The following is a 922746-nucleotide window of genomic DNA, read 5'->3' as shown; positions in this document are numbered from 1 at the left end:
AAAGGATTGGATGAATATAAAGATGCCAATGGTCATATCATTTACGGATAATCGTTAATGTATCGGTTTATTTTTATATTACTGAGTATAATCGTCTTTTCTGCTTGTCATTCCGATGAGCGGAGAGACGATTTTTCGTTTACAGGAATAAAAATAGCCCGATATGACCGTCTTCAGTATGAGGCTGCCGTGCAGAACAGCTTCTTTTCCTTGCAACGGATGAATACGGAATTTGCCCAGGAAACTCGTTTGCTGGTAGAGGATGTGCTGGATTTGGGAGCCGTGAACACGCCCGATATTAACGAACGCCTCTGTGCTTACTTTTCAGACTCTATTTTGGTGCGCCTGATGGAAGATGTGGAGGTGAAATTCAAGAATATGGACTCGTTTGAAAAGAAATTGGCGCGCGGGTTCAGATATTTGAAGCGGGAGATTCCGGAGTTGCCTGTGCCGAAGATTTACGCACAGATTTCTGCGTTGAACCAGTCGGTTGTGGTGGGTGACAGTGTGCTGGGAATCAGCCTTGATAAATATATGGGAGCGGAGTATCCGCTTTATAAAAGATATTATTATGCCAATCAGCGCCGTTCGATGTCGCCGGAATATATCGTGCCCGATTGTTTTACCTTTTATTTACTGGGACAGTATCCTTTTCCTTGGATGGAAGGACACCGTTCTTTGATGGACATATTGCTGTATCGAGGAAAGATCGCTTGGGTTGTGGAAACCATTTTAGAAGGAGATGGAGACGGCAAAATAGCTTTAGGATATTCTTCTGAAGAGGTCGATTGGTGCGAAGAGCATGAGACAGAACTGTGGAAAGAGATTGAGCAGAATCATTATGCTGCGGCCACTGATCCTATGGTTATTCGGTCGTATATTTCGTCGGATGCCCGTCTGCTGTTCAAGGGAGAGAAGACTCCTCCTTTTTTAGGAGTATGGCTGGGTATGAAGAAGGTGGAAAAATATATGAAGCGTCATCCTGAAATAAGTATAAAGAATTTGCTGGAATATTCGGATTGTTCCAGTATCATGAAAGAATTAAACTAATTGATTTGAAGTTTCCTTATGGAAGTTGCATTGTATTTGTTGCCTGTCACTTTGGGGGATACGGATATAGAAAAAGTGCTGCCCTCTTATAACCGGGAGATTATTGTAGGAATCAAGCATTTTATTGTAGAGGATGTCCGTTCGGCTCGTCGCTTCTTGAAGAAAGTGGACGCTGCCATTAATATTGATGAACTTACTTTTTATCCATTGAACAAACATACTTCTCCGGAAGATATTGCCGGTTATCTGTCTCCGTTGATGGATGGGAATTCGATGGGGGTAATATCTGAAGCCGGATGTCCGGCAGTGGCCGATCCGGGAGCGGATGTGGTGGCCATTGCTCAGCGCCGGAACCTGAAGGTGGTACCTTTGGTAGGACCTTCTTCCATCATTCTCTCTGTCATGGGGTCTGGATTTAACGGGCAGAGTTTTGCTTTCCATGGTTATTTGCCCATTGAGCCGGCCGACCGTACCCGTAGGTTAAAGGAACTGGAGTCCCGAGTGTATTCCGAGAACCAGACCCAGCTGTTTATTGAGACGCCTTACCGCAACCATAAAATGTTGGAAGAGATTCTGAAGACCTGTCGTCCGCAGACGAAATTGTGCATTGCAGCTAATATCACATGCGAAGGAGAATTTATCAAGACTAAAACGGTAAAGGAATGGAAAGGGCATTTGCCGGATTTAAGCAAAATACCTTGTATCTTTTTGATTTATAAGTAGGTTTATTTGAATTCTTTCCATACCTGAGTTACTAATTGCAGACGTTCACATTCAATCATCAGTTCGTGACTGAATTTTTCCGGATTCTTCTTGATGTCTTCGCATGCAAAGAACTGTCCTCCGGAAAGTGACAGCTCATTTTCTTGTCCTACAGGCAGTATGTATAGTTGTACAAATGCAGGAAGAAGTCCTTGTAAACGGTAACTGAGAATCAGTCGGGGATGAATTCTTTTCAGGGGAACTGCAGGCTTGCATACGGACGACTGATGCTTTAGTACGATATACTTTGCATGTTGCTGGCTTTTTCGTAAAGGCCCTTCAAACAAAGATTTGATGGGAGCATCCCAAGTAGCCGTATCTTTCGCATGTGGGGTGAGGTAGATTTTCCCGTTGCAGATGGGAATAATACGAATAATATGCTGTTCCTGTGGAGATTGCTTGGCTGCTATCTGTATGCCTACGATGTTGATGATTAAGCAAAGCAGATAAATGAGTGTCGGAATCAGGTAAATAGCCCCAAAATTATTTTCCGGTGAAAAAGGAGTCAGTTTGTTGTGCAGTACAAACAGAATAATCAGATGGATGCTGGAGAGTATCACGATTAATTTGGCTTCCAGTAAGTAGGAGGAAGTAAAATTAAGATGAAACTTTCTTAGGAAGTTCCGGTATAATTCTGGAGCAGTGATATGGACAAAGGCACATACCAGCAGCATGAATTCAAGTGTCGGGGTCAGACTATTGCGAGGAATATATTCGTATCCTGTAAACAGTCTTAGAAGGAAACAGATGCCGATACCGATTGTACCTTGCAAAAGGAAAAAATTGAGTCCTTTCAGGCGTAATACGTCATATAATACTCCTGCAATGCTGATGCCCAATCCGATTCCCAACATGGTTGTAGTAGGGAAAATATGAATACCTATCAACGTAACGATGATAGGAAGCAGTCCGAACGATACGATTTTGTCCTTGTATTTAAGCAATGGATTCATAATTGAAGAGCACCTGTTGTAAAATTTGAACAATCGAAAAAAGTAAATTGTTCATTCTTTCCGCAGATGTTTTTCAGCATGATAGGAAGACCGTACTAATGGTCCGCTTTCCACTATCTCAAATCCTTTTGCTTCACCTATTTCCTTATACTTCTGAAATTGATCAGGATGAATGTATTCAGCTACGGGATAATGTTTGGTCGAAGGTTGCAGGTATTGTCCGATGGTCAGGATACGGCAGCCGTTTTGCAGTAAATCGTCCATGGTTTCTTCTACCTCTTCCGGGGTTTCTCCGAGTCCGACCATGATACCAGATTTTGCCTTGAGTCTGTTTTCGGCAATCTGGTGAATCACCTTCAGGCTAGTGTTGTAGTTGGCTACGCTGCGTACCAACGGACTGATGCGTCTCACTGTTTCCAGGTTGTGCGACAATATATCCGGGCGGGTTTCTATAACTTGTTGCAACAGGTCGCTGTGGCCTTGGAAATCGGGAATCAGGGCTTCGATAGTAGTTGTGGGGCATAGCTCTCGAATCGCTTTGAGGGTGGCAGCCCAGTGTGCGGCACCTAAATCTTTCAGGTCATCACGGTCTACGGAAGTGATGACTGCATGATTGAGCTTCATGAGTTGGATGGACTGCGCCACCCGTTTCGGTTCGTCTGGGTCTAATGGGAGAGGTTTTCCGGTAAGAGTATTGCAGAATTTGCAGGCGCGGGTGCAGATAGCTCCTCCAATCATGAAGGTGGCAGTGCCTTTTCCCCAACATTCTCCTAAGTTCGGACAGCGCCCGCTGCTGCAAATCGTATGGAGTTTATGGGTATCGACGATACGTTTGGTCTCTGTGTAACGGGCATTGGTGCCTATTTGTATTTTCAGCCATTCGGGTTTTTTGATGTGTGTCATAGTGGTTAAGATAGATTACAAAGAGAAAACGGATGACGCTGGAGGCTTTTCTCCAGTGTCATCCGTGTGATGAGTTCATTATAAGTTTTGCAGGAAGAAATTCGCCACTCTGTTCATCAGGTGATTGCGGGTATTTCCTCCGAAAATGCTGTGGTTACGGTTGGTGTATATCTGTGTCTCAAACTGAATGTTTGCTTGTACAAGTGCTTCATTGTATTCCATGAAATTCTGGAAATGTACATTGTCGTCCGCACTGCCATGAACGAGCAGCAGCTTGCCTTTCAGCTGGTGCACACGGTTGATGGCGGAAGAGCTGCGGTAGCCATCTCCGTTTTCTTTTGGAGTACGCATGAAGCGTTCCGTGTAAACCGTATCATAGAATCGCCAATCGGTCGGGGCAGCGATGGCTACTCCAGCTTTGAAGGCTCCGGAACCTTCACTCATGGACATCAGGGTGTTGTATCCTCCATAACTCCATCCCCAGATACCGATGCGGCTTCCGTCAATATATGGTAGCGTAGAAAGATATTTGGCTGCCTGAGCCTGGTCGATGGCTTCTTTTACACCGATAGAAAGGTAAGTACACTTTTCGAAGGCTGCTCCTCTTCCTCCGGTACCTCGTCCGTCCACGCATACCATAATATAGCCCTTGTCGCACATCACCGCTTCAAACATGCCTCCGTCGCTGAAGCTTCCGATGCCCCACTTGTCGAGTACTTGCTGTGAGCCCGGGCCGCTGTATTGATGCATGATTACCGGATATTTCTTGGAAGGATTAAAATTAGCTGGTTTCATCATCCATCCGTTCAATTCTACTCCTTCACTGGTCTTGAAAGTGAAGAATTCTTTTACGGGCATGTTCAGCTGGGCAATTTTTGCCTTCAGTTCCTTGTTGTCGAGTAGGGTGGCCATTTCCTGTCCCTTGTTATTGTTCAGGGTGATAAGTGTAGGAGTCTGTGCGCTGGAGTATGTATTGATATAATAGTTCAGGTTCTTGCTGAACAGGGCACTGTTGGTTCCGGTACGTGTAGACAGTTTGGTTTTCTTTCCTTTTCCGTCAATCTTGTAAACGGCTGTACGCAATGGGCTGCCTTCGTTGCTGGTATAATAGAATACATTGGCCTTCTGGTCCCAGCCTAAGAATTCCTTCACTTCAAAATTCCCTTTGGTGATTTGTTTCACCAGGTTTCCGCCAATGGTGTAAAGGTAAAGATGATTGTATCCGTCTCGTTCACTCATCAGGATAATGTGTTCCGGATAGAAAGTGATGTCAGAGTATGCCTGTTCCTTGATGTATTGTTCGGCTTCATCGCGGATGGCTACTTTGCAGATGGCACTGCGTGGGTTGGCCATGTAGAGATCAAAGCGGTTTTGGTGGCGGTTCAGCGTCATGATGGCCAGTTTCTCAGGGTCGTCCGTAAATTTGATACGGGGTACATAGCCGTCGGAGTCTACCGGCAGTTCCATTTTGCGGATGACATGACTCTTGATGTCAAACGTATGGACGCTGACTTTGGAGTTGGATACTCCTGCTTTAGGATATTTGTAGTTATAGCTTCCGGGATAAGTGGCATATTCTGTCTTTTCGGGTGCCATACCTTTGTACCAAGGAAAAGAAAACATGGGTACTTGGCTTTCGTCGAAGCGAATATAGGCAATCATACGGCTGTCGGCACTGAAGTCGAACGCACGGTTGAATCCGAATTCTTCTTCATACACCCAGTCGGGGATACCATTCAGCACCTTGTTGTATTCTCCGTCTTTCGTGACCTGAGATTCACTGTTGCCAAAAAGCAGTTTGACCAGATAGATGTTGTTGTTACGCACAAACGCAATCTGATGGCTGTCGGGTGAGAAGAGAGGTACCTGTTGCGGACCGTTGTTTGAAAGCGGTTCGAGGGTACGGTTTCTCACGTTATAAATGTAATATACGGCAGTAAAAGAATGTCTGTAAATCGGTTTTGTTTCTGTTTGTATCAATATCAGACTTTCGTCGGGCGACATGATGTAATCATCGAAACTTTTGAGCGTATGGTTTCTGGCAGTAGTTACATCGAAGATGGTAGCCACTTCCTTGCCTGTTTTGAAAGAATATTTGACGATTCGCTTGTGGTCCTTGCTGATTTGTGTATAATGTTCACCATCCAGCGTCGGTTTTAATCCTTGTATATTTTGTGCGCGATAGGTACCGTTGGCTACATCTTGCAAGGTTACCTTTTGTGCCTGTACACTTACCAGGCACAGCAGCGCATAAAAAAGTACGAAAAGTTTTTTCATGACTGTCTTATTTTTGTTTTACATTTATTTTTCTTCTGTAATCGGAGGAGCGGGTTCCGGCTCCAAGGTCTCCTGCGCTTCCTTTGGTTCCTTTTCCTCCTTTTCCGTAGTTTCTTTATCCTTTATTCCGAAGAGCCAGCGGAAAAACCGTACCAGGAAGTTGCGCTTCTTCGGCTTCATTTCTACAGCTTCCGAAGGAGTTTCCGAGGAAATAGCCTGCTTGAGCAGGAGGCTGTCTGTCGGAACTACCAGAGTAGTATCCTTTTTCAATGAGTCTGTCAATAAGGAATCCACTGGAGTCTTCGGCATTACTTGAAGCGTTGTATCCTGCTTGAGTGAATCTGTCGGAACCGGCTGAACCAGCATGCTGTCTTTTACGGATGTGGATTGCTGAGGTGCTTTGGGGGCAACCGGAGCAGGCTTCACAGGTTGAGGACGCTTGAAGGGTATCGGTACGGAATACTTACAGCGTACCGAAATGCCATGGTCTTGTGCCGGAATCCAATCAGGCATTACCATGATTGCATCCAATGCTGCCGTATCCAGCCGGGCGTCCAGGCCTCTCACGATGCTGGGAGAAGTAATGCTTCCATCCTTTTCCACGACAAACTGTATCATGACTGCTCCTTCCTTTTGGGTCTTTTCCGCCAGTTCAGAAGTACGGGCCTTTCGTTTGATATAGTTGAAAAAGGCTTTCATTCCTCCGGGATACTCCGGCATCTTTTCCACCACATGATAGACACGGTCGGCTCCTTTTTTTACCATACGTATTTCCAGCGGGTGGTCAGGCTGCTGCAGGAAAGCTTCGCTGTCCAGGTATTTGTTTTCCATACTTTCCGCTCTGACCATGATCAGATGACTGTAGTCTGCTTCAATGGTAAACTCCCCATTTTTATCGGAAAAAGAATGTCTGCCTGTGCCTTGTACGCTGATTTCAGCATGTGGAACAGGTCTTCCTCCTTCTTTCAGTATCCCTTTTACCTGAAACGTCTTTCCACTTTGTTTGAATTTCACCAAATCCTCCGGGCGGTCTATGCGGATAATCGTGTCTTGTGCCGCTTCATCCAGCCGTAAGGATTTAAGCGACTTGTTTTTGTCTGTTGGAAGATAAAAATTGGCCGTACGGGCGTAATTCTTGTCGACAGATTGCTCAAACTCAATCAATCCTTGCTCATCGCTGACGTATTCGTTGCTATATCCTACGACTCTTAGAATGATGCCCTGCTGCGGCTCCCCTCCTGTATTGAGTACGGTGATACGGAAAATTTGTTTCTTTTCTTCGAGGGAAGAAGCTTTCAGGGAAAGAGCACTGGCTTGCAAAAAAGTAAACCAGATAAATATATAAATGAGGTGTTTCATAACTTCGTTCGTAAATATCCGCAAAGCTACAAGTATTCTAGGGTATTCACCTGTGTTCAGACGTTAATAAAGATAAATTATCCGGCTTTGTATGAAATACAGAACCGGATAATCGTCTTTGGATTATTTATTTAAAGTTCGTGTGAGGTCTTTTTTGCCAGCTTGCGGAGTTTAAACATTCGTAGGCGTTCCATGGCATGCCGGCGGCTTAGGATGATTTGCCGGCGGTAGACCATGCAGGTAGTAAAGAAGTAGACGAGGGTCTGTATCCAGAGTGCCTTGTATTCAAAGAGGACTTCAGGGAGAGTTGCTCCCATGTTGTTGATGCGTACAAACCCGTTGATACCGAATGTGGAAGGGAACAAATAAGAGAAAATCTTCCAGAATGTCGGCACAGCGGCTCCCGGCCAGGAAATACCTGATATGAACAGTAAAGGCACGGAGGTAAACACATAAATCATCATGCACGATTCTCTGTGATGGATGAAAATGGAACAGGTCATCGCGAAGAAGATACAGGCCAGAATGTAGGGGACGGCAAATGCCAATAGGGTGGCTGGCTGGGCAATTTGAACCAAAGAGAACATCTTGGGAACCAAGCAAAGCACGTAGGCGGAAATCAGGGCATATAGAAGAAAATATGCCAGTGACTTTCCCCCGACAATACGCAGTGTTCCCTGATATTGACGGCTGATTGGAACCAAATCCCGAAAACGATTGTTTTCACGGGCGGTTCCGGCAGAAAGTCCGATGCCTAGCAAAAGGGTCTGTTGTATGATAAGTATCAGTACGGCTGGAATCAGGAAGCTGGCAAATCCATCTTGCGGGTTGAATAAGGAGATGTCTTCGTATTCGATAGGAGCCGTGCTGATTTCATCCTGCCGTTCGGTGGTGTTTCCCAGACGTTTTATCTGAATCTGTTTGTTGAGTGCCAGTGAGGCATTGGTACTGGCCAATACCAAGGCTTTGTAATATAACATTCCACTCATATCACAATACACGCTCACGGTGGTCTGCTTTCCGGAGGAGATGTCTTTGCTGAAGCTTTCCGGAATGTAGATGATACCATATACTTTTGTTTCTTTCAAGAGTGCCTTTCCTTCTTCCATATCCGTACAATGGGACTGGATGTGTACATCGGCACTGGCGTCAATCGAACGGATGAACTCCCGGCTGAGGGCTGTATTGCTGTTGTCAATCACAGCAGCCGGTACTTCACGTACCACCTCATTGGTATAAATAAAGGCATATACCAGCGGATAGGCCAAGGGAACGAGCAGGAAGAAAATCAGTACTCCCTCGTCCTTGAATACCGCTTTCAGCTCTTGGGCACAAATATGGAAAAGGCCTGAGAATCCTTGCCGTATCGTTTGTTTGAATGATTCTTTTTTCATGAATGCAATGTGTTAAGGTATATAGACGTAATGGAGCATGGCTGTACGTAATTTCTTTAGGATAAAGAAAGGCAACAGCATGAACAGCAGTAAGGCTGTCACTGCATGCCATGCATAAATGACCGGATACCCATTCAGGGCCAGATTTACGTAGATTAAAAAATAGTGGCGTAAGGGGAACAGCACGGATAACGCTTGCAGGATGGGGTGCATGGCCATGACCGGAAACGTAAATCCGGAAATGGAGAATGAGATGACCCCCCAAAGAGAGGCTGCACTCAGTGCCAGGCGCAATGACCCGAACAATCCGAACAGGAAGACCCCGAAGGCTTGCGAAGCAAGCACCAGTAGCAGTCCGGCCAGCAGCATCGGAACAATTCCGCTGTGGCAGGGATAATGCAGGAATCCGTACAGGTATACATTGTAGAACGTGGCCATGATGAAGAAGGTGAGGGTCTGCGGAAACAGTTTCCCCGTCAGTGCCGTCACAATGGAGTTATCAGCCAGCTGCATCAGCTCCTTGGAGGTGTTCTCTTTGATTTCCGTGCCGATGGTATAGACCGTTGTCAGGAAAATCAGCAGCATCAGGATGCCCGGAAACAGTGTGTTGCAGAGATACACCGAGTAGTTCAACCAAGGGTTGTTCAGGGCATGCGTGGAAATTACTACCGGTTGCAGGAAAGCCAATGCCTGGTCTTCTGTGGCACCTTTGGCCAGTAACGTGGCTTGTCCGATGGCGGCCGAAGCCAGTTCCGACATGGTGCGTTGGTCTTTGTAAAGCAAGGAACCCGCTATCAGATAGGAATAGTTGATATAGAAAGATACTTTGGGTTGTCTTTGGGCGAGTGCCTTTTCGGTCGTTCCTTTCGGAATATAGTAAAATGAATAAATTTCTCCTCGTTGTATTGCTTGCCGTGCTTCCGTCACACTTGGATAGTGCGCCACAATTTGAGTCTGCTGAAAAGCATCCAAGTTGCGGATGATGTTGCGTGTCGTGGCGGTGTTGTCGAGGTCCACCACACCTGCAGGCAGATTGGTCGGCAGTCCGTTTCCCATCAGTGTCGTGAAAAACAGGAAACAGAATAACGGGGCAATGACCATGCAGAACAGGTACATGGGCTTGGTTGCTATGCGGAGAATTTCCCGCCGTACAACCTTGAGAAAACATTGACAGGTGGTTTTCGACATGGTTATTTTTACTTTTCAATGATGGCAGACATTCCCGGGCGCAGATTTTCTACGGCTTGCACGGGTTTTGCCTTTACTTCAAACGTTTTCAGGTCGAACTGACCGGTAGTTTTGGTGGCCTTCCAAGCGGCATAGGTTCCCAGGTCTTTCATGACGGTCACCTGGAACTCCACGTCCTTTTCCAGGGCAGGAATGTAGGCTTTTATCTTGTTGCCTACGCTGAAGTCTTTCAGAAAATCTTCGCGCACGTTGAAGGTTACCCACATGTCGTCCAGTTGGGCCACATTCATGATGGGAGCACCCGTACCTACCAGTTCTCCTACTTTCGGGAAAATCTCTGATATTTCTCCGTCGGCAGAAGCCGTCAGAAAGGTTTCGGATACGTAAGAAGAAACCTCGGCCACGGCGCCTTTCGCACGTTCCACTTGTGCGGCTGCCATGGCTTTGTCTTCCCGCTGAGCTCCGTTTTTGGCCATGGTATATTGAGCGTTGGCCGCACGTTCGGTAGCTTTCATTGCTTCATATTGCGCTTTGGCTTCATCTCTTTTCTGTGCCGTCATCACCCCCTCTTCATACAGGCGGTTGACACGGTTGTAGGATTTTTCGGCAATTTCGAGTCCGGCTTTGGCTTTCTGCCACATTTCGTATGCAGCCTGCAGCTGTTCGCTGCGGGTACCGCGTAATGCTTTCTCGTTCAGTGCCTGAGCCGCTTGTTCGGCTGCCTGAGCCTGCGACAGTTTGGCCATGACATCGGGAGCTTCCAGAATGGCAAGCGTATCTCCCGCCTTCACTTTGTCGCCTTCGCTGACAAAGAATTTCAAAACACGTCCCGGCACCTTGCTGGATACTCTGTATTCCGTCGCTTCCGCCTGTCCCTGAATGATTTCAGGGCCTTTCCCTAGCGTAAAGAATCCGATGATACTCACGATGACAATCACGGCTAACAGTGTGAAGAAAGCCAGCATGATATTGTTGCGTTGCGTCTTTTCCATATTGTTGTGTTATTTTAAAATTCCCATTGATTTGTTCAAATAAAGTTCACTCATTTTGACGTCTATCTGTGCGTCGATTTTTCCGGCTTGTGCAGAGAACCAGGCCGTCTGTGCCTCCAGTACGTTGCTGGTAGGGATTACCCCTTCCTTAAATCCCAGGTTGGCATAACGCAGGTTCTCTTCCGCTTTCTCCATATTCTTTTCGGCCATGGCCAGTTTCTTGGTCGATTCGTTGACTTTATAGGAGTTTTGTGTGACTTGCAGCTCTACTTTTTCTTTGGTGTCTTCCAGTTTGTAGCGGGCAATGTTGGCTTCTGCTTTGGCGGCTTTTACCTTATACATTCCCTCTCCCCAGTGGAATACGGGGATTTTCACGATGACTCCCGCTGCCCACATTCCACGGAATTTGTTTTCGAATCCGTTGACCAGCGACGGCTTGGTCACCAGGTAATTGGCGGTCAGGGCCACCGATGGAAGGAATTCGGAACGGGCGATGTTTACTTTCTGGCGGTAGATTTCCGAGGCCAGTTCCAGACTTTTCAGCTCTTCCCGGTTGCTCAAAGCCGTGCTGACGTTTGCTTCGGTGTAGGTGTTGGGAAGCGGCAGGTCTTTCATACTTTCATCGGCCAGTTGGAATTCCGTATTCAGTGGAAGACCGCAAAGCTGGCATAACAGCATCTTCGACAGGCTCAATCCGTTGTCCACTTGTGTCAGCATCATCTCGGCTTCGTTGACCTTCACTTTCACGCTGAGTCCGTCGGCTTTGGTTGCCACTCCCTCCGCAATCATCTTGTCTACGTCCGAATCCAGTTTCTGTACCAGTTCAAGGAAGTTCTCCGCCAGTTTTTTCTTGTTGACAAGCGAAATGATTTGCCAGTAGGCCTGGTCTGTTTGCAGTATCAAATCCTGCATACCCGTGGCATGCTGTGACTCAGCCAGGCGTTCGGCATATTTGGTGATTTTGTTGTAGGCGATGATTTTGCCTCCCATGAAAATCGGCTGGGTAAGCGTAGCGGCTCCTACGGTCAGGTTACGGGTATCCGTGTGGAAAGCGTCTACCAGGCTTTGACCGATGCTGTTCAGTCCTTCCGTCAATCCGGATACAGCTCCCGGAAGAAGTCCCTGCAGTCCGGCCGCTAGACCGGGATTGGCTGCGGCCAACTGTTGCATGGCTGCCTGGAATTCGGCCGATTGCATGCCTTGTTGGAGCTGTCCTCCCACGTTGGTACCCAAATTCCCGATGGTTTGTTTCTGTGCGTCACTTAACAGGGAGATTTCTTTTTGGGTACGCATGTATCCTCCCGTAAGGTCAATCTTGGGCAGGTAGTTCGTAAATGCAGCTTTCTTCTCATAGTGGGCGGCATTTACCTTTTCTTGCGAAATCCGTAACTCTTTGTTATTGGCCAGGGCAAGTGCCCGGCAGCTGTCCAGAGTGAGTATCTGCTGGGCGTGACTGCTGAGGATTGTGCTGAGCAGTAAGAGTAAACTTGTAATTCTTTTCATTACTGATGCTGACTTTTTATTTGGTTGCTTATGCAACAGTGCAAATGTATGACATTACAACAAATCGTCAAAGCATTTTGTTGAAAAGAAATGGTAAATAAGCTTTATTTTTTACGAATGTGTCACAGAGGTTACTTGGAGGGTTTTATCCGGTTGTAGTGTGGCTTTTGAGCAATGGGATCAACCAATACCTGTATCTTCCTGTCTGTGCGGCTCTGACTTAAAGTCGTGGCGGTTTCATCATTTCCTTCCGTAGTGGTCGGGAAGCTTCCATTTGCCATTTTATAGAGTATGGGTTGTAAAAGCTGGTCTTGTGTGGACCCCAGTTCTCCGAGTTCCTCTTCGTAGTTCTCCTCAATTTCGAAGTCCGGCGAGAGTCCGTTCTGAAAGTAGTCATAATATCCTTGGGAATTGCTTAGATAGCTGGTGGTAAGCCATAGTTCAATTCCCGGAGAGTCTGCACTGGTAAACAGCTGTTGGGCTACATTTTTCCCATAGGTCGATGTTCCCACTTGGAACAGGCGTCCTTCCATGTAAGGTTTCAGACAGTTGATGACGATTTCAGAAGCTGAGGCCGTATTTCCGGAAGTGACGACATAGAGGTTCTGATAAGACAGGCTGCTTCCTCCCGGCAACAAGCTCGCATCAAAGTTCAAAGTTTCGGTCTTGTTGAGTTTGTCGTTGTAAATCATGTGCAGGAAAGGTTGCCCCATGGCCGTGGAAGGAGCCAGTGCCGTACTGACTATTTGTGAGGTACTTACATAGCCTCCCGGATTGTATCGTAAATCCAGGATTATGTCGTCGAACTGTTGTCCGCTCATTTGTGTGAGCACTTCTTGGAGCATGTCCGTGTTCTCATCGAATTCATTATATAATATGTAGAAGGCTTTACGGCTTCCGGCAGATATAATACCTGTTTTAAGCACGTCTTTTTCCTCTACATAGCGCGGTGATGGCATTTGCACGACACCAAGGGTATCGAACTCGATGTAGTTAAACTCCGGATCATCCACATCTTCGGGATAAGGATTGTATTTTCCTAATGTGAAGCTGTAGGCTTTGGTAGGATGGGTGATATAAGTGGTGTAGTTGCTGGTAGATACCTTTTGATTATCTATGGCAATAATCCAGTCACCCCGTTTCAATCCCACTTCTTCCGCTGGAGAGTCCGGCTGGGTGTATAGCACTCTCAGAGCATTTGTCCCGTTTTCCGTACGTACCAAGGCTGCTTCGAACCCGAAACAGGGATAGGTGCTGGTGGCACGTGAAAATACGGAGTCGACATGAGAAAACACATAGCCGTTTTTCTGGTCTTTGGAGGAAACGGCAGATGTCAGAAATTCGCCTGGCTTTTTGAAAAAGTCCAGTTTGTCTTCTGCCGGAATGTCTTCATAAAAAAGATAGTTTTCCTGCATCACTTCGTAAATCCAGGTTTTGGTGGAAATCAAGGCATAATATTCCCCCGAACGGTCTTCGCCGCAGGAGGACAGCAAGCCCATCAATGCAAGGCAACCATAAATCAGATAACTGATATGCTTTCTCATGTTTTTCAGAATTATTTCATTCGGAATGAACCTTGTCCAATCATGTTGCCGTCTGCGAAGATATATACCTGATAGGTACCGGCTGCCAGGAATTCTTCCACATCCCAATATACTGTGACAGTTTGTTCTTCGCCCGTGTATTCAATGTATTTTTTGATGGAATAGGCGATGTTTCTGTCTTCAAATTTGAATTGGTTGCTGGCACTCTTGGTCAAAATCTCGTTGTCCGGTTTGGCGATACGCACGTAGAGGGTCTTGTTTCCTGTCTGGGCAGTGATATTCTTGACGATAGTGAAAGAAATGGCAATTTTCTTGATGTTCTTCACCCGGTCGGTTTCGCGTCCCCGTTTGTTCAGGGTCTGCACCCGAATGTTGGTGGCATCCAGCTGGGCAGCCAATGTCACTTTCTCGTTCAGACTCTTTTTCTCTTGTGACAAGTTCGTGATTTGTGCAGTCGCTGCAGAATATTTGGTTTTCACCTCCTGATTCTCCTGCATCAGTGCCGCATTGATTTTGTTCAAGGAGTCGATTTGCATGACGTAACTCCGCAGTACGGCACGTACGGTTTTCAGCTCTTTCTTCAGTCGCATGATTTCGGCCGCGTCACTGGTCTTCACCTGACGGAGCTCTTCGAGCAGACGTTGGGTTTTCAATTTCTCACTTTCCAGCTTTTCGCGGAGAGAATCATTGTTTATCTGGACTTGCAGCTCATCGTATTGCGTGGCAAACGTACTGTATTCGTTTTCCATTTCCTGTTTTTCTACCGCGAAAAGTTGACTCATTTCTTTGTTCTTGCGTGCTTCGTTGACGGCAAAAAACGATACAATGGCTGCTATCACAGCCAATATGATAATCGCGATAATTAGTTTTTTATTGTTCATGATTCCGAATTTTGCGTTCGCCGCAAAAATACAATATTTATGGATACCATTTTTTATTTTTTAGAAAAATTATGGGGATACCAGTATGGCCGGCAGAGTTTCTCCTTGCTCCCACGTGTTGAATGACAGGTTGGGGAAAAGTCGTTTCCCGCTGTCGGATATCCACTGGTTGAGCACTTTGGGCAAGTTTTCTTCTGTAATAGCCTGTTGGCTGCCGTATTTCAGAAGTGAATCGGAGGGGGCGCTTTTATAATCGTTTCCGATGGGGGCTTTTGTATAACTTTGGGGATAGAAACAGCACCTGATTATATTGTTTTCCTGCACTTGCTGGCAGATGGCATAGCATTGGCTGATATTGCCCGATACGTAGCAGTTTTGTATTTCTCCGTTTTTGATGATGTTACAGATGAGACCGCCTCCAATGGAAGTCTTCTTAAATTGGCAATTGTTTACAGCGCAGTTGATGATTTTTCCGTAATGGTAGCGGGTGATTCCGCTACCGACTTTGACTTCGTTCTTGAATTTGATGTTATGGAGCTGGCAGTTGGCAATGATTCCCTCGTTTCGGGAAGATATATTGCCAAATTCCCCGTCATCTCTTAAATTTTCAACGGTACAGTCGCGCAGGATGCAGTGATTGATTTCTCCCAGATTGATTCCTGCCAGAAAAGCCGCTTTCTTGGTGTCTTTTTCCTTGTCGTACACGGCTTGGCTGAGAATCAGGTTTCTCACTACGCCGGTAGCGGATATGCCGCTGAATAGACCGGCATAATAAGAACCGTCTACCGGTTGCTCGAAGCGCAGGTTGTTCAGGCTATGTCCTTGTCCGTCGAAAATATCGTTGAAAGCCTTTTTTGGCGTGGTGCTGCCGAAGCCATATTTTCCAATCATTTGGACCCGTGCGGCTTCTTCCGGAGTGAAGGTCAGGTCTTCATTCAGGTAGTAAGTCATTTTTTCTCCGGTCTTTTTCCCGAATTCTTCCAGGCTACGCTTTCCGTAGCTTTCTCCGTTTATCAGGTAAGTGAAGGCAATGAAGTCTTCTACGGTTGAAATTCCCTGGGCTTCCCCAGACAGTTTCAGTGGACAGGTATAGGTGTAGCCGGCCTGGAACGGGTAGGTTTCCAAGGTGCTTTCATGGATGCTTCCGGTCGTAGTGTGGATGCGTATGTGAATGGACTGGCTGGCGGGAGGAATCAGAAAGCTATATATCCCTTCCTGTTCTTTGTCCATACAGAGGGAAGAAACAGTATGCTGGTAGGTGATTTCTCCCGTTTCCGGGGAAATGCCCGACACCGATACGGAAGGAGTGAACTCGATTTGGCTGATTTGCTGGTTCAGGCTGTGGGATACCTTGAAGAGGATTTGTGCGAACAGATGTCTGAAAGACAGGATGATGCTTTCCTTGTAGGCATATTCACCTTGTGCCATGAGCTGGTCTCTTAACCGTCCGTCTTGATAGAATTCGTTTTGGCTCCGGTAAAGGGGAGGGCAGAAAGCGGTCACTGTCGCTTTTTGAGGTGTGTCTTCCCATTCTGTTTGAACGTCGCTTTCCCAGCTTGTTCCGTTATAGGAAAATTCCTTCTCTTCGGCCTGAATGCCTCCTTGGCTGTAAAAGGTGAGGTTACTTCCGATGGGGAGGGACTCCTCCGTCGTACCGTTGCGTGAAGAGGAAGCAAAACTGGCGACTTTGGCTCCTTGGATGAAAGAAGGAATTGGCTGTTCTTCGGTGGATTCCTTTGTGCAGCCGCACATGAAGGTAATCAGGAGGAGGGGTAGGGCTATTGTTCTTTTCATATCATACTGTGTTTGATGTTTTTTCATATAAACGCAGACGACTGCTTTCGTTTCCCGATTCTTTCGGGTAATTGAGGGTAAAGTTGTGTGTTCCATCGAAAAACTTTACCTTTGCGGGCATTAAGGAAACGTTTCACGAAAAATATGGGAAAAGGAAAATTAGCGAAATTCGCAGATATGGCGGAATATCCGCATGTGTTTGAATATCCGTATTCGGTGGTGGATGAGGTCCCTTTCGAGATGAAGGGACGCTGGAAGCAGGATTTCTTCAAGAACGAGAATCCGATTGTCCTGGAACTGGGATGCGGACGTGGGGAATACACCGTAGGACTGGCACGCCGTTATCCGGGCAAGAACTTTATCGGAGTAGATATCAAGGGAGCCCGTATGTGGACGGGAGCCACCGAAGCACTGAATGAAGGTTTGAAGAATGTGGCCTTTCTACGTACCAACATCGAAATCATTGAGCGCTTCTTTGCGCCGGGTGAGGTGAGCGAAATCTGGCTGACTTTCTCGGACCCTCAGATGAAGAAGGCTACCAAGCGCCTGACTTCTACCTATTTTATGAACCGTTACCGCCGTTTTCTGATTCCGGACGGACTGGTACACCTGAAGACGGACAGTAATTTCATGTTTACCTATACTAAATATATGGTGGAGGCCAATCATTTCCCGGTGGAGTTTATTACCGACGATTTGTATCACTCCGGCATGGACGATGACATTTTGAGCATCCGCACCTATTACGAACAGCAGTGGCTCGACCGCGGACTGAACATCAAGTACATCCAGTTCCGTCTGCCGCAGGAAGGAGAACTTCAGGAACCCGACGTGGAAATCGAGCTGGACGATTACCGAAGCTACAACCGGAGCAAGCGGAGCGGACTGAAAACAAGCAAATGATTTAAAACTGAAAAGATATGACACTTTATCCGAAATTGATTATGGACGCACTGGCTACGGTGCGTTATCCGGGCAACGGAAAAAATATTGTGGAAGCGGAGATGGTGGCCGACAATCTTCGCATTGACGGAATGAAGGTAAGTTTCTCGCTGATATTCGAGAAGCCGACCGACCCTTTCATGAAATCAGTAGTCAAATCGGCTGAAACCGCCATTCATACCTATGTGTCGAAGGACGTGGAGGTGACGATTGCCACCGAAAGCAAGCAGGCAGCCCGTCCCGAACCGGGCAAGATGCTGCCGCAGGTGAAGAACGTGATTGCCGTATCATCCGGTAAAGGAGGAGTCGGTAAGTCTACGGTGGCCGCCAATCTGGCAGTGGCTTTGGCCAAGCTGGGCTACAAGGTAGGTTTGCTGGATGCAGATATCTTCGGTCCTTCGGTACCTAAGATGTTCCAGATGGAAGACGCCCGTCCGTATGCAGAAGAAGTGAACGGCCGCGACCTGATTGTACCGGTTGAAAAATACGGTATCAAACTGCTTTCCATCGGTTTCTTTGTAGACCCTGACCAGGCTACGCTGTGGCGTGGCGGTATGGCCAGCAATGCCCTGAAGCAGCTGGTAGCCGATGCCAACTGGGGCGAACTGGATTATTTCGTGCTGGATACTCCTCCGGGCACCAGCGACATCCATCTGACCTTGCTCCAGACCTTGGCCATTACGGGAGCCGTGATTGTCAGCACTCCGCAGCAAGTGGCACTGGCCGATGCACGTAAGGGTATCAACATGTACACCAACGAAAAGGTGAACGTACCTATCCTCGGGCTGGTGGAAAACATGGCGTGGTTTACTCCGGCCGAACTTCCGGGCAACAAGTACTACCTGTTTGGCAAGGAAGGTACCAAACGCTTGGCAGAAGAGCTGCATGTGCCGCTGCTCGGACAGATTCCTATCGTACAGAGCATTTGCGAAAGCGGTGATGCAGGTACGCCGGCTGCCCTCGATGAAAATTCAGTCACCGGTATGGCCTTTATGGATTTGGCACGCAACGTGGTGATACAGACCGAAAAGCGCAATGCTGAGCAAGCGCCTACGGAGATTGTGCATACGCATTGATGAGAAAATAAATTGAACAGAAAGAAGCGGAGGCTGGAATGAGTCTTCGCTTCTTTTTTGTATCTCTCTGATTCATAATTCTTTTACTGCTGGAGTATTCTTTAAAACCACTAAGTGTATTCTCTGTCCCACAGTGTGGGATACAAAAACCACAGTGTGGGATACATATTTCACAGTGTGAAATACAAATCCCGCAGTGTGAAACAGACATGGTTTAAGTACGTTTGTCACTATGGATAGGTGAGGTTTAGAGTATGGTAACTTGGTCATTCCTCTTTAAACTCCAGCTCCAGCTGGATGGGGCCGGAAGCGGCGACTGTGTCTCCTTCCTTTTCTTCCGGAGGATTGGATACGGACAGCCCTAGCAGGTGGATGGCATGCTGACTGTGGTCTACTCCCTTCAGCAGACGTTTGGCCAAAGGAAGAATCTCTTCCAGACGTTGCAGAGGTTGTCTGACGCTGACACTGCGGGTGATTTGGGAAAAGTCGTCGAATTTCACCTTCAGGGTGAGGGTATTTCCCTTGAAGTCCTTGGCTTTCAGCCGTTCAATGAGTTCACGCGCCACATGATACAGTTCGATGATGAGGGCCATTTCAGCTGAAATATCTTTCTCCAGTGTGTGTTCGCAGCCGATGGACTTGCGGATGCGGACGGCTTCCACGGGGCGGTCGTCGATGCCGCGGGCGAAATTGAAATAAATGAGGCCGTTCTTTCCGAACTGCCGTTGCAGCATTTCCAAGGAGCATTGTCGGAGGGTATCCCCGTTGTAGATGCCCAGCGTGTGCATCTTTTTGGCTGTGATGGGGCCTACTCCCCAAAAAGCCTCGATGGGTAACCGACGGATAAATTCTTCGGCCTGGTCGGGATGAATGGTGCAGAGTCCGTCGGGCTTCCGGTAGTCGGAGGCTATCTTTGCCAGAAATTTGTTGTAGGACACCCCGGCTGAGGCTATCAGATGAAGGTCCTGGCGGATGCGCTGTTTGATTTCCCGGGCAATGTCTACGGCCAAGGGAATCCCTTTCTTGTTGTGGGTGACGTCCAGAAAGGCTTCATCCAGCGAAATAGGTTCGATGAGGTCAGTATATTCGTGGAAAATCTCGTGTATCTGTGCCGACACGCTTTTGTACACCTCCATCCGGCCCTCCACGAAAATCAGTTGCGGGCACAGTTTCATGGCCTTCTGAGACGACATGGCCGAACGTACCCCGAATTTGCGGGCCTCGTAGCTGGCGGCAGCCACCACACCCCGTTTTTCCGCATGTCCCACCGCGATGGGCTTTCCTTTCAATTCAGGATGGTCACGCTGTTCGACCGACGCATAGAAAGCGTCCATGTCTATGTGGATGATTTTCCGTTTGGTATTCATGGAAGGGCTGATAGCTTTTCTGCAAAAAAACAAAACATTCTTGGGATATCCTAAAAATCATTTGTATTTTTGCTGTTTGTAAAATCGCTTTTAATGACTTTTTGACCACAAAAAAACTAGAGATATTATGATGAAAGATGAAATTAAGAAAGCCTGCGAGGTGATGCAGAAGGGAGGAGTGATTCTCTATCCTACGGATACCGTGTGGGGGATAGGATGCGATGCCACGAATGAAGAGGCGGTGAAACGTGTGTTTGAAATCAAGCAGCGTGCCGACAGCAAAGCTATGCTGGTGTTGGTGGACAGTCCGGTGAAAGTGGATTTTTACGTACAGGACGTACCTTCGGTGGCATGGGACTTGATTGAAATGACGACCAAGCCGCTGACCATCATTTACGACGGGGCACGCAACCTGGCTTCGAATCTGATTGCTGCCGATGGCAGTGTAGGCATCCGTGTCACTTCGGAAGAGTTCTCCAAACAGCTGTGTTTCCGTTTCCGCAAGGCCATCGTGTCTACTTCGGCCAATATCAGCGGACAGACGGCTCCGGCTGTATTCAGTGAAATCAGCGAGGAAATCAAGCAGGCTGTGGATTATGTGGTCGATTATCGCCGGGAAGAAACCGGACATCCGAAACCTTCCAGCATCATCAAGCTGGGCAAAGGGGGCGTAGTAAAGATTATTAGAGAATAAAATATTCCTTTCATGAAAGTCGTAGACGAGAAAAACGGACTGCTGCAGGGATTTCTTCATTGGAGGGAGAAACATATAAAGGACAAGCAGTTCGTCTTGATTTTAAGTTTCCTGGTGGGAATCTTCACGGCCTTGGCCGCTTTTTTGTTGAAATTTCTTGTGGAATACATCAAGGAGTTCCTGACAGAGAACTTCGATTCCACGGGTGTAAACTGGCTGTATTTGGTTTATCCGGTAGTGGGTATCTTCCTGACCGGACTGTTCATCCGCAAAGTGGTACGCGATGACATCAGCCACGGTGTGACCAAAATCCTGTATGCCATATCGCGTAAGCAGAGCCGTATCAAGCGGCATAATGTGTGGTCTTCTATTTTTGCCTCTGCCATCACCATCGGTTGCGGTGGGTCTGTAGGAGCCGAAGCCCCGATTGTGTTGACAGGTTCTGCCATCGGGTCGAATCTGGGCAGTATTTTCCGCATGGACCACAAGACGCTGATGTTGCTGGTGGGCTGTGGAGCCGCCGGAGCCGTTTCGGGTATCTTTAAGGCTCCGATTGCGGGAGTGGTGTTTACGCTGGAAGTACTGATGATTGACCTGACCATGGCCTCGTTGCTGCCTTTGCTGATTACCAGTGTGACGGCGGCTTCTGTGTCGTATCTGCTGACGGGTACGGAAGCCATGTTCCAGTTTCACTTGGATTATCCGTTCTCGCTGGAACGTATTCCTTATGCCATTGCATTGGGTATCTTCTGTGGCTTGGTGGCATGGTATTTTACCCGCTCCATGAACTGGATTGAGAATATTTTCCGCCGTTACAGCAACCCATACGTGAAGTTTGTCATCGGCGGTGCCATGTTGAGTATCCTGATTTTCTTGTTCCCGCCGCTCTACGGTGAAGGATACGACACCATCTCGTTGTTGCTCAACGGGACCTCTTCGGCCGACTGGGATACGGTGATGAACAATTCTTTGTTTTATGGCAACTCCCACCTGTTGGTGCTTTATCTGATTCTGATTATCCTGTTCAAGGTATTTGCTTCCAGTGCGACGAATGGAGGAGGCGGTTGCGGTGGTATCTTCGCACCGAGTCTGTTCTTGGGATGCATTGCCGGTTTTGTGTTTTCCTACGTCTGCAATGAGTTTCATTTGGGAGGAACTTATATTCCGGAGAAGAACTTCGCCTTGATGGGAATGGCCGGACTGATGTCGGGGGTCATGCATGCACCGCTCACCGGTATCTTCCTGATTGCGGAACTGACCGGAGGATACGGTCTGTTTCTGCCGCTGATGATTGTGTCAGTATGTGCTTACCTGACCATTATCGTATTTGAGCCTCACAGCATTTACTCCATGCGTCTGGCCAAGAGCGGTGAACTGATTACCCATCACAAGGACAAGGCTGCCCTGACCATGATGAGCATGGAAAGCGTGATTGAAACCGACTTTCAGGTGGTACGTCCCGACATGGACCTGGCCGAGATGGTGAAGGCGATATCCAAATCGGGCCGTAACCTGTTTCCTGTGGTCGATGTGCATAATGAGTTGCTTGGAGTCGTGATTCTGAACGACATCCGCAATATTATATTCCGTCAGGAGCTGTATCACAAGTACCATGTGGAGAATTTTATGGTGGCTCCCAAGGCGCGCATCATTACCACAGACTCCATGGAAGAGGTGATGGACAAGTTTGACAAGACAGGTTCCTGGAATCTTCCGGTGGTGGATGAAGAGGACAAATACATCGGCTTCGTGTCCAAATCGCGTATTTTGTCAACCTACCGTCAGGTGATGGTGGATTTTTCAGCAGAATAAACAACAAACAAGAAATATGGAAAAGAAAGACTTACGAATCGTATATATGGGTACCCCTGAATTTGCCGTGGAAAGTTTGAAGCGCCTGGTGGAAGGGGGATATCAGGTGGTAGGGGTCATTACGATGCCCGACAAGCCCATGGGGCGGCATGGAAGTGTGCTTCAGCCGAGTCCGGTGAAACAGTATGCCGTATCGCAAGGGCTGAAAGTGCTCCAGCCGGAAAAACTGAAAAACGAAGAATTTCTGGAAGAACTGAAGGCTTTGAAGGCGGATTTGCAGATTGTGGTAGCTTTCCGTATGTTGCCGGAAGTGGTGTGGAACATGCCCCGTCTGGGTACGTTCAATCTGCATGCCTCTTTGTTGCCGCAATATCGTGGGGCAGCTCCTATCAACTGGGCTGTCATTAACGGGGAGACTGAAACCGGAATTACGACTTTTTTCCTGAAACATGAAATCGATACGGGGGAGATTATCGATCAGGTACGGGTGCCCATTGCCGATACGGACAATGTGGAAGTGGTGTACGACAAGCTGATGAAACTGGGGGGAGACCTTGTGGTGAAGACGGTGGACGCCATTCTGGAGGGAAATGTCAAGACCACTCCGCAAGAGCAGCTGGCTACCGCCACGGATTTGCGTCCGGCTCCTAAGATTTTCAAGGAGACCTGCCGCATCGACTGGAATGTCGGAGTGAAGAAGGTGTATGATTTTGTGCGCGGACTTTCTCCTTATCCAGCCGCATGGACAGAGTTGCATCAGGGAGAAGCAGCCCCCATGTCGTTGAAGATTTTTGAAACGGAAAAGATTTTCACTCCTCATTCCTTGAAACCGGGTACAGTCGTTACAGACAGAAAAACTTATTTCCACATCGCTTCGACCGATGGTTTCCTGCGCGTGTTGTCATTGCAGCTGGCCGGAAAGAAACGGATGGACGTGGCCGATTTCCTTCGTGGGTATCGTCATGTGGATGAGTCTTTTGTAGAGTAATCATACCATTCATTCATTTGAAGGTGGCAATTGAGGAAATCTTTGCCACCTTTTTTGTTTTATAATTCCTTTTAGTTAAAAACTTTTTAACAAGGAATTTATTCGGAAAAGGTGCAGTATTTTTGTGTATTCATCATTTATTAACCAAAGCACGATAAGCTGGATATGACGGAAGAAGAATTGGCATCGAAATGCAAGCTGGCAGACAATCAGGCTCGCAAGGAGTTGTACGAGCTGTATGGAGGCTCGTTGATGGCTATTTGTCTCCGTTATATTGGTGACCGGGAAGCGGCAGAGGACGTGTTGCATGATGGGTTTATACGGATTTTTCAATCAATCGGTCAGTTTACTTATCAGGGAAACGGGTCTTTGAAAGCATGGCTTTCACGTGTGATGGTGAATGAGGCGTTGGGCTATTTGCGGAAGCAGAACCAGCTGGCCCAACAAGAGGTATTGGTGGAACAGTTGCCCGACACGGAAGAAACGGACGACGGTATGGACGAGATTCCACAGTCGGTGTTGATGAAAATGATTGCCGAGCTTCCGGACGGATATCGCACGGTGTTCAACTTATATGTGTTTGAAGAAAAAAGTCACAAGGAAATTGCACAGATGCTAGGGATTACCGAGCATACTTCTTCTTCTCAGTTTTATCGGGCAAAGACCTTGCTGGCAAAGAAAATAAATGAATATAGAAAGAAATTATAGGCAATGAAGGACGAAAAAGAGTGGATTGATCATTTACGGAACCGGATGGAGGGATATTCGGAGCCTCTTCCTAAAGGACTATGGGATACCCTGTCCAAGGAACTGGAGGTACAGAAGGCTCCTAAGGTGATTCCTATATGGAGACGCTGGCAGGTGGCGGCTTCGGTGCTGGTTTTGTTGGCCTCTGCATTGACATATTGGTTCTGGTCTTCGCCTACAGCCGATTTTCAGAATCAGGAACTGGCTGTAGAAGTGGAAGACACTCCTTTGCCGGAAAATGCTCCGAAAGAGTTGCGGGAGCAGATGGCGGATGCAAAGGAAACGGAGGTCTATCAGTCACGGCCTTCTGTTCTGCCTTCTTCTGCACGCTTGATGGAGGTGGTGGTATCGGATACGCTGCATGAAGAGGGGGCCGATTTGCCGTTGGAGGCAGTTCCCTCCGAGGTAAATCAGCCGAAAGATGAGCCGGAGGAAAAACCGGGACAGGCGGAAGAGAAGGTTCAGGCAGAGCAGGTACATACTCGGCAATTGCAGGCACAACGGGCGGCAGACCGGAAACAGATGGAGCGGAATGCCATGTCGGTAAAGAATAAGACGGGCAAATCGTCGGGCCTTTCCATCGGTGTGGGAGCAGGAAACACCCCATACAGTTCTTTGAACACATTTGACGGAATGGGGAGTTTTGTTTCACGCTCCACTTATTATACCGTCTCAGATGCCCCCATGTCTCCTGTAGATAACGGAGGATTAGCTTATAGTCAGGTCTTATTGGAAAATGCCGTCCAGACTCCTCAGACTCGCGTGAAACATCGCATGCCGGTGACTGTCGGATTTTCGGTGGCTTGGCATTTTCATAAGGACTGGGCTTTGGAAACGGGACTGAACTATACGTTGCTTTCTTCCGATATTCATTCAGGTTCCAAGTCGTATGTAGAAGAAAACCAGAAATTACACTATGTTGGCATTCCGGTCAAATTGCACCGTTCTATATGGAAGAACAGCTGGCTTTCCATTTACGCGTCGGCAGGAGGTGAGGTGGAAAAATGCGTGTCGGGCAGACTGGAAACAGTGACGGTAACCAATGGGGGAGTCCGTTCTTCTGAACAGACTTCACTGGATATAAATCCGTTACAATGGTCGATAGCTGCGGCAGCCGGGGCACAAGTCAACTTTACTCCCCGGTTGGGAGTGTATGTAGAACCGGGTATCGCTTATTATTTTGACGACCATAGCAAGGTAGAGACCATACGTAAGGAACATCCGTTGAATTTTAACTTGCAGCTGGGCTTGCGTGTGAATGTGAGCAAATAATATGGATTTATTAAAAAAATATACTTACCTTTGTTCAAAGATAAATGAGGTTCGTAAAATAAATCGATAAAAATATGAAAATAGCTCCTTCTTTGCTCTCTGCAAATTTTTCGGATTTGAAGAGTGACTTGGAGAAAATCAATCAAAGTGAGGCTGACTGGTTGCATCTGGATATTATGGATGGTGTGTTTGTGCCTAATATTTCGTTTGGTTTTCCAGTACTGAAACATGTAGCTGAGCTTAGTCAGAAACCTTTGGATGTGCATTTGATGATTGTGCAACCCGAAAAATTCATTCCTGAAGTGAAAGCGCTGGGGGCCATGATGATGAATGTGCACTACGAGGCCTGTCCTCATTTGCATCGTGTGGTGCAGCAGATAAAGGAGGCAGGGATGAAGGCTGGAGTGACGTTGAATCCGTCTACCCCCGTCGCCATGCTGGAGGATATCATCACGGAGGTGGATATGGTGTTGCTGATGAGTGTCAATCCAGGCTTTGGAGGGCAGAAATTTATTCCGAATACATTCAAGAAAATCAAGCAGCTGCGTGAGATGATTACCCGTTATGGCGCTTCGGCTTTGATTGAAGTGGATGGAGGGGTCAATGTGTCGAATGCTTCTTTGTTGAAGCAGGCCGGTGCCGATGTGCTGGTGGCTGGCAATTCCGTTTTTAGGGCGCCGGATATGCTGGAAGCCATCCATCAGTTGAAAAATGCGAAGTAAGGATTGGAAACTTCACTTTCTTGGATAACTTACCCTTTGTTCCGGTTGACGATATGTCTGGCAACCGGAATTTTTTTATTCGACAGATTCTTGCCGGAAGGTGTTTCGTGGCCATTGTGGGGAGGAATATGCTGCGTCTTACTTTGTGTGGGATTGCTTCGTTTGGCTGTTTGGCGATGGCGTTGGTTTTTTGGCGGGGTGACCGGACTGGCGTTTTTCTTATGGGGAGGATTCTCAGTCGTACATCAAAGAGAAAAGGTGGGGTATGCCTGGGATGAGGCTCCACAAGTTTACAAGGGAATTGTGGAGACTGTACCGGAAATCAGGGGAAAGACATGGCGTGCGGAGGTGCATGTGGAAGGCAGGCATATCACCAAAGGGACATGGCAGAAGGTGGACCGGAGTGTGCTTTTATCGTGGATTCCGGATACTGTGGCTGAGCCGCTGTCGTGCGGGGATACTCTTTGTTTTTATGCGAAAATTTCGCGCCCTTTTTCGGAAAAGGAACTGACCGGGTTCGATTATGGCGATTATTTATTACGGAAGGGTATCAGTGGCACAGGGCTGGTATATGCGGGCAATTGGTATCGCGCGGGAAAGCCCCGGTGGTTGACTTTCTCACAACGGGCACGGGTTTGTCAGCAAAAAGTGGTGGAGGTATATCGGAGTTGGGGACTGGATGAGGAAGTGCAGGCCGTGATTGCAGCACTGACCATCGGGGATAAAAGTGATTTAAGTACAGACTTAAAAAATGTCTATAGTGCGGCAGGAGCCAGCCATGTGCTGGCATTATCCGGCTTGCATGTGGGAATCCTTTCAGGGTTTCTTTTCCTCGTTTTTTATCCGCTGACTTATTGGAAACGATATGGACGCATGGTGAGGATGTTATTGGTGGTGACTTTATTGTGGGGATTTGCGTTCATTTCGGGACTGAGTTCATCGGTGATGCGAGCTGTGGTGATGTTCAGCCTGTATACCTTTGCTTCCTGTTGTTCCGAGGAACGTTTTTCGGGAATCCATTCGCTGGTGCTTGCCGCGTTTCTGATGTTGTTGTACAATCCTTTCTTTTTGTTCGACCTTAGTTTCCAGTTATCGTTTGCTGCTGTAGCTTCCATTTTGGCTTTTTATCCGTTGTGTACGCGAGGGGTTGTGATACAAAACCGGTTACTTCGCTATTTATTTAATTTGCTTTGTTTGTCCGTGTCGGCTCAGGTGGGTACTTTGCCTTTCGTTCTGTTGTATTTTGGTACCTTTCCGACGTATTTTCTACTGGCTAACTTGATAGTCTCTCCGTTGGCTGCTTGCATTCTGGTCTTGACGCTGATGGCTTTGGCACTTTCTTCCGTGCCATGGCTAGGCAGTGGAGTCGTAGTTTTATTAGACTGGTCGACTTCTTTTCTCAACGGAGCCATGAGAATGGTACAGCATTTTTCGGGTTCTCAGATTACTTCGGTGTATCTGTCGGCTGGGCAGGCTTGTCTGTTGGCTGGGATTTTCATTTGTTTGTATCTTTGTTGGTCGGCCGGCATGCAGCGTAAAGCCCGACAGTGGATTTGCTTGTTGGTGGTCTGTAATTTATTTGTGGCCTTGAGTGTGGGAATGTATCTTCAGGAAAAGCCGGAGCGATTGTATTTTTCGCGGGCAGAAATATATACCCGTAAAGGGCATTGCATTTCCACTCATACGTCCGATTCGGGCTTGATACGTATTGGTACATTGTGCGTTGGGGTATTGGATGACGGACGCTGGAAGAATTGCCAGGCATCCTGGCGTTTGCCATTGGATTACGTATATATTTGCAGAGGTTTTAAAGGAAACCTGTCACGCCTGAACGATTTGTTTGAGATGAAGCAAGTCATTCTGGATTCTTCTTTGAGCGAAGGGTATCGGGAAATGTTGATAAAAGAATGTCAATTACTTAAAATATCTTATACCGACCTTTCTGTGCAAGGTTCTTATTCCATAGAGCTGTAGTTTCTGAAAATAAATTTGTACTTTTGCTCCTTCAAAAAAGAATAAGTTTAAGAAAAAGAATATGTTGTCAAAAGTGATTCTTCAGGCCAATATCGATAAGGTGGAAACCTATTTCGACCGGGCTGATAAAATAGTGATTGTCACGCATGTATCTCCCGACGGTGATGCATTGGGCTCTTCGTTGGGTTTGTATCATTTTCTGTCGGTACATGAAAAGACAGTCAATGTGATTGTGCCGAACGCATTTCCTGATTTTTTGCGTTGGATGCCGGGAGCAAAAGACATTATCCGTTATGACAAATATGCAGAGTTTGCCAATAAGCTGATTGCAGAGGCAGATGTAATCTGCTGCTTGGATTTTAATGCTTTGTCCCGAATTGACCAGATGGCAGATGCGGTACGGGAAGCGCCGGGCCGGAAAGTGATGATTGACCATCATTTGAATCCGGAGCCTTTCTGCCGGGTGACCATTTCCCATCCGGAAATTTCATCGACTTCCGAATTGATTTTCCGCTTGATTTGCCGGTTGGGATGCTTTGACGACATTACTTTGGAAGGAGCGGAATGTATTTATACCGGAATGATGACCGATACGGGAGGTTTTACTTATAATTCCAATAACCGGGAGATTTATTTCATTATTGGTGAGTTGCTTTCCAAAGGAATAGACAAGGACGAGATTTATCGGAAAGTGTTCAATACCTATTCCGAAGGCCGTCTCCGCCTGATGGGATATGTGCTGTATGAGAAAATGCAGGTTTATCCGCAATTCCGTTCGGCACTGATTTGCCTTTCGAAAAACGAGCAGAGCAAGTTTCAGTATGTGAAGGGAGACACGGAAGGCTTTGTGAATATGCCGCTTCAGATGAAAGGTATTTGTTTTTCCGTATTCTTGCGGGAAGATACGGATAAAAATATGATTAAGGTTTCGCTTCGCTCGGTAGGGGCATTTCCCTGTAACAAGGTCGCCGCAGAATTCTTTAATGGAGGTGGGCATCTGAACGCTTCGGGTGGTGAGTTCTATGGCAGCATGGATGAAGCCATTGATTTGTTTAAGCAGGCGCTGGTGAAATATGAAAGCCTGTTGTTGAAAAATTAGTGTGAAAATTTTATTCTTGAACAATATTATACATAATTGGGTAAATTAGAGAGAATGTTTTGGGGACATTTTACTACATTTGCTCTTGGAAAAAGATATACAGGTAATATGAAAAAGAACAATTTGCTCTTGGCTGTAGTGGGCCTGATGATGTTTGCTTTGCAAAGCTGTAACAATGGAAAGACATACGCAGAAATGAAGGAAGAAGAAGCCGATGCCATCAATAAGTATATTTTGGAGAATGACATCAAGGTAATTTCGGAAGCGGATTTTGCAGCGCAGGACTCTACTACCAAAGAGAATGAATATGTGTTGCTGGATGAAAGCGGGGTTTACATGCACGTGGATAACCGAGGTCCGGGTAAGGAAGTGCTGGGCAATGGAACCTATGACATGGTGGCCCGTTTTGTGGAAGTGGCTCTACAGACAAGAAGTGATTTGGGTATGACAGCCGGAGATACCCTGCTGGCCAACATGCACGTGGCCAATCCTTCTTATACGATTAATGGAGAGGATTTTAAATTGACCATTAGTGGCGAATCTTATTCCGCTTCATTTACCCGCAGTGATGACTATAGTATGTATGGGACGTATGGCACGGTAGCTGTACCTTCAGGATGGTTGATTCCTCTGCGTTATTTAAAGCCGGGACGGACAAATGACTCGGAGAAGATTGCACGTGTGAAACTGATTGTGCCGCACAGTGAGGGAACGTCTTCTGCTACCCAGTCGGTATATCCTTGCTTTTATGAACTAACCTATAACATGACAAGATAACCTAAATAACTAAAACCTTTATTTATGACACTTATTAAATCTATTTCCGGTATTCGTGGTACGATAGGCGGCCATGCCGGTGAAGGATTGAATCCTTTGGATATCGTGAAATTCACTTCTGCCTATGCCACATTGATCCGGAAGACGACTACCATCAAAACCAATAAGATTGTAGTAGGACGTGATGCACGTATTTCCGGTGAGATGGTGAAGAATGTGGTTTGTGGAACGTTGATGGGAATGGGATTCGATGTGGTGAACATCGGACTGGCTTCTACTCCTACCACAGAACTGGCGGTGACAATGGAAGAAGCTTGCGGTGGAATTATTCTGACTGCAAGTCATAATCCGAGACAATGGAATGCTCTGAAGTTGTTGAATGAGCATGGTGAATTCCTGAATGCGGCTGAAGGGAACGAAGTGTTGCGTATTGCAGCTGCTGAAGAGTTTGAATTTGCGGATGTGGATCATATCGGTAAATACCGTGAAGACAATACATACAATCAGAAACATATCGACAGTGTCCTGGCTCTGAAGCTGGTGGACGTAGAGGCTATTCGTAAGGCTAATTTCCGTGTCGCCATCGATTGTGTGAACTCAGTAGGGGGAATCGTACTTCCTCAGTTGCTGGAACAGTTGGGCGTGCAGCATGTGGAAAAACTGTATTGCGAACCGACGGGTGATTTCCAGCACAATCCCGAACCGTTGGAAAAAAACTTGGGCGATATCATGGGATTGATGAAGAAAGGTACTTGTGACGTGGCTTTCGTAGTAGACCCGGATGTAGACCGCTTGGCTATTATTTGTGAGAATGGAGCGATGTACGGAGAAGAATATACGCTGGTCACTGTAGCGGACTATGTGTTGAAACACACCCCGGGTAATACGGTTTCCAACTTGAGCTCTACTCGCGCGTTGCGTGATGTGACTCGCAAATATGGTATGGAATACAATGCTTCTGCCGTAGGCGAAGTGAATGTGGTTGCCAAGATGAAAGCAACTCATGCCGTGATTGGTGGAGAAGGAAACGGCGGGGTAATTTATCCGGAATCTCATTATGGACGGGATGCCTTGGTGGGTATCGCTCTCTTCCTGAGCCATCTGGCGCATGAAGGAAAGAAGGTGAGTGAGCTGCGTGCCACTTATCCGAACTATTTCATTGCCAAGAACCGTATTGACCTGACTCCTGAAACGGATGTAGACGCAATTCTGGCGAAGGTGAAGGAATTGTACAAGAACGAAGAAATCAATGATATCGACGGAGTGAAGATTGATTTCCCGGACAAGTGGGTACATCTCCGCAAGAGTAATACGGAACCGATTATCCGTGTGTATTCGGAAGCTTCTACCATGGAAGCGGCAGAGGAGTTGGGCAAGCAGATTATGGATATCGTGTACAGCCTGGCCAAATAAGAGGGCTTTATATTATTAAGCGATAAGAGGAATCCCGGAATGAGATGGAAGTGGTACTTCTGTCTTATTCCGGGATTTTTTGGATAGGTTTGAATGAATAAAAAAATGTCTTGAGTGATTCATTTCTTTTCCAGCGTATTCTGGGCAGTAGAACAGGTTGGTTGGGAGTGTGATTTTTCATTGTTTTCCGTCGGACAGGAATCGGGCTTGTTCTCTGGAGTGAAGTCCGGAAGGAACAACGCGTAAAAGAAAGGAAGAATTACTTTTTGAGTTTCCATGACATTTGTTTTTAGGGGTTTTGCTAAGAAAACGCAGATAAACTGTAAATCCCCTATCGGGAAACTGTTAAATAATCTAACCTTCCACCCAAAGCAGGTCGCTCATGATTCCGTCGGAAATAAATATACCTTTCTCGGTCAGCTTCAGAATATGATTGTCGCATGTCAATAGTGCTTGTTGCAGGTGGGGGGAAGCCATGCGCATGCAGTAATTATATAGCATATCTCCAAATGTTTCTTTTAGAACAGCAGTGGGGATACCGCTGGAGGTACGCAGTCGTGTGATGACGAAGTCGTTGTAGCGGGTATAAAGATCAAGTTCTTCCTTTTCCAGATAGGGTGTTCCCTGTTGGATACCTTGTATATATCGGGAAAGAGAGGCGATATTCCATTGGCGGGAGATACCGTCGTATGAATGGGCGGAAGGCCCGCAACCTAAGTATTTTTTGCCCGTCCAGTAACTTGAATTGTGGCGTGAATAATACCCAGGCTGGCAGAAATTGGAAATCTCATAATGTTCGTATCCATAAGCTTTCAAGGTATGAATCAGTTCCTTGAATAAGGAAACACTCAGGTCTTCATCGGTTTCTTCTACTTTGTGGGCTTCTTTCAGTTTCCACAAGGGGGTACCTTCTTCATAAATCAGATGATAGGCAGAAATATGCTCCGGGTGCATGCTGATGGCCGTTTGCAAGTCCTTCTGCCAGTCTTCCAGTGTTTCGCCGGGTAGTCCGTACATCAAGTCGATGCTGATGTTATGAAATCCGGCTTCCCGACAGCGCTGGTACGCTTGTCGGGCTTGAGTAGCTGTATGTCGGCGATGCAACAGGCGGAGAGTGTCTTCCTTGAAAGTCTGTATGCCCATGCTCAGCCGGTTGAACGGAAGGCCGCGAAGCATGTTTACGTAGGCCGGTGTCAAATCGTCCGGATTGGCTTCGAGTGTGATTTCGGCTGCAGGGTTTACGGGATATACCTTATATATATGGTCGAACAGTTGGGCAAAGTCTTTTTCTTCCAGCTGGGAAGGGGTGCCTCCTCCCAGATAAATGGTATCTATGGTTTCTTCACTCAGGTAGTCTTTCCGGAGTTCCAGCTCTTTGACGAGGGCTTGAATGTAAGCTTCTTTCTTTTCATTTTCGGTGGTAGAAAAGAAGTCACAATAGATGCATCGCCGTTTGCAGAAGGGGATGTGCAGATAAATTCCAGCCATAATCAATCAACTATAAAATGGGTTTTACGGGCGTAAATATACGGATAATTTGGGGAGGATTGAAGGAATTCCAGATTACTATGTCTGAAAACATAGTTTAGTAACACGAAACTTTTTATTGTTTTTCTGAATTATAATCTCTAATTTGCGCTTCGTTAAAAAATAAGAGATATGAAAAGCATATCCTTTCGTTACTAAACTAAATCTTGAAATACCATGAAAGTATATCAGACAAACGAAATCAAGAACATTGCCCTTCTCGGTAATGACGGCTCAGGTAAAACCACTCTCACAGAAGCCTTGCTCTATGAGAGTGGTATTATAAAACGTCGCGGAAGAATTACTGCCAAGAATACAGTGAGTGATTATTTCCCGGTGGAGCAGGAATACGGATATTCAGTGTTTTCTACTGTATATCATGTGGAATGGAACGGGAAGAAACTCAATATCATAGACTGCCCGGGAAGTGATGACTTCGTAGGGGCTGCCATTACCGCGTTGAATGTGACTGATACTGCCATCTTGTTGCTGAACGGGCAATATGGTCCGGAAGTGGGTACGCAGAATCACTTCCGTTATACAGAAAAGCTGGGTAAACCGGTGATTTTCCTGGTAAACCAGCTGGATAGTGAAAAATGTGATTTCGACCATGTGCTTGAACAGTTGAAAGAGAACTATGGCTCTAAGGTTGTCCCGGTTCAGTATCCGTTGGCTACAGGACCCGACTTCAATTCGTTGATTGATGTACTTTTAATGAAGAAATATTCTTGGGGTCCGGACGGTGGAGCACCTACCATCGAAGATATTCCGGCGGAAGAGATGGAAAAGGCACAGGAATGGCATAAGACTTTGGTGGAAGCCGCTGCGGAACATGATGAAAGCCTGATGGAGAAGTTCTTTGAGGCTGAATCGCTGACGGAAGACGAGATGCGTGAAGGTATCCGCAAGGGCTTGGCAGCCAGAGGGATGTTCCCTGTATTCTGCGTTTGTGCGGGAAAAGATATGGGGGTCCGCCGTTTGATGGAATTCCTTGGAAATGTGGTTCCATTTGTAGATGAAATGCCTGTGGTGCATAACACACGCGGTGTGCCTGTTCCTCCAGATCCGAATGGTCCGACTTCGCTTTATTTCTTTAAGACGGCTGTAGAACCTCATATCGGTGATGTACAGTATTTCAAGGTTATGAGTGGAGTCGTGCATGAAGGGGATGACTTGAGCAATGCGGATAGAGGCTCCAAAGAACGTATGGCCCAATTGTACGTGTGTGCAGGAGCAAACCGTGAAAAGGTGGATGAGCTTCGTGCGGGAGATATCGGTTGTACGGTGAAACTGAAAGACGTAAAGACTGGAAATACCTTGAATGGCAAGGATTGTGAAAACCGTTTCAATTTTATCAAGTATCCGAATCCGAAATATACAAGAGCCATCAAACCGGTTAATGAAGCGGATACGGAAAAGATGATGGCGGTATTGAACCGTATGCGTGAGGAAGATCCGACATGGGTCGTAGAGCAATCTAAAGAGCTGCGTCAGATTCTGGTGCACGGACAAGGTGAGTTCCATTTGCGCACGTTGAAATGGCGTCTGGAAAACAATGAGAAATTGCCTATCCAGTTCTATGAGCCGAAGATTCCTTATCGTGAAACCATCACGAAGGCTGCGCGTGCCGACTATCGTCATAAAAAGCAGTCGGGTGGTGCCGGTCAGTTTGGTGAGGTACACTTGATTGTAGAGCCATATTATGAAGGTATGCCAGCTCCGGAAACCTACAAGTTCAACGGACAGGAATATAAGATGAATGTGAAAGGTACGGAAGTAATCGACCTGGAATGGGGTGGGAAATTGGTATTTGTGAACAGTGTGGTAGGTGGAGCCATCGATGCACGTTTCATGCCGGCCATTCTGAAAGGTATCATGAGCCGTATGGAGCAAGGTCCGTTGACCGGTTCTTATGCACGTGACGTACGTGTCATTGTGTATGATGGAAAGATGCATCCGGTAGACTCCAATGAAATTTCCTTTATGTTGGCGGGACGTCATGCTTTCAGTGAGGCTTTCAAGAATGCCGGTCCGAAGATTCTGGAACCGATTTATGATGTGGAAGTGTTTGTGCCAAGTGATAAATTGGGTGATGTGATGAGCGATATGCAGGGACGTCGCGGTATGATTATGGGTATGACCAGTGAAAAAGGTTATGAAAAGCTGAGTGCCAAAGTTCCTTTGAAAGAAATGTCGAACTATTCTACAGCCTTGAGCTCGTTGACCGGAGGCCGTGCCTCATTTATCATGAAGTTTGCCAGTTACGAGCTGGTTCCGACGGATGTACAGACCAAGTTGATGAAAGAATTTGAAGAGCAAGAAAAAGACGAAGCATAACTGCTAGTTGTGATTTTTATAGATAAAAAGGCGGTGTTTCTTAAAAAACGCCGCCTTTTTTGTTTAACTTTGCTTAAACAAAGTGACTTGTTTATTTGTTATTAATCTAATATTTTATTATTTTTGCGATGTGTGTGGGTGAAAAAGTGACGATGATGAATATTTTATGAGGTAAAATCTGGATTTTGGTTAATATACAACAAACACCGGTTTAAAGCTTGTTAAGCAACTAGTGATGTATTTGTGAGGTTGTTAAATTTGCCCGTATGAAAAAATCTACTATTTGGATATTAGGAGTTGTAATGGGACTGTCTTTTTTAAGCTTGCTTTATTTGCAGGTGAGTTATATTGAAGAGATGGTCAAAATGCGGCGCAGCCAGTTTGAAGAGAATGTGAACCGCAGTCTGGGTAAGGCTGTGCATAATCTGGAACTGGTAGAAACAAAAAGATATCTTGAAAAAGATGTGGCGGCGCAAGAACGGGCTGCACTTTTATCGAAGAGATATCAGGAGAGAAATGACGCAGGAGAGAATGTAGTGGAGCATCATCAATATACGATTACGGCTCCCGACGGTTCTACTTATTCTACGTTTGAATTGAAGACAATCATGAACCGGCCTTCCAATGTGCCGAAAGTCGTGATTTCTACGGGAAGGACCATTCCACAAACCTCACGTGCTTTGCAGGAGGTATTGAAGGAACGTTACGTGTATCAGCGTGCGTTGCTTGATGAAGTGGTCTATAATATTCTTTATACTGCAAGTGACAAACCGTTAAAGGAAAGGATAAACTTTAAGCAGCTTGACCATTTTCTGAAAACGGAACTGTTCAATAACGGGATTGACATACCTTATCATTTTTCGGTAACAGACCGGGATGGGAAAGAAGTGTATCGCTGCTCGGATTATGTGCATGATGATGAGAAGGTTTATTCAAGGCTGATTTTTGAAAAAGACCCTCCAGCTAAAATGGGCTTTGTGAATATCTTCTTCCCGACGCTGGACAACTATATTTTTAGTTCGGTGAAATTCATGATACCTTCCATTATTTTTACGGTGGTATTGTTGATTACCTTTATTTTCACCATTTATATTATTTTCCGGCAGAAACGTCTGACAGAGATTAAGAATGACTTCATTAATAATATGACGCATGAGTTTAAGACTCCGATTTCTACCATATCTTTGGCTGCACAGATGTTGAATGATCCGGCAGTGGGCAAATCGCCTGTCATGTTCAAGCATATCTCAGGGGTTATTAATGATGAGACGAAGCGTCTGAGATTCCAGGTGGAAAAGGTGCTGCAGATGTCTATGTTTGAAAGACAGAGCGTGACACTGAAAAAGAAGGAAATTGATGCCCATGAGTTGATTAACGGAGTGGTGAATACCTTCCGTTTGAAGGTCGAAAAGAATAACGGTACATTGGATGCGGAATTGAATGCACAGGATCCGGTGATTTTTGTGGACGAGATGCACTTTACGAATGTGATATTCAATTTGCTGGATAATGCGGTCAAATATAAGAGCCCGGATCGGGATATAGCATTGAAAATTCAGACTTGGAATGAGACGGGTAAGCTATGCATATCTATCGAAGATAACGGGATTGGTATCAAGAAGGAAAATCTGAAGAAGATATTCGATAAGTTCTACCGTGTTCATACGGGGAACCTGCACGATGTGAAAGGCTTTGGGCTTGGACTGGCTTACGTGAAAAAGATAATTACCGATCATAAAGGTTCTATTCGGGCTGAAAGTGAATTGAATGTAGGAACAAAGTTTATAATTACGATACCACTATTTAAAGAAGAATAAGATATGGACGACAAATTGCGTATTTTGTTATGCGAAGATGATGAGAATCTTGGCATGCTTTTGAGAGAATATTTACAGGCGAAAGGTTATAATGCTGATCTTTTTCCGGATGGAGAAGTGGGCTTTAAGGCTTTTCTGAAAAGTAAATATGATTTGGTTGTGACCGATGTGATGATGCCAAGAAAAGATGGCTTTACCTTGGCGCAGGAAATCCGTCAGGCAAATGCGGAAGTGCCTATTATTTTCTTGACGGCAAAGACTTTGAAGGAAGATATCCTGGAAGGCTTTAAGATTGGTGCGGATGATTATATCACAAAACCCTTCAGTATGGAGGAATTGACTTTCCGTATTGAAGCAATCTTGCGCCGTGTGCGTGGCAAACGCAACCGTGAAAGTACGGTGTATAAAATTGGCCGCTTTACGTTCGATACTCAGAAGCAGATTCTGTCTATCGGAGACAAGCAGACGAAGTTGACTACCAAAGAGTCTGAATTGCTGGGCTTGCTTTGTGCACATGCTAATGAAATTCTGCAGCGTGATTTTGCATTGAAGACAATTTGGATTGATGACAATTATTTCAATGCAAGAAGTATGGATGTGTACATCACTAAGTTGCGTAAACATTTGAAGGAAGATGATTCGATTGAAATCATCAATATTCACGGTAAGGGATATAAATTGATAACTCCGGAAGGTGAATGAGAATAAGTTTGCGAATGAGCAATAAAAAAGCCTGAATTTTTCGATTCAGGCTTTTTTATTGCTGTTTGTCGGCTGAGGAAATTCAGTCTGTAATTCTTTTGTTCAGGATGATGTAAGCAATTAGTCCTATCACCACAAGTGCCAAGGAACCTCCTAATACGGCGTTGTTGTTCACATTACCTACTGCATAGCTTGCAATGAGAATCACAGCACCAATGATGACTAATATCACTCCTAAATTCTGTAATAAGCTTTTCATGTGTGTCTTCTTTTTATGGTTTATTTATTCATGGTTACAAATTAAAGCATAATTCTTCTATTCAAAAAATTATTTCGTGAAAAAAAACGGAAATTCAAGCATATATATACTGCCTTTTATAAAAGCTTGACAAATGTAATGATTTTTAGCTTTCTTGCAGGCAGCAGCTATAGTGAAATCCGCATCTAGTCCTTGGTGTTGGTGAATATTTTACGAAGTACTTCCTGACTTACTCTCAGTTCTTCCAGAGTAAGTCCGTGCAAGGCTTCCTTTAATGTCTTGTTGGCAATGAACCGTGCTTTCTCTTCCAGCTTCTTTCCGTTTTCGGTCAGATGGATTTTATTGGTGCGGCGGTCTTTCTTGTCTGGTACACGTATTACTAAGTGCTGTTTTTCCATGTTGTCAATCAAGCGGGTCATACTGGGTTTATCTTTGAAAGTGGCATTGCACAATTCTTGTTGGGTTACTCCGTCTTTTTCCCATAAGTAGAGTAGCACGGTCCATTGTTCAGGAGTAATTTCCATGTCGTTCAAGCGGAAGTTGCGGATTAACTTACGGTTGATGGCGGCAGATACTTTCCCATTTAGGATAGCAAATATTAGTTGAATGTCAAAATTGAACTGTTCTATCATGTAATTATTGTTTAAACAACTTTGCAAATATACGATATTTCATGTATATTGAAATAGGAAAAGCGTTGTTTGCGGGGTATTATTCTTCTTTTTAAGAATCTTTATTGTATAAATTGCTGGGAAACTTTGGTTCCTTGATTGAAAAGTTGTACCTTTGCCGCGCAAATAAAAATCATTATTAATAATTTAATTAACGAATAGTATGAATCAATACGAAACCGTTTTCATTTTAACTCCCGTTTTGTCTGATGTTCAGATGAAGGAAGCGGTAGAGAAGTTCAAAGCTATCCTGACTCAGGAAGGTGCGGAGATCATCAATGAAGAAAACTGGGGATTGAAGAAATTGGCTTACCCAATTCAGAAAAAATCTACAGGGTTCTATCAGCTGATTGAATTCAAAGCAGAACCGTCTGTAATCGAGAAGCTGGAAGTAAACTACCGTCGTGACGAACGTGTAATCCGTTTCTTGACTTTCAAGATGGATAAGTATGCTGCAGAATACGCTGCTAAGAGAAGAAATGTAAAATCAACTAAAAAGGAGGAAAACTAATCATGGCACAGCAACAATCAGAAATCAGATATTTAACTCCGCCTTCAGTAGACGTGAAGAAGAAAAAATACTGTCGTTTCAAAAAGAGCGGTATTAAGTATATCGACTACAAAGATCCTGAATTCTTGAAGAAATTCTTGAACGAACAGGGAAAGATCCTTCCGCGCCGTATTACAGGTACTTCATTGAAGTTCCAGCGTCGTATTGCGCAGGCTGTTAAGAGAGCTCGTCACTTGGCTTTGCTGCCTTTCGTAACTGATATGATGAAATAATAAAGGAGGAATAAGAATATGGAACTGATTTTGAAAGAAGACGTAGTTAACTTGGGCTACAAGAATGATATTGTAACCGTTAAGTCTGGTTATGGTCGTAACTATCTTATTCCGACTGGTAAAGCAGTGATTGCTTCTCCGGCTGCAAAGAAAATGTTGGCTGAAGAATTGAAGCAGCGTGCTCATAAATTGGAGAAGATTAAGAAAGATGCTGAAGCTGTAGCAGAAACACTGAAGGGCGTTTCATTGACTATTGCTACTAAGGTTAGTGCAACTGGTTCAATCTACGGTTCAGTAGGCAGCATTCAGATTGCTGATGAATTGGCTAAGTTGGGTCACAACATTGATCGTAAGATTATTGTGGTAAAAGACAATGTAAAAGAAGTTGGACACTACAAGGCTATTGTTAAACTTCACAAGGAAGTTTCTGTAGAAATTCCTTTCGAAGTTGTTGCAGAAGAAGCTTAATTTGTATCTGTAAATACTTGATAAATCCCCCGAATGGATGTATGTCTGTTCGGGGTTTTTTATTTTTTCGAACGTTATGTAAAAGTGACTGGAAGTTTATTTTTGGGGTAAATTAGATGGAATGATTTCAGTCGGATATAGAGGGAGGGATTTGTTGAAACGTAATCCTTTTAAGGAGAACCTTTCAGAAGAGTGATGAAGCGATGTGTAATATTCGGGTTTAAAGATATAATAAAGGGGTGGGATGAGTTGTCTGAAGTTGCAAAAAGGCATAAAAAAAGTCTGTAGGCTGAGCTTACAGACTTTCAATTCTCTCTGATGTTCGAGATTATTCAGCTACTACTGCTGAGTCACCAGCTACTGCTGCTGAATCACAAACTACTGCTGCTGAATCAACAACCGGAGCTGCTTCTTCAACTACTGCTACTGAATCTGAATCAGCTGCTGCTTCACTGTTAGCTGCTTTGTTTCCGCAAGAAGCGAAAGAAACTGCAGCAAATGCTACGAACAAAAATACTAATTTTTTCATTTTCTTTGCTTTTTAATCTGTAATACTTATGTTGTTTTCTTAAAACGTTGCAAAGATATAGACTTTTCTGATACGTTGTTCACTTTTAGGCGATTTTTTTTCAAAAAAATATGTTTTAAAACTTATCTCCCTGAATGATAATGTGTTGCAAAACATGTTATTTTATTTCTTAATTTGATAATTTTTCCAGTAAAGCCCGAAAAGTCTCCAAAAACTTCTAATTAGGGAGTCAATCCATACAAACTCGTTTCAAGAGTCGTGAATTATATGTAACTTTGCAGACTTCTAAAATGATAAAAGAGATATGATTGATACAACTATTTTTCAGGATAAAGTAGCTGTTTATTATACGCTGGGTTGTAAATTGAATTTTGCCGAAACGTCTTCCATCGGTAAGACTTTGAAAGAAGCAGGAGTTCGCACAGCCCGGAAAGGTGAGAAAGCAGATATTTGTGTGATCAATACCTGTTCGGTAACGGAGATGGCTGACAAAAAATGCCGTCAAGCCATTCATCGTCTTTCCCGTCAGCATCCCGAAGCATTTATTGTGGTGACCGGATGTTATGCACAATTAAAGCCGGGACAGGTGGCTGAGATAGAAGGGGTTGATTTGGTGTTAGGTGCTGAACAGAAAGGTGAACTTATGAAATATTTGGGTAATCTGGAAAAGCATGCCCACGGTGAGTCGGTTGTTACTGCCACGAAAGATATCCGTACTTTTTCACCTTCTTGTTCACGCGGTGACCGTACCCGCTATTTTTTAAAGGTACAGGATGGTTGTGATTATTTCTGTTCTTACTGTACAATTCCTTTTGCCCGTGGGCGGAGCCGGAACGGGAAGATTGAAGACTTGGTGGCACAGGCTCGTCAGGCGGCAGCAGAAGGTGGAAAAGAAATTGTGTTGACAGGAGTGAACATTGGCGACTTTGGAAAAACTACTGGAGAAACCTTTTTCGATTTGGTGAAGGCGCTGGATGAGGTGGAAGGAATTGAGCGTTATCGTATCTCTTCTATCGAACCTAATCTGTTGACGGATGACATCATTGAGTATGTAGCTTGTTCCCATCGTTTCATGCCTCATTTCCATATTCCTTTGCAGTCTGGTTGCGATGAAGTGCTGAAGTTGATGCGTCGCCGTTATGATACCGCTTTGTTTGCAGAGAAGGTAGCTAAAATCAAGTCCTTGATGCCTGATGCTTTTATTGGTGTGGATGTGATTGTGGGAACGCGGGGAGAAACTCCTGAATATTTTGAACGTGCGTATGAGTTTATCAAAAGCTTGGATGTGACACAGTTGCACGTGTTCAGCTATTCCGAGCGCCTCGGTACACAGGCTTTAAAAATAGACTATGTAGTTCCTGCGTCTGAGAAGCATGCCAGAAGTCAGCGTCTGCTTGAGTTATCGGATGAGAAAACCAAGGCTTTTTATGCCCGTCATATAGGACAGGAGGCTGAAGTGTTGATGGAAAAATCCAAGGCAGGTACACCTATGCACGGTTTCACGAAAAACTATATCCGGGTTGAATTGGCCCACGATGAGAAGCTGGACAATCATCTGGTGAAAGTACGTTTAGGGGATTTCAATGAAGACGAAACCTCGCTTAAAGGAACAATTTTATGATAAAGACAGCAGTGGTCATCTTGAACTGGAACGGCGAAGCGATGCTTCGTCAGTTCCTTCCGTCGGTAGTTGCCGGTTCCTGTGAGGAAGAAACAGTGGTGTATGTAGCAGACAATGCGTCTACCGATGATTCGTGTGCGGTGGTGGAAAAAGAATTTCCTTCTGTACATTTGATACGTTTGGACAAAAACTACGGTTTTGCTGAGGGATATAACCGGGCTTTACAGCGAGTTGAGGCCGAATATGTGGTTTTGTTGAATAGTGATGTAGAGGTGACTGAAGGTTGGCTTCAGGATATGGTGGCTTATATGGATACTCATCCGGATACTGCTGCTTGTCAGCCTAAAATTCTGTCTTATCGTCATCGAAACATGTTTGAATACGCCGGTGCCGGGGGCGGGTTTATAGACCGTTACGGATATCCTTTCTGTCGTGGACGGGTATTCGATGCAGTAGAAGAGGATAGAGGGCAGTATGATGAAATTGTCCCAGTGTTTTGGGCTACCGGAGCAGCGTTGATGATTCGCTTGGAGGTCTATCGTAAGGTGGGAGGCCTGGATGCTCGCTTCTTTGCCCACATGGAAGAAATTGACTTGTGCTGGCGCTTGCGTAGCCGGGGATATCAGTTGGTCTGTGTCCCTTCGAGTACGGTATATCATGTGGGAGGAGCCACTCTGAAGAAAGACAATCCTCGGAAAACCTTTCTGAATTTCCGGAATAATCTGCTGATGCTGTATAAAAATTTGCCGGAAGAAGAGCTGGCTCCAGTGATGCGCATACGGACTTTCTTGGATTATTGTGCGGCTCTTGTCTGGCTGCTGAAAGGTGACTGGGCCAATGTAAAAGCCGTGCGTGAGGCCAGACGAGAATTTCACAGTCTCCGTCCTCAGTTTGTAGCAGACCGTCAGCAGAACTTGGCACAGACTGTATTGAAAATGATTCCTGAACGATATGCTTTTAGTCTTGTCTGGCAGGCAAAAGTAAAGGGCCGAAAAACCTTTTCAGCCCTTTTATGCCAGTTTCATTAAAGCTTTTTGAGTTCCTGATACAGGCGCTGTACCGGAAGTCCCATGACATTGAAATACGATCCATCCAGTTTCGATACACCTACAAAGCCAATCCATTCTTGTACTCCGTAGGCGCCTGCTTTGTCTAGTGGATGGTATTTCTCTACATAAAAGTCAATTTCATCTTCAGTCAGCACATCGAAGGTGACTTGTGTCACAGCCGAGAACGTGCGCTGTGTTTCTCGAGTGGTCAGACACACGCCAGTGATTACCTGATGGGTGTCGCCGGAAAGTTCCCGTAGCATTTCTTTGGCTTCTTCCAGTGATTTAGGCTTGCCTAATACTTTCCCGTGGATATATACTACTGTATCTGCTGTGATAATCAGTTCATCCTCTCCTATGGAATTGCGATAGGCATCCGCTTTTTTGCGTGAGATGTACATGGGGATTTCCTCTCCTTCCAAATTGTCTGGATAACTTTCGTCGATTCCCGGCAGCACCTTTACTGTGTAGTTTACGTTCAGTCCGCTCAACAGTTCCCGTCGGCGTGGAGAATTGGAAGCCAATACAATTTTATAGTGCTGAATATTTTCCAATGGTCTCATATTTCTGTCAGTTTTTTAATAATTACCATCCGAAAGCGGCCTGTCCTGCCATCCATTTTCCCTGTGCTTTCAGTACCTGTTCGATGACATCCCGTCCGCAACCATATCCGCCTTTGCAGTGAGAAATATATTTACTGATGGCTTTGATTTCCGGAGCAGCGTCGGCCGGGCAGCAAGGCAGTCCTACCAGTTGCATCACTTCGTAGTCGGGAATATCGTCACCCATGTAAAGTACTTCTTCCGGTTTCAGGTTATATTTAGTCAGCAGTTCCTTGTATTCGCGGGTCTTTATGGCAGCTCCTAGGTAGACATCCTTGATGCCCAGTCCCTCGTAACGTTTGCGGACAGCTTCCGTTTTTCCACCTGTGATGATGGCTACATGCAGGCCACATTTCACGGCCAGCTGAAGGGCGTATCCGTCTTTGATGTCGACAGAGCGCATCGGCTCTCCATCCGGGTGCAGGAAGATGGTTTCTGCACTCAATACTCCGTCCACGTCGAAGAACAGAGCTTTTATTTTCGTTAAATCGTAGTTAATCATATAGAGAATCTTATTTCTGTTTTTCATTTTCATATTGGTGGATATGCTGGCTCAGCAGTTGGTAGATTTTTGCCAGTTGTGGTTCTTCTTCCTTCAGCATGTCCAGATGGCGGTGGATGACATTCTCGTCATACCGTCGGGCTGGGCCTGTCTGCGCTTCGACGGGTGGCAGCTTGTGTACTTTCCGGGCTGTCTCGTCAATCAGGGGGAGCATAGTTTCAAAAGGCAATTGATGAGTCGTGAGCAGGTGTTCGCAAATGGCATACATGTGGTTGCTGAAGTTGCAGGCAAATACGGCTGCGATGTGCAGGTATTTCCGTTGTGCAGAAGTGGCTTCATACACCTTGGGACTCAAACTTTCGGCAATCTCCCGGAGCTGCGAAAGGTTTTCAGTCGAGTTGGCTTCGATGAAGAAGGGTACTTCTTCGATGCGCACTTCTCGTTGTTTGCTGAAAGTTTGCATGGGATACGCCACACCATAGTTTTTCTGTTTCCCTTCCCACACCTCCATAGGCATGCTTCCGGCCGTGTGCAGGTAGAGTGCGTCGGGATTGCAATGGGCCAGTTGGTCAATGACTGTTTCCAATACAGCATCCTTGACTGAGACAATGTAGACATCCGCTTGTTCATAAACTTGTGCCAGTTGGTTTGTCCATTTGCATCCTAGTATGTCGGCCAACGTACGGGCTGAGTTTTCGGTTCGGCTGTATACCTGCTGTAATCGGAAGCCTTTTTGTTGCAAGGCTTTTGAAATATGGGTCGCTACGTTACCGGCCCCGATACATACAATCGATTTCTTTTTTGTGTTCATCATCCGCGTGAAGATAAGAAATATAACAGGATTCCGATGATTAGCAGTACGGCAGGCAGCAGGAAGGTTGACATTTGTCCCAGCAGAGAAATTACCAGGCCGATGTTTTGTATCAGCCAGATACCTAACAGAATAAGACCTACCGACTTGTCACTTTTGAACCATAGGAAAATCACGGCAGCATAGAGCAGCATGGTATCCTTCTGCATCATCCACGGCAATCCGATGTGACCAAACCCTACCCATTTGTCAATCAGATAGAGTAGTCCCGTCAGTACGAGGAAAACGGCGGTAGCCCGGTACGTATCCTTGTGTTTACCTGTTGCTGTAGCCATTATTTCCCTCCGTATTTATTGATGTGTACCTTTTCCCATTGCAGGTGTGACTCGTCGAAAGGCTTGCGCTCCATGCCTTTGTGGCCTATGGCGATGAGGGAAAGTACTTGTAACTGCAGGGGGAGGTCCAGTAGTTCATGGATATATTCATTGGCAGGCACACCGTTGGCTGTGAAGCGTTCTCTGACTTGTATCCAGCAGCTTCCCAGTCCTAAATCTTCGGCTTGCAGCTGTATCATGACAGAAGCAATGGAGGCATCTTCGATCCAGACGTCACTTGCAAGCGGGTCGGCTGTAACTACAATGGCTATAGCGGCATCTTTTACAAAGGCAGCTCCCGATTCCTTGCAGAGAGACAGCTTTTCCAACATGTCTTTGTCGTCGATGACAATAAACTGCCAGCAGTTGGAGCGCTTGGAAGAGGGAGACATCAGCGCAGCTTTCAATAGCGTGAGCACCTGGTCCTGGGTAAGTTCCTCACCCGTGAATTTACGCATGCTTCGTCTGTTTCTGATTAAATCACTGAAGTTTTTCATAAAAAATAAATTTGTGTGGACAAATATAAGGCTTCCCAGTTAAATCCTCAATAAAAAAATGTAAATTTGCATGGCATGAGCATCCGTTTAGCTACATATTATCACGCTAAGGATGTGCCCGACTTGCCGGGTTCCAACATCTTTCATTCTACCGAGCTGTTTCATGTACTGGAACAGACGAATGGATACTGCCCACGTTTGCTGGTGGCCTACGAAGGGGAAACTCCTATTGGGAAATTATTGTGTATCTTACGTAGAAGTACACGTCTATGTCGTTTTGTAAAGAAAGGCTATGCGTATGGAGTGGGTGAATATTTCCCGTCTTCTTACCGGAAAGAAGAGATTTTTCGGGAGTTGCTGTCGTATTTCACCATTCAATTTTCTGAACGGGCTTTTATACTGGAGTTTCGCAATTTGGAAGAGCCTTTGTTTGGATATCGTTATTTCCGTCGGAACGGTTATTTTCCAGTCCGCTGGCTTCGGGTACGCAATTCTCTCCACCATGATTCCTTGGATAAATGGATGAGTGCTTCCCGTAAAAAGCAAATCAGCCATGGATTGAAGAATGGGGCAGTCATCGACGTCGCACGTACGGAAGAAGAGCTCAATGCTTTTTTCAGTATGCTCAAGCGTTATTATTCCCCCAAGATTCACCGTTATTTACCGGATATAGGATTTTTCAGTACCTTATTGGAGTATTCTTCCCATTGTGGAAAGATTTTTATCGTGCGTTATAAAGACAAGATTATCGGGGGCTCCGTATGTCTGTTTTCGGGGAGTGATGCTTATCTTTTGTTTTCCGGAGGGATGCGGAAAAGTTATCCTTTGCAGTATCCAGGTGTGCTGGCTGTATGGGGAGCTATTTTGTATGCCCGTACACAAGGGTGCGATCATTTTGAGTTCATTGATGCCGGTCTGCCTTTTAAAAAATATGGGTATCGCGACTTCATTCTGCGTTTCGGAGGAAAGCAGATGAGCAGCCGTCGTTGGTTTCATGTGCGTTGGGGATGGCTCAACCGGTTACTCACCAAAATCTATGTATAGCTGTTGGGAGGGAAGACATAAATGGATTAAGCTCTCTTTAAACAACGGGTATTCTTTGAAAAAATCGTCAAAAAGTTTCTTTTTTCACCGCAATTTTCTTTTCTTTGTCTGTGTGTATCTGAGACACAACTTTAAATTAATACCCATAAAAACAATTCTATTATGAAAATCTCTCACATTGAACATTTGGGCATAGCGGTCAAAAGTATTGAAGAAGCCCTTCCTTATTATGAAAACGTCCTCGGATTGAAATGCTATAACATAGAAACCGTAGAAGACCAGAAGGTAAAGACTGCTTTTTTGAAATGTGGTGACACAAAAATCGAATTATTGGAACCGACGGGCCCGGACAGTACCATAGCCAAGTTTATTGAAAACCGCGGGATGGGCGTGCATCATGTGGCTTTTGCCATAGAAGACGGTGTGGCAAATGCTTTGACGCAGGCTGAAGAAGCAGGAGTCCGTTTGATTGACAAGGTTCCCCGTAAAGGAGCAGAAGGATTGCATATTGCTTTCCTGCACCCGAAATCAACCATGGGGGTATTGACAGAACTTTGTGAAAAATAACCCGGAAGAAACCTCTTTTTTATTTTATCCATATAAAGACTAATACCATGAGTAACCAACTTGAAAAAGTAAAAGAACTGATAGAGCTTCGTGCGCAGGCTCGTCTGGGTGGAGGCACGAAAGCCATCGACAAACAACATGATAAAGGAAAGTACACTGCACGTGAACGTATAGCCATGCTCCTTGATGAAGGAAGTTTTGAAGAAATGGATATGTTTGTGCAGCATCGCTGTACTAATTTTGGAATGGACAAGAAGCATTATTTGGGAGACGGCGTCGTAACCGGTTACGGGACTATCGAAGGCCGTCTGGTTTATGTTTTTGCCCAGGATTTCACGGTTTCTGCCGGTTCCTTGTCTGAAACCATGTCGTTGAAAATCTGTAAGGTGATGGATATGGCCATGAAGATGGGGGCGCCATGTATCGGATTGAACGATTCTGGTGGTGCCCGTATCCAGGAAGGTATTAATGCTTTGGCAGGTTATGCGGAAATTTTCCAGCGCAATATCCTGGCTTCGGGAGTGATTCCGCAGATTTCCGGTATCTTCGGTCCTTGTGCAGGAGGTGCGGTGTATTCTCCGGCCTTGACAGACTTCACCTTGATGATGGAAGGTACTTCTTACATGTTTCTTACCGGACCGAAGGTAGTCAAGACGGTGACAGGTGAGGATGTGTCACAGGAAGATTTGGGAGGTGCCAGCGTGCATTCCACTCGCTCGGGCGTGACGCATTTCACGGCTGCTACCGAAGAAGAGGGCTTGGCTTTGATTCGCAAATTGTTGAGTTATATCCCGCAGAACAACTTGGAAGAGCCTCCTTATGTAGACTGTATGGATCCGATTGATCGCCTGGAAGATTCGCTCAACGAAATTATCCCGGACAGTCCGAACAAGGCATACGATATGTACGAAGTAATCGGTGCTATTGTCGATAATGGAGAGTTTCTCGAAGTGCAACGTGATTTTGCCAAGAACATCATTATTGGTTTTGCCCGCTTCAACGGACAGTCGGTCGGTATCGTAGCCAACCAGCCGAAGTTCCTGGCCGGAGTACTCGATTGCAATGCATCCCGTAAAGCCGCTCGTTTCGTCCGTTTCTGTGATGCTTTCAACATTCCTATCGTATCGTTGGTGGATGTGCCGGGCTTCCTGCCGGGCACGGGACAAGAATACAATGCCGTTATTCTGCACGGAGCCAAACTGTTGTATGCCTATGGAGAGGCTACCGTACCGAAAGTAACGGTTACTCTTCGCAAGTCGTATGGAGGTTCTCACATTGTGATGAGCTGTAAGCAGCTGCGTGGCGATATGAATTATGCATGGCCTACTGCCGAAATTGCTGTAATGGGTGGAGCCGGTGCTGTAGAGGTGCTGTATGCCAAGGAAGCCAAGGAAGCTCCCGACCCGAAAGCCTTTATGGCAGAAAAGGAAGCCGAATACACGAAGTTGTTTGCCAACCCGTATAATGCAGCTAAGTATGGCTATATTGATGATGTCATTGAGCCGCGTAACACGCGTTTCCGCATTATCCGCGCCTTGCAGCAGTTGCAGACCAAGAAACTGACCAATCCGGCCAAGAAACACGGTAATATTCCTTTGTAATAGTAACTAAAAAACGACGATAATGATGAAAATACATAAAAGCGGAATATTTCTGGCCTTGTTGCTGCTGGTCGGTTTGTCGTCCTGTAAGGAACAGAACACCACTTCCAAATTGCTTATCAATGAGGTGCTGGTGAATAATGAAACCAACTTTCAGGACGATTATGGCGTACATAGCAGTTGGGTGGAAATATTCAACCGAGCATACAGTAGTGCTGATTTGGCCGGATGCTATCTGAAAGTAAGCAGTCAGCCGGGTGATACCGTTTCTTATTTTATTCCGAAAGGGGATGTGTTGACTTTACTGAAACCTCGTCAGCATGCCTTGTTTTGGGCTGATGGTGCGCCGAGAAGAGGAACGTTTCATACAAATTTTGTTTTGAGCAAGACACAAGACAACTGGATTGGCTTGTATGATTCAGGTAAGAAGCTGTTGGATGAAGTGGTCGTTCCAGCAGGGATACTCCAGGCTGACCAGTCGTATGCGCGGGTGGGCGATGGTTCTGCTGAATGGGAAGTAAAAGGTGGAAGCGAGGATAAATACGTAACTCCGAGTACCAACAATCAGACCATTGAAAGCAACCCGAAGATGGAAAAATTCGAACGACATGATCCGGTAGGTATCGGTATGGCTATTTCAGCCATGAGTGTAGTGTTCTGCGGACTGATTTTGCTGTACTTGTGCTTCAAGTTTGTGGGTAAGTTGGCTGTCAAGTTGCGTAAACGCAATGCGATGAAGGCCCAGAATGTGACCGACAAGCAGGAGGCAAAGGAACGTAAACTGGGTGAAGCTCCGGGTGAAGTGATTGCCGCCATTTCCATGGCTTTGCATGAAGCGCAGGGAGCCGATCACGATGTGGAAGAAACCATTCTGACCATCAGTCGGGTGAAACGAAGCTATTCACCGTGGAGTTCCAAAATTTATACCTTGCGTGAGACTCCTCATAAGAAATAACCTCTAAAGAAAAAGATAACCATGAAAGAATACAGATATAAAATCAACGGAAATCTTTATAAGGTGACCGTGGGAGACATAGAAGACAACAATGTACATGTAGAAGTGAATGGAACGGCCTATACCGTAGAACTGGAGAAAAAGGCCGGTCCGAAAATCAAGCCGGTAGTCCGTACGGCGGCTACTACTCCGGCTGCTCCTCCTCCTGCCGTAAGCCGTCCGGTAGTAGCAGGAAGCAAATCGGGTATCAAGTCTCCGCTTCCGGGTGTCATTCTGGAAATCAAAGTGAAAGAAGGAGATGCCGTGAAACGTGGGCAGACGCTGCTCGTACTTGAAGCCATGAAGATGGAAAACGACATCAAAGCCGACCGTGACGGTAAGGTGACTGCCATCAAGGTGAGCAAAGGAGAATCAATACTCGAAGGTACAGACCTGATAATCATTGAATAATTATGGGAGAATTTGCTAGTTTTTTACAGAATAACCTGGCCGATTTCTGGACCTATACCGGCTTTCATAACGCCACCATCCAACATGTGGTGATGATTCTGGTCGGTATCTTTTTCATTTATCTGGCTGTGGCAAAAGAGTTTGAGCCGATGTTGCTGATTCCCATCGGCTTCGGTATCCTGATTGGTAACATTCCCTTCAATATGGAAGCCGGACTGAAAGTCGGGCTTTACGAGGAAGGGTCCGTCTTGAATATTTTGTACCAGGGAGTGACTTCCGGCTGGTATCCGCCCCTCATCTTCCTGGGTATCGGGGCCATGACCGATTTTTCGGCCCTGATATCCAATCCGAAGCTGATGCTGATTGGGGCGGCAGCACAGTTTGGTATCTTTGGAGCTTACATGATTGCTCTTGCGTGGGGATTCGACCCGATGCAGGCAGGAGCCATCGGTATCATTGGTGGTGCCGACGGTCCGACAGCTATCTTCCTTTCGTCCAAGCTGGCGCCTAACCTGATGGGAGCCATCGCTGTGTCGGCCTATTCCTACATGGCCCTTGTACCGGTGATACAGCCGCCTATCATGCGTTTGCTTACTACTAAGAAGGAAAGGCTGATTCGTATGAAAGCGCCGCGTGCTGTATCCCATACAGAGAAAGTGATGTTCCCGATTGTAGGCTTGTTACTGACCTGCTTCCTGGTACCGTCCGGTTTGCCTTTGCTGGGTATGCTGTTCTTCGGTAACTTGTTGAAGGAAAGTGGCGTGACCCGCCGTCTGGCTGAAACCGCCCGTGGTCCGCTGATTGATACCATCACTATTCTGTTGGGACTTACTGTGGGAGCTTCCACTCAGGCTTCTGAATTCCTGACTGTAGATTCCTTGAAGATTTTCGGTTTGGGTGCTTTGTCATTCGTGATTGCTACCGCTTCCGGTGTGATTTTCGTGAAGATATTCAACTTGATTCTTCCCAAGAACGATAAAATCAATCCGCTTATCGGTAATGCCGGTGTGTCTGCAGTGCCCGACTCTGCCCGCATCTCGCAGGTAGTAGGGTTGGAATACGATCCGAGCAACTATCTGCTGATGCATGCTATGGGTCCGAACGTGGCCGGTGTCATCGGTTCGGCGGTAGCTGCCGGTATTTTGCTGGGATTTTTGATTTAAAAAATCGTCATAGCACAAGAAAGAGGGATGCATTCAACCATGCGTCCCTTTTCTGTTTTTGTATGGGGCAAGTAGGGATGATTCTCTTTTCTCCCATTCATTTTGGCAAAGCGTCTTTATGAATATACCTCGATACATTCGTGCGGAGACCTCGTCGCGTTGCTGATGAGACCTCGTTACGTTCGTGTCAAGATGTCGTCACGTTCGTGACGAGGTAAGCTTGAATGTTCCCTTGAGAAAATTGAGAACAGTTGTTGTAAAACAAGCATATTATTGGGATAACTTTGTACCAGCTTTCGCATTTCCATATTTTCTTTTAAAAAGTTTCTACTTTTGTGTAGTTTTTCTGATGGTCTAAGCGTCTGATGGTCAAAAACAAATTCATACGATATGAAAACATTGGATACTGCATTTGCACAAATGGTCAAAGAGCATAAGAACACCATTTATACGGTGTGTTTTATGTTCTCGAAGGATACTGATGAAGTAAGCGATCTTTTTCAGGAAGTGCTTATTAATCTTTGGAAAGGATATGGTTCTTTCAAGAATCTCAGTAACGTCAATACATGGATATGGAAAGTGAGTTTCAATACCTGCATTTCATGCGAAAGGAGAAAGAAAAGGCGTGCTGTTGTTCCTTTGACCATGGATATCAATCTATTTGAAGATAAAGATGAAAGTTCAAAGCAGATTCGTCTGCTATATGACCGTATTCATCGGCTGAATCCTTTTGATCGTGCCATTGTTTTGTTGTGGCTGGAAAATATGAGTTATGAAGAAATCGGTGCTATTGTCGGAATTTCGACCAAAAATGTATCTGTACGTTTGTATCGTATCAAGGAGGAGTTGAAAAAAATGTCGAACCATTAAAAATGTGCTATTATGGAAAATTATGCAGATAAATTTGAATTAGACGAGATGAAGCAACAGATTCAGTTGCTGAAGGACAAGCTGGCTAAAGAAATCATCGTTAGTGAAAAGTTGCTTAAAAACTCTACGCAGGACAAAGTTGCCTATATTAATCGTAAGAAAAGGTTTATCTATTTTTTGATAGGTTTTGCATTGGTGTATTGCAATACATTTTTCTTACTGATGGGATATTCGTGGATTTTCTGTGTCTTTACTTCTGTGTTTTTGATTATAGCCGGAATTTATCAGCGATATAGTCATAAGGGTATCAGTATTGATTGCATTTCAACGGACAACTTGTTGGATATCAGCAGGGCATTGGTACGAATGAACCAACTGAACTTGAGATGGCTTTATTTCGGCATTCCGTTTGCTTTGTGTTGGATTGTATGGTTTATGTTGGAAAGCTATCCGAAAGTAGGAGGTGAAATGATATGTTACGGCGGTAGTGTCGGCTTTGTATTGGGTGCTGTCGGAGGAATTTTACACTGTGTTCATGTGCGTCGTAAAGCCCAAGAGGCTGTTCGTGACATTGAAGAATATACCATAGATAATTGAGTAATTACTGGTTGGTTCTTGTTGTATCTGTTTTTGAAAAATAGAGGCCATTCCAATTTTGTTTTGTGCTGCCTCCAAAAAGTTTTGTGTTTAACTTTTGGGGGCAGTTTAAATTGAGATAATGTTCATTTTGTACGGGTAGGTCGAAGGTGATTTCATTTTGTTTCATTCATTTCTTCAAAGCGTTTTCATGAAAATATCTTGTCATATTTATGCCGGGGTAAGTTGGTCTCTATGTTCTAGTGAATGTCTCAATTTAATAAATGAATTGGGGCTGGACTGGTATATTGGGATTAGTCTCTTTTAGGTATATAATGGAGGATTATAGGGAGAAGTTTAAAAGGATAATTATCCACCGATTTATTCTATGTTTCTATAAACCAGCAATATAAAGATGTCCTGATTTATGTAAAAATTAAGTTGGATATATACTGAGAAATGAGTAGGTTTTGCTTGTTGTTTTCGTAATTTTTAGGTATTGATAAGCTTTTTTGGGTAGTTTACCTTTGCGATGTTCAAAATCGCAGAGAAATGAAAAAAAAAGTTAGTTTATTTTTTACTGCTCTTTGTTGTATTGCGGGAGCTGCTTCAGCTAGTGAAGTTGATTCGGTGCAGGTAGCTGGAGAATATGTGAAAACAGCGATACAGAAGCAACGTGTGGACAAAGACGGATATACCCGCTTTCGTGTAGGAGGGTATGGAGAGGCTGTGGCCAGTTTCAAGGATTATGGTATTAATCGCTATTATGGAAATCCGGACGGGAATACCCGTGACCATCGGAATACGATTTCCATTCCACGTTTTGTTTTGGCTTTTGATTATAAGTTTACTCCTAAATGGATTTTGGGAGCGGAGATAGAATTTGAATCCGGAGGAGTAGGTACGGCTATGGAACTTGAAAACTCAGAGAACGGCGAGTATGAGACCGAAATGGAAAAAGGAGGAGAAGTGGCCTTGGAACAGTTTCATATTACCCGTCTGATTCATCCGGCTTTCAACGTGCGGGCCGGGCATATCATAGTGCCTGTGGGGCTGACCAATGCGCATCATGAGCCGATTAATTTTTTTGGAACAGTGCGTCCGGAAGGAGAAACGACGATTCTCCCTTCCACTTGGCATGAGACCGGGATTGAGTTTTTCGGTACGTTGGGGAAAGGATATACTACGTTTGATTATCAGGTATTGGTCGTAGCTGGTTTGAATGCGAATGGTTTCGACCGGAATACATGGATAGGCAGTGGCAAGCAAGGTCTTTTTGAGGAAGACAACTTCAACTCTCCCGGTTATGTGGTTCGATTGGACTACCGAGGAGTGCAGGGACTGCGTGTGGGAGGTTCTTTCTATTATTGTGCCAATACTGCCGGCAATTCTGATAAACCGGACTTTTATGAAGGCCGGAAAGCTCCGCTGCGAATTTATTCGGGCGACTTGCAGTATAAGAATGATTACGTGACGTTGCGTGCCAATGTGGTGTATGGAAATTTGACGAATTCCAAGTTTATCAGTAGTAAAAATGTCCGTCTGTCGAACAATGCTTCTTATAGTCGGGTGGTACCAGTGGCAAAAAATGCAGCCAGTTATGCCGGAGAAGTAGGTGTCAATCTGCGTTCCATATTTAATCATAATTTCAAGGTTCCTGTAATCTATCCGTTTGTCCGCTATGAGTACTATAATCCACAGGAGAAGGGAGAAGTGGGACAAACTATGGACTTGCGTAATAAAGTCAGCATGTGGGTGGCTGGACTGAACTGGTTTGCGTTGCCGAATCTGGTGGTAAAGGCGGACTATACCACTCGCCAGATTGGTACAGGAAAGATGTTTGGTACAGGCCCTTATACCAGCGAAAATGAATTTTCCATCGGACTGGCATACGTAGGCTGGTTCTTCAAAAAATGAATCTGTTAAATCCTAAAAATGGTTATGAATATGAAAAAGAATTTCTTTTATGCCGCAGCCTTTGCGTTAGGCTTGGTTTTTGTTTCAACCGCGTGCAGTAACAATGATGCTCCTCAGCCAGAACCGATTGATGTAGCCGATATAGATTATACATTGGAAAATGCTGCCAGTTGGAATAATTACATGAAAGCCGTAGTAACTCTGCTCCGTAAGGATGCTTCCGATTTGTATGATTATTGGGCGGTGTCTTACAAAGGAGGGGAAAGCTATGCCACGACTTTTAAAAACCACGGTGCTCCGTATAATAGTGCAGGTTCGTGCGTGCAACAGGTGATAGATGGTTGTGTGGATATCGCCAATGAAGTAGGGGAGACAAAAATCGGTGATCCTTATTCCAAATATCAGGCAGGAAACGTGACCGAAGCACTATATGCTGTAGAGTCGTGGTACAGCTGGCATTCACGTGAGGACTATTCCAATAACATTGTATCCATTTGTAATGCGTTTTGTGGAGTACGTAGCGAGTCGTTGATTAGTGGGGCTACAATCGATAAGAGTCAGGTGGCTGAAAAGTCGTTGTACACAGCGTTGGTAAACGACGGGCAACAGGAACTGGCCGACAATACCTTGACAGCTATCAAGAATGCTTATGATAAAATTCTGGCCATACCTCAGCCTTTCCGTAATCATATCAATAGTGAACAGAGTCTGGTTGCACAGGAAGCTTGCAGTGAGTTGAGTGTATTGCTGAAAAATCGGTTGAAGCCAGCTTGTGATGCATTATCTGAAAGTGTATTGAGTCCGGTGGTAGAGAATTATGTAGATGTAGTGGTGTTGCCTACTTATGCTGATTTGAGGACAAAGGCTGGTACGTTGTATGAGAAAGTGAATGCGTTGGCTGCCAATCCGACTAATCAGGCTTTTAAGGATGCATGTGATGCCTGGATTACGGCTCGTGAGCCTTGGGAAATGAGTGAGGCGTTTTTGTTTGGTCCTGTAGCCGACCAGGGACTGGATCCGAATATGGACAGCTGGCCGCTTGACCAGGCAGCCATTGTAAATATTTTGAATTCGGGAGATTACAGTCAGATGGAATGGAGCGGTGACTATTCGGAAGATAGTGAAAGCATTTCTGCTGCACAGAATGTACGTGGCTTCCATACACTGGAATTTCTGTTGTTCAAAGACGGACAAGCTCGTACGGTGGATTGAAACTGGTTATAATTAGATGAAAGAAGAATGAGGAGGATTTTGAAGTTTTTATTCTATGGTTTTTTGCCTGTCGCTTTGTGGGGGTGTCACAAGGAAGGCATTGACCAGCAATATGTGGAAGTACCGGATGGATATGCGTTGTCCGCCGGTACGGCTACCAATTTTCTAGCCTCGTCGAAAGCATACGATTTTGAAGCTCCATGGGTTTCAGGAATCTATAGTACCCGTTTTAATGACGGTGATGGATTGTATGACGATGTACGTACCAGTAGCAATCAGGACGGTGGACTGGGACCGGTTTATGCCGGATATTCTTGTGGTAGTTGTCACCGGAACGCGGGGCGTACCAAACCGACATTATGGAGTGACGGTGGTTCGGGAAATTACGGTTTTTCTTCCATGCTGGTGTATATTACTCGAAAGAATGGAGCTTTTTTTCAGAACTATGGGCGTGTGTTGCACGATCAGGCTATCTACGGAGTCAAACCGGAAGGAAAACTTTCGGTGAAATATAATTATCAGACCTTTGAATTTCCTGATGGAGAAACGTATGAGCTTTGCAAGCCGACTTATACCATTACGGAATGGTATGCCGACAGCATTCGTCCGGAAGATTTGTTCTGTTCTGTCCGTATTCCGTTGCGTCATGTAGGGATGGGGCAGATGATGGCACTCGACCAGACGGAGATTGAAGCTTTGGCAGCCAAAAGCAATTATCCGGAATATGGTATTAGTGGGAGGTGTAATTACATCAGTGAGCGTGGCGTGACTCGTTTGGGACTTTCAGGCAACAAGGCACAGCATGCCGACCTGACGGTAGAACTGGGATTTTCAAGTGACATGGGAGTGACCAACAGCCGTTATCCAGAAGAAATCTGCGAAGGACAGATACAGATGGATCAGGGAAGTATGATGGGACTCTCGTACGACCAGTTGGATGTGTCGACGGAGGATATGGAAGATGTGGACCTGTACATGCATTGTCTGGGGGTACCGGCCCGTCGGAATGTGAACGATGTGCAGGTACAGAAAGGTGAGCAGAAATTCTATGAGGCAAAGTGCCACCTTTGCCATGTCACTACTTTGCACACAAAGACAAGAGGAGCTACTTTACTGAATGGTACTGAATTGCCGTGGTTAGGTAACCAAACCATTCATCCTTATTCTGATTTTTTGTTGCACGACATGGGGTCAGAAATTATGGGTGTAGGGTTGAACGACAATTATGTGAGTGGACTAGCTCGCGGAAATGAATGGCGTACGACTCCTTTGTGGGGCATTGGCTTGCAGGAAGTGGTGAACGGTCATACGTATTTCCTGCACGATGGTCGTGCCCGTAATCTGGTGGAAGCCATCATGTGGCATGGAGGAGAGGCAGAAGCCTCGAAAAATCTGTTCAAAAGTATGAGTAAGGAAGACCGTGATGCGCTGATTGCGTTTTTGAATTCACTTTAATTTTTAGAACTGAAACGAACGATTTATGAAAAGAATAATGATTGCGATGTGTCTGGCTGCCATGATGCCACTGGCAGTTTTGGCACAGCATGAAGAGGATACGGAAAACGGTGTTGTGTCGCTGGCCGGGAGAGAGGGATTTACCATCGCTTCGAAAAAGGGCGACTTTGTGTTCAAACCTTATCTGCTGGTACAGACCAGTGCAAACTTCAACTGGTATGACGATGAAGGGCTTGATAAGGCATATAATCAGGATAATGTGGCCAATTCTGGATTTGCTATTCCTTATGCGGTATTGGGATTTACAGGGAAGGCTTTTGGAAGGGTATCTTTCAATCTTTCACTTAATGCGGCAGCTACAGGGGCAGCATTGTTGCAGCAGGCATGGTTTGATGTGGAATTGAAGAAACAGTTTTCCATTCGTGTCGGAAAGTTCAAGACACCTTTTTCACACGGCTATCTGACTACTTTAGGAGAAACATTGATGCCTTCTCTGCCGCTTTCGTTGACCTCCTCTGTAATCTTGCCTTATTCGTTGAATGCCGTAACTCCCAATATTGGTACGGGATTCGATTTGGGGGTAGAAGTCCACGGCTTGTTAGCTGACAGATTTGGATATGAAGTGGGACTTTTCAATGGAACGGGTATATCGGTCAATACGGCAGGGAAGACATTCAGCGATGATTGGCACATTCCTTCCTTACTGTATGCCGGACGGTTTACTTATATGCCGAAAGGCGTGATGCCTTCCACGCAAGGTAATCCCAATCGCTTGAAAGAAGATAAGCTGATGCTGGGTGTATCTACTTCGTTGAATGTAGAAAGTGAGAATGAAAGTACGAACGATTATCGTGCCGGATTAGAGTTTGCCATGTTGAAAAGAAGACTGTATCTGGGTGCGGAGTTGTATTATATGCGTGTTGGTTTTACCGGGCGTCAGAAAATTGATGAGGTTTATCATTACCTGGGAGGATATGTGCAGGGAGGTTATTTTGTGACATCCCGTTTGCAGGCTACGGCTCGCTATGATTTTTTCAATCGTAACGGGATGGATACAAATGGATTTATGAATATGCCAGCAGTAGGAGTGAACTATTTCTTCAGGGGATGTAACCTGAAATTGCAGGCTATGTACCAGTTTGTGGGACGCTGGGGACACGATACACAGTTGGACCGCGATAATGATGATTTGGGAATTGCTACCCATAGCGCTACGGTACTGCTTCAGTACACATTCTAAGAAAAAATAAGTATGAGAAAAAATACGTTTCTATGGATACTTTGGGTGGCTGTTTCCGGATGGCTGACTGCTTGTGATGAGGGGCGAATTTATGATACTGTCTCTGTTACAGCAGAAGGGGGGCGTACGGTAAAGTTTATCGGAAAGGTATCCGGCATTGAGAGTTGGCCTTCAGGCTATACGGTGGCAGTGGCTGGTTTTGATGCAAATAGTGAATATGCCCTGACTTCTGCCAATGTGATGCCTTCTCAGGCTGGAGAAGATGGAACGATTCAGGTCGTGATGTCGGGAGTGACGGCTGAGGTGACACAGGTAGAATTGTGTGTCATTAACCGTATCCGCGAGCGGGTTGTTACTTTTGTTAAGGTAGACTGTTCGGAAGTGACGGAAGATACCATCCGTCTGGAGGTAGGTGAGCAGTCGGTAGGCATGTTTCAAGCTATTCAGGAGCATGTGTTCGATTCTCGGTGTGTAAACTGTCACGGAGGAAGTACATCTGCGGCTGCCGGTCTGTTTCTGACTGAAGGAAAAAGTTACGGACAATTGGTCGACGTGTCCTCTTCTGTACAACCAGACTGGAAGAGGGTAGTACCGGAAGATGCTGAGCATAGTTTTCTGCACCTGGTGTTGAACGAGAATGGGCATGTGCACCACGACCACCAGGATATTCTTTCAGCAGAACCTGTATTATTAAATTTGATAGACGACTGGATAACTGGAGGCGCAAAGCCTTGATAGATAAATTAGATTGATTATGAGCCACAAACAACAACGAATTCACAAGTTACAAGAAAAGACTTTAGTCGAAATTTCATGTTTTAAACAAGAGGAAGGGGTGAATGAATATCAAGTCATGATTCATGTCATCCGGCCTTCCTTGACATATAAAGAACAATTGGATGCGGTACTCGATACATATTATGCTTTGTTGGAAAACGAATTGAAGGGAGCGGTTGCCGTGTTCAAACGCTATTTTTTGAGTGATGCGGCCAATCAGGCCGACTGGTTAGCAGCGCAAGTGCCTGAGAGTACGACCTGCGCCTGCTCCATAGTAGAACAGCCGCCTTTGGATGGTAGTAAGATTGCCATGTGGGTATATTTACAGTCGGAAATGCAGAGTGGTTCTCTAGAAAACGGTTTGTTTGAAGTTTCGCATGGTAGTTATCGGCATTTATGGGGCGGAACGGCTTGCAATCGTGCGGCCAATTCGGAGTACCAGACCCGTTTGTTGCTGAATGATTATATTCTGCAGCTGATTGCACGGGGAGGACATTTGGCTGAAAATTGTATTCGGACCTGGTTTTTCGTGCAAAATATCGATGTGAATTATGCTGGGGTAGTTAAGGCCCGTAATGAGGTATTTGTCACTCAGGGGCTTACTCCACAGACGCATTATATTGCAAGTACAGGGATTGGCGGACGTCATGCTGAAGCTGGAATTTTGGTGCAGATGGATACGTATGCCGTATTGGGGCTTTGCAAGGAACAAATACACTATTTATATGCACGCGATTACTTGAATCCGACTTATGAGTACGGAGTGAGTTTTGAACGCGGAACGTATGTGGATTATGGAGACCGTCGTCAAGTTTTCATTTCTGGTACGGCCAGTATTGACCGGAATGGGGATATTGTCTTTCCGGGTGATATTCGTCGGCAAACTGAACGGATGTGGCACAACGTGGAAGCCTTGCTTGAAGAGGCAGAGATGTCGTTTGAGGATGTCGCACAAATGTTGGTGTATTTACGTGATGGGGCAGATTATGTGACGGTACGTGAGATGTTCGACCAACGTTTTCCAGAAATTCCGAAAGTGATTTTGCTGGCCCCGGTTTGCCGTCCAGGTTGGCTCATCGAAATGGAATGTATGGGTACAAAAGCACTGAAAAACACGCTTTATCCTGATTTCTGAGGTTTATGAAGGTACGTGGATGGAAAATAGCTGGAGTTTTTCTTTATGTAACTCTGATTATATTACTGGTTGCAGCCACTTTACTGGAACAAGTATATGGAACTCCTTTTGTGGAAACTCATATTTATCGTTCTTTTTGGTTTTGTAGCTTGTGGGGAACGTTGGCTTGTGTCCTGTTGCGGGTGCTGAGAAAGTACCAGATGGGAAGACGTTTCTCCGTTGTGTGGTGGCATGGCTCCCTCCTGGTCATACTGGGAGGGGCCTTGCTTACCTTTTTGACGGGAGAGAAAGGGTATGTACATCTTGAACAAGGGAAGGAGACCAATTTGTTTGTGGCAACTTCTGATCAGGTTTCACGGGAAATGCCTTTTCATATCCGGTTGGACAGTTTCAGGGTGGCATATTATCCAGGTACGGAAGCTCCGATGGATTATTTAAGTTATGTGACTTGCCGAGTGAAGGGAGAAGAACGTAAGGAAGTCATTTCAATGAATCATATTCTTTCGGTAGACGGTTATCGTTTCTATCAGTCGTCTTTCGATACCGATTGGTCTGGTAGTTGGTTGAGTGTTAATCATGATCCTTGGGGTATTGCTGTGACCTATGCAGGATATGTGTGTCTGCTTTTTTCTGCGGTCTGTTTGCTGGTGAGTCGTAGGGAAACTTTTAGGAACTTGCTGCATCATCCGGCTTGGAGAAAGGTTGGTTTGATTTGTGTGCTATGGGGGATATCATTACCAATCTTGCAGGCTCAGCCAGTGCGTGTGTTAGTACGGCAGGATGCGGAAAAGCTGAAAACACGTCAGGTTATTTATCAGGATCGGGTGGTGCCGTTTAATACTTTGGCTCGTGATTTTACGTTGAAGTTATGTGGAAGTGGCACCTACCAAGGCTTAACTCCTGAACAGGTAGTGGCAAGCTGGCTATTATATCCCGAAGAGTGGCAGCATGAACCGATGTTTTATGTGAAGAGTGAAAATCTTCGTCAGATGTTACATCTGAAATCTGACCATGTGGCTTTGGTGGATTTATTCGACGGAAAGAGCTATCGTTTGGAGAAAGTGTGGAACGAATGGCAGAGAAAAAGGCAGAGTGGACTTTTCAAAGGATGGCTGGAACAGCATCAGGCCGAGAAATTGGAGAAAGAGATACGGGAACTGGATGAAAAAGTGGGTCTGGTTTTGATGTTGAAAAAGGGTACGCTTATCCGACCTTTGCCGACTGATGGAGGTGTAGAGCCGTTGTCATCTCTTCGGGTTCAAGCAGAATTGTGCTACAATGCGGTTCCTTTCTCCAAAATTTTGTTTATGTGCAACCTTCTTCTGGGAATTGTAGGCTTTTTCTGGTGGGTACGTTTTTATGTGGTAGTTCCTCAAGGCAACTATAGACGAAATTGGGTTTATGTTGTGTTGAAGGTTGGGCTTTGGACATCGTGTCTGGTACATTGGGGGGCTTATCTGCTTCGATGGTATATTGGGGGACGTATTCCGCTTGGAAATGGGCCGGAGACGATGCTTTTTCTAGCTGGTTGTCTGCTGTTAGGTGCTTGTATCTGGCAACGTCGTTTGGTGTTGCTTCTGCCGTCAGGGTTGTTGCTGTCCGGATGGGTGTTGTTGGTTGCCTGGTTGGGAGAAAAGAATCCGCAGATTACCCCATTGATGCCAGTGTTGCTTTCTCCTTGGTTGAGTATCCATGTATCCATTATCATGATTTCGTATGCATTGTTTGCCTTTATTTGTTTGTGCAGTATCTTGGCACTTGCGGTACGGAAACAGGTGGCTCAGATGCAACGTCTCACGTTATGTTGCCGATTGTTACTCTACCCTGCAGTATTGTTGCTAGGTATAGGTATTTTTATTGGAGCGGTCTGGGCTAATGTTTCCTGGGGGAGTTATTGGACATGGGACCCGAAAGAGGTGTGGGCTTTAATCACTTTTCTGATTTACGGAGCAGCTTTTCATTGGAGAAGTTTTTCTTTGTTTCAGCGTCCCGGTGTTTTTCATTTATATTTGATTTTGGCCTTTTCCACGGTATTGATGACGTATTTTGGAGTAAATTATCTATTAGGAGGCATGCATAGTTATGCGGGATAATCTGTTCATTATCCTTTTGAAAGATTTGTTTGTAGATTGATACTTTTTCATTACCTTTGAGTAATGAATTTTAAACAGATGAAAGTATGAAATCTTTGAATTATGCATTGGTTGGTTCACTTTGTGCATTGATTCTCGGAATCCTGCTCGTGACATGGCCCGATGTAGCGGTGAATTACCTGGTAATTACCATTGGAGTGTTGTTTCTGATTCCTGGTTTGGTAGGCCTGTTCACTTATCTGGCCCTGTGGAATCGGAGAAAGGAAGAGGCTCCACGTCCGGCATTCCCGATTGTGGCCTTGGGGAGCACCCTCTTTGGATTATGGCTTATAATCATGCCCTCTTTTTTTGTGGGTGTGCTTATGTATGTGCTGGGCGTATTGCTGGTGCTGGGAGGACTTAGTCAGCTGGCCAATCTGATTGCAGCCCGTTCATTCATGCCGGTACCGTTTGGCGTATATGTGGTGCCGGTATTGGTTTTGGCTGCAGGCATTACGGTATTGTTCAATCCGTTTGAAACAGCGGAAATTCCATTTATTGTGCTGGGTATATCGTCCATTGTATATGCTTTGATGGACCTTTTCCGGTTGCTGCGTTTCCGACGAAAAAAGAGTAAGATAGAAGATGTGGTGCCCATTGAAGAGATAAAGGATTAGTAAAAGGCCGGAGCATATCCGGCTTTTCTTTTTTCTTTTTAACTCATTGTGTGTCCCTTTATGTTGGAATCTATTGGGAGAACCTCTATATTTGCCTTGAATAAAAGAGTGATAGAATGAAAAAATTGGAAAAGCTTGATTTGTTGCCTGAAGATCAGAATATGATTGCAGGTATAGACATGACGGGCGGCTTCAGACAGTTGTTTCAGGTTTCTGCTCCTTTTCCGGGATGCCTTTTCCTTTTGTGTCTGAGGGGGAATTGTCGTGTGAAAATTCACTTGACACATTATGAAATGAAGGAAGGATCGCTGGCCATATTGTTTCCGGGAGTGTTTTTCCAAATTGAAGAACAAAGCACGGATTGCCGGTTTATATTTGTGGCTTTTTCCAGAAAACTGATAGAGGGAGCTAAATTGTTTTCCTATACGGTGGAATATACTCCTTATATATTCGAACGTCCGGTAATAGAAATGCAGAAAGAGAAATATGAATTGTTCCGTGACAGTATTCGTCTGTTGATTCGCCGTCAGAGGATACAGGAGGAGATGACGGAAATGCAAGTCAGCCTGATTTATACCCAGTTATTGCTGGCATTGGGCGGGGTATATAAGAAGAGGGGAGAGGATGATTCTCCGAGATATAATCGCAACCAGGAAATAGTGAAGGAGCTGGTACGGATTATCGTACAATACTATAAAACGGAACGTAATGTGTCGTTTTATGCAGAGAAATTGCATTTGTCTCCTCAACATTTGAGTACGACAGTAAAGAAGGTGACAGGAAAGACATTGACCGATATTCTTTCTTCCTTTATCATACGGGATGCGCAGGCTAAGCTTCGTTCTACCGATATGACGGTGCAGGAGATTGCTTATTCGCTGAATTTCTCGGATATTTCTTTCTTCGGAAAGTATTTCAAGCGTTATACGGGTATGTCGCCCAAACAGTATCGCAATAAATAAGGTATAATTGCATAAAATGAATGGAGGCAACCCGAAAGGCTGCCTCCATTCATTTTTATATTTGTATGAGCAGGTTTTCTTATGCGAACATCGGAGTGATGTATTGTGTGAGCAGGTATCCGCCCACCAGCAACCAGATGTAGAGCAATCCTGCCAGCAGGAACGGTTTGGCTCCGGCTTGCTTGAATTTTTCCAGGCTGGTATCTGTGCCCAGTGCCGTCATGGCCATGGTCAGCATGAAGGTATCAATGTATTCAATGGCACCGTTCAACGGAATGTCCTTTACAGTTTCTGCACCTGTCAGGTATTGCAGCAGGGAGTTCACACAGATGATACCGATGAATCCGAAGGCAAACCAAGGAATGGTGATCTTGCTCTTTTCAGCTTTTCCTTCGGCATTGGTTTTCTTTCTGCCTGCCAGGGCGAAGCTCATGATGACCAATACCGGGGCCAGCATCATCACGCGAATCATTTTGGTAATAGTGGCTGTTCCGGCGATTCCCAAAGTGTCAGTCGGGTCCATGGCGTTTCCGGCCCCTGCCACGTGGGCTACTTCATGCAAGGTACTTCCGGTGTAGATGGCTACTCCGGTGTTGCCCAGTGCGTCCAGCAATCCGGCACGGTACATGATGGGATAGAGGAACATGGAAATGGTTCCGAAGATGACTACAGTCGATACGGCAATGGCCGTTTTATGTCCTTCACATTTTACGACCGGTTCAGCGCCCAGTACGGCAGCAGCTCCACAGATGGCGCTACCGGTAGCTGTCATGAGGGAAGTGTCTTTGTCCATTTTCATCATTTTTCCCAGCCATACACCCAGGAAGATGGTTCCCGCTACGATGACGGTATCTACAATGACCGCCGGAAGTCCTACGGCTGCAACCTGTGTCAGTGTCAGACGGAATCCGTAGAGTACGATACCGGCACGTAGAATCTGCTTCGTACAGAATTTAATGCCGGGTACCCATGTTTCAGGAAGCTTGTTGCGCAGGCTGTTGGCATACAGCATACCTAGAATGATACCGACAATCAGCGGACTGAACGAGAGGCTTTTGACGAAGGGGATTTCGGCGATATAAAAGGCCGCGAATGAGAATAGTGCAATCAAAAGAATACCGTGTAAGGTATTGGCTCTGTTTCCTTTTTCAAACATATAGACTTGTTTTTATGTGTATAGAATTATTGTTTTCTTGAATCCGGCGCAAAGATAGGTGTTTTTGGTGGAATGTCCTATTCACCTTTTTTTATGTGTGATAACTAAAAGTAATAATGTAGGTTTATAGGTTTTTTGTGTTATCTTTGCCGGGAATTAAAACGTTGAGAAAGAAATGAAGTTATTACTCAAGTCGTGTCTGGCAGTAGCCTTGCTGACGGGAATATGTCTGGCCGGATGCAAGGAAAAGGATATGTCGATGAAGATGAATAATCCGCGTAATATCAGAGGAGTGATTAGTTATAAGCGGTCGTTTGGTGATTTGAACGACGTGCAGCTGGCTACGGCGAAGAAAATCGGAATTCGTCCCATCAGTACCCGTGAGGAGGCAGAAGAAATGAAAGGCCGTCTGGTGGAGATTGTGGCGTGTGAGCGTTATGGGTTGGATTCATTGACGCATTCCATTCCTTATCTGGTGCCGCAGGCCAGTGCTTTGCTGGATACAATCGGGGTTAATTTTTTGGATTCGTTGGAAAACAAGGGGTTGAATCCCAATAAGATTATAGTGACTTCCGTAACACGTACGAAAGACGACGTGAAGCGCTTGCGTCGTACGAATGGCAATGCTTCATTAAATTCCTGCCATTTTTACGGAACTACGTTCGATGTGAGCTGGAAGCGTTTTGAAAAGGTGGAAGACCCTGACGGTCGTCCTATGCAAGACGTAAGTGCGGATACCTTGAAACTGGTGTTGTCGGAAGTGCTGCGCGACCTTCGCAAGGCAGACCGCTGCTACGTGAAATATGAGTTGAAACAAGGGTGTTTTCATATAACAGCCCGATAAATTATAGCGTGATGTTCAGGTATTTCATTTATTTGGCCTACGACGGAACCAATTATCATGGCTGGCAGATACAGCCGAATGGAAGCAGTGTGCAGGAAACCTTGATGAAAGCTTTGCATACGTTTTTACGGGATGACGCCATTGAAGTGGTCGGTGCCGGACGTACGGATGCGGGAGTACATGCCCGTCTGATGGTGGCCCATTTTGATGTGGAATGGATGTTGGAGGAAGACACGGTGACAGACAAGCTCAACCGCTTGTTGCCGCCGGATATTTCGGTGTATCGTGTCAGAAGGGTAAATCAAGATGCCCATGCCCGTTTCGATGCTACCTATCGCACGTACAAGTATTATGTGACCACGCAGAAGAATCCGTTCAACCGGGCCTATTGCTGGAGATTGTTCCAGCCGCTGGATTTTGAGAAAATGAACGAAGCGGCCCAGACGCTGTTCGACTATACGGATTTTACGAGTTTCAGTAAATTGCACACGGATGTCAAGACCAACAACTGCAAGATTATGCAGGCCCATTGGGATCAGCTAAGTGATACGGAATGGGTGTTCACCATTCAGGCCGACCGTTTTTTGCGGAACATGGTGCGGGCCATTGTCGGAACACTGGTTGAAGTGGGACGAGGGAAACTCTCGGTCGAGGGATTCCGGAAAGTGATAGAAGAGAAGAACCGCTGCAGCGCGGGGACCTCCGTACCGGGGCATGCCCTTTTTCTGGTGGATATCGGATATCCGGATGATTTATTTCCGTTTGCCTAATCTTTTTCTGTAAGGTATTTCCAAAAACGGACCGGCATATCCTTTTTGTGCTTTATGGGGTTGAGTCGGGACTGAATACAGACACTGTGAAAATAGCTTTTCCATCCCTCTTGGAAAAGCTTTTCGTTTTTATCCAGGAGTTCATCCTGCAGTTTTCCGTGGCGCAGGAAATCGGCTTGTGAGTTTTCAAATGTAATTTCATTTACTTCTTTCAGGTCGTAATAGTATCCGTATCGGCGGCGGGCGTCGTAAATAATCCATGCTTGGTCGGCAAAACGGTCTTGAAAATGCTGGATGGTCAGTGGATACACATTGTATATTGGTTCCATGATACCGAAATAAGTTTGGTCGGCTGTCTTTTGAAAACGCATGAATTGGAGTACCCGCATCCGTTCGCCTGCCACTTTCTTGCTTAGCTGATATACTCCGAGTACATCCGGGTCAGCAAAATTTTGTTCGATGGAACGGGAAGCATCCGTCACTTTTCTCATATAGCGGAAAAGGAGTATCGGGGCCTCCGGTGTTTCGGAAAGCCAGCAGTAAGTGAGGCAGGACAGGGCACTCCGGGAAAGTTTCCGGGAAAGCAGTTTCCATACCCGTTCCGCTTTGACCATGTCGGTCACTACCCGATGGCTTTCGTTATAGAAAAGAGGTAGCGGCTCCTTTTCTGTAAGCAGGAGGTCGGGAAAAGTCCGGCGGAAGTAGGCGTCGAACAAGGCGGTGAGCAGACCTTCGAAAGTGGCATCATATTGAAAAATAATCATGGTTTTTAATGGAAAATTTTCTATCTTTGAAAAAAGCTTTCGGAGAACAAAAGTAGTAAAAAACGATAAACCGAAACAAAATCAGACGTTTTTTGTTGTATACTAAAAATCGAGTGAATGATGAATTACAAATCTATGCTTTTGGGACTGATGGCCACAGTGGCCGTCTTCCAGTCGCAGCCTTCGCAGGCTTGTACCGGTATTACCTTGACGGCAAAAGACAGTACGCGCATTCTGGCCCGTACCATTGAATGGGGCGGAAGTGATTTGAACAGCTGCTATGTAGTGGTTCCGCGTGGCTATACGGCACAGTCGTATGTACCCGGCGGGCAGGATGGCATGAAATTTACGGCAAAATATGGTTACGTAGGCCTTTCGGTGGAACAGAAAGAATTTGTGGCCGAAGGACTGAACGAGAAAGGACTTTCTGCCGGTTTGTTCTATTTTCCGAACTATGGAAAATATGAGACTTATAAGGCTGAATGGAAATCCTCTTCCATTGCCGATTTGCAGCTGGTAGCTTGGGTCTTGGGGAATTGCCAGACTGTGGACGAGGTGATGGAAAGCCTGAAAGAGGTGCATGTGGTAGCCATTGACCCACGAGCGTCCACTGTACACTGGCGGTTTGCCGATGTATCGGGACGACAGGTAGTGCTGGAGATTGTGGACGGACAGTTACATTTTTATGAAAACGAATTGGGTGTATTGACCAATTCTCCGGGCTTTGAATGGCAGTTGACCAACTTGAATAATTATGTGAATCTCTATGCGGGTAGTGCACAACCTCAGGAGTTTGGGAAGATTACCTTACGTTCTTTTGGTGCAGGAAGCGGTTTCCTGGGAATACCGGGCGATGTGACTCCTCCTTCCCGTTTTGTGCGGGCTGCCTTTTATCAGACTACGGCTCCTCAGCAGGAAAATGCCCATCAGACGGTGCTTCAGGGATTTCAGATTCTGAACAATTTCGATATTCCGGTAGGTATTGAGTTTCAGGGAGGAAAGATTCCGGCCAATATCCCAAGTGCGACCCAGTGGACTTCGGCTACAGACATGCGGCATCGGATGATTTATTTCCGCACAATGTATAATGCATCTATCCGCAGCATTGACTTGAACAAGATTGATTTCCAGCGCGTCAAATACAGAGCGGTTCCCTTGGATATGGTGAAGGAACAACCTGTGATGGAAGTGTCCGTCCGTTGAAGATGCAGGATAGGAATAATAAGAAAGAAGCTGCTTTCACTTGTGTGTGGGGGCAGCTTCCTCTGTTTCTGTGAAGTCGAAACTTAATTGACGCTCGTCTGTCTTTTTGCGGGGAATAGGAAGCAAGAGCCTTCGTACACCGGCTGCACCCAGTTCGTGGATAGTCTTGTCGGGCAGTTCATTGCAGGTGATGAAGTATTTAGCTTTTTTCATCACGGCTCCCATCTTTTTCAGTTCATAGAAGCCGATGCGCGAGAAACGGCGGGAAGTCACAATCAGGCGGGCAGATTTTACCCCAATGCCCGGCACGCGCAGGATAGCTTCGTAATCGGCGGTCTGGATGTTCACGGGGAAAAACTCCGGATGGCGGAGGGCCCAGGCCAGTTTTGGGTCGATGTCCAGATCCAGGTTGGGAGTCTGGTCGTCCACGATTTCGTCCACCTTGAACTGGTAGAAACGCAGCAGCCAGTCGGCTTGGTAGAGTCGGTTTTCCCGGACCAAAGGCGGTTGCTTCAAGGTCGGCAGTCGCTTGTCGTAGGTGTTGACTGAAATGTAGCCTGAGTAATACACGCGTTTCATGGTGGGTTGTTCATAGAGCGAGGAAGAAACTCGTAAGATATCCTTGTCGGTTTCAGGAGTGGCGCCGACAATCATCTGTGTGCTTTGTCCACCGGGGGCGAAACGAGGTGCGTGACGGTAGTGTTTCCGGTCTTCCTGATGCATCAGAATCCCTTGCTGAATGTATTTCATCGGGAGATATACACTCTGGTGGTCTTTTTCGGGAGCCAGTAGTTTTAAATTTTTTTCGGTTGGAATTTCCAGATTGACACTGAGACGGTCGGCATACAATCCGGCTTCCTGTACCAGTTCCTCACTGGCGCCAGGGATACTTTTCAGGTGGATATAGCCGTTGAAACGGTGTACCATTCGCAAGTCTTTGGCCACTCGGACCAGGCGCTCCATGGTGTAGTCGGGATTGCGTACCACTCCTGAGCTGAGGAACAGTCCCTCGATGTAGTTTCTTCGGTAGAATTCCATGGTCAGTTCCACCAGTTCCGTCACAGAAAGCGTGGCTCTCGGAATGTCGTTGCTTACCCGGTTGATGCAGTAGGCGCAATCGTAAATGCAGTAGTTGGTCAGCATGATTTTGAGCAGGGAGATACAGCGTCCGTCTTCCGAAAAACTGTGGCAGATGCCCCATCCGCCCACAGTATTTCCTACCCCTCCTTTGGTATTTTTTCGGGAAGTACCGCTGGAAGCGCATGATACATCGTATTTGGCGGATTCCGTCAGTATCTTTAGTTTTTGTATTACCTGCTCGTTCATATTCCTATTCCTTTCCAAATTTAAAGGTAGAGAGAGTTCCTGAAATGTGCAACGGTTCGGTAATATTTCTCGCGAAAAACGGATGGTATGTGTTTAAAACCGGACATAGTGTTCGATAGTGGACACCTTTTGAAAATGGCTTGTTGTTGGATATCAGCTGTTTATGTTCTTGGCATGGATGTTGTTCTGGGAAAGTGTGATGATAGATAAAAATATGGATAGAGAAATATCAAAAGAAGAACAAAGAAGGGTACGCAATAAGAGGCTTATACATTATGGAGGCATTGGTGCCGGATGCGTGATATTGTTGGTTGGGCTTTTTTCATGGATGCGCAGTAGTGTGAAAGAAAGTGCCCTTGTTTTTTCGGAAGTGACTCGGGGAACGCTTGAGGTGAGTGTGAGTGCGTCGGGTAAGGTTGTACCTGCCTTTGAAGAAATCATCAATACACCGATTCATTCGCGTATCGTGGAGGTATATGGAAAAGGAGGAGACAGTGTGGAAATAGGTACCCCGTTATTGAAGTTGGATTTGCAAAGCACTGAGACTGGCTATCAGAAATTGCAGGATGAAGACCAGATGAAGCGGTATCAGCTGGAGCAGTTGAAAATCAATAACCAGACGTATCTCAGCGATTTGGAAATGAAGGTAAAGGTGTCTGCCATGAAATTGAACCAGATGAAGGCGGAGTTGCGGAACGAACAATATCTTGACAGTTTGGGTTCGGGTACGACCGACCGGGTGCGTCAGGCGGAATTGAATTTTCAGACGGGAAAACTGGAACTGGAACAGCTTCGTCAGCAGCTGGCCAACGAACGGAAGGTGAAAGCCGCCGACTTGAAAGTCAAGGAGTTGGAATATGAAATTTTCCGTAAGGAGATGGCAGAGATGAAACGTACGCTGGAGGACGCGCAGATACGGTCGCCCAGAAAAGCCATTCTTACCTATATCAATGATCAGGTGGGGGCGCAGGTGACAGAAGGAACCCGGCTGGCGGTCATTTCAGATTTGAGTCACTTTAAGGTGGAAGCGGAAATTGCAGATACTTATGCAGATAAGGTCGTGGCAGGTGGACGGGCTATTGTGAAGATAGGCAATGAAAAGCTGGAGGGACAAATCAGCAGTGTGACGCCTTTATCTAAAAATGGCATGATTTCTTTTATTGTGCAGCTGGCCAATGACCATCACCGCCGGTTGCGTTCGGGACTGAAAGTGGATGTGTATGTAATGAATGCTGTGAAAGAAGGCGTATTGCGAATAGACAATGCCAGTTATTATGTAGGGAAAGGAAAATATGAGTTGTTTGTGCGGGATGGAAAAGATGAACTGGTCAAGCGGAAGGTACGGTTGGGAGATTGCAATTTTGAATATGTGGAAGTACTTTCCGGTCTTCAGCCGGGCGACCGGGTGGTGGTCAGCGATATGAAGGACTTTCGGAACAAACGGAAGGTTAGGTTGGTACACTGAGTGTGAGGTAGAAAATACTTTTCAGAAGCAATAGATTATACATATAAAGAAGATTTAATAAGAGTGAAATTCTTATGAGAATGCGAAGAACTTATTTAACACAGGCTTTTACGCTACTGAAGCAGAACCGTCTGTTCAGTATGCTCTACATTGTCGGTACAGGATTGGCCATTGCCATGACCGTGATAGTGGCGGTGGTTTATTATGTGAAACTGGCCCCTATCTATCCGGAAGAGAATCGGAAAAACACGTTGTATCTGACTCATGTCAGTTTCAAATCGGAACAGGAATCAAGAACCTATCAGTCCGCTTTGTCGTATCGGGCCTTACAGGAATGGATTTATCCGCTAAAGAATGTGGTAGTAGTTTCCGCATGTTTCAGCTATGCAACGGATTATTATGTACAGCCTGCCGATCGGAGCGGGGATTTCCGTCCGGCATTGAAACTGGTGGATCCGGCTTTCTTCCGTATCTATAAGTTGCAATTTTTGGAGGGACATCCGTTCGCGGAGGCCGATTTGGTAAGTGGCATTCATACGGCTGTGATTTCCGATGACCTTGCCCGTCGTTTGTTCGGTACGACAGAAGGCGTGGTGGGACGTTCGTTTTCCATGGATTATGTGAATTATCACGTATGTGGGGTGGTACGTGGAGCGAGTTTCTTGACACGCCAGTCGTATGCACAGGTTTATGTGCCTTATTCCATTGAATCAAATTACAAGGACCCCGTTGACTCCAGCTTCCCCTATTGTGGTCAGTTTGACGTGACTTTTTTAGTGAAAGACAATGCGCAAGCAAAGGCTTTACGGGCTGAAATCAAGGACTTGACCAGAAGAGTGAACACACAATATAAAGGACAGTGGCAGATGGAATTGTGGGAACAACCTACTTCGCATGTACTCAGTGTGTTTAAAGATTATCCGGCAGACACGAGTTTCAGCTCTTGGAAGGTGGTGGGTCGGCTGATATTGTGGGTACTGGTACTTCTGGTTGTGCCTTCACTTAATCTGAACGGACTGATAGCCAGTCGTATGGAGAGTCGTTTACCGGAGATGGGCGTTCGTAAATCTTTTGGAGCCAGTCGGAGTGCCTTGTTGTCGCAGGTGATGTGGGAGAATTTTTTTCTTACGTTAGTGGGAGGTGTGCTAGGCTTGCTGGTGGCATGGATTATGCTTTATGTAGGGCGTGAATGGATTTTTATGTTGTTTGATTATTGGCCGATGGATATTCCGGAAGGAGCCAATCTGTATGTGTCAAGTGAAATGCTGTTTGCACCGGTCGTGTTTCTCATCGCCTTTTTATTGTGTCTGGTGCTGAATTTGCTCTCCGCTTTGTGGCCGGCATGGATGTCGTTGCGCAAGCCGATTGTGTATTCATTGTATGAAAAAAGATAATCCGAAAAATACTGAGTGGATATGTGGAAATTGATTTTGAAAAATCTTTGGAGCCGTCGCCGTCGCAACGGATGGTTGCTGGCTGAACTGATATTGGTGGCCATTCTTTCCTGGGCCATTTTCGACCCCGTGCTGGTAGTGACTTATGAGCGACATCTTCCGTTGGGATACGATGCAGACCGTCTGTGTATGGTGTCTGTGGCCATGCTTCCTCCGGAAGCTCCTGGGTATGAGCCGCAAGCGGCCGATTCGGCTTCGTTGATGCAGGCGTATTTGAATCTGGTAGACCGTGTCCGGCAGTATCCTGGGGTGGAACAGGCTGCTCCGGTACTTTCTTTTGTATATCCGGGTGCGATGGGAAGTGGAACTTACGATTTTGTAGCAGAAGGTGATTCGGTCGTTCATTCGGCTCTCTATATCGAATTTTTACCTCATACCCATTTCTTTGAAACCTACGGTTTCCAGTCTGGTGAGGGGAGTATGAGTGCGGTCCGGCTGTCGGATTTGGACAATGGGGACTATTATATCATGACGGAAGATTTGCTGGAAGGAATGTTCCATACATATATGTACCGGAACCAGCGTTGCTGGGAGGTGAATGGTACAGATACGTCTTATACGGCGGTGAAAGGAACGGTGAAAGCATGCAAGTATCTGAGTGACTGGCGTCCCGTACCGGTTGTGTTCATGCCGCAGCAGAATCCGGACATTCGTTCCAGCCTGTACAATCTGAGGATGGTCATTCGTTTGAAAGAGGGAGTCAGCATGGAACGCTTCTTGCACGATTTCCACCCTTGGATGCTTCGCCAGCTACGTGCCGGGAATCTTTATGCCCGTGAATTGCAGTCGTACGATGAAATCAATGCGGCCCGTGAATTCAGTGATTCTACGGCGCTTTATCGTCGTAATTTGAGTATTGCACTGTTTTTCCTGATCAATCTCTGTCTGGGAGTGATTGGTACTTTCTGGATGCAGACTCGCACCCGTCGGGAAGAGGTGGGCGTGATGCTTTCTTATGGAGCGACACCTCGTCGCATTCGTCTGATGCTCTTGGGAGAAGGTACGGTACTGACCACGCTGGCTACTTTCATCGGCTGCTTCATTTACCTGCAATATGCGTTTAGTGAGGGACTGAATAAGGGAAATTCCTGGATGCCGGCGGTGATTCCCAGTTGGGTGGACAATTTTGGACTGCACTTTTTCCTTGTCTCACTGGCGGTGTATGTGGTGCTGCTGTTGGTAGTATGGGCAGGTATTTATATCCCGGCTCGCCGGATAAGCGCCATCTCGCCCACGGAAGCCTTGCGGGATGAATAAAAAGCACGTGAAACAATTCGTCTGAATACAGATGCAATGATAAACTTTTAAACAAGATGCGTATGAATATGATAGAATTAACCGGAATCAATAAGATTTACCGGACCAATGAGATAGAGACACAGGCATTGGAAAATGTGAACCTGACGGTAGAAAAAGGAGAATTCCTCAGCATTATGGGACCTTCAGGATGTGGAAAATCTACTTTGCTGAACATCATGGGATTGCTGGATGCGCCTACCAGCGGCACTATCCAGATTGCAGGAGTGAAAGTGGAGGGGATGAAAGACAAGGAACTAGCCGCTTTCCGTAACCGGAACTTGGGATTCGTGTTCCAGTCGTTCCATCTGATTAATTCCTTGAATGTGCTGGATAATGTGGAGGTACCTTTACTTTATCGCAATGTTTCTGCGAAGGAACGCAGGCAGCTGGCTGAAGAAGTATTGCAGAAGGTAGGATTGAGTCATCGTATGCATCACATGCCGTCGCAGCTTTCCGGAGGGCAATGCCAGCGTGTGGCCATTGCCCGGGCAATTGTGGGAAATCCGGAAATCGTGCTGGCCGACGAACCGACCGGTAACTTGGATTCCAAGATGGGAGCGGAGATTATGGAGCTGCTGCACAAGCTGAACCAGGAAGACAGGCGTACGGTGGTGATGGTGACCCACAATGAGGAGCAGGCCAAACAGACCTCACGTATTGTACGTTTCTTTGATGGCCGCCAGGTAGGATAAGGTGGAATGGCTGGTTGGAAGAATTGAGGTGAGGAACGGATGTGGTACGATAAATGAGTGGAAGAGTATGAAACGGAGTATATGGATTTTATTTTCTTTTTTCCTTTTCTGTAAAGGAGAGGCTGTGGAGCCGATGGAAAGAACGCATGTGTTGACGTTGGACGAGGCCATTATGCTGGCACGGGTACAGAGTGTGGATGCGGCCGTAGCTTTGAACGAACTGAAAACGGCGTATTGGGAGTATCGTACCTATCGTGCGGAACTGTTGCCGGAGGTGAACTTTACGGCCACCCTTCCTTCTTACCACAAGGGGTATAATTCGTATCAGCAGAATGACGGTTCCTATACCTATGTGCGGAACAACTACATGCAGATGAACGGACAGCTTTCCATCGACCAGAATATCTGGTTCACGGGAGGTACGTTGTCGTTGAATACCTCTCTTGATTTTCTGCGGCAGATGGATGGCAGTTCCGGCAATCGTTTTATGTCGGTCCCGTTGGCTTTGACCTTGAACCAGCCTGTCTTTGGGGTGAATCAGACCAAATGGGACCGTCGGATTGAACCGGTGCGTTATGCGGAGGCCAAAGCGGCTTTTCTGAGTGCGACGGAAGAGGTGACGATGACCACTATAAATTATTTTTTCAATCTGCTACTGGCTCGTGAAAATGTGGCTATTGCCAGGCAGAACCTGGAAAATGCAGAAAAATTGTATGAGGTAGCCAAAGCCAAGCGTCGGATGGGGCAGATTAGTGAAAACGATGTGTTGCAGTTGCAATTGAATGTGCTGGATGCCCGCTCTTCGCTGACTTCCAACGAGAGTGCCTTGAAGAGTCACATGTTTACCTTGCGTTCGTTTCTGGCTTTGGGGGAGAACGAAGAATTAGTACCGGAGGTGCCGGATTCCGTGCCCGAGGTCCGGTTGGAGTATGCAGATGTGTTGTCCAAGGCTTTGGCTAATAACTCCTTTGCCCAGAATATCCGTCGTAGGCAGCTCGAAGCCGATTATGAAGTAGCCAAGGCCAAAGGAAATATGCGCGAAATCACGCTCTTTGCCCAGGTCGGATTTACAGGAACCGACCGACGTTTTGATACGGCTTATCGTCGGTTGAAAGACAATCAGGTGGTGGAGATTGGTTTCAAGATTCCGATTTTGGATTGGGGGAAGCGCCGCGGGCAGGTGAAAGTGGCACAGAGCAACCGGGAAGTGACGGAAAGCAAGTTGCGGCAGGAATCCATGAATTTCAATCAGAATCTGTTTGTGCTGGTGGAGCAGTTCAACAACCAGCAGACACAGCTTCATTTGGCGGATGAGGCCGATAAGATTGCCCGTAAACGCTATCATACGAACGTGGAGACTTTTCTGGTCGGAAAGATTTCTACACTCGACTTGAACGATTCGCAGAGCCAGAAGGATGAGGCACGCCGCAAGCACATCAATGAGTTGTTTTATTACTGGTACTATTATTACCAGTTGCGCAGTCTCACACTGTGGGATTTTGCGGCAGGCACAGGGATTGAGGCCGATTTTGAGAAGATAGTCAGGCATTGACCCGTTTCTTTTGTGAAATTATATTTACTTTTGTCGTGTTATGATACTAATAATAGATGATGATAGTGCCATTCGTTCGTCGCTCACTTTTATGCTCAAACGGGCGAAATATGAGGTACAGGCGGTGCCAGGACCCAAAGAAGCGATGGAAGCAGTGCGTTCCATTACTCCGCAGTTGATATTGATGGACATGAATTTCAGTCTCTCTACTGACGGAGCGGAGGGTTTGCTTTTATTGAAGCAGGTCAAACTGTTTTGTCCGGATGTACCTGTCATTCTGATGACGGCCTGGGGAAGTATCCCTCTGGCAGTACAAGGAATGCGGGCTGGAGCCTTTGATTTCATTACCAAACCGTGGAACAATGCGGCGTTGATGCAGCGTATTGAAACGGCGTTGGAACTGACGGAAAAGGAGGAAGCTGCCGGTGTCTCGGTCACATCAGAAGAGGATTTCGACCGCAGTCATATCATTGGGAAGAGCAAGGCCTTGGAAGCGGTGTTGGCGACGGTGAAGAGGGTATCCCGGACAAGTGCTTCGGTACTGGTGACGGGAGAAAGTGGTACTGGGAAAGAACTGATTGCCGAGGCGATACACTTGAACAGTCCGCGCAGGAACCAGCCTTTTGTCAAAGTCAATTTGGGAGGAATTTCGCAGACTTTGTTTGAGAGTGAGATGTTCGGACACAAGAAAGGGGCGTTTACCGATGCGGTGACCGACCGGAAAGGACGCTTCGAACTGGCGGATAAAGGGACGATTTTCTTGGACGAAATTGGTGAACTGGACTTGTCGTGTCAGGTTAAGCTGCTTCGGGTGTTGCAGGAGCAGACGTTTGAACCGTTGGGGGAGAGCCGTCCGCGGAAGGTGGATGTACGGGTGGTCTGTGCCACCAATGCCAATCTGGAGCAGATGGTGCGTGAGCATACGTTCCGGGAGGATTTGTTTTATCGCATCAACCTGATTACGGTGCATCTTCCGGCTTTGCGCGAGCGGCGGGAGGACATTCCTCTGCTGGCCCGTCATTTTGTGGAAAGCCGCTGCCGGGCCGACGGATTGCCGCAAGTGGAACTTTCGGGGGATGCGTTGGCATTTTTGAGTCGTTTGCCTTACCCCGGAAATATTCGTGAACTGAAGAATCTGGTGGAGCGTACGTTGCTGGTGTGTGGAAAAGACTGTCTGACGGCAGCCGACTTTCAGTCACAGTACCGTCCGGCTGCTGTTTCCACAGATTCTATGGCAGAGGTAAAAGGACTTACACTTGAGGAATTGGAAAAGCGTACCATTCTTCAGGCATTGGAGGCTCATGACAATAATCTGACGCAGGTCGCTCTTTCGTTGGGTATCAGTCGGGCGGCTTTGTATCGTCGGTTGGAAAAATACGGTATTTCGTTTAACGATTAATCGGAAAGGTGATGAGGTTGAGCACGTTGTTTTTTCTCTTGGGTTTGCTGTTGGCTTTGGCTTGGGGAATCTTATTGTCTTTCACCTTAAGTACGAAGAGTCCGCTTTTGTATGTAGGAGAAGGAGTGATTTCTTTCAGTCTGGTTATCTTGTTTTATTTTTACTGGAAGGTGATTAAACCACTCAACAGCATTGCGAGTGGGATGGACTTGCTGCGTGAACAGGATTTCAGTAGCCGGCTTGCACCGGTGGGACAGGCCGAGGCCGACCGTATCGTGGAGATGTTCAACCGGATGATGGACCAGTTGAAGAATGAACGCCTGCGCTTGCGGGAACAGAACCACTTTTTGGACTTGCTCATTAATGTATCGCCCATGGGGGTGATTATTCTGACTTTCGACGAACAGATATCCATGCTGAATACTGCGGCTTTGCGGTTTTTAGGGTATACTTCAGTCGAGGAACTGATGGGAAAGCGGTTGGAGGAACTGGATACGCCTCTGGCGGAGGAAGTGTCACGTTTGCCTAAGGATACGACCGATACGATTCGTTTGAGTGATGCCAAAATCTACCGTTGTTCCAGGCTTTCGTTTGTAGACCGTGGATTCTCCCATCCTTTTGTGCTGATAGAGAGTTTGACGGCCGAGGTGGTCAAGGCGGAGAAAAAGGCTTACGAAAAAGTGATTCGAATGATTGCTCATGAGGTGAACAATACTACGGCAGGCATTACCTCAACTTTGGAGACGGCAAGAGATGCACTGGAAACACTGGAAGAAGAAACGGGCGATTTACGGGAGGTCATGCAGGTTTGTGTGGAACGTTGTCTGGGGATGAGCCGTTTCATCACCAATTTTGCCAATGTGGTGAAAATTCCAGAACCGAGTTTGGAACAAGTGCGATTGAACGACCGGGTGACCGCGTGCCGGATGTTTATGGAAACCATCTGTCGGGAGCGGCAGATTACGTTGCACAATGAGCTGTGTGCAGAAAACCCGAAGGTATGGATGGATACGGCTTTATTTGAGCAAGTGTTGGTGAACATCATCAAGAATGCGGCAGAAAGTATCGGACAGGGGGGTGACATTTTCATTCGTACGTCGGTGTCTCCGGTCATGCTTGAAATAGCCGATACGGGGAAAGGCATCTCCAAAGAGGTGGAAACGAAACTGTTCAGCCCGTTCTTTTCTACCAAGCCTCACGGACAAGGAATCGGACTGATTTTTATCCGCGAAGTGCTGACCCGTCATGGGTGTGCGTTCTCTTTGCGGACGTATCCGGACGGACTGACGCGGTTCCGTATTTCATTTCCTGCACGGCGTGCAGATTTGTCTGGGAAGAACGGTTGAGCCGGTTACAGGAAAGGCTTTTTGAAAAAGAAGGGAAGGTTCTGCTGCTGAAACTTGCGGGTCACGGCTTTATTGTCTAATTTTGCAGGCTGTAATTCGAATTAATGTAAAGAACATGTGGTTATTACTGGCTTTTTGCTCAGCGGCGTTGCTGGGCTTTTATGATGTCTTCAAGAAAAAATCGTTGGCAAACAATGCAGTGCTCCCGGTGCTGGGACTGAATACGCTTTTTTCAAGTCTGATTTTTCTGCCGTTTATTTTGATTTCACACTTTCATCCGGAAACTTTGAAGGATACGCTTTTTTATGTGCCTTCAGCAGGCTGGGAAGTGCATAAGTTCATTCTGCTGAAATCGTTTATCGTGCTTTCTTCGTGGACGTTCGGTTATTTTGGCATGAAGCATTTGCCGTTGACCATCGTGGGGCCGATTAATGCGACCCGTCCAGTCATGACGCTGGTGGGTGCCTTGCTGATATTCGGCGAGCGCCTGAATGTGTACCAGTGGATTGGGGTGCTGATGGCCATTATCTCGTTCTTCATGTTGAGCCGTTCGGGAAAGAAGGAAGGCATTGACTTCAAGCACGACAAGTGGATTTGGTTTGTAGTACTGGCCGCTGTGCTGGGAGCGGTGAGCGGATTGTACGACAAATACCTGATGGGACGCTTCAATAACATGGTGGTGCAGGCATGGTACAATGTCTATCAGCTTTTCCTGATGGGAGGAGTATTGATGTTCCTGTGGTGGCCCAAGCGGAAGCACAGTACACCGTTTCACTGGGACTGGTGCATCATTCTGATTTCGGTCTTCTTGTCGGCCGCTGATTTCGTGTATTTCTACGCCTTGGGGATGGATGGAGCTATGATTTCCATCGTATCCATGGTACGACGGGGGAGCGTGATTGTTTCCTTCCTGTTCGGGGCTATGATTTTCCGGGAGAAAAACCTGAAGAGTAAGGTGGTCGACCTGATTCTGGTACTGATTGGGATGTTCTTCCTTTATCTGGGTAATGTACTGGGATAAGAAAGTAGGGCTTGAGATTCATCTTTTTATCCACAAAAATGCCGGAACGTGCGATAGGTTGCGTTCCGGCATTTTTGTCGATTACTTTCAAGTTTTTAATTCCGCATGTATTTCTTCATGCCTTCTGTAGAATAAGTCTGTAATTTGCCGTTCTTGTCCGTATAAATGAAATAGGCATCCAGCTCGGGATGGGAGTCGCAGACAGCTTTGGCAGAATCCAGTCCCAGTACCATGAAGGCGGTGGCGTAGGCATCAGCCGTAGCGCAGTTCTTGGCAATGACGGTGGAAGAAAGGATGTTGTGCTGCACGGGATAGCCTGTCCGCGGGTCGATGGTATGTGCATATTTCTTTCCGTCCTTGTAGTAGAAATTGCGGTAGTTGCCCGATGTGGCCATACCGGCATCGGTGATTTCGAGTATGGTCTGTAACTCCTGATTGACAGATAAAGAATCGTCAATCGGTTTGTTGACTCCAATCCGCCAGGTCTCCATCTTGGCATTCTGTCCTTTCATGACCAGTTCTCCACCGATGTCAATCATGTAGTTCTTGATACCTTTCCGGTCGAACAGACGGGCTACGCAGTCCACTCCGAATCCTTTGGCAATGGAGCTGAAGTCGAGCATCATGCGTGGGTCGGACTTGACGACTTCTCCGTCTGCATTCAGCTGGATTTTGTCGATACCCACAAACTGGCGCAGACTGTCGATGGTCAGCGAGTCGGGAAACTGGGAATGCTTGAATCCGAAGCCCCAGGCATTGACCAACGGAGCGACTGTTACGTCGTATGCTTTTCCTGTATCATGAGATACCTCTTTGGCCAGATTGAACACGTAGACAAACAGGCTGTCGGTATGCAGGTCGGTGTTTTGGTTGATACGCGTAATGACCGACTGCTTGTTGAACGGAGACAAGGAATTGTCCACCTTCTGCAGTTCTTTTTCAATCTCGTCTTTCAGGTTTTCCGACGACTGGTAAGTGATTTTATAAACGGTGCCGAACACCAGGCCTTGGTCGGTCTGATAAGGCGATTGCTTTCTCAGAATCAGTACGGTTCCCACAATGAGCAGGATGAGGAACGGTACTTGCCATTTCAGTTTGCTTTTGTTCATGGGTTATTGTAAGAATAAATGTTCCACTAATATTTTAACGCCGATGCCAATCAGCACCAGGCCACCGAAAATTTCCACGCGTAAGTGGAAACGTTTGCCGAAGAAGACTCCGATGAGGCTTCCGGCCAGCGAGAGGATGAAAGAAGCCAGGCCGATGCTGGTCAGGGGCATTCCCAAGTCTTCTATTTTTGTGAGTCCGGCGAAGGCAAACGAGATACCGATGGCCAGTGCGTCGATGCTGGTAGCTACTGCCAATGCCAGTGTCACTTTCAGGCTGGTAGGGTTGAATGAGGCAGTTTCTTCCTCCTTGAACTGAGCCCGTATCATCCGGATACCTAAAAAGGCCAGCAGGGCAAAAGCAATCCAATGGTCGTATGCCTCAATCAGATGCTGGAAACGGCTGGCGCCCAGCCACCCCAGAAAAGGCATCATTGCCTGGAAAAGTCCGAAGAAAAAAGCCATTCTTAAAAATGTGCCCCAGCGGATACGGTGCAGAATGATTCCACTGGTAACCGATACGGTAAAACAGTCGATGGCCAGACTGACAGACAATAGAATAGTTTCAATTAAATTCATGCAAATCAGAAGGGTAAATTATAAATGAGATTATACATCAGGTTGAAACTGCTGCTGGCATTTTTCCCGAATCCGGGCACATACCATGGAACGGAGTTTTCATGGTTTTTTATGCTCATTCTCATTTTGTATCTCACACTCCAGCCCATGCAGAAGCCTTTGTAGATTTTTACTTTGAGCCCGAGCACTCCTTCCAGCCAGCTGGCATTGCTTTTCAATCCTGAATATGAAAACGGATAGGAAATTTCACTTCCGTAATTCGGGTCGGTCATGTCAGGACCATTCACATCGTAGCTGAACGAGGTCATGCCGTAACGGAGTCCCACGTACAAATAGCCCGGCAGATGCGTTTTCTTGTAAAACACGTTGTAATCCATTCCCACCCGGAAATAAGGAGCAGAAGTCTTGTAGTGCAGGTTGTTGGCATCGTTGAGTGCATCCGCTTTTCCGTATCCCACTTCCACTACGGGAAGGAAACGGTTTTTCAAGTTGGCTTGTACTGAAACTTCACTGTTCAGAATATCGCTTCCCAGCAGGTAACTTCCGATTCCAGCTATTTCCACACCGATGCTCATTCCCTGATAAAGAGGAATATCTTCTTTCTGCTCTACTTTTTTCGCTTCTTCTTTTATCTGTATCGGTTGTGCCTTGTGGGCTCCTGGCCGTTGTGCCCATAAAGACCCGCAGAAAAGGAAGCTACTCATTAGTAGTAGTAACCGTGAAATATATCTTGAAATTCTCTTTTTCATAATTGTCTATGTTCGGATTGGTGATGACGAGTGAATCTAGCATACGGGTGGTAGCTTCCGCACTGGTAATCTCGTAGAACATCATGGTACCACAGTCCAGGTTGATGAAATAGGGGATGTTGCGGTGGTTGACCGTAATGATGTCCCGTTGCCGGTTGTTGTACTGAAAAATGAAACGGGTCTGCTCCCCATAACTGAGAGGCAGGCTCAACGTGCTGGTATTGGTTGATTTATTGATCAGCGTATCATATATGAGGGTGTCAGCTGTTTGTAATTGTCCAATAACAGTCAGCGTGTCTGTATATTCCACCGATCTTCCGTATTGGTCCACGAAATTAAACTGTGCATACGCCAAGGCGTTGGGCGGACAGTTTTCCACTTCGCAGGCCGGGAAGAAGGAAATAACCGCCAACAGGAACAGGCTGAATACAATCGGTAGTTTCTTCATGGTTAAAGCTCTTTCTCAATTTGATATTTGTTTCTTTCCGGTGAATTGCGTGCTATCAGTTCACCGATGAATCCGGCCAGAAAAAGCTGGGTGCCCAGAATCATGGTAGTCAGTGCCAGATAGAAATAAGGACTTTCTGTTACCAGCCGATAAGGATTTCCGCAATACATGTCATACAGTTTGTTGGCTCCTACTACGATGACCGCGATGAATCCCAGCATGAACATGATGGAGCCCAAAAAGCCGAATATGTGCATGGGTTTTACCCCAAAAGTGGAAAGGAACCAGAGCGACAGCAGGTCCAGATAGCCGTTCACAAAGCGATTCAAGCCAAATTTGGTTTTTCCGTATTTGCGGGCCTGATGGTGTACCACTTTTTCTCCGATACGGGTAAAACCTGCATTTTTGGCCAGATAAGGGATATACCGGTGCATTTCGCCGTACACCTCGATGTTTTTCACCACATCCCGGCGGTAGGCCTTCAGTCCGCAGTTGAAGTCGTGCAGGTTGTGTATGCCCGAAACGGCACGTGCCGTTGCATTGAACAGCTTGGTCGGAATAGTCTTCGACAACGGGTCGTAGCGTTTCTGTTTCCAGCCTGAAACCAAGTCGTATCCTTCTTCTGTAATCATGCGGTAAAGCTCCGGAATCTCGTCCGGACTGTCCTGTAAGTCTGCATCCATGGTAATCACTACATCCCCTTCAGCTTTCTCGAATCCGCAGAACAGGGCCGGTGATTTTCCGTAATTGCGGCGGAACTTGATGCCTTTTACTTCCTTTGACTTCCGGCTGAGTTCTTCGATGACTTGCCAGGAGTGGTCCGTGCTGCCGTCGTTCACGAAAATGACTTCGTAGGTAAAGTGGTGGGCGTACATGACACGTTCAATCCAGGCATACAATTCGGGTAAGGATTCCTCTTCGTTATAGAGAGGTACGACTACAGATATATCCATATTTTTATTTCTAAGCGATTAGTTCTTTTTTTTCATGGCCAGCAGGGCTGTCGGAATAGACAACAGGATTCCATAGAAGAAATTCTGTGAGAGCAGCTGGAAAGTCAGTTGCAAAGGAGTGAGCGATGAAATGACTTCAAAGCTGCTGATGAGTTGTTCTACAGAAACCTTCATGTCGCCACTGACGGAATCCTTTATATTGTCCAGTTGGCTGAGATATGTATTTAATAAATAACCTTGGTCGATAAAACGGAAGTACACATAATGGGCCAGTGCAGCCAGAATGGAGGCAAAGAGATACATCAGAAAGCAGAAACTGAAAGCTTGGGTAAAGGAAAGGCTGCCTTCACGGTACTGGTTGCGGTAGCGGCGGGCATAAATGTAGCCCAGCACAGGCACAAAAAGCGTCATCAGGATAAACAGTAGCTGAAGCAGCGGTATGGAAAATCCGATGGGAAGAAAAATGAATTTGAAAATCCAGAACAGTCCCATGTAAGTTCCGAACCGCATGGCATATTCCTGTAGGGTGATTGGTCTTTCTGCTGTCATATATAAAAGTTTGTTAGTGGTTACAAAAGTAGTCTTTTTCGGTGAGCTGTGGTATATAAAAGATTGAAAAATCATGTATCTTTCCATTTTTGAGCATTTTTTTTCGTGTAGGTATTGTGTATTCGGAAAAAATACCTACCTTTGCACCCGCAATCGAGAAACACATTGACGGTGTCGCTCGAAGACAGATTGAAAACGGGTAAGTCCCATACGGCCAGCTCCCTTCGAATCCTCCAGGGCTTGATCGCAGCAAAGGTAGTTGGTTGTAGCGGCGCGATATGGTAAGCTTACCCACCCGCCTCTTTAGCTCAGTTGGCCAGAGCACGTGATTTGTAATCTCGGGGTCGTTGGTTCGAATCCGACAAGAGGCTCGAAAAAAAAGACATATTGATTGCCTCTTTAGCTCAGTTGGCCAGAGCACGTGATTTGTAATCTCGGGGTCGTTGGTTCGAATCCGACAAGAGGCTCGGAAAAGTTGGACAAGTTTGTCCGACTTTTTTTATGTCCGTATGCGAGGAAAAAAAGAAAAGCCACCGGTGTTGCGCGGTGGCTTTTTTGTACATAATGTTAGTTTAGTAAGCCTTTTATTGGTGATATATGGCTTCTTTCCCTTTGGAAGCAGGGAGATTCAGTAAAGGAGTTATGTTCTATGAAAACAAACAGAAGGGGGAAAATGTTCACAGCTAGTGTAAAAAAATATGTTTAAGGATTTTGCTGTATCCTGACTTCCGTTTTTTTTCCGTACTTTTGCATCCGAAAATCATAACAACTAAATAACAAATAAAGAATGGGTGGCTTTTTCGGAACAGTCTCTAAGGCTGAATGCGTGACCGATTTATTTTACGGTACGGATTACAATTCACATTTGGGAACGAAACGCGCCGGTATGGCAACGTACGCGGAGGGCGAAGGTTTCATACGTTCAATCCATAATCTGGAAAGTTCTTATTTTCGTACGAAGTTCGAGGACGAACTTCCTAAGTTCAAGGGGAAATCGGGGATTGGTGTCATCAGTGATACAGACCCTCAGCCTATCATGATCAATTCACATCTGGGACGTTTTGCGATTGTGACGGTGGCTAAAATCAACAACATGGACGAACTGGTGCAGGAACTGCTGGACAGCAATATGCATTTCTCCGAAATGAGTATGGGAAAGACCAATCCAACGGAACTGGTGGCATTGCTCATCGTGCAGGGAAAAGATTTTGTGGAAGGCATTGAGAATGTGTTCCAAAAAATCAAGGGATCTTGTTCCATGTTGATTCTGACGGAAGACGGCATCATTGTGGCCCGTGACAAATGGGGACGTACGCCGATTGTCATCGGGAAGAAGGAAGGAGCATACGCGGCAACCAGTGAGTCGAGCAGTCTGCCGAACCTGGATTTTGAAATCGACCGTTATGTAGGTCCGGGCGAAATTTTACGTATGCGGGCCGAAGGACTTGAACAGCTGCGCAAACCGAACGAAAAAATGCAGATTTGTTCGTTCCTGTGGGTGTATTACGGGTTTCCCGTATCTTGCTATGAAGGGAAAAATGTAGAAGAGGTGCGTTTCATGAGTGGTTACAAGATGGGACAGCACGATGATTCCGAAGTGGATTGCGTGTGTGGTATCCCTGATTCGGGCGTCGGAATGGCGCTGGGTTATGCCGAAGGAAAAGGGGTTCCCTATCACCGGGCTATTGCCAAATATACTCCTACCTGGCCCAGAAGCTTTACGCCGAGCAACCAAAGCATGCGTTCGCTGGTGGCCAAGATGAAATTGATTCCGAACCGTGCCATGTTGCAGGGAAAACGTCTGTTGTTCTGTGATGACTCCATTGTACGCGGTACGCAGCTCCGTGACAACGTGAACATTCTTTATGATTACGGGGCAAAGGAAGTACACATGCGTATTGCATGTCCGCCACTGATTTACGGATGTCCTTTCATCGGCTTCACTTCCTCCAAGAGTGACATGGAATTGATTACCCGCCGCATCATCAAGGAGATTGAAGGTGACGAAAACGCCAAATTGGACAAATATGCGACAACGGATTCTCCGGAATATAAGGAACTTGTGGAGCGTATTCGCTCCCGTTTTGGATTGACTTCACTGAAATTCAATACATTGGAGACGCTGATTGAGGCTATCGGACTGCCGAAGTGCAAGGTTTGTACACACTGTTTCGACGGTTCCAGCTGTTTCTGATAATATGTTTCGGATGTGGTGGGGAAGATAAACAACCATCTTCCCTGCACATTCCGGAAAAGGCATAAGCATATTTTCTGTACCACACTGTGAAATATGTGTCCCACACTGCGGGATATGTATTTCACAGTGTGGTTTTTGTATCCCACAGTGTGGGACAGAGAAAATGCTGTGACACAAGGGGGAATTTGCAGAGGCGTTTTTTAGAAAGCCTCGGTCATGTTGAAATAAAACAGATTCTGCTGGTTGGTGAAGTCACGTCCCAAATCCAGGCGCACGTTCATGCGGGGTTGCACCTCGATACGGAGTCCGAGTCCGGCATTGGGAAGCACTCCTTCAATCTTTCCGGGAGTAGGTCCCATGAAGCCGCATCCACCCCACGCCACGAAGCCCAGCCGGTTGATGATTTTCTTGATCCAGTTGCTTTGGTCGGTATTGAACATCTGTCGGTATTCGGCCAGCGCCACATGTGAGGATTTGTCACGGTATTGTCCCATGTAATAACCTCGCAGGTCGAAGGGTGTACCGCTCAGTACGTACTTGTTCAGGGGCAGGTTGTGCCCGAAGGAATGTTTGCTTTGCACCGTCCAGGCCAGCACTTTTCGTTTTCCCACAAGTTTGTATTGCCGGTAGTCCAGCTCCACACGGTAGAAGCTGGAATTGCTTCCCAGGAATTTTTCGTACATCAGTCCTCTCAGGTCGAAATACAGTCCTTTGTAAGGGTTGGCCGGTACGTCGCGTGTGTCGTAAGTCAGCAGGAAACCGATACCCGAACTGAAGTTCTTGTATCCGTCGGCAGTACCTCCTGCCCGTTTGTAGTCGGGTTGTTCCACCAGGTATTTGGCAGGGTCCATGATATGGTCGTAGGTGATGTCAATCTGCGGACCGGCGAAGAAATCACTTTCTCCCAGTCGGAAAAGAAACCACGGGTTTATCTGGATACCGCTGTAACGGTATTGGCTGGTGGTATCGCTCCGCACATAGTTCTTGTTTGTTTCATATCCCACTCCATAGAAATTTTCCTGGGTGTTTTTGAACATGAACTGTCCAAAGATGCGGAAACGGTCGTTCTTGAAGAAAAGCTGCGGCTTCACCACCAGGTTGAGTCCTCCGTTGAACATGAAAGCCAAAGAAGCCGGAATGACCGAGCGGCGCATGGTGGTGTCTTTCGAATCCATCCGGAAGGTCATCAGGGCGCTTCCTCCTATCAGCACTCCGAAGTCTGGTGTATAGCTGGGTCCTCCCAATATATTGTAGTGGAAGTTGCGTTCGGCTTTCTTCTTTTTCTTGAGTTCTTTAGCGGTTTGCCGTTGGAGTGACAAACTGTCCTGTGCAGAATCCTGTGCGTTGCCTGTCAGGGCAAACAGGAAATAGAGGCAGATGAGTAGGTATTTTTTCATGCGGCAAAATTACAAAAAACGCTTGAATCTGTCTGGTCTTGTTTTAAGAGTTTTTGGATTGCCTTTTCTTTTTAACTTAAAACTCTGTTGGAGTGACAAGTTTTCTGTACGGTCAAGGTAAATCATTCTTGTGTTCTAATAAAAAATGGTAAGTATTTTGGTCATTCTCCGGGTATTTCCTACTTTTACAGAAATAAGAGTAAGATATTTGTAAACCGTTAAAGTGATATGACAGTAATTGAACGCTTTTTAAAGTATGTGACTTTTGATACACAGTCGGATGAATCGACCGGAGTGACGCCTAGTACGCCGAAACAGATGGTGTTTGCCCGTTATCTGAGAGAGGAACTGGAGAAGCTGGGACTGAAAGACATTTCGCTCGATGAAAATGGCTATTTGTTTGCTACATTGCCTTCGAACGTAGATCATGAGGTGCCGGTTATCGGTTTTATTTCCCACATGGATACCAGTCCTGACATGAGCGGGGAGAATGTGAAACCACGCATTGTGGAGAAATACGATGGGAAAGATATTCCGTTATGTGCGGAAGAACACATCATCCTGTCGCCGAAAAATTTCCCGGAACTGCTGGATCATGTGGGCGAAGATTTGATTGTGACCGACGGACATACCTTGCTGGGAGCCGACGACAAGGCCGGGATAGCGGAAATCGTAGGAGCCGTGGCTTATTTGAAAGCACATCCGGAAATCAAGCACGGAGATATCCGCATCGGCTTCAATCCGGATGAGGAAATCGGTCTGGGAGCCCATAAGTTTGATGTGGAGAAGTTCGGTGCGAAGTGGGCCTATACGATGGACGGCGGCGAAGTGGGCGAACTGGAGTTCGAGAATTTCAATGCGGCGGCTGCCAAGGTGGTGGTGAAGGGACGCAACGTGCATCCGGGATACGCCAAGAACAAGATGATCAATTCATTGCTGGTGGCCACTGAATATGCTTCTCTGCTTCCCGCCAATGAGACTCCGGGCACGACGGAGGGATACGAAGGATTCTTCCATCTGGTGGGAATGGAAGGGGAAGTGGAAAAGACCGTGTTGTCTTACATTGTACGCGATCATGACCGTCAGAAGTTTGAGGCGCGCAAGCAGGCCTTGTTGGACTATGCCGCCCAGTTGAACCAGAAGTACGGAGAAGGTACGGTGTCTGTGGAGCTGAAAGACCAGTATTATAACATGCGCCAGCAGGTGGAACCGTTGATGCACATCATCGACATTGCTTTTGCAGCCATGCAGGAAGCAGGGGTCACTCCGAAGGTAAAAGCCATTCGTGGGGGAACAGACGGGGCACAGCTTTCGTTCAAAGGCCTTCCTTGCCCGAATATTTTTGCCGGAGGGCTGAATTTCCACGGACGTTATGAGTTCGTGCCTGTCCAGTCTATCGAGAAGGCCATGATGGTGGTTGTGAAGATTGCCGAGCTGACCGCCAAAAGATATCGATAAATCATTCTGAAAGTTGCGGACTTGTCTCAGCAGGTCTGCAACTTTATACAATCAACCTTAAAATATACCTTATGAAAACAACTCCATTTACCGAGAAACACATTGCACTCGGTGCCAAGATGCATGAATTTGCGGGTTATAACATGCCGATTGAATATTCCGGAATCATTGATGAACATTTGACGGTCTGCCATGCGGTGGGCGTCTTCGACGTGTCGCACATGGGAGAATTCTGGGTGAAAGGTCCTCATGCGCTGGATTTCATTCAGGAGGTGACTTCCAACAACGCGGCGGTACTTACGCCGGGTAAGGTGCAGTACACGTGCTTCCCGAACGAGACAGGAGGGATTGTGGACGATTTGCTGGTGTATGCATACGAGCCCGAAAAATACATGCTGGTGGTCAATGCGGCCAATATCGAGAAAGACTGGAACTGGTGTGTGGCTCATAACAGGGTAGGGGCAGAGCTGGAAAACGCATCCGACCGCATGGGGCAGCTGGCTGTGCAAGGTCCGAAGGCCTGCGATACGCTTCAGAAACTGACTCCGGTGGATTTGAAATCGATTCCTTATTACACATTCAAGGTGGGAGAATTTGCCGGTGTTCCGAATGTCATTATTTCCAATACGGGATATACGGGAGCCGGAGGCTTTGAGTTGTATTTCTATCCGGAGGTGGCACTGAAAATCTGGGATGCCATTTTTGAGGCCGGGAAGGAGTTCGGCATCAAGCCTGTCGGACTGGGTGCCCGCGATACGTTGCGTCTGGAGATGGGCTTCTGTCTGTATGGCAATGACATTACCGACGAGACTTCTCCGCTGGAAGCCGGGTTGGGATGGATTACCAAGTTCGTGGAAGGAAAGAACTTTACCAATCGTGCGGCGCTGGAAAAGCAGAAAGCCGAAGGGGTAAGCCGGAAGCTGGTGGGCTTTGAAATGATTGACCGTGGAATCCCGCGTCACGGATATGCCTTGCTGAACGAGGCGGGAGAAACCATCGGGCAGGTAACTTCGGGTACCATGTCGCCTACGCGGAAAATCGGCATCGGTATGGGGTATGTCAAAATAGACTATGCGAAGCCGGGTACGGAAATCTATTTGGACAACCGTGGTAGGAAGTTGAAAGCACAGGTGGTGAAACCGCCTTTCCGGAAGATTTCCTGATGTTTTTGAAATAATTTTGGTTATTTTCAGATGCAAAGTCGTCTCAGAAAATTCTCCGACGGCTTTGCATTTATTGTTTCTATACAAATATGAAAGAAAAATTCTTGTATGCGGGCTCTTTTCTGCCCTTGCTGGTTCCGGCCTATCTGCTGGCGGCAGACAGCGATGGGCTTTCTCGTCCCAATGTGATTATTATCTGTGCGGATGACCTCGGTTATGGAGACTTGGAGTGTTATCATGCCAAGAACATACATACGCCGGCAGTAAATAGCCTGGCTCAGCATGGTATTCGGTTTACGAATGCTTATGCGGTGGCATCCACAAGTACGCCGTCGCGGTATTCTCTGCTGACCGGAGAATATGCCTGGCGGAAGCCGGGAACCGATGTGGCGGCAGGTAATGCCGGAATGATTATTGACCCCGGACAGTATACCTTGGCAGACGTGTTTAAAAATGCGGGATATGCGACCTCTGTAATCGGTAAGTGGCATTTGGGGCTGGGACGTGAAACCGGAAAGCAGGATTGGAATGCCCCTCTCCCTTCTCATCCAGGAGACTTGGGATTTGATTATTCGTATATCATGGCGGCTACAGCCGACCGTGTGCCTTGTGTCTTTATTGAGAATGGCAAAGTGGCGAATTATGATCCAGAGCATCCGATTGAGGTGAGTTATAGAATGAATTTTCCGGGTGAACCTTTAGGTAAAGAACATCCGGAGCTGATGTATAATTTGCAGCCTACCCATGAACACAATCAGGCTATCGTCAATGGAATAGGTCGTATCGGGTATATGAAAGGTGGAGGAAAAGCCTTGTGGAAGGACGAGAACATAGCCGATTCCATTACGGCGCATGCTATCGGTTTTATCCGTGAACATAGTAAAGAGCCTTTTTTCATGTATTTTGCCACGAACGACGTACATGTACCTCGTTTCCCGCATGAACGGTTCAGAGGAAAGAATGTGATGGGCTTGAGAGGAGATGCGATTGCACAGTTCGACTGGAGCGTGGGCCAGCTGCTTGCCTGTCTGGAGGAATTGAAGTTACGGGAAAATACCCTGATTATCCTGACGAGCGACAACGGTCCGGTTTGTGACGACGGCTATGACGACAAGGCTGCCGAGCTTTTAAACGGACATTCACCTACAGGGGGCTTGAGAGGCAATAAGTACAGTGCGTTTGAGGGGGGAACCAGAATACCTTTCATCGTATCATGGCCTGCCGGAATGCAGAAAGCAGGAACTTCTGCCGCGCTGGTTTCACAGATTGACCTGATGAGATCCATGGGAGAACTGCTGGGTGCAGTACTTCCGAAAGGGAGTGCGCCAGACAGCGAGAATCAGTTGAATGTGTTGTTGGGAAAAGATGCAGACGGTAGAGAGTGGGTCGTGGAGCAGTCGTATAACCATACTTTGTCTGTGCGGACGAAGGACTGGAAATACATCGAACCGAATGACGGACCTGTGGGAATACCTTGGGTGCCGGAAATAGAGTCGGGTAACAGTACATCTCCGCAGCTTTATAAGATATCGGATGATTCTTGTGAACAGCAGAATGTAGCCATTGAACATCCGGAGGTGGTGTTCAAGATGCAGGATGTCTTGCGAAAGCTCAGAAAGGGAGGTCGATAACCGTTTCCGTTTGCATCACAGGGAATAAAGGATGGCTGGAGAGTGGCGTGAGCTGCTTTTCGGCCATTTGTGTTATACAGGTGGAAGGGAAGAGGGAAGATATAAAAAAAAGAGACTGCCTTTAAAAGGCAATCTCTCGGAGAGCGGAAGACGGGACTCAAACCCGCGACCCTCAGCTTGGAAGGCTAATGCTCTATCAACTGAGCTACTTCCGCAAATTTGCGGTGGGCAAGGATGGATTCGAACCACCGAAGGCGTAAGCCAGCAGATTTACAGTCTGCCCCATTTGGCCACTCTGGTACTTGCCCAACAGAATTTCAAAAAAGAGCGGAAGACGGGACTCAAACCCGCGACCCTCAGCTTGGAAGGCTAATGCTCTATCAACTGAGCTACTTCCGCAAATTTGGTGGGCAAAGATGGATTCGAACCACCGAAGGCGTAAGCCAGCAGATTTACAGTCTGCCCCATTTGGCCACTCTGGTATTTGCCCGTCCGCAACCGAGAAATTAGTGCTTTTCTCAATTGCGTTGCAAAGGTACGATTATTTTTTTAACTTGCAAACAAAATCAATCATTTTTATCGCTGTGACTGCACATTCGTCACCTTTATTCCCTAATTTGCCGCCAGCGCGATCTTCGGCTTGTTGCATGTTGTTGGTGGTAATCAGGCCGTAAATCACTGGCGTGTCGGTGGTTGCATTCAGTTCGGTGATACCTTGTGTGGCCCCTGCACAAACATAGTCAAAATGGGGGGTATCACCACGCACTACGCAGCCTAATGCGATGACGGCGTCCACTTTTCCGCTTTTGATGAGCTGTGCGGAACCGAAAGTCAATTCAAAACTTCCCGGAACCGGATAAACCAATATGTTTTCATCTTTGGCCCCGTGTTTTTTCAGGGTGCGGACAGCCCCTTCGAGAAGGGCACCGGTGATATTGTGATTCCATTCGGATACGACGATGCCGAAACGCATCTGTGAGGCATCGGGTACGGAGTTGAAATCGTAATCAGAAAGATTGTGATAAGCTGTTGCCATATTTGTTGTTTTTAAAGGTTATTAGAGGGTAAAAGAAACCGGACCGAAAAACTGGAGTACATCCGCAGATGCTTATGAGTTTTTCGGTCCGGCCTGAATGATGTTACTCTTCCAATAGAAGTATATTAGGGGGAAATTATTTCAAAGAAGCACGCTCGATGTATTTGTCGATATCCATGGCCTGGTAAGAGTTGCCGTATTTGTTCTTTACCTGTTTGTAAGCGTCTACGGCTTCTGCGTTCTTTCCTTGTTTTTCCAGGATTTGTCCGGCCTGAATCAAATAAATCGGACTCAGTGACATGCTGTTGGCACGTTCGGCTGCTTTCAGTAAAGTAGCTACCGCCTTGTCAAGCTGACCTACCTGTGCGTAGCAGTTTCCCAGTGCTCCCATTACGGAAGGGGCTACCAGCAAGTCGTTGCCGCTGAATTTGTCCAGGTATTTGATGGCGTCTTCGTATTTGCCGAGCTGTGCATAGCAAAGACCTGCGTATGCGTTGGCCAGGTTGCCGGCATCTGTACCGCTGAACTGGTCTGCCAGTTTGACGAAACCTGCATAGCCCAGGCTGTCGCCTTTCAGGGCCACTTCAAAATTGTCGGCTCCGAAATATTGTTCGCCTTTAAAAATAGCTTCAGAGGCTTTCAATTCGTTGGGTTCGGCAATGAAATGCTTGTATCCGAGGTAACCTCCTACGATGACAACCAAGGCGATTACTACGCCTAACAGTAGATTCTTGTTTTTGAGAAGGAATGCTTCCGAAGTGCTGAGCGCTTCGTCCACATTCAATGGGTCATGAGTGTGTTTTTGTTCAGTCATTTGATATTTGTTTTTTTATTATTTTCAAAATCCACTTATTCGGACAGCAAAAGTAGTTTATTTATACTTATAAATGAAATTTGCGGGCAGTTTTTTTAATGAATCTTGCTTTTATTGTTAATTTTGTATCCTAAATAACAAGAGTTTTATGTGGCTTAAACGCATTTCAATCGTAAACTATAAGAATCTGGAGCAGGCGGAACTGACTTTTTCCCGTAAGATGAACTGCATCATCGGCAAGAACGGGATGGGAAAGACCAACCTGATGGATGCCGTATATTATCTTTCTTTCTGTAAGAGTGCAACCAATCCCATTGATTCTCAGAATATCCGGCATGAGCAGGATTTTTTCGTGCTGCAGGGGTTTTATGAAACGGACGGCGGTGATCCGGAGGAAGTGTATTGCGGATTGAAACGCCGTCAGAAAAAACAGTTCAAGCGGAACAAGAAGGAATACACCCGTTTGTCGGACCATATCGGACTGATACCGCTGGTCATGGTTTCTCCGGCGGATACGCTGCTGATAGCGGGAGGAAGTGAAGAACGCCGGCGGTTCATGGACGTGGTGATTTCGCAGTTTGACCGTGAATACCTGGATGCGTTGATTCGTTACAACAAGGCGCTGGCACAGCGGAATACATTGCTGAAAGCGGACTTCGAGCCGGATGAGGAACTGATGAATGTGTGGGAGGAAATGATGGCTTCCACGGGAGAGATTGTGTTTCGCAAGCGTCGGCAGTTTATTGAAGAGTTTATTCCGATTTTCCAGTCGTATTATGCCTATATTTCCCAGAACCGGGAGCAGGTGAAACTGTCGTATCAGTCGCATGCGGCAGAGGGAGACTTGCTGACCTTGCTGCGTGAGAACCGGCAGCGGGACCGGGTGATGGGATATTCCCTGAAAGGTATTCACAAGGACGACCTGATTATGCAGCTGGGGGAATTTCCCATGAAGCGGGAAGGCTCGCAGGGGCAGAACAAAACGTATCTGATTGCACTCAAGCTGGCACAGTTTGAATTCTTGAAGCGGACAGGAAGCGGTACCACTCCCTTGGTTTTATTGGATGATATCTTCGACAAGTTGGATGCCTTGCGGGTGGAGCAGATTGTGAAGCTCGTGGCAGGCGATAGTTTCGGTCAGATTTTCATTACGGATACCAATCGTGACCATCTGGACCGTATCCTGAAAAAGATTGAGGGCGACTATAAGTTGTTCGAGGTGGAAAACGGAGAGGTCTCAGAACGAAAGGAAGGGTATGAAGCGGAATAATACGGAACAGATAGGGGATGTGCTCCGGCAGTTCCTCCGCCAACAGGGGTTGGAGACTCCCTTGAACGAGTATCGGTTGGTGGATGCCTGGAAGGATGTGGTGGGACCGGTCATCACCCGTTACACTACGAATCTGTTTATTAAGAACCAGGTGCTTTATGTCAGCCTCTCTTCCTCGGTCATCCGCCAGGAACTGATGATGGGGCGGGAGATGCTGATTCGTAACCTGAATGCGCAGGTGGGCTCACAAGTCATCGTGAACATTGTGTTCCGTTGAGTATACACATCCTTGTTCGGTCCAAACCTCGTGCATGGGGCGGTCTGTAGGCTCTGTCGGGATGTGCGGGCAGAGTTGGAAGTGAAAGCAGACACCTATATTATAGGAATGCAGGCGGGAGAGAGCACGGTCATAGTATCCCTTTCCACGTCCCAGTCGGTTTCCAGTCCGGTCGAAGGCTACACCGGGAACGATGCTCAGTTCGATTTCATCCAAGTTTTCCATTTGTCTTCCGTTCGGTTCCTGAATGCCGAATGAACCGGTCTGTAATGATTCTTTTCCTTCATAATACCGGAATTCCAGTTCATCTCCTTTTACCAGCGGCAGTATGATGCGTTTGTGCGGATACCAGCGTTCGATAAATGCGTGAGTATCTACTTCATCGGGTAGAGAGTGATAGAGCAGGATGGTTTTTGCCTGTAAAAATAAAGGATGGTCTTCCAGCTTCTGGAATAGGCTGGAAGACCATCCTGCTTTTTGAGAAGCGGAATATTTCCGCTTCTCTTGTGCCATTTGTTTGCGTAATTCTCTTTTGTCCATGAGATTTTATTTCTTTTTCTCGTTGGAAGGCTCCATTTCAGGAGCCTGTGGGAAAGACTCACCTTTTTCCAGAATTTCCACTGCCTTCAAAACCGTTTTATCGGTTTCATTGAGGAATTCCACATACGCCTCCATGCCCAGCATGTTGTAGATAATGTTTCCGTAAAGGCTCATTTCAAACAACTGGCGTGATTTGGCCATCAGGTTGTTGCGGCGTTTCAATCCTTTCTTTTCAGCCCATGCGGCAAAATTGTTCAGCAGGTTCTGTTTTTTCAGGTATTCCTCCATCTTTTCCGGGGTGTCGTATTTCTGAAGTGTGCTCCGGTTTTGGTCGGTATACTCGAAAGTGTAGCGGATAATCAGTCCTCGGTTGGCGGCCATTCGGAAATAGGAAGTCATACCCGTGGTGTCCTGCGGCACGAAGATATCGGGCATAATGCCTCCTCCTCCATATACCGGACGCCCCAGTCGGGTGTGGTAGACTTCTGTTTCATTCTGCTTGATACTGTCGGCCGAGAAGAATTCTCCGTGTTCGTAGCGGGTGAGCAAATCCAATTCATATTCCGATTCTTTCCCTTTTTCGTATGGCTTCTGGATGCAACGGCCCGACGGAGTGTAATAACGGGCGATGGTCAGGCGGATGGCAGAGCCGTCGCTGAATTCGATGGGCTGCTGTACCAGTCCTTTCCCGAACGAACGGCGTCCGACGATGGTTCCGCGGTCATTGTCCTGGATGGCCCCGGCAAAGATTTCGCTGGCAGAAGCTGAACCTTCATCCACCAAAACCACGAGCGGCATTTTCTGGTTGCTTCCCGTACCGTTGGAATTATAGTCCTGGCGTGGGGATTTCCGTCCTTGCGTATACACAATCAGGCGGTTGTTGGGAAGAAATTCGTTGACCATCTGGATGGCGGCAGCCATGTAACCTCCTGTATTTCCACGAAGGTCTATTATCAGTCCCTCACAGTTTTTCTGGCCCAGTTTGGCCAAGGCTATCAGTAATTCCGGATAAGTGGTCTCCCCGAACTTGTTGACTTTGACATAACCCACTTTTTCGTTAATCATGTAGGCTGCGTCAATGCTCTTGACCGGAATGTTGCCCCGTACGACGGTGAAATGCAGCAGCTCTTTTTCTCCCGGACGGTACACACCGAGTTTGACTTTGCTGCCTTTTTCACCTTTCAGGCGTTTCATGGCTTCTTCATTGGTGACGATTTTTCCCACAAAGGCAGAATCGTCTACTTCCACAATGCGGTCGCCTGCCATCAGTCCCACCTTTTCGGATGGGCCTCCCTGAATGACGTTGTTCACATGGATGGTGTCATTCTGGATGGTAAACTGGATACCGATGCCGCTGAAACTGCCTTTTAAGTCGGCCGTAACGGCTTCCAGGTCTTTGGCCGGGATATAAGAAGAATGTGGGTCGAGTTCCGAAAGAATCTGTGGCATGGCTTCTTCCACCAGGTCGCTGATATTGACGGTATCCACATACTGGTCGTCAATGATACGCAGCAAGGCATTCAATTTGTTGGAAGACGTGTTGATGATGCCCAGTTTGTTGCCGGAAAAATGGTTGGCATAAAATGTACCGATGGCGATACCTGCAATCAGGCAGATGGCCAGCAGAAACGGAATAAAGCGTGTACTATTGTTCTTCATAATTTTATTCATTGGGGTTAAGATATACAACTTCAATATGCGCTCGTTTCAATAAGTCCAGTCCGTCTTCCAGGCGGTATTTCTCGGCATAGACCACTCGCTTGATGCCAGCCTGAATAATCAGTTTCGCACATTCGATGCAAGGGGAGGCGGTGACATACATGGTAGCCCCTTCACTGCTGTTGCTGGAGCGGGCTATCTTGGTGATGGCATTGGCTTCCGCATGAAGGACGTAAGGGCGGGTCACTCCGTTTTCGTCTTCACACACATTTTCGAATCCGGCCGGGGTACCGTTGTATCCGTCCGAGATAATCATCTTGTCCTTGACAATCAATGCCCCCACCTGACGCCGCTTACAATAAGAGTTTTCGGCCCAGATGAGTGCCATGCGCATATAGCGCTTGTCCAGGATTTCTTGTTTATGTTCTGATGGTTCCATAATGATGCTGCCTAGTTGTTAAATCCTTTGGGGTAAAACTGAATGTAATGATTCTTGTCGAGGTTGAACAGCTTGATGAGGCGTGAGCTGCCCCGGTAGAATTTCGCATTGCTTATTTCGTCATAAAAAGTCTTGTCCAGTCCGCTGCGGTTTCCGTTAGGCTTCAGCTGGATGGAAAAACTCTGGTCATTCCCGTTGGCACTCCATGTGCCGGTAAAGGTGAAACTGCTTCCGTTTCCTTCCACCGTACCGTCTTCTTTGAAAATGATGTTGTATTTGTCTTGGTCATCATTGATTCTGGCCAGTTCATCCCGTGTCAGAGTAGAATTGAAGTTGTTGTCATCTTTCCAGTCGCTGGTACTGTAAGAGCCGCTCCAGTGCCATGTCTGCCCGCTGGAGAAAATTTCATGCACATCGTCTTCCTGGTTACACCCGGCGAGCAGCAGGAGTAACGTGAAGAACCAGTAGATTTTGAATGCTTTCATTTGTATGTTCATTTTATTCCATTTCTTTTTAACAATGCGTCGATGGTCGGTTCCTGTCCCCGGAAGCGTTTGTAAAGTGTCATCGGATGTTCGGTGCCCCCTTTTGATAAAATATTTTCCCGGAAGGAACGTGCCGTTTCCGGATTGAAGATTCCTTTCGCCTTGAAAACCGAAAAGGCATCAGCATCCAGTACTTCCGCCCATTTGTAGCTGTAGTATCCGGCTGAATAGCCGCCCGACATGATATGCCCGAACTGTACGCTCATGCAGGTGTCTTCCAGTTGTGGAAGCAGTTGGGTGTGTTGCCAGGAAGCTTTCTCGTATGCCTTTACATCTCCCTCAAACGGAGTCTGGCGGGTGTACCAGGCCATGTCGAGCAATCCGAAACTGACTTGACGCAGGCAAGCATAAGCTACGTTGAAGTTGGAAGCGTCTACAATGCGCTGAATCAGTTCCTCGGGAATCGGTTCACCCGTTTGGTAATGACATGCGAATGTATTTAAAAATTCCTTTTCTATGGCAAAGTTTTCCATGATTTGTGAAGGAAGTTCCACAAAATCCCAATATACGTTCGTGCCGCTCATGCTTTGAAAACGGGTATTGGCAAACATACCGTGCAGGGCATGACCGAATTCATGCAGGAAAGTGTTGACCTCCGAGAAAGTCAGCAAGGCCGGTTTGTCTTTTGTAGGCTTGGTGAAATTCATGGTTACGGAGACGTGCGGGCGGCTGTTGGTGCCGTCGTCTTCTATCCATTGTTCCTTGTAACTGGTCATCCAGGCGCCCGAACGCTTGCCTTCACGGGGATGAAAATCGGTATAAAGCACGGCCAGAAAACTGCCGTCGCGGTCGAACACCTCGTAGGCCTGCACATCCGGATGGTACACCGGGATTTCTTGGTTTTCCTTGAAGGTGATTCCATACAGGCGGGTAGCCAGTCCGAATACCCCCGCTTTTACGCGGCTCAGTTCGAAGTAAGGCCGGAGTGCTTCTTCGTCGAGACTGAATTTCCGGTTCTTCAGCTTTTCAGCATAATAAGAAAAGTCCCACGGCATCAGTTCGAAGTCGTTGCCTTCCAGTTCGCGGGCCAAGGTGCGGATTTCCTCTACCTCCTCCCGAGCTACGGGGGTATAGGCCTCCAATAAATCGTTCAGCAGCTTGTACACATGGTCGCTGTTTTCGGCCATACGCTTTTTCAGTACGTATTCCGCATAGTTGGAGAACCCCAACAGCTGGGCAAGCTCCATGCGCAGGTTGACCAACCGTTTTACGATGTCCAGGTTATTAAACTCGTTATCGTGGCAACATTGGGTGTTGTAGGCCATGTAAAGCTCTTTACGCAAGTCTCTTTTGTCGCTGTACTTCATAAAGGGTACGTAGCTGGGAGCCTGCAGGGTGATAATCCAGCATCCGTCCTTCCCTTTCTCATGAGCGGCATGGGCAGCTGCTTCCACGGCACTTTCCGGCAGTCCGGCTAACTCGTCTTCGTGTCGTAGTACCAGTTCGAAGCTGTTCGTCTCTTTCAGATGGTTCTGTGAGAACTTCAGGGTCAGGCTGCTCAGTTCCATGCTCAGCTTGCGGAAAGTCTCTTTATCCTTTTCCGGCAGGTTGGCACCGTTACGGACAAATCCGTCGTATGACTTTTCCAACAGACGTCGTTCTTCCGGTGTCAGTGGAAGTGCCTCCTTTTGTTCATATACCGCCTTGACCCGTGCAAACAATCCCTCGTTGAGGCTGATGTTGTTGGCATGTTCCGAAAGTTCCGGCGTCATTTTCTCCGCAATGGCTTCCAGTTCATCGTTTGTCTCCGCACTCAGCAGGTTGAACAAGACGGTAGTGACTCTGTCCAGGGTCTTTCCTGCATGTTCCAGTGCCAGAATCGTGTTCTGGAAGGTAGGCATCTCCGGATTTCCGGTGATTTGCCGGATTTCTTCCTCTTCCAGTCGCATTCCTTCCCGGATAGCCGGTTCGTAGTCTTCTATCCGTATCTGCTGGAAAGGAGTGGTGTCGTGGAGGGTATGATAGGGTTGTAAAAATGGATTGTTCATAAAGCTAGTCTGTAAAAATTTAGGTTTATTCTTTTTTGTCCGAAAGGAGAACTACCTCCCTTAAATCGGGAATGCTGAACGTGCGGCGTCCCAGTTGGATTAAGCCTCGGTTCTGGAGGTCGTTCAGCACGTTTGATACATTGATGCGCGTGTCGTCAATCAGCCGGGCGAGGTCTTCCATCCGGATGGACAGTTTTTTCGGCCCGTAGGGAGTCATGCAGCGCAACAGAAGGAAATTGATGATTTTATCGCGTGTTTTCCCGATATGGGAATTCCACAGTTTGTTGTAAATCACCTGGCTCCGGTTGCTTAGCATGTTCATGTAGTTCAGGTTGAACACCTCATAGCGGCACAACTCGTTGAGGATGTAGGATTTTTCGATGTGTAAGGTGTTTACCTCGGTCAGTGCGGTGTACGATGCCGTAAAATAAGGACGCATTCCGAACAAGGAATAAGGTTCGATGACATTCGGACTTTTAAAGTTTTCCCACAAAGTGTATTTGTGTGGAGCGTCATTGGATTCTATCTGTACTTCTCCATCCAGCACAAAAATAAGCTGGTCGCATGGAGTGTCCTGTTTTACCAGACAGCTTCCAGGTTCATATTTATTGAAGTGAATCTTTACTTTTTCCAGGATGTCGGTAAAGTCGAATTTCGACATCCCTTGAAACAGAGGGAGCTGTAAAAGCTTGTCGTACATTGTCAATTCCATACTCTCGTTAACTTTATTAAGTTATCTTTTAACATACAAAGTTAAGTATATTTCCCCAGTGAGGTTATCCTCTGATTATAGGTTTTATCTTTTTTATTCTTTCTTACGGTCTGATAATGATTGTCGAATCTTGCAAGTGTATAAAAAAATGATAACTTTGCAAAAGTAATTTTGAATATAACAATGATCGGATTTAATTTTCAACAGTTTTTGAGCGCTTTTATCGTTCTTTTTGCAGTGATTGATATCATTGGGTCTATCCCTATTATATTGGATTTGAAGCAGAAGGGAAGACCGGTAAATGCTCCAAAAGCTACACTTATCGCTTTTGTCCTTCTTCTTGGATTTTTTTATGCCGGCGATATGATGCTGCGCTTGTTTCAGGTGGACATCGCTTCGTTTGCCGTGGCCGGTGCCTTTGTCATTTTCCTGATGTCGCTGGAAATGATTCTGGATATTGAGATTTTCAAAAATACAGGTCCCATCAAGGAGGCTACGTTGGTGCCTCTGGTGTTCCCTTTGCTGGCAGGAGCCGGTGCGTTTACCACTTTGTTGTCGTTGCGGGCGGAATATGCGTCGATAAACATTGTGCTGGCACTGATATTGAACATGGTATGGGTCTATATTGTGCTGAAGTTGACCGACCGCATTGAACGCATGCTGGGGAAAGGAGGAATCTATGTCATCCGTAAATTTTTCGGCATCATCCTGTTGGCCATTTCGGCTCGTTTGTTTACGGCAAATCTTACATCGCTCATCGAACAGTTCCAGGCTTTGAAGTGAGAGATATACCTTGAAAAGGGTATTGGGCATTTGGAAAGCGGGCGGTATATTTGCCGTTAAAAAAAGAATATATATGAAAATAGCAGCATTGATTTCGGGAGGAGTGGACAGCGCGGTAGCTGTACATCTGTTGTGTGAGCAAGGATACAAACCAGACTTGTTTTACATAAAGATTGGTATGGATACGGATGAAGAACTGACGTGTACGGCGGAAGAGGATATAGAACTGGCTTCTGCTACTGCCCGCAAGTACGGGCTGCCGTTTCATATCGTGGATTTGCAGAAGGAATATTGGGATAATGTGGTGGCTTACACCATCGATAAGGTACGTCGTGGGCTGACTCCCAATCCGGATGTGATGTGCAATAAATTGATCAAGTTCGGTTGCTTCGACCAGAAAGCCGGACATGACTATGATAAGATAGCTACAGGACATTATGCTTCTACACTCGTAATTGACGGGCATACGTGGCTGGCTACGGCCAAAGATCCCGTGAAGGACCAGACGGATTTTCTGGCGCAGATTGATTACCTTCAGGTGTCCCGGCTGATGTTCCCGTTGGGCGGATTGATGAAAGAGGAAGTGCGGGCATTGGCTCTGGAGGCTTCCTTGCCAAGTGCCAGACGGAAGGACAGTCAGGGTATCTGCTTTTTGGGAAAGATAAACTACAATGATTTTATCCGCCGTTTCCTGGGCGAGCAGCCGGGACCGGTGGTGGAGCTGGAGACGGGAAAGGTTATCGGCCGACACCGTGGATACTGGTTTCACACTATCGGCCAGCGCAAGGGACTGGGGCTGGGCGGAGGCCCGTGGTTCGTCGTAGACAAGAATGTGGAAGAAAACATTATCTATGTGTCGCATGGTTATGATACAGAAAAGCAGTTTGGCTATTCCTTTTACTTGAAGGACTTTCATTTCATTACATTGAATCCTTGGAAAGAACCGGAAACTGAAATTTGTTTCAAGATACGCCACACGGATACCTTTCAGACTGGAACCGTCCGTTTTTCGGAAGACGGATTGCTGGTGTCCAGCAGGGAGCCGATACAGGGGATAGCCCCTGGACAGTTCGGGGTGATTTATGACAAGGATGCTCGCCTATGCATAGGCAGTGGCGAGATAAGGACCAGAGAATTTTTTAAGTAGAAAGGCTTACTATGCGAATTTCTTTTCAACTGAATGCGGTTGCCCCTTTGCGCATGAAGGAGCTTATACGCAGGCTGGAGGTACCGGTAAAGGTAACACTTCAGGGCACGTATCAGGGAAAAAATCTGTATTATTTTCATCGTCCGGAATATTCCACTACTTCGTTTGCCATTTCAGATGACGGGAAGGGGAAGGTGGTAGTAGCTATGGACGGTTTGTCTTCTTATGAGGATTACAAGTTCTTTCCTTATCTGATTGATACATTGGGACTGTGTCTGAACGGGCATAGTCCGAAACTGGTGTCGGGAGAGGATGGAAAGACTTATTCCATTTATGAACGGCTGGGGGCCCAGTGGATTGAAGATTGCATCGGGGAAGAGATTGCTTCGTTGAAGGTGGTGCTCTCCGTCATCCCCCGTTGTTATCTGGAGTTGCCGAAAGAGGGTATCCGCTATGTTTCGCTGGAACAGTTGAAGCAATATGGGGTGAATCTCCACTCTTCCACTTCCCGTATTTATGGCTATATTCAGTATTTGTTGCGTAAAGGCTGGCTCTCGGAAGCGACACGGGAGGAATTCATGGCCGACAGCCTGGCTTATGCCATGGATGTGGAGGTGGATGTGCCGCAGCATGTGTCCATCGGCCGTGTCAAGTCATGGCAGTCCGACGGAACGGAAACCTGGGAAAGTTTTTCGCAGGAAGATGTGGATATGCTCTTGGAGCTGGGAAAGGAATACCGGGAAGGAATTCGTGTAGATGGAGTGGTATTGAATGATATCGGCACGTTGTATCAGGAGGGGGTAGGAGTCGACTCCGACGGCTATGAAGCAGAGTTCTGGTTCAAGGAGGCTGTCCGTCAGGGCGATTTGACTTATGCCTCGGCCAATCTGGGGGATTTGTACCGCAAGGGATGCGGTCGTCTGCCTGTTTCCTTGCCGCGGGCTTTCGAGGCTTACCGCCATTCTTCCGACCCTTATGCCTTTTACCGGATTGGGCAAGGATACGAAGAGGGATGGGTAGGAGCTCCCGACCTTCACCTGGCTATGTTCTGGTATAAGAAAGCGGCCCAGGCCGGGCATCATCTGGCCCTCAAACGCTTGTCGCGTCCGTGAATTTTCTGTTTTCAAAAGCGCCTTTGCGTTTTGCCTGAAATTGTACTTGCGTTTTGATTGAAACGTAAGATTGTTTGGCATAAAACGGAAAGGCGTTTTTTTATGTGTAGTACTGGGGGGAGCGGGCCGGATGTTAGACATTGGATAATTGTAGGAAACGGCTGATATCTTCCGGCTTTTCCGCCAGCAAATCCGGATGGAATGCCTGTAATTCACTTTTTGGCCGGAACCCCCAGCATGCTCCGATGGTAGTGACTCCCGCGTTGAGTCCGGTCTGCATGTCTACTCCGGAGTCGCCGATATAGACCACTTCGTCTTTGCTTACTCCGGCCATTTGTATGATTTCATTCACCACCTGAGGGTCGGGTTTGGTCGGCACGTTGTCGCGTTGCCCGAAAACGGCAGTGAAATGGATGGCCGGGAAATATTGTCCGATGAGTTTGGCGGTGGCTTCCTGGTATTTGTTGGAGGCTACGGCAAGCTGTAAGTGATGCTGTTGCAGTAGGTTGAGCAGTGCTTCGATGCCCGGGTAGGGACGGCTTAAATCCGCATTGTGGATGTTGTAGTAAGGGACAAATTCCGAGCGGATTCGCAAGACGTTTTCCGGAGTCCTTTCCTGTTCGGGAAGTGCCCGTTCAAAAAGTTTGTTGATGCCGTTGCCTACAAAGAAGCGATAGGCATCGGTCGGATGGGTAGGATAGCCGAATTGAGTCAGGGCGTAATTGGTAGCCGCGGCCAGGTCGGCAATGGTGTTCAGTAAAGTTCCGTCTAGGTCAAAAATTACAAGTCTTTTCATATCGCGTTAGTCTTTGGTGTAAGTTGATTCCACTCCGGTTTCCCTACAGTCCGCCCCCATGGGAGGATTCTGTTTGAACAAGGCGATTTTGACTTCCGTAAGGGTGGAAAAGTCGCGGAACAGCCGTTCGGCAATCCGCTGGACGACGTGTTCCAGAAGTTGGGAAGGAATTTTCATTTCTTCTTTCACGGCTTGAAACACCTCGGCATAGTTGAGCGTATAATTCAGGTCGTCTGTTTGCGACGCGCGGCTGAAATCTGTCTTTAGCCGCAGGTTGAGGGTGAATTCGGCACCCACCTTGTTTTCCTGAGGGAGTACGCCGTGGAAGGCATATATTTTCAGCCCGTTCAGGTGAATGTACATTTCAGATTGTTTCATGGGAAGGGAATATAAGAGAGGCATGAATCTGACGTTCGTTCCAGGTCGCTCGTCAGATTCATGCCTGAGATAGGTTTATTGGGATGTCATGATTTTTATCCGCAGCGTGAAGAACCGCAAGTCTTGCAAATCAGGCAGCCTTCCTGATATACCAGGGTTTCATGACCACAGTTCGGGCATTTCACGCCTTTGGCTTCAGTGCCGTCCTGTACGTATTTTTTCAAGGCTCTTTCCACACCGTTCTTCCAAGTGTTGATGCTTTCACTGTCGAGTTGCAGTGAACCTACCAGCTTGATAACCTGCTCGATTGGCATTCTCCAGCGGAGCACTCCTGAAATCAGTTTGGCATAGTTCCAGTATTCCTTGTTGAACTTTTCAGAAAGTCCCTCAATGGTCATCTTGTAACCACGCTTGTTTTCAAACTGGAAGTCATAGTGCTTGGTGCCGTCTTCGTCGTAGCTCTTGATGATACGTCCGGAAGTGACAGACTTCGGCAGAACGATGCCTTCTTCGTCATCCTGCAGACCGGTGAAGATTTCGTAAGGTCTTCCATCCAGCAGACCGACAAAGGCCACCCATTTTTCCTTGTTGTTCTGGAAACGCACCACGTCGGCTTCCAGCACTTTCGGGCGGACTTCCACCACCTGAGGCGGTTTGCAGCGGCATTCCTCTTCCTCTTTCTTGTCTTTCTTCTTTGTAGAAAGCAGTACGCCGGCACGTGAACCGTCACGATATACGGTACAGCCTTTGCAGCCGGAGCGCCATGCTTCCACGTAAAGCTGGTTCACGAGGTCTTCGCTGACGTTGTTCGGCAGGTTGATGGTCACACTGATGGAATGGTCCACCCATTTCTGGATACGTCCTTGCATCTTCACCTTCATCAGCCAGTCCACATCGTTCGAAGTGGCTTTATAATAAGGTGATTTGGCCACCAGTTCGTCAATTTCCTCCTGCGTATAGCGTTTGTCGGGATCGTAGCCGTTCACCTTCATCCAAGTCAGGAACTTGTGATGGAACACAATATATTCTTCGAATGCGTCTCCCGTTTCATCCACGAAATCCACATGTACATTGGTGTCGTTCGGATTCACTTTCCGGCGGCGTTTGTACACAGGCATGAACACCGGTTCGATACCAGAGGTAGTCTGGGTCATCAGGCTGGTGGTTCCAGTCGGTGCAATCGTCAGGCAGGCGATGTTTCTTCGTCCGTATTTCTTCATGTCTTCGTACAGCTGCGGGTCAGCTTCCTTCAGGCGGTTGATGAACGGATTGTTCTTTTCACGTTCCGCATCGTAGATTTCAAACGCGCCACGTTCCTTGGCCATGTTCACAGACGAACGGTAAGCTTCGAGAGCGATGGTCTTGTGCACTTTTTCAGAAAATTCGGTAGCCTCTTCTGTGCCGTAACGCAGTCCCATGGCAGCCAGCATGTCACCTTCAGCCGTGATACCTACGCCCGTACGGCGTCCCAAGCCAGATTTGCGATAAATCTTTTCCCACAAGTGGCGTTCTGTTCCCTTCACTTCCATGCTTTCAGGGTCAGAGTCTATCTTTTCAAAAATCCGTTCAATCTTTTCCAGTTCCAGATCGATGATGTCGTCCATGATGCGCTGTGCCAGTGCCACATGCTTCTTGAACAGTTCGAAATCAAAGTAAGCCTCCGGAGTGAATGGATTTACTACGTATGAATACAGGTTGATGGCCAGCAGGCGGCAAGAGTCGTATGGACACAACGGAATCTCGCCACATGGGTTGGTAGAAACCGTACGGAAGCCTAAGTCGGCATAACAGTCGGGCACAGACTCGCGGATAATCGTATCCCAGAACAATACACCCGGTTCTGCCGATTTCCATGCATTGTGTACAATCTTTTTCCACAGCGCCGAGGCGTCAATGTCTTTGGCAACCATCGGATTGGCCGAATCGATAGGGTATTGCTGCGTGTAAGGCTTTCCATCAATGGCAGCCTGCATGAAAGCGTCGTCCAGTTTTACGGAAACATTGGCTCCGGTTACTTTTCCTTCCGTCATCTTGGCATCGATGAAAGCTTCTGAATCCGGATGCTTGATTGATACCGTCAGCATCAGTGCCCCGCGGCGTCCGTCTTGGGCTACCTCACGTGTGGAGTTGGAATACCGTTCCATAAAAGGAACAAGTCCGGTAGAGGTCAAGGCCGAGTTTTTTACAGGCGAGCCTTTCGGTCGGATGTGCGACAAGTCGTGTCCTACACCGCCACGTCGTTTCATCAGCTGCACCTGTTCTTCATCGATGCGGATGATGGCTCCGTATGAGTCTGCATTTCCGTCAAGTCCGATTACGAAACAGTTGGACAGGGATGCAATCTGATAGTCGTTCCCAATTCCAGTCATCGGGCTTCCTTGAGGCACGATATACTTGAAATGGTCAAGCAAGTTGAAGAGTTCTTGAGAACTGAGGCCATTAGGATATTTTGCCTCTATACGGGCCACCTCATTGGCGATTCGCCAATGCATATCCTCTGGAGATTTTTCATAGATGTTTCCAAATGAGTCTTTCACTGCGTATTTGTTTACCCAAACACGAGCTGCCAGTTCGTCTCCTTTGAAATACTCCAATGAAGCGTTGTAGGCTTCATCGTAGCTGTACGTTTTCTTTTCCACGGTTATTTGTATATGAATAAGTTTGTTCGCAATAAAATGATAAGTCGCAAAATGTAGAAGGTCGTTTTATTTCCAACAAACGTCTGCAAATCTAAAGATGTTTTTTTAATTCACAAAATAAAAAAGAAAGAAGTTATCAACAATGTGGATGGTTTTCTGTTTTAAAAAGATATATATTTGATAATTAGTGTGTTGTGAAAATTGATGTATTGAAAAGTTTTCCATTTTGGAAAACTTTGTGATTTTCAGGCTGTTTTCTTATACCTTATAAAAATAGGGATTCTCGCCAATTCTTGTTACCTTTGTGCATTATCATATAAAGCCGATATATTATGGAATCAATAAAGAACAGACGGACCATTCGCAAGTATAAACAGGAAGACATTCCTGCTGAGTTGCTGAATGAATTGTTGGAAGAAGCGTTCCGCGCTTCCACTATGGGAAATATGCAGTTGTATAGTGTGGTGGTAACCAGAGACGCGAAAATGAAGGAGCGTCTGGCGCCTGCCCATTTCAACCAGCCGATGGTGACTTCGGCTCCGGTCGTGCTCACGTTCTGTGCCGATTTTAACCGCTTCAGCAAGTGGTGTGAACAGCGGAAGGCCGTGCCGGGCTATAATAATCTGATTTCTTTCCTGAATGCAGCGAGCGACACCCTGCTGGTGACGCAGAATTTCTGCACTTTGGCCGAAGAGAAAGGGTTGGGCATCTGCTATCTGGGGACCACTATCTATAATCCCGACCAGATTGTTGATTTGCTGCACCTGCCGAAGCTCGTGGTGCCCGTGGCTACCATTACGGTGGGTTACCCCGATGAATGTCCGGAACAGCCCGACCGTCTGCCCATCCGGGGAATTATCCACGAGGAGCAGTATCATGACTATACCCCTTCCGAAATTGACGATATCTATGCCTATAAGGAAAGCCTGCCGGAAAACAAACATTTTGTAGAAATCAACCATACGGAAACGCTGGCTCAGATTTTCACGGATATCCGTTACAAAAAGTCCGACAACGAATACATGTCGGAAGGTCTGAAGAAAGTGCTGAAGCGTCAGGGCTTCGATGATTGACCAGACAGCCGGCATAAAAAAAACAGGTGGCCTGATTTGAAGCCACCTGTTTTTTTATCTCATTCGAAGACTCATTTCTATTTCTTCGATTTCTGCCTTAAATGCTTTGTCCACGTCCACCTGGTCTTTTACAATCTTGCATGCGTGCAACACCGTGGCATGGTCCTTGTTTCCGATGAGCTGGCCGATTTTGGAAGAAGATGTATCCGTATGTTTCTTTGCCAGATACATCGCCACCTGTCTCACTTGTACCACTTCCCGTTTGCGCGTCTTGGTGTGGATAGCCGTCTCGTCTATCTTGTAATGTTCGCATACCTTCGTGATGATATCGCTCACCGTCATCGGCTTGCTTTCTGCGCATTTCACCGCCTTTCTCACAATGTGCTGTGCCAGGTCGAGGTCAATTTCACGCTTGAACAAGATAGATTGCGCCAGCAGCGAATTGACGATACCTTCCAGTTCACGCACGCTTTCGTTCACGCTTTCCGCGATGTAGCTGATAACCGATTCCGGAATCACCAGTCCGTCGCGTTTGATTTTGTTGCGCAGGATGTTTTTCCGGAGTTCGATGTCCGGTTTCTCCAGTTCGGCCACCAAGCCCCATTTGAAACGGGTGAGCAAGCGGTCTTCCATACCTTGCAGCATCACGGGCGCGCGGTCGGAAGTCAGAATCAGCTGCTTTCCGTTCTGGTGAAGGTGGTTGAAAATGTGGAAGAATGTGTTCTGCGTTTTGGTTACCCCTGCAAATTCCTGTATGTCATCAATGATCAGCACGTCGATTGTCTGGTAGAAGCTAATGAAGTCATTGAAGTGATTGGTTCGCACGGAGTCTGTATACTGCACCTGGAAAAGATGGGCAGATACATACAGCACACGTTTTTCCGGATACAATTCCTTGATTCTTGTACCAATGGCATTGATAAGATGAGTTTTACCTACCCCCGACGGGCCGTAGATAAACAAAGGGTTGAAAGTGCGCGCCGGATTCTGCGCCACGGTTTCCGCCACCGTTCTGGAGAACTCGTTGCTGTTTCCTTTGATGAAATTCTCAAAGTTGTAGTTCGGGTTCAGGTGCGGGTCCAGATCCTGCGGGGCCGGAGCCTGCAACGGATTGGGCGCCTTGTTTGCATTGTACACAGGAGCCTGTTCCGGCAATGCAGAAGAGCGTTTGGTCCCTTCTATATTGACAGTGATATGGTTGGTCTTATCGGTCAGGATAGAGTACATCAACTCCGTGCCTTCACCTATTTCCTTATAGATGGCGGCGCGCAGCAGTCCCACGTACTTTTCTTCCAGGTATTCATAGAAGAAAGGACTTGGGACGCCGATTGTCAATGCCTTCTCTGTATCCTCATATTTTAAAGGTACGATAGGCTCAAACCATGTTTTAAAAGCCGTAGCATTCACGTTGTCCTTGATGAATGCCAGACAACGGTTCCACAATGCAACGGCTTGGTTATGTTCAATCATACGTGCGTTGTTATTAATAAAGCGAAACTTCTACGCTTGCAAATTTCGTAATGAAATTTCAGAAAAACAAATGCCTTTTTCCTTGCTTTTTATCTTGATAAATTAAGGCATTGATAAATAGGTAGTTATGGATTTGTTAAATATTTGATAAGGAGAAATTCTATTGTAAAATTATAAATTTCTATTTATCAGATGTTTATGGTCTAACCCATTCGGTGGAATGTCTCCTTGTACGAATCTGCTTGTCTTTGAGAATTAGGGTGTTGCGGCTTTCCCGGAACATGCGGAGTCTTGTTCTTATTATTTAGATTATTTCTATATAGTGTAATTCCCGGGAAATCTCAGACTGGCAAAGTAAATGCTTCGTTTTCAAACAGACACAGGAAGGCAGTTGCTTTGTGCGTGCCTTCCTGTGCCTGTAAAGAGGAGATATCTTATTTGTCTTTTTTCCCGAACAGGGAGAAGTGTACATACCGCTTCGGATGCTCCTGCAAGTCTTTCAGCAGAGAAGCCGCGTTGGCCGAGGTCGCATTCAGGTTGTGGTACAACGCATCGTCGTTCAGGAGAAGCCCGATGGAGTTGTCCTTGCTGCTCAGCTTCTCGGTCAGCATGTGCACATTCTGGAGAGTGGAATCCACCTTCTGGAAAGTCGCTGCATAGTCAATGCCTTTCAGGTTCTCACTGATGCCTTTCAAGTTTTCCGTGATGGTGGTGACATTGCTTGTCAGTTGCGGGATATCCTTGCTCATCAGGCTGTGCAGCTGCGTGCTGGTCGCATTGAGCGAGGCCGTCAGCTTTTCCGCATTGTGCAGCGTGTTTTTTAAGGCGGGGTCGGCCAGCAGCTGGTTCAATGAGCCCAGAATGGAGTCCAGTTTAGGCATCATCTGTTCCACCTTCGGCAGCAGGTCCTGTTCGGCCTTGCCCAGGATACCCATATTGGCTGTGCCTTCAATCGTATCTCCAGGGGTCAGAAAAGTGGTCGATTCATGTTTGAGCAGCATGTTCATCTTGACGGTGCCCAGCATTTCGGTCACCAGTTCCGCCTTGCTGCCGGCCGGGATACGCATGTCCTGGTCCACTTCAATGCCTACCACCACATGGCCCGGCTTCTGGTAATTGTATTGAAGGTCGCGTACGATACCTATCTTGTAGCCGTTGGCAAATACCGGACTCGACTGTGCCAGCCCGTTCACATCGGTAAAATCCACATAATAATAGCTTTCCGGCTTGAACATGCTGATTCCTTTCAGGTAGTTGATGCCAAAAAAGAGAATCAACAATGCGCCGATTCCTGCTAATCCGATTTTTACTTCTTTCTTCATATAGTTTACTTTACTTCTTTTTTTATTATCTGTTTCGTTTGAATTCCCGTATGGCCTGGTTGATGTTGACTTTCTGTCCGTCTTTAAACGCTATGATAAACGCATCCTTGAATTTGCTGTCCACTTTGTTGCGTTTCAGGCGGAGAATCTTGTTGTAGTTCGTGTCGGCCCCGTAAGTATATTTTATGATGCCGTTCTCTCTGTAGCTGTCTACAGGGCTGAGTCCCTTGAACAGTTTGCTTCTGGAAGGCAGTTTGCGGTCGGAAGTCAATATCTGTATTTTGAAGACCGGCTTTCCCGCTACGCTGGCTGCTGCCATGTCCTGCTTGGGGGGAGCCTGTGTGCGTACAGCCTGTGCCTGCGGTTGCGGTGCTGCGGCTGTTTCCTCTTCTGCCGGTGTTGGCATGCTTTCCGGTTCGGCAGCCAGCTGTGCGGACGAAACCTTTCCTCCCTTGTAATTCAGAAATGCCCGGTAGATACTTTTGGCCAAGGTTGAACTGCCCTGTTCCGACATCAGGTAAGCTTCTTCCGTAGGATTGGTGATGTATCCCAGCTCAATCAGCACACTCGGCATGGACGTGGCGCGCAACACCAGGAATCCGGCCTGATGCACCCCTTTGTCCGTGCGGTTGGCATTCCGGAAACACTTCTGGACAGAGGTGGCGAAGCTGACACTCTGTGCCATGTTCTTGTCTTGCAGAAACTCGAAGATGATGTAGCTTTCCGAGGAGTTCGGGTTGAATCCGGCATACCGCTGCTTGTAGTCGTCTTCGATGAGGATTACCGCATTCTCTTTCTTGGCCACTTCCAGGTTCTCCTGCGTGCGGTGCAGTCCGAGGGTATAAGTCTCCGTACCGCTGACGCTCCTGTTTCTGGAAGCCACCGAATTGGTATGGATGGAGATAAAGAGGTCGGCCTTCGCGTCATTGGCTATTTCAGCTCTTCTGTGCAAGGGGACGAACACATCTCTTTCGCGGGTATAGACCACACGCGTGTCCGGACAGTTCTGCCTGATCAGCCTTCCCAGTTTGAGTGCTACGCTCAGGTTGATGTTTTTTTCCTTTCCTCTCCGTCCTATGGCTCCGGGGTCATTTCCCCCGTGTCCGGCGTCAATCACGACGGTGAAGCGAGTTTCGGCGGCATGCGTTTGGGGGAATGAACTGAAAGCCAGCAGCAGGCTTACGGCAATGAACAGTATGTCGAATTTTCTCCTTTGCATAATTATAATAACGTGGCAAAGTTAATATTTTTTATCGACTAGCTTTCCTGTTGGCCGTAAGAATTATTCCACTGCTGTAATAATTGCTATAAAAACCGAAAAATAAGCAGGTCTTTGCCTTAAATTTCCTACATTTGTATAAATCATAAAATAGAAAGGAGTATTTATGACATTAATTGACGGAAAAGCCGTTTCAGAGCAAGTGAAACAGGAAATCGCTGCCGAAGTGGCCGATATTGTGGCAAAAGGAGGCAAGCGTCCTCATCTGGCTGCCATTCTGGTGGGCCATGATGGAGGCAGTGAAACGTATGTGGCTGCAAAAGTCAAGGCATGCGAAGTGTGTGGGTTCAAGTCCACCCTGATTCGTTACGAGTCGGATGTGACGGAAGAAGAACTTTTGTCGAAGGTGCGTGAACTGAATGCCGATGCCGATGTGGACGGTTTTATCGTGCAACTTCCGTTGCCGCCCCATATTTCAGAGCAGAAAGTGATAGAGACCATCGACTACCGGAAAGACGTCGACGGTTTCCACCCCATCAATGTAGGCCGTTTGTCCATCGGGTTGCCATGCTATATTTCGGCCACTCCCAATGGCATCATGGAACTTCTGCGCCGTTACCAGATTGAGACGCGGGGAAAGAAATGCGTCATTCTGGGCCGGAGCAATATCGTAGGAAAGCCGATGGCCATGCTGATGATGCAGAAGTCCGTGCCGGGCGACGCCACCGTGACCGTATGCCATAGCCGGAGCAAGGACCTGGTGAAGGAATGTCGGGAAGCCGATATCCTGATTGCCGCGATGGGCCAGCCCAATTTTGTAAAGGCCGACATGGTGAAAGAAGGAGCCGTGGTGATAGACGTAGGTACCACCCGTGTGCCCGATGCCTCCAAGAAATCAGGCTTTAAGCTGACGGGCGACGTGAAGTTCGACGAAGTGGCACCCAAGTGCTCTTACATTACGCCGGTGCCCGGTGGAGTAGGGCCGATGACCATTGTTTCTTTGATGAAGAATACGCTGTTGGCAGGTAAAAAAGCGATATATTGAGATTTTAGGTGATTTTTTCGAAGAAATGTTTGCAGTTTCGAAAAAATCATCTACCTTTGCAATCGCTTTTGAAAAGGAAGCCAACATGGTGACTATAGTTCAGTTGGTTAGAGCGTCAGATTGTGGTTCTGAATGTCGTGGGTTCGAGTCCCACTAGTCACCCTCCTTCATTTTTAACGTTTTTCATACCAACATGGTGACTATAGTTCAGTTGGTTAGAGCGTCAGATTGTGGTTCTGAATGTCGTGGGTTCGAGTCCCACTAGTCACCCCTTAAAGAGGTCTTGCATGAGCAAGGCCTTTTTTTGTATCCTTTCTCTTCTTGCAAAAACAAAAAAATGCGCTATCAGACCTTCACAGGCTGGATAGCGCAAGCTACAATACAAAATACAAATACAACTAAACGAGATTTTGTGCTAAAAATTAAAGCCTTCAAATATACGGTAAAATTTTAGACTTTACTTTTTCTGCTAGGGTTATTTAAAGATTCTTAATGCTTATACGATTCCTTGAGCTATCATTGCATGAGCCACCTTCATGAATCCGGCAATGTTGGCACCCTTCACGTAATTGATATAACCGTCGCTTTCCGTACCATACTTCACGCACTGTTCGTGAATGTTGTGCATAATCTGGTGCAACTTCTCGTCCACTTCCTGTGCGGTCCAGCTCAGGTGCATGGCGTTCTGGCTCATTTCCAGTCCGGAGGTAGCCACACCGCCCGCATTGACAGCCTTGCCCGGCGCATACATCATCTTGTGTTCGATGAACGCGTCGATGGCTTCCGGCGTACATCCCATGTTGGAGATTTCGCCCACGCAGAGCACCTGGTTCTTGATGAGATGCTGCGCATCTTCGCCGTCCAGTTCGTTCTGGGTAGCACACGGCAGGGCGATGTCCACTTTCACCTCCCATGGGCGGCGTTCCGGCACGAAGGTAGCTCCCGGGAATTTCTCCGCATACGGTTCCACGATGTCGTTGCCCGAAGCACGCAGTTCCAGCATGTAGTCAATCTTTTCACCCTGGATGCCGTCCGGGTCATAAATGTAACCGTCCGGTCCGGAGATGGTCACTACTTTTGCCCCCAGCTGGGTAGCCTTGGTAGCAGCTCCCCATGCCACGTTGCCGAAACCGGAGATGGCCACCGTCTTTCCCTTTATATCAATTCCTTTTGCATCCAGCATGTGTTTCACGAAATACAAGCCTCCGAAGCCCGTAGCTTCCGGACGGATCAGCGAACCGCCGAATTCCAGTCCCTTGCCCGTGAACGTTCCGGTAAACTCGCGCGTCAGTTTCTTGTACATGCCGAACATGTAGCCCACTTCGCGTCCGCCCACGCCGATGTCGCCTGCCGGCACGTCCATGTCCGGACCCAGATGGCGCCACAATTCCAGCATGAAAGCCTGGCAGAAACGCATGATTTCCGCATTGCTCTTTCCGCGCGGAGAGAAGTCGGAACCTCCCTTTCCGCCACCCATCGGCAGCGTGGTCAGCGCATTCTTGAAAGTCTGTTCAAATCCCAGGAATTTCAGGATGGACAGGTTGACCGATGCATGGAAACGGATACCCCCCTTGTACGGGCCGATGGCGTTGTTGAACTGCACGCGGTAGCCCAGGTTGGTCTGCACTTCCCCCTTGTCGTCCACCCATGTGACGCGGAAGGTGAAAATACGGTCGGGTTCTACCAGCCGTTCGATGATTTTAGCCTTTTCAAATTCGGGATGCTGGTTGTAAATATCTTCGATGGAAAGCAATACTTCTCTCACTGCCTGAAGGTACTCGGATTCACCTGGATGCTTGGCTTCCAGAGATGACATGATCTTATTAATATCCATAATCAAATAATTTAAGGTCTGACAAAATGAAATATTTTGTACATGCAAAGATAGGAATTTAACTGTACTGACAAAGCTTTTTCCCGGATTTTTCGTGTGTCGGCTTGAATTTTGATAGTTTTTCACCAACGCTCAAGAAAGATTTGCAAAAATCGCGTGAATTTCCGATTTTTGTTTTTATAAACAAGAACAAGCCTAAAACAAGATACCATGCTAAACAACTTGAGAATTAAACTCCGGCAGCTTTATTTCAAGGATACGCAGTTTGCCAACCTGATGACAAAGCGTATTTTCAACGTCCTGCTGGTGGCCAATCCGTACGACGCGTTCATGCTCGAAGACGACGGCCGCATCGATGAGAAGATTTTTAATGAATACATGAACCTGAGCCTTCGCTATCCGCCCCGTTTCACCCAGGTGTCTACGGGAGAGGAAGCCTGGGAGCAGTTGCGCAACACCATGTTCGACCTGGTCATCTGCATGCCGGGTTCCGACAACAGCGACACCTTCGACATCGCCCGCGACATCAAGCGGGAGTATCCCCATCTGCCGCTGGTGGTGCTGACTCCTTTTTCGCATGGCATCAAGGAACGGATGGAACACGAGGACCTGAGCATCTTCGAATACGTGTTCTGCTGGCTGGGAAATACCGACCTGCTGGTGTCCATCATCAAGCTGATTGAGGACAAGATGAACCTGGAGCACGACATCAAGGAAATCGGCGTGCAGATGATTCTGCTCGTGGAAGACTCCATCCGCTTCTATTCGTCCGTGCTGCCCAATCTCTACAAGTTCGTGCTCCGCCAGAGCCAGGAGTTTGCCACTGAAGCCCTGAACGAGCACCAGCGTACGCTGCGCATGCGCGGTCGTCCTAAAATCGTGCTGGCCCGTTCGTACGAGGAAGCCATGGACCTGTATAACAAGTACCAGAACAACATGCTGGGCGTCATTTCCGATGCCCGTTTCCCCCGTGGAGGCGTGAACGACCCGGAGGCAGGGGTGAGTTTCCTGCGTGAGATACGCAGGCACGACCCGTTCATCCCGCTGATTCTGCAGTCGGCCGAAGAAAGCAACCGCCAGTATGCCCCCGAACTGGATGCCGTGTTCATCGACAAGAACTCCAAGAAGATGAACATCGACCTGCGCGAAGCCGTGTCCGACAACTTCGGTTTCGGCGACTTCATCTTCCGCGACCCCCATACCCTGAAGGAAGTGGCCCGCATCCATAACCTGAAAGAACTGCAGAACGTGATTTTCGCCATTCCGGCCGAATCCTTCCTCTACCACATCAGCCGCAACCACATCTCGCGCTGGCTGTATTCGCGTGCCATCTTCCCGGTGGCCGAGTTCCTGAAACAGATTACGTGGGAATCCCTTCAGGACATCGACGCACACCGGCAGATTATTTTCGAAGCCATCGTGAAATACCGCAAGATGAAAAACCAGGGTGTGGTGGCCGTGTTCCAGCGCGACCGTTTCGACCGCTATTCCAATTTTGCCCGCATCGGCGACGGCTCTTTGGGAGGCAAGGGGCGCGGACTGGCCTTTATCGACAACATGGTGAAGCGCCATGCCGAGTTCGACGAGTTTGAAAACGCCTCGGTCATGATTCCGAAAACCGTGGTGCTCTGTACCGACGTGTTCGATGAGTTCATGGACTCCAACCAGCTGTATCAGATAGCCTTGAGCGATGCCGCCGACGACGTGATTCTGCAGGCTTTCCTCCGGGCCAAGCTCCCCGACAGTCTGGTGGAAGACTTTTTCGCCTTCTTCGATGCCGTCAAGGCCCCCATTGCCATCCGTTCGTCCAGCCTGCTGGAAGACTCCCACTACCAGCCGTTTGCCGGCATCTATTCCACCTACATGATTCCCTATCTGGACGACAAGTACGAAATGCTCCGCATGCTGAGCGATGCCATCAAGGGCGTGTATGCTTCCGTCTATTATAAGGACAGCAAGGCCTACATGCAAGCCACCAGCAACGTCATCGACCAGGAAAAGATGGCCGTCATCCTTCAGGAAGTGGTCGGCACCCAGTATGGCGACCGCTACTATCCGGCCATATCCGGTGTGGCCCGCTCCATCAACTATTATCCCATCAACGACGAACTGGCCGAAGAAGGCACGGTGAGCCTGGCACTGGGACTCGGGAAATACATTGTCGACGGCGGCCTCACCTTGCGCGTCTGTCCGTACCACCCCACGCAGGTGCTCCAGACCAGCGAGATGGAAATCGCCTTGCGCGAGACACAGACCCGCTTCTATGCCCTCGACCTGAAGAACCTGGGGCAGAACTTCTCGCTCGACGACGGGTTCAACCTGCTGAAGCTCCATGTGAAAGATGCCGAAGCCGACGGCGCTCTGAACTTCATCGCCTCCACCTACGACCCGTATGACATGGTGATACGCGACGGCATCTATCCCGGCGGGCGCAAGCTCATCACCTTTGCCAACATCCTCCAGCACGACGTCTTCCCCTTGGCCCGCATCCTCCAGCTCGTGCAGAAATACGGTCAGGGCGAAATGCGCCGTCCGGTGGAAATCGAGTTTGCCGTCAATCTGGACGCGCGTACCAAGAGCGGCGTGTTCTATCTGCTGCAAATCCGTCCGATGGTCGATGTGAAAGCCGGGCTCGACGAAGACTTGACTCTGGTGCCGGAAGAAAAGCTCCTGCTCAAGAGCGAAAACTCGTTGGGACACGGTGTGATGGACGACCTGCAGGACGTCATCTATGTGAAGACCGAAGGCTATTCCGCCTCCAACAACCAGCTGATAGCCTACGACATCGAGAAGCTCAACCGCCGCTTCCTCGACGAAGGCAAGCATTACATCCTGGTAGGTCCCGGACGGTGGGGCAGCAGCGACACCTGGCTCGGCATACCGGTGAAATGGCCGAACATCTCGGCGGCCCGCATCATCGTGGAAGCCGGGCTGACCAACTACCGGGTAGACCCCAGTCAGGGCACCCATTTCTTCCAGAACCTGACATCCTTCGGGGTGGGCTATTTCACCATCAATGCCTATATGAACGACGGTATCTACAATCAGGCATTGCTCGACAGCATGCCCGCCGTGGAAGAAACGAAATTCCTCCGCTGGGTACGGTTTGAGAAGCCGCTTTCCGTCAAGATGGACGGCAAGAAAAAGCTGGGTGTGGTCGAATTGCCGGAAAGTTGAGTAAATTGGCAAGTTGAACAAACAGAATCGTTTTTTTGTTTGTTCATCAGTGGAATACAAATTATACATTCAGGTGCAGGGGCAAGTCTAGACTTAGAGAAGTCAAGGCTTGCCCAATTATTTTATTGCTATTACTAATGGTTATTTTTTGAGAAATTGTAATTAACAAAAAAAAGTACTAAGGAAAGTATGAAAAGAACATCCATCAAGCTAAAATTTAGGGCATCAGTGGATCCACGAAAGGCCGGTTCACTGATATTTCAGTTGATTCGTGGACGTAAGGTCCGCAGAATCAAGAGTGAATATAAGATTTACAAGGAGGAATGGGACGATACTGCCGGACGGATTGCATTGGCGACCTCCGACCCATCCCGATGTGGCCAGTTGCATGTCATACGTTATAATGTGGAATGGGAGCTCAGGCGTCTCGGAAAGATAATCGATACGTTTGAGCGTTCCGGAAAAGAATGGAACCTCGACCTGGTGATACGGAAATACAATCCCTATATAAATAAGGAATACAGTGTGTTCCATTTCATCCGGGGCCAGATTCTGCGTAAAAAGCAATTGGGGAAGATACGTTCCAGCGAGACCTACCAGGCCACTCTCAACAGCTTCATGAATTTCAGGCAAGGGGTCGATTTGACCTTCGACATGTTCGATTCGGAGTTGATGGAACTTTATGAGGCGGAATTGCGGAGGCGGGGAGTCGTGCGGAACACCAGTTCCTTCTATCTGCGCATATTGCGTACGAACTACAAGCTGGCGGTAGAAAAAGGGCTTACGCAAGATTGCCATCCCTTCAAGCACGTGTATTGCGGCATGGACAAAACGGTGAAGCGATGCCTGTCGTTCGACGAGATAAAAAAGATGAAAGAGCTGGACTTGTCCCTCAAGCCGGCTTTGGATTTTGCCCGCGACATGTTTATTTTCAGTTTTTGCACGCGCGGCATGTCGTTTGTGGACATGGCCTATCTCAAAAAGACTGATTTGAAAAACGGCTACCTCATTTATCGCCGGAAAAAGACCGGCCAGCTGCTCACCATAGAGTGGACCCGGCAGATGCAGTCGCTCATAGACAAGTACAAGGTCAATTCCACCCGGTATCTTCTTCCCCTGATTGTCCGTGAAGACGGCAGCGAACGCCGTCAGTATCAGAATCAGATGATGAAGATAAACCGCAGCCTGAAGGAGGTTGCCTCTCTCATGCGTTTGTCTGTCCCTTTATCCTTGTATTATAGCCGTCACAGTTGGGCCACAATAGCCAGAGGGAAATCCATACCTCTGTCTGTCATCAGTGAAGGGTTGGGGCACGATTCGGAAGCCACTACGCAAATTTACCTGGATTCCATCAAGTCGGAAGAGGTGGACAGGGCCAACCGGAAAATCCTGAGAGACCTTTAAATGCTTGTGTATAAATGGGATATCTCCTAAGATGAGACAGTCTTCATCGCGGCAAAGATAGGAAATTAAATTTATATTCAAGTATTTTTAAATCTTTATTTCATTCATAATTTATACATTTTTCGAACGCCTCACGTTCGTTAATGGAGGCTGTACCGTCACATCTGATTTCTGACAAGATTCCCGCCATTGATTCGGTCTGACCAATGGCGGGAACCTGTTTCTGCCTTTTCAGAAAATCCTTTTTCTTCCTATCTATTTCCTTGAATCTATAAGAAAATTCTCTGTCCCACACTGTGAAATATATATCCCACAGTGTGAGATTTGTATTTCACACTGTGGGATATAAAAACCACACTATGGGACAGAGATTATCCCATGAAGTTTTAAAAAATTCGTTTATTGAGTTTGGATAATTGAATGGCTGTAAATTAAGTTCTAGTTAGTTGTATATTTTGTAGATAAACATTAGTTCTATGTGTCAGTTTTATATTTGTATTCAAAAGAATCCTGATTTGTTGACCAAAATAGTTGGTCTGAAATGCTTAATTATTTGATATTTAATGCTTAATTGATAGTCCATTATCTCATCTTAGGAGATAATCTTTATGATTGCAAAAGAGAGAATCTCATTCTTGCTCATGAAATGGAGAAGATTGGGAGAAAATGTGAGGGGAGGAATATTATTTTTCTGATAAGGTGTGTTGTAACTGCTTGTTGTTTAGCGATTTATTACAGCTTGCAGGATTAGAGAGTATACCCCATATTGAACTATGAAAGACTTCTGTCAGCCTGGTCAGGGCAATCCACAAACCAATGATTTGCAGTCGTCTACAGACACAATGACATTGCCTCAATGGTTCGTCATGCGCGACTTGAAGAGGAGCAATGCCAAGTGTCCGGCATATAAACTGCTGGATGAGTTGAATATCAGGTTTTTTACGCCTATGGTGTGGAAAACTGTTGTTCGTCGTGGCAAGCGGATTCCCCAGCTGGTTCCTTTCATGCAAGATTTGTTGTTCGTTTACGATTCACGCAAGACTCTCGACCCTATCGTGGAGCAGATACCCACTCTTCAATATCGCTTTGTCAGAGGTGGGATGCGCATGCCCATGACGGTGAGAACGGAGGAGATGGAACGTTTCATAAAGGCGGTAAGCACCATGAGTGCTCCTTGCTTTTATACTCCGGAGGAAATAAAGCCTTCCATGATTGGCAAGAAGGTGAGAATCGTGGGCGGCCCTTTGGATGGCTACGAAGGATATTTGCAGAAGATACAGGGAGCGCATGTAAAACATCTTTTCGTGGAACTGCCTAATCTCCTGACGGCAGCCGTGGAGGTGTCTCCTGAATATATTCAAGTGTTGAAATAAAAATTTCTGTTCCAGATGTCTGTTTCTGGTAAAAAAAAAGCTGCATGTTGCGGATGCAATGCCTGTGCGGAAATTTGTCCGAAGCATTGTATCCGAATGGTGGAAGATGCACAAGGATTTGTCTATCCACAAGTAGATTCGTCTGTTTGTGTGGAATGTGGCATGTGTGAAAAGGTATGTCCGTTTGAGGTTGCTAATTTATCTTTACGCCCACCTTTGAAGGCGTATGCAGCTTGGAATAAAAATAGAAAGGAACATTTATCGAGTTCTTCAGGTGGAGCAGCCTACGTATTTTCGTCATATATTTTAAATCAAGGTGGTGTTGTGTATGGCTGTACTTCTGATGGAATAGATGTTCGCCATATTCGAGTGGAAAGCCATTCTGAATTGTCAAAACTTCAAGGTTCCAAATATGTACAGAGTAATGTCTGTGGTTTGTTCAAGGAGGTAAAGAATGACTTAAAAAATGGGAAAACGGTTTTGTTTATTGGGACTCCATGTCAAGTAGCCGGATTGAAAAATTATATAAAGCATATCCCGGAGCACCTGCATCTTGTAGACTTAATCTGTCATGGCGTTCCTTCACAAAAGATGCTGCATGATCATATCAAACATGTGGCAAAAGGGCAAAAGATTCAACGCATCTCTTTTCGTAAGGGAAATAGTTTCATTATTTCTTTTAAAGCGCTAAATTTTAGTCACAATGCAGATGTGTGGGAAGAACCTTATAAGGATTTGTATATGAAAGGATTTATGGATGGAATGACTTATCGGTCAAGTTGTTACCAATGTCCTTTCGCATGTCCTTCAAGAGTTTCTGATATGACCATTGGTGATTTTTGGGGATTAAAAAATGCAGAACTTCTTCCAAAAGAATCCAAAGATGGTATAAGTCTGCTTTTACCGATGACGGATAAAGGACTCAATCTGATTCATGCTGTAGAAAACAATATGTATATTTGTGAACGAAGTGTGGATGAAGCTGTAAATGGGAATACCCAATTAAGACATCCTTCTCTTCAGGGGCGTAGATCGCGCTTGTTTAATATTATATATCCAATATTATCATTCGATACGGCTATGAATATCGTCTTAGCTGACCATAAGGCTATTTGGAAACTCAAAAATCGTAATTTGTAAAAATGTCTGTAGAAACAAATAAAAGAATAGTCAAGAATACGATCTTTCTGTACATCAGGACCTTCGTATCGATGATTATTTCGCTATACACATCCCGTAAAATTCTCGAAGCCTTAGGCGTATCAGATTTTGGTATTTACAATGTTGTGGGTGGTGTAATCACCATGCTTACATTCCTGAATAGTTCGATGTCGGTAGCTACACAACGTTTTCTGACAGTTGAACTAGGTAAAAAAGATAGGGGAAACTACAATCGGATTTTCAACATGACGGTGTTGATACACATAGGGCTCGCAGCTCTGGTGTTAATAGCAGCAGAAACGGTAGGCCTATGGTTCGTCAATACTTATTTGAATATACCTGCCGGGCGTATGTCCGCAGCAAATTGGGTATATCAGGCTTCTGTACTGTCTACCATACTCAGTATTTTGCAGACTCCTTATCATGCGTCGATTGTGTCACATGAGCACATGCATATTTATGCTTATGTAGGTCTTGGAGAATCGTTTGGAAAACTCTTTCTCGTATTTCTGCTGATTGTATATCCTTATGACCGCCTTATCTTTTGGGGATTCATCATGTTTTTCTTCCAATTCCTAATGGCAATTATCTACCGTGTATATTGTATCCGACAATTTCCAGAATGTAAATTGCGTTTGAAATGGGACAGTTCTGTCTTCAATTCCATGCTGAGATTTACAGGTTGGAATATGTTTGGAACTGTTGCATATCTATTGAAAGATCAAGGAGTAAACGTTTTAATGAATATGTTTGGTGGCCCGGTTGCCAATGCTGCAAGAGGTGTTTCATATCAGATTTCCGGTGCAGTACAAGGGCTTACAGGAGGATTCCAAAGTGCAGTGAATCCACAAATTACAAAGAGGTATGCTGCCAATGATTCAGAAGGTACATGCAGACTATTATGTGAAAGTTCCAAAATATCCTATTTTTTGCTGTTCATTATCGCTTTACCGGTGATGATGGAAGCTGACTTCATTCTGAATTTATGGTTGGTGGAAGTGCCGCCTATGGCACCTTTATTTACGCGAATTATTCTCATTGAATCTTTATTGACTACTCTTGGAAATCCGATGATTACATCACTAATGGCTACAGGTGATATCAAATGGTATCAAATTGTTGTGGGCTCATCGTTGCTGTTCATCGTTCCCATAGCCTATATATTCTTAAAAGTCGGATTTCCCATAGAAACAGCATTGATTGTTTCAGCCTTGTTCCTTTTTTTAGGAGATGTACTAAGAATCATATTTTGTAAAAAACAAATTGGTCTTTCGTTACGATTATATGGATTGAAAGTTGTATTGCCAATTACTATTGTGACAATTTTATCTGTCATACTACCCGGGGTAATCCATTATAACCTGTCTGAGGGATGGACACGGCTTATTCTTTCAACCGTCGTTTCTTGTCTAATTGTAGCAATTTTGATTTATACAATAGGCTTGACGGCAATCGAACGTAACTTTATAATTACGGGTATAGTATCAAGAATAAAGAGAACTTTTTATCAAGCAGATTAATTATATGAAAAAGGTAGGAATCATTACATTCCATGCAGCTCATAATTACGGTTCCATGCTTCAGGCATACGCCTTACAACAAGTTGTTTTGGGGATGGGTTATGATTGTGAAATCATTAATTTTAGAAGCGTTGCGCAAAAAGAGATGTATAAGCCGATATTTATGTGTGGTACACTTTATGGTAAGTGTGTTCGTTTTATAATTCAGGCACCTTATGCATTGGATATATTAAAGAAGCATCGACTGTTTGAACGGTTTTTAAGAGAAGATTTGATTTTATCTTCTAAGGAATATAATACATTAAAAGATTTGGAAAAAGAAAATTTTAATTATGATTATTACATATCTGGAAGTGATCAAATTTGGAATACATATACTATTGATTTTAATTATGCTTATTTTTTACCTTTTGTTAAATCTGGAAAACGTATAGCTTATGCTCCTAGTATGGGATCTCATTTTGGCCTTGATAAGTTTGGGAATCTTGATAGAATCTCGGATTTCTTAAAAAAATATGATGCTCTTAGTGTTCGAGAAGCAGCTGGGTCTAAATATATAGAAAGTCTCATAAATAAACCTGTCACGACTGTATTGGATCCAACATTGTTGCTTGATGCTCAAATATATAATAAATTGATTCGCAATAAGCCCTTAATTAAAGGAGAATATATTTTCATCTATTCTCCGAATTATAATGAACGTGTATATGAAATGGCTTATAAATTAGGGAAGAAGTATAACAAAAAGGTTGTTATCTCACAAGGCCTCAGAACAAAAGAAGAAATGTTGAAATGGGGTAGAAAACTCAAAACATATACGGCAGTTGGACCTAAAGAATTCCTTAATTTGTGTAAGAATGCTTTTATCATTTGCTGTGATTCTTTTCATGCGGTTATATTTTCTATTCTTTTCAAAAAATGTTTTTTTGTTTTTGATGGTATGAATGATAATCGCATTTCAAATCTGTTACAGATAACGGATTTACAAGATCGAAGCTTCTTATTATCGGATGATTATTTATCAGCTCCATTGTGTATAGATTACAAGAATGCTATGTCTAACTTAGACCTTGAACGTAGAAAAAGCAGAGATTGGCTAATGGAAAAAATGGATATATGTAAATGATGGTTTGATTAAAATAATGATTGAAATATTCGTTTGCTAGTTAAAGACCATCTTTATAGTGATAACAATTTTTTCTACCATATATACGAAATATATCAATAAAAAATATAAATGAGAAACTTACAAGTTTCATATTTCAGAGTAGGAGCAATGATGATTGTTATTATTTATCATTGCTTATGTTATTATGGGGTATGGGCAGATTCTCCAATAACAAATCCTATTTATGTAGGATTATGTAAATTTATGAATTCTATAGATATGCCTGTGTTTTTTATTATTTCAGGCTTCCTTTATGCAGATAAATTATTAAATACAGGAAAATATAATAACTCGAAAGATTTTCTAAAGAAAAAGGTTAAAAGATTACTTATACCATATTTATTCTGGGGAATAGCCATAAATATTTTATTTATAAATAGATATCATTTTATATCCATGTTGGATGGACTTTCTCATCTTTGGTTCTTATTAACATTACTGGTGATTTTTATTATTGTACATTTAATGAGAAAAAAATGGATTGTAATGAAAATTTCTTCATTGTGTATTCTTATTTTTATACTTTTATTGATAACTCCACTTCGTATACTTATTCCATTTGATTTTCTAAGCATAAAACAAATATTGCAATATTTACCATACTTTTTTATTGGAATAATTTTTTCACGTTCTAAAGCATCAATGCAAACCTTATTAGTTAAAAAAAATAAACTGTTAATGCTTCCTTTATTGTGTGGCGTGAGCCTCTCTATATTCTTATGTTTTTATACAAGTAACATTCATTTTATAAATACTATCAGCAAATATATTATTATTCCTTTTCTTTCAATTATTATCATTTCATCTTCTTGGATATTATGTCAACGCATAAATTTTAAAGAAGTTGGTATAATTAGAAGTTTAGATAAAAATTCTATGGGTATTTATATTATTCATCATATTCTTATCATTGCTGCAATTAGTAATACGCAATTGTCTGTAATAATTGGAACACATTATATTGTCTCGCCTATTTTATTGTTTCTTATAGGTACTCTAGCATCATGGAAGATAAGTTCATTGATGAAAAAATATAAATTTAGTTCATACTATATATGATATAAGGTATGTAATAAAATATTTGCCATAACCATTATAAACAATATTTTAGCTGTAGTAATTAAAAATAGAATAGTATATAGTTATTTTATTGTTGCCCGTATTGATATATTGTCTAAAATATTTTAATGAAACATGCTTTTCTTATAATCGCTCACAACGAGTTAAGAATATTGAATATACTCTTGACTATGTTAGATGATTCAAGAAACGATATCTACCTTCATTTGGATAAAAAATGGAAACTGAATATTCAGAACTTGCATTATCCCCAAAAGGCGCAACTTTTTCTTATAGAAAAAAGGATGGATATTCGATGGGGGGACATATCATTAATAAAACTTGAATTCAGACTATTTCGGATGGCGTTTGCTAATGGCCCTTACTTATATTATCATTTGCTCTCAGGTGTAGACTTGCCTATCAAGTCCCAAGATTATATTCATGAATTCTTTCAAAAGAACTATGGAAAAGAATTTGTCGGTTTTGCTCAAGGTGAAGATAATAAAATTGACTGCTATAATAAAGTAATGAAGTTCCATCTATTCTCAAGACATTTTCAGAGCTCTAACAAATTACTAGTACATAGCCGAATTTGGCTAGAACGTATATTAAATAAGATTCTTACAAGGAATTCATCGATAACCTTTAAAAAAGGAGCACAATGGGTCAGCTTCACCAATGGATGTTGCCAATATATACTGAGTAAAGAAAAAAGCATCTTAAAAAGATTCAAATATACAAAATGTGGTGATGAGATTTTTCTTCAAACTTTGGTCTATAATTCTCCCTTTTATGAAAGATGCTACAATGTATGCGATGAGTATATAGGCAACCAAAGGGAAATAGACTGGAAAAGAGGAAATCCCTATAATTGGACGATAGAAGACAAAGATTTCCTATCACACAGCAATAAACTTTTTGCAAGAAAGATTATTGGAAAAAATATAGATCTGGCTTTATACATACAAAAATTATTCTGCAATAACTGATAAAGATGAATCCTCTAATTTCTATTATTGTTCCTGTTTATAATTCAGAAAAGACTCTTGACCGATGTATTAATAGCATTCTAGAACAGACTTTCCAGAATTGGGAATTGTTGCTGATAAATGACGGTAGTACAGACCGGTCCAGAGAAATTTGTGATGAATATACTTTAAAAGATAAAAGAATTAAGACTATCCATAAAGAAAATGGAGGTGTGTCGTCTGCCCGCAACAAGGGTATAAAATGTTCCAAGGGTGATTATATTTTAATGTTGGATAGTGATGATTCTTTAGAACTCAATACTTGTGAGAGCCTTATGATAATGTCCGAAGAAAAAAAAGCAGATTGTATTGTATTTGGATTTAAACAAAGTAGTGGAAGTATATGGACTGCAAGCGAAAATAAAGATTATAATTCTGTTTCGGACTTTAAAAAAGATTTTAGCTATTGGTTGTCTACAGAACTTTTAAGTTCTTCTGTTAATAAGTTGTATAAGAAAAGTTTGATACGGCATTTATATCCTGAGAATATATCATTTGGGGAAGATTTGATTTTTTGCTTGTCTTATTTAAAGCAATGTCATAGTATTTCTTTTATAACAGATACTTTCTATCTTCATAATAATTTGAATACAAATTCTATTTGTCATACATTTTCGGAACATAGAATTCTTGAAATAGAGCTTTGGCAGACAGCTGTTCTTGATTATATAGGTAATGATTTAGATGAAAAGTTGTACCGAAAATATCTAAAGGACATTCTATTTTATGTTAAAGGACTTTATGGTTGTGAATTTATATCCTATTCTGAGAAAAAAAATATTTTGAATAAATGGAGTGAAGGGTCATATTTTTTTAAGAAGAATATACCATCTCCTAATAATAGGATCGATGACTTTATATTTTTTTGCTTAAAAAATAAGATTTGGTATCTTCCCTATCTTATGTTAAAACTCAAACATGTATTTGAAAGACGGTTTTGAGTTTCTATAATTATAGTAATAAAAAAATGTTGATTCATTTTTTATAATTATTGTTAAATAAACAAGAATGTACTCGGCTGTAATAAGAACACTAGGAAGGGGAGGAGAATATTATCAGAAAACATTGAATTCACTTATAGGACAAACTTTGCCCCCTTTATCTATAATTGTGTATATAGCAGAAGGTTATCCATTGCCATCAGAAACGGTAGGAGTGGAACGTTATATTTATGTAAAAAAGGGAATGGTTGCTCAACGGGCATTACCTTATAATGAGGTTAATACTGAGTTCATTTTGTTTCTAGATGATGATGTTTATTTACCTCCCACAAGCGTCGAGACCTTATACCGTGAGCTTCAACAATATAAAGGAGATGTTATATCTCCGTATGTCTTCTATAATCATAAGAAGTCGATAAAAGAGAAAATCCGACTGTCTGTTTTTGGACGTGAGGTATGCCGTTTGTTTGGTAACAGATGGGGATTTAAGGTGTTGCCAACGGCTGGCTTTTCATATATAAATAACCCGAAAAAAGCGGTATATGAATCTCAAACTAATGCAGGTCCATGTTTTTTATGCAGAAAAGAAGATTTTCTGAATATTAAATATGAAGACGAATTATGGTTAGACGAGACACCGTATGCTTTTCCTGATGATCAGGTGATGTTTTACAAAATGTATCTAAATGGTCTTAAGATTCTTACATCTTATGATTCAGAAATAGTTCATCTTGATGCTGGTTCTTCAACTGGAGGAAGTGTGGATAGAACATGTAAAGTTATTTATTCTGAGTACAGAAACAAAATCATCTTTTGGCATCGTTTTATATTTATGCCGGAAAAGAATATAATTAAGAAGATGTGGTCTGTGTTTGCAATATTTTATACTTATGGAATACAGACATTAAAATTTTCTATAAATGCTATAATGGGAAATAAAGAATCTTTTAAGGCTTTCACTAATGGAACAAAAGCAGCTTTGTTATATTTAAAAGATATGGAATATAAGAAACTAAAAATAATTGTAAAGAGGAAATAAAATGGCAGAAAGAAATATACAATCGAGATGTCTTGATTTTATGAGATTTCCACTTGCTGTGTTTGTTGTGACAGTTCATGTATTTAATAATAATAAAGTTATTATCGGAGGTCATACATTTAATCCTGCTAATATAAGTATCTTTGGAGATGTAATGTTATTTATTGAATCTTTTATCAGAGGAATCAGTGTCCCGGTGTTCTTTTTTATTTCTGGTTATGTATTCTTTTATGGAATAGATGATTTCACAAAACAAAGATATATTAAAAAACTTCGTAATAGAATAAAAACATTATTGATTCCATATTTGATTTGGAATTTTATGGAAATCGTTGTAGGACTTATAAAATGCTTTTATGGTGGCAATGGCTTTGCAACATATAAAACAACATTAAATTTGACACTGGAAAATCTATTGTCAAGTTTTTGGGCTTATAATGGACATTTATTCATTTCTGTTCCAAATAATACTACAGAAGCAGCAACATTTTTAAGTGGTGATCCTATAAATACTCCACTATGGTTTGTTCGTGATTTGATGATAGTTGCTTTATTTTCACCAGTATTGTATTATTTAATTCGTCGTGCAAAGTTTTATTTTGTTTTGGTATTAGCTGCCATTTGGCTTTTCCCAACTTTGCGTTTCGGGTCATACGGCTTTTCAGAGGCTTTTTTGTTTTTCACATTGGGAGCCTATCTCTGTATTAATAAAAGAGACATCATATTTCAACAAAAAACGCTTAAATTATTGTCTATATTGGTTTATCCAATATCATCCATCTTATACTTTTATGTAGTAAAGAACGGATATCATGAATGGACTTTCGGACTAAAAACTATTAGTATCTTAGGCTTTTTGTTTTTTGCATATAATTTATCCAAGTGGTTGTTAGAGCATGGAGTAAAACATAGTGCTTTTTTATCTTCTGCATGTTTCTTTATCTACATTAGTCATGTATTGATAACTCAAAGGGTGACAAAATTGATGTATATGATTTTACGTCCCAGTAGTGATTATAGTTATGTTCTTGTATATATATTAAGTGTGGGTGTGACAGTCGGCTCGTTGTTAATACTTTATGAGCTGATGAAAAAATATATCCCGTCGGTTCTTACCTTTGTTACGGGAAGAAGACTGTAGGAATTTATTAATCGAGTTGTTAAAATAATGAGACGTATTCTTTTTCTTATGCCTGCCATGCTAAATGGAGGAGCGGAGAAAGTTCTTATAGACATTCTGAAGCATTTTGATTACACTAAATATAATGTGTCTCTCTTGCTTGAATGTAAGGAAGGACCATATATCAATGATATACCGGATGAAGTGGAACTGATATATTTGCATAAGAAGAATCTGTGGATAGAGCGACTTTATAGGTATATGATTATGCTGCATTGTAAATGGCTTGTATATCAGATTCTGTGTCGCTTACCTTTATTATGGAGTTTGAGAGGACGCCATTTTGACACCATTGTTTCTTTTATGGAAGGAATGGCTGTAAGGATGCATTCTTACATATCTGATAAGGCAGATAGAAATATATCCTGGGTGCATATTGACTTTAAAAAGAAACATTGGTCTCTTGATTTTTTTAGCAATGAGCAAGATGAGTATGAATGTTACCAGAAGATGGATAAAATCATATTCGTATCGCGGGATGCAAAAGACCGATTTAAGGAGATATATAAATTTGAAGATCATAAATTAGAGGTAGTCTATAATCTGATTGATTGTGATGAGATTAAAAAGCTTGCAGATTCAAAAATTGTAGAGAAGAAAAAGTTCACCATTTGTATGGTTGGGCGATTAAATCAGCAGAAACGGTATGACCGAGCTATTGAGGCTATAAGCCTGCTTAAGGCTGAACATTATGATTTTGAATTGTGGATTTTAGGTAGTGGTGAGTTAGAGACCGATTTACGTAAAAAGGTACAAGATAGGAATCTCACAAATGTGGTTTCTTTTAAAGGATTTATCAAACCTGTTTATCCCTATTTAAAAGTAGCAGACTTATTGCTAAACACTTCTGAATCTGAAGGTTATCCCTTAACAATATGCGAAGCCTTGTGTTTGGGGCGTCCTGTTGTTGCAACGAATATTACAGGTGCCAATGAAATTATTTCAGCCTCTGGCGCCGGTATTTTGGTTGATGAAACCCCGGTCAGCATTTATAAAGGTCTTAAACGAATCATGGATGATACGGCTTTAAGAAAAGAATATTCAGAAAAAGCCATAAAATATTCACGGTCGTTTAGTGTGCAAGAGTCTATGCAACGTATATATAATTTAATCTGATTTATGTGTTGTATTTCGGTAATAGTTCCAGTTTATAATTCCGAGAAAACATTGGCTCGTTGCGTGGACAGTATTTTATCACAGACATTCTCTGATTTTGAATTGCTGCTTGTTGATGACGGAAGTACAGATTCTTCAGGAAAAATGTGTGATGATTATGCATTAAAGGATCATCGAGTACATGTTTTTCATAAAAAAAACGGTGGAGTAAGTTCTGCCAGAAATTTGGGCTTGGATCATGCAAATGGCAAATGGATTGCCTTTTGTGATTCAGATGATTATGTGGATAGCTGTTGGTTGAGTACTTTTATAGAATCTTGTAAAGATGAAGTGAAAATAGTTGTACAATCAACAGGTATTTCAAATAGTAAAAAGAATCGTCCGTTTGAAGGAACTGTTTCAGATTTCCTCGAATTATTCTATGATGTTTATGTTATAGGATACGTTTGGAATAAGTTGTTTCGAAAGGATATAATTGTTGCAGACCATCTTCATTTTGATGAGTCGTTTGTATTTCTCGAAGATGAAATGTTTGTATGTAAATATTTGCAATACATTAATCATGTAACTTTTATTCCAGAAATTACTTATCATTATGAAATACCAGACTTCCGTAACAAATATAAAGGTGATAATTTTGAGCCCTATTATATTATTTATGGCATTATCGAGCTTATCAATTCCAAAGCTCCTATGCCTAATACAATTGAGCACTATATAAAATTATTACGTAGATCCCTATTTGATTCCTTTTTAAAAGGAGATTCAGACAGGATGAGTAAACTATTGAGATATCAACAAATATTATCTGATAATTCAAGCGTCTTGAAATCATTTCCTTTTGTTTGGCGTATGATTTTGGGATGCCCCCATCACCTCGCATATATAATGCTAAATTTAATGGCCAGTTTGCGACGGATTATATAAGGATTGAATGAAATGAAACACGCATATTTGATCATAGCACATAATGAACTGGAATTATTGAAAAATCTAATTTTCATATTGGATGATGAACGCAATGATATTTATATTCATTTTGATGCTAAATTGAATAAATTACCAGAGCTGTCAGTATCTAAGTCGAAGTTATATATTCTTGAGAAGAGAATCAATGTTTGTTGGGCGGATTTTAGTGTAGTAGAAGCTGAACTTGCTCTATTACGAGCTGCGTATTCAAATCATCATTACGCTTATTATCATTTATTGTCAGGTGTAGACCTTCCGTTGAAAAGCCAGGATTACATCCATGATTTTTTTGATAAGAATGCAGGACAAGAATTCATAGACATTTGTTTGTATGATGTGTCGACTGAGATGGGGCGAAAGATGATGCGATGGCATTTGTTCCCAAAAGATTTTAAGAATGTAGGAAGATTTGCCTTTATAACAAGATTGATGCGTGCCACATTCATTCGCATTCAAGAAGGTATAGGAATAAAAAGAAATAAACATATTGATTTCCGCAAAGGCTCTCAATGGGCAAGCATTACGTCTGATTTTACAGAGTATCTGTTATCAAGGGAAAATATAATTAGAAAAATCTATTCTCATACCTTTTGTCCCGATGAAGTCTTTATCCAGACAGAATGTTGGAATTCTGAATTTCGTCACAAACTCCATGACTATTCTCCCAATTATAGAGGACACATGAGGTTAATAGATTGGCGAAGAGGCAATCCTTATGTATGGCGTGATGAGGATTATGATGAGCTGATACATTCAGACAGAATATTTGCAAGAAAGTTCTCATCAAAATATATGGGGATTGTAAGAAAAATAACGGATGCGGTTTGTTGTAAAAACTAAATGTAATGTATAATCCTAAGATTTCAATTATAGTACCGGTCTATAACGTAAGCCAATATATCACAAAATGTCTCGATTCAATTTGTGGACAGACATATAAACATATTGAACTTATACTTGTGGATGATTGTGGCTCAGACGATAGCATGACTATTGTTCAGGACTATTTGACCAGTCATACTTTTATAGATGCCCATATCATCTTTCATCAGAAAAACAGAGGCTTGTCTGCTGCCAGAAACTCAGGCATGGAAAAAGCATCAGGGGAATATGTCTATTTCTTGGATAGTGATGATTATATCATCCCTGATTGTATAGAAGCTTTGGTAAAGCCTTTACAGAATAAAAAATATGATGTGGTAGTGGGTGACTATCAATATTCTAATGGCGAAAAGTCTGATTTGAAGTTGCATAATGTAGAATGGTCCGGTCAACAGATTTTAGACTCTTACGCCAATGGATTATGGTATGTGATGGCATGGAATAAACTTTGCCGGAAAGATTTCTTGTTGGATAACTGCTTGACTTTTGAAGAAGGTTATTTGCATGAAGATGTAATCTGGAGCTTTAAATTAGCATGTAAGGCTCAGTCAATGTACATCATAGATAAGGTTACTTATCATTATCTTGTCAGAAGTTCGTCTATTATGACAAGTATGTCTATAGAACATGACGTAACCGTTTATCTGAAGGCTTTTGACAAAATCATCGATTTTATTAAAGCTGAAGGAAGAATATTGGGCGTTTCTGAGTATAAGATAATTGAAGGAAAAAAGTGTGGCATACTGTATTCATTGCTTCAGAAGAAAGAAATTGGTCTGTATAATAAATATTATAAAGATTTTTATTTGCAGAGATATGTGTCTCCGTTGATAGCCTATAGAAAACACATTATAAATTTCTCCTATCTATTGAGAGATTTGCATTATTGTATGCCAGCTTGGCTGGGGCGACTTTATAAAAGGTTATTTTTCAATATGCTCTATGCCTGGCGTGGAAAGAAGATAGAAGGAGCTGTATGGTAAATCGTATTTTATGAAAGAATATATCGAAGGACTGATATCCATAATAATTCCGGTATATAATGCATCGGCAGTAATACAAAAATGTCTGGAATCTATAAACAGACAGACATACAGAAAACTGGAAATATTGTTTGTGGATGATTGCTGTACGGATGATTCGATGGATAAACTGAATGATTTTCTGAGACGGAATATTACAGACCTGAAAATAAAATGTATTCATCATGAACGAAATCGTGGTGTAGCCGCTGCAAGAAACACTGGACTGGATAATGCCACAGGCGAATATATATATTATCTTGATGCTGATGATTTTATGGAAAACAATGCCATAGAACTGATGTATAGAGAGGCAGAAAGATGTCAAGCAGATATAACAGGTTGTGAATGGTATTTGTCTTTTCAGAAGAATGAACGGCACATGATACAGGCAGACGCAAACAACGGCGACGAACTTTTTGTGAAAATGGCAAGAGGGGTGATACGTTGGAATTTGTGGCTGTTCTTGGTCAGAAGGTCATTGTATGAACAGAACTCTATCCGCTTCATGGAAGGAATGAATATGGGAGAAGATATGATGGTGATGATGAAGCTGGCATTATGTTCCGGGAAAACCGTGATTATGCATATACCTTTATATCATTATGTTCAAACAAAGTCTGATTCACTGACAAAGACTTGGTCGAACGGGTATCAGCAACAAATTGACGCTAATGTCAAGGAGGTGGAAAACTATATCAGAGTCAACAGAAATGACATTTCACTGAAAAAAGAACTCGATTATCTAAAATTGAACATAAAATTACCTTTTCTGATTTCTTTGTCAAGCCAAGATTATGAGAAATGGCAAAACTGGTTTCCTGAGGCAAATAAGAATATTATGGGGAATAAGGACATTTCCTTACGTACCCGATTGCTCCAATTTGCAGCTTCAAAACACTTATATGGACTTATAAAGTTATATAACATTTTGGTAATTAAAGTTGTTTACGGCATATTGTATAAATAACAATGATACAGATTCTTTCTACTATATTTGTAACGATAATTACAAGTCTTTACTTTTTCCCTATAGATGTAGTGACAGGTGTCAACACTAAGATGATTATTGCTGCTTGTGGTTTGCTTGTTTTTATGATAAAGTTGGCACAAAAAAAGATTTTTCTAGAGAAAAATTATATCATCTTATCGTTAACTGCTTTAGTGGTTTCACTATGTGGAGTGTTGTCTATGTGGTATAATGATACGGCTGATACAACATATGCAACTTATATCGTTTCGATGTGGGTATGGCTTGGAGGTGCCTATTTTGTCGTAGAATTGATAAAGTTTATCCATGGTAGGAATTCGGTTTGGCTATTATGTAATTACTTGATTGTAGTTTGTTTGTTTCAGTGTGTGATAGCTTTAGCTACGGATATGAATCCTACTGTAAAAGCATTTGTAGATAGTATCTATCCCGCAGGAACTTATTATGCAGAACATGAACGTCTGTATGGTATAGGGGCTGCTCTTGACGTGGCAGGTAGTAGATTCTCCGCGGTCTTAATAATGATTATAGGTATAGGAGTTACCTATGGTAAAAAATTAGGGAAAAAATGGTTGGCATTTTATATGCTATCTTTTTTTGTCATTGCTGTAATAGGTAATATGATTTCAAGAACAGCAACTGTCGGAGTACTATTATCACTTGGATATCTTGTATTTGAAAATTTAAAATCTAATGAGAATCATGATACTAAGTCGAAAATAAGAATATGGAAATGGATGCTTCCTGTGCTCATCATGGGGATTGTGGTTACTACGTATTTTTATCGGCACAATCCAATGATAAATCAGAACATACGTTTTGCTTTTGAGGGTTTTTTTAGTTTGGTAGAAGAAGGTAAATGGGAAGTACATTCAAATGATATGCTACAAAATATGTATGTTTTTCCAGATAATGTGAAAACATGGATCATAGGAGATGGATATTTTGATAATCCCAAACTGACAGATCCTTATTATACGGGTGATATGAGAACTGCTTTTTACATGGGAACGGATGTGGGGTATTTACGTTTTATTTTCTATTTTGGCGTTTTAGGTTTGGTGGCTTTTATGTCTTTCTTTTGTAAAACAGCACGATTGTGTATGAAGCGTTTAATGGAATTTAAACACATGTTTATATTGTTGCTTCTTCTCAATTTTATAATATGGTTTAAAGTAGCTACAGACATATTTGTTGTTTTTGCTCTGTTCTTATGTTTAACGGCATCAAAGAACGAAGAAGAACAACTAATAGAATTGTCACCACAGAAATTTTGATATAACGATGTTTTTATTTGTTATATGCATTTTAGCATTGTATCTGATCAGTTTTCTTCCGGCTGATGTGATCAGTATCTCGAAAGATAGAACTGCTACTTTAAAAGCAATAATGGCAGTCCTTATAGTGGTGCATCATCTGTCGTTGCAAGGAATTTTATTCTTACATACATTTCATTCATGGGGAGCTCCTATTGTTTCTCTATTCCTGTTTTTATCGGGATATGGATTAATGAAAAGCTTGTGTATGAAAGGAAATGTGTATTTGTCCGACTTTTTCAAACATAGGATTGTAAAAGGGATTGTAATTCCTTTTCTCATCGCATGGACGATATATAGAATTTTAAATATTGTAAGTCTTCCTAATATATTTAAGGAACTGGAGGAACTTATATATGATGGGAGAACTATTCTTCCCCATTCATGGTTTGTATTTGCCATCTTATATTTTTATGTTTCTTTTTATATAAGCTATAAGTATTTTAACAGCAAGGTCTCTTTTCTGGTACTGATAGCTTTGATTATATTATTTGAATTATGGTGTCAATATTGGAATTACGACAGATGCTGGTATATCAGTGCTTTAGGTTTTCCTACAGGCATATTAGTAGGCAAATATGAAGGTAAGACAATAAAACGCTTAAAGGGTTCTATAGGATACTATTGTGTAGTCCCTATAAGTTTAGTGGTTATTGCTTTATGTGTATATGCGAAAATGGAGATTCCTTATATGTTAGTTTATATTTTGATACCGATCATTTTCGCTACGCTTTTGTTTAAGGTAAAGTTTGAGAACCTGATAAGATTGAAGATAATCAGATATTTAAGTGGTATATCCTTTGAGATTTATTTGTCCCAGGGAATTAGTATGTGTATTCTGAGAGGTTCTTTTCTTAATTTGAAATCAGATTATCTATATGTTATACTGACTTTACTCTTTACACTCGTAATTGCTACGTTTATAAAACTAATAAGACAATCTGTACTCCGCTATTGCTTTAACTCATGAAAATCCTCTATTGCACCCACTCCACATATAACCCCGGAGGAATGGAACGTGTACTGCTGAACAAAGTGACGTACCTTTCCCAGCTTCCGGGATGGGAGGTCTCCATCGTTACTACCGACCAGCATCACCGTCCTCCGTTCTATCCCTTTCCGGAGAAAGTGCGCATGACGGATTTGGACATCAACTATTCGGACGACAACGACAAAGGGGCATGGAAAAAGATTTTCGGTTATCTCCGCAAGCGGAAAGAGCATCAGCAGAAACTGACGGCGTTGCTTCAAAAGGAAAGGCCGGACATCGTGGTGTCGCTTTATCCTTCGGAATCGTCCTTCATTCCAGACATCAAGGATGGGAGCAAGAAGGTGCTCGAGCTGCATTTCTGCAAGTTTTTCCGTTTGCAATATGGCCGGAAGGGCTTGCTGGGATGGATTGACAGGTTGCGCACCCGTCAGGACGAACGGATTGTCCGGAGGTTTGACAAGTTCGTGGTGCTGACCAACGAAGACAAGGGCTACTGGGGCAACTTGCCGAACATCGAGGTGATTCCCAATGCGGCCATGCAGGTGAGCGAAAGCTGCTCGGACGTGACGGACAAACGGGTCATTGCCGTAGGACGGCTGGATTACCAGAAGGGGTTCGACCGCCTGATTGAGGCTTGGGAATTAATACAACGTACAGGAAAGTTTGCAGACTGGCGGCTGGATATCTTCGGACAAGGGGAATGGAAGGAGATGCTTCAGCGGATGATTGAGGAAAAGGGATTGCAGCATTCGGTACAGATTCACCGGCCCACCAGGCAGATAGGGGAGGAATATGTGAAGAGCTCCCTGCTGGTGATGAGTTCCCATTACGAGGGGTTCCCGATGGTGATGATTGAGGCGATGGCCTGCGGACTGCCGGTGGTGTCGTTTGATTATAAATGTGGCCCGAAAGATATTATCCAGCACGGAATAAACGGTTTGCTGGTATCCGAGGGGGATATTAAGGCGTTGGCCAATGCCATGATGGAGGTGATGACGGATGAGGCTTACCGCAGAATGTTGTCACGGAATGCACGGAAGGTGGTCGACACATACTCGGAAGAAGCGGTCATGGCACGATGGATCCGCTTGTTTACTTCTATTACAGCACGATGAAAAAATTGCTTCAGATAAATCCTGTGTTGAGGGTCTCTACTTCAACGGGACGTATCATGCAGGAAATTGGGGAACTGGCCATGCGGAACGGTTGGGAAAGCTATATTGCCTACAGCCGCGGACGGGATGGCATCAAGCCGTGCACCTCGAAACTGGTGCCGGTGGGAAACAGGTGGAGCGTGGCGTGGCACGGCGTGAAAACGCGGTTGCTGGACGCGCACGGACTGGCTTCTTCGGGGGCTACCCGACAGTTTATCCGACGGATGGAACAGATAAAGCCGGACGTGATTCATATCCACAACATTCATGGGTATTTCCTGAATTTCCGGATTCTGTTCGATTATCTGTCAAAGTGTGACATTCCGGTGGTATGGACGGTGCACGACTGCTGGCTGTACACGGGGCATTGTTATTATTATTCGTATGTACGGTGCAACCGTTGGCAGGACGGATGTCATGATTGCCCGCAGCGCGGACTGTTCCCGACGAGTCTGTGGCATGACCGGAGCGAACAAAATTATGAGGACAAGCGGAAGGCGTTTACTTCCATGCCGAAAGACCGGCTGGTAATGGTGCCGGTGTCGCAATGGATTTGCGACGAGATGCAGCAATCGTTTTTCCGCGGATATGATTTCCGGGTGATTCACAATGGCATCAATACGGAGGCGTTTCAGGTGTATGACTCCACGGAAGTGCGGAAGAAGTATGGACTGGAAAACAAGCATGTGCTGCTGGGGGTAGCCAGTATCTGGAGTAAGGAGAAAGGGCTGGACGATTTCATCCGGATGGCGGAACGGTTGCGGGAGGATGAACTTATTGTGCTGGTAGGAGTCAAGCCGGAAGAAAGAAAAAGACTGCCCGGCAAGGTGGTCGGGATAGCCCGGACAGAAAATATACGGCAGCTGGCGGAACTGTATGCGGCTGCGGATGCGTTTATCAATCCCACCTGGCAGGATAATTATCCTACGGTGAATATGGAGGCGATTGCCTGTGGTACTCCCGTAGTGACGTACCGGACGGGGGGAAGTGTGGAAGCGGTGACGGAAGAGACGGGCTTTGTGGTGGAACAAGGTGACTGGCAAGGCTTGTTGGAAGCGGCACGGCAGGTGGAACAGCGGGGAAAAGCTTATTACCAAGGCCGGTGCCGGGAATATGCGTTGGCGCATTTCAAGAAAGAAGACTGTTATCAGGATTATATCCGTTTGTACGACGAACTGACAATGCGGGGGTAACCGCACGAAAACCAATCACTATGAATCCCCTTGAGGGCTTTGACTCAAAAGCCGTTTCTTTGACGAACAGAGAGAAGGAGATGCTGTTGCGTCGGCATGCGCTTCATTGCAAATATGAAAAGGCGGTGGAGCTGTATGCGGATACCGACCAGACGCTGGCGGCCATTGCGGAGACTTGCCGTGTGTCGGTGGGTGCGCTGGGAAAGTATCTGCGGCGTTACTGGCGGGAGCTGGTGCTGAGACGGAATCATATTTCTGCTGAGGGCAAGCAGCTGGAGACCCTGAAGATTATGGCGGTCGGCCAGCAGAATGTCAATGCGCATGCCAAATACAAGGAGGCGGTAGAGGCCTGTGATTCTTTGGAATATATCGATTTGAACCTGTCTCAGGTGGCACGCAAGTTTGGAGTGGACGGGGCTTCGCTGGCCAATTTCATGCACATTCATTATGAGGATACGCTGGTGTGGCGCGAGAAGGTACGTGTCCGGCTGGGGATTAATGACAACCTCCGGCGTGGGGCACGCATGGAGAGTGTGGAACAGTATGCGGAAGCCGTGAAATTATATCAGACCACGAATGCGACCATCCCGGAGATTGCGGACGAGTGCCGGCTTTCGGTGGGGGGCCTGATGCAGCATCTGCGTTTTTATCATAAAGAATTGCTGCAGCAGAAAAGGGAATCCCGGAAGGCGGCAAAGGGATGCCAATTGCGGGGGAACCTGACGGGGAACGGACGTATCTACCGGCCTCTGCCGCAGACGGAACGGAAATATGCGGAGGCGTTGGCGCTTTACAGAGATACGGCCTTGACGCTGAAGGAGATTGTGAAGCGCACGGGGGTACCGGCGGAGGGTTTTCGCATGTACTTGTATAAATGGCATAGGGAATTGGTGGCTGAGCGCGCTGGAATTACAGGACCGGCGGATGCACATATAAACTTGTGCCGGGAGCGCCGGCGGATGAAGACGGTGGCGGCCAAATATGCGGAGGCGATTGAAAGTCTGAAAGTGAATCCGCGGGCGGTGGCGCAGGTGGCTGCCGACTTTCACCTGCATCCGGAAACGTTCAGAAACTACCTTCACAAATATGAGCCGGAACTGGCGCGCCGGCAGGGGATGACGGTGACGGAGGAAGGGCGGAAAGTGTTGCACCGCAGTGAAGAAAAGTATGCGGAGGCGATACGCCTGTATGCCGCTACGACGGAAAGCCTGAAAGAAATTGCCCGACGGCTGGGCTTGAACGAGAAGAGTCTGGGAGGGTATGTCCGGAGAAACTATCCGGAGCTGGTGAAACAGCGGAAATGCCCGTCCGAGAAATAGATAAAGACACAGAATTGAAAAACAAATTGTGGGTGTATGAATCCAGATAAGATGAAAGTGTTGCAACTGGGGAAATTCTATCCGATACGGGGAGGGGTGGAAAAGGTGGCGTTTGATTTGATGAGTGGATTGTCGGAGAGACACATACCTTGTGACATGCTTTGTGCGGCGGAAGAGGGGGGCGACCGGACCATCCGGTTGAACGAATATGCCCGGCTCATCTGCTGCCGGACGTGGGTAAAGGCGTGTGCGACCATGATTTCGCCTTCCATGATTTTCACGTTGCGGAAGATTTGCGGGGAATACGATATTATCCATGTGCATCATCCCGACCCGATGGCCTGTCTGGCACTTTTTCTTTCGGGGTATAAAGGGAAGGTGGTGCTACACTGGCACAGTGACATTCAGAAGCAGAAAATCCTGTTGAAATTGTATCGCCCGCTACAGCAATGGCTGTTGCGCCGGGCCGATAAGATTGTGGGGACTTCTCCCGTCTATCTGGCCGAATCGCCTTGCCTGCAGGAGGTGCAGGAAAAGACGGTTTGCCTGCCCATAGGGGTGGTGCCGATGGTGCCTGTCTCCGAGGCGGTGGAGGCCATCCGGAAGCGATATCCGGGGAAGAAAATCGTGTTCTCCCTAGGGCGGCTGGTGGCTTACAAAGGATTTTGTTTCCTGGTCGAGGCAGCCCGGTATCTGAGCGAGGACTATGTGGTGCTGATTGGCGGCACGGGAGCCTTGAAAGACGAACTGCAACAGGAGATAGAGGATTTGAACCTGCAAGGGAAAGTAAAGCTGTTGGGAAGGGTCAGCGACGAGGATTTGCCGGCCTATTATGGAGCCTGCGATGTGTTCTGCATGAGCAGCGTACAGAAGACGGAGGCGTTCGGCATCGTACAGATAGAGGCGATGTCGTGCGGCAAGCCGGTGGTGGCCACGCGAATCCCTCAGTCGGGGGTTTCCTGGGTGAACCAGGAGGGCGTGTCGGGTTTGAATGTGGAACCGGAAAAGGCGCAGGAGCTGGCGGAGGCCATTGAGAAGGTGACAGGAGACGCGGAAACCTATCGGCGGTTTTCCGAAGGGGCGAGAAAGCGTTATCGGGACCTGTTCACCAAAGAACGTATGATAGAGAGATGTTTAATAATATATTTGGAGTTATGAAAAAGGTTAATGAAGAAGATGTCATGTCGAAAGCCATGATGGCATATATGGCAAGCGGCACTTATTATTTTGGGGAGGGAATGTCGGTCACTTCCTGCAGGATAAAGCGTGTGGCGGATATAGCGGGAAGTCTGGTGGCATTGCTTGTCTTTTCACCGGTATTTTTGCTGATATCCTGGCTTATCAAACGGGAAGACGGTGGTCCGGTAATCTTCAGCCAAGAACGGATTGGATATAAAGGCAAACCGTTCACTTTGTATAAGTTCCGCTCCATGAGGGTGGATTCGGAAGCGGACGGAAAGCCGGCCTTATGCCAGAAAGACGATGCGCGGCTGACCAGAATCGGACGTTTCCTGCGGGAACACCACCTGGATGAGCTTCCTCAGCTGTGGAATGTGCTGAAAGGGGAGATGAGCTTCGTGGGACCGCGCCCGGAACGGAAGTTTTTTGTAGACAAAATCAGGGCCATCAATCCGGATTATGAGCTGTTGTACAAGCTGCGTCCGGGACTGTTCTCCAAGGCTACGCTCTACAATGGGTACACTGATACCATGGAGAAGATGTTGGAACGTCTGCGGATGGATCTGGAGTACATGCGTACCCGTTCGTTATGGGTGGATATCAAGATTATCTGGCTGACGGCAACGGCCATTTTGGGAGGAAAGAAGTTTTAATTGGAAGATGAATTATGGAGCAGAATAAGTTGGGAATACGAAAAGGGTTGCAGTTGCGGAAGATTGGCAACCGTTACATGATTGTGGATGCGTGTGAGAATAATGTGAACCTGAGCCACGTGTACAGCCTGAATGGTACGGCGGCATGGATGTGGGAACGGCTGGCGGAAGGTGTATCTTCGCCGGATGAGCTCACCGACCGGCTGTGTGAGGACTATCAGGTGGAACGGGAAAGGGCTTTTCACGACGTGGAAAACCAGCTGGCGGAATGGCGGCAGTTCGGACTGGTGGTGACTGAATCCGAATAGAATCATATACTGAAATAGAATCGGACGGTGGAGAAGATACATGCGGCATTGCTGGTGCTGTTGAGAGCCGGTTTGTGGGAGCGTGGAGTGGAAGATGCTTCCTGTTTCCCGCTCACAGAAGCGGAGTGGCAAAAGGTTTATCTGTTGTCACGGCAGCAGACGGTGACCGGAATCGTGTTTCAGGGGGTGTTGTCTTTGAGCGAGGACCTGCTGCCTTCGGAGCCGTTGCTCGTGCGCTGGATGGCGGAGACGGATGCCATCGAGCGGAAGAACCGCCGGATGAATGAGGTGCTGGTGTCGCTGGTGAAGATGTTTACATCCATTGGTGTGCGCCCTGTGTTGCAGAAAGGACAAGGCGTGGCTTCGTTGTATGAAAAACCGTTGTGGCGGGAATGCGGCGACATTGATTTTTATTTTGAAAGCCGGCAGGACTTTGAGCGGGCTTCTTATTTCGTGCGCCGCTGCAAGTTGCAGGAAGAAAAAATGCCCGACCAGAGCATTGCCTATACCTGGAAAGGCGTGGCGATAGAGCATCACACCCGGTTGCTGGATTTACACAATCCTTTTCTGCGGCATTATGCTGGTCAGCTGGTACCTCGGTACGGCTACAGCCACGTTTCTTTGGGAAATGAGGACGGGACTGAAATCACGGTGCCTTCTCCGGTACTGAATCTGTTGTTGCAGAGCCTGCATATCTTGAAACATGCTCTTGGATGGGGCATCGGGTTGCGGCAGTTGTGCGACCTGGCCCGTACCTGCTACACCTTGCATCAGGAAGTCGATGCCGTGGAAGTGAAAAGAATCAGTCTTCACCTGGGACTGGGACGCTGGCACAGCCTGTTGCATGCCTGCCTGGTGAATCATCTCGGACTGCCGGTGGAATGTCTGCCTTATCCGGACAGGGCTTCCGAGGCTTCTCCCTTGCTCGATATAATCTGGCGGGGAGGCAATTTCGGCCAGTACAATGCCGGCAATCTGCGCCCGGTGGTTCCATCGTGGAAACGGAAGTGGCAGACGGCATGCGCTTTTCGGAGAAATATGGGGTTTGCGTTCCGCTATGCCCCGAAAGAAAGTTTCTGGATTGTATCCAGTCTGTTGAAAGGACAATTCAAATGAGGATAAAATATAATTTTTCGGTAGCAGGTTTCACATTGCAAATCAGCCTGCCTCAGGGATGGAATGTAGATGCCTTGCTGCCCTCTTTCCGCGCTTTCCGTTGCCCGGATGAGGCGGAAGAGACAGAAAAACTGCTGACGTGTACGGTGTATGCGGCGGCGGAAAGACCCTCCGGTGTGCTTCCCGGCACTTTGCTGGAAAGTACGGTCAGCGATATGGGCTATGTGAGTTTGTATAAATATGATAAGGAAGCTGAGGGGTATTGTGTCACCCTTTCCGCGGAACAAAAAGGAAGATTGCATGTCATGCAGGCCGACGTTTTCTTTTCTACTGTCCAGGTATATTTGTATGAAAACGAGAGGCTGGCAGGGCATGCATTGTCTTCCTTACTTCGGATTGCCTATTCGCAGGCGGTGCTTTACCGTGGGGGAATTTCCCTCCATGCTTCGGCGGTCTTTTGTGGAAACCGGGCTTTCCTTTTCATGGGCAGAAGCGGGACCGGCAAAAGCACACATGCGGCACTGTGGATGAAGTATGTGCCTGGAGTGGAACTGCTGAACGACGACAACCCCACCCTGCGTATGATTCAGGGAAAGGCATATACTTACGGCACTCCGTGGAGTGGCAAGACTCCCTGCTACAAGCCGCTTTGTTTTCCCTTGGGGGGAATGGTGCGTCTGAAGCAGGCTCCGGCCAACCGGTTTTACCGGCAGACGGAGGTGGATGCTTTTGCGGCCATCCTTCCCGGCTGTTCGGTCATCCGTCAGGATGTGGCTTTGCGTTCGTGCCTGTACGACACACTGGTCCAGCTGGCCGAACAGGTTCCGGTCGGGATACTGGAATGCAGACCCGATGAAGAGGCGGCTCTGATGTGCCACCGTGCCTTGTCACCGTCCGACCAATGAGAATGAAACGGATAATACTTTAATTATTATATACCTGGATTATGAGAAAACAATCGTTTTTATGGGCAAGCTTGTTTGCCCTGCTACTGTTGACTTCCTGCGCTTCACGCAAGAATTTTGTGTATTTGCAGGATATGGAGATGGGACTGAAATATCCCATCGAAAACAAATATGAGGCTGTGATTCACCGGGACGACCGGTTGAGTATCACGGTCAGTTGCAAGAACCCGGAACTGGCCATCCCGTTCAACATCTACGACGGAACGTTCCGTGTAGGGGCAGACGGAAATGTGACATCGGATGCCACGAGCAAGGTCAATGAAAAAGGCTACCGGGTGGATGTGGACGGAAACATCGATTTCCCGATTCTGGGCAAGTTGCACATCGAAGGCATGAAGGTGAGCGAGGTGCGCGATTTGATTAAGGAAAAGATAGAAGAGGGAGAATACATGAAAGACCCGTTGGTTTCCATCGAATTCCTGAACTTCAAGTACACCGTGCTGGGAGCTGTGGGAGGTAACGGTACTTACACGGTAGACGGCGACCGGGTGACACTGCTGGAAGCCATTGCCAAGGCGGGCGACCTGACGGCCAAGGCGAGAATAGACCGGGTGGCCGTGATTCGCGAGGTAGACGGCAATCGGCAGATGTTCATGCACGACCTGCGCAGCAAGGACATCTTCGACTCCCCCTGCTTCTACCTCCAGCAGAACGACATCGTGTATGTAGAGCCCAAGTACAAGAAGAAAGACAACGAAGACCGCGGCTGGCAGATTGGTACCACCCTGCTGTCTGTGGTTACGGCAGTATGTTCTCTGCTGTGGGTACTCAAATAAAAGTAACGCTAATTATTTTTTCAGAACAATATGCAGACAACCAACTCTTCTAATAAAAACGACCAGGGACTCAACCTGGTGGATTTATTTGTCTATCTGGCTTCCCAGTGGAAATGGTTCTTGCTTTCCGTCCTGATTTGCGGAGGCATCGCCTGGTACAATTACGCCCGTTCGCCGCTGGTGTATTTCCGTTCGGCCACGGTCATCATCAAAGACCCGTCGAACAAGACTTCCACTTCCGGGCTGGACCGTTTTGACAATATCATCAACAAGGTGAATGTGGCCAATGAAATCTTGCAGTTCCGCTCCAAGAAACTGATGCGTGAGGTGGTGCAGCGCATACATGCCGAGGTGAGCTATCAGGTGGAGGACGGCTTGCGCATGAACGAGCTTTACACGCAGTCGCCCGTGCTGGTCAGTTTCCCGGATGTGCTGCCGGAGCAGAGCTTCTCGTTCACGATGACCCTGAAAAACGAGAAGACGGTTTCCTTGTCCGACTTTTCGGGCATCGCCGCCGCTCCCCGTGACGTGAAATTGAACGACACGGTGGCCATCAGTAAAGGAATAAACGTGGTGGTGACGGCGACGAACTATTTGCAGAAGGAGTGGCTGGACACACCGATACGCGTGCGGAAACTTCCGGTAGAGGCAATGGTGAACTACTATAAAAACGGGTTGGGCATCCAGCAGGAAGAGGAAGAATCTTCCATCCTGACACTGGCCCTGAAAGACAGTTCGCCGGCCCGTGCGGAGGATGTGCTGAACACCCTGATTACGGTGTACAACGAAGAAGCCATCAAGGAAAAGAACCAGGTGGCAGTGAATACCGCCAATTTCATCAGTGAGCGTCTGATTATCATCGAACGCGAGCTGGGCAATGTGGAATCCGACCTGGAATCGTTCAAGCAGCAGAACCAGATTGTGGACATCTCTTCTTCGGCAGGCATGTACATGAGCGAGTCGCAGAAATACAGCTCGGATGCCTTGGAACTGGAGACGCAGATTCGGTTGGCGGGCTTTATCAAGAACTACCTGACCGACCCCAGCAAGGAAACCGACCTGATTCCGTCGAATACGGGTATCAGCGACATGAACATCGAGAACCAGATTAGTCTGTACAATGCGGCCAAGCTGAAGCGTGACCGTCTGATAGACGACAGCAGCGTGAACAACCCCGTGGTGAAGGAGCTGAACAACTCCTTGCATGCCATGAAGCAGAGCATCATCCGGGCGGTAGACAACATGATTGTGAGTCTGGACGTGAAGCGCAACGATGCGCAGAACCGCGAGATGCGGGCACAGAGCCGTGTGACGGCCATCCCGACCAAGGAAAGAAAGATGCTGTCTATCGAACGCCAGCAGAAAATCAAGGAGGCACTTTATCTGTTCCTGCTGAACAAGCGGGAAGAGAATGCGCTTTCGCAGGCCATGGCCGACAACAATGCCCGCGTGATAGACGGGGCAGAGGGCAGCAACGCACCTATCTCTCCCAAGCGGGACCGTATCCTGCTGCTGGGCGTGCTGGTTGGCATCGCCTTGCCGGGAGTGGTTTTCCTGGGCATCCTCTTCATGGATACGCGGGTACACGGACGGAAAGACATCGAAGGTGCCACTTCCGTGCCTTATCTGGGCGAAATCCCGCTGGACAAGGAGGCTTTGAAAGATCATGGAAAGAATGCCTTTACCGTGAAAGAGCAGGGGGATGACATCGTGACCGAGGCTTTCCGTATTCTGCGTACCAACATGGCGTTTCTGGCCAAGAAAGACAAGCCGATGCAGGTCATCACCTTTACCTCGTTCAACATTGGTGCCGGAAAGACCTTCATTGCCCGCAACCTGGCCATGAGTCTGGCTTACATGAAGAAGCGGGTCATTATCGTCGACCTAGATATCCGTAAGGGGACATTGAGCCGGAGATTTGGGCATCACCACCATAAAGGGATGACCAACTACTTGTCGGACAATACCATTCAGGTGGACGAAATCATCCAGCAAAAGGAGCAGTTCGACTTTATCGGTTCGGGTCCGGTAGCGCCCAACCCTGCCGAACTGCTGATGGACGTACGGCTGGACGAGCTGATGAACGAGCTGCGCCGCCGCTACGACTACATCATTGTGGACAATGTGCCGGTAGGGCTGATTGCCGATGCCACGATTGCCAACCGTGTGACCGACCTGACCATTTTCGTGGTACGTGCCGGCAAGCTGGACCGCCGCCAGCTGCCCGACATCGAACAGCTGTATCAGGAAAAGAAGCTGAAGAATATGGCTTTGGTGCTGAACGGGGCTAATCCGGAACGTCACGGGTATGGCTACGGGTACGGATATGGTTACGGGTATGGTTATGGATACGGGCATGAAAAAAAGAAAAAGTGAAATTTGTTTTTAAATAAATGCGTATGGAAAAACTAAATGAGAGTGAAGCGAATTATTTGAGAATTTGGAAGTTAATTAATTAAATCTAAAAAGAAAGTGAGGAATTTTTATGAAGAATCAAAAGCAAAAAGAGTATGAAACTCCGCAGACCACCTTTGTGGAAGTGGAGTTGGAACAAGGGTTTATGAATGCCTCCATTTTTGATGAGAAGAATCAGCAAGATGATGGAGTGAACATTACAGGTCATGAAGTAGGAAATACCGGGGACTATACCACTATTGGTTGGGATGTAACTGGTAATACAGAGAGTACATGGAATAATTAATTAAATGGTTGATTATGAAAAAATATGGATATTATTTATGTGCAGCCGTGGCTATTACTTTGCTGGGCTGTAAGGAGGATGTCGTCGAAAAACCTGTGATTCCAGCTCAGACAGGTGACGAGATTGCATTTGGTTCGTCTCTGACAGATGTAGGGACTCGTACCTCATATGATAATGAGCCTACTACTGAGGATGGGAAATCTTATTATAAAGTATCTTGGGAAACTGGCGATCAGATTACCATTTATTGCCCGGAAGCAGCTCAGACCAAACTGGTTGATTATAGTGTTACGCCTGATGAAAATGATGCTACACACTCTTCGACCGTGACAAAGATGGGCGAGAATGGATTGCAGTGGGGGGCGTCTGAAACTCATCACTTTTACGCTTTTTATCCTGCAAGTGCCGTTGAGGGAGAGAGAGACGGAAAGATTGAGGGAGAAATCCCTACCGAACAGGATCCTGTAAGTTGGGATGATTCAGAAAAGAATGAAAAAGGTGGAACAATTTATAGGGGTATAGCCAATACCGACTATGCCTTTATGTGGGCATACGGTACTCATAATAAGACAGAAGGTGGAGACGTCACATTAACCTTCCATCCATGGGTTACAATTCTTGATATCGTGATCAATGGACCGACAGAAGGAGAAGTTAAGATGTCCTCTGTACAGGTGCGTTCACTCAATAATGATATATTGAACGGTAAGTTTGTCTGCAATATGTCTGGAGTCCAAGACGGCACTGCTACAGCTCCAACATATGAAGGTGTAGTAAACACTGCTTCTACCCGCAACCAGGTTTCTATCGAATTGTATGATAAAACAAAGAAAGATTTTATCACCTTGAAACCTAATGACCAGATTATTGTTCGGGCTTATCTGCTTCCGAAAGCTTATGATACCAGTGATCCTAGCGCAGACAAGCAGCAAATTCAGATTCGTGTAGCTCCTTTCAACTCTAGTGTGCTTACCCGTACACTGGATGCTCAAGGCGGTACAGTTGATGATGGTATCGAGGCTCACAAAGTGAATACAGTTATTCTGCCACCTGTATCAAGTCATGGCACGAACTACTGGATGTCATCTCTTGATCCGAATATCTTTGTCACCGAGCTTTCACTCCCTGGCAGTAAGATGTCATATCAGACTACTGCCAATGATGCAAGTGTAGCTTATCAGAATCTGTCAATTACAGATCAGTTTAAAAACGGTGTGCGTGCGTTCCAAATTCAAACAGCAAGTAAAAGTAATGGCAACAGCGCTTCCGACCAAACTCTTTACATGACGGTTGCGGAGCAAAGAATAGATACGCCTTTCAAAGATATTGTTGAAGAGATTGCTAATGAATTGAAGACTGCTGAAACAGAGTTGGCAAAGACTAATAACACAAGTAATGAATACGCCTTTATTCTGCTGACTTGTGCTGAGAACGCTTGCGATAGACACAGCGGCGGCGGATTATTTGGAACTTCTGGTACTCAAGCATGGATGGAAGCTATTGAAACTGACTTGAAAGCTATGGCTAATGACTCTGACCCAGACAAATATAGAATATACACTGATGAAATTAAGCCGAATACAACCATTAATGATGTAAAAGGTAAAATTATCATTAAGGTAAACTACAACAATACTACAATGGGTAATCATTTGGCTTCACCTAACAATATTCCTGCTATGTTTGCCCAATGGGGTGCAGTTGTTGATAACAGTAACGATGTAGACCTTACCGAAACAGACGCTTATGCTATCAACGATTTGCGATGGGGTACTTCTAATAGTAGCACTGCCTCAACAATGAAATGGTTCTATCACGAGTCAACTCGAATTTCTGATCATGAGTTCAGCATGTGGGGAAATCCATATACTAATGAAACCTATACACAGAAAGAAGATAATATGAAAGACATGTGGAATAGAAGTGTCACGTATTATCAAGACAATGATAATCACGACATGTGGTTCTTGAATGATATCGGCGGATCCTATAAATCCGAAAGATGGAATGATACTAATGAAACACAGGAAACTGTGAATGCTTTGACAGCAAAGATTAATCCGAAAGCGGTCGACTTCCTCCAAACTAGGACTGACGATGCCACTCTGGGAATTGTGCTTATAAACCAGATAGATCCAAACGACACATATACCGGTAATTTGGTTCAGACCATCATCAACAACAACTTTAACTTCCAGTTGCGGACGGGTAGTTCGTCCCCTACGACGACCAACTACAACGCTGCTTATTCAAAAGGCGGCAACGCCATCGGCTGGGATAACTAAAACTCAAAGCGTCATGCTCTGTGCCTGTCAAGGAGTGGTAGGGCATGACCTTTGATTATTTAAAATCTTAATGTCGATGAAGCACAGACTGAAGTTTTATAGTATTGCTGTTTGTTGTGTGGGAGCTTTGACAGCCTGTCAGGAAGAGGCTTTTGAACAGGTCACTTCCCAAGGCAATGTCACCATTCTGGCCCGGATGAGCGGAGGAATGTCGACACGTACTTGTGTCGACCCGAATTCGCCTGCGGACGAGGTCGGTATTCTGTGGTTGCCGAAAGATGCTATCGGTGTGTTCGGTTCGAACGGTACAAAGAATGCCTTGTTTCAGTCTACAAACACCACGAATGTGGCGGAAGCACAGTTCACCGGCACAATGGCCGGGGGAGAGATACCTACTGTGGCTTATTATCCTTATAGCGTAGATAATAATTCGGGCGATGTGACAGCTTTGAAAGGAAACTTGAAACTGACGCAGACGTTCGACATGACGACTGGTAAGCTGGAAGGTGATTACAAAGTGGGTACGCCTACCTTTCAAGGTTCCGATGGCACGTACGAATTTGAGTTCGAACATCTGTTCTCACTCTTGAAGTTCGACATCGATGCCACCGGCACGGCTTTGGAAGGTGACCAATTGGAACAGATTGTGCTGACCTTGCCCGAGGAACGTCGGTTGGGTGGTGAGTTCACTTTCGATGCCACCACTAAAGGCGTGACCTGGACCGGCAACGCGACAGGAGCCAATGAACTGACGATGGTGTGGAGTGACAAACCCGCTCTTACTGACGGAAAGTCTTATACCGGTTATATCACTTGTGCGCCGAACATCCATAAGGGTGATGCAATCAAGATTACCATTCTGACTCAGAAGTTCAAGGCCGAGTTTACCCGTGAGGCGTTGGTTGACTTTGCGGTCAATACCTGCTATACGTTCCCGCTTTCTTTGGAGAACTTTAAGAATGACATGGAGGTGACCAACCGTCCGGTCATAGCTTCCTTCTCTTTTGAAGTAGGGAATAATAAGGGTAAGATTCTGGATAAGAAACTGGTCTTCAGTAACGGTTCGACCCGTCCGGAAGAAAGTTCCGGTGAAACGCTGAATGTGGACGGTGATGTGATTTCCGGTTGCATCCCTTATCTGTACGATTTTAAGTTGAAGCCTACCTTTGAGGTGGCCGAAGGCGTTATCGTGACCGTCGATGGGGAGGTGCAAACAAGTGGAGTGACTGAGCAGGATTTCAGCAAGCTGGTAACTTATACCGTATCCGACGGGACAGATAGCCAGGATTATACAGTGACAGTGACCAATACGGGTTTGCCTGTGGTGGTACTGACCCAAAGCGGGGATGGTAGCGTAAGCTGGCCTGAAGCCGGATTGAATGTTCGTTCCAAGGAATCAGACTGGGTAGATACCGATGTATTTTCCGTGTACAATGCCGACGGTACGGAGAATGTAGCTCCTCGGGCATGTGGTTTCCGCTTGCGTGGAAATACCAGTCAGGAGTTCCCGAAACTGCCGTTTGCGGTGAAGCTGGACAAAAAATGTGAAGTCTTGGGTATGCCGGAACACAAACGTTGGGTTTTGTTGGCCAACTGGATGGACCGTACCATGCTGCGTAATGCGGTGACTTTCGATATTGCCCATCGTACAGCCGATGCGGCTGCCGACGGCTTAGGCTGGAATCCTCGTGGAACCAGTGTGGAACTGGTCATCAACGGTCGTCATGTGGGCAATTATTATTTGTGTGAGCAGATTAAGATTGATGGTGACCGTGTGGATATTCAGGATTGTTATGAGGATGTGGTAGATGGAGGTAACGCAAATCCTTCGGTGGGAGAATGCGGGTACCTGCTCGAATTTGACGACGCAATGGACGAGGCAAACAATTTCCGTACCGACAGAGGATTGCCGTGTATGTTTAAGGATGAGGTTCCTCCAAGTTCTATCTATTACAATTATGTGAAAGAGAAGGTGGAAGGCATTGAGGCCAATCTGGAAAGCGGCAATTACACCGAAGCTTACAAAGACTTGGATATTAGTTCTGTCATTGATTATTTCTTTGTGCAGGAGTTGGTGCTCAATGACGAGTACAGACATCCGAAGAGTGTGTATATGTATATTGACGGCGAAGGCAAGTTGACAGCCGGTCCGGTATGGGATTTCGACTGGCAGACCTTTGTGGATTACGATCGTGTGGAAGCATTGAGAAAGCAATATGGCAATACACGTTCTTGCAGAAAACTCGATGAATGGCTGTATGGCGCATCAAAGCTAAGCTCTTGGGGTAATTATGAAAATGATCAGCCCTATATGTGGTATCCGTTGTTGTTCAAGGATGCTTCGTTCCGTCAGCAGGTGCAGCAACGTTGGCAGGTCATTTATCCGGCTTTGCTGGAAGTGACATCCACCATTGACAAGTTGGCTGTTCAAAACCGGACTTCAGATAAGTACAACACGACTATATGGTCTATGATGGAAGTAAAGGCTAATGCCAATTGGATGACGACATGGGTGGCATTCAACGGAGATGATGACTTGTCTTTTGAAGATGCGATGGAACTGATGAAACAGACCTATCTTACTCGTTTGAATTGGATGAATACCAGCATCACCAGCGGAAGTTTCGTGACGGATGCGGAATAAACTAAAAAATACATTAACTAATACATAATGTTATGATGAAGAAAACACTTTTTGCAGCCCTCGCGTTGGCGGCTGCAAGTCCTGCTTTGGCTCAGTCGGAGCAGACAGCACAAAACGGTGGTATCACGGAAAAAGTGGAATACACCGACGACAAATATAAAGTGGAAACCAACCACTTCTGGGACAACTGGTTCCTCACTGTAGGTGCGGGACCGCAGGTGATGTTCGGTGACCATGACAAGCAGATTGGGTTCGGCAAACGTATTTCGCCTGCGCTGGACATCGCTGTAGGTAAATGGTTCACTCCGGGCATCGGTGTCCGCTTGATGTACAACGGTCTTTCCTTGAAGGGGGCTACCCGTTGGGGAGCAGCCCACTCTACCGGCGAGCAGGTGCCCGGCTGGGGAAGCGGTATGGATTATTCCAAGTTCAAATATTACAACCTCCGTGCCGATGTGTTGTTCAACCTTTCCAACCTGTTCTGCGGTTATCGTGAAAACCGTATCTGGAACAGCAGTTTTTATGCAGGTGTAGGCTACATGCGTACGTGGGAGGCTCCTACAGCCGGTGATATTACGATGAGTGCCGGTTGGTTGAATTCCTTCCGCTTGTGTGATGCCTTGGATGCCAACATCGACTTGCGGGCTTCCATGGTGGATGATGCCATCGACGGCGAAATCGGCGAATCCAAGTTCGACGGTCTGTTCTCGGCTACCGTCGGCCTGACCTATAAGTTCAAACGTCGCGGATGGGACCGCAGCAAGACGGTGACCCGCTATGACCAGACCGAGGCCAATGCGATGCGCGACCGCCTGAACGAGATGAACCAGGAAGTGGCCCGTCTGAAAGAGGCTTTGTCTACGGCAGAAGGCCAGCAGAAACAGGAAGTCATCAACAAGGTGATTGCGGCCAACCTGATAGTGTTCCCGATTGGCAAGACCACTCTGTCGAAAGAAGCACGTGCCAACCTGCAGCTGTTGGCTGAGGCCATCAAGGCTGGTGGTTCCAACACGGTGTACACCATCACGGGGTATGCGGATAAAGGTACAGGCAGCCAGAAGACGAACGAGCGTCTGAGCAAGGAACGTGCGGAAGCCGTTTGTGACTGTCTGGTCAATGAATTCGGCGTTTCCAAATCACAGCTTAAAGTGGAATATAAGGGTGGGGTAGACAATATGTTCTATGACAATCCTAGCTTGAGCCGTGTGGTAATTACACGTAGTAAGTAATTTTTTGTCTCCCCTTTCTGGCTTTGGAATATGGCCGGGAAGGGGATTTTTTGTGTCAGGAAGAGATGCAGACGGAGAAGTTGTGGCTGAATAATGCGCAGTTTTTTGAAGAGATAGGCCGGATGTTGCAGAACGGGCATTCCGTGACGATGCGGGCGAAGGGAAACAGCATGTTCCCGTTCATCTGGGACGAGCGTGACAGTGTGGTGTTGCAGGGAAGGAAGGATATTGCCGTGGGCAGTATCGTACTGGTACGGTTGCAGAACGGAAGCTATGTGTTGCACCGGGTCTACCGGCTGGAAAAGGAGGCGATGGTGCTGATGGGCGACGGAAATCTGTATGCCACGGAGCGTTGCCGCCGGAATGAGGTGGTGGGCGTGGCCGTCAAAATCATACGCGACGGGCGGTTTGTGGACTGTACTTCGCGAAAAGAACTTTTCAGGGCACGGGTGTGGCGGAAGCTGCTTCCGTTGCGCCGGGTGTTGCTGTATCTGTGCAGAAGGTGGAGGATATGAGGATAAGTTATTGTGTGAGATGGTTGTGGAAAACCTCCTGTGGTTTCCGGATTCCCATTGTCGTGTATGCAGGGATGGGGGTGCTGTATGTCGGTATTTCTCTGTTTTTTGTGTATGTCTGCAAGCACCTGATTGACATTGCCACGGGCGTGTCGGCCGATGCGCTAGGCATTTATATCGCGTGGATGATAGGGTGTCTGCTGGCGCAGTTGGCTTTTTCGGCGTTCAGAAGCTGCCTGGTCAGCCGTACGGAAACGGCGTTGCAGAACGAGCTGCACCGGCGGCTGTTTGTGCATCTGATGGAAAGCTGCTGGTCGGGGCGGGAGAAACTGCACTCCGGCGACATGCTGAACCGCTTGGAAGAGGATGTACAGACCGTGACAGGGGCGTTGTGCTCTACGATTCCTTCGGTCTTTATCACGTTTTTCCAGCTGTGCGGGGCCTTGTTCTTTCTTTCCCGTCTGGATATCCGCCTGACGGGGGTGTTGGTCTGCATCATGCCGGTGGCTCTGCTGTTCAGCAAGAGTTATGTGCGGAAGATGCGCCGGTTGTCGCGTGAGATTCGCAGTACAGACAGCCGGATACAGAGTCATTTGCAGGAGAACTTGCAGCATCGGGTTCTGATTCGTACGCTGGAATATACGGCTCAGGCAGTCCGCAAACTGGGAATGGTGCAGGAGGAACTGTGGGGAAAGGTGAAGGAGCGCACGGATTTTTCGGTGTTTTCCCGCTCTATGGTACAGGTAGGTTTCATGACGGGGTATGCCGTGGCCTTCCTGTGGGGGGTGTTCGGCCTGCAGCAAGGGACGGTGACTTTTGGCATGATGGCGGCGTTCTTGCAGCTGGTGGCGCAGATTCAGCGCCCGATGGTGGACCTGAGCCGACAGATTCCGGCTTTTATCCGGATTTTCACTTCGACGGAACGGCTGGTGGAGCTGGAGGAACTGCCGCAGGAACGGCAGGGAACGCCGGTACGCCTGGAAGGAGAGGTCGGTGTCCGCATGGAGCAGGTGTGTTATACCTATCCGGGGGGCAGCCGGCAGGTACTGACGGATTTCTCGCACGATTTCCCGCCGGGAAGCCTGACGGCCATCGTGGGAGAGACCGGAGTGGGAAAGAGCACGCTGCTTCGTCTGGTGTTGGCCTTGCTGGAGCCAGACAAGGGAAGGGTGGTCTTCTATCACGGCAACCGGGAGGTAGTGGCTTCGCCGCAGACACGCTGCAACCTGTCGTATGTGCCGCAGGGCAACACGCTGGTGAGCGGTACCATCCGGGAGAACCTGCGGATGGGAAATCCCGATACGACGGAGGAAGAGATGAGGCAGGCACTTCATCTGGCGGTGGCCGATTTTGTGTTTGCCTTGTCCGACGGACTGGATACGGTGTGTGGGGAGCGGGGCACGGGACTGAGTGAAGGTCAGGCCCAGCGGATTGCCATTGCCCGGGGGCTGCTGCGTCCGGGAAGCATCCTCCTGTTGGATGAGCCGACTTCTTCGCTGGACAGCGAGACGGAGCAGCTGCTGTTGCAGCGTCTGTCGGGCCAGCTGCATGGAAAGACATTGATTCTGATCAGTCACCGCGAAGCCATCGCGCAGTTGTGTACGTCGGTGGTCTGGATGAAGAAACCATAAGATTTGACTATGATTTGACAGCAAAGGAGCTGCGTCGCCCTGGGGGATGCAGCTCCTTTCTTTATTTTACAGCCTGACGGCTATCTTTTTCCCGAATAGATGTATTGCTTATTGCGGATTCTGAACCAGGTTGCTGTTGGTCAGCATAGCTTTGTTCGGAATCGGGAAGAGGTTTCTGTTCGGATTGCTCTTGTCGTGTGAGAACCAGGATTTCGTGGTGAATACTCCGAAACGGATCATGTCCTGACGGCGTCTGCCTTCCTGACAGAATTCCCATCCCAGTTCATCCAGAAAACGACCGTATTTGATGTCTGCCCCGCCTTCGTGGGTTTCCATGTTGGTATCCCGGCGTCCGTAGTCATAGCAGCTTCCACCTTCCAGCTGGGCATCGGTAACGATGGCTTTGCTGGGGTCTTCGAAGGCCCGTTTACGCACTTCTGTCACTAGTGCACCGGCTCCGGGCTGTCCGGAACGCATCAGGGCTTCTGCTTTCATCATCAGCACATCGGCATAACGGAACAGCGGCCAGTCGTTGCTCAGGCGGTTGGTAATGCCTTTGGCATATTCAAATTTACCCCAGCGGTAACCGTGTCCGGAATCGGAACTTTCAATGGAAGGCACCTCGTTAATGTAGATGAGCTGTCCTTTGCCGTCACTGCGCTGCAACGGTTCGCCGGAAGCTGTGAGCTGAGGCCCCTGGATATAATTCTCTTTTAAGCGCAGGTCGTCCGGGTCGAAAGAGTCGATGAACTGAGGGATGGCGCATACGCCTCCCCACGGTCTTTCGGTGAACTGATAGGTATCTTGGTTTTCGGCGGCCAGTGTGTACATGTGGAAGTCGAAATCATTCCATCCCGTCACGTAGATTTCATCGAAAGGAAGGGCGAAGATGATTTCCTTGGAATTTTCGTTCTGGGTGATGAATACGTTTTTCTGTTTTTCTTCCAGCCCGTATTCATTGGTGGAGGTGGCAAAATCGATGACGGCCTGACACTCGTCAATGCAGTCTTGCCAGTGGGCTTCACCTGCCCAGATTTCCGCATTCAGGTACATCTTGGCCAGCAGGGTGTGGGCTGCCCATTTGTTGAAACGTCCGTAGTAATATCCTCTTGGAGTTTCGGAAAGCAGGTCGATGTTGTCTTTGATTTCTTTCACGATGAAATCGAACACTTCTCTGCGGGTAGACTGTTTAGGGAGTGATTCATCCTTGAAGTCGGTTACCAGAGGTACATTTCCATAGAGGTCGATAAGGATGTAATAGTAGGAGGCACGCAGCACTTTCAGTTCGGCTACCAGCGCGGCTTTGGTGTCGCCTTCCACATTGATGGTACCTTCTTCTATCTGCGAAAGGATACGGTTGCACGTGTTCACTCCGTTGTAGGTACGTTCCCATCCTTGCAGTACGCCGTCGTCTTCCGTAGTCCAGGTATGCTGGTGCCAGCGTTTGTAGATGTATCCGTCCACCCATCCTGTACCGTCGCGGGCCGGAATCACGTCCTGGTCGGCACAAAGTTCCTGTGAGCGCACCACACCGTTCCATTGCAGCAGGGTTTCTCTCCAGGGGATATAGGCTGCGTTTACCAGATAGCTGACTTCTTCTTCTGTCTTTGGAGAGTATTTGTTGGACATCACCTGTCCGTAGCTTTCATCCAATAAGCTGGTGCATGCCGTACTGCCAACCAAGGCTGAAGTGAGCAGGCATGCGGAAAATAATCTGATGATATTTTTCATGGTTCTTTGCTTTTAAATTAGAATTTTACGTTTACACCTAACGTGAATGAGCGTATGCTCGGGTAGCGGTCGCGAGTGTCGTATCCAGGAGTCAGTCCGTCGGTAGAAACTTCCGGGTCGATGCCTTTGTATCCTGTGAGGGTCAGGGCATTCAGTACGGAACCGTAGATGCGCAATGACTTGATGTACTTGCCGAGCTGGCCGAAGTTGTAACCCAGCGTGATGTTGTCAATCTTCCAGTAGTCACCGTCTTCCACATAGTAGCTGTTGAATTCCGGTTCCACTTCGGGGCTGAGGGTATGCTTGCCGAATACCAGGTCGTTGACAGATTTCAGACGGTTTTCCATTCGGGCGTTCTTCACGTTCTCGTAGTTCATGCGGGCGCCGTTGATAATCTGGAAGCCGAAGGCACCGCGCATGGTGATAGACAAATCAAAATTCTTGTAGCGGAAGTTGTTGTTCCATCCTGCATAGTATTTGGGAAGTCCGTTACCGATGATGTGCTTGTCTTCCGGTGCATGCGTGAAATCTTTGTAATTGATCAGGTCGCCGTTGCGGTCTTCGTAAATCCAGCGTCCTTCTTCGTCCACGTCTACTACTTTGAATCCGTAGAAGTTACCGATGCTTTCTCCCACCTGTACGCGGTGTGAGTCTGCTACTTGGCCGGAATATTCCACGGTTCCGGTATTGAAGTAGTCATATTCTGATTTGAAGATACTTCCCGACAGGCTCTCCAGTTTGTTGGAGTTGAAAGAGAAGGTACCGGTGGTGCTCCATTCAAAGTCTTTGTTTTGTACCGGAATCACGTTGACCAGGATTTCCACACCTTTGTTTCTCATCTTACCGCCGTTGGCCGTAGTCGTGTTATACAAGTTGGGAGGAGTCGGTACGGCATAGTCATAAATCAGTCCGTCTACCAGTCGGTTGTAGTAATCGATGCTACCGGAGAGGCGTCCTTCCCAGGATACCCAGTCGATACCGACGTTGGTTTCTTTCTTCTCTTCCCAGCGCAAGTCCGGATTCGGGTTGGAGGCCGGTACGATGGTTTGTATCCAACTGCTGTTTACGTAGGCGTAGGAGCCGTATTTCAGCATGGCTACTCCCAGGAACGGATTCTTGGGCTGTGAACCGGTCACACCGTAACCAACTCTCAGTTTCAAGTCATTGAATATGTGCTGGTTTTTCATGAACGGTTCTTCCGTGATTCTCCATCCGAAGGATACAGACGGGAACAATCCCCATGCGTTGTCTGTTCCCCACAGCTGGCTGGCACCTTCGTAGCGCAGAGCAGCCATGAACAGGTAGCGTTCTTTCCATGAATAGGTGGCACGGCCGAAGAAACCAATCAGGTTGGTTGATGTCTTGCTGGAGCCGGCAGAGGCTTTTCCTTCTTTCAAGGCAGAACCGATGCCGATATTGTGCCATCCGCCGAAATAGTCGTCCTGGAAACCGTAGTTGTCGAACCACATTTCTTCATAGTCTGTTTCGTCGTAGCTGTAACCTCCCAGAATGGAGAATTTATGGTCGTTAATGGTCTTGGTGTATTGTGCGGTCAGTTCCATCAGCTTTTCCATTTCGGTGTATGCGCCGACAGACGACCAGCCGTTCTTGTGGTCACGCAGGGCGGAGATATGGTTTTGTGTTTCGCTGTATCCGCGGTTCATGTTTTCGCGTGTGTAAGAGAACAAGGCTTGCAAGGTCAGGTCCTTGATGGGATTGTAGGTGATGTTTCCGTTGTAGCGCAATTCTGTTTTCTTTACGTTTCCGTCTGATTCATAGAGTAAAGCCAGCGGGTTTTCGTATTCAAATTTGTTGACGTTTTCATACCATGTGCCGTCCGGATTGCGCACGGGCTCGGTCGGGTTGCGCCGGGTGGCCTGTGAGTAGACACTGCCACGGAAACTTCCTCCGTTTTGGGTAGATTCCATCTGGCTTTTCTTTCCGAAGATACCAAATTTCAGTTTCACCTTGTCGTCGAACATCCGGTGGGTTACCTCAATTCTTCCTTGGAAGTTGTCGAAGTCCGATTTTTTCATGGTTCCCTGACGGTCTGCGTAGTTGAGGTTGGCTATGTAGCTGGTCTTGGAATTGCCGCCCATCAGTGAAAGGTTGTGTACGTGGGTAATAGGAGTACGGCTGATTTCATCTACCCAGTCGGTGTTGTATCCATAGTCATAGTCTGGATATAGAGCGGCAAACTCGCGTCCGTTGAGCATTTCCAGTCGTTTGGCCATCATTGCAGTACTGACGTAGCCACTGTATTCCACAGAGCAGATGTCGCCTCCTTTTGACTGCTTGGTGGTGATGAGAATGACGCCGTTTGTACCGCGGGTACCGTAGATGGCTGCGGCGGAACCATCTTTCAGCACATCCACGCTTTCCACGTCTTCAGGAGCCACTGTGCTCAGGGTTCCGGGGATTCCGTCAATCAATACCAGAGGGGCTGTATTGGCTCCACCGATGGTGTTGGTTCCGCGAAGGCGGATCTGAGTCTCTCCGGCAGGGTCACCGTTGGGGTTGGTGATGGCCAGTCCGGCTACTTTTCCTTGAATCAGCTGGCCTACGTCTTTCACTGCTCCTTTGACGAAGTTATCTGATTTTACACTGGCGATGGCACTGGTCACATCTCCTTTTCGCTGGGTTCCGTAACCGATGACTACGACTTCGTCCAACATCTCATTGTCTTCTTTCAATATGACTTTGATTGTCGATTTGGCGGGTATTTCCTGGGTCACATATCCGATATAGGAAATGACGAGGGTGGAGCTGGCAGGTACCTTGAGCATGAACTGGCCGTCCATGTCGGTAATCGTACCGAGTGTGGTGTTTCCTTTCACCACTACGCTGGCTCCGATGATGGGCTCTCCCTTGGTGTCGGTCACATTTCCCTTGACGGACAGGTCTTGTCCCCATCCTACGGTTGCCCAACACAGAAAAAGGACTGTGGCAATAACAGTCTGAAGCCATGAATGACATGGCTTTCCTTTACATGCATGTTTCATAAATATAGGTTTTAAAAGGTTATAAAATAGAATTATAAAAGGTGCAATTGGATAATTCTATGAGATGTGTTGTGTATGTAGTATTAGTTGTCTGTAATTGGCAAGAAGGTGGACTCTGGCGAGTGCGCACCTTCTTGTCATAAATTATTTACAGCCTGATTGTCATTTTCTTACCCGAATAAGACACTTTCTTGTCGGGTTTCACCGTGACGGTTTCGGCAGATTGTTTGCCCGGCTGCATCAGGGTGATGTGGAAATTGCGCTTTTTCAGCATGTGCGGGAATTCTCCGCTGCGGTCGTCGATGGTCAGCGTACGGGTGGCATCGTTCCAGTGGAAGCGGATGGTGGAGAACATTCCCTTTTCGTAGTTGTAGTTGTCGAATTCGTCTTCGTAGAGGGTGAACTCGCCGTCGGCACCCGGATAAACGCAGATGTCCAGGTTGTCCCATTTCTTTTCGGTAGAATACTGTACCTTCGGGCCCAGCGGCAGGATGCTTCCGGCCTTGATGTAGAGCGGCAGGATGTCTACCGGACATGCGCGTTGGAGTTCCTGTCCGCCTTCCACGGTCTCGTTGGTCCAGAAATCAATCCATTTCGTGCCTTTCGGCAAGTACACTTTCACCGGAGCGGAAGCCTTGGCCACGTCGGGCACGGTGGTCACGCCCTTGTTGCCTTCCACCTTCTTGGTGTACAGCGGCTCGGTGACCGGACGTACCAGAATCTGCTTGCCGAAGAGGTATTCGTTGTCCAGCAGGATGGCCTTGCGGTCGGTGGCGAAATCCATCACCAGCGGGCGCATCATGCAGCCGTCTTCCTGTACCACGGCTCCGTTCAGACTATATATATAAGGTAAAAGGCGGTAACGGAGTTCGATGATGCGTTTCTGTGCGTCGTAGGCCCAGTCGCCTTCCTTGCCGAAGAGGTCGATTTCGTTCAGCATCGGCGAAGAACAGTGGTTGCGCATCAGCGGCATGAAGCAACCCCACTGGAACCAGCGTACATGCAGTTCCTGATAGGCCACGTTCGTGCAGTCGTTGTTGTATTCCCAGCCGAAGAAGCCTCCTAAGTCTGTATTCCAGAACGGGATGCCGCAAAGCGTGAAGTTCAGTCCGGCGGGAATCTGCTGGCGGAGTACGTCCCAGCTCGATACTACGTCGCCGCTCCAGCTCAGGGCACCGTAGTGCTGCTGGCCCAGGTAGCCCGAGCGGGTCATCTGGAACACTCGTTTGGCATCCGATACAGCACGCTGGTGTTCATAGATACCCCGGTTGTGGGTCAGCGGGAAGGCATTGTGTACGGAACGGAAAGAACCGTCGGCTGTCAGCAGGTCGAAATCACTTTCCTTAGGGTTCAGGTGGTCGGGTTCCGTAGAGTCGGTCCACCAGGCATCGATGCCCATCTGGTGCAAGTGGCTGAGGTAACGCCAGTAGAGGTCGCGTGCGTCCTTGTTGAACGGGTCGTAGGGATGGGCTCCCGACTTGGGCGGCCAGGTTTCGAATTTCAGCAGGGCACCCATCTTGTCGAGTTCCTTGAACTGGTCGGTCCAGGGGCCGAAGCTGGCCCATACGGAAATCATGAGGTGGGCATTGTTCTTGTGTACGTATTCCACCATCTCTTCCGGGCTTTTGAAGCGGGGTTTCGGATAGCGGGCGTTCTTGTCTTCGCCGTTCGGCAGGTAGCGCAGGGCTTCCGCATCGTCCATCTTGTTGATGTAGCGCGGGTTCATGAACTTCATGGCGTTCCAGTTGGAGTCGCATCCCCAGTACTGCCAGTCCTGTACGATACCGTCGAGGGGAATCTCGAGTTTGCGGTACTTGTCGAGCACGCCGCAGAGTTCGTCGGGGCTCTTGTAGCGCTCGCGGCACTGCCAGTAGCCCATGGTCCAGAGCGGGAACATGGTGGCTTTTCCCGTCAGGTCGCGGATGCAGGCAATCACGCCGTCCTGCGTGCCGTCTTCATAGAGGAAGTAATAGTCGGAGCAAAGGCCCACCTGTGAAGAGAACGAGGTCTCGTAGGGCGTGTCGCTGAAGTCGGAGATGCCCGGATTGTCCCAGTACACACCGTAGCCTTTTTCGGAAGTGAAATAGGGGATGCAGATGTTGGTGTTGCCGTTGGACAGGTGAATCTGCTGGTTGCGGTGGTTCATGGCTCCGCTCTGCCGTTGTCCCAGTCCGTAGATGGCTTCATCGGGGGCAAGGCTGAACGCCTGGCTCACGGTATACGCATCGCGGTCTACATCTTTCCGGGGGATGAAGTTGGTGCCTTCTACTTTTTCCTTCAACAAGGTTTTTCCTTTTTCATCGGTGTAGGTCACTTTTCCGGTGGCCACATCCAGTGTGACTTTCATCTTTCCGGCGGTCATGCACACCGTGTTCCCGTTCTGAGTGTAGGCAATCTCCACTTTTTCCGGAGTCTTGATGACGGGATAACTTTTTTTCTCGGGCATTTCAGCCGAAGGATATTTCACGATGCGCACGATGGAAGGGGAGTAAAAAATCACTTCCCCGTTCAAAACAGGTTGTGCGGTCTGGAATTTTCCCCCTTGGGCAGTCTTTTCAAAATGCTGCGCGAAGGAGGAAATGCAAGAAGCCAGTGCGGCTAGGAATAGAATTTCTTTTCTCATTTTGTTCGTTCGTTTTTCGAAGTTTGACCACTAAGGTTGACGCTGCCAAATGTAAAAAGATTCTTTGGCGAGGCGGAGAAAAGAATGTGCCAAAGAGCGGCATGAAATGCTTCAAAGGGCGTTTTGACGCATTTTTACCCCTCTTTTGATTCAGATGTGCCCTCTTGTTCCTGCTTTTTCTGGTATTCACTGGGCGTGAGGCCGTACTCTTCCTTGAAGCAGGCGGTGAAATATTTCCGGTTGTAGTAGCCGAGAGCCAGGGCCACTTCGTTCACGGTGGTATGGTTGTTTTTCAGCATCCGGCAGGCATGCTGCATCTTGACGCGGCGGATGTATTCCAGCGGAGTCAGTCCCGTGATGGCCTTCAGTTTGCGGGTCAGGGTGGAGCGCGACATGTTGACTTTTTCGGCCAGGTGCTGCACGTCGAAGTCGGGTTCGCTCAGGTTGTCTTCCACCGCTTTCAGAATATTTTCCAGCAGCATCTCGTCCAGCCGGGCAAATTCCAGATCGGAAACCCGTACTTCCGGATGGGAGGGCTGCTCCCCGTCCAGGTAGGAACGCATTTTCATCAGTTCCGTGCTGTCGGCATACAGTTCCTCGCTTTTCCGTTTCATCCGGCGGAGGTAAAAATGAATGCCGGCATAGACTCCGCCCAGCGTGAGAAGCAGGTAGAGGGCGATGGCCCATCCGGTTTGGTAGAAGGCGGGAAGACGGGTGATATGCATCCGGGTGATTTTGTCGCTCCAGACTCCGTAGCCGTCGGTGGCCTTCACTTCGAACACGTAGTTGCCTTTGGGAAGATGCTTGTAGCTGGCCACGGGCTGTCCCTCGGCGGTGTAGTTCCATTCCTTGTCGAGTCCGGTCAGGCGGTAGGCATAGCGTATCTTGCCCGCGTTCAGGTAATCGAGTGAAGAAAAATGAATCTCCAGGTTGTATTCGTCCGGCTGGAGGGTCAGGTTGTTGGTCTGCTTTTTGAGTTTTTCCATCACATAAATCCCAGTGATGAAGGTCGGTATGTTCTGGCTGGGCTGGTCGAGCCGGGCAGAAGGCGTCACGGCACAGATGCCCGGAATGCCTCCGAGATAAATCCGTCCGTCGCGCCCCTTACAGAGGGCTGTAGGGATGAAACGGTGGAGCAGCAGGGAATTGTCGGTGGTGAGATAGGTGGAGAACGAGCGGTTTTTCGGATTGTATTCTATCAGTTTTTGGTTCGTGTCAATCCACAGGTGGCCGTACACGTCGTATTCCAGCTGGTTTACGATGTTGCCGGTCAGTCCGCAGAGCTGAGTATGGTCGGTCAGCTTTCCGGTCTGCACGTGCAGGGCATATACCCCTCCTTCCTGGGTGCCCATCCAGACGCAGCTGTCTTCTTGCAGGCTCAGGCAGGTGACGGAGAGGGAGGGCACGATTCTTTGGCAGTTGCCGGTCTTTGTCCGCCGGTAAAGGCCTTTGTCGGTGGTACCTATCCACAGGTTGCCGCGCTTGTCTTCCCGGATGGCACTGACCTGTCCCAGGGTGTCGCAGGAGGTGTACCATTGTGCCTGGAGCAGGTTGAAGACATAGAGTCCGTGGTTGGTGCCGGCCCATAGCCTGCCGCGCTCGTCTTCGTAGGTCTGCGTGAAATATTCGTCGGGTTGGGGAGAAGGCAGTGACAGGCTGCGCACGTGGACAATCTGCATGCCTTCCCGTCTGAATTCGTAGATAAGGTTGTTTCCTTCGGGTATCACCCATACGTTTCCTTCTCTGCCGGCCTCCGACAGCTGTTTGATGGTTCCCAGCGAAAGACCGGCCAGTGACGGAAAATCAGGATAAAGTGACACGCGGTCGTGCCGCAGGTCATACAGTCCCAGTCCGGTGCGTTCCTGTGATATCCACAGCTTGCCTTCGCCGGCATCGCTCAAGGCCATGATGGCCGGCTGGGACTTGACGCGCTGTGACAGGGCCGGAAGCGGAAATTCCTCCGGAGCGTCTTCCGTGAAATGCACGATGAAACTCTTTCCGTCGAAAGAAGCCACCCACAGTGCCCCGTGGCGGTCTTGGTAGATTTCGTTCAACATGGTGCCGTATGGAGCCGGCAGCCGGAAACCGGTCTGCACCAGTTGGCGTTTTTTTTCATCGTAGCGCATGGCTATCAAGGAGCGGCGGGTGGTCATCCAAAGCGTGCCGTCGTGATATGTTTGTGTCAGATAAAGGATATCGCCCTCCTTTTCTCCCATGGGATTGACGGGAATGGGAGAAAAGGTGTAGAGGGAATCCTTGGGTGCCGAGGGGTTGAACAGCAGCACGCCGTTGCCATTGGTCCCCACCCAGAAATAGTTGTGCGTGCGGTCCTGTAGGAGATAGGCCAGGTTCCGTCCGGCAGGAGGGGCGGCATAACATACAAAGGTATCCCGTTTCCGGTCGTAGCGGTAGATGCCTTCCCGTCCCAGGGTGATGAGGATTTCTTTCTGCCGGCTTTCGCAGAATCCGGCCATCCACGAAGGCCTTCCTTCATGGTCGTACAGCTGGTATGTTTTCTGGTGTCTGCCCGATGCGTCATACCGCATCAGCTTGTTGTCGCTGGCCAGCCACATGCATCCGTCCGAGGTTTTCCGGATGCTGTAGACCACACTTCCCTGCAGCCTTTCCGGGTCCAGAGGGACGACCTGCCTGTCGGTTTTGTCCAAGATATAGGCGCCGGCATCCGTCCCGAACCAAATCCGGCCTTTCGTATCTTCCGAAATGGACTGGACCAGGTTGTTGCGCAGCAGCCCCGGCGTATGGATGTCGGAGCGGATGACGTCTACCTGATAGCCGTCGTCGCGGCACAGCCCGTTGACTGTGCCATACCACATCATTCCCTCGCTGTCCTGGAAAATGCGGTGTATGGCGCTGACCGGCAGTTGCGGAAGAGAGGGGATGGGGGTGAGCCGTACGCCGGAACCGGCTTGCAGGATGAGTCCGAGCAGGCAAAAAAGGAGTGAAATGTACGTTCTTTTCATGGCTTTTCAGGGGGGGACGAAAACGCAAGTGCGTTTGGTTTAAAATGCAAGGACGTTTTACTTGAAACGCAAGTACGTTTTGAGCAAAACGCAAGTGCGTTTTCTTTCAAGCGCAAGTGCGTTTTTTTGAGGCTCTCAAAACGTTTCAAATGTCGTCGGAAGTCTTCTTGTCTCTTCTTTTTTCTACCCGTTGTTCCGGTACTCCAGCGGACTCATCCCCACGTATCGCTTGAAGTATTTCCCGAAGAACGACACGTTGGCAAAGTTCAGGGAGTCGGAGATGTTCTGGATGGAAAGCTGTGAAGATTTCAGCTGCGACTTGGCATCCATGATGACCATGGACGAAATGATGTCCACGCAGGTCTTCCCCGTAATCTGTTTCACCGTGGTGCAGAGGTGGGCGTGGGTAATCTGGAGCTTTTCGGCATACCAGGCCACGTTGCGCGTCTGGTTGTAGTGCTGCATGACCAGCTGGGCAAAGTTGCGGCAAATCAGCTCGCTCTTCGACAGGGTGTGCACCTCGTCGGTCTTGTTCCGGTAGAGCATGGAGATGCCTTTGTGTATGTCGGCATACAGGTTGGTGGCGATTTCCGGTCTGATTTTCTCGGGCAGGAACTCATACATCTTGATGAGCAGCTGCATGTATTCCTCCATCATTCTGGCTCCTTCCGGGCGCAGGCGGATGACGGGTCGTCCGAGCGTGAGGTACATGGTGTCGAGGAAGGAGTGCGACTGGATGTTGTGTTCCATGTATTCGGACGAGAACCCGCCGAAGTAGATGTTCAGGTCGCCCTTGATGTCGTTTATCTGAAAGATGCTTCCGGGGGTAAGCGTAATGAAGTCGTTGGCTTCCACCTTGATTTTATTCAGGTTGACCGACGCTTCCACCTCTCCGGATGTGCAGAGTACGAAGATTTCACATTTCAGGCGTACCGGGTAATTGGTGTAGAGTCCCAGCAGTTCTTTGCTGATGCCGGTGCCGATGAGCCATTCTTCCGGCAAATCTATTTTGGGCAGTTCCTTTTCCATAGTGCATAGTTTTTGCAAAGATAGCTAATTTGCAGGAATTACTGCATGGTTCCGCTTCCCTTGTTGTCGCCGCCTGCCTTCAAATCGTCGTTTGTGATGCTTCGCTGTGTCTTTTTCACCTGTGTCTTCAGTTCACCGAACCGCCAGCTGATGCTGATGCCGTATCTGCGGGAAGGATAACTGCTGTTCGACCATGAGCGGAAGGTATCGGTCACGGTTTCGCTGCGGTAGGAATTGTATTTCTGGAAAATGCTGCTGGCAAAGAGCGAGATGTTCAGCCGCTTTTCTTTCAGGAAGGAGCGGCTGAGGTTGATGCCGTAATAGTAGTAGGAAGAGCCTTTTCCTTGCAGCGACACGTACGGGGTGCTGCCGCCGCCATAGAGGCTGAGGCGTAACTCCCAGGGGATGGTCTGCTGCACGTTGGCAAACAGGTTTCCGGAGAATCCGCTGTTGTATGAGTTCAGTTCCTTGCTCCGGTAGTCGGCATAGTCGCCGCCGGCGTTCAGCGAGAGGCGGGTGGTGCTGCCCGGGTTCCAGTTCATCCATAAGGCCAGGCGTGTGCGCTGGCTTTTGCCTACATTGCCGTAAGTGTTTTCCTGCACTCCGTTGTTCATGAAGGAATAGCGTTCGATACCGTTGTTGATGAACGTATAGGTAAGGTTGGCGTTCAGGCTGAACTTGGCGCTGAAGGTGTTGAACGTCATTCCGAGGATATGTGCTTTTTCGGTGTCTAGGTCTGGGTTTCCATAGCTGACGGACGTGGGGTTGCTGGTGTCGCGGAAAGGATTCAGGTACCATATTCCCGGACGGTTGATGCGCATGTTGTAGTTGGCCCGGAGGGTGGCGCTCATCCCCAGCATGTAGGAGAGGTTCAGGGTGGGAACCACGTCGTCGAATCCGGTCTTGAAATTACGTTCGGGCATGTAGTCGTATTCCACGTCCATGAACGTATGCTCATAGCGCACACCGGCTTTCGCCCCGAATCTTTTCCACTTCAGCTGGTAGTCCGCGTAGGCGGCAAGAATGTGCTGCCCCTGCTGGTATTTGCTTGAAAGGTCCTGACTGGCCTCCATCTCGCCCTGGGCGTTTTCCAGAAAGTACTGGCTGTCACTGTAATTCTCACGGTAGATATACTTCATTCCGGCATCCATGTAGTGAACGCCGTTGAACGGATTGACGTAGTCAACCTGTGCGGTATGCTCTGCCGTGTGGGCATCGTTGTCGAAATATTGGTGCGGCAGACTGAAAGGCACGTCTTTCACCTCGTCGTAATAAGTGTCTGCCTCGTTGTTGTTGGGGGAATTGTTGAACTTATAGGACAAGGTGAGGTATTCTCCTTTCTTCTTGAAGGAATGCTGGTAGTCGGCATTCACGCCGATGTTTCCGAACTGGTTGGTCGACTGGTTGCGGGTGAGATAGCTGTAGCGTTCGTTCCACTCGTTGTCGCTCATGGACGTATGCGAATCGCCTTGCGTGTCGAACTTCCCTCCGAAGATGTTGGCCGAGAAGGTAATCAGGTTCAGCGTGTCTATCTCATAGCTTCCTTCAATGTTTCCGAACTGGAAGTTTCCCTTGTTCTTGGAAGAGCCTCCGGTGGACAGGTGGCGGTAGTCGGTAGAAGTGAAATCCTCGCGTCCGCTTTCCGAGAGGCTGCGCGGCTGGTTCTGGTAGTTGTAGGAATAGTTTCCGGTGAGGGTGAATTTTCCCACCTGCACCGTGCCATACGCATATCCCGAAATGCCCATGTTGTTGGCATTGGCTCCGAGGGTCACGTTGTAGCCTTGCATCTTGGCATCGGTGGTGATGATGTTCAGAATGCCTCCGATACCTTCCGCATCGTATTTGGCACCCGGTTCCGTAATCACTTCAATGGATTTGACGGAATTGGCCGGCAGGCTTCGCAGCACTTCCTTCGGGTTGTTGCTCATCAGCGTGTTGGGTTTCCCGTTGACATGCACCTTGAAATTGCTGGAACCGTTGACCTGGATGTTGTCTTCCCCGTCGACTGTGACAAGGGGTACCTTGCGCAGCATTTCGAGGGTGGTGTTGGTCTTGGAGTCGGGGTCATCTTCTATGCTGTAGGAAATTTTGTCGATTTCCGCTTTTACGAGCGGTTTTTGTGCCACCACTTCCACGCCTTTCAGCATCTGGGCATCGTCGCAGGTGTAGAGCGTGCCCAAATCGGCCACCCGCTTGCTTTCCGTGATGGTGAAACGGCGGATGACGGTACGTTTGCCTACGGATGTGATTTGCAGTGTGTAGTTGCCGGTGTGAGGCAGTTTTTCCTGAAACTTCCCTTGGGTATCCGTCACGTTCAGCCGGACCGGTTTGTCGGGCGATTTGTCAAGCGTGATACGCAGCGTGGCGTAGGGCTCGCTTTCGTGTGTGAGTGAATCCACGAGGGTACCTTTCACGGCATATTGTGCCTGCAGGTTGAATACATTTAGAATCAAGATTGTAAAGATGCCTGCCCAATGTGTGAGAATTTTGTGTTTCATAAAAAATAAGGTGTTTGTTATCTTTTTTGGTTTCCGATGTGTCAAAGATAGCAGAAATATAAAACGGTTGTGTGAATCGTACCTTAAAAATATAAAACAGGAAATAAGATAAAATAGTATATTTTAAAAATCGACCACTCGAAATGAGAAAAAATGCATTTAGAAGTTAATTATTGAGGCGTGGATTTTTTACGATTTAAAAAATCGGCTAAAAATAAAATAAATCGACCTTGCAGAAATGGAGTGTATTGATTTCCTTTGCTGCCGTAATTTAAAACAAAATCAAGAGATGAAAAAGAGCTTATTTTTTTACTTGTTTGCCCTTTTGTGCGTGGTGAATTTGTGTACTTCCTGCAGTGAAGACAAATCAATTGTGATTCCCGTTGACAGTGATCTGGCGGGTAAATATAAGGGAAAATTGGATGTGTCCATTTCACAAGGTGGCGTAGATATTCCGGGTGGAACGGTGAACTCACAAATTATCACTGTGAGCAAAGCCGGCGACAATGCGGTCAGTCTGTCTATCACGGACTTCTCGTTTATGGGAATAAAAATTGGAGATATCAATCTGAACAACTGTGCGTTGACAGCCAATGGCGATAAATATGAGTTTACCGGAACGACTACGGTTGAGGCCGAACTGCTTACGGCAAACGTAAATGCGGCCGGAGTGTTTAGCAACGGAACTCTGAATATGGACCTGGATATAGATGCCACGCTGACGGGTGGAATCAAACAGGCCGTGAAAGTGACTTATTCAGGTACTCGCCTGACGGGAAACGAGAGCAGTGAGGCCAAAATCACTTCTTTTACCTTCGATAAGGCCGTGGCCGCAGTGGACTCCCTGGTGGTAGGCGAAACGACAATCAATGAAGAGGCAAAGACCATCACTTTTATGGTTGCCGATACGGCAAAGGCTGCCTATTTGACGGCTCTGGTGCCTACCATTGAAGTTTCGTCCGGAGCGACCGTGGTGCCTGCCAGCGGAGAGGCACAGGATTTTTCAAATGGCAAGGTCGTGACTTACACTGTAACCGCTGAGGACGGTACGGTGGCTGCCTATAAGGTCTCAATCAGTTCGAAAGTGTTGGCCTTGAATTTTGAAAACTGGACTTACGACGAGACCTATCATTATTATACCCCGGCAGGCCCTTATGCTTCGACAAACGGAGGAAGCGCTATTGTGTATAGTTCTTTGGAAGGGGTTGCTGCCAGTCATCCGGAAGTGGTGGTACCTCCTTATTGCGTGACTCAAGAAACGAAAGACGTGAAGGAAGGCACTACAGCAGCCTGCCTGCAGACCGTCAGTCTGCTGCAAGCCAAGCAGGACCTGAAAAATTATGGCGGATTTGTAGGGGCATTGATGGCCACCATGGCACCGAACATCACGGCAGGAAGTTTGTTTATGGGGACATTCGAACTGAATGCGGCAAAGCCTTTGAAATCGACCAAATTCGGCGTGACGCGCGAAGGAAAGCCGCTGAAATTCTCAGGATGGTATAAGTACACTCCGGGTGAGACCTATTATGACAAAGACGCGAATGCCGTAGCCGACAAAGTGGATGAATGTGACATCTATGCGGTGTTGTATGAGGCAGAAAATGAAAGCTTCGTGTTGGATGGGGAAACCATCAAGCAGGCCGATGCGCCTATCGTGATGCGTGCGGGCATTGAGAATGGCGGCGCGACCGACTGGAAGAAATTTGACTTGAACTTCGAGGAAGTGAACGGCAAATCTTACGATGCCAATAAGAAATATAAAATAGCGTTTATCTGCACCTCCAGTAAGAACGGCGATGTGTATGAGGGCGCTCCCAACAGTAAATTGCTGCTGGACGATTTGCAGATTACCTTCGAATAATAAGGTAGAGGTTACTATAAAGAAAAGGGCTGAGGTTTGCGTCTCAGCCCTTTTCTTTATATATAAGGTATAATCAGAACTCATATCCGAATCCCAGGTTCAGGTAAATGGGATACATGGCAAACGAGACCGTGGTGAAGTCTTTCTGGAAAATGTCGTTCAGTCCCCAGGTCAGGTCGGCATGGATGTTCAGGTGCTTGTAGGCTTTCCATTCACCGCCTACCTGCAGGCCCCACTGAAAACGGCGGAGGTTGTCCGAGAAATCGTATGCAGCCTTGTTCTCTCCTTCAAAATTAACGCGGCTTCCGCTGGCGTCGGGGGTGCGCAGATGTCCTTCATATACATTTCCGGAAAATTCCCCGTTCATCATGTAAGAGAAATACGGTCCTGCCATCACTTTCCAGCGGTTGCTGATGCGGTAGTTTGCCAGAACCGGGATGGTGAGGTAAGACATTTTTACGGTAGTCTTTACTCCTCCCGTCCAGAGGCCTTTTATTTTCCCTCCGGTTTCGCTGAAGATTTCCATGCCATAGTTCTTTACGGTAGCTTTGGTATCCATGTCTTTTTTGTCGAGCCGCAGCCCCAGGCTGACGCCCCACTTCTGTTTTGCGTCCAGCCATTTGGTGGCATTTCCTTCCAGGGTGATGGCCAGTCCGGGCGAATAACTGTCCAGGCTTCTGATTTCCTTGGGCAGAGGTAGGGGAGAAGTTCCTCCTATATTAATTCCGGCCTTTATCTCATAGTCCAGTCCGTGTGAAGAAAGCCATGCCAGACCTTTGTGGGAGGAAGACTGTGCGTGACTCGTCAGAGTGAAGCCGCATAAGGACAGGGCCAATAGGGGTAGTATATATTTTTTCATATCTTTTTTCTATCGATTAGTTTTCACAAATAATTTCCACTTCATCTATCCACAATTCGCTGCCGACTGCTCCTTGGAAGTAGGCTCCCATGACGCTGGAAGAGAACACCACGGCAAGTTTGTATTTTCCGTTCTTCAGGTCTTCGGCATTGAGGGTTTTCCCGTTTTGGGGAGTAAATTCCAGGTCAAACTTTTTCCAGTCGTTTGTTTCCGTCATTTCCTGTTCCGGGATGCGGGCCAAAAGTACGATGTGTTCATCGATTCCCGTCCCGTCCGGGAAAAGATTTCCGTCGAGTGAGAAGTCGCTGCTGGGGGCTTCGTAAAGTGCGGCATAGATGTCGCCTCGGTCCTTTTTCCCTGCCACTGCGTTGCCAGTCTTGTCGGTAAAGGTTTCTCCTGCCTTGTATTTGAACCAGCCGGTCATCCGGGAGGGGCGTTTGGTGAAAGGAAATCCCATGTGAGTGGCTTGCAAGGGAGCCAGTACGGCATTCTGGGTGTCAAAGGAGCCGATAAATAAATTTCCGGCGGCGATGGGCATCCCCAGCGGTTTACCGAAACTTCCGGTACTGAGTGTCGTAAGTTTGGCGCATTTTCCGGAATAGCCCTCGGGAGACTGTACGGTGGGGTATTGCGTTTCGTTCAAGGCCATGCCGCTCAGGTCGTATCCGGGGTTTCCGCTTGCCCATTGCATGATGTCCGATGCGTTTGTCAGATAAAAGACATTGTAGGGAGTGACGGTTTTCAGTTCCTCGAAAGAATAGCTTGTGGGTAAGGCCAGCTTGTTTATCCGAATAAGGTATTCGGTCTGTGTGTTTCCGTCTTCGGAAGTTACCACAAAATATCTGGAGGCGTGCTGGCTGAAATCATACAAAGGAGGCCGGTCGTTTGTTTCCGTTTCCTCCGCCTGGATGGAAGCGCCTTCAGGCAAGGTGAAAACCAGTTCCTGTTGGGAAATGTCGGTTCCGTCCAACACGTAGACTTCCACCTCTTTCTTTAAATGGTCGATGGTGGCAGACTGAATCTGTGCTCCGGTGCAGCCGTCTATGGCTGCTTCTACGTTGAGCGCTTCGTCCTGAATGCAGGAACTGAAGACCAGGCTGAGTAGGCATCCGGATAAAATGTACTTTGAATTCATTTGGTTGATAGTTTTCAGTTTAGTATTGTATTTGCAAAGGTATAAATTTTTTCATAGGATGCTCCAGTGGGGTTCGATGGAATTTTAAAAATAGACCATTGAATTACTTTATAAAATGGTTTTTTATACTAATTATCAGATAAAAGGGATGATTATTTCTAATGTATTATTAAAAATCAGCCAAAAATAAAAAAAAAAGACCTTGTGAGGATTTTGGAATTGGTGTTACTTTGCACACTGAAAAAAAGACAAAATTTTATTATCAAATGAAGATGAGAAACTATTTAAAGGCGTTTTTTTCATTGACGATACTTCTTTTCTTGGGAAGTTGCAGCAGTGAAAAAGAACAGGAGAGTATTTCTGGACAAGGCAGTGTGATGATTGATTTGTCAACAAACCTGTCTTACAAGAGCCGCTCAATAGATGAGAGCGCTTATCAGAATGTACAAAATTACAAGGTGTCTCTGTATAAAGGTGAAGAAGCTGTTTATACAGACAAACTTTATGGGGAGTTGGAAGTAGACCAGAAAGTTGACTTTGGGGTTCCTTACACATTGACTGCTTATTATGGGGAAGACGTGCCGGCTGGTTACGATAAACTCTATGTGAAAGGCAGCCAGACATTTACTGTGGCTCAGGGGGATAGAAAAACAGTGAATGTGACTTGTAAGCCTGCAAATGCAAAAATGAAGCTGGTTTACAAAGGTAACGATGACAGCGATACCTTTGAAGATTATTTTGGCGATTGCACCGTTTCTGTCAAGACTGACTACATGGACGAGGCATGGACGATGAACAAGTCAAACGAGGGACAGGAACTGTATCTGAAGACCGGCGACGAAGGTGTGAAAGCTACTTTGTCGTTTGCCTTGACAGATAAAAGTGGTTCTCCTGTAACAGTGGAAGGCTTTGAGGATATGAAAGAGATAAATTTGCAGCCGTGTTATTCTTATACTTTGACTATTAAACCGAATAGTACGGATATTGCAGGAGGTAAGTTTGGACTGACTGTAACGGTAGATGACGGTGTGACAGAACAAGAAGTGACAGTGGTTATCCCGGGCGAATATATTCCAAGTTCAAAATAAAAGACGAAAGATATGAAAAGATATAAAGGTTTAATTTGGCTTTTGGGCCTTATGTTAGGATTTTCATCTTGTGAGATGCGTGATGAAATCTTAGGCAAGAATGAATTAGGCGAGAATGCCGGTACGCTGGAGCTTAGTTTGTCTTCAGTTTATAATGGGGTCGAAATGAGTCGTGCCACTGAAATTGTAGATGGCGGTACAACTACTGGCAATTTCAACGAGGAAGATGTAAATGTAGATGGTTATACGCTGGTCGTTACCAATACAGAAACACAGGAAGAAGTGGAAAAAGCGCTTGTCAGCGAATTGAAGAATGAAGAAGGCAAGGTGGTAATTCCATTGGCTGAAGGTAATTATTCAGTGAAGGCTTATAATTACGAGGGTGAAAATGTGACGGTTTCAGAACGCCCGTATTTCAAGGGAGAACAAACTTTCTCTGTGAAAAAAGGAGTTTCTACCAATGTGAATCTGTCTTGTAAACTTTCATGTGTGGAAATTCAATTGGGTGTGACAAGTGCATTTACAGAATCTTTCCAGGATGATTATGCGATTACGGTAGATAATGGAGATGGAGCTACTCAAGTATTTGATAAAGAAAACTTGGGTAAAAAGTATTATTTTCAGACTCCTGAACAGCAAAATCATTTGACGGTTTCAGTTAAAGCTACTTCTATGGAAGGTAACTTTATTGAACTGAATGCCACCGTACAGAAACCTGAAGACGCAGAAGGAGGTATTGCAGACCTGGCAGACGGTGACTCTTTCTTGATTAATCTGACAGACGAAGGTTCTACAGATTCTTATCTTTCTATTGGCTTGACTGTGGATCTGACCTTCACAGAAGTGGGAGAAACCATCGAAATTCCGGTAGGGAATATCATTTATGAGCCGGGAGATCCTACTCCTACGCCAACACCAGAAGAGTCCATTACTTTTGAAGGATTACCTGCCACTTATACTTGTACATACGGAGACTCTGATATTGCAGGCTTGCAGGATGTGCGTATCTTGGCTCCCAATGGAATCAAAAATTTGAATGTGACTATTTCCGGAGAAATCGCTGCACTTTTAGGAATGGTACAATTACCAGAAACATTTGATATCTGTAATATGGATGATGACCTTAAAACTACGATTGTAGGGTTAGGTCTTGTTACAGACGAGGAATATACCCAGTTGCATGCAGGTACATGTACTGACTTTACATTTAAGCTGGGAGGCTTATTAGTCTTGATTCCACAGGTCGTAAGTTCTGGAAATAGTACGTTTAACTTATCAGTTTATGATGGAGTAAATACAAAAGACGGCGATATTACAGTTGTTGTAAATCCAAAATAAGGGGAGTAAAAAGTTATGAGATTAACAAATATAATGATTGGATTGTTTCTGGGGATGGGTTTGGTTTCTTCCTGTCAGTCAGAAATAGAAGAAGCCCAAGGATATGGCTATCTTCAGTTATCTTCCGTTGATGTGAATAAGAGTGTGACAACTCGTGCCGATGTGACAAGTTCGGAAGCAATTGCCGTGGACGTCTTAGATGAATCGGCATCGGTCGTAAAACATGCGGATGATTGGAAAGAATTAAATGATGTGCTGTTGCCTGTGGCAACTTATACTATTAAAGCTTATTCGGCTGATAAAGATAAAGAGGCACAAGGTTTTGATGCAGCTCCTTATTACGAAGGACAGACTGAAGTGGCCATTGAAGCAAATAAGGCAAAAGCTGTGGAAGTGACCTGCAAATTGGCTCAGTCTATGGTGTCTGTCAGTTATTCAGAAAGCTTTAAGAATGTATTTACAGATTATGCTTGCTCCATTGAAGGGGCTGATGCATTGAGCATTTCTTTTGCAAAAGACGAGACTCGTGCGGCATACGTGAAATCCGGACAGGCTTTGACTTTGAAGGTTGATTTTGGAAGTGGAAAAGTTTTCTCTCAGGAAATAACCGATAACGCAGAAGCTGCTTATTATTATAAGGTGAACCTGGACATTACAGAAGAAGGTAATGCTTCATTTGATATTACAGTCGATCAGACCATTCATCAATATGATGTCACAGTAAAAGTGCCCACGAAGCAGGATAATCCGGATTTGAAAACGGATGATATAAAATCGGATGTATCTAAAGTATGGGGCCAGTTCGCTTATTTGTCAGGTGCTTGTAATTTGGAAGAAATCACTTCACCGGTACAGTTCCGTTATAAAAAGAAAGCTGATTCGGAATGGATTACGGTAGAGGCTGTTCAGGAAGAAGGTACAAAGAATTATTCAGCCAAAGTATCTCCATTGGATTTCAATACAGAATATGAATATTATATTTTGTGTGGAGATAAGACGGGTGAGACTCGTAGCTTTACTACAGAAGCTTTTGAAGCAATACCTAATTTAGGCTTTGAAGATTGGTCGCAGGAGGGTAAAAATTGGTTCCCAAATACAGATGCTTTGAACAGTTATTGGGCCACAGGTAATAAAGGAGTTACCATTGGTGGTAATTCAAATAGTACGGGAGTTTCAGATTCTCACACAGGATTGGCCGCTCGATTGGAAACGGTTGAAGTTAAAGTGTTAATTTTTAATGTAAAAGCTGCGGGAAATATTTTCATTGGAAGTTATGAAACCAATACTTCAGATCCTGCATCAAGTGTAACATTTGGTAGACCTTATGCTGGTGCTCGTCCTACGAAATTGTCTGGATACTTTAAGTATCAGCCAGGAGCTACGATGTCTAGTGGAAGTGTGCCTGCTGACCGTACTTTGACTTCGGATGAATGTGATATATATATTCAATTATGGTCAGGAGATGAAACGATTGGTGAAGGACATTTTATTACTAATCAGACAGTTTCTGAATATACTCGTTTTGAAATACCGGTTGAATACACAGTAACTAATAAGCGTCCGGATAAGATAACTATCGTGGCAACTTCCAGTCGTTACGGTGGATACTTTAGCGGAATCAATGTAATTGGACAGCTGGCGATTGGCAGTACCCTTTGGGTAGATGATTTTGAATTGTCATACTATTAATATTTTTCATGAAGAAATATTTGATTCTATTTTTAACTTTTTTGTGCGTCACTTCGGTGTACGCACGAAAAAGTTATGATCGTAATATAAAGCCTTCTCTTTTTGTACCCAAAGGTTCCTGGATGGGAGGTGTGACTTTCTCCTATATGGAATTGACGGGAGATAACTATAAGTTTCTTATATTGGACGATATAAACGGAGAGGGATATACCTTTAAAGTGAGTCCGTATGCGGGCTATTTTTTTCGGGATAATATGGCGGCTGGCCTTCGTCTGAATTATAATCGTACTTATGCCGATTTGGGAAGTATAAATCTGGATTTGGGGGATGACTTGTCGTTTGACATCAGTGACTATAAGTATCTGGAACATGAATATACGGCTTCCGGTTTCTTGCGGACGTATATGGGACTGGGAAACAGCAAGGTGTTCGGATTCTTTAATGAACTGCGGCTGACTTATGGCTATGGGGAAGGAAAGACTTTGTCGGGTTCAGACGAGAAAGCGACCGGTACTTACCAGACAACGCACAGCCTGCAGATTGGTGCGGCTCCAGGTTTGACGGCTTTTGTGACCAACAACATGGCGGTGGAAGTTTCCATCAATGTGGTGGGACTGAAATTCAAATGGGCGGAACAGACTACAAATCAGGTGGAGCATGGTTCCTATCGCCAGAGTTCGGCGGACTTTAAAATTAATATATTTTCGATTAACATCGGAATTTGTACCTATTTTTAAATTGACAGATTATGCTTGTAAAAGCTTTGAAGTATAGCTTTATATCTTTCTTGTTACTGAACTTGTCTTCTTGTATTGAGAATGACATCCCTTATCCGTATATTGAAGGAGTGATTCAGGAAATCCAGGTGGAGGGGATGCAGGGAGAAGCCGTGTTCAATAATCAGGCACATACGATTGAACTGACTATAGGTGAAGATGCTTTTATAGACAGTTTGCCAATTACAAAATTGGTGGCTAATGCGGAGGCATTGATTTATCCGGATTCGACGGCTTGTATCAGACCTTCCGGTTTTCCGGATTTCAGCTTTTCTTCTTTGGATGAGTTGCCGGCCAATGCCAATACGGCAGTGAATTTTACCAATCCGGTAAGTATCTTGCTGAAAACTTATCAGGATTATTGGTGGAAAATCACGGTAAAGCAGGAGATTGAGCGTACCATTGAAGTGGAAAACCAATCGGGGACGGCTCCTTTGCTGGATTTGGAGACGCATGTGGCGATTATTTATGTGACGGAGGATGCGGATTATAGAAACATAAAAATCAACAAATTGAATCTGGAAGGTTCTAAGACGGTATTGGAACCTGCTGCGGAAACGGTGACCGATTTTACACGGCCTCGTGTGTTTAAGGCCTATCGGAACGGGCGTTACATTTGCGACTGGACGGTGGATGTGCAGAAGTCTTCTGTGCCTGCTTCGGTAGAAAGCGTGAATGCATGGGCCACGAAGGCGTATATCAGCGGCAGCTTCCGGGCCGGAACCGAATTGGCGGTAGAATATCGTGTGCAGGGAGAAGACGAATGGACTGCTTTGGATGCGGCTTCCATAACGACAACTGGTACTCGTTCTTATTCGGCTACTTTGACCGGACTGAAAAGCGGAACAAATTATGAAGTGCGTGCGCTGGCGGATGGAGGTGCGGGAGAAGCACTTTCTTTCCAGACCGAAACTATCGTGACAATTCCGAATATGAATTTTGATACATGGACGCAGGATGGAAAAACCTGGTATCCGAATCCGGTAGCCAACAATTTGGATGATGCGCAAGCATACTGGGCGACTGGAAACGAAGGGGTGACCATTTATAAGGAATCGAGTACGGTGCCCGTGACAGGCAGTGATGCGTATCGTGGAACTTCTGCCAAGTTATATACGTATGGTGATATCCTTTTGGTAGGAGCTGCTGCCGGTAATCTTTTTATCGGTACCTATAAAACGAATATGGGGACTCCCGAGTCTAGTCCTTCTTTTGGGCGTCCGTATTCGGGTGCACGTCCTACGAAGTTAAGCGGATATTATAAGTATAAGTCTATGCCTATCACTTACAATGGGACGGTTCCGGGAAACTTGAAGAATGATGAATGTCAAATTTACTTACGATTGTGGAATGCAGCTGGTCAGGAAATCGCTTATGGAGAGTTTACGGGTACTGAGACAGTGACGGAATACAAGAAGTTTGAGTTTGATATCAATTATACGGATACAATATCTAAGCCTGCGAAGATTACAATTGTGGCTACTTCCAGCAAATATGGAGGTGAGTTTGATGAAAATGGAAAGAAGGTCATCGGTCAAGTAGGTGACGGTAGTACATTATGGGTAGATGAATTTGAATTAAGTTATGAGTAAAGGAACAGATAGAGATATGAAGTGGTTTAGTAGTCTTTTATTAGTGTTGTTGGCCTTATGGCTGGGAGGATGTCAGGAGGAAGACGATTTGCGTTCTTCTGCTCAGACGGGTTTCCAGCTTACTTTGACGGATGAAGCAGACCAGGCTTATTCACGTACGGCACCTTCTGCACTGGAAAAGCCGTTGGCCTCCATGTTTCAGTTGCGTGTGACAGATGCTACGACTGGTAAGGTTGCCTATTCTGGAGAATGTGCCGAATCGGTCTTGGTGAAAGAAGGTACATACAATCTGACGGCTACTTACGGAGACAATCCTGTCATCGCATTGGATGAGCCTTATTATATGGGTACACTGGACAATCAGCAAGTAATAACCGGGCAGATGACTTCGGCTACGATTCCATGTGCCGTGGCAAATGCGTTGCTTTCGGTGAATTATAATACGGAAAGTCTGCAGAAAGTCTATGAGGATTATGCGGTGACTGTTTCTGTCGGCGACCAGTCGGTAGAACTGGAGGCTGCCACGGATAAGAGTGCGTATTTTCAGGCGGGTTCTTCTGTAAAACTGGTATTCCACGGACATTTGCTGGGTACAGGTCAGGAAGTGTCGTATGATATTGCAGAGCCTGTCGTTCCAGAGAATCCTGAATTGAAACCCTTTACCAATATTCCTGCAAAAACACATGTGAAAATCATGCTGGGAACGGATGGAACAACCTCATCGGGTGCCGGTATTTCGGTGGAAAAAATGGAGGTATCCACTGTTTCTGTGACTGAAACTTTGCCGATGGAGTTCATGCCGAAGCCTAAACTGGAGTCGGAAGGTTTCGAAAATAATGTACTTTCTTTTGTGGAAACAGAAAAGAAATCTGCGATTATTAATTTGAAGTTGTCTTCTCCTTTGCAGGATATGAAGCTGAAGTTCAATTCTACAGATGCAAAATTTGCAGGATTGACTGAAAAGGAATATCTGTTGTCAAATGCAGACGATAAGGCGGCTGTGGAGGATGCTTTGGGCATTACTTTGCCGGAAATCGGTGCGACAGAGGGAAGTCTTGATTTTACATCTTTGATTCCTCAGTTGATGACAGACGCTGGAAATACGGTTTCTTCTACCATTACGGTGGATGTGGAAGCCAATAATCGCTGGGCTAGTGAGGATGAGGCCGTTAACAGGGTGTACACCTTGAAATGCAACAAGCCGGAGTTCAGTATTGCTGTGGATGAAAGGAATTGCTGGTCGAGAGAGTTTACCATAGACGAAGTAAATGTAACTGCCGGTGATCCGGAAGCGATAAAAGAGAATCTGGTTTATCAGTATTATGACGGGTCGGGTTGGGTTGATTGTACCACCCGTGAAGCTGTCAAAGGGCGCATTCAGCAGTTTACACAGCGCGCAGAAGACATCTCGAACAAAGTATATAAAGTGCGTGCGCTGTATCGTGGGGTGATTGCTTCTGCTGAGGCGGAAGCTACGCTGGAAACACCGGTGCAATTGCCGAATTCGGGAATGGAAGAATGGACGGATGATAATTATAAGAATGATTACTATTCTTTTAATCCTTGGAAAGAAAAAACAGATTGTCATTGGGATACAAGTAACCTGTTTACGACAAGACATAGACACAATTCATCATTTTTGGGTATATCAACAATGGCCCATTATAATGGTTTCCATTCTGTTTCGTATATTCCAAATGCGCATTCTGGAAATTTAGCTGCTGAAATTAGAAGTACTGCTAATGGACGTGGAAATACGACTGGGGTTGATGCTAAAGATTATAATAAGGTGGCTGGTGAATTGTTTACAGGTACCACAAATGTAACGATGGGAACCAGTGGAGCATTTGGAGATGCTGATGGTAGTAAAGATACGTATGAGCGTATAAAAGATGCTTCGTTCTATAATCGTCCTACTGCTTTGAAGTTCTGGTACAAGTATGCTCCATATACTTCAGATACGTGGAAAGCGCATATTGAATTATTAGACGAAGGTAAGAATGTAATTATTCAGAAAGATTATACCTCTTCGGAAGCGAAAGGAGATTGGACGGAAGCTGTAGTGGATTTGGATTATGTGGGAGAAACATTATATTCAAAATGTAAGTATATTTATGTGATATTTAGCTCTACAACAAATGCAGGAGCTAATATGCCATATCAGATGATAACTCAGACATTTTATATTCAGAATGGAAGTGCCTTGTCTGAAATGTCTTTTGATGATGCGTATGTAGGCAGTGTGTTAACTATTGACGATATTTCCTTAGTTTACGACAAATAAAGAAGAACGATGAAAAAGAATATAGTATATATTTTATTGGGAATTTTTCTGCTGGCAAGCTGTCAGCAGGAAAATGAAATTCCTTCAGGAAAAGGTTATTTGTCTGTAGAAGGGATTGAATTGCAGTCGCAAGTGGTGACGGAAGTCGCTTCGCGTGCGGTGGATGAAAGTTTGACTGTAGATTTGTATAAAGGAGAGCAATTTGTTCGTACTTTGACTCCGGAAGAGATGCAAAACAAAATTGAATTGGAGCCGGCTACCGATTATATGCTGAAAGCGTATAGTGCAAACTATGGAGAGGAGTCTGCTTGGGACAATGAAACCAAAGGAGAACCTGTCTATTATAAGGAGGTGTCTTTTGTAGTGACAGAAGGCGCCACAACTGCTGTGAAGGTGCAGGTACCCATGGTCACTTTTGCGGTTTGTTTGAATTTGACGGAGGTGACGGGCGACTGGCTGCAAGGTTATACTTTTACCGTGACTTCCGGGAATCGGTCGGTTGCACTTCAAGATGGCGAAACGGCTTATTTCCCTTATTCGGATTCCTTTAATTATCAGTTGTCAGTGACTAATTCGGATGGAGAATCAAAGGAACAGTCGGGTAGTTGGGGAACGGAGAATGGAAAAACGGTGGAACAGAATACGGTGTATACCGTGACTTATAACTGGGCTACACAGAAGTTGGCAGTAGAATAACCGACAATCATAATCATTCATCAAAACATAAAAAACCGGGTGAAACCTGAATCTTCAAGTTCCACCCGGTTTTTGTGTAATATTAAAATCAAGCGTTATACAATACCTTGGGCCATCATGGCATTGGCCACTTTCATGAATCCGGCTACGTTGGCACCCTTCACATAGTTGATGTAACCGTCGGGTTCCGTACCGTATTTCACGCAGGCTTCGTGGATGTTCTTCATGATGCTCTTCAGCTTTTCGTCCACTTCTTCCTGTGTCCAGCTCAGCTTGATGGAGTTCTGTGTCATTTCCAGACCGGATACAGATACACCACCTGCATTGGCTGCCTTACCCGGAGCGTAGAGAATCTTGGCTTCCTGGAACACTCGGATAGCTTCCGGAGTAGAAGGCATGTTGGCTCCTTCGGATACGGCAAACACGCCGTTCGCAATCAAAGCTTTCGCATCGTCGCCGTTGATTTCGTTCTGAGTGGCAGAAGGAAGGGCAATGTCGGCTTTTTCATTCCATGGACGGGCACCTGCTACGTACTTGCAGCCGTATTTTTCTGCATATTCACGGATACGTCCGCGGTAGAGGTTCTTCAGCTCCATGATGTAGTCCAGTTTCTCGCGGTCGATGCCGTCCGGGTCGTAGATGTAACCGTCGGAGTCGGACATGGTGACTACTTTGGCTCCCAGCTGAATCAGTTTTTCTACGGTGTATTGTGCTACGTTACCGGAACCGGATACCAGACAGGTCTTGCCCTTGATGTCGATGTTACGGGTTTTCAGCATTTCGAGCAGGAAGTAGATGTTACCATAACCGGTAGCTTCCGGACGGATGAGTGAACCACCGAATTCACGGCCTTTACCCGTCAGTACGCCACTGAACTCGCGGGTCAGTTTCTTGTACATACCGAACATGTAGCCTACTTCGCGACCGCCTACACCGATATCACCGGCAGGAACGTCGGTTTCAGGACCGATGTGGCGCCACAATTCTAACATGAAGGCTTGGCAGAAACGCATGACTTCGGCGTTGGACTTGCCACGCGGAGAGAAATCGGAGCCGCCTTTACCACCACCCATCGGAAGAGTGGTCAGTGAGTTCTTGAAGGTCTGTTCAAAAGCCAGGAACTTCAGGATTCCCAGATTTACGGAACTATGGAAACGGATACCGCCTTTGTACGGGCCAATGGCGTTGTTGTGTTGTACGCGGTAACCCATGTTGGTGCGGATGTTGCCTTTGTCGTCCATCCAAGTGACGCGGAACTGATATACGCGGTCGGGAATACAAAGACGTTCAATCAAGTTGACTTTATCGAATTCGGGATGTTTGTTGTATTCCTCTTCGATGGTTCCTAACACTTCTTCTACTGCCTGATGATACTCAGGTTCATTGGGGAATCTTCTTTTCAGATCTTCCAGAACTTTCGCTGCATTCATAATTTAAAAGATTATCTGTCTTATTTATTGGTTTGATTAATCAGGTTAATCGTTATTCGATTGTTTGATGTGCCAAAAATATAGATAAAATTTCTTTCATGCAACAATAAATCAAGAAAAGTGAGTAAGAGGTGTCAAAAATATTCTTTTAGTAACTTATTTGTGTTTATTTGTTTCTGTTTTTAAGTGACTTGATGACGGGGATAAATACCAAGGCCCCCGAAATCAGTATCATGACAATGAGCGGGCCGTCTATTTTTGGGGTGGAAGTGAGGACCAGAAAGCACAGGGCAGCCCAGCAGAGGGTCAGGATGACACATTGGGTGTGGTTAAGCGGTTTTCTCATAGTTGTAAGTTGGAAATAAATGATACACGGAGGAACAGACGGGCAAGGGGAACATGTCAGGTTTTCTTGCGTCCGTACCTCCGTGTGGATTTAATGGATTATGAAACGCTTATTGCGCTTTTTTCTTTTTGTCGACGATGGCATCGATGCAGGCAATGGCGGTGATATTGACGATGTCGCGCACGGAGCTCTCGATGTCTGTAAAGTGAATCGGTTTGTTCAATCCCATCTGAATCGGGCCGATGACCTCCGTTTCGCTCATGCTTTGGATAAGCTGGTAGGTGGCGTTGGCAGAGCTCAGGTTCGGGAATACCAGTGTGTTCACTTCCTTTCCTTTCAAGCGGGTGAAAGGATATTTCTCGTCACGGAGTGCATTGTTCAGGGCAAATTTCACTTGCATTTCGCCATCGATAGCCAAGTCGGGGTATTCCTGATGGAGCTGGCTCACAGCTTCGTGTACCTTGGCCGGGCTACCTTCAGTGTCGGAACCGAAATTGGAGTAGGACAGCATGGCCATCACGGGTTCCTGATTGAAGAAACGTACGGCTTTGGCCGACAGCTTGGCAATGTCAATCAGGGTATCGGTATCCGGATGACGATTAATCAGGGTATCGGCAATGAAATAGGTGCCTTTCTTGGAGTTCAGGATGTGCATGGTACCGAAATGTTTGTATCCCGGCTGGATGCCGATGACTTCCTTGGCCACCTTGATGGTGTTGGAATACTTGGTGTACAGTCCGGTAACAAATGCATCGGCTTCACCGGTTTCTACCATCATCATACCGAAGTAGTTGCGTTCGAACATCTTGTCGTTGGCTTCCTGGAAGTTGGCGCCTTCGCGGGCTCGTTTCTCGCAGAGGATGCGGGCATAGCGTTCGCGGCGTTCGGCTTCGCGGTCGTGACGCAGGTTGACAATTTCAATGCCTTCCAGGCTCAGGTCGAGTTCTTTGGCCAGTTTCTCGATACGTTCTTCGTTGCCCAACAGAATCGGGTGACAGATGCCTTCGGCCTTGGCTTCTACGGCAGCCTTCAGCATATTGGGGTGGATGCCTTCGGCAAAGACCACACGCTGTGGGTTATGGCGGGCCGTTTCATACAGCTGGCGGGTTAGTTTGTTCTCTTGTCCCATCAGTTCCTTCAGGTGGTTTTTGTATTCGTCCCAGTCGGTTATCTGTTTGCGGGCTACGCCGGATTCCATGGCAGCTTTGGCTACGGCCATGGAGACTTCGGTAATCAGGCGCGGGTCTACTGGTTTCGGGATGAAATATTCCGGTCCGAAAGTCAGGTTGTTCACATGGTAAGCTTCGTTGACCACGTCGGGCACCGGTTTCTTGGCCAGTCCGGCGATGGCACGTACGGCAGCCAGTTTCATTTCTTCATTGATGGCTGTGGCACGGGTATCGAGGGCACCACGGAAAATGTAGGGGAATCCGATGACGTTGTTGATTTGGTTCGGATAGTCGGAACGGCCCGTAGACATCAATACGTCCGGGCGGGAAGCCATGGCATCTTCGTAAGAGATTTCCGGAGTAGGGTTGGCCAAGGCGAAGACAATCGGATGAGAGGCCATGCTGCGCACCATATCCTGTGTCAGGACGTTTCCTCTGGACAGTCCGAGGAATACATCGGCACCTTTGATGGCTTCTGCCAAGGTGTGGATGTCGGTACGGTCGGTTGCAAAGAATTTTTTCTGTTCGTTCAAATCGGTACGTTGCTTGGAGATGACTCCCTTGCTGTCAATCATGACAATGTTTTCCAGACGGGCACCCAATGAGACGTAGAGTTTCGTGCAGGATACGGCAGAAGCACCGGCTCCGTTGACCACGATTTTCACGTCTTCAATCTTCTTGCCTGCCACTTCCAACGCATTCAACAGACCGGCGCTGGAGATGATGGCTGTACCATGCTGGTCGTCGTGCATCACCGGTATGTCCAGTTCTTCTTTCAAACGCTGTTCTATCTTGAAGCACTCGGGCGCCTTGATGTCTTCCAGGTTGATACCTCCAAAGGTCGGGGCAATGGCCTTCACAGCTTCGATGAACTTGTCGGGGTCTTTTTCGTTTACTTCGATATCGAACACGTCGATACCGGCATAGATTTTAAACAGCAGGCCTTTTCCTTCCATGACGGGTTTTCCGCTCATGGCGCCGATGTCGCCCAATCCCAGTACGGCGGTTCCATTGGAAATAACAGCCACCAGATTACCTTTGTCGGTATAGTCGTAGGCTGTATCCGGATTTTTCTGGATTTCCAGACAGGGTTCTGCTACTCCGGGAGAGTAGGCCAATGATAAATCCCTCTGCGTCTGATAAGGTTTCGTGGGGACTACTTCGATTTTCCCCGGTTTGCCTTGCGAATGGTAAAGCAAAGCGGCTTCTTTGGTTATTTTTGTCATATTTTCTTCCTTTTTAAGTGGTTTCAAAGAATAAAGTGTCGCGCAAATGTAGGAATAAAATAACAAATGGACTGTTTTTTTCTGAAAAAAACTATAAAACGGATTTTGTTGATGTTTTTTGTCGATGTTTATCGTCAATTGGTCGGATTAATTCGGCGATATGTAATTATATCTTCGTTTTATGGTTATTCTTAGTTAAAGCTCGTTTTTCAGGCTGTATTTTTTTGCTATATTTGCACCATTATTAAAAACTAAAAAAGGGCTTAGAGTTTTCATTGAAGAACTTTTATTTTGAGAGAGTGAAGAATAAAATCAATTTTTAGTAATGAATATAAGTATGAGCACAAAAAGAAACAGAAGTCTTTCTTCTAGCCGAGTGGCATTCTATGCATTGACTCTTTCGGTTCTGACTGCCTGTGGGGGTCAGGGGGGTATGAAAATGGGTGATGACGAATTTGCGGTAGAGGCAGTAGCATTTACTTCCAGCAATCAGTCTACTCAGTACCCGGCAACAATCAAGGGTTTACAGGATATCGAAATCCGTCCTCAAGTTTCAGGTTTTATTGTAAAATTGTGTGTGGATGAAGGTGCGACCGTTCACAAAGGACAGGCGTTGTTCCAGATTGACCCGACACAGTACAAGGCTGCATACGACCAGGCGAAGGCAAGTGTGGCTTCAGCCAAGGCAAACCTGGAAACAGTGACTTCTACGGAGGCCAACAAGAAGATGCTGCACGAACAGAAGATTATCAGTGACTTTGAATATCAGACAGCGGTAAATAACCTGCTTTCTGCAAAGGCGAATCTGGCCCAGGCGGAAGCTGCTTATTCGGCTGCCAAACAAAACTTGGGATTCTGTACGGTGACCAGCCCTTCGGACGGTGTAATCGGCACATTCCCGTATCGTGTGGGTGCGCTGGTTAGTCCGTCGGTAGCTGAACCGCTGACCACAGTATCTCAGATTGGCGATATGTATGTGTATTTTTCCATGACTGAAAAGCAGTTGCTGGCCTTGACTCGTGCAGGAGGCACATTGAAGGAACAGCTGGAAAAGATGCCGGCAGTGAAATTGCAGCTGGCAGATGGAACCATGTATTCAGAAGAGGGTAAGATTGACGCTGTAAGTGGAGTTATTGACCAGAGTACTGGTTCTGTAAGCATGCGTGCCATTTTCCCGAACAAGCAGAACGTACTGCGTAGTGGGGGTATGGCAAACGTGGTATTCCCTTACACGATGAGTGATGTCATTCTGATTCCTCAAACAGCCACTCAGGAAATTCAGGACAAGAAGTTTGTGTATGTGTTGCAGTCAGACAATACTATCAAACATACGGAAGTGCAGATTTCCAACTTGAACGATGGAAAGAATTACATCGTGACAGGTGGTTTGAAACCGGGCGACAAGATTGTAATCGAAGGCGTTCAGACATTGAGCGACGGACAGAAAATCACTCCGATTACTCCGGCTGAAAAGGAAGCTAAATATCAGAAGGCTTTGCAGGATCAGAAGGATGGTAACATTCAGACTGCTTTCAATTAATAAATAAAGGTTTGTAAGTTTGAGGCGAATCTCTGGAATGTCATGAGTGCATGACCGGAAAACGGGATTCCTGAAACTGAAATTAAATAGTATTTAAAGAGAATGAAACTAGATAAATTTATTAACCGTCCGGTGCTGTCAACGGTAATCTCTATCTTGATAGTCATTTTGGGTGTGATTGGTCTGGCTACTTTGCCGGTTACACAATATCCGGACATCGCGCCTCCTACCGTATCGGTAAGAGCTACTTATACAGGTGCGAACGCACAGACTGTATTGAACTCAGTGATTGCTCCGCTGGAAGACCAGATTAACGGTGTGGAAAACATGATGTACATTCAGTCCAGTGCATCCAACAATGGTTCTGCTGATATCAGCGTATATTTTAACCAGGGTACCGACCCGGATATGGCGGCGGTCAACGTTCAGAACCGTGTCTCTATGGCACAGGGTCTGTTGCCGGCCGAAGTAACCAAAGTCGGTGTGACAACGCAGAAACGTCAGAACTCTATGTTGTTGATTTTCTCTTTGTATGATGCGGAAGATAAATACAACATTGAGTTTATTGAAAACTACGCTAAGATTAACTTGATTCCGGAAATTCAGCGTGTGAAAGGTGTGGGTGATGCCAACGTGATGGGGCAGGACTATTCTATGCGTATCTGGTTGAAGCCGGATATCATGGCACAATATAATCTGGTGCCGGCAGATATCTCCAATGCTTTGGCCGAACAGAACATTGAAGCGGCTCCGGGACAGTTTGGTGAACGTGGTAACCAGACTTTCCAGTACACTATCCGTTACAAAGGACGTCTGCAGCAGACGGAAGAATTTGAAGACATCGTTATCAAGGCTCTGCCCGACGGTGAAGTGCTTCGCTTGGGAGATGTGGCACGTATTGAGCTGGGTCGTCTGGCCTATACCTTTAATAATACGGTAAACGGTCATAAGGCTGTAACTTGTATCGTGTTCCAGATGGCAGGAACCAACGCTACGGAAACCATCAACAACCTGTTGGATGTAATCAGTAAGGCAGAAGAAAGCTTGCCTGCCGGTTTGAAGATTAATGTGGCACAGAATGCCAACGACTTCTTGTATGCGTCTATTCACGAAGTTATCAAGACTTTGATCGAGGCATTTATCCTGGTGTTCATTGTAGTGTATGTCTTCTTGCAGGATATGCGTTCTACCTTGATTCCGGCCATTGCCATTCCGGTAGCTTTGATTGCGACGTTCTTCGTCTTGAAACTGATTGGCTTTAGTGTAAACTTGCTGACCCTGTCGGCGATGGTGCTGGCCATTGCGATTGTGGTCGATGATGCGATTGTGGTGGTGGAAGGTGTCCATGCGAAACTGGACCAGGGATATAAATCTTCCCGTGAGGCTTCCATTGACGCCATGAGCGAACTGGGTGGTGCATTGGTTTCCATTACATTGGTCATGATGTCCGTGTTTATCCCGGTAAGTTTCATGGGTGGTACAGCCGGTACATTCTACCGTCAGTTCGGTATCACCATGGCGATTTCTATTGCCTTCTCTGCATTGAACGCGTTGACTTTGTCACCGGCCTTGTGTGCCCTCTTCCTGAAACCGCATGATTCCGAACATAAGCCGAAGAAGATGAGCATGATCGATCGTTTCCATGCTTCCTTCAATGCAGCCTATGATTCATTGCTGAAGAGTTATAAGAAACGTGTGGTATTCTTTATCCATAAGAAATGGCTGTCAATGGGACTGGTAGTTGCTTCTATTGTGCTGTTGATTTTCTTTATGAAGATTACCCCGACAGGTATGGTGCCGAACGAAGATACAGGTACTATCATGGGTGCCGTGACATTGCCTCCTGGAACTTCACAGGAACGAGCCATGGAAGTATTGGCCAAGGTAGACAGCCTGGTAGCTGCAGAACCTGCCGTTCAGTCACGTACTATCATCTCCGGTTATAGTTTCATCGGTGGTCAGGGACCTTCTTACGGTTCTGTCATCATCAAGCTGAAAGACTGGGAAGAGCGTTCATTGATGCAGAATTCAGATATTATTTATGCGACTCTGTTCATGCGTGCGCAGAAAGTCATCAAGGATGCACAGGTATTGTTCTTTGCTCCTCCGATGATTCCGGGTTACTCTGTATCAAGTGATATCGAGTTGAACATGCAGGATAAGACCGGTGGTAGCTTGGATCACTTCTTTGAAGTGGTGAACAGTTATACCGCAGCCTTGGAAGCACGTCCGGAAATCAACTCTGCGAAGACCACCTTCAACCCGAGCTTCCCGCAGTATCAGCTGGATATCGATGCGGCAGCTTGTAAGAAGGCGGGTATCAGTCCGAGTGACATCCTTTCTACCATGCAGGGATACTTCGGTGGTCTGTACGCATCTAACTTCAACCGTTTCGGTAAGATGTACCGTGTAATGATTCAGGCTGAACCGGATGCCACCAAGAACATGGAATCGCTGAATGGCGTGAAAGTGCGTGGAAGCAACGGAGAAATGGCGCCTATCACGCAGTTCGTCAGCTTGAAGAAAGTATATGGCCCGGATATCATCAGCCGTTTCAACCTGTACACTTCTATGAAGGTGATGGTGGCTCCGGCTTCCGGATATACGTCAGGTCAGGCTTTGCAGGCCATTGCAGAAGTGGCTAAGGAAAACCTGCCGACCGGATTTGGTTACGAGCTGGGAGGTATGGCGCGTGAGGAGGCTTCTTCAAGCGGCAGTACGACAGGTATCATCTTTGTGCTCTGTTTTGTATTCGTGTACCTGTTGCTGAGTGCCCAGTATGAAAGTTACATCCTTCCGCTGGCCGTATTGCTTTCCGTACCGTTCGGTTTGATGGGTAGCTTTATCTTTGTCAACGGATTCGGTGCATTGGGTAGCATCCCGGCCTTGAAGATGATTGTCGGTTCCATGTCAAACGATATCTACATGCAGATTGCCTTGATTATGTTGATGGGTCTGTTGGCAAAGAACGCCATCTTGATTGTAGAGTTCGCTCTCGACCGTCGTAAGCAGGGTATGAGTATCTCATGGGCTGCCGTACTGGGTGCCGCCGCTCGTCTGCGACCTATCTTGATGACTTCTTTGGCCATGATTGTCGGTTTGCTTCCGTTGATGTTTGCCTTCGGTGTAGGTGCTCACGGTAACCGTACATTGGGTTCTTCCGCTATCGGTGGTATGTTAATCGGTATGATTTTGCAGATTTTCATCGTTCCTGTATTGTTTGTCATCTTCCAGTGGCTGCAAGAAAAGGTTAAACCGATGGAATGGGATAGCCTCGATGAAAGCGAAGTAGAGTCTGAAATTGAACAGTATTCTCCTAATACGCATAAATAAGATTGATAATGAAAAAACAGATAATAGGAATGATGTGTCTGACTGCCATGATGAGCAGCTGCCACATTTATAAAGCTTACGACCGTCCGGAAACGATAGATGCCTCAGGCATCTATCGTGACCCGGCTTCGGCAACCGATACCTTGGCTTCGGACACAGCCAATATGGGAAATCTGCCTTGGAAGGAAGTGTTCCGTGATGCAAAACTGCAAGCCTTGATTGAAGAAGGGTTGGCCAACAACGTGGATATGCAGGCTGCTGCGCTTCGTGTAGAAGAAGCGAAAGTGATGCTGACTGCCGCAAAACTGTCTTACCTTCCCACTATAAACTTTACCCCTCAGGGGACGCTGAGCAGCTTTGACAAGTCGAAACCGACACAGACTTATCAGTTGCCGGTTTCTGCCAGCTGGGAAATCGATTTGTTTGGAAAAATCCTGAATGCGAAACGTGGTCAGAAAGTAGCTTACGAGCAGAGTAAGTATTCTGAACAGGCTGTACGCTCACAGATTATTTGCGGTATTGCCAATACCTATTACTCTTTGCTGATGCTCGACCGTCAGGTGGAAATCACGACTGAAACGGCCGCCATCTACAAGGAAAACGTACGGGTGATGGAAGCCATGAAGATTGCCGGTATGACTACCGAGGCTGCTGTAGCACAGATGCGTGCAGCCAGCCATCAGGTAGAGGCTTCTTTGCTCGACTTGAAACGTCAGGTGCGTGAAACGGAAAACTCACTGGCTGTCTTGCTGGCAAAGGCTCCGCAGCCTATCGACCGCAGTACATTGGATGAACAGGTGATGCCGGAAGAACTGACAGCCGGGGTTCCGATGCAGTTGTTGGAAAATCGTCCGGACGTGAAGATGGCCGAAATGACCTTGGCTTCTGCTTATTATACGACTAATTCGGCACGTGCAGCTTTCTATCCGGGACTGAATATCACGGGTACCGCCGGATGGACGAACAGTGCGGGAATGGCAGTGCTGAATCCGGGAAAACTAATTCTGAATGCGGTGGCTTCACTGGCTCAACCTATCTTCAACAACGGTAAGCTGATTGCCAACTTGAAAGTATCGAAGGCAGAAGAAAAGATTGCGCAGATGAATTACCAGCAGACGATTCTGGAAGCAGGTAAGGAAGTGAGCGACGCGTTGTTCCTGTACGACACGCAGAACAAGAAACTGGTGGAAGACCGTGGACAGGTGGAACAGCTGGATAAGGCAGTAATTTATACCAAGGCTTTGTTCCAGAGCGGGGATGCCACTTATCTGGAAATCCTGACCGCACAGCAGAACTTGTTGAGTGCCCAGCTGAGTGAAGTTTCCGACAATTTCCAGCGTATGCAGGCTGTCATCAACCTGTACAGCGCACTGGGTGGAGGAAGAGAATAAGTAACCTTAAATATGAAGAAACATGATTAGTCCTTTAGCTTATGTGGATCCGTCGGCCAAACTTGGCAAGAATGTGACGGTACATCCATTTGCCTATATCGACAAGAACGTAGAGATAGGCGATGATAATGTGATTATGCCCTATGCCAGCCTGATGAGTGGCACGCGCATGGGAAACGGAAATACAGTTCATCAGGGAGCAGTCGTTGCGGCTGTTCCCCAAGATTTTGCTTATACAGGGGAAGATACACTGGCTATCATCGGAAATCACAATGTGATTCGTGAGAATGCCGTGATTATCCGTGGTACTCATGCTTCGCATGCCACAAAAGTAGGTGATAACAATTTCATCATGACAGGCGCCCGCTTGTCACACGATGTGGAAGTGGGAAACGGCTGTATCATCGGTAATGGTTCTCAGGTGTCCGGTAACTGCATCATTTACGATTGTGCTATCCTGACCTCGAATGTACTGATGCAGGGCAACACGCGTTTGGGTAGTTATTCGCTGGTACAAGGCGGATGCCGTTTCATCAAGGATATCCCTCCTTATATTGTGGCTGCCCACGAACCGATTGCGTTCTACAGTATCAATACGAAGGTGCTGGAATATACCGGTATTTCCGAAACGGTGATCAAGCACATTGCACAGGCTTACCGCATTCTGTATAAGGCCAATACCTCTCAACATGATGCATTGGCCCGTATCCGGGAACAGATTCCCCACGGACCGGAAATTGAGAATATCCTCCAGTTCGTGGAGTCTTCTCAATTAGGTATCATCCATTGATCGAAAAATACCGATGGCAGGAAGACGAAGAGAAAGCAAGCGTGAGGAGCTGAAAATGCGCATTGTGGATACGGCGGCACAGGCTTTTAAGCGTTTAGGCATTAAAGCTGTCCACATGGACGATATTGCAGGTGCGCTGTCCATTTCCAAGCGAACGCTCTATGAACTGTTCGGCGACAAGGAACAGTTGTTGCTGGAGGTCTTCAGCTTTTATCGTCAGCGGGTCAATCAGGATATGCAAGAACTTACTTCCAGGGCGGATAACGTGCTGGAAGTAGTTCTTACATTTTATGAACGCAAAGTCAACGAATTGTGTCAGGTGAATCCTTTGTTCTTCCGCGATTTACGCAAGTATCCCAAGGTGTTGGATTTCATACATGAAGAGCAGCGGCGAAACGATGCGGACGCCGTGAAATATTTTCAAAAAGGAGTGAAGCAAGGCATTTTTCGGGACGACATCAATTTTATGATTATTAATCAGACCATGGCCATGCAGATGGACCTGCTGATTTACTCCGACATTACACTGCATTATCCACTGGCTGAGATTTACAGTGAGATTACCATTCTGCACATGAGGGGCATTACCACGGAAAAAGGGAACCGCATGGTAGATGAATTCTTGAAGAATATCCGGAAAAAACGCCAAGGATAACCTTTCGTATCCTAAATACCTCTATTTTTTAAGAAGCTAGGCTACGCCTCGGCATAGTCAAAATCAGAAAACTGCGTTTTCTATTTGCCTCTGCACTCGGCTTTCACTATCTTTGCACTCGATTTTAGAGGAAAATTCATGAAGAATAGATTATTATATACTTTCCTGTTTACGCTTTTGGTAGTGGCAGGTCTGTTTGCCTTGCATTTTCTGCCGTCTCTCTCTTTCCGTAACAAGCCTTTGAGGAGGGTGGATTTGCTTTCCGATATACGCATCAAAAAAGAGGTGATGGAACCGATGGATTCCGATACCCTTGTCTTGCCACCTCCTGTGAAGCCGGCCTTTGTGGATACCTGCAAGAGCGGTATGGTCTGCATTGAGGAATACGTGGACTCTACAGGGCGTGGCATGAATCTTTTTTATGAGGCACTGGGACAGGTCAATGCGATGGACCGTCCGGTGCGTATCGCTTATTTCGGAGATTCTTTTATTGAGGCTGATATCTTGACTGGCGATTTACGCGAAATGCTGCAGAAGCGTTTTGGCGGATGTGGAGTGGGCTACGTGCCGATAACGAACAAGATTGCCGGTTTCCGTCCTACCGTCCACCAGTCGTTTGGCGGATGGAGCAGCCATGCCATTACGGACTCCGTCTATTTCGACCGTTCCCGTCAGGATATTTCCAATCATTACTTCATCCCTTCTCCGGGGGCGTATGTCACGCTGAAAGGAGAGAAGCGTTTTCTTTCCCGTATCGATACCTGCGACTTGTCTACGTGTTATTTCCTGGCTTCAGACTCTGTGACGCTGAGTGTCTCAGTCAATGGAGGGCAAGGTAGATTGTTTCCTGTAAAAGGGAACGGGGAGTTGCAGGCCGTGTCAGTGGGCGGTCGGATTGGTTCCGTACGCTGGAATGTGGAAAAGCTGGACTCGGCTGCTTTGTTTTATGCGGTGACCATGGACCCGAAGCAAGGAGTAGTGGTGGATAATTTCAGTACCCGTGGCAGTAGCGGGCAGCAGCTGGGGCATATCCCGATGTCTATTCTCCGCCAGTACAACCGGTTGCGGCCTTACGATTTGATAGTGTTGCAATATGGGTTGAATGTGGCTTCGGAAAAAGTGTTGAACTATACGTATTATAAGGATGCCATGCAACCCATTGTGGAACGTCTGAAAGAGGCTTTCCCTGAAACCTCGATTCTGATTGTCAGTGTGGGTGATCGGGAATACAAAGATGAGAACGGTGAACTGTGTACCATGCCGGGAGTGAAACGGCTGATTCGTTATCAGCAGGCGCTGGCCGCAGAGACGCATGTGGCATTCTGGAACATGTTTGAGGCCATGGGAGGGGAAGGCAGCATGGTGAAGATGGTGGAAAGCAAACCGCAGATGGCCAATTACGATTATACGCACATCAATTTCAGGGGAGGTAAGCACATTGCCGGACTTCTGTTTGAGACGTTGATGTACGGAAAGGAACAGTATGAAAAACGGAAAGCTTATGAGATGGAATAAACTGTGTGTCTGGATAGCGTGGTGCGTCCTGTGTCTTTGGACCATGGAGGTGTCGGCACAGGATGTGTTGCCGGTGAAATCACGCCCTGACCGTCATTCCGGTCATGTGTCCGACAGCAAGGCCATGCAGCAGTTGCTGAAATTTGTCCAGGTGAGCCATGCGATGCCTGCCAGTTTCAGGGAAACAACGGAAAACCGGATTGAAGACCCGACGGGAGAACTGCTTCCTTTCTGGCAGAAGCTTTCCGTGCTCGACCGCCCGCTGCGCATTGTGCACATCGGTGACTCGCACGTGCGGGGACATGTGTTTCCGTATGTGGTCCGCCGGCAGCTGGAAGATGATTTCGGACGGGAAGCGGTACTGGATATGCAGGTGAATTACCGTACGTCCGGACTGGCGCACGAAACGGGGGCTGCGGGAATCGTCTACCACATACTGGGGGTGAACGGAGCGACTTACGGTTCTTTCTCTACGCCGGAGAACATACAGCAGATTATCGACTTGAATCCCGACTTGGTGATTCTTTCTTTTGGCACAAATGAGGCTCACGCCCGTCGTTATTCTTCTACCGAACATATAGCGCATATAGATTATCTGTTGGGAGAGCTGAAAAAAGGGTGTCCGCAGGCGGTTTATCTGCTGACCACCCCACCGGGGGCTTACGTGCGCAACGGCAGGAGGGGGGCCCGGGTAATCAATCCCCGAACAAAACTGGTGGTGAAGACGGAACAGGATTATGCGGCTTCCCGGAAACTGGCCTTGTGGGACATGTACCACATTGTGGGCGGCGAACGGCGGGCATGCCTGAACTGGAGCGCCGGAAACTATTACCAACGGGACAAGATTCATTTCACGCAGGACGGATATATCCTGCAAGGATTATTATTACACGAAGCGATTATCAAATCATACAACAATTATGTGGAAACTCAACTGGACGGAACTCGGAATTGACTGGGATAGATTGAAGGATGTGCTGACGTATGATTCCGCGCAGCCGATGATTTTCAGCAGTGGACTGTTTCTTTTTCTTTTCTTAGGATTCAGTCTGGTCTATCTTCTCTTGCAGAAGAAGACCACGGCACGCCTGCTGTTTGTCACTTTGTTCTCGTATTACTTCTATTATAAAAGCAGCGGGTTCTACTTTTTCCTGCTGGGTATTGTCACGGTGTCCGATTTCCTGCTGGCCCGCAGGATGGAGGTCACGGTGCCGGCATGGAAACGGAAAATGCTGGTGATGTGCAGTTTGTGTATCAACCTCGGATTGCTCTGCTATTTCAAGTACACGAATTTCTTCTATGAGATGCTGGCCCCCTTGTGGAACGGACAGTTCCAGCCGCTCGACATCTTCTTGCCGGTAGGTATTTCGTTTTTCACTTTCCAGTCGCTGAGCTACACCATCGATGTGTATCGCCGGGATTTGAAGCCATTGTCGAACCTGCTGGATTATGCGTTTTATGTGTCCTTCTTTCCGCAGCTGGTAGCCGGACCGATTGTGCGTGCCCGCGATTTCATTCCGCAAATCCGGCAGCCGCTTTTCGTTTCGTCGGAGATGTTCGGACAGGGGATTTTCTTTATCGTGAGTGGCCTGTTCAAGAAGGCGGTCATTTCGGACTACATCAGTGTGAACTTCGTAGAACGTATATTTGATAATCCGGGATTGTATTCGGGACTGGAGAACTTGTTTGGAGTGTACGGGTATGCCTTGCAGATTTACTGTGACTTCTCGGGGTATAGTGACATGGCTATCGGTATTGCCTTGCTGTTGGGATTCCGTTTTCCGCTCAACTTCAACTCGCCTTACAAGGCGGACAGTGTGACTGATTTCTGGCATCGTTGGCATATCTCTTTGTCTACCTGGTTGCGCGACTACCTTTATATCTCTCTGGGAGGCAACCGGAAAGGAAAGATTCGTACCTATATCAACCTGATATTGACCATGCTGCTGGGAGGACTCTGGCATGGAGCTTCCTGGAACTTTGTGGTGTGGGGCGGACTGCACGGAGTGGCACTTGCCTTGCATAAGTTCTTCCGCAGTTTGCTGGGGCGTTCCAAGCAGTACCGTAGTCAGGGCATACGGAAATTTTTTGCCGTGGTACTGACCTTCCATTTTGTGTGCTTCTGCTGGATTTTCTTCCGCAATGCCACGTTTGAAGCCTCTGTCACCATGATTCGTCAGATATTCACGGCCTTCCATCCGGAATTGCTGGAACAGCTTCTGACGGGTTACTGGAAAGTTTTTGTGCTGATGGGAGTCGGTTTTCTGCTCCATTTCTGTCCTGATAGCTGGCAGAACGCCTGCAGCCGCGGTATGGTGCGCTTGCCGCTGGTGGCACAGGCCGTGGTGATGATTGCCTTGATTTACCTGGTGATACAGGTGAAAAGCAGCGATATTCAGCCCTTTATCTACTTCCAGTTCTAAGGAGGTGGCTTTCTGAGCGTGAGTGAGATACAACTATTTTGAGGGAGAAAAATTATTTTTTCCTGAAAAAATTAGGAGAAAAGGGGGAATAATTGTATTTTTGTCACGCTTTCGAAATATCCTTTTCGACAAAGGAAGCTGGAAAGTGTGTTTATTGGTATTTGCGCCCGTAGTTCAATGGATAGAATAAAGGATTCCGGTTCCTTCGATTGGGGTTCGACTCCCCACGGGCGTACATGATAGCTTATTAGACTGAGAATGAACGGTTTAATAAGCTTTTTTGTTTATAAACCGATACCTTTCGGAATCCGTGCGGACGAAGAAAGAAAAACGCTTCGACGTTTGGTTGAAAACGCACTTGCGTTTCAGGTAAAACGTACTTGCGTTTCATATAAAACGCACTTACGTTTTGAGTAAAACGTCAAGGCGTTTTCCGGTAAACGCAAAGGTGTTTCCGGAAGGTGAAAAAATCATTCTTTAAAGTGTACTGAAAGATGAAAAACTACATGTTTGAAATTTGCGCGAACTCCGCGGAGAGTTGTGTGGCTGCCCAGCAGGGAGGAGCCCATCGGGTTGAATTGTGTGCCGGCATGCCGGAAGGGGGAACCACTCCCTCCATTGGCGAAATCAAGGTGGCCCGGAAATTGATTGATATCCGTCTGCATGTCATTATCCGTCCGCGCGGAGGAGATTTTCTGTACACTCCTTCGGAACTTGACATCATGGAAGAAGACATTCTGGCCGCCCGTCAGGCTGGAGCCGACGGAGTGGTGTTCGGCTGTCTGACTCCGGAAGGAGATCTCGACAAGCCGGCCATGCAGCGATTGATGAAGGCTGCCAAGGGACTCTCGGTCACTTTTCATCGTGCGTTTGATTATGTGAAGTCTCCTGCTAAGGTGTTGGAGGAACTGATTGATATGGGAGTGAACCGTGTGCTGACTTCCGGCCAGATGCCCACTGCGATAGAAGGGGCTACGTTGCTGGCGGAACTGGTGAAGCAGGCAGGCGACCGTATCATTATCATGCCGGGTTGCGGGGTGAATGAACACAACATCGCGGAACTGGCCAGGGTGACAGGTGCCGGTGAATTCCATTTCTCGGCGCGTGAGCAAAAAGAAAGCCGGATGCTTCTTCGCAATCCAGCTTTGTCGATGGGAGGTACGGATATGGATGAATATTGTCATCCGGTCACGACCCCCGAAAAGGTCCGTCGTACCATCGCGGCGCTTACAGCCCGTGGATGACGTGGAGCAGTTGCTCGCCCATGCCGATGGTGTATCCGTGTGACTCGAAGACCACGCGGTTGAACGTATCGCCCAGGATAATCACCGGCAGGGTGGGCTTGTTGCCCAGTTTCATGTTTTCGGCCATCATCTTGAGGATGCTTCCGTCCTTGTCGATTCCAAATACCACGTTCGATGGCAGGTTGGGGAACTCTTTGCGGTCGAATTTCCGGTAGGCCGCTTCGTCGGTAAAGAGCAGTACAATCGTACGTCCCCATTTTTCAAATTCCGCTTTCTTGATTTCGATGTCTTTCAAGGCATGGTTGGTAGGTTCCTGTCCTACGCCCAGTACACCGACAATGTAATAACCGCGGCCTGTGGTGCTGAGGATAGATACCTGTTCCCCGTTGTCCGGTCGGGTGTACAACGCTTCTGAATTGAAGTTGCCGATGACACGTACTTCCTCCGTATTGTTGCGCATGCAAAGCGGAGTGACCGTGGTCTTGCCTTCTTCTACTGTAAAGAAAGAAACCTGGCTCAATACGCCTCCGTTGGCCATACGGCTGCCGGTCACCAGCATGTAATATCCCGTCGACATCTGGCTTCCGTTTTTCAGCAGAGAGGTCCAGCTGGCATCTTCCGGATGGTTCTGTAGCTGGAAAGTACCGTTGTCGTACTTCGACAAGGTGAAGTGGGTGTAATATTTCGGGTTGTCCAGTCGGGGAATCGGTTCGTAGGTGGCCTTCAGTATGCCTTCCGACAAGTTGCCTCCTTCCGATTTTTCAAAGTCCACCAGCACCGGATTGCCGTTCAGACGGTAGCAGATATTGCCGTTCACTTCATCTTTCCAGGCAGGAATGCCCAGACTGCGGGCGGCTGCTACAAAGAAGATGTCTCTGGACTGGGAGTCTGTCACCCGGCTGCGCCATACTCCTTCCGGTGAGGTGGTTGTAAACAAGGTGCTCAGGTCATTGCGGATGGTCAGGCTGTCCTTACACCATTTCACAAGCGCTTGTGGGTCGGTTTTGAATTGGGCAGCCAGTTCGGCAGGAAATGCCTTCTGCAAGTAACTCCTGTAAGGTGTCAGCATTTCGCTGGCAATACGCGGGGCCAGCACTTCTTTTACGTCCGCAGTAGCGTCCGTGCCATAAAGGTGGTCTTCCAGAATGGAGCAAGGTGTATCGCGCAAGTCCTTCTCGGCCAGTGTGCCCAGCAGCTCCAGTGCCCGTGTGCCCTGTCCTTTTTCCACGGCATGTGAGAGGAACTGCATGATGTCGGCGTAGTTGCCTCTGGATTTTATGATGAAGTCGCTGGTACGTGTTTCGTCCAGTTTCTGTTCTTGGGCAAATGCTTGGGCCTTTTCTTCTGTCGGGAAGCTGGCCACGTAGGCATTGCGGATAGAATCTTCCTGGGCCATACGCAGGGTATTTTCCTTGCGCTGGGCTTCGGTCACCTCCGGCAGGTTAGCCTTTTCGGCAGGCGGTACGATGTGCAGGGTATCTGCAAACACGTCACCCGGACGGTGGGAGAGGGTAAGGGTTACTTCCTTGTCCTTGCCGAAAGATACTTTTTTCAGTCCGAAGCGCTGGTTGGCAGAAGCATATACCAGCATGTCGCCCAGTCCGGCAGAAAGTGAGGCTTTGCCTTGCGCGTCAGTCGTTTTGTTGGCTACGGTGAAGAACTCAGCGTAATTATAAATCTTGAACTCTACATGGGCACCTTCCACAGCCTTTCCCAATGAATCGACCACGGTGACGGTGACCGGTGCACTCTGCGCATAATTGTCGATGATGTTGATTTCGGTGTAGTTGGCCGTGGTTTTCATCACTTCTTCCGGTCCGTCGTATGCACCGAATACTTTGGTATGCATCAGCATGCCGCGGCTGGCCGGAGCGTTGAACCATCCCAGATTCAGCACAGGTTCCGGTTCGCAGGCGCCGAGGAAGTACCATTTTCCGTCCACCCAGGCTTCTACCCAGGCATGGTTGTCGTCGGTGTGTGCCCAGCGCGGTGTGTAGACCTGGCGGGCCGGAATACCTACGGCACGCAGGGCAGCTACCAGGAAGGTGGATTCTTCTCCGCAACGTCCGTAAGCCGTTTTTACGGTAGCCAGCGGAGCGCTGGTACGGCTGTCGGTCGGGGTGTAGACCACTTTTTCATGACACCAGTGGTTTACTTCCAGTACGGCGTCGTACATGGATAACTTTTCTACACGCGGCATCAGTTCCTGGCGGAACACTTCGCGGGCATTGTCCAGGTTTTCATTATTGACTCTGACAGGAAGTACAAAGTGGCGGAATATCATGTCTGGAATTCCAGCTCCCCATGAGGTTTCTTTCCGGTTCTGGAGTGCTAAACGTACATTTTTCAGATAGAATTCTCCGGAATAATCGGAAATGTCGCCCGGAGTCATATAGGCATACAGGAACATCATGGCTTCCCGTTCTTCCTGTGACATCTCTTCATTGAAGATGTCAAAAAGATTTCCCCGGTTGAGTATTTCTTTTTTTTGTCCGAAGTCAGCTTCTACTTTGTTACGGTAGTCGGCCTCTTTCAGAAAATGGTTGGTAGAAGTTGAAGTACACGAGGGGAAAAGGCAACTGAGCCAAAATGCAAATGCGGGTATGAGTAGTTTTTTCATGTATGTAAAAAATTGGTAAATACAGAAATAAAAAAGACACGGAAACGAGAAGTCCTTCCCTGAGGGTGAACTTCTGCGTTTCTGTGTCTTTTGGCTTAAAATAAGATATGCACTTAGATAGGTTTATATTCTACAAAAGCTTCCATGGCTTCATAGCAAGCCAGTCCTAAATGGTCGTAAAGTGAAGCAGTTCCACGGTTACGGTCTTCACTTCTTTGCCAGAACAGGCGTTCGTCGTTGCCCAGGAACGGTGCGCTTTCCATCTGTGACTGATGTTTCAGGATGGAGTTACGTTTTGCACGAAGTTCTTCCGGACTCAGCGGCACGGCCATTTCGATGTTTTCGATTTCCCATTCGGCCCATGCACCACGGTACATCCAGATGCGACAGTCTTTCAACCATTCGGCACCGGCATTCTTTTCTTCGTCGATGGCGGCGAATACGGCGTCCGTACATACGCGGTGGGTACCATGTGGGTCGGCCAGGTCACCGGCTACGTAAATCTGGTGAGGTTTTACTTCACGGAGCAGGTTCAGTACGATTTCCACATCGGCTTCGCTGATAGGATTCTTTTCAATCTTTCCGGTTTCATAGAAGGGAAGATCCAGGAAGTGGCAATGGTCAAGTGGAATGTGGTTGAACGTACAAGCTGTACGTGCTTCTCCGCGGCGGATGAGACCTTTGATGGTCAGGATGTCGCGGGTATCCATATCACCTTCCTTCTTGGTAGAGAGGAATTTCTTTATTTCAGCGTATTTGTCGCAGATAACCTTGTCTTCACTGTTTTCAAACAGCTGGTTGAAGCCGTTGATGAAGTGCATGAAGCGTACCACTTCTTCATCACCTACGGCGATATTGCCGGAAGTCTCATAGGCTACGTGTACGTCATGCCCTTGCTGTACGAGTCGGCGCAAGGTTCCTCCCATGGAAATCACGTCATCATCCGGATGCGGAGAGAATACCACTACCCGTTTCGGGAACGGTTTGGCACGTTCCGGACGATACGTATCGTCTGCGTTCGGTTTTCCGCCCGGCCATCCGGTAATGGTATGCTGCAAGTCGTTGAACACTTTGATATTGGCATTGTAGGCAGAGCCGTAGAGTGCCAGCAGTTCGCTCAAGCCGTTTTCGTTGTAATCTTTGTTGGTCAGTTTCAGAATCGGTTTGTTGAGTGTGGTGCACAACCATACAATCGCGCTTCTCACCAGCTTGTCGTTCCATTCACAGCTCGTTACCAGCCACGGACGTTGGATACGTGTCAGATGGGCAGCGGCTGCCAGGTCGATGCAGACCGACGTGTTGGCATGAATTTGCAGGTAAGAAGCCGGCAATGTATCACTTACCTTGTCCTCTACCGCACTTCGGATGATGTCGGCTTTGTCTTCGCCCCATGCCAGCAAATATACTTTGCGGGCGCTCAGGATGGTATTGATACCCATGGTGATGGAGCATGGAGGCAGATTGTCTACTCCGATGTTGTGTGCGGCTTCCGAACGGGATGTCGCATCAATCAGAATCAGACGGGTAGTCGAACTGGCATGTGAACCCGGTTCATTCATACCGATATTGCCTTCCCGACCTACTCCCATGATGACAATGTCAATGCCTCCGAAAGTCTGGATACGCTGTTCGTACAAGCGGCAGTGTTCTGTAATGCCTTCCTGAGGAATCGTTCCGTCCATGGTGAAGATGTTCTGGCGGTCAATATCTATCTGGGAAAGGAAAAGTTTGTTCAAATGATTGAAGCTGCTGCCGCCTCCTTCGCTCAGCGGATAATATTCATACAGGTTGAAGAATACCACGTTGCGGAAGCTGACGCCTTCATCTTTGTGTTTCCGAATCAGTTCGGCAAAAAGAGGACGCAGGGAAGCTCCCGTGCCTACGGCAATAGTACAGAATTTTCCTTCCCGTTGTCTGTCCTGTATTTTAGCTACGATTTCGTTGGCAATCTGTACCACACCTTCCTCGATGGTCTCGAAAATATTAGTGGGTATTTTTTCCAATCGTGTCAGCACAGAGCGTTCTACCGCATTTTCCGGGCGGTAGTATCTGGGAGATACACGGTTCAGTGAGATTTGAGAGCTTAGGTTTGTTCTCATGATTCAGTAAATTAAAGATTGTTCTTTTCGATATCCTTGAAATATTTGTAAGTACCGACTTTCAGTTCATCCGTGGCAGCTTCGTCACATACGATGATGCCGTGCTGGTGCATCTGGAGTGCGCTGATGGTCCACATCTGTGTGATGCCTCCTTCTACGGCATGCTGCAAAGCGCGAGCCTTGTTGTGTCCGTTGCAGATAATCAGCACTTCCTTGGCAGAAAGCACGGTACCTACTCCTACGGTCAGTGCGGTTTTAGGCACTTTGTTCACATCGTTTTCAAAGAAACGGGAGTTGGCAATGATGGTGTCGGTAGTCAGTGTTTTCACACGGGTGCGTGAACTCAATGAAGAACCCGGTTCGTTGAATGCGATGTGACCGTCGGGACCGATACCTCCCAGAAACAGGTCGATACCGCCGAATTTCTCAATTTCTTTTTCATAGTTGGCACATTCTGCTTCCAAATCGGCTGCATTACCGTTCAGGATATGGATGTTTTCCTTGCAGATGTCAATGTGGTTGAAGAAATTGTTGAACATGAATGAGTGGTAACTTTCCGGATGAGATTCTGGAAGCCCAACGTATTCGTCCATATTGAAAGTCACTACATTTTTAAAAGATACAACTCCTTTTTTATTCAATTCAATCAGGGCTTTATACATTCCCAGTGGAGATGAACCGGTAGGGAGACCCAATACAAACGGTTTTTCTTTAGTAGGGTTAGCTGCGTTGATTTTCTTTGCTACATAATTTGCTGCCCAGTTGGACAGAGCACTGTAATCAGGTTCAATGATTAGTCTCATGATGGTTAGAATTTTGAATATTGAAATTAATTTAATTGTAATCTTCGAAAGTTAGCTTGCTTCTGCAAATATATCAAAGCTTACTCAGAATGTCAAATAAAAAAATAGATTTTTTATGCTTGACTTTTTAAAGAAAAATTCTACATTTGTAAATGTTTCTATAAAAAATAACGAATATGGGTCAGACTCTATTGACAAACATACAGAAAGGCGTTAAAAGTGCGTTAGTAAAACAGCGTATCATTACGCATTTGATTTATGCAGGCAGCACCACAATTACAGATTTGTCTAAATCAATGGGGCTAAGTGTTCCTACCGTGACAAAATTTGTGGATGAAATGTGCAAAGAGGGATATGTGAACGATTGTGGAAAACTGGAGACCAGTGGAGGACGTCATCCTAGTTTATACGGATTGAATTCGGATTCCGCCTATTTTATAGGAGTGGCATTGGCTGTACAGTCTTTAAGCCTGGGAGCCATCAACTTTAAAGGGGATGTGCTGCAAACAAAGATGGAAATTCCGTTTACGTTGGAAAACACACCGGAGTGTCTGGAGCGCATCTGTCGGGAAATCGAAATCTTTATCGATGAACTTCCTTGTGACAAGTCGAAAATATTGAATATTTGCATTGGCATGACCGGACGTGTCAATCCGGAAACAGGATGCAGTTATACACACCTGACATTTGGTGACAAGCCGTTGGCTCAAATGTTTACCGACAGGCTGGGCATCAATGTCTGCATTGACAATGACAGCCGGGCTATGGCGTATGGAGAATTCATCACACGCCCGGAGAAGTGTCCGAAGAATCTTATCTTTATTAATGTGAACTGGGGACTGGGAATGGCCATCATCATTGATGGAAAGTTGTATTCCGGGATGTCTGGGTTTGCAGGTGAATTTGGACATAACTATGGATACGACAACCAGCAGATTTGTTATTGCGGAAAGAAAGGATGTATCGAGACGGAAGTTTCCTGTTCGGCATTATATCGTAAGTTTATCGCCCGTCTTCGTCAGGGAGAAAATTCCATCCTGCTGAAAGAGAAAGCCATCGATGATATTACGCTGGCCGATATTATTTCGGCGGTACGTCGGGAAGATGTGCTGGCCATTGAGCTGGTGGAAGAAATCGGAGCCAAGCTGGGACGTCATATCGGTGACTTGATTAATGTGTTCAATCCCGAGCAGGTGATTATTGGAGGTGAATTTTCAAAAGTAGGAGAATACCTGCTTCCTCCGGTTATCTCGGCTGTCCGTAAATATACACTGAATCTGATGTATAAGGATTCAGACATCGTATTGTCTGAGTTAAAAGAAAAGGCGAATGTGATAGGTTCTTCCCTGTTGTCAAGAAGCAAGCTGTTCGCGTTGGAATAACGAATCCAGTTTTTGAGCAATAAAAAAGAATCCACCGAAAGAGTTGCACAAATACTGTATCTCTTTGGGTGGATTTTTTGTTATAGGGAAGTGGTTTGCAGACACTGGTAGAACGATTCCCAGTTTTCACTGAAAGCTTGCATGGAAGGGAAAAGCAGGTTAGCTCCTTCTTGCAAGAGTACTTCATCGGGAAGCGGTCCGGTATTCAGGGCGACTGTAAAGATTCCGGCAGCTACTCCGGCCCGTACGCCGAGTGGGGCATTTTCGATGACAATCGCTTCATCAGCTTTGATTCCCGCTTTCTGTAAGGCCATCAGGTAGGGCTCCGGATTGGGTTTCCCATATTTTACGTCGAAAGCCGTGACCATCAGTTCGCGGTGAAAGATGTCTGGGAAGTAGTGATTCAGTTTGTCCAACAAGGAATGTTGTCCGGAACCGGTGACTACCATAGGGATAAGGCCGGCAGCCTTTATCTTCTTCAATACTTCGAGGGCTCCGTGCATGGGGGCCGCTTTAGGGAGGCTGTTGAACAAGTCGCTCTTGGTTTGATAGATTTTGTTGATTTCTTCTTCAGAAGCCTCGTAGCCTCTTTCCCTTTGGCTGACAATGTTGATGGTGGAGGCACCGGTGCGTCCTTCATGGAGGTAAGCCTCTTCTCTGCTCAGGTTCATGCCATATTGTTTCATCGCCTCATGCCAGGCCGCAGCGTGGTTTTTCATGGAATCGAACAGCACTCCGTCCATATCGAACAATACGGCTTTCAGATTGATTTGGGTAAAATGATGGGTTGTGAGATATTGATGGATATTTTGTTGAAACATGATGATACTTTTTTATAATATTCAGGCACGCATTACATGAATTCCTTTCCGCTGTCTGTCATATCGGAAGGGTGCTTTTCATGTAATTCGTGCCTGTAAACTAAAAAAACGGAGCGTTGTCTCGTTTTTTATTTCTTCAGACGGGCCTGGATAGCTTCAGATTCTTTTTCGTATCCCGGTTTGTTCAGAAGTGCGAACATGTTCTTCTTGTATGCCTCCACACCCGGCTGGTTGAACGGATTGACTTCCAGCAGATAGCCGCTGATTCCACAAGCTTTTTCGAAGAAATAGATAAGCTGTCCGAGGTAATATTCGTTCAAAGAAGGAACACTGACACGCAAGTTAGGAACGCCTCCGTCTACGTGAGCAAGCTGTGTACCCAGTTCGGCCATTTTGTTGACTTCATCGATACGTTTTCCGGCCAGGAAGTTCAAGCCATCCAAGTTTTCTTCATCGCTTGGGAAGTGGAGCTCGTGGCTTGGAGTCTCGATAGAAACTACCGTTTCGAAGATAGTACGTTCCCCCTGCTGAATCCACTGTCCCATGGAGTGCAGGTCGGTAGAGAAGTCTACAGAGCTAGGATAGATACCCTTATTGTCTTTTCCTTCTGATTCGCCGTACAGCTGTTTCCACCATTCCATGAAGTAGTGCAGTTTGGGCTGGAAGTTGACCAGAATTTCAATTTTCTTTCCACTCTGGTACAGTTCGTTACGAGTGGCGGCATACAAAGCAGCCGGGTTTTCGTACATATTTTCGTTGGCGCATACTTTTTCCATTTCGCAAGCACCGGCTACCAGCTGGTCGATGTCAATGCCTGCTACGGCAATCGGAAGCAGACCTACCGGAGTCAGTACTGAAAAACGTCCACCTACATTGTCAGGAATGATGAATGATTTGTAACCTTCCTTGTCGGCTGTGACGCGTGCAGCCCCTTTCTTTGCATCGGTTACAGCTACGATGACTTTGCGGGCCATTTCTTTGCCTCTCTGGTCTTCGCACTGTTTTTTCAGCAGGCGGAAAGCCAGTGCAGTTTCCGTGGTGGTTCCAGACTTAGATATGTTGATGACACCGAATTTCTTGTCTTTCAGGAATTCAGTCAATTCAAACAGATAATCCTCGCTGATGTTATGTCCGGCAAAAATAATGGTCGGTTGTCCGGCTTTCTTTTCTTGCAGCCAGGCAAAGCTGTTTGACATGGCTTCAATGACAGCACGTGCACCCAGGTAGCTACCTCCGATACCTGCTACGACTACTACCTCACAATTTTCACGAAGAATCTGTGCGGTAGCCTTCAGATCGTTCAGATGTGCTGTGGTAATGGAAGATGGCAAATGCAGCCAGCCTAAGAAGTCATTTCCTAAGCCCGTGCCTTTTTCCAATGTTTCCATACAAGCTTTTACTTTCGGTTCATAAGAAGCCAATTTTTCTTTGGAGATAAAGTCCAAAGTCTTTTCCACATTTAGTTTAATGTTTTCCATAACTGTTTCTAATTTTTTATCTAAATGAGTCAGTTAATAATTTAATTTCAATCATTGGAGATATCCGCTCATAAAGGATATTGTAGACGGCATCCACAATCGGCATATTTACGTGCAGGTGTTTGTTCAGTTCCTTGATACATTTGGTACCATAATAACCTTCTGCAATCATTTCCATTTCAATCTGTGCGCTTTTTACGGAGTATCCTTTGCCAATCATCGTACCGAATACACGGTTACGGCTGAAATTGGAATAGGAGGTTACGAGCAGGTCGCCCAAATAGGCAGAGTCGTTCGTGCAGCGGTTGACCGGATGTACGGTATCCAGAAAGCGGTTCATTTCCTGCAAAGCATTCGAAACCAGTACAGCCTGGAAATTGTCTCCATATTTCAGGCCGCTACAGATACCGGCTGCAATAGCATACACGTTTTTCAATACGGAAGCGTATTCAATGCCGGCCACGTCTGTATTGACAGAAGTCTTGATGTAGTGCCCTGCCAGTTGTTTAGCAAACATTTTGGCTTTCTCGATATCCTTGCAGCCTACCGTGAGGTAAGAAAGTCTTTCCAAGGCTACTTCTTCCGCATGACACGGACCCGCCAATACAGCGATGTTGTTTTCGGGTACGTCGTATATTTTATGGAAATAATCAGATACAATCAGGTTTTCGTCCGGAACAATACCTTTGATGGCGGTTACGATGAATTTATCCTTCAGTTTGACTTTTAGCTTTTTGAGGTGAGTTTTCAGATAGGGTGAAGGAGTCACGAAAATCAGGGTATCTGATTCTCTTACTACCTTGTTGATATCTGATGAAAAGTTGATGCATTTTATGTCGAAACGCACGCTTGTCAAATAAGCCGGATTATGCCCCAAACGCTTGAATTCTTCAATCCGGTCGTCACGGCGCATGTACCAGTTTATCGATTCCGCCTGGGTCAATATAATCTTGGCAATAGCTGTGGCCCAGCTTCCTCCCCCCATGATTGCTATTTTTCCGGGTAATTTCATACTTTTATATTTAATGAAAAACAGATATGAAGGGCAAGGAAATTTCTTTGCCCTTCATATCCTTTTATTCATTTATTTTATCTTTTCAATCCAGCCCGCCACTTCGTCTACAGTCGGGTTCTTCAGCTCCAACTTGTATTTTTTATTGATGCCGCAGATATCCTGATGGAGTTTCTGGGGATTGACATCTTTCATGTCACTTACCAGGTTATATCCGGCTTTCTGGAGAACAGGTACCCAGTCTTCTGCTACACCCAGTTCCATGAACTTGGCCGGCGCATCTTTCGGGATTACTTTTTCCGGACGCATCTGCGGGAAGAACAATACTTCCTGGATGGTGTTCTGTCCGGTCATCAGCATGACCAGACGGTCCATACCGATACCCATACCTGAAGTAGGAGGCATACCGTATTCCAAGGCGCGTACGAAGTCCTTGTCAATAATCATAGCTTCGTCGTCTCCCTTTTCGTTCAAACGCATCTGTTCTTCGAAACGTTCCAACTGGTCAATCGGGTCATTCAGCTCTGAATAGGCGTTGCAAAGTTCCTTTCCGTTCACCATCAGCTCGAAGCGTTCGGTCAGGTCCGGATTGTTGCGGTGCTTTTTGGTCAGCGGAGACATTTCAATCGGATAGTCGGTGATGAAGGTCGGCTGGATGTAGTTGCCTTCGCAGAATTCTCCGAAGATTTCGTCAATCAGCTTGCCTTTACCCATGGTGTCATCGATTTCCATGTTCAGTTTCTGGCACACTTCCCGAATCTGTTCCTCGCTCATACCTGTCAGGTCGTATCCGGTGAATTCTTTGATAGAATCCAGCATGGTGACACGCTTGAACGGAGCCTTGAAACTGATCACATTATCCCCAATCTTCACTTCTGTGGTACCGTTTACGTCCATGCAGATTTTTTCGAGCATGTTTTCCGTAAACTTCATCATCCAGTTGTAGTCTTTATAAGCGACATAGATTTCCATACAAGTGAATTCCGGGTTGTGTGTACGGTCCATACCTTCGTTACGGAAGTTCTTGCCAATTTCGTACACGCCTTCAAAACCACCCACAATGAGTCGTTTCAGGTACAGCTCACTGGCAATACGCATGTACAAAGGAATGTCGAGCGCGTTGTGGTGAGTGATGAACGGGCGTGCCGTAGCACCTCCCGGGATAGACTGAAGAATCGGAGTTTCCACTTCCACATAACCTTTGGAATTGAAATACTCTCTCATGGAATTGTAGATTTTGCTACGTTTCAAGAAAATATCTTTTACTCCATCGTTGACTACCAGGTCTACATAACGCTGGCGGTAGCGGAGTTCAGGGTCTTCGAATTTGTCGTATGCCACTCCGTCTTTGTATTTTACAATCGGAAGCGGACGGATTGATTTGGACAACACTGTCAGTTTCTGTGCATGGATGGAAACTTCGCCTGTTTGTGTGCGGAATACGAAGCCTTCAATTCCGATAAAGTCACCCAAGTCCAGCAAACGTTTGAAAACGACATTGTATAAATCTTTGTTTTCATCCGGACAGATGTCGTCGCGGGTTATATATACTTGAATACGACCTTTAGAGTCTTGCAATTCAATGAAGGATGCCTTACCCATTACGCGGCGAGACATGATACGACCGGCTACAGATACTTTGCGGGGTTCCGCATCGTCTTTAAATTCGGCTTTAATGTCAGTCGAAAAAGCGTTGGTTACATACTCGGCAGCAGGGTATGGATCAATCCCCATTGCTCTTAACTCATTCAGACTGTTACGTCTGATAATTTCCTGTTCGCTTAATTCTAATACGTTCATTTGTTAGTATATTAACTCATTTTGGCCACAAAAATAAAAAACATTTTGCAAATTACCTCTATTTATAAGGTTCTTTTAGAATAAAAAGCCTGAGAATGGCAGTGTTATTCAGATTTTTGTAACAAACGCATGGAAAGGAATTGGAGTTTCAAAAATGTACATTTCTTCTTTGTATGGAAGTATTTTGAAGTCAAAATTTGCTTTCTGTGATTAAATTGTTACCTTTGGGCGTTTCTAATGAATGAAAAGCATGAAAATAATCTTATTGCAGACAGATATTTGTTGGGCCGATCCTGTAGGCAATGTAGCTCGTTTGGGAAAGGCCATTGATCATTACGATAAAGTCGATTTGTTTGTGCTTCCGGAAATGTTTTCTACGGGTTTTTGCACTTTGCCGGAAGGTATTGCGGAACCGGCAGACAGCCCTACCTTGCAATGGATGAAACAGACGGCCTGTGCGCATGATTGTGCCCTTGCCGGCAGTATCTCCATAGCGGAAAATGGAAAATTCTATAACCGTTTTTTCTTTGTGCATCCCGACGGGAAAGTGCAATGGTACGACAAAAAGCATTTGTTCACGTATGGTGGAGAAGACAAACATTATACGGCAGGTACGGAACGTGTCGTGGTGAATTTCCGTGGTGTACGGTTTCTGCTCGAAGTGTGCTATGACTTGCGCTTCCCTGTATGGTCCCGGAACCGTGGCGATTACGATGTGGCGTTGTATGTAGCCAGCTGGCCTTCTCCCAGAGTGGAGGCTTGGAAGGCTTTGTTGCGGGCACGAGCCATTGAAAACCAGTGTTATGTGCTGGGTGTGAACCGGGTAGGAAAAGACCCGTACTGCGATTATTGTGGGGGTACGGCGGTTATTGACCCGTATGGAAAGACACTTTCTGCTTGTGAAGATGGCAAGGAGGGGCAGGTGGAAGCCTTCATCGATATGAATGAGCTGGAAGCCTTCCGAAAAAAGTTTCCGGTGCTGGATGATGCAGACGCTTTTACATTGAATTAACTTCTTATTTTATGAAAGACAATCATAAACTTTTGTTATTGGGCGACCAGGCGATAGCACTGGGCGCCATTCATGCAGGAATTTCCGGGGTTTATGCCTATCCGGGAACTCCTTCGACCGAAATCACAGAATATATACAGGAATCTCCGATAGCGAAAGCGCGCGGGTTGCACAGCAGCTGGTGTACCAATGAGAAAACAGCCATGGAAGCAGCCTTGGGAGTATCGTATGTGGGCAAGCGGGCACTGGTTTGCATGAAGCATGTAGGAATGAACGTATGTGCCGATGCCTTTGTCAATTCAGCCATTACGGGTGTCAATGGAGGGGTAGTGGTGTTGGCTGCCGACGATCCTACCATGCATTCTTCTCAGAATGAGCAGGATTCTCGCTTTTATGGCAAGTTTGCTTTAATTCCGATACTGGAACCTTCTTCCCAGCAGGAGGCCTACGATATGATGGCGTATGCATACGACCTCTCGGAGCAGATGCGTACGCCGGTATTGATGCGTATTACCACCCGAATGGCCCATTCCCGTGCGGCAGTAGAAGTTGCTGCGTCCGGAAAGGAAGTCACTTGTACGGGACGTCAGTCTGTTCCTTCCGACTGGGTGCTGTTGCCGGGAAATGCCCGTCGCCGTTATATGGAAGTCATCGAGAACCAGCCGAAACTGGAGGCTGAGTCTGAACGTTCTGCCTATAACCAGCTAAGCATGCAGGAAGGGATGGCTGAGAAAGGCATTGTGGCTTGTGGCATCGGTTACAACTATGTGATGGAAAACTTTCCGGAAGGATGCCCTTATCCCATACTGAAGATTTCACAATATCCTTTGCCGGTGGAAGCCTTGACTCGTCTGGCAGACTCTTGCAAGGAGATTCTGGTGGTAGAAGACGGACAGCCTTTTGTAGAAGAACAGCTAAAAGGCATTCTTCCTTCTAAATATGTAGTGAAAGGCCGTTTGAGCGGTGATTTGTCCCGTACGGGGGAACTGACTCCCGACAATGTGCGTCTGGCCTTGGAATTGTCGAGTGGACAGGTTTATGCGGCCGCACAGAATGTGGTACCCCGTCCACCGGCCTTGTGCAAGGGATGCGGCCACCGCGATGTGTATGATGCCTTGAATAAGGTGGCTGCAGAATATCCGGATGCAAAGATTTTCGGAGATATCGGTTGCTATACGCTGGGGGCACTTCCGCCTTTCCGCACATTGAGCAGCTGCGTCGATATGGGAGCTTCCATCACGATGGCCAAAGGAGCGGCCGATGCAGGACTGTTTCCTTCCATTGCCGTGATAGGGGATTCCACTTTCACCCATTCCGGAATGACGGGACTGCTGGATGCGGTGAATGATCAATCGAACATCACGGTCGTTATTTCCGACAACCTGACTACAGCCATGACTGGAGGACAGGATTCAGCCGGTACCAATAAGTTCGAGGCCATCTGTCTGGGATTGGGAGTGAAGCCGGAGCATGTCCGTGTGGTGGTACCGCTTCCCAAGAACATGGAAGAAATCACCCGGGTCATTCGGGAAGAGATAGAATACAAGGGTGTGTCTGTCATTATTCCGCGCAGGGAATGTATGCAGACGTTGAACCGGAAACTGAAACAGCAAAAAGCAAAGAAACAATGAAAACAGATATCATACTTTCTGGAGTGGGCGGACAGGGAATTCTGTCCATTGCCACGATTATCGGTGAGGCGGCCCTGCATCTGGGGCTGAACCTGAAACAGGCCGAAGTACACGGAATGAGTCAGCGGGGAGGCGATGTGCAGTCGAACCTGCGTTTGTCGGAGGCGCCGATTGCTTCCGATTTGATACCCTTGGGCACAGCGGATATGATTATTTCACTGGAACCGATGGAGGCACTGCGTTATCTTCCGTATTTGTCGAAAGACGGATGGATTATCACTTCGGCCACTCCGTTCAAGAATATTTCCAATTATCCGGAAGACGAAAAACTGCGGGCGGAACTTCATGCGCAGCCTCATGTGGTGGTGTTGGATGTGGAAAATCTGGCAAAGGAGAATCAGATACCCAGGTCGGCCAATGTCATCTTGTTGGGTGCGGCTGCTCCTTTCTTGAAAATCCTGGATGCAGACGTGCTGCGTGAAAGTGTAGGACGTATCTTTGCGCCGAAAGGAGAAGAGGTGGTGCAGATGAATTACCGGGCGTTCGATATCGGTCATGAATATGTGAAACAATTGAAATTCTAAAGGCTTATGAGCTGCGTGTTTAGTGAAGACCTGGTCAACTCTGTGGCCAAGGAAATGAAGGTGGCCGATTTGTCCAATGCGACCATCGGAGATGTGTTGCTGGTGGCTTCCCGTCTGGAAGAACTTACGGGTATTCCCTTTATCCGGATGGATCAGGGGTCTCCCGGTCTCCCGGCAAATAAAGTGGGGATTGAGGCCGAGAAAAAGGCGCTTGACAGGGGAGTCGGTTCCCAGTATCCGGCAGCTGCCGGAGTGGCCGAGCTGAAGCAGGCTGCTTCCCGTTTTGTAAAGGCATTTATTGATGTGGATATTTCTCCACGTGCCTGTTTGCCTACCACGGGTTCCGTTGCGGCTTCTTTTGGGGCTTTTATCGCCTGTACCCAGCGGATTCCCGGAAAAGACAAGGTGCTGTTTATCGACCCGGGTTTCCCGATACAGAAGTCCCAGTTGCGTATCTTGGGCATTGCGTGGGAGTCGTTCGATATCCATGATTTCCGGGGAGAACCGTTGCGTGCCAAACTGGAAAGTTTCCTTTCCAAAGGAGATATTGCGGCCATTGTCTATTCCAATCCCAACAATCCGGCTTGGATTTGCCTGGAAGAAAGTGAACTGAAAATCATCGGGGAACTGGCTACGCGGTATGATGCAGTGGTCATGGAAGACCAGGCGTATTTCTGTATGGATTTCCGCCATGCGTTCGGCTGTCCTTATCAGCCTCCTTTCGTGCCTACTGTGGCCCGTTATACCGACAATTATATTCTCATGTTGTCTGCTTCCAAGATTTTCAGCTATGCCGGACAGCGCATTGCCTTGGCTTGTGTGTCTGATAAGCTGTTTGATATACAGTATCCGGCCTTGGCTTCCCGTTATGAGGATTCAGGCGTGTTCGGGCCGACCTTCATCGCTTCCATCATGTATATGATTACTTCCGGCTGCACGGCCACTACCCAGTATGCCATGGCGGAGATGCTGGAAAAATCCATTACCGGTGAAATCAATTTTGTGGAAGACGTCCGTGAGTATGAACGGCGCGCCCGCCGGATGAAGCAGATTTTCACCGCTCATGGCTTTTCGGTGGTATATGACAAGGATGTGACCCAGCAGGTGGGCGATGGCTTTTTCTTTACCTTGGGCTATCCCGGACTGACGGGTGGTGAGTTGCTCCGTGAACTGATGATGTACGGGGTGAGCAGTATCTCCCTGTCGACGACGGGTAGTGAACAGCAGGGGGTGAGAGCCTGTACTTCCCGGATGCGGGAGGAACTCTATCCGGTGTTGGAAGAACGGATGAAGGCTTTTCAGGAAGAACATCCTGTGCCGAGCAAATAACCAAACTACTACAAAATAAAGAAAAACACACTATGATTTGGAATCCGAACAAAGAATGTATGCCGCGTGAACAGATGCGTGAGCTGCAGGGGAAACGTTTGTGCAAACTGGTGCAGTATGTGTACCATAATGTGCCTTTCTATCGGCACAAGATGCAGGAGATGGACCTCACTCCCGATGACATCCGGGAAATTGAGGACATCACGAAACTGCCTTTTACCACCAAACAGGATTTGCGGGACAATTATCCGTACGGGCTGATGGCGGCTCCTCTTTCGGAAGTGGTGCGTGTGCATGCTTCTTCCGGAACAACAGGTAACCCGACCATCGTGGGATATACCCGCCGCGACTTGTCTATCTGGTCGGAGGTGATGTCGCGTTGTCTTTCGGCATACGGAGTGACTCGGGAAGACACCTTTTCCGTGAGTTACGGATATGGTCTGTTTACCGGCGGACTGGGAGCGCACTATGGTGTGGAAAATCTGGGGGCGACCGTGATTCCGGCTTCTACCGGAAATACGGAAAAACATGTACGCCTGATTCGGGATTTGCATATCACGGGCATTGCCTGTACGCCTTCGTATGCCTTGTATCTGGCAGAGGTGGTGGAACGGATGGGTATCCGCAAGGAAGAACTGGGATTGCGTATCGGCGCTTTTGGGGCGGAACCTTGGACGGAAAACATGCGTCAGGAAATCCAGAGCCGTTTGGGGCTGAAGGGCTACAACATTTATGGATTGAGTGAGATTATGGGGCCGGGCGTGTCTTACGAATGCCAGGAGCAGTATGGTTCCCATATTAATGAGGACCATTTCTATCCGGAAATCATCGACCCAGTGACGTGTCAGAATCTGCCGTATGGCACGCAGGGAGAACTGGTGTTTACCACGTTGACCAAGGAGGGCATGCCGCTGCTCCGCTATCGCACCAAAGACCTGACTTCCCTGATTGCTGACCCGTGTCCTTGCGGACGTACCAGTGTGCGTATGACGCCGATTATGGGTCGAAGCGACGATATGCTGATAATCAGGGGTATCAATGTCTTCCCGTCACAGGTGGAAAGTGTGATTCTGGGCATGAAGGAATTTGAACCGCAGTATCTGCTGGTGGTCGACCGCAAGAACAACCTCGATACGCTGGAAGTGCAGGTGGAAGTGCGCCGCGACTTTTTCAGCGACGACATCGGTTCCATGCTGAGGCTGAAGAAGACCCTGTCCGACCGCTTGAAGAGTGTGCTCTCCATCAGTGCGGAAGTCAAACTGGTGGAACCGAACAGCATAGCCCGTAGCCAGGGAAAGTCCAAACGTGTGATTGATAACCGAGTATTGGTGTAATTAAAGGAAGTGAATCTATGATAATCAAACAATTATCCGTTTTTCTGGAAAATAAGACCGGAAGAATCAATGACGTGGTGCATGCGTTGGGAGCAAATGGTATCAATATGCATGCCTTCAGTATGGCCGAGACTGCCGATTTCGGTATTTTACGCCTGATTGTTTCCGATGTGGAGAAAGCAGTCGAGGTGCTCCGGGCAAAAGATTTTGCCGTGATGTCGACCGATGTGGTCTGTCTGTCGTGTGACAATGTGCCCGGCTCGCTGGCGGTGGTGTTGGAATATTTGGCCGAAGAGCAGATTTTCATTGAATACATGTATGCGTTTGCCCAGGCCGACCAGGCCCATGTGGTCATCAAACCCAATGATATGGCACACTGTCTGAAGGTGCTCGAAGCGCATCATTGCCGTGTGCTGGGGAAAGATGAACTTTAGGAAAAAGAACTGCCTGTAAAGAAATACTAAAGTAAAAAATCTCCTGCTTTCAGCCGGAAAGTTCGCATGAACTGAGGCTGAGCAGGAGATTTTTTGTATGGTTATTATTCTGTTTCCATTCCTCGCTTGGAGGTAGTATTTCTATATTGCTGCTGGGGGTCTGCTTAGAACAAGCTCCAGGAGACGGTCAGTCCGGCCATGACGATGGCCACCATGCTCATCAGTTTGATGAGGATGTTCAGGCTCGGACCGGAAGTGTCCTTGAACGGGTCGCCTACCGTATCGCCTACCACGGTGGCCCGGTGTACTTCGCTGCCTTTCCCGCCAAAGTTACCTTCTTCCACGTATTTCTTCGCATTGTCCCAGGCACCGCCGGAGTTAGCCATGAAGATGGCCAGGATAAAGCCCGATGACAATCCTCCTATCAGCAGTCCGATGACGCCCGGTACCCCGAACAGCAGTCCCGTCACAATGGGAGCGATGATGGCCAATAGGGAAGGGAACACCATTTCTTTCTGGGCACCCAGTGTGGAGATTTGTACGCAACGGGCATAATCCGGTTCCGCTTTGCCTTCCAGAATCCCTTTGATTTCACGGAACTGCCGGCGCACTTCTTCTACCATGTGGGCTGCTGCTCTGCCCACCGCATTCATGGTCAGTCCGCAGAACAGAAAGGCCATCATGCTGCCGATAAACATTCCGGACAGCACTTTCGGATTCATCAGTGTGACATCGTAGTACATCATGAAATCCGTGAATCCGGCTTCGTGAATGACTACTTCCAGTCCGTTGGAAAGTTCCAGTACTGTAGTACCGATACGTTCCAATCCGATACGAATTTCTTCGATGTAAGAAGCCAGCAGTGCCAGTCCGGTCAGGGCAGCCGAGCCGATGGCAAATCCTTTTCCAGTGGCTGCCGTGGTATTTCCCAAGGAATCCAGCGCATCGGTCCGTTTACGTACTTCTTCTCCCAGGCCACTCATCTCGGCATTGCCTCCGGCGTTGTCGGCTATCGGACCATACGCGTCTGTAGCCAACGTAATGCCTAAGGTGGACAACATGCCCACCGCTGCAATGCCGATGCCGTAGAGTCCCATACTGATGTTCGTGAAGTCAAATCCCGAGGCCAGCCAGTAGGACAGGATGATGCCGGCTACGACGGCAATGACCGGAATCGTGGTAGATACCATGCCCAGTCCGATACCCGAGATGATGACCGTAGCCGGTCCGGTTTTTCCGCTTTCCGCCAGTTTCCGGGTCGGCTTGTAGGATTGAGAGGTATAGAATTCCGTCGATTGCCCGATGATGACCCCTACCACCAGTCCGATGACAACGGCACAGGAGATGTAGAGCCAGTTTTCCAGCTGCAACAGCCAAAGAATCGCGAACGTAGCGATGACAATCAGTCCCGCGCTGAGGTTGGTGCCCGTTGACAAGGCCCGGAGCAGTTCCCTCATACCCGCGTCTTCTTTGGTACGTACGGCAAAAATACCGATGATGGACAAGAGGATACCGACTGCTGCAATCAACATCGGGGCAATGACTGCCTTGAACTGCATGACCGTATCGCCGGTCCCGATGTAGGCCGCCGCTCCCAAGGCCGCTGTGGCCAGAATGGAACCGCAATAAGATTCATAGAGGTCGGCTCCCATTCCGGCCACATCGCCCACATTGTCGCCCACGTTGTCGGCAATGGTCGCCGGGTTACGCGGGTCGTCTTCTGGGATACCCGCTTCCACTTTCCCCACCAGGTCGGCTCCCACGTCGGCTGCCTTCGTGTAAATGCCTCCTCCTACACGGGCAAAGAGGGCCTGTGTGGAGGCTCCCATACCGAAGGTTAGCATGGTGGTGGTAATGATGCACAGTTTGGCGGTCGGATTCAGGGCATCTTCCGGGATGCATTGCTCCAGCAACAGATACCAGAAAGAAATGTCGAACAATCCCAGTCCGACCACTACCAGGCCCATGACGGCTCCGCTGCGGAACGCCACTTTCAGGCCTTTGTTCAGGGAGTTCCGGGCCGCATTTGCTGTGCGTGCAGAAGCGTAGGTAGCCGTTTTCATACCCAGGTAGCCCGACAGGCCGGAAAAGAATCCTCCCGTCAGGAAGGCCACAGGCACCCAGTGGTTTTGCAGGTTGAACCCGTAGGCCATGACGGCAAACAGCACCGCCAGAGCGATAAACACGATAGTGACGATTTTATATTGCTGTTTCAGGTACGACATGGCTCCTTGCCGCACGTACGAGGCGATGCGTGTCATGGCAGGAGTTCCTTCGCTTTCCTGTTTCATCTGCCGGTAGAAATATCCGGCAAGTGCCAATGCCAGCATCGATGCGGCCGGTATCAGCCAGAAGAGGGATGTTTCCATAATATCGTTGAATAAAAGTTTTCTCAAACTTACAAAAAATCTTTGGAATAACCACATAAAATTCAATGGATTCCGAGAGTAAGGACTATAGGTTTGCTTTCGAGGGAAAATACGATAGATTTGATGTATTTTAGGAAGTAAAACATCTTAGAAATTGTATTGATTTTTGACGAATTATTGTATTTTTGCATTCATTGAATTATGTATTATATATTACTATGAGGAAAGGGTCATTGTATTTTTGTTTTTCACTGTTGTTATTGAGTTGTTTATTCTTTTCTTGTACGCAAAAGAAAAGGGAAAATGAAAAGGGGGAAAAAGAAATACAAGTTCGTTTTGATAGTATTTATCATTTCATTGTTAATAGTAGGCTAATGTCGCATGAGAAGATGGATACTTGTTTGGCTTTGTGCGATGAGTTGACTTCTGTCTCTCCTTTTTTGCTTGCACCCCGGCAGTTAAGATTGTGGAATAACAGTTTTTCTCTTTCAGCCTCCTATTATTTGGATAATAATGAGCCTAAGAAAGCACTTGAATTGCTTCAGCGTGGTATAGCTGTTGCAGATTCATTGGGTGATAAAGCTTGTTTGAATCGTGCGACTAATCTGCTGGCGCTGATTTATTCCAATTGGAATTTAGACAAGGAAGCCAATTCTTTGTTTGATAAAATGCTTGTTGTTTCAGATAAAAGTGATGCGTTGACAATGGGAAATATCTATTTGGCCAAAGCATTGCATCTGGCGTATACTATGAAATACGATTCTGCTGCCTATTATGTTTCTTTAATAGACCGTTTACATATTAAGAAGGAAGATATGTTGCCGGGTTCATACAAATCGGTTGACTACTCTATCCGTTTTCTGAAAGGATGGTATCTGACAGAAACTCCAGATTCTTTGCGTCGTGCGATAGAATTACTCCAAGGCTTGTATGATGAATATTCTTCTTATAAAGAACAGGCTGTATCTTTTGAAAGTGTCTGTTTCCGGTTGGGTAGAGCCTATGATTTAGCTGGAGATAGGGAAAGAGCCATACGTTATTACAATGAGGCTAAACATATAATAATGGAATCCAAGCCTGCCCCACATTTATATGAGGTAGCATCACCGCTTATGGACATTTTCCTGAAATATGATGACATGAAGAGTGCTGTGGAGTTCTTGCCGGCATGGAAAACCATATCAGAACGATATTCTGATAATCAGTTGAGGGGAATGTTGGCGTATTATTCTATAAAACTGGATGTAGTGGCAAAGGAAAAGGAACTTATCAAAACAGAGGATATGCTTTTTAGAAAACGCATACAGGTGATAGGGCTTAGCTTACTGGTTATATTGCTGATGGTACTTGTGGTGTGGGGTATCATTTATTGGAGAGATAAAAAACGTCAGTTGCATGTATTGTTCGAAACCTTGATGCGGCGTTATATCGAATGGCGTGAAATCAACTTGTATTTAGCGAATCATTATTCTATGGTACAGACTCGTCTTCTGGTTACTTCTGAAACTGATGAAAAAGAGTCTCTCTTTCCGGAAAATGGAGAAAAAGGATTGGATAACAATGACTTTTATTATAAATTATATCATCGTGTGTTGCTGGTGATGAAAAATGAGCAACCGTTTTTAAACCCAGACCTGACACTCTCATCATTAGCTCAAATGCTCATGACGAACCGTACGTATTTATCTGTCGCCATTAATCGGGTGACAGGAGTGAATTTTAGTGTATGGTTGGCAGAATATCGAGTAAATTATGCTATTGATTTAATGAACAAGTCAGAGGCGGATAATATGGATTTGCTTGTTTATGAAAAGGCAGGTTTTAGTTCACGTTCTACTTTCTATCGGCAATTTAAGCAAATAACAGGTCTTTCGCCTAAGCAGTATCTAAAGCGTAGGACACGCTGATTTTTGAAGTTTTTCTTTTTATGGTCTGCTCTATGGCAGACTTTTTTATGTCCTGTCTTTTATATGTGTGTAGGTCTGATTCTGCCACAGCGGTGTGTGGAATCTGCCACAGATAGAGTAGATGAGTATACTTTTTAGTGGGGTTTTGCTGTACCGATTGATTAATTGGAATTGATATAATGCCATATTGTACAGAAAAAGTCCCGATAAGTACATACTTTCTTCCTGCTATGGTATGTATGAAAACAGAGTGTTAGTTTTGTGCAAGACTAAGAATGTAAAAACTTCTCGATATGTATAGAAAATTGTTATATCGTGTATTGCTTTTATGCTTGCTGACTATGTCATCTCTTTCTTTGGTGGGACAAAATGTAGCATTTAAAACCAATATTTTTTATTGGGGGATTATTACGCCTAATGCAGGTATGGAGTTTTCTCTAAGTAAGAAAGTAACTTTTGAACTTTTTGCAGCATACAATCCGTGGACTTTTAAGGACAATAAGAAAATGCGTTTCTGGCTGGTGCAGCCCGAAGTGAAATACTGGCTCTGCGAGAAGTTTGAAGGACATTTTCTCGGCCTGCATTTGCATGGTGCCCAGTTCTTCGGCGGCTTTAAAGATACCCGTTACGATGGTTATTTGTCCGGCGGTGGAATTTCTTATGGCTATGACTGGATACTTTCACCTTATTGGAATTTGGAAGTCTCTTTTGGAGTGGGATATGCGCGCCTCTGGTATGATAAAAGCCCTCGTATTTATTGTGAGAAATGTAGAATACCTGAACGGAAGAACTATTTTGGACCGACAAAAGCGGCAGTTTCACTGATTTATACCTTTTAAAAAGACATGAAAATGAAGATAACTGTTATTCTGTGTTATGCAATGTTTTTAGGTGCTTGCTTGTCATTCCTGGGAGGTTGTGCATCAGGTAAGTCTTCTGCCTCTCGTGTTGAAGTGACTCCTTTTTCTTGTGTGCTGGCGCCTGATACAAACGGCAGTGTATGTGTGGATGTGGTATTTCGGGTTCCTTCGCAGTATTTATCTCGGCGCAGCCGTTTGATTATCGTGCCACAACTGCTGCTCGATGGAAAGTTGAGCGAAGAACTCACTCCACTTGTGGTGGATGCACCTATATATGCAAAAAAGATGTACCGTAGAAAGGTTGTACAAAACTATCAGGACCCGTATGATGCTTATACAGGCAAGGCGGAAGGAGTTTCCGGCGGGTTGGAACTGCCTTATCGGGAGACCTTGACTATACCTTTGGGTGTGCATACAGGATGTGTGCAGGCCATTGTGACCGAGGATGGTTGCGGAGGCTGTACAGGATTGGATACGGTTGAAGTGGCTTCCGTCCGAAACTTAGCTTCTCTTATCCAGGATACGTTTGAACTGGTTCGGATGGAACCCACGTTTCATGAAGGAAAGGTAGAGGTACTGTTGCAGTTTCTTATCAATCGTCATGAAATCCGTTCAGACTTGGGAAACAACCGCAGTCAGTTGAAGAAACTTGCTGGTAGCCTACGTCCGATACTTGCGGATACGCTGACTCGTGTGGGGGATTTTCGTATTTATGGAATGGCTTCTGCCGATGGTTCCCGTGCATTTAATACTACACTGGCTCGCAAACGTGCTGAGTCACTTCGAGAATGGTTGCTAAAGGAACTGGATATTCATCCGGAATTATATACCCGTATGGTTGTAGATTCACGTCCGGAGGGTTGGTTGCCAGTCTATCAGGCTATGGTGGACGATGGTCATCCAGACTCTTTATCCGTGGGGCAGATTCTGAGGCGTTATCCTGGGAGTGATGACGACGTGCAGGAGCAGTATATTCGTCGTTTATCTTGCTGGAAAGATATATGCAGCAGATACCTTCAGAAAGACCGCAAGATAGAATGCGCTTATACCTATACTTCGTATGAGTCGGTGCTGGCTACGGATGGAATGCGGATTCCTTTTCCGATAAAGCAGATGGAAGCTAATAATCAAGCCATTCTTTGTTTGCGTAGAGGACAGTTTGAAAAAGCAGTGGATTTATTGAAAGATTTTGTCCATTATACTCCGGCTACGATGAACACTTTGGCTGTAGGCCATTTCCGTAAGGGAGATGTAAAGTCCGCCGAGAAGCTTCTGCGGAAGGTGAAGTTGCCGGAAGCATTCCGTAACTTGGGGGTATTGATGGCTCTGCAAGGGAAGTGGTACGAGGCTTATCGCTTCCTTAAAGGAAGCGGTAGTCTTAATGAAGCCGTGGTGGCATTGATTCTGTCATATAATGAGGAGGCTGAGGCTATTATGGCTGAGCTTTCGGATCAGAGTCCTTTGGCTGAATATGTGCGTGCGCTGGTGACTTCCAGGTTAGGAGATGATGTGGCTTTTGAAGTACATTTGAAGAATGCTTGTCAATTGGATGAACTTCGTTTGAGGGCAGCGGGAGAACCGGATTTTGAAAAATATCGGGAAGATAAAATTTTTCGGGAAATCGTCAAATAAAAATGAGTCAGAAGAGTGATGAGAAAAATAAAATGCTATATGGTTGGTTGGATTGTAATCGTGATGTGCATGGGGTTGACCTCGTGTATCCGCGACGAGATTCTTCCCTGTCCTCCCTTGAAGGTTATGATTGCGATTGAGGACAAGAATTATGAGAACATAGATTTTGTGGAACGTGAAACCGGATTGGATCATCGCATTGATGAGGATATGCCTTTTCGAAACTATATCCAGAAATTGTTTTATGTGCTGTATAATCTTGATACAGGAGAAATCGTTACCATTCGTCATTTGCATGATGTAGAGGGGGATGCTGAAATGGCTACGGCCTATTTGCCGGAAGATTTGCCATTCGGGCGTTACGGACTAGTCGTGTGGGGAAACATTTTGCGAGAAGAGGGCATTCTGTCTGGTGGTACCGATTATGACCTTCATCAGGGACACATGGAGGGATATGACGTATATATGACTGCCGATGAATTGTTGTACGATGAATACCATTATGATTATGTGGTCAGCTTGAAGCGGATTAAAGGGAAGTTGTTGATTCAGGCGGTGGATTTTCCCTCGGAAATAGGATGGTCCAAGAAAACGGTCACTGGAGTGGCGGGGAATGTGGATTACCATCTGAACTACACTGAACTTGAGACGGTGGTCACTTACACCGAATGGACTAGCCGTACATCGGAGTTTGTGAGTAGCACATTCTTGTCGCCTTCCGCCACTTCTACAGGAACTACGGTAGATGTCGATTTGTACGACAGTCCGGAAATGGAGATACCTACCATACAGCTTCAAACGGTTCAGACCGAGATGAACCGGAATGAAATCACCGTGTTGCGTTACGTCTATAATCGTGATACGGGTAGTGTGGGCGTTTATATTCTGATGGATGACGGATGGGATGCGGTGCATAATTTGGAAAAATAAAGATAGCGTTTTAGAAATACATGTTTAATTTAATTCTGATGTGATATGAAAAAGAAGTTGTTTTTATGGGTGGTTTTAGGCGGCATGATGGCCTTTACTGCCTGCACTCAGGAAAAAGTGCTGTATGTGGAAGAGGAAAATGGATTGAATCTTCAACCGGGAGAAGGAATTATTGAAATTTCACTGGCAGGTGCTATGTCTCGTGCAGCACGGCCTATTGACCATTTTAATCCAAGCAGCCCAAATGGGAATAACGTGAATCGAATAGGTTTCAGGGTATATCACTTGGCTGACGGAAATGGTGCATATCAGATTGATGATGCTGTGAAAATTGTTGGAGTAGATGGAGCTAAGGTTGATGAACAGTCTTTAAATAGTTATGTAATAGAGAAATCAAATCTTACTAATTCATCTACGATTAAGATTAAAATAAAAATTGATGAAAATTCAGTGCATAGTCCTTATAGCATTGTAGCTTATGGTTATAATTGTACTTCAGGAGAAGATTTTCCATATACGTTAACCAATCAGACTAAAACAGTAAAAGTAGATGAAGAAGAAACCGAAGTAGATATTGTGGGATTACAATGTGATATGACGAATGAGTCATTTCCAGAAGAAATCTTCGCGGGTAAAATAGAAGCTAAAGTAAATGAGTACGGGCTGTTCGTTACTGAAAACACCCTTACTTTGAAACGTCAAGTAGCTGGTATGCTAGTCTATCTGGAAGGGGTTCCCTCACATGTGGATAACCAAAAAGTAGCAAAAGTGACAATTTCTACAATTATGGATGTCACTGTATTGAAATTTCCGTCGGATGAAACTGACAATGGTATTGCACCAAATGGCTTTGGGAAAACGGATTTGTTGACATTCCAATTTAAAGACAATACCGATGTTTCCAATTATTCCAATGTTTCCAATGGTGGTGATTATATTTTTTCGAGAAAAGTCACTATTGATGGGCAGGAAGAAAATAAGCGCTATCTGCTTCCGACCGAAATGGATGAGGATGTGAAACAATATTTGGATGAAAATATAGAGTGTAAATCTAATACATTATTCGGTAGTTGCTTCCTGCTTCCTTCACCAGGCAATAATACTTCTTATGACTTTGGCGGTAGCAATGGTGATTGGAATGCGTTGAATATTGTATATTGGAATGAAGGTGGAAATATTATAAAAGCTGTACCCTTGCAAGACAGTAATTCGGGTAATACCGGATATTCAATAAAACGTAATCATTTTTATTCTATAGGCACTAAAAAGACCGCAGATATACCTGGGGATGATGACACAGAGAACCCGCAAGATGATTCTTTGGATATTGGTGAAAAAACAGGCTATGATTATTATTACGTGAAGATTAATGATGCATGGGATGGTAATTTTAGTTTGACAAATTAATGTTTTTCTTTATAAATGAAACTGTTGTCATTGTACAGAAGACTGTTGATTTGGCTTAATCATACATGATTTTTGGGAAAATAAAAGATTCCCCGGGCTTGTTTCGATACAGGCTCGGGGTTTTTTATAGGTAGATGTTGCTTTGGAATCTAAGGATTAAGTGAGTCTTGGACTGATCGAATGGCTTTTGGGAAAATTTTCGAAACCTGATGATATTCTGTATGGGAAAAGCGAACAAGGTGTTGTGCTTCTGTCTGAGAAACACTTTCTTCGCCGCACTACAGATAAGCAATCTTCATTATAGAGTGAATGAAATCCGCTATAGGAGTTGTTTCCAGTCTGGCAGTAATAGACCTTTTCCTATAAGAATTTGCGGGGCAACGTGAAGGAATAGTTTACACAGTATGGAGATGAGGTAGCAGCCCCTAAAATGCATTTGTTTTGAAGAGCAGATTCGTTTGGCGTTCCGTCGTTTGAATTATTAACATTGATTATAAATGCTTTTTCGAAGGTTAATTAGTTAGATAATTATTACCTGACTTTTACGTGGAGATAAGAACTCCTTTGTCATTTGTAATATTTGGCAAGGGAGTTTTTTACGTTTCCGCAGGCGGAGACATACGTTTCCCTTGGCGGAACCGTATGTTTCTGGTTGGGAAAACGTATGTTTCCCGCACGGGAAACATAAATCAGAGAAGTCGATATTTTGATTAAGATGCTTGCATTTGTCAGATTCTCATCGTATATTGCTGGAAATTCCAGTTCTGTGAGAGAGAATAGTAAAAATATGTAAGTATTTTTCGGTTTGCGGATGGGGCTGCCAAAAAACGGCTGGAATTTCTTCTTTAAAGATGTAGATTGTCAAGAAGATGCAACAATAAATAGCAGTTTGTTGTTTTTTTATCACTTTTAAAGACAAATTTGTGGTTTATTTTCGATATATTTGCGCACTAAGTTATAAAAAGGATTGCTCAGATGATTTATGACATGGAAATGCAGAAGACGTTCTATGCGTCGTATGCGGAAAAAGTAGGAAAAGCCCGGAAAAAACTGGGACGTGCCATGACCTTGGCCGAGAAAATATTGTATGCCCATTTGTACGACGAGCACATGATGGCTCCGTTTCGTCGGGGAGAAGAGTATGTCAATTTCCGTCCCGACCGGGTAGCCATGCAGGATGCTACGGCACAGATGGCATTGCTGCAGTTTATGAATGCCGGGAAATCTGTATCGGCAGTGCCTGCCACTGTACATTGCGACCATTTGATTCAAGCATATAAAGGAGTGGAAGAAGATTTGCCTTCCGCTTGTACCACGAATAAAGAAGTCTATGACTTTTTGAAAAGTGTGGCTTCGAAATACGGCATCGGCTTCTGGAAGCCGGGAGCAGGAATCATCCATCAGGTGGTGCTTGAAAACTATGCATTCCCGGGCGGAATGATGGTGGGTACCGATTCTCATACGCCGAATGCAGGTGGCTTGGGAATGATTGCCATCGGCGTAGGCGGTGCCGACGCGGTAGACGTGATGACCGGCATGGAATGGGAACTGAAGATGCCGAAACTGATTGGCGTGAAGCTGACCGGTAAACTGAACGGTTGGGCTTCGCCGAAGGATGTGATTCTGAAGCTGGCAGGCATTCTGACCGTAAAAGGTGGCACCAATGCCATCATCGAATATTTTGGAGAAGGTACGCATTCGTTGTCGGCTACTGGGAAGGCTACCATCTGTAACATGGGAGCGGAAGTGGGAGCCACGACTTCGGTTTTCCCGTACGATGAGGAAATGAAACGCTACTTGTGTGCGACCGGTCGTGAGGAGATTGCTTTACTGGCTGAGGCCAATGCAGCCGACTTGCAGGCGGATGCGGAAGTGGCACAGTGTCCGGAGAAATATTACGACCGGTTGATTGAAATCGACCTTTCGGCTTTGGAACCCTATGTGAACGGTCCGTTCACCCCCGATGCGGCTTGTCCGATTTCGGAATTTGCGGCCCGTGTGAAGAAGGAAGGTTTCCCGCAGAAGATGGAAGTAGGACTGATTGGCTCCTGCACCAACTCCTCTTATCAGGATTTGAGCCGTGCGGCTTCGGTAGCCCGTCAGGTAAAGGCCAAGGGACTGAAGATGCAGGCTTCGCTGATTATCAATCCGGGTTCGGAGCAGGTGTATTGCACGGCACAGCGCGACGGCATGATTGAAGACCTGAAGAGTATCGGTGGCGTGGTGATGACCAATGCCTGTGGTCCTTGTATCGGCCAGTGGAAGCGTGTGACCGACGACCCGTTGCGGGCCAATTCCATCGTGACTTCATTCAACCGTAACTTTGCCAAACGTGCCGACGGGAATCCGAATACGCATGCGTTCATCGCTTCACCGGAAATTGCAGTCGCTTTTGCCATTGCCGGTGACTTGTGCTTCAATCCGCTGACAGATACCCTGAAGAATGAAAAGGGCGAGGCGGTGAAACTGGATCCTCCCACAGGAGATACTTTACCTTTGAAAGGCTTTACGGTGGATGACAACGGGTATGTGGCTCCTTCGGCTGACGGAGGAAAAGTGGAAGTCACCATTCAGCCGGATTCACAGCGCTTGCAGAAACTGGAACCGTTTGCTTCATGGAACGGTGAAGACTTCCTGGAATTGCCGCTGCTGATTAAAACGCAGGGAAAATGTACGACCGACCATATTTCGATGGCCGGACCGTGGTTGCGTTTCCGTGGGCATTTGGAAAATATTTCCGATAACATGCTGATGGGCGCAGTTAATGCGTTCAACGGCAAGACGAACTGCGTATGGAACCAGCTGACGGGCGAGTATGAGGCGGTTTCTGCCGTGGCCAAGCAGTACAAGGCCAAGGGCATGGGCTCTATCGTTGTGGCGGAAGAAAACTATGGAGAAGGCTCCAGCCGGGAACATGCTGCCATGGAACCGCGTTTCCTGAACGTGCGGGTGATTCTGGCCAAGAGTTTTGCCCGTATTCATGAAACCAACCTGAAGAAACAGGGTATGCTGGCACTGACTTTTGCCGACAAGAACGATTACGACAAGGTGCGTGAACACGACCGGATTTCCATCCTGGGATTGCAGCATTTTGCACCGGGACATCCGCTATATGCTGTATTGACGCACGATGACGGCACGACGGAGACTTTCGAGGTGCTTCACACCTATAATGAAATGCAAATTAACTGGTTCAAAGCAGGTTCTGCCTTGAACACCTTTAAAAAATAAGAGAGATATGAGTAACAGCAAGATGTATATGGAAGACGGGAAACTGATGGTTCCCGACAATGTAGTGGTTCCTTTTATCGAAGGAGATGGAGTAGGCGCTGAAATTACGCCGGTATGTCAGAAAATTGTCAATGCGGCGGTAGAACTGGCCTACGTGGGCAAGCGAAGCATTGAATGGAAAGAAGTGCTGGCAGGGGGTAAGGCGTTTGAAAAGACAGGTGAATGGTTGCCGCAAGCTACGTTGGATGCATTCAAGGAATACCTGGTGGGTATCAAGGGGCCGCTCACTACTCCGGTAGGCGGAGGTATCCGTTCGTTGAATGTGGCACTGCGCCAGACGCTCGACTTGTATGTCTGTCTGCGTCCGGTACGCTGGTTCAAAGGAGTGGTTTCTCCGGTGAAAGAGCCTCATAAGGTGAACATGTATATTTTCCGTGAAAATACAGAGGATATTTATGCCGGTATCGAGTGGGAACAGGGCACTCCGGAAGCGCAGAAGTTCTATAAATTCCTGCACGACGAGATGGGCGTCACCAAGGTACGTTTCCCGGAAACTTCTTCATTCGGTGTGAAACCGGTATCGAAGGAAGGAACACAGCGGTTGGTACGTGCGGCTATCCAGTTTGCACTGGACAACGGACTGCCTTCAGTGACACTGGTACATAAAGGAAACATCATGAAGTTTACCGAGGGAGGCTTCAAACGCTGGGGATACGAAGTGGCTGAAACGGAATTCAAGGACCGTACTTTCACCATGAACGAGTATGACCGTCTGAAGAAAGACCTGGGCGAGGAATCTGCCAAGGCTGCCGTAGCCAAGGCCATCAATGAAGGCAAACTGGTGGTGAAGGATTGCATTGCCGATGCGTTCCTGCAGAATACGCTGTTGCTGCCGGAAGAATATTCCGTGATTGCGACATTGAACCTGAACGGAGACTATATATCCGACCAGCTGGCTGCCATGGTGGGTGGTATCGGTATCGCACCGGGTGCCAATATCAATTACCAGACCGGACATGCTATTTTTGAGGCTACTCACGGCACGGCGCCGAACATTGCCGGACAGGATGTGGTCAATCCTTGCTCCCTGTTGTTGTCGTCGGTGATGATGCTGGAATACATGGGCTGGAAAGAAGCTGCCCAGCTGATTGTGAATGCATTGGAAAAAGCATTCTCCAACGGAGAAGCCACGGCCGACCTGGCCCGTTTCATGCCGAAAGGAAACGCACTGGGAACAAAGGATTTTGGACAGCGAATCGTCGAACTGCTGTAAGAGCAGACGGTTCTTTTGTCGGAGTGATTAATGGATAAAAGAGTAGTTTATGAAAAAGGAATATATCGTTTACAAGCTTTCCGAATGTGCCAAGCAGGCATGCCGTATAGACAATGAACTGTTTACCAAATACAATGTGAAGCGTGGCCTTCGTAATGAAGACGGTACGGGAGTACTGGTGGGACTGACGAAGATTGGTAATGTGGTAGGGTATGAACGTACCGACCAGGGACTGAAACCGATTCCGGGCAAGTTGTTTTATCGTGGATACGACTTGGACGACATCGCCCATGCGCTGTTGCGTGAGAAACGTTTCGGCTTTGAGGAAGTGGCTTATCTGTTGCTTTCGGGAGAACTCCCGGACAGTGAGCAGCTGGCTTCGTTCAAGGAGCTGATTAACGACAACATGCCGCTCGACAAGAAGACCACGATGAACATCATCGACCTGGAGGGACAGAACATCATGAACATCCTGGCCCGCAGTGTGCTGGAGATGTATACGTTCGACCCGAATCCGGATGACATCTCACGCGACAACCTGATGCGTCAGTCCATTGAGCTGATTTCCAAGTTCCCGACCATCATTGCGTATGCTTATAACATTTATCGTCACAGCATACACGGACGTTCCTTGCATATCCGTCACCCGCACGAGAACCTGTCGCTGGCCGAGAACTTCCTTTATATGATTAAAAAGGACTATACGCCGCTGGAAGCCCGTATGCTCGACTTGCTGTTGGTGTTGCAGGCTGAACACGGAGGTGGTAACAACTCTACGTTTACAGTACGCGTCACCAGCTCTACCCGTACGGATACCTATTCCAGCATCGCCGCCGGTATCGGTTCTTTGAAAGGTCCGTTACATGGAGGAGCCAATATTCAGGTGATCAAGATGTTCCATCACTTGAAGGAGGTGATTTCCGATTGGACGAACGTGGATGAGATTGATACGTATCTGACCCGTATGTTGAATAAGGAGGCATACGACGGCAGCGGACTGATTTACGGTATCGGTCATGCGGTGTACACCATTTCCGACCCGCGTGCGGTCTTGCTGAAGGAACTGGCCGGCGAGCTGGTGGCAGAAAAGGGATGCGAAAAGGAATTTGCTTTCCTGGAACTGTTGGAACAGCGTGCCATAGAATGTTTCAAGAAGGTGAAAGGCACCAAGAAGCAGGTATGTTCGAACGTGGACTTCTATTCGGGATTTATCTACGAAATGATGGGATTGCCGCATGAAATCTATACCCCGCTGTTTGCCATGGCCCGTATCGTAGGATGGACGGCACACCGCATTGAGGAGCTGAACTTCGAAGGTCGCCGCATCATCCGTCCGGCCTACAAGAACGTGCTGGAGGAAGTGGACTACAAGCCGATAAAAGACCGCTGATTATTGCGATGAAAATAGCCGAAAGAGGCTGCAGAAACCCGAAGAAGGTTTCTGTGGCCTCTTTTGTGTTAGGTATATTGGCCTGAATTGTGTACCTTTGCGGAGTTTATTCTTACATTTCGCAGTATGAACAGTTTGAAAGGATTTTTCTATGGACTTGCCACTTCGGTGACATTCGGTTTGATACCCTTGTTTACCCTTCCGCTGATGCGGAAAGGGATGATGTTTGATTCCATTCTTTTCTATCGGTTCCTTTTTGCCACCTTTGCTTTGGGGGTGATGATGAAGGTGAAAAAGGAATCGTTTCATATAGAGCTGCGGGATATTCCGCTGTTTCTTTTGCTGGGATTGTTTTACACCGGTTCGGCCATGTTCTTGTTCTGGGGATATGGTTTTATGGGGGCGGGAGTGGCCACTACCCTGCATTTCACCTATCCGGTGTTCGTCACCCTGCTGATGTGGGTGCTGTTTCGTGAGAAGGCGTCTTGGGTGACATGGGTTGCCATTCTGCTGGCCGTGTACGGCGTGTCTGAACTTTCATTGAAAGGGGATGAATTGTCGTTTGATGTGTCGGGGGTGATTATCGTTCTCCTTTCGGCTGTATGCTACGCCAGTTATATTGTGGCAGTCAACAAATCCCGCCTGCGCGATATGAACGGGCGGAAACTGGCTTTTTATGTGTTTATTGTCAGCACGGTGATGTTTGCCCTGAAGGCGCTGACCAATCAAGGAATACAACCGGTGCCAGACGCCGTGTCGGTAGGGAATCTGGTGCTGTTGGCTGTAGTGCCGACCGTCATCTCCAATATCACGCTGGTGTTGGCCGTACAGCATATCGGGGGTACGCTTACCTCTGTGCTGGGAGCCATGGAGCCGGTGACGGCTGTCTGTATCGGTGCTTTGATTTTCGGTGAATCGTTTACGGCACAGGAGGCTTGGGGAATTTTTCTGATTCTGGTGGCCGTCACGTTGATTGTGCTGACCAAGACCATTCAGAAAACGTTGTCGACGGTGGTCCGTAAGATTCGTCCGCGTCATGCCTGACACGGACGAACCCTACGTGGATTCCTTATTTTCCGTATAGCTTGTTAATCAGGTCGTTCCGGCCGATTTTCCGCAGTTCATTGATGATGGCCTTACGCTCTTCAGGCTTGTACCAGAAGAAGAACATGCGCTGGGCCAGTTTTTCGCGCGGCGTCTTGGCCGAGAAGACGGGTTCCAGGGTGTAAGGATGCAGTCCGGTGTACCATGCTTCCGTGGAGACCGTCATGGGGGTCGGGGTGAAATCCTGCACCTGCTCCAGATGGAAATCCAACCGCTTGGTAATGACGGCCAGTTCGGCCATATCCTCTTCCGTACATCCGGGATGGCTACTGATGAAGTAGGGAATAATCTGCTGCCGCAGTCCGGCTTCCTTATTGATTTTGTCGAAGATACGCTTGAACTCATAGAACTGCTCAAAAGGCGGTTTGCGCATCAGGTAGAGCACCTTGTCACTGGTATGTTCCGGTGCCACCTTCAGTCGTCCGCTCACGTGGCGTGTAATCAGTTCGTGCGTATACTCCCTGGTACTTTGGTTGGTTTTCGCGTCCTTGCTTTGGTGCAGAAGCAGGTCGTAACGTACCCCGCTTCCAATAAAGCTTTTCTTGATGCCCGGCAAGCTGTCTACCGCATGATAGATTTCCAGCAGCGGATGATGGTCGGTATTCAAGTTCGGGCAGATTTTGGGGTGGATGCACGACGGGCGTTTACAACGCTGACAGAGGGACGTATCTTTTCCTCCCATCTGGTACATGTTGGCAGAAGGACCTCCCAAATCACTCAGATAGCCTTTGAAGTCGGGCATTTCGGTGATGGTCTTTACTTCTTTAAGGATACTTTCCTTGCTTCGGCTGACAATGAACTTTCCCTGATGGGCCGAAATGGTACAGAAAGCGCATCCGCCAAAACAGCCCCGGTGGATGTTGACAGAGAATTTAATCATCTCGTATGCCGGAATCCGTTTGTTCTTGTATTTGGGATGCGGCAGACGGGTATAAGGCAGGTCGAACGACATGTCCAGCTCTCCTTGTGTCATCGGAGGATAGGGAGGGTTGGTGACCACCGTCTGCTTGCCTACCTGTTGCAGTATGCGGGCTGCGGCATAACGGTTGGATTCTTCCTCGATGTGGCGGAAATTCTGTGCCTGTTTTTTCTTGTCTTTCAGACATTCCTCATGGGAATACAGGGTAAGGTCACCCTGTCCGTTGGGATTCTCCGGCAGATGGGCAGCTTCTTTCTGCGAAATCAGGTAAGCCGTTTGCGGAATGTCGTGTGGCAGGTCGCCGGCATGCGTTTCTCCTTCCACTTTCAGCAGTCGTTCACTCAGTTCCGTAATAGGTTTTTCGCCCATGCCGTAAATCAGCAAGTCCGCTCCCGATTCCACCAGGATGGAAGGACGTAGCTTTTCTTCCCAGTAGTCGTAGTGGGTCAGCCGTCGGAGGGAAGCTTCAATGCCTCCCAAAACCACCGGCACATCGGGATACAGCTTCTTCAGAATCTGTGTATAGACAATACTCGGATACTCCGGACGCATGTCGTGGCGTCCGTCCGGAGTATACGCATCTTCACTTCTCAGTCGTTTGTTGGCCGTGTATTTGTTGACCATGCTGTCCATGCATCCGGCAGAAACGCCGAAGAACAGGCGGGGTCTTCCCAGTTTCTTAAAGTCGCGCAAGTCGTCGCGCCAGTTGGGTTGGGGAATGATGGCCACTTTCAGGCCTTTGGCTTCGAGCATTCGTCCGATGACGGCAGCTCCGAAAGAAGGATGGTCCACGTAGGCATCCCCGCTGAAAATAATGACATCCAGTTCATTCCATCCCCTCAGTTCGGCTTCTTTTTTGGTTGTGGGCAGCCAATCGGTCAGCTTGTATTCTTTCAAGGCAGTTTATGAATTGTGGGTTTCTTCTGTAGATTCGTCTTCGTTGTCTTCTTTCTCTTCTTTTTCTCTTTCCCATTTGATATAGAGCAGGATGAGCTGGTGCAGTCCGAAGGCTTTCATGTTGTTGTGGTAAATGACGTCGATGCACAAGTCGAGCAAATCCTTGCTGTTTTCTTCCATGGAAGCAATCAGTGAACGGGTGTTCAGTTTCAGCTTGTCGAGCACGGTTTCGTCTACGATGCCGTTGCTGTCAATGAGTTGTTGGAAGAGTGAATATTTTTCGATGGTTTCCAGATGTTTTTCAGAAACGTCGATGCTTCGTGTACCGGAAGCGTTGGCCTGTATGGTATACATAATGCGATAATTTTAAAGTTTATGTAACAAAGGTAATTTTTTTCTACGTATTGGCGGCGGTTTTTTCGGCTTTTATTTAGAGATTTTTGTGTATTTCCCCATCGGAAAATGGAGGATTGCGGTGTATCTTTGTCTGAAAGGTCAAAAAGTGCAGGAATATACCTAAAAATAGTGATTGTGGTTTTTGACTGGATTTCTTTATTTTGCCACGTAAAATGATGAATACGATATTTATGTGTAACAATACGACCCGGATGTATAAACCCACGGACAAAATGAGTGACCTGATATGCGAGAACTATGCGCTCTTGCAAGTGTTGAGCCGCTTTGGCGTTTCGCTGGGATTTGGTGACAAGTCGGTGCAGGAAGTCTGCGCGATGAACAATGTGGACTGCAATACGTTTTTAATTGTAGTGAACTTTCTCGGTGAGGAGAGCAACCATATTCATGACCATTTGAACGGGCTTTCCATTCCGGCCTTGATGGAGTATCTGAAGCGGGCACATTCCTATTTTCTGGATTTTCAGCTGCCTACCATCCGCCGGAAACTGATTGAAGCCATCGATTGTTCTTCGGAAAATGAAGTGGCTTTTCTCATTGTCAAATTTTTTGATGCGTATGTGCATGAAGTACGGAAGCACATGGAATATGAAAATGAAAAGGTCTTTACGTATGTGGAGCATTTGCTGAAGGGAGAGCGCTTGCCGGACTATAGTATCGGGGTGTTTGCCCGCCGTCACGACCAGATAAACTCCAAACTGACAGAACTGAAGAACATCATTATCAAATATTATCCGTCGGGCGGTGACAATCAGCTGTTGAATGCCACGCTGTTCGATATTTTTAGTTGTGAGGAAGATTTGGCTTCACACAACCGGGTGGAAGATTATATTTTTGTGCCCGCCATTATGGAGCTTGAAAAGGAGATAAAATGAAACCGCAAGAAACAATATACATTGCTGTGGCTGAAAAGTCGATGATTGTCCGTAGCGGACTGGTGTCTGTGTTGAGACGTCTGCCTGATTTGTCGGTGCAGGTCATTGAAATTTCTTCGGAAGAGGGGTTGCGGCATTGCATGGAGGCGCACAGGCCTCAAGTATTGGTGATAAATCCTCAGTTTGGGGGATGGTTTGATGTGGCTGCTTTCAAGCAGGAATATGCCGAGCAGTCGATGAAGTTTGTATCATTGATTTATACGATGGTGGATGTCAGCCAGTTGAAAGGTTATGATGATTCTGTAGGGTTGTTTGATGATGTGGATTCATTGTCGCACAAGATTTCTCAGCTGATGAACATGGCGGAAGAAGAGGACAGTGATCAGGATTCATTGAGTCAGCGGGAAAAGGAAATTGTGGGCTGTGTGGTTCGAGGAATGACCAACAAGGAGATTGCTGAGAAATTGTATATCTCTGTACATACGGTTATTACGCATCGCAGGAACATCACGAGGAAGCTGCAAATCCACTCGGCAGCCGGATTGACCATTTATGCCATTGTAAACAAACTGGTGGAACTTGGTGAAGTGAAAATGAACTTATAAGTGAATTTTGCTATTTGGACAGATTCTAAAATACCCAATTTTAGGTATTGTCCGGAAAAGCGGATTCCCGTATCTTTGCAGTGTTAGTCATATAGAAATTACATTAGTGTCCACTAAAAAAACATAGAAGTTCTTTGAAATTATTGAAATTCAATTTGTTATAGGCAATTTTAGATTCCCGAGACTTGAATTTAACTTTGTGGTCAAAATCAGACCGTTATGTTTAAAGACGAGTACGTTTTCTCTCAATTAGTTAAATTTCTTGATTACGAGAAATTCAAATACATTGTGAAGAAATACAATGGCAACAAGTATATCAAAAGCTATACCTGTTGGAATCAGTTGCTTACGATGATGTTCGGTCAGCTATCCAATCGAGAGAGCCTCCGAGATCTGGTTGTGGCTATGGAAGCACACGCTGGGAAACTCTACCATCTCGGAATCGGGAAATCTGTAACACGAAGCAATCTCAGTAAGGCTAATGAGCAACGTGATTACCGTATTTTCGAGGAGTATGCAACATTCATGATTGCCGAGGCCCGCAAGCGTAGAATCAATAAAATATTCGAACTTGACGGTCATGTTTACGCATTTGACTCTACAACGGTTGATTTGTGCCTGTCGGTGTTTGAATGGGCTAAATTTCGCAAACATAAAGGTGGAATAAAGTTGCATACGCTCTATGATGTTGAAGCGGAAGTACCTGCATTTGTGCATATTACACCTGCCAACATTCACGATTCAAAGGTTATGTCTGAGATACCATACGAATCTGGAGCGCACTACATATTCGACCGCGGATATAACGATTTCAGCAATCTTAATACGATAAATCGTATAGGTGCTTTCTTCGTTGTACGAGCCAAAACAAACGTACGGATCAAGCCTAAAACCTGGAAACGAAGATTGCCGGAAGGTGTAGTTTCGGATGTAATCGGATGCTTTACGGTTTATAAAAGTTCTAAGGATTACCCCGAGGAACTTAGAAAACTCATCGTTGAGAATCCTGAAGACGGTACACGATACATCTTCCTGACGAACAATCTTGACGCATCTGCGGAGTTAATATCATCGCTTTATCGAAACAGATGGAGTGTTGAGCTGTTCTTCAAATGGATAAAACAACACCTCAGGATTAAGAAGTTTTGGGGAACATCGGAAAACGCAGTACGCATACAAATCTATTGTGCGATAATTACTTACTGTTTGGTAGCAATAGTCCAACACGATATGAAATTAGAACGCAGCGTCTATGAAGTTCTCCAAATTCTCGGAATCTCTCTGACCGACAAAACACATCTCAGTGACTTGTTCGACAAATCGAATTTCAAAAATGTCAAAGACCGATATGATTCAAGTGAACCGAATTTATTTAATTTTTAACCTTGTCCATTTTTAGTGGACAGTAGTGTAGAAATTACGTAAACCACAAAAGTAAAAGAAGTTAGTTATTAGTTGGGTGCGCCCTGCGAAGTGATTCGCGGGGCGCACGCATTTGTAACAGTTTGTTGTTCGTTTTTAAAACCTGTTCAAAATGCAAAGGAAAATTTTTATATCCGAAGAAAACCTTTTACTTTTGCTCGAAAGAAGACTAATAACTGATTTAGATATATGAAAGTAGGATTGTTTATTCCCTGTTATATCAATGCCGTTTATCCACAGGTGGGAGTAGCTTCTTTTAAGTTACTGAAAAGTCTGGGGGTAGATGTCGATTATCCGTTGGATCAGACTTGCTGCGGACAACCGATGGCGAATGCGGGGTTTGAGGAAGAGTCTGTGGAGTTGGCCCGTCGTTTTGACCGTCTTTTTGAACAATATGATTACATTGTAGGCCCTTCGGCCAGTTGCGTGGTGTTTGTGCGTGACCATTATGGTAACCTGTTGGCGAAAGAGTCGCACCGTTGTGCCAGTGAAGAAAAAATTTATGATATTTGTGAGTTCATTCATGATGTGGTGAAGCCTACCTCCTTGCAGGCTTCCTTTCCTCATAAGGTGAGTATTCAGAACAGTTGTCATGGGGTCCGCCTGATGCATCTTTCTTCTCCCAGTGAGTTGAATATACCTTATTATAATAAGCTTCGCGATTTGTTGTCGTTGGTGAAAGATATTGAGGTCGTGGAACCGGAACGTCCGGATGAATGTTGCGGTTTTGGCGGTATGTTTGCTGTGGAGGAACATGCCGTCTCCGGTCAGATGGGGCGTGACAAGGTGCAGCGTCACATCGATACGGGAGCCGAATACATTGTAGGGGCAGACAGTTCTTGCCTGATGCATCAGAACGGGATTATTTCCCGGGAAAAATTACCCATCAAGACCATTCATATTGTAGAAGTTTTAGCAGCAGGATTATGAGTACGAAACATTCAAAAGCTGCCGAGAAGTTTCAGGAAAACAAGGAACTGGCAGCCTGGCACGACCAGACATTGTGGATGATGCGTGCCAAACGTGATAAAATCAGCCGGGAAGTACCGGAATGGGAGCATTTGCGTGATATGGCTTCTGCCATTAAAATGTATAGCAACAGTCATCTTGACTTGCTTTTGCAGGAGTTCGAGAAGAATGCCCAGGCAAATGGAGCACATGTATATTGGGCAAAGGATGCGGATGAGTATTGTGCCATTATCTATAATATCTTGCACGGACATAATGTGCATCGCTTCATCAAGAGCAAGTCCATGCTGGCTGAGGAGTGTGGATTGAATGAATTCTTGATTCAAAAAGGAATTGACGTGGTGGAAAGTGACTTGGGTGAACGGATTCTCCAGCTCATGCACAAGAAGCCGAGTCACATTGTGGTGCCGGCCATCCACATCAAGAAGGAAGAAATCGGTGAACTGTTTGTAAAGGAGATGGGCACGGAACCCGGAAACAATGATCAGACTTATCTGACACATGCAGCTCGTAAGAATTTGCGTCATAAGTTCCTGGAGGCAGAGGCAGCCATGACCGGTGCCAACTTTGCCGTAGCTTCTACGGGTGAGTTTGTGGTATGTACCAATGAGGGAAACGCCGACATGGGAACTTCACAGCCCAAGTTGCAGATTGCCGCTTTCGGACTGGAGAAAATTGTTCCCGACCGAGAAGCATTGGGGGTATTTACCCGACTGCTGGCACGTTCCGGTACGGGACAGCCGATTACTACTTATACTTCTCATTACCGCAAGCCGCGTAAGGGAGGAGAATTGCATATCATTATTGTGGACAACGGACGCAGTAACATTCTGGCCGATCAGGAGCATGTGAAGACATTGAACTGTCTGCGTTGTGGGGCGTGCATGAACACGTGTCCGGTATATCGTCGTTCGGGAGGATATTCGTATACGTATTTTATTCCGGGGCCTATCGGCATCAATCTGGGTATGCTGAAAGCTCCTTTGCATTATTATGACAACGTATCGGCGTGCTCTTTGTGCTATTCTTGTCAGAATGTGTGTCCGGCAAAAGTGGACTTGGCCGACCAGATTTACCGTTGGCGGCAGAAGTTGGACGATTTGGGAGTGGCCAGTTCGTCTAAACGGACCATGTCGGGAGGTATGAAAGTACTGATGGAACATCCGGCCTTGTTCAATTTTGCATTGGCACGGGCGTCGTGGGTGAACTCATTCCCGCATGCACTTATATATAACGGTTTGAATGATTGGGGTAAAGAACATGATATGCCTCAGTTTGCCAAAGAAAGCTTTAATGAGATGTGGAAAAAGGGTAAAGTAAAATAAGGAGTCATGAGTAGTAGAGAAGATATATTGCAGAACATCCGTCGGAATACGCGGGTGCGTTATGAGAAACCCGATTTGTCTGCCTTGGAACAGGAAGCGATAACGTATGCCAATCCGGTGGCACAGTTCACTAAAGTGGTAGCGGAAGTCGGTGGACGTGTCGTGGAGGTAAAGGACGGTGAAGATATAAATGATTTGATTCGCAAATTGTATCCGGACGCCAAACGTATTGCCTCCAATTTGGAAGAGATTACGTGTGCTACTTTCCATCCGGACGAGGTGGCTGCATCGGCAGACTTGGATGGAACCGATCTGGCCGTGGTACGTGGACGCATCGGTGTTTGTGAAAATGGAGCCGTCTGGGTGGAGCAGGATGTGGAACAGCGTGCGGTGTATTTCATTTCTGAGGCGTTGATTCTTTTGCTCGACCGGAAGAATCTGGTCAATAATATGCATGAGGCTTATCAGAATACAGATACAGGCGAATATGGTTATGGCGTATTTATTTCGGGACCTTCAAAGACTGCCGATATTGAGCAGGCGTTGGTTTTAGGAGCCCATGGAGCCCGTGAACTGACTGTGCTGCTAGTGTGAGGCGGTTAAGTTGATAAAAGAAAAAGTTCCAATGTCTTCGCAAAGACGCTGGAACTTTTTTTTACCTTCGATTCAAAGAAGGGTTACTTTTGCTGCATAGTTTGAATGGCTGGTTTTGCAGCTTTTGTCATATTGTGGTTGTGGCTCCACTCCAAGAATTGTGTACCTGTCCACCACAATATATTCATGACGATTACCGCCAATAAGATGGTAAAAGCTGTAATCTTGGCTTCCAGTTGCTTACTGGAGATTCTTTTTGCTTTCTCTTTTTCCATCTCGGTACTATTCACTAACCATATTCTTTTCATATTAGCGTCTAAATTTCTTTTTCTGACTAATAAATGGAATGTGGCTGGGAATACTGCACGAAATGACAAAATATTTTTGAAAAAAAGAGATTAATTTACATACACGGTCTTGAAGTACTTGTCAAACAGTTGTTTGGCTTCGTCTAATTGTGTTTGGGTATTCAGTTTTACGTCTTTCAGTTTATAGTCCATCTTCATGGCTTCGTACTTGTGTACGCCCAAGGTATGGTAGGGGAGTATCTCTACCCGTTCTATCATGCGATAGTCCTTAAAATGTTCTCCCAATGCTTCGATGTCTTCTTTGAAGTAACTGTAACCTTGAACCAGCACATAGCGTAGCCAGAAAGGCTTTTGGTTTTCTTCGAGCCAGGCGGCTGTTTTCAAGGTCTGTGCATTACTTCTGGAGGTGAGGACCTTGTGGCGTGTATCATTGAATTCTTTGACATCCAGCAGCACAAGGTCGGCCAGTGAAAGAAGCTCTTTTACATCTTCATTCCAGATTCCTCCATTGGTATCTATGCAGATATGGATACCCTCTTCTTTCAGCATGCGGAACAAAGGTATCAGGGCTTTAGCTTGGAAGGTGGGTTCTCCACCGCTGAAAGTGATACCTCCTTTTTTCCCGAAGAAAGGTTTCTGGCTTACGGCCATTTTGAGAATTTCTTCTGGAGCTGTTTCCTTACTTTCTCCTTTGGCATCAATGGTGTCCGGATTGGCACAATACAGGCACCGGAAGTTACAGCCTTGCAGGAATACGACCAGGCGTATCCCTGGTCCGTCGTATGTACCTAGTGATTCGTATGAATGTACTCTAATCATGGGGTGAATAAAAATAATAGACACAAGCTACCCCTTGATCATGCCGGGGTAACCTGTGTCTAAAGTAAATATACTTTTTAGTTTCAATTACATGCGTTCGTGGAAGCTGCGTGAAATCACTTCCAACTGGTGCTCACGACTCAGTTTGATGAAGTTCACGGCATAACCTGATACGCGGATGGTCAACTGCGGATATTTTTCCGGATGTTCCATTGCGTCTTCCAGCATTTCCCGGTTCAAAACGTTCACGTTCAAGTGGTGTGCACCTTTCACAAAGTAACCGTCCATCATTGTAACGAGATTTTCGATACGGTTTTCCATATCTACTCCCAATGACTTCGGAACAATAGAGAACGTGTTACTGATGCCGTCCTGTGAATCACGATAGCGCAATTTGGCTACAGAGCTCAAAGAAGCAATGGCACCGTTCTTGTCACGTCCATGCATCGGATTGGCCCCCGGTGCAAATGCCACGCCTTTGGCACGTCCGTCGGGAGTAGCACCTGTTTTCTTTCCGTACATCACATTGGAAGTAATGGTCAGGATAGACAGGGTAGGTTTGGCATTCTTGTAGACCGGCAATTTCTTCAATTCTTCGTCGAAGTAGTAAATCAGGTCGACAGCCAAGTGGTCTACACGATCATCGTCGTTACCGAAGCAGGGGAATTCTCCTTCAATGTCGAAACCTTCTGTCAAGCCGATGTCGTTGCGGCGGGCGGTTACTTTGGCATATTTGATGGCAGAAAGTGAATCCACAGCGATAGACATACCTGCTACACCGTAGGCCAGGTTGATGGCCGGATCAGTGTCTACGAATGCCATCTGTGCCTTTTCGTAGTAGTACTTGTCGTGCATGTAGTGAATGATGTTCATGGCTTCATTATATACACGGGCCATTTCTTTCAATACTTTCTTATAGTTGGCCAATACTTCTTCAAAATTCAGTACGTCGCTGGTCAATGCCGGAATGTCTTTTACCATCAGGGTTCCTGTGTTTTCGCAACGTCCACCGTTGATGGCCAGCAGCAAAGCTTTGGCGAGGTTGCAACGTGCACCGAAGAATTGGATGTGTCGGCCGATATCCTGGTAAGAAACACAGCAAGCGATGCCATAGTCGTCTGAATTGCGGACTTCACGCATCAAATCGTCATTCTCATATTGTATAGAAGACGTGTCGATAGAAACCTGTGCGCAGAAGTTCTTAAATCCTTCCGGCAGTTCCGGACTCCACAGTACAGTCAAGTTCGGTTCTGGTGAAGGACCAAGGTTGTAGAGTGTCTGCAAAAAGCGGAAAGAAGTCTTGGTGACTTTGGTGCGTCCGTCATTGAAACGTCCGCCGATAGACTCTGTCACCCAAGTCGGGTCGCCTGCAAAGATATCAGTATAGGCTTGCATACGTAAATGACGTACCATGCGCAACTTGATAACGAACTGGTCAATCAGTTCCTGTGCATGAGCTTCGTCCAAAAGGCCGTGAGCCATATCATACTCAATATAGATATCCAGGAAGGAAGAAACATTACCCAATGACATGGCTGCACCATCTTGTTCCTTTACAGCTGCCAGGTAGGCCATGTATACCCATTGTACGGCTTCTTGTGCATTCAGTGCCGGACGTCCTAATTCGAGGCCGTATTGTTCGCCCATTATCTTGATTTCCTTCAGGGCTTTGATTTGTTCTGCCACTTCTTCGCGTAGGCGGATACGGGCATCTGTCATCGGGCCTGTCAAGTGACGCAGGTCGTTTTGTTTGGCTTCAATCAGACGGTCCAGTCCATAAAGCGCCAGACGACGATAATCACCGATGATGCGTCCGCGTGCATAGTTGTCGGGGAGTCCTGTCAAGAATCCCAGTGAGCGGAAAGAACGGATTTCTTCTGTGTATGCATCGAATACTCCGTCGTTATGTGTTTTACGGTAATGTGTAAAAATGTCTTTTACTTTAGGGTCAACTTCTACACCGTTTTCGCGGCAAGCTTTTTCTACCACTTTGATACCTCCGAAAGGTTTGATGGCACGACGTAAAACTTCGTCTGTTTGCAAGCCTACAATAACTTCATTTTCCTTGTCGATGTATCCAGGTGCGAAAGAAGTGATGGTTGATACGGTAGATGGGTCAAGAGAGCGTACGCCGTTGTTTGCACGTTCTTCGGCTAGCGCTTCCAGGCATTTGTTCCAAACAGCTTTTGTGCGTTCGGTCGGACCCACCAGGAATGAAGCGTCGCCTTCGTAAGGCGTGATGTTTGTCTTTACGAAATCGGTGACGTTGATTTCATGGTTCCAACGACCTTCTTTAAAATTCATTGCCATAAATTGAAATATTAAAAAGTTATGTGAATCTGGTTTCTTTAAACCGTGTGCAAAGGTAGCGAAAAAGCTTGTGCCGCACAATACCTATTTTGTGGTATAGTATTAATTTGTATTAATTACAAAAACGTATGGTGTTTAGTTTAAAAAAGTGGGCGTGGATACTTTATGAAAAAAAGTCTATAAAAGTTTGCACAACTCAAAAAGTCACTCTATCTTTGCACCGCATTTGAGAGAAAATGTGTTTCCCCAAAAAAGTCTGGAAGTTTGGGTGAGTGGCTGAAACCAGCAGTTTGCTAAACTGCCGTACGGGTAACCGTACCGGGGGTTCGAATCCCCCAGCTTCCGCTTCTTTTCGGAAAAGAATATGGCGCTTTCGTCTAGTGGCCTAGGACGCGGCCCTCTCACGGCTGAAACACGGGTTCGATTCCCGTATGCGCTACATCAGCTACTGGAAGTTTGGGTGAGTGGCTGAAACCAGCAGTTTGCTAAACTGCCGTACGGGTAACCGTACCGGGGGTTCGAATCCCCCAGCTTCCGCAACGAGACTAAAGGAAGGTATTCAATTAAACCTTCACTCAAGGAGTCAAAGCACCGTATATCAATTGATTACGGTGCTTTTTTCGTATATTTTTGTTTCAAGGTGAAGGCCATCCAGCATCGGTTGGCAGTCATATCTTAGTCAATTTCTGCTACAATTTCTGCTACAGAAATTTTGCTGTCACAAAAATGTAGCAGAAAATTTGAGATGAATACCATCTTGAATTCTCTGCTACAGAAAATGACCTCGCATTTTTGGCAAAAAAATGTAGCAGTGACGGTCAAAAGATAGCCAAATTGACGCCTTATAAATCACTTATTCATAATAAATTATGTCGAACTTTGTGGCAAAATTGCTACACTAAAAAATGATTAGTTATTATGAGAATGATTTTTAAAGTGTCGTTCTATGTACGCTCCAATTACGAGAACAAAAGTGGTAAATCTCCTTTGATGATCAGAATCTATTTAAACAAAGAAATGCTTAATGTAGGTTCATCCGGTATCTATGTGGATAAAAAATTGTGGTGTAATTCAACAAGCCGAATGAAAGGGCGTACTCAGGAGGCATTGGTTGTCAATGCTCAATTGGATGAAATATCTACATCTTTCCAGGAAATCTTTAAGCGCCATGAGAGTGATGCAGACCTTACTCTTGAAAAAATAAAGAATTTTTTTCTTGGGAAGGATAAGGCAAAAATTACCTTTCTTGAATTCTATGATGATTATTTAAAAGAACTGCAGGCGCAGGTAGGAACAATCAAAGCAAAAGCCACCTATCACAAATATTCAGGAACCAAACGTCATTTTGAGAATTTCTTGCGATATAAGTATAGACGTAAAGACTTGATGCCAAAAGAACTGACACATCAGGTTATCAATGATTTTGAAACTTATCTACGTTCTGTTGCTAATCTTAAAATCAATACTGCAACCAAATTGTTGAAGTTCTTTAAGACAGTTGTTAGGGATGCTCAAAAGAAAGACTTGATTACTCATGATCCGTTTATGAATCATCATTTCCAATTGGAATATGTTGACCGAGGTTTCCTTACAGATGAAGAAATAAAATGTATCATGGAAAAGGAATTTCCGACAGCACGACTTGAAGCTGTAAGGGACATTTTTATTTTTTCGTGCTTCTGTGGTTTGGCATACATCGATGTCGCAAATCTAACACAAGACAATATAGTCACACTTAATGGTAAACGATGGATAATGACTACACGTCAGAAGACAAAAGTCCCAAGTAATATTTTGCTGCTCGATATTCCGGCTATGATTATTGAAAAGTATAGAGGAAGAACGAAAGATGGTAAACTTCTTCCTATATTATCCAATCAGAAGATGAATAGTTACTTAAAAGAAATCGGTGATGTCTGTGGTATTAAAAAGAATTTGACTTATCATGCAGCAAGACATAATAAAAATTATATCTGTCTAAATATTAGATAATTAACACAGGAACTAAACATGGGTGTTAACGGTTTAGAAACCAGCGAACTTCTATATTCTACCTCATTTTGCGTCAAGCGAAAGAACTTTCTTACTCTTTGCAAAGGTACAAAACTTTACTCATTTTCACGAATTTCCAAACACATTTTTCAATTACTTTTTCTCCTTCTGAAAACAGCTACCGTCAGATGTACGGAAGCCGATTTCAGAAAAGGCACAAGCAAAGAAATGCCCACGATGATCACAATGTCACAAATGACACTGCCATCATCGTGGGCATCTCTTTTTATATACTTGTGCCGGACGCTCAAAACCGTTATTGTCAGTTTTTATTTTACCATTATCATATAGCCGAAAATACCACCGGATGAAGGACACGGCAAGCGTGCCTCTGCGTTTGCGACAATTTTCGGCTTTCCCTGTTTCTCCTGCCTTCAAACCGGCTTGCCTGCCATTGTCACACAGGGCAATGTCTGACAAGCCCGTATTCCGGCAATATACTGCCGGAGGAACATCTGCAACCGCAAGCCATGCACGCATGACAATGACGGTTACAGAACTTCCGTCACGGCGACAGGAAAGCACAGCTTTCACCCTTTATTGTTGCGCCGCGCTTTGTCTCTTCCCGTGGCGCGTTGCGCCATTCCATCCGCTCCATTTTCCTTTTCGCCTCTCCATGTATGCCTACGTTTCCATGCCGCCTTCAAGACGGCATCAGCGTGTCATTTTCGTTGCTGGGGCAAAGGTAAAGACGGGATTAGGAACACAAATTTTTTGTCGAAAAATCTCCACGCCCTTTCAGGGGTAGTATTTTGTCGAAAAAATTTGCTAATCCTACTCCCTAACCTTTGAGAAGCCCCCGAAACGAAAACGACCGATGCGGTCGAAGACGGCACAAGGAAACTTCGGACATACGGAGAGACGAAAAGAAAAAGGACTCGCCCCGACCCTCCCAATCCGAATGAAACGAGTAACAATCTAAAAAAATGGAAGATATGGTAATGACATTAAACGACATCGGAAAGGCATTGTGGAAAGCATTGTCCGTAATGGTAACGGCAGCATCGGGCATTGCCATTTGTGTCGGAGGTTTGGTGGTAGGCATTGCAGTGGAAACTCTGCTTGGTGTGTTAAACTTCCTGTTCGGCATACTCATCACCATCGCATCACTTGTAGGCTTAATCGCCTTAACGGTTTGGTTACTGACAATCTAAAAATCAAAGGATATGAAAAGAAAAAGACACAGCAAGAGCGCATTTCAGCAATGCAGGTATTACGAAGTGGACAACATCTTCGAGTATATGGTGGAGACCTACATCAACGGCAATTTCAGCACATTCCGAGAACTATACAGAGAGTTGTGCAAGGACGCACGGAGGGACTTTATGGACTTCCTGCTGAGCGAGGTAGAGCCAATCTATTGGCGAGAGATACTGAAACAAACAATCTAAAAGACAACGATATGAGAACGATAACAAAAACATACAACATCTTTCTATTAGCTGAACTTTCAACAGCAGCGAGGGAAACCGCCTATTCGGAATGGTTGTCCACATTTGAGTATCCATGGAGCAGCGACAACCGTAACACGCTGGATGCCTTTGAGCGCATCTTCAATATCAAAGTGACCGATTGGAGTTACGACACTTGCAAGTACTCCTATCGCTTTACCTCACAATACAGCGCAGAGGAAGAAGAACTGAGTGGTATTCGGCTTCTGAAATACTTGGTCAATAATTATTGGCATACCCTATTCAAGCCGAGAACCTATTACCTCAAAGGCAACTTTAAGAAACAGCGTAAAAGTCGGGTACTGACGGACAGCAGTTGCGTACTGACAGGCTATTGTGCAGATGAGGACATTCTGAAACCCATATATCACTTTCTAAACTCCCCAGACACTGATACAACCTTGTATGACCTTATGGACAAGTGCCTTGACAGCTTTTTCAAGTCGTGCCGTGACGATATGGAATATCAATGCAGCGAGGAATGTTTTGAGGAAAGTTGCGAAGCCAACAAGTACGAGTTTCTTGAAAACGGAAAAATGTATAACTGATTAAAACGACTGACGATATGAAGACAACAGACCATTTCAAACGAACCATACAGATGTTTTTGGAACAGAGAGCAGCGGAAGATGAACTATTCGCCAAAAGATACCGCAACCCAGCCAAGAACATAGACGATTGTGTCACATACATTCTGAACTATGTGCAGAAAAGCGGTTGCAACGGCTTTTCAGACGGAGAGATTTACGGACAAGCCATTCACTATTACGATGAAAACGAGATTGAAGTAGGCAAGCCTATACAATGTCAAGTAGTTGTAAACCATGTGGTGGAACTGACAGAAGAGGAAAAGCAGGAAGCAAGGAGAAAGGCTGTTGCTCAATATCAGCAGATGGAACTCCAAAAGCTACAGAACCGCAACAAGCCGACAGCGAAAAAAGAAACCCAAGTCCAACCCTCATTATTTGATTTTTGATATGAAACCGAGAACACGCATACAGAAAGAGGTAGTCCGTTTGTCAAGCGGACTGCCCGAACTGACAGACAAGCAGAAAGCATACGCTTTTGAACATTGCTTCAAGCATCATGCCTACCGCACAAAAGGCGGAACTATCACTTGTTCGGAATGTGGACATCGTTGGAAAGGCGGACACACTCTTGCGGAAACTATATGTGGCTGTAGCTGTCCCCATTGCGGAAAGGAACTTGAAATGCTTGATACCCGAAAGAGAGTTTTCAGGGACAGCGCATATTATGAAATCATTACGACCCGAAAAGGCTATCAAGTGTTGCGCTACTTTATGGTAAGTGTAATATGCAAGGTGGGACAAAAGGCAGAGTATTCCATTCGGGAGGTGGTGCAGTGGTGGATTGCCCCAAACGGAAAGACCGAGGTTATTGCCCGACTGAGAGCCATGCACACGATGTACTATGACCTTTGGACTGAATGGAGCGATATGGAATTGCGCAGCAACAAGATGCTGAAAGCATACAACATAGACGCATACAAGACTTATCCGGCAATGCGCATCATTCCCGAATTAAGGCGGAACGGCTTCAAGGGAGCATTCCACAAACTGACCCCATACGAATTTTTTACCGCCATTCTGACGGACAGCAAAAAGGAAACATTGCTTAAAGCGGGACAGACAGAAATGTTCAGATATGCCGTCATTTCAAATGTCAATTTGCATGAATATTGGAACTCCATAAAAATCTGTATCCGAAACGGCTATCATATTGCAGATGCCTCCATGTGGTGTGACCTTGTAAGACTGCTCCGACATTTCGGGAAAGACACCCACTGCCCAAAATATGTTTGTCCGACAGACTTGAAAAAGGCACATGACCGACTTGTCAGAAAACGTGAAGAACAGATTGAAAGGGAAAGAGCGGAGCAACGCAGGGAGCAGTTGGTCAAGGACGAAAAGAATTATCTGAAGTCCAAAGGCAAGTTTTTCGGACTTGTGTTTACCGACAACCTTATTCTTGTAAAGGTCATTGAGAGTGTAGCGGAAATGCAACTTGAAGGAAAACTGATGCACCATTGTGTGGGAAGCTATCACAAGAGGACAGACTCCCTTATCCTATCCGCAACCATTGACGGCAAACGCATTGAAACGGTAGAGGTTTCACTGACAACATTCAAGGTGGTACAGAGCAGAGGTGTATGTAATTCCAATACCGAATACCACGACCGCATCATCAGCCTTGTAGAGAGCAATGCCGAACTTATCCGCAAGCGGATGAGTGCTTGATTTATAGACTTCAAAATATACATGATATGGAAATAAAGATAGAAAACATACTGATATTATGGGACGAGAAAGTAACCGACATCTTTGTCAGTCTGATAAACACCTTGTCCTTGAGTTTTAGCGAAACGGAAATCCGCAATTCAATGGCGAAACTTTCAGAAAACGAGAACTTCGGAAGGCTGTTCGCCTACGGCTTCGGAGCACATCACCTTTGGGTAGCCCAAAGGATGATAACCGACCCTGAAAAGGTAATGGAGAACCGACTGCTGATTGTTGAATTTTAACCGATACAGATATGGCAAAATATGTAGTAAATACAAGATTTGTATTTTCGGGAGTGTTCGAGGTAGAAGCCGATAGCAGAACGAAAGCAAGAGAACTCGTAATGAAAGAGTGCGGTTTGGTAATGGGCGGAAACATTCACACCACATTGGATGATGAAGAAGTGGACTGGGATTTCGATACCCACCCCGAAAAAGAAATAGGAAAGATAACCATTAAAAGGAAATGACCATGACAACAAGAATGACCATCAACGGAGTGAGTACCTGCCAAACGGCAGGTACTGAGAAGTACGAAAAGTACCAAACGACTATCAGACGGAAAAGAACAACCCTTTTCCAATATGATTACCGACACACGGACGGAGAACTTTTCTCCTGCGTGAGACCGACATTGGAGGAGTGCAGACAACTGCGTGACGAATGGATAAAAGGAAAGGAGGACAGATTATGACAGCATACTATGATACTTTGATTGTGACATTCAGCGACCCTATCGGAATTTTGGATATGATGTGTACCGATACTTGTGATGTGGCAACACTAAAGGAGTGGATAGAGAGCTACGAAAGTACAAGAATGACCCCGATAAACGAACATACGGCAGTCATCACTTCCGAATACAACATGGTGCATGTGGTGGAATGGCTCAGAAAATATACCCCCATTGCCGAAGTGAAAGAATACTAAAGGTGTGGCGGTACACAATACCGCCCGCACCCGAAACAGATAACCCATAAAACAGAAAGAGCATGAAATACTATTTTATATTGACAGACAGCAGGGACGCATGGATGCAGTTCGTTTACCTCCCTACGGGAGATTATGTGTCCGGCTATATCCGTGACTTGCAGAGTGTGGGAATATCCGTACATGACTATGACCTTTGGACGGAGGAAACACGACCCATTGCCGAGCGCACATTGGAACATATAAGGCAGAGCATGAATGTATAAAAAATCGGGTGGCAAAAGCCACCCATTGGCAATAACTTAAATTCATATACAGATGATAGCGAATACAATCTTACAGCAGTTGGGCGGTCATGGATTTACCGTCATGACGGGAAGCCGTAACTATATCAATTTGGGCAACGGACTACAAATGAGCCTTGCAAGGAACAAGACGTCAGCCAACAGACTGAAAATCATATTGGACGAGGATACGGATACATACACCATGTATTTCTATCGTCAGTCACTGACGAAGTATGCGGACATCAAGGTCAAGGAGATAGCCAAATACGAGGGAGTGTACTTTGATATGCTCCAGCAGATTTTCACGGATGTAACGGGACTTTACACCCGACTTTAGGCAGAGGCGGCGAGAGCCGCCCTACTTTCTTTCGGTGAGCAGAAGGCGGACAAAGAAAGTAGCAAAGAAACCGCTGTTCCAAAGACTTCCACTGACGGAAGTCTTTTTTTGTCCCTTTGTCTTTGATTTATAATGTGTTTTTACTTATTTTGGAAAATAAAAATGTATATGGCAAAGTATTGGGTATTACTTACATTGGGATCAGTCAGTCTGACAGAAAATCAGTTTAGAAGTCTGTATGAAACTCTTGTTGTTTCTTTTGGCTGGAAAAAACTGGATTTTTCCGAAACAACCTTGCAGATGGAATTTGAAAGTAGCGGAAAGGCAGAGGTTTGTATCAAAGTGAATGAAGATTTATGTCAGGCTAAAGAAATGTCAGGAATTGAAACGGATATAAAATTCGCTTTTCAGATTACGCGTAACAGACCGTATATTGTGACATTATCGTAGCATAACCTGACAAATATTTTAATCCAAAAAGACTTCCACTGATGGAAGTCTTTTTGAGTTCCATCTTACAGATTTCTATTCAGAATAAGTGCAAGCGGATAGATATATTTGTTGTATGCTTTCAGTTTCTTCATATCCACACGGTTGTCCGAATACGGGTTGCTCTTCTCGTCATAGAAGAAGATGTCCGTTATGTTTTCCTTTCGGACAATACGTTCCCCACACAGCGGAATATCCTCCACGTCAAAATCCTCCAGCGGAAGCGTTTCCAGTCTGCCGGGAAGATGGTTGCCAAGCTCGTTCATGTTGTAGTTGAAAAGAGCGAAGCCCTTATGTTTGAAGTCAAGACGTATGCCATACGGACGCCCTGTCAGAAAGGCATCCGCTGCTTTTGCCATATAATTTTCCATGATTGTTTTTCAGTTTCAAAAAAAGTGATACAAAATTAGGTCTTTTCCCGGAGCAAAGCAAAACCTTTCCGGAAAATGACAAAGGGAGACCCCACCATTTGTGTGAAGCTCTCCCTTTGCGTTACTTCTCATACAGCAGCAGAAATTCCATTTTCCGTCGCCGCTCTATCGAGCGGATTTTCCGACCCTTGTAGTGGCAGTAGGATATGTATTCCATATAAATGTTCCGGTCGCCCGCTTCCAACTTTTTCACCAGACGGCTTTTCGGACGTTTACCGTAGCCGAGCAGAGTCCCGTGCCCCACATTGTAGCTAAGAACGGTCAGGAGCAGGGCATCTTTTTTATATTTGCGGAACAACTTATAACGCTCTGCCAAGTCCTTGCGGAGCAGTTCTTCCGCTTCCGCCTCCGTCATATCGTAGGACAGTTCCTCTCCCGGAAGTTTACAATGTCCGTAACCGTAGTACGGATAATCAGAACGGTCATGGAGTCCCTCGTATTTCTTAATCAGCTCGACGGCTAATTCAGCCTTCGGCTCATCGTGGAACGATGCAGCCGTTTCATCCGTACCTTGCGCGGGCAGGCTGGCGGAGAAAGCAACCGCCAGCACTGCCACTGCAAACAGCCGTTTCATTCCTGACTTACTGATAGACACCTCCTTTCACCGTATTCAGCGTATCGTTTCCGGACGGAACCTCATCCATGTCCGTGTCGTTGTTGAACTCCACTTCCCATTCAAAAGAGTTCCCGAAATTGTCCTCCACCGTAATGGTCAGGCTCTGTGACTCGTCACACTCCGATGTGTAGTACAGGCGGAACTTCTCGTTCTCCAGCAGGTAACGGTCGTTGGGCTGGAACACCAGCCCGTTGTCGAGCTTCAGCGTACCTTCGCCGTCAAACTGGAAATATCGGATGGTATAGACCGCCCCGTCAAACTCGCCCTCACGCACCAGCTCGCAGCGGATTTCCGCCGTTTCACCCTTTGCCAGCTCCTTCGGCACGGGCATTGTTTCCACCGTGAACGGGTAGGCTTGCATGACATCCAGCTCATCATCGCACGAGGCGAAGCCGAAGGCGAGCAGCCCCACACAGAAGGCTGCCAGAGATTTCACCATGTTTCTTTTCGTTTTTGCTCTATTGTTCAATCTGTTCATGTTCATAATCGTTACATTTTAATGGATTTGCTTTTCTTTTCGTTCTCACGCTGTGCCTGCCTTTCGGCAAGCGTCTTTTGCAGGTGTTCGTTCAAGTCCTTGCATCCGCCATAGATGCCGGAGCAGTCCGATACTCTTTCCCCGTAGCGGGTGCCGAGGGCTTCCAATGTCCGCCGCCCGGCTTCATCGTTGTCAAGATAGCACTTTATCTGCCCGTAGCCGTCCAGATGCCTGTATGCCCTCGCCACATTGGACACAGAGTTGAGCACGAGGTGGTCTTCCCCGTTCCCGATGCCCAGCGCACGGGCGGACAGGTAGTCCATGAAGCCCTCATGCACGTTGCAGGCGGTTGAGCCGGACGGCAGCAGGGTCACGTCTTTCGGTGGCACGCACCCCTTGAAGAACGGATTGCGTATCTCATATCCGCCGCTCCCGTTACCGAAAGCCACGGCAAAATACCGCTTGCCGTGCGTGGTGTAGCGCATCTCCTTACAGTTCGCTATGGCGATGGCGGACGGTATGCCACGCTCGTGCAGGTAATGGAGCAAAGCCCGGTTCTGCAAGGGAAGTATCTCCACATTCTCAAAGCTCTGCCCGCCAGCTTGTCGCACTTCGGAACTCCGGTGTGGCTCATGTTCCGGCAGCGGCATACCCGACACCTCCGCCACATACCTCGCCTGCGTGATGAAGTCCCCACTTCCGATGAACTCCCCGGCGAGGGCGAAGATGTTTCCGCCCATACCGGCACCGAAATCGTACCAGAGATTTTTCTCCGGGTTTACCTTGAAAGACGGTGTCTTTTCCTCCCGGTAAGGCGAACGGTACCAGACGGCATTGGCACGCCTTTGCACGGGATGATGCCCAAGCCGTGCGAGGAAATCCTCTATCGGAAACCGCTTCATTCCTTCTATGTCCATAGGCATACATCAGTTGATGATGAACTTTATACCTATCCCGTACTCCGTGCGGCACACGCCCGTACTGCTGCCCCATAGGAAACGCTCCCTTACCGAAGCCGTCAGTGCGATGAAGTCCGCAAGATACAGCTCCATGTCCAGTGTGGCGGCGCAGCCATAGACGAAGCCGTCCCTGTTGTTCAGCCTTGCCCCGTCATACAGCGTTCTTTCTCCCCAGTTTACCGTCTCGTATCCGGCAAGGGCTGACGCCCCCGCATAGAAGAACACCGTCTTTTTCACATCCGACAGGAAGTTGTAGTAGAAACCGCCCTCCGCCGTGAACTGTGCCACGGGAACATTCACGCTCCTGTACGGATGGTTGGTCTGCAGGTATTCCACCCCGTACACCCATTTGTTGCCGCCCCTTGCATAGCTCGACAGTGCGGCTCCCAGCCAGTAGCCGTCCGCCCCGGTCATCCCGGCTTTCATCTCAATGCCACGCATCTTCGGCAGGCATCGCTGGGCTTCCGCCCGTCCCATAAAAAGGACGGACAGAAGCATTGCCATAAACAGTACCTTGCATTTCATCGTACGCGCAGTTCGTTGATGGTTTCAGCCTGTACCAAATCCTCGTTCTCCACGACAAACGTCTGGTGACGACCGCCGTCCTTCTCGTTCATCTCCACCACGAGCTGCTTGCCGTCGGGGATGGTGAACTTCTGCAGGCAGAACACCGTGCGCTCGGACTTTTTCCCGGCCACACGTACCGCATAGTTGTACGCACGGAGCGGAAACAGCACCTGTTCCTGAATGGCGGTGCGTTTCGCCACCTTCTTGTCCACAATCTTGAACGTGATGTAGTCCACGTCAAACGGCACGTTGCTCTGGTTCTTTATCTCCGTGTGCAGGTACAGCAGGTCGTTGTGGACATATATCCCTTTCAGCAGATACTGGATGCCGAAACGCTTGCAGCCGATGTGCTTCACCTTGCGCTTGTTCTCCTTGTGCAGCGACTTCATGATAAGATGCACCAGCATGGGGCTTTCGCTTCCCAGTTCCTTCAGATAGATTTCCTGCGCGTTGTTCGGGCGGTTCACCGTGCTGCCGTCATGGATGAAGTCCTTCATCTCCACATTGAGCAGCAGCGGCTCGTCGGCATATTTCACGTTGAACGAATAGTAGGAGCCGTCCTCCGTGATGACGCTCATATTCGTCTCCGTGCGGAAGTTCCTTACCGTCGCCTTTACGCGGATGACGTTCTCCGCACCGTCAGCCTTGCCCGCTATAAGGTTGGGAGAACCCAAGTCCACATAGCGCACTGCCGAGGGAAACAGGATATGCACCGTCTTGTCATACGTGACCTCCAGACCGTGCGGCGGTATCATGCGGTCAAACATCAGTTTCCTGGTCAGTCCGTGATACAGGTCGCCGTCCTCCTCCGTCTGCGGATAGACCTCCTTCGTCAGTTTCAGCCCCTCTGCCTTTGCGGTGGCGGTACTGTCATTGCTTACACCCTGTGCATAGGTTGCACAGGCTATGCCTATGAAAAAGGCAAACATTGTCATTACTTTCTTGATACTCATTTTACTTTGGATTTAGTGGATTAAAATTGTTTGGTTGTTTTTTCTTTTCGTCTTTATGTTTTTCGGTTGTCATTCCTTTTCCTGATACAGCAGCACCCTGTATCCCGATTTCAGATGCACCCTTACCGTGCGCATCCTCTTCGATATATACTGCGACACTCCCTGTATCACGCCCTTTCCCAGATCGGAGGCGAGCTGTGCCCCCGCATCGGTCGAGATGTTGATGCTGCTTCCGAGCGAACTGCCCATGTTCGCACCGATTTCCTTTGCTGCGTCCGTTTCCATCGAGCCGGGCACAAAGATGCCCGCCTGTCCGTCATTGTCGTACACCTCCAGTTCCACCGGGACGATGTTCCCCTGATGTTCCAACGAGGTGATGCCTATCTCCAGACGCTCACCCTGCAGGCGTGCCGTCCCCACAAGGGTGGTGTTTCGTGAAACAGTCCTGCCCGACACACGCATCGGCTCCAGCAGCCGCAGCCTTACCGTCTGTCCGTCCGTTACCGTCTGGTCGCCCTGCACGCAGGCTGCTATGGTGTTCTTTCCCGGTGCCTCCGTACTGCCGATGGCAGTATGGAACCTGTAGTTCCTTTCGCCCCCGTAGTCCGCTATAAAGGCGGAATCTGTCAGGGGCTGCGGCAGGGCGGACACCGTTGACGGGTGCACGCCGCTCACTGGTTCAGCCTTCATTTTCTTTTCGCCGGCATTGCTTTCCGTCATTTCCGTCCCATCGGTCCGTGCGGTCTGCGCGGCATTGTTTCCTCCGTTCTGGTACTTTGCCGCCAGCTCGTACGACTTCTCCAGCAGGGCGACCTGCTCCTCCATCCTTGCGGGCTGTTTCTCCTGTTCCATGACCATGCGTTCCAGCTCGTCGATGCGCTGCCTGAGCTCTTTCTTTTCGGCATCCTCCTTCGGCGGCTCATAGAACGTACCCAGCGAGGTGTTCAGCCGCTCGTTGGCGGCAGCCGAGGAGCGGATGCCTGTCTGTATTCCGCTTCCGTCCGTCTTCGGCGATGTTTCCGGTTGTGCCAGGCGGCAGTCGTCCGTTCCGTCTGCCGTGTCCGTTCCTTCCGTCTTGTCGTTCCAGAACGCGGACAGGTCGCCCACCATGCCCCGGCGCTGCTTCTGCCTGTTCTCCAGTTGCTGTTGCTCATAGGCTTTAGCCTTGTCACCGATGATTTTGGAGTCTTCCGGCTGTGGCATGTCGGTGTTGAATCCCTGTCCCTGCCGTTCCTTATTCCTGTCCTCCTGAGAAGGGGAGAAGATGAGCCACATGCAGCCCAGAAAGGTCAGCCCCATCAGCGGATAGACCAGCATCTTCCTTCTAAGCTGACGCTGTTCCTCTGTCAGCGGCTTTTTCTCTTTCGTTTCATTCTTCTGTTCTTTTTTCGTTTCCATATACATTATTATATAAGTTATCACTCTCCTGCACGGGCAGGTTCAAATTTTCGATATGCCGTATCTCCAACTCCTTTTCACTTTTTCCGAAGCCGGCAATGGCGGTGGCTGTCGTATAGAGGCATCCGGCGGCAAAGGGGACAAACATCCCGGCAATGACCGCCAGCCTTGCCTTCGGCGACAGTGCGTCCAGTCTCCTGTGCAGTTTTTCCCTGAGAACGACAGCGCATTTTCCCGTCAGAATATTCATCTTTCCCATACGCCTATCTCTCCATGCTTCTGATGTCCCTGTTCTCCAGTATCGTGAATCCCTCTATGGTGAACCCGTTCGGATTGTCGTCCGAGCGGCTCGCGTTGAGCAGCCGGCAGGTCGTTACCAGCGTGCGCTCCGTCACGTTGCTTTCCCTGATGATCATCTGCCTTGCGTAGGTGCGTGCCTCATAGGGATAGCGGTCGAAGTTGCAGACCACGCTGTCCACCTGGAGCACCTGGTTGATGTTCCCCGCGATGATGCGGTTGTAGAATCCCTTTTCCGCAAAGTCGGCGTAGTAGTTGTACGCGCTTCTGTCCGCCAGCAGCAGCGCACGCTTCACGTTGTGCTCGATTGCGCTCTTCTCCGGCGAGAGTGTGAAGAAAAGTTCGTGAAAGCGGCGCACATGCTCCCTTGCTTCCGCCGGGCGGTTCTGCGACAGGTCCTGCGAGAGGGCGAGCATCAGGCTCTTGCCCCCGTCAAGTACGTATATCTTCTGTCTCTGCGCTTCGGCGAAGCGGAAGGCGCATACCACCGAGCAGATGACGATGGCGGCACATACCGCCGTGTAGATGATTCCGAACAGACGTATCTGCCGGAAACTCGTTTCTATGTTATTCAGGCTCTTGAACTCCATTCTTTCTGTTTTTTATGGTTTGTAAAATCATTTTGGTATGCTTTCCCGGGGTGGCACAGCAGCTATGCCAGGGTACCGCCCCGGTTATCAGGCTATTTTCTTTTCAGCAGCCGTCCGGCCTGTTTTCTGATAAACTTGCCCGTGCGTCCCGCCACGTTTCCGGCTGCCGCACCCGCCAGACTGCCGCCAAGGGCGCCCGCAGTACCGATGTTCTTGTTGTAGCTGCCCACTCCGCCACCGGCCTGGATTATCCATCCGGCTACCGTCGGGATGGTGAAGTATCCCACGATGCCGATAACGAGGAACACGATGTACACCCCGTTGCTCGCCTCTACCGAGAAGTTCGGGTCTGCCTGCATCGCCTCGATGTCATTCTGGAGCATCAGTATCTGTATCTTCGCCAGTATCGTGCTGAACAGGTCGGAGACGGGCAGCCACAGGTAAATCTGTATGTAGCGGCTGAACCATGCCGAAAGCGTGGAGTGGAAGCCGTCCCATACCGAGAAGGCGAAAGCGACGGGTCCCAGTATCGACAGCACCACCAGGAAGAACGTCCTGAGCGTGTCGATGACAAGGGCGGCAGCTGCGAACATCAGCTCCAGCAGCTCGCGGAACCAGTCACGCACGCTCTTCTTGATGTTGTACGCCGCACGGTCCATGTACATGCCCGTCATGGTGATCATGTCCGACGGTGACCAGCCCAGCTCGTCTATCTGGCGGTCGAACTCCTCGTCCGAGGCGAGATAGGCGGTTTCCGGGTTGCGCATCATCGCCTCGTATTCCAGTCTGTCCTTCTGTTCCCTGTACTTCTCCATGTCAAAGGTCTGTTCCTCCAGTATCGAGTGCGTCCCCTGTACGATTACTCCCAGAACGGAGTTCATCGTCCCCAGCACGATGGTCGGGAAGAAGAGGATGCACAGTCCGATGGCAAACGGCCGCAGCAGCGGGTACACGTCTATCGCTTCGGCACGGGCGAGCGACTGCCACACGCGCACCGCCACATAGAACAGGGCGCCCAGTCCGGCAAGCCCCTTTGCCACTCCTGCCATGTCCGAGCAGAGCGGCATCATCTCCTCATACAGCGAGAGGAGTATCTGGTGCAGGTTGTCAAACTCTCCCATAGGCTACCAGTATTTTTCGTTGGAGTTCCCGTAGAGTGCCATCACCCGGTCCATGTCGTTCTTCTTTCTCGCCCGCAGGTACGACACCGATATGGTCTTGTTCGTGTAGTAGCGCACGAGGTTGCGGTAGTTCATCAGGCTGCGGTAGGCATTGTCTATGACGGCGAGCCTTTCCGCATCCGTCAGTGACATGCCCGTCACGTTCACCACATTCTTCAGGTCCTGCAGCACGTCCGAACTTTCGTCTATCAGCATCGCATAGCCCGACGAGATGGCGGCAAGCTCCTCCGGCGTGTAGTTCTCGTCCGAGAGCATCTTCTGGTAGTTGTCCACATAGATTTCCGATATTTCCATTACCAGAGAGATGCTTTTCGCCACCTTCGCGCCGCCCTTTACCACGTCGTGCACTGATTTCAGTGCGTCGTAATACGCCTTTCCCTGCTCGAACACCTTCTTCGTTTCCAGAAAGCCGTTCAGGGTGTTGGCTTTCGTCCCGGCTGTCTCCACCATCTCCTTGGCGGAATTGATTATGCTCTGCGCAAGGTTTCCGGGGTCGGACACCACCCATTGGGCATTTGCCCCGCCTGTCCCCGCAAGGCACAGGCAGACCGCAATCAGCGGTATTTTCAGTTTCTGTCTCATTCTCATTTTTTTTTTGGATTTAGTGGTTCGTTAAGTTGCTATTGCATATTCTCTTTCTCCTTTGTCCTTTCGCCGTCACCTGCATCCGTGTTCACCCGGACATAGTCACCGCCCGGCGAGAAGGTCAGCACATCCGTCTCCTCGTTGTATGCCACGTCAATGCGGAACCCCGTGTTCATATACAGGTTGCCGTTCTCCTCCCTCTGCAGCAGATAGGTTTCCGGTCTCAGTACGCGGCGTACGCCCTTGCGTCTGAACAGTGTCACCTTATATGATTCTCCCTCCCTGTACACCAGTATGTCGGGACCGGCTTCCGCGTTTTCCCAGTTTCCGCAGATTCTGTCACGGGTGTCGCCGTCTTCTTTTGCCATTATATCACAGGCTTGCAGCATCAGCGATGCCATGCCTATCAGACCGCCGCACAGCAGCAGCCTTTCGGTCTTTGTCAGTTTGATGTTCATTTTCTTGTCTTCTTTAAGTTTTGTTCTTTCATTTTTTTCAATCCTTTTTTCTTTTCGCCTTTTCCGTAGCCGGAGTCCGCCCGGTTTCCTTTTCCGTCAGAATCCCGGTCTTCTGCCTTTACGCCTGCACATGCGGTTTTCCCTTGCGCCATTCTCCGGCGCCTCCTTCTGTGCAGGTACCGACTGCCGTACTGCGGGTTTGCCGAACAGCTCGTCCGCATCCGGCTTCTTGCCCGTCATCCGGCAGAATCGGGCATCCAGTTCCCGGTATGCCTTTTCCACCTGCTTGAGCACCGTTTCGCGCGGTCCCTTGTGGTCAATGCCGTATTTGTTCAGGATTTCCGGCTTGTACCACATCGGGTCGTCATAGTCTTTCCGGTACACCATACCTCTCAGATAGAGCAGTTCCTGATATTTTTCTTCCAGATAGTCCCTTGCCGGAGCGGGGCAGATGCTTTCGTAAGCCTTTTCCACTGCAAGAGTGATTTTTCCCTTGGCTCTTCCTGCCTCGCACAGTTCTTTCATGCGCTGCTCCTTCCCATATCCCCTGCAGTCCGGTTCAGCAGGCATCCGGTGAACCTGTATTTCCAGTTTCTTGTACCGCTGGTAGTCTTCTTCCAGTCCGTATCGCCTTCTGATATGTTCCGGTAGTGAGGTCCCGAATGTCAGGAACTCACGGAACCATGAGATATGCTCCCGGATTTCCTCCCGTTTCCGCAGCGCTTCATCGCTGTATCGGTCATCAATGTACATGTTGTCAGTCTGTTGGTTCATAAATCATTTTCTATTTTTCATTTACTGTATATTTCCTGCCGGTTCACTGTCCCGTCCGTTCCTCTTTCCGTCGCTCCGCCACCTGACGGATGGCAGCTTCCATGTCGCCTCCCGGTTTCTCCGCCAGTTCGCGTACTTCCATCTTCTCCGTCTCCTCCGTCGTATAGGCGAGATACTCTTGCATCGACACCTCCGTGGCATATACCGCCGAATGCGTGCCCCCAAGTCCAATCCAGACTTCCTTGTACCGCCTTGCCGGGTCGTTGGACTGGTTGATCGAGAGTATCTGCGACTTTTCCTTTTCCGTCAGCCCCAAGAGCGACTGTATCTGGTCAAAGCGGTTCATATATTTTCTCTGGTCAAGCAATATTTTGCAGTCCGAGTTGTTGATGATGCTCTCCTTCACAATCGGCGAGCTGATGATGTCGTCCACTTCCTGTGTCACCACAATCGCCTCCCCGAAATACTTTCTCACTGTCTTGTAGAGGTATTGGAGATAAGATGCCATGTTCGCCGATGACAGGGCTTTCCATGCCTCCTCGCATATCAGCTGCTTACGCACGCCTTTCAACCTCCGCATCTTGTTTATGAACGCTTCCATGATGATAATCGTCACTACCGGGAAAAGCTCGGCATTATCCTTCACCGCATCAATCTCGAAGACCACGAACCGCTTGTGCAGCAGGTCGATGTTCTCCGTCGAGTTGAGCAGGAAGTCGTAGCGTCCGCCCCGGTAGTACTGCCTCAGGGTGGTCAGGAAATTGTCGATGTTGAAGTCCGACTTTTCCACCTTGATGTAGCGTTCCTCCATCTCCTTGCGGTACACGTCCCGCATATACTCATAGAATGTGTTGAACGAAGGCACGATGCTCCTGTCCTGTTGGAGTTTCAGCAGGTAGGCGTTCACCGCGCTTCCCAGCTCCGCCGATTCCGTTTTCGTGGCGGGTTCGTTCTCGCTTTTCCACAATGTCAGCAGCAGCGTCTTGATGCTGTCCTTTTTCTCCACGTCGAACACCCCGTCATCCGTATAGAACGGGTTGAAACTGATGGGCTTCTCCTCCGTATAGGTGAAGTAGATACCGTCCTGTCCGTGCGTGCGGCGGTGTATCATCTCGCACAGTCCCTGATAGGAGTTTCCCGTGTCCACCAGTACCACGTGCGTGCCCTGTTCATAATATTGTCTGACCAGGTGGTTCATGAAGAACGATTTTCCGCTTCCGCTCGGTCCCAGCACGAACTTGTTGCGGTTGGTCGTGATGCCGCGCTTCATCGGCAGGTCGGATATGTCGATATGCAGGGGCTTGCCGCTGATACGGTCTGCCATGCGGATGCCGAAAGCCGAGGGCGAGTCCCGGTAGTTGGTCTCTCCGGCGAACAGGCATACCGCCTGCTCGACAAACGTGTGGAACGATTCCTCTGCCGGAAAGTCCGCCGCATTGCCCGGTATGCCCGCCCAGAACAGCGTCGGGCAGTCCGTCGTGTTGTGGCGGGGCACGCATCCCATCGAGGCCAGCTGGCTCCCCACGTCGTTCCTTATCCGTTTCAGTTCCTCCGTGTCGTCGCTCCACGCCATCACGTTGAAGTGGGCGCGGACGGACTTCAGCCCCTGTGAGTGGGCTTCGTTCAGATATTCCTCTATCCACTCGCAGTTGATGGCGTTCTGGCGGCTGTACCGTGAAAGCGACTGCATGTTCCTTGCCGACTTCTCGAAGCGGCGAAGCTCCTCGTCGCTGTTGCCGACAAACACGTACTGGTTGTAGATATGGTTGCAGGGAAGCAGCAGTCCCAGCGGGGCGGCAAACGACAGGCGGCAGTCCGAGCGGTCGGTGGAAAGACGCTCGTAGCGGTAATCCGTTTCCACCGATGCCGGCAGGTCTTCCGTGTCCGATAGCGTGTGCAGGCACAGGCGGTTGCTGCCCACGCGCATCTCCTCCGCGCTCATGGCGATGTCCTCCAGACAGTTCGTGTTGCCAAGCGACAGGGTGAGGTATCTGCCTATGATACCCGTTTCCTTCTCCGTACCGGCAAGCTCGTCGTCCGTCAGGCGGCGCAACTTGACGTGCCCCGAATCGTTCAGGATGCGGGCGAACTGTTCCACCGCCTCCATGAACTTCACCGCCGTTTCCCTGTCCCGTATCTCTTTCGGGACGATATGCCCACGGCACAGCGTGTTCCAGTTACTCTGCCGCCTCATGCGCTCTTTTGTCGTCTTGGTCAGGAACAGGTAACATTTGTGGTTCAGATACGGACGCTCGTTGAAGTGCATTCCGTTGCTCCGTGCCAGAAAGCCCGTACCTTCCTTCTCCCAGTCGGGGCGGTACAGTTCCTTTACATACCAGTCCTGCTTGTGCAGTACCGAATAGTCGGGCAGCACCTTGATTGCCTTGCACCACGTGGCATGGATACTCTCGTATTCCTCCGCCGTCACGGTATAGACCTCCGGCAGCTCCACCTCGAAGGCTGCGGTGATGTCTGCGTCCTTCGAGATGATGCACCCGTGTTCCACCGCCAGCAGCGGGAAGCGGCTCTCCAGCGTGGTGGCTTTCATTACGTTTCTCATGCTTTTCCTCCTTTCTTTTTCCGTCTTAGCATACGGCATACCCGTCTGCGGTGGAGCAGGTAGCGCGGGCGCATCCGTGCAGCGCCCAGCTTCATCAGTCCGTGCTGGCCGTACTTCGTGTTCAGCCGGAACGTGAGCCATACCACGGCGGAAGCCGCCGTGACTCCCAGACCGATGCAGACCCACTGGCTCACGCCCGCCATGTACAGGATGACAAACAGGATGAAGACAGCGAGCAGCCCGCCCGCGAACAGGAACAGGTACTGCGCCTTCAGCCCCTTGAACTCCACCGGACGACCGATGCCCTTGTTTACCGGGTATTCAGCCATTGTCCTTTTACCTTAATTATATATGGAAAACGCCTGTTTAGAGAAAGAACGAGCGTAAAATGGTCGCACTCACTATCAGGAAGATACACGCACCGAACCAGCTTGCGGCGGTCTTGCTCGTGTCCGGGTCGCCGGACGAGAACTTGCCATAGACCTTGATGCCCCCGATAAGACCCACCACTGCGCCGATGGCGTAGATGAGCTTTGTCGCCGGGTCAAAATACGATGTCACCATGCTGGTGGCTTCGGTGATGCCCGCCATGCCGTTACCCTGAGCGAAGGCGGAAATGTTGGCAGCCAGCAGAAGGGCTGCGAGGATGAACTGTTTCTTTTTCGATGTCATTGTCATAATCTTTTTTCGTTTTTTGTGCCTTGGGGTCGGATATTCCCTTCGGCGATTGATACTTTTTAATTCTTGCGGCTTCGGATAAAGCCGGCTTCTGGATTTAGTGGATTCGGTGGCAAGCCGATGATTTAGCCGTAGTCGGTTTTCTTTTTTCGCATCTTAGTTACATCTTTTACATTGTTATACATAGTCGCGGATGTTGAAGTTCTCGTATTCCTTCCGTACAGCCGCTTTCATTCTTGTTTTCTTCTCTGCGGGCTGGATACTTGTGAGATAGGTTTCCACCATTTCCGACACCCTTGCCTCGTACCGGGCATTGTTGCGCCGGAACATGTCGTAGAACTCTGTCCCTTCCAGCTCGTGGAATACCTTGCCCGCTTGCAGGATGTCGGCTTTCCCTGCCTTCGGGTTCTTCACCGCCCTTGCCGCACGGTCGATTTCGTCAAAGGTGCTTCCGCCCGCCTGTGGCGGCTCTTCCTCAAGTTCCCCGTCCGTGTCGTGGACGCGGTTGTCCCTGAAAACCTCGTCCAGATCCTCGTCGGGCACTTGGCGCGACGGCTTCGTTTCCGCAGCGTGGCTGCCGGCGGTTTCCATTTCGTCGTCAAAGGTAACGTCCTTTTCGTCCACCGCCTCGCTTTGCATTTCCGTGGCAGCATTTGGCGTCGGAGTGGCAGCCTGTGGCTTCATTTCCGGCATTCTGAACCTGCTTTTTCCAATGACATCGGGCAACGGTTCCCGTGCCGGTTCAATGCCGTCCTTGCCGTCAGCTTTTCGTGACTCCTTGCGTTCCCATGTCAGGTAGAGCAGTACCCACAGGTTGCACGCCATCATCAGGATTAGCAGCAGCGTCACCATAGGCTTACCGCTATCTGTCCGACAACATCGTGGCTTTTCTTCCTGTGCAGGCTCTCCGGCTCCGTACCGTGGTGTTCAAGGTGTTCGGTGACGATGCGGTCTGTATAGCCGGATATGGTCATCCCGTTTTCTCCCGCCATGCCCGCTATGCGCCTGACCGCCTTGTACTTCTCCCGGCTGATGTACACCGCCTTCCGTGCGGTGCCTTCCGGCTTGCATCCGTTCAGGCACTTGCCCTTATAGGCTTCCTCTCTCTGCTTTCTTTTGAAAATTTGGATGTTCAGTTTCATTTCGTCTTTACTTTTTTATGTGATACAATGTTTTCCTCAAATCAGATTGTCCCTGTTGCGGCGGTACAGGTCGTTGATTTCGTCCTTGTTCTCCTCAAAGTGGCGCATCAGCACCGTGTCGATGTAGCCGCCCACGGTTATTTCCTTGTCGGCGATGGTGTTCACTATCTTGGAAACGATGCTGTGTGCCTCCTTGCTGATGTACACGCAGTGCCGGAGTTTCACCTCGTTCCGTTTGAGGAAGGTCGAGCCGTAGTCAGGCTTCTTTCTTTTCGCGGGTTCGCTCCGTGCTTTAGCTTCCGTGGGCTGTACCGCATCTTCCGGTACGTTGCCGGCATCGGGTTCGTCCGTTCCTTCCCTTGCCGGAGGTCCGCCCATCTGACGGGATTTTCCTATGGAGGCAAGCAGCAGGCTTTCGTCTATGCCCTCCGTATTCAATTTTCGGCTTGCCATGAGGTTTATCCGTTGATGATGGAACATATCTCTTCCGACAGCTCTCGGATACGGCTTCCCTTCAGCATGGAGGCGTCCGGCGGCAGGATGGTCGAGCGGAACACCGACTTGCGGTCGTCCGACGGCTCGCGGCGGAAACGCTTGCTGTCGGGCAGCCTCGTGTCAAGGACATGGAAGTCGTTTTCGGCGAACAGCTTCCCGTACAGGTCGTACAGCCCGGTCTTTTCCCGTCCGTCCACCATTGTCCAGAACAGGGATATGCCTTTCGTCTTGGCAAGCCCGGTGGTGACGAGGTTATCGTTGAACATCATCACGAACTGCAATGCGCTTTCCACCACGAAGCGGTCGGCGCTGACGGGCGTGAAGATGTAGTCCATCTGCGAGAGCGTCTTTATCACCCCGTCGCTTTTCAGCGTGCCCGGCAGGTCGAAGAACACGATTTCCGGCTGGTATCCTTTCTCTGACAGCAGGCTGTCCGCATCGTCCAGCGCTTGCACGGCGTTGCTTCGGACGATGGGAAATCCCTTGCGCCCCGACTTGCGGAAATGTTCACAGGCAACGGCTTTCAGGCTGTCGTTCTTTTCGATAAGTGCCGTTTCCTTGTCGCGCAGCCCGGCGATGCTGTGCTGCGGCTCGTCGCAGTCTATCACGGCGACATCTATCCCCATCACGTTGTGGATGTAGTTGGCTACGAGCGCGGTGACGGTCGATTTGCCGACACCGCCTTTCTGTGTTGCGAATGCAACGAATGTTTCCTTGTTCATTTTTCTGTATGTTTTAATCGTTGTGGGTTTATGACTGTGGCGGTATGCTTCCCCGCCTGTTCATTTCTCTGCCTCTGTATATATGCGTATGCGCACTTTCTTGCATACACGCATTTCTACGGAGGTCTTGGTTTGAGTCTCCGCTGGTGTGTTGTCATACGCCAATACGTCAGTACGTCAGCACGTATGTACGTCAGTGCATCAGTACGTATGTATGTCAGTACGCCAGCGAAGCTGTGTGTCTGTCCGTCCGTGCGGACCTGCCTTTTCAAATGTCTGTTTCCGTCCATGTCCATTTATTTGCCTTGTTGCTTCATCGTTTCTGTCCGCAAAGGAATATACAAATCCGCCGGTCTGTATCGTTTCCCCCTTGCGTGGCAGCATTTGGCTTCGTTCCGGTAGCTTGTGGCGTTTTTCAGCCACTTCCCGGTGTGTTTTTACCCCGTACCTTTGCCCCCAAGCGGCAGGGCAACGCTCCCGATGCGCACATCGTACCCCCGGCTCCGTCCTTCTTTTGGGCAGCCGAAGGGTATCGGGCGACCGATACCTTTATGGGTTGTTATAGCAGGTTTATCCCCAATCCGTCGTGTACGGATTCTTGTGTCCTTAAAGACACAGCAAGGTGTCCTTTGAGTAACTCAAAGGGTTTCCGGTTACTCCCGGAAACGACCTTGCCCCTTGCGGGGGAGGGCTTCCCCTCCGAAGTCGGGAAGCCTGTTTCCTACCTGCGGTATGCGTGCCGGAAGCTGCGCTTGTGCCGTGAAACGAACCACTAAATCCATAATAAAGATGAACAAGAAAAAGAACGGGGATGAAATGCCCAAATGGGGGCGGCATCCGAAAGAGAGCCGCAAGTCGCACTGCGTGATGGTGCGCTTCGACAATGAGGAATGGCAGAAGTTTCTTGCCATGTATGAGAAATCCGGCGTGTACGCGAGGGCAGTGTTCCTGAAAGCGCACTTCTTCGGACAGCCCTTCCGTGTATTGGTCACGGACAGGACGCTGCTGGACTACTGCACGAAGCTCTCCGCTTTCCATGCGCAGTACCGCATGGTCGGCAACAACTACAACCAGACGGTAAGGGAGCTTCGCTGCCATTTCTCGGAAAAGAAGGCGATGGCATTGCTCTACAAGCTGGAGCAATGTACGAAGGAACTGGCCGCTCTGACGCGGCAGGTCATGGAACTTTCAAAAGAGTTTGAGGAAAGATGGTCGCGAAGATAAGCATGGGAACATCGTTGTACGGCGCACTCGCCTACAATGGCCTGAAAGTGAATGAGGGCGAAGGCAGGCTCCTTGCCGTAAACCGGATTTTCGACGACGGCAGCGGACATGTGGACGTGGCACGTGCCGAGCAGGACTTCAAGCGGTTCATGCCGGAGCAGGTGCGCACGCGTAATAAGGTCATCCACATTTCCCTTAATCCGCACCCCGACGACCGTCTGACCGACACGGAACTGGAACAGCTCGCACGCGAGTATCTCGACAGGCTTGGCTACGGCGACCAGCCTTATCTCGTGTTCAAGCACGAGGACATCAGCCGCCACCACCTGCACATCGTTTCCGTCAATGTGGACGAACGGGGCAGGCGGCTTAACCGTGACTTCATCCACCGCCGCAGCAAGCGCATCACCTCCGAGCTGGAAAAGAAGTACGGGCTTCACCCGGCTGACCGCCGCCGGCTCCGTACCGACAACCCGCTCCGCAGGGTGGACGTATCGCAGGGCGATGTCAAGCGGCAGGTATCGAATGTAGCCAAGGCAGTCATGGCAGGCTACAGGTTCCAGACAATGGGCGAATACCGTGCCCTTCTCTCGCTCTACAACGTCACCGTGGAGGAAGCCCGCGGCATGGTGGACGGGCGCGAGTATCACGGGATGGTCTATTCTGCCACTGATGATGCCGGTAACAGGACCGGCACTCCCTTCAAGGCTTCCCGCATCGGCAAGTCCGTCGGCTATGAAGCCGTACAGCGCAGGTTTGAATACTCCAAGGAACAAATCCGCGACAGGCGTCTGGCGGAGACGACCCGCCGTACCGTCGCCGCCGCGCTTGCCCGGACATACCGCCGCGAGGAGTTTGTCGCCCTGCTCAAAGCGAAAGGTGTGGATGTGGTGTTCCGCCACACAGAAGAAGGGCGCATCTACGGGGCGACCTTCATCGACCACCGCACGGGCTGCGTGCTCAACGGCTCTCGTCTGGGCAGGGAGTTTTCCGCCAATGCCTTGCAGGAGCATTTCACCCTGCCGTATGCCGGCACTCCGCCCATACCGTTCACCATCGCCGTGGACGGGCAGCAGCCCGATACCCGTCCCGTCGTGGAATACGACGAGGGGTATTCCTCCGGCTTGGGCTTGCTCGGCGGCGACGCTTCGGGCGCACAGGCCGAAGAAGCCGCCTTCGAGCGCGACCTCAAGCGCAAGCGAAAGAAACGCCGCAAGGGGCAGGGATTATAATTCAGTCATTCACTTGAAAACAGAAACAGATTATGTCACAACAGGAAGACGATTTGAGGGCACTGGCGAAAATCATGGATTTTCTCCGTGCCGTAAGCATTATTCTGGTGGTCATCCACCTCTACTGGTATTGTTATGAAGCCATAAGGCTGTGGGGCATCGGCATAGGTGTCGTGGACCGGGTACTGATGAACTTCGACCGTACCGCCGGACTGTTCCATCACATTCTCTACACGAAACTCTTTGCCCTTCTTCTGCTCGCGCTCTCATGCCTCGGCACGAAAGGTGTCAAGGAGGAGAAAATCACCTGGCGCCGGATCTGGGCGGTACTTGCCGTGGGGCTGGTGCTGTTCTTCGGCAACTGGTGGGTGCTGTCCCTGCCGCTTCCGGTGGAGGCGGTTGCGGGTCTCTACACCGCTTCAATGGCGGCGGGCTATGTCTGCCTGCTCATGGCGGGCACATGGATGAGCCGCCTTTTGCGTACCAATCTCATGGAAGACGTTTTCAATGTAGAAAACGAGAGCTTCATGCAGGAAACCCGCCTCATGGAGAACGGGTATTCCGTCAATCTGCCCACACGTTTCTATTATAGGAAGAAGTGGAACAATGGCTATATCAATGTGGTCAACCCCTTCCGTGCCACCATCGTACTGGGTACGCCGGGCAGCGGAAAGTCCTATGCAGTGGTGAACAGCTTTATCAAGCAGCAGATTGAGAAAGGCTTTAGTCAATATATCTATGACTTCAAATATCCCGACCTTTCCACCATCGCCTACAACCACCTGATGAACCACCCGGACGGGTACAAGGTCAAGCCGAAGTTCTATGTAATCAATTTCGACGACCCGCGCCGCAGCCACCGCTGCAATCCCATCCATCCGGATTTCATGGAGGACATCACCGATGCCTACGAGAGTGCCTACACGATAATGCTCAATTTGAACAGGACCTGGGTGCAGAAGCAGGGCGACTTCTTTGTCGAATCTCCGATTATCCTGTTCGCCGCCGTGATATGGTTCCTCCGTATCTATCAGGACGGGAAATACTGCACCTTTCCCCATGCCATCGAGCTGCTCAACCGCCGTTACGAGGACCTTTTCCCGATTCTCACCAGCTATCCCGAACTGGAGAACTATCTTTCCCCGTTCATGGACGCATGGCAGGGCGGGGCGATGGAACAGCTCGCCGGTCAGATAGCCTCGGCGAAGATTCCGCTCTCGCGCATGATTTCCCCGCAGCTCTACTGGGTCATGTCCGACAGTGAGTTCACGCTCGACATCAACAATCCCGACGAGCCGAAGATTCTCTGTGTCGGCAACAATCCCGACCGCCAGAACATCTACGGGGCGGCGTTGGGGCTGTACAACTCGCGCATCGTCAAGCTCGTCAACAGGAAGGGCAGGCTCAAGTCCTCCATCATCATCGACGAGCTGCCCACGATTTACTTCAAGGGGCTGGACAACCTGATTGCCACCGCCCGAAGCAACAAGGTTTCCACCCTGCTGGGTTTTCAGGACTTTTCCCAGCTCAAGCGTGACTACGGCGACAAGGAGGCCGCCGTGGTCATGAACACCGTCGGCAACATCTTTTCCGGTCAGGTTGTGGGCGAGACCGCCAAGACTCTTTCCGAGCGTTTCGGCAAGATTCTCCAGAGGCGGCAGAGCATCACCATCAACCGCGAGGACAAGTCCACTTCCATCAATACGCAGATGGAGAGCCTTATCCCGGCGAGCAAGATTTCCACGCTCACGCAGGGCATGTTCGTGGGAGCCGTCGCCGACAACTACGACGAGCGCATCGAACAGAAGATTTTCCATTGTGAGATTGTGGTCGATGCCGAGAAAGTGAAGCGTGAGGAACAGGCTTACAAGCCTATTCCCGTCATCACAGACTTTACCGATGCCGGCGGCAACGACCGCATGAAGGAAATGATCCAGGATAACTACAACCGTATCCGTGCCGAGGTGCGGCAGATTGTCGCCGACGAGTTGCAGCGCATACAGTCCGACCCCGAACTGCAATACCTCTTGCAGAACAAGTAACACGCCACAGGCGAAAAAAGGAAAATCCGTAACACGGTTGAACATTCAGCCGTATTACGGATTTTCTTTTTTATATCATTATGTTTATCGGGTTCTCTTTTTGAAAAGGTTGCCTTTTTCTTCCGAATAATTGCAGAAAACCGGACTTTTCTCGTTTACCTTCGCATCCGTTCCCGTTCCTCGTCCTCCAGCATCCTGCGGTTCAGCTTCTCCGCCGCCTTGTCGAAAAAATACGTGCGGCTCTCGTTTTTCCGTCGCTTGATGTCCGCATAGGTGTTGTAGCACTGGCTTTCCTTTATTTCCATACCGAACACCTTGCAGAAGCCTTCCAGCAGTTCCTTGATACCCGGTTCACCCTCGTTTACCAGCTTCATGGCATCCAGTCCGTAAATCAGCTCCACCAGCTCAGCCAAACTGCCCGTCCAGCGCATGGTCGAGGTATTCCTTTCATCTTCTTTCTTTTCGCATTCGGAGTGGATGGCAGTGGATAGTGGCGGCACCTGCGGGCGGTTGGAGGGGACATGCTTCTGCATCTTGCGGACGAAAGACAGGGCTTTACGGACAAACAGGTGGGTATGGCTTTTCAGATCCGCAATGTATTGCGTGCGGTGGTGTTGCAGCTCGTTCTCGGCATAAGCCAGTGCAATTTTCACCCCGTCCGTATCGCTGTCGTGCATCAGTTCCACGACCGCCTTGACAAAGCGGCTGTATGCGGCATTCAGATTGACTGTTTCATCGTTCCCGTTTATAAGACCGAAAAATTCGGTTTCTGCCAATATGAGATATTCCATTTCCTTTCAGTTTTATGTTATTACACTTGGTTTGAAGTGTGCGCACATAAAACTATGGGACAAATAGCGATCCTGCGGGAGTGTCTTTCTTTAAGTATGGATATATCACACTGATATTCAGTGAAATATTTGCTGAAAATATTTTTTGGAGCTTTTCCCGACGCCTCATTTTTTGTTCAGAATCTGAACGTACGTTCACTTTTTGAACGTCCCGGGCGTTCATTTTCCGAACATCACCACCCGTTGGCGGGGTATTTTCCGTCCGTAGGCTATCCGTACCATTCCGTCCTTCCATTGTCTGCTTCCCGTGCATGTCCATTCGCTTTCGGGCAGCGACGATTGGAACAGCCTGCTGCCGTTTCCCGCAATGACGGGAACCATGTAGAGGATGATTTCATCCACAAGCCGCATCCGTATCATGCCGTTGATGATACCTGCCGTCTTTTCGGTTGCTTCTATCAGATAGTTCAGGGAATCGCCGGTGTTTTCCATCCGGTTGGAGAGGAGTGTAAGCGACGTGTCTTCTGTCAGGACGCAGGTAGCAGCCTCTTTCAGCGCACCTATCCCGTACTGGTCGGAACCAAGCCATCGCCCGGACAGACCGGTTGTTTCTGCCGGACAGCCGTCCATTGTCAGGACGGCGAGTAATCGGACTTTTGCCATAGCGGTCATTCTGTTGCGACCGGAAACCGTATATAAAAAAAGTAGCGTGCAATTCACACTACTTTCAAGCGACGGCTCTGGTAAAGCCTTTACAGAGAGTATGTGAATGCACGCTATGCCCAGGCATAGCATAAGCATCACACAATCGCCTCTGTAGTTCCAATTTACCAGATTTTCGCTCGAAACGCCTTGCGGTCTTATTCTATACTATATCTTAGTCGGTACGGGAAACCGTGTTTCTCCGTACCGTATTTCTCCTATGTTCATGCAAAGATAGGATTTTCAGTCGAGATTTTCTCATTTTTCGCTCTTTTTCTGCATGATACCGTATTCTTTCATCTTGTTGTACAGGGTCGTGCGGCTGATACCCAGCAGTCCAGCAGTCACTTCGCGGTTCCCGTCCGCCTGCGCCAGCGCCCGCACGATGCGTTCCCTTTCCTCATTCCCGTCTTTCAGCAGCAGGGAGCTGCCTGCCTGTGCCGTACTTTCCGCTTCCAGCCTGTCGGCTCCTATCAGCCTTCCTTCCGTCAGCAGGACGGCGGAACGCACCGTCTGTTTCAGTTCCCTCACATTTCCTGCCCACATCCGCCTCATGAGTTCCTTTTCCGCCTCCTTGTCGAATCCTTCTGTATGCCGTCCCAGTTCCTCGTTGGCAAGCTCCCGGAAAAACTCCGCAAGGGGCAGTATGTCCTCCCGGCACTCCCGCAGCGGCGGTATCTTGATGACAAATTCCTTCAGGCGGTGATACAGGTCCCGCCGGAAACGTCCTTCCTCCACTGCCTTCTCCAGATTCTCGTTGGTCGCCGCCACGATGCGTACGTCCGCTTTCCGCTCGCGGGTGCAGCCCGTCGGACGGTAGCATTTGGTCTGCAGCGCACGCAGCAGTTTCTGCTGTACCTCAGCGGGCAGGTTGCCCACCTCGTCCAGAAACAGCGTGCCGCCGTCAGCCTCTGCCATGCAGCCCTTCTTTCCGGTTATGGCTCCCGTAAATGCGCCTTTCTCGTATCCGAACAGCTCGGATGCAGCCAGCTCCCGTGTCAGCATACCGCAGTCTATCGCGACAAACGGACCTTTCTGCCGGGTACTCTGCGCATGTATCTTTTCTGCTACGTGTTCCTTGCCCGTGCCGTTCTCTCCAAGTATCAGTACCCCTATGTCCGTCGGGGCTACCAGTGAGATACGCCGGTCGATGGTCCGGAATGCGGCACTTCTGCGCTCCAGTATGGGCATGGTATGCCTTCTTTCCGTTTTGCGTACCAGCTCACTTATCCTCGGAAGCAGCTTTTCCTGCAGCAGGTTCTTGGGGATATAGTCCTCGGCTCCAAGCCTCATGGAGCTGACCGCCGATGCGACCTGCGCATAGTCGGTCATGATGACAAACGGGTTTCTGATACCCGTTTCCCGCATCCGCTCCAGCACTTCCGTACATTCTCCGTCGGGCAGACGCAGGTCCGACACGATGATGTCCCCATCGTCCAGTTCCTCCAGCAGCCTCCGTGCCCCGGCACAGTCGTATGCCGTGCGGGTCTTGTAGCCTGCCTTCTCCAGCATTCCGCAGACATGGTCGCGGAATACCGGGTTGTCTTCTATCACTATTATTCTTCCCATACCGTTCTCTCCATTTCCTTTCGGGCGAGCCGGATAATCGTTTCGCCCTGACTGGTCACCTTTCCGGCATACTCCCTGATTTCTTCTGCCGTCCCGTTTCCGTGGAGCACGTCATACAGCTCCTGCAGCGGCCCTTCGGCATGTATCAGCATCCATGAGCTGCGGATATGGTGTATCCAGTAGTCCAGCCTGTCCCTGTCACACCTTTCCGCTTCCTCCCGTATGGCGGCCATTTCCTTCTCCGTTTCCCTGACCAGACATTCCAGCCTCTGCCTCTTGTCGCCGTATGCGAACAGCGGGCCGAGGTCTATGCGTGGGGTGCTGTCCTCACCGATACATTCTTCCGCGGCTGCCAGCAGTTCGTCGATGGAGAACGGCTTGTACAGCACCGAGCCGAAGCCAGCGCCTGCCAGTTCCTCTTTCGTGATGCTTTTCGAGCCGGTCACCACCATCACGGGGATGGTGCGTGAGTTGCCTATGTCCGACGTGCGGAGCAGTTCCAGAATGTCATAGCCGCTGAAATTATGCATCTTTAGGTCGGTCGTCAGCAGGTCATAGTGGTTACCGCGCAATTTTTCCGTGAGCTGGCCTATGTCTGTACAGGTTTCACAATGCACTCCGCTTTGCTCGAACATGTCATGCAGCATGTCAAGTATCATCCGGTCATTGTCTATGGAAAGCACGGAATAGCCTGATAGATTGTGTGTTATGGTATATGGTTGTCCTTCTGTTTCGGTTGTTTTTTCTAGCGGCAGTGTGACTGTAAACCGGCTGCCTTTTTCTAGCACGCTTTCTACCCTGATGTTACCACCCATCAGCTCCGTAAGACTCCTTACGATGGCGAGTCCCAACCCAAAACCTTCCTGCGTGGCGGCGTTGCCAAGCCGCTCAAATGGCTTGAATATCTGTTCTTGTTTCTCCTTGTCTATCCCTGTACCGGTATCGTCCACTACCAATATGAAATTGCCATCAGAATATTTGGTAATTAATTTGATCGAACCTTTCTGCGTAAACTTCAGCGCATTGGACAGCAGATTGCTGCCGATGCGAAGTATTAGGTTTCGGTCACCCATGACTACCTTGTCCACCTCATTGACTGTTTCAAATGCCAGCCGCTTCTTTTCCATCTGTGGCATAAACTCTATCTCCAATGTGTCCGCTATGCTTTTTAACCGGAATGGAAGGGAATGAAAGGTTTCCTTTCCGCTGTCCAAACGAAAATAATTCAGCAGTGTGTCTATCATTCCTGCCATCCGCCCGGAAGCTTCACCTATGATATTAGCATGGCGGATACGGAGAGAACTTTCTTCATCAGTTACTATCATTTCCGCGTATCCGCGTATAGCAGATAGCGGAGAACGTAATTCATGGGTGATAGTTTGCATGATGTTCTGTCTTTCTTTCGTTAGTTCCTCGTTCTGCCGGATGGTTTCCTGTAATTTTTCGATTAGTTTCTCGCATTTTCTTTTTTCGTCAACATTGCGCTTGATTTCACGGTGAATGGTGAGGTAAGACAGGAACAGCAAGACAATTGCAACTGACAAAGTTATTGCTAATAACCAGAATGATTCATTCCAAGTATCCTCTATTCTCTGTTCACTTTTGCTAAATGAAAGATATGCCTGCCTGTCAAGGTCGCTTACTAGGCTGTTCAGTGTTCTGTTCAATTCCCTATTGCGAATACGCAGACTGTCAGCGTATGTATCCATTTCTTGTGACTGTCGTTGCTGTGTGGCTATCAGGCTGTCGCTGAAAGCGTGCAGTTCTTTGTTGGATGGCATTATCCGTATTTCTTCCTTCATACCGAAGAATCCGGCAATTCCTTTTTTCTTTTGCTCAACAGTACGGACTCTTGTTGCCCGTTTTGCCACTTCAGGCAGCTGGTTTGCCAGCATTTCCTCCCTTTCATTTCGTTGTTTGATATTCTGCATAATATGTAGCAGATGTGTTTCTTTTTCAGCTAACAAATGACGTAGAGTATCTATCTGATTGGATTGTACATACTCCCGACAAAGAGGCTCCAATGTTTGTAGTATACTGTCTGTCTGTAGGCGATGATGGAGATAGTTCTGATAGTCTGCTTTATCCCATACAACTACACTTTCACCCCTAATGGCAAGCTCTATTATGCTGCGATGCATCTTGTTTATGCCAAGACGTAACGAGCGAATCTTTACCGTTTCTAGTTCTATGTCTCTTAATTGATGTCGTTCATGTATAAAAATAGCTATTACACCACCCAATACTGTCGTTAATATTAAATATCCAAGCAGAATCTTATATTGTAATAGTAATTTCATTTTTACACGTTGTTGCTATTTTTACTATATAAATACTTATCTCATACAAAATCCACATTGGCAGGGAGACAAGCAATAGAGTGAAAATGTCGGAAGTCGGTGTAATAATAGCTGCAATAATTAGAATGATTATGACAGCATGTTTACGATAACGACGCATAAAATCCGCTGAAAGGAATCCTAGTTTGGCAAACAGCCATGACAGGACCGGCATCTCGAAAACAATTCCCATCGCCAGCGACATAATTACAAGTGTCGATATATAGGATTGTAATGTTATCATATTTTCGACCTCTCCGCTTACTTGGTAAGTTCCTAAAAAGCGGAATGTCAGTGGAAAAACCATATAATAACTGAGTAGTACTCCCAAAATAAACATCGAATAGCCGCTACCTACAACCCGTGTCGCATATTTACGTTCATTGGTATATAAGGCAGGAGAAACGAATCTAAATAATTGATAAAGAATATAGGGAGAAGCGCATAATACTCCTGCATACATTGCAGTTTTCATATGTATGATAAACTGTTCTGCCAATCCAGTATTGATGAGCCTTATGGAAAAATCAGCAACATAAGAATCTGTTACCATTCCATTTATGACATCAAACAATCGGTAGGTTATGAATCCGGAATCTTTTGGAGCAAGAACGACAGCGAACAGTTGTTCCTTAAAAAAGAAAGCCAAAACTCCAAATATAACGGTTACGGCGACGATTCTGATTATCGCCGCACGTAACACATCAAGGTGATCCCAAAACGATTGCTTGTCATTATCCATTATTATTTCTTTTTTCCGTGTTAGCAGAAACCTGTTCCGACCCATTTACATCTTTCTCGATATTATTCATTCCGTCTTTGAATGAACGTACACCTTTCCCAAGACCCTTCATCAGTTCCGGTATTTTCTTGCCTCCGAAAAATAACAGAACGACCAAGACTATTAGAATAATCTCCTGTGTTCCTATTCCAAACATAAATAATTGTATTTTAAGATTAAAGATTTTATTTGATACTTTCTATCCAAACACGAAGTCCGTCTTTGTCAGTCCTGTTCAAGAGTTTTCCTTCTTTCCAATCCAATTCAGGATAAGTTCTTTTAAGTATCTTTACACTATTGGTTATACTGCTGCCTCCGGAAGTCGCGAATGGTATCAGCATCTTACCTTTCAGCGCATGGCTTTCTATAAATGTATTGATGATACGTGGCGACAAATTCCACCAAATCGGATAACCGAGAAAAATTATATCATACTTCTGAATATTGTCCATTTTGCTTTTCAAAGCAGGACGAGATTGTGGATTATTCATTTCCACAGAACTGCGTGATTTTTTATCATTCCAGTCAAGGTCAGCATTTGTATAACTCTTTGATGGAACAATCTTATATAATTCGCCATTTGTAATTTCTGCAATATTTTTAGCAACATTTTCTGTCGTACCTGTTACTGAAAAATACGCAACCAAAATTTTAGATGTTTTCATATTAACTTCCTTATTCTTTTGTGCTTGAACAGTCCAAGTAGAACATGCTATAAAAAATGCAACCAGTGATAATATAACTCGATTATTCATACTACTATTATTGGTTATTTTCAAATATAAAATTCATACGGTTGTCCAATTCGTTGAACGCACTTAAATCAGAAGTTATCTGTCCTATTGGAATAACACGCATAGTCAGTTGTCCCATGTCCGGATCTTCTGCCTGCCCATAAAAAATAGCAATTGTATTGTTAGACGGGCAATAAGTAATATCGCCATTCTTAAATTCTAATTGTCCCTCTTCTGTATTGGTCGGACGTGAGGGCATAGAGCCATAAAACTCTCGCTGTCCATATCTTCCAAGTGTTACTTCAAGAGGAAACATGCTGCGTATTTCTTTGGCAAGTGGAGTATCTCTCCATGTGGCTGAAAACAGGTGACCGCCAGCCTTAACCGTAACATTTCCATCGACAGACATATCCCAGTCAATCCCTAAACCTGTCAACCATTGCTGGACTTCAGATTCAGCATTAGGTACGTCAGATGCTTCTACTGCAAATCCGTCCAAAACCTTCGCTCCGGCAGCGGCTTCAGCTACAGAACGGAATGTACCGGCTGCACCATAGCCGTCATGCGTACAAAATGGTATTACCGTTTTCCCTTCAAAATTATAATCTGAAAGGAAAGAAGCTACAGGTCTGGGAATGTCCATAGCCCAATTGGGATAGCCGATAAAAATAATATCGTATTGTTCTTCCATGTCCTCTATTTCATCGTCAAGTTCCGGTAAAGCACCGGCAGACTGTTCCCTGTGATTTTGATCACGTACCTCATTAAAATCCGTTGGATAAACTGAAGATGTACGGATAAGATGAATGTCGCCTTTTGTAACGGATTGAATATATCGGGCTACCTGTTCTGTAGTTCCTACTCGTTCACCATTGTTTATGATAATACTTGCTCCTGTAGAAGCGTCCACATTATCAGGATAATTTGTATTACCCCAGCGACTGAAGTATGCAATCAGAGTTTTCCCGTTTCCTGGAGTTTCAGGTTCTTGATTATTATTGTCTTCATTGCTACCCGAATCATTGGGATTTTCGGTTTGAAGTTCATTTTCATCTTTACTGCAACCTGCAAAAGTGAAAGCTGGCAATAGTAACATGCATAGTATAAACAATTTTTTCATATAAATCACTTTATCGTTTTACATATCCGATGGATTCCAGCCATTCCGTAATCATTGAATGACAGTTTGAAGTTTGAGAAGAACGTATCCAGAGGCTCGGTGAAAGGAAATTGCCGTCAGGGATAAGCCTTTTAGCATCTGATTCCACTCCGCTAATTCCACTACTTGCACTTGACACTACTAACCCAATATTCTTTCCGGCCATATCACGGCCATAATGGAACAAAAAAGTCTGTAACGGTGCTGCCATATTGCTCCACCAAAGAGGTGCACCTATGAAAATCGTACTGTATTCATCAAAGTTCACTTCCACAGGGTCAATGGCAGGATAGGAAGATGCCTCGTTAGGATTTTCGCGTATGTCTGCAATCAAAGCACTGCCAATCGCATAATTATCTGCAGCGTAATCAACACCCTTCTCTGCCGGTTCCACCCTTATAATATCCGCATCAATTTGTGACTGCAAGTCGGTCATGATGGTATGGGTATTGTTTGTAAAACTGTAATAGACTATCAAGGTCTTTCCTGCCAAAGACGGATTATCTGGATCTTGAGTTCCTTCATTATCATCACCATCTTCATTATTGTCCCCATCACTCGGATTTTCAGTTTGCGGGTCATCTGGGACTGGATTATCTTCGTCACAAGAAGTAAATCCCAATGTCAGTCCTGCTATCAGCAGGAAATAAAAAATTTTCTTCATATCTCTATTCCTTTTAATGTTATATGTTTATCAGTCAAATTTTGCTTGTAGCAACATTACTTTCAAATTAGAACTACAATGCAAAAATAGGAAGGAAAGGAAATAAACACTTTGTTTACAAGTTCAGTTTACTTTGCTGGAAAGTTCATATTAAAATTTCTTCCAAATAATTTTATCTGTAGTTTGCGGCTTCAGTAAATCATAGATGTTCAGTCGGTATGTTTTGACAAAATCAAAAAGAATGGCAGCATATCGTTTGTTAATATTCAGTAATGAATATGCCCCCTCCAAACGTTTTAACTGTAATATCCTGCCTGAAATTTCTTCTCTGCTTTTTATATATGGAATCAATGACTGAAAAAGACTTTCTATTTCTGGACGTAAAGGAAGCAGATGCATTGCAGATAATGCGTCCAAATTTGTATCAAGGCTGTTTTCATCAAAAGTATGATAAAATTCGCATAAAAACGGCAACGGCAATTCAAGAAATGACATTAAACACGTATCATCCATATCCTTTTCGTAGTAAAGTTGCAAATGGCTGTCACGACCGACAAAAGCAGTATTCCCCGATTTTATGACAAGCGATTCGCCGCATTGATTTCGCAAGAAAAGTTCTCCTTTGTATATATGAACCAGTGTATGATTAAGAAAAAGGTGGCGGGCATAATTCATTTTACATTCAGTCTTAATAGGTCAATCCTAAAAGTTTACATGGATTGTCTTTTACTAATAACTCTATTTGTTTTTTCGAAAGTCCATTGAAATGCAAAGTTTTGATACACCCTCGCATTCCTTCTATGGGATGCGGCATTCCCGGTTGTCCCAAATCCGTATTTACGAAACTGCGTTCAGGATTGATCCGGGCAAAATCAGCAAAGGTTTCATCGCTCATACGGGAAAAGTCAGGAAATCCGGTTCCAGGTCCCCACAAATTGGTTATATAGCTGTATTCAATCCATGCACCCAATTCAATACATTGTTTTATCTGGTCATAGGTCATTCTCCAAATACCTGAATTGGCATGTGTTACGACAAACTTTCTTAATCCGACATCTTTTGCTTTTCTTGCCATAACAATACTTTCTTCGGGAGACGAATGCCCGGTTGCGAAAATAATATCCACTTCTGCACAAATCTCCATGACACGTACTACCTCTGGCAACACCTTGCCGTTATCATCCAGCACAGGAATTCCCTCTCTTTTATTATGGTAACGCAAATTTTGATAGACGGCATCTTGTGTAGGCATCCATATGCATCGGCATAAATTCCCAGTTGTTCTGACTGCCTTTTGTGCGGCAAATACATTGACCTTATCGCCATGTACTCTGTTCATGCAAAGACTGCCGAATACTTCAAAACCGGGTAACATTTCCCTAATGATATATGCACGGTCGTGGCAGCTGAAATCATTTGATTTGAAAAGCAGAGCCTTGTATCCTGCATTTTTTGCATCTTGTGTAAATTCCAGTTCATTTTTCAAACGTGCTTTTGAATCGGGTGCAGCGTGCAAATGAATATCACAAATTCCTTTTAACATATCATCAGAATATACCAGTTCACTTTCGTTGTTACATGATGACATAAATTCTCTCATACCTTTCCCGTTTATTGGCAAAATACCTGACAGAAACATTGCACTTCCCGCCATCATGGATTTACGGATAAAGTCTCTCCGGGATAAATCTTGCCTATTTTTCATTTGTTTTATGTAAATTTATAAGACCTATTTCCTGCAACCATGCAATTACTCTCTCTCTTGCAGTGTCATATGTACCACGACGGAGCTGTATGCCTTCTAGAACCTCCGATTGCGGACATAACGAACGGATAAGGCGGTAACTTTCTTCGGCAGAGCTTGTTCCACTTGTGCAGAACGGTATTACAGTTTTCCCTGAAAGATTATAATCTGTAAGGTATGTACGAACGGGAGGTGCAGCTGTTCCAACCCAAATCGGATAGCCGACGAAAATCATATCATACGAATCAATGCTGTCAATCTGCGTAACCAGCGGAGGACAATACCCGGCAGCTATTTCTTCACGGGCTTGTTCCAAAAGCGTATCATAGTCATCAGTGTACGGTTCTTCTGTCTGAAGTTCTACCATGTCGCTTTCTACCGCATCATGTATATAACCAGCTATTGTCCGGGTATTTCCCGTATGGGAAAAGTAAACAATTAACGCTTTTCTGTCTTCTGTAGGAACGGCAGACTCTTCCGAGTTTGAATTGTCCGGTAAATCTGTTTTTACTTCATCTGCCGAACACCCCGAAACTGTTAACATTATCAAAGTCAGCAGCCATAAAATCTTTGTTTTCATCTAATAGTCTTTTGATTTGTTATACAATCGCAAAAGTAAAAGTAAAGCCTTGCAACCTATTTGCTGCAAGGCTCAAACTATTTTGTTTACAAGCTCTGTAAAATATTCATTTCAGTGTATCGTATTGTTCATCCGTTACCGGTTCGAGCCATTCATTAGATGTATTTTCTCCTTCAATCTCGAATGCGAGATGTGCAAACCAACTGTCTGCCGCAGCCCCGTGCCAATGCTTCACGTTTGCGGGTATGTGTATTACCGTGCCAGGGAATATTTCCACTGCTGGTTTGCCTTCTTCCTGATACCAGCCACGCCCAGCAACGCCTATAAGCATCTGTCCTCCGCCTTTCGTCGCCTTGTGAATATGCCAGTTATTACGACACCCCGGTTCAAAGGTAACGTTGGAAATTTTCACCTGCTCCGTAGAAATGGGGGCAAGGTAACTGTTGCCGATAAAATACTTTGCGTATACAGTGTTAGGTTCTCCTATCGGAAAAATCATTTCTTTTTGGAAATCAGCTTTGGCATCCTGCAACACTGTATCTTCTGACCAGACATCCTTTGCCAGACGAAATGCCGCCCATGCTTTCGGCCAACCTGCATAAAAGCCTATCAGGGTAAGTATCTCAGCAATTTCCATACGCGTAATTCCGTTATTTTTTTGCTGATTGAAGGTGATAGGTCAATGAACTGTCAGTAATTCCCTGACTGATTAGCGATGTAATTGTTATCAAACTGCGGTCACGCAACCCGAGTTTGTCCGTGCGGCTCCATACTTCACCAAAAAGGACATCATCGTTGAGCTCCGCAAATTTAGGAGCAAAATTTCCCAATTGGTCACGCCCTGCTGTCTGTACTATTTTTTCCTGTACCATAACATTGAATGTTACAATACAGGATAATAGAGTTAAAATAATCTTACTCATATTGTTTTTCATTCATCAATTTCATTCAGGTATTTCACAAAAAAATTATTTATCTTGTTAAATGGTATTACATTTTCATTGTCGTAAAGGTCTGTATGATTCGCTCCCGGTATAATCAGAATTTCCTTGTTTTCACCTTTCAATCTTTTAAAGGCATCTTCGCTGAAATAACGGGAATGTGCCTGTTCACCATGAACAAGCAACACAGCACTACGGATTTCTTCAATATAGGAAAGTATAGGCATATTGATAAACGCCAAAGTTGCTGTCTTGTTTATTCCGTCATTTGAATTGGGAGAACGACGGTGGTAACCTCTTTCAGTCTTGTAATAATCATGATATTGTTTCACAAATAGCGGTGCGTCTTCTGGAACCGGATTAACTACTCCGCCGTCACGTTCATAGTTTCCGGCAAGGTAATCTTTTGTCCTCTGTTCACTGAGTCTCTTACGTAATTCATACCTGTCATTTACAGTCATCTTGTCAAAATATCCGTTAGCATTTACTCTACTCATATCATACATGGTTGATGTTACGGTAGCCTTTATGCGCGGATCGTTTGCAGCCGCATTCAAAGCGAAACCGCCCCAGCCACAGATACCAAGAATGCCGATACGCTGTGCATCTACATCCTTACGGACGGAAAGATAATCCACCGCCGCACTGAAATCCTCCGTGCTGATTTCTGGGGAAGTCAGATTACGGGGTGTCCCACCGCTCTCTCCATAATAGGAAGGATCGAAAGCAATGGTCAGAAAACCGTATTCAGCCAAAGTCTGTGCATAACGGCCTGATACTTGTTCCTTTACTGCACCGTATGGGCCACTCACCGCAATGGCGGCCAGCCTCCCTTGTGCATTTTTGGGTTTGTATAAATCAGCGGCAAGGGCAATACCGTAACGATTGTGAAAAGTCACTTTCGTGTGTTCCACTTTATCACTCTTTGGAAATATTTTGTCCCATTCTTGAGTTAATTCCAATTTTTCTTCCATAATGTTTTTCGTATTAAGTTGATTTTCTTGTGCCGTAAGACCACCCGTTACACAGAAGCAGGCGAATAAGGCAGTGCCGATTGATTTCATTGCATTTTTTTTCATATTTCTCCCTCTTTTTTACAGATTGATATAAAGCCTTGTCTTTCCAAAGCCTTGGCTACTCCCCGATAATGGAACGGATGCAGGTAAAAGTCCGCAGCCAAATCCGACCAGTTGCCTACGCGGTTGTTCCAAGGACGCTCCAGCAAATATTTGGCGTATGCTTTATCATACGCATCCAACTTGTCCTTGAGGTCTGGATTGTATTTTTCCTCAAAGTAAACAGCCTCTTTCGGCAGACGTGGTTTCAATCCGGGGTCGTTTGCCGGATAGCCGACACATAGACCCAGCATCGGGAACACATACTTCGGCAGTTGCAATTCACGGATAACCTCTTGCGCATTCTTGCGCACATCACCGATAGGTACGGTACCCAATCCCAACGATTCAGCAGCGACTGTCGCCGCTTCAAGTGCAATGCCCGTTTCATGCGCCCCAACAATCACCGTGTCAATGTCCTGCATCACCTCGTCGAGCGTCTGTCCCTTTTCCTTACAGGCAATGTCTACACGGTTATAATCGGCACAGAATATCAGGAACACGGGAGCTTCCGCAATGTGCGGCTGGTCGCCGCACAGGTGTGAAAAGAACTTTCTCCGTTGTGTATCCTTTATGGCAATGACCGAAACAAGTTGCAGGTTTACCCAATTAGGAGCGGCCTGCACCGCTCGTATGATGCTGTTCAAATCCTCTTCACTGACTGCCTTGTCCGTATAGGAACGGATGCTGCGGTGCTTCACCATACAATCTATTATGTTATTGATCATAACTATCCCTTTTTAATTGTTTTTATTATCAGTAAGGTATTGCTATCCGTAACGGTTGCCAAACAAATACCTTTCCTTTACGTATGGCGTAACCGAATCCCGGCCACGGTAGATGGTAAGCAAAAAACATCGATTTAGTTTCTGCCATCTTTCCCAATATCTCCTTTCTCGTTTTTATCGCCATCTTATAATCCGTATCGCTATTGTATATCCAGTCCGGATGTTCAAAGGAAATAATCTCCGAATGGACTATGTCAGCTATATGAAATAGTTCTTCATTGCCGGAATAAATCTTAACAATGGAATGTCCCGGCGTATGCCCCGGTGCAACAAGCATTTGTAAACATCCCAGCAAAGTATCTCCATCGTTATACATTCGTAAACGGTTTTTGGCTGCATTTATATTCCTTCTTGCCACTTGTACAAGCATCTGCATATGTGTCTTATCTGTCATGGTACTTTTTGAGAAATCCGGTATATCTGCCAACCAGAAAATGCACTCTTCCTTAGAAATCCACACATCAGCGTTAGGATAAAGCAGTTCCCCGCTTCTCTTATCTGTCAGTCCACCTATATGGTCTGGATGCGCATGAGTGAGTACCACATCCGTCACGTCTTTCGGCGATAAGCCTGCATACGCAAGGTTTTCACCTAAATGCCCGCTGTCATTTCCAAATATACCACCGGCACCAGTGTCTATCAATATCCGTTTGTCCCCCCATTCCAGCAACAAGACATTCATTGCCAAATCTACTTCAACAGGTGAAGAGAAATGATTCTCCAATGTCTTTGCTACTTTCGTTGAATCAATGCGCTGTGCAAATTCTGCCTGTACCGGATTCACAGGCAAGTGCCCATCGGTAATAACCGTGAGTTTAATCTCACCTACAGTCATGGTGTATAATCCAATATGCCCATGTCCGATAGAATTTTGAGCAAATGTGCAAAACCAGACTCCGGGTATGCAAATAAAAATCAAAAATAATCTCTTCATCACTCCTGCTCAATATTATCATTTGATATGCCGACGGTCTGTCCACCGTCTATTACAAGAGCATGACCCACCATAAAGCCTGCCCCTTCAGAACACAACCAAAGTACGGTAGAAACCACTTCCTCCACCTTTCCCAAACGTCCGATAGGCTCTTGTGCAATCATGGCTTTATAACCTTCAGGTGTGCCACCGGAAAAGCGGCGTATCATTTCAGTGTCAATTACCCCCGGACAAACGGCATTGATACGGATACCTTGTGCGGCATAGTCCAAAGCCGCAGATTTGGTAAGCCCAACCACACCGTACTTGGCAGACACATACGTGGAGCCTCCACGGAAACCTGCCACGCCCGAAGTAGAGGATGTATTGACAATAGCACCACCACCGTTTTCAAGCATCAAAGGAATTTCATACTTCATAGATTTGAATACTCCGAGCAGGTCTATGCTGTTCAGTTTCTCAAATTCTGCTTCCTCAATTTCATGTAGGGGTTGAATTTTATATTCTATACCTGCATTGTTAAATGCGATGTCGAGCTTTCCGAATGTTTCAACCGTTTTGGTAAGGGCATTTTTGATGTCCTCTGACTTGGTTACATCCACAGGTACTGCCAATACCTTACCTCCGACTTCCTCCACCAGACGGGCAGTTTCTTGATTTGCTCTTTCAGACAAGTCTGTTACGACTACATTTGCTCCCTCGCGAGCAAATCCTATTGCGACTCCGCGACCCAAGCCACCACCGGCTCCCGTAATGAAGGCCACTTTCCCTTCAAATCTGTTTGTTCTATCCATATAACTATCTTTTTATGTTTCTTAATCATGGTGCAAAGTTAAAGTAAAAGCCCTCCGGCATAATTGCTGTGAGGCTCAATGTCTTTTGTTCTGAAGTTCAGAAATAAAATACCCGTCATTAAAACGAGATGTTATTTCTTTTCAAGGGTCTTTTTGAGGAAATCTTCTATTCTATCGAATGGAATGACATTAAGGTTATCGTAAAAATCTACGTGATTCGCTCCCGGAATAATCATTAGTTCCTTATTGTCAGTGGTCAGTCGTTTGTAGGCATCTTCGCTGAAGTAGCGGGAATGAGCTTTCTCTCCGTGAATCATCAGCACGGCACTACGGATCTCTCCAACATAGGTGAGCAGCGGCATATTTATGAATGAAAGCACGCTGGTCTTGGAGATTCCCTTGTTGGAGTTGGGAGAACGATGATGATAACCGCGCTTTGTCTTGTAATAGTCATGGTAATCCTTGACGAATTGCGGCGCATCTTCGGGAACGGGGTCAATCACGCCGCCGTCGAGCTCATTCTTACCTGTTCGGTATGCTTTTGTGCGAAAGTCGTTCAGTTGTCGGCGTAGCTCGTAACGAGCATCTGAATTGTCGTTGGCATCGAAATATCCGTTGGCATTCACCCTGCTCATATCGTACATGGTGGATGTTACTGTCGCTTTAATTCGAGGGTCATTGGCTGCCGCATTGAGAGCAAATCCGCCCCAACCACAGATACCTAGTATGCCAATGCGCTCCAAATCGACATCTTCACGGGAGGTCAGATAATCGACTGCCGCACTGAAATCCTCCGTGCTGATTTCGGGCGATGTGAGATAACGGGGAGTGCCGCCGCTCTCGCCGTAATAAGAAGGGTCGAACGCGATGGTCAGAAAACCACGCTCTGCAAGAGTCTGGGCATAACGACCCGACACCTGCTCTTTTGTTGCTCCGTATGGACCGCTTACAGCAATAGCCGCCAGATGTCCTTGCACATTTTTAGGTTTGTAAAGGTCTGCGGCAAGCGTGATGCCGTAACGGTTGTGGAACGTGATTTTCGTGTGTTCCACCTTATCACTCTGCGGGAAGGTCTTGTCCCACTCCTGTGTTAATTCCAAAGTGTTCATATCTGTTGATTTTGTTGTTTCCTATGCCATGACATCCATAAAAGTCAGGAATGTCATTATGGCGATAGCTTGCAATTTCATAGACACATTATTTTAATTTATAACGAAGCCAAACAATATCAGTTTCCCATTGCTCCACGCTCTCCAATTTCAATTTGTAGGGGTTACTGCCACGGTCAGTTATGCCATCGAACATGGCAGTCTGCCCTGTACGCCCGTCAATGCCGGGTGCGATCATGACGCTTGCCTCGTTCACCAATCCGGCTTCAAGGAAACCGCCGCAGATATGACCTCCGCCAACAATGACAAGACGTTTCACGCCAAATTCATCATGGAGGATTTCCATCGCCCTCGGCATATCTATGTGTGTATTGCCTGTTGCAATCCATGAAATACCCATATTGTCAAGCGTATCAACATACTGCTGCGTGGCATCCTCGCTGATGATGCACAATACAGGACACCCTTCCGCCTCGTTTGATTTCCAATGCATCTTACCGTGCGTATCTACTACGATGGTATATTCGTTTGCTTTTTGTGCTACATGGAATGATTCCTTCCTTACCGAGGTTCCGGTATAAGTTGAACTGTCTTCTGTATTTACGGCCGGGCACTCCAGTTCCGCGGTCACTCGTCCTGACAGTTTGGAACACGCTCCCAAACGTTCAAGCGCAATATAATACTCGTCTGTACTGAGTTGTCCTACTACCGGGCAGTCGATACGACCGTCTATGGTAGTCATCATGTGGGTAATAATATACGGTTTCATTTATCTGTCTATTTTAATGTCATATTAAAGTCCTACTTGTTTCTGCTGTTCGGCATTATAACGGTCGCCGACTATCGGAATGGCTGCCACACGCTGTTCCAACTCTTTCCATTCACTTTCAGAGAGTGTAAAATCAAGTGTACGGAGATTTTCTTCCAAATGAGAGAGTTTTGTTGTTCCGGGAATGGGTACAATCCACGGGGCTTTCTGCAACAGCCATCCAAGTGCCACCTGTGCAGAGGTCATGCCCCGTGTGCGACCGAAGTCTTGTAGTACATTCACGATACGGTAGTTCGCACGCATGGCTTCAGGCTGGAAGCGTGGCAGGGTCTGACGGTTGTCGTTGTTCGGATCAAAAACGGTGTATTCGTTGATGCAACCACCCAAGAAACCTCGATTGATAGGGCTGTACGGCACAAAGCCGATGCCCAGTTCACGGCAGACATCCAACACTCCGTTTTCCTCCACCAAGCGGTGCATCAGGTGGTATTCGCTCTGTATGGCGGTCAGCGGTTGCACAGCATGAGCATTACGGATGGTCTCCGGGCTGACTTCGCACAATCCCCATCGCTGCACCTTACCTTCCTTAATCAAATCGCCGATGCACTGCGCTACCTCTTCGATCGGCGTATTGCGGTCGAAACGATGCTGGTAGAACATAGGTATAGAGTCAATGCGAAGACGACGGAGCGATTCCTCGCAATAACGGCGAATGGTTTCCGGACGGCTGTCCTGACGCCCCGTTCCCTTACCGTTAACGACTTCATGCCCGAACTTAGTGGTAACATTAACATGGTTTTTATAGGGAGCAAGGACTTCTCCCGCAAATTCCTCGTTGTTCAGAGGACCGTAAATAATGGCGGTGTCAAACAAGGTTACGCCCCGGTCAACCGCTTCCGCGATAACACGCTGGCGAGTTTTCTTGTCGGGATACTGGCTGCGGTTGTAGGTCATGCCCATTACACCGAATCCGAGAGCAGAAACCTCGAATGCAGCTGAGCCTGTACCAAGTGTGCGGTACTGCATATCCTTGTTTCTCGTCGAAGATGCGGATGTTCCACCAAGAACGGCATTTGCCGCCTGTACCTTGTTGATGGCAGGTTGTATGGTCAACGCTGCTCCTAATGCTGCGGCGGTTTTCAGAAAACCACGGCGACTGATTTCTTTATTATTATTCATGATTTATCTCGATTTTTTTGATTGTTCTTGCAGGATTTCCGGCTACTATCGTCATGGGTGGCACATCGTGCGTCACCACGCTCTGCGCTCCGACAATGCTTCCGTAGCCAATTTTCACTCCGGGAAGGATGGTCGAATTTATACCAATCCAAACTTTGTCTTCAATTACAATGGGACGACCGTAAGTAGCACTGCGGTTGTCGGGATTCACGTCGTGATTGATAGTGATGAGATTGCATTTCGGACCGATAAAAACATCATCACCGATTATGACTCCTCCACGCCCGAAAAAGGTGCAGCACTGCTGTATGAAGCATCTTTTGCCTATGGTTACGGGTTTGCCGTAATCAACGTAAAAAGGAGGAAGCACGGTTGTGCTTTCATCAAGCGGTTTGCCGAGGATACGCTTCATATACTCATGCACTTCAGCAGGTGTTTTGTAACCGGTGTTCATTTCGGTCGCAGTTTTCATGGTGTCAAAAATGTCCGTAATCAGTTCGTCATATCCTTGATCATTGGGTGACACCATTTCTCCGTTCAGGTCTCTTTCAAAAATATTGTTCATATCATTGTTTTTTTATTCTTATGCAAAGGTAAAAAGAGAGCCTCGCAACGGCTTTGCTGCGAGGCTCAAATCATTTTGTCATGAAGTTCAATTTGTAAAATATCATATTTTGCGAATCAACTTTGCCGGATTTCCTGCCACAATCGTATTCGGCTCGACATCGTGCGTCACCACGCTACCAGCTCCGACCACAGCATTCTCCCCGATAGTGACACCCGGAAGAATAGTCGCACCGGCTCCAATCCATACCTGACGGCAAATGTGAACCGGTTTGCAGGTAATAACATTGCGTTGTTCCAAATCGTGATTGTTGGATATGAGTTGCACGTTGGCGGCAATCATCACTTCATCGTCTATCGTGATTCCTCCGGCTGACATCATCAGGCAGCCGGGCATGACAATGACATTACGCCCGAATTTCACGTTGGCGGTTCGGACACCGAAAAACGGTATCTCAACACGGCAGTTTTCTCCAAGATGAGGAAAAACCTTGTGCAACAAATCTTGATACTCATCTGTATCCGGCATTGTATGGTTAAGCCGGAAAATATCTTGCCGCAGTTCTTTTGCTGCGGCAAGTTCCTGTTCTGTCTGGTTCAGACAGTCAATTCTAATCTCTTCCATGCGGTTATTCGATTACTTGTTTTGCCCATACTCCAGCCTGTTTTGCACCTCCGTTCAATAGTTTGCCGTCTTTCCATACAGTTTTAGGATAGAGCTTTTTGAACTGCTTTACACTGTTTGTTATCGAACTGCCACCGGAAGTGGCAAATGGAATGACCGTCTTGCCCGAAAAATCATACTTTTCAAGGAATGTATTGACCGGACGGGGACACAAGTTCCACCAGATAGGGTAGCCGAGGAATACCATATCGTAATCTTTCAGGTCGATGATCTCTCCACCCAAAGCCGGACGCGACTTTTCGTCTGCCATTTCCACCGAACTGCGGCTCTTTTTGTTCTGCCAGTCGAGGTCTGCCGAGGTATAGGCTTCAGCCGGAGTAATCTTATAGAGTTTACCGCCGGATTCATTAGCAATGGCTTCCGCCACTTTTTCAGTAGTTCCGGTACAGGAGAAATATGCCACAAGGATTTTCTTGTTTCCTTCTGCCGTCTGCGCACTCAATGAGTTGCCCAAAGTGAATAATCCCATGATAATTAATGCTAATAACTTCATATTATTTCAATTTTGAATATTCGTTGTCATTTACCGGTCCAAGCCATTCGTTGGATGCCTTTTCACCGGGAATCTCAATGGCAAGATGTGAAAACCAACTGTCGGGTGCGGCTCCATGCCAGTGTTTCACCCCTGCGGGAATATATACCGAATCTCCGGGACGAAGTTCAATGGGTTCTTTGCCCCATTCCTGATAGTAGCCGCGGCCACCAACGCATACGAGCGTCTGACCGCCGCCTTTGGTCGCCTTGTGAATGTGCCAGTTGTTGCGGCAACCCGGCTCAAAGGTAACATTCACCACGGGTACACCATCAGTCACGACAGGAGCCACATAACTTTGCCCTATGAAATACTTGGCATACGCATCGTTGGTTTTGCCCACCGGGAAAATAATGGTTTGTGCATACGCTTCGAGCGAGGTGGCAGCGGTACTGTCTGTTGTGTCCATCCAAACTTCCTTTGCCATGCGGAATGCTGCCCATGCCTTGGGCCAACCGGCATAAAATGCGGCATGGGTCAGGATTTCGGCAATTTCGGTTTTGGTCACGCCGTTTTTCTTCGCCGATTCAAGGTGATACTTGAACGAAGAATCTGTCAATCCCTGCGACATGAGGGCGACAACGGTAACAATGGAACGGTCGCGGAGCGAGAACAGGTCGTTGCGGCTCCATACCTCCCCGAAAAGAACATCGTCGTTTAGGCGTGCAAACTCCGGTGCGAACTCTCCGAGAGTATCGCGTCCGGTGGTCTGCTTGATTTTAACTTGTGATTTTGCCATAATTGGGAACATTAAAACTGATAATAGAATCAATGAAATTACTTTTGTTTTCATATTACGCTTTTTTAATTTGACATTGATAAGACATTTTCAATCATCGAATGCAAAGGTACAAATTGAGCCTTACAACGATTTTGCTGCAAGGCTCAATTTGTTTTGTTTTGAAGTTCAATACTACATGGATGGGGCAACCCCATATGCCTCTTTGTATATTTTAGAGAAATGCGACAGATTCTTGAAACCCACGTCGAAACAGGCTTCCGTCACTTTCTTTCCTGATTTTATCAAATCATGGGCTGCTTCAAGACGACGTTTGATAATCCATTTTTGAGGTGTCAAATCGCTTACCTTTGCGAAATCTCTTTTGAAAGTAGCCAGACTACGCCCCGTGTAACTTGCAATCTCGTTCATAGAAAGGTCGCACATATAGTTTTCGTTCAGATAGTCCAAAATGTCAATCTTCCACGGTTCCACGAAGTCGAACAGCGAAGCATACAGGTTGATGTCGGTATTGAGCAATACATACACTCCTTCAATCATTTTCAGTTTCAGTACATCTTCCGATGGCTTTTCTCCTGCATCGAAATAGGGGATAACCGACTCAAACAGGGAACGGAGGTCAGGTCTGTTACTCGATAACACACGCAAACTCACCTTCTCGCGCTTGGAATCAGAGGGAATCTGCTGCCGATTAAGTGTCTGGTAAAATTCCTTTAAGAAAGGTCGTGAGAATTTCAACACAACAGAGCGGTAAGGATTTCCCTCTTCTACTTTTTTCTGCAACCACATACGGTTGTCGCGTCGCATGAAAGCACACTCTCCCGGATGAAGAACGGTTTTCTTTCCCCGCTCTTCTATTTCCAGTTCACCGGAAATCAGATAAATCAGCGTGTGCTCCCTGTTCTCGTGGGCACAACCACGATCGTCAGTGAAATAACTTGCTATGAGTATGTTCGAGCAATCAAATACATCTAATTGTTCCATATTGTCTGTATTTTAATTTAATTGCAAAGGTAGCATCTTTTATTCATAAATTATTTGTTGTAAGGCTCAAATTTATGTATTAAAATAAAAGGCAGGGATGATAAATCACACACCTGCCTTTAACATTAAATCTTTATTCCTTTGCTGTGGGTTTTAGATTCGTTCAGTATTACCGGTTTTACGATATGGATATGATTCCGAATAAAGTCTTCTGGTAGGTGTTCTCTATCATTTTTAACACCTATGTTTTCTTTTTCGCCATTATCCTCTTGCTTTTGTCCGTTTTCGGACGTGAGAGGAGCCAGTTCCAGCTGTATCTTGCGGTCAAGGGCGGCAAGCTCGGACTTCAGCTGTTTCAGCTCGTCCTCCTTCTTCCACATCTTGCCCGCTATCTCCTGCAACTGCGGTATCTCACGCTCCAACACCTCGTTCTTCGCCTTGTACTGGTCGATGATGGAGGGGATGCGCTCCAATGCGTTGAGGAAATTGCGGGCGGCAGCCAGCGGGTCAGCCATCGCCAGATGCCCGTTGTTGTAGGTGTACTTGTAGTTCCCTTCGACCACGAAACGGTTGTCGGTGAACTCCAGTCCCTCTTTGAGCATCCTTTCGCTGACTACCTTGACGGGGAAACCGTACAGATCCCCAATCGATTTGTACAGTCCGCCCGTAGTGGCGTTCTTGGCTATCTCCTGCAAACGCTTCCCGATAACCTTCTCGTCGGTGGAGTCCACGCCGTCCACCCTGACCGCATTCAGCCGGTTGCCATCCTTGTCTGTCCGGGCAGCAGCAAGGAACCTATTCCAGTCCTCTGTCATGGCTTCAATGGCCGCCGTGTTCCCGTTCAGTTCCTTGGTCTTGGTCTCCAGCTTGAGCTCCGACTCGCGCTTGCCCTTGCTGAAGGACTTGCGTTCACCCTCCAGCGAGGCAATCTTCTTCTCCAGCTTCGCCTTGTCCAGCAGGTCGGTGTTTCCCGAGAGTATCGCCATGTATTCCGAAAAATTCATGCCCGACTTCTCGTCCATCGCTCCCTCGTCTATGGTTCTCGCGCCCATCGCGCCGCTCTTCAGCTGACTGATGAATGTCTGCTTGCAGTGCAGCAGGTTGAACTTGTACGAGTCCAGCGATTTTTCCACCGCATAGATGATGACATCCACCCGGTTGTCGGCGTACAGCTTCGCTATCTCGTTGCCCTTTCTCACCGCCCGTCCGTCACGCTGGGCAAGGTCGGACGGACGCCACGGCGTGTCCAGATGGTGGATGGCCACCGCCCTGCGCTGGGCGTTTACGCCCGTGCCGAGCATCGAGGTCGAGCCGAACAGCACGCGCACATATCCCTCGTTCATCGCTTCAATCACCGCTTTCCTTGACTTCTCGCTCTTGCATTCCTGTATGAAGCGTATTTCTTGTGCCGGTATGCCGTGGTCTTCCACCAGCTTGCGCTTTATCTCGGTATATACGCTCCATTGTCCCGACTGGTACGTCCCCAGGTCCGAAAACACGAACTGCGTTCCTTTCTGTGCATCATACCTGCGGTAGTATTCCGCTATCACCCTTGCGCAGTGGCTCGCTTTGTTGTCCGGGTGGTCTTCATACGCCGAGTCTATCATGCGCATGTCCAGTGCCATCTTCCTTGCGTAGTCCGTGGCGATGAGCATCTTCGCCTTTTCCTCCGTTTCCGACAGCTTTCCGCGTCCCAGCAGCGTGGCGTCGCCCGTCTTGGCAAATTCCATCAGCCGTTTGATGAAATGTTCCTGGTCGGGCGTGGGAGGTATGTTGTGCAGTATCTCGTTCTTGTGCGGACGATCCACGCCCACATCCTCTGCCGTGCGGTAGTCCGTTATCTCGTTGTAGAACGCCGCCAGCTCCGGTACCTTGATGAAGTAGCGGAAGCGCTCCTTCTGCACGATGTTGTTCGTCACATTGAACTCGAAATCCGTCGTCTTCTTGGCAAAGATTGCCGCCCATGCGTCAAAGCATCGGATGTCCTGTCTTTCCAGCTCCTTCGGACGCAGGTATTTGAAAAGCAGGTACAGCTCCGTAAGCGAGTTGCTGATGGTCGTGCCCGACAGGAACGTCGCCCCCAGGTCCTTTCCCGTCCGTTCCTGGATGGTGCGGATGGCAAACAGCAGGTTCAGTGCCTTCTGGCTGCCTTCCGAGTTTCCCAGACCCGCCACGCGGTCATGCCTTGTGTTGAACGTCAGGTTCTTGAACTGGTGCGACTCGTCCACAAAGATATGGTCGATACCCATCTGCCTGAAGTCCACCACATCGTCCGTCCTCGACTTTATAGCATGTTCCACCTTCTCCAGCTTGGCCTGCAGGTTGAACTTGCGTTTCTCCAGTCCCTTCAGCATCGCACGCGACACGTCCTTGCCCTGCGAGCGCAGCACTTCCAGATTTTCCTCTACCGTATCCAGCTCCGCCTGCAATATCCGCTGCTGCAGCTCCGGCGACTGCGGTATCTTCCCGAACTGGTCGTGGCTCATGATGATGCAGTCCCAGTCGTTGTTCCGTATGTCGTTGAAGAAGCGCACCCTGCCGGATGCGGCAAAATCCTTTTCCGAGGCATACAGCACTCTTGCGTTGGGATATGCCGTGCGGTAGCATTCGGCTATCTCCCTTACATTTGCCTTCAGCCCGATAATCATCGGCTTGTGCACCAGCCCCAGACGCTTCATCTCATGCGCTGCCACGCACATGATCAGCGTCTTGCCGGTTCCCACCTCGTGGTCGGCTATTCCTCCGCCGTTCTGTTTCAGCATCCAGATGCAGTCCTTCTGGCTGGGGTACAGGTCTGTGATTCCCAGTCCTTTCAGGTTCAGTTCCGGAAATTTCTGGTGCGAACCGTCATATTTCGGTCGCACGAAGCAGTTGAACTTGTTGTTGTACATGTCCGTCAGCCGTTTCTTGAACTCCGGCGACTGCTCTTCCAGCCATTCCGTAAATCCGTTTCTGATTTCGTCAATCTTCGCGTTCGCCAGCTGTATGCCCTCGCTATCCCGCACCTTTATGTCGTTCCCGTTCTCGTCCTCGCCGACCTTCTTCATCATGTCGGGGCAGGTGTTGTGCAGGGCGTGTTTCAGCAGGTGCATCCCGTCATAGTGGCGGTAGTACCCCTTTACCAGAAACTCGTCGGTGATTTTCATCGTCCTGTGGCCGCACGCCACCGAATACTCGTCAAGGCTCTCCGAGTAGCTTATCCGCACGTCCGTGTCAAACAGACGGCTCATGTAGGCGGCATACACGCCCGTGGGTATCCATCGTTCCCCGAAGTTGAAGTCCAGTTCCTCAAACGGAATCTGTTCCGGCATGGCTTCTTTCAGTGCTTCCAGCGACTCCCTTGCCTGCGGCAGCATCCCGTGCTCCCCGTGTCCGCTTATCCATTCCTCCACATCGGCGGCCTTCTGTACCACGTTTCCGGCTATGAAGCGGTCGGCTATCTCGTAGCCCTCTGCCAGTGGGTTGTAGAACACCCGTCCTTTCAGTGCCTCCAGCATGTCCGCCTGCGGCATGTCGCAGATGGATTCCATGTAGGGCAGGTTTACTCCGCCATACAGGTTCAGCGAGGCGGACAGGGCTTCCTCCGGCGATTCCGCGGCGACTGCCGTTTCCTGCGAAAAGGAAACGGGGCGGTCGAATATGTCCGCCTTCACCATCGTGCCGCTCTCGCTGCGTTCCAGTGCCAGCATGTTGCGCCCGGAGGCATCCATCATCAGCAGCTTCACGTTCTGCTTGGCGTTCAGGCAACCGTACCGCATCGCGAACTCGTCATAGTAGGTGTTCAGGTGGCGGCGCAGCATTTCGTTCTCTTCGTGCTTCTCCGCTTCGTAGGCATAGAGCCGCTCATAGGTGTTGCGCAGGTCTATGTATAGCTGTGCCTTCTGTGCCTGCATCCCGTCCATGTCCAGCGGCTGGAATGTGGCGCCGTAGCGGGTGACATCCTTCAGCACACCCACCTGGAACCGTACGCCTGCCGTGTATTCCCATGCCAGCGAGCCGTCCTTCAGGTGCGGCTCCAGTATGCCCTTGAACGGGCGCGGCATCATTTCCTCCTCCCGTTTGCGCTGCCGCTCTTCCGGTGTCAGGGCGGCTTCCTCCCTGCGCATGGCTTCTTCCACCTCCGCAATCCGGCGCTTTCTTTCCGCCTCGAATCCGTTTTCCACCGGATAGACTACCGTAGCAGTCGTATCCTGTGTTTCCGCCGTTTTCCCCGCATCGGCTTTTTCTCTTTTCGCCTCCGTTGTTCCGGTCGCTTGTCTGGCGGTGTTGGCTTCCATCTTCGTCTTTCCCAGCCGGCGCAGCTCCGCACGTCGTTCCGGTGTAAGGTCCATCATCATTTCATAGAATCCGTTGATGGGCGGGTTCGTTTCCCAGTCCAGACTGCGGTACACTTCATCTTCCGGGTCATAGGATTCTTCCGTTGCGGTGCCGGGCCCCGTCTTTTCCGTTGTCGGGACAGCCGCTTCCGTTTCGGCAGCCGTCGGCGCATCCGTTCCGCCGCGTATGATTTCGTCCATTTCGCGTGCCTCTTCCGGGGTGATGCCGGCAACCGCTTCCGCATTTCCCTTGTCCGTTGTCCTTTCCGTATCCTCCGCTGGCAGGGAGAACAGTGTCGGCTGCACGGGTTTCTTCCCTTTGTACTTTCCGACTTTCTTCCTGTCCGGTTTCAGGCCCTGTTCAGCCATCCGTCTTTCCTCCTGCGTATAGCCGAACAGGTCATACAGGTCCATTACCGTTCCTCCCGTCTGTCTGCTTTGCGTTTCCTGTGACATGCCGGTCATCACTTGCGCTTTCGGCTGCACACTGTTTTCTTCCCGTTTTGTCCCGTCCGCTACACCCGCATCCGGCAATCCGCTTTCTCTTTTCGCCTCCTCCAGCTCTCTCGCAACCGAAGCGGAGTTTTCTCTTTTCACCTCAATACCCTCAGTCTGTACAGCAATGTTCTGCCGCACATCCTCTCTTTCATGCCCCATGCCGTTGTAGCGTTCCATGTCCAGCCGTGCCGACAGGTCTTCCGACAGCATCCTGTACAGGTCCATAGCAATACCCTCCACACCTCCGCTGTGCGTATATACCATCGCCGGTTTTCCGTACGGGTCGGTACCCCTCTTCGCATCGGTATGTATGATACGTTCCGTGTGGTAGGCGAAATAGGCGTTGTCCGTCAGTCCGCCGTTATGTTCCGTCTGTATGATGGTCAGCACCCGTTCCTCCTGTATCAGTCCCTTCTTTTGCAGGTTTTTTTGCAGGATGATCAGGTCGCTGCCGGCTTCCGTGCCTGCATTGTCGGTAAACAGGTTGTTGGGCAGTCGTATTGCCGATACCAGATTCGCCTTGCTGAACATCTCGTTCCTGACGGAAACCCTCGAACTGTTCAACACCCCCTGCGAGGTGACGAACGCCACGATGCCGCCGTCACGCACAGCATCCAGACCTTTCAGAAAGAAATAGTCATGGATGGCTTTCTGTGCCGAACGTCTGCCGAATGAACCGCTGCGGCTGAACTCCGCATCGAACACTCCAAAATCCCCGAAAGGGATATTGGAGATGGCAAGGTCAAAATGGTTCAGAAACGGCTTTTCTATTTTCTCGAAACCCTCCGTGCGTATCTTCTGCTGCGGGTACAAGCAGCCCAGCAACTTGCCCGTCAGCAGGTCTTTCTCAAATGCCATCACCTCCGCCTGCGGATTGTTCGATAATACCGGGCTGATGAACGCGCCCATACCCGCCGACGGCTCCAGCACCAGCCTTGGGCGTACCTTGCGGTCGTGCAGCACGTCCGCTATGGTGTCCGCAATGGCCTGCGGCGTATAGAATGCCGTCAGCACCGATGCCTTCAGCGAGTCCACATACCGCCTGTACTCCGTTTCGTCCCGGCTGTTCTCCCGTATCAGACGGTGCAGCTCCACCGTCGGGGCAAACAGTTCGAGGTCTGATTTCGCCCAGTGTACGGCATCCGTCAGTTCCCTGGCGGGATTCAGTATGCACTTCAGTCCCCCGAAGCCGCAGTACCTCTCCAGCAGCGCCCGTTCCCGTGCGGTGGGCGTGCGCTGTTCCTTCTCCAGTGTGAATGCCGTCCGTATCGCCTCGATGTTTTCCCTGAGCTTCTGCTTCTTGTTAAACGCCATAAGTCTCCAGATAAAGCATTATCGCACCCGTCAGCTCCGTATAGAGCAGGTCATGTTCGGGCGACAGGGCGAATGTGTCGTCCGTTGTGGGATAGCCGGCAAACAGGTTTTTCAGGTGCGGGAATATCTCCCGGCAGAACGCCTCGCGTTCCTGTTCCTGCACCTCTTCGGAAAACTCGTTTTCCACCACCTCAAGCAGCAGTGCGTAGGGGGAGAAGTGCAACCCTTCGAGCAGGACGCGCATGGCTTCCTCTTGTGCGGCTTCCACCGTACTTCCCGCCGTCCTTTCCTTCTCGAATGTTTCAGAGGCGGCTTCCTCCCTTCCTGTAATGAATGGGGTGTCTGATACTTTGTCCGGATGATATTTTCTCAGATAGTCCAGCAGATACAGCCCGTAGTAGGACAGCTCCGCCGGAGCGGTTTTCTTGTTCTGTTTCATTTTATGATGGATTTAGTGGATAAATGATTATGGAAATGAAAAGGAAAAAGGCACCCGGTATCCCTCCGGGTGCCACCACTAAATCCATGTAAATAAAAAGTACAACCAGGTTGAAACAGATTATGACATGAATCAGTGGCAAAATTACTCATTATTTTCTTCTTCCTTTCGTTTTCGTACCTTTTCTTTCGCCTTTACTCTCCGCAAACACCAGCTTCGTGTTAAACTCCGCATCAAAAGTCACCGCAGCGCTGAAGGGCTTGCCCTGCTTGCTCTTGAACCCGCCGAGCATCGCCGTCTTTCCTTCCGTCAGCAGACCGGTCATTTCCTCGTCGGTGAGTGTCTTGCCCGCTATCTGGCGGAACACGGGCAGCAGGCAGTCCGGATTGTCGCAGCGCACAACCTTGCCGTAGAACTGCATCGTGCCCGTGCCGCATTTGGGGCAGGTACAGCCCGATGCCTTGTGCCCGAAAATGCGGTCACACGCAAGCAGGTCCGTGGTAATCTTGCGGGTATAGCTTTCTATGTCCCTCATAAAAGCCTCATGCGGTGTCTTTCCCTGTTCTATCTTTGCCAGTTCCGCTTCCCAGCGTCCGGTCATCTCCACATTGGCGATGTCCATTTCCTTGACAATGGAATACAGGGCAAGCCCTTTCTCCGTCGGCACCAGCGATTTCTTCACACGCACCATGTATTCCCTTCTGAGCAGCGTTTCGATGATTGCGGCACGTGTGGCGGGTGTGCCGATACCGCAGTCCTTCAGGGCCTGGCGTGCCTCCTCATCCTCCACATCGTCGCGTCCGGCGGTTTCCATCGCTGCCAGCAGCGAACTTTCCGTATGCAGCGGTTTCGGTCGGGTCATGCCCGAACTCATCGAGCATCCCGCCATCACCAGTGTGTCGCCTTCCGCCCAGTCCGGCAATGCCGTATTGCCGCTGTCCTCGCCGTACTCTCCGTACACGCCGCGCCAGCCTGCCTTGCGCACGATGCAGCCTTTCGCCTCAAATGTCAGGCCCTCGCATCTTTCGCCTGCGTCCGGCACCACCTCCGCTACTACGGTAGCCGTATCCTTCACACATTCCTCCGAAAATGCCTCTACCATGCGTCCGGCAATCATGTCGTAGATGATCTGCTCGTTCTTGTACAGGGCAAGCGGGCGGTTGGGTGTCACCAGCAGGGCATGGTGGTCAGTCACTTTCGAGGCATCCACACAACGGCGGTTCAGTTCTCCCAGTTCCCCGATTTTCTCCGCAAGGGCGGAGTGTCCTGCCAGCCGTTCAAACAGTAGCGGTATTTCAGCAAACACATCTTCCGGAATATGGCGGCTCGATGTTCTCGGATAGGTGACGAGCTTCGCTTCATAGAGCTTCTGTACCAGCTCCAGCGTCTGTTCCGCCGTGAATCCGTGTTTCGTGTTCGCCTCCTTCTGCAGTGTGGTCAGGTCGTACAGCAGCGGCGGGTTCTCCACCTTCTCCTTCTTTTCCACCTTGGTGACGGTGGCGCACATCTTCGCCTTTACCTTATTGTATGATGCAGCCGCCTCTTCCTTATCCTGCCATTTCTTTACCGAGGAGAACTTCACTACCGTATCCGTACCCGCCGGTGTCACCGAGAAATGCAGCTGGTGTACCGGTTCCGGTGTAAAGCGTCTGTTCTCCCAGTACCTCTTGCAGACCATACCCAGCGTGGGTGTCTGTACGCGTCCTACCGAATACGTGCCCCGTCCGGCGGCTACGGTCAGTGCCTGCGTGCCGTTGATGCCCACCAGCCAGTCCGCCTCGCTGCGTGCCTTTGCCGCCAGATACAGGTCATCATATTCATGCCCGTCCTTCAGTTCCTTCAATCCCTTGCGGATGGCGGTGTCCGTAAGCGAGCTTATCCACAGGCGGCGGAAGGGCAGCGTACAGCCCGTATAGGCATACAGGTATCTGAATATCAGTTCCCCTTCGCGTGCGCAGTCCGTTGCCACTATTATGCCGTCGCTCTCGTTCCACAGTTTCGTAATCACTTTTATCTGTTTCACCGCTGCCGCGTCCGCCTTGTAGCCCTTGTCCGTCTTTACCTGGCGTGGTATCAGCATGAACTCTTCCGGTATCACCGGCAGGCTGTCCCTGCTGAATCCCTTGAAGCCGTAGCCCTCAGGCAGGGCAGGTTGTACCAGATGCCCCAGTGCCCATGTCACATGATAGCCGTTTCCTGTATAAAATCCTTCTTCCTTTCTTGTTGCTCCGGCGATGCGTGCTATCTCACGCGCCACGCTCGGTTTTTCTGCCAATATGGTAATCATACATTTTCTGTTTTAATCATTGATACTTTTGTTCCTTGTGGAGTGGAACGGGGTACGCCGGTTATCCGTGGGATATGCGGTACATGGCGCATGAGGCCCCGTTTCAATCCGTTGTTTATTCTCTTGTAATGGATTTAGTGGTGGCACTCAGGATACCTTCATGCCTTTGCTTTTCTTCGGTTTTTCCTGCTGTTGTTTCTGGGCGTCGTCCTTCGGTGCGGTCTGTCCCTGCTGAAGTGGCTCCTTCACATGTCTGGTAGCCTCGTTCGTCTTGCCCTCGTTGTTCACCGCAAGCTGTGTGCGGCTCTCGTTCGACGGGGCAACGGTCTGTGCCAGGTCAGGGTTTTCCGAATAGGTCAGCGGTCTGCCTTTCTCACGGTCGAACTTCAGGTATTTTGTGCAGGGCTGTCCCTTGTCATCCTTCGCGTTGGCGAGCACCACGACCTTACCCGCCACATAGTCCGCCTTCTGCTGTTCCGTGAATTTGTCGTCCTTCCATTTGCCTATCGGACGTATGCTTCCGTCCTCATCCGTCCACGAGCGGTTGCGCCGCTGTCCGTTCTCCTGATTCCCGTCTTCCTTCTGCTGCTGTCCGGTAGCATCCGGGGCTTCCGGGCTCTTCTGTTTCTTCTCCTGTCCGTTTCCGCTTCGCTGCGACTGTCCCTGCCACAGATGCTCCGGCACAAACTCCACATCACGCTTCTCCGCACTCACTTGCAACACGGCTTCAAACTTGCGCCCGTTCTTCAGTGTCACCTCCTTGGGCAGTGCCAGTCCTGCACGCAGGATTTCCTGTTCCGGTTTTAACAGTTCCGTCAGTCCGATTCTGTCCGGGATGCGTACCTTGCTTGCCGGAATGTCCACGATTTCATTCGTCAGGCGGTCGATGCTGATGTACGACGGACGTATCTCCCCGGTTTTCGTATCCGCCACATCTACCAGCCTGCCCAGATTGCCTGTCTGCTTCAGTTTCTTCTTGTCCTCGTCTGTGAAGGTGTAGCCGTTGTGTGGGATGTCAAGCCTCGGCTCATGGCGTACGAAGTGGGGAGTGAGCTTCAGCTTGCCGTCTTCCGTCTTCTGGAACGAAAGGCGGGCTTGCAGCTCGTAGTTCTCTCCGCCTAAGGTCGGGGTCACCGTCACAAGCCCCGTCTTCCCGTAGTTCATCAGGGCTTTCATGTCCTTTTCAGAGAGGTTTTCCCTTTTCACCCCGAACTGTTCCAGTTCCTTCCAGTCCACATCGCCGTCCGCTATCAGGTTCGCCCTTTGCGGTTTCGTCTGCGTTTGCCCGTCCTGTGCCGGTTCCTGTCCCTGTGCAGCCTGCGTTTCCGCCGTTTGCTGCTGTTCCTGATTTTTCTGTTTCATTTCTTCCATTTTCTCGTCCGTTTTCTGTTCCACATTGTTTTCTTCCGTATTTTCTCTTTTCGCCTCCTCCGCAGCCTGCTGTTCCTCAGCCTCCGTTTCAGCATTTTCTCTTTTCACCTCTTCCGCAGTCTGTTGTTCTTCAGTCTCCGTTTCGGCATTTTCTTTTTTTGCCTCCTCTGTAGTCTGCTGTTCCTCAGCCTGCTGGTACGCCGATGTATCCACTTTGTGCGGTGCGAGCAGGTCAGCGTTCGCCACAGGGTCTTTCAGCAGGTCCTTGATAACCGGAAGCAGAGCTTCCACCGTGTCCGCTGCCACCCTGTAGAAACCGAATCGTGTCGGCTCCTTACACTGGCGGTAGAAATTTCTCATGAAATTGTCTATCGCATCCCCGTGGCGGTCAAAGCGCAAAAACTCCTGCGAGTGTTCCGCCTTTGCCTGTGCCCTCTTGGGATAGCCCCTGGCATCCAGTCCGGCAACCACACCGATTTCGCCCGTCTTCTCGTCGCGGACGACCAGTACATCCTCTTGCTTTTTCTTTTTCTGTTCCATTGATTGATTTTTTATTGGTTATTGAACAAACCTGTCGGCAACTACCCATACAGGCATTTTTTCTTTTCGTCTTGAAAATTCCCTTTCATCGGTGGCTTGCCGTGCGCCTGCCTCCTTTCTTCTCTTTGGTCTTGCCCGGTGATTTCTTCCCTGTGCCTTCCTTTATCTTCAGCATTTTCTCACCGCCCAGTACCACCTCTTCCATGTTCCGGCTGATAAACTCCAGCACATCCGATTCCTTGTAGTAGCTCTTACGGCTGATACGCCGGCTTTTGAGTCCGTATTCGCTGCGGAAGCGTTGTAGCGACCGTTTGCTCGTTCTCAACATCTCGCACAGGTCCTGATTGTCATACATCCGTTCCCCGTCCAAGTATTTCACCCCGGAGGCATCCTTGTTTATCAGTACCGATATGATGCTGTCCAGCCGGTCAATCCGTTCCATGAGGCGCTTCATCCATTCCTCGAACAAATCCTTACCAATCCCTTCCATCATCCGCCTCCTTTCTTGTCTGTAAGATTTTCACTTCTTCCTTCGGTACATTTTCTTTCTTGAAGAAGCCTGCTGTCCAGTCTGACTTCATCATCATTGTTTTCACGATTTTGTTGTCCATTGTTACTATTTCCATATCATCCCGTATTGGTTACGTTGCAAAGGTGCGTAACTCTCAGAAGGTGAAATCCATAGTATTTCCATAGTAGGGAATGATTTTTCCGTAATATCTTCCATATATGTCCTTTTTCCCATGCACGGACACAAAAAAGACAGCCTTACCCGGCGATAAAACACAGGTGAAACTGTCGCATTGAATCAAGTCGGGGCTGCCAAATATGGAACATAATTAAATCGACCGTTTCTCTAAAAATCTCAACTCTACATCGCCAATCAGTGCCACTGGCTTCCACATCGGTGCCAAATGCTGCCACGCATAGCCCGAATGATACCGCTTCACGTAGAATCCGTTTATTTTGCGGCTGTATTCACAATCAAAAACAAGCAATTTATGGAAACAGTAGTAGTTATTGAAAGAAAGACCTTCGAGGAAATCATGGTACACTTCAACCGTCTCGCAAGCCGGGTGGAGGAAATTTGTCACAAATCGGAAGCAAAGCATTTGGGTGAATGGCTGGACAGTGCGGAAGTATGCTGTATCCTTCAGGTAAGTCCCCGTACCTTACAGACCCTGCGCAGCAATGGTACGCTGGCTTATTCACAGATTGTACGCAAAGTGTATTATCGCGCAGAAGATGTGCAGCGTATTATTCCCATCGTTGAGGAACGCCGCAGACTGGCAGCGTTAAATGGAAAAGACATCTGATTTATTTTATTTACACAACCACTAAATCCATTGTAGAATGATGAATGAACTGATAACACAGGAAAACGAGCAGATAGTTCGGTTGCTTGGAAAGCTGGAGCGGACACTGGCTAATGTCGAACAGCTCACTGAAAACTACCGTCCCATATTGGACGGTGAACGCTACCTGACCGACCGAGAGGTGGCTCAACTGTTGAAAACCAGCCGTCGCACGTTACAGGAGCACAGGGATGCCGGACGTATGGCATACATACAGTTGGGAGGTAAAATACTATACAGGGAATCGGACATCGAGCGAATGCTACGTGGAAATTACCGTGAAGCGTTTCTCCATAAGGACTGATAATTTCAATACAGAAAGAGGCAGAACAGATACGGCGCACAGGTCAGGAATTTTTTCACCGTGCGCCGTATCTGTATATCCTGCAAATCATTTCATGCAAAACCTGTGTTCCGTCCGTTCTGCACAATGATTATTTGTGTTCTTCTTTTACAGCCATGTTTGCCAATCCTGCCGGTCACGTGTTCCCGTAAACGCCATGCCCCATGAGTATTGAGCCGGAAAGCAATGGCAATAATCAAGGTGATGCCATATACTTTCTGCCTGTTCCCATCGGGCAGGTTGATGTATCGTTCTGTCTCGTTGGGGGTTACAATTCCGCTTTTATATACCGCCCTTACCGCCGCACGGAGCGTGGGGGCGATTACTCCAAACAGTTTTACCAGTTCCGGCTCATCCATCCAGATAAATGTGCTGGAAACGTCCGGCACATGAAGCGTGCCGGATTCGTCCAATGTAATGATGAATCTTTCCATACTGTTGTTTTTATTCCTTTTCAATTTATTTCTGTTCCTTTTCTACTGTTCCGCCGTTCCATCAGCCTGTCCATGTCCTTGGATATTTTTCCGTCCGTCACTTGTGCGTAAACTTGGGTACTATTGATGTTGGCATGTCCCATCATTTTTGCTGCGCTTTCTATTGATATGCCCTCCGAGAGCAACAGCGTTCCGAAGGTATGACGTGCACAATGATGGGAAAGGTTCTGTTCGATGCCCATCATAATACCCAATGAGTGAACCTCAAACCAGAGTATGTCACGGATAGGTAATTGAAATACGGGACGTGAATGGTCATCTGTATTATATAGTGACAATATCTTTTGTGCCACCGGGTGTAGAGGAATAAACGCCTCGACATTTGTTTTTTCCCGCTGTTTACGGATATAGAATCTGCCTTCTGCCGTTTTTCCGAGGTGACACGGATAAAGGTTGCGCAAGTCTGCATAGGCGAGCCCCGTCAGTGAAGAGAAGATAAACATGCGCCGGGCAAGTTCGACTTTTTCATCTTCCATCGGTGTAGCCATGATACGCTTCAGCTCACTGCGGCTGATGTGCCGCATTTTGGGTGGATTCTTTTTTTCATAAGGTACGTCCTCCAATGGGTTACACCTCAGTACTCCTTCGTCCACGGCTATGTAAATAAGGCGGTTCAGCCAGCACAGGCAATGGTTTACATGGGTCGTCGCATAACCCATTTCTTTTTTCAGGAAAAGTTTGAACGAGTGCCCGAACTCCTCCGTGATGTCGGTAAAAGCGATGTCCTCCATGCCTTTGGAGCGGAGAAATTGTTGAAGGTTCAACTGCGTGGTCTTCGATTGGCGGTAGGAGGAAGTTGAATTAATCTTTTCCGAGCGTATCTTTAGCCGCTCACGTTCAGCCTCTCCGCCTTGAAGCAGGGTCTGTGGGATTCTCGCCACTCCCATGACGGTGTTTTTCAACAGCTCTGCACTGACCGCACCCTGTTCTTTAATCAGACGGTTATAGGTTTCTTCCAGATTCGTGCGGAACTCTATCAGGCGGTTGTTCTCGCGTGCCGTGCGGATAGTTCCTTTCCTACTGTCCCAATCCTCAGGGCGGCAGGTAAGTCCCGTAGTGATAAGGATGCTTTTTCCGTCAATGGAAACTCGGCAGAGGATGGCACATGTACCGTCCGGCTTGATTCTTTTTTTGTTTATATAAGGCAATATCTTGAATGTGCTGCGCATATCTCTGTATTTTTATGATGGCAAATATAATATGTCTGTTTACAGTACCAGTTCCAAATCGGCTGTCGCTTCAATGAATTTGTCCATATCCTCAAATAGCTTCTTCGGGGTGACACGGGCGTAAATTTGTGTTGTCTGTATATTGCTGTGCCCGAGCATCTTACTGATAGTTTCAATAGGTACTCCCTCTTCGAGCGTGACCAGCGAGGCGAACGAGTGCCGTCCCATGTGATACCAAAGGTCGGTTTCCAGCCCGGCAAGGACACGCAGGATTTTCATGTTCGCACGGAGTGTACGGTAATGTTGTGGAGGCAGCAGTGTTTCCCTTGTGTCATCCTTATACTTATCTATAAGAGCAATGGCTTCGGGAAGCAGTTTCACACGTGCTTTCAGTTCGTTTTTCTTACGTCGGTATTTCAGCCACAGTCTGCCGTCATCATCCGTGAACAGGTTTTCGTGCGTTACCGATACGGTGTCCGCATAGGCGGTTCCCGTATAGCAGGCAAACAGGAACAGGTCCCTTGTGATAATCACGGAAATCCGTTTTTCAGGTATCACCACGTCACGCAACTTCTCAAAGTCTTCACGGCTCAATGCCTTTGGAGTACTTTCTTTCTGTTTGGGCAGTTTGAAATGTACGAAATGCCATTTCTCGGAAAGTCCCTCCTTATAGGCTATCCGGCAGACTTTCTTCAACAGGGCAAGGTAATGACGTGTGGTCTGGTTGGAATAGCCACGTTCTTCTTCCGTATAAGCCTGATATTCCCGAATGAACTGTTCGTTCAGTGCACCGAAGGCAATGTCGTTCATTTTATACTTCTTATTGATGAAATCGCCCAGTGTCAGCCGTGCATAATGATAGGTACTCATTGAGGATGCGGAAACGTCGATACCGATACGGCTTTTCTGTTCTTCAATGAGCCTGTCAAACAGGCGGAGTAGTGTCATTTGTGTTTCCATGCTGCCTTGCAGCAGTTCTTTTACAGCCTTGGCATCAAAATCACGTTTCCGACTTTGTAATTCCTCAAACGCCTCATTGATGGCAAGCAGCAGTTTTTCTATTTTCGCATTTGTTTCCACCGCTTCCCGGCTTTTTCCGTCCAGACGGCTTTCTCTCGCATTCCACAGTTTCGGGGTGCAGGATAATTTCGTGCTGAACTGTGTCATTGTCCGGTTCAGTGTGATTCGTCCCATGATGGGAGCTTTTCCCGACTTGTCGGGTTCGGTCTTCTTCAAATAAAGCAAGACCTTGAATTTTTCAATCTTCATACGCCTACATTTTTTGTTTGCAAATTTACTGTTGATGTAAGCGTTCATCGCTACGCAAAATACTGATTTTCATTGAAAAAGAAACCGTCAGCAGACTTTTTTTAGTCTTCTCATTAACACCGTCTGTTTCGGTAACAACTTGTTAACGGTTTAGTAACGGAACTAACTCAATATTCTTCCAAAATCCGTTTTTGAGAATTGTTCCAAATATTGAAAATCCGCTCATTACTAACAAATTGCGTTCTTAATATCCCATTTTATTCAGCGTTGCTTTGTTAATAATTTCCCACCTGGCAAGACATACATTTGCTACAATGATATTAAGTAAAGGTGTTCCTATTGAATCTGTGTCAAAAATGCTTGGTCACACCAATATAAGGACTACACAAGTATATGCCCGTATAACAAACAAAAAGATAGAAGAAGATATGCTGGCACTTGCAGGTAAATTAGATAATTTCAATGATTCCATTAACCAAATAAAAAAGTAGGTAACATGAAAACAAACGAAAAAAGAGAACTTTCTTACTTCCAGTCTTTATTGGGGAAGTATATCAGTGAGCATCATCCGGAATTGTCCAATGACAAAGCTTTCCTAAGTAGCCGTGCAGATGAAGCATTGAATGTATATGCCAATGCCATAACCATTGGTCTTTCAGATCTTGAAGCTGAAGAAGCTGCAAATGAGGTTCTGTACAATGGACTTCACTTTTCCAAGTATGATACAATTGTAGAAGTATTATGGAATGAGTTTGCAGAAAATATACCTCAGAGTCTTGCTGAGAGGTTGGCAGCTATCCTTTTGGGCAATACAGCTATTCAGAAAACATTTGCCAAATATAAACTTGATGATGATTTTGACGGTAAACCAGAGTATGATGAACTTTACACTGAACTAACAGGTTGCATACAGATTATTATTGAAAGAAACGAGCTTCCTGTTTTCTGATTCAGTTTTACCAGTTAATGTCGGGACAACCTTTGTTCAAGTGCAAAGGTAATTTCCGGCTTTCAATCGGCAAGGATTCCCAAAGGCTATGGGAGAAATCTCCACCTGAAGGTTGTATTTATCCCATAGTCCTTGCCTTTTCTGAAATCCGACCTTTATAAAGCCCTTGAAACAAAGGTTGTTCTTTCCCGACCTAATAATAACTCTCTAAAATGGATGCTTATGAAAACAGAACCTACTTTTATATCAAATGAACCATTGAAGAAGCAACCTGTAAATCAGCCTGCTTCACATTATCGAGTTATATCTCTAATCAAGCTGATATTTTATATTGGCGTTCTGATAGGCTTTTGCTGGCTGCTTAACTGCATCATTACCAAAGAAGTGGTTATAGCCATAGGGCTGCTTATTGGCTTTATTCTCATTTCAAGCATAATGAGGTTTGCATTCTCTGTAATACTCACTATCGTCAAATGGATTGCGATTGCTGCAGTCATTCTGTTGTTGCTATGCTTTATATAAGCATTAATTATGCCTTTTGAAAAAGTAACAAAATCAAATAACTCATTTTGTATTATGAATCCGACAGATACTCTCGTTACAAAATACGATATTATTATACCATTTTATACCTCTGAAAATGTGACAAAATCAGTCAGGAATATTTATGACCATGAATTGTGCAAGGAAGTAGTCCGACTCTACTTATTGAATAAACTCGATCGGGTATGGAGAAATCCTTATGGCAGTTATTATTACAAGGCCAAGGGTGGTTTACCTGAATATTATAGACCTCAAATTCTAACTTCTGTCGATATTGAGAAGATTATAGCACAAAAGAAAGGCGGAAGAAGAAAAGGAACTGGCAGAAAGAAGCTTGCCGGAAATTCTCCTTCTGTAACCATGCGTGTGCCACAATATATAAGGAGAGAAATCCAGGCACTTATTGATATGTATGCCCATTGGTGTGCCAGTGATGAAGAACCTCTATTTGTATCTAAAACAAGTGTAGAACAACGTCTGAAGACGATTGAATTCCTGCATTATGTGACTGAGCATGAAAAAGAGTATATTTCTAATAATGAAAAATCTTCTATGATTTAATAATCTGGAATATGAAAAACACACATCTTTGATTTTGTGACAAAATCATAAATATCTATCAAGTTTAATTTGTCTGCCTCTTTTATCGCAGTACCTCCATTCATTTCGCTTTCCACACTTCTGACGGCCATTTACGTTCCGGTGCAAAGGTAATTACGGTATTTTACGCAGATACAAGGTCAAGCCGGTGGTTTTGTAGAAAATCTCCAGCCCTTCGGGTAGTATTTTATACAAAAACCTTGTATCTGCTAATACCTACCTTTCATAGCACCTGAAACGAAAACGACCGAAGTGAAAGAAAGACGCATAAAAAAAATGTCGGATATACGAGAGGCAGATACCAAAGGTTGAAACTCAACTCCCTCAGCTCTAGAATCCGCATAAAATTTTTAACTATTAAACTTGTGAGATATGAAAGGTACTGAATTATTCAAGGCTGCTATCCAAAACTACTTGGAGTATAGAGCAATGACGGACGATTTGTTTGCACCACGATACGCAAATCCGGCAAAGAACATTGACGATTGCATAACCTATATACTTAATGAAGTTCAGAAAAGCGGAATGAACGGATTTGATGATGATGAAATCTATTCTATGGCTATGCACTACTATGATGAAGATGATATTGAAATCGGAAAGCCTATCAGTTGTAAAGTAATGGTAAACCACCATGTTGAACTTACTGAAGAGGAAAAGCAGAACGCACGCAGAAAGGCTATTGAGCAATATCAGCAGATGGAACTCAACAAGTTACAGAGCAGAGTAAAACAGAAATCATCTGCAACTCAGACAACCAATGTTCAACCCTCATTATTTGATTTTTGATTATGAAGCCGAAAACACGTATTCAGTCTGAAATTGTTACATTATCAAAAAGACTGAAAAGCATATCAGAGAAACAAAAGGCATACGCATACAAGCATTGTTTCAGCCATATTGCTCGTATGACGAGTAAGGGAATTGTAACTTGTACCGATTGTGGTCATTCTTGGATGGGTGAAAATATCCCTTCCTCAGACCATGCGGAATGTACTTGTCCTCATTGTGGAAGCAAATTGGAGGTAATGAAAACCCGTCAGAGAGTGTTTAAAGGTACAGAATATTTCTCTATCATTACAACCTGTAAAGGTTATCAGGTAATCCGTTTCTTTATAGTCAGAGCTAATAGAAAGGTTGGCTATCCAGCTAAATATGAAATCAATGAAATAGTACAGAGGTGGATTGCTCCTAATGGTAGAGGTGAAATTATAGCACGTTTGCGGTGTATGTCCTCCATGTATTATGATTTGTGGAATGAACACAGCTGCATGGAACTGAGGTCAAATAGTAACCACTTTGCATACGATATTACTCCACAATGCACCTATCCACATATCAGAATTATGAAGAAAATCAGACGAAATGGCTTCAAGGGAAAGTTCTACAATATATCCCCCAATGCTTTTTTCAAGGCAATCCTATCTGATAACAAGATGGAAACATTACTTAAAGTCGGTCAGATAGAAATGTTCCGTCATTTCATTCGTTCAAATGCTGGTATAAATGAATATTGGGCAGCCTTAAAAATCTGTATCCGTAATGGCTATGAAATCACCAATCCATCTGAATGGTGTGATTATATCAGACTGCTGAAACACTTTGGAATGGACATTCATAATTCCAAATACGTTTGTCCGAAAGATATTGTTTCCGAACATGACAAGTTGGTCAAAAGAAGGAATGATGAAATCAGACGAGAAGATAATGAACGCAAAAAGGCTCAAGCTATTGAGAATGAAAGAATATATAAGGAGCAAAAGGGTAAGTTCTTCGGTATTTCATTTACAGACGGCATAATTCAAGTACATGTTTTGAGCAGTGTACATGATTTTATTGAGGAAGCCGAGATAATGCACCATTGCGTATTTTCAAATTCCTACTATCTGAAAGAAAATTCTTTGATACTATCGGCTACCATTGAAGGTAAACGCATTGAAACTATTGAAGTTTCATTGAAAACTTTAAAGGTCGTACAAAGTCGAGGTGTATGTAATAAGAATACTGAATACCATAAGCAAATAATAAACTTGGTAAATCAGAATATGGGAATGATACAGAAATGTTTGGTCGCTTAACAGATATATGAGATATGAAAACTACAGAAATAAATCAGAGTATAATCGGAAAAAGGTGTGAATGTATGTTCACCGGTATAATGGTAAAAGGTACTATTACTGAAATAGAAGAATGTAAGTATTCTGTGAACGTAAAAGTTGTCTTTGACTCCCCACAGCAGTGGGGAGATGATATTTATGAACACGATTGGACATGGGGAAGAAAATCCGATGAATTCGGACCTCTTAAATATCTCAAGTTAATAGAATGAAGGTGGGCGGAATTTCCGCCCACTACTTTTTACAGTGAGCTTCAGGCGGCACAAAAAGTAGCAAAAATCCTATGTCTGAGAATTTAACTATATGTATTATTTGTTAATTATTGTTTTAAGTCGTTTAACTTGAATGAAGAATCAGCATAGTAGGTATCTTTAGGCTTTAGTGCAATATTAGTTATTATACCTGAAAGTATACCAATACCTAAAGATGTACATATTCGTATAATTTTATTAGTTTTAGGGCTTACTTTTTTTATAGCATAGTTGGTAATAACAGTAGTAGTACCTCCAACTATACATGCAGTAACCGAAGGGTGCTTGTGAATCTGATAATCTACATAATTTTTAGCATATTCTAATTTAGAAATATCCCAATTTCCTGCTTCTTTAATATATTGTTTCCTTTTATCAGGGTTTGCTATTGAAGAAGCACCATAATGTTTTTGTTTCTTATGTTCCTCTTTAGAAACAAGAACCATTCTTAGATCTTTGTTATTACGTCCTATTGGTTGGTCATGGTGTGCAGTTTGTGTTTTTGGATCACCTTCTAATGCAACCATTGTGTCATTTATTTGTTTACGGTAGTTTTGCGAATCTGTACCATTTGAATGCCATACATCATCATCATAAGCATTTTTTAAAATGATACTTTTGCCTTTAAAGTCTGGTACTATAAAAATAATCTTACGTCCGTTTTCAAAAAAGACTAATTTCTTTTTAGGTCCTATTATTGGTGCCTTTTGTTTAATAGTTGTTGCCATAGTTGTTTGTTTTAATTTTCAGCAAAGGTAAATCATTGAAAATAGTAAACCAAAATAGTTCCGTTAAAAATATTAAATCAGTAATATTAAAAATATAAGATTACTGATTTGATTATTCAAAGGTTATTCTTTGTGTAAGTTCTTTTTTTATGTATTTTCGCAAAAAAAAAGTATGGAGATTAATGAGTTAATAAAAAAATATAGAGAATTTACAGGTATAACACAAGGGATACTTATAAATGAAATAAAGAATACATCAGGTATCAATCTTTCTCTAGGTACAATTAATGGAATTGAACATACAGGTTCAATAGCAGATAAAAATTTAGATGCTTATTTTGTCAATCGGTTTTATTTAAATGATATTCAAGCTGACAAGGAAATTACAGATTGTACATATAAGATAGCATTGTCTTGTGTAGAGAAAGATATACAAATAGATATTGAAAAACTCTTTTCTTTTACAAGATTAGAAGAGTTAGCTTTGTTTATAATTCAACTTGGAATAGAATGTAATAATTCTTATTTGAATAATCTTTCTGATTTTATTGAAGTCTGTGAAGGTGATAATAAAATCTTTCCTATATGTTTAAATAAGACAGCAAAGTATATATATTATATAGTATATTGGTACATATTATTGTCACATAAGGAAAAAACTATATTAAAAAGAGAGAATTTTTCTAATGACGAATTGTGTCAAATAGCAGAAGTGTTTGGTTATAAAGAATATGCAACGACTTCTGGGCAAGCAAGAGGGAAAATAAATAAATCTATTAATAAGAGGTTATCACTTCTGCAACATATTATATCTATAGATATTATAAATAAAGTAAGTCAATTTAATATATGTAACTTAGATGATAACCTCTGTAAAAAAGAATCTTTTAAAAAGCTTATAAACAACGAAATAAATAATTTGACATTAGATGAACTTGAAGAAATAATAGAAATAAGTGAAAGGTTTGATATAATACTACAAGTATGCTATGCTTTTTGTCAAGGTATTATACCTTTTGAAAGTCCCGAATATATAAATAGTTTTATTCGTAAAAGATTTGTTAGTGTATCTGATAGTAGTAATTATCAGAAATTAAAACCATTGATTGATGGTTTAATTTTTGATTATAATGAATATTTTAAATTATATAGTAAAACAGATGATGAATCGATATTAAAATTATTGTTTAGAATTAGGAAGATACTATTTAATATATATAAAAGTATAGAGTCTGTAGAATTTAATGTTTTTCAAATAGAAGAAGACAAAAAAAGGATTGATATTAAATATAATATCTGATATAATTGCTGTCCAAAATTTTACTACTGCTTAAACTGCCTAGGACCAATAGAATTTGAAATGTAATGAAGATTTAACATACAATCACCTCATAAAGGCTTTATTGATAAAAAGGCCATTATGAGGTGTTATATTTTATTCCCCAACATCATTAAAATTAAACTCCAATATTTGAGAATGCCCCATATTATCCTCAAACACAATCTCCAGGTTTTGCTGCTCTGTAGATTGAGAGGTGTAATATAAACGGAAGTCCCCTTTTTCTACTGGGTATCTGTCATTGGGAATGAATGGTTCACCATCTTTTCCCATACGGAGTATGCCATCACCGTAAGCATTCGTTAAACTACAGGTATTGAACTTTATATACAACAATAGCGACTGTCACTATAAACCTAATAGTTGCAGTCGCTATTATTTTGTTGAATCTATATGTTGCAGTCAGCACCGGTTGCCGGCTTCCTCCTCTTGTTTTGTCAATGCACTTTCCGGATGTTGCAGCTTCCATTTATGTGGAAGCAGTTCCAGCAGTTCCTCATGAGTAGCCTTTTTGTGATAGGGCATTCGGGCGATGACATCATTCAGATAATCCCTTGGGGTTACATCATGTGCCTTACAGGTGGCCAGCAGGGAACAGATCACCGACATATTAGCCGCTGCCTCATGATTGCCGCAGAAGAGGTAATTTTTCCGTCCCAGAGTAATCGGCCGGATGACATTTTCAGCCAGATTGTTATCCCAGAGCAGGCGTCCGTCCTCCAGACATCCCATCATGTTGTCCCATCGGGTATAGGCATACGTGATGGCTTTCCCGATCTGGGAATTGGGGCTGTACTTGATTCCTTCCGTTTCCATCCACACTTTCATGGCATCCATGACAGGTCCGGCCAGTTCCCGGCGCTTCGTCTTCCGCTCGTCGTACGACAGGCCCGCCTTATCGCAGCAGTGTTCAATCCGGTAAATATGCTGTATCTGGGTCAGGCCATGTTCGGCCATCTCCCGGTTTTCATCCAGAGCCTGTTCAAAATGGCGGCGGATATGCACCAGGCAGTTGAGCAGCCGCACGTCGGGGTTGGTCCTGAAGGCTGTCTCATAGCCTGCAAAACCGTCGCATTGAAGATAACCCTTGAAGTGATATTGATTTGCCAGGGATTCGATGACCGCTCCGGCACGCGATCCCTGGTCGTAATGGAAGATGACCAGTTTCTTCATGACCGACCTTACCATCCACAGGTATTCCTTGTCGGCCCTGTGCTTTTCCTTGTTGATGACCGGAACAGTGGTTTCGTCCGCCTGTACATAGTCGCAGGAAAAGACTTCACGCTTGAGCTCCTCATACAGAGGCCTGAGCAGCTCCACCGTTTTTTTGAACCATCCGTCCAGCGTACTTTCCGTAAGGCCTTTCATCCCAAGATGCCGGTACTGCTGTATCTGCCGGTAGAACGGGACGTGATATTCATACTTCTGAAGCAGTATCTCGGCAAGCAGGCTGGTGTCGGCGATGCACTTGTCGACGGGCATCAGCGGCATAGGGGCAATCTCCACGCCTTTCTGCCCTGCGGGAGGAAGCCGGGTGCTGTCCTTGAGCGCATATTTGGGACGGATGATTTCCTTGACATAGAGCATCCCCGGTTTATGCTTGACCACTTTGGTTACCTCTTCGCCAATCCTACGATATAAGGACAGGTCCACACCGGCCGGCTCTATAACCTCGGTTTCGAGTACGGGCAGATCCTCTGTCATTTTGCGGTTCTGACGCTTCTGCTTCCGGACTTCCACCGGTTCCTTTTCTATCTGCTCCACGGCCTCGTCCCGCTTTTCTTCCGCCTGATGCCGGAGTCCGGCAAACTCTTCGGCAAAAAGGTCAGGCATATCGGGACTATATATGGGAAGCTTTTCTGTCTTACGCCCAAAGAGCTGGCGGTTCAGCCATGCAATCTGAGCCGTCAGCTCTTTGATCCGTTCCTGCAGATTCTTAATCTGTTCCGCCTGATCCTTATTAATGGCAGACAATGAAGCAATGGAGGCATTCAGCCCTTCTATCGTCTTGAGCAGTATATCCTTTTCTTCCATTGTCCGCATCTGTTTTGTTTATGTAAATATACTAAATATAAGCGGATTACACAATAATATCCGCACTTTTGTTCACTCCGGAAGCATATTATACATGATATTCCTTGCGCTCTGCCCTCAGGCGCCGGAGCCTCTGCTGCGGATTTTCCTGAATGCCCTCGACCATCATCACCAGGTCGCGCCATTCCATGGGATAGCTGTTTGATTGGGGATCGTACTCCGGCAGTTTGAAGCGGCCCGCCTCCAGGCGTTTTACATACATCACCATACCTCCGTCTTCGGCATGAAGCAGTTTCATGAGCCTGCGGCTGGAACCGATGAAGATAAAGACATCCCCGTTCTTCACTTCGCTGTTCATCTTCTCATGTACCACTCCGCACAGCGAACTGATACCCTTGCGCATATCTGTCCTGCCAGGACACAGGAAGTAGCGCATCGTGTCGTTCAGGTTAAACATGGCCGCCTAGAAGACTTTGAGTGAACAGCTCCATCAGTATCTCTTCTGAACCGTTTCCGAAGTGGGCACGAAGACCGTTGGGAAACAGAACGGCCACGCCATGCGGCACTTGTCCTTCAGGGGACGATTCCATGACTGACTGTTTAAAACTGATGGGAGCCAGCTCCTGTTTGATACTGTTCCTGTCAACCGAACATTTTCTACGCCAGTAATGATAGGTTGAATAACTTATACCTATCTGTTGCAGGTACGACTTCAACGGCAGGCCGCTTTGTTGTACCTGTAATTCCAATTCTTCAAATTCCAGTCTATTCATAATAATTGAGGTTTGATTGTATTCGCTGCCGCAAAGCTACAATCAAACCTCAAAGTGTAAAAGATGTATTTGTCCGAATGCTTACCCATCACCATCATACTGAAAATATCTGATAGTATATTGAGTTCCAGAATAGTCAGCCGGACAGGTTAAGGTGCAGCGGATTTCAATCGTTTCCCCTTGACTGAGTTCCTTAGGAACAGGCATAGTTTCTACATTAAACGGAAATGATTTTGTGATATCAAGTTCATTGCTGCATGAACCCAATGTCATGCAGGCAATTATTATCACAAGAAGTGACTGTATATGTTTTATTGTTTTCATAATGTGTTATTACATTGATTCTGATTTCATTTGACTGATATTACAAGATAATACGGATTCCTATCAATACTGAAGGTCTGAATAAATCCAGATCTGTTCCGAAAAGGAATGTTCCTTTGGCTTTAGCGAGAACCACTACATTATCCGTTATGAACCCTTCCAAAGATAATTGGGCGCCAGCACCATAAACAAATCTGTTTCTTGCTTCAAGGTATGCACCATCAGGCAGCCATTTCTTGCTGTCATTTACTTCTTCATAACCGAGTGAAAGACATGGTCCACCATAAACGAGGAAACTTTTTCCAGGACTTGAAATCAGGTGAAACATAAATCCACCTTCACCAGTATAATCACGTACCGGAACTTTCAGTTCATTATAGTGATAGTTCTGCTGAAGATAATTTAGTCCGAAATGATAATAGTGATAGTTACGGATATACCTTGTAAAATTAAGTCCGGCATTGAAATTACCGTCTCCAAATGTCTTATGTTTCTGTAAAGGTACACCACCATAGAACTCAATTCCTTTTTGGTGTGGTAATAATCGTTGTGCCATTGTCGGTATGCTCAAACCGACAACAGCAATTATAATAACAAGTATCCTTTTCATCAGAATTTCAGTTTAAGGTTGTCAATGTTTTTTGCTCTTATTAAATCCTCATTCTCCATATAGAACGTCATTGTGCGACCACCGTTTCTTTCATAGAGAGTAACCTCCAAACGCTTGTCCTCTGGTTGTGTAAATTGCTCGAGTGCAAAAATGCTCCTTTCTTCCCTATGACCTTTTATCCAGGTAATCTGATTGTATGCCCTTAATGGTTGGAGTATTCTTTCCTGAATAGCTGTACGTTTGGCAACCTTCTTATCCACTACCTTAAACGTAATGAAGTCCACGTTATAAGGCATATCGGTTCTGTTTTTTATTTCGGTATGGAAATATAGAAGTCCATTGTGGGTGTAAAGTCCGTTCAGTAAGAATTGCATACCAAACTGTTTTGCGCCAATATGTTTGAATTCTCTCTTGTCGTTCTGGTATATGGTTTTCATTATAAGTTTCACAAGTACGGGAGATTCATTACCTAATTCCTTGAAATAGATATCAGCTTTATTAACCGGCAGATTGTTGTTTCCCGGATAAAGAAAATCCTTCATTTCTATACTCAGTTTTTCAGGTTCTTCCGCATATCTTACATTATATGAGTAAAAACTGCCATCATCACAGATAACGGAAAGATTGCATTCAGTTTCAAAGTCACGTACTGCAGCTTTTACTCGAAGTACATTTTCTGCATCATCAGCTTGTCCGGCAATAATGTTTGACGAGCCTAAATCCACATATCTTATGGGAGCCGGAAAAATTAGATGAACAGTCTTTTCAAAAGTTACTTCAAGTCCGTATGGGAGTACCACACGTCCCTGAGGTATGGTTCTGCTCATTCCCTGGAACAAGTCACCGTGTGATTTTACTTCTGTATCCTGTGCTGATATTGTCTGCAAACTGAATGCGACACATATAGCCGCAATTAAGAATCCTTTTTTCATATTTTCTGATTTTATTGTTTTACTTGGTAGGCATCAGCATAAGTCTGTGCCCGCTTTTGAATGTTACCTTGATTGTTCTGATTTTCTTGACCAGGTAGTTGGAAGTTCCCTGCATCAGTCCTCTTGCAGCATCAGATATTATCTGGTCTTTTGCCGATGATGAGAATGTAAAGCTTGTTCCAACTGAACCACCTACGTTTGCACCTACTTCCTTCAATGCATCCATTTCGTCAGATCCGGGAATGAACACCCCTTCCAGCCCGTCCATGTCGTATGCAGTCAGTTTCACCGGATAGATATTTTCTCCTAGTTCTATGGTTGTAACATAAAGCATCATTCTGTTACCGGACAGTTTGCTTTTTGCTGTAAGGAGTGCATTTCTTGGAATGATGTTTTCACCGATACGTACCGATTCAAGCAATCTGAGCTGTAGAGTCTCATTGTCTCTGATTGTGGTAGTTCTATCCACTTTACAGGCTATTGTATTTTTCTGTGAATTGTCTGTATTAGCTGTAGGTGTGATAAATGACATATTCCTTTCCTTGGAATATTCCTCTGTAAATTCTTCGTCTGTCATTGGTTGAATCAATGAAGACACAACCGGTTTTGAAGCCGGAAGCACCTCCATTGATTGGCCATTGAATGTCGAACTTATATGGCTTTTATTGGTCGTATCGCTGACAGAAGTCTGTATATTCATATTTGTTGGCAGATACTTTGAAGCCATCTGATAGGATTTTTCAAGTAGTTCCAACTGCTTTTCTTCCTCTGATTGGCTTTCCTCCATATCTTTTAGTTCTTGACGGAGATACTCTAGTTCCTCGCGCATCTGTTCCTTTTCGTAGTCATAATCATTTTCATAGAAATTGGAAACAGCTTGTGAAGCCGCCTGGTACTCACGTACGGAACGGTCTATATGGCTGCTACTTTCATTATTGTTATTTACAGTTGTATTACTGTTATTGCTGTTTTCTGTATCAGGTTCATTTGTGTTGTCAGAACTATACATTTCAGCTAATGTCCCGATAGCTCTTTCTCTGTCTTTATTTTTCTTTTCATCAGAACTGAATTCATATGCCTTTTGCTTATCGTCCGTCAGCTTGTTATCCGTAGCCTGAGGTATATTTACGTTCAGTCCGGACTGTAACGCTTCCTTTTCCTTGTCTGCGTCTGTTGGCGCAAATATCAGATACATTGAAGCCAGAAAGAGGATACCAAGACCTCCGAAGACAAGAGCTTTCTTTGCTTTCTCCTTTTTTATAAGGTCAGTTCCTTTGCTTTTGTCACTGCTCATAATCTTGATTGTTTAATGGTTGGTTATTGTTATTCATAAGTTCAGGCATGTCAAGAGTATCTTCAGATATTGAACCGTCAAACATTTCCATGAAGTCTTGTTGCTCATTTTGTCTGTCCTTTATAAAAAAGCCCATTATCATCCATAGCGATGCAAGAAAATAAAGCAGACACATGATTATAAGCACCCGTTTTCTCTGTTTGGGAGAAAGAGCTTCACATCTTTCTTTTATAGTTTCCTTAATGCCTTTTAGTATATTTCCCATGCTTTTATTTGTTTATGGTTTGTAAATCCCGGTTTTCCAATACTACGAACTTCTCAATGGTAAATCCCTGAGGATTGTTGTCTGAACGTACAGAGTTGACAAGATTACATTCAGTTACCAATGACCTTATGGTAGTGTTGCTACTTCTGACGATATACTGTTTGGCGAATGTCACTACCGTGTAAGGATGTGAATCAAAATTGCAGCTTATAGAATCTATCTCTATGCGCTGATGGATATTTCCGGAAATGATTCTGTTGTAATATCCTTTCTCAGCCAAATCCTTGTAATAATCATAAGAAGTCTTGTCGGTTAGCATAAAGGCACGTTTCATATTGCTTTCTATGGCATCTTTGTCCGGAGCCAGTGTAAAGAACAGTTCATGAAACCTCCTTACGTGTTCTCTTGCTTCAACCGGACGGTTGGCTGCTGCATCCTGTGCCAATGCCAGTATAAGCGATTTACCGTTATCAAGTACATATATCTTCTCTCTTTGTTCCCTTGCAAATGAGAAGGAGGCAAATATGGCAATGGCAGAAATCAGCAGACATAGTCCTGCAAATACCATTACATACAGCCGTATATGCTTGAATGAAGTCTCGATATTTTTCAATGACTTAAATTCCATAATCAGAAATATTTATATTGTATCATTACTTTATAAGTGTTCCTTTTATTCTTCCGGCTATGTTTCCAACGGCTGCACCTGATGCCGCAGCAACACCTTTGCCACCTGATATCGCACCTTTGCCTGCACCTTTTGATGTATCGTTGATGTTCTTACCATAGTTGCCAACACCGCCACCGGCTTCTACAATCCATCCGGATACAGTTGGAACGGTAAAGAATCCAATGATTCCGATAAGCAGAAATACGATATACACCGTATTATTCAGGTCGGGTACGAATGACGGATCACTGAGTGCTTCAATATCCTGCTGCATCATAAGAATCTGTATTTTGGTAAGCATTGCCGAAAAAATGTCTGAAACCGGGAGCCACAGATATACTGAAATGTATCTGCTGAACCATATTGCCAATGAACCTTGTAATCCGTCCCATGTGGCAAAGGCAAATACTATCGGTCCAAGTATTGATAGTACGACCAGAAAGAAAGTTCGTATAGTATCAATGATTAGTCCGGCAGCTTCAAATATCATTTCAAGCAAGGAACGGAATCCGTCCGATATTGCTCTTTTGGTGTTGTACATAGCCCTGTCATAATACATACCGGTCATAGTAGCCAAATCCGAAGGAGACCAGCCAAGGTCATCAAGCTTTCTGTCAAATTCTTCATTGGATACTAAGTATGCAGTTTCTGGGTTACGCATCAGTGCCTCATATTCCAACTTGTCACGTTCTTCCTTATATTTCTGTAGGTCGAAAGTTTGTGATTCAACAATGGAATGGCATCCCTGAGCTATAGGTGATAACAGTCCGTTGATTGTTCCAAGTACAATAGTCGGAAAGAAAAGAATACAGAGTCCCAGTGCAAACGGTCTTAGCAAAGGGAATACGTCTATAGGTTCTGCACGTGCCAGGCTTGACCATATCCGCATGGCTATATAGAAAAGAGCACCCAGTCCGGCAAGCCCTTTTGCCACTCCGGCCATATCCGCACAAAGTGGCATCATTTCATTGTAGAGATCTCTCAGAATCTCGTGAAGATTACTTACATCCATAGTAAAGTCAGGTTAGTTTTACCAATATCTTTCCGATGCAGTACCATATAGTGATAGTACTCTTTCTGTATCTCCGGCTTTCAAGGCCCTCAAATAGCTTACGGAAATGTTCTTGTTTGTATAATAGTTTACGAGTCCCTTATATTCTTTCACGTCACGATATACACGGTCTATCACATCCATTCTTTCCTTGTCTGTCATGGAAAGTGAGGTCACGTTCACCACATCTTTAAGTTCTTTCAGACACTCGCTGCTTTCTTCAAGTAACCTGGCATAACCGAAGGCAATGGCATCCAGCTCCTTTGGAGTAAAGTTCTTGTCACTTAACATTTTCTTGTATGAGTTGACATAAATACCGGATATATCAGATACCATTAGGATAGTCTCTTTTACCTTATATGCATCCGATACAAGAGTCTTTACTTTCTGCAAGGCATCATAATATTCTTTGCCTTGTCTGTAGATTTTTTCCACTTCACGGAAATTGTTCAGTGTATTGTTTACCGTCTTGGATGCAGTGGCAATCTCTTTGACGGTATTGGCTATGTTTCCGGCAAAATTGGTAGGATCTGTAACGACCCATTGTGCATAAACTTCATGTCCTGATAACAATAAAGTCAAAGCCATGATGATAAGTCTTGATTTCATAATTCCATTGTATTAAGTTTGACTTGATTCTTCTTTCCTGATTATCTCACGTTTCTGTTCGGCAAGCTGACGGATAGCCGTTTCTATATCACCGTTCAGTTGTTCCACTTTGTCCATTACTTCCATCTTCTCTCTTTCCTCTGTTGTATAAGCCAGGTTCTCTTCCATGCTAACTTCTGTGGCATATACGGCAGACTGTGTTCCGCCGAGTCCTATCCATACTTCCTTGTATTTTCTTTTCGGATCCAAATCCTGATTGATGGAAAGAATCTGTGAACGTTCCTTTTCCGTAAGTCCAAGAATATTCTGGATGATGTCGAACTTGTTCATGTACTTTCGCTGGTCAAGCAGAATCTTGCAGTCGGAGTTGTTGATGATACTTTCCTTGACGATAGGACTCTGAATAATGTCGTCCACTTCCTGAGTGACAACAATGGCTTCACCAAAGAACTTTCTTACTGTTTTGTAAAGATATTTTATATAATAGGCCATATTAGCTGAAGCTATAGCCTTCCATGCTTCTTCTATGAGAATCATCTTTCTGATACCTTTCAACCGGCGCATCTTGTTGATGAAACTTTCCATGATAATGATGGTCACAACGGGGAATAGGTCTTTGTTGTCCTTTATGGCATCAATTTCAAAGACAATGAATCTCTTGCTAAGAAGGTCAATATTCTGTTGTGAGTTCAACAGGAAGTCATATCTTCCGCCACGATAATATGGAGTGAGTGTAGTCAGCAGATTGTCTATATTGAAATCATCTTTTGATACCTTAATATCTCTGCTTTGTAATTCAACCCGATATACGTCACGCAGATATTCATAGAAGGTGTTGAAACACGGAATCAGTTTCTCGTCTTTCTGTATCATCCTTATATAATTATGTATGGCTGTTCCGAGTTCATTGGATTCGGTCTTTTCTATATACTTGTCTTCACCCTTCCATAATGTCAGAATCAGTGCACATATACTTTCTTCCTTTTCAATATCGAAAACCTTGTCGTCTGTATAAAAGGGATTGAAGGAGATTGGATTCTCTTCCGTATAAGTAAAGTAAATACCGTCATTCCCTTTTGTGTTGTTCTGTATAAGTGAACAGAGTCCTTGATAAGAGTTTCCTGTATCTACCAACAAAACATGAGTTCCCTGCTCATAGTATTGTCTTATCATATGATTGGTAAAGAAACTCTTTCCGCTTCCTGACGGTCCCAGGATAAACTTGTTTCTGTTGGTTGTTATTCCTTTCTTCATGGGAAGGTCTGAAATGTCAAGATGCAAAGGCTTTCCGGACATACGGTCAGCCATCTTGATACCAAATGGTGAAAGAGAATCCTTGTAGTTCGTTTCAGCAGTAAAGAAACATAGTGCAGGTTCAATGAAAGTATAGAAACTTTCCTCTGCCGGGAAGTCCGCAGCATTACCCGGCATGGCAGCCCAATAGAGAGTTGCCGTATCGATGGTATTATGGCGCGGTTTACATTCCATCATGGCCAAGGCAGAACCAACATCATTCTTAATATGCTTCAGCTGTTCACGGTCGTCACTCCATGCCAATACATTGAAATGTGCACGTATGGAAGTCAGTCCTTTTGAATGTGCAGTATTCATATATTCTTCCAACCATTCCTTGTTTATCTGATTGGCACGGCTGTATCTTGAAAGGGAGTGCATATTTCTGGCCTGACGTTCAAACTTCTTCAGGTTTTCCGCACTGTCATCAATGAAAATATACTGGTTGTATATATGGTCGCATGAAAGTAATAATCCTACGGGAGCAGCAAAAGATAGTCTGCAGTCACTTCTGTCTGTAGAAAGTCTTTCATGTCTGTAGTCAGTTACTACATGAGCCGGAAGGTCGTCCGTATCAGATAAAGTATGCAGACAAAGAATCTTGTCACCGATACGTACTTCATCAGCCCCCAGACGTATATCTTCCAAAGAAGCATGGTTGCTTTCTGAAAGTGAAAAGTATCTGTCCAGGAGTCCCGGTTTATCACTTGTCCCGGCTATTTCATCAGCATCGAACCGTTTGAGAGTGAAGAATCCGGATGAGTTCATTATTCTTTCAAACTGATCTACCGCTTCAAGAAAAGCATTGACTCCTTCTTTGTCTGTAATTTCTTTTGGCAGAATGTTTCCCCTGCATAGAGTGGAGAAATTACTCTGCTGCATCATCTTCTGTTTGTTGGTTTTTGTAATGAAGAGATATACCGAATGATTCAGAAAAGGTCTTTCATTAAAATGCTTTTCATAGGCTCTGCCAAGAAATGAAATATCTTCCTTTCGCAGTTCCGATTCATACCTTTCCATGATAAACCAGTCCTGTTTGTGTACAATAGTATAATTAGGCAGCACTTTTATAGACTTGTACCATGTGGAGTGCATTGCCTCATATTCATCAGAGGTGATGGTAAAAAGTTCAGGAAGTTCCATTTCAAAGGCTACCGTAATATCGGCATCCTTTGAAATGATACATCCGTTCTCTATGGCTAAAAGTGGAAACTTCTGTTCAAGTGTGGACATTTTGCTAATGTTTCTCATATCGTCTGTTGTTTAGGAATATATGAAACACCGTCTTACGGTTAATAAGGTATCTGGGATGGCCACGGACAGCACCTCTTTTCATAAGTCCGTGTTCACCGTATTTGCTGTTCATGGAGAAAGTTTGCCACACAACAACTGTGGCACCCAATACTCCCATGACAAGACAGAGAACCTGGTCCACATTACAGAGGTAAAGTATGACTGTAACCAAAAATACAGCCAGCAGTCCTCCTGCAAAGATGAAAAGGTATTGTGCTTTCAGTCCCTTGAATTCCACTGACCTCCCGATTCCCTTGTTTATTTCCCATCCGGCCATAATTACAGGAAGAATGAACGTAATATGGTTGCAGCCACAATCAGGAAGATACATGCACCGAACCATGATGCCGCAGTCTTTGATGTGTCCGGATCACCTGAACTGAACTTGTTATACACCTTTACACCTCCAATCAGTCCTACAACTGCACCAATGGCATAGATAAGTTTTGTAGCCGGATCAAAATAAGATGTAATCATCTGTGTTGCTTCCTGTATTCCGGCAAGTCCATTACCTTGAGCTCTTGTCTGCTGGACAAGCATACATGCTATGAGCAGTGTAATAATCATTTTATTCTTCATACAAATACCGTTTAAAGGGTTTATAAAAAATCTTCCAGTGAAATCTCTTCCGGTTTGTTTTTCTTTTTACGTGTCGGCTTTGGGGATTTGAGTTCTTCCTCTTCTATCATGCGCATGAGTTCCAGGTTTCTCTTCTCTGCCTTTGCTTCATTCTCTTTCAGCAGTTTCAGGAAATCACTGCCATTCAGTTTTGATATGGTTTCTGAAACGGGAACCTTTTCCTCTTCCTCAATAGAATCATTGCTGCCGACTTTTTTAAGCAAGGATATTTCCTTACTAATCAGTTCTGTTCCATTAAGTCGGATATCATCTTTTGTAACTTCGAAAAGTTCTTCCAATTCAACTTCTTCCTCGTCAACTTCGTCAATATCAGGAAAGAACTCGTTTTCCTCGCCCGTAAAATTATCGCTATTATTTACATCTTTTACAGGAGCAGGATTATTGGGTAAAACTGTAGAATATTGGGTAATATCTGTTTTTGTCCTGCCTATAACGGAAGAGGTGTTTCCTTCTTTTTGGGGAGGTTTCTTCTCACGGATAGAATCCGTATTTTCATTTACTTTCTTTCCGGTGTGCAGGAATAGCCACAAAAAAATAGCAGCTGTTCCCATCAGCACAATGGAAAGTATTAATGTCAATATTGCATCCATAATTGTTTACATATTTGGTATGGTATGTTTCCTTATATTCTTGGCTGTGGCATCATTGATTAGTGAACGGTAGTTATTCAGATGGTCAAGCAGAATATTTTCTACGAAGGATGAAAGGCTTACACGGCTGTTTGTGTCATGTAATATGTCTTTCAGTATATCCAGCGTTACACGGTTTAGCGGAAAAGAGGTTCTTTTGTCGAAGGGACGGCTTATCAGGAATCTGTTCCTGTATTCTTCCATGTCAGACAGATCATTTCTTTCTACAGGCTTTTTCTTGTTGGCTGTCGGCTTTTCAGGTTTCTTGTTTTCAGTTGGTTCAGTTTCCTCCTGTGGTTTTGTTTTCTCGGCAGGTTTTGGATCAAAGTCATCAAGAGAAAATTCCTTGTCCATTTCCTTATAATTTCCTTCGGCCATCTGTTTTATTCTGGCTTCTAAAATTCCTTTGTTATTGTTCATACGCTTTCAGTGATAAGATTTCTATTAATTCATTGGCAAGTTCTTCAATATTACTTCCGGCAAGCTGCTCTTTTTCGGGAGCCATATAGGTTGAACGGAATACACCTCCGGTATTCATAGACAGTTCACGGCTGAACTTTACAGATCTTGGCAAGCGGGTTTTGAGCAGTCCAAGTCCGTATTCCTCGATTTCCTTGTCATAGCTTTCCATTATCCTCGTATTGACTCTCCGGTCCACTTTATTCCACATCATGAAAATCTGCTTTATCCTACTTCCACTTAACATTACACCCATATCACGTATTGTAATGGCGTATGCCATGCACGAAGCTATTGACTGGAGGTCTGCTTCTATCGGTGAAATGATATAGTCCATTTCAAGGGCAAGCGAAAGCAGGTCAGAACTGTCTGAACGTCCAGGCAAGTCATAGATTACAACAGAAATTTCCTCTTCGGGGTGCTCTGCTATGTATTCTTCGGCTACCTTTATAGCTTCCTGAGGTTTGGCTTTCAGTACACGGTATGAACGCTTTCCTGTTTTCCTGATATATGTCTTCAATTTCTCCTGCAGAGCCATACTTTCCTCAACAGCTTTTTTATCCCTTTCTCTAAGTCTGTAGAAACTATGTTGTGCATAGTCACAGTCCATTATCAGCAGTTTGATATTCTTCTCATAGTAGAGAAAGCTTGCAAGTACTTCAGCAATGGTACTTTTCCCGATGCCCCCTTTCTGGGAGCCGAATCCTACACGTATGTGTGTAGTTGCATTTGTTTCTGTTTTCATATCTGTATTTCCATTTGTATGTATATCTGTATATACACATTTATATATTTGTGCATATCTGCATAAGTGTGTAAGTATGTATGTTTCCACACATCTGCAAATGTGTGTATGTGCGTAATTTTATGCACTTGTTCAGTGCGTGCAGATACTTACAACTGCAAATAAACATCTAAAAAACATAGGCTGGCGCACCTTGGAGAATACCGGGTAATATTGTGGAAAATTGCGTACAGCTTCAATGGAAGCTGTTGATAATAAACAGACTAACTTTGTAGCGAAGCAGAGTATGACTGAAAGGAATACTATCTCTGTTTTCAAATAACCTTTGGCAAGATGTGTTTTTGTCCGACAAACCGAAATTTGTCCGCCAAAAACTCTTGCCCCTGAAAAGGGGGAGATACTTGCTCCAAAGTCGCAAGTTGGATAATAAAAACAAAGATTATGCAAAAGGAATCCGCTACACCGTCTTACAGATATTATGTAAGGTTGAATGAAAAAGAGAATGCAGATTTTATCAGTCTGTATGAACGTTCCGGTGCCAGAACCAAGTCTGATTTTATTCGTGCACGCCTGTTTTCTCATACATTCAAGGTGATTACTACCGATAAATCCACTGTGGATTTTTACAACAGACTGACAGAAGTGAACGCGCAGATCCGAAAAATCGGACTGTTATATAATCAGACTGTACGGGCCATAAACAGCTATCATTCTGCTAAAGTGGCACACACATTATTGGAGAAACTGAATGATAATACAGCAGAGTTGCAAGGGCTTCTTGAAACTTCGATAAGTCTTGCAGAAGAGATTAGAAGCAAATGGTTGCAAAAATAAGTTCTACATCTAACCTTGGAGGGGCACTTGGTTATAACTTCCATAAGGTGGAAGCTGGAGAGGCAAAAGTATTGCTCGTCTCAGGCATGAGTGTTGACAATAATGGCAACACCGATATGAATCGTGCCCTTGAGGATATGCAAAGGTTGCTTCCTTCATTCATGAGGACAAAGAAAACCGTATTTCATGTTTCTCTTAATCCGCATCCGGACGACAAACTGAGTGAAGAGGAATTACGTGATATTGCCGCATACTATATGGAGAAGATGGGATACGGCAATCAGCCTTTTATCGTTTTCAAGCATAGTGATATTGAACGGGAACATATACACATAGTTTCTCTTCGCGTGGATTCCAATGGACGGAAGATAAATGACAGCCACGAGTTCAGACGAAGCGATAAAGTCCGTAAGGAGATTGAAAGAAAATGGAATCTGAATACTTGTAAGAAACAGAATATTCCAGATGCGGAGCAGCTGCAAAAAGCAGATATAGACAAGGGAGATATAAGAAAACAGATTGCCGGAACTGTTTCTGCTATATTGAAGAAATACAGTTTCCAGTCTGTTGGAGAATTGAATGCTGTACTTTCTGCCTACAACATAATGGCAGAGGAAGTAAAGAAGGAGCATAACGGAAAACAATATAATGGTATGGTGTATTCTGTTACAAATTCAGAAGGCAGAAAACTCACTGTTCCTATAGATGCTGCAAAACTTGGCCGCAAGTATGGATATAATGCTATCCATAATCATATAAGACGTTCAAAGAAAGAATTTAAGAAGGTACAGCCGGATTTAAGAAACAAGGTACGTAAAGTTATGATGATGAATCCTGACAGAAAGGAATTAGTTGAAATGCTTAAAGCTGAAAGTATAGATGTGGTGTTTCGTGAAAATAATGCCGAAAGGATCTATGGTATAACTTTTATTGACCATGAAAACGGTATTGTAGCTAATGGTTCACGACTTGGAAAGGGATATGCAGCTTCAGTATTCAACGAATATTTCAATGGAAATGGAAATAATCCGTTCCTTAATGCTTTACCTCAGGATGTACAGGTTGATCAGATTATAGAATCAGATACACCAGGTGATGATATGATTGCAGAAATGACAGGTTCACTGCTTGATGGCGCATCGCACGGTATTGATTACAGAGAACTTGCGTTCCAGCGTAAAATGAGAAGATTATATTCAGGTAAATTAAAACGAAAAAAATAAAGTTATGTCACAGGAAGATGATTTGAGAGGATTGGCAAAGGTTATAGACTTTATGCGTGCCATATCCATATTGTTTGTTTTGATACACTGTTATTGGTTCTGCTATGAATCATTCCGTGAATGGAATATTACTATAGGTGTTGTGGACAGAATACTGATGAACTTTCAGAAGAACACAGGACTGTTCTCTTCATTGCTATGGACCAAACTCTTTGCAGTTTTGTTCTTAGGCTTGTCATGTCTGGGCACACGTGGCGTGAAGGACGAGAAAATTACATGGAGAAACATTATAATACTTCTTGTCGTGGGTTTCATTACTTTCTTTCTTAACTGGATGCTTTTAGCTATTCCGAAAGTAGGGGCAATACTTTATATCAGTTCTCTTGCTATCGGTTATATATGTCTGCTCATGGGTGGAACTTGGATGAGCAGACTGCTGAAAAATAATCTTATGGATGATGTTTTCAATGTCGAGAATGAAAGTTTCATGCAGGAAACAAGACTGATGGAAAACGAATATTCAGTAAATCTTCCTACACGTTTCTACTATCAGAAGAAATGGAACAATGGTTGGATTAATGTCGTGAATCCTTTCCGAGCAACCATAGTATTGGGTACACCCGGTTCAGGGAAGTCGTATGCAGTGGTAAACAACTTCATCAAACAGCAGATTGAGAAGTCTTTTGCTATGTATATATACGATTATAAGTTTCCGGATTTGTCGGAAATAGCTTATAATCATCTTCTTAAATATGCCGACCGTTACGAAGTAAAACCAACATTTTATGTAATCAACTTCGATGATCCAAGAAGAAGCCATCGGTGTAACCCTATTAATCCCAACTTCATGACTGACATATCTGATGCATATGAATCTGCCTATACCATCATGTTGAACCTTAACCGAAGCTGGATTCAGAAGCAGGGAGACTTCTTTGTTGAGTCGCCAATAATTCTGCTTGCAGCTATAATCTGGTATTTGAAGATTTATGACAACGGCAGGTATTGTACTTTCCCTCATGCCATAGAATTTCTGAACCGTCCATACGCTCAGATATTTCCGATACTGACATCATATCCGGAACTGGAGAACTACCTCAGTCCGTTCATGGATGCGTGGGAGTCAAATGCGCAAGATCAGCTCCAGGGGCAGATAGCTTCTGCTAAAATACCATTGTCAAGAATGATTTCTCCGGCACTTTATTGGGTAATGACAGGAGATGATTTTTCACTTGACATAAACAATCCGAAAGAACCTAAGATTCTTGTAGTGGGAAACAATCCTGACCGACAGAATATCTATTCTGCAGCACTTGGTCTATATAACAGCAGAATAGTAAAATTGATAAACAAGAAGAAGCAATTGAAGTCGTCTGTTATCATTGACGAGTTGCCTACAATTTATTTCAGAGGTCTTGATAATCTTATTGCTACTGCACGAAGCAACAAGGTAGCAGTATGTTTGGGCTTTCAGGATTTCAGTCAGCTTACCCGTGACTATGGAGATAAGGAAAGCAAGGTTATTCAGAATACTGTTGGTAATATCTTCAGTGGTCAGGTTGTCGGTGAAACAGCCAAGAATCTTTCTGAACGCTTCGGGAAAGTGTTGCAGAAACGCCAATCCATGACTATCAACCGTAATGATAAATCCACCTCAATATCTACACAAATGGACTCGCTTATCCCGGCAAGCAAGATTTCCAATCTTACTCAGGGTGTGTTTGTGGGGGCAGTCAGTGATAACTTTGATGAACGAATTGAGCAAAAAATCTTCCATGCTGAAATTGTGGTAGATTCTGTCAAAGTTTCTGCTGAAATGAAGGCATATAAGAAGATTCCCGTCATTGCCGAGTTTACCGACAGTGACGGGAACGATATTCTTCGTGAGACAATTGATAGTAATTATCGTAGAGTTAAGCAGGAGATTATTGCTTTAGTTGAGTCTGAGACAGAACGGATTAAGAATGATCCGGATTTGAGTAAACTATTATCGGTTTAAAGAAATATATATTATATGTTTTGGACAATATTACAAAAAAAAATTATCTTTGTAATGTACTATTATTCATTATTCGTTAGCACCAACATTTGAGTAGTCAAGGGACAAAAGAAAGGAGGTGTTAATATGAGAATAAGATGTACATGTCCCTTGAAACCTGTTTCTGTAACTGACTATTATCGTAAGAGATATGGGCGTATTGAATATGTTCATTCTCATTGTCGTAGATGGCCGAGAAGATAAGGTTGTTAGGGTTATAAGGCTGCTATTTATTAGCAGCCTTATAAGTTTCTATGAATGAACGCATTTCATTAATAGAATTATAAAGTTCATCTGGGGTAAAATAAGTATTTAATTTATTTTCTGGATGATGAATCTGGTGTCTAATAATTTCAGTTTTAATTAAATTTTCCTCCTTTATACCTTTAGTCGTTTCTTTCTTATATGGGTATAACTCCTTTCCGTTTTTAAATTCATTCTTCCATCCTTCGAACTCAATATAACCATATAATTCGTTATGATATTCAACAAGAACATCCCCAAATGCGGTAAATGCAATTTCATTTAATGATGGATAAGGTAATTGTGATTCACTTATTTTATTTACAACTTTACCGGATTCTATGTTTTTTACAATTCGTACTTCGTTAAATGCTAATTGCTTTAATATCAGAGAACTGTGAGTTGTTATTATTACTTGTATATCATCTTTTTGTGATAGTTTTTTTAAAGCGTCTATAAGAAGTTTCTGATGATGGGCATGTTGTGCTGTTTCAGGTTCTTCAATTGCATATATTATTCCTGGTGCTTTTGCTTTCTCTTGTTTGTTTTCGGCTTCTGCTCTAAAAAAATTAATAAGAATAAGTCTTTTAACTCCACTTCCTCTTTTATTTATTGGAATATCGTTTTCACCTGTTATAGATACGGATTTAAATACATCAGTCCATTTTAAATCATCTGCTGTTGGTAGAGCTGGATGCAAAGAACTAGCTAATGAAGGATTCATATCACTAATTTTCTTTACAGTTCTATCCGAAACATTTTGTAATTCTTCAATTACGGCATCATATATTTCCTGACATTTAGATCTTATTTTTGTAGATGACATTATTATTTTCACAGCCTCCTTTAGAGGATCTTGTACCTCTTTATCTTTATCGTCATTGCTTCTATCGGCCTGAAATAAGGTATAAATAGGTATATATTGTTTCAATTTATCCCAGATATTTTTTGCATCTTCTTTTGAAACCTCTATTTCTTTCATCCTTAAATCTAAAAAATCAGAATATAAATTACGTATTGCTTTACGCATTTCTGCATTCTTAGTTTTATCACAATCTAAATCTTCAGATAGTTCTTGCAACTCTTTTTGTTTTTTACTTAATAAATCGCAACATTCTTTATGATTGGGATGATAAGCATAAATATATACTTTTGGAGTTTTACTACCATTTGTATATTTTTTTATCACAGTTAAATTTCCTTCATAATTAAGAAGATATTCATCTGACAAGGTTGTTGTATTATTGTCATCAATACATACTTCAGAAGGTAAATTTATAAATTCTACTCCTATAACTATATCAACTTTATCGTTTGCTTCTTTTGCTTCTCTGTTCACATCAGTAGAATCCATAACAACGACACCTTTACTATCATTAAAAAAGATATCCAATGCTTCAAGAATTGTTGATTTTCCAACATCATTTCTACCAACAAAAGCTGTAAAATTATTAAGATCTATAACTTGCCTATCTTTATAACCTCTAAAGTTTTCAATAATAACGGACTTGATATTCATATTTTCTAATTTATTATTTTATATATTTTATACCATTATCAGAATAATCAAATTCTGTAACAATAATAGGTTCTTTGGTTTTTATTATTTTCAATGGGATAATCTTAGGTAGTCCTTTCTCTGGGTAAACAGTTACAGTGAATGGAATTTCCATTTGTGAACTTCTCTTTGTATACAAGTTTACTTTTACGCAATATTTGCCTATAGGAGCAGTCCCATCCCAATATATATTTTCTACGGGCGTTGTTATATATGGAGTACTTACATTTGCATCTATATCTAATCGTCCTATTACATCTTGACACTTATGTTCTTTTTGCCCATAATATATTTCTTGTCCATCAGGATCTATAACATGCAAATCTAAATCATCGATTGTATTCCATTTCAATGTAATTTTTAAACCACCCCTTCCTCCTTTACTTTCAATATTAGATGTTTTATTAATAATTTCGATTTCAGAATTGAGCGTATTTATTTGATTTTCAACGGTGTTTATTTCAGCTTCAGTCTCTTTTTTTTCTTGTTCAATTTGAGTTATTCTCGAATTTAAGTTAGCCTCATTTTCTTCGCTTTGTCTTCTTATCAAATTCCTTTCGTCTTCAGAATTTGCTGAGACTAATTGCGCCTCGACTTGTTTTTGAGATTCTTCCTTCTGTTGGATTATTTTATTTTTTTCTTTATCAATATCAGTGATCTTCTGATTTATCATTGCATGTTGACGATTAAGGGTTTCCAAGGTTTGAGTTCTCTTGGCTATTGCAGACTGTGAAGTATCATAATCGATTTCTGCTATTGAACGTGATGAATTATCAGTGTTGACTCCGAATTCTTTCATTGCAGCTATTACATTTTGGTTATCAGGAGATAATGTTTGTGCATCTATGAGATTTTGTCTTCTATTACCAATGTTTCTCTTAGCTCTAAGGACTAGTTCTTCACTAATATATTGTTTAAATGAACTCCTATCATTTTGTGGTCTATCCGGAACTGTCTCAGGCATCTTATATACCTGATTAAATTGTATTAATAGAGAGTCAAATATAGCAAGAAATGCATCTTTTACTTTAGGTAATTCTTCGATAATTATAACATCCTCCTTATTAATTTCTTCTGCATAGAAGGTCCAATTATATGAACCTGTAATTATTGTATTATCATCAATAATACAGAATTTATAATGAAGCATTTCAGGGTATTCTACAAGATGTAATTTTAGCCCACAATCAATTAACTCGTCAAAGTTAAGACAATATCCTCCATTATTGATCAAATCGTTATTTGTAACAAGAGTTACTTGTATATTTCTATTTAAAGCAGCCTTGATACAATTGAACAAATCAAAATTGGTAAACCAAGCTACAGCTATTTTAACAGAATGTTTAGCTGCGTTGATTTTGGTAATAATATTGTTGGCAATATTTTTAAATAAAGGAATAACTGAACCATTGTAGACCTCAACTTCTTTAATCTCTGGTTCTGGTAAAGAAATACCTAATTTGTCAAGAATTTGTTGACGTTCTGTGGTATCACCAATTTTCCAAAGACTTGTAATAATACTGTTACTTGTATATGAAATTAAATTTTCCTTCCACATTCTTGCACCATATTTTGCGTTGCATTTGCTGAAAAGCTCTTTATATAAAGAAGGGCGGATACGTAATTTCCTATTAGCAAGAATTAATTGTCTTGCTAAATCATACTTGATGTCATTATCAATAGTATCACCAAGTAAATTGTATACAGAATCAAATAATGATGAATTGAAATCTTCATTGTCAGCTGAAAAGTTTATTGATATAGAAAGCGGTTCTTCTTTTGATCTTTCATCTAGAGCTTGCATGTTTGAAGAATAAACAGGTTTCCCATCCATAACCTTTACACATAGTAGAGGTATGTTTTTTCCCTGTTTCATTGCATCAAATAGCTTCGTTTTGTCTTTAAGAAGATCTTTGGACAAAGGAAGGTAACCTTGAGTTTGAGAATATACTTCTTGTACGGTAAATGTACGTTTCTCTTTTGTATAAGAAATTATTTTGCAAATACTTTTATCTCCAATCATTTTTTAATTTTAAATATTATAATTGTTTTAACCTAAAAAAGGTTGACTGTTTTTACGTTAAACCTGAAGTCTGTAGAATTCTTTATTTTATACCTTCAGTTTGTTGCCATAATGTTTCTTTCTATCCTCAGAAAATGATAAAATTAGTAGGATTATTATCTTATCTTTATGCAACACCTTATGTTCCCAAAGATAAGCATTTATTTGACATACTGTTCTTTGGTTGTAGTTTTCCTATTACAATATTTCTATAACTGATTAACTTTTTCTTAATATCTCCAGTCCAAGTTGCAGTCTCCTAATATGTTACCATATTCGTACTCAGGTGAGTGTCTTAGCCTAAAAATGCTTATTGAATATGAGTGCGATTGACAAATCTGCTTTACACACTAAAAACAAGTTCACTATTCAGTTTTACACATTTTGTTTTTTTGGTTTTGTATACTAAATCAATTATAAATAAAATTACTGTAGTGGTTTGTTGTTTGTCTAAATGATTGTTTATTTACGTTTTTTATCCGGTATTGTTGTTATTTGATTTAAATAGGATAGGTTATACATTAAGACTTATGAAGTCTAAAACGACCTCTTATTTCATTAAAATATGCTGGTATTCTAATTAAATACCTAGACGTTTATTCAAAAATGCAGAAAGTGTTTTATTTTGAAGTGAAAATTGGGCTAATTTTACTGTGTTTTAATATGGATTCACCATTAGATAGAGACTTATGTTTTTGTTATTATGCTACTTATTGGGGTTTAATTCTATTTCTATGCTATAGTTATGGGCTGTTTTGTTTTATGTAAACAAAATATAATTTATAAGTCACGGTAAAAATCATAATATTGTGATAAGCCTTGGTTCAAGTGTTGTTTTTTACGATTTTAGAGAGGTGAAAATATCATTTTGACTAAAAGTAATTTATACCTTTGTAAGGTTTTTGACTAAAAAGAATTGTGTTATGGGCAAACAAGAACAAAATATTGATTCAAAGAAAGATAAATGGTGGAATAGGATATCAGAAAATAACAAAGTCTCATTGATTGTACTTGGTATTCTTGTTTTTGAGGTTTTTCTGTTGGTTTTGTTTTGGTGGATTGTGGATTTAATAACATTGAAATATTTTTTGATATATGTGTTCACAAGTTTAATCATATTTTTATTGTGTGATACTAGAGTGCAAAAGTGTAATAAAATAATAAGAAAAATATGGCTTATATTATTGCTCCCAATGGATTTCATTTTTATGGGATATAAATTAATTTTCCCAGCGTTTACAATCTTAATGAGCTATTTGATGGTTACAATTTATTCTTTAGGTTTTCCTTTGGTTATTATAAAAGCTATTGATTATTTGTTTAATTTAAATTTTTCAACGTCCACCATTATTTTTATAACACTAACATTAGGTGCAATTTTATGTGTCCATCGTCCTAATTTCATTCAATGGATAATAAAAAAACAATCGCCACTAAAAGATTGGGGAGAACATAAATACGAACCTATAATGCAGGAACTGGCTCTTTATGTGACTCATAAAAACAATATTAATTTTTTGATTTATACAGCATATTTCGTATTCTTTACAATTTCAGGGTTCATGGAAATACAATATAATGAAGCTTTGATTTCTCAGGACTTAGATAAAGCAGTCTTAAAGGCTTTCCTTGTTTTTGTAGCTTATTCAAATATGGTTGGCAAATCAAAAGAAGTAGAAGTAAAATCTAAACCTTTACTTGATAAGATTATAAAATTGATTACTATTCATGATTAAAAATCATTATTCGCATTGAAGTATAGAGATTAATATTGACATTTTAGTATTTATACAAGTAAAAATTGTATTTTGTTTTGTGGAATAAAAATAATACATTATATTTGCAGCGTAAATTATTAATATATTAAATGTTTGAACATCTCAAAATAGAAAATGTAGCTTCATCCTTACTCGAAGATAGGAATGTATCGTTCATGACCTCATTAGATATAATACAAGAGGTTATGAATGTTCCTATGTGTGCATTGACTTCATTGCTAAGAGCCAATGGATACAGTGATGATGTTGATACTTCAAGCCTTTGTATAGATGAAAAAAGGCTTGATATTTTTGCGGATGCATATATTCGCAAAATGCGTAGCTATTTTTTAAGTTCACTACGTAACATTAGCAAATTGAACTTAAAAGAAATAAATGATTTAGATAGATTCGTCAAACTTTTTAAAAAGAAAGGAGAAATATCAAGTTCATCTTATACTTGGTCTAATATAGACGAGGAAAGTATAAGAGAAACATTCATAAGTACGATAAAGAATAAAACTCCCATAAGGGAATTTCGTGGATATTTGGATATTGATACTTTAGCAAAAAGATGTGTTGTTAAAGAGACTAAAGTAAATTATCTAGATATAAGTTTATGCAACTATAGAGAATATAAAGATAGAACGATACATATTAAGGGTATAAGTGCTGTTACAGTATGTGATTTGTTATATGATTTGTCATATAATGACTGCACATTTTGTAATACAAATCTTAATCTTTTTTCTGAAAAAGAAAATTTGCTTTATAGTATTACTAAAAGTAGATATTGGATTGTGAAAGATTTGTATCGTAAAATAACAATACCTTTAATAGAGCTTATTAAAGATATTGTTAGGACGGCAAGATATTATATCTATTCCTTAGGTACGGATGATGATTATTATAATAATAAAAAGAATAGTATGTTGAGATTAGCGTAGTCGTTTTTTTATTATTGTTATAATTGTCAAAAAAATGAATAAAAAAGATATTATTAAACTTATAATAAAGTCAGATTTAACAAAAGAAGAAAAAGAAATTGTGATTTGCTATATAAATCATAAAACATGTATTGATAGGAATCTTCTGATTTATGCTATATCTAAGCTATTGGAAGTTAGTCCAAAGATATTAGAATTCTTTTCTTCTATTTTTAAATAAAAGTATGAATTTAGGGAACGCAATAAAAACATTGAGAAAAAATAAGAATATTTCTCAGAAAACATTAGCAGATATGTGTGAAATATCAGCTAATGCAATGTGTAATATCGAATCGGGTAAGTCATTTCCTGGTAAGGAAACAGTTAATAAGATATGTGAGGCTTTAAATATACCAGAGTCTTATTTATTGTTATTTAGTTTGTCTGAAGAGGATATACCTGAGAATAAAAGAATATTGTACAGGACATTATGCGAACCTCTAAAAAATGAACTATTGAGAGATCTTTAGTTTCTATAAAGTGTTGGGGCTATGCTTTTTTTTGCATAGTCCCTTAATTTTTTTGCCAATTTTCCCTCATTTTCCCCACTTTTCCCTCACTTGCACCATCCGCATAAGTAAGCTATATATTTGGTGTTCAAACCCATTAAATTTAGAATTATGGATACGAACACCAATGACTACATCCTTGTACTGGAGGATAAGGAATCGAAAAAGTTATCAGTAGTTTCATCAGTTGATGCAGAAGGTAAGGTACAGACAGTTGAGCCACTTGATGTACATTCAGGACAGTTCATGAAATTCAGTGAAAATGACAGTATTTTCAAGAACTTCATGGAGAACTTTACCAGACAGTTTAATGATCCTTCAAGAACCGGACTGTACAGACTGGTTGCAGACAAAGTGGAAAGCTCTGTAATGATTCTCCAGGAAATGCTTCAGCAACCGCAAGAGAATGAAGAACAGCTGAAACTGATGCGTGTGAATCTGGAGGACTATGCTCCAAAAGAACAGCTTGGCCGGGTAAACGAAGAACGTATTGATTGGAATGAGCTTACGGCAATTGGAATCACTCGTGAACAGTTGAAGGCTTCGGGTAATCTTGAAAAGATGCTTGGATGGGGAAAGAGTAATTTGATGCCTATTGCAGTTCCTTTTGGCGATAAGACTATCTATACGGAAGCCAGACTTGCTTTTCGTGAAGATACTGACGCTAATCTTGCACTAGCTATTCATACAATCAGAAAAGAACCACGGTTGGACTTTCCTTTCATGGGTGTTGAGTTTTCAGAGGAAGACAAGAAGATGCTCCGTGAAACGGGTAATCTTGGAAGACTGGCTGACGTTACTCCTAAAAACGGAGAACCGTTTAAGGCTTTCATATCTGTTGATGCACAAACGAACGAGCTGATAGCTTTGAGGGCTGACCGTGTACGTGTCCCTGATGAAATCAAGGGTGTTAAGCTTTCCGAACAACAGAAGGCAGATCTTGCTATGGGTAAGGCTGTTGCTGTGGAGAATATGATTTCCAAAGCAGGTAAGCCTTTCAATGCTCAGATTCAGATTAATGCCGATAAGAAGGGTATCGAATTCAAGTTTGACAATACTCCAAGGCAGAGTGTGACTCTGCATGTAAATCAGGAACAACAGAAAGGTGTTTCAAGGAAAATTTGCGGAGTGGAACTTACAGAAAAACAGCAGGCTGCACTTAATGAAGGACGTACACTCTATATCAAGAATATGGTTGATAAAGCCGGACAGCCTTTCAATGCATACGTTAAGTTTGACAAGGAAGAAAACCGACCGAGGTTTTACAGATGGAATCCGGACAGGAAACAGGAACAGGGTGAAGCGAAAGTTGTTGCTCTAGCTGAAGAAAACAAGACTCAGGTTGCCGTGAATAATGAAGGCAAAACTAATGAGGCAACTAAACATGTAAAAGAACCTCTAAAAAAGGAACAGACAGAGCCTACTGAAAAACAGAAGAAAGAGGTTCAAAAGAAAAAAGGTCGTAAAATCTAATCTGCAGTATTATGGGTATGACTTGTATTATTGCAGAAAAGCCGTCAGTTGCCAGAGAACTGGCGGCTATTGTTGGTGCAGATAGCTGTGAGAACGGATATATGGAAGGAAACAATTATATTGTTACCTGGGCTATAGGTCACCTCGTTACTCTTGCTATGCCACAACAGTATGGTGTGGAGGGATTCAGAAAAGAGGATCTTCCGTTGCTTCCTGAACCGTTCCGTCTAATTGTCCGTCAAATAAGAAAGGACGGAGAGTATATAAATGATCCGGCTGCAGTCAAGCAGCTTGGGATTATCAAGAATTGTTTCAATCGTTCTGAAAAGATTATCGTGGCTACTGATGCCGGTCGTGAGGGTGAACTCATTTTCAGATATATTTATTCCTATCTTAATTCTGACAAGCCTTATGTAAGATTATGGATAAGCAGTCTTACAGATAAGGCTATCAGGGAAGGGCTTTCAAAGCTTCGTCCTGGAAATGAATTTGACAATCTTTATAGTGCAGGTAAGGCACGCAGTGAAGCTGATTGGTTGGTTGGCATAAATGCCAGCCGTGCCTTGTCTATCTCTGCAGGTAAAAACGGATTCTCACTTGGAAGGGTTCAGACTCCTACACTTTCGATTATATGCAGAAGGTATATCGAGAACAAAGAGTTTAAGAGTGTTCCTTATTGGAAACTTGAAGCGATGCTGGATAAAGATGGTATTCTATGGAAAGCTGTATCAGAGACTACTTTCGAGAGAAGGGAAACAGCCCAGTCCGCAGTGAAAGCTATCCTTGCGGATAACATCACCACTGATGGACACGGCTGTCTTTCCGTGTTGAAGGTCGAAAGAAAGGCAGTCCGTACCGAACCACCTCTCTTATACGACCTTACCACCTTGCAGAAAGAAGCAAACAGAAAATACAGCTTTTCAGCGGATACAACGCTGTCACTTGCTCAAAGTCTGTATGAGAAGAAACTTATAACTTACCCGAGAACGGGAAGCAGATATATCGGTGATGATGTGTTTGATGAAATCAGTGGACTGATAGAGTTTTCAAAGGATGGTTTCGGTTTTGAAAATGTTGTTCCTGAGATTCTAAGCCATGAACTGAACAGACGCTCTGTAGATGCTTCAAAAGTAACTGACCATCATGCGCTATTGATTACAGGCAATAAGCCTGAACAGTTGAGTGCCAATGAGGATAAGATTTACCGTATGATAATGGCGAGAATGCTCGAAGCATTTTCTGAAATCTCACAAAAGGATGTATTGTCTGTAACATTGAATGGTGCTGATGTGGATTTTGTTCTGAAAGCGGAAAAGGTAACTTATCCAGGGTGGAAAGCTGTGCTTAATGAAAAAGAAGAGGATGAAGATAAGGAAGTTGAATTTTTGCCTGATTTTAAAGAGGGTGAAAACATTAGAATATCTTCATTGAAAGAGACGGAACATAAGACAAAGGCAAAACCTTTGTTTACTGAAGCAACTCTTCTTTCTGCAATGGAGAATGCAGGAAGAGAAATTGAGGATGGCGAGGTAAGAAAGGCTATGGACGGTTGTGGTATTGGAACTCCGGCTACAAGAGCCAATATTATAGAAACTCTGCTTCTAAGAGAATATATCAGACGTGAGAAAAAAACACTTGTTCCTACTGATAAAGGTATGGCAGTCTATGATATTGTTAAGGATAAGCGAATCGCCAATGCTGAAATGACGGGTATGTGGGAACTTGCCTTGGCAAAGATTGAGAATGGAGAGAATGATGCAGCCAGATTCAACCAGGAAATAAAGGATTATACTGGACAGATATGTACGGAGCTTTTGGAAGCGTCAATTATCTCAAAGGATAATACAGAACTGCTTACTTGTCCGGTTTGCAAGAATAATTCTGTAAAGATTTATCCCAAAGTTGCCAAATGTACTTTTGAGGGTTGTGAGTTCCGAATTTTCAGGGAGGTATGTGGTAAAATACTCACTGATAAGGAAGTGAGAAGCCTTATTACTCAAAGTCATACTCCGACACTGAAAGGGCTTGTTAGCAAAGCTGGCAAGAAGTTTAATGCCGTACTGATATTAAAGGAGGACGGTTCTACGTCATTCGAATTCAAGAACAATAAATAAAATGTATAGCCTATGTCATATAACAAGAAGGTTGTTCTCCGTAACAACATTGAGGCTATACGTACAGTATTGCTTCTTGAAGCGGAAAAAAGGATACCGAGTAAGGAGGAAAGGGAGATTCTTGGCAGATATAATGGATTTGGCGGATTGAAGTGTGTCCTGAATCCGGCAAGTACGTTGGCTGACCGTTCCAGATGGGCTAAATCGGAACTTGAACTTTTTCCTATGGTTCAGGAGTTACAACAGGTAATCAAGGAAGGTGCTGCAAATCCGGTACAGGCTAAACTGCTCATGGATAGTATCAAATCAAGTGTGCTTACTTCTTTCTATACTGATACAAGGGTAACTGATACCATAGCATCAAGTTTTGCCGATAACGGTATCAAGTTTGAAACTTTTTTGGATCCTTCGGTCGGTATGGGTTCTTTTATCAACTCATTCGGGAAAAATGCAAAGGAAAGATTCTGTTTTGAAAAGGATCTGCTCACGGGAATAATAATGAAAGCTTTGAACAGTACCGGAAAGGTCTTTCTGCACAATCGTGGTTTTGAGGAAATATCACCTGAGCTGATGAATCATTTCGACTGTATTTCCAGTAATATTCCTTTTGGCAATTATGTGGTATATGACCGTGCATATTCCAAATCAAAGGAGGAAGCAAAAGTCTTGTCAACTCGTGCCATTCATAACTATTTCTTTGTAAAAGGTCTTGATACTCTTCGGGAAGGTGGAATACTTGCTTTTATTACTTCACAGGGTTTGTTGGATTCACCCTCCAACAAACCTATTAGGGAGTATCTGATGAATAATTCAAGTCTTGTTTCTGCTATCCGTTTGCCAGAAAATTTATTTACAGAAAATGCTGGGACGGAGGTTGGCAGTGACTTGATTGTTTTGCAGAAAAATACGGGTAAAGGTATTGTTTCCGAACAGGAACGCTTGTTTATAGAAACGGTTGATGTTCCCGATCCTGATAATCCTGATAAGGTATTGTTTACTCATAATGCCATGTTTGCAACGGAAAGCATGGAGAATTGTGTGGCTACATCAAGAAAACTTTCGACTAATCCTTATGGCAAGAAATGTATGGTATATAACCATGAAAGTGGAATTGAAGGTATATGTAGTGACTTGAAATTAAAGCTGGACAGGGATATATCAAATGAGTTGTCAAAAGGACTGTTCTATGGAGATGATGACTATGTGGAGAAACTTCAAGGTGAAATGGAAACTAAACAGGCTTTTACCTATATGCCGAAGGAAGTTGCTGATAAGATTCCTGCACTGTATGAAACGGATGGTGGACTGATTGGTGATAAGGTAGCTTATATAAGATATTTTATGCCATTTGGTGCATATACTTGTTATGTGCTTGAAGCGGATAGGAAAACAGGAGATTTGTTTACACTGACTACAATGGGCTATGGATGGGAACTTGGATATGCTTCTCTTCATGAGATTGAGGAAGTTGAAGTAAGAGGTGTAAGGATAGAACGTGATATTCATTTTGAACCGGCTAAGCTTCATGAAATCCAGGAGTTGAAAGAATATGTAGGCAACCGTTATACTCCTGAAGTGGTGGATGCTGTAGCAGAAGAGATAAAAGAGCCTGTTCAACTTTCTGTTAAGGCTATAGGCGATGCTTTGAAAGCTTATGAGTCTATGGCTAAGATTGATAGTAATACAGAGGCTATTCTTCAGGAAGCTGCCAAACACGGATATATTACTATTTTGTCCGGTTCTCAGGCTCACTGGCTTGATGAAGGTCTTGAACGGGCATGTAGAGAACTGGAGGGAATGAGTTTGCGGGAATGGAGGAAGGAGAATATGGATCCTTCCGTTTATGGCTATATGTATAAGAAAGAGATTGAGGAAGAGGAACGTCAGAAGAGTACGGAAGTAGAAAAAGCTCCTGAAGGTGTGCCGGTTCTTACTCTGTTTGATCTGTATGAAAGTGCAAGAACAGATATAGAGTCTCCACGTGAAATGGACGGTCAGACTGTGTACTTTGATGACGAGCATCATCCCATTTCTGTTATGGTAGAGGATGAAGATTATAATCTTCCGGATAAGGCTATACAGGCATGGGCTGAAGAAGTGGAACGGTTCAATCAGGAAATAAAGGCTTCTACTCCTAAAGTTACTCCGGCTCCATCTGAAAAGAAACGTACTGGTAAACAGCAAACGACCAAACAGAAAGTCGGACAAATCAAAGGTAACAACCGATCAGGCAGAACAAAGAAAATTCAGACTAACAACGTGCAGCTTGACTTGTTTTCTGAATTGCTTATAGATGATGGAAAACGTAACATTATACCACCAAAAGTAGAGTCGAAACCGATAATAGATACTACTCCACGACCTTATAATACAATGATGTCTTCGCATCTGAAGGACGGTTCTATAGTAAGGCAAGGTACACAGCTTGGATTTCTGTCGAATACTTCCTTTGGTAATCCAACTTTCAATCCGCTTGATCTTCCAATCGGTCAATTGACAAAATTAGGCAAGTACATTGATTTAAGGGATTGCTATCATCGTTTGTATGACAACGAGAGTGAAACAAGGACGGAAGACAAGGAGGAACGCAGTAAACTGAACCGGCTTTATGATGATTTTGTAGGTTTCTATGGCTTTCTGAATACAAAAAAGAATTTGGATGTGCTGAAAATGGATCCTGGTTCTACTGAGATACTTTTTCTTGAACGTTCACGTGAAGGACAGTTTATAAAAGCTGATATTTTCGACCATCCTGTTTCGTTTCAAGTGAATGAAGTCAAGACTGTTACGACTTCACTTGAAGGACTTGCTGCTTCTTTGAACAAGTACGGTGATGTGAATTTGCCTTATATATGTTCGCTTTTGCCTGATAAGGAGGAAGATGAGATAATTTCTGATTTGGACGGACGAATCTATTATAATCCTCTTGAAGGAGGTTATGAGATTGCAGACAGATTCATATCCGGCAATGTAGTGGAAAAGGCAGAGCAGGTGGAATGGTGGCTAGAGAATCATCCTGGCAATGAAGAGGCAAAAAAGAGTCTTGAAGCATTGAAGGCTGCTGTACCTACGCCAATATCTTTCGGAGAGCTTGATTTTAATTTCGGTGAAAGATGGATTCCTGCAAAGGTATATGAAAAGTTTGCGTGTGAGTTTTTTGAAACAGACGTAAGTGTGCGCTTTGCAGCAAGTGCAGATGAATATTCTGTAAAGTGCAGTAGTAAAAACGGTAATATTAATCATAAGTATGCCGTCAAGGGCGAGTTCAAGACTTATGACGGTATAAACCTGATGAAACATGCTTTGCATAATACGATACCGGACATAACAAAAAGCAAGACTGTTGTTGATTTTAATGGTAATGAAACTGAAATTAAGGTAAGGGATGGTGCAGCCATTCAGTTGGCCAATACAAAGATTGAAGAAATCCGGAATGGGTTTACAGATTGGCTACAGTCGCAGCCGGATGGATTCAAGAACAAGTTGGCAGAAAAATACAACAGGTTGTTTAACTGTTTTGTACGTCCTAATTATGATGGAAGTCATCAGGAGTTTCCGCAGCTTGATTTGAAAGGTTTGGGCTTTCCTGATTTGTATAAGAGTCAGAAAGATGCTATCTGGATGCTGAAGGTGAATAATGGTGGTATATGCGACCATCAGGTGGGAGCCGGAAAGACTGTTATCATGTGTTGTGCTGCATACGAGATGAAACGTCTTGGTATTGTAAACAAGCCTATGATTATCGGATTGAAGGCAATTGTGTTTGATATTGCAAATACTTTCAGAAAGGCTTATCCCAATGCCAGAGTATTATATCCCGGTAAGAATGATTTTACACCACAGAACAGGCAGCGTATCTTTAATGACATAAAAAACAATGACTGGGATTGTATTATCCTTACGCATGAACAGTTTGGAATGATACCTCAGTCTTTGGATATTCAGCAGGCAATTCTTCAGAAGGAACTTGACAGTGTGGAAGAAAACCTGCAGGTTCTTATCGAGCAGGGTAAGGAGGTTTCACGTGCCATGCTGAAAGGTGTGGAGAAGAGAAAGATGAATCTTGAAGCTAAATTGAAAAGTATTGCAGACGATATAGCTTCAAGAAAGGATGATGTGGTGGATTTCAAACGAATGGGTATAGATCATCTGTTTGTAGATGAAAGCCATAAATTTAAAAATCTGATGTTCAACACACGTCATGACCGTGTAGCCGGACTTGGAAACTCCAATGGAAGTTTGAGGGCACTTAATATGCTGTTTGCTATCCGTACCATTCAGGAGAGGACTGGAAAAGATCTTGGTGCTACTTTCCTAAGTGGTACAACTATCAGCAATTCGCTTACGGAACTTTATCTGCTGTTCAAATATCTAAGGCCTCAGGCACTTGAAAAGCAGAATATAAACAGTTTTGATGCTTGGGCAGCTGTGTTTGCGAAGAAGACTACTGACTATGAGTTTTCTGTAACTAATGAAATTGTGCAGAAGGAACGATTCCGTCACTTTATCAAAGTTCCGGAACTGGCTGCTTTCTATGCTGAAATCTGCGACTATCGTACAGCGAAGGATATAGGTATAGACCGTCCGGAGAAGAATGAGATTCTTCATAATATTCCACCTACACCAGTTCAGGAGGAATTTATAAAAAAACTGGTGGAGTTTGCCCGTACAGGTGATGCTACTTTGTTGGGCAGAGAACCATTGTCACAAAAAGAAGAAAATGCAAAGATGCTTATTGCAACCGACTATGCACGAAAGATGTCACTTGATATGCGAATGATAGATCCGTCATACGAGGATCATGTGGACAATAAAGCCTCACACTGTGCTAAAATGATTTCAGAATATTACAAGAAATTTGATTTTGTAAAGGGTACACAGTTCGTATTTTCCGATCTTGGTACATATAAGCCTGGAGAATGGAGTGTATATTCTGAAATCAAACGTAAACTGGTAGAAGATTATGGTATCCCTTCCTCGGAGGTTCGTTTTATTCAGGAATGTAAGACTGAACAGGCTAAAAAAGCAATGATAGAGGGAATGAATAAAGGAACTATCAGAGTGCTATTCGGCTCAACAGAAATGTTGGGTACTGGAGTTAACGCACAGGAACGTGCTGTTGCGGTGCATCATCTTGACACGCCCTGGGTTCCTTCTGCTTTAGAGCAACGTGATGGCCGTGCTGTTCGTAAAGGCAACTGGGTAGCCAAACAACATGCTGACAATAAAGTTGATGTGATTGTATATGCTGTAGAGAAGTCCCTTGATTCATATAAATTCAATCTGTTACATAACAAGCAATTGTTTATCAATCAGCTAAAGACTAACAGCTTGGGTAAAAGAACCATTGATGAAGGAGGAATGGATGAACAGAATGGACTTAACTTCAGTGAATATGTGGCTATTCTTTCTGGCAACACGGATTTGTTGGAGAAAGCCAAGTTGGAAAAGAAGATTACGGCGCTTGAAAGTGAACGTAAGAGCTTTGCAAAGGAACGTGATGAAGCAAGATTCCGTTTGAATACGATTGACAAATCTATTGACTTTCATACAAGGCAGGCTAATGAAGCTAAAGCAGATATGGAGCAGTTCAACCGTCTTGCACGTAAGGATAGTGACGGTAATTTGCTTAATGACTTAAAATTGAATGGAATTGAAAACCAGGATATCAAAGTACTTGCTGCAAAGCTCCAGGAGATTTCTAATAAGGCCAGAACTAATGGTGAATATCAGCAGATCGGTGAGATTTATGGTTTTCATGTGGTCGTAAAGAGTGAAGCATCCCAAAAGGATATGTTCGATTTTGTGGATAACCGTTTTATGGTTAAGGGTATGGGAAACATATACTATACGCATAATAACGGTCATTTGGCAAATGATCCCAAATTGGCTTGCACGAACTTTCTGTCTGCTTTGGAGAAAATCCCCAAAGTAATAGAAAACCATGAGCGTGAACTTGAAAAAGTAAAACGTGACGTTGAGACTTATAAAGCCATAGCTTCAGGTGAATGGAAAAAGGAAGGTGAGCTGAGAAAACTTAAATCTGAACTTTCTGAGCTGGATCGCAAAATCAGTCTTACTATTAATAAGAATAAAGAAGAAGATAATAATGTTGGTTTAAATGTAGAAACTTCTAATCGAAAACAACAAAAAGTAATAAATGAAAAAGCAAAGATAAAAATGACGTAGCTATATAAAGAAATTTGATAATCTCATAAAGCTAATTCTATAATCAAACACAGAAAATACAATTATCTTAAAAAAATATATAGTGAAATATACAATATCCGTCTAAAATTATATATCTTTGTGGCTAAAGTAACCTCTGCTGCAACAGAGGTTCTTTCAGAAAATCTGGTGGTTCAGATTTTAAAATCTTAAATTCAAAATTTATGGTAAATATAGCAATAAATGAGTTTCCGAGAAAAAGGAAACGTATAATAAATAAAAAAGAATGTGAATATGACCTTAAAGAGGTTCTGCCGCCTCTTTTTGAAGCATATTATGAAGCTTTAAAGATGTATAATAAAGAGGTGGCTCAGACGCCACCAAGTGCAAGACCTAGAGCATTTGAAGCCAACTTACTATTAGCAAAACTAATCCAGTGTGTTCAAAATCATTTCGGTTCAGATTTGAAACGTGGTAAATATGGAAGATTAATGCTTACTGTAAATGGTTATATTATCTTTTTCAAGAAGTTGGATAAGAATGATATGCCTATGAATATAAGAACTGTTTTAAGTGATTCCATAGAGAATCAGTTACAGGGTTCACTTTTTGAGGATGATTATGATGGAACTTCTCCTATACTATTTTTTGGTTATAAAAAAGATAGTTTGGGACTATTTGTTCAACCAAAGCTTGTTTATATTGATGAAGGAAAAGTCTGTTGGGAAATAAATGAAAACAATCTTAATTCTTTGTCTAAAGCAACCAAAACTATTCATCCTTTGTTGCCAACTGCTGAAGTGGGTATTAAAGAGAATGTGAAGATAAAGAAGAATGTAAATTAGTAACAAATATAATCTGAACCACCATTTTCTTATATAAATAGTCGAAAGGAAAAGTATTATGAAATTTAATAACAAACAATTGACATTTGTGAGGGAGTATTTAGGATATTCTCAAACAAGCTTGGCTTCGCACATTAAAGGATTGTCCCAGTCAAATTTGTCAAAGTTTGAAAAAGGTGTGGGATTATTATCTGAAGATGTAATTAAGCGAATTATAGATTTCCTGGGATTCCCAGAAGAGTTCTATGAAGAAAAGATTTCAAATAATGTAGAGAATGCCCATTATCGAAGAAAAGCTGGAATTATTAAAAGTAAGAAAGATCATATAGAATGTGCAAATAAATTGATTGGTTACATAATAGATGAAATGTCAGAAAGTATTGAATTTCCTCCAATAGGACTTTGTATGTTGGATTTGGAAGACGGTTATACTCCAGAATCTGCCGCACAATTTACAAGAAAATATATGGGTCTAAAGGATGAGCCTATAGAAAATATATGTTCATTGTTAGAGCGGTATGGTATAATTATTGTCGAACAAGATTATGATGTAGATATATTTGATGGTGTTTCTTTTGTAACGGATGAAGGGTTTATGGTTTTAATATTAAACAAGAATTATAGTAATGACCATAAGCGTTTTACTATAGCCCATGAGTTGGGTCATATTATAATGCATTTGTCTTCTAAATACCCAATTCCAGATCATCGTGATAAAGAAAATGAAGCAAATCGTTTTGCCTCAGAATTTTTAATGCCAGAATCAGCTATAAAGGGTTCATTACAAGGTCTTAAACTACAATATTTAAGTTCTTTGAAATCTTATTGGATGACATCTATGGCATCAATTATTCGTAGAGCGAAAGATCTTAAGTGTATAACTGATGATAAATATAGTTATTTTAACATTGAATTAAGTCGTAAGGGCTATAAAAAGAATGAACCAGTATATGTTCCAATAGATACTCCGGTTGTTTATTATAAAGCCTATGAATTATTGAAAAAAGAATTAGACTATTCAGATCAAGAGTTAGCTGATGCATTTAAATTACCGGTAAATGAAATATTTAAATATTTTGAGAAACCTGGTTTTAATGTTAAACTAAAGATTTTAAAGCCATTCTAAATAGAATAATAAACACTGAATTATTTAAATGCTATTTTCATTTTTGCTAATTTGGTGCTTGTAAAGATAAAGGAGAAAGTTTCTATATATTTTACATAGGGGACTTTCTCCTTTAATTTATTTCTGGATTACGGTCTTAAAATTGTCCTATTTTTATATTTCCTTTTTGAATCTCAGCTGTATATTCTTCATCTTTTGCAATTTTGAATTTAAGAGAATATTTAGACAATACATTATCCACGTAAGTTGGTATTGTTTCAGTGGGTATGCCTAAATTAAAATGTTTTGCAATTTTCAAAAGAGTTTCTTTAGCTTTATCTTCATCGGAAATTTTTGATGAAAAATTTATTAGAACATCATATACATCAACAACAAAAGCATTTCGTATTTCATCATTGCTAAAAGCGTTTTCTATTTCTTTTTTTAAATTATTAGGTATATCATCTAGCTTTGATTTATTCCCATTTTTTTTATTTGTTATTTCAATAGGACGATTTGAATTTATAGGTATTTTAATTTGTACCTCTCTTATTTTGCCATTAATTGGGAAATTAGTTCTTTTATCAACATGAATATCACAATGTTTGAAATCCCATTTTTTCTCTTCTTGACATCCCCATTTATGGTCGTCTATTGATAAAACTTGATTTTTTATTAAACTCCTTAATCTCATGATATTATAACAGCTATTTATGAAGTAAATGGTAATATATTTAAAACACCTTAAATAAAAAATGCAAAAATATATCAATTCATAATCCACCAGGCTTAGGTTTAGAATGAATAATGTTCTTTCAATATCTTCTCAAAAATCGGAATATATTTTCGTGGAGTTAATGGACTTTTGGAAAAAGCATAAATCAAGTTTATGTATTCTTCATCCGAGAGAACTCCTACCACTTCTGCAGATTCGAAGGACTTTAGAAGGTTTTCCTGTTCACCTTCCCGGAAACAATAATCAAATGGGATGGTAGTTACCAGTGGAAAAGAGAAATCCTCGTCAGAACCATATTTCTTTCCAATGCACCTGTTGGCTTCAAATACGTACGATACAATATCTTGTCCTCTGTAGTTCTTGCCGTGTTTAGGTGATAAGCTACCGGAACGTTTTCTTGAAGTAGGAAATACGGCAACAACATTCAGTGTCTCACTTCTATAAAGGGAAATAAGAAACTTGTTTTTGGGAGGATTTGTAAAGGTGCAAAAACCGTAGATAATATTCTTTGCCCTTAACATACCGATGTCGCATTACAGAACTGCATATATTCCAGTGCATCCTCAAAAACTTCTTCTTTTTCTTCGTCACCTTCAATAAGACGGTTCAGATGAATTTCACAGTCAGAACGACCTGAATCTGAAAAAGTAAGATTGTTTTCATTCACTACTTTACTCCACAGGGTATCATCAAGATGGGTAATGTCGGTAAGCTCATCTGCTGACATGAATCCGTATGTAGAAATGATTTTATCAATCATATCCATTTCATACTGGCTGTAGAGGTTTAACCTATCTTGTGTGAGAATACCACTAACCGGAGATACTTCACATTTGTCTTCGTTATTACGATGGCACTGTACATACTCTGCAAATGATCCGTTCTTTACATCATATACTTCAGGTGCAACAGGACCTTTTTTCCATGCAAAGTAACTGAACCAGGTTAGAGGAAATCCTCTTTCGATAGTGAATTTTTCATCTGTAAGATACACCAGCTTCAATAGCTTCCTAAGGGTTATGTTAGGAATTCTTTCTGCGAGGTATGCTAATAAAACCCCATTCTTTTCTTTATTTACTGTATATCCAAAGCTCATAATGCTGTTTTTAAAGTTGTAATATTCTAATAAATAACTGTTTGAAGATATTATTAGCGTTTGCAAAATTACAATTATTATCGTATTTCGCAAAACGTTAATACTTATATTCTTATCGTCTTTCCTTTTGATGTGCAAGAACGTCTTTTGCATAAAACAATCGTCTGCCACCAATCTTTACCGAGGTTACTTTTCTTTCGTAAGCCCAGCGGTAAACGGACTTGGGAGCAATCTTGACTATTTTGGAAACATCTACTACATCGAGAAGAGTATCCGGACCAACCAGCAGTTGACTCTTCTCCAGATTGATCAATGTAGTTTCTATGGCTTTAAGGCGGGTAAGGATTTCTTTTATCCATACATCCATTTCTTCATCATTATTCATAGGCTGATATTCCCGATTATATAATAGTTACTGGAATCTTGCAACAACATTTCGTTTTCTTTCATGTATCGGATATAGCTTTTGGCTGTACGTTCTTTTACGTCAAGCATTTCCATTATTAATTCTGTCAAGTCATTGTAAGATACCTTTTTTCGTGATTTGAATATCTCTTTGGTAATATTGGAGAGTTCTGTACGTTTTCGCTTTTCCTTATCTTCAATGGATTTTTCTCCGGCATAGACGTGCATATCCTTTGTTTTGTCCCAGGTAAAGAGTAACATGGGAACATCAAGAGGGCTGCCATCCCTTACTTTGATAGCTTTTACAACTGAGTATGCCGGATTTTCATCTTTCTCAATGGAGAGGATAGCTGCAGCTTTTCTTTGCAGTTCTGAACCGATATGGCCTCTAAGTTTGATGCCATTGGGTACGAAATGCAGAACACATATTATACATGTTTTGTATATGCCTGCAAGTCTGTATAGTTCGTCAACAATGGCTATACTTTCTGTTTCATCATTTGCAGAGCGGATTAAGTCTGCTATTCCGTCTATAACGACAAGGTGTATTCCTCCTTGACGATGATAATACAGGTCCATGCTGTCCCTTATAATCTGTAGCCTTTCTTTCCTGGACATGGATGCCAGATAAAATGTGTGATATGTTTCCGGAACGGAATCAATGCCGACTCGTTTTAAAGTCTTTGAAAGATTCTTGTAAAGCTGATACTCTGATTGTTCTGTGTCATAATGAAGTATCGCCTTTTGATTATAGTTTGGACAGATATCCAGCCCTAATGTGTCAACAGAAGGATCGGTTGTTTCATCTATCAATGTTCCGGCTATGATGGCTGAAATAAAGTTGCTTTTACCAGTGCCTTCACCTCCGGTTATACAAAACAGATTATCGTATGTTCCTAATGGTACATCATTGACTGATACAACAGTTTTAGAAATCTCAGGTGGATTGTTATAGTCCATTTCGCATGATTTGAGTAACATGAGTGTATGAGAATATAGTTTTTCCAATGAATTTGTGATAAGTTCCCGTAAATCTGATGCACTTTTACCAAGGGCAAAGAAATCCGATATATCCTTTTCCTTTTTGCTTCCTGACAATGGCAATTCCAGACGTATGACATTGTGGTCTGACAAGGCATTGTAATGGCGTAGAGATTCTCTTTTACCGGTCTCATCAGAATCGTATAAAATGATGATGTGTCTGAATTTCCTTTCAAGCATTTCTATCATGGTTGTTGGAATGGATGCAGTTTCACTGTTGAAGCAAACAGCAAAAAATCCTTTTGAATAGAGTGACATCACATCTTTTTCTCCGCCTGTTATGAAAACAATATCTCCTTTGTTTGGCAGTTGTTCCAATCCAAAACAATATACTTCAGGCATTTCACCACCATACAGAAAGCGCATTTTATTATTCAATGGTCTATAAAGCTTTACATATCCATTCCCGTTATAGGCAAAAATGGGATCTAAATCTGATGATTCTATTTTGAATGGCTCATTATTTCTGTTTATGCTTTCGTACGATTTTACAGATGTTACATGATAAAGCCTTAAAGTGGAGAGTTTTATGCCATATTTTTGCCAATATCCAAGTTCGGTAGATGTGAATTGTTTTGATTCGACTTTGAAAGAACTTGTATTCTTTTCTACTGTTATATCCGGGGAAATACCTTCTTTGGATACTGTTGTCGTTTTTGCTGTAGTAGTGGTGTATGTTCCTGTTGTACTTGGTGCAAGATTAAGATTCAAGTCTGAGTTTATAAGACTGACTATATTGGAAAAGTCGGATTTGACATTCCAGCCTTTTATTGTGGCAACGAACCAGAAACAATCGCCGGAATAACTTTCGTCACCAAAGTCCTTCATCTTGAAGGTGCGTGAATGTCTGTCAAAGTAGATGTTGCATGAGGCATTTTTATCATCATATAACGGATTCTTGAAGTTTTTTCCCGGTCGGAAATCTATCCGAAGATAATATTTGAAAACATCAAGTCCCCTGTTAGTACGGTCCAGTATTTCTTCCTTGTTTATCATTTCGTCTGTCTTTACTCATGTAACTGTTTAGAATTATGTTGTCCTTGAACTCGCTGAGTCTTCTTAAAGCTTCTTCCTTTGGCATTGCCGGTACTTTAATCTGATAACATTTAATTCCCACAAAAAGTGAATTGTAGAAATATCGCACGTCGCCAGATTCAGCATATCTGTATCTGATTATGCCTTTCTTTCTCCATCTGTATAATGTGGACTCAGATATGGCAAGTGCTTCCATCACATCCTTTGAACTTAATTCCAGGGCATCATCTATTTCTTTACTTAGGGTAGTTGAACGCTCGATATAACTCTCTATACGGTTCAGCTGCTCTTTCAGACTTTGAAAGGCTTCACTATCAATGGTAATTACTTCCATACTTTACTATTATTGGTGACCTAATATTTTAAATGCTTCATAAACTCTGTTCAAGTCTTCTTGGGAATCTACATTAAGAGAAATGCTAAGTGAAATCTTCCTTTGTTTGGATTCACTTGCATCACATGCAAACAACTCACCAAGAGTAATGTCTAAAATATTGCAATATGCCTGTAATTGCTCTACTCTTGCTGAACTGCAGTCTGTTTCAATTCTAGATACTGTAGATGGTGAAACTCCCATATTTTCAGCAACATACTCTTGTGAATAACCCTTTGCATCCCTTAATTTCCTAAGTTTCTGACTTATCGTTTTCATATAATGTAAATTTAGGAAGGACATCCAATAGGTTATGTTTCGCTATATGCAAAAAACTGCATCGTTTGCAACATATAATTCATCATATGCATAATGATGTCGTTAATCAATATAATATCCAATAAAGATGTGAGTATAGAAGAATATAAATTAAATTCTGTTCTTGTTTGTTTCTTAAATAGTATTGTTCTCATATTGCTGACTAATTTGTTTTTTGCAAAAGTCGGAATATGTGAATGATAAAAAGTCATGGTTTATACCATCATGGTAAAAATAAAATAAAGGCTTATTTCTTTTATTTTGGCTTATAAAGTGGAGTAATTCTATGTACAGTAAATACAAATAAAAAAATACCATGTTGGTATAAACACGGTATTTTATCATATAAAATTTATGAGGCCTTATCTTATATCATCCTCATCCATTCTTTTAGAAAGATTTTCTATCAGTTTATTTAAATAGGAGGTACGATCTTTACGTTCTTTCATAGCTATATAGGCATCATAGTAACCTCCTAGATCTATATTGAACATCGTGCTAAGATAATTCATGAACTCTTTTATTTCAATATTTCCGTGGTTTATATCCCCAGAAGAAACTAATGCATATCCAAGTTCTATTAATGCTGCTTTTTTCCCTGTAAAACGAATGGGTATTTTAGTGCTGATGCTTTGGTATTGTTTTTCTATATAGCTTTCGTTTTCGAGCTTCTGCAATTTTTTATTGAGATAAATACGTAGCATTTCGTTGGCAAGTATTTTCGCTACTTTATAATCGTATCCAGTTGAGAAATTAGGATCTTTGTCTAATTGCGCACTATCTGTATATAGGCGAATATCTGTATTGCCACGTAAAAAATAATGTTCATCATAAATTGTTGAATGTGAACGATAATATTGATAAAAGTCTAAATTACGATTGAAGAAATATGTTAAGTTATCCAGTTCTTTATTGATATATAATTTTATAACCTCATTACTACCAGTTGGACATTGCGCTTCAATACGGTATATCTTATGAAAATATAACAATCGGCTTAATAATTCCGGTTTCTGATTTTTGAAAAAAAATATTTCTTCTTCTTTTGACGAAAACACATATGTTTGTAGTTGATTTCTTAAATCGGTTAGAATACCTTGTAAGTGATGTACCATTGAAAGAGAAGTTTCGATAATATTATAACTATAGAGGTCGATTTTTGAAATATCGACCTCTACTTGTTTTAATATTTTATCAACCCTATCTTTCATATTATTTTGAAACTACAGGAATGCAAATATCTACGATCCATTTCTTTTCTGGATGTGTTTCGTGATTATTCAAATATACTTCAAAAGGTAAACCACAACATCGACAACCATGTTCGTCTATTAAGCGAAACATACATTCCCAAGAAGTTTGGAATTCATCCCATAAAATTTCAAAATGTCCTACGGCATATTGTCCGGCAGGAATAGTGTAAGCACTAATTTCTCCGTCTGTCTTTACCGGATTTTTGACTATCAAACAAGCATCCGATATACGTTTTTCTTCTGTTGTTATATTTGGATCATCATGGTAAATGGAAGCTAAATGAAATTCTTCTGTTGTTACTAAACCTTTGGGATATGCCCAATGTAATAGTTTTTCAAATGACTTCTGCATGGTAGTATATGTTCCATAATGACGACAGTACACTACATGAATTGCGCTCAAATGTTTGATTTCAAAATTACAAATCATAAATTTATCTCCTATTTTTAATGTTTTACGCTGACAAAAATAGTGAGAGTATGAACGGCTTTGTTGACTAATTATGTGTTCTAATGTACGATTCTTGCTATCTTTTTGTCGAATTTTGTTTCTGTAAGTCTCGGCAGTTATACCAAAATGTTTTTTGAAGTTACGACAAAATACATTAACGGAGTTAAAACCATATTCAAGAGCAATATCTGTAACTGGCTTTTGCAAATCGTTCTGCAATTGAATAGCAGCTTGTTCTAGTCGTTTTCGCATGATATATTTAGCTAATGGTTCACCCATTACACTAGTAAAAATACGGTGAAAGTGATAAACTGATAGATTTGTTTGGTGTGCTAATAATTGTATATCAAGTTTTTCATCAATATGGGTATTGATATAATCTAGAACAACATTAATTTGTTTTGTATATTGAGCTAAATCATTCATTGTATAATCATATTTATTATATATTTCTTTAATTGAGATATTTTAAATGTATAATGTTCAAACTCTTAAATATTATGTTTTTTCAATATAGTAGATTTCTGCAAAAAAAATCCTCATATCAAATAAAATTTAATGATGAGTGTATTTCATTTACAGAGCAATTCAATAGGGAAGATGCTTTGCTAATAGATATTATCTCTTGAGATATAGCCTTATAAACCAATCCTAAGAACCGGTAACTTTGCTCTTGAGGATAACGTGTTTTCTTAATCTGTTCACTAAAATAGGTAGAATTTTTTTTCTTGATACAGTACCCTTTATATCTTTGTTCAGTGATAATACCTACCTCTTTTGCTTTATGCATGAGTGTATCAATGGATATGCCAAACTGCATTTGGATAAATATGAGTTCTTGCAATGATATATCTTTTCTGGATATGCCTATAAGTCTGATAAACTCCGAGGTCGGTATAAGCATTTCGTTAACGAAGACATTGCATAACTTTTCTCTTTCCTTATCCTGTAGCTCTTGGGCAAAGTTTAATAATAGATATCCTAATTCATACAAGGCTGTGAATCGCTGTCTTTCTGCTGTTGCATTTTTGTTAACGATGATAAAAGGAGTCGTTTTATTTATAAATCCACTTAATCCGTCAAATTCAACTTCTGCATCCAGATGTACTACCTTGATACCATTTTCTTCAAGAAGGAAAGTAATATTGCTGATAGCATCTTCTCCCAGTTTCAAGTCATTTCGTAATCTACAAGCTACAGTGATTGCGTCATTCTTTTCCTTAATAATATCTTTATAAACTATATGAAAAGAATTTTCCATATGCAACAGATTTTCTATTTCCATATATCTCTCTATTTCATCTATAACCTTTTCCTTAATGCTTTTTAATGACGATGCTTTAAGTTTACTCTTTTTCCTAAACTCAATGTCTTCTACTGTCACATTATATGGACGAAAGAAAAAATCCACATTTACATTAAGTGCTTTGGATAAGGCGATAAGTATAGTGCTCTCAGGCATCATTATACCTTTCTCATATTTTGAGATAGACTGTTTCGATACGATATTATTAATTTTTTCGCAAAGACTATCCATAGATAGACCATTCATAAGTCTGGCACTTTTAAGTCGCTGTGAAAATATCTGTTTCATGATTTTCATTATTTTATGGTCACAAAGATGGTGGTTTTTGTTTGATTTGTCAACCTTATTAAAGTTTAATTTGGAGAAAGATACTTTATTGTAAGATTTCTTATATATTATGGTACTTGCATCTTGTATTAAAAGTGTGGCAGAAAGTTTTGGAAAATATTTATTATCAATTATTGGGCTTTGCTCGAAAAAGATTTTCATTGGATCGTAAATTAGCATTGATGAGGTTGTTAATAAAGGTATATTAGATATTGGGCAATATTACTACAAAAATGCCAAAGAAGAGAACCTTAATAACTGTAAAACTAATAGATATACAGAGTTGAATGCTTCGAATTATAGTGAATCAAAGTTTTATATGGTTTATGTAATACAATTCTTTATATTTAAGAATCAATCATTTGTATTAAGTTTTTATTTCAAAGAGGATTGATCGGTAAAAATAAAATGTTTCTCTTAAAAAACGTAAGTTGAACAAATTGTACCATCATTTAAAATCTTACTCTCCATCAGTTTTAAGTCCAAATTAGGTGTATCAGGAAAAAGTTTTATACCATTTCTTAATAGTTTAGGGACTGTATAGATTGTAATGCAATTTATTAGCTTAGCTTTTATTAAAGTCGTTATTAAACTACCTCCACCGACTACTAACAAATCTGTTTTATGTTTCAATTTATAAATCTCATCTAGTAGTTCGTTTGTTAAGAATTTTACTCCACAATTTGGCGTTACGTTAGTATTATGATGTGAAACCACAAAAGTTTGCTTGTCTTTGTATGGCCATGATCCCCAATGCTCAAATATATAGTGGTAGGTGTTAGCTCCCATAAGTAATGTATCGGCTATGGCATACTGCTTATTAAGAATTGATTTAATTTCAGAAGGAAGCCATTCTAATTCATTGTCTGAAGTAGCAATAAATCCATCAAGAGATACGGCAATGTGTGCTTTAATCTGTTTCATGTTACTTGTAATTAGACAGTTGAACAATATGTTTTACTGTTCACCAGTGTCCAAAAAAGAAGCGTGGTTCTCACACTGCTTCAAAGCGAGGTACTGGCATACCCAAATGAGGAAACAGGCAAGACCACGCTATGACAAAGCATAGCATATCCTGCGCTGAATATCCCCTCATTTTGAAAAGTGCCAGTTTTCGCTTTGGGACGTTCGGCGAACGTATATGTTATATATAAAGACGAAATTCCGGAAAATTCCGTTAAATCGCCGTTATTCTCTTATGTAAGTTTTGCAAAGTTAACAAAATACAATAACATATCCTATTATGAAATAAGAAATATTGTTTTATATTGCATTACATGGATCAAAGCCCACTTAGTGCAAGGTGCAAGCCTCCTTATATATTAAGGGGCTTGCACCTTGCACTAAAAGTGTAGCAGAGAGCCTTGGAAAATATTTATTATCAATCATTTGGCTTTTAGTTCGAAAAAGATTATCTTTGAACCGTGAATTAGTGATGACGGAGGTTGTCAACAAGGGTTCATTAGAGATTTGGTAGTTTTGCTACAAAAATGCTACAGAAAGAAGTTCTGACAAGTGTAAAACTAATTGATATACAGAGTTGAAGCTGAAAGGTTCGAGTTCCCCAGCTTCCGCAGAGAGATTCATAAGCACCGTTGCCCCACTCGCGACGGTGCTTTTTTATGTTTTTGGTGGTCATCTATATGCGACGTGCGGGCTTTCCAATATATTTAAGGTGTGGATATTTTGTGATATATGCGGTTGTAGTAAAGTATCAATTATTCTCTTTATTTGGATTGTGTAAATACGTCCTTTTGTTCTATTGTTTTTCTACTGATTCTTTATGATAAAATTGTGAATGAAGGCGCTGGCTAGTTGCCTGCTTATGAATGATTTGCTGGATTGCCGTTTAGAGGAATGGCATTTATTGTGTATAAATATGTGAATTAATTGTGTGTAGATTGTTTCCTTTATTGCAAATATGAAGTATCCTTTAGTATTAATAAGATATAATTGGGTGATTTTTTTGAGCAGTTTATAAATATAGTTATTAAAATATCACTACATTTGTAAACAATATTAGAATGTACAACACAAAATACAATAATGATTAGGCTTATTATGGACTATTTCTTTTAATGTTTTAGATATTTCTTATCGTAATATTTTGGCTACTAGACTTATATGTCGAATTTTATTTCTAAGTTATACAATTAAATTAAGTTTAAATCAATGAAATTTAGTAGGTTTTCACAAATGTTCTTATTGCTGATGCTTGCTGGAGGGGGAAACGTATGGGCTGTTCCTGGAAAGGCCACGGATACGTTTGCATTGCAGCAATCAGCTAAAATTACCACACAAGGTACAATCGTCGACGCCCAAGGAGAGCCCTTGATAGGAGTAAGTATTTTGGAAGTGGGCACTACAAACGGTGCAATTACAGATGTTGACGGTAAATTTTCTTTGCAGGTGGCTACAGGGGCTACACTTGAACTTTCTTATATCGGTTATAAGACACAACGGCTGACTGCTGTGCCTGATTTGGGAACAATCAAAATGATGGATGATACAGAGGTCCTTCAAGAAGTGGTTGTTACCGCTTTAGGTATCAAGCGTGAGAAGAAAGCACTAGGGTATGCTATGCAGGAAGTAAAGGGAGAGTCATTGGTGGCCGCCCGGGAAACGAATCTTGCGAATGCATTGTCCGGTAAAATCTCAGGTGTACAGGTGATTCGTTCAAGTAATGGTCCTGGTGGCTCTTCAAAAATCCAGTTGCGTGGTGCCAATTCAGTGACTGGGTTGAATCAGCCGTTGATTGTAGTGGATGGAGTACCGATGGATAACTTTACAGGTTCTGATAATGCCGATTTTTATAATCCTTCTTTGGATATGGGTAATGGTCTGTCGGATATCAATCCGGAGGATATTGAATCGATGTCTGTATTGAAAGGTGCTTCGGCTGCGGCGCTTTATGGTTCACGTGCAGGTAATGGAGTCATTTTGATTACGACCAAAAAAGGTAGCAAGCGAGAGGGATTGGGCTTGACAATTTCGGCTTCTGTTTCTGCGGAAACAATTTTTATGAAGCCTGATATGCAGACCTCTTTTGGTCAGGGTACCAATGGTATTTATGACAGTGAAACATGGAATAGCTGGGGACCCGCAATGGGTACGGAGTATAGCTTTAATGGGCAGAACCGTATCATGCAATATTACGATAACATTGATTCTTATTTCAAGACGGGTACCAATTTTACTGAAAGTGTTTCATTCCAGCAACAATTTGATAAAACAGCTGTATATGCTTCTGCCACTCGTATGGATGATTCCAGTAAGATTCCAGGAGCAGATTTAAGCCGTACGAATTTTACCTTGCGTGCGTCTTCTACTTTTGGCAAGGATGACCGTTGGAGCATGGATGCCAAAATTCAGTATATCAATACAGGAGCTAATAATCGTCCGTTGATTGGTAACAATGATTCAAACGCTTTTCTGACAATTTACAAATTACCTGCCTCTTTGAACATTCAGGATTATAGAAATCCGCTGACTGATGAAGGGAAAATGTATTGGTGGTCGCCTACCGGTTTGAACCCCTATTGGCTAGAGAAGTATAATTTAAATGCAGATAACCGAAGTCGTTTCCTGTTGAATGCCTCTGTGAAATATAAAATAACCGATTGGTTGAATGTGGAAATCAGAGGGGGTAGTGATATGTATTTTACGGAAGCTACAGGAAAAGTTTATGCAGGGGCTAGTACGAAGAATAATGGAAACAGTTCATATAGTCTGGATGAAGAACGTTTTTATGAAAATAACTTCAGTTTCTTGTTTTCTGCCCAAAAGGATAATTTGATTGATAAGATAGGGGTCAGTGCTACTTTTGGTGGTAACTTAATGGAACGAAAATCTTCAGGATTACAAAATTATGTTTCTAAGTTAACCGTTCCTAATTTGTTTAACATCAATAACAGTAGTACTTCAGATCGTTCTGTGACCGAAACGTACAACCATAAGAAGATTAATTCTTTGTATGGAACTATTGGGTTGAATTACAATGGATGGGTATTCTTGGATGCTACATTCCGTAATGACTGGTCGTCTACTTTGGCAAAAGAAAACCGTTCATTCTTCTATCCTTCTGTATCTCTTTCATGGGTATTCAGTGATATGATGAATAAATTTAACAAGCCATTGCCGGAATGGATTACGTATGCGAAGGCACGTGCTTCCTTTGCCCAGGTAGGTAATGATATGGATCCCTATCAGTTGTATGATTCTTACACTATAGGTTCCGACCAGTGGGGGAATACCACTGCAAAACCAGGTGATACTAAATATGATGCCACAGTTCGCAGTGAGTTGATTTCTTCATGGGAAGCAGGTTTGGAAATGAAGTTCTTCAATAATCGTTTGGGCTTTGACTTTGCGTGGTATAAATCTAATGCAAAGCGCCAGTTGATGAAGATTCCGGTAAATGAGATGTCAGGATATAAGAATAGAATCATTAATGCTGGAAATATTCAGAATACGGGTGTGGAATTGATGATCAATGCTCGTCCGGTAGAAACGGCTACATTTAGTTGGGATACTCAGATTAACTTCTCAAAAAACAATAACAAAATCTTGGATTTAGGTCCGGGCATTCCTAAATATGAATTGGGTGGTGCCGAAGAACTAAAGGTGTATGCTGTGGCTGGAGGTAACTACGGCGAAATCTGGGGAACCAAGTTTGCCCGGGTTACAGATCAGAACAGCCCCTATTATGGCAAACTTATCCTGAATGATGCGGGGCTTCCTACTACTGATGGAGAAAGATACAAAATTGGTGACCAGCAGCCTGATTGCATGATTGGATGGAACAATACTTTCAGTTATAAGAACTTTGCTTTTACCTTCCAGTTTGATGGACGTATAGGAGGTGACATTTATTCGTACACCAACTACATGTTGCAGACAAGTGGTCGTGCTGCTGTTACAGCCCCTGGTGGCAATCGTGAAGAATTTGTGCTCGACGGTGTGATACCTGACGGTAATGGAGGCTATAAGGTAAATACAGTTTCCATTACTCAAGAGGCTTATTGGAAAAATGGTATTGGTACCGGTAATCAAGGTATAGCAGAAGCAAATATTTATGATGGAACAAACTTCCGTCTGCGTAATGTCGCTTTGAATTATACTTTCCCACGTGAAATGTTGAAGAGAACTTGTTTCCAGCAGGTAAAACTGGGTGTATCTGTGAATAATGTATGGATGATTTACAGTGATATGAACGGTATAGATCCAGAGTCCGTAATGGTATCTAACACGAATGCGACCGGCTTTGAATTTGGTGCCTCTCCCACATCACGTACTTATCTGTTTAATGTAACTCTTGGTTTCTAATATCTAAATTAAGTACAGAATGAAAACAATAAATAAAATCTTTATCGGTTTGGGACTGATTGGAATGGGTAGTTTGTATTCTTGTTCTGATTTTGATGAAGTGAATACTGACCCTTCAAAAACTCCCATAGAATCCACCTTGCCTGAATATTTCCTGAATAATGCAATTGGCAAGATTCAGATGGATCCAAGTACGGGTGAACGTATCTACTATTTGAACTGGGGGGATGCAGCCCGTGCTTTTGGAGAAGCTGGCATGTTGAGTGTCGGGCTGTATGACGACTCTTATATTTCTAACTTTTATTATCCGTGTTTGGCAAACACTATCACCTATGCTACGTTTGCCGTGAATGAAGCAGCTAAAAGAGCTGGTTCTGATGCTTTCTACAATAATCTGGAGCAGTTTGCCCGTATTTGGCGTGCGATGGTAATTGCTCAGTTTGCTGATTCTTTTGGTCCTTATCCTTTGGATTCTGCCACAGGAGAGAATCCAGTCTTTAACTCAGAAAAGGAAACGTACACATTTATTCTGAATGAGTTAAAAGATGCGGTGAATAAGATTGATACGTCTGTAAGTCCTACGGAAGATCAGGCAAAATGTGATCCGGCTTATGGGTATGTGGCAGAGAAATGGCAGAAACTGGGTAATTCTTTACGGATGCGTTATGCCATGCGTCTGACGAATACAGATATGGTAGGAGAGGCACAGAATGAATTTGAAGATGCATGTAAAGGTGGAAATTATATCAAGGACCAGGCGGACATGTTGTGGTTTAAGTCAGATAATGGTTGGAATGATTATACCAATCCTTACACACGTAGCTGGAACTTACAGGCTCTTTCTGTGACAATGGACAACCTGATGACCAATCTAGGAGGAGTGCCAGTCGCAGAGCAGCGTCCAGACTTGGCAACTTATACAAAACCTAATACTTATTTGGGATATAAATATGACCAGCATTTTGTAGGCAATACAGATGATCCTGCAAAGCAGTATTGGTTGGATGGCATACCTGCAAATTTGGATCCTCGTGCGTTGAAGATGTTCTGGCTGGTAAATGATACCAAGGCTGAAAACATGATTGATGCATCAAGTAAAGGAACGGCTATCAATCCGGATGGTGGCGAATTGCTTTTGGATGATGAAGGTAAGAATAAGATTCAGGTAGCAGGCTCTTATACATGGAATGGAGTTCCTAGTGGAGCTTCTAGCAGTTGGTCACCGATGCTGTCTAAGAATAAACTGATTACGACTGCAAGTGGTGTCCGTTCTTGTTATCCGTTGTGGGGTAAAGAATATTGCACCGGAGGTGAAGAAGGATTAGGCCGTGTGGTATTCTATGGTGCTTGGGAATCTTATTTTCTGCTGGCTGAAGCAGCTCTTCGTGGATGGAATACTTCCGGTGTCTCTGATGAGCAGGCTTATGAAGAGGGAATACGCGCAAGCTTCACCTATTTTGGAGTCGGTAAGTATGCAGATGCATATCTTAACTCTGAAGAATACAATCGTGTTGGTACTTCGGTGAAATATACGCATACCGAAGAACCTTCTTCTTTTGAAGCTACTTATATAGACGGGTATACGAAGGCTGAAAAGAAAGTGGAATACCAGTATCCTGTGGCTTCTAAGACTTTGTATGGGAAAGCTTTGAATGATAAGCTGACAAAAATTATCACTCAAAAATATCTGGCACAGATGCCCTATCTGGTATTGGAAGCTTGGGCCGATCAGCGTCGTTTGGGATTGCCTTTCTTTGATATGACAGCCAATGAGAATATCATGACTGGTTCGGATATGTCTGACTGGACACCTGATGCGTGGAAATCCGGTCAAAGTTGGAAATATTATCCACAGCGTATGCGTTATCCGATGTCTTTGTTGACCTCAGATGAAGCTGAATATTATCATGCGTTGGAATTATTGGGTGGTTCAAATACTACGATGGTTCCATTGTGGTGGTCATTAGGACATAGTCAGAAATAATTACTAAAAAAATAGCCTGACAATCTAATTTACAGAGGATAAATCTGTATATTTGAGCATTGTTAGGCTATTTTTGTTTTTGCTCGCAGGACATACTTCTTAAATGAACAGAAGAAGAGCTTGGTCCGAGTTTTCTATTGCGTTTGAGTAGGAGTTTATAGTTAATTTAAATCTTTTATTATCATGAAAAATCAATTGGTTTCGGCATTGCTTTTGTTTGGATTTTTGGGGACTCCTCTTTGGGGGCAGACACCGGAGAAGGAACAAGTGGATGCACAGAAAGAAAAAAGAATGGAGTGGTTTGCGAATGCTAAGTTAGGCATTTTCATCCATTGGGGTATTTATTCGGTAAAGGGAGTATCCGAAAGCTGGTCTTTCTTTAATAAGTATTTGCCTTATGAGGAATATATGAGTCAGAAAAATGGCTTTACAGCCTCAAAATATGACCCGAAGGTTTGGGTGGATTTGATAAAAGAAAGTGGGGCGCGTTATACTGTCATTACGACCAAGCATCATGATGGTATGGCCTTGTGGGATACTAAAGCCGGAGAGTTGAGTACGGTGAAGTGTACACCGGCAAAACGAGATTTAATCAGTCCTTTTGTCAAAGAAGTCCGTAAGCAAGGGTTGAAACTGGGATTTTATTATTCGCTGTTGGATTGGTCGCATCCGGATTATCCGAATATGACACGTACTGATGTGCGTTATACGAATGATTCTGTACGTTGGAAGCGTTTTGTGGAATTTAATATGGCACAGCTGTCGGAATTGAATAAAACGTGGAAACCGGATTTGTATTGGTTTGACGGTGATTGGGAACAAACGGCTGAGGCTTGGAATTCAAAGGGAATTGTAGATTTGTTGCGTTCGGACAATAAAAATGTGATTATTAATTCCCGTATCCAGGGTTATGGAGATTATGCCACTCCTGAACAGGGGGTTCCAATTGTGCGTCCTCAGGATAAATACTGGGAATTGTGTATGACAATGAATGATTCGTGGGGATATCAGCATACGGATACCAATTATAAATCTCCTTTTATCTTGTTGCGTACGTTTGTCGACTGTCTGAGTATGGGAGGGAATCTGTTGCTGGACATCGGTCCGAAGGAAGATGGAACCATTCCTGAAGAGCAAGTGGCTATCTTGAAAGAATTTGGGCGTTGGACCAAGAAACATAAAGAAGCTATTTATGACACTCGGGCTGGTATTCCGGCAGAACACTTTCAAGGATATACCACTTTGAATAAAGGCGGAGATATCCTGTATCTGTATTTGCCTTATAAACCTAACGGACCGATTGAAGTGAAGGGGTTAATGAATAAGGTAAACCGTGTGTGGGTAGTTGGCAACGGGGCTATGTTGTCTTACAAGGTTTACAATAAAAACTATTGGAGTGAGGTTCCTGGTAATCTCTATATTGATGTGCCCGATCGTGTGCTCGATCCGCAGATAACGGTTGTGGCTGTGCTATTGGACGGGCCGGTTAAATTGTATCGGGGAGCAGGGCAGGTTATTGAAAGTAATTAATGAAATAGGATATGAAAAAACAAGTAATATGTAGTTTGTTTGCATTGTTAGTAGTGGGACAGCTTTGGGCGCAGAATTTATATACAAGATACGAGCGTATGCTTACGTTGCCCGAAGGTTATGTCTGCTATCGTACAAATGGAAAAATAAAGATTGACGGAAAGTTGGATGAGGCGGATTGGAAGAAAGCGCAACCCACTGCTTCTTTTGTAGACATAAGTGGAAAGGGATTTGCCAAGCCTTGTTATGATACATCTGCCAAAATGTTGTGGGATGATTACTATCTTTATGTGGCTGCCACTTTGCAGGAAGAGGATATTAAGGCAAAGCTGAGTCAGCGGGATACAATCATTTATTACGATAATGATTTTGAGGTGTTTTTAGACCCGGATGGCGACGGACAAAATTATTTTGAAATAGAAACCAACGCAAAGGGAGTCATATTCGATTTGATGCTGGATAAGCCTTACCGTTCGGGGGGTAATTTCATGGTGCAATGGGATTGCCCGGGACTGCAACTGGCTGTGCATCGTGAAGGAACATTGAACAAATCAAACGATAAAGACACACAATGGACGGTAGAAATGGCTATACCTCATAAGGCGTTGACGGTGAATTTCTCCAACCCGGCTAAGGAAGGGAATTACTGGCGTATTAATTTCTCACGGGTGCAGTGGTTGAAGCCCGGACAGCGGGAGGAAAACTGGGTATGGATGCCTACGGGACGAATTGATATGCACATGCCCGACCGTTGGGGATTTTTGTATCTTTCGGATAAAGTAGTAGGAAAAGGTACGGAGGCTTTCAAATATCCTTACAATTGGGCTGCTTATAAATTGTTGTGGGCCATGTTTTATGCACAGCTGGATTATTATGCTAAAGAGAAGAACTATCTGCGTGCCAAAGAAAATTTCTTTTTGACCGATGCGGAGCTCCGCGATTTACCTGTGGGGGCAGAAATATTAGTAGAGGCTACCAGTCGTACATTCTGTATGTCGGTAAGTGTGCCGGAAGAAAAAGTACGTTACGTGGTGGATCAGAATGGGCGGTTTACCTGTGAGGCGATTGTTCCCCGCCAGGTAAAGAACTGGGTCTGGATGCGTATTGATAAAGAAAAAGGGGATGAGTTTTATAAAAACTATTTTGCCTTGATGAAAGAATGCGGTATTAGTGGAGTCATGTTTGAAGGATATGACGAGAACACATACCGGATGTGTAAAGATGCGGGGCTGGAGGCTCATTATTGGAAGTGGACGATGAACCGTAAGGAGGTCCTTGAAGCACATCCTGACTGGTTTGCCGTAAATCGTAAGGGAGAGTCTTGTTATGATAAACCGGCTTATGTGGATTATTATCGTTTTTTGTGCCCGAATCATGAAGGAGTGGCTGAATATTTGGCTGCTGATTATTTGAAAGAAGCGAATCTGCCTTATGTGGATGGGGTACATCTGGATTACGTTCGTTTTCCGGACGTGGTGCTTCCGGTTAGTTTATGGAAGAATTATGGCATTGAGCAGACGGCGGAATTGCCGGAATACGATTATTGTTACTGTGAGGTGTGTCGGAGAATGTTTAAGGAACAGACCGGGAAGGATCCGTTGGAATTGAAATATCCGATGGAAGACCAGTCGTGGATAAACTTCCGCTTGGATGCCATTACGCGTGTGGTGGATAAGATTACGCAGACTCTCAAGGCAGAAGGGAAACAAATCTCAGCAGCTGTATTCCCCGGTCCGTCGATGGCTCGTAAGATGGTGCGTCAGGATTGGGGAGAATGGTCGCTCGATGCATATTTCCCGATGATTTACAATGGCTTTTATTATGAAGGACCGGAATGGATTGGACGTTCGGTCAAGGAAAGTGTACAGACTGTTCATGGAAAAGCGAGGATTTATGCGGGGCTGATGTTTCCGGATATTAAAAATACATTCGAGCAGGCGTTGGATGAAGCTTTTAACAACGGTGCTTCTGGAGTTTCTTTCTTTGACGGTCCGGATGAGGAATACCTTCGTAAATTTAAGGCCTATTTGGACAAGAGAGGTTTGGAGGTTGTAAAATAATCATTTATAAGTATATGAAGATAGTTAGTATGTTTGTTTCCTTGTTCGTAGCCATGAACATCTATGCGGCAGGACATAAGGAACTCCCGGCCAAGGGAGATTTAAACTTGGCGGTGTTTAATAAGGAAAGTATTCGTTTTGCACCGGATGCATATCCCAATTACGCTGAGGCTGATACCAATGGTGTCATTCATCTGGTGAACGGGCGTATCATTCTGAAGAAGATTCAGATACCCGATTACCAACGGGATGTAACGGTGAGTGTGAAAGTGACGGTGGCTTCAAATGGCGACCGATGGGATAAGTCGGGTTCTTGCTTTGTGATTCCCAAACATTCTGCCATCAATCTGTTGAGTATTGCACAGGGAAAAAAGAAGTTTCCGGAAATTGACAGCCTGAAATTGGAGAAGATGGTGGGAATCGTACCTGGAAAGGATTACTTGCCTACGATTGAACTGATGCGTTTCATGACGCCATTTGGGGTGGGATATTACAGTGAGAATGATGATTCGTTGTCCAGCAAGCGCCGTCCGGTCTATATCCCCAAATGGGAGAATTGTGTGCAGTGGGAGCAGGATATCACCGATTTATATCCGGCTTTGAAAGGAGAAGCCTATGTCGGCATTTTTATTGATACTTGGACGAAAGAGGGCTATGTGGCCAGTATGGAGCTGAAGATAAAGGAAACGCCGGTGACCTGTGAGAAACTGGTACGCCGTCATGTAGAGCCCTTGATGAATACGGTGTATTACATCGGGCAGACGTATCCGGATATTTTTGCGCGAAAATCAGTTTCTACCGATTTCGTATTACCGGAGAATGCAAAGAATGTGCGTCTGAAATACATCGTCACCGGCCATGGAGGTCATGAAGGTGGAGATGAATTTGTACAGAAACGAAATATTCTCTCTGTGGATGGGAAAGAGGTCTATAATTTCATTCCTTGGCGGGATGATTGTGCTTCTTTCCGTCGTTTTAATCCCGCTACAGGAGTATGGTTGATCAAACGTCTGGCGGCTTATATCAGTGAGGAAGGCTATAAGACTAAAGAAGTGGAAGAACCCTTGGCTTCCTCCGACTTGTCTCGTTCTAACTGGTGCCCGGGTTCGGATGTGGTGCCGGAGGAAATAAGCTTGAAAGGCTTGAAGGCTGGCAAACATACCTTTACGGTCAGTATTCCTGAGGCACAGCCTGCAAGTGGCAATGAATTGAACCACTGGCTGATTTCTGCATATCTGGTGTGGGATGAATAATCCTTAAAATGTATCTGTATATTTTCTAGAAAAAACAGCCGGCAAGCTCTCTTTACGAGGCTGACCGGCTGATTTTTCCTTATTGAATGTGACAATATTATTGAGCCCCTGCTTTGATAAGCATATCGTGGGCGACTTTTGAAGGTAATGTCAGAATACGTTTTCCAAAAGTCCCGTTTTCTGTCTGGGGTAGTTTACGGAGTCTGGAAACCATACTACGGCTGAGAGTGGTAGATATGGTGCTTTCATCGTATGTGCGCCCGGCTTCGATGAGTGCTTGTTTTAAGAGAGGCTCGTTCACATCCCCTATTGCATAGGGAAGTAGCGGATTGTCTTTTACGGCAATGTCAGGAGTCAGTCCGTCGGGCATGCAAGGCGTTTCGCCAAGTGCGTTCTGATAAATACTTATCATGACGTAAGTTCCCCAATTGTCAAGTTCGGCAGGTGGTTTCACATAGAATTCTTTGGCTGGGACTATGATGCCGGTACAATATTTCCCATGCGACTGGCTTCCGATAAGTTCTATCTGAGTATAAGGCATCAACCCTCCCAAAAGGGCTTCCGAAGCAGATGCCGATCCGGAACTTATCAGGCCATAAATTTTTTCCAACCCGATATTGGCATCTTTGGTATTCACTTTTACAGTTTGCCCTTGATTCTGATATTCAAAATCGGTTTCAAAACGAGATTCCAAATTTATCCCTTCTTCTTGGTAATATTGAGTCAAGGTTTTGTTATAAACTTCTTTCTCAAAAACTTCTTTGTTGGTTACAGCAGACTGGGGAGCAAACACAGAGGCCAGCACCTGTTCTGTAGTTACATATCCTCCTCCGTTGTAGCGTAAGTCGAGGATGAGTTCTTTGACTTGTTCTGCCTTGAATTTACGGCTGATTTCAATGAGCTGAGGGATGGAAGCAAAATCAAAACTGGTGTAGGCCAGATACCCCACTTTTTTACCGTTGAATTCGTAGATGGAGTCGCAAATGATCGGATTTTCATACATGGAAACGGCAGTAAGTGATACTTCCTTGTTTTGGTCGTGAATAGTATAACTTTCCGGCTCCAATAGTCCGAGTGTGACGGTCAGTGTATTACTATAATAGAGATTCTGGTAATTACTGGAATTAATGATGTTGCCATCCAAAGTAAGGAGAATGTCTCCTCGTTTGAGTCCGGCTTTAGCGGCTGGAGAATCTTTGTATACGAAGTTGACTACCCCTATATATTGTTCTCTGCTTACTATATCTGACATATCGTAAAAACTCAAGTTCCATCCAAATGAAGTGGTTGTTCCGTTCATATTATTTGTAAGGGAAGTCATATCGTTGGTGAGCATGGACCATTTGTCTATGTATTTTTCCCCTTCATGGTATCTTATCCGGCTGAATGTTCCGATGGGATCGTTGTTGGTTTCAATGTTCCATTGGTTCAAGTCGTCATGAATTTCCTCGTTCCACAGATAATAAGTTTCTAAAATGTCTTTTCCAAACATGTTGGCATAATAGGTTTCATTGGATATACTTTGAGACGAATCGTCATTTGTATTCTCGTTATTGTCGGATTGGTTGATGGAAGAGTTCTTGTCTTGTGGATCCTCATCCGTACATCCGGTAAATGCAACACTTCCTAGTAAGGTAAATAAAAGTGCCCACGATAGTTTCTTGCTCATAGTTTAATTTTTGAGGGGTTTGTAAGGATATTAGGTCACAAATATATAAAAAGAGAGGAATAAGGGCAATAAATTGTAGCTTTTTTCATAGGTGGAGCCGAAATGTAACAAATTGTCTGAAAGAGGATGTCTGACATAAAAAATCCGCTCCGTATCAGAAATGACTGGATGTATGTGATACGGAGCGGAAAAGTTTAAAATTTATAGTTCAAGCTCAGACCGAAAACTTTGTTGGTACGGTAGTAGACATCTGTTCCGCTGAGTCCGGTACCGTTATAGCTGGCCACTTCTTTGGTATATTTGTCATAGTGCGTCCAAAAATAAGCCACATCGATGCTCCATGCTTGTGTCAGATTTACTCTTGCTCCAAAGCCCAAGGAATATGAGTCACAATAGAAGCTGGTGTCTGTCTGGAATTCATCACTGAGGCCATAATTGGTCCGTTGGTATCCCCCGCTGACGGTCAGCCGTTTGGTGATGTCCCATTCCAGGCCTGCCAGGTATTCATGTGTACCGTGTTTCAGCGTTTTTTGGCGGTCGTTCAGCATGCCTGCATGCTTGTCATCGAAGAAATGATATTCCACCGAAGCACGCAGGTTGGGCAGAATTTCGTATCCGGCGGCTACACTCAGGAAGGCAGGTATGTCGCTTGGTGTCTGCTCACCGTCGGCGTAAGGTTTCATGATGGCTTCCGGAGTACCTGCAGGCACTTCCAGTACATTGGTTTTGTTTTCGATGTTCAGGTTTGTCTTGAATTCGTATTTGGCTGCCAGGTTCCAGCGTCCCAGTTTGGCATCTATCCCGAGGATAGGAGTCAGTCCCCATCCGCTTTGGTCACAGTTCAGTTCCAGGTTAGCCAGTTGGGTACCACCCAGATTTTCTTTCAGGTGCGCTTTCAGGTATCCCTCGTATCCACTGCTTACGTAGTCCATTCGTCCACCTGCAAAAACGCTCAGCCAGTCATTGATTTTATAGCTTAATCCCAGTTGCACTCCGTAAATATACTGCTTGCCGTCCATGGCGGTGTTGATGTCGTACATTTGCGGAGTGACTTTCCCTCCCGTCTGCTGGCTGATCATTCCCATGGCCAGGGCATCAAACATGGGAAGACCGTTGCTGAACGAGGCCTTTCCTCCACCTCCTGTGATGGCGAAGCTGGCAGAAATCACCCATTTGTCTTTTTTATAGAGTCCTTGGAAGCTGGGGATAAGAGGAGCAGAAGCTGTTCCTTTGTACTGACGGTTGGTTCCGACGCCGTCCGCTTGTTGGAAGAGTGGGAACGTAGCATTTATTTCGCGTGTCTGATAAGCACTTTGTCCGGTCAGTGACAGATAGAATCCTTCATGGGGCAGAAAGGAAAGTCCGGCAGGATTACTGTACACACCGTCTATATCAATGGAAGCTCCTCGTGCGACCATACGGAGGAAAGCAGCATGCTGATTGGTATTCGTAAGATAATCTCCCGCAAAAGCCGGGGAGGAAAGAAACAGTGTCGCTGCACTGAGGAAAAGAATTTTTTTCATTCGTTTTAATAGGTTGTTTGTTAGAAATAGGCCGCAAAAATAATTTAAAATTGCGCAGGAACCAACGGAATGTGCAAAAATTATTTTAAATGAAATTGTTTTACTTGAAACGAATAAGGGGGGAGGTGATTTCAGACCTTTTCCTTCGCATCTTGTGCGAAATGTGTATCTTTGCAAAAGTATGCGTTTTTTACTCAATTCTAATCCCTGACGTATGTACACCAATAAAGAAATCTGGCATGTGACCTATCCGATTTTTCTGGGTTTGTTGGCTCAGAATGTGATTAACGTGACCGATACGGCCTTTTTAGGACGTGTGGGTGAAGTGGCATTGGGGGCATCAGCCATGGGAGGATTATTGTATATCTGTGTGTACACCATTGCCTTTGGATTCAGTGTCGGTTCGCAGATTCTGATAGCCCGTCGCAACGGTGAAGGCAATTATCGGGCCGTGGGGCCGGTCATGTGGCAAGGCACGGCTTTCAGTTTCGGAATGGCTGTCTGCCTGCTGGTCTTGATGTATTTTTCTGCCGGACCGTTGATTCGTCTGCTGATTGCTTCCGATTCCATTTATGAAGCGACGTATGAATTTTTTGTCTGGCGTATTTGGGGTTTTCTTTTCGCCTTTGTGAATGTCATGTTCCGGGGATTGTATATCGGGATTACCCGTACCAAGGTACTGACCTTGAATGCGGTGGTCATGGCACTGGTGAATGTGGTGCTGGACTATGGACTGGTTTTTGGAGAATTGGGCTTGCCGGAGATGGGGGTACGTGGAGCCGCATTGGCCTCTGTCATTGCGGAAGCTTCTTCACTGGTGTTTTTCCTGCTATATACCTGCTATAAGGTAGATTTGAAGAAATACGGATTAAACCGTTTCGGACAATTCGACATGGCGATGGTGATGCGAATCCTGCGTATATCCTGCTTCACGATGGTGCAGTATTTTCTGGCCATGGCCATCTGGTTTGTCTTCTTCATGGCACTGGAACGTTTGGGACAGCGGCAGCTGGCAATTGCCAATATTGTGCGCAGTGTGTACGTGGTGTTGCTGATACCCGTGCAGGCGCTGTCCACTTCGGCCAACACGTTGGTCAGCAACCTGATTGGAGCAGGAGGAGTGGCAGGCGTATTGACGTTGCTGCATAAAATTGCCCGCATGTCTTTTTTGATTATGATAGTATGTGTGGCGTTGTGTGTCGCTTTTCCTGAAAGCATTTTGTCGGTTTATACCAATGAAGAAGCTTTGTGGCACGAGTCCGTATCAGCACTGTATGTGGTATGTGGGGCCATGTTGATTTCCTCACTGGCCAATGTGTACTTCAATGGCATATCCGGTACGGGAAACACGCAGGCTGCCTTGGTACTTGAAGTATGTGTGCAAGTGTTCTATGCTCTTTATGTGATAGGGGTAGGTATGGTTTTGCAAGCTCCTGTTGATATCTGTTTCACGACTGAGGTTATTTATTATGTATTGATGCTGACTTTCAGCCTCATTTATCTGAAAAAAGCAAAATGGCAGAACAAAAAGATTTGAGCATACTGATTTTTTTGTAATTTTGCACGCTGGAAAATTTTGATAATAAATAAAAAGCAACATATATGTTCGATAATTTAAGTGAAAGACTGGAACGGTCGTTTAAGATATTGAAGGGTGAAGGTAAAATCACCGAAATCAATGTGGCCGAAACCTTGAAGGATGTCCGTCGTGCCTTGTTGGATGCGGACGTGAATTATAAAGTGGCGAAGAACTTTACCGATACAGTAAAGGAAAAGGCATTGGGACAGAATGTATTGACTGCGGTCAAGCCCAGCCAGCTGATGGTGAAGATTGTACATGATGAGCTGACTACCCTGATGGGAGGAGATACGGCAGAAATCGAGCTGAAGAACCGTCCGGCTGTCATCTTGATGTCAGGTTTGCAAGGTTCCGGTAAGACTACTTTCTCTGGCAAGCTGGCCCGTATGATGAAGGCCAAGAAGAACCGCAAGCCTTTGCTGGTGGCCTGCGACGTATATCGTCCGGCTGCCATCGAACAGTTGAAAGTGCTGGGTCAGCAGGTAGAAGTGCCGGTATACAGCGAACTGGATAGCAAAGATCCTGTGCAGATTGCATTGAATGCCATTCAGGAAGCCAAGGCAAAAGGTTATGATCTGGTGATTGTCGATACGGCCGGACGACTGGCGGTCGACGAACAGATGATGAACGAGATTGAAGCCATCAAGAAGGCCATCAATCCGGATGCGACCCTGTTCGTGGTAGATGCCATGACCGGACAGGATGCGGTGAATACAGCCCGTGAATTCAACGAACGTCTGGATTTCACCGGTGTGGTACTGACCAAGTTGGATGGTGATACACGTGGTGGTGCGGCCCTGTCTATCCGTACGGTGGTCAACAAGCCGATTATGTTTGTCGGTACGGGTGAAAAACTGGATGCCGTTGACCAGTTCCATCCGGCTCGTATGGCCGACCGTATCTTGGGTATGGGTGATATTGTTTCTTTGGTAGAACGCGCACAAGAACAGTATGATGAAGAAGAGGCCAAACGCTTGCAGAAGAAAATCCAGAAGAACCAGTTTGATTTCAATGACTTCCTGACGCAGATTCATCAGATTAAGAAGATGGGTAACCTGAAGGAACTGGCTTCCATGATTCCGGGAGTAGGAAAGGCCATCAAGGATATTGACATTGACGACAACGCCTTCAAGAGCATTGAAGCCATTATCTATTCCATGACACCGGAAGAACGTACACATCCGGAAATTCTGAACGGAACACGCCGTACACGTATCGCCAAAGGTAGCGGTACCAGCATTCAGGAAGTGAACCGCTTGCTGAAACAGTTCGACCAGACCCGTAAGATGATGAAGATGGTGACAGGCAGTAAGATGGCAGGTATGATGCAGAAAATGAAGAAAAAATAATTCTTGAGATTGAAATAATTCAGAAGCGGACAGCAGATTTCTTCCGGAAAGAGACTGCTGCCCGCTCTTTTTTATTCATACAGTAAATATTTTTGACGGATAGAACGATAGGCGTGCAAGTCTTTTTCCCATGTCTGTCGGATTTCTATTTCGGTTTTTCCTTGCAGGATGTTCTTGCGTACTTGTGAGGTTCCCATCAACAGGTCGAACCATTTGGGACGAGTAAAGAACCGTTTGGCGGCATCTGGATAGAGGGATTGGTAGGCCCGGTAGAATTGGATGACGTATTGCAAGGAAAAGCCTTGAGGGAGCTGGTCTGCTGCACGTAAATCTATTCCGTAGCAGGTGCGGTCGCAGTGCAGGGGGTGCTTGTCGAATCCTTCCAGTGCTTTGGGTGTGAAATGGAAGGAAAAGGCTTTGCGCAAATCGGGTGAGCCGGCTACCTGGAACGGGAACAGGGTACCTCTTCCTACGCTCACTGCAGTACCCTCAAAAGGGCAGAGGGAAGGATAGAGTGCAATGGAAAGGTCATTGGGAAGATTGGGGGAGGGCTTCACCGGAAGCGAATACGGTTGTCCGTGTTTCCAGCCTTCCACGGGGATGATGCGCAAGAAGCATTGCAGCTGGTGCCCCAGCCATCCTTCCCCATTGATCATCCGGGCCAGTTCGCCCAGCGTACAGCCGTGAAGCACCGGGATAGGAAGCATGCCCACAAAACTTTTATAGGCTTTTTCTCGTACCGGGCCGTCTACGTAGTCGTATGGATTCGGACGGTCCAGCACAATCAGTTCCTTATGATTCTCTGCACAGGCTTGCATCACGTAATAAAGTGTACTTAGATAGGTATAGAACCGGGCACCTACATCCTGCATGTCGAAAACCAACACATCCGTACCTGCCAGTTGGGAGGGAAGCGGTTTCTTGTTTTTCCCGTAAAGAGAACGGATGGGGACTCCCGTGCGGAGGTCTTTCCCGTCGTTGACACTTTCTCCGGCATCGGCCTCTCCCCGGAATCCGTGTTCCGGTGCAAACACCTGCACGATTTTGAGGTAGGTAGACAGGGTGTCCAGCAGATGGGCTTTTCCACAAAGTGAGGTGTGATTGACGACGAGCGAAACCCGTTTTCCTTCCAGTAACGGAAGTAATTTATCCAGTTGGTCGGCCCCGTTGCGCACGGTGGCTTGTCCCTGCAGGGCTCCAAACCAGAGACAGCATAGCCCCAGTATGTAATTCAATCGGAATCTTTTCGTGTAACTCATGGATTTTTTATAGATTTGTGAGACTTTTTACAAATATAGCACCTTTATGATGAATCCACTTGCATTGATAGACAAATATTATCCGGTAGAAAATGAGTTGAGACACATTCTGCTGGTACACAGCCGTTCAGTGGCCGATAAGGCACTGGCCATGGCCCGGAAACATCCGGAACTGAATCTGGATTTGAATTTTATTGAGGAGGCCGCCATGTTGCACGACATCGGGATTTTCGAGACCGATGCCGATGGCATTTATTGTTTTGGTAAATATCCCTATATCTGCCATGGTTATCTGGGAGCAGAGCTGGTGGCGCGTGAAGGGTATCCGCGTCATGCGCTGGTGTGCGAGCGGCACACAGGGGCGGGATTATCCTTGCAGGCCATTCTTAAACAGAATCTGCCGATACCTCACCGCGATATGGTTCCTGTCAGTCTGGAGGAACAGATTATCTGTTTTGCGGATAAGTTCTATTCAAAAACCAAACTGGATAGGGAGAAGAGCGTGGAAAAAGCCCGTAAAAGCATTGAGAAACATGGCGACGAAGGTCTCACCCGTTTTGATGCCTGGTGTAAACTCTTCTTATAGAACTAAAAATACATAAATAAGAAAGGGTTTGGCGTTTATTTATCGGATAATGCTTACTTTTGCACCGCATATTGCGTAAGAAAACGGTAATGACATCATTTAAAAGAACCACATATTTACTGCTATCCTTGTTCGTTTTTGGCTTTTTCTGCTCATTCTATGCCGAAGCGCAGCGTGTGAGAGGAAAACGTATGCGGGGAGGGGACCGAAATTCTGTGACGGCCGATTCTCTTCAGCGGGATTCATTGGCGATGGATTCGCTGGGAATAGATACTTTGGCCGCAGACACAGCCAAGAAGAAGGAGCCGCTGGATGCCCCTGTCATTTACGAGGCCAGCGATTCCATTGTCTTTACCAAGGGAGGCTATGCGCATCTTTATGGGGAGGGAAAAGTCAATTACCAGAACATCGAACTGACTTCGGCAATCATCTCCATGAATATGGACAGTAGTACGGTCTATGCAAGAGGCGTGGCCGATACGACGGGAGTGGAGAGTGGTACGCCGGTATTCAAGGATGGAGAGACCCCATACGAATCCAAGACTATGCGCTATAACTTCAAGACGAAGAAAGGATTCATCAACAACATTGTCACACAGCAGGGTGAAGGGTATGTAACCAGTAAGAAAGCTAAGAAAGGTGCAAATGATGAGATTTACATGGGGGAAGGGATGTATACTACCTGTGATAATCCTGATCATCCGCACTTCTATCTGAAGATGTCCATGGCGAAGGTCCGTCCCAAGAAAAATGTAGTATTTGGTCCGGCCCAACTGGTGGTGGAAGATGTACCTCTGCCCATTGCCGTTCCGTTCGGATTTTTCCCTTTCAACAGCAGCTATTCTTCCGGTTTCATCATGCCGACGTATGGAGATGAAATGAACCGTGGTTTCTATTTGCGTGATGGAGGATATTATTTTGCCATCAGCGATAAGATGGACTTGAAGGTGTTGGGCGAAATCTTTACCAAAGGGTCATGGGGACTTTCTGCTGCATCCAACTATAACAAACGCTACAAATACAGCGGCTCTTTCAATGCCAGTTACCTGGTGACGAAGACGGGTGAGAAGAACATGCCCGACTATTCGGTGTCGAAGGACTTCCGTATCCAGTGGAGTCACCGGCAGGATGCAAAGGCCAATCCGAACAGTTCGTTCTCGGCCAGCGTGAATTTTGCTACCAGCAGTTACGACCGTTCCAGTTTGAGCAGCTTGTACAATCCACAGCAGTATGCCCAAAATACCAAGGCTTCCAGTGTGAGCTACTCCCGTAACTTCCCGGAAATCGGTTTGAATATTTCGGGAGCGTTCAATATCACGCAGAACACGCGTGACTCTTCGTTGAGTATGACACTTCCGGATGTCAATATTTCGTTGAACCGTATTTATCCGTTTAAGCGGAAAAAGTCTGCGGGCGATGAACGCTGGTATGAGAAGATTTCGTTGCAATATACCGGAAGTATCACGAACTCTATCAGCACGAAGGATAATCTGCTTTTCAAGACGCCGCTGACACAGTGGAGGAACGGTATGCAGCATAAGATTCCGGTTTCGGCTACGTTCAACTTGTTCAAATACATCAACATCGTGCCTTCGTTCAACTATACGGAACGTTGGTATCTGAGTAAGGTGAAGCAGAGTTATGACCCCAGTCCGGCTTCCAGTGACCATGTGCGCCGGGATACTATCAATGGTTTTAACCGTGTGTACGACTATAACCTGTCTTTGCAATTGAATACCAAACTGTATGGTATGTATAAGCCGTTGTTTATGAAGAGCAAGGAAATTCAGATTCGCCATGTCTTTACGCCGACGGTCAGCTATACCTATACTCCGGATTTCGGAAAAGCACGTTACGGGTATTACGACACCTATACTTATACAGACGAAGATGGAGAAGTACGTACAGTGGAATATTCACCGTATGACGGAGCTGTGTATGGGGTACCGGGAAAGAACATGTCACAGAATATCAGTTTCTCGGTGGACAATAATCTTGAAATGAAGATGAAGTCGGATAAGGATACTACCGGTTACAAGAAAATCAGTCTGATTGACCAGTTGGGAGCTTCTCTTTCTTATGATGTGGCCAACAAGCGGTGGAGTGATTTGAGCATGAATCTTCGTCTGAAGCTGACTAAGAGTTATACCTTCAATATGAATGCTTCTTTCGCTACGTATGCCTACCAGTTTGATGAAAATGGTAATGTCGTGGTTGGTGACCGTACGGAGTGGTCTTACGGACGCTTCGGACGTTTCCAGGGATACAGCGGTTCGTTCTCTTATACCTTGAACAACGATACCTTTAAGAAGCTCTTCGGCAAGAAGGATGAAACTGAAGACAAGAACAAGAAGAAAAAGGAAGATTCGGAAGACGAGGAAGAGGATACGGAGGAAAGCGAGAATCAGAATAATAACTCCAATATGCGAAAGACGGAAAAGGCTTCTGTCGATTCAGACGGTTACTTGGCCTTTAAATTCCCCTGGAGCATCAGCTTGAGTTACAGTTATAGCATTCGCGAAGACCGTACGAAGAATATCAATATCAAGAAGATGCGGTATCCGTATTCACTGACCCATTCATTGAACGTGTCGGGTAACTTCAAGATTGGTAGTCGTTGGAACATGACCTATGCCACCGGATATGATTTTACTACAAAGGAAATGTCTATGACAACCTTGAACATTACCCGCGACTTGCACTGTTTCAATATGAGCTGTGGATTGGTGTTCGGTCCGTTCACTTCCTACAACTTTTCTATCCGTGCCAACTCCAGTATGCTGACCGATGCCCTGAAGTGGGACCAGCGAAGCAATACGGGTAGTTCTGTTACGTGGTATTAATGTCAATGCTGTAGAAATTCTTCGGCCCGGGCCAGCGTGTCCGGTTTGCCGATGTCAATCAGCTGCAAATCTTCCTTCACGCATCCGCCGAGCGCGAGCTGCTGGCAGGTATGCAGGTAAAAATCCATGATGGGAAACTTGCCGTTCCATTGTTCTCCTTCCATATAATGAAACAGCTCCGGTGAAATCACATGGATGCCGCTGAACGCATATTCGCGGTATTTTCCCGGTTCATATACCAATCCTTCCGGTTTGGTCTGCAGGGTGTCTTTGTGAATCCAGCCCTTCAGGCGGTTGTCTGTATCGAACAGCAGGTAACGTGAAGTCTTGCGCGGGCTGACCAGCAGGGTGGCCAGATTCTGGCTTTTCCGGTGGAACTCGTAGACTTCTTTCAGGTCGGCATTCGACAGGATGTCCACATTGTGTACCAAGAAGGGTTCCGTTCCCGTGAAGAAAGTCGCCGCTTTCTTGATACCGCCTCCCGTATCCAGTAACATTTTGCGTTCGTCACTGATGTGGATGGTCAGTCCGAAATCCTGATTGGCTTTCAGAAAATCGAGAATCTGTTCCCCGAAATGATGGATGTTGATGACCAGTTCGGTAAATCCCGCTTCTTTCAGTTTGAGAATCACATGCTCCAGCATGGGGTGTCCGGCCACCGGCACCAAGGCTTTGGGAGTATGGTCGGTCAGCGGTTTGAGCCGGGTACCCAGTCCGGCGGCAAATATCATGGCTTTCATTTGGCTTTCAGTAATTGGTCTATTTGTTGTTCCCGATGAATCAGGTGTACGTTGATTTTGAATTTCTCATGCAGGTGTTCAGCCGTGTGCTGTGCGGAATAAACCGAACGGTGCTGTCCTCCGGTACAGCCGAAGCAAATCATCAGGTGTGAGAACCCCCGTTCCAGAAAACGCTGTACGTGGGCATCCACCAAGGCATCGGTGTGGCGCAGGAACTCCGTGATTTCTCCGTCTTTTTCCAGAAACTCGATGACCGGTGCATCCCGTCCCGTGAGCGACTTGTACTGCTCGTAGCGTCCGGGGTTGTGTACGGCTCGGCAGTCGAACACGTACCCTCCGCCGTTTCCGCTTTCGTCTGTCGGAATCCCTTTTCGGTAGGAGAAACTCATCACTGTGACCGTCAGGTTGCGGCGGTTGCGGACAACGGCAAACTGTTTCAGTTCCGTCATGCGCTGCAACACTTCGCAGAGATAAGGATATTCCGGGAAACCTTCCTGCAACAGCTGGCGCAGGTTCTCGATGGCGAAAGGAATGCTTTCAATGAAATGGGCCTTCTTCTCAAAATACCCTCGGAATCCGTAGGCACCCAGTACCTGCAGCGTGCGGAACAGTACGACATGGCGCAGACGGGACAGAAATTCCGACTTTTCTATTTGCTTGTACGGGTGAAGGGCCTCCAGGTATTCGTCAAGCAGTTCCCGGCGCAGACTGTCCGGATAGTTGGCTTTTGCCTGCCAGAGGAAAGAAGCCACGTCGTAATAAATCGGCCCTTTCCGTCCTCCCTGAAAGTCTATCAGGAAAGGCTCTCCGTCTTTTACCATGATGTTCCGGCTTTGGAAATCGCGGTACATGAATACCGGTTGGGTTTCCATGCTTCCCATCAGGGTCTGGCAGAGGGCATCGAAGTCATCTTCCAGCAAATCTTCCCGGAAATCTATGCCCGTCGCTTTCAGAAAACAATATTTGAAGTAGTTCAAGTCCCACAGGATGCTTCTATGGTCAAATTCTACCGCCGGATAGCATCTCCCGAAATCCAGCCCTTGTGCCCCTTCAAACTGCACACGGGGTAACAGCCGGATGGCCTTTTTCAACAGGTTCCGTTCTGTTTCGTCAAATTCTCCCGTCTCTCTTCCGTGGGCGATGAGCTGGAACAGGGAATCCGTTCCCAAATCATCTTGCAGGTAGCAGAGTCCGTCGTCGGAAACGGCATGCACTGCCGGCACGGGTAAATGCTGTGCCTGAAAATGACGCGACAGGTAGATGAAGGCTTCGTTCTCTTCGCGCGAAGTACCGCACACCCCGATGAGGGTCGGGCTGTCCTTCAGACGGTAATAGCTTCGGTTGGAGCCGGCTCCCGGCAGTGCCTCTATGCTTTCAGGGGCATGCCCGGTCAGTTGGCTGTATAGGGTTTCAAGTATTTGAGTCATGTAGTTGATACGTTAAGATTGCGGATTGAGTTTCTCGGCCAGGTATTGCCCCGTATAGGAAGCCGCACATTGGGCCACCTCTTCCGGCGTACCGGCCACTACCAGGTTGCCTCCCTTGTCTCCCCCTTCCGGTCCGAGGTCGATGACATAGTCGGCGCACTTGATGACATCCATGTTGTGCTCGATGATGACCAGGGTATGTCCCCGGCTGATGAGGGCGTCGAAGGCCTCCAGCAGTTTCTTGATGTCGTGGAAGTGCAGACCTGTGGTCGGTTCGTCGAACACGAAGATGGTAGGCTGTGCTTTTTCGATGCTGAGGAAGTAGGCCAGTTTCACGCGTTGGTTTTCTCCTCCGGAAAGGGTAGAAGAGGACTGTCCCAGCTTGATGTAGCCCAGCCCCACATCCTGCAACGGACGCAGTTTCTTGACAATCTTCTTCTGGTTGTGTTCCGTGAAGAACTCGATGGCCTGGTTGACCGTCATTTCCAGTACGTCGTAGATGTTTTTTCCTTCGAACTTCACTTCCAGTGTGTCGTTCTTGAAGCGTTTGCCGTGGCAGGATTCGCACTCCAGCACCAAGTCGGCCATGAACTGCATTTCTACCGTCACCGTACCTTCTCCCTTGCATTCTTCGCAGCGACCGCCTTCCGTGTTGAACGAGAAATAGCCTGCGCTGTATCCCATTTGCTTGGCCAGCGGCTGGTCGGCAAACAGTTTCCGGATTTCATCGTACGCCTTGACGTAGGTCACCGGATTGCTTCGGGAAGATTTCCCAATCGGATTCTGGTCTACAAATTCAATGTCGTTCACCTGATGGATGTCGCCGCCCAGTGAGACAAATTCGCCCGGACGTTCGCTCGACTCACTGTATTCCCGCTTCAGGGCTTTGTAGAAAATGTCGCGCACCAGCGTACTCTTTCCGGAACCGCTGACACCCGTCACCACCGTCATCACGTTGAGCGGGAAGCGTACGTCGATGCCTTTCAGGTTGTTCTCGCGGGCCCCCTTGATTTCGATGTAGTTGTTCCACGGGCGGTGGCTGGCAGGTGGGTCGATGGTTTCTTCTCCCAGCAGGTATTTCACGGTATAGCTGTCGCTGCCTTTGTGCAAGTCTTTCATGTCGCCCTGATATACCACCTGTCCGCCCAGTCGTCCGGCTTTCGGACCGATGTCGATGATGTAATCGGCTGCACGGATAATTTCTTCGTCATGCTCCACTACTACCACCGTGTTGCCCAGCTGTTGCAACTGGCGCAGCACCTTGATGAGGCGGGTGGTGTCGCGGCTGTGCAATCCGATGCTCGGTTCGTCGAGGATGTATAATGAGCCCACCAGACTGCTTCCCAGCGAGGTAGCCAGGTTGATTCGCTGGCTTTCCCCTCCGGAGAGCGAGTTGCTCAACCGGTTCAGAGTCAGGTAGCCCAGTCCCACATCCGACAGGAAGGTCAGGCGGTTCTTGATTTCACTCAACAACCGTTGTGCCACGAGAGTGTCGTGGGCATCCAAGGTCAAGGTACGGAAAAACTCCTGCAACTGGGTAATCGGCATTTCCACCAGTTCCGAGATGTTCTTTCCGCCTACCCGCACGTAGCTGGCTTCCTTTTTCAGTCGGCTGCCATGACAAGTGGGGCAGGTCGTTTTTCCCCGGTAGCGGGCCAGCATCACGCGATACTGTATCTTGTATTGGTTTTCCTCCAGCATCTTGAAGAAAGAGTCGATGCAGACCTTCTCTCTCGGTCCGTGCCAGAGGTAATCCTTCTGTTCCTGCGTCAGTTCATAGTACGGTGTGAAGATGGGGAAATCGTGGGCCGGCGCTTCCCGCAGGAACTCGTTCAGCCATTCTCCCATTTTCTCGCCCCGCCAGCAGAGCACGGCCCCGTCGTACACACTCAGTGCCCGGTTGGGGATTACCAGATGTTCATCGATACCGATAATCTTGCCGAAGCCTTCGCACGTAGGACAAGCTCCCAGCGGCGAGTTGAACGAGAACATCTGGTCGTTCGGTTCTTCAAACTTGATGCCGTCAGCCTCAAATTTTGTGCTGAACACATGCAGGCGGGTGTCGTCCGACATGTAAAAACGGAGCATGCACGTGCCGTCGCCTTCGTACATGGCCGTTTCGGCAGAATCCGTCAGTCGGCTGATGGCATCCTTGCTGTCGTCGCAGCTCATACGGTCTACCAGCAGATACACCTTGTCGCTCTCGTGGTAAGTATAGTCCTCAATGCGTACCATTTCGCCGTCCACTTCCAGTCGGGTGAATCCCTGCTTCATGTCCATGTCCAGCTGTTCCGCCACGGTTCTTCCGTCGCGGGGAAGGATGGGGGTCAGCACCGTGTAGCGTGTACCCTTCGGATACGACAGCATGCAGTTCACGATGTCTTCCACGCTGTCCTTCTTCACCAGTTGTCCGCTCACGGGCGAATAGGTTTTTCCCACCCGTGCGAAAAGCAGGCGCAGGTACTCATAAATCTCGGTCGATGTGCCTACGGTAGAACGCGGGTTGCGGCTCGTCACCTTCTGTTCGATGGCGATGGCCGGCGGGATACCCTTGATAAAGTCACATTCCGGTTTGCTCATACGTCCGAGAAACTGGCGGGCGTAGGCAGACAGGCTTTCCACATAACGTCTTTGCCCTTCGGCATACAGCGTGTCGAATGCCAGCGACGACTTTCCCGAACCGGACAGTCCGGTAATGACTACCAGCTTGTTGCGGGGGATACGTACGTCGATGTTTTTCAGGTTATTCACCCGGGCACCCTTTATGGTAATAAAATCATTTTCTGACATGTGTCTCTTCTTGTTAGATGAACGTGCGAAGTTACGAAAAATAGCTGGAATTATCAAAGCGAATACTTCCGTACGGAAAGAAGTCTTTTACGTTTTCCGGTGCGGAACCGTATGTTTTCCTTGCGCGAAACGTAGGTTTCCGCATCGGGAAACGTAGGTTTCACGCAAGGAAAACATAGAAAGTGCTTTGAGGTGGAGAGAAAGAGGTGGGGGCGTTTAATTCTGTCAACCGATTTTTGGATTCAAAAAAAGTATCTATATTTACTCGGCCAAATAAATCTGATTGGAAAGAGGTAAACTATGAGAAGAAATCTAGTGGATATGAATCGCGTGGGTCTCCTTATTATGCTTTTAGTGGGGGGGATCGTCTTGTCTTGTTCCCGACAGGACAAGGTGGTAAGTCCCGTTTTCCGTCTTGAAGGAACCGTCATACCTGCCGACTCGTTACAGAATGGTTATGTAGTCATCCATGCGGATACCAATGAAATTCTTATCGAAGCTTCCAAGGAATCGTTCTTCGTGGAGGCGTATGAACTGACGGGAGACAGTGCTCACCTTTCTCACCGCTACGGTAAGCGTGGAGGGGGACCGAATGAATTGATGGAGGCCAATTCGATATACTACCACCAACCCACACGAAATATGTTGCTCTACAGCAGCAACGATATGGGTGCACAACTCATTAATCTTGATACCTACGACACGCGACCCATCCATGCTTTCAGGCAGAACAATGCACTGTGGCTGATGAAAACGGAATTCATTAACGATAGTACTTTACTTACGGCTTGTGTCGTTCCTAATCCTAAGAATACGGAACCAGATTGGTTCAAGTTACTGCACCTGACCACTGGACAGCTGACTGACATAGAAGGTTTTCTGCCTGAGGACGGATTCGATGGTCCTTTAATGACCAAGCAGTGGATTTACAACTCCTCGGCGCGCATGAAGAAACATCCCCATAGAAACCGCTTTATATATGGATGCGACGAAGGATTGTATGCCGAAATTTTTGACTTGGAAGGTAACCGGATTGTTAATCGGAAAATCATACTTGACCAATATCCGTCGTACCATCCTGGGGCGGACGGCGTCAGCCCGGAGGGTGCACCCGACCGTCAATTGTGTGGATTTAAGGTTTCTGTGACGCCCCGATACATATATATACTTCTGAACAGGTATACGAAAGGTGATTTACGCGCCATCAGTCGGGGAGAAACACCTGAGCAGTTCAAAGGTCCGGGTAAAGGAATAAGTTTCAGTGAAGAGGTGCTTGTATTCGATTGGGAGGGATGCTTATGTGGCAAATTGAATTTAACCCCTTTTGTTGTCAACATCGCCGTAACGGAAGATGACAGCACCCTTTACGGCATCACGGAGTCGGAAAACTACGAGCCGGTTTTGGTCCGATACACCTGTCCGGAGATTCCCTGATTCATTGGCTAAATTGCCGGCCACTTGTATATTTTTAGGAATATAATTCTTCTGTCACCCATTTTTCGATGCTGCGTGTACGATGGCTGAAGTTTACTCCCAGTTTGTAGACCTTTCTCGTATCGTTACTTAAAGAATGTATAAAAGAATGTCCTTGTGTTTAAATATAATAAAAGACGAGTCCTTTCATAGTGGTAAACTTTCGATTCTGAGTTTTCCTAAAAATGCGAATCTATCAATTACATTGGGACATGGACATCAATACAAAAATATTCAGAGAGCATTTCCTTCAATATTACCGTCCGCTTTGTCTGTTCGCACTTCATTACCTGAAAGATATTGATGATGCGGAAGATACGGTACAGGACTGTTTCATGGAACTGTGGAGGCGGAAGGACAGGGGAGTGGATACAAATGGCCTTAAATCGTACCTGTATGCCATGGTGAGGAACCGATGCATAGACATTTTGAAGAAAGATTCATTGATTGACAGCAACGTGCAGTCCTCCGACCTTGAAGAAATCCTTTCGGACGAAGAATGTGAAGAATGGGCTTACGATGAGGCCCGTATATGGACGGCCATAGACTCTTTGCCGGAAAAGTGCAGGGAAGTGTTTCTGCTGGCCAAGAAGGAGGGGTTGAAATACGAGGAAATAGCCGTCAGAATGGGTATCTCTGTCCATACGGTGAAGAACCAGATGAGCAAGGCAATTAAAACCGTAAAAGCAGGAGTGCAAAAGGTATATCTGTTCTTTTTCGGATAATTTTTTGTTTCCGGCATAGGATTTTCTGCCGGACATTCAGTCTTAGCTAAAAACACATTTCCTTATGAAAGATAAAGAAGAAAGAAAACTCCAGTTTGTCCTTCGGTATTACACATACGGGAAACTGGATACCCAGAAGGCCTTGCGAAAAATGATGGGCGAGGGACAATCCCATCCGTCTGGCAGGCGCTGGATGTATTTTTCGGGTATAGCCGCGGCGATATTCCTTTGTATTGTGGGGCATCATATCCTGTGGGATGGAAAGAAACCTCATACCGTGTGTATCACGGCAGAGGCAGGAGTGACCCGGCATTTTCTGCCGGACAGTACACTGCTCATTCTTTCCCAAGGGGCCACGGTGGCATACGATGCGGATACATACGGAAAAGAATGCCGGGCAGTGAGCCTGTCCGGGAAGGTGTATTTTTCCGTTCGAAGGAATGTACATTCTCCTTTCCTGGCCACGAGCAACTATGCCCAGGTGAAAGTACTGGGTACCGAGTTTGAAGTGGACGAATCCAGACAGGACACGGCTACCCGGGTGTATGTAAAATCCGGTAAGGTAGTGTTCAAGGCCCGATACGGCAAAGACGGGATTATCCTCACGAAAGACATGTGCGGCATGCTGGCCCATGGCGACGAAATGCCGGTGGTGAGCCGTCCGGCTTTTCCCAATCCGTCGGCATGGGCAACGGGTAAATTCATTTACCGGAACACTCCGATTGAGGAGGTCCTCAAAGAACTTTCCCTTTATTATGGCACGCCCTTGTACTCGTCGGCACATTACCGGACAATAACGGGCGAGTTCAAGGCGGATAGTCTGGAGGAAATCATCACGTTGATTGAAAAGACACTGGATATAAAAATCACAAAGAAAAGCAGATGAAAACAAGCATCCTACCCTTATTTTTTCTGGCCTCTTTGATGAATGCCTTATCCCTGTATGCACAGCATCGGGTCACAATTGAAGACCTGATGGAACAGGTGAAACAAGTCTATCCGGTCAGCTTTGTGTACGATGCTTCTATCAAACTCGACATTCCTTATGCCGGTAAGCATCTTGATATGACCGGTTTGGAAAGTGCCCTTTCCACCCTGTTCGAGCATACAGGCATCCAATGGGAGGTGAACGGCGAGTATGTGATACTTAAAAAACAGTCTTCCTATACGTTAAGCGGATACGTTTATCAGGAAAACGGAGAGACGGTAATCAATGCCACCGTGTGGGACATCACCTCCCATACAGGAACACTGACCAACGAGCACGGTTTTTACAGCCTGACCTTGAGTGAAGGAACCCACAAAATCCGATTCTCGCACATCGGCAGCGGAGAACTGCTGGAAGAGATTACGTTGAAGGGAAATAAAACAAAAAATATTTGGCTGAAATCGGATTACCAAATCGAGGAGGTGGTCGTGACCGCCGATTTGAATTCTCCTTTATACACCACCCAGACAGGGAAGGTGTCGCTTACGGCAAAGGATTTTGTGAACGGAAACAACTTTATGAGTTCGCCCGATGTCGTGAAGAAACTTCAAAGTCTCTCGGGAGTAGCCAGCGGGACGGAACTTATCTCCGGATTGTACGTGCATGGCGGCAACAACGATGAAAACCTGTTTCTGCTGGACGGTACTCCCTTGTATCAGGTGAACCATGCCGGAGGACTGTTTTCTGCATTCAATACAGACATTATCAAGAATATCGATTTCTATAAGAGTGGCTTCCCGGCCCGTTACGGCGGAAGGCTTTCTTCGGTGGTCGATGTACGTACCAATGACGGAAACATGAAGGAGTACCGGGGCAGTTTCACGCTGGGACTACTGGAAGGAAGAATACAGTTTGAAGGACCGATTGTGAAGAACCGTACTTCGTTCAATGTGGCCCTGCGCCGTACGTGGATGGACTTGCTCACGGCTCCGGCTCTCGCCATCATAAACTCCAGTCGTCGGAACAAGCAGAATCTGCGGTATGCGTTTCATGACCTCAATGCAAAGGTAACCCATATCTTTTCGGAAAAAAGCCGTGCGGATATCAGCCTTTATTCGGGAAATGACCTTTTCAAGTTCAGGCATAAAGAATACCTGTTTGACCCGGAGCCGACCAATGTAGACAAGTTCACTCTACAGTGGGGAAACTTCACTGCATCCGCCAACTGGAAATATATTTTCTCGCACAAGATATTTGCCAATGTTACAGGGGTTTATACCCGTAATCAGTCAAACTTCAATTACCTGAGTGAAGAGCGGTTGGGGTATATTGAAGGAACGAAGGGAGCCATTGTGAAAGAGCAGCGCAATCGTTCCACCATCCATGATTTCGGCTACCGGATGGAGTTTGACTTTCGTCCGAATGTTTGGAATCACATCCGTTTCGGCTCCAACTATATGCGCCATCTTTTTGTGCCCCAGAATTATTATTCCAAGTATGACGATGCTTCTCAAAATACGCTGACTGACCAAATCTCCAGCCGGTACAGGAGCAATGAATTCACGCTTTATGCAGAAGATGACCTGTCGGTAGGTAAAAGCGTGAAGCTGAATGGAGGGATACATTACACATTGTTTGGCATATCGGGTACGAAATATCATTCGATAGAGCCGCGTGCGGCAATTAACCTTAGACTGTGCGACAAGGCCAGTCTGAAGGTTTCGTACACGGAGATGAGCCAGTTCATGCACCAGCTTTCGGCCACTTACCTGAACCTGCCCACCGACTATTGGGTGCCTTCCACCGCGCGCATTACGCCGATGAAATCGCAGCAATATGCCGCAGGAGTCTACGGCAAACTGCCGTATGGCATCCGGTGGAGTCTGGAGGGATTCTATAAGACCATGGACAACTTGATAGAATATGACGGCAGCAGTGGCATGCTTAACCCGGCGGCAGACCGGTGGGAGAACGAGGTGAGAACCGGAAAAGGAAAAGCCTACGGGATGGAGACCGATGTCAGTTACAGCCATGGGAAGACCTCGGTCGATGCCTCCTACACCTTGTCGTGGAGCAAGCGGTATTTCCCGGATTTCTATCCTGCATGGTATCCCGACAAGTTCGACAACCGGCATAAATTCTCCGTGCATATCTCGCATAAGTTCAATGAACGGATCGATGCATACGCCTCGTGGAACTATCGGAGCGGGAACCGTATTACCCTTCCGTCGCAACAGGTGGATGCTCCTGTCCTACCGGGAGTGGAAAGAACAAATGAAGAGATGCTGGTGTACGAGATGCCCAACAATGTCTCCCTTCCGGCTTATCACAGATTAGATGTAGGAATAAATTTCCGCAAAACCACGAAAAGAGGTTTCGAGCGCATCTGGAATGTCAGTCTGTATAATGCGTATTGCCGGATGAACCCGCTCTATGCCACCGTACAGCAAAATCCGGACGGTACGTTTGTGGGAAAAGCCCACGGAGTGTTTCCTGTCATACCGTCCTTCAGTTACACACTTAAATTTTAAATTCGTATGAGATACAGAATGTGGTTTATCCTCTTAGGAGTCTTTGTATGCCAGTCGTGTACGCACGATTTCAGTCTGAAAGAAATGGGTGCCGAGAGCAAGGCCGTGCTTTTCTGCATGCCTTTTACGGGGAGTGATACGACCTTGATACAGGTGGCCCGGAGCCGGGTGATTCACCGCCAGAAGACAAGTACAGACGGCAAGCCTACGCTGGTGTTCAAACTGAACGGAGAGGAGAAAGCGATAAAATACACGGAAACAGCTACCGAGTTGCTTCCGGGCCAGTCGTATTATGTGTTGGGCAGGCTGAAAGAAGATGATCGTATCGAGATGGAAGTCTCGTATCCCGATTTGCCGCTTGCCAAGGCACAAACGGTGATACCGAAGGCCTTTCCATTGGAGAAACTGGAGGTGGTGCTGACAGACGGAAATTATGGCTGGAGCATACAGTTTCGCGTCTCTTTCACCGATAGGGCCGGTACGGAAGATTATTATGGGATGAGAGTCATTAAGAAGAAAAAGACGGTGTATGCGAGCCCTGAAATGCGGGATACCATACAGTATATGCCTGTAGACCTTGATTTGGAAAAGGAACCGTTGCTTTCAGAAAAGACCGGATTTGATGATGTGTTCGATATCTCGAAAGAGTATTACCGCTATCTGTATTGTTGGGATGACAGCAAGATAGAGGGGAAGAGTTATACGCTGAAGGTGGGTACATATTACGATTCCGGTTATGAAGATGAAGAGCAAAAGGAAACCATCACCTATAAAATCTATTTGTACAAGCTGTCGAAAGAAATGTACGTTTACCTGAAGGCGCTCAATCGTATCCAAAACAATGATTTGGGAAAATATGGGTTGGCTCCTATCCGCAGCCATTATACCAATGTGGAAAACGGCATCGGACTTTTAGGAGGATGCAATGTGTACGAAAGTGATTGGATAAGTTCTCCGAAAGAAAAAGAAGGATGATTGATAATTAATTTAAAACCATAAGATTATGAAGACAAGATTTTTATTTACGCTGGCTCTATGTGTGTCGTTGTTTGCCTCGGTACAGGCACAGGAGTTCAGGTACGGACTTTCAGGAGGATATAATTATCACTCCACCAAGGAAAACATGCCTAAATCCGGTTTTCATGCCGGACTGAAAGGAGAATATGCCTTCCGTGAGGCGGCGAAAGGGGTGTATGTGGATATGGGACTGATGTTTTCCTCCTACGGCTGGAAAAGTCCTTATTATTATGTGATGAACGAAAATACTTACGAATATGAAAGTACGCCTTACTATCTTCATATTCCCATTCACTTAGGTTATAAACTGCAGGTCGGGAAGAATGTCAGTCTGTTTTTGGATGCCGGCCCTCACTTCAATGTCGGTCTGTTCGGTCAAATGAAGCAGATAAGCAGCAGGCTCGGAGAGCCGGAAGTCGTCAAGGCAGTTTCCTCTAATGTATTTAAGGACGGAACGATGCCCCGCTTCGACTGGGGAGCGGGCTTTCGTGCCGGAGTGGAGATAGCCCGCCATGTACAGATAGCCATAGGATATGACTGGGGCATGACGAAGGCTTATCAGCATAATCCGGATACCAAATTCAGGACGTTTGTGGCTTCCTTGACGTATTATTTTTAATTATCCAATCCGTAAATGGTAACTGCAATGAAAAATAAAAGTAAAATAGGATTTGTATTGATGTGGGGCGCTGTAATTCTTTTTTTACCCAGTTGTGCAAGTTTAACCTGCAATCCATATAGCCAGAATGAAAAAATTAAAGTAACTTTGAAGTGATTGCTTTTAAATGTTTGAATGATGAAATCGGTACTTGTGTTTTTTATGCTTTTAGGACTGTCCTGTACGCAGGTTTTCGGACAAGAAAGTATCAAAAAAGATACGATAAAACTTGATGCAGGGTTGGGAAAAGATGGGGGTGAGGGCCTCCTGTCCATTGACCCGTCCATGGATAGAGTGAAAATAAAGGACCATGGAGAAAATCTGGAAATAAAGCCGGATTCAGTAGGAAACTTTGATTCTAAGTTGAAGAAACCTTTTTACATCCCGTCCTATTATGTGAACCCTTCTCCCATGTTTTGGGGAGACTATCAGGCATACGGGCAGTTTGCCCCTTATTTCTATGGGGAAGGTATGCAGACTACCTTGCCTGGTATCGGTAGGGTGAACCGGCTGGGGTGGGTGTACCAGCGGCAAATCAATGATTTTTTGGAGGTGTATGCGGGAATCAATGCCACAAAATATACTTTACCTTATAGTATCGGTCAGTCGTTCGGGGTATCTGGTGCTATGACGTTTCGTCCCATGGATAAAGTCCATCTGACGGTATTTGGTGCCTATAGTCCGGATAACAGATACAATTTCAACAATACCTATTATGGAGCCACCATAGGCTACGGCTTTACAGAGCGTTTGGGAGTGGATGTAGGGGTACAAAGGTTTTATGATTCACGGACAGGATGGGAAACGATGCCGGTAGTGGTGCCTTCTTATAAATTCAAAAAGTTCAAGTTAGGGGTAGACGTGGGAGGCTTGTTTTATGAGGGGATGCGGAGTATCATCCACAAATAAAAGCTTTTTGTGATTCATTAAACATTCATCGTTTGTTGAAAGGATAATTTAGGAGACGGGTGGACTGGCATTCCGTAGATAATATCTACTTTTGAGGACAGTTCTTAAAATCATATTTTATAATGAAGTCTGTCAATCTCTTTTGGGCTGTCGTGTGGGCTATCGTCACGGCAGGTTGTGAAAATCACCAAGTAGTAAATATCGAAGGTGTATGCCAAGATTGTGCTGATGGAACTCCCGTAAAGTTATATTATCTTCAGAATGATTCAGTGGTTACTGTAGGGCGTGATACCTTACTTCATGGGAAATTTAATTTCAGTTTAGAGGAGAATCCTGAAATGGCCTATTATCTCTCAGTCAATGACACGCTGAATCCAGTGAGGGGAATGTTGTTTCCCGAAAAAGGGACGGTAAAAATAGCATTTGACTCAGCTTTTCATGTATCAGGCACACCCATGAATGACCTTTACAACGGTTACCTGACAGAAACCCGTAGGATTGAAAAAATGGGGGAGAGGGAATACCGCAGGAGCATAGAAGGAAAAGACAATCCGGATACATCGGTGTATGATTCTTTGGCGCAGGTCTACACCGAGTATAAAGTAAAGTTTCAGCTTGACAATATACACAATATCGTGGGCAGGACTGTATTTGTCAATGAAATCGGTTCTGTGTATGACCCTCATTTTCTTGAAACCTATCCTACACTGCCGGAAGAAGTGAAAGCCGACAAAAAAGTACAATGGTACTATGAGCTTCGCCTGGATATGGACCGGAAACAGAAGGAACTGGATGCCAAGATTGGTACGAAGATAAAGGATATGGAATTTCCGGATGTCGATGGAGTAAGAAGGAAGCTTTCCTCGTTTATCCCTCAAAACGGATACCTGTATATCGACTTATGGTCTTCCGGCTGTGCTCCCTGTATTGCAGAGTTTCCTGAGCTGGAAAAGACATACAGTCAGTATAAGGAAAAAGGACTGGATATTCTTCTGATTTCGATAGACAAGAACAGGGATGATTTTCAGGCAGCCATGAAAAAATATCAGATAAAGTTTAATTCTTTGATTGACACAACGGAAGGCCAAAGGGTGAAAGAGAATTTTCCTTTCTCCGGCATACCGCATGGTATTCTGATTAATAGTAACGGGGAGATTGTGGCAAACCAGCTTCACAATGGGTTATTGAAAAAGAAATTGGAGGAGCTGGCCAATAGCAAGTCTTGATTTAATTCATGAAAAAGTCATTTTTTACTATAATAGCCAGCCTGATTTTGCTGCCGGCTTACAGTCAGTATGCTGTCAAAGGAAAAATCATGGACTCAGAGAATGTAGTGATGCCAATGGTGAATGTGGCATTCCTGAACCAGTCGGACAGTACCCTTGTCAGCGGAGCGGTATCCGATTCTTGCGGGGTATACAGCACATCGATTGCCGGGGGTAACTATCTTATTCGCTATTCTTATCTCGGTTATAAGACACAGTATAAAAATATTCAAATCAGCGCGAATCTAACTTTGCCGGTGGTGCGGATGGAAGTGGCACAGACGGAGCTGGAAGGAGTGGAGGTGACCGCGTACAAGAAGCCATTCAAGCTGGACCGGGATGGCCTCATAGCCGATGTGCCGAATACGATTCTCGCCAAAGAAACCACGCTGAATGACCTGCTTTGTAAGATACCGGGCATACAGCAGCGGGGCAGCGACATTGAAGTAATCGGGAAGGGAACACCCACCTATTATTTCAACGGCAGGGAGGTGACGGACCGGACCGAACTGGATAATCTGGCTATCGACCAGATTCAATCCGTCAAGCTGGTTACGAATACAGGCGTGCGCTATCATTCGGAGCAGCGGGCGGTGATTGAAATCAAGACCAAACGGCTGGGGGAAGGACTGGCCTTTAATGTCAAGGGGAATCTGTTGCAGGGAACGCATTTCAGTCAGAATTATCAGATGAACGGAAGTTACAACTATAAGAACTGGGATTTCTTTCTCTCCTACAATTATAACCGTGGAAAGAAGGATTCGGATCTTGACATCTACCAGCAGACCCAAAGTGATACTGTCTGGAACCTGACCAACCTGAACCGAAAGCGGATCTTTCAAGAAAGCCATGCCTATACGGGAGGGGTCTCTTATCATTTTTCGCCGGAATCGGAAATCGGGTTGAAATATGAAGGCAAATACAGTCAGGGCAACACCTTCTCGAACGATACCCTTTCCATGATACCAGACAAAGGAGTTTCTACCTTCATCAGGAATCTCAGTGAGGTGGGTGACAAGTCGGTGAGCAACCATCTTAATCTGTATTATACAAACGACTGGGAGAACGGTTGGAGGATGAACGTATACGGAGATTATCTTCATAAGACCGACCGTAGCCAGGGTAATATCCGTGAATGGGAAAGTGACCGCTCGGAAACCTCTATGGACTATTACCGCAAGGCAGACTGGGATTTGTTTGCGGCCAAGTTCTCTTTATCGTATGAAACGGAGAAGGCGGGAACTTTCAGCCTCGGTTACGATTTCAGCCACACCAGCGGAACCGACTATATAGAATATGTCCGTGCGTTGAATAATGGCCGTACACGTAATACGGAGATGAAGAATTCGGTCTACCTGTCATACGATTATACCTGGAAGAACCTGTCGTTGGGGGCAGGCTTGCGCTACGAACAGATACGGAGTGACCTGAAAGAAACCCATGAGAACAAAAGCCAGGACCAGACTTATCACAATCTACTGCCCTCTGTATCGCTGGGTTATAATACGGAGAAGTTGCAACAGTCCCTTACTTACTCCATTCATACGGAACGTCCGCCGTTTGATGTGATGAACGACAATGCGGTGTACACAGACCGGTTTACCTATCAGAAAGGAAATCTTTATCTGAAGCAGGCCCTGACTCACGACCTGAACTATATGCTGTTTTATAAGTTTCTGTTCCTGAATTTGAATTATACCCTTACCCGTGATCCGCTGGTTACGGCTTTCTACAGTATGCCGGGGAACTCGGCGGTGACGGTCAGCTACACGGATAATTTCGATAAAATGCACAATCTGACGGGTATGGTCAATGTGCAATATCCTGTGAAGTGGTGGATGCCTTCCCTCACGCTGACTTGCATGAAAACCTTCTTCCATTACCCAGGGCCGAGTGGAACTACCCTGAAAGCAGGACGCCCGCTGGTAATGCTGAACTTCAACAACAGTTTCACACTTCCTTCCGGATTCCTGTTGTCTGCCGATTTTAATTATGGGTCCAAAGGATATTATCAGTTGTACGAATCGAAGAGTTATACCTCCTTCAACCTGAGCCTGAAGAAATCGTTCCTGAATGACAGGCTTCAGCTTTCGCTGGATGGGTACGACATCTTCAACAAGAACAATACACGTGCTTCAGCCCGTCTGAATGATATTATCATGTACAGTGTCGGAAAGGATGATACGCGGAAAATCGGCTTTACAATCACCTACCGTTTCCGTATCGAACGGACAATGAACAACCAGAGTGCGGCTGAAAGTGAAATGTCGCGGTTGAATATGGGTAATCAATAGAAAACGACGAATGAACAGTATCCAACGCTATATGGTTTTGAATTCCTTTTTGCTGGGAGTGATACCGGCAATGGGCCAGCAGAAGGAAGATAAGGAAATCAAGCTGAATGAGGAAGCGATAAAGCACATTCAGTTTGACTTCCTTCCAGAGAATATGGAGCATTATAACAAGCCTCTGGAAGCTCCGTTGGAAAAGAAATGGATGGAAGTGGACAACCCATTCGAAAGAGGTATCCCCCGAAGTTTGACAGACACCTTTATGGTGAGGAAGCCAAAGGGATATATCCGTATGTGTCCTTATTCCATCTGGACAAAGCGGGGAGAGGACCCTGTATATGATGTGACTATGGAAGGTCGTCCTCCAGAGCTCATTATGAATGAGGGTCCGGACCTGAGCAAAAAGATTCAGACAGATTACGGACATACCCTTAGACCTTCCACGGGCAGAATGTACGATATGCTGAATAACTCCACCCCTATTGAAGTAGACAAAATCTTCAAGAAATATATAAGACCAATTTTTAAGAAAGATAAAAAGTGAACTCGTATTCTTTTTATTCCAAAATAAACATATAAATTAGACACAGAATCTTACCCATAAAGGATTACAGATGAATTTGTATAATATGAGACTTAAACTAATTGTTCTGCTGACTTGCTGCATCATGCAGGTGGGCTGTGCGTCCCTTTTGGGAGTGCAAAACAGTAAGTTCACTTCCGAAAAGATTGAAATTGGAATGAGTAAAAAGGATTTTTTGGCACTTGTCGGTGAACCCTACGCGAAGGAAATGACAATGGATATACATAACCGTCCCCTTGAACGGTTGCTGTATCAGGAAAGTCTTTATGACCGGGAATGGTACACTTTGACTACGGCATTTACTTTTCAGGATGGAAAACTGGTGAGTCAGGAGGTGATAAACAAAGAATATGTAGACAGAAAGACTCATTGATAAACCTTGACAATGCGATGAAGAGCACACTTCTTCTCTTGATGCTGTATGTTCCGTTTCTTGTAAACGCCCAATCACGTACCCTCTCGGGAAAGGTTTCCGATAAGGCGACTGCTTTGCCTATTGGAAGAGTGAATGTGATGGTTTATGTAGAAGAGACAAACAAGCTTGTCAAGTTCGGGACAACCGGAGAAGATGGCCGGTTTGCCATCCAATTGGCTGAAAATCTGACCGCCCCCATGTATGTCCGGTTCTCATGCATCGGCTATGAAACCTGCAAGAAGAGACTGGAAGAAGGGAAAGAAATGGAAGTCTTTCTGTCTCCTCAGGATATAGAAATCAAGGAAGTGGTGGTAAAAGCACCGAGGGTCCGCCTGCAGGGAGATACGATAAAGTATGACGTGCAGCTTTATTCAAAGGAGGGAGACCGCGCCATCGGAGATGTTCTGAAAAGGCTTCCCGGTATAAAGACATTGGAAGACGGTAAAATAAGCTACAATGGAGTACCGATTAACCGTTTCTATATAGAGAACAGCAACCTGTTGGGCACCCAGTATGGAATAGCCACCAACAATATACCTCAGAAGGATGTGGCAAGCGTGGAGGTCATGCAGAACCATCAGCCCATAAAGGTGCTCGAAGGGCTTGTCTTTTCCGACCAGGCTGCCATTAACCTGAGATTGAAATCCGGGGCCAGGATGAAATGGATCGGCACCTTGAAGGCGGCAGGAGGTCTCGGAGACGGGGAAGGACTGTGGAATGGAGAAGGAACGGCCATGCGTTTCAGCAAAGGGTTTCAAACCTTGAATACCCTGAAATCAAACAATACGGGACAGGACATCTCAAAGGAATTGAACTCCTTCAATCGCAATGAAATAATCAATGCCCCCAATCTATTGAGGGAGTATATTGATATCACACCACCTTATTCATTGGGTCTGTCGAGAGAGCGTGAACTTCAGAACCGGACGCATCAGGTGACATCTCACAATCTGTTTAAGTTGAAGAGCGGTCAGGATATAAAGTTCAGTCTGACCTATCAGAACCATCGTGAGAATACCTTGAAGAAGACCCAAAGCGTTTATTATGACCCGGCCGGCAATGAGCAATGGAGGATGGATGAAGTGGAAGACGGAAATTTTCACAAGAATGTGCTCAATGGGAAGGTCTCTACTGAAATCAACAGGAGCGACTACAACCTTACGGAGAATCTGGATGTGACACTGGACTGGAAAGACCGGGACGTGCGGTTAGGCGGCTATCAGTCTAACAGCCAGAATATGTATGAGGGAGGGAAGAAACTCGCCAACGACCTGTTTCTGATGAAAAGAAACGGGAAGAAATTCGTCAATTTCGCTTCTTATCTTTTGTATCAGGCTCAGCCGCAAAGACTGAGTGTATCCAGGGAGGAATCGGCTGTCATGCAGCATATCCGGCCCTCAGAATTTTTTACAGACAATTCCGTCAGTTGGGGTGCGGTGAGTGGCCTTTTCACTTTTGACTTCAAGTCCAGTCTTGGCGGTATGTTCCGGAAGTTCGAATCGGATTCATACGGTTTGGAGGCAGCGAATGTGGCGGAACGGAACAATATGGAGATGGGATTTGTCAAGGCCGGTTTCAGTCCGGAAATGAAATACCAGGATGAGAAGCTGGTCGCCACCCTGAGCCTTCCCCTCAATTATTACCATTATCGCAGTGAGGCGGACAACAGCACATTGCGCCACGACAAGCTTTCATGGCAGACCTCACTTTATGCGGAATATCGATTGAACAGCAGGATGAAGATTCAGGCCAGAGGAGACTACAGGGAGAATCCGGTCAGTCTGTCCGGCTTCTATCCCGGCTCCGTGCTGACCACTTACCGTACACTGACGGAAGGACTGACAGATTTCTTTCATACGGTGGATGCGTCTGTGGGTGGCGGAATAGAATACAATATACCGCTGAGCGAGTTCTTTTCCAGCATCAGGTTCCGAAAATCCTGGAACCGTTCGCCGTACACCGTGTCTCAGCGGATGCAGGACCAGTATATTTTGTCAAGATATGTGGATGTTCCGCAGAAAGCGAATACGACGAATCTGGACTTCAGTGTCACCAAGGCTACCGGATGGGCGAAGGCAAAGTTTACGCTGGATGGCGGATGGTCACGCAGGGATGCATTCCTGTTCCGAAGCGAAGGGAAGGTGGAGAGCCGTCAGGATAATTTCACCCTGAGTCCGGAAATCGACATGAATGTCCTTTCGTGGATGAACGTCAATTATCGGATGGGATTCTCGCATACCAGGTTTCACATTAGTGACAGTGAGGAGAAGGAGAAAACCTACCAGCTTCAGCAGAAGCTTTCTGTCAGGTTCCTGCCTTCCGAAAAATGGAGCTTTACGGTATGTGGAGAACACTTTGCCAACAAAATAAGCCAGACCGATACCCGGCATTTCTTTTTAGGGGACATACAGGCCACTTATAAGGCGACGAAACGGCTGCACATAGACTTTCATCTGAACAACCTGTTCAACGAAAAGGAATACGCCTATACGACCTTCCTGCCGGATGCCACTAAAATAAGCCGGAGCTATACGATTCGTCCGAGGAATATCATGGTGGGTGCGTACATTTTGTTTTAGCCTCTGAACTTTTGCCTGATTTTTATGACTTAAATACATTACGCTATATGAAGAAATTGTGGTTGCTTTTGATTCCTTTGGCTTTCTCCCCGTCCTTATGTAAGGGGCAGCAGAAAAAGGTGCTTGAACCGGCATTGCTCGAATGTCATTATATACATCTGGTTAAAAGGGATACTCTGACAGAGAACGATATTCACAAGGACAGTATGATTCTTCGGCTGGGCAAGCGGTTCACTTCGTTTGTCAGTTACTATACTTGTCAGGATGATTCCATTGAGGTTCTGCCGGGGCATGCAAGACTGAAATTGCAGCGCTTCCACGCAAGGGTGTCTAATTTGGATTCCATCCGCAGAGCCGGCATCTCAACAACCAGCGAATACCTGTACAAGGACAGGCAAAAGGACTCCTGTTATGTATATGGGAGAGTTGGAGAAATAGGAAGAAAAGAAGCCGTGGTGGTGAAAGAGAAGATACCTGTAATGAAGTGGATGCAGCAGGACTCGGTGAAAATGGTGTGCGGGTATCGGTGCCGGAAGGCGACAACCAGTTTCAGGGGAAGGACGTATGTGGCCTGGTATACTCCGGATCTGCCTTTTCAGGAAGGTCCCTGGAAATTGTGCGGCTTGCCCGGTCTCATACTGGAAGCCTACGACGAGGACCGGCATTATTTCTATTCTGCGTCCGAGATAGTTCTCTCTCCCTGTTATCCGGTCACATTCTATAACTGGTATGAAAAGGAGCATAAGCCGATGGAACGGACGGAATACCTGACCCGTCTGTATCAACAGGAAAGCCAGTATCCCATTGTGTATCAGGGAACGGAACATGGATATGACTTGCAGGAGAAAGATTATAAAAACAATATTGACTTCTAACAGAATCTGATGATGAGAACATTATTGACGCTTTTTATTGTCATGGGCTGCACCAGTGTGTGGGGGCAGATTGACAGATATATACAGGCACTGGAACCATCCATAATGGAGTGTGAATACGACTGTACGGAACAGACCGACACGTTGGGTACGGATGTCACTACCGAAAGAGTGATTTTGCGTATCGGGAAAACAATCAGCCAGTGTTACGGTTACCCCATGTTTTATTATGATTCCTTGTTTTACGACCCGACAGGACGCAAAATCTGGGGTGAAATGATGATAGGGAATATCCGGAAAAGGGACTATGCCTCTTTGCCCATACCCAGAATCCTGCATGACTATATTTATAAGAATTATCCGAAGGGTAAGATGACCTCACAGGTGATGCTTGGCACTACAAATGGAATCGTCAATTGCTATATAGAGGAAGAATATGCGCCACAGGAGTGGGTTCTTCGGGACAGTATCAGAACCATTCAAGGGTACGCCTGTCAACTGGCTACCTGTCACTATCACGGTCGTGATTATGAAGCCTGGTTCACACCGGAAATTGCAGTAAGTGAAGGGCCTTGGAAATTCAACGGGCTGCCGGGGCTTATACTGGAAGTATATGATACAAAGAAGCATTACCAGTTCAAGCTTGTGGGTTTAAGGAAGGAAGCACCGGATGTATGCCTGTTTAAGTTCAGGGACCACGGGGAAAAAATAGACCGTATAAAATATCTAAGGATGGAAGAGAAGGCGGAAAATAGAGGGATAACCGTAAAGCAGAAAGGGAGCGAAAGGACGATAAGGAAAAATGCCCAGGGTCAGATTATTGCACATGACTTTATGGAAACTGACTATCATTGAAGCAATGATGACAATACAGAAGATGAGGGCTTTATGATTTGCTTTGATTTATGTGGTAGTTATAGTATAGATTTAGATGGTAAGGTTGAAATATACAAAAGATGATATAAACCGAATTTTAACATTAGCTTGTGCTGTTTCATCAGATTAAAAAATCGCTTTAATTTGACCACTTTGGTAATATATATTTGCTATATAGTTGCTTTTTTTAATAGTTTAATCCGTTTGTGGGTTGAAATAGTAACAATTCGATAGAATAAGTCCTTGCTGCATAACATTTTTTCGTTAAATTTGTATTACTTCCTATTAAAACTTGAACCGGTTTAAAGCATTAGGGGAACCTGACTTATTAGAGTCTTTTCGGCCTTTGAAATTTTGAATTTCAGTTCTAGAAAAGAGTTTTTTCAAGTGGGGCTTGTCCGTAAAAGGATATGTTCAATATCTGTAGAATTTTATAAGTATTTTTGTCAAGTTTCATATCGTGTTAAATGGAGGTGAATAAAACAATAAGTGATGATGGCAGAATAGATTTACATTTTACGATATATTTTGTGGTCTCCTGAAATTTTTTGATTTTGAGGTGTTCTTGAGTCATTTAATGAATAGTTCTTTTTACTAGGATTCTTGTAAAGTTCTACTATATGGAGTGACAGTGACGATTGTGTTTAGGGTAGGTTATAAAAACGAATCCAGGCTTGTTTTTGCTTTGCCCACTAAATCATGCTGTCAACATATTCTACGAAGATACGGTAATTCTTATCTTGATTTACTCGTAATAGTAACTAATGATAATTCGAATATTTCGAGGCATATTTATTCTAAGGTTTTAATGGGATAATCGTGTTAATCTTAAAGAAATAGTTATTAACCTGAAAAATTAACGTTATGAAACTAAAATCTTTCTTCTTATGGTCGCTGATGATAATTGGTGCCATATCCTGTAAGTATGATGATGGGGAACTCTGGAACAAGGTAAATGATCTGGACGAACGTTTGACGAACATTGAAGGGCAATTAACTCAGATGAACACAAACATCTCTTCAATGAGTTCTATTGTGAATGCATTGGAAGCTAATGTGTATGTGACAAGTGTTACGGAAACAGAAAACGGATATACTATTACATTCAGTGACGGGCAAACGGCATCGATAGCTAATGGAACAGCTGGAAAAGATGCTCCGGTTATCGGATTTAATAAAGATACAGATGGTAAATACTATTGGACTCAAACAATAGACGGTCAGCAAGATTGGCTGACAGATGAAAACGGCAATAAGATTCCTGTAACAGGAAACGATGCGGTTACTCCGCAGTTGAAAGTCAGCACAACAGGCTATTGGATGATCAGTTATGATCATGGACTGACATTTGTTGAGGTGCTGGATGAAAATGGTAACCCGGTAAAAGCTGTCGGTGAACCAGGAGCAAGTGGTGATTCATGGTTCAGTAATGTTAGTGTAGAAAACGGAGAGGTTATATTTGTTCTCAAAGATGGCACTGAAATTAGAATACCATTTGAAGGAGACGAGGAAGTTCCTAGTATAAACTACGATGAGTTTAATATTATAAATAGTGGTGATGAAGTAAAAGGTGCCGTTGAAGAAATCACAGAGGAGGATAATGACGGGCAACCGTTAACTATTGTGCAGACAGTTCCTTCAATATCTGAACTGATGCCAGCTACGGCATCTGTAAAATACGCTTCTCTTCCGTTGCTTTATTCGGAAAGAACAAATATCCGTGAACAGCAGATGGGTTACACTCATTCCATTTCACGTGCAGGAGAGAGCAACGTCACTTTCCCCGCAAATTTGCCTATCATGTTCTTTTTTGATGACAAAATCTTGCTTCCGTCTATCAAAGATAATTTTGTGGTAACCGTAGATGGAGTGGATGTGAAAGGAACAATCACAATCAATGCCAGTTCTACAGGAAATGCGATTATCACATTTACCCCTTGGGAGGAATTCCAGATAAATGTGGGTATTACCATTACTGTGAAGAAAGGCATGATGGATAAGAATGGAAACGAGATGCTTCAGGATGTTGTTTTGTCATACATTACAAACAATCCGGAAGTTAGCAGCTTTGACGGTAATACAAATTTTGAAAATGGAAATGATGGAGTTTATCTGATAGGTGACGGCAGTATAATGGAAGGTAGTGTGGGGGATATGGTTCCGCAGGAAGGTAGTCATTATGCAGCCATATCTTCAGGTGGGTATCTGGTTTCAGCAGATGGTTATGCTATCGGAGGCACTTCCAGTATGATGATATTGGGGCCGATAGAAAAAAATATCAAGAATCTTTCGTTCCATTATGACTTTATCTCTGCAGAGTTTAATGAGTGGGTCGGTTCAGAATTTGATGATTGTGTGGTCATGACTATTTATGGGCCTTATGGCTCTTATTCCACTATGCTGACTAGCGTGAACATTATCGGTCAAGACAATACGCAGTTTAATGATTATCCGAATATGCCTGATGAAGGAGACCTTTATGCGGGTCATATCGGGTGGACTGCTGCCAGCATTAATGATATTCCTTATGTGGGAACCCCGGCATATATCTCTTTCACTGTAACAGATGTGGGAGATGCTATATTTTCATCAATCTTTACAATAGATAATATTAAGTATTAAAATGACCTTATAAATTGGATGAGTTTAAACATTATCATGGAAAGAGGTAATGTAAAATCCAATAAAACTTGTAGCGAATAGACGTCATTAGTTAGTTCCGAATCGGTGCCATTTAACGCGATTCGGAACTAATTTTTTTAATTTGCAAGGTACTTTTCATCCCTGGTTGCGACACGACGTAATACTTCTGAAGAAAGTCGTAAGATTAGTCATTCTTGGGAGCTTTGGTGATATGTAGAAAAGGAGTGCCCTTATCTCCCTATGGAAGGGAGAGTGACACTCCTTTTGCAGGTTATGAAGAGTTAATGGAGCCTATTCAGCTATACAGATACTTACACGGTTCTCTTCCATAGTGTTAAACGGCTGTATCGTATCACCCTTATGGTCTATCGTGATACGCTGGCTGTCGATACCTTTGTCTTTCAACATCGCACCCACAGCTTCTGCGCGTTCCTTAGAAAGGCGTTCGTTGATATCTGCATTACCTGTCTGCTTGTCTGCATAACCACAAATTGTAACTTTGCAGTCCGCATGGTTCTTCATGAATTCGGCCAGTCTTCCAATTTTCTGTTCTTCTGATGTGCGTATCTTAGACGAGTTGATAGCAAAGAAGATATTTTCTGTCATGCTGACCTTTTCCTGTTTTACAGGAGCGGGTTCTTGCACCTGTTTCGGCTCTTCCTTTACAGGAGGTGCCGGTTGTGGAGTGGGTTCGTAGTATACTGGCTCTGTCTTGCGCGAAGTCTTTCCGAACTTGATTGTAAATCCGGCCAGTGCGTTGAACTGCCAGTCGACATTGCCCGCCTTCTTTGAGTTGAACTTGTCCGACAGTATATTTGAATTTACTTCAATGTTGAAGAACAGATTTGAAGTCAGTCGCAGGTTGGTTCCTAGTCCGAATCTGCCTACTGGGCTGATTTTACTGTCTTTCCATAGATAACGTAATTCATAGCCTTTGTTGGCTAATGCCACAGCTTCATCGTTGTTGAAGGCTCCATTCAGGCCCACACCAGCAAACAGGTATGCATTGAAGAAGCGGTCTGGATTGTAGTGGCAGAACAAATTGCTCAAATCCAATGTAGCATCTACGTTTCCTTGCAAGTAATTGTACTTGTAAAGCTGATTATAGGCAACCCATCCTCCTTTAGCCTGCCAACCACTTATTCCGACACGCAGTCCCCAAAGCGGTGTAAACTGATAGCCCCCGTAGATGGCAGCTGCCGGAGATATTAAATCTCCGAATTTGGCTTCACCACGAGTGTGTGCGGCACCGGCCTGTACTTGCATAAACCAGTGAGGAACAAACTCAGTCTTTCCTTCTTCCTTGATTTGCAGGGAAGATTGATTGCTGGTTTGGGCTGTTGCGGCAAATGTACTAGCTACTAGCATAATTGCCATAATTTGTCTTTTGGCTTTCATATATTGAGGATTTAAAGGATTATTCTTAAAAAAAAGAAGAGAGTATTATTAGGATACTCTCTTCTCATTAAAGATTTTAGGGCAATTTATAGTCTACATTATCCTAATATTATTATTTGGAGTCAGCAGTAGGCAATACTTTAATATTACCATTATCAGAACATTCTGCTATATCAGGAACTGTTACGATTACTTTATATGAAGCTGTTTTTTCTTTCTGTAAATCATTACCTCCATTATCCCAGCTGATGGTATAACCATCGTTCAAAATCTCCAGTTTATCACCAAATGAAGCATCTTTTATTAAGTTAAATTTAAATGTCATACCTGACTTATCTAACTTATAAGTTGATATTGCTTCTTCTGTGAATTTCTGTTTTTCATAAAGAACTTTACCTTCTATATCTTTGATAACGATATAGTCTCTCAAGTCTTCAGTATCAGCTTCAGAAGTTAATGTATTCAAAGTAACATCGCCAAGTTCTACCTTATACGGACGTAAGAAGCGTACAACATAATCTTCTGTACAAACCTCGCCATTATCCATCGTAGAAGTCAAAAGTACTTTCACATCTTTTGTATCAACAGTCAGAGCTTCGTCAAGATAAATGATTTGATCTCTAATGTCTGTACCTGCAAGAGTTACTCCCTTTTCATTTGTTCCATCTACAACGATAGACAATTTAGGATATGAATGATACTTAGGTAGATTCCAGTTAGCAAGATAGTTCTTAAAGTGTTCTTTCACTTCACTAATCATCTTCCATTGTTCACCATCCAAGCGTCCCTTAACCAAGATAGCACCATCTTCAGCTTGATAATCTCCGTTCAGATCTGGTAATGACTGAGTATGAATCAGATTGTAAGTAAATGTGATATTGATAACTGGATATGCTTTGTTATCTTTTGGTTCATAAGTGATTACAAATTTCTGTTCTCCAGTCTTACACTTCTGATTCAACGTAATAGAACAAATGCTTGTTCCACGTTCTTCATTGTGAGTCCAATAATAACCGATGATAGCAGGATCTGTGCTGGTTGCAAATGGAGCTCTGTTGTATATTTCACCAAATGTTTCATTTGTCAATCCAAGTTCATCAAGAACTTCCTGATTCATTTGATCCCACTTTAATTCATACGCGTAGTTTGGATCAATTGATGTGTATTGAATATCTCCAAGATTGATTTCTACGTTCTTGTCTGTACGATCTTTCTGTACAATCTGTAATTTAATGTATGCAGTAGCTACAACTTCACCTTCTACCAATGTTTCAACTTTGATAATTGGGGTTTTGCCTACAGCAGCAATACCATTGCTTAACCAGTTTTTATTGATTTGTACTGTATTGTCATTTACAAATTCAATAAACTGTTTCTGGTTTGTTTTGTCTCCAGAAACAGGGGTATAGTCTAAAGCTGTAAACTTGTAAGTGTGTGCAACGGCTAATTCACTGAAAGTTTTCTTTGCTTTTTCTGTTTCATAAGTTTCAACCAATGTTAACAGATCCAGCTGTGAAGTACTCTTATTTTCGCTATTGTATTCAATTGTACCATCGATACTTGACTGCGCTTTTACTTCATTTTCTGTAGAAGCATAATAGTGTATGTTTTCTTCTTTTGAATCTGCTGCATAGTCAGCCTTGTCAATGATAGCGAACTTGGTTAAGTTAACTACATTTACAGTTGCATAGTCTGATACAATTTCAGATGTTTCACCATCTTCTGTCTTCTGTGCGCGCAAAGCAACAATAGCTTTCTTTTCTTCAGATTGACTCTTTAAGTCTTCTAATGATTTATTGGATTTGGCTGTTATCGTAATTTCGCCACCAGCTTGACGTTCTGGTTCACCTACAATGCTCAATAATTGGTAAGCATCATCCTCTGCACGAGTTACAACCACTCTATCAATGAAATCGAATGTTACGTCATTGATGTTTGCATTGTTAGGATTCAGACGATAGTTTACAATAGCGTTCGTGCTGGTAAGTACCTTACTGTTTTTTGAAATTGTATAGAAATCGATTACTCCCATACCCATGTCTGTATCGTAGTATTCAGGTATAAAAGCAATTGACTGTAAACCTTTAGTGTAGAATGGAAGGACAAGGGTTCCATCTTCTACGCCGTCTACGTTCTTCAAAGTAAGCACTCCATTTTCTTTATCATATACAGCAGTTACAGTTCCTCCTGCTACATAAGAAATCTGGGTATCTGTACCTTCATCGTTTTCTACATTTGGATCATACTTCCACCATGTTCCAGTAGTTGCATTAGGTGCATAGTAGATACCATCTTTTCCATCATCACCCTTTGCACCTTTTACGGGATATCCTGTATTATTGTTATCCAAGAACCAGTATTCTACTCCATCAACTGTTTGGATGTCAATAACTGTACCTGGTGTTCCATTAGTACCATTCTTTACTTCGAATGTCTTACCGTCACTTAATGTTACTGTAACACCATTGGCTGTGCTCTGTACATTTGTAATTACAGAACCACCTTCAATTGCTGCTTTCAGATCTGCGACTGTTTTTTCGAGGGCATCAACTCTTCCACTTAAAGAATTGATGTCATCATCGTAATCTGAACAAGAAGTTACCATGCCTCCTGTGAGAAGTAAACTTCCCAAGATGAGGGCTCCATAGAATCTCTTTTTCATAATTCTTAAAAGTTTAATTAAAAATAAAATTTCTATCTCGTTTGGTGTTAAAGGATTTTTCTTTGTTCTTCCCTTAGCATCGTGATGTAAAGTTATGCGCATTTAATTTATTTCGTTTGTCTAATTGTGGATTATTATTTTTATTCATAAAACGACAAATTACGAAATGTAAATAGACAAATTTTATGATTCAACTAATCGGGAAATCTTCCTGTGAGGATTTTGTCTTTTTATCTATATATACGGTTGCACCGCTTCTTTTTTGCTTGAATTGCTTGTCAAAGTATGCTAAATTCGTTTGTTATACAAATTCTGATGAGCCGCTTTTATGGATGTCGGCGGTTGCGGGGCGTTTATCCATATATCGAAATTGTCGTGGTAAATTTTATTGGTATACCCTCGTAGATATGGATGCTCAAGGCCTGTCTGCCGGCTGATGCCTTGCATAGCAATACTTGGGATGTGAATATTTCTCGTGTTTTTGTTTGCTGGGCGGTATCTTATCCCCTTATGGGGGGCAGGCAGCGTTCTTTTGGCTTGCATGGCGCGGATTCCCATCGTGCTCAATGCAGGAAGTTCCTTTCGGCAAACGGCTGCTTTTTTGTCTTGTAGAATAACTGAAAATATGCAGAAATACAACTAAAATAAGCCGTATATGCCTAAGAATATGGTCAATATAAATGAAAATGTGTCCATTTTTTTGCAAAAATATTTATCCGCATTTTTCAATACTGCTAAAATATAATAAATAATTTACATGTCAAAGGTTATATTTGTTCATTCGTGTATTTATTTGTTTGATAATTAGAATAATATCCTGTTTCACAATAGGAATTGTCGTATTTTTGATTTGTCATTAACATGGTTGGATGGGATATTTCCTCTCTGACTGATAGCATAAGAATCCATAATTTCAGTGGTAGTTCTCTCTTTTTCTGTATGTCCCTGTTTTTTCTCTGTTCCACTGTGTAGTTCTTGTATCCCACACTGTGAAATATATATCCCACACTGTGGTTTTTGTATCCCACAGTGTGAAACAGAGAATTTTCCCTGAAATTTTCCTCTTTATGTGGGGAGATTTGGAGGAATTATGCCTGTCCGATTACTTTTATTTGGACAGGCAGATGTGGATAGGAAGGTGAATGGTAGATTTTGAAAGAACTGCGGCTATAATTATTCAACGGTATCTGCTTTTAAAGCATTAATTCATTATCTTTGCGACTTAATCGGAAATCGTCCCAAAAAGGGAAAAAGAATATGATAAAATTGACAGATATGAAGACTAGACTATTGATGTGGCTGCTTCTGCTGGGAAGTCTGTGGGCAGGCAGCGTGCATGCGCAGGTGCGTTATCCCAAGCGGGAGTTCCGCGGGGCATGGATACAGTGCGTAAACGGACAGTTCCAGGGGATGCCTACGGAGAAGATGAAAAAGGTGTTGGTGATCCAGTTGGACAATTTGCAGAAAGCCGGCATCAATGCCATCATTTTCCAAGTGAGGGCAGAAGCGGATGCATTGTATAAATCGCCATACGAACCGTGGAGCCGCTTTTTGACCGGTGTGCAGGGGAAGGCGCCTTCGCCCATGTGGGACCCGTTGCAGTTCATGATTGAGGAATGTCACAAACGGAACATGGAGCTGCATGCGTGGATTAATCCGTATCGGGCCAAGACGAAGGGTACGGGTGCGTTGTCGCCGATGCATCCTTATAACCGGCATCCGGAATGGTTCGTGCAGTATGCCGGACAGCTGTATTTCGACCCGGGATTGCCGGAATCCAGAAAATATATCTGCAAGATTGTGCGTGACATTGTGAACCGTTACGATGTGGATGCCATTCACATGGACGATTATTTCTATCCGTATCCGAATCCGGGAGAGGATTTTCCGGATAATACCAGTTTTGCGGCGTATGGCCGCGGATTTACCCGTCGGGCCGACTGGCGTCGGGACAATGTGAACGTGCTGATTAAGGAGATTCACGAGACGGTGCGCGAATGCAAGCCGTGGGTAAAGTTCGGGGTTTCTCCGTTTGGCATTTACCGGAACCGGAAAAATGACCCGAATGGAAGTGATACCAACGGATTGCAGAACTACGATGACTTGTATGCCGATGTGCTGCTGTGGGTGAACAATGGTTGGGTGGACTACAATATCCCGCAGATTTACTGGGAAATCGGACACCCGGCGGCAGATTATGAGACGTTGATTCGCTGGTGGGCACGTCATGCGGCTGCCCGTCCGTTGTATATCGGTCAGGATGTGGTGCGTACGGTATCCAAGGCCGATTTGATGAATCCGAACCAGAGCCAGATACCGGCCAAGTACAACCTGCAGCGTTCTTTGCCGACCGTACAGGGAAGTTGCCAGTGGTATGCGGCGGCCGTGGTGGAGAACAAGGGGCATTACCGGGATATGCTGGTGAAAGAATACCACAAATATCCGGCGTTGCTTCCTACCTCGCCGTTCATGGACGACAAGGCTCCGGGAAAGGTACGCAAGCTGAAGCCGGTGTGGACGGCAGACGGTTACATTCTGTTCTGGACGGCACCGAAAGCCAAGAAGGAGATGGATAAGGCTTATCATTATGTGGTGTATCGTTTTGATAATAAGGAGAAGGTGAATTTGAACGACCCGTCTCACATTGTGGCTATCACACACGATGAATTTTATAAGCTGCCGTATGAAGACGGCAAGACGAAGTACCGTTATGTGGTGACTGCACTCGACCGCCTGCATAATGAATCGAAGAAGGTTTCGAAGAAAATCAAGCTGTAAGAATCGGTCGAAAGAAATAGAAAGGGCAGGAAGAAACGTTTGTCGGTTTCTTCCTGCCCTTTTTTCTGTCGGACAAGGGACAGTTTATTTGATGTTCTTTCGGATTTTGGTCAGGTAGGCATGCATGCCTTCCGCATCTTTCCGGCTGATGATGTCCAGCAGTTCGTTCAGTTCCGTACGGATACCTTCCACTTGTGCCGGCGTGCGGGGATTGAACAGGATTTCCTGCAAGAGGAAATCGTCTTCGCTCAGCACGCCTTGGGCGATGGCCATGTGGCGCTTGAAGGTGGTACCCGGAGCATCCTGATGTTTCATGACGGCCGCAAACACGAAGGTCGATACGAACGGGATGGACAAGGAGTAGGCCACGGTTTCGTCGTGTTCTTCGAACGTGTATTCAAAGATGTTCAGCTTCAGACGCTGGTAGAGGTCTTTGAAGAAAATCTTGCCCAAATGGTCGCCTTCCTTGATGATGATGGCGTTTTCGGTGCTCAGTTTGTCGAGGTTGGCAAACGTGGGACCGAACATCGGGTGGGTGGACACGTAACGGAAACCGCAGTGCTCGTAAAACTCTTTCAGCCCGGTTTTCACGGAGGCAATGTCGCTGATGATGCAGTCTTTAGGCAGGAGCGGAAGCACCTGGTTGAATGCGTCGAGGGTATATTTCACCGTGGCGGCATTGATGACCAGTTCTGGCTGGAATTCTTTGATTTCATCCGGTTGGGTAAAACGGTAGCAGTTGTACATGAAACGCAGGCGCTGGGGATTTACATCGTACACGGCTACTTCATGTTCGAAACTCAACACATCGGTAAAGAAGGAGCCCATTTTTCCGGCTCCTAAAATCAATATCTTCATTTCTCGCTCCCGTGCTTATTTGTTGATGATTTCCATTTGCTGACGGACACTTTCTTCGTGAATCAGCTCGAACACCTGTTTGATGAAGTCGGGGTCCATTCCGCAGAGTGAGCCTTGTGCGCCTCGCTTGTCCAGAATCTCGTTGTAACGTCCGGTCTGCAGGATGGTCATGTTGTGTTCCTTCTTGAAGGTTCCGATTTCCCGGCACACCCGCATACGTTTGGCCAGTATGTCCATCAGTTCGTTGTCACATTCGTCAATCTGGCGGCGCAGTTCGTTCAGGTTTTCCGTGGTCTGGTGTTCTGAACGGATGACGAGCAGGTTCAGGATGTAGTCGAGGATGTCGGGGGTTACCTGCTGGGCGGCGTCGCTCCATGCACATTCTGGATTGCAGTGTGATTCGATGATGAGTCCGTCGAATCCCAGGTCCATGGCCTGCTGGCAGAGCGGAGCAATCAGTTCACGCTTCCCGCCGATGTGGCTCGGGTCGCAAAGGATAGGCAGATTCGGAATACGGCGACGCAGTTCGATAGGGATGTGCCACTGCGGCAGGTTGCGGTATATCTTTTTGTCGTAGGAAGAGAATCCGCGGTGGATGGCTCCGATACGTTTCAGTCCGGCATTGTTGATGCGTTCCAGGGCGCCAATCCAGAGTTCCAGATCCGGGTTGACCGGGTTCTTCACATACACCGGAATGTCCACACCTTTCAGGGCATCGGCAATTTCCTGTACGGCAAACGGGTTGGCAGTTGTGCGTGCGCCAATCCATACGATGTCCACGTCGGCTTTCAGGCATTCGTACACATGCTTGGCCGTAGCTACTTCCGTGGCCACGTACATGCCGGTTTCTTTCTTCACTTCTTTCAGCCAGGAAAGTCCTTCCACGCCGATACCTTCAAAGCCTCCCGGTTTGGTGCGGGGCTTCCAGATTCCGGCACGGAAAATCTTGATGCCTTTGTCGGCCAAGGCTCTGGCCGTAGTCATGACTTGCTCTTCGGTTTCAGCACTGCAGGGACCTGCAATAATCAGAGGGCGTTCCTGAGAAACACCTTCCAGTTCGATGGGTAATAAATCCAATTGTTCCATGGTAGTATTTGATTTTTGTAATGTTTATTTGTTCATAACTGCTTGAATGCGTTTCAGGGCCTCTTCCAGTTGGGGCTCCTTGGCGCAAAGTGAGATGCGGATGTAGCGTTTTCCGTTGCTCCCGAAGATGAATCCCGGAGTGATGAAGACGCGGGCCTCGTGAAGAATCTTTTCGGTCAGGTCTTCCACATCGGCGTAAGCGTCGGGGATGCGTCCCCACAGGAACATGCCCACCTGTTCCGGGTCGAAGGTACATCCCAGGGTATGCATGATTTCTTCGGCCAGTTTCCGTCGGCGTGCGTAGGTCTGGATGTTGGCTTCTTCGTGCCATTCCGCGCTGTTGCGGTAAGCCTGAGCGGCAGCCAGTTGCAAGGGACGGAAGGTGCCGGAGTCAATGTTGCTCTTTATCTTCAGAATCCATTGCACGAAGGTGGCGTTGGTGGCCAGCATGCCCACACGCCAGCCCGGCATGTTGTGGCTCTTGCTCATGGAGTTGAACTCGATGCAACATTCCTTGGCTCCCGGAATGTTCAGGATGCTGAGAGGCTTACGGTTCAGGATGAAGCTGTAGGGGTTGTCGTTCACTACCACCAGCTGGTGACGGCGGGCAAAGTCGACCAGTTTTTCGTAAAGCTCCAGCGTGGCATTGGCGCCTGTCGGCATGTTCGGATAGTTGGTCCACATGATTTTCACCCGGCTCAAATCCATCTTCTCCAGTTCGTCGAAGTCGGGTTGCCAATGATTGTCTTCCCGCAGGTTGTAGTTCACGATTTCGCTTCCCAGAATTTTGTTCAGTGAAGTGTAAGTGGGGTATCCCGGATTCGGAACCAGCACCTGGTCGCCCGGATTGACCAGTGCCAGGGTGACGTGCAGGATTCCTTCCTTGGAACCGATGAGCGGCTGGATTTCCGTAGCCGGGTCCAGGTCTACGTTGTACCATCTCTTGTACCAGTCGGCCATGGCCTTGCGCAGTTCAGGTATTCCCACGGTGGGTTGGTAACCGTGTGCGTCTGGCTTGCGGGCATTTTCGCACAGCACGTTGATGGTTTCTTCCGAAGGCGGCATGTCGGGACTTCCGATTCCCAGGCTGATGACGTTCTTTCCTTCGGCATTCATCTGTGCCACTTCTTTCAGCTTCCGGCTGAAATAATATTCGCTGACACTGCTTAACCGGTTGGCCGGTTCTATTTTATATGGTTGATTCTCCTTCTGCATATTCTCCTAAAATTTTAAGTGCTTTGGTTAATGGCATGACTGCGTCGATGGATTGTTTGTATCTCAGGTAGTCGTTGAACAGGACGTCCACGTAGAACAGGTATTCCCATTCCCGTCCGATGATGGGCAACGACTGTATTTTGGTCAGGTTGATGTGATAGAATGAGAAGATGGACAACACCTGCGAGAGGCTTCCTTCGCTATGAGGCAATGAAAAAACGATGTTGGCTTTGTTGATTTTCGAACGGTCTTTCAGTTCGTCGGCCATCCAGGGGTCGCATACCACCAGGAAGCGGGTGAAATTGTGCTTGTTGGTCTCGATGCCTTCCTGCAGGATTTTCATGCCGTAAAGTTCGGCGGCATACTTGGAGCAGATGGCGGCATGTCCTTTCAGGCCCTTTTCCTTGATGTCGCGTGCGCTGCCTGCGGTATCTTCCGTTTCCACCACTTTCAGCTGCGGGTGATGCTGCAGGAAATCCCGGCATTGTGCCAGTGCCACCGGATGGGAGTTGACTTCGGTCAGTGTGCTCCAGTCTTCTCCGGGCAGGCACATGATGCTGTGGCTGATGCGCAGTTTGTGTTCTCCGATAATCGTTGCCCCGCTGTCTCTGAGCAACTCGTAATTGTGAAGGAGGCTTCCGGCAATCGTGTTTTCAATGGCAATCATTCCGATGACGCTGCTGTCTTTCCGAAGGGTGTCGAACACGTCTTCGAACGTGTTGCAGCAAATCAGTTCGATTTCCTCGTCCTTGAAAAACTTATGGGCTGCGATGTCATGGTACGAGCCCGGAACTCCTTGTATGGCTATCTTTTTCATCTTGTGTAATTATAACTATAAAAAAAGTCCCGCTCCATGGAAGCGGGACTTTGTATTATCATTTCAATTTAATTTTCTTCTTACCGTATGCATGCAAACTCCCGCTTCACTTCATTGCTAAAGTAAAAGAAATAAAAGTAAAAGAAGAAGTAAGATGCAAATGTTCTCATATTCTTGTTATTTTGTTGTTATTTCTGCTGCAAAAGTAATACTTTTCTTTAAAAAACAAATATTACATCAAATTTTTTCTACTCATTTTTAAAAAATACATTCGTAATGCCGGATGTGAAGGTATTTTCTTACCTTTGTTGTACAGAGATATTTCATTTATAAAACAGCCAAACAGATAAAAGACATGAACTATAATTTTGATGAAGTGATAGACCGTCGGGGCACTTCCTGCGAGAAAGTAGACGGTATGGTGAATGTGTGGGGACGTTCGGATTTGATTCCCATGTGGGTGGCCGATATGGATTTTGCCACTCCTCCGTTTATTCTGGATGCCATCCGTGAGCGTTGTGCACATCCGGTGCTGGGGTATACGTTCCGTCCGGACAGTTATTATCAGGCCATTATCGGCTGGGTGAAGAAACGTTATGGCATGAAGGTGCAGAAGGAAGAGATTAATTTTGTACCCGGCATTGTGCCCGGACTGGGAATGGCCATCAACTGTTTCACGGAGCCGGGGGATAAAATCATGATTATGCCGCCGGTGTATCATCCTTTTGCCTGGCTGGTGACGCGCAACAACCGCCGGCTGGTGGAATGTCCGCTGAAAGAGGTGGACGGACACTACCGTATGGACCTGGATTTGATTCGCCGTTCCATTAAAGGCATACGGGTATTGATTCTCTGCAATCCTCACAATCCGGGTGGAGTCGTATGGAAAAAAGAGGAATTGCAGGAGCTGGCCGAAATTTGTGCCGACGACAACGTGATTGTGTTCTCAGATGAGATTCATGCCGACCTGACCTTGCCTCCTTTCCATCATACGCCGTTTGCCATGGTTTCGGAGAAGGCACGCAATAACTCTGTCACCTTTATGGCGCCCAGCAAGACGTTCAACATGCCGGGAGTGGCTGCTTCGCACACCTTTATACATAATGAGGCACTCCGGGAACGTTTCGTGAATTATCTGGATGCCGGCGAACTGAATGCGGGTCATGTGTTTGCCTGGCCTGCCGTGACGGCTGCTTACACTGAAGGAGAGGAGTGGCTGGCACAGTGTCTGGCGTATATTCAGGGAAATATTGATTATGTGGCAGATTATGTCGAGACCCATATACCTAAGATTAAGGTGATGCGTCCGCAGGCTTCTTACCTGATTTGGCTGGACTGCCGGGAACTGGGACTTTCGCATGAGGACCTGAACGCTTTCTTTGTGGAAAAAGCCGGACTGGCATTGAACGACGGAGAAATGTTTGGGAAGGAAGGGGCTGGTTTCATGCGGATGAATGTGGGCTGTCCGCGAATCACCCTCGAAAAAGCTTTGCAGCAATTGAAAGCGGCTTACGACACGCTTTGATTAGAAGACATATAAAAGAAACGGCTGTGGAAATCTTCTTGAAGGAGCATTCCACAGCCGTTTCTTCTTATTATTATATATAAGAATGTGAATCAATAAATTCCCGTCTGCAAGTTGTTCTTTTCAAAATTATCGAAATGACCGGAAATCAGATTCTCTTTCTCAGGAGCCAGTTCGATGGCTTTTTTCATGTCTTCCGTGGCTCCGTCCTTATCTCCCATCAGCAGACGTACCCGCCCTCTTTCCTGATACAGCTGAGCGTCCTGCGGTATCAGTTCGATGGCCTCCTGATAGTTCTCCAAGGCTTGGTCCAGTTTCTTCTCTTCTGTCAGCAAGTTTCCTTTCAACAAGTAAGCCTTTACGTTAAACGGGTTCACTGAAATCACTTGGTCCAGGCATCCTTCGCCTTCTTCCGTTTGTCCGAGCTGGATGTGGATGGTGGCTTTCAGCAGAAGGGCTTCTTCCTCCTCCGGATTGAGTTTCAACACCTGCTCCAAGTCGTCCAGGGCGTCCTTTGCCTGACGCATTTCCCACAAAACCTCCGCACGGAGCAGGTAGGCTTCCGTATAACTTTCATTCTGGGCAAGGGCTTTGGTCAGCATCACGATGGCCTGCAATCCGTTTTTCATGCCGTGAGCTGCTTTTCCGGCCAGATAGTAGGCCTGTGCGCTTTTATCATCTGCGGCGATGGCTTTCTGGCAGGCTTTTTCCATGCCGTCGTAATCTTCTTGCAGGAAGCATACGCTGGCCAATGACAGCAAGGCCGGCACATTGGTGTCATCCTTTGCCACGAGCCGGTCGAGGGTGATGCGTGCATCGTCTGTCCGGTTGGCCTGAAGGTAGGCACTGGCCAGCAGTCCCAGTGTCTCGTTTTCGTCGTTGAGTGCTACTGCCTCTTCAAAACATTTGATGGCGTAGTCCAGTTTTCCCATGTTGCGGGCACGGATGCCGTCGTATTTCAGAATGTCGAAATTTTTCTTGTCTTGCTTTTCCTGTTCGTTTTCATCGGATTGGCTTTTTCCGAATAAAGATGATAATAATCCCATGATATGCTTGATTTGATGTTTTTTCTGTGGCAAAGATAGGCAGAAAAAAGAAAGAAATTTGTATGTTTGCACCGTATTTATTTAAAAAGATGAATCTATGAAGAGGCTTATGTTTTTGGTCGCAGCCATTTTGGGCTGTCATTCTATGCAGGCACAATATTTCTGTACGACAGAAGGAACGGAGCTGCACTATGTGAATTATGATGAGATTGGTCAGAGTACTTCCGACGAAACGATGACGGTAAGCAAGGTGACCAAAGCAGACGGGAAGGTACAGGCTTCTTATTACGATAAGATTGTGACCACGAAGGCAAAGAACAATACCAGCTATACATTGTTCAACTGGAGCTACGACGGAGCGAATACGGTTTGCACGGAAGACCTGATGTACGGTCCGTACGTGGATTCTGATTCCGACCCGGATAAGTATAATGAAGCGGCTCGTCTGGGATTGCTGGAAAAGCTCAAATTCAAAGGCGACAATTCGTTTACCATTAAAGACGGTGCCAAGGGAGGGGAGAGCATTCCCGACCGTTTCTATCAGGTGGTCCGCAACATGCTGAAAAACGAAGTGAATATTTCCGGTGCGGCTTATATGGGAAACGAAACCATCAGTACCACTGCCGGAAAGTTTGATTGCGTGAAGATTTCTTACCTGCAACGTACGAAAATCGTACTGAAGACCACTACACTGCGTATTACGGAGTGGTATGCGGAAGGAGTGGGACTGGTGAAGTCGGAAGCATACGATACGAAAGGAAAACTGGACAGCAAGACGTTGCTGGTCAAGATTGTAAAGAAATAATTGGGCCGATCATACCATACAAAGAGGCTGTTTCACTATTATAAGTGGAACAGTCTTTTTGTTTTGTAGGGTTACATGCAAGTAATCCGGGTATAAAAAGCCGTAATTTATATACGTTCATGAAGCGGAATAACACCTATTTTTGCTTCGTGAAATTGTATCTTTAATGTATAACTTGTTTAAATATCATTTTATGTATCTGGAAAAAATCGATTCACCGGCCGATGTCAAAAGGCTGTCGGTAGAAGAAATGAATGTATTAAGCCACGAAATACGCCAGGCTCTGTTACAGAAGCTGAGCGCACACGGAGGACATTTCGGTCCGAATTTTGGAATGGTGGAAGCTACGATTGCCTTGCACTACGTGTTCCATTCGCCGGAGGACAAGATTGTGTTCGACGTGTCACATCAAAGTTATACCCATAAAATGCTGACCGGGCGTAGGGATGCCTTCCTGCATCCGGAACAGTATGACGAGGTGTCCGGCTATTCCGAACCGACGGAAAGTGTACACGACCATTTTGTAATCGGCCATACTTCGACTTCTGTCAGCCTGGCGGGCGGACTGGCCAAAGGACGGGACCTGACCGGGAAAGGCGGTAATGTGATTGCGGTCATCGGAGACGGTTCGCTCAGCGGTGGAGAAGCTTTGGAGGGACTGGATTATGCGGCAGAGCTGGGTACCAATTTCATCATTATAGTCAACGACAACCAGATGTCGATTGCCGAGAACCACGGAGGACTTTACCGCAATCTGCAGGAACTGCGCGAAAGCAACGGCCAGTGTCCCTGCAATCTTTTCCGGGCCATGGGACTGGATTATCTTTATGTGAACGAAGGCAACAACGTGGAGGCGCTTATCAAGGCTTTCCAGCAAGTGAAGGATATCGACCATCCGATTGTGGTGCACATCAACACACTGAAGGGAAAAGGATATGCGCCGGCCGAAAAGGACAAAGAGACGTACCACTGGACCATGCCGTTCAATCCTGAAACGGGAGTGGTGTTCCATCCGAGTGAAGAGCCGCAGGACTATGCCGACCTGACTGCCCGCTACCTGTTGCAGCGTATGCAGGAAGACCGCCGCATTGTGGCCATTTCAGCCGGTACGCCTACCGTGATGGGATTCACCCCTGACCGCCGGAAGGCTGCCGGAAAGCAGTTTGTCGATGTGGGTATTGCCGAAGAGCATGCTGTGGCCCTGGCTTCGGGTATTGCCAAGAATGGAGGCAAACCGTTGTTTGGGGTGTACAGTACCTTCATCCAGCGTGCCTACGACCAGCTTTCGCAGGATTTGTGTATCAACCGCAATCCGGCGGTGCTTCTGGTGTTCTGGGGTTCGCTCTCGGCCATGAACGATGTGACACACCTGTGCTTCTTCGATATTCCGCTGCTCAGCAATATTCCGAATCTGGTCTATCTGGCACCGACCTGCCGGGAAGAGTATATGGCTATGCTGGAATGGAGTATCCGTCAGAATGAACATCCGGTAGCTATCCGCGTGCCGGCCACGGAACTGGCTTACGGGAATCGTCCGGTGGATGCAGATTACAGTCGGTTGAACCGTTATCAGACCGTCCGGAAGGGAAGCCGCGTAGCCATTCTGGGGCTGGGCTCTTTCTTCGGACTGGCGGAAGAAACGGCTGAATTGCTTAAGAGTCAACATGGTATGGAAGTGACGTTGATTAACCCGCGCTACATTACGGGAGTGGATGAGGCCCTGATGGAAGAACTGAAGGCCGACCACGAACTGGTAGTGACGCTGGAAGACGGAATCTTGGACGGCGGATTCGGCGAGAAGATTGCCCGCTATTTCGGTTGCAGCCCGATGAAGGTGCTCAATTTCGGTGCCCGGAAGGAATTTGTAGACCGTTTCAACGTGCAGGAGTTTCTGGAGCAGAACCACCTGACCGCTCCGCAGATTGCCGCAGACATCCTGCAGCAGCTTGCCTGACGGTTCTTTTACGTAACGATACAAACAAATGGCTCCCCCAGTGGCAATGCATTTTGGGGGAGCCATTTTCTTTTTGGTTGTTCGAGTCACTTTCTATATAATCTCGATACCCTGTTCGGCACAGAGTTTCAAGCTCAAGTCTTTCAGTTTGAATTTCTGGATTTTGCCGCTGCCCGTCATCGGGAACTCCTTGACGAAGAAGATGTATTTGGGTATTTTGTAGCGGGCGATTTTCCCCTGACAGAACTCCCGGACGTCAAACTCGTTCATGGTGTAGCCCTCGTGCAGGATAATGAAGGCCCCTACGGCTTCTCCGTATTTTCTGGAAGGCACGCCGGCCACCTGTACATCCTTGATGCCCGGCATCTTGTAGAGAAATTCCTCGATTTCACGCGGGTAGATGTTTTCACCGCCACGGATAATCATGTCCTTGATGCGGCCCGTGATGCGGTAGTTCCCGTTTTCATCCTTCACTCCCAAGTCGCCCGAATGGAGGAATCCCCGGGCATCGATGACTTCGGCCGTAGCCTCCGGATTCTTGTAATATCCTTTCATGTTGTTGTAGCCCCGGTTGCACATCTCTCCCTGTACCCCTATCGGACATTCCTCGCCGGTTTCCGGGTCGAGCACCTTCACTTCGGTAAATTCAAAGTCGTGCCCTACGGTGTGGTATCTCACTTCCGGTTCATCATCGATGCGGCTGTGCGTCATGCCCGGTGAGGTTTCCGTCAGCCCGTACACGCTGGTGACGCGCATGAACATCTTTTCTTCCACCTGTTTCATGAGCTCCACCGGACAGAGGGAGCCGGCCATGATGCCGGTGCGCAGACTCGACAGGTCGAACAGGCTGAACATCGGATGATTCAGTTCGGCAATAAACATGGTCGGTACGCCATAGAGGGCCGTACACCGTTCCTTGTGGACGGAAGCCAGGACCAGCAGCGGGTCGAAACGCTCAATCATCACCTGTGTACAGCCATGTGTCAGGCAGTTCATGGTGGCCAGTACCACTCCGAAACAATGGAACAGCGGTACACAGACACACAGTTTGTCGTCGGGGGTGAATTTCATGTGTTCTCCTGTCAGAAATCCGTTGTTGGCGATGTTGTAGTGGGTCAGCATGACGCCTTTGGGGAATCCCGTAGTGCCCGAGGTGTACTGCATGTTCACGGTGTCGTGGCAGTTCACCTGCTTTTTGGCCCGTGTCAGTTCCTCGTCGTTCACGTTGTGTCCCAGCAGCAGAATCTCTGCCGTGTTGTACATTCCTCGGTATTTTTCCTGTCCGATGTAAATCACGTTGCGCATGTGGGGGAAGCGCTTGCTTTTCATGTGTCCCCGTTCAAAGAGTTTCAGTTCGGGCAGCATGGTGTACGTCATTTCCACGAAGTTGCTGTCTTTTTCCCCGTCGACGATACACAGCGTATGCATGTCGGAGTTCTCACAAAGATACTCCAGTTCCGCCTGCTTGTAGTTCGTGTTGACGGTGACCGCTACGGCCCCGATTTTGGCACAGGCATACAGAAAAGTCAGCCAGTCGGGTACGTTGCGGGCCCAGATGCCTACGTGCGTGTCTTTTTGCACTCCGATGGCCAGCAAGCCTTTGGCCATACGGTCCACCCGTTCGTTGAACTGTTTCCAGGTGAAGCGCAGGTTGCGGTCGGAATATACGATGTATTCTTTGTCCGGAGTCACTTCCGCCCAATGCTCCAGCCAGTCGCCCAAGGTTCTTTCAGATAGTTGTAACATGTCGTTGAAGGTTTGAGTGAGACTTAGGCCGGAGTGTAGACCACGGCCAGAATTTGTGCGGCTTGTCCTTCGGCAGCGTGTACGTGGTGCGGCACGATGGAATCGTAATAGATGGTGTCACCTTCCTTCAGTCGGTAAGTACTTTTCCCGTAACTGATTTCCAGTTCCCCTTTCAGTACCATAATGAACTCTTCTCCTTCGTGTCCGGAAAGGAAGAAATCCTTTTCGCTGTCGGCTTCGATGTCGATGATGAACGGGTCCATGTGGCGGTCGGCCTTGCTTCTTGCCAGTGAGTGGTAGTGCATGTGCTGCCGTGCCTGTGTCGCATTGTTGGAAAAGCCGATGGTATCGTCTGCCTCTCCTTTCCGGCAGACCACCGGGCCTGTCTCATTGGGCTGGTCGTCCAGGAAAGTACCCAGTCGTACCCCCAGTACACGGGCAATCTTTATCAGTGGGGCAAGCGAAGGAATGTCGATGTTCTCTTCGATGCGGCTCACCTGTTCCACGGTCAGGCCGGCACGTTCGGCCAGTTCCTGAATACTTATTTCCTGATTGCTCCGGAGTGACTTGATTTTTTCTCCGATGATGTTTGTGCAGTCCATAGGTTTGATTGTTTTGAGTTTTTCATGTTTCACAAAGGTAATAAAGTTTCCGTATAAACATCCGGTGCAGTGGATAAAATGCGCGTTTCTCTGCCGATATGTCTGTTTTTCACTTTTTTGTGTTATCTTTGAGCCGGATTATAATTTAGAATGAATATGAAGAAGCTGTTTTTAGCATTGGCTTTGATGGGATGTATGGGCAGCCATGCCCCTCTTCAGGCCTGCCAGCCGGTTCCCGATGCGGCTGGATATATTGTAAAGGTGGGCGATGAGGCACCCGATTTTGAAATGACGCTGACGGATGGCAGTAAAGTGAAACTGTCCGACCTGAAAGGCAAGGTGGTAATGTTGCAGTTCACGGCCAGCTGGTGTGGGGTATGCCGCAAGGAAATGCCTTTTATTGAGAAAGACATCTGGCAGAAACATAAAGACAATGCGACGTTCGCGCTCTACGGGGTAGACCGTGACGAACCGCTGGAACGTGTGAAGGCTTTTGCCAAGCAGACAGGAGTGACCTATCCGTTGGGACTTGACCCGGGGGCGGATATCTTTGCCAAGTATGCGGAACGCAATGCCGGAATTACCCGCAACGTACTGATTGGGAAGGATGGAAAGATTGTCATGATGACGCGTTTGTATAATGAAGAGGAATTTGCTTCTCTTTGTCAGAAAATAGAAGAGCTGCTGAAGTGATGAAGAAATATGGGTATGTATTGTTGGCCTTTCTGTTGTGTTTCCCCTTGGGGATGAACGGACGGAAGAAAGGCAACTATGAGCCGCTGTTGGGAAAAAGATATGCGTCGTATGCCGTGACCTCCAGTTCCTTGAAAGGGGCGGTATTTTATTTGGTGAGCGGACACGGCGGTCCCGACCCCGGTTGCATCGGTAAATATCAGGGAAAGGAACTGCACGAAGATGAATATGCTTACGACATTATCCTCCGTCTCGGACGGGAGCTCTTGAAGCGCGGGGCAAAAGTACATTTCATCATTCAGGATGCGAAAGACGGTATCCGCAACCAGGCAGTATTGAACAACAGCAAGCGGGAGACTTGCATGGGCAAAGCCATTCCGTTGAATCAGGTGGCCCGTTTGCAGCAGCGTTGCGATGCTATCAACCGCCTGTACCGGAAAGAAAAGAGCAGTTACAAGCGGGCCGTGTTTATCCATGTGGACAGCCGGGCACGCAACAACCAGACCGATGTGTTCTTCTATCATGCGCCGGGCAGTTCGAAAGGAAAGCGGCTGGCAAGAGAAATCCAGCGTACGTTCCGGGCCAAGTACGACCGGCATCAGCCCAACCGGGGATTTGACGGTACGGTCAGCGAACGGAACCTGTTTGTGCTTCGGAATACCACTCCGGTGGGGGTGTTTCTGGAAGTGGGAAACATTCAGAATGCGCAGGACCAGAAACGTTTGGTCATTGCGGACAACCGGCAGGCCTTGGCTAATTGGATTACCTTGGCGCTGGAAAAGGATTTCCGGAAGAAATAAGCCTATTATACAAAGAAAGTCAGGTCACCTCGAAAGGGCCTGACTTTTTTGTATGATTTGTAAAAGAATTGGATTACAGGTTGTTGGCTTTCAATATTTTCTGTACTCCTTGGATAAGCTCCGGATTGGGAAGGTCTTTCTTTCCAATCAACGTGTAGGCGAAATTATCGGCCATGATTTCTTCCGGGTGGATGACGTAGCTGGTGTTTTTACCAACCTGTGTGTAGAAGTCTTCGGCTTCATCTAACGTATAAATAAGAGTCTTTCCCGCTTTCTGGATAGGAATAAAATCTCCGTTCAGGGGGACAAGTCCTATTTTCAGATAATCCACCAATGTATTTCCTTCGTAGGGTTTGTCGGTATAAATCACCATGGTGCAATATTGTTTCTGTCCGCCGATGGTGAAAGTTCCGTAGCTGTCATAGCGGCTGATATCCGGATTTGAGATACGTTTCTCAGCCAGGTCGGACGGGAACAGGATTTCTTTTTCGATGACGGAGAACCCGATAAGCTGGTACATGTCTTTTTTGAAGTCGGCATTCTGTCGGGTCAGTAAGTGGAACAGTTCGTGTGCCACCAAGTACTGCAAGTCCTCATCTGAATTGTTTGACAGCGCTTCTTCGCCGATGGCAATCCAGTTCATGCGGGTGTAGGCCTGTGCGCTTCCTTCTTCTTTCTGTGTGGTTTTCACGAAGATGATTTCTTTGGGAAAGTTCAGGTTGTATTTTTGTTTTTTGATTTCAGCATCCAGGGTTTTCATGGCCTTGCTGATGCGCTCCTTGTCCTTGTCGCTCCAGTTGAGGGTCTGGTCCATGGCGAACTGCAGCAGTTCGGACTTGCGTCCTTGCGGTTTCTGCAAGCGTACGTCGATGTCAAACTGGTTCCAGTTGCGGGTATAGTCGTCCAGTTCCGTAATCAGCATTTGAGCTTCTGCACGAGTGGCAAAACGGAAAGCCGAATTGGTGAATTTATTACTCTGTGCCCACGAAGCCACAGTGGAAAAAGCCAGACAAAGTATGAAAAGAAATTGATGCTTTAAGGTCATAGTTTTGTTCTTTAGTGATTCAAAATAATTCTTTGTGGTAAATATAGCGTATTTTTTTGTTTTTTTCGCTGCTTTTGAGAGAGAAAAAAGTTTTATGGCGGGGAAATAGGGATAAGGCTGTGGAAACGATGGGGGTACAGTAGAGCCGTTTGATAAATGTAAAACGCAGGCATGCATATTGTTTTTCTCCGGGAAATAGTTCTGTTTTACAGTGCGGGACAGAGAAATAGCCATAGGGCTGGGAAGAAATGGGGGAGAAGTCTGGATATCTTCACAGAATTCGGCTGTGAATGAGATGTTTCTGTAGTTGTTGATGCATAAAAAAACGGGTTCACTTGCCGTATTTCAGCAAAGTAGAACCCGTTCCTCTATTGATGGAAAAGAAGAGGCTTATTCTTTGTCCTTCAATGCATCGAAAATCAGTTTTTCCAGCTCGTCGGCCAGTTCCGGATTGTCCTGGATGCATTGTTTGGCGGCATCGCGGCCCTGTCCCAGTTTGGTGTCGTTGTAGCTGTACCATGAACCGCTTTTCTTGATGATACCCAGTTCGGCACCCAAGTCGATGATTTCACCGCTGCGGGAAATACCTTCACCGAACATGATGTCGAATTCGGCTTTGCGGAAAGGAGGAGCCACTTTGTTCTTTACGACCTTCACGCGTACCTGGTTACCGATGACTTCTTCACCGTCTTTCAGCTGAGAGGCACGACGGATATCCAGACGGACAGATGCATAGAACTTCAATGCGTTACCACCGGTAGTGGTTTCCGGGTTGCCGAACATGACACCGATTTTCTCACGCAGCTGGTTGATGAAGATACAGGTCGTGTTGGTCTTGCTGATGGCAGAAGTCAGCTTGCGCAGGGCCTGTGACATCAGTCGGGCTTGCAGACCTACCTTGTTGTCGCCCATGTCGCCTTCAATTTCAGCTTTCGGGGTCAGGGCTGCTACAGAGTCGATGACAATGATGTCGATGGCGGAAGAACGAATCAACTGTTCGGCAATCTCCAATGCCTGCTCGCCGTTGTCGGGCTGTGAAATCCACAAGTTGTCGATGTCCACTCCCAGCTTGGCTGCATAAAAACGGTCGAAAGCATGTTCTGCATCGATGAAAGCGGCAATACCGCCGGCTTTCTGTGCTTCGGCGATGGCATGGATGGCCAGTGTGGTCTTACCGGAAGATTCCGGACCATAGATTTCGATGATACGTCCCTTCGGATAACCACCTACGCCCAATGCCGCATTCAGGGCAATGGAGCCGGTCGGGATGACTTCTACTTCCTGCACGTGGTCGTCGCCCATTTTCATGATGGAGCCTTTTCCGAAGCTCTTCTCAATTTTGTCCATGGCGGCTTGCAAGGCTTTCAGTTTTTCACTGTTATCGGGTTTGGGGGCGTTTTCAATGCCTCCTTCAAATTCAAGTTCGTCTTTCTTTGCCATAATTATTGTAGGATTTGTGCGGCATGATCTTTGGTCTTCACTTCTTTGGGTGAAATAATCCGTTCGATGATGCCTTGTTCGTTAATAATGAAAGTGGTACGGAAGGTACCCATGTATTTGCGTCCGTACATGCTTTTTTCTCCCCAAACGCCGAAGGTTTCCACCAGTTTGTGGTCGGTGTCGGCAATCAGCGTGAACGGAAGCTGGTTTTTTTCGATGAATTTCTGGTGTGACTTCTCGTCGTTGATGCTCACGCCAATGATTTCGTAGCCGGCTTTCTGGAGTTCGGCGTAGTTGTCACGGAGGTTGCAGGCCTGTGCCGTACAGCCCGAAGTCATATCCTTGGGATAGAAATAGAGTACGATTTTCTTGCCTGCGTAGTCGCTCAGGCGGACTTCTTCACCTTTTTCGTTGATTCCCAGTATTTCGGGAGCTTTGTCTCCTATGTTCATAATTGTTTCTTTGTAAAAGTGGGAAAAAAGAAAAGAACCAAGAATGAAGAATGAGTGTTCCGGTTCTCCATTCTTGATTCTTTAATCATAGATAATCTTTCAATCAATTACAGTTCCAGGTCGCCGTCGAACACTTCATGCCAAGGCAGTCCGTATTTGTTCAGGGCATCCATGAATGGGTCTGGGTCGAATTCTTCCACGTTCCATACTCCCGGACGCTTCCACAGGCCTTTCAGGAACATCATGGCACCAATCATAGCCGGTACGCCGGTGGTATAACTTACACCCTGCATGCCTGTCTCTTTGTAAGCAGCCTGGTGAGAGCAGTTGTTGTACACGTAGTAAGTATGTTCTTGTCCGTCCTTGATACCCCGGATACGGCATCCGATGGAAGTCTCTCCTTCGTAGTTTTCACCCAAATCCTGCGGGTTAGGCAGCACGGCTTTCAGGAACTGCAACGGAACAATTTGCATGCCGTTGTAGTTGATAGGCTCGATGCTGGCCATACCGATGTCCTGAATCACGCGCAGGTGAGTCAGATATTCCTGACCAAAGGTCATCCAGAAGCGGGCACGCTTGATGGTCGGGAAGTTCTTGACCAGTGATTCCAGTTCTTCGTGGTACAGAAGATAAGAATCGCGCGGGCCGATGTTCGGATAAGTCAGGTCCTTGTGGAATTCCAACGGTTTGGTTGTAATCCATTGTCCGTTCTCGTAGTAACGTCCGTTCTGAGTGATTTCGCGGATGTTGATTTCCGGGTTGAAGTTGGTGGCAAAAGCCTTGTGGTGGTTTCCGGCGTTGCAGTCCACGATGTCCAGGTACTGGATTTCATCGAAATGATGCTTGGCTGCGTATGCGGTATATACTCCACTTACTCCCGGGTCGAATCCACAACCCAGAATGGCGGTCAGTCCGGCTTCCTCAAAACGTTTCTTGTAAGCCCATTGCCAGCTGTATTCAAAGTGAGCCTCGTCTTTCGGCTCGTAGTTTGCTGTATCCAAGTAGTTCACTCCCGTTTGCAGACATGCTTCCATAATCGTTAAATCCTGGTAGGGAAGTGCTACGTTAATAACGATTTCGGGTTTAAAACTGTTGAATAAAGACACAAGTTCATCCACATTGTCGGCATCTACCTTGGCGGTTTTGATGTGAGGATTGCCAATTGCTTTGACAATAGCGTCGCATTTGGACTGTGTGCGGCTTGCAATCATGACTTCGGAGAAGACTTCCGGATGCTGAGCCACTTTGTGTGCAACAACGGTACCTACACCGCCTGCACCGATAATCAATACTTTACTCATTTATTAATTTGATACTTTAAATGCCCGGTAAACGTTACCGTTCAACATGCAAAGATAGAAAATAAATCCAAACATGGTGCAGTATTCGAGGGATATCCGTATTTTTGTAAATGAACAATTCTTAAAAATGAATTGTTTGTGTAAATGGAATTACGATTAAAGAGAAACAAGTTATGAATAGAAAGTATTTGGCAGCAGCGGCTTTTGCCTGTCTGCTGATGAGCTGCGGCGCGGGAAAGAACTCGGTAGCCGTGGCTGATTTTTCAGGGGAATGGAACATCGTGGAAGTGAACGGGGAAAAAGTGAGTGCGGAAAATACGCCTTATCTGGGTTTTGACAACGCTGAACACCGCTTGTATGGTAATGCGGGATGCAACCGTCTGGTGGGTACATTCAACTTGGACACGCTGAACGCAGGAAAGATTTCATTTGAACAGGTGGGAGCTACCCGGATGATGTGTCCGGACATGAAGGTGGAACAGAGTGTGCTGGAAGCTTTAAATAAGGTGGCCGGATATGAAGAAGTCGGTGAAGGTATATCTTTGAACGATGCCGATGGAAAATCGGTTATCCTGTTGCAGAAACGGGAAGTAAAGGAAGTGTCTTTAAACGATTTGGAAGGAACGTGGCAGATTATAACCGTCAATGGAACTGAAATCGGCAAAACGGAAAAAACACCGCAGCTGACTTTCGACCTGGCAGAGAAACGGGTGTATGGAAATGCCAGTTGCAACACCATCAATGGCGGGTTCTCTCAGGAAGAAGGGAAGCCCTCGTCTTTGCAGTTCAGCCAGATGATTTCCACCATGATGGCTTGTCCGGATATGGAAACGGAAAGGAATATTCTGGATGCATTGAACAAGGTGCGCAGTTTTGAGGTGAAAGAAAATGGTACGGTGAGCTTGTCGGGCGAAGACGGCACTGAATTGCTGACCTTGAAGAAGCTGGCTGAGGCAGAAACTGAGGCTTGATAAATCGGCAGGTCATGGTATAAGGTCCGAAGAAAAATATTATCTTTGCAGGAAAGAAGCATAAACCTTATATATATGACTAAAAAAATACTTTTGTTAGGTTCCGGAGAACTTGGTAAGGAATTTACCATTGCAGCCCAGCGCTTGGGCCAGTATGTGATTGCGTGTGACTCTTATGCAGGTGCACCGGCTATGCAGGTGGCAGATGCGTGCGAGGTATTCAGTATGTTGGATGGAGAGGCTTTGGACCGTGTGGTAGAAAAGTATCGTCCGGATATTATTGTTCCTGAAATAGAAGCAATACGTACTGAACGGCTTTATCATTTGGAAAAAGAAGGTATTCAAGTCGTGCCGAGTGCGCGTGCGGTGAACTTTACGATGAACCGTAAGGCTATCCGTGATTTGGCAGCCAAGGAACTGGGACTGAAAACTGCGAAGTATTTTTATGCTTCCTCTTATGAGGAACTGAAAGAGGCAGCCAGCAAGATCGGTTATCCGTGTGTCATCAAACCGTTGATGTCGTCTTCCGGCAAAGGCCAGTCAGTCGCAAAATCTGAAGAAGACCTGAAATATTCATGGGAATATGGATGCAACGGCAGCCGTGGCGATATCAAGGAACTGATTGTAGAGGAATTCATTCATTTTGACAGTGAAATCACTTTGCTGACAGTGACCCAGAAGAACGGACCGACTTTGTTCTGTCCTCCTATCGGACACGTGCAGAAGGGAGGAGACTATCGTGAAAGTTTCCAGCCGGCTCATATCGCACCGGAACATCTGGCTGAGGCACAACGGATGGCCGACAAGGTGACAAAAGCGCTGACAGGATATGGTCTGTGGGGAGTGGAATTCTTCCTGAGCCATGAAAATGGAGTATATTTCTCTGAACTTTCTCCTCGTCCGCACGATACGGGTATGGTTACTTTGGCCAATACGCAGAATCTGAATGAGTTTGAACTGCATCTGTATGCGGTACTGGGGCTGCCTATCCCGGGCATTACGCAGGAACACATTGGTGCAAGTGCAGTGATTCTTTCTCCGATTGCCAGCCAGAAAGCTCCGCAGTACAGAGGTGAGGAACTGGTTTGTTCTCAGCCGAATACCTATCTCCGCATCTTTGGCAAACCGACCACTCGCCTGAACCGCCGTATGGGAGTTGTGGTTTGTTATGACAAGAACGATGGAGACTTGGATGCACTTCGTGACAAGTGTAAGTCGCTGGCTGCGAAGGTGGAAGTATATTAAAATTTGATTTATGTCATAAAAAATGAATAAATACATTAAAATCTTTGCTGTTATGTTTATAAATTATGTTTTAAATACATATATTTGCCCTCGCAAAATTAAACTAAACAACGTATATGGCAGAAAACAGAACAGTGAAGTATCATATTCCTCAGCGAGGAATATATATGTATTCTCATGTACATGACGGAAAAACTGAAATGATTGTGCTGAATAGTACGAGTGATGAGCAGACTTTGGCTGCGGAGTACTATACTGTCTTGACTAAGGATTCTAAAGAAGGTAGAGATGTATCGAGCGGGAAGAAAATTGATTTGACAAAGAATCTTGTGGTTTCTCCTCGCAAGTCATTGATTATTGAATTCTGATGAAATTTTTATAAAAACAGCGGAAGGATTTTTTCTTTCCGCTGTTTTTTTATGCTGTTTTATACCATATCATCCCCGGTTTTGGCATATCTTACACGAATAGTCTTGTGGAAGGGGATGAAGCGTGAAACGATGGCGATGACCAGGGTGATGACAAACAGATAGCCTAGTATATGTTTGAGCGAAAGCAACAGGCTTTGTTGTTGCAGAGTGGCATAGAGGCTCTGGGTCGCCATCTGGGTGGCTTCGGTATATTCGTGTCCTTGTGAAAGATATTGGCTGAGTGACTGGTTGAACCGGCTGGCGGCCAGCGGGTCGGTCTGGCTGACGGTCTCCGACAAGGTATGTAAGTATTTTTGTTCCATCCGATAAAGCGCGTTGCTATAAAAAGAGGTAGCCAGAATGGGGGCCAGCACTGACCGGAAGGAAATCAGGAAAAAGGCATTGGCCAGCAGGTATTTGGGATTGAGTTCTTCTACGGCAAACAAGGCAAAAGCGATGATCAGTACCAGCATGCCCAGCCCTCGCAGAAACACGGGGAGGAAAAGCATCTCGTAGGTGCTGTCGGGGGATACGGTGAAATACAGGATACCGAAGAAGGCGGCAAAGCATCCCATTCCTCCGGCAATCAGAAAACGGAAACGCCACCGTTGCCAGCGGAACCACCAGAAACAGATGAAAGCACCCAGGGCATAACCTGGTAACAGGTAACCATAGAGTAAATAAGTGTGTGTGCTGTCTACCTTCAGGATGCTTGTCATGTAGTTGGTGAGCAGGGTGGTGGAGGTACTGAAAAACATGACCAGCATCATATACAGATAGCCTACGATGGCTTTGGGCTGATACAATGGAGCCAAACTGACAAAGGGATGTTTGGAGTGGTATTGCTGCCAGATGAAAAAGGCAATCAGAATGGGAGCAATGACGATATAGAGCCGGATTTTGAAGGAGGAAGTCCAGTCGAGCACTTTCCCATAGTTGATGACATAGACAAGCATCAGGAGTCCGGTGGCAATGACCAGCATCTCGCGCAGATGAAGTTCAGAGAGCGGTATGGGCTTCAACGGGCGGTCGTGCCGGAAACAGATAATCACTATCAGGATGGCAGTCATGAGGAGCAGCATCATGAAGTAGTACATATACTGCCAATTATAATGGTAAGCCAGTTCGGCAGTAAGTACCATGGATACCTGTCCTCCGGCAAACACCAGCGGATAAAAATAAGAATAAAACTCGCTTCGTACGTTCTTGGGACTGAAAATCTTGGTGGCCCTTCGGATGAACCAGAGCATGAGGAAACCTTTCAGAAAGCCGATGAAGAAGCTGCAGATAATGACCAGGTCGATGTTTTGCGAACGAGCACATATCCAGCTGAGAAAGAATTGCAGGGTCAGGTTGGTCAGCAACAGGAACTTGGAGGAAAGGGCTTCGAGTACTTTGGGGACAATGGGATAGGCTACCGCCATTCCGGCCGAAGCGGCATAATACCCCATGGTGATGTCTTCAGTGTGGGTGCCCAATGTGTTGGACACTTCAAGCATGCTTCCGGTGTAGGAACCGTTCAGCATGGTGACAGGCAGGATGATGGTGAAGATGCATATCATTCCGAGCCAGTCGGGAACCCATTGACGTACGGGGACGTCCAGTTGTTGCATGGTCATCATTTGCGTAAGGCTTCTGTTTCTACCATCATACCGGCTCTCAATTCGCTCATTTCTTCAGGAGAAATGTCTTTCAGGTCTATTCTCACGGGAATTCGCTGCTGTACCTTCACGAAATTTCCGGCAGAATTGTCGGTAGGTACCAGCGAGTATTTGGATCCGGTCGCTTCTGAGATGGCTGTCACCGTCCCGTGGAAAACTTTTCCGGGAAAGGCATCGACCTTGATGCGTACTTCCTGACCAATGTAGATGTGGACAATCTGGGTTTCCTTATAGTTGGCTGTCACCCATTTGTCTGTGTTTCGGACCAGGTAGGAGATGGTTTGCCCGGCTTGTACGAACTGTCCGGGTTCAAGGGTTCTGCGTCCCATGTATCCGTCGTATGGCGCAGTGAGTACGGTATAAGAAAGATTCAGCTTGGCCAGATCCAGGTCGGCTTCCTTGCGCAGGATGGCCGCTTCGGCACTGGTGGTTTTTTTGCTGGTTTCTGTGAACTGCGATTGCGCAGCCTTATGTTGTGCCAGCAGGGCTTGGTAGCGGGCTTTTGCGGCCTCATAAGAGGCTTTTGCCTGTTCGTACTGCTGTTCGGGGACCGATTCTTCCTGCAACAGACGGGCAAAGCGGTGATAATCCTGTTCCAGTTGCCACAGTTTGGCTTTTGCTTCGGCAATGTTGGCTTCCTGCACTGCCACGTTGGTTTGTGAGGTCTCTATGCCGGAATGTAGTACGTCGCGTGAACCTTGCACATCCAGCAGGGCTGCTTCGGCCTCCTTGACCTTTATCTGATATTCGCGGTTGTCCAGTATCAGCAACGTATCTCCTTGATGTACATATTGATGTTCCTTGAAGCGGACTTCCTTGATGTAGCCCGAAGCGCGTATGTTCAAGGGGGCTACATACTGGTCGATGAATGCATCGTTCGTGATTTCATAATGAATGTATTTCCAGAAGTAGTTGCCCACCCATACCAGTCCGGAGCCGGCAATCAGTATGCAAAGTAAGTTGAGAATGATATTCTGCAGTCTTCTCTTCCGTAGTTTGCTATGAGTATCTTTTAGTGTCATATTCTGTAGGATTGAATGGGTTATAATCTTCCGCAGACTTTCTGCAGTTGGTAATAAGTGTAAATGATTCGTGTGCGTGAGGCTGTCAGCTGGAGCTCGGCGTTGAGCAGGACAGAGTTGGCATCCAGCAAATCGGTCAGTATGGCCAGTTGGTTCATGTAACGGTTCTGCATGATACGATAGTTTTCCTGTGCCTGACGGACGGAGAGTTTCCAGGCGTCAGCCTGCTGCAGGGCCTCTTTGTGGCGGAGGATTGCATTGTAAATGTCCATCTGGAGCTGTTGCTTTTTCAGTTCCTCTTCTTTCTTTTGCACGGATACCTGCAACTGGCTTTCCTTGATTTTATGGTCGGACTTGAATAAAGACGAGAGGGGATAGGAAACCGAAAGTCCGATGTTCCAGTTGTTGTTATACAAGTCGGTCATGGTACGGGTAATGGGTCGCGCCAGAGTGTTGGATGCGTACAGGTTGACATTGGGCTTGCGGGAGGCGCGGTCCATCTGTATTTGGTTCCGGGCCAGTTCGGTTTCTTTTTGCAGCAGTTTCATGTCTGGGGCCTGCTCGTAAGCCGACAGGAGATAGGCTTCGTAGCTTTCCAGGGGAGTCGCTTTCTGCAGCAATGTGGTGTCGGGCTTTATTATACGGTTTTCGGAATTTCCCAGCAGCAGGTTCAGTTGTTGGGATACGATGAGGATGCTGTTTTCTGTTTCTTGCAGAGAAAGCCGGTCGTTGGTGAGTTGCATTTCACTGCGCAGCACGTCGTTGTTGGTGATAAGTCCTTCTTTCTTCATTTGCCGTATGTCCTGCAGACGTCGAAGCGACTCTTCGATGTTACGGGTAAGCACGATGTGTTGCTTGAACAAAGTAAAAAGATTCAGGTATTGGTTGAGTAATCCCAGCTTGATGTCAGCTTGATTGCTCATTCGTTGCAAGCCTGCGATTTCTTTTTCAATATCTGCCTTACGGATGGAATAGCGGATTTTCCCTCCCTGATACAGCGGTTGGTTGAAGTCGACCGTATAGTTTTGCGACCAGTCGGGAGTGTCCGGATAGGTAGGATGGGAAAGCCCTTCCTGAAAGACCACAGGTTGTCCGATAACTCCTCCTTTGAGACCGATTTCCAGGTCGGGGAGCAAGGCCGTTTGGGCATGGCGCTTCCGTTCATAAGCCATTCTCTCTTTCAGGCTGTCGGCTTGTAACTGCAGGCTGCTTTTTACTCCTGATTCAAAAAGCTGTTCCACGGATAGGAACAGCGAATCTTGTCGGGCCATAGCTGGGAGGATAAGAAAGAAATTTCCAATGAAAAGCAGGATTCGTAGGGTGCTAGAAATCTTCGAGAACATTTTGCACTGTTTTTAATTCAGATAAAATATTTCCAGTTCGTTCGGTAGATAAGATATGCTCTGCGTTGGCATATACCAAATTGAGGATAGGACGGATCTGTTCTTTCAGTTTTTCCCCTTCCGGAGTAAGATATACCAGCTTGTTTCGGCGGTCACTTGCATCCTCCTTGCGATAGACATATCCTTTTTTCTCCAGATTGTTCATTAGGTTAGTCAGGCAGGCCTTGTCTTTAGCGGTTCGCTCCGCCAGTGCCTGCTGGGTGATACCTTGTTCATGCCAAAGACTGCTCAGCACCTGGAGCATTTCGAAAGTGATGCCTGCATGATTATTCTTTAGTGTGCGTTGCATGGCGCGTCGGAATGCCATGCGGGTGCGGAAAATCTGTATCATGAGTTCCCGGAATTCTCCTCCTTCTTCCATGTGAATCAAGTTTTTGTATTTTCCGGCAAAGATACGTCTTTTTTTAGAATGGTAAAATATTTGACTAATATAAACTCGCTTAAAGGAGTAGACGGCCATTTTCCTGACGGATGATTTCTTCCGACAGGAGATAGGTTATGACTTTAGTCACTTGTTCCTCTGGTGCTTGAATTTGGGCTTTAAGCTCTTGCGGAGAAAGAGGAGAGTTTTTCAGTAAGGTACGTATCTGGCGACTGATTTCGTCAAACTGGCTTTGTTTCAGTCCGGAGTGATGGTGCTGCAGGCATACATCGCATTGTCCGCAGTTGTGCTCGTTCTTTTCGCCGAAATAATGAAGCAGCATGCGGCTTCGGCAATTGTTTTCACTTTCAGCATATTCTATCATGGCCTCTATTCGCCGGCGGTAGCTTTCCTTTCGTTCCTCATACACTTCCTTGCTCAAATAGATACGGTCAGTCTCTTGTCGTTCACGTGTGTAGATGATATAAGGAGTCTTTTTTCCCGGGATGTAGTGCAGGATGTGCTGCCGGGTCAGGAAGAGCAAGGTCTCATAGATTTGCGGTCTGCTCAATCCGGAACGTTTGGATAGCAGCTCTTCATTAATATACGCATAATCGGTGAAAAGTCCGGTATAGGTCCGCAGTAAAATGCGAATCAGTTTTTCCGTATCTGCATTTTGTTCATGAATGCGGTACAGTTCTTCTTTGGTGAGGGTGAACATGATTCGGGAGGCATTGTCCTGTTCATCGGTATATTCCAGATAGCCGGCACGTGTCAGGATTTTCAGCGCACTGTCGGTCTGTACAGGAAAATGCTTGAAATTGTGGCAGAATTCGTCCAAATTGAAGGCGAAGGTACAGCCCAATCCGTCTCCCATGGCCATCTGATAGTAGAAATTGATGTCTTCGTACACTTTCCGAATATAGTCTTTTTCAGGAAAAGTGTCGCTGATTCGTTGTTTGAGGGTAATCTTGTCGCGGGGGCAGAACAACAGCACTGCATACGCTTTCATACCGTCTCTTCCAGCTCGTCCTGCCTCCTGAAAGTATGCCTCGGGGGAGTCGGGCACATCGGCATGGATTACCAGACGTACGTCGGGCTTATCAATTCCCATACCGAAAGCATTGGTCGCCACCATGACACGATATTCCCCTTTCAGCCATGACTTTTGGCGTAGGTCTTTGGTTTCATCGTTGAGTCCGGCATGGTAGAACGTGGCTGTGATGTGGTTTCGGTTCAGAAGCTGGGCTATTTCTTTGGTCTTTTTCCGGTTGCGTGTGTAAACAATGCTGGAACCATTTACCCGTTGCAGGATATGTAACATTTCGCCTTCCTTGTCTTCCGTGTGGCGGACGATATAGGCCAGATTCTTTCGCTCGAAACTCATGCGGAATACATTTTCCTGGCGGAACTGGAGTCGCTCTTGGATGTCTTTGACCACTTCCGGAGTGGCTGTAGCCGTCAGGGCAATGACGGGAACTCCCGGAAGGAGTTGCCGGATGTCAGCTATTTTCAGGTAAGCGGGGCGGAAATCGTATCCCCATTGTGAGATGCAATGGGATTCATCCACGGTAATGAGGCTCACGTGCATGCTGCGAAGCTTGATTTGAAATATTTCGGTACCCAGTCTTTCCGGTGAGATGTAAAGAAATTTGTAGTTGCCGAAAATGCAGTTTTCCAATGCAATCAGAATCTCTTCGCGTGTCATGCCGGAATAAACGGCAGTGGCCTTGATACCCCGCTCACGCAGGTTTCTTACCTGGTCTTTCATCAGGGCAATCAGGGGGGTAATGACCAGACACAATCCTTCCTGGGCGAGGGCTGGCACTTGGAAAGTAATGGATTTACCTCCTCCTGTGGGCATAAGCCCCAAAGTGTCCTTGCCTTCGCCTACGCTGCGGATGATGTCTTCCTGTATACCTCGGAAGTGGTCGTATCCCCAGTATTGTTTCAGGATTTTCAGATAGTCGGCCATGGATTTCTAGCTTCGACTCGGCTTGATGTCTTCAATCTGCAATTGGATTTCTCCTCGTTTATGGGTATTTTCCTCGATAGTATAGCAGATGTTGAACGATTGCTTGGTCTTTATGTAGCGGACTTGTGAGCTTTGGCCGAAAGCGATGCCATTCATGACGTTGTTTGATTTGTTGTCTACCAACTCCAGCTTGATGTGTTCCTGGTCTCTGCCTACCACCTTGCTGGTACCGTAATCATACACGTTCAGTGTGGCAAAGATAGGCTTGTGGTTTTCCGGACCAAACGGATTGAACTTCTTCAGGTCGAAGAAAAACTTCGGAGTGATGTCCCTGAAATCCAGCTGTGCATCAATCTGAATGGTGGCATTGGTCTGTTCCGGAAGGATATGGTTGGTGACATATTCTTCAAACCGACGCGTAAATTCCGGCACATTTTCCACTTTCATGGAGAGCCCGGCGGCATAGGTATGTCCGCCAAAGTTTTCCAATAAATCGCGGCAATATTCAATGGCTTTATATACGTCGAAACCCGATACGGAACGTGCAGAACCTGTCGCCAGGTTGTCTGTACGCGTCAGTACCACAGCTGGACGGTAGTAGATTTCCGTCAGTCGGGAAGCTACGATACCGATGACCCCTTTGTGCCAGTCTTCATTGAAGATGACAATCGACCTTCTTTCAGACAGGTCGGACAGGTTGTCCACAATTTTGTTGGCCTCTTCCGTCATGCTTTTATCCAAATCCTTTCGGGTCTCATTGTAGCTGTTGATACGGTTGGCTTTCTTCAGGGCAGAGGCAAAGTCTCTTTCTATCAAAAGGTCGACAGCTTCTTTTCCGTTTTGGATACGTCCGGAGGCATTGATTCGTGGCCCGATTTTGAATACGATGTCACTTATCGTGATTTCTCTTTCAGCCAGTCCGCACACGTCAATGATGGCTTTCAGTCCGATACTGGGGTTGGCATTGAGCTGCCGGAGGCCATGATAGGCCAGGATACGGTTTTCTCCCATAATGGGCACAATATCGGAAGCGATGCTTACGGCCACCAGGTCGAGCAGAGGAGTCAGCTGATGAAATTCGATGCCGTTGTTTTGGGCGAAGGCCTGCATGAATTTAAAGCCCACTCCACATCCGGAAAGATGTTCGTAGGGATAGGTGGAATCAAACCGCTTGGCATTCAGGATGGCCACGGCAGGTGGAAGGACTTCATCGGGCACGTGATGGTCACAGATAATAAAGTCAATTCCTTTCTCTTTGGCGTAACTGATTTCTTCTACTGCTTTTATGCCACAATCTAGTACGATGACCAGTTTGACTCCTGTTTCATACGCATAGTCTACTCCTTTTTTCGACACGCCATACCCTTCATTGTATCTGTCGGGGATGTAATAGTCAATGTTCGAGTAGAACTGTTGTAAAAACTTGAAAACGAGTGCGACGGCTGTGGTTCCGTCCACGTCATAGTCTCCATACACCAGAATTCTCTCCTTGCGTCCCATGGCCAGATTAAGGCGTTCCACGGCTACGTCCATATCTTTCATCAGAAACGGATCGTGCAGGTCGTTCAGCTGAGGGCGGAAGAAACGCTTGGCTTCAGCAGCTGTATGTATGCCTCTTTCTTGTAGCAGCTTGCACAAGATGGGGCTGATGCCTATTTCTCTGGAAAGGGCTCTAGCTGCTTCTCTTTCTTGAAGTGTTGGAGGTTGATAGTTCCATTTGTAGTTCATTTATATATGTTTTTTTCTTTTTTCTTTATCACGTGAGATTCTTCTTGGGGCTTGTCTGACATTGACAGGCGAGGGGTATGATATAAATTCCCTCTAAGGAAGAATCTTTTTCTTGGGGAATAAAGTACTTACTCCCACTTCAATCCGTAAAATTAGTAAAAAGAAAGAAAAAAGCGGCTCATTCCATCTTAAATTTATGGAACGAGCCGCTTATTATTTATAATTAGTCTATATACTAAGTTTTTAGAATCCCAATTTCTTTGCGATGTCTGCAGGGATTGCTTTTTTGTTGACCAGAATATTCATGGTTTTGTATTTTACGAATGCTTTAGATGCATACCAGATGCCTTTATACTTTCCGCTTAGGCCCCATGAGTTCTTCACCATGTAATATTCTTTTCCGTTCTGGTCTTTGGCAATACCGTAAATCAGCATACCATGGTCGTCTGTCGTTTCCCAGTTGTCGAAAGCAGTCTGTCGCATTTCCTGAGTAACTTCAATTTCAGGAAGCGGTTTGCTGGTCAGTTCTTTACGTTTGTCTGCTTTGCTCAGACCCAACCAGCGTGCCATGTCCGAACCTGTCAGTTCTGCACCTTTTGCCACATTCGGGCAAACGGCAATACCGTCGCGTGTGAAGCCTTCTTCACTGACATCGGCTCCCCAGGCAAAAGTGTATCCGTTGTTGATGGCGTTATCCATCACTTCCATCAGTTCGTCAATCGGCAGATTGTATGACAAGGCATTGCGCCAGTTGTCCTGTACTTCAATGCTGAACGGCTGATAGAAAGGGTGATGGGTAAATGAGGTCAGGGACACATAATCGTCCATGTTCAGTCCCAGCACTTCGTCTGCAAATGTTCTCGGCGTATAAGTCTTGCCTTTATAAGTAAATTCTTTCGGACATTCTCCCAGATAGGTGTCATAAATGGCAGTTACTCCTTTTTTCCAAACTGGAGTCAGTCTATTCTGTTTGCCTTTTCCAATAGCTTCTACGTAAGCACCGGCTACTGCGTCCAGTTCGTTGTGGTTTGGGAGAGAATCTCCGTATTCGATACCTGGCATGATATCCTGTGGAACCATACCATAGTTCTTGTAGCAATATACGATATCTTCAAAGCTTCCGCCCGGAGAAAATGAAGCGTCGCCATGGTAGCGTACATAGTTTACGGCACGGTCTTCCATTGTTTTATGTACGACGAACATTTCAGACAAGTCGAATTCTCCTTTTCCTGTACGGAGCAGTTCAGATTCCAGGAAACCAATGCTGGAGAAAGACCAGCATGTACCCGACTGGTTCTGGTTTTTTATAGAAGTGATTGGGTTTTCTTTTACAGTGGTGAAAATGAATCCTTCTTCCGCTTTGTCTTTTTTAGGGCTTTTGGCATAGATGCTTCCAAAGCAGAGTCCTGCTGCGGCCAATAAAATCAGTTTGTTCATTGTGTAAGATAAAATGTTATAGGGTTAATAAATAATTTATTCATTCATGATTGTTTCCACTTCATCGAAGGTGATAGGAATGTGCTTTTCGCCTAAGAACCGGGAACCATTATCTGTAATCAGAATATCGTCTTCCAGGCGGATACCTCCGAAGTCTTTGTATTTTTCAATTTCATCGAAGTTCAGGAAGTCGGTGTGCAATTTCTCTGCTTTCCATTTGTCGATGAGTGCCGGAATGAAATAACAGCCCGGTTCATCGGTAATGACAAATCCTTTTTGCAGTTTTCGTCCCATGCGGAGAGAAGCCAAACCGAACTGGGTAGAGGGTTGTACCTCTTCGTCATAACCTACATAACATTGACCCAAGTCCTCCATATCGTGCACATCCAGTCCCATCATGTGTCCCAGTCCGTGGGGAAGGAACAAGGCATGTGCTCCTGCGGCTACGGCCTCCTCTGTATTTCCTTTCATCAGCCCCAAGTCTTTTAGGCCGTTGGTCAGCACTTTACACACTTCCAGATGCACGGATTTGTAGGTCACTCCCGGACGGGCCAGTTCGAGTGCTTTGTCATGGCAAGCCAGCACAATGCCATATACATCACGTTGGCGGCTGGTAAATTTTCCACCGACCGGGATGGTACGTGTGTGGTCGGAGCAGTAATAATTCATCAGTTCGGCACCTGCATCTGTCAGCATCATTCGTCCTTCTTGTAGGATGTGGCTGTGGTCATGGTTGTGAAGTGTCTGTCCGTTTTGAGTCAGGATGGTGGCAAATGAAACCATTCGTCCGTAGGAAGAAGCAATGCCGTCGAGCACACCGGCAATGTATTGTTCTGATACTCCGGGCTTACACAGGCGCATGGCGGCTGTGTGCATTTCATACCCTACATTGCAGGCTTTGTCGATTTCGGCTATTTCACATTCTTCTTTGACAGCTCGCAAGGAAATGACTGCTTTGATGAGCTCAAGCGAGGCGTGTTTGGGGGTCATGGATGCCCGGATGCCAGTCAAATCTTCAAGTAACTGCATATTATCATATCGGTAGGGAGGAAGAAAATGGACTTGTCTTCGTTGTGCGATGGCTTTTCCCACCATTTCTTTCAGTTTGTCGAAAGGATAGCTTTTTTCTACTCCTACCTGTGCTGCCAGTTCTTTTACGCTGGGTTGGGGACCCATCCAGATGATATCGTCCATGTCAACGTCATTTCCAAAGAAATAATCTATTCCATTGTCAATATCGATGACACCGGCATAACCCGGGTGTGAATGTCCGAAGAAATAGACAAACGAACTGTCTTGACGGAATTTGTATGTGTTGTCGGGATAGTTGGCTGGGGCTTCGTTGTTACCCAAGATGAGAATAATACCATTGCTCATCTTTTCCCGCAGAGCTTTTCGGCGTTTCTGATAAGTAAGAGAATCAAACATATTCATTACATTTTAATATCACATGTGTGAAAATAATGTTGCAAATGTAGTAAATAAAATAGAAAAAATGGCTGGAATGTATTGGAAAAACATATATTTGCAATTCCAAGGTTACTTTAAAAAGACGGAGTATGAAACTAGACTTTGAAAAAACTGGATTGGTTCTTGAAGGTGGAGGCATGCGCGGTGTGTTCACGTGCGGAGTTCTGGATTTCATGATGGATCATAATTTGGAATTCCCTTATGTGATAGGTGTTTCTGCAGGGGCCTGCAACGGCTTGTCGTACATGTCTCACCAGCGTGGTCGTGCCAAGTTCAGCAATATTGATATGCTGGATAAGTATCATTACATCGGATTGAAGTATTTGTGGTATCAACATAGCATCTTGGATCAGCACTTGCTTTATGATTTGTTCCCAAGTCAGATTTTACCTTTTGATTATGAAGCATATTTCAATAACCCGGCACGGTTTGAGATGGTGACAACCAACTGTGTCACAGGAAGAGCTTGTTATCTGGAGGAGAAAAAAGGACGGGACCGTGAACGTTTGGTTGATATCGCTAAGGCTTCCAGTAGCTTGCCCTACGTTTGTCCGATTGCGTACGTGGATGGACGTCCGATGCTGGATGGAGGGATTGTGGATTCTATTCCGGTTTTACGTGCAATATCGCAAGGATATGAGCGGAATGTCGTGGTTCTGACCCGTAACAGGGGATATCGTAAGTCGGAAAAGGACATTCGGGTGCCTCGGTTTATTTATCGCCGTTATCCTCGTTTGAGATTGTTGCTTAGCAGGCGGTGTGCGGTATATAATGAGCAATTGGAGCTGGTGGAGAAATTGGAAGATGAAGGACGTATCATCGCCATTCGTCCGGAAAAGAAGGTTGTGGTGAATCGGATAGAAAAAGATGTGAAGAAATTGACCGATTTGTATGAGGAGGGTTATGCCAGTGCCGAGAAGGTGTTGTTGCCGTTATTGGAGGAAGAAAAGAAATGAGTGCTTTTGAAAAATAAAAAAATCCGGAATCTTTTCATTCCGGATTTTTTATGGTTTTATTTCGCGAAGCTGACCGCACGGGTTTCACGGATAACCGTGATTTTTACTTGTCCCGGGTAGGTCATTTCATCTTGAATCTTCTTGGCGATTTCTGTCGACAAGCTTTCCGTCTGTTTGTCGTCAATCTTGTCGGCCCCCACAATGACACGGAGCTCACGTCCCGCCTGGATGGCATAGGTCTTGGTTACACCCGGATAAGACATAGCCAGCTGTTCAAGGTCGTTCAAACGCTTGATGTAAGCTTCTACGATTTCACGGCGTGCTCCCGGGCGTGCTCCGGAGATGGCATCACAGACCTGGACGATAGGTGCCAAAAGACTGGTCATTTCCACTTCATCGTGGTGTGCACCGATGGCATTGCAGATATCCGCTTTTTCTTTGTATTTTTCAGCCAGTTTCATACCCAGCAATGCATGTGGCAATTCTGGTTCCTCATCGGGTACTTTACCGATATCGTGCAACAGACCGGCACGCTTGGCTTTCTTCGGATTCAATCCCAGTTCGGAAGCCATTACGGCACATAAGTTGGCTGTTTCACGTGCATGTTGCAGCAGGTTCTGTCCGTAAGAAGAACGGTATTTCATCTTACCGATGATACGGATCAGTTCTGGATGCAGACCGTGGATACCCAGGTCGATAGTAGTACGTTTACCGGTTTCAATGATTTCATCTTCCACCTGTTTGCGTACCTTGGCTACCACTTCTTCAATACGTGCCGGGTGGATACGTCCGTCGGTTACCAGCTGGTGCAAGGCCAGACGGGCAATTTCACGGCGAACCGGGTCGAAGGCAGAAAGTACGATGGCTTCCGGGGTGTCGTCCACTACAATTTCTACACCCGTGGCAGCTTCCAAGGCACGGATGTTACGTCCCTCACGTCCGATGATACGTCCCTTGATTTCGTCTGATTCTATATGAAATACAGTGACAGAGTTTTCAATGGCGGTTTCAGTTGCCACTCTTTGGATAGACTGGATAACAATACGCTTGGCTTCACGGTTGGCAGTAAGCTTGGCATCGTCCATGATATCATTGATGTAAGACTGCGCTTGTGTTTTGGCTTCTTCCTTCAGTGATTCCACCAAGCGTTCTTTGGCTTCCTCTGCCGACAGTCCAGAGATGGTTTCCAGCTTTTCTCTTTCCTGTGACTGCAAGTTGTCCAGTTCTTCTTTTTTCTTTTCTATGATTACCAGCTGTGCGTCCAGATTCTCTTTGATAGCTTCAGTCTCATTGCGTTTGCGTTGAAGTTCTTCGTTTTTCTGGTTGAGCACCATTTCACGTTGCTTCAGTTTGTTTTCCGCCTGCTGGATTTTTTGGTTTCGCTGAGCCACTTCTTTTTCCAAATCGGCTTTTTTATTCAGAAATTTCTCTTTTACTTCCAGAAGCTTGTTTTTCTTGATAACTTCAGCCTCCGTTTCGGCTTCTTTGATAATGGTGTCATATTTCGTCTTTAAGCCATACTTAAAGAATCCATACGACAATGCACCTCCCACCAGGAAGGCCACAATCGCTAGTATTACTGTCGTCAACATTATAATTAATTTAAATATATAAATAAAAACGCATAAGCTTTTCCGTCGGAACCCCTTCAGGTCAAGCTTATGCGTGAAACTACTTTAAAATAAACGTCTTCTTTCTATAAACCTTTGCTTTGGCTTTGTTGGATACATTTTTCAATATCCTCATCCAGTTCCTTTAGTTTTTCCATGTATGGACGGGTATCATTCCTGTCCTTCATGGATGTATTTTCATACGCTAAATCGAGTGCCACCATTTTCCAATGCTGTATGCTGTTGAATTCCGGAAATGCACTGCGGTATTTATTTAGTTTATAGTTAATCTGTTTGGCAGCTTCCCGATATCCTTCCTCTTCCGATGGGAATATGGACACAGGATAACGTTCGTTGTCAATTAGTAGATTAAATCTCTTTTTCTCGTCCATAAAAGTATATACTTTACCGTTTTGTCTTATTCATTCAGCAAAGCGATGCATTTATCGACTTCACGCACAAGTTTCGCCAGCCTTTGTTTGGTATCGCGGAGGTCATTGTCGTTGATACTGAGGATACGGGCGTTTTTCAAGTTGATATACTTGGTTTCCAATTCTTTCCAACTGTTCTTTAATTCGTCGATTTCCGTATTTTTCGCGTCAATTTCTTTTCTTAATGAAAGGTTTTCTTTTTCCAGTTCCTCATAAAGAAACAGCAATTGCCTTAACCTGCCTTCGAAAGTATGCAACAGTTTTTTGTCCTCTTCCGTCATTCGTATATCAAAAAAGTATATACAAATATACTGTATTGATTGGAAATTCAAAAATATTTGTTGCGTATTTTATTAAAAATTGTGAGTTTTGATGGTCGTGCAAATCTTTGTACATGAATTTTTTCTGTCTGATAATTCTTTTTACCTTTGTAATTGCATTGAGGTGACATTAAATGCGGAGTTTTTAATCTTTTAAAAATCAAATTGTTATGTATACTGTTATTAAACGGATGGAGATTTCTGCTTCTCATCGTCTGGAACTTTCCTATGAAAGCAAGTGTGAAAACCTGCATGGTCACAATTGGATTATTACGGTTTATTGCCAGTCGGCAAAGTTGAATGCAGATGGTATGGTGGTAGATTTCACGCATATTAAAGAGGTGGTAAAGGGACAGTTGGACCATAAGAACCTGAATGATGTGTTGCCTTGCAATCCGACGGCCGAAAATATAGCTCGATGGATTTGTGAGCGTGTACCCCATTGTGTGAGAGTGGAAGTCTGTGAGTCTGAAGGAAACACCGTAATTTATGAAAAAGATTAATGAGATTTTTTATAGCCTCCAAGGGGAAGGCTTTCATGTAGGTACACCTGCAGTTTTTGTCCGTTTCGCGGGATGTAATTTGAAATGTGATTTTTGTGATACGCAGCATGAGCAGGGGAGAATGATGTCGGATGAAGAAATTCTGGAGGAGGTAGAGAAATATCCTTGTAGAATGGTGATTTTGACGGGAGGTGAACCGGGGTTGTGGGTGGACAACAATCTGGTCGCAGTCCTTCATGCGGCAGGAAAATATGTGTGTATAGAAACGAATGGAACCCGTGTGCTTCCTGAGGCTATTGACTGGGTGACTTGCTCACCCAAACAAGGTACGCAGTTGTGTGTGCAGAAGGTCGATGAAATAAAGGTCGTTTATCAAGGGCAAGAGGTGGAGCCGTATTTGCAGATACCGGCCTCTGTTTATTTCTTGCAACCTTGTTCTTGTATGAATACTTCAGAAGTGGTGGATTATATAAAGGCACATCCTGTCTGGCGTTTAAGTTTACAAGTTCATAAATTGATTGCTATTCCCTGAGTTTTTTTTATACAAATTGTAAGAATATGCATTTTTGCCCTATTGTTGTTTTTTAACAACTTTCGCGAGGGGAATTGTTAATAAACATATTTTTGAGCTTGGTCGGGTGTTTTTCCGAAAATAAAAAAGATACTCCCGCTAATCACTATTAGCAGGAGTATCACAACACAAAAACTAAACTAGACTTAACTAAACTATTCTAAAGGAAGTTTCACAACTTCCGTTTTTATTATGTACGCTACAAATATAGGGTTTAGATTGATTGTAGCCAAAGAAAATCAGTAAAAAATTGGATTGTTTCAGAAAAAAATGTTGAAAAAACAACAGATTTTTAAATAGTATGTTTATTAACATAATTTTGGAGCTCCTGCTTGTAGCTGTCGGATATCGGAATGTAGTCTTTCCCGAAAACAATTCTTCCTTTTTCTATAATTTTAATTTTTTGTTTTTGCACAATGAAAGACCGATGAATCCGGATGAAGCGGTTGGCGGGTAGTTTGTCTTCCATCATTTTCATGCTGACCAATGACAGAATCGGGCGGGGATTGTCTTCCAAGTGAATTTTAATGTAATCTTTGAGTCCTTCTATATAAAGAATCTTATCCAGTTCTATTTGGATCAGTTTGTAGTCGCTTTTTACATAAATATATTTCAAATCTTCAGAAGACTGTATTTCTTCGGACGCATTTTCAGCTTTTTGACAGAGCTCGAACCATTGTACGGCTTTGTTGACGGCTGTCATGAAATCTGTATAGCTGATAGGCTTGAGCAGATAATCAAGGGCATTTACCTTATAACCGTCTAAAGCATATTGCCCGAAGGCAGTTGTGAAGATGATGCGTGTACTGTTCGGTATTATTTTGGAAAATTCCAGTCCGTTCAGTTCCGGCATCTGGATGTCCAGAAAAATTAAGTCCACCGGATGTCCGTTCAGGAGTTCCATGGCCTGAATGGCACTGGAATACGCTCCGCATAGTTCCAGTGAAGGGGTTTTCTTTACATAGCTTTCCAGCAATCCGAGTGCTAAGGGTTCATCATCAATAATGGCGCATTTGATTGTCATGGCATTGTTTTTTTATGATTAGTTTCTGGAATATCAATTGTTAAAACCGAACTGTATTCTTTCTGGTCGGGACTGACCTGATGTTGCCATTCGTAATGTCCGGCATACAGCAATTCCAGTCTTTTTTGTACCTGTTCCAGTCCGATACCCGATCCGCTTTTGTCAGTGGCACTTTTGGGGTAGTTGCTGTTGCGTATTATACAGTGGATTTTGTTCTCTTTTTCAGTTAATGTGATGTCGATAAAACTGGGTGCTGTGGGGGATACTCCGTGCTTGAAGGCATTTTCTATCAGTGAAATGAACAGCAAGGGAGCCACAGGGCTCTGACTGTCCGGATGGATTTGGAAATGTGTGCTGATTTTCACCTGAGAAGAAACCCGGATACGCATCAGTTCGATGTAGTTCCGTATGAATTCCACTTCTTTGGTGAGAGGAACAAAATTCTCCTGGTTGTCGTACAGCACGTACCGTAGCAGCTTGCTGAGCTCCTGGATAGCTTGCTGGGCCTTTTCCGTATCGAATGCAGTGAGCGCATAGATATTGTTCAGCGTATTCAGCAAGAAATGAGGATTCAGTTGGTTGCGGAGGTTCTTAAGTTCTGCTTCCGTACGGCTTTTCACTGCTTCCCGGCGCGCCAGTTCCGTAGCACTCCAACGGAGACTCATCCGGATGGCCACACTCAACCCTACCATAAAAATCATACTGGTAATGTCTCTTATATAAAAGATATATTGGGGAGGGAGATAAGAGCGTGGACGTACAGGAGGCGGAAATGCAAGCATGTTGTGCCAGTAGCGTAATCCGATGGAAACGACAAGAATAAGCACAAGGTTCAGCAGAATAAAACGTCCGATATGCTCTTTGAATAGTATTTGGGGAATCAGAATCAGGTAATTGACATAAAAAATGACAAAGAAGGAAAGAGAAACTCCAGAATGATTGATAAATTCTTTCCAGTCGATATTCCCGTTGTCGTGTTGGGTAAAAAACAGCGGAAACCCGAAGAATAATCCCCAGCATATTGTGTGGATGATTAATTCCAGTAAGCGGTGTTTGTTATGAGTTATATGCACCATATCGGATTGATTTAAAGCAAAGATACGATTTTTTAAGAAAAGTCCGGCCGTCGCACACCGTAAATAGTGATTATTTACGGTATAAATAGACGGCCGGACAGGAAACCAAAGTTATGAAGAACAAAGTAGTTCGGTTATTTTTTTATTCATAGCGCAGTGCTTCAATCGGATCCAGGTCGGCCGCTTTCTTGGCCGGATACCACCCGAAGAACACACCGGTGAACGTACATACGGCAAACGAGAGCAGTACACTCCACGGTTGGATGAATACAGGCCAATGGGCAACTGTCTTGATGATGAAGCTGGCTCCACATCCCAGAATCACTCCAATCAACCCTCCGGTGATACTGATCAGGATGGATTCTATCAGGAATTGTGACAGAATATCCACTCCTCTCGCACCCACAGACATACGGAGCCCGATTTCGCGTGTACGTTCGGTTACACTGACGTACATGATGTTCATGATACCGATACCTCCTACCACCAGGGAGATTCCTGCGATACAGGCCAGTAAGGTAGTCATCAGGTCGGTGGTGGTATTCAGCATAGAGCTGAGTTCCTGCTGTGTACGGATGGTGAAGTCATCGTCGTCCGTTTCTTTCAGTTTGTGTTCCCTTCTGAGGATATTCGTGATTTCGTCAACGGCTTCTTCCGTCATGTCTTCCGTCAGGGCGGAAGCAAAGATACCGCTCAGATAGGTCTGGGCTAGCAGACGTTTCATGACCGTGCTGTAAGGTGCCAGTACCACGTCATCCTGGTCCATACCCATGGAGTTGTATCCTTTTGACTTGAGCACCCCGATTACTCGGAGAGGAACCTGGTTGCAGCGGATAATCTTTCCAATCGGGTCTTGTCCGTCGGGGAACAGGTTGTCTACAATGGTTTTACCAATGACACACACTTTTGCTGCCGTACGGATATCTTCTTCCGTAAACATGTCCCCTTGTTCCACGGTCAGCTGACGGATGGTCAGATAGCCGAGGCTTACTCCGCTCACCGAAGAAGGGTAGTTGTTGGAGCCGGAAATCAGCTGTCCGGAAGCAGAGACATCCGGGCTGATGGCAGACAGGTACATACACTCATCACGTAAAGTCTCATAATTCTCCAGCTTCAGCGTTTGCATGCTCGACGGGTCCTGACGGACACCGCCCCGCATTTCGGCTCCCGGATGAATCATAATCATATTGGAACCCATTTCGGAGATTTGTTTCTGGATACTCCGTTTGGAGCCCTGTCCGATGGCCAGCATGGCAATGACGGAAGCTACTCCGATAATGATTCCCAGCATGGTCAGGAAAGCACGGAGCTTGTTGTTAGCCAATGCCCGGAAAGCTATTTTAAAAAGGTTTGTTCCATTCATAAGTTATCTTGATAAATTGTCAATCATCATCGTTTTTCGGAAGGGCAGCCAATGCTTCCGCAGCCGAAAGAATATGGGGGTTGGTTACGTCTTCAATGACATGGCCGTCACGCAGTCGGATGTTACGGCTGCTGTATTGTGACAATTCCGGATTGTGTGTCACGAAGATGATGGTACGTCCTTCCTGGTGAAGTTTCTGGAAAAGAACCAGAATTTCGAAAGAAGTACGAGTGTCCAGGTTACCGGTCGCTTCATCGGCCAGGATAACCGCCGGATTGTTGACCAGTGCACGGGCAATGGCCACGCGCTGCATCTGTCCACCGGACATCTGGTTAGACTTGTGTTCCAGACGGTCGGCCAGTCCCACGGCTGTCAGGGCTTCTATGGCCCGACGGCGGCGTTCAGCGGCACTGACGGCACTGTTGTACATCAATGGAAGCTCTACATTTTCTACTGCCGTCGTTTTGGGCAGCAGGTTGTAGTTTTGGAATACGAATCCGATTTTCCGGTTTCGCAGTACCGCCCTCTGTGGTTTGCTCATCGTGCGTACAGATACCCCGTCGAGCAGGTATTCCCCGCTGGTCGGTGTGTCCAGACATCCCAGTGTGTTCAGCAGGGTGGACTTACCGGAACCGGATGTACCCATGATGGTCACAAATTCTCCTTCCTGAATGCTGAACGAGATGCCGCGCAGTGCATGTACTGTTTCATCACCCACCTGGAAATTCCGTTTGATATTTTGTAATTCTATGACAGTCTTTTTCATGACGGTTTCTCCTTATTTTTGTTTTTTCTTGTCACTTCCCGGAGGGCCTGGCATGAACGGGCTTCTTTCTCCGTCGGCAGAAGCTTCGGATGCTGTAGTGTCGGCAAATCCTTTCAATACCGTTTCTGTGACAATCGGTGTTCCTTCACTGATACCTTCCAGAATTTCCGTATGACTTCCGTCGCTCAGACCGACTTTAACCGGGTGAGCGGTGAATCCGTTGGCATCCATGGTCCATACTTTGTGTTCACCTTTACAGTCGGTAATAGTCTTTTTGCCTACCAGCTCTTTTTCTGGAGTAAAACGCAACGCCTTGTTGGGAACCACGAGCACATTGTCACGTGTATCCGTGTAGATGGTCACATTGGCGGTCAGTCTCGGTTTCAACTTCAAATCCGGATTGTCTGCTGTAATGACTACCTCATAAGTGACAACTGTTTCACTGCTGGTGCTACTGGAACTGCTGGAACTGCTGCTGTTGGCGCTGCCCAGTCGGATTTGGTGAACCCGTCCTTCGAATACATCATTCGGATAGGCGTCAACGGTAAACGTGACTCTGGCACTGTCTCTCACTCCGGCAATATCGGCTTCGTCCACATCGGCCACTACCTGCATCTTGGTGAGGTCTGCAGCAATGGTAAACAGGGTCGGCGTTTCGAAACCGGAGGCCACGGTCTGTCCTTCTTCTACGTCCTTACTGGTAACGATACCGTTGATTGGAGAAGTGATGGTAGCATAAGAAAGGTTGCGTTCCGCCTTTGAAAGAGCTGCCTGACTTTGTTCGAATGTACTCTTGGCACGTTCGTAATCGTATGTGCTCTGCTCGTAATCAGTTTCGCTGATCAGTTGCTTTTCATGCAGTTTTTTGTTTCTCTCGTATAGTTTTTTCTGATAATCGTATTCGGCTTTTGCGCCGTCGTATGTAGCTTGCGCTGACTGTAAGTCGCTGAGCAGGGTCACTCTATCCATCTCGGCTATCACTTCCCCTTCTTTTACTACCGAATTGTAATCCACGTATATTTTGTCGATGATACCTGAAACCTGTGTACCGACCTCCACTTCAGTGACAGGTTCAATGGTTCCTGTAGCTGTAATGGAATTGCTGATGTTGCCTTTTGCTACTGTTTCGGTGACGAAGTCTACTTTGCCTTGTGCGCTCTTCTTGCCAAAAATCCAGTATCCTGCCACAGCCAGTACAATTACGACGCCAGCTGTGATAATTATTTTTTTCTTGTTCATATTGTTTGGTTATTATAATTCAATGTCTTTTCCTGCGTAAAAATCAAGTAGTGTGCGGTTCAATATCGCCATATACTTGGCCTGAATCCGCTGCTGCTGTGCGCTGAGCAGGTTGTTTTTTTCTGTCAGCAGTTCTACAGTATTCTTCATGCCCAGTTTGAACTGTTCGTTGACCATGTCGAAGCTGGTCTGGCTGCTTTTCAGCTTCACTTCGGCCGCTGCATATTGCTGCTGTGCGTTCAGCGCATCCAGCCAGATGGTTTCGATGTCCGTATACAATCCTTTCTGTTTGTCCTGAAGGTTCAGCAAGGAGGAATTGTATTGGAACTGTGCTTTTTCTACCGCACTTTTGGTCTGGCGGTTGTTGAAAATCGGTACGCTGATGTTCAATCCAATCATGTTGTTCCAGCCATATTTCATCTGCTGTGCCCAGTTGTTCTGGCTGGAGTTGTTGGTCATACTTGAGGTTGAGGCCGACAGGCTGATAGTCGGGAAATAGCCGCTTTTGGCAGAAGAAATGGCCAGCTTGGCATTGTCAATGCTCAGTTTGCTGCTTTGGATTTCCGGACGGTTGGCCAGTGCTGTCTGGTACACATCTTCCTGGTTCGGAAGCAGCTGCATCACTTTAGCATCATCCAGCACCGGGAGTTCCAGTTCCATTTCGGCTGTGCCGTCCAGTTCCAGCATCTGTTTCAGCTGAAGCTTGTAGTTTCTCAGTGAACTTTCGGAAGTCACCAGCTGATACTCGTCGTTTCCTACCTGAGATTCCAGCTGAGCCAGGTCGGCTTTTGAAATACTTCCTTGATTGAACAGTTCCTTGGCACGTTCGTAAGTGGCTTTACTCACTTCCAGCGTTCCTTTGTTGATGTGGACCGATTCGTCTGCGTAAAGAATCTGAAGGAAGAGTTTCGTGATTTCTTCTTTGAGAGTATTCTCGGTTTCTGCCACACTCAGTTCGGCTATTTCCTGATTTTTCTTTTGCTGTTTGATGTTGTTCAGGCGCTGTCCGCCGTTCCAGAGTGTCCATTGTGCCGACAGACTGTAACTTCCATTGTAGGTAGTCTTGTTGGTACTGCTGATGATTTCCGTTCCACTTACCGTGGCACTGTTTTCCTGATACGGACGGTTCACCAGATTCTGTCCGGTATTGAATGAAAGGCTGGGGAAGAGTGCAGCCTTTGCGGTTTTCACATCCACTTCGCTTTCCTGTAAGGAAATCTTGTTCTGCTGCAGCTGGATGTTTTTCTCCAGCGCATAATTTATGCAGTCATCAAGCGACCAGGTTTGTTTCTCTTGAGCATTAGCCGACAGGAAAGTCGCGAATGCAGCGAAGAAAATGAGTTCTCTTTTTTTCATATTTCATTGAATTTTTACATTGCAAATGTATTCCTTTATATAAAGAAGCGCAAAACAGATAGATTTTTCCACAGAATATCTCGATAAACTCTTGTTTTTTCCCGATAAAGCATTTACTTTGTAATCATTATAAAACTAGATTATGATTAAAAAGACTATCATTCGAATTTTTTATTTTTACCGTGACGGTTTTCGGGAGATGACCATCGGCCGGACCTTATGGGCCATTATCCTGATAAAGCTTTTTGTCATGTTCTTTATCCTGAAATTGTTTTTCTTCCCTTCGTTTCTGAGTGGAAAGAGTGAGGAAGAAAAACAGGATTATGTAGGAGTGGAACTGACCGACCGGATGGCAGAATAACTATACCTTATTAATATTAACCGATAAAGTGATTTTTTATGCTTGAAACAATCGACACTTCGATGATTGACTGGTCGAGGGCACAGTTTGCCTTGACGGCCATTTACCATTGGTTGTTTGTGCCATTGACATTGGGCTTGGCCGTGATTATGGCAACTATGGAAACACTGTATGTACGTACTGGAAATGAATTCTGGAAGCGTACGGCAAAGTTCTGGATGAAACTTTTTGGAATCAATTTCGCCATTGGTGTGGCTACAGGTTTGATTCTGGAGTTCCAGTTCGGTACCAACTGGAGTAATTATTCCTGGTTTGTGGGCGACATCTTCGGAGCTCCGCTGGCCATTGAAGGTATTTTGGCCTTCTTTATGGAAGCCACTTTTGTGGCCGTCATGTTCTTCGGCTGGCACAAGGTGAGCAAGGGCTTCCACCTGGCTTCCACTTGGTTGACCGGGTTGGGAGCTACAATTTCTGCCTGGTGGATTCTGGTGGCTAATTCCTGGATGCAGTATCCTGTGGGAATGGAATTCAATCCGGAAACCATGCGTAATGAGATGGTCGACTTCATGTCGGTGGCTTTTTCTCCGGTGGCAGTGGTGAAGTTCTTCCATACCGTATTGAGCAGCTGGATGGTAGGTGCTGCTTTTGTCATCGGTATAAGTGCCTGGTATCTGATTCGCAAGCGTGAAAAAGAATTTGCATTGGCCAGCATGAAGGTGGCTGCAGCTGTCGGACTGTTTGCGGCACTGGTAACGGCTGGAACGGGCGACAAATCGGCTTATCAGGTGGCACAGGTGCAGCCTATGAAACTGGCTGCCATGGAGGCGCTATATGATGGAGGCACGCACGAGCCACTTACGGTGGTCGGTGCCATTAAGATTCCGGAAATGCTCTCCTTCCTGGCTACACATAGCACTTCGGGCTATGTGCCGGGCATCAATGACTTGCAGAACGGTGGCTATACGCTTCCGGATGGTTCTACCGCACTTTCTGCGGAGGAGAAGATGGCCAACGGAAAGAAGGCCATTACGGCATTGGCTGATTTCCGCAGGGCTAAACAGCAAGGCGACGAGTCGGCCATGCAGATTGCCCGTAGCGCGTTGGATGAGTATATGCCTTATTTCGGTTACGGATATATTCAGGATAAAGATGCACTGGTTCCGCATGTAGGACTGCTGTTCTGGTCGTTCCGTGTGATGGTGGGGCTGGGTATGTATTTCATTTTGTTTTTCCTGGTTATTCTGGTACTGGTCTGGAAAAAACAGCTGGCCAAGCTGAACTGGTTGCACTGGATTGCTTTGTGGAGCATCCCGTTGGCTTACATTGCCAGTCAGGCCGGATGGATTGTGGCCGAGATGGGCCGCCAGCCTTGGACCATTCAGGACATGCTGCCCGTCAATGCTGCTGTGTCGAAACTGGAAACGGGTTCCGTACAGACCACTTTCTTTATTTTCCTTGTGATGTTTACCGTGCTGCTGATTGCGGAAATCGGCATTATGGTGAAAGCTATCCGCAAAGGACCGGACGAGAAATAAACTAACCGATACATTATCTTAAAACCGAAAAAATATGGATTCAACTTATATATTCTTGCAGCATTACTGGTGGTTCCTGGTTTCTTTGCTGGGTGCATTGCTGGTGTTTCTGCTGTTTGTGCAGGGAGGAAACTCTTTGCTGTATTGCCTGGGACGTACAGAAGACGAACGTACTTTGCTTGTGAACTCCACGGGGCGTAAATGGGAATTTACCTTTACGACGCTGGTCACTTTTGGAGGAGCTTTCTTTGCTTCTTTCCCTTTGTTCTACAGCACCAGTTTCGGAGGGGCTTACTGGCTGTGGATGATTATCCTTTTCAGCTTTGTGCTGCAGGCGGTGTCCTACGAGTTTCAGTCGAAACTGGGCAACTGGCTGGGTAAACGTACTTATCAGTTCTTTTTGGTGTTGAACGGAGTGGTCGGCCCGCTGTTGCTGGGTGCGGCCGTGGCTACTTTCTTCAATGGCTCTAATTTTGTGGTAAGCAAGGGTAATCTGACCGATGAGATGATGCCGGTCATCAGTCATTGGGGAAACGGTTGGCATGGACTGGATGCTTTTGGCGACCCTTGGAACTTGATTTTGGGATTTGCCGTACTGTTCCTTGCCCGTTTGTTGGGAAATCTGTATTTCATCAACAACATCCGTCACGAAGAACTGAATGCCCGCTTCCGCCGTCAACTGATTGCCGATGTGGTGCCTTTCCTGGTTTTCTTCCTGGCATTTGTCATCCGTACGTTGTTGAAAGACGGCTTTGCGGTAAATCCGGACAACGGGCTGATTGTGATGGAGCCGTTCAAATATTTCCATAATCTGGTAGAAATGCCGTATCTGCTCATCCTGTTCCTGATAGGAGTTGTGGGTGTGTTGTATGGAATAGGCAAGAGCATTTTCTGCAAAACTTATACCCGCGGCATCTGGTTTGCCGGAATCGGTACCGTGCTGACGGTGCTGGCCTTGTTGCTGGTGGCTGGCTATAATCATACGGCTTATTATCCGTCTACCGCCGACTTGCAGAGTTCACTGACCATTGCCAACAGCTGCTCCAGCCAGTTTACACTGAAAACCATGGCCTATGTGTCTATTTTAGTTCCGTTTGTACTGGCTTATATCATCTATGCATGGCGGGCTATCGACCGCAAGCCGCTGACCATGGAAGAAATAAAGGAAGACGAGCATAGCTATTAGTCTACAGGCTTGTCTTTTTTGCTGAAACCGTTGTCCGATTATAGAGTGGTCGGACAACGGTTTTGTGCTTGAAAAAAACGCAAGTACGTTTGACTCAAAACGTAAGTGCGTTTTAATCAAAACTCTTTGGCGTTTTAGGAAAAACGCAAGTGCGTTTTTGGAGGGCCTTTTAAAAGTTACATTTCTCTACCTTTTGTGTTCTTTTTTCTCCGTTTTTTCAGAAATTACTTGCTATTTTTGTGTGTTGTATAATTTAGCATCTTATAGATACCATGAAAAAACTATTCTTGTTGATTGTGCTTTTCATTTCTGTGGGGACCGGAATAGGGGCACAGAATTTTCCAAAAGTGATTTTCCCCGGAGATTATCCGGATCCGTCCATCCTCCGTGATGGTAAGGATTATTACATTACGCATTCACCTTTCTATTATGCGCCGGGTTTCTTGATTTGGCATTCCACCGATTTGATGCGCTGGGAGCCGGTTTGCCGGGCACTGCCGGAATATGAAGGTTCCGTCATGGCACCGGATTTATTGAAATATCAAGGGCGTTATTACATTTATTATCCGACTTCTACGGGAGAAAACTACGTGATTTATGCCGACGATATCCATGGTCCGTGGAGCAAGCCGGTGAAATTAGAGGTAAAAGGTATTGATCCAGGCCATGTGGTGGGTGAAGACGGGAAACGGTATCTGTTTACAAACAACGGTTGGATTACTCCCTTGAGCGAAGACGGATTGAAAGTCACCGGGCCGAGCCGCAAAGTGTACGACGGATGGGAATATCCGGCCAACTGGGTGACAGAAGGAAAGGATATGTATCTGGAATCTCCGAAACTGCTCCGGAAAGACGGATATTATTACATGATTTCGGCAGAAGGAGGGACAGCCGGGCCGGCTACGAGTCACATGTGTGTGGTGGCCCGTTCCAAATCGGTGTTCGGCCCTTGGGAAAACTCTCCGTATAATCCGATTGTGCATACATATAGTGCCAGCGAGAATTGGTGGTCGAAGGGACATGGAACACTTATCGACGATGTGAACGGTAACTGGTGGGTGGTATATCATGCGTATGCCAATGGATATCATACTTTGGGACGGTCTACCTTGATTGAACCGATAGAATGGACTTCCGACGGATGGTGCCGTACGGCGCAGGAAGGCATTTGTCTGGGCGGAAACAGGGAACCTGAACTGAAAATGGATGTTTCCGATGATTTTGGTGGACCTGAATTAGGCCTGCAATGGACATACTGGAAAGATTATGCACCGAAGGATGTGGAACTGACGGGAGGAATGTTGAAGGTAAAGGCTAAAGGACGTACTCCGGCCGACGGACGGCTTTTGCTGACTACGGCAAGAGATAAATGTTATGAAACGGGCGTGGAAGTTACCTTGAGCAATGGTAATACGGGCGGTCTGCTGCTTTATTACAATGAGCAGGCGTATGCAGGGGTAGCATCCAATGGGAAAATTTTTACTATCTATCGTGGAGAAGAGAAACCTTTGATGGCAGACAATCAGTTGGGAAATAAGTTCAAAATAAAAATCTTGAATCAGGGCAACCGTTTGAAAATGTCGGTCAGTGCGGATGGAAAGACGTGGGAGGTGTTGGCCGAGAATGTGGATGTCTCCCGTTTGAATCACAATGTGTATAAAGGATTTTATGCTTTGCGTCCGGCGCTTTATGCTGCAGGAAAAGGAAAGGTCGGGTTCCGTGATTTCCGTTACCGTAACGCTATTCCGGAAGAAAAGGATATGGGAGCCTACCTGATGGTTTTTCACCGGGATGAAACGCATGGCCTGTATATGGCTGTGAGTCGCGACGGTTATACCTTTACAGCTGTCAATAACGGTGAGCCTGTATTGGCGGGCGATACCATAGCCTATCAGCGAGGCATTCGTGACCCGCATATCTTCCGCGGACCGGATGGAGCCTTTTACCTGTCGATGACCGACCTGCATGTGTTTGGCCAGCGGGACGGTTACCGGACAACGGAATGGGAGCGTGGTCCGGAGTATGGATGGGGAAACAACCGGGGACTGGTGCTGATGAAATCATGGGATTTGATTCACTGGAATCGGGCCAATATCCGTTTCGACAAGCTTTCTGCCGGATTGAGCGAAGTGGGTTGCGTATGGGCGCCCGAAGTGGCTTATGACGATAAGAAGAGCAAACTGATGATTTATTATACCATGCGGTTCAAGAGCGAGGCCAACAAATTGTATTATGTTTATGTGAACGATGATTTCAATAAGATAGAAAGCACGCCTCAGATTTTGTTTGAGTATCCGATGGACGGAGTGTCGGCCATTGACGGAGATATCACCAAGATTGGTGACAAGTACCATTTGTTTTATGTGGCCCATGACGGAATTGGAGGAATCAAACAGGCCGTATCCGACCGGATGAACGGAGGCTATGTGTACGATGCCCGTTGGTATGACTTTGAGCCAAAAGCGTGTGAGGCCCCCAATGTATGGAAAAGGATTGGCGAGGACAAATGGGTGTTGATGTATGACATATTCAGTATTACACCTCATAATTTCGGATTTGCCGAGACTTCCGACTTCGTGCATTTCAAGAATTTGGGACACTTTAACGAAGGGGTCATGAAGACGACCAATTATACTTCTCCCAAGCACGGAGCCGTGATTCATCTGACGAAAGAAGAGGCAGATAATCTGGAGGAATATTGGAAAACACACCAGCGGAACTATAACCGCCAGGAAGTGATGCATCAGGAACTGGTGGTGAAAGGAGAATAGATGCTGCCAGGTGATCCGCCAAGATTTCTGAAAGAGAAAAGACAATGAGGCAGAAACAGACAGGCGGGGAAAGTTGAACACGAATCAGCTTTCCCCGCCTGTCTGTTTCAGGTAGTTGGAATCTTATTTCTTATTCTTTGCCGCATCGGCTTCTTTAAGCATTTCTTTTACGGCTGCTTCCAGTTGCTCATCTTCGCCCTTCAATGATTTTTCGGGGGTATTGTATACGGTAATGTCGGGTTCCAGCAGATGGTTTTCCATGTACTGGCCACGCATATCCATGCAGCCTACCTGCGGGATACCGAACACGATAGTTGGGTCTATCTGACGTTCCCACCATACGGCAGTCATGGTGCCGGGCACAGGAGCACCAATCAGCTTTCCGATTTTCAGTTCCTTATATACCCATGGGAAACCATGTGCGTTGCTGTAATTGTCTTCGCAAATCATGACGCAAGAAGGCTTCAGCCATTTGTTGAACGGATCGCTGCCGATGTATTGTCCACGTGGCACGAAACGTTGGTATTCTTTGCCGCTCAGCAAAGTGGCCAGGTCGTCGTGAAGCCATCCTCCGCCATTATGACGGGTGTCGACGATGACCGCTTCCTTGTTACGGTTCCGGTCGCTCAGCAATTCGCTGTACACGGTGCGGAAGCTTGGGCTGTCCATGCCTTTCACGTGTACGTATGCAATGCGTCCTCCGGAAAGTTTTTCTACCATTTTTTCATTCCGTTTCACCCAGCGCTTGTAAAGAAGCTCATTCTGGGCTCCCATACTGATAGGTTTGATGCTCACCTGGAATCGTTTTCCGTTGGCTGGATTATAGATGCTGAGTTGTACGTTCTTTCCAGCTTTTCCTTCTAGCATCGGGAAATAATCCACATTTTTCAGTATCGGTTGGCCGTCAATCTTTTCGATGATGCATCCCGTGGTCACATCGGTTTTCTTGACTGCAAACGGACCTTTGGCGATGATTTCCTGTATTTTCAAACCGTCGCCGTCGTATGTGTTGTCGAAGAAAGCTCCCAGACAGGCAGTGGAGAGGGTGGCTCCCGGAGCATAATACCGGGCACCGGTATGCGAACCGTTCAGCTCGCCCAGCAGTTCGCTCAGCATTTCCTGGAAATCATAGTTGTTGTTGATATATGGCAGGAAGCGGGCATAGCTTTCACGGTAGAACTTCCAGTCGGTTCCGTGCAGGTCGGGTACATAGAACTTGTCGAGCACTTGCTGCCATACGTGATTGAAAATATATTCCCGTTCCTTGTAAGGACGATAGTTGAATATAGCTTCAAAATCAACATTCTGGATGTTGTTCTTTTCGGTGTCTATCTTCTTTATGGCTCCGTTGCTGCACAAGAACAGCTGTTTGTTTTCTTTGTTGTAAATCAATGAACCATATCCGATGTCCTTGAGCAAACGCTCAGTCTTCTGTTCCTTCAGGTCGTGTACCCACAAGTCGGCTCCATCTTCAAAGGAAGCCTGATAATACAATTTGTCACCTTTGGGAGAAAGTACGGCATCACCCAGGAAAGATGAATTTCCTGTCAGTCGGATTATTCGGTCACGGCAATTTTCCAGGTCAAAAGTGAGAGGGGTGACTTCCTCTTTTTCTGATTTCTCTTTATTTTTCTTTTTGTCTTTTTTCTTGTCGTCCTGCTTGTCCTTGTCTTCTTCTTTTTTCTCTTTTTCTTCCACGAGTGCCAGCTCTTCCTTACTCAGCCGGAAGCGCTCGTAGGCATCCAGGTCGAAGAACATGATGTAGACATCACTTTCGGCACCCCAGCTTCCGTGGCTTCTGTAGCCGGCCCGGTCACTTTCCCAAATCATGGCTTTTCCGTCCAGCACCCATTTCGCGTTGGAATCATTGTATCCGCTTTCTGTCAGGTTATGGATTTCGCCGTTGCCCGAAGCATTGACCAATGCCACGTCGCTGTTGTTCCATCCACCTGTACCGATATAGCCGCAGAGCAGCCAGCGGCTGTCGGGACTCCATTGGAACCACTGGTCTCCGTCGCTGTAGGAATACTCATATTTCCCGTCCATGGCAGTGCATACGGATTTGTCTTTCAAGTTGAGTACGCGCAAAGTCGTACGGTTTTCAAGGAAGGCCACTTTCTTCCCGTCTGGGCTGTATTGGGGTTGGAAAGAGGTAACTTGTGTCTGCGTAAGCCGTTCTTCCTTGATGCCGGTGGCATAAGTGAATAACTTTTCCTCCTTTTCGGTAAGGCTAGACTGATAGATTTGCCAGATACCATTCCGTTCGGAGGCATATACGATGCTTCGTCCGTCTGGAGAAAAATCTAGGCTGCGCTCTTGTTCGGGGGTATCTGTGATTTGTTTGGTGGTTCTGTAGTCGGTAGAAGTGACAAATACATCTCCATGAAGCACGAAAGCCACTTCTTTTCCATTGGGAGAGACAGCGATTTCCGTAGCCCCAGAGGTTCTTATCTGGTGAGCCAGTTCGGTTTCTGTCTGGTCTGTCACGATACGGATATTGACCTTTTGTGGAGATTGTCCTTCTTTTACGGTATAGATTTCACCGTCGTAGCCGTAGCATAGAAGGCCGTCTTGTGAAGCAGACAAGAAACGGACCGGATGTTGGGTGTGATGGGTCAGCTGAATCTCATTGCTTCCATCCAGGTTTCGTTTGAACACGTTGAAAGACCCGTCTTTTTCGCTCAGGTAGTAAAATGACTGGTTGTCGGCACTCCATACCGGACTGCGGTCTTCTCCGTTGAAGGATGTCAGTTTTTGGTAAGTACGCTGGTGGTTGCCGTCTTCCTTGCTGAGCCAGATGTCACGCGTAATGGAAGATGTATGATGCTTGCGCCAAGGGTCTTCGTAGCCTTTCTGGTCGTGATAGAGCAGGATAGTCCCGTCTTTACCTACGCTGATGTCCTCCATGGGGAAAGAGGAATACAGGACGGGGCGTCCTCCTTGGGTGCTGACTTCATACACTTGCGGAAACTGTGAACTGGGGAAGGACAGGTCTGCCGCATCCGGCATTACGCTTGCCCTGAACAGAAGGTGTCCCTCGTCAGTAAAAGTAACTGGCAATTCATTCCCGGAGTGGGTGGTCAGTCTTTGGGGAGTTCCGCCGTCTTTGGATACAAGATAGATATCCATACTGCCTTGACGGGAAGAAGCGAAAGCTATCTGTTTTCCATCCGGGCTCCAGATGGGATGGGTGTCATAAGCCTGGTGGGTGGTTAACTGTCTGGCTTCCCCGCCTGTGGAAGCCACGGTATAAATGTCTCCTTTATAACAGAATGCAATGGTGCTGCCATCGGGAGAGATGGAGCAATAACGCATCCATAACGGATTTTCTGCAGCTCCGGCCACACTGCATGTGGCAAGCGCAGCAATAAGTAATGGAATTCTCATCAGTGATTTTATCTTTTCTTTCGGTTAAAAAAACGGTGGATACGTTGGAATATCATGATACCGGTCCGGAGTCCGTCGTAAGCGGCGATTCCGGCATTGACATGCTGCATGATATTCTCCATTTGGTTTTTACTTTGTTGCGGAGCGAATAAGTCTTCAGTCAGGCGCTGTATGCGTTCCTTCGAGTCTCTGAGCTCTTGCTTCTTTTGAGCTCTCAGTTGGGAAATGATTTCCACGCTATAATTGATAGGGGTTTTTGTCTCGTCCATTATATCTTATTTTTTAGGGGTAGATTCATCCAGGAACAGTCGGGCCAGAAAATGTACCATCGGTTGGAATATCCATTGTTTACGCATGCGGTAGATGAGAACCGCCAAAAGGAGGACAACACCCCCGATGATGGCATATCCCCCGATGAGGCTTCCTACAAGTGGGGCCAAGGCATAAACCAGCATGAATGAGAAATAGAATAGCGCCATCATGCCGAGGATAATGAGTATGAGTATGAGTATGAGGGTGGACAGGAGGACGGTTAGCTTTTCCACTAAATCGAGCTTGATATACTGTCCTTGGAGTTCTACGTATTTTTTGACTTCCTTGAAAAGGGCTTCCAGGTTGTCGATGCTTCTATCGTTTGCAAACATAGGCAGTTATTCTAAGATGAAAAAATATAAAGCAGACTTTTCCATGGAAAAAGCCTGCTTTATATACTTACGACAAATTTATTCAGCGTCTTTTACTTCTGCTGCTATCTGGTCGACCAAATCTTCCATTTCTGCACGGTTCAGCCGAATGCCTTTCTTGCGAAGAACTTCTGCAATCTTTCTACGGGTTTCTTCGCCTTTTTCCGGAGCAAACAAAATGCCTGCTGCAGCTCCTAATGTTACACCACCTAAGAATGCTGCTACGATACTTAATGCTTTCATAAATCTACTTTTTAAAAGTTATTACTTTACAAATCTAATAATAATCCTGATATGTTGTTCTTTTTTTATCGAAAAATGCATATCTATGTGGTATAAGGTATATAATTAACTGATTTTAATAGTCAGGCAGATTTTATATTGTTACCTTTGCAACATGTTAAACTGAATATTCATCTAATTTGTATAGATAACATGAAGAAAGTAGTTGTAATGGGAATGGCATTGTGCACTGCATTGGCCTTCTCTTCTTGTAAATCAAGTGAAAGTGCTTACAAGAAAGCTTATGAAAAAGCTAAACAGCAAGAACTGGCTGAAGCATCGGCTGCTACAGAAGCACCGGCAGAGGCTCCTGCGGTAGAGGCTGCTCCGGCGCCTGCACCTGTCGTTTCTACGGCTCCTGTACGTGAGGAAAAAGTGGAACTTGTTTCTGGTGACGGACTGAAAGCTTACAGTGTGGTTTGCGGTAGTTTTGGTGTGAAGGCGAATGCAGATGGTCTGAAGTCCATGCTTGACAGAGACGGTTATAATGCCAAAGTGGTGTATAACGCAGAACGTAATATGTACCGCGTGGTAGTGGAATCATTTGATACGAGAGACGAGGCTGCCCGGGCAAGAGACGCGTTTAAGGCCAAATATCCTAATCGTGAAGATTTCCAGGGTTCTTGGCTGTTGTATCGGGTGTATTAAAATGTGACATAGATAAGATTTATTATCCCATATATCAGGATTGGAAGCGGCTGCATGAAAACAGTCGCTTTTTTTATTATATTTGCCGCCGGAAAACTTAGACTATGTATGAAACTGAATAGAATTATAGGTATGGTATTGCTGGGCATGCCTTTGGCCATGCAGGCACAGGAAAAGGTTGTTCCCATTAAATATGGTGATATGGACCAATGGGTGACGCGTAAGATTCATGAATCAGGAATCATTGGAGGAAAGACAAAGCTGTTGTATGAGCTTGGACCGACAAAGGAAATTGATGGGAATGTGGCTTATGTGAATCAGGGAGGCTCTCCATGGGGCAATTCCAACGTAATGGCGAAGGTGATGGGTATTGTGAAAACGAATACCAGTGTATATCCTGAGAAACGGGGAGATGGATATTGTGCCCGTCTGGAAACTCATGTGGAAAGTGTGAAGGTGCTTGGCTTGGTCAATATTACGGTATTGGCTTCTGGTTCGATGTTCCTTGGAGATATGAAGGAACCGATTACCGGAACTAAAGATGGGGAAAAGGCGTTGAATTCCGGATTGCCTTTTACATCCCGTCCAAAGGCAGTCCGTTACGACTATAAAGTGCAGATGTCGGGAGAACCGAATCGTATTCGCCAGACCGGATTCAGCAAGAAATCGACTGTCCCGGGGCAGGACTGTGCCATCATGGTGTGTCTGTTGCAGAAACGTACGGAAGATGCAGAAGGGAATATCATCGCGAAACGCGTAGGAACAGTGGCCGTAAAATATAACCAGACGCAGGGATGGCACAATGGGGCTACGTATGAAATCATGTATGGTGATATCACGCATGACAAACGTTATGTGGCAGATTTGATGCAGCTGGGAGCAGGTGGATATTATGCCCGTAACAGCAAAGGAGAAAGCAAGCTGATAAAAGAGATTGGTTGGGCGGAAGAAAATGAGCATCCTACTCACTTGATTCTTCAGTTCACATCCAGTATGGGAGGGGCATTTGTAGGTTCACCTGGAAACAAGTTGTGGATTGACAATGTCAATTTGGTATATTGAGATTGCAAATTACGTTTTTGAGAAGTAAAAATGAAATAAAAAAAGGCCTTATATATAAATAAGGTGTAAAAGCTGATTGTTTTTGATTAAATTTTCTCCTATTTCTTGATTGACTTTCAAAAGAAATACTTATTTTTGCATCGCAATCAGGGAGAAAGGAATGACATTTTAATACTTCTCTTTGGTTACAGACAGAGTGAGTGTTTATAAAGCAATTATAAAACCTTTAAATTTTAAACAAAATGATTAAAGTAGGTATTAACGGTTTCGGTCGTATCGGCCGTTTCGTATTCCGTGCAGCTCAGAACAGAAACGATATTCAGATCGTAGGTATTAACGACTTGTGTCCAGTTGATTACTTGGCATACATGTTGAAATATGATACTATGCACGGTAAATTCAACGGTACTATCGAAGCTGACGTTGAAAACAGCAAATTGATTGTTAACGGTAAAGAAATCCGTGTAACTGCTGAAAAGAATCCTGCTGATTTGAAATGGGATGCAGTTGGCGCTGAATACGTTGTTGAATCAACTGGTTTGTTCCTGACTAAAGAAAAAGCTCAGGCTCACATTCAGGCAGGTGCTAAATATGTAGTAATGTCAGCTCCTTCTAAGGATGACACTCCGATGTTCGTTTGCGGTGTTAACGAAAAGACTTACGTTAAGGGTACTCAGTTCGTTTCTAACGCTTCTTGTACTACTAACTGCTTGGCTCCGATCGCTAAGGTTTTGAACGACAAATGGGGTATCACTGATGGTTTGATGACTACAGTTCACTCTACTACTGCTACTCAGAAAACTGTTGACGGTCCTTCTATGAAAGACTGGAGAGGTGGTCGTGCTGCTTCTGGTAACATCATCCCGTCTTCAACAGGTGCTGCTAAAGCTGTAGGTAAAGTTATCCCGGCTTTGAACGGTAAACTGACTGGTATGTCAATGCGTGTTCCGACTTTGGATGTATCTGTAGTTGACTTGACAGTTAACTTGGCTAAACCGGCTACTTACGCTGAAATCTGCGCTGCTATGAAGGAAGCTTCTGAAGGCGAATTGAAGGGTATCCTGGGTTATACTGAAGATGCAGTCGTTTCTTCTGACTTCTTGGGTGACACTCACACTTCTATCTTCGATGCTAAAGCTGGTATCGCTTTGACTGATACTTTCGTTAAGGTTGTTTCTTGGTATGACAACGAAATCGGTTACTCTAACAAAGTATTGGATTTGATCGCTCACATGGCTTCTGTAAACTGCTAATTAGTTTAAAACCATATAGCAAAGGCCGCCAGGATTTTCCTGGTGGCCTTTTTTTTGCTCATTATCGTGCTTGGTGTGCAGAAAAAGGTTATCTTTGCTGCCGAACTCCTCAATTTTGCTCTTATGAATTATGATTTGGTTACGATACTTGGTCCTACGGCTTCCGGAAAGACTTCTTTGGCTGCGGCACTGGCAGCGCGTTTGAAAACGGAAATTATTAGCGGAGATAGTCGGCAGGTGTATCGTAGGATGGATTTGGGTACAGGGAAAGACTTATCAGATTATATAGTAGACGGATATCGGATTCCTTATCATTTGATTGATATTGTGGAGCCGGGATATAAATACAATGTCTTTGAATACCAGAGGGATTTTTTAGTGGCGTATGAAGATATGAAATCCAGAGGGCTTATGCCGATTTTATGCGGAGGAACAGGTATGTATCTGGAATCTATCTTGAAAGGATATCGCCTTCTTCCCGTGCCGGAAAATAAGGAGTTGCGAGAGCGTTTGGCTTCCAAATCTTTGCCGGAATTGACCGAAATATTGGGACATTACAAGAAATTGCATAATTCTACAGATGTGGATACCGTGAAGCGGGCTGTCCGTGCCATTGAAATAGAAGAATACTATTTAAAGCAGGATGTGAATGCGCGTTCCTTCCCGGAAATAAACAGTTTGATTGTCGGAGTGGATATTAACCGCGAATTGCGGAGAGAAAAAATTACCCGGCGGTTGAAGAAGCGTTTGGAGGAAGGTATGGTGGATGAGGTAAAATCCTTGTTGGCTGAGGGTATTCATCCGGATGATTTGATTTATTATGGATTGGAGTATAAATATCTTACCTTGTATGTGATTGGAAAGCTTTCGTATGAAGAGATGTTCACTCAGCTTGAAATAGCCATACATCAGTTTGCGAAGCGGCAGATGACATGGTTCAGAGGTATGGAAAGAAGAGGATTCCACATTCATTGGATCAATGCGGAGTCTTCGACCGAGGAGAATGTAAAACGAATTATGGACTTGATAAATTAAACGGATATGGCAGTAGAACCAGACAGATGGGGGGTGATATATAACCCGAAGGCCGGAAGTCGCAAAGCCCAGAAGCGCTGGCGGAATATTCGTGCTTACATGGACGAGTGTAAGGTGAAGTATGACTATGTGCAGTCGGAAGGATTTGGGTCTGTGGAACGTCTGGCAAAAACGATGGCGAATAACGGATATCTTACCATTGTGGTGGTAGGAGGTGACGGAGCCATGAATGATGCGTTGAATGGAATTATGAATTCCGAGGTGGAAGACAAACAGAAAATTGCATTGGGAATCATTCCGAATGGAATCGGAAATGATTTTGCCAAATATTGGGGATTGAGTTCGGACGATTATAAAATGGCAGTAGATGTCTTGATTAACCGTCGCTTGCGGAAAATCGACATTGGAGTCTTTTGTTATTTTGATGGGGAGCAGCACCAGACCCGTTATTTCTTGAATGCGGTTTATATGGGATTGGGAGCCCGAATTGTACGGATTACGAATGAAACCCGTAGATTCTGGGGAATTCCATTGATTTCTTATCTGGCTTCTTTGTTCTTGGTGGCCTTCGAGCGGAAATTATACCGAATGCATCTGAAAGTGAACGATGAGCATATCCGGGGGCGTATTATGGCGGTGGCGGTAGGAAGTGCCTACGGGTATGGCCTTACTCCCAGTGCAGTCCCTTATAACGGGTGGCTTGATGTTTCAATCGTATATCGTCCGGAACTTCGTGAGTTGATTTCCGGTTTGTGGATGTTGCAACAAGGCAGGTTGCTGAATCATAAGATTGTAAAGCCTTATCGTACGCGTTGTGTAAAAGTGTTGCGGGCCCAGAATGCGGAAGTCAGTCTGGACGGGCGTCTTTGGCTGGACCGCCATTTCCCTATTGAGATAACGATTGCTCCAGAAGCTATAACTTTGATAATACCTAATTGATATATGATAAAGAATATTTCTGATTTAAAGCGAGAAGATATGTTTTTCCTGCTGGCAGGACCGTGTGTGATAGAAGGAGAGGATATGGCTCTTCGTATTGCGGAACGGGTTGTGAAGATTACGGATAAGTTGCATATTCCTTATGTTTTCAAAGGGTCCTACCGGAAAGCGAACCGGTCACGTCTGGATTCTTTTACGGGCATTGGAGATGAAAAGGCTCTGAAGATTCTGGCAAAAGTGCGGAATACGTTCGACGTGCCTGTAGTGACAGATATCCATACGGCACCGGAGGCGGAAATGGCTGCCGAATATGTGGATGTTTTGCAGATTCCTGCTTTTCTTTGCCGACAGACCGATTTGCTGGTAGCGGCTGCCCGTACGGGAAAGATAGTCAATATCAAGAAGGGGCAGTTTCTTTCACCGGCTGCCATGCGGTTTGCGGCAGATAAGGTGGTAGAGGCAGGAAACAACCAGGTGATGTTGACAGAACGTGGAACTACGTTTGGGTATCAGGATTTGATTGTGGACTATAGAGGTATTCCTGAAATGCAATTGTTCGGACATCCGGTTATTCTGGATGTGACACATTCTTTGCAACAGCCTAACCAGACTTCTGGGGTTACCGGAGGGATGCCGCAGCTCATCGAAACAATGGCAAAAGCAGGAGTAGCTGTCGGAGTGGATGGCTTGTTTATGGAGACGCATGAGGATCCTTCGAAGGCAAAAAGTGATGGAGCCAACATGCTGAAGTTGGATTTGCTGGAAGACTTGCTTGTGAAACTGGTTCGAATTCGCCAAAGTCTGTAATCTTTATGTGGCGGTTCGGGAACATGGTAAAAAAATATATGAAACGGAGCGGTATCATCTTATGTCTTTGGCTGGGAGGAGTGACAATGGCAGCCGCACAAAGTGAGCCGATGATATCCTCTGGGGAAGAGTCGTTGTTGGAACGGTTGACCGGAGGTCAGCGAAAGGTGGATTGGGCAGATATGAACATTCAGTTCTGCTCGGCGGTGGATGCATCTTTTCAGAATGGGAAACTGGATGAAGCGGCTTTTAAGGTGCATCGTATCCGTTTGGAGGTGCTGGGGGGATTCCATGAGAAATTTACATATCATTTCCGGCAGTCCCTGAATCAGTACACGACGCCTAACATTCCTTTGGACAATCTTTCCGGGTCGGTGGAACTGGCTATGGTCGGTTGGCAGTTGAATGATAAATGGAAGTTGACCGCAGGAAAGCAGCCTGTACAGTTCAGTGGCTATGAATGCTGGGTGAATGCCATTAAAGTGCGGCATTATTCCGATTTTAATAATACGATACCTTGTTATCAGGCGGGGGTGAATGTGGCTTATAAAATGAACGACAGCCATGAATTCAATTTTCAGTTGACAAACAACCGGAATGGAGACAGTAACGACCAGTTCATGTATGGACTGCCGGAAGATGTAGAGGCCACCAAGATTCCTTTGCTGGCTACTGTCAACTGGGACGGATATTTCGTGGATCATGCTATGCAACTCCGTTATTCGTTGTCGTATGGGCAGCTGGCCAAAAATAAAAATGTCTTTTATTTTACCTGTGGTAATGTGTGGGACAAAAAGCCTTTCTTGGGGTACGTTGATTTCATGTATTCTCGTGAAGGAATTGATTCGAAAGGATTGATTAGTGGAGTGACCGTACAGGATGGGGTGGGGCAGACTTTGTCGGATGTGGATTACTTTACGACCATTTTCAATCTGGATTATCGGGTAGCTTCTCACTGGAATCTCTATGTCAAGGGAGTCTATGAGCAGGGAAATGTATTTAAATCATCCGGTAATATCTCAGCCGGGACTTACCGTAGGGTTTGGAATGCCCAGCTTTGTGCCGAGTATTATCCTCTGAAGAACAGCGAACTGTTGTGTTATCTGCATCTTCTGTATAAGAATGTACACCTGACGGAAAGAGCCACTCGTTGGGGAGCCGAGAGTTACAACCAGCAGCGAATTTCGTTAGGTTTGGTTTACACGCTTCCTGTTTTCTAAAGGGAACTGATTTTATACGTGACATCTGTTTACGTATTCCAATAAAAAACTATATCTTTGCAGCACGAAACAGTGAGGATTATACTAAAAAGTAAAAAGATATGCTTACCATTAAACAAATTACAGAAGATACCGACAAGGTGATTCGTGGATTGGAAAAAAAGCATTTTGCCAATGCAAAGGAAACAATTGCCAAAGTGTTTGAACTGAACGATAAAAGACGGAGTGCACAGAATCAATTAGATAAAAACCTTTCAGAAGTGAATTCTACCTCAAAGACGATTGGGGCTTTGATGAAAGAGGGCAAGAAAGAAGAAGCAGAAGCAGCCAAGGCGCGTGTGGCAGAAATCAAGGAAGCCAGCAAGAGCTTGCAGGCAGAAATGGATAAGGCAGCCGAGGATATGCAGAATTTGCTTTACACAATTCCGAATGTGCCGTACGAATGTGTGCCGGAAGGTTTTGGCGCAGAAGATAATGTGGTAGAAAAAATGGGAGGAATGGAAACTGAACTTCCGAAGAACGCACTGCCTCACTGGGAACTGGCCAAGAAATATGACTTGATTGATTTTGACCTGGGTGTGAAGATTACGGGAGCCGGTTTTCCTGTATATAAAGGAAAAGGTGCTCGTTTGCAGCGTGCGCTGATCAATTTCTTTCTGGATGAGGCCCGTGCTGCTGGCTATGAAGAAATTATGCCTCCTACAGTGGTAAATGCCGCTTCTGGTTATGGCACAGGACAGTTGCCCGACAAGGAAGCACAGATGTATCACTGTGAGATGGATGATTTGTACTTGATTCCTACTGCTGAGGTTCCGGTGACTAATATCTATCGTGATGTGATTTTGGATGAAAAGCAGTTGCCGATTAAGAATTGTGCCTATACGCAGTGTTTCCGTCGTGAAGCTGGTTCTTATGGTAAAGACGTACGTGGGCTGAACCGTCTGCATGAATTCTCTAAAATTGAGTTGGTACGCATCGATAAACCGGAACATTCCAAGCAGTCTCACCAAGAAATGTTGGATCATGTAGAAGGCTTGCTGAAGAAACTGGAGCTTCCTTACCGTATTCTTCGTCTTTGTGGAGGTGACATGAGTTTCACTGCAGCCCTTTGTTTCGACTTTGAGGTGTATTCCGAAGCTCAGAAACGTTGGTTGGAAGTTAGCTCTGTTTCTAATTTCGATACCTATCAGGCCAACCGTTTGAAATGTCGTTACCGTAATGCTGAAAAGAAGGCAGAGTTGTGCCATACGTTGAATGGTTCGGCATTGGCTTTGCCGCGTATTGTGGCTGCTTTGCTTGAAAACAATCAGACTCCGGAAGGTATCCGTATTCCAAAGGCGTTGGTTCCCTATTGCGGCTTTGATATGATTGACTGATTGTAAAAACTGATTCGTATAGGTTTCTAAATAAATCGTCTGACGAACCTCTTTTTTGAATAAATTGAGGAGGGCCGTCAGGCGATTTTTTTATATCTTATTTTTGAAGCCGGACATTCTGATAGGTAATGACATTTTACGGACTTCATTTGAGGAGAAATATCGTTTTTTGTAGAAAAAACAACGTAGGAAGGTAAAAAAAAAGGATTTTGGTTTTGCTATTAGTTTTTAATCATTAATTTTGAGGGGAAATAAAATAACATCTTTTTAGAACGAATATTAATTTATAACCTTAATATACAACTATGAGTTATTTACGATTTGATAAGACTATAATGACAAATCTGGAAGAAACTCTGACTAGAGAAATTCTTCGTACAAATCGCTCGGGGGCTTATCATTGTTCGACTATCGTGGATTGTAATACCCGCAAGTATCATGGCTTGCTGGTAATACCTGTGCCGGAGTTGGATGATGAAAACCATGTGTTGCTTTCTTCTTTGGATGAAACCGTCATTCAGCATGGCGCAGAATTCAATCTAGGTCTTCACAAGTATGGAGGTGACAATTTTAGTCCGAGAGGACATAAGTACATCCGGGAGTTTGAGTGTGAGAAAGTGCCGACTACGGTTTATCGGGTCGGGGGAGTCGTGCTGAAGAAAGAGAAAGTTTTCGTGCATCATGAAAACCGCATTTTAATTCGCTACACGTTGGTGGATGCACATTCGGAAACGACTCTTCGTCTTCGTCCTTATCTGGCATTCCGCAGCGTGCGTCAGTACACTCATGAGAATGCACAGGCCAGCCGTCATTATGACATGGTGGAAAATGGAATCAAGACATGCATGTATCCGGGATATCCCGAACTCTACATGCAGCTGAGCAAAGAGAATGAGTTCTGTTTCCATCCTGACTGGTACAGAGGCATTGAATATCCTAAGGAACGTGAACGTGGATATGACTTTAATGAGGATTTGTATGTTCCAGGCTATTTCGAGGTGAGTATCAAGAAAGGGGAATCGGTCACTTTTTCTGGTGGTGTTTCTCCGATAGAAACCCAATCCTTAAATGCGCTCTTTGCAGCCGAAGTGGAGCAGCGTACTCCACGCAATAATTTTAAGAACTGTCTGATTAATTCCGCCCACCAGTTCTTGAACAAGCAGGATGGGGAATCTTATATTTTGGCTGGATATCCATGGTTCAAATGTCGTGCACGCGACATGTTTATTTCTTTGCCGGGATTGACTCTTTCTATTGGAGAAGTCGGTAAGTTTGAAATGATTATGGAAACTGCCATAAAAGCTGTTTATGCGTTTATGGAAGGAAAAGAAAGCCATCTCAAAGTAACCGAAATCGAACATCCGGATGTGTTTCTGTGGATGGTATGGACCATACAGCAGTATGCCAAGATGGTGTCGTGGGATGAAGCAAGGGTGAAATACGGAAAACTGTTGAAAGACGTGATGGAGTATTTGGCCGGTAACAAACATCCTAATCTGGCAGTACATGATAATGGCCTGGTTTATACCAATGGAAAAGATAAAGCAGTGACATGGATGAACTCTACGGTCAATGGACGTCCGGTGGTAGCACGAACGGGATATATAGTAGAATTTAATGCGTTATGGTACAATGCCCTTTGTTTCGTAGCTGATTTGCTGGCTGGAGACGAGGGCTTTGCTGCTTATTTACGTCAGTTCTCGGAAAAGGCAGCTCCCTCTTTCATTCATACCTTCCTGAACGAGTATGGCTATTTGCTGGATTATGTAGATGGGGATATGATGGATTGGAGCGTACGCCCGAATATGATTTTCACTGCTGCATTTGATTATTCTCCGCTTGATTCCAAACAAAAGAAAGGTGTGATTGACATTGTGACTAAAGAATTGCTGACACCGAAAGGAATCCGTTCTTTAAGTCCGAAGAGTGGCGGTTACAATCCGAATTATGTAGGTCCTCAGCTTCAGCGAGACTATGCATATCATCAGGGTACGGCATGGCCGTGGTTGGAAGGTTTCTACCTGGAGGCTTATTTGCGTATCTACAAGCGGAGTGCGATTTCCTTTGCAGAGCGTCAGCTGATCAGTTACGAGGACCAGATGACCTGTCATTGCATAGGTTCCATTCCGGAACTGTTTGATGGCAATCCGCCTTTCCAGGGAAGAGGTGCCATTTCGTTTGCGATGAATGTAGCCGAGATTTTACGTACATTGAATTTGTTGGAGAAATATAACAATCAATAAGAGGAGGAGTTTATATGAAAGTTTTGATGTTTGGTTGGGAATTTCCTCCTCACATCTTAGGAGGATTAGGTACAGCCAGTTATGGACTGACTCATGGGCTTGCCCAGCAGCAGGATATGGAAATCACTTTCTGTATTCCGAAGCCTTGGGGCGATGAAGACCAGAGTTTTTTGCGTATCATAGGCATGAACAGTGTGCCCATTGTGTGGCGTGACGTACAGTGGGATTATGTAAAAGACAGAGTGGGAAGCTATATGGATCCGCAGCTATATTATGATTTGCGTGATCATATCTATGCGGACTTCAATTATATGCATACCAATGATTTGGGGTGTCTGGAGTTCTCTGGTCGCTACCCGGACAATCTGCATGAAGAAATCAACAATTATTCCATCGTAGCAGGGGTAGTGGCCCGTCAGCAGCAGTTTGATATTATTCATTCACACGACTGGCTGACTTATCCCGCAGGTATCCATGCGAAACAGGTATCCGGCAAGCCGTTGGTTATCCACGTGCATGCCACAGACTTTGACCGCAGTAGAGGCAATGTCAATCCGACGGTTTATTCCATCGAGAAGAACGGTATGGACCATGCAGACTGCATTATGTGTGTGAGCGAGCTTACCCGTCAGACTGTAATTAATAAGTATTATCAGGATCCTCGCAAGGTCTTTACCGTACACAATGCTGTGTCTCCGCTTTCCAAGGAGATTCAGGATATTCAGGTGAAGAAGAATCCGAAAGAAAAGATTGTGACCTTCCTCGGACGTATCACCATGCAGAAAGGGCCGGAGTATTTCGTGGAAGCTGCGGCTATGGTATTGAAGCGTGCTCGTAACGTTCGGTTTGTGATGGCCGGAAGCGGTGACATGATGAACGCCATGATTCGCCTGGCGGCGGAAAGAGGTATTGCCGACCGGTTCCATTTCCCAGGATTCATGAAAGGGAAACAAGTGTATGAGGTTTTGAAGTTGAGCGATGTATATATCATGCCTTCGGTATCCGAGCCGTTTGGTATTTCTCCGTTGGAAGCCATGCAGTGTTGCGTACCGACGATTATTTCCAAACAGTCTGGTTGTGCGGAAATCCTTTCCAAGTGTATAAAGACCGATTATTGGGATATACATGCCATGGCAGATGCTATTCATTCCATTTGTACCAATGATTCATTGTATGAATATCTCCGCGATGAAGGAAAGAAAGAGGTGGATGGTATTGTATGGGAGAAGGTCGGCGTGAAGATTCGTGGACTTTATGAGCAAGTCTTAAAAAATTATGGAAAATAAAAACAGCAATACGATATGAAAACAATTTGTCTTTACTTTGAAATACACCAGATTATTCATTTGAAACGTTATCGTTTCTTTGAAATCGGTTCGGAACATTATTATTACGATGATTATGCCAATGAGCAGGGTATGAATGAGGTGGCTGAACGCTCTTATATTCCCGCTTTGAAGACCCTGATTGAGATGGCAAAATCGTCAAACGGAGCATTTAAGGTCGCATTGTCTATTTCAGGAGTCGCTTTGGAGCAGCTGGAGATTCATGCGCCTGCAGTCATAGAACTGTTGCATGAGCTGAATGCGACAGGTTGCTGCGAGTTCCTTTGCGAGCCTTATTCACACGGCTTGTCTTCTTTGAAGAATGAAACCTGCTTCCGGGAAGAAGTAGAACGTATGCGTGTGAAGATTAAAGATTATTTCGGTCAGGAACCTAAGGTATTCCGCAATTCCAGTTTGATTTACGATAACGAAATTGGAGGCATTGTAGCCGATATGGGCTTCAAAGGAATGTTGGCTGAAGGTGCGAAACATGTATTGGGCTGGAAGAGTCCTCACTACTTGTATCATTGTGCCGAAAATCCGAATCTGAAATTATTGCTTCGTGACTTTAAGTTGTCGGACGATATCAGCTTGCGTTTCTCTAACAGTGAATGGAGTGAATATCCGCTGTTTGCCGATAAATACATTGGTTGGATTGCTTCTTTGCCTGAAAACGAACAGGTCATCAATATCTTTATGGAACTCTCTGCATTGGGTATTTTCCAGCCGTTGTCTTCCAATATTCTGGAATTCCTGAAAGCGCTGCCTGAATGTGCCCGTCAGAAAGGAATTACGTTCTCTACTCCTTCAGAAATTGTGACCAAGCTGAAATCGGTAGATATGATTGATGTGCCTTATCCGATGTCATGGGTAGACGAAGAGCGTGATATCAGTCCATGGTTGGGTAACGTGATGCAGCGTGAAGCGTTTGATAAGCTTTACAGCGTGGCAGAACGTGTACACTTGTGCTCAGACCGCCGAATCAAACAAGACTGGGATTACCTGCAGGCAAGCAATAATTTCCGTTTCATGACCACTAAACAGATGGGAGTGGCTTTGGATCGTGGAATTTATGATTCTCCGTATGATGCGTTCACCAATTACATGAATATCTTGGGCGACTTTATCGGACGTGTCAATGCCTTGTATCCGGTAGATATGGAAGACGAGGAATTGAATTCTTTGTTGACTACTATACGTAACCAGGAGGAAGAGCTGGTGCAGTTGAATGATGAGGTGAAACATTTGCAGGCACAGCTGAAAGAGAAGGAGCAGAAAGTGGAAAAAGCTCCGGCAAAGAAGGCTCCGGCCAAGAAAGCTGCTTCTTCCACGGCTAAGAAAACCACTTCAAAGAAAGCATAAATCCGATGAATTATCGGAATAAAAAAATCCTGGAATCAATCGATTCCAGGATTTTTTTATGATATCCGCTTCCTAACAGCTGTTTATTTATTGAATTTAGGTTTAGTGTAGATGACTTCCATTTTTATCTTCTCACCGTCTTCCCCACCTACCAGTTTAGCTGAATTTACTTCCAAATCGTGTGAAAGTCCAATTGTATTCTGCTGTGAGTCTGTTTCTTTCTTTACAGGAATCAATACCATTGTATTGTATTCATCCCATCCTTCAGCAGGTTCCTTTTTGGTTCTCATGTCGCTGAATATCTGACTGATCAGACGGTTTACCTGTGAGAATGAATAAGAGTTCGTCGTACTGTTGTAAGTGCCGAGGAAAGACGTCTTGCTGTCATAATTTTGCTTCTGTTCAAAGAAGTCTTTTACTTCACTTTTTCGGATGAGCAGCAAATTCTGTGGTGTTCCCATCTTGTAAGGACTGCTTGCCGAGTTTTCGCTGACATTTTTGTACTTAGTAAATGACATAGATACAGAGTTCAGTGTATCATTGCCAAGGGCTTCATACATTTCTTTCAGCGGGAGCTTCACTTCCGTGCAAAGGCCGGCAGGCGTTTTCAGATATGTGTTGTGCGTTTCCGCAGCCAGTTTTTCCAAATTGTCTCCAGAGTTACTTAAACGTGTGGACATATATACCTCATTTGTTGCGGCAAACGGGATGGAAGTGTAAACTAAGGAATCCACCTTACCCGATGAACTTTCTATCAGGTAACTCACTTTCATGCGCAGCCAGATGGCTCCGATATACAAAATCGAACCTTCTCCACTTGTGTTGTGTACATAAAATCCCGGCAATACGTTGTGGATGAAGGAGTATGAGTCTTTAAAGTTCTTTTTGTCTTCATTGTATTTCCTTTTCAGGAATGCGCTGAAAGTTTCTTCCCCTTTCGCTTTTCTGGCTTTATCCAAATCAATGACCAAAGGAGGATAGTATCCATTGGCTTTTTTGATGGAATCAATTTCCTCTTCGCTCCATGAATTGTCGCGCACGGCGTAATCCTGTTCGGCCAAGGCTTCTTCATTTTTATTGTAGAAGTTTTCCGGATTATAAGAAGTATAATATAAACTTAAGTCTTCTCCATCATCGTCGATTTCTCGGTTTAACATATCCACCCTTACACGCATCGGTGCCAATGAATCGCCGAAGAAACTGGAATAAGACAGTTCCAGCGTAGTGGATACGATATCCTGCATGGTTTCTGGAAATTCAAAACCTTCCGTACAGTTGATTTGTGTAATGAAGTCAGTGGTATAGGTTCCGAAGTCCGGGTCTGTGAATTTCCCTAAATACGCATTGCTGGTACGGGAGAATACACCATTCGGATTCAAATCCGTATATTTCAGTGTCTTTGTGGTCGCTTCGAAAGTTTGAGCCGATGCCGTAATTTCATCCGCGTCTGCCACGAAATCACCGATACCGGTAGTGGTATCATCACAACTGTAGAGTGTGGCTGCAAGTCCGATTGCGGCCAAGAACTTAAGTCTCATTTTTGTACTTTTTTATCTGTTCATATTTATTCGGCCCCATCGAACACCTTGTCGTAGAATGCATCACATGCATCTGCGTAGGCATCGCCTGAAGCGTATTCAAGCACCGGAATGTTCAGGCTTCGTGCATAGTCGATAACATTCTGGTTGACAGTCTCATCGTTTTGAATCACTCCGTCGGAGTAGGCTACGGCCAGCTTGCAAAGGTCTTCATAGCTTGCTGGAGATTTCATCATGCTGACATCCTCCGGGGTCACCTCCTTGAAGAGCACCTGGTCGGCGAAGTTCGGAGCAAGGTTCGATTTGAATCCCTCCTGATAAAGAGAATAAATTACCTTTGAGTCGCGGAAAGAAGGTTCGTCATAATACGCCTTCTTGATATAAAGAGGAACCATTGCGCTCATCCAGCCGTGACAATGAATCACATCCGGACACCAGCGTAATTTCTTTACAGTTTCCAATACCCCACGTGCATAGAAAATGGCGCGTTCACCATTGTCTTCGTAATCATTCCCATTTTCGTCACACGTCATCTGGCGGTGCTGGAAATAATCGTCATTATCAATAAAGTACACTTGTCTGCGCGCAGCCTGAATAGAAGCCACCTTGATAATCAGCGGATGATCCGTATCGTCGATAATTAAATTCATTCCAGACAGACGGATTACTTCATGCAACTGGTTCCTGCGTTCGTTCACGATGCCCCATTTAGGCATGAATGTTCTGATTTCGCGGCCTTTGTCTTGTATGGCTTGCGGTAAATTCTGGCCAATCAATGCCAGGTTACTTTCGGGTACGTAAGGAGTAATTTCTTGTGTAATGAATAAAACTTTTTTCGCGCTCATTGTATTATTGTTGCTCTTAACAGTTTGCAAAGATACAAAAAATAAGGCAATGAAGCGAACCGGCGACTGTTTATAAATCCTTATAGTATGTTAATGTGTTGATAAACAGGTTGCTATAATAGTGTTTATCCTACATTACAGACAGGATAAATTCTGTAAATACAGAAAGAATTTTTCTTTTCTGTTTCTTTTTATGGCAAATAAATAGTTACTTTGCAGCCGTTTTCTGAATTTATGATTAAAAACAGGAATAAGATGAAGTTAATTCGAACAATCAGTGAGCTTCGCGCCGAACTGGATGCTTTCCGCAAGGAGGGAAAGACAATCGGGCTGGTTCCGACGATGGGAGCTTTGCATGCGGGACACGCTTCATTGGTGAAACGTGCCGTGTCTGAAAATGAAGTAGTGGTAGTCAGCGATTTTGTGAACCCTACCCAGTTTAACGACCAGAATGACCTTTTGAAATATCCGCGTACCTTGGAAGCGGATTGCACGTTGCTGGAGAAATGTGGAGCTACGCTGGTGTTTGCTCCTTCCGTAGAAGAAATCTATCCGGAGCCGGATACTCGCCAGTTCAGTTATGCACCGCTTGATACGGTGATGGAAGGAAAATACCGTCCGGGCCATTTCAATGGAGTATGTCAGATTGTGAGCAAGCTTTTCTTGATTGTAGAGCCTGACCGGGCTTACTTCGGCGAGAAAGACTTCCAGCAGCTGGCCATTATCCGTGAGATGGTGCGTAAGTATCCTTTCGACATCCAGATTGTAGGCTGTCCGATTGTACGTGAAGAAGACGGTCTGGCCTTGAGCAGCCGCAATGCACGGCTCACTCCGGAGCAGCGTAAGGAAGCGGTACAGATTTCCAGAGCGTTGTTTGCCAGCGTGGATTTCGGAAAATCCCGTGTGTTGCGCGAAACGAAAGAGTATGTGGAACAATGTATCCGCCGGGCGCCGGGATTGGAACTGGAGTATTTCGAAATTGTGGACGGAAACACTTTGCAGCCGGTAAATGCTTGGGACGAAAGCAATTACATTGTAGGTTGCATTACAGTGTATTGCGGTGATGTACGTCTGATTGATAACATTAAATATAAAGGATAACGGATGATGATGATTGAAGTGTTGAAATCGAAGCTTCATTGCGTAACGGTGACAGAAGCGAACCTGAACTATATGGGCAGCATTACGATTGATGAAGATTTGATGGATGCGGCCAACCTGATTGCCGGCGAAAAAGTGCAGATTGTGGACAACAACAACGGAGAACGTTTTGAAACCTACATCATTAAAGGAGAACGTGGCTCCGGATGCATCTGCCTGAATGGAGCGGCAGCCCGCAAGGTGCAAGTGGGGGATGTGGTGATTATCATGTCGTATGCCCTGATGGACTTTGAGGAGGCTAAAACTTTCAAGCCGACCGTGGTGTTCCCGGATACGGCTACCAATCGTCTTCTGTAGGATTTATATTGAGACCGAAATCAAAGGGCGGTGCCGGAAGAGATTTTCGCTTTTCCGGCACCGCTCTTTTTTATTCATTTTCAAGTGTTTATCCGTGTGAAAAAAACGCAAGTGCGTTTACCATGAAACGCACTTGCGTTTTGATTGAAATGTATTTGCGTTTTAAGTAAAACGTCCTTGTGTTTTCTTCCAAACGCAAGTGCGTTTTTTCAGACGCTGAAAGTTTACTTCAAATCCACTTGCGGCACATCTTCCAGACTCTTTTCAATATCTTCTTCCGTCAGGGAATAGTTGGTCAGGTTACCCGACAGATACTGGTCGTAAGCACTCATATCAATCAGTCCGTGACCTGACAGGTTGAAGAGGATAACCTTTTCCTCTCCAGTTTTCTTGCATTTTTCAGCCTCCTGAATGGCGGCTGCAATGGCATGGCAAGATTCCGGAGCCGGAATGATACCTTCGGCACGTGCAAACAGACATCCGGCCTTGAAGGTGTCGAGCTGTTCGATGTCGACCGCTTCCATCAGGTGGTCTTTCATCAGCTGGGAAACGATGACACCTGCCCCGTGGTAGCGGAGACCTCCGGCGTGAATGTTGGCCGGAGTGAAGTTGTGTCCCAGGGTGAACATCGGCAACAGCGGTGTATAGCCGGCCTCGTCGCCGAAGTCATATTCAAATTTTCCGCGTGTCAGCTTCGGGCAGGAAGCCGGTTCGGCGGCAATATAACGTGTTTTCTTTCCTTCCAGGATGGTGTGGCGCATGAACGGGAAGCTGATGCCTCCAAAGTTGGAACCTCCTCCGAAGCATCCGATAATGATGTCGGGGTATTCTCCGGCCATTGCCATCTGTTTCTCCGCCTCCAGTCCGATAACCGTCTGGTGCAGGGTGACGTGGCTCAAAACCGATCCGAGGGTATATTTACAGTTCGGAGTGGTACGTGCCAGTTCGATGGCTTCCGAGATGGCGGTACCCAGTGAGCCCTGATGGTTCGGATATTTGGTCAGGATATTTTTTCCGGCGCGGGTAGACATGGATGGGGAGGGAGTGACCTGTGCCCCGAAGGTCTGCATGATGCTGCGGCGGTACGGTTTCTGTTCGTAGCTGATTTTTACCTGATAAACGGCGGCTTCCAGTCCGAACACCTTGGCGGCGTATGCCAGGGCAGCTCCCCATTGTCCTGCTCCCGTTTCGGTCGTAATGTTTGTCACCCCTTCCTTTTTGCAGTAGTAGGCCTGCGCCAGTGCCGAGTTCAGCTTGTGCGAACCGATGGGGCTGACGCTTTCGTTCTTGAAATAGATGTGGGCAGGTGTTCCCAGTGCCTTTTCCAGTCCGTAGGCACGTACCAGCGGGGTACTGCGATAGTATTTATACATCTCTCTCACCTCTTCCGGAATCTCAATCCAAGTGTCTGTCTGGTTCAGTTCCTGATGGCAGAGTTCTTTGGCGAAAATAGGATAAAGGTCTTCCGGTTTCAAAGGTTCTTTGGTGGCCGGGTTCAGCGGCGGCATGGGTTTGTTGACCATGTCGGCTTGAATGTTATACCAATATTTTGGTATTTCATCTTCAGGCAAGATGAATCTTTTCTGTCTGTTACTCATAATTGCTTACTTTTTTTAAGGTTTTGCCAAAAATATGGAAATAAATGATAATAAACAACTCATTTTGCTTTTTTCTTATATGTGTTGTTTGTGTGGAGCAAATTTTGTTATGGATGGTGATATTAGATAATTCATTTTCCTTGTTGACTAGTTATGCTTCATATAGTGAAGGTATGGGTTCAATAGAGAATGTGATTATTTATGCACTATTGGTGATATTTCCTTTTTTCGTTCTTTTTTGGAAAAAGTGGGCTTTTGTAGGTATGGTAGCAGCATTCTTTTTGTACCCATATATGGCTTTCAACCAAATGATATTGGTGGCTATCCAACTCGTCACTTTTGTGAAGGAATTCCTTTCCTTATATCTCTGTTTTTTAGATGATAAATACTAATTTTGCAAAAAAACTTATGAGAAAAATAATTGAAAAGATTTATTTGGTGAACAGAGCTTGGTGGGACAGTTTCACCAGTTGTTTTATAGGTACATTATTGGGTATAGGAATAACATTTTGGATATCCGGTTATCTTGAGAAGAAAAGTAATAAAGAAATGGAACATAGGATACAGTTGCTGAGCTTGTCAAATATTAAACAATTTATAGCATCCTCTAAAACACAGAGTAAAAAATGTCTGTATATAGATTCGATATTTACCGAAGTGTTGGATTATTATCCGGACAGTATTGAATATGTACCAGAAAATCTTGTAAGCGAATGCTATAATAATCTGATGAGTTTTGATCTTTATGCTGCTGACGAATCTGCGGACAACATGCTTAATAGTAATATTGAAGTATGGAACTCAATGGAAAATATTTCAGACATAAGCGCTATTGGCGATATATTTGCTGGTAAACGTATGATTAATTGGATGTCATCCGAAATGAACAGAATAAAAAGGCAAATATATAGGAATGTAACTCAGGATGATTTTATTTGGGGTATGGACAACCATACCGAAGCTGTTAAGGTCTTATTTTCAAGAAAAGAAAATTTGAATCTTATGGTAGAATATAAAATGTATTCAAAATCGTATGAGGTTAGTATTGATTTTGCAGAAAAACTACTGGATCGTTTTATGAAAAATATGAATATAAGCAGCGATGATTTGAAATTATTGGGTAATGAAAATCTTGCGGCAGATACGGCTTATCATGAGAAGTTTTAATATGGGAGATAAGTAGGAGGAGGTTTAGAGTATAAGTAGTTAAGTGTCAGCTACGTATCGAAACCAAAGAACTGTAAAATCGTGGAAAAGAAATAATTATTCTAAATCAGCCTCAGATTGGCTTTAATGTCCACGGTCTCAGTGATATTTTCTGCGTGTAGCTTCTCGAATAGTTTTTTCTTGTGAAACTTGACGGTATTGGGGGCAATAAAGAGAGTTTCTCCAACCTCCGTGTTCGATAATCCCTTGACGGAGAGCTGGAGAATCTCTTTTTCACGGTATGTGGATATGAAAGTTATACTCGATGGACAAGGCAAGTCTTTTTCTACCGGCTGGTCATAGTAGAATCGGAATCCGGCTTCGTTGATTTCCATATTACGGTTTATCTCGTCAGACGGAACAACCTCAAAATAAAAGGCATAGCCTTTCTGTTGCACTTCTTGCGGTTATAGTCTATGATATACAGCTGTGATTGGTGTTGCGTGCCAAAGCGTTGGCTATGGCAATACATACATCGGTTTGGGAATAATCACTGTCTTCTGTATAAATAGGGCGGAAGAAGTTGTTTACTCAAACTGGTAAGTGTATAATCTGATAAATGATATGACTGTATTCTGGGTGGATGAAAAGGCGGATAGAATCATGATTGAGTCGGCAGGGTAAAAAATCCTTTGCTTTGATTCCAACAGAGCTTTCATAGAGAACTTAACAATACCCGATGAAATTAATATCCAAGGTACCTCACAGGTTTCGAAGAATTGTATAATCGGATAAGGATATTAATTCTTAGATTAGGATTATGTTATGTAGATTTTCCATACATTTGTAAATATATTCATTCACTATAGGTATGGATTATTGGGAACGACTTTTTTTATATAATAAGAAACTGCTGGTGCCCCGCATCAACCGGTTACTCAACTGGGTAATGGGGGTGAATTTCCTGTGTGGAGTGATTTTCCTGCTCACTATCGTGTACGAATATGGATTCCGGATTTCGGCGGGAGAACAGACGGTGGTGCATGCGGTGTATCATGCAGTCTGGGTGATTTTTCTGCTGACTACCACTTTGCAGATTCTCTTTCGTCAGGAGAACTCCCCGTTTAAGTTTACTCCGTGGACATGGATGCTTACCATACTGCTTTATCTTACGTTGTTGCCTGTCATTTTCAAGAAGCCGGAAGAGACGACGGGTGTATATTGGGTGTGGATTTTCTTTCACCACACTTATTATAAAGGAGCGGTGTTGCTGTTGCTTTCGTTCTCGCAGCTCTCGGGTATTCTGGTCCGGTTGCTGGGCAAGCGCACTAATCCGTCGTTGATTCTGGCCGGCAGTTTTCTGGTCTTCATTCTGGTGGGAACAGGTCTGCTGATGCTGCCCCGTGCCACTTATCAGGGAATATCCTTCATTGATGCCTTGTTCACAGCCACCAGTGCCACCTGCGTGACGGGACTGGTCACCGTGGATGTGCCTTCCACCTTTACGCTGGAGGGGCAGGTGCTGATTATTCTGCTGATTCAAATCGGCGGTCTGGGCGTGATGACGCTGACCAGCTTTTTCGCCATGTTTTTCATGGGAAACACTTCGCTCTACAACCAGCTGATGGTGGGCGACATGATCAGTTCCAATTCATTGAATTCCCTTTTATCTACCTTATTATATATATTGGGATTTACGCTGGCCATCGAAGGGGTCGGGATGGCTGTTATCTGGTTCAGCATTCATGATACGCTGGGGATGAACTTGCGGGAAGAACTCTTTTTCTCAGCTTTTCATTCGGTATCGGCCTTCTGTAATGCCGGTTTTTCCACCTTGCCCGGCGGGATGAGTAATCCTGCGGTTATGCAGGAACACAATCTGCTGTATGTCACTCTGGGACTTCTGATTGCGTTGGGAGGAATCGGTTTTCCGATATTGGTCAACCTCTATGAAACCGTAGCCTACTACCTGGGCTACTTGAAATGGCGGGTGTCGCATCGTGCCGGGAGGTTCCGTCAGAAAGTGCATCTGTATAACCTGAACACTAAGATTGTGCTGGTGGCTACGGGTATTCTGCTGGTGGGAGGTACCTTGGTCATAGCAGCCTTGGAATGGAACCATTCGTTTGCCGGGATGCCGGTGCTGGATAAGTGGGTACATGCTTTCTTCAATTCTTCCTGTCCGCGTACGGCGGGCTTTGCCAGTGTGAGTCTCACGTCGCTTTCTTTGCAAACCCTGCTCCTTATGGTGGTATTGATGGTGATAGGAGGGGGCACACAGTCTACGGCTGGCGGTGTGAAGGTGAATGTGTGTGCCGTGGTGCTGATTAACCTGTGGGCAGTGATACGTGGTGCCGAGCGGGTGTCCATTTTGCGGAGGGAACTGTCCCACGACTCCATCCGGCGTTCCAATGCGGCCATGATGCTCTATCTGTTTCTGGCTTTCGTAGCTATTTTTGCGTTGAGTATGTTAGAGCCGCAGGCCGGACTGCTGGCGGTGACCTTTGAATGTGTGTCGGCATTGAGTACCGTGGGTTCCAGCCTGAACCTGACGCCCACGTTGGGCGATGCCGGCAAGCTGCTGGTTATCTTGCTGATGTACGTAGGACGTGTGGGAGCGTTTACCTTGCTCACCGGACTGGTACGGCAGGAGAGAAAACGAAATTACAAATATCCGAGTGACAACATTATCATCAACTGACGTATGAAATATCTGATTATTGGTTTGGGCCATTATGGCAGTATGCTGGCGATGGAACTGACTGCCATGGGGCATGAGGTGGCAGGAGTGGACGGTAACAGCCTGCATGTGGACAGTGTGAAAGACTGCATGGCGGCGTCGTTTGTGCTCGATGCTACGGATGAGACGGCTCTTTCCGTGCTGCCTTTAAAAAGCGTGGATGCGGCCATTGTGGCGATAGGTGACAATTTCGGGGCCTCGGTCCGCATTGTATCGCTGCTGAAGAAGCTGAAGGTGAAACGTATCTATGCCCGGGCTGTCGATGAGGTGCATAAGGCGGTGTTGGAGGCTTTTTCCATCGACCGTATCCTGACTCCCGAGCAGGATGCCGCCCGTTTGCTGGCGCAGCAGCTGGAGCTGGATGGAGGGGCTGAGCTGTTCCAGATTGACGAAAACACGTATGTGTTCAAATTTGTGGTACCTTCCAGGCTGGTAGGTTATCACCTGAACGAACTGAATCTGGAGCAGGAGTTCGGCATCAAGCTGATTTCGCTGATAAAGGGAAAGCAGATTCAGAATTTTCTGGGAATCTCCGTCTTTGAACGTGAAGTTTCCAATGCATTCCCCGAGGACTATGCATTGCAGCAAGGCGACGGCCTGGTGTGCTACGGTCCTTATTCCCGTTTCATGCAGTTCTGGAAATCTGTCCGTTAGGTTACCTAACGGATGTTTCTCTTGTTCAGCGCCTGCTGGTAACGGCGCGCATTGGCCTGATGTTCGGCAAAGGTAACGGCAAAATTATGTGTGCCCGAGAAATCTTCCTTGGCACACATATAGAGATAGTCATGCTGTGCATGGTTCAACACGCTTTCAATGCCCTGAATGGAAGCAATGCGGATGGGGCCGGGAGGAAGTCCGGTATGCTTGTAGGTGTTGTAGGGACTGTCTGCTTCCAAATGCTTGTGGAGGATGCGGCGCAGACCGAATTCCTGCAGGCTGAATTTCACAGTTGGGTCGGCCTGTAGCGGCATGTCGGCTTGCAGACGGTTCAGATAGAGTTCGGCCACCATGGGCATCTCTCCCCGGTTGGCAGTCTCTTCTTCCACGATGGAGGCGAGTGTGCTCACCTCTACCGGAGTCAGTCCGGCAGCCTTTGCCTTCGCTTTCCGTTCTTCATTCCAGAAGCGGTTGTATTCCTTTTTCATGCGTTGGAAGAAATCTTTCGCCTGCATGTTCCAGTACACCTCGTAGGTATTCGGAATGAAGAGTGCCGGAAGCGTTTCGTAGGTGAATCCCAAAGAATCACAGAAACTGCTGTCGCACATCAGTGTGAAAATTTCCGTGGAGTCGGCCATGAGCTGGCGGTCCAGTGAATGTGACAGGCGGGCTAGTGTACGGACGCTGGGAATGGTTACCTTTACCGGTGTCTGGTATCCGCTGCTCAGACGGCGGAACAAGGTCAGGGTGTTGGTCTGCGCGTCGAAGCGGTAAGCTCCGGTGTGAATATGCTTGTCATAAGATTTGAAGCGGGAAAGCATGCGGAAACCTGCCAGGCGTGTTCCATGGAGGTCGTGCTGTATCTTGACATAGACCGAATCGGCGGTATCGTCGCCGTCAATATAAATAAAGGTAGGCTGTGTGAGTTGAAGCGGACGGTTGAACAGCAGGTAGCAGACGCTGATGATTCCCGCCAGAAGGATGGTCGCTATGGCAGACCAGAGAATAATTCGTTTCTTAGAATGCATGTGGAATAATTTTGGTGCAAAAGTAGTAAGAAAACTTTGTATCTCGCATTCAGAAGGAAAAGAATGTTCAAATTTCCTCCTGAAAGTGCCCTGTTGTACACCTGGAAAGTGGGAAAATTCTTTATTTTTGTAAACGATAAAACGACAAAAAATCAATAAATATGAAAAATGCAATTCTAGGGCTGGCTCTTTTTGCCGCAATGCCTTTGTTTGCCCAACAAAAGGCTACAGTGACTGTTCATCCGGAGCAGGGAAAACAAATCATCAACAAAGAAATTTATGGTCAGTTTGCCGAACATCTGGGTACCTGTATTTATGGAGGTCTCTGGGTGGGAGAAGATTCGCCGATACCGAACATCAACGGGTATCGTAAAGACGTGTTCGAGGCGTTGAAGGCTTTGAAAGTGCCGGTGCTCCGCTGGCCGGGAGGATGCTTTGCCGATGAATATCACTGGATGGACGGCATCGGTCCGCGTGAAAAACGTCCGCGCATGGTCAACAATAACTGGGGCGGTACCGTGGAAGACAACAGTTTCGGTACGCACGAATTCCTGAACCTGTGCGAGATGTTGGGATGTGAACCTTACATCAGCGGAAACGTAGGTAGCGGAAGTGTGGAAGAAATGGCCAAGTGGGTGGAATACATGACCTCTGAGCAGGGAAGTCCGATGGCAAAACTGAGAAAGGAAAACGGACGCGAAAAACCGTGGAAGGTGAAATATTTCGGCGTTGGAAATGAAAGCTGGGGATGCGGGGGCAGCATGCGTCCGGAATACTATTCCGATTTGTATCGCCGTTATTCCACTTATTGCCGCAACTACGACGGCAATCGCCTGTTCAAGATTGCCAGTGGAGCCAGCGATTACGACTACAACTGGACCGAGGTGCTGATGAAGAACATCGGACATCGCATGGATGGTATCTCCTTACATTATTATACGGTACTGGGTTGGAATGGCAGCAAAGGTTCAGCTACCAAGTTCAACGACGAGGATTATTACTGGACAGTAGGAAAGTGCCGCGAAATTGAAGACGTGCTGAAACGCCACATTGCCATTATGGACAAATACGACCCGAAGAAACAGATTGGATTGATGGTCGACGAATGGGGAACCTGGTGGGACGAAGAGCCGGGCACCATCAGCGGTCACCTTTACCAGCAGAACACGTTGCGCGATGCGTTTGTGGCTTCCTTGAGTCTGGATATTTTCCATAAGTACACCGACCGTGTGAAGATGACCAACATCGCACAGGTGGTCAATGTGCTGCAGTCCATGATTCTGACAAAGGACGATAAGATGGTGCTCACACCGACGTATTACGTGTTCCAGATGTATAATGTACACCAGGATGCCACCTATCTGCCTTTGGATTTGCAGTGTGAACGGAAAATCGTACGCGACGACCGCATTGTGCCGATGGTCAGTGCCACGGCTTCCCGCGACAAAGCCGGAGCTATCCATGTATCTTTGTCGAACATCGACCTGAAAGAATCACAGGACATCACGCTGACTTTGGGCGACGTGAAAGCCAAATCGGTGACTGGCCGTATTCTGACTTCCGACAATATAGACGATTATAATACGTTTGAACAGCCTGATAAGGTGAGACTGGCCGACTTTAAAGGTGCCAAACTGACCAAGAACGGGTTGGAAATCAAATTGCCGGCCAAATCTATCGTGACGCTGGAAATTAAGTAACCTGATTCATATATCCTTTGGCCTGGTGAGGTTTAAGGAAGGTAAAACGTTGGGAATAAGCTGGATGTCGTCTTCTGAATCAATCGTTTTCTTTTTGCGGTTGGGTTTCGGAAGGCGATATTCTGCTTTTGTAATACGTTTGTAACAGGGTGTTACATTTTCTTTAAGTGGATGACATCTGTTTGTAATACCAATTCAAGACCTTTGTGGTGTCAAAAATATAAATTTCCAAATAAGATAAAAATGAAGAAAAGAATTTTATGGTTTTTGATGGCATGTGCTTGTGTTGCGGTGCCAACTTTTGCTGAGAGTAATCCCGACAAGTCGGAACCCGCCGAGAAAAAAGGTGCGGCTATTATTACCATCTATTCTGATGTGCATTCCGGTTTCGGCCATGCGAATGATGACAGGGGATTTGGATTGGACCGTGCGTATCTGGGGTATCAGTACAATTTGCCTCATGGTTTGCAGATGAAGGCAGTGGTGGACTTCGGTCAGTCGCAGGATGTGGGTGATTACCATCGTATCGGTTATATCAAGAACGCGCAGATCACGTGGAAGCAGAAAGGATGGACACTGAACGCCGGATTGATCAGTACCACACAGTTCAAGCTGCAGGAAGATTTCTGGGGCAAGCGTTATGTGATGAAGTCTTTTCAGGACGAATATAAATTCGGAAGCAGTGCCGACCTGGCATTTTCCGCAGCCTATAAGTTCAACAAGGTGGTTTCGGCCGATGTGATTGTGGCCAATGGGGAAGGTTATAAGAAGGTACAGGTGAAAGACGGTTTGCAATATGGGGCTGGCGTGACGCTGACTCCGGTAAAAGGACTTGTGGTTCGCGCGTATGGTTCTTATAATGAGGCGGTGGAAGACGCTGAAAAAGGAATTACCAATCTGGCGGCCTTTGTGGGGTATAAAAACAATGCCTTCTCGGTGGCGGCTGAATATAATTATCAGACCAATGCCAAATATGTGGAAGGTTGTGACCAGGATGGTGTGTCGGTGTACGCTTCGGCTCAGCTGAACAAGAAAATCGGTCTTTTCGGGCGTTGGGACATGCTTTCTTCCAAGAATGACTGGAACAAGGATGCCGACGGAATGGCCGGTATGCTGGGAGCGGAGTTCAAATTGGGCAAGTACGTGAAGCTGGCTCCGAATTTCCGCCTTTGGTCGCCGAAAGCAGAGGGAGGAAAACTGTCGAGCTATGTGTATCTGAACGCTTCCTTTGCCATTTAAGACGTGAGACGAGAAAAACAAATAGATTCATAACTTATATAAATGTATAACACAATGAAAAAGTTTTATTTGCCTTTAATTGCTGGAGCGATGGCTTTGTCACTCGCAGCTTGTGGTGGACAGAAATCTGCTAATGGACGTGAATCCGTGGAACTGACTGGTGCAGGAGCCACTTTCCCCTTGCCATTTTATAATATGTCATTCGAGAACTACAATGCCACTTCCGGCGACAAGGTTTCTTACGGAGGTATTGGTAGTGGCGGTGGTGTCCGTAACCTGAAGGATGGCATCGTAGACTTTGCCGGTAGTGATGCGTTCTTGAGCGATGATGAAATGAAGGAAATGCAGCCGGTTGTACACATCCCGACCTGTATGGGAGCCGTTGTGATGGCTTATAACTTGCCGGATGTGGTGAAACTGAACCTGTCGGGCGACGTGATTGCCGATATCTATGCCGGCAAGATTACCGACTGGAATGATGCCCGTTTGCAGAAACTGAATCCGGACGTGACACTGCCGGCCAAGAAAATTATCTTGGCTTACCGTTCGGACGGTAGTGGTACGACTTTCATCTTTACTGACTATCTGTCAAAGGTCAGCGAAAACTGGAAGAACACTTATGGAGCAGGAAAGACGGTCGACTTCCCGGTAGGGCAGGCAGCCAAAGGTAATCCGGGTGTAGCTGGAATCATTGCACAGACTCCTTATTCATTGGGATATATCGGTTCTGAATATGCTTTCGCACAGAAGATTGCGTATGCCAGCGTGTACAACAAGCGTGGTGAACTGGTGACTCCTTCTACTGAAAGTATCTCGGCTGCTGCCGGTGACATTCCACAGGATACACGTTGCTCCATTACAGATGCCGATGCAGCCGGTGCTTATCCTATCAGCTGTTTTACCTGGCTGTTGATTTACAAGGAACAGCATTACGCAGAACGTTCCTTGAATCAGGCAAAGGCTACTCTGGAATTGATGCAGTATATGCTGAGCGACAGCGTACAGCAGACTACGGCTACCGTACACTATGCCCCGCTGCCAAAGAAGGCTGTAGAACTCAGCCTTCAGAATCTGAAAGCTGTAACTTACGATGGACAGCCGATTCTTAAATAATTAAGACGAAAGATTATGCAAGACAAAATTTTTAAAGTCTTACTTATCTTATCGGCGATTGTGATACCAGTCATTGGTGGGGGAATTATTTACTCCCTCACCGTTGACGCTTCTGGAGCTTTTGAAACATTCGGCTTCTGGAACTTCATTTTCTCGGACGACTGGGTGACCACCGCCGGCAAAGAAAGTTATGGCGCTCTTCCTTTTATTACAGGTACACTGCTGACCACGTTGCTGGCCTTGCTGATGTGTATTCCTTTTTCTCTTCCTGTCGCATTGTTTACCGGTGAGTATTTCCGCGGAAAGAAAATTGCCGCCATACTGGGAACAGTGATTGATTTGCTGGCAGGTATTCCTTCTATTATCTATGGTTTGTGGGGATTTTATGTACTTCGTACGGTGTTTATGCACTTGAATCTGTCGCCGCAAGGTTCGGGTATTCTGACCGCTTCGTTTGTGCTGGCCATCATGATTGTACCCTATGCGGCTTCGCTGAGCTCGGAATTCATCAAGATGGTTCCTTCCGATTTGAAGGAGGGGGCTTATGCCATGGGAGCGACACGGGCAGAAGTAATCCGGCGAGTGATTTTCCCGATGGCGGGTTCCGGTATTTTCTCTTCGTATATTCTGGCTATCGGCCGCGCATTGGGAGAAACGATGACCGTGACGATGCTGATTGGAAACACTAACCAGATGCCCGACACACTGCGTACCACGGGAAACACCATGGCGAGTATCATTGCCAACCAGTTTGGAGAAGCGGATGGTTTGAAGCTGTCTTCACTGATAGCTATCGGATTGCTGTTGTTCTTGATTACAGCCATTATCAATATCATCGGTAAGATTCTGATTCGTCGTGCCCGTCATGTCTAACTCTCTAAAAAGAAGAATATATGTTGTATGGAAATAATATAAAATTGCGTATTCTGAAGAGCCGGTTGCTTTACATCCTGGTATGTGTGCTGTCGGGAGTGACTGCAATTCCGTTGCTGGCCATACTGGGAGAAGTATTGGTGAAAGGATGGAGACAGCTGGGCTGGTCGTTCATCACGGAAGCCACGCCGAATGCCTATAAGGCAATGATGGCCGCTTCTGCTGGAGAAGCCATTCCGGGAGGAATTGCCAACGGAATTATCGGAACCTTCCTGATGCTGATTCTGGCAGCCGTGGTAGCCATTCCGGTAGGAATACTCTGCGGTATTTGTCTTTCGGAATACAGAAAAAGCTGGTTTGCGGTGATTGTCAGTTACTTGACCGACTTGCTTCAGGGAACCCCGTCCATTATTATTGGTATTATCACCTATATTTGGGTGGTGGTGCCGATGAAAGGATATTCGGCCATTGCTGGAAGTGTGGCTCTGTTCATCATGATGCTGCCGTTGATTATCCGTTCTACGGAGGAAACCATGAAGGTGCTTCCGGAAACGTTGAAAGAAGCCGGACTGGCTTTGGGAGGAAGCTACTGGCGGGTGATGTTGAAGGTGATGTTGCCTTCCGCTTTGGGCAGTATCTTTACTGGTATCTTGCTGGCCATCTCGCGTGTGGTAGGTGAAACAGCCCCGTTGATGTTTACGGCTCTGGGAGGTGCGGCCATCAGCTGGAACATGACCAAGCCGATGTCGGCCGTACCGTTGCTGATTTGGGAATTTTTCAACGACCCGAACCTGCAGAGCCTGATATGGGGAGCTTCTCTCTTCCTGTTGACTTTTGTGTTATGTCTGAATTTATTAGCTAAACGAATTGCAAAGAAATGGAAAATATAAAGAATCCGATTCTCCAGATAAAAGATGTGTGCATCTCGTACACCAGCAGTGTGATGGCCGTGAAACACGTATCGGCCGATATTGAGAAAAATACGATTACGGCCATTATGGGGCCTTCCGGATGCGGAAAGAGTACCTTGCTGCGTGCGGTGAACCGTATGCATGAGTTATACAAGAATATCCGTGTGACGGGTGAGATTTTGCTGAACGGAGAGAATGTGCTACAGATGCACCCGATGGAGGAACGGCGCCGCATCGGTATGGTGTTCCAGCGCCCGAACCCTTTCCCTACCATGAACATTTATGACAATGTGCTGGCTGGATACATCCTGAACGGTATCCATCTGTCAAAGTCGCAGAAGGATGAAATCGTGGAACGCAACCTGCGGAACGTGTGCCTGTGGGACGAGGTGAAGGATGCCTTGACCAAGCGGGGTACCTTCCTGTCCGGAGGACAACAGCAGCGTTTGTGCATTGCCCGCTCGCTGGCACTCCAGCCGGATGTGCTCTTGATGGACGAACCGACTTCTGCCTTGGACCCGATTGCCACCAAGCATATTGAGGGCCTGATGGACCAGCTGAAGAAAGAGGTGACCATCTTGATTGTGACACACAACATGTCGCAGGCGATGCGTATCTCCGACCGCTCCATGTTCATGTATATGGGAGAATTGATTGAATACGACGATACGGAAAAGATGTTCAAGAATCCGGTAGACGAACGCACCCGGGCTTATCTGACGGGTAAGATGGGATAATCCGGTAACCGATGACAGGTAAAAAACAAGGGTTTGCAGCTGAGTGATTCAGTATGCAAACCCTTTCTTCTATGATATAATCTTTGTTTTGCTTATTGAGCAGCCAGCACTTCCGGCTTGGCCTTGTCGGTCTGCAGGATGTGCCATACTTCTTCTTCCGTTCCGGAAAAAGGGCCTGACTTTTCCAATTTGATGGTCGACATGGCGGCGGCAAAACATCCGGCTTCAGCATAGGATGCACCTTTGTTACGCATGTACAGATACCCCAGCACATAAGTGTCTCCACATCCTGTGGCATCCACCACTTCTTTCGGGGCGTAGGCTGGTATCTTGTAAAACTTGCCTTCGGCATAGATAAGGCTACCCAAACTGCCCAAAGTCAGCAGAACTTCTTTTACTCCCCATTGTGCCAGCTGGCGGGCCGCCTGCTGTGGGTCCTTGAATCCGGTCAGCACTTCTGCTTCGTGCTCGTTGACTTTCAGTATATCAATGTATTTCAAGGCTTTCTTTTTTTCGTGCCAGTCAACAGGATATACCTGTTCGCCTTTCACTTCCCGCAAATATCCTTGCGCATCCACGGCCAAGGTACCTTTTTGCGCCAGTTCTTTGACTACTTCCAATGGAAAATCATCCGCCAGCAGACTTCCCAGATGGAAGATGCGTGCATTTTCATCTTTGAGGGCATCTGCCGTAAAAGGGTCCGCCTTTGCCAGTACACGCTGGGAGCGGTTATCCTGGTTTTCTTCGTATGTATTTTCGAAGTACACCGTATGACGGCTTGGGAGGACTTCCACTTGGATACCTTCCTTTCTCATTTCTTCCACGATACCGTATTCGCTGGGTGCAACCGCTGTGACCAGTTTGTAGTTTTTGAAGTCATGTAACCGACGGATGCCGTGAGAGAAATAATATGAGGTGCCTCCCGGCATGTAAGTAGTTTGTTTTGGAGTCACAATCTTGTCTAATGTAATGTGTCCGATGCAACAAATATCATTCATGGGTTGGTTTGTCTTTTTATGCGTTTGCAAAGATACGGATAATTTTACTCTCTGAGGAAACAGTTGATGGCTTTTTCTTCTGAATTTGTGTCTTATTTTTACGTATATTCCAATAAAAGAGGAAGTAAAGTGCTGGTTTAATCAAACAAAAGTTTAACTTTGAGCAGTTTGTCTTTTTTCGTGAGTTCAGAGTGATGGATTCCGGGAAAGGAAGAAAAGTGAAAGAAAAAAAAGAAATTTAGAAATGGAAAAAATGAATGTGAAACCCGCTGAAGGTAAGCTGGGTGTATTATGTGTGGGTCTGGGAGCTGTGGCTACCACATTTATGACCGGAGTTTTAATGGTGCGTAAGGGGCTGGCAAAGCCGGTAGGCGCTATGACACAGTATGATAAGATTCGTGTCGGACGCGGAGAGAAAAAGAAATACCTGCATTATGGTGAAATTGTTCCGATGGCCAAGCTGGATGACATTGTGTTCGGTGCCTGGGATGTATATCCGGCCAATGCCTATGAATCGGCCATGAATTGTGAAGTCTTGCGTGAAAAAGACATCCGTCCGGTAAAAGAAGAACTGGAGAAGATTGTGCCGATGAAGGCCGCTTTCGACCACAATTATGCCAAACGGTTGGATGGGGACAATGTGAAGGATTGTGCAACCCGCTGGGAGATGGTGGAACAATTGCGGGAAGATATCCGCAAGTTTAAGGCAGAAAATAATTGTTCACGTGTGGTGGTGTTGTGGGCTGCTTCCACTGAAATTTATGTGCCGGTTTCTGAAGAAGTGCATGGCACTTTGTCTGCTTTGGAAAACGCCATGAAGCAGGACGACCGGGAACATGTGGCTCCTTCTATGTGTTATGCGTATGCGGCTTTGGTGGAAGGAGCTCCGTTCATCATGGGGGCACCGAATACTACGGTTGACATTCCGGCCATGTGGGAACTGGCTGAAAAGAACAGGATGCCGATTGCTGGCAAGGACTTCAAGACCGGACAGACTTTGGTGAAATCGGGCTTTGCGCCGATTATCGGTACGCGTTGCCTGGGCCTTTCCGGATGGTTCTCTACCAATATCCTGGGAAACCGTGACGGACTGGTATTGGATGAACCTGCTAATTTTCATACCAAGGAGGTGAGCAAGCTGTCTACGCTGGAATCTATACTGGTTCCTGAAAATCAGCCGGATTTGTATTCCAATTATTATCATAAGGTACGTATTAACTATTATCCTCCCCGTAATGACAATAAGGAAGGGTGGGACAATATTGATATTTTCGGTTGGATGGGTTATCCGATGCAGATTAAGATTAATTTCTTGTGTCGTGATTCCATTCTGGCAGCCCCGCTGTGTTTGGATTTGGTGCTTTTGAGTGACTTGGCCGCTCGTGCAGGACGTTATGGTATCCAACGGTTCTTGAGTTTCTTCTTGAAGAGTCCGATGCATGATTATACGGAAGGAGAAATTCCTGTCAACCATTTGTTCCAGCAATATGTCATGCTGAAAAATGCTTTGCGTGAGATGGGTGGATACGAGGCAGATGAAGAGATTGATTGACGGGATATTGTCCCTTTGATAAATGCTTTCAGAACCGGTGGTGAAAGGCGATTTCATCGCCGGTTTTGTTTGTGGAATAGGAAAAATTATATTCCATTATTCATAAAAAAAGGTAAGAATGTCATTTTTCGGGGAGCGAAATTTGTAAGAGACCGTTACACTATGTACTTTTACAAAATAGTTAAGTGCGTATTACTTAAGTATTAAATTCAGGTATGATAAAAAGATTGTTTTTTTTACTTGTCTTGTGTGTGGGAGTTGTGAAACTTTCAGCGCAGATTACAGGAGTTGTGACGGACTCTGAAACGGGCGACCCTATTCCTTATTTGAATGTGTATTATGATGGAAAAGGAGTGGGAACCATTACTGATATAGACGGGCAATATACCATTGCCACTCACCCCGGATGGACTAAGCTGACTTTTTCTATGGTAGGTTATGGTACTGAGATACGTAATGTGTCTGTCAATACCAAGAAGCTGGATGTGAAAATGAAGCCGGACTTGGTACTGGATGAGGTGGTTGTAAAGCCGAAGAAAGAAAAATACTCCCGGAAAAACAATCCGGCGGTGGAGATGATGAAGAAAGTGATTGCAGCCAAGAAACTGAACGATTTGGGCGTCAATGACTTTTATCATTATAATAAGTATCAGAAGATTACTTTCTCATTGAACAACATTACAACCGATTCGCTTCGGGAATCCAATTTATTTAAGAAATATCCGTTCTTCCGTGACCAAGTAGAGGTCTGCGAGGTGACGGGGAAGAATATTCTGCCCATATCTGTCGATGAGACGGTGACGGAGAAGCTGTACCGCAAAAATCCCCATGACGAGAAGACGGTGGTGAAAGGTATTAATTCTACCGGTGTGAACGAACTGTTTAATACGGGTGACATGTTGTCGACGGTGTTGAAGGATGTGTTCCAGGATATTAATATCTATCAAGACCGTTTCCGCTTCTTGCAGTATCCTTTCGACAGCCCGATTTCGAATGCGGGTATCAATTTTTATAAGTATTATATCATGGATACGGTGACAGTGGACCGAGAGCAATGTTTCCATCTGACTTTCGTACCGAATAATTCGCAGGACTTTGGCTTTACAGGACATTTGTATGTTTTGGCTGATTCGACGTATCGGGTCAGCAAGTGTATCATGAATCTCCCTAAAAAGACAGATATCAACTTTGTGGACAATATGATTATTGAACAGAAGTTCGGGCAGCTGTCTACGGGTGAGTGGGTGCTGATGGAGGACGACATGGTGTGCGAATTGTCTTATTTGAAGAAATTGTTGGGTTCGTTTCAGGTAAGGCGTACCACGCGTTATTCGGATTTCGGGTTTGATGAAATTCCTGCGAAGATTTTCAAGAAGAAGGGGGATGAAATTAAGGATGTGAACGCGATGATGCGTGATGATTCTTTCTGGAAGGAGTATCGTCCGACGGAGCTGACCAAGTCGGAAGACAATATGGATTCGTTTGTAGACAATCTATCGAAGATAAAAGGCTTTAAATACATCATCTTTGTGGCGAAAGCTTTCATTGAGAACTTTGTAGAAACCGGGGTGAAGGGAAGGCCCAGTAAGGTAGATATCGGTCCGATCAATACGATGATATCCAGCAATTATATTGACGGGCTTCGTCTGAGAGCTTCTGCACAGACTACGGCGAACTTGAATCCGCATCTCTTTTTGAGGGGGTATTATGCATACGGCTTTAAGGATGAGAAGTCGAAATACAAGGCTGAAGTGGAATATTCTTTCAATAAGAAGGAATACCTGCCACGCGAATATCCGATTAATTCGTTGACGGTTTCGTATTCATACGATAACATGTTGCCGTCCGATAAGTTCATGGGTACGGACAAGGATAATGTGTTCACTTCGTTCAAGGTGACCTCGGTCGATCAATATAATTACGAGCGTACAGCCAGTGTGAAGTATGAACTGGAAAAAGAGAGTGGACTGAAAACCACATTGATGTTGAAGCATACTAATCTGGAAGCTTGTGGAAAATTGTTTTATCGTACGATGGCCCAGGAAAACCAGTTGCAGCAGGCTTTGGCAGCGGGTGAACTGAGCGGTACAGAGTGGGTACATTCTCCTTATAATACCAAGGATTTCTCGCTGGCAGAAGCTACTCTTGCGTTCCGTTATGCGCCGGGCGAAACGTTTGTCAATACCAAGCAACGCCGTTTGCCGATTAATCTCGATGCGCCGGTATTCACTTTGCAGCATACACTGGGATTGAAAGGCGTCTTGGGAAGTGATTATACGTATAACATGACGGAAATAAGTCTCTACAAGCGCTGGTGGCTCAGCTCTTGGGGAAATATTGATACCTGTGTGAAAGGAGGTATCCAGTGGAACAAAGTTCCTTTCCCGTTGCTGATTATGCCGGCTGCCAATTTGTCTTATATTATTCAGGATGAAACCTTCAGCTTAATTAATAATATGGAGTTCCTGAACGACCGTTATGCCTCTTTGGATGTGTCATGGAATTTGCAGGGAAAGATATTCAATCGTATTCCTTTGCTGAAGAAGCTGAAATGGCGTGAGTTTATCGGTATCAAATGTTTGTGGGGAACACTGACGGACAAGAATAATCCGTTGCTTCCTCAAAATGCTAACGATACGGAGCTGATGCTTTTCCCGGGGCATTACGATGCGGCTGGAAATTTCCATACTTCCAGTTATGTGATGGATCCCAAGAAACCGTATGTAGAGGTGAGTGCAGGGATTCACAATATCTTCAAATTATTGCATGTGGAGTATGTGCGCCGGTTGAATTATAATGAATTGCCTACTGCCAGCAAGTGGGGAATCCGTTTCATGATTCGTACGGTCTTCTAATTTTTACTAAATGCATGGGCGGGTCTCAAACTTTTTGTAATTTTGTCATATAATCGAGGAATGTATGGTGAAATCAGAAATACAGAATGTGAAACTGCGGTTCGGCATTATCGGAAACTGTGAAGGCTTGAATCGGGCCATTGATGTGGCTATGCAGGTGGCTCCTACGGACCTGTCTGTACTGGTTACGGGTGAAAGTGGTGTCGGAAAGGAAAGTTTTCCGCAGATAATTCATCAGTTTAGTCGGAGGAAGCACGGTCCGTATATTGCGGTCAACTGTGGGGCCATTCCCGAAGGTACGATTGACTCGGAACTGTTCGGCCATGAAAAAGGAGCTTTTACGGGAGCTATCAGCGACCGTAACGGATATTTTGCCGAGGCAAACGGCGGGACCATCTTCCTGGATGAGGTGGGAGAATTGCCTCTCTCTACACAGGCTCGTTTACTTCGTGTGCTGGAAACCGGAGAATATATAAAGGTAGGCTCGTCCAAGGTGCAGAAAACGGATGTACGTATTGTGGCTGCCACAAACGTGGATTTCTCTGAAGCCATAGCCGACGGGCGGTTTCGTGAAGATTTGTATTATCGTTTGAATACAGTGCCTATCAAGGTGCCGGCCTTGCGTGAACGTCCGGATGATATTCCTCTCCTGTTTCGGAAGTTTGCGGCTGATTTTGCGGAAAAATACCGGATGCCGGCTATCCAGCTTACGGACGATGCCCGGCGTTTGCTGGTGTCTTATACATGGCCAGGAAACATCCGGCAGCTGAAGAACATTACCGAACAGATTTCCATTATTGAGACCAATCGTGATATAACTGCTGATATTCTGCAAGGATATCTGCCGGCACAGCCAGTATCGAAGTATCCCACTCTTTTAGGCGGATTGAAACCGGAAGGGGAGAAAGGTTTTCAGAGTGAGAGGGAAATTCTGTATCAGGTGCTGTTTGATATGCGTCGGGATGTGACGGAATTGAAGAAGCTGGTACACGATATTATGGCGGAACGGGCAGGGGGGGCTCCCATGACACCTGCCTCTACGACTCCGGTTCATTATATTCCGGAAACCCCGGTCAGCTTGATGCAGACTCCTTCAGTAGTATTGAATCCGGTGACGGAAGTTGGGAAGGTTTCCAATGTAACTTCCGTTGGCAATGTCTCTCCCGTGACCTCTGGTGTGAAAGTCACTTCGGCGGATGTGTCGGATGTGCAGGATACGGAAGAATACGTAGAAGAAAATCTGTCGCTGGATGAAGTAGAGAAGGAGATGATTCGCAAGGCGCTGGAACGCCATCATGGAAAACGGAAAAATGCCGCCAATGACTTGAAAATATCAGAACGTACACTTTATAGAAAAATAAAAGAATATGGGCTTGAATAAAAAATATATCCGACTGACAAAATATGTGCTTCCGGTGGTATTGTGCATTCTGACTGCATGCACCGTGTCTTATAAGTTTAATGGGTCTTCCATCAATTACGATAAGGTGAAGACTATCAGTTTCCAGAACTTCCCGAACCGTTCGGCTGCCTTTGTATGGGGCCCGATGGAGTCTATGTTTAATACGGCTTTGCAGGATAAATACATGCAGCAGACCCGTTTGAAACAGGTGCGTCAGGGGGGTGACTTGGAACTTTCGGGTGAGATTACCAATTACGATGCCTACAACAAGGGAGTTGGTTCCGACGGTTATTCTACGATGGCTGAGTTGAGAATGACTGTGAATGTGCGGTTTGTGAACAATTCAAACCACGCGGAAGATTTCTCTGACCAGCAGTTTACGGCTAGCCGCGAATATAATGCGAGCCAGCAGCTGTCGTCTGTACAGGAGGAGCTTGTGCAGCAGATGATTGATGAAATTGTAGAGCAGATATTTAATGCCACAGTAGCCAACTGGTAAGAGGATGATGATACAGCAGCGGTTACAAGAGTGGATTGAGCACCCGGAATTGTTGGGAACGGAAAGCCTTTACGAGTTGAAAAGGCTCTTGGAGCGCTATCCTTATTTTCAGACTGCCCGGATTTTGTATCTGAAAAATTTGTTCTTGCTGCACGACCCTTCTTTTCAGGAGGAATTACGCAAGGGAGCTTTATTCGTGGCCGATTTAAGCGTATTGTTTTATGCCATCGAAGGCGAACATTTCGTTATCAGGCAGCATACGGAAAAATCCGGAGAGCTTGTAGCAGGGGCGGAAGATAGAACCTTGGATTTGATTGACCGTTTCTTGTCGGATACCAGTGGAGCAACCACGGACAGCCTGCTTCCGTTGCCGGCAGAAGCTGTGGACTATACCTCCGTACTGGCAGAGGAGTTTCCGGCTGAAGGGGCGGAAGCTGTACCATTGAAAGGACAGGAACTGATTGACAACTTTATTGAAAAGGCTTCGAAAGAAGAAGGGAAAGGAGAAATCTCCTTAATGGAGGATACTTCCTTCGGCGAAGCGCTTCCTTTGAAGGAAGAAGAGGAAAAGTCTCTGGAAAAGGAGGGGGAGCCGGAAGAGGCTGAAGGGGAACAGTCCGAGCCGGAGGATGAGGAGAATTATTTCACGGAAACCTTGGCTAAAATTTATGTTAAACAGCAACGATATGATAAGGCGCTGGAAATTATTAAAAAATTAAATTTGAAATATCCGAAAAAAAATACTTACTTTGCAGACCAAATCAGGTTTTTAGAGAAGTTGATTATTAACGCTAAATCAAAATAAAAGAAAATGTATTTATTATTTGTCGTATTAATGGTACTTGCAGCTGTATTGATGTGCTTTGTGGTATTGATACAGAATTCAAAAGGAGGAGGCCTTTCTTCCAGCTTTGCATCTTCCAATCAGATTATGGGAGTTCGTAAGACAACCGATTTTATTGAAAAACTGACTTGGGGTCTGGCTGCATTTATGGTGATTGTCAGTGTGGCTACTGCATACGTGGTTCCTTCTCAGGCAGAAGGTTCTTCAGTCATCATGGAACAGGCAGTGAAAGAACAGAAGACCAATCCGTTGAATGCTCCTGCTGGTTTTGCTGCTCCTCAGAAAGATGCAGCTGCTACAACTGCTCCGGCTGCTGCAACTGATTCTACCAAGAATTGAGAATAAAGAAATAGTAGACAAAATGAAGGACTGAGAGGTTTTCATTTTGGGTGCGAAAACGGAAATCCGGATGATGATGAAACGGTTTTCCGTTTTCTTTTTTGTTAATATGAATCTTTTATGGAAAACGTACAGAAAAAAGAGCGGATCCTGGCCATTGATGCGCTGAGGGGATTTGCCGTAATGGGGATTATTCTGCTCCATAACATCGAACATTTCAATTTTTATTCTTTTCCCGAACCTGCTTCTCCTGCATTGGCTCATTTGGATAAAACGCTGTGGGACATGTTGTTTTTCTTGTTCTCAGGGAAGGCTTACGCCATTTTTGCCTTGCTGTTTGGTTTCACTTTCTATTTACAGAGCCGTAGTGCTGCCAAGCGTGGAGAGGATTTTAAGGGACGCTACATGTGGAGACTGGTGCTGCTGTTGGGATTCGGGTTTGTGAATTCCCTGTTCTTCCCCGGTGAGATATTGGTGCTTTATGCCATTTTAGGCTTTATTCTGGTACCCGTCCGTCATTGGAAGAACCGGTCTTTGCTGATACTTTCCGTCATACTGATGCTTCAGCCGGTGGAATGGATAAAAGTGGTGTGTGGATGGCTCAGTCCGGACTATGCACCCCGCCAGATGATTTTTTCGTTGGGAGACGTATATCCGCAGCTGGGAGGCGATTCCTGGTGGGAAATGGTGAAAATGAACTTTACTATCGGACAGCTGGCCAGTTTGAACTGGGCCTGGTGTTACGGAAGGGTTTTCCAGACTTGTGCCTTGTTTGTACTCGGCCTGTGGATAGGCAGGATGGGCTATTTTGATTCCTCTTCAGAAACGGCGTTGGGGCGCTCTCGCAACTTCTGGACCTACGTGTTGTGTTTTTCTCTCCCGCTGGCAGTGGGGTTTTATTTTGTCAAGACCTTCGTTTTCTCGTTGGTGTCTCAGCCTTTGATGCTGGACAGCCTGAAGACCATCCTGAATTCCTGGTATAATTTCTGTTTCATGCTGATCATGGTTTCTGGGTTTCTGTTGCTTTACTGGATGGGTAAGGGCAAGATACAGAAGATTCTGGTGCCCTACGGAAGAATGAGTCTGACCGATTACATCATGCAGTCAGTTATCGGGAGTTTCCTGTATTTCGGTTACGGATTGGCTTGGCATCAGTATTGCGGTACGACGGTCAGCCTGTTGGTGGGAATTGTTTTCTTCCTGTTGCAGTTGGCTTTTGCCCATTGGTGGTTCCGGCATTTTAAGCGTGGCCCGTTGGAGGCCATTTGGCACAAGCTGACTTGGCTTGGAAGGACAGTCAGTTAATCAGGTTGCATTTTTTTAGTACTTCCAAGGGAGTACTTCAGTACTGCCGAAGAAGTACTACGGTACTTTCTTGGAAGTACTCTGGTACTCCTTAGAAAGTACTGAAGTGGAATGGAGATGTTGAAAAAAAAGAGGCCGTTCTCATGATTGAGAGCGGTCTCTTTTTTTATTTGTAATGAAAGTCTGTGTTTCAATTATTTCTTGAAATATCTGTTGTACAGACCTTCGAAACCTTTTCCGTGACGAGCTTCGTCTTTAGCCATTTCATGAACAGTGTCATGGATAGCATCCAGGTTCAGCTGTTTAGCGCGAGTGGCGATACGCTTCTTGTCTTCGCAAGCGCCACATTCAGCGTTCATACGCTTTTCAAGGTTTGTCTTAGTATCCCATACGCAGTCACCCAGCAGTTCGGCGAATTTAGCAGCGTGTTCAGCTTCTTCCCAAGCATAGCGCTTGAAAGCTTCTGCAACTTCCGGATAACCTTCGCGGTCAGCCTGACGGCTCATGGCCAAGTACATACCAACTTCAGTACATTCACCCATGAAGTGGTTGTTCAGGTCCTTAATCATTTCGTCGTCGCAACCTTTAGCTACGCCGATAACGTGTTCGTCTACGAACTGCAAGCCACCTTCAGCTTCTTCCAGTTCTTTGAACTTAGAAGCAGGAGCTTTACACATCGGACATTTTTCAGGAGCTGCTTCACCTTCATAGATGTAACCACAAACAGTACAGATAAATTTCTTCATACGTCAAAAATTTTAAGTAGTTAGTTATATATTAATAAGTTATGTTTTTTAGTTCTTCATTATGTCTTTGCTGGCACATTCCGGGCAGATGCCTTTGTAATACTGGTGTACCTCTTCCACGATGAATCCGTCTTTCTGGAACATTTCGGCTTCACTCGGGTCCATCTTTACAGGTACATCATATATTTTGTTGCATACCTTGCACTGAAAATGTGCATGCGGCTGCATGTCGCCGTCAAAACAAGCGTTTTTTTCATCTATGGTCAGCATCTTTGCCGCACCATGCTCCACGAACAGCTTGAGGGTATTGTATACTGTGGTCTTGGAGAGCGTAGGAATCTCTTTGCACAACGCCGTATAAATTTCGTCAATGCATGGATGGGTTTTATGCTTCAGCAAATAATCCATGATGGCAATGCGTTGTACCGAAGGCTTAATCTGGTGGTCGAGCAAATATTCGTATGCTGTCATATTTTTCAATTCTGTAATTGTTACAATTCTAATTCGAAGGCAAATATACAAAGATTTTTTCTTCTGGCAAATAGAACGCTCAGTTTTTTGTTTTTTTTACTTTGTGCTTCTGCGTTAAAATCTCCTGCTTCAGGATAGGGGCGTGTGTAAATATTGTTTATTTTTGCATCACTATATTATATATAACAAATTTATATGAGATTTGGTTTTGTAAAAGTGGCGGCTGCTATTCCTGCCGTGAAGGTAGCCGACTGCAAGTTTAATGCGCAGCAGACAGAGAAACAGATTGTCGTTGCCGATGGGAAGGGTGTACAGATTATCGCTTTTCCGGAATTGAACCTGACCGGATATTCCTGTGGAGATTTGTTTGCCCAGAGCTTGTTGCTGGAGCAGGCGGAGTTCGCCCTGATGCAGATAGTCAACAACACACGTCAGCTGGATATTATTTCCATTGTCGGCATGCCGGTCATGGTGAATTCCACTCTGATGAATTGTGCGGTGATTTTTCAGAAGGGAAAGATTCTGGGACTTGTGCCTAAGACTTACCTTCCTAACTATAAAGAATTTTATGAGCAGCGTTGGTTCACTCCGTCGGTGGCTCATCCCGATTCCACCACCGTCCGTCTCTGCGGACAGGTGGTTCCCATGAGTGCCCGTTTGCTCTTCGATACGCCAGAGGTCTGCTTTGGCGTAGAAATCTGCGAGGATGTATGGGCACCCGTCCCCCCCAGTTCCACACTGGTACTGAAAGGAGCCGAGATTATCTTCAACCTGTCGGCCGATACGGAAAATATCTGTAAGCACCAGTACCTCCGTTCTTTGTTGGCGCAGCAATCGGCGCGGTGCCTGGCGGGATACGTATTCTCTTCCTGCGGTTTTGGCGAATCGACTACCGACGTGGTTTTCGCGGGGAATGCCCTGATTTACGAAAACGGCAGTCTGCTTGCCGCTTCCGAACGTTTCTCTTTCGAAGAACAGCTGGTCATCAGTGAGATTGATGTGGAGCGCCTGAGAGGGGAACGCTTGGTGAACACTACGTTTGCGGCCAGCGTACGGACTCATCAGGAGATGCCGGTACAGCATATCAGTACGGAACTGGTTTCTTCGCGTGAACTGAGTCTGACCCGTCCGGTAGAACCTCATCCTTTCGTGCCTTCAGGCAGCCGTCAGCTGGACGAGCGCTGCGAGGAAATCTTCTCCATTCAGGTGGCCGGATTGGCCAAACGTCTGGTGCATACCCATTGCAAGACCGTCGTATTAGGTATTTCCGGGGGGCTGGACTCCACGCTGGCCTTGTTGGTCTGTGTCAAGACCTTCGACAAGCTGGGCTTGCCGCGAAAAGGAATCGTGGGAGTGACCATGCCGGGTTTCGGAACCACCGACCGCACGTATCACAATGCCCTTTCCCTGATGGCTTCTCTGCAAGTGACTACGAAAGAAATCAGCATCAAGGATGCCTGCATCCAGCATTTTCAGGATATTGGTCAGGACATGTCGGTACACGATGTGACTTACGAGAACGGACAGGCCCGCGAGCGGACGCAGATTCTGATGGATTACGCCAACAAGCTGGGCGGACTAGTCATCGGTACCGGCGACCTGTCGGAACTAGCCTTGGGATGGGCTACCTACAACGGCGACCACATGTCAATGTACGGCGTGAATGCCAGCATCCCCAAGACCTTGGTACGCTATCTGGTCAATTGGGTGGCACAGACGGGAGTGGATACCTTGTCCCGCAATACCCTGCTCGACATCATCGATACCCCAATCAGTCCGGAACTGATTCCAGCCGACGAGAACGGCAACATCAAGCAGAAGACCGAAGACTTGGTAGGTCCTTACGAGCTGCACGACTTCTTCCTGTTCCATTTCCTACGTTTCGGCTTCCGTCCGGCCAAAATCTTCTATCTGGCTGAGATTGCTTTCCGCGGCACGTACGACAGCACGACCATTAAGAAATGGCTGACGAATTTTTACCGTCGTTTCTTTGCCCAGCAGTTCAAGCGTTCTTGCTTGCCCGACGGTCCGAAAGTAGGTTCCGTTTCCTTGAGTCCGCGGGGCGACTGGCGCATGCCGAGCGATGCCAGTGCAGCGCTGTGGCTGAAAGAATGTGAGGAACTTCAGGCTTGATTCGGAGAGAGGCGAACCGATACAGGACACAGCCGTCTCAAAGAAATAAAATCGTGAAAGTCAATATTTGATTAATTGGAATTCCAACGTAAAAAATCTCCTGCTTTCGTCCTTTCATCGAAGATAAATGAGGACTGAAGCAGGAGATTTTTTTAGGGTATTATTTAGAAATTGTAAGTCGGCCTGTTCAGTGCTTCTGTTTCAAGACCGCCTTCTTCTGAGAATCAGTGCAAGTATTTTTCCGTAAAAGCCTTTACCCGTTCCGTGTATTCGTCCGGATACAGTTTGTAGGAATGGGCATGGTCCACGCCCTCTGTAATCCACAGCTCTTTGGGAGCTGGTTTGGCCTCATAAAGCTTGTACACCATCCACGTCGGTACAAAGTCGTCGTTGTCACCGTGGATGAACAGCATCGGCTTGCGGCATTTCGCTACCTGCAACAAAGCCGATGCCTCCTGAAAGTTCCATCCGTTCTGTAGCTGGCAGATCCAGCTGGCCGTGTAGAGCAACGGGAAAGGAGGCAAGCCGAACAATCCTTTCAGTTCCTTGCTGAACTGGTCCCATACACTGGTGTAGCCGCAGTCTTCCACGAAGCAAGTCACGTAGTCGGGTGTTGCATCCCCCGACAGCATCATGGTAGTGGCCGCCCCCATGGAGATGCCATGCACCACCGCCTGCAAGGAATCACCGAACAAAGCCGGTGCCACGTCTATCCATTGCTTCACGTCCTTCCGGTCCAGCCACCCCATCTGGATGGCATCCCCTTCCGTCAGTCCTGCGTAGCGCAAGTCCGGCAGCAAGATATTACAGTCCAGCGAATGGTTGTAGAGATACCCGATGTGAAACATGCGGATGGCATTGTCCGTATAGCCGTGCACGATAATCGCCGTGCGGGCAGTAGGGCGGGAAGCGTGTGCATAAAACGCATGCATCCGGATGCCGTCGGGCGCGAGGATAAACGTATCCCGGAGCGCATGATGTTCCTCCAAACTGTCCAGCCATTGGACAATCTGAGGATATTCCTTTCGCATGAAAGTTTCAGATTCCACCATGTTTTTCCCCCGGTTTTCCGGGCGGAGCGCAAAATCAATCAGGTAGAGACCTCCCCCGACGACGATTCCCACGACCAGCAGTATCACGATGCCTGCCGACCAGAGGATTTTCTTTTTTGTGGTCATTGAAAATGGGTATTGAGTCCGTGGTTAGCTGTTCCAGATATCCCATGCCCCGAAAGCCTGCAACAAGAGCATTTCCAGCCCGTTTTTGACGATGGCTCCCTGGTCGCTTCCCTTCTTCATGAAAAGCGTGGTGTTCGGATTGTAGAGCAGGTCGTACAACAGATGCTGTGGAGTCAGCAGTTCGTAGGGGATATTCGGACACTCGTCGGCCTTCGGATACATGCCCACCGGCGTACAGTTCACAATCACCTTGTAGTCCTGCATGATTTCGGGTGTAATTTCTTCGTACGTAATAACTTCATCATTGTGTTTGCTGCGCGATACGAACAGCGTTTCCAGCCCCAGCTGTTTCAACCCTTGATGAATGGCTTTTGAGGCTCCGCCTGTACCCAGAATCAGCGCTTTTTTGTGGTAAGGTTCCAGCAAGGCCTCGATGGAACGGACAAACCCGATGATGTCGGAATTATAGCCAATCAGTTTGGGGCCCCCTTTGGTATGCTCTATTTTGATGACATTGACAGCCCCGATTGCCTGCGCGTCTTTGTCCAGTTCATCCAGATACGAAATCACTTTTTCCTTGTAAGGGATGGTCACATTCAGGCCCACCAGATTGGGGTTGGTCTTGATGATTTGCGGAAATTCTTCAATGGTCGGAATCTCAAAGTTCACGTATTCCGCGTCAATATTTTCTGAATGGAATTTTTCATTGAAAAAGTTCTTGGAAAAAGAATGTCCAAGCGGATAACCGATTAAGCCAAATTTTTTCATAAGGTTCAAAGATATTAGTTATTTTGTCGCAAAATAGAGTGTACATGTACCCATGGTCAGTCGTTTGAACTTTACCTCGCTGAAGCCGGCCTTCCGGATAATTTCCTGCATGACTTCTCCTTGGGGGAAAGCCTTGATTGATTCGGGCAGGTAAGTATAGGCGCTGCGGTCTTTCGAGAGCAGCCAGCCCATGGCCGGTATCACGAATTTGGAATAAAGTGCGTAACCCTGTTTCATGGGGAAATGTGCCGGTTCCGACAGTTCCAGAATGACGAGATGTCCGCCGGGCACCAGTACTCTGTACATCTCTTTCAGGCCCTTGTCCAGATGCTCGAAGTTGCGGATTCCGAATGCCACCGTGATGGCATCAAACCGGTTTTCGGGGAAGGACAGTGCCGTACAGTCTTCTTTCGCAAAAGAAATCTGTTGGTCGAGTCCCAGCTGTTTCACCTTCTCGCGTCCCACGTTCATCATGCCCTCCGAGATATCCGTACCAATCAGCTCGGCCGGTTGCAACATCTGGCAGGCCTGGATGGCGAAGTCGCCCGTGCCGGTAGCCACGTCCATGATGTGCTGGGGATGATAAGGTTCCAGCAGGCGGATAGCCTTCCGTCGCCAGCTTTTGTCGATGCCCCATGACATCAGGTGGTTCAGGTTGTCGTATGCCGGTGCGATGTGGTCGAACATTTTTTCTACCTGGGCAGCCTTGCCCTCTTTTTCGTTGTATGGCTTGATATTTTCTTGTGGGTAATGAGACATGCGTGGAAAGTTAAGATGGGACAATGTAATGGTGAATCTCCCTCTGCGAATGAAAGCCGTTTCATTCCGCAAAGGGAGATTAGGGTCAGATGCTTTTAAATTAAAGCAACAAATAGTCAGTTACGTTCTTTTCGATACGTTTGGCCAGGTTGTCTGTGTCACCTTTTACGAAGCTTTCGCCCGTGATGTGCTCAAACAACTCGATGTAGCGGTCGCTGATAGATTCCACGATGGCCGGAGTCATTTCAGGCACCTGCTGTCCTTCCTTGCCCTGGAAGCCGTTGGCCATCAGCCATTCGCGTACGAATTCCTTTGAAAGCTGCTTCTGCGGTTCTTCTTTTTCGAAGCGTTCCTGATAACCTTCTGAGTAGAAGTAACGGCTGGAGTCCGGTGTATGGATTTCGTCCATCAGGTAGATTTCGCCGTTGTGCTTTCCGAATTCATATTTCGTGTCTACCAGAATCAGGCCACGTTCAGCCGCCATCTGAGTACCGCGTTCAAACAACGCCAGTGTATATTTCTCCAGGATGGCATATTCTTCCGGAGTAGCCAATCCTCTGGCCAGGATTTCTTCTTTGGAGATATCTTCGTCGTGCATACCCATTTCGGCCTTGGTGGTCGGAGTGATGATCGGATGAGGGAACTTCTCGTTTTCTCTCATGCCTTCCGGCAGACGCACACCGCAGATTTCACGCACGCCGCTCTTGTAGGCACGCCATGCGCTTCCGCAAAGATAGCCACGTACAATCATTTCTACAGGGAATCCCTGGCACATCACGCCCACGGTAACCATCGGGTCGGGAGTAGCCAGTTTCCAGTTCGGGCAGATGTCTGTGGTAGCGTCCAGGAATTTAGCCGCAATCTGGTTCAGCATCTGTCCTTTATAAGGGATACCTTCCGGCAGCACGACATCGAATGCCGAGATACGGTCGGTAGCAACCATTACTAACTTTTCATCGTTGATGTTGTACACATCACGTACTTTTCCGTGATACACACTTTTCTGTCCAGGAAAGTGGAAGTCTGTTTTTGTTAATGCTTTGCTCATTGTCTTGTTATGTTTAGTAATGAATAGGATTCGTTATGTTCATGCCTGTGGAGTCTTTTCGGCTTCTCTGGCAGCGCGCAGTTGTTTTCTTTCCGCTTTCTCTTTTTCCTCGAATTTCTCGTAGGCTTCCACGATGCGGGTCACCAGCTTGTGGCGGACAATGTCTTTCTTGTTCAGTTCGATGAAGCTGATGCCTTTCACGTCTTTCAGGATTTTCATGGCCTGCACGAGTCCCGAAGTCTGCGAGGCGGGAAGGTCAATCTGCGTCATGTCGCCCGTCACAATCATCTTGGTGTTCATGCCCATTCGGGTGAGAAACATTTTGATTTGCTGGGTGGTGGTGTTCTGCGCTTCGTCCAGGATGACCACCGCGTCGTTCAGCGTACGTCCGCGCATGAAGGCCAGCGGTGCAATCTGGATGACGTTCAGTTCCATGTATTCCTTCAGCTTGGCCGCGGGAATCATGTCCTGAAGCGCATCATACAGCGGTTGCAGGTAAGGGTCAATCTTGTCCTTCATGTCGCCGGGCAGAAATCCCAGTTTCTCGCCCGCTTCCACGGCCGGACGGCTGAGGATGATTTTCTTGATTTCCTTGTTCTTCAGGGCCCGTACCGCCAGGGCGATGGCCGTGTAGGTCTTTCCTGAACCCGCCGGACCGATGGCAAAAATCATGTCATTCTTTTCGAATTCGCGCACCAGCTTCAGCTGGTTTTCACTTCTCGGAGTAATCGGCTTGCCCGTCACACTGAACACGATGGCATCACCCGTCTTTTCAATTTTCGGGGCATTGCCCTTCACGATGTCCAGAATCACTTCTTCGTTGAGCGAGTTGTACTGCACGCAGTGTTTCTCCAGAGCCAGGACGGCCTCTTCGAAAGCGCACATTTCCTCCTCGTCTCCCATGATTTTGATGACGTTTCCGCGCGCCACAATCCGCAGCTTGGGAAACAGGGCCTTGATCATCTGCATGTTGGCATTGTTCACGCCATAGAAAATCACCGGGTCAATATCTTCGAGTACGATATGTTTCTCTATCATTGAGTTTCTTCAGATTCGCTTGTATTTTATTTTTTGCAAAAATAATCATAACTTTTGATTGTAGAATGAGAAAGCAGAAGAAAATCTGCTTACTTCAGTTCTTTCATTTTGTAGCGTTCGCCGGTTGATTTTACCAGTTCCTGCAAGAATTCCTTGCTGTATCCCGGGCGGTCCAGCGGAGCCGTGTTGCCGGTAGCCGGGCGTTGCAACTGTCCGTTCTGCATGCGTTTCACGGCACCGTCGTTGTAGCGTACGATGAGGAATTCGCCCAGTTTCTTCCAGCTGTCTACAGCAGTCTGTGCCGTCATCTGCGTGTAGTTGGTCAGGAATTCCTTGGCTTTGGCCGGGTCTTGCTGATACAGTTTCAGGGCCGTGCTTTCAATGCCTTCCTGTGCCTGTGCATAAGTATCTTCCAGGCTGTTCTGCACGGTGCGCATGTCTTCCACCATCAGGTTGTAGCGCGGACGGATCATGTCGGCCACCCAGTTGTAAATCCAGAACGCGGAATCCCATGAGAAGGTTACGCAGTCACCGTGTCCCTGCTGGTAAGGATAAGGCACCTTGTCCGTGTTGCAGTACACCGGAGTGAAGACCGTCATGTTGGCGTCGTCCAGACCGAACCAGAGCACACCGCCGATGGCGTCGGGCAGGTTGGAACGCATCTGTGAAACGAACACGAAACCGCTCTGCTGGGTAGAGATGGGGCGTTCGTTGAAATATTCCTGTCCGTCCACCTTGAAGGTCAGCGGCGACAGGCGGTAAGGCATCTCGAAACAGCCGGCACCCATGTCCTTGGTGATGTCGAGCGGAGTACCTTCGTAGTGGTCACGCATGGCATGCTGGATGTCGCGTACCGAAATCTTCTGGTCCGGTTTCACGTAAAGCGGCATCGGCTCCTTGCTCTCGCCCTGGATATAAGAAAGGTAAGACTGTCCGGTCGCCTTGCTGAACATGTTGTAGAAGCTCCACACACGTGCCTCGCAGAAACGCAAGCCGCTGAAATCGAGCGGGCAGTAGGCATCGGCAAAGCTGAAGTCTTTGTTGTTGCCGCTGAAATAGCCTTTTTCGCGGGCAAAGGAAACCACGTCGGGTGCATACAGGCAGTTTTCCTTGTCGTTCATATCGAATTTGTGGATGCGGCTCTGGTTGGCATGAGCGGCAATGCAGTCGTCCGGAATACGGACAGCCACCCATACAGCCCCTTTCACGCCCGGTCCTTTTCCAATCATCTCCATGATCCAGGCTTCGTTCGGGTCGGCAATCGAGAACGATTCACCGCTGCTGTAGTAACCGTATTCTTTCACCAGGTCGGTCATGATTTTGATGGCTTCCTTGGCCGTGCGCGAACGTTGCAGGGCCACGTAAATCAGGCTTCCGTAGTCCATGATGCCGGTGCTGTCCACCAGTTCCGGACGTCCGCCGAAAGTGGTTTCCCCGATGGTCACCTGAAACTCGTTCGTGTTGCCGATGACGTTGTAGGTCTGTTTGGCTTCCTTGATTTTGCCCAGGTATTTGCCCGAATCCCAGTCGTAGATGTCGCGCATCTCGCCCGGTGCATGCTGGGCAGCCGGGTAGTGGCACAGGTAGCCGAACATGCCGTAAGAGTCGGCCGAGTAAGAAACGATGACGGAACCGTCGGCCGAAGCCTTCTTTCCGACAATGAAGTTGGTACATGCCCATCCGTTGGCAATACATGCTGTCAGCAGAAAGACAGCCAGCATTATTTTTTTCATTTTCATGTAGGTAGGTTGTTTATGATTTGAGTTATTGATTCTTTCAGAACTTGTATTCCTTGCGGGCCGTGTTTCCGCATTGGTCGGTCACGGTCACCTCGGCCTTGTGGGGAACTCCCTTTTTCACTTTTTCCGGGTCTTGTATCACCAGGATGCCTTTCTTCAGGCCGAAGAGGACAAACTTCCCGTCAATGTACACCTTGTAGGTGCCGATACCCGATTCGGCGTCGCTGATACGGAACCGGATTTGCCGGTTGCTGCGCCATCCGCCCTGTCCGACGGGAGTGATTTTCGGCGCCACGGTATCCACGTCGACAGAGAAGGTGCCGAGGGAACGTATCCGGGTCTTGACCCATCCGTTCTCGTATTTCCCGCCCATGGAACTCCGCCATTTGCCGGCCTTCTGCACGATGTAGTATTTCGTGGTGTCGGCCACCGGCTTGTGGCGCAGGCCGATGGACAAGTCGCAGTAGCTGTGGATAGGCGTCCGTCCGGCATCCAGCACATAGTCGAAGGCGATGTGCGAGCTGTCCCCCTTGACGCGAGTATGGAGCGGCACGTTGTCATATACGTAGTAGCGGGGCACCACCAGTTCCATACCCGGTTGCTGGATGACATTGGTCCGGTTCCAGTAAAGCATCTCGTCAACCTCTGGCTTGTAGGCGGGAATGTCCTGCCGTTTGCCCTTTATGGTAAATGCATACGTTCTGCGGTTGCCGAAATTGTCTTCCAGCACGTAGCGGAAATGATAGTCCCGTTCCTCGTTGATGTTTACAGCACCCCGGTTCTCATCCGTGCGGAGCAGTCGGAGACGGTTGCCGGGCAACTTATAGGAACGCATAATCAGCCGTCGCGTGCGGGTCAGCTCGTCGTAGTCCGTAAACCCGTTGATCATGCGGTTCTCGTCGGGCAGCACCCGGTCGGTCGTGCTGTTGAACACCTGTACCGAGTCCACATAAAGCGTGACCGAGTGTACGCCGTAGAAGTTCGAGGTACCGTCCATGTAATCCTTGGCGCTGATGCCCGTGTAGATTTTCCCCCACGCGTGGATGGGCTGTCTCAGGGCATTCACGTTGAGCAGTTTCTTTTGCGTGCTGCCGTTCACCACACCCTCTCCCTGAATCGGATAAATGCCGATGAGGCTGGCCACGGGCGCCTTGCTGTCTTTCAGGAAACGCTTGAAATAAGGCATGGGGTCAATGTATTCCCCCGTTTCCGTCTGCCGCAGCTCCAGGTGCAGGTGAGGTCCAGCCGAAGCCCCCTCGTTGCCGCTCAGGGCAATGATATCCCCCTTCTTCACCGGGAACTGTCCGGGTTGGAATTTCAGGTCGCAGGTAAACGTTTCGTGCGCATACTGGTACTGGCGCACGTAAGCCTGTATGTTCTTGGCAAATGAAACCACGTGTCCGTACACCGAAGTCAGTCCGTTGGGATGGGTGATATAGAGAGCCTGTCCGTATCCTCCGTGCAATACCGCCACACGCGATACATAGCCGTCGGCAATGCAATAAATGGGTTTGCCGGTTACCCCTTGTGTCTTGATGTCCAGTCCGTTGTGGAAATGATTGGGGCGCAGCTCGCCAAAGTTGGCGCTGAGCAGAATCGGAAAGTCGAACGGAGAACGGAAGTAGTTGTCGGTGACATTCTGGGCCTGTCCGGAGAGTACCCCCGCCAAGGCCAGTGCCAGTATCATTTTTTGTCTCATTTTTTCGTATTTGTTAAGCGGTTACAAAGATATTAAGAAATCCCGAAGCTGCAATCTTTTTGGAATGACTCTAAAAAATACGTCGTTTTTTATTAGGATAATTTATCCGAATGGTCTATTTTTGTCAGTGTATTGATATGCAATTTATTATTTATTAAACAGTATAATCATGGAAAACAATGAATTAATTCAACAGTGTACTGAGAAAGCTCAGACATGGCTGACGGCTGCCTACGATGCCGAGACACAGGCTGAAGTGAAACGCATGCTTGAAAATCCCGACAAGTCGGAATTGATTGATGCCTTCTACAAAGACCTTGAATTCGGTACAGGTGGTTTGCGCGGCATCATGGGAGCCGGTTCCAACAGAATGAATATCTACACGGTAGGTGCCGCTACACAGGGCTTGGCCAACTACCTGAACAAATGCTTTGCCGGAAAGAAAGATATCTCGGTAGTGGTAGGTCACGACTGTCGCAACAACAGCCGCAAGTTTGCGGAAATTTCTGCCGACATCTTCACGGCCAACGGCATCAAGGTTTATCTGTTCGATGACATGCGTCCTACACCAGAAATGTCATTTGCCATCCGTCACCTGGGCTGCCAGAGCGGTATCAACATCACGGCTTCACACAACCCGAAAGAATACAACGGTTACAAGGCTTACTGGGATGACGGTGCACAGGTACTGGCTCCGCACGACAAGGGCATCATCGACGAAGTGAACAAGATTTCCGGCGTGAGCGAAATCAAGTTCCAGGGCAACAAGGAACTGATTCAGATTATCGGCAAGGAAATTGACGACGAATACCTGCGTCAGGTTCACACCTTGTCTATCGACCCGGAAGTGATCAAGCGTCAGAAAGACCTGAAGATTGTCTACACGCCGATTCACGGTACCGGTATGAAACTGATTCCGCAGTCACTCAAATTGTGGGGCTTTGAAAACGTACATTGCGTGGCCGAACAGATGGTGAAGAGCGGCGACTTCCCTACAGTGGTATCTCCTAACCCGGAAAATGCGGAAGCACTGACATTGGCCATCAAGTTGGCCAAGGAAATCGATGCCGATATCGTGATGGCTTCCGACCCGGATGCCGACCGCGTGGGTATGGCTTGCAAGGACAGCAAGGGCGAATGGGTATTGATTAACGGTAACCAGACCTGCTTGATTTTCCTGTACTACATCATCAAGAACCGTATCGCCATGGGTAAGATGAAAGGCAACGAGTTCATCGTGAAGACCATCGTAACTACAGAGCTGATTAAGAAGGTGGCCGACAAGAACCACATCAAGATGCTCGACTGCTACACTGGTTTCAAATGGATTGCCCGTGAAATCCGTCTGCGTGAAGGCAAGGAACAATACATCGGTGGCGGTGAGGAAAGCTACGGATTCCTGGCTGAAGACTTCGTACGTGATAAAGATGCCGTTTCTGCCTGCTCACTGCTGGCTGAAATCTGCGCATGGGCCAAAGACCAGGGCAAGACCTTGTATGACATACTGATGGAAATCTACGTAGAATACGGCTTCTCACTGGAAGTGACTGTCAACGTAGTGAAACCGGGTAAGACGGGTGCCGATGAAATCAAGGCCATGATGGAAAACTTCCGTGCATGTCCGCCGAAAGAACTGGGTGGCTCGGAAGTGGTTCTGGTAAAAGACTACAAGACCTTGAAGGCTACCGACAACACCGGAAAAGCTACAGACCTGGATATGCCGGAACCTTCCAACGTGCTTCAGTTCTTTACAGCCGACGGTACAAAAGTTTCTGTACGTCCTTCCGGCACAGAACCTAAGATTAAGTTCTACATGGAAATCAAGGGCGAAATGCATTGTCCGAAGTGCTATGCAGGTGCATTGGCCGACGCCAAAGAAAAAGTAGATGCAGTAAAGAAATCTTTGGGCATTTAAGATGCGGGGCGTGTGAGTGCGCCGCCAGAGATGATTTGAAATAAGGAATGTCATTCCCGCGAAGGCTTTCAGGAGTCTTTCTTGCTTCGGGAATGACATTCTTTTTTTGTCAGAATGTTTGCTGTTTTGAGAAATTCCTGTCAAAAAGGACGGAATTGACGGGTTTTGCTAACCGTGTCTGGCGGCAAAAAGCCTCTTCTGTGCAGCCGTCTTTTGGAACCCGAAAACCTCATCTGCCTCACAGGGGTCTATAGAGGGGGTAGAAGGGGAGTGAAACGGTCGTCCCGGGAGAATAAAAATGAAAATCCGGAAAAATCGCTTTGACGTTCGGAGGCAGACGCAAAGGCGTTTCACTCCAAACGTCCTTGCGTTTTCCGGCAAACGCTTAGGAGCTTCCGGACAAACGCACTTGTGTCTTTTTTGTAAGCCTTAAAATGAAGATTTTTGAGGACTTTATTTTCTATTTCAAGCGTGAATATGAAATTTTTCGGCGTGACTGAATGAATGTTTATTTCGTTTCTTTGTGTTCTTTTTGTTGCTGAAACAGCTTTCTTGTTTTCTTCATCTCCTATTTTAGGGAGCTTTCTTTTCTTCTTGAATTTGCGGAGCTTCTTCTCCTGCACAGTTTGTACACGAAGATTGACCTGAGGGCCGAATTTCCTTTTCTGAAGAAGAAAAAATGAGCAAAATGACAGTTGCTTTCAAAAGAAAAAGTTATTTTTGTATGTGTGCATCTAAAAAGTCAAATTGTAAGATTGTATCAAGATGAAGTACCCAATAGGAATCCAAAGTTTCGACCAGTTGATAGAAGACGGCTATGTTTATGTGGATAAAACAGATTTGGTTTACAGTCTGGTAAAGGAAGGCAAGATTTACTTCCTCAGCCGTCCGCGTCGTTTCGGGAAGAGTCTTCTTGTCTCTACCTTGAAGAACTATTTCTTAGGAAGGAAAGAACTGTTCAAAGGGTTGAAGATAGACGCGCTGGAGAAGGACTGGAAAGTCTATCCCGTATTTCATCTTGATTTCAACGGAACAGATTTCACGCTTCCCGGCGAACTGGAAAGAAAGCTCGGTTATTACATTTCTTTATGGGCTGACCAGTATGCTTTGCCCGAAAAAAGCCGTAATTTGGGGCTGGGCGATTTCTTTGCCGAGGTCATTCGTGCGGCCCATGAGCATACCGGGAGGAGGGCCGTTGTCCTGATTGATGAATATGACAAACCCATCTTGGACGTGTTGGATACAGACGCTTCCTTGGAAGAGCGGAACCGGAATACATTGAAAGCCTTTTATTCCGCTTTCAAGAGTGCCGACGAGCATCTTCAGTTTGTATTCCTGACCGGGGTGACGAAGTTTTCGCAGGTGAGTGTGTTCAGCGGTTTCAACCAGCCTTTCGACATTAGTATGCACGGCAAGTATGAGACGCTATGCGGCATATCTCAGGAAGAACTGGATGCTACTTTCCGGGAGCCGATGGAGGCCATGTCGGAGGTGTACCGTTGTTCGTATGATGAAATGCGGGCGATGCTTAAAGCACAATATGACGGTTATCATTTCAGTAAGAAATTGTCTGATGTATATAATCCGTTCAGTCTTCTTAATGCGTTTGCTGCGATGGATATATCTGATTATTGGTTCAAGAGTGGTACGCCGACTTATCTTATCCGGCTGCTGTCTCACACCGACGAGAATATGAACGAAATCACGGGCAAGTACTATTCTGCGGAAGAGTTCATCGACTACAAGGCCAACGTGGAACAGCCGTTGCCGATGATTTACCAAAGCGGCTACTTGACGATAAAGGATTTCGATCTGGAAGAAAACACCTTCCTTTTGGATTATCCGAATAAGGAGGTGAAGCGTGGCTTTCTTACGATGGTGGCTTCCAGCTATTTTTCGAATGGAGATACTCCTTCATGGATAAGAAACGCAGTGACATGCCTTAAAAAAGGAGAGTTGGACGATTTCCGTACAAGTCTTACTTCCTTTTTAGCCAGTATTCCGTACACCATGCGCCGTAAGGAAAATGAGCGTGAACGGGAGCGTTATTTCCACTACACGTTCTATCTGTTGATGCGCCTTATCAGCGTGTATACGGTATATACGGAAAAGGTGCAGAGTCACGGCAGGGTAGACTGTATCGTGGAAACTCCAGACTTTGTGTATATATTCGAGTTTAAACTGGATGGAACAGCCGAAGAAGCTCTGCGTCAGATTAAGGAAAAAGGCTATGCGCGGGAGTACGAAGCAGACCAGCGTAAACTCTATAAAATAGGAGCAGTGTTCTCATCTGAAACAGGTACGATAGCAGATTGGCGAACAGAGTAGCATCATAGGATGGAAGAAATAAAAGAACTCGATTTTGAGAGATCGCTAATGTCAGTTTTCGGATTCGATTGTTGGTCCCATTGATGCTTATAATTGTAGGATGAGAACTTTAATGGCAAAGCTGTAATAATCAATTATAAAGAAGTTTTAATGCGATGCTTAAATTGAAAGCAATAAAGACATTCAGCCACTTCAGCCTTACCAGAAAGGAGAGAATCATAAATATCTGTATAAATATGTTCTCAGCCTATAGACCCCTGGTATAAATGTAGCAACTGAAGTGAAATAATTTGCTTCTCTGTAGTGGTCTTTGCTGGATATCTGATAGTTGATAGGAAACAAACAGTAAGTAGTGGAGAATTATTGGAAGATTGCTGGGGTTATTCCTGTATCTTTTGAAATCCTTTTTGAATTGTGTTGAATAGCGTAGTGTCTTTATTCTTCACAGGATTTTATAAAGGCTTCCAAGCTGCTGGTGTTTATGGTGCCAGCATATTTCCCTGTACGTGCTTCCTTGATGGCCGCTTTTGTTTCTTCGTTCGGTTCTGAATAGACAGCATCCATGAGCATGCTTTCCACGTAGTTATTCAGGCTTCTGTTGGCTTTTTTGGCTTCTTCCTGTAAGACCTTTAGCAAGTCTTCACGCAACCGAAATGAGGTCTGTTTTCTTATTACTGCTTCCATTTTCTTATGTGTATTACATTGTATTGCAAATGTAATACAATGTATTGTATTTTACAGTGTATAAAGGATTTAATTTTTGTCTGAACTGGTAGCTGCTATATTAATCAGCCATTCATACTATCACTTCTTTATTTCAGCAAAAGACTTTAGAAACCGATATTCCAGATTCTGTGGTGTTTGCATTACAAGATGGAACTCATGTTTATCATCTTCCTTTACACAGGCGGAATAATGCTTATTTTAAAGATGGAGATAAGAATATTTATCTCAGCTTAATTCTTGAGAAATATCCATTTCCTTTTGATTCCTTGCACTATGCCTGGGATAAGCAGTTGGCATTATCCGATATAAAAGGTAAAACAGGGGTATGTTCCAGAATAACCGATTTGTCGGGAAAAGTTTCAACCTTTGCTTCGGGAGCACTGGAAAAGTTTGCTCCGTCGGATAGTCTGGTCTCCACCTATTTGGGGTATCGTCTGGAGATGGAATTATCCGGTTATATTTCTTATTCCTGGTGGAGTCTTCTACCGGGCGGAATGGTTATAACGGTTGTCCTTCTTTGGTGTATGTATATTTTTTTCTGGTTGTTTTACGACAGACTGAATCAGTTGGTTTCGAAACGAACTGTGGTGGTGGAAAAGATAGTTGAAAAAGCGCCACTTCCTGCCAAATCACGCAATAAGACCAGACATATAAAGGCCCGTGTCTACAGATTGGAGCACGATGTGTTTTTTGATGCCGAACAGCGTTTGTTCTGTGATGGTAACGGTGTCATTGAGAAACTTTCCCCTGCCATGTCTGTGCTGTTGGAGCACTTTCTCAAAGCATCCGACCACACATTGACCAAATATGAGATTTATCAGATTATGGGTAAAGACCTTGAAGAATATTCATTGGACAGCTTTTATAAAATGATTGAACGCTTTAGGAAGAAGCTTAAACAATTCTCATCCGTTACGTTGCATAGTGACGGAAACGGAGCTTATCGTCTGATTCTCCCTTTGGAGCCAACTGACATGAACTGACATTTATTGATTGCATGTGTCTGTATTATAGTGGATTGTGTTTCTTGTATGGATTGAGGTCCTGAACAATTTTTATAAAGACAATTTTTATACTTAATTTCGTCATGACAAAATTTTAAATGTAATTAAGATGAAAAGGATATCGGTTTTTCCTAAGAAGACAGAATACGATTTTTTGGGGGGGGTAACGAATAGGTCACTCTAAACCTATGGAAATAAAGTATTGTGAAGGAAATCTTTATGAATATTCAGAAATATGTAAAATGTAGAATTGATACTTTTTGTAATTTAGCAACAAAAGGACCCAATCATGAAAATAAGAACCCATATAATTATCATAATCTGTACTACTTTAATGACTGTAGGATGCAGCCAGAATCATAAAGTAACAAAGCAAACGCCAGAACTCGCAAAGGCGGAGGAGGTGATGTTTGACCATCCCGACAGTGCGCTGCACATATTGGAGTCCATGCCGATTCCGTCTGCACGTAAAGACAAAGAGAATCATGCGCTGTGGTGCTTGCTGACCTCACAAGCAAAGGTGAAGCTGATAATGAAAATTCCTTCCGATTCGCTTGTGAAGATAGCGTACGATTATTACAAGTCTACGGATAATGCCCGTAGAAAAGCAATGTCCGCCCTTTACATGGGTGATATAAACTATGAGCTTGGCAATATAGAGGAAGCCATGCAGTATTATCTAGAAGGCAAAACAGAAGTAGAGAAAACAGAAGATTATAAAACCGGATATCTTATTATGTCTTCTTTGGGAAAACTATATTTATATCGTAGACTCAATGCATACGCACTTGAAGCATGTACTATAGCATACGATTATGCAGTGAAGGATTCCAATAAGCGGTATCAGATGGGGGCATTACAATATCTGGCCAGATGCTATTGTATCTTAAATGAACTCCCCAAAGCTATTGAAACCTATCAGAAATGTAGCGATATAGCCGTTGAATTAGGACTTAATAATAAAGCATATTATTATGACATCCAGACGGAAATAGCTCTTGTTTATAAAAACAGTTCACAGTTCTTACAATCATTGGAAATCCTGAAATCCTTTCCTGTCAAATTCCAGTCATCATCATTGATTGGAAAAAATTATTTCTATCTCAAGCAATATGACTCAGCTTACTTCTATCTTAATAAAGCATTGCTCACCGATAATATCTATACAAAAGCTTCCGTATATGAGTTTTTGTACAAATTTGGGAATCAGCCCAAATATCGAAAATATTTGACAAGCTATTGTGATTCATTGCTATTCTATAACGACTCTATAATAACCCTTAACAAGAGTAAGGAGATTATAGCATACAAGGAGAAATATGAGAATGAAAGACTGACAACGGAAAAGCAAAGGTTAGAACTGGAAAAATCCAATATCACTTATTGGTGGATGTTTACTATAGTAATAGTTCTGTTATTGGGTATTTTACTTATTTATATTTATCTGCACAAACGAATTGCTATACATCAGAAAGAAGAAAAGTTAACCCGTTTAGCCTTGCAACTACATGATAAAGAATTAGAAGTTGAAAAGAACGAATCATATATTGCAGAACTTCAGTCACAGTTCGAGCAGAACAATAAGAAAGAAGAACTTTATATTGAGCAGGTAGAGGCACTTAAGAAGCTGAAAAAGGAAAATGAGCGTTTGTCGTTGGAGAAAAATATGCTACATGACAAGATTGCTTCCTATTCCATCTCAGGTCATGAACTGTCTGATGTAAAGACTTTATCTGACAGAGTTCTGTTATTGGAAAAGAGGGAAAAAGAACTATGCTCTTTGCTGTTGACGCAAGCACCATTCTTACGTAAACTTCATCTGCAACCTGTCTATTTGAATGAAACAGAACTGAAGGATGTGTGTAAAATAGCTGACAATATTTTTCAGAAATTTACACAACGTTTGTCGAAAGAGGTGTCTGTCCTTAGCGAACATGAAATAATATTATGTAGTTTAATCAAACTCCGTTTTTCCATTACTGAAATTTCTATTTTCTTGAATATAGCTCCAGCCTCAGTATCCAGGAGTAAATTACGTATAAAGAATAAGATTTGTTCAGTGTTTGGTGAAAATCTGAAGGAAAAAAGTCTTGATGTCTGGCTTTGGGAATATTGATGAATGCATTTGTCTATTTATGAGAGCCTGATTATTTTGTAAATACTTAATATACAAGTAGTTCTTTTCCTTTTGGTTTAGAAGCCTGTCTATCTTATATCTATACTTTGGGTCGGTTTGTAATCATATAAATATCTATTTTTGAGATGTGTTTTTGTTTTATGGATTGATGCTATATTTTATTTGTAAGGTATCCTTTTTAATGACAGGACACATTTGAGAAAACAGAAAATAGTTTTGATATATTTAATCATGAAAGTGCGTATGAAAAAGATTTTTTTAGTTTTTATATTTTGAATCTGCCTGTATTCCGGTTCTGTGTGGATAAGGATGACAGGGCGATATATGCATTTTCAAATAATCCAGACCCAGTTCTTGTAAAATTTTCTTTACCCTGATTGAGTATTCCGTTATTTTTAAATTGATTTGATTAATGTATAAATATGTTTTGCATATAATATTTTTAGCCTGTCTGGTATCTTGCAAGCCCGACAAGGGAAAAGACGTGTCTGAAATAGACTTGCATCATTCAGTAGTGCTTGATGAAGACCAACTGTTGTTGGGTAAAGTAAAGGACATGTCCTGGGAGAATGATTCGGTGCTGGTCATCGTAGACTCGAATCAGGATGGTTTCCTTCATTTCGTACATCTTTCAGACAGGAAGGTGTCCGAATATGGCAAAATCGGGCAGGGGCCGGATGAGTTTCTGCTTGTCGGTGCTGTTTATCCGGATATGAACAATCGTTCGATTCTGTTTGACGTGAGCAAGAAGGAATGTTTCATGATGCAGCATGGGGATGAGGGAATCTCATTCCGATCTTTGTTCTCTTTAGCGGACTCTTTGATTTGCTTTGAGATGCTGCCGCTGCAGCACGACCGTTATATTGTAACCGGCTTGCATAAGCACAACCGTTTTACCGTTTTGGACGGCAATGGAAAGAAAGTAGGTGATTTTGGTGAATATCCTTATCGGGATGAAGAAGAAAGGAAGTTAGACGGATTTGTCCTTGGTGATGTGTATCAGGGCAAACTGGCAGCCAGTCCTCACCGTAACCGTTTTGTGCAGGCCATATACAAAGCCAAGATTCTGACTTTTTATGAGCAGTCCGGTGAGCACTGGAATCTTGTCAAAGAGATTCAGGAATCGTTTCCAAAATATAAATATAATAGTCCGGCAATAGAAACGGACACTCCTGTAGGCTATCTGGATGTGTGTGCCACTGAGAAGTATGTATATGCGCTTTATTCCGGAAAAAACTACCGGGATGATAAGGATGCGGCATTCAGCGGTTATACGATAGAAGTTTACGGATGGGACGGTACGCTACAGAAACGTTATCAGTCGGATGTGCCATTGAAGGTAATCGAGGTATCCAAAGATGACGGTAGTTTGTATGCGATAGCCTATCATCCGGACCCGGTTCTGGTTCGGTTTCCTTTGAATTTATGAAGAGATAAATCTTTTGATTCAATTTTTACAATTATTCTGTTAAGATGCTTATGAAAAATCGAGTTTTTCTGTATTTGTTTTTTATGCTTGTCCTTGTCGGCTGTCAAAAATCTGAAAGCATGGAAGATTTTGATGCCCTGTTCACTCATAAGAAAAGTGTGCTTGTTAAGGACTGTTTGTCGGAAGAGCTTATTATGGGCAGGCCTTTCTATATGATATATGCTGATTCTTCTGTCATTTTTTATGATGATCTGGGAGACAGTCTGTTTACGATGGTCGATCTGTCAGACAATAAACGTATCTACCGGTTTGGGGAAAGAGGACAGGGAAGTCGGGATTTCCTGCAGGTAGCTTCCTTGCAAAAGGATAAGGCCGATTCGTGTGTCTGCGTATATGACTATTATAAACATAGTCTGATACGGATAAATCTGGAAAATGTGAAGAAGGGGTTGCCGTATTATACTAAAATAACCAGTGATACGATTAACAGCATTGACATGTTATTATCGAAGTATAATAACACATTTGTGGGGCTGGGATTTTATGAGAAAAGCATGTTTGCGTTGATCGAAGGGGGAAGCGATGAAAAGTATTTTTATGAGTATCCTTACAGAGATGATAAAGAAAAGAAGATAGACAACCGTTTAAGAGGAATGGCCTATCAAGGAATGTTACGCTCAAAGCCTTCTTTGGATAAGTTTGTCTATGCCATAAATTTTGCTCCTATTTTTATGCTGTGTTCTGTACAGCCGGAAGCGATAGTCAGAACATACCAGTGGGTCGGAGGATATCCTATATACAGGACTGAAGAGAATGAAAAATATCGTACCGCTCCTATGAGTGCGGAAAACAAGATGGGATTTATCAGTGCTTATGCTACGGACAGATATGTTTATCTGTTGTATTCGGATAGGACGTTGAAAGACTATAAGGAAAAAGCCTTTATGGGAAATGTGATATATCAGATAGATTGGGATGGTAACCCTGTGAGCAAATATGAAACGGATTTGCCATTGTTGCAAATATGTGTATCCAATTCTGATGATATGGTTTATGCGATAGCCAACAGAGAGGAGAATCTGTTGGTGGAGTTTGCTTTATCTGGTGGAAACGAATAAGGTTTTTTGAAATGAATCAGCATGCTTCTCTTCATTTCGTACATCTTTCTGACAAGAGGGTGTCGTTCTATGATGAGAAACAATGCATACGGAATTTGATACCTGATTTTATATATTGAAAAATATGAATCGAATATTTATAAACTGTTTTCTTCTTGTTTTATTGGCAGGTTGCGGTTCATCATCTACAGAAACTGAGATTGTATCCCAAACCTTGCAACATGAGACAATTAAAATACCCGATTTGTTATTGGGATCTCCTGGTGGTATACAAAAAATGGGTGACGGTTTGCTGATTATGGATTATAAGTCGGATTCAATGTTGCATTATGTGAATTTGAAACAGAAGAAATATGTAGGACAATTTGGAGCAAAAGGTCAGGGTCCGGATGAATTTATTCACCCAACAAGCCTTCAGCCTTATGATGATAAAACGGTATATGGATACGATGTAATGAAACGGGAAATTAAGATGATGGAATGGGACAGTCTGAACAATCGGATGAAAAGTTCCACTGTGAAAAAATGGACGGATGCATGGAGTTTTGATGTCATTCCTTACGGGCAGGATCAATTTGTAGGTAATGGCTGTTTCAATGATTCGATGTTTGCTGTTTTTGACAACCAAGGAGTTCCTATCGATAGAGCTGGAGAATATCCATGTAAGGATGAGAATGAGAGAAAAATATCCGTTTTTAATCGTGCGTTGGCGTATCAAGGAACTATAAGGGTGACTCCTAAAGGCCGGTTGGCTTTTGCTACCATGTGTGCCAAGATGCTGTTTCTATACGAGATTCATGACAGTCACTTGGTACGGAATAAGGTTGTGATAGACCGTTATGCAGACTATAAACCTGATTATAGTGGAGGACAGGCTTCCTATTCTGTGGTTCATAATGGGAAACTTCCTGTCTGTTATCGGGATTTATCGGTGACTGAATCCCGTATTTATGCACTTTATTCCGGTCGCTCTTTTAAAGATTATGGTTTGGCAGAATGGGAATGTGGCTATATTTATGTCTATGACTGGGCAGGAAATCGGTTGGCTTTGTTTCAGCTCGACTTGCCTTTGCTCTGTTTTTGTGTAGATGAACAATCGGGCATTATTTATGGCATTGCCAATAATCCAGAGCCGACATTGGTATGTTTCCCTTTGCCTCAGTCTTGAATAAAGTAGGTTCATCTATTATTGGATTTAGTAAATCGGGATTGGTCGCTTCATGTGTGAATAACGAAAGAAAGTCAACAAACAAAATTTAAAGTAAAATGAAAAAGAATATCTTGAAATTAGTTTTCGCATCCGTATCTGCTTTGGTTGCTGGTTATAGTGTATATGCTTCACAGTAGAAAGTTGGGCACCTTGCTGTCATTCAATTTGGACGGAACTTCTGATAAGGCCTATAAGCTTCCTGTACCTGTGTTTACATTTAACAAACAGGACCTTATATGATCTGAGTTTTGTACCTGAATATCATTTGGCAAGGTATTCGTTTTAATGACAGGACACATTTGAGAAAACAGAAAATGGTTTTGGTATATTTAATCATGAAAATGCGTATGAAAAAGATTCTTTTTTTAGTTTCATTATGTCTTTTGTGCGGGTGTCAGCGGAAAGAATCGCCTATGGCCCTGTATGGTTTCAACGTGGCCGAGCAGGTTCGTTTTCATCCGGTCAAGAGTGATTTCCTCTTTAAGCCGACCGCTATTGAGGTCTTTGATTCACTGGTTTTGGTTCATGACCCTGTAGAGAATAATACGTATACATTGTTCCGCCTCGGTGCATCTTCCCCGTTGTTATCTGGAGGACAAAAGGGTTCAGGACCCGATGATATCTTATATGGACAATTTATTGACAAGATAAATGAGAAGGAATTTCAGGTGGTTGACATTGCGGGCAGAAAGACAATGGTCTATAATCTGGACTCGATTTTGCAGACACGTACATTTCGCCCCGTCCGTTCTTTCTTCTATAGTGAAGCTGAGTCTCAAAAAGTGGAGGGGATGCAATATGCATATTATGTGGATGACAGCCAGAAAATAGGATTGGGAGACAGCAAGTATGGGAAATATTTCTGCCTGGCACAAGACACCATCACTTATTTCGGAAATTATCCCGAAGAAGAAGGCATGAAGATGTCTCCGTTTTATCTGTATCAGGGCGTGTTGCATATAAATGACCGTCGGGATAGGATGCTGTATCATTCCCCGATAGGATATTATTATGAATTGTTTGCCAGAGAAGGGGGTACCTGGAAATCCTGCTTCAAGGAATATAAACCTACGGAACACACGGAGGATGCCGTAACGGAAAATACTCCGATGGGAATTTGTTCGGCTGATCTGGATGACGAGTTTGTATATTTGCTGTTTTCCGGCCGTACAGGAAAGCAATTTCCCGAAGAGACTTTTCTTGCCTCTCACATCTTGGTCTTAAATACCCGCGGAGAAAAAATCAAGAGCCTTGAAACAGACAGGCTTAACATCTCAATAGCTGTTGCGGGTAAACAACGGCGTATTTATGCCATAGCCAAGAATCCGGAAACGGGAGAATATGAGGTAGGGTATTATCCTTTGACAAAATAAATAACTGTAGATGAGAATCATGTAATCAGTGACTCTCCAGAATATCAAATTTTAATACGGTAGGATGAGAACTTTAATGGCAAAGCTGTAATAATCAATTATAAAGAAGTTTTAATACGATGCTTAAACTGAATAACAAACTTATTATTTTATTGTACTTACTCTGTCTCACAAACTGTACAGATAAAGGTTTGTCTGATATTGATACGGATTTCCCAATGAGTTCAGTAATCATGTCGGCAGATTCCATAAATCTGGAAGAAAAGGGACTGTTACTGCCTTTTTCCGTTTCCTATATTGATTCATGTTTTATTTTTTCTAACATTCGCATAAAAGATCGTCTTTCTATATGGAATCAAAAAACCAACGAGGTGATCAATACTGCTCATATAGGTAACGGACCTAACGAAATCATACAGTATTTGCCTGTATCCAATAACATGAGTGAATTTCTATTTGCAGATAGAATTAAAGGAAAAATCTTCAAGTTGGACCTGAATAGTTATGAGTACAAAGAGATTATACAGATTAATGAATCTATAAATCGTTTTTATTCATTGGCAATGCTTGACTCTACTTCAATCATAGGCACAGGAATGTTTGAACAAGGACGCTTTCTGATATACAACATTGCTGATAGCACTTATGTTTATGAAGACGAATATCCAAGCAATAAAGACATTCAGCCACTGCAGCCTTACCAGAAAGCGGCATTGTACGCTGGTACTTTAATAGGGGTGCATCCGGATAAAAATAAATTCGTTGCCGCATATAAAGGACTAATAGATTTTTACAATATTGATGAATCCTACAATCTATCACCTTCGGCGCATAGATATTATCATTTCCCTCAATTTGCCATTCCTGAGGAAGGACCTGTTATAGCCCACAGGAAAGAGGAAGCGGTAGGCTTTTTATCATTGTCGTATGATTCATCATACGTCTATTTATTATATTCAGGTTCGTCTTTGTTGGATAAAGGTAGTTCAGCCTATACTGGCAACATTATACTAGTTTACAATTGGGAAGGAATGCCAGTCAAACGATATGTTTTAAATCACAGTGTTATTTCCATACATATTAATAATAATATGTTATGGTGCATAGGGGAAAATCATAAATATCTGTATAAATATGCTCTTAGCCTATAGTATCTCTAGCATAAATGTAGCGACTAAAATGAACTGTTTTCTTCTGTTTTATTGGCTGGTTGCAGTTCATCTTCTACAGAAACCTAACAGTGAAATATAAAGCCGAGGAGCCTGGTGATTTCTGGCGTACTATAACAATATATAACAATATCCCCGAGAAGTCCTTTACTTTGGGCTTTTGAGGAACAGTCAAAAATAAGAGATAAAAAAGAGTGGAGATATGAAACCTAATGTCTAGCAAACCTTTGTATCCATATCCCACTCAGTGTTAAACCCATCCAATTGAAGAAAGGAGGTGTTACCGATGCAAAGGTAATTATTATTTTGAAGCACTACAAATCGGGGATTTGTTGCTTTTCGGAGAGTTAAGAACTTGAGATTTAACATAAAAATACAACTACAAATGAAAAAGAATTTTATAAGAACTGCATTCGTTGCAGTATTCGCTTTAATGGCCGGTTATAGTGTATATACATCACAACAAAAGTCTGAAATGTCAGATTTGGCTATGGCTAACGTAGAAGCATTGGCTGGTGGAGAGAGCGGTACAAATACAACATGGTCATGTAGAGGAAGTGTTAATAAATGTCATGCCAAGTGTGGGTTATGTGGGACTGAAATAGGCCCCTCTAAAGGAACTTTAACGGGAAGTCATTCTTGTTCTTTGTGAAAATAGAGTGATGTCATACTAGTATTATAGTGTATTTATGAAAATGAAGAAGCTGTTTTTTTACTTGCTTTTATTGGTGTTTCTGAGCACTGCTGGATGTGCTAAGAAGAATGCGTCGGTCTATTATTCCAATGGTATCAAATCGGATAGTATTTGCACCGTGGAAGCTCATACATTGAACGACTCTTCCATATGGCGTTTCCCTTTGCAGATGGAATGTACAGACTCTTTACTCGTGATACTGGACTATATGGATGATTGTTATTTTCATGTGTACACATTGTCCGGGAATCCGAAAGGGAAGTTTGCCCGTAAAGGGCAAGGACCTGGCGAACTTTTGTCAGCCAATCAATTTCATTTGTCGCCAGGGAAAGACACGCTTTATGTTTACGATGGCGTTTCGCGCAAATTGGTAGCATATAATCTGGACACCAATCTGGAAAGAGACTGGTCTTTTACCGAGTATAAGATGGATTACAGCATTCTTCCTCCGTCTGAAATACCTTTTATCATATACGATTTGCTTCCGCTGGGAGGAAACCTGTTTTTACTCAAGGCTAACCAGCCTAAGTTACGTTATGGCTGTATCGATTTAGCCACAAAACAAATAACATCCGTGTATAAGGATTTCCCGTCTGAATATGTAACCGGTAATGCGGAGGAAATCTGGTCTGTATTTAGCAGTGACACGCGCACATTCTTTAAACCTGATTATGCAAGGATGTTCAATGCCACTTATATTGGCGGAATATTGGAATTGTTTAGTGTAGGACCAGGCTGGAAATTGACCATGGATACGACTTTATGTATTTATGAACCAGTCTACGGATTGGCAGAAGGAGCTGTCCCGGCATTTGTCGTAGGTAACGAGAAAACCCAGTTGGGATTTGAAGATGCTTATGCGGGAGACGAGTTTGTTTATGCGCTGCTACATAAGGAAGGAGATGCGATGGAGCCTGAATCGGTCATTTTGTTTGACTGGCATGGGAACGTTGTTAAGGAAATACGGACTGGTCAACGTTTGGCACGTTTTTGTGTGGACGAGACGCATAATGTCATTTATGCACTGGCGTTGGATGAAGAAAACGGTTATAAGTTGGTACGTATTTGCAGTGATTTAAATACGTATTTCATGTGACTTTAATAATCTTTTTCATGTCCGATTGTTTTGAGTTGTTTCATATTTTACTTAATCTTGAGTTTGTAAAAAATCAGATGCTTGTATAAAATATATGATAGGAATTTCTGTGTTTCCGTTTGTTGCTATCGTAATCCTGTTCTTGTATGGATGTCATTCTGTATCCAAAGAAATATATCCGTGTTATATGGATTTTCTGCAGACGAAAGATCTGTCGTCGGTAAATGTTATTTCTTGCGACAGTGTCTATCTGCGCTATCCTTACCGAGTGGAAATTAAGAACAGTCTTGCAGTCATTATTGACCGGCATCCGGAAATCTGCTTTCTTCACGCATTTATCTATCCGGACTGGAAGTATGTTATTTCATTTGACAGGCGTAGCGAAGACACTGATGAGATTCTTTCTGCCTAGCGTGTCCGTATCATTTCTCCCGATTTCGTATGGGTAATTGATTCGAGCCGTGGCAGATAAGCCACTGGTGTATTTCGTCCTTATCGGGGTGTGGAAGAAACATCCTTGAACGAACATCTGATTCGTACTCTGGATTTCTGGGGAACCGTCAGAAAGTGAGAAATAAAAAAAGTGGAGATATGAAACCTATGTCTACCAAACGTTTGTTTTCATATCCCACTCCATGTTAAACCCATCCAATCTAAGAAAGGAGGTGTTACCGATGCAAAGGTAATTATTATTTTGAAGCACTACAAATCGGGGATTTGTTGCTTTTCGGAGAGTTAAGAACTTGAGATTTAACATAAAAATACAACTACAAATGAAAAAGAATTTTATAAGAACTGCATTCGTTGCAGTATTCGCTTTAATGACTGGTTATAGTGTATATGCATCACAACAGGAAAAAACAATGTCTGACCTTGCATTGGCTAATGTGGAAGCATTGGCCGGTAATGAGTGGGAAGGTGATAATGAGTGTCATATGGATACTACATTTTGGGAATGTTTGAAGTATACACAAGGATTAGGTTGTTATTGTGGATTGTAGAACAAATCATTTGAATTATACAGAATAAGGTGGTTTACCTTATTCTGTATATTAAGAAAATTTTTATTATGAAGTTTTTCGTATTTATATGCTTATTAGCACTGCTGTCTTGCAATACTCAGAGTCATAAAGATTATCTTTATGAACTAAAGTTTGCAGATGAAAGTATTTCTTTTCCGCTTAGTACCAGTACCACTACATATATAAAATCATTATCCATATTTACAGATTCATTGGGAAAAAAGTATTTGGCCTTTATGAGTAATGATGAACCTGAGATATATCTTTATGATATTCATAAAGCTAATCTGGTAAAAACCATTCGTTTTCATAAGGAGGGTCCTGATGGAGTTGGTCCTAAGGCTGGAGGTTTCTTTATGGCTGGATTTAATGAGATATATCTCCCGAGTCTGTATGTTCCTGAAATATCTAAGATAGATAGTGCAGGACATAAACTTGGTGTTCTTCGTTTTGGAGATTCACCCCAAAGTTTTCCATTTATAACTACAAGGTCTGTTATAGGCCTTCCAATGCTTGAAATTGATAACTCTCTTTATTGTCCTCAACTTGTAAATCCCAGACTTGGCGATAAACAGAAGACAGACAGCCCCGTTGCAATGAGAATTGATTTGGGAACATTGGATACTGATGCTTCTGATTTTTGTTATCCTTCTTTTTTATGTAAAGAGAGCCATGTCCCGTCTTTGGGTATAGAATCAAAAGCCAGCTATTGTTACAATGGAAAAGAATTTATATACTCCTTTGCATTTGATGAAAATTTATATGTACTATCAACAGATTTTAAGCTTATCAAAAAAGTAAATGCAAGTAGTAAGTATATTGACGGTATATCTATACCTGATAATGTTCCTACTCAAATGGATTTGGGAATTAAGATGATGTGTGAAATACCTTATTATGGTGATATAATTTATGATGAATACCGTCAGTTGTATTATCGTATAGCTTATCCGAAGGATTCTTTAAAAGAAGGAGAAAGTCTATCGGATATGATGCAATCCGGGCGTACCAGATTCTCGATTATTATTCTTGATAAGGATTTAAACGTGGTTGGTGAGACGATGTTCCCGGAAAATCTTTATAGATCGAATTTATACTATATAGAAAAGGATGGTCTTTATATAAGTAGTAATCACTATAAAAATTCTCATTATAATGAGGATAACCTCAGCTTTGACAGATTTATAGTAACAGAAAATTAACATTTATCAATGGGATACTATGTTATTTTATATGAATCTCAAAAGAAGAATAGAAATTTTTACCTCTATTTGACGTTTTTGAAAGTATAGAGGTGTGAGATTATGAAAAGATGGTTTGATATAATAACGAATATTGCTTTTGTATGTATATGTTTATTCTTTCTGTGGATTCTGGCACAAGTGTTTGTGTTTTCATCGTTCCGAATACCAAGTGACTCCATGTCGCCGAAACTCAGAGAGGGAGATTTCGTGCTTGTGTGGAAACCTGTCGTTGGAGCACGTCTGTTTAACCTGAACAAGTCTCTCAATTTAGAACAGACAGAAATTTACCGCTTACCCGGATTCAGGAAGATAAAGCGCAACGATGTGGTTGTGTTCAATTTCCCGCATCCAAACGACTGGAGCCATATAGAGATGCACATAATGAAGTATTATATCAAGCGTTGTATCGGGTTACCTGGAGATACAGTCTCCATAAGGAAGGGGATGTTCAATGTGGATGGTGTAGACATACCTTTGGGGAATGTTGCTTCACAGAAGCGCATAGGATTGATGCGTCCTGAGGATTTTCCTGATGGAGTATACAGGAGCTTCCCATACGACTCCCTGCTGGACTGGAACATAAAGGAGTTCGGACCTCTGTTTGTTCCCGGCAAGGGGGATGTGGTGAAGATGGACCGTACGGGTGGAGTATTGTACCGCAAGCTCATAGAATGGGAACAAGGGAAGAAGATGAATCTAAAGGGAGATACAGTACTGCTGAACGACAGTGTGATAACTTCTTACCAGTTCCGTAAGAACTATTATTTCGTGGCGGGAGACCGTGGGGAGAACTCACAGGATTCCCGTTACTGGGGGCTGCTTCCGGAGGAGTATATCGTGGGGGTGGCTTCAAGGATATGGAAATCTGTGGACAGCTATACAGGCGATATTTGCTGGGACAGGGTATGGAAGAAGATTGAATAAAAAGGAATATGGAACTTTTTTGAGCGAGCTATGCATATTATGAATGTTGAACTAAGGAAATGGTTATGCAGAGTCATACCGTGGTTGGCAGGTCTACTGCTTGCAGGACTTGCGGGTGGAACCGTGCTGGTGACAGACGGAAGTTTACCGTCCGACCTTCAGGGAAAGCAGTGGATGTGGCTTTCTGCCGTGATGACTGTTGTATTGCCTTTGTGGCTTGCCGGATATATTGTGAATCCACAGCGGACTGTCCGTATTGTGTCGGAGACAGTACAATGGGTGCTGATGGGATTCGGGGCAGTGGAGGCTCTGCATGGTCTTGGTCAGATTGCAGGTATATATCCGTCAAACCATTCGCTTTTTGTCCTTACGGGAACATTCTATAACCCGGGTCCATATTCAGGCTATCTGGCGGCAGTTCTTCCGGTAGCCCTGTACCGGATATTAATATTGAACGGGAAGAAAGACCGTCTTTCGGTTGTGCAGTATTATCTATCGATGTGTGTGCTGTTGCTGATATGCTGTGTGCTTCCGGCGGGCATGAGCCGTGCGGCATGGTTTGCTTCCCTGATTTCGTGCGGATATGTGGTTCTCAGGGTTTACCGTGTGAAAGTAAAATCGTTTGTATCGGAACACAGATATGCCGTATTAGGCGTGCTTATTGTCGGTGCGCTGTTTGCCTCCGGTGCGTATTTCATGAAACGTGATTCGGCAGACGGCCGTTTGCTGATAGGAAAGATAACTTCCCAGGCCATTGCCGGCAATCCTTGGGGTGAAGAAAACGGAAGGACATTTTCCGCCATTTACGGTGATGCCCAGGAAAGATACTTCACTGATTGTGAATATTCGGAGTCGGAGGCATTGGTGGCCGGAACACCCGATTTTGCCTTCAATGAATATCTGCAGATTGCAGTTGAATATGGTGTGTGGGTATCCGTATTGTTTATAACTTTAGTACTTGTGTTGTTGAAGATAGCCGGGAGCCGTAAATCTCTTGCGGGAATGGGCGGATGCCTTGTATCGCTTATGGTATTTGCCTGCTTTTCCTATCCGCTCCATATCCCGGCTATTGTTTCCGTATGGTTACTGACGGTAATGGCGCTTTGTGGCGAGGGGCTGGTGAAGATAAAACGCAAATCGGTTGCCGTGATAATCCTGCTGCCGGTTGTTGTGGCCGGATTAACAGCTTCGGTGAATAGGTATGATATGTACTCCGCACGCACACGGGCTGTTTGCCTGTGGATGCCTGTCAGGGTTCTGTATCATTCCGGGGCATTTAGGGCGGCAGTGGAAGAATATGGAAAGCTTTATGATAAAATGTCCTGGCATAAAGATTTCTGTTTTGAGTACGGAAGGGCATTATACAAAGCCGGAAGTTACGGCAAGGCAGAAAAAGTTCTTTTGAAAGCCATGACGGTGAGCGGAGATCCGATGATATTGAATATTCTGGGACGCAATGCGCAGGAGAACGGAGAATATGGGAAAGCGGAGATGTATCTGCTACGTTCCACCCGCAGATTGCCGGATCGCGTATATCCCCACTATCTGCTGGTTAAGCTTTATGCGGAACCAGGGTATTTTGACAGGGTAAAGCTTGTCAGGGAGGCAGAGTATGTGCTTAACGCTGAACCTAAGGTGAATTCTACTGCTATAAAGGAAATGAGACAGGAGGTGAAGAAAATATTAGAGAATAAATAAAAGAATAATATAAAATTGGTTCGGATAAGGGAAAGAGTGGAAACATGAATTACATATCTGCAAACAATGAATATCATGTTCCACTCCATGTTAAACCCATCCGATTGAAGAAAGGAGGTGTATCCAATGGAATAGTAAGTCTTAAAATCAGAATTGAGAGAATAGAGGTTTATTTCCTCTAATGTATTAATAAAAATAATTATAATAAAAGAGTTTTTATGCAAAAATCAATTTTTAAATTTTTATTTGTAGCTTCATTTATAATAGCAGCTGGATATAATGCTTATTCTTTACGGCAGGATGCTGAGATGTCAGATTTGGCTTTGGCTAACGTGGAGGCATTGGCGCGGAATGAGAATGGGCTGATGATTAGTTGTGACGGAAGTAGTGTAGTTGTTATTTGTAAAAGAACTTGCTGGTCATGTTACAGGGAATATATAGCAGTTAATGGTTATGGTAAATCTACAGGTTTTAAAGGACGATGCGAATGCGGAGCAATGTATTGATAATAGTGCTTATTTTTTCACTTTATGCGTGTTCATCGGATAACAGCTATAATGAACCTCAATTTATTGAAGAACATGAGATAACTGGTAAATGCCTTTCCGATGACTTGATGATAAGTTATGCTTACGATATGGCAGTTGACAGCCGCTATGTCTATATACTGGCACTGTCGGAAGGCAAATGGTTGCATGTATATGACAAACATGATGGAAGGTATTTGGGCAGCAATGTTCATGCAGGGCAAGGTCCGGGTGAAATTCATACGGCCTTGTCTCTGATGGTTGATGGAGATAATCTGCAAATATATGACCAGTCTCAAAAAAAACTGTTTAATTATTCTGTCAACAATGAGGATGACAGCTTGCAGGTCTCGTTTGTCGATGATGTCAATTTTTCCTCCTGTAGCGGTATAGTCCGTAGAGCATGGGATTTGGGTGGTCAGTATCTTGTAGATGGGCAATTGGGAGTTGAAAAGACAGGCCAGAAACGTTTTCAGCTGTATGATGGGAATTCTGTAGTTTCTCAGTACAATGATTTCCCTGTTGAAAACGGGGACATGAAAAAGGCGTTTCTTTCACCTAATGTATGTTTTTCTCCGTCTAAAAATAAAATGGCAACAGGAACATTGTATGGAGGGGTATTGGAAACATTTGACTTATCTTCAACTTCCATATTATTGTCAGGCGTTTATCGGTTTTATGAACCTTTGGTTTCTTTTAAGGCAGGAGAGTTGGTTCCGGCTACAGATATGAAATATGGATTTTCTGCAATGTGTGCCACTGATGATGTGATTTACAGTGTATTGATAGGTGATTCAGACCCTAACAACCTATATAATATTTCAATATTTGACTGGAACGGCAATGGATTGGCACGGTATAAGACAGACAGGCAGATTTTCAAGTTGTCTTGCTATTCAGGTACTCCGTCCGAACTGTATGCACTGACATATTCTCGTTCAGAGGGATTTTCTTTATATCTCTATCGCGTTGAAATATAATTATGTGTTGTTGGTTAATTTATAAATGAACTATAGCTAAATATCTTAATTTATGAAGAACATTTTATTTTTTATGTTGTTTGGGCTGGTTCCTTTTTTTATGACGGCTCAGGTACGGAAAAAGCCTTATGGGGTTACTACGATTACCACTTCAGCAGGGAGTAAACTTGCTCCAGCCCCAAGTGAGATGGCCTTGAAATACAAGCTTGACATACCCATCAGAAGGAATGGCGATTTTTCTCTCGAATTGAAGGAATACCGGCAGGGAGTTTACGTGAAGGATTTGTTGGATGATAAGATCATTGGCGGTAAGGTCAATGAAGGTGACCGTATGGAATTCGTCCAGTTTTTGGACTTTAAGGGAGGGAAAGAATTCCAATTGTTTACTTATGTCGGTACCTCCATGTGGTATAAAAAGAAGAATACGGAAAAGAAGTTTGATTATGTACAGTATGAAGGAAATTCAAACATTGGCACATCGTTCACCTGTCCTCTTTTCCTGATTTACGAGGATGACGAGAAAGGTGTATGTAAGAAGCAGCTGAGCAAGTTGTTGAAGGGGGGAAAGCTGCCGGACAAATATACGCCGGAATCTGAAGTGCTGAAGAAGCTGCCCCGTTTTTTTATCGTTTGTTATCGCTATTAATCGTTTCACTGTTTATAATATGATGCATTTAGGAAAGAGTTGTTTGTTTGTGATAATCTGCTGTCTGTCATCCGCTTGCGGACACCAGATGTCGTATGATAATGCCACGTCATTTTCCTGGTCCGATTTTCAGTCGGTGGAATGTGGCGATACATTGAAACTGCCGCATGACTGTTTTCTGTCAATGCCGTTGCGCATCTTGTGCGTGGATTCGACCTTGTTTGTCCAGAATCGAAAAGGTGACGGCTTTATCCAAAGATTCAGGCTGCCCCAGCTTACTCCTATAGGAGAGGCTAGCATTTCAATGGGGAATGGTCCACAGGAACTGTTGAATGCTTATCGTATGCAGGCAATGGATTCGTTGTTCGGAATTTCTGATCTGATGGGAGGGAGTGTCATGTTCTATCCTAAAGATTCAGCCTGCAATGCGTCTCATTTCCCGTCGGGACGAAAGGTCCGGCTGGAGGAGCCGTTTAGTGATGTCGTTTTCTTGTCCGGCCGTCCACAGTTTGTCACGACCGTCTTGAATACAGAGCATAAGCGTCTGACTTTCTTTGCTGCGGATGGCACCTCGCGGCAGACCACAGGAATGTACCCTACCTTTGGAACCGAACTGTCTCCTTTGGAGCAAATGGAAGGTTACGCCTGTGAGATGGCGGTTGATCTGTCGAACAGTCATATCTGGCTTTTCTATAAATCGACAGACCTGATAGAAATTTATGATTATGAAGGGAGGCTGGTTAAACGTCTTCATGGACCTGACCATTTTTTCCCTGCTGTAAGGGAACTTTCCAATGAAGAGGGTCTTCAGAAAGTAAGTTCTGTTTCCGGAGAAACACGTGATGCATATTTCTGCCCTCTTTATTCGGGTGGAAAGATTTATGTATTATATTCCGGTAGGGTGTACCACGAGGGGCAATCCATAGATTCCTACCTTCTAGACACCATGCTGTCTTTCAATCTAGACGGAACTCCTGACAAGGTTTATAAGCTTCCTGTACCTGTGTTTACATTTGCAATTGATGAGATAAACAGGACTTTATATGGCCTGAGTTTTGTGCCTGAATATCATTTGGTAAAGTATGCTTTTTAATGACAGGACACATTTGAGAAAACAGAAATAGTTTTGATATATTCACTTATGTAAGTATATATATAAAACAATTATGTATGAGAACACACTACGTATATGTGCTGCTGCTTGCCGCCGGAATGTGGGCCGGCTGCGGCGAGAAAAAAGACGACACTTCCGGAAAGGAAAAGGAAGGAGTGGAAACGGTTCTGCCCTCGCAGGCGAACGAGGTGACGGTCATGACGCTGAAGAGGACCACGTTCAACCATGAGCTGGTGAGCAACGGCAAGGTGACGGCCTCACAGTATGCCGACCTTTCGTTCCGCCTCACATCGGAGCCTGTGGCACACATCTATGTGAAGAACGGCGATGCGGTGAAGAAGGGTCAGAAGATAGCCGAACTCGACCTGTTCACCCTGAAGAACAGCCTGGAGAAGGCGGAGATAGCCCTGCGCCAGTCGGAACTGGAGATGAAGGACGTGCTGATAGGGCAGGGGTATGCGCCCGACCGCATGCAGTCAATCCCCAAAGACATAGTCAGCCTTGCAGAAATAAAGAGCGGTTACGGACAGAGCCATGCCGCATACGAAATGGCAAAGAAGGAACTTAAACAGACAGTTTTTAATTAGTCTTTTTATCATTGTTAAATAAAATAAAATCGCTAAAATAGTAAACATAAAATAAATATCTGTAACTTTAGTCACTAAGAACACAGCGAAAAAAATATAAATGTTATAGTTTAACAATAAATACCCTTTAAATTGCCTCTATGCTATTTATAGCAAGAATTAGTACTAATACTTATAAAAATTTTATATTATGTTAAAACTTTTACCTTTAACTATTTCAGTATTCTTATTTTCTTGCTCCCAAACTGCTGAAATAAATGATATTAATAAGCTTTTTTCAGACTGTGATACAATAGAATATACAGTTTTGAGCACAGATGAACATTTATGGGGAAAGCCTTTCAGCATGAAATATATAGATTCAATGCTTTTTGTGTATGACGACATAGCAGGGGAGGATATATTTCATTTGGTAGATTTAAATCATAAAAACAAGGTTTTGGGATTAGGGAAAAAAGGTCAAGGGAAAAATGAGTTTATAATGCCTATGGAATATTTGCCATGCGGTGATACAGCCATTGCTGTATTCGATTATGGAAATAAAAAATTATTCAATTTGAATATAGATGATTTTTTGAAACAAAGGAAAGAATCAGAAGTTTGGTATAAAGATACTTTTCCAGGTACTGTAAAACTTTTCCCTACAAAATTTAATACACTGTTGTCATTTGGTTTTTACGATGACTGTATGTTTTATTTGCAAAAGGGAAATGAGATAATTCAGAAATTTGGAGAATTTCCATATCGTGATACAAAAGAAAAGCAGATTGAAAATCGTTTGAGAGGGTTAGCTTACCAGGGTATTCTTCATAATAATCCTTCAAATGATAAATTTGTTTATGCTGTAAATAATGCAGAAATTGTGTATTTTTATCATATAGACTCGTTATCAGTAAGAAAAGTTTCTGAATATAAATATAGTTATCCGAAATATGAACCAAGGCAGGAAAATAATACGAGAGCTGCCCCTATAAGTGGTGACAATATCAGAGCCTTTATAGATGCTACAACTAGTGATAACTTTGTTTATCTGTTATATTCAGGAAAAACATATAAAGAAGATGGTCTGAAATCTTTTGAAGGGAATATTATCTATGTATTTGACTGGATGGGTAATGCTTATAAAAAAATATTTTTGAATCTTCCTGTATTCAGATTCTGTGTGGATAGAAACGACAACACAATATATGCATTCTCAAATAATCCAGATCCGGTTCTCATTAGCTTTCCTTTAACCATAAGATAAATAAATGATAACTCAAATAATAAATCTCATTTTGCATTCAACGGTGTATTAGCTTATTTTTTATCTCTATAATATTAGCTGTATGAAATATATATCAATAATAATAGTGACATTACTATTCTTACAGTGTTCAGAAAAAAACAATCAACTGAATGAAAAAAGAATAACAGTCGACTTGGAAGAAAGGACAGAGACATCTGTATTCGATTTAATGGATTCTATCACTGTGGTTCCATTAGAGTCATCTGATTCATGCTTAATTTCCACTATTCATCAAATAGAAAAGAAAAATGATACTCTTTATATATATGACATGCAGCAATCATCCTTCTTCTGTTATAAAACCAACGGGGATTTTCTTTTCAAAATATCAGATAAAGGAAGCGGACCTGAAGAATATCAATATATAGAACATTTCTCTGTATCTGAAACAGGTGAAATATTTTTACTGGAACCTTGGGGTAATATATATCACTACGGCAACAATGGTATATTCATACAAAAAATCAAATTACCGAATGTACTAAAATCATATAACGAAATTTACGTCAGGAGAAATTCTATAGTTATAAATTCATTGTCAGGAGATATATTATATTTTTCACTACCTGACGGTACATATCAGAGCTTTCATTTATATGAAAGAATGAATATTTTCTTCCCTCTGAAAAGAACATCTGTATATAATGACTCCATCATGAATGTTTCTCTTTTTGATAATCAGATTTATAAAATAGGCCAGGATGGGTTAGCCTCTTCATGGGCATGGGATTTCAAAGAGAATAACAACAGTGAAAAGGACATAAAAAGACTGACAAATGAAATAGAATATAAGTCAGGCGACAATCACAATTCCGTTATGACAGACTATATAGGGAAAGGAAAGCCTCTAAGACAATTTATTTATACATCATGCGAATCTAACCGTTTCAAAATCGCACTGATGGAACATGACAATAATTTCCTGCATGTATTCCATGATAAAAGCAACAAAATGAACCGTGTTTTCACAAGGACAAAGGAAAATACAATATTTCATACTTGTACATATAGTGACAACACATTTATATATTTCAATCAGCCATTTGTCAAAGGATGGAGAGATTTAACATGCATAACAAAAGAAGTATTAGGAGAAAAATACAATTTATACAAAAATATTATAGATGATTATGACAGTAATCCAGTTGTTATACTATTCCATTTAAAAAAGTAAGCTCAGAAAGTATAGTAAATACTCAAATACCTAAAATGAAACAAGCTATTATTTTAATGAGAAAATAATGAAAACACACTACGTATATGTGCTGCTTGCCGCCGGAATGTTGGCAGGCTGCGGCGAGAAGAAAGATGATACTTCCGGAAAGGAAGGAGTGGAAACGGTTCTGCCTTCACAGGCGAACGAGGTGACGGTCATGACGCTGAAGAGGACCACGTTCAACCATGAGCTGGTGAGCAACGGCAAGGTGACGGCCTCACAGTATGCCGACCTCTCGTTCCGCCTCACATCGGAGCCGGTGGCACACATCTATGTGAAGAACGGCGATGCGGTGAAGAAGGGTCAGAAGATAGCCGGACTCGACCTGTTCACCCTGAAGAACAGCCTGGAGAAGGCGGAGATAGCCCTGCGCCAGTCGGAACTGGAGATGAAGGATGTGCTGATAGGGCAGGGGTATGCGCCCGACCGCATGCAGTCAATCCCCAAAGACATAGTACGGCTTGCCGAGGTGAAGAGCGGCTACGGCCAGAGCCGTGCGGCATACGAGCTGGCGAAGTTCGAGCTGGAGCAGGCGGTGATCACCGCACCGTTCGACGGAGTGGTGGCCAATCTGGAGACGCGGGGTTTCAACCGTCCGGACGGTACGAAGCCCTTCTGCCGCGTGATAGGAAGCGGGGGTATGGAGGTGGCCTTCAAGGTGCTGGAGAGCGAGCTGCCGCTTGTCAGGCGGGGAGACCGGGTGGAGGTGGCCCCGTTTGCCGGGACAGCCGGGGCATGCAGCGGTACGGTGTCGGAAATCAACCCGCTGGTGGACGGGAACGGGCTGGTGAGCGTAAGGGCCAGGGTGAACGGCGGTGCAAGACTGTTCGACGGCATGAACGTGCGTGTAAGCGTGAAACGCTCCGTTCCCGGCCAGCTTGTGGTACCGAAGACGGCGGTGGTGCTGCGCACGGGCAAGCAGGTGGTGTTTACCCTGAAGGACGGCAGGGCGGTGTGGAACTATGTGACCACCGGACTGGAGAACATGACCGAATATACCGTGACAGGCGAGGGCATGGAGGAAGGGGCACAGGTCATCGTGACCGGAAATGTGAACCTTGCGCATGAGGCTCCTGTAAAAGTGATACCTTAAAACATGTCCGTACTATGGTAAGATTTCTGATAAAAAGACCGATAGCGGTACTCATGGCTTTCACCGCCTGCTTCATCGTGGGGCTGGTGACTTACTTCTCGCTGCCCGTATCGCTGCTTCCGGACATAGACATTCCGCAGATCACCGTGCAGGTGAGCGGGGAGAACTCGTCGGCCCGCGAGCTGGAGAACACGATGGTGGCTCCACTGAGAAGGCAGCTCATGCAGGTGTCGGGGCTCAGCGAGATGCGGAGCGAGACGCGCGACGGGTCGGGCATCATCCGCCTGTCGTTCGATTTCGGCACGGATACCGACCTGGCCTTCATCGAGGTGAACGAGAAGATTGACGCGGCCATGAACAGCCTGCCCCGGGATGCGGCAAGGCCGAAGGCCGTCAAGGCGAGCGCCACAGATATACCGGTGTTCTACCTGAACATGACGCTGAAGAAGGATGTGCCTTACCGGGAAACGGACGGGGACGCCTTTCTGGAGATGTGCACGCTGGCGGAGAACGTGGTGAAGCGGCGCATCGAACAGCTGCCGCAGGTGGCCATGGCCGACATGACGGGGGTGCCGCAGAAGATGCTGCGCATCGTGCCGGATATGGGCAGGATGGAGAGCCTGGGCATGGGCATTGCCGACCTGGAGGCCATCCTCTCGTCGAACAACGTGGAGCCGGGGAGCATGCTGGTGCGCGACGGGTATTATGAATACAACATCCGCATCGCCTCTATTCTCCGTACGCCGGAGGACGTGCGGCAGATCTGGTTCAACCGCAACGGACAGGTGAGGCAGCTGGGGGACATCTGCGACGTGCAGACGGTTACCCGCAACGAGACGGGGCGCTCGCTGGCAGGAGGGAAGCGGGCGGTGACGCTGGCCATCATCAAGCAGGGCGAGGAGAACATGGACAACCTGCGCCGTGAGCTGAAGGAGACCACGGACTATTTCACAAGGATATATCCCGACATAGAGTTCAGCATCAGCCGGAACCAGACGGAGCTGCTGGACTATACCATATCGAACCTGCAGCAGAACTTCACGCTGGGCTTCCTGTTCATCTTCATCGTGGCGGTGTTCTTCATCGGCGACGTGCGTTCGCCGCTGGTCATCGGCATCACCATGATTGCCTCGGTGGTGATCACGTTCTTCTTTTTCTACCTCTGCCGGGTCTCGCTCAACGTGATCTCGCTTTCGGGACTGATCCTGGCGGTGGGCATGATGATTGACAATGCCATCATCGTGACGGAGAACGTGTCGCAGTACCGTGAGAAGGGGTATTCGCTGAAGCGTGCGGCCGTGGCGGGAACCTCGGAGATGATCACGCCGATGCTGAGCTCGTCGCTCACCACCATCGCGGTGTTCGTGCCGCTGGTGTTCATGAGCGGGATAGCCGGGGCCATCTTCATGGACGAGGCGTTTTCCATCACCTCGGGACTGATGGTGTCGTATTTCACGGGCATCATGCTGCTGCCTGTGCTGTATGTGCTGTTCTACCGTACGGGTATCAGGAAGCACAACTGGTTTACCGCCAACTTTAAGAACCTGCTGAAGAACGAATGGCTGACGCGGTTCTATGACGCGGGTATTGAGTGGGTTTTCGCACATAAGACTGTTACCATGTTTCTTGCCATCGTGTCGCTGCCGCTGTGTGTGCTGATGTTCTTGGTAATTGACAAGGAGCGTATGCCGGAGATTGACCAGAACGAGGTGGTGGTGGGCATTGAATGGAACGAGAACATCCATGTGGACGAGAACAACCGCAGGGTGAACGCTATACTGGCCCGGGCCGATTCGCTGGTGGTGGAGCATACGGCCTACGTGGGCATGCAGGACTATCTGCTGGGCACGGAGAACGAACTTTCCACTTCCGAGGCGGAACTGTATTTCCGGACGGCGGAGCCGGAGCAGATTCCGGTACTGACCGGACTTGTGGAAAAGACCGTCCGGAAGGATTACCCTGCGGCTGTGGTGACTTTCTCGCCGCCGGTGACCATCTTCGAGAAGCTTTTCGTCACGGGGGAACCCGACCTGGTGGCGCAGCTCCGCAGGGCCGACCGCGCATCGGTTCCGGAGGCGGGGGAAGTGCGGGCGATAGAGGATGCCATGGCCCGGGAGACCGGCTGTGCGCCCGAGGGCACGCCTTTCCGCAGCCAGCTGGACCTGGAGGTGGACCGCAGCCGCCTGCTCCTGTACAATGTGGACTATGACGAGGTGGTGAGGGTGCTCCGTACGGCCCTGAAGGACAACCAGGTGTCTACCCTGCGCTCGTACCAGCAGTATCTGCCCATCGGCATCGCCGGAAGGGAGATGAGCGTGAACCGCATCCTGGCGGAGACGCTGGTGGAGACCCGGACGGACGCGGCATCGGGAGAAAGGGACTACATCCCGCTGCGCGAGCTGGTGCGCATCGTTCCCGGGGAGGACCTGAAGGAGATCACTGCCGGACGCAACGGGGAGTACATCCCGGTGAATTTCTATGAGGTGAAGGATGTGCCGCAGGTGATGGACGGCATACGCAGGGCGGTCGACGGTGACAGCCGCTGGGAGGTGTCGTTCGGCGGAAGCTTCTTCTCGAACAAAAAGATGATGGGAGAGCTGACGGTGATTCTGTTCATCTCGGTGCTGCTGATGTATTTCATCCTCTGCGCCCAGTTTGAGAGCTTCCTCCAGCCGCTGATCGTGCTGGCGGAGATTCCGATGGACATCGCCTTCGGACTGGTGCTGCTGTGGGCCACGGGGCATACCATGAACCTGATGTCGGCCATCGGCATCATCGTTTCCTGCGGTATCGTGGTGAACGACTCCATCCTGAAGCTGGACTCCATCAACGAGCTGCGCAGGGAAGGCATGCCGCTGCTGGAGGCCATCCATACGGCAGGTCACCGGAGGCTGAGGGCCATCATCATGACGACGCTGACCACGGTGTTCGCCATGGTGCCCCTGCTCTTCACGTCCGACCTGGGCTCGGAGATGCAGCGTCCGCTTTCGGTGGCGATGATCGGCACCATGATGGTGGGACTTGTCATCAGCCTTTTTGTCATTCCGCTTATTTACTGGTTTATCTATAGAAAACATGAAGTCAAGAAGATTTAGCATACTGTTCCTGCTGCTGCTCTGCGCGGCGGGAATGAAGGCCCAGCACGTGCTGCGGCTGGATTTGAAGGAGACCATCACGATGGCCAACGACAGCTCGCTGTCGGCTTTCCGTTATCAGAACATGTACCTGTCGGGCTACTGGGAGTACCGCAGCTACAAGGCGGCGCGCCTGCCGAGCCTCACGCTGAACATGACCCCGGCGCAGTATTACCGCTACATCACGCAGCGTTACGACTCGCAGGAGAATGTCGACGTGTACCGCGAGCAGCAGATGCTGAGCGCCAGCGCGGGGCTGAGCGTGGCGCAGAACTTCGACCTGCTGGGCGGTACGTTCTATGTGGACACGCAGCTGGACTACATGCGGAACTTCGGCGACACGAAGTCGACGCAGTTTTCCAGCATCCCTTTCCGTATAGGCTACCAGCAGGAACTGCTGGGCTTCAATGCCTTCCGCTGGGACCGGAAGATAGAGCCTTTGAAGTTTGAGAAGGTGAAGAAGCAGTATCTCTACAATGCAGAGAGCGTGTCGGAGGAAGCGGTAAGCTATTTCTTTACCCTTGCCATGGCGCAGGCCGATTATGAGCTGGCGCGGGACAATGTGGCCACCACCGATACGCTGTATGCCGTCGGGGAGCAGCGCCAGAAGATTGCGGCCATCTCACAGGCCGACCTGCTGACGCTGAAGCTGGACAAGGTGAACGCGCGCAACACGCTGAAGAATGCGGAGATCGCGCGCAAGCGTGCGATGTCGGCCCTGGCCACCTTCCTGAACCTGGACCGCAACGCGTACATCGAGCTGGAACTTCCGTCGCGTCCGCGGTATATTGACGTGCCGGCCGACCGGGCCATGGTGCTGGCGCGGGAGAACAACCCGACGTACCTGGAACAGCGCCAGAACGTGCTGGAGGCGGAGCGTGAGGTGGACCGCACGCGGAAGGAGTCGCGCTTCAATGCCAGCTTCAATGCCAGCGTGGGCTTCAACCAGGTGGCCGACAACTTCAGTGCGGCGTACCGGAACCTGCTTCAGCAGGACCTGGTGTCGTTCACGGTTTCCATTCCGCTGATAGACTGGGGCGTGAGAAAGGGCAAGTACAACATGGCCAGAAACAACCTGAACGTGGTGAAGATTGCCGCCCGTCAGGAAGAAATCAGCCTGGAGGAGGACGTGATGATGACGGTGAGTGACTTCAACGTGCAGCAGGACCTGATAGCCAGCGCCTCGGAGGCGCTCGACCTGGCGGAGCTGGCCTACGACCAGACGCGCAGGCGTTTCATCATCGGCAAGTCGGACATCAGCAGCCTGACGCTGGCCCTGAACCGCCAGCAGGAGGCGCGGAAGAACTACATACAGGCACTCCAGAACTACTGGCTGAACTACTACAAGATCCGCAAGCTCACGCTGCACGACTTTGAAACGGGCATGTCGCTTTCCGACCGTTTTGATTTTGAGAACCATTTGAGATGAAGGGGCCATGAGCAGGAAAGAGAAAATAGAAGGCCGGCCGCTGGTCTGGTCGTCGTTCACCCTGATAGTGACGTTCGTGTGCCTGTCGCTGGTGGGACTGGCACTGGCACCTCTGCTGCCGGTGAAGCTCTCGCCTTCGCGCGACATGCCGGGGCTGTCGGTGTCATTCTCCATGCCGGGCAATTCGGCCCGGGTGGTGGAGACGGAGGTCACCAGCCGTCTGGAGGGTATGCTGGCCCGGGTGAACGGCATCCGTAGCATCAGTTCCACTTCCGACAATGGGGGCGGGCGCATCGACATGGAGCTGGACCGCCATGCGGATATCGGGGTGACCCGCTTTGAGGTGTCCACCCTTATCCGGCAGTTGTGGGCGCAGCTTCCTGAAGGGGTGAGCTATCCGCTCATCTCCACGCAGCGGAGCGACGAGAACGCCTCGCGTCCTTTCATGACCTACACGCTGAACGCTCCCGCCACGCCCATCGTGATACAGAAGTACGGCGAGGAACACATCAAGCCGCTGGTTGCGGCATTGGACGGGGTGTATAAGGTAGAGCTGAGCGGTGCCACGCCCATGGAGTGGCGCATCGTGTACGACAATGTGCAGCTGGAGCGCATCGGGGTGGGGGTGCAGGATATCCTGACCGCCATTGAGGAAAGGTACGGCCGTGAGTTTCTGGGGATTTGTGAGCTGGAGACGGACCACGGGACGGAATGGATACGGCTGGTGCGTACCACCGAAGGCAGTCCGGAGGGGTTTGTCCCTTCGGAGATTGCGGTGAAGGCGGCCGACGGGAGCATGGTGCCGCTGGACCGGCTGGTCAGGGTGACGCGCACGGAGGAGGAACCCACATCGTACTACCGCATCAACGGGCTGAACTCGGTGTATCTGTCCGTCACCGCCTCGGAAACGGCCAACCAGCTGGCCCTGGCGGAGAAGGTCAGGAAGGTGATAGCCGGAGCGGAGGCCGTGATGCCGGCCGGGTACGAAATCCATACGGGCTATGATGCCACGGAATACATCTCGAAGGAGCTGGACACGATTTATTTCCGTACGGGAATCACCGTGCTGATCCTGCTGCTGTTCGTGGCGGTGATTACGCGCAACCTGCGGTATCTTTTCCTGATAGTGGCCGGGCTGGCGGTGAACATTGCCGTGGCCGTCATCCTGTATTATGCGCTGGGGCTGGAAATCCAGCTTTATTCGCTGGCGGGCATCACCATCTCGCTGAACCTGGTGATAGACAACATCATCGTCATGACCGACCATATCCTGAGAAGGCGCAACCTGAAGGCGTTCATGTCGGTGCTGGCGGCCACGCTGACCACCATCGGGGCGCTGGTCATCATCTTCTTCCTCGACGAGAAGATACGCCTGAACCTGCAGGACTTTGCGGCGGTGGTGATTGTTAACCTGGGCATCTCGCTGCTGGTGGCCCTGTTCTTCGTGCCTCCGATGATAGAGAAAATCGGTCTACGAAAGGGAAAACCGGCGCATCCGCGGCTGTGGGTGAAGCGGGGGGCCGTGCATTTCACCCGCTTTTACCGGGGGATGGTCGTGCTGCTGAGCCGCTATCGGGCGGTCGCCTTCCTTCTGCTGGTGCTCGGTTTCGGACTTCCGGTGTTCATGCTTCCGGAGAAGATAGAGGATGCGGAGCAGAAGGGGGCATGGGCGGAATGGTATAATAAGATTTTCAACAATACGACCTACCGGGAAGACATCAAGCCTGTAGTGGACAAGGTGCTGGGCGGTTCTCTCCGTCTCTTTGCCGAGAAGGTGTACGACGGCAGCTATTTCAACCGTGACGAGAGCGAGGTGGTGCTGTATATCAACGCCACCCTGCCCAACGGCAGTACGCTGGAGCAGATGAACGTGCTGATCAAGAAGATGGAGACCTACCTGAGCGGGTTCAAGGAGATACGCCAGTTCCAGACATCGGTGTACAATGCGCGCCGGGCGAGCATCCAGGTGTTCTTCAAGAAGGAGTACGGCCATACGGGCTTTCCCTACGTGCTGAAGTCGGACGTGGTGAGCAAGTCGCTGACCCTGGGCGGGGGAAGCTGGAGCGTGTACGGGCTGCAGGACCAGGGCTTCAGCAACGACGTGCGGGAGAGTGCCGGCAGCTTCCGCGTGAAGATGTACGGCTACAACTACGACGAGCTGGGCCGCTGGGCGGAGGAGATGAAGAAGCTGCTGCTTTCCCACCGCCGCATCAAGGAGGTGACTGTCAGCTCGGAGTTCTCGTGGTGGAAGGACGACTATACGGAGTTCTATCTGGAGTTCGACAAGCGCAGGATGGCGGAGGAGAACCTGACGGCCTACGACCTGTTTGCGGTGCTGCGTCCGGTATTCATGCGCGACCAGCTGGCGGGCAGCATCCTTTACGACAACGGCGTGGAGTATCTGCGGCTGTCGTCCGCCCAGAGTCGGGACTATGATGTATGGGCTTTCATGTCGGTGCCGTTCCTGGTGAAGGGCAAGCAGTACAAGCTCTCCGACCTGGCCGTGCTGGCGAAGGGGCAGGCCCCGAAACAGGTGGCCAAGGAGAACCAGCAGTACAGGCTCTGCCTGCAATATGAATACATCGGTTCGTCGGAACAGGGCAAGAAACTGCTGGAGAAGGACATCGAGACCCTCCGGAAGCGCCTTCCGATGGGGTATACCGTGGAGAGTGACAGTGCCTATTGGAGCTGGGGGAAGGAAGACCACAGCCAGTATTTCCTGTTGCTGATAGTCATCTCCATCATCTTCTTCATTTCGGCCATCCTCTTCAACTCGCTGAGCCAGCCGCTGGCCATCATCTTCGTGATTCCGGTGTCGTATATCGGCGTGTTCCTCACGTTCTATCTGTTCGGTCTGAACTTCGACCAGGGAGGTTTCGCTTCCTTCGTGCTGCTGTGCGGCATTACGGTGAACGCAAGCATCTACATCCTGAACGAGTATAATGCCATTCGCAGGAACTTCCCGGGACTGTCACCGCTGAGAGCCTATACCAAGGCCTGGAACGTGAAGGTCATTCCCATCTTCCTGACGGTGATGTCGACCATCCTCGGTTTCGTGCCGTTCATGATAGGCGAGAAGACCCCGTTCTGGTTCCCCCTGGCTGCCGGAACCATCGGCGGACTGGTGATGTCGGTTATCGGTATCTTTATCTATCTGCCGGTATTGAGCGTGTCGGGGACGATAAGGAAAACCATACGGCGAAAAAGGAAATGACCGATGGTCATAAAAAGATAAAAGGCTGTCTTCACCCGAAGACAGCCTTTCTTTGTGATGTATGGAAGACTAATACCTTAGTTATTTCAGCAGTTTCTGAGCCTGTTTCAACATCTTTTCAGCTTGTTTTACGGCTTCTTTCAGTTCCTTGCTTTCAGCACCATTCGTTTTTTTCTGAGTCTTTTCCAATTGTGCGGAAAGCTGCTGGATATGTGATTCTACTTCTTCTTTCTTTACATCGGCTTTCTTTGATTTAGCCAACCATTCTTTCATGCCCTGGGCTTTGAGGGAAAGAGTAGCAGTTTCAGCAGTCAATTCAGTAGCTGCTTCTTCTTCCGGAGTGGCAAATGCATGGTGGAATCCTTTCACATCGTTCCAGTGTCCGCGAGTAAAGTCAGGGAATGCGACAGCTGCGCAACCGTTATCCATAGAGATGGCTCCCAGTTCTGCCAATGAGCACCATTCAGCCAAGTCATATACATCCATATCCAATGGCAGTCCATTCTGCAGACAGTATACCAGACGGCTGTCCATGATGAAGTCCATACCACCGTGTCCACCTACTTCCTTGGCCATTTCACCGTATTTCTTCAAAATCGGGTGCTGGTATTTTTCAACCAATGCCTGCATTTCTTTTTCAGGAAGGAAAGAATGAGAACTCAGGTTGTCTACCTTTGGCTGTACGCCAGAAGCTTTCATCTGGGCTGCATCTACAGCATAGCCTTCAATCGGATACTTGTTGGCGAAGCCTTTTGTTCCGGTCAGCTGGTACAAGCGGTTATAAGGTTGCGGATTCATGACATCGTGCTGGATTTCGATGACTTTTCCGTTGGCAGTACGGATAAGGGTAGTAGTATGGTCGCCGTTGCGGAATTCTTCGCAAGGTACACCGGTTGCTTTTTCTACCAAAGCTTTACCGTGTACGGATTTTGTATCCATGGCTACTAAGGTAGTCATACGGTCGCCACGGTGAATATCGAGTGCTTGAGCCACAGGGCCAAGTCCGTGAGTGGCATATACATCGCCGCGGTTTTCCTTGTTGTAACGCAGACGCCATCCCAGTTTATCTTCTTTTCCATTTTTCCAGTAATAAGGCCAGAAATCATCCAAATTGTGGATGTAAGCTCCTTGTGCACGGATGACTTCACCGAACACACCCTGCTGTGCCATGTTCAGCGTATTCATTTCGAACCAGTCGTAGCAGCAGTTTTCCAGAATCATGCAGTGCTTGCGGTTCTTTTCTGACAAGTTGATGAGTTCCCAGCACTGTTCCAAGTTCATGGCAGACGGTACCTCAATGGCCACATTCTTACCATGTTCCATGGCATATTTGGCAATAGGGAAGTGGTGGTCCCAGTCGGCTGCGATGTACACCAAGTCGATGTCATCGCGTTCGCAGAGCGCTTTGTAGCCTTCTGCACCAGAGTAGATGGCTGCTTCGGGCAGACAAGCCTTTTGTAAATAGCCCTGACATCTTTCAGCCCGGTCTTTTTCGTAATCACACAAAGCTACGATTTTGGTACCGGCAATGTGGGTGAAGCGTTCTACGGCTCCTGGACCACGCATACCCAGTCCCACGAAACCTACGCGGACTACATTCATTTTCGGGACAGTCAGTCCGAGCACACATTCTTGTCCGGCCGGACGTTCAGGGGATTTAATGACGATGGTACCTTTGTTCCATTCCCATTGAGTGGAAGGAGAAAGGCTCTGTGCAAGCATTTGAGCCGGTGTACAGGTTAAAGTTAATACGGTGCAAGCACCTAAAATCATTTTTCCAAAATGTTTCATAGCTTTAGTTGTTTTGAAATTGAGTTTTACTGTGGGCAAAGATATAAAAAAACATTATTACGCAAAAGTTTTTTCTATAAAACGTGCATATATTAAAAAAGAATAGTAATTAATGCTTTTAAAAGGAATAAAATAAATTATATCAGAAGTATTTTGTAAATAAAGAGGAAGATTAGACATACCTTATTAATATATTACCAATTATATATAGATTGTAGGAACTACGTGTTTATCTGAGACTTAAATGATAAAATTATTGGGGATAGAAGACCGGGATTGAATGATAAACTGATAAGAAAAACGTGTTGTTTCTTACGAATGATAATTTATTTGAAAAAAAAGTGTCATTTTATTTGCATGTTACAAAAAAGCCTTTACCTTTGCAGCTGTAAACTAAGAAGAGATAGCAAATATGATTACATTACATACATCAGTAAACCTGTCAGTCCTGCATATTATTCGCGTCCTGGTCGTGGCACCAAGAGGTGAGAAAGGTTCGTGCATGTAATTATATGAAAATGATATTGTAGAAAGCCTTTCTCACCAAGCGTTGAGAGAGGCTTTTTAATTGAAAAGAAAGACGAAAATGAAACATCAGTTACGTAGTTCGATGAGTACCGAAGGCCGCCGTATGGCAGGTGCCAGAGCACTGTGGGTGGCCAATGGAATGAAAAAGGAGATGATGGGGAAACCAATCATTGCAATAGTGAACTCTTTTACGCAGTTTGTACCCGGTCATACACACTTGCATGAGATTGGTCAGCAGGTGAAGGCAGAGATTGAAAAACTGGGATGCTTTGCGGCTGAGTTCAACACCATTGCCATCGACGACGGAATCGCGATGGGGCATGACGGGATGCTGTATTCTTTGCCTTCGCGCGACATCATCGCCGACAGCATAGAGTATATGGTGAATGCACATAAGGCAGATGCCATGGTGTGTATTTCCAACTGTGACAAGATTACGCCGGGAATGTTGATGGCTTCCATGCGATTGAATATCCCTACGGTGTTCGTATCAGGTGGACCAATGGAGGCCGGAGAGTGGGGCGGACAGCATCTGGATTTGATTGATGCGATGATCAAGTCGGCCGATACTACCGTGAGTGATGAAGATGTGGAAGAAATTGAACGTCATGCGTGTCCGGGTTGCGGAAGCTGCTCAGGTATGTTTACCGCAAACTCAATGAACTGCTTGAATGAAGCTATCGGACTGGCTTTACCGGGTAACGGTACGATTCTGGCCACTCACGCCAATCGCAAGCAGTTGTTCAAGGATGCAGCGGCACTGATTGTAAAGAACGCTTATAAATATTATGAAGAGGGAGACGACAGTGTGTTGCCGCGCAGTATTGCTACTCGTGAGGCGTTCCTGAATGCCATGACCCTTGACATAGCCATGGGTGGTTCTACCAATACGGTGCTTCACTTGTTGGCGGTGGCTCACGAAGCGGAAGTGGATTTTAAAATGGACGATATTGACATGCTGTCACGTCGTGTGCCTTGTCTTTGTAAGGTCGCTCCCAATACACAGAAATATCACATTCAGGATGTGAATCGCGCAGGAGGTATCCTGAATATTTTGGGTGAGCTGGCCAAAGGGGGACTGTTGGATACTACGGTACACCGGGTGGACGGTACTACACTGGCAGAAGCCATTGCCAAATACAATATCTGTCGTCCGGAGGTAGATGCGGATGCACAGCGCATTTATTCGAGTGCGCCGGGCGGTAAATTCTGTATCCAGTTGGGAGCACAGAATTCGACCTATAAGGAACTGGATACTGACCGTACCAATGGATGCATCCGTGACTTGCAGCACGCGTACAGCAAGGATGGCGGATTGGCTGTATTGAAAGGGAACATCGCTCAAGATGGTTGCGTGGTAAAGACTGCCGGAGTAGATGAGAGTATCTGGAAGTTCTCAGGTCCGGCCAAGGTGTTCGATTCGCAGGAAGCTGCTTGTGAAGGTATCTTGGGTGGAAAAGTGGTAAGCGGTGATGTGGTAGTCATTACCCATGAGGGACCGAAGGGAGGTCCGGGCATGCAGGAAATGCTGTATCCAACCTCTTACATCAAATCCAAGCATTTGGGTAAAGAGTGTGCCCTGATTACCGACGGCCGTTTCAGTGGAGGAACTTCCGGTTTGAGTATCGGACATATTTCTCCGGAAGCCGCAGCCGGAGGTAACATCGGTAAGATTGTAGATGGTGATATCATTGAAATAGACATTCCCAACCGTTCCATCAATGTGAAACTGTCTGACGAGGAACTGGCCCAGCGCCCGATGACGCCGGTAACCCGCGACCGTAAGGTCTCAAAAGCATTGAAGGCATACGCCAGCATGGTGAGTTCGGCAGATAAAGGTGGAGTGAGAATTGTAGAATAAGGAGAAGCTTATGAGTAAAGAAAAGATATCAGGTTCAGAAGCATTGATGCGCTCATTGGAGCATGAAGGGGTAAAGACTCTTTTCGGCTATCCAGGAGGAGCTATTATGCCGGTGTTCGATGCGTTGTATGACCATCGGGACAGATTGAACCATATTTTGGTTCGTCATGAACAAGGAGCAGCACATGCCGCTCAGGGTTTTGCCCGTGTATCGGGAGAAGTGGGAGTTTGTTTGGTAACAAGTGGACCGGGAGCGACCAATACGATTACCGGCATCGCTGATGCCATGATTGACAGTACACCGATTGTGGTGATTGCTGGTCAGGTTGGGGCTTCCCTGTTGGGTACGGATGCATTCCAGGAAGTTGATTTGGTGGGTATTACGCAGCCAATTTCCAAATGGAGTTATCAGATACGCCGTGCGGAGGATGTGGCTTGGGCGGTTGCCCGGGCATTTTATATCGCACGGAGCGGTCGGCCGGGACCGGTGGTGCTGGACTTTGCCAAGAATGCACAGGTAGAAATGACGGACTATGAACCAGTGACCTTAGATTTTATCCGCAGTTATGACCCGGATCCGGAAACAGATTCAAAATCAGTAGCTGAGGCGGTGGCTTTGATTAATGGGGCCAAGCGTCCGTTGGTACTTGTAGGACAGGGCGTAGAGTTGGGAAATGCCCAGCAGGAATTGAAGGAATTCGTGGAAAAGGCGGATATTCCTTGTGGATGTACGTTGTTGGGCTTGTCAGCATTGCCAAGCAATCACCGTTTGAACAAAGGTATGCTGGGAATGCATGGAAACCTGGGGCCGAATGTGAAGACCAACGAATGTGACGTGTTGATTGCAGTGGGTATGCGATTTGATGACCGTGTGACCGGGAAATTGGATACGTATGCTAAACAGGCCAAGATAATTCATTTGGATGTAGATCCGTCGGAAATCGGAAAGAACGTGCCGGTGGATGTGCCGATTTTAGGTAACTGTAAACGGACGCTTTCGCTACTTACCGAACTGATTCAGCCGCAGAAGCACGAAGAATGGATTGCCAGCTTCAAACCGTATGAAGAAAAAGAATATACACAAGTAATCGAGAAGGAAGTGTTCCCGAAGGAAGGGCCTATCAATATGGGTGAGGTGGTGAATGCGGTCAGTGAGGCCACTCACAACGAAGCCATTCTGGTGACCGATGTCGGTCAGAATCAGATGATGGCTTGCCGTTATTTCAAGTTTTCTAAACCCCGTAGCATTGTCACTTCCGGTGGTATGGGAACCATGGGATTCTGTCTGCCGGCGGCCATTGGAGCCACATTTGGCTGTCCCGACCGTACAGTATGTGCCTTTATGGGAGATGGAGGCTTGCAGATGACCATGCAGGAACTGGGTACGATTATGGAGCAGAAATCGCCGGTCAAGATTATCTTGTTGAACAATAATTATTTGGGTAATGTGCGCCAGTGGCAGGCCATGTTCTTCAACCGCCGCTATTCTTTCACGCCGATGATGAATCCTGATTACATGCAGATTGCATCGGCTTATGGAATAGCCTCACGCAGGGTGATGGGACGCGATGAACTGAACGACGGCATTCAGGAAATGCTGTCGACCGACGGTCCTTTCCTGTTGGAGGTGTGCGTAATAGAAGAAGGAAATGTGTTGCCGATGACACCTCCGGGAAGTTCGGTCAACTATATGTTAATGGAATGTTGAGAGGAGAAGGAGGAAGAATATGGATAATAAAACATTATATACAATCATTGTTCATTCAGAAAATATTGCCGGTATATTGAACCAGATTACCGCGGTGTTTACCCGTCGCCAGATCAACATCGAGAGTCTGAACGTGTCGGCTTCTTCCATCAAGGGAGTACATAAATATACCATCACTTGCTGGACTACTCCGGATGTGATTGGCAAAGTGGTGACGCAGATAGAAAAGAAAATGGATGTGATTCAGGCGCATTATTTCACGGACAAGGAAATCTTCCAGCGTGAAGTGGCTATGTATAAGGTGTCCACTCCTGAATTCCAGTCGAATCCGGAAGCTTCCAAGGTAATTCGCCGTTACAGTGCGCATATTGTGGAAGTCAATCCGACTTTCTCTATCGTGGAGATGGTGGGAATGAGTGCGGACATCACTTCGCTCTATCAGGAACTGAAACAGCTGAATTGTGTGCTTCAGTTTGTACGTTCCGGACGTATTGCTGTTTCAACCAGCTGTTTCGAACGGGTAAACGAATATCTGGCACATCGTGAAGAAAGATATCGGAACCAAAAGAATTGAATCTATGACAGAAGAAAGTAAAGTTGGTACTTATCGGTTTGTGGCCGAACCGTTTCATGTGGATTTCATGGAACGGCTGACGATGGGCGTGTTGGGCAATCACTTGCTGAACTGCGCCGGGTTTCATGCGGCTGACAGAGGATTCGGCATTGCCACGCTGAATGAGAATCATTACACGTGGGTGCTGTCCCGTCTGGCGATTGAGCTGGAAGACATGCCGCGTGCGTACGAAGACTTTACAATCCAGACATGGGTGGAGAATGTGTACCGTCTTTTTACAGACCGTAACTTTGCTATTCTGGACAAGGACGGAAAGCCTATCGGATATGCCCGTTCCATTTGGGCGATGATCAGCATGGAAACCCGCAAACCGGCCGATTTGCTGACGTTGCACGGTGGTTCGATTGTGGACTATGTGTGTCAGAAGGACTGTCCGATTGACAAGCCGGGACGCATCAAGGTGACGCATCCGCAGGCGATGGGAGAGTATCGGGTGAAGTACAGCGATATTGATTTGAACGGACATGTGAACAGCATCAAGTATATCGAGCATATCTTGGATTTGTTTCCCATGGAAATGTTCCGTCAGAAACAAATTCGACGGTTTGAAATGGCTTATGTGGCGGAAAGCTATTACGGTGACACCCTGAGCTTCTTCCTGGAGCAGACGGGAGAGAATGAATATGATGTGGAAGTGAAAAAGAACGGCACGGAAGTAGTCGTTCGAAGTAAAGTGATTTTTAGAGATTAAATTAGTATATCAACTTGCAGCCGGAAGGTTGCGTAAAAAGATTGTAAAAAATTATGGCACAGATGAATTTTGGCGGTGTGATTGAAAATGTAATCACCCGCGAAGAATTTCCATTGGAAAAAGCACGTGAAGTATTGAAAGATGAAACCATTGCTGTAATCGGTTACGGTGTACAGGGACCGGGACAGTCATTGAACTTGCGCGATAACGGTTTTAACGTCATTGTCGGGCAGCGTCAGGGCAAGACTTTTGAAAAAGCTGTAGCCGACGGATGGGTACCGGGAGAGACCTTGTTCAGCATTGAAGAAGCCTGCAAGAGAGCGACGATTATCATGTGCCTGTTGTCGGATGCAGCAGTCATCTCTGTATGGCCTACTATCAAACCTTGCCTGACTGCAGGGAAAGCATTGTATTTCTCTCATGGTTTTGCCATCACTTGGAATGACCGTACTGGCGTAGTTCCTCCTAAAGACATTGATGTCATCATGGTGGCTCCGAAAGGTTCAGGTACTTCTTTGCGTACCATGTTCCTGGAAGGACGTGGCTTGAACTCTTCTTATGCTATCTACCAGGATGCTACCGGTAAGGCATACGACCGTACCATTGCATTGGGTATCGGTATCGGTTCAGGTTATCTGTTCGAAACAACTTTCCAGCGTGAGGCTACTTCCGACCTGACAGGTGAACGTGGCTCTTTGATGGGTGCAATCCAGGGATTGCTGCTGGCACAGTATGAAGTGCTCCGTGAAAACGGACATACTCCGTCGGAAGCATTCAACGAAACTGTAGAAGAGCTGACTCAGTCACTGATGCCGTTGTTTGCCAAGAACGGTATGGACTGGATGTATGCAAACTGCTCTACTACCGCACAGCGTGGTGCCCTCGACTGGATGGGCCCGTTCCACGATGCCATCAAACCGGTAATGCAGAAATTGTATCAGAGTGTAAAATGCGGTCATGAAGCTCAGATTTCTATCGACAGCAACTCTCAGCCGGATTATCGTGAAAAACTGAATGCGGAATTGAAAGCATTGCGTGAAAGCGAAATGTGGCAGACTGCTGTGACTGTACGTAAACTTCGTCCGGAAAACAACTGATTATTGTCTGTAAAGAGAATGGGAAAGCCGTTCGGTGTTGGAAGACGCCGGACGGCTTTTTTCGTGGGGTAAGGATGAAAAGAATCTGTGAGATTTTGTTACCTTTGTGCCGGTGCTATAGAATGAATATGAAAAAAATTGCTATTTTTCTGCTGGGCTGTCTTTGCGTGGCAGGGACTGTGTTTGGACAAAGTCTGGAGCAGACCACAGAGCAGCGTCTGAAGGATTTTTTTGCCAATTATGAAACTTCGTATGCGCATATCGGCAAGTGTAAGCTGGAACGTTTTGAGCTGGAACATGATAAAAAAGTATTGCGCGTGTATGCCAATCCCACTTTTGGTTACCAACCGTTTACGGAGGAAAATGTGTCGGCCATTTACCGGCTGCTGAAACAGTCGCTTCCGGGGCCGGTGAATTATTATACCTTGCAGGTGTATGCGGACGGAAAACCGATTGAGGAACTGGTGCCCAATGCGTTCCGGAAGAAACAGGACAAGACCCGTTTGTACGGTAAACTGGAAGCGAAGGGAAACCCGTGGGTGACCAATGTATCGCGTCCGTTTGATATCAGCCGGGGACTGGAGGGGCGGCATGTGGCCGTGTGGCAGAGTCATGGAAAAGTGTACCGGAACGACCGGAATGAATGGCGCTGGCAGCGACCTCGCTTGTTCTGTACCACGGAAGATTTGTTTACCCAGTCGTTCGTGGTGCCATATCTGATTCCGATGCTGGAAAATGCAGGAGCCGTGGTCTTCACTCCGCGTGAACGCGACTGGCAGCGCCACGAGGTGATTGTGGACAATAACACTTGTACACCGGGCAGTCATTATCTGGAAGTGGAATACAAGAAATATACGTGGAAGGATACCGGTCGACCGGGATTTGCCCAAAAGTATCAGCAGTATCCGGATAACTACAATCCTTTCAAAGATGGTACGGCGAGGTACATTGCGACCCAGGGCCAGCCGGAGAAGGCCTTTGCCGAATGGATTCCCAATATCCCGGAAAAAGGAAAATATGCGGTGTACGTCAGTTATCAGACACTGCCGGAAAGTGTGTCGGATGCCAAATACTTGGTCTTCCACAACGGAGGAGTGACTGAGTTCAAGGTGAACCAGCAGATGGGAGGAGGTACCTGGGTGTATCTGGGCACTTTTGAATTCGACAAGGGACGGAACGATTACGGTATGGTGGTGCTGAGCAATGAGAGTTCCCAAAAGGGAGTGGTCTGTGCCGACGCAGTCCGTTTTGGAGGCGGCATGGGAAACATTGTCCGTGGCGGACAGGTGAGCGGAGTGCCCCGTTACCTGGAAGGGGCGCGTTATTGGGCACAATGGGCCGGCATGCCTTATCCGGTGTACAGCAAGAGCCAGGGAGAAAATGATTATAACGATGACATCAATGTCCGTTCGCTGATGGTGAATTACTTGAGTGGCGGGTCGGTGTACAACCCTTCGGAAGCGGGACTGAAAGTGCCGTTTGAAATGACGTTGGGCCTGCACAGCGATGCGGGTTTCAAGACAGATGATGAACTGGTGGGTTCCTTGGGAATTTATACGACCGACTTCAACGACGGGAAACTGAATTGTGGCATCTCCCGTTATGCGTCGCGCGACTTGACGGACATGGTGCTGACGGGATTGCAGCGTGACATCTCTTCCCGTTTTGGAGTGCAGTGGGCCCGGCGGAGCATGTGGAACCGGAACTACAGCGAGACCCGTCTGCCGGCAGTACCTTCCATGATTCTGGAATTGCTCTCCCACCAGAACTTTGCCGATATGAAATGGGGGCATAATCCCGATTTCAAGTTTACCGTAGGACGCTCGGTTTATAAATCCATCTTGAAATACCTTTCCACCATGCACGGCACCGACTATGTGGTGCAGCCGCTTCCAGTGAACCATTTCGCCATCCGGGAAGGAAAAAAGAAGAATACCTTTACCCTGAATTGGAATCCGGTGGAGGATGTGATGGAACCTACGGCCAAACCGCAGGGATACATCGTCTATACCCGTATCGGTTACGGCGGATTTGACAACGGAGTATATGTACGCAAACCGGAATACACGATGAAAGTGGAGCCGGGACTGGTGTATAGTTTTAAAGTGACTGCCGTCAACAGGGGAGGAGAGAGTTTCCCTTCGGAAATCCTATCGGCCTATAAGGCTAAACGAAGCAAAGGCACGTTGCTGATTGTGAACGGGTTCGATGCCACCTCAGGTCCGGAGGAAGTCAATTCTGCCTTGCTGCAGGGGTTTGACCTGAAGTCGGACCCGGGCATTCCTTACGGGCAGACTCCTGCTTATTGCGGTTACCAGCAAGGATTCAATCGGGATAAAGCCGGACTGGAGACTGGCGACGGGCTTGGGGTCAGCGACAATGCTTTGGAAGGAAAGCTGATAGCCGGAAATACATACGATTATGTGTTTGTGCATGGCAAGGCCATTCAACGGGCTGGACGTTATTCGTTCGTGTCCTGTAGTGACGAAACCTTGGAGAGCGGAAGTACAGACCTGAGTCGGTATGACCTGGTGGATTTGATTTGTGGAGCCGATGCCAAATCCTTCTCTTCGGCCATGCAGGAAGCTCTTACTCGTTACTGTCGTCAGGGCGGACGTTTGCTGGTGAGCGGTTCTGCGTGGGGAGCAAACTTGCAAAAGGGAGATTTTGGGAAGAATGTGCTGAAGTGTGTATATGGCGGCCGTTTCAGTAATCAGATTTCAGCCTCCTTGCAGGGAGCCGGGGTACAGTTCCAGATTGAAGGAGGAGCCAATGAAACAGTTTACGCCGTTCCCTCCATGGAATGTGTGATGCCTGCTTCCGGAGCCTACTCTTCTTTCGTATACACCCAAGGGAATTATGGCGTAGGAACCGTATATCGTGGAGAGGATTACCGAACGTTTGTCTTGGGATTTCCGCTGGAATGCGTGGAAAATGCCGAAGTTCGTAATCACTTGATGCAGACAGCCGTGAAAACCTTGCTGTCGAAGAAAAGACGTTGAGATAGAATAAGAATAGAAATAAATAACCATCAAATACAGTGTCAATATGGAAAAAGATTTTTTGAAGGTCATTGAAACGCGGCGCAGTTGCCGTAAGTATAAACCGGAACAGATTACGGATGAAGAGCTGAAGGCTGTGCTCGAAGCAGGTACCTATGCACCGACTTCGCGCGGTATGCAGTCGCCCTACATTGTGGCCGTACAGAAGAAAGAAGTACTGGCCCAACTGGCTAAGATGAATGCCGAAATCATGGGAGTTACCTCAAATCCTTATTACGATGCGCCCACCTACGTGTTGGTTTTTGCGCCTTCACTGGCCAACAATCCGGTACAGGACGGAAGTTGCGTGCTGGAAAACATGATGCTGGCAGCGCATGCACTGGGATTGGGCAGTTGCTGGATTCACCGGGAACGCGAGATGTTTGCTACGGAAGAAGGCAAGCAGCTGATGGAAGAATGGGGACTTCCCGAAGGACTGATGGGTATCGGAGCCCTTTCCTTGGGCTATCCGGAGGGAGAAGCAGCTCCGGCAAAACCGCGTAAACCGGAGTATTTTAGGGTGATAAAATAAGGTAAAAAAAACGCAAGGACGTTTCAACCAAAATGTCCTTGCGTTTTCCTTTAAACGTAAGCCTCCGATAAAGTACACATTGTAGATTCATAAAACAACAAACTCTTCTTATCAACGAATATAAAGTTGACAGGAAGAGTTTGCTATTCAATTGTATCTCTATTAGACTTCAATTGGATTTTCGTTGGACTTCTTCAACTTCCAGACATCCGGAAGCAGTTCCCGGATATCTTTGCCGGAGTCTTTTTCCTGATAATATGGAAGCCTGGCAATGACATCATTCAGCCATTCTCTTGGATTGACTTCCTGTGACTTGCAGGTGGCAAGCAATGAACAGATGACCGCTGTATTTTCCGCAGCCTCATGATTCCCACAAAAGAGGAAGTTCTTTCTTGAGAGCGTCAGAGGACGTATCGCATTTTCGGCCAGATTATTGTCTATCTTTATATTGCCGTCTTTGAGACAGGCCTTCATTCTGGGCCATAACGGATACGCATAGGAGATGGCCTGTCCCATCCGGCTTTTGGGCGGAACCTTGATATATGTGCTTTCCATCCACTTTTCAAAGGAATCCAGCAGGGGGGCGGACTGACGGTTCCGCAGTTCACGCCGTTCTTCCGGCGTATATTTCCGGGAGTCGGCAAAGTGCTCTGTCCGATAAATCTCCTGTATTATTTTCAAGGCATGCTCCGCCAGACTTCTGTTTTCCTCCAGAGCCATCTCAAAATGACGTCTGATATGGGCCAGGCAGGCTATGAGGCACACTCCTTCAGTACCTTCAAATACATTGTAGGCACTGTAACCGTCACTCTGCAGATATCCCTTGAAGTCCTTCAGCAGTTTCCTTATCGTCTGTCCCGAACGGGAGCCGTCATCGTAATGGAAGATGACCAGCTTTTCCATGACCGCCCTGACCATCCACAGATACTCCTTGTCGGCCTTCCCCTTTCCCTTGCTGATCACCCTTACAGTGGTCTCGTCCGCCTGAACATATCCGCAGCCGACAACCAGCCGGACCAGCTCGTCATAAAGTGGTCTCAGCAGTTCACACACAGGCTTGAACCAGCCGCTCAATGTGCTTTCGGAAAGACGGAGACCCAGATGGCGGAACTCCTTGACCTGCCTGTAGAATGGAACGTGATATTCGTATTTCTGCAGGAGCATTTCGGCCAGCATGGTGGAACCGGCCAGACATTTGTAAACAGGAGAAGGTGGAAGCGGAGCAATGATTACGCCGCTTTCACCTTCCTTGGGAAGACTCAGGTTGTCTTTCAGTCCATATTTGGGACGGACAGTCTCCTTTACATACAGCCTGCCCGGTTCAAATTCCAGCGTACGGGTACGTTCCTCGCCGATCCGTCTGTAACGGTCCAAATCCACCCGGTCGGGTTCAATCACCACTTCAACTACCGGCAGTCCCTCCAGGAGTTCGCGGTTACGCCGGGATTCCTTCTTCTTTCCATCAGGCTTTGCTTTTGAAGGAGCCGCTGCGCTGCTGTCCTCTTCCCGGATGTCTTCACTCTGTCCGGTTGCAGGAACAGAATCGAACAGGGAGAGCTGGTTGGGATCCAGGGCTGCCAGCTTCTCACTTCTCCGCCCGAAAAGCTGACGGTTCAGCCATGCTATCTGTGAAAGCAGTTCCTGTATCTTCCGTTGCAGCGCATCCGTCTGTTCCAGCAGTTTCCCGTTGGATTCGACAAGGGAACGGTTGGCCTCCAGGAGACCGGCTATCTGCTCCTGCTGACTCCTGATTATCTGTTCCATTGTATCCTGCTGAATCATCCGTTTCTATCTCTTTATATAATGTAAAGATACTGATTTTTCGGAAGATACGCAACCGGATACATGAAAAAACTTTCAATAGAAGCCATCCTTTCTACTGGCTTTCAACCTTTTCAGCCTCTCGTTCGGATTGTCACTGATTCCTTCCACCATCATGACCAGGTCGCGCCATTCCATCGGATAAGACCTGCTTCGGCTATCGTAGGCCGGCAGCCGGAACGTGCCCTCTTCCAGACGTTTCACATACAATACCATGCCGCCGTCTTCAGCATGGAGGAGTTTCATGGTGGTCCTGCTTCTGTTTATGAAGATGAAGACATCGCCCAGACGGACGTCATGTCCCATCTGGTCGTGAACCACTCCGCACAGAGAATTGATCCCCTTGCGCATGTCCGTCTTTCCGGGACACAGGAAATAGCGCATGGTATCATTCAGACAGAACATGGCCGCATAATTTGTGTATCAATCCAAATGTCAGTTCAGGGTTTCCATGGCTGTCAAGGTGGATCCTGATTCCGGAAGGAAGCTCTATTGTTACGTCGCCACCCGACCCTGACGGGAGATTGCCTCTGCGACGCAGATCCAATGGAATGAACGTATCATCGGGAAGCTTGTCCGGATGGCTGGTGTAAGTACGGCTCAAGCCGAATTTCTTTTTCCAATAATGGAAACAGGGGGATGAATAGGCCTCATTCTCACAGAAATCTTTTATGGTCAGGCCACTGGCCTGTTGTCTTTCATAAACGGACAGGAACTCTTCTTTACTCATTATTCGTTTCATGGCTTTTTTATTGGCAAAGTAACGGAAGAGTGGAAGGCTTTACAATGTGTATTTTATCGGATGCTTACCTTTAAACGCACTTGCGTTTTACTTAAAGCGTCGAAGCGTTTTGTCTGTTGCTTTTATGGACTTTTAAATTATTGATTGCTAATGTTTTATGATTTTTTTAAGGAAGATATATAATTAAAACTGGTATGCATAAATGATTGGGGAATTTCATTCACGCATACCAGCTTTTTTTAGGATATCTTCTGAATATTCTTGCTTGAAAATAGACTAGAATTCATAGCTAGTCTTCTTATAAGTTTGTCCATCTATGATTACTCCTTGTGTTCCGTTGGAGAATACTACTGTCGGAGTGTCCAGTTTGGTTTGTACTACACCATCCATGTCTACCACTTCATCAAAGAACAAATACCACCCCATTTGTTTTCCTTTATAATATAACTCACTGGTAAATGAGCGTCCCGTCATAGTATTGGTAGTTTGCGAAACCATAGCATACACAACATTTTTTTCCTGCTTTTGGTAGAAGCCATAGGAGGTAATTCTTTCACCATCGGTCATATTTTCTCGTCTTTGATAAACAAACCGTAGATTGTCGTTGGGCTCTACCAGTCCTTTATCCGTTCTGGCAATTTGATTTCCGGCAGAAACACGTCCCACTGTGGTCGAAATATAGGCGGTGTTCCCGGTTTTTACATCTTTGACTTCGTACCAAGAACCTTGTTGGGCCACAAATTCATACATTGCTCCATTGGAAGCTTTTTCTACAACTGTTGATGAAGTTTGTGGGGCTTGACGAACATTTACATTTTGTTTGGTAACAATCACTACTTTTTCGGGTATTTTATACTCTTGTGCGTTGAGTGAAAAGAAAACCCCTGAACAGGCTGTAAGCATGAAAGATAAAAATACTTTTTTCATAGATTTTTTTGTTTGATAGTTAAATTTGTTTTATCCCCTTTTATGGTCAGTTTCAATGGACTGACATCGTATGGCAAATATACTGTTTTTTTATAATATTGATTTAAGAATGTCTGTTTTTATGAAGGAGAAAGTTTGGGATAAATATTCAAGGCTTTGTGTTTTCACGCTACATGGGGAGATAGAAATTATGGCTTATGAAATAAGATAAATTTACTTCATAAGCCATAGTGTAGTTATAGGAAATTATATAATTGTTGAGATTGTGTTATCTTATCGGCACAATTTCAAAGATTTCCGCTTTTCCTTCCAGACGAATCTGACTGACATTTTTGTCGGCCAATTCGATTCTCGCGTAAGGAGTTTCAATCATGGTTTCAGACAGAACCTTGCCTTTCTTGTCCACTTGCACGCATTTTATCGGGGTGGACAACTGGTTCATCAGTAAGGTATAGGCCTTGACATCTTTGTCTACTCCAAAAGCAATCGCTTTTGTGCTTTGGTAAGAAGTGGACAGATTGTTGTCGAAAGCATAGACCGCTTTGCTCAGTGTATCTGCCTCAAGCGTAAAGCCGAGGTTGTCCGGGCGGAGCGGGTTTACGTCGAACGAGCGGACAGAAGCATAGTTGGTGCGTTTGGAATCCAGTCGTTTCAGGCGGACGTAGCGTGCTTTTTCCGGAGCCCCCTGCCAGTGGATGATGTATTGCTGGTTCAGTTCGCCGGTGAGTGCTTTCCAGTTTTGTCCATCGGCAGAACATTCCACTACGGTATGGTCGAAATAGTCCACATCGTCTTTGGAATTTCTTCCCTGAAGGATGGAGATTTCCGTCACATCGCGTACGTCGCGCAGGTCTACCCCAATCCAGTCGTTCGGTTTCTGGGCGATTCCGGAAGTATAGAAAGTCGTAGAATCATTGTCGAACATCAGTTTGGTCTGTACGGTATGCGCACTGCTGAAAGAGCCGATACCTTTATAATCGGTTGGTACTTTTCCCGACAGTTTCTTCAGATATCCGTGCGCCATGTCGTCCATCGCATGCTCATAGAACGGCTGAAGTTTCAGTGTGCCCGACTTGTGTGCTTCGTAGTTTTTCCGGTCTTCCGGTGTCATGATGTTTTGTACGTATTTCGTCCAGAAAAGCGCATCGTCCTGACCGGAACGGTAAATACGGGCCAGCTCGATGGCCTGTTTGCCACGTGTGCCCAGTTTGCCGAACTCTGTCAGCCAAGGACGGAGCTCGTTGAGCAAAGCCTTGTTTTTGCAACCGTTTTCCATGCGTGCAGGAACGCTTTCTACTTTCTTGAATTCTTCTTCCAGGGCGTTGGCTGCCGCATCGTTCCAGTCGGCAATACGGAAAGTCCGGGTTTCCCACGATTCATCCCGCCGGTATCCGTTTTCAGTATCACTGGAATGAATGGCAAAAGTGCGGTAAGCTTCTGTTGCATCGGGTACCAGTTCGGCCAGTCCCCGTTCCCAGTTGTCAATGGCATTGTAGTCGGCGATGTTCCAAGCATAGTCGGCCACTCCATACAGGGCCAGTTTGGAGGCTTCACCGTGTTCCATCGGATTGCTGATTACGCCGCAAGTCTCCTGGGCCGTCAGGCTGGTATCCAGTCCGTAGACCGGTCCCTGGAGTAGGAAATTACGGATATAGTCAGTCACCGGGTAGTTCCACCAATAGTAAGCCGGACGCTTGATGCGGGAATTGATGAAGTCGAGGGTTTCAGGGGTCAGGTCACTGCACACTACGTCGCCTGTCCAGAAAACCTTTATTTCAGGATTCAGTGTTTTTCCGTAGATGGCCAGGCTTCCTTTTTCGGTCGGGTTGGCCCAAAGTTTGGAGTAGTCGGTCGGGCAGACCGTCAGTGGAGACACATCTCCTTTTACTTTCACAAATTCCTCGGTCAGGCGGTTCAGCAGTTCCGTTTGCTTCAGCGGGTTGGTGCCTTCTCCCGAAATGTCATCGAAGAAAATGGCAAAATGCCGTACTCCCAAATCGTACATCCAGTTGAATTTCTGAAGCAGGTTATGATAGTCCTCTTCATTCCATTTGATATCCTGCCCCGGATGGATGGCCCACACGAAGTCCACATAATTCCGGTTGCTGGCATCCACCAGTTCCTTGATGTGTTGTGCCTCTTTTTCCGGATAGGGCAGACGCCAGTTCGGGCAGCTGTGATAGGGGTCGTCTTTAGGGCCGTATAAATAGGTATTCATCTTGAACTTGCCGTAGAAGTCAATCAGCGACAGGCGTACTTCGTGTGACCAGGGCGTGCCGTAGAAACCTTCCACCACTCCCCGGTTGGGCAGGTCCGGATAATCGTTGATTTCCATGCAGGGCAGTGTTCCGTTGGCTGAAACCGGGCTTTCTGCCAACTGTTTCAATGTCTGGATGCCGTAAAATACCCCTCGTTCATCGTATCCGGTAAGGATGATTTCCTTTGGACTGATAATGAGTGAATAAGCTCCGGAGACTTCTTTTACCTGAGCTTTTCGGGCTGTTTTCTGTCCGAAGTCGATGGTAAGTTTGATTCCTTTTTTATTTGCTGTCAGAAAATCAAGATAGGCTGCAAATTTCTGCTGCTTGCCTTTCAGTTTAATACCTTGTGAAATTGGGCAGATGCTGTTTTCGTTTACTTTTAACAGATGAGGTGTTGGATTGAGGATGAGGCCCTGGTGGTCTATCTTCTTTCCGGGAACAGCCTGTACATCCTGCTTTTCAGAACGTTGGGATGAAAGGTCAAAGTCTGTCTCTTGCGCCGACAGGTTTCCGTACATGAATGTACACAAGAGTCCGGCAGTCACACATTTTGCATAATGATTCATTTTCATAAAAGTTGATGTTTTTGGGTAAATACAAGGTGTTTGCTTGCTTAAAACTTTGATTCAAAGATACGATTTGTTTCTGAATCATGCAAATACTATATGTGGATTGTAACTTTTCTTTCTTTCAATGCTGTGTAAAGAAAGAACATTAAGTAAAACATTTATTTGAAATATATTTAATTATTTATTGGTATATTAATATTTAATAATTATATTTGAAACCGTCTAATGAATCATATTGTTAACTTAAAATTAGTCTATGAAAAGAACAGAGTTTAAACTCATGGCAATAACCATGTTGTTGTCAGGATTCTCGGTTGGTTACATTCATGCTGAAACTCATTCAGAAGCAGTCAGAATGCGTGTGTCTCAACAGGAAAATCAGTGTAAAGGAGTTGTTTTGGATGAAAGCGGTGAAAGTGTGATAGGTGCGTCGGTTTTGGTGAAAGGGACTTCCAATGGAACCATTACCGATTTGGATGGCAACTTTTCTATTCCAAATGTGAAAAAAGGAGATGTGATTGTCATTTCTTTTGTCGGTTATAAGAATGTGGAAGCTGTATGGAATGGTACAGACCTTAGAATTACCTTAAAAAGTAATACGGAAGAACTTGATGAAATTGTTGTAGTAGGTTACGGTGTGCAGAAAAAGGTCAACCTTACTGGTGCTGTTTCTTCTGTAAAAGGTGACGCCTTTGAAACTCGTCCTATAGCAGATGCCACACAAGGTTTACAAGGTATGGTGCCGGGCTTGACGGTAAGTAATAATAGTTCCGGCAGACCGGGTGCTACAGGTACGTTGACTTTACGTGGTCAGGGAAATCTGTCTGGAAATGCTTCTCCGTATATTTTGGTGGATGGAGTAGAAATGGAATTGTCTGATGTAAATCCCAATGATATAGAAAACATTTCTGTATTAAAAGATGCGGCAGCTTGTTCTATATATGGAGCTCGTGCAGCTTATGGTGTGATTCTCGTTACTACCAAAAAAGGTAAAGAAGGAAAAATGCGCGCCAATTATCAAGGGAGTGTAGGATGGAGTACCCCTACTGTGTTGCCTGATATGGTGAATTCACTTGATTTTGTGAAATTCTGGAATGATGGAGTCAATAATGCCGGTGCGGGGAATAGAGCTTATTCTGCAGAAAAGATAGCTCAGTTGGAGCAATATATGAGAGATCCTTCAAGTATGAATCCGTGGGCTGATTTGAAACCCGGCCAATCGCTGAATGCGGCCTTTGAGAACTCTGAACTTGGTTTGGGTAACACGGATTATTTTGATTTGCATTACAAGAATTTCAGTTTCAAGCAAAGTCACAATTTAAGTTTCAGTGGTGGCAATAAGAAGGCTCAGTATTATGTTTCTGCGGGTTATTATAATGAAGATGGCATATTGAGGTATGCAGATATGGATTATGCCCGTTATACGGTGAATGCAAATATTACGTCAGAACTGACCAAATGGATGAAATTGAAGTTTAATGCTAAATACATGCATTCGGACAATAAAACGCCATTCAATCAGGGAACAGTTAATGGAGTATCTCTTGACGGAGGTCTGTCGGAAGGTTTTTATCATAGCTTGGCACGTTTCCGTCCTACAGTGTCTCCAATAGATCCAAATGGACATTTTACAGAATTGTCAATGGTGCCTTATTTGCAAAGTGGAACATATACCGATACACAGAATGACCGTTTCAATTTTACTACAGGACTGGAGTTCCAGCCAGTCAAGAATTGGTTTATTTTCTTTGATTATACTTATAAACAAGAGAATATGGAGTATGAGGCTTTAAATGTAGCTCCATATATTTATGAACAAGATGGTGTGACGTTGACTAAGGTGGCGCGTTCTGAATTGGGTGTATCGGCTGACGGTCAGTTTACGCGTGCGTATGCCAATACAAGATATCAGAGTATCAATCTTTATACCAACTACATGTTTTCATTGGCTGATAAGCATAACTTTACAGTTATGGCTGGTTACCAGGAAGAAAACAATGATTTTAGCTGGATGAAGAATTCGATTACCGGGCTGTATTCTACAGCTAATCCAAATGTCAGTATGGGTACGGGTGATAAGATTGTGGTTGATACACGTAATGGGTGGGCCACACGAGGATTCTTCGGTCGTATCAATTATGATTTTGACGGGAAATATCTTGTGGAAGTGAACGGACGTTATGACGGTTCTTCACGTTTTGCCAGTCACAGCAGATGGGGTTTTTTCCCTTCTGTATCATTGGGATGGAATATTCATCGTGAAAAATTCATGCAGAAGGCTGAAGGATTCTTGTCAAATCTGAAACTGAGAGCTTCTTACGGATTATTGGGAAATCAAGCCAATGCGGCATTGTATACGTTTGCTTCTACAATGAGTATCAATGGTAGTCTGGGCAACTATATATTTAGCGATGGCCGTCACATGTACACGAATCCTCCGGCCGTAGTAAATCCCAATACTACATGGGAGAAGGTGGAAAGTAAGAATATCGGTCTTGACTTTGGTTTCTTTGGCAATGCCTTGACGGGTACTTTGGATATTTTCCAGCGAGATACGAAAGATATGTTGGGACCTGGGTATGAGTTTCCGGATATGTTTGGTGCATCAGCTCCTCAGGAAAACAACGCCAATTTGCGTGACAGAGGATGGGAACTATCGTTGAACTATAGAGGTAAGATTGGTAGTGATATTGATTATAGTATTGGTGGATCTGTTTCGGATGCAGTGACTAAAGTTATGCAATATTCGTCAGAAGAAAGTAATCCCGCAAACACTTGGTATACAGGTAAAACCTACGGAGAAATATGGGGGTATCGTACGGATGGACTGATACAGACGCAAGAAGAAGCCGATGCATATAATAAAGCGTATGACATGACTTACTTTAGTGGAAAACTTTGGGAGCCAGGAGATGTGAAATATGTGGATCTTGATGGAAAAGTAGGTGAAGATGGAAGAAAAATTATAGACCGTGGAAGTAACTTGTTGGGTAATATGGGTGATATGACGGTCATCGGTAACACTACTCCTCGTTATCAATATACCGTAAATGGGTCAATCAGCTGGAAAGGATTGAGTTTGAGTTTGATGTTCCAGGGAGTAGGCAAACGTGATTGGAATCCGAGCGGAGTGTATTTCTGGGGCTTCAGCTCTTTTGCACAGGTTACCGTGTTCAAGGAACACATGGACTATTGGCGTCCGGATAATCCGGGTGCTTATTATCCGAAACCTTATATTAATAGTGCAGGTGGAGTAGCACCTTTCCAGAATAAGAATATACAGCCGACCGACCGTTATTTGCAGAATGCAGCATATTGCAGATTGAAGAACCTTACATTGAGTTATACATTGCCTGATGTATGGGTGAAGAAATTGGCTTTGCAGAAAGTACAGGTGTTCTTCTCTGGCGAAAATTTGTTGACTTTCACCAAACTGAAGGGTATGTTTGATCCGGAAGCTATATTTACTTCCAATACCTATACTTCAGAAGGAGGTAAGAACTATCCGATGAACAAGGTTTTGTCTGTAGGTCTGATTGTTAACTTATAATACATTGATATATGAAAAAAATAAATATACTTTTAGCGTTGGCTTTTTCCTTTGGATTGACCGGATGTTATGATTTGGATAAGATGCCGGAAGGGGTACTTTCTACGGCAGACCCGTTTCAGAGTGTGGGCGAAATAAGAAATTATGTAGACCGTTATTATGAAAGTGGCTTGATAGGGCAAGGATTCATGGCCGGTGGCGGCGGTGGTATCGCGGGTCAGGATTATGACAGTGACAACATGAGCAGTATGGCGGCTAACACACGATTGATGGGGCAAACCGCATTAAGCAATGCTGTTGAATTGTCAAACTATACCTATATCAGGGATATAAACTATCTGCTTAATAATATCGAAAATTGCCCCGAGAAGGGTAGTGTGGAATATAACCAACTCAAGGGAGAAGCGTTGTACTTCCGTGCATGGTATTATTATAGAATGTTTATTGATTATGGAGAACTGGCATGGGTAGATAAACCTTTGAATCCGAATCTGGAGGAAATGATGCTGCCACGGGAAAGCCGTACGTTCATTGTCGACAAGATTCTTGAGGATTTGGGTAATGCCAGAGATTTGATGGGTGAACAGAATAACTCATCTTCCATGAGACTCCATCGGGATGTGGCTCGTGCATTGATCAGTGAAGTAGCCTTGTTTGAAGCTACGTGGGAACGCTATCATTATGCAAAAGAAAAGGATAAATCTGAAAAATTCTATGATTATACTTTGAGTGAAGCTGATTTGAATGCGAAGATTGAAAGTTATCTTGAAACGGCAATCAAAGCTTGTCAGGAAGTGGAAGCGCGAGGCGTTTGGAAGATTTATAATACGGGAGATATCAGTAGTGACTATCGTAAGCTTTTTGATACCCCGGATCTTACGACCAATCCGGAAATCTTGTGGTTTAAAATGTACGATGGTGACAAGGTAGGAAACAGTGTGACCCGTTATTTGAATACAGGAGGTGGAAATATTGGTATATGTGCTTCGCTGGTAGACGATTATTTGTCGAGAGATGGCAGACCCTTATTGGGCAATGAGTTGCTGGAGTTGAAGAAAAACTATCCTGATGAACTGAATCCGGCTAACCGTGACCCGCGATTGGCTCAAACAGTAGCATTTCCTGGTCAACGCATGAAACCGGAAAGGGATGGTAATCCATATATACTTCAGTGGCCCTCATTGGCTGGAGATGGTACAGCGTTTGGAACAAATCTTACAGGTTATGTGATGCTCAAACATGTAGAAATAGACTGTGCAGGAGATTATATCAGTGAATACAAAGGAACGACTCCGGCTATCCAGTTCCGTTATGCAGACATCCTGTTGAATCATGCGGAAGCTTTGGCTGAGCAGAACGGTGAGGCTAACGCTGCTGAAATTAAGAGAGTGTTGCAGCCATTGCGTGCTCGTGCCGGGATGCCTGACGTAGATTTTGACAGGGAGTATAACACAGACGCAAGTTATCCTTTCAAGAATTTGAACAAATATGTGCAGGCTGTTCGTCGTGAAAGAAGAGTTGAAACTGCTTTGGAGGGAAAACGGTTGAAAGATATCTTGCGCTGGGCTGCAGCTGAGGAACTTATTATAGGTAAGGTTCCCATGGGGGCATTGTTTGTTGGTAGTAATTTGCCACAGCATTATGGTTCAGAACTGAAATACGATTTGGCAAGTGACAATAACCTGTTCCTGACGGGAAATCCGGGAGATGCCCTTCGTTATATTTTGCCAGTACCTCCTTCTTCAATGCCGGAGGGATGGCAGTTTAAGTCTAACAGAGATTATCTGCAACCTATCCAGGAGAATATGTTGAATGTGATGGATGGATTATGGAAACAAAATCCTGGATGGTAATTCGTTCTTGATGAAAGTAAAAGAAAAAGAGGCCGTCTCAAAATGAACCTTGAGATGGCCTCTGTCGTTTCATATCAGATTGAAGTCGTTTGGATTTTCCTCAAAAAGAATTTACAAGTTTCCTTCTACAGATTTCATCGTTTTACACCGTTTTTCTCCTGTCAGAAGCCTCCTAAGAGGCTACTTTTGAAGATTATGCGCTATGGCCAGCAGGCCAAATTCAATTTCCACCTTTTTCAGCCCACGGAGATGGAACCTCTTGAAGTGCTTGTTGTTCTTGAGGTTTCCAAATACGGCTTCCACATCCTGCGGCCGCTGGCTCCGGTATTTAAGACCTTCCGCAGAAAGGAGTTTCTCACGTTCCCTTTCCTTGATTTTCCTCAGCCTGTGGTTTACCTGCACAATCCTTTCCGACCGGCTTCTGTGACACCGGCATCTTAACGGGCAGCCCTTGCAGTTCCGTGCCCTGTACCTTGAGATGGTCTGTACAAAACCGTTGTCTGTCGTCCGCTTTACATCGGAGAGTCTTTCCATCCTCTGTCCCATCGGACAGTACATGCCGTCGGTTTCTTCATTATAATAGAAGTTGGCAGACAGGAACGGGTCATTCCTGAAGCTCCTTTTCTGTTCCTTGTGGAAATAGTTGTACTTTATGAAGGTTTCAATGCCATGCCTGAAGGCGTACAGGTAGTTCTCCTCACTTCCGTACCCGGCGTCACAGACGGACACGTCAGGATATCTGCCGTAAAGGGAATGGAAGTCTTCCATGTGCAGGGGATAGGTGGAGGTGTCACCGGCACACTGGTGGAGGGTATAGTTCAGGATGAACTGTCCGTTGGTACTGACCTGCGGGTTGTATCCGGGCTTGAGCTGCCCGTTCCTCATGTGGTCCTCCTTCATCCGCATGAACGTGGCGTCGGGGTCTGTCTTGGAGTAGCTGTTGCGCCCGTCGAGAATCTTTCCCTGGGATTCGTATTTCTTCAGCTGTTCGGGCCATGCCTTCCTCACGCGCCGGACCTTGGCCTTCACTTTCCGGTCCGCATCCGTTCCCTCCAGAGCTTCATGTATCTGTTCCAGCGCCCTTTCCACCTTCTCGGGGGTGATGTCCTGGTAAGTGACGGGAGCGGAGTCGCGCAGCTCCTGCTTGGTGACGGACTCGGCGTACCGCCATATCTCCTCAAGCTGTTCCGCAATTCTGGAGATGCGGGTGTGGATGGACTTGCCCCAGACGAACGTATAACGGTTGGCGTTCGCCTCCATCTTCGTCCCGTCGGTGCAGGCCACGTCCAGACTTACAAAGCCCTCCGCCACGAGGAACTTCACGATGGTGGCGAAGACGGTCTTGAGCACATCCTTCAGCCGGCTGCTGCGAAAACGGTTGATGGTGTTGTGGTCAGGCACCCTGGTACCGGTCAGCCACATGAAGCGGATGTCATTGCGGCAGAACTCCTCAATGCGGCGGCTGGAATAGATATTGCGCAGATAGGCATATACCAGAATCTGCAGCATCATGCGGGGATGGTAGGCCGGACAGCCTTTGACGGAGTACTTGCGGTAAAGTTCTTCCAGGCTGATCTGTTCAATGATACGGTGAACAACCCGGACCGGATCGTTCTGGGGAATAAAATCGCCTAAACACGGAGGTAAAAGCAGATTATCGTTGGAGGTATAGTTTTTAAACATTATCTTTGGAATATATTGCTTGATTCCCTAAGATACGAAAAATTAGGGAGACGGGCAAGTCCTGACTGAGCGAAGTTTGGGCTTGCCCGATTTTTTTTGCAGACACAAAAAAGGCCATCTCAAATTATATTTCATTTTGAGACGGCCTCTTTTTTGTCTTTCGGTTGTTCACCGGATAAATAGAAAAAGTCCCGTAAAACGTTGATTTTACGGGACTTGTCTTAATTTGACTACTTAATGTCTTAGGTTTCAGCGGAGAGACAGGATTATGAACCTTTCTCTCTTAAGTCTATGTAAATCATCGTTTTAATTCAGTTCAAATTTTCAAGTGTAACGATTTAGTAACTGAAAACTGTCTTTTTATGTCACTCATAGACTTTCGCTTGTCTAAACTTCATCATTACATTACAAAGTTAACATTTTATTTTCTCATAGCAATAAGGATAAAGGATATAATTGAACTTTTGCATAAAAAAACAAAGCTATCTCTAATAGATAGATATTAATGTTATTAGTCCCGATTTAAAGTAGAATATAAACGAATCGTACTCAATCGGGACTATTTGTATTATAAAGCTTTTATTAATGCCCACAATAAATGAATTACACACAAGCAATTATAGCTTTCGGATCAATATCCTGATAATGAATTTTCAAATTATGGAGAGCCATAACTAAAGATTCTATGATATTTTTAGGATTATCTTGTTTTCTGTTATTCAAATCAAGTTCTTCTGTATGCGGTTGTGAGGAACAAAATAATATTATTTGTTTATCTGATAATTTTGCACATTCCTCAAAAAGATTTTTAAGACTTTGCTCCTTCATAGAATGTTGGCAAGGCTCATCCATCACAAGAAAACCTGGATGGTTGGGCCCTATAGCAAGTAAAGTAATATAATACGCCCATAAACATCTAATGAAATCTGAAGCAGATGAATCAGATCTGATATCTTCCTCTATATTTTCACTATGCTGAACAATTGGAAAATACTTATATATTGTATCATCCTCTTTGAAGAAAATCTGTGATAAGCGATTGCTAGTATAATTAAATTTGTAAAGATATTCTTTAAAACGATTCAGCTGAATATTTATAGGATTTTCAATTGCATCTTGATTTTTAAGAGCTTTAATTTCATCACAGATTGAAATATAGTTATCCTTAATTATATTAAGTTTTTTAATCACAGTTTCAATATGAGATTTTACACTACTTAGAGCCGCAATTTTTGCTCTATTATTTACAAGTTCAAATTGTTCTGCAATAGAAAGTGGATTCAGATTTACATTATTTAACTCTGCCAGCATTTTCAGTTGTTCCAACTCTACGGATAATTGTTTTTCTAGGTACAACTTATTTAATTCCTTATTCTTGACAGACCTTTCTATCTTATCTACCATTGGCGAAAGAAATTTCTTTTGCATCTTCAATACATTCTTACTTTCTTCTATTTGTTCAGGAAGTATTGTAAACCGATGGCCATTATTTATAGGAAGAATTTGGTGGCAAGTTGGACATTCTTTTACATCTAAATCATTCACAATATTATTAACCTGAATTAAACTAGAATATCTTTTAACTTCATGTTCAATTTCAGTAACTTGTTTTTTTATATTATTCAATTTTTCTATTTCCATAACGAGGTTTATACAAAATTTCTCATATTCCTCTTTATGTATTTGGTACTTCTTTAGAACTTCCAAATATTCATTATTATCTTTAGCAGTCTTTATTGCATTCTGTTTACTTTCCAACGCAGATACAGATTGTTGCAATCGTTTAATATAATCTTCCATACTGCAATCTGCATCACGTATCCCATAACGTAATTCTTCAAGAGCCACTTTCTGTTTGGATAATGCTGGCATTAGCCCTACTACGAAAAGTTCGTTATAAGTCAAATAACTGATAAAATCATTCGTTAAAGTATTCCATTCTTCCTCCAAAGACTTTCTTCTCTCTTTAAGTTTATCTGGAGTAATCAAGTTATCATTCGATTCATATCCCATAGCATATTCTATAATACGCTGTTTAGGATTCATAATATTAAAAGACCGTATATTTGCAAAAAAATCTGACCAACCACGTGTTTGTTCTATATAAGTCAAAGCAAATAAAGTCTGCATATAGAGTATGGTCCCCTTATCTGTATTTCTTGCCGTAACTATTTTTAAAGGAAGTTCTGAAAAATTAGAGAGAAGTGCATAAAATCCGTTACAAAATTCTACATTATGGTCATTTTCTCGATGTATGTAATACTCTCTACTCGTATTAAGTTTCATATCATTCGTCATTGGGGTTTTCCATACATACAAGATATTATCTCTTAATCCATCACATTTGATATTCCTTCGTATTGTGATAATTTCTTTTTTTGAATTAGACAACTGTATCATTACATACGAAGAAAGTACATACCATTCATGGTCTCCACTATCAGGATCATTATATCTAAAAACATCTTTTACAGATTTATCCATAGCCCCTGTTCCAGTCTTTCCATCTATAAGTTCCTCCATACCTAGACAATAAAAGAGGCATCTTGCGATAGTTGTTTTACCAGAAGTATTATCTCCAACAACCAAATTCAACCCATTTTTAAAATCTAAAATCCGACCAAAATGCTTAATATTATTTGAATCATTATAAGCATGTGCAGATATAGAAATATTAATTTTATCAATATGTACCATAATTCTAAAAATCAAATTCAATATTTTCCAACATTTTATCAGTCAAATTTCCAATATAAGTTAGACTGTTATTTAATTCATTAACTAGTTCCAACTTTTTTATTTCTTGTAAAAAATGATTCGCATTAAGACCCAGAGAAACAACAACTTTCTTACTTTTATTCGTTTCTAACTTCAAAAAATGGTTATCAATGCATTGAGAAATAATAGGCATAATATCATTTTCTAACATCCAAGGTACTTCAGTCACCCTATCTTGCTCTTTCCATATTCTCAATTTTTTCTGATTTTCCTTATTCTGCAATCCCCACATATAAACTTGAAGTTTAGATACAGATATTGCATTAAATTTGTTTACAATCAAAATAATTGCAACAAGTTTATACAAAGGTGTTGAAGTTGTCACAATTAAGTTTTCCTTAGGAGTAAATATCTTAGTTATCATAGAGTATCTTTGTAATCAAGTGAACATATTAATAATTTTTCAGCAATGCTGTAATTAGCATATACTTTAGATAGCGTTTGCTCTTTGTCATCTGTGTAAAGTATATCAGATGCAGCTTTAATTATCTGGTTCCTAATTTCTTTTAAATCATCTCTTGCATCTTTATCTGCCGAAAAATATTTACTCCTAAGTTCTTGGCAATTTTTAAACACTTTCAAATCTTTATTCCTTAACTTTTCTGCAATATAAGGTGTTTTATTAATTTCCGAATTTAAGCTAAGACCACGAAAATAATGATCAAGATAAGAGTTGTAATTATCTTGAGCTTCTTCAGGATGCGAAAATAACACATCCATTTTTCTTTTTAGATTATTCAGATAAAGCACATTCTCTTTTTGATATATTTTTTTCAACTCTTCGTCTATCTCCTTATTTTCCAACTCAGTCCACTTATCAACTAAATTAAAAAAATTTACCTCTTTAGTAACAGGTGCTAGAATATCATCAAATCGTGATGCAGGGTAAATAATAATATCATTTTGGTTTCCATCTTCATCAAATAAGCGTTTTACATATCCGACATAGTAATATATATCTAATTTCCTAAAAAAGACACCTGCACCAGAATTTCCCCCCATTATATCCTCAGCTGTTAATGGTTGGTTAACTATAATATCATTAATAAGATGCCATCTTGCTTTACCATTACGCTGTAATTCGTATTTACGACCTGTATCTGCTTTATCATTGAATCCATAAAAAAAATAATTTTCTTCATCAAGTATATCATCACATCGTTTTATATTATTGAAAAAATCAAAATCTATATTTGGCTTTTCAATACGAAGCAGAGCAAAATCATTTTCTTCAGTTAAATCAGGTTTAACAATCTCAAGTAACGATAATTCTTGTGGCGTATTTTTTGCGTATGATATAATTTTTATATCATCAATATCAAACACAATATCATGGCTATTTTTTATACAATGACCAGCAGTCATTACATAATAGGAGTCCCCATCTGAAATAATAGTTCCAGTACCTAAAGAGCTATCTGTTTTATCTTTATTTTCACATAAAATCTTAACAGAAACACAGCAAACTTGTTCTATAAGTGACATTTTCTAATTATTAAGGTAATATTTGTATATCATCATAGATGACAAAAGAATATTCATTATCTTCTCCTTCGTTAATAAACTTATAACCTCTTTTTTCTATTTTATCCTTTTTGTAATTAAAATAAAATTCCACAGGTATTAATTTATTCCGTTTCTCATGGCAAACAATATTGGCAATAGACTCTCTGTCTGGATGACATGAACGACCTGCTCCTCCATTGGTAGACAATATAAACTTATTACACTCTATCATATCCAACATTTCATTATTTATATTCTTGCAACTACCATGATGTGAAACCTTAACATAGTCCACTATCAAACGACAATCATTACTATTATAGCCTTCTTGCTTCAGAGAATCAATAATAGTACAAGGATAACTATCACCTAACATTAATACACTATAATCATCACAGATTGTAATAAATGCAATAGAGGACCAATTAATCACTTCTTGCTTATTATTCTCGCTGGGGTTTGTTTTACGATTCTGCGATAAATCCAATAATGATGTTTTTATAGCTTCTTGCTGCCGATTCTTTTTTTTAGAGATATTCGCAATTTCTTTCGAATAATTAATGTCATTTAATTCTTTTATGTATTTAGTTGGAGATAGTATATGAAAATCTGCAAATGGAAAAGATCTTTTTTCGCCAGCTATCACAGGTTTTTCCCATTTTATAATAGGGTATCCAGAATCCTGAAGATTAGAATTAATACGAGTTAATTCATCTGCTAATTTTTTTGCTTGTCCCATTGATATATTAGGCGAAACATTAAATGGTACTTGGTAAGCACAATTTACCCACATTTCTTTTATCGGAAAAGGTTTATCATTTCGATGTTTTTTAACATAAGCTAATATACCTCCAATATGGTCATCATCATAATGTGTCAAAACCATGAGGTCAATGGTTCCCAACTCTTCAAGCCTATTTACTATTTTAAATGAGTCTTGAACAGGACCTCCATCAACTACTACAATGCCATTATTGTTTCCTTTTCTACAATATAAAATAAAGGCATCCCCATGAAGTGCTTTCAGCATTTCTATATGTCGCATAACTCCGATATTTACCTTTTTTTGAAATCTTCTACAAAGATAGAGCTAATTCACTAATAATAAAAGTTTTATTGTCAATGTTTGGATATTGTGAGAAATATAACAATTAAAAATAAGTTACAGTTATGACTCCTAGTAAAAATAAGTTTGTTATTTATGTTTTATTCAACAAGCGAATGACTAATAAACTAATAGTACAAAAAAACAATTTGATAAATTAAAATAGGATTTACAACATTTTCCTGTTTATAATTCCAAATTGTAGTCTCTTTTTTATGTTTTTTACATCGTTCTATAATCCCTTCTGAAAACCGCTTCAGCCTGACACGCAAAAGCCGATTTCAGAAACAGTACAAGCAAAAGAAAAGCCCACAGCAACCACAATGCCATAAATGACACTGCCATCGCCGTGGGCACTTCTTATATATGCTTGTACTAAAACGGTCAAAACCGTTCTTACAGTCATTATTTCATCCATATACAAGTAGCCGAAAATGCCACTTCTACAGGACACGCCAGGCGTGGATCTGTTCTTGTGACCATTTTTCGGCTACAATGCCTCGTGTCGTAAAACCAGTTTGCCTTTCATTGCAGACAAAGCAACGGCAGACAATCCTGTTTTACGACAATGTACAACCGGAGGAACACCAGTAACCGCAAGCCATGCACGCATGACAATGACGGTTACAGGACTTCCACACGGCGGTCGGAAAGCCAACTTTCCCCTTAGTTGTAGCACCGCCCTTAATCCATCCACATGGCGCTGCACGCCAATACCTCTGTTCCCTTTTCCTTTCCGCCTCTCTATGCGTATGCCTCTGTTTCCATGCCGCCATCCAGGACGGCATCAGGTGTCATTTTCGTTGCTTGGGGCAAAGGTAAAGACGGGATTAGGAACTCAAATTTTTTGTCGAAAAATCTCCACGCCCTTTCAGGGGTAGTATTTTGTCTAAAAAATTTGCTAATCCTACTCCCTAACCTTTGAGAAGCCCCCGAAACGAAAACGACCAATGCGGTCGGAAGACGTCACAAGAAAACATCGGACATACAGAGAGGCGAAAAGAAAAAGAAACCGCCCACTCCAAATCCGAACAAGGTAATCAACAATCTAAAATCGGAAAATATGAGAATGATATTGAGTGACATCGGAAAGGTATTGTGGAAAGCATTATCCGCAGTAGTAACGGCAACATCAAACATAGCCTTTTGTGCTGGCGGTTTGGTAGTAGGTATCATAGGAGAAATCCTATTCGGCATGTTGAGCATCATGTTCGGCATCCTAATCTCCCTATTTTCAGTAATGGCGACAATCGGCTTTTTCATTTGGTTATTAACTATTTAACAAATAAGGATATGGCAAGAAGATACAGCAGGACAGCAGCGCAGCAATGCAGGTTTTACGAGGTGGACAACATCTTTGAGTATATGGTGGAAACCTACATCAACGGCAACCATTCAACCCTAAGAAGGCTATACCACGAACTCAACAAGGAAGCGAGAAAGGACTTTATCGGTTTTCTTTTGGTGGAATGCCCCCCACAATACCACACGGAGATTTTACAAGAGATTGTCTGACCACATAAAGGAACGGATATGAACAGGACAACGGAAAAGATACCCACATGGAGTTTAGCCTATATCATCAATGGCGATGCAACCGCACTCACAGACGATGAAGTTCAGACAATAGACAGATGGATGAAGCAATGGCAAGTACAAGATGTTTCACCCCTCACAGATGAAGAAGGGAACGCACAGCCTTATTTCACCCATTACCCCCTTTTCGGACTTCCCACAGAAGTGGAAGATTGCGAGATACTTTATTTGAACGACAACCCGACTAAAATTTGAGATTATGATGAAAGGAACAGACCATTTCAAACGAACCATACAGATGTTTTTGGAGCAGAGAGCAGCGGAAGATGAACTATTCGCCAAAAGCTACCGCAACCCAGCCAAGAACATAGACGATTGTGTCACATACATTCTGAACTATGTGCAGAAAAGCGGTTGCAACGGCTTTTCAGACGGAGAGATTTACGGACAAGCCATTCACTATTACGATGAAAACGAGATTGAAATAGGCAAGCCGATACAATGTCGGGTAGTTGTAAACCATGTGGTGGAACTGACAGAAGAGGAAAAGCAGGAAGCAAGGAGAAAGGCGGTTGCCCAATATCAGCAGATGGAACTCCAAAAGCTACAGAACCGCAACAAGCCAACAGCGAAAAAAGAAACACAAGTCCAACCCTCATTATTTGATTTTTGATATGAAACCGAGAACACGCATACAGAAAGAGGTAGTCCGTTTGTCAAGCGGACTGCCCGAACTGACAGACAAGCAGAAAGCATACGCTTTTGAACATTGCTTCAAGCATCATGCCTACCGCACAAAAGGCGGAACTATCACTTGTTCGGAATGTGGATACCGCTGGAAAGGCGGACACACTCTTGCGGAAACTATATGTGGCTGTAGCTGTCCCCATTGCGGAAAGGAACTTGAAATACTTGATACCCGAAAGAGAGTTTTCAGGGACAGCGCATATTATGAAATCATTACGACCCGAAAAGGATATCAAGTGTTGCGCTACTTTATGGTAGTAGCAACATACAAGGTGGGACAGAAGGCAGAGTATTCCATTCGGGAGGTGGTGCAATGGTGGATTGCCCCAAACGGAAAGACCGAAGTTATTGCCCGACTGAGAGCCATGCACACGATGTACTATGACCTTTGGACTGAATGGAGCGATATGGATTTGCGCAGCAACAAGATGCTGAAAGCATACAACATAGACGCATACAAGACTTATCCGGCAATGCACATCATTCCCGAATTAAGACGAAACGGCTTCAAGGGAGCATTCCACGAACTGACCCCATACGAATTTTTTACCGCCATTCTGACGGACAGCAAAAAGGAAACATTGCTTAAAGCGGGACAGACAGAAATGTTCAGATATGCCGTCATATCAAATATCAATTTACATGAATATTGGAACTCCATAAAAATCTGTATCCGAAACGGCTATCATATTGCAGATGCCTCCATGTGGTGTGACCTTGTAAGACTGCTCCGACATTTCGGGAAAGACACCCACTGCCAAAAATATGTTTGTCCGACAGACTTGAAAAAGGCACATGACCGACTTGTCAGAAAACGCGAAGAACAGATTGAAAGGGAAAGAGCGGAGCAACGCAGGGAGCAGTTGGTCAAGGACGAAAAGAATTATCTGAAGTCCAAAGGTAAGTTCTTCGGACTTGTGTTTACCGACAACCTTATTCTTGTAAAGGTCATTGAGAGTGTGGCGGAAATGCAACTTGAAGGAAAACTGATGCACCATTGTGTGGGAAGCTATCACAAGAGGACAGACTCCCTTATCCTATCCGCAACCATTGACGGCAAACGCATTGAAACGGTGGAGGTTTCACTGACAACATTCAAGGTGGTACAGAGCAGAGGTGTATGCAATTCCAATACCGAATACCACGACCGCATCATCAGCCTTGTAGAGAGCAATGCCGAACTTATCCGCAAGCGGATGAGGGCTTGATTTATAGACTTCAAAATATACATGATATGGAAATAAAGATAGAAAACATACTGATATTATGGGACGAGAAAGTAACCGACATCTTTGTCAGTCTGATAAACACCTTGTCCTTGAGTTTTAGCGAAACGGAAATCCGCAATTCAATGGCGAAACTTTCAGAAAACGAGAACTTCGGAAGGCTGTTCGCCTACGGCTTCGGAGCGCATCACCTTTGGGTAGCCCAAAGGATGATAACCGACCCCGAAAAGGTAATGGAGAACCGACTGCTGATTGTTGAATTTTAATAAATGACTACCATGACAACAAGAATGACCATCAACGGAGTGAGTACCTGCCAGACGGCAGGTACTGAAAAGTACGAAAAGTACCAAACGACTATCAGACGGAAAAGAACAACCCTTTTCCAGTATGACTACCGACACACGGACGGAGAACTTTTCTCTTGCGTGAGACCGACATTGGAGGAGTGCAGACACCTGCGTGATGAATGGATAAAAGGAAAGGAGGACAGATTATGACAGCATACTATGATACTTTGATTGTGACATTCAGCGACCCTATCAGAATTTTGGATATGATGTGTACCGATACTTGTGATGTGGCAACACTAAAGGAGTGGATAGAAAGCTACGAAAGCACAAGAATGACCCCGATAAACGAACATACGGCAGTCATCACTTCAGAATACAACATGGTGCATGTGGTGGAATGGCTCAGAAAATATGCCCCCATTGCCGAAATGAAAGAATACTAAAGGTGTGGCGGTACACAATACCGCCCGCACCCGAAACAGATAACCCATAAAACAGAAAGAGCATGAAATACTATTTTATATTGACAGACAGCAGGGACGCATGGATTCAGTTCGTTTACCTCCCTACGGGAGATTATGTGTCCGGCTATATCCGTGACTTGCAGAGTGTAGGAATATCCGTACATGACTATGACCTTTGGACGGAGGAAACACGCCCCATTGCCGAGCGCACATTGGAACATATAAGGCAGAGCATGAACGTATAAAAAAAATCGGGTGGCAAAAGCCACCCATTGACAATAACTTAAATTCATATACAGATGATAGCGAATACAATCTTACAGCAGTTGGGCGGTCATGGATTTACCGTCATGACGGGAAGCCGTAACTATATCAATTTGGGCAACGGACTACAAATGAGCCTTGCAAGAAACAAGACGTCAGCCAACAGACTGAAAATCATATTGGATGAGGACACGGATACATACACCATGTATTTCTATCGTCAGACACTGACGAAGTATGCGGACATCAAGGTCAAGGAGATAGCCAAATACGAGGGAGTGTACTTTGATATGCTCCAGCAGATTTTCACGGATGTAACGGGACTTTACACCCGACTTTAGGCAGAGGCGGCGAGAGCCGCCCTACTTTCTTTCAGTGAGCAGAAGGCGGACAAAGAAAGTAGCAAAGAAACCGCTGTTTCAAAGACTTCCACTAACGGAAGTCTTTTTTTGTTTCCATCTTACAGATTTCTATTCAGAATAAGTGAAAGCGGATAAATATATTTGTTGTATGCTTTCAGTTTCTTCATATCCACACGGTTGTCCGAATACGGGTTGCTCTTCTCGTCATAGAAGAATATGTCCGTTATGTTTTCCTTTCGGACAATACGTTCCCCGCACAGCGGAATATCCTCCACGTCAAAATCCTCCAGCGGGAGCGTCTCTAGTCTGCCGGGAAGATGGTTGCCAAGCTCATTCATGTTATAGTTGAAAAGAGCAAAGCCCTTGTGTTTGAAGTCAAGACGTATGCCATACGGACGCCCTGTCAGAAAGGCATCCGCTGCTTTTGCCATATAATTTTCCATGATTGTTTGATGTAAAAGTCATGCAAAATTAAGGCTTTCGGAAAGCAGAAACAAATTTTATTGAATAAAGTAAACATGACATTTTATATACCCTGAATTTCATATGATAAACTCAGGTTATTTTTCCGGATTTGAATAAAAAACAGTCATTTACCACATGCTCCAGAAATATTTCCCTAATTTTGTGGGCAAAACGCAATCAGTTATGCAAAAGGATATAAAAAGCTTTTTTCATCCCGTCAATCCACAAATGAACATTCCCGACTGCGAATATGACAGGACCGGACTCTGTATTGCTATGGCTAAGGCTCTGGCACGCAATACAAATCACAGTCTGTATATCATAGACTATAACCGCAAGAACTTCCTTTACGTATCGTCCAACCCGCTTTTCCTCTGCGGTCATTCACCGGAAGATGTGCAACAGAAAGGTTATGCCTTTTATTTTGATGTCGTTCCGTCTGACGAGATAAACCGTCTTATGGAAATCAACGAAGCCGGATTCCGGTTTTACTATGACCAACCTATAGAAAAAAGACTGGACTTGTCCATCGAATATAACTTTCATATCCGTACATCAGAAAAGCACTCGCACCTTATCCACCACAAACTGACACCTGCCTTGCTGAGTGACAATGGGGATATATGGCTGGCTCTATGTACAGTTTCACTGTCACCGGAGAAAACTATCGGAGATGTAGTTATTTCAGACCATACAGGTACTGACCGGTATGTTTATTCGTTCGAGGGCAGAAGATGGAGAAAACAGCCGGAACTGATTCTTTCCGACCGTGAAAAAGAGATTCTCCAGCTCTCCGTCAAAGGCCTGTCGAACACGGAAATTGGAGAAACTCTCTTTATTGATGCCAATACCGTCAAGTTTCACAAAAAGAAACTATTCGAGAAACTACACGCAGAAAACATCACTGAGGCCGTGGGCATTGCAGCCAATCTGAGGCTGATTTAGGAAGACGATGTAGAACTTCGGCAAAGTAACTGCAGGTGGATGTGAGGTGATGTATTCCTCCAGTTTCTTCCGCCCAAGTTCGAAGACCTTCTCATCGTGACATCTGTTCATCTTTTCTTTATCAATAAAGGCTATATGCCAGAAGATCAGATAACCTACAACATACCTTTCAATGGTAACTTCTATCGGTTCGTCCGAACGCTTCATGGATTGAAGGCAGTTGTGGCCATCCTTATCGATGATGCCTACAACTGCCCATGAGAGATTTATATAAGAAATTGATGTTGTCATAAATTACATACGGTTTATCGCATCCTGTCCTGCTCCTGTACCTTTATACTTGCTTTTGGCTGCATTAAACTTGTAGCGGACAGTAAGGCTGAATGATCGTGTATCACTCCAAGACAAATCTTTCATCTGTGAACTCTCCATATAAAGAAGTGCTTCCTGCTTACAACCTAACAACAAATCATTGGCACGTGCTTCAATACTGAGCGCATCGTTCAAGAAGGATTTACGCAAGCCTATATTGAGTGTATATTGTGGACGTTTAAGAGTGATATTCTGGACCTGCCCACAACTTTGATAACTGAAGTCGGCTGTCAACAAGAATCCGGCAGGGAGAGTAAAAGTATTGTTTAATGAACCTATAAAGAGCGGATTGTTATAAGTCCTTTTTTGACCGGCAGCATCCAACGAAAACCACTGCTTCATCATAATTGCGCTGGCATTAAGATTCCATATACCAATAGTAGGCGAAGCTGCCAGCATTACTGTCAGACTCGGTAAACGGTCGTGATTGACATAGTTAATCAAAGTAGTAGCCGACTGATTTTCTACCTGTGTTCCCCAATAAAGAATATAGTCTTGAACCATTTTGTAGCTGACCATTGCCTGCAAGAACCGCCAGACACCAACAGCGGTTACATCGTGGGTGATACTTGGTTTCAGAAGTGGATTTCCCGTTTGCCATGTAAACCGATTGGCATAAGTGATATTATTTCTTAACTGGCTGTAGTTAGGCCGCTGTGTTTTTGCTGCATAGCTGACTTGGAATTGTACTTTGCCCAACTGCCCGTTCACAGATGCATTAGGAAAGACATTATCATAGACACGACTTTGTCCGGGTACAAATGTACCATTTTCAAAATAATCAAAATCTACATGCTCATATCGCAAGCCGATGTTTGCCTGACCGAATGGTAAAGGATAGCTGTACTGTGCATATCCGGCAAGATTCTGTTCGCGAATGCGGGTATAAGTTGTAGGTACATATCCTTCCTGATTTACATAATCATCATGCCGGTTGGTATAGGTATATTCTCCTCCCACCGAGAAACTTCCTCCCCACAAAGGATGCGTGTATGAAGCTTTGGTAGCAGCTAGCTGATTATCCACTCTGTTGTCGGAAGTGACGGTACGGTCTTCATGGTCCTGGCTATTCTCCGTATTAAGAGTATACTGCGTGTAAGTATTGCCGTAATAGTCGGCATCCCAGGTAAGTTCTCCTTTACCTATTTGTCCTGCATAGTAAATATTAAGCTGATGTTCCGGTTGTGATTTTGCATTGGCAACGATGGAACTATGCAAGATATCGTAGGGCAATCCATCTGCCCAGATTTCGCTATCGAAGGCTGAATGCATATCTGTGTGCAGGACGTTGCTCAAATCATAGCGCAGACCGATGGAATGATATTCATTAAAATCATAATTGAATCCGATGCGCCCGTCTATATTGCGAGAATCGGTATTAGAGTGCTGATAATTCTTTTGTGTCCATAGGGTATCGGTAAAGGCTGTTTGCTCCAGAATATCGTTTTGCAAGGCGGTTGTCTTATCAAAACGGACCATAGCGAAAACATCAAGGCCGTTATGCCGATAGTTTACATCGGCTTGCTCTACAAAATCTGAATTCTGGGACTGATCATAGGAACTGCGCAAACTCACTCCAAATCCATCTCCTTGTCGTTTGACAGTACGGATACGGACAACTGCCCCTACAGTTGCATCATAACGGGCACCGGGATTGCGAACCACTTCTACACTTTTAATGTCCTCCGATGTCAGTTGGTCCAGTTCAGCGATATCACGTAATTTTCTACCGTTAATATAGATAAGCGGTGAACCCTTGCCCAACACTTCAAACCCATCAGTCTTTTTTTGTAAACCGGGTATATGAGCCAATACATCTTCGGCAGTACCGGCTTTCGAGAGAACTGTACCCTGAACGTTGGTTTCCAAGGCATCATTCTTCATGCGTGTCACAGGAAGATTGGCTTTTACAACCACCTCACCAAGCATCTGTGCATCCGAAACGAGCTGTACGATACCGATATTGGCCGGAGATACCGGCTTACATACAGTCTTATATCCTATAGAGGATATTTTCACTATCTGATTTTCCGATGTTGCCTCCAGTGTAAAAGATCCGTCTTCACCGCTGATAGTTCCGTTAACAAATGCCGAATCCGGCAATGACAGCAGCACCACATTGGCGTAAGGCAAAGGCTGGCTGTTCTCGTCAATCAATTTTCCGCTAACGGTCTGTGCGGACAAACTTACAGGTAGTATGATACCAATAAGTCCTAATAAGAATACTTTAATTAATTTCATTGTATGATAGTTTTTTAGTTTTCTGCTGCAAAGTTCCATACTTCGCGGGACTTTTCCACTACCCTGTAGGGTAGTTCTTAATTCAATCACAAACGGAAGATGATATTTCAAACAGCAAAGGGAGACCCCACCATTCGTGTGAAGCTCTCCCTTTACGTTACTTCTCATACAGCAGCAAAAACTCCATCTTCCGTCGCCGCTCTATCGAGCGGATTTTCCGCCCCTTGTAGTGGCAGTAGGATATATACTCCTTATAGATGTCCCTGTCACCGGCTTCCAGCTTTTTCAGCAGACGGCTTTTCGGGTGTTTCCCATATCCGAGCAGAGTTCCGTGACCCACATTGTAGCTGAGTACGGTCAGGATCAGGGCATCTTTCCCATACTTGCTGAACAACCTGTAACGCTTCTCCAAATCCCTTATCAGCAGTTTTTCCGCTTCCGCCTCCGTCATATCATAGGACAGTTCCTCTCCCGGAAGTTTACAATGTCCGTAACCGTAGTACGGATAATCAGAACGGTCATGGAGTCCCTCGTATTTCTTAATCAGCTCGACGGCTAACCCAGCCTTCGCTTCATCTTTGAACGAGGCGGGTGTCCCAACCGTACCCGTATTCTGCGCCGGCAGGCTGGCGGAAAAAGCAACCGCCAGCACCGCCGGGGCAAACAGCCTTTTCATTACTCCTTTACTGATAGACACCTCCTTTCACCGTATTCAGCATATCGTTCCCGGACGGAGCCTCTTCCGCATCCGAATCGTTGTTGAAATCCGTTTCCCATTCAAAAGAGTTCCCGAAATTGTCCTCCACCGTAATGGTCAGGCTCTGTGACTCGTCACACTCCGATGTGTAGTACAGGCGGAACTTCTCGTTCTCCAACAGGTAACGGTCGTTAGGCTGGAACACCAGCCCGTTGTCGAGCTTCAGCGTACCTTCGCCGTCAAACTGGAAATATCGGATGGTATAGACCGCCCCGTCAAACTCGCCCTCACGCACCAGTTCGCAGCGGATTTCAGCCGTTTCACCCTTTGCCAGCTCCTTCGGTACGGGCATCGTTTCCACCGTAAACGGATAAGCCTGCGTCACGTCCAGCCCATCATCACAGGCCGTCATGCAGATAGAAAGCAGTCCGGTACAGAAGACTGCCAGCATTTTTACTGTATTTACCTTTTCTCTTATTCCATCTTTAAGTCTGTTCATGTCCATAATCATTATAATTTTATTCCGTTGTTTTTTCCTTTCTTTTCGTTTTCCCGCCATGCCTGCCTTTCGGCAAGCGTCTTTTGCAGATAGTCGTTCAGGTCCTTGCAGCCGCCGTACAGTCCGGAGCAGTCCGTCACCTTTCCACCGTACCGTGTACGCAGGGCTTCCAGCGTCCTCCGTCCGGCTTCATCATTGTCAAAGTGACATTGTAGTTTCCCGTAACCGTCCAGATGCCTGTATGCCTTCGTCAGGTTCGACACCGAGTTCAGCACGAGATGGTCTTCACCGTTTCCAATTCCAAGCACACGTGCCGACAGATAGTCCATGAACCCCTCGTACAGGTTGCAGCTTGCCGAACCGTAAGCCAGCAGTGTCACATCCTTGGGCGGCAGGCATCCCTTGAAGAAGCGGTTGCGTATCTCATAGCCGCCCCCTCCGTTACCGAATGCCACGGCAAAATACCGCTTCCCGTGTGTGGTGTAGTGTATCTCCCTGCATCCGCCGATGGCCACCCCCGACGATATGCCCCTTTCCTGCATGTAGCAGAGCAGCGCCCGGTTCTGGAGCGGCATCAGCTCCACGTCCTCAAAGGACGGCTCTACCGGCCGCCTCACTTCGCATGGGTTGTACACCTTCTTTTCCGGCAGCGGCATACCCGCCACTTCCGCCACATACCTTACCTGCGAGAGGAAATCCTCGCAATGGATGAACTCCCCGGCAAGGGCGAAGATATTGCCGCCCTTGCCCAGTCCGTAGTCATACCACAGGTTTCGCTCCATGTTCACCTTGAACGACGCCGTGCGTTCCTCCCTGTACGGAGCCTTGTACCACAGCGCGTTTGTCCTGCGCTGCACTGGCGAATGGCCCAGCCGTGCGAGGAACTCCTCAATCGGTATCCTCTTCATTCTGTCTATTTCCGTTTCCGTACTCATGGCTTCATCCCCCGTTTTATCATCCTGCTCTTATGAGGCTGGTCATACTGGAACCGGCTGTTCTCCTTCGAGAAGCGGATAACCGTATCATTCATCACTCCTGTCGGTGTGGTGAACTGTTTCACCAGCAGCGGCTTGCCTTCATAGACCCGCTTTACCGTACCTGCATCGAATCTCTCACCGCAGGCCTTTTCCAGCAGATTCCCCAGCGTATATATGTTGCATCCGTTCCTGACCGCCTCCGGTATGGAGTCCGGTCTTGCCCGTACCACGTCCGGATACAGCTTTTCCGCCACGAGGCATATTTCCGGCGTGCGTCTGTCCGGCGGGATATGCAGGAACGACTGGAAACAGTCCTCTTCCATACCTGCCATATAGACCTTTTCCGTTTTGATGTCCTCACGTACGCTGCGGTGCAGCAGCGCCGCATTCCCCGATGTCCTGACTGCCATCAGCGCAAGCTCTTCCGTCTGCAAGTGCACGGGTACATACTGCAGGCAGTGCCCGTCCTTCCCGACAAGAAAACCGGCAATCTCCCTGTCCATGACTTCCGGGCGGACAGTCACCGCAAGATCCGTCATGTCCGTTCCTCCGGCGGAGTCCTTCAGGCATTCGAGTACCACGTCCGCAAAAGGCATGAAGCCGATGATGGCGCAATGACCGTAATCGAGGTCGGAACTGGCGTTGAACGCTTCCCGGCACATCTCGCGTGTCTTCATTTCTTCCGGCACTATTCCCAGATTGTATCCCCATCCGCGCACCGCCTCCAGACAGAGCTGCGGGCTGCGGTATTCGTGAGGAACGTTATAGAAGGTCTCCGGTTTTTCCCGTACCTGGGCATGGTACTTCTCCGGTACATGCCATTCCTTTTTTATCGCTTCCTTCTTCATGATTGCCGTCAGTTGATGATGAACTTTATACCTATCCCGTACTCCGTGCGGCACACGCCCGTACTGCCGCCCCATAGGAAACGCTCCCTTACCGAAGCCGTCAGTGCGATGAAGTCCGCAAGATACAGCTCCATGTCCAGTGTGGCGGCGCAGCCATAGACGAAGCCGTCCCTGTTGTTCAGCCTTGCTCCGTCATACAGCGTCCTTTCTCCCCAGTTTACCGTCTCGTATCCGGCAAGGGCTGACGCCCCCGCGTAGAAGAACACCGTCTTTTTCACATCCGACAGGAAGTTGTAGTAGAAACCGCCCTCCGCCGTGAACTGTGCCACGGGAACATTCACGCTCCTGTACGGATGATTGGTCTGCTGGTATTCCGCCCCGTACACCCATTTGTTGCCGCCCCTTGCATAGCTCGACAGTGCGGCTCCCAGCCAGTAGCCGTCCGCCCCGATCATTCCGGCTTTCATCTCAATGCCCCGCATCTTCGGCAGGCATCGCTGGGCTTCCGCCCGTCCTGCAAGAAGGACGGACAGAAGCATTGCTAAAAACACCGCCTTGCCTTTCATCGTACACGCAGTTCGTTGATGGTTTCAGCCTGTACCAGGTCTTCGTTCTCCACGACAAACGTCTGATGACGCCCTCCGTTCTTCTCGTTCATTTCCACCACCAGCTGCTTGCCGTCGGGGATGGTGAACTTCTGCAGGCAGAACACCGTGCTCTCGGACTTTTTCCCGGCCACACGCACCGCATAGTTGTACGCACGGAGCGGAAACAGCACCTGTTCCTGGATGGCGGTTCGTTTCGCCACCTTCTTGTCCACAATCTTGAACGTGATGTAGTCCACGTCAAACGGCACGTTGCTCTGGTTCTTTATCTCCGTGTGCAGGTACAGCAGGTCGTTGTGGACATATATCCCTTTCAGCAGATACTGGATGCCGAAACGCTTGCAGCCGATGTGCTTCACCTTGCGCTTGTTCTCCTTGTGCAGCGACTTCATGATGAGATGCACCAGCATGGGGCTTTCGCTTCCCAGTTCCTTCAGATAGATTTCCTGCGCGTTGTTCGGGCGGTTCACCGTGCTGCCGTCATGGATGAAGTCCTTCATCTCCACATTGAGCAGCAGCGGTTCATCGGCGTATTTCACGTTGAACGAATAATAGGACCCGTCCTCCGTGATGACGCTCATGTTCGTCTCCGTGCGGAAGTTTCTTACCGTCGCCTTCACGCGGATGACGTTCTCCGCACCGTCAGCCTTGCCCGCTATGAGGTTGGGAGAACCCAAGTCCACATAGCGCACTGCCGAGGGAAACAGGATATGCACCGTCTTGTCATACGTGACCTCCAGACCGTGCGGCGGTATCATGCGGTCAAACATCAGTTTTCTGGTCAGTCCGTGATACAGGTCGCCGTCCTCCTCCGTCTGCGGATAGACGTCCTTTACCAGTTTCAGCTCCTCCGCCTTCGTGGTGGCGGTGCTGTCGTTTTTCACTTCCTGTGCGTGTCCTGCACAGACAATGCCCGTCATAAGGGCAAACATCATCATTACTTTTCTGATACTCATTTTTACGTTGGATTTAGTGGTTGATAAAATTTGAATGTTCTTTTTCCTTTCGTCTCTTGCTGTCTATTTTTCCTGATACAGCAGCACCCTGTATCCCGATTTCAGATGCACCCTTACCGTGCGCATCCTCTTCGATATATACTGCGAGACTCCCTGTATCACTCCCTTTCCCAGATCGGAGGCGAGCTGCGCCCCCGCATCGGTCGAGATGTTGATGCTGCTTCCGAGCGAACTGCCCATGTTCGCCCCGATTTCCTTTGCCGCGTCCGTTTCCATCGAGCCGGGCACAAAGATGCCCGCCTGTCCGTCGCTGTCGTACACCGCCAGTTCCACACCTACGATGGTTCCCTCATGCTCCAGCGAGCCGATACCTATCTCCAGACGCTCACCCTGCAGGCGTGCCGTCCCCACAAGGGTCGTGTTCCTTGGTATTGTCCGTCCAGACACCCGCATCGGCTCCAGCAGCCGCAGCCTTACCGTCTGTCCGTCCGTTACCGTCTGGTCGCCCTGTACGCAGGCTGCTATGGTGTTCTTTCCCGGTGCCTCCGTACTGCCGATGGCAGTGTGGAACCCGTAGTTCCTTTCGCCCCCGTAGTCCGCTATAAAGGCGGAATCTGTCAGGGGCTGCGGCAGGGCGGACACCGTTGACGGGCGCACGCCGCTCACTGGTTCAGCCTTCATTTTCTTTTCGCCGGCATTGCTTTCCCTCATTTCCGTCCCATCGGTCCGTGCGGTCTGCCCGGCATTGTTTCCTCCGTTCTGGTACTTCGCTGCCAGCTCGTACGACTTCTCCAGCAGGGCGACCTGTTCCTCCATCCTTGCGGGCTGTTTCTCCTGTTCCATGACCATGCGTTCCAGTTCGTCGATGCGCTGCCTGAGCTTCTTCTTCTCGGCGTCCTCCTTCGGCGGCTCATAGAACGTACCCAGCGAGGTGTTCAGCCGCTCGTTGGCGGCAGCCGAGGAGCGAATGCCTGTCTGTATTCCGCTTCCGCCCGTCTTCGGCGATGTTTCCGGTTGTGCCAGGCGGCAGTCGTCCGTTCCGTCTGCCGTGTCCGTTCCTTCCGTCTTGTCGTTCCAGAACGCGGACAGGTCGCCCACCATGCCCCGGCGTTCCTTCTTCCTGTTCTCCAGCTGCTGCTGTTCGTATGCCTTCGCCTTGTCGCCGATGATTCCGGAGTTTTCCGGCAGGGGCATGTCCGTGTTGAATCCCAGTCCCTGCCGTTCCTTTCCGCCGTCTTTCTGCGAGGGGGCAAAGATGAGCCACATGCACCCCAGAAAGGTCAGCACCATCAGCGGATAGACCAGCATCTTCTTTCTCCGCTGGCGCTGTTCTTCCGTCAGCGGTCTTTTCTCTTTTGTCTCATTCCTTTTCTGTTCCTTTTCCATACATCCTGTTTTTATGATAATGTTCATACGCTTCCTGCAAATCCGCTTTTTGCGGCAGTTCCGGTTTCTTTATGTGCCGTATCTCCATCGTCCCGTTTCCTTTCCCGAAGCTGGCAATGGCGGTGGCGGTCATGTACAGACAGCCTGCGGCAAAGGCGGCGGACATCACTGCCACCGTCGCCAGCCTTGCCTTCGGCGACAGTGCGTCCAGTCTCCTGTGCAGTTTTTCCCTGAGAACGGCAGCGCATTTTCCCGTCAGAATATTCATCTTTCCCATACGCCTATCTCTCCATGCTTCTGATGTCCCTGTTCTCCAGTATCGTGAATCCCTCTATGGTGAACCCGTTCGGATTGTCGTCCGAGCGGCTCGCGTTGAGCAGCCGGCAGGTCGTTACCAGCGTGCGCTCCGTCACGTTGCTTTCCCTGATGATCATCTGCCTTGCGTAGGTGCGTGCCTCATAGGGATAGTGGTCGAAGTTGCAGACTACGCTGTCCACCTGGAGCACCTGGTTGATGTTCCCCGCGATGATGCGGTTGTAGAATCCCTTTTCCGCAAAGTCGGCGTAGTAGTTGTACGCGCTTCTGTCCGCCAGCAGCAGCGCACGCTTCACGTTGTGCTCGATGGCGCTCTTCTCCGGCGAGAGGGTGAAGAACAGCTCGTGGAAGCGGCGCACATGCTCCCTCGCTTCCGCCGGACGGTTCTGCGACAGGTCTTGCGAAAGGGCGAGCATCAGGCTCTTTCCCCCGTCAAGTACGTATATCTTCTGCCTCTGCGCTTCGGCGAAGCGGAAGGCGCATACCACCGAGCAGATGACGACGGCGGCACATACCGCCGTGTAAATGATTCCGAACAGACGTATCTGCCGGAAACTAGTTTCTATGTTATTCAGGCTCTTGAACTCCATTCTTTCTGTTTTTTATGGTTTGTAAAATCATTTTGGTATGCTTTCCCGGGGTGGCACAGCAGCTATGCCAGGGTACCGCCCCGGTTATCAGGCTATTTTCTTTTCAGCAGCCGTCCGGCCTGTTTTCTGATAAACTTGCCCGTGCGTCCCGCTACGTTTCCGGCTGCCGCACCTGCCAGACTGCCGCCAAGGGCGCCCGCAGTGCCGATGTTCTTGTTGTAGCTGCCCACTCCGCCACCGGCCTGGATTATCCATCCGGCTACCGTCGGGATGGTGAAGTATCCCACGATACCGATAACGAGGAACACGATGTACACCCCGTTGCTCGCCTCTACCGAGAAGTTCGGGTCTGCCTGCATCGCCTCGATGTCATTCTGGAGCATCAGTATCTGTATCTTCGCCAGTATCGTGCTGAACAGGTCGGAGACGGGCAGCCACAGGTAAATCTGTATGTAGCGGCTGAACCATGCCGAAAGCGTGGAGTGGAAGCCGTCCCATACCGAGAAGGCGAAGGCGACGGGTCCCAGTATCGACAGCACCACCAGGAAGAACGTCCTGAGCGTGTCGATGACAAGGGCGGCAGCTGCGAACATCAGCTCCAGCAGCTCGCGGAACCAGTCACGCACGCTCTTCTTGATGTTGTACGCCGCACGGTCCATGTACATGCCCGTCATGGTGATCATGTCCGACGGCGACCAGCCCAGCTCGTCTATCTGGCGGTCGAACTCCTCGTCCGAGGCGAGATAGGCGGTTTCCGGGTTGCGCATCATCGCCTCGTATTCCAGCCTGTCTTTCTGTTCCCTGTACTTCTCCATGTCAAAGGTCTGTTCCTCCAGTATCGAGTGCGTCCCCTGTACGATTACTCCCAGAACGGAGTTCATCGTTCCCAGCACGATGGTCGGGAAGAAGAGGATGCACAGTCCGATGGCAAACGGCCGCAGCAGCGGGTACACGTCTATCGCCTCGGCACGGGCGAGCGACTGCCACACGCGCACCGCCACATAGAACAGGGCGCCCAGTCCGGCAAGCCCCTTTGCCACTCCTGCCATGTCCGAGCAGAGCGGCATCATCTCCTCATACAGCGAGAGGAGTATCTGGTGCAGGTTGTCAAACTCTCCCATAGGCTACCAGTATTTTTCGTTGGAGTTCCCGTAGAGTGCCATCACCCGGTCCATGTCGTTCTTCTTTCTCGCCCGCAGGTACGACACCGATATGGTCTTGTTCGTGTAGTAGCGCACGAGGTTGCGGTAGTTCATCAGGCTGCGGTAGGCATTGTCTATGATGGCGAGCCTTTCCGCATCCGTCAGTGACATGCCCGTCACGTTCACCACATTCTTCAGGTCCTGCAGCACGTCCGAGCTTTCGTCTATCAGCATCGCATAGCCCGACGAGATGGCGGCAAGCTCCTCCGGCGTGTAGTTCTCGTCCGAGAGCATCTTCTGGTAGTTGTCCACATAGATTTCCGATATTTCCATTACCAGAGAGATGCTTTTCGCCACCTTCGCGCCGCCCTTTACCACGTCGTGCACCGATTTCAGTGCGTCGTAATACGCCTTTCCCTGCTCGAACACCTTCTTCGTTTCCAGAAAGCCGTTCAGGGTGTTGGCTTTCGTCCCGGCTGTCTCCACCATCTCCTTGGCGGAGTTGATGATGCTCTGCGCAAGATTTCCGGGGTCGGACACCACCCATTGGGCATTTGCCCCGCCTGTCCCCGCAAGGCACAGGCAGACCGCAATCAGCGGTATTTTCAGTTTCTGTCTCATTCTCATTCTTTTTTTGGATTTAGTGGTTCGTTAAGTTGCTATTGCATATTCTCTTTCTCCTTTGTCCTTTCGCCGTCACCTGCATCCGTGTTCACCCGGACATAGTCACCGCCCGGCGAAAATGTCAGCACATCCGTCTCCTCGTTGTATGCCACGTCAATGCGGAACCCCGTGTTCATATACAGGTTGCCGTTCTCCTCCCTCTGCAGCAGATAGGTCTCCGGTCTCAGTACGCGACGTACGCCCTTGCGTCTGAACAGTGTCACCTTATATAATTCTCCCTCCCTGTACACCAGTATGTCGGGACCGGCTTCCGCGTTTTCCCAGTTTCCGCAGATTCTGTCGCGGGTGTCGCCGTCTTCTTTTGCCATTATATCACAGGCTTGCAGCATCAGCGATGCCATGCCTATCAGACCGCCGCACAGCAGCAGCCTTTCGGTCTTTGTCAGTTTGATGTTCATTTTCTTGTCTTCTTTAAGTTTCGTTCTTTCATTTTTTTCAATCCTTTTTTCTTTTCGTCTTTTCCGTAACCGGAGTCCGCCCGGTTTCCTTTTCCGTCAGAATCCCGGTCTTCTGCCTTTACGCCTGCACATGCGGTTTTCCCTTGCGCCATTCTCCGGCGCCTCCTTCTGTGCAGGTACCGACTGCCGTACTGCGGGTTTGCCGAACAGCTCGTCCGCATCCGGCTTCTTGCCCGTCATCCGGCAGAATCGGGCATCCAGTTCCCGGTATGCCTTTTCCACCTGCTTGAGTACCGTTTCGCGCGGTCCCTTGTGGTCAATGCCGTATTTGTTCAGGATTTCCGGCTTGTACCACATCGGGTCGTCATAGTCTTTCCGGTACACCATACCTCTCAGATAGAGCAGTTCCTGATATTTTTCTTCCAGATAGTCCCTTGCCGGAGCGGGGCAGATGCTTTCGTAAGCCTTTTCCACCGCAAGAGTGATTTTGCCCTTGGCTCTTCCTGCCTCGCACAGTTCTTTCATGCGCTGCTCCTTCCCATATCCCCTGCAATCCGGTTCAGCAGGCATCCGGTGAACCTGTATTTCCAGTTTCTTGTACCGCTGGTAGTCTTCTTCCAGTCCGTATCGCCTTCTGATATGTTCCGGTAGTCCGGTCCCGAATGTCAGGAACTCACGGAACCATGAGATATGCTCCCGAATTTCCTCCCGTTTCCGCAGCGCTTCATCGCTGTATCCGTCATCAATGTACATGTTGTCAGTCTTTTGGTTCATAAATCATTTTCTATTTTTCATTTACTGTATATTTCCTGCCGGTTCACTGTCCCGTCCGTTCCTCTTTCCGCCGCTCCGCCACCTGACGGATGGCAGCTTCCATGTCGCCTCCCAGTTTCTCCGCCAGTTCGCGTACTTCCATCTTCTCCGTCTCCTCCGTCGTATAGGCGAGATACTCTTGCATCGACACCTCCGTGGCATATACCGCCGAATGCGTGCCCCCAAGTCCTATCCACACCTCCTTGTACCGCCTCGACGGGTCGTTGGACTGGTTGATCGAGAGTATCTGCGACTTCTCCTTTTCCGTCAGACCCAGCAGCGACTGTATCTGGTCGAACTTGTTCATGTACTTGCGCTGGTCCAGCAGGATTTTGCAGTCCGAGTTGTTGATGATGCTTTCCTTCACGATGGGCGAGCTGATGATGTCGTCCACTTCCTGTGTCACCACAATCGCCTCCCCGAAATACTTTCTCACCGTCTTGTACATGTATCGCAGGTAGTCAGCCATGTTTGCCGATGAAAGGGCCTTCCAAGCCTCTTCCACAATCAGCTGTTTCCTTACGCCTTTCAACCGGCGCATCTTGTTGATGAACGCCTCCATGATGATGATGGTCACCACCGGAAACAGCTCGGCATTGTCCTTTATCGAGTCAATCTCGAAGACCACGAACCGCTTGTGCAGCAGGTCGATGTTCTCCGCCGAGTTGAGCAGGAAGTCATAGCGTCCGCCCCGGTAGTACTGCCTCAGGGTGGTCAGGAAATTGTCGATGTTGAAGTCCGACTTCTCCACCTTGATGTAGCGTTCCTCCATTTCCTTGCGGTACACGTCCCGCATGTATTCGTAGAACGAGTCGAACGACGGCACGATACCCTTGTCCTGACCGAGCAGCTGGATATAGGCGTTCACCGCGCTTCCCAGCTCCGCCGATTCCGTTTTCGTGGCGGGTTCGTTCTCGCTTTTCCACAGCGTCAGCAGCAGCGTCTTGATGCTGTCCTTTTTCTCCACGTCGAACACTCCGTCATCCGTATAGAACGGGTTGAACGAGATGGGCTTCTCCTCCGTATAGGTGAAGTAGATGCCGTCCTTTCCGTGCGTACGGCGGTGTATCATCTCGCACAGTCCCTGATAGGAGTTTCCCGTGTCCACCAGTACCACGTGCGTGCCCTGCTCGTAATACTGCCGCACCAGATGGTTCATGAAGAACGACTTGCCGCTTCCGCTCGGTCCCAGCACGAACTTGTTGCGGTTGGTCGTGATGCCGCGCTTCATCGGCAGGTCGGATATGTCGATATGCAGCGGCTTGCCGCTGATACGGTCTGCCATGCGGATGCCGAAAGCCGAGGGCGAGTCCCGGTAGTTGGTCTCTCCGGCGAACAGGCATACTGCCTGCTCGACAAACGTGTGGAACGATTCCTCCGCCGGAAAGTCCGCCGCATTGCCCGGTATGCCCGCCCAGAACAGCGTCGGGCAGTCCGTCGTGTTGTGGCGGGGCACGCATCCCATCGAGGCCAGCTGGCTCCCCACGTCGTTCCTTATCCGTTTCAGCTCCTCCGTGTCGTCGCTCCACGCCATCACGTTGAAGTGGGCGCGGACGGACTTCAGCCCCTGTGAGTGGGCTTCGTTCAGATATTCCTCTATCCACTCGCAGTTGATGGCGTTCTGGCGGCTGTAGCGCGAGAGCGACTGCATGTTCCTTGCCGACTTCTCGAAGCGGCGCAGCTCCTCGTCGCTGTTGCCGACAAACACGTACTGGTTGTAGATATGGTTGCAGGGCAGCAGCAGTCCCAGCGGGGCGGCAAACGACAGGCGGCAGTCCGAGCGGTCGGTCGAGAGCCGTTCGTAACGGCTGTCCGTGGCTACCGCAGCCGGCAGGTCTTCCGTGTCCGACAGCGTGTGCAGGCACAGGCGCTTGTCGCCGATGCGCATCTCCTCCGCGCTCATGGCGATGTCTTCCAGACACGCCGTATCCTCCGTCGTCAGTGCCAGGTATCTGCCTATGATACCCGTTTCCTTTTCCGTTCCCGTAATCTCATCGTCCCTCAGGCGGCGCAGGCGGACGTGTCCCGAATCGTTCAGGATGCGGGCGAACTGTTCCACCGCCTCCATGAACTTCAGCGCCGTCTCCCTGTCCTGTATCTCCTTCGGGATGATATGTCCGCGGCACAGCGTGCTCCAGTTGCTCTGCCGCCTCATGCGTTCCTTCGTCGTCTTGGTCAGGAACAGATAGCTCCTGTGGCTCAGATACGGGCGCTCGTTGAAGTGCATCCCGTTGCTCCGTGCCAGGAAGCCCGTACCTTCCTTCTCCCAGTCGGGGCGGTACAGTTCCTTCATATACCAGTCCTGCTTGTGCAGTACCGAATAGTCGGGCAGTACCTTGATTGCCTTGCACCACGTGGCATGGATACTCTCGTATTCTTCCGCCGTTACGGTATAGACCTCCGGCAGCTCCACCTCGAAGGCTGCGGTAATGTCTGCATCCTTCGAGATGATGCACCCGTGTTCCACCGCCAGCAGCGGGAACCGGCTCTCCAGTGTGGTGGCTTTCATTACGTTTCTCATTCTTTCCTTCCTTTCCTTTTTCGTCTTAACAGATGGGACACCCGTCTGCGGTGGAGCAGGTAGCGCGGGCGCATCCGTGCAGCGCCCAGCTTCATCAGTCCGTGCTGGCCGTACTTCGCGTTCAGCCGGAACGTGAGCCACACCACGGCGGAAGCCGCCGTGACTCCCAGGCCGATGCAGACCCACTGGTTCACGCCCGCCATGTACAGGATGACAAACAGGAGGAAGGCGGCAAGCAGCCCGCCCGCAAACACGAACAGGTACTGCGCCTTCAACCCCTTGAACTCCACCGGACGACCGATGCCCTTGTTTACCGGGTATTCAGCCATTGTCCTTTTATCTTATTATATATGGGAAACGCCTGTTTACAGGAAGAACGAGCGCAGGATGGTTGCGCTTACAATCAGGAAGATACAGGCTCCGAACCAGCTTGCGGCGGTCTTGCTCGTGTCCGGATCACCGGACGAGAACTTGCCATAGACCTTGATGCCTCCTATGAGTCCCACCACCGCACCGATGGCATAGATGAGCTTTGTCGCCGGGTCGAAATACGAGGTCACAAGATTGGTTGCCTCCGTGATGCCCGCCATGCCGTTGCCCTGTGCAAAGGCGGAAATGCTGGCAGCCGTCAGAAGGACTGCCAGAATGATTTGTTTTTTCTTCGATGTTTCTGTCATAATCTTTTCTTGTTTTTATGCCTTGGGGCGGGATATTCCCTTCGGCGGTTGATACTTTTCTTTAATTTTTGCGGCTTCGGATAAAGCCGGCTTCTGGATTTAGTGGTCCGGTGGCTGGCCGGGATTTCAGCCGTAGTCAATTTTCTTTTTTCGCATCTTCGTTGTATCTTTTATTCGTTATACATAGTCGCGGATGTTGAAATCCTCGAATCTCTCCGGCATGGCAGGCGGCCTTCTCAGTGCGGCACTTGCCGTTGATGCGGCAGGTGGGGCAGGTATCGAGTCCAGATAGTAGTCCATCAGTTCGTCCAGTCTCCTGCGTGTCGCCTCTGAGCTGCGTTCTATCAGGGCAAACAGCTCGTTGCCCTTCATCTCGCAGAATACCATTCCTGCATGGCGCCGTTCATCTCCCGTGGCGTCCGCTTTCTTCGCCGTGCGTACGGCGAGGTCGATGTCCTCAAACGTGAACCCTTCGGCAGTATCCGGTTCCGCATCCGGCTCTTCGTCCCCGTCATATCCGGCTATGTCCGACACCCGTCTGTCCGTAAACACCTCGTCCAGCTCCTCGTCCGGTATCCGGCGGCGGTGTGCGTCCGTGCCGTCCTCCTGTGCTTCGTCGGCAAAGGTAACGTCCTTCTCGTCCACCTCTTCGCTTCGTATTTCCGTGGCGGCATTTGGCGCAGGTGTGGCAGTCTGTGGCTTCGTTTCCGGCATCCTGAAGCGGCTTCTGCCCACGATCTCGGAAGCCGCCGTCCTGTTCCCGCCGTCCTTTCCGTTCTTCTCTCGGGTTGCGTCTCCCGTCCTGCGTTCCCAGGTCAGGTAGATGACCATCCACATGTTGAAGGCCATCAGCAGCACTATCAGCAGCGTCGCCATAGGCTAAAGCGGTTGCAGTTTTTCCCGGCACATCAGGGAGGCGGTCCCGTCCCCGGATGTCTGCGGGTGTTCTTCCGGTATGTTCCCTCTCTGTCCGCCTGTGGTGCTGCCGTCACCGGCCAGGGCACGCACGGGGAGCGTGAACCTGCCGTGTGTCTCCTTTTTCCTGTCTGTCTTGAAAAATCTTCCCATTGTCTTTTCCTTTCTTTTTGGATGAATAATCAGTAAATGTCCTCATAGCTCTTTTTGTAGAGTTTGCGTATCACTTCCTCATACTCGCGGAAGTGCTCTTCCAGTACGCGGTCCACATAGACCGACAGGGTAAGCCCGTTCTTGCCGATGACCTGCACGATGCGCTGTATCCGCTCGTGGTAGCTCTTGCGTATATAGGCTGTCTTGCCGGAGCATACCGGGATTTTCGGGGCGTTCAGGAAGCGTTCCAGATATTCCTCTTCCTTTCCCTTTCCGGTCCTTGGGGTCTTCTGTGGAGCCTTTGTCCTCTCTGCTGCGGGTTTTCCGCCCGCATTTCCTTCTGCCTTGTCCTCCACCTCGGGGGCGGACGCGGGCATCTCCGGACGGAACGAGTCCAGAAACTTGCCGGGATCAATATCGACATCGAGTTTCTTTGCCATCCGTTCAGCGGTTTACTATTTCCAGTATCTCTTCCGCCAGCGCGTCTATGCCGCTGCCCTTTGCCAGTGTCCTGTCCGGAGGCAGCAGCGTCGAGCGGAACAGCGGGCGGTCGCCTTCCTCGGCACCTTCCTTGCGAAAACGCTTGCTGTCCGGCAGGCTCGTCTTCAGCACCTCAAGCCCCATTCCGGCGATTACCTTCTCGTAGATGTCGTACAGGTCGGTCTTCTCGCGCCGGTCCACCATGTTCCACAGCAGGCGGATGCCCTTTATGTTCGACTTTCCCGTCGTCACCAGCGTGTCGTTCAGTATGCCCGCATATTTCAGCGAGCTTTCCATGATAAAGCGGTCGGCGGCTATGGGACAGAATATGTAGTCCATCGTCGCCACCGTCTTTATCAGTCCCATGTTGTTTACCGTACCCGTCAGGTCGAAGAATACAAAGTCGGGCGGTGTCTCCGATTCCACAAACGGCCTTGCCGCTTCCACCGCATGGTCCGGACGGCTCCCGACTATCGGGTACGCACGTTTGCCCAGGCGTTTGAACTGCTCGTAGGCAGCCCTGCGCAGGTGCGGGTTGCGTTCGATGCTCTTCAGGTCACGCTCGCGCATGTCCTTCAGGCTGAACTGGGGATAGTCGCAGTCCACGATTGCCACGTCGTATCCCTTCACATAATACAGGTAACTCGCCATCAGCACGGTGAGTGTCGTTTTGCCGGCTCCTCCCTTCTGGGTGGAGAAGGCGATGAACAGGGGTTCTTTCTTCATGCTTCCTTGTCTTTTGTTCGTTATACTTCAGTTTGTTTTCCCGGCAGGCGTTCCTGCGTCCGCACTGGCGTGTCCGCTTGGCGGCAGGGATGCCGGCCCTTGCTCACGCCGGGCTGTCTCCATGCCCGTCAGCCTGTGTGTACCATTGCCGGCGTGCCGGTTCCTCGGTCTGCCTGTCCGTGTTCCCGCCGGTATGCCTGCGTGCCGGCAGGCAGGCATACTGGCAGTGTGGCGGACAATGCGGCGTGCCGGCTGGTGGGCGTGCCGGTTTTCCTGTCCGCAAAGGAAGGGGCATTTTCCCGTATCTGTATCACTTCGGGTCTTCGTGGCAGCATTTGGCGCCGGTGTGGAAGTCTGTGGCTTTTTCCGGCGGTTCCGCGGCTCTGTCCCGCACCCTAACTTTGCACCCACAACGGCAGACTGACGCCTCTGGTGTATGCCGGGCTTCCGTTTTCTCTTTTGGGCAGCTCCGGGGTACCGGTTGGCCGGTACCCTGTCCCGTGGGTGATGGCAGGTTGGCTTTCCAATCCGTCGCGGACGGATTCTTATTAGCAACCGCTAATAGCAAGGTGTCCTTTGAGTAACTCAAAGGGTTTCCGGTTACTCCCGGAAACGACCTTGCCCCATGCGGGGAGGGGCTTCCTCTCCGGAGTCGGGAAGCCTGTCTCCCGGCTGCACCGTGTCTGCGGATGCTGCCGTCCGGCACATTTTTATACAAACCACTAAATCCTTATGTAAGATGAACAGAAATGGTCAAGGAAACGGAGCGGAAGGCTCCAAATGGGGGCGGCATCCCAAGGAAAGCCGCAAGTCGCACTGCGTGATGGTGCGTTTCGACAATGAGGAATGGCTGAAGTTCCTCTCCATGCACGAGAAGTCCGGCGTATATGCAAGGGCGGTGTTTCTCAAGGCACACTTTTTCAGGCAGCCCTTCCGGGTAGTGGTCACGGACAGGACGCTGCTGGATTACTGCACGAAGCTCTCCGCTTTCCATGCGCAGTACCGCATGGTAGGCAACAACTACAACCAGGTGGTCAGGGAGCTGCGCTGTCATTTTTCGGAGAAGAAGGCGATGGCATTGCTCTACCGTCTGGAGAAGTGTACCGGGGAGCTGGCCGCCCTGACGCAGCAGGTCATGGAGCTGTCACGTGAGTTCCGGCAGAAGCTGTCGGAAAAGGAGGAAAAGTCATGATAGCGAAAATTACCGTAGGCACGTCACTGTACGGTGCGCTTGCCTACAACGGGCAGAAGGTGAACGAAGGCGAAGGCAGGCTCCTTGCCGTAAACCGGATTTTCGACGACGGCAGCGGACATGTGGACATAGCCCGTGCCGAGCAGGACTTCATGCGCTTCATGCCGGAGCAGGTGCGCACTCGGAATAAGGTCATCCATATTTCCCTCAATCCGCACCCCGACGACCGCCTGACCGACGTGGAGCTGGAACAGCTCGCACGCGAGTATCTCGACAGGCTGGGCTACGGCGACCAGCCTTACCTTGTCTTCAAGCACGAGGACATCAGCCGCCACCACCTGCACATCGTCTCCGTCAATGTGGACGAGCAGGGAAGGCGGCTCAACCGCGATTACATCCACCGCCGCAGCAGGCGCATCACCTCCGAGCTGGAAAAGAAATACGGGCTGCACCCGGCTGACCGCCGGCAGCACCGTACCGACAATCCGCTCCGCCCGGTGGACACATCGCAGGGCGACGTCAGGCGGCAGGTATCGAATGTTGTCAAGGCTGTCATGGCAGGCTACAGGTTCCAGACGATGGGCGAATACCGTGCCCTTCTCTCGCTCTACAACGTCACCGTGGAGGAAGCCCACGGCATCGTGAACGAGCGCGAGTACCACGGGCTGGTCTATTTTTCGCTATCGTTCAGCAACCCGTCCGCCACCGGCGATTCCGGCAACAGGACCGGCACTCCCTTCAAGGCTTCCCGCATCGGCAAGTCCGTCGGCTACGAAGCCGTGCAGCGCAGGTTTGAATTTTCCAAAGGACAAATTCGGGATAAACGTCTGGCGGAGATAACCCGCAAGACCGTCGCTGCCGTGCTTGCCCGGACATACCGCCGCGAGGAGTTCGTCACCCTTCTCCGGGACAAGGGCGTGGACGTGGTGTTCCGCCATACCGACGAAGGGCGCATCTACGGGGCGACCTTCATCGACCACCGCACGGGCTGTGTGCTCAACGGCTCTCGTTTGGGCAGGGAGTTTTCCGCCAATGCCCTGCAGGAGCATTTCACCCTGCCGTATGCCGGCACTCCGCCCATACCGTTCACCATTGCCGTGGACGGGCAGCAGCCCGACACCCGTCCCGCCGTGGAATACGACGAGGGGTATTCCTCCGGCTTGGGCTTGCTCGGCGGCGACGCTTCGGGCGCACAGGCCGAGGAAGCCGCCTTCGAGCGCGATCTCTGGCGCAGGCGGAAAAAGCGTCGCAAGGGGCAGGGATTATAATTCAGTCATTCACTTGAAAACAGAAACAGATTATGTCACAACAGGAAGACGATTTGAGGGCACTGGCGAAAATCATGGATTTTCTCCGTGCCGTAAGCATTATTCTGGTGGTCATCCACCTCTACTGGTATTGTTACGAAGCCGTAAGGCTGTGGGGCATCGGCATAGGTGTTGTGGACCGGGTACTGATGAACTTCGACCGTACCGCCGGACTGTTCCATCACATTCTCTACACGAAGCTCTTTGCCCTTCTTCTGCTCGCACTCTCGTGCCTCGGCACGAAGGGTGTCAAGGAGGAGAAAATCACCTGGCGCCGGATCTGGACGGTACTTGCCGCGGGGCTGGTGCTGTTCTTCGGCAACTGGTGGGTGCTCTCCCTGCCGCTTCCGGTGGAGGCGGTTGCGGGTCTCTACACCGCTTCGATGGCGGCGGGCTATGTCTGCCTGCTCATGGCGGGCACATGGATGAGCCGTCTTTTGCGTACCAACCTCATGGAAGACGTGTTCAATGTCGAGAACGAGAGTTTCATGCAGGAGACCCGCCTCATGGAGAACGGGTATTCCGTCAATCTGCCCACACGTTTCTACTACAGGAAGAAGTGGAACAATGGCTATATCAATGTGGTCAACCCCTTCCGTGCCACCATCGTACTGGGTACGCCGGGCAGCGGAAAGTCCTATGCCGTGGTGAACAGCTTTATCAAACAGCAGATTGAGAAGGGCTTTGCGATGTACATCTACGACTTCAAGTTCAGCGACCTTTCCACCATCGCCTACAACCACCTGCTGAACCACATGGACGCATACAGGGTCAGACCGAAGTTCTACGTCATCAACTTCGACGACCCGCGGCGCTCGCACCGCTGCAATCCCATCCATCCGGATTTCATGGAGGACATCACCGATGCTTACGAGAGTGCCTACACGATAATGCTCAATTTGAACAAGACCTGGGTGCAGAAGCAGGGTGACTTCTTTGTCGAGTCTCCGATTATCCTGTTCGCCGCCGTGATATGGTTCCTCCGTATCTATCAGGACGGGAAATACTGCACCTTTCCCCATGCCATCGAGCTGCTCAACCGCCGTTACGAGGACCTGTTCCCGATTCTCACCAGCTATCCCGAACTGGAGAACTACCTTTCCCCGTTCATGGACGCCTGGCAGGGCGGGGCGATGGAACAGCTTGCCGGTCAGATAGCCTCGGCGAAGATTCCGCTCTCGCGCATGATTTCCCCGCAGCTCTACTGGGTCATGTCCGACAGTGAGTTCACGCTTGACATCAACAACCCCGACGAGCCGAAGATTCTCTGTGTCGGCAACAATCCCGACCGCCAGAATATCTACGGGGCGGCGTTGGGGCTGTACAACTCGCGCATCGTCAAGCTCGTCAACAGGAAGGGCAGGCTCAAGTCCTCCATCATCATCGACGAGCTGCCCACGATTTACTTCAAGGGGCTGGACAACCTGATTGCCACCGCCCGAAGCAACAAGGTTTCCACCCTGCTGGGTTTTCAGGACTTTTCCCAGCTCAAGCGTGACTACGGCGACAAGGAGGCCGCCGTGGTCATGAACACCGTCGGCAACATCTTTTCCGGCCAGGTCGTGGGCGAGACTGCCAAGACCCTCTCCGAGCGTTTCGGCAAGATTCTCCAGAGGCGGCAGAGCATCACCATCAACCGCGAGGACAAGTCCACTTCCATCAATACGCAGATGGAGAGCCTGATTCCGGCGAGCAAGATTTCCACGCTCACGCAGGGCATGTTCGTGGGAGCCGTCGCCGACAACTACGACGAGCGTATCGAACAGAAGATTTTCCATTGCGAGATTGTGGTCGATGCCGGGAAAGTGAAGCGTGAGGAACAGGCTTACCGGCCTATACCCGTCATCACCGACTTTACCGATGCCGGCGGCAACGACCGCATGAAGGAGATGATCCAGGATAACTACAACCGTATCCGTGCCGAGGTCCGGCAGATTGTCGCCGACGAGTTGCAGCGCATACAGTCCGACCCCGAACTGCAATACCTCCTCAGCGGCAGATAACCGGATATACGGTCAGATGAAAAGAGAAAATCCGTAGCACGTACAGCCTTTCCCTGTCGTGTTACGGATTTCCTTTTTTTGTCTGTTCCCGTTATAAATAAAGAACGCCCCCAAGTATGCTGCCTTTCATTGTCTGAGAGACTTATTTTCTTTTTCTTGTATATATCACATAAGAAATCAACTTCAAACTCCCCAATAAATATTTTAGAATTGAATATTCTCCGTCATGCCAAAACTATAATGAAAGATTACAACACTTTTATTGAGTTATGATTTTTTTCATGTACTTTAGCTTCTAAATCCTTACAGTACTGCAAACCGTGATATTACTAACAATATAAATGGAAGCGGTAATTTCTGCATCTAATTTCTATGTTTTGACAAAATCATTGCAAGATTTACCGATTATTCTATTGGTATTCTGTTTTCTATTCGTAAGATATAATTCGTATCAGAAAAGAAACGATCCATACGTACGGCCTGCCCTGTTCGAAAATATGGCTTCTCGCTATTGGCTATGTAAGCTTTCTTTACGGAAAAATTCTGTGCCTCCTTCTGTTGCTCAAAATAACCAATTGTAGATCGTAATTGCTGCTCGCCATCCTTTATCCATTGACTACCCTTGAGCTTCCTCTGTTTCAATTCCACAAATATGATTGTATCTTTATAAAACAGAAAGCCGTCACAGCGATGGTCCATTTTTCCATCCGCTCTGCGCAATTCAATACAATGGTCAACTGGTACGAAATTTACTTTTATTTGAGGATAATTATCTACAGCCGCAATCCAGTCCTGCCCCTGCTTCTCAGCAATATAAGCCTTTTCAGCAGCAGGAGCCGGACGGTCGCATATACCAAATTTACGTTTGCTCGATGAAGTAATATGTTCTTTAGGGAAAAAATTTATCATAACTCCTGTTGTATTTCCAATAAATTAGCAAAATCTTCGTTAGTCCTTTCCAACATATTGTTGAGAAAATTATCATCTGAAGGAAGTCCATTATATGTATCCAATATTTCTACTGTTCCTTCCACCTCATTGAATTCATAAATAGCTATTTCATCAGGCTGTATAGCTGACTTAATAGGGAAAACAGAATCTATCTTTTCCCGTATTTCGTCTGACAGCGAATGATCTTTCAAAAGTAACCCTGCTTTGATAGCGATAGTCAAACCGTTAATAAGATATGGACTATGTGTAGTAACAATCAACTTGTTGGCATCCAATGAATTGTTAAATGATAACAGGTGTTTCATAATCATCCATTGAGACTCCGGATAAAGATTTTGCTCAGGTTCTTCTACTATATTTATGAATGCTGATTTGTTGAATCTGGCTGATACGGCTGAAAGGGCTATTCTTCGTTGTTCGTCTGTCAAGTTTGGCATATTCCATATATTAGCAACTTCTGCTTCAAACCGTTTCGCTTCATCGCTACTCATTTTTTGAGCATTATTTGCCTGACTTTTTACAGACTCTGATAAATGCAAGGAAACCAAATACAGCGGTACGATTGATTGGAACCCACTGGATGCCTCCATGAGCTTAACTTTGTAACCTTCTCCCTTTACAGATACAATATCATTTTGTTTGTTGTATTCAAGTTGTGCATTATTTATAGGAAGTTCAAGACCCCCTTTAATACGTTGCTTGGCATTATTGTATTCCGTTAAGAACACCAGTAAAGCATCTGGCAAGTCCTTAATCAAATTAGGTTTATTAACCATACTGATGAAATTTCTCTCAGCTGGTACATACATAATTTGTGGGAGTACATATCTGTTAAATGTATTTGTTCTTTTTTCAATGATAAATTCACCTTGTTTAGTGTAAGTAAATTTGTATGCATTTCCTTCATAGATAATCTCAGTACGTTCCTTTATAAAGTAATTTGAAATACGATGATAGCCACAATATTTATTCTTAAACTTGGTGGTAGTAAATTCTTTTTCTTTGAAATCACCTCGTGTTAAAACCTTCTCCATCCATGTAAAGGTGGAAATTAATTTGGCAACTGTACTTTTACCACTACCTTGATTGCCGGTAAATACAGTTACTTTTTTTATATCTATCCATTCGTCCTTTACGGACTTTGGCTCTTTTATCGGACCGAAATTTTTAATTTTTATTCTACTCATATATTTATTGTATAGACTTGTCGCAAAGATAGTATTTCTAAATGAGATGACCTAATCGCTGATATACATCATTTTCCACTAACATAAATACCTTTCCTATTTTACTGAAAATGTTTTTCTACATATAGTTGAAACTTTGAAATCCCGTATTTCTAATATAGTTGTAAAGTGGAACATCATGCTGAAAGAACTCCTTCAGATCTGCATTTCTGCATGAAAAAAACTGCAATCTGCAATAGCTTTCTCATCTTATGGAGAGAAACTGCATTTATCTAACAGGAGTCCCATACTTACAACATATTGGCTTTTTTCAATATGGCACGGGCTATTTTCACCTGCTTGCTGAAATCTGTTTTCTCCTTCTTTTGGTAAGCCTTGTCCGCTTCCTTCACGAAACGTTCGGCTTCTTTCCCTTTCAGCGTAGGAATTGCTTTGATTTCTAATGCCATAATATATTGTATTATAATTGTTTCTGCAAAGGTATTCTTTTCTTATGGATAATTACGGTAAAGGCAGATTTTTCTTATTTCACCGCCTCTTCCGTTCCGCCTCCTCGTCCCGCATCATCCTGCGGTTCAGCCGTTCCGCCGCCCTGTCAAAGAAATACGTCCGGCTCTCGTTCTTCCGCCGCTTGATGTCCGCATAGGTGTTGTAGCACTGGTTCTCCTTTATCTCCACACCGAACATACGGCAGAATCTCGCCAGCAGCTCCTTGATGCCCGTTTCCCCTCCATTGATGAGCTTCATTTCGTCCAGACCGTAAATCAGTTCCACCAGCTCGGCCGTGCTTCCCGTCCACTGCATCGCTGCGGCTTCGTCCTGCCTCTGGTTTGTCTTTTCACCTCCGTCAAAGGCTCCGCCTCTATACAGTCGTACCGGGTAATACTTCAGCATCTTGCGCACGAACGACAGCGCCTTTCTCACATACATGCTGCGGCTGGAGTCCGTCTCCTGCATGGCATCGTGGTATTGCAGTTCCGTTTCCGCATAGCTCAGTGCGAAAACTGTCCGGCAGGTACTTTCCGTTTCCTTACACATGGATACGACTGTAGTTGTGAACTCATTGTACGCGGTTCCCAGTCTGGTAGAGCCGGGGTTGTCTATCAGACGAAAGAAGTCTGTTTCTGTCAATATGAGGTGTTCCATTTTCTTTCAGTTTTATGTTATTACACTTGGTTTGAAGTGTGCGCACATAAAACTATGGGACAAATAGCGGTCCTGCGAGAGTGTTTTTCTTTTCGCATGAATATATCACACTGATATTCAGCGAAATATTTGCTGAAAATATTTTTTGAGCTTTTACCGTCGCCTCATTTTTTGTTCAGAATCTGAACGTACGTTCACTTTTTGAACGTCCCGAGCGTTCATTTTCCGAACGTCACCACCCGTTGGCGGGGTGTTTTCCGTCCGTAGGCTATCCGTACCATGCCGTCCTTCCATTGTCTGCTTCCCGTGCATGTCCATTCGCTTTCGGGCAGCGACGACTGGAACAGCCTGCTGCCGTTTCCCGCAATGACGGGAACCATGTATAGGATGATTTCATCCACAAGCCGCATCCGTATCATGCCGTTAATGATACTTGCCGTCTTTTCGGTTGCTTCTATCAGATAGTTCAGGGAATCGCCGGTGTTTTCCATCCGGCAGGAGAGGAGTGTCAGCGACGTGTCTTCCGTCAGAACGCAGGTGGCAGCCTCTTTCAGCGCACCTATCCCATACTGGTCGGAACCAAGCCATCGCCCGGACAGACCGGTTGTTTCTGCCGGACAGCCGTCCATTGTCAGGACGGCGAGTAATCGGACTTTTGCCATAGCGGTCATTCTGTTGCGACCGGAAACCGTATATAAAAAAGTAGCGTGCAAGTCACACTACCTCAAGTGTGGGTTCTGGTAAAACCCCTGAAAGAAGCACGTGAATGCACGCTATGCCCAGGCATAGCATAAGCATCACGCAATTTGTCTCTTTCAGTTTCAATTTACCAGATTTACACTTGAAACGCCTTGCGGTCTTATTCTATACTATATCTTAGTCGGTACGGGAAACCGTGTTTCTCCGTACCGTTTTTCTCCTATGTTCATGCAAAAATAGGATTTTCAGTCGAGATTTTCTCATTTTTCGCTCTTTTTCTGCATGATACCGTATTCTTTCATCTTGTTGTACAGGGTCGTGCGGCTGATACCCAGCAGTCCGGCAGTCACTTCGCGGTTCCCGTCCGCCTGTGCCAGTGCCCGCACGATGCGTTCCCTTTCCTCATTCCCGTCTTTCAGCAGCAGGGAGCTGCCTGCCTGTGCCGTACTTTCCGCTTCCAGCCTGTCGGCGCCTATCAGCCTTCCTTCCGTCAGCAGGACGGCGGAACGCACCGTCTGTTTCAGCTCCCTCACATTTCCTGCCCACATCCGCCTCATGAGTTCCTTTTCCGCCTCCTTGTCGAATCCTTCCGTATGCCGTCCCAGTTCTTCGTTGGCAAGCTCCCGGAAAAACTCCGCAAGAGGCAGTATGTCCTCCCGGCACTCCCGCAGCGGCGGTATCTTGATGACAAATTCCTTCAGGCGGTGATACAGGTCCCGCCGGAAACGTCCTTCCTCCACTGCCTTCTCCAGATTCTCGTTGGTCGCCGCCACGATGCGCACGTCCGCTTTCCGCTCGCGGGTGCAGCCCGTCGGACGATAGCATTTGGTCTGCAGCGCACGCAGCAGTTTCTGCTGTACCTCAGCGGGCAGGTTGCCCACCTCATCCAGAAACAGCGTGCCGCCGTCAGCCTCTGCCATGCAGCCCTTCTTTCCGGTTATGGCTCCCGTAAACGCGCCTTTCTCGTATCCGAACAGCTCGGATGCCGCCAGCTCCCGTGTCAGCATACCGCAGTCTATCGCGACAAACGGACCTTTCTGCCGGGTACTCTGCGCATGTATCTTTTCTGCTACGTGTTCCTTGCCCGTACCGTTCTCTCCAAGTATCAGTACCCCTATGTCCGTCGGGGCAACCAGTGAGATACGCCGGTCGATGGTCCGGAATGCGGCACTTCTGCGCTCCAGTATGGGCATGGTATGCCTTCTTTCCGATTTGCGTACCAGCTCACTTATCCTCGGAAGCAGCTTTTCCTGCAGCAGGATCTTGGGGATATAGTCCTCGGCTCCCAGCCTCATGGAGCTGACCGCCGACGCGACCTGCGCATAATCGGTCATGATGACAAACGGGTTTCTGATACCCGTTTCCCGCATCCGCTCCAGTACTTCCGTACATTCCCCGTCGGGCAGACGCAGGTCCGACACGATGATGTCCCCATCGTCCAGTTCCTCCAGCAGCCTCCGTGCCCCGGCACAATCGTATGCCGTGCGGGTCCTGTAGCCTGCCTTCTCCAGCATTCCGCAGACATGGTCGCGGAATACCGGATTGTCTTCTATCACTATTATTCTTCCCATACCGTTTTCTCCATTTCCTTTCGGGCGAGCCGGATGATCGTTTCGCCCTGACCGGTCACTTTTCCGGCATACTCCCTGATTTCTTCTGCCGTCCCGTTTCCGTGGAGCACGTCATACAGCTCCTGCAGCGGTCCTTCGGCATGTATCAGCATCCACGAGCTGCGGATATGGTGTATCCAGTAGTCCAGCCTGTCCCTGTCACACCTTTCCGCTTCCTCCCGTATGGCGGCCATTTCCTTCTCCGTCTCCCTGACCAGACATTCCAGCCTCTGCCTCTTGTCGCCGTATGCGAACAGCGGGCCGAGATCTATGCGGGGGGTGCTGTCCTCGCCGATGCATTCTTCCGCGGCTGCCAGCAGTTCGTCGATGGAGAACGGCTTGTACAGCACCGAGCTGAAGCCCGCACCTGCCAGCTCCTCTTTCGTGATGCTTTTCGAGCCGGTCACCACCATCACGGGGATGGTGCGTGAGTTGCCTATGTCCGACGTGCGGAGCAGTTCCAGCACCTCGTAGCCGCTTGCGTCCTGCATCTTCAGATCCGTGGTCAGCAGATCATAGTGTCCCTCGCGCAGCTTCTCCGCCATTTCCCCCGTGCTCGTGCAGGTGTCGCAGTGCACTCCGTTCTGCACGAATATGTCGTGTATCATCCCCAGTATGATGCTGTCGTTGTCCAGCGACAACACCGAACATCCGCCCAGTCTTGTCCGCCTCGCTGCTGCCTTGCGGTCTGTCTCTCCGGCTTTCTCCGCCTGGGGCAGCGGCAGCACCACGCTGAAGCGGCTGCCCGTGTTCCGTATGTTCTCCACCGATATGCTGCCCTCCATCAGTTCCGCAAGGCTTTTCACTATCGACAGTCCCAGCCCGAATCCGTCCTGCGTGGCGGCATTGCTCAGCCGCTCGAACGGCTTGAATATCTGTTCCCGTTTGTCCTTGTCTATTCCTCCTCCGGTATCTTCCACCGCAAGCGTGAATTTCCCTCCGGCATACAGGGCGGTCAGTGTCACGCCCCCGCGTTCCGTAAACTTCAGTGCGTTCGACAGCAGGTTGCTGCCGATACGCAGTATCAGGTTCCTGTCGCCCATGACCACCTCGTCAGCGGCGTTGTTCACCCTGAACTCCAGCCGTTTCTCTTCCATCCGTGCGGCAAACTCCGTTTCCAGCGTTTCCGCCACGCCCGCCAGTCTGAACGGCTTCACCCTGACGGTCTCCTTTCCGTTGTCTATGCGGTAGTAGTCCAGCAGGTTCTCCATCAGTGCTCCCATACGCTCTGCCGACTGCCGTATATGCTCCGCGTGCAGCGCCGTTGCCTCCCGGTTCCCGTCCTTCAGTATCAGTTCCGCATTGCCGCGTATGGCGGTCAGCGGCGAGCGCAGGTCGTGCGTCACCGTCTGCATGATGTTCTGTCTGCTTTTTATCAGCTCTTCATTCTCCCGGACCGACCTGCGCAGGCTCTCTATCAGTTCCTCTCGCTGTTTCCTGTCTCTGGTGCGGCGGCGGATGTCCCTCCGGACCACTGCATACAGCAACACCGCACACAGGACACCTGCCGCCGATATGCAGCATATCAGTGCGAATGCCGTCTCTCTCAGTTCCGCCACCCGCATGTGCCTTTCTTCCATGCGTTCCGTCTCGTTCTGTCCGATTTCCCGTATCAGCCGCGAAAGGTTCCGGTTCAGTATCCTGTTGCGTATTTTCAGTGAGTCCGACAGATGGGAGAATGCCTGTTCCTGCTCTGCCAGTGCCGTACGCATCTCTTCCTCAAACCGCCGCATCTCCGCAATATGCCGGGTGTTGGGCCTCGTGCTCACCCGTGTGGTCGTGCGTGCCGGTTCTTCTTTCTTTTTCTTGCGGAACAGGCCGAACAGTCCGCCCCGTTTCTTTTCCTCTTCCGGTTCGGTGCGTTCCGTCACTGTCGTTGTCCGTACCGATGCCGTCTGCTCCAGTCCGGGCAGGTGGCGTTCCAGCAGGCTGTCCATGCGGTACGCCGTAGTCGGCATATCCACCATCCGCTCGATCAGCCTGCGTTTCTCGTGCAGCAGTCTTACTACCGTGTCTATCCTTGCTATCTGCGCCGGTTCTCCGTAGTAGCCTTTCAGCCGGTCTATCACCTCCATCGTGTGCGATTCCCGCCGGTCGTATGTATCCATGTCCGAGTCGTCCCACAGCATTGCGCGGTCATTGTCCAGAAACAGTGTAATCAGTCCCCGGTATGCTTCGCTGGCGGCAGCACGCTGCATGAGCAGGCTGCGTTCCTCTGCCTCTGCCTGCTCAAATACCTGCTTTTCATACCATACGGCCGTGATGATGCCCAGTACGAGCAGTCCCAGTATGAGATAGCCCGACAGGATTTTCAGGTGGAGGGATTCCTTCCATCTTGAAAATGTATTGTTGTTCATGTATTTTCGGATTGTTTTTTAGGCGGTAAGTTAGTGGAACCTTCCCGAAGGGATGTTCCAGATTCTGATAAAAATCAGTGCGCGTTTTTATTGGTTCCAGAAATCCATCCTGCGCTTCTCCCATTTCTCATATCCTATGGCTTTCAGTTCGCACGGACTCATTCCGGTCTGCTTCTGGCAGAAGTCCGCAAAATTGCTTGCCGAGCCGAAGGCGTTGCGCTCGGCTACTTCCTTCAGCGGCAGTTCCACCCGGTATTCCATATCCTCCTCTATGCGCCTTATCCGCTCCCGGCGCAGCCACTCCGATGGCCCCATACCGTAGTATGTTTTGAACTTGCGCCGCATCAGCGAATAGCCCATGCCGCACAGTCCGGCAAGTTCTTCCGCCACGAATGTGCGGTGGCTGTAGTGGTTCACTGTCATGCGGAATACCGCCTTGTCCAGTTCCGGCAGCCTGCTCTCGGCGTATGCCATATCCTTTTCCTCTATGCGGAAAGTCTTGCCATACAGCTTGTTGCGTCTTTCCCTGAAGAAATAGTCGCATACCCTGTTAGTCATCTCGTTCGTACGTGCATGGCCTTTCAGTGTATGCAGCACGTCGCATAGCACCAGCATTTCCCGTGTCCGGTATTTCCGTTCCCATGCATCCGTCAGTTCATTGCACATGTAGCAGATCACTTCATACTCGCGTGAGCGGCACAGCATGAGCATCCATGCCCTGAAATCCCTGTCCCTTGCCGACGGTGCTTCCTTATCCTTTCGCAGTGCGCTCACTGCCGCCAGCATCAGTTCCGTGTCATTGCCGTACTCCGCCAGCCGTATTCTCATCTTCGGCAGCGAGTGCCGTTCCTTCACCGACTTCCGTATGCTCTCCGCCAGTTCTTCCATCCGTTCCCTGCACACTTTTGCCCTGTATGCCTCCGCAAGCACCGCTTCTGTAATTCTCAGCTTCATCTTTCTCTGTTTTAATGGTTTATAATGGTTTCCCGGCAAAAGTAGCGTGGAGTCGCTGGACTATTGTTCCAAATCCTGACAAAAATCAATGCACGGTTTCTATTCGGAATACATATATCATATTGTCTTATGGGCAAGACTGAATATCGGACATTTAATTTGCCCGTAATCCGCAGTTATCTGAACTGATAAAGTAACAGCATCAGAATCAGCCCTACTGTTGGTACTATATAACTGAGGCTTAACACCGCCTTGTCTGAATATTTGGTATTGTATCTATTGTCCTGATATTTTTCTAATAAAGCGTTTATTCTTTTTTTGTTGTAATGTAGATATATGACAATCCAAGGAAGAAACGAGCCTATTATTCCTATTATAATTCTTGTTCTCCCGGATGTATTGGGTAAAAAGAAATCTCCCGTTAAGAGAAACGACAGTATCAGTACGGCAAATAAATAAGCCATCATAATAATTTCTGCCAATATACAGGTGGCTCCAAAACGAGGGAACTCCTTATTTTTTAAGCAAACCATATAATACCTGTAAAACAGGTCATCAATAATCTTTTTCATAAGCTGTTGTTCTAAAATCTTGATTTATTTTTGTCAGTAATGAATGGGTGAGCAACAGTGTTCTGCTGTTGGTTTTACCATGTTAGCGGATTTTTATATTTAATCTCTTAAACATCAAATCATTTTTAGATGAAATAATATTTTACACATCAATATGCATATAAAGAATATTAATATAGGAGACAAATATATTATCCATGCAGGAATTATCTTATTCCATATATTGCCTTTGTATTTCAAAAGTATAGCGGTAGTCCTTTTACGATTGTATCGAATAAAAAATGCAATAGGGAAAAAAATTCCTAACCCCACAAATATTCTTTTCACCTGAATGGGGGTAAAGTTGTCTAATAACCAATCATAAGTCAGTACTATGTTAAAGAAAAGACCTAAAAAGCCAAACAGTATTATACAAATCATCCCTAAAAAGAGACAGGAACTGATACGTGCAGGTTCATTATGTCTCCGATAACCAACATACAACCGATAATACAGATAATCAAAAAAATAATACCTGTATTTCTTACCCTCTCGTATCAAGTTATTTAACTCAAAACGACTTATCGTCTCTTTTCTTTTTTTCATTTTCAATATATTCTAAAATCACCCTTATATCTAATATATTAATATGAAATATTCTGTATGATTGAATAACACATAAAAATATGTCGCAAATACAACAACTGTTAGTATAATAAAATTCCGATTTTTCCTTTGACAATTTATCTCTCTATATATTCCACGATCTTGCCTTGCCCTCATTTCCGACCAAAAAAGGAAGCCATTAAAGAAATAAATAATAGTAAATAGCAATAAATGGGTATAAATATGGCATAAATGTTTCATAAAATTACAATCAAACAAAATGTATAATAAACTATTAATCAATGCAATAATCATATATATGCATAGACTAAACAAACCAGCTGCATAAACTTTGTTTGATTCTAAATTTTTACAAAATGAATCGTAGATAAAGAAAATTGTGTAATACCAATACTTATACCAATTCATCGTTTTTTCTCATTTAATATTAATGGTTTGGTGAGAAACAGCGTTAGCTGTTATCTCAACCTTGTTATGAACTTATTTTATTATAAAAGATTAATATGGCATATAAAATTTATCTGCCATAAACAGCAATACAATTAGAATAATAAACGGTAATATTAAAAATAGAATAACCCATATATTGGAATATTTCTTATACGATTCGTCCTCTCGAATTTTCAAATACCGTCGTTTATAATGATAATAGATATACAGAATAATCCATACAAGAGGAAAGGCAAGCAGAAAAAGTGGTCCCGGATTAACACTTGTAGCTGCCCAATATATCAAAGCTATATCTACTCCGTAAAACATAATTACAATACTTAACACATCTGGGACATGCCAAGAATCTGAATGTCGGATTAAGTATTCTGTCTTATACCATAAATATCCTAATATTCTATGTATCATATATTGCTACTGTTCATAATGGTTTGACAAGGAGCTGCGTTAGCAGCTATCTTGGCTCGTTAATAGTAAATTACTCATAATAATCTTTCATACCTATGCCTACAGTCCAAAAGTGTTTGCTTTTCTCCAAATCATCTAAAAGCCAATCTTTCTCATCATCATACATTCCGTTTTCCTTAGATTCCTTTATACTTTGTTGTACGGCTTCTTCTGAGAACTCTCTGAATATTCCAACGGAAATACTTCTGAAAGCATAACATTCGGGAGCTTCTGAATAGTCAATATCAGTGCCGTTCTTTTGTATCAGCAAATCCACTAATTCATTTGCCAATAACTCAAAAGGATTGACAGCATATAATATTGGATTAATGGCTTTTGGATATGGACCTGATATAATTTCAATGAATTCTAAACATTTTTTCGAATTGAAATCCAAACGAAGTTCCATAGAGAAATAGAATAGTTGGAAGTCCTCTCCTTGTTCAGGCTGTCCTAAGATTTCTTTTACTTCGTTAGCTGTCATTCCAAATTCTATTGTTCCAACTTCTGCGATATGTATTCCCTTTAAGGGGGTCAATTCTATTTTTGTCATACTCATGTTACTATTAATGGTTCAGCAGGAAACGGCTTGCCGTTATCCTGCATTATTAGTGATATTCTTACTTATATTCAATTTCCATACTATTATCTTGGTAATACTTGCAATTAGCAAGCATAGTCCCAAAGAAAAAAGACCTACAAAGTAGAATGTCATTATGAAAATAGAGAAGATATAGCTTAATACACCACTCAGAGTTATAGGTTCAGTACTAAACACATGAATTCCACGACAAGATAAAATGATAATTGGAATACTGCAACAAATAGTCAAACCCACATGAAATAGAAATGCGGTAAACAGACCACACAATAAATACTTACTATAAGAAAATGGGCGTATCCAACACCATGCAATCCAGCTTGCAAACAATGCAGAGCAGCCTGCGCAGATATAAGAGCCCATAACTCCAAAAAGATGATTATAAGTATCAATCGGAATTGCTGTACTCATAAACACCCACGTAGTCAGTACTGTTAAACTAATATATATAATTTTCGCTATATCCATATCATACACATTTATCACTAATGGTTTAGCGGGGAACGCTGTCAAGCGTTATCACGCTTTGTTATCAGCTTTATCTAAGCCGGTGGTAATTATTTTGCGGATATAACTAAATATTAATGGCTGAATATTTGGTTCCCATTCAATCAATTCGTCAGGTGTCCTACAAATAATAGAAGTCTCATCAATATCTATAGATTGCAATATCAATTTTTCAAAAGGATATTTAATAACAAAATCACCTTCTTTATCAAAAACTATAATTAATGATTTGTCTATTTTCATGCCGTTGTACCTAATCAGTTCAATTCTCTTTAACGTTGATTTCTCAAATTCGACATAAAACTTATCAATTTCATTCGGCTTATATTGAAATTTTTGATTCAAATCTATCATCATTTGATAGATAATTTGGTCAGATTTGTACTTGCTGCAAATAGTATAATCCACTCTTTCTGAATTGAGTACTATATTAAATGTCAGCTTATCCTTTTGATTTCTCAAATCCGATATTGGAACAGGCTCTGGGTCTCCATAAGGATTCAAATCTAATTCAAACTGATGAGAATCATTATTAAAATAAAATAGTTCACCTGATATTATTGACCATTGCTTAGATAACGGCTCATATTTAATTATAGAACCTTTTGATTTTATTTTTTTATGCATAATCATAAGTGTTGCTGATAATGGTTTGAAAAGAAACGGCGTAAGACGTTATCTTTTCTTGTTAATAATATATTTATAGCCTCTTGAAAGTTATATCATCCGACACTCCCAATTCTTTCCGTTTAACTTCAAAGTCCTTTTTACTGAATGCCCCTAACTTGTTTTCTTGTGCTTCCCATGCTTCTTGTGTGTTATTTACGGGAATGATGTAATACTCGGTTGTATTCTTATCATAACGGGGTAAGGGAATGCCTATGCTATCCTTCAAAGCACGATATGCCTTGACAAGAATAAAATCATTGTCATATCCTACTGCGTAAACACTTGCTCCGGTTATTCCCGTATAAGGCGCATCATCATCGTTTTGTCGGTGATAACACACATCCATATCTTCTTTGGTATCTACTGCTATCAAATAATAGTTCCCGGTAAGGTGTCGTTCATATACGAACCCACAACTTTGCATTAGGGGCAACAATAAAAAGAGTAATGATATAACTGTCTTCATGCGCTCAATTATTATTAATGGTTCAGCGGGGAACGCTGTAAACGTTATCCCGGTTTATTATCAATTATCATTTCTCATTTCATTTTTTCTCACGTCAATATAAAGCAAATCATCATGGTCTGTTATACTATACAGTTCCATGAAATCCTCTGTTACTAAATAATATTCGTCAAGCCCTTCGCAATTACCAATAAATATATGTATATCAGACAATTTTGCTTTGTAAACCACAAATCCAACATGCTCATAATCAATAAAGAAATAGAAAACGGTATTTTTATCTATTAAATCCAATAGATGAAAGTAAGGGTCTTCCATGTTACAATCTATACTATATGGCACATATCTAAAACTCAACCATAATGCATAAGGGTTTCCAATTACAAATGTGTCATATAACCTTTGCACCAAAATCTTTTTATCTGCATCTTCTATTTTCTGAAATGGAAGATGATTATCTTCGATTGTACGTTCTATTTCTTTGAAAAATGAATCATCTACCGTACTTAATATTATTCCATGTGGTGATATTCCATATTGTGAATATGGTTCTACTTTTATTCTCCAGCCAACCTTTTCTAATATTTGATTTTTATCCATATTTCACACTTTTATTGATAATGGTTCAGCAGGGAACGGCTTGCCGTTACCCTGCGTTATTAACATCACATTTTATTCTACCAGTGTACCATATCAATACACCATAATAACAAGGTCTTTTTGCACTTCAATGGCTTCATCGAAAATGAAATTCAAGTCGTCCATTTCCTGCTCGTAATCGTAATCACCGATACCGTTACCCTCTTGCAGCGAACTGTATTCCGCCCTCTTGCTCTCCAAATCTGAAACGGGTATGCTGATGATATAGGGAAAATCATCGCTCAATGGAATAGGAATGAATGTACTTTGACTATCCAGTTGCCAAAGGTTTTCCGCACAGTAGATTTGCGTCCCATAATGGTTGCAAATCTTTTCATACACATATCCGTATAGGAAAGCCATTTCGGGATAACGGATTTTCCCGTTCACTATGTCAGCCAACGCCGCATAAGCACCCATATTCGTACTCAGCCTATCGCTGAAATAATCGTTCAAACTGTCGAGTTCCTGCTTCAGTGCCGCCTTTAATTGGTTAAGCAGCAGATTATCACAAGTTCCGTAAACAGACTTTACCCTATCGGCTTCTGTCAAATATGCACAAACAGAGTAACTCATACCTTATCTTTTTATTTAATGTTATCGTTCCAGTGTACCATGTCGTATGGATAGTAGGGCAACCCTTTCAGGCTACTATCATCCAGCCCCAAGACCTTGACCAATGCACCGCTTTCAAAACTCCAATAGCCGTCATGATTAATACCATATTTATGGTCGTCGTGCCAAGATAAATCAGAATGACCTCGATACCATTCTTTTTTGAGGTATTTTTCCAATCGTTTCACAGCTTCTGCCTTATCTTGTTCTGCCAACTCTGTAACAGTAATAGCAGCTTGATAGGGTGACGGATATAATACTTTGTTTGTAGTCCTTTCCCAATCTGGGAATCTGTATCTAATCAAGGTGTCATAAATATAGTCTTTTGCTTCTCTGTCTTTTATCAGTTGCACTAAACTCTGTATAAGGTCATCTTCATAATCCAACATGATACCTATTGACAGAAGCCACAACATTTCAATATAAAATCCGTTATCCGTCCAAAATCTCGGCATCGTTTTGATGGTTTCCACATAATTATTTTTCAGATTATCAATATCCTGTCCCATAGAATACTGTACCAGTAAATAACGAAGCCTATAATTGAACAAAGAATCGTAACCTATATGTTTTCCTGAAAGATGCATTTGTTCATAATAACTAATATCTTCATCATACATTTTCAGTTGCTTCAAATACTGTTCTTCTGTAAAAAGTTTATCTCTTATTTCCATTATGGTACACTGTTTTTGATGTTAATGGTTTAGCGGGGAACGCTGTTTAGCGTTATCCCGGTTTGTTAGCAACTTTACTTTAGTTCATAACAAGCATAGAGTTCAATTTTATTTCCTTCAAGAATATCATTGATTTGATGCTCCAATTCGCTCAATCCATTGACACTTGTTATTTGACGGTTGAAACCTAATTGCTCAATCTCCAAATCAAGACTTAAATGTCCGATTGATATAAAATTATCTTTCAACTTCTCTACATCCGTATAATATAGAGATAACTTGCGTACACCAAAACTTCCCATAGCATTAGTTTTTGTTACAGGAACTTCTTCTATCAAAATCGTATCTATTGATGGCTTTAGATAGTCATTGTAAGTAGTAGGAACAAAAGCATAATAAGCATCTTTCCTGTATTGATAAAAATCTTCAAATATGAAACAGCGATACTTGTTATCAATTTGAAAGGCAATTACTTCTCCCTTTGTAAAAAGTCTATTTATGAGCGTCTTATACTTTCTCGGCTTTCGTACTTTTAAGATGGGTACACTTACCTTTTTAAGTAACTTTTGGAGTGCTATATTTCTTTTTGAAATAGCTGTCTTATCTATTTCTGCCCAAGCCATATCAGCTCCGTTATCCACTATAGTTTTAAGTCGGTTTAAAAAGTAATCATCCAATAGCCCAATTTTCCAGAGCGTAAGACATGTAGTAGAAATATAAATCTCTAAATCTAATGAAGATGATAAATTATCTAATTCATTTTTTAGATACGATCTAATTTCATCTGCCGGTTGCCCGCTATCATATCTGTCCAATATTTCATTTTGAACATCTATGCTTAAATCACTTTCCAATATGTCTGTACCGTCAATCGCCATATTTATTATTTCTTTTGTTGCTAATGGTTTGACAAGAAGCTGCGTTAAGCAGCTAACTTGGCTTGTTATCAGTGGTTTATTCAGCAATACCTGCACAGGTAAATTTTAATCCAGTAATTGAATTGTGTTTCACTAAATCTATAAATTCATCTGTACAATAATAACTACCATTAAATATACTATCTCGAAATATGATATATGATTCGATGTTTTTTTTACTAAAGACACAGTTATTTTCTCTCACCATCATCAAGATTTCTTCATTGCTTTTAGACTCTGTATCTAAGGCTTTTACCATATTTAGAACATTTATAAAATAATAATCTGAAGTGTTTCCAACCACATTGACTGGTAAAACTTCTATCTGGTCTTTCAGCTTTTCAGAGAGCAATAAAGAGGTTCTTTTATTTACTATCAGATGACCTGAAAAAAAACAAGAAGCATCAAAGTCTTCACTTCGCTTGTCTTTCTTTTTACTTTTATCTCTAAATAATTCTAAGTTAAGACCTTTCCATCCACTAATGAGTGATTGACCTCTAAAATCCCATATACCTTTATTCAATTCATCATTTTCCTTGAATACGAAGAACTTATAATTATCAAAGTCTTGTCCGATTTTATATATTTTCATAATCTCATACTATTAAATTACTGATAATTTGTTTATAAATGCACCTTTAGGTGTAGGATATTTCGATAACCGACACCCGGCAGGTGTGTTTCCTAATCTCTAATAGCTGCACCCTATGAATCATCCAGTGAATCAAGCGGATTGGGTATGCTTGACTTGTGTGCGCTCGTCACATGAAGATAGATTGAGGTAGTCTTGATGTCATTATGCCCCAGCAGTTCCTGTATGGTTCTCAGATCTGTTCCTTGCTCCAGCAGGTGGGTGGCAAACGAATGGCGAAGCATGTGTACATGTACCCGGTGCTTGATTCCGGCACGGCTGGCGGCTTCTTTCAGTATCTTTACCAGCGCACTTGCGGAATATTGTTCTCCGGGTGTATCTCCCTCGAACAGCCATTTCTGCGGACGGTACTCCTTGAAATATTCCCTCAGATCCTTCAGCAGCTTTTCCGACAGCAGCGAATACCGGCATTTCCGTCCTTTGCCCATGATACGCACAAGCATCCTTTCGCTTATGATGTCCTTCGGGGTGAGGTTCAGCAGCTCGCTCCGCCGTAATCCGGCTGAGTATATCAATGAAATCATGCAGCGGTGCTTCCGGTTCGACAGGCATGCGAGGATACGGGCCACCTCATTACGGCTCAGCACTTCGGGCAGTGACTTGTATTCCTTCGCGCGGGTAATGCCGCCATAGTATTGGCGCTGTCCGCCCTTTACCTGCTCGTAGTAGAACTTGATGGCGTTGATGCGCATGTTCTGCTGCGATACCGATATTTTCTTTTCGTTTACAAGATAGAGGATATATTTGTTGATGTCAGCCACTTTCAGGCGGTCGATGTTGCGGCCTTTATGGTATTCCATAAAGTCGCTGAAATAGGCACGATAGGTTTTTATGGTCGATGGGCTGTACCGTTTCCGCTCCAACAGCTCAAGATAGCCTTCCGGCAGTGTGTATTCCCTTTTGGGTTTGGGATGCCTTACATAAACCCTGCTGTAATCAATATAGGCGTGCGGGGAGTAGCGGTCGTAGAAATCGGGCAGGCTGAATCCCTCTGCATCCAAATGGGCTGAGCCTGTGCTGTCAGTCTGCACATTGCTGTCCACGGCCAGCAGTTCGGCAATTCTCCGGCTGCCCGCATAATCTATCCTTATGCAGTGTCTGCCGTCCCTTTCCTCCGGATACAGGACGATCTGTTCGCGTGGCAGGCATTTCTGTTCCATATCTTTGGAGTTTGCTTCATTGTCCCCAAAGATAAGAGAAAAAAATCATCTTTTGAACGGTTGTTCAAAAATATTTTTGTTAATCTTGCAAAAAAGCGGAAATCAGGCCTTTAGCATCGAGTAAAGGTACTCGAAATTCGCTTCTAATGTGTTCACATTCAGTCCGTCAAAAAATGACTCCTCATACGACATTCCCATAAATGTCTGACGGAACAGGGCGGCTGTCTTCTCCACATCCGTATCCTTCCTTATCTCTCCGATGTCAATTGCATGCCGTATCACTTTCTTCCACATTTCATATTCCTGACGGAAGATGCCTTCCATCTTTTCCCTCACTCCGGGATAATACATCCGCACCTGAAAAAGGAAATGGAAATAGTAGAAGTTCGGACAGCATTCGTTTTCCACCTCGCCACCGCTCCTGACGACTTCCAGGATTCTTTCCATGGCATTCCTTACCCCTTCTACATACTGCCTGATGAATCCGGCAAGCGTATCGGCCGGTTCCGCAAACTTCTTTGCAGGTGTCTGCAGGTTGATGGCATATTTGTCTGCCACGGCTACAAACAGGTCCAGCTTATGCGGAAAATAATATACGACCCCTGTCTTGACCACTCCGCAGGCTTTTGCCAGTGTACTGATGCTTGCTTTTTCGTAGTTCATTCTCAGGAATACCCTGAATGCCTTGTCTATCACCTCTTCCCGGTTGTTTATTATCATTTCTTACGGCTTTTTTGGTTTGTTCTTCAGTAAGTTAATAGCAATGTGCGAAGATAGTCATTTATTCACTATATGCCAATGTTATCCCGACGCTTTGTCTGCCTTTCCGTGTATTTTCCTTTCATACGGGACCTCCTTGAAAAAAGTACGGGCGGCCGCTTCGCTTCATGCAAAGACAGTCGCCCGCGGTCATTACCGGACAATGCGGAACTACAGCTTCATGCCCTTCGGTTCCGTCAGCCCCGGTCTTCCTATAACCAGATGGCTGCGCACGAAGTCCGCGTGCGGGCTTTCCGGCTGCTGCTCCGTCTGTTTCTTCTCGCTGCCTTGCCGGTTCTCTTCCGTGCTTTCCGGCATCGGCGGAGCCAGCTCCAGCTGTATCTTGCGGTCCAGTGCGGCGAGTTCGGATTTCAGCTGTTTCAGCTCGTCCTCCTTCTTCCATGTCTTTCCGGCTATCTCCTGCAACTGCGGGATTTCCCGCTCCAGCACCTCGTTCTTCTTCCTGTACTGGTCGATGATACCCGGTATCCTCTCCAGTGCGTTCAGAAAATTCATGGCGGCGGCGTGTGTGTCAGCCATTGCCAGATGCCCGTTGTTGTAGCTGTACCTGTAGTTGCCCGCCACCACAAATCGGTTGTCGCAGAACTCCAGCCCGTCTTTGAGCGTCCTTTCGCTGACCACCTCGATGGGGAAGCCGTACAGTTCGCCCACGCGCTTGTACTGTCCGCCCGTCGTGGCATTCCTGGCTATCTCCTGCAGGCGCTTGCCGATTGTCTTCTCGTCGGTGGAATCCAGCCCGTCAATCCTGAGCAGGTTCAGCCGGTTGCCTTCCTGGTCTGTCCGGGCGGCAGCGGTGAATTTCTCCCAGTCCTCCGTCATGGCAGCTATGGTGGCCTGGTTGTTCCTCAGTTCTCCGCTTTTGCCCTCCAGTTTCAGTTCGGACTCGCGCTTGCCCTTGCTGAAGGACTTGCGTTCACCCTCCAGCGAGGCAATCTTCTTCTCCAGCTTCGCCTTGTCCAGCAGGTCGGTGTTTCCCGACAGTATCGCCATGTATTCCGAAAAATTCATGCCTGATTTCTCGTCCATCGCTCCCTCGTCTATGGTTCTCGCGCCCATCGCGCCGCTCTTCAGCTGACTGATGAACGTCTGCTTGCAGTGCAGCAGGTTGAACTTGTACGAGTCCAGTGATTTTTCCACCGCATAGATGATGACATCCACCCGGTTGTCGGCGTACAGCTTCGCTATCTCGTTGCCCTTTCTCACCGCCCGTCCGTCACGCTGGGCGAGGTCGGACGGACGCCACGGCGTGTCCAGGTGGTGGATGGCCACCGCCCTGCGCTGGGCGTTCACGCCCGTGCCGAGCATCGAGGTCGAGCCGAACAGCACGCGCACATATCCCTCGTTCATCGCTTCGATCACCGCTTTCCTTGACTTCTCGCTCTTGCATTCCTGTATGAAGCGTATCTCGTGTGCCGGTATGCCGTGGTCTTCCACCAGCTTGCGCTTTATCTCGGTATATACGCTCCACCCGCCCGACTGGTACGTCCCCAGGTCCGAAAACACGAACTGCGTTCCTTTCTGTGCATCATACCTGCGGTAGTATTCCGCTATCATCCTTGCGCAGTGGCTCGCCTTGTTGTCCGGGTGGTCTTCATACGCCGGGTCTATCATGCGCATGTCCAGTGCCATCTTCCTTGCGTAGTCCGTGGCGATGAGCATCTTCGCCTTTTCCTCCGTTTCCGACAGCTTTCCGCGTCCCAGCAGCGTGGCGTCGCCCGTCTTGGCAAATTCCATCAGTTGTTTGATGAAATGTTCCTGGTCGGGCGTGGGAGGTATGTTGTGCAGTATCTCGTTCTTGTGCGGACGGTCCACGCCCACATCCTCCGCCGTGCGGTAGTCCGTTATTTCGTTGTAGAACGCCGCCAGCTCCGGTACCTTGATGAAGTAGCGGAAGCGCTCCTTCTGCACGATGTTGTTCGTCACATTGAACTCGAAATCCGTCGTCTTCTTGGCGAAGATTGCCGCCCATGCGTCAAAGCATCGTATGTCCTGTCTTTCCAGTTCCTTCGGGCGCAGGTACTTGAACAGCAGGTACAGCTCCGTCAGCGAGTTGCTGATGGTCGTGCCCGACAGAAACGTCGCTCCCAGATCCTTTCCCGTCCGCTCCTGGATGCTGCGGATGGCAAACAGCAGGTTCAGTGCCTTCTGGCTTCCTTCCGAGTTGCCCAGACCCGCCACACGGTCATGCCTTGTGTTGAACGTCAGGTTCTTGAACTGGTGCGACTCGTCCACGAAGATATGGTCGATGCCCATCTGCCTGAAGTCCACCACATCGTCCGTCCTCGACTTTATCGCATGTTCCACCTTCTCCAGCTTGGCTTGCAGGTTGAACTTGCGCTTCTCCAGTCCCTTCAGCATCGCACGCGACACGTCCTTGCCCTGCGAGCGCAACACTTCCAGATTTTCCTCCACCGTATCCAGCTCCGCCTGCAATATACGCTGCTGCAGTTCCGGCGACTGCGGTATCTTCCCGAACTGGTCGTGGCTCATGATGATGCAGTCCCAGTCGTTGTTCCGTATGTCGTTGAAGAAGCGCACCCTGCCGGATGCGGCAAAATCCTTTTCCGAGGCATACAGCACTCTTGCGTTGGGATATGCCGTGCGGTAGCATTCGGCTATCTCCCTTACATTCGCCTTCAGCCCGATAATCATCGGCTTGTGCACCAGTCCCAGACGCTTCATCTCGTGCGCTGCCACGCACATGATCAGCGTCTTTCCGGTTCCCACCTCGTGGTCGGCTATTCCTCCGCCGTTCTGTTTCAGCATCCAGATGCAGTCCTTCTGGCTGGGGTACAGGTCTGTGATTCCCAGTCCTTTCAGGTTCAGTTCCGGAAATTTCTGGTGCGAGCCGTCATATTTCGGTCGTACGAAGCAGTTGAACTTGTTGTTGTACATGTCCGTCAGCCGTTTCTTGAACTCCGGCGACTGCTCTTCCAGCCATTCCGTAAATCCGTTTCTGATTTCGTCAATCTTCGCGTTTGCCAGCTGTATGCCCTCGCTGTCCCGCACCTTTATGTCGTTCCCGTTCTCGTCCTCGCCGACCTTCTTCATCATGTCGGGGCAGGTGTTGTGCAGGGCGTGTTTCAGCAGGTGCATCCCGTCATAGTGGCGGTAGTACCCCTTCACCAGAAACTCGTCGGTGATTTTCATCGTCCTGTGGCCGCACGCCACCGAATACTCGTCAAGGCTCTCCGAGTAGCTTATCCGCACGTCCGTGTCAAACAGACGGCTCATGTAGGCGGCATACACGCCCGTGGGTATCCATCGTTCCCCGAAGTTGAAGTCCAGTTCCTCAAACGGAATCTGTTCCGGCATGGCTTCTTTCAGCACTTCCAGCGACTCCCTTGCCTGCGGCAGCATCCCGTGCTCCCCGTGTCCGCTTATCCATTCCTCCACATCGGCGGCCTTCTGTACCACATTCCCGGCTATGAAGCGGTCGGCTATCTCGTAGCCCTCTGCCAGCGGGTTGTAGAACACCCGTCCTTTCAGTGCCTCCAGCATGTCCGCCTGCGGCATGTCGCAGATGGATTCCATGTAGGGCAGGTTTACTCCGCCATACAGGTTCAGCGAGGCGGACAGGGCTTCCTCCGGCGATTCCGCGGCGACTGCCGTTTCCTGCGAAAAGGAAACGGGGCGGTCGAATATGTCCGCCTTCACCATCGTGCCGCCCTCGCTGCGTTCCAGTGCCAGCATGTTGCGCCCCGAAGCGTCCATCATCAGCAGCTTCACGTTCTGCTTGGCGTTCAGGCAGCCGTACCGCATCACGAACTCGTCATAGTAGGTGTTCAGGTGGCGGCGCAGCATTTCATTCTCCTCGTGCTTCTCCGCTTCGTAGGCATAGAGCCGCTCGTAGGTGTTGCGCAGGTCTATGTATAGCTGTGCCTTCTGTGCCTGCATCCCGTCCATGTCCAGCGGCTGGAATGTGGCGCCGTAGCGGGTGACATCCTTCAGCACGCCCACCTGGAATCGTACGCCTGCCGTGTATTCCCATGCCAGCGAGCCGTCCTTCAGGTGTGGCTCCAGTATGCCCTTGAACGGGCGCGGCATCATTTCCTCCTCCCGTTTGCGCTGCCGCTCTTCCGGTGTCATGGCGGCTTCCTCACGGCGCATGGCTTCTTCCACCTCCGCAATCCGGCGCTTCCTTTCCGCCTCGAATCCGTTTTCCACCGGATAGACTACCGTAGCAGTCGTATCCTGCGTTTCCGCCGTTTTCCCCGCATCGGCTTTTTCTCTTTTCGCCTCCGTTGTTCCGGCCGCTTGTCTGGCGGCGTTGGCTTCCATCTTTCCCTTTCCCAGCCGGCGCAGCTCCGCACGCCGTTCCGGTGTCAGTGCCATCATCGTCTCATAGAATCCGTTGATGGGCGGGTTCGTTTCCCAGTCCATACTGCGGTACACTTCATCTTCCGGGTCATAGGATTCTTCCGTTGCGGTGCCGGGCTCCGTCTTTTCCGTTGTCGGGACAGCTGCCTCCGTTTCGGCAGCCGTCGGCGCATCCGTTCCGCCGCGTATGATTTCGTCCATTTCGCGTGCCTCTTCCGGGCTGATACCGGCATCCGTTTCCGCATTTCCCTTGTCCGTTGTCCTTTCCGTATTCTCCACTGGCAGGGAGAACAGTGTCGGCTGCACGGGTTTCTTTCCTTTGTACTTTCCGCCTTTCTTCCTGCCCGGTTTCAGACCCTGTTCAGCCATCCGTCTTTCCTCCTGCGTATAGCCGAACAGGTCATACAGGTCCATTACCGTTCCTCCCGGCTGTCTGCTTTGCGCTTCCTGCGACATGCCGGTCATCGCTTGCGCTTTCGGCTGCACACTGTTTTCTTCCCGTTTTGTCCCGTCCGCTACACCCGCAACAGAGGTGGAGTTTTCTCTTTTCACCTCCGTCCGTTCACCCTCAACCGAATGGGTATTTTCTCTTTTCGCCTCCTCCAGTTCTCTCGTAGCCGAAGCGGAGTTTTCTCTTTTCGCCTCAATACCTTCGGTCTGTACGGCAATGTTCTGCCGCACATCCTCTCTTTCATGCCCCATGCCGTTGTAGCGTTCCATGTCCAGCCGTGCCGACAGGTCCTCCGACAGCATCCTGTACAGGTCCATGGCAATGCCCTCCACACCTCCGCTGTGCGTATATACCATCGCCGGTTTTCCGTACGGGTCGGTACCCCTCTTCGCATCGGTATGTATGATACGTTCCGTGTGGTAGGCGAAATAGGCGTTGTCCGTCAGTCCGCCGTTATGTTCCGTCTGTATGATGGTCAGAACCCGTTCCTCCTGTGTCAGTCCCTTCTTTTGCAGGTCTTTTTGCAGGATGATCAGGTCGCTGCCGGCTTCCGTGCCTGCATTGTCGGTAAACAGGTTGTTGGGCAGTCGTATTGCCGATACCAGATTCGCCTTGCTGAACATCTCGTTCCTGACGGAAACCCTCGAACTGTTCAGTACCCCCTGCGAGGTGACGAACGCCACGATGCCGCCGTCACGCACCGCATCCAGACCTTTCAGAAAAAAATAGTCATGGATGGCTTTCTGTGCCGAACGTCTGCCGAAGGATGCGCTGCGGCTGAACTCCGCATCAAACACTCCGAAATCCCCGAAAGGGATATTGGAGATGGCAAGGTCAAAATAGTTCAGAAACGGCTTTTCTATTTTCTCGAAACCCTCCGTGCGTATCTTCTGCTGCGGGTACAGGTGTCCGAGCATCTTGCCCGTCAGCAGGTCTTTCTCAAATGCCATCACCTCCGCCTGCGGATTGTTCGACAATACCGGGCTGATGAACGCGCCCATACCCGCCGACGGCTCCAGCACCAGCCTTGGGCGTACCTTGCGGTCGTGCAGCACGTCCGCTATGGTGTCCGCAATGGCCTGCGGCGTATAGAATGCCGTCAGCACCGATGCCTTCAGCGAGTCCACATACCGCCTGTACTCCGTTTCGTCCCGGCTGTTCTCCCGTATCAGACGGTGCAGCTCCACCGTCGGGGCAAACAGTTCGAGGTCTGATTTCGCCCAGTGTACGGCATCCGTCAGTTCCCTGGCGGGATTCAGTATGCACTTCAGTCCCCCGAAGCCGCAGTACCTCTCCAGCAGCGCCCGTTCCCGTGCGGTGGGCGTGCGCTGTTCCTTCTCCAGTGTGAATGCCGTCCGTATCGCCTCGATGTTTTCCCTGAGCCTCTGCTTCTTGTTAAACGCCATAAGCCTCCAGATAAAGCATTATCGCACCCGTCAGCTCCGTATAGAGCAGGTCGTGTTCGGACGACAGGGCGAATGTGTCGTCCGTTGTGGGATAGCCGGCAAACAGGTTTTTCAGATGCGGGAATATCTCCCGGCAGAACGCCTCGCGTTCCTGTTCCTGCACCTCTTCGGAAAACTCGTTTTCCACCACCTCAAGCAGCAGTGCGTAGGGGGAGAAGTGCAACCCTTCGAGCAGGACGCGCATGGCTTCCTCCTGTGCGGCTTCCACCGTACTTCCCGCCGTCCTTTCCTTCTCGAATGTTTCCGAGGCGGCTTCCTCCCTTCCTGCAATGAATGGGGTGTCTGATACTTTGTCCGGATGATATTTTCTCAGATAGTCCAGCAGATACAGCCCGTAGTAGGACAGCTCCGCCGGAGCGGTTTTCTTGTTCTGTTTCATTTTATGATGGATTTAGTGGATAAATGATTATGGAAATGAAAAGGAAAAAGGCACCCGGTATCCCTCCGGGTGCCACCACTAAATCCATGTAAATAAAAAGTACAACCAGGTTGAAACAGATTATGACATGAATCAGTGGCAAAATTACTCATTATTTTCTTCTTCCTTTCGTTTTCGTACCTTTTCTTTCGCCTTTGCTCTCCGCAAACACCAGCTTCGTGTTGAACTCCGCATCAAAAGTCACCGCAGCGCTGAAGGGCTTGCCCTGCTTGCTCTTGAACCCGCCGAGCATCGCCGTCTTTCCTTCCGTCAGCAGACCGGTCATTTCCTCGTCGGTGAGTGTCTTGCCCGCTATCTGGCGAAACACGGGCAGCAGGCAGTCCGGATTGTCGCAGCGCACAACCTTGCCGTAGAACTGCATCGTGCCCGTGCCGCATTTGGGGCAGGTACAGCCCGATGCCTTGTGCCCGAAAATGCGGTCACACGCAAGCAGGTCCGTGGCAATCTTGCGGGTATAGCTTTCTATGTCCCTCATAAAAGCCTCATGCGGTGTCTTTCCCTGTTCTATCTTTGCCAGTTCCGCTTCCCAGCGTCCGGTCATCTCCACATTGGCGATGTCCATTTCCTTGACAATGGAATACAGGGCAAGCCCTTTCTCCGTCGGCACCAGCGATTTCTTCACACGCACCATATATTCCCTTCTGAGCAGCGTTTCGATGATTGCGGCACGTGTGGCGGGTGTGCCGATACCGCAGTCCTTCAGGGCCTGGCGTGCCTCCTCATCCTCCACATCATCGCGTCCGGCGGTCTCCATCGCTGCCAGCAGCGAACTTTCCGTATGCAGCGGTTTCGGTCGGGTCATGCCCGAACTCATCGAGCATCCCGCCATCACCAGTGTGTCGCCTTCCGCCCAGTCCGGCAATGCCGTATTGCCGCTGTCCTCGCCGTACTCTCCGTACACGCCGCGCCAGCCTGCCTTGCGCACGATGCAGCCTTTCGCCTCAAATGTCAGGCCCTCGCATCTTTTGCCTGCGTCCGGCACCACCTCCGCTACTACGGTAGCCGTATCCTTCACACATTCCTCCGAAAATGCCTCTACCATGCGTCCGGCAATCATGTCGTAGATGATCTGCTCGTTCTTGTACAAGGCAAGCGGGCGGTTGGGCGTCACCAGCAGGGCATGGTGGTCAGTCACTTTCGAGGCATCCACACAACGGCGGTTCAGTTCTCCCAGTTCCCCGATTTTCTCCGCAAGGGCGGAGTGTCCTGCCAGCCGTTCAAACAGCAGCGGTATTTCAGCAAACACATCTTCCGGAATATGGCGGCTCGATGTTCTCGGATAGGTGACGAGCTTCGCTTCATAGAGCTTCTGCACCAGCTCCAGCGTCTGTTCCGCCGTGAATCCGTGTTTCGTGTTCGCCTCCTTCTGCAGTGTGGTCAGGTCGTACAGCAGCGGCGGGTTCTCCACCTTCTCCTTCTTTTCCACCTTGGTGACGGTGGCGCACATCTTCGCCTTTACCTTATTGTATGATGCAGCCGCCTCTTCCTTGTCCTGCCATTTCTTTACCGAGGAAAACTTCACTACCGTATCCGTACCCGCCGGTGTCACCGAGAAATGCAGCTGGTGTACCGGTTCCGGTGTAAAGCGTCTGTTCTCCCAGTACCTCTTGCAGACCATACCCAGCGTGGGTGTCTGTACGCGTCCTACCGAATATGTGCCCCGTCCGGCGGCTACGGTCAGTGCCTGCGTACCGTTGATGCCCACCAGCCAGTCCGCCTCGCTGCGTGCCTTTGCCGCCAGATACAGGTCGTCATATTCATGCCCGTCCTTCAGTTCCTTCAATCCCTTGCGGATGGCGGTATCCGTAAGCGAGCTTATCCACAGGCGGCGGAAGGGCAGCGTACAGCCCGTATAGGCATACAGGTATCTGAATATCAGTTCCCCTTCGCGTGCGCAGTCTGTTGCCACTATTATGCCGTCGCTCTCGTTCCACAGTTTCGTTATCACCTTTATCTGTTTCACCGCTGCCGCGTCCGCCTTGTAGCCCTTGTCCGTCTTTACCTGGCGGGGTATCAGCATGAACTCCTCCGGTATCACCGGCAGGCTGTCCCTGCTGAATCCCTTGAAGCCGTAGCCCTCAGGCAGGGCAGGTTGTACCAGATGCCCCAGTGCCCATGTCACATGGTATCCGTTTCCTGTATAAAATCCTTCTTCCTTTCTTGTTGCTCCGGCGATGCGTGCTATCTCACGCGCCACACTCGGTTTTTCTGCCAATATGGTAATCATACATTTTCTGTTTTAATCATTGATACTTTTGTTCCTTGTGGAGTGGAACGGGGTACGCCGGTTATCCGTGGGATATACGGTACATGGTGCATGAGGCCCCGTTTCAATCCGTTGTTTATTCTCTTGTAATGGATTTAGTGGTGGCACTCAGGATACCTTCATGCCTTTGCTTTTCTTCGGTTTTTCCTGCTGTTGTTTCTGGGTGTCGTCCTTCGGGGCGGTCTGTCCCTGCTGAAGCGGCTCCTTCACATGTCTGGTTGCCTCGTTCGTCTTGCCCTCGTTGTTCACCGCAAGCTGTGTGCGGCTCTCGTTCGACGGGGCAACGGTCTGTGCCAGGTCAGGGTTTTCCGAATAGGTCAGCGGTCTGCCTTTCTCGCGGTCGAACTTCAGGTATTTTGTGCAGGGCTGTCCCTTGTCATCCTTTGCGTTGGCGAGTACCACGACCTTGCCCGCCACATAGTCCGCCTTCTGCTGTTCCGTGAATTTGTCGTCCTTCCATTTGCCTATCGGACGTATGCTTCCGTCCTCATTCGTCCACGAGCGGTTGCGCCGCTGTCCGTTCTCCTGATTCCCGTCTTCCTTCTGCTGCTGTCCGGTAGCATCCGGGGCTTCCGGGCTTTTCTGTTTTTTCTCCTGTCCGTTTCCGCGTCGCTGCGACTGTCCTTGCCACAGATGCTCCGGCACAAACTCCACGTCGCGCTTGTCAGCGTTCACCTGTAGCATGGCCTCGAACTTTCGCCCGCCCTTCAGTGTCACCTCCTTGGGCAGTGCCAGCCCCGCACGCAGGATTTCCTGTTCCGCCTTCGACAGTTCCGTCAGTCCGATCCGGTTCGGGATGCGCACCTTGTTCGTCGGTACGTCCACTATCTCATTCGTCAGTCGGTCGATGCTGACATACGCCAGGCGCATCTCTCCGGTCTTCGTATCGGCAACGCTCACCAGCTTGCCCAGGTTGCCCGTCTGTTTCAGTGCCTGCTTGTCCTCGTCCGTAAATGTATAGCCGTTGTATGGCACGTCGAGTCTCGGCTCATGGCGTACGAAGTGGGGGGTAAGTTTCAGCTTTCCGTCCTCCGCTTTCTGCAACGAAAGTCGGGCCTGCAGCTCGTAGCGTTCTCCGCCCAGCACCGGTTCCACCGTCACCAGCCTTGTCTTCCCGTAGTTCATCAGGGCTTTCATGTCCTTTTCAGACAGGTTTTCTCTTTTCACACCGAACTGTTCCAGTTCCTTCCAGTCCACATCGCTGTCCGCAATCAGGTTCGGTTTCTCCGGTTTTGCCTGCGCTTGCCCTTCCTGTGCGGGCTGCTGTCCCTGTGCCGTCTGCGTTTCCGCCGCCTGCGGCTGCTGTTCCTGATTTTTCTGTTTCATTTCTTCCATTTTCTCGTCCGTTTTCTGTTCCACATTGTTTTCTTCCGTATTTTCTCTTTTCACCTCCTCCGTAATCTGCTGTTCTTCAGCCTCCGTTTCGGCATTTTCTGTTTTCGCCTCCTCCGTAGTCTGCTGTTCCTCAGCCTCCGTTTCAGCATTTTCTCTTTTCGCCTCCTCAGTAGTCTGCTGTTCCTCAGCCTGCTGGTACGCCGATGTATCCACTTTGTGCGGTGCGAGCAGGTCAGCGTTCGCCACAGGGTCTTTCAGCAGGTCCTTGATAACCGGAAGCAGAGCTTCCACCGTGTCCGCTGCCACCCTGTAGAAACCGAATCGCGTCGGCTCCTTACACTGGCGGTAGAAATTTCTCATGAAATTGTCTATCGCATCCCCGTGGCGGTCAAAGCGCAAAAACTCCTGCGAGTGTTCCGCCTTTGCCTGTGCCCTCTTGGGATAGCCCCTGGCATCCAGTCCGGCAACCACACTGATTTCGCCCGTCTTCTCGTCGCGGACAACCAGTACATCCTCTTGCTTTTTCTTTTTCTGTTCCATTGATTGATTTTTTTTATTGTTTGATGATAGTCCCGCCGGTATTCCCGTGCAGGTCTGTTTTTCTTTTTGTTCCGGTTTCCCGTTCACCTTTCAGTCCCAGTTCGTATCAGGCACACCCTCAGCTTCCCGTTTACATCCGGTTCACCATCCACTTCCGGTTTCTCTTTTCGCCTACGTTTCACGTATGCTTGCCAGTCCCGGTTCGCATCAGGCACACTCTCAGCTTCCCGTTTACATCCGGTCACCATCCATTACTGATTTTTCTTTTCGCCTCCGTTTCACGTGTGCTTGTCAGTCCCGGTATTCCTTCTGCCTCCTTTTTTCCCTTTCGTCGTTTTGCCCGGAGCTTTCTTTCCCGTTCCTTCCTTCACTTTCAGCACCTTTTTGCCGTCCAGCGTCACCTCTTCCATGTTCCGGCTGATAAACTCCAGCACGTCCGATTCCTTGTAGTAGGTCTTGCGGCTGATTTTCTGGTAGCGCAGTCCGTATTCGCTGCGGAACCGCTGTAGCGACCGTTTGCTCGTTCTCAGCATCTCACACAGGTCCTGATTGTCATACAGCCGTTCTCCGTCCATGTACTTCACGCCCGCCGCTTCCTTGTTTATCAGTACCGATATGATGCTGTCCAGTCGGTCAATCCGTTCCATGAGGCGCTTCATCCATTCCTCGAACATTTCCTTACCAATCCCTTCCATCATCCGCCTCCTTTCTGGTCATCAGGTAGTTATGCTTGAACTCCTCCAGCGTCTTGGGATTGCAGTGTACGATTTTCCGTCTCACGCATTCCTCCAGATCCGTCAGTCTGTACCGGCACTTGCTTCTCACCATCATGTAGGGAATAGTCTTGTCCTTTCGCATCCGTTGCAGTGTCCTCGTGCTGATTTTCAGCAGGTCCGCCGCCTCCTCGCTCGTCAGCAGGATTTCCGCTTCTTCCTTCGGCACGTTGTCTTTCTTGAAAACATAGTCCGCTATGCGGTCTATCTTCTCCATCATCGTCTTCACGACCTCATTGTCCATCGTTATTATTTCCATATCCTTCCGTATTGGTTACGCTGCAAAGGTGCGCAACTCCACGCAGGCACAATCCATAGTATTTCCATAGTAGGGAATGATTTTCCCTATTTTTCTTCCATAATCCCCGTTTCCCCCGCATACGGGCACAAAAAAAGCGGCTCCATCCGGCACTAAAGCACGGATGAAGCCTTCATAAAATATTTATTATCTTTGCGTTAGAATATATATAAGTAACCTATGAGTAATATTGATTATATAACTAAGTATCTGAATGATTATCTTAATATGGATAATCCTCAATATGCCGTATTAATACAAGGAAAATGGGGATGTGGTAAAACATTTTATATTACTCAACTGATAGAAAAATGGAAAAATAAAAATAATGAAACAGTACCCCAAAATTGTATCAAATTAAGACCAATTTATATTAGCCTTTATGGGGCTTCTTCTATTTCTCAAGTTTCATATCTTATACGTAAAGAGTTAAGACCTTTTTTGTATTCTAAAGGTATGAAAGTTGCAAAAAAAATTTTTTGTGGGATAATAAAGACAGCCACACAAGGAAATTTCGACTTTAATGGTGATGGCAATACAAGGGATTTTTCTGCTATTTTTGACACAGAAAGTATTATTGAAATTCTTTCGAAACCCAATGATTATGTCAAAGGAGATAAAATTCTTATATTTGATGATTTAGAACGATGTAAAATTCCAATAGATGAAATCTTCGGCTATATAAATAATTTGGTTGAACATTCTAAATGTAAAATTATAATAATAGGGGATGAAGATAAAATTAAAAAGCAATCTGAGAATAATACATTACCATCAAAATATGTGGAATTTAAGGAAAAATTAATTGGTCAAACTTTTTCAATAAGACAAGATTTAGACACTATTATAGAAACTTTCATCAACGATAGTCACAATCACCACCTTCAGGACAATAAAGAGTTAATATCTGACTTGTTTATAGCTTCACAGACAGAAAATCTCAGAATTATCAAACAGTGTTTCTCTGATTTCAATAGACTTATTTCAAGTCTTGATGCTACAAAATACAATAAGAGCTTATATGAAATATTTATTCAAAATGTCATAGCTTATTTCATTATCACATATTGTGAATATAAGAATGGGAATAATTACATTAAATATTTTCAAAATCATACTTCATATTTCACAGATGAAACTGTAAAAGAGAATGTATCAAACATAGAAAATAAATACATTTCTATTTTAGAAAAATATAATATAAAGTATTCTTACAACTCTATCACAATAAAAGATATAATCAGTTTTATAGACAATGGTTATATTTCGAATTTAACAGCAACTTTAAATAAAAGTGACATGTTAAATATTCCTCATAGTCAGGATTGGGAGCAATTATGGTATTATGGAAAATTAGATAATAATACTTTTTTGGAAAAACTCAAATCTGTAAAAAATTTATTTTATAAAGGAGAAATCAAATATGTGAGCATTGTATTGCATATTACAGGAATGTTTATCCATTTCAATCGAATAAAACTGGCTCATTGTAATGAAAGTTTTTTAAAACAAAAAGCACTAAATCACATAGATAAAATATTCAAAAAGCAAAACGATAATGGGTGTTTTCTTATCGGATCTTATAATGCTTCTTGGGGAAAACAATATATGGAATACACATCAGAAATAATGGTCGAACTGATTAAATATGCCAAAAATAAACTAAACAATTATTTTGAGAAAGAGAGAGTCAAATTTTGTAAATCATTTTGGGAAAACATTGATGACGATAAAGCTGGAAATATCAGCTCCGTTTTTAAAGAAAGCATACCAAGTGGGTATTGCAGTTATGAGCTGTCTTCTATATTTCAAGGAATCAATACTAAAAGAGTTGCTTCAAGGCTTTCAAGGCTCTCAAATACATCAAAAGAAAATATTGAGATGTATCTATCTATAAGATATTATTTGCCTGAAACAAAGATAACAGGTGCAATATCACAATATCATTTAGACGATCTTGAATATTTAAAAGGTATCAAAGATTCATTAATTAAATTGACATCCAAACAAAAATTAATTGATAAATTAACAACAAAGAGTCTTGTATGTACATTGGACAAATGTATTAACCAACTCATATCTTCTCCAAAAACGGTATAGCATTTTTTAATAGTACGCATTTAGCAGAATTAAATGCGTACTATTTTCCATAAAAGAAACAAAGGTACAATACAACTTACTTTTATTTAGCATAAATATCGACTTATAAAACATTCTAGTGTGTACTTGAATGTTTATGTTCTTTTATATAGTTTTTTATTTGTTCAAATTCATCTTTTGTTGGATGATAATTATATTTCGTAAATAGCACTGAGTTTATCTTTGCAATTATATCAGTACCTTTCGGTATATTTCTTACATCAAAATCTGGATGGATTGCACCTAATTCAGCCCATTTTACTTTTCCTTTTAAGGCCATAGTTAGGAAATTTGCAAAATGTTTAATTGATGCCGAATACAAATAAAAATCATCCATAGTGATACTATCGGGCATATTTGGAGCTTTTCCTTTAAAAATAGGGTAATCTTTTTCAAATTCGCCCAAAGGTATTTTTAGGTATGCTTTCATACATCTATCTTCGTCTTCCTGAACATGAGCCGTACTATTACGTAATAGGCGATAATAATCAAGTAAAGGTAATAACCACTTTGGAAAGTTTGGTACTATATTATTAGTTTTCAAAGCCCTTACTAACTTTTCCACATTACTTAATCCATCAGTATCACACAATTTGAAATTTGGATCAATCAGACTTCTTATATCCAATTTGTATGATTGGATAAAATCACCTAATAATGCATGTGAATTTACCATAAATGATTTATACAAAGCTGGTTCATGATTAGGAAGTGTTACCCCACCTCTTAAATTTACACTATGCTCTATAGCTTTCTGTGTTACATAATCTTCAAACTTTGTCTTTCTATCCCATTTTTTCTCAAAATCACGTAAAGCACAAACTGTGTACTCTGCAAGTGTATCATATTCACCCATCTTTTTAAAAAGTTTTTTACATGATGGTAGTTTAAAATCCGCACCAACCTTAAAATTATAAAAACGCGTTCTCATATAAAAAAGTTTATTACACTGTTTTTCCCAGAAACACCCCGATAACCGACAATGCCCCCAGTTGTTTCATCTTTCGTTGCAGTTGCCTGAAACTCTCCCCGGTCGTGAGTACATCATCCAGCAGGACAACATTCTTTCCTCTGATATACCGCCGTGTGAATTGCAGGTTCCGCAGTATGTCCTTATCCTTTCCTTTTCCTTTCAGCTGCTCGCGGTCTTCCTCTATCCAGATGGCTTTGAAACCGTCCGTAATGCCCAGCCATTCCGACAGGTAGTAGCATACCACCGGAAAGCGTTTCCGCTGTCTTTCCCTTGTTGATGCGGGTATAGGTATCAGTACCGTGTCTTCCTTCGTTCCGTTGAATCCCGCATGTTTCAGACACAGTGCCAGTATCCGTGCGACCAGCTCGCCACAGTGTCCTCCTTCCTTAAAACGGAATATCAGGTTGCTTACCCGTTTTTGGTGTGCATTCGTCTTTTCAATCTTCGTTGGGTAATAGTCATGCAGGTAGTGACACCTGCACCCGTCTATAAGAACTTCTCCCTTGAACATCGTTTCGTACGGGTAGAAGTCAATTTTCTTCTCCCTTTCAAACGTAAAGTTCAGCACATCCCTCATCATGGCATTCCATTCCTTCGACCTGCCCAGCGAATACCATCCCGCATGTTTCCCAGCTTCCATCAGGCACATGCCGATTTCCATCGCCTCGCTGAACCGCTGGTGCGAGACGATGTACCACCCGTGTTTCCGGCACAGGCCGGCAAACTCCTTTATGTCCGCAGTCAGGAAGTACATCATGCCTTCCTCTCTGATGACTACCGTCAGTTCCGACTTCGGTTTCTCCCTGCAGAACAGGCTCTCGCTGTAATTCACTCCGTGCCATACCGACTCCGTGCATTCCTCATCGCAGAACTGCACTTCCACCTCTTCAAGCAGGTCAAATTCTTCCACCATACCGTTTCTGTCTTTAATTACAGGTTTAAGCGAGATTTAAGTTACACATTATTATCGGTTTACGGATAAGCGCGTTTACGGTTTTATATTTTTTAACTTATATAAAACACGTGTCGGGACAGCCTCCCGAACAGGGGAGACTATCCCGACACGTATATCCGCCATATCCTGCGGCTTTCAGTTCCAACTGTTTCTCTTTTCGCCGCTCATGCAGAGAATCACCGTACTTTTCTTCTTTTCAAATGATTCTGCCAGCCGTCTTGCAGCCCACTTTCTGAATGCCTCGCATTTCAGTCCCTTCATGCGGAATCCCAGTGTAATGATGGTTGCCAGACTGTAGAGGTCCACACTGCAATCTTTCCCGTTATAGGTGAAATGTTTGACCCGCACATCCCGGTATTCATCAAAGTCACCGGTTTTTGCAAGGGATTTCAGTCCGGCATTTACCGACTGTACAAACACTCCATACGCCCGTGCGATGTCGCATTTCGGCAACCATACCTCGCCCTTGTCGTCCGTTTCTATCCTTATGCTCACCTTATCAGGTGCATTGCGGTTATATTTCACTTCAAAATTGCCAACTCTCACCATAATAGTTGCTTTTATACATTATATATGGAATCTCAGCATGGAGGTCATAACATGGCATCCAGTTTTCCCGCAAGGACCTCCATATCCTTTCTTATCTTCTCATTGGTTATGCGGGCATAAATTTGTGTCGTTTCAATGTTTGTATGCCCAAGCATTTTCGACACCGTTTCAATCGGCACGCCTTTAGCCAGAGTAGTGGTCGTAGCAAATGTGTGACGTGCCACATGGAACAGAACCCACAAAGCAACCATCAGCAAACAAGTAACAACAAAACGTAACACGTTTGAAATGAGCTGCTTTTCACTATTTTACCGAATGTCGAAAACGCAACGGAATGCGGAATATAGAGCCATTTCAGTTACCAAACCGTTAGCCACCTGTTACCGAAGCAATGACAGGTAACGCACGGAAAATGAAATTATTGGACAGCCGTTTCTTTTGCACTGATACGCAATGTTCTGCAAATCAATGAACGTTTATACACAAAGTAATTTTGTAACCAAAAAAGTGTAAGCGATGAAGATTGAAAAATTCAAGGTGCTGCTCTACCTGAAAAAGAGCGGAACGGACAAGTCGGGCAAAGCCCCGATAATGGGAAGAGTTACAGTAAACCGCACGATGGCACAGTTCGGGTGCAAGCTGTCGTGCAAGCCGGAGTTGTGGAACGCAAGGGAAAGCCGTCTGGACGGCAAGAGCCGTGAGGCAGTGGAAACCAATGCCAAGCTGGACAAGCTGCTGCTTGCCATCAATAACGCATTTGACACGCTGGTGGAACGCGGACAAGACTTTGACGCCACGGCGGTCAAGGAACTGTTCCAAGGCAGCATGGAAACACAGATGACACTGCTAAGAATGACTGACCGTATCTGTGAGGATTTGAAGGCACGAATCGGCATCGACCGTGCCAAAGGAACATATCCCGGCTATTACTACATGAGAATGAGATTGAGTGAGTTCATCCAGTGGCAGTTCAAGACGAAAGATATTGCTTTCGGTCAGCTTACCGAGCAGTTCATCCATGACTACCAGAATTATGTAATGGACGTGAAGGGACTGGCGGTAGATACCGTGCGCCATTATCTCGCCATCTTGAAAAAGGTATGCCGTATTGCCTACAAGGAGGGATACGCAGACAGGTATTTCTTCGCTAATTTCACCCTTCCACAAAAGACAGAAAGTACACCGAGGGCATTGAGCCGTGAGGACTTCGAGAAAATCCGTGACGTGGAGATACCCGCATGGCGCACCACTCACATTCTTGCCCGTGACCTTTTCCTGTTTGCCTGCTATACGGGAACCGCCTATGCCGATGCGGTGAGCGTTACCCGTGAGAATCTTTATACGGACGACGAGGGAAGCCTTTGGTTGAAGTACCGCCGGAAGAAAAACGAGCTTCAGGCAAGCGTCAAGCTGCTTCCCGAAGCACTTGCACTGATTGAGAAGTACCATGACGACAGCAGACCGACACTTTTCCCGATGGTTCATCACTCCAATATGAAACGGCACATGAAAGCCCTTGCTGTCCTTGCCGGAATTAATGGCGGCTTGTGCTATCATCAGGCAAGACACTCATTTGCCTCGCTGATTACGTTGGAAGCCGGAGTACCGATAGAAACCATCAGCCGGATGCTGGGACATTCCGACATAACCACCACGCAGGTGTATGCCCGTGTCACTCCGAAAAAGCTGTTTGAAGACATGGACAAGTATATCGAAGCAACCAAGGACTTGAAGCTTGTTCTGTAATCATTAAAATAAGAAACTTAAAACATTACAATTATGCGCAGTACATTTTCCGTATTACCATACATCAACAGGAGTAAAGTAAAGGCTGACGGCACGACCGCCGTCCTTTGCCGCATCACCATAGACGGCAAGAGTTCCACAATGGCGACAGGCATCTATTGCAGACCCGAAGACTGGAACAGCAAGACAGGCTCAATCCGTACCGTCCGTGAAAACAACTGCTTGCTGGAGTTCCGCAAGTCTGTCGAATGTGCCTATGAGGATTCATTGAAGAAACAGAACGTAGTGAGTGCCGAACTGCTCAAAAATACGCTGGCAAAGAAAGCCGTCATTCCGGTCAAACTGTTACAGATGGGCGAAATGGAACTTGAAAGGCTGCTTGTCCGCTCAAAGGAGATAAATTCCACTTCGACGTACAGAAATTCAAAATACTATCAGAAGTATTTGACGGACTTTCTTGCCTCACAGGGAAAGAGTGATATAAATCTGGCTGAAATCACGGAAGAGTTCGGCAATTCCTATAAAGCTTTCCTGAAACGCTACAAGAACTTCGGAGCGTCACAAATGAACAAGTGCCTGTGCTGGCTGAGCAGGCTGGTGTATCTTGCCGTTGATTATGAGATACTCCGTGCCAACCCGTTGGAAGACATGGAATACGAGAAGAAGCCCGCTCCGAGGCATAAGCACATCAGCCGTGCGGAGCTGAAGACCATCCTCGAAACACCTATGCCCGACCCCTTGCAGGAACTCGGGCGGAGGGCGTTCCTGTTCTCGATTTTTACGGGACTGGCATACGTGGACATCATGCTGCTCCATCCGCACCATATTGGCACGACATCGGACGGCAGGCGTTATATCCGTATCAACCGCAAGAAAACCAATGTGGAGGCATTCATCCCCCTGCACCCGATAGCAGAACAGATACTTGACCTCTACAACACCACGGACGACACCAAGCCAGTATTCCCACTCCCAAGCCGTGACGAGATGTGGTTTGAAATACACGAGATGGGGGTTGCCATCGGCAGGGAGGAAAACTTGTCCTATCATCAAGCCAGACACTCCTTCGGAACGTTCTTGATTTCAGAAGGCATACCCATCGAGAGCATCGCCAAAATGATGGGGCACTCCGGAATAAAGACTACCCAACGGTATGCGGAAGTTACTGACAAGAAAATTTCAAGAGATATGGACAATCTTATGGCTGTCAGAAGATTATACGGAACAGGCGAATACAGGGAAAACAAGTTGTCAGTAAAAGACTAATGAGTATGGAACGAGGAATCATTACAATCAGTGAAACAGGAGTGGTCGCCATGCCGACCGCTCCTGTTTGGATGACACAGCAGGAAATGTCAGACCTGTTTATGGTATTCTGCTGTGACATCCGCAAGGCTATCCGTGATATTTATAAGAATCATGAACTGTTGGAAGAAACAACAATGTGCTACATCAGACAGGAAGACGGGACACGTTACATGGTGTACAGCCTTGAAATGGTCATAGCTCTTGCGTTCAGACTACGTAGCAGGGAATGTATGGCTTTCAGAATGTTCATTATGAAAAGGCTGTATGCGCCCAATCGGGAAAAGCCCATTCATTTGTTCTTTTCACTGTCCGAAGCCAATCCACGATACAAATGTTAGTGTTGTCTGTACCTATAATGATAATAATGAAAGAAGCCGATGGCTGGGTAATTTACCTGTCGCCATCGGCTTCTGTTCCTTTCACACTTTACAAAATTACGTTTCCGTTCGGTATGCATTCCGATACCCGCCCATCACCAGCTTTTCGATGTCAGATTCCTTGTAGAGAATCTTACCACCCAACTGGTAATAAGACACCATCCCGTTGTTACGATAATCCTGTAAGGTACGTCGGCTCACTTTGAGCCATGCCGACACCTCCTTGTCCGTCAGGAAGCGTTCATTACCGAATGAAGCCTTGCTTTTTTCGTTCATGCTTTCAATGCCGTCGAGCATGGAATCCAATTGCTCCATGAAGCCGACAGCCCATTCATCGTTAGTCATAATCGTTTTGTTCATTTATTATAGTGGATTTAGTGGTACAATAAATTCAACTATATTCAGATGGTCTTTCCCCGACAGGCGGCATCCTTTCGTCTGTCCTCCACAAGCCGTACGATACGTAGCACGTCCTCCGGCTTGTAAAAAATCTTATGTCCAATCTGGGAGTAAGCCAGCGTTCCGTTGTCGCGCAACGTCTGCAAGGTTCTCGGACTGATGCGCAGCTGCTGGCAGACATCCTGATTGTCCATCCAGCGGCTGAGCCGTCCTTCCTCCCTTTTGCCGAGGATTTCATTCACCCGGTCGGAGAAGCGGTTGAACTTCCCGACCATTTCTTCAAATACGTCTTTTGAAATAATCACAAATTCATTCATTGCATATACTGTTTTTATTGTTGGTAATCCTGTTTGTCCGCAAAGTAAAGCCAATACCAGCATCGGACAATGGCTTTACTACTGACTGGCAGCTTGTGGCTGCAAGTGGTAGGGATTGGCTTAATTCCATATTTCGCAACAGCCATTCCGGTTGCCGACTGTACAAAGAAAATCCAACTTCGGCAGATTCCAACCAACCCGCAGCATCGTGGCAGCATTTGGCACTGGTACGGTAGCCTGTGGCGCATTTCGGATACCATGTACTGCAAGATGATTCTCCAATCAAGACCCTGAGAACATTTTTATTTTCGTATTATCCGTTCAGATTAAGCCCTTAAATATGAAACGGCTATTTTCTACCTCTGTGGTAAATCGGTGAATCATCCACCACTAATCATACATGAAAAATGCAAAATACCACATTGTTGCCACAGCCACTCCAAGTACTTGACTTCCTATATTATATCCATTTCCTTTGCTGCCGATAATCGGTCAAATGTGCGCACTACGACCACTATTGTTAAACATTTAATTTAAACAAGTATGAGAAAGAACGTAAGCAACCAGACGATGGATGAAGATTTGAAAATCTTTTTGGGTATCAAGCCGGAAGTGGAAGAGCAGAAACCTGCGCCTGCCGGTATGCCGGCACAGGAGCACGAGGATGTACAGGCAGGTACGGATGAGAACATGAATGAACAAACAGGTGAAACCGTGCAAGAAAATACGGATGGAAGCCCGCAGGTGATACACCGTGTCAGCGGCAAGCAACGCAGGGCATCGCTGGAGGAATACAAGGCAATGTTCCTCCCGATACCGTCCATCGAAGACCGGAAGCCCGTGTTCCTCAGCCGCGACACACGCGATGCCCTCGACCGCATCGTCAGCCTGTTCGGCAGTCGCAGGATGAGCGTGTCGGGACTGATGGAGAACATCGCCCGCCACCACCTTGCCACCTACGGGGAGGACATCGAGGCATGGCGTAAACTCTGAGAATTAAGGAACGGACTTACGGGAGGTTATTCGGAGTTACTCTGAACAAATCCAACGGAGTTTTGAGGGGAGCAAGTTTGTGTTTCGGGCATACCGAAACCGCCTGCTCCTACTCTCAAAAACTCGTGGAAGCCGCATCCCGTTGGTCTATCAAGTAATTACATTTTAATCATTATAAGTCAATGGAACAGAAACGAAAATCCGACAGAAGGAACAAGGGCGGTCGCCCCAAGAAGGAGGCGGCAGACAAGCTGAAATACCGTCTCACGGTGAAGATGGCGACATCGGACTACTACACCCTGAAAGGCAAGGCTCGGAGCGCAGGCATATCTGCCGGGGAATTCCTGCGCGAGTGCATGAGAAATTGTCATGTGAAGGAACGGCTCACGCCGGAACATACGGATTATATGCGCAAGCTGTGCGGTATGGCAAACAACCTGAACCAGCTTGCGCACAAGGCGAATGCCGCAGGCTTCGTCATGGTGAGGATGGAATGCCGTGTGCTCGTGGCACGTATCGAGGAACTGCTGAACCTTATCCTCCTATGATAGCCAAAATTGTCAAGGGAAGCTGCTTCTGGGGTGTGGTTAACTACATTCTTGACAAGGAAAAGGATGCCAAAATCCTTGTTTGCGACGGCTTGTTTTCCGAAGATAAGGACACAATAGTCATGAGTTTTGAGGCGCAGGCTGGGATGAATCCGAGGGTTATGAAGCCTGTCGGACATATCGCACTGGCATTCTCCAAGGAGGACGAGCACCGTCTTACCGACCGGACAATGGCAGGAATTGCATTGGAATACTTGGAGAGAATGGGTATAAAGGACACACAGGTTCTTGTCGTGCGCCACTTTGACAAGGAGCATCCGCACGTGCATATCGCATTCAACCGCATCGCTAATGACGGCAGGACAATCAGCGACCAGAACGAGCGGATACGTAGCACACGTATCTGCAAGGAACTGACACGGAAGTACGGTCTGTACGTATCCGAAGGCAAGGAAAAGGTGAAACTGCATCGGCTGAAAGAACCGGACAAGACTAAATACGAACTTTATTTTCTCCTTAAATCGGAAGTTTCAAGATACGGTAACTGGCGGCAGTTAGCCGTTAATTTGGAAAAACAAGGAGTGGAAATGCAGTTCAAGTACAAAGGCAAGTCGAACGAGGTGCAGGGTGTCATATTCTCCAAGAACGGCTATTCGTTCAGCGGCTCCAAGATTGACAGGCGGTTCAGCTATTCCAAGATAGACGAGGCTATGAACGCCAACAGGCAGGAGGAACAGCAAAGGATAATGACGGGCAATCAGGTTTCCGAACAGCCGACACTGCAATCTGAAGTGATGGGCAACGATAATTTGTACAGTGGTTCCATAGGCTTGCTCATGCCGAATGCTACAAACGGTCAGGCAGATGAGAACTATTTTGAGAAACAGTTAAAACGTAAGAAAAAGAAACAACGTAAAATCAGTTTATAAACATGGATAATAACGAAGTGTATGCGCTCTTTGAGGACATCAAAAGTGGCTTAAAGAGTATAAACAGCAAGTTGGAGAATACTCCAAAAGTAAGCAACAACCAGTCAGACGGACAGCCTCCGGCAATGGATTTGGCTCCCATAAAGGAATTGCTGAATACTTCTGCCAGAGAAAACCGGGAACAGACTAAAGCCATACTGACCAAATTCGGAGAGGCGGAAGTCTACACGTCAAACCGGATTCTGAATCTGTTGCGTGATTTGAAAGAATCGTTTACTCGAAGTGCTAACGGACAGGTGAACGAACCGCAGGAACATATCCACCGCCACAGCTTCGACATCAAGTCAAGCAAGGTGTTTTCCTTTTTGGTCGTCATGGGTGTCGTTTGCGGTCTATCCATCTGGGGTAACATCGAACTTTGGCAGTCCAGATGTCAGTATGCGGACGATGCGCTGAAGTTCCGTGCCATCCGCTCGTGGGGAGGATGCAGTCCCAAAGAGATTCTTTGGCTGAATGATGTGTTCGACATTCACCGTGACGAAAAGTCCATTGAATGGGTACGCGGACAGGCTGACGGTTACGATAAGGATTTGAAAACCGTATCCGACAGCCTGATGCAGGAGAGTTTGAAAGTAAGGCAAATGAATGGTAATAATAAAAAATAAAGTGAATGGCATCAGTAAAGGTAAAATTCCGTCCTTCTTCCGTAAACGGCAAGGAGGGCAGCATATATTATCAGGTGATACACAACCGCGTAGTCCGCCAAATCAGGACGGACTACCGGATATTTGAAAGCGAGTGGGATGACAAAGCATCGACAGTGATTGTTCCCGAATTGACAGGTACAGGGCGAAAGAACCATCTGCAATCAGTTGTAAGCGATATTGAATGGGATGTTAAACGCTTGAAAACAATCATCGCATTGTATGAAAGAGGAAACAAAAGCTACACATCGGATGACATTATCTTGAAATTCAACAGACAAGCGGACGAACAATCACTGTTCTCTTTCATGAAAGGTGTCATAGAGCAGTTAAAACGGCTGAACAGAATCCGCACGTCTGAAACATACACCGTTACGCTCGCCAGCTTCATGAAATTCCGTGACGGGCAGGACATCCTTTTTTGTGAGATAGACGGTGATGTCATGCTGCTGTATGAAGCATGGCTGAAAGCCAACAGCAACTGCCCCAACACCATATCGTTCTATATGCGCATACTACGAGCCGTCTATAACCGTGCGGTGGAAAAAGAACTGATAGAACAGAAGTTTCCATTCAAGCATGTTTACACGGGCATATACAAGACCGTGAAACGTGCCATATCATTAAAGACCGTCAAGCGCATCAAGGAGATTGACCTGAAAATGAAACCGCATCTGGACTATGCGAGGGACATGTTCCTCTTTTCGTTTTATACCCGTGGAATGTCGTTTGTCGATATGGCATACCTGAAAAAGTCGGACTTGGAAAATGGTATCCTCACATACCGGAGAAGAAAGACCGGGCAACTGCTTACCGTTAAGTGGGAAAAGTGCATGGGGGATATTGTGGCTAAATATGAAGGTCATTCCGACACGCAATACCTGCTGCCGATAATCACTGACCTGCGTGCTGATGAACGGATACAGTACAGAAATGCACTCTGCCGGGTAAACATCGCATTGAAGGAAATAGCCCGGTTGGTCGGTCTGGCTCTTCCGCTAAGTATGTATTGTGCCCGTCATGCTTGGGCAAGCATCGCCAAGAGCAAGAACATACCGCTTGCAGTCATCAGCGAAGGCATGGGACATGATTCGGAGGAAACCACTCGCATCTATCTTGCATCGCTTGATACAAGTGTGGTAGACAAAGCGAACAGCCTTATTCTTAAAGACTTGTAACAGAAAACTCCCAGTAAAAACTTGTTTAGTAAAAATCCGAATCTCTTGATAAGAGTTATAGTTATATCGCAAAGGTACACAAAATACTGAAAAATGAGCATAAATGTTTCGTTGATAATGCGATAATTCGTATAAAAACTATAGGCCTGTTGAGTGAATTTTCTTTTGATAGGTATATAACATACTGATTTTCAGTATAACTCTTACTTGCGTTTATCTCTTATCAAGAGATGAATTTCAAGGATATACTGCATAAATTCCGTACCGAATCATTTACAGAAAAGGAGAAAGGTACAAAGTTCGAGCGCTTGATGCGCTCATGGTTATTGACAGACCCACGCTATAACGAACTTGAAAAGGTTTGGCTGTGGGAGGAGTTTCCGGGACGCAAGGATTTCGGTGGTACTGATACTGGAATAGACCTTGTGGCTAAAACTGAAATGGGCGACTATTGGGCTATACAGTGCAAGTGCTATGCCGAGGATGCTGCGATAGACAAGCCAGCTGTGGATTCGTTCCTTGCCACTTCCAGCCGGACATTCATTAACGAGGTTACGTTTCAGACCACCCGATTTTCAAATCGGGTATGGATTTCCACTACCAATCATTGGGGAAGCAACGCTGAGGAAGCCATCCGTAACCAAGAACCGCCCGTGACACGTGTCGGTATGGCTGACCTTGAATCCTCACCTGTGGACTGGCAAAAACTGATGGACGGACTTACAGGAAACTCCGCACTCGTGGAAGGGAAGAAGCCACGTAAGCACCAGTTGGATGCCATATCCAAGGCTTATACTCATTATATTGTGGATGGCAATGACAGGGGTAAACTTATTATGGCTTGTGGAACTGGTAAGACCTACACTTCGCTACTCATTGTCGAACAGTTACTCGGAAATAAGGGGCTTGTACTGTTCATGGTTCCGTCTATTGCCTTGCTGGGGCAATCTCTCAACGCATGGTCTGCAGACGCAAAGAAACCCATCAAGGCTGTCTGTATCTGTTCAGATTCCAAAGCCTCGCGCAAGACAGGCAAGGACTTCGATGACATGGACGACAGTATTATTGACCTTGCAGTGCCAGCCTCTACTAATCCGCAGTCCATTGCCTCACAGTTGAAGAAATATCGTGACCACGATGGGCTGGTAGTCGTGTTCTCCACTTACCAGTCCATTGACGCCGTTTCAGCGGCACAACAAGAAATCCTTTTCGAAACCAACGGTGCATATGGAATATTCAATTTTATCATCTGCGATGAAGCCCACCGCACGACAGGCGTAAAAATAGCTGACCGGGACGAGAGTAATTTCACTAAGATACACTCTGACGATAACGTACAAGGCAGGAAACGTCTTTACATGACTGCCACTCCGCGTCTGTATGGTGAATCAGCCAAGATAAAGGCTTCGGAAAAGGACTGTATCCTTTGTTCAATGGATGACAAGGCACTTTACGGAGAAGAATTCTACCGGGTGAATTTCTCCTACGCCGTACAGAATGGCTTGCTGACCGATTACAAGGTGCTTGTCCTTACTGTCTGCGAGGATGACGTGCCGGACAATATCAAACGTGATATAACCAATTCCATCACAGAGTTGAATTTTGACGACACATCCAAACTTATAGGCGTAATCAACGGATTGTCGAAAATGATACAGGGTGACGATCACCGCACATGGGATGCTGACCCGCGCATGATGCGCCGTGCCGTGGCGTTCTGTTCCTCGATAGGCAGTGAAACGAAAGCCGGAACTTCCAAATATGTAACTTCGGTATTTCCGAGAATATCCGCACAGTACGAAGAAAATCTTGATGCGGAGAGCCTTTCTCATACTGTTTTCGTAGCCACAAAACATATTGACGGTTCAATGAACTCTCAGGAACGTAACGGAATCCTCCAATGGCTGGCAGAAGAACCGGACAATGAACGTGAGTGTCGTGTAGTGACTAATGTGCGCTGTTTGTCCGAAGGAGTGGACGTGCCGTCACTCGATGCCGTGCTGTTTCTTTCCTCCCGTAACTCGCAGGTGGACGTGGTGCAGTCGGTTGGTCGTGTAATGCGTACATTCCACAAAGGATTGCCCGATGAAAAAAAGTACGGATATATCATCATCCCTATTGTAGTACCTTCAGATGTTTCAGCAGAAGAAGCACTTGACAACAACAAAACTTTCGATGTGGTCTGGGCAATTCTGAACGCGCTTCGTTCACATGATGACCGTTTCAATGCGATGGTGAACAAGATAGCACTTAACAAGCAAAAACCGAATAAACAGTCCTATACGCCGTCCGTTACAATCGGCAGACCGGGGCTTGGCTTTCAGGAAGGAGCGGAAGAAGCACGACAAATGGAGAATGCCGAGATTGCCCATCAGTTGGAATTGCGGTTCGGAGAGTTACAAGAGGGTATGTATGCCAAACTTGTGGAAAAATGCGGTGACCGCCTTTACTGGGAGAACTGGGCAAAGGAAATCGGACTTATCGCACACAAATTTATTGAACGTATTTCCAAACTTATACAGTCAGGTGTACACAAAAAGGCATTCAACGAATATCTCAAGGGATTGCAGCGTGACCTTAACCCGTCCGTGGATATGGCACAAGCCATCGAGATGCTGGCGCAGCACATTATCACACGACCTGTGTTTGATTCTTTGTTCGCCGATTACCAGTTCGTGAACAACAATGCCGTGAGCCGTTCCATGCAGCATATGATAGACCTCTTGCAGGAACAGGCTTTTGAGAAAGATACCGAAGTGCTGGATAAGTTCTACCAGTCGGTAAGGACAAATGTGGGTGGCATTGATAATCTGGAGGGTAAACAGACGATTATTAAGAACCTATACGAAAAGTTTTTCAAAGGTGCTTTTCCGCTTACTGTGGAAAAGTTGGGTATTGTCTATACACCCGTAGAATGCGTGGACTTCATCATCCATTCCGTGAATGACATACTCAAAGCGGAGTTCAATACTTCGCTGACCGGGCAGAACGTGCATATCCTCGATCCATTTACAGGTACAGGTACATTCATTACCCGTTTGCTTCAATCCGGTCTTATCCGCCCGGAGGATATGGAACGAAAGTACTTGAATGAAATCCATTGTAATGAAATCGTATTGCTGGCCTATTATATCGCCGACGTGAACATTGAATCGGTATTTCATGACATTACCCGTCGGAAAACATATTTGCCATATAGCGGTATCTGTCTGACGGATACTTTCCAACTGGCGGAAAAGAAGCACAACGAGCTTTTCACGGAGTTTTTTCAGGACAATTCCAAACGGGTGAAGAAACAGATGGCTACACACGTGAGGGTGATTGTAGGGAATCCGCCGTATTCAGTTGGACAAAAAAGTGCAAATGACAATGCTCAAAATTTATCATATCCAAATTTGGAAAAGCGAATTGCATCAACATATATACAACGAATTACAGATAGAAACAGTACAGTTCAAGCTCTATATGATAGCTATGTTAAAGCTTTCCGTTGGGCATCTGACCGCATTCCACAAAATGAAGGGGGTATCGTAGCATTTATAAGCAATGGTACGTGGCTTGACGGAAATGCACAAAATGGCATGCGCAGATGCTTTGAGGAAGAATATACATCCATTTATGTGTTGAATTTGCGTGGGAATCAGCGTACTTCAGGCGAATTATCGCGCAAAGAAGGAGGTAAAATCTTTGGTAGCGGTTCCCGAACACCCATTGCCATTACTTTCCTTGTCAAAAATCCGGCCAAGAAAGAACAAAAGGCAGTTATCCATTACCATGATATAGGCGATTACCTTACCCGTGAGCAAAAGCTCAAAATGGTAAAGGACTTCCGTTCCATATCTTCGCAGAAATTGGATTGGCAGATTATTATGCCTAATGAAAAGGCAGATTGGATAAACCAACGTGATGGTGTATTTGACAATTTGATATTATTGGGTGATAAGAAAAACTGTAAGCAAACCGTTTTTTCTATATTTTCGGCAGGGGATATAACTCATCGTGATGTTTGGTGTTATAATTCTTCGTCCAAATCCCTTTCTATGCAAATGCAGACAGCAATAACAACATTTAATCAAGAAGCAAGCAAATGCACAGAGGCCAAAACTATAAATGAAATCGTAACATTAGTCAATGCAGACCCTACTCAAATTAAGTGGGACCAAAAATTATTCGAACATGTCTTGAAAGGTATTCGCCATACTTTTGATAGTAATAAGATACGATTAACACTTTATAGACCATATTTCAAGCAATGGCTTTATTACGATAAAGCATTTAATTGGAGCCAGTATCAATTACCCAAATTATTTCCAACGCCAACAACGGAAAATTTGCTAATTTGTTTAAGCGGTGTTGGCAATAAGAGTTTTAGCTGTCTAATGACAAATGCAATGCCTGATTATCAGATACAATTTAATAGCCAATGTTTTCCCCTATATTGGTATGAGGAAAACAAAAATCCCCAAGCTACACTTTTTGATGATGCGGAGACAGACAAGTATATTCGCCGGGATGGAATAACCGACTGGATTCTGAAAGAGGTTCGTAGCCGTTTTGGTGGCTCACGCACTATCACGAAAGAACACATCTTCTACTATGTGTATGGACTACTTCATTCCAAACAATACCGTGAACGATTTGCCGATGATTTGAAGAAATCATTGCCTCGCATTCCTATTGTAGATAATGTACGGGATTTCATGGCTTTTTATAAAGCCGGAAAGGAACTTGCTGATTTACATTTGAACTATGGACAGGGCATTAACGAGCAGATTACAGGTAAAGACGGTGATTATCTTTTTTATGCAAATATGCCGATGCTTGCGCATCGTTTCTTTGGTGTAAAGGTTATTGGTGACATTGACATATGGCAAAGCGAATGGACAGATGAAACCTATCAATACTTTGCCGTGGATAAGATGAAGTTTGCCAAAGTTCGTGATGAGAACGACAAGCTCGTGTCAGATAAGATACGCATCATCTACAACGGTCATATCACCATTGAGAACATCCCACTCAAAGCATACGAGTATATCGTCAATGGCAAGTCAGCCATTGAGTGGATAATGGAACGCTATGCCGTGACAATAGACAAATCCTCCCAAATTAAGAATAACCCCAATGATTGGTCAAGAGAACACAAGCAGCCCCGTTATATACTTGATTTGCTTTTGTCGGTGATTAATCTCTCTTGTCAAACAGTAGATATAGTTAATGTGTTACCTCAAATTAAAATTTAAGAAATATGTATCAAACAGAGAATTATAAATACAATAAAGCTTTTATAATTGGAAATGGCTTTGACAAAGCAAATGGTTTTCCTACTGGCTATGGAGATTTTGTCGAAAGTCCAAATTTTAAGAATTTGTTATCCCACGACAACCAGTTGGCGAAATTTATCAAAAATACATATGATGATGCTAAATGGGTGGATATAGAAATAGAAATTGGAAAATATTCTTGTAATCTTGGCGAAGCTTATAAAGGAAACTCTTTTGCAAAAGAAACAGAGAAATTTAGAAATGATTACATTAAGTTGACCGATGCCTTATATTGGTATATTGACGGCATAAGAAGTGGCAAAATAAATTCTCGCATGGAAGATTTAGTAAAATCGTGGAAAAATAGTCTATTTGGCAAAGTGCAAGAACAGGCTTTTTTTGTAACATTCAATTATATGCGTTGGGATGTTACTATTTTACAAGAAAAAATGAGAAATGACCGTTTTATAAACTATTATCCTCTATCAATACATGGAGTAACACAATATGATGCAAATGCTACACCTAAGATTGTCTTAGGTGTGGATGAGAAATCAATATATTGCAAAGAACATAAATTTATCGTAAAAGCCTATAATCCATATTGTGAAGCCGATGCTTATTTTAGACATATTTATGATGCTAACCATATTATAATCTTTGGTTGTTCAATAGGAAATACAGACCAAAGATATTTCAGTCATCTCTTTTCGCAAGCAAAAGGAAAAACATTCAACATCTATTGTTATGGAAATGAAGATATAATAGAAACTAAAGCTAATATTTCCACAATATGCGATTTCGACAAATTTATAGGTGAGAATGATGTAAAATTTGAGGATTCAACAGAATTTTCAAATTAAAAAGATAGCGATTGAAAAAGGCACAATTAATTTGTGTACTAAAGCAGACAGATGGTAACCGCATACTCTTGACTTCAGACACGTTCTTATCAAGATAAGGTATAAAAAAGATTATCACAGGTCAGAATAGGTTGCTTGACTTCGGAAAAGTAACCCGGCGACAAGGTTTTCGGGAGTAGCCCGAAAGATTTTGAGTTACTCAAAACATACCTTGCTGCTTCCACTTTTCGGGAGTAACCGAAATGCCTTTGAGTTACTCAAAGGACACCTTGCTGATTTCAGGTGAAATCAATAATCCGTCAGTAAACGGATTGGAAAAAGTGCTGTTATTCCACCCCGAAAACATCGTTTCCCGATGCTTATGCTGCCCAAAAGAAGAACGGGATAAGGCAGGGCGTACAAGTCTGAACTTTCTTTGAGAGTGCAAGAAACATGAAGCGGATTTTTATTCGCCTCAAATGCAGTCAATAGCGTCAATCCGATGCCAATATGTGTCAATTACAGCCAAAATCAGCCTTAGAATAATAGAAATATGCATTTTAGGTAAATACTTCTTCACTTGTTTGCAAGTGCATCGAACCAATGGTTCGTAAAAATGATGATGAACGGAACCGGACAATCAAGGAAGCAATTCTGTGCAGATAGGCAACAATATAGTTTCAATGATATGCTGATTTACTGTTGTGCTGTCGTACTGGTTTACGACAGTGAAACTTCAAATAAAAGTATCAGCAATGGGTGTGGATTTAGAAATATGGAATTTTTGGGCTGTAAATTTGTAGTACAATGCATTTATCTGTCAATGCAGCAATACAGAAACAAATTAGTGTTATAATGAGCCTATGCAGGTTAATACATACGATGTTTTACAGAAGATATAATAGTCTTAAAACGAGTGAATTACTTAATTTCTATTCAGACGTCAGATTTTCTCTTTTTTTAGAAGAATCGTTTTGATAAAAACAAAGAATACTCTACTTTTGTAGAGTAGAATTAATAAAAATTGAGTTATGTTTGATTTCACACAAATAACACTTGTTGTTGGAAAGTATAATAAAGATACGCAACTTGTTGATATGCTGGGAACAGGATTTCTTATATCTAATGATGGGAAAGTTGTTACTGCTAGACATGTCATTGGAAATGAATATAATAATTTATGTGTCTTATTACCTCATATTCCCAATATAAATGTTTACCAAGATGTAACAGATTTTTCATGTCGCTCAACTTCTGCTGTTGTAGAAGATATAAATCCTATTACAGATTTGTGTATATTAAAAACAGGTTTAATATTTAATGGAACTCTACCTTCTTTGGAGTCATTAGATAATATATATGTTGGTGAAAAAATTGGAATGTTCGGTTTCCCTCATTGTGTCATGGGACGTAGAGTTTTAACGTATCAAGAAACAGAAATTGGTGCAAAAATGTTATTGGAAACATCTGGTGTTAAATCGAAGTATGCGACTATTAATATACAAACAAGACCTGGACAATCAGGCTCTTTAGTGTTCAATCTCAAAACAGGTGCTATCATAGGTTTGTTGATTGGAACTTATGCTCCTTCATCAGGCGTTATTATCGCAGGAATAAATCCACATGAATTAAATCAAACTTCGTATTGTATATCCGCAAACCACATAAAAGAAATGTTATGATAGAAATAGATAGCTTGTCATTGGAAGAATGGTATACTTGCCTTAAGCCATATCAAAAAATAACAATTGAGCAATTGGTGTCAAAATACGGAGAAGAAAGAGCAGCAGAAGAATGGCTGACAGCAAGAGGTCCTATTCAAACTGTTACGTTTGGTGGAACTCAAACAAATGTAACGGAAACTTCTAAATATTGGAGTAGATTTAAAGATGAATTTGATAAACTTATTTGTGGTCACCCAGACTATGACAAAGAGCAAAGAAAGTTTTTAACTGCAGGAAAAACTATAGGCTTGGGGAGTGTGACTGCTTTGGCAAATTGGTTAGCTCCTATTATAAATATGGCACCAGCTATTTTAGTGCCAGCTCTCGTTTTAGTATTGCATACAACTGCTAAAATGGGCATTAAAGCTTATTGCTCTACAAAACATTTTACTAATAAATAATTCATCTCTATTAGTTTTGAAAATATGTAATTGATTTCATTTTTCAGAGGAATAACTTTGGTAATAAGGGATAAAAATACTACTTTTGCAAATAAGAAAAGCGTTCTTTTGATTGATGCAGAACATTGTAGAATATAGAAGCCCGCTGGTTACTAAGTCGTTACCTGTCAAGCTGATAACCTTTGTAAGTTTCTTATTTTCAATGAATAAGAAAAGATACAATGCCTAGCCAGGTGGAAGGTAATATTTTTATTTATACCGCACAAATCCGCAATCTCTTTTAAGTAAGAATTAAGTTTTTGATTGCTCAACACAGGCAGCAACTGACCTTTGGGGAGCTGACCTTCATATTTCTGGAGTATCGCCTGCGGTATCTTCAGCAGCGGTACGTTTACCGGAGTATCTGTTTTATGACGGTGCGTCATGATCCACGGTTTCCCGTCAAACGAGATTCTGATGTCGCTTGCCTTCAGTTCCTTCACGTCCACATATGATAATCCCGTGTAACAGGAGAACAGGAACACGTCCCGTACCTGTTCCAGTCTTTTAGTCGGGAACTTCTTCTTCATTATCTTTTGCAGTTCCGCATCCGTCAGATAGCCTCTGTCCACACGTTTCAGTCTGATTTTATAATTTGAAAACGGGTCAGTATAAATCCAACCGTTGTTTTTGGCGATGATTACAATCATCTTGAACGTCTGCATGAATTTTGCCGTAGTATTCTCATTGCATTTGCTTTCCGTTCTCAGATAGTTCTCGAAGTCCGTAATGAACATGTGGCCGATTTCCTTCAGTGATATATCCGAAATATTGTATTTCACTTTCATAAATTCCTCCAGCCTCCGGTAGCAGCGGTCATACTTCGCGAGGGTGGCAGGAGTCTTGCTGATGCCGACCAGTTTTCTTGCATCCTCATTGTGTTTCTTGAAAAGTTCCAGCAGTGTTCTTTGTTTCGCCGTTATTCCCAAAAACGCATTGCGTATTTTTTCTACCGTTACGAATGACTCATGCACTTCAATATCCCGGTAGTGGTTTTTCAGCGAAGCACGGATGTCCTCCAATGTTTCATTCAACTGGCGGGCTTTCTGTGTATTTCCTTTCGCCTTGCCCAAAACTGTATCCCAGGCATCCGGCTTCACGCTCAGTTTAGAACTGAACTGTGTGATTTCACCGTTAAGTGACAAACGAATCATAATACAAACTGTTCCGTCTTTGTTTACCTGATTCTTTCTTAGATAGAACAGAATCTTAAATGTACTCTTACTCATATCCTTTTTTAATTTAGCTCCGTTACAGTGGGTGTAATGACTTCCCTCTGCAAAGGAATAATTAATAATTGGGTTACAAGCAGACATTTGAACGTCAATGAGCGACAAATCAAGGACTTACATCGAAAATCGTTACTATTTTTATAGGCTATTTTTTAGTAACGATTTAGTAACGGAACTTTGTCTGAAGTAGGCATTTGAATGTCTTTCGGTTGTCCACCGGATAAATAGAAAAAGTCCCGTAAAACGTTGATTTTACGGGACTTGTCTTAAATTGTCTACCTGATGTCTTAGGTTTCAGCGGAGAGACAGGGATTCGAACCCCGGGTACCTCGCAGTACAACGGTTTTCAAGACCGCCGCAATCGACCACTCTGCCACCTCTCCAAAACTCCGGTTGAGAGTTGCTTTGTTTTTCAAAAGCGCTGCAAAGGTAAATATTATTTTTTATATTGCAAATGTTTTTGTGATTTTTTCGTCAATACCGTTCCGTAAGAATTCAGAAGTAAGCATTCCGAATGTAAAAATTGTCGTATTTGAAATAAAAAACAAGATTGAATCATAGTCAGGCCTGTATTCCCTTTGGAAAAATGATTATCTTTGCGCTAATTTTTACAGAATATAGTTTTATCACATCACCAAGTGCATATTTATGAATAAGAAGATTTTTCTTAGCTGGCTTTTGATGGCCATTTTAAGTTTGCCGGTATTCGCCCAAATACAAGAACCGGTGAAGTTTAAAACCGAGTGGAAATCTGTATCCGCTAACGAAGTAGAAATTGTGTTCACCGGAAAAATGGAAAAAGGATGGCACGTATACTCTACGGATTTACCGGAAGGCGGACCTGTTTCAGCTACTTTTAATGTGGATAAATTGGAAGGAGCGGAATTGGTTGGAAAACTGAAACCTGCGGGGAAAGAAATCGATAAAATGGATCCGATATTTGGCATGCAGGTCCGCTTTTTTGAAGGAACAGCTACCTTTGTGCAGAAACTCAAACTGAAAGGTGGAAAATATGAAGTGAGTGGTTATTTGCAGTACGGTGCTTGTAATGATGAAAACTGTTTGCCTCCTACCAATGTAGATTTCTCTTTTAAGGGAGAGGCAGCTGGTGGACAGGCTGCAGCATCGGCTGCTGCTGAAGCCGAAACGTCTGATACGGCAGATTCCGATTCATTGGCACTGACTCCGCTTCAAATAGGTACGAACTCGAATAATGTGGAAACCTCCGATTACTGGAAACCTGTTATCGAAGAGCTGAAAGCATTTGGCGGAAATGTGAATAATGAATCACGCTCATGGCTTTATATCTTTTTCGCGGGATTTGTAGGCGGGCTGTTGGCTTTGTTCACTCCTTGTGTATGGCCGATTATTCCGATGACTGTCAGCTTCTTCTTGAAACGTACAAAGGACAAACGGAAAGGTATTCGTGATGCGTGGACGTATGGAGCTTCTATTGTAGTGATTTATGTGGCTTTAGGACTGGCTATTACCTTGATTTTTGGAGCCAGTGCTCTGAATGACCTCTCTACAAGCGCCATCTTTAATATTTTCTTCTTCCTTATGTTGGTGGTGTTTGCCGCTTCTTTCTTTGGCGCATTTGAAATCACACTTCCTTCGAAGTGGAGCAACGCCGTGGATAGCAAGGCAGAACAGACGACAGGATTGCTGAGTATTTTCCTGATGGCTTTCACCTTGTCGCTGGTATCTTTCTCTTGTACCGGTCCGATTATCGGTTTTTTATTGGTGGAAGTTTCTACTTCAAATAGCATTGTTGCTCCAGCCATTGGTATGCTGGGATTTGCCATTGCGTTGGCTTTGCCGTTCACCTTGTTCGCGTTGTTCCCGTCTTGGCTGAAATCTATGCCGAAATCCGGAGGATGGATGAATGTCATCAAGGTGACGCTGGGATTCTTGGAACTGGCATTTGCGTTGAAGTTCCTTTCTGTGGCCGATTTGGCGTATGGATGGCGTTTGCTCGACCGTGAGACCTTCCTGGCTTTGTGGATTGTGATTTTTGCCTTGCTGGGTATGTATCTGTTGGGTAAAATCAAGTTCCCGCATGACGGAGACGATAATAAGGTAAGTGTACCGCGGTTCTTCCTGGCACTTTTCTCATTGGCATTCGCTGTATACATGGTACCTGGATTGTGGGGAGCTCCGCTGAAAGCTGTCAGCGCTTTTGCACCTCCTATGCAGACACAGGATTTCAATCTGTACAAGAACGAAGTACATGCGAAATTCAATGATTTTGATGCAGGTATGGAATATGCCCGTCAGCAGGGAAAACCAGTGATGATTGACTTTACGGGATATGGTTGTGTGAACTGTCGTAAGATGGAACTGGCTGTATGGACAGACCCGACGGTCAGCAAGATTCTGAATGATGACTATGTATTGATTACGTTGTATGTAGACGAAAAGACGAAATTGCCGGAACCGGTCAAGGTGACAGAAAATGGCACAGAGCGCACATTGCGTACGGTAGGTGATAAATGGAGCTATTTGCAGCGTTCTAAATTCGGGGCCAATGCCCAGCCTTTCTATGTGTTGATTGACAATGAAGGGATGCCGTTGAACAAGTCTTATTCGTATGATGAGGATATTCAGAAGTACGTGGAATTCTTGCAAACAGGATTAAAGAACTATAAAAAATAACAGATAATGATTTCGCAGTCAGAAAGAGAACGTATTATCGCATTAATCAAGCGGGAAGTCGTTCCGGCTATCGGCTGTACGGAACCCGTAGCTGTGGCTCTTTGTGTGGCTAAAGCTACGGAAGTTCTGGGATGTCGTCCGGAAACAATTACGGCTCAGCTTAGTGCGAATATTTTGAAGAATGCCATGGGGGTGGGAATCCCTGGCACGGGGATGATTGGGTTGCCTATTGCCATTGCTTTGGGAGCTTTAAAAGGCAAATCAGAATATGGTTTGGAAGTTTTGAAGGACATTACTCCCGAAAGCGTGGAAGAAGGCAAGCAGATGATTGCCGGTCAAGGCATAAAGATTGAGCTGAAAAAAGACATTGAAGAAAAATTGTATATTGAAGTGACTTGTACAGCCGGGAAGGATACAGCTACGGCTATCATCAGTGGAGGACATACGAATTTTGTGTATGCAGAACGGAATGGTGAGGTCTTGTTTGACCATAGAGAAAAGGCCGGAGCCGAAGCAGATGTGGAAGAAGTAGATTTGAATCTGAAGAAGGTGTATGATTTCGCTACAACTGCTCCGTTGGATGAAATCCGTTTCATCCTTGAGGCAAAGCGTCTGAATCTGCAGGCAGCGGAACGTTCTTTCCAAGGGAACTACGGTCATGAGTTGGGCAAAATGTTGCGTAGCAGCCAGCAGGAACAGCATATCATGGGTAGCAATACGTTTACCCATATCCTTTCTTATACCTCTGCCGCATGCGATGCCCGAATGGCTGGTGCCATGATACCGGTGATGAGTAATTCTGGAAGTGGAAACCAAGGCATTGCAGCCACACTTCCTGTGGTAGTGTTCGCTCAAGAGAACCATAAATCGGAAGAGGAATTGATTCGTGCTCTGATTTTGAGCCATCTTACAGCTATTTATATCAAGCAGAATTTAGGCCGTCTGTCCGCGTTGTGTGGTTGTGTGGTGGCTGCCACAGGCAGTAGTTGTGGAATCACCTATCTGATGGGAGGCGAGTATAAGCAGGTGGCTTATGCCGTGCAGAATATGATTGCCAATCTGACAGGTATGATTTGTGACGGAGCCAAGCCGAGCTGCGCATTAAAACTGACCAGCGGGGTTTCAACGGCAGTCTTTTCTGCGATTCTGGCAATGGAAGGAAAGTGTGTGACTTCCGTGGAAGGCATCATTGAAGACAATGTGGATTTCAGTATCCGTAACCTGACCAAGATTGGTTCGGAGGGAATGAACGAAACTGATAAGCTGGTGCTGGATATTATGACTCACAAACATTGTGATTGAGTGACTGGGCATGAAACAAACTGCAGATACAGACTATATACAACAGCTCATCTCGGAGGGTGAGCATATACATCAGGATTTTAAATTTGCCATATCCGATGCAAGGAAAATAGCCAGAAGTTTGTCTGCTTTTGCAAATACCGAAGGAGGACGGTTATTGGTGGGAGTGAAGGATAACGGCAGGATTGCCGGGATTCGTTCGGAAGAAGAAATCTATATGATAGAAGCGGCTGCCACGATGTATTGTCGTCCTCCGGTAATCACGGAAAACCGTGTGTTCAGGGTGGAAGGAAAGGATGTGCTGGAAGTTGAAGTGAAAGAGTGCGCGTGCAAACCGGTTTTAGCCGTCGATGAAGAGGGTAAGTCTTGGGCTTATGTGCGTATAGCCGATGAGAACATTTTGGCATCTCCTGTCCACCTTCGAATCTGGAATCATGAGAAAAAGGACGAAGTGGTAATGACCTATACCGACAGGGAAAAGCGTTTGCTGGAGGTATTGGGTAGCCAGGGGCTGCTTACATTGAATAGGTGTAGCCGCCTGGCCCGTCTTTCCCGTCCGGAAGTATGTCAGTTGCTTGCCGATTTTATTCGTTTTGGACTTGTAGAGCAGGTTTTTCAGGAGCATACTTTCTTTTACCGTCTAAAAGAAGATGCCGTGTGGGAAGATTCCCTTTTTCCGGAAGTAAGCCGATGATTGCGTTGTCGGTTTTTTGTATTATCTTTGCATCCGTAGAATTTAATAAAAAGACATTATGAGTATATTTTCGAAACTTTTTGGTAAAAAAACTACCGATGGAGCTGACGAAACGGTACGTGTCGGTGGCATGGAAGATTTCATGACCTTGATTCGTGTGTATTATCAGGCAGTCATGGCGGCTCAGTTGGGTATCAGTAATATTCATTTCTTGCCGGATTTGGCTGTATTCAAACGTACGTTGAAGGTACCAACTCAGAACAATAAGTTGGGGATTGCGGAGCGTGCACGTTGCCGTAAGATGTTGATGGATATTTATGGGTTGGAGGAATCTTTCTTTAAGGAAATAGACGGGTCTATTAAGCGTAACTGCCGCAATGTGAACGATATAAAGAATTATCTGTTTATGTTCCAAGGGTTCAGTCAGGATTTGATGATGGTGATTGGAAACCTGATGCAATGGAAGTTTCGCACACCTGGAGTCTTCAAGAAGTTGTTGCGCAATATGACGGAAAAGGCCGTACATGACATTCTGACTAAGGTGGACTGGAAAGACGATGGGGTACGTAAAACGTGTGGAAATATTCGTCAGTATCAGCATGCGCTCGGTTATTCGGAGGCATGGATGACGGAATACGTTTATAAGATTGTGTTGCTGGCTAAAAAAGAACCGAAACCGAAGGCATGACAGTGAACGAGAATCTGCTTTCAGGAGTGGAATGTCATCCGCTGGAGCCTTTTTTGCCGGAGAATGCGGTCTTGTTGATGTTAGGAAGCTTTCCTCCACAGAAAAAACGATGGAGCATGGATTTCTTCTATCCGAATCTTCAAAATGATATGTGGCGTATTTTCGGGCTTATTTTCTTTGGAGATAAAGAACATTTCCTTAGTCCGGAGAAAGTTTTTGACAAGGCACGTATTGTAAGTTTTCTGCAAGAAAAGGGGATTGCTTTGTATGATACAGCTTCGTGTGTCCGCAGATTGCAAGACAATGCTTCTGATAAGTTTCTGGAAGTGGTGACCCCTACCGATATAGGCTTGCTTCTTCAGCAACTTCCTGCATGTCGGGCAGTGGTTACTACTGGGCAGAAAGCAACGGATGTATTGTGTGAGCAAATGGAGGCAGAAGAGCCGACGGTGGGAGGAGAGAGTACGTTTTATTTCAGAGATCGTAAATTATCTTTGTTTCGGATGCCTTCTTCCAGTCGTGCCTATCCATTGAAGTTGGAAAAAAAAGCAGAATATTATCGCCTTATGTTCAGCCGTTTATCTTTGTTGTGAGAAAAAGACGGTAAAATATTTGGCAGAATCTCTTGCAGTTTCCAAAATTTGTACTACTTTTGCAACCGCAAACACGGGAATAGCTCAGTTGGTAGAGCATCGGTCTCCAAAACCGAGTGTCGGGAGTTCGAGTCTCTCTTCCCGTGCCGAGATAAAAAGCTGTAACTTAATAAGTTGCAGCTTTTGTCTGTTTATAGGTCGGACAAATCTCGGACAAATGAATTTTCCTGACCTGGAACGCCTGTGGAGGGAGAGCTTTAGCAGGATGGGAAGTGACGGATTAATGTAAAAATAAAGGGTCCGAAACGATGTGAGAGAAGTTTCGGACCCTTTGTGTATTTTGCGTGATTGTTTAATCCAGAACTGTTACCCATCCGTATGGGTCAGCTTCGTCTCCATATTGAATGGCGCGCAGCTTGTGGTACAGTTTCTCACTGATAGGACCTGGTTTTCCATCTTTAGCAATTACGTAAGATTTGTGATTCTCCAAGTCATCAATACGTTCGATAGGACTGATAACGGCAGCTGTACCGCAGGCACCGGCTTCTTCAAAAGTGGTCAGTTCTTCTTCTGGAATTGGGCGGCGTTCTACTTTTAATCCCATGTCTTCAGCCAGCTGCATCAAGCTGCGGTTAGTGATGGAAGGCAGAATAGAAGTAGACAACGGAGTGACGTAGGTGTTGTTTTTGATACCAAAGAAGTTGGCGGCACCACATTCGTCAATATATTTCTTTTCCTTGGCATCCAGATAGAACTCACTGGCATATCCGGCATCATGTGCGATTTTGTTGGCGCGGAGGCTGGCTGCATAGTTGCCGCCGACTTTGTATGTACCGGTCCCCAGTGGAGCAGCACGGTCATATTGGCGGATGATGACATACGGATTCGTTGCAAATCCACCTTTGAAATAAGGGCCTACCGGAGTCACGAATATGACGAAGAGGTATTCATTGGCTGGATGTACACCCACCTGTGCACCTGTACCAATCAGCAGCGGACGGATATAAAGAGAAGCACCGCTTTCGTATGGAGGAATGAAGCGTTCATTGGCTTTTACTACTTTCTTTACAGCCTCACAGAATGTTTCGGTCGGGAGTTCCGGCATCAGAATGCCGCGGCAAGTGCTCTGCAAACGCTCTGCATTGGCTTCCGGACGGAAGATACGAATCTTGCCATCTTTTCCGCGATAAGCCTTCAGGCCTTCAAAGGCTTCTTGTCCATAGTGCAGGCACGTGGCAGCCATGTGAATGTTCAGTGTTTCTTCTGAGCAGAGTTCAAGTTCTCCCCATTTCCCATCGCGATAATAGCAACGTACATTGTAATCTGTCTTCATGTATCCGAAGGACAGATTCGACCAGTCTATTTCTTTCATGGTTATCTATTTTTATAAGTTTTTTGAATGTCTTTATAAGCTAGCAAGCAAAAGTACGGTTTATATTTACAAAATCCAATACAAAAGTGCTCTTTTTTGACGTAAATGAAAGGAGGTAAAGGAATTCTCCTCATTTTGAAATGAAAAAGTTTTTTGAGAGAAAGTAGCTTTGAATGGTCCCAGAGGTGGATATAGTCAAAATTTCAGGTGATATCAGTGTAAAGCCAAAGTTTTTCCGTAAATCTGTATAAGGAATATACCTCTTTGAAATCAAGAGAGTTAGAAGAATTACTTTGTTTTTGGGTAATGAGTTGGCAACCGTCCCAATCGCTGTGGTCTGCATCGTTTTGCTTGTTCGGGTAACTCTTATGGATGCAAAAATACGAAAGGAAATTGAATTTATCTACTTTTGCGTTCAGTTTTATCCAAGCAAATAATGACAAAAACGGCTGTTTTGTCGTTATTGCCGTATCAATTTCATATCTTTGTCAATGAATTATTATAGAAAATATGCAGCAACTTCCGCAACATAGGGCTTTTGCACTTTCCGAATTTGGCATACGCCTTCATAAATTCACTCCCTCACAAGACAATGATGCCCCAAAAGTATATGCTCATCAAGATGACTATTATGTCATTGGGGTAGTTGAGAAAGGGGTGGGACATTGTGTCATAGATTTCAAAGAAATTGCCATTACCCAAGGAGATTTGTTTCTTATTCAGCCAAAGCAAGTACATCGTTTCATTAGTTCAAAAGATACAATCGGATGGGTGCTTTTCGCTGACAGCAGTTTTGTCGGTTGTGAAGCGAAACGGATTTTTGACGAGTTCCGGTTGCTTGCTTCATCGGTTAAGGCAGATGAACGAAAAATGAACGAGCTGACACAGATGGCATCGATACTTGCAGCCCGGATAAATGACATGACGGATGTGCTGACAAAGGTAACGGTGAGAAGGCTGGCAGAAGCTTATATAAACATTGTGGCTGAATCTGTACGGGAAATAGGATTGAAACGGGTAAGGCACAGCCATCGGCATATTGAAATCGTTTTGTCGTTTTTTCATTTGCTGACCGAGCATATTGCCATCAGTCGCTCTCCGTCCTATTATGCCTCCTTGATGCACATTTCACCTGTTTACCTGAATGAAGTGGTCAAGGAGGTCACAGGAATCAGTGCTACCTCCTATATAAGAAATGAACTGATATTGCAAGCCAAACGTTTGCTTGTCCATACGGATTACGCCATAAAAGAAGTGTCCAACAGCCTTGGTATAGATGACTATGCCTATTTCTCACGTATATTTACACAAACGACAGGTATAAGCCCAAGTGCATTCAGGGCAAGAAACCTTGAATAATCCAAGTATAGCCTCGTTCTGCCCATATCCTTTTCGTGCCAAACCACTTAAATTTGCAGAAAAAATAAAGGCAATGAAAAGAATAACAACTGCGTATGTCGCAATGACCCCACACTTATGCATGGCATGTTGGGAATGTGTGGAAAAATGTCCGAAACAAGTAATAGGCAAAACAGGTTTCTTTTTGCATAAACATGTAATGTTTGAGAATGCCGATGCTTGCATCGGGTGTGGCAAATGTATAAAAACCTGTCCTAACGGTGTGTTTTTCAAACTGGATAAAACCGTTTCTAACCGCAAAAAGAATAGAAGGACATCGTTTCGTATAGAACGGCTATTGCCGATGGCGTTTTTAGCTTCAGCCATTACCGGAATAGGTCTGCATATCGCCGGATATGGTACAAATCATGAAGTATGGCATAACTGGGGAGCTGCCCATACATTAGCATCTGTCCTTTGGTTATTGTCAACGGCAATTCATGTAAAACGTCACAGGCTTTGGTACAAAACACTTGCATCAAAAGGAATTGCCAACCATCGCTGGGTAACTATTCTATTGTCCGTGCTTTTTCCAATAGTGGCAATTTCGGGTATATGGTTAATTGCGTGTGTAAAGGGGGCACATACACCCATCGGATTGTTGCATTACAAGCTTGGCATATTATTGTTGGTATCTTCCTTGATTCATGTCCTCCATCGGAAATAGACATATCACCTATAACAGTGTAGCAAGCCATTTCGGTATCCTCGAAACAGCTTGCTGCCTATACTGAGAAAAACTACAACTCCAGTCTTTGCTTTTTGTTAACGGTGTAACCGTCCTTCTAATGGACGAGGACAACTTGTCAAACTGCTCCTTGAACCACTCACCAATCAGTTGCCCGTTGATGGCAAGCGCAAGTTTAGCTTTGTCTGTCAGGTTTTTCACCACTTGGAAACCTGCCCTTTCAGTCTTAAACTTCCGCCTGTGTTCCTCCGAATAGAGTTCGCCCTCATTGAACAGCGGCTTGCCGCTGATGAGCGTGGCGGTCTGCCTTTCGTTGAAACCGACTTTAAGACAAAACTTCTCCATATACACCAACTCTTGGAACAGCGGAAACCATTTTTGGGCTTTCATGATGATGGATTTCAGAAATGACACTTCCTATTGGTGTTCCGCTTCCTTGTCCGCCATTTCCCTGCGGTGCTTGGCTTGCAGCTCCATAAATTGGCGGCTGTGTTCCTCCTGCTGTCGCTCCATCTGTTGTTGCAACAATTCGATGCTCTCGTCACGGGCGGCGACCTCGCCTTGAAGGGTACGGTTGTCGGCTTCCAACTCTTTCAATTTACCACTACCCAAAAGAGAACCGACCTTTGCCACGAATGCGGCTTTCGCTTCCGTCTTGGCTGCTTCTAGTTTCTCCGATTTGACCTCCTGCCTTACCTCGTCAAGCTGTTGCTCTGCCTGTTGCTGCTCGGTCTGTAACTGCCGCATGTTGGCTTCAAGTTCACCCGTCTTCCGTTTCAAATCACGGTAGTATTGGGCGGTTGTCGTATGGCGTGCTTCCGAGCCACGCACACCACGTTGCAAGCCATATTTCTCCATTGCTTTTGTGTAACTGTCGTGGTAGGCAACGAGTTTATCACGTGTCAGCACGTCATCGGCACACAGGCGCACGGTATTGGCTTTCCTGCGCTTTCCTGTTACTATCGGTACGACCGTGGCATGAATGTGCGGTGTGTGCTCATCCATGTGCAGGACTGCCGAAACTGTATTTTCCTTGCCGAATGTACAGTGTAGCCATTGCAGGTTGTCATTACACTATTCGTCAAGTCTGCCCCCGTCCTGTATTCTCGTCATATCCTCGTGCGTACCCGAAAGCACGATTCTAATTGCCCGCACTTGGTCGGGGGGGATCTTACGTTTGATACCTGCCGTACGGATACGGTGACTTATCGCTTCGGTACGGTCGGACACTCCATCAGGAAACTCCACCAGTTCACGGTTGAGATGTGTACGTGTCGAGTCGGCGTTCTTGGGTATGCTCTTACGTTCTATGTGGTCGGATGCGCCCGTGTCAGCCAAGCCTTTCGCTTTGTTGATTTGAATGCTTATATATCCCATGCTTATTTTTCGTTTTCAGGTTTGACAATCTGGTTTGTTGGTTTCCGTCCGTTGCGGTCATGCCGCATGGCAAACGGGGGTGTCCAGAGGGGTGTAACCCCGTTGGCTCATTGGGGCATTTTTAGCGGTGCCTGCACTGCGTAAAGAAAATGCCCTAATAAGCTATGGCTTTTCTGTTCTCAAAAGCCTGTGAGAGTACCTTCTTCATATAGCCTCCGTCAATGCGGGACTGGTTCACAATCTTGTAGAGAGTTGTACTTACGCGAATGAATTCTTCTTTTTTTCCATATTCTTGATACTGGTTTTAGTGTTGCCTACATCCTGTCGGCAACGGGTTAAACATGGTTGTAAAGCTACGGAAGTGTCGGTAAAATCTTGATACGCAAATCTATGCGGAACGGCGCAAAATAGGTCATGCCAAAAGAAAATGCAGTATAAACGGGTGGCTCTTTCAGGTAAAAGGAGATAAAAAAGCCCGAAGTCGTGGAATATGCACGTCTTCGGGGACTGGTTGTTGCAGATAATTACAGATTGACTGACGTACTGATTTACAGATTCAATGACTTCATGTCGTCACTACGTCAGATTAAACCGTTAATCATCAAATGGCTGAACATAAAAAGTTCATTCTAACATTCATTCGGCATTCTGTTATTCACTGACACCAGCAGGACTTGTTTTTCTTTTCGTTGGCACAATCTTTCCAGCAGTGCATTGCGAACCGTTGCGGCACCTGACGTGTCAATGCGGAAAGCGAGTGCCACCACCATCGGCAAGGCATACATGTCCGCATAATAGCCGTTGGGTAGCTTGATACGTTTTTCAGCTTCAAGAAGATTAAAAATTCCACACTTGTACACGGCACGAATGGCGGCACGGAGCGTCGGGGCGATTGCCCCGAACAGCTCTACCAGCTCCATTTCATTCATCCATATATTACCTGTGTCAGATGGTATGGTAATTCTACATAGCTGTCCGTTATGATTATTTCCCGTTTCATATCTCTGCCAATTTTACGTTTCCGAATGATTTACTCAGTTTGTCGCCCAGTATTGTAAGGTCACTATCCAATTTCTGTACGGTTATCTTCGCATATGTTTGGGTGGTCTCAATGTTCGTATGCCCCAAAATACGGCTGACACTCTCGATTGGCATTCCTTTGCTGAGAGCCAGGGTCGCAAACCCGTGCCTTGAGCAGTGGAAGCTGATTTTCTTGGTGATACCGCATTCCTTTATCATCTTTCCCATACGCTTGCATATTGACCAATAGTTGAGATTGGGGAATACAAGATTGTTTTCCTGAAAAGCCTTGTAATGCTCGATTATCTGTAAGGGAATATCCAGCAGCTTCACCTGAAACGGTACACCCGTCTTGTGTCGTTTGGAAATAATCCATTTCTCACCGTTCACTTCCACAATCTGGTCGTTGCTTAATTCCTTTATATCCACGAATGAGAGGGCAGTAAAACTGGCGAAAACAAAAATATCACGGAGATAGGAGTTCTTGGGGTCTTTGAACTGAAATTCCATCAATGTTTTCAGCCATTCTCCGTCAGATATTCACGCTCTTTCGTGTTCGGGCTTATATGGAACTGGACAAACGGATTTCTCGGTATATGTCCGTTGAAGTGTGCCCGCATCACCACACCTTTCAGCCACATGCAGTTTTCCCATATCGAACCGTTGTGCAGTCCGGCTTCGTTGGAAAGGAACACGGCGAACTCCTTGATGAAGTCGGGCGTAAGTTCAGGCATGGAGATGTCGTTCCGCTTGTAATGTGACCTGATGAATGCTGCCACATGGTTTCTTACCCGTACCCTTGCCATATAGGTAGCCCTGACCCTGTCTTTTCCGACACGCTTCTTGAACACTTCATTTTTCTTGTCGAAAGCACCGAGCAGTGTTTCATACTCACCGCCCAATCCCTGATAGGCATTGCGAACCATTTCTGCCGTTACATACGCTTCACGGTCGGATATATGCTGGTAATGCTTGATGATTTGAGCCTTGATGTTGTCAAGCGCAAGATTGGTTTCCCTCGCTTCCATACTCTTGCCCTTTGCCTTGTTCCCTTTGGCATCCCAAAGCTCTTTCGGGATAGTCCGCTTGCAGCTGAACTGTGCTACCGTTCCGTTGATTGTAACCCGCCCCATGATGGGGACAATTCCGTTCTTTTCCTTACTGCCGTTCACATAGAACAGCACCTTGAATGTGCTTCTTGCCATACTCGTTTCTTTTTGGTTGCAAAACTATAAATCAACGAGTTACCTATTGATAAGCAAAGCTGCGCAGAACGCCGCAAAATGAAACAGGAACTGTTAAATCTGCACTTTCATCGGGTAATGATTAGGAAACCGCTCTTTTGCTTTAATCTGTTTTAAGACGGTTTTCAACTGTCTGCCCAACTTCTGCGTTTTCCTCTAACTCCCTAATTATCAAATCCTGTTGCGTTAATCTGCTGCAATTCGGCGGTTATTCCAGAGAATTTCCGTAAGTTTGCACGAAATTAAATTGACTTTAAAGGCGCCAAAAAGGTTTTTTAATTGTTTATAGAGTGTCAAAATGCGATGAATGTCATTTTTTGTCTGGTGAAATGTCATATTAAATAAATTGTATCTGGATGAATTGGATAATGAAATACATAACGTTCCTTTTCTTGTTTGTGAGTATGTCAGTGCGTGGACTTGCACAAGAAACCATTCTTCCTGCCATTCAGAAGCAGGAAGCGGTCTTGAAATGTCATCCTGAAGATACGAAAGCTTTAAAAGATTTATGTTTCCTCTATTTATACAAAGCTGATTATCGGAGAGCTATCGAATATGGGGAGAGACTTTTCCAGCTGGGATATAAAAATCAAGATTATAAATTCAGTATCCTATATGCCCATATCGGGTTGGGGCAGGCATACGTCATGCTGGGAGATACCTCAGCAATAAATCATCTGGGGCAGGCCATGCTGTTGGGAAAAAGTGAGAAGAATGATTCTGCCTTGTGCTCTGTGTATAATGGAATGGGACTTTATACCAGCAATATCCATAAAGACTATTACTCTGCTTTACATTACTTTTTTGAGGGACTGGAAGCCGCACATCGGTGTCACTATAAAGAGTTGGAAGCCATTCTGCTCGGGAATATTTCCAGTATCTACTTCTTGAAAGAAGATCCGGCTGGGCTTACTTATTCATTGCAGACCTATGAGATGGGGCACGAGCAGAATTCGTCCTACCTTATCTTTATTGGGGCTTTGAATGCATCCTATATGTATTATCTGCTTCATGACTATGACAAGGCTTTGTCCTATATCAAGGAAGCGGAATTCATCATGAAACAAAATGAGTATTATAACCAAGGAAATGTATATGCCATTTATGGGATGATTGAGTTTGCCAAAGGCAATCGGCAGCAGGCCATCGAATACTATAAGAAAGGATTGGCCTTGAATGACATGAATCAGACTTCGTATAAGGTGCTGTTGCTGAATGAATATGCCATAGCTTTGGCAGAAGAGGGTAAAAACCGGCAGGCCATCGATTTGTTGTTCAAGGCGTTGGCGTTCACTAAAGAAGAGAATTGTGAGATTTATCGGAACAAGGTGATTAATACATTGTCGGTCTGCTATGAGAATATGGGACAGTATGTTGAGGCATTGGCATGGCAGCGTAAGCTTCAGCAGGAGACAGACAGTATTTTCAATACGGATAAAGAAAAGGTGTTGAGTGAGCTGCGTATCAAGTATGATACGGAACATCAGGCAAATGAAATCCGGAAAAACAAGCTGGTTCTGTTGCAAAAGGAGAAAAAGGAGCAGGCGCTCATGGGGATTCTGGTTCTTGTGCTGTTGGTGGTTTTTGCCTTATGGTATCGTTACAGGCGGCAGAACCAGTTGTACACCAGTATTGTCCGTCAGCATCAGGAGGCGATTCGGAAAGAGCAGCAGTTGAAAGAGGTTATTTCCTCACTTCGGAAGCAACAAGAGGAAGCGTCTGTTGTACCGGTGTCTTCTGTAGGGGAGAAGTATGCAGCTTCTTCGTTGACGAACGAAAAGAAGAACTCCTTGTTCCAGCGTTTGGAAAAATTGATGCAGGAAGAAGAGGTTTATAAAGAAAATCTGCTGACCAAGGAGCGGGTAGCCGACTTGTTGGGTACGAACCGGACGTATCTGTCGCAAGTCATTAATGAGCAGACACAGCAGAATTTCACGCAATATGTCAATAATTACCGAATCAATGAGGCCATCCGTCTGCTGAGCGACCCGGAAACTGACATTCCGCTCAAAGCTGTGGCCTCGGAAGTCGGTTTTAATTCCATGAGTACGTTCTATAAGATATTCCAGAATACAGTGGGTATTCCTCCCAAACAGTACCGTAACAAGGTGATATCGATGCATAAAAATGCTTGAAAGTCTCTTTCTCTAACAAAATGTTATTCAAATGCGGCAATTGTCGAATTTGGATGCGCGTTTAATATCAATGTTATATCTTTTTTTTACATTTTTGCACATAGGAGACTTGCAAGAATGTGGGAAGACATCAGTTCATAACTTCTAAAAAGATATAAGTATGGGAAAAAACGTATTACACGACATTCGGTTCAAAATGAGCTTTCTGCTATTGTGTGCTATGCTGGCTTTGTCCGCATTTCCGGCTTATGCCCAGCATGAGCGTACCATTCATGGAATTGTAGTGGATGAAAACAAGGAACCGCTTCCTGCTGCACACGTCAAGCAGGTGAATGAAGACCCCAAAGGCTCGATTGCGGCCGTTATCACGGATATGCAAGGGCATTTCACACTGACGCTTCCGCGGGGCACGAAGGAGATTGAGACTTCTTATATGGGGTATAAAACTCAACGGGTTAAACTGACAGGAACGGATGATTATTACATTGTGCTTCAGCCTTCAGCAGAATTGCTTGACGAGGTGGTAGTAACCGGTTATCAGACAATTTCCAAGGAGCGTGCCACAGGGGCATTCTCAAAAGTAGATGCGCAGAAACTGGAAACACAGCGTCTCAGTGACATGGGTTCCGTGTTGGAGGGGCGTGTAGCTGGATATAGTGACGGGAAAATCCGTGGCGTGACTTCCATGAACGGAGTGACTACTCCGCTGTATGTAATTGATGGGTTCCCGGTGGAAAAAACCACGAACGATGGATACGGGAACTGGATTGAGAGTGTTCCGGATTTGAATATAGAAGATATTGAAAGCATTACTGTATTGAAGGATGCGGCGGCTACTTCTATCTATGGAGCACGTGCGGCGAACGGCGTGGTGGTGATTACGACCAAGCGGGCCAAGAAGGACGAACTGAATGTGTCTTTCTCTGCTACACTGACCGTACAGCCTTACGCTACGTATGCGGATAAATACCTGGCCAGTTCGGCTACGATGGTGGAACTGGAGCGAGAGTGGGCCAGTCAGAATCCTCACTTGAGTGGGGCTGATGCGCAAAATTATGCGCAGACGGTACTCGATAATATGTCTTATCCAAGCCAGGGTATCCGTAATATCCTGAATTATTACGCGGGACGTATTTCCAGAAATCAGATGGAAAGCAATCTGGCAGGGCTGGCTTCTCAGGGATACCGCTATTATCGGGACGTGGAGAAGTACGGTAAGCGTAATCCTTTTTCCCAACAGTATAACTTGAATATCGGGAAAGGAACGGAGAAGAATACGTTCAATGCATCTGTTTCTTATCGCAACAATCAGCTGGAGGATAAATTCTCTGAAAACAGAACTATCGGCATCAATTTGCAGAACTCTACGAAAATGACTTCCTGGCTGACGTTGGAGGTGGGGACGTATCTGAATTACGGTAAAGGTACCACGCAGTCTTACAGCCTTCTCTCACCGGGATATACTTATATGCCTTACGATGGATTGGTGAATGGTGACGGTGCGTATTACACGAATACGGAAGCCGACCGTTATAGTGTGTATGACCTGAATCTGCTGCACGATAACGGATTGTATAATCTGGATATCACGCCGCTGGATGAGATGAAGATGAATCAGACCAAGAACCGTGATTTCAGTAACCGAACGTTTGCACGTCTGACATTCAGGTTTACCGACTGGTTGAAATATACGGCTTCTTTCCAGTATGAATATGCGGAATACAAGAACGAACAGCTGAAAAGCAAGGATTCGTATGAAGTACGCAATATGGTCAACACGTTCTCTACTTCCAATAACGACGGTACATCGACTTTTGCCTTGCCGTATGGAAATATTTATTTTACCTCTTCCAATACGAAACATGCTTATAACTTTCGTCAACAGTTGGATTTCAACAAAACGTTTGCCGAGCTGCACGACGTGACCATGATTCTGGGTACGGAAACTCGGGAGGATAAGTTGGACTATGACGACCGTACACTTTACAATTACGATCCGCAGCTGCTGACTTATAGTTTGATTGACGCCGGGAAACTGAGTAATTTCAGCGGACAGTGGGGGTATGCTTATTTCGGGCAGCAGAATTTTGCTTATATCCGTGAACTGGTCAACCGTTATGTGTCTGTATATAGCAATGCGGCTTACACTTACGATGGGAAGTACATGGTGAGCGGAAGTATCCGCTGGGATAAGACCAATCTGTTTTCTACAGGCTCGAAGTACCAGAAGCGTCCTATCTGGTCGGTAGGAGCGGGGTGGAACATCAGTCAGGAAAAGTTTTTCCAGGTGCCATGGGTCAATATGCTGAAGTTGCGTGCCAGCTACGGTATCGGAGGTAATATCGCCAAGAATTCGGCTCCCTACATGATTGCTTATTATAACAATAATAATCAGGTGGGAGGTATTCAGGGAACGATTTCCAGTCGTCCGAATCCGAATTTGCGGTGGGAAAAGACCACTACCTTGAATATTGGTGTGGATTTTGCTTTGCTGGGAAACCGGTTGAACGGTTCGATTGAATATTATAACAAACTGGGTACAGACTTGCTGGCCGATACCAATGGAGTGCCAACGGAGGGATGGGGATACAGTACGTATCCCATCAACAACGGAAAAATGACAAACAAGGGATTTGAACTGACCTTGTCGGGAGATATTATCCGGAATAATGATTGGAACTGGAATGTGAGTGGGGTGCTAGGCTACAACAAGAATAAGGTGACTTACATCAATGTGGAAGCGCCGGTGGCATATTTGGTGATTGATTACCCCACTGCCTATCCGCGTGTGGGAAATCCGTACAATGCGATTTACGGATACCAGTGGGCCGGATTGAGCGAGACGGGTACTCCGCAGGTGTATGATGCCAAGGGAAATCTGTACACCGATATGACTCCTCCCGAGATTGAGGACCTGGTTTATCTGGGAACCACTGTGCCGGTCTATAATGGTTCTGTCAACACGAATCTGCGCTGGAAGAACTGGGAATTGGCAGCACAGTTCTTATTTGAAGGAGGACACAAGATGCGGAATACCAATGTGGCTTTCATTGGTTCTGGCATGAGTCCGGTAAGCAAAGACATCGAAAATCGCTGGCGGAAACCGGGGGATGAGGCTTATACCAATGTGCCGCGTTATATTTCGGCAGAAAGTGAACTCTATAACTATAACTATGAGAGTATGTATGCCTATTCCTCTATTAATGTGTTGGATGCTACCAACTGGCGGTTGAGAAACCTGTCGTTGACGTATCGTATTCCGGCCAGTGTGTGCCACAAACTGTATGTAAAGAATGCGCGCATTATGTTGGGTATGGAAAACGTGTTTATGGGGGCCAAGAGCAGTAATGCGAAATATTTGCTGGGTGGCTATGCCAGACCTAACTACTTGTGTGGCGTGTATTTGAATTTCTAACCTCGACTTTTATAGCATGAAACGTATGAATAAGATATTATATTGGGGAGCTGCGCTGGTTTGCCTGTTGCTCAGCTCATGCAATGATTATTTAAACATTGCACCGAAAGGAAACAAGATTCCTACTACGCTGGCCGATTTTGAGGCTTTGCTCCGCGACCAGTACACCATCAGCCGTACTCCTGTGACAAATGCCTTGTATCTGTTGAATGATGTATATCTGACCAATTCGCAGGTGAACACGCCGAGCTTGAGCCGTGCCAACTATATGTGGGACGAATCGGCCGACCGTATTGTGCTGAATAATTCCGATGAAGGAACTTACTACGTGCTTTATGGAGCCATCTCCAGCTGTAATCTGATTGTAGAGAATGTGCCTACGGCCACTGAGGCGACAGATGCCGAGCGGAACGAGGTGATGGCGTATGCCAAGGTGATACGTGCGCTTTGCTACGATGTGCTGGTCAATTATTATGCCGATACGTACGATGCGGCAACGGCTGCCCAAAAGCGCAGTGTACCCCTAATTACCAGTGCGGAGATTGATGCGCCTTACACGCAGGTTTCCATTCAGGATATGTATGACTTCATCATTCAGGATACGAAAGAGGCTATTGAGATGGGATTGCCGGCCCAGTCCATGACGGCCATTCATCCCAACTTGGGGGCAGGTTATGCCTTGTTGGCTCGTGTGTACTTGCAGATGCAGAATTACAGTGAGGCTCTGCGTTATGCCGACCTGGCTTTGGCACAGAATGACCAGCTTTACGACTGGAACGCATTTTATGAAGAGCATAAGGCTGCAATTGACGATCCAGACAATTATGACAAGATTGCCACTCCTATGCAATACGATTATGTGGAGAACTATTACCTGCGCTTTGGGGAACAATCAGTGTACGATAGTTACGAAAAGAATATTCCGGTGGAAAGAGCGGCACGTTTCGAGGAAGGGGATGCCCGTTTTCTGTCGCGTTGGAAGTTGAAGACGGATAATAATGATACGTATTACAAGGCGCTGGAGTCGGGCTATTTCAATCATGGAGGACTGACCACCTGTGAGGTGTATCTCATCAAGGCAGAGTGTCAGGCACGGCTGGCCGAAGGCAACGATTATTCCGAAGCGATGAATACGTTGAATGCCGTACGGATTACCCGTATCCGTCCCGAAGTTTATCGTCCGGCTGAGGCTTCCACTTTGGAAGAGGCGCTGTCGCAGATTCGTCGCACCAAGGACAATGAACTGATTTTCTCTATCGTGCCTTTTGCGGATGCCCGCCGTTATAATCAGGAAGGTACGTATGCCCGGACGCTGACCAAGACTTATGGGGGGAAGGAGTATACCTTGAGCCCGACATCTCATTTGTGGACCATGCCTTTCCCGGCCGGGGCACTCAATAATCCTGGAAACGGAACAATTGAACAAAACGTCACTAAATAAAATCGAATTATGAAAATGAAGAATTTCTTTTGTATGGCCACTATGGGCTTGATGGCAATGGCATGTACCAGCCAGCCTGCGGTAGATGGCTATGTGTTGAAAGGTAATATTGAAGGTTTGCCCGACGGCACACATGTGCAGCTGGTGCCGGTCAGCCATGATAGTGAGCTGCCTTTTGCCGATACGACGGTGGTCAACGGACAGTTTGTGTTTACAGGAAAAATGGAAGAGCCGAGAGCTTTCCATCTGTTGGTGAAAGATGCGTACGGCTCGCGAAGCCTTATGCTGGAAAATACCCGGATGGAGGTTACGGGAAAGCTGGTGGCCAAGAAGGAATCTGACGGGGGAGTTTCCTATAATCTGTCTTCTTTGGCGGTAAAAGGCTCTCCGCTGAGTGCGCGTTATGATTCGTTGCTGTCTGCGCGGACGTATCTGGACTCGTTGTATGCGCTTAATGGCCGTAAATTTGCCGCCTTCGACAGCCTTATGATGGCAGCTTATCAGGTCAAAGACCAGGCGAAGATTCAGAAATTGCGGCAGAGCGAGGAGGGTAAGGCCAGAGCAGCTGCCGATAAGGTATTTTTTACTACGGTAGACTCATTGTACCATCAGGTAGTCATGGCCAACAAGGATTCTTTCTGGGGACCTTTGATGATGATTTCGTTTACCAGTTACCTGAGCGAGGACATGAAACCGTGGTACGAAGCACTCTCTCCCGCGGCCCAACAGTCTTATTACGGACAGAAAGTGAAAGAGGAACTTTATCCGGCAGGAAAGGAAGGTACGGTGGTACCCGATTTCAAGGTGAAGGACAAAACCGGAAAGGAAGTGTCGCTTTCTGCATTGCGTCAGGGCAAGAAATATGTGCTAATTGACTTCTGGGCTTCCTGGTGCAATCCGTGCCGGAAAGAAATTCCGAACTTGAAGAAACTCTATGCGCAGTACAGTGGAAAAGGTTTTGAAATTGTGAGCATTTCCATCGATCAGAAGAAAGCCGACTGGGAAAAGGCGTTGAAGGAAGAAGGACTGATTTGGCCGAACTTTCTGGACGAAACAGGAGTAGCCGCACTTTATAAGGTGAAATTCGTACCGACCATGTATTTGATTACAGCAGATGGAGTAATGGTGGGCGAGAACTTGCGCGGTGAGGCCTTGGCCGAGAAATTGAAGGAGTTGTTCCAGTAAGAGTTGAACTAAACGAGAATTTGGATGGAAACCCCTGTAAGGGGGATTCCGAATACAGGCGGTGTATGAATCTGAGCAATCGGATTTGTGCACCGTTTTTTATGGAATGAAGGGATTCATTCAGGTGTAGAGAGGAGGGGATTCCTGACTTCGGTCGGGAGGAAGGATACAAAAATGGAGGTACACTTCAAGCGCACCTCCATTTTGTATCATGTTCCGGCAGTTCCGGATTATTTCTTGCGGTTAGCTTCCACCCACTTGCGGGCATTGACGAAGGCTTCCATCCACGGAGTAATCTGGTCTTCGTTCTTGCGGTCGAGCGGATAGTAGGCATTTTCCCACGGGAAGCAGGCACGTTCCAGATGAGGCATCATGGCCAGATGACGTCCGTCCTGGCTGGCGATACCAGCCACGCTGTAGTCTGAACCGTTCGGGTTGCCTGGGTATTCGTCGTAAGAATACTTCAGTACCACGTTGTAGTGGTCTTCCGGATAAGGCAATGAGAACTTACCTTCTCCGTGAGCCACCCAGATACCCAGTTTGGAGCCGCTCAGCGAACCGAACATCACGCTGCGGTTCATCGGTACGGTCACGCCCAGGAAGGCAGATTCAAACTTGTGGGAATCGTTATGCAGCATCTTTCCTTTCTTCTTGTCTTCCGGAGTAATCAGTCCCAGTTCCATCATCAGCTGGCAGCCGTTGCAGACACCCAGTGAGAGGGTATCCTCGCGGGCATAGAAGTTGTCGAGGGCTGCTTTGGCTTTCGGGTTGAACAGGAAGCTTCCGGCCCATCCTTTGGCAGAACCAAGCACGTCGGAGTTGGAGAATCCACCGCAGTAAACTACCATATTGATGTCTTCCAGTGTCTCACGTCCGCTGACCAGGTCGGTCATGGTCACGTCTTTCACGTCGAAGCCAGCCAGATACAGCATGTAAGCCATTTCACGTTCACCGTTGGTTCCCTTTTCACGGATGATGGCTGCCTTGATGCCGCTCGGTGTACGACGGTCCGGGTTGAGGCCGAACTGTGACAGCTTGCCGGTGAATGACTTGTCGAATACGAATTCCAGCGGCTGCTGTTTGTAGTTTTCAAAACGTTTCTTGGCACAGCCGTTCATGCTCTGCTTGCGGTCGAGCAGGTAAGAAGTAGAATACCATACATCACGCAAGTAGTCGATGCCGAACTGATAAGTCGCGTCGTGGAAGGTAGCCAGGATGTGACGTTCTTCGGTCGGCACACCAATCTTCACGTAACCCACACCGGCGTCTTCCAGAATCTTCTTGACTTCTGCTTTGTGCTTGTCGGCTACCTGAATCACTACACCCGGATTTTCAGCAAACAGAATCTTCACGATGTCGTCGCACTTAATTTTGTCGAGGTTGATTTCCATACCGCCGTCCACGTTGGCAAAGCACATTTCCAGCAGGGTCGTAATCAGACCACCGGCAGAGATATCGTGTCCGGCCAGAATCAATCCCTTGTTGACCAGTTCCTGGATGGCCATGAAGGCATCGCGGAAGTATTCCGGGTTCTGTACGGTCGGCACGTCGTCGCCTACCTTGTTGAGTGACTGTGCGAAGGCAGAACCACCCAGACGGAGCTGGTCGAAGCTGAAGTCGATATGATAGAAGGTTGATTTCGGTTTGTTGACCATGACCGGAGAAACCACTTTCTTGATGTCGGAAACTTCACCACCGGCAGAAACGATGACGGTTCCCGGGCTGATGATTTTTTCTCCGTTCGGATATTTTTGAGTCATGGACAGGGAGTCCTTACCGGTCGGTACGTTGATTTGCAGTTCGCAGCAGAAATCAGACAATGCTTTCACAGCCTTGTACAGACGGGCATCTTCCCCTTCCTGTGAGCGGCAAGGCCACATCCAATTGGCTGATAAAGAAATGCTGTCCATGCCGTCGGCCAGTGGAGCCCATACCAGGTTGGTCAGTGCTTCCGATACAGCCAGTACGGAACCGGCTTCCGGATTGGCCAAGGCAGCCTGCGGAGCGTGTCCCAGTGCAGTAGCGATACCTTTCTCGCCACGGTAGTCGAGGGCTACCACGCCGCAGTCGCTTAACGGCAACTGCAATTCGCCCTGACACTGCTGGCGGGCAATCTTACCTGTTACGGAACGGTCTACCTTGTTGGTCAGCCAGTCCTTGCAGGCTACGGCTTCCAGCTGCAGCACACGGCGCAAATATTCATTCAGTTTGGTCACATCGTAAGAAACGTTTTCATAGTGACGTTCCACACTCTTGTCTACCATATAAGTTTTCGGAGAAGAACCGAACATCTGGTCTACGGCCAAGTCGAACGGACGCACGCCGTCAGCCTGTTCGAAGGCAAAGCGATGGTCGCCGGTCGTTTCACCCACCACGTACATCGGGGCACGTTCGCGTTCCGCAATCTTGCGTACATGTTCGATGGCCTCGTCTTCAATCAGCAAGCCCATACGTTCCTGCGATTCGTTGGCGATGATTTCCTTGGCCGACAAGGTTTCGTCGCCGATAGGCAGCTTGTCCATGTGAATCAGACCACCGCAGTCTTCCACCAGCTCAGACAGACAGTTCACGTGTCCGGCAGAACCGTGGTCGTGGATAGACACAATCGGGTTCACATCTTCCTCGCACAAGGCACGTACTACGTTGTAGGCACGTTTCTGCATTTCGGCGTTGGCACGCTGGATGGCGTTCAGCTCGATGCCAGAAGAGTAACGTCCGGTATCTACAGAAGAAACGGAACCACCTCCCAGACCGATGCGGTAGTTGTCACCACCGAGTACGACAATTTCATCTCCAGCTTCCGGGGTGCCTTTCAGGCAGTCACGCTGTGTACCGTAACCTACACCTCCTGCCAGCATGATGACTTTGTCGTAAGCATATTTTTCGTTGTTCTCTTCGTGTTCGAAAGTCAGTACAGAACCACAAATCAGCGGCTGTCCGAACTTGTTACCGAAATCGGAAGCACCGTTGGAAGCCTTGATCAGAATCTGTTCCGGAGTCTGGTATAACCATTTGCGCACCGGCAGGATGTTTTCCCAGTCGCGTCCTTCGTCCGTACGTGGATAAGAAGTCATGTACACGGCAGTTCCGGCAATCGGCCAGGAACCTTTACCACCACCCATACGGTCGCGGATTTCACCACCGGTACCGGTAGAAGCCCCGTTGAACGGTTCTACGGTAGTCGGGAAGTTGTGAGTTTCCGCTTTCAGTGAGATGACGGTCTTGATATCTTTGATAATGAAATAATCAGAAGTAGAGTGGTCGGCCGGAGCGAATTGTTCTACCACCGGACCTTCGGCGAAGGCTACGTTGTCTTTGTAGGCCGAGATAATCTTGTTGGGGTTTTCCTGAGTGGTTTTCTTGATCATCTGGAACAGAGAAGATTCCATTTCCTGTCCGTCGATGATGAATGTACCGCCGAAGATTTTGTGGCGGCAGTGCTCTGAGTTAATCTGTGCGAAGCCGAATACTTCCGAGTCGGTCAGCTTGCGGCCCAGGTCTTTTTCCACCTTCAGCAGATAGTCCATCTCTTCGCGTGACAGCGCCAGACCTTCCTTTTCGTTGTATTCTTCCAGATTTTCGATGTATATGATAGGCTGCGGTTTGATGTCCACCGTGAAAATGTCCTGATTCAGTCCGTGGTACATACGTTGCAGCATCGGGTCATGGTCGGCGTTCTCGTCCTTTACCGGGAAATATTCCTCGATACGGCGGATGCCCGTGAGCCCCATGTTTTGGGTGATTTCTACTGCATTTGTACTCCAGGGGGTAATCATTTCACGACGTGGACCGATGAACCATCCTTTCAGGTTGTCTTCATTTTCCACAGTAGCGTCGCTGTAAAGCCAGCATAGTTTCTTGACGTCTTCAGCATTCAGCTCCTGATTGCATTCTGTGGCAATCACACTGTTTGTGGGTGTTCTGAAAAATAGAATCATAGCACTTGTATGTTATAATGAATATTCAATGCGCTTTTAAAAGTGGTACAAAGGTAGGGAAAATCCTCGGAATAAACGAAAAAAATAGAAGTAATGTTATCGCTTGTAGGGTGGAAGGACTGTGTTGTTTTCACATTCCGCGGAATATGCCTATCTTTGCACCTCAAATCAAAAAACTGTTTCTATTTTATGTGGTTACAATTACTGTTTGTCTTGTTGGCCATTGTAGTCGGTGCACGGGTTGGGGGCATCGGGTTAGGTGTGTTCGGAGGCCTCGGTCTGGCTGTTCTCACGTTCGTGTTCGGTCTGGAACCCACCACTCCTCCCATTGATGTGATGCTGATGATTGTGGCCGTGATTGCAGCGGCGGGTTGCATGCAGGCTGCCGGAGGATTGGATTTGATGGTGAAATGGGCGGAGAAAATCTTGCGCCGCCATCCTCAGCGTATCACTTTGCTGAGTCCTTTGGTGACTTACCTCTTTACCTTTTTTGCCGGGACGGGGCATGTGGCTTATTCCGTGCTCCCGGTCATTGCCGAAGTGGCCCGTGAGACGGGTATCCGTCCGGAACGTCCGATGGGGATTGCCGTCATCGCCTCCCAGCAGGCTATTACGGCCAGTCCTATTTCCGCGGCCACGGTCGCTCTTTTGAGTATGCTGGCCGGATACGACATTACTTTGTTTGATATACTGAAGATTTCCATCCCCTGCACCTTGGTGGGGGTACTGGCTGGCGCGCTGTATTCCATGAGGGTGGGTAAGGAACTGAAGGATGACCCTGTCTATCAGGCCCGTTTGAAATCGGGGGAACTTTCGGGTGCGAATTATTGTACGGCCGAGGTGCTCCATCCCGGCAAGGCGTTGACTTCTGTATTGTTGTTTCTGGCTGCCACGGTGGGCATTGTGCTGTTTGGCTCCATCGATAGCCTCCGCCCGTCGTTTCAAACTTCCGAAGGTGTGGTGGTGATGCAGATGGCGCACATCATAGAAGTGCTCATGTTGTCGGTAGCCGCATTGATTCTGCTGCTGACCGGCACCAGTGGCATGAAGGCAGCCAAGAGTTCGGTTTTCAATGCGGGCATGCAGGCAGTGGTGGCTATCTTCGGCATTGCCTGGATGGGCGATACTTTCATTTCGGGCAACATTGCGGTGATAAAGGAAGGAATCTTCGGCATGGTGACCGATATGCCCTGGCTTTTTGGTATCGCACTTTTTGTCATGTCCATCCTGCTGTTCAGTCAGGCTGCTACCATCCGTGCCTTGCTTCCTTTGGGTATGGCATTGGGTATTTCGCCCTACATGCTGATAGCCCTTTTTCCGGCAGTAAACGGATATTTCTTTATTCCTAACTATCCGACAGTGGTGGCCGCCATCAATTTCGATACTACGGGCACGACCCGTATCGGGAAGTATGTGCTCAATCATTCGTTTATGATGCCGGGCCTGATTTCCACTTTTGTGGCCGTAGGGTTGGGCATTCTGGCGGTACTTTTCGTGTAATGCGCATGCGAAAATAAAAGTATAAGGATGTGATGCGTGAAACGAACTCATCCATTCTATGTTTTCTTCGTGTGAACCGTATGTTTCTCTGCCGGAAAACGTATGTTTCTCAGTCGGGAAACGTAGGGTTCCGCCTTGCGAGACGTAAAAAAGAATTAAAGGCTGATAATTTATCGCTTTGAGCTTTTCCCGATTTGTTCTTTTTCCGCTGCGCATGTAATGATAATCGCATAAAAATGTAGGTACTTTCGTAAAAAAGTAGCATCTTTGCAGTATGAATTGGATTGAACAGGTTACTATACTTGATTTGTTGCTGAAAGGATTGATTATCGGAATCGTGGTTTCTGCTCCTTTGGGCCCGGTCGGTGTGCTCTGCATTCAGCGTACGTTGAACAAGGGCCGCTGGTTTGGTTTCGTGACGGGAGTAGGGGCGGCGTTGAGTGATATATGTTATGCGTTGATAACCGGATACGGAATGAGCTTCATGGATGAATTGATATTGAAACATCATATTTTCCTTCAGGTGGTGGGTAGTATCATGCTGCTTGCATTCGGTATCTATACTTTTCGCAGTAATCCGGTGAAGTCCCTTCGTCCGGCCTCGGGCACACGCGGTACATACCTGCATAATTTCGTGACGGCTTTTTTTGTCACCCTGTCCAATCCGCTCATCATTTTCCTGTTTATCGGTCTGTTTGCCCGTTTCTCGTTTGTCATGCCGGGCAGTCCCATCGGCTTCCAGCTGGTAGGCTATCTGGCTATTATTACAGGAGCGTTGGGCTGGTGGTTCAGCATTACGTATTTTGTCAACAAGGTACGTTCGCGGTTTAATTTGCGCGGCATCTGGGTGCTCAACCGTATCATCGGTGTCGTGGTTATGGTAGCGGCGGTGGTGGGAATCGTCCTGGCCATTGCCGGCAAATCTTTTTCTTGATTAGGATATGTATATTTCTCAACAACTTAAAAAAAAGAATATTGCCGAATACCTGCTGTATATGTGGCAGGTGGAGGATTTGATTCGGGCCAATGGCTGCGATATGGAAAAAATCCGGAAGAATATCGTTGAGCCTTATCCGGCTACGGACGAGCAGAAGCAAGAGCTGGTCCGCTGGTATGAGGACCTGATTAATATGATGCAGCAGGAGGGGGTGATGGAAAAAGGTCATCTGCAAATCAACAAGAATATCATTGTCTGGTTGACCGACCTTCATCTGCGCCTGTTGCGTTCACCTAAATTCCCGTATTACACGGCGGCTTATTACAAGGTGTTGCCTTTTATCGTTGAATTGCGAGCCAAAGGGGGCGACAAGGACGTGCCCGAGCTGGAGACTTGCTTTGACGCCATGTATGGGGTGCTGATGCTGAAATTGCAGAAAAAGGAAATCAGCGAGGGGACGGCCAAGGCAGTGAAAGCCATCAGTGATTTGCTGGCTATGCTGGCCGGCTATTATATAAAGGATAAGGAAGGCGATTTGGACTTGGATTAAAACACACATACTGGAAATGAAAAAGATATTGGTGACGGGAGCCAACGGACAGCTGGGTAATGAAATGCGTCTGCTGGCAGAAGAGCACAAAGATTTTGAGTATTTTTTTACCGATGTGGCGGAACTCGACATCTGCGATGAAAAGGCTGTGATGGACTTTGTTTCGGCGCATCAGATTGACGGAATTGTGAATTGTGCGGCTTACACGGCGGTCGACAAGGCGGAGGATAACGTGGAACTCTGTGACAAACTGAATCGTGTGGCGCCGGGCTATCTGGCCAAGGCGGCACAGAGCCGCGGCGGTTGGCTGGTGCAAGTGTCTACGGATTATGTGTTCGACGGAACCGCTCATATTCCTTACAAGGAAGAAGACACTCCTTGTCCGAATTCCGTGTACGGCTCTACCAAGTTGGGAGGAGAACAGGAGGCCTTGAAGTATTGCCCGAATACGATGATTATCCGTACGGCATGGCTGTATTCTAGCTTCGGCAACAATTTTGTGAAGACAATGATTCGGCTGGGTCAGGAGAAAGAGACGCTGGGCGTCATTTTCGACCAGATTGGGACGCCGACGTATGCACGCGATTTGGCTCAGGCCATCTTCGTGGCATTGGAGAAAGGGATTGTGCCCGGTATCTATCATTTCAGCAACGAAGGGGTTTGTTCCTGGTATGATTTTACCAAAGCCATTCACCGGTTGGCTGGGATTACCACTTGTCACGTGTTACCGCTTCACACGGAAGATTATCCCACCAAGGCTTGCCGTCCACACTATTCCGTGCTCGACAAGACGAAACTGAAGAAGACCTACGGGGTGGAGGTGCCCTACTGGATGGACAGTCTGGCAGAATGTATTGAAAAATTAAAACAATAAATATGGCAAATCAGGAAATAGCAAGAAGACGAACATTCGCGATTATCGCGCACCCGGATGCCGGTAAAACCTCGTTGACGGAAAAGCTGTTGCTTTTCGGTGGGCAGATTCAGGTGGCCGGAGCCGTAAAATCAAACAAAATCAAGAAAACGGCCACGTCCGACTGGATGGACATCGAGAAGCAGCGTGGTATTTCGGTGACTACCTCCGTGATGGAGTTTGACTACCATGACTATAAGATTAATATCCTCGATACGCCGGGTCACCAGGATTTTGCGGAAGATACGTACCGCACGCTGACGGCAGTGGACAGTGTCATCATCGTGGTGGACGGAGCGAAGGGTGTGGAATCGCAGACACGTAAGTTGATGGAGGTTTGCCGTATGCGCAACACGCCGGTGATTATCTTCGTGAACAAGATGGACCGTGAGGCCAAGGACCCGTTTGATTTGCTGGATGAACTGGAGGAAGAGCTGGTTATCAACGTGCGCCCGCTGACGTGGCCGATTGAGAGCGGTCCGCGTTTCAAGGGAGTATACAACATCTACGAACAGAAGCTGAATCTTTTCCAGCCGTCCAAGCAGGTGGTGACGGAGAAGGTGGAAGTGGATATCCATACGGAAGACCTGGACAATCATATCGGTACGCCGCTGGCGGACAAGCTGCGCAGCGAACTGGAACTGATTGAGGGGGTTTATCCGGAATTCAATGTGGACGATTACCTGAAAGGGGAACTGGCTCCAGTGTTCTTCGGTTCGGCCTTGAACAACTTCGGTGTGCAGGAATTGCTTGACTGCTTTGTGGAGATTGCGCCGAGTCCGCGTCCGGTGCAGGCAGAGGAACGTATCGTGATGCCGGAAGAGCCCAAGTTCACGGGTTTCGTGTTCAAGATTACGGCCAACATCGACCCGAACCATCGTTCGTGTGTGGCTTTCTGCAAGGTATGTTCCGGCAAGTTTACCCGCAATACGCCGTATCTGCACGTGCGTCACAACAAGACCATGCGTTTTTCTTCACCCACGCAGTTCATGGCCCAGCGCAAGACTACGGTGGATGAGGCTTGGGCAGGCGATATTATCGGTCTGCCGGACAACGGTACGTTCAAGATTGGCGATACGCTGACCGAAGGTGAAATCCTGCATTTCAAGGGATTGCCCAGCTTCTCTCCGGAAATGTTCAAGTACATCGAGAATGCCGACCCGATGAAGACCAAGCAGTTGAACAAGGGTATCGATCAGCTGATGGACGAAGGTGTGGCACAGCTGTTTGTCAACCAGTTCAATGGCCGGAAGATTATCGGTACGGTAGGGCAGTTGCAGTTTGAAGTGATTCAGTACCGTCTGGAGAATGAATACAATGCCAAATGCCGTTGGGAACCGTTGAGCCTCTACAAGGCGTGCTGGATTGAAAGTGACGATCCGGCAGAACTGGAGGCCTTCAAGAAGCGCAAGTACCAGTATATGGCTAAAGACCGCGACGGACGCGATGTGTTCCTGGCCGACAGCGGTTATGTGCTTCAGATGGCGCAGATGGACTTCAAGCACATCAAGTTCCATTTCACCAGCGAGTTCTAAAGAAGATAAGATACATATAAAAGGCAGGAAAGTAAATCGCTCTCCTGCCTTTTTTATATTCCTAAATTGGGATATTTACTGAATGTTCTATTTTAGTTTTGGCATGTCGGTCAAAATCTGTTTGCGTTTTCCATAAATCGTTTGAATATTTTGTATTTTTTATCCTCTCTATTAATTACTATTAATATTAGTAGTTCTACTAAAACTTTTAGTTGTTTGTCCGATAATTTTCATATCTTCGTATGGTATTAATCTTAAATGAGCTGTTTATGAAGAAGCTGACACCAAAAGAAGAAGAAATAATGAATATCCTATGGACCCATGGCCCTTTGTTTATCCGTGAAATGTTGGCATTCTATTCGGAGCCGAAACCACATTACAATACAGTAGCTACTCTGGTGAAGCTGTTGGTAGAAAAAGGCTTTGTCAGTTATCGTGCGTTTGGAAACACCTACCGTTATGAAGCAAAAATAACAGAAAATGAATACAAGGGTTCGGCTATCGGAGAGATTGTTTCTCAATATTTTGATAATTCTTATACCAAGGTTGTTTCTCAGTTTATTGAAGATGAGAAAATGAACTTGGAGGAACTGAAGCAGTTGATAGCTCAGATAGAGGAGGGGAAGAATAATCGTAAATTTTGAACCTATGGTAGCCCTTTTAATCTATTTACTGAAAAGCTCTTTCTGCCTGACATTGTTCTATGGGTTCTATAAGTTACTTTGTGCTTCGACCACTCGCTTTTCCTTGAACCGATGGGTGTTGGTGGGCGGAATGTTGACCTGTCTGTTATTGCCTTTCGTTTCTCTGAAATTAGAACATGAACCTTTAGTGCAGTCTCCTTTTAGTCTTATGGAGGAATGGAAACAGCCTGTTGATGTAATATCTGCTTCTGCTACAGGTATGGTGGAGATTACTCAGAAGGAAGCCAATTATTGGGGTTGGTTTGTGTTATCGATAGTGGTTTATCTGTCGGGATGTGCCTTTATTCTTTTGCAATGGGTTGTAGGCTATATCCGTCTGTTCCGTTGGATAAACCGGCAGGAATATAAAGAATGTAATGGATTACGATGGGTGTTGTATGATATTCCTGTCCGTCCTTTTAGCTGGGGAACGTATATCGTCATGAACAGTCAGGAGTATGAAGAATATTCTCCGGTCCGTTTGCATGAGGAAATGCATTGCCGGTATGGACATTGTTATGATAATCTGCTGATGCAGTTTATTCTAATCTTTCATTGGTGGAATCCGTTGGTGTGGAAACTGAAGCATGAACTTAGTAGTGTTCATGAGTATCAGGCCGATGAAGGTGTACTGAATCAAGGCATCGATGTAAAAACATATCAATTGTTATTGGTGAGGAAAGCAGTGGGTTCAAGGCTCTACTCTATGGCTTGCGGTTTTACTCACAGTTCACTTAAAAAACGTATATCTATGATGTCGAAAAAAAGAAACAGTAAGTGGGTCCGGCTGCGTGTCTTGTTAGCCGTACCTTTGGCTGCAGGGGTCGTGTATGCCTTTGCGAGGCCGGAAGTGAAAGAAACGGTAGCGGATTATGGCGCAGCTCTTCAAACGAAGCATCAAGGAAAAGAAAAATCCGGATTAATGGTGAGGGACACAGCACAGCAACGGAATGCAGACAATCTGATGCTGGATCATATTTCGTCGGAAAAGGCGTATGTGCTGGAATTGTATTGTAACCAGCGGAATCAGTTTCTTTTCGGGCCTGAAAATCATATTTCAAAGAAGAAGTTTGTTGATTATGGAACCATGATGGACGAGGCCAAGAAGCAATTGAAAGACTCTTTCGTCAAATTGTATTCTGAGCAGAAAACGGAAATGTCTCCTATCGTTGTCCGTATTGTAGCAGACCGCAATACAAAGATGGGGGCGATAACTATTGCCAAGCAGAAACTGGTAAAAGCGTATGATGAGGTCAGACGGGAGCTTGCGAAAACTTATCCTCAGGAATTTGTGAATGAATGTTTGATTTCCCGTTTCTATTATGCTTCTCCGAAAGCATATGCGGATGTACCGGCGGGTGTGGCCGATAAGAGTGTTCCGTTGCCGGGATATGAAGTCCGATTTTTGAAAGATAATGTGATAGTAGGTGAGTTGGAGGATTTTTCTCTGGATGAACTTTCTTCGAAAATCAAGCAGTTATGTGAGGGAAATAAGGCTGAAAACCTTTCCGTTTCGCTAAAGATACCTTCAGATGCTTCTGAAGGGGTGGTATATGATATCAAGCAGGCATTACGTGACGGATATATGCTTAAACTGAATCTTATGAGTGGTTTTTAGAATTGATTCGTGTAATAGTCTGTATTTGAAAACTTAGTTTTAAAATTTATGAAACCTTTTTCCTTTTATTTAAGTCTTATATTCGTTGTATCGGTGTTTGTTTCTTGTCAGAAGGATGGTAAAAGTATTGTTACTCCGGTATCCAGTGGTAGGCCTTATGAGGTACTGGTAGTTGCGGATGACAAATGTTGGAACAGTCCGGATAGTGCGCTTTTCCATGTACTTGATACCGATGTACCGGGATTGCCCCAACCGGAACGTTCTTTCCGGATTTCGAGAGTTCGTCCGGAGTATTTTGACCGTAGTACCCGTCTGTTCCGCAACATCATTATTGCGGATATTCAGGACATCTATACGCAAACCAAATTCAAGTATACCCGTGACGCGTATTCTTCTCCACAGATGATTATGACTATCCAGTCGCCGAATCAGGAAGAGTTTGCCGAATATGTATCCAAGAATGGACAGGTGATTATTGATTTCTTTACCCGGGCAGAAATGAACCGGGAAGTAAAACTGTTGGAGAAGAAGCATAATGATGTCTTGTCTGCCAAGGTACAAAGTTTGTTTGATTGTGATATCTGGATGCCGGTAGAACTGGCTTCGTACAAGGTTGGCCAACAGTTCTTGTGGGCTTCCAGCAACCTGAATGATTTGAACTTTGTTATCTACACTTATCCGTATACCAGCAAGGGAACTTTTACAAAGGCATATTTCATAGAAAAACGAGATTCTGTGATGAAAGCCAACATTCCGGGAGTAAAAGAAGGTATGTATATGGTGACTGCCGATTCTATTTTTGTAGAAGCTCGTAATATTGCAGTGCAGGGTGATTATGCATATGAAGCACGCGGTTTGTGGGAGATGGAGAACGATGCGATGGGAGGCCCTTTCGTTTCACATGTTCGTGTTGACCGTACGAACGGTCGGATTGTCGTAGTAGAAGGTTTCGTTTATAATCCGGGCAAACTGAAACGTGACCAGATTCGTAAACTGAATGCTGCCCTTTATACGTTGAAACTTCCTCAAGAGAAAAAGACGGGAGAACTTCCTGTAGACAATCAGATTTCGGAAGAAAAGGTAATGAAAGACAACTTATGAAAGATAGTACATTTATTATATCGTTGATTAGTACTCTATTGTCCCGTTGTAAAAGCATAAATTGAATTCGAAACCGGAATTTCCCCTGTTTGGGCTGCCCAACCTTATTTTCGGGAGAATATCTAGAGATACAAAAAGCCAACTAATCCATAATGCTGTGTGTGTGAATTAGTTGGCTGATTTTATAACATTTAATGAATAGCCTTTTTTATATCCTTAAATTCGTTTCCTTTGCCAGCTTCCTTTTTTCAGGTAAATATAACTCAGCAGGCCGATGGCTCCGGCATATACATGTTCGGAGAACCAGCATACGGCTACGTCCATTTTCAGGAGCAGAATGATGAGGACGATGAAAATCAGGTAGCAGGTCAGGGCAATCATCTCCAGCAGAAAAGCAGCCCGGGTATCGCCTGTACCCGATACAGATTGGAAGAAAATAAATCCGGCACACTGGAAGAGGTAGCTGGAGCAGAGTACCCAAAGCGTAGGGACGGCGGCATCTACCAGGTCGGGCATGTCGGTGTAGATACGGAGCACATACGTAGGCAGACAGGCTATCAGCAGGATGACAGGCCAGACAATGCAGGTGCAGAGCCGTACGTGCTGCCGGATGGTCGGCATGACATGGCGTGCTTCTCCGGCTCCAAGCAGGTTGCTGACAAGAGCGCTACAGGTGGAGGCAAAAGCCGTAATGGTCATGAACGGCACGCTCGACACGTTGCGTACGATGTTGGTGATGGCCAGTGAACGTTCGCCCAGGTGCTCGATGAAGATGAAGAACAGAAACCAAGTGCTGATGGATACTGCGTTCTGTATCATGGTCCACAGTGATACACTCATGATGCGTTTCAGTTCTGCCCATCGGAATGTCACCAGTTGGTTCAGTCCGTATTTGGTACAGTCCACCCGCCGAACGGTGTAGACGATGAAAAAGAGCATGGATACCAGTTCTGCCAGTGAAGAACCGATGGCTGCCCCGGCAATGCCCAACGCCGGAAATCCCAGTTTCCCGAATACGAGCATATAATTGAATACCACGTTCGATGTGACCATAACGATGGAGTTGAGCGTGAGGGTCTTGGTCTGGGTGGTGCCTACAAAGAAAGCCCGGAACATGATGGCCACGAACGAGAAGAAAAAGCCGAATACCCGCCAGTTGATGTAGCTCACGGCCGCCTCACAGATACGGGGAGAAGCTACCACGTGCGACAAAATCCAGGGAGAGAACAGTTGGGACAGGGTGAACATGACCAAGGCCATGGCCAGCAGGAAATAAATCCCCTGATAGAAAATGGAACCGATTTTCCGGAAATTACCTTCTCCGTTGCGGCGGGCAATCAGAATCTGCGAGCCGATGCTGAAGCCGAACCCCAGCATGAAGATGGCCAGGTAATATACGCCCGCAATGGCCGAAGCACCCAATTCCACTTCGCCCACCCGCCCCATGAAGGCCGTATCGGTCATGCCGATGAGTTGTTCCATGAGCAGACTGATCAGGATGGGGTAGGCCACCTTCCATATTTCGCGGTTGGTATATTTCGTATGCATAAAAAACGGATATCAGATGATGGGGAAATGTGGTGCAAAGATACGATAATTCTGCATAAAAAAAGACCATCCTTTTGCAAGGACAGTCTTTTGTTTGTCTTTTTCTGAAAGAAGAATTATGCTTCAGCAGGAGCTTCTGTAGCAGCTTCTGTAGCAGCTTCTTCAGCAGGAGCAGCAGCTTCTTCTTCTGCCTTGGCAGCAGCCTCAGCTTCAGCTTTTGCAGCAGCTTCAGCAGCTTTCTTTTCAGCTACCTTCTTCGCGATTTCTTCGTTTACTTTCTTTTCAGCTTCCAGACGTGCTTTAGCTTCAGCTTTCTTAGCTTCTTCTTCTTTAGCTTTCAAAGCAGCCAGACCTGACTGTTTGTTTTCTTTCCAAGCGTTGAATTTAGCTTCAGCCTGTGCTTCATCGAATGCGCCTTTAGCTACACCGCCCAGCAGGTGTTTCTTCATGTACACACCTTCACGAGACAAGATGTTGCGTACTGTGTCAGTAGGCTGTGCACCTACCAATACCCAGTGTAATGCACGTTCAAAATTCAAATCTACTGTGGCAGGATTGGTGTTCGGATTGTAAGTACCAATTTTTTCAGTAAATCTACCATCACGTGGTGCTCTTGCGTCTGCAATAACAATTGAATAGAACGCATATCCTTTGCGTCCGTTTCTTTGCAATCTGATTTTAGTTGCCATTTTTCTTAATTAGTTTTTTTAATGTAAATGATTTGAATTATGCTAATAACCCGTATTAGCGGGTGCAAAGGTACAACTTTTCTTTTGTTCTACAAATAGTTGCGCCAATTATTTATTGATTTCGCGCAGCCATTTTTCCAGTTCGCCCGTCCATTGGCGTTTGTAAGGGAAACTGTCGTTGTATCCCCAGCCGTGTCCTCCCACCGGATAGATGTGCAGGCTGGCGGGGACTTTATTGTTGACGAGGGCAGTGTAGTAGTTTACGCTGTTGGCCACGGGAACCACCGTGTCATCGCTGCTGTGCAGGATGAAGGCCGGCGGGGTCTGTGGGCTGACCTGCTGTTCGTTGGAATATTTTTGTTCCAGTTCCTTCGAAGGATTCCTGCCTAACAAATCATCATGGGAGCCTGTATGTGTGTAGCCCGGGTCCATGGTGATGACCGGATAGAACAGAATCTGGAAATCCGGGCGGGTTTCTGCATCCGTGAAATGAGTGGCTACCGTACTGGCCAGATGCCCTCCTGCCGACGATCCCATGATACCCAGCTTCTTCACATTCCATTCTGTGGTGTGCTGCCGCATGATGCGGAGGGCTTGCTGGGCATCGCTCAGCGGCACTTCGTGATGTCCGTTGGGCATGCGGTAGCGTAGCACGGCATAAGTGATGCCTTGGCTGTTGAACCAGGCGGCCATATCGTGGCCTTCGTGTCCCATGGCCAAAGTCCAGTATCCTCCTCCGGGGCAGGCCACGATGGCCATCCCGTTACTTTTTTCTGCCGGATAGACGGTCAGCACGGGGGCATCCACGTAGAGCGGTCCGTCTTTGATTTGTTGGGTCATTTCGTTGGTGTTAGGGGCACCGTCGGGCCATATCTTGATTTCAATGCCCTTTTGGGCAAAGAGGTGGCTGGATATCAGCAGCCACCCCATGAGCAGTAGTTTTTTCATGTATCGTATGAGTCAGAAGTTATTTTTTCAGTTTCATGCTGGCCTTGACCAGATAGGCTATCAGCAGCAGATAGACAATCAGTGATACCAGCTCACTCATCGGATTGCTCAGCCATTCCTCGTGGATGAGGTTGATGTTGCAATAGCGCATGATGGCACTTACCACTCCCATCAGAGCACCTCCGGCAATGAATCCGGAAGCCAGCAGCGTACCTTTTTCGCCGCGTGCCGTGTTGACGGCTTCGTCCTTGCTGCGGGAAGTCACGTACCAGTTGATGGCTCCACCCACCAGCAACGGGAGGTTCAGTTCCAAGGGGATGAACATACCCAGCGCGAAGGCCAGGGCAGGCACCTTGCAGAAGGTCAGTACCAGTGCCAGTACCGCACCGATGCCATAGAGCAACCATGGAGCACCTACTCCGTTCATCAGCGGGTCGATGACAGCTGCCATGGCGTTGGCCTGTGGGGCAGCCAGTTGTCCGCTGGTGAATCCATACGAATCGTTCAGTACCATGATGACGCCGCCTACGGTAGCTGCCGAAACCAGTGTGCCAAGGAACTTCCAGCTTTCCTGCTTCTTGGGTGTGCTACCCAGCCAGTAACCGATTTTCAGGTCGGTGATGAAACCTCCGGCCATGGACAGTGCGGTGCAGACCACGCCACCCATTACCAGGGAAGCCACCATACCCGTGGCACCTTTCAGGCCCACGGCCACCATGATGACGGAAGCCAGGATCAGGGTCATCAGGGTCATGCCCGATACCGGGTTCGTACCGACGATGGCGATGGCATTGGCCGCCACGGTGGTGAAGAGGAAGGAGATTCCCGCTACCAGCAGGATGGCTACTACAGTATGCAGAATGTTGCCTTGCATCACGTCGAAATAGAAGAAGAGTACCACGAGCAGCAGGGTGAACAAAGAACCGAAGGCGATGATTTTCATGGACAGGTCTTTCTGTGTGCGTTCCACGCTTTCTTCGGTCTTCTTTCCTTTCATCTCATTGGCAGCCAGGCTGACCGCACTCTTGATGATGCCCCATGAACGTACGATACCGATGATACCTGCCATGGCGATACCTCCGATACCGATGCTCTTGGCATATTCCTTGAAAATGAGTTCGGGCGACATGTCTTTCACGGCCATGGTGATGTCCGGATTCCAGGCATTCAGCACCTGGTCGCCCCAGAACAGGGAAATACCTGGAACGATGACCCACCATACCACCAGGGAGCCGGCACAGATGATGGCCGCATATTTCAGGCCGACGATGTAACCGAGTCCCAGTACGGCAGCTCCCGTATTGATTTTGAAAACCAGTTTGAACTTGTCGGCAATGGTCTCGCCCCATCCACAGATACGGCTTGTAAAGTTCTCGTTCCACCAGCCGAACGTACCCACGATGAAGTCGTACAGACCACCCACCAGTCCGGCCATGAGCAGCGGTTTGGCCTGGTCGCCTCCCTTTTCACCCGACACGAGCACCTGGGTGCTGGCTGTAGCTTCCGGGAAAGGATATTCGCCGTGTTTGTCTTTCACGAAATATTTGCGGAATGGAATCAGGAACAGGATGCCCAGCACGCCTCCCAACAGGGAGCTGATGAACATCTGCATGAAGTTGACCGTCATTTCCGGGTATTTTTCTTGCAGGATATAGAGGGCCGGCAGGGTAAAGATGGCTCCTGCCACGATGACGCCCGAGCAAGCACCGATGGACTGGATCATGACGTTTTCACCCAGTGCACCTTTGCGTTTGGTGGCACTGGAAATGCCCACGGCAATGATGGCGATAGGGATGGCTGCTTCGAACACCTGTCCCACTTTCAGGCCCAGGTAAGCGGCGGCAGCCGAGAAGATGACGGCCATGACAAGTCCCCATGTCACGGACCACAGGTTTACTTCAGGATACGTTTTTCCGGGAGACATGAGCGGTTCGTACTTTTCCCCGGGTTTGAGTGGACGGAACGCGTTGTCGGGCAATCCCGTCGGTTTTTCTTGTGTCTCTTTCATGAATAAAATAATATTGCATTATGATTTGATTAATATTCTTTCGGGTGTCCAAAAGTAGTAAAAATCATTCATATTCATGCAAAAGGCACCTTATTTTTGCGCTGTGGAAAAACGCAAGTGCGTTTCAGATAAAACGCCTTTACGTTTGAAGTGAAACGTCCTTGCGTTTTAATCAAAACTCTTTGGCGTTTCAAGCCAAACGCAAGTGCGTTTTCCAGCCTCCTTTCTGAGGCATAAAAAACAGGAGAAACACCCCGTGGATGTCTCTCCTGAATGAGTATGAAAAACGATTGTTTTTTAGTTGTTTGCATCGGCTGATGCCGGTGTCATGTCTCCCTCTACTACCAATCGGGTGATTTCGTTCTTGGAGTTGGTGCGCAGGGTGATGGTCTTGCGGAAATGTCCGGGGAATTTGCCGGCTCCGTTGTAAGTCACTGTCACCTCACCGCTTTCACCCGGTTTGATGGGTTCTTTCGGATACTGAGGTACGGTACATCCGCACGAAGCGATGGCCTGATGAATTACCAGCGGTCCGTCGCCCGTATTGGTGAACTTGAATTTGCAAGTCACTTTCGGACTGCTTTCAGAGAAAGAGCCAAAGTTGTATGTAGTCTTTTCAAACGTAATCTGTGCTGTTCCCTGTGCGATGACGAACAGGATGTTCATTACGCACAACAAGGTAGTAAATAAAATCTTCTTCATTTTCTTTTGTTTTTAATCCTTACTCTTGACAACTTCGCAAAGATAGTGTTTTTATGCTAAAGGGGTATGTTTGTGCAGTTTTATTAACATACTTGAAGTGTTGTTATCTGTTTACCTGTTTTACCCCTTTCACGGTTTTTATCTTCTTGATTAGCGATTCCAGCTTGGCGTTGTCGTCCACTGTCACGGTCAGCATGCCCGAGAACAGTCCGTCGTGCGAGTCAATACTGATGGAACGCAGCAGGATATTGCTTTCCTTATTAATAATGGACGTGATGTTGGTCACGATGCCGATATCGTCATGTCCGATGATACGGAGCGTGATGGGGTATTGCTTGCCCTGACTTTTTCCGGCCCAGCGTGCCTTGACGATACGGTAGGGGAAGCGGGAACGCATTTCCTTGGCGTTCGGACAGTCGCAACGGTGAATCTTGATACCTCCGTTGATGCTCACAAAGCCGAACACTTCGTCGCCGTAAATAGGGTTGCAACATTTGGCCAGGGTGAAATCCAGTCCCTTCAGGTTCTGGTCGATGACCAGTACGTCGTCCTTGTAGTCCTTAGCGTCGGTCGGCTGCTGGATGTTGAACGATTCCGCACTGCGGTAGCTGATTTCTTCGCGCTGCTCGGTTTCCTTCTTCTGCATGTCGAGGTACTTGTCGATGATGTCGTTCACATCGATTGACTCGTCGGCAATACTCTGGTAGAAATCGGTCACGGTCTTGAAGCCCAGTTTCCGGATGAGGCGCATCAGGATGGCTTCGTCGTATTCCATTTTCCGGTTCTTGAATTTCCGTTCCAGGGTTTCCTTGGCAAACTGGGTCTGTCGGGCTGCAATCTCTTTCAGTGCCTGACGTATTTTGTTGCGGGCTTTCGCCGTGGTGACGAAGGTCAGCCAGTCGCGTTTCGGTGTCTGAGTGTTCGAGGTCATGATTTCCACCTGGTCACCACTGTTCAGTTTCTGGCGGAGCTGCACATTCTTTCCGTTCACGCGGGCACCCGTACACCGGCATCCCAGGTTGGAGTGGATGGAAAAGGCGAAGTCGAGTACGGTGGCTCCCTGCGGCAGTTTGTACAAATCGCCTTTGGGAGTGAAGACGAATACCTCGTCTTTGTATAAGTCCAGCTTGAACTGGTCCATGGCATCCAGGTCATTGTCGGAGTTTTCCAGCGTTTCCCGGATGGAATTCAGCCATTCATCCAGACCGCTTTCCCCTTTGATGCCTTTGTATCGCCAGTGGGCAGCGAGTCCTTTCTCAGCAATCTCATCCATACGTTCCGTACGGATTTGTACCTCCACCCATTTACCTTCCGGTCCCATGACAGTGATGTGCAAAGACTCGTATCCGTTGCTCTTCGGCACGGACAGCCAGTCGCGCAGACGTTTGGGGTTGGGTAGGTACATGTCGGTCACGATGGAGTAGGCCTGCCAACATTCCTGTTTCTCCTTGTCGAGCGGAGAGTCGAGGATGATACGGATGGCAAACAGGTCGTACACGCCTTCGAAAGGACATCCCTGCTTCTTCATCTTTTGGTAGATGGAGTGGATGGACTTGGTACGTCCCTTCATGTGGAACTTCAGTCCGGCTTCTTCCAGTTTTTTCTGTATCGGTTCGATGAATGCGTCAATGTAGCGGTCGCGTGCCTGTTTGGTGGCATTCAGTTTCTCCTTGATATAATAATACACGTCGTGCTGCGTGTATTTCAGCGACAAGTCCTCCAATTCCGATTTCAGCTTGTACAGTCCCAGTTTGTGTGCCAGCGGGGCATACAGGTAGGCCGCTTCGTTGGCCACTTCCAGTCGGGCTTCTTCATTCGGGCTGTCCTTTATCTGCCGCATCAGGTTCACACGGTCAGCAATGATAATCAGGATGACCCGCATGTCTTCGGCAAACGACAGAAGCAGGTTGCGGAAATTTTCCGATTCGATGATGGGACTCTTGGAATATAGTTCGTTGATTTTTACAAGTCCCCGGATAATGCCGGCCACGTCTTCTCCGTATTCCTCCTTGACGGACTCCAGGCTGCACAAGTTGTATTTCACAGACTCATGGAGCATGATGCCCAGAATCGAAGCACGGCGCATTCCGATTTCTTCAGCCACGATAACGGCTGTCTGCATGTCTTTGATGATGGGGTTCATCTGGAAGACATTCCGCGGAATGGTTCCTTCCGACATGGCTTTTATGAGATGATTTTTTAGTTTGTGGCAGTCATCTTTTTGTAACGTGTCTTTTGACAGCAATAACAATCTTTTGTAAAGCTGTATCAGTTGTTTGTGCTCATCCGGCGTGAAAAATTCATTGTTCTCCATAATGCCTCGTTTTGTTGTTTGTGGGTAAAGTTACTTTTTTTTCATCGATATGGTGCATTCTTACCGTATTTTTTCTACTTTTGGACATAATTCTGAAAAAGGGACGAATATTCATTACCTAAATAAAACAATATGTTAACACACGAAGACAAAGAATTGTTGGCCAAGAAAGGCATTTCGGAAGAGAAAATTGCCGAACAGTTGGCTTGTTTTGAAAAGGGTTTTCCGTATCTGAAATTGTCGGCAGCGGCTTCTGTGGAAAACGGAGGCATCATGAAGGCTGAAGACAAAGATTTCGAACGGTATCTTGCAGCATGGGATGCTTACAAGGATGGGGAGAAGAAAATTGTCAAGTTTGTACCGGCTTCGGGAGCTGCCAGCCGTATGTTCAAGAATATGTTTGAATTCTTGGGAGCAGATTACGACAAACCGACGACGGATTTCGAGAAGAAGTTCTTCGACCATATACATGACTTCGCGTTCTACAACGACTTGAATGCGGCTTGCATGGACAATACAGGAAAGAACATCGATGCCTTGCTGTCGGAACAGAACTACAAAGCCATTGTATCCAACTTGCTGGAGGCTGCAGGACTGAACTACGGTGCCCTGCCGAAAGGATTGCTCAAGTTCCACCGTTATGCCGACGGCGTACGTACACCGCTGGAAGAACATCTGGTAGAAGGTGCATTGTATGCGGCCGGAAAAACTGGGGAAGTAAACGTACATTTCACGGTGTCTACCGAACACCGGGCTTTGTTTGAAAAGCTGGTGGCTGCTAAGGTGGGAGAGTATGAAGCCAAATACGGCACGAAATACCACATCAGTTTCTCAGAACAGAAACCGAGCACGGATACGGTGGCAGCTGATATGGAGAACAAACCTTTCCGCGACAAAGATGGCAAGCTGTTGTTCCGTCCGGGTGGTCATGGGGCTTTGATTGAGAATCTGAACGACCTGGATGCCGATATCGTATTCATCAAGAACATCGACAACGTGGTGCCCGACCGTCTGAAGGCAGATACCGTGACTTACAAGAAATTGCTGGCCGGCGTACTAGTCACTTTGCAGAAGCAGGCCTTTGAATACCTGGAACTGCTGGACAGCGGCCACTATAGCCACGAACAGCTGGAAACGATTATCCGCTTCGTACAGCAGCAGTTGCGTTGCCGCAGAACCGACCTGAAAGAACTGGAAGATGCCGACCTGGTTATCTATCTGCGCAAGAAACTGAACCGTCCGATGCGTGTGTGCGGTATGGTGAAGAATGTCGGCGAACCGGGCGGTGGTCCGTTCCTGGCTTATAATCCGGATGGAACCATCTCTCTCCAGATTCTGGAAAGCTCACAGATTGATATGAACGACCCGGAAAAGAAAGCGATGTTCGAAAAGGGTACACACTTCAATCCGGTGGATTTGGTATGTGCCATCCGCGATTACAAAGGCCGCAAGTTCAACTTGTTGGAACATGTGGACAAGGCTACCGGTTTCATCTCCTACAAGTCGAAGAACGGAAAGGACTTGAAGGCCCTCGAATTGCCGGGCTTGTGGAACGGTTCCATGAGCGACTGGAACACGGTGTTCGTAGAAGTGCCGTTGAGCACATTCAATCCGGTAAAGACCGTAAACGATTTGTTGCGTGAACAGCACCAGTAAACAGTGGTTGACTGAAAATAAGAAAGTCCGCTTGTCTGTGTAAGACGGGCGGACTTTTCTGTATCCTAAAGTAGGCGACTGTTGCGTTTCATTCTGCTCCTTCTTTTTGCTGTGACAGCTTTTCCCGGTATTCTTTGGGAGAGATTCCCAGGTTTCTTTTCACATATTTGCCGAAGAACGACAGTGTGGCGAAATTCAGTTCGTTGGCAATTTCCTTGATGCTTTTGTCAGGACATTTCAGCAGATATTCCACATCTTTCATGACATAGCTGGTAATCAGGTCGGAAGCCGTTTCTCCGGAATTTTCCTTGCAGATGGCCGACAAGTATTTGGCCGTGACGAACAATCGGCTGGCATAGTAGCTTACGGAGCGTTCTTTGGGGTAGGACGAAACCAGCAGTTCGATGAAGGCGTTGAACAGGTTGCTGGAGGAATTGAAGCTGGTGGGGCGCAGCTGGATATATTTTTCCAATGCATCCTGAAACTCATAAATGAATGCTTGCAGGAGGGAGTTGATGAGTTCTCTCTGGTGACGGTGGGGCGTTCCTGTCAGTTTGGAGTAGAGCAGGTGGTAGTATTGGCAAAAAAGCTGGCTTTCCTCTTCGTTGAGCGGAATGATGGGATGCTGGTCCAGATACAGCCTCGAACACCAGTTGCTTGTGGATGCCGACAAGATGAAGACACGTTTGGCGTATTCTGGTGAGAGGCAGAATCCGCAGCACTCAAAATCATCACCTATTGTGCCGTGCTTGAGCAGGGTCTGCGGATGGCAAATCATCAGGTCATTCGGACCGATGTCGTAGGAGTTGTTGTTGAGAGATAAAGATGCTTTTCCTTTCAGGCATAAAATAACTAGGAAGAAGTCTGCCTTTATAGTGTTTTGTTCTATGGCGTCAATCTTATTAACCTGATTATGTATGATAACTTGTTCATCCTTGTAAGTTGCCACCTTTTCTATAATCTCGGTACTTGACATCCTGATAAGTTCTATTTCCTTCTCCATAAATCCAATAAATCTAGTTCGATTACAAATGAACTGAATGTTTTTTAATTATTAGTGTTCTATTTTTCCCGATATGTATTCTATAAGTAAAATTGCCTGGATAGGTGGAAAAATGGAACACTTCCAAGGTGTTCTATATATCCTGTGTTTCATGTAATGCACTTTTCTTTGCGCTCACAAATCGTAGACATACTAAACATGATAAGATTTATGAAAGAATTTCATTGGATGGCCATTGGTTTATTTTTGGTCATGATGTCAGGATGTGGAAGCAGAGAGCAAGCTTCGCAGCAGGTAGACCCTGTAAAGGTAAAGGTCATGACCGTAGTGTCATCAGTACGGAACGAGACCGTCCGTTTTTCGGGTACGGTGCAAGAAGAAAACGGGAGTGCGTTGAGCTTTCCGCTGATGGGAAGAGTGAAGTCGGTACAGGTGGATTTGGGAAGCCGGGTGCGGCAGGGGCAGTTGCTGGCTACACTGGACGAAGCGTCCGTAGAAAGCACGTATCAGGCGGCAAAGGCGGCTTTGAAGCAGGCGGAAGATGCCTACCGGCGAATGAAGGAACTGCATGAAAAAGGGAGTCTGGCCGACATGAAGTGGGTGGAGGTGCAGAGTAAACTCCAACAGGCCCAGTCCATGGAGGCAGTGGCCCGGAAGAACTTGACAGACTGCCGGCTGGTGGCTCCGTTTGCCGGAGTGATTGCCGAAAAGAACCTGGAAGTGGGGCAGAATGTGGTGCCTGGGGTACAGGTCATGAAACTGGTGTCCGACGACCGTCTGAAAGTACGGATTGCCGTGCCGGAAATGGAAATCATGCACGTGACGAAAGGTCAGAAAGCAGTGATTGAGGCTCCGGTGCTGAATGGCAGACAAGCAGAAGGAGTAGTGATGGAGAAAGGTGTCCAGGCCAATCCTTTGTCACGGTCGTACGAGGTGAACATCGGTATTCAGACGCCGCACACGGGTTTGCTCCCCGGTATGGTGACGGAAGTCTGGTTGCAGGATGCCGACAAAAGCCAGGCCTGTGTGTTGCCGGCCAATGTAATCCAGCTGGATGAAAACAACCGTTATTTCGTGTGGGTGAAAGGAGCGGACGGAAAAGCTTCCAAACGCGTGGTGACGTGTGGCAAGTTCACGGCAAGCGGAGTAACGGTGGTGGCCGGATTGAGTGAAGGAGAGGAAGTGATTGTGGAAGGCCAGCAGAAAGTGTGTGAAGGCACGCCGTTGGCTATATAAAAATAGGTAAAGCACATGGAAAAGAAACGGAACATAGTAGAGTGGGCCATGCATTATCGCCAGATTGTGATACTGGTGACATGCTGCCTGGTGGCATTCGGCATATACAGTCTGCCGCAAATGCAGAAAAATGAGTTCCCGGATTTTACCATACGACAGGGAATGGTGATTGCCGTGGCTCCCGGGAACACGGTCAATGAGATGGTGGAACAGGTGACGAAGCCATTGGAAAACTATATCTTTACCTACAAGGAGGTGAAGAAGGAAAAGACTTTTTCGACCACCCGCGACGGAATCGTGTTTGTGCAGGTGGAACTGAATGATGACTTGAACAACAAAGATGAGTTCTGGAGCAAGTTCAAGCACGGAGTGGCCGCGTTCAAGTCGCAGCTGCCGCCGAATGTGCTGGCCGTGCAGGTGATGGATGATTTCGGCGATACTTCGGCACTGCTGATTACCATGGAGAGCAAGGACAAGACCTATCGGGAACTGTCGGACTACATGGATGAACTGGAAAACCGGTTGCGCCGTATTCCCAGTGTGGGACGTTTGACCGTCAGCGGAGAAAGACAGGAACAGATTTCCATTTACCTGGATCCGGAGCGTCTGTCGCATTACGGACTGAACGAGCAGCTTATTGCCGGACAGTTGTTTGCCAAGGGGTTTGTGACCACCGGCGGACGCATACAGACTCCTCAGTATGTCTTGCCGGTACACGTGGAAAAGACGTTCAACACACTCTACGACGTGCAGCAGCAGATTGTGTATAGCGACCCCTCGGGCAATGTGGTACGCCTGCAGGATGTGGCCCGCGTGGTGAAGGAATACCCTCATGCTGACAGTTACATCAAGAACAACGGCACGAAATGCATCTTGCTGAGTGTGGAGATGAAAAAAGGCAAGAACATCGTGCAGATGGGCGATGACATCAACCAGGTGCTGGAAGAGTTCAAGAAGGAACTGCCTTCGGAAGTCAACATGTACCGCATCACGGACCAGGCGCAGGTGGTGGGCGACAGTGTCAATTCGTTCTTGCGTGAGCTGGTTATCGCCATTGTGGCCGTGGTGATTGTGGTGATGCTGCTGTTGCCGCTGCGGGTGGCATTGGTGGCCGCTTCCACCATTCCGATTACCATCTTTATCTCGTTGGGACTCTTTTATGCCTTTGGCATCGAACTGAACACCGTGACGCTGGCAGCCCTGATTGTGACCTTGGGAATGATTGTGGACAATTCCATCGTCATAATCGACAGTTATCTGGAGAAAATCGGAGAGGGGATGTCGCGCTGGCATGCGTCTATTTACAGTGCCATGCATTTCTTCAAATCTATCTTCTCGGCTACGCTGGCCATCAGTATCACGTTCTTCCCCTTCCTGATTGTGATTCCGGGCATGATACACGACTTCCTGCTGAGCTTCCCTTGGTCCATTTCGCTGATTCTGGGCATTTCCTTGGTGGTGGCCATGTTGCTGGTACCGTTCATGCAGTTCTGGTTCATTCGGAAGCCGGTGCCTTCGCACAAAAAAGGATTCTCGTTTATGGAGTTTCTGCAGACCTATTACAATAAACTGTTGGACAAATGTTTTGCGCATCCCTACATCACCCTGATGGGGGGAGTGGCTTCTGTCGTGATAGGTATTTTCCTGATGGGAAAATTGCCGCAGAAACTGATGCCGGTGGCCGACCGTAACCAGTTTGCCGTAGAGATTTATCTGCCTACGGGAACGGCGGTGGAAAAGACCGCGTGGGCGGCCGATACGATGGAACAGGTGTTCCGCAAGGACCCGAGGGTGGTTTCCGTCACTTCGTTTGTGGGCTGTTCTTCGCCCCGTTTCCATACGGCATACGCCCCTCAGCTGGGAGGAACCAACTATGCCCAGCTGATTGTGAACACGAAGGGTAACAAGGAAACCGTGGAACTGCTGGATGAATATTCTCCGCGCTACACCGATGCCTTTTCCGACGTGCGGGTAAGGTTCAAGCAAATCAGTTTCAGCCAGGCAGTTTATCCGATTGAACTCCGTCTGAGCGGCGAGAACTTGGATTCATTGAAGACTGTAGCCGGAAAATACCTGAGCCTGTTGCGCCGGATGCCCGAGATACGGCTGGCACAGACTAATTTCAGTGAGCCGCAGACTTCGGCCAAGGTGGTGCTGAAAGAAGATGAGGCTTCGCGCCTGGGCATCCAGAACGCCCAGCTGGAAACCACGCTGGCCATGCGCTACGGCGACGGACTGAAGGTGGCCAGTGTGTGGGAAGGCGATTATGACATCCCCGTGACATTGAAGAGCGAGAAAGCCGACTGTGCCGGTTTCTCCGATTTGGAAAACGAACTGATTCCGGTGTTGGGAGGTACGCAGGTGCCCTTGCGTCAGGTAGCGGAAGTGGTACCTTCTGTGAAAGACGGCCAGCTGGTCCGCCGGAACGGTATTTATACGATTACGGTGATGGCCGATGTACGTCGGGATGTGAACGTAGCCGCCTTGACGAGTGTAGTGAAAGAGAAAGTGGCAGCTATTCCTCTGCCGGATAAAGTGACGTTGGCCTACGGAGGTGACGACGAGCAGGACAATGAGAATCTTCCTCCCATCATGGGTGCGTTGGCCATTGCCGCCTTCATCATCTTCTTCATTCTGCTGGCCCATTTCCGGCGCATCAGCATTGCCCTGCTGATTTTTTTCAGCATGACGCTCTGCCTTTTCGGAACGGCTGCGGGTGTACTGATTCAGGGAGTGGATTTCGGTATGACCTGTACGTTGGGTATTATCAGTCTGATGGGTATCATCGTGCGTAACGGTATTATCATGATTGACTATGCCGAGGAATTGCGGGCTACGGAGAAACTCTGTGTGCGCGATGCCATTTATCATTCGGCCCGTCGCCGTATGCGGCCTATCTTCCTGACTTCGGCTGCGGCTTCCATGGGAGTCATCCCGATGATATTGGGCAAGAGCGGACTTTGGATGCCGATGGGTACGGTGATTTGCTACGGTACGCTGATTACCATGCTCTTCCTGCTGACGGTACTTCCGGTGGCTTATCTGGTGATATTCAGGGGAAGCTCTGAAAAACGTGCTCGGCTGGAGGCCTTGGAAAATGCCTGACAAGGCGATTAGGAATCAAGATAAAGAAGAATCATTATGAAAACGAATCGAAACAGAATCATAGCTTTTCTATTGATAGGTGGGGCGTGTGTGAATCTGGCCTTCGGGCAGAAAGCCTACACGCTGGATGAATGTATTCAGGCTGCCTTGACAAACAATGTGCGGATGAAGAATGCCCGTAACGAACTGGAAATGGCCCGACAGGACAAGAAGAAGGCGTTTACCAATTATTTTCCGAGTGTCATGGCGGCGGGTACCGGCTTTATGGCAGATAAAGGACTGATGCAGATGGATATGGCTCCGGACATGCACATGTCTATGCTCAAAAACGGAATTGCGGGAGGAGTGAGCGCCTCCCTGCCACTCTTTACCGGCGGGCAGATTGTGAACGGAAACCAGTTGGCCAAAGTGGGGGTAGAGGTGAAGCGTTTGCAACGGAACCTCTCTGACAACGAAGTGACACTGACCACGGAGCAGTATTTCTGGCGGGTGGTCACTCTGCAGGAGAAACTCAAGACTTTGGGTAAGGTGGAAACGCAGCTGGAAAGTATCTTGCGCGATGTGGAGGTCTCGGTGGAGGCAGGCGTGGTGACACGCAACGATTTGTTGCAGGTGCAGCTTCGCCGGAACGAGACCAAAAGCAGCCGCCTGCAGCTGGAGAACGCTTTGTCCATTTCGCGGAACATGCTGGCGCAATATACGGGCCTTGGCTCCGATTCCCTGGCGGTGGCTTTTGCCGTCGACGACCGGCTGCCCTCCCGTCCGGACAGTCTTTACTGCGACCCGGAGTCGGCTTTGGGACTGACCAGTGAATATGCGCTGTTGCAACAGAATGTGAAGGCCAGCCGTCTGCAATACAAGATGGAGTTGGGCAAGAATCTGCCTACGGTGGCCATTGGCGGAGGGTATGTGTATCATAATTTTTTGCCGGAGGACCAGCGCTTCTGGGTGGGGTTTGCCACAGTGACCGTGCCTCTGACCGGATGGTGGGGAGGCAGCCATGCCCTCAAGAAGGAGAAGCTCCAGGTGAAAAACACGGAAAACCAGTTGGCCGACCAGGGAGAGCTGTTGGTTATCCGCATGAAAAATGCATGGAACGGGGTGAATGAGGCCTACGAGCAAATAAAAATCGCTCGTCTGTCTATTGATCAAGCCACGGAGAACCTGCGTTTGAACACCGATTATTACAAGTCGGGTACCTGTACGATGAGTGATTTGCTTGATGCGCAGACCTTGTTTCAGCAAAGCTGTGACAAATACGTGGAAAGCTATACAAATTATGAGTTGAAAAAACGGGAATATCTGCAAGTCACGGGGCGCCGTTGATTGTTTTTTTCTTGGTGCAAAAGGCCGTCTGAAAGTACTTCTGGCGGCCTTTCTTTATAAATTATTGCATATTAATTGCATATTAATTTAAAAAGGCTTACCTTTGCACCGTGATTCAGTACCCTAGGGAGCGGATGAGTCCGCTTGTTTGTGAAGGGGTCGTCACACAAAGTAAAGAATTCCTTGGAGAAGAGAGACAGCCTTCAAGGCCTTTTTCAGGTTTCCCGTGGGGGAAACGTACGTTTTCCATTGGGGAAACATACGGCTCCGGGTGCGGAAACGTATGTTTTCGCGTCGAGAAACATAGAAGGTAGGCAGAAGTTTTTTCATCATTCAGGGAGAGTTTGGGAATCATAAAAGAGTAAAGTATGAGAGTGTGCGGAACATATAAGGTCATTCAGCGGAAAGCGGGTACGGCGATGTACCGGCTGCGTCTGTCACGTGCACACTGGTTCAGCGGATTCCTTCACGAAAGTTTGTAAGACAGAGAGTTGCGCCGTTTCTGACGCATGGTGGAAATTGCTTGTAAACTTTTAATTTCGGATTTTTTATGTGGAGTATTATATTGACTGTCCTGGCAGGGGTCCTGTTGGGATATGTCCTTCGTACGTGTGATTTTTTGAAGAAAGTGAATCAGACCATTTCGGTCACCATTTGCCTGATGCTGTTTGTACTGGGACTTTCCGTAGGCTATAACCCGTTGATTGTGAAGAATCTGGGTTCGTTCGGCGGACAAGCCCTGCTGCTCAGTGTAGCCGGCATTACGGGAAGCGTGCTGCTGGCACGGCTGGTGTATCTGTGGTTTTTCAAGGAAGGAGGTGAGAAATGAAAGGAAGTCTGTTGGTACTGTCCATGTTCTTCATGGGCTGTCTGTTGGGTTACGTGTGGAATGTGTCCGGTTGGGAAATGGGAGATATGCACCAGTTGTCGCTGTATATCCTGTATGCCCTGATGTTTCAGGTAGGTGTCAGCATTGGGGGAGGTGAAGATTTCAAAGCGCTGATTCACGGTTTCCGGTGGAAGATGTTGCTGATTCCCTTGGCTACGATTGGAGGAACCTTGTTGTTCTCCGCCTTGGTCAGTGTGCTGCTGACCCGCTGGAGCGTGTTCGACTGCATGGCCATCGGCAGCGGACTGGGATATTACTCCCTGGCCTCCATTCTGATTGTGGAACTGAAGGCTCCGGTTATCGGGACACAATTGGCCACGGAACTGGCTACCATTGCCCTCTTGACGAATGTCATCCGCGAACTCGTGGCGCTGGTGGGAGCCCCTCTGATTTGCAAGTATTTCGGGAAACTGGCCCCTATCTCGGTGGCCGGGGTGACCTCTGTCGATGTGGCCCTGCCTTCCATCATCCGGGTATCCGGCAAGGAGGTGGTGCCGATAGCCATTTTCCACGGCATCCTGGTAGATATGTCCGTTCCGTTCTTCATCTCTTTGTTCTGCAAGCTGTAAGAACCTGATTCTTGCCCGCCGCGCAAAGAGATGAACAGAACGGGGCAGTCCGTTTAGATGTCCAGCCCCATGATGTAATCGTTCATGTAATACCCGTCGCCGATGGGGAAGTCACCTTCGCGTACCTTCTTCATGCCCATGTGCTCATAAAATCCCAGTGCCGGATTGTGACGGTTCACGTTCAGTTCCATCCGGCAAGGTTCGGGATGAAGTTCCTTGATGCCTTTGATGGCCTGCTCGAACAGTTGCCGTCCGAGTTTGTATTTCTGGAAGTAGGGGAGCACATAAATCTTCTGCAAGTGGAAGAGGTCGGGCCCTTCCTGCTGGATGGACACGTAGCCGGCCGGTTCGCACTCCTCGTAGGCGAGGTAGTAAATGTGGTGCTCCTTCTCCATCTGGTTCTTCAGGCTCTCGGCGGAATACATCCACTCCATCATGTAATCAATTTGTTCCGGGGTCAGAATCTTCTGGTAAGTGACCGGAAAGGTCTGCTTGGCCAGTGACCGGATAATCTCAATGTCTTCGATTGTCGCTTTTCTGATATTAAACATAGGCGTTTTGTAATAAAATAAGTGTGTTTTCTACAAAAGTACTTTTTCTTTCGATTGCTTTGCTTTTATGGAGATAGAATCTTGTTAAATGTTCTAAAATTATAATACCTTGCAATGCATAGTATCTAGATAAAACCTATATTTGTGTCATACAAGATAAATGAGATGAAATGAATGTAGACAATGTAAAATCACAGATGCGTAAAGGGATGCTGGAATACTGCATCCTGCTGCTGTTGCACCGGGAGTCTGCCTATTCTTCCGATATCATCCAGAAACTGAAGGAGGCCCGGCTGATTGTGGTGGAAGGCACGCTCTATCCGTTGCTGACCCGCCTGAAGAACGACGGACTCCTGTCGTACGAGTGGGTGGAGTCTACCCAGGGACCTCCCCGCAAGTATTACGGACTGACTCCGGAAGGAGAGAATTTTCTGAAAGAACTGGAAAGTGCCTGGGACGGACTTTCCGACACGGTAAACCATTTAAGACAGAACATCTAAAACCTGCATGACATGAAAAAGACACTGACTGTAAATTTAGGAGGCACCGTATATCACATTGATGAGGATGCCTATATCCTGCTGGATAATTATTTGAATAACCTTCGCTATCATTTCCGCAAGGAAGAAGGGGCGGATGAGATTGTGCGCGACATGGAAGCCCGCATCGCCGAACTGTTTGACGAAGCCTTGCGCGGCGGCTTGCAGGTGATTACGATAAAAGAGGTGGAAGAGGTCATTGCCCGTATGGGCAAGCCCGAAGAGCTGAACGACGGGGAGGAGGAAAACGCATCCGCCTCGGGTGAGAAGGCTTATGACAGTGAATCGACGGGAACCAGCCGTCGTTTGTTCCGTAACCCGGACGACCGTGTCTTGGGTGGAGTTGTATCCGGTCTTGCAGCCTATTTCGGCTGGGACGTGACCTGGACCCGTATCGTCTTTATTTTGGCCGGTTTCCTGATTCATGGATTGATTCTGGCTTATCTGCTGGCTTGGATTATCATTCCGCTGGCACAAACGGCTACGGAGAAATTGCAGATGCGGGGGGAGCCCATCAATGTGGAGAACATCGGCCGGACAGTGACCGACGGTTTTGAGAAAGTGAACGACTACGTACATTCCGAGAAGCCCCGTTCGGCTTTGCATAAGTTGGGAAACGGGGTGGTAGCTGTGTTCGGTTTCTTGCTGAAACTGTGTCTGGTGTTGTTGCTGATTTGCTGCGCACCTTTCCTATTGGTCGGTTTGGTCGTGCTGTTTGCCTTGCTGATGGCTGCTACGGGAATGATTGTCAGCTTGCCTACCTTTATATATAATATCATACCTTGGGTAGACTGGAGCAGTGTGCATGCCATTCCAGGTGTGATTGTCGGATTGACCGTGTGCGGACTACTGGTAGTGGGTATCCCTATTGCCGGACTGATTCAGGCCGTCATGCAGTCGTTCGGAAGCTGGAAGCCCATGGGTACCTCCGCTAAAGTGGTGCTGGTGTTGTTGTGGATGGTGGCCCTGGCCATAGGAATCGTGTTGATTTTCCAGGTGCCTTTCCTGACGGAACCCCTTCTGACTACTCCTTTTTGGGGAGAGTTCCTCTGATTTTGTCAGTCTCCATAGTGTGTCTGGAGACAAGAATGTCACATAAAACGGCCAAAATGGCAGTCCGTGTCAGAAAAAAATGCTGGCACGGACTTTTTTTTCTTCTGGCATGACATTTGTCTTTTATAGGGCGTAACGCTTCGGCGCTACAGAATTAACTGATTAGAAAATAATAAAAATAGATACAATTATGGGAAAGATTATTGGTATTGACTTAGGAACAACAAACTCATGTGTTGCAGTATTTGAAGGTAACGAACCGGTGGTAATTGCCAACAGCGAAGGTAAACGTACCACTCCTTCAGTTGTAGGTTTCGTTGACGGTGGCGAACGTAAGGTAGGTGATCCTGCCAAACGTCAGGCTATCACAAACCCGAAACGTACGGTATATTCTATCAAACGTTTCATGGGTGAAACTTACGATCAGGTTCAGAAAGAAATTGCTCGTGTACCTTACTCAGTAGTAAGAGGCGACAACAACACTCCGCGTGTAGATATCGACGGACGTCTGTACACTCCGCAGGAAATCTCAGCCATGATTCTGCAGAAGATGAAGAAGACTGCTGAAGATTACTTGGGTCAGGAAGTTACTGAAGCTGTCATCACCGTTCCGGCATACTTCTCAGACTCTCAGCGTCAGGCCACTAAGGAAGCTGGTCAGATTGCCGGTCTGGATGTAAAACGTATCGTGAACGAACCGACTGCAGCTGCATTGGCTTACGGTGTGGACAAGTCTAACAAAGATATGAAGGTAGCCGTATTCGACCTTGGTGGTGGTACATTCGATATCTCTATCCTGGAATTCGGTGGTGGCGTATTCGAAGTATTGTCAACCAACGGTGATACTCACCTGGGTGGTGATGACTTCGACCAAGTAATCATCGACTGGTTGGTTCAGGAATTCAAGAACGACGAAGGTGCTGACCTGACTACTGATCCGATGGCTATGCAACGTTTGAAGGAAGCTGCTGAAAAGGCAAAGATTGAATTGTCTTCTTCAACTTCTACTGAAATCAACTTGCCGTACATCATGCCGGTTGCCGGTGTGCCTAAACACTTGGTTAAGACATTGACTCGTGCAAAATTCGAAGCTTTGGCTCACAACCTGATTCAGGCTTGTCTGGAACCTTGTAAGAAAGCCATGAGCGATGCAGGTCTGAACAACGCAGATATTGATGAAGTCATCTTGGTAGGTGGTTCTTCACGTATCCCGGCTGTACAGAAACTGGTTGAAGACTTCTTCGGCAAAGTTCCTTCTAAGGGTGTAAATCCGGATGAAGTAGTAGCCGTAGGTGCTTGTATCCAGGGTGCCGTTTTGAACAAGGAAGCCGGTGTAGGTAATATCGTATTGCTGGATGTCACTCCGTTGACATTGGGTATTGAAACAATGGGTGGAGTAATGACCAAGTTGATTGATGCCAACACGACTATTCCGTGCAAGAAGAGTGAAGTCTTCTCTACTGCCGCTGATAACCAGACAGAAGTTACCATCCACGTATTGCAGGGTGAACGTCCGATGGCTGCTCAGAACAAGTCAATCGGTCAGTTCAACTTGACAGGTATCGCTCCGGCTCGTCGTGGTGTGCCTCAGATTGAAGTTACATTCGATATCGATGCCAACGGTATCTTGAAGGTATCTGCCAAGGATAAGGCAACTGGTAAGGAACAGGCCATCCGTATCGAAGCTTCATCTGGTTTGAGCAAGGAAGAAATCGACCGTATGAAGGCTGAAGCTGAAGCTAACGCAGAAGCTGATAAGAAGGAAAAGGAACGTATCGACAAGCTGAACCAGGCAGATAGCTTGATCTTTACTACTGAAAATCAGTTGAAAGACCTTGGCGATAAGATTCCGGCCGACAAGAAAGCTCCTATCGAAGCTGCCCTTCAGAAGTTGAAAGACGCTCACAAGGCTCAGGATTTGGCTGGTATCGATGCAGCAAGCGCTGAATTGCAAACTGCTTTCCAGGCTGCAAGTGCAGAAATGTACGCTCAGACTGGTGCACAGGGCGGTGCTCAGGCAGGTCCTAATACAGGTCAGGCAAACAACGGTCAGAGTTCAAACAGCAAGAACAATGACAATGTACAGGATGCTGACTTTGAGGAAGTGAAATAAGTATCGGTAAACAACGATAAACATCCATAAGAAAGAGGCCGTCTCAAAATAAACCTTGAGATGGCCTCTGTCGTTTCATATCAGATTGAAGTCGTTTGGATTTTTCCTCAAAAAGGAATTTACAAGTTTCCTTCTACAGATTTCACGTTTTACACCGTTTTTCCCTCGTCAGAAGCCTCCTAAGAGGCTACTTTTGCAAGATTATGCGCTATGGCCAGCAGGCCAAACTCAATTTCCACCTTTTTCAGCCCACGAAGATGGAACCTCTTGAAGTGCTTGTTGTTCTTGAGGTTTCCAAATACGGCTTCCACATCCTGCGGCCGCTGGCTCCGGTATTTAAGACCTTCCTCGGAGAGGAGTTTCTCACGTTCCCTTTCCTTGATTTTTCTCAGCCGATGATTCACTTGCACAATCCTTTCCGACCGGCTTCTGTGACACCGGCATCTTAACGGGCAGCCCTTGCAGTTCCGTGCCCTGTACCTTGAGACGGTCTGTACAAAACCGTTGTCTGTCGTCCGCTTTACATCGGAGAGTCTTTCCATCCTCTGTCCCATCGGACAGTACATCCCGTCGGTTTCTTCATTATAGTAGAAGTTGGCGGACAGGAACGGGTCATTCCTGAAGCTCCTTTTCTGTTCCTTATGGAAATAGTTGTACTTTATGAAGGTTTCAATGCCATGCCTGAAGGCGTACAGGTAGTTCTCCTCGCTTCCGTACCCGGCGTCACAGACGGACACGTCAGGATATCTGCCGTACAGGGAATGGAAGTCTTCCATGTGCAGGGGATAGGTGGAGGTGTCACCGGCACACTGGTGGAGGGTATAGTTCAGGATGAACTGTCTGTTGGTACTGACCTGCGGGTTGTATCCGGGCTTGAGCTGCCCGTTCCTCATGTGGTCCTCCTTCATCCGCATGAACGTGGCGTCGGGGTCTGTCTTGGAGTAGCTGTTGCGCCCGTCGAGAATCTTTCCCTGGGATTCGTATTTCTTCAGCTGTTCGGGCCATGCCTTCCTCACGCGCCGGACCTTGGCCTTCACTTTCCGGTCCGCATCCGTTCCCTCCAGAGCTTCATGTATCTGTTCCAGCGCCCTTTCCACCTTCTCGGGGGTGATGTCCTGGTAAGTGACGGGAGCGGAGTCGCGCAGCTCCTGCTTGGTGACGGACTCGGCGTACCGCCATATCTCCTCAAGCTGTTCCGCAATTCTGGAGATGCGGGTGTGGATGGACTTGCCCCAGACGAACGTATAACGGTTGGCGTTCGCCTCCATCTTCGTCCCGTCGGTGCAGGCTACGTCCAGACTTACAAAGCCCTCCGCCACGAGGAACTTCACGATGGTGGCGAAGACGGTCTTGAGCACATCCTTCAGCCGGCTGCTGCGAAAACGGTTGATGGTGTTGTGGTCAGGCACCCTGGTACCGGTCAGCCACATGAAGCGGATGTCATTGCGGCAGAACTCCTCAATGCGGCGGCTGGAATAGATATTGCGCAGATAGGCATATACCAGAATCTGCAGCATCATGCGGGGATGGTAGGCCGGACAGCCTTTGACGGAGTACTTGCGGTAAAGTTCTTCCAGGCTGATCTGTTCAATGATGCGGTGAACAACCCGGACCGGATCGTTCTGGGGAATAAAATCGCCTAAACACGGAGGTAAAAGCAGATTATCGTTGGAGGTATAGTTTTTAAACATTATCTTTGGGATATATTGCTTGATTCCCTAAGATACGAAAAATTAGGGAGACGGGCAAGTCCTGACTGAGCGAAGTTTGGGCTTGCCCGATTTTTTTTGCAGACACAAAAAAGGCCATCTCAAATTATATTTCATTTTGAGACGGCCTCTTTTTGTTTTTGTATTTAAGTTGGGTAACAAGGATTTCTGTATCTTTTCCTATTTCTTTTTTACAAAGAATGATTGGAATACAGATGCCTTCCCATTCCTTTCAATCATGAAATAGCTATGGTATCTGTACTAAAATAGGAACTCACATTCATTTTCCCAGTCTGAAATCTTTTACATGATCAGCAGTCAGCTGTAAGTTCTCGAAGGTCGAGATACATTCGTCCGATTGAGGAGCCTGGCTGCAGATACCCAGATAAATTTTATCTCCGTACTCGTTTTTATAGAGACGGACCATCTGCCATGTCTTGCCGTCCAACGAATAGTAATTGGCTATGGTTTGCGTGTCGGACGATATTTTAAAATAGATGGATTCTGTATCCTCGTTTATCACTTCATGGTTGTTGTCATCGGAGGTGCCGATGGTACGCACACTTACCACCCGGTGCGTTCCTCTTTCATCCTGTTCGAAACACAGTTTCTGCCATAGCGTGTCATTGGCATACGCAAAGAGTACGGCCGCATTGTAGGTCCCTTCCGGAGTGAATCCCGTTTTGACCTTGGCAGAATAGGTAAAAGGTTTTTTGTTGTCTATTTCCATGAAAAGGATGGCGGCATCATCTTGAGATATTTTTCCGTTAGGGTCACAGAAAAAATCTGCTTGAGGTTTGGCGCGGAAGGTGATAATACCTGCCGAATCACTCACTTGCTTTTCGGCTCTGTTGAGCGATTTGGTAAAATGAAGACCATTTAAAGAAACATTACAGTCTGTCAGTCTGGAGCTTTCTGCAATTGGTTGGGTTTTGTCTGCTGTTGGATGAGAGCAAGCGGCTGTCATCATCGTAGCTATCGCTAAAAAAAGATATTTTTTCATGGTTCCTGTTTATATAATGAATAAATCAAATTGAATATTTTCCTCTTTCGAAAGTGTGATTTAGTCACATTCTCACTTTACGCTGAAAAGGCAGTCTGCTTTAGAAAGGAAAACCGACTTTGTCTTGCTCGGTGATTTTTCGTAAGACACGGCAAGGATTTCCGGCGGCCACGACCCCTGAAGGTATGTCATGAGTGACCACACTTCCAGCACCAATCACGGTATCATCGCCTATCGTAACGCCGCTGAGGAGTATGCTGCTACCTCCAATCCAAACGCGATTTCCTATCGTAATCGGTTTCGGAACTAAGGCACCGGCTATCCGTTCAGCCGGATCAAGTGAATGATTGGCTGAGTATGCACTTACATTCGGTCCTAATAACGTGTGATTGCCTATTGTGATCTGTCCGCAATCAAGCAGGGTACATCCGAAATTAATATAGACATCACTCCCAATCGTAATGTTTTTTCCGAACTCGCAGGTAAAGTTTGGTTCCAGCCAAACACGTTCACCCACTTTCTTGAAGAGTTGACGCATGATTCCCTGACGGCGTTCAATTTCGTGGTCTTCGGTACGGTTAAATTCCTTGAATAGTCTTTTTGCTTTCACTCTTCGTTCAAACAAATCCGCATCAAAGTCATTGCAGATTTGATGCGCCTGCATTTTATCCCATTCTGTCATTTTTGTTTTGGTAGGTTTTATTTAAAGTAAAAGTAATCAAAAGTGTTCTTTTATTTCCTATATCATACGGGATTACTTATGTGGTAGCGATATGGGGGTATCGCGTTAATGTGGAAAAGGTGGAGCCTTTTGCCTCCTGAGCAATATTTCGGTTGTTTGCTTAATCAATTAATCCCAGCTTTTTTGCTTTATGGCATGCTTCGGTGCTGTTGTTCACTTGCAGTTTGGCTATGATATTCTGCCGGTGACGGTCTACCGTATGTTTGCTGATTTCCAGTCTGTCTGCAATCATTTTACTGGATTTCCCATTTTGTATCATTTGCAATATAATTTTTTCCCTGTCAGAAAGAAGTTGACTCTCATCCGTGAGAAGAATTTTTTTCTCGCCTGTCATCGTATTTATCAGATAAGCAGCTTCACTATCTTCTGAGGTCAGATTGTATAAGCAGAGAGAATAGCTTATCCCTTGTTGCCCGCCTCCTGCGAAATAGAAGATACGATGTTTCCAATAGTGATATTCACCCTCCTTGTCACACATTCTCATGATATTTTCAAGATACCAGGAAAATATATCTTTTGAATGAGAGGAAGATATCTTGCGGAAGAAAGTCAACTCTTGCAGACATCGTTTTTTCCAGTCGTCCGGATGAATCCGGTTGTAAACCTCTTCTTCCCATACGGAATCCACCGTTTGAATGGTGCTTGGTTTACCTAGTCCCAATATTTTGCAGGACTTTCCGAAGAAGATATGGCTTTTCCCCGTACGCAAATTACTTAATACGGCAATGGAGTTTTCGCAGATAGAGTAGGACTGTGCAATAAGACACAGGCGTTGTTCCTCATCTTGTGCGTGTACTCCATCCATTTGTTGATGGAACTTTTGGTTTAATCTCTCATCTATTTCTATCATACATTCAGGTTACAGTGCCACAAAAGTATACAAAGTTTTTTCGAATCAGGATGAAATGAGTGTATTCCTGATAAGATATGGTTATAAATCAGTATGGAGAAAGTGGTCGTTTTTCCTCTTGTAATGCAAATTCCTTACAAAAATCATTAGTCATATCATAAATTTCTGTACTTTAGGCACTGAAAAGTCTTACGCTTACGTTAACTATTAAACAATGAAAAGGAAACTCTTATTTATATCGGTTTTGTGGCTTTGTTGCAGCTCAGTCTGTTCTGGTGCATGCATAGATGAAGTGCGTACATTTTATACGAATTATATGACGAACTTTTTAAATGTGGATTCGAATAATGAAGCATTGTGTAAGAAGTATTTAACCGAAGAATTGGCTGCCAAACTCCAAAGAATGGTTTATGCAACTGGAGTCAATCCGATTATACGGGCACAAGATGTGAATTCAGATGCAATCAAGACATTGAATGTGAGAGAAATTGCAGACGACTGGTATATGGTAAGTTATCTTTGGGATAAAAAAGATAGTACCAGTCTGGTAGAGATTCCATTAAAAGTGGGATATGTGAATGACCAATGTAAGATTGTATATATTACCCCGATTGAAAGCGATACCCAATATGGAGATGAGTGGTTGTCTTGTTTTGAAAATGTAGCTTCTTATAAAATAGATAGTTCGTCGGGAAAATCATTGGTCGAAAGTTTTTATAAAGTTTATTTGGCTACCTATTGCAGCATGTGCGGCGATTTGAATGCCAGGTTGCAGTCTTTACGTTTGTCTAATCTGTCTCACACAGCTTTGGAACAATTCAAGAAAGCAGAACAGGAATATTTGCAGGATACTTTCGAGGGCTATGACCTTTTGGTGACGAATTTTGATTTCGACAGTATGTGGTTCAAGAGTCTGAAAGTTCTTCCGTTGGACACTGATAATTATCAGGTTACTTATCAGGCAGGAAAGTACACACATCAAATGAATATTCAGACTATATACCAAGAGGGCAGATATTGGATTAGTGCCATCACTGGCGTTCATTAATTCTACTCCGTTATTTCTTTCTGCTCAGTTCCGCCCGTATGCGGCTGAGCGATTGAGGTGTAATCATCAGATAAGAGGCGATGTGCTTTAGCGGGACATGCTGCAGCAATTCCGGATTCTGCTCCAGCAGGGCAAGGTAACGTTGTTTCGCCTGTGCGGCTCCTCCGTTTATCATCCAGTTTTCCATGTCCAGAAACTGCCGTTCGAAAATGACTCTTCCGATGTTGGCAAAGGCGATGGAAGAGGCAAAAAAAGTCTCCATCTTTTGCTTGGAGATGCGGAAGACCGTGCTGTCGCTCATGGCTTCGATGGAGGTAAGAGAGGGACGGTCGGCCACGTAGCTCCACGAAGAGAAGAGCGTGTCTCCTTCTGAAGCAAACCAGAGTGAAATGTCCACTCCGTCGCGCAGATAATGTCCTCTCCAGATGCCTTGGGCCACCAGGTAGAGACTGCTGTTGCGTTCTCCTTCCCGTACGATGTGTTCCCCTTTTCGGTAGGTAAGGCGTTCCATCTGTGCCAGTAATTGCTCAGATTCCGAGGCACTCAGTCCATATTTTTCGTGCAGTATCTCGCTAAAAGTCTTCATTCCTTTGGGTATCTATGTCGCTACAAAGGTAATAAAATCTTAGCTTCGTTTGCCGCGGCAGTAGAGAGTGAGGACAAAAAGGAAGGTCAGCAGCTCGGAAACGGGGACGGCCAGCCAGATTCCCGGCACTCCGCATAGCAGGGGCATCAGCCAGAAGCAGAGAAGCACGAGGATAAATCCGCGCAGCAGGGTGATGGCCATGGCAGGGCGGTCGCGTTCCACACTCTGGAAGTAGCCGATGGATACGATGTTGATGCCGAAGCATACGAAGCCGGAGGCAAACAGAGGAAGTCCTTCGACGGCCAGGTCGTGTGCCGGATAGCGGCTGTCGATGAACCAGGAGGCTATTGGGGAAGAGAACAAGGCCGTGACGGCGAAAACGATGATGCCGCAGGAGATGGCGGTCAGCAGGGCCAATCGGAAGGCTGCCCGCACGCGTTCCGGGTGTCCGGCTCCGAAGTTGTAGCTGAGAATAGGTTGGGCTGACTGGGCGATGGCGTTGTACACCATGAAGATGATGGGGAAGAAATAGCAGGCGATGCTGTAGGCGGCTACCCCGTCTTCACCCAGGTAGTGGATAAAGACGTAGTTCCCGGCAAACATCATGGTGGCGATGGCTGCCTCACAGAGAAAACTGGACAATCCCAGCTTGCACATATAGCCGGTGTTGCGAAGGGTGAGCCGCAGGCTTTTCCAAGACAGTTTGACTTTACACAAACGGAGAATGTGCTGAGGCTGCATCAGATAAACCAGAATCATCAGGGCACCGACGATGTAGCCCAGACTGGTGGCCAGGGCGGCTCCGAACATGCCCCATTTGCAGACGAAGATAAACAGGTAGTCCAAGCCGATGTTGAGTAGGGCAGGGATGATGTTGCACACCATGGCGTAGTTGGGTGAGCCGTCCAGTCGCACGAAGAACATGCCCGAGCTCAGCAGGGCACTGAACACCAGGAAGGGCACGAACCAGTACATGTATTCGGCGGCGAGAGGCAACAGGCGGGGTGAGCTTCCCAGCAGTAAGGCTATTTCTTCCACGTTGCAGAGAATGACTGCGGCGTAGGCGATGAGCAATAAGGAGGAAACTATGACAGCCTGCGTGATATTGATGCGGGCCACCTTTACTTTCCCTTGCGACAGGTGAATGGAGGCCACGACCGAGGCGCCGATGCCGAACATCAGTCCCACACCCGTATTAATCAGGAAGAGGGGAGCTGTGATGTTGACGGCGGCCAGGGCATCGCTGCCGATGCCTTTCCCCACGAAGATGCCGTCGGTGATGATGAAGATGGCCGAGAAAATCATTCCCAGTACGGTAGGGATAAGTAATTTCCGGAACAATTTCGGAATGTCCATGCTTCCGAAGTCAATACTGTCTTTCATGTCTTTTCTCTGTTTTTGCATTTGGCTGCGAAGGTAAGTCAATTCCGGCACTAAAAAATTCACAAATGATAATAAATCATTTTCTGAAAAGGGGGCTTCGAAAACGTCCTTGCGTTTTTTCAGGGATGATTTAAGGCAAAAAAGCGCTTCGAATTACCTTATTTAACGGGGTGATTTTCTCTCGTCTCACAACTTTAGTGTACTTTTGCACACTTATTATTTTTTGAGGATAACGAGAGGATATTTATGGCACAGTCTAGAGAGATGACATCAGGGCCGAGTCTGCCGCTGATTTTGAATTTTACTTTTCCTTTGTTGCTGGGCAACCTGCTTCAGCAGACGTATTCGCTGGTGGATGCGGCCATTGTGGGGCGATTCTTAGGTATTAATGCCTTGGCTTCCGTGGGAGCCAGCACATCGGTGGTTTTCCTGATACTGGGATTCTGCAACGGGTGTTGTGGTGGTTTCGGCATTCCGGTGGCCCAGAAGTTTGGGGCCCGCGATTATGTCACGATGCGGCGTTATGTGTCGGTCAGCTTGAAGCTGGCGGCCGTGATGTCGGTGGCGGTGGCCATTGTCACGAGTCTGCTCTGCGGATTTATCCTACGTTCCATGCAGACACCTGAGAATATTTTTGAAGGGGCTTACATCTATCTGCTCATCACGTTTATCGGCGTACCGTGTACGTTTTTCTACAACCTGCTTTCCAGCATCATCCGTGCGTTGGGAGATAGCAAGACCCCGTTCTGGTTCCTGCTGTTCTCCACGTTGCTGAACATTGTTCTCGATTTGTTCTGTATCCTGACGCTGGGATGGGGGGTAGCCGGAGCAGCCATCGCCACGGTCTTCTCCCAGGGACTTTCGGCTTTGCTGTGCTACATCTATATGTACCGCAAGTTTGACATCCTGAAAACCGAGCCGTCCGACCGCCGTTTCCGGAAAGACCTGGCCCGTCAGCTTTTGTCTATCGGGGTGCCGATGGGCTTGCAGTTTTCCATTACGGCTATCGGCAGTATCATGTTGCAGAGTGCGAACAATGCATTGGGTACGGCCTGTGTGGCTGCCTTCACCGCGGCCATGCGTATCAAGATGTTCGTGATGTGTCCGCTGGACAGTCTGGGTATGGCCATGGCCACGTATTCCGGACAGAACTATGGTGCCGGAAAGCCCGACCGCATCTGGATGGGTATCAAGTCGGCCACGCTGATGATGTTGGTCTATTCCGTAGCGATTGCCATTGTAATGTGGGGACTGGCCGACAAGTTTGCCTTGTTGTTCATTTCGCCCGAGGAGACGGAGATTATGAAAGATACCGTGCTGTTCCTGCACATCAATACTTCTTTCTTCATCCTGCTGGGCTCGCTGAGTATTCTCCGCTATACCATTCAGGGGGCAGGCTATACGCGGCTGGCCATGTTTTCGGGCGTAGCTGAAATGATAGCCCGTGTGCTGGTCAGTCTTTTCCTCGTACCGGCCTGGAAGTTTTGGGGCGTCTGCTTCGGCGACCCGACGGCCTGGCTGTTTGCCAACCTGTTCCTGGTGCCGGCTTTCATCTATGTGTACCGTCGCTTGAAGGAGATTGTGGCAAAGGAAAGACGGGTGCCCGTCAATTCCTGATGGGCAGTCGTTTCCAGACGGCAGGCGGTATCAGGTGCCAGAGGGTTACCATGATGCGGTAGCGCCAGTCGATGAGGGCGATGCGTTTCTTTTTTTCCAGGGCTCGCACGATGTGACGGGCTACTTTCTCCGTGGACATCAGCATGGGATAGTGCTTGCCGTCGTTCAGCAAGCCGGTGGCCACGAATCCGGGCCGGATGTCGGTGAACCGGATGGGGAGATGCTGCATGCAGGCCAGCTGTTCCAGGGAGTCGATGTAGATATTCTGGAAACGCTTGGTGGCGGAGTAGGCCGGAGCGGCTCCCAGTCCTTTGGTACCGGCAATGGAACTGATGACAGCGAGATGTCCTCCTTGTTGCCGGGCAAAATAACGGAACGCGGCGGTGACCATCCGTACGAACCCCGTTCCGTTGGTTTCGAGCGTCTGAAGTTCGATGTCCGGTGACAGTGTGTAATTCTGGTGTCCGATGCCTGAACAGTGCAGGTAGAGGTCCATGCCTCCCATTTCATCAATCAGTTCCTGCAGGCGGTCGGGTGCTTCTGCCTGACAAATATCGATGGCCCGGATGTGGATACGGTCCGGAGCCAGCTGCTGCAATTCTTTCAGTTTTTCTTCGCGTCGGCCTGCCAGTCCGAGTATCCACCCCTTCTGGAGCAGTTGTAAGGCCGTTTCTTTTCCGATGCCGGAAGTGGCCCCTACGATGAGGGCCCGCTGGATAGGTTTCTTTTTCATCAGTTGGTACGTATTTCATAAAGGAATTCCTGCGAAAGCGGGAGTCCTTCGGTAGGGTTACAATGGATTTTTCCACACAGGGGCATCTGCGGCTGGAGCGGTTTCAGCTCGGGCGAAAGGTGGTTGCAGAAGGCCGTATAGGAGTGGTTGTTCCTGCAAGGTCCTGCATCGTCGCGATACACCAGTACGTAGTGGTTCAGGGGGCGGGCATGCACCAGCTGGTTGATTTGCAGGGCGAGGTCGCGCGCTTCCCGTGGTGAAATGCGGTCGAACAGGTTGGAGAGGTTGAAAATTACCAGCTCGGTCAGTACCGAATGTGCCTGCCAGAACGTCGGTTTCACGGCCGACAAGCGGGGATACGAGCTTGTCTGAATGTGCTTGTAGGCCGAGGTCTGGAAGAAGGCTTCGGCGGTTTCCCCCATCTCCTGCATCGGATAGATACCCACATAGGTCAGGTCCAGGTGAGGCAGGGAACGGCACACATCAGCAAAGGCCAGTCCCGAAGCACCCGCTTCATAGGACAGGTCACAGAACACCACCCGGCCGGAGACTTTCCGAATCAGGTCGTACAGCCAGTTGCCGCTTCCGGTGAAGAGGGCCTGTGCTGCTGCATATTGTTTCCGCAGATAGAAATAGTTGTATGCCTGGCAGAAAGTCTGCGGAGTCATCTCCTCGGGTAGGGCACGGAAGTCACACCGACCGTAAGCCGTGGTTTCACGGTAGTGCGCCTCGTTTGCCTCCCAATCCTGCGGAGGCAGAACCAGTTGCTCGAAAACCTGCTGGAAGTGGGTGGGCAAGGAATAGCTGCCTTCCTCCAGTTCCCAGTTCCGGCGGTAAGACGGGAGGGTGAAATTGCCTTGACAGAACGATTCGCTATCTGTTTCCAGGTAACCGTTGTGCAGGCGGATGTATTCCAGCAGTTTGTAGAATGTGATATTGGCCCCGAGAATGTGCGGGTTGCCGGTCAGCAGCAGTTGCTTGCGGGCCCGGGTCAGGGCCACGTTCAGCTTGCGGTCTATCAGAAAGGTGTCTTCCTGGAACGTGTGGGCCGTCAGAAAATTGAGCTGACTGAAATTCTGTACGGTAAACGAGTAGATAATCACATCCCGCTGGCTGCCCTGGTAGCGTTCTACCGTGTCGATAGAGATGTCCAGCAAGGCAGGCAGCTGGAGGCGGGCTATTTCTTTCCGGATCATGGCAATCTGGTTGCGGTAGGGCACGATGACGCCCACCGTCCGGTTGGGGTCGAAACGTGACTCTGTCAGGCGGTAGATATGAGCCAGCAGGGTGGCTACGATGCGGGCCTCGTGCGGGTTGGTCTTGTCGGAGCCGCTGAGACTTTCGGGAACTTCTGCCGGGATGAAAACCATTCTCCGTTCCAGCAGCAAACGGTCGATGGGGTCTTGGGCAGATGGTCCGGCCTCGTAGGGTGTTCCTTCCAGCTGGTGGGGAAGCGGCACGCACTCCAGTTGTTCCCGGTAGTAGAAGGTCTGGTTGGGGAACTCGGCAATGGCCGGATGCATGCGTCCTTGCTGGCGGAGCACACTGCGGCACGTGTCGGGACTCGACTTATACAGGCGTTCGAAGAGGGAGTTGCGGCAGTCTTCCAGTCCGATTTGTCGCAGGAGCGGGTCGGTGACGACAGCTTCTTCGGCACTTTGCTGGGCAATGGCTGGAAGCTGCTTGTAGTCGCCCACCAGTACGAACTTGTCGATGGCGTTATGTTGCTGGTGTCGGGCCGAGAGGATACCGAGCAGGTCGGGCTCCAGTATCTGCGAGGCCTCGTCGATAAGCGCCAGCTGGAAATGCTTCAACGTGAAGAGGTTGAGGCGACTGTTGAGGGAGGTCGTGGTGGCCACGAAGATGCGGGTGCGGTCGATTTTCTGCCGGATGTCAGTCAGCTTGGGACAGTCGGCCAGGCTGTGCTTCAGCAGGTAAGGTACGAAGCGCTTGTCGCACGACAGTTCGCTGCCGATGCGGATGAACGGAGTTTTCCCGGCAATGCCGGAATCGAGGAGCATGCCGCAGATTTCGTCCACCGCCCGGTTGGTGTACGACAGAAGCAGGATGGACGTATCCGGTTCGCTCAGAGCTTCTTCCACCATGTAGCGCAGGGCACACGAAGTTTTTCCGGTACCCGGAGGGCCTACCAGCAGGAAGTAATCCTTGGCTTGTTTCTCTTTCCGGATGAGTTCGTTGAAACGGCCGTATTCACCATTCAGAGTGATATCCTCCTCTTTCAGTTCAGGGGTACGTACTCCCAACAAAAGTTCTTTCCGGTCGGCCCGGGCAGACAGAAAGGCGTATAGTCCGCGGAACCCGTTGTTGGCCGAGGTATCGGAAAAATCATGTTCGATGGCGAAAAGGTCGTCTCCGCCCCCGATAATATCTTTGTTCTGCTGTCCGTTGCGCAAGACCAGTGTCATGCGGTCCGGGCGCAGTGCCAGGATGTTTCCCTTCATGAGGATGTGTTTTCGCAGGTCGGGTTCTCCCTGGTAGGAATACAGAATCACCATGTCGCCTGTCCGGAAATTGGGCAGGAAATCTTCTTCCTGTGTCGGAATGTGCAGTTCGATGAGGTCGTATCCTTTGCCCGGTCCGCTGCTTTGTTTCTGCAGGATGGTCAGTCCCAATAGGATGTTGCCGGCCTCCAGTTTCTCGTGCAGCGGGATGTGCCAGTTGCCGGCAAATCCGTGCGAGGCATCACTGTTTCCTCCGGTCTTGCTGAGAATCTGTTCCTTTGCCACGAACGTGAAGAAGCGGTTGAAGTAAGCCCGTTCCAGCGGGGTGCAGCGTTTCAGGGTATTGATGGCTGTCTGCAACTGCGGTTCCTGGTAGTCGTTCCACAGCTTTCCGCTCACCTGCAGCTCGTTCAGCAGGTCGGTGCTGAGGGAATCCACCACCTCGCCGATAGCTCCTTCGCCCAGCCGCATCTCGTTGTGCACGATGTAGTTGCGGAGCTTGATGCTTTCCCGGAACAGGTTTTCGGCAAAATGCTCCAGCAGCAGTCCGTCGGCATACTTGGAATAGAGCAGGAAGGTCTGCATGTGTTCCGTTTCCTGTCCGAAATTGTATCGTAGCACGCCCTGATAGAGCATCATCTGGATGAAATGGTCTTCCTTGTGGCGGTGATTGTATTCGTCGCGTTTCCCGGCCTTTTGTTCGATGAGCACCTGAAAATCCTTCTGCATCATGTCCACACGTCCCTGCAGCCCCAGTTTTTCGCAGATGAAGGAGGCTTCGAGCAGGGTGTTCTTCTTGTTGAAGTGCCGGATGTTGCGGGGCAGCACATCGTGTACAAACGAACGGATGTTCATCATCTGGGCCTGTGCCTGGGCATGGAAATCGGCCGGGAGTGAGCAGGTACAGAAATCAAGGGCCGAAGCGGCAAAGAATTTCTGGATACTGCGGGGGTAGGTGACCGGCTCCTGGGGCTGTTCGTTGATATAGTCGTCGAGAAACTGGCTGGCCAGGTTACCCATCAGGATGGGAGCCGTGTGGGCTCTCGGCTTGATTTTGTTCATGAAATAGTTGAGTGGGTGGTGGCCGTATTCCCGGAAGCAGGCCGCCAGCGAACTGATGTCAATCAGGTAGTCGGGATGGATGACGATAAGGTTCGGAATGTAATGGTTCTCTTCGTCCACCCGCACATCGAGTAGGTTCAGGGGCAGGTTCTCCGTCAGCAAATCTTTCAGGTAAAGTAAGTCGCCCTGATAGCCTCCCTTGGCATAGTTGATGATGATGAAAGGGTCGGTCTCGCTGTCGGTCGCCGCAAAAATCTGGGTGTCGTTCCAGCTGGTCACGGAAGCCCGCACGTAGGGAATGTGCGACAGGCGTGTACCTTGGTACGGACGGTTGGAGTGAGGGATTTCCGGAAGGATGGAAGCCGGAATGTCTTCTTCAAAGCCCAGCGAGACAAAGCGTACCAGGGCACGCAGGTCGTAAAGGTATTCCTGCATGTCGGCCTGAAAATGGTCGCCCATGGCAGCGTTGCAGTTGCGGCGCATGGTCTGGATGGCATACCGGTCGGAAGGAGTCATCTTTTTCTCCTTGCAGACGTAGTCCAGACGGGAAAACAGGTTGGCAAAGGAAAGGGTGACCCCCGTGGTCAGTTCATAACAAGCCTGCTCCAGCACTTTGTGGAGCAGGATGTATTTGGCTTGTAAATTGTCGGGAGCGGCCGTCGGCTGACGGTGAATCTGTTCGATGCGACGGAACAAATCGAAAGATTGGAGTTCGATACGGGACATGTGCAAAAAAGGCAGGCCGGCGTTACTGTTTAATTAAGTGATAGATACGGTAAGCCTTGGTGAGTCCGTTGAATTCTCCTTTGTACTGGTCAGTCACGTCTTCCTTGATGAGGCAAACTGTGTTTGTACTTTCAGCGGATTCGGACGCTGCCGTCCCTTCTGCTGTCGTTTCGTTTTCAAACAGCATGAAGGTATATTGCTGCTTGGTGCTTCCCGCCATGGTAGCCTCAATGCGCAGATAGGGTTCTCCTGTATCTTCTGTATATTTGAGGGTACGTTCAAAAATGCCAAGCTGATAGTTACCTGTGCTGTTCGGGAAAATTCTCAGTTCCCCATACGACTGGGAAGCATCTGAATAGATGAAGGAAAAGCGTCCTTCTGCCTGGAGAGGGGATTCCTCTAGGATGCGTGCCTTTAAGGTCGATTCGTCTCCTTTGGTGAGGTTATCGCCTTCCACTTCTGCTTCCAAGCTTTCCACCCGGTATTCATCTGTAGGATTGCTGACCAAGATAGATACGGTGTAGCTGTTTCCTTTCCGGTCGGAAATGGTGGTAGAGGTCTGGCCGATGCTGACCGGAAGGAAGGTCAGGGTTTCTCCATCGTAGCGGTAGTCCGCAATGGTGGCATCTCCGTTTTTGAGGGTGTAGTTCCCATCTCCTCCCCGGATGAAGAATTTTTCGCCTGTGCTGAACAGACTGAGTTCTATCGTGCCGTCGGTTATTTTTTGCTGGTTGTCCACGCTGACGAGGTAAATCGGACCATCATCGTTTTTGCAGGCTGCGAAGAGCAGGATGCAGGTTGTCAGGAACATTCCTTGAATAAATTGCATGAGTTTCATAAGTCGTATAGTTGAATTCTTGCTTCAAATATACGACTTTTTTGGGATTTATGAAGGGTATGTAGCAAAAACTAAGGTTAGTCCGTCTGGCTTTTTTTCATTTAATAGGAACGCAATTTTATATTATTGTTATAAAACCATTTGGGTTTATACTTTGTATTTGAATTCTGTAGTTTTATTACGGAAATATATGCTATAACTTTTTATATGGAATTTTATTTCTATCTTTGTACAGTGTGATAGATAAATTTATCGAATATGATAGCAGAATTCGTCATTGAAAATTTTTTCTCAATAAAATCTCCGCAAAAGATAAGTTTTGAGCCTTCATCAGATACCTTTATGTCTGATGAATATTCTTATGAAATTAAGGATGGAGTAAAGTTGCTGAAAGTGGGAATCATCTATGGTGCAAACGCTTCCGGCAAGACCAACATCCTGAATGCCATTGAATTTTTCAGGATGCTTGCGTTACGGATGCCTAAAGACCGAAATGAAAAAACAGGAGTCGTTCCTTTCATGCTGGATGACACGTCAAGGAAAGAAAGGACGAAGATGTCTATGGTATTCTATATTAACCGGTCGAAGTACATTCTTAGTTTTGAACTGGATGCAAACTATATCCATTCCGAGACATTGGTTGTTTACGATTCCATACGTCCTACCAAACTGTACAGCCGCAGTTATGACCCGGAAACAGATTCCACGACAATAGATTTCGGCGTAAACTTGAAAATGCCACGCAAGAGCCAAGACGTGATTTCCGGCAACACAATTAACAATTGCAGTGTGCTTGCTGCATTTGGCAAAAGCAATGTAGAACGGACCAGGTTGAACGATGTGTACGATTACTTTGCTAAACAAGTAAAAGATGTGCTTTTGCCAGGTATGCTTCTTTCAGGCTATGTCAAATCACAATTAGACAAAGACGAATCCGGCGACTTGAAGAAGTTCATACTAAACTTTCTGAAAGCATCCGATTTCAACATAGAAGATGTCGTATTACACGAAGAGGAGGAATTGATTACCCCGGAACTGGAACAACTGATTCAGAACGCCCCTATTGGCGATGAAGCAAAAGCCGAAATGCTTAGAAAAGGGAAGATCACAAATGCAGAATTGACATTCAAGCACAAGGTAGGTGACAAGCTATATGATTTATCGGAAGAATACGAATCGAATGGTACAATGAGATTTTTGGGGATGGCGGTAATTCTGAATTTCCTGTTAAAAACCAACCGTTTTGTACCTATTGATGAAGTAGAGACAAGCATCCATTATGAACTGTTGGCTTATTTCATAAAAGTCTTTTTAGCTAACAGCGAAGGAACATCCCAAATGCTGCTTACAACACACGACATCAATCTACTTAATGAGGACTTTATTCGCCGTGACACAATATGGTTTACGGACAAAGACGAATACGGAGAAACTAAAATAGTACGTCTTTCATCTTTAGGTCTGCACAAGAATCTTTCCCCGTATAATGCTTACAAACAGGGTAAGTTAGTTAAGCTTCCGTTCCTTGGCAGTCAATACATAAACCTAAACGACTAATGATATGAGGCGGACAGTGACGAAAAGTATCGCCATCATAGGCGAAGGAGAAACCGAGTGGTTCTATTTTGATTCATTGAGGGTGGCATGTCGTTATCCTTTCAAGGTTGCGCCTGATTTTCCGCAGCATAGCGACATCAATCATATTCTAAAATTGGTAGAATCCTATTTGAACAAGCAATATGATTATATCGTATGCCTGTTTGATATGGATAGACTATTGCAGTTTCCCACCGAAATGCAATTATATCAACGGGCAAAGAAAAAGTATGACGCAAAGAAATATGCCGGCAAAGTGATGTTCGTAGAAACAAACCCATGCACAGAATTCTGGTTCCTGCTTCATTTCTTATCTAATGTAGCTTGCCGACGATATGAGAGTTACGAGCAGCTACTTCCTGAGTTACAGAAGTATATGCCGGGATATGAAAAGACCAAACGATACTTCATACGAACCAATCTTTATAAATATCTGACAGAGAACGGCGATTTGGAACGGGCAATGTCAAATTCAGAGAAGTTATGTCAATTATGTAAGGACTCACCGGAGGATTTAATGGCGTATTCAGAGATTCATAAAGTAATCAAATTACTAAATAAAATCTAACAAACGTTAGCATTTTAACGTAAATCAATATGGCAATACAAAAAATAATCTGTCGGTGTAAACAAATAAAACATTATTATAACACTATGTATTATTTCAAGAGGTCATACGTTGATTTGATAACTTTATAACATAATAAGCTAAGGTATGTATAATCAATATAAAAACATAAATTTTAAAGAGTTGTGTAATGAATTAGAATCTGAATTCATCCAAAAGATGAATGAAACTCAAATAAAAGAAGATGAACATGATTTTAATGGTATTAAAGAAGGTCTGAAAAAAGGGATATGCTATATCTGTGGAGAACCATTGGATTATGTGGACGAGAATAATCCTTGTTTTCATTGGCTCATCAATCCTATTATAAAGAAAAAACTGTTAATAAAGCTGCTTTATAGTGGTAAAGGCCTTCTTAGATTGTATGGTTATTTGACATGGGTTGCAAATTCCGATAAGCCATTTGTTAATATTGATGATACAAGCGAAGGAAATGACTGTAATAAAATTTTTGAAACAACAATTAGATATAAAGAGTTCGAATGGACATTTTCTCTTGCGAAAACTGATTTTGAAGGGCATTCAGGTACAAATAGCGACTATTCACATTTCCATATTCAGATGAAGAAAAACGGAAAGGTGATAATTAAGTTTAATGACTGTCATATTCCTTTTTCTGACCATGATAAATTGATGATTGAAATGATGAATCAAGATGTTATGACATATATTCCTAGTTACGAAGCTGGTCTGAATATCTTCTCAGAATTGGACTATGATGAAGTCCTGCAACTGATGACTCGTCCTGACTCAGAAAATTCCGCAGTTTTTCGGACACAAACATTAATTATAATTCCCAAGCATTGCAAAAAGGAAGTATCAGCTAAATTCCAAGAATTGCAACAAAAGACCAATTGGACTGCCCCTAAGATAATTGAATACTTAAATAAGGAATTTGGTTATGGTATTATATATATGACACAAATAATTCCAACTAATCCTATAACCAAATCACATCGAAAGTAGACACAATAGGTTATGAAACAAAATAGATATATCTACGCAAATAGCTGATAGGCTACATAGGTTTTATCATTGATTCAATGAAGGTTATTTCATTTTTATTCAAGTCTTATTTCATATATAGTCGCTGTCAATGTCTGTAACTGTTTGAGGCCAGTCAATATCACTTTAAATCCTATGTAAGTATTTCCTCATACTTCTCAATAATACTTACATTATTCCCCTATATAGATGGCGAAACACACTCAAATTTCACCATCTATACAGGGGAACTTTATATCAGATTTCCGGCTTTCCAATATATAATTACCCATCTTTGTATGAAGATGAGAATATTTTCCTTAACTTTGCGAAACAATGACTGCGATTTCCATAAACGAAAACGGTTTTGAGCCTTTTGTTTACATGAAAATCGTACAGACCTGCACCAAACGTTCTTTTCTTAATATCTTAGAAAAGATGAGGTGACAGGGACATGACATATTCAAAGGCGTTTACTACGCTTTGGTTTTGACGATCTGAAACTTCGCAACTTTCAATTTGTCTGTCAAAAACAAAGCAACGTAGATGCCCCGTGGTGTGTTATATACAGACCTCAATTGTCGTATAGCCATAGGTGTACCCGTACACTTTATGGTAGTATACGGCATATAGGTAGTATTATACATATCGGCGTGGGGCTTTGCGTTGTTCGTTTCGACAGACAGGGCAATGCGAAGGCCTCAGATCGTGAAGCGAGCAACAGTTCAGGGCTTCACGCTTTTTTTATGTCTATACCTTAATATATTACCGCGGTATTGTAGCCCTTATCCGCATTAATTATGGCTGCAAATGGCGGTGAACAATCAGAAAAAATCCCAAATCATATCCCGACAGCGAGTAGCGGAAAGAGGTGAAGTCTTTACTGCCGAGCGAGAGGTAAATGCCATGCTCGACCTTGTAGCCAACGAGTGCCTCCGTCCCGACTCACGTTTCTTAGAACCGGCATGCGGCAACGGCAATTTCCTGACTGCTATTCTAAAACGCAAACTCTCAGAACTCCGCCGGAAATACAAGAACAGTCCTTACGACTATGAGAAACAGGCTATTGTAGCCATCGGCAGTCTATACGGTGTGGATATCATGCGTGACAACGTAGAGGAATGTCGCGAACGTCTGTTCTCCATCTGGAACGAAGAATACACTGCACACTGCAAATCGGACGCATCGGAAGACGTCAGACAGGCTGCAAAGTTTATTATCAGCAGAAATATCATCAACGGAAATGCCCTTACTCTTATGTGTGTGGATGCAGAAGGTAACGACACTTCGGCACCGATAGTTTTTTCCGAATGGGCACTAATCAGCGGAAACCGGATGCAACGCTCGGATTATACCATGTCCGACCTTCTACTTTACAACGACAATAGCGAAGGTAATCTTTTTGCGCTCAGCGAAGAGCAAAAGGAAGAGGGTGGAATATTCCTGAGAAGATACATCACCCACTATAAAAAAGTTCAAGATTATGGAGAATAGTTTATTACATAACGTCTATAATCCGGACGTACTGTCCTGCATAGCCAATCTGAGCAACGATGAAGTGTTTACCCCTCCCGAATTGGCTAATAAGATAATCGACTTGCTTCCGCAGGAGCTGTTTGAGAATCCTGATACAAGATTTCTCGACCCATGTTGCAAAAGCGGAGTTTTCCTTCGCGAGATTGCCAAGAGGTTGATTAAAGGTCTTGAACGTCAGATACCTGACCTTGAGAAACGTATCGAGCATATTTTCTCAAAGCAGTTGTTCGGTATCGCCATTACCGAACTTACCAGCTTGCTGTCGCGCCGGAGTGTGTATTGCAGTAAATACCCATGTAGCCAGTTCTCGGCTTACCAATTTCCTGAGAACAAACCTCAAGGGAATATCATTTACCAGCGTATCAACCACACATGGAAAGATGGCAAATGTATTTATTGCGGTACGTCACAAAATGAATACGACCGGAAACCGGAATTAGAGAGCTATGCATACCAATTTATTCACAACTTAGATGTAGAGAAGGTCTTTAAAATGAAATTCGATGTGATTATAGGAAATCCACCGTACCAGATGAGTGATGGAGGAGGAACAGGAGATAGTGCAAAACCAATATATCACTTATTCATTGAAAATGCAAAGAAATTATCTCCTAAATATCTGACTATGATTATTCCATCTCGATGGATGAAAGGAGGTAAAGGATTAAACGATTTCCGTAAAACAATGATGAATGACACAAGAATAAAAACAATATATGATTTTGAAGATGCAAAAGAATGTTTTACAGGATTACATATTGATGGAGGCGTTTGCTTTTTTCTTTGGGATAAAGATTATAATGGCAAGGTTGATTATCATTTTAAATCATTGGATGGTAGCACAAATCATTCTTTTAGGTTTCTGAAATGTGATTATTCAGGAACTATAATCAGAGATTTCAGACAAAGTTCTATAATCCGCAAAGCTTCTGTTGATAAAACAAAATTTCAATCTATCGTTTCAGCAAGAAATCCTTATGGATTTAATGCAGATTTTTTTAATACACCAGAATCATATTCGACAATTAAAATAGCCGACGGGGAGGATAAAACGGCTATAAAAATATATGGTGTAAAAGGCAAAAAAGGAGGTGCAAAAAGAGTTTTTGGCTATATAAAAGAAGATGCAATTAGTAAAGGACATGAAACAATAAATCAATACAAATTATTCTTTTCCAAAGCATATATGACAACCTCTACTGTGCCACCCGAAATTATACTTGGTACTCCTAAAACCATTTGTACAGAAACATTTCTAATGATTGGTAGCTTTAAAACAAAAAGTGAAGCTGAAAATTGCTTGTCATATATTAAAACAAAGTTTTTCAGGGCTCTTCTTTTTTATAATCGCCATTCACTAAATATATCGAGAGAATCTTTTGAATTGATACCTCTTCAAGATTTCACATCTAATTCTGATATAAGATGGGATTCATCTATAGATAGAATCGATAAAGAGCTATATTCTAAATATGGTTTGGATAAAAACGAAATAAACTTTATAGAATCAATGATACGCCCAATGGAATAACACTATGGAACAGAACTACTTCCCCCAACGCCCTACCGTAACACCAACTATCTACGCCTACAGACTGTTAGGTGTAGATTCACACAAAGGTTATCTGAAAGTAGGTTACACAGACCGGACAGCAAAGGAACGCATAGACGAACAACTACACACAAGCAAAATCAGATACGAAATCGTTCTGATAGAATCTGCTATGACCAATGACGGCTCCTGCTTCACCGACAAGGATGTACACAAACTTCTTGAACGTAAAGGTTTCCACCGCCTCAACCCTCTTGACAAAACAGACGAATGGTTTGATTGCTCAATGGAGGATGTGAAAGCGGCCATCCTTTCGCTGCGTACAGGTTCGGAAAATGTAGAGAACAGGACTCAAAACTTCGGTATGCGTCCAGAACAGTTCCGTGCCGTGGAACAGACCAAGTCTTACTTTGAACAGGCTGTAAAGGAAGAGCCTAACCGAATACCCAAGTTCCTGTGGAATGCGAAGATGCGTTTTGGTAAGACTTTTGCAAGTTATCAGCTGGCAAAAAAGATGAATCTGTCGCGTATATTGGTTCTGACTTTCAAACCGGCTGTAGAATCTGCATGGCGCGAAGACCTTGTGTCGCATATCGACTTTGAGGGTTGGCAGTTCATATCCAACAAAGATGCAAAAAATAATAATCTGAACATTGACCAGGAATTCAGCAGGGCAGACAAGTCGAAGCCTATAGTGGTGTTTGGTTCTTTTCAGGACTTGCTTGGCACCAATGAAAGCGGAGGCATAAAGACAAAAAACGAGTTTATACATGCCACACTCTGGGATTTGGTGATATTCGACGAGTATCACTTCGGGGCATGGAAGGAACGCGCTAAGGAATTGTTTGAAAAGGAGGATGAAGAAAATGCAGTGGAGTTCGATGCTGAAAAATACCAGAAAGATGAGGCAAGCAATGCAATAAACGAAACATGGCTGCCTATATCTACGAAATATTATCTGTTTCTCTCCGGTACACCTTTCAGGGCAATAAACAATGGCGAGTTTATAGAAGAACAGATATTCAACTGGACTTATTCTGACGAACAGCGTGCCAAAGCCAACTGGAAGGGAGCGGACAATCCATATCTTTCATTGCCAAGAATGGTGATGCTCACTTACCGCATGCCGGACCAGATACAGGATGTGGCAAGACAGGGGGAGTTCGATGAATTCGATTTGAATCTGTTTTTTGCAGCCGAAGGCAAAGGGGATTCTGCCAGGTTCAAATACGAAAATGAAGTGCAGAAATGGCTAGATTTGATTAGGGGAGCATATTTGCCTGCAAGTATAGACGACCTGAAACTCGGTCAGGATAAGCGTCCTCCGATGCCGTTCAGCGATGCACGATTACTTGGTTTGTTGTCACACACTCTTTGGTTCCTGCCCAATGTCGCTTCATGTTTCGCTATGGCAAATCTGCTGAAGCAAAGGCAAAACAGATTCTACCATGACTATAATGTTATTGTATGCGCCGGAACAGGGGCTGGTATCGGACTGGATGCGTTATATCCGGTACAGGTATCTATGGGCAACCCTCTAAAGACTAAGACAATAACCCTGACGTGTGGAAAACTGACTACGGGCGTTACCGTAAAACCGTGGACAGGAATATTCATGCTACGCAATCTGAAAAGTCCGGAAACTTATTTCCAGGCAGCATTCAGAGTACAAAGTCCATGGGAAGTCAGAAACGAAATTGGCGACAAAACCATAATGAAGAAAGAATGCTATGTTTTCGACTTTGCTCTTGACAGGGCTTTACGCCAAATCTCAGACTACAGTTGCAGACTGGACATCAACGAATCAAACCCGGAAGCCAAGGTTGGAGAGTTTATAAAGTTTTTGCCAGTACTGGCATACGATGGCAGCAGCATGAAAGAGGTGAACGCTCAGGACATTCTCGACATTGCCCTTGCCGGAACATCTGCCACCCTGCTTGCCAAAAGATGGGAATCGGCACTACTTGTAAATGTGGATAATGACACGCTGAAACGTCTGCTTGACAGTCCGGAAGCCATGAAGGCATTGATGAATATCGAGGGATTCCGTAATCTGAACAGCGACATATCTACAATAATAAACAAATCGGAAGCCATAAAAAATGCCAAGAAAAAGAAGACTGAAGCATCACAGAAAGAGAAAAAGGAACTCTCTAACGAGGAGAAAGAAATAAAAAGTAAACGCAAGCAGATTCAGGAAAAGCTTATCAAGTTTGCTACACGAATTCCTGTGTTTATGTATCTGACGGACTATCGCGAGAGGTGTCTGAAAGATGTCATCACGCAATTGGAACCGGGACTGTTCAAAAAAGTTACCGGCCTTAGTGTGGTGGACTTCAATATGTTATGCTCACTCGGAGTGTTCAATGCTCCGCTGATGAATGATGCCATATTCAAATTCAAGCGTTATGAAGATGCCAGCCTGACATATACGGGGATAAACAGACATGCTGCCGACGAAGTGGGCGGATGGGACACTACTATAAGGAAAGCGCAATATGAAAAGCTGTTTTACAATCAGCAGTCATCAATGCTTTCTGAAGATTATGATTCATACTCTAAAGATAAAACATCCATTATCAGCTCATCTACAATCATAGAGCCCGAGCAGACAGGCCCCATGAAGATGGAGCCGCCATCAGTAGTCTCATCTGAAACCGTATCTCAACAGGGGCAAACTGAAACAGATGTAAGAATACTGCTTGACAGATTACAGACGGGAAGTATCGTAACCCACAAGAAATTTGGCAAAGGAGAGGTCGTGAAATTCAACAATAATGAGAAATATCTGTATGTCAGATTTATCATCGGAGAAAAGAAATTCATCTTTCCGGACGCCTTCCTGATGGGATTTCTGGAGATAGAATAACATTTTTTGAAAGGCTCCATTCATCCATGATAACTTGCAACACTCGGATTAGTATAAAATAATCAGCGGATTAGTAAAATTATATAGCTAAAAAATTTTTGATTATCAAACTTGGGTTAATATTTAAGCGATTACCACTATATTCTCAGAGTCGAAGGTTACAGAGATTTATTGTATGGCCGATGATTCTTATAAGTTATTCCTTCACATGTTTGCTTTACGTGTCCTATTAGACTGTCTGAGTACTTCTCTTGCAGTACTCTGGTACTCCCTTGGCAGTACTGTAGTACTTCCTTAGCAGTACTGCAGTACTTTCAAGGAAGTACTGGAATCAGATAAAATGCTTTCAATCAGCTCTTTTCTTTTAGCGTATAGTCGCCCGCTTTTTCGTCAATCAGGTGCTGCAACTCTTCCAGCGATGATACTTTTCCCTGGAAGGTGATGACAGCCTCCGGAGGAGTCAAAGTGACTTGGGCGGTAGCGCCTTCTACGGTATTCAGCACTTTTTCTACCCGGGTGCGGCAGTGGTCGCACATCATGCCTTCCACCAAGTAGGTCTTCTGTACGCCGGAAACGGCTGGGGCAGGAGAGGGAGCGGTTGTCGGCTGTGCGGGTTCCGGTTGTACTTTGATAGGTGGTACTTCTATGGGGCGTGTTTCCACCGGTTGTTCTTCCACGGGCTGTATCGATTCCGCCACGGCTGCCGATGCTTGGGTGTGTGCCAATTTTTTCCGCTTCAGTCGCAAACTGTTGCTTACGACGCTCACACTGCTCATGGCCATGGCCGCGCCGGCAATCATCGGGTTCAACAGGAAGCCGTTGACGGGATACAGGATACCTGCTGCCACGGGGATACCAATCAGGTTGTAGATGAATGCCCAGAACAGGTTTTCGCGGATGGTGCGTACGGTGGCTTGGGAAAGGCGGATGGCATCGGTGATTTTGTTTAAATCGGAGGAAATCAGCGTCATTTTGGCTACGTCCATGGCAATGTCACTGCCTTTTCCCATGGCGATGCTGAGGTCGGCCTGAGCCAGTGCGGCACTGTCATTGATTCCGTCGCCCACCATGGCTACTACTTTCCCTTGGCGTTGAAGTTCCTGAATGAACTGGGCTTTCTGCTGAGGAAGCACTTCTGCCTGGAAATGGGTGATGCCGCATTGTTCTGCAATCTTCCGGGCAGTTTCCGGATTGTCGCCGGTCAGCATGTAGGTGGAGATTCCCATTTCCTGTAATTGCATGACGGCTTCTTTGGAGGTCGGCTTGATGCGGTCGGCAATGGCCACTACTCCCAAGGCTTGCTTCTCATCGGCCAGCCAGATGACGGTCTTGGCTTCCTCGCTCAGGCGGGTAGCTTCTTCGGCCAGAGAGGCGGGAATGGCAAGTCCGTGTTGCTCCAGCAGGCGACGGTTGCCGGCATAATAATAGGTACCGTTGATTTTTCCACGGACACCCAGTCCCGTCAGGCTTTCGAACCCTTCCATGGGGAGAGGTTGCGCAGCGAGATGGTGTACGATGGCCTGTGCCAGCGGATGTTCCGATGCACTTTCCAGGGTGAAAAGGATGCGTGACAGGGAGGCTTGCGACAGGCCGGCGGAGAGGTCGGTCACGGTCGGGTGTCCTTCGGTCAGGGTACCGGTCTTGTCGAGGACGATGGCATTGACCTTGCGGGCGGTCTCCAGGCTGTCGGCATCTTTGATCAGGATACCGTTTTCAGCACCTTTCCCGATGCCCACCATGATGGCGGTCGGCGTGGCCAGTCCCAACGCGCAGGGGCAGGCAATGATGGTCACGGTGACAGCGGCCAGCAGTCCATGGGTAAATCCGTTCTGACTATCCAGCAGCACCCATGCCAGAAAGGCCAGTAGGGCGATGCTCAGGATGGTGGGAACAAAGATGGCGGCAATGCGGTCGACCAGCTGTTGTACGGGGGCCTTGCTGCCTTGCGCTTCCTGCACCATGCGGATGATGTGGGCCAGCACGGTCTCACTGCTTACCTTGTCGGCTGTAAAACTGAAACTTCCTTTCTGGTTGATGGTGCCGGCAAAGACTTTTTCGCCGGGGACTTTTTCCGAGGGAAGCGGTTCGCCGGTGAGCATGCTCTCGTCTACATACGAACGTCCCTCATCTACCGTACCGTCTACGGGTATGCGGGCGCCGGGTTTCACCAGCAGGCGCTGTCCGGCTTGTACTTGTTCCACGGGAATCTCTTTTTGGGTGCCGTCCGGACTCAGTAGGGTAACGGTGGACGGTTGCAGGCCCATCAGTTTCTTAATAGCTTCGGAGGTGTTGCCTTTGGCTCTCTCTTCCAGCAGTCGCCCGAGCAGGATGAACGAGATGATGACACTGGCGGCTTCAAAATAGACATGGGGATGAATCCCACGGCTCAGCCAGAATTCCGGCCAGAACAGGTTGAAGAGGCTGAAGATATATGCGATGCCCGTGCTGACGGCTACCAGCGTGTCCATGTTCGACGTGCGGTGTTTCAGCTGTTTCCAGGCATTGCGATAGAAATCCCGCCCCAACCAGAAGACGACGGGAGTGGCAAGTATCCACATCACATAGTTGGCATAGCTCCAGTCCATAAAGCACATGCCGATGACGGCTACCGGAATGGACAGGGCCAGTGAACAGAGAGTGCGGAACTTCAGTTTACGGTATTTCTGTATGTGCGCGTCTTCTGCTATTTCTTCTTTGTTAGCGTGGGTGTCGATGACCAGGTCGTAACCAGCTGCCTGGATGGCACTCTTCAGCGCTTCCGGTGAGCAGCTCTCGGGATTGTACTCCACGGTGGCGGTGGCAGCCGCATAGTTCACGCTGGCATGATACACCCCTGTCTGACGGTTCAGGGTCTTTTCTACTCGTGCAGCGCAGGCGGCACAGCTCATCTCTAATACGGGAAATATTTGCGTAGTTTTAGTGGTATTCATTGGTCCTTTATTTAGAATGGGACAAAATTACAACATTCCCATCGGATTCAAAAATTTCTGTTTCATATTTATTTATCAAGAGAAGGAACGATTCTTGAGTAGAAATAGTTACATTTGCGCAAAAATAAAATACAACTATTATGTCGGAATTGGCCCCTCTTATCAGTGATTTGGCATTAATATTGATTAGTGCCGGAGTTATCACATTGATCTTTAAAAAATTAAAACAGCCCCTTGTATTGGGATATATCGTAGCGGGTTTTGTGTGCAGTCCTCATTTCACGTTTACTCCTTCGGTGGCAGATGCCGACAATATCCAGACTTGGTCGGAGATTGGCGTGATTTTCTTGCTCTTTGCCTTAGGACTGGAGTTCAGTTTTAAGAAACTGATGAAGGTGGGGGGCTCGGCGGTCATTTCGGCCTGTACCATTATCTTCTGTATGATTATGGTCGGGATTTTTGTGGGATGGCTGTTCGGCTGGAAGCAGATGGACTGTATCTATTTGGGAGGTATGCTGGCCATGTCGTCCACGACCATTATTTATAAGGCATTCGATGATTTGGGATTGCGGCAGCAACGTTTTGCAGGCTTGGTGCTCAGTATCCTGATTCTGGAAGATATTTTGGCTATCGTGTTGATGGTGATGTTGTCCACAATGGCAGTGAGCAAGAACTTTGAAGGCAGTGAGATGATTTACAGCATTGGCAAACTGGTGTTCTTCCTGATTCTGTGGTTTGTGGTGGGGATTTACCTCATCCCGTTGTTCCTGAAGAAGTCCCGCAAGCTGATGAGTGATGAAACGTTGCTGATTGTGTCGTTGGCCTTGTGTTTCGGCATGGTGGTGCTGGCGGCAAGGGTGGGATTCTCTCCTGCTTTCGGGGCCTTTATCATGGGTTCTATTTTGGCCGAGACCATTGAATCGGAACACATCGACAAGCTGGTGGCTCCGGTGAAAGACTTGTTTGGGGCCATCTTCTTTGTATCGGTCGGCATGATGGTCGACCCGAACATGATTGTGGAATATATCTGGCCGATTCTCGCTATTGTGGTGGCCATTCTGGTAGGACAGACCATTTTCGGTACGGGAGGTGTGTTGCTGTCCGGTCAGCCGTTGAAGATTGCCATGCAGTGCGGATTCAGTCTGACGCAGATTGGTGAATTTGCATTCATCATTGCCGCATTGGGTGTCAGCCTGCACGTCACGAGTCATTTCCTGTATCCGATTGTGGTGGCGGTATCCGTCATTACGACCTTCCTTACTCCGTACATGATTCGTCTGTCGGGGCCTGCCTATACTTTCATAGACCGTCATTTGCCGGTGTTCTGGCGGCATTTGCTGGAACGCTACACGGCTGGTGTGCAACCGGTGAATCATCAGAATAACTGGAAGAAGCTCCTGATATCCATCGTGCGTATCACCCTGATTTACCTGGTGCTTTCCGTAGCGATGGTGGTACTCTCTTTCAATCTGTTCCTTCCGCTGCTGGTATCTGCTGCGGGGGATTTCTGGGGAAAGGTGGCAGGAGCTGTGGTGACGATTGCCTTGATTGCGCCTTTCCTGCGGGCCATGATTATGAAGAAAAACCATTCCATCGAGTTTAAAGCGTTATGGGCGGACAGCCGTTTCAATCATGCTCCCTTGATATCCATCGTGTTGCTGCGTATTGTGTTGGCCGTGTTGTTTGTGATTTACATCATCAAACATCTGTTCCAGGCTTCCGTAGCACTGATGGCAGGTATCGCCATTCTGGTTGTATTGCTCATGATTGCTTCCCGTTTCCTGAAAAAGCAGTCCATCGGGCTGGAACGTACGTTTGTGCAGAACTTACGTTCGAAAGAGATGCGTAAGGCGTATTTGGGAGAAAGCCAGCCGGAATATGCCGGGCGCTTGCTCGACAGAGACTTGCACTTGTCGGATTTTGTCATCCCGGCCGACTCGCTTTGGGGAGGGAAGACCTTGATGGAACTGGACTTTGGAAAGAAATATGGTGTGCATGTGGCTTCTATCATTCGGGGAGCGCATCGGATTAATATTCCAGGCGGAGGAAATCGCATTTTCCCCAACGACAAATTGCAGGTAATCGGTACCGATGAGCAGTTGTCCGCCTTTTCTTCCCAACTGGAAAAGGTAGCAAAAGGACATACGGATGAGGATTTCGAGGAACATGAGATGTACCTGAAGCAGTTTGTGGTATCGCGTAAATCGCCGTTCTGCGGACGTACCATCCGGGAAAGCGGTATTCGTAATAAATACCATTGTCTGGTAGTGGGAATCGAATCGGCAGATGACAGCAAGCTCCGGCAGCCGGAAGTTTCCTTCACCTTGCAGAAGGGCGATGTGGTATGGGTCGTAGGGGAAGAAGAAGACCTGAAGACTTTGTTTGCGGTATCGGAAGTTCCTGAGCCTGAGATGGCGGAATGAATAGGGAATAAAAAGAATCGAGCTTTGCAAGATTGGAATATCTTACGAAGCCCGATGCTTTTCTGAATGGCTTTTCTTTGCGTTATTCTTCTTCACTGTCTTCTTCCTCGTCGAAGTCGAAGTCAAAATCATCCATGTATTCCGGTGTGAAGAACTCGTCCAAATCCCTTCGTTCCTTTTTGGTGGGACGTCCGGTACCTCTTGCGCGGTCTACGAAGCCGCTGATTTTGCTCATCTCCAACAGTTCATATTGGTCGGGTGTTGTGACGTTTTCCATCACATCAGGAACCAGTTTGGCGCCCACCCGTTTTTCGATGGCCTGCAACACCTTGAAGGAATAGGTAACGGGTGGTTTTCTGACCTGTACCACATCCCCCGGTTTGACCGTCCGGGCAGGTTTGGCCTGCGCGCCGTTGATGGAGATTCTTCCTTTTTTGCAGGCTTCGGCCGCAATTGTTCTTGTCTTGAAGATACGTGCGGCCCACATCCATTTATCTATTCTTGCTTCTGGCATGTGCTTATTTGTTGTTATACTGGTTCATGGTATTGTTCAGTCCGGCCAGGCAGAAACTTTTGATGATTTCCTGCGCCACTTCCAGGCGTTCCGGCATCAGTTTCATGGCTTCCTCGTCGAAGTGTCCTAATACGAAATCGATTTGTCCTCCTCTTGGAAAATCGTTGCCAATGCCAAAGCGAAGGCGGGCATAGTTTTGAGTCCCTAAGGTAGCGGCGATGTGTTTCAGACCGTTGTGCCCGGCGTCACTTCCTTTTCCTTTTAGTCGCAACGTACCGAAGGGAAGGGCCAGGTCATCCACTACGATAAGTACATTTTCCAGAGGAATTTTCTCCTGTTGCATCCAGTAGCGTACAGCGTTTCCACTGAGGTTCATATAGGTGGACGGTTTGAGCAGGATTAACTGTTGTCCTTTTAACGACAGGTGTGCAGTTGCTCCATAACGTCCATCGCTAAAAACAATATTGGACGCCTTAACTAAGGCGTCCAATACCATAAATCCTATATTATGACGGGTTTCACGGTATTCTTCACCGATATTCCCCAGTCCAACAATCAAGTATTTCATTGAAAGGATTTTTGAGTGTGTAGGTTACTGAATTATTTACCAGCAGCAGCCTGAGCACCACGAGCGGCACGAGTCAATTTAACTGCGCAAACTACAGCTTCTTTTGCGTTCAGCAATTCCAGACCTTCGTAGTTCAATTCACCTACTTTGACAGTCTTACCCAATCCCAGCGGAGTTACGTCGATAACCAGACGTTCCGGGATGATGTTGTACAAAGCTTTCACTTTCAATTTACGAATCTGCAGAGCCAATTTACCGCCGGCTTTCACACCTTCTGCCAAACCTTCCAGTTTTACAGGAACTTCCATTACGATAGGTTTGTTTTCATCAATCTGATAGAAGTCTACGTGCAGAATCTTGTCTGTTACAGGGTGGAACTGGATATCTTTCATGATGGCATTTACAACCTTACCATCGATGTTCAAGTCTACTACATAGATATGCGGTGTGTATACCAAATTACGCAAGCCTTCTGTCGGAACAGTAAAGTGAGTAGCAACTTGGTTGCCGTTTTCATCTTTCTGGATTCCGTACAATACGCAAGGAACACCATTTTCTTTACGAAGTTCACGAGTGGCTTTCTTACCAGTTTCAGTTCTCAAAGAACCTTTGATTTCAATTGATTTCATTTTCTAAAAAATTTTGTGTTACTCTAAATTAAGTTGATTTTCTTTGCTTAATTCGCCATCACACGATGTGGTATATCACACGATGAGCTTGAAAAAGCGGCGCAAAGGTATGTATTTTTTTTGATATTCCAAAATTCCCCTCAATAAAATCCTGTGATTCAGCTGTAAATTGATTCGCTGAACCTTTTTTAGAAGTCAATGTCGATTTTGATTTCTCCCGATTGCTGTGGCTCCTCTTCAGTTTTTGGCGTTTCTGCATGGCCTTCAGCGGTCAGCTCGCCTTGTTCATGTCCAATAAAGTCGATAGCTTGCTGCAGACCGTGCATGAACTTTTCAAAATCTTCTTTATATAAGAATATTTTGTGCTTTTCAAAATTCACCTGAGGGTCGTCTTTGTCAAGCGAAACCACTTTCTTGCTTTCTGTAATCGCAATGAACATTTCCTCTTTTCTGTTTTTCTTTACATCCAGGTAGTAAATACGCTTTCCTGCTTTGATGGCTTTGGAGAATACGATTTCTTTGTCGTTTTCAATAGTTGTACTTTTCTTCTTCAGTTCTTCCATAACTCACTGTTACTAATAAAAATGCGCTCAAATTTGAATATTTTTTTGCAATGTGGCAAGAGAGAACGGAGAAAAAATGTCGAATCTCTGAAAAAAAGAAAAAATATGGTGCGTCATGGTGGGGGATAAAAGAAATTTGCTTATTTTTGCACACCTAAAAATGTAGTTTTGTTTATATATTATGATCAACAGAGTTCTTATCCGTCTGAAGATAGTTCAGATAATCTATGCGTATTATCAGAACGGTGGTAAAAATTTGGATACTGCAGAAAAGGAGTTGTTCTTCAGCCTGTCCAAAGCGTATGATTTATACAACTATCTTTTGCTTTTAATGGTAGAGGTAACGAAGTATGCCAGCAAGCGGCTGGATGCAGCAAAAAACAAGTTAGTTCCTACCAAAGAAGATTTATCTCCCAACATGAAGTTTGTGGAAAATCGTTTCATTGCGCAGCTGGAAGTCAATAAGCAGCTGAATGCTTTTTCTGCGTCTCAGAAGAAGACTTGGGAAAATGAAGGTGATTTTATTAAAAATCTGTGTGAACAGATCATGCAGAGCGATATATATAAGGAATATATGGCCAGCGAGACTTCTTCTTATGATGAAGATCGCGAGCTTTGGAGAAAACTTTACAAGAAAATTATCTTTAATAATGCAGCGCTCGACGAAGTGTTGGAAGACCAAAGTCTGTATTGGAACGATGATAAGGAAATCGTCGATACATTCGTCTTGAAAACCATCAAGCGTTTCAATCCAGAGAATGGGGAAAAGCAAGAGCTTCTTCCGGAATTCAAGGACGAGGAAGATCAGGATTTTGCCCGCCGTTTGTTCCGTCGTGCCATCTTGAACGCCGACTATTACCGTCACCTGATTAGTGAAAACTCAAAGAACTGGGATTTGGACCGTGTGGCAGTGATGGATGTGGTTATTATGCAGATTGCCTTGGCTGAGATTTTGAGCTTCCCGAATATTCCGGTAAATGTGTCTTTGAATGAATATGTGGAAATCGCCAAGCTGTATAGCACTCCAAAGAGTGGTGGATTCATCAATGGTACATTGGATGGGATTGTTAATCAATTAAAAAAGGAAAATAAGCTGACTAAAAACTAATATATTTGTCAGGCTATTATTAATCTAAACCGAGAAAACGTATGAATTTGTTAGCTGTTGTTTTACAGGCTCAGGGAGGAGCGGATTACTCTTTCCTTATTATGATGGTGGCTATCTTTGCCATTATGTACTTCTTTATGATTCGTCCCCAGAACAAGAAGCAGAAAGAAATCGCTAAGTTCCGCAAAAACTTGGAAGTGGGTCAGTCTGTGGTTACTGCAGGTGGAATTTATGGAAAAATCAAGGAAGTAGAGGATAATACAGTTGTAGTTGAAATAGCTGCTGGTGTAAAAATCAAAGTCGATAAGAACTCTATTTATGCAGACGCACAGGCACAGCCTGCGAAATAATTGTCAATGGATATGTTCGATAGAAAGAACATAAAGAGATATTACTTGATATTCGTACGACAAATCAGGAACTTCTTGCTCAGTACCAAGAGCAGGGAGTTTCTGATTTTTCTGTTTTTTGTCTTCGTGTCCTTGTGTTTCTGGTTTCTGCAAACCATGAACGACATTTATCAGACAGAATTTAAGATACCCGTTCGTTTGAAAAACGTGCCCAAAGAGGTGGTAATGACCTCTGAATTGCCTAACGAGATTCGGGTGAGAGTGGAAGACAGAGGTACGGTTCTGCTGAATTATATGCTAGGAAGAACGTTCTTTCCGCTGACATTTAATTTTGAGGATTATCAGGAAAAGGGGCCTTATGTGCGAATTCCGCAGGAAGAAGTTCTGAAGAAAATCAGTGCCCAATTGAATAATTCCACTCAGCTTCTTTCAGTCCGTCCGGATACGTTGGATTATATTTATTCAAAAGGAATAGCTAAAAAAGTTCCGGTGGCAATCGGTGGGGAGGTGTCGGCCGGCAGACAATACTATGTATCGGAGATTCGTGTGATTCCCGATTCGGTAGTGGTTTACGCCCCCCAAGGTGTATTGAATGCAGTACTGACGGCTTATACACAGCCTTTTCATTGGACGAACGTGACAGACACCTTGCGGAAGCACCTTAATTTACAGAAATTGCATGGCGTGAAGTTTGTACCTTCTTCAGTCGATGTGATAGCATGTGTGGATATGTATTCGGAGAAGACCCTTGAGGTTCCGGTAGTAGGCATTGGTTTCCCGAAAGGGAAAGTGTTGCGTACCTTTCCGTCAAAAGTACAAGTCACTTTTCAGGTCGGTTTGAAGAATTTTAAGTCGGTGAAAGCACGTGATTTTCTGGTCGGAGTATCTTATGCGGACGTAATAGGCAATAAATCAGAAAAACTGACTCTTACTTTGAAAAGGTATCCGGGGGTAGCCACGCATATTCGAATCAATCCGTCATCAGTAGACTATCTGATAGAGCAGGAGACGGTAGAACCTGAGATGAAAGGAAAAGCAGAAAAATGATTAAGATTGGAATTACAGGAGGAATTGGTAGCGGAAAATCATACATATCTCATCTGTTGGAACAGAAAGGGATTCCGTTGTATGATACTGACCGGGAGGCCAAACGGCTGACTATGACGCATCCTCAGATACGGAAGGAGCTTTCGGCTTTGCTGGGCACGGAGGTTTATCGAGCGGATGGAACCTTGAACAAGCCTTTGGTAGCTAATTACTTGTTCTCTTCTTCGGAGCATGCCGCACATATCAACCAAATTATTCATCCATGTGTGTACAAGGACTTCCTTGCGTGGGCGGACCGTCAGGCTGCCAGTGGGGCAGAGGTCGTAGCGATGGAATGTGCCATTTTGTTTGAGTCGGGTTTCCAAAAAGCAGTAGATTTTGTGGTGATGGTATATGCTCCTTTGGATTTGCGTATAAAGCGGGCCATGCTTCGCGATTCAGCATCCGAAGAGCAGATAAAAGCACGCATTGCCGCGCAGATGGACGACGAGGAAAAGAGAAGAAGAGCCGACTATGTTCTCTTTAATGATGAAAAAATGTCGTTGGAGATGCAAATTGCTGCATTGGAAGCATGGCTTGTCAGTAGAAAAACGGGCAGATAGTTTGTGTATGTCGTTCGTCCGTTGTATTTTTGTCACTCGTAATCAAATTTTAATTATAGAGAAAAGACTATGTTGAAGACTATTTTAGCTATTTCTGGAAAACCTGGTTTGTACAAACTGATTTCTCAGGCAAAGAATATGCTGATTGTGGAAACTGTCAGTGCAGAAAAGAAAAGAGTTCCAGTTTATGCCAGCGATAAAGTGATTTCATTGGGCGATATCGCCATGTACACAGATGCGGAGGAAGTACCTCTGAGTGAAGTGCTGGAATCTGTCAAGAAAAAAGAAAACGGTAACGTGACTGCGTTGGACTACAAGAAAGCTTCTGCAGAAGAGTTGCATGCGTTTATGGCAGAAGTGTTGCCGAACTACGACCGTGACCGTGTACATACCAGCGACATCAAGAAATTGATTCAGTGGTATAATCTGCTGGTTTCAAACGGAGAAACAGATTTTGTAGAAACAGAAAAAGCGGCCGAATAAACGGAAATACGTACGGCTTTTCGGCGTACGGTGAGAAGAAAGTAAACTGTCTCAGGACAAACGGATGCGTTATTCCGGCTACGGAGTGCGGCATTTGTCCTGAGACAGTTTTATTATATACTCCGGAAGCCTCAAACGACAGTAAGGAAGATATGAAAAAGATTATATTGATTACAGGCGGTGAACGCTCAGGAAAAAGCAGTTATGCCGAACGACTGGCTCATGAACTGACCTCATCGCCGGTGTATGTGGCCACAGCGAAAATCTGGGATGAGGAATTTCGGAAGCGAGTGGAACGTCATCAGCAGAATCGTGGTCCCGAATGGACGAACATCGAGGAAGAAAAGGAGCTGAGCCGTCACGACATCACCGGCCGGGTAGCCGTAATCGACTGTGTGACGCTTTGGTGTACCAATTATTTTGTGGAGCAGCAGGACGTGGCCTTGGCCTTGGAGGCCTTGAAGCGGGAATTCGACCGCTTTACCGCGCAGGAGGCGACGTTTATCTTCGTAACCAATGAGATTGGAATGGGAGGCGTTTCCCCCAACGAGGTGCAGCGTCGGTTTACCGACCTGCAGGGCTGGATGAATCAATATATCGCTTCCAAAGCCGACCAGGTAGTACTGATGGTTTCTGGCATTCCGCTTAAAGTGAAAGGATAAATCATGCGTAAATTTACTATTTCCCCTATAGCCTGTCCGGAGCTGGAACAGGCAGCCCGTGAAAAGATTGACAACTTGACGAAGCCCAAGGGTTCTCTGGGGCGTTTGGAAGAACTGGCTTTGCAGGTGTGTATGATACAGCAGGCTTTGTCACCCTCCTTAAAATGTCCGCACAACCTGCTTTTTGCAGCCGATCATGGCATTGTGGAAGAAGGCGTCAGTGCATCTCCTAAAGAAATTACCTGGCAGCAAATCAGTAATTTCCTTCACGGAGGGGCAGGCATCAATTTCCTGTGTCGCCAGCACGGTTTCCGACTGGTGATAGTCGATGCCGGAGTGGATTATGACTTGCCTTATGAAAAAGGGATTGTGAATATGAAGGTGCGCCGGGGTACCCGCAATTTTCTGTATGGCGATGCGATGACTCCCGAAGAGATGGATTTGTGTCTGGAGCGAGGTGCACAATGTGTGGACCGAGTGAAGGACGCTGGTTGCAACGTCCTCAGTTTTGGCGAGATGGGAGTGGGAAACACTTCCGCTTCCTCTATGTGGATGAGCTGCCTGACGGGAATCCCATTGGAAAAGTGCGTCGGTGCCGGTAGTGGTTTGTATGGCGAAGCCATGACCCGTAAATTCAAGGTGCTTCAGCAGGCCCTTCAAAATTTTTCCGGCGACCATACGGTAGAAGAAATCCTGTGCCGTTTCGGAGGGTATGAGATGATGATGGCCGTAGGCGGCATGCTGCGTGCGGCCGAGCTGCGCATGGTCATTCTGGTGGACGGATTTATCATGACCAACTGCATGCTGGCAGCCTCCCGTCTGTATCCGGAAGTGCTTTCGTATGCCGTGTACGGGCATCAGGGCGATGAGAGCGGCCACAAACTCCTGTTGGACTATCTGCATGCCCGTCCGTTGCTGAACCTGGGATTGCGCTTGGGAGAAGGAAGCGGTTCGGTCTGTGCCTATCCGATACTTGATTCTGCCGTGCGGATGTTGAACGAGATGGACAACTTTGCGCATGCTTCCATTACCAAATATTTCTGAGCGTATGCATAATCTGTTGGCTGCTTTGATGTTTTTCACCCGTCTGCCTTTCTGGCGGATTTGCTCCGTTCCCTCCGAATGTTTCCGGCACGTGGTGAGTTACTGGAGCCTGTGCGGATGGCTTACGGGTGGAGTGATGGCCCTTGCTTTCTGGCTTTTTTCGCTGTGGTTTCCGCTTCCCGTGGCGGTGTTGCTGGCATTGTGTGCCCGTCTTTTCCTCACGGGTGCCCTGCATGAGGATGGATTGGCCGATTTTTTCGACGGCTTTGGAGGAGGACGCGACCGGGAAGGGATTCTTCGTATCATGAAGGATTCCCACATCGGGAGTTACGGAGTGCTGGGGCTGATTCTGTATTACCTGTTGTCGTTTTCCTTGCTTGTTTCTTTGCCGGTGCCGGTGATTCCCTGGGTGTTGTGGGTGGCCGATCCTTTTTGCAAGTTTGTGTGCAGTTTCATGCTGGTGTTCCTGCCCTATGCCCGGAAGGTGGAAGAAAGTAAGGCCAAGGTGGTCTATACCCGCATGAGTACTTCGGAGTGGGTAGCCAATGCGATAGGGGGACTGTTGCCTCTGTGTTTGTTGCCTGCTGCCTATTGGGGGATGCTGTTGTTTCCCTGTGTACTTTTTGCCGCATTGGTGTGTTTGCTCAAGCGTCGGCTGGGAGGATATACCGGCGATTGTTGCGGAGCCCTTTTCCTGTTGTGCGAGCTGGTGTGCTGGTTGGGAGCGGTGGCAGTTACTTATAATTTTTAAGGATGAATAGAAGATGAAAGTATATTTGGTTCGACATACTTCGGTCGATGTGCCTTCCGGTACGTGTTACGGTCAGACTGATGTGCCTCTGCGGGCTTCGTTTGAAGAAGAAGCGGCGGTGTGCAAGGAAGCCATCCGGCGCACCGGCATCGGCTTTACCCGTGTGTATGCCAGTCCGTTGTCCCGTTGCACGCGCCTGGCCGCCTATTGCGGCTTCCCGGATGCGGAACGTGACGACCGGTTGAAAGAGATGCACATGGGCGAGTGGGAGATGCAGCGGTTTGATGAAATCACCGACCCGCATATTCAGGAGTGGTACCAGGATTACCTGCGGGTACGTACTACAGGCGGAGAGTCTTTCATGGACGTGCTGGCCCGGGTATCTGATTTTCTGGACCACTTGGAACGTACCTCAGGTCCGGTGCTGATTTTTGCGCATGGCGGGGTGCTGGTGGCTGCGCAGGTTTATGCGGGAAAGGTGAGACTGGAAGATGCCATGCAGGCATTGCCTCCTTACGGGGGAATGGTGGAAATCGATTTGCCGCTTCCCCGCTTGCATCCGGTCATGTTGGCCGGTACGGGCAGTGATGTGGGGAAGAGTGTGCTGGCTGCGGCCTTGTGCCGTATTTTCTTGCAAGACGGGTATCATCCGGCTCCGTTCAAGGCCCAGAACATGGCGCTCAATTCGTATGCCACTCCCGAAGGACTGGAGATTGGTCGGGCACAGGCGGTGCAGGCTGAAGCGGCGGGTATCCCGTGTCATACCGATATGAATCCCTTGTTGCTGAAACCCACTTCCGACCGGACTACTCAGGTGGTGCTGAACGGCAAACCCATCGGCAACCGGAGTGCGTATGAATATTTCCGTACCGAAGGGCGTGAGGAGTTGCGTCAGGAAGTCTATCAGGCTTTCGACCGACTGGCGGCCCGCTACAATCCGATTGTGATGGAGGGGGCCGGAAGCATCTCGGAACTCAACCTGAAGGATACCGATTTGGTGAATCTGCCCATGGCGCGTCATGCTAACGCCGATGTGATTCTGGTAGCCGATATCGACCGGGGAGGTGTGTTTGCCAGTGCATACGGTTCGGTGGCACTGCAGACTCCGGAAGACCGCAAGCGCATCAAGGGCATCATCGTCAATAAGTTCCGTGGCGACCTCCGTCTGTTTGAGCCGGGCGTGAAGATGCTGGAAGAGATTTGCGGTATTCCGGTACTAGGCGTGATACCCTATTATCAGGACATTTACATCGAGGAAGAGGATTCGGTGGAACTTTCCCAGAAACAGCGGAAAGCGGTGCAGGGAAAGGTCAATGTGGCGGTGGTCTTGCTCCGTCACCTGTCCAATTTTACCGATTTCAATATGCTGGAGCACGATGAGCGGGTGAATCTGTACTATACGAACAACGTGGACGATTTGCTGAAAGCCGATATCATCCTGTTGCCGGGGAGCAAGAACACCCTCGGCGATTTGTATGAACTGCGCCGTAACGGGGTGGCACAGGCCATCCTTCGGGCCCGCCGCAACGGGGCAACCGTCATGGGAATCTGTGGCGGATACCAGATGATGGGACAACGCATTGCTGATCCCGACGGAGTGGAAGGCGATGTTTGTCAGTTGCCGGGGCTGGGATTGCTGCCGGTGGAAACGGTCATGGAGGGGGAGAAAGTGACGCGGCAGGTGCGTTTTTCTTTCCTGGAATCCGGTACGCCGGACTGTACGGGGTATGAAATCCACATGGGACGTACCTCGGCGGTAGATGGAGAGACAATGACTCCATTGGTTTATCTGGAGGATGGAACTTCAGACGGCTGTGTGGCAGACCGGAAATGTGCGGGTTCCTACATTCATGGGATACTGGATAATCCGGCAGTCATTGAGTGGCTGTTGGCACCTTATGCAGAGAAACTGACACAGCCGGCATTGGATTATGCCGCTTTTAAGGAAGAACAATACAACAAACTGGCAGACCATGTGCGGAAGCACCTGAACCTGCCGTTGCTTTACCAAATACTGACGGAAAATGATTAACGGACACGGAGACGATGCCTTTCGCTATGCGCATATTCGGGCCAATTTCAGTTCGAATGTGTATCATCGGGTGAATCATGACGGGTTGAACCGTTATCTGGCTGAACGGCTCTCGTGTATCCGTTCCTATCCGGAACCGGAACCCTATACGCTGGGAACTGAACTGGCCCGGCTGTATGGGGTGCGTCCGGAGGAAGTGTGTGTGACCAACGGGGCTACGGAGGCCATTTATCTTATTGCGCAGGCTTTCCGGGGCAGTCGTTCCCGGGTATGGATACCTACGTTCAGCGAGTATGCCGACGCCTGTCGTCTGCACGCCCATCGGGTAGAAGGTATCTCCAGCGTGGAGGCCTTGACGGAGGAAGAAGGGATATGCTGGTTGTGCAATCCGAACAACCCGACGGGGCAGACGTGGGAGGCGGATACGCTGCGGCGTTTGATTACGCAGTATCCCCGGACCTTGTTTGTCATCGATCAGTCGTACGCGCTTTTTACGGAAAAAGAGGTGCTTTCCGTGGCCGAGACCGTTGCCCGTCCCAATGTCTTGCTGTTACATTCCATGACCAAGTGTTTTGCGGTACCGGGACTGAGACTGGGTGCCGTGACGGGAAACGAAGCCCTTCTTCAGTGGATACGCGCCTGCCGCATGCCGTGGTCGGTGAACGCGTTGGCCGTGGAAGCCGGACAGTATTTGTTGCGTCACCTGGACGAGTACCGGATGGAGGTACCGGCCTTGCTGGCAGAACGGAAACGGGTAGCCGAGGCACTGGAAGCTACGGGTGGGGTAGAGGTGCTCTCTTCGGATACCCACTATTTTCTGGCCCGTTTGCAGAAGGGAAGTGCGTCCGACCTGAAAGCCTATTTGGCCGAACGTCATGGGCTGCTCATTCGGGATGCATCTAATTTTGAAGGACTGGATACCCGTTATTTCCGCATTGCGATACAGACGGAAGAAGAAAACAATTTATTAATTGAAGGCATACGCGAATGGATACGTGGATAGAAATGGGACTGATTCCCCTGTTGGGAGGATGCTTGCTTGATAAGTTATTGGGCGACCCTTTGTGGCTGCCCCATCCGGTGGTAGGATTCGGAAAACTGATAGCTCGGTGTGAACGACGGGGCAATCAGAGTACGCACCGCAAGCGGAACGGAGCGCTGACAGCCGTGGGGCTGATTCTGTTGGTCTTTTTGGTAAGCTGGGGGCTGCTGGAAGGTGCCAATCGGGTGCATCCCTGGTTAAAGGTGATCCTTTCGGTAGTGGCTGTGTTCTATTGTCTGGCTGGAAAAACCTTGATAGACGAGGTGCGAAGGGTATTTGAAGCTGCCGACATCTCCTTGGAAGCCGGACGGAAACAGGTGTCGCGTATCGTAGGTCGGGATACTTCCGCCTTGTCGGACCAAGAGGTACGTACGGCAGCCTTGGAAACCTTGGCCGAGAACCTGAGCGACGGGGTGATTGCCCCTCTTTTCTGGTATTTCCTGCTGGGCGTGCCCGGTATGCTGGCGTATAAGATGGTGAATACCCTCGATTCCATGATAGGCTATCGGAACACACGTTACAAGGACTTCGGATGCTGGGCGGCCCGTATAGACGATGTGGCCAATTACCTTCCGGCCCGACTGACCGCCCTGCTCATGGTACTGGTGTCCGGTCGCTGGTCGTTGCTGAAGTTTGTGGCCCATTACGGACGGATGCATGCCAGTCCCAATTCCGGTTATCCGGAAGCGGCTTTGGCCGGTATCCTGAACTGTCGTTTTGGCGGGCCGCACGAGTATTTCGGGGAGACAGTCTACAAACCCTTCATCGGCAGCAATCCTCGTCCGATAAATAGTGACGACATGCGTCGGGCCATCCGTATCAACCAATTGTCCGAAGGAGGGATGGTGCTTTTGATGGTGTCTGGATATGTGTGCTTTTGGGGAAACATTATCGGATAATTCTTTACTTTTGCATAGAGAATGTTTTAAACAATCAATAAAATGAAGAAAATAGCTTTACCTACTCGGAACGGAGTAGTAGACGACCATTTCGGTCATTGTGAGTTTTATACGATTTTTACGGTGGACGAAGAGAACCGCATCACGCGTACGCAGGTGCTTCCTTCTCCGCAAGGATGTGGCTGTAAGTCGGATATCGCGTCCAAACTGCAGGCCGACGGAGTAACGGTGATGCTGGCAGGAAATATGGGGGCCGGTGCGTTGGCCAAGCTCTCAGCTTGCGGCATTACGGTCGTCAGGGGCTGTCAGGGCTCGGTGATGCAGGTAGCCGAAGATTATCTGGCCGGAAAGATACAGGATTCCGGGGTGGAATGTGCGCACCATCATGAAGGGGAAGACCATCAGTGTGCACACCATTAATTTCTTTTTCCTTTTTCATTTAAGGTGAAATGAAGGGGAATTTTCTCTGTCCCACACTGCGAAATACAAAAACCACAGTGTGGGATATATATTTCACACTGTGGAATACAAATCCCAAACTGTGGGACAGAGAATTCTTATGGTCATTTAAAAGAAAATGCAGGGGTGATGAAAAGAAGGCAGCGGCGGTCTCACATTCCGGAAAATTCGTATCTTTGTGATTGATTTTCAAGCATGCTTTTATGAATAGGATTATTTTCTTGTTGCTGGCAGTCGTTTTAGGGGGAATGACGCTGACGGGCAACGCACAGACACAGATTGCGTTTATATCGGACGCACATATTCAGGACATTGACGGGCATCCCGAACGGGTACGTTCCATGGAGGTACAGGTACAATCCACCCGTTTGTTCAATGAAAATTATTATGCCTTGCTGACTGCGTTGGACGACGTAGCCCGGAGAAACATCCGTCTGGTGGTCTTGTCGGGCGACCTGACCGACAATGGGCAGTTTTTCAACCAGCAAAAGGTGAAAGAGATTCTCGACGGTTATACTCGTCGGAAGGGTATGTGTTTTTTTGTCACCACCGGCAATCATGATCCGGCGCTTCCGTTTGGACTGAAACAGAAGAATGTGAACTATCTGGCTGCCGACGGCACTCGGGTGACGCGGGAAGATTCGTGTGCCGGCTATGCCGACCAGATGAAGTGTTACGCGACATTCGGCTTTTTCCCGCAAAAGGAATACCGATATTGGGAAACCCCCTTTACTTCCTACACGTATGAAAAATTCAATTATAAAGAGGCGCAGAAAGAAGGAGGGCTCGAAAGAAGAACCTATGCCTTGTGCGATTCGCTGACTGCAATAGATGCCAGTTATCTGGTGGAGCCGGTAGACGGACTCTGGTTGCTGGCCATCGACGGGGGAGCCTATCTGCCGAAAGGAATGAAAGAGGGAAAGATGGTGTACCAAGGTTCCAGTATAGGATATAATAATGTATTGGCACATAAAGCCTTTTTATTGCCGTGGGTACGGAAGGTGGTGGCCGAAGCTCGGCGATTGCATAAAACGCTGGTCACCTTCTCGCATTATCCGCTGGTGGATTTCAACGATGGCGTGTCGGACTACGTGAAGAAGATATGGGGCAACCGTCGTTTCGACTTGGACCGTGTGCCGGAAGCGGAAGTGAGCGAAGCTTTTCTGGAAGCGGGTATCCGGCTGCATTTTGCCGGACACATGCACGTGAATGACACGGGCATCTGGGAGGGAAAGAATGGAAAGAAACTTTATAACATACAGATACCTTCGCTGGCCACCTATATGCCGGCCTACAAAATTCTGACCATTGAGCATCCAGAAGAGTTCCGGGTGGAAACAGTGACACTCGATTCGGTGGCAGGATTCGCTCAGTTGTTTCCTTTGTACCGCGCTGAATATCGTTCGGATTCTTTGAAAGGCCATTTGCCGGTGTGGAACAAAGAAATTCTTTCTTCCCGCACGTATCATGAATTTTGCGATTACCAGTTCCGTGACTTGGTACGTGTGCGTTTCATTCCGCGCGATTTGCCGGAAAGCTGGAAGCCTTACTTGAAGTTTACAGGGGCCCGCTTGCTGCAGGAAGTGGCCGGAGAGGATAAATCGGCGGAGGCCGAATGGACGCAATGGCGCATGGAAGACATGATTCTCGACCTTTATCGCTTGCGCTATGCCGACCGGCTTGCCTTGAGGGATATTCCGTCATCACGTCTGGCTGCTTATCGTTATTTGTTCGACCGCACGCAAACCTCTGCATCGGCTTCACCAGCGGTGGAATATGTGCAGGATTTGTCGGTCTTGTTTCAGGCATTCCTGAACGGGGAACCGTGCGTGAATTTCCGGATTAACTTGAAAAATGAGGAAATAGAAGCGGAATAGACCGAAAAGTGTACTATTTCCCTCCTGGTTTGCATTATTTTCCTCTTTTGTTACGTTACGTTTATCTAATTTTGTGTCAGGTTCATTAGGGAAAGTCCCGAATGAATCTGACCGTTCCTTATCATTGTAAAGTAATAAGGTAGGGTGGGTTGTATATGTAAGTCATTGAATGCTAGTTTGTTAAATACAAATTTAATCGTCTGGAAATAGTTTTGTAATACCGTCGGTTTACCTTTGCCGTCGAAAAAATAGATTATTTCTAACTAAAAATTTGTATTATGCTTAATGTACAATCAGAAAGGAAAAGAACATTGACACAAGGCTTGTTCTTTGTGTTGTTTTTATTGAGTAGTACCTTGGCATTTGCTCAGAACCAGGTGAGAGGAGTCGTAACCGACCCGGCTGGTGAGCCTTTGATCGGGGTGAATGTACTTGAAAAAGGAACCACCAACGGTACGGTGACAGACATTGACGGAAAATATACTGTAAATGTACCGAAAGGAAAAACACTGGTGTTTTCTTTTATCGGGTTTGTAACACAAGAAATAAAAGTAAATTCAAACGTGGTAAATGTAACGCTTAAAGATGATACGGAAACCTTGGATGAAGTGATAGTCATCGGTTACGGTAGCATGCAGCGCAAGGATGTGACCAGCTCCATCACTTCCGTCAAGGCGGAAGACCTGAACGTGGGTGTCGTAACCAGCCCTGCACAGATGCTGCAAGGTAAAGTTCCGGGACTGACAGTGGCCAACACCAGTGACCCGAACGGTTCGGCTTCCATCTCTTTGCGTGGTGCTTCCTCACTGCGTGCAGGTGAAGCCATGGAGCCGTACTATGTAATCGACGGTGTGCCCGGTGCCAGCCTGTCACTCATCGCCCCGGATGACATCGAAAGCATCGATGTGCTCCGCGATGCCTCTGCCACCGCCATCTACGGTTCGAAGGCTGCCAACGGTGTAATCATCGTGACAACCAAGAAAGGAAAGAAGGACGGACATACCAGCGTAAGCTACAGCGGCTACGTGGCATGGGACAAGACGATGAACACTCTCGACATGATGTCGGCAGACCAGCTGCTGGACTTTGCAAGCAAGAACAACATCGACCTGTCTCCGTATTATGACGTCAACAACCCGGCCAATACCAACTGGCAGGACGAAGTGCTCCGCACCGGTTTCAGCCACAACCACAACGTATCCATCAACGGAGGTAATGAGAAGACCAGCTACAGCGCCTCCATCAACTTCATGGACCGCCAGGGTGTGGTACGCGGCACCAGCATGGACCGTCTCAACGCCCGTTCTTTCGTACAGACAAAGGCTCTGAACGACCGCCTGGAACTGGCCTTCAGCGTCAATGCCAGCGTACGTAACAGCTCTACAGGTCCTACCGGCGGACAAGGCCAGAGCGTATTGGATGCCATGTACTACTACAGCCCGCTGGTTCCCGTGAGAAACGCGGACGGTTCCTGGTACGGCAACACACAGATTTCACAGAACTTCAACCCGGTCCGCATGATCAGCGAAGACCGCTATGACACGAAAGAGAAGCTGCTGCAGGGAACGGCACAGGCCACACTCCACATCCTCGACGGTCTGGACTGGAACCTGAACCTGTCTTACCAGAACCAGCAGTACATCTACAGCAACTACAACAGCAGCAAGACTGAATTGCCGAGCGTGGCTTCACGTAACGGACAGGCCGACCGCAGCACACTGGAAAACACCCGCAAGCAGATGGAGACCTATCTGAACTGGAATCATACCTTTGCCGACCTGCACAAGGTGGGCGTCATGCTGGGTTACTCCTGGGAACAGGCCGACAACAGCGACGGTTTCGGCTTGAAGGTGTACAACTTCTACAACGATGACCTGACTTATCATAATCTGGGCGTGGCCAACAACATCTCCATCAACGATGTGATCAGCAACAACCTGTCCACCCTGCGTATGATTTCCTTCTACGGACGTGTCAACTACAGTTTCAACAGCAAATACCTGTTGCAGGCCACTGTACGTCGGGATGGTTCTTCCGCATTCGGTGTCAACAACCGCTGGGGTACCTTCCCCTCTGTATCTGCCGCATGGCGTATCACGGAAGAGGAGTTCATGAAGAGCCAGAGCGTGTTCGACGACTTGAAGCTGCGTGTCGGCTACGGTGTCAGCGGTAACTCACTGGGATTCGATGCCTTCTATTCACGTCCTATCTACGGCTCTACCGGCTGGTTCACTTACGTGGATGCCAACGGTACTTCCTCACAATACCGTATCCTGGGTGCTACCCGTAACTCAAACCCGGATTTGAAATGGGAAACCACCGGCATGTTCAACATCGGTGTGGACTTCGGCTTCCTGAACAACCGGCTGACCGGTACCATCGAATATTATGACAAGCGTACCAGCGACCTGATTTTCGACTATGCGGTTTCCACCAACCGTTATCCTTACGGATGGATGACTGCCAACGTAGGTGACATCAGCAACAAAGGTGTGGAAATCACCATCAACGCCGTTCCGGTGAAGACACACAACTTCACATGGAGCACCACACTTAACCTGTCTCACAACAAGAACGTGGTAGAGAAACTTTCAAACGACACATATTCTGTAGAATACAGCGACCGTGCCAATCCGGATGTTGGTGGTTACAGCAGCACACAGGTACAGCGTATCATGGAAGGTGCCCCGCTCGGACAGTTCTACCTGTACGAATGGGCCGGCTATGATGAAAACGGAGGCTCCATCTTCAACGACTACGATGCCGACGGCAACCTGATCGGTACTACAGACGCTCCGGCAGACGAAGACCGCCGTCCTCACGGATCAGCACAGCCGAAACTGACTTACGGATGGAACAACGACTTCACATGGAAGAACTGGACGCTGACCGCCTTCTTCCAGGGCGTGGCAGGAAACAAGATCTTCAACGCTACCCGCTGCTACTACAACAACGTGAGCCTGGTAAGCAACGGTAAGAACGTGCTGGCAGAAGTGGCTGAAGGACAGAACGCACACGACTCACGTGCACAGGCTCCGTCTGACCGCTACCTGGAAAACGGTTCCTACCTCCGTCTGTCTACCTTGACCTTAGGCTATAACTTCGGCAAACTGGGCAACTGGGTCAACAACCTGCGCCTGTATGCCACTTGCAACAACGTATTCACCATTACCGGTTACAAAGGTGTAGACCCTGAAATCAGTCTGGGCGGCCTGGAACCGGGTATGGACTGGCGTAATACCACTTACCCGCGTACACGTACCTTCATGGTGGGCGTAAACGTGAATTTCTAACCCTTAACACAGGAGATTTTAAGATATGAAAACAAGAAATATATTGACTGGTGCCTTCCTGGCACTTACCGCATTCGGTTGTACCGATCTGGACGTTAATATTGAATCCCAATACACCGAGATGCCCAATTCGGAAATCGCCATAGAGGCCCAGATGAGCAACGCTTTCTATGGATTCCGCAACGCCATCGGCCGCCGTTTCGACGAGGGCGTGTCCTGCAACTCGGATGAGTATACAGCCGTCAGCTTCGACGGTGACTATCTGAACGGTCGTGATATGGCAAACTTCTCACTGCACATGATCGACCCGACCAACTCAAAGAACCAGCTGAACGTGTTCGATGAGCTGCAGAGTGCCATCACCAACTGTAACCGTGTCCTGTTCGACCTGAAAGATGCCGGAGTTGCAACTGATGAGGATTTGGCACCAGTACGTGCTGTACGAGCTTTCTATACATTCATGATTATGGACCACTGGGGTGATACTCCTATCATCGACCACCTGCTGGCCGACGACGAAAAGATTGACCGTTCCCCGCGTGCCGACGTGGCCAAGTGGATTGAATCGGAACTGCTTGCCGTACGCGACAACTGCTACGAGAACGTGGATGCCTCCACTTATGGCAAGCCGACCCGCTGGATGGTGGATGCCCTGCTGGCCAAGCTGTACATCAACTGGAACGTCTATACCAAGGACGTGACCAGTTCAAGCTGGAACGCCAATGACAAGAATGAGAAACTGAATGAGTGTATTAAAGCCTGCGACCGTGTCATCGCTTCCGGCCATTTTGACCTGAGCGACGACTACAAGACCAAGTTCATGTATACCAACGGCTCACAGATCAAGGACTTCATCTACGCCATGCCGTATGATGCCGAAACAGTGCAGGGCATGACCTTCGCCCGTTTCCGTACATGGCGCCGCGGTCAGAACAGCAACGGTTTCTACAGTATCGAGATGAGCAACTCCGTGGGTGGCAACATGGCACTGACTCCGGAATTCGTCGAACTCTTCTGCCTGCCGGGCGACCGTCGTAACGACGTGATTGCCGGTAGTACCGGTGAGAACATCGGCCTGCCTTCCTTCGACGTGTACCAGTATGACAATGCCACCGGTGACCCGACCAACATCCGCAACACGTATGGCGGTGAGAACGTGACTTTCACCAAGGCCATCACCTTGAAGGAAGACCTGACAGCCAATCCTCCCGTCGTGCCTAACGCCGACCTGAACTGCGGTGCGGACCTGAAGGGCTGGACACAGGGCTACCGTTCCATCAAGTTCTTCCCGGACATCAACGACTATAACAACTTCAGCCGTAACCAGGATAATGACGTGCCCATCTTCCGTTATGCCGATATCATCCTGATGAAGTGTGAGGCCATCGTACGTGGTGGAACAGCTACCAACGGGGATACTCCGATGAGCCTGTTCAACCAGATCCGTGCGTACGTGAACGCTCCGCTGCTGGACCACGACCCGAGCCTGCAGGAAATCCTGGATGAACGTGGACGTGAATTCCTCGACGAGCACTGGCGTCGTAACGACCTGATTCGTTTCGGAAAATTTGAAGAGCCTTGGGGCTTCAAGAATCAGTTTAACCCGAATGCAAGGAATCCTCAATACCGCTTGTGGCCGTTGAGCATCGATGCGTTGAACAACAATACCAACTGGAAACAGAACCCGGGTTATTGATAGAAAAAGATGAATAGCAATGGCTCCGGATGGCATTTGACCATCTGGAGCTTTGCTCGTCTCTATATAGAATGTTAAACTTTATATGAATTGCTTATGTGGAACACGAAATCAGTGTGGCTGTTTCTGTTAGGATTAGTCTGTATGGGAACAGCGGGAGGACAGGCTCCCGGAGATTCTTTTGAATACGCTTCATACGTTGACCCGCGCATCGGGTCGGAAGGACTGGGGCGTGTGTTTGTCGGACCGTCGTGTCCGTTTGGAATGGTGAAACCTTCGCCGGATTGTACGCCTTCGCCAAACAGCGGGTGGCTGCCGATGCCTGAACGAGTGGACGGCTTTGCACAGGTGCACGTCAGCGGTACCGGAGGGGGACCGAAATACGGGAATGTGCTGGTCACTCCCTTTGGCGACGGCATGGACCGTGTGAGCCACATTGATTACCGTGAGTATGAAACGATCCAGCTGGGATATTATGATACCCGTTTCAAGCAGAGTGGCATCCGTACGGAAATCACCACGTCGAACCGGGCTTCTTTCTATCGCTTCACGTATCCGGAAGATTCCTTGAAATCGTTGGCGGTGGATGCTGGTTTCTTTCTGGGAGAAAGTCCGATACCCGACGAGCGGGAAGCACAGCAGTTTGTCGGCTCCGAAATACAGGTGTTGTCCGACCATGAGGTGGCTGGTTATACGCGTATCCGTGGTGGATGGAATAATGGAAAGGCGTACACGGTGTATTTTTATGCGGAAACCGACCGTCCGTTTGTGCAGTCGCTCACGTGGAAAGGCAACCGTATTACCGATGCACAGTCGCAGTATGATTCAGCAGAAAAAACCGGGGCCTTACTGCGTTTTGCGAAATCCGACAAGGTGGTACAGCTGAAAGTGGGTATCTCTTTCCTGAGCAGCCAGAAGGCTAAGTTCAATGCTCACTCAGAAATTCCTCACTGGTCGTTCGAAGAGGTGCATAACGGTTTGCTGGCGCAGTGGGAAAAGTTGTTCCAGAAAATAGAAATCGACCCGTCTGCTCCGGATGCGAAGAAACGGATGTTCTACACCGCTTTGTATCACACCATGCTGATGCCGGTGGACCGTTCGGGGGAAAACCCGCTCTGGAGTGATCCGGAACCTTACTATGATGATTTTTATGCCATCTGGGATACGTATCGCAGCTCTTTCCCGTTGATTACGTTGATTGACCCGCAGCGTCAGGTGGATATCGTACGTTCGTTGATCAATATCTACAAACGTGATGGTTACATGCCCGATGCCCGTAGCGGAAACAGCAACGGACGTACGCAGGGAGGTTCCAATGCAGAAATCGTGATTGCCGATGCGTTCGTGAAAGGGCTGAAGGGGATTGATTATGAACTGGCTTTGCAGGCCATGCTGAAGGATGCCATGGTTCCTCCTGGCGGTAATGAAGAGGCTGAAGGACGCGGAGGACTGATTCCTTACCTGAAACTGGGCTATATTCCTCACGGTATTGACCGGGCCGGCAACCGTACCATCGAGTATGCTTATTGTGATTATGCCATTGCACTGGTGGCCAAGGGATTGGGAAAGGAGGACTTGTATCAGCAATATATGAAACAGTCTGAAAACTGGAAGAACCTGTGGCGCAGTGATTACGAGCATGCGGGAGCCAAAGGTTTCATCATGCCGCGCGATAAGGACGGCAACTGGCTGGATTCCATTCCATTCGGACATTCCACCCGGGTGCAGCCGAAATTCAAATATACACCGGTCATTTTCGAAGGGCCGTGGTACACCAAGTGGTGGAGTATGTTCTTCTATGAAGCCAGTTCGTGGGAATATTCCTTGAGTATTCCGCACGACGTACCGGGTTTGATTGAAAAATGCGGGGGAACTGAAGCGTTTGAGAAGCGTCTGGATATCTTCTTCGACAAAGGCTTCTTCAATGTCAACAACGAACCTTCGTTCCTGACTTCTTGTCTGTATCACTGGCTCGGAAAGCCATGGCGTACGAGCGACCGTATCCGTGAAATCATTGCGAAGAATTACAATGACGGTCCGGTAGGTTTGCCGGGCAATGACGACTCGGGTGCCATGTCGTCCTGGCTGGCTTTCCACATGGTAGGCTTGTATCCCAATGCCGGACAGGATTACTATCTGATTCACACGCCGCTACTGGCTTCCGCTACTTTCCATCTCGCAGACGGGAAGGACTTTAAGATTGTGGCACAGGGACTTTCCGATAAAAACTGCTACATTCAGAGTGTGACACTGAACGGAAAGGATTATCCGTATTCTACGTTGCGCCACAAGGATATCATTGCCGGTGGTGAACTGGTATTGAAAATGGGAAAGAAACCCGGAAATTGGGGAAAGGAAATGGGACTGGATAAATAAGGAATGCGTATGAAAAAGAAATATCTTATCGGTTTTTTTGCAGCATGCCTGCTGGGTACGGGTATGCTGCCGGCACAGACCGTCGTGTCGGACACATTGAAGTTCGTGTTTAAGTTGCACGGACAGACCCGTCGTTATCAGGTGGTTTTCTGTGAACAGGATGGCGGCTTACGAATGAACTGGGGCATAGAGCGCAACCTGCACTGGCAGTCGGGCAGTTACACCATGACCCCGAAGGCTCTGGAAAGCGGAAGCCAGTTGTGTTTCTTGCAGCCGGACGATGGAAACCACTTGCAGCTGTCGGATGCGGAAACCGTGTATGTAGTGCCGCAGAAAGCTTTGAAGCAGTTGAAGGAGACGGGAAGTATGGACTTTAACCACACAACCTATGACCGGGTGGAGGATGCGTCGGAGAAGAATGCCGGACGTCCGTTGCTCCACGTGGTCGACCGTTATGAAGGCGGAGAAATGTGGATATGGGACAATCCGTCGCTGCCCATCATCTGGCGGATGGCAAACAATCCGCTGGAAGTGAACTGGCAGGTGGAAGTGATGAAGAAGTGAGAAAATAGAATATATCGCAGATTTTGTTTTTTTGTCGTACCTTTGCAGGGCAAAAACAGAAAGGATTTAAATCATGCATACAAGAGAAGAAAAACTGGAAGCGTTCGGACGTCTGCTCGACGTGCTGGACGAGTTGAGGGTGAAATGTCCTTGGGACCGCAAACAGACTAACGAAAGTTTGCGTCCGAACACCATTGAAGAGGTATATGAACTCTGTGATGCCCTGATGAAGGACGACAAGAAAAATATCTGCAAGGAATTGGGCGACGTGTTGCTTCATGTGGTGTTCTATGCCAAGATTGGCAGTGAGACCGGTGATTTTGACATCAAGGACGTGTGCGACAAGTTGTGCGACAAACTGATATTCCGTCATCCGCACGTGTTTGGGGAAGTCAAGGCCGATACGGCGGAACAGGTGTCCGAAAACTGGGAGCAAATCAAGCTGAAGGAAAAGGACGGCAACAAGTCGGTCTTGAGCGGTGTGCCCGAGGCTCTTCCTTCCTTGATTAAGGCCTATCGTATTCAGGACAAGGCTCGCAACGTAGGCTTCGATTGGGAAGAACGTGAGCAGGTGTGGAACAAGGTGAAAGAGGAAATCGGAGAGTTTGAGGCAGAAGTGGGACAGATGGATAAGGACAAGGCGGAAGCCGAGTTTGGCGACGTGATGTTCAGCCTGATCAATGCGGCCCGGCTCTATAAAATCAATCCGGATAATGCGCTGGAGCGGACCAACCAGAAGTTTATTCGCCGTTTCAATTATCTGGAAGCACATACCATCAAGGAAGGGAAGAGCCTGAACGATATGTCGCTGGAAGAGATGGATGCCATCTGGAACGAAGCAAAGGCGAAAGGTCTCTGACAAGGGGAATGCACCTGCAGTGTGTTTCAAAGTGTTGCTCTTTTAATGTGATTGGACGTTTCTGGAAAAATATCTTTCTGAAAGAATAACATATTGAAAGATTTTTCTACCTTTGCGAAACATAAACAAAAATTTTAAAAAGGAAATGGTGAACAAAGCTATTATTACAGTCGTAGGCAAGGATACCGTGGGTATCATTGCCCAGGTGTGTACTTATCTGGCAGAGAATAAGGTGAACATTCTGGATATCTCTCAGACCATCGTACAGGAATATTTCACAATGATGATGATTGTGGATATGACCAAACTGGAAAAACCTTTTGAAGAGGTTGTTACCGAGCTGACCAACGTCGGTGTGGAAATCGGGGTGCAGATTAAGTGCCAGCGCGAGGAAATCTTTGATAAAATGCATCGTATCTAACGAAAAGGAGAAACGGTATGATCAATATAACAGAGGTTCTGGAAACCAATAAGATGATAGAGCAGGAAAACCTGGATGTGCGTACCATTACGATGGGTATCAACCTGTTGGATTGTGCGGACAGCAACCTGGAGGTGCTTTGTCAGAATATATACAATAAGATTACCGGACTGGCAAAAGACCTGGTCAGAACGGGAGAGGACATTTCCAAGGAATTTGGTATTCCTATCGTAAACAAGCGAATTTCCATCACACCGATTGCCCTGGTGGGGGGAACAGCCTGCAAGACGCCGGATGATTATGTGCAGATTGCCAAAACTCTGGACAAGGTGGCCGGAGAACTGGGGGTCAATTTTATCGGCGGTTATTCTGCGATTGTTTCTAAAGGAATGAGCCGCAGCGATGAATTGCTGATTCGTTCTATTCCGAAAGCGCTGGCTTGTACGGAGCGTATCTGTAGTTCCGTGAACGTAGGTTCTACCAAGACGGGTATCAACATGGATGCGGTGAAACTGATGGGTGAAATCATCAAGGAAACGGCTGAAATGACCAAGGAACGCGACTCGTTGGGTTGTGCCAAGCTGGTGGTGCTCTGCAATGCCCCCGATGACAACCCCTTCATGGCGGGAGCCTTCCACGGCGTATCCGAACCGGATGCAGTGATTAACGTGGGTGTCAGCGGTCCGGGCGTGGTGAAATATGCCTTGGAGCAAATCCGCGGAAAGAGTTTCGAAGTGCTTTGTGAAACCATCAAGCGCACGGCATTCAAGATTACGCGTGTGGGACAGCTGGTGGCTCAGGAGGCTTCACGCCGTCTGAATGTGCCCTTCGGTATCATCGACCTCTCACTGGCTCCGACGCCGGCGGTGGGCGACAGTGTGGCCGAAATTCTGCAGGAAATCGGACTGGAATATCCGGGGGCTCCGGGAACGACGGCAGCCTTGGCCTTGCTGAACGACCAGGTGAAGAAAGGAGGCGTGATGGCGTCTTCGTATGTGGGGGGACTGAGCGGTGCCTTTATTCCGGTAAGTGAAGATCAGGGAATGATTGATGCCGTTGAAGCAGGTGCTCTGACCATCGAGAAGCTGGAGGCCATGACGTGTGTCTGCTCAGTAGGGCTGGACATGATAGCCATACCGGGAAGTACATCTGCTGCTACCATTTCGGGGGTAATCGCCGACGAGGCAGCCATCGGCATGGTGAACCAGAAGACCACGGCGGTGCGCGTGATTCCTGTGGTAGGTAAGGAAGTGGGCGATACGGTGGAATTCGGCGGCTTGCTGGGTTATGCACCCGTAATGCCGGTCAACCGTTACAGCTGTGAGGCTTTCGTGAACCGTGGCGGACGGATTCCGGCACCGATTCACAGCTTCAAGAACTGATATTGAAATCGACAACAGATAGAAAAGAGGGAGGCTCAGCCGGTTGGATAACCGTTGAGCCTCCCTTTCTCTTATAACCTTAATACGATGGTAATTGTATTTACTCTTTACATATAACAACTGAAGGAGGAAAATGTTTTGCCGGAGGGCAGAAAAAGTGCTAGGACACTGCCGGATTTGTACTATCTTTGCGACGGAAATATTTTGACCTGTATGACGGATTATTTGAATGAACTGAATGACAGTCAGCGCGAGGCGGTGATGTACAACGAGGGACCCTCCCTGGTGATTGCCGGAGCGGGTTCCGGAAAGACGCGCGTGCTGACCTACAAGATAGCCTATCTGCTGGACAACGGGTATGAGCCGTGGTCTATTCTGGCATTGACCTTTACCAACAAGGCGGCCCGCGAGATGAAAGAACGTATCGCCCGCCAAGTGGGGCCGGAGCGGGCCCGTTATCTCTGGATGGGGACTTTCCATTCCATCTTTTCCCGTATTCTGCGGGCGGAGGCTGAGGCGTTGGGCTTTACGTCCAATTTCACGATTTACGACGCGACGGATTCCAAGAGCTTGGTGAAGACCATTATCAAGGAAATGAATCTGGACGACAAGGTGTACAAACCAGGCATGGTGCAGGGACGCATCAGTCAGGCCAAGAATCACCTGGTGCTGCCGGAGGCATACGCGGCAAATGCAGAGTTGGTGGAGGCGGACCAGGCGGCGAAGGTACCGTTGGTGCGGGAAATTTATGCGCGCTACTGGAACCGTTGCCGGCAGAGTGACGCCATGGATTTCGACGACCTGCTGCTTTATACCTATTTGTTGTTTCACACGCGTCCGGACATCTGCGACAAGTATGCGGCACGTTTCCGTTATATCCTGGTGGATGAGTACCAGGACACGAACTTCGCCCAGCACAGCATTGTGCTCCAGCTTACGCAGAAACAGCAATTCGTGTGCGTGGTGGGCGACGATGCACAGAGCATCTATTCCTTCCGTGGGGCCAACATCGACAACATCCTGAATTTTACCCGTACCTATAAAGATGCCCGTCTGTTCAAGCTGGAACAGAATTACCGGTCCACGCAGACCATTGTCAACGCGGCCAATAGCCTGATTGCGAAAAACCGCGACCAGATTCGGAAGGATGTTTTTTCGGAAAAGGACAAAGGGGAGCCTATCGGGGTGTTTGCAGCCTACAGCGACGTGGAAGAAGGAGAGATTGTGGCCAATAAGATTGTGCAGTTGCATGCGAAGGAAGACTATGCCTATCACGACTGTGCCATCCTTTACCGTACGAATGCCCAGAGCCGTATTTTCGAGGAGGCGTTGCGCAAGCGCGGTATTCCGTACCGTATCTATGGGGGACTGTCGTTCTACCAGCGCAAGGAAGTGAAAGACGTCGTGGCCTATTTCCGGATGGTGGTGAATCCGAACGACGAAGAGGCTTTCAAGCGAGTTATCAATTATCCGGCGCGCGGTATCGGGAACACGACACTTGGCAAACTGGCAGAGGCTGCCAGCCGTTTCCAGGTGAGCTTGTGGAAGGTGTTGTGCGAACCGCTGAGCTACGGACTGACATTGAACAAGGGTACCCACACCAAGTTGCAGGGCTTCCGTGACCTGATTGCGGAGTTTGTGACGATGGCCCAGGAAAAGGATGCCTATACGGTGGGCATGGAACTGGTGCGCCGTTCGGGCATCATGGCGGAAGTGTATCAGGACCGCTCGCCCGAGAATCTGAGCCGACAGGAAAACATCGAGGAGCTGGTGAACGGCATGCGTGATTTCTGTGAGGGACGGCAGGAAGAGGGGAATCCTCATCTGCTGCTGGCCGATTACCTGTCGGAGATTGCCCTGCTCACCGACCAGGATGAAGACAAGGGAGAAACGCAGTCGAAGGTGACGCTGATGACCATCCATTCGGCCAAGGGACTGGAGTTCCGCAACGTGTTTGTGGTGGGGATGGAAGAGAATCTGTTTCCCAGTCCGCTGTCGTCGGCTTCCTATCGGGCATTGGAAGAAGAACGCCGCCTGTTTTATGTGGCCGTCACCCGGGCGGAAGACCACTGCTACCTGTCGTATGCCAAGAGCCGTTTCAAGTATGGTAAGATGGAGTTCTGCAACCCGAGCCGTTTCCTGAAAGACATCGATGTGCGTTACCTGAAACTGCCGCAGGAGGAACTGATGGCCGGGCGCATCGAGGAAAAGGCCAGCTGTTTTCGGAAAGAGGCCAGTCGCGCTTCCTACGAACGAGAGCCTCGTGAAAGCGGACCGTCGATGTTCGACGGAGGCCCGATGCCGGAAGAGCCCCATCATTTTGTGCCTCCTCGCACGTTGCGCCGTATTCCGGATGCTACTCCTTCAACTGCTTCTTCTAGTCCGTCGGCAGGGGGACTGTCGGCCGGCATGTGGATAGAGCATGAACGTTTCGGCAAGGGAGAAGTGACCAAGGTGGAAGGCAGTGGAGACAACTGCAAGGCAACGGTGCAGTTCCAGCATGCCGGGGTAAAGCAGCTCTTGCTGAAGTTCGCCCGTTTTAAAGTAATCGATGAAACAAAATAAATAAGAAAGACAATGATAAAAGACTGGGACAAGATACCCTCTCCGTGCTATGTCATGGAGGAGGAATTGCTGAGAAAGAATCTCACATTGATTAAGCACGTGGCCGATACGGCAGGGGTGGAAATTATTCTGGCGTTTAAGGCCTTCGCCATGTGGAAATCATTCCCGATTTTCCGGGAATACATCCGATACACTACGGCCAGTTCCGAATACGAGGCCCGTCTGGCTTTCGAAGAGTTTGGTAGTAAGGCACATACCTATTCACCCGCCTATACGGCACAGAACTTTCCGGCTTTCCTGAAATACAGCAGCCACATCACCTTCAACTCGATGTCGCAGTTTGAACGGTTCTATCCGATGGCCAAGGCGAATCCGGAACCGGTGTCCTGCGGCATCCGTGTCAATCCCGAATATTCGGAAGTGGAGGTGGAGCTGTACAATCCTTGTGCGCCGGGTACCCGTTTCGGCGTGACGGCCGATTTGCTGCCGGAGCAGTTGCCGGAAGGGATTGAAGGATTTCATTGCCATTGCCATTGCGAATCGAGCTCGTACGAACTGGAACGCACGCTTCAGCATATTGAGGAGAAATTCAGACGCTGGTTTCCGCAGCTGAAATGGCTGAATCTGGGAGGAGGCCATCTGATGACACGGTCCGATTATGATGTGGACCATCTGATTCGCCTGTTGCAAGGGTTGAGGTCGCGCTATCCGCACCTGAAAATCATTCTGGAACCAGGTTCGGCCTTCACCTGGCAGACAGGACCATTGGTGGCTTCGGTGGTCGACGTGGTGGAAAGCCGGGGCATCCGGACAGCCATTCTCGATGTCAGTTTCACCTGTCACATGCCCGACTGCCTGGAGATGCCTTACCAGCCGCGGGTGCGTGATGCCGAGTCGTTGCCAGCCGATGCCGTGAAAACCGCTCCGAAAGAAGAGCATGTGTACCGGTTGGGCGGTAACAGTTGCCTGAGCGGTGACTACATGGGCAGCTGGAAGTTCGACCATGAGCTGCAGGTGGGTGAGCGGATTGTGTTTGAGGACATGATTCACTATACTATGGTCAAGACGAATATGTTTAATGGTATTCATCACCCGTCGATTGCCATTCTGCATACCGACGGCGAGCTGGAGGTGTATCGCACCTTCCATTACGAGGATTATCGCGACCGCATGTGTTGAGTCTGTTGTGGAGCCTGTCTAGGCGTTGGTTGGAAAACGCTTAGACGCTTTACCTTAAACGCACTTACGTTTGAATCAAAACGCAAGTACGTTTGGATTGAAACGCAAGTACGTTTTCGTTCAAACGTCCTTGCGTTTTTTTTGTAGGCTGGAGAACCTTTCTTTCCCTTTTCAAAAAGTCTTCATTCCCAACTTCTTCCGACCGAAAATAAGGCGGGAGTACCTTGGAGCGGCAAAATGCCTTCACTCAAAAATATCACTTTTTTCAAAAAAAGATACCCGATTGTTTTGGTAGTTTCAAAAAAAAGACTACCTTTGCACTCGCAATCGGGAAAATGATGAACGATTGTAGAAGTGATGCGGAAATAGCTCAGTTGGTAGAGCATAACCTTGCCAAGGTTAGGGTCGCGAGTTCGAGTCTCGTTTTCCGCTCAATGAAAAAGAAAAGAGTTGCGCTAAGCAAATGCCCAGGTGGCGGAATGGTAGACGCGCACGTTTCAGGTGCGTGTGTCGAGAGGCATGCAGGTTCGAGTCCTGTTCTGGGCACCACGAAAAAACAATTCTTTTCTTTTTCTTTTTGGAGGAATGGCGGAATTGGTAGACGCGCCACTTTGAGGGGGTGGTGACAGTTTATGTCGTGTGAGTTCGAGTCTCATTTCCTTCACAGAAATTGCGGAAATAGCTCAGTTGGTAGAGCATAACCTTGCCAAGGTTAGGGTCGCGAGTTCGAGTCTCGTTTTCCGCTCAAGCATTTTTTTGATGCGCGAAGGTCGAAAGGCCGTAATGCCCAGGTGGCGGAATGGTAGACGCGCACGTTTCAGGTGCGTGTGTCGAGAGGCATGCAGGTTCGAGTCCTGTTCTGGGCACTACATTGCGGAAATAGCTCAGTTGGTAGAGCATAACCTTGCCAAGGTTAGGGTCGCGAGTTCGAGTCTCGTTTTCCGCTCCAATTTGTTTACTGAAAATTTGCGGAAATAGCTCAGTTGGTAGAGCATAACCTTGCCAAGGTTAGGGTCGCGAGTTCGAGTCTCGTTTTCCGCTCGGAGGAGAAGACAGCGCCAGTTGTTTTCTCTTTTTTTATGCGTTTTCCAGTGTGGATTTTTTTTGAATATCTATTGCGGGTATTATAAGGAATTTGATATATTTGCGCCTGCAATCAGAAAAAGGAAAAAGTCATGAAAACGTATGATATTTATTTCTCGGACGGAAGTTCGAGCGACAATAAGGGGTTTTCCATCAAGACTCCCGAAAAGGCCATCCACATGGCGGAAGATATGCTGGTGAAAGGCAACAGTTACATTGACGATTATGCCGGGGGTACAATCTCGGTTGTGGCGTCCGATGGAGAAGTGGTATGGAGCAGTCCGATACCGCCCAAGAAAAAGTGAGAACGTGTGTAGTATATCATTAAAACCATAAGAATTTATGTTTTCTGGAATAGTAGAAGAATATGCGGAAGTGGTGAAGGTGGTAAAGGATCAGGAAAACCTGCACCTGACGCTGAAGTGTTCGTTTGTCGACGAGTTGAAAATTGATCAGAGTGTGTCTCATAACGGCGTGTGCCTGACGGTGGTGAGCATTCAGGACGGCACTTACACGGTGACGGCCATGAAGGAAACCATCGAACGTTCCAATATCGGCCTGCTGGTTCCGGGTGACAAGGTGAACGTGGAACGCAGCATGATGATGAACGGACGGCTGGACGGACACATCGTGCAGGGGCATGTAGACCAGACGGCGGTTTGTACGGCCATCGACGATGCTCAGGGTAGCTGGTACTTCACGTTCAAGTATGATTTTGACAAGGAAATGGCCAAGCGCGGCTATTTTACGGTAGACAAGGGTTCCGTTACGGTGAATGGGGTGAGCCTGACTGTCTGCAACCCGACGGCCGACAGTTTTCAGGTAGCCATCATTCCTTACACTTACGAGCATACCAACTTCCATACTATTAAGGTGGGCAGTGTGGTGAACATCGAATTCGATATTATCGGAAAGTATTTGAGTCGCATGATGCAGCTCACGAAATAAGGGCCAGTGAGGTTCTTGCTTTTCAGGCGCAGTTCTCGGAATATTTCCGGAAGCTGCGCCTGAATCGTTTATAGGTCTTTGAGTAAAATCTGACTGTTTTTTTCCGTAAATTCCTTGCGTGCGTCTATCAGGGTTTTCCAGGCAGCCGAATAATGGGTGGGGTCTACCTTGAAATCCTCGGCCCCGTTGGCGTCCAGCTGGCTGAGAAGGGTGCCTACACTCAGCTGGTTGATGTCGATGCCTGGCAGATACTGGGGCTCGCGCGACTTTTCTTCCCCTCCGGCCCCCGCTTCGTAAATCAGCCGCATGTCCTGAAGCTCGTACAAGATGCTTTTGGTCAGCCGGATGGGGATTTTATGCTCTTTGCTGAGGGCTTCTGCCGTGTAAGGTCTGCCGCCCGTGGCGAACCGCTTGCAGATGGAACTCAGGATGATGGTGCAGAAAAAGTCGTGGAAGCGGCGGCTGATGTGGGCTGTTTCCTTTCCGAAATTGAAGGTGGAGACGTTCTGGCTGATGTAGCTCATTTCGGCGCCAAACAGGCAGATGCTCCAGGAAATCTGTGTCCACAGCAGGAACAGAGGGATGGCGGCGAAACTTCCGTAGATGGCATTGTAATTCGATACCCATATCTGGCTGTTGATGTAAAAGTACTGGAAGGCTTGGAATGCACTTCCGGCCAGCACACCGGGCAGCCAGGCGTGTGTCAGTTTGACTTTCGTGTTGGGCATGAAAGTGTAGAGTCCGATGAACATTCCCCAGATAAGGGCGTAGGGGATGAGGCGGACAAAGAATTTCAGTATCGGGGCCAGTACCATGAAGTTTTGCATTTCCTTCACGTAGGTAGTCATGAAGATAGTGAGGCCGCTGGAGGCTACCAGCAGGATAGGAAGCAGTAGAATCATGGAGAAGTAGTCGGTAATCTGCCGGAACACACTGCGGGGCTTCTTCACTTGCCAGATGGCGTTGAAGCTGCGCTCGATGTTGTCAATCAGCAGCAGGATGGTACCCAGCAGCATGATGAGGCCGATGCCGATGAAGACACCGCTTTGGGCGTGTTCCAGGTAGGAATTGATCCAGCTGATAATCAGTTCGGCCTGCGAACCGGTCATTCCGCTCCGGAACTGCGACTCGATGAGGGTGTCGAATCCGAAGCCGCGGGCGATGGCAAACAGCAGGGCCAGGATGGGGATGATGGAAAGCAGGGTGCTGTAGGTCAGTGCGGAGGCACGTACCACGATGCGGTCGTTGATGAACTGGATGATGGAAAGATAGACAATCTTGAGATAAGTATAGAGTTTCCACTGGAGGTGAGACACCTCATCTTCTCGGATGCGCCATATTCCATCGTCGAGGAAATGAATCAGCGCTTTAATTCGGGCATTCATGGTTCGTGTGTTTATGGTGAAAAAGAAAGCAGCCGGTCTATAAGCCGGGTTCTGTCACCCTGCAGGTGCAGGGGAGCCTGTCATTTATCTACGCCTGCCGTCACCGGCAGGCTCTAGCGGTCCACCCTCCGACGTGGGGCGAGCAACCCTCGTTGATGCCGGTTTACATGACCTTACAACTCCTAAGATGCACAGCCCGCATATCACTATACGGCTGGTAGGCTCTTACCCTACCTTCTCACCCTTACCTCCGGGTGGAGGCGGTTATTTTCTTCTGCATTACTCTGCCTTTGCAGGCGGCTTTCTGTTAGGAAGTAGGATGCTCTGTGTTGCCCGGACTTTCCTCTTCTACCTATATATAGTATCAGCGACAGACCGACCAGCTGCTTTCTCTGTGCAAAGGTACGCAAATAAACGGAATTTGTGCTATAATTGGCGGGATTCTTTCATTTGGACCCTTCTGAATGGAATCTGGCGGGCAGGACGATTTGTCAGCGGTGTCACTATTCCACTGGTAATGAATGTAAATTTGGCAGATTTGGCAGTTAACTGCGGTTAATGCCTTTCTGGGCATTGTTAAAAGACGGAAAAAAGAACCGGGGAAGAGTACACTCGTATGGAATTTGTTCTACTTTAGCAAATGAAAAGTTAAAACAATATCGAAATTAACATTTTAAACAATAGAAGATATGAAAACAACAACTAAGTTTGCGATAGGTTCAGTAGCAGTCATTGCACTGAGTGCTGGAGTGGCCGGAGCTACGGCGTATGCCATGATGGAGAAAAATCAGGCAAACACATCTTTCTATGATGCTTTTGATACTGCGTCTCCTTTGCGTACGGCGGCATTGGATGCATCAAGCATGCAACCGGTCGATTTGACGAAAGCGGCAGAAAGTACGTTGAACTCCGTGGTACATATCATGTCTATTCAGCGTAGCAAGATTCAGACAATTCAACAGCCCGATATATTCGATTTCTTCTTTGGTGACGGGCGAGGCCGCCAGCAGCAGGTACAGACTCCGGAACAGAGAGGATTCGGTTCTGGTGTCATCATCTCCAAGGATGGTTACATCGTGACCAACAATCATGTGATTGACGGAGCGGATGAAATCAACGTGAAGCTGCACGACGGACGCGAGATGAAAGGTCGTGTCATCGGTACGGACCCGACTTCCGACTTGGCATTAGTCAAGATTGAAGGAGATGATTTCCCGGCTATCGTGGTCGGCAACTCTGATAACCTGAAAGTAGGTGAGTGGGTATTGGCAGTCGGTAACCCGTTCAATCTGGGTTCTACAGTGACAGCCGGTGTGGTCAGTGCGAAGTCTCGTGGACTGGGTGCCAACCAGGTAGAATCTTTCATTCAGACTGATGCCGCCATCAACCAAGGTAACAGTGGTGGTGCGTTGGTGAATGCGAAAGGTGAACTGGTAGGTATCAACGCCATGCTGTATTCTCCGACAGGAGCTTATTCAGGATACGGTTTCGCCATTCCGGTAAGCATCATGACCAAGGTGGTAACCGACTTGAAGCAATATGGTACCGTACAGCGTGCATTGCTGGGTATTGGCGGTCGTGATATGGGTAACGAGGTTTATCCGGATGAGATCCGTAAGGAACAGAAGGAGCTGGGTGCTACCGAAGGTGTACAGGTGGTAGAAGTAACCGAAGGTGGTTCAGCCGACGGAGTCTTGCAGAAGAACGATGTTATCTTGAAGCTGAATGACAGCAAGGTGAAGACCATGGCCGACCTGCAAGGCATGCTGGCTAAGTATCGTCCGGGTGACAAAGTGAAGGTGACTGTTTTGCGTGACAAGAAAGAAAAGACCTTTACCATTACCTTGAAGAATTCTCAGGGAACGACTAAAGTAGTAAAACAGGCAGATATGGAAATCCTGGGTGCTGCCTTCCGTGCTGTGCCGAAAGAACTGAAGGAACAGTTGAACTTGGGCTATGGAGTGGAAGTAACCGGTGTCAGTGACGGAAGAATGAAGGATAGCGGTATCCGCAAAGGATTTATTATCCTGAAAGCCAACGGAAAGCAGTTGCGCAGCGTGCAGGATTTGGAGAACGTGATGAAAGCCGCTTCCCAGTCAGCCGATCAGGTACTGTTCATGACAGGTGTATATCCGTCAGGCAAACGTGCAAATTATGCAGTCGACTTGTCGCAGGCAGAATAAACGCATAGTATAGTAAGGTAGAAAGATTTTTCCACATGAAGGCGCTTCGAACCTCCGAAGCGCCTTCTTTGGCTTCTGGCTATAGGAGCGGACAATCCGTACGTGGAATGAACAATCGGGCCGTCTGCTCTGTTTCCTTTTCGACATGCGGTTGACAAAAAGAGAGAATGAAGGCTGGTTTAAGAAATTTATAGATTCTTTCTTCAGAAAATCACTGTCAGAATCAAAAATTTTATGTACTTTTGTACCCAAATCATTTTATATAGAATGAGACAGTTAAAGATTACTAAAAGTATCACTAACCGAGAGAGCGCTTCTTTGGATAAGTATTTGCAGGAAATCGGTCGTGAAGATTTGATTACTGTAGAAGAGGAGGTAGAACTCGCTCAACGTATCCGTAAAGGTGACCGTGCGGCATTAGAGAAACTTACACGTGCCAACCTACGATTTGTGGTGTCTGTAGCCAAACAGTATCAGAACCAGGGCTTGAGCTTGCCGGATTTGATTAATGAAGGTAACCTGGGCTTGATTAAGGCCGCTGAAAAGTTTGATGAAACCCGTGGTTTCAAATTCATCAGTTACGCCGTTTGGTGGATTCGTCAGTCCATTTTGCAGGCATTGGCAGAACAGTCACGTATCGTGCGTCTGCCGTTGAACCAGGTTGGTTCACTGAATAAAATCAGTAAGGCATTCTCTAAGTTCGAACAGGAAAACGAACGTCGTCCGTCGCCGGAGGAACTGGCCGATGAACTGGAAATTCCGGTAGACAAGATTTCGGATACGCTGAAGGTTTCCGGTCGCCACATTTCTGTGGATGCTCCTTTTGTGGAAGGAGAGGACAACAGTTTGCTGGATGTGCTGGTGAACGATGATTCTCCGATGGCTGACCGCTCTTTGGTGAATGAATCACTTTCGAGGGAAATTGACAGGGCACTTTCTACGTTGACCGAAAGGGAGAAGGATATCATCCAGATGTTTTTCGGTATTAACACGCAGGAAATGACGTTGGAAGAAATCGGCGACAAGTTTGGGCTCACCCGTGAGCGTGTTCGCCAGATTAAGGAAAAGGCAATTAGACGATTAAGACAAAATTCTCGTAGTAAGCTGCTCAAATCTTATTTGGGATAAGGTAGAGATTGATTTCCGAAAAAAACAGAAGGGATGTATGAAGACAGGCTCAGTCTTGATACATCTCTTTTTGTATGTATAAAGGCTTTTTCTTTGTTAATTTATATGTCTTCTTTCTGTTTTTACGCATAATTGTGTACTTTTGCCCACATAAATTGATGAATTATGCGTTACACAAAATTTTTCTGTTTCCTGTTTATGATGGTATTTGCTGCTTCGGCATTCAGCAAGCAGCCGAAAGATAAAAAAAAGTATGGGGTATATCTGGCCGGTGTTTCTGCTTCGTTTACGGACTCGCTGGTGTATTTCACTGATGTGCAGTTCCTGGACAGCGCAGCCGTGGATGACAAGGACATGCTGGTGGGACGTGCTTTATACAGTATCCAGTTGAAAGATTACTTGGAGCAGAAGCAGAACGGGAAGAACCGCACTTGCTTTATGTTCTTTAGCCGGAAGAAGAAAAATGTGCAGAAGGAGCTGAAAAAGCTGAAAGAAAAATATACGAAGGGCGGTGCATTGTTCCTTCAAGATGTAAATCCGGAATTCAAGTTTACAAAGCCTGACGTAGAATGAGGCAGATGAAGAAATGGCTGTATGGCCTGTTGCTAGTCTTTCTGGCAGCATGTTCCAATGAAATTCCGGAACAGCAGCCGGCCAAGCGTTCTGGACGTACTGTGCTGGCTTATCTGATATCGAACAATCAGGCGGGTTCCTTGGATACTTATTTGCGGAGCAATGTGATAGATATGTACACGGCGCTGGGAAATATGAATGAATCGTGTACGTTGCTGGTATATTATCGCCCTGATGCAGGCGATGAACCGTTGGGCTATCCTACATTGATGAGTTTTTATGCTGACGGACGTGGAAATATCAACAATCAGCCTGCTTTAACAGGAATGAATTTGACATTTTCCGCTATTTGCCAGGTGGCGGAAAAGAAAGAATATACGATGAACAGCCAAATAGCCACCGATCCGGTTGTGATGAAAGAAGTCTTTAAGGACATGCAGACGGTAGCTCCTTCTGATAGTTATGGCGTGATTTTCGGTTCGCATGCTACTGGCTGGCTGAAAGGAAATTCAGTACCGACCAAAGCTTTTGGGGATGACAACGGTTATAACATTGATATCCCGGAATTGGCAGAGGTTCTGAAAAATAGTTTTACGAAGAAACTGGATTTTGTATTGTTTGATGCTTGCATGATGGCCAATGCGGAAGTATGTTATGAGCTGAAAGACGTGACTTCACATTGTGTGGCTTCCGTTTTGGAAACTCCGGTTTATGGATTTCCTTACGACCAGCTTCTTTCTTATCTGTATGCAGATAGTGTGGATTATTCGGCGGTATGCCATGAATTTATTTCCTTTAATAAGATTAATAATCTGTGGGGCACCTGCGCGGCGGTCGATTGCAGTCAGATGGAGAGTCTGGCCGAAGCGGTGAAGAACAAGTTGACGGAATGGCAGGAGGCTTTACCTACTGTCAGTATGGAGAATGTACAGCAGTATGGAGTGAAAAGTTATCGGTATTTCTCATACGATGTACTTGATTTCTTCCGTGAATTGGGACGCAAAAGCGGAGTGGCTGAAACGGACTTGAATATGGAGGTTGCTTCTGTACAGACTGCTCTGAATCAGGCGGTGATTGCCAAGGAATGTCTGGCCGGGCCTGAATATGAGTTTGATGGGTTGGTATTGGATGATACTCGTTTTTGCGGAATCGGCATGTACATTCCGGGAGAGTATAATCATTATGTAGCGAATAAAACTTTGTGGAACAGTTACTATACACAATCCATCGCGTGGTACCGTGCGGCAGGCTGGGATGCCTTGAACTAACTGATAATTGCTGACTTCTTGACGCTTTGTGTAAACTTTCTGTGTGCTGAATTTGTTTTTATGGTTTAAGCAGATTTATCGTTATGTGGAATTTTATCAAAGAGTTACAACGGAAGGACCACCAACGTTATTTAGGTGGACTGGATTTCTTTAAATACATCGGTCCGGGCTTGCTCGTGACCGTCGGTTTCATCGACCCGGGCAACTGGGCCTCCAACTTTGCGGCAGGGGCCGATTTTGGTTATTCGCTCCTGTGGGTCATTACCCTATCTACTATTATGTTGATTGTGCTTCAGCACAATGTGGCACATTTGGGTATCGTTACCGGGCTTTGCCTGAGTGAGGCGGCCACGAAATACACGCCCAAATGGGTGTCGCGCCCCGTGCTGGGCACGGCGGTGCTGGCTTCCATATCCACTTCCCTTGCTGAAATTCTGGGAGGGGCCATCGCCTTGGAAATGTTGTTTCATATTCCCATTATCTGGGGAGCCTTGCTGACGACGGTGTTTGTCGTCATCATGCTTTTCACCAATTCCTATAAACGGATTGAGAGGGCCATCATAGCCTTTGTTTCCGTTATCGGATTGTCTTTTCTCTATGAACTGTTGCTGGTGGAGATTGACTGGCCGCTGGCGGCCCGTTCGTGGGTAGTTCCCTCCATTCCCCAAGGGAGTCTGCTGGTCATTATGAGCGTATTGGGAGCAGTGGTCATGCCCCACAACCTGTTCTTACATTCGGAGGTGGTGCAGAGCCGCGAGTACAACAAGCAGGACGATGCTTCCATCCGTAAGCTGCTGAAATATGAATTTTATGATACTCTGTTCTCCATGGGAGTAGGCTGGGCCATCAACAGTGCGATGATTCTGCTGGCGGCGGCTACTTTCTTTGCTCATGGGGTGGAAGTGGAAGAACTGCAGCAGGCCAAAAGTCTGTTGGAACCCTTGCTGGGCAGTCAGGCGGCCCTGGTGTTTGCCTTGGCCCTGCTGATGGCCGGTATCTCGTCGACGGTGACGAGTGGTATGGCAGCAGGTTCCATCTTTGCCGGGATGTTCGGCGAGTCGTATCATGTGAAGGATATCCATTCGCGGGTGGGTATTTTGCTTTCTCTGGGACTCGCTTTGGTGGTGATTCTGTTCATTGACAACCCGTTTCAGGGGTTGATTCTCTCGCAGATGGTGCTGAGCATCCAGTTGCCGTTCACCATTTTCCTGCAAGTGTGGCTGACTTCCTCCCGGCGCGTAATGGGCCCGTATGTCAATTCCCGCTGGAGTACATGGGTACTCTATACCATGGCGGTGGTGGTGTCCGTGCTGAACCTTGCATTGTTGTTTTCGTGAATGTTTCTTAGGCTTCGTGCGGAGCAAGTTCCGTCATTTTCTTTTTGAAATGATACATCAGCATGAGGGCGGCTACCGCAAAGGCTAGTCCGTCGGACAGCGGCATGCTGAACCATACCCCTTTCAGTCCGTAGACAGGCGGTAGCCAGGCCAGTCCCGGAAGCAGGAAGAGTAACTGGCGGGAGAGGGACAGGAAGATGGAAATCCGGGCTTTTCCGATGGATTGGAAGAACTGCGTGATGACAATCTGCGCCCCGACCACAGGAAAGGCCAGAATACCGATTCGCAAGGCGAGAATGGCGTCGTCCATCAATTCCTGGCTGTCGGTAAACATTCCCACGAAGAGTTCGGGGAGCAGTTCTCCCAAGGCGAACCCCACGGTGGTGATGATACAAGCCGCTGTAATACCCAGTTTCAAGGTACGTTTTACCCGACTGAAATGACGGGCCCCGTAGTTATAGCCCGTAATGGGTTGCATGCCCATGGTGATGCCCATCACAATCATGACAAACAACATCTGGATGCGGTTGAGGATGCCGAAAGCCCCGATGGCCATGTCACCCCCGTAGTTGAGCAGGCGGTTGTTGATGAAGATGACGATGCAGCAGGCACACACGTTCATGACAAAAGGCGACATGCCGATAGCAAAAATATTTCCTATGATTTTCTTTTGCAGGCGAAGGTTGGGCCGGTGGAAACGGATATAGCTTTTCGGGCTGCAGAAGTGATAGAGCACCCAGATCATGCCGAAAAACTGTGAGCAGACCGTGGCCAGTGCCGCTCCCCGGATGCCCCAGTCGAACACGAAGATGAAGATGGGGGCCAGGATGATGTTGCATCCCACCGTCAGCATGGACGAGAGCATGGCTTTGCGCGGATAGCCCGTGGCCCGCATCACATTGTTGAGTCCAATCATGACATACGAGATGGGACTGCCCAGCAGGATGACCTGCATGAAGTCGCGGGCATAGGGCATGGTCGCTTCGCTGGCCCCGAAGAAAAACAGAATCGGTTCCAGAAAGATGAACGCCAGTCCCCCGTAGAACACGGCATTGATGACACAGAGAATCGCCACATTGCCCAGAATGTCTTCGGCCCCTTTCTTGTCCTTCTGTCCCAGACGGATGGAGGAGAGTGTGGCACCTCCCACACCCACCAGCGTACAGAACGCCACCAGCAGGTTCATGAGCGGGAAGGTGATGGCCAGTCCCGAGATGGCCAGTGCCCCCACACCGTGTCCGATGAAGATACTGTCGATGATGTTGTAGAGCGAGGTCAGCGTCATGCCGATGATGGCCGGGATGGAATATTCCAGCAACAGTTTCCCGATGGGAGCCTCTCCCAAGATATGCGGATTGTTCTCTTTCATGCGAAATTTGTTTAATTTAATTCTCAAAGTTAGGAAGATGAACCGATATTTCAGAACTTTGCACCGTTAAATCAAACTAAACATCGAATGGACATAACGAAATGTGTAGCCGCCCTTTTTGATTTCGACGGGGTGGTGATGGATACCGAATCGCAGTACAGTCTTTTTTGGAACAAGGTAGGGAAACAATATCATCCGGAATACGAGGAATTCGGACGGGTTATCAAGGGACAGACCCTCAAGCAGATTTACGACCGCCATTTTCAGGGTATGGAGCAGGAACAGGCTGAAATTACCGACCGTCTGAACCGTTTTGAGACGGAGATGAAGTATGAATACGTGCCGGGAGTGGAAGCGTTCATGCGCAGCCTGCGTGCCCATGGCGTGAAGATTGCCATCGTGACCAGCTCGAACGAGAAGAAGATGGCTAACGTCTATGCCTCACATCCCGAACTGAAGGGATTGGTCGACCGGATTCTGACGGCCGAAATGTTCCATAAGTCGAAGCCGGAACCCGACTGCTTCCTGCTGGGGGCAGAGGTATTTGAGACGGTACCGGAGAACTGTGTCGTTTTTGAGGACTCGTTCCATGGTATTCAGGCCGGAAATGCCGCAGGGATGGCTGTCGTGGGGCTGAGCACGACCAATCCGGCAGAAGCCATTCAGAATCAGTGCGCTTTGGTGATTCCGGATTTCCGCCATTTTACCTACGAGGCCATGATGAACTTGCTGTAACGCTTGTCTGATTCGGAAAAATCGGCTATTTTTGCGGAAATTTTATTAAATCGGAAAAAAATTATGGCAGGATATCTTTCAGGTGATACTCGCAAAGTGACGACTCACCGTTTGATTGAAATGAAACAAAGAGGTGAAAAAATCTCCATGCTGACCTCTTATGACTATACCATGGCGCAGATTGTAGACGGTGCCGGAGTGGACGTGATTCTGGTAGGAGATTCGGCTTCGAATGTGATGGCCGGGAATGTGACCACCCTTCCTATCACGGTGGACCAGATGATTTATCATGGCAAATCGGTGATGCGCGGCGTGAAGCGCGCACTGGTGGTTGTGGACATGCCTTTTGGCTCGTATCAGGCCGACCCGTTCGACGGGGTACGCAATGCCATCCGTATCATGAAAGAGACGCATGCCGATGCGTTGAAGCTGGAAGGCGGAGAAGAAGTCATCGATGTGATTCGCCGTATTATCGGAGCCGGCATGCCGGTGATGGGACATCTGGGGCTGATGCCGCAGTCCATCAACAAGTATGGCACCTACGGCGTGAGGGCCAAGGAAGAGGCTGAGGCCGAGAAACTGATAAAAGACGCCCGTCTGCTGGAAGAAGCCGGCTGCTTCGCACTGGTGCTGGAAAAGATTCCGGCCGAACTGGCAGCCCGTGTGGCTAAGGAGCTGACCATCCCCGTAATCGGTATCGGTGCCGGAGGTGGAGTTGACGGACAGGTGCTGGTGGTGACCGATATGCTGGGTATGACCAAAGGATTCAGCCCACGCTTCCTGCGGCGATACGCCGACCTGAATACGGTGATGACGGATGCCATCGGGCATTACGTGGCCGATGTGAAGTCGAGCGACTTCCCCAATGAGTCGGAGCAGTATTAAGCCTGTTGTTTTTTTGACAAGGCATAAAGGTGCATGGACTGTAGGACCGGGCGGTCAGTTTCCGGCAGGTGGTACAGTCTGTGCATCTGTGTTTTAGACAAGATAGAGACGAGAAAAGAAAAAAAGAATGTGGAATCGTAGTTTTAATCTTTTACTTACAGCGAATTTTTTCCTGTACACGGCGGTGTATATGCTCTTCCCGGTGCTGCATCGGTGGATGGTGGGCGAGGGAGGCTATACCAACCTTCAGGCCGGAGGCACCATTGCCATTTTCGGAATTTCCTTGTACATCTTCGGCGTTTTCAATAATTACTTGGTCGATATGTTCAAGCGTAAAGCCGTGTGCACGCGCAGCATCCTGTTGCTGGCGTTGGTGGGACTGATTTATCCGTATTCTCCGGGGATAGGAACCATCATAGCGCTTCGGGTGTTGCAGGGAGCCTTGTTTGGAGTCGTGCTGATGTCGATGGGTAGTACGCTGGTCATCGACGTGACGCCCAGCCATTGTAGGAACAGGGCCAACCTCACTTTCACGTGGTCGGGTGTGCTCGGCATGCTGTGTGGCATCTGGGGTGGATACAGTCTGGGAAATTTCCTTTCCTTCCAGTACGAACTGTACCTGTTTGCCATCCTGTGTGTGATACCTATCCTGCTGGTATCGATGGTGGAAGTCTGTTTCCGTGCGCCGCTGGATTTGCCGCTGATGTCGTTCGACCGCTTTCTGCTGTTCCGTACCTTGCTTCCGGGACTGAACATGATGGTGGTTCCCTTCATTTTGGGGGTGGTATTCAGTACGATATTCGATAGTTTTTTCTACATTTGTGCAATGGTCGGATTTGTGGCCTTCCTGTTGCTCGACCGGATGTTCCGCAGTCAGGCCGACGGACGCTTCCTGAATGCGGCAGGTCTTGTGCTGATGGGCCTTGCCTTGCTGATGCTTTACCTCTCGGACGGCCGCGATTCCCTGTGGGGAGCCGGATTCCTGCTCGGACTGGGCATGGGACTGTCTCTGTTGCAGTTCCTGCGGATGATGATTTATCTTCCGCTGCATTGTGAGCGGGGGACAGGCTATCACACCTACCAGCTGTTGTGGGAGTCGGGCGTGATGCTGGGCGTGGTGCTCGGGAAATACGTGGAAGACTCCATGAAGCGGCAGTACCTGCTGGCCTTGCTGGTCTGCATGGTGGGACTGCTGGTCTATCAGGTAGCCATTCACCGCTATTTCGTGCGACGAATGAAAAACAGATAACTTAACCAATATAAAGAATATGGCAGACGACAAGAAAATTATCTTTTCAATGGTGGGAGTGAGCAAGTCATTCCAGAACAACAAGCAGGTATTGAAAGACATCTACCTATCCTTTTTTTATGGCGCGAAAATCGGAATCATCGGTCTGAACGGTTCCGGTAAGTCTACGTTGATGAAAATCATTGCCGGACTCGACAAGAACTATCAGGGCGAGGTGGTGTTCTCGCCGGGATACAGTGTCGGCTATCTGGCACAGGAACCCCAGCTCGACGACACGAAGACCGTGAAGGAAGTCGTGATGGAGGGGGTGCAGCAGGTGGTAGACACGCTGGCCGAATACGAAGAAATCAACCAGAAGTTCGGTTTGCCGGAGTATTACGAAGATCCGGAAAAGATGGACGCCCTCTTTGCGCGTCAGGCCGAACTGCAGGATATCATTGATGCCACCGATGCGTGGAACCTCGACAGCAAGCTGGAGCGGGCGATGGATGCCCTGCGCTGTCCGCCGGAAGACCAGCTGGTGAAAAATCTCTCCGGAGGTGAACGCCGCCGGGTGGCCCTGTGCCGTCTGCTGTTGCAGAAGCCCGACATCCTGTTGCTCGACGAGCCGACCAACCACTTGGATGCGGAAAGCATCGACTGGCTGGAACAGCACCTGCAGCAGTACGAGGGAACGGTGATTGCGGTGACACACGACCGTTACTTCCTGGACCACGTGGCCGGATGGATTCTGGAGCTTGACCGTGGCGAAGGTATTCCTTGGAAGGGTAACTATTCCAGCTGGCTGGAGCAGAAGACCAAGCGCATGGAGATGGAAGAAAAGACGGCCAGCAAGCGCCGCAAGACTTTGGAACGCGAGCTGGAATGGGTGCGCATGGCTCCCAAGGCCCGCCAGGCCAAGGGTAAGGCCCGTCTGAATTCGTACGACAAACTCTTGAACGAGGATGTGAAGGAGAAGGAAGAGAAACTGGAAATCTTCATCCCGAACGGTCCGCGTCTGGGCAACAAGGTCATCGAGGCCAAGCACGTGGCCAAGGCGTATGGCGAAAAGCTGCTTTTTGACGACCTGAACTTCATGTTGCCGCCTAACGGCATTGTGGGGGTTATTGGTCCGAACGGTGCCGGAAAGACCACACTGTTCCGCCTGATTATGGGACTGGAAACGGTGGACAAGGGCGAGTTTGAGGTGGGCGATACCGTCAAGATTGCCTACGTGGACCAGCAACACAAGGACATCGACCCGAACAAGAGCGTATATCAGGTCATCAGCGGAGGCAACGACCTGATTCGTATGGGCAACCGCGACGTGAACGCCCGTGCCTACCTGAGCCGCTTCAATTTCTCCGGTTCCGACCAGGAAAAGCTTTGCGGCATGCTCTCGGGTGGTGAACGCAACCGTCTGCATCTGGCCATGGCCCTGAAGGAAGAAGGCAACGTGCTGTTGCTCGACGAGCCGACCAACGACATCGACGTGAACACGCTCCGGGCGCTGGAAGAAGGTCTGGAAGACTTTGCAGGCTGTGCCGTAGTCATCAGCCACGACCGCTGGTTCCTCGACCGTATCTGTACGCACATCCTGGCATTCGAAGGAGACAGTCAGGTGTTCTACTTCGAAGGTTCCTACACGGAATACGAGGAAAACAAGATGAAGCGCATGGGCAATGTAGAGCCGAAACGCGTGCGCTACCGCAAGTTGATGGAAGACTGATTTTCAGCTGTTTATATAATGCATAAAAACGAGGCCGTCTCAAAATAAACCTTGAGATGGCCTCTGTCGTTTCATATCAGATTGAAGTCGTTTGGATTTTTCCTCAAAAAGGAATTTACAAGTTTCCTTCTACAGATTTCACGTTTTACACCGTTTTTCCCTCGTCAGAAGCCTCCTAAGAGGCTACTTTTGCAAGATTATGCGCTATGGCCAGCAGGCCAAACTCAATTTCCACCTTTTTCAGCCCACGAAGATGGAACCTCTTGAAGTGCTTGTTGTTCTTGAGGTTTCCAAATACGGCTTCCACATCCTGCGGCCGCTGGCTCCGGTATTTAAGACCTTCCGCAGAGAGGAGTTTCTTACGTTCCCTTTCCTTGATTTTTCTCAGCCGATGATTCACTTGCACAATCCTTTCCGACCGGCTTCTGTGACACCGGCATCTTAACGGGCAGCCCTTGCAGTTCCGTGCCCTGTACCTTGAGATGGTCTGTACAAAACCGTTGTCTGTCGTCCGCTTTACATCGGAGAGTCTTTCCATCCTCTGTCCCATCGGACAGTACATGCCGTCGGTTTCTTCATTATAATAGAAGTTGGCAGACAGGAACGGGTCATTCCTGAAGCTCCTTTTCTGTTCCTTGTGGAAATAGTTGTACTTTATGAAGGTTTCGATGCCGTGCCTGAAGGCGTACAGGTAGTTCTCCTCACTTCCGTACCCGGCGTCACAGACGGACACGTCAGGATATCTGCCGTACAGGGAATGGAAGTCTTCCATGTGCAGGGGATAGGTGGAGGTGTCACCGGCACACTGGTGGAGGGTATAGTTCAGGATGAACTGTCTGTTGGTACTGACCTGCGGGTTGTATCCGGGCTTGAGCTGCCCGTTCCTCATGTGGTCCTCCTTCATCCGCATGAACGTGGCGTCGGGGTCTGTCTTGGAGTAGCTGTTGCGCCCGTCGAGAATCTTTCCCTGGGATTCGTATTTCTTCAGCTGTTCGGGCCATGCCTTCCTCACGCGCCGGACCTTGGCCTTCACTTTCCGGTCCGCATCCGTTCCCTCCAGAGCTTCATGTATCTGTTCCAGCGCCCTTTCCACCTTCTCGGGGGTGATGTCCTGGTAAGTGACGGGAGCGGAGTCGCGCAGCTCCTGCTTGGTGACGGACTCGGCGTACCGCCATATCTCCTCAAGCTGTTCCGCAATTCTGGAGATGCGGGTGTGGATGGACTTGCCCCAGACGAACGTATAACGGTTGGCGTTCGCCTCCATCTTCGTCCCGTCGGTGCAGGCCACGTCCAGACTTACAAAGCCCTCCGCCACGAGGAACTTCACGATGGTGGCGAAGACGGTCTTGAGTACATCCTTCAGCCGGCTGCTGCGAAAACGGTTGATGGTGTTGTGGTCAGGCGTCCTGGTACCGGTCAGCCACATGAAGCGGATGTCATTGCGGCAGAACTCCTCAATGCGGCGGCTGGAATAGATATTGCGCAGATAGGCATATACCAGAATCTGCAGCATCATGCGGGGATGGTAGGCCGGACAGCCTTTGACGGAGTACTTGCGGTAAAGTTCTTCCAGGCTGATCTGTTCAATGATACGGTGAACAACCCGGACCGGATCGTTCTGGGGAATAAAATCGCCTAAACACGGAGGTAAAAGCAGATTATCGTTGGAGGTATAGTTTTTAAACATTATCTTTGGGATATATTGCTTGATTCCCTAAGATACGAAAAATTAGGGAGACGGGCAAGTCCTGACTGAGCGAAGTTTGGGCTTGCCCGATTTTTTTTGCAGACACAAAAAAGGCCATCTCAAATTATATTTCATTTTGAGACGGCCTCGTTTTTGTTTAAATGCACTTACGTTTTGATTCAAACGTACTTGCGTTTAAGCTCAAACGTACTTGTGTTTTTGGACGAAGGGTAAAGCTCACTGAATCAGCATGTTTCCCACATCTTCCAGACTGCCGTCCGTTTTTTCGGGAGTGACGTGCAGCAGGCGGGCCAGCAGGGAATAAAGTGATACGTTGCGGAACTTCGGGGCTTCATAGCCTTTCTTGAAATCGGGTCCGCAGGCCCGGAACATCACCTGCATGTCGTCGTAGGTCGGGTCGAAACCGTGAGCTCCGGGAAGCGTTCGGGAACCTTCTTCCACCAGCCAGCCCAGGTCGGGCAGCACGAGGATGTCGCCCACCCGTGGATTGCTGCCGTAGTGCAGGTAAGCCGGAATCTCTTCTTTCTTCCATACCCGCACGTGGTCCAGTCCCTGCAAGGCCTGATACACCGAGTCGCGGTATTCCGGTTTCGTATAAATCTGTGCCGGCAGGTTACCGTCAATCAGCGTGTACCATTTCTCGTTCAGCAGGTGCTTGATGGGCACAAAGCGGTCGGCACTTACCGTGGCCATGCCGTGGTCGGCTGTCACAATCAGGTTGATATCCTTTCCGAAAGGCAAGCTCTGCAATCCCTCCCACAAGTATCTCATGAGTCCGTCCAGCTCTTCGATGCAGCGGCGTGTTTCCTTGCTGTGCGGACTGTAGCTGTGACCGTACGTGTCGGAATCTTCAAAGTACATCATAATCAGTTGAGGCCGCTCTTCTTCCGGCAATTTCAGTAATCTCAACGCCTCGGCCACACGTTCCGTCTGTGTGAGCCGCGGTTTCTGGTCGTACACATGGTAGTAGGTGGGGTGCTGTCCTTTGACAGCGATGTCGGAGCCTACCCAGTAGATATTGCCTGTCTTGATGCCTTGTTTCTGGGCTGTAATCCAGATAGGTTCGCCGCCGTAGTAGGCAGGGTTGTTGCGGGTTTCCGGCTTGGTCATTTTGTAAAGTTCCTTGCGTTCCGGGTCCCAGAACGTATTGGCCACGAGGCCGTGGTGGTCGGGCACCAGTCCCGTGGCCATGGTGTAATGGTTGGGGAAGGTTTTCGACGGGAAAGAAGGAATCATGGTGGCTTTCACCCCTTCGCTGGCCATCTGGTCGAAGAAAGGGGTGTCGTACATTTTAGGATAATCCCAGCGGAATCCGTCGAGGGAAACAACCACGGTGTAGTGTTTGCCTGCCCAAAGGGTGAGGCAGAAACACCAGGCGATGCACAGGGAGATGAATTTTTTCATGAATCTGGTTTTTGTTTGAGAATGAAAAAAGAAAGGTGTATTGCCTTTTTCGCGGGCAATACACCTTTATGAGAAGGGTCAGTGTTTCATTAGAAAGTCAGTCTTACACCCACCTGGCAGTGCCAGCGTGAGCTGATGTCACTCTTCTGGATTTCGGCTTTGTTGTAAGAGAAAGAGGCAATCTTGTTGCCGTCTGCATCAGTAGAAAGGCCGTTCATTGTCAACGGTGACAAGTTGTAGGCAGAGCTGTAGCTTGCTCCCCATTTCTTGTTCAGCATATTGGCAAAGTTGATGATATCGAAAGTGAATTCCAGTTTGCCGACACCCTGCACATTGTAGATGGTCTGAGCCAGGTGCAAGTCGATTTCATGTTCCCAGTCGCTCAGGTTAGAGTTGCGTTCTGCATACTGGCCTCTGTGGTTCTTGGCATAGCTGTCGTTTTCAATCCACTGTTTAAAGGCCTGACGGCTCTGTTCTGCACTCATGGTAACATTTCCATTCTTGTCGGTAATGTCTACGAAGTTCATTTTGCTCAATTCGGCATCAGTCGGGATGTAGAGCAGTGAGTTACCAGACCATTTGTCACCGTTGTAATCAGACTTTTCGTTCATGGTCAGGCTGTAGCGGCTGCCGGAGAATCCGTTGTAGATGACAGAGATAGTAGTGCTGGTCCATCCGTTCCAGTATTTCGGGCTGTTGTAAGAGGCCTGAACCATTACACGGTGAGGAATATCAAATTTAGAGAAACCAAGTTCGTTTCCAGAGTTGGTGTCTACTGAATAATTGTATTTCCAGTTAGAGTAGGCTACAGAGCTTGTACCGTCGTTTACAGATTTTGCATGTCCGAAAGTATAAGATGCAGATAAGTCCAGACCGAAGTTGAAGTGTTTCTCCAGCAAGGCAGACAATGCGTAAGTATATCCTTTGTTGGTGTTCTTCAGGTTGATGATGCTATAGTAGTTTCCTGAGTTGAACTGGTAGTAAGGAGCGGCAGAAGCTTCATTGCCGGCTACGGCATATACCTTGTTTCCACTCTGGGTCAATGCCAGATTTTCAAAGAAGACGTTGTTCATGGTCTTTGAGTAGATACCTTCCAAAGTCATCTTCACGTCGCCTGGCAGTTTCTGTTCCCATGCCAGGTTCACACGGAACACTTGCGGGTATTTGAAGTCCTTGTCTACGGTTACGATATCAGGTTTTGCGGCAGCTCCGCTTTGTGAGTTGGCTGCACCCAGCGGGTCGTCTGCATATTGTCCCAGTTTCGGTGCGTCGTAAGTGTAGTTTCCATCTTTATCTTCCGGCGTGATGGTTGTTCCTTTGCTTTCCATACCGGTGTTGTTGAAGGCATTCGACAGCCATACGAACGGCACACGTCCGGTAAAGATTCCGACACCGCCACGAATCAGGGTGTTGTGTGAATCGTCGGTGTACCAGCGGAAACCTACACGCGGTGAGAACAATACCTTTGCACTTGGGTTCTCTCCCACGCGGGCGTTCAAGTGTTGTGCTTCGGCAAACTCGTTAAAGGTTTCGTTTGTAGTCGGGTTGTTGAAGATGACCGGAATATCGATACGCAGACCGTAAGTCAGGTTGAAGTTTGTGCTGATATCCCATTTGTCCTGTGCATAGAATCCGAACTGTCCGGATTTCATGGCCGGAGCCCATTTGGTATCACCGCCAGTCAGTGCCGGGTCGGTATATTTGTACGAATATTTGTACGGTCTGTCGGCAATGAAGTCTTCCAGTGAGTTGTAATACCATGAACCGTTGGAAGCCTGGATGAACAGGTTTTTCATCCGGTAGATTTCATTGTGTGTACCGAAGGTCAGCGTGTGGTTACCCAGATACCAGGAAAGGTTGTCTTCGAAGGTATAGATGTCCTGATCCAAGTAGTTGGCTCCGGAAGAATATTCCGTACCGATGTTGGCCGTGATGTTGGTGCCATCCGGTGCCGGAATGTTGCTGATTTGGACGGTAGGTCCCTGATAGGCCACGTCACGGTGGTCACGGATGAAGCTGGCAGAAGCACGGAGCTCGTTGTACAGGTTCTGTCCCAGATGAGAGTTCAATTCGGCCACGATAGAGTTGGTCTTGTTGTTCATGCGGTAACCACTGTTTTCGAACATGTAGCTGGTAGAGCCTACGCCATAGTTGTCATCGTATGAATTGTTGTGCTGGTAACGCAGAGCCAGCTTGTGGTTCTGGTTGATGTTCCAGTCGATACGTGCCAGCAGACCGAAAGATTTGTTGTCGATGTTGCGCTGTCCATATCCATCGCTGAAACCTGTCATGTCGTAATACGCGTCTGCAATCTGTTTGGCCTGCTCAGATGTCAGATAAGAAGTGGTGTATCCCGGATAAATGCTTGACGGATACGATTCCTTCTTGGCTTCTGCACTTACGAAGTAGAACAGTTTGTCCTTCACGATGGCACCGCCCAATGTTCCACCGAAGGTACGGGTGTACTGCTGGGTGAGCGGAGACTTTTCATAATCGCGTACGGCACTGTACTTGCCATACATGTTCTGGTTGTTGAAGTACGTGTAGGCAGAACCGTGTGTGGTGTTGGTACCCTGCTTGGTGATGGCGTTGATACCACCTCCGGTAAATCCGCTCTGGCGTACGTCGAAGGGAGCTACGACTACCTGGATTTCCTGGATGGCATCCATTGAAATCGGGTTGGCACCCGTCTGACCGCCGTTGGTTCCGGATGCAGACAGACCGAACACGTCGTTACTTACCGTACCGTCAATCTGAAAACTGTTGTAGCGGTTGTTTGAACCGGCAAATGTGATACCTCCATTTTTGGAAGTCATGGCCATCGGCATGTTCTTCACGATGTCGTACACGTTACGGTCGACTGTCGGAGTGTTTTCAATTTTTTGTGTGGAGAAGTTATGGGCTGCTCCGGCATTTGCCTTAGCATCGGCTACCACTACCACCTCGTCCAGCAGTTCTGAACTTGGTTTCATTTCTGCGTTCAGGCTGAGGGTGTTACCCAGTTCGAGGGAGATACCCGTGTAAGTCGTCTTGTTGTAGCCTACGTAGGAGATTTCAATTTTGTAGGGACCACCGGTACGCATACCTTGGATGGTGTAACGTCCGTCTACGTTCGTGACTGCACCGTAAAGCGTACCCGAAGGTTCGTGAATGGCTACCACTGTAGCGCCAATGACCGGTGCTTTGGTTTCATCGAGAACTTTTCCGCTGATAGCAGAAGTGGTTACCTGAGCATTTGCGCCTGCCGCTACGGCTGAAACGACCAATGCTGAAAACAGGAATTTGGAATGATGTACCATAAAAATTTAATTAAATAAAAAATGTAAATCTATCTTTAGTGTTTGTCAGTTTAATACTTGTTGTTTCTGCTTAAATAAAGTCTGATTGTCAGAACTTTTCGATTGCAAAGTTAAAAAATCTTTTCAACCCATAGAGTCTATGTTTGCGTTTTAACAAATCAGTCAATACATAATTAACTTTTTTGTTTTCGAAAAGAGGGTGCTTGCGATGAAGTCTTCTTTTTCTATTGTTGATTGTGTGAGAATTACGTTGGGAGATGGGCTTGTAATTGTTTTGTAATTTATTTAATTAATCGGAGTCCTATACATCGTGTTACTGTATAGATTCCGCATTTACTTTTCGTTTGAATTTATAAGCCAGTTTTTCTGACTTTTGTTTTTTTGCGTATTTTTGCGGGCGAAAGAAAAAGGTATGAATAGGAATATGAGGCGAAAATTAGAGGAAAATAAAGGGATACCGGCAGGGGTGTTGTGGATGTTGGCTATTATATCCGGGTTGTCGGTGGCTAATTTGTATTATAACCAGCCGTTGTTGAACCGTATCAGTGAGGATCTGTCGATTTCGGAATTTACGGCGAACCTGATACCGATGACTACCCAGATTGGTTATGCGCTGGGATTGCTGTTCATCATTCCACTGGGCGATTTGTATAAACGCAAACATATTATTGTGGTGAACTTTCTGTTGCTGGTGGCGGCTACGTGCAGCATCGCTTCTTCCACGAACGTGGCTTATATTCTGGCCGCTTCGCTGGTGACGGGCATCTGTTCGGTGATGCCGCAAATCTTTATTCCGATAGCGGCACAGTTTTCGCTTCCGGAAAATAAGGCTCGCAACGTGGGCATGATGGTCAGCGGCCTGCTGACGGGGATTCTCGGCTCACGGGTAGTCAGCGGATTTGTAGGCGAATACTGGGGATGGCGTACCATGTATTATATTGCGGCCCTTCTTATGTTGCTGTGCATTTTTCTTGTGCTCCGGGTATTGCCCGATATGCCGTCGAATTTCAAAGGTACTTATGGTGGCCTGATGAAGTCGTTGTTTACGCTCTACCGTGACCATCCGACCATCCGGATGGTGTCTGCGCGGGCCGGATTCTGCTTCGGAAGTTTTCTGGCTTTGTGGGCATGCCTTGCCTTCAAGTTGAGCGGGGAACCCTTTCATGCCGGAAACAATGTGATTGGGATGCTGGGACTGTGTGGCATTGCGGGAGCGCTGACGGCTTCTTTTGTGGGCAGTCTGGTGCATAGGCTGGGGGTACGTTTCTTCACTTATCTGGGCTGTGGGCTGATGATGCTGGCTTGGGGGGTGATGTATGTCTTCCAGAATTTCTATCTGGGCTTTATCGTGGGCATTGTGGTGATAGATATTGGTATGCAATGCATCCAGATAAGCAACCAGACGTGTGCCTTGTCGTTGGCACCGAAAGCGACTAATCGGGTGAATACGATTTTTATGACAACATATTTCGTGGGTGGCTCACTGGGGACTTTTCTGGCCGGGACATGCTGGCATGCATTTGGCTGGGCGGGAGTGACAGGGGCTGGAATCGGGTTGGCGGCAGTGTCTCTGCTGATTACTCTCTTTTCCCGGAATTGACTTTAATAGGAGAAATGTAAGATGAAAAAAAATGTGATTTATCTGAACGACTGGCTGGCTATCCATCCTTATACGACTGTATGTCCTTCGGATGGGTTCTATGTGGAACTGGCCAACCGACTTTATACGGTGTGTGATTTGGAGGAGGTGCCGGAGTCGTACCGGAAGAAAATATGTCTGTATGCGGCTGCGTATTTGGAAGATATGGTGTCGGGATTGGGCCTGTGGCAGGCTTTCCTGACGGCTCACACCCGTTTGTATGGACGATGTCTTCCTTTTTATCCCATCGGGAAGAATTATGTGAAGGGGGAGGTCAATGAAGAAGACCTCTGTTTCCTGATTTGGAACACGTGGCAGAAGGCATTGTTCAAACATCTGTATGTGAATCCGCTGGATGGACGTATTTTGCGGCAGGCAAAGGCTTTTCTGCCGCTGATGGAGGAGGCCTATGAGCAGGCTCCTGAGAACGAGTGGCTGCAAGCGTATTTTGCCGGGTATACGGATGATAAAGAAGCCGACCGGAAACTGACCTGGCTGTTCGGGCATACGTATCTCACGGGACCTTCCATGTGGCCGTATATCGACCGGCTGACACCGACCGACCGCTTTATTGTGCCGGTGGGGCCTTTGGCGTTGTTCTTGCATGAATGGATTGATTTGCTGGCCGGCAAGCAGTCGGGTGTGTGGAAGTCAGTGCCGGGATTGTATTCGGAAGAGCCTGTGGTGCCGGATACGGTCTTGGAAAAGAATGCGGAAATCTACCGGTTGTTTACGTTGTGGACGGGTGGAAGACGGATTATCTATCTGAATGGGTATGATTCGTTGAAGCGTTTTCTGGTAGAAATTCTCCAATGGCCGGATGATGAGAATCACACCTTGCCGCAGATGAAGGCCAACCGTAATTTTGTGTTGATGGTAGATGAACAGAAAGGGCTTTTGCTGGCAAAGGATGTGTGTGAGTATATTGCCGATGCGGAGAATCCGTTTTACAATCAGGAAGAGGCTTCGCGAAATGCCTTCCGTATGCTGACCGAAGAGATGTTGTGTCCGCCCGATTTGCTGACGTATTGCATTTGTGAGAATCTGTTGCCCGATGCGGAATTACCCGAGGGGGGAGAGAAGATGTTGGTGAAACTGAATGCTGACTTTATTGCCCGTCATTCGTTACTGTATTATTACCGCGGAGATTGATTGAAAAAACTATTGCAATAAAAAAAGCACGAAATAACTTCGTGCTTTTTTTATTACATATCAAGAATTATAGAATTAGCAAACTTTGTGTGATCCATCGCTGATTACTACGTCATATACTTTTGGACTACGACCGAATTTTTCTTTGAAGCGTTCTTTTGCGGTAGAGATGAAGGTGTCATACAATTCGTTCTTTACCAGGTTGATGGTACATCCGCCGAATCCGCCACCCATTACGCGTGAACCGGTTACTCCACAATCGAAAGCGATGTCGTTCAAGAAGTCAAGTTCTTCGCAGCTTACTTCGTAGAGTTTGCTCATGCCATGGTGAGTTTCGTACATCTTCTGTCCTACAGTTTCGTAATCACCTTTTTCCAGGGCGTCACACACATCCAATACACGCTGGATTTCTTCGATGACATATTCTGCACGCATGTAGTCTTCTTGAGTGACTTCTGCTTTCACTTCGTTCAGCATGTCCATTGTGCAGTCTCTTAGAAATTCTACGGTCGGGTGATTCTTTTTGATGGCGGCCACAACTGCTTCGCAGCTCTGGCGACGTTTGTTGTAAGCAGAAGAAGCCAGTTCATGTTTTACGACTGAATCCACCAATACCAAACGGTATCCGTCCGGTCTGAAAGGGAAGTACTGGTATTCCAGTGAACGGCAGTCCAGACGAATCAGGTGGCCTTCTTTACCGAATACAGAAGCAAACTGGTCCATGATACCGCAGTTCACACCGCAATAGTTGTGTTCAGTTGCCTGACCTACCTTAGCCAGTTCAAACTTGTCAATCTTGTTGTCGCCAAACAAATCGTTCAACGCAAAAGCGTATGTAGATTCCAATGCAGCAGAAGATGACATTCCAGCACCCAGAGGCACGTCACCTGCAAAAGCAGTATTGAAGCCTTTTACGTCTACTCCCCGTTTAATCATTTCGCGGCAAACACCGAAAATATAACGTGCCCAGCTTGCTTTCGGGGCATCTTCCTCGTTCAGACCAAATTCTACGTAGTCTTTCAGGTCGATGGAGTAAGCACAAACTTTATCTTTTCCGTTCGGTTTGATTTCGGCCACCATTCCTTTATCTACAGCTCCCGGGAATACAAAACCTCCGTTATAGTCTGTGTGTTCCCCAATCAGGTTGATACGTCCCGGAGAAGTATATACTGAGCCTGTTGTACCGTCGAAATGCTTGATAAAGCGGCTTCTTACAAATTCTATGTCCATAATGATAAAAATTTAAGGGTTAATATTAAAAAAGCATATCCGGCCCTGACATGCGGGACCGGACAGCCGGATTTATTCTACAGGAATATCTTTGTTTACATTCTTGCAACCTGTCAGACCGTAGAACAGCAGATAAGCAAGCATGGCTACAATCAGCCAGTAGCTGGCCATATAACCTACTGCATCGGAGATGACTTGTTGCAGCAACGGGAAGATTCCACCACCTACTACCATCATCATAAAGATACCGGAAGCTTGTGCGGTGTATTTACCTAATCCTTCTACAGCCAAGTTAAAGATACCTCCCCACATGACGGAAGTACACAGACCGCAAAGGACAAGGAATAATGCACTTACTGGAACACGGGGTGTTTCCATCGATTTTACGACCTCAGCGGGAGTTGAATGTATTTCCTTCAGTGCCTCTGCATAGGGGGCCAAAGCTTCTTCCGACGGATTGTTGACGAATGTCGCAATCTGATCGGCTGGAACACCTGCGTTTGTCAAAATTTCAGAGGTCTTGGCTGCCGGATCGTATACCACTTTCGGCACATTGAAACCCACTGTCTTGGGTGTGAAGATGGCAATGACTGTAAAGATTATGGCCGTAGCGGAAACGGTAATCAACTGTGCACGGGTTGAAACTTTTCCACTGATGATACTACTGGTCAGACGGCCGACCAGCATCAACAGCCAGTAAATAGCTGCGATGGCGCCACCGATAGCTGCACCGTTGGTCAGGATTCCTGCTCCCTTTTCGCTGGCATCTGCCAGGTAGAAGTTTAATGTACCTGGAATACCGATTTCAATACCTACATAAATAAAGATACCGATTACTCCCAGTACTGTATGGCGGAAACTCCAAGGACTATGAGAGAATTTTTCTTTAGCAGTATTATCGCCTTTCTTTCTCATGTGAGGTTCCGGAATGGATACGAAGGAAATCACGATGAAAGTGAAAGCGAATACACCCATGGCGATGAACAAGAGAGGAGCCACATCAGACATGGCTGTTTTCGGAGTCACTGTACCGATGAGTACGCCCACAAAGAGCGGTGTCAGTGTACCAGCCAATGAGTTCAATGCACCACCTGTCTGAATCAGCTGGTTACCTTTGTTCCCGCCACCTCCTAACAGGTTCAGCATTGGGTTGACTACCGTATTCAGCATACATACACTGAAACCGCAGATAAAGGCACCCAACAGATATACGATGAAGTTCAGCTTGATGGCGTATTCACCTAAAGAGAACACATCCACATCTGCTCCGAAAAGACTTGACAAGTATTGTACCAGCAAACCGGCAAAGCCGACTGCCATGGCAATTAAAGATGTTTTTTTGTATCCGATTTTTACCAGCATGTTACCGGCAGGAATACCCATAAAAAGGTATGCCAAGAAGTTCATCATGTTACCCATCATACCTAATGTGTTTGCACCGGCATACTGGTTTTTCCAGATGGTACCAAACGGTGCAGCCAGATTGGTAACAAATGAAATCATCGCAAACAGAAAGAACATCGTAATGATTGCGATGACGTTAGTTTTTTGTTTTTGTTGTTCCATGGTTTAAATTGAAAGTGTATTAAGTTATAATTAGATTGTTTCTTCTATGTGTTATTTTTCTACCCCGAATTTATAGACGGTAACTTGGTGATAGGTGTCCTCCGGTTTCAGTACGACTGAAGGGAAATGTCCTTTGTTGGGAGAGTCAGGGAAATGCTGTGCTTCGAAGCAGATGGCGCTTCTTGCCGGGAATGTGGCTCCATGGTACCCGGTGAAGCCGTTGTGCCAGTTGGCCGTGTATACTTGTACGCCCGGCTCGGTGGTATAGACTTCCAGCGTACGTCCGCTTTCCGGTTCTACACATTTTGCGGCGAATACCAGAGCATCTGTTTCCCGTTTGTTCAATACGTAGCAGTGGTCGTATCCGGCTCCGTTAATAAGTTGTTGGAAGGGCTCATTGATACGGCTTCCTACTGTGTGGGGGGTACGGAAATCCATCGGCGTTCCTTCCACTTTCAAAATTTCCCCAGTCGGGATAGATACTTCGTCGATAGGAATATAATAGTCTGCGTTGATAGTGACTATATTGTTGTCTACAGTCGGTGTCGGGTTGTTCAGGCCAGCCAGGCTGAAGAATGCATGATTAGTCAGATTGATGATGGTTTTTTTATCCGTGTTGGCCACGTAGGTAATGACCAGTTCGTTGTTTCCGGTAAGGGTATAAGTCACAGTGACATCCAGATTGCCAGGAAAACCTTCTTCTCCATCTTTGGCAAGGTAATGCAGGCTGACAGTGTGGGCTTCTTCCTGCTTGGCATCCCATACACGGGCATGGAAACCAGTAGGACCTCCGTGCAAGGAGTTAGGTCCGTTATTGATGGTCAGCTTGTATTCTTTTCCATCCATCAGGAAGCTTCCTTTGGCGATGCGGTTGCCGTATCGTCCGATTAATGTACTGAGGAAAGGTTCGTGACTGTTTATGACGTGGTCAATACTGTCATGGCCTTGAACTACATTGGCCAATTTGCCGTTTTTGTCCGGAACCATTATTGCTAAGATCGCTCCCCCGTAGTTTGTGATGGCAACTTCAGCGCCACTTTGATTTGAAAGAATAAACAAATCGGTTTCTTTACCGTCGATTGTTTTTTGAAAATCTGCTCTTTTTAAGCCGCTTAAATTATTTTCTTTGTAAAATGTGTTATTCATATTATTAAAATCTTTTTAGTTCACACATTATTTTGTTGTGCAAATAAAAAGATTTTCTCCAACATACCCAAACATTTTTCAAAGAAAGAATACGGTTTATTTATTTAAAGAAAGTAAATCGGCTACAATAAAACTGCTTCCTCCCACAAAAATGAAATCATTGGGCTGGGCTTGCTGACGGGCTGCCTTGAAGGCTTTTCCCACACTGGGATAGGCGTTTCCATGTAAGCCGAAAGTCTCTGCCAAGGCTTTCATTTTATCACAAGGGAGGGCACGTTTCACACTGGCCTGTGTGAAATAATAACGTGCTTCTTTAGGAAGCATGGAAAGTACACCGCTCACGTCTTTGTCATTTACCATTCCAATCACGATGTGCAGGGTTTGATACGTCTGCCGGCGAAGCTGCTCTGTGATGTATTGCATGCCGCCCACGTTGTGTCCGGTGTCACAGATGATGGTGGGGTGTTCTCCCAGTTTTTGCCAGCGTCCCATCAGTCCGGTCAGTTCACAGACGTGCAGGAAGCCTTCCCGCACATTTTTTTCTGTAATACGGTAACCGGCATCAGGAAGCCGACGGATTGCGGAAAGCAAGGTGTTGGTGTTTTTCAGCTGGCATAGTCCGCCCAGTTCACCTTCCAGGTCGGCATAGTCTGCCGTCTGGTAGATGTAGTGCATGGTTTCGTTTCGCTTAGCATCGAGGAGCAAGTGCTCGTCTTCGGCAAATACGATGGGGGCACCTACGGCTTCTGCCTTGGCCTGAAAGACCGATCGGGTTTCCGGAGTAGTTTCTCCGATGATTACCGGAACACCTTTTTTGATGATGCCGGCTTTCTCGGAGGCAATTTTTGCCAGCGTATTGCCCAGAAACTGCACATGGTCGAAACTGATGTTGGTGATGACGCACAAGTCGGGCTGGATAATGTTGGTGCAATCCAGTCTTCCTCCAAGGCCCACCTCAATGACGGCCACATCCACTTGTTGTTGGGCGAAATAAGTAAAAGCCATGGCAGTGGTCAGCTCGAAGAAAGAAGGGTGTAACGGTTCGAAGAAAGCGCGATGCTTTTCCACGAAATCGACGACAAACTCCTGGCTCACCGGTGTGCCGTTCACACGGATTCGTTCGCGGAAATCAACAAGGTGAGGAGAGGTGTAGAGGCCTGTCTTATAGCCTGCAGCTTGCAGGATGGCTGCCAGCGTATGCGAGCAAGAACCCTTCCCGTTGGTTCCGGCCACGTGGATGGTGCGGAAGCGGCGGTGAGGGTGGTCGAAATAATTGTCTAGTGCATACGTGTTGTCCAGCCCCTCTTTGTAGGCATCCTTGCCAACTTGCTGAAACAGAGGGGCACTGTTGTATAGATAAGTGAGCGTTTCCTGATAATTCATGATTCTTGTTTTTTGCCGCTGCAAATATCATCATTTTTATCAGGATAACCTATCTTTTTAGCTTTCATTTACCACCAGTAGGGCCCTTGGGGAGCTTTGATGCCTTCCACACCGATGCTGATGGAGCTGCTTTCATTGAATTTGAAGTTAATCATTCCGCCAATCCGGTCAGGCGCAAAATTAGGCAGTGGGTAGTAGTAGGGCGAACGCTTCGGCATGAGTGATTTGTTGCCATACGCATACAGGCTGATTCGTTCGTTCACCTTAAAGGCTGCAATACCGGCAATGCCCACGTTCCGGTAATTGATACCTCCCCAGTTGAAATTGCTGGCATACAGTCCGCCTGCCACGCTGAGACGTTTGTTCAGGGGAACGGCATACAGGAAGGCTGCATCCTGTCCGAATCCTACGCCGGAAGGCGCATATTTGCTGGGGCTGAACGTGACGTTCATGCCGATGGAGGCATTGAATCCTTTATGCAGCTCCCATGTGGTATAGCTGAAGGGAGTGATGCCATACATGTCGAAGGGAGAATATAGATAATGTGATTGTACGGGTGCGGGCAGAGGTACACTGAGGGTATCCTGCGGCAACAGATTCTCCGTGTGCAGGGGAGCGGCAGAAACGGAGTCGGCCGGAAGAGACTTTTTGTTTTCGGTCTGTGCAAAGACGAGAACCGGACAAAACAGTATTCCTATCAAGATACAGTGTTTCATTGCTTTCTGTTTTTTTAGGTTGCCTCAAAAATACAAAAAAAGTGCCTTGCATTTCTCGGGATTATCTCTTTTTAGGTTTGGTTTAAAGATTATTTGGACAAATGGGAGGGAACCTATGAAAAAAGGCCATCCCTGTAAAGGAATGACCTTGTATTTCTGTCAAAAAGAGATTGTGTCAGTCGAATAGACTTCTGAACTTCTTGAAGATTTTTTCTTTCAGACTCATGTTCGGCTTGAAGTTCTCGGCTTCCTGCCATTTTTCGAGTGCCTGACGTTCTTCTTTGGTCAGTGTTTCCGGAATGTAGACACTGACATTGACCAGCAAGTCGCCTGTTCCCGTATTATATCCGTAGCTGTTGATGTTCGGCAAACCTTTGCCCCGCAGGCGGAGTACCTTGCCTGGCTGTGTGCCCGGCTCTATCTTGATTTTGGCTTTTCCGTCGATGGTCGGGATTTCTACCGTACCTCCCAGAGCTGCAGTCGGAACGCTCAGTAGCAGGTTGTAAATCAGGTCACTCTCGTCGCGAATCAGTTCCGGATGCTTTTCTTCTTCAATCAAGACCAGCAGGTCGCCCGGCACTCCGTTGTGTTTTCCGGCATTGCCTTTCCCATTGATAGTTACCTGCATGCCTTCAGCCACTCCGGCAGGAATCTTTACGGTGACTACTTCTTCACCGTACACGATACCTTCGCCGCCACATTCCTTACACTTGTTCTTGATGATTTTTCCTTCACCTCCACATTGCGGACATACGGTCTGGGTCTGCATCATACCGAAAATACTCTGTTGTGTGCGGGTCACGCTACCTGTTCCGTGGCAGGTAGGACAGGTTTCCGTGCCTCCGTCGCCTTCGGCACCCGTACCGTGGCAGTGACTGCATTGCACGTATTTTTTCAGTTTGAACTTCTTTTCTACGCCTGTAGAGATTTCTTTTAATGTCAGTTTGACTTTTACCCGCAGGTCGGAACCACGGAACTTACGCTGGCGTGGCTGGCTGCTTCCGCCAAATCCGCTGCTGAATCCGCCGAAACCTCCGTGTCCACCAAAAATATCGCCGAACATAGAGAAGATATCGTCCATGGACATGCCTTGGCCACTGAATCCGCCGAATCCGCTTCCGCCTCCGGCTGCACCGTCTACCCCTGCAAAACCAAACTGGTCATAACGTGCACGTTTGTCGGCATTGCTCAACACTTCGTAGGCTTCTGCTGCTTCCTTGAATTTCTCTTCCGCCTCCTTGTCGCCCGGATTGCGGTCCGGGTGATACTGGATGGCTTTCTTTCGATACGCTTTCTTTATTTCATCTGCCGTGGCCGTTTTGGCAACTCCAAGCACTTCATAATAATCTCTTTTCGCCATGACTCTACCTGTTTATTATTGGGCAACCACCACTTTGGCGTGACGGATGACTTTCTCGTTCAACTTGTATCCTGTTTGTACGCAGTCCAGCACCTTTCCTTTCTGGTCTTCGCTGGAAGCCGGCACCAATGCGATGGCTTCGTGGAAATCGGTGTCGAAGTCCTGACCGACAGGCTCCATCTTTTCCAAGCCTTCCTGATGCAGGTTTTTCAGGAACTTCTGGTAAATCAGTTCCACCCCGTCGTAAATGGCCTTCACGTCTTCTGCTTTCTGCATGTTCTGCAGTGCACGTTCCAAATCGTCCAGAATCGGCAGCACGGCATTGATGGCCTTTTCACCACCGTTCTTGATAAGTTCAGCCTTTTCCTTGATGGTACGTTTCCGGAAATTATCGAATTCTGCAGACAGGCGCAGGTATTTGTCTTTCTGCTCGTCGATTACTTTCTGAGCTTCTTCCAATTCCTTTTCCAACTTTTCTTCTGCAGTGAGTTCTTTCTTTTCTTCCCCTTCTTTCTGGGTTTCTTGCGTTTCCGCTTCTTGAGATTCAGCGGCAGCCTGCGCGTTTTCGGCAGTGTTCTGCTGTTGGTTCTTCAATTCTTCTTCCACGTTTGGGTTTTGATTTTTGTTACTCATATCTTAAAGGTTTTTATTTCAGTTGAATGTTTTTGCTTTTTCACCAGCAAATTCTGTGCCTCAATACGGTCCTTGTGCGGATTGGCCGCAAAAATAATAAAAAACTGCCACACTGACATGGAAAAAGATAAGTTTCAGCTTCTGCCTTTCCTTTTTCCATTTCATCTTCCCGAAAGGTCGGTTCAACCTTCGATTTGTCTGTTTCACACTTTTATGTATCTTTTAGAAGGGGTGAGGAATTAATTTTGCTACCATCATCAATCAACACTCAAGAAAATGTTTAAGAAAATAGTCCGTTTTTCAATTCGCAAAAAACTCTTTGTCGCCCTGACGACACTGTTTTTAATGATAGGGGGCATCTATTCCATGCTGACATTGCCCATTGATGCCGTGCCCGATATCACCAATAATCAGGTGCAGATTGTCACGGTGTCGCCCACATTGGCGCCTCAGGAGGTGGAACAGCTGATTACGTTCCCGATAGAGGTGGCCATGAGCAACATCATGAATGTACAGGAAATCCGTTCGGTGTCCCGCTTCGGCTTGTCGCTGGTGACGGTCGTGTTCAAGGAAAGCGTGCCCACACTGGATGCCCGTCAGTTGGTAAATGAGCAGATACAGACCGTGGCTGGAGAGATTCCCTCCAATTTGGGGGTACCGGAAATGATGCCTATCACTACCGGGTTGGGCGAAATCTATCAGTATGTGCTGAAGGTGGCTCCCGGGTATGAAAAGAAGTACGATGCCATGGAGCTGCGTACCATCCAGGATTGGATTGTGAAACGCCAGCTTTCAGGTATCCCGGGCATTGTGGAAATCAACAGTTTCGGAGGTTACCTGAAACAGTATGAGGTGGCCGTCGACCCGGATGCCTTGTATTCGTTGAACATCACCATCAGTGATGTGTTCGAGGCCCTGAGCCGCAACAACCAGAATACTGGAGGAAGTTATATAGAAAAGGTGGACCGGGCGTATTACATCCGCTCGGAAGGTATGATTTCCGACTTGAAAGACATTGAACAGATTGTCGTGACCAACCGGGGCGGGATTCCCGTGCATGTGAGCGACATCGGAAAAGTACGCTATGGCGCTCCCAAGCGTTTCGGAGCCATGACCAAGGATGGAGAAGGTGAGTGCGTGGGAGGTATCGCCATGATGCTGAAAGGTGCCAACGCCAACGTGGTGACCCAGGAACTGGAGAAGCGGGTGGCCAAGGTACAGAAGATGTTGCCCGAGGGTATCAGCGTAGAACCCTACCTGAACCGTTCGGAACTGGTGAACCGGAATATCTCGACCGTTATCCGTAACCTGGTGGAAGGAGCCATTATCGTGTTCCTCGTATTGATTGTGTTCCTGGGAAATGTACGTGCCGGACTGATTGTGGCGTCCGTCATTCCCTTGGCCATGCTCTTTGCCTTTATCCTGATGCGGGTATTCGGTGTGTCGGCCAATCTGATGAGTTTGGGAGCCATCGACTTTGGTATCGTGGTAGACGGTTCCATCGTGATACTGGAAGGTATTCTGGCACACATCTATGGCAAGAAATGGATGGGCCGCACGCTGAGCAAGCAGGAGATGAATGAGGAAGTGGAAAAAGGTGCCGGCAATGTGGTGCGGAGTGCGACGTTTGCCGTACTGATTATTCTGATTGTGTTCTTCCCGATATTGACCTTGACAGGAATTGAAGGCAAGTACTTCACTCCGATGGCCAAGACCCTGGTGTTCTGCATCATCGGTGCCCTGTTGCTGTCGCTCACTTATGTGCCGATGATGGCTTCGCTTTTCCTGAAACGTACCGTGGCTGTCAAGCCGACCTTGGCCGACCGTTTCTTTGAGAAGTTGAACCGCGTGTATCATCGGATTTTGAATTTCTGTCTGGCTCATGTGTGGGGTACCTTGGCTTCAGCCTTTACCTTATTAATATTATCCTTCTTGTTGTTCACCCGGTTGGGAGCCGAATTTATTCCGACACTCGATGAAGGCGACTTCGCCATGCAGATGACGCTTCCGGCAGGTAGTTCACTGAGCCGCAGTATCGAGGTGTCGCTTGCAGCCGAGAAGAAACTGAAGGAGGATTTCCCGGAAATCAAGCACGTAGTCGCCAAAATCGGTACGGCCGAAGTGCCGACCGACCCGATGGCCGTAGAGGATGCCGACGTGATGATTGTGATGAAGCCGTTCAGTGAATGGACTTCGGCCAGCAGCCGCGCGGAGATGGTGGAGAAGATGAAAAAGTCGCTGGAATCGGTGAAAGGAGCCGAGTTCAATTTCAGCCAGCCCATCCAGTTGCGTTTCAATGAGTTGATGACAGGAGCCAAAGCCGATATTGCCATCAAACTGTATGGAGAAGATATGGCCGAACTCTATGCCAAGGCCAAAGAGGCGGCCAAGTATGTAGAACAGGTGCCTGGGGCAGCCGATGTGCTGGTAGAGCAGGCTATGGGACTTCCGCAGTTGCTGGTGAAATACGACCGTGCCAAGATTGCCCGCTACGGCATCGACATTGAGGAACTGAATACGATTATCCGTACGGCCTATGCCGGAGAGGTTGCCGGAGTGGTCTTTGAAAACGAACGCCGTTTCGACCTCGTATTGCGTCTGGACAAGGATAAGGTGAAAGACCTGAACATCGACAAACTGTTTGTCCGCACGAGCGAAGGCATTCAGATACCGGTCAGCGAAGTGGCCAGCATCGACCTGGAGAACGGGCCGTTGCAGATTAACCGCGATGCTACCAAACGACGGATTGTCATCGGTGTCAATGTGCGCGATGCCGACATCCAGCAGGTAGTGGAACAGATACGTACTTCACTGGAGAAAAATGTCAAGCTGAAACCCGGTTATTACTGGGAATACGGCGGACAGTTTGAAAACCTGCAGAATGCCGTACGCACGTTGAGCATTGTGATTCCGATTGCCCTGATGCTGATACTTTTGCTGTTGTTTTTCGCATTTAGAAGCGTAATTTATTCGTTAGTTGTTTTTTCTACCGTACCTTTGTCTCTGATTGGAGGTATCGTAGCCTTGTGGTTGCGTGGACTTCCGTTCAGTATCTCGGCCGGTGTGGGATTTATCGCCCTGTTTGGTGTGGCCGTGCTGAATGGTATCTTGATGATCAATCATTTTAATGATTTGCGAAAAGAAAAAACTTATACTATGTGTACGAATCGAATCATTGCAAAAGGATGTCCTCATCTGTTGAGACCGGTGTTCCTGACCGGACTGGTGGCTTCACTGGGCTTTGTGCCCATGGCGGTAGCTACCTCGGCGGGAGCCGAAGTACAGCGCCCGCTGGCGACCGTAGTGATTGGTGGACTGATTGTGTCTACCGTGCTGACCTTGATTGTCATTCCGGTGTTCTACCGGCTGGTAAATGTCATTGCCCATTTGTGGGGACGGAAAAGACACCGTGCTCGGTTGGGCCGAAAAGTCGGGATGACCTGTCTGTTACTGCTGCTGGCCGCATCCGTTTCGGCTGTGACTCCGGTTTCCCAGAAAGCGATTTCGTTGGATGAGGCCTTGGAAATAGCCTTGCAGAATCATCCACGATTGAAGATGGCCAATGCGGAAATCGAACGGAGCCGGGCAGCCCGTGGAGAAGTGTGGGATGGGGGCAATACTTCGTTCAGCTACTCCTGGGGGCAGTTGAACGGGGAATACCGGAAAGATAACGAACTGTCGGTAGAACAGTCGCTTGGTTCCTTGCTGACTCCTTTTTATAAGAATGCCTTGGTCAATGCACAGGTGACCACAGGCAGTAACTACCGCGACATGGTGAAGAAAGAAATTGTGGCCGAAGTGAAACGGGCGTGGGTGTACTATCAATATGCTCTCCATTTGTATCGTTTGTATGGAGAGCAGGAGGAGCTAGCCCTGAAGCTGCGTGAAAGCGGGGAACTGCGTTATCAGCAGGGAGATATTGACCAGACACAACGGAACATGATTGCCACGCTGGCAGCGGATCTTCACACCCGCAGCCTGCAGGCGCGGGAGGAAGTGGAGCTGGCTTCCCGTCGTTTTGCGTGGGCCTGCTATGCCGGTGCGCCAGTAGTGCCCAATGACAGTTCGCTGGCCGTACTTCCGCTCTCTTTGCAGGACCGTACGCTTTCGGCAGCCCATCTGAACTATTTTGCCAGCCAGGTGCAGGAAAAGAAATCGGAACTCCGCATTGAACGCAGCAAGTTTTTCCCGGAGTTCTCACTGGGGTATGTGCGTCAGAAAATCGCTCCGCTGAACGGACTGAACTCATGGATGGTGGGCGTGTCTTTCCCCATTCTGTTCTTCCCCCAGCGCAGCCGCAGCAAGCAGGCCAAGGTGAACTTGCAGATTGCAGAATGGCAGGCCGAGCAGAACCGGGTACAGTTGAACAACCAGGTGGAAGAGCTTTACCGTCGTGCCCGTCAGCAGCAGGAGAGTCTGGATTATTATTCCAAGGCTGCTCTGAAAGAGGCAGAAGCCTTGCAGGAAAGTGCCCTGCTGAAGTTCAAGGAAAGTGAAATCAATATCACGGACTTCGTGCAGAGCCTGAACGCTTCACGCGACATCCGCCGGAGTTACATTGAAACGGTATATGCCTATAACGTATCCGTACTGGAAATCGAATTATACACTGAATAAAAAATAAAAAGCATAACAAGATGAAACAGATACTTTTTTTCTCAGCCTTATGGTGTGCACTGGCTTTCACGGCTTGCGGGGGAGGTGCATCCGAACAAACAACCGATGAAGCAGCCGGCACACAGTCGGCACAGGCCGACAGTCTTTCAGCCTCGGCCGACAGCGTGGAAGTGGACGGGGTTTCTGGAGCGACCCAAGTGGCCAATGCACCGTCTTTCAACGGTATCCTGATGGTACCTCCGCAGCGGCATGCCACCATTACCTTGAGCATGGGAGGCGCCGTACACAGTGTGGCTTTCCTTCCGGGCAGCTACGTACAGAAAAACCAAGTAATTCTGACATTGGAAAATCCGGACTTCATCGCCTTGCAGCAGACCTGGCTGGATGCAGCCGCACAAGTGGAATTCCTGGAAAAAGAATATCTCCGCCAGAAGAACCTGGCTTCGCACGAGGCCGCTTCACAGAAACAGATGCAGCAGAGCAAGTCGGACTATCTCTCCATGAAGAGCCGGCTGGATGCGGCGGCTGCCCAGTTGCAGATTCTGGGTATGGATACCCGTCATTTGCAGACGCAGGGCATTCATCCTTATTTGGAGATAAAAGCTCCGCTGAGCGGATATGTGACGAATATGAACGTCAATCTGGGAAAATATTTCAATGTGGGTGAACCTGTGTGTGACGTGATTGACAAGCAGGCGCTGATGTTGCAGCTGACTGCTTACGAGAAAGATTTGGACGATTTGAAGGTGGGCGACCAGATTGAGTTCCGTGTGAATGGCATGGGTGATAAAACGTTTGAAGCCGTGTTGGTTTCCATCGACCAGATGGTGGACAGCACCAACCGCTCCATCAAGGTGTATGCCCGTGTGTTGCATCCGCTGAAAGATTTCCGTCCCGGAATGTATGTATCAGCCCGTAAGGCTCCCCAAAAATCTTGATTCTGACGCATGAAGCGAATCGTGAACAATAAATATCTGCTGGTAGTGAATGCCATCGCCATCATGGTGGCATTCCTTACGCATTTCCCGGAACTGATTACCTTGTCGAATCCGTATTCGGCCGACGGGCTTTCGTTTCCGGGTATGCACTGGGCAGATGTGGGCAATGAGGTGCTGTTTACGTATGTTTCCTTGTTGTTGCTTTTCTTCCTGAACGAGGCCGTGTTCCATTTCAACAGTGACATGGTTTCCATCGGGTGGAAGAAGATGCTCTGCGCGTTTGTGCTCACGTGGATTGCGAGCAATCTGCTTGGAAAGTTTTTCGTCTACTTGCACCTGCATTTCGACATTCCGGCCATCGATGCCATGCTTCACCATTACCTCCATCCGCTGCGCGATTTCCTGATTACCTGCATTGTGACGGGAAGCTGTTATTTCTTCTACCAGAACCGGAAAAGCCGCAAGATGCTGCTCGAAAACCAGCAGTTGCGCACGGAAAACATCATCAACCAGTACGAGGCCCTGAAGAGCCAGCTGAATCCGCACATGTTGTTCAATTCGCTGAACACCTTGTATCTGCTCATTCGCGAATCGCCCGACAAGGCCCGTCATTACCTGGAGGAGCTGTCGAAGGTGATGCGCTATACTTTGCAGGACAATGAGTCACATTCCGTAACTCTGCGGGAGGAAATGGAATTTGTGAAATCATATATGTATCTGCTGCAGGTGCGTTACGAAGAGAATCTGCAGTTTGACATCCGGATTTCGCCGGAGCTGCTTTCCCGCAAGCTGCCTCCCATGGCCCTCCAGCTGCTGATAGAGAATGCCGTGAAGCACAACGAAATCAGTAACCGCCGTCCGCTGACGGTGCTGGTAAAGGCGGAAGGCGACACGGTGGAGGTGAGCAACCCGTTGCAACCCAAGCGGGGTGGGACGGCCGGAATGGGAATCGGTCTGGCCAACCTGGCCAAACGTTACCAGTTGCTGTATAAAAAAGAGGTTTCCGTACAGGAAGAGAACAACCGTTTTACTGTGATTTTGCCTTTGATTTGAAATGAAAACACTGATTATAGAAGATGAGAAAGCAGCTTTGCGCAACCTGAAGGCCGTGATGCAGGAAGTAGACACCGATTTTGAAATCGTCGGGGAGGTGGACAGCATTTTCGACGGAGTGGAATGGTTTCGTACGCATCCCATGCCGGAGCTGGTGTTTATGGACATCCATTTGGCCGACGGCTCAGCCTTCGACATCTGTGCACAGGTGGACATCACCTGTCCGATTATCTTTACCACGGCCTACGATGAATATGCATTGCGGGCGTTCAAGGTGAACAGCGTGGCCTATCTGCTCAAGCCCATCAGCCGTACTGACTTGCAGGAGGCCATGCACAAGCTGGAACTGTTGGGCGGACAGCCGAAGGCGGAGAAACAGCCCGACCTGTCGGAGATTCTCCGGAGCCTGAAAAAGGAGGAGAGTTACAAGACCCATTTCCTGGTGCCGGTGAAGGGCGACAAGTTCCTGCCGGTATCGGTCGAGTCCATCCAGTATTTCTATATCTCCAACGGGCTGGTCAAGGCTGTCGACGGAGACGGGAAGGAGTTTGTATTCTCGCAGTCGCTCGACGAGCTGGCCGAACTGCTCAACCCGCACGATTTCTTCCGGGCCAACCGCCAGTTTATCGTATCGCGGAAGGCCGTGTCCGACATCAGCCTGTGGTTCAACGGACGGCTGGCCATCAACCTGAAAGTGCCGGTGCCCGAGAAAATCATCATCAGCAAGGCCAAGGCTTCGGAACTGAAGGACTGGTTCTAAACGGAAAGGGAGAAACGCTTCGTGGTTTTTCCCTTTATTTTTTCGGTGGAAATCCGTATCTTTGCCGCATAATTCAAAAAAAGGTAGAAAAAACAGATGATAACAGTTTCAAATGTAGCCGTTCAATTTGGTAAAAGAGTGTTGTATAACGACGTGAACCTGAAGTTCACGAATGGTAATATCTATGGCATCATCGGAGCCAACGGTGCCGGTAAGTCCACGTTCCTGAAAGTGATTTCGGGTGAGCTGGACCCTACTAAGGGAAGTGTCACGCTGGGACCGGGCGAGCGCCTTTCGGTGTTGAGCCAGGACCACTTCAAGTTTGATGCCCATACGGTGCTCGATACCGTGCTGATGGGACACACCGTGTTGTGGGACATCATGAAGCAGCGCGAGGCCCTGTATGCCAAGGAAGACTTTACCGATGAAGACGGTATCAAGGCAGCCGAACTGGAAGAAAAGTTTGCCGAACTGGAAGGCTGGAATGCCGAGAGCGATGCGGCCATCCTGCTGAGCGGTCTGGGCATCAAGGAAGACAAGCATAACACGCTGATGGGTGATTTGAGTGGTAAGGAAAAGGTGCGCGTGATGCTGGCACAGGCGCTTTTCGGAAATCCGGACAACCTGTTGCTCGACGAGCCGACCAACGACCTGGATATGGATACGGTGACCTGGCTCGAAGAATACCTTTCCAACTTTGAGCATACCGTGCTGGTGGTGAGTCACGACCGTCACTTCCTCGACTCGGTATGTACGCATACGGTCGACATCGACTTCGGCAAGGTGAACCTCTTTGCCGGTAACTATAGCTTCTGGTACGAATCCAGCCAGCTGGCTCTCCGTCAGCAGCAGAACCAGAAGGCCAAGGCGGAAGAAAAGCGCAAGGAACTGGAAGAATTTATCCGTCGTTTCTCTGCCAACGTAGCGAAGTCCAAGCAGACTACCAGCCGTAAGAAGATGCTGGAGAAACTGACGGTCGACGAAATCAAGCCGTCGTCACGCAAGTATCCGGGCATCATCTTTACGATGGACCGCGAACCGGGCAACCAGATTCTGGAGGTGTCGGGTCTGCGTGCCGAAACGGAAGAGGGTACGGTGCTCTTCAACGACGTGAACTTCACGGTGGAGAAGGGCGACAAGATTGTGTTCCTGAGCCGCGACCCGCGTGCCATGACGGCCCTGTTCGAGATTATCAACGGCAACCGCAAGGCGCAGGCCGGACATTATAACTGGGGGGTAACCATCACCACGGCTTACCTGCCATTGGACAACACTGATTATTTCAACTGCGACCTGAACCTGGTGGACTGGCTGAGTCAGTACGGTCAGGGCAATGAGGTGGAAATGAAAGGCTACCTGGGACGTATGCTGTTCTCCGGCGAAGAAGTGATGAAGAAAGTCAGCGTGCTTTCGGGAGGAGAAAAGATGCGTTGTATGATTGCCCGCATGCAGCTGCGCAATGCCAACTGTCTGATTCTGGATACTCCGACCAACCACCTGGACTTGGAATCCATTCAGGCGTTCAACAACAACCTGAAGATTTACAAGGGAAATGTGCTCTTCTCTTCACACGACCATGAGTTCATCGAAACCGTGGCCAACCGTATCATCGAGCTGACTCCGAACGGTATCATCGACAAGATGATGGATTACGACGAGTACATCTCATCCGACCATATCAAGGAGATGCGTGCCCGTATGTACGGCGATAAATAAGATGCAAAAAAACGCCTTTGCGTTTGGAGGAAAACGTAAGTACGTTTTATCCGAAACGCAAGGACGTTTTACTTGAAACGCAAGTACGTTTTTGTGGAAACGCACTTGCGTTTTTTTCTGTCCTCAAAAATCTTCTTATTTCGTCAGAAATTCCCCGCCGAACGACAACGGGAGCAGGTCTTTCGTACCGTCTACCTCGTAAATCGCTTTCTCGCCATACAGCAGGATGCGCATGGGCTGACGGTAGCGTTGCTCCGTTTCCAGCAATACCTGGCGGCAGGCTCCGCAGGGAGGAATCGGCGTGTCAAGGTAGCCGGCTTCGTTGCGGGCAGCAATGGCCAGTGTCAGTACCGCCTGGTCGGGATACTGGGAATTGGCATAGAACAGTGTGGTGCGTTCGGCGCACAGGCCGGAAGGATAGGCGGCGTTTTCCTGATTCGTTCCCGTGACGATAATCCCGTTTTTCAGCAGGGCGGCGGCACCGACCGAGAATTTGGAGTAGGGAGCGTAACTGCGCGAGGTGGCCTCTTTGGCCTTGTCAATCAGCTTGCGGTCTTGCGGGGCAAGTTCTTCGTATTGCAAAGAGTGGATACAGATTTCCAGTTTAATTTCTTTCATGGCGGTTGTTTTTGTGGTTGGGTAATAAACAAATATACGCAAAAAATCGGTTTTCCTTCTGCTTTTCTGTATTTTTAAGCATTTACCCGTAAGGCTTCTGTACCGAATCGCTTATCTTTGTGCAAAACCATAAAAGAAGAACTGCATGAAATCATTAAGATATATCTTGGTGTGCTGCTTGGCAGGGATGGTACTATCTTTGGGAGCGGCCCAGCGGCGGAACAAGGCATACGAGGATTACATCCGGCAGTATCACAAGATTGCCGTGGAAGAGATGAAGCGTTACCACATCCCAGCCAGTATCACGCTGGCGCAGGGATTGCTGGAGTCGGGGGCCGGACGGAGTGAACTGGCCCGCAAATCGAATAACCATTTCGGCATCAAGTGCGGACGGAGCTGGGACGGGCGTACGGTGCGTGCCGATGACGATGCGCCCAACGAATGTTTCCGGGCTTACCGTCATGCCAAGGATTCTTATCGCGACCATTCCAAGTTCCTGCGTACCGGAGCACGGTACGCTTCTTTGTTCCGTCTGAAGATTACGGACTACAAGGGATGGGCCCGCGGACTGAAAAAGGCGGGTTATGCTACCGACCCGCGTTATGCCGACCGCCTGATTAATATCATCGAACTGTATGACCTGGACCGTTACGACAGCAAGAAGGGACTGGAGTGGGCCGAGGAGTTCCCCAATCCGCATCAGCCGTATCTGGCCAACGACATGGTGTACATCATCGCCCGTCGGGGAGATACGTTCAAGTCGCTTTCGGATGAGCTGGGCATCAGCAAGAAGAAACTCCGCACTTACAATGAACTGCCGAAAGATTATGAGTTTACGGGAGGTGAAGTGGTATACCTGGAGAAGAAACGCCGTCGGGCTACGAAGGAATACATCGTTTACGTGGTACGTCAGGGCGACTCCATGTATTCTATCTCACAGAAGTTCGGCATCCGCCTGAAGAACCTGTACAAACTGAATAAGATGGAACCGGATGCTCCGGCTCCGAAGGTGGGCGACATTCTGCGGCTGCGCTGACCGGTCTATTCGTGGTGATAGGGGCCGTTGTTCAGAATGGTCATGGCCCGGTAAAGCTGTTCCACGAAGATGAGCCGTATCATCTGGTGTGAGAAGGTCATCTTGGACAGGGAAATCTTTTCCTGGGCTGCCTGATAGACTGCCGGAGAGAATCCGTAAGGCCCGCCGATGATGAATACCAGCCGCTTGTTTACCGTATGCATTTTCCGTTCTATCCAGTTGGCGAACTCGATGGAGCGGAATTCTTTTCCATGCTCGTCAAGAAGTACCACCACATCGCCCGGCTGAAGGGCTTTCAGGATGGCTTCGCCTTCTTTTTCTTTCTGCTGGTCCATGCTGAGGCTCTTGGTGTTCTTGAGTTCGGGAATCACTTCCATGTCGAACGAAATGTAGTGCTTGGTACGTTCCACGTAGTCGCTGATGGCTGTGATGTAATGCTTTTCGACCGTCCGGCCGACCACAAGTAGGGTAAATTTCATATCTTTTTTACTTTGATTAAAACGGGTTGTCTTTGCAAAGATATGAATAATAATTACCTTTGCTACATGAAATATCACCTAATATTTTGAACAAAATGGACGAAAAAATTGTAAAGGATTTGATTGACCGTCTGATTGACCTCTCTTTTGCAGAGGATATAGGCGACGGAGACCATACTACATTGTCGTGTATCCCGGCAGATGCCATGGGAAAGTCGAAACTGCTGATCAAGGAAGAAGGAATCCTGGCCGGCATTGAAGTGGCCAAGGAAGTGTTTCATCGTTTCGACCCCGACATGAAGGTGACCGTATTCATGCAAGACGGTACGCACGTGAAACCGGGGGATGTGCCGATGGTAGTGGAAGGCAAGGTGCAGTCTTTGTTGCAGACCGAACGCCTGATGCTGAACATCATGCAGCGCATGAGCGGTATCGCAACCATGACCCACAAGTATGTGGAACGCCTGAAAGGGACAAAGACCCGTGTGCTCGATACGCGTAAGACGACTCCGGGCATGCGTATTCTGGAGAAAATGGCGGTGAAAATCGGTGGGGGTGTGAACCATCGTATCGGTCTGTTCGACATGATTCTGCTGAAAGACAATCATGTGGATTTCGCAGGAGGCATCGACAAGGCCATCACGCGGGCCAAGGAATACTGCAAGGAAAAAGGCAAGGACCTGAAGATTGAAATCGAGGTACGTAACTTCGACGAGTTGCAGCAGGTGCTCGACCTGGGTGGAGTTGACCGTATCATGCTCGACAATTTCACACCGGAGAATACCCGCAAGGCTGTGGAAATGGTGGGTGGACGTGTGGAACTGGAATCTTCCGGCGGTATCACGTTTGACACGCTACGCGACTATGCGGAATGTGGAGTGGATTACATCTCCGTGGGTGCATTGACCCATTCTGTGAAAGGTCTCGACATGAGCTTCAAGGCTTGTTGAGACGGACGAAAGGAGAGGCTTGCCGCTTGTAACAAAAGAACAATCAACTAAAATAGAGAAGAGTGATGAAAAAAAGTGTTTTATGGAAAAGTGTGCTGGTGCTGGCATTGTGTCTGGCCGGAACAGCCAATGGAATGGCACAAGACCTGAAGTCGATTCTTTCGGGTGTGGTAGGTGCGGTGACCAATAAGGTGACAGGTGAAAGCAGTTCGCTGACCGGAACCTGGGCTTATTCCGGCCCCGACTGCAAGTTTGAAAGCGATAACCTGCTGGCCAAGGCCGGTGGTGAAGTAGCAGCCAAGAAAGTGGAAGAAAAGATGAGCGGCGTATTGGAAAAACTGGGCTTCAAGGAAGGAGCTACTTATACTTTCAATGAAGACAGTACCTACACTTCCGTGGTCGGTGGAAAGACTGTGAACGGAACTTACAGCTACAATGCCGATACCAAGGAATTGACCATGAAGACGCGTCTGGGACTGAAGGTGAACGCTACGGTGTCCAAAGGATTGACAGGCAATACGATGAGTTTGCTCTTCAAGGCCGACAAGCTGATGTCGCTGGCGCAGACCATTACCGGTGCAGTGGCAAGCAAGTCGTCTAATTCGGCTGTCAGCACAGCTACCTCTTTGCTGAACCAGTATGACGGACTGCAATTGGGAGTGGAGTTGAAGAAACAGTAATTTTGTTTTGTATATCTTAGGAAAGAAGCATGGATGCGGAGAGAATTTCTCTCGGAATCCATGCTTCTTTTTTTGTTTTCAGATGCATCCCTTGCTGGAGGGAATCTCAAAATGATGGATGTCGCGCCGGACGGCCATCTTGATGCTGCGGGCAAGCGCCTTGAAAATCCCCTCAATCTTGTGGTGTTCGTTGGTGCCTTCTGCCTTGATGTGAAGGTTCATGCGGGCTGAGTCACTCAGCGACTTGAAGAAATGGAGGAACATCTCGGTGGGCACGTCGCCAATCTTTTCGCGGGTGAAGGTGGCATCCCACACCAGCCAGGGGCGTCCGCCGAAGTCGAGTGCCACCATGCACAGACAGTCGTCCATGGGCAGGCAGTAACCGTAGCGTTCGATGCCCCGCTTGCTTCCAAGGGCCTGATACAGACATTCTCCCAAAGCGATGGCCGTGTCTTCAATGGTGTGGTGCTCGTCTACGTGCAAGTCACCGTCCACGTGGATATCGAGGTCGATGCCGCCATGCTTGCCAATCTGCTCCAGCATGTGGTCGAAGAAACCCAGTCCCGTGTCAATGTGGCAGGTGCCGTTGCCGTCCAGGTTGAGGCGGATGCGGATATCGGTTTCCTTGGTCTTCCGGCACACTTCTGCCGTCCGTTCGCCGGCAAAGAGGAACTCCGCCACGCGGTCCCAGTCGGTAGTGGCCAGCACGCAGGTAGCCTCCAGTCCGCTGCCAGCCAATATACTTTTATCCGGTTGCAGCAGGATGGCCTTGCAGCCCAGGTTCTGTGCCAGCTGTACATCCGTCGCCCGGTCACCGATGACAAAACTGCCCGGCAGGTCATAGTCCGGATTGTGCAGGTAAGCCGTCAGCATGCCCGTGCGGGGCTTGCGCGTAGGTGCATTGTCTTCCGGAAAGCTCCGGTCAATCAAAATATTGTCGAACTCGATGCCCTCGTTCTTGAACGACTGGAGCATCAGGTTGTGTACGGGCCAGAAAGTCTCTTCCGGGAAAGAAGGCGTGCCCAGTCCGTCCTGATTGGTCACCATGACCAGCTCAAAATCCAGTTTCTGCCGGATGAAATACAGGTTGCGGAACACTTTGGGGTAAAACTCCAGCTTTTCGAAAGCATCCAGCTGGTAATCTACGGGCGGTTCGATGACGAGGGTTCCGTCGCGGTCGATGAACAAGACTTTCTTTTTCATGCTTCCTCCTCCTTGTAGTTTTTCAGGGCCTCCAGCAGCGCATCGTTCTCCGGCCGCGTACCGATGGTGATGCGCAGGCAGTTGTGGCACAGGGCCACGTTGCTCCGGTTGCGGACGATGATGCCTCTGTCTACCAGGTAGTCGTAGATTTTCTTGGCATTGCTCACCCGGGTGAGGAAGAAATTCGCGTCGGTGGGGTAGATGTGCTCGCAGCACGGCATTTTCTCAAATTCGGTCATCAGACGGGTACGTTCCTTCAGCAACGAACCTACCCATTGCTGCACCTGATAATGCTTTTCAATCATCCGGATGGCTTCCTGCTGTGTCAGCCGGTTCACATTGTAAGGATATTTGATTTTGTTCAGCAGGTCGATGATTTCCTTGGAAGCGAACGCCATGCCCAGACGGATGGCCGCACAGCCCCACGCCTTCGAGAAGGTCTGCAGGATAATCAGGTTCGGAAAGTCGTCGAGCTGTTGCAGGAACGACGGCTGGTCGGAGAAATCCGCATACGCCTCGTCCACGATGACCAGTCCTTCGAACTGCCGGAGAAGGGTCAGAATCTCTTCCCGGCACAGGTTGTTGCCCGTCGGGTTGTTGGGAGAGCAGAGGAAAATCAGTTTGGTGTGCTCGTCGGCAGCCGCCAGCAGGTCGGCAGCCTTGAACTGGAAATTCGCGTCAAGCTGTACCTTTCGGTACTCCACGTCGTTGATATCGGCACAGACCTGATACATGCCGTAGGTAGGCTCGATGGCCACCACGTTGTCGATGCCCGGACGGCAGAACGCCCGGAAAGGAAGGTCGATGGCCTCGTCGCTGCCGTTGCCCAGGAAGATATGCTCGGGCGATACCTTCTTGATACGCCCGATCAGCCCCTTCAGTTCCCGTTGCAGCGGGTCCGGGTACCGGTTGTTGGGCGTGTTATAAGGATTTTCGTTGGCATCCAGAAATACCGATGCCTCTTTCCCGCTATATTCGTCGCGTGCCGAAGAATAAGGCTTCAAGGCCCAGATGTTCGGCCGCGTAAGTTCTTTCAATGGTTTCATGATTCTTTCTTTAAACGTACGGAGATTGCATTTTTGTGGCCGTCCAGCTGCTCGTTGGCCGCCATCACCTCAATGGCCGGGCCAATCATGGCGATGCCTTCGGGCGTGATTTCCTGGAACGTGATTTTGCGGATGAAGCTGTCCAGACTCACCCCGCTGTACGCCTTTGCATAGCCGTTGGTCGGCAGCGTGTGGTTGGTGCCCGAAGCATAGTCGCCCGCACTTTCCGGCGAATAATATCCCAGGAATACCGAGCCCGCATTGACAATCCGTTCGCTGACTTTCAGGTAGTCTTTGGTTTCGATAATCAGGTGTTCCGGCGCATACTCGTTGACCATGGCCACTGCCTCGTCCATGTCCTTCACCAGAATCAGTTTGCTGGCCGCCAGTGAGCGGCTGGCGATTTCCTTGCGTGGCAGTTGTGCCAGCTGGCGCTCCACTTCCTTCATGGTAGCTATCAGCAGCGGCTCGCTGGTCGTAATCAGGAGGGCCTGACTGTCTGTGCCGTGTTCCGCCTGTGAAAGTAAGTCGGCTGCCACGAAGACCGGATTGGCGGTTTCATCGGCCAGTACCGCCACTTCCGACGGACCTGCCGGCATGTCGATGGCCACGTCGCGCAGGGAAACCTGCTGTTTGGCCGCCGTGACATACTGGTTGCCCGGACCGAATATCTTATATACTTTCGGGATGCTTTCCGTGCCGTAAGCCATGGCCCCGATAGCCTGTACGCCCCCCGCCTTGAAGATACGGCTGATGCCCGCCAGTTTGGCCGCATACAGGATGGCCGGATGAATCTTTCCTTCCTTGTCGGGCGGGGTACAGAGAATGATTTCCTTGCAGCCCGCAATCTGTGCCGGAGTGGCCAGCATCAGCACGGTCGAGAAGAGAGGAGCCGTTCCGCCGGGAATGTACAGTCCCACCTTCTCAATGGGCACCGCCTTCTGCCAGCAAGTGACGCCCGGCAGGGTGGTAATCTTTTTCCCTTGGAACACCTGTGCCGCGTGGAACGTGTGGATGTTCTTGTAGGCCAGTGTGATGGCCGCCTTCAGTTCGATGCTGACCTTCTTTTCCGCTTCGGCGATTTCCGCTTCGCTCACCTGCAGGGAGTCCAGCCGTACCTTGTCGAATTTTTCTTCATACTCCCGCACGGCCTTGTCGCCTTCAAACTTGATGCGGTTCAATATTTCGAGTACCGTCTCCCGCAGCGATTCCGTCTGGAGAGTAGGCCGTTTCAGCAAGTCGGCCCATGTACTTTTCTCAGGATAAGTAATGATGTTCATAGTAGCATTTGGTGTGAAATGATTCAACGGTTAAAGTATCATTTTCTCGATGGGGAGTACCAGGATACCCTGTGCCCCGATGGCCTTCAGCTTGCCGATGATTTCCCAGAAACGTTTCTGGTCGATGACGGTGTGGATGCTGCTCCATCCCTCCGTGGCCAGCGGCATGATGGTGGGACTCTTGATACCCGGCAGTACCTCTACGATGTCATTCACCTTGTCGGTAGGCACGTTCATCAGCACATACTTCTTGTCTTCGGCTGTCTTCACGGCATCGATGCGGAACAACAGCTCCTGAAGGATTTCCTTTTTTTCTGCCGACAGGTTCTTGTTGCCGATAAGCAAAGCCTCGCTCTTCATCACCACTTCCACCTCTTTCAGGTTGTTGCTGATGAGGGTAGAGCCCGAGCTGACAATATCGAAGATGGCATCCGCCAGTCCGATGGCCGGAGATATTTCCACCGAGCCCGTGATGACATGGATGTCCGCCTCAATCTGCTGCTCGTTCAGGAAGTTCTTCAGGATGTGCGGGTAGGAAGTAGCAATCTTCTTGTGGTTGAACCACTGCAGCCCGTCGTATTCGGCTTCCTTATGGATGGCCAGCGAGAGACGGCATTTGCTGAATCCCAGCCGGTGCACGATTTCAGCTTCTTCGGCACGTTCCACGAACTCGTTTTCCCCCACGATACCCAGGTCGGCCACGCCGTTGGCCACACACTGCGGAATATCGTCGTCGCGCAGGAAGAGCACCTCCACGGGGAAGTTGGTAGATTGTGTCAGCAAGGTACGTTTGGAAGTAGACAGCTTGATGTCGGCTTCTGTGAACAGGGCCATTGTGTCTTCAAACAAACGCCCTTTGGATTGTACGGCAATTCTTAACATGTTGTTTTTCGGTTAAAGTGTCCAAATAAAAAAAGGCTTACCGGGATGATTCCTAACGGCAAGCCTTCTTTGTTATCTTATCTCTTTTCTGTAACTACACGCCTTCTCAGCCTACCGTGTGAACCGTTAGGAAATGATGATGGCGATGATGTACAGTGTTTAAAATCATATTTTCTTTCTTTTGTTGCGACAAAATTATAAGATAAGATTTGAAAAAGCAAATATTTATCAGGAAAAAGTCGGTTTTGCTGTCAGTTTTATAAATTCTCCACCTCTTTTTCCGTATAGCAGCCCTTGAAGCACATTTCCTTTTCCGCTTTTTCTTTCGAGAAGAGGTAATAGGTGCATACGGCCTTGGTGCAAAGCTGGTCGTGCTCGTCGAAGATACCCGCTTCGATGAACGCGAAGTGCCGTTTCACTTCTTTCAGCCGCGCCCTGAGCGTGAGATGCGAGTCGGTGGTATGCACCGGCTTCAGGTAGTGCGTTTCCATGCGGGAAGTCACTCCCGAAGTCTGCATCTTGCGGGCGATGACCCAGGCACAGATTTCATCAAGCATCGTGGCCTGTATGCCCCCGTGCAGGGTGTTCACCCAGCCCTGGAAGCGGGCCTCCGGTTTCCACAGGCACACAATCTCTTCTCCGTCCTCGTAGAACTCCATCTTCAGTCCGTCCTCGTTGTGGGGAGCACATCCGAAACAGAAGTATCCTTCTATTCCTTTCCAGGGATTGATAATCTTTTCCATGTGCGTCGAGGTTGGAAGGTTAGAGCGTATAGTCCACGCAGGCCCGGTTTTCCTTGGCCTCTTTCAGGATACCCGCCGCAGCCACGTGGGCCGGATGGATGGAATAGGCTTTTACGTCGTCGAGGGTGTCGAAACTGCTGTCCAGGCAGATGTCCCATGTCTCTGCCGCGTTCTCGTTCAGTCCCACATGGATGTCGCGGATAAAAGGAATGGTAGCCGGAAGGGCCTCGATAGCCGTTTTGAAACGGTGCATGATGTCAGCTTTTTCAGCCGCAGAAAGATTTTCTTTCAGTTTGAATAGAACAATGTGTTTGACCATGTTTGTTTGTTTTTATGATTTTCGTATTTTTGTGTATTGCAAATATAGAAATTAATTATTGAAACAAGTTATGATTATCATTGGAATTGCAGGAGGAACAGGCTCCGGGAAAACAACTGTGGTGCGACGGATTGTAGAAAGTCTGTCGGAAAATGAAGTGGCAGTGCTTCCGCTCGACTCATATTACAAGGACAGCAGCCATGTGCCCGTGGAAGAGCGGCAGAACATCAACTTCGACCATCCTTCTGCCTTCGACTGGGATTTGCTTTCGAAGCACGTGGATATGCTGCGCCGGGGCGAGGCCATCGAACAGCCCGTGTATTCCTACCTGACCTGTACCCGCCAGAAGGAGACCATTCATGTAGAGCCGCGCAAGGTGGTCATCATCGAAGGGATTCTGGCCCTGAGCGACCGTCGTCTCTGCAAGCAGATGGACCTGCGCATCTTTGTGGATGCCGACCCCGACGAACGTCTGATACGTGTTATCCAGCGGGATGTGATTGAACGCGGACGAACGGCGGAGGCCGTGATGGACCGTTACGTGCGGGTGCTGAAACCCATGCACCTGGAGTTCATCGAGCCGGCCAAGCGGATTGCCGACCTGATTGTCCCGCAGGGAGGACACAACGAAAAAGCCATTGAGATTCTGAAAATGTACATAGAAAAAATCGTCGACCGATGAAAACCTGGATTGGATGTCTGGTAGGGGTGATGGTGCTGCTGCTCTTTTCCTGTCAGCCGGAAAAGAAGACGGAGGAGGTGGCGGTCGACTTGCCGCAGATACTGGAGAAGAAAGAGCTGGTGGTGCTCACGGTCAACAGTTCCGTGTCGTACTTCAACTACCGCGGCGAACCCATGGGATTCCAGTACGAACTGGCCCAGCAGTTTGCCAAGTCGCTCGGCGTGTCCCTGAAGGTAAAGGTGGTGAAAGACGAAGAAGGGCTGGTGGACAGTCTGCTCAGTGGGGCAGGCGACCTGGTGGCCTATAACCTCATCATGACCAACGCCCTGAAAGACAGTCTGATTTATTGCGGGGAGGAAGACATCACCCGTCAGGTCATCGTGCAGCGGCGCGGAAAGGAAGCCCTGAAAGACGTGACGGAGCTGGTGGGGAAGAAAGTCTATGTCAATTCCGGGAAATACCGCACCCGGCTGGAGAACCTGAACCGGGAACTGGGAGGCGGCATCGACATCTGTGAGGTTTCTTCCGACAGCGTCTCGTCGGAAGACCTGATTACGTGGGTGGCGGAGGGCCGTATCGACTATACGGTGGCCACCGACGAAATCGCCAAAATCAACCGAACCTATTATCCGGTGCTGGACATCAAGCTGGCTATCAGCTTCGACCAGCGTTCATCGTGGGCCGTGCGCAAGACTTCGCCCCAGCTGGCCGCCGCAGCCGACAAGTGGCACCGTGAGAACATCAACTCACCGGAGTTCCGGGCCAGTGCCCGCCGTTATTTCGAACTGGCCAAGCGTCCGTCGCACGGGTCCATCCTTTCCGTGAAAGACGGTAAGATTTCCCACTACGACGACCTGTTCCGTCGTTATGCCAAGGAAATCGGGTGGGACTGGCGCCTGCTGGCCTCGCTGGCCTATACGGAATCGAACTTCAATCCGAATGTGGTGTCGTGGGCCGGAGCCAAGGGACTGATGCAGCTCATGCCTGCCACCTCCCGTGTGATGGGGGTACCGCCCGGCAAGGAACAGGACCCGGAAGAGAGCATCAAGGCCGCCGTGAAATACATCGCCAACATGCAGCGCACGTTCAGTAAGGTAACCGACAAGGAAGAGCAGGCGAAGTTCATCCTGGCCGCCTACAACTGCGGGATAGGCCATGTGACCGATGCCATGGCCCTGGCCGAGAAGTATGGCCGCAACCGTTACCTGTGGGAGCACCACGTGGCCCATTACATGCTGCTCAAGAGCAACAAGGAATATTATCAGGACCCCGTCTGCAAGAACGGTTATCTCCGCGGCAGCGATACGTATGAGTTTGTGCGGGAGATTCTGGCGCGGACGGAGCTTTACAAACGGAAAATCAAGAAATAGGAGACGAGTTTAGGAACTTGTTCGGAAAGTGCCTGGAGGTTTTTGTGGAAACTTCAGGCACTTTTTTATGTTTCCCTGCCCGGAACCGTACGTTTCCCGTGGCGGAGCCGTATGTTTTTCGCGTGAAAACCGTACGTTTCTCTGCCGGAAAACGTAGAAAATTCTTTGAGGATGGGGTATCTTCGGCGGGAGGGCTGGGGAAAGATAAAAGTATCTCTATGATTTTTGCACGAAAGAAGCTCTTCTGTCGTTTTTCCGCCGATTTCTTTTATATAACTTTTTTTTCTTATAAATTTGCAGCCTAAATTTGGGAGGGTTCTTCCTGATAAACTAGATAATAGATAAAAAATCACATAACAATTATGAGTAAGAAGTTTACTGAATATTCGCAGCTCAACTTGTCGGAAATCAACAAGGAGGTGCTGAAAACATGGGATGAGAACGATGTGTTTTCCAAAAGTATGACGGAACGTGAGGGATGTCCTTCTTTCGTGTTTTACGAAGGTCCCCCTTCAGCCAACGGTATGCCGGGCATTCACCACGTGATGGCGCGTACGATTAAGGATACATTCTGCCGTTTCAAGACCATGAAGGGCTTCCAGGTAAAGCGTAAAGCCGGATGGGACACACACGGACTGCCGGTGGAACTGGGAGTCGAAAAGGCACTGGGCATCACCAAGGAGGATATCGGTAAAACGATTTCGGTGGCAGACTACAACAAGCACTGCCGCACGGATGTCATGAAGTTCACGAAAGAATGGACCGACCTTACACATAAGATGGGTTACTGGGTAGACCTGGACAACCCGTACATCACTTACGACAACCGCTACATTGAAACCTTGTGGTGGCTGTTGCAGCAGCTTTACAAGAAAGGCCTGCTCTACAAGGGTTACACCATCCAGCCGTATTCTCCGGCTGCCGGTACGGGATTGAGCTCGCACGAGCTGAACCAGCCGGGATGCTACCGCGACGTGAAAGACCTGACCGTGGTGGCTCAGTTCAAGATGAAGAACCCGAAACCGGAAATGGCGGAGTGGGGTACACCGTACTTCATCGCATGGACGACTACTCCGTGGACTTTGCCTTCAAATACGGCTCTCTGCGTGGGCCCGAAGATTGACTACGTGGCCGTACAGACATACAATTCATACAATGGCGAGAAGATGACGGTGGTACTGGCCAAACCGTTGCTGTATGCGCACTTCAACAAGAAGGCGGAAGGCTTGGCACTGGAAGACTACAAGCCGGGCGACAAGCTGGTTCCGTTCAAGGTGGTTGGTGAGTACAAGGGTACCGACCTCGTGGGTATGGAATACGAACAGCTCATTCCGTGGGTGAAACCGGTGGAAGTTGCCGAAGACGGCACATGGAAAGAGGCTGCCGACAAAGCGTTCCGCGTGATTCCGGGTGACTATGTGACCACGGAAGACGGTACGGGTATCGTACACATCGCGCCGACATTCGGTGCCGACGATGCCAACGTGGCACGTGCGGCGGGCATTCCTTCTTTGTTCATGATCAACAAAAAGGGTGAGACTCGTCCGATGGTCGACCTGACCGGTAAGTTCTATCTGATGGAGGAACTGGATGAGGCGTTCGTGAAGGAATGTGTGGATGTAGAGAAATATAAGGAATACGAAGGCCGCTGGGTGAAGAATGCTTACGACCCGCAGTTTACCGTCGACGGCAAATACGATGAGAAAGCTGCTCAGGCAGCCGAATCACTCGACGTGTATATCTGCATGATGCTGAAACAGCAGGGACTGGCGTTCAAGACCGAAAAGCATGTGCACAACTATCCGCACTGCTGGCGTACCGACAAACCGGTGTTGTATTATCCTCTGGACAGCTGGTTCATCCGTTCTACGGCTTGCAAGGAACGTATGATGGAGCTGAACAAGACCATCAACTGGAAACCGGAATCTACGGGTTCGGGCCGTTTCGGAAAATGGTTGGAAAACCTGAACGACTGGAACCTGAGCCGTTCGCGCTACTGGGGTACACCGCTGCCTATCTGGAGAAGCGAGGAAGGCGAGGAAATCTGCATCGGTTCAGTGAAAGAACTGTATAACGAAATTGAAAGATCGGTGGCTGCCGGTTTCATGACGGAAAATCCGTACAAGAAACTGGGATTCCAGCCGGGCGTATATAATAAGGAGAACTACGACAAGATTGACTTGCACCGTCCGTATGTAGACGATATCATCCTGGTATCTGCTTCGGGCAAGCCGATGAAGCGTGAGTCGGATTTGATTGACGTATGGTTCGATTCAGGTTCCATGCCGTATGCACAGCTGCACTATCCGTTTGAAAACAAGGAACTGATAGACTCTCGCAGCTACTATCCGGCTGACTTCATTGCGGAAGGGGTGGACCAGACACGTGGATGGTTCTTTACGCTGCATGCCATCGCTACGATGGTGTTCGACAGTGTGGCTTACAAGAACGTCATCTCCAATGGTCTGGTGCTCGACAAGAACGGCAACAAGATGTCGAAGCGTCTGGGCAATGCCGTCGACCCGTTCGGTGCCATCGAGAAATTCGGTTCCGACCCGTTGCGCTGGTACATGATTACCAACTCTTCTCCGTGGGACAACCTGAAGTTTGATACGGAAGGAGTGGATGAAGTACGCCGCAAGTTCTTCGGTACTTTGTACAATACGTATTCATTCTTCGCCTTGTATGCCAACGTGGATGGCTTTACCTACGCTGAAAAGGACGTGCCGATGAACGAACGTCCGGAAATCGACCGCTGGATTCTGTCGTTGCTGAACACGTTGATTAAGAACGTGGATGCTTGCTTCACGGATTACGAACCGACCAAGGCCGGACGTCTGATTACCGACTTTGTAAACGATAACTTGAGTAACTGGTACGTGCGTCTGAACCGTAAACGTTTCTGGGGCAGTGCCATGTCGACCGATAAGCTGTCTGCTTACCAGACACTTTACACTTGCTTGGAGACCGTGGCCAAACTGATGGCGCCGATTGCTCCGTTCTATGCCGACCGTCTGTATATGGACTTGATTGGCGTGACCGGACGCGACCAGGTGGTTTCCGTACACCTTGCCAAGTTCCCGGTAGCCGACGAAAGCCTGATCAATGCGGAACTGGAGGCTCGCATGCAGATGGCACAGGATGTCACTTCCATGGTGCTGGCTTTGCGCCGTAAGGTGAACATCAAGGTGCGTCAGCCGCTGCAGTGCATCATGATTCCGGTGGTAGATGAGGCACAGAAACAGCATATCGAGGCAGTGAAAGACCTGATTATGAACGAGGTGAACGTGAAGGAAATCAAGTTCGTGGACGGTGCGGCAGGAGTGCTGGTGAAGAAAGTGAAATGCGACTTCAAGAAGCTGGGCCCGAAATTCGGAAAACAGATGAAGGCCGTGGCTGCTGCCGTGGCAGGCATGTCGCAGGAAGCCATCGCCGAACTGGAGAAGAACGGAAGCTACACCTTCCAGCTGGAAGGCGGAGAGGCTGTAGTGGAAGCATCGGATGTGGAAATCTTCAGCGAGGACATCCCGGGCTGGCTGGTAGCCAATGAGGGCAAGCTGACCGTGGCACTGGAAGTGACTGTGACCGATGAACTGAAGCGCGAAGGTATCGCCCGCGAACTGGTGAACCGTATCCAGAACATCCGAAAGAACAGCGGGTTCGAGATTACCGACAAGATTGCGATTGTGTTGTCAAAAAATCCGAATACCGATGACGCGATAAATGAATATAATACTTATATTTGCAACCAAGTGCTGGCTAACTCATTGGTTCTGGCCGATGAAGTGGAAAACGGCACGGAAATTAGTTTTGATGACTTTTCGTTGTATGTCAATGTAACGAAATTGTAATATGAACTCATCCACCCGGTTCTGCCGGGTGGATACTATTATTAACTTAAAACTTTAAGCACTATGGCTGAAAAAACGAGGTATTCTGACGCTGAACTTGAAGAATTCCGCGCCATTATCATGGAAAAACTTCAGCTCGCGGAACGCGACTATGAGAAACTGAAAAGTAGTATAATGAACACGGATGGGAACGATACGGACGATACATCTCCTACATACAAGGTATTGGAAGAAGGAGCCAACACATTGTCGAAGGAAGAAACTACCCGTCTGGCTGCCCGTCAGCTGAAGTTCATTCAAAACCTGCGCGCGGCACTGGTACGTATCGAGAACAAAACCTACGGAATCTGTCGTGAAACAGGAAAGTTGATTCCCGCTGAGCGTCTTCGTGCGGTGCCTCATGCCACATTGAGCATTGAAGCCAAGCAGCATGGAAAGAAGTAACGAACATTAGTTTTTAACTCGAAGTTGGGAATTGAAGGTTGAAAAAACGCTGCTTTTTCAGAGTGGGCCATTTTCAATTTTCAGTTCTCAATTTTTTTGAATCGATTTGTAATTTGAAGAAGATGAAGAAATTTCTCACTCAGGGTCGTCTGGCTGCTCTTGTAGTGGCAGGGGTGCTGATTATTGACCAGCTTATCAAAATCTCGGTAAAGACAAACATGTTTTTGCATGAGAACATTCACGTGACTGACTGGTTTTATATTTATTTCACCGAAAACAACGGTATGGCTTTCGGGCTTGAGATTTTCGCCAAACTGTTTCTGACGCTGTTCCGCATCGTGGCGGCCGTGTTGATTACGGTATACATTACCAAGCTGGTGAAACGGACCACGGACAAGGTGAAGAACGGTTACCTGGTGTGCCTTTCCCTGATTCTGGCCGGTGCGGTGGGCAACATCATCGACTGTATGTTCTATGGCGAGATTTTCAGTGAGAGCACACATTCGCAGATTGCTTCGTGGGTGCCGCTGGGCGAAGGTTATTCCAGCTGGCTGCACGGCAAGGTGGTGGACATGTTCTATTTCCCGATTATCGATACCTACTGGCCCGACTGGATGCCTTTTGTGGGGGGTGACCATTTTATTTTCTTCAGTCCGATATTCAACTTTGCCGATGCGGCTATCAGCTGCGGTATCATTGCATTGCTCATTTTTTATTCGCGCTACCTGAATATGGGTGCCCGTGCGGAGTCCACTACTTCCAAAGAAGCCAAGAAATGAAACGGATTGCTGTTATAGGAGTCTCGGCCTTGATGCTGTGCGGCCTGTTCGGGTGCGGCAAGAAGGTGCCCAAGGATGTCATCCAGCCTCAGGCCATGGAGGATTTGCTTTATGATTATCACTTGGCTACGACGTTGAGTGCTGATTTGCCATACAATGAGAATTACAAGAAGGAGGCATATCTGGCCTATGTGTTCAAGAAGCACCATGTCACGGAAGCGGAGTTTGATTCTTCCATGGTGTGGTATTCCCGTCACAGCGACGAGATGACGACCATCTACCAGAACTTGCAGAAGCGGATGGAGACCACGGCGGAGCAGTTGAAGAAGCAGACCATCCGTCACAGCGGGGAGGTGTCTGTCTCCTTGTCGGGCGATACGGTGGATTTGTGGCAGGACCGCACACTGTACTGGCTCACGGCTTACGGCCTGACCAACAAGCTGACTTTTGATTTGAGGGCGGATACCTCTTTCCACGAGAAGGACCGACTGGTATGGGAAGCTGATTTCTCTTTCCTGCCGAAAGGGAAAACATCGGGTCGTGTGGTGATGGGAGTGAACTTGACTTTCAGCAACGACAGTACGCAAGGCATGACGCGCGTGGTGAGCATGTCGGGGATGCAACGCTTGGTCATCACGCCCGATTCTGCTTTCAAATATAAGAATGTGACCGGTTTCATGTACTACACCGGAGAGGAAGAAACCTTGGTGCTGGTCAGCCGCATTCAGCTGATGCGTTACCGTACGCCGGAACATCTTCTGCCGGTAGTGTCCGATTCACTGGCTGCAGAGCCTGCCGACACGCTTTTGAAGGATTCCCTTCGCAAAAACAGAATCAAACGACCGGAACTCATGAAGCGTTGAAGTCCATGATTTATTATGCATCTCATTATCTCTGGCATGCGGGGCAGAACCGACTGTTCCGCATGCAGCGTATAGGGCTGGAGGCTTCCAGTCATCACTTTGTTTCCATGGAACCGTTGGAAGAAGAGGTCCGTCAGACCCAGTGGCTGGGAGGACTGGTGGTGCTGGCTCCCTGTCAGCCGGAGGTGAGAGAGGGAGAGTCATTCCCGCATTTCTGCCTGCGGGTGTCCCAGTCGGTGACGGGTGGAGAGCCCTTGTATGCGTTTCACGTGATGGGGTTCGACTTGCAGGCCATGGATTTTACATCGAGGAGCCGGCTGGTGCGCTTATGACATGCGGCGTCGGAACTCGGCGCACACAATGGCAGTGGCCACCGCCACATTCAGTGATTCGCTGGTTTCCTGTCCCTGCGGGTAGTTGGGTATCAGCAGTTTCTGTGACACCATCGCTTCAATTTCCTTGCACACCCCGTTCCCTTCGTTTCCCATCACGATGACACCGTGTGCCGACAGTTCCTGCGAATAGAGGCTGTCACCGTCCAGGAAGGTACCGAACACCGGAATCTTCCTTTCAATCTGCAGGCGGATGAAGGCTTTCAGGTCACAATAATGCAGTTTGACGCGGGCCAAGGCACCCATGGTGGCCTGTACCGTTTTGGGATTGAAGGCATCGGCCGTGCCGGGGGAACAGAAGATATCCTCTATGCCGAACCAGTCGGCAATGCGGATGATGGTGCCCAGGTTGCCGGGGTCCTGCACGTCATCGAGTGCCAGACAGAGCGAGTGGGCGGGCAGGGTGTCGTCGTAAGGGTACGACGGTAGCTCGAATATGGCCAGCACTTCCTGCGGATTTTTCAGCAAGCTGGCGCGGGCCAGCTCCTCCGGAGTCACTTCAATGGTTTCCTGAGCCAGCAGAAGAGGGTGTTTTTCCAGCCATGAAGTGGTGGCTATCAGGAGGCGGCAGGAGAAATGTCCCAGCAGGTCGCCTACCAGTTTGTTGCCTTCGGCCAGAAATGCATTTTCGGCTTTCCGGTACTTTTTCATTTCCAGTGACCGGATGTATTTGATTCTGTTTTTGCTCAGCATAATTGTGACGGGGATTTTTAATTATATTTTAAGAACAAAGCTAAGAAGATATTTTTAATTAATGCCTATCTTTGCATGTAATTTTGCATATATCCGCTTGTTTGTATGAAGATATCCCCCCGTTTCTATATAGGTCTGTGTGCGATGCTGCTTTTTCTGAGCGGATGTTCGGTCAGTAAATTCATCCCGGAGGGGCATTATCTGCTGGACAATGTGAAGGTGGAATCGGATAACAAGGAAATCAAGTCTTCCCAGATGACGGCCTATCTCCGTCAGACACCGAATGCCAAGTGGTTCAGTCTGGTGAAACTTCCCATGTACATTTACGGGGCTGCCGGAAAAGATTCGACCAAGTGGATGAACCGTTTCCTGTATCGCATAGGAGATGCTCCCCGAATTTATAATCCGGAGTTGGCGGAAGAGACACGTCTGCAGATTGAGCAGGCTGTACGCAACATGGGCTATATGAGCGGGCAGGTGAGCATGCACACTCAGACAAAGGGAAAGAAAATCAAGGTTTATTATCAGATTCATTCCGGCGACCCCTACCTGATTTCACGGGTGGCCTACGATATTTCCGATTATCGGATTCACGATTACCTGATGGCTGATTCGGCTCGTTCTTACCTCAAGGAGGGAGACCGTCTGGATATCAACCAGCTGGATCAGGAGCGTGAACGCATCACGCAATTCCTGCAGAACCGCGGATATTATCGTTTCAACAAGGATTTCATCACATATCAGGTGGACACCATGCGCAATTCGCGTAATGTGGACCTGATTATGCAGCTGCATCCTTACCGCCGGAAAAAAGAGGATCCGCCTTCACCACATCGCCAGTATTATCTCCGGAATGTGGGATTTGTGTTCGATGTGGATTTTGCCGATCTTGCTTCCGAAAGTCTGGAAGGCATTGATTCCATCCGTTCGGGAGGGGTGGATTTCTATTTTAAGGACAAGATGTTTCTGCGCCCTCAGGTGATTGGAGATAACAATCACTTGAGAACGGGGCAGCTGTATCGGGTGCGCGACGTGCAGAACACGTATTCGGCACTCGGGCGGCTGAATATCCTGAAATATTCCAATATCCGTTTCCGGGAGGACTTGCGGGCTGATTCGGCTTACCTGGATGCGTATGTCATGCTGACCCGCAACAAGAACAAGTCGCTTTCGTTCGAGATTGAAGGTACCAATTCCGCAGGCGATTTGGGAGCGGCGGCTTCGGTCGCATACACCCACCGCAACCTGTTCAAGGGGTCTGAAACTTTCACCATCAAGGTGCGTGGGGCCTATGAGGCCGTGACGGGACTGGAGGGCTATGCCAACAGCAATTACATGGAGTATGGAGTGGAGACCAGCCTGAATTTCCCGGAATTCATGTTTCCTTTCCTTTCGGCTGATTTCCGCCGCCGGAGCCGAGCCACATCGGAGGTGACGGTGAAATACAACTGGCAGATTCGTCCGGAGTTCGAACGTACGGTGGCATCTGCGGGGTGGAGTTATCACTGGAGCAAGCGGCGGGCTACCCATCGTTTCGATGTGCTCGACCTGAACTATATCTACATGCCGTATCGTTCGGAGACTTTCCGGGAATACCTGAATTTGATGGATGAGAGGAATCCCCTGTTGCGTTACAGCTACGAAGACTTGTTTATCGTGCGTATGGGATATACCTATACGTACAACAGTTCCGGGGCCACATCGTTGAAGACTTCGCGCCGGAATTCCTATTCCATCCGTTTTAATATTGAAGAGTCGGGCAACTTGCTGTATCTCTTTTCGAAGGCAATTAACGGGAAGCCGAAGAATGGGGAGAATTATCAGATGGCCAATATCGGCTTTGCCCAGTATGTGAAGACCGACTTCGACTATGCCAAGAACTTTATGATTGACGACCGCAACGCGCTGGTGTTTCACGTGGGGGTGGGAGTGGCCGTGCCATACGGAAATTCCAAGAGTCTTCCGTTTGAAAAACTGTATTTCTCCGGAGGAGCCAACAGCGTGCGCGGTTGGAGTGTCCGCTCGCTGGGACCGGGAGGCTACCGTGGCGACAGCAACAGTCTGGATTATGTGAACCATACGGGCGACATCAAGCTCGACCTGAACCTGGAGTACCGCACCCATCTGTTCTGGAAACTGAACGGAGCCGCGTTCATCGATGCCGGAAATGTGTGGACCATCCGCAATCGGGAATTGCAGCCCGAAGGCTTGTTCAAGTTCAACCGCTTCTACAAGCAGCTGGCCGTGGCCTACGGACTGGGTATCCGTTTCGACTTGGATTTCTTGATTATCCGTTTCGACGGCGGTATGAAGGCCGTCAATCCGATGTACACTGGGCGCGACCGTTACCCGATTGTCTCTCCCGACTTCAAGCGCGACTTCGCCTTTCATTTTGCAGTAGGTTATCCGTTTTAATTCTTTATATATGAGTACGAACAAGAATGTATATACCCATGAAGAAGTGGACCAGCTGAAGGCCTGGTTCGACCAGGCTGAGCTTCCGGCTGAAATGCAGTTGGACAAGGCTGTCTACATCCCCGATGTGAAAGAAACCGTGCGCCGCCTGTTCCTGCAGGCCTATGTGTGCTGTGAAAATCCCCGTCTGCAGGGCTGTCTGCGTTTGCTGGAACGTATCAAGGCCCATCTGGAAGAGGAGAAAAAGAACTAGATGGGGCTAAAATTGCCGGCTTTCTTTCATATTTGCGAAAAAAATACGAAATTTGCACAGCAACGAAAAAAGATTTTTTCAATACACCTTTATAAATATAACAATTATGACAAAAAGTGCATTACAAATTGCAAGAGCTGCTTACCAGCCGAAATTGCCGAAAGCATTGAAGGGTGCGGTAGTAGCCAAGGAAGGCGAACCGACTCAGTCTGTAGCCGATCAGGAAGAAATCAAGAAACTGTTCCCGAACACTTACGGCATGCCGTTGATTCAGTTCGTGGAAGGTGAAGCCAAGGAATTTGCTCCGATGAACGTCGGCGTAATCTTGTCTGGTGGACAGGCTCCTGGTGGCCACAACGTCATCTCTGGTTTGTTCGACGGTATCAAGAAACTGAACCCGGCCAACAAACTCTACGGTTTCATCCTGGGTCCTGGCGGTTTGGTAGACCACAAATATATGGAACTGACAGCCGATATCATCGACGAATACCGTAACACAGGTGGTTTCGATATCATCGGTTCAGGACGTACTAAACTGGAAAAAGAAGACCAGTTTGAAAAAGGATACGAAATTCTGAAAGAACTGGGCATCAAGGCACTGGTAATCATCGGTGGTGACGACTCAAATACAAACGCTTGCGTATTGGCTGAATACTATGCTGCCAAGAACTATGGCATTCAGGTAATCGGTTGCCCGAAGACTATCGACGGTGACTTGAAGAACGAAATGATTGAAACTTCATTCGGTTTCGATACTGCCTGCAAGACTTACTCTGAAGTAATCGGTAACATCGAACGTGACTGTAACTCAGCCCGCAAGTACTGGCACTTCATCAAACTGATGGGACGTTCTGCTTCTCACATCGCACTGGAATGTGCTTTGCAGACTCAGCCGAACATCTGTATCATCTCTGAAGAGGTAGAAGCCAAGAACATGTCTTTGGATGATATCGTGACTCACATCGCTCAGGTAGTAGCCGACCGTGCCGCTGCCGGCAACAACTTCGGTACCGTATTGATTCCGGAAGGTCTGATTGAATTCATTCCGGCCATGAAGCGTCTGATTGCTGAATTGAACGACTTCCTGGCTGCCAATGGCGAAGAATTCAACAGCATCAAGCGTTCTAAACAGCGCGAATACATCATCAGCAAGCTGTCTCCTGAAAACGCAGCTATCTATGCTTCTCTGCCGGAAGGCGTAGCCCGTCAGTTGTCACTCGACCGTGACCCGCACGGAAACGTACAGGTTTCTTTGATTGAAACTGAAAAGCTGCTGTCTGAAATGGTGGGAACCAAGCTGGCTCAGTGGAAAGAAGAAGGCAAGTATGTAGGCAAGTTTGCTGCTCAGCACCACTTCTTCGGTTACGAAGGACGTTGCGCTGCTCCGTCTAACTTCGACGCCGACTACTGCTACTCTTTGGGTTACACTGCTTCTATGTTGATTGCCAACGGAAAGACAGGTTACATGTCTTCTGTACGCAACACAACCGCTCCTGCTGCTGAATGGATTGCAGGTGGTGTGCCTATCACCATGATGATGAACATGGAACGCCGTCACGGTGAAATGAAGCCGGTTATCCAGAAAGCATTGGTGAAACTGGATGGTGCTCCGTTCAAGGCTTTCGCTGCTATGCGTGATACTTGGGCTAAGGAAACAGCTTACGTATATCCGGGTCCGATTCAGTACTTCGGTCCGACAGAAGTTTGCGACCAGCCGACGAAGACTCTGCAGTACGAACAGGCAAAATAAATTGAAGGTTGAACTCCCGCAAGGGATTTTCAGCTGATATCTATCTTTTAGCGAAGAATCGGGCCGACCATCCGAGCGCCGGATTCTTCGCTATTTGTTGAAATACAATCTCTACCGCATGGGCGGTACATCTTTAGACATTCTTCATAAACACATTGACGATGACCAAAAAATCACCCATTCTCGCGGTGAACGAAGCCGAGAAAAAAACTTCCCGCAAGCGTCCTGCGGCCAGGAAAAACACGGGCAGACGAAAGACCGCTTCCGGCAAGCCGTCGGGAAGAACCCCGCGGGGAAAAAAGAAAATCCGCCACTGGCAGATGCCTTCCTGGTGTTATTATCTGTTGCTGGGGGGGATAGGTGCCTGTTTTGTCGTCGTATTCTATTATTTCTTTATCCGTCCCTACGCCTACCGCTGGAAACCTTGTTACGGGCTGAAAGCCTACGGGGTATGCCTGCCATACGGGTTTGAGGTGCATGGTTTCGACGTGTCGCACCATCAGGGGCAGATTGACTGGGCAGAACTGCAGAAAACGCAGAATTCGCCGTTTCCCGTACGGTTCGTGTTCATGAAAGCCTCCGAGGGAGGGGACTTCAGTGATACGGCATTCATTCATAACTTTGACGAGGCCCGCAAGCATGGGTTCATCCGCGGCGCCTATCATTTTTATAATCCCAAGACAGATGCTTCCCGCCAGGCCGATTTCTTTATCCGCTCCGTGAAACTGGAGCCGGGCGACCTGCCTCCGGTACTCGACATCGAGGTGAGGGGAGAGAACGAGAAGAAGCTCCGCCACGACCTGAAAATCTGGCTGGATAAAATCGAACATTATTATCGGGTGAAACCGATTCTCTATACATCCTACAAGTTCAAGACCCGCTACCTGAACGACTCCGTCTTCAATTCCTATCCCTACTGGATTGCCCACTACTACGCCGACTCGGTGGAATACAAAGGGCAGTGGCGCTTCTGGCAGCACACCGACGTAGGTCGTCTGCCGGGCATCCGCGAAGAAGTGGATTTGAACGTGTTCAACGGTACGCTTGACGAACTGAAACGCATGACGATTCCCTGATTGCCGGAACTCCTTCCGGGAATCATAAGAGAGATAAAAAACAAAACCCTCCGCAGGTATCCTTTTCAGGAATCCCTGTGGAGGGTTTGCTTTATATAATAGAAGATAAGGGAAAAATCCCGTAGACTTAGTTACGGAACTTCAATCCATCACCCTCGCGCTCTACGATGATCGGTTTCTCGCGGTTCACTTCCTGTGACAGAAGTTTCTTTGACAAATCGTTCAGCAAGTAGCGCTGGATGGCACGTTTAACCGGACGTGCACCGAATTCCGGATCGTAGCCGGCAGTAGCCAGGAAGTCGATGGCTTCGTCGCTCATCTGCAAGGTTACACCGTTGTCCTCCAGCATCTTCTGGATGCCTTTGATTTGCAAGCGGACAATCTGTTCGATTTGCGGCTTGTTCAACGGCTGGAACATGATGATTTCGTCGATACGGTTCAGGAACTCCGGACGGATGGTCTTCTTCAGCATGTTCATCACCTCTTTCTTGGTCTCGTCTACCACCTGGTCGTGGTTCTGGTCGTTGATTTTCTCGAACTGACTCTGGATGTACGAGCTGCCCAAGTTGGAAGTCATGATGATGATGGTGTTCTTGAAGTTCACCGTACGTCCCTTGTTGTCGGTCAGACGTCCGTCGTCCAGTACCTGCAACAAGATGTTGAACACATCCGGATGTGCCTTTTCGATTTCATCGAACAAGACTACTGAATACGGTTTCCGACGCACGGCTTCGGTCAACTGACCCCCTTCATCGTAACCTACGTATCCCGGAGGCGCACCAATCAAACGTGATACGGTATGCTTTTCCTGATACTCACTCATATCGATACGCGTCATCAGCGATTCATCGTTGAACAGGTATTCTGCCAAAGCCTTGGCCAGTTCGGTTTTACCGACACCGGTCGTACCCAGGAAGATGAACGAACCAATCGGACGTCTCGGGTCTTGCAGTCCGGCACGGCTACGACGTACGGCATCGGCCACAGCCTGGATGGCTTCATCCTGTCCGATGACCCGCTTGTGCAGTTCGTCTTCCAGATGGAGCAGCTTTTCACGCTCGCTCTGCAACATACGGCTCACCGGTATACCCGTCCAGCGGGATACCACGTCGGCGATGTCTTCTGCCGTTACCTCTTCCTTGATCAAGGCGTTGTCGCCCTGTTTCTTCTTCAGGTCCTCTTGGATAGACTTGATTTCGTTCTCCAGTGCCTGCAGCTTTCCGTAACGGATTTCGGCCACCTTTCCGTAGTCGCCTTCACGTTCTGCCTTATCAGCTTCGAACTTGAGTTGTTCGATTTCCTTCTTGTTCTGCTGAATCTTGTTCACCAGTTCCTTCTCACTCTGCCATTTGGCCTTGTAAGAAGTCTCCTGTTCCTTCAGTTCCGCAATCTCCTTGTTCAACTGAGTCAGTTTTGCCTCGTCCTTTTCCCGCTTGATGGCCTCGCGTTCAATTTCGAGCTGTTTCAACCGGCGTTCAATCTCATCCAGTTCTTCCGGCAGAGAGTCACGTTCCATACGCAGCTTGGCAGCCGCCTCATCCATCAGGTCGATGGCCTTATCCGGCAAGAAACGGTCGGTGATGTACCGGCTGCTCAGTTCCACGGCTGCGATGATGGCCTCATCCTTGATACGCACCTGATGGTGGTTTTCGTAACGCTCCTTCAGTCCACGCAAGATGGAGATAGAGCTGGCCGTATCCGGTTCGTCTACCATGACGGTCTGGAAACGACGTTCCAACGCCTTATCCTTCTCGAAATACTTCTGGTATTCGTCGAGGGTAGTGGCACCGATGCTCCGCAGTTCCCCACGGGCCAAGGCCGGTTTCAGGATATTGGCCGCATCCATGGCACCTTCGCCTTTTCCGGCACCCACCAAGGTGTGGATTTCATCGATGAAGAGAATGATGTTTCCATCAGACTTCTTCACTTCGTTGATGACCGATTTCAGACGTTCCTCAAATTCACCTTTGTATTTGGCACCAGCCACCAGCGCACCCATATCCAGTGAGAACAGCTGTTTGTTCTTCAAGTTCTCCGGCACATCGCCCCGAAGGATTCGCTGTGCCAGTCCCTCTACGATGGCCGTCTTACCGGTACCCGGTTCACCAATCAGAATCGGGTTGTTCTTCGTACGCCGGCTCAGAATCTGCAATACCCGTCGGATTTCCTCGTCACGGCCGATGACCGGGTCGAGTTTTCCGCTTCGTGCAGCTTCTATCAGGTTGATGGCATATTTATTCAGTGATTGATACGTATCTTCACTCGATTGCGAGGTCACATTCTGACCCTGACGCAATTCCTGGATGGCAGCCCGAAGTTCCTTGTCGGTCAGCCCTGCATCCTTCAGCATGGTAGCCACCGTGCTTTTCACGTTCAGCAGTGCCAGCAACAAGGCTTCGAGTGACACATATTCGTCGCCCAGTTCCTTGGATACCTCCACGGCTTTCTGCAACACTTCGTTGGCGTCACGGCTCAGGTAGGGTTCTCCTCCCGATACCTTCGGCAAGGAAGCAATCTGCCGGTCGAGTACGGTTTCTATCTGCTGGCCGTTTATGCCGAGTTTCTGGAAAATGAAGTTGGTTACATTTTCGCCCACCTTCAGCAAACCTGCCATCAAATGTTCCGGCTCGATGGCCTGCTGTCCGCGGTTCTGTACCAGGTTCACCGCCTCCTGCACTGCCTCTTGCGATTTGATTGTAAAGTTGTTAAAGTTCATAAATGGTCTCCTTTCTCGTTCTTGTTGTTTTTCTTTTTCTTTGCCGGGAGCCTCCCGCCTTGTGACAGGCGGCGCACCGACGCTTACTTTTATGCAAACTCTTTGCCAGAAGCCATTTGTGGAAAAAGTCTGACGAATTGTCATTTTATGTGGTTTTTATACTGAAAATCTGTCAGTTATAGGGTGTTTTTTGGCAGTTGGAAAAACGCACTTGCGTTTTGGTTGAAACGCAAAGGCGTTTGCGAACGAATGTACTTGCGTTTTTTCGGCCTCCTCAAAGTCCTTGTTACTATGAGGTTTGATAGCCTGTAAAACAAAAAATAGCCTGAATCACAAAATGAAAATATTCTGAACCGCAAAGATGTGTGATTCTGCCAATAAGGTACCTCTTTCCCCGTTGAATATCATGGTAGATTGTGTCCTTTTTGTTTTCTTTATATATATGATTTTGTTTGAATCTCAAAAAGTATATAAAAATATGAGCAAAAAAGTTTCTTTTCTTACCCTGTTTCTGTGGCTGACGGCAGTCACTTTTCCTGTCATGGCGCAGCAGAAAACAGACACGACCTACACCTTCCGCTTCGTGCCGCAGAAGGACATGTTCTACGTGCCTTGGAATGGCAATGACACGGAACTTGCCCGTCTGCTGGAATGCATCGAGCGCAACAGAACGGACATTCTTGACGGCAAGCTGCCGCTTTATGTCGACGGCTACTGCAACTCGCTGGGCAGCGAAGCCGAGAACCTTGCCACGGCGAAGATCCGTGCCAACCGTGTGAAATCCGAACTGATTATCCGTGCGGAAATCAAGGAAGAAAACTTTATCACCCGCAACCATGCGACAGAGGGAGACTTTGTCACTGTGCGCCTAACGATACCGGTCAAGGAAACAGCCGCGACGGATGCGGAAGCGGAAGCACGACGCAAGGCGGAAGCCGAACGACTGGAAGCCGAGAAGCGTGCCGAACAGGAACGACTTGCCGAAGAGCAGCGCAAGGCGGAAGAAGCCCGACCCAATATTCTTGCCGACACGCCGTCGGAAACCAAAATCACAACTGATTATCATCTCTCCCTGCGTGCCAACCTGCTGCGCTGGGCTACCCTGACACCCGATTTAGGACTTGAATGGCGCATCTGCCCGTCGTGGGGCATTGCCGTAAACGGCTCGTGGACTTCTTGGACGTGGAGCGACAAGGACCGCCGCTATGCACTCTGGGAAGTGGCTCCGGAAGTGCGTTACTATATGGGCGAGAAGAAAGCCTGGTATCTGGGTGCGATGTTCAAGGCCGGACAGTTCAACTACAAGCTCTCCGAAACAGGCAAGCAGGGCGACCTGATGGGTGGCGGCATCACCGCCGGCTACCAGCTGCGGCTGAACAAGGCATTAGATCTTGATTTCAACCTCGGCTTGGGCTGCCTGCACGCGGACTATGAGCAATACGAGACCATCGGCGGTGTGCGGGTGCGTGCCGGCAAGGAGACGAAGAACTGGTGGGGCCCGATCAATGCGGGTGTCACCTTGGTGTGGAAGCTGTTTTAGCGAAAGGAGGAAAATATGAAGACAACGACAAGATATACGACAACGATGCTGACCCTTGCGCTGCTGCTCACGCTGGGCGGCTGCGTCAAGGACGAACTGCATGACACACCGCATCCCGACACAGGTAAGATCACCGTCACCGCCGACTGGACTGACCGGGGCGAAGGAGTGAACATCCCCGCTTCGTGGCATATTGTCATGGGTGACTATACAGGCACGGAGACTGGTGCGACCCACTCGCCGGACTATCTTTTCAATCCAGGCAGTTATACCCTTGCGGTGTATAACCCTGCCGACGGCATTACGGTAAGCGGCACAACGGCTACAGTGGCGACAGCGGACGGCAGTTTCATTACGGGTATACCCGGCTGGCTCTTCACATCCGTGCAGGAGGTGGCTATAGAAGCCGACACCGATTACGAGCTGACCGCCGTCATGCGGCAGCAGGTACGAGAACTGACCCTTGTCATCAAACCTGCGGGCGATGCGGCAGACCGTATCGAGAGTATCGAGGGCACGCTGAGCGGAGCGGCAGGGACGCTGGACTTCGCCACGGGCACCCACGGTACGCCCTCGGAGGTGGAACTGCATTTTACGAAGATAACTGAGGGCGACGATGCGGGCAAGTGGATGGCAACCGTCCGGCTGCTCGGCATTGCGGGCGACGCGCAGCGGCTCACCGCCACGCTGACCTACACGGACGGCAACCCGCAGCCTACATCTCTCAATAGCGACCTCACGTCTGCTCTCAACAGCTTCAATGACGGCAAAACCGCGCCTTTGACCCTCGGCGGCACCTTGGCCGAGACCCCTGGCGAGGCGGGCTTCACCAGTGAAATCACAGACTGGGAAACAGTGGACGGCGGCGGAGTGGATGCCGAAATGTAAAAGTAAAAAGAATCATAAGAAATACAGAAACGATGAAGACAAGATTATTCACCTTCGCAGCACTCGCCCTCGCACTGGCAGCCTGCAATAACGACAACGAGATTCTGAACAATGACGGTCCCGTGGCCGCAGTGATTAACGCCGAAATCTCAGATGCCGTATCCACCCGCGCCAGCGGAACCGCCTGGGCGGAACGTGACGAGATAGGCATCTCCGAAAGCCGCTTCGGCTACACCAACGTACCATACCGGTGGGAAAGCGGGAAGTTCACACCGACAGGAACCATTATCTTCTTCCAAGATGACGACCCGACCACCTTCTCCGCCTACTATCCTTACGATGCGGACGGTGGGACACTGACCGCCACCACCGATGCCACGGCGCAGCAGGACCAGCCCGCCATCGACTTCCTCTATGCCACCGGTGCCACTGCCAGTACGCACAATCCTGAAGTGAACTTTACCGACGACACTGATGCAGGCGGCAAGGACTGTTCCTTCCACCACTGCATGAGCCAGATTACGCTCACCTTCAAGGAGGGCAGCGGCGTGGACTTCAATACCATCAAACCCACCGGCTACACACTCTCCGGACTGGTGCTGGAGGGCAGCTTCGACACCACCACCGGCACGGCAGAAACGGATGCGAACGCACAGACAGCCGACCTTACAATGGAACTGAACGGCGCACTCACCTCGTCGGTCATCCTCTTCCCGCAGACCAAGGCAAGCATCGGACTGAGCGTGTACTACAACAGCCAGCCCTACACCGCCACGCTCACCATTCCCGACGGCGCACTGAAAGCCGGCAACAACTACACCTACACCGTCACCGTCCGCAACAAGGACCTGAGCATCAGCTCAGCCACTATCAGCGACTGGAACCCGGTGAACGGCGGCAATGTGAATGCAGACCTTTAAGTATATCATTCCTAAAGAACTAAGAATATGAACATTAGACTTCCATTGCATATACTGTCCGCAGCAACCGTCCTGCTTTTTGCAGCGACTGCCTGCACGCAGGATGACCTCGGCAGCGGCACGTTGCCCGAAGGCGAGTATCCATTGGTAATCAACGCCACCGGCCTGCAAGCCGTGGCAACCCCTGCCTCCACCCGTGCCACCGTGGACGGCGACTGGCAGGGCGTACAGACCGTGGCACTCAAGATGGGCGACGCGGTAAAGGAATACACCGTAACGCCTAACTCCGCTGACAATACGAAAGCCACGCTCTCATGCGAGAACGACCCGCACTACTGGACCAGCCGCGATCCGATTACCGTATCGGCATGGTGGCCCCTCGACGATACAGACATCACACGGATGCCTGCCGTGAAGGTGGCCGAAGACCAGAGCACGCTGGCCGCATACCAAGGCAGCGACTTTATCTCCACCATCGACCGGACGGTGGAATTTAACGACCCGAAACTCACCTTTACCCACCGCACGGCACGCGTGGCCATCGAACTGAAACCCGGTACGGGATTCACGAATGTGGACGGTGCCACGGTGAGCCTCGTGAGCCTGTCCGCCGATAACGAAAACCCGACCGACATCAAGACCTACCACGCAAGCGGCAACAGCTACGAGGCACTGACCGCCCCGCAGACCGTTACGGCAGGCAAGCCGTTCATCCGCGTGGAACTTGGCGGCGGCAACTTCTACTTCCGCCCGCAGAACGACGTCGTGCTGGAGGCAGGCAACCGCTATACCTACACCGTCAAGGTGAACGCCACCGGCCTGACGCTGGCAGGCTGTGAAATCGGCAAATGGGACGACGGCGGCGGCGAGAGCGGCGCAGCCGAGGATTTGGGCTACAACTACGACAACACCACCAAGACCTACATGGTCTATAACGCAGACGGCCTGCTGGCGTGGGCGGAAGCCGCAAAGAGTGATCTCAGCATCGACTGCACCCTGACTGCCGACATCGACCTGACGGGCAAGAAGTGGACACCGATAGGTAAAGGCACCACTTCTGAATCCGGTTACCAAGGCACCTTCGACGGACAGGGACACCGCATCACGGGGCTGGCCATCACTACGGACAATCCGCAGGGTGAGAGTGCTGCGTTGTTCGGCGGTATCGGCGGCAACGGCGATGTGAAGAACCTGCAACTGGTGGATGTGGACTACGATGTGCGGCAAAACGGTGTGGCCGGTGGCATAGCGATGTCCAACTACGGCACCATTACCGCCTGCTCCGTAACGGGAGATATTTCTGCAACAGGAGGATATGTCGGCGGCATTGCGTCTTCCAACTCCGGTAGCATTATTGGCTGTTGGTTCGATGGAAATTTAACGTCAGGCCTTGGTAATGGCGGAATCGCTGCTCTCAACTATAGCACCATCACCGTCTGCTTCTATGGCGGAAATGCCGGACAAGGAGCAACTAATCAAGGAGGAACGGTAGATGTTACGAAGGTGGACGGCGTGACCGTGAAATGGCAGACAGCCGTGGATGGCATGAACCCCGCCCTCACCGGCAACGACTACCAGTGGGCACTCGGCACCGACGGCCTTCCCGTACTGCAAAAGAAACAATAACAACCCCTAAACAACACGCATCATGAAACGAACAACCATCCATATATCCGCAGTCCTTGCCCTGCTGCTCGGCATTGCCGCCTGCACGCAGGACGAAGCGGGCTTCCTGCCGGAAGGAGCGGAAGGCACACCCATCGTCTTCACCGTCACGGGGCTGAACCCTGCTGCAACAGCCACTGCCGGCACCCGTGCCCCCGTGGACGGGAACTGGGAGGGCGTGCAGAGCGTGGCAGTCCTGATGGACGGCACGGTGAAGGCATACAATGTGACGCCCTCCACCTCCGACAACACCAGCGCCACGCTGACCTCCGATGACCCGCACTACTGGACCAACCACGATAACATCACCGTCACGGCGTGGTGGCCCTACACCGCTGGCGAAACAACCCCGCCTGCCGTGAAGGTAGCTGCCGACCAAAGTGCCCAGAAAGACTTCGAGGGCAGCGACCTCATCGTAGCCGAGGAACAGACGGTGAGCTACGGCAACCCCACACTCCGCTTCACCCACCGCACGGCACGGGTCACCGTCATCCTGACGGACTACACCGAGGGGATGGCGTCCGTCAAGTTGACAGGCCTCTCCACCGAGAACGGCAACCCCGCCCAAATCATCCCGTATGACAAGGGTAACGACACCTACACCGCCCTCGTAGCCCCACAAAGTGTGGCAACGGGCACGACCTTCATCACCTGCGCCTTCACCAACGGCAAGGTCTTCGTCTATAAGATGAAGAACGATACCGACTGGCAGGCAGGCGAGGAATATACCTACACCGTCTCCCTCGCTGCGGCAAAAGACCCGGGCTACACCGTGTCGGAGGACGGCAGGACCTACAACGTCACCTCCGCCGAGGGATTGAAGGCTGTGGCAGACATAGCCAACAACGGCAATCTCGGTATCAACATTACTTTGACTGAAAACATCAATCTCATAGACATGGAGTGGACGCCGATAGGCACTGAAAGCCAACCTTACACCGGCACCTTCGACGGAGGCAACCATACCATCACGGGGCTGACCGTTACGACGAGTGACCAATATGCGGGCCTATTCGGCTTCATCGGCTCCGGCGGCAAGGTGAAGGACGTGACGCTGAAGGACGTGAAGATAGAAAGCAATAACGAAATGAGCGCTGTCGGCGGCGTGGCGGGACGGAGCTATGGCGGCAAGATTGAAAACTGCTCGGTGTCGGGCAGCGTCAGCGGTAGCGGCAAGAACAGCGCTGTAGGTGGTATAGTAGGCTACCAATCGGGCGGTTTCCTTACCGGGTGCAGCTCCTCTGCCACAGTGAATGCCGGGAATATAGTCGGTGGCGTGGCAGGTGGCACGTATTCTGCCACCCTGACAGGCTGCTATGCCACGGGCGACGTGACCCTTGAAAGTATCAACTTAGGCGGCAACTTTGCCGGCGGTGTGGTGGGAAGCAACACCAACAGCAGCACTCTCATTGCCTGCTATGCCGCGGGCAGCGTGACCGGTAGCGGAAGCGGCACCATCCATGTAGGCGGCGCGGTGGGAGTAAACGATGCCACCGTGACCGCCTGCTACTGGAGCGGTCTCCCCGACAATGATAACGGCGGAGCCACGAAGGTGGACGGCACGAACGTCACCTGGCAGACGGCCGTCGCCGCCATGAACGCCGCCCTGAGCGGTAAAGGCTGGCAGTACGAACTCAAAGACGGCAACAGCCTGCCTGCCTTGAAGAAACAGTGAACCGTCGGGCGGGAAAAGTTCCGCTTGAAACGGAATATAACCGAAGTATAACCCCAATAAAGAAAGGAACTCCCATTCCGGGCGGGAGTATTGTGCCCGGTAACATCATACAGACACCGCAGCCCGCTACCGCAAGGTCAGTGGGCTGCACTTTAATAAGGAGAAAAGAATAATATAAAAAATGAGGTATACCGCATGAAACAGAAAACAATAGCAACCAGACACCTACGCACCAAGATAGCGGCAGGATATGTGCTGATACTATTCGTCATTTTCGGCATCGTCTATATTTGGCTCAATGAACAGAACAGACAACAGGAATTGGAAGCTACTACCTACAAAATAAGAAGTCTCCGCAAGGATGTACACGAGGTATATATGAAGGTAGTGGATTTATCCATGATTGGTGAGACCGTGCTGGACTGGAATGAGGAAGACATGACGGCGTACCATGAGAAGCGACTGGAAGTGGACAGCCTGCTCAGCCGCTTCAAGTCCAGAACCTGCCGCAGCGAGCGTATAGACAGCATATGCCAGCTGCTGGCTGAAAAGGAAAAATTGCTGAATAGAATCATGCTGGTACTCTACGAACAAGAAGAGATAAAGGAAAAGATAGCAAGACAAGTGCCAGCCATTGCATTGAAAAGTTCACAAGAAGAACCGAAAAAAAGGAAACGGACAGGCTTCTTAGGACTGTTCGGGAAAAAGGAAGAAGCGAAACCGACCGCAACGACCACCATGCTCAATACGCTGAACAGCGGTATGATAGCCCGCCAGAAAGAACAAAGCGAGAGGTTGAGCCAATACACCGACAGCCTTTCGGTAAGAAATAGAAAACTTAATTTCCAATTGCAGGGAATAATTAAGAAAATGGATGCAAGAATACGGGCAGACCTGCAACAGCAAGAAATGGAACTGGCTGACATACACGGTTACGGGGAACTTCGTGCTTTTCAACCGCTCTCAAGACAGAATCCGGGTCAAAACCCATATACCCGATATAAGTACGTATAAGGTTATAATGGCTTCTTGCATACGTAGTATCTATAGTACGGGCAGCATTAAAACATATAGGTTCATGATGGGCAATACGGTTCCTAAATTCACGTATGGCTGTCAGTTCTCTGTAAATATCTGACTGTTTTAGACCGTGTGCCTTTAGGAAATATTTTGAGCAATGTCTTGCCACCCACACGATAATTTCTCTTAGTGAACAGATAAGTCCAAAAGCCAAAAGTAAAGTTTTTGCAAAATATAAATAATTGCCTATATTTGCAAGCGTAAGACCCTGCTGTCCCTGCTCGTAAGAGTAAACTTCAGGGTTATTGTTTTTTATAGAAATAAACTTAATTGTTTATTACACACTGCCTTTTCCAGAAACACGCTGATAACCGATAGTTGCCTGAAGCTCTCCCCGGTCGTAAGTACATCATCCCTTCCTCTTTGATGACTACTGTCAGTTCCGACTTCGGTTTCTCCCGGCAGAACAGACTTTCGCTGCATTTCACTCCGTGCCATACCGACTCCGTGCATTCCTCATCGCAGAACTGCACTTCTATCTCTTCAAGCAGGTCAAATTCCTCTACCATACCGTTTCAATTGTCAGTTACATTTTTATGACGGCCATAAAAGACCATTCAGAATAGAAGAAAAAGCAATTAACTCAAAAATGCTAAACCAAAAAAATTGAGAGGAAAAGAAATAATTGTATCTTTACGTACAAGCATAAAAAAACCCGGATTCATCACCAGTAACTGAAAGCTGGGAGAGGAACGCCCGGGACTGCGACACAAAAGTACAAAAGATATGGAATATAACAAAGCATTCTTTGAAAAAGTTTTTTCCACGAAGCGGATGGAAAGATATTTCAAGCTTTATTCTGATAATGAGAAACGTGCTATCTTGCATTATAAGTGTAATCTGGAACTGGCAGAGGCGTTTTACACGAGTTTGTCAGTATTGGAGGTTACTCTTCGCAATGCCTTAAGCCGTGAATTGGAAACAATGACGGGGCGAGAAGACTGGTATGCCGTCTTCGCAAACACTCCAGGATTGTCAAGACTAAACCATTATGTTACACAAGCTAATAAACAGATAGCCGGTAGACATGAACCAATTACTCCCTCGAAAGTAATTGCTGAACTTACGCTTGGATTTTGGGTATCCTTGTTGAATAGCGAGTATGAACGTTTGCTGTGGAAAGATTTGCGCAGGGCATTTCCGTTCATGCCCAAGAAAGACCGGCAACGAAAGAATGTGTCTGCTCCGCTGAATACATTTCGGACATTCCGTAACAGGGTTTTCCATAATGAATCTATCTGCTGGAATCTGAATCGGGTGGAGGAGATTCACCGTGAAATGATAGTAGTAATGGGATGGATGAACAGGGATGTACCAGGATGGTTGCAGCTTATTGACAGATTTGATACGGTATGTGCCGAAATTAGAAAAAACATGGGGTGGTAGTTTTTAAAATGGACTTTTTAAGTTGTATCGACGGATTTTACTCTGCCGAGGGCTTCTTGCGTATAGGAACAAACTTTCCACTTTTATAGTGGATTTTTGTGGATAATTAATTATCTTTGTTTCTCGTATAGAGTTCACGGTGGAACAGGTCGCATCGGAAACGGTGGTGACTGTCTGCAATATACTGGAATTGTCGATTCATTATAAATAAAAGTAATTATGGAAAAATACATCTGTCAACGCCCCATACATCCGGGCGAACTGCTGAAGGAAGAGGTGGAAGAGCGCAAACTTTCGCAGCGTAAACTGGCAGAAGGGATGGGAATCTCATATAAGGTGTTGAACGACATTCTCAACTGCCGCCGTCCGTTGACCGCACAGACTGCAATGCTGTTTGAAGCGGCATTGGGTATAAGTGCTTCGTTGCTGATGCGGATGCAACGTGAGGAAATGTATTGAAAAATGATGACGCACCCTATATACAGTTATTCGCTTTGCATCGCCTTGCCGCTGATGCTGTTTTTTGGATTTTATTTTCTGTTTGCTTCTACGCCGGAGAAGGCCATATTTGTCAACTACCTCCGTTCGCGGCGGATCATGGGAGGGGCCCTGTTGCTGCTGGCTGCCAACTATGCCGTGCATTTCTTTTTTGAAATCCGCTTCCGGAATGTCCATGCGGCCATCTTGATGAACTTGTCCACCTATTTCCTGTGCTATTGGCTTTTCAGTTCCGCACTGACCACGCTGCTTGACCGCTTCTATATCACGCGCCGCCGTTTCAGGGTGCACGTGTGCCAGTGGCTGCTGTTCACGGCCTTGTCGGGCGTGGTGCTGCTGGCCTTGCCGGAGGGACGGGTGCAGAAGGTGGGATTGCTGCTCATGGGGGTGTGGCTGGTGGCGTATGGATTCGTGTTGGCACGGCGTCTCATTCTGGCCTACCGGCGGGCGGTACGTCTGTTCGATGATACCCATTCGGACGACATCGGCGCTTATATCCGGTGGTTGTCGGTGTTTACCTATTGGGCCGTAATCTTCGGAGTGGGGTGTGGGTTGTTGACCTTCCTCCCGGATGAGTATATTTATCTTTGGATTCTCTCGTCTGTTCCTTTTTATATCTATCTTTATTGTGCCTACATGAACTATCTGCTGTTCTACGAGCAGGTGGAGCAGGCTTTCGAGCAGGAAATGCCTTCGGAGGAGGAAACTCCGGAAGCCATCGTGGAAGGGGGAGTGGAACTTCCGGCCTGTTACGCGGGCATCGAGGGAAAGTTGTCTGTGTGGATCAAAGAGGAGGGTTATCTCACGCCGGGACTGACGCTCAAGGAGTTGTCGGACTTGCTGAAAACCAACCGTACTTATCTGTCGGCTTACATCAAGACAACTTACCGCGTGTCGTTCCGCGAGTGGATTGCCGGGTTGCGGATGGAATACGCCAAGCGCATGTTGATTCAGCATCCGGAGTTGACGGTGGCGGGTATTGCAGAAAAGTCGGGCTTCCAGTCGGCCAGTCATTTCATACGCCTGTTCAAGGAACGGGAGGATTGTTCGCCGGCCCGGTGGCGGAAAAAACATCTCTGAGGCAAACGGTGCCTGTGAATTTTAAATAATGGGAGAGGAATGTGGCCTCTCGGATATTTTTCGTACCTTTGTCTAAAGGCTTTTAATTGTGCATGTATGAAATACCCAATTGGAATACAGAGTTTTGACCGCATCATAGAAGACGGTTATGTGTACGTAGATAAGACGGATATGGTTTATTCGCTTGCCCGGGAAGGTTCGATTTACTTTCTGAGCCGTCCGCGGCGTTTCGGAAAGAGCCTGCTGGTTTCCACGTTGAAGAACTATTTTTTGGGGCGGAAGGAACTGTTCAAGGGCTTGAAGATAGACCGTCTGGAGAAGGACTGGAAGGTGTATCCGGTATTCCATTTGGATTTCAATGGCTCCAACTTCATGCAGAAGGGAGTGCTGGAAGAACGTTTGAATAGTTATGTGTCCGAGTGGGAGGCTTGCTACGGACTGCCCTCTGAAAGTGACAGGCTGGATGTGGGATTCCGTTTTATCAAGGTGCTCCGTGAGGCCCACGAACAGACGGGGCGTCGTGCGGTAGTGCTGGTGGATGAATACGACAAGCCGATATTGGACGTGCTGGATGTGGATAAGAATCTGGAAGAAGAGCACCGCAACATCCTGAAAGCGTTTTATTCCGTGTTCAAGGGAGCCGACGAGCATCTTCAGTTCGTGTTCCTGACGGGCGTGACGAAATTCTCACAGGTGAGCGTGTTCAGCGGTTTCAACCAGCCTTTCGACATCAGCATGCACGGCAAGTATGAGACGCTTTGCGGCATCACGCAGGAGGAACTGGAGAACACTTTCCGGGAGCCGATGGAGCAAATGGCACAGGTGTACGGATGTACGTATGAGGAAATGCGTAACCGGCTGAAAGCGCAGTACGACGGCTATCATTTCAGTGACCGGATGACCGATATTTATAATCCGTTCAGTTTGCTGAATGCCTTTTCTACCCAGCGTATTTCCGACTACTGGTTCAAGAGTGGTACGCCTACTTACCTGATTCGCCTGCTTTCGCACACGAACGAAAACATGGACGAAATTACGGGCCGATATTATGCGCCGAAGGAGTTTATCGACTACAAGGCAGACGTGGAACAGCCGCTTCCGATGATTTACCAGAGCGGTTATCTCACCATCAAGAACTTTGACCGGGATTTTGACCTGTTCCTGTTGGATTATCCCAACAAGGAGGTGAAGGAAGGTTTTCTGTCGATGGTGGCTTCCAAATACTTCGATAACGGGGATAAGATTTATCCTTGGGTGCGGGAGGCGACCATCTTCCTGCGGAAAGGGGAATTGGACAACTTCCGCACGGGGCTGACATCTTTCCTGGCAAGCATACCTTATACGATGCGCCGCAAGGAGAACGAACGGGAGCGGGAGCGTTATTTCCATTATACGTTCTACCTGATTATGCGGTTGATAAGCGTCTATACGGTCTACACGGAGAAGGTACAGAGTCAGGGCCGTGTGGATTGTGTGGTGGAGACGCCGCAGTATGTCTATATCTTCGAGTTCAAGCTGGACGGGACGGCCGATGAGGCCTTGCGTCAGATAGAGGAAAAAGGCTATGCCCGCGAATATGAGGCGGACAGCCGCAAACTGTACAGGATAGGGGCCGTGTTCTCTTCCGAAACGGGCACTATCGGCGACTGGAAACAACTATAAACGGAAACACATTAACTAATTTATGGAAAAGAAAATACCTTTTGCTTCTGATGTAATTTTGATAGATGCTGCTTTCTTGGACCGCGTGGGCGGGGATATGGCGGCTCATTTTGCGCCCTTGGTGGGGCGGGAACTGCCTAAAGCCGATTTGGCGGTGTTGCTGGAATGTCTGGCGCTGGATGCCGGACTGGAACCGGGGCAGCACGAGATACAGGTGATTTTTGTGTACGATGCGGCACATGACCGGATGCGTTTCTGTGCACCTTTCGACTTGGAGAAGGAGATTCACGGCATGGCTTTCCAGAGCCGGCTGGGCGAGTTCTCGCTGTATGCCTTCCAGACTTCCGGAATGGCCCGGCGGGAAGACTTGTTCGGTGAATCGTTGCAGTTGCTCACGGAGTCGAAAGACGTGCGCCGGGTGATGCTGGTGCCCGATGAGGGAGAATATGGTTCTGTGGTGGCGGAACTGGCGGAGAAGATGAAAGACAAGGAGAGTGTGACGGTGTTCGGCATGAACCCTCCGGCACACGAGTGCAGTTACCGTTTTGAGATGCTCGGGTTCGCTGTGCTTCAGTCGCTGGGCATCCGGGCAGAGGAACTTTAATCCGTGGAGTAGCCTATGTCTGATTTCCGTTTGAAAGCATTCTACAGTGTGGCCCGCAACCTCAGCTTTACCAAGGCTTCGCAGGAATTGTTCGTGAGCCAGCCGGCCGTGACCAAGCATGTGCGCGAGCTGGAAAGTCTCTACGGGGTGCGTCTGTTCGACCGCAAGGGGAACTCCATCTCGCTCACGGAGGCGGGGAAGCTGCTCATGGAGCATTGCGAACGTATCCTGGCCGACTACCGCAAGCTGGAGTACGACATGCATCAGCTGAACAACGAGTATGCGGGGGAACTGCGGCTGGGAGCGAGTACGACCATCTCGCAGTATGTGCTGCCGCCTGTACTGGCTGCTTATACGGAACGTTATCCTCAGATGAGTGTGTCGCTCATGGATACCAACTCGCGCAACGTGGAGAAGGCGTTGCAGGAGCATACTATCGATGTGGGGATGGTGGAAGGCGTGTTCCGCCTGCCCAACCTGCGCTATGAACCTTTCCTGTGCGACGAGCTGGTGCCGGTGGTGTGTCCGCGCGGACGCTGGGCCGGGAAGGAGGAACTGACATTGGACGAGTTTACCCGCGTGCCGCTGGTGCTCCGTGAACGGGGCTCGGGCACGCTGGATGCCATTGAGATGGTGTTGGCCGAGCAGGGGTTGAAACTTTCGTCACTGAACGTGCGGATGCATCTGGGCAGTACGGAGGGCATCAAGTCATTCCTGCGGTGCAGCGATTGCATGGGCATTGTGTCGGTTTGCGCCTTGGGGCGGGAGCTGAAGGAAGGCGACTTTCAGGTGATTGACATTGAAGGCTTGCAGTTCAAGCGGCATTTCTGTTTTGTATCGGCCCAGGGACAGGAGGCCGATACCGTATTGCATTTCATGCGCTTTGTCCGGCATTTCCTCGCGGGGAAGTAAAGGCCGGACGGGGCGCTTCTTTTTATTTCTTCCCGAATTCCGGATCGATTTTCAGCAGGGCGGTCACGCCGAAGGTGGCCAGGGTGCAGACCATAATCCAGATGAAGAACAGCTGGTAGCCCAGGGTTTCCTGCATCCATCCGGCAATCATGCCCGGCAGCATCATGCCCAGGGCCATGAAGGCCGTGCAGATGGCATAGTGTGAGGTCTTGTGCGTGCCGTTGGCAAAATAAATCAGGTAGAGCATGTAGGCCGTGAAACCGAATCCGTAGCCGAACTGTTCCACGAAGATGCAGCTGTTGATGAGAACGAGGCTGTCGGGCTGGACGTAGCTCAGGTACACATAGACCAGGTCGGGCAGGGAGATGGCCCACACCATGGGCCAGAGCCAGCGGCGTAGTCCGTGGCGTGCCACCGCAATACCTCCCAAGATGCCGCCCAGGGTCAGTCCGACGATGCCGAGGGTGCCTTGTGCGAATCCGATTTGGGCGGTGGTCATGCCGAGTCCTCCTTGTTCCACAGGGTCGAGCAGGAAGGGGATGCCCATCTTGGCCAGCTGGGCTTCCGGCAGGCGGTAGAGCAGCATGAACAGAATGGCAGTGAGGGCCTGCTCTTTCTGGAAGAAGGAACGGAAGGTCAGTAGGAAGTCGGTCAGGATACCTTTGGCGCTTTTCGGGTGCGTGGCCGAAGGACGGTCCTGGTCGGGCCGTGGCAAGATGAAAGAATGGTAGAGCCATAAGGCCAGCAGACAGCCTGCCAGCGTGAAGAAGGTGATGCTCCAGGCATAAGAGGTACGGCCGGTCACTTCTTCCAGCCGTCCGGCCAGCATGATGAGCAGCCCTTGTCCGGCAATGGTGGCAAAGCGGTAGAAGGTGCTGCGGATGCCCACGAAGAAGGCTTGCTGGTGGGGCGTAAGTCCCAGCATATAGAACCCGTCGGCGGCGATGTCGTGGGTGGCGGAGCTGAAGGCCACCAGCCAGAACACGGCCAGGGTGGTCTGGAAGAAATGGCTCGTAGGGATGGTGAAGGCAATGCCGGCCAGTCCCGCTCCCAGCAGCAGCTGGGTGGTGACAATCCACCACCGTTTGGTGCGGAGCAGGTCGACAAACGGGCTCCACAGGGGCTTGATGACCCAAGGCAGGTTCAGCCAGCTGGTGTAGAGGGCTACCTCCGTGTTCGAGATGCCCATCCGCTTGTACATCACCAGCGAGAGAATCATGACTGCTACGTAGGGAAGGCCTTCGGCAAAGTAGAGTGAAGGTACCCAATACCAAGGAGAACGTGTGTGCATGGCCGTCGGGATTTAGTATAACTTGCGGATTTCAGCTCCCTGGTAGTAGTGCAGCAGAATCTGGTCGTAGGCATAGCCTTTCTCGCCCATCACGGCGGCCCCGATCTGGCAGAGTCCCACGCCGTGTCCCCATCCGGCGCCGGTCAGTTCGAACCATTCCGGTACGCCGTTCACCTCCGGTCCCTTGTCGACCACGAAGGCCGAGCTGAACAGGTGGGTGGGGGAGAGGGTCCGTCGTATCTCCAGTTCCTTTCCGATAATCATCGTCTTCAAAGTACCCACAATCTTCAGGCGGCTGATGCGGCCCGACTTTCCACGTTCCACGGGAATGAGGTCGAGAATCTCGCCGTAGTCATTTTTGGTGTGGGTGGCAATCAGTCCGGCCAGTTCCTCCTGCGTATACCTCACCTTCCAGCGGTAGAAATCCTGCGTCTCCTGGTCGTAGTGGTTGAGAATCTGGGAGAGGATTTTCGGGTCGGTGGTGTGGCAGAACGATTCCGGCCGTTGGCGGATCCAGCGTTCGGCTTCCTCCTCCTTTGTCAGGTCGGGCAGCGGGGATTCGGTGTCCAGATCGCGCACGGCACTGAGGTAGGGATATTTCTTGTCCTCCCAGCAGTAGTTGAATTCTTCGGTCACGCCGCCGCAGCACTTGGAGAAGCGGGCGTCGCAGATGGCGTGCTTGTACATGAGCACCTGGCCGCGGGTTTCCTTGACCGCTTCCACCACGCTCTGGTTCGATGCGCGGGTGATGCCTTGGTAGCGCTGGCAATGGTCGTCGGCACAGACGTCGAAGATGGTATGGTCTTCGCGGTCGTACCAGCGGATGTATTCCGTATCAGTCTTGAAGAAGGGGAAGAAGCCGCTGCCTTGTTTGCTGAGGGCTTTCCGTTTCTCAATCTGGGCCAGCAGCCAGCTCCGGGAAATCACGGCATGGGCTTTCAGAAACTCCAAGGAAGAGGTGGCACTCATCTCCGACGAAATGACACTGGTCAGGTAGTCCTCGGCCGGAAGCTGGTTGATGGCGGTAATCTTTCCCTCGTCCACCACCAGTCGCAGGGTGCCCAGGAAGGTCTGTGTCTCCTGTCGCTCCCAATGGAAGTTGATGCCGATGGTCACATCTTCGAGCGAGAAGGAAGCATCGTCTTCCAGCGGGGTGAAAGTCAGTTCGCGGTACACGTTGCCGTTCCAGAAGATGCCTCCTTCGTCGAAGGATACATGCTGTTTGCCGGAGACGGTTTCCCCTTTGGCCAGGAACTTGGCATTGAGGGTGAAATGTATTTCAAGGGCATTGACGATGCCCACGTTTATTTCGGGTTCTTTCATGGGGCTTAATGAGTTACTTCGTGATAGATTTGCCGCAAGGTGTCGGCGTTCAGTTTCTGGAAATCTTCTTCGCGGGCCGTCACCAGAATGCCGGCCATGTCGAGGGCACCGGGACTGACGAGCAGCTGGGCATCCCCCTCGGTGGTGTAGCATTGCGGACGGTGGGCGGTACGCGGGATGTAGACCGTGACGAACCCGTAGCGGGGGTCGTCCCAGGCAAACAGGTTGTAGCGGGGCTCCATCTCTCCTTCGGGCAAGGGCAGGTTGCGCAGGTAGCTGTCAATCAGCCGGGTGCCGGTACCCATTCCTCCCTGGGTGATGAAGGCGCGCAGGGGGCAGATGTATCCTTCAATGTCGTAGGCGATACAGGATTTTCCGTCGGCAAGCGGTTCGAACCCTTTTTCTACGGCGGTGCTCATCAGTTTGTCCCATTGCCGGATGAGGGGGACATCTTTCTGGCGTACGGCCTGAAAATGGAAATGGTCGGGAGCGGAGGCGCCACATTTGGCTCCGTTATAGAATACGGTGTAGCCCTCGGCAAAATGTTTTTCCAGCCAGTCGACCAGCCGTTCGGGCAACCGGCGGGCGGTCTTGTCGGCCAAAGTCTGCCACTGGTGCCGTTCCGTGGAAATCGTGAGATGTCCCGGAAGGATAGGATAAGGGTTCAGCCGCAGGCTGAAGGCTTCGTCCAGCAGGATGCGGAGACTCTGTTGTTCTTCCGGCTTGTGGCTCAGGCAGAGGAAGCAGGGGCGGGCCGCAATGGAAGCCTTGTCTACTTTGGCACAGGTGGAAACGGCGCGGGCCGGGTTGAACTGTACGGTGATGTGGTTGCCGTCTAGCGGGAGTGTGCGGGTCTGCACGTCGGCCAAGGCCTCATGGTTCTTGCGGGCCAGCGGCCAGGTGTCCAGCTGGTGGTGGATGAACGCTTCTGCCGAAATCTCCGGAGAGGCTTCTTCCCAGGAAAGCGGACGGCGGAGCATAGCCTGGCGTTTGCGTATTTCCAGCGTACGCAGGCTGTCCTTATAGCTGTTGTTCTGATTCTGTTTTTCGATGCTCAGGGCCGCGTCGGAGTTGCCTTCCCATCGGCGGCACAGATAAAGTACATCATAGATACGGCCGATGCGGTATTCGCGGGAGAAGGCAAGTCCCAAGGCATAGTCCTCGCCGTAGCTGGTGTTCGGCACACGTATCTTCCGCAGCAGCGGGGTGAAGAAAGCGCGGGGTGCACCCAATCCGTTGATGCGGAGGGCATTGTTGTGACCGTTGGTGTCGGTCCATTCCTTGTGGTCGATGACGCCCGGCGGCAAAGTCTCCAGCTGGAAATTGGTCATGCGGTACGAACCGATGACCATGGCGCAGCGTTCCCGACGGAATTTGTCGACAATCGTCTGGAGGGTAGACGGACTGCTGTACAAGTCGTCACTGTCCAGTTGCACGGCGAAGCGTCCGCAGAGCGGATGATGCACGCCCAGGTTCCAGCATCCGCCGATACCCAGGTCGTCCCGTTCCGGAATGAGGTGGATTACCTTCTCGTTGCCGGCATAGCGGTCGATGCACTCCGTAGTGCCGTCGGTCGAATGGTTGTCGATGACAATCACGTTGAAAGGAAAATCGGTTTCTTGGGTCAAGACGGAATCAATGGCATCGGCAATGGTGCGGATGCGGTTGCGTACGGGGATGATGACTGAGGCCTCGTAGGCAAATTCTCCTTCCGTAAGGTCGATGTCCCGTTGTACCGGAGGCAGGAAAGCCCCGATATGTTTTAAATAATAGGTAAAGGCCGTTTCTCGTTCCAGTTGTACACTCCGGTTGCGTGGGTCCACGTAGTCAAACTGTTTCTCGCCCGACTTACGGGTATCTTCTTCAATCTCCGTGTAGAGGAACTCGCGGATGTGGGTTAGTTCGTGCTGTTGGGAGAGGGCTAACCGCACGGCATAGAGGGCCGAGTAGCGGTATTCCGGCTGGTGGGTGATACATTCAAAGGCTTCCTGCAAGGCCGCTGTCTTGAAAAGCAGCACCGAGCCGAAGTCGAAATCATCGCGCACGCTTCCCGGCTGGTAGTCGATGACCGGATGAGGCTGTCGCACCCCATCGGCCACCTGGTAGTGGTCGGCATAGACCATGCCGGTCTCCGAGGCGCTCAGGTAGTCGCACATGCGCTCCAGCGCTATGTATCCCATGTCAAGTGCCTGCGTTTTGGTGTAGATGAGCAGGTAGGGCGTATGCGTCAGAGCGAGCATCTGCCGGATGCCGTCGGTCTGCTGGAAAGAGAAAAACGGGAGCACGCGGCATTTGCCGGTAGGGGCACCTGCGTTTTCCGGGTGGTCGGTTAGTAGGAATATCTGGTCTGTCCGGGAACTGGCGCTCAGTCCCTCGATGGTCTTATTCTGTTGGTTATCACCTTCGTAGGGAAGGAAACAAGTCACTAGATTATTCATATTTAATACATTTATACGGACAAAGATAGGGAATATATCTTATTTTTTCCCTAACTTTGTACGCTAAATGTGTAGAATATAAGAGAATTATGATGACAAAAGCTCCTTTATTGGGGAAAACACTGAACGAATTGAAAGCGATTGTGCAGGATTTGGGGATGCCCAAGTTTACGGCCGGACAGATTGCTTCGTGGTTGTACGACAAGAAGGTGGGTTCGATTGAAGAGATGACCAACCTTTCGTTGAAGAACCGTGAGCGGTTGATGGAGAATTACGAAGTGGGGGCCAGTGCACCGGTACATGCGATGCGTTCGGTAGACGGAACAGTGAAGTACTTGTTTTGCACGCCCGAAGGTGATTACATCGAATCCGTATATATTCCCGACGAAGACCGGGCCACACTCTGCGTGTCTTCGCAAGTGGGATGTAAGATGAACTGCAAGTTCTGTATGACCGGAAAGCAGGGTTACACTACCAGCCTGACGGCTGCCCAGATTCTGAACCAGATTTATTCGGTGCCCGAGCGGGACACCCTGACCAATGTGGTGTTCATGGGAATGGGAGAGCCGTTCGATAACCTCGATGAGGTGTTGCGTGCCTTGGAAATCCTGACGGCCGATTATGGCTACAAATGGAGTCCGAAGCGTATCACGGTGTCGTCTGTAGGTCTGCGGAAAGGGTTGGAGCGCTTCCTGGAAGAGAGCGACTGCCACCTGGCTATCAGCTTGCATTCGCCGTTTCCCGCCCAGCGCCGGGAACTGATGCCGGCCGAGAAGGCGTTCTCCATCACGGAAATCGTGGATATCCTCCGTAAATATGATTTCAGCAAGCAGCGCCGCCTGTCTTTTGAATATATCGTGTTCAAGGGAGTGAACGACAGCCTGATTTACGCCAAGGAACTGGTCAAGCTGTTGCGGGGACTGGATTGTCGGATGAATCTGATTCGTTTCCATGCCATCCCGAATGTGGATTTGGAAGGGGCCGATATGGAGTCGATGATTGCGTTCCGTGATTATCTGACTCAGCATGGCTTGTTTGCCACCATCCGTGCCTCCCGCGGAGAAGATATTTTTGCCGCTTGCGGCATGCTTTCTACCGCCCAGCAACAGGCCGAGAAAAAAGAAAAAGAAAGTGAAACCATTTAATACCAGAATATTATGAAGCGAGTAACATTTTATCTTGGGATAGCCTTGGCAGTGCTGTCATTCTCTTCCTGCCGGAACGGCGGAAAGAGCATCATCACTCCAGTGTCCAGCGGACGCCCCTACGAAGTGATGGTAGTAGCCGACGACAAATGTTGGATGAGTCCGGACAGTGCGCTCTTCCACGTGTTGGACACCGATGTGCCGGGTTTGCCTCAGCCGGAACGCTCGTTCCGTATTTCACGTGTGCGGCCGGATGCGTTTAACCGGTCGGTCCGTCTGTTCCGCAACATCATTATCGTGGACATTCAGGACATTTACACGCAGCCCAAATTCAAATATACCCGTGATGCCTATTCTTCTCCGCAGATGATTATGACCATCCAGGCACCTAACCAGCAGGAATTTGCCGATTATGTGTCGAAGAACGGACAGGTGATTATCGATTTCTTCACCCGTGCTGAGATGAACCGTCAGGTCAAACTGTTGGAAAAGAAGCACAGCGAACTGATTTCTACGAAGGTGAAGAGTCTGTTCGACTGCGACATCTGGATGCCGGTGGAACTGGAATCGTATAAGGTAGGAAAGGATTTCCTTTGGGCTTCCAGTAACCTGAACGACCTGAATTTCGTGATGTATTCCTATCCGTTCCGCGATAAGGATACCTTTACCAAGGAATATTTCATCCACAAGCGCGACTCGGTGATGAAGGTCAACCTGCCGGGTGAGCGGGAAGGCATGTATATGGAAACATCCGATTCCATTTTCCTTACTACCCGCAATATTACTGTGAAAGGAGATTATGCGTTTGAGGCCCGTGGTTTGTGGGACATGAAGAACGATGCCATGGGTGGTCCGTTCGTATCGCATGTACGTGTAGACCGTGAGCATGCTCGCGTCATCGTGGTGGAAGGGTTTGTCTATAACCCGGGCAAGCTGAAACGCGACCAGATTCGTAAACTGAATGCGGCGCTTTACACCTTGCAGCTTCCGTCGGAGAAGGAAGTTTCGGAGATTCCGGTAGACAATGCCATTTCGGAAGAAAAAGTGAACAAAGAAGCTGAACAGAATAAGCAATAAATATGGAAAATCGTAAAATTAGAGTGGGAATCACTCATGGAGATATAAACGGGGTAGGTTATGAGGTCATCCTGAAAACCTTCTCCGACCCGACCATGCTGGAACTGTGTACACCGGTCGTCTATGGTTCGCCCAAGGTGGCGGCTTATCATCGCAAGGCCATGGAGATACCGACTAACTTCAGCATCGTGAATACGGCGGAAGATGCCCAGGACGGAAGGGTGAATGTGGTGAACTGCATTGAGGAAGAGCTGAAGGTGGAGCTTTCCAAACCGACTCCCGAAGCGGGAAAGGCGGCATTGACGGCACTGGAAAAAGCACTGGCCGATTATCGGGACGGTTTGTTTGATGTGCTGGTCACGGCTCCCATCAACAAGCATACCATCCAGTCGGATACGTTCCATTTTCCCGGACACACAGAATACATCGAGGAACGGGTGGGCGACGGGCAGAAGGCTCTCATGATTCTGCTGAAAGGTGACTTCCGCGTGGCGTTGGTCACGGGGCATGTGCCGGTGCGCGACATCCCCGGCATGCTGACCAAGGAACTGATTATGGAAAAGATGGAAATCTTCCACCAGTCGCTGAAGAAGGATTTCGGCATCGACAATCCTCGTATCGCCGTTTTCTCCTTGAATCCACATGCCGGTGACCACGGTCTGCTGGGAACGGAGGAGGAGGAGATTATCATTCCGGCCATGAAGGAAATGATTGCCAAGGGTGTGCAGTGCTTCGGACCTTATCCGGCCGACGGTTTCATGGGTTCCGGTAACTATACCCACTTCGACGGTATCCTGGCCATGTATCACGATCAGGGACTGGCTCCGTTCAAGGCACTGGCCATGGACGAAGGCGTGAACTTCACCGCCGGACTGCCTATCGTACGCACCTCGCCGGCTCACGGCACGGCCTACGACATTGCCGGAAAAGGCGTGGCTTCGGAAGATTCGTTCCGTCAGGCCGTGTATGTGGCCATGGACGTGTTCCGCAACCGTGCATGGGAGAAAGAAATCAGTGCACGCCCGTTGCGCAAGCAGTATTATGAAAAACGTGACGATAGTGATAAACTGAAATTAGATAGCATAGAAGAAGAATAACATGAAGTTTGCAATCATATCAGCCGGGGAGGGGTCCCGGTTGTCACAGGAAGGAGTTCAGTTGCCCAAGCCTTTGGTGCAACTGAACGGAGTGGCCATGATCGACCGCCTGATACATATCTTCGCACAGAACGGGGCGGAAGAAGTGGTTGTCATCATCAACAACGAGGTGCCCCTTACGAAGGCACATCTGCATGAACTGGAAAAGACATCCGAAGTGCCTTTGCGGGTAGTGGTCAAGACCACCCCCAGTTCCATGCACAGCTTTTATGAGCTGAGCCGTTACCTGAAAGACGACCGTTTCTGTCTGACCACCGTCGACACCATTTTCCGGGAAGAAGAGTTCGCACGTTTCATCGAGGCCTTCAAGGCTTTCGACGGTGATGGCATGATGGCCGTGACAGATTATATCGACGACGAAAAACCCCTGTACATCGGTACGGATGCGTCCAATCGCATCACCGGGTTCTATGACAGTCTGCAGTCCGACACCCGCTACATTTCCGGCGGAATCTATTGCTTGTCGCCCAAGTCGATTGTGACGTTGGAGAAATGCATGGCGCAGGGCATGTCGCGCATGCGCAACTTCCAGCGCCAGCTGGTGGCCGACGGCTTGCAGCTCAAGGCTTATCCCTTTTCAAAGATTCTGGATGTAGACCATGCGGGCGACATTGTGAAAGCAGAGGCTTTTTTGAACGGACAAGATTAAATATACCAAACGAGATAAAAGAATAAAACCTGATTTTTTGCGAAAAATCTAGAATAAAAAGATAGAATGTATAAACAAGGAGAGAAGATTCGGGTAGTCGGTGTGAGCCGCGGTAATGAGTATTCCCCGAATCATGTAGACAATGACGCTGCCATCCTCCGGCTGGCGGCAGAAGCATTGGAGAAAATGGGGTGTGAGGTCACTGTGTATCCGGAAAAGGAGTTTGTGGCCCAAAAGATAGAGGCTGCGTTTATCTTTGACATGGCGCGCGACAGAGCCACAATTGAACGCTTGAAAGAACTGGAAGCCGGGGGAGCGCTGGTGGTGAATTCAGCGTACGGCATCGATAATTGTGTCCGTCAGCAGATGACGGAATTGCTTATGGCAAACGGGGTACCCCATCCACAGAGTTTCATTATTCCCACCGACGGGAAGTTTACCCCTTCCATTTTCCCTTGCTGGATCAAGCGGGGCAACTCGCATGCCATGGTGAAAGAAGACGTGGTGTATGTGGAGTGCCGGGAAGAGGCGGAGGTGGTGATGGCCGATTTCCGGAAACGGAACATCCCGGTGGCCGTGGTCAACGAGCATTTGGTCGGTGATTTGGTGAAGTTCTACGGGGTGCAGGGAACCGATTTCTTCTATAGTTTCTATCCCACGGAACAGTCGCACAGTAAGTTCGGACTGGAAGCCATCAATGGCGAGACCCGTGGATTCCCCTTCGACGTGAAGCAGTTACAGGCTTACGCCAACAAGGCCGCCGAAGTGCTGAACGTTCCTATTTACGGAGGCGACTGCGTGGTATCGTCCACGGGCGAAATCCGTATCATCGATTTCAACGACTGGCCCAGCTTTGCCCGCTGTCGCGTGGAAGCCGGACCGGAAATAGCCAAATGTATTTATAACCGCATCATGCACAAATTAGAAAAAGAATGAGTACGGAGAAAAAAGGAGTAGAGGCTTCTTTCAAGTCCATGGATACAGAAGAGTTTCTGGACATCCATTTCAATCGCCCCATCGGTTATGTGTGGGCCTTGTTTTTCCAGCGTTTCGGGGTACATCCTAATGTGGTGACTATCCTGTCCATCATTCTTGGGATGGCAGCAGGGGTGATGTTCTATTATCCTGACATGACCCATACGCTGATTGGTATCTTCCTGCTGATGTGGGCCAACCATTATGACAGTTGCGACGGACAGCTGGCACGCATGACCGGCAAGAAAACCCGCTGGGGACGTATGCTCGACGGATTTGCCGGCGACCTCTGGTTCTTTACCATTTATGTGGCCATCAGTCTGCGTCTGACTAACCAACCGCTTCCTTTCCATATCGGGGAGGCTTCCGGACAGACCTGGAGCATTTATATCTGGCTGATTGCCTTGTTCTCCGGTACGGTGTGCCACAGTAAGCAGTGTACGCTGGCCGACTATTACCGCAACATCCACTTGTTTTTCCTAAAAGGAAAGGCTGGCAGTGAATTGGACAATTTCAAGCAACAGCGTGAGATTTTCCACAGTCTGCCTTGGAAAGGCAATTTCTGGTGGAAGGCTTTCCTGTATTTCTACGGTAATTATACCCGCAAGCAGGAGCAGATGACACCTAATTTCCAGCGTTTCTATGCCTTTGTGCAGGAACGTTATGGCGACAATATTCCTCAGTCGCTGCGTGACGAGTTCCGCGCCCTGAGCCTCCCGTTGATGAAGTACACCAACATCCTGACTTTCAACACCCGTGCGATAGCCCTTTACATCAGTCTGCTGATTGGCGAGCCTTGGTTGTATTTTATCTTCGAGATTGTGGTGATGACTTCCTTGTTCGTCTATATGCGTCGTCGTCACGAGGCCTTGTGTGCATATCTTTACCATAAATACGCCAAATAATGAAAGAGAAATTTCGCAACATATTCTGGTTCTTCGGCATCTTTGCCATCGTGGTCATGCTCTGCACGTTCGACATGGACTACCAGGAACTCTGGCAGAACCTGCGGAAAGCCGGTATCTGGTTTCCGGCAGTCATCCTGCTGTGGGTATTCATCTACTACCTGAACACCTGGTCGTGGTATGTCATTATCCGCGACGGGAAACATGCCAAGGTACCTTTCTGGAAGGTGTACAAGCTGACCGTTTCCGGCTTTGCCCTGAACTATGCCACTCCCGTGGGACTGATGGGAGGGGAGCCCTACCGTATCATGGAGCTGACCCCTTACGTGGGAGCCAGCAAAGCCACTTCGTCGGTCATCCTCTACGTGATGATGCACATTTTCTCCCATTTCTGCTTCTGGTTGTCGGCAGCGGTGCTGTATGTCATCTTTGAACCGATGAACTGGGGAATGGGCATTGTGCTGTCGGTGGTGGTCTTCTTCTGCTTGCTGGCCATCTATTTCTTCATGAAAGGCTACCGCAACGGAATGGCCGTGCGCACGTTCAAGCTGTTGGGTCATGTGCCTTACGTGAAACGCTGGGCTCACCGTTTCCTGACCGAGAGGAAAGAATCGCTGGAGCGGGTGGATGCACAGATTGCCGAACTCCACAAGCAGCGGAAGAGTACGTTCTACACGTCGTTGGGACTGGAGTTCACGGCCCGCATCGTGGGCTGTGCCGAGGTGTTCTTCATCCTGAACATCCTGACCGACCACGTGAGTTTCCTGGCCTGTATCCTGATTATGGCCTTCACCTCCCTGTTTGCCAACCTGTTCTTCTTCTCGCCCATGCAGCTGGGTGCCCGTGAGGGGGGATTCGCGCTGGCCGTGGGCGGACTGGCCATCCCGAGTGCGTTCGGCATCTATACCGGACTGATTACCCGTGTGCGCGAATTGATTTGGATTGTAATCGGAGTGTTGCTGATGAAAGTCGGCAACGGAACCCAAAATACTACAAAAGATGAATAAACTGACAGATGTGAAAGGCGTAATCTTTGATTACGGAGGTACGATTGATACGAACAGCCGCCACTGGGCGGAAGTGTTGTGGAGCAAGTATGAAGCGTTTCAGGTGCCGGTGGACAAAGCCAGCTTCCGTGAGGCGTACGTGCACGGCGAGCGCACGCTGGCCCGGGTGCCGCTGGTGAAGCCGGAGCATGACTTCCACGATGTGTTGCGTATCAAGACCGACATTCAGGTGAAATACCTGGTGGAGCAGGGCAAGCTGGACGAAGCGACTGCCAGCCGTGAGCGTTATGCCGAAAAGGTGGCCGACAGCTGCTACCGCTACGTGCTGGACGTGCTGGAGCGTACCCGTCCCGTGGTGAAGACCCTTTCCGAACGCTATAAGCTGGTGCTGGTGTCCAATTTCTACGGAAACATCCAGACCATCCTGAAAGACTTCGGCCTGTTCGATTTCTTTGCCGACATCATCGAATCGTCGGTGGTGGGCGTACGCAAACCCGACCCGGCCATCTACCGCCTGGGCGTGGAAGCCATGGGCCTGCCCGCCGGGAATGTGCTGGTGGTAGGTGATTCCTTCTCGAAGGACATGGTGCCCGCGAAGAAAGTGGGTTGCAAGGTGGCCTGGCTGAAAGGCGAAGGCTGGGGAAATGAAGAGATAGACGAAACCCTTCCGGACCTCATCATTACCGATTTGCCGGAATTGCTGTCGTATGTATAAAGGAGGGGCACGGATGAAGAAACACGGAGTTGCCTTGGTGGAACGCCAATACCTGTTCCCCTTTGTACTGATTACCTCACTCTTTTTCCTGTGGGGATTTGCCCATGCCATTCTGGATGTGCTGAACAAGCATTTTCAGGAACTGCTCACCATCACCCGTACCCACTCGGCCATGATTCAGGCCACGATGTACATGGGTTATTTCATCATGGCCATCCCCGCCGGACTGTTCATCAACCGTTACGGATACCGCCGGGGTGTGGTGCTGGGGCTGCTGCTGTATGGCATCGGCTCCCTGCTGTTCATTCCCGGACAGCACTGGATGTCGTTCAATTTCTTTCTGTTCTCCTTGTTCGTCATCGGATGCGGACTGACCTTCCTGGAAACGGCCGCCAATCCGTATGTCACGGAACTGGGGGCGAAGGAGACCGCTGCCAGCCGCTTGAATTTCGCCCAGTCGTTCAACGGACTGGGATGCATCTTTGCTCCCATTCTGACGGGCATCCTTCTGTTTGCCGACGAGGACAAAGGAGCCAGCGGCAATGTGGCCCTTCCGTACGCCGTGATGGGCGTGATTGTGCTGTTGGCCGCTCTGGCTTTTGTGCGGGTACGCCTGCCCGAGATTCCTCACGAAGAGGAGGTGGACAGCGAAGGAAACCGTGTCGGCCTCTGGGCACATAAGCTGTTTGTCTTCGGTCTGATTGCCTTGTTTGCCTACGAGGTGGCCGAGATTTCCATCAACAGTTTCTTCATCAACTACGTGACCGAGGTGGGATGGATGAACGCCCGCGATGCCTCCCTGATTCTGTCGTTCGGCGGACTGGGACTGTTCATGGTGGGCCGTTTCGTGGGAAGCTGGATTATGCGCCGTGTACGGGCCGAGAAGATGCTCTTCTGGTGTGCTACGGGAACGGTCGTCACCACGCTGCTGGTGATTCTCGACCTGGGCTCCGTGTCGTTCGTGGCCCTGCTCTGCGGTTATGCCTTCGAAGCCATCATGTTCCCCACCATTTTTGCCCTCTCCCTGAAAGGACTGGGCAGCCATACGAAGCGCGCCTCTTCCTTTCTGATGATGTCGCCGGTGGGTGGTGCCGTAGGTCCCGTGCTCATGGGGCTGGTAGGCGACTATGCCGACATGCACTGGGCCTTTGTGGTACCCTTTGTCGGTTATGTGGTGGTGTGGTGCTATGCTCGCCACATGGTACGTCTGAAAAACTGAGACTGCCCTTTCAGGTGGTATGAAATAAAAGAAGCGCGGAACTTGAGGTATCTCCCGATACCCTGGCTTCCGCGCTTCGGCGTATTAAATGATAAGTATAGAATTTGGGATTATTTACCTTGAGGAGCTGCCGGACATTGGTTCGGACATCCTGGAGCCGGCATCTGTCCCGGCTGACCCATCTTTCCGTGCATCATCTGGCAGGGCTTCTGTCCCATGCGCTTGTGCATCTTTCCCGGACGGTCCATGCGGAACACTTTCTCCAGCTGGCGGGCATTCAGGATTTTCTTGAAGGAATTGTAATACTTTTTCTGTGTGTCGAGCACCTTCTGACGCATTTCGAAGCCCTTTTCAATTTCCTGTTGAATCTGTGCGTCGGTACGTTCGCAGGGTTTCACCTTTTCACCTTCCGGAGTCGGACGGCAATCCTTCAGTGCGGTCAGATATTCCTTGTAGAGGGTGGTGAACTGAGCCAGTTTGCTGTCGTCCAGCATCAGTTGTTTTCCCATGCGGGTAGCCTGCATGTCCATCCGCTGTTCCGGTGTCATTTTAGCACAATTCCCTTTTCCAGCTTTTGCCGGGCAATCTTTCTGTGGAGCGTTTTGCGCCATCATGCTGCCACATCCCAGACATACGGCGAGAATCAATGTAGAGAATAAACGAGTTGTTTTCATTGTTGTCATTTTTTTAAGTTGAACATTTTATTTTTAGTGCACTTACGATTCTAAGACAATCAGACTTTCTCAGGGTTTATTGGGAAAATAGTTTTTTAACATTTGAAAGGAAACAGGCATCTGGAGGTCCGGGCCACCGAAGTGGAAAGTTTTTACATCTTGTTTTCGGGTAAAATCGAAAATGACTACATAAATATCATTTTTTTCTGTAGGTATTGGTTTGTTCTTTCTACTTTTGTTTCTGGAATTTTTACATGAATAGATAAAACGATGAAAAACACGAAACAGCTTGTTTTAGGACTTATTGCCTGCTGTCTGTCGGTGTATGTACAGGCTCAGGTGTGGACTATGAAAGGAAAAGAGGCGGCAGCCCCCGGCAGTTGGTGGTGCTTCCGCAATGCGGTGACACTCGACGAAACGCCCCGTTCGCTGGAACTGCGCCTGGGCGCCGATACAAAATACTGGCTTTGGGTGAACGGTGAACTGCAAGTGGCGGAAGGAGGATTGAAACGCGGTCCGAACCCTTCGGATACCTACTGTGATGTCATCACCTCGCTTCCTGCCCTGAAAGCCGGAAAGAATACTGTGGCCGTATTGGTGTGGTACTTTGGGAAAGACGGTTTCAGCCATCGCAATTCTCTTACGGCAGGCATCAGCTTCTCCCTTACCTGTGACGGCAAGCAGGTGGAACCCGATGCAAAATGGCGGGTGAGGATGCATCCGGCTTATTATGTGCCGCAAGGTGAACAGCCCAACTATCGTCTGCCGGAATCGAACATCGGGTTCGATGCAGCAAAAGACATTCCTTTCCAGTCGCCCGATTATGACGATAAGAAATGGAAGAAAGCCACCGAAATCTCGTTGGAAAAAGCGGGCTGGAACTGCTTGGTCGACCGTCCGATACCGTTCTGGAAGGACTATGGCCTGAAACCTTATGTACGCACTGAGATGCAGGGCGATAGCTTGTTGCGGGCCTATCTGCCTTACAATGCACAGGTTACTCCTTACCTCCGTTTGAAAGCTCCGGCCGGCAAATGCATCCGTATCCGTACGGACAATTACCGGGGCGGTTCGGCTCCCAATGTGTTTGCCGAATATCGCACCCGGGAAGGCGAGCAGGAGTTTGAATGCAAGGGCTGGATGAACGGTCACTATGTGCAGTATGAACTTCCCGAAGGAGTGGAGGTACTTGACGTAAAGTACCGGGAAACAGGGTACGACACCTCCTTTGCCGGCAGTTTCGCTTGCGACGACCCGATGCTGACCCGCCTGTGGGACAAGGCCCAACGCACACTTTATATTACCATGCGCGACACGTACATGGACTGTCCCGACCGTGAGCGTGCCCAGTGGTGGGGCGACGTGGTGAACGAACTGGGCGAGGCTTTCTATGCCCTTGACGAGAAAGCCCATCTGCTCACCCGCAAGGGGATTCATGAGCTGATGGGATGGCAGCGGGCCGACAGCACCATCTTTGCCCCTGTACCGGCCGGAAACTACAAGGACGAACTTCCCATGCAGATGCTGGCCAGTGTGAGCCATTACGGTTTCTGGACCTACTACATGGGCACGGGCGACCGTCAGACCATTCTCGACGTACTTCCGCGGGTAAAGAAATACATTCATGTGTGGAAAACGGATTCCCTGGGATTGGTCGTACCTCGTTCCGGCGGATGGACTTGGGGCGACTGGGGAGAGAACAAGGACATGACGCTGCTGTTCAATCTCTGGTACGTGATTGCCCTGAAGGGATACGAAGAGATGAACCAGTTGGCTGGCGAGCCGGAAGAAGCCGCCTGGGCACATGCCACTGCCGACCGCTTGCGGGAAGTATTCCACCGCACGTTCTGGAACGGCAAGTATTATGTTTCTCCGGGTTATCAGGGAAAGCCCGACGACCGTGCACAGGCGCTGGCCGTTGTGTCGGGTGTCTTGCCCGAAGAACTGTATCCGGTCATCCGTCCTTTCTTCTCCGAGTGGTATCACGCCAGTCCGTACATGGAGAAATACGTGCTGGAAGCTCTCTGCACGATGGGCTATTATCGGGACGCTCTGAACCGTATGAAGCTGCGTTACCACGCCATGATTGAAAGTCCGCTGACCACCTTGTGGGAAGGCTGGGGCATCGGCAGTGAAGGTTTCGGAGGCGGTACTTACAACCATGCTTGGAGCGGCGGTCCGCTGACCATCCTTTCGCAGTACATTGCCGGCATAGAAACCGTGGAACCAGCCTTTCGGACTTTTCGGGTGGCTCCTCATCCGGCACACCTGAATTTTATCCGTACGCAGGTCCCCTTGTCGGGTGGCCGCCGCATCGTGCTGGAAATGGACAAGTCGGCTCACGGCGGAACCATGTATCTTCGGGTGCCGGAAGGTACGTCTGCCGAAGTGGAGCTTCCTGCCGAATTTCGTAGCTGGCGTGTGAACGGCGAGCCAGAAAGCGGACGGAAGTTGAGGCTTTCTGCCGGAGAATGGCGGTTTGAGATGCAGGCGGATTAGGTTTGTATTGATGACGATATGTTGAAGGCTGGGAGTCGGGAGGCTTCCAGCCTTTTTTGTTCAAGCGCTGGTCTATTATGTGGAATATGTCTTTATGTTTTCTATGTTTCCCTATCGGGAACCGTACGTTTCCCGGTGCGGAGATGTATGTTTTCCGTAAGGGAAACGTAGGTTTCTGCCTGCGGAAACGTAAAAATCGACAGGAGGCTTTTGGGTGATGGCTTTGAGGGTTTGGGGATAAGGTGGGATAGAATCTTTTGAATACAACCGTAGCTTTTCTCATGCTTAATCATTACATTTGCAAATATATAGATGTGGATGAGCATACAAATTCAATCAAAAACTTAATTGCTAAACTGAAGCCGTTAATTGATAAGTTGTTTGAACTATCTGTATCACTAATAAAGGAAAAAGAATACGCTGTGTTAAAACAGCCAATAATGAAATAAAGTAGCATGAGTAAGCAGCAATATAATTTTGGAATAGTTTATGTTCTTACCAATCCGGCAATGCCTGGATTAGTAAAAATCGGTATGACTACGCGGGATAATCTGGATGCTCGTATGCGTGAGTTATATGGTACGGGAGTACCTGTTCCTTTTGAATGTAAATATGCTTGTAAAGTAAAACCATCAGACTGTGCCAAGATTGAGAAAGCTTTACATACAGCTTTTGCGCCTAATCGTATTAATGCGAACAGGGAGTTTTTTCAAATTAAGCCGGAACAGGCAATGGCTATTTTGGAATTGTTTAATAGAGAGGATGTTACACAAGAAATTACAGATGAAATAGATAATGATTTAACTTCTGAAGATAAATCAGCTACGGAGAAAATAAATTCCTCTCGTCGGCCTCCTCTAAATTATTTTGATATGGGAATGAAAAAGGGTGATATTTTAACTTTCACCAAAGACTCTGCAATAGAAGTTACTATCGTTGATGAGAAAAAGGTTATGTATCAAGGTGAGATTTATTCTCTGACCGGGATAACAAAGAAATTGTTGAATGTGTCTCATGCTATTCAGCCAACTGGATATTGGATGTATGAAGGAAAGAATTTGAGAGATATCTATGATGAAACTTATACATTAGAAGATTGATGATAATTGTGTTAAATATTGGATCATTTTGATGAGGGTAAGTCTATGAACCTGGATATAAATGATAAAAATTTGTATCTGTTGTTGCCCGGCAAAGTCAGTCGTGTGGCACAAATGTATGCTCATGAACACCATGTAACATTGGTTGAGGCTTTAGTCGTTTTTATTGTTCGGATACTTACAAACGGTTATCTGACGAAACTACCAAGTTGTGGCACTATGGTCCCGTAGCCCTTTATCAGGAATTTACGGACGAATTGAAACAGAAAGAAAACGAATAGAGAGATTTCATCCATCTTTTCCAAATTTGCAGTAACTTTGCCGCGCATTTTTGAAGAAGGTAAAAAAGATGGATAACAGTGTGGATAAGAAACGGAGCCGGAGCAACGAGATTGATATGCTCAACGGGCCGTTGTTCAAGAAAATTCTGGTGTTTGCCCTTCCGTTGGCAGCCAGCAGTTTGTTACAGGAACTTTTTAATTCGGTTGATGTGGCCGTGGTGGGGCACTTCGTGGGAAGTGAGGCCTTGGCGGCTGTGGGAAGTAATGCGCCTGTCATCGGGTTGCTCATCAACTTGTTCATAGGTATCTCTATGGGAGCCTGTGCCATTATCTCCAACCATATCGGTCAGCGGGACGACCGGAGCATACGCCACGCCATCAATACGGTGGAGCTGGTGGCTCTGTTGAGCGGAATATTTCTGCTGTTGTTGGGACAGGTGGCAGCCAAGCCGATTCTGACGTGGATGGGAACCCCTCCGAATGTGCTGGACCAGGCCGTGACCTATCTGCGTATCTATTTCTTGGGGATGCCTTTCATCATGGCATTCAATTTCGGGGCGGCGATTCTGCGAAGCATGGGCGATACGCGTCGTCCGCTGTATATTCTGGTCATTGCCGGGGTGGTCAATACGTTGCTCAACCTGTTGTTCGTGCTTTGCTTCCACATGGGAGTGGCAGGTGTGGCCGTCGCGACGGGAATCTCCAATGCAGTGAGTGCGGCGCTGATTATCCGGCTGCTGTGCAAGGAAAAAGAGCCTTTCCGTCTGCATTTCAGCAAGATGAAGATTTATTCCACGGAGCTGAACCGTATGCTGCGTATCGGTGTGCCGGCGGGCTTACAGGGGATGATTTTCTCCATTTCGAATGTGGTGGTGCAGTCGTCCATCAACAGTTACGGGGCCGATGCGATTGCCGGTTCGGCGGCAGCCGTCAATTTTGAATACTATTGTTATTTTATCATCCAGGGATTCAACGGAGCCGCCATCAGTTTCATTGCGCAGAACTATGGTGCCGGAAGAATGGACCGTGTACACCGGGTGTTTTGGATTTGCATGGGGTCGAGCGTGGCTTTTTGTGCGGCGTTCAATTGGCTTTTTGCCTGGCAGAGTGATTTCTTCCTGGGATTCTTTTCCAGTGTGCCGATGGTGCATCACTTCGGGACTCTTCGCATGCACCTGGTGCTGGCTTTGCAGTTCATTGCCAGCAGCTATGAGATTGCAGGTTCTTCGTTGCGGGGTATGGGCAAGTCGCTCACTCCGGCCTTGCTGACGGTTTTCGGTACCTGTCTGCTCCGAATGGTGTGGGTTTACGTGGTGTCGCCGATATGGAGGGGATACGATGTGCTGATGATAGTGTATCCGGTATCATGGGTGGTCACTGGTCTGCTGGTGCTGACGGCCTACTGGATGACGATACGGAAAAAGGTGGCGAAAGCATAAAAAACAGCCTCGGCTTGAAAAAGCCGAGGCTGTTTTTTTATAAAGAGTAAATTGGATTATTCCCATTCGATGGTGGCTGGCGGTTTGGAAGAGATATCGTAGCAAACGCGGTTCACGCCTTTTACTTTGTTGATGATATCGTTGGAAACCTTTGCCAGGAATTCGTAAGGCAGGTGAGCCCAGTCGGCTGTCATGGCATCGGTACTGGTTACCGCACGCAAGGCTACTGCACGTTCGTAAGTACGTTCATCACCCATCACTCCGACACTTTGTACCGGCAACAGGATGACTCCGGCCTGCCATACCTGATGGTACAGGGCAGTTTCGTTTCCGTTTTCATCTTTCACCTTCCAGTCGCGCAAGCCCTGGATGAAGATATCGTCGGCATCCTGCAGGATACGTACTTTCTCACGGGTGATGTCGCCCAGGATACGTACGGCCAGGCCCGGACCCGGGAACGGATGACGGGTAATCAGATGTTCCGGCATACCCAGCTCGCGACCTACGCGGCGCACTTCGTCCTTGAACAAGAGACGCAGAGGTTCGCAAAGTTTCAGGTTCATCTTTTCGGGCAGACCGCCTACGTTGTGATGACTCTTGATGACGGTTCCGGTGATAGACAATGACTCAATGCAGTCGGGGTAGATGGTACCCTGTGCCAGCCATCTCACGTCGTGAATCTTGTGGGCTTCTTCGTCGAATACGTCGATGAAACCTTTTCCGATGATTTTACGTTTGCGTTCCGGCTCGGTCACTCCGGCCAGTTCTGAAAAGAATTTCTCGCTGGCATCCACGCCGATGACGTTCAGTCCGAGACATTCATAGTCATGCAATACGTTCTTGAACTCGTTCTTGCGCAACATTCCGTGGTCTACGAAGATACAGGTCAGGTTCTTGCCGATGGCCTTGTTCAGCAATACGGCTGCCACTGAAGAGTCTACGCCGCCGCTCAGTCCCAGCACCACCTTGTCGTTGCCGAGCTGTTCTTTCAAGCTGGCCACTGTGGTCTCGATGAAAGAGGCTGCGCTCCAGTCCTGCTTTCCTCCGCAGATATCTACCACGAAGTTCTTCAGCAGTTGGGTACCGTCTTCTGTGTGGAACACTTCCGGGTGGAATTGTACGCCCCAGAGTTTTTCATTCTTTGCCTGATAAGCAGCGATAGCCACTTTGTCGGTTGAAGCGATAATTTCGAAATCGTCGGGAATGGCAGTGATGGTGTCGCCGTGGCTCATCCATACCTGAGAATGTTCGCGGATGCCTTTCAGCAGCGGGCTTTCGTGGTTGAAGGTAGCCAGGTGGGCACGTCCATATTCACGGGTGTTGGCCGGTTCCACTTTTCCTCCGTAGGTGTAGGCCATGAACTGTGCACCGTAGCAGATGCCCAGGATGGGATACTTTCCGCGGATGTGGGTTAAGTCTACTTTAAAAGCCTTTTCGTCGTACACGGAGAAAGGGCTTCCCGACAAGATTACGCCGATAACCGACGGGTCGTCGTGCGGAAACTTGTTGTAAGGAACAATTTCGCAATACATGTTCAGCTCGCGCACACGGCGGCCGATGAGCTGCGTGGTTTGTGAACCGAAGTCAAGAATAATGATTTTTTCCTGCATATTGTGTGATGTAAAATATGTATTCTATGCGTGCAAAGGTACGCATATTTTTCCTAAATCCGATGTGTGCCTCTGATTTTATTTGAAACAGAGAGTTTCAGTTTGCACGGTAGGGAAGGGCGGTATGTTTTTTTAAGTATTATATATGAAGAGGTAAGGAATAAATTTGTACTTTTGTCGGCGTATGAGCAGAATTTTGGCAATTGATTATGGCAGAAAGCGCACGGGAATCGCGGTGACCGACCCGATGCAGATTATTGCGAACGGGCTGACTACGGTGCCGACGCACGAACTGATGGATTACCTGCTGAAGTATGTGGCCCAGGAAAAGGTGGAACGCATCATTGTGGGGCATCCCAAGCAGCTGAACAACGAGGATTCGGAAAACATGAAGTACATCAAGCCTTTCCTTGCACAGCTGAAGAAAAAACTGCCGGAGGTACCGGTGGAACTGGTGGACGAACGGTTTACTTCCGTGCTGGCGCATCAGGCTATGCTGGACGGAGGCCTGAAGAAGAAGGCCCGCCAGAACAAGGCGCTGGTGGACGAAATCAGTGCGACCATCATTCTGCAGTCGTATTTGGAATCAAGAAGAATGTAACTCAAAAAACTTAATAAAACAGAATATGATTTTACCGATTTATGTGTATGGCCAGCCTGTGTTGCGTCAGGAGGCCGAAGATATTACGCCGGATTATCCAGGCTTGAAAGAGCTGATTACAAATATGTTTGAAACGATGGACCGAGCAGACGGCGTGGGACTGGCTGCTCCGCAGGTGGGGCTTCCCATCCGGGTGGTGGTGATTGACTTGGACGTGTTGTCGGACGACATGCCGGAGTTCAAGGATTTCAAACGTGCCTATATCAATCCTCACATTCTGGAAACGGGGGGAGAGATGGTATCTATGGAGGAAGGCTGTCTGAGTTTGCCGGGTATTCATGAGAGTGTGAAGCGTCCGGACAAGATTCATGTCACTTACCTCGACGAAAACATGCAGCCGCATGACGAGTGGGTGGAAGGCTATCTGGCACGCGTGATGCAGCATGAATTTGACCACTTGGAAGGTACCATGTTTATCGACCATCTGTCGGCTTTGCGCAAGCAGATGATTCGTGGCAAACTGAATGGCATGGTGAATGGCAAGGCTCGTTGCTCTTATAAAGTGAAAACAGTCAGATGATCAGAAGATTCCTATACATATTATATATAGGTATGTTTTTCCCGATGGCTGCCCTGTGTCAGATTAATACGGACAGGGTGATGACCATCGGGAAAAATGCACTTTATTTCGAGGATTATGTCCTCTCTATCCAGTACTTTAATCAGGTGATTGGGGTGAAGCCTTATCTGGCAGAGCCGTATTTCTATCGCGGGCTGGCCAAGATGAACCTGGACGATTATCAGGGAGCGGAAGCCGACTGTTCGGAAGCGTTGCAACGCAACCCGTTCGTGGTCAATGCGTATCAGGTGCGGGGTATCTCGCGTATCCGGCAGCAGAATTATCAAGGGGCTATCCAGGATTACCGGAAGGCCTTGGAAATGGATCCGGAGAATATCAGCCTGTGGCACAACTTGGCACTTTGCCGGATGCATGAGGAAGAGTATGCACAAGCACGGGCCGACTTGGATACGCTGATTCGTATCTCTCCTCGTTATACGGATGCGTATCTGATGCGTACGGAGGTGTCATTGAAGCAGAAGGATACGTTGCAGGCCATGACGGATGCTGACAAGGCGATTGAAATGGACCGTTACAATCCGGACACATGGTCGTCAAGAGGTATGCTGTTCCTGCAGCGTGGAAAGTACAAGGATGCGGAAGCGGACCTGACGGAGGCCATCCGTCTTTCGGTGCGCAATGCGGGCGTGTATATCAATCGTGCGCTGGCTCGTTATCACCAAAATAATCTGCGCGGAGCCATGTCGGACTATGATTTGGCATTGGATGTGGACCGGAATAATTTCATCGGTCACTACAACCGTGGTCTGTTGCGTGCGCAGGTGGGAGATGACAACCGTGCCATTGAGGACTTCGACTTTGTGCTCAAAATGGAACCCGACAACCTGATGGCCAGGTTCAACCGAGGACTGTTGCGTGACCGTACGGGGGATTATCCGGGGGCCATCGAGGATTATTCGGCGGTGCTGAAGGAGTATCCGAACTTCCTGGCCGGTTATCAGTATCGTGCGCAAGCCAGACGGAAAGTGGGCGACTTGAAAGGTGCGGATGCCGATGAGTTCAAGGTGCTGAAAGCACAGATTGAATCGCAGAACGGAACAAAGAAGCAGACGGCTTCGGCGGACAAGACGCGTAAGAAATCGGACAAGAATGTGGAGAATTACCGTAAGATTGTGGTGGCCGACAACGATGCGGAGGACGACCGTTACAAGACGGACTATCGGGGTCGGGTGCAGGATCGGAATGTGACCATCTTGCCGCAGCCTATGTTTGCGTTGAGCTATTACGAGCGTCCGGAAGAAGTGAAACGTCAGGTCAATTATTATAAAGGTATCGACGATATGAATGCCCGTGGGGCTCTTCCACATCGTCTGCTGATTACGAACAACGAGGCTTCGCTCTCGGAAGAGCAGGTGAAACAGCATTTCGCATCTATTGATGAACAGACGGCTGCCATCGTGAAGGAACCGAATGATGTGTTGCATTACTATGCGCGTGCGCTTGATTTCTATTTGGTGCAGGACTTTGATAACGCGTTGAAGGATTTGGATGATGCCATCCGTTGTGATTCTACTTTCTTCCCGGCCTACTTCAGTCGTGCGCTGATTTACTACAAACAGTTGGAATACCGCAAGCGCGACCGGAAGTATGAAGTGGAAACAGTGGATAACAACAAGGACTTGCAGGTGCGTTCGTATGACTATAACAAGGTACGTGAGGACTTGGACCGTGTGATTGAGCTGGCTCCCGACTTTGTGTATGCATATTATAACAGAGGAAATATTCTGGCCGTGATGAAAGACTACCGGGCTGCACTGGTGGATTACAACAAGGCCATTGAGCTGGATCCACGTTTCGCGGATGCGTATTTCAACCGCGGGCTGACGAATATCTTTCTGGGTAACAACCGGCAGGGTATTCAGGATTTGAGTAAGGCCGGCGAGTTGGGAATTTTCTCTGCGTACAACATTATCAAGCGATTTACTGCGGTGGAGGAGAAATAAATGAATGCAATTTTCTTCTTTAATTAAAAAGTTTATATTTTTGCGTCTCAATAACAGATTAACACTATAAAGACTATGGTTAAGATAACTTTTCCTGATGGCTCTGTTCGTGAATACAATGAAGGAGTTACGGGTCTGCAGATTGCAGAAAGCATCAGTTCCCGTCTGGCACAGGATGTGCTGGCATGTGGAGTAAACGGCGAAACTGTAGATTTGAATCGCCCTATCAACGAAGATGCAAACTTCGTTCTTTATAAATGGGATGACGAAGAAGGTAAGCATGCCTTCTGGCACACAAGTGCACACTTGCTGGCTGAAGCGCTGCAGGAATTGTATCCGGGCATTCAGTTCGGTATCGGTCCGGCCATTGAAAACGGATTCTATTATGACGTAGATCCGGGTGAAGCTGTCATCAAGGAAGGCGACCTGCCTGCCATTGAAAAGAAAATGGCTGAACTGGCTGCCAAGAAAGAGGAACTGGTTCGTCAGAACATCTCGAAAGATGATGCGCTGAAGATGTTTGGTGAAAGAGGAGAAACTTACAAGTGTGAACTGATTTCCGAACTGGAAGACGGTCACATCACTACTTATACGCAGGGTGCGTTTACAGACTTGTGCCGTGGCCCGCACTTGCTTTCTACTGCTCCGATCAAGGCCATCAAGCTGTTGTCGGTGGCCGGTGCCTACTGGAGAGGACAGGAAGACCGCAAGCAGATGACCCGTATCTACGGTATTACTTTCCCGAAGAAAAAAATGTTGGATGAATACCTGGTGATGCTGGAAGAAGCCAAGAAACGTGACCACCGTAAGATTGGTAAGGAAATGGATTTGTTCATGTTCTCGGATACGGTAGGTAAGGGACTTCCGATGTGGTTGCCGAAAGGTACTGCACTGCGTATCCGCCTGCAGGATTTTTTGCGTCGCATCCAGTCACGTTACGACTATCAGGAAGTGATGTGTCCGCCGATTGGCAACAAGCTGTTGTATGTCACTTCCGGACACTATGCGAAATATGGCAAGGATTCTTTCCAGCCTATCCACACTCCGGAAGAAGGGGAAGAGTACTTCCTGAAACCGATGAACTGCCCGCATCACTGTATGATTTACAAGAACTCTCCGCGTTCTTATCGTGACCTGCCGTTGCGTATCGCAGAATTTGGTACGGTTTGCCGTTACGAACAGAGTGGGGAGTTGCACGGATTGACTCGTGTACGTAGCTTTACGCAGGATGATGCGCACATCTTCTGCCGTCCGGACCAGGTGAAGGATGAATTCCTCCGTGTGATGGACATCATCTCTATCGTATTCACTTCCATGGGACTGGAAAACTTTGAAGCACAGATTTCTTTGCGTGACAAGGTGAACCGTGAAAAATATATCGGTAGCGATGAGAACTGGGAAAAGGCTGAACGTGCCATCGTAGAAGCTTGCGAAGAAAAAGGACTGAAAGCCAAAGTAGAATACGGTGAAGCTGCATTCTACGGTCCGAAGCTGGACTTTATGGTGAAGGATGCCATCGGACGTCGTTGGCAGCTGGGTACCATTCAGGTAGACTACAACTTGCCGGAACGCTTCCAGCTGGAATACATGGGTTCTGACAACCAGAAACATCGCCCGGTAATGATTCACCGTGCACCGTTCGGTTCAATGGAACGCTTTGTTGCCGTATTGATTGAACATACAGCCGGTAAGTTCCCGTTGTGGCTGACTCCGGATCAGGTGGCCATCCTGCCTATCTCTGAAAAATTCAACGACTACGCCGACAAGGTTCGTCAGGATTTGAAGAAATACGACATCCGTGCCATCGTGGACGACCGTAACGAAAAGATTGGTCGTAAGATTCGCGACAATGAAATGAAACGTATTCCTTACATGCTGGTTGTGGGCGAAAAAGAAGCCGAAAATGGTGAAGTAGCCGTACGTAAGCAGGGTGAAGGAGACAAAGGAACCATGAAAATCGAAGATTTTGCAAAAAATATTGCAGAAGAAGTTCATAATATGATAAATAAATGGTAAATTTGCAGCCGTTTGCAGCCCCTGACAAAAAAGGATGCTGCAAACGGATTTTTCAATATTAATTTATAATTCAAGAAACAAACAAGGAAGACACTATTTTTAATGAAAAATGACACGTTAAAAGGGCAACATCGAATCAACGAACAGATTCGCGCCAAAGAAGTACGTATTGTGGGAGATGATATTGAATCGGCTGTATATCCGATTGCGCAGGCTTTAAAACTTGCGGAAGAACATGAAGCCGACTTGGTCGAAATTTCACCTAATGCCGTTCCTCCAGTTTGTAGAATTATAGATTATTCTAAGTTCCTTTACCAGTTGAAAAAACGCGCAAAGGAACAGAAGGCAAAACAGGTGAAGGTGAACGTGAAGGAAATCCGTTTCGGACCTCAGACGGATGAACACGATTATAATTTCAAGCTGAAGCATGCCATCGGTTTCTTGCAGGATGGAGATAAGGTGAAGGCATACGTGTTCTTCAAGGGACGTTCCATCTTGTTTAAGGAACAGGGTGAAGTCTTGTTGCTCCGTTTTGCCAACGACTTGGAAGACTATGCAAAGGTAGAACAGATGCCGTTGCTCGAAGGAAAAAGAATGACGATATCGTTGTCTCCGAAGAAAGCAGGAACTCCGAAGAAAGCGGCCAAACCTGAAGCTGCCAAACCGGTTGAACCGAAAGAATGAAAAAAAAGTGCGTAACGCGCCGGTATAGTGCGTTGCCACGTTGAATAATAATAATTAAAAATTTAACAAGATGCCAAAGATCAAGACTAACTCCGGTGCTAAAAAAAGATTCACTCTTACCGGAACAGGTAAAATCAAAAGAAAGCACGCTTTTCACAGTCACATTCTGACTAAGAAGACTAAAAAGCAGAAAAGAAACCTTTGCCACATGGGCTTAGTAGACAATGCTAACTTGAACCAGGTAAAGGAACTTCTGTGCATGCGTTAATCTTTACGAGAGCGTACACGTATCATTTAAATTATTAACCGAATGCATTAGCCTCAAGTCCGGTTGTGAAATATCGGCGCTATCATTCAAAAAGAATTAAAAAACTATGCCAAGATCAGTAAATCACGTTGCTTCTAGAGCAAAAAGAAAGAAAATTTTAGGTTTAACCAGAGGTTATTTTGGTGCAAGAAAGAACGTTTGGACCGTTGCTAAGAATACTTGGGAAAAAGGTTTGACTTATGCATACCGCGACCGTAAGAACAAAAAACGCAACTTCCGCGCATTGTGGATTCAGCGTATCAACGCAGCTGCTCGTCTGGAAGGTATGTCTTACTCTAAGTTGATGGGTGCATTGCACAAAGCAGGTATTGAAATCAACCGTAAGGTGTTGGCTGACTTAGCCATGAACCATCCGGAAGCTTTCAAGGCTGTAGTTGCTAAAGCTAAAGCTGCTTAATTCTCTTCCGGAAACGGAGACAACGTATAAAGGATGCCACATAAAATGGCATCCTTTTTTTATGCAATCTCTTTGCAGATTCAAATTATTGTCGTATATTTGTCATACAAAATTGAAGCCGTACTTGCAGAATCGGGAAACTCATCAAATTATAAGAAATACCGAGACAAGCGTCTTCTTCCAATGGCGGGCCACGCCTTCGGGTAGCATTTATGCCGGTGGATTACAAAGGAAGGGGGGCACTCAAAACCTGTCATTCGGAGTTTCGTCACGCCTCGGGTACGGCTTCTCCTTTTTCTAGGGCGAAGAATCTTGGATGTATCAGAGTCAAGGTTCTTCGCCTTATTTGTATGTGAACGTTGAACGTAATAGGATTCGTATGATTTTTTATTTTTCTGGAACGGGAAATTCGGAATGGGTGGCCCGGAAATTGGGAGAGTATTTGCAGGATTCTGTATATAAATTGACGGATTTACTGAACGGAAAACCGGACTTCCCGCAGTCTTCAGATGGAACGCTGGGTTTTGTGTTTCCGGTTTATTCGTGGGGACCTCCTCCGGTGGTATTGGAAGCACTGGCTAAGTTGGAATTGAAGGGAGTGCCTGATTACCTGTATTTTGTCTGTACCTGTGGTGATGATACGGGAAAGACGGCGCAGGTGTTTGCGCGGGCTGCGGCTCGGCGGGGATGGCGTTGCAAGGCTGGCTTTTCGGTGATGATGCCCAACACATACGTTTGTATGTCGGGATTTGATGTGGATGAACCGGAACTGGCAGCTCGTAAGTTGAAGCAGGCTCCCAGCAGAGTGGAAAATCTCAGCCGGAGGATTATCCGACGGGAAGAGGGATTTGATTGCCATGAAGGAAGTGTGCCTTGGCTGAAAACGTATGTGGTACGTCCGATGTTCAACCGTTTCATGATCCGTCCGAAAAAGTTTTATGCATCGGAAGCATGTATCAGTTGCGGACTTTGTGCCAAAAATTGTCCATTGGAGAATATCCGTATGGTAGAAGGACGGCCACAATGGGGCAGCCGTTGTGCGATGTGTCAGGCTTGTTACCACCATTGTCCGAAGCATGCAGTATGTTATGGCAAGCTGACGCAGAAGAAGGGACAGTATTTGAATTCTTTATTAAAATAACCGTAAATCTAAGATGAAACAGATTTTAATGTCATTGTGTGTGGGCGGTATCCTGATGGGAGCCTGCGCCGGAAAGAGTGAGCAGAAAACAAGTGTAACTCATGAGGCAGACACGTTGCTGATGCTGGTGGGCAGCTATGCAAAAGCCGACCAGGAAGGGGTGAAAGTATATCGCTTCAATCAGGAGACAGGCGATGCTGTACAGGCCAGTGCCTTGTCGGGAATTGAGAATCCTTCTTACCTGGTACCAGATCAGGACGGTACACACGTGTATGCCGTGGGAGAAACCGAGAAAGGTTTTACGGCCAACGCCTTGGCCTTGGATTCCTTGACCGCCAGTCTGTCGCTGGTGAACAGCCAGTCGACCGAAGGAGCGTCACCGTGTTACATCACAGTGAGTCCGGACGGGAGATTCGTGCTGACGGCCAATTACATGGGAGCCAATATCACCGTCTTTTCCCGTCTGGCGAATGGTAGTCTGGGAGAGGGGCATGCCATTGCTTTTCAGGGAAAAGGAGCCGATAAGGAACGTCAGGACCAGCCTCACTTGCATTGCGTATATTTCACGCCCGACGGCAAACTTCTTTTAGCGAATGATTTAGGTACCGACCGTATCCACGCGTTTCCGGTGAAACAGGCTTCCGGTACACAGGGAACTGATTTGCTGGATGAGGCTGCCGCTTTTGACATTGAACTGGCACCGGGCTCCGGTCCGCGTCACGCTTGTTTCGACAAGCAAGGGAAACATGCCTATCTGTTGACAGAACTTTCAGGAGAAGTCGTGGTATTTTCATACGATGGAAAGACCTTAACGCAGCAGCAGGTCATCAAGGCAGATACGGTAGGCGCGAAGGGAAGTGCCGATATCCATCTTTCACCCGACGGGAAGTTTTTGTATGCTTCCAACCGTCTGAAGGCGGATGGAGTGGCCATTTTCAAGGTGTCTCCTGCCGACGGAACCCTGACGAAGGTCGGTTATCAGCTGACGGGTATTCATCCCCGTAACTTCACGATTACGCCCAATGGCAAGTACTTGCTGGTAGCTTGTCGGGATACCAACGAGATTCAGGTATTTGCCCGTGATGCAGAAACCGGTCTCTTGCAGGATACAGGAAAGACCATCCACACCGATAAGCCGGTCTGCCTGCAATGGGTTATGAAATAAGTCTTTGTAAAATTTGATTATACGGCGGGGAAAGAGAGGCGGAAACAGCTTCCTTTCCCCGCTGTGCTTTGTACACTGATTTGTCCTCCGTGCAGGCTGACAATCTGTTTGCAGAGGGTGAGTCCGATGCCCGAACCGTTGCTTTTGGTGGTGAAGAAAGGAACAAAGATACGCTCTGTCACCTCCGGCAGCATGCCTTCCCCGTTGTCATGGATTTCGAAGACCAGCTCCTGCGCATGAGCTTTCACGCGGACACAGATATCCGGATGCGGACGATGGGCACATGCCTCGCGGGCGTTCTTCAGCAGGTTGATGAACACTTGTTCCATCTGTGTGCGGTCGGCCAGCCATTTTAGGCGAGAAGACGGATATTCAAAATGAAATTCCGGTTCCGGATAAAGGCGTTGCAAATCGGTAAAGAATTGTTCCAGGGGAATTTCCACCTTGACGGGGGCAGAAATGCGGGTCAGCTTCCGGTAATTCTCCACAAACTCCAGCAATCCTTTTCCCCGGCGGTAGATGACTTGTAATCCTTGCTGCACATAAGTGCGTGTACGGGCATCGTCGGGGTGTTCCTGGCTCCGTTCGTTCAAGGTGTCTGCCAAGGAAATAATCGGAGTGATGGAATTCATGATTTCATGCGTCAGCACCCGAATCAGTTTCTGCCAGGCTTCCATTTCTTTGTATTCCAAGGCCCCGTGAATGTTTTTCAGGCTGATTAACCGGCAGGTCCGTCCTTGCAGCTGGATGTGCGTGACGGATAGGGAGAGGTCGAAAGTGGCATCTCCCTTTTGCAGGTGGGCTACCTGTCGGTTTTCCCGAACGGCGGTACTGATTTCTTCCGGCAGAAAGGCACAATGCCCCCACAGTTCGCGGGCCGCCTTGTTCATCCATTCTATCCGGTTGTCCCGGTCGGCTACAAGAACGGCCGTATCCACCTTGTTCAACAGCATTTCATAGTATTGGTGCTTCACCTCCTCATCCAATATGCGGGTGCGGAGATTCTTCAGTGCCAGCGAAAGGTCGTCGGCCAGTTTCTGCATCTGTGGGTCGGCAAAAGGCGCACAGACCCGTTGCCCCAGGTCATTCTGTTTCATACATTCCACGAGGCGCCCCATGGTTTCGGTCTGACGCATCTGGATGCGGTATAAGTGATAGCAGATGCCCACCAGCAACAGTCCACAGATAATGCTGCAGAACAAAAGTGCATGCTGAATAGCCAGTACGCCTGCGGTGATGAAGAAGACTAAACCCACAATGTGCAATATGAGGTGGTATCCATACGTTTTCATAAGCCCCATTTTTCCAGTTTCCGATACAATGCAAAACGCGTAATTCCCAACAATTCGGCGGCCTTGCTCATGTTTCCTGCACTTATTTTCAAGGCCCGTTCAATCGCATTCTTTTCCAGTTTCTCCAGATTCAGTTCTTCCGCCAGCGTTTGTGGACGAGGTGTATTTCCTTGCGGAAACAGGAAGTCATCCGGTTTCAGAAGTCCGTTTTCACTCAAGATGACGGCCCGTTCCACGGTGTGCTGCAATTCGCGCACATTGCCCGGCCATTCATATTTCAAGAGTTTGTTTTTTGCTTCGCGCGTCAGTCCTTTGATTTCCTTGCGGTATTTCCGGTTGTACTGACTTAAGAAATGCATGGCCAGCAGCAGGATGTCTTCTCCGCGTTCCCGGAGGGGAGGGATGTGCAGTTCCACGGTATTGATGCGGTAGAGCAAGTCTTGTCGGAATTTCCCTTCCGCCACCAGCTGGTGCAGGTTGGCGTTGGTGGCACAAATCAAGCGTACATCGATGTGTATCGGACTCACTGCTCCCAGTCGGGTGATGCACTGTTTTTCAATGGCCGTCAGCAGCTTGGCCTGCATGGGCAGGGACAGGTTGCCGATTTCATCCAGAAACAACGTGCCTCCCGAAGCCGTTTCCATTCTGCCCGGTTTTGCTTTCCGGGCATCCGTGAAAGCACCCTTTTCGTATCCGAACAATTCACTTTCGAACAGCTGTTCCGGGATGCTTCCCAAGTCGATGGGAATGAACACCTGCTCCCGTCGGGGTGAGAAGAAGCGCAGCATGCGCGCCGCCAAGTCTTTTCCCGTACCGTTTTCTCCCAGTATCAGCAGGTTGGCATCCGTATCGGAGAGCTTGTAGATGGTTTCTTTTACTTTTTGCATGGCCGGAGAGTCGCCAATCAGTTCCGGCAGCGTGTCGTCTCCTTTCAACGCCTGCACTTCATTCTGCAACCGTCCGACTTCCTGACGGGAACGGCTCAGCTTTACCGCAGACGACAAGGTGGCCAGCAATTTCTCTTTCTCCCACGGCTTGGAAATAAAGTCGGTAGCTCCGGCTTTGATGGCCTGTACCGCCTTATCGGTATCCGCATACGCCGTCATGAACACCACTACCGCCTGCGGGTCGAGGTGAAGAATCTGTTTCAGGTAATCCAGTCCTTCCTGCCCGCTGATGGCATCCCGCTGGAAATTCATGTCGAGCAGAATCACGTCGGGGTGGAAAGTCGTCATGAAATGAGTAATCCGGAAAGGTTGCGTGGTGACCCGTATCTGTTCCATATAAGGCTCTAAGAGCAGGTTTAACGCGAAGAGCACGTCTTCGTTGTCGTCAATGATGAGTATTTTTCCTTTTTCTTCCATACAATATCAAGGTGTCTTTCGCAAAGATAATGCTTTTTTGCTTGTGCTGTATGTGCACTTTCGCACGCTTTTTGTGCGGATGCGCACGCAAACTGGAGTTGCTGAATTTTGCTATTTCTCGTATAACCAATGTGTTATCCGTATGGCACGGTTTTTGGAACTAAAAAAGCAGATAACTATGCGTATGAAGATGGAACACAAAATAGGATTACTTATGGCTTGTCTGCTTTTCTGTGGACAAACCGTGTGGGGCGAGAAGCTGACACTGCAAGAGGCCATCCGGATGGCACAGGCCAGTTCTCCGGAGGCTGAAGCTGCCCGGCATACCTACCGGGCGGCGTACTGGAGCTACCGTTCGTTTCGGGCAGACTATCTGCCTGAAGTGAGTTTGTCGGCATCTCCTTATCTGAACCGACAGATTAACAAGGTAACCCAGCCCGATGGTACGGAACTGTTTCTCCGCCAGAACCAGTTGGCTACCGACCTGACGCTTTCCGTCAGCCAGAACGTCTGGTTTACGGGAGGTAGCTTTTTCATGCAGACTGCTGCCCAGCGCATGGATGAACTGGGTGAGAAAAGTACGGCTTATAACACCCAGCCTTTCACGATAGGTTACCAGCAGTCGCTCTTTGGCTATAATTCGTTGAAGTGGAACCGCCGCATTGAACCGGTCCGTTTTCAGGAAGCCAAGAAAACCTATAGCGAGACGCTGGAGCTGATTGCTTCGAAAACCTGTGAACTGTTTTTCGCGTTAGCCGCTGCCCAGTCCGATATGGAGATTGCCCGTGCCAACTATGCGTCTGCCGATACCTTGTATCGCTATGCCCGCGGGCGGTATCGCATCGGCAACATTACGGAGAACGAGATGTTGCAGCTGGAGGTGAACAAATTGACCGAGGAGACCAACCTGATGAAAGCCCGTATCAGTGTGGAAGACGCGATGCTTACCTTCCGTTCTTTCTTGGGTATCCGGGAGGAAGAAGAGATAGAGGTGATTCCACACGACAGTGTGCCGGCTTTTGAAGTGCCTTTGGACAAGGCACTGGAACAGGCTCATCTGCACAGTCCGGAAATCGAGACCTACCGGCGGAGACAGTTGGAAAGTCGCAGCCAGTTGGCTTCCGCCCGTGCGAGCCGGGGATTGAAGGCAGATTTGTATCTCCAGTTCGGGCTTTCGCAGACGGCCGACCGGCTTCGGGATTCTTATCGTAATCCCCTCGACCAGCAATACGTGAGCCTGTCCGTAGTGATTCCGATATTGGACTGGGGAAGAGGAAAAGGAAAGGTACGTGTGGCCAAATCGAACATTGAACTGGTCAAGACGCAGGTGGAGCAGGGTATGAACGACTTTGAACTGAACGTGCGGCAGATGGTGCGGCAGTTCAATCTTCAGGCGCGGCAGGTGGAAGTCGCTTCCCGTACCGATGAAACAGCCCGTCGGCGGTATGAAGTGGCCCTCCGCCTTTACCTGATGGGCAAATCGTCGGTGCTCGATTTGAATGCAGCCACCACCGAGAAAGACACCTCCCGGCGCAATTATATCGAGGCCCTGAAAACCTACTGGATGCTGTATTACGGACTCCGCAGCCTGACGCAATATGATTTTTACCGGAATTGTCCGCTGACTGAAACTTTACCTGAAATATAACACAAACCGATTATGGATATACAATTGAAAAAGAAACCCTGGTACGTGCGCTATCGTTTTTATCTGGCAGGCGGCGTACTTCTGCTGGCCGGACTGATTTATGTGATTATACTGGCCTCCGGTCCGCAGCGCTTACGTATTGATGCAGACTCCGTGCAACTGGCCGAGGTGAAGCAGGCCCCTTTCCGTGAATACGTGGACGTGGAAGGAGTGGTGCATCCCATCCTGACCTTGATGGTCAATGCCCGCGAGTCGGGTAATGTAGAGCGTATCGTGGCCGAAGAGGGCAGTTTGCTGCAGCAGGGAGACACTATTTTGGTCTTGACCAATCCCAACCTGTTGCGTGAGATAGACGACCAGCGGGATGAATGGGAAAAGCAGCGCATCTCTTATCAGGAGAAATCCCTTGAGATGGAACAGAAAAGTCTGACCCTGAAACAGCAGACTCTGGAGGCTGCTTACGAACTGAACAAGATACGGAAAAGCTTTGCCCTGGAGCAGGAAGAATACCGCATGGGCATCCGTAGCAAAGCGCAGCTGGAGGTGTCGGAAGATGAGTTCCGTTACAAGACGGCCTCCACCCAGCTGAAGATGCAGAGCCTGCAGAGCGATTCGGCCATGACGGTCATCCGCAGGGAACTGTTGCGCAACGACCGGGAACGGGAACAGAAGAAGCTGGAGCGTTCCTTGGAGCGGATGGAAGAGCTGGTGGTACGTGCGCCGTCGGATGGGCAGCTTAGTTTTGTGAAGGTCACATTAGGGCAGCAGGTGGCAGCCGGAGAGAATCTGGCAGAAGTGAAGGTCATGTCGCAGTTCAAGGTGCATGCTTCCCTGAGCGAATACTACGTAGACCGGGTGACGGTAGGCTTGCCGGCGTCCGTGACTTATCAGGGAAAACGCTATGCCTTGAAAGTGAGTAAGGTGGTGCCGGAGGTGAAAGACCGCACCTTTGATGTGGACTTGGTCTTTACGGGAGAAATGCCCGAGAATGTCCGTCTGGGAAAAAGCTTCCGGGTACAGATTGAGTTAGGACAACCGGAACAAGCTTTGGTGATTCCACGCGGTAATTTCTATTCGCAGACCGGCGGTCAGTGGATTTACAAACTCAATGCCGACAAGACCCGGGCGAGAAAGGTTCCGGTGGTCATCGGGCGCCAGAACCCCCTGCAATACGAAATCACCGAAGGTTTGCAGCCCGGCGATTGGGTGATTACCACAGGATATGATAACTTTGGCGACGCGGAAGAGCTGGTGTTTAAATGAAGGAACCAGATGCTTCCAGTACTTCCCCGAAAGTACCGGAGTACTGCCTAAGAAGTACTGGAGTACTTTCAAGGGAGTACTGAAGTACTGACAGGGAAGTACTGAAAACGATTAAAGTGAAGAATTACAGAAGGTTGGGAATTAATTGTAAATATTGGAAACAGTGACTCTCCGGAGTACCCTATAGTAGAATATAATTATTGATTTATGAAAGGGAAAATAAAACACATAACTATTGCTTTGGGAATCTGTCTTTTGTTGGCAATGATTGTACTGGGGCTTAAAAAACGTAATACTATATATACCTGGTTTTTGGGAGATGTCCAGACGCTTTACATGCAGGCAGACAGTTTGTACAGACAGAAGAAATATGACGAAGCCGCGACACTGTACTCAAAACTGGCAAGAATTGACAGTGCAAAGCGTTGCCAGTTTATTTTAGGTGACATATATTATCAGGGGAAGACAGGGGTAAGGAATTACAAAAAGGCCATGAAATTATTCCTGAAATCGGCAGATAACGGCAATGCGGATTCTCAGAACAATCTGGGCTATATGTATGCGTATGGCATAGGAACCGACATCGACTATTCTAAAGCCAGAAAATATCTCAGTCTGGCTGCTTTACAAGGACACTCCCAGGCGCAAGTGGGATTAGGCAGCCTTTACAGGCATGGCTGGGGAGTCACCAAGAGCTATTCGGAAGCGTTCAAGTTGTATAAAAGGGCTGCTGCGTATAATAATACGGACGCAATGAACAATCTGGGCTATATGTACACTTTCGGTTACGGAACCTCAACCAGCGTGGGCGATGCCATATACTGGTTTGAAAAATCTGCTTCAAGAGACAATGTCTTCGCATTGTTTAATCTGGCTGTGTTTCATATAGAAGGGCATGGATACCCCAAAGATTTATCGAAAGGAGCTGAACTTCTTTCAAGGGCGGCCGAATTGAATTCTCCCGCGGCGCAGTTCAATCTGGGATTGATGTACTATTTCGGAAAAGGTGTTGGGAAGGATTATGCCAAGGCAAAACATTTGTTCCAACAGGCTTCCGCCCAAGGGCATAACCATGCGTTGGAATTTCTCATGAAGGTGGAGAATAAGGAGAAGGTTTCCGAAACCGATTCAATTTTTGATTGGAAATTGAAGGCGATATAATGTGGTATTAAAAATACCTGATTTTATAATTGTTGACACGAATGAGTGAAAAAGATATGATTGCACATTACCTGAAAATAGCCTGGCGTAACTTGCTGAAATACCGTATGCAGACTGTGGTCAATGTCATAGGTCTGGCGGTGGGGTTTGCATGTTTCGCATTTGCCAATCTTTGGATGCGTTACGAATCTTCTTTCGACAGCCGTTACGATGCCGCCAACCGCATGTACCTGATTTATACTGAAACTTCCATAGAGGCTGGAGGTATATCACCGCACGTGCCTTATCCAGTCTCCACGCTGTTGAAGAAAGAATTTCCCGAAATAGAGGCGGCTTGTGCCTTTACCCGCTATTCGCCAGCTGAGTTGAGATTGGAAGATCAGCCTGCTTTGGAGGCCGTTGGTATGATGTTGGATTCCTGTTTTATGGATATGTTTGGTGTTCGTGTGCTGACGGGTACTTATGATTTCTTTTATTCCGATGAAAAGGTTGCCCTGACAGAACGGGTGGCCCGGAAGCTGTTTGGTACAACGGAAGTGCTGGGCCGCACCGTAACCTGTAATGATAAGGAATCTACCGTTTGTGCCGTGGTAAGTGATTTGTCTCACAGTAACTTTTCGTTTGATTTTATTCATGAAGGAAGTTATTTCCGTAGATGGCAGGATGCATGGGACAACGGAGGATTTGAGGTGGTGGTCCGTCTTGCTCCGGGTGTTTCTCCTCAGTCGATGGAAGAGAAGTTCCGTGCCTATGCCGGGAAAGTGGATGATTTGAATAGCAAAGCGATTGGCCGACTCCGCCTGATGCCTCTTTCTGAAGTCCGTCAAGCCTCGTTCAACAAAGATCGTCTCGTTAGCTTTTTCTATCTGAGACTATTTGCGGCAGCTGGAGGGCTGGTTATTCTCTGTTCGTTGTTCAATCATCTTGCCCTTTTCCTTTCGCGAATGGAAATCCGTCGTCGTGAACTGGCGTTGCGACGCGCATGCGGGTCTTCCGGCAGGGGACTGTTTGCCATGCTCACTACCGAGTACTCGTTGCTTATTCTGTTGTCAGGTTTTTTCGGTTTCGTACTGGTGGAGTTGCTGCATCCTTTGTTCCAGCGGCTTTCGGGAGTGGAAGGCAATGTGTACGGAGGTTCACTGCTGTACTTCCTGATTGTGCTGCTGCTTTCGCTGCTGCTGTTGTTGCCTTTTGTTTTCCGTTATTCTTCCTTGCGTCCGGAACGCAGAAAGTCGGGACGGCAAATGAAGGTGATGGTAGGAATACAGCTTTTCATCAGTCTGCTGGCCATATTCAGCACAGTGGTATTGATGAGACAATTGAATTATCTGCGACAGACTGATTTGGGTTGGGAGCGTCATAATCTTGCGGCCTTCACCTTTGTCTATCCTGACACCTCAAAGGATGAAATCGTAGAACATGTGCGACAGATGCCTTTTGTCCGTCAGGTGCTTACCGGCTATTGGGGACTTCTGCCCGAAGGAGCCCGGGGAACTGTCACCATGGATTGGGATGGAAAGCCATCTGACTGGAAAATGCAGGATATACGTATGGCTTGTATGGACGATACGTTGGCAGCGTTCTATGATATTCAGCTGGCAACTGGTCAATTTATTCGGCAGGATGGTGGAGACAATCAGGTAATGCTGAATGAATCGGCTGTCCGGGCTATGGGGGTAACCCATCCTGTGGGGATGGTCATAACCTATAGTCAGGAACAGAAGGAGAAGTCTACTGTAGTCGGGGTAGTGCGTGATTTTCATATTACAGCCCCTACCGTTCCAGTACAGCCTACACTTTATGTGAAGAGATCTGGCTGGATGAACGGAAATCATATTCTGATAAAATATCACGAAGGAAGTTGGCCCGAACTTCGTCATCGGGTAGACAGCCTTTTTGCCAGCGACTATCCCGAAGTGAAATATAACCTGGTAAATGTGATGGATGAATATGATACTTATCTTAAGTCTGAAAATCTGCTGATGCGTTTGCTCGCTTTTGTTTCCACGGTCTGCATTCTGATGTCTGCTTTCGGGATTTTCTCGATGGTTACCTTGAACTGTGAACGCCGTCGCAAGGAGATGGCTATCCGTAAGATAAATGGGGCACGGGTAAAAGATATTTTAGGACTCTTTGCACGCGAATATCTGTGGCTGTTGGGCATTGCTTCTGCCATCGCTTTTCCGGTGGGTTACATACTGATGAAGCAATGGCTGGAGAATTATGTAGAACAGATTCCTTTGTCGTGGTGGCTTTATATGGTCATTTTCCTTTGCATGGCGCTGGTGATAGCCCTTTGCATCAGCTGGCGTATCTGGCGGGTAGCAAAGGAGAATCCGGCAGAGGTGATAAAGAGAGAGTGATAGTCTATTGTCAGTTATCACATTGTGCTGGCAGGTGAACAAAGCCTCTCGTATCAATCTGCGTGAAGTAATGAAACATGAATATAAACTGAATAAATAGAAAGACTATGTGGTTACATTACCTGAAAATAGCCTGGCGTAACTTGCTGAAATACCGTATGCAGAGTGTGGTCAGTATCTTAGGACTGGCCGTGGGCTTGGCATGCTTTGCCCTTTCTGCCTTCTGGATACATTATGAGATGACGTACGATACGTTTCATCGTGATGCAGACCGTCTGTATCTGGTTGGAGTGAATGACGATAGTTTCGGCGGGTCTTCCGCGAGCTTCACGCCTTATGCCTTGGGACGTTACCTGAAGGAACATTATTCGGAAATTGAAGATTACTGTTTGTTTGAGGCAGAAACTTTTTTTGTGATGAAAGACAACCGGATGCTGGAGTTGCCCATGCTTCTGCCCGATACTACCGCCTTGCGGATGCTGGACTTCCGTACCTTGGAGGGGGATGACAGTTTTCTTCGTGCCGGTTCCACAGATAGCCGTATTGCCATTACGGAGAAGACCGCAAAACAGCTGTTTGGCACTACGGATGTGATTGGCCAAACCGTGACCAATGCCAACTGGAACAAGGAATATACCATTGGCGCTGTAGTGAGCGACTGGGGAGCGCACACTAATTTCCCCTACGCTTTTCTGGGTAACGGAAGCGGACGGACAGGCTGGGACGATTACACCTACCGGACACTTGTCAAAGTGAAGCCAGGTACGGATGTCTCCCGATTGCTGGAGAAGATGAATGCCCACTTCCCCGAAGAACTGACCAAAAGCAGGTTTCAGGAGAACACGGGACTGACACGTTTCTACCTGGAACCGCTGACGGGCCTTCGTGCTACGGAAGGTTTCATCCTTAAAAACAACCAGACAGTGCAGTTCCGTTATATCACCTGGTTTGCTGTGGTGGGCGGACTTATTATCGTTTGTGCCTTTATCAATTACCTGACGATTTATATCGACCGTTTCCGTACGCGCCGAAGAGAAATGGTGTTGCGGCAGGTTTGCGGGGCAGGACTGCGTTCGTTGGTTATCCTGCTTTGTACTGATTTTCTGTTGACAATTCTGGCGGCCTTGGTCGTGGGGATGGTATTGGTAGAGTTGCTGATGCCGGTCTTTCTCCGGTATGCGCTGATTCAGGATGCTGACTTTTCGAACTACCGTTCAATCTTGTTCTACATCCTGTCGGTATCGGTCGTCATGATGGTCATCGTGGTGCTGTGGGTATGGCTGTTTCAGAAGCGGTCATTGCATGGAAATATGCATACGGGCAATGCGCTTTCGGGTATCGCTTGGCGGAAAGGAAGTGTCATTCTCCAGCTGACGGTCTGTATGGCTTTCATCTTCTGTGCGGTGGCCATGCAGCTGCAACTGCACCATTTGCGGAATGTGGATACAGGCATGGACTATCGCGGACGGGCAGCCGTCAGCATTTGGATGAATGTGGACATGAACGTATGGGCCGAGAAAATCAAGACCTTGCCGATGGTGACGGAGGTGGTACGTCCGGTTTACTGGCCGTTGTTGGGTATGGGAGCTTATTCATCGTCCTTGATAGATGGAGGAACAGGTATGGAAGGCCGTTTGAAGGAGCCTTTGTCTTTTGATGAAGTGTTGGCTGGTGAAGACTTCTTCCGTTTTTACGGTATGCAGCTGTTGGCAGGCGAATGGGTGTCGGAAAAGTCGGATTATCGGCAGGTGAACATTCTGGAAAGTACGGCCCGCCGGATGGGTTGGACTCCTGAAGAAGCTGTAGGCAAGCAGCTGTTTTTTGTTGATCGCAAGACAGAGCCGATGACCGTTATCGGGGTGGTGAAAGACTGTGCTTATAAATCGCCTACTGAGAAACTTCCCTACACGATGTTTGTCAACACCGATCAGGTAAAGTGGATGCACGCCCGCTGTTTTGTTCTTTTCAAATACCGTCCGGGAACGTGGGACGAATGTCGCCGTTGCATTGAAGAGATGCAGCGTGCCGAGCTGCCCGACCGTAAGCTCTTTCTCTATAGTGAAGAAGAACGTTACAACGATTATCTGAAGTCGGAAGATGCCTTGTCGTCATTGCTTGGGTTCTCATCGCTGGTGTGTATCTTCATTTCGATATTTGGTATCTACTCGCTGGTGACATTAGCTTGCGAGCGGCGCCGCAAGGAGATAGCTATCCGCAAGGTAAACGGAGCCACGGTGAGGAATATTCTTATGCTGTTTTTCAGGGAATATGCTTTGCTGTTGGTCGTTTCTTCGCTGATTGCCTTCCCTGCTGCCTGGTGGGTGATGAGACGTTGGATAGAGCACTATGACCGTCAGGTGGAAATCGGATTCCTTCCATTTCTGCTGATTTTTGTCGGCGTTGCTCTTTGTGTAGTGGCTTGTATCGGGCATCGCATTTGGAAAACGGCAAATGAGAATCCGGCAGAGGTGATAAAGAGTGAATGATATAAAAGAATGATATAGAAATAAGAAAAGAAAACAATATGAACACACTACGCTATGCCTTACGTTTCCTGCTTCGTGCACGGACGTACACCCTGATTAATCTGTTGGGGCTGGCTTTCAGTCTGGCCTGCTGCCTCATTCTGCTCCGATACATCCATCGGGAACTGACGGTCGATGTGCATGGACAGGATCTGTCAACCATTGTGGTGCCGCTTCGGGACATTAATGGAACGGTATATCCTGGGGAGAATCCGGTGCAGCAAAGTGACGGAGTTTTTGCGCTTGACCGGAAATGGATACGTGAACAGTGCCGGGTAGTGGAGGAGGAGAACGCTTCCATTTTTTCCGGTGACCGGGCTTTCCAGTCGGATTTGCTTGCAGTAGATTCCACATTCTTTCATTTCTTTTCTTATCAGGTGGTGGAAGGAAGTCTGGCTTTGTCTCGTCCGGATGTGGCGATTCTGACCGAGAAGTATGCCCGCAGGCTTTTTGGAAAGGAATCACCCATCGGGAAAAAACTGATGTACGGTAAGTGGACGCTGACGGTGACAGGAGTGTTGAAAGAACCAGTCTGCAAGACTACATGGAACTTTGATTTGTTGGTATCGCGTCAACTGAAGCCTGACTGGGGCAAGCTGAATACCGAATTGATGAGGGTGGATCCGCATCTGAACCTGGAGGAAATAAACAAGCAAACGAATGTGTATCGGAAGTATCCTTATGATGAGCGTGCTTTGTGCCGGTATAGATACATAGGCTGGAAAGATTTTTATTTCGAATCTTCCATAGCCGACAAATACAATCGTATCTTTCAGTTTGGCAACCGGAATTATGTGTATATTTTGTCGGGTGTGGACATCTTCTTGTTTTTGATTGGTATTTTGAGTTTCGTCAATTTGTATTCCGTCACCATGTTGAAGCGTACAAGGATGTACGGCCTGAAGAAAGTGTTTGGCATTTCCCGTGGAAGGCTTTTTGTTGAGATGTACCTGGAAAATCTGTTGCTGATGGCTGGGGCAATCTTGCTGGCTTGGGGAATCATAGAACTTTCTTCCCGCTATATCACCCACCTGTTTGGAGAATCGGTACCGGGTACCTTTTTTGACTGGGTACTGACGGGGAGTCTGTTGGTTGTGTTGCCTTTGTTGGCCTCTTTCGTTTTTTATGTACGCTACGGACTGAAGAATCCAGTCAGTTGCATGCGCTTCTATCAGGACGGAAAAAGCAAGTCGGTCTATCGTCAGGTCTTTTTGTTTATACAGTATGCCATTACCCTGCTGCTGATGATACTTGCCTTCTACTTCCAGCACCACTTTGATTTTCTGATGCATACTTCTCATGGTTATACTACACAGGGAATTTTGTCTGCCGACTTGTATCGGGAGAATAGATACAGTGCTTACGAAAGCCTTACATCCGAGCAACAGCAAAGGCAATGGGCCTGTCGGGAGGCGATTAATCAGAAACTGGATGAGTGTCCTTTCATAGAAAGCTGGATGACTTCACCCCGGGACTTTCTGCGTGGTTATTTTACAGATATAATCAATGACAAAGGAGAGAAGTTTCCTTTGTACGTCATGTTTACTTCCACGGATTTCATGAAGATGTTCGGATTGAAAGTGAAGGAGGGACAGATAGGTGACATTGATTCGTATGAGCATTATCAGATTGCTTTGAATGAGACAGCCATGAAGACTTTGGGGTATGACGCCGTGGAAAAAGCGGCTGTGCGGAGTGTCTCGCCATTATGGATAGCCATGGTGCAAGGAAAGGTGGTGGAATACGGCACGTCCATGATGCCGGTAAATGCGGTGGTAAAAGATTTCTTTCCGCAACGGCTTACCGACGGTGTTCCTCCGATGCTGCTGGTCATTTCCTCCAATTCATTGGGGGCTGCATTGATAAAAGCGGTACCCGGCAGAGAGAAAGAGCTTGTGCCATACTTGAAAAAGATAGAGCAGGAAGTGTATCACACGGATGATTTTACTTATCAGTGGATGGACGATAAAGTGGCAGAAATGTATAAGGACGATGAACGGACGTCCGATATTTATACCTTGTTCTCGTACATGGCTATTTGGGTTTCCTGCTTGGGCTTGTTGGGCATTTCCTTGTTTGAGATTCGTCGCCGTTATCGGGAAATCGCCATTCGGAAAGTAAATGGGGCTACACGCCGCGATTTGTATCTTTTGTTGGGACGCAGGTATCTTTTGGTTCAGTTGCTTGCTTTTGTGGTAGCGGCTCCTGTGGCCTGGCTGGTGATTCGGCATTACACAGCCACTTTTGTGGAAAAAGCTCCAGTCACTGTCGGCTTGTTCCTGATACCCTTCCTGGTGGTGATGGTATTGTCAGTCCTCACGCTGTTCTGGCAGGTGCACAAAGCCTCCCGCATTAATCCGAGTGAAGTAATGAAAAGTGAATAATAAAAAAGAAACAAATTTATATGAACACACTACGCTATGCATTACGTTTCCTGCTTCGTGCACGGACGTACACACTGATTAATCTGTTGGGGCTGGCTTTCAGTCTGGCCTGCTGTATTATTTTACTTCGATATATCCATCGGGAACTGACGGTTGATACCCATTGTGTGGACCGGGAAAATGTATATGTGTCTCGTTGTCAGATTGGTGAGAACGATGCATTGGTCTCTTCCACATTGAATGGCGATACGCTGGCTGTAGACCCTTCACTGGTCATGCAACGTTCACGGGTCACACTGCTGGATCATGACATGATACGTTACAAAGATAATCGTTTCCAGGTAAATATGATAGTGGCTGATACGACTTTCTTGAAACTGTTCCATTATCAGCTCTTGCAAGGAGAGAGTTCCCTTTCAAAGCCTGGGATGGCTTTGCTGAGTGAGCACTTGGCGCATAAGTTGTTTGGCAAGCAGAATCCCATTGGAGAAACCTTTGTCTTGTCTACCGGGAAATCAGTGACCATATCCGGTATTTTTGCCACGCCGAAGAATAAAAGTTTTTTGTTGGTGGATGCCATTCTTTCCGAAATGCCGGGAGCACTTTGGGAGAGAATGCCCATGGAGTTTGTCCGTTTTGTACCGGGAGCGGATATTCAGAAATTGAATGAGGCAGGCAAGACGTTGCGTCCTACACGGGTGGGAGACGGCAGCATGTACACTTTCTCCCTTCTGTCGTTGAAGGATGTGTATTGGGAGTCCCGTTTGTTGTACCGCACTTCTCCTACGATGTGTGTGTCGGGCAACCGTGCTCAGTTGTATGTCTTGTCGGCCATGTGTATCTTTATATTCTTTATCGGTCTGCTTAATTACCTCAATTTGTATGCGGTGCTGATGGGCAAGCGGTTACGGATTTACCTGATTCATCGGGTATGGGGAGCAGGTTTCCGTTCACTTTTTCTATTGATGTATTGGGAGAATCTGGTGTTGTCGGCATTGTCGTTGCTGTTAGCTTGGACGGTGGTGGAACTTGCTCAGCCTTTTGTCAATCGTGTCTTTGATACAGAGTTTGCTGTCGGGGCGTTTGACGTATGGGTATCATTGGCTTTGGTGGTGTGGTTGCCGCTGCTGATATCGTTGGTAACTGCACTCCGGTGTGGAAAGGCTCCGTTAAGTATGTCATTGGTTCGTTCGGGGAATGACCGGAAATCCATACGTTTGCGTCAGGGATTCCTGTTCGTGCAATATACCGTAACCATTGTACTGGTTGTCCTTGCCTTGTTTTTTCATCGTCATCTCAACTTGCTGTTGAATACTCCACCGGGATTTCGGATGGAAAACGTGATTCAGGCCAACCTTATATATGAATCAACGGATTATGCTTCTTATACCGATGAATCGATACAGGCCCGGAAGCAGCGGATTGCGCAGATTGATGAGGCATTGAGCAAATGTCCGGACATTTCATGTTGGACGGCGGATGTGTATTCCATTCTGGATTTCGACTATACGGCGGAGTTTCAGAATGTGAAGGGGGAAACCGTTTCATTGAATCAGAATTTTGCCACTCCTGAATTCTTTACCTTGTTCAACCTGAAGCTTGTGGAAGGAAGATTGCCTGTCGAGGAGGATGGCTATGTGGTGAATCGGGCTGCTATGCAGGCATTGGGATACACCTCTTTGGAGGGAGCTACCGTGTTGGACCTTCGTATGAAAGAGGCGGCGCCTGACTTTCCGGCCCGACCGATTGTGGGGGTGATAGAGGATTATTATAGCGGACATATATCCAAGGGGATACGCCCCATGCTTTTCATGGTTTTTCCTACTATGCAGGGAGATGTGTATCATATTGCGTGTCAGCCGGGTCGGATTCCTCAGGTGATAGATTATCTGCGGAAGTTGGAAAAGGAAGTGTATGGTACGGAGAATTTTCAGTATTCGTTACTGAAGGACGATGTGCAGAAGTTGTATAAATCCGATCGGCAGGTGGCTACCATTTATTCGGCCTTTGCCTTTATCGCCATTGTCATTTCCTGTCTGGGGTTGTTCGGCATTTCCTTGTTCGACATCCGCCAGCGTTACCGGGAGATTGCCATCCGCAAGGTGAACGGTGCCATGCTGAAAGACCTGTATGTGCTGTTGCTCCGCCGTTACGTGGGGATGCTGTTGCTGGCAGCCGTGGTGGCAGTTCCGTTGGCTTGGCTGGCCATCCACTACTATACCGCCGATTTGGTGGTGAAGGCTCCGGTGACGGTCGGCCTGTTCCTGACAGCCTTCCTGATAGTAGCGGTGATTTCCGTGGCTACGTTGCTCTGGCAGGTGCACAAGGCTTCCCGCATCAATCCGAGTGAAGTAATGAAAAGTGAATAATAAAAGAATGAATTTATGATGATTGCACATTATTTGAAAGTAGCTTTCCGCAATTTGTGGAAATATAAGACACAGCATCTGATTGCGTTGGTCGGAGTAGGGGTGGCCTTGCTGTGTTTCAGCATTTGTCTCTACGTGGTTCGTTATGCTTTCAGCATGAATCATTGTTTTGCAAACTATGAACGGATTGCCGAACTCAATATTCGTGACATGAAAGAAGGGAAGGTGTTGAATTATACTCCTGCGACGTTGGCCGAGGAACTGCGTCTTCAAAAGCCGGATGGGATTGAGGCATTATGTGTGGTGGATTATTCACCGATAGAACGGCCTTTCAACGTGGAGATGCCCGACGGGAAGCAGTTACCTTATACCTTTTTCGTGGCAGAGACGGATTCTTCCTTTTTTCAAGTATTGACTCCTCAAATTTTGTGCGGTTCGGCTGAAGTGAGCAAGATGATGCCAAATTCATTGGTCGTGAGTGAGAGCATGGCACGCCGGGTATATGGGGATATTCGCCAGGCGGTAGGAAAACAGCTGGTACTGATGCGCCGGTTGTACACTTCGCCGGATTCTACTCCACGTACCGGGGGAACAGTTTATACCATTCAGGCAGTGATTGAGGATATTCCAGAGAACAACAGTATTGCTTTTATGGAGCATCTGGATATGTTTTCCCTCAACGATTCGGAAGGAATCATCCAGAATGATGCCCGTTATGCCATTATCAGTTCCTTTACGTATGCGTTGCTGCGTAAAGGTTTTACTCCGGAGCAACTCAATGAGTGGTTTTATCGCAGCAAACAGACGCATCGGATGCATGATACAAGCTTTGCGGTGGAAGCTCATCCGATGGGAGATAGGGGCTGGAATGGGGGACTGCTTCGTACGATGGTATGGACTACGATGGTAGCCGGGGTATTGATTTTGCTGGTGGCCTTGCTCAATTTCTTTCATCTGCTCGTGGGGTCTTTTCTTACTCGTATGCGTGAATTCAGTATCCGGAGAATGGCGGGAGCATCCGGAGGCAGTCTTTTCGTCCAACTGTTCACACAGTCTGCCTTGTTGGTTTTGCTGGCCGGCTTGTTGACTGGTGTCTGCATCGAGGTGATGGCTCCCTGGTTGAGACTGGAAATGGCCGGTTTGTCTTTGCAGTTTGACGCTTCTCTGCTGATGGTACAGTGCTTTGAGTATCTGGCTGGCCTGTTGGGAGTATGTGCTTGGGTGTGTGGAATAGTCGTGTGGAAGGTACGTCGCACGCAGGTGCATGCGGGGGTATCGGGCGGTGTACACCGGGGAGGAAAGAGACGGCTGCGGAATCTGTTGTTGGGAGCGCAGTTGTTCATCTGTTGGGTCTTTATCTCACTGGCAGCGGCACTTTATCTGCAATCGGATAAAACGGGACGTACCTTGTTCGGGACATTGAGCTTGGAGGAGAAAAAGCAGATTTTGAGCATTCCGATGGATTTTTCTTTTATGAATACCGTGCAGAAGCAGGATCTGATACATCAGTTTAAAAACTTGTCGGGAGTCGAAGAGGTACTTCCGGCCGACATCACTTATTTGGGAGGCGTTTCCGGTTCGGGTATGTATACGGAGAAAGACAATAAAGACAGTTATGTGGATGTAAATGTGATGCGTGTAACTCCCGGTTTCTTTCGTTTCATGCACATTCCGATGCGGTCGGGACATACGCTGCGTGAATCGTCCGATTTGGTGATAGACGAGGCTTTGTCTCGTCGTCTCGGAAAGGACATCATGGGGAAACCGCTTTATAATTATGACGGAGATGCCTACACGGTTAAAGGAGTGTGCCAGACATTTGTGTCCAGTGTGTATTATGATAGTGAAGGATTTATATTCCTTCTGAGCGGGTTCGACGATTACTGTGGGCATTGTTATGTGAAATGTAAGGAGGGGCAGACGGAAACCGTATCTCAAGAGGTCCGGAAGATACTGAAAAAAACGTTGCCGGAAAGTGTGGAAGTGAAGGTCAGCACGTTCATGGACGACATCCGTGAGTCACAGGCGCTTGAGTTCAAGCTCCGCGGAATTGTATTGTTCTTTTCGGTAGTGGTGCTGGTGATTTCGTTGTTGGGCGTGTATTCAGCCGTGACCATCGACACGGAATATCGGCGGAAGGAGATGGCTATCCGAAAAATTAACGGTGCCGGAATGTGTCAGATAATCTGGCTGTTTGCCCGGCTTTATGTGACTTTACTGACGGTGACGGCTGTGTGGGGATTTGCGCTGGTTGAATTCTTGTTGAGGCAGTTTAGTACCTTGTACACAGTGTTCTTCCGGCATGGGGTGGCTTTCTATTTTTGCCTCTTCCTGAGTGTCTCCTTGTTCGTCGCCCTCACGATAGCTTTCCGCATTTGGCAGGTGTCCCGGGTGAATCCGGCAGAAGAAATCAAGAGGGAGTGATGAGATAACATGGTTATGTAGCTTTAAGAGATATAAAAAAATGGTTGCACATTATTTGAAAGTGGCTTTCCGCAATTTGTGGAAATATAAGTTTCAGCATATAGTCTCGGCTTTGTGTCTGGCGGTAGGCGTCTTGGCTTTTTCGCTTATGATTCGTTTTGTAAGCGTAATGAGTGAAAAGGCTGATTATATAGGAGGCGAACGGGCTATGCAACTGAATATTAGTAAAAAGGATTTTGCCGGTGATATTCCTTTCTATGAAGAAGATGTCCGGAGGCTGGAAAGCCAGGTTACAGGTATGCTGGATTCTATCTCAGCCTTTTCCTATGAGGCCCATATAGACGTGGAGGTGGTAGGAATAGATGGGAATGAAACCCCGTATCAGGTGACTTATAAAACGGCAAATCCTTCAGCTTTTCTGTTTTGGAAATTACCTTTGCTTTATGGGGCCCGCTTGCCGGAAAGAGAAGATGAAATCATTGTGTCTGCTGCTTTTGCTCGAAGGATAGCTGGCGGTGACAATCCGGTCGGTCGGGTGGTCCGGATTGCTTCTCAGACTTCCGCCAACGGTATTACGGATTATTCGATTGTGAATGTAGTGGCCGAAAATGAAAAAGGCGGCTCGCCGAGGACAGAATGTTGGTTCCCTTTGTCATTGAAACCGAAAGCGTGGCTGCAAGTCTATGCTCTTTGTGAGCAGGGAGTGTCTCCGGAAGCGCTGAAAAAGCGTTTGGCGGGGATGAATTGGATACGTGGAGAGGAGGTGATGCATGTGAAGGCCTTTTCTTTAAAAGAACTGGAGGAAAGCAGGAATATAGACTTGGCCCGTTTTTTCTTGCTCTTCATTTCTTCCTTGATTCTGCTGTCGGGACTGATTAATTTCCTGAAGTTTACATTTCAAATGTTTTATGCCCGTCAGCGGGAGCTGGCTTTACGTAAATGTGTGGGCTCCGATTCAAAAGGTATCTTCTGGTTGTTGTTTTCTGAAGTGTTCATCATGCTGACCATTGCCTGGTTCCTTTCTTTGATAATGGGAGAGGTGGCAATTCCGCTGGCCCGTACTTGGTTGCCTTCGGAGAATATAGTCTGGATGTCTGCTTCGTCTGTCTACGGTCTGCATACACTGGTGTATTTGGGTACCTTGTTGCTTTGCGTTCCTCTGTTATTGATTCCGGTGTGGCGGGTGCGTAGAGTGAGTCTGATTCATCAGATTCAGTTCAATCGCGGGAAACATGTTTTTCGTTCCCTGATGATTGGGGTCCAACTGGCGGTGTGCATTTTCTTCCTTGGAGCGGTGATGGTGGTGCATTTGTCATATACAGAACTGTTTGGAAAGACTTATGCTCCTTTGGCTACGGCAGAAGAGGAACGGAGCCTTTCTCTTTCTTTGGATACGGAACGTATTCGTCAACATTGGGATGAGATTCGTTCAGAACTGACTGCTTTGCCTGAAATTGAACGTTTGGTTACACTGGGGGATGAAACTTTAGATGGAAATCTATCTTCCTATCTTTATACCTCCTATCAGAAGGCAGATCATTCAGAGGTACGGGTTGCTGTAGCTCAGGGAGATCCGGCTTATTTTGATTTTTTCCATATTCCGCTGGCTGGGAAACGGATGGATGCAGAAGCGGAAGGGTATGTATATGTCAATGAGGCGTTTGCCCGCTTGTTACAGGCTGAACATGCAGAAGGTACGGTGATGCTTGATGGAAGAAGTTACCGGATTGCAGGGGTGTATCATGAACTTTATAAGCAGGTGATACTGGATGGACGGATGAACTTGTCGGTATTCTTCCCTTCTTCTCAGGCAACTACTTGTTTGCTGAAAATAGCATCCGGTAGCGAGGTAGATAAAGTAACGAAACGAGTGATTGCTTTGTGTCGCCAGTATGTTCCGGAGACCTTGCCGTTACACATTCGAAAGTTCAGTGATGTCCGGCAAACAGACACAGCTACCATCGGAATGATGAAATATGCCATGGGAATACTGGCAGGCATTAGTATCTTGCTAGTGGTTTTGAGCGTATATTCATCGGTGGTGATGGATGCGGAAACCCGACGAAAGGAAGTGGCCATTCGTAAAATAAATGGGGCTTCCCCATGGAACATCGGTTTGCTATTCGCACGAGGGTATGCCTTGATTTTTCTGATAGCTTTCGGGGTGACTTATCCGGTGCTGAGGCTTGCCATGATTCAGGCATTGAGCGATTCCGGCTTGCAGTCCGTTTACGGTTGGGCTTGGGGAGTCTGTCTGTTTGTCGTAGTTGCCTGTTTGGTGGGACTGACTGCATGCTGGCAAATATTCCGGGTGATGCGGTTGAATCCGGCAGAAGAAATCAAGAGGGAGTGATATAATAATAGTATAATAACCTAAAATGAATAAATAACCATGAGAAAGCAAGTATTAGCCTGTCTGCTCTTAGGTGCATTGGGAGCGCAGGCACAAGAGAAATTTGTGGTGGAAGGACAGTTGAAGCACATTCCCGACGGAACCGTGTTCAGTTTGATGAAGCGAGAGGGGAATGTAGGGAGTATGGCGGCTACCGACACGTTGCGGAACGGCACATTCCG

770 protein-coding genes, 21 tRNA genes, 1 other RNA gene and 11 pseudogenes (2 of these 803 running past the window's edge) are annotated in these 922746 nt (G+C 46.8%); 454 read left to right on the top strand and 349 right to left on the bottom strand.

Annotated features, from left to right (window positions below):
- The 3 genes in view from OIM59_RS13400 to OIM59_RS13390 are tightly spaced (at most 18 nt apart) and all read left to right on the top strand, a layout consistent with a single transcriptional unit that may run on beyond the window.
- Positions 1 to 51 carry the 3' end of an enoyl-ACP reductase gene (locus tag OIM59_RS13400; RefSeq protein WP_299171270.1) on the top strand. 807 nt of this gene lie to the left of the window's left edge, so only the last 51 of its 858 coding nucleotides appear in the window; its start codon lies beyond the left edge, outside the window; its stop codon occupies positions 49 to 51.
- Between the two features lie 6 nt (positions 52 to 57).
- Positions 58 to 1050 carry a gliding motility lipoprotein GldB gene (locus tag OIM59_RS13395; RefSeq protein ID WP_299171273.1) on the top strand — a complete coding sequence of 331 codons (993 nt, stop codon included), beginning with the start codon at positions 58 to 60 and terminating at the stop codon, positions 1048 to 1050.
- A gap of 18 nt (positions 1051 to 1068) precedes the next feature.
- Positions 1069 to 1773, top strand: a complete 705-nt coding sequence (locus tag OIM59_RS13390; RefSeq protein WP_299171276.1) for an SAM-dependent methyltransferase — start codon at positions 1069 to 1071, stop codon at positions 1771 to 1773.
- A gap of 2 nt (positions 1774 to 1775) precedes the next feature.
- On the opposite strand, the gene OIM59_RS13385 is transcribed toward OIM59_RS13390, so the two are convergent.
- The 11 genes from OIM59_RS13385 to OIM59_RS13335 all read right to left on the bottom strand — a co-directional run bounded on the left by OIM59_RS13385 (position 1776) and on the right by OIM59_RS13335 (position 16600).
- Positions 1776 to 2765, bottom strand: coding sequence for a hypothetical protein (locus OIM59_RS13385; RefSeq protein WP_299171279.1), 990 nt, complete (start codon positions 2763 to 2765; stop codon positions 1776 to 1778).
- 51 nt (positions 2766 to 2816) lie between these two features.
- The gene (gene lipA / locus OIM59_RS13380; RefSeq protein WP_299171282.1) at positions 2817 to 3668 is read right to left on the bottom strand and encodes a lipoyl synthase; all 852 of its coding nucleotides are present in this window, start codon (positions 3666 to 3668) and stop codon (positions 2817 to 2819) included.
- A 78-nt stretch (positions 3669 to 3746) separates the two neighbouring features.
- On the bottom strand, positions 3747 to 5945 hold the full coding sequence (locus OIM59_RS13375) for a S9 family peptidase (RefSeq protein WP_299171284.1): 2199 nt from the start codon (positions 5943 to 5945) through the stop codon (positions 3747 to 3749).
- Between the two features lie 24 nt (positions 5946 to 5969).
- Entirely contained in the window at positions 5970 to 7304 is a 1335-nt protein-coding gene (locus OIM59_RS13370; protein ID WP_299171287.1) for a TonB family protein, read from the bottom strand.
- A 131-nt stretch (positions 7305 to 7435) separates the two neighbouring features.
- Positions 7436 to 8698 (bottom strand): ABC transporter permease, encoded by a 1263-nt coding sequence (locus OIM59_RS13365; protein ID WP_299171290.1) that lies wholly within the window; start codon positions 8696 to 8698, stop codon positions 7436 to 7438.
- Between the two features lie 12 nt (positions 8699 to 8710).
- Entirely contained in the window at positions 8711 to 9886 is a 1176-nt protein-coding gene (locus tag OIM59_RS13360) for an ABC transporter permease (protein ID WP_303897168.1), read from the bottom strand.
- Positions 9887 to 9894: 8 nt separating this feature from the next.
- Positions 9895 to 10878, bottom strand: coding sequence for an HlyD family secretion protein (locus OIM59_RS13355; protein ID WP_299171295.1), 984 nt, complete (start codon positions 10876 to 10878; stop codon positions 9895 to 9897).
- A 9-nt stretch (positions 10879 to 10887) separates the two neighbouring features.
- Positions 10888 to 12381, bottom strand: a complete 1494-nt coding sequence (locus OIM59_RS13350; RefSeq protein WP_303897166.1) for a TolC family protein — start codon at positions 12379 to 12381, stop codon at positions 10888 to 10890.
- 131 nt (positions 12382 to 12512) lie between these two features.
- Complete coding sequence (locus OIM59_RS13345; RefSeq protein WP_299171301.1) at positions 12513 to 13925, bottom strand: S41 family peptidase; 1413 nt, start codon at positions 13923 to 13925, stop codon at positions 12513 to 12515.
- Between the two features lie 11 nt (positions 13926 to 13936).
- Positions 13937 to 14806 (bottom strand): hypothetical protein, encoded by an 870-nt coding sequence (locus tag OIM59_RS13340; protein WP_299171304.1) that lies wholly within the window; start codon positions 14804 to 14806, stop codon positions 13937 to 13939.
- 69 nt (positions 14807 to 14875) lie between these two features.
- Complete coding sequence (locus tag OIM59_RS13335) at positions 14876 to 16600, bottom strand: fimbrillin family protein (protein ID WP_303897164.1); 1725 nt, start codon at positions 16598 to 16600, stop codon at positions 14876 to 14878.
- Positions 16601 to 16744: 144 nt separating this feature from the next.
- On the opposite strand from OIM59_RS13335, the gene trmB reads away from it, so the two are divergent.
- Both trmB and OIM59_RS13325 read left to right on the top strand, forming a co-directional pair.
- On the top strand, positions 16745 to 17503 hold the full coding sequence (gene trmB / locus OIM59_RS13330; RefSeq protein ID WP_299171310.1) for a tRNA (guanosine(46)-N7)-methyltransferase TrmB: 759 nt from the start codon (positions 16745 to 16747) through the stop codon (positions 17501 to 17503).
- A 17-nt stretch (positions 17504 to 17520) separates the two neighbouring features.
- Positions 17521 to 18618, top strand: a complete 1098-nt coding sequence (locus OIM59_RS13325) for an Mrp/NBP35 family ATP-binding protein (RefSeq protein WP_303897162.1) — start codon at positions 17521 to 17523, stop codon at positions 18616 to 18618.
- A gap of 266 nt (positions 18619 to 18884) precedes the next feature.
- Here OIM59_RS13325 and dinB read toward each other — a convergent pair whose 3' ends face one another.
- Complete coding sequence (dinB, locus tag OIM59_RS13320) at positions 18885 to 19985, bottom strand: DNA polymerase IV (protein ID WP_299171322.1); 1101 nt, start codon at positions 19983 to 19985, stop codon at positions 18885 to 18887.
- 130 nt (positions 19986 to 20115) lie between these two features.
- Here dinB and OIM59_RS13315 point away from each other — a divergent pair, with 130 nt between their 5' ends.
- The 10 genes from OIM59_RS13315 (at position 20116) to glmM (ending at position 31483) form a co-directional block, all read left to right on the top strand.
- Positions 20116 to 20679, top strand: coding sequence for an L-threonylcarbamoyladenylate synthase (locus OIM59_RS13315; RefSeq protein ID WP_299171484.1), 564 nt, complete (start codon positions 20116 to 20118; stop codon positions 20677 to 20679).
- 12 nt (positions 20680 to 20691) lie between these two features.
- Positions 20692 to 22491 carry a chloride channel protein gene (locus OIM59_RS13310; RefSeq protein ID WP_299171325.1) on the top strand — a complete coding sequence of 600 codons (1800 nt, stop codon included), beginning with the start codon at positions 20692 to 20694 and terminating at the stop codon, positions 22489 to 22491.
- A 16-nt stretch (positions 22492 to 22507) separates the two neighbouring features.
- Positions 22508 to 23479 (top strand): methionyl-tRNA formyltransferase, encoded by a 972-nt coding sequence (gene fmt, locus OIM59_RS13305; protein ID WP_299171328.1) that lies wholly within the window; start codon positions 22508 to 22510, stop codon positions 23477 to 23479.
- Positions 23480 to 23644: 165 nt separating this feature from the next.
- Positions 23645 to 24187: an RNA polymerase sigma factor gene (locus tag OIM59_RS13300; RefSeq protein WP_072543370.1), complete on the top strand. Its 543-nt coding sequence runs from the start codon at positions 23645 to 23647 to the stop codon at positions 24185 to 24187.
- A gap of 3 nt (positions 24188 to 24190) precedes the next feature.
- The gene (locus OIM59_RS13295) at positions 24191 to 25498 is read left to right on the top strand and encodes a porin family protein (RefSeq protein ID WP_303897158.1); all 1308 of its coding nucleotides are present in this window, start codon (positions 24191 to 24193) and stop codon (positions 25496 to 25498) included.
- A gap of 74 nt (positions 25499 to 25572) precedes the next feature.
- Positions 25573 to 26220: a ribulose-phosphate 3-epimerase gene (gene rpe, locus OIM59_RS13290; protein ID WP_303897157.1), complete on the top strand. Its 648-nt coding sequence runs from the start codon at positions 25573 to 25575 to the stop codon at positions 26218 to 26220.
- A gap of 3 nt (positions 26221 to 26223) precedes the next feature.
- Positions 26224 to 28194 (top strand): ComEC/Rec2 family competence protein, encoded by a 1971-nt coding sequence (locus OIM59_RS13285; protein WP_303897155.1) that lies wholly within the window; start codon positions 26224 to 26226, stop codon positions 28192 to 28194.
- 61 nt (positions 28195 to 28255) lie between these two features.
- On the top strand, positions 28256 to 29293 hold the full coding sequence (locus OIM59_RS13280; RefSeq protein WP_299171339.1) for a bifunctional oligoribonuclease/PAP phosphatase NrnA: 1038 nt from the start codon (positions 28256 to 28258) through the stop codon (positions 29291 to 29293).
- Positions 29294 to 29401: 108 nt separating this feature from the next.
- A complete protein-coding gene (locus OIM59_RS13275; RefSeq protein WP_299171341.1) occupies positions 29402 to 30070 on the top strand; it encodes a DUF4827 domain-containing protein in 669 nt (222 codons plus the stop codon).
- A gap of 24 nt (positions 30071 to 30094) precedes the next feature.
- Positions 30095 to 31483, top strand: a complete 1389-nt coding sequence (gene glmM, locus OIM59_RS13270) for a phosphoglucosamine mutase (protein WP_299171343.1) — start codon at positions 30095 to 30097, stop codon at positions 31481 to 31483.
- Between the two features lie 119 nt (positions 31484 to 31602).
- Here glmM and OIM59_RS13265 read toward each other — a convergent pair whose 3' ends face one another.
- Positions 31603 to 31761: a hypothetical protein gene (locus OIM59_RS13265; protein WP_299171345.1), complete on the bottom strand. Its 159-nt coding sequence runs from the start codon at positions 31759 to 31761 to the stop codon at positions 31603 to 31605.
- A gap of 76 nt (positions 31762 to 31837) precedes the next feature.
- The gene (gene hemW, locus OIM59_RS13260; protein WP_299171347.1) at positions 31838 to 32971 is read right to left on the bottom strand and encodes a radical SAM family heme chaperone HemW; all 1134 of its coding nucleotides are present in this window, start codon (positions 32969 to 32971) and stop codon (positions 31838 to 31840) included.
- 216 nt (positions 32972 to 33187) lie between these two features.
- Between hemW and OIM59_RS13255 the strand changes: the two genes are divergently transcribed.
- The 3 genes from OIM59_RS13255 to OIM59_RS13245 all read left to right on the top strand — a co-directional run bounded on the left by OIM59_RS13255 (position 33188) and on the right by OIM59_RS13245 (position 37866).
- The gene (locus OIM59_RS13255; RefSeq protein ID WP_299171351.1) at positions 33188 to 35347 is read left to right on the top strand and encodes a translation factor GTPase family protein; all 2160 of its coding nucleotides are present in this window, start codon (positions 33188 to 33190) and stop codon (positions 35345 to 35347) included.
- Positions 35348 to 35613: 266 nt separating this feature from the next.
- The gene (locus tag OIM59_RS13250; protein WP_299171353.1) at positions 35614 to 37164 is read left to right on the top strand and encodes a sensor histidine kinase KdpD; all 1551 of its coding nucleotides are present in this window, start codon (positions 35614 to 35616) and stop codon (positions 37162 to 37164) included.
- Positions 37165 to 37167: 3 nt separating this feature from the next.
- Positions 37168 to 37866: a response regulator transcription factor gene (locus tag OIM59_RS13245; RefSeq protein WP_007563193.1), complete on the top strand. Its 699-nt coding sequence runs from the start codon at positions 37168 to 37170 to the stop codon at positions 37864 to 37866.
- 82 nt (positions 37867 to 37948) lie between these two features.
- Here the strand turns inward: OIM59_RS13245 and OIM59_RS13240 are convergent, their stop codons facing one another.
- Both OIM59_RS13240 and OIM59_RS13235 read right to left on the bottom strand, forming a co-directional pair.
- Positions 37949 to 38125 carry a hypothetical protein gene (locus OIM59_RS13240; RefSeq protein WP_167363326.1) on the bottom strand — a complete coding sequence of 59 codons (177 nt, stop codon included), beginning with the start codon at positions 38123 to 38125 and terminating at the stop codon, positions 37949 to 37951.
- 185 nt (positions 38126 to 38310) lie between these two features.
- Positions 38311 to 38757 (bottom strand): MarR family winged helix-turn-helix transcriptional regulator, encoded by a 447-nt coding sequence (locus tag OIM59_RS13235; protein ID WP_072543361.1) that lies wholly within the window; start codon positions 38755 to 38757, stop codon positions 38311 to 38313.
- A gap of 202 nt (positions 38758 to 38959) precedes the next feature.
- On the opposite strand from OIM59_RS13235, the gene rpsF reads away from it, so the two are divergent.
- Genes rpsF through rplI form a run of 3 tightly spaced genes read left to right on the top strand, consistent with a single transcriptional unit; the run spans position 38960 to position 40047 of the window.
- The gene (rpsF, locus tag OIM59_RS13230; RefSeq protein WP_007563184.1) at positions 38960 to 39307 is read left to right on the top strand and encodes a 30S ribosomal protein S6; all 348 of its coding nucleotides are present in this window, start codon (positions 38960 to 38962) and stop codon (positions 39305 to 39307) included.
- A gap of 2 nt (positions 39308 to 39309) precedes the next feature.
- Positions 39310 to 39579 carry a 30S ribosomal protein S18 gene (rpsR, locus tag OIM59_RS13225; RefSeq protein ID WP_005841178.1) on the top strand — a complete coding sequence of 90 codons (270 nt, stop codon included), beginning with the start codon at positions 39310 to 39312 and terminating at the stop codon, positions 39577 to 39579.
- A gap of 18 nt (positions 39580 to 39597) precedes the next feature.
- Positions 39598 to 40047 (top strand): 50S ribosomal protein L9, encoded by a 450-nt coding sequence (gene rplI / locus OIM59_RS13220; RefSeq protein ID WP_022353203.1) that lies wholly within the window; start codon positions 39598 to 39600, stop codon positions 40045 to 40047.
- Between the two features lie 328 nt (positions 40048 to 40375).
- Here the strand turns inward: rplI and OIM59_RS13215 are convergent, their stop codons facing one another.
- Positions 40376 to 40576: a hypothetical protein gene (locus tag OIM59_RS13215; RefSeq protein ID WP_148329349.1), complete on the bottom strand. Its 201-nt coding sequence runs from the start codon at positions 40574 to 40576 to the stop codon at positions 40376 to 40378.
- A gap of 304 nt (positions 40577 to 40880) precedes the next feature.
- Here OIM59_RS13215 and mtaB point away from each other — a divergent pair, with 304 nt between their 5' ends.
- Positions 40881 to 42197, top strand: a complete 1317-nt coding sequence (mtaB, locus tag OIM59_RS13210; RefSeq protein ID WP_299171364.1) for a tRNA (N(6)-L-threonylcarbamoyladenosine(37)-C(2))-methylthiotransferase MtaB — start codon at positions 40881 to 40883, stop codon at positions 42195 to 42197.
- A complete protein-coding gene (locus OIM59_RS13205; protein ID WP_299171368.1) occupies positions 42194 to 43225 on the top strand; it encodes a glycosyltransferase family 2 protein in 1032 nt (343 codons plus the stop codon). Before mtaB ends, OIM59_RS13205 begins: the two co-directional genes overlap by 4 nt.
- Here the strand turns inward: OIM59_RS13205 and OIM59_RS13200 are convergent.
- From OIM59_RS13200 to OIM59_RS13180, 5 genes are read right to left on the bottom strand one after another with little or no spacing between them, the layout of a single operon-like run.
- Complete coding sequence (locus OIM59_RS13200) at positions 43222 to 43809, bottom strand: Maf-like protein (RefSeq protein ID WP_299171370.1); 588 nt, start codon at positions 43807 to 43809, stop codon at positions 43222 to 43224. The two genes, OIM59_RS13205 and OIM59_RS13200, sit on opposite strands and share 4 nt — an antisense overlap.
- 22 nt (positions 43810 to 43831) lie before the next feature.
- On the bottom strand, positions 43832 to 44350 hold the full coding sequence (locus tag OIM59_RS13195; protein ID WP_299171373.1) for an HAD family hydrolase: 519 nt from the start codon (positions 44348 to 44350) through the stop codon (positions 43832 to 43834).
- A gap of 10 nt (positions 44351 to 44360) precedes the next feature.
- Positions 44361 to 45164 (bottom strand): Rossmann-like and DUF2520 domain-containing protein, encoded by an 804-nt coding sequence (locus OIM59_RS13190; protein ID WP_299171375.1) that lies wholly within the window; start codon positions 45162 to 45164, stop codon positions 44361 to 44363.
- Positions 45161 to 45496: a hypothetical protein gene (locus OIM59_RS13185; RefSeq protein WP_299171378.1), complete on the bottom strand. Its 336-nt coding sequence runs from the start codon at positions 45494 to 45496 to the stop codon at positions 45161 to 45163. The genes OIM59_RS13190 and OIM59_RS13185 overlap by 4 nt, the downstream gene beginning before the upstream one ends.
- Positions 45496 to 46032 carry a nitroreductase family protein gene (locus tag OIM59_RS13180; protein ID WP_299171380.1) on the bottom strand — a complete coding sequence of 179 codons (537 nt, stop codon included), beginning with the start codon at positions 46030 to 46032 and terminating at the stop codon, positions 45496 to 45498. The genes OIM59_RS13185 and OIM59_RS13180 overlap by 1 nt, the downstream gene beginning before the upstream one ends.
- Positions 46033 to 46107: 75 nt before the next feature.
- On the opposite strand from OIM59_RS13180, the gene OIM59_RS13175 reads away from it, so the two are divergent.
- From OIM59_RS13175 to OIM59_RS13095, 17 genes are all read left to right on the top strand, one after another.
- On the top strand, positions 46108 to 47076 hold the full coding sequence (locus OIM59_RS13175; protein WP_299171382.1) for a GNAT family N-acetyltransferase: 969 nt from the start codon (positions 46108 to 46110) through the stop codon (positions 47074 to 47076).
- 162 nt (positions 47077 to 47238) lie between these two features.
- Complete coding sequence (mce, locus tag OIM59_RS13170) at positions 47239 to 47643, top strand: methylmalonyl-CoA epimerase (RefSeq protein ID WP_299171385.1); 405 nt, start codon at positions 47239 to 47241, stop codon at positions 47641 to 47643.
- Positions 47644 to 47690: 47 nt separating this feature from the next.
- Positions 47691 to 49244: an acyl-CoA carboxylase subunit beta gene (locus OIM59_RS13165; protein ID WP_072543351.1), complete on the top strand. Its 1554-nt coding sequence runs from the start codon at positions 47691 to 47693 to the stop codon at positions 49242 to 49244.
- Between the two features lie 25 nt (positions 49245 to 49269).
- A complete protein-coding gene (locus tag OIM59_RS13160; protein WP_299171486.1) occupies positions 49270 to 50199 on the top strand; it encodes an OadG family transporter subunit in 930 nt (309 codons plus the stop codon).
- A 21-nt stretch (positions 50200 to 50220) separates the two neighbouring features.
- Positions 50221 to 50649 (top strand): biotin/lipoyl-containing protein, encoded by a 429-nt coding sequence (locus tag OIM59_RS13155; RefSeq protein ID WP_288354699.1) that lies wholly within the window; start codon positions 50221 to 50223, stop codon positions 50647 to 50649.
- A 2-nt stretch (positions 50650 to 50651) separates the two neighbouring features.
- The gene (locus OIM59_RS13150; RefSeq protein WP_072543350.1) at positions 50652 to 51812 is read left to right on the top strand and encodes a sodium ion-translocating decarboxylase subunit beta; all 1161 of its coding nucleotides are present in this window, start codon (positions 50652 to 50654) and stop codon (positions 51810 to 51812) included.
- A gap of 390 nt (positions 51813 to 52202) precedes the next feature.
- Positions 52203 to 52682 carry an RNA polymerase sigma factor gene (locus OIM59_RS13145; protein WP_299171393.1) on the top strand — a complete coding sequence of 160 codons (480 nt, stop codon included), beginning with the start codon at positions 52203 to 52205 and terminating at the stop codon, positions 52680 to 52682.
- Between the two features lie 12 nt (positions 52683 to 52694).
- Complete coding sequence (locus OIM59_RS13140; RefSeq protein WP_299171395.1) at positions 52695 to 53279, top strand: hypothetical protein; 585 nt, start codon at positions 52695 to 52697, stop codon at positions 53277 to 53279.
- Positions 53280 to 53810: 531 nt separating this feature from the next.
- Positions 53811 to 55175 carry a hypothetical protein gene (locus OIM59_RS13135; RefSeq protein WP_299171397.1) on the top strand — a complete coding sequence of 455 codons (1365 nt, stop codon included), beginning with the start codon at positions 53811 to 53813 and terminating at the stop codon, positions 55173 to 55175.
- Between the two features lie 30 nt (positions 55176 to 55205).
- Positions 55206 to 56387 carry an imelysin family protein gene (locus tag OIM59_RS13130; RefSeq protein ID WP_299171399.1) on the top strand — a complete coding sequence of 394 codons (1182 nt, stop codon included), beginning with the start codon at positions 55206 to 55208 and terminating at the stop codon, positions 56385 to 56387.
- A gap of 27 nt (positions 56388 to 56414) precedes the next feature.
- The gene (locus OIM59_RS13125) at positions 56415 to 57842 is read left to right on the top strand and encodes a di-heme oxidoredictase family protein (protein WP_299171402.1); all 1428 of its coding nucleotides are present in this window, start codon (positions 56415 to 56417) and stop codon (positions 57840 to 57842) included.
- A gap of 25 nt (positions 57843 to 57867) precedes the next feature.
- Positions 57868 to 59082, top strand: a complete 1215-nt coding sequence (locus OIM59_RS13120; protein ID WP_299171404.1) for a porin — start codon at positions 57868 to 57870, stop codon at positions 59080 to 59082.
- Between the two features lie 12 nt (positions 59083 to 59094).
- Complete coding sequence (locus tag OIM59_RS13115) at positions 59095 to 59817, top strand: hypothetical protein (RefSeq protein ID WP_299171406.1); 723 nt, start codon at positions 59095 to 59097, stop codon at positions 59815 to 59817.
- A gap of 19 nt (positions 59818 to 59836) precedes the next feature.
- Positions 59837 to 60994, top strand: a complete 1158-nt coding sequence (locus OIM59_RS13110; RefSeq protein WP_299171409.1) for a Rid family hydrolase — start codon at positions 59837 to 59839, stop codon at positions 60992 to 60994.
- A 5-nt stretch (positions 60995 to 60999) separates the two neighbouring features.
- Entirely contained in the window at positions 61000 to 63087 is a 2088-nt protein-coding gene (gene ccsA, locus OIM59_RS13105; RefSeq protein ID WP_299171413.1) for a cytochrome c biogenesis protein CcsA, read from the top strand.
- Positions 63088 to 63173: 86 nt separating this feature from the next.
- Positions 63174 to 63743, top strand: a complete 570-nt coding sequence (locus OIM59_RS13100; RefSeq protein ID WP_299171415.1) for an HdeD family acid-resistance protein — start codon at positions 63174 to 63176, stop codon at positions 63741 to 63743.
- Positions 63744 to 63859: 116 nt separating this feature from the next.
- On the top strand, positions 63860 to 64705 hold the full coding sequence (locus OIM59_RS13095; RefSeq protein ID WP_299171418.1) for an AraC family transcriptional regulator: 846 nt from the start codon (positions 63860 to 63862) through the stop codon (positions 64703 to 64705).
- Between the two features lie 79 nt (positions 64706 to 64784).
- Here the strand turns inward: OIM59_RS13095 and OIM59_RS13090 are convergent, their stop codons facing one another.
- Positions 64785 to 65861: a YeiH family protein gene (locus tag OIM59_RS13090; RefSeq protein WP_022353408.1), complete on the bottom strand. Its 1077-nt coding sequence runs from the start codon at positions 65859 to 65861 to the stop codon at positions 64785 to 64787.
- Between the two features lie 175 nt (positions 65862 to 66036).
- Between OIM59_RS13090 and OIM59_RS13085 the strand changes: the two genes are divergently transcribed.
- Both OIM59_RS13085 and truA read left to right on the top strand, forming a co-directional pair.
- Positions 66037 to 66705 (top strand): DUF5715 family protein, encoded by a 669-nt coding sequence (locus OIM59_RS13085; RefSeq protein WP_299171423.1) that lies wholly within the window; start codon positions 66037 to 66039, stop codon positions 66703 to 66705.
- A gap of 11 nt (positions 66706 to 66716) precedes the next feature.
- Entirely contained in the window at positions 66717 to 67475 is a 759-nt protein-coding gene (gene truA, locus OIM59_RS13080; protein ID WP_299171426.1) for a tRNA pseudouridine(38-40) synthase TruA, read from the top strand.
- On the opposite strand, the gene OIM59_RS13075 is transcribed toward truA, so the two are convergent.
- Positions 67472 to 68239 (bottom strand): TIGR03915 family putative DNA repair protein, encoded by a 768-nt coding sequence (locus OIM59_RS13075; protein ID WP_299171429.1) that lies wholly within the window; start codon positions 68237 to 68239, stop codon positions 67472 to 67474. The two genes, truA and OIM59_RS13075, sit on opposite strands and share 4 nt — an antisense overlap.
- Before the next feature lie 135 nt (positions 68240 to 68374).
- On the opposite strand from OIM59_RS13075, the gene OIM59_RS13070 reads away from it, so the two are divergent.
- A complete protein-coding gene (locus OIM59_RS13070; protein ID WP_299171489.1) occupies positions 68375 to 69442 on the top strand; it encodes a choloylglycine hydrolase family protein in 1068 nt (355 codons plus the stop codon).
- Between the two features lie 36 nt (positions 69443 to 69478).
- Here the strand turns inward: OIM59_RS13070 and OIM59_RS13065 are convergent, their stop codons facing one another.
- Positions 69479 to 70768: a putative DNA modification/repair radical SAM protein gene (locus OIM59_RS13065; RefSeq protein ID WP_299171431.1), complete on the bottom strand. Its 1290-nt coding sequence runs from the start codon at positions 70766 to 70768 to the stop codon at positions 69479 to 69481.
- Positions 70769 to 70982: 214 nt separating this feature from the next.
- Between OIM59_RS13065 and OIM59_RS13060 the strand changes: the two genes are divergently transcribed.
- From OIM59_RS13060 to OIM59_RS13025, 8 genes are all read left to right on the top strand, one after another.
- Complete coding sequence (locus OIM59_RS13060) at positions 70983 to 72233, top strand: efflux RND transporter periplasmic adaptor subunit (RefSeq protein WP_299171434.1); 1251 nt, start codon at positions 70983 to 70985, stop codon at positions 72231 to 72233.
- An 80-nt stretch (positions 72234 to 72313) separates the two neighbouring features.
- The gene (locus OIM59_RS13055) at positions 72314 to 73627 is read left to right on the top strand and encodes an ABC transporter permease (protein ID WP_303898239.1); all 1314 of its coding nucleotides are present in this window, start codon (positions 72314 to 72316) and stop codon (positions 73625 to 73627) included.
- A gap of 21 nt (positions 73628 to 73648) precedes the next feature.
- On the top strand, positions 73649 to 74944 hold the full coding sequence (locus OIM59_RS13050; protein WP_299171437.1) for an ABC transporter permease: 1296 nt from the start codon (positions 73649 to 73651) through the stop codon (positions 74942 to 74944).
- 68 nt (positions 74945 to 75012) lie between these two features.
- A complete protein-coding gene (locus OIM59_RS13045) occupies positions 75013 to 75678 on the top strand; it encodes an ABC transporter ATP-binding protein (RefSeq protein ID WP_299171494.1) in 666 nt (221 codons plus the stop codon).
- 133 nt (positions 75679 to 75811) lie between these two features.
- Positions 75812 to 77230 carry a TolC family protein gene (locus tag OIM59_RS13040; RefSeq protein ID WP_299171497.1) on the top strand — a complete coding sequence of 473 codons (1419 nt, stop codon included), beginning with the start codon at positions 75812 to 75814 and terminating at the stop codon, positions 77228 to 77230.
- Positions 77231 to 77270: 40 nt separating this feature from the next.
- Complete coding sequence (locus tag OIM59_RS13035; protein WP_299171440.1) at positions 77271 to 78629, top strand: sigma-54 dependent transcriptional regulator; 1359 nt, start codon at positions 77271 to 77273, stop codon at positions 78627 to 78629.
- An 11-nt stretch (positions 78630 to 78640) separates the two neighbouring features.
- Positions 78641 to 79975: a PAS domain-containing sensor histidine kinase gene (locus tag OIM59_RS13030; RefSeq protein WP_299171443.1), complete on the top strand. Its 1335-nt coding sequence runs from the start codon at positions 78641 to 78643 to the stop codon at positions 79973 to 79975.
- 115 nt (positions 79976 to 80090) lie between these two features.
- Entirely contained in the window at positions 80091 to 80996 is a 906-nt protein-coding gene (locus tag OIM59_RS13025; RefSeq protein ID WP_148328580.1) for a DMT family transporter, read from the top strand.
- A gap of 95 nt (positions 80997 to 81091) precedes the next feature.
- On the opposite strand, the gene OIM59_RS13020 is transcribed toward OIM59_RS13025, so the two are convergent.
- The 6 genes from OIM59_RS13020 to OIM59_RS12995 are packed head-to-tail and all read right to left on the bottom strand — an operon-like array spanning position 81092 to position 85380.
- Entirely contained in the window at positions 81092 to 82105 is a 1014-nt protein-coding gene (locus tag OIM59_RS13020) for an FAD:protein FMN transferase (RefSeq protein ID WP_299171448.1), read from the bottom strand.
- Positions 82106 to 82108: 3 nt separating this feature from the next.
- Positions 82109 to 82681 (bottom strand): manganese efflux pump MntP family protein, encoded by a 573-nt coding sequence (locus tag OIM59_RS13015; protein ID WP_299171451.1) that lies wholly within the window; start codon positions 82679 to 82681, stop codon positions 82109 to 82111.
- Between the two features lie 5 nt (positions 82682 to 82686).
- Positions 82687 to 83430, bottom strand: a complete 744-nt coding sequence (locus OIM59_RS13010; protein WP_303897130.1) for a DUF6048 family protein — start codon at positions 83428 to 83430, stop codon at positions 82687 to 82689.
- Complete coding sequence (locus OIM59_RS13005) at positions 83378 to 83878, bottom strand: DUF6452 family protein (RefSeq protein WP_299171457.1); 501 nt, start codon at positions 83876 to 83878, stop codon at positions 83378 to 83380. Before OIM59_RS13005 ends, OIM59_RS13010 begins: the two co-directional genes overlap by 53 nt.
- Before the next feature lie 2 nt (positions 83879 to 83880).
- Positions 83881 to 84831: a glycosyltransferase family 2 protein gene (locus OIM59_RS13000; RefSeq protein ID WP_299171460.1), complete on the bottom strand. Its 951-nt coding sequence runs from the start codon at positions 84829 to 84831 to the stop codon at positions 83881 to 83883.
- 18 nt (positions 84832 to 84849) lie between these two features.
- Positions 84850 to 85380: a DUF4199 domain-containing protein gene (locus OIM59_RS12995; RefSeq protein WP_299171463.1), complete on the bottom strand. Its 531-nt coding sequence runs from the start codon at positions 85378 to 85380 to the stop codon at positions 84850 to 84852.
- Between the two features lie 297 nt (positions 85381 to 85677).
- On the opposite strand from OIM59_RS12995, the gene OIM59_RS12990 reads away from it, so the two are divergent.
- The 3 genes from OIM59_RS12990 to OIM59_RS12980 all read left to right on the top strand — a co-directional run bounded on the left by OIM59_RS12990 (position 85678) and on the right by OIM59_RS12980 (position 87574).
- A tRNA-Thr gene (locus OIM59_RS12990) sits at positions 85678 to 85751 on the top strand.
- Positions 85752 to 85773: 22 nt separating this feature from the next.
- Positions 85774 to 85847: transfer RNA gene (locus OIM59_RS12985), tRNA-Thr, on the top strand.
- A gap of 320 nt (positions 85848 to 86167) precedes the next feature.
- Positions 86168 to 87574, top strand: a complete 1407-nt coding sequence (locus OIM59_RS12980; protein ID WP_299171466.1) for an amidophosphoribosyltransferase — start codon at positions 86168 to 86170, stop codon at positions 87572 to 87574.
- 203 nt (positions 87575 to 87777) lie between these two features.
- Here OIM59_RS12980 and OIM59_RS12975 read toward each other — a convergent pair whose 3' ends face one another.
- Positions 87778 to 88974, bottom strand: coding sequence for a BamA/TamA family outer membrane protein (locus OIM59_RS12975; protein WP_299171469.1), 1197 nt, complete (start codon positions 88972 to 88974; stop codon positions 87778 to 87780).
- Between the two features lie 228 nt (positions 88975 to 89202).
- Between OIM59_RS12975 and pepT the strand changes: the two genes are divergently transcribed.
- The 3 genes from pepT to OIM59_RS12960 all read left to right on the top strand — a co-directional run bounded on the left by pepT (position 89203) and on the right by OIM59_RS12960 (position 93226).
- Positions 89203 to 90432 (top strand): peptidase T, encoded by a 1230-nt coding sequence (gene pepT / locus OIM59_RS12970; protein ID WP_299171472.1) that lies wholly within the window; start codon positions 89203 to 89205, stop codon positions 90430 to 90432.
- 71 nt (positions 90433 to 90503) lie between these two features.
- Entirely contained in the window at positions 90504 to 91595 is a 1092-nt protein-coding gene (gcvT, locus tag OIM59_RS12965) for a glycine cleavage system aminomethyltransferase GcvT (protein WP_299171473.1), read from the top strand.
- 89 nt (positions 91596 to 91684) lie between these two features.
- Positions 91685 to 93226, top strand: coding sequence for an arylsulfatase (locus OIM59_RS12960; RefSeq protein ID WP_299171476.1), 1542 nt, complete (start codon positions 91685 to 91687; stop codon positions 93224 to 93226).
- Between the two features lie 142 nt (positions 93227 to 93368).
- Here the strand turns inward: OIM59_RS12960 and OIM59_RS12955 are convergent.
- The 6 genes from OIM59_RS12955 to OIM59_RS12930 all read right to left on the bottom strand — a co-directional run bounded on the left by OIM59_RS12955 (position 93369) and on the right by OIM59_RS12930 (position 95076).
- Positions 93369 to 93441, bottom strand: a tRNA-Gly gene (locus OIM59_RS12955).
- A gap of 10 nt (positions 93442 to 93451) precedes the next feature.
- A tRNA-Tyr gene (locus OIM59_RS12950) sits at positions 93452 to 93534 on the bottom strand.
- A gap of 18 nt (positions 93535 to 93552) precedes the next feature.
- Positions 93553 to 93625, bottom strand: a tRNA-Gly gene (locus OIM59_RS12945).
- Between the two features lie 5 nt (positions 93626 to 93630).
- Positions 93631 to 93716 (bottom strand) — tRNA-Tyr (locus OIM59_RS12940).
- Between the two features lie 51 nt (positions 93717 to 93767).
- Positions 93768 to 94262 carry a 6,7-dimethyl-8-ribityllumazine synthase gene (ribH, locus tag OIM59_RS12935; RefSeq protein WP_072543322.1) on the bottom strand — a complete coding sequence of 165 codons (495 nt, stop codon included), beginning with the start codon at positions 94260 to 94262 and terminating at the stop codon, positions 93768 to 93770.
- Positions 94263 to 94398: 136 nt separating this feature from the next.
- Complete coding sequence (locus OIM59_RS12930; protein WP_299169604.1) at positions 94399 to 95076, bottom strand: tol-pal system YbgF family protein; 678 nt, start codon at positions 95074 to 95076, stop codon at positions 94399 to 94401.
- A 148-nt stretch (positions 95077 to 95224) separates the two neighbouring features.
- Between OIM59_RS12930 and OIM59_RS12925 the strand changes: the two genes are divergently transcribed.
- A complete protein-coding gene (locus OIM59_RS12925) occupies positions 95225 to 96346 on the top strand; it encodes a DNA replication/repair protein RecF (protein WP_299169607.1) in 1122 nt (373 codons plus the stop codon).
- The gene (locus tag OIM59_RS12920; RefSeq protein WP_007561091.1) at positions 96333 to 96623 is read left to right on the top strand and encodes a DciA family protein; all 291 of its coding nucleotides are present in this window, start codon (positions 96333 to 96335) and stop codon (positions 96621 to 96623) included. The genes OIM59_RS12925 and OIM59_RS12920 overlap by 14 nt, the downstream gene beginning before the upstream one ends.
- Here OIM59_RS12920 and OIM59_RS12915 read toward each other — a convergent pair.
- From OIM59_RS12915 to OIM59_RS12890, 6 genes are read right to left on the bottom strand one after another with little or no spacing between them, the layout of a single operon-like run.
- Positions 96591 to 97136: a 5-formyltetrahydrofolate cyclo-ligase gene (locus tag OIM59_RS12915; protein WP_299169822.1), complete on the bottom strand. Its 546-nt coding sequence runs from the start codon at positions 97134 to 97136 to the stop codon at positions 96591 to 96593. The genes OIM59_RS12920 and OIM59_RS12915 overlap by 33 nt on opposite strands.
- Before the next feature lie 33 nt (positions 97137 to 97169).
- Complete coding sequence (locus OIM59_RS12910) at positions 97170 to 98825, bottom strand: S41 family peptidase (protein ID WP_299169824.1); 1656 nt, start codon at positions 98823 to 98825, stop codon at positions 97170 to 97172.
- A 1-nt stretch (position 98826) separates the two neighbouring features.
- Positions 98827 to 99261, bottom strand: a complete 435-nt coding sequence (locus OIM59_RS12905; protein ID WP_022354294.1) for a dCMP deaminase family protein — start codon at positions 99259 to 99261, stop codon at positions 98827 to 98829.
- A gap of 11 nt (positions 99262 to 99272) precedes the next feature.
- Entirely contained in the window at positions 99273 to 99746 is a 474-nt protein-coding gene (locus OIM59_RS12900) for a DUF4847 family protein (protein ID WP_303897124.1), read from the bottom strand.
- Positions 99747 to 99754: 8 nt separating this feature from the next.
- Positions 99755 to 101794: a M3 family metallopeptidase gene (locus OIM59_RS12895; RefSeq protein ID WP_299169621.1), complete on the bottom strand. Its 2040-nt coding sequence runs from the start codon at positions 101792 to 101794 to the stop codon at positions 99755 to 99757.
- A gap of 25 nt (positions 101795 to 101819) precedes the next feature.
- Positions 101820 to 102506: a Crp/Fnr family transcriptional regulator gene (locus OIM59_RS12890; protein WP_288354603.1), complete on the bottom strand. Its 687-nt coding sequence runs from the start codon at positions 102504 to 102506 to the stop codon at positions 101820 to 101822.
- 183 nt (positions 102507 to 102689) lie between these two features.
- On the opposite strand from OIM59_RS12890, the gene OIM59_RS12885 reads away from it, so the two are divergent.
- From OIM59_RS12885 to OIM59_RS12875, 3 genes are all read left to right on the top strand, one after another.
- On the top strand, positions 102690 to 103289 hold the full coding sequence (locus OIM59_RS12885) for a MarC family protein (protein WP_299169625.1): 600 nt from the start codon (positions 102690 to 102692) through the stop codon (positions 103287 to 103289).
- Between the two features lie 73 nt (positions 103290 to 103362).
- On the top strand, positions 103363 to 104436 hold the full coding sequence (gene mnmA / locus OIM59_RS12880; protein WP_299169628.1) for a tRNA 2-thiouridine(34) synthase MnmA: 1074 nt from the start codon (positions 103363 to 103365) through the stop codon (positions 104434 to 104436).
- A 53-nt stretch (positions 104437 to 104489) separates the two neighbouring features.
- Positions 104490 to 105548, top strand: coding sequence for a tetratricopeptide repeat protein (locus OIM59_RS12875; protein ID WP_303897121.1), 1059 nt, complete (start codon positions 104490 to 104492; stop codon positions 105546 to 105548).
- Between the two features lie 133 nt (positions 105549 to 105681).
- On the opposite strand, the gene OIM59_RS12870 is transcribed toward OIM59_RS12875, so the two are convergent.
- The 3 genes from OIM59_RS12870 to OIM59_RS12860 form a co-directional block, all read right to left on the bottom strand.
- Positions 105682 to 106344 (bottom strand): HAD family hydrolase, encoded by a 663-nt coding sequence (locus tag OIM59_RS12870; protein WP_299169632.1) that lies wholly within the window; start codon positions 106342 to 106344, stop codon positions 105682 to 105684.
- A 6-nt stretch (positions 106345 to 106350) separates the two neighbouring features.
- Positions 106351 to 106722, bottom strand: coding sequence for a dihydroneopterin aldolase (folB, locus tag OIM59_RS12865; RefSeq protein ID WP_303897119.1), 372 nt, complete (start codon positions 106720 to 106722; stop codon positions 106351 to 106353).
- 95 nt (positions 106723 to 106817) lie between these two features.
- Positions 106818 to 109361: an adenosylcobalamin-dependent ribonucleoside-diphosphate reductase gene (locus OIM59_RS12860; protein ID WP_299169637.1), complete on the bottom strand. Its 2544-nt coding sequence runs from the start codon at positions 109359 to 109361 to the stop codon at positions 106818 to 106820.
- Between the two features lie 332 nt (positions 109362 to 109693).
- Between OIM59_RS12860 and OIM59_RS12855 the strand changes: the two genes are divergently transcribed.
- Complete coding sequence (locus tag OIM59_RS12855; RefSeq protein WP_299169640.1) at positions 109694 to 110434, top strand: NADPH-dependent oxidoreductase; 741 nt, start codon at positions 109694 to 109696, stop codon at positions 110432 to 110434.
- Between the two features lie 54 nt (positions 110435 to 110488).
- On the opposite strand, the gene dnaA is transcribed toward OIM59_RS12855, so the two are convergent.
- The 3 genes from dnaA to OIM59_RS12840 form a co-directional block, all read right to left on the bottom strand.
- Positions 110489 to 111904: a chromosomal replication initiator protein DnaA gene (gene dnaA, locus OIM59_RS12850; RefSeq protein ID WP_299169642.1), complete on the bottom strand. Its 1416-nt coding sequence runs from the start codon at positions 111902 to 111904 to the stop codon at positions 110489 to 110491.
- A gap of 434 nt (positions 111905 to 112338) precedes the next feature.
- Positions 112339 to 113226, bottom strand: a complete 888-nt coding sequence (locus OIM59_RS12845) for an MlaD family protein (RefSeq protein WP_299169644.1) — start codon at positions 113224 to 113226, stop codon at positions 112339 to 112341.
- A gap of 25 nt (positions 113227 to 113251) precedes the next feature.
- Positions 113252 to 114445, bottom strand: a complete 1194-nt coding sequence (locus OIM59_RS12840) for an N-acetylmuramoyl-L-alanine amidase (RefSeq protein ID WP_303897118.1) — start codon at positions 114443 to 114445, stop codon at positions 113252 to 113254.
- A 166-nt stretch (positions 114446 to 114611) separates the two neighbouring features.
- Here OIM59_RS12840 and folD point away from each other — a divergent pair, with 166 nt between their 5' ends.
- From folD to OIM59_RS12825, 3 genes are all read left to right on the top strand, one after another.
- Positions 114612 to 115490 (top strand): bifunctional methylenetetrahydrofolate dehydrogenase/methenyltetrahydrofolate cyclohydrolase FolD, encoded by an 879-nt coding sequence (folD, locus tag OIM59_RS12835; RefSeq protein ID WP_299169648.1) that lies wholly within the window; start codon positions 114612 to 114614, stop codon positions 115488 to 115490.
- Positions 115491 to 115578: 88 nt separating this feature from the next.
- Positions 115579 to 115652: transfer RNA gene (locus tag OIM59_RS12830), tRNA-His, on the top strand.
- A 34-nt stretch (positions 115653 to 115686) separates the two neighbouring features.
- Positions 115687 to 115760 (top strand) — tRNA-His (locus OIM59_RS12825).
- 226 nt (positions 115761 to 115986) lie between these two features.
- Here the strand turns inward: OIM59_RS12825 and gdhA are convergent.
- The gene (gene gdhA, locus OIM59_RS12820; protein WP_303897117.1) at positions 115987 to 117324 is read right to left on the bottom strand and encodes an NADP-specific glutamate dehydrogenase; all 1338 of its coding nucleotides are present in this window, start codon (positions 117322 to 117324) and stop codon (positions 115987 to 115989) included.
- A 210-nt stretch (positions 117325 to 117534) separates the two neighbouring features.
- On the opposite strand from gdhA, the gene OIM59_RS12815 reads away from it, so the two are divergent.
- The 34 genes from OIM59_RS12815 to OIM59_RS12655 all read left to right on the top strand — a co-directional run bounded on the left by OIM59_RS12815 (position 117535) and on the right by OIM59_RS12655 (position 159332).
- On the top strand, positions 117535 to 120501 hold the full coding sequence (locus tag OIM59_RS12815) for a PEP/pyruvate-binding domain-containing protein (RefSeq protein WP_299169652.1): 2967 nt from the start codon (positions 117535 to 117537) through the stop codon (positions 120499 to 120501).
- Positions 120502 to 120690: 189 nt separating this feature from the next.
- On the top strand, positions 120691 to 121905 hold the full coding sequence (locus OIM59_RS12810; protein WP_303897113.1) for a site-specific integrase: 1215 nt from the start codon (positions 120691 to 120693) through the stop codon (positions 121903 to 121905).
- Positions 121906 to 122747: 842 nt separating this feature from the next.
- Positions 122748 to 123278: a UpxY family transcription antiterminator gene (locus tag OIM59_RS12805; protein ID WP_303898233.1), complete on the top strand. Its 531-nt coding sequence runs from the start codon at positions 122748 to 122750 to the stop codon at positions 123276 to 123278.
- A 15-nt stretch (positions 123279 to 123293) separates the two neighbouring features.
- Positions 123294 to 124418, top strand: coding sequence for a Coenzyme F420 hydrogenase/dehydrogenase, beta subunit C-terminal domain (locus tag OIM59_RS12800; protein ID WP_303897111.1), 1125 nt, complete (start codon positions 123294 to 123296; stop codon positions 124416 to 124418).
- Positions 124419 to 124420: 2 nt separating this feature from the next.
- Positions 124421 to 125959 (top strand): hypothetical protein, encoded by a 1539-nt coding sequence (locus OIM59_RS12795; protein WP_303897109.1) that lies wholly within the window; start codon positions 124421 to 124423, stop codon positions 125957 to 125959.
- A 4-nt stretch (positions 125960 to 125963) separates the two neighbouring features.
- On the top strand, positions 125964 to 127085 hold the full coding sequence (locus OIM59_RS12790; RefSeq protein WP_303897107.1) for a polysaccharide pyruvyl transferase family protein: 1122 nt from the start codon (positions 125964 to 125966) through the stop codon (positions 127083 to 127085).
- 111 nt (positions 127086 to 127196) lie between these two features.
- A complete protein-coding gene (locus OIM59_RS12785; RefSeq protein ID WP_303897106.1) occupies positions 127197 to 128186 on the top strand; it encodes an acyltransferase in 990 nt (329 codons plus the stop codon).
- Between the two features lie 128 nt (positions 128187 to 128314).
- Positions 128315 to 129178 (top strand): beta-1,6-N-acetylglucosaminyltransferase, encoded by an 864-nt coding sequence (locus OIM59_RS12780; RefSeq protein ID WP_303897104.1) that lies wholly within the window; start codon positions 128315 to 128317, stop codon positions 129176 to 129178.
- 5 nt (positions 129179 to 129183) lie between these two features.
- On the top strand, positions 129184 to 130158 hold the full coding sequence (locus OIM59_RS12775; protein WP_303897102.1) for a glycosyltransferase family 2 protein: 975 nt from the start codon (positions 129184 to 129186) through the stop codon (positions 130156 to 130158).
- A gap of 67 nt (positions 130159 to 130225) precedes the next feature.
- Complete coding sequence (locus OIM59_RS12770; protein ID WP_303897100.1) at positions 130226 to 131197, top strand: glycosyl transferase family 2; 972 nt, start codon at positions 130226 to 130228, stop codon at positions 131195 to 131197.
- 1 nt (position 131198) lies between these two features.
- Complete coding sequence (locus tag OIM59_RS12765) at positions 131199 to 132338, top strand: acyltransferase (protein ID WP_303897098.1); 1140 nt, start codon at positions 131199 to 131201, stop codon at positions 132336 to 132338.
- A 27-nt stretch (positions 132339 to 132365) separates the two neighbouring features.
- Positions 132366 to 133493 carry a glycosyltransferase gene (locus OIM59_RS12760; protein WP_303897097.1) on the top strand — a complete coding sequence of 376 codons (1128 nt, stop codon included), beginning with the start codon at positions 132366 to 132368 and terminating at the stop codon, positions 133491 to 133493.
- A gap of 3 nt (positions 133494 to 133496) precedes the next feature.
- Entirely contained in the window at positions 133497 to 134420 is a 924-nt protein-coding gene (locus OIM59_RS12755; RefSeq protein WP_303897095.1) for a glycosyltransferase family 2 protein, read from the top strand.
- Between the two features lie 12 nt (positions 134421 to 134432).
- Positions 134433 to 135302, top strand: coding sequence for a beta-1,6-N-acetylglucosaminyltransferase (locus OIM59_RS12750; RefSeq protein ID WP_303897093.1), 870 nt, complete (start codon positions 134433 to 134435; stop codon positions 135300 to 135302).
- 5 nt (positions 135303 to 135307) lie between these two features.
- Positions 135308 to 136327, top strand: a complete 1020-nt coding sequence (locus tag OIM59_RS12745) for a glycosyltransferase (protein WP_303897091.1) — start codon at positions 135308 to 135310, stop codon at positions 136325 to 136327.
- 10 nt (positions 136328 to 136337) lie between these two features.
- A complete protein-coding gene (locus tag OIM59_RS12740; RefSeq protein ID WP_303897090.1) occupies positions 136338 to 137336 on the top strand; it encodes a glycosyltransferase family 2 protein in 999 nt (332 codons plus the stop codon).
- Positions 137337 to 137338: 2 nt separating this feature from the next.
- The gene (locus tag OIM59_RS12735) at positions 137339 to 138634 is read left to right on the top strand and encodes a hypothetical protein (RefSeq protein WP_303897088.1); all 1296 of its coding nucleotides are present in this window, start codon (positions 137339 to 137341) and stop codon (positions 138632 to 138634) included.
- Between the two features lie 7 nt (positions 138635 to 138641).
- On the top strand, positions 138642 to 139643 hold the full coding sequence (locus OIM59_RS18720) for an acyltransferase family protein (protein ID WP_369695921.1): 1002 nt from the start codon (positions 138642 to 138644) through the stop codon (positions 139641 to 139643).
- 41 nt (positions 139644 to 139684) lie between these two features.
- Positions 139685 to 140779 (top strand): glycosyltransferase family 4 protein, encoded by a 1095-nt coding sequence (locus tag OIM59_RS12730; RefSeq protein WP_303897086.1) that lies wholly within the window; start codon positions 139685 to 139687, stop codon positions 140777 to 140779.
- Positions 140776 to 142011: a glycosyltransferase gene (locus OIM59_RS12725; RefSeq protein ID WP_303897084.1), complete on the top strand. Its 1236-nt coding sequence runs from the start codon at positions 140776 to 140778 to the stop codon at positions 142009 to 142011. The genes OIM59_RS12730 and OIM59_RS12725 overlap by 4 nt, the downstream gene beginning before the upstream one ends.
- Positions 142012 to 142031: 20 nt before the next feature.
- Complete coding sequence (locus OIM59_RS12720) at positions 142032 to 143330, top strand: hypothetical protein (RefSeq protein WP_303897082.1); 1299 nt, start codon at positions 142032 to 142034, stop codon at positions 143328 to 143330.
- Positions 143331 to 143366: 36 nt separating this feature from the next.
- Positions 143367 to 144488 (top strand): glycosyltransferase family 4 protein, encoded by a 1122-nt coding sequence (locus OIM59_RS12715; RefSeq protein ID WP_303897080.1) that lies wholly within the window; start codon positions 143367 to 143369, stop codon positions 144486 to 144488.
- 80 nt (positions 144489 to 144568) lie between these two features.
- On the top strand, positions 144569 to 145162 hold the full coding sequence (locus OIM59_RS12710) for a sugar transferase (RefSeq protein WP_299169828.1): 594 nt from the start codon (positions 144569 to 144571) through the stop codon (positions 145160 to 145162).
- 14 nt (positions 145163 to 145176) lie between these two features.
- Complete coding sequence (locus OIM59_RS12705) at positions 145177 to 145470, top strand: PqqD family protein (RefSeq protein WP_303897078.1); 294 nt, start codon at positions 145177 to 145179, stop codon at positions 145468 to 145470.
- A 27-nt stretch (positions 145471 to 145497) separates the two neighbouring features.
- Positions 145498 to 146586 (top strand): nucleotidyltransferase family protein, encoded by a 1089-nt coding sequence (locus tag OIM59_RS12700; RefSeq protein WP_299169697.1) that lies wholly within the window; start codon positions 145498 to 145500, stop codon positions 146584 to 146586.
- The gene (locus OIM59_RS12695) at positions 146583 to 147491 is read left to right on the top strand and encodes a phosphoenolpyruvate carboxykinase (RefSeq protein WP_299169699.1); all 909 of its coding nucleotides are present in this window, start codon (positions 146583 to 146585) and stop codon (positions 147489 to 147491) included. Before OIM59_RS12700 ends, OIM59_RS12695 begins: the two co-directional genes overlap by 4 nt.
- Before the next feature lie 41 nt (positions 147492 to 147532).
- On the top strand, positions 147533 to 148327 hold the full coding sequence (locus tag OIM59_RS12690) for a polysaccharide biosynthesis/export family protein (protein WP_303897075.1): 795 nt from the start codon (positions 147533 to 147535) through the stop codon (positions 148325 to 148327).
- Between the two features lie 30 nt (positions 148328 to 148357).
- Positions 148358 to 150703 (top strand): tyrosine-protein kinase family protein, encoded by a 2346-nt coding sequence (locus OIM59_RS12685; protein ID WP_303897073.1) that lies wholly within the window; start codon positions 148358 to 148360, stop codon positions 150701 to 150703.
- Positions 150704 to 150812: 109 nt separating this feature from the next.
- Positions 150813 to 151028, top strand: a complete 216-nt coding sequence (locus OIM59_RS12680; RefSeq protein WP_303897071.1) for a hypothetical protein — start codon at positions 150813 to 150815, stop codon at positions 151026 to 151028.
- 14 nt (positions 151029 to 151042) lie between these two features.
- Positions 151043 to 153313: a hypothetical protein gene (locus tag OIM59_RS12675; protein WP_303897069.1), complete on the top strand. Its 2271-nt coding sequence runs from the start codon at positions 151043 to 151045 to the stop codon at positions 153311 to 153313.
- A 76-nt stretch (positions 153314 to 153389) separates the two neighbouring features.
- Entirely contained in the window at positions 153390 to 155957 is a 2568-nt protein-coding gene (locus OIM59_RS12670; protein ID WP_303897067.1) for a CotH kinase family protein, read from the top strand.
- A gap of 32 nt (positions 155958 to 155989) precedes the next feature.
- The gene (locus OIM59_RS12665; protein WP_303897066.1) at positions 155990 to 157186 is read left to right on the top strand and encodes an OmpA family protein; all 1197 of its coding nucleotides are present in this window, start codon (positions 155990 to 155992) and stop codon (positions 157184 to 157186) included.
- Between the two features lie 65 nt (positions 157187 to 157251).
- Positions 157252 to 157701, top strand: coding sequence for a S24/S26 family peptidase (locus OIM59_RS12660; RefSeq protein WP_303897064.1), 450 nt, complete (start codon positions 157252 to 157254; stop codon positions 157699 to 157701).
- The gene (locus tag OIM59_RS12655) at positions 157698 to 159332 is read left to right on the top strand and encodes an ABC transporter ATP-binding protein (RefSeq protein WP_303897062.1); all 1635 of its coding nucleotides are present in this window, start codon (positions 157698 to 157700) and stop codon (positions 159330 to 159332) included. Before OIM59_RS12660 ends, OIM59_RS12655 begins: the two co-directional genes overlap by 4 nt.
- 108 nt (positions 159333 to 159440) lie before the next feature.
- Here OIM59_RS12655 and OIM59_RS12650 read toward each other — a convergent pair whose 3' ends face one another.
- The 6 genes from OIM59_RS12650 to OIM59_RS12625 form a co-directional block, all read right to left on the bottom strand.
- The gene (locus OIM59_RS12650; protein ID WP_299169721.1) at positions 159441 to 161063 is read right to left on the bottom strand and encodes a RagB/SusD family nutrient uptake outer membrane protein; all 1623 of its coding nucleotides are present in this window, start codon (positions 161061 to 161063) and stop codon (positions 159441 to 159443) included.
- Positions 161064 to 161080: 17 nt separating this feature from the next.
- Entirely contained in the window at positions 161081 to 164065 is a 2985-nt protein-coding gene (locus tag OIM59_RS12645; protein ID WP_303897060.1) for a TonB-dependent receptor, read from the bottom strand.
- Positions 164066 to 164213: 148 nt separating this feature from the next.
- On the bottom strand, positions 164214 to 166688 hold the full coding sequence (locus OIM59_RS12640) for a TIM-barrel domain-containing protein (RefSeq protein ID WP_303897058.1): 2475 nt from the start codon (positions 166686 to 166688) through the stop codon (positions 164214 to 164216).
- 134 nt (positions 166689 to 166822) lie between these two features.
- Positions 166823 to 169669 carry a two-component regulator propeller domain-containing protein gene (locus OIM59_RS12635; protein ID WP_303897056.1) on the bottom strand — a complete coding sequence of 949 codons (2847 nt, stop codon included), beginning with the start codon at positions 169667 to 169669 and terminating at the stop codon, positions 166823 to 166825.
- Positions 169670 to 169852: 183 nt separating this feature from the next.
- Positions 169853 to 170698, bottom strand: coding sequence for an AraC family transcriptional regulator (locus tag OIM59_RS12630; RefSeq protein WP_303897054.1), 846 nt, complete (start codon positions 170696 to 170698; stop codon positions 169853 to 169855).
- A 38-nt stretch (positions 170699 to 170736) separates the two neighbouring features.
- Positions 170737 to 173196 (bottom strand): outer membrane beta-barrel family protein, encoded by a 2460-nt coding sequence (locus OIM59_RS12625; RefSeq protein WP_303897053.1) that lies wholly within the window; start codon positions 173194 to 173196, stop codon positions 170737 to 170739.
- 289 nt (positions 173197 to 173485) lie between these two features.
- On the opposite strand from OIM59_RS12625, the gene OIM59_RS12620 reads away from it, so the two are divergent.
- Complete coding sequence (locus tag OIM59_RS12620) at positions 173486 to 175057, top strand: PCMD domain-containing protein (RefSeq protein ID WP_303897051.1); 1572 nt, start codon at positions 173486 to 173488, stop codon at positions 175055 to 175057.
- 73 nt (positions 175058 to 175130) lie between these two features.
- On the opposite strand, the gene OIM59_RS12615 is transcribed toward OIM59_RS12620, so the two are convergent.
- Together OIM59_RS12615 and OIM59_RS12610 are read right to left on the bottom strand one after the other, a co-directional pair.
- Positions 175131 to 175916 carry a porin family protein gene (locus tag OIM59_RS12615; protein ID WP_303897049.1) on the bottom strand — a complete coding sequence of 262 codons (786 nt, stop codon included), beginning with the start codon at positions 175914 to 175916 and terminating at the stop codon, positions 175131 to 175133.
- 16 nt (positions 175917 to 175932) lie between these two features.
- Positions 175933 to 177051 (bottom strand): PCMD domain-containing protein, encoded by a 1119-nt coding sequence (locus OIM59_RS12610; protein ID WP_303897048.1) that lies wholly within the window; start codon positions 177049 to 177051, stop codon positions 175933 to 175935.
- 272 nt (positions 177052 to 177323) lie between these two features.
- Here OIM59_RS12610 and OIM59_RS12605 point away from each other — a divergent pair, with 272 nt between their 5' ends.
- From OIM59_RS12605 to OIM59_RS12575, 7 genes are read left to right on the top strand one after another with little or no spacing between them, the layout of a single operon-like run.
- Positions 177324 to 178139, top strand: coding sequence for a DUF4493 domain-containing protein (locus tag OIM59_RS12605; protein ID WP_303897046.1), 816 nt, complete (start codon positions 177324 to 177326; stop codon positions 178137 to 178139).
- Positions 178140 to 178151: 12 nt separating this feature from the next.
- Entirely contained in the window at positions 178152 to 179477 is a 1326-nt protein-coding gene (locus tag OIM59_RS12600; protein ID WP_303897044.1) for a DUF4493 domain-containing protein, read from the top strand.
- A 15-nt stretch (positions 179478 to 179492) separates the two neighbouring features.
- The gene (locus OIM59_RS12595; protein WP_303897042.1) at positions 179493 to 181166 is read left to right on the top strand and encodes a DUF4493 domain-containing protein; all 1674 of its coding nucleotides are present in this window, start codon (positions 179493 to 179495) and stop codon (positions 181164 to 181166) included.
- 8 nt (positions 181167 to 181174) lie between these two features.
- The gene (locus OIM59_RS12590) at positions 181175 to 181903 is read left to right on the top strand and encodes a hypothetical protein (protein WP_072543268.1); all 729 of its coding nucleotides are present in this window, start codon (positions 181175 to 181177) and stop codon (positions 181901 to 181903) included.
- Between the two features lie 11 nt (positions 181904 to 181914).
- Positions 181915 to 183534, top strand: a complete 1620-nt coding sequence (locus tag OIM59_RS12585) for a PCMD domain-containing protein (RefSeq protein WP_303897041.1) — start codon at positions 181915 to 181917, stop codon at positions 183532 to 183534.
- A 16-nt stretch (positions 183535 to 183550) separates the two neighbouring features.
- Positions 183551 to 185818 carry a DUF4493 domain-containing protein gene (locus OIM59_RS12580; protein ID WP_303897039.1) on the top strand — a complete coding sequence of 756 codons (2268 nt, stop codon included), beginning with the start codon at positions 183551 to 183553 and terminating at the stop codon, positions 185816 to 185818.
- A 9-nt stretch (positions 185819 to 185827) separates the two neighbouring features.
- Positions 185828 to 186514, top strand: a complete 687-nt coding sequence (locus tag OIM59_RS12575; RefSeq protein WP_303897038.1) for a DUF4493 domain-containing protein — start codon at positions 185828 to 185830, stop codon at positions 186512 to 186514.
- A gap of 95 nt (positions 186515 to 186609) precedes the next feature.
- Here OIM59_RS12575 and OIM59_RS12570 read toward each other — a convergent pair whose 3' ends face one another.
- The 3 genes from OIM59_RS12570 to OIM59_RS12560 form a co-directional block, all read right to left on the bottom strand.
- A complete protein-coding gene (locus OIM59_RS12570; RefSeq protein WP_148328684.1) occupies positions 186610 to 187944 on the bottom strand; it encodes an NADP-specific glutamate dehydrogenase in 1335 nt (444 codons plus the stop codon).
- A 166-nt stretch (positions 187945 to 188110) separates the two neighbouring features.
- Entirely contained in the window at positions 188111 to 188290 is a 180-nt protein-coding gene (locus OIM59_RS12565; protein WP_072543263.1) for a hypothetical protein, read from the bottom strand.
- A 109-nt stretch (positions 188291 to 188399) separates the two neighbouring features.
- On the bottom strand, positions 188400 to 190685 hold the full coding sequence (locus tag OIM59_RS12560) for an NADP-dependent malic enzyme (protein WP_299169761.1): 2286 nt from the start codon (positions 190683 to 190685) through the stop codon (positions 188400 to 188402).
- Positions 190686 to 191022: 337 nt separating this feature from the next.
- On the opposite strand from OIM59_RS12560, the gene OIM59_RS12555 reads away from it, so the two are divergent.
- From OIM59_RS12555 to OIM59_RS12510, 10 genes are all read left to right on the top strand, one after another.
- Positions 191023 to 192225, top strand: coding sequence for an efflux RND transporter periplasmic adaptor subunit (locus OIM59_RS12555; RefSeq protein ID WP_303897037.1), 1203 nt, complete (start codon positions 191023 to 191025; stop codon positions 192223 to 192225).
- Between the two features lie 102 nt (positions 192226 to 192327).
- Positions 192328 to 195558 (top strand): efflux RND transporter permease subunit, encoded by a 3231-nt coding sequence (locus OIM59_RS12550; protein WP_299169765.1) that lies wholly within the window; start codon positions 192328 to 192330, stop codon positions 195556 to 195558.
- Positions 195559 to 195566: 8 nt separating this feature from the next.
- The gene (locus OIM59_RS12545; protein WP_299169767.1) at positions 195567 to 196949 is read left to right on the top strand and encodes a TolC family protein; all 1383 of its coding nucleotides are present in this window, start codon (positions 195567 to 195569) and stop codon (positions 196947 to 196949) included.
- A 22-nt stretch (positions 196950 to 196971) separates the two neighbouring features.
- A complete protein-coding gene (lpxA, locus tag OIM59_RS12540; protein ID WP_299169769.1) occupies positions 196972 to 197739 on the top strand; it encodes an acyl-ACP--UDP-N-acetylglucosamine O-acyltransferase in 768 nt (255 codons plus the stop codon).
- A gap of 13 nt (positions 197740 to 197752) precedes the next feature.
- Complete coding sequence (locus OIM59_RS12535; RefSeq protein WP_299169771.1) at positions 197753 to 198394, top strand: TetR/AcrR family transcriptional regulator; 642 nt, start codon at positions 197753 to 197755, stop codon at positions 198392 to 198394.
- 138 nt (positions 198395 to 198532) lie between these two features.
- Positions 198533 to 199909 carry an SGNH/GDSL hydrolase family protein gene (locus tag OIM59_RS12530; RefSeq protein WP_299169773.1) on the top strand — a complete coding sequence of 459 codons (1377 nt, stop codon included), beginning with the start codon at positions 198533 to 198535 and terminating at the stop codon, positions 199907 to 199909.
- Entirely contained in the window at positions 199896 to 200864 is a 969-nt protein-coding gene (locus OIM59_RS12525; RefSeq protein ID WP_299169775.1) for a GDSL-type esterase/lipase family protein, read from the top strand. The genes OIM59_RS12530 and OIM59_RS12525 overlap by 14 nt, the downstream gene beginning before the upstream one ends.
- Positions 200830 to 202332 carry an MBOAT family protein gene (locus OIM59_RS12520; protein ID WP_299169777.1) on the top strand — a complete coding sequence of 501 codons (1503 nt, stop codon included), beginning with the start codon at positions 200830 to 200832 and terminating at the stop codon, positions 202330 to 202332. Before OIM59_RS12525 ends, OIM59_RS12520 begins: the two co-directional genes overlap by 35 nt.
- Before the next feature lie 163 nt (positions 202333 to 202495).
- Positions 202496 to 202567 (top strand) — tRNA-Arg (locus OIM59_RS12515).
- 259 nt (positions 202568 to 202826) lie between these two features.
- Positions 202827 to 203576: a copper homeostasis protein CutC gene (locus OIM59_RS12510; protein WP_299169779.1), complete on the top strand. Its 750-nt coding sequence runs from the start codon at positions 202827 to 202829 to the stop codon at positions 203574 to 203576.
- Here OIM59_RS12510 and OIM59_RS12505 read toward each other — a convergent pair.
- The 3 genes from OIM59_RS12505 to nagB all read right to left on the bottom strand — a co-directional run bounded on the left by OIM59_RS12505 (position 203560) and on the right by nagB (position 209098).
- Entirely contained in the window at positions 203560 to 206196 is a 2637-nt protein-coding gene (locus OIM59_RS12505) for a transglutaminase domain-containing protein (RefSeq protein ID WP_299169781.1), read from the bottom strand. The genes OIM59_RS12510 and OIM59_RS12505 overlap by 17 nt on opposite strands.
- A 113-nt stretch (positions 206197 to 206309) precedes the next feature.
- Positions 206310 to 208295 carry a glucosamine-6-phosphate deaminase gene (locus OIM59_RS12500; RefSeq protein WP_299169782.1) on the bottom strand — a complete coding sequence of 662 codons (1986 nt, stop codon included), beginning with the start codon at positions 208293 to 208295 and terminating at the stop codon, positions 206310 to 206312.
- 11 nt (positions 208296 to 208306) lie between these two features.
- Positions 208307 to 209098, bottom strand: coding sequence for a glucosamine-6-phosphate deaminase (nagB, locus tag OIM59_RS12495; RefSeq protein ID WP_299169783.1), 792 nt, complete (start codon positions 209096 to 209098; stop codon positions 208307 to 208309).
- A gap of 176 nt (positions 209099 to 209274) precedes the next feature.
- Between nagB and OIM59_RS12490 the strand changes: the two genes are divergently transcribed.
- Entirely contained in the window at positions 209275 to 210480 is a 1206-nt protein-coding gene (locus OIM59_RS12490) for an ROK family transcriptional regulator (RefSeq protein WP_303897033.1), read from the top strand.
- 80 nt (positions 210481 to 210560) lie between these two features.
- On the opposite strand, the gene OIM59_RS12485 is transcribed toward OIM59_RS12490, so the two are convergent.
- The 4 genes from OIM59_RS12485 to lysS all read right to left on the bottom strand — a co-directional run bounded on the left by OIM59_RS12485 (position 210561) and on the right by lysS (position 215591).
- Positions 210561 to 211301 (bottom strand): HAD-IA family hydrolase, encoded by a 741-nt coding sequence (locus tag OIM59_RS12485; RefSeq protein ID WP_303897031.1) that lies wholly within the window; start codon positions 211299 to 211301, stop codon positions 210561 to 210563.
- 128 nt (positions 211302 to 211429) lie between these two features.
- Positions 211430 to 212779 (bottom strand): glucose-6-phosphate isomerase, encoded by a 1350-nt coding sequence (locus OIM59_RS12480; RefSeq protein ID WP_299169786.1) that lies wholly within the window; start codon positions 212777 to 212779, stop codon positions 211430 to 211432.
- A gap of 16 nt (positions 212780 to 212795) precedes the next feature.
- Positions 212796 to 213791, bottom strand: a complete 996-nt coding sequence (locus OIM59_RS12475; protein ID WP_299169787.1) for an NAD(P)H-dependent glycerol-3-phosphate dehydrogenase — start codon at positions 213789 to 213791, stop codon at positions 212796 to 212798.
- 72 nt (positions 213792 to 213863) lie between these two features.
- On the bottom strand, positions 213864 to 215591 hold the full coding sequence (gene lysS / locus OIM59_RS12470) for a lysine--tRNA ligase (RefSeq protein WP_299169788.1): 1728 nt from the start codon (positions 215589 to 215591) through the stop codon (positions 213864 to 213866).
- Positions 215592 to 215841: 250 nt separating this feature from the next.
- Between lysS and OIM59_RS12465 the strand changes: the two genes are divergently transcribed.
- The 6 genes from OIM59_RS12465 to OIM59_RS12440 are packed head-to-tail and all read left to right on the top strand — an operon-like array spanning position 215842 to position 221915.
- Complete coding sequence (locus OIM59_RS12465; RefSeq protein WP_303897029.1) at positions 215842 to 216603, top strand: amidohydrolase; 762 nt, start codon at positions 215842 to 215844, stop codon at positions 216601 to 216603.
- 11 nt (positions 216604 to 216614) lie between these two features.
- A complete protein-coding gene (locus tag OIM59_RS12460) occupies positions 216615 to 218234 on the top strand; it encodes a thiamine pyrophosphate-dependent enzyme (RefSeq protein WP_303897028.1) in 1620 nt (539 codons plus the stop codon).
- On the top strand, positions 218231 to 218818 hold the full coding sequence (locus tag OIM59_RS12455; RefSeq protein ID WP_303897026.1) for an indolepyruvate oxidoreductase subunit beta: 588 nt from the start codon (positions 218231 to 218233) through the stop codon (positions 218816 to 218818). Before OIM59_RS12460 ends, OIM59_RS12455 begins: the two co-directional genes overlap by 4 nt.
- 6 nt (positions 218819 to 218824) lie before the next feature.
- The gene (locus tag OIM59_RS12450) at positions 218825 to 220147 is read left to right on the top strand and encodes a pyridoxal phosphate-dependent aminotransferase (RefSeq protein WP_303897024.1); all 1323 of its coding nucleotides are present in this window, start codon (positions 218825 to 218827) and stop codon (positions 220145 to 220147) included.
- A 32-nt stretch (positions 220148 to 220179) separates the two neighbouring features.
- Positions 220180 to 221481, top strand: coding sequence for a phenylacetate--CoA ligase family protein (locus OIM59_RS12445; RefSeq protein WP_072543243.1), 1302 nt, complete (start codon positions 220180 to 220182; stop codon positions 221479 to 221481).
- 17 nt (positions 221482 to 221498) lie between these two features.
- Positions 221499 to 221915, top strand: a complete 417-nt coding sequence (locus OIM59_RS12440; RefSeq protein WP_022353609.1) for a hypothetical protein — start codon at positions 221499 to 221501, stop codon at positions 221913 to 221915.
- A 164-nt stretch (positions 221916 to 222079) separates the two neighbouring features.
- Here OIM59_RS12440 and OIM59_RS12435 read toward each other — a convergent pair whose 3' ends face one another.
- Positions 222080 to 224284 carry a sodium-translocating pyrophosphatase gene (locus OIM59_RS12435; RefSeq protein ID WP_303897020.1) on the bottom strand — a complete coding sequence of 735 codons (2205 nt, stop codon included), beginning with the start codon at positions 224282 to 224284 and terminating at the stop codon, positions 222080 to 222082.
- A 218-nt stretch (positions 224285 to 224502) separates the two neighbouring features.
- Here OIM59_RS12435 and OIM59_RS12430 point away from each other — a divergent pair, with 218 nt between their 5' ends.
- From OIM59_RS12430 to OIM59_RS12390, 9 genes are all read left to right on the top strand, one after another.
- The gene (locus OIM59_RS12430; protein ID WP_303897018.1) at positions 224503 to 226191 is read left to right on the top strand and encodes an AraC family transcriptional regulator; all 1689 of its coding nucleotides are present in this window, start codon (positions 224503 to 224505) and stop codon (positions 226189 to 226191) included.
- Positions 226192 to 226484: 293 nt separating this feature from the next.
- Positions 226485 to 227030, top strand: a complete 546-nt coding sequence (locus tag OIM59_RS12425) for a DUF3575 domain-containing protein (RefSeq protein WP_299169794.1) — start codon at positions 226485 to 226487, stop codon at positions 227028 to 227030.
- Positions 227031 to 227042: 12 nt separating this feature from the next.
- Complete coding sequence (locus OIM59_RS12420) at positions 227043 to 228683, top strand: hypothetical protein (RefSeq protein WP_303897015.1); 1641 nt, start codon at positions 227043 to 227045, stop codon at positions 228681 to 228683.
- A 39-nt stretch (positions 228684 to 228722) separates the two neighbouring features.
- On the top strand, positions 228723 to 229613 hold the full coding sequence (locus OIM59_RS12415) for a hypothetical protein (RefSeq protein WP_303897013.1): 891 nt from the start codon (positions 228723 to 228725) through the stop codon (positions 229611 to 229613).
- A 45-nt stretch (positions 229614 to 229658) separates the two neighbouring features.
- Positions 229659 to 231020 (top strand): hypothetical protein, encoded by a 1362-nt coding sequence (locus OIM59_RS12410; protein ID WP_303897011.1) that lies wholly within the window; start codon positions 229659 to 229661, stop codon positions 231018 to 231020.
- Between the two features lie 975 nt (positions 231021 to 231995).
- The gene (locus tag OIM59_RS12405) at positions 231996 to 234251 is read left to right on the top strand and encodes an aconitate hydratase (RefSeq protein ID WP_303897009.1); all 2256 of its coding nucleotides are present in this window, start codon (positions 231996 to 231998) and stop codon (positions 234249 to 234251) included.
- A gap of 7 nt (positions 234252 to 234258) precedes the next feature.
- Entirely contained in the window at positions 234259 to 235524 is a 1266-nt protein-coding gene (gene icd, locus OIM59_RS12400; RefSeq protein ID WP_072543233.1) for an NADP-dependent isocitrate dehydrogenase, read from the top strand.
- Positions 235525 to 235573: 49 nt separating this feature from the next.
- Positions 235574 to 236914, top strand: a complete 1341-nt coding sequence (locus OIM59_RS12395; protein WP_022353614.1) for a citrate/2-methylcitrate synthase — start codon at positions 235574 to 235576, stop codon at positions 236912 to 236914.
- Between the two features lie 126 nt (positions 236915 to 237040).
- The gene (locus tag OIM59_RS12390) at positions 237041 to 237958 is read left to right on the top strand and encodes a DMT family transporter (RefSeq protein WP_303897006.1); all 918 of its coding nucleotides are present in this window, start codon (positions 237041 to 237043) and stop codon (positions 237956 to 237958) included.
- Positions 237959 to 237983: 25 nt separating this feature from the next.
- Here OIM59_RS12390 and OIM59_RS12385 read toward each other — a convergent pair whose 3' ends face one another.
- Complete coding sequence (locus tag OIM59_RS12385) at positions 237984 to 239834, bottom strand: YgiQ family radical SAM protein (RefSeq protein ID WP_303897004.1); 1851 nt, start codon at positions 239832 to 239834, stop codon at positions 237984 to 237986.
- Between the two features lie 6 nt (positions 239835 to 239840).
- A complete protein-coding gene (locus OIM59_RS12380) occupies positions 239841 to 240188 on the bottom strand; it encodes a hypothetical protein (RefSeq protein ID WP_299169806.1) in 348 nt (115 codons plus the stop codon).
- Between the two features lie 254 nt (positions 240189 to 240442).
- Here OIM59_RS12380 and OIM59_RS12375 point away from each other — a divergent pair, with 254 nt between their 5' ends.
- From OIM59_RS12375 to OIM59_RS12350, 6 genes are all read left to right on the top strand, one after another.
- Positions 240443 to 241123 carry a hemerythrin domain-containing protein gene (locus OIM59_RS12375; RefSeq protein WP_299169830.1) on the top strand — a complete coding sequence of 227 codons (681 nt, stop codon included), beginning with the start codon at positions 240443 to 240445 and terminating at the stop codon, positions 241121 to 241123.
- Entirely contained in the window at positions 241120 to 241728 is a 609-nt protein-coding gene (locus tag OIM59_RS12370) for a response regulator transcription factor (RefSeq protein WP_299169808.1), read from the top strand. Before OIM59_RS12375 ends, OIM59_RS12370 begins: the two co-directional genes overlap by 4 nt.
- A 219-nt stretch (positions 241729 to 241947) precedes the next feature.
- A complete protein-coding gene (locus OIM59_RS12365) occupies positions 241948 to 243111 on the top strand; it encodes an IS4 family transposase (protein WP_303895795.1) in 1164 nt (387 codons plus the stop codon).
- Positions 243112 to 243339: 228 nt separating this feature from the next.
- Complete coding sequence (locus tag OIM59_RS12360) at positions 243340 to 244080, top strand: (Fe-S)-binding protein (protein ID WP_299169810.1); 741 nt, start codon at positions 243340 to 243342, stop codon at positions 244078 to 244080.
- Entirely contained in the window at positions 244077 to 245444 is a 1368-nt protein-coding gene (locus OIM59_RS12355; RefSeq protein WP_299169812.1) for a lactate utilization protein B, read from the top strand. The genes OIM59_RS12360 and OIM59_RS12355 overlap by 4 nt, the downstream gene beginning before the upstream one ends.
- 6 nt (positions 245445 to 245450) lie before the next feature.
- On the top strand, positions 245451 to 246038 hold the full coding sequence (locus OIM59_RS12350; RefSeq protein ID WP_299169814.1) for an LUD domain-containing protein: 588 nt from the start codon (positions 245451 to 245453) through the stop codon (positions 246036 to 246038).
- Between the two features lie 83 nt (positions 246039 to 246121).
- Here the strand turns inward: OIM59_RS12350 and OIM59_RS12345 are convergent, their stop codons facing one another.
- The 3 genes from OIM59_RS12345 to pflB form a co-directional block, all read right to left on the bottom strand.
- Positions 246122 to 246346 carry a hypothetical protein gene (locus tag OIM59_RS12345; protein WP_299169816.1) on the bottom strand — a complete coding sequence of 75 codons (225 nt, stop codon included), beginning with the start codon at positions 246344 to 246346 and terminating at the stop codon, positions 246122 to 246124.
- 90 nt (positions 246347 to 246436) lie between these two features.
- A complete protein-coding gene (gene pflA, locus OIM59_RS12340; RefSeq protein ID WP_299169818.1) occupies positions 246437 to 247165 on the bottom strand; it encodes a pyruvate formate-lyase-activating protein in 729 nt (242 codons plus the stop codon).
- Positions 247166 to 247252: 87 nt separating this feature from the next.
- Complete coding sequence (gene pflB, locus OIM59_RS12335; protein WP_299169820.1) at positions 247253 to 249475, bottom strand: formate C-acetyltransferase; 2223 nt, start codon at positions 249473 to 249475, stop codon at positions 247253 to 247255.
- A 258-nt stretch (positions 249476 to 249733) separates the two neighbouring features.
- Here pflB and OIM59_RS12330 point away from each other — a divergent pair.
- From OIM59_RS12330 to OIM59_RS12255, 16 genes are all read left to right on the top strand, one after another.
- Positions 249734 to 249820, top strand: a tRNA-Ser gene (locus OIM59_RS12330).
- 21 nt (positions 249821 to 249841) lie between these two features.
- A tRNA-Glu gene (locus tag OIM59_RS12325) sits at positions 249842 to 249914 on the top strand.
- An 11-nt stretch (positions 249915 to 249925) separates the two neighbouring features.
- Positions 249926 to 250012 (top strand) — tRNA-Ser (locus OIM59_RS12320).
- Between the two features lie 381 nt (positions 250013 to 250393).
- Entirely contained in the window at positions 250394 to 251467 is a 1074-nt protein-coding gene (locus OIM59_RS12315) for a site-specific integrase (RefSeq protein WP_303896999.1), read from the top strand.
- Positions 251468 to 252462: 995 nt separating this feature from the next.
- The gene (locus OIM59_RS12310; RefSeq protein WP_182430975.1) at positions 252463 to 252681 is read left to right on the top strand and encodes a hypothetical protein; all 219 of its coding nucleotides are present in this window, start codon (positions 252463 to 252465) and stop codon (positions 252679 to 252681) included.
- A 12-nt stretch (positions 252682 to 252693) separates the two neighbouring features.
- Complete coding sequence (locus tag OIM59_RS12305; protein WP_303896997.1) at positions 252694 to 252918, top strand: hypothetical protein; 225 nt, start codon at positions 252694 to 252696, stop codon at positions 252916 to 252918.
- Positions 252919 to 252929: 11 nt separating this feature from the next.
- On the top strand, positions 252930 to 253526 hold the full coding sequence (locus OIM59_RS12300) for a hypothetical protein (protein ID WP_303896995.1): 597 nt from the start codon (positions 252930 to 252932) through the stop codon (positions 253524 to 253526).
- Between the two features lie 17 nt (positions 253527 to 253543).
- Positions 253544 to 253954: a PcfK-like family protein gene (locus OIM59_RS12295; RefSeq protein ID WP_195204418.1), complete on the top strand. Its 411-nt coding sequence runs from the start codon at positions 253544 to 253546 to the stop codon at positions 253952 to 253954.
- A gap of 1 nt (position 253955) precedes the next feature.
- A complete protein-coding gene (locus tag OIM59_RS12290) occupies positions 253956 to 255236 on the top strand; it encodes a PcfJ domain-containing protein (protein ID WP_303896992.1) in 1281 nt (426 codons plus the stop codon).
- Between the two features lie 26 nt (positions 255237 to 255262).
- Complete coding sequence (locus OIM59_RS12285) at positions 255263 to 255520, top strand: hypothetical protein (protein ID WP_005650240.1); 258 nt, start codon at positions 255263 to 255265, stop codon at positions 255518 to 255520.
- A gap of 11 nt (positions 255521 to 255531) precedes the next feature.
- Positions 255532 to 255747 (top strand): hypothetical protein, encoded by a 216-nt coding sequence (locus tag OIM59_RS12280; RefSeq protein WP_072541306.1) that lies wholly within the window; start codon positions 255532 to 255534, stop codon positions 255745 to 255747.
- A 2-nt stretch (positions 255748 to 255749) separates the two neighbouring features.
- Entirely contained in the window at positions 255750 to 255971 is a 222-nt protein-coding gene (locus OIM59_RS12275) for a DUF3873 domain-containing protein (protein WP_249081760.1), read from the top strand.
- Positions 255968 to 256207, top strand: a complete 240-nt coding sequence (locus OIM59_RS12270; protein ID WP_303896989.1) for a hypothetical protein — start codon at positions 255968 to 255970, stop codon at positions 256205 to 256207. The genes OIM59_RS12275 and OIM59_RS12270 overlap by 4 nt, the downstream gene beginning before the upstream one ends.
- A gap of 62 nt (positions 256208 to 256269) precedes the next feature.
- Positions 256270 to 256473: a hypothetical protein gene (locus tag OIM59_RS12265; protein ID WP_021908424.1), complete on the top strand. Its 204-nt coding sequence runs from the start codon at positions 256270 to 256272 to the stop codon at positions 256471 to 256473.
- A 52-nt stretch (positions 256474 to 256525) separates the two neighbouring features.
- Entirely contained in the window at positions 256526 to 256831 is a 306-nt protein-coding gene (locus OIM59_RS12260; RefSeq protein WP_303896986.1) for a hypothetical protein, read from the top strand.
- 168 nt (positions 256832 to 256999) lie between these two features.
- Positions 257000 to 257281: a hypothetical protein gene (locus OIM59_RS12255; protein ID WP_303896985.1), complete on the top strand. Its 282-nt coding sequence runs from the start codon at positions 257000 to 257002 to the stop codon at positions 257279 to 257281.
- Positions 257282 to 257346: 65 nt separating this feature from the next.
- On the opposite strand, the gene OIM59_RS12250 is transcribed toward OIM59_RS12255, so the two are convergent.
- From OIM59_RS12250 to OIM59_RS12145, 22 genes and pseudogenes are all read right to left on the bottom strand, one after another.
- Positions 257347 to 257691, bottom strand: a complete 345-nt coding sequence (locus tag OIM59_RS12250; RefSeq protein WP_303896984.1) for a hypothetical protein — start codon at positions 257689 to 257691, stop codon at positions 257347 to 257349.
- A gap of 121 nt (positions 257692 to 257812) precedes the next feature.
- The gene (locus tag OIM59_RS12245; protein WP_303896983.1) at positions 257813 to 258325 is read right to left on the bottom strand and encodes a lysozyme; all 513 of its coding nucleotides are present in this window, start codon (positions 258323 to 258325) and stop codon (positions 257813 to 257815) included.
- Positions 258326 to 258332: 7 nt separating this feature from the next.
- Complete coding sequence (locus OIM59_RS12240; RefSeq protein ID WP_303896982.1) at positions 258333 to 258851, bottom strand: DUF3872 domain-containing protein; 519 nt, start codon at positions 258849 to 258851, stop codon at positions 258333 to 258335.
- Between the two features lie 5 nt (positions 258852 to 258856).
- Complete coding sequence (locus tag OIM59_RS12235) at positions 258857 to 259768, bottom strand: toprim domain-containing protein (RefSeq protein WP_303896980.1); 912 nt, start codon at positions 259766 to 259768, stop codon at positions 258857 to 258859.
- 3 nt (positions 259769 to 259771) lie between these two features.
- Positions 259772 to 260329 carry a conjugal transfer protein TraO gene (locus OIM59_RS12230; RefSeq protein WP_303896978.1) on the bottom strand — a complete coding sequence of 186 codons (558 nt, stop codon included), beginning with the start codon at positions 260327 to 260329 and terminating at the stop codon, positions 259772 to 259774.
- A complete protein-coding gene (gene traN, locus OIM59_RS12225; RefSeq protein WP_303898231.1) occupies positions 260326 to 261318 on the bottom strand; it encodes a conjugative transposon protein TraN in 993 nt (330 codons plus the stop codon). Before traN (OIM59_RS12225) ends, OIM59_RS12230 begins: the two co-directional genes overlap by 4 nt.
- Positions 261319 to 261393: 75 nt before the next feature.
- Positions 261394 to 262728: a conjugative transposon protein TraM gene (gene traM, locus OIM59_RS12220; protein ID WP_303896976.1), complete on the bottom strand. Its 1335-nt coding sequence runs from the start codon at positions 262726 to 262728 to the stop codon at positions 261394 to 261396.
- Positions 262694 to 262981 (bottom strand): TraL conjugative transposon family protein, encoded by a 288-nt coding sequence (locus OIM59_RS12215; RefSeq protein ID WP_303896973.1) that lies wholly within the window; start codon positions 262979 to 262981, stop codon positions 262694 to 262696. The genes traM (OIM59_RS12220) and OIM59_RS12215 overlap by 35 nt, the downstream gene beginning before the upstream one ends.
- A gap of 4 nt (positions 262982 to 262985) precedes the next feature.
- Positions 262986 to 263609, bottom strand: coding sequence for a conjugative transposon protein TraK (gene traK / locus OIM59_RS12210; RefSeq protein ID WP_118940874.1), 624 nt, complete (start codon positions 263607 to 263609; stop codon positions 262986 to 262988).
- A 92-nt stretch (positions 263610 to 263701) separates the two neighbouring features.
- A complete protein-coding gene (gene traJ / locus OIM59_RS12205; RefSeq protein ID WP_005650205.1) occupies positions 263702 to 264730 on the bottom strand; it encodes a conjugative transposon protein TraJ in 1029 nt (342 codons plus the stop codon).
- A gap of 3 nt (positions 264731 to 264733) precedes the next feature.
- On the bottom strand, positions 264734 to 265372 hold the full coding sequence (locus OIM59_RS12200) for a DUF4141 domain-containing protein (protein ID WP_117673135.1): 639 nt from the start codon (positions 265370 to 265372) through the stop codon (positions 264734 to 264736).
- 38 nt (positions 265373 to 265410) lie between these two features.
- Positions 265411 to 265833 carry a DUF3876 domain-containing protein gene (locus tag OIM59_RS12195; RefSeq protein WP_005650202.1) on the bottom strand — a complete coding sequence of 141 codons (423 nt, stop codon included), beginning with the start codon at positions 265831 to 265833 and terminating at the stop codon, positions 265411 to 265413.
- A gap of 96 nt (positions 265834 to 265929) precedes the next feature.
- Positions 265930 to 266607 carry a hypothetical protein gene (locus OIM59_RS12190; RefSeq protein WP_018709716.1) on the bottom strand — a complete coding sequence of 226 codons (678 nt, stop codon included), beginning with the start codon at positions 266605 to 266607 and terminating at the stop codon, positions 265930 to 265932.
- Between the two features lie 43 nt (positions 266608 to 266650).
- Positions 266651 to 269167 carry a TraG family conjugative transposon ATPase gene (locus OIM59_RS12185; protein ID WP_303896968.1) on the bottom strand — a complete coding sequence of 839 codons (2517 nt, stop codon included), beginning with the start codon at positions 269165 to 269167 and terminating at the stop codon, positions 266651 to 266653.
- Positions 269164 to 269496, bottom strand: coding sequence for a DUF4133 domain-containing protein (locus OIM59_RS12180; RefSeq protein ID WP_303896966.1), 333 nt, complete (start codon positions 269494 to 269496; stop codon positions 269164 to 269166). Before OIM59_RS12180 ends, OIM59_RS12185 begins: the two co-directional genes overlap by 4 nt.
- Positions 269497 to 269533: 37 nt before the next feature.
- Complete coding sequence (locus OIM59_RS12175; protein WP_005650196.1) at positions 269534 to 269845, bottom strand: DUF4134 domain-containing protein; 312 nt, start codon at positions 269843 to 269845, stop codon at positions 269534 to 269536.
- 177 nt (positions 269846 to 270022) lie between these two features.
- Positions 270023 to 270697 carry a hypothetical protein gene (locus OIM59_RS12170; protein WP_005650194.1) on the bottom strand — a complete coding sequence of 225 codons (675 nt, stop codon included), beginning with the start codon at positions 270695 to 270697 and terminating at the stop codon, positions 270023 to 270025.
- A complete protein-coding gene (locus OIM59_RS12165; protein WP_005650193.1) occupies positions 270691 to 270987 on the bottom strand; it encodes a DUF3408 domain-containing protein in 297 nt (98 codons plus the stop codon). The genes OIM59_RS12170 and OIM59_RS12165 overlap by 7 nt, the downstream gene beginning before the upstream one ends.
- 36 nt (positions 270988 to 271023) lie before the next feature.
- Positions 271024 to 271440: a DUF3408 domain-containing protein gene (locus tag OIM59_RS12160; protein ID WP_005650191.1), complete on the bottom strand. Its 417-nt coding sequence runs from the start codon at positions 271438 to 271440 to the stop codon at positions 271024 to 271026.
- Between the two features lie 5 nt (positions 271441 to 271445).
- Positions 271446 to 272234 (bottom strand): annotated as a pseudogene (locus OIM59_RS12155) (ParA family protein); the annotation flags it as partial.
- 171 nt (positions 272235 to 272405) lie between these two features.
- Positions 272406 to 272627: a hypothetical protein gene (locus OIM59_RS12150; protein ID WP_140399991.1), complete on the bottom strand. Its 222-nt coding sequence runs from the start codon at positions 272625 to 272627 to the stop codon at positions 272406 to 272408.
- Positions 272628 to 272857: 230 nt separating this feature from the next.
- Complete coding sequence (locus OIM59_RS12145; protein ID WP_255376581.1) at positions 272858 to 272986, bottom strand: hypothetical protein; 129 nt, start codon at positions 272984 to 272986, stop codon at positions 272858 to 272860.
- 7 nt (positions 272987 to 272993) lie between these two features.
- Between OIM59_RS12145 and mobA (OIM59_RS12140) the strand changes: the two genes are divergently transcribed.
- Genes mobA (OIM59_RS12140) through mobC (OIM59_RS12130) form a run of 3 tightly spaced genes read left to right on the top strand, consistent with a single transcriptional unit; the run spans position 272994 to position 276702 of the window.
- Positions 272994 to 273428, top strand: a complete 435-nt coding sequence (gene mobA / locus OIM59_RS12140) for a conjugal transfer protein MobA (RefSeq protein ID WP_303896958.1) — start codon at positions 272994 to 272996, stop codon at positions 273426 to 273428.
- Positions 273413 to 274660 (top strand): conjugal transfer protein MobB, encoded by a 1248-nt coding sequence (gene mobB / locus OIM59_RS12135; protein WP_303896956.1) that lies wholly within the window; start codon positions 273413 to 273415, stop codon positions 274658 to 274660. Before mobA (OIM59_RS12140) ends, mobB (OIM59_RS12135) begins: the two co-directional genes overlap by 16 nt.
- A gap of 32 nt (positions 274661 to 274692) precedes the next feature.
- Positions 274693 to 276702, top strand: a complete 2010-nt coding sequence (mobC, locus tag OIM59_RS12130) for a conjugal transfer protein MobC (protein ID WP_303896954.1) — start codon at positions 274693 to 274695, stop codon at positions 276700 to 276702.
- 155 nt (positions 276703 to 276857) lie between these two features.
- Here the strand turns inward: mobC (OIM59_RS12130) and OIM59_RS12125 are convergent, their stop codons facing one another.
- The 31 genes and pseudogenes from OIM59_RS12125 to OIM59_RS11975 all read right to left on the bottom strand — a co-directional run bounded on the left by OIM59_RS12125 (position 276858) and on the right by OIM59_RS11975 (position 310289).
- Positions 276858 to 277493: an RteC domain-containing protein gene (locus OIM59_RS12125; RefSeq protein ID WP_303896952.1), complete on the bottom strand. Its 636-nt coding sequence runs from the start codon at positions 277491 to 277493 to the stop codon at positions 276858 to 276860.
- Positions 277494 to 277712: 219 nt separating this feature from the next.
- Positions 277713 to 278156 (bottom strand): dihydrofolate reductase family protein, encoded by a 444-nt coding sequence (locus tag OIM59_RS12120; protein ID WP_303896950.1) that lies wholly within the window; start codon positions 278154 to 278156, stop codon positions 277713 to 277715.
- Between the two features lie 297 nt (positions 278157 to 278453).
- Entirely contained in the window at positions 278454 to 279764 is a 1311-nt protein-coding gene (locus OIM59_RS12115; protein WP_303896948.1) for a sigma-54 dependent transcriptional regulator, read from the bottom strand.
- Positions 279752 to 281695 carry a hybrid sensor histidine kinase/response regulator gene (locus OIM59_RS12110; protein WP_303896946.1) on the bottom strand — a complete coding sequence of 648 codons (1944 nt, stop codon included), beginning with the start codon at positions 281693 to 281695 and terminating at the stop codon, positions 279752 to 279754. Before OIM59_RS12110 ends, OIM59_RS12115 begins: the two co-directional genes overlap by 13 nt.
- 346 nt (positions 281696 to 282041) lie before the next feature.
- Complete coding sequence (gene tatC / locus OIM59_RS12105; RefSeq protein WP_303896944.1) at positions 282042 to 282845, bottom strand: twin-arginine translocase subunit TatC; 804 nt, start codon at positions 282843 to 282845, stop codon at positions 282042 to 282044.
- Entirely contained in the window at positions 282838 to 283041 is a 204-nt protein-coding gene (locus OIM59_RS12100; protein WP_303896941.1) for a twin-arginine translocase TatA/TatE family subunit, read from the bottom strand. The genes tatC and OIM59_RS12100 overlap by 8 nt, the downstream gene beginning before the upstream one ends.
- Before the next feature lie 28 nt (positions 283042 to 283069).
- Positions 283070 to 283549 (bottom strand): flavodoxin, encoded by a 480-nt coding sequence (locus tag OIM59_RS12095; RefSeq protein WP_303898228.1) that lies wholly within the window; start codon positions 283547 to 283549, stop codon positions 283070 to 283072.
- A 97-nt stretch (positions 283550 to 283646) separates the two neighbouring features.
- Positions 283647 to 284738, bottom strand: a complete 1092-nt coding sequence (locus tag OIM59_RS12090) for a cyclophilin-like fold protein (protein ID WP_303896939.1) — start codon at positions 284736 to 284738, stop codon at positions 283647 to 283649.
- Between the two features lie 10 nt (positions 284739 to 284748).
- Positions 284749 to 285441: a flavodoxin gene (locus tag OIM59_RS12085; RefSeq protein WP_303896937.1), complete on the bottom strand. Its 693-nt coding sequence runs from the start codon at positions 285439 to 285441 to the stop codon at positions 284749 to 284751.
- 150 nt (positions 285442 to 285591) lie between these two features.
- Positions 285592 to 286116, bottom strand: a complete 525-nt coding sequence (locus OIM59_RS12080; RefSeq protein WP_303896935.1) for an AraC family transcriptional regulator — start codon at positions 286114 to 286116, stop codon at positions 285592 to 285594.
- A gap of 13 nt (positions 286117 to 286129) precedes the next feature.
- The gene (locus OIM59_RS12075) at positions 286130 to 287146 is read right to left on the bottom strand and encodes a DUF6282 family protein (RefSeq protein ID WP_303896933.1); all 1017 of its coding nucleotides are present in this window, start codon (positions 287144 to 287146) and stop codon (positions 286130 to 286132) included.
- The gene (locus OIM59_RS12070; protein WP_303896931.1) at positions 287136 to 287765 is read right to left on the bottom strand and encodes a flavodoxin; all 630 of its coding nucleotides are present in this window, start codon (positions 287763 to 287765) and stop codon (positions 287136 to 287138) included. The genes OIM59_RS12075 and OIM59_RS12070 overlap by 11 nt, the downstream gene beginning before the upstream one ends.
- A gap of 106 nt (positions 287766 to 287871) precedes the next feature.
- A pseudogene (locus OIM59_RS12065) lies at positions 287872 to 288688 on the bottom strand (carboxymuconolactone decarboxylase family protein).
- 8 nt (positions 288689 to 288696) lie between these two features.
- A complete protein-coding gene (locus tag OIM59_RS12060) occupies positions 288697 to 289680 on the bottom strand; it encodes an alpha/beta hydrolase (protein ID WP_303898225.1) in 984 nt (327 codons plus the stop codon).
- Between the two features lie 101 nt (positions 289681 to 289781).
- Positions 289782 to 290549, bottom strand: a complete 768-nt coding sequence (locus tag OIM59_RS12055; RefSeq protein WP_303896928.1) for an NADPH-dependent oxidoreductase — start codon at positions 290547 to 290549, stop codon at positions 289782 to 289784.
- A gap of 28 nt (positions 290550 to 290577) precedes the next feature.
- Positions 290578 to 291543, bottom strand: a complete 966-nt coding sequence (locus OIM59_RS12050) for an MBL fold metallo-hydrolase (protein ID WP_303896926.1) — start codon at positions 291541 to 291543, stop codon at positions 290578 to 290580.
- On the bottom strand, positions 291543 to 292337 hold the full coding sequence (locus OIM59_RS12045) for a glucose 1-dehydrogenase (protein WP_303896925.1): 795 nt from the start codon (positions 292335 to 292337) through the stop codon (positions 291543 to 291545). The genes OIM59_RS12050 and OIM59_RS12045 overlap by 1 nt, the downstream gene beginning before the upstream one ends.
- A gap of 131 nt (positions 292338 to 292468) precedes the next feature.
- Complete coding sequence (locus tag OIM59_RS12040) at positions 292469 to 293446, bottom strand: alpha/beta hydrolase (protein WP_303896923.1); 978 nt, start codon at positions 293444 to 293446, stop codon at positions 292469 to 292471.
- Positions 293447 to 293534: 88 nt separating this feature from the next.
- A complete protein-coding gene (locus tag OIM59_RS12035) occupies positions 293535 to 294215 on the bottom strand; it encodes a RibD family protein (RefSeq protein WP_303896921.1) in 681 nt (226 codons plus the stop codon).
- A gap of 24 nt (positions 294216 to 294239) precedes the next feature.
- On the bottom strand, positions 294240 to 295394 hold the full coding sequence (locus OIM59_RS12030) for an aldo/keto reductase (RefSeq protein WP_303896919.1): 1155 nt from the start codon (positions 295392 to 295394) through the stop codon (positions 294240 to 294242).
- On the bottom strand, positions 295387 to 295959 hold the full coding sequence (locus OIM59_RS12025; protein WP_303896917.1) for a DapH/DapD/GlmU-related protein: 573 nt from the start codon (positions 295957 to 295959) through the stop codon (positions 295387 to 295389). Before OIM59_RS12025 ends, OIM59_RS12030 begins: the two co-directional genes overlap by 8 nt.
- A gap of 102 nt (positions 295960 to 296061) precedes the next feature.
- The gene (locus tag OIM59_RS12020) at positions 296062 to 296583 is read right to left on the bottom strand and encodes a DapH/DapD/GlmU-related protein (RefSeq protein WP_303896915.1); all 522 of its coding nucleotides are present in this window, start codon (positions 296581 to 296583) and stop codon (positions 296062 to 296064) included.
- Between the two features lie 4 nt (positions 296584 to 296587).
- Positions 296588 to 297136, bottom strand: a complete 549-nt coding sequence (locus OIM59_RS12015) for a flavodoxin (protein ID WP_303896913.1) — start codon at positions 297134 to 297136, stop codon at positions 296588 to 296590.
- Between the two features lies 1 nt (position 297137).
- On the bottom strand, positions 297138 to 297968 hold the full coding sequence (locus OIM59_RS12010) for a carboxymuconolactone decarboxylase family protein (RefSeq protein ID WP_303896911.1): 831 nt from the start codon (positions 297966 to 297968) through the stop codon (positions 297138 to 297140).
- 120 nt (positions 297969 to 298088) lie between these two features.
- Positions 298089 to 298898 (bottom strand): AraC family transcriptional regulator, encoded by an 810-nt coding sequence (locus OIM59_RS12005; RefSeq protein ID WP_303896909.1) that lies wholly within the window; start codon positions 298896 to 298898, stop codon positions 298089 to 298091.
- A gap of 125 nt (positions 298899 to 299023) precedes the next feature.
- The gene (locus OIM59_RS12000; RefSeq protein ID WP_303896907.1) at positions 299024 to 305026 is read right to left on the bottom strand and encodes an N-6 DNA methylase; all 6003 of its coding nucleotides are present in this window, start codon (positions 305024 to 305026) and stop codon (positions 299024 to 299026) included.
- Complete coding sequence (locus OIM59_RS11995) at positions 305016 to 305465, bottom strand: DUF1896 family protein (RefSeq protein ID WP_303896905.1); 450 nt, start codon at positions 305463 to 305465, stop codon at positions 305016 to 305018. Before OIM59_RS11995 ends, OIM59_RS12000 begins: the two co-directional genes overlap by 11 nt.
- A 151-nt stretch (positions 305466 to 305616) precedes the next feature.
- Positions 305617 to 307752, bottom strand: a complete 2136-nt coding sequence (locus OIM59_RS11990) for a type IA DNA topoisomerase (RefSeq protein ID WP_211146802.1) — start codon at positions 307750 to 307752, stop codon at positions 305617 to 305619.
- 147 nt (positions 307753 to 307899) lie between these two features.
- Complete coding sequence (locus OIM59_RS11985; protein ID WP_303896903.1) at positions 307900 to 309663, bottom strand: DUF4099 domain-containing protein; 1764 nt, start codon at positions 309661 to 309663, stop codon at positions 307900 to 307902.
- Between the two features lie 85 nt (positions 309664 to 309748).
- Positions 309749 to 310156, bottom strand: coding sequence for a helix-turn-helix domain-containing protein (locus OIM59_RS11980; protein WP_303896901.1), 408 nt, complete (start codon positions 310154 to 310156; stop codon positions 309749 to 309751).
- Positions 310137 to 310289 carry a hypothetical protein gene (locus OIM59_RS11975; RefSeq protein ID WP_303896899.1) on the bottom strand — a complete coding sequence of 51 codons (153 nt, stop codon included), beginning with the start codon at positions 310287 to 310289 and terminating at the stop codon, positions 310137 to 310139. Before OIM59_RS11975 ends, OIM59_RS11980 begins: the two co-directional genes overlap by 20 nt.
- Positions 310290 to 310664: 375 nt before the next feature.
- Between OIM59_RS11975 and OIM59_RS11970 the strand changes: the two genes are divergently transcribed.
- On the top strand, positions 310665 to 310979 hold the full coding sequence (locus OIM59_RS11970; RefSeq protein ID WP_303896897.1) for a helix-turn-helix domain-containing protein: 315 nt from the start codon (positions 310665 to 310667) through the stop codon (positions 310977 to 310979).
- A 40-nt stretch (positions 310980 to 311019) separates the two neighbouring features.
- Positions 311020 to 311322, top strand: coding sequence for a helix-turn-helix domain-containing protein (locus tag OIM59_RS11965; RefSeq protein ID WP_303898222.1), 303 nt, complete (start codon positions 311020 to 311022; stop codon positions 311320 to 311322).
- A gap of 92 nt (positions 311323 to 311414) precedes the next feature.
- On the opposite strand, the gene OIM59_RS11960 is transcribed toward OIM59_RS11965, so the two are convergent.
- The 3 genes from OIM59_RS11960 to OIM59_RS11950 are packed head-to-tail and all read right to left on the bottom strand — an operon-like array spanning position 311415 to position 314293.
- A complete protein-coding gene (locus OIM59_RS11960; protein ID WP_303896895.1) occupies positions 311415 to 311795 on the bottom strand; it encodes a hypothetical protein in 381 nt (126 codons plus the stop codon).
- Between the two features lie 20 nt (positions 311796 to 311815).
- Complete coding sequence (locus OIM59_RS11955; protein ID WP_303896893.1) at positions 311816 to 313024, bottom strand: site-specific integrase; 1209 nt, start codon at positions 313022 to 313024, stop codon at positions 311816 to 311818.
- 39 nt (positions 313025 to 313063) lie between these two features.
- On the bottom strand, positions 313064 to 314293 hold the full coding sequence (locus OIM59_RS11950; RefSeq protein ID WP_303896891.1) for a site-specific integrase: 1230 nt from the start codon (positions 314291 to 314293) through the stop codon (positions 313064 to 313066).
- Positions 314294 to 314580: 287 nt separating this feature from the next.
- On the opposite strand from OIM59_RS11950, the pseudogene OIM59_RS11945 reads away from it, so the two are divergent.
- The 7 genes and pseudogenes from OIM59_RS11945 to OIM59_RS11915 form a co-directional block, all read left to right on the top strand.
- Positions 314581 to 314784 (top strand): annotated as a pseudogene (locus tag OIM59_RS11945) (tyrosine-type recombinase/integrase); the annotation flags it as partial.
- 5 nt (positions 314785 to 314789) lie between these two features.
- Positions 314790 to 315242 carry a DUF1896 family protein gene (locus OIM59_RS11940; protein WP_117670725.1) on the top strand — a complete coding sequence of 151 codons (453 nt, stop codon included), beginning with the start codon at positions 314790 to 314792 and terminating at the stop codon, positions 315240 to 315242.
- Between the two features lie 222 nt (positions 315243 to 315464).
- Positions 315465 to 315764: a hypothetical protein gene (locus OIM59_RS11935; protein ID WP_303896887.1), complete on the top strand. Its 300-nt coding sequence runs from the start codon at positions 315465 to 315467 to the stop codon at positions 315762 to 315764.
- A 54-nt stretch (positions 315765 to 315818) separates the two neighbouring features.
- A complete protein-coding gene (locus OIM59_RS11930; protein ID WP_303896885.1) occupies positions 315819 to 316346 on the top strand; it encodes a hypothetical protein in 528 nt (175 codons plus the stop codon).
- 411 nt (positions 316347 to 316757) lie between these two features.
- Positions 316758 to 317174 (top strand): PcfK-like family protein, encoded by a 417-nt coding sequence (locus tag OIM59_RS11925; protein WP_303896883.1) that lies wholly within the window; start codon positions 316758 to 316760, stop codon positions 317172 to 317174.
- 2 nt (positions 317175 to 317176) lie between these two features.
- A complete protein-coding gene (locus OIM59_RS11920) occupies positions 317177 to 318463 on the top strand; it encodes a PcfJ domain-containing protein (RefSeq protein ID WP_303896881.1) in 1287 nt (428 codons plus the stop codon).
- A gap of 14 nt (positions 318464 to 318477) precedes the next feature.
- On the top strand, positions 318478 to 318714 hold the full coding sequence (locus OIM59_RS11915; RefSeq protein WP_303896879.1) for a hypothetical protein: 237 nt from the start codon (positions 318478 to 318480) through the stop codon (positions 318712 to 318714).
- Between the two features lie 107 nt (positions 318715 to 318821).
- Here OIM59_RS11915 and OIM59_RS11910 read toward each other — a convergent pair whose 3' ends face one another.
- Positions 318822 to 319481 (bottom strand): hypothetical protein, encoded by a 660-nt coding sequence (locus OIM59_RS11910; protein ID WP_303896877.1) that lies wholly within the window; start codon positions 319479 to 319481, stop codon positions 318822 to 318824.
- A gap of 172 nt (positions 319482 to 319653) precedes the next feature.
- Here OIM59_RS11910 and OIM59_RS11905 point away from each other — a divergent pair, with 172 nt between their 5' ends.
- Entirely contained in the window at positions 319654 to 320781 is a 1128-nt protein-coding gene (locus OIM59_RS11905; protein WP_303896875.1) for a hypothetical protein, read from the top strand.
- 135 nt (positions 320782 to 320916) lie between these two features.
- Here OIM59_RS11905 and OIM59_RS11900 read toward each other — a convergent pair whose 3' ends face one another.
- The 18 genes from OIM59_RS11900 to OIM59_RS11815 all read right to left on the bottom strand — a co-directional run bounded on the left by OIM59_RS11900 (position 320917) and on the right by OIM59_RS11815 (position 334440).
- On the bottom strand, positions 320917 to 321153 hold the full coding sequence (locus OIM59_RS11900; protein ID WP_303898219.1) for a TraQ conjugal transfer family protein: 237 nt from the start codon (positions 321151 to 321153) through the stop codon (positions 320917 to 320919).
- 69 nt (positions 321154 to 321222) lie between these two features.
- Positions 321223 to 322854, bottom strand: coding sequence for an IS66 family transposase (locus OIM59_RS11895; protein WP_303896873.1), 1632 nt, complete (start codon positions 322852 to 322854; stop codon positions 321223 to 321225).
- Positions 322855 to 322942: 88 nt separating this feature from the next.
- Entirely contained in the window at positions 322943 to 323311 is a 369-nt protein-coding gene (gene tnpB / locus OIM59_RS11890; protein ID WP_022233133.1) for an IS66 family insertion sequence element accessory protein TnpB, read from the bottom strand.
- A complete protein-coding gene (locus OIM59_RS11885; RefSeq protein ID WP_303896871.1) occupies positions 323304 to 323627 on the bottom strand; it encodes a hypothetical protein in 324 nt (107 codons plus the stop codon). Before OIM59_RS11885 ends, tnpB (OIM59_RS11890) begins: the two co-directional genes overlap by 8 nt.
- 81 nt (positions 323628 to 323708) lie before the next feature.
- Positions 323709 to 323951, bottom strand: coding sequence for a TraQ conjugal transfer family protein (locus OIM59_RS11880; protein WP_303896869.1), 243 nt, complete (start codon positions 323949 to 323951; stop codon positions 323709 to 323711).
- 40 nt (positions 323952 to 323991) lie between these two features.
- Positions 323992 to 324561, bottom strand: coding sequence for a conjugal transfer protein TraO (locus tag OIM59_RS11875; RefSeq protein ID WP_303896867.1), 570 nt, complete (start codon positions 324559 to 324561; stop codon positions 323992 to 323994).
- The gene (gene traN / locus OIM59_RS11870) at positions 324561 to 325493 is read right to left on the bottom strand and encodes a conjugative transposon protein TraN (RefSeq protein WP_303896864.1); all 933 of its coding nucleotides are present in this window, start codon (positions 325491 to 325493) and stop codon (positions 324561 to 324563) included. The genes OIM59_RS11875 and traN (OIM59_RS11870) overlap by 1 nt, the downstream gene beginning before the upstream one ends.
- A 19-nt stretch (positions 325494 to 325512) precedes the next feature.
- A complete protein-coding gene (gene traM, locus OIM59_RS11865; protein ID WP_303896862.1) occupies positions 325513 to 326787 on the bottom strand; it encodes a conjugative transposon protein TraM in 1275 nt (424 codons plus the stop codon).
- On the bottom strand, positions 326777 to 327052 hold the full coding sequence (locus OIM59_RS11860) for a hypothetical protein (RefSeq protein ID WP_117674176.1): 276 nt from the start codon (positions 327050 to 327052) through the stop codon (positions 326777 to 326779). The genes traM (OIM59_RS11865) and OIM59_RS11860 overlap by 11 nt, the downstream gene beginning before the upstream one ends.
- Before the next feature lie 4 nt (positions 327053 to 327056).
- A complete protein-coding gene (gene traK, locus OIM59_RS11855) occupies positions 327057 to 327680 on the bottom strand; it encodes a conjugative transposon protein TraK (protein WP_303896861.1) in 624 nt (207 codons plus the stop codon).
- Between the two features lie 25 nt (positions 327681 to 327705).
- Positions 327706 to 328734: a conjugative transposon protein TraJ gene (gene traJ, locus OIM59_RS11850; protein ID WP_303896860.1), complete on the bottom strand. Its 1029-nt coding sequence runs from the start codon at positions 328732 to 328734 to the stop codon at positions 327706 to 327708.
- 18 nt (positions 328735 to 328752) lie between these two features.
- Positions 328753 to 329382 carry a DUF4141 domain-containing protein gene (locus tag OIM59_RS11845; RefSeq protein ID WP_117461998.1) on the bottom strand — a complete coding sequence of 210 codons (630 nt, stop codon included), beginning with the start codon at positions 329380 to 329382 and terminating at the stop codon, positions 328753 to 328755.
- Positions 329383 to 329394: 12 nt separating this feature from the next.
- Positions 329395 to 331926 carry a TraG family conjugative transposon ATPase gene (locus OIM59_RS11840; protein ID WP_303896857.1) on the bottom strand — a complete coding sequence of 844 codons (2532 nt, stop codon included), beginning with the start codon at positions 331924 to 331926 and terminating at the stop codon, positions 329395 to 329397.
- On the bottom strand, positions 331913 to 332245 hold the full coding sequence (locus OIM59_RS11835) for a DUF4133 domain-containing protein (protein ID WP_025018290.1): 333 nt from the start codon (positions 332243 to 332245) through the stop codon (positions 331913 to 331915). Before OIM59_RS11835 ends, OIM59_RS11840 begins: the two co-directional genes overlap by 14 nt.
- 2 nt (positions 332246 to 332247) lie before the next feature.
- Positions 332248 to 332547: a DUF4134 domain-containing protein gene (locus OIM59_RS11830; protein WP_117674172.1), complete on the bottom strand. Its 300-nt coding sequence runs from the start codon at positions 332545 to 332547 to the stop codon at positions 332248 to 332250.
- Between the two features lie 20 nt (positions 332548 to 332567).
- Positions 332568 to 333197 carry a hypothetical protein gene (locus tag OIM59_RS11825; RefSeq protein WP_303896855.1) on the bottom strand — a complete coding sequence of 210 codons (630 nt, stop codon included), beginning with the start codon at positions 333195 to 333197 and terminating at the stop codon, positions 332568 to 332570.
- Between the two features lie 6 nt (positions 333198 to 333203).
- On the bottom strand, positions 333204 to 333656 hold the full coding sequence (locus tag OIM59_RS11820; protein WP_303896853.1) for a DUF3408 domain-containing protein: 453 nt from the start codon (positions 333654 to 333656) through the stop codon (positions 333204 to 333206).
- Positions 333646 to 334440: a ParA family protein gene (locus OIM59_RS11815; RefSeq protein ID WP_303896852.1), complete on the bottom strand. Its 795-nt coding sequence runs from the start codon at positions 334438 to 334440 to the stop codon at positions 333646 to 333648. The genes OIM59_RS11820 and OIM59_RS11815 overlap by 11 nt, the downstream gene beginning before the upstream one ends.
- Before the next feature lie 441 nt (positions 334441 to 334881).
- Between OIM59_RS11815 and OIM59_RS11810 the strand changes: the two genes are divergently transcribed.
- From OIM59_RS11810 to mobC (OIM59_RS11800), 3 genes are read left to right on the top strand one after another with little or no spacing between them, the layout of a single operon-like run.
- The gene (locus OIM59_RS11810) at positions 334882 to 335274 is read left to right on the top strand and encodes a hypothetical protein (RefSeq protein WP_303896850.1); all 393 of its coding nucleotides are present in this window, start codon (positions 334882 to 334884) and stop codon (positions 335272 to 335274) included.
- Positions 335259 to 336497, top strand: coding sequence for a conjugal transfer protein MobB (gene mobB, locus OIM59_RS11805; protein WP_303896848.1), 1239 nt, complete (start codon positions 335259 to 335261; stop codon positions 336495 to 336497). Before OIM59_RS11810 ends, mobB (OIM59_RS11805) begins: the two co-directional genes overlap by 16 nt.
- Before the next feature lie 4 nt (positions 336498 to 336501).
- Entirely contained in the window at positions 336502 to 338496 is a 1995-nt protein-coding gene (gene mobC, locus OIM59_RS11800; RefSeq protein ID WP_303896846.1) for a conjugal transfer protein MobC, read from the top strand.
- 265 nt (positions 338497 to 338761) lie between these two features.
- Here mobC (OIM59_RS11800) and OIM59_RS11795 read toward each other — a convergent pair whose 3' ends face one another.
- Positions 338762 to 340297, bottom strand: a complete 1536-nt coding sequence (locus OIM59_RS11795) for an ATP-binding protein (RefSeq protein ID WP_303896845.1) — start codon at positions 340295 to 340297, stop codon at positions 338762 to 338764.
- Between the two features lie 13 nt (positions 340298 to 340310).
- On the bottom strand, positions 340311 to 342359 hold the full coding sequence (locus OIM59_RS11790) for a phospholipase D-like domain-containing protein (protein ID WP_303896843.1): 2049 nt from the start codon (positions 342357 to 342359) through the stop codon (positions 340311 to 340313).
- A gap of 962 nt (positions 342360 to 343321) precedes the next feature.
- Here OIM59_RS11790 and OIM59_RS11785 point away from each other — a divergent pair.
- The 8 genes from OIM59_RS11785 to OIM59_RS11750 all read left to right on the top strand — a co-directional run bounded on the left by OIM59_RS11785 (position 343322) and on the right by OIM59_RS11750 (position 357376).
- Entirely contained in the window at positions 343322 to 344134 is an 813-nt protein-coding gene (locus OIM59_RS11785; RefSeq protein ID WP_303896840.1) for a hypothetical protein, read from the top strand.
- A gap of 227 nt (positions 344135 to 344361) precedes the next feature.
- Complete coding sequence (locus OIM59_RS11780; RefSeq protein WP_303896838.1) at positions 344362 to 345102, top strand: hypothetical protein; 741 nt, start codon at positions 344362 to 344364, stop codon at positions 345100 to 345102.
- A 224-nt stretch (positions 345103 to 345326) separates the two neighbouring features.
- Entirely contained in the window at positions 345327 to 345611 is a 285-nt protein-coding gene (locus OIM59_RS11775) for a helix-turn-helix domain-containing protein (RefSeq protein ID WP_303896836.1), read from the top strand.
- 150 nt (positions 345612 to 345761) lie between these two features.
- Positions 345762 to 347123 (top strand): DUF3945 domain-containing protein, encoded by a 1362-nt coding sequence (locus OIM59_RS11770; protein ID WP_303896834.1) that lies wholly within the window; start codon positions 345762 to 345764, stop codon positions 347121 to 347123.
- An 11-nt stretch (positions 347124 to 347134) separates the two neighbouring features.
- The gene (gene topB / locus OIM59_RS11765) at positions 347135 to 349237 is read left to right on the top strand and encodes a type IA DNA topoisomerase (RefSeq protein WP_303896832.1); all 2103 of its coding nucleotides are present in this window, start codon (positions 347135 to 347137) and stop codon (positions 349235 to 349237) included.
- Between the two features lie 12 nt (positions 349238 to 349249).
- Positions 349250 to 355426, top strand: coding sequence for an N-6 DNA methylase (locus tag OIM59_RS11760; protein WP_303896830.1), 6177 nt, complete (start codon positions 349250 to 349252; stop codon positions 355424 to 355426).
- Positions 355427 to 355629: 203 nt separating this feature from the next.
- On the top strand, positions 355630 to 356250 hold the full coding sequence (locus OIM59_RS11755; RefSeq protein ID WP_303896828.1) for a hypothetical protein: 621 nt from the start codon (positions 355630 to 355632) through the stop codon (positions 356248 to 356250).
- Between the two features lie 58 nt (positions 356251 to 356308).
- Positions 356309 to 357376, top strand: a complete 1068-nt coding sequence (locus tag OIM59_RS11750; RefSeq protein ID WP_303896826.1) for an XRE family transcriptional regulator — start codon at positions 356309 to 356311, stop codon at positions 357374 to 357376.
- A 136-nt stretch (positions 357377 to 357512) separates the two neighbouring features.
- Here the strand turns inward: OIM59_RS11750 and OIM59_RS11745 are convergent, their stop codons facing one another.
- The 11 genes from OIM59_RS11745 to OIM59_RS11695 form a co-directional block, all read right to left on the bottom strand.
- A complete protein-coding gene (locus tag OIM59_RS11745) occupies positions 357513 to 358049 on the bottom strand; it encodes a hypothetical protein (protein WP_303896824.1) in 537 nt (178 codons plus the stop codon).
- A 101-nt stretch (positions 358050 to 358150) separates the two neighbouring features.
- Positions 358151 to 358612, bottom strand: a complete 462-nt coding sequence (locus OIM59_RS11740; RefSeq protein WP_303896823.1) for a hypothetical protein — start codon at positions 358610 to 358612, stop codon at positions 358151 to 358153.
- Positions 358606 to 359187, bottom strand: a complete 582-nt coding sequence (locus tag OIM59_RS11735; protein ID WP_303896821.1) for a Panacea domain-containing protein — start codon at positions 359185 to 359187, stop codon at positions 358606 to 358608. Before OIM59_RS11735 ends, OIM59_RS11740 begins: the two co-directional genes overlap by 7 nt.
- 112 nt (positions 359188 to 359299) lie before the next feature.
- Positions 359300 to 359572, bottom strand: a complete 273-nt coding sequence (locus OIM59_RS11730; RefSeq protein WP_117462020.1) for a helix-turn-helix domain-containing protein — start codon at positions 359570 to 359572, stop codon at positions 359300 to 359302.
- Positions 359569 to 361629: a bifunctional DNA primase/helicase gene (locus OIM59_RS11725; protein WP_303896818.1), complete on the bottom strand. Its 2061-nt coding sequence runs from the start codon at positions 361627 to 361629 to the stop codon at positions 359569 to 359571. Before OIM59_RS11725 ends, OIM59_RS11730 begins: the two co-directional genes overlap by 4 nt.
- Positions 361595 to 362002, bottom strand: coding sequence for an AlpA family transcriptional regulator (locus OIM59_RS11720; RefSeq protein ID WP_025019711.1), 408 nt, complete (start codon positions 362000 to 362002; stop codon positions 361595 to 361597). Before OIM59_RS11720 ends, OIM59_RS11725 begins: the two co-directional genes overlap by 35 nt.
- 9 nt (positions 362003 to 362011) lie before the next feature.
- Positions 362012 to 362320 (bottom strand): helix-turn-helix domain-containing protein, encoded by a 309-nt coding sequence (locus tag OIM59_RS11715; RefSeq protein ID WP_303896815.1) that lies wholly within the window; start codon positions 362318 to 362320, stop codon positions 362012 to 362014.
- Positions 362321 to 362721: 401 nt separating this feature from the next.
- Entirely contained in the window at positions 362722 to 363570 is an 849-nt protein-coding gene (locus tag OIM59_RS11710; protein WP_270213136.1) for an RteC domain-containing protein, read from the bottom strand.
- A 1-nt stretch (position 363571) separates the two neighbouring features.
- Positions 363572 to 364489: a GyrI-like domain-containing protein gene (locus OIM59_RS11705; RefSeq protein WP_117462024.1), complete on the bottom strand. Its 918-nt coding sequence runs from the start codon at positions 364487 to 364489 to the stop codon at positions 363572 to 363574.
- 118 nt (positions 364490 to 364607) lie between these two features.
- Positions 364608 to 365657 (bottom strand): XRE family transcriptional regulator, encoded by a 1050-nt coding sequence (locus OIM59_RS11700; RefSeq protein ID WP_303896811.1) that lies wholly within the window; start codon positions 365655 to 365657, stop codon positions 364608 to 364610.
- 456 nt (positions 365658 to 366113) lie between these two features.
- A complete protein-coding gene (locus tag OIM59_RS11695) occupies positions 366114 to 366620 on the bottom strand; it encodes a dihydrofolate reductase family protein (protein ID WP_117462026.1) in 507 nt (168 codons plus the stop codon).
- Positions 366621 to 367868: 1248 nt separating this feature from the next.
- Here OIM59_RS11695 and OIM59_RS11690 point away from each other — a divergent pair.
- The 5 genes from OIM59_RS11690 (at position 367869) to OIM59_RS11670 (ending at position 377848) form a co-directional block, all read left to right on the top strand.
- Entirely contained in the window at positions 367869 to 371021 is a 3153-nt protein-coding gene (locus tag OIM59_RS11690; RefSeq protein WP_299173405.1) for a SusC/RagA family TonB-linked outer membrane protein, read from the top strand.
- Between the two features lie 19 nt (positions 371022 to 371040).
- Complete coding sequence (locus tag OIM59_RS11685) at positions 371041 to 373005, top strand: SusD/RagB family nutrient-binding outer membrane lipoprotein (RefSeq protein ID WP_299173408.1); 1965 nt, start codon at positions 371041 to 371043, stop codon at positions 373003 to 373005.
- A gap of 183 nt (positions 373006 to 373188) precedes the next feature.
- On the top strand, positions 373189 to 374535 hold the full coding sequence (locus OIM59_RS11680; RefSeq protein ID WP_299173411.1) for an alpha-L-fucosidase: 1347 nt from the start codon (positions 373189 to 373191) through the stop codon (positions 374533 to 374535).
- 11 nt (positions 374536 to 374546) lie between these two features.
- A complete protein-coding gene (locus tag OIM59_RS11675) occupies positions 374547 to 376595 on the top strand; it encodes a sugar-binding protein (protein ID WP_303896807.1) in 2049 nt (682 codons plus the stop codon).
- Positions 376596 to 376609: 14 nt separating this feature from the next.
- Entirely contained in the window at positions 376610 to 377848 is a 1239-nt protein-coding gene (locus tag OIM59_RS11670) for a PNGase F N-terminal domain-containing protein (protein WP_303896805.1), read from the top strand.
- A 97-nt stretch (positions 377849 to 377945) separates the two neighbouring features.
- Here OIM59_RS11670 and OIM59_RS11665 read toward each other — a convergent pair whose 3' ends face one another.
- Positions 377946 to 379517: a S41 family peptidase gene (locus OIM59_RS11665; RefSeq protein ID WP_303896803.1), complete on the bottom strand. Its 1572-nt coding sequence runs from the start codon at positions 379515 to 379517 to the stop codon at positions 377946 to 377948.
- A gap of 194 nt (positions 379518 to 379711) precedes the next feature.
- A complete protein-coding gene (locus OIM59_RS11660) occupies positions 379712 to 381040 on the bottom strand; it encodes an OmpP1/FadL family transporter (protein WP_303896801.1) in 1329 nt (442 codons plus the stop codon).
- 214 nt (positions 381041 to 381254) lie between these two features.
- On the opposite strand from OIM59_RS11660, the gene OIM59_RS11655 reads away from it, so the two are divergent.
- Positions 381255 to 382577, top strand: a complete 1323-nt coding sequence (locus OIM59_RS11655; RefSeq protein ID WP_303896800.1) for an MATE family efflux transporter — start codon at positions 381255 to 381257, stop codon at positions 382575 to 382577.
- A gap of 65 nt (positions 382578 to 382642) precedes the next feature.
- Positions 382643 to 383968, top strand: coding sequence for a signal recognition particle protein (gene ffh / locus OIM59_RS11650; protein ID WP_148328319.1), 1326 nt, complete (start codon positions 382643 to 382645; stop codon positions 383966 to 383968).
- 71 nt (positions 383969 to 384039) lie between these two features.
- On the opposite strand, the gene OIM59_RS11645 is transcribed toward ffh, so the two are convergent.
- Complete coding sequence (locus OIM59_RS11645) at positions 384040 to 385227, bottom strand: DUF1343 domain-containing protein (RefSeq protein ID WP_303896798.1); 1188 nt, start codon at positions 385225 to 385227, stop codon at positions 384040 to 384042.
- A gap of 49 nt (positions 385228 to 385276) precedes the next feature.
- On the opposite strand from OIM59_RS11645, the gene OIM59_RS11640 reads away from it, so the two are divergent.
- Positions 385277 to 385813 carry an HD domain-containing protein gene (locus OIM59_RS11640; RefSeq protein WP_299167645.1) on the top strand — a complete coding sequence of 179 codons (537 nt, stop codon included), beginning with the start codon at positions 385277 to 385279 and terminating at the stop codon, positions 385811 to 385813.
- 191 nt (positions 385814 to 386004) lie between these two features.
- The gene (locus tag OIM59_RS11635; RefSeq protein ID WP_299167647.1) at positions 386005 to 388656 is read left to right on the top strand and encodes a putative LPS assembly protein LptD; all 2652 of its coding nucleotides are present in this window, start codon (positions 386005 to 386007) and stop codon (positions 388654 to 388656) included.
- A 2-nt stretch (positions 388657 to 388658) separates the two neighbouring features.
- Here OIM59_RS11635 and OIM59_RS11630 read toward each other — a convergent pair whose 3' ends face one another.
- Genes OIM59_RS11630 through uvrA form a run of 3 tightly spaced genes read right to left on the bottom strand, consistent with a single transcriptional unit; the run spans position 388659 to position 393613 of the window.
- Positions 388659 to 389396, bottom strand: coding sequence for a nucleotidyltransferase family protein (locus tag OIM59_RS11630; protein WP_303896796.1), 738 nt, complete (start codon positions 389394 to 389396; stop codon positions 388659 to 388661).
- Positions 389393 to 390823, bottom strand: a complete 1431-nt coding sequence (locus OIM59_RS11625) for an RNase adapter RapZ (RefSeq protein ID WP_303896794.1) — start codon at positions 390821 to 390823, stop codon at positions 389393 to 389395. Before OIM59_RS11625 ends, OIM59_RS11630 begins: the two co-directional genes overlap by 4 nt.
- A gap of 12 nt (positions 390824 to 390835) precedes the next feature.
- Positions 390836 to 393613 (bottom strand): excinuclease ABC subunit UvrA, encoded by a 2778-nt coding sequence (gene uvrA, locus OIM59_RS11620; RefSeq protein WP_303896792.1) that lies wholly within the window; start codon positions 393611 to 393613, stop codon positions 390836 to 390838.
- A gap of 300 nt (positions 393614 to 393913) precedes the next feature.
- Here uvrA and OIM59_RS11615 point away from each other — a divergent pair, with 300 nt between their 5' ends.
- The 15 genes from OIM59_RS11615 (at position 393914) to OIM59_RS11545 (ending at position 413360) form a co-directional block, all read left to right on the top strand.
- The gene (locus OIM59_RS11615) at positions 393914 to 395047 is read left to right on the top strand and encodes a hypothetical protein (protein ID WP_303896790.1); all 1134 of its coding nucleotides are present in this window, start codon (positions 393914 to 393916) and stop codon (positions 395045 to 395047) included.
- A gap of 251 nt (positions 395048 to 395298) precedes the next feature.
- The gene (locus tag OIM59_RS11610; RefSeq protein ID WP_303896788.1) at positions 395299 to 395811 is read left to right on the top strand and encodes an RNA polymerase sigma-70 factor; all 513 of its coding nucleotides are present in this window, start codon (positions 395299 to 395301) and stop codon (positions 395809 to 395811) included.
- 64 nt (positions 395812 to 395875) lie between these two features.
- On the top strand, positions 395876 to 396697 hold the full coding sequence (locus OIM59_RS11605) for a FecR family protein (protein WP_303896787.1): 822 nt from the start codon (positions 395876 to 395878) through the stop codon (positions 396695 to 396697).
- A complete protein-coding gene (locus tag OIM59_RS11600; protein ID WP_303896786.1) occupies positions 396694 to 399270 on the top strand; it encodes a carboxypeptidase-like regulatory domain-containing protein in 2577 nt (858 codons plus the stop codon). The genes OIM59_RS11605 and OIM59_RS11600 overlap by 4 nt, the downstream gene beginning before the upstream one ends.
- A gap of 6 nt (positions 399271 to 399276) precedes the next feature.
- Positions 399277 to 400245 (top strand): DUF4249 domain-containing protein, encoded by a 969-nt coding sequence (locus OIM59_RS11595; RefSeq protein ID WP_303896784.1) that lies wholly within the window; start codon positions 399277 to 399279, stop codon positions 400243 to 400245.
- A gap of 28 nt (positions 400246 to 400273) precedes the next feature.
- Positions 400274 to 400906, top strand: a complete 633-nt coding sequence (locus tag OIM59_RS11590; protein ID WP_299167626.1) for a porin family protein — start codon at positions 400274 to 400276, stop codon at positions 400904 to 400906.
- Between the two features lie 177 nt (positions 400907 to 401083).
- Entirely contained in the window at positions 401084 to 401854 is a 771-nt protein-coding gene (locus OIM59_RS11585) for a hypothetical protein (RefSeq protein ID WP_299167628.1), read from the top strand.
- A 122-nt stretch (positions 401855 to 401976) separates the two neighbouring features.
- Entirely contained in the window at positions 401977 to 403080 is a 1104-nt protein-coding gene (locus tag OIM59_RS11580; protein WP_299167630.1) for a TlpA disulfide reductase family protein, read from the top strand.
- Positions 403081 to 403088: 8 nt separating this feature from the next.
- Positions 403089 to 405413, top strand: a complete 2325-nt coding sequence (locus OIM59_RS11575) for a TonB-dependent receptor family protein (protein WP_303896782.1) — start codon at positions 403089 to 403091, stop codon at positions 405411 to 405413.
- A gap of 10 nt (positions 405414 to 405423) precedes the next feature.
- The gene (locus OIM59_RS11570; RefSeq protein ID WP_072543208.1) at positions 405424 to 405954 is read left to right on the top strand and encodes a DUF4858 domain-containing protein; all 531 of its coding nucleotides are present in this window, start codon (positions 405424 to 405426) and stop codon (positions 405952 to 405954) included.
- 85 nt (positions 405955 to 406039) lie between these two features.
- A complete protein-coding gene (locus OIM59_RS11565; RefSeq protein WP_303896778.1) occupies positions 406040 to 406366 on the top strand; it encodes a hypothetical protein in 327 nt (108 codons plus the stop codon).
- A 17-nt stretch (positions 406367 to 406383) separates the two neighbouring features.
- Entirely contained in the window at positions 406384 to 408987 is a 2604-nt protein-coding gene (locus OIM59_RS11560) for a carboxypeptidase-like regulatory domain-containing protein (RefSeq protein WP_299167639.1), read from the top strand.
- Positions 408988 to 409034: 47 nt separating this feature from the next.
- The gene (locus OIM59_RS11555) at positions 409035 to 409862 is read left to right on the top strand and encodes a GLPGLI family protein (RefSeq protein ID WP_303896777.1); all 828 of its coding nucleotides are present in this window, start codon (positions 409035 to 409037) and stop codon (positions 409860 to 409862) included.
- 12 nt (positions 409863 to 409874) lie between these two features.
- Positions 409875 to 410717: a GLPGLI family protein gene (locus tag OIM59_RS11550; RefSeq protein WP_303896776.1), complete on the top strand. Its 843-nt coding sequence runs from the start codon at positions 409875 to 409877 to the stop codon at positions 410715 to 410717.
- 885 nt (positions 410718 to 411602) lie between these two features.
- Positions 411603 to 413360 (top strand): PL29 family lyase N-terminal domain-containing protein, encoded by a 1758-nt coding sequence (locus OIM59_RS11545; protein ID WP_303896774.1) that lies wholly within the window; start codon positions 411603 to 411605, stop codon positions 413358 to 413360.
- A gap of 312 nt (positions 413361 to 413672) precedes the next feature.
- On the opposite strand, the gene OIM59_RS11540 is transcribed toward OIM59_RS11545, so the two are convergent.
- The gene (locus OIM59_RS11540) at positions 413673 to 414779 is read right to left on the bottom strand and encodes an OmpA family protein (protein ID WP_303896772.1); all 1107 of its coding nucleotides are present in this window, start codon (positions 414777 to 414779) and stop codon (positions 413673 to 413675) included.
- Between the two features lie 112 nt (positions 414780 to 414891).
- Positions 414892 to 417543: a PL29 family lyase N-terminal domain-containing protein gene (locus tag OIM59_RS11535; RefSeq protein WP_303896770.1), complete on the bottom strand. Its 2652-nt coding sequence runs from the start codon at positions 417541 to 417543 to the stop codon at positions 414892 to 414894.
- A 1173-nt stretch (positions 417544 to 418716) separates the two neighbouring features.
- Between OIM59_RS11535 and OIM59_RS11530 the strand changes: the two genes are divergently transcribed.
- Positions 418717 to 420219: a glycoside hydrolase family 10 protein gene (locus OIM59_RS11530; protein ID WP_303896768.1), complete on the top strand. Its 1503-nt coding sequence runs from the start codon at positions 418717 to 418719 to the stop codon at positions 420217 to 420219.
- An 84-nt stretch (positions 420220 to 420303) separates the two neighbouring features.
- Here OIM59_RS11530 and OIM59_RS11525 read toward each other — a convergent pair whose 3' ends face one another.
- From OIM59_RS11525 to OIM59_RS11510, 4 genes are read right to left on the bottom strand one after another with little or no spacing between them, the layout of a single operon-like run.
- Positions 420304 to 421077, bottom strand: a complete 774-nt coding sequence (locus OIM59_RS11525) for a prephenate dehydrogenase/arogenate dehydrogenase family protein (protein ID WP_072543199.1) — start codon at positions 421075 to 421077, stop codon at positions 420304 to 420306.
- 15 nt (positions 421078 to 421092) lie between these two features.
- The gene (locus OIM59_RS11520; RefSeq protein ID WP_072543198.1) at positions 421093 to 422163 is read right to left on the bottom strand and encodes a bifunctional 3-deoxy-7-phosphoheptulonate synthase/chorismate mutase type II; all 1071 of its coding nucleotides are present in this window, start codon (positions 422161 to 422163) and stop codon (positions 421093 to 421095) included.
- A gap of 24 nt (positions 422164 to 422187) precedes the next feature.
- Positions 422188 to 423378 (bottom strand): pyridoxal phosphate-dependent aminotransferase, encoded by a 1191-nt coding sequence (locus OIM59_RS11515; protein ID WP_299173136.1) that lies wholly within the window; start codon positions 423376 to 423378, stop codon positions 422188 to 422190.
- A complete protein-coding gene (locus OIM59_RS11510) occupies positions 423353 to 424195 on the bottom strand; it encodes a prephenate dehydratase (protein WP_022354602.1) in 843 nt (280 codons plus the stop codon). The genes OIM59_RS11515 and OIM59_RS11510 overlap by 26 nt, the downstream gene beginning before the upstream one ends.
- A 355-nt stretch (positions 424196 to 424550) precedes the next feature.
- Here OIM59_RS11510 and OIM59_RS11505 point away from each other — a divergent pair, with 355 nt between their 5' ends.
- Entirely contained in the window at positions 424551 to 425720 is a 1170-nt protein-coding gene (locus tag OIM59_RS11505) for a MalY/PatB family protein (RefSeq protein WP_303896765.1), read from the top strand.
- A 92-nt stretch (positions 425721 to 425812) separates the two neighbouring features.
- Here OIM59_RS11505 and OIM59_RS11500 read toward each other — a convergent pair whose 3' ends face one another.
- Positions 425813 to 426766 (bottom strand): lipopolysaccharide assembly protein LapB, encoded by a 954-nt coding sequence (locus OIM59_RS11500; protein ID WP_303896763.1) that lies wholly within the window; start codon positions 426764 to 426766, stop codon positions 425813 to 425815.
- A gap of 97 nt (positions 426767 to 426863) precedes the next feature.
- Between OIM59_RS11500 and OIM59_RS11495 the strand changes: the two genes are divergently transcribed.
- Both OIM59_RS11495 and OIM59_RS11490 read left to right on the top strand, forming a co-directional pair.
- Complete coding sequence (locus OIM59_RS11495) at positions 426864 to 427571, top strand: hypothetical protein (protein ID WP_303896762.1); 708 nt, start codon at positions 426864 to 426866, stop codon at positions 427569 to 427571.
- Positions 427572 to 427764: 193 nt separating this feature from the next.
- Complete coding sequence (locus OIM59_RS11490; RefSeq protein ID WP_303896760.1) at positions 427765 to 429525, top strand: 1-deoxy-D-xylulose-5-phosphate synthase; 1761 nt, start codon at positions 427765 to 427767, stop codon at positions 429523 to 429525.
- A gap of 93 nt (positions 429526 to 429618) precedes the next feature.
- Here the strand turns inward: OIM59_RS11490 and OIM59_RS11485 are convergent, their stop codons facing one another.
- Both OIM59_RS11485 and OIM59_RS11480 read right to left on the bottom strand, forming a co-directional pair.
- Positions 429619 to 431271 carry an AMP-binding protein gene (locus tag OIM59_RS11485; protein WP_299173153.1) on the bottom strand — a complete coding sequence of 551 codons (1653 nt, stop codon included), beginning with the start codon at positions 431269 to 431271 and terminating at the stop codon, positions 429619 to 429621.
- Positions 431272 to 431294: 23 nt separating this feature from the next.
- Complete coding sequence (locus tag OIM59_RS11480) at positions 431295 to 431873, bottom strand: helix-turn-helix domain-containing protein (RefSeq protein ID WP_299173156.1); 579 nt, start codon at positions 431871 to 431873, stop codon at positions 431295 to 431297.
- Between the two features lie 156 nt (positions 431874 to 432029).
- Between OIM59_RS11480 and OIM59_RS11475 the strand changes: the two genes are divergently transcribed.
- The gene (locus tag OIM59_RS11475) at positions 432030 to 432566 is read left to right on the top strand and encodes a redoxin family protein (RefSeq protein WP_299173159.1); all 537 of its coding nucleotides are present in this window, start codon (positions 432030 to 432032) and stop codon (positions 432564 to 432566) included.
- 53 nt (positions 432567 to 432619) lie between these two features.
- The gene (locus OIM59_RS11470; protein ID WP_299173396.1) at positions 432620 to 433366 is read left to right on the top strand and encodes an N-acetylmuramoyl-L-alanine amidase; all 747 of its coding nucleotides are present in this window, start codon (positions 432620 to 432622) and stop codon (positions 433364 to 433366) included.
- A 73-nt stretch (positions 433367 to 433439) separates the two neighbouring features.
- On the opposite strand, the gene OIM59_RS11465 is transcribed toward OIM59_RS11470, so the two are convergent.
- The 4 genes from OIM59_RS11465 to OIM59_RS11450 all read right to left on the bottom strand — a co-directional run bounded on the left by OIM59_RS11465 (position 433440) and on the right by OIM59_RS11450 (position 437604).
- Complete coding sequence (locus OIM59_RS11465; protein WP_299173162.1) at positions 433440 to 434411, bottom strand: DUF4157 domain-containing protein; 972 nt, start codon at positions 434409 to 434411, stop codon at positions 433440 to 433442.
- Positions 434412 to 434801: 390 nt separating this feature from the next.
- Entirely contained in the window at positions 434802 to 435851 is a 1050-nt protein-coding gene (gene recA, locus OIM59_RS11460) for a recombinase RecA (RefSeq protein WP_072543190.1), read from the bottom strand.
- Between the two features lie 2 nt (positions 435852 to 435853).
- Positions 435854 to 436303: a thioredoxin-dependent thiol peroxidase gene (bcp, locus tag OIM59_RS11455; RefSeq protein WP_299173165.1), complete on the bottom strand. Its 450-nt coding sequence runs from the start codon at positions 436301 to 436303 to the stop codon at positions 435854 to 435856.
- A 107-nt stretch (positions 436304 to 436410) separates the two neighbouring features.
- Positions 436411 to 437604 carry a saccharopine dehydrogenase family protein gene (locus OIM59_RS11450; protein ID WP_299173168.1) on the bottom strand — a complete coding sequence of 398 codons (1194 nt, stop codon included), beginning with the start codon at positions 437602 to 437604 and terminating at the stop codon, positions 436411 to 436413.
- A 173-nt stretch (positions 437605 to 437777) separates the two neighbouring features.
- On the opposite strand from OIM59_RS11450, the gene OIM59_RS11445 reads away from it, so the two are divergent.
- From OIM59_RS11445 to OIM59_RS11435, 3 genes are all read left to right on the top strand, one after another.
- On the top strand, positions 437778 to 438575 hold the full coding sequence (locus OIM59_RS11445; protein ID WP_303896755.1) for an META domain-containing protein: 798 nt from the start codon (positions 437778 to 437780) through the stop codon (positions 438573 to 438575).
- A 75-nt stretch (positions 438576 to 438650) separates the two neighbouring features.
- Positions 438651 to 439820: a formate-dependent phosphoribosylglycinamide formyltransferase gene (purT, locus tag OIM59_RS11440; RefSeq protein WP_303896754.1), complete on the top strand. Its 1170-nt coding sequence runs from the start codon at positions 438651 to 438653 to the stop codon at positions 439818 to 439820.
- A gap of 116 nt (positions 439821 to 439936) precedes the next feature.
- On the top strand, positions 439937 to 440188 hold the full coding sequence (locus OIM59_RS11435; RefSeq protein ID WP_299173177.1) for a cyclomaltodextrinase C-terminal domain-containing protein: 252 nt from the start codon (positions 439937 to 439939) through the stop codon (positions 440186 to 440188).
- A 59-nt stretch (positions 440189 to 440247) separates the two neighbouring features.
- Here the strand turns inward: OIM59_RS11435 and OIM59_RS11430 are convergent, their stop codons facing one another.
- The 8 genes from OIM59_RS11430 to OIM59_RS11395 all read right to left on the bottom strand — a co-directional run bounded on the left by OIM59_RS11430 (position 440248) and on the right by OIM59_RS11395 (position 451245).
- Positions 440248 to 441852, bottom strand: coding sequence for an MFS transporter (locus tag OIM59_RS11430; protein WP_303896751.1), 1605 nt, complete (start codon positions 441850 to 441852; stop codon positions 440248 to 440250).
- Positions 441849 to 442913: an HlyD family secretion protein gene (locus tag OIM59_RS11425; protein WP_072543184.1), complete on the bottom strand. Its 1065-nt coding sequence runs from the start codon at positions 442911 to 442913 to the stop codon at positions 441849 to 441851. The genes OIM59_RS11430 and OIM59_RS11425 overlap by 4 nt, the downstream gene beginning before the upstream one ends.
- A gap of 20 nt (positions 442914 to 442933) precedes the next feature.
- The gene (locus tag OIM59_RS11420) at positions 442934 to 444184 is read right to left on the bottom strand and encodes a TolC family protein (protein WP_367278183.1); all 1251 of its coding nucleotides are present in this window, start codon (positions 444182 to 444184) and stop codon (positions 442934 to 442936) included.
- Between the two features lie 52 nt (positions 444185 to 444236).
- Positions 444237 to 444677, bottom strand: coding sequence for a MarR family winged helix-turn-helix transcriptional regulator (locus OIM59_RS11415; protein ID WP_299173191.1), 441 nt, complete (start codon positions 444675 to 444677; stop codon positions 444237 to 444239).
- A 79-nt stretch (positions 444678 to 444756) separates the two neighbouring features.
- The gene (locus OIM59_RS11410) at positions 444757 to 446652 is read right to left on the bottom strand and encodes an ATP-dependent DNA helicase RecQ (protein WP_299173194.1); all 1896 of its coding nucleotides are present in this window, start codon (positions 446650 to 446652) and stop codon (positions 444757 to 444759) included.
- Between the two features lie 6 nt (positions 446653 to 446658).
- Positions 446659 to 448380 (bottom strand): single-stranded-DNA-specific exonuclease RecJ, encoded by a 1722-nt coding sequence (gene recJ, locus OIM59_RS11405; RefSeq protein ID WP_177865063.1) that lies wholly within the window; start codon positions 448378 to 448380, stop codon positions 446659 to 446661.
- A 243-nt stretch (positions 448381 to 448623) separates the two neighbouring features.
- Positions 448624 to 449817: an aminopeptidase C gene (locus OIM59_RS11400; protein WP_299173200.1), complete on the bottom strand. Its 1194-nt coding sequence runs from the start codon at positions 449815 to 449817 to the stop codon at positions 448624 to 448626.
- A gap of 36 nt (positions 449818 to 449853) precedes the next feature.
- Positions 449854 to 451245, bottom strand: a complete 1392-nt coding sequence (locus OIM59_RS11395) for an aminopeptidase P family protein (protein WP_299173203.1) — start codon at positions 451243 to 451245, stop codon at positions 449854 to 449856.
- A 131-nt stretch (positions 451246 to 451376) separates the two neighbouring features.
- Here OIM59_RS11395 and OIM59_RS11390 point away from each other — a divergent pair, with 131 nt between their 5' ends.
- Positions 451377 to 452243, top strand: a complete 867-nt coding sequence (locus tag OIM59_RS11390) for a patatin family protein (RefSeq protein ID WP_299173206.1) — start codon at positions 451377 to 451379, stop codon at positions 452241 to 452243.
- Between the two features lie 56 nt (positions 452244 to 452299).
- On the opposite strand, the gene rny is transcribed toward OIM59_RS11390, so the two are convergent.
- The 3 genes from rny to OIM59_RS11375 form a co-directional block, all read right to left on the bottom strand.
- On the bottom strand, positions 452300 to 453835 hold the full coding sequence (gene rny, locus OIM59_RS11385) for a ribonuclease Y (RefSeq protein ID WP_072543176.1): 1536 nt from the start codon (positions 453833 to 453835) through the stop codon (positions 452300 to 452302).
- Positions 453836 to 453939: 104 nt separating this feature from the next.
- Complete coding sequence (locus tag OIM59_RS11380; protein ID WP_299173210.1) at positions 453940 to 454245, bottom strand: cell division protein ZapA; 306 nt, start codon at positions 454243 to 454245, stop codon at positions 453940 to 453942.
- A 26-nt stretch (positions 454246 to 454271) separates the two neighbouring features.
- Positions 454272 to 454565, bottom strand: coding sequence for a hypothetical protein (locus OIM59_RS11375; RefSeq protein WP_299173212.1), 294 nt, complete (start codon positions 454563 to 454565; stop codon positions 454272 to 454274).
- Between the two features lie 209 nt (positions 454566 to 454774).
- Here OIM59_RS11375 and queD point away from each other — a divergent pair, with 209 nt between their 5' ends.
- Entirely contained in the window at positions 454775 to 455107 is a 333-nt protein-coding gene (gene queD / locus OIM59_RS11370) for a 6-carboxytetrahydropterin synthase QueD (RefSeq protein WP_299173215.1), read from the top strand.
- Positions 455094 to 455639, top strand: a complete 546-nt coding sequence (locus OIM59_RS11365; RefSeq protein WP_299173218.1) for a 7-carboxy-7-deazaguanine synthase QueE — start codon at positions 455094 to 455096, stop codon at positions 455637 to 455639. The genes queD and OIM59_RS11365 overlap by 14 nt, the downstream gene beginning before the upstream one ends.
- Positions 455640 to 455970: 331 nt before the next feature.
- Here the strand turns inward: OIM59_RS11365 and OIM59_RS11360 are convergent, their stop codons facing one another.
- From OIM59_RS11360 to OIM59_RS11335, 6 genes are all read right to left on the bottom strand, one after another.
- Positions 455971 to 456702 (bottom strand): LytTR family DNA-binding domain-containing protein, encoded by a 732-nt coding sequence (locus OIM59_RS11360; RefSeq protein ID WP_299173221.1) that lies wholly within the window; start codon positions 456700 to 456702, stop codon positions 455971 to 455973.
- Positions 456699 to 457778 carry a sensor histidine kinase gene (locus OIM59_RS11355; protein ID WP_299173223.1) on the bottom strand — a complete coding sequence of 360 codons (1080 nt, stop codon included), beginning with the start codon at positions 457776 to 457778 and terminating at the stop codon, positions 456699 to 456701. Before OIM59_RS11355 ends, OIM59_RS11360 begins: the two co-directional genes overlap by 4 nt.
- A gap of 142 nt (positions 457779 to 457920) precedes the next feature.
- Entirely contained in the window at positions 457921 to 459141 is a 1221-nt protein-coding gene (locus OIM59_RS11350) for an ABC transporter permease (RefSeq protein WP_148329701.1), read from the bottom strand.
- A gap of 19 nt (positions 459142 to 459160) precedes the next feature.
- The gene (locus OIM59_RS11345; protein WP_148329700.1) at positions 459161 to 459907 is read right to left on the bottom strand and encodes an ABC transporter ATP-binding protein; all 747 of its coding nucleotides are present in this window, start codon (positions 459905 to 459907) and stop codon (positions 459161 to 459163) included.
- A 12-nt stretch (positions 459908 to 459919) separates the two neighbouring features.
- Positions 459920 to 461146, bottom strand: coding sequence for an efflux RND transporter periplasmic adaptor subunit (locus OIM59_RS11340; protein ID WP_299173228.1), 1227 nt, complete (start codon positions 461144 to 461146; stop codon positions 459920 to 459922).
- A 12-nt stretch (positions 461147 to 461158) separates the two neighbouring features.
- Positions 461159 to 462502: a TolC family protein gene (locus OIM59_RS11335; RefSeq protein ID WP_299173231.1), complete on the bottom strand. Its 1344-nt coding sequence runs from the start codon at positions 462500 to 462502 to the stop codon at positions 461159 to 461161.
- Between the two features lie 142 nt (positions 462503 to 462644).
- Between OIM59_RS11335 and OIM59_RS11330 the strand changes: the two genes are divergently transcribed.
- The 4 genes from OIM59_RS11330 to OIM59_RS11315 all read left to right on the top strand — a co-directional run bounded on the left by OIM59_RS11330 (position 462645) and on the right by OIM59_RS11315 (position 468355).
- Complete coding sequence (locus OIM59_RS11330) at positions 462645 to 462863, top strand: DUF4492 domain-containing protein (RefSeq protein ID WP_148329697.1); 219 nt, start codon at positions 462645 to 462647, stop codon at positions 462861 to 462863.
- A gap of 38 nt (positions 462864 to 462901) precedes the next feature.
- Complete coding sequence (locus tag OIM59_RS11325) at positions 462902 to 464398, top strand: cytochrome ubiquinol oxidase subunit I (protein WP_303896740.1); 1497 nt, start codon at positions 462902 to 462904, stop codon at positions 464396 to 464398.
- A 34-nt stretch (positions 464399 to 464432) separates the two neighbouring features.
- The gene (cydB, locus tag OIM59_RS11320; protein WP_299173296.1) at positions 464433 to 465584 is read left to right on the top strand and encodes a cytochrome d ubiquinol oxidase subunit II; all 1152 of its coding nucleotides are present in this window, start codon (positions 464433 to 464435) and stop codon (positions 465582 to 465584) included.
- Positions 465585 to 465856: 272 nt separating this feature from the next.
- Positions 465857 to 468355 (top strand): family 43 glycosylhydrolase, encoded by a 2499-nt coding sequence (locus OIM59_RS11315; protein WP_303896737.1) that lies wholly within the window; start codon positions 465857 to 465859, stop codon positions 468353 to 468355.
- A 123-nt stretch (positions 468356 to 468478) separates the two neighbouring features.
- Here the strand turns inward: OIM59_RS11315 and OIM59_RS11310 are convergent, their stop codons facing one another.
- The 4 genes from OIM59_RS11310 to OIM59_RS11295 all read right to left on the bottom strand — a co-directional run bounded on the left by OIM59_RS11310 (position 468479) and on the right by OIM59_RS11295 (position 472668).
- Positions 468479 to 471742 (bottom strand): S41 family peptidase, encoded by a 3264-nt coding sequence (locus OIM59_RS11310; protein WP_303896736.1) that lies wholly within the window; start codon positions 471740 to 471742, stop codon positions 468479 to 468481.
- An 8-nt stretch (positions 471743 to 471750) separates the two neighbouring features.
- On the bottom strand, positions 471751 to 472011 hold the full coding sequence (locus OIM59_RS11305; protein WP_299173304.1) for a hypothetical protein: 261 nt from the start codon (positions 472009 to 472011) through the stop codon (positions 471751 to 471753).
- Positions 472012 to 472017: 6 nt separating this feature from the next.
- Positions 472018 to 472386, bottom strand: a complete 369-nt coding sequence (locus OIM59_RS11300; RefSeq protein ID WP_299173307.1) for a phage holin family protein — start codon at positions 472384 to 472386, stop codon at positions 472018 to 472020.
- Between the two features lie 78 nt (positions 472387 to 472464).
- Positions 472465 to 472668, bottom strand: a complete 204-nt coding sequence (locus tag OIM59_RS11295; RefSeq protein WP_072543161.1) for a YtxH domain-containing protein — start codon at positions 472666 to 472668, stop codon at positions 472465 to 472467.
- A 192-nt stretch (positions 472669 to 472860) separates the two neighbouring features.
- On the opposite strand from OIM59_RS11295, the gene OIM59_RS11290 reads away from it, so the two are divergent.
- The 11 genes from OIM59_RS11290 (at position 472861) to OIM59_RS11240 (ending at position 485977) form a co-directional block, all read left to right on the top strand.
- On the top strand, positions 472861 to 473355 hold the full coding sequence (locus tag OIM59_RS11290; protein ID WP_072543160.1) for an SPOR domain-containing protein: 495 nt from the start codon (positions 472861 to 472863) through the stop codon (positions 473353 to 473355).
- A gap of 108 nt (positions 473356 to 473463) precedes the next feature.
- Positions 473464 to 474417, top strand: coding sequence for a PCMD domain-containing protein (locus OIM59_RS11285; RefSeq protein ID WP_299173312.1), 954 nt, complete (start codon positions 473464 to 473466; stop codon positions 474415 to 474417).
- A 242-nt stretch (positions 474418 to 474659) separates the two neighbouring features.
- Entirely contained in the window at positions 474660 to 475670 is a 1011-nt protein-coding gene (gene gap, locus OIM59_RS11280) for a type I glyceraldehyde-3-phosphate dehydrogenase (protein ID WP_072543158.1), read from the top strand.
- 123 nt (positions 475671 to 475793) lie between these two features.
- Complete coding sequence (miaA, locus tag OIM59_RS11275; RefSeq protein ID WP_299173314.1) at positions 475794 to 476705, top strand: tRNA (adenosine(37)-N6)-dimethylallyltransferase MiaA; 912 nt, start codon at positions 475794 to 475796, stop codon at positions 476703 to 476705.
- 6 nt (positions 476706 to 476711) lie between these two features.
- A complete protein-coding gene (locus tag OIM59_RS11270) occupies positions 476712 to 477644 on the top strand; it encodes a diacylglycerol kinase family protein (protein ID WP_177865013.1) in 933 nt (310 codons plus the stop codon).
- Positions 477645 to 477647: 3 nt separating this feature from the next.
- The gene (gene kdsA, locus OIM59_RS11265; RefSeq protein WP_303896731.1) at positions 477648 to 478451 is read left to right on the top strand and encodes a 3-deoxy-8-phosphooctulonate synthase; all 804 of its coding nucleotides are present in this window, start codon (positions 477648 to 477650) and stop codon (positions 478449 to 478451) included.
- Positions 478452 to 478489: 38 nt separating this feature from the next.
- On the top strand, positions 478490 to 479671 hold the full coding sequence (locus tag OIM59_RS11260) for an OprO/OprP family phosphate-selective porin (RefSeq protein WP_303896729.1): 1182 nt from the start codon (positions 478490 to 478492) through the stop codon (positions 479669 to 479671).
- Between the two features lie 101 nt (positions 479672 to 479772).
- Positions 479773 to 481047 (top strand): serine--tRNA ligase, encoded by a 1275-nt coding sequence (serS, locus tag OIM59_RS11255; RefSeq protein WP_303896727.1) that lies wholly within the window; start codon positions 479773 to 479775, stop codon positions 481045 to 481047.
- A 305-nt stretch (positions 481048 to 481352) separates the two neighbouring features.
- On the top strand, positions 481353 to 483290 hold the full coding sequence (locus tag OIM59_RS11250) for a glycogen debranching enzyme N-terminal domain-containing protein (RefSeq protein WP_299173323.1): 1938 nt from the start codon (positions 481353 to 481355) through the stop codon (positions 483288 to 483290).
- A 14-nt stretch (positions 483291 to 483304) separates the two neighbouring features.
- Positions 483305 to 484576 (top strand): glycosyltransferase family 4 protein, encoded by a 1272-nt coding sequence (locus OIM59_RS11245; protein WP_148329680.1) that lies wholly within the window; start codon positions 483305 to 483307, stop codon positions 484574 to 484576.
- 15 nt (positions 484577 to 484591) lie between these two features.
- Positions 484592 to 485977: an alpha-amylase gene (locus OIM59_RS11240; RefSeq protein ID WP_299173327.1), complete on the top strand. Its 1386-nt coding sequence runs from the start codon at positions 484592 to 484594 to the stop codon at positions 485975 to 485977.
- A gap of 83 nt (positions 485978 to 486060) precedes the next feature.
- On the opposite strand, the gene OIM59_RS11235 is transcribed toward OIM59_RS11240, so the two are convergent.
- Together OIM59_RS11235 and OIM59_RS11230 are read right to left on the bottom strand one after the other, a co-directional pair.
- Positions 486061 to 487515 (bottom strand): DUF4270 domain-containing protein, encoded by a 1455-nt coding sequence (locus OIM59_RS11235; protein ID WP_299173329.1) that lies wholly within the window; start codon positions 487513 to 487515, stop codon positions 486061 to 486063.
- Between the two features lie 26 nt (positions 487516 to 487541).
- A complete protein-coding gene (locus tag OIM59_RS11230; protein WP_072543150.1) occupies positions 487542 to 488360 on the bottom strand; it encodes a glycogen/starch synthase in 819 nt (272 codons plus the stop codon).
- A 255-nt stretch (positions 488361 to 488615) separates the two neighbouring features.
- On the opposite strand from OIM59_RS11230, the gene panC reads away from it, so the two are divergent.
- Positions 488616 to 489461, top strand: a complete 846-nt coding sequence (panC, locus tag OIM59_RS11225; RefSeq protein WP_299173332.1) for a pantoate--beta-alanine ligase — start codon at positions 488616 to 488618, stop codon at positions 489459 to 489461.
- Positions 489462 to 489467: 6 nt separating this feature from the next.
- A complete protein-coding gene (gene panD / locus OIM59_RS11220; RefSeq protein ID WP_072544022.1) occupies positions 489468 to 489818 on the top strand; it encodes an aspartate 1-decarboxylase in 351 nt (116 codons plus the stop codon).
- A 224-nt stretch (positions 489819 to 490042) separates the two neighbouring features.
- Here panD and OIM59_RS11215 read toward each other — a convergent pair whose 3' ends face one another.
- Positions 490043 to 491416, bottom strand: a complete 1374-nt coding sequence (locus OIM59_RS11215) for a TrpB-like pyridoxal phosphate-dependent enzyme (protein WP_072543149.1) — start codon at positions 491414 to 491416, stop codon at positions 490043 to 490045.
- Between the two features lie 408 nt (positions 491417 to 491824).
- Here OIM59_RS11215 and OIM59_RS11210 point away from each other — a divergent pair, with 408 nt between their 5' ends.
- Positions 491825 to 492583 (top strand): hypothetical protein, encoded by a 759-nt coding sequence (locus OIM59_RS11210; protein WP_299173343.1) that lies wholly within the window; start codon positions 491825 to 491827, stop codon positions 492581 to 492583.
- A gap of 101 nt (positions 492584 to 492684) precedes the next feature.
- Here the strand turns inward: OIM59_RS11210 and OIM59_RS11205 are convergent, their stop codons facing one another.
- Complete coding sequence (locus OIM59_RS11205) at positions 492685 to 492957, bottom strand: response regulator transcription factor (RefSeq protein WP_299173346.1); 273 nt, start codon at positions 492955 to 492957, stop codon at positions 492685 to 492687.
- A gap of 476 nt (positions 492958 to 493433) precedes the next feature.
- On the opposite strand from OIM59_RS11205, the gene OIM59_RS11200 reads away from it, so the two are divergent.
- Both OIM59_RS11200 and OIM59_RS11195 read left to right on the top strand, forming a co-directional pair.
- Positions 493434 to 495263 (top strand): TrkH family potassium uptake protein, encoded by a 1830-nt coding sequence (locus tag OIM59_RS11200; RefSeq protein ID WP_299173349.1) that lies wholly within the window; start codon positions 493434 to 493436, stop codon positions 495261 to 495263.
- 3 nt (positions 495264 to 495266) lie between these two features.
- Positions 495267 to 495956 carry a TrkA family potassium uptake protein gene (locus OIM59_RS11195; protein WP_299173352.1) on the top strand — a complete coding sequence of 230 codons (690 nt, stop codon included), beginning with the start codon at positions 495267 to 495269 and terminating at the stop codon, positions 495954 to 495956.
- Between the two features lie 5 nt (positions 495957 to 495961).
- Here the strand turns inward: OIM59_RS11195 and mltG are convergent, their stop codons facing one another.
- On the bottom strand, positions 495962 to 496987 hold the full coding sequence (mltG, locus tag OIM59_RS11190) for an endolytic transglycosylase MltG (RefSeq protein WP_299173355.1): 1026 nt from the start codon (positions 496985 to 496987) through the stop codon (positions 495962 to 495964).
- Positions 496988 to 497148: 161 nt separating this feature from the next.
- On the opposite strand from mltG, the gene OIM59_RS11185 reads away from it, so the two are divergent.
- The 6 genes from OIM59_RS11185 (at position 497149) to pstB (ending at position 503560) form a co-directional block, all read left to right on the top strand.
- Positions 497149 to 498687 carry an alpha-N-arabinofuranosidase gene (locus OIM59_RS11185; protein ID WP_299173357.1) on the top strand — a complete coding sequence of 513 codons (1539 nt, stop codon included), beginning with the start codon at positions 497149 to 497151 and terminating at the stop codon, positions 498685 to 498687.
- A gap of 243 nt (positions 498688 to 498930) precedes the next feature.
- On the top strand, positions 498931 to 499926 hold the full coding sequence (locus OIM59_RS11180) for a hypothetical protein (RefSeq protein WP_299173359.1): 996 nt from the start codon (positions 498931 to 498933) through the stop codon (positions 499924 to 499926).
- A 54-nt stretch (positions 499927 to 499980) separates the two neighbouring features.
- Positions 499981 to 501039 (top strand): phosphate ABC transporter substrate-binding protein PstS, encoded by a 1059-nt coding sequence (pstS, locus tag OIM59_RS11175; RefSeq protein WP_204434729.1) that lies wholly within the window; start codon positions 499981 to 499983, stop codon positions 501037 to 501039.
- Positions 501040 to 501054: 15 nt separating this feature from the next.
- Entirely contained in the window at positions 501055 to 501912 is an 858-nt protein-coding gene (gene pstC / locus OIM59_RS11170; RefSeq protein WP_072543140.1) for a phosphate ABC transporter permease subunit PstC, read from the top strand.
- 20 nt (positions 501913 to 501932) lie between these two features.
- Complete coding sequence (gene pstA / locus OIM59_RS11165) at positions 501933 to 502802, top strand: phosphate ABC transporter permease PstA (RefSeq protein WP_148329669.1); 870 nt, start codon at positions 501933 to 501935, stop codon at positions 502800 to 502802.
- Positions 502790 to 503560: a phosphate ABC transporter ATP-binding protein PstB gene (gene pstB / locus OIM59_RS11160; RefSeq protein ID WP_022354725.1), complete on the top strand. Its 771-nt coding sequence runs from the start codon at positions 502790 to 502792 to the stop codon at positions 503558 to 503560. The genes pstA and pstB overlap by 13 nt, the downstream gene beginning before the upstream one ends.
- Positions 503561 to 503652: 92 nt before the next feature.
- Here pstB and OIM59_RS11155 read toward each other — a convergent pair whose 3' ends face one another.
- Positions 503653 to 504558, bottom strand: a complete 906-nt coding sequence (locus tag OIM59_RS11155; RefSeq protein ID WP_299173365.1) for a PfkB family carbohydrate kinase — start codon at positions 504556 to 504558, stop codon at positions 503653 to 503655.
- A gap of 244 nt (positions 504559 to 504802) precedes the next feature.
- Between OIM59_RS11155 and OIM59_RS11150 the strand changes: the two genes are divergently transcribed.
- From OIM59_RS11150 to OIM59_RS11120, 7 genes are all read left to right on the top strand, one after another.
- Complete coding sequence (locus tag OIM59_RS11150) at positions 504803 to 506110, top strand: inositol-3-phosphate synthase (RefSeq protein WP_299173368.1); 1308 nt, start codon at positions 504803 to 504805, stop codon at positions 506108 to 506110.
- A gap of 215 nt (positions 506111 to 506325) precedes the next feature.
- The gene (locus OIM59_RS11145) at positions 506326 to 508965 is read left to right on the top strand and encodes a DUF5686 and carboxypeptidase-like regulatory domain-containing protein (protein ID WP_299173371.1); all 2640 of its coding nucleotides are present in this window, start codon (positions 506326 to 506328) and stop codon (positions 508963 to 508965) included.
- A 64-nt stretch (positions 508966 to 509029) separates the two neighbouring features.
- Complete coding sequence (locus OIM59_RS11140) at positions 509030 to 510346, top strand: sigma 54-interacting transcriptional regulator (RefSeq protein ID WP_299173374.1); 1317 nt, start codon at positions 509030 to 509032, stop codon at positions 510344 to 510346.
- The gene (lptE, locus tag OIM59_RS11135; protein WP_299173377.1) at positions 510333 to 510866 is read left to right on the top strand and encodes an LptE family protein; all 534 of its coding nucleotides are present in this window, start codon (positions 510333 to 510335) and stop codon (positions 510864 to 510866) included. Before OIM59_RS11140 ends, lptE begins: the two co-directional genes overlap by 14 nt.
- Positions 510867 to 510873: 7 nt before the next feature.
- The gene (locus OIM59_RS11130; protein WP_299173400.1) at positions 510874 to 511671 is read left to right on the top strand and encodes a tetratricopeptide repeat protein; all 798 of its coding nucleotides are present in this window, start codon (positions 510874 to 510876) and stop codon (positions 511669 to 511671) included.
- A gap of 6 nt (positions 511672 to 511677) precedes the next feature.
- Positions 511678 to 512049, top strand: coding sequence for a preprotein translocase subunit SecG (gene secG, locus OIM59_RS11125; protein WP_072543132.1), 372 nt, complete (start codon positions 511678 to 511680; stop codon positions 512047 to 512049).
- Positions 512050 to 512169: 120 nt separating this feature from the next.
- Positions 512170 to 513354, top strand: a complete 1185-nt coding sequence (locus tag OIM59_RS11120; RefSeq protein ID WP_299173380.1) for a DUF418 domain-containing protein — start codon at positions 512170 to 512172, stop codon at positions 513352 to 513354.
- 194 nt (positions 513355 to 513548) lie between these two features.
- On the opposite strand, the gene OIM59_RS11115 is transcribed toward OIM59_RS11120, so the two are convergent.
- Together OIM59_RS11115 and OIM59_RS11110 are read right to left on the bottom strand one after the other, a co-directional pair.
- Complete coding sequence (locus tag OIM59_RS11115) at positions 513549 to 514100, bottom strand: NADH peroxidase (protein WP_022354734.1); 552 nt, start codon at positions 514098 to 514100, stop codon at positions 513549 to 513551.
- A 48-nt stretch (positions 514101 to 514148) separates the two neighbouring features.
- Positions 514149 to 514571: a Fur family transcriptional regulator gene (locus OIM59_RS11110; protein WP_299173384.1), complete on the bottom strand. Its 423-nt coding sequence runs from the start codon at positions 514569 to 514571 to the stop codon at positions 514149 to 514151.
- Positions 514572 to 514766: 195 nt separating this feature from the next.
- Here OIM59_RS11110 and OIM59_RS11105 point away from each other — a divergent pair, with 195 nt between their 5' ends.
- Positions 514767 to 516704: an NAD(+) synthase gene (locus tag OIM59_RS11105; RefSeq protein ID WP_299173387.1), complete on the top strand. Its 1938-nt coding sequence runs from the start codon at positions 514767 to 514769 to the stop codon at positions 516702 to 516704.
- Between the two features lie 224 nt (positions 516705 to 516928).
- On the opposite strand, the gene OIM59_RS11100 is transcribed toward OIM59_RS11105, so the two are convergent.
- The 7 genes from OIM59_RS11100 to OIM59_RS11070 all read right to left on the bottom strand — a co-directional run bounded on the left by OIM59_RS11100 (position 516929) and on the right by OIM59_RS11070 (position 524933).
- Entirely contained in the window at positions 516929 to 517882 is a 954-nt protein-coding gene (locus tag OIM59_RS11100) for an alpha/beta hydrolase (RefSeq protein ID WP_303896713.1), read from the bottom strand.
- Between the two features lie 24 nt (positions 517883 to 517906).
- Complete coding sequence (locus tag OIM59_RS11095; protein ID WP_022354738.1) at positions 517907 to 518650, bottom strand: shikimate dehydrogenase; 744 nt, start codon at positions 518648 to 518650, stop codon at positions 517907 to 517909.
- Between the two features lie 18 nt (positions 518651 to 518668).
- A complete protein-coding gene (gene ubiE / locus OIM59_RS11090) occupies positions 518669 to 519409 on the bottom strand; it encodes a bifunctional demethylmenaquinone methyltransferase/2-methoxy-6-polyprenyl-1,4-benzoquinol methylase UbiE (RefSeq protein WP_299167548.1) in 741 nt (246 codons plus the stop codon).
- Between the two features lie 100 nt (positions 519410 to 519509).
- The gene (locus OIM59_RS11085) at positions 519510 to 520457 is read right to left on the bottom strand and encodes a phosphoribosylaminoimidazolesuccinocarboxamide synthase (protein ID WP_299167551.1); all 948 of its coding nucleotides are present in this window, start codon (positions 520455 to 520457) and stop codon (positions 519510 to 519512) included.
- 39 nt (positions 520458 to 520496) lie between these two features.
- Positions 520497 to 521495 (bottom strand): PhoH family protein, encoded by a 999-nt coding sequence (locus tag OIM59_RS11080; RefSeq protein WP_022354741.1) that lies wholly within the window; start codon positions 521493 to 521495, stop codon positions 520497 to 520499.
- Positions 521496 to 521584: 89 nt separating this feature from the next.
- Positions 521585 to 523234: a C69 family dipeptidase gene (locus OIM59_RS11075; RefSeq protein ID WP_299167556.1), complete on the bottom strand. Its 1650-nt coding sequence runs from the start codon at positions 523232 to 523234 to the stop codon at positions 521585 to 521587.
- Positions 523235 to 523271: 37 nt separating this feature from the next.
- On the bottom strand, positions 523272 to 524933 hold the full coding sequence (locus OIM59_RS11070) for a M23 family metallopeptidase (protein WP_299167560.1): 1662 nt from the start codon (positions 524931 to 524933) through the stop codon (positions 523272 to 523274).
- Between the two features lie 169 nt (positions 524934 to 525102).
- Here OIM59_RS11070 and OIM59_RS11065 point away from each other — a divergent pair, with 169 nt between their 5' ends.
- Positions 525103 to 526848: a phospho-sugar mutase gene (locus OIM59_RS11065; RefSeq protein WP_299167563.1), complete on the top strand. Its 1746-nt coding sequence runs from the start codon at positions 525103 to 525105 to the stop codon at positions 526846 to 526848.
- Positions 526849 to 527613: 765 nt separating this feature from the next.
- Complete coding sequence (locus tag OIM59_RS11060; RefSeq protein WP_299167566.1) at positions 527614 to 529176, top strand: ATP-binding protein; 1563 nt, start codon at positions 527614 to 527616, stop codon at positions 529174 to 529176.
- 435 nt (positions 529177 to 529611) lie between these two features.
- Here OIM59_RS11060 and OIM59_RS11055 read toward each other — a convergent pair whose 3' ends face one another.
- On the bottom strand, positions 529612 to 529860 hold the full coding sequence (locus OIM59_RS11055) for a toxin-antitoxin system protein (RefSeq protein WP_118242507.1): 249 nt from the start codon (positions 529858 to 529860) through the stop codon (positions 529612 to 529614).
- A gap of 170 nt (positions 529861 to 530030) precedes the next feature.
- Between OIM59_RS11055 and OIM59_RS11050 the strand changes: the two genes are divergently transcribed.
- The 25 genes and pseudogenes from OIM59_RS11050 (at position 530031) to OIM59_RS10930 (ending at position 561248) form a co-directional block, all read left to right on the top strand.
- Positions 530031 to 530885, top strand: a complete 855-nt coding sequence (locus OIM59_RS11050; RefSeq protein ID WP_303896705.1) for a hypothetical protein — start codon at positions 530031 to 530033, stop codon at positions 530883 to 530885.
- A 310-nt stretch (positions 530886 to 531195) separates the two neighbouring features.
- Positions 531196 to 533022, top strand: coding sequence for a lipopolysaccharide assembly protein LapB (locus tag OIM59_RS11045; protein ID WP_299167579.1), 1827 nt, complete (start codon positions 531196 to 531198; stop codon positions 533020 to 533022).
- A gap of 433 nt (positions 533023 to 533455) precedes the next feature.
- Positions 533456 to 534472: a BF3164 family lipoprotein gene (locus tag OIM59_RS11040; RefSeq protein WP_299167581.1), complete on the top strand. Its 1017-nt coding sequence runs from the start codon at positions 533456 to 533458 to the stop codon at positions 534470 to 534472.
- 119 nt (positions 534473 to 534591) lie between these two features.
- Entirely contained in the window at positions 534592 to 535590 is a 999-nt protein-coding gene (locus OIM59_RS11035; protein ID WP_299167583.1) for a BF3164 family lipoprotein, read from the top strand.
- Positions 535591 to 535714: 124 nt separating this feature from the next.
- A complete protein-coding gene (locus tag OIM59_RS11030; RefSeq protein WP_299167585.1) occupies positions 535715 to 536758 on the top strand; it encodes a BF3164 family lipoprotein in 1044 nt (347 codons plus the stop codon).
- Positions 536759 to 537147: 389 nt separating this feature from the next.
- Entirely contained in the window at positions 537148 to 538173 is a 1026-nt protein-coding gene (locus OIM59_RS11025; protein WP_299167587.1) for a hypothetical protein, read from the top strand.
- 119 nt (positions 538174 to 538292) lie between these two features.
- Positions 538293 to 539324: a BF3164 family lipoprotein gene (locus OIM59_RS11020; protein WP_299167589.1), complete on the top strand. Its 1032-nt coding sequence runs from the start codon at positions 538293 to 538295 to the stop codon at positions 539322 to 539324.
- Between the two features lie 403 nt (positions 539325 to 539727).
- Positions 539728 to 539994, top strand: coding sequence for an NVEALA domain-containing protein (locus OIM59_RS11015; protein WP_299167591.1), 267 nt, complete (start codon positions 539728 to 539730; stop codon positions 539992 to 539994).
- A gap of 37 nt (positions 539995 to 540031) precedes the next feature.
- Positions 540032 to 541132 (top strand): BF3164 family lipoprotein, encoded by a 1101-nt coding sequence (locus OIM59_RS11010; protein WP_299167593.1) that lies wholly within the window; start codon positions 540032 to 540034, stop codon positions 541130 to 541132.
- Between the two features lie 94 nt (positions 541133 to 541226).
- The gene (locus OIM59_RS11005; RefSeq protein WP_303896700.1) at positions 541227 to 541544 is read left to right on the top strand and encodes a BF3164 family lipoprotein; all 318 of its coding nucleotides are present in this window, start codon (positions 541227 to 541229) and stop codon (positions 541542 to 541544) included.
- Between the two features lie 361 nt (positions 541545 to 541905).
- Positions 541906 to 542133 carry an NVEALA domain-containing protein gene (locus OIM59_RS11000; RefSeq protein WP_299167597.1) on the top strand — a complete coding sequence of 76 codons (228 nt, stop codon included), beginning with the start codon at positions 541906 to 541908 and terminating at the stop codon, positions 542131 to 542133.
- A 68-nt stretch (positions 542134 to 542201) separates the two neighbouring features.
- Positions 542202 to 543356: a DUF4221 family protein gene (locus OIM59_RS10995; RefSeq protein ID WP_299167599.1), complete on the top strand. Its 1155-nt coding sequence runs from the start codon at positions 542202 to 542204 to the stop codon at positions 543354 to 543356.
- Between the two features lie 102 nt (positions 543357 to 543458).
- Positions 543459 to 544322 carry a signal peptidase I gene (gene lepB, locus OIM59_RS10990; protein WP_303896696.1) on the top strand — a complete coding sequence of 288 codons (864 nt, stop codon included), beginning with the start codon at positions 543459 to 543461 and terminating at the stop codon, positions 544320 to 544322.
- A 39-nt stretch (positions 544323 to 544361) separates the two neighbouring features.
- Positions 544362 to 546020 carry an O-antigen ligase family protein gene (locus OIM59_RS10985; protein WP_303896694.1) on the top strand — a complete coding sequence of 553 codons (1659 nt, stop codon included), beginning with the start codon at positions 544362 to 544364 and terminating at the stop codon, positions 546018 to 546020.
- A 218-nt stretch (positions 546021 to 546238) separates the two neighbouring features.
- On the top strand, positions 546239 to 546526 hold the full coding sequence (locus tag OIM59_RS10980; protein WP_299174441.1) for an NVEALA domain-containing protein: 288 nt from the start codon (positions 546239 to 546241) through the stop codon (positions 546524 to 546526).
- Positions 546508 to 547527, top strand: coding sequence for a BF3164 family lipoprotein (locus OIM59_RS10975; protein WP_299174444.1), 1020 nt, complete (start codon positions 546508 to 546510; stop codon positions 547525 to 547527). Before OIM59_RS10980 ends, OIM59_RS10975 begins: the two co-directional genes overlap by 19 nt.
- 52 nt (positions 547528 to 547579) lie before the next feature.
- Entirely contained in the window at positions 547580 to 548173 is a 594-nt protein-coding gene (locus OIM59_RS10970; protein WP_299174447.1) for a hypothetical protein, read from the top strand.
- Positions 548174 to 548192: 19 nt separating this feature from the next.
- Entirely contained in the window at positions 548193 to 549266 is a 1074-nt protein-coding gene (locus OIM59_RS10965; protein WP_299174450.1) for a BF3164 family lipoprotein, read from the top strand.
- A gap of 77 nt (positions 549267 to 549343) precedes the next feature.
- Positions 549344 to 549859: pseudogene (locus OIM59_RS10960) on the top strand (biotin/lipoyl-binding protein); the annotation flags it as partial.
- A 205-nt stretch (positions 549860 to 550064) separates the two neighbouring features.
- Complete coding sequence (locus OIM59_RS10955) at positions 550065 to 551120, top strand: BF3164 family lipoprotein (protein ID WP_303896689.1); 1056 nt, start codon at positions 550065 to 550067, stop codon at positions 551118 to 551120.
- Positions 551121 to 551202: 82 nt separating this feature from the next.
- Positions 551203 to 552336, top strand: coding sequence for a 6-bladed beta-propeller (locus tag OIM59_RS10950; RefSeq protein WP_303896687.1), 1134 nt, complete (start codon positions 551203 to 551205; stop codon positions 552334 to 552336).
- Positions 552337 to 552403: 67 nt separating this feature from the next.
- Positions 552404 to 553471: an efflux RND transporter periplasmic adaptor subunit gene (locus OIM59_RS10945; protein ID WP_303896685.1), complete on the top strand. Its 1068-nt coding sequence runs from the start codon at positions 552404 to 552406 to the stop codon at positions 553469 to 553471.
- A 14-nt stretch (positions 553472 to 553485) separates the two neighbouring features.
- The gene (locus tag OIM59_RS10940) at positions 553486 to 556566 is read left to right on the top strand and encodes an efflux RND transporter permease subunit (protein ID WP_303896683.1); all 3081 of its coding nucleotides are present in this window, start codon (positions 553486 to 553488) and stop codon (positions 556564 to 556566) included.
- Positions 556547 to 558034, top strand: a complete 1488-nt coding sequence (locus OIM59_RS10935) for a TolC family protein (RefSeq protein WP_303896682.1) — start codon at positions 556547 to 556549, stop codon at positions 558032 to 558034. Before OIM59_RS10940 ends, OIM59_RS10935 begins: the two co-directional genes overlap by 20 nt.
- 7 nt (positions 558035 to 558041) lie before the next feature.
- Positions 558042 to 561248 carry an efflux RND transporter permease subunit gene (locus OIM59_RS10930; RefSeq protein WP_303896680.1) on the top strand — a complete coding sequence of 1069 codons (3207 nt, stop codon included), beginning with the start codon at positions 558042 to 558044 and terminating at the stop codon, positions 561246 to 561248.
- An 81-nt stretch (positions 561249 to 561329) separates the two neighbouring features.
- On the opposite strand, the gene OIM59_RS10925 is transcribed toward OIM59_RS10930, so the two are convergent.
- Positions 561330 to 563021 carry a Gfo/Idh/MocA family oxidoreductase gene (locus OIM59_RS10925; RefSeq protein ID WP_303898210.1) on the bottom strand — a complete coding sequence of 564 codons (1692 nt, stop codon included), beginning with the start codon at positions 563019 to 563021 and terminating at the stop codon, positions 561330 to 561332.
- A 604-nt stretch (positions 563022 to 563625) separates the two neighbouring features.
- Here OIM59_RS10925 and ilvD point away from each other — a divergent pair.
- From ilvD to OIM59_RS10890, 7 genes are all read left to right on the top strand, one after another.
- Positions 563626 to 565428 (top strand): dihydroxy-acid dehydratase, encoded by a 1803-nt coding sequence (gene ilvD / locus OIM59_RS10920; RefSeq protein ID WP_299172824.1) that lies wholly within the window; start codon positions 563626 to 563628, stop codon positions 565426 to 565428.
- Positions 565429 to 565438: 10 nt separating this feature from the next.
- Positions 565439 to 567136: a biosynthetic-type acetolactate synthase large subunit gene (gene ilvB / locus OIM59_RS10915; protein ID WP_299172821.1), complete on the top strand. Its 1698-nt coding sequence runs from the start codon at positions 565439 to 565441 to the stop codon at positions 567134 to 567136.
- A gap of 19 nt (positions 567137 to 567155) precedes the next feature.
- A complete protein-coding gene (gene ilvN, locus OIM59_RS10910; RefSeq protein ID WP_072543104.1) occupies positions 567156 to 567710 on the top strand; it encodes an acetolactate synthase small subunit in 555 nt (184 codons plus the stop codon).
- 4 nt (positions 567711 to 567714) lie between these two features.
- The gene (locus OIM59_RS10905; protein ID WP_299172816.1) at positions 567715 to 568461 is read left to right on the top strand and encodes an acyl-[acyl-carrier-protein] thioesterase; all 747 of its coding nucleotides are present in this window, start codon (positions 567715 to 567717) and stop codon (positions 568459 to 568461) included.
- 53 nt (positions 568462 to 568514) lie between these two features.
- Positions 568515 to 569558, top strand: a complete 1044-nt coding sequence (ilvC, locus tag OIM59_RS10900; RefSeq protein WP_072543102.1) for a ketol-acid reductoisomerase — start codon at positions 568515 to 568517, stop codon at positions 569556 to 569558.
- A 128-nt stretch (positions 569559 to 569686) separates the two neighbouring features.
- Positions 569687 to 572560, top strand: a complete 2874-nt coding sequence (locus OIM59_RS10895) for a xanthan lyase (protein WP_299172811.1) — start codon at positions 569687 to 569689, stop codon at positions 572558 to 572560.
- A 46-nt stretch (positions 572561 to 572606) separates the two neighbouring features.
- The gene (locus tag OIM59_RS10890) at positions 572607 to 573131 is read left to right on the top strand and encodes a nitroreductase (protein ID WP_299172809.1); all 525 of its coding nucleotides are present in this window, start codon (positions 572607 to 572609) and stop codon (positions 573129 to 573131) included.
- A 162-nt stretch (positions 573132 to 573293) separates the two neighbouring features.
- Here OIM59_RS10890 and OIM59_RS10885 read toward each other — a convergent pair whose 3' ends face one another.
- The 5 genes from OIM59_RS10885 to OIM59_RS10865 all read right to left on the bottom strand — a co-directional run bounded on the left by OIM59_RS10885 (position 573294) and on the right by OIM59_RS10865 (position 579454).
- Positions 573294 to 574913 carry an IS66 family transposase gene (locus OIM59_RS10885; RefSeq protein WP_303896674.1) on the bottom strand — a complete coding sequence of 540 codons (1620 nt, stop codon included), beginning with the start codon at positions 574911 to 574913 and terminating at the stop codon, positions 573294 to 573296.
- Between the two features lie 75 nt (positions 574914 to 574988).
- A complete protein-coding gene (gene tnpB / locus OIM59_RS10880) occupies positions 574989 to 575357 on the bottom strand; it encodes an IS66 family insertion sequence element accessory protein TnpB (protein ID WP_303896672.1) in 369 nt (122 codons plus the stop codon).
- A complete protein-coding gene (locus tag OIM59_RS10875; protein ID WP_303896671.1) occupies positions 575341 to 575694 on the bottom strand; it encodes an IS66 family insertion sequence element accessory protein TnpB in 354 nt (117 codons plus the stop codon). Before OIM59_RS10875 ends, tnpB (OIM59_RS10880) begins: the two co-directional genes overlap by 17 nt.
- A gap of 276 nt (positions 575695 to 575970) precedes the next feature.
- Positions 575971 to 576621: an SH3 domain-containing protein gene (locus OIM59_RS10870; RefSeq protein WP_299170100.1), complete on the bottom strand. Its 651-nt coding sequence runs from the start codon at positions 576619 to 576621 to the stop codon at positions 575971 to 575973.
- Positions 576622 to 576889: 268 nt separating this feature from the next.
- Positions 576890 to 579454 (bottom strand): beta-N-acetylglucosaminidase domain-containing protein, encoded by a 2565-nt coding sequence (locus OIM59_RS10865; protein WP_303896668.1) that lies wholly within the window; start codon positions 579452 to 579454, stop codon positions 576890 to 576892.
- A gap of 352 nt (positions 579455 to 579806) precedes the next feature.
- On the opposite strand from OIM59_RS10865, the gene OIM59_RS10860 reads away from it, so the two are divergent.
- Positions 579807 to 583001, top strand: coding sequence for a TonB-dependent receptor (locus OIM59_RS10860; RefSeq protein ID WP_303898208.1), 3195 nt, complete (start codon positions 579807 to 579809; stop codon positions 582999 to 583001).
- Positions 583002 to 583012: 11 nt separating this feature from the next.
- The gene (locus tag OIM59_RS10855) at positions 583013 to 584854 is read left to right on the top strand and encodes a RagB/SusD family nutrient uptake outer membrane protein (RefSeq protein WP_303896666.1); all 1842 of its coding nucleotides are present in this window, start codon (positions 583013 to 583015) and stop codon (positions 584852 to 584854) included.
- A gap of 180 nt (positions 584855 to 585034) precedes the next feature.
- Here OIM59_RS10855 and OIM59_RS10850 read toward each other — a convergent pair whose 3' ends face one another.
- From OIM59_RS10850 to OIM59_RS10825, 6 genes are all read right to left on the bottom strand, one after another.
- Positions 585035 to 586537 carry an IS1182 family transposase gene (locus OIM59_RS10850; protein WP_303896664.1) on the bottom strand — a complete coding sequence of 501 codons (1503 nt, stop codon included), beginning with the start codon at positions 586535 to 586537 and terminating at the stop codon, positions 585035 to 585037.
- Between the two features lie 603 nt (positions 586538 to 587140).
- Positions 587141 to 589234 (bottom strand): AAA family ATPase, encoded by a 2094-nt coding sequence (locus OIM59_RS10845; protein ID WP_303896663.1) that lies wholly within the window; start codon positions 589232 to 589234, stop codon positions 587141 to 587143.
- A gap of 4 nt (positions 589235 to 589238) precedes the next feature.
- Positions 589239 to 589679, bottom strand: coding sequence for a hypothetical protein (locus tag OIM59_RS10840; protein WP_303896661.1), 441 nt, complete (start codon positions 589677 to 589679; stop codon positions 589239 to 589241).
- Positions 589676 to 590800, bottom strand: a complete 1125-nt coding sequence (locus OIM59_RS10835; protein WP_303896660.1) for a serine protease — start codon at positions 590798 to 590800, stop codon at positions 589676 to 589678. The genes OIM59_RS10840 and OIM59_RS10835 overlap by 4 nt, the downstream gene beginning before the upstream one ends.
- A 10-nt stretch (positions 590801 to 590810) precedes the next feature.
- The gene (locus OIM59_RS10830) at positions 590811 to 591866 is read right to left on the bottom strand and encodes an MBL fold metallo-hydrolase (RefSeq protein WP_303896658.1); all 1056 of its coding nucleotides are present in this window, start codon (positions 591864 to 591866) and stop codon (positions 590811 to 590813) included.
- A gap of 1026 nt (positions 591867 to 592892) precedes the next feature.
- Positions 592893 to 593189, bottom strand: a complete 297-nt coding sequence (locus OIM59_RS10825; protein WP_303896656.1) for a hypothetical protein — start codon at positions 593187 to 593189, stop codon at positions 592893 to 592895.
- Positions 593190 to 593219: 30 nt separating this feature from the next.
- Here OIM59_RS10825 and OIM59_RS10820 point away from each other — a divergent pair, with 30 nt between their 5' ends.
- The 9 genes from OIM59_RS10820 to OIM59_RS10780 all read left to right on the top strand — a co-directional run bounded on the left by OIM59_RS10820 (position 593220) and on the right by OIM59_RS10780 (position 596797).
- The gene (locus OIM59_RS10820) at positions 593220 to 593441 is read left to right on the top strand and encodes a hypothetical protein (RefSeq protein ID WP_022217990.1); all 222 of its coding nucleotides are present in this window, start codon (positions 593220 to 593222) and stop codon (positions 593439 to 593441) included.
- An 18-nt stretch (positions 593442 to 593459) separates the two neighbouring features.
- Complete coding sequence (locus OIM59_RS10815) at positions 593460 to 593717, top strand: hypothetical protein (RefSeq protein WP_005650248.1); 258 nt, start codon at positions 593460 to 593462, stop codon at positions 593715 to 593717.
- A gap of 7 nt (positions 593718 to 593724) precedes the next feature.
- Positions 593725 to 594135 carry a PcfK-like family protein gene (locus OIM59_RS10810; RefSeq protein ID WP_303898206.1) on the top strand — a complete coding sequence of 137 codons (411 nt, stop codon included), beginning with the start codon at positions 593725 to 593727 and terminating at the stop codon, positions 594133 to 594135.
- Position 594136: 1 nt separating this feature from the next.
- Positions 594137 to 595417, top strand: a complete 1281-nt coding sequence (locus OIM59_RS10805; protein ID WP_303896651.1) for a PcfJ domain-containing protein — start codon at positions 594137 to 594139, stop codon at positions 595415 to 595417.
- A gap of 26 nt (positions 595418 to 595443) precedes the next feature.
- A complete protein-coding gene (locus OIM59_RS10800) occupies positions 595444 to 595701 on the top strand; it encodes a hypothetical protein (protein WP_005650240.1) in 258 nt (85 codons plus the stop codon).
- Between the two features lie 12 nt (positions 595702 to 595713).
- Positions 595714 to 595935 carry a DUF3873 domain-containing protein gene (locus OIM59_RS10795; protein ID WP_072543831.1) on the top strand — a complete coding sequence of 74 codons (222 nt, stop codon included), beginning with the start codon at positions 595714 to 595716 and terminating at the stop codon, positions 595933 to 595935.
- Positions 595932 to 596171 (top strand): hypothetical protein, encoded by a 240-nt coding sequence (locus OIM59_RS10790; protein WP_302560567.1) that lies wholly within the window; start codon positions 595932 to 595934, stop codon positions 596169 to 596171. Before OIM59_RS10795 ends, OIM59_RS10790 begins: the two co-directional genes overlap by 4 nt.
- Positions 596172 to 596233: 62 nt before the next feature.
- Entirely contained in the window at positions 596234 to 596437 is a 204-nt protein-coding gene (locus tag OIM59_RS10785) for a hypothetical protein (protein ID WP_303896649.1), read from the top strand.
- Between the two features lie 54 nt (positions 596438 to 596491).
- Positions 596492 to 596797, top strand: coding sequence for a hypothetical protein (locus tag OIM59_RS10780; protein WP_005650230.1), 306 nt, complete (start codon positions 596492 to 596494; stop codon positions 596795 to 596797).
- A 119-nt stretch (positions 596798 to 596916) separates the two neighbouring features.
- Here the strand turns inward: OIM59_RS10780 and OIM59_RS10775 are convergent, their stop codons facing one another.
- Positions 596917 to 597261, bottom strand: coding sequence for a hypothetical protein (locus OIM59_RS10775; RefSeq protein ID WP_022232581.1), 345 nt, complete (start codon positions 597259 to 597261; stop codon positions 596917 to 596919).
- Positions 597262 to 597466: 205 nt separating this feature from the next.
- Here OIM59_RS10775 and OIM59_RS10770 point away from each other — a divergent pair, with 205 nt between their 5' ends.
- Positions 597467 to 598228 carry a helix-turn-helix transcriptional regulator gene (locus OIM59_RS10770; protein WP_303896646.1) on the top strand — a complete coding sequence of 254 codons (762 nt, stop codon included), beginning with the start codon at positions 597467 to 597469 and terminating at the stop codon, positions 598226 to 598228.
- Here the strand turns inward: OIM59_RS10770 and OIM59_RS10765 are convergent.
- The 23 genes from OIM59_RS10765 to OIM59_RS10655 all read right to left on the bottom strand — a co-directional run bounded on the left by OIM59_RS10765 (position 598169) and on the right by OIM59_RS10655 (position 616558).
- Positions 598169 to 598519 carry a hypothetical protein gene (locus OIM59_RS10765; protein WP_303896644.1) on the bottom strand — a complete coding sequence of 117 codons (351 nt, stop codon included), beginning with the start codon at positions 598517 to 598519 and terminating at the stop codon, positions 598169 to 598171. The two genes, OIM59_RS10770 and OIM59_RS10765, sit on opposite strands and share 60 nt — an antisense overlap.
- Positions 598520 to 598522: 3 nt before the next feature.
- Positions 598523 to 600841 (bottom strand): TonB-dependent receptor domain-containing protein, encoded by a 2319-nt coding sequence (locus OIM59_RS10760; RefSeq protein WP_303896642.1) that lies wholly within the window; start codon positions 600839 to 600841, stop codon positions 598523 to 598525.
- A 157-nt stretch (positions 600842 to 600998) separates the two neighbouring features.
- The gene (locus OIM59_RS10755; RefSeq protein ID WP_303896641.1) at positions 600999 to 601517 is read right to left on the bottom strand and encodes a lysozyme; all 519 of its coding nucleotides are present in this window, start codon (positions 601515 to 601517) and stop codon (positions 600999 to 601001) included.
- A 7-nt stretch (positions 601518 to 601524) separates the two neighbouring features.
- On the bottom strand, positions 601525 to 602043 hold the full coding sequence (locus OIM59_RS10750) for a DUF3872 domain-containing protein (protein WP_303896640.1): 519 nt from the start codon (positions 602041 to 602043) through the stop codon (positions 601525 to 601527).
- Positions 602044 to 602048: 5 nt separating this feature from the next.
- Positions 602049 to 602972, bottom strand: a complete 924-nt coding sequence (locus tag OIM59_RS10745) for a toprim domain-containing protein (RefSeq protein WP_303896638.1) — start codon at positions 602970 to 602972, stop codon at positions 602049 to 602051.
- The gene (locus tag OIM59_RS10740) at positions 602969 to 603862 is read right to left on the bottom strand and encodes a DUF4116 domain-containing protein (RefSeq protein ID WP_303896637.1); all 894 of its coding nucleotides are present in this window, start codon (positions 603860 to 603862) and stop codon (positions 602969 to 602971) included. The genes OIM59_RS10745 and OIM59_RS10740 overlap by 4 nt, the downstream gene beginning before the upstream one ends.
- Positions 603863 to 603870: 8 nt before the next feature.
- Complete coding sequence (locus OIM59_RS10735) at positions 603871 to 604428, bottom strand: conjugal transfer protein TraO (protein WP_303896636.1); 558 nt, start codon at positions 604426 to 604428, stop codon at positions 603871 to 603873.
- Positions 604425 to 605417, bottom strand: a complete 993-nt coding sequence (traN, locus tag OIM59_RS10730) for a conjugative transposon protein TraN (protein ID WP_303898204.1) — start codon at positions 605415 to 605417, stop codon at positions 604425 to 604427. The genes OIM59_RS10735 and traN (OIM59_RS10730) overlap by 4 nt, the downstream gene beginning before the upstream one ends.
- Before the next feature lie 69 nt (positions 605418 to 605486).
- Entirely contained in the window at positions 605487 to 606809 is a 1323-nt protein-coding gene (gene traM / locus OIM59_RS10725) for a conjugative transposon protein TraM (RefSeq protein ID WP_303896634.1), read from the bottom strand.
- Positions 606784 to 607086 (bottom strand): TraL conjugative transposon family protein, encoded by a 303-nt coding sequence (locus OIM59_RS10720; RefSeq protein WP_303896632.1) that lies wholly within the window; start codon positions 607084 to 607086, stop codon positions 606784 to 606786. Before OIM59_RS10720 ends, traM (OIM59_RS10725) begins: the two co-directional genes overlap by 26 nt.
- A gap of 4 nt (positions 607087 to 607090) precedes the next feature.
- Complete coding sequence (traK, locus tag OIM59_RS10715; RefSeq protein ID WP_303896631.1) at positions 607091 to 607714, bottom strand: conjugative transposon protein TraK; 624 nt, start codon at positions 607712 to 607714, stop codon at positions 607091 to 607093.
- Between the two features lie 92 nt (positions 607715 to 607806).
- Positions 607807 to 608835: a conjugative transposon protein TraJ gene (gene traJ / locus OIM59_RS10710; RefSeq protein ID WP_005650205.1), complete on the bottom strand. Its 1029-nt coding sequence runs from the start codon at positions 608833 to 608835 to the stop codon at positions 607807 to 607809.
- 3 nt (positions 608836 to 608838) lie between these two features.
- Complete coding sequence (locus tag OIM59_RS10705; protein WP_005650203.1) at positions 608839 to 609477, bottom strand: DUF4141 domain-containing protein; 639 nt, start codon at positions 609475 to 609477, stop codon at positions 608839 to 608841.
- A gap of 38 nt (positions 609478 to 609515) precedes the next feature.
- Positions 609516 to 609938, bottom strand: a complete 423-nt coding sequence (locus tag OIM59_RS10700) for a DUF3876 domain-containing protein (RefSeq protein ID WP_303896629.1) — start codon at positions 609936 to 609938, stop codon at positions 609516 to 609518.
- A gap of 96 nt (positions 609939 to 610034) precedes the next feature.
- Entirely contained in the window at positions 610035 to 610712 is a 678-nt protein-coding gene (locus tag OIM59_RS10695; protein WP_303896627.1) for a hypothetical protein, read from the bottom strand.
- Between the two features lie 43 nt (positions 610713 to 610755).
- On the bottom strand, positions 610756 to 613272 hold the full coding sequence (locus OIM59_RS10690) for a TraG family conjugative transposon ATPase (protein ID WP_303896625.1): 2517 nt from the start codon (positions 613270 to 613272) through the stop codon (positions 610756 to 610758).
- Positions 613269 to 613601: a DUF4133 domain-containing protein gene (locus tag OIM59_RS10685; RefSeq protein ID WP_303896622.1), complete on the bottom strand. Its 333-nt coding sequence runs from the start codon at positions 613599 to 613601 to the stop codon at positions 613269 to 613271. Before OIM59_RS10685 ends, OIM59_RS10690 begins: the two co-directional genes overlap by 4 nt.
- Before the next feature lie 36 nt (positions 613602 to 613637).
- Entirely contained in the window at positions 613638 to 613949 is a 312-nt protein-coding gene (locus tag OIM59_RS10680; protein ID WP_303896620.1) for a DUF4134 domain-containing protein, read from the bottom strand.
- 177 nt (positions 613950 to 614126) lie between these two features.
- Complete coding sequence (locus tag OIM59_RS10675) at positions 614127 to 614663, bottom strand: conjugal transfer protein TraD (RefSeq protein WP_244870443.1); 537 nt, start codon at positions 614661 to 614663, stop codon at positions 614127 to 614129.
- A 165-nt stretch (positions 614664 to 614828) separates the two neighbouring features.
- Positions 614829 to 615017: a hypothetical protein gene (locus OIM59_RS10670; RefSeq protein ID WP_303896618.1), complete on the bottom strand. Its 189-nt coding sequence runs from the start codon at positions 615015 to 615017 to the stop codon at positions 614829 to 614831.
- Between the two features lie 29 nt (positions 615018 to 615046).
- A complete protein-coding gene (locus OIM59_RS10665; protein WP_022021321.1) occupies positions 615047 to 615457 on the bottom strand; it encodes a DUF3408 domain-containing protein in 411 nt (136 codons plus the stop codon).
- A gap of 4 nt (positions 615458 to 615461) precedes the next feature.
- Positions 615462 to 616223 carry a ParA family protein gene (locus OIM59_RS10660; RefSeq protein WP_303896617.1) on the bottom strand — a complete coding sequence of 254 codons (762 nt, stop codon included), beginning with the start codon at positions 616221 to 616223 and terminating at the stop codon, positions 615462 to 615464.
- A 128-nt stretch (positions 616224 to 616351) separates the two neighbouring features.
- Positions 616352 to 616558 (bottom strand): hypothetical protein, encoded by a 207-nt coding sequence (locus OIM59_RS10655; RefSeq protein ID WP_118528244.1) that lies wholly within the window; start codon positions 616556 to 616558, stop codon positions 616352 to 616354.
- Between the two features lie 404 nt (positions 616559 to 616962).
- Between OIM59_RS10655 and mobA (OIM59_RS10650) the strand changes: the two genes are divergently transcribed.
- The 3 genes from mobA (OIM59_RS10650) to mobC (OIM59_RS10640) are packed head-to-tail and all read left to right on the top strand — an operon-like array spanning position 616963 to position 620725.
- Complete coding sequence (mobA, locus tag OIM59_RS10650) at positions 616963 to 617415, top strand: conjugal transfer protein MobA (RefSeq protein ID WP_303896616.1); 453 nt, start codon at positions 616963 to 616965, stop codon at positions 617413 to 617415.
- On the top strand, positions 617412 to 618683 hold the full coding sequence (gene mobB / locus OIM59_RS10645) for a conjugal transfer protein MobB (protein WP_303896614.1): 1272 nt from the start codon (positions 617412 to 617414) through the stop codon (positions 618681 to 618683). The genes mobA (OIM59_RS10650) and mobB (OIM59_RS10645) overlap by 4 nt, the downstream gene beginning before the upstream one ends.
- Before the next feature lie 32 nt (positions 618684 to 618715).
- A complete protein-coding gene (gene mobC / locus OIM59_RS10640) occupies positions 618716 to 620725 on the top strand; it encodes a conjugal transfer protein MobC (protein WP_303896612.1) in 2010 nt (669 codons plus the stop codon).
- Between the two features lie 405 nt (positions 620726 to 621130).
- On the opposite strand, the gene OIM59_RS10635 is transcribed toward mobC (OIM59_RS10640), so the two are convergent.
- The 26 genes from OIM59_RS10635 to OIM59_RS10510 all read right to left on the bottom strand — a co-directional run bounded on the left by OIM59_RS10635 (position 621131) and on the right by OIM59_RS10510 (position 651233).
- Positions 621131 to 621634: a hypothetical protein gene (locus tag OIM59_RS10635; protein ID WP_303896611.1), complete on the bottom strand. Its 504-nt coding sequence runs from the start codon at positions 621632 to 621634 to the stop codon at positions 621131 to 621133.
- A complete protein-coding gene (locus OIM59_RS10630; protein WP_303896609.1) occupies positions 621631 to 622863 on the bottom strand; it encodes an AAA family ATPase in 1233 nt (410 codons plus the stop codon). The genes OIM59_RS10635 and OIM59_RS10630 overlap by 4 nt, the downstream gene beginning before the upstream one ends.
- 290 nt (positions 622864 to 623153) lie before the next feature.
- Positions 623154 to 623312: a hypothetical protein gene (locus OIM59_RS10625; RefSeq protein ID WP_164470529.1), complete on the bottom strand. Its 159-nt coding sequence runs from the start codon at positions 623310 to 623312 to the stop codon at positions 623154 to 623156.
- A 79-nt stretch (positions 623313 to 623391) separates the two neighbouring features.
- Positions 623392 to 624009 carry an RteC domain-containing protein gene (locus OIM59_RS10620; protein ID WP_303896608.1) on the bottom strand — a complete coding sequence of 206 codons (618 nt, stop codon included), beginning with the start codon at positions 624007 to 624009 and terminating at the stop codon, positions 623392 to 623394.
- Positions 624010 to 624227: 218 nt separating this feature from the next.
- A complete protein-coding gene (locus OIM59_RS10615; RefSeq protein WP_303896606.1) occupies positions 624228 to 624671 on the bottom strand; it encodes a dihydrofolate reductase family protein in 444 nt (147 codons plus the stop codon).
- Between the two features lie 297 nt (positions 624672 to 624968).
- Positions 624969 to 626279 carry a sigma-54 dependent transcriptional regulator gene (locus tag OIM59_RS10610; protein WP_303896604.1) on the bottom strand — a complete coding sequence of 437 codons (1311 nt, stop codon included), beginning with the start codon at positions 626277 to 626279 and terminating at the stop codon, positions 624969 to 624971.
- Positions 626267 to 628675 (bottom strand): hybrid sensor histidine kinase/response regulator, encoded by a 2409-nt coding sequence (locus tag OIM59_RS10605; RefSeq protein WP_303896602.1) that lies wholly within the window; start codon positions 628673 to 628675, stop codon positions 626267 to 626269. The genes OIM59_RS10610 and OIM59_RS10605 overlap by 13 nt, the downstream gene beginning before the upstream one ends.
- Before the next feature lie 87 nt (positions 628676 to 628762).
- Complete coding sequence (locus OIM59_RS10600) at positions 628763 to 629629, bottom strand: helix-turn-helix domain-containing protein (RefSeq protein ID WP_303896600.1); 867 nt, start codon at positions 629627 to 629629, stop codon at positions 628763 to 628765.
- Positions 629630 to 629805: 176 nt separating this feature from the next.
- Positions 629806 to 630201: a sodium transporter gene (locus OIM59_RS10595; RefSeq protein ID WP_303896598.1), complete on the bottom strand. Its 396-nt coding sequence runs from the start codon at positions 630199 to 630201 to the stop codon at positions 629806 to 629808.
- 1534 nt (positions 630202 to 631735) lie between these two features.
- The gene (locus OIM59_RS10590) at positions 631736 to 632257 is read right to left on the bottom strand and encodes a hypothetical protein (protein WP_303896596.1); all 522 of its coding nucleotides are present in this window, start codon (positions 632255 to 632257) and stop codon (positions 631736 to 631738) included.
- 567 nt (positions 632258 to 632824) lie between these two features.
- Complete coding sequence (locus OIM59_RS10585; protein ID WP_303896595.1) at positions 632825 to 633445, bottom strand: hypothetical protein; 621 nt, start codon at positions 633443 to 633445, stop codon at positions 632825 to 632827.
- Between the two features lie 67 nt (positions 633446 to 633512).
- The gene (locus OIM59_RS10580; RefSeq protein WP_303896593.1) at positions 633513 to 633947 is read right to left on the bottom strand and encodes a DUF3997 domain-containing protein; all 435 of its coding nucleotides are present in this window, start codon (positions 633945 to 633947) and stop codon (positions 633513 to 633515) included.
- A gap of 60 nt (positions 633948 to 634007) precedes the next feature.
- The gene (locus tag OIM59_RS10575) at positions 634008 to 634547 is read right to left on the bottom strand and encodes a DUF6756 family protein (protein WP_303896591.1); all 540 of its coding nucleotides are present in this window, start codon (positions 634545 to 634547) and stop codon (positions 634008 to 634010) included.
- A 93-nt stretch (positions 634548 to 634640) separates the two neighbouring features.
- Positions 634641 to 635162 (bottom strand): hypothetical protein, encoded by a 522-nt coding sequence (locus OIM59_RS10570; protein ID WP_018712180.1) that lies wholly within the window; start codon positions 635160 to 635162, stop codon positions 634641 to 634643.
- A gap of 11 nt (positions 635163 to 635173) precedes the next feature.
- A complete protein-coding gene (locus OIM59_RS10565; protein ID WP_018712179.1) occupies positions 635174 to 635875 on the bottom strand; it encodes a PoNe immunity protein domain-containing protein in 702 nt (233 codons plus the stop codon).
- Between the two features lie 74 nt (positions 635876 to 635949).
- Positions 635950 to 636753 carry a hypothetical protein gene (locus tag OIM59_RS10560; protein ID WP_303896588.1) on the bottom strand — a complete coding sequence of 268 codons (804 nt, stop codon included), beginning with the start codon at positions 636751 to 636753 and terminating at the stop codon, positions 635950 to 635952.
- Positions 636754 to 636829: 76 nt separating this feature from the next.
- On the bottom strand, positions 636830 to 637384 hold the full coding sequence (locus OIM59_RS10555; RefSeq protein ID WP_303896586.1) for an imm11 family protein: 555 nt from the start codon (positions 637382 to 637384) through the stop codon (positions 636830 to 636832).
- Between the two features lie 113 nt (positions 637385 to 637497).
- Positions 637498 to 638604, bottom strand: coding sequence for a site-specific integrase (locus OIM59_RS10550; RefSeq protein ID WP_303896584.1), 1107 nt, complete (start codon positions 638602 to 638604; stop codon positions 637498 to 637500).
- A gap of 102 nt (positions 638605 to 638706) precedes the next feature.
- Complete coding sequence (locus OIM59_RS10545) at positions 638707 to 639324, bottom strand: TetR/AcrR family transcriptional regulator (RefSeq protein WP_249081728.1); 618 nt, start codon at positions 639322 to 639324, stop codon at positions 638707 to 638709.
- A 210-nt stretch (positions 639325 to 639534) separates the two neighbouring features.
- Positions 639535 to 645561, bottom strand: coding sequence for an N-6 DNA methylase (locus OIM59_RS10540; protein WP_303896580.1), 6027 nt, complete (start codon positions 645559 to 645561; stop codon positions 639535 to 639537).
- On the bottom strand, positions 645551 to 646000 hold the full coding sequence (locus tag OIM59_RS10535; RefSeq protein ID WP_022020958.1) for a DUF1896 family protein: 450 nt from the start codon (positions 645998 to 646000) through the stop codon (positions 645551 to 645553). The genes OIM59_RS10540 and OIM59_RS10535 overlap by 11 nt, the downstream gene beginning before the upstream one ends.
- Before the next feature lie 151 nt (positions 646001 to 646151).
- The gene (locus tag OIM59_RS10530; RefSeq protein WP_303896576.1) at positions 646152 to 648287 is read right to left on the bottom strand and encodes a type IA DNA topoisomerase; all 2136 of its coding nucleotides are present in this window, start codon (positions 648285 to 648287) and stop codon (positions 646152 to 646154) included.
- A 147-nt stretch (positions 648288 to 648434) separates the two neighbouring features.
- Entirely contained in the window at positions 648435 to 650201 is a 1767-nt protein-coding gene (locus OIM59_RS10525; protein WP_303896574.1) for a DUF4099 domain-containing protein, read from the bottom strand.
- Positions 650202 to 650284: 83 nt separating this feature from the next.
- On the bottom strand, positions 650285 to 650449 hold the full coding sequence (locus OIM59_RS10520; RefSeq protein WP_303896572.1) for a hypothetical protein: 165 nt from the start codon (positions 650447 to 650449) through the stop codon (positions 650285 to 650287).
- A gap of 30 nt (positions 650450 to 650479) precedes the next feature.
- Positions 650480 to 650896, bottom strand: a complete 417-nt coding sequence (locus tag OIM59_RS10515) for a helix-turn-helix domain-containing protein (protein ID WP_369695930.1) — start codon at positions 650894 to 650896, stop codon at positions 650480 to 650482.
- Positions 650880 to 651233, bottom strand: coding sequence for a helix-turn-helix domain-containing protein (locus OIM59_RS10510; protein ID WP_018709308.1), 354 nt, complete (start codon positions 651231 to 651233; stop codon positions 650880 to 650882). The genes OIM59_RS10515 and OIM59_RS10510 overlap by 17 nt, the downstream gene beginning before the upstream one ends.
- A 219-nt stretch (positions 651234 to 651452) precedes the next feature.
- Between OIM59_RS10510 and OIM59_RS10505 the strand changes: the two genes are divergently transcribed.
- Positions 651453 to 653372, top strand: coding sequence for a P-loop NTPase fold protein (locus tag OIM59_RS10505; protein ID WP_303896568.1), 1920 nt, complete (start codon positions 651453 to 651455; stop codon positions 653370 to 653372).
- Between the two features lie 115 nt (positions 653373 to 653487).
- On the opposite strand, the gene OIM59_RS10500 is transcribed toward OIM59_RS10505, so the two are convergent.
- The 4 genes and pseudogenes from OIM59_RS10500 to OIM59_RS10485 all read right to left on the bottom strand — a co-directional run.
- Complete coding sequence (locus OIM59_RS10500) at positions 653488 to 654342, bottom strand: hypothetical protein (RefSeq protein WP_303896566.1); 855 nt, start codon at positions 654340 to 654342, stop codon at positions 653488 to 653490.
- Between the two features lie 13 nt (positions 654343 to 654355).
- Complete coding sequence (locus tag OIM59_RS10495; RefSeq protein WP_303896564.1) at positions 654356 to 655297, bottom strand: ComF family protein; 942 nt, start codon at positions 655295 to 655297, stop codon at positions 654356 to 654358.
- A gap of 177 nt (positions 655298 to 655474) precedes the next feature.
- Positions 655475 to 655888 (bottom strand): hypothetical protein, encoded by a 414-nt coding sequence (locus OIM59_RS10490; RefSeq protein ID WP_303896562.1) that lies wholly within the window; start codon positions 655886 to 655888, stop codon positions 655475 to 655477.
- 44 nt (positions 655889 to 655932) lie between these two features.
- A pseudogene (locus OIM59_RS10485) lies at positions 655933 to 656118 on the bottom strand (tyrosine-type recombinase/integrase); the annotation flags it as partial.
- 286 nt (positions 656119 to 656404) lie between these two features.
- On the opposite strand from OIM59_RS10485, the gene OIM59_RS10480 reads away from it, so the two are divergent.
- Genes OIM59_RS10480 through OIM59_RS10470 form a run of 3 tightly spaced genes read left to right on the top strand, consistent with a single transcriptional unit; the run spans position 656405 to position 659280 of the window.
- A complete protein-coding gene (locus OIM59_RS10480; protein ID WP_303896560.1) occupies positions 656405 to 657634 on the top strand; it encodes a site-specific integrase in 1230 nt (409 codons plus the stop codon).
- 33 nt (positions 657635 to 657667) lie between these two features.
- On the top strand, positions 657668 to 658900 hold the full coding sequence (locus OIM59_RS10475) for a site-specific integrase (protein WP_303896558.1): 1233 nt from the start codon (positions 657668 to 657670) through the stop codon (positions 658898 to 658900).
- A gap of 5 nt (positions 658901 to 658905) precedes the next feature.
- Positions 658906 to 659280, top strand: a complete 375-nt coding sequence (locus OIM59_RS10470; protein WP_288354064.1) for a transporter — start codon at positions 658906 to 658908, stop codon at positions 659278 to 659280.
- A 96-nt stretch (positions 659281 to 659376) separates the two neighbouring features.
- Here OIM59_RS10470 and OIM59_RS10465 read toward each other — a convergent pair whose 3' ends face one another.
- From OIM59_RS10465 to OIM59_RS10455, 3 genes are read right to left on the bottom strand one after another with little or no spacing between them, the layout of a single operon-like run.
- Positions 659377 to 659679: a helix-turn-helix domain-containing protein gene (locus OIM59_RS10465; RefSeq protein ID WP_288354065.1), complete on the bottom strand. Its 303-nt coding sequence runs from the start codon at positions 659677 to 659679 to the stop codon at positions 659377 to 659379.
- Between the two features lie 41 nt (positions 659680 to 659720).
- On the bottom strand, positions 659721 to 660035 hold the full coding sequence (locus OIM59_RS10460; protein WP_007839726.1) for a helix-turn-helix domain-containing protein: 315 nt from the start codon (positions 660033 to 660035) through the stop codon (positions 659721 to 659723).
- The gene (locus OIM59_RS10455) at positions 660028 to 660321 is read right to left on the bottom strand and encodes a hypothetical protein (RefSeq protein ID WP_303896553.1); all 294 of its coding nucleotides are present in this window, start codon (positions 660319 to 660321) and stop codon (positions 660028 to 660030) included. Before OIM59_RS10455 ends, OIM59_RS10460 begins: the two co-directional genes overlap by 8 nt.
- Before the next feature lie 257 nt (positions 660322 to 660578).
- Here OIM59_RS10455 and OIM59_RS10450 point away from each other — a divergent pair, with 257 nt between their 5' ends.
- The 9 genes from OIM59_RS10450 to OIM59_RS10410 all read left to right on the top strand — a co-directional run bounded on the left by OIM59_RS10450 (position 660579) and on the right by OIM59_RS10410 (position 672615).
- Positions 660579 to 661028, top strand: coding sequence for a DUF3408 domain-containing protein (locus OIM59_RS10450; RefSeq protein ID WP_303896552.1), 450 nt, complete (start codon positions 660579 to 660581; stop codon positions 661026 to 661028).
- Between the two features lie 182 nt (positions 661029 to 661210).
- Complete coding sequence (gene mobC, locus OIM59_RS10445; protein WP_303896550.1) at positions 661211 to 661576, top strand: plasmid mobilization relaxosome protein MobC; 366 nt, start codon at positions 661211 to 661213, stop codon at positions 661574 to 661576.
- Complete coding sequence (locus tag OIM59_RS10440) at positions 661573 to 662505, top strand: relaxase/mobilization nuclease domain-containing protein (RefSeq protein ID WP_303896548.1); 933 nt, start codon at positions 661573 to 661575, stop codon at positions 662503 to 662505. Before mobC (OIM59_RS10445) ends, OIM59_RS10440 begins: the two co-directional genes overlap by 4 nt.
- Before the next feature lie 2 nt (positions 662506 to 662507).
- Positions 662508 to 663170 (top strand): hypothetical protein, encoded by a 663-nt coding sequence (locus OIM59_RS10435; RefSeq protein ID WP_303896546.1) that lies wholly within the window; start codon positions 662508 to 662510, stop codon positions 663168 to 663170.
- A gap of 5 nt (positions 663171 to 663175) precedes the next feature.
- A complete protein-coding gene (locus OIM59_RS10430; protein ID WP_303896544.1) occupies positions 663176 to 664387 on the top strand; it encodes a site-specific integrase in 1212 nt (403 codons plus the stop codon).
- A 230-nt stretch (positions 664388 to 664617) separates the two neighbouring features.
- Positions 664618 to 669627 carry a type ISP restriction/modification enzyme gene (locus tag OIM59_RS10425; protein WP_303896542.1) on the top strand — a complete coding sequence of 1670 codons (5010 nt, stop codon included), beginning with the start codon at positions 664618 to 664620 and terminating at the stop codon, positions 669625 to 669627.
- Between the two features lie 5 nt (positions 669628 to 669632).
- Positions 669633 to 670511, top strand: a complete 879-nt coding sequence (locus OIM59_RS10420) for an AbiH family protein (RefSeq protein WP_288354074.1) — start codon at positions 669633 to 669635, stop codon at positions 670509 to 670511.
- Between the two features lie 1010 nt (positions 670512 to 671521).
- Positions 671522 to 672172 (top strand): serine protease, encoded by a 651-nt coding sequence (locus tag OIM59_RS10415; protein ID WP_288354076.1) that lies wholly within the window; start codon positions 671522 to 671524, stop codon positions 672170 to 672172.
- A complete protein-coding gene (locus tag OIM59_RS10410) occupies positions 672169 to 672615 on the top strand; it encodes a hypothetical protein (protein WP_288354078.1) in 447 nt (148 codons plus the stop codon). Before OIM59_RS10415 ends, OIM59_RS10410 begins: the two co-directional genes overlap by 4 nt.
- Before the next feature lie 167 nt (positions 672616 to 672782).
- On the opposite strand, the gene OIM59_RS10405 is transcribed toward OIM59_RS10410, so the two are convergent.
- Together OIM59_RS10405 and OIM59_RS10400 are read right to left on the bottom strand one after the other, a co-directional pair.
- Entirely contained in the window at positions 672783 to 673883 is a 1101-nt protein-coding gene (locus OIM59_RS10405; RefSeq protein ID WP_303896538.1) for a site-specific integrase, read from the bottom strand.
- A gap of 301 nt (positions 673884 to 674184) precedes the next feature.
- A tRNA-Ser gene (locus OIM59_RS10400) sits at positions 674185 to 674269 on the bottom strand.
- A 265-nt stretch (positions 674270 to 674534) separates the two neighbouring features.
- Between OIM59_RS10400 and OIM59_RS10395 the strand changes: the two genes are divergently transcribed.
- The 6 genes from OIM59_RS10395 (at position 674535) to OIM59_RS10370 (ending at position 679964) form a co-directional block, all read left to right on the top strand.
- Positions 674535 to 676541, top strand: coding sequence for a cytochrome c biogenesis protein CcdA (locus OIM59_RS10395; RefSeq protein ID WP_303896536.1), 2007 nt, complete (start codon positions 674535 to 674537; stop codon positions 676539 to 676541).
- A 6-nt stretch (positions 676542 to 676547) separates the two neighbouring features.
- Positions 676548 to 677843: a serine dehydratase subunit alpha family protein gene (locus tag OIM59_RS10390; protein ID WP_303896535.1), complete on the top strand. Its 1296-nt coding sequence runs from the start codon at positions 676548 to 676550 to the stop codon at positions 677841 to 677843.
- 10 nt (positions 677844 to 677853) lie between these two features.
- Positions 677854 to 678537 carry a helix-turn-helix domain-containing protein gene (locus tag OIM59_RS10385; RefSeq protein WP_303896533.1) on the top strand — a complete coding sequence of 228 codons (684 nt, stop codon included), beginning with the start codon at positions 677854 to 677856 and terminating at the stop codon, positions 678535 to 678537.
- Between the two features lie 58 nt (positions 678538 to 678595).
- Positions 678596 to 679225, top strand: a complete 630-nt coding sequence (locus OIM59_RS10380) for a hypothetical protein (protein ID WP_022353345.1) — start codon at positions 678596 to 678598, stop codon at positions 679223 to 679225.
- A complete protein-coding gene (locus tag OIM59_RS10375) occupies positions 679222 to 679818 on the top strand; it encodes a uracil-DNA glycosylase family protein (protein ID WP_303896530.1) in 597 nt (198 codons plus the stop codon). The genes OIM59_RS10380 and OIM59_RS10375 overlap by 4 nt, the downstream gene beginning before the upstream one ends.
- Positions 679819 to 679891: 73 nt before the next feature.
- Positions 679892 to 679964, top strand: a tRNA-Trp gene (locus OIM59_RS10370).
- Between the two features lie 206 nt (positions 679965 to 680170).
- Here the strand turns inward: OIM59_RS10370 and OIM59_RS10365 are convergent.
- Positions 680171 to 681190 (bottom strand): branched-chain amino acid aminotransferase, encoded by a 1020-nt coding sequence (locus OIM59_RS10365; protein ID WP_148331068.1) that lies wholly within the window; start codon positions 681188 to 681190, stop codon positions 680171 to 680173.
- A 510-nt stretch (positions 681191 to 681700) separates the two neighbouring features.
- Here OIM59_RS10365 and OIM59_RS10360 point away from each other — a divergent pair.
- Together OIM59_RS10360 and OIM59_RS10355 are read left to right on the top strand one after the other, a co-directional pair.
- Positions 681701 to 682549 (top strand): AraC family transcriptional regulator, encoded by an 849-nt coding sequence (locus OIM59_RS10360; RefSeq protein ID WP_303896527.1) that lies wholly within the window; start codon positions 681701 to 681703, stop codon positions 682547 to 682549.
- Between the two features lie 73 nt (positions 682550 to 682622).
- Positions 682623 to 683255, top strand: a complete 633-nt coding sequence (locus tag OIM59_RS10355) for a DUF362 domain-containing protein (protein ID WP_303896526.1) — start codon at positions 682623 to 682625, stop codon at positions 683253 to 683255.
- 99 nt (positions 683256 to 683354) lie between these two features.
- On the opposite strand, the pseudogene mobV reads toward OIM59_RS10355, so the two are convergent.
- The 3 pseudogenes from mobV to OIM59_RS10340 all read right to left on the bottom strand — a co-directional run.
- Positions 683355 to 684653 (bottom strand): annotated as a pseudogene (mobV, locus tag OIM59_RS10350) (MobV family relaxase); the annotation flags it as partial.
- A 629-nt stretch (positions 684654 to 685282) separates the two neighbouring features.
- Positions 685283 to 685653 (bottom strand): annotated as a pseudogene (locus OIM59_RS10345) (hypothetical protein).
- A pseudogene (locus tag OIM59_RS10340) lies at positions 685650 to 686878 on the bottom strand (tyrosine-type recombinase/integrase). Before OIM59_RS10340 ends, OIM59_RS10345 begins: the two co-directional pseudogenes overlap by 4 nt.
- Before the next feature lie 395 nt (positions 686879 to 687273).
- Between OIM59_RS10340 and OIM59_RS10335 the strand changes: the two are divergent.
- The 4 genes from OIM59_RS10335 (at position 687274) to OIM59_RS10320 (ending at position 695093) form a co-directional block, all read left to right on the top strand.
- Positions 687274 to 689052, top strand: coding sequence for a helix-turn-helix domain-containing protein (locus tag OIM59_RS10335; RefSeq protein ID WP_303896524.1), 1779 nt, complete (start codon positions 687274 to 687276; stop codon positions 689050 to 689052).
- 196 nt (positions 689053 to 689248) lie between these two features.
- The gene (locus OIM59_RS10330) at positions 689249 to 692467 is read left to right on the top strand and encodes a SusC/RagA family TonB-linked outer membrane protein (protein ID WP_369695929.1); all 3219 of its coding nucleotides are present in this window, start codon (positions 689249 to 689251) and stop codon (positions 692465 to 692467) included.
- Between the two features lie 25 nt (positions 692468 to 692492).
- Complete coding sequence (locus OIM59_RS10325; protein ID WP_303896522.1) at positions 692493 to 693908, top strand: RagB/SusD family nutrient uptake outer membrane protein; 1416 nt, start codon at positions 692493 to 692495, stop codon at positions 693906 to 693908.
- A 9-nt stretch (positions 693909 to 693917) separates the two neighbouring features.
- Complete coding sequence (locus OIM59_RS10320; protein WP_303896521.1) at positions 693918 to 695093, top strand: TlpA disulfide reductase family protein; 1176 nt, start codon at positions 693918 to 693920, stop codon at positions 695091 to 695093.
- Between the two features lie 230 nt (positions 695094 to 695323).
- Here the strand turns inward: OIM59_RS10320 and purL are convergent, their stop codons facing one another.
- The gene (gene purL / locus OIM59_RS10315) at positions 695324 to 699031 is read right to left on the bottom strand and encodes a phosphoribosylformylglycinamidine synthase (protein WP_303896519.1); all 3708 of its coding nucleotides are present in this window, start codon (positions 699029 to 699031) and stop codon (positions 695324 to 695326) included.
- Between the two features lie 189 nt (positions 699032 to 699220).
- Between purL and OIM59_RS10310 the strand changes: the two genes are divergently transcribed.
- The 8 genes from OIM59_RS10310 to OIM59_RS10275 all read left to right on the top strand — a co-directional run bounded on the left by OIM59_RS10310 (position 699221) and on the right by OIM59_RS10275 (position 707868).
- The gene (locus OIM59_RS10310) at positions 699221 to 700531 is read left to right on the top strand and encodes an anaerobic C4-dicarboxylate transporter family protein (protein WP_303896517.1); all 1311 of its coding nucleotides are present in this window, start codon (positions 699221 to 699223) and stop codon (positions 700529 to 700531) included.
- Positions 700532 to 700805: 274 nt separating this feature from the next.
- Entirely contained in the window at positions 700806 to 701465 is a 660-nt protein-coding gene (locus tag OIM59_RS10305; RefSeq protein WP_303896515.1) for a LysE family translocator, read from the top strand.
- A gap of 7 nt (positions 701466 to 701472) precedes the next feature.
- The gene (locus OIM59_RS10300) at positions 701473 to 702018 is read left to right on the top strand and encodes a DUF4924 family protein (protein WP_303896513.1); all 546 of its coding nucleotides are present in this window, start codon (positions 701473 to 701475) and stop codon (positions 702016 to 702018) included.
- Positions 702019 to 702034: 16 nt separating this feature from the next.
- Entirely contained in the window at positions 702035 to 702892 is an 858-nt protein-coding gene (gene rfbD / locus OIM59_RS10295; RefSeq protein ID WP_303896512.1) for a dTDP-4-dehydrorhamnose reductase, read from the top strand.
- Between the two features lie 2 nt (positions 702893 to 702894).
- Entirely contained in the window at positions 702895 to 704466 is a 1572-nt protein-coding gene (locus OIM59_RS10290) for a peptide chain release factor 3 (RefSeq protein WP_148329601.1), read from the top strand.
- Between the two features lie 269 nt (positions 704467 to 704735).
- The gene (locus tag OIM59_RS10285) at positions 704736 to 705110 is read left to right on the top strand and encodes a BlaI/MecI/CopY family transcriptional regulator (RefSeq protein ID WP_148329602.1); all 375 of its coding nucleotides are present in this window, start codon (positions 704736 to 704738) and stop codon (positions 705108 to 705110) included.
- A 4-nt stretch (positions 705111 to 705114) separates the two neighbouring features.
- Positions 705115 to 706767: a M56 family metallopeptidase gene (locus OIM59_RS10280; protein WP_303896509.1), complete on the top strand. Its 1653-nt coding sequence runs from the start codon at positions 705115 to 705117 to the stop codon at positions 706765 to 706767.
- Between the two features lie 48 nt (positions 706768 to 706815).
- Complete coding sequence (locus OIM59_RS10275) at positions 706816 to 707868, top strand: DUF4837 family protein (RefSeq protein ID WP_303896507.1); 1053 nt, start codon at positions 706816 to 706818, stop codon at positions 707866 to 707868.
- A 216-nt stretch (positions 707869 to 708084) separates the two neighbouring features.
- Here the strand turns inward: OIM59_RS10275 and OIM59_RS10270 are convergent, their stop codons facing one another.
- The 6 genes from OIM59_RS10270 to OIM59_RS10245 form a co-directional block, all read right to left on the bottom strand.
- Positions 708085 to 709416, bottom strand: coding sequence for an MATE family efflux transporter (locus OIM59_RS10270; RefSeq protein ID WP_299172357.1), 1332 nt, complete (start codon positions 709414 to 709416; stop codon positions 708085 to 708087).
- Between the two features lie 116 nt (positions 709417 to 709532).
- Complete coding sequence (locus OIM59_RS10265) at positions 709533 to 710105, bottom strand: 30S ribosomal protein S16 (RefSeq protein WP_299172354.1); 573 nt, start codon at positions 710103 to 710105, stop codon at positions 709533 to 709535.
- 108 nt (positions 710106 to 710213) lie between these two features.
- The gene (locus OIM59_RS10260) at positions 710214 to 711053 is read right to left on the bottom strand and encodes an alpha/beta hydrolase (protein WP_299172352.1); all 840 of its coding nucleotides are present in this window, start codon (positions 711051 to 711053) and stop codon (positions 710214 to 710216) included.
- Positions 711054 to 711072: 19 nt separating this feature from the next.
- Complete coding sequence (locus OIM59_RS10255) at positions 711073 to 713061, bottom strand: OPT family oligopeptide transporter (protein WP_148329606.1); 1989 nt, start codon at positions 713059 to 713061, stop codon at positions 711073 to 711075.
- A gap of 297 nt (positions 713062 to 713358) precedes the next feature.
- Positions 713359 to 713763 (bottom strand): DUF1573 domain-containing protein, encoded by a 405-nt coding sequence (locus OIM59_RS10250; protein ID WP_148329607.1) that lies wholly within the window; start codon positions 713761 to 713763, stop codon positions 713359 to 713361.
- A gap of 103 nt (positions 713764 to 713866) precedes the next feature.
- Complete coding sequence (locus OIM59_RS10245; RefSeq protein ID WP_303896504.1) at positions 713867 to 716077, bottom strand: bifunctional (p)ppGpp synthetase/guanosine-3',5'-bis(diphosphate) 3'-pyrophosphohydrolase; 2211 nt, start codon at positions 716075 to 716077, stop codon at positions 713867 to 713869.
- Positions 716078 to 716209: 132 nt separating this feature from the next.
- Here OIM59_RS10245 and OIM59_RS10240 point away from each other — a divergent pair, with 132 nt between their 5' ends.
- A complete protein-coding gene (locus tag OIM59_RS10240) occupies positions 716210 to 717733 on the top strand; it encodes a DUF4301 family protein (protein ID WP_299172344.1) in 1524 nt (507 codons plus the stop codon).
- Between the two features lie 88 nt (positions 717734 to 717821).
- Here the strand turns inward: OIM59_RS10240 and OIM59_RS10235 are convergent, their stop codons facing one another.
- Positions 717822 to 718736 (bottom strand): helix-turn-helix transcriptional regulator, encoded by a 915-nt coding sequence (locus tag OIM59_RS10235; RefSeq protein WP_299172341.1) that lies wholly within the window; start codon positions 718734 to 718736, stop codon positions 717822 to 717824.
- 210 nt (positions 718737 to 718946) lie between these two features.
- Here OIM59_RS10235 and OIM59_RS10230 point away from each other — a divergent pair, with 210 nt between their 5' ends.
- The 5 genes from OIM59_RS10230 to OIM59_RS10210 all read left to right on the top strand — a co-directional run bounded on the left by OIM59_RS10230 (position 718947) and on the right by OIM59_RS10210 (position 725861).
- Complete coding sequence (locus OIM59_RS10230; RefSeq protein WP_299172338.1) at positions 718947 to 719972, top strand: efflux RND transporter periplasmic adaptor subunit; 1026 nt, start codon at positions 718947 to 718949, stop codon at positions 719970 to 719972.
- 15 nt (positions 719973 to 719987) lie between these two features.
- On the top strand, positions 719988 to 723077 hold the full coding sequence (locus OIM59_RS10225) for an efflux RND transporter permease subunit (protein ID WP_299172335.1): 3090 nt from the start codon (positions 719988 to 719990) through the stop codon (positions 723075 to 723077).
- Positions 723078 to 723113: 36 nt separating this feature from the next.
- Positions 723114 to 724403, top strand: a complete 1290-nt coding sequence (locus OIM59_RS10220) for a TolC family protein (protein ID WP_303896499.1) — start codon at positions 723114 to 723116, stop codon at positions 724401 to 724403.
- Positions 724404 to 724953: 550 nt separating this feature from the next.
- Positions 724954 to 725232, top strand: coding sequence for a LysO family transporter (locus tag OIM59_RS10215; RefSeq protein WP_072543019.1), 279 nt, complete (start codon positions 724954 to 724956; stop codon positions 725230 to 725232).
- On the top strand, positions 725229 to 725861 hold the full coding sequence (locus OIM59_RS10210; RefSeq protein WP_072543018.1) for a lysine exporter LysO family protein: 633 nt from the start codon (positions 725229 to 725231) through the stop codon (positions 725859 to 725861). The genes OIM59_RS10215 and OIM59_RS10210 overlap by 4 nt, the downstream gene beginning before the upstream one ends.
- A 53-nt stretch (positions 725862 to 725914) precedes the next feature.
- Here the strand turns inward: OIM59_RS10210 and OIM59_RS10205 are convergent, their stop codons facing one another.
- On the bottom strand, positions 725915 to 726412 hold the full coding sequence (locus OIM59_RS10205; protein WP_303896498.1) for a GNAT family N-acetyltransferase: 498 nt from the start codon (positions 726410 to 726412) through the stop codon (positions 725915 to 725917).
- Between the two features lie 170 nt (positions 726413 to 726582).
- Between OIM59_RS10205 and OIM59_RS10200 the strand changes: the two genes are divergently transcribed.
- The 3 genes from OIM59_RS10200 to dnaK all read left to right on the top strand — a co-directional run bounded on the left by OIM59_RS10200 (position 726583) and on the right by dnaK (position 730117).
- The gene (locus OIM59_RS10200) at positions 726583 to 726912 is read left to right on the top strand and encodes a PadR family transcriptional regulator (protein WP_072543016.1); all 330 of its coding nucleotides are present in this window, start codon (positions 726583 to 726585) and stop codon (positions 726910 to 726912) included.
- A gap of 12 nt (positions 726913 to 726924) precedes the next feature.
- A complete protein-coding gene (locus tag OIM59_RS10195) occupies positions 726925 to 728004 on the top strand; it encodes a PspC domain-containing protein (protein ID WP_303896494.1) in 1080 nt (359 codons plus the stop codon).
- 190 nt (positions 728005 to 728194) lie between these two features.
- A complete protein-coding gene (gene dnaK / locus OIM59_RS10190; protein ID WP_299172313.1) occupies positions 728195 to 730117 on the top strand; it encodes a molecular chaperone DnaK in 1923 nt (640 codons plus the stop codon).
- Between the two features lie 179 nt (positions 730118 to 730296).
- Here the strand turns inward: dnaK and OIM59_RS10185 are convergent, their stop codons facing one another.
- The 4 genes from OIM59_RS10185 to OIM59_RS10170 form a co-directional block, all read right to left on the bottom strand.
- Positions 730297 to 731808: an IS1182 family transposase gene (locus OIM59_RS10185; protein ID WP_303896023.1), complete on the bottom strand. Its 1512-nt coding sequence runs from the start codon at positions 731806 to 731808 to the stop codon at positions 730297 to 730299.
- Positions 731809 to 732106: 298 nt separating this feature from the next.
- Positions 732107 to 732829, bottom strand: coding sequence for a DUF1349 domain-containing protein (locus OIM59_RS10180; RefSeq protein ID WP_303896491.1), 723 nt, complete (start codon positions 732827 to 732829; stop codon positions 732107 to 732109).
- A 100-nt stretch (positions 732830 to 732929) separates the two neighbouring features.
- A complete protein-coding gene (locus OIM59_RS10175) occupies positions 732930 to 733511 on the bottom strand; it encodes a sugar O-acetyltransferase (protein WP_303896489.1) in 582 nt (193 codons plus the stop codon).
- A gap of 160 nt (positions 733512 to 733671) precedes the next feature.
- Positions 733672 to 734376, bottom strand: a complete 705-nt coding sequence (locus tag OIM59_RS10170) for a response regulator transcription factor (protein ID WP_303896488.1) — start codon at positions 734374 to 734376, stop codon at positions 733672 to 733674.
- A 361-nt stretch (positions 734377 to 734737) separates the two neighbouring features.
- Between OIM59_RS10170 and OIM59_RS10165 the strand changes: the two genes are divergently transcribed.
- The gene (locus OIM59_RS10165) at positions 734738 to 735469 is read left to right on the top strand and encodes a hypothetical protein (protein WP_369695920.1); all 732 of its coding nucleotides are present in this window, start codon (positions 734738 to 734740) and stop codon (positions 735467 to 735469) included.
- 10 nt (positions 735470 to 735479) lie between these two features.
- On the opposite strand, the gene OIM59_RS10160 is transcribed toward OIM59_RS10165, so the two are convergent.
- Together OIM59_RS10160 and OIM59_RS10155 are read right to left on the bottom strand one after the other, a co-directional pair.
- Positions 735480 to 736055, bottom strand: a complete 576-nt coding sequence (locus OIM59_RS10160) for a Crp/Fnr family transcriptional regulator (protein WP_303896484.1) — start codon at positions 736053 to 736055, stop codon at positions 735480 to 735482.
- 39 nt (positions 736056 to 736094) lie between these two features.
- On the bottom strand, positions 736095 to 737438 hold the full coding sequence (locus tag OIM59_RS10155; protein WP_303896482.1) for an MATE family efflux transporter: 1344 nt from the start codon (positions 737436 to 737438) through the stop codon (positions 736095 to 736097).
- 246 nt (positions 737439 to 737684) lie between these two features.
- Between OIM59_RS10155 and OIM59_RS10150 the strand changes: the two genes are divergently transcribed.
- Positions 737685 to 739055 (top strand): MATE family efflux transporter, encoded by a 1371-nt coding sequence (locus OIM59_RS10150; RefSeq protein WP_072543006.1) that lies wholly within the window; start codon positions 737685 to 737687, stop codon positions 739053 to 739055.
- Here the strand turns inward: OIM59_RS10150 and OIM59_RS10145 are convergent.
- From OIM59_RS10145 to OIM59_RS10135, 3 genes are read right to left on the bottom strand one after another with little or no spacing between them, the layout of a single operon-like run.
- Positions 739045 to 739773, bottom strand: a complete 729-nt coding sequence (locus OIM59_RS10145) for an SDR family oxidoreductase (protein ID WP_299172360.1) — start codon at positions 739771 to 739773, stop codon at positions 739045 to 739047. The genes OIM59_RS10150 and OIM59_RS10145 overlap by 11 nt on opposite strands.
- A 14-nt stretch (positions 739774 to 739787) precedes the next feature.
- A complete protein-coding gene (locus tag OIM59_RS10140) occupies positions 739788 to 744038 on the bottom strand; it encodes an AAA domain-containing protein (protein WP_303896479.1) in 4251 nt (1416 codons plus the stop codon).
- Between the two features lie 22 nt (positions 744039 to 744060).
- Positions 744061 to 744876, bottom strand: coding sequence for a hypothetical protein (locus tag OIM59_RS10135; protein WP_148329630.1), 816 nt, complete (start codon positions 744874 to 744876; stop codon positions 744061 to 744063).
- A 258-nt stretch (positions 744877 to 745134) separates the two neighbouring features.
- Here OIM59_RS10135 and OIM59_RS10130 point away from each other — a divergent pair, with 258 nt between their 5' ends.
- The 6 genes from OIM59_RS10130 (at position 745135) to OIM59_RS10105 (ending at position 754041) form a co-directional block, all read left to right on the top strand.
- A complete protein-coding gene (locus OIM59_RS10130) occupies positions 745135 to 746433 on the top strand; it encodes an ATP/GTP-binding protein (protein WP_299172287.1) in 1299 nt (432 codons plus the stop codon).
- Between the two features lie 4 nt (positions 746434 to 746437).
- Positions 746438 to 747040, top strand: a complete 603-nt coding sequence (locus OIM59_RS10125) for an RloB family protein (protein WP_299172284.1) — start codon at positions 746438 to 746440, stop codon at positions 747038 to 747040.
- 147 nt (positions 747041 to 747187) lie between these two features.
- Positions 747188 to 748066 carry a hypothetical protein gene (locus OIM59_RS10120; protein ID WP_299172282.1) on the top strand — a complete coding sequence of 293 codons (879 nt, stop codon included), beginning with the start codon at positions 747188 to 747190 and terminating at the stop codon, positions 748064 to 748066.
- 828 nt (positions 748067 to 748894) lie between these two features.
- Positions 748895 to 749578: a restriction endonuclease subunit M gene (locus tag OIM59_RS10115; RefSeq protein ID WP_299172280.1), complete on the top strand. Its 684-nt coding sequence runs from the start codon at positions 748895 to 748897 to the stop codon at positions 749576 to 749578.
- Positions 749568 to 751151 (top strand): Eco57I restriction-modification methylase domain-containing protein, encoded by a 1584-nt coding sequence (locus OIM59_RS10110; RefSeq protein ID WP_299172277.1) that lies wholly within the window; start codon positions 749568 to 749570, stop codon positions 751149 to 751151. The genes OIM59_RS10115 and OIM59_RS10110 overlap by 11 nt, the downstream gene beginning before the upstream one ends.
- Before the next feature lie 4 nt (positions 751152 to 751155).
- The gene (locus OIM59_RS10105) at positions 751156 to 754041 is read left to right on the top strand and encodes a GIY-YIG nuclease family protein (protein WP_299172274.1); all 2886 of its coding nucleotides are present in this window, start codon (positions 751156 to 751158) and stop codon (positions 754039 to 754041) included.
- A 350-nt stretch (positions 754042 to 754391) separates the two neighbouring features.
- Here OIM59_RS10105 and OIM59_RS10100 read toward each other — a convergent pair whose 3' ends face one another.
- On the bottom strand, positions 754392 to 756971 hold the full coding sequence (locus OIM59_RS10100; protein ID WP_299172271.1) for a heavy metal translocating P-type ATPase: 2580 nt from the start codon (positions 756969 to 756971) through the stop codon (positions 754392 to 754394).
- Between the two features lie 140 nt (positions 756972 to 757111).
- On the opposite strand from OIM59_RS10100, the gene OIM59_RS10095 reads away from it, so the two are divergent.
- On the top strand, positions 757112 to 759394 hold the full coding sequence (locus OIM59_RS10095; RefSeq protein ID WP_299172268.1) for a cation:proton antiporter: 2283 nt from the start codon (positions 757112 to 757114) through the stop codon (positions 759392 to 759394).
- 82 nt (positions 759395 to 759476) lie between these two features.
- On the opposite strand, the gene OIM59_RS10090 is transcribed toward OIM59_RS10095, so the two are convergent.
- The 4 genes from OIM59_RS10090 to OIM59_RS10075 all read right to left on the bottom strand — a co-directional run bounded on the left by OIM59_RS10090 (position 759477) and on the right by OIM59_RS10075 (position 761668).
- Complete coding sequence (locus OIM59_RS10090; protein WP_148329633.1) at positions 759477 to 759908, bottom strand: RNA-binding S4 domain-containing protein; 432 nt, start codon at positions 759906 to 759908, stop codon at positions 759477 to 759479.
- Between the two features lie 4 nt (positions 759909 to 759912).
- A complete protein-coding gene (gene pth, locus OIM59_RS10085) occupies positions 759913 to 760476 on the bottom strand; it encodes an aminoacyl-tRNA hydrolase (protein WP_299172262.1) in 564 nt (187 codons plus the stop codon).
- Positions 760477 to 760508: 32 nt separating this feature from the next.
- Positions 760509 to 761105 (bottom strand): 50S ribosomal protein L25/general stress protein Ctc, encoded by a 597-nt coding sequence (locus OIM59_RS10080; RefSeq protein WP_072542999.1) that lies wholly within the window; start codon positions 761103 to 761105, stop codon positions 760509 to 760511.
- Between the two features lie 188 nt (positions 761106 to 761293).
- Positions 761294 to 761668, bottom strand: coding sequence for a PUR family DNA/RNA-binding protein (locus OIM59_RS10075; RefSeq protein ID WP_299172259.1), 375 nt, complete (start codon positions 761666 to 761668; stop codon positions 761294 to 761296).
- 181 nt (positions 761669 to 761849) lie between these two features.
- On the opposite strand from OIM59_RS10075, the gene nusB reads away from it, so the two are divergent.
- The 31 genes from nusB to OIM59_RS09920 all read left to right on the top strand — a co-directional run bounded on the left by nusB (position 761850) and on the right by OIM59_RS09920 (position 790390).
- Positions 761850 to 762776, top strand: a complete 927-nt coding sequence (gene nusB, locus OIM59_RS10070) for a transcription antitermination factor NusB (protein ID WP_299172256.1) — start codon at positions 761850 to 761852, stop codon at positions 762774 to 762776.
- A gap of 41 nt (positions 762777 to 762817) precedes the next feature.
- A complete protein-coding gene (gene yajC, locus OIM59_RS10065; protein ID WP_022352977.1) occupies positions 762818 to 763126 on the top strand; it encodes a preprotein translocase subunit YajC in 309 nt (102 codons plus the stop codon).
- A gap of 12 nt (positions 763127 to 763138) precedes the next feature.
- Positions 763139 to 764173, top strand: coding sequence for a YbbR-like domain-containing protein (locus tag OIM59_RS10060; RefSeq protein WP_299172251.1), 1035 nt, complete (start codon positions 763139 to 763141; stop codon positions 764171 to 764173).
- Positions 764170 to 764775: a dephospho-CoA kinase gene (coaE, locus tag OIM59_RS10055; protein ID WP_299172248.1), complete on the top strand. Its 606-nt coding sequence runs from the start codon at positions 764170 to 764172 to the stop codon at positions 764773 to 764775. Before OIM59_RS10060 ends, coaE begins: the two co-directional genes overlap by 4 nt.
- 69 nt (positions 764776 to 764844) lie before the next feature.
- On the top strand, positions 764845 to 765258 hold the full coding sequence (locus tag OIM59_RS10050; protein WP_072542994.1) for a DUF5606 domain-containing protein: 414 nt from the start codon (positions 764845 to 764847) through the stop codon (positions 765256 to 765258).
- A 152-nt stretch (positions 765259 to 765410) separates the two neighbouring features.
- The gene (gene cobU / locus OIM59_RS10045; protein ID WP_299172244.1) at positions 765411 to 765920 is read left to right on the top strand and encodes a bifunctional adenosylcobinamide kinase/adenosylcobinamide-phosphate guanylyltransferase; all 510 of its coding nucleotides are present in this window, start codon (positions 765411 to 765413) and stop codon (positions 765918 to 765920) included.
- A gap of 3 nt (positions 765921 to 765923) precedes the next feature.
- A complete protein-coding gene (gene cobT, locus OIM59_RS10040; RefSeq protein WP_299172241.1) occupies positions 765924 to 766964 on the top strand; it encodes a nicotinate-nucleotide--dimethylbenzimidazole phosphoribosyltransferase in 1041 nt (346 codons plus the stop codon).
- A 4-nt stretch (positions 766965 to 766968) separates the two neighbouring features.
- Positions 766969 to 767715: an adenosylcobinamide-GDP ribazoletransferase gene (locus OIM59_RS10035; protein WP_299172238.1), complete on the top strand. Its 747-nt coding sequence runs from the start codon at positions 766969 to 766971 to the stop codon at positions 767713 to 767715.
- A gap of 13 nt (positions 767716 to 767728) precedes the next feature.
- Complete coding sequence (locus OIM59_RS10030; RefSeq protein WP_303896473.1) at positions 767729 to 769747, top strand: cobyric acid synthase; 2019 nt, start codon at positions 767729 to 767731, stop codon at positions 769745 to 769747.
- Positions 769740 to 770750 carry a threonine-phosphate decarboxylase gene (locus tag OIM59_RS10025; protein WP_299172232.1) on the top strand — a complete coding sequence of 337 codons (1011 nt, stop codon included), beginning with the start codon at positions 769740 to 769742 and terminating at the stop codon, positions 770748 to 770750. The genes OIM59_RS10030 and OIM59_RS10025 overlap by 8 nt, the downstream gene beginning before the upstream one ends.
- Complete coding sequence (gene cbiB, locus OIM59_RS10020) at positions 770735 to 771688, top strand: adenosylcobinamide-phosphate synthase CbiB (protein WP_299172229.1); 954 nt, start codon at positions 770735 to 770737, stop codon at positions 771686 to 771688. The genes OIM59_RS10025 and cbiB overlap by 16 nt, the downstream gene beginning before the upstream one ends.
- Positions 771689 to 771730: 42 nt before the next feature.
- A complete protein-coding gene (locus tag OIM59_RS10015) occupies positions 771731 to 772108 on the top strand; it encodes a NifB/NifX family molybdenum-iron cluster-binding protein (RefSeq protein WP_299172226.1) in 378 nt (125 codons plus the stop codon).
- A 242-nt stretch (positions 772109 to 772350) separates the two neighbouring features.
- Positions 772351 to 774024: a metallophosphoesterase gene (locus tag OIM59_RS10010; protein WP_299172223.1), complete on the top strand. Its 1674-nt coding sequence runs from the start codon at positions 772351 to 772353 to the stop codon at positions 774022 to 774024.
- A gap of 278 nt (positions 774025 to 774302) precedes the next feature.
- On the top strand, positions 774303 to 777317 hold the full coding sequence (locus OIM59_RS10005) for a TonB-dependent receptor (RefSeq protein ID WP_303896469.1): 3015 nt from the start codon (positions 774303 to 774305) through the stop codon (positions 777315 to 777317).
- A gap of 25 nt (positions 777318 to 777342) precedes the next feature.
- Complete coding sequence (locus tag OIM59_RS10000; RefSeq protein ID WP_299172412.1) at positions 777343 to 779013, top strand: RagB/SusD family nutrient uptake outer membrane protein; 1671 nt, start codon at positions 777343 to 777345, stop codon at positions 779011 to 779013.
- Between the two features lie 96 nt (positions 779014 to 779109).
- The gene (locus OIM59_RS09995; RefSeq protein WP_299167925.1) at positions 779110 to 781389 is read left to right on the top strand and encodes a GH92 family glycosyl hydrolase; all 2280 of its coding nucleotides are present in this window, start codon (positions 779110 to 779112) and stop codon (positions 781387 to 781389) included.
- A 9-nt stretch (positions 781390 to 781398) separates the two neighbouring features.
- Positions 781399 to 781953, top strand: a complete 555-nt coding sequence (locus OIM59_RS09990; protein WP_299167923.1) for a hypothetical protein — start codon at positions 781399 to 781401, stop codon at positions 781951 to 781953.
- 73 nt (positions 781954 to 782026) lie between these two features.
- Positions 782027 to 782812: a nucleoside triphosphate pyrophosphohydrolase gene (mazG, locus tag OIM59_RS09985; RefSeq protein WP_299167921.1), complete on the top strand. Its 786-nt coding sequence runs from the start codon at positions 782027 to 782029 to the stop codon at positions 782810 to 782812.
- A gap of 148 nt (positions 782813 to 782960) precedes the next feature.
- Positions 782961 to 783233 (top strand): ACT domain-containing protein, encoded by a 273-nt coding sequence (locus tag OIM59_RS09980; protein WP_299167930.1) that lies wholly within the window; start codon positions 782961 to 782963, stop codon positions 783231 to 783233.
- Positions 783234 to 783250: 17 nt separating this feature from the next.
- The gene (locus OIM59_RS09975) at positions 783251 to 784615 is read left to right on the top strand and encodes a PFL family protein (RefSeq protein ID WP_177864635.1); all 1365 of its coding nucleotides are present in this window, start codon (positions 783251 to 783253) and stop codon (positions 784613 to 784615) included.
- Positions 784616 to 784828: 213 nt separating this feature from the next.
- The gene (locus OIM59_RS09970) at positions 784829 to 787180 is read left to right on the top strand and encodes an ATP-dependent helicase (RefSeq protein WP_303896465.1); all 2352 of its coding nucleotides are present in this window, start codon (positions 784829 to 784831) and stop codon (positions 787178 to 787180) included.
- 15 nt (positions 787181 to 787195) lie between these two features.
- Positions 787196 to 788359 (top strand): carboxynorspermidine decarboxylase, encoded by a 1164-nt coding sequence (gene nspC, locus OIM59_RS09965; protein ID WP_303898201.1) that lies wholly within the window; start codon positions 787196 to 787198, stop codon positions 788357 to 788359.
- A 359-nt stretch (positions 788360 to 788718) separates the two neighbouring features.
- A tRNA-Gly gene (locus OIM59_RS09960) sits at positions 788719 to 788791 on the top strand.
- Between the two features lie 33 nt (positions 788792 to 788824).
- Positions 788825 to 788908: transfer RNA gene (locus OIM59_RS09955), tRNA-Leu, on the top strand.
- A gap of 30 nt (positions 788909 to 788938) precedes the next feature.
- Positions 788939 to 789023, top strand: a tRNA-Leu gene (locus OIM59_RS09950).
- 8 nt (positions 789024 to 789031) lie between these two features.
- Positions 789032 to 789104: transfer RNA gene (locus OIM59_RS09945), tRNA-Gly, on the top strand.
- A 40-nt stretch (positions 789105 to 789144) separates the two neighbouring features.
- Positions 789145 to 789225: transfer RNA gene (locus OIM59_RS09940), tRNA-Leu, on the top strand.
- A 7-nt stretch (positions 789226 to 789232) separates the two neighbouring features.
- Positions 789233 to 789308, top strand: a tRNA-Gly gene (locus tag OIM59_RS09935).
- Between the two features lie 19 nt (positions 789309 to 789327).
- Positions 789328 to 789400, top strand: a tRNA-Gly gene (locus OIM59_RS09930).
- 134 nt (positions 789401 to 789534) lie between these two features.
- Positions 789535 to 789747: a hypothetical protein gene (locus OIM59_RS09925; RefSeq protein ID WP_072542976.1), complete on the top strand. Its 213-nt coding sequence runs from the start codon at positions 789535 to 789537 to the stop codon at positions 789745 to 789747.
- Positions 789748 to 789784: 37 nt separating this feature from the next.
- Positions 789785 to 790390, top strand: a complete 606-nt coding sequence (locus OIM59_RS09920; protein WP_022354909.1) for a riboflavin synthase — start codon at positions 789785 to 789787, stop codon at positions 790388 to 790390.
- Positions 790391 to 790458: 68 nt separating this feature from the next.
- Here OIM59_RS09920 and OIM59_RS09915 read toward each other — a convergent pair whose 3' ends face one another.
- Positions 790459 to 791775, bottom strand: a complete 1317-nt coding sequence (locus tag OIM59_RS09915; protein ID WP_299173510.1) for a YihY/virulence factor BrkB family protein — start codon at positions 791773 to 791775, stop codon at positions 790459 to 790461.
- Positions 791776 to 791799: 24 nt separating this feature from the next.
- Positions 791800 to 792162: RNase P RNA component class A (rnpB, locus tag OIM59_RS09910), an RNA gene on the bottom strand.
- A gap of 302 nt (positions 792163 to 792464) precedes the next feature.
- Here rnpB and OIM59_RS09905 point away from each other — a divergent pair.
- The 5 genes from OIM59_RS09905 to OIM59_RS09885 all read left to right on the top strand — a co-directional run bounded on the left by OIM59_RS09905 (position 792465) and on the right by OIM59_RS09885 (position 798264).
- The gene (locus OIM59_RS09905; protein ID WP_299173507.1) at positions 792465 to 793958 is read left to right on the top strand and encodes a trypsin-like peptidase domain-containing protein; all 1494 of its coding nucleotides are present in this window, start codon (positions 792465 to 792467) and stop codon (positions 793956 to 793958) included.
- Between the two features lie 267 nt (positions 793959 to 794225).
- On the top strand, positions 794226 to 795086 hold the full coding sequence (locus tag OIM59_RS09900; RefSeq protein WP_021971286.1) for an RNA polymerase sigma factor RpoD/SigA: 861 nt from the start codon (positions 794226 to 794228) through the stop codon (positions 795084 to 795086).
- A 165-nt stretch (positions 795087 to 795251) separates the two neighbouring features.
- On the top strand, positions 795252 to 795659 hold the full coding sequence (locus OIM59_RS09895) for a hypothetical protein (RefSeq protein WP_299173502.1): 408 nt from the start codon (positions 795252 to 795254) through the stop codon (positions 795657 to 795659).
- The gene (locus OIM59_RS09890; RefSeq protein ID WP_303896462.1) at positions 795656 to 796927 is read left to right on the top strand and encodes a clostripain-related cysteine peptidase; all 1272 of its coding nucleotides are present in this window, start codon (positions 795656 to 795658) and stop codon (positions 796925 to 796927) included. The genes OIM59_RS09895 and OIM59_RS09890 overlap by 4 nt, the downstream gene beginning before the upstream one ends.
- An 83-nt stretch (positions 796928 to 797010) precedes the next feature.
- The gene (locus OIM59_RS09885; RefSeq protein WP_299172012.1) at positions 797011 to 798264 is read left to right on the top strand and encodes an Nramp family divalent metal transporter; all 1254 of its coding nucleotides are present in this window, start codon (positions 797011 to 797013) and stop codon (positions 798262 to 798264) included.
- A gap of 7 nt (positions 798265 to 798271) precedes the next feature.
- Here OIM59_RS09885 and OIM59_RS09880 read toward each other — a convergent pair whose 3' ends face one another.
- On the bottom strand, positions 798272 to 799633 hold the full coding sequence (locus OIM59_RS09880; RefSeq protein WP_299172014.1) for an MATE family efflux transporter: 1362 nt from the start codon (positions 799631 to 799633) through the stop codon (positions 798272 to 798274).
- Between the two features lie 87 nt (positions 799634 to 799720).
- Between OIM59_RS09880 and OIM59_RS09875 the strand changes: the two genes are divergently transcribed.
- From OIM59_RS09875 to ettA, 4 genes are all read left to right on the top strand, one after another.
- A complete protein-coding gene (locus tag OIM59_RS09875; protein ID WP_072542969.1) occupies positions 799721 to 800368 on the top strand; it encodes an HAD family phosphatase in 648 nt (215 codons plus the stop codon).
- A 63-nt stretch (positions 800369 to 800431) separates the two neighbouring features.
- The gene (panB, locus tag OIM59_RS09870) at positions 800432 to 801253 is read left to right on the top strand and encodes a 3-methyl-2-oxobutanoate hydroxymethyltransferase (protein ID WP_299172017.1); all 822 of its coding nucleotides are present in this window, start codon (positions 800432 to 800434) and stop codon (positions 801251 to 801253) included.
- A 127-nt stretch (positions 801254 to 801380) separates the two neighbouring features.
- Entirely contained in the window at positions 801381 to 802502 is a 1122-nt protein-coding gene (locus OIM59_RS09865) for an MFS transporter (RefSeq protein WP_299172019.1), read from the top strand.
- A 19-nt stretch (positions 802503 to 802521) separates the two neighbouring features.
- On the top strand, positions 802522 to 804210 hold the full coding sequence (gene ettA, locus OIM59_RS09860) for an energy-dependent translational throttle protein EttA (RefSeq protein ID WP_299172021.1): 1689 nt from the start codon (positions 802522 to 802524) through the stop codon (positions 804208 to 804210).
- Positions 804211 to 804385: 175 nt separating this feature from the next.
- Here ettA and OIM59_RS09855 read toward each other — a convergent pair whose 3' ends face one another.
- From OIM59_RS09855 to OIM59_RS09845, 3 genes are all read right to left on the bottom strand, one after another.
- Positions 804386 to 805897: an IS1182 family transposase gene (locus OIM59_RS09855; RefSeq protein WP_303896458.1), complete on the bottom strand. Its 1512-nt coding sequence runs from the start codon at positions 805895 to 805897 to the stop codon at positions 804386 to 804388.
- 237 nt (positions 805898 to 806134) lie between these two features.
- On the bottom strand, positions 806135 to 807322 hold the full coding sequence (locus OIM59_RS09850) for an ectonucleotide pyrophosphatase/phosphodiesterase (RefSeq protein WP_299168619.1): 1188 nt from the start codon (positions 807320 to 807322) through the stop codon (positions 806135 to 806137).
- Between the two features lie 89 nt (positions 807323 to 807411).
- A complete protein-coding gene (locus OIM59_RS09845) occupies positions 807412 to 810621 on the bottom strand; it encodes a carboxypeptidase regulatory-like domain-containing protein (protein WP_299168622.1) in 3210 nt (1069 codons plus the stop codon).
- Positions 810622 to 811045: 424 nt separating this feature from the next.
- On the opposite strand from OIM59_RS09845, the gene OIM59_RS09840 reads away from it, so the two are divergent.
- Positions 811046 to 812221 carry an MFS transporter gene (locus OIM59_RS09840; RefSeq protein ID WP_299168624.1) on the top strand — a complete coding sequence of 392 codons (1176 nt, stop codon included), beginning with the start codon at positions 811046 to 811048 and terminating at the stop codon, positions 812219 to 812221.
- A gap of 21 nt (positions 812222 to 812242) precedes the next feature.
- The gene (locus OIM59_RS09835; protein ID WP_299168626.1) at positions 812243 to 813412 is read left to right on the top strand and encodes a DUF3843 family protein; all 1170 of its coding nucleotides are present in this window, start codon (positions 812243 to 812245) and stop codon (positions 813410 to 813412) included.
- Between the two features lie 75 nt (positions 813413 to 813487).
- Here OIM59_RS09835 and galK read toward each other — a convergent pair whose 3' ends face one another.
- From galK to OIM59_RS09800, 8 genes and pseudogenes are all read right to left on the bottom strand, one after another.
- A complete protein-coding gene (galK, locus tag OIM59_RS09830; RefSeq protein ID WP_299168627.1) occupies positions 813488 to 814642 on the bottom strand; it encodes a galactokinase in 1155 nt (384 codons plus the stop codon).
- A 72-nt stretch (positions 814643 to 814714) separates the two neighbouring features.
- Positions 814715 to 815008 (bottom strand): annotated as a pseudogene (locus OIM59_RS18715) (MFS transporter); the annotation flags it as partial.
- 195 nt (positions 815009 to 815203) lie between these two features.
- Positions 815204 to 816208 (bottom strand): annotated as a pseudogene (locus OIM59_RS09825) (MFS transporter); the annotation flags it as partial.
- A 51-nt stretch (positions 816209 to 816259) separates the two neighbouring features.
- Positions 816260 to 817354 (bottom strand): aldose epimerase family protein, encoded by a 1095-nt coding sequence (locus OIM59_RS09820; protein ID WP_299168630.1) that lies wholly within the window; start codon positions 817352 to 817354, stop codon positions 816260 to 816262.
- A gap of 96 nt (positions 817355 to 817450) precedes the next feature.
- Complete coding sequence (locus OIM59_RS09815) at positions 817451 to 818737, bottom strand: folylpolyglutamate synthase/dihydrofolate synthase family protein (RefSeq protein ID WP_303896452.1); 1287 nt, start codon at positions 818735 to 818737, stop codon at positions 817451 to 817453.
- Between the two features lie 68 nt (positions 818738 to 818805).
- Positions 818806 to 819453: a hypothetical protein gene (locus OIM59_RS09810; RefSeq protein ID WP_288352799.1), complete on the bottom strand. Its 648-nt coding sequence runs from the start codon at positions 819451 to 819453 to the stop codon at positions 818806 to 818808.
- A 175-nt stretch (positions 819454 to 819628) separates the two neighbouring features.
- Positions 819629 to 820813 carry a molecular chaperone DnaJ gene (gene dnaJ / locus OIM59_RS09805; protein WP_299168635.1) on the bottom strand — a complete coding sequence of 395 codons (1185 nt, stop codon included), beginning with the start codon at positions 820811 to 820813 and terminating at the stop codon, positions 819629 to 819631.
- Positions 820814 to 820828: 15 nt separating this feature from the next.
- Complete coding sequence (locus OIM59_RS09800) at positions 820829 to 821446, bottom strand: nucleotide exchange factor GrpE (RefSeq protein ID WP_303896448.1); 618 nt, start codon at positions 821444 to 821446, stop codon at positions 820829 to 820831.
- Between the two features lie 276 nt (positions 821447 to 821722).
- Between OIM59_RS09800 and OIM59_RS09795 the strand changes: the two genes are divergently transcribed.
- The 5 genes from OIM59_RS09795 (at position 821723) to OIM59_RS09775 (ending at position 830530) form a co-directional block, all read left to right on the top strand.
- Entirely contained in the window at positions 821723 to 826063 is a 4341-nt protein-coding gene (locus OIM59_RS09795) for a CusA/CzcA family heavy metal efflux RND transporter (RefSeq protein WP_303896446.1), read from the top strand.
- A 20-nt stretch (positions 826064 to 826083) separates the two neighbouring features.
- Positions 826084 to 827001 carry an efflux RND transporter periplasmic adaptor subunit gene (locus tag OIM59_RS09790; protein WP_303896444.1) on the top strand — a complete coding sequence of 306 codons (918 nt, stop codon included), beginning with the start codon at positions 826084 to 826086 and terminating at the stop codon, positions 826999 to 827001.
- A gap of 9 nt (positions 827002 to 827010) precedes the next feature.
- Positions 827011 to 828054: a sensor histidine kinase gene (locus OIM59_RS09785; RefSeq protein ID WP_299168642.1), complete on the top strand. Its 1044-nt coding sequence runs from the start codon at positions 827011 to 827013 to the stop codon at positions 828052 to 828054.
- Position 828055: 1 nt separating this feature from the next.
- Positions 828056 to 828814 carry a LytTR family DNA-binding domain-containing protein gene (locus OIM59_RS09780; protein ID WP_299168644.1) on the top strand — a complete coding sequence of 253 codons (759 nt, stop codon included), beginning with the start codon at positions 828056 to 828058 and terminating at the stop codon, positions 828812 to 828814.
- Between the two features lie 96 nt (positions 828815 to 828910).
- Positions 828911 to 830530 (top strand): ABC-F family ATP-binding cassette domain-containing protein, encoded by a 1620-nt coding sequence (locus OIM59_RS09775; protein WP_072542092.1) that lies wholly within the window; start codon positions 828911 to 828913, stop codon positions 830528 to 830530.
- A 135-nt stretch (positions 830531 to 830665) separates the two neighbouring features.
- On the opposite strand, the gene OIM59_RS09770 is transcribed toward OIM59_RS09775, so the two are convergent.
- The gene (locus tag OIM59_RS09770) at positions 830666 to 831148 is read right to left on the bottom strand and encodes a cytidine deaminase (RefSeq protein WP_303896426.1); all 483 of its coding nucleotides are present in this window, start codon (positions 831146 to 831148) and stop codon (positions 830666 to 830668) included.
- Between the two features lie 145 nt (positions 831149 to 831293).
- On the opposite strand from OIM59_RS09770, the gene OIM59_RS09765 reads away from it, so the two are divergent.
- Complete coding sequence (locus OIM59_RS09765; protein ID WP_303896424.1) at positions 831294 to 832184, top strand: glucosaminidase domain-containing protein; 891 nt, start codon at positions 831294 to 831296, stop codon at positions 832182 to 832184.
- A 5-nt stretch (positions 832185 to 832189) separates the two neighbouring features.
- Here the strand turns inward: OIM59_RS09765 and rlmH are convergent, their stop codons facing one another.
- Positions 832190 to 832663, bottom strand: coding sequence for a 23S rRNA (pseudouridine(1915)-N(3))-methyltransferase RlmH (rlmH, locus tag OIM59_RS09760; protein ID WP_299168651.1), 474 nt, complete (start codon positions 832661 to 832663; stop codon positions 832190 to 832192).
- A gap of 95 nt (positions 832664 to 832758) precedes the next feature.
- Between rlmH and nadC the strand changes: the two genes are divergently transcribed.
- Both nadC and OIM59_RS09750 read left to right on the top strand, forming a co-directional pair.
- Complete coding sequence (nadC, locus tag OIM59_RS09755; protein WP_022353872.1) at positions 832759 to 833613, top strand: carboxylating nicotinate-nucleotide diphosphorylase; 855 nt, start codon at positions 832759 to 832761, stop codon at positions 833611 to 833613.
- 65 nt (positions 833614 to 833678) lie between these two features.
- Positions 833679 to 834293, top strand: coding sequence for a DUF4923 family protein (locus tag OIM59_RS09750; RefSeq protein WP_299168654.1), 615 nt, complete (start codon positions 833679 to 833681; stop codon positions 834291 to 834293).
- 78 nt (positions 834294 to 834371) lie between these two features.
- On the opposite strand, the gene hisB is transcribed toward OIM59_RS09750, so the two are convergent.
- The 6 genes from hisB to OIM59_RS09720 form a co-directional block, all read right to left on the bottom strand.
- Positions 834372 to 835496 carry a bifunctional histidinol-phosphatase/imidazoleglycerol-phosphate dehydratase HisB gene (gene hisB / locus OIM59_RS09745; RefSeq protein WP_303896422.1) on the bottom strand — a complete coding sequence of 375 codons (1125 nt, stop codon included), beginning with the start codon at positions 835494 to 835496 and terminating at the stop codon, positions 834372 to 834374.
- Positions 835493 to 836542, bottom strand: a complete 1050-nt coding sequence (hisC, locus tag OIM59_RS09740) for a histidinol-phosphate transaminase (protein ID WP_303896420.1) — start codon at positions 836540 to 836542, stop codon at positions 835493 to 835495. Before hisC ends, hisB begins: the two co-directional genes overlap by 4 nt.
- Entirely contained in the window at positions 836539 to 837822 is a 1284-nt protein-coding gene (gene hisD, locus OIM59_RS09735; RefSeq protein ID WP_299168660.1) for a histidinol dehydrogenase, read from the bottom strand. The genes hisC and hisD overlap by 4 nt, the downstream gene beginning before the upstream one ends.
- Before the next feature lie 30 nt (positions 837823 to 837852).
- Entirely contained in the window at positions 837853 to 838704 is an 852-nt protein-coding gene (gene hisG, locus OIM59_RS09730; RefSeq protein ID WP_177864167.1) for an ATP phosphoribosyltransferase, read from the bottom strand.
- Between the two features lie 257 nt (positions 838705 to 838961).
- Complete coding sequence (locus OIM59_RS09725; protein ID WP_177864169.1) at positions 838962 to 839447, bottom strand: PaaI family thioesterase; 486 nt, start codon at positions 839445 to 839447, stop codon at positions 838962 to 838964.
- A gap of 19 nt (positions 839448 to 839466) precedes the next feature.
- Positions 839467 to 839766 (bottom strand): Dabb family protein, encoded by a 300-nt coding sequence (locus OIM59_RS09720; protein ID WP_299168666.1) that lies wholly within the window; start codon positions 839764 to 839766, stop codon positions 839467 to 839469.
- Between the two features lie 70 nt (positions 839767 to 839836).
- Between OIM59_RS09720 and udk the strand changes: the two genes are divergently transcribed.
- From udk to OIM59_RS09685, 7 genes are all read left to right on the top strand, one after another.
- The gene (gene udk / locus OIM59_RS09715; RefSeq protein ID WP_072542102.1) at positions 839837 to 840448 is read left to right on the top strand and encodes a uridine kinase; all 612 of its coding nucleotides are present in this window, start codon (positions 839837 to 839839) and stop codon (positions 840446 to 840448) included.
- Complete coding sequence (locus OIM59_RS09710; RefSeq protein ID WP_299168669.1) at positions 840445 to 841818, top strand: transglycosylase SLT domain-containing protein; 1374 nt, start codon at positions 840445 to 840447, stop codon at positions 841816 to 841818. Before udk ends, OIM59_RS09710 begins: the two co-directional genes overlap by 4 nt.
- 362 nt (positions 841819 to 842180) lie before the next feature.
- Complete coding sequence (gene ileS / locus OIM59_RS09705; protein WP_299168671.1) at positions 842181 to 845669, top strand: isoleucine--tRNA ligase; 3489 nt, start codon at positions 842181 to 842183, stop codon at positions 845667 to 845669.
- A 63-nt stretch (positions 845670 to 845732) separates the two neighbouring features.
- On the top strand, positions 845733 to 846113 hold the full coding sequence (locus OIM59_RS09700) for a TraR/DksA C4-type zinc finger protein (RefSeq protein WP_022353887.1): 381 nt from the start codon (positions 845733 to 845735) through the stop codon (positions 846111 to 846113).
- Between the two features lie 122 nt (positions 846114 to 846235).
- Positions 846236 to 846892: a lipoprotein signal peptidase gene (locus tag OIM59_RS09695; protein ID WP_303896415.1), complete on the top strand. Its 657-nt coding sequence runs from the start codon at positions 846236 to 846238 to the stop codon at positions 846890 to 846892.
- The gene (locus tag OIM59_RS09690; RefSeq protein WP_299168676.1) at positions 846889 to 847755 is read left to right on the top strand and encodes a DUF4296 domain-containing protein; all 867 of its coding nucleotides are present in this window, start codon (positions 846889 to 846891) and stop codon (positions 847753 to 847755) included. The genes OIM59_RS09695 and OIM59_RS09690 overlap by 4 nt, the downstream gene beginning before the upstream one ends.
- A gap of 5 nt (positions 847756 to 847760) precedes the next feature.
- Positions 847761 to 848087 (top strand): hypothetical protein, encoded by a 327-nt coding sequence (locus tag OIM59_RS09685; protein ID WP_299168678.1) that lies wholly within the window; start codon positions 847761 to 847763, stop codon positions 848085 to 848087.
- On the opposite strand, the gene OIM59_RS09680 is transcribed toward OIM59_RS09685, so the two are convergent.
- A complete protein-coding gene (locus OIM59_RS09680) occupies positions 848082 to 848840 on the bottom strand; it encodes an RNA methyltransferase (protein ID WP_299168680.1) in 759 nt (252 codons plus the stop codon). The two genes, OIM59_RS09685 and OIM59_RS09680, sit on opposite strands and share 6 nt — an antisense overlap.
- 105 nt (positions 848841 to 848945) lie before the next feature.
- On the opposite strand from OIM59_RS09680, the gene OIM59_RS09675 reads away from it, so the two are divergent.
- From OIM59_RS09675 to OIM59_RS09660, 4 genes are all read left to right on the top strand, one after another.
- Positions 848946 to 851255: a BamA/TamA family outer membrane protein gene (locus OIM59_RS09675; protein ID WP_303896412.1), complete on the top strand. Its 2310-nt coding sequence runs from the start codon at positions 848946 to 848948 to the stop codon at positions 851253 to 851255.
- Between the two features lie 10 nt (positions 851256 to 851265).
- Positions 851266 to 851508: a hypothetical protein gene (locus OIM59_RS09670; protein WP_072542117.1), complete on the top strand. Its 243-nt coding sequence runs from the start codon at positions 851266 to 851268 to the stop codon at positions 851506 to 851508.
- Positions 851509 to 851614: 106 nt separating this feature from the next.
- Complete coding sequence (locus OIM59_RS09665; RefSeq protein ID WP_299168685.1) at positions 851615 to 853258, top strand: diphosphate--fructose-6-phosphate 1-phosphotransferase; 1644 nt, start codon at positions 851615 to 851617, stop codon at positions 853256 to 853258.
- 161 nt (positions 853259 to 853419) lie between these two features.
- Positions 853420 to 854334, top strand: coding sequence for a glycoside hydrolase family 25 protein (locus OIM59_RS09660; protein WP_303896410.1), 915 nt, complete (start codon positions 853420 to 853422; stop codon positions 854332 to 854334).
- Positions 854335 to 854461: 127 nt separating this feature from the next.
- Here the strand turns inward: OIM59_RS09660 and clpB are convergent, their stop codons facing one another.
- Positions 854462 to 857050 carry an ATP-dependent chaperone ClpB gene (gene clpB / locus OIM59_RS09655; RefSeq protein WP_299168689.1) on the bottom strand — a complete coding sequence of 863 codons (2589 nt, stop codon included), beginning with the start codon at positions 857048 to 857050 and terminating at the stop codon, positions 854462 to 854464.
- Positions 857051 to 857528: 478 nt separating this feature from the next.
- On the opposite strand from clpB, the gene OIM59_RS09650 reads away from it, so the two are divergent.
- The 6 genes from OIM59_RS09650 (at position 857529) to OIM59_RS09625 (ending at position 864752) form a co-directional block, all read left to right on the top strand.
- The gene (locus OIM59_RS09650; protein ID WP_299168866.1) at positions 857529 to 858590 is read left to right on the top strand and encodes a DUF3575 domain-containing protein; all 1062 of its coding nucleotides are present in this window, start codon (positions 857529 to 857531) and stop codon (positions 858588 to 858590) included.
- A 45-nt stretch (positions 858591 to 858635) separates the two neighbouring features.
- Positions 858636 to 859478: a FimB/Mfa2 family fimbrial subunit gene (locus tag OIM59_RS09645; RefSeq protein ID WP_299168869.1), complete on the top strand. Its 843-nt coding sequence runs from the start codon at positions 858636 to 858638 to the stop codon at positions 859476 to 859478.
- Positions 859479 to 859510: 32 nt separating this feature from the next.
- Positions 859511 to 860398 (top strand): fimbrillin family protein, encoded by an 888-nt coding sequence (locus OIM59_RS09640; RefSeq protein ID WP_299168691.1) that lies wholly within the window; start codon positions 859511 to 859513, stop codon positions 860396 to 860398.
- A 27-nt stretch (positions 860399 to 860425) separates the two neighbouring features.
- Complete coding sequence (locus OIM59_RS09635) at positions 860426 to 862024, top strand: fimbrillin family protein (RefSeq protein ID WP_299168694.1); 1599 nt, start codon at positions 860426 to 860428, stop codon at positions 862022 to 862024.
- Positions 862025 to 862046: 22 nt separating this feature from the next.
- Positions 862047 to 863738, top strand: coding sequence for a fimbrillin family protein (locus OIM59_RS09630; protein WP_299168696.1), 1692 nt, complete (start codon positions 862047 to 862049; stop codon positions 863736 to 863738).
- A gap of 195 nt (positions 863739 to 863933) precedes the next feature.
- Positions 863934 to 864752: a hypothetical protein gene (locus OIM59_RS09625; protein WP_299168698.1), complete on the top strand. Its 819-nt coding sequence runs from the start codon at positions 863934 to 863936 to the stop codon at positions 864750 to 864752.
- Positions 864753 to 865084: 332 nt separating this feature from the next.
- Here the strand turns inward: OIM59_RS09625 and OIM59_RS09620 are convergent, their stop codons facing one another.
- Complete coding sequence (locus OIM59_RS09620; protein ID WP_299168700.1) at positions 865085 to 865327, bottom strand: hypothetical protein; 243 nt, start codon at positions 865325 to 865327, stop codon at positions 865085 to 865087.
- A gap of 217 nt (positions 865328 to 865544) precedes the next feature.
- Here OIM59_RS09620 and OIM59_RS09615 point away from each other — a divergent pair, with 217 nt between their 5' ends.
- The 6 genes and pseudogenes from OIM59_RS09615 (at position 865545) to OIM59_RS09590 (ending at position 870960) form a co-directional block, all read left to right on the top strand.
- Complete coding sequence (locus OIM59_RS09615; protein WP_299168702.1) at positions 865545 to 866204, top strand: hypothetical protein; 660 nt, start codon at positions 865545 to 865547, stop codon at positions 866202 to 866204.
- Positions 866205 to 866423: 219 nt separating this feature from the next.
- Positions 866424 to 866651 (top strand): annotated as a pseudogene (locus OIM59_RS09610) (HigA family addiction module antitoxin); the annotation flags it as partial.
- 18 nt (positions 866652 to 866669) lie between these two features.
- The gene (locus OIM59_RS09605) at positions 866670 to 867782 is read left to right on the top strand and encodes an AraC family transcriptional regulator (RefSeq protein ID WP_299168872.1); all 1113 of its coding nucleotides are present in this window, start codon (positions 866670 to 866672) and stop codon (positions 867780 to 867782) included.
- Positions 867783 to 867878: 96 nt separating this feature from the next.
- Positions 867879 to 869444, top strand: coding sequence for an ATP-binding protein (locus tag OIM59_RS09600; RefSeq protein WP_299168706.1), 1566 nt, complete (start codon positions 867879 to 867881; stop codon positions 869442 to 869444).
- 22 nt (positions 869445 to 869466) lie between these two features.
- Positions 869467 to 870048: a DUF6621 family protein gene (locus OIM59_RS09595; RefSeq protein ID WP_303896407.1), complete on the top strand. Its 582-nt coding sequence runs from the start codon at positions 869467 to 869469 to the stop codon at positions 870046 to 870048.
- 15 nt (positions 870049 to 870063) lie between these two features.
- Positions 870064 to 870960, top strand: coding sequence for a LysR family transcriptional regulator (locus OIM59_RS09590; protein WP_177864214.1), 897 nt, complete (start codon positions 870064 to 870066; stop codon positions 870958 to 870960).
- A 22-nt stretch (positions 870961 to 870982) separates the two neighbouring features.
- On the opposite strand, the gene OIM59_RS09585 is transcribed toward OIM59_RS09590, so the two are convergent.
- From OIM59_RS09585 to OIM59_RS09575, 3 genes are read right to left on the bottom strand one after another with little or no spacing between them, the layout of a single operon-like run.
- Positions 870983 to 872251 carry an MFS transporter gene (locus OIM59_RS09585; protein ID WP_299168714.1) on the bottom strand — a complete coding sequence of 423 codons (1269 nt, stop codon included), beginning with the start codon at positions 872249 to 872251 and terminating at the stop codon, positions 870983 to 870985.
- A 12-nt stretch (positions 872252 to 872263) separates the two neighbouring features.
- On the bottom strand, positions 872264 to 873574 hold the full coding sequence (locus OIM59_RS09580; RefSeq protein ID WP_299168716.1) for a SpoIID/LytB domain-containing protein: 1311 nt from the start codon (positions 873572 to 873574) through the stop codon (positions 872264 to 872266).
- A 5-nt stretch (positions 873575 to 873579) separates the two neighbouring features.
- A complete protein-coding gene (locus OIM59_RS09575; protein ID WP_299168718.1) occupies positions 873580 to 876012 on the bottom strand; it encodes a DUF4922 domain-containing protein in 2433 nt (810 codons plus the stop codon).
- 92 nt (positions 876013 to 876104) lie between these two features.
- Here OIM59_RS09575 and rlmN point away from each other — a divergent pair, with 92 nt between their 5' ends.
- The 9 genes from rlmN (at position 876105) to OIM59_RS09530 (ending at position 884861) form a co-directional block, all read left to right on the top strand.
- The gene (gene rlmN / locus OIM59_RS09570; protein ID WP_072543924.1) at positions 876105 to 877157 is read left to right on the top strand and encodes a 23S rRNA (adenine(2503)-C(2))-methyltransferase RlmN; all 1053 of its coding nucleotides are present in this window, start codon (positions 876105 to 876107) and stop codon (positions 877155 to 877157) included.
- 12 nt (positions 877158 to 877169) lie between these two features.
- Complete coding sequence (locus tag OIM59_RS09565; RefSeq protein WP_299168720.1) at positions 877170 to 878234, top strand: DUF4837 family protein; 1065 nt, start codon at positions 877170 to 877172, stop codon at positions 878232 to 878234.
- 2 nt (positions 878235 to 878236) lie between these two features.
- Positions 878237 to 879331, top strand: a complete 1095-nt coding sequence (gene pdxA / locus OIM59_RS09560; RefSeq protein ID WP_299168722.1) for a 4-hydroxythreonine-4-phosphate dehydrogenase PdxA — start codon at positions 878237 to 878239, stop codon at positions 879329 to 879331.
- 1 nt (position 879332) lies between these two features.
- On the top strand, positions 879333 to 880040 hold the full coding sequence (locus tag OIM59_RS09555) for an NTP transferase domain-containing protein (protein WP_299168724.1): 708 nt from the start codon (positions 879333 to 879335) through the stop codon (positions 880038 to 880040).
- A 66-nt stretch (positions 880041 to 880106) separates the two neighbouring features.
- The gene (locus OIM59_RS09550) at positions 880107 to 880976 is read left to right on the top strand and encodes a hypothetical protein (protein WP_303896403.1); all 870 of its coding nucleotides are present in this window, start codon (positions 880107 to 880109) and stop codon (positions 880974 to 880976) included.
- Complete coding sequence (locus OIM59_RS09545; protein ID WP_299168728.1) at positions 880973 to 881920, top strand: CDP-alcohol phosphatidyltransferase family protein; 948 nt, start codon at positions 880973 to 880975, stop codon at positions 881918 to 881920. The genes OIM59_RS09550 and OIM59_RS09545 overlap by 4 nt, the downstream gene beginning before the upstream one ends.
- Complete coding sequence (locus OIM59_RS09540; RefSeq protein ID WP_299168730.1) at positions 881920 to 882927, top strand: lysylphosphatidylglycerol synthase transmembrane domain-containing protein; 1008 nt, start codon at positions 881920 to 881922, stop codon at positions 882925 to 882927. The genes OIM59_RS09545 and OIM59_RS09540 overlap by 1 nt, the downstream gene beginning before the upstream one ends.
- The gene (locus OIM59_RS09535; protein WP_072542133.1) at positions 882920 to 883642 is read left to right on the top strand and encodes an HAD family hydrolase; all 723 of its coding nucleotides are present in this window, start codon (positions 882920 to 882922) and stop codon (positions 883640 to 883642) included. Before OIM59_RS09540 ends, OIM59_RS09535 begins: the two co-directional genes overlap by 8 nt.
- A gap of 13 nt (positions 883643 to 883655) precedes the next feature.
- Positions 883656 to 884861, top strand: a complete 1206-nt coding sequence (locus OIM59_RS09530) for a sugar MFS transporter (RefSeq protein WP_299168733.1) — start codon at positions 883656 to 883658, stop codon at positions 884859 to 884861.
- A 110-nt stretch (positions 884862 to 884971) separates the two neighbouring features.
- On the opposite strand, the gene OIM59_RS09525 is transcribed toward OIM59_RS09530, so the two are convergent.
- Positions 884972 to 885535 carry a hypothetical protein gene (locus tag OIM59_RS09525; protein ID WP_299168735.1) on the bottom strand — a complete coding sequence of 188 codons (564 nt, stop codon included), beginning with the start codon at positions 885533 to 885535 and terminating at the stop codon, positions 884972 to 884974.
- A gap of 270 nt (positions 885536 to 885805) precedes the next feature.
- On the opposite strand from OIM59_RS09525, the gene OIM59_RS09520 reads away from it, so the two are divergent.
- The 3 genes from OIM59_RS09520 to OIM59_RS09510 all read left to right on the top strand — a co-directional run bounded on the left by OIM59_RS09520 (position 885806) and on the right by OIM59_RS09510 (position 890854).
- Positions 885806 to 888034, top strand: coding sequence for an alpha-L-rhamnosidase C-terminal domain-containing protein (locus OIM59_RS09520; protein ID WP_303896399.1), 2229 nt, complete (start codon positions 885806 to 885808; stop codon positions 888032 to 888034).
- 455 nt (positions 888035 to 888489) lie between these two features.
- The gene (locus tag OIM59_RS09515; RefSeq protein WP_299168738.1) at positions 888490 to 889134 is read left to right on the top strand and encodes a GIY-YIG nuclease family protein; all 645 of its coding nucleotides are present in this window, start codon (positions 888490 to 888492) and stop codon (positions 889132 to 889134) included.
- 349 nt (positions 889135 to 889483) lie between these two features.
- Complete coding sequence (locus tag OIM59_RS09510) at positions 889484 to 890854, top strand: MATE family efflux transporter (protein WP_299168740.1); 1371 nt, start codon at positions 889484 to 889486, stop codon at positions 890852 to 890854.
- Between the two features lie 56 nt (positions 890855 to 890910).
- On the opposite strand, the gene guaA is transcribed toward OIM59_RS09510, so the two are convergent.
- Entirely contained in the window at positions 890911 to 892464 is a 1554-nt protein-coding gene (gene guaA / locus OIM59_RS09505; RefSeq protein WP_299168743.1) for a glutamine-hydrolyzing GMP synthase, read from the bottom strand.
- Positions 892465 to 892648: 184 nt separating this feature from the next.
- Between guaA and ruvX the strand changes: the two genes are divergently transcribed.
- From ruvX to OIM59_RS09460, 9 genes are all read left to right on the top strand, one after another.
- A complete protein-coding gene (ruvX, locus tag OIM59_RS09500; RefSeq protein WP_072542918.1) occupies positions 892649 to 893065 on the top strand; it encodes a Holliday junction resolvase RuvX in 417 nt (138 codons plus the stop codon).
- Positions 893066 to 893090: 25 nt separating this feature from the next.
- Positions 893091 to 893645 (top strand): peptide deformylase, encoded by a 555-nt coding sequence (gene def, locus OIM59_RS09495; protein WP_072542917.1) that lies wholly within the window; start codon positions 893091 to 893093, stop codon positions 893643 to 893645.
- Positions 893642 to 895648, top strand: coding sequence for a tetratricopeptide repeat protein (locus OIM59_RS09490; RefSeq protein WP_303896394.1), 2007 nt, complete (start codon positions 893642 to 893644; stop codon positions 895646 to 895648). The genes def and OIM59_RS09490 overlap by 4 nt, the downstream gene beginning before the upstream one ends.
- Positions 895649 to 895723: 75 nt before the next feature.
- Positions 895724 to 897664 carry a threonine--tRNA ligase gene (thrS, locus tag OIM59_RS09485; RefSeq protein WP_022354171.1) on the top strand — a complete coding sequence of 647 codons (1941 nt, stop codon included), beginning with the start codon at positions 895724 to 895726 and terminating at the stop codon, positions 897662 to 897664.
- Between the two features lie 102 nt (positions 897665 to 897766).
- Positions 897767 to 898348, top strand: a complete 582-nt coding sequence (infC, locus tag OIM59_RS09480; RefSeq protein ID WP_299168751.1) for a translation initiation factor IF-3 — start codon at positions 897767 to 897769, stop codon at positions 898346 to 898348.
- A 70-nt stretch (positions 898349 to 898418) separates the two neighbouring features.
- The gene (rpmI, locus tag OIM59_RS09475) at positions 898419 to 898616 is read left to right on the top strand and encodes a 50S ribosomal protein L35 (RefSeq protein ID WP_072542914.1); all 198 of its coding nucleotides are present in this window, start codon (positions 898419 to 898421) and stop codon (positions 898614 to 898616) included.
- Between the two features lie 106 nt (positions 898617 to 898722).
- Complete coding sequence (gene rplT, locus OIM59_RS09470) at positions 898723 to 899073, top strand: 50S ribosomal protein L20 (protein ID WP_072542913.1); 351 nt, start codon at positions 898723 to 898725, stop codon at positions 899071 to 899073.
- Between the two features lie 379 nt (positions 899074 to 899452).
- Positions 899453 to 900214, top strand: coding sequence for an EFR1 family ferrodoxin (locus OIM59_RS09465; RefSeq protein ID WP_299168756.1), 762 nt, complete (start codon positions 899453 to 899455; stop codon positions 900212 to 900214).
- A gap of 13 nt (positions 900215 to 900227) precedes the next feature.
- Complete coding sequence (locus tag OIM59_RS09460) at positions 900228 to 901379, top strand: lactonase family protein (RefSeq protein WP_299168759.1); 1152 nt, start codon at positions 900228 to 900230, stop codon at positions 901377 to 901379.
- Between the two features lie 17 nt (positions 901380 to 901396).
- Here the strand turns inward: OIM59_RS09460 and OIM59_RS09455 are convergent, their stop codons facing one another.
- Entirely contained in the window at positions 901397 to 902671 is a 1275-nt protein-coding gene (locus tag OIM59_RS09455) for a PAS domain-containing sensor histidine kinase (RefSeq protein WP_299168762.1), read from the bottom strand.
- Positions 902668 to 904035 (bottom strand): sigma-54 dependent transcriptional regulator, encoded by a 1368-nt coding sequence (locus OIM59_RS09450; RefSeq protein WP_299168765.1) that lies wholly within the window; start codon positions 904033 to 904035, stop codon positions 902668 to 902670. Before OIM59_RS09450 ends, OIM59_RS09455 begins: the two co-directional genes overlap by 4 nt.
- Before the next feature lie 214 nt (positions 904036 to 904249).
- On the opposite strand from OIM59_RS09450, the gene OIM59_RS09445 reads away from it, so the two are divergent.
- From OIM59_RS09445 to OIM59_RS09400, 10 genes are all read left to right on the top strand, one after another.
- Complete coding sequence (locus OIM59_RS09445; RefSeq protein ID WP_299168879.1) at positions 904250 to 905683, top strand: TolC family protein; 1434 nt, start codon at positions 904250 to 904252, stop codon at positions 905681 to 905683.
- A gap of 12 nt (positions 905684 to 905695) precedes the next feature.
- Positions 905696 to 906946, top strand: coding sequence for an efflux RND transporter periplasmic adaptor subunit (locus OIM59_RS09440; RefSeq protein ID WP_299168768.1), 1251 nt, complete (start codon positions 905696 to 905698; stop codon positions 906944 to 906946).
- Between the two features lie 207 nt (positions 906947 to 907153).
- Positions 907154 to 908107, top strand: a complete 954-nt coding sequence (locus OIM59_RS09435) for a tetratricopeptide repeat protein (RefSeq protein WP_299168771.1) — start codon at positions 907154 to 907156, stop codon at positions 908105 to 908107.
- A 41-nt stretch (positions 908108 to 908148) separates the two neighbouring features.
- Entirely contained in the window at positions 908149 to 910470 is a 2322-nt protein-coding gene (locus OIM59_RS09430; RefSeq protein ID WP_299168775.1) for an FtsX-like permease family protein, read from the top strand.
- A gap of 107 nt (positions 910471 to 910577) precedes the next feature.
- Positions 910578 to 912956: an FtsX-like permease family protein gene (locus OIM59_RS09425; RefSeq protein WP_299168778.1), complete on the top strand. Its 2379-nt coding sequence runs from the start codon at positions 910578 to 910580 to the stop codon at positions 912954 to 912956.
- A 38-nt stretch (positions 912957 to 912994) separates the two neighbouring features.
- Entirely contained in the window at positions 912995 to 915379 is a 2385-nt protein-coding gene (locus OIM59_RS09420) for an ABC transporter permease (RefSeq protein WP_299168781.1), read from the top strand.
- A gap of 20 nt (positions 915380 to 915399) precedes the next feature.
- Positions 915400 to 917748: an ABC transporter permease gene (locus OIM59_RS09415; protein ID WP_299168784.1), complete on the top strand. Its 2349-nt coding sequence runs from the start codon at positions 915400 to 915402 to the stop codon at positions 917746 to 917748.
- 15 nt (positions 917749 to 917763) lie between these two features.
- The gene (locus tag OIM59_RS09410) at positions 917764 to 920172 is read left to right on the top strand and encodes an FtsX-like permease family protein (protein WP_299168787.1); all 2409 of its coding nucleotides are present in this window, start codon (positions 917764 to 917766) and stop codon (positions 920170 to 920172) included.
- Positions 920173 to 920212: 40 nt separating this feature from the next.
- Entirely contained in the window at positions 920213 to 922525 is a 2313-nt protein-coding gene (locus tag OIM59_RS09405; protein ID WP_299168790.1) for an ABC transporter permease, read from the top strand.
- A 39-nt stretch (positions 922526 to 922564) separates the two neighbouring features.
- Positions 922565 to 922746: the start of a TlpA disulfide reductase family protein gene (locus OIM59_RS09400; RefSeq protein ID WP_299168793.1), read on the top strand. Its footprint extends 1366 nt past the window's final position; only the first 182 of its 1548 coding nucleotides appear in the window; its start codon is at positions 922565 to 922567; its stop codon lies beyond the right edge, outside the window.

The sequence above is a fragment of the Bacteroides mediterraneensis genome, from assembly GCF_025993685.1.
Classification (GTDB): domain Bacteria; phylum Bacteroidota; class Bacteroidia; order Bacteroidales; family Bacteroidaceae; genus Phocaeicola; species Phocaeicola mediterraneensis_A.
The sequence above is the reverse complement of the archived record's forward strand: the minus strand, read 5'-3'. Positions and strand labels throughout refer to the sequence as shown.

Bases quoted from the DNA above. Each gene is read 5' to 3' on its own strand.
- OIM59_RS13395 (WP_299171273.1), top strand. From the start codon at position 58: ATGTATCGGTTTATTTTTATATTACTGAGTATAATCGTCTTTTCTGCT.
- OIM59_RS13390 (WP_299171276.1), top strand. From the start codon at position 1,069: ATGGAAGTTGCATTGTATTTGTTGCCTGTCACTTTGGGGGATACGGAT.
- OIM59_RS13385 (WP_299171279.1), bottom strand. From the start codon at position 2,765: ATGAATCCATTGCTTAAATACAAGGACAAAATCGTATCGTTCGGACTG.
- lipA (WP_299171282.1), bottom strand. From the start codon at position 3,668: ATGACACACATCAAAAAACCCGAATGGCTGAAAATACAAATAGGCACC.
- OIM59_RS13375 (WP_299171284.1), bottom strand. From the start codon at position 5,945: ATGAAAAAACTTTTCGTACTTTTTTATGCGCTGCTGTGCCTGGTAAGT.
- OIM59_RS13370 (WP_299171287.1), bottom strand. From the start codon at position 7,304: ATGAAACACCTCATTTATATATTTATCTGGTTTACTTTTTTGCAAGCC.
- OIM59_RS13365 (WP_299171290.1), bottom strand. From the start codon at position 8,698: ATGAAAAAAGAATCATTCAAACAAACGATACGGCAAGGATTCTCAGGC.
- OIM59_RS13360 (WP_303897168.1), bottom strand. From the start codon at position 9,886: ATGTCGAAAACCACCTGTCAATGTTTTCTCAAGGTTGTACGGCGGGAA.
- OIM59_RS13355 (WP_299171295.1), bottom strand. From the start codon at position 10,878: ATGGAAAAGACGCAACGCAACAATATCATGCTGGCTTTCTTCACACTG.
- OIM59_RS13350 (WP_303897166.1), bottom strand. From the start codon at position 12,381: ATGAAAAGAATTACAAGTTTACTCTTACTGCTCAGCACAATCCTCAGC.
- OIM59_RS13345 (WP_299171301.1), bottom strand. From the start codon at position 13,925: ATGAGAAAGCATATCAGTTATCTGATTTATGGTTGCCTTGCATTGATG.
- OIM59_RS13340 (WP_299171304.1), bottom strand. From the start codon at position 14,806: ATGAACAATAAAAAACTAATTATCGCGATTATCATATTGGCTGTGATA.
- OIM59_RS13335 (WP_303897164.1), bottom strand. From the start codon at position 16,600: ATGAAAAGAACAATAGCCCTACCCCTCCTCCTGATTACCTTCATGTGC.
- trmB (WP_299171310.1), top strand. From the start codon at position 16,745: ATGGGAAAAGGAAAATTAGCGAAATTCGCAGATATGGCGGAATATCCG.
- OIM59_RS13325 (WP_303897162.1), top strand. From the start codon at position 17,521: ATGACACTTTATCCGAAATTGATTATGGACGCACTGGCTACGGTGCGT.
- dinB (WP_299171322.1), bottom strand. From the start codon at position 19,985: ATGAATACCAAACGGAAAATCATCCACATAGACATGGACGCTTTCTAT.
- OIM59_RS13315 (WP_299171484.1), top strand. From the start codon at position 20,116: ATGAAAGATGAAATTAAGAAAGCCTGCGAGGTGATGCAGAAGGGAGGA.
- OIM59_RS13310 (WP_299171325.1), top strand. From the start codon at position 20,692: ATGAAAGTCGTAGACGAGAAAAACGGACTGCTGCAGGGATTTCTTCAT.
- fmt (WP_299171328.1), top strand. From the start codon at position 22,508: ATGGAAAAGAAAGACTTACGAATCGTATATATGGGTACCCCTGAATTT.
- OIM59_RS13300 (WP_072543370.1), top strand. From the start codon at position 23,645: ATGACGGAAGAAGAATTGGCATCGAAATGCAAGCTGGCAGACAATCAG.
- OIM59_RS13295 (WP_303897158.1), top strand. From the start codon at position 24,191: ATGAAGGACGAAAAAGAGTGGATTGATCATTTACGGAACCGGATGGAG.
- rpe (WP_303897157.1), top strand. From the start codon at position 25,573: ATGAAAATAGCTCCTTCTTTGCTCTCTGCAAATTTTTCGGATTTGAAG.
- OIM59_RS13280 (WP_299171339.1), top strand. From the start codon at position 28,256: ATGTTGTCAAAAGTGATTCTTCAGGCCAATATCGATAAGGTGGAAACC.
- OIM59_RS13275 (WP_299171341.1), top strand. From the start codon at position 29,402: ATGAAAAAGAACAATTTGCTCTTGGCTGTAGTGGGCCTGATGATGTTT.
- glmM (WP_299171343.1), top strand. From the start codon at position 30,095: ATGACACTTATTAAATCTATTTCCGGTATTCGTGGTACGATAGGCGGC.
- OIM59_RS13265 (WP_299171345.1), bottom strand. From the start codon at position 31,761: ATGGAAACTCAAAAAGTAATTCTTCCTTTCTTTTACGCGTTGTTCCTT.
- hemW (WP_299171347.1), bottom strand. From the start codon at position 32,971: ATGGCTGGAATTTATCTGCACATCCCCTTCTGCAAACGGCGATGCATC.
- OIM59_RS13255 (WP_299171351.1), top strand. From the start codon at position 33,188: ATGAAAGTATATCAGACAAACGAAATCAAGAACATTGCCCTTCTCGGT.
- OIM59_RS13250 (WP_299171353.1), top strand. From the start codon at position 35,614: ATGAAAAAATCTACTATTTGGATATTAGGAGTTGTAATGGGACTGTCT.
- OIM59_RS13245 (WP_007563193.1), top strand. From the start codon at position 37,168: ATGGACGACAAATTGCGTATTTTGTTATGCGAAGATGATGAGAATCTT.
- OIM59_RS13240 (WP_167363326.1), bottom strand. From the start codon at position 38,125: ATGAAAAGCTTATTACAGAATTTAGGAGTGATATTAGTCATCATTGGT.
- OIM59_RS13235 (WP_072543361.1), bottom strand. From the start codon at position 38,757: ATGATAGAACAGTTCAATTTTGACATTCAACTAATATTTGCTATCCTA.
- rpsF (WP_007563184.1), top strand. From the start codon at position 38,960: ATGAATCAATACGAAACCGTTTTCATTTTAACTCCCGTTTTGTCTGAT.
- rpsR (WP_005841178.1), top strand. From the start codon at position 39,310: ATGGCACAGCAACAATCAGAAATCAGATATTTAACTCCGCCTTCAGTA.
- rplI (WP_022353203.1), top strand. From the start codon at position 39,598: ATGGAACTGATTTTGAAAGAAGACGTAGTTAACTTGGGCTACAAGAAT.
- OIM59_RS13215 (WP_148329349.1), bottom strand. From the start codon at position 40,576: ATGAAAAAATTAGTATTTTTGTTCGTAGCATTTGCTGCAGTTTCTTTC.
- mtaB (WP_299171364.1), top strand. From the start codon at position 40,881: ATGATTGATACAACTATTTTTCAGGATAAAGTAGCTGTTTATTATACG.
- OIM59_RS13205 (WP_299171368.1), top strand. From the start codon at position 42,194: ATGATAAAGACAGCAGTGGTCATCTTGAACTGGAACGGCGAAGCGATG.
- OIM59_RS13200 (WP_299171370.1), bottom strand. From the start codon at position 43,809: ATGAGACCATTGGAAAATATTCAGCACTATAAAATTGTATTGGCTTCC.
- OIM59_RS13195 (WP_299171373.1), bottom strand. From the start codon at position 44,350: ATGATTAACTACGATTTAACGAAAATAAAAGCTCTGTTCTTCGACGTG.
- OIM59_RS13190 (WP_299171375.1), bottom strand. From the start codon at position 45,164: ATGATGAACACAAAAAAGAAATCGATTGTATGTATCGGGGCCGGTAAC.
- OIM59_RS13185 (WP_299171378.1), bottom strand. From the start codon at position 45,496: ATGGCTACAGCAACAGGTAAACACAAGGATACGTACCGGGCTACCGCC.
- OIM59_RS13180 (WP_299171380.1), bottom strand. From the start codon at position 46,032: ATGAAAAACTTCAGTGATTTAATCAGAAACAGACGAAGCATGCGTAAA.
- OIM59_RS13175 (WP_299171382.1), top strand. From the start codon at position 46,108: ATGAGCATCCGTTTAGCTACATATTATCACGCTAAGGATGTGCCCGAC.
- mce (WP_299171385.1), top strand. From the start codon at position 47,239: ATGAAAATCTCTCACATTGAACATTTGGGCATAGCGGTCAAAAGTATT.
- OIM59_RS13165 (WP_072543351.1), top strand. From the start codon at position 47,691: ATGAGTAACCAACTTGAAAAAGTAAAAGAACTGATAGAGCTTCGTGCG.
- OIM59_RS13160 (WP_299171486.1), top strand. From the start codon at position 49,270: ATGAAAATACATAAAAGCGGAATATTTCTGGCCTTGTTGCTGCTGGTC.
- OIM59_RS13155 (WP_288354699.1), top strand. From the start codon at position 50,221: ATGAAAGAATACAGATATAAAATCAACGGAAATCTTTATAAGGTGACC.
- OIM59_RS13150 (WP_072543350.1), top strand. From the start codon at position 50,652: ATGGGAGAATTTGCTAGTTTTTTACAGAATAACCTGGCCGATTTCTGG.
- OIM59_RS13145 (WP_299171393.1), top strand. From the start codon at position 52,203: ATGAAAACATTGGATACTGCATTTGCACAAATGGTCAAAGAGCATAAG.
- OIM59_RS13140 (WP_299171395.1), top strand. From the start codon at position 52,695: ATGGAAAATTATGCAGATAAATTTGAATTAGACGAGATGAAGCAACAG.
- OIM59_RS13135 (WP_299171397.1), top strand. From the start codon at position 53,811: ATGAAAAAAAAAGTTAGTTTATTTTTTACTGCTCTTTGTTGTATTGCG.
- OIM59_RS13130 (WP_299171399.1), top strand. From the start codon at position 55,206: ATGAAAAAGAATTTCTTTTATGCCGCAGCCTTTGCGTTAGGCTTGGTT.
- OIM59_RS13125 (WP_299171402.1), top strand. From the start codon at position 56,415: ATGAGGAGGATTTTGAAGTTTTTATTCTATGGTTTTTTGCCTGTCGCT.
- OIM59_RS13120 (WP_299171404.1), top strand. From the start codon at position 57,868: ATGAAAAGAATAATGATTGCGATGTGTCTGGCTGCCATGATGCCACTG.
- OIM59_RS13115 (WP_299171406.1), top strand. From the start codon at position 59,095: ATGAGAAAAAATACGTTTCTATGGATACTTTGGGTGGCTGTTTCCGGA.
- OIM59_RS13110 (WP_299171409.1), top strand. From the start codon at position 59,837: ATGAGCCACAAACAACAACGAATTCACAAGTTACAAGAAAAGACTTTA.
- ccsA (WP_299171413.1), top strand. From the start codon at position 61,000: ATGAAGGTACGTGGATGGAAAATAGCTGGAGTTTTTCTTTATGTAACT.
- OIM59_RS13100 (WP_299171415.1), top strand. From the start codon at position 63,174: ATGAAATCTTTGAATTATGCATTGGTTGGTTCACTTTGTGCATTGATT.
- OIM59_RS13095 (WP_299171418.1), top strand. From the start codon at position 63,860: ATGAAAAAATTGGAAAAGCTTGATTTGTTGCCTGAAGATCAGAATATG.
- OIM59_RS13090 (WP_022353408.1), bottom strand. From the start codon at position 65,861: ATGTTTGAAAAAGGAAACAGAGCCAATACCTTACACGGTATTCTTTTG.
- OIM59_RS13085 (WP_299171423.1), top strand. From the start codon at position 66,037: ATGAAGTTATTACTCAAGTCGTGTCTGGCAGTAGCCTTGCTGACGGGA.
- truA (WP_299171426.1), top strand. From the start codon at position 66,717: ATGTTCAGGTATTTCATTTATTTGGCCTACGACGGAACCAATTATCAT.
- OIM59_RS13075 (WP_299171429.1), bottom strand. From the start codon at position 68,239: ATGATTATTTTTCAATATGATGCCACTTTCGAAGGTCTGCTCACCGCC.
- OIM59_RS13070 (WP_299171489.1), top strand. From the start codon at position 68,375: ATGCTTTTGGGACTGATGGCCACAGTGGCCGTCTTCCAGTCGCAGCCT.
- OIM59_RS13065 (WP_299171431.1), bottom strand. From the start codon at position 70,768: ATGAACGAGCAGGTAATACAAAAACTAAAGATACTGACGGAATCCGCC.
- OIM59_RS13060 (WP_299171434.1), top strand. From the start codon at position 70,983: ATGGATAGAGAAATATCAAAAGAAGAACAAAGAAGGGTACGCAATAAG.
- OIM59_RS13055 (WP_303898239.1), top strand. From the start codon at position 72,314: ATGCGAAGAACTTATTTAACACAGGCTTTTACGCTACTGAAGCAGAAC.
- OIM59_RS13050 (WP_299171437.1), top strand. From the start codon at position 73,649: ATGTGGAAATTGATTTTGAAAAATCTTTGGAGCCGTCGCCGTCGCAAC.
- OIM59_RS13045 (WP_299171494.1), top strand. From the start codon at position 75,013: ATGATAGAATTAACCGGAATCAATAAGATTTACCGGACCAATGAGATA.
- OIM59_RS13040 (WP_299171497.1), top strand. From the start codon at position 75,812: ATGGAAAGAACGCATGTGTTGACGTTGGACGAGGCCATTATGCTGGCA.
- OIM59_RS13035 (WP_299171440.1), top strand. From the start codon at position 77,271: ATGATACTAATAATAGATGATGATAGTGCCATTCGTTCGTCGCTCACT.
- OIM59_RS13030 (WP_299171443.1), top strand. From the start codon at position 78,641: ATGAGGTTGAGCACGTTGTTTTTTCTCTTGGGTTTGCTGTTGGCTTTG.
- OIM59_RS13025 (WP_148328580.1), top strand. From the start codon at position 80,091: ATGTGGTTATTACTGGCTTTTTGCTCAGCGGCGTTGCTGGGCTTTTAT.
- OIM59_RS13020 (WP_299171448.1), bottom strand. From the start codon at position 82,105: ATGAACAAAAGCAAACTGAAATGGCAAGTACCGTTCCTCATCCTGCTC.
- OIM59_RS13015 (WP_299171451.1), bottom strand. From the start codon at position 82,681: ATGAATTTAATTGAAACTATTCTATTGTCTGTCAGTCTGGCCATCGAC.
- OIM59_RS13010 (WP_303897130.1), bottom strand. From the start codon at position 83,430: ATGAAAAAGAGAATTTCAAGATATATTTCACGGTTACTACTACTAATG.
- OIM59_RS13005 (WP_299171457.1), bottom strand. From the start codon at position 83,878: ATGAAGAAACTACCGATTGTATTCAGCCTGTTCCTGTTGGCGGTTATT.
- OIM59_RS13000 (WP_299171460.1), bottom strand. From the start codon at position 84,831: ATGGATATATCTGTAGTCGTACCTCTCTATAACGAAGAGGAATCCTTA.
- OIM59_RS12995 (WP_299171463.1), bottom strand. From the start codon at position 85,380: ATGACAGCAGAAAGACCAATCACCCTACAGGAATATGCCATGCGGTTC.
- OIM59_RS12980 (WP_299171466.1), top strand. From the start codon at position 86,168: ATGGGTGGCTTTTTCGGAACAGTCTCTAAGGCTGAATGCGTGACCGAT.
- OIM59_RS12975 (WP_299171469.1), bottom strand. From the start codon at position 88,974: ATGAAAAAATACCTACTCATCTGCCTCTATTTCCTGTTTGCCCTGACA.
- pepT (WP_299171472.1), top strand. From the start codon at position 89,203: ATGACAGTAATTGAACGCTTTTTAAAGTATGTGACTTTTGATACACAG.
- gcvT (WP_299171473.1), top strand. From the start codon at position 90,504: ATGAAAACAACTCCATTTACCGAGAAACACATTGCACTCGGTGCCAAG.
- OIM59_RS12960 (WP_299171476.1), top strand. From the start codon at position 91,685: ATGAAAGAAAAATTCTTGTATGCGGGCTCTTTTCTGCCCTTGCTGGTT.
- ribH (WP_072543322.1), bottom strand. From the start codon at position 94,262: ATGGCAACAGCTTATCACAATCTTTCTGATTACGATTTCAACTCCGTA.
- OIM59_RS12930 (WP_299169604.1), bottom strand. From the start codon at position 95,076: ATGACTGAACAAAAACACACTCATGACCCATTGAATGTGGACGAAGCG.
- OIM59_RS12925 (WP_299169607.1), top strand. From the start codon at position 95,225: ATGTGGCTTAAACGCATTTCAATCGTAAACTATAAGAATCTGGAGCAG.
- OIM59_RS12920 (WP_007561091.1), top strand. From the start codon at position 96,333: ATGAAGCGGAATAATACGGAACAGATAGGGGATGTGCTCCGGCAGTTC.
- OIM59_RS12915 (WP_299169822.1), bottom strand. From the start codon at position 97,136: ATGGCACAAGAGAAGCGGAAATATTCCGCTTCTCAAAAAGCAGGATGG.
- OIM59_RS12905 (WP_022354294.1), bottom strand. From the start codon at position 99,261: ATGGAACCATCAGAACATAAACAAGAAATCCTGGACAAGCGCTATATG.
- OIM59_RS12900 (WP_303897124.1), bottom strand. From the start codon at position 99,746: ATGAAAGCATTCAAAATCTACTGGTTCTTCACGTTACTCCTGCTGCTC.
- OIM59_RS12895 (WP_299169621.1), bottom strand. From the start codon at position 101,794: ATGAACAATCCATTTTTACAACCCTATCATACCCTCCACGACACCACT.
- OIM59_RS12890 (WP_288354603.1), bottom strand. From the start codon at position 102,506: ATGGAATTGACAATGTACGACAAGCTTTTACAGCTCCCTCTGTTTCAA.
- OIM59_RS12885 (WP_299169625.1), top strand. From the start codon at position 102,690: ATGATCGGATTTAATTTTCAACAGTTTTTGAGCGCTTTTATCGTTCTT.
- mnmA (WP_299169628.1), top strand. From the start codon at position 103,363: ATGAAAATAGCAGCATTGATTTCGGGAGGAGTGGACAGCGCGGTAGCT.
- OIM59_RS12875 (WP_303897121.1), top strand. From the start codon at position 104,490: ATGAAGGAGCTTATACGCAGGCTGGAGGTACCGGTAAAGGTAACACTT.
- OIM59_RS12870 (WP_299169632.1), bottom strand. From the start codon at position 106,344: ATGAAAAGACTTGTAATTTTTGACCTAGACGGAACTTTACTGAACACC.
- folB (WP_303897119.1), bottom strand. From the start codon at position 106,722: ATGAAACAATCTGAAATGTACATTCACCTGAACGGGCTGAAAATATAT.
- OIM59_RS12855 (WP_299169640.1), top strand. From the start codon at position 109,694: ATGGAATCAATAAAGAACAGACGGACCATTCGCAAGTATAAACAGGAA.
- dnaA (WP_299169642.1), bottom strand. From the start codon at position 111,904: ATGATTGAACATAACCAAGCCGTTGCATTGTGGAACCGTTGTCTGGCA.
- OIM59_RS12845 (WP_299169644.1), bottom strand. From the start codon at position 113,226: ATGAAGAAAGAAGTAAAAATCGGATTAGCAGGAATCGGCGCATTGTTG.
- OIM59_RS12840 (WP_303897118.1), bottom strand. From the start codon at position 114,445: ATGCAAAGGAGAAAATTCGACATACTGTTCATTGCCGTAAGCCTGCTG.
- folD (WP_299169648.1), top strand. From the start codon at position 114,612: ATGACATTAATTGACGGAAAAGCCGTTTCAGAGCAAGTGAAACAGGAA.
- gdhA (WP_303897117.1), bottom strand. From the start codon at position 117,324: ATGGATATTAATAAGATCATGTCATCTCTGGAAGCCAAGCATCCAGGT.
- OIM59_RS12815 (WP_299169652.1), top strand. From the start codon at position 117,535: ATGCTAAACAACTTGAGAATTAAACTCCGGCAGCTTTATTTCAAGGAT.
- OIM59_RS12810 (WP_303897113.1), top strand. From the start codon at position 120,691: ATGAAAAGAACATCCATCAAGCTAAAATTTAGGGCATCAGTGGATCCA.
- OIM59_RS12805 (WP_303898233.1), top strand. From the start codon at position 122,748: ATGACATTGCCTCAATGGTTCGTCATGCGCGACTTGAAGAGGAGCAAT.
- OIM59_RS12800 (WP_303897111.1), top strand. From the start codon at position 123,294: ATGTCTGTTTCTGGTAAAAAAAAAGCTGCATGTTGCGGATGCAATGCC.
- OIM59_RS12795 (WP_303897109.1), top strand. From the start codon at position 124,421: ATGTCTGTAGAAACAAATAAAAGAATAGTCAAGAATACGATCTTTCTG.
- OIM59_RS12790 (WP_303897107.1), top strand. From the start codon at position 125,964: ATGAAAAAGGTAGGAATCATTACATTCCATGCAGCTCATAATTACGGT.
- OIM59_RS12785 (WP_303897106.1), top strand. From the start codon at position 127,197: ATGAGAAACTTACAAGTTTCATATTTCAGAGTAGGAGCAATGATGATT.
- OIM59_RS12780 (WP_303897104.1), top strand. From the start codon at position 128,315: ATGAAACATGCTTTTCTTATAATCGCTCACAACGAGTTAAGAATATTG.
- OIM59_RS12775 (WP_303897102.1), top strand. From the start codon at position 129,184: ATGAATCCTCTAATTTCTATTATTGTTCCTGTTTATAATTCAGAAAAG.
- OIM59_RS12770 (WP_303897100.1), top strand. From the start codon at position 130,226: ATGTACTCGGCTGTAATAAGAACACTAGGAAGGGGAGGAGAATATTAT.
- OIM59_RS12765 (WP_303897098.1), top strand. From the start codon at position 131,199: ATGGCAGAAAGAAATATACAATCGAGATGTCTTGATTTTATGAGATTT.
- OIM59_RS12760 (WP_303897097.1), top strand. From the start codon at position 132,366: ATGAGACGTATTCTTTTTCTTATGCCTGCCATGCTAAATGGAGGAGCG.
- OIM59_RS12755 (WP_303897095.1), top strand. From the start codon at position 133,497: ATGTGTTGTATTTCGGTAATAGTTCCAGTTTATAATTCCGAGAAAACA.
- OIM59_RS12750 (WP_303897093.1), top strand. From the start codon at position 134,433: ATGAAACACGCATATTTGATCATAGCACATAATGAACTGGAATTATTG.
- OIM59_RS12745 (WP_303897091.1), top strand. From the start codon at position 135,308: ATGTATAATCCTAAGATTTCAATTATAGTACCGGTCTATAACGTAAGC.
- OIM59_RS12740 (WP_303897090.1), top strand. From the start codon at position 136,338: ATGAAAGAATATATCGAAGGACTGATATCCATAATAATTCCGGTATAT.
- OIM59_RS12735 (WP_303897088.1), top strand. From the start codon at position 137,339: ATGATACAGATTCTTTCTACTATATTTGTAACGATAATTACAAGTCTT.
- OIM59_RS18720 (WP_369695921.1), top strand. From the start codon at position 138,642: ATGTTTTTATTTGTTATATGCATTTTAGCATTGTATCTGATCAGTTTT.
- OIM59_RS12730 (WP_303897086.1), top strand. From the start codon at position 139,685: ATGGAACGTGTACTGCTGAACAAAGTGACGTACCTTTCCCAGCTTCCG.
- OIM59_RS12725 (WP_303897084.1), top strand. From the start codon at position 140,776: ATGAAAAAATTGCTTCAGATAAATCCTGTGTTGAGGGTCTCTACTTCA.
- OIM59_RS12720 (WP_303897082.1), top strand. From the start codon at position 142,032: ATGAATCCCCTTGAGGGCTTTGACTCAAAAGCCGTTTCTTTGACGAAC.
- OIM59_RS12715 (WP_303897080.1), top strand. From the start codon at position 143,367: ATGAATCCAGATAAGATGAAAGTGTTGCAACTGGGGAAATTCTATCCG.
- OIM59_RS12710 (WP_299169828.1), top strand. From the start codon at position 144,569: ATGTCGGTCACTTCCTGCAGGATAAAGCGTGTGGCGGATATAGCGGGA.
- OIM59_RS12705 (WP_303897078.1), top strand. From the start codon at position 145,177: ATGGAGCAGAATAAGTTGGGAATACGAAAAGGGTTGCAGTTGCGGAAG.
- OIM59_RS12695 (WP_299169699.1), top strand. From the start codon at position 146,583: ATGAGGATAAAATATAATTTTTCGGTAGCAGGTTTCACATTGCAAATC.
- OIM59_RS12690 (WP_303897075.1), top strand. From the start codon at position 147,533: ATGAGAAAACAATCGTTTTTATGGGCAAGCTTGTTTGCCCTGCTACTG.
- OIM59_RS12685 (WP_303897073.1), top strand. From the start codon at position 148,358: ATGCAGACAACCAACTCTTCTAATAAAAACGACCAGGGACTCAACCTG.
- OIM59_RS12680 (WP_303897071.1), top strand. From the start codon at position 150,813: ATGAAGAATCAAAAGCAAAAAGAGTATGAAACTCCGCAGACCACCTTT.
- OIM59_RS12675 (WP_303897069.1), top strand. From the start codon at position 151,043: ATGAAAAAATATGGATATTATTTATGTGCAGCCGTGGCTATTACTTTG.
- OIM59_RS12670 (WP_303897067.1), top strand. From the start codon at position 153,390: ATGAAGCACAGACTGAAGTTTTATAGTATTGCTGTTTGTTGTGTGGGA.
- OIM59_RS12665 (WP_303897066.1), top strand. From the start codon at position 155,990: ATGATGAAGAAAACACTTTTTGCAGCCCTCGCGTTGGCGGCTGCAAGT.
- OIM59_RS12660 (WP_303897064.1), top strand. From the start codon at position 157,252: ATGCAGACGGAGAAGTTGTGGCTGAATAATGCGCAGTTTTTTGAAGAG.
- OIM59_RS12655 (WP_303897062.1), top strand. From the start codon at position 157,698: ATGAGGATAAGTTATTGTGTGAGATGGTTGTGGAAAACCTCCTGTGGT.
- OIM59_RS12650 (WP_299169721.1), bottom strand. From the start codon at position 161,063: ATGAAAAATATCATCAGATTATTTTCCGCATGCCTGCTCACTTCAGCC.
- OIM59_RS12645 (WP_303897060.1), bottom strand. From the start codon at position 164,065: ATGAAACATGCATGTAAAGGAAAGCCATGTCATTCATGGCTTCAGACT.
- OIM59_RS12640 (WP_303897058.1), bottom strand. From the start codon at position 166,688: ATGAGAAAAGAAATTCTATTCCTAGCCGCACTGGCTTCTTGCATTTCC.
- OIM59_RS12635 (WP_303897056.1), bottom strand. From the start codon at position 169,669: ATGAAAAGAACGTACATTTCACTCCTTTTTTGCCTGCTCGGACTCATC.
- OIM59_RS12630 (WP_303897054.1), bottom strand. From the start codon at position 170,698: ATGGAAAAGGAACTGCCCAAAATAGATTTGCCGGAAGAATGGCTCATC.
- OIM59_RS12625 (WP_303897053.1), bottom strand. From the start codon at position 173,196: ATGAAACACAAAATTCTCACACATTGGGCAGGCATCTTTACAATCTTG.
- OIM59_RS12620 (WP_303897051.1), top strand. From the start codon at position 173,486: ATGAAAAAGAGCTTATTTTTTTACTTGTTTGCCCTTTTGTGCGTGGTG.
- OIM59_RS12615 (WP_303897049.1), bottom strand. From the start codon at position 175,916: ATGAAAAAATATATACTACCCCTATTGGCCCTGTCCTTATGCGGCTTC.
- OIM59_RS12610 (WP_303897048.1), bottom strand. From the start codon at position 177,051: ATGAATTCAAAGTACATTTTATCCGGATGCCTACTCAGCCTGGTCTTC.
- OIM59_RS12605 (WP_303897046.1), top strand. From the start codon at position 177,324: ATGAGAAACTATTTAAAGGCGTTTTTTTCATTGACGATACTTCTTTTC.
- OIM59_RS12600 (WP_303897044.1), top strand. From the start codon at position 178,152: ATGAAAAGATATAAAGGTTTAATTTGGCTTTTGGGCCTTATGTTAGGA.
- OIM59_RS12595 (WP_303897042.1), top strand. From the start codon at position 179,493: ATGAGATTAACAAATATAATGATTGGATTGTTTCTGGGGATGGGTTTG.
- OIM59_RS12590 (WP_072543268.1), top strand. From the start codon at position 181,175: ATGAAGAAATATTTGATTCTATTTTTAACTTTTTTGTGCGTCACTTCG.
- OIM59_RS12585 (WP_303897041.1), top strand. From the start codon at position 181,915: ATGCTTGTAAAAGCTTTGAAGTATAGCTTTATATCTTTCTTGTTACTG.
- OIM59_RS12580 (WP_303897039.1), top strand. From the start codon at position 183,551: ATGAAGTGGTTTAGTAGTCTTTTATTAGTGTTGTTGGCCTTATGGCTG.
- OIM59_RS12575 (WP_303897038.1), top strand. From the start codon at position 185,828: ATGAAAAAGAATATAGTATATATTTTATTGGGAATTTTTCTGCTGGCA.
- OIM59_RS12570 (WP_148328684.1), bottom strand. From the start codon at position 187,944: ATGAATGCAGCGAAAGTTCTGGAAGATCTGAAAAGAAGATTCCCCAAT.
- OIM59_RS12565 (WP_072543263.1), bottom strand. From the start codon at position 188,290: ATGAGAAAACCGCTTAACCACACCCAATGTGTCATCCTGACCCTCTGC.
- OIM59_RS12560 (WP_299169761.1), bottom strand. From the start codon at position 190,685: ATGACAAAAATAACCAAAGAAGCCGCTTTGCTTTACCATTCGCAAGGC.
- OIM59_RS12555 (WP_303897037.1), top strand. From the start codon at position 191,023: ATGAGCACAAAAAGAAACAGAAGTCTTTCTTCTAGCCGAGTGGCATTC.
- OIM59_RS12550 (WP_299169765.1), top strand. From the start codon at position 192,328: ATGAAACTAGATAAATTTATTAACCGTCCGGTGCTGTCAACGGTAATC.
- OIM59_RS12545 (WP_299169767.1), top strand. From the start codon at position 195,567: ATGAAAAAACAGATAATAGGAATGATGTGTCTGACTGCCATGATGAGC.
- lpxA (WP_299169769.1), top strand. From the start codon at position 196,972: ATGATTAGTCCTTTAGCTTATGTGGATCCGTCGGCCAAACTTGGCAAG.
- OIM59_RS12535 (WP_299169771.1), top strand. From the start codon at position 197,753: ATGGCAGGAAGACGAAGAGAAAGCAAGCGTGAGGAGCTGAAAATGCGC.
- OIM59_RS12530 (WP_299169773.1), top strand. From the start codon at position 198,533: ATGAAGAATAGATTATTATATACTTTCCTGTTTACGCTTTTGGTAGTG.
- OIM59_RS12525 (WP_299169775.1), top strand. From the start codon at position 199,896: ATGAGATGGAATAAACTGTGTGTCTGGATAGCGTGGTGCGTCCTGTGT.
- OIM59_RS12520 (WP_299169777.1), top strand. From the start codon at position 200,830: ATGTGGAAACTCAACTGGACGGAACTCGGAATTGACTGGGATAGATTG.
- OIM59_RS12510 (WP_299169779.1), top strand. From the start codon at position 202,827: ATGAAAAACTACATGTTTGAAATTTGCGCGAACTCCGCGGAGAGTTGT.
- OIM59_RS12505 (WP_299169781.1), bottom strand. From the start codon at position 206,196: ATGAAAAAACTACTCATACCCGCATTTGCATTTTGGCTCAGTTGCCTT.
- OIM59_RS12500 (WP_299169782.1), bottom strand. From the start codon at position 208,295: ATGAGAACAAACCTAAGCTCTCAAATCTCACTGAACCGTGTATCTCCC.
- nagB (WP_299169783.1), bottom strand. From the start codon at position 209,098: ATGAGACTAATCATTGAACCTGATTACAGTGCTCTGTCCAACTGGGCA.
- OIM59_RS12490 (WP_303897033.1), top strand. From the start codon at position 209,275: ATGGGTCAGACTCTATTGACAAACATACAGAAAGGCGTTAAAAGTGCG.
- OIM59_RS12485 (WP_303897031.1), bottom strand. From the start codon at position 211,301: ATGTTTCAACAAAATATCCATCAATATCTCACAACCCATCATTTTACC.
- OIM59_RS12480 (WP_299169786.1), bottom strand. From the start codon at position 212,779: ATGGAAAACATTAAACTAAATGTGGAAAAGACTTTGGACTTTATCTCC.
- OIM59_RS12475 (WP_299169787.1), bottom strand. From the start codon at position 213,791: ATGAAATTACCCGGAAAAATAGCAATCATGGGGGGAGGAAGCTGGGCC.
- lysS (WP_299169788.1), bottom strand. From the start codon at position 215,591: ATGAACGTATTAGAATTAAGCGAACAGGAAATTATCAGACGTAACAGT.
- OIM59_RS12465 (WP_303897029.1), top strand. From the start codon at position 215,842: ATGAAAATAATCTTATTGCAGACAGATATTTGTTGGGCCGATCCTGTA.
- OIM59_RS12460 (WP_303897028.1), top strand. From the start codon at position 216,615: ATGAAAGACAATCATAAACTTTTGTTATTGGGCGACCAGGCGATAGCA.
- OIM59_RS12455 (WP_303897026.1), top strand. From the start codon at position 218,231: ATGAAAACAGATATCATACTTTCTGGAGTGGGCGGACAGGGAATTCTG.
- OIM59_RS12450 (WP_303897024.1), top strand. From the start codon at position 218,825: ATGAGCTGCGTGTTTAGTGAAGACCTGGTCAACTCTGTGGCCAAGGAA.
- OIM59_RS12445 (WP_072543243.1), top strand. From the start codon at position 220,180: ATGATTTGGAATCCGAACAAAGAATGTATGCCGCGTGAACAGATGCGT.
- OIM59_RS12440 (WP_022353609.1), top strand. From the start codon at position 221,499: ATGATAATCAAACAATTATCCGTTTTTCTGGAAAATAAGACCGGAAGA.
- OIM59_RS12435 (WP_303897020.1), bottom strand. From the start codon at position 224,284: ATGGAAACATCCCTCTTCTGGCTGATACCGGCCGCATCGATGCTGGCA.
- OIM59_RS12430 (WP_303897018.1), top strand. From the start codon at position 224,503: ATGAGGAAAGGGTCATTGTATTTTTGTTTTTCACTGTTGTTATTGAGT.
- OIM59_RS12425 (WP_299169794.1), top strand. From the start codon at position 226,485: ATGTATAGAAAATTGTTATATCGTGTATTGCTTTTATGCTTGCTGACT.
- OIM59_RS12420 (WP_303897015.1), top strand. From the start codon at position 227,043: ATGAAGATAACTGTTATTCTGTGTTATGCAATGTTTTTAGGTGCTTGC.
- OIM59_RS12415 (WP_303897013.1), top strand. From the start codon at position 228,723: ATGGTTGGTTGGATTGTAATCGTGATGTGCATGGGGTTGACCTCGTGT.
- OIM59_RS12410 (WP_303897011.1), top strand. From the start codon at position 229,659: ATGAAAAAGAAGTTGTTTTTATGGGTGGTTTTAGGCGGCATGATGGCC.
- OIM59_RS12405 (WP_303897009.1), top strand. From the start codon at position 231,996: ATGATTTATGACATGGAAATGCAGAAGACGTTCTATGCGTCGTATGCG.
- icd (WP_072543233.1), top strand. From the start codon at position 234,259: ATGAGTAACAGCAAGATGTATATGGAAGACGGGAAACTGATGGTTCCC.
- OIM59_RS12395 (WP_022353614.1), top strand. From the start codon at position 235,574: ATGAAAAAGGAATATATCGTTTACAAGCTTTCCGAATGTGCCAAGCAG.
- OIM59_RS12390 (WP_303897006.1), top strand. From the start codon at position 237,041: ATGAACAGTTTGAAAGGATTTTTCTATGGACTTGCCACTTCGGTGACA.
- OIM59_RS12380 (WP_299169806.1), bottom strand. From the start codon at position 240,188: ATGTATACCATACAGGCCAACGCTTCCGGTACACGAAGCATCGACGTT.
- OIM59_RS12375 (WP_299169830.1), top strand. From the start codon at position 240,443: ATGTATAAACCCACGGACAAAATGAGTGACCTGATATGCGAGAACTAT.
- OIM59_RS12370 (WP_299169808.1), top strand. From the start codon at position 241,120: ATGAAACCGCAAGAAACAATATACATTGCTGTGGCTGAAAAGTCGATG.
- OIM59_RS12365 (WP_303895795.1), top strand. From the start codon at position 241,948: ATGTTTAAAGACGAGTACGTTTTCTCTCAATTAGTTAAATTTCTTGAT.
- OIM59_RS12360 (WP_299169810.1), top strand. From the start codon at position 243,340: ATGAAAGTAGGATTGTTTATTCCCTGTTATATCAATGCCGTTTATCCA.
- OIM59_RS12355 (WP_299169812.1), top strand. From the start codon at position 244,077: ATGAGTACGAAACATTCAAAAGCTGCCGAGAAGTTTCAGGAAAACAAG.
- OIM59_RS12350 (WP_299169814.1), top strand. From the start codon at position 245,451: ATGAGTAGTAGAGAAGATATATTGCAGAACATCCGTCGGAATACGCGG.
- OIM59_RS12345 (WP_299169816.1), bottom strand. From the start codon at position 246,346: ATGAAAAGAATATGGTTAGTGAATAGTACCGAGATGGAAAAAGAGAAA.
- pflA (WP_299169818.1), bottom strand. From the start codon at position 247,165: ATGATTAGAGTACATTCATACGAATCACTAGGTACATACGACGGACCA.
- pflB (WP_299169820.1), bottom strand. From the start codon at position 249,475: ATGGCAATGAATTTTAAAGAAGGTCGTTGGAACCATGAAATCAACGTC.
- OIM59_RS12315 (WP_303896999.1), top strand. From the start codon at position 250,394: ATGAGAATGATTTTTAAAGTGTCGTTCTATGTACGCTCCAATTACGAG.
- OIM59_RS12310 (WP_182430975.1), top strand. From the start codon at position 252,463: ATGGTAATGACATTAAACGACATCGGAAAGGCATTGTGGAAAGCATTG.
- OIM59_RS12305 (WP_303896997.1), top strand. From the start codon at position 252,694: ATGAAAAGAAAAAGACACAGCAAGAGCGCATTTCAGCAATGCAGGTAT.
- OIM59_RS12300 (WP_303896995.1), top strand. From the start codon at position 252,930: ATGAGAACGATAACAAAAACATACAACATCTTTCTATTAGCTGAACTT.
- OIM59_RS12295 (WP_195204418.1), top strand. From the start codon at position 253,544: ATGAAGACAACAGACCATTTCAAACGAACCATACAGATGTTTTTGGAA.
- OIM59_RS12290 (WP_303896992.1), top strand. From the start codon at position 253,956: ATGAAACCGAGAACACGCATACAGAAAGAGGTAGTCCGTTTGTCAAGC.
- OIM59_RS12285 (WP_005650240.1), top strand. From the start codon at position 255,263: ATGGAAATAAAGATAGAAAACATACTGATATTATGGGACGAGAAAGTA.
- OIM59_RS12280 (WP_072541306.1), top strand. From the start codon at position 255,532: ATGGCAAAATATGTAGTAAATACAAGATTTGTATTTTCGGGAGTGTTC.
- OIM59_RS12275 (WP_249081760.1), top strand. From the start codon at position 255,750: ATGACAACAAGAATGACCATCAACGGAGTGAGTACCTGCCAAACGGCA.
- OIM59_RS12270 (WP_303896989.1), top strand. From the start codon at position 255,968: ATGACAGCATACTATGATACTTTGATTGTGACATTCAGCGACCCTATC.
- OIM59_RS12265 (WP_021908424.1), top strand. From the start codon at position 256,270: ATGAAATACTATTTTATATTGACAGACAGCAGGGACGCATGGATGCAG.
- OIM59_RS12260 (WP_303896986.1), top strand. From the start codon at position 256,526: ATGATAGCGAATACAATCTTACAGCAGTTGGGCGGTCATGGATTTACC.
- OIM59_RS12255 (WP_303896985.1), top strand. From the start codon at position 257,000: ATGGCAAAGTATTGGGTATTACTTACATTGGGATCAGTCAGTCTGACA.
- OIM59_RS12250 (WP_303896984.1), bottom strand. From the start codon at position 257,691: ATGGAAAATTATATGGCAAAAGCAGCGGATGCCTTTCTGACAGGGCGT.
- OIM59_RS12245 (WP_303896983.1), bottom strand. From the start codon at position 258,325: ATGAAACGGCTGTTTGCAGTGGCAGTGCTGGCGGTTGCTTTCTCCGCC.
- OIM59_RS12240 (WP_303896982.1), bottom strand. From the start codon at position 258,851: ATGAACATGAACAGATTGAACAATAGAGCAAAAACGAAAAGAAACATG.
- OIM59_RS12235 (WP_303896980.1), bottom strand. From the start codon at position 259,768: ATGCCTATGGACATAGAAGGAATGAAGCGGTTTCCGATAGAGGATTTC.
- OIM59_RS12230 (WP_303896978.1), bottom strand. From the start codon at position 260,329: ATGAAATGCAAGGTACTGTTTATGGCAATGCTTCTGTCCGTCCTTTTT.
- traM (WP_303896976.1), bottom strand. From the start codon at position 262,728: ATGTATATGGAAACGAAAAAAGAACAGAAGAATGAAACGAAAGAGAAA.
- OIM59_RS12215 (WP_303896973.1), bottom strand. From the start codon at position 262,981: ATGGGAAAGATGAATATTCTGACGGGAAAATGCGCTGTCGTTCTCAGG.
- traK (WP_118940874.1), bottom strand. From the start codon at position 263,609: ATGGAGTTCAAGAGCCTGAATAACATAGAAACGAGTTTCCGGCAGATA.
- traJ (WP_005650205.1), bottom strand. From the start codon at position 264,730: ATGGGAGAGTTTGACAACCTGCACCAGATACTCCTCTCGCTGTATGAG.
- OIM59_RS12200 (WP_117673135.1), bottom strand. From the start codon at position 265,372: ATGAGACAGAAACTGAAAATACCGCTGATTGCGGTCTGCCTGTGCCTT.
- OIM59_RS12195 (WP_005650202.1), bottom strand. From the start codon at position 265,833: ATGAACATCAAACTGACAAAGACCGAAAGGCTGCTGCTGTGCGGCGGT.
- OIM59_RS12190 (WP_018709716.1), bottom strand. From the start codon at position 266,607: ATGAACCAACAGACTGACAACATGTACATTGATGACCGATACAGCGAT.
- OIM59_RS12185 (WP_303896968.1), bottom strand. From the start codon at position 269,167: ATGAGAAACGTAATGAAAGCCACCACGCTGGAGAGCCGCTTCCCGCTG.
- OIM59_RS12180 (WP_303896966.1), bottom strand. From the start codon at position 269,496: ATGGCTGAATACCCGGTAAACAAGGGCATCGGTCGTCCGGTGGAGTTC.
- OIM59_RS12175 (WP_005650196.1), bottom strand. From the start codon at position 269,845: ATGACAATGACATCGAAAAAGAAACAGTTCATCCTCGCAGCCCTTCTG.
- OIM59_RS12170 (WP_005650194.1), bottom strand. From the start codon at position 270,697: ATGGTGACGCTGCTGCTAATCCTGATGATGGCGTGCAACCTGTGGGTA.
- OIM59_RS12165 (WP_005650193.1), bottom strand. From the start codon at position 270,987: ATGAAACTGAACATCCAAATTTTCAAAAGAAAGCAGAGAGAGGAAGCC.
- OIM59_RS12160 (WP_005650191.1), bottom strand. From the start codon at position 271,440: ATGGCAAGCCGAAAATTGAATACGGAGGGCATAGACGAAAGCCTGCTG.
- OIM59_RS12145 (WP_255376581.1), bottom strand. From the start codon at position 272,986: ATGGATTTAGTGGTTCGTTTCACGGCACAAGCGCAGCTTCCGGCACGC.
- mobA (WP_303896958.1), top strand. From the start codon at position 272,994: ATGAACAAGAAAAAGAACGGGGATGAAATGCCCAAATGGGGGCGGCAT.
- mobB (WP_303896956.1), top strand. From the start codon at position 273,413: ATGGTCGCGAAGATAAGCATGGGAACATCGTTGTACGGCGCACTCGCC.
- mobC (WP_303896954.1), top strand. From the start codon at position 274,693: ATGTCACAACAGGAAGACGATTTGAGGGCACTGGCGAAAATCATGGAT.
- OIM59_RS12125 (WP_303896952.1), bottom strand. From the start codon at position 277,493: ATGGAATATCTCATATTGGCAGAAACCGAATTTTTCGGTCTTATAAAC.
- OIM59_RS12120 (WP_303896950.1), bottom strand. From the start codon at position 278,156: ATGGCAAAAGTCCGATTACTCGCCGTCCTGACAATGGACGGCTGTCCG.
- OIM59_RS12115 (WP_303896948.1), bottom strand. From the start codon at position 279,764: ATGGGAAGAATAATAGTGATAGAAGACAACCCGGTATTCCGCGACCAT.
- OIM59_RS12110 (WP_303896946.1), bottom strand. From the start codon at position 281,695: ATGCAGAATATCAAACAACGAAATGAAAGGGAGGAAATGCTGGCAAAC.
- tatC (WP_303896944.1), bottom strand. From the start codon at position 282,845: ATGGATAATGACAAGCAATCGTTTTGGGATCACCTTGATGTGTTACGT.
- OIM59_RS12100 (WP_303896941.1), bottom strand. From the start codon at position 283,041: ATGTTTGGAATAGGAACACAGGAGATTATTCTAATAGTCTTGGTCGTT.
- OIM59_RS12095 (WP_303898228.1), bottom strand. From the start codon at position 283,549: ATGAAAACATCTAAAATTTTGGTTGCGTATTTTTCAGTAACAGGTACG.
- OIM59_RS12090 (WP_303896939.1), bottom strand. From the start codon at position 284,738: ATGAAAAAATTGTTTATACTATGCATGTTACTATTGCCAGCTTTCACT.
- OIM59_RS12085 (WP_303896937.1), bottom strand. From the start codon at position 285,441: ATGAAGAAAATTTTTTATTTCCTGCTGATAGCAGGACTGACATTGGGA.
- OIM59_RS12080 (WP_303896935.1), bottom strand. From the start codon at position 286,116: ATGAATTATGCCCGCCACCTTTTTCTTAATCATACACTGGTTCATATA.
- OIM59_RS12075 (WP_303896933.1), bottom strand. From the start codon at position 287,146: ATGAAAAATAGGCAAGATTTATCCCGGAGAGACTTTATCCGTAAATCC.
- OIM59_RS12070 (WP_303896931.1), bottom strand. From the start codon at position 287,765: ATGAAAACAAAGATTTTATGGCTGCTGACTTTGATAATGTTAACAGTT.
- OIM59_RS12060 (WP_303898225.1), bottom strand. From the start codon at position 289,680: ATGGAAGAAAAATTGGAATTAACTCAAGAATGGGACAAAATATTTCCA.
- OIM59_RS12055 (WP_303896928.1), bottom strand. From the start codon at position 290,549: ATGATCAATAACATAATAGATTGTATGGTGAAGCACCGCAGCATCCGT.
- OIM59_RS12050 (WP_303896926.1), bottom strand. From the start codon at position 291,543: ATGAAGAGATTATTTTTGATTTTTATTTGCATACCCGGAGTCTGGTTT.
- OIM59_RS12045 (WP_303896925.1), bottom strand. From the start codon at position 292,337: ATGGATAGAACAAACAGATTTGAAGGGAAAGTGGCCTTCATTACGGGA.
- OIM59_RS12040 (WP_303896923.1), bottom strand. From the start codon at position 293,446: ATGAACACTTTGGAATTAACACAGGAGTGGGACAAGACCTTCCCGCAG.
- OIM59_RS12035 (WP_303896921.1), bottom strand. From the start codon at position 294,215: ATGAAACCGTATATTATTACCCACATGATGACTACCATAGACGGTCGT.
- OIM59_RS12030 (WP_303896919.1), bottom strand. From the start codon at position 295,394: ATGAATAATAATAAAGAAATCAGTCGCCGTGGTTTTCTGAAAACCGCC.
- OIM59_RS12025 (WP_303896917.1), bottom strand. From the start codon at position 295,959: ATGAACAATATTTTTGAAAGAGACCTGAACGGAGAAATGGTGTCACCC.
- OIM59_RS12020 (WP_303896915.1), bottom strand. From the start codon at position 296,583: ATGGAAGAGATTAGAATTGACTGTCTGAACCAGACAGAACAGGAACTT.
- OIM59_RS12015 (WP_303896913.1), bottom strand. From the start codon at position 297,136: ATGAAGTTATTAGCATTAATTATCATGGGATTATTCACTTTGGGCAAC.
- OIM59_RS12010 (WP_303896911.1), bottom strand. From the start codon at position 297,968: ATGAAAACAAAAGTAATTTCATTGATTCTATTATCAGTTTTAATGTTC.
- OIM59_RS12005 (WP_303896909.1), bottom strand. From the start codon at position 298,898: ATGGAACAATTAGATGTATTTGATTGCTCGAACATACTCATAGCAAGT.
- OIM59_RS12000 (WP_303896907.1), bottom strand. From the start codon at position 305,026: ATGGCGTTTAACAAGAAGCAGAAGCTCAGGGAAAACATCGAGGCGATA.
- OIM59_RS11995 (WP_303896905.1), bottom strand. From the start codon at position 305,465: ATGAAACAGAACAAGAAAACCGCTCCGGCGGAGCTGTCCTACTACGGG.
- OIM59_RS11990 (WP_211146802.1), bottom strand. From the start codon at position 307,752: ATGATTACCATATTGGCAGAAAAACCGAGCGTGGCGCGTGAGATAGCA.
- OIM59_RS11985 (WP_303896903.1), bottom strand. From the start codon at position 309,663: ATGGAACAGAAAAAGAAAAAGCAAGAGGATGTACTGGTCGTCCGCGAC.
- OIM59_RS11980 (WP_303896901.1), bottom strand. From the start codon at position 310,156: ATGATGGAAGGGATTGGTAAGGATTTGTTCGAGGAATGGATGAAGCGC.
- OIM59_RS11975 (WP_303896899.1), bottom strand. From the start codon at position 310,289: ATGGAAATAGTAACAATGGACAACAAAATCGTGAAAACAATGATGATG.
- OIM59_RS11970 (WP_303896897.1), top strand. From the start codon at position 310,665: ATGGAAACAGTAGTAGTTATTGAAAGAAAGACCTTCGAGGAAATCATG.
- OIM59_RS11965 (WP_303898222.1), top strand. From the start codon at position 311,020: ATGAATGAACTGATAACACAGGAAAACGAGCAGATAGTTCGGTTGCTT.
- OIM59_RS11960 (WP_303896895.1), bottom strand. From the start codon at position 311,795: ATGGAAAGATTCATCATTACATTGGACGAATCCGGCACGCTTCATGTG.
- OIM59_RS11955 (WP_303896893.1), bottom strand. From the start codon at position 313,024: ATGCGCAGCACATTCAAGATATTGCCTTATATAAACAAAAAAAGAATC.
- OIM59_RS11950 (WP_303896891.1), bottom strand. From the start codon at position 314,293: ATGAAGATTGAAAAATTCAAGGTCTTGCTTTATTTGAAGAAGACCGAA.
- OIM59_RS11940 (WP_117670725.1), top strand. From the start codon at position 314,790: ATGAAAACAAACGAAAAAAGAGAACTTTCTTACTTCCAGTCTTTATTG.
- OIM59_RS11935 (WP_303896887.1), top strand. From the start codon at position 315,465: ATGAAAACAGAACCTACTTTTATATCAAATGAACCATTGAAGAAGCAA.
- OIM59_RS11930 (WP_303896885.1), top strand. From the start codon at position 315,819: ATGAATCCGACAGATACTCTCGTTACAAAATACGATATTATTATACCA.
- OIM59_RS11925 (WP_303896883.1), top strand. From the start codon at position 316,758: ATGAAAGGTACTGAATTATTCAAGGCTGCTATCCAAAACTACTTGGAG.
- OIM59_RS11920 (WP_303896881.1), top strand. From the start codon at position 317,177: ATGAAGCCGAAAACACGTATTCAGTCTGAAATTGTTACATTATCAAAA.
- OIM59_RS11915 (WP_303896879.1), top strand. From the start codon at position 318,478: ATGAAAACTACAGAAATAAATCAGAGTATAATCGGAAAAAGGTGTGAA.
- OIM59_RS11910 (WP_303896877.1), bottom strand. From the start codon at position 319,481: ATGGCAACAACTATTAAACAAAAGGCACCAATAATAGGACCTAAAAAG.
- OIM59_RS11905 (WP_303896875.1), top strand. From the start codon at position 319,654: ATGGAGATTAATGAGTTAATAAAAAAATATAGAGAATTTACAGGTATA.
- OIM59_RS11895 (WP_303896873.1), bottom strand. From the start codon at position 322,854: ATGGAAGAAAAGGATATACTGCTCAAGACGATAGAAGGGCTGAATGCC.
- tnpB (WP_022233133.1), bottom strand. From the start codon at position 323,311: ATGTTTAACCTGAACGACACGATGCGCTACTTCCTGTGTCCTGGCAGG.
- OIM59_RS11885 (WP_303896871.1), bottom strand. From the start codon at position 323,627: ATGAATAGACTGGAATTTGAAGAATTGGAATTACAGGTACAACAAAGC.
- OIM59_RS11880 (WP_303896869.1), bottom strand. From the start codon at position 323,951: ATGAAAACAATAAAACATATACAGTCACTTCTTGTGATAATAATTGCC.
- OIM59_RS11875 (WP_303896867.1), bottom strand. From the start codon at position 324,561: ATGAAAAGGATACTTGTTATTATAATTGCTGTTGTCGGTTTGAGCATA.
- traN (WP_303896864.1), bottom strand. From the start codon at position 325,493: ATGAAAAAAGGATTCTTAATTGCGGCTATATGTGTCGCATTCAGTTTG.
- traM (WP_303896862.1), bottom strand. From the start codon at position 326,787: ATGAGCAGTGACAAAAGCAAAGGAACTGACCTTATAAAAAAGGAGAAA.
- OIM59_RS11860 (WP_117674176.1), bottom strand. From the start codon at position 327,052: ATGGGAAATATACTAAAAGGCATTAAGGAAACTATAAAAGAAAGATGT.
- traK (WP_303896861.1), bottom strand. From the start codon at position 327,680: ATGGAATTTAAGTCATTGAAAAATATCGAGACTTCATTCAAGCATATA.
- traJ (WP_303896860.1), bottom strand. From the start codon at position 328,734: ATGGATGTAAGTAATCTTCACGAGATTCTGAGAGATCTCTACAATGAA.
- OIM59_RS11845 (WP_117461998.1), bottom strand. From the start codon at position 329,382: ATGAAATCAAGACTTATCATCATGGCTTTGACTTTATTGTTATCAGGA.
- OIM59_RS11840 (WP_303896857.1), bottom strand. From the start codon at position 331,926: ATGAGAAACATTAGCAAAATGTCCACACTTGAACAGAAGTTTCCACTT.
- OIM59_RS11835 (WP_025018290.1), bottom strand. From the start codon at position 332,245: ATGGCCGGATGGGAAATAAACAAGGGAATCGGGAGGTCAGTGGAATTC.
- OIM59_RS11830 (WP_117674172.1), bottom strand. From the start codon at position 332,547: ATGAAGAATAAAATGATTATTACACTGCTCATAGCATGTATGCTTGTC.
- OIM59_RS11825 (WP_303896855.1), bottom strand. From the start codon at position 333,197: ATGGATGCAATATTGACATTAATACTTTCCATTGTGCTGATGGGAACA.
- OIM59_RS11820 (WP_303896853.1), bottom strand. From the start codon at position 333,656: ATGAACAATAACAAAGGAATTTTAGAAGCCAGAATAAAACAGATGGCC.
- OIM59_RS11815 (WP_303896852.1), bottom strand. From the start codon at position 334,440: ATGAAAACAGAAACAAATGCAACTACACACATACGTGTAGGATTCGGC.
- OIM59_RS11810 (WP_303896850.1), top strand. From the start codon at position 334,882: ATGCAAAAGGAATCCGCTACACCGTCTTACAGATATTATGTAAGGTTG.
- mobB (WP_303896848.1), top strand. From the start codon at position 335,259: ATGGTTGCAAAAATAAGTTCTACATCTAACCTTGGAGGGGCACTTGGT.
- mobC (WP_303896846.1), top strand. From the start codon at position 336,502: ATGTCACAGGAAGATGATTTGAGAGGATTGGCAAAGGTTATAGACTTT.
- OIM59_RS11795 (WP_303896845.1), bottom strand. From the start codon at position 340,297: ATGAATATCAAGTCCGTTATTATTGAAAACTTTAGAGGTTATAAAGAT.
- OIM59_RS11790 (WP_303896843.1), bottom strand. From the start codon at position 342,359: ATGATTGGAGATAAAAGTATTTGCAAAATAATTTCTTATACAAAAGAG.
- OIM59_RS11785 (WP_303896840.1), top strand. From the start codon at position 343,322: ATGGGCAAACAAGAACAAAATATTGATTCAAAGAAAGATAAATGGTGG.
- OIM59_RS11780 (WP_303896838.1), top strand. From the start codon at position 344,362: ATGAATGTTCCTATGTGTGCATTGACTTCATTGCTAAGAGCCAATGGA.
- OIM59_RS11775 (WP_303896836.1), top strand. From the start codon at position 345,327: ATGAATTTAGGGAACGCAATAAAAACATTGAGAAAAAATAAGAATATT.
- OIM59_RS11770 (WP_303896834.1), top strand. From the start codon at position 345,762: ATGGATACGAACACCAATGACTACATCCTTGTACTGGAGGATAAGGAA.
- topB (WP_303896832.1), top strand. From the start codon at position 347,135: ATGGGTATGACTTGTATTATTGCAGAAAAGCCGTCAGTTGCCAGAGAA.
- OIM59_RS11760 (WP_303896830.1), top strand. From the start codon at position 349,250: ATGTCATATAACAAGAAGGTTGTTCTCCGTAACAACATTGAGGCTATA.
- OIM59_RS11755 (WP_303896828.1), top strand. From the start codon at position 355,630: ATGGTAAATATAGCAATAAATGAGTTTCCGAGAAAAAGGAAACGTATA.
- OIM59_RS11750 (WP_303896826.1), top strand. From the start codon at position 356,309: ATGAAATTTAATAACAAACAATTGACATTTGTGAGGGAGTATTTAGGA.
- OIM59_RS11745 (WP_303896824.1), bottom strand. From the start codon at position 358,049: ATGAGATTAAGGAGTTTAATAAAAAATCAAGTTTTATCAATAGACGAC.
- OIM59_RS11740 (WP_303896823.1), bottom strand. From the start codon at position 358,612: ATGTTAAGGGCAAAGAATATTATCTACGGTTTTTGCACCTTTACAAAT.
- OIM59_RS11735 (WP_303896821.1), bottom strand. From the start codon at position 359,187: ATGAGCTTTGGATATACAGTAAATAAAGAAAAGAATGGGGTTTTATTA.
- OIM59_RS11730 (WP_117462020.1), bottom strand. From the start codon at position 359,572: ATGAATAATGATGAAGAAATGGATGTATGGATAAAAGAAATCCTTACC.
- OIM59_RS11725 (WP_303896818.1), bottom strand. From the start codon at position 361,629: ATGATAAACAAGGAAGAAATACTGGACCGTACTAACAGGGGACTTGAT.
- OIM59_RS11720 (WP_025019711.1), bottom strand. From the start codon at position 362,002: ATGGAAGTAATTACCATTGATAGTGAAGCCTTTCAAAGTCTGAAAGAG.
- OIM59_RS11715 (WP_303896815.1), bottom strand. From the start codon at position 362,320: ATGAAAACGATAAGTCAGAAACTTAGGAAATTAAGGGATGCAAAGGGT.
- OIM59_RS11710 (WP_270213136.1), bottom strand. From the start codon at position 363,570: ATGAAAGATAGGGTTGATAAAATATTAAAACAAGTAGAGGTCGATATT.
- OIM59_RS11705 (WP_117462024.1), bottom strand. From the start codon at position 364,489: ATGAATGATTTAGCTCAATATACAAAACAAATTAATGTTGTTCTAGAT.
- OIM59_RS11700 (WP_303896811.1), bottom strand. From the start codon at position 365,657: ATGAAACAGATATTTTCACAGCGACTTAAAAGTGCCAGACTTATGAAT.
- OIM59_RS11695 (WP_117462026.1), bottom strand. From the start codon at position 366,620: ATGAAACAGATTAAAGCACACATTGCCGTATCTCTTGATGGATTTATT.
- OIM59_RS11690 (WP_299173405.1), top strand. From the start codon at position 367,869: ATGAAATTTAGTAGGTTTTCACAAATGTTCTTATTGCTGATGCTTGCT.
- OIM59_RS11685 (WP_299173408.1), top strand. From the start codon at position 371,041: ATGAAAACAATAAATAAAATCTTTATCGGTTTGGGACTGATTGGAATG.
- OIM59_RS11680 (WP_299173411.1), top strand. From the start codon at position 373,189: ATGAAAAATCAATTGGTTTCGGCATTGCTTTTGTTTGGATTTTTGGGG.
- OIM59_RS11675 (WP_303896807.1), top strand. From the start codon at position 374,547: ATGAAAAAACAAGTAATATGTAGTTTGTTTGCATTGTTAGTAGTGGGA.
- OIM59_RS11670 (WP_303896805.1), top strand. From the start codon at position 376,610: ATGAAGATAGTTAGTATGTTTGTTTCCTTGTTCGTAGCCATGAACATC.
- OIM59_RS11665 (WP_303896803.1), bottom strand. From the start codon at position 379,517: ATGAGCAAGAAACTATCGTGGGCACTTTTATTTACCTTACTAGGAAGT.
- OIM59_RS11660 (WP_303896801.1), bottom strand. From the start codon at position 381,040: ATGAAAAAAATTCTTTTCCTCAGTGCAGCGACACTGTTTCTTTCCTCC.
- OIM59_RS11655 (WP_303896800.1), top strand. From the start codon at position 381,255: ATGTACACCAATAAAGAAATCTGGCATGTGACCTATCCGATTTTTCTG.
- ffh (WP_148328319.1), top strand. From the start codon at position 382,643: ATGTTCGATAATTTAAGTGAAAGACTGGAACGGTCGTTTAAGATATTG.
- OIM59_RS11645 (WP_303896798.1), bottom strand. From the start codon at position 385,227: ATGAGTTACACGAAAAGATTCCGATTGAATTACATACTGGGGCTATGC.
- OIM59_RS11640 (WP_299167645.1), top strand. From the start codon at position 385,277: ATGAATCCACTTGCATTGATAGACAAATATTATCCGGTAGAAAATGAG.
- OIM59_RS11635 (WP_299167647.1), top strand. From the start codon at position 386,005: ATGCGGGGAGGGGACCGAAATTCTGTGACGGCCGATTCTCTTCAGCGG.
- OIM59_RS11630 (WP_303896796.1), bottom strand. From the start codon at position 389,396: ATGAAAGCCATGATATTTGCCGCCGGACTGGGTACCCGGCTCAAACCG.
- OIM59_RS11625 (WP_303896794.1), bottom strand. From the start codon at position 390,823: ATGACTCAAATACTTGAAACCCTATACAGCCAACTGACCGGGCATGCC.
- uvrA (WP_303896792.1), bottom strand. From the start codon at position 393,613: ATGTCAGAAAATGATTTTATTACCATAAAGGGTGCCCGGGTGAATAAC.
- OIM59_RS11615 (WP_303896790.1), top strand. From the start codon at position 393,914: ATGAGAAGAAATCTAGTGGATATGAATCGCGTGGGTCTCCTTATTATG.
- OIM59_RS11610 (WP_303896788.1), top strand. From the start codon at position 395,299: ATGGACATCAATACAAAAATATTCAGAGAGCATTTCCTTCAATATTAC.
- OIM59_RS11605 (WP_303896787.1), top strand. From the start codon at position 395,876: ATGAAAGATAAAGAAGAAAGAAAACTCCAGTTTGTCCTTCGGTATTAC.
- OIM59_RS11600 (WP_303896786.1), top strand. From the start codon at position 396,694: ATGAAAACAAGCATCCTACCCTTATTTTTTCTGGCCTCTTTGATGAAT.
- OIM59_RS11595 (WP_303896784.1), top strand. From the start codon at position 399,277: ATGAGATACAGAATGTGGTTTATCCTCTTAGGAGTCTTTGTATGCCAG.
- OIM59_RS11590 (WP_299167626.1), top strand. From the start codon at position 400,274: ATGAAGACAAGATTTTTATTTACGCTGGCTCTATGTGTGTCGTTGTTT.
- OIM59_RS11585 (WP_299167628.1), top strand. From the start codon at position 401,084: ATGAAATCGGTACTTGTGTTTTTTATGCTTTTAGGACTGTCCTGTACG.
- OIM59_RS11580 (WP_299167630.1), top strand. From the start codon at position 401,977: ATGAAGTCTGTCAATCTCTTTTGGGCTGTCGTGTGGGCTATCGTCACG.
- OIM59_RS11575 (WP_303896782.1), top strand. From the start codon at position 403,089: ATGAAAAAGTCATTTTTTACTATAATAGCCAGCCTGATTTTGCTGCCG.
- OIM59_RS11570 (WP_072543208.1), top strand. From the start codon at position 405,424: ATGAACAGTATCCAACGCTATATGGTTTTGAATTCCTTTTTGCTGGGA.
- OIM59_RS11565 (WP_303896778.1), top strand. From the start codon at position 406,040: ATGAGACTTAAACTAATTGTTCTGCTGACTTGCTGCATCATGCAGGTG.
- OIM59_RS11560 (WP_299167639.1), top strand. From the start codon at position 406,384: ATGAAGAGCACACTTCTTCTCTTGATGCTGTATGTTCCGTTTCTTGTA.
- OIM59_RS11555 (WP_303896777.1), top strand. From the start codon at position 409,035: ATGAAGAAATTGTGGTTGCTTTTGATTCCTTTGGCTTTCTCCCCGTCC.
- OIM59_RS11550 (WP_303896776.1), top strand. From the start codon at position 409,875: ATGAGAACATTATTGACGCTTTTTATTGTCATGGGCTGCACCAGTGTG.
- OIM59_RS11545 (WP_303896774.1), top strand. From the start codon at position 411,603: ATGAAACTAAAATCTTTCTTCTTATGGTCGCTGATGATAATTGGTGCC.
- OIM59_RS11540 (WP_303896772.1), bottom strand. From the start codon at position 414,779: ATGAAAGCCAAAAGACAAATTATGGCAATTATGCTAGTAGCTAGTACA.
- OIM59_RS11535 (WP_303896770.1), bottom strand. From the start codon at position 417,543: ATGCGCATAACTTTACATCACGATGCTAAGGGAAGAACAAAGAAAAAT.
- OIM59_RS11530 (WP_303896768.1), top strand. From the start codon at position 418,717: ATGAAGACTAGACTATTGATGTGGCTGCTTCTGCTGGGAAGTCTGTGG.
- OIM59_RS11525 (WP_072543199.1), bottom strand. From the start codon at position 421,077: ATGAAGATATTGATTTTAGGAGCCGGAAAAATGGGCTCCTTCTTTACC.
- OIM59_RS11520 (WP_072543198.1), bottom strand. From the start codon at position 422,163: ATGGAACAATTGGATTTATTACCCATCGAACTGGAAGGTGTTTCTCAG.
- OIM59_RS11515 (WP_299173136.1), bottom strand. From the start codon at position 423,378: ATGCAGAAGGAGAATCAACCATATAAAATAGAACCGGCCAACCGGTTA.
- OIM59_RS11510 (WP_022354602.1), bottom strand. From the start codon at position 424,195: ATGAAAAAGATAGCCATACAAGGAGTTCCGGGCTCGTACCATGACATC.
- OIM59_RS11505 (WP_303896765.1), top strand. From the start codon at position 424,551: ATGAACTATAATTTTGATGAAGTGATAGACCGTCGGGGCACTTCCTGC.
- OIM59_RS11500 (WP_303896763.1), bottom strand. From the start codon at position 426,766: ATGGGATTATTATCATCTTTATTCGGAAAAAGCCAATCCGATGAAAAC.
- OIM59_RS11495 (WP_303896762.1), top strand. From the start codon at position 426,864: ATGAAGAGGCTTATGTTTTTGGTCGCAGCCATTTTGGGCTGTCATTCT.
- OIM59_RS11490 (WP_303896760.1), top strand. From the start codon at position 427,765: ATGTATCTGGAAAAAATCGATTCACCGGCCGATGTCAAAAGGCTGTCG.
- OIM59_RS11485 (WP_299173153.1), bottom strand. From the start codon at position 431,271: ATGTTACAACTATCTGAAAGAACCTTGGGCGACTGGCTGGAGCATTGG.
- OIM59_RS11480 (WP_299173156.1), bottom strand. From the start codon at position 431,873: ATGGACTGCACAAACATCATCGGAGAAAAAATCAAGTCACTCCGGAGC.
- OIM59_RS11475 (WP_299173159.1), top strand. From the start codon at position 432,030: ATGAAGAAGCTGTTTTTAGCATTGGCTTTGATGGGATGTATGGGCAGC.
- OIM59_RS11470 (WP_299173396.1), top strand. From the start codon at position 432,620: ATGAACGGACGGAAGAAAGGCAACTATGAGCCGCTGTTGGGAAAAAGA.
- OIM59_RS11465 (WP_299173162.1), bottom strand. From the start codon at position 434,411: ATGACCTTAAAGCATCAATTTCTTTTCATACTTTGTCTGGCTTTTTCC.
- recA (WP_072543190.1), bottom strand. From the start codon at position 435,851: ATGGCAAAGAAAGACGAACTTGAATTTGAAGGAGGCATTGAAAACGCC.
- bcp (WP_299173165.1), bottom strand. From the start codon at position 436,303: ATGAACATAGGAGACAAAGCTCCCGAAATACTGGGAATCAACGAAAAA.
- OIM59_RS11450 (WP_299173168.1), bottom strand. From the start codon at position 437,604: ATGAGTAAAGTATTGATTATCGGTGCAGGCGGTGTAGGTACCGTTGTT.
- OIM59_RS11445 (WP_303896755.1), top strand. From the start codon at position 437,778: ATGAATAGAAAGTATTTGGCAGCAGCGGCTTTTGCCTGTCTGCTGATG.
- purT (WP_303896754.1), top strand. From the start codon at position 438,651: ATGACTAAAAAAATACTTTTGTTAGGTTCCGGAGAACTTGGTAAGGAA.
- OIM59_RS11435 (WP_299173177.1), top strand. From the start codon at position 439,937: ATGGCAGAAAACAGAACAGTGAAGTATCATATTCCTCAGCGAGGAATA.
- OIM59_RS11430 (WP_303896751.1), bottom strand. From the start codon at position 441,852: ATGATGACCATGCAACAACTGGACGTCCCCGTACGTCAATGGGTTCCC.
- OIM59_RS11425 (WP_072543184.1), bottom strand. From the start codon at position 442,913: ATGACACTAAAAGATACTCATAGCAAACTACGGAAGAGAAGACTGCAG.
- OIM59_RS11420 (WP_367278183.1), bottom strand. From the start codon at position 444,184: ATGGCCCGACAAGATTCGCTGTTCCTATCCGTGGAACAGCTTTTTGAA.
- OIM59_RS11415 (WP_299173191.1), bottom strand. From the start codon at position 444,677: ATGGAAGAAGGAGGAGAATTCCGGGAACTCATGATACAGATTTTCCGC.
- OIM59_RS11410 (WP_299173194.1), bottom strand. From the start codon at position 446,652: ATGGCCGACTATCTGAAAATCCTGAAACAATACTGGGGATACGACCAC.
- recJ (WP_177865063.1), bottom strand. From the start codon at position 448,380: ATGAACTACAAATGGAACTATCAACCTCCAACACTTCAAGAAAGAGAA.
- OIM59_RS11400 (WP_299173200.1), bottom strand. From the start codon at position 449,817: ATGAACAAACTGATTTTATTGGCCGCAGCAGGACTCTGCTTTGGAAGC.
- OIM59_RS11395 (WP_299173203.1), bottom strand. From the start codon at position 451,245: ATGTTTGATTCTCTTACTTATCAGAAACGCCGAAAAGCTCTGCGGGAA.
- OIM59_RS11390 (WP_299173206.1), top strand. From the start codon at position 451,377: ATGAAACTAGACTTTGAAAAAACTGGATTGGTTCTTGAAGGTGGAGGC.
- rny (WP_072543176.1), bottom strand. From the start codon at position 453,835: ATGTTGACGACAGTAATACTAGCGATTGTGGCCTTCCTGGTGGGAGGT.
- OIM59_RS11380 (WP_299173210.1), bottom strand. From the start codon at position 454,245: ATGGACGAGAAAAAGAGATTTAATCTACTAATTGACAACGAACGTTAT.
- OIM59_RS11375 (WP_299173212.1), bottom strand. From the start codon at position 454,565: ATGACGGAAGAGGACAAAAAACTGTTGCATACTTTCGAAGGCAGGTTA.
- queD (WP_299173215.1), top strand. From the start codon at position 454,775: ATGTATACTGTTATTAAACGGATGGAGATTTCTGCTTCTCATCGTCTG.
- OIM59_RS11365 (WP_299173218.1), top strand. From the start codon at position 455,094: ATGAAAAAGATTAATGAGATTTTTTATAGCCTCCAAGGGGAAGGCTTT.
- OIM59_RS11360 (WP_299173221.1), bottom strand. From the start codon at position 456,702: ATGACAATCAAATGCGCCATTATTGATGATGAACCCTTAGCACTCGGA.
- OIM59_RS11355 (WP_299173223.1), bottom strand. From the start codon at position 457,778: ATGGTGCATATAACTCATAACAAACACCGCTTACTGGAATTAATCATC.
- OIM59_RS11350 (WP_148329701.1), bottom strand. From the start codon at position 459,141: ATGAATGGAACAAACCTTTTTAAAATAGCTTTCCGGGCATTGGCTAAC.
- OIM59_RS11345 (WP_148329700.1), bottom strand. From the start codon at position 459,907: ATGAAAAAGACTGTCATAGAATTACAAAATATCAAACGGAATTTCCAG.
- OIM59_RS11340 (WP_299173228.1), bottom strand. From the start codon at position 461,146: ATGAACAAGAAAAAAATAATTATCACAGCTGGCGTCGTAATTGTACTG.
- OIM59_RS11335 (WP_299173231.1), bottom strand. From the start codon at position 462,502: ATGAAAAAAAGAGAACTCATTTTCTTCGCTGCATTCGCGACTTTCCTG.
- OIM59_RS11330 (WP_148329697.1), top strand. From the start codon at position 462,645: ATGATTAAAAAGACTATCATTCGAATTTTTTATTTTTACCGTGACGGT.
- OIM59_RS11325 (WP_303896740.1), top strand. From the start codon at position 462,902: ATGCTTGAAACAATCGACACTTCGATGATTGACTGGTCGAGGGCACAG.
- cydB (WP_299173296.1), top strand. From the start codon at position 464,433: ATGGATTCAACTTATATATTCTTGCAGCATTACTGGTGGTTCCTGGTT.
- OIM59_RS11315 (WP_303896737.1), top strand. From the start codon at position 465,857: ATGAAAAAACTATTCTTGTTGATTGTGCTTTTCATTTCTGTGGGGACC.
- OIM59_RS11310 (WP_303896736.1), bottom strand. From the start codon at position 471,742: ATGAGAATTCCATTACTTATTGCTGCGCTTGCCACATGCAGTGTGGCC.
- OIM59_RS11305 (WP_299173304.1), bottom strand. From the start codon at position 472,011: ATGGACGAGACAAAAACCCCTATCAATTATAGCGTGGAAATCATTTCC.
- OIM59_RS11300 (WP_299173307.1), bottom strand. From the start codon at position 472,386: ATGTTTGCAAACGATAGAAGCATCGACAACCTGGAAGCCCTTTTCAAG.
- OIM59_RS11295 (WP_072543161.1), bottom strand. From the start codon at position 472,668: ATGAAAGCATTAAGTATCGTAGCAGCATTCTTAGGTGGTGTAACATTA.
- OIM59_RS11290 (WP_072543160.1), top strand. From the start codon at position 472,861: ATGAAGAAAGTAGTTGTAATGGGAATGGCATTGTGCACTGCATTGGCC.
- OIM59_RS11285 (WP_299173312.1), top strand. From the start codon at position 473,464: ATGAAACTGAATAGAATTATAGGTATGGTATTGCTGGGCATGCCTTTG.
- gap (WP_072543158.1), top strand. From the start codon at position 474,660: ATGATTAAAGTAGGTATTAACGGTTTCGGTCGTATCGGCCGTTTCGTA.
- miaA (WP_299173314.1), top strand. From the start codon at position 475,794: ATGAATTATGATTTGGTTACGATACTTGGTCCTACGGCTTCCGGAAAG.
- OIM59_RS11270 (WP_177865013.1), top strand. From the start codon at position 476,712: ATGGCAGTAGAACCAGACAGATGGGGGGTGATATATAACCCGAAGGCC.
- kdsA (WP_303896731.1), top strand. From the start codon at position 477,648: ATGATAAAGAATATTTCTGATTTAAAGCGAGAAGATATGTTTTTCCTG.
- OIM59_RS11260 (WP_303896729.1), top strand. From the start codon at position 478,490: ATGAAACGGAGCGGTATCATCTTATGTCTTTGGCTGGGAGGAGTGACA.
- serS (WP_303896727.1), top strand. From the start codon at position 479,773: ATGCTTACCATTAAACAAATTACAGAAGATACCGACAAGGTGATTCGT.
- OIM59_RS11250 (WP_299173323.1), top strand. From the start codon at position 481,353: ATGAGTTATTTACGATTTGATAAGACTATAATGACAAATCTGGAAGAA.
- OIM59_RS11245 (WP_148329680.1), top strand. From the start codon at position 483,305: ATGAAAGTTTTGATGTTTGGTTGGGAATTTCCTCCTCACATCTTAGGA.
- OIM59_RS11240 (WP_299173327.1), top strand. From the start codon at position 484,592: ATGAAAACAATTTGTCTTTACTTTGAAATACACCAGATTATTCATTTG.
- OIM59_RS11235 (WP_299173329.1), bottom strand. From the start codon at position 487,515: ATGAGACTTAAGTTCTTGGCCGCAATCGGACTTGCAGCCACACTCTAC.
- OIM59_RS11230 (WP_072543150.1), bottom strand. From the start codon at position 488,360: ATGAGCGCGAAAAAAGTTTTATTCATTACACAAGAAATTACTCCTTAC.
- panC (WP_299173332.1), top strand. From the start codon at position 488,616: ATGAAGTTAATTCGAACAATCAGTGAGCTTCGCGCCGAACTGGATGCT.
- panD (WP_072544022.1), top strand. From the start codon at position 489,468: ATGATGATTGAAGTGTTGAAATCGAAGCTTCATTGCGTAACGGTGACA.
- OIM59_RS11215 (WP_072543149.1), bottom strand. From the start codon at position 491,416: ATGAGTAACAGACAGAAAAGATTCATCTTGCCTGAAGATGAAATACCA.
- OIM59_RS11210 (WP_299173343.1), top strand. From the start codon at position 491,825: ATGAGAAAAATAATTGAAAAGATTTATTTGGTGAACAGAGCTTGGTGG.
- OIM59_RS11205 (WP_299173346.1), bottom strand. From the start codon at position 492,957: ATGGAAATCAACGAAGCCGGATTCCGATTCTACTATGACCAGCCGGTA.
- OIM59_RS11200 (WP_299173349.1), top strand. From the start codon at position 493,434: ATGGATTATTGGGAACGACTTTTTTTATATAATAAGAAACTGCTGGTG.
- OIM59_RS11195 (WP_299173352.1), top strand. From the start codon at position 495,267: ATGAAATATCTGATTATTGGTTTGGGCCATTATGGCAGTATGCTGGCG.
- mltG (WP_299173355.1), bottom strand. From the start codon at position 496,987: ATGCATTCTAAGAAACGAATTATTCTCTGGTCTGCCATAGCGACCATC.
- OIM59_RS11185 (WP_299173357.1), top strand. From the start codon at position 497,149: ATGAAAAATGCAATTCTAGGGCTGGCTCTTTTTGCCGCAATGCCTTTG.
- OIM59_RS11180 (WP_299173359.1), top strand. From the start codon at position 498,931: ATGAAGAAAAGAATTTTATGGTTTTTGATGGCATGTGCTTGTGTTGCG.
- pstS (WP_204434729.1), top strand. From the start codon at position 499,981: ATGAAAAAGTTTTATTTGCCTTTAATTGCTGGAGCGATGGCTTTGTCA.
- pstC (WP_072543140.1), top strand. From the start codon at position 501,055: ATGCAAGACAAAATTTTTAAAGTCTTACTTATCTTATCGGCGATTGTG.
- pstA (WP_148329669.1), top strand. From the start codon at position 501,933: ATGTTGTATGGAAATAATATAAAATTGCGTATTCTGAAGAGCCGGTTG.
- pstB (WP_022354725.1), top strand. From the start codon at position 502,790: ATGGAAAATATAAAGAATCCGATTCTCCAGATAAAAGATGTGTGCATC.
- OIM59_RS11155 (WP_299173365.1), bottom strand. From the start codon at position 504,558: ATGAATGATATTTGTTGCATCGGACACATTACATTAGACAAGATTGTG.
- OIM59_RS11150 (WP_299173368.1), top strand. From the start codon at position 504,803: ATGGAAAAAATGAATGTGAAACCCGCTGAAGGTAAGCTGGGTGTATTA.
- OIM59_RS11145 (WP_299173371.1), top strand. From the start codon at position 506,326: ATGATAAAAAGATTGTTTTTTTTACTTGTCTTGTGTGTGGGAGTTGTG.
- OIM59_RS11140 (WP_299173374.1), top strand. From the start codon at position 509,030: ATGGTGAAATCAGAAATACAGAATGTGAAACTGCGGTTCGGCATTATC.
- lptE (WP_299173377.1), top strand. From the start codon at position 510,333: ATGGGCTTGAATAAAAAATATATCCGACTGACAAAATATGTGCTTCCG.
- OIM59_RS11130 (WP_299173400.1), top strand. From the start codon at position 510,874: ATGATACAGCAGCGGTTACAAGAGTGGATTGAGCACCCGGAATTGTTG.
- secG (WP_072543132.1), top strand. From the start codon at position 511,678: ATGTATTTATTATTTGTCGTATTAATGGTACTTGCAGCTGTATTGATG.
- OIM59_RS11120 (WP_299173380.1), top strand. From the start codon at position 512,170: ATGGAAAACGTACAGAAAAAAGAGCGGATCCTGGCCATTGATGCGCTG.
- OIM59_RS11115 (WP_022354734.1), bottom strand. From the start codon at position 514,100: ATGAAGAAATTTATCTGTACTGTTTGTGGTTACATCTATGAAGGTGAA.
- OIM59_RS11110 (WP_299173384.1), bottom strand. From the start codon at position 514,571: ATGACAGCATACGAATATTTGCTCGACCACCAGATTAAGCCTTCGGTA.
- OIM59_RS11105 (WP_299173387.1), top strand. From the start codon at position 514,767: ATGAGATTTGGTTTTGTAAAAGTGGCGGCTGCTATTCCTGCCGTGAAG.
- OIM59_RS11100 (WP_303896713.1), bottom strand. From the start codon at position 517,882: ATGACCACAAAAAAGAAAATCCTCTGGTCGGCAGGCATCGTGATACTG.
- OIM59_RS11095 (WP_022354738.1), bottom strand. From the start codon at position 518,650: ATGAAAAAATTTGGCTTAATCGGTTATCCGCTTGGACATTCTTTTTCC.
- ubiE (WP_299167548.1), bottom strand. From the start codon at position 519,409: ATGTCTCATTACCCACAAGAAAATATCAAGCCATACAACGAAAAAGAG.
- OIM59_RS11085 (WP_299167551.1), bottom strand. From the start codon at position 520,457: ATGAGCAAAGCATTAACAAAAACAGACTTCCACTTTCCTGGACAGAAA.
- OIM59_RS11080 (WP_022354741.1), bottom strand. From the start codon at position 521,495: ATGATAGAGAAACATATCGTACTCGAAGATATTGACCCGGTGATTTTC.
- OIM59_RS11075 (WP_299167556.1), bottom strand. From the start codon at position 523,234: ATGAAAATGAAAAAAATAATGCTGGCTGTCTTTCTGCTGACAGCATGT.
- OIM59_RS11070 (WP_299167560.1), bottom strand. From the start codon at position 524,933: ATGAGACAAAAAATGATACTGGCACTGGCCTTGGCGGGGGTACTCTCC.
- OIM59_RS11065 (WP_299167563.1), top strand. From the start codon at position 525,103: ATGGAAAACAATGAATTAATTCAACAGTGTACTGAGAAAGCTCAGACA.
- OIM59_RS11060 (WP_299167566.1), top strand. From the start codon at position 527,614: ATGAAGTACCCAATAGGAATCCAAAGTTTCGACCAGTTGATAGAAGAC.
- OIM59_RS11055 (WP_118242507.1), bottom strand. From the start codon at position 529,860: ATGGAAGCAGTAATAAGAAAACAGACCTCATTTCGGTTGCGTGAAGAC.
- OIM59_RS11045 (WP_299167579.1), top strand. From the start codon at position 531,196: ATGAAAATAAGAACCCATATAATTATCATAATCTGTACTACTTTAATG.
- OIM59_RS11040 (WP_299167581.1), top strand. From the start codon at position 533,456: ATGTATAAATATGTTTTGCATATAATATTTTTAGCCTGTCTGGTATCT.
- OIM59_RS11035 (WP_299167583.1), top strand. From the start codon at position 534,592: ATGGAAGATTTTGATGCCCTGTTCACTCATAAGAAAAGTGTGCTTGTT.
- OIM59_RS11030 (WP_299167585.1), top strand. From the start codon at position 535,715: ATGAATCGAATATTTATAAACTGTTTTCTTCTTGTTTTATTGGCAGGT.
- OIM59_RS11025 (WP_299167587.1), top strand. From the start codon at position 537,148: ATGAAAAAGATTCTTTTTTTAGTTTCATTATGTCTTTTGTGCGGGTGT.
- OIM59_RS11020 (WP_299167589.1), top strand. From the start codon at position 538,293: ATGCTTAAACTGAATAACAAACTTATTATTTTATTGTACTTACTCTGT.
- OIM59_RS11015 (WP_299167591.1), top strand. From the start codon at position 539,728: ATGAAAAAGAATTTTATAAGAACTGCATTCGTTGCAGTATTCGCTTTA.
- OIM59_RS11010 (WP_299167593.1), top strand. From the start codon at position 540,032: ATGAAAATGAAGAAGCTGTTTTTTTACTTGCTTTTATTGGTGTTTCTG.
- OIM59_RS11005 (WP_303896700.1), top strand. From the start codon at position 541,227: ATGATAGGAATTTCTGTGTTTCCGTTTGTTGCTATCGTAATCCTGTTC.
- OIM59_RS11000 (WP_299167597.1), top strand. From the start codon at position 541,906: ATGAAAAAGAATTTTATAAGAACTGCATTCGTTGCAGTATTCGCTTTA.
- OIM59_RS10995 (WP_299167599.1), top strand. From the start codon at position 542,202: ATGAAGTTTTTCGTATTTATATGCTTATTAGCACTGCTGTCTTGCAAT.
- lepB (WP_303896696.1), top strand. From the start codon at position 543,459: ATGAAAAGATGGTTTGATATAATAACGAATATTGCTTTTGTATGTATA.
- OIM59_RS10985 (WP_303896694.1), top strand. From the start codon at position 544,362: ATGAATGTTGAACTAAGGAAATGGTTATGCAGAGTCATACCGTGGTTG.
- OIM59_RS10980 (WP_299174441.1), top strand. From the start codon at position 546,239: ATGCAAAAATCAATTTTTAAATTTTTATTTGTAGCTTCATTTATAATA.
- OIM59_RS10975 (WP_299174444.1), top strand. From the start codon at position 546,508: ATGCGGAGCAATGTATTGATAATAGTGCTTATTTTTTCACTTTATGCG.
- OIM59_RS10970 (WP_299174447.1), top strand. From the start codon at position 547,580: ATGAAGAACATTTTATTTTTTATGTTGTTTGGGCTGGTTCCTTTTTTT.
- OIM59_RS10965 (WP_299174450.1), top strand. From the start codon at position 548,193: ATGATGCATTTAGGAAAGAGTTGTTTGTTTGTGATAATCTGCTGTCTG.
- OIM59_RS10955 (WP_303896689.1), top strand. From the start codon at position 550,065: ATGTTAAAACTTTTACCTTTAACTATTTCAGTATTCTTATTTTCTTGC.
- OIM59_RS10950 (WP_303896687.1), top strand. From the start codon at position 551,203: ATGAAATATATATCAATAATAATAGTGACATTACTATTCTTACAGTGT.
- OIM59_RS10945 (WP_303896685.1), top strand. From the start codon at position 552,404: ATGAAAACACACTACGTATATGTGCTGCTTGCCGCCGGAATGTTGGCA.
- OIM59_RS10940 (WP_303896683.1), top strand. From the start codon at position 553,486: ATGGTAAGATTTCTGATAAAAAGACCGATAGCGGTACTCATGGCTTTC.
- OIM59_RS10935 (WP_303896682.1), top strand. From the start codon at position 556,547: ATGAAGTCAAGAAGATTTAGCATACTGTTCCTGCTGCTGCTCTGCGCG.
- OIM59_RS10930 (WP_303896680.1), top strand. From the start codon at position 558,042: ATGAGCAGGAAAGAGAAAATAGAAGGCCGGCCGCTGGTCTGGTCGTCG.
- OIM59_RS10925 (WP_303898210.1), bottom strand. From the start codon at position 563,021: ATGATTTTAGGTGCTTGCACCGTATTAACTTTAACCTGTACACCGGCT.
- ilvD (WP_299172824.1), top strand. From the start codon at position 563,626: ATGAAACATCAGTTACGTAGTTCGATGAGTACCGAAGGCCGCCGTATG.
- ilvB (WP_299172821.1), top strand. From the start codon at position 565,439: ATGAGTAAAGAAAAGATATCAGGTTCAGAAGCATTGATGCGCTCATTG.
- ilvN (WP_072543104.1), top strand. From the start codon at position 567,156: ATGGATAATAAAACATTATATACAATCATTGTTCATTCAGAAAATATT.
- OIM59_RS10905 (WP_299172816.1), top strand. From the start codon at position 567,715: ATGACAGAAGAAAGTAAAGTTGGTACTTATCGGTTTGTGGCCGAACCG.
- ilvC (WP_072543102.1), top strand. From the start codon at position 568,515: ATGGCACAGATGAATTTTGGCGGTGTGATTGAAAATGTAATCACCCGC.
- OIM59_RS10895 (WP_299172811.1), top strand. From the start codon at position 569,687: ATGAAAAAAATTGCTATTTTTCTGCTGGGCTGTCTTTGCGTGGCAGGG.
- OIM59_RS10890 (WP_299172809.1), top strand. From the start codon at position 572,607: ATGGAAAAAGATTTTTTGAAGGTCATTGAAACGCGGCGCAGTTGCCGT.
- OIM59_RS10885 (WP_303896674.1), bottom strand. From the start codon at position 574,913: ATGATTCAGCAGGATACAATGGAACAGATAATCAGGAGTCAGCAGGAG.
- tnpB (WP_303896672.1), bottom strand. From the start codon at position 575,357: ATGTTCTGTCTGAATGATACCATGCGCTATTTCCTGTGTCCCGGAAAG.
- OIM59_RS10875 (WP_303896671.1), bottom strand. From the start codon at position 575,694: ATGAAACGAATAATGAGTAAAGAAGAGTTCCTGTCCGTTTATGAAAGA.
- OIM59_RS10870 (WP_299170100.1), bottom strand. From the start codon at position 576,621: ATGAAAAAAGTATTTTTATCTTTCATGCTTACAGCCTGTTCAGGGGTT.
- OIM59_RS10865 (WP_303896668.1), bottom strand. From the start codon at position 579,454: ATGAAAATGAATCATTATGCAAAATGTGTGACTGCCGGACTCTTGTGT.
- OIM59_RS10860 (WP_303898208.1), top strand. From the start codon at position 579,807: ATGCGTGTGTCTCAACAGGAAAATCAGTGTAAAGGAGTTGTTTTGGAT.
- OIM59_RS10855 (WP_303896666.1), top strand. From the start codon at position 583,013: ATGAAAAAAATAAATATACTTTTAGCGTTGGCTTTTTCCTTTGGATTG.
- OIM59_RS10850 (WP_303896664.1), bottom strand. From the start codon at position 586,537: ATGTTTAAAAACTATACCTCCAACGATAATCTGCTTTTACCTCCGTGT.
- OIM59_RS10845 (WP_303896663.1), bottom strand. From the start codon at position 589,234: ATGGTACATATTGATAAAATTAATATTTCTATATCTGCACATGCTTAT.
- OIM59_RS10840 (WP_303896661.1), bottom strand. From the start codon at position 589,679: ATGATAACTAAGATATTTACTCCTAAGGAAAACTTAATTGTGACAACT.
- OIM59_RS10835 (WP_303896660.1), bottom strand. From the start codon at position 590,800: ATGTCACTTATAGAACAAGTTTGCTGTGTTTCTGTTAAGATTTTATGT.
- OIM59_RS10830 (WP_303896658.1), bottom strand. From the start codon at position 591,866: ATGCGACATATAGAAATGCTGAAAGCACTTCATGGGGATGCCTTTATT.
- OIM59_RS10825 (WP_303896656.1), bottom strand. From the start codon at position 593,189: ATGAAAAAGCCGATTGTCGCCATTACTGAAAATAGGGAGATTAGGATG.
- OIM59_RS10820 (WP_022217990.1), top strand. From the start codon at position 593,220: ATGGCAAGAAGATACAGCAGGACAGCAGCGCAGCAATGCAGGTTTTAC.
- OIM59_RS10815 (WP_005650248.1), top strand. From the start codon at position 593,460: ATGAACAGGACAACGGAAAAGATACCCACATGGAGTTTAGCCTATATC.
- OIM59_RS10810 (WP_303898206.1), top strand. From the start codon at position 593,725: ATGAAAGGAACAGACCATTTCAAACGAACCATACAGATGTTTTTGGAG.
- OIM59_RS10805 (WP_303896651.1), top strand. From the start codon at position 594,137: ATGAAACCGAGAACACGCATACAGAAAGAGGTAGTCCGTTTGTCAAGC.
- OIM59_RS10800 (WP_005650240.1), top strand. From the start codon at position 595,444: ATGGAAATAAAGATAGAAAACATACTGATATTATGGGACGAGAAAGTA.
- OIM59_RS10795 (WP_072543831.1), top strand. From the start codon at position 595,714: ATGACAACAAGAATGACCATCAACGGAGTGAGTACCTGCCAGACGGCA.
- OIM59_RS10790 (WP_302560567.1), top strand. From the start codon at position 595,932: ATGACAGCATACTATGATACTTTGATTGTGACATTCAGCGACCCTATC.
- OIM59_RS10785 (WP_303896649.1), top strand. From the start codon at position 596,234: ATGAAATACTATTTTATATTGACAGACAGCAGGGACGCATGGATTCAG.
- OIM59_RS10780 (WP_005650230.1), top strand. From the start codon at position 596,492: ATGATAGCGAATACAATCTTACAGCAGTTGGGCGGTCATGGATTTACC.
- OIM59_RS10775 (WP_022232581.1), bottom strand. From the start codon at position 597,261: ATGGAAAATTATATGGCAAAAGCAGCGGATGCCTTTCTGACAGGGCGT.
- OIM59_RS10770 (WP_303896646.1), top strand. From the start codon at position 597,467: ATGCAAAAGGATATAAAAAGCTTTTTTCATCCCGTCAATCCACAAATG.
- OIM59_RS10765 (WP_303896644.1), bottom strand. From the start codon at position 598,519: ATGACAACATCAATTTCTTATATAAATCTCTCATGGGCAGTTGTAGGC.
- OIM59_RS10760 (WP_303896642.1), bottom strand. From the start codon at position 600,841: ATGAAATTAATTAAAGTATTCTTATTAGGACTTATTGGTATCATACTA.
- OIM59_RS10755 (WP_303896641.1), bottom strand. From the start codon at position 601,517: ATGAAAAGGCTGTTTGCCCCGGCGGTGCTGGCGGTTGCTTTTTCCGCC.
- OIM59_RS10750 (WP_303896640.1), bottom strand. From the start codon at position 602,043: ATGGACATGAACAGACTTAAAGATGGAATAAGAGAAAAGGTAAATACA.
- OIM59_RS10745 (WP_303896638.1), bottom strand. From the start codon at position 602,972: ATGAGTACGGAAACGGAAATAGACAGAATGAAGAGGATACCGATTGAG.
- OIM59_RS10740 (WP_303896637.1), bottom strand. From the start codon at position 603,862: ATGAAGAAGGAAGCGATAAAAAAGGAATGGCATGTACCGGAGAAGTAC.
- OIM59_RS10735 (WP_303896636.1), bottom strand. From the start codon at position 604,428: ATGAAAGGCAAGGCGGTGTTTTTAGCAATGCTTCTGTCCGTCCTTCTT.
- traM (WP_303896634.1), bottom strand. From the start codon at position 606,809: ATGGAAAAGGAACAGAAAAGGAATGAGACAAAAGAGAAAAGACCGCTG.
- OIM59_RS10720 (WP_303896632.1), bottom strand. From the start codon at position 607,086: ATGGGAAAGATGAATATTCTGACGGGAAAATGCGCTGCCGTTCTCAGG.
- traK (WP_303896631.1), bottom strand. From the start codon at position 607,714: ATGGAGTTCAAGAGCCTGAATAACATAGAAACTAGTTTCCGGCAGATA.
- traJ (WP_005650205.1), bottom strand. From the start codon at position 608,835: ATGGGAGAGTTTGACAACCTGCACCAGATACTCCTCTCGCTGTATGAG.
- OIM59_RS10705 (WP_005650203.1), bottom strand. From the start codon at position 609,477: ATGAGACAGAAACTGAAAATACCGCTGATTGCGGTCTGCCTGTGCCTT.
- OIM59_RS10700 (WP_303896629.1), bottom strand. From the start codon at position 609,938: ATGAACATCAAACTGACAAAGACCGAAAGGCTGCTGCTGTGCGGCGGT.
- OIM59_RS10695 (WP_303896627.1), bottom strand. From the start codon at position 610,712: ATGAACCAAAAGACTGACAACATGTACATTGATGACGGATACAGCGAT.
- OIM59_RS10690 (WP_303896625.1), bottom strand. From the start codon at position 613,272: ATGAGAAACGTAATGAAAGCCACCACACTGGAGAGCCGGTTCCCGCTG.
- OIM59_RS10685 (WP_303896622.1), bottom strand. From the start codon at position 613,601: ATGGCTGAATACCCGGTAAACAAGGGCATCGGTCGTCCGGTGGAGTTC.
- OIM59_RS10680 (WP_303896620.1), bottom strand. From the start codon at position 613,949: ATGACAGAAACATCGAAGAAAAAACAAATCATTCTGGCAGTCCTTCTG.
- OIM59_RS10675 (WP_244870443.1), bottom strand. From the start codon at position 614,663: ATGCCGGAAACGAAGCCACAGACTGCCACACCTGCGCCAAATGCCGCC.
- OIM59_RS10670 (WP_303896618.1), bottom strand. From the start codon at position 615,017: ATGGGAAGATTTTTCAAGACAGACAGGAAAAAGGAGACACACGGCAGG.
- OIM59_RS10665 (WP_022021321.1), bottom strand. From the start codon at position 615,457: ATGGCAAAGAAACTCGATGTCGATATTGATCCCGGCAAGTTTCTGGAC.
- OIM59_RS10660 (WP_303896617.1), bottom strand. From the start codon at position 616,223: ATGAAGAAAGAACCCCTGTTCATCGCCTTCTCCACCCAGAAGGGAGGA.
- OIM59_RS10655 (WP_118528244.1), bottom strand. From the start codon at position 616,558: ATGCTGCCACGAAGACCCGAAGTGATACAGATACGGGAAAATGCCCCT.
- mobA (WP_303896616.1), top strand. From the start codon at position 616,963: ATGAACAGAAATGGTCAAGGAAACGGAGCGGAAGGCTCCAAATGGGGG.
- mobB (WP_303896614.1), top strand. From the start codon at position 617,412: ATGATAGCGAAAATTACCGTAGGCACGTCACTGTACGGTGCGCTTGCC.
- mobC (WP_303896612.1), top strand. From the start codon at position 618,716: ATGTCACAACAGGAAGACGATTTGAGGGCACTGGCGAAAATCATGGAT.
- OIM59_RS10635 (WP_303896611.1), bottom strand. From the start codon at position 621,634: ATGATAAATTTTTTCCCTAAAGAACATATTACTTCATCGAGCAAACGT.
- OIM59_RS10630 (WP_303896609.1), bottom strand. From the start codon at position 622,863: ATGAGTAGAATAAAAATTAAAAATTTCGGTCCGATAAAAGAGCCAAAG.
- OIM59_RS10625 (WP_164470529.1), bottom strand. From the start codon at position 623,312: ATGGCATTAGAAATCAAAGCAATTCCTACGCTGAAAGGGAAAGAAGCC.
- OIM59_RS10620 (WP_303896608.1), bottom strand. From the start codon at position 624,009: ATGGAACACCTCATATTGACAGAAACAGACTTCTTTCGTCTGATAGAC.
- OIM59_RS10615 (WP_303896606.1), bottom strand. From the start codon at position 624,671: ATGGCAAAAGTCCGATTACTCGCCGTCCTGACAATGGACGGCTGTCCG.
- OIM59_RS10610 (WP_303896604.1), bottom strand. From the start codon at position 626,279: ATGGGAAGAATAATAGTGATAGAAGACAATCCGGTATTCCGCGACCAT.
- OIM59_RS10605 (WP_303896602.1), bottom strand. From the start codon at position 628,675: ATGAACAACAATACATTTTCAAGATGGAAGGAATCCCTCCACCTGAAA.
- OIM59_RS10600 (WP_303896600.1), bottom strand. From the start codon at position 629,629: ATGAAGCTGAGAATTACAGAAGCGGTGCTTGCGGAGGCATACAGGGCA.
- OIM59_RS10595 (WP_303896598.1), bottom strand. From the start codon at position 630,201: ATGAAAAAGATTATTGATGACCTGTTTTACAGGTATTATATGGTTTGC.
- OIM59_RS10590 (WP_303896596.1), bottom strand. From the start codon at position 632,257: ATGACAAAAATAGAATTGACCCCCTTAAAGGGAATACATATCGCAGAA.
- OIM59_RS10585 (WP_303896595.1), bottom strand. From the start codon at position 633,445: ATGATTATGCATAAAAAAATAAAATCAAAAGGTTCTATAATTAAATAT.
- OIM59_RS10580 (WP_303896593.1), bottom strand. From the start codon at position 633,947: ATGAAGACAGTTATATCATTACTCTTTTTATTGTTGCCCCTAATGCAA.
- OIM59_RS10575 (WP_303896591.1), bottom strand. From the start codon at position 634,547: ATGGATAAAAATCAAATATTAGAAAAGGTTGGCTGGAGAATAAAAGTA.
- OIM59_RS10570 (WP_018712180.1), bottom strand. From the start codon at position 635,162: ATGAGTTACTCTGTTTGTGCATATTTGACAGAAGCCGATAGGGTAAAG.
- OIM59_RS10565 (WP_018712179.1), bottom strand. From the start codon at position 635,875: ATGGAAATAAGAGATAAACTTTTTACAGAAGAACAGTATTTGAAGCAA.
- OIM59_RS10560 (WP_303896588.1), bottom strand. From the start codon at position 636,753: ATGGCGATTGACGGTACAGACATATTGGAAAGTGATTTAAGCATAGAT.
- OIM59_RS10555 (WP_303896586.1), bottom strand. From the start codon at position 637,384: ATGAAAATATATAAAATCGGACAAGACTTTGATAATTATAAGTTCTTC.
- OIM59_RS10550 (WP_303896584.1), bottom strand. From the start codon at position 638,604: ATGGAACAGAAATGCCTGCCACGCGAACAGATCGTCCTGTATCCGGAG.
- OIM59_RS10545 (WP_249081728.1), bottom strand. From the start codon at position 639,324: ATGATAATAAACAACCGGGAAGAGGTGATAGACAAGGCATTCAGGGTA.
- OIM59_RS10540 (WP_303896580.1), bottom strand. From the start codon at position 645,561: ATGGCGTTTAACAAGAAGCAGAGGCTCAGGGAAAACATCGAGGCGATA.
- OIM59_RS10535 (WP_022020958.1), bottom strand. From the start codon at position 646,000: ATGAAACAGAACAAGAAAACCGCTCCGGCGGAGCTGTCCTACTACGGG.
- OIM59_RS10530 (WP_303896576.1), bottom strand. From the start codon at position 648,287: ATGATTACCATATTGGCAGAAAAACCGAGTGTGGCGCGTGAGATAGCA.
- OIM59_RS10525 (WP_303896574.1), bottom strand. From the start codon at position 650,201: ATGGAACAGAAAAAGAAAAAGCAAGAGGATGTACTGGTTGTCCGCGAC.
- OIM59_RS10520 (WP_303896572.1), bottom strand. From the start codon at position 650,449: ATGGTGACCGGATGTAAACGGGAAGCTGAGAGTGTGCCTGATGCGAAC.
- OIM59_RS10515 (WP_369695930.1), bottom strand. From the start codon at position 650,896: ATGGAAGGGATTGGTAAGGAAATGTTCGAGGAATGGATGAAGCGCCTC.
- OIM59_RS10510 (WP_018709308.1), bottom strand. From the start codon at position 651,233: ATGGAAATAATAACGATGGACAATGAGGTCGTGAAGACGATGATGGAG.
- OIM59_RS10505 (WP_303896568.1), top strand. From the start codon at position 651,453: ATGAGTAATATTGATTATATAACTAAGTATCTGAATGATTATCTTAAT.
- OIM59_RS10500 (WP_303896566.1), bottom strand. From the start codon at position 654,342: ATGAGAACGCGTTTTTATAATTTTAAGGTTGGTGCGGATTTTAAACTA.
- OIM59_RS10495 (WP_303896564.1), bottom strand. From the start codon at position 655,297: ATGGTGGAAGAATTTGACCTGCTTGAAGAGGTGGAAGTGCAGTTCTGC.
- OIM59_RS10490 (WP_303896562.1), bottom strand. From the start codon at position 655,888: ATGGTGAGAGTTGGCAATTTTGAAGTGAAATATAACCGCAATGCACCT.
- OIM59_RS10480 (WP_303896560.1), top strand. From the start codon at position 656,405: ATGAAGATTGAAAAATTCAAGGTGCTGCTCTACCTGAAAAAGAGCGGA.
- OIM59_RS10475 (WP_303896558.1), top strand. From the start codon at position 657,668: ATGCGCAGTACATTTTCCGTATTACCATACATCAACAGGAGTAAAGTA.
- OIM59_RS10470 (WP_288354064.1), top strand. From the start codon at position 658,906: ATGGAACGAGGAATCATTACAATCAGTGAAACAGGAGTGGTCGCCATG.
- OIM59_RS10465 (WP_288354065.1), bottom strand. From the start codon at position 659,679: ATGAACAAAACGATTATGACTAACGATGAATGGGCTGTCGGCTTCATG.
- OIM59_RS10460 (WP_007839726.1), bottom strand. From the start codon at position 660,035: ATGAATGAATTTGTGATTATTTCAAAAGACGTATTTGAAGAAATGGTC.
- OIM59_RS10450 (WP_303896552.1), top strand. From the start codon at position 660,579: ATGAGAAAGAACGTAAGCAACCAGACGATGGATGAAGATTTGAAAATC.
- mobC (WP_303896550.1), top strand. From the start codon at position 661,211: ATGGAACAGAAACGAAAATCCGACAGAAGGAACAAGGGCGGTCGCCCC.
- OIM59_RS10440 (WP_303896548.1), top strand. From the start codon at position 661,573: ATGATAGCCAAAATTGTCAAGGGAAGCTGCTTCTGGGGTGTGGTTAAC.
- OIM59_RS10435 (WP_303896546.1), top strand. From the start codon at position 662,508: ATGGATAATAACGAAGTGTATGCGCTCTTTGAGGACATCAAAAGTGGC.
- OIM59_RS10430 (WP_303896544.1), top strand. From the start codon at position 663,176: ATGGCATCAGTAAAGGTAAAATTCCGTCCTTCTTCCGTAAACGGCAAG.
- OIM59_RS10425 (WP_303896542.1), top strand. From the start codon at position 664,618: ATGAATTTCAAGGATATACTGCATAAATTCCGTACCGAATCATTTACA.
- OIM59_RS10420 (WP_288354074.1), top strand. From the start codon at position 669,633: ATGTATCAAACAGAGAATTATAAATACAATAAAGCTTTTATAATTGGA.
- OIM59_RS10415 (WP_288354076.1), top strand. From the start codon at position 671,522: ATGTTTGATTTCACACAAATAACACTTGTTGTTGGAAAGTATAATAAA.
- OIM59_RS10410 (WP_288354078.1), top strand. From the start codon at position 672,169: ATGATAGAAATAGATAGCTTGTCATTGGAAGAATGGTATACTTGCCTT.
- OIM59_RS10405 (WP_303896538.1), bottom strand. From the start codon at position 673,883: ATGAGTAAGAGTACATTTAAGATTCTGTTCTATCTAAGAAAGAATCAG.
- OIM59_RS10395 (WP_303896536.1), top strand. From the start codon at position 674,535: ATGAATAAGAAGATTTTTCTTAGCTGGCTTTTGATGGCCATTTTAAGT.
- OIM59_RS10390 (WP_303896535.1), top strand. From the start codon at position 676,548: ATGATTTCGCAGTCAGAAAGAGAACGTATTATCGCATTAATCAAGCGG.
- OIM59_RS10385 (WP_303896533.1), top strand. From the start codon at position 677,854: ATGAAACAAACTGCAGATACAGACTATATACAACAGCTCATCTCGGAG.
- OIM59_RS10380 (WP_022353345.1), top strand. From the start codon at position 678,596: ATGAGTATATTTTCGAAACTTTTTGGTAAAAAAACTACCGATGGAGCT.
- OIM59_RS10375 (WP_303896530.1), top strand. From the start codon at position 679,222: ATGACAGTGAACGAGAATCTGCTTTCAGGAGTGGAATGTCATCCGCTG.
- OIM59_RS10365 (WP_148331068.1), bottom strand. From the start codon at position 681,190: ATGAAAGAAATAGACTGGTCGAATCTGTCCTTCGGATACATGAAGACA.
- OIM59_RS10360 (WP_303896527.1), top strand. From the start codon at position 681,701: ATGCAGCAACTTCCGCAACATAGGGCTTTTGCACTTTCCGAATTTGGC.
- OIM59_RS10355 (WP_303896526.1), top strand. From the start codon at position 682,623: ATGAAAAGAATAACAACTGCGTATGTCGCAATGACCCCACACTTATGC.
- OIM59_RS10335 (WP_303896524.1), top strand. From the start codon at position 687,274: ATGAATTGGATAATGAAATACATAACGTTCCTTTTCTTGTTTGTGAGT.
- OIM59_RS10330 (WP_369695929.1), top strand. From the start codon at position 689,249: ATGAGCTTTCTGCTATTGTGTGCTATGCTGGCTTTGTCCGCATTTCCG.
- OIM59_RS10325 (WP_303896522.1), top strand. From the start codon at position 692,493: ATGAATAAGATATTATATTGGGGAGCTGCGCTGGTTTGCCTGTTGCTC.
- OIM59_RS10320 (WP_303896521.1), top strand. From the start codon at position 693,918: ATGAAAATGAAGAATTTCTTTTGTATGGCCACTATGGGCTTGATGGCA.
- purL (WP_303896519.1), bottom strand. From the start codon at position 699,031: ATGATTCTATTTTTCAGAACACCCACAAACAGTGTGATTGCCACAGAA.
- OIM59_RS10310 (WP_303896517.1), top strand. From the start codon at position 699,221: ATGTGGTTACAATTACTGTTTGTCTTGTTGGCCATTGTAGTCGGTGCA.
- OIM59_RS10305 (WP_303896515.1), top strand. From the start codon at position 700,806: ATGAATTGGATTGAACAGGTTACTATACTTGATTTGTTGCTGAAAGGA.
- OIM59_RS10300 (WP_303896513.1), top strand. From the start codon at position 701,473: ATGTATATTTCTCAACAACTTAAAAAAAAGAATATTGCCGAATACCTG.
- rfbD (WP_303896512.1), top strand. From the start codon at position 702,035: ATGAAAAAGATATTGGTGACGGGAGCCAACGGACAGCTGGGTAATGAA.
- OIM59_RS10290 (WP_148329601.1), top strand. From the start codon at position 702,895: ATGGCAAATCAGGAAATAGCAAGAAGACGAACATTCGCGATTATCGCG.
- OIM59_RS10285 (WP_148329602.1), top strand. From the start codon at position 704,736: ATGAAGAAGCTGACACCAAAAGAAGAAGAAATAATGAATATCCTATGG.
- OIM59_RS10280 (WP_303896509.1), top strand. From the start codon at position 705,115: ATGGTAGCCCTTTTAATCTATTTACTGAAAAGCTCTTTCTGCCTGACA.
- OIM59_RS10275 (WP_303896507.1), top strand. From the start codon at position 706,816: ATGAAACCTTTTTCCTTTTATTTAAGTCTTATATTCGTTGTATCGGTG.
- OIM59_RS10270 (WP_299172357.1), bottom strand. From the start codon at position 709,416: ATGCATACGAAATATACCAACCGCGAAATATGGAAGGTGGCCTACCCC.
- OIM59_RS10265 (WP_299172354.1), bottom strand. From the start codon at position 710,105: ATGGCAACTAAAATCAGATTGCAAAGAAACGGACGCAAAGGATATGCG.
- OIM59_RS10260 (WP_299172352.1), bottom strand. From the start codon at position 711,053: ATGAAAAAACTACTGCTCATGGGGTGGCTGCTGATATCCAGCCACCTC.
- OIM59_RS10255 (WP_148329606.1), bottom strand. From the start codon at position 713,061: ATGAAAGAGACACAAGAAAAACCGACGGGATTGCCCGACAACGCGTTC.
- OIM59_RS10250 (WP_148329607.1), bottom strand. From the start codon at position 713,763: ATGAAGAAGATTTTATTTACTACCTTGTTGTGCGTAATGAACATCCTG.
- OIM59_RS10245 (WP_303896504.1), bottom strand. From the start codon at position 716,077: ATGGAGAACAATGAATTTTTCACGCCGGATGAGCACAAACAACTGATA.
- OIM59_RS10240 (WP_299172344.1), top strand. From the start codon at position 716,210: ATGTTAACACACGAAGACAAAGAATTGTTGGCCAAGAAAGGCATTTCG.
- OIM59_RS10235 (WP_299172341.1), bottom strand. From the start codon at position 718,736: ATGGAGAAGGAAATAGAACTTATCAGGATGTCAAGTACCGAGATTATA.
- OIM59_RS10230 (WP_299172338.1), top strand. From the start codon at position 718,947: ATGAAAGAATTTCATTGGATGGCCATTGGTTTATTTTTGGTCATGATG.
- OIM59_RS10225 (WP_299172335.1), top strand. From the start codon at position 719,988: ATGGAAAAGAAACGGAACATAGTAGAGTGGGCCATGCATTATCGCCAG.
- OIM59_RS10220 (WP_303896499.1), top strand. From the start codon at position 723,114: ATGAAAACGAATCGAAACAGAATCATAGCTTTTCTATTGATAGGTGGG.
- OIM59_RS10215 (WP_072543019.1), top strand. From the start codon at position 724,954: ATGTGGAGTATTATATTGACTGTCCTGGCAGGGGTCCTGTTGGGATAT.
- OIM59_RS10210 (WP_072543018.1), top strand. From the start codon at position 725,229: ATGAAAGGAAGTCTGTTGGTACTGTCCATGTTCTTCATGGGCTGTCTG.
- OIM59_RS10205 (WP_303896498.1), bottom strand. From the start codon at position 726,412: ATGTTTAATATCAGAAAAGCGACAATCGAAGACATTGAGATTATCCGG.
- OIM59_RS10200 (WP_072543016.1), top strand. From the start codon at position 726,583: ATGAATGTAGACAATGTAAAATCACAGATGCGTAAAGGGATGCTGGAA.
- OIM59_RS10195 (WP_303896494.1), top strand. From the start codon at position 726,925: ATGAAAAAGACACTGACTGTAAATTTAGGAGGCACCGTATATCACATT.
- dnaK (WP_299172313.1), top strand. From the start codon at position 728,195: ATGGGAAAGATTATTGGTATTGACTTAGGAACAACAAACTCATGTGTT.
- OIM59_RS10185 (WP_303896023.1), bottom strand. From the start codon at position 731,808: ATGTTTAAAAACTATACCTCCAACGATAATCTGCTTTTACCTCCGTGT.
- OIM59_RS10180 (WP_303896491.1), bottom strand. From the start codon at position 732,829: ATGAAAAAATATCTTTTTTTAGCGATAGCTACGATGATGACAGCCGCT.
- OIM59_RS10175 (WP_303896489.1), bottom strand. From the start codon at position 733,511: ATGACAGAATGGGATAAAATGCAGGCGCATCAAATCTGCAATGACTTT.
- OIM59_RS10170 (WP_303896488.1), bottom strand. From the start codon at position 734,376: ATGGATGGAGTACACGCACAAGATGAGGAACAACGCCTGTGTCTTATT.
- OIM59_RS10165 (WP_369695920.1), top strand. From the start codon at position 734,738: ATGACGAACTTTTTAAATGTGGATTCGAATAATGAAGCATTGTGTAAG.
- OIM59_RS10160 (WP_303896484.1), bottom strand. From the start codon at position 736,055: ATGAAGACTTTTAGCGAGATACTGCACGAAAAATATGGACTGAGTGCC.
- OIM59_RS10155 (WP_303896482.1), bottom strand. From the start codon at position 737,438: ATGAAAGACAGTATTGACTTCGGAAGCATGGACATTCCGAAATTGTTC.
- OIM59_RS10150 (WP_072543006.1), top strand. From the start codon at position 737,685: ATGGCACAGTCTAGAGAGATGACATCAGGGCCGAGTCTGCCGCTGATT.
- OIM59_RS10140 (WP_303896479.1), bottom strand. From the start codon at position 744,038: ATGTCCCGTATCGAACTCCAATCTTTCGATTTGTTCCGTCGCATCGAA.
- OIM59_RS10135 (WP_148329630.1), bottom strand. From the start codon at position 744,876: ATGAAACTCATGCAATTTATTCAAGGAATGTTCCTGACAACCTGCATC.
- OIM59_RS10130 (WP_299172287.1), top strand. From the start codon at position 745,135: ATGATAGCAGAATTCGTCATTGAAAATTTTTTCTCAATAAAATCTCCG.
- OIM59_RS10125 (WP_299172284.1), top strand. From the start codon at position 746,438: ATGAGGCGGACAGTGACGAAAAGTATCGCCATCATAGGCGAAGGAGAA.
- OIM59_RS10120 (WP_299172282.1), top strand. From the start codon at position 747,188: ATGTATAATCAATATAAAAACATAAATTTTAAAGAGTTGTGTAATGAA.
- OIM59_RS10115 (WP_299172280.1), top strand. From the start codon at position 748,895: ATGGCGGTGAACAATCAGAAAAAATCCCAAATCATATCCCGACAGCGA.
- OIM59_RS10110 (WP_299172277.1), top strand. From the start codon at position 749,568: ATGGAGAATAGTTTATTACATAACGTCTATAATCCGGACGTACTGTCC.
- OIM59_RS10105 (WP_299172274.1), top strand. From the start codon at position 751,156: ATGGAACAGAACTACTTCCCCCAACGCCCTACCGTAACACCAACTATC.
- OIM59_RS10100 (WP_299172271.1), bottom strand. From the start codon at position 756,971: ATGAATACCACTAAAACTACGCAAATATTTCCCGTATTAGAGATGAGC.
- OIM59_RS10095 (WP_299172268.1), top strand. From the start codon at position 757,112: ATGTCGGAATTGGCCCCTCTTATCAGTGATTTGGCATTAATATTGATT.
- OIM59_RS10090 (WP_148329633.1), bottom strand. From the start codon at position 759,908: ATGCCAGAAGCAAGAATAGATAAATGGATGTGGGCCGCACGTATCTTC.
- pth (WP_299172262.1), bottom strand. From the start codon at position 760,476: ATGAAATACTTGATTGTTGGACTGGGGAATATCGGTGAAGAATACCGT.
- OIM59_RS10080 (WP_072542999.1), bottom strand. From the start codon at position 761,105: ATGAAATCAATTGAAATCAAAGGTTCTTTGAGAACTGAAACTGGTAAG.
- OIM59_RS10075 (WP_299172259.1), bottom strand. From the start codon at position 761,668: ATGGAAGAACTGAAGAAGAAAAGTACAACTATTGAAAACGACAAAGAA.
- nusB (WP_299172256.1), top strand. From the start codon at position 761,850: ATGATCAACAGAGTTCTTATCCGTCTGAAGATAGTTCAGATAATCTAT.
- yajC (WP_022352977.1), top strand. From the start codon at position 762,818: ATGAATTTGTTAGCTGTTGTTTTACAGGCTCAGGGAGGAGCGGATTAC.
- OIM59_RS10060 (WP_299172251.1), top strand. From the start codon at position 763,139: ATGTTCGATAGAAAGAACATAAAGAGATATTACTTGATATTCGTACGA.
- coaE (WP_299172248.1), top strand. From the start codon at position 764,170: ATGATTAAGATTGGAATTACAGGAGGAATTGGTAGCGGAAAATCATAC.
- OIM59_RS10050 (WP_072542994.1), top strand. From the start codon at position 764,845: ATGTTGAAGACTATTTTAGCTATTTCTGGAAAACCTGGTTTGTACAAA.
- cobU (WP_299172244.1), top strand. From the start codon at position 765,411: ATGAAAAAGATTATATTGATTACAGGCGGTGAACGCTCAGGAAAAAGC.
- cobT (WP_299172241.1), top strand. From the start codon at position 765,924: ATGCGTAAATTTACTATTTCCCCTATAGCCTGTCCGGAGCTGGAACAG.
- OIM59_RS10035 (WP_299172238.1), top strand. From the start codon at position 766,969: ATGCATAATCTGTTGGCTGCTTTGATGTTTTTCACCCGTCTGCCTTTC.
- OIM59_RS10030 (WP_303896473.1), top strand. From the start codon at position 767,729: ATGAAAGTATATTTGGTTCGACATACTTCGGTCGATGTGCCTTCCGGT.
- OIM59_RS10025 (WP_299172232.1), top strand. From the start codon at position 769,740: ATGATTAACGGACACGGAGACGATGCCTTTCGCTATGCGCATATTCGG.
- cbiB (WP_299172229.1), top strand. From the start codon at position 770,735: ATGGATACGTGGATAGAAATGGGACTGATTCCCCTGTTGGGAGGATGC.
- OIM59_RS10015 (WP_299172226.1), top strand. From the start codon at position 771,731: ATGAAGAAAATAGCTTTACCTACTCGGAACGGAGTAGTAGACGACCAT.
- OIM59_RS10010 (WP_299172223.1), top strand. From the start codon at position 772,351: ATGAATAGGATTATTTTCTTGTTGCTGGCAGTCGTTTTAGGGGGAATG.
- OIM59_RS10005 (WP_303896469.1), top strand. From the start codon at position 774,303: ATGCTTAATGTACAATCAGAAAGGAAAAGAACATTGACACAAGGCTTG.
- OIM59_RS10000 (WP_299172412.1), top strand. From the start codon at position 777,343: ATGAAAACAAGAAATATATTGACTGGTGCCTTCCTGGCACTTACCGCA.
- OIM59_RS09995 (WP_299167925.1), top strand. From the start codon at position 779,110: ATGTGGAACACGAAATCAGTGTGGCTGTTTCTGTTAGGATTAGTCTGT.
- OIM59_RS09990 (WP_299167923.1), top strand. From the start codon at position 781,399: ATGAAAAAGAAATATCTTATCGGTTTTTTTGCAGCATGCCTGCTGGGT.
- mazG (WP_299167921.1), top strand. From the start codon at position 782,027: ATGCATACAAGAGAAGAAAAACTGGAAGCGTTCGGACGTCTGCTCGAC.
- OIM59_RS09975 (WP_177864635.1), top strand. From the start codon at position 783,251: ATGATCAATATAACAGAGGTTCTGGAAACCAATAAGATGATAGAGCAG.
- OIM59_RS09970 (WP_303896465.1), top strand. From the start codon at position 784,829: ATGACGGATTATTTGAATGAACTGAATGACAGTCAGCGCGAGGCGGTG.
- OIM59_RS09925 (WP_072542976.1), top strand. From the start codon at position 789,535: ATGAAAACGTATGATATTTATTTCTCGGACGGAAGTTCGAGCGACAAT.
- OIM59_RS09920 (WP_022354909.1), top strand. From the start codon at position 789,785: ATGTTTTCTGGAATAGTAGAAGAATATGCGGAAGTGGTGAAGGTGGTA.
- OIM59_RS09915 (WP_299173510.1), bottom strand. From the start codon at position 791,775: ATGAATGCCCGAATTAAAGCGCTGATTCATTTCCTCGACGATGGAATA.
- OIM59_RS09905 (WP_299173507.1), top strand. From the start codon at position 792,465: ATGAAAACAACAACTAAGTTTGCGATAGGTTCAGTAGCAGTCATTGCA.
- OIM59_RS09900 (WP_021971286.1), top strand. From the start codon at position 794,226: ATGAGACAGTTAAAGATTACTAAAAGTATCACTAACCGAGAGAGCGCT.
- OIM59_RS09895 (WP_299173502.1), top strand. From the start codon at position 795,252: ATGCGTTACACAAAATTTTTCTGTTTCCTGTTTATGATGGTATTTGCT.
- OIM59_RS09890 (WP_303896462.1), top strand. From the start codon at position 795,656: ATGAGGCAGATGAAGAAATGGCTGTATGGCCTGTTGCTAGTCTTTCTG.
- OIM59_RS09885 (WP_299172012.1), top strand. From the start codon at position 797,011: ATGTGGAATTTTATCAAAGAGTTACAACGGAAGGACCACCAACGTTAT.
- OIM59_RS09880 (WP_299172014.1), bottom strand. From the start codon at position 799,633: ATGAAAGAGAACAATCCGCATATCTTGGGAGAGGCTCCCATCGGGAAA.
- OIM59_RS09875 (WP_072542969.1), top strand. From the start codon at position 799,721: ATGGACATAACGAAATGTGTAGCCGCCCTTTTTGATTTCGACGGGGTG.
- panB (WP_299172017.1), top strand. From the start codon at position 800,432: ATGGCAGGATATCTTTCAGGTGATACTCGCAAAGTGACGACTCACCGT.
- OIM59_RS09865 (WP_299172019.1), top strand. From the start codon at position 801,381: ATGTGGAATCGTAGTTTTAATCTTTTACTTACAGCGAATTTTTTCCTG.
- ettA (WP_299172021.1), top strand. From the start codon at position 802,522: ATGGCAGACGACAAGAAAATTATCTTTTCAATGGTGGGAGTGAGCAAG.
- OIM59_RS09855 (WP_303896458.1), bottom strand. From the start codon at position 805,897: ATGTTTAAAAACTATACCTCCAACGATAATCTGCTTTTACCTCCGTGT.
- OIM59_RS09850 (WP_299168619.1), bottom strand. From the start codon at position 807,322: ATGAAAAAATTCATCTCCCTGTGCATCGCCTGGTGTTTCTGCCTCACC.
- OIM59_RS09845 (WP_299168622.1), bottom strand. From the start codon at position 810,621: ATGGTACATCATTCCAAATTCCTGTTTTCAGCATTGGTCGTTTCAGCC.
- OIM59_RS09840 (WP_299168624.1), top strand. From the start codon at position 811,046: ATGAGGCGAAAATTAGAGGAAAATAAAGGGATACCGGCAGGGGTGTTG.
- OIM59_RS09835 (WP_299168626.1), top strand. From the start codon at position 812,243: ATGAAAAAAAATGTGATTTATCTGAACGACTGGCTGGCTATCCATCCT.
- galK (WP_299168627.1), bottom strand. From the start codon at position 814,642: ATGGACATAGAATTTGTAAGAAGCCGCTTTATCAAGCATTTCGACGGT.
- OIM59_RS09820 (WP_299168630.1), bottom strand. From the start codon at position 817,354: ATGAATAACACATTTTACAAAGAAAATAATTTAAGCGGCTTAAAAAGA.
- OIM59_RS09815 (WP_303896452.1), bottom strand. From the start codon at position 818,737: ATGAATTATCAGGAAACGCTCACTTATCTATACAACAGTGCCCCTCTG.
- OIM59_RS09810 (WP_288352799.1), bottom strand. From the start codon at position 819,453: ATGAAACACTGTATCTTGATAGGAATACTGTTTTGTCCGGTTCTCGTC.
- dnaJ (WP_299168635.1), bottom strand. From the start codon at position 820,813: ATGGCGAAAAGAGATTATTATGAAGTGCTTGGAGTTGCCAAAACGGCC.
- OIM59_RS09800 (WP_303896448.1), bottom strand. From the start codon at position 821,446: ATGAGTAACAAAAATCAAAACCCAAACGTGGAAGAAGAATTGAAGAAC.
- OIM59_RS09795 (WP_303896446.1), top strand. From the start codon at position 821,723: ATGTTTAAGAAAATAGTCCGTTTTTCAATTCGCAAAAAACTCTTTGTC.
- OIM59_RS09790 (WP_303896444.1), top strand. From the start codon at position 826,084: ATGAAACAGATACTTTTTTTCTCAGCCTTATGGTGTGCACTGGCTTTC.
- OIM59_RS09785 (WP_299168642.1), top strand. From the start codon at position 827,011: ATGAAGCGAATCGTGAACAATAAATATCTGCTGGTAGTGAATGCCATC.
- OIM59_RS09780 (WP_299168644.1), top strand. From the start codon at position 828,056: ATGAAAACACTGATTATAGAAGATGAGAAAGCAGCTTTGCGCAACCTG.
- OIM59_RS09775 (WP_072542092.1), top strand. From the start codon at position 828,911: ATGATAACAGTTTCAAATGTAGCCGTTCAATTTGGTAAAAGAGTGTTG.
- OIM59_RS09770 (WP_303896426.1), bottom strand. From the start codon at position 831,148: ATGAAAGAAATTAAACTGGAAATCTGTATCCACTCTTTGCAATACGAA.
- OIM59_RS09765 (WP_303896424.1), top strand. From the start codon at position 831,294: ATGAAATCATTAAGATATATCTTGGTGTGCTGCTTGGCAGGGATGGTA.
- rlmH (WP_299168651.1), bottom strand. From the start codon at position 832,663: ATGAAATTTACCCTACTTGTGGTCGGCCGGACGGTCGAAAAGCATTAC.
- nadC (WP_022353872.1), top strand. From the start codon at position 832,759: ATGGACGAAAAAATTGTAAAGGATTTGATTGACCGTCTGATTGACCTC.
- OIM59_RS09750 (WP_299168654.1), top strand. From the start codon at position 833,679: ATGAAAAAAAGTGTTTTATGGAAAAGTGTGCTGGTGCTGGCATTGTGT.
- hisB (WP_303896422.1), bottom strand. From the start codon at position 835,496: ATGAAAAAGAAAGTCTTGTTCATCGACCGCGACGGAACCCTCGTCATC.
- hisC (WP_303896420.1), bottom strand. From the start codon at position 836,542: ATGAAACCATTGAAAGAACTTACGCGGCCGAACATCTGGGCCTTGAAG.
- hisD (WP_299168660.1), bottom strand. From the start codon at position 837,822: ATGAACATCATTACTTATCCTGAGAAAAGTACATGGGCCGACTTGCTG.
- hisG (WP_177864167.1), bottom strand. From the start codon at position 838,704: ATGTTAAGAATTGCCGTACAATCCAAAGGGCGTTTGTTTGAAGACACA.
- OIM59_RS09725 (WP_177864169.1), bottom strand. From the start codon at position 839,447: ATGGAAAAGATTATCAATCCCTGGAAAGGAATAGAAGGATACTTCTGT.
- OIM59_RS09720 (WP_299168666.1), bottom strand. From the start codon at position 839,766: ATGGTCAAACACATTGTTCTATTCAAACTGAAAGAAAATCTTTCTGCG.
- udk (WP_072542102.1), top strand. From the start codon at position 839,837: ATGATTATCATTGGAATTGCAGGAGGAACAGGCTCCGGGAAAACAACT.
- OIM59_RS09710 (WP_299168669.1), top strand. From the start codon at position 840,445: ATGAAAACCTGGATTGGATGTCTGGTAGGGGTGATGGTGCTGCTGCTC.
- ileS (WP_299168671.1), top strand. From the start codon at position 842,181: ATGAGTAAGAAGTTTACTGAATATTCGCAGCTCAACTTGTCGGAAATC.
- OIM59_RS09700 (WP_022353887.1), top strand. From the start codon at position 845,733: ATGGCTGAAAAAACGAGGTATTCTGACGCTGAACTTGAAGAATTCCGC.
- OIM59_RS09695 (WP_303896415.1), top strand. From the start codon at position 846,236: ATGAAGAAATTTCTCACTCAGGGTCGTCTGGCTGCTCTTGTAGTGGCA.
- OIM59_RS09690 (WP_299168676.1), top strand. From the start codon at position 846,889: ATGAAACGGATTGCTGTTATAGGAGTCTCGGCCTTGATGCTGTGCGGC.
- OIM59_RS09685 (WP_299168678.1), top strand. From the start codon at position 847,761: ATGATTTATTATGCATCTCATTATCTCTGGCATGCGGGGCAGAACCGA.
- OIM59_RS09680 (WP_299168680.1), bottom strand. From the start codon at position 848,840: ATGCTGAGCAAAAACAGAATCAAATACATCCGGTCACTGGAAATGAAA.
- OIM59_RS09675 (WP_303896412.1), top strand. From the start codon at position 848,946: ATGAAGATATCCCCCCGTTTCTATATAGGTCTGTGTGCGATGCTGCTT.
- OIM59_RS09670 (WP_072542117.1), top strand. From the start codon at position 851,266: ATGAGTACGAACAAGAATGTATATACCCATGAAGAAGTGGACCAGCTG.
- OIM59_RS09665 (WP_299168685.1), top strand. From the start codon at position 851,615: ATGACAAAAAGTGCATTACAAATTGCAAGAGCTGCTTACCAGCCGAAA.
- OIM59_RS09660 (WP_303896410.1), top strand. From the start codon at position 853,420: ATGACCAAAAAATCACCCATTCTCGCGGTGAACGAAGCCGAGAAAAAA.
- clpB (WP_299168689.1), bottom strand. From the start codon at position 857,050: ATGAACTTTAACAACTTTACAATCAAATCGCAAGAGGCAGTGCAGGAG.
- OIM59_RS09650 (WP_299168866.1), top strand. From the start codon at position 857,529: ATGAGCAAAAAAGTTTCTTTTCTTACCCTGTTTCTGTGGCTGACGGCA.
- OIM59_RS09645 (WP_299168869.1), top strand. From the start codon at position 858,636: ATGCTGACCCTTGCGCTGCTGCTCACGCTGGGCGGCTGCGTCAAGGAC.
- OIM59_RS09640 (WP_299168691.1), top strand. From the start codon at position 859,511: ATGAAGACAAGATTATTCACCTTCGCAGCACTCGCCCTCGCACTGGCA.
- OIM59_RS09635 (WP_299168694.1), top strand. From the start codon at position 860,426: ATGAACATTAGACTTCCATTGCATATACTGTCCGCAGCAACCGTCCTG.
- OIM59_RS09630 (WP_299168696.1), top strand. From the start codon at position 862,047: ATGAAACGAACAACCATCCATATATCCGCAGTCCTTGCCCTGCTGCTC.
- OIM59_RS09625 (WP_299168698.1), top strand. From the start codon at position 863,934: ATGAAACAGAAAACAATAGCAACCAGACACCTACGCACCAAGATAGCG.
- OIM59_RS09620 (WP_299168700.1), bottom strand. From the start codon at position 865,327: ATGGTAGAGGAATTTGACCTGCTTGAAGAGATAGAAGTGCAGTTCTGC.
- OIM59_RS09615 (WP_299168702.1), top strand. From the start codon at position 865,545: ATGGAATATAACAAAGCATTCTTTGAAAAAGTTTTTTCCACGAAGCGG.
- OIM59_RS09605 (WP_299168872.1), top strand. From the start codon at position 866,670: ATGACGCACCCTATATACAGTTATTCGCTTTGCATCGCCTTGCCGCTG.
- OIM59_RS09600 (WP_299168706.1), top strand. From the start codon at position 867,879: ATGAAATACCCAATTGGAATACAGAGTTTTGACCGCATCATAGAAGAC.
- OIM59_RS09595 (WP_303896407.1), top strand. From the start codon at position 869,467: ATGGAAAAGAAAATACCTTTTGCTTCTGATGTAATTTTGATAGATGCT.
- OIM59_RS09590 (WP_177864214.1), top strand. From the start codon at position 870,064: ATGTCTGATTTCCGTTTGAAAGCATTCTACAGTGTGGCCCGCAACCTC.
- OIM59_RS09585 (WP_299168714.1), bottom strand. From the start codon at position 872,251: ATGCACACACGTTCTCCTTGGTATTGGGTACCTTCACTCTACTTTGCC.
- OIM59_RS09580 (WP_299168716.1), bottom strand. From the start codon at position 873,574: ATGAAAGAACCCGAAATAAACGTGGGCATCGTCAATGCCCTTGAAATA.
- OIM59_RS09575 (WP_299168718.1), bottom strand. From the start codon at position 876,012: ATGAATAATCTAGTGACTTGTTTCCTTCCCTACGAAGGTGATAACCAA.
- rlmN (WP_072543924.1), top strand. From the start codon at position 876,105: ATGACAAAAGCTCCTTTATTGGGGAAAACACTGAACGAATTGAAAGCG.
- OIM59_RS09565 (WP_299168720.1), top strand. From the start codon at position 877,170: ATGAAGCGAGTAACATTTTATCTTGGGATAGCCTTGGCAGTGCTGTCA.
- pdxA (WP_299168722.1), top strand. From the start codon at position 878,237: ATGGAAAATCGTAAAATTAGAGTGGGAATCACTCATGGAGATATAAAC.
- OIM59_RS09555 (WP_299168724.1), top strand. From the start codon at position 879,333: ATGAAGTTTGCAATCATATCAGCCGGGGAGGGGTCCCGGTTGTCACAG.
- OIM59_RS09550 (WP_303896403.1), top strand. From the start codon at position 880,107: ATGTATAAACAAGGAGAGAAGATTCGGGTAGTCGGTGTGAGCCGCGGT.
- OIM59_RS09545 (WP_299168728.1), top strand. From the start codon at position 880,973: ATGAGTACGGAGAAAAAAGGAGTAGAGGCTTCTTTCAAGTCCATGGAT.
- OIM59_RS09540 (WP_299168730.1), top strand. From the start codon at position 881,920: ATGAAAGAGAAATTTCGCAACATATTCTGGTTCTTCGGCATCTTTGCC.
- OIM59_RS09535 (WP_072542133.1), top strand. From the start codon at position 882,920: ATGAATAAACTGACAGATGTGAAAGGCGTAATCTTTGATTACGGAGGT.
- OIM59_RS09530 (WP_299168733.1), top strand. From the start codon at position 883,656: ATGAAGAAACACGGAGTTGCCTTGGTGGAACGCCAATACCTGTTCCCC.
- OIM59_RS09525 (WP_299168735.1), bottom strand. From the start codon at position 885,535: ATGAAAACAACTCGTTTATTCTCTACATTGATTCTCGCCGTATGTCTG.
- OIM59_RS09520 (WP_303896399.1), top strand. From the start codon at position 885,806: ATGAAAAACACGAAACAGCTTGTTTTAGGACTTATTGCCTGCTGTCTG.
- OIM59_RS09515 (WP_299168738.1), top strand. From the start codon at position 888,490: ATGAGTAAGCAGCAATATAATTTTGGAATAGTTTATGTTCTTACCAAT.
- OIM59_RS09510 (WP_299168740.1), top strand. From the start codon at position 889,484: ATGGATAACAGTGTGGATAAGAAACGGAGCCGGAGCAACGAGATTGAT.
- guaA (WP_299168743.1), bottom strand. From the start codon at position 892,464: ATGCAGGAAAAAATCATTATTCTTGACTTCGGTTCACAAACCACGCAG.
- ruvX (WP_072542918.1), top strand. From the start codon at position 892,649: ATGAGCAGAATTTTGGCAATTGATTATGGCAGAAAGCGCACGGGAATC.
- def (WP_072542917.1), top strand. From the start codon at position 893,091: ATGATTTTACCGATTTATGTGTATGGCCAGCCTGTGTTGCGTCAGGAG.
- OIM59_RS09490 (WP_303896394.1), top strand. From the start codon at position 893,642: ATGATCAGAAGATTCCTATACATATTATATATAGGTATGTTTTTCCCG.
- thrS (WP_022354171.1), top strand. From the start codon at position 895,724: ATGGTTAAGATAACTTTTCCTGATGGCTCTGTTCGTGAATACAATGAA.
- infC (WP_299168751.1), top strand. From the start codon at position 897,767: ATGAAAAATGACACGTTAAAAGGGCAACATCGAATCAACGAACAGATT.
- rpmI (WP_072542914.1), top strand. From the start codon at position 898,419: ATGCCAAAGATCAAGACTAACTCCGGTGCTAAAAAAAGATTCACTCTT.
- rplT (WP_072542913.1), top strand. From the start codon at position 898,723: ATGCCAAGATCAGTAAATCACGTTGCTTCTAGAGCAAAAAGAAAGAAA.
- OIM59_RS09465 (WP_299168756.1), top strand. From the start codon at position 899,453: ATGATTTTTTATTTTTCTGGAACGGGAAATTCGGAATGGGTGGCCCGG.
- OIM59_RS09460 (WP_299168759.1), top strand. From the start codon at position 900,228: ATGAAACAGATTTTAATGTCATTGTGTGTGGGCGGTATCCTGATGGGA.
- OIM59_RS09455 (WP_299168762.1), bottom strand. From the start codon at position 902,671: ATGAAAACGTATGGATACCACCTCATATTGCACATTGTGGGTTTAGTC.
- OIM59_RS09450 (WP_299168765.1), bottom strand. From the start codon at position 904,035: ATGGAAGAAAAAGGAAAAATACTCATCATTGACGACAACGAAGACGTG.
- OIM59_RS09445 (WP_299168879.1), top strand. From the start codon at position 904,250: ATGGCTTGTCTGCTTTTCTGTGGACAAACCGTGTGGGGCGAGAAGCTG.
- OIM59_RS09440 (WP_299168768.1), top strand. From the start codon at position 905,696: ATGGATATACAATTGAAAAAGAAACCCTGGTACGTGCGCTATCGTTTT.
- OIM59_RS09435 (WP_299168771.1), top strand. From the start codon at position 907,154: ATGAAAGGGAAAATAAAACACATAACTATTGCTTTGGGAATCTGTCTT.
- OIM59_RS09430 (WP_299168775.1), top strand. From the start codon at position 908,149: ATGAGTGAAAAAGATATGATTGCACATTACCTGAAAATAGCCTGGCGT.
- OIM59_RS09425 (WP_299168778.1), top strand. From the start codon at position 910,578: ATGTGGTTACATTACCTGAAAATAGCCTGGCGTAACTTGCTGAAATAC.
- OIM59_RS09420 (WP_299168781.1), top strand. From the start codon at position 912,995: ATGAACACACTACGCTATGCCTTACGTTTCCTGCTTCGTGCACGGACG.
- OIM59_RS09415 (WP_299168784.1), top strand. From the start codon at position 915,400: ATGAACACACTACGCTATGCATTACGTTTCCTGCTTCGTGCACGGACG.
- OIM59_RS09410 (WP_299168787.1), top strand. From the start codon at position 917,764: ATGATGATTGCACATTATTTGAAAGTAGCTTTCCGCAATTTGTGGAAA.
- OIM59_RS09405 (WP_299168790.1), top strand. From the start codon at position 920,213: ATGGTTGCACATTATTTGAAAGTGGCTTTCCGCAATTTGTGGAAATAT.